Source organism: Streptomyces aquilus, from assembly GCF_003955715.1.
Classification (GTDB): Bacteria; Actinomycetota; Actinomycetes; order Streptomycetales; family Streptomycetaceae; genus Streptomyces; species Streptomyces aquilus.
In genome coordinates this window covers 3,190,501-4,107,483 of the sequence record NZ_CP034463.1, presented here as the reverse complement: position 1 = coordinate 4,107,483, position 916,983 = coordinate 3,190,501, and the positions used below count along the sequence as shown (strand labels likewise).

The window sequence follows — 916,983 nt, the reverse complement described above, 5'->3', positions numbered from 1 at the left end:
CGAGGGTCTGCCCGTCGGCGCGGTGCAGGTCCTCCAGGACGACGGCGATCGGCCGCCCGGCCGCCGCGTCCCGCAGCCAGGCGGCGAAGGCCCGGTACAGCCGGAAGCGGCCCGCGGTGGCCTCGTCGCGGGTGGTGGGGGCGCTGCCGGAGGGGGAGGGGGGACCGGCGGGGGGAGAGGGGAGGCCGGCGGGGGGTCGGATCGGGGTGTTGGGGGCGGTTGTGGTGCCGTCCGGGGTTGTGCGCGTGATGGTGGCGGAGGCGGATGTGGTGCCGTCCGGGTTCGCGCGCGCCATGGTGGCGGGGGCGGTTGTGGTGCCGTCCGGGTTTGCGCTCGCCATGGTGGCGGGGGCCGTCGTGGTGCCGTCCGCGTTCGTGCGGGCCATGGCGTCCGGCGCGGCAGGCGTGCTGTCGGACTCGCGCAGGAGGGCCGCCAGTTCCTCCGGCCGTGTGGGGGGTGCCGTGCGCGCGAGTGCGCCGAGCGCCTCGGTCCAGGCCCAGGCCGGTGGGGCGCCCTCGTCCTCGGGGCAGCGGCCGACGACCACCGTCCAGCCCCTGCCGCGCAGGCGGTCGGTGAGCCGGGCGAGCAGGGCGGACTTGCCCGCCCCCGCCTCGCCGGTGACCAGCACCATGCCGCCCGTGCGCCGGGCCGCCTGTGCGGCGCCGTCCAGGGCCCGCAGCTCCTCGCTCCGGCCGACGAACAGGTCGTGACCGCCACGGGGCGGGGTGGGGTGGACGGTCGCGGGGGGTGGTGGTGCGGCCGGGCCGGGCAGGGCGGGTGCTGGAGTCGGGCCAGGCAGGACCGCCCCCGCCGGTGACGGGGCCGGTACGGACGCTGTCCGCCGCGCTGCCGGTACCGCCGCCCGCAGGACGTCCAGCTTTTGGGCGAGGACGGCGTGTTCCAGCTCGGCCAGGGCCGGTGAGGGGTCGCAGCCGAGCTCGTCGCGCAGGACCGCGCGGGCCCGGCGCAGCGCGGCGAGGGCGTCGGCGCGCCGGCCGCCGGCCCAGTGGGCGAGCGCCAGCAGCCGCCAGCCCTCCTCGCGCAGCGGCCGGTCGCGGACCATGGCCTCGGCGGCGAGGGTGGCCTCGGCGGTGTGCCCGGTGCGCAGACCGGCGGCGACGGCGAGTTCGTGGGCCTCCGCGCACAGCGCGTTCAGGCGGGCCGCCTCGGGGAGCGCCCAGGTCTCGTCCGCGTGCTCCAGGAACGGGGGCCCCTGCCACCAGCGCAGGGCCTCGGTCAGCAGCTCCCGGGCCTGTGCCGCGGGCGCGCGCCGGGCACGGCTCACCCAGGACTCGAAGCGCCAGGCGTCCACGGTGTCCTCGGGCAGCCGCACGGCGTATCCGGGAGCGGCGGAGACCAGCACGGAGGCGGGTGCACGGGGCGGCCGCCCGGGTTCGAGCAGACGGCGCAGGTTCGACACGTACGACTGGAGGGACACGGTCGCCTTGGCCGGGGGTGCCCCGCGCCACAGTTCGTCCACCATGCGGTCGACGGACGTCACCCTGCCGCGGGCGGCGACGAGGAGAGCGAGGACGGCCCGCTGCCGCGGGGGCCCCAACTCCACCGGGGCGCCCGCGACATCGGCACCCAGGGGACCCAGGACTCTGATGGACAGCACGCCGCCGAAATGTAGTCGAGCCCGGTGCGCACACCGTCAACAGGTACTAAACGCGCTGGTCGGACCGGACATCGGCGGCGCTGTCGAGGGGGCTCCAAGCGGACTCCATGTCACCGCCAAGCACGCGCCGCGAGCGTGGTCACCGTCTGTATCCGAACGTCGAAGGACACCCGCGTGACCCCCAACTCCACCCCGTCCGGCCTTCCCGCCGGCGGCCGCCCCCACACCCACGAGATGGTCGTGGTGCACCGCGTCTTCCGCCGGGAGTCCGCGCTGCTGCCCCGCCTGGTCCGTGCCGTGCCGGACGGCGCGTCGGCCCGGGCCGGTGAGGTCGCGGCGTATCTGGACGACTACGTGATGGGGCTGCACCATCACCACGCGCTGGAGGACGAGCTGATCTGGCCCCTGCTGCGGGAGCGGGCCGCCGCGCGGGACGACCTGGTGGCCCGGATGGAGGACCAGCACGGCCACATAGACCGGACCCTGGCAGCCGTGGGGGAGTGGGCGCCCCAGTGGCGGGGCTCGGCCGACAGTGTCGCCGGGCAGGAGCTCGCCCTGGCGCTGGAGGAGCACCGGCTCGCCCTCCTCGACCACCTGGACGACGAGGAGAAGCTGGTCCTTCCCCTGGTCGCGGAGCATCTGACCGTCGCCGAGTGGGACGAGGTGGGCCGCCGCGGCCTGGAGACCCTCCCGAAGAACAAGGTCATGCTGGCCCTCGGCGCGATCCTGGAGGACGCCACGGAGGACGAGCGGGCCTACTTCCTGGGCCGGGCACCGCTGCTCGGACGGCTGATGTGGCGGTGGGTGGGGCGGCGGCAGTACACCGCGTTCTGCCAGGCCATGCGGGCCCCGCTGGCCGGGGGGACGGTACGGTGACCGTACTCGGCTCCGCCCCGACGGCCGTCCTGGACGCCTACCGCACCTGCGAGTTCGTCACCCTGGGCCGGGACGGGACCCCGCTCGCCTGGCCGACGGCGGTGTGGCGCCGCGAGGACGGGACGCTGGTGCTGACCACGTCCCTCGCCTTCGCGCAGAAGGCGCTGAACATCCGCCGGGACGGCCGCGTCGCGCTGCTCTTCTCCGACCCCACCGGCAGCGGTCTCACCGACGCCCCGGAGATCTTCGTCGGCGGCAGCGCCGAGTGCCCCGACGACATCAGGACGGGACCGCAGGGCCTCGACGACTACTGGCGGATGCTCTTCGAGCGGCAGCCGCACAGCCGGTCGTATCTCTCGCGCCCGATGCGGCGGCTGATGGACTGGTACTACCTGCGGCTCGTCATCACCGTCACCCCGGAACAGGTGATCGTGCGGTCCGCCGGGGCGCCCCCCTTGCTGAAGGTGTCCGCCGGGCCGGACGGCTCGCCGTTGCCCGGCGCGGAGCAGCTCGCCCGCCATGCCACGGCGGTCCTCGCCGCCCGGGACGCCTCCGGGGCGCCCGCACTGGCCCGCACCCGGACCGCGCCCACGGTGGGCGGCTTCGCGGTGAGTCCGCCGGACGACCACGCGATGGTGCCCGGCCCCGCCTCGCTGCTGGTGCACCGGCACGACGAGAAGCTCAACCGGATGCGGAACGCCCTGGTCCGCGGGGAGTTGCGGCAGACCGACGACGGTTGGCTTCTCGTGCCCGGGAAGGTGCTGGAGCCGATGGGCTCGGGACGGCCGAGCGACGCCGTACGGGTCCTGCGCCGCACCCAGCGGGCGACCGACCGGTATCTGCACCGCCGTGGTCTGACCCGGCCCGCGGTGGAGTGGGACCGGTTCCGCGCGCTCGCCGAGTCCGCCCGCCGCCCCGGCACCGCCGACGAGGAAAGGCCGCGCAACAGGGTCTAGCCCCGTCTGTGGACAACCCCGGTCGATGTCACACCCCACCGGTACCGTCGGATCATGGCTCAACAGGCGGGGAACGCGACGGGCGAGCGGCGACTCGCCGTCCTCGAAGGCGTGCTGGAGCGCATCACGTACGCCAACGAGGAGAACGGCTACACCGTCGCGCGCGTGGACACCGGCCGGGGCGGCGGCGACCTCCTCACGGTCGTCGGCGCGCTGCTCGGCGCCCAGGTCGGCGAGTCCCTGCGCATGGAGGGGCGTTGGGGTTCCCACCCGCAGTACGGCAAGCAGTTCACCGTGGAGAACTACACGACCGTCCTGCCCGCCACCGTCCAGGGCATCCGCCGCTATCTCGGCTCCGGGCTGGTCAAGGGCATCGGCCCGGTCTTCGCCGACCGCATCACCCAGCACTTCGGCCTGGACACCCTGCGCATCATCGAGGAGGAGCCCAAGCGGCTCATCGAGGTCCCGGGCCTCGGCCCGAAGCGGACCAAGAAGATCGCCGACGCGTGGGAGGAGCAGAAGGCGATCAAGGAGGTCATGCTCTTCCTCCAGACCGTCGAGGTGTCGACGTCGATCGCGGTCCGGATCTACAAGAAGTACGGCGACGCCTCCATCTCCGTCGTCAAGAACCAGCCCTACCGCCTCGCCGCCGACGTCTGGGGCATCGGCTTCCTCACCGCCGACAAGATCGCCCAGTCCGTCGGCATCCCGCACGACAGCCCGGAGCGCGTGAAGGCGGGCCTCCAGTACGCGCTGTCGCAGGCCACCGACCAGGGAAACTGCTACCTCCCCGAGGAGCGGCTGATCGCCGACGCGGTGAAGCTGCTCCAGGTCGACACCGGTCTGGTCATCGAGTGCCTCGCCGAACTCGCCGAGCCGGACGAGGACACCGGCGAACCCGGCGTCGTCCGGGAGAAGGTCCCAGGCGAGCACGGCGAGCCAGTCACCGCCGTCTACCTGGTCCCCTTCCACCGCGCCGAACTCTCCCTCGCCGCCCAGCTGCTGCGTCTCCTGCGCACCGACGAGGACCGGATGCCGGGCTTCCGGGACGTGGCCTGGGACAAGGCGCTGACCTGGCTGAAGGGCCGTACGGGAGCCGAGCTGGCGCCCGAGCAGGAGGCCGCCGTGAAGCTGGCGCTCACCAAGAAGGTCGCCGTCCTGACCGGCGGACCCGGCTGCGGCAAGTCCTTCACGGTCCGCTCGATCGTGGAGCTGGCCCGCGCCAAGAAGGCCCGGGTGGTGCTGGCGGCCCCCACCGGCCGCGCCGCCAAGCGCCTCGCCGAGCTCACCGGCGCCGAGGCCTCCACCGTCCACCGCCTCCTGGAGCTGAAGCCGGGCGGTGACGCGGCCTACGACAAGGACCGCCCGCTCGACGCCGACCTGGTGGTGGTGGACGAGGCCTCCATGCTGGACCTGCTGCTCGCCAACAAGCTGGTGAAGGCGGTGCCGCCGGGGGCGCATCTGCTGTTCGTGGGGGACGTGGACCAGCTGCCGTCCGTCGGCGCGGGCGAGGTGCTCCGGGACCTGCTCGCCGACGGCAGCCCCATCCCCGCGGTGCGCCTCACGCGCGTGTTCCGCCAGGCCCAGCAGTCCGGCGTGGTGACCAACGCGCACCGGATCAACGCCGGGCAGCATCCCGTCACCGACGGCATGACGGACTTCTTCCTCTTCGTCGAGGACGACACCGAGGAGGCGGGGCGGCTCACGGTGGACGTGGCGGCCCGTCGGATTCCGGCCAAGTTCGGGCTCGACCCGCGCCGGGACGTCCAGGTGCTCGCGCCCATGCACCGCGGGCCCGCCGGCGCCGGCAACCTCAACGGCCTGTTGCAGCAGGCCATCACGCCCGGCCGGCCCGATGTGTCCGAGAAGCGGTTCGGCGGCCGGGTCTTCCGGGTCGGCGACAAGGTCACCCAGATTCGCAACAATTACGAGAAGGGCAAGAACGGTGTCTTCAACGGCACCGTGGGCGTGGTCACCTCGCTCGACCCGGTCGACCAGCGCCTGACGGTACTGACCGACGAGGACGAGGAGGTGCCGTACGAGTTCGACGAACTGGACGAGCTGGCCCACGCGTACGCGGTGACCATTCACCGCTCGCAGGGCAGTGAATATCCGGCCGTGGTGATCCCGGTCACCACCGGGGCCTGGATGATGCTCCAGCGGAACCTGCTGTACACGGCGGTCACCCGGGCCAAGAAGCTGGTCGTCCTGGTCGGTTCGCGCAAGGCGATAGGCCAGGCGGTGCGCACGGTCTCGGCGGGTCGGCGCTGCACGGCCCTGGACTTCAGGCTCGCCCCGAAAAATGATCGATCAAATGAGTCACCTAGGTCACAGAGCCCTTCCGGAACCGGGTAGGGGAGGGCAGGATGGGCAAGTTGGCGGCACTGAGTGCCGCCAATAGGCCCAATGGTCGACCCCCAGTGCACTCTCCTGCGCCGAATGGGGGATGGTAGAGACAGTCAGGGCAACCTCGAAGATGAGGCACAACGTCGGGTGAGGGAAGACGTGAGCGACAACTCTGTAGTACTGCGGTACGGCGATGGCGAGTACACCTACCCGGTGATCGACAGCACCGTCGGCGACAAGGGCTTCGACATCGGCAAGCTCCGCGCCCAGACCGGTCTGGTGACGCTGGACAGCGGCTACGGCAACACGGCCGCCTACAAATCGGCGATCACCTACCTCGACGGCGAGGCGGGCATCCTCCGCTACCGCGGCTACCCGATCGAGCAGCTGGCCGAGCGCTCCACCTTCCTGGAGGTGGCGTACCTGCTGATCAACGGCGAGCTGCCGACGGTCGACGAGCTCACCGTGTTCAAGAACGACATCACGCAGCACACCCTGCTGCACGAGGACGTCAAGAACTTCTACCGCGGCTTCCCGCGTGACGCGCACCCGATGGCCATGCTGTCGTCGGTCGTCTCCGCGCTGTCGACGTTCTACCAGGACAGCCACAACCCGTTCGACGAGAAGCAGCGCAACCTCTCGACGATCCGTCTGCTCGCCAAGCTCCCGACGATCGCGGCGTACGCGTACAAGAAGTCGATCGGTCACCCGTTCGTCTACCCGCGCAACGACCTCGGCTACGTCGAGAACTTCCTGCGGATGACCTTCTCGGTGCCGGCCCAGGAGTACGACCTCGACCCGGTCGTCGTCGCCGCGCTCGACAAGCTGCTGATCCTGCACGCCGACCACGAGCAGAACTGTTCGACCTCCACGGTCCGCCTCGTCGGCTCCTCCCAGGCGAACATGTTCGCGTCCATCTCGGCCGGCATCAACGCGCTGTGGGGCCCGCTGCACGGCGGCGCCAACCAGTCCGTGCTGGAGATGCTGGAGGGCATCCAGGCCTCCGGCGGTGACGTCGACTCCTTCATCCGCAAGGTGAAGAACAAGGAGGACGGCGTCCGGCTGATGGGCTTCGGCCACCGGGTCTACAAGAACTTCGACCCGCGCGCGAAGATCATCAAGGCGGCGGCGCACGACGTCCTCTCGGCCCTCGGCAAGTCCGACGAGCTGCTGGACATCGCGCTGAAGCTGGAGGAGCACGCGCTCTCCGACGACTACTTCGTCTCGCGCAGCCTCTACCCGAACGTCGACTTCTACACCGGCCTCATCTACCGCGCGATGGGCTTCCCGACCGAGATGTTCACGGTCCTCTTCGCCCTCGGCCGCCTCCCGGGCTGGATCGCCCAGTGGCACGAGATGATCAAGGAGCCGGGCTCCCGCATCGGCCGCCCGCGCCAGATCTACACCGGCGTGGTCGAGCGCGACTTCGTCCCGGTCGAGGAGCGCTGACCGTTGCGCTGAGCCGCGAGGTCACACCAGGCCCCGCATGCCGATGCCGGCTGCGGGGCCTCGTCGTGTGCCGGGAAGTGAGCGGTGCACAGCAGAAGGCGCCCTGGCGGCGGTCCCCCCACGGGCCGACGTCCAGGGCGCCTTCCCATGTCCCGGTGCGGATTCCCCCCACGGGATCCGGCCGGGCGTCTGTGAGAAAACAGCGCCTGAATCGCTGTGTTGAGCAGAACGAGCAGAACTCGTCGTACTCCTACTGTGTACCGCTGTGTGCGATCTGCCGGGACAGCGCACGGTCGGGAGGGCCGCTCAAAGCTTCCCGACGTGCCTGTCCCGGCAACGCATCTCTGAGGAAGTCCCCCAAGACATCCCCAGATGCCAGGATGCGCCCCCCAAGACGCGGCCTGACATCGCCAACTTAGACCTTCGAACCCCTTCGATGGTTACGTTCACATCACTGTGATCTGCGTCTCTTGCATTTGTCCGTTTGATGCGCAAGGGGCCGAATCGTCGATCGGGCCTCAAGCGTAAGGATGATGCGCGAGCCTTGTGAAGAGCTTATGTGAGCCTCGCGCCGGACTCCAGAGGGTCCCGCCTAACGGAATGACCGCAATCGCAGGCTGTTCGTCACGACGAACACCGAGGAGAACGCCATGGCGGCGCCCGCGATCATCGGGTTCAGCAGTCCCGCGGCGGCCAGCGGCAGCGCGGCCACGTTGTAGCCGAACGCCCACACCAGGTTCCCCTTGATCGTGGCCAGCGTCCGCCGCGACAGCCGGATGGCGTCCGCGGCCACCCGCAGGTCCCCGCGCACCAGCGTCAGATCCCCCGCCTCGATCGCCGCGTCCGTCCCGGTCCCCATCGCGAGCCCCAGGTCGGCGGTGGCGAGTGCGGCGGCGTCGTTGACCCCGTCGCCGACCATGGCGACGACCCGTCCCTCGCCCTGCAACCGTCGTACGGCGTCGACCTTGCCCTCGGGCAGCACCTCGGCCACGACCCGCGTGATCCCGACCCGTTCGGCCACGGCCTCCGCGACCGTCCGGTTGTCCCCGGTCAGCAGCACCGGCGTGAGCCCGAGGGCCCGCAGCTCCCGTACCGCCTCGGCGCTGGTCTCCTTCACCGCGTCCGCGACGGCCACGACGCCGCGTGCCACGCCGTCCCAGCCGACCACGACGGCCGTACGACCGCCCCTCTCGGCCTCGTCCTTGGCGCGGGCCAGCTCCTCCGGCAAGGCGTCGAAGAGGCGCCCCACGGCCACGTCATGGCCCTCCACGCGCCCGCGCACGCCCCGCCCGGGGACGTTCACGAACGCCTCGACCGCGGGCAGCGGCCCCACCCGCTCCTCGGCACCGGCGGCGACCGCCCGGGCGACGGGATGCTCGGAGGCGTGCTCCACGGCGCCCGCGAGCCGCAGCACCTGCTTCTCGTCGGCGCCCTGGACGGCGTACACCTCCTGGAGGGTCATCCGGCCGGTGGTGACCGTTCCCGTCTTGTCGAGGACGACGGTGTCGACGCGGCGCGTGTTCTCCAGCACCTCGGGGCCCTTGATGAGGATGCCGAGCTGGGCGCCGCGGCCCGTGCCGACCATCAGGGCGGTCGGGGTGGCCAGGCCGAGCGCGCACGGGCAGGCGATGATCAGGACGGCGACGGCCGCGGTGAACGCGGCGGCAAGGTCGCCGGTCGCGCCGAGCCAACCGCCGAAGGTGGCGACGGCGATCGCGATGACCGCCGGCACGAAGACGGCCGAGATCCGGTCGGCGAGCCGCTGCACCTCGGCCTTGCCGTTCTGCGCCTCCTCGACCAGCTTCGCCATCCGCGCGAGCTGTGTGTCCGCGCCCACGCGCGTGGCCTTGACGACCAGGCGCCCGCCGGCGTTCACGGTCGCGCCCGCGACCGCGTCCCCGACCGTCACGTCCACCGGCACCGACTCGCCGGTCAGCATGGACGCGTCCACGGCGGAGGCGCCCTCGACGACGGTGCCGTCGGTGGCGATCTTCTCCCCGGGGCGGACGACGAAACGGTCCCCGACCGTCAGGCGGGAGACCGGGACGCGGACCTCGCGGCCGTCCCGCAGGACCGCCACGTCCTTCGCGCCCAGCTCCATCAGGGCCCGTAGCGCGGCCCCCGCCCGGCGCTTGGAGCGGGCCTCCAGATAGCGGCCGAGCAGGAGGAACGTGGTGACGCCCGCGGCCACTTCGAGATAGATCGTGGAGGCGCTGTCCATGCGCGAGACGGTGAACGTGAACTCGTCCTTCATGCCCGCCATGCCCGCGTCCCCGAAGAACAGCGCCCACAGCGACCAGCCGTACGCGGCCAGCGTGCCCAGCGAGACGAGGGTGTCCATGGTGGCCGCGCCGTGCCGGAGGTTGGTCCAGGCGGCTTTGTGGAAGGGCAGCCCGCCCCAGACGACGACGGGGGAGGCGAGGGTGAGGGCCAGCCACTGCCAGTTGTCGAACTGGAGGGCCGGGATCATCGACAGCAGGACGACGGGCACGGCGAGGAGCGCGGAGACGACGAGCCGCTGCCGCAGCGACGCCGGCTCCGGGTCCTCGTGCGGGGCGGGCGCTGCCGCCGCCGGCGCGGGCTCCTCGGCCGTGTACCCCGTCTTCACCACCGTCGCGATGAGATCCGCGACCTGGACGCCCTCGGCGTAGGTGACCTTCGCCTTCTCCGTCGCGTAGTTGACGGTGGCGGTCACGCCGTCCATCCGGTTGAGCTTCTTCTCCACGCGGGCGGCGCAGGAGGCGCAGGTCATGCCGCCGATGAGGAGTTCGACCTCGGCGGGCGGAGCTATCGGGGCGGTGGTGCCGGACATGGCGGGTACTCCAGGAGGTGGCGGTCAGGCCTTGCCGACGAGCTCGAAGCCGGCCTCGTCGACGGCCGCGCGCACGGCTTCCTCGTCGAGCTCGGCGGCGGAGACGACGGTGACCTCGCCGGTGGAGGCGACGGCCTTGACGGAGCTGACGCCGGGGATCTCGGAGATCTCGCCGGAGACCGAGCCCTCGCAGTGGCCGCAGCTCATGCCGCTCACCTTGTAGACGGTGGTGACCTGGGTGTCGCTCTGGGCGGTCATCTCGTTCTCCTCTTCGGGGCGTGTGGGTTCTGCGGGACCCGCGGTGGCGTCCACGTATCTCACACTATACCCCTAGGGGGTATTTCTCCAAGAGGGGTAGGCGCCGATCGTGTCGCAGGCCGGGACGCTCATCCTGATCATGTCCATCGCGGTGCTGGCACCCCTGCTGGCCTACGGGATCAGCCGCCGGCTGCCGGTGCCGCTCGTCATCTTCGAGATCCTGCTGGGCATCCTGGCCGGCCCGGACGTCCTGGGCTGGGCGGGCGACGGGCCGGTCATCGACACCCTGTCCGACCTCGGGCTGGCGATGCTGATCTTCCTCGCCGGGTACGAGATCGAGTTCGACCGGGTCCGCGGCGCCACCCTGAAACGCTCGCTGTGGGCATGGCTGACCGCGCTCGTCGTGGGCCTCGCGCTCGCCTCCACCCTGACCGGGCTGTCCAAGGGCGTCTACATCGGTACGGCCCTCACCAGCACCGCCCTCGGCACGGTCCTGCCGGTGCTGCGGGACGCGGGGGACCTGCACTCGCGCTTCGGCTCGGTGATGACGACGTTCGGGGCGGTCGGCGAGTTCGGGCCGATCATCGCCATCGCGCTGCTGCTGAGCGGGCGTTCGCCGGGCCGCTCGACGGCCGTGCTGGCGGCGTTCGCGCTGCTGACGGCCGCCGCGGTGTGGTGGGCAATGCGCCCGCGCCCGCCGTGGTTCCCGCGAGTGATCGCCAGGACCCTGCACAGCAGCGGCCAGTTCGCCGTACGCCTGGTCGTGCTCCTCCTCGCCGTGATGCTCGGCATCTCCCAGGCCCTCGGCCTCGACACCCTGCTCGGCGCGTTCGCCGCCGGGATGCTCACCCGGCTGCTGCTGCACGGGGCGGCACCGGAGAGCGCGGGGCCGGTCCTGGAGAAGGTCGAGGCGATGGGGTTCGGCTTCCTGGTGCCGGTGTTCTACGTCGTCACCGGCATGGAGTTCGACCTGGACGCCCTTCTGTCCGGCGGCCGGGCGCTGCTGCTCCTGCCGGTCTTCCTGCTGCTGTTCCTGCTGGTCCGCGGCCTGCCGGTGTACGCGCTGGCCCCGCCGGATCTCGTACGACGGGACCGGCGCGCCCTGACCCTGTTCGCGTCCACCGCGCTGCCGCTGGTCGTCGCCATCACCACGATCGGCGTCGACGACGGCGTCCTGAAGACGGAGGAGGCGGCGGCCCTGGTCGGTGCCGCGATGCTCTCGGTGCTGCTGTTCCCGCTGGCGGGGCTGCGGCTGCGCGGCGAGCGGAGGACGGTGGAGGAGCCGCTCGGGGGTACGGAGTCGTGGTGAGGCCGGGTCAGGATGGGGGGGGGACCGGATGGTCACGTCGATGGGAGCGCACATGCGGGCAGTGGTGTTCGAGCGGTACGGCGAGCCGGCCGAGGTGCGGGAGGTGCCCGACCCGGAACCGGCCCCGCACGGCGTCGTCGTGCGCGTGGCGGCCACCGGCCTGTGCCGCAGCGACTGGCACGGCTGGCAGGGCCACGACCCCGACATCACGCTCCCGCACGTGCCCGGCCATGAACTCGCCGGAGTCGTCGAGGCGGTCGGCGACCGGGTCACCGGCTGGCGCCCCGGCGACCGCGTCACCGTCCCCTTCGTGTGCGCCTGCGGACGCTGCGCCGCCTGCGCGGCCGGCGACCACCAGATCTGCGAGCGGCAGACCCAGCCGGGCTTCACCCACTGGGGTTCCTTCGCGCAGTACGTGGCGCTGGACCACGCCGACGTGAACCTGGTGGCGGTCCCGGAGGACCTCTCCTTCGCCACCGCCGCCTCCCTCGGCTGCCGGTTCGCCACCGCGTTCCGTGCCGTGGTGCAGCAGGGGCGGGTCGCGGCGGGGGAGTGGGTCGCGGTGCACGGCTGCGGCGGAGTGGGCCTGTCGGCGGTGATGATCGCGGCGGCTTCCGGCGCCCGGGTGGTGGCGGTGGACGTGTCGCCCCAAGCCCTGGAGCTGGCACAGAAGTTCGGGGCGGTGGCGGGCGTCGACGCGTCCGAGGCCGGTGACACGGCCGCCGCGGTGCGTGAACTGACCGGCGGCGGCGCGCACGTGTCACTGGACGCGCTGGGCTCCCCGGTCACCTGCGCGGCCTCCGTCAACTCCCTGCGCCGCCGCGGCCGGCATCTCCAGGTCGGCCTGCTGCCCTCGGCGGACGGCACGACCCCGGTCCCGATGGCCCGCGCCATCGCCCTGGAACTGGAGATCCTGGGCAGCCACGGCATGGCCGCGCACACCTATCCGGGGATGCTGGAGCTGGTGCGGTCGGGGGTGCTGCGGCCGGACCTCCTGGTGACGTCCACGATCGACCTGGCCGCGACGCCGGCCGCACTGGCGTCGATGGGCACGGCACCCGGCGCCGGGGTGACGGTCATCGAGCCGTGGAACTGAGCGCCGCCCACTCCTGTTCCAGCACGGCCATGAGCACCCAGTCCACCCACCGACCGTCCCGCAGATCGGCCTCCCGCCGGACGCCCTCCCGCACGAACCCGGCCTTCTCGTAGGCGCGCAGGGCCCGGGCGTTGTGGCCGTAGACCTCCAACTGGATGCGATGCAGGCCGAGTTCCTCGAAGCCGTACCCGACGACGAGACGCGTCGCCTCGGTGCCGAGGCCGCGGTCACGGCCCCGGGGCCCGAGGAGCGTGCGGAACGTACAGCCGCGCGCCCGCTCGTCCCACTCGTACAGCACCACCTCGCCGACGAGTTCGCCGGTGGCGCGGTCGGTGACGGCGAGATCGAGACGGTCGGGCTGGGCGGACCGGGAGCCGTACCAGGAACGCAACTGCTCCAGGGTGAACTCGGTGTCGGGTCCACCGGTGAAACGGAGGACCTCGGGGTCGCGGATGATCTCCGCCATGACCTCCGCGTCCGCTGCGGTGAACGGACGCAGCACGGCCTTCTCGCCGGTCAGCACGGGTTTGACGGAGAAACTCATCCACGGATCCTCACCGGCCCGGCTCCCGGTCGGCAACCGTGTTTCCGCTCAGTCCTCTCGTCTGCCGCGGTTGCCCGGCCGCGCGGCGACCCACGCCCGCACGGTGTCCGCGTACCAGAAGGGCTTGCCGCCCTCCACATGGTCGGGTGGCGGCAGCAGCCCGTGCTTGCGGTACGACCGCACGGTGTCCGGCTGCACCTTGATGTGCGCCGCGATCTCCTTGTACGACCAGAGCCTTCGGTCGGTCATGAGGTGCACCTCCCTGCGCGCGCCGCGGCGGCGGCCGGGAACGGCCGTCGGGGGTACCGGGCGCTGCGCTGGCGTCACAAAGCCTGTGCCCCGTGAACGACAGAGAGTGAGCGCAGGTCAGGCCCTGTGCACGGCGTGTGACGCAAGACCCGCGTATACGCGACATGTGTGACACACGAGGGGCGTTCGTGACACGAGTGCAGCAAAGGCGCGCGCGGGCGCGTGGGCGCGGCGCGTTGACAGGACCCGCAGGGTCCACACGGGTGGAGCCGGACCCGCTGCGCCGGGCCCGGCTCCACCAGCTCCCCCGCCTCCCCGGTGGCCACTGGGGGCGCACAACGGCCGGGAGCCACAGACTGCATTCGGCCAACTCCGCGGGTCTTGGAAAAAACCGCACTCGGCGTCGATCAGGGTGCGCCGAGCACCAGACTCGTCGCCTCACCGCTGATCCGGTCACCGCCGGGCACCACGCCCGCCCCGTCTCTGGCGAGCGTGAACTCCCGCGGCGTGCACCCGGTCATCGCCTTGAACTCCCCGCTGAGATGGGCCTGGTCGTAGAACCCGCACAGCGCCGCGGTCTCCGCCTGCCCCCGCCCCGCGGCCAGCAGCCGCCGCGCCCGCTGCAACCGCAGCACCCGTGCCGCCGCCTTCGGCCCCAGCCCGATCTGCTCCCGGAACCGGCTCTCCAGCTGCCGCACACTCCAGCCGACGTCCTCGGCGAGCCGCGGCACGGGGATCGCCCCACCCGTCCGCACCAACTCCGCCCACGCCCGCACCACCCGGGCCGACGGCGCCGTACCGCCCTGTGACCACCGTGCCAGCGCATCGTCCAGCAGCCCGAACCGGGCCTCCCAGGACGGCAGGGCACCGAGCGCGGCGGCGAGTTCGTCGACCCTGCCGGGCAGCACATGCGGCAACTCGTCGGGATCCACGGTCCGGTTGGCGAGCTCGTACTGCGGCGTCCCGAACAACGAGAAGGCGGCCCAGGGAGCGAGTAACACCTCGATCCCCGAAAGCCGCCCGTTGTGCTCGCCGATGGCGGGAGTGGTCGTAGGCCCGCAGTACACCGACACCAACGTGTCCGGCGCCCGCCCCGCCCGGCTGATCCGCACCGACTCCCCGAACCCCAACAGCAGCGTGGCCGCCCCGATGGGCGCCTCAAGCCGCCGCCGAGGCCGATCGAGCCCCAGCCGCACCCCGCGGTACGAGATGACGCCGGGTTGGAGTCGGGGATGGGGCAGGGCAAGGGCAACTTCCCAGGACCCCCAGGGCCCATGTCCCGACCGAACACTTGTCACAGAGCCATCGTGCAACGCCCCAAGGGGCGCGGGGAACTGCGCGACAAGCCACGAACAACCCGCACTCGCCAACCCACAGCCCCCGGCACCCCATTAGGCGCCACTAAGCCCCGCAGCTCCTCAAAAACGCCCGAGTCCGCTGAGCAATGGGCAACGGCTTGTCCGGATCGCACGGATACATGTCCTGCTCCACGATCGCGAACAGATCCACATCCAAAGCCTGCGCAGCCTCCAGCACGGGCCCCAACGCCGGCACCCCGGACGGCGGTTCACACATCACACCCTGCGCCACGGCCGGCCCGAACGGCGTCCCCTTGGCCCGCACATCGGCGAGGATCTCGGGATCGACCTGCTTCAGATGCAGGTACCCGATCCGGGACCCGTACGTCTCGATCAGCTTCACGCTGTCGCCCCCGCAGTACGCGTAGTGCCCCGTGTCGAGGCAGAGCGACACCAGCGACGAGTCCGTCCCGTCGAGGAACCGGACGACGTTCTCCTCGCTGTCGATGTGCGTGTCGGCGTGCGGGTGGACGACGATCTGGAGCCCGTACTCCTCCCGCACCCGCTGACCGAGCCGCTCGGTCAGCGAGGTGAGGTTCCGCCACTGCTCGGGCGTCAGCGTGTCCGACTCCAGCACCTCACCGGTCTTGTCGTCCCGCCAGAAGGACGGGATGACGACGAGGTGCCGGGCGCCCATGGCCTGCGCCAGCACCGCGTTGTCGGCGACGTGCGCCCAGGTCTTCTCCCAGACGGACTCGCCGTGGTGCAGCCCGGTGAAGACCGTGCCGGCCGACACCTTCAGCCCGCGCCGGCCCACCTCCTCGGTGAGCACCGTGGGATCGGTCGGCAGGTACCCGTAAGGGCCAAGCTCGATCCACTCGTAGCCGGAATCCGCGACCTCGTCGAGGAAGCGCTGCCAGGGGACCTGCTGAGGGTCGTCGGGGAACCACACACCCCAGGAGTCGGGAGCCGACCCGATCCGGATGCGGGACAGTGAGGAAGAGGGTGACAACGACGTCATGCCGGTCAGCTTCCGCGTGAGCAGCAAGCGCTGTCAAGGGCTGGTCCGAATGTCTGGACAAAACATTGACAGGGCTCCTCATCGGGGGCTACAAAGCCGTGGAGAGCCGATACGAAGTCCGGGGCGAGACGTGAGGGTCCGACCGGCATGAAGGGAACTCGATGGCGTACGACCTGATCACCATGGGGCGGATCGGAGTGGACCTCTATCCGCTGCAGACGGGCGTCCCGCTGCCGCAGGTGTCGTCCTTCGGCAAGTTCCTCGGCGGCTCGGCGACGAACGTCGCGGTCGCCGCGGCCCGCCTGGGACGGCAGACCGCGGTGATCACCCGGACCGGCGACGACCCCTTCGGCACCTACCTCCACGAGGCCCTGAAGGGCTTCGGCGTGGACGACCGCTGGGTCACTCCGGTCCCCGGCCTGCCGACCCCGGTCACGTTCTGCGAGATCTTCCCGCCGGACGACTTCCCGCTGTACTTCTACCGGCAGCCCAAGGCCCCCGACCTGGAGATCGACGCCCACGAGCTCGACCTCGACGCCATCCGCGAGGCCCGTGTCTTCTGGGTCACCGGCACCGGCCTGAGCGAGGAGCCCAGCCGTACGGCGACGCTCGCGGCCCTCGCCCACCGCGCCAAGGCGGGCATCACCGTCTTCGACCTGGACTGGCGCCCGATGTTCTGGAGCGACCCGGAGGCGGCCCGCCCGTTCTACGCCGAGGCCCTCAAGCACACCACCGTCGCGGTCGGCAACCTCGACGAGGTCGAGGTCGCGACGGGCGTCCGCGAGCCCCGTGCCGCCGCCGAGGCGCTCCTCGACGCGGGGGTCGAGCTCGCCGTCGTCAAGCAGGGCCCCAAGGGCGTCCTCGCGGTCGACCGCAACGGCACCTCCGCCGAGGTCCCGCCGCTCCCGGTGGACGTCCTCAACGGGCTCGGTGCCGGTGACGCCTTCGGTGGCTCCCTTGTACACGGCCTCCTCGACGGCTGGGACCTGGAGAAGATCATGCGGCACGCCAACGCGGCCGGCGCGATCGTCGCCTCCCGCCTGGAGTGCAGCTCCGCGATGCCGACCCCGGCCGAGATCGAGGCGGCGATCACCGCGGGCGCCGTACGGCCGAACTGCGCGGAGGCCGCCCGGTGACCACCGTCGACATCGCCGAACTCGTCCGCCTGCGCACCCGTCACCCCGAGGCGATCGCCGAGGCCGCCGCCCGGCGTGTGCGGCGTCCGCTGCTCGGCGACACCGACCGCCTCATGATCGTCGCCGCCGATCACCCCGCCCGGGGCGCACTCGGCGTCGGCGGCAATCCGAGGGCCATGGCCAACCGCGCCGACCTGCTGGAACGCCTCTGCCTCGCGCTCTCCCGCCCCGGCGTCGACGGCGTCCTCGCGACCGCCGACATCCTCGACGACCTGCTGCTGCTCGGCGCGCTCGACGGCAAGGTCGTCATGGGCTCGATGAACCGCGGCGGCCTCCAGGGCGCCCGCTTCGAACTCGACGACCGCTTCACCGGCCACCGCGCCGAGGACATCGAGCGGCTCGGCTTCGACGCGGGCAAACTGCTCCTGCGGATCGACTACGACGACCCGGGCTCCCTGACCACCCTGGAGTCCACCGCGCGGGCCATCGACGACATGGCGGCACGCCGACTGCCCGTCTTCGTCGAGCCGTTCATCAGCTTCCGCACGGCCGAGGGCAAGGTGAAGAACGACCTCTCCGCCGAGGCCGTCATCAAGTCCATCGCCATCGCCTCGGGCCTGGGCGGCAGTTCGGCCTACACCTGGCTGAAGGTGCCGGTCAGCGAGAACCCCGACGACATGGCCGAGGTCATGGCCACCTCCACGCTGCCCGCCGTGCTGCTTGGCGGCGAGGTCGGTGGCTCCATGGAAGAACAGGCCGGGGCGTACGAGAAGTGGCGGGGTGCCCTGCAACTCCCCACCGTGCGCGGCCTGGTGGTCGGACGCTCACTGCTCTACCCGGCGGACGGGGACGTCGCCGCCGCCGTGGACACCGCCGTAGGACTCCTGTGAGGGCCGCATGAGTAACGATCTCCACATCCCCAAGGGTTCCTCCACCAACGCCCTGTACACAGTGGACATCGATCCGAAGCGGGCCGGCTGGACGTACTGCGCTCTGCGGATCGTCACGCTGGAGCCTGGTGGCACGCACACCTTCACCACCGGTGACAGCGAGTGGATCGTGCTTCCGCTGGAAGGCGGATGTACCGTACAAACGGAAGAAAAAGAGTTCCAACTCCTGGGCAGGGAAAGCGTGTTCGCGTCGGTCTCCGACTTCGCGTACGTGCCCCGTGACGCCCGGGCAACGATCGCCTCCGGCGCGGGAGGCCGCTTCGCCCTGGCAGGAGCGAAGTGCGAGCGACGACTCCCCGCCCGCTACGGCCCCGCGCCGGAGGTCCCCACCGAGGAACGCGGCAGCGGCAACCGGCTGCGCCACGTCCGCAACTTCGCCTCCGCCGACGCCTTCGACTGCGACAAGCTGATCGCCGTCGAGGTCATCACCCCCGGCGGCAACTGGTCCTCGTACCCGCCCCACAAGCACGACGAGCACCGGCCGGGCGAGGAAGCGGAGTTGGAGGAGATCTACTACTTCGAGATCGACGGCCCGAACGGTTTCGGCTATCAGCGCGTATCCCCTTCCCGTGAGGGCGGATCGGACGTCCTCGCGGAGGTCCGCTCCGGTGACGCCGTCCTCGTCCCCGACGGATGGCACGGCCCGTCGATCGCCCAGCCCGAGCACGCCATGTACTACCTGAACGTCATGGCGGGCCCGGGGGAGACGCGGGAGTGGCGGATCTGCTTCCACCCGGACCACACGGAGGGGTACCGATGACTCCGCCCACCACCCGGCTGACCGTCGCCCAGGCGCTCGTCCGCTTCCTCGCCGCCCAGTACACCGAACGCGACGGCGTACGGCAGCGGCTCATCTCCGCGACCTGGGGCATCTTCGGCCACGGCAACGTGGCCGGGCTCGGCCAGGCGCTAGTCGAGTACGCCGACGACATGCCGTACCACCAGGGCCGCAACGAGCAGTCCATGGTGCACGCGGCGGTCGGCTACGCGAGGCAGTCCAACCGCCTGTCCACGCACGCCGTCACGACCTCCATCGGCCCCGGCGCCACCAACCTGGTCACCGGCGCCGCGCTCGCCACGATCAACCACCTGCCGGTCCTGCTGCTGCCCGGCGACATCTTCGCCACCCGCCCCGCCGACCCGGTCCTCCAGCAGCTGGAGGTCCCCTACGCGGGCGACCTCAGCGTCAACGACTGTCTGCGCCCGGTGTCGAGGTACTTCGACCGCGTCACCCGCCCCGAGGCCCTGATCCCGGCCGCCCTCCAGGCGATGCGGGTCCTCACCGACCCGGTGGAGACGGGCGCGGTCACCCTCGCCCTCCCGCAGGACGTCCAGGCCGAGGCGTACGACTGGCCGGAGGAGTTCTTCGCCGAGCGCACCTGGGTCGTACGACGTCCGGGCGCCGACCCGACCGAACTCGCCGAAGCCGTCACGGCGATCAGGTCGGCCCGCAGGCCCCTGGTCATCGCCGGCGGCGGCGTCCACCACAGCCGCGCCGAGGAGGCCCTCGCCGAGTTCGCCGCGGCGACCGGCATCCCCGTCGCCTCCACCCAGGCCGGCAAGGGCTCGCTGCGCTGGGACCACCCCCAGGACGTCGGCGGCGTCGGCCACACCGGCACCGCGACCGCCAACGAACTCGCCCGCCAGGCCGACCTGGTGATCGGCGTCGGCACCCGCTACACCGACTTCACCACCGCCTCCGGGACGCTCTTCGAGACGCCCGGCGTCCGCTTCCTCAACCTCAACATCGCCCCCGTCGACGGCCACAAGCTCGGCGGACAGCCGCTCGTGGCGGACGCCAGCAGCGGCCTGGCCGAGCTGACCGCGGCCCTGAGGATGCACGACCACCAGGTCACGGAGGCGTACGTCACCGAGTACACCGAGGACAAGCAGCGCTGGGAGTACCGCGTCGACGCCTGCTACGAGGCCGACGAGATAGACGTACGCCCCACCCAGCCCCAGGTCCTCGGCGCCCTGGACGCCCTCGTCGACGAGAGCGACGTCATCATCAACGCCGCCGGCTCCCTCCCCGGCGACCTGCACAAACTGTGGCGGGCCCGGTCCCGGGACCAGTACCACCTGGAGTACGGCTACTCCTGCATGGGGTACGAGATCCCCGCCGCGATCGGCGTGAAGATGGCCGCCCCCGACCGCAACGTCTGGGCGCTCGTCGGCGACGGCACCTACCTGATGATGCCGACCGAGATCGTGACCGCCGTCCAGGAGGGCGTCGCGATCAAGATGCTGCTGATCCAGAACCACGGGTACGCCTCGATCGGCGGCCTGTCGGAGTCGGTGGGCGGCGAGCGGTTCGGCACCGCGTACCGGTACCAGTCGGACGACGGTACCTACACCGGGGCGCCGCTCCCGGTGGACCTGGCCGCCAACGCGGCCAGCCTGGGCATGCGCGTGCTGCGCGCGAAGACCGTGGGTGACCTGCGCGAGGCTCTCGCCCAGGCACGCGCGGCGGACACTCCCACATGTGTCTACGTCGAGACCGAAACGGCAGACACAGTGTCGGGCGCGCCTCCGGCGCAAGCCTGGTGGGATGTACCTGTGGCCGAGACCGCGACCCGACCGTCCGCGGTGAAGGCACGAGAGCTGTACGACCGGCACGTCTCTACCCGACGCCGCCATCTGTGAAGGAGCAACTGGGCATGACGAAGATCGTCAACCACTGGATCGGCGGCAAGACCGTCGAAGGCGCGTCGGGCAACTACGGGCCGGTCACCGACCCGGCGACCGGCGCGGTCACCACGAAGGTCGCGTTCGCGTCGGTCGACGAGGTCGACTCCGCGGTCCAGGCCGCCAAGGACGCGTTCGTGTCCTGGGGCCAGTCCTCGCTGGCCAAGCGCACGGAGATCCTCTTCAAGTTCCGCGCGCTGCTGGACGCCAACCGCGACGCGATCGCCGAGCTGATCACCGCCGAGCACGGCAAGGTGCACTCCGACGCCCTCGGTGAGGTGGCCCGCGGCCTGGAGATCGTGGACCTCGCCTGCGGCATCAACGTGCAGCTGAAGGGCGAGCTGTCGACGCAGGTCGCCAGCCGCGTCGACGTGGCCGCGATCCGCCAGCCGCTCGGTGTCGTCGCCGGCATCACGCCGTTCAACTTCCCGGCGATGGTCCCGATGTGGATGTTCCCGATCGCCATCGCGACCGGCAACACCTTCGTGCTGAAGCCGTCCGAGAAGGACCCGTCGGCCTCCATCAAGATCGCCGAGCTGCTGGCCGAGGCCGGTCTGCCCGACGGCGTCTTCAATGTCGTCCACGGCGACAAGGTGGCCGTCGACCGCCTCCTGGAGCACCCGGACGTCAAGGCCGTCTCCTTCGTCGGCTCGACCCCGATCGCCCGCTACATCCACACCACCGCCTCGGCGAACGGCAAGCGCGTCCAGGCCCTGGGCGGCGCCAAGAACCACATGCTGGTCCTCCCGGACGCCGACCTGGACGCGGCGGCGGACGCGGCCGTGAGCGCCGCCTACGGCTCCGCGGGCGAGCGCTGCATGGCGATCTCCGCGGTCGTGGCGGTGGGCTCGATCGGCGACGAGCTGGTCGACAAGATCCGCGAGCGCGCCGAGAAGATCAAGATCGGCCCCGGCAACGACCCGACCTCCGAGATGGGCCCGCTCATCACCAAGGTCCACCGCGACAAGGTGGCGTCCTACGTCACCGGCGCCGCGGCCGAGGGCTGCGAGGTCGTCCTCGACGGCACCGGCCACACGGTCGAGGGCTTCGAGGACGGCCACTGGATCGGCATCTCGCTCCTCGACAAGGTGCCGACCACCGCGAAGGCCTACCAGGACGAGATCTTCGGCCCCGTCCTGACCGTCCTGCGCGTCGACACGTACGACGAGGGCATCGCGCTCATCAACGCCTCGCCGTTCGGCAACGGCACCGCGATCTTCACCCGGGACGGCGGCGCCGCCCGCCGCTTCCAGCTGGAGGTCGAGGCCGGCATGGTCGGCGTGAACGTCCCGATCCCGGTCCCCGTGGGCTACCACAGCTTCGGCGGCTGGAAGGACTCGCTCTTCGGCGACCACCACATCTACGGCAACGACGGCACCCACTTCTACACCCGCGGCAAGGTCATCACGACCCGCTGGCCGGACCCGGCCGACGGCCCCTCGGGCGTGGACCTGGGCTTCCCGCGCAACCACTGAGTGACGTCCGAGCCCGGGCACCTGAAGGCAGGTGCCCGGGCTCCGGCATGTCCTACTGCCCCTGGGCTTCCTTGAGCGCCTCGGTCATGTCGGCGGTCTCGGCGGCCGGGGGAGCCTTGACGGTGGCGGTGGCACCGAACTTGGTGAAGTCCATGGTGACCTTCATCTTCCCCATCCCCTGCACCAGCCGGACCGGCAGGTCCTTGGCGCCCAGCCAGACGTCCATGGTGATGGTGTCCGCGCCGCCGGTCATCTGGTTGAGCAGGCTGCCGTCGCCGGTGTAGGCCTCCTTGAAGCTGCCCATGTGCTTCTGGTCGATCACGGCCCGGTAGTGGGTGGCCTTCTGGCCGTTGACGGTCTGCGAGCCGAGATCCTCGACGTCGCTCGCGTACTTCAGGCCCTTCAAGGAGGCCGTCGGGTTGCCGCCCGCGTTCATCGAGGCGGCGCCCCGCTCGCCGAACACGGCGGAGGCGTCGACCTTCATCCACTCCTTGCCCTTGAGCGGGCCCGAGGCCTGCGGGTCGACGTCGTAGTAGTAGACGCCGTCGACGAGCAGGCAGTGGATCTTCGGGTCGTCCTGCACGGCCTGCATCTGCGCCGCGGCGGTGTCCATGTGCACGTCGTAGGCCATGCCGTCGCCCCACGAGTACGTGCCGTCCATCGCGATCGGCGTGCCGGTCCCGAGGTCGGTCGACACCTTCACCTCGGCCGACCCGAGCTGCTCGGTCCGGTCCGTGGCCCGGGCGAGCGCCGCCATGATCGCGTCGGTCTTGTCGACCGCCTCGGCCGCCTGCTTCACGGAGTCCGCGCCACAGGCCGACGTGGCCACCAGCGCGGCTGCCGTGAACCCCACCCAGGCAGCCGTGTGCTTCACCTTCATGTCCCCACCCAAAGCTGTGTCATACGTCTGTGTGTTCTGTGAACGAAGACTCTAACGGGACACACTGACACGTCCGTATGCCGGACGTCGGCAGTTTTTTCACCCCCTTCGCTGCGGTTCCCGCACCCGGCGAGCAAACGGAATCCCGGCCTTGATTCGCCGAATACGTGATCAAAGACCGTCTGGATCTACGGATTCCGCACTTGGAGACCCATTGACGTAATGGTTTCCGTCGGGATTCCATGCAGCGCAATCTGCTGCACGAGTCGATCGGAACCGCCGTATGACCGACACGCTCCGCCCGCCCGCGACCATCGCCCCCGAGGCCTCGGACAGCCCCCGGAAGCTCAAGCGCTCGATCGGCATCGTCGGCGGCACCCTCCTCACGCTCTCCTGCGTGACCCCCGCCTCCACGCTCTTCGTGGTCGTCCCCGACCTCTTCGGCTCCCTCGGCACCGCGACCGCCCTCACGATCGCGATCGGCTCCCTCCTCTGTATCGCCGTGGCGTTCTGCTACTCCGAGCTCGGCACCCTCATCCCCAGCGCGGGCGGCGAGTACGCCATGGTCTCGACGATGGCCGGCCGCCTGGCGGGCTGGCTCGTCTTCGTCCTCTCGCTCCTGGTCGTGATGATCGTGCCGCCGGTGATCGCGATGGGCACGGCGGACTACCTGGCCCCGGTGATCCACCTGGACCCGTCCCTCGCAGGCGCGGGCGTGATGCTCCTCGCGACCCTCGCCGGCCTCCTCGACCTGCGCGCCAACGCCTGGATCACCGGCGTCTTCCTGGTCCTGGAGGTCATCGCGGCGGCGGTCGTCGCGGTGCTGGGCTTCGCGCACGCCGAGCGCGGCGCCGGCAGCCTGGTGTCGATGCAGGTGGCGGGGTCGAACGGCCACACGGACACGGTGACGGCCATGCTGGTCGTCTCCGGCCTGGCGATCGCCCTCTTCGTCACCCAGGGCTTCTCGACGGCCGTCTACCTCTCCGAGGAACTGGAGAACCCGCGCCGCAACGTCGCCCGCACGGTCCTGGCCACCCTCGCCATCTCCTCGGTGATCATCCTGGTCCCGGTGGTGGCGATCACCCTCGGCGCGAGCGACCTGTCGGAGCTGACCGGCGGCGACATCAGCGCGATGGTCACGGCCTGGTCCAACTCGGCGGTCGGCACCTTCGTCAGCCTCTGCGTGGCCCTCGCGATCATCAACGCGGGCATCGTCATGGTCATCCAGAACTCCCGCGTCCTGTTCGCCTCGGCCCGCGACAAGGCCTGGCCCCAGCCGGTCAACAACGTCTTCTCCAAGCTCGGCCGCTTCGGCTCCCCCTGGGTCGCCACCCTCGCCGTCGGCATCCCCGGCGCCGCCCTCTGCTTCGTCAACCTGGACACCCTGTACGGCGTGACGGGCGTCTCGGTGACCGGCATGTACCTCCTGGTCGCGGTGGCCGCCCTGCTGGCCCGCCGGGGCGCCCACCGGCACACCGCGGCCTGGCGGATGCCCCTGTGGCCCGCGATGCCGGTCCTGCTGATCGCAGTCCTGGCGTACATCCTCAGCGAGCAGGAGACGCAGTACCTGCTGTGGACGGGCGGCATCACGGCGGCGGCGACGCTCTACTGGGCCCTGTACCTCCGCCCGCGCAAGGACACCCGCTGGCTGGTGGAGATCCCCGAGGACGAACGCGCCCAGGCCTAGGCCGGGCCGCCCGCCGCCGCCATCAACGCGCGCAGCCTCTCCACGTACAACCGCATGTTCTTGTACGCCACGTCCGTGTCCGGGTACCGGCAGGCGAACCACACCCCGTCGGGCAGCCGGTTCAGCCACACGCACACCTGGTCCCCGTACGACACCCGGATCAGCCCGTACGCCGACAGCGCGTCCCACCGCTCGGCCCCCGGCAGGGCGCGCGCGTCGGTGAACGACACGATGGAGTACAGGTCGGGCGAGGTGGGCCGGAAGTCGGTGCCCAGCAGGCGCAGCATCCGGGCCAGCGGCATCCGGGACAGCGGCCGGGCGGCCTGCAACTGCGCGCGGACGGCGGGCAGCGCGCTCGGGAAGTCCGCGGGCACCGGCACCTCGATCGGCGCCCCGCCGACGTACCAGCCCACCGAGTCGGACCACTGCGACTTCACCCGGGTGTGGAAGGGCACCACCGTCCGGTAGACGGAGGCACCCCCGATCTCCCCGGCGATCAGCGCGGTGGCGGCGAGCACCCCGACCAGGCTCCCGCCGTACGGCCGGCAGTACGCCTCGAAGGCGGCCGCCTCCCCGGGACCCACGAGCATCTCGCACATCATCTTCTGCTCGGGCAGCGGACCACCCGGCTCCACCCCGAGGTCCAGGGGGAACGTCGGCAGCGTCCCGTCGCACCGCCGGATGAACTCCCGCCAGCGCGCCACGGCCTCGTGGTCCTCGTCGATGCGGTCCGCGTCGGCCCGCTCGATCCGGCAGAAGTCGATGTAACTGCTCACCGGCGCCTCGTCGGCCGTGCCACGGCCCGCGTACAACTCGTGGATCTCCGACGGGATCCGATAGATCGAGTACGCGTCGACGTTGCTGTGGTCGAACGCCATGTACACACTCGCCGAGTCCTCCCGGAGGACCGCCGCGTACATGAGGTTCGGCCAGCGCAGCGCGTCCGCGGTGACGTCGAAGCGGTCCTGGAGGTGCCGTACCAGAGCGGTCGCGTCCGTGAACTCCCCGGCGTCCTCCCGGTGCAGGGACACGTCCCCGGCGTCCAGCGTGAACCGCCGCAGCGCGTCCCCGTCCGGCCGGAACCCGCTGCGCAGCGTCTCGTGCCGCAGCGTCCACGCGCGCAGGGCCTCCTCCAGCGCGCCGAGGTCGACCGGCCCCGGGATGTCGAAGGCGGCGCCGAGCCAGGTCGGGACGAAGAGACCGTCCTCGCGGACCGTGCGGGCGGTCCTGATGTGCGACTCCTGGATGTACGCCGGTGGCCGGGTGTCCTCCGGCAGCCCCCGTGCCGCGGCCACGGTCGCCGGACTGAGCGTCCACTCGACGAGCCGTCCGGGCCGGATGTCGCAGCGCTGGATGTCGGTGATACGCACGAGGGCGTCTCCATTCGCAAAGGGGCGGACCCTCAAGCGAATCCGGCGCTTGCCACGGACACGCTGACTTTCCCGGCTTTTCAATGCATCGGGTGGCACCTCGAACACTGTTCCTCGTACTTCGGGCGCGGTATGCGCGAGGACCCGTGTACACCCCTGGGAGGTCGGACGGTTCGGCCTGTGGTCGACAACTCCCCGACAGCTTCAGCCCGTACCGTTGAAGCATGGATCTTCGACTGCGAGGGCTGCTGCGGCGGCCCCGGCGACTGCTGGCCGCCGGGGCCGCCGTCGTCGTACTCGCGGGGGCCGGTACCTGGACGGCGGTCGCCGACGACGACCCGTCCCCGGTGCGCGCCACCGACCAGGTCATGGCGGTGAACGGCGTCCGCATAGACACCTCGTACTTCGTCTCGGGGGGCTCCGGGCGCCGCCCGGCCGTCCTGCTGGGCCACGGCTTCGGCGGCTCCAAGGACGACGTGCGCCCACAGGCCGAGGCCCTCGCCCGGGACGGCTACGCGGTCCTCACCTGGTCGGCGAGAGGCTTCGGCAGGTCCACGGGCAAGGTGGGCCTCAACGACCCCGACGCCGAGGTCGCCGACGTCTCGAAGCTCATCGACTGGCTGGCACGGCAGCCCCAGGTCCAGCTCGACAAGAAGGGCGACCCCCGCGTCGGCATGGCGGGCGCCTCCTACGGCGGAGCCATCGCCCTCCTCACCGCGGGCCACGACGCCCGCGTCGACGCCATCGCCCCCGCGATCACCTACTGGAACCTCTCGGACGCCCTGTTCCCGAACGGCGTCTTCAAGAAGCTCTGGGCCGGCATCTTCGTGAACACGGGCGGCGGCTGCGACAAGTTCGAACCGAAGATCTGCGCGATGTACGACCGGGTCGCGGAGTCCGGAACCCCGGACGCCGCCGCCGAACAGATGCTCACCGAACGCTCCCCCTCCGCGGTCGGCGACAGGATCAAGGTCCCCACCCTGCTCTTCCAGGGCCAGACCGACTCCCTCTTCACGCTCGACCAGGCCGACGCCGCCGCGAAGGCGATCAAGGCCAACGGCGCCCCCGTCGACGTCGACTGGATCGCCGGCGGCCATGACGGCGGCGACATGGAGACGAGCCGCGTCCAGGCCCGCGTCGAGTCCTGGTTCGACCGCTACCTCAAGAAGGACACCGGCGTCGACACCGGCCCCGCCTTCCGCGTCACCCGCACCGGAGGCGTCGACTCCACCGACGGCGCCGCCCAGCTCAGGGGCGCGACCTCCGACACCTACCCAGGCCTGAACAGCGGCGACCGCGCCTTCGCCCTGACCGGCCGCGAGGAACAGCGGGTCACCAACCCGGCCGGCGCCAACCCGCCCGGCGTCTCCGCCCTCCCCGGCCTCGGGAGCGCGGGCGGCCTCGCCCAGCTCTCCTCCCTCGGCGTCGGCGTCTCCCTGGACTTCCCGGGCCAGTACGCCCAGTTCGAGTCCGCGCCGGTCACCGACGACCTCCGCATCACCGGCGCCCCGACGGCCACGGTCCATGTGAAGTCCACGTCCGACGACGCCGTGCTCTTCGCCAAGCTGTACGACGTCGGCCCCGGCGGCACCCGACAGGTACTGCCCTCCCAGCTGGTGACCCCCCTGCGCGTCGAGGGCGCCAAGTCCGGCAAGGACGTGACCGTCACCCTCCCGGCGATCGACCACAAGATCGAGAACGGCCACCGGCTCCGCCTGGTCCTCGCCTCCACGGACCTCGGCTACGCCTCCCCGGCGGCCCCGGCGACGTACACGGTCTCCCTGAAGGGCGACCTGACGGTCCCGACCGCCCCCGGCGTGGAGACCGCCGCCGCCCCGCTGCCCTCCTGGGTGTGGTGGCTGCCGCTCGCGGGCGCGATCGTCGCCCTCGCCCTGCTGCTGACGGCCCGGCGCCGCACCGCGATGCCCGCCCCGGACCCGGAGCTGGCCGAAGTGCCGCTCCAGATCACGGACTTGAGCAAGAAGTACCCGGGCAGCGACCGCTACAGCGTCCGCGACCTCACCTTCCGCGTCGAGAAGGGCCAGGTCCTGGGCCTCCTCGGCCCGAACGGCGCCGGCAAGACCACATCGCTGCGCATGCTGATGGGCCTGATCAAGCCGGACGGCGGCGAGATCCGCGTCTTCGGCCACGCCATCCGCCCGGGCGCCCCGGTCCTCTCCCGGGTCGGCGCCTTCGTCGAGGGCGCGGGCTTCCTGCCGCACCTGTCCGGCCGGGAGAACCTGGAGCTGTACTGGGCGGCGACCGGCCGCCCACCCGAGGACGCCCACCTGGACGAGGCGTTGGAGATCGCCGGCCTCGGCGACGCGCTGGCCCGCGCGGTCCGCACCTACTCGCAGGGCATGCGCCAGCGCCTCGCCATCGCCCAGGCCATGCTCGGCCTCCCGGACCTCCTGATCCTCGACGAGCCGACCAACGGCCTGGATCCGCCACAGATCCGCGAGATGCGCGAGGTGATGATCCGCTACGCGGCCGCCGGACGCACGGTCATCGTCTCCAGTCACCTCCTGGCAGAGGTCGAACAGACCTGCACCCACCTGGTGGTGATGGACCGCGGCCGACTGGTCCAGGCGGGCCCGGTGTCCGAGATCATCGGCGCGGGCGACACGCTGCTGGTGGGCTTGGCGGCAGACATCACGGACCCGCTGCTGGAAAAGGTGGCGGCGCTACCGCAGGTCGAGACGGCGACAAGAACAGACGGCGCCCTTTTGATTCGCCTGGCGGTGACGCCCCTCAGGGGCGCGGGGAACTGCGCGACCAGCCCCAACGAACCCGCAGCCGAACGCACCACCGCTGCTGCCCTTCTCGTAGACCTGGTCCGCCTAGAAGTACCGGTCGCCTCACTGGGCCCCCACCGCCGCCTGGAGGACGCCTTCCTCACCCTGATCGGAGGCTCAGCATGAGCACAAGCACAAGCACGCGCACGCTCACCGAAACCGCCTCCGGCTACCAGCCCCGCCACACCCTCCCCCTCCGCGTAGAGCTGGTCCGCCAGCTCAAACGCCGCCGCACGATGGTGATGTTCGGCATCCTCGCCGCGCTCCCCTTCGTCCTGCTGATCGCGTTCGCGATCGGCGGCGAGCCCGGCGGCCGCAACAACACCGTCTCCCTGATGGACACGGCGACCGCGTCCGGCGCCAACTTCGCCGCCGTCAACCTGTTCGTGTCCGCGGGCTTCCTGCTGGTCATCCCGGTCGCCCTGTTCTGCGGCGACACGGTCGCGTCGGAGGCCGGCTGGTCCTCCCTGCGCTATCTGCTGGCCGCGCCCGTGCCCAGGGCCCGCCTCCTGTGGTCCAAGCTGATGGTCGGCCTCGGCCTGAGCCTGGCCGCGATGATCCTGCTGCCGGTCGTGGCGCTGGCCGTGGGCACGGCCGCGTACGGCTGGGGCCCGCTGGAGATCCCGACGGGCGGTTCTCTCTCGCCCGGCACCGCCGCCGGACGGCTCGTGATCGTCGTCGCGTTCATCTTCGTGTCCCAACTGGTCACCGCGGGACTGGCGTTCTGGCTCTCCACCCGCACCGACGCCCCGCTCGGCGCGGTCGGCGGCGCGGTGGGCCTGACGATCGTCGGCAACGTCCTGGACGCGGTGACCGCCCTCGGCGACTGGCGTGACTTCCTGCCCGCGCACTGGCAGTTCGCGTGGGCGGACGCCGTTCAGCCCAGCATGGAGTGGTCCGGCATGATCCAGGGCGCCGCGGTCTCGGTAACGTACGCCCTCGTGCTGTTCGCGCTGGCCTTCCGCGGTTTCGCCCGCAAGGACGTGGTCTCCTAGGTCAACGGAAGATCGCATACCGGTCTCAACGGCCCTGCTCCGTGCCCTCTTCGAGACCCTTCCGCAACGCTCCGTAGCGCACGTTCCGGCCCCCTGGCCCGTCACAGTCACAGAAGTCGACGTCAACGGACCAAGGGGGCACGGAAGATGAAGCGGTATCGAATACGACGCCTGCGCGGGGCGTTGCTCGCGGTGACCGCCGCGAGCGGCCTGCTGCTGACGGGTTGCAGCGGGGCGGGCGACGGCGGCAGCAACAAGGCCTCGGACAGCTCGCGCAGGGGACACGCCCCCGCACCCGGGGGCGAGCAGCAAAGCAGCCCGGACGACTCCCGCGAGGCGGCCCCCTCACCCGACTACCTCTCCACCTTCGCCCTCGACGTCGACACCGCCTCCTACGGCTACGCCCGCCGCACCCTCGCCGACGGCCGGCTGCCCGACCCGTCGACGGTCCGGCCGGAGGAGTTCGTCAACAGCTTCCGCCAGGACTACGACCGCCCCGACGGCAACGGCTTCACGGTCACCGTCGACGGCGCCCGCACCACCGAGGACGACTGGTCCCTGGTCCGCGTCGGCCTCGCCACCCGCGGCGCCGGAGACGCCGACGACCGCCCGCCCGCCGCGCTCACGTTCGTCATCGACATCTCCGGCTCGATGGGCGAACCGGGCCGCTTGGACCTGGCCAAGGACTCCCTCGACACGATGACGGACCAGCTCCGCGACGACGACTCCGTCGCGATCGTCACCTTCAGTGACGAGGCCGAGCGGGTCCTGCCGATGACCCGTCTCGACGGCCACCGCGACGACGTCCACGACGCGATCGACAGCCTGGAGCCCACCGACTCGACCAACCTCGGCGCGGGCGTCGAGACCGGTTACGAGACCGCCGAGGACGGCCTGCGCGACGGCGCCACCAACCGCGTCGTCCTGATCTCCGACGCCCTCGCCAACACCGGCGACACCGACTCCGAGACCATCCTCGAACGCATCGCGAGCGAACGCCGCGAACACGGCATCACCCTCTTCGGCGTCGGCGTCGGCAGCGACTACGGCGACGAGCTGATGGAGGAGCTCGCCGACAAGGGCGACGGCCACACCGCGTACGTCTCCGACGAGGAGGGCGCCCGCAAGGTCTTCGTCGAGCAGCTCCCGCGGAACATCGACCTGACCGCCCGCGACGCCAAGGCCCAGGTCGCCTTCGACCCGGAGACGGTCCAGGAGTTCCGCCTGATCGGCTACGACGACCGCAGGGTCGCCGACGACGACTTCCGCGACGACAGCGTCGACGGCGGCGAGGTCGGCCCCGGCCACACCGTCACCGCCCTCTACGCGGTCCGCACCAAGGAGGGCGCCGACGGCCACCTCGCCACGGCGAGCGTCCGCTGGCTCGACCCCGAGACCCGCGATCCCCACGAGGAGTCCGGTCAGTTGGAGACCGACGCCCTGGACACCTCGGTCCAGCGGGCCAGCACCCGCTTCCAAGTCACCACCCTGGCCGCCTACTTCGCCGACACCCTCCGCTCCACCGACGGCGACCGCACCTCCCTGCCGGGCTGCCCCTCCCTGTCCGAACTGAGCGAACAGGCCAGGCACTTGGCGCGCTCCACGGAGGACGAGGACGTGTCACACCTGGCCGACGCGATCGGCGAGGCCCAGCGCCTCCGCGACTGACTCGCACATCAGTCCAGGTGCTGCCGGCCCCATTGACCTTTCCTTACGCGTGAGTAAGTTGACGTCCCAGTCAGCGCCGACCGGGGAGCCGTCATGGGCGTACGCAAGGATCTGAAGCGGGCGAAACAGCGCACCGACCTGGCGAACCGCACCGAGGTCGAGATCGTCAGGGACGACCGGGGAGTGGTCCGCGAGGCCCGCACCGCCCCCCTCGCGCCGCCCGCCCCGACCGGCAGCACCGCCGACATCCCGTTCACCAACGCGGCCGAGGCCCCCGACGCGGTGGTCCTGCGCCGCAAGCAGGGCGCCACCTGGCAGCCCGTCACGGCCGCCGCGTTCGCCCACGAAGTCACGGCCGTGGCCAGGGGGTTGATCGCGGCGGGCCTCGAACCGGGCGGCCGGGTCGCGGTGATGTCCCGCACCCGCTACGAATGGACGGTCCTGGACTTCGCGATCTGGGCGGCGGGCGGCCAGAGCGTCCCGATCTACGCCACCTCCTCGGCGGAGCAGGTGGAGTGGATCGTCCGCGACTCGGGCGCCCGCCACGTCATCACGGAGACCGCGGAGAACGCCGACACGGTGACGACCGGCACCGCCCGCCACCAAGGCCCGCCACGTATCTGGCGGTTGGAGGCCCAGGGCCTGGCCGAACTCGAGGAACTCGGCCGCGACCTCCCCGACGAGGAGGTCACCAAGCGCCGCACGAGCCTGACCCCCGACACCGTGGCGACGATCTGCTACACCTCCGGCACCACCGGAAAACCCAAGGGCTGCGTCCTCACCCACGCCAACCTGTACGCCGAGGCCGCCAACACCGTCGAGCTGCTGCACCCCATCTTCAAGGAGGTCACCCGCCAGATCGCCTCCACCCTGCTCTTCCTCCCGCTGGCCCACATCCTCGGCCGCACCCTCCAGATCGCCTGTCTGATGGCCCGTATCGAGATCGGCCACTGCCCGAGCATCAAGCCCGACGAACTCCGGCCCGCCCTCAAGGAGTTCCGCCCCACCTTCGTCGTCGGCGTCCCGTACCTCTTCGAGAAGATCCACGACACCGGCCGCGCCACCGCCGAGAAGATGGGCCGCGCCGCCTCCTTCGACCGCGCCGACCGCGTCGCCGTCCGCTTCGGCCGGCGCTACCTGGAGAAGTTCCTCGGCCACGGCAAGGGCCCGGGCCCCGGCCTCTACGCCGCCTGGGCCCTGTACGACCTGCTGGTCTACCGCCGGGTCCGCAAGGAACTCGGCGGCCGCATGCGCTACGCCATCAGCGGCGGCTCCCCGCTCGACCGCGACCTCAACCTGTTCTTCTACGCCGCCGGGATCATCGTCTACGAGGGCTACGGCCTGACCGAGACGAGCGCGGCCGCCACGATCGTCCCGCCCCTGCGCCCCCGCCCCGGCACGGTCGGCATCCCGGTCCCCGGCACCGCGGTACGCATCGCCGACGACGGCGAGGTGCTGATCAAAGGCGGCATCGTCTTCGGCGCGTACTGGAACAACCCGGCCGCCACCGACGCCGTGCTCCAGGACGACTGGTTCGCCACCGGCGACCTCGGCTCCCTCGACGCGGACGGCTATCTCACCATCACCGGCCGCAAGAAGGACATCCTCGTCACCTCCGGCGGCAAGAACGTCTCCCCGGCCGTCCTGGAGGACCGGCTGCGCAGCCGGTCACCGGTCGGCCAGTGCCTCGTCGTCGGCGACAACCGCCCCTTCGTCGCCGCCCTGATCACCCTCGACCCCGAGGCGGTCGCCCACTGGCTGGCCGTCCGCAAACGCCCCGCCGACACCCCGCTGTCCGAACTCGTCCGCGACCCCGCCCTGCGCGCGGCCGTCCAGAAGGCCGTGGACCACGCCAACGAGGCCGTCTCGCGCGCCGAGTCGATCCGCGCCTTCACCCTGGTCGAGGGCGAGTTCACCGAGGACAACGGCCTGCTCACACCGTCCCTGAAGGTCAAGCGGCACGCGGTCCTCGCGGCCTACGCCGAGGAGATCGAGGCGCTCTACCGCAAGGAGACATAGCCCCCGCACAGCCGAACGGCGGGCCACCGGAGGAACCGGTGACCCGCCGTGGCGGGAGATCCGAGGATCAGCCGTTGCCCTGGCCGTTGCCGGAGAGGGCCGAGATGTCGTCCAGGATGTGCGACAGCGGCTCGTCACCCTTGGCCTGGGTGGAGTTCTCGACACACTGCTGGTTCTGCGGCGCCGACAGGATCGGAACGTCCTGGAGCACACCGACGGCGGCGACGCCGACGAGACCCTGGAGGTTCAGCTTCGCCGGCAGGCCGACACAGGGCTTGTTCAGCGAACCCTGGACCAGCGAGAGCTGCGGGCTCATGTCGCCGAAGGTCGCCGAGTTGCCGAACTCCTGCGAGGCGCCGTTGCCGCTGGCGGACGTGGTGCCGTCGTCACCGATGGCCATGGCGGGGGAGCCGGCGCCGACAACGGTGGCGGCGATAGCCGCGGTTGCCCACAGCTTCTTCATGTTCATTCCCTTCGAGAAGCGGACTCCGGTGAGGAGCTGCGTGATCGTCAACGGGCGCACCCCGGCCGGGGTTGCGCTCTTTGCCCCGATTGGCCCAGCGCGTGTCCGGGCCGTCCGGGCGCCCCCGCCACGCGCTCACCCGCAGGTGAACCGGCTGCCCCGCACCGGGGCGTAACCCATCAGCCCGGGCGGGTCCTTGGGCTTGGGGTCGGCGTCGGCCTTCAGCAGCGGCCGGTCGGCGCGCAGCTTGGCGAACATCGCGTCCGCGCGCTTGCGGTCCCAGGCCAGCGTCGAGCCGACGTCCGGCCGGGTCGGGTTGAACCCGGCGATCGGCACGGTCGTGAACTCGATGGCCCGCGCGGGCACCTTGTCCAGCGCCGCCGCCAGCTGCACCAGCTCACCCGCCGCGAAGCCCTGCTCCACCTTCCCGGACCCGAGCAGCGTGTCCACCACCCGCGCCATGCCCACCGGGTCGGTCAGCGCCTTCTTCGCCTTCAGCCCGCGCAGGGCGTTCACCAGGAACCGCTGCTGGCGCTGGATCCGCCCGAGGTCGGCACTGCGGTCGACGTGCCGGGAGCGCACGTACTGCAACGCCGGCCCGCCCTTCAGACGGTGCGTGCCGGGCTTGAGGTGCAGCTTCGTGGCCGAGTCCCGCAACGTCCGCGAGGTGCACACCTCCACCCCGTCGACCGCGTTCACGGCGTCGATGAAACGCCGGAAGTCCACCTGGATGTACCGGTCGATCCGCACCCCGGACATCGACTCGACCGTGTTCACGGTGAGCGCGGGACCGCCCTCGGCGTACGCGCCGTTGATCTTCGAGGGATGCGGTTTGTGCTCCTTGCCGCTGTCGGAGTCGCGGTACGGCGGGATGTCCGCGTAGGAGTCACGCGGCATGCTCACCACGCTGACCCGGTCACGGTGCGCGGAGACGTGCACCAGCATCAGTACGTCGGTGCAGTTGCAGGCGATGCCGCCGGCGTGGAACTCGCGCTTCTCGGCGGCGGTGATGGTGTCCCGGCCGTCCGTGCCCATCAGCACGATGTTGAGGGGGCGGGGAGCCTGCCGTTCGGGGAAGGCGGCACCGCCGAGCAGGGACGAGCCGGCGGCGAGGACGAGTACGGGGATGGCCAGGGAAGAAAGGGTTCTCTTCGTCGTCACGCGACGCACGCTAAAACAGCGGGCCGCCGGGAAACCGGCGGCCCGCTGACGGGGGCTCAGATTGCAGCCCCAAGGCTCAGAGGACGGAGCCCCTGGGGACGGCTCAGTGGTTGCCCGTGCCGTTGCCCGCCAGGACGGAGATGTCGTCCAGGATGTGCGACAGCGGCTCGTCGCCCTTGGCCTGCGTGGAGTTCTCGACACACTGCTGGTTCTGCGGGGCCGACAGGATCGGCACGTCCTGCAGAACGCCGACGGCGGCGAGGCCGACGATGCCCTGGAGGTTCGCCTTGGCCGGCAGGCCGATGCAGGGCTTGTTGAACGAGCCCTGGATGAGCGCCATCTGCGGGCTCATGTTGCCGTACGTGGCCGAGTTGCCGAACGACTGGTGCGCACCGTTGCCGCTGGCGGAGGTGGTGCCGTCGTTCCCGATGGCCATGGCGGGGGAGGCGACACCGACGACGGAAGCGGCGACCGCGGCGGAAGCCAGAACCTTCTTGATCACTTGCTAGTCCCTTCTGAAGAAACCCCGTCCACCGGAGCGCTCTGGTCAACTGCCCGGGACCCGCTTGGTTCCTGGCATTCACTCCGATGGCCCACAAAGGAGGCGGGCGGAACCCGATATCGGGGCGGTCGGACCTTTCCGTGAATTCGCCGTGCGTACGCGGCCCGATCGGGTGAAGCCTCGCAACCATTCCCCGTGCAGGGGGTTGATGCGGAAGCAGGAGCATGCGTCGTGGTGATGCACGCCAGGAAAGGAAACCCAAATGCTGAAGAAGGCAATGGCCGCTGCGGCGGTCGCCGCCTCCGTCGTCGGTGCGGCCTCCCCGGCCATGGCCATCGGGAACGACGGCACCACCTCGGCCAGCGGCAACGAGGCCCACTCGAAGTTCGGCAACTCGATCACCAAGGGCAACATGAGCCCCCAGGCCACGCTGGTCCAGGGCACCGCCAACAAGCTCTGCCTCGGCGTGCCGGTGAAGGGCAACGCCCAGGCCATCGTGGGTCTCATCGCCGCCGTCGGTGTCGCCCAGGACATCCCGGTCCTGTCGGCCGCGCAGAACCAGCAGTGCGCCGACAACTCCACCCAGGCCAAGGGTGACGAGCCGGTGTCGCACATCCTGGACGACATCTCCGTCCTGGCGGGCAACGGCATGGGCAACCACTGATCCCTCCGCTCGCAAGAGCTCGGATCTGAACGGCTCGGGCCGCCTGAATTCCCCGCGGGCTGCCCGGGCCTTTTTCCGCCACTCAGGCGAAGCGTTTCTCCTCTTATGGGGGGCCGGTGTCAATTCTGTGAAGGCGTTCGGGTGAATTACCAGGCGCCACACGTTCCGTAGTTTCCCTGGATGTCTATCCCTCGTTTACAGCCTGCAGGTCACGTCATTGGGGCATGACCGCAGAGAAGGGATAGCTCATGAAGAAGACCGCTGCTGTCGTCGCGGGCGCGATCATGGCCCTGGGTATGGCCGCCCCCGCATTCGCCGACGCGGGCGCCGAGGGTGCCGCCATCGGTTCGCCGGGCGTTCTCTCGGGCAACGTGGTCCAGGTCCCGATCCACGTGCCGGTCAACGTGTGCGGCAACACGATCGACATCATCGCCCTGCTGAACCCCGCGTTCGGCAACACCTGCGTCAACGACTGACGTCGTAGCGCATCGGCCGCTCCGGCTATGTGACAGCCGGCCTTGGACAGCTTCTGTGCCTTCCAAGGCCGGCTTTTCCCACTTCTTCAAGCAGGAAGACAACGAGATTGCGACAGACCCTGAGTAGGGGAATGGTCGCGGCGGCCGCCGCGACAAGCATTCTGTCCCTGTGCGGCAGCAGCCCCGTCCACGCCGACTCGGACGCGAGCGGGGCGACCAAGGGTTCGCCCGGAGTCCTGTCCGGCAACAACGTCCAGGTCCCGGTCGACGCACCGGTCAACGCCTGCGGCAACTCGGTCGACGTCATCGCCCTGTTGAACCCCGCGTTCGGCAACTCCTGTGCCAACGACTCGGGTTCGTCCAAGGGCGGTTCGTACGGGGAACCGTACGGCGGCGGCGACTCCGGCTACGGTTCCGGGCACACGCCCCCGCCGTACGGCGGGGAGGACACGCCCACTCCCACGCCGCCGAACGGTGGTGGGCATCCCACCCCCACGCCGCCGAACGGCGGTGGCCATCCGACGCCGACGCCGCCGAACGGTGGTGGTCACCCGACGCCGACGCCGACGCCCACGCCGACGCACACACCGCCCACGGGTGGTGAGCAGCCGACGCCCACGCCGACGCAGACCCCGTCGACCGGTGGTGGCCAGCCGTCGACCAGCCCGACGCAGACGCCCCCCACGGGCGGTGGCCAGCCCTCGTCCCCCGGGCACCAAAGTCCGCCGCCCCACCTCCCCGACACCGGCAGCAGCAGCGAGGCCCTGCTCGCCGCGTCCGGTGCCAGCGTCGCCCTGATCGCGGCCGGGGCCGTCCTGTACCGCCGGGGCAGGAACGCGTCCCACCGCTGACGCGCCGGGTGCCGGACCCCGTGTCCGGCACCCGCGCCCCTTCACCGCCGTGCCGTCTCCGGCGTCCCGCGCCTGCCCGGTGCCGGGATCAGGGCCGGGCCCGCTCGCAGACGGCGCCGTACCCCTCGTACGAGTGCGTCCGCCGTGTAGGTCGCGCCGTACACGAAGCGCATGGCCGGGCCGAAGGCGGAGGCCGTTGTCAGGCCGGCCAGGAACAGGCCCGGGTGGGAGGGGGACTCGAAGTCCCGGGTGACCTCGGGGGAGCCGTCGGCGGCCGTGGCCAGGGTGGTGCGCAGGTCGGCGGAGAGAAGGGTGAGGCGGTCGGTGGTCGCCTTGAAACCCGTGGCGGCGATGACATGTTCGGTCTCCAGGATGTGCGCGGAGCCCGTGCCGTCCGTCAGGTCCAGGCGCAGTCCGCCCGGCACCGCCCGCGCCGCCGCCACCTCGTGGCCCAGGCGCACCTCCACCGCCGGTTCGAACCGGCCCCGCACCCACCACGCGCCCGCCGGGCCCAGCGCCGTCGCCGCGATCCTCGTCCGGGTCGGCTCCGGGAGGCGGCGGAAGAGGCCGGGCCGCTCGGCGTAGAACCAGTTCCGCCAGCCGCAGCCCAGGCCGCTGAGCGGGGAGCGGGCCGACCGCCACCACGGGCGCTCCCAGGGCGGCGGCACGTCGTTCCAGCGCAGCTCGCCGACGCGGGCCAGCACCCGTACCCGCGTGCCCTGTTCGGCGAGCAGCGCCGCCGTCTCCAGCGCCGCCTGACCGCCGCCGACCACGGTGACGTCCCGTCCGAGGAAGCGGTCGAGGTCGCCGTGGTGGCTGCTGTGCGTCACGAGGGAGGCGTCGAGGCCGGTGAGGGAGGCGGGGATCTCGACGAACGGCATGACGCCGACCGCGAGGGCGACCGTACGGGCGGACACCACCTCCCCGTCGTCCGTCACCGCCTCGAAGCCGCCCGCGCACCGGACCACCCGGGTCACCATCCGCTCGTCCACCCCGGGAACGGCGGTGCGGGCGAACCACAGGCCGTACTCGGCGAACACCTCCACCGGGATCGGCTCGCCGTGCCGGGCCGTCAGACCCTGCTCGGCGCAGTAGACGTCGAGGCGCCGGCGGTGCTCGGGGTCGGAGAGGTGGGACGCCCACGGCTCCGACTTCAGGAACATCCCGCGGGGCATGTGATCGCGCCAGGACGACATGGGCCGTCCGAAGACGGCCACCCGCAGTCCGGCGGCCGCGGCGTGGGACGCGATCGACAGACCGTACGGGCCCGCGCCCACCACCAGCAGGTCGTACATCAGCGGCTGCTCGCTTTCTCGTCGTCCGTCAGGCCGGTCAGGTCCGGCGCGGATCCCTGGCGCACCACCCGCGCGCCCGCCCGTTCACCGGGCGGCGCGTACAGCCCGCGCAACCGCTCCAGGACCCGCCGGGACACGTGCCGGGCCCACCACCCCCACATCGCCAGTCCCGGCCGCCGGTCGTCCGCGGCGTACCAGGCCGGCTCCCGGCCGTCGGGCGCCCGGCGCAGGGCGGTCAGCGGGGCGTAGTTCTCCACCACGAACTCCCGCCCGGACCGCGGCACCCCGTCCGGCAGCGGACGGTGGGTCAGGTCCAGGTGCAGGGCGCGTACGACGTCCAGCTCGGCGGTGTCGCAGAACAGCCGGAACTGGGCGCCCGGGCGCGGGTTGAAGTCGAGGAGGTGCGGGTGGCCGTCGGGGCCGCGGCGGAAGTCGAGGTCGAAGATGCCGCGGTAGCCCAGTTCGGCGGTGAGGCGCTGGGCGAGCGTCTGTACGGCCGGGTCCGGCGTCCACCGGCCCACCGCCGTCAACCCGGCGCCGCGCGGCCAGGACTGGAGCTTCACGCCGGCGCCACCGCCCCGGACGGTGCCCGAGCGGTCGGCGTACCCGTGGCAGAAGCGGTCGCCGTCCGGCTCCGGCGGAAGGAACGCCTGGAGCAGCAGCCGGCTGCCCGCCTCCGCGGACCGCCGGTACAGCTCGCCGGCCTCCTGCGCGGAGCGCAGCAGGACCGTGCTGCGCAGGCCGCTGCCGGTCGGCAGCAGCCAGGGGCGGCTCCACTTGGCCACCACCGGCAGCCCGAGATGCCAGGCGGCGGCAGCGGCGTCGGCGGGGCTGTCCGGGATCAGCGTCAGCGGGTGCGGCACGTCCACGGACGCGCACAGCGCGGCCAGTTCCGCCTTGTCGGCGACCCGCTCGGCCAGCGGACCCGGCGTCGCCGGCAGCAGATAGGAGGGCGCCAGCTCCGCCCGCAGCCGGCTCACCGCGACCGCGCTCGCGTCGTCCATCGGGATCAGTACCGCCGGGCGCGCGACCCGGGCGGCGATCCGGCGCAGGGCGACGGCGATGTCGGCGGCGGGCGCGCCCGGTGGCGGCGGCGGATGCATCTGCCGTACAAAACGCGACCGGGACACCGGGCTTCCGGTGGAATCCGCGATCACATGCACCTCCACTCCGGCCCGGCCGAGCGAGCGCACGGCTCCCAGCGTTCCGTGGTGAAAGGGATTCCGGTCGATCCGCAGCAGAACGGCGGGGACGCGGGTGTCGAACAGCGACACGGATTCAATTCCTTCGGTCGTTTCACCCGTGCGGGCGAGTGGGCCACCCGAAAGCCGTAAGCACGGTGGCGTCGTTCATATTCATATGACTGAGTGTCAGGTAACGCGTTTCACCTGTCCCCAGAGCGCGAGAGTGAGAAAGGAGCAGGCATGGACTCACAGCAGCGAAGGGCCCGGACCGGTCGGCTGGCGTTCATCGCGGTGGCGACCGCCGCGTCCGCCGCCCTGGCCGTGGGGCCCGGATTCGCCGCGGGGGTGGGGGCCGCCGATCCGCCCGCTCCCACGCCCGCGGTCCCCGCGGCCCCGGCGGAGTCGTCCCCGCCCGCCGACCCCGTCGTCGAACCCGAGACCAAGCCGGCCCCCGAGGTGCCCGCCTTCGGCGCCTACCTCGACTACGGCCCGCGCGGAGTGGCCCGGATGGCCGAGCTCAGCCGCTGGCTGGGCGGCACCGAACTGCGCGTCGGCCACACCTATCTGCCCGGCGACCGCTGGAGCAACATCGAGGGCGCCCCCGGCTTCCTCGACGTGTGGGCGGACTGGCGCAACGAGAAGAACGACCGGATGTTCGTCCTCAACGTCCCCATGCTGGAGCGCAACGAGGACCACGTCTCCGACGCCGAGGTGCGGCTGCTGCTGCGCCGGGGCGCGGCGGGACAGTTCGACCATCACTTCCGCCGCCTCGCCGAGCGGCTGGTCGAGCTGAACGTGCCGGACACGGTGATCGTGCTCGGCTGGGAGATGAACGGCATCACGTACACCCATCGCTGCGGGCCGGACCCGGAGGCCTGGAAGACGTACTGGAACAGGATCGTCACCACCATGCGTTCGGTGCCGGGCCAGAAATTCCGCTTCGATTTCACGCCCAGCCGGGGCCGGGACGCGATTGCCTGGACGCAGTGTTATCCGGGCGACGCCACGGTCGACATCATCGGCATGGACTCGTACGACCAGCCGGAAGGTCTCTCGTTCGACCAGCAGGTGAAAGAGCCTTACGGACTTCAGGAGCACGTGGATTTCGCCAAATCCCACGGCAAGGCAATTTCCTATCCTGAATGGGGACTCTTCCGCAACGGTGACAACGCCGAATACATGCGGCGCATGCTCGCGTGGATGGACGAGCACAAGCCGCTGTACAACACGCTGACCGACTACTGCCCGCACGGCGTCTGGCAGTGCGAGGACAACCCGAAGGCGTCCGACGTCTACCGCTCGATCCTCTTCGGCCGCACTCCCGGGGAGCCGACGACGCCGGTCGACCCGACGCCCGAGCCGACCCCCGACCCCACTCCCGATCCCACCCCGACCACCCCGCCCAACTGTTCGCCGATGGACCTGGGCGAGTGGGTCGAGTACTGGATCGGCGGGAAGCTGTGCATGCGCTTCGACTGGTGGTCGCGCAGCCGGTGACGGACAGCGGTCCCGGTGGCGGCGGGTCGTTCACGATCCGCCGCCACCGCCGCGTTCCCGCCACCGGCGCAGCACCTCCTTGCCGTGCCGGCGGGCCGCGACGTCGCACAGCGCGGCCGCCAGCAGCGGGGCGGTGCGCCGGCGGGCCAGCAGCAGCCGCTGGTTGACGGCCGGTTCGGGCTTCCAGTGGTGCTTGTACGGCTCGTTGCCGCGCAGCAGGCTCAGCGTGCCGCGGGCATGCCCGGTGCACGCGTCCAGCAGCATCACCGCCACGTCCGCCTTGCGCTCGCGCAGGCACGGATGGGCGCCGTACAGATAGCCGCCCGCCAGCCGCCGCGACAGCAGGGTCAGGTCGACGGCCACCACGTCGTCGTCCAGCCGGAACTCGGTGACGACCGCGTCGCCCTCCGCCACCATCGGCCCGACCGAGCGCACCAGATGGTCCCGGAACCGGGGCCGCAGGTGCTCGCTCGTCACCTTCCGGCCCTGCCACTGGAGCTGGTGCAGTTCCAGCAGCCGGCGCAGTGCCTTGTCGACCTCGTCCGGCTCGACGACGTGCCGTTCGACGCCCAGCGAGGTCAGCTTGCGCAGCTTGGCGCGCACCCGCTGCTGGGCCTTCGCGGACGGCAGCCGGGCGATGAGTTCGCCCATGGGTACGGCGGGCAGCTCCAGGCACAGTGAGTCGTCGACCCGGTGCCGTGGGCCCGGCCAGTGGTCGTAGAGCCGCTCGGCCGCGCCGCCCGGGCGCACCTCGCGCAGGTCGACCAGCGCGGTCCGGGCCGCCGCCGCCAGCCCTCCGGCCAGCGCGGCCACCGCCTCCTCGCCCCGCTCGTCGTCCAGCAGGACGTCCCCGTAGTCGGAGATCGCCCCGCCCAGCGGCACGAGCGACGGCACCGGGCGGTGGACGCGCATCAGGGGCGCGGCGGCCACCAGGCCGTCGGGGTCGCGTACGACGAGCACGCGCAGCCGGCCGCGACGGCCGTAGGAGAGCCACCAGGAGTGCAGCCAGGCGTGGCTCTGGAACGGGGTCGCGGCGGAGCAGCGGCGGTACAGGCGGGTCCAGTCGGGGGCGAGGGCGGCGAAGACGGTGTCGTCGGTGACGAGTTCCGTCGTGTACGTCACAGCTGGCCGTGGGCGTCGGCGGCGACGGCCGGGCCGGGCACGGAGGCCGGGCGTCCGCCGGGCTCCTCGGTGTTCCGGCGTGGCCGCACCAGCAGGACCAGGCCGCCCAGGAGGCCGCCCGCGCTCGCCCCGACCAGGCCGGTCAGCGCGGGGGAGGCCGAGGAGGGCTCGGTGGGCTTGGTGGCGCGGGCGAACTGCTGGAGCTCGACGTGGGTGGCCGACTCGGTGTTGTCGGCGTGCCGGGTCAAAGCGCGGGCCACCGCGTTGGCCATGTCGGCGGCGAGGTCCGGGCGGGCGGAGGTCGCCGTGATCGCCACCATCGGCGCGTCCGGCGACGTCGCCGTCTGCACACTGGACTTCAGCGTCTTCACGGGCACGCCCGCCCATACCTGCGCGTCCCCGAGCACCGCGAGCTGGGTGGCGACCCGGCCGTAGGCCTGGGCGAAGCCGAGCGCGGAGGCCGGGTCGGACTTCTCGTTCGGGACGGCGATGACATAGCTGGTCGCCGTGTAGGCGGGCGTCTTCGCGAGGCCGTACACGCCGCCGAGCAGGCCGCCCGCGACGGCGCCGGCCGCGAGCAGGGACCAGGCGGGGAGCGTCTTGGCGCGGGTGAGGACCGCCGGGCGGCGCGGTCCGGTGGGGTTCTCGGTCATGAGGAACTGACTCCCTGGGGTGACGGGGACGACGAGGATGCGGCCGCGTAGACGTCCATCAGCTGGGCGGCGCTGCGGGTGATGCAGTAGTGGTGGGCGGCTTCGGGGGCGGTGCGCGGACGCGGCCCCTCGGCGCGGGCCGCGGCGAGCGCGCGGGCGAACTCGTCGGTGCCGCCGTGGACTTGGCGGGCGAGGGCGGCCGCCTCGGCGGGCAGGTCCTCGATCGCCGGGCAGGAGCTGTAGAGCACCGGCAGCCCGGACGCGAGCGCCTCGACGACCGCGAGGCCGAACGCCTCCTCCGGCGAGGGCGAGGCGAGGACGTCCATCGCCCAGGTGAGGGACGGCAGGTCGGGGCCGGGGGAGCCGTCGGGGACGTAGGGCCGTTCGCCGGTGAACAGGACCCGGTCGGCGACGCCGGCCTCGTGGGCGGTGCGCCGCAGGACGCTCTCGTCCGGGCCGCCGCCGACCAGCAACAGCCAGCAGTTCTCCGGGAGTCGGGCGAGGGCGTGGATGAGGGTGCCGAACCGCTTGCCCGCGGTGAGGCGTCCGATGCCGCCGATGACGTACGCCTCCTCGGGCAGGCCGAGGCGGCGCCGGGTGTGGAGGCGCTGGAGGGGGTCGAAGCGGAACCGGGTCAGGTCGATGCCGTTGGGGACGACCTCGATGCGGGGGGCGGGCACGCCCCAGTTCCGCAGCCGCCGGGCGACCGTGGGGGAGACGGCGACCGTGGCGCGGCCGAGGCGCTCGCTGGCCAGGTAGAGGCCGCGGACGCCGGCGGTGAGGCGGCGGCCCTCCATCTGGGAGTCGCCCAGGGAGTGTTCGGTGGCGACGACCGCGCGGACCCCGGCGAGCCGGGCGGCGAGCCGGCCGTAGACACAGGCCCGGTACAGGTGCGTGTGGACGAGGTCGTAGCCGCCGGAGCGGATCAGCCGCACCAGCCGGGGCAGCGCGGCCAGGTCACGGTTGCCGGCCATGCCGAGGTGCGTCACCCGCACCCCGTCGGCGACCAGGCCGTCGGCGACCGCGCCCGGGTTGGTGAGCGTCACGACGTCGCAGTCGACCGGCAAGTGCCGCAGCAGCAGCCGCAGTTGCTGCTCGGCACCGCCGATGCCGAGGCCGGTGATGACGTGCAGTGCCTTCACCTCAGACCCCCTCGACGGGGCGGCGCCGCAGTCGGTGCAGCCGGTGCTTGAGGAAGAGGCGTACGGCGGTGTCGTTCTGCCCGATGTGGACGCGGGGGAGCGCCAGCGGGCTGTCGACCGGGCCGGGGTCGATGGCGCAGGCGTACCGGTACCCGGCCTCCCGTACGGCGTCGACGGCGCGCTCGTCGAGGGTGCCGTAGGGGTAGCAGAAGCCGCCGACCGCCGTGCCGGTGATCTCCTCCAGCGCGGCCCGGCTCTCCACGACCTCGGACTTCAGCCGGAGGTCGTCGGCCCGGGTGAGGTCGACGTGGGTGAGACCGTGCGAGCCGATCTCGACGCCGGCCCGCACCGCCTCGCGGATGCCGTCGGCGGTGAGCAGCGGCTTGCGCGGGCCCAGCGGGTCCCAGGCGTTGTCGCCGCCGAGCCGGCCGGGCAGCACGAAGACCGTGGCGCCGAAGCCGTGCCGCCGCAGGACGGGCAGGGCGCCGGTGACGAAGTCGGCGTACCCGTCGTCGAAGGTGAGCGCGACGAGGCTCGTGCGGTCGGGCGCCGCCAGCAGTTCGGCCACCGAGACGCCCCGCAGGCCGCGCCGGGCGAGCCAGGTCAGCTGGAGGTCGAGACGGTCCGGGGTGACCGTGATGCGGTACGGGTCGTCGGAGCAGTCGCCGACCGAGTGGTACATCGCGATCCAGGGAGCGGTGCGTGCTCCGGCGGGAGCGGCGCGGTCAACGGGTGCGGCCATGTGTGAGCCTCCGCGTGAGGGTGCGTACGGATCGGAGTGCGGGTACGACGCCCTGGGCGTCCAGCGCCCAGGCGAGCAGGAGGAACACGGCGACCGCGGTCGTGCCGGCTGCGGCGAGCCCGGGCACGGCCGCCGGCACCTGCTCGGCGACGAACGTCCCGGCCACGGTCGCGATCACCGCCGCCCGCACCGGCTTGCTCAGCTCGCCCAGCACGCGCCGGACCCGGATCGGCACACTGCGCGGCCCCATCCCGGCGAGCAGCACCACGGCCGTCACGGTGATGCCGGAGGCGTTGGCGGCGGCGATGCCCAGCACCCCCCACGGGCCCACCGTCCAGGCGCCGATCCAGGACGTGGCGACGATGCCGGTGGCCATCGCGGCGACCGGGTACCAGCTGGGGCGGGCGGCGGAGAAGTACGACCGTACGAGCACGCCGGTCAGGGTCTGACCGAGCAGCCCCAGGGCGTACACCCGCATGACGTCCGCGGTCGCGGCGGTGTCCCGGGGGGTGAACGCGCCCCGCTGGAAGAGGAGTTCGACGATCTGCGGGGCGCAGGCGATGACCACGGACGCACCGAGCAGCAGCACGCAGGTGGCCAGCGCCAGGTCCCGCTCCACCCGGTTGCGGGCCCGCTCGACATCACCGTCGGCGAGCGCCCGCGCGACCACCGGGAAGGTGACCGTGCACAGCATCATCGACAGCGTCATCGGGATCTGGGCGACCTTCTGCGCGTAGTTCAGGTGCGAGATGGCCCCGGCGTCGAGCGTGGAGGCGAGGAACCGCTCGATGAGGGTCTGCGACTGCCGGCACAGCGCGAAGAGCAGGACGGTGGCGACGAGCGCGCCGGTGACGGCACGCTCGGAGTCCTCGGCCGCCTCCTCGACGGCGGGCGCCTTGCGCCGCAACTCCCGGATGAACGACGGCAGTTGTACGACGACCATCAGCGCGCCGCCGACGGCCACCCCGACCGCCGCGGACCGCACGCCCCACTGCCCGCCCAGGACGAACATCGCCGTGATGATGCCGGTGTTGTACGCCACGTAGATCGCAGCCGGCGCGAGGAACCTGCGGTGCGCGCGCAGGGCCGCGCTGAAGTACCCGGCGAGCCCGAAGCCGAGCACGCAGACCGCGGTGAGGCGGGTGCAGTCGACGGCGAGCGCCGGGTCGGGCAGGCCGGGCGCGAGGGCCTCGACGAGATAGGGGGCGGTGCCGGCGATGAGCGCGGACACGGCGACGAAGGCGAGACAGAGCCGGGGCAGCGTACTGCCGACCAGGGCCCGCACGGGGTCGCCGGGAGCGCCCTGGGCCCGCCGGGCCAGCGCCAGGCTGAACGCCGGGACCAGCGCGAAGGCCAGGCCGTCCTCGATGAGCAGGGTGGACGCGAACTCCGGGATGGTCCACGCGACGAGGAAGGCGTCCGTCTCGCTCCCGGCCCCGAACAGCCGCGCCAACGCCTGATCCCGGGCAAGCCCGAGCACGGCACCGGCGGCGGTGAGGACGGCGGTGACGAGGGTGGCCTTGGCGAGAAAGCGACGGGAGGCGGGGGCTACGTCGGTGGCGCCGGGGGGCGGCGGTACGGCGGTGCGGGCGGCGGGGAGCGCCACGGCGTCGCCGGCGGGGGCGTCGACATCGGTACGGGCGGCGCCACCGGAACCGGCGGCGGTACGGGAACCGGCGGCGGTACGGGAACCGGCGGCGGTACGGGAACCGGCGGCGGTACGGGAACCGGCGGAGCCACGGGAACCGGCGGCGCCACGGGAACCGGCGGAGCCACCGGAACCGGCGGAGCCAAGGGCATCGGCCTCGGTACGGGGACCGGCCTCGGCGCCGGCGTCGGCCTCCGCGTCCTCGTCGCCCCGAGGTGGCCGGGAAGGCGTCACCCTCATAGTGCGGCTGCCTCCTCGGGACGCACCGGCGCGGGCGCCGCCGTCCGCACGGGCTTCCCGGAGTCGTTCCCGGCCAGCCCCCACCACGCCGCCAGCCCGAAGCACACGGCCGTCAGCACGGTCGAGGGCCCGCCGATGTCGGCGTACACGAAGTCGGTCAACTGCCAGACCAGCAGCCCACAGGCGACGAGCCCGCAGTCGAGCCCGTTACCGCCCCCGGCGCGACGCACCCGCGCCAGCCCCCGCAACCCACACACGAGCAGTGCCGACCAGCCCCCCGCGAGGGCGAGCAGCCCGATCAGGCCCTGCTCCGCGAGGATCAGGAGGTACATGTTGTGCGGGGACAGCAGCGGCTGCTTGCGGAAGGCCGCGCCCGCGCCCTCCGTGTCGCTGCCCGCGGACAGCGCGAGCGAGGCGTGGGCGTCCCGGTGTTCGGGGAAGCCCTTCAACCCGACGCCGGTCAGCGGCTGTTCGCGCCACATGTCGACGGCCGCCGCCCACATCGTGTACCGGTCGGTGACGGACTGGTCGGGTGCGTCGGTGACCTGCGTGATGCTGTTGACGCGTTCCTGGAGCATCGCCGAGCCGACGCCGAAGCCGCCGACGAGGATCACCCCGAGCGCGGCGGCCACGGCCCCCACCTTCAGCGCCCGCCGCATCCCGGCCAGCACCAGCTGCGCCGAGCAGGTCACCGCGGTCGCGATCCACGCCCCGCGGCTGAACGACAGGGCCAGCGGCACGAACAGCGCCAGCGCACAGCACGCGGCGACCGCCCGCTGCCGTACGGCGGTCGTGCCCAGCGCCAGCCCCACCGCGCAGATCAGCCCGAAGCAGACGACGGTCGCCATCCCCATCACGTCCTGCGCCCCGAAGGTGCCGACGGCGCGGATCTCCTGGCCCTGGTACGAGGCACCGGTCCCGGTCAGGAACTGGCGCACGCCGATCGCGCCCTGCCACAGCGCCAGCCCGACGAAGGACCAGGCGAGGACGCGGAAGTCACCGCGGTGCCGGATCAGGAGCAGGACGGCCGCGGGGACGAGGACGAAGATCTGGAGGTAGCGGCCCATGCCGGTGATCCCGGCACCCGGACTCGCGGCGCCCGTCGCGGCGATCGCCAGCCCGACCACCGGCAGGCCCAGGATCACGGCGGCGGTACGGGACAGGGGGCGCCGCCGGTCCCGTACCAGACGGATCCCGCAGTACAGCACCATCAGCGCGGAGACCGCGTCGGCCGGACCCGCGCCGCCCTCGCCGCCCGGCCCGATCGGCAGCCCCAGCAGGGCGATCACCATGACGGCCGGGAGCACCGGCACTACCCGAGGCAGCCTCATGGTCAGCTCCCCGTCGGGCGGACGAGCGCGGCGGCGGTGCGGGCGAGGATGCAGATGTCCTGCCACAGCGACCAGTTGTCGATGTACGCGTTGTCGAAGCGGGCCCGGTCCTCGATGGAGGTGTCGCCGCGCAGCCCGTGGATCTGGGCGAGCCCGGTGATGCCGGTGCGCATCCGGTGGCGGGCCGCGTAGCCGGGGTACATCTGGCTGAACTTGCCGACGAAGTACGGGCGTTCGGGGCGCGGCCCGACCAGGCTCATGTCGCCCCAGAAGACGTTCCACAGCTGGAGCAGCTCGTCGAGGGAGGTGCGTCTGAGGAAGCGGCAGAACCACGACATCTGGCGTTCGTCGGCCACGCTCCAGCGGGTCGCCGACTCGTGCTCGTCGACCGGGCGGTGGGTGCGGAACTTCAGCAGCGTGAAGGGGCGCCCGTCCTTGCCGATGCGCTCCTGCCGGAAGACCACACCGGGGCCGTCGGTGAGCCGCAGCACCACCGCGCACACCAGCAGCAACGGGCTGACCAGCAGCAACAGCGTCCCGGAGACCACCACGTCGAGGAGTCGCTTGCCGACGCTGCCGGGTCGCCGTCCGCCCATGTCGAGACGCCGGCAGGCGTATCCGGCGAGCTGGTCGCGGGAGGCGTACGAGGGGGAGTCCGCGTCGACCTCCCACACCGCGCAGCCCGACTCGGCGAGCGCCCGCAGCAGCGGCCCCTGCTGGGTCCGTACCGAGGGGTGCACGACCAGGACGTCCCGGACGCCGTTCTGGATGAGCGCCCGCTCGACCTCCTCGCCGGTGGTCAGCACGGGCAGGCCGTCGCTGCCGTCGGGCTGCTCGGCGACCACGCCCACCGGCCGCACCCCGCAGCGCGGGTGGCGCAGCAGCCCGCCGGCCACGCGCTGCGCGGTCGCGGCGGGGCCGATGACGAGGGCCGCGCGCGGCCGGTCGCGCAGGGCCGTGCGGCGCCGCCAGTGCACGATGCCGCGGGCCGCGCAGGCCGCCGCCGACTGGAGCAGGAAACCGGCGGCGAGGGTGGTGAAGGACAGGGCGTACCGCGGGGTGTGGGCGGCGACCAGCGCGCCGACCGCCAGCCAGCCGACCGCGATCCGGCCGCACACGGCGGGCAGTTCGTCGAGGACGCCCGGCATCGTGCGCGGCAGCTGCGGGCGCAGCAGCATCGACGCGGCGACCAGCAGGGCCGCGAGCAGCGGCTGGTGCGCGGTGCCGGTGAGGGCGAGGGCGCCGAACAGGGCGGCGGCCAGGTCCGCGGCGAGCAGCGGCACGGGCGAGGCGGGCCGGGGCTGCGGGCGGCGGTGCGGGAACCGGAACCCGCCGGTGACGCCGCGCGACGCGAGGACCGCGACGGGCGAGAAGCCGGGGTCGTGCGGTTGCCCGCCGGGCGAGGGGAGCGTGCTTTCCGCGGTCACGAGTGGATCGACTCCCTGTACTCGGAGGGCATGACGCGACCTGTCGTACCGAGCAGCTCGCGGTACAGGTCCGCCACCGCCTCGGTGGTGTGCCGCACGTCGTGCGTGGACAGGACGTGCCGGCGTCCCTGATGGCCGAGCGCCTCGCACAGCAACGGGTCGAGCAGCAGCTCGGCGACGGCCCCGGCGAGCGGCGCGGGCTGCTCCGGCGGAACGAGACAGTGCGGTACGAGACCCGGCGGCAGGCTCTCCCGGGCGCCGTCCACGTCCGTCAGCACCACCGGCCGCCCGCAGGCCATCGCCTCCAGCGGGGCGAGCGCCATGCCCTCCCAGCGCGAGGGCAGGACGACCAGATCGGCGGCCTGGTACCAAGGCGCGGAGTCGGCGACGGCCCCTGCGAACAGCACCGAATCCGGTGCCAGGGCCCGCAGTCGATCGCGGTCGGGCCCGTCGCCGACGAGCGCGAGCCGCGCCCGCGGCACCCGCTCCAGCACCGCCTCCCACGCCCGCAGCAGCACGTCCTGCCCCTTCTGCCGGCACAGCCGCCCCACACAGACGACGAGCGGGGCGGCGGGATCGACATCGGGCAGGAGAGAGGCGCGTACGGTGCCCACGGCGGCCGGGTGGAAGCGGGCGGGGTCGATCCCGTTGGGGACGATGCTCCAGGGGGCGGCGATCCCGGCGCGCACGCCGGTCGCGCGCTCCGCCTCGCTCACACACACCACCCGGGAGGCCCAACGCGCCCCCCACCGCTCCCACTTCAGGGCGAGCGCCGCGGTGGTCCCGCCGACCGCCTCGAACGACCAGGCGTGCGGCTGGAACACGGTCGGGATCCGCCCGCGCACCGCGATCCGGCCGGCGAGACCGGCCTTGGCGCTGTGCGCGTGCACCAGTTCGGGCCGTACCTCTTCGACCACCTGTGCGAGCCGCCGTACCTCACCCGGCAGCGACGGCCCCGGGGACCGCGTCGCGGCCCACTGCCGTACGTCGGCGCCCAGCGCCCGCAGCCCCTGCGCGAAGTCCCCGTCCGGACAGGCCACCGCGACCTGGAAACCGGCCGTGAGCTGGGCCCTCACCAGGTCCGTCACGACCCGGGCGACCCCGCCTTCCACGGGCTGCGTAAGGTGCAGGACCCGTGGCCGAGGGTCGGTTGCTGACTGGTGCATTGCGCGGTTTCCTCGCTCACGGATGGCACTCGGGACGGGCGGGAACGCGCCTCAACTGCGGGCGTCGACGGCGACGAAGAGCGCGCCGGCCCACGCCGCGTCCCGCTGGGAAACGAGCCGGAAGGCCAGCTGGTCACCACCCGGACGCAGAGCCGTCCCGAGATCGAACACATCGGAGTCGTAGCCGAGGGTGTTCGGGTACGACGGGACGCGCGTCGCCGGCCGCTCGCCGGGCTCGCTGATCGTCGAATTCAGCACGTCGGCACCGGGGTTGGCGGAGTCGGCCAGCACGACGGGGGCCCGGCGATCGGCCGAGAGGGTGAGACGGTCGCCCGTTCGGCCGCGGTCGCCGTCGTAGGCGACGAGCCCCACCCGGCCGGAGGCACCCTCGGGGAAGCGCAGACCGCCCGGCGCGATGTCCTGACCGGACGTCAGCGTGTCGAAGCCGTCCCAGAAGGCCAGATGCCGCAGCGGCTCCGCCGCCTTCTCGTACGCCACCACCAGCGTCCAGCCGCCCCAGGCGCCGGCCTTCGACTTCCCCATGGCCACGTTGAGCTGCGCCACCGTGTAGAGCCCCGAACCGCTCTCCCGCACCAGCCGTGTGACGTCCGCCGAGGCCTGGTAGGCGTCCGCGCCCTGGGCCACCCGGTGGCCGACCAGGGTGTCGGCGAGGACCTCCTTGTACTGGCCGCCGGGCTCGGCGATCAGCACCCGCCCGTTGTCCGCGGGCGGCTTCTGCTCGCCGACGCGCAGGTTGCCGCCCCAGTACAGGCGCGCGTACGTGGCCCGGGCGCCCTCGGGCAGGCGGACCTCGGCGCGGGAGGAGTTGTAGGTGTTCGGGTCGGTGTCGACGTCGACGTAGAACATGTCGAGGTCGCCGTTGACCGCCGTGCCGCCCTCGCGGACCGCCGGGCACGAGGGCTGGGCCGCGGTCGCCCGGCAGCTGATGGCGGCGTTGGCCGCGCGGACGATCCCGCCGTGCTGGAGCGCGCGGTACCGCTCGGTGAACGGCAGGCGTGCGGCCTCCGGGGAGGGCGGGGCCGCCGCGAGGGCGCCGCCCGGTGCCCAGACGGAGACGAGGACGAGGGCTCCCACCGTCGCTCGGCGCAGCAGCGGACGCAGGGATTGGCGCATGACCGGGGTGGCCCTTCCGGGAGGTTGCGGGGCACGGGGGGCACGCCCGGGTCGTGATGCCAGGGCGTCAGATGAGTGCGATTTGCTGGCTATAAGGGTGCGTCGGGAGGTCCGCAACTCTAGCCGCTATGCGTATTAATCCGGAGAAAGCAGACAAGTGTGTCGGAATGGTGAAGTCGGGCCCGTCCGGAGATCACCCCATTGGCGGCACAACCCCCGCGCGTGCCGCGCGTTGACACAGCGCCGGGCATCCGCCCGCGTGTTTGTGTCAACCCAAGGAGCACCTCTCCATGTCGCGTATCGCGAAGGGCCTGGTCCTTACCTCCGCTGCTGTCGCGGCCGTCGCCGGCGGCGCCGGCATCGCCGCCGCCGACGCCGGCGCGCAGGGCGCGGCCGCCCACTCCCCGGGCGTCCTGTCGGGCAACGTCGTCCAGGTTCCGGTCCACGTTCCGGTCAACGTCTGCGGTAACACCGTGAACGTGATCGGCCTGCTGAACCCCGCCTTCGGCAACGAGTGCGTCAACGACTGACGTCCGCTCGGACCCCTTCGCCGGCCGTCCTCCTGTGGTTCCCCCTCAGGAGGGCGGCCGGTTTTGCGTTGCCCCAAATGGGGGGCCGGTGCACCGACATGGCGAGCGGGGCTTGACAGGGCGTCTCACCAGGGACGACACGCGCGCCGGACGGTCACGCCCCGCAATCCCTCGGTTGCGGGGTGTGGCGAGCGCTTTCACGGTGGGCTCAAGATCCGCCCCACCGAAAGGGAATCTCCATGCGTGCTCTGCCCGCACTACGTCTCGCCTCCACCGCCGTCACCGCCGCCCTGCTGTTCGCGATCACCGCGCCCGCCGCGGTGGCGGCCGACCACGAGTCGAAGCGCGAGCGCGTCGAGTCGGCGGCCACGGCACCCCTCCCCGGCGCGGACGCGCTCCTCGCCCAGGTCCAGACCCTGGGCAACCTCGGGTCCCTGCTCGCCCCGGTCACCGACGTGCTCAACACCGTGCTCAAGGCCGACGACGGCCAGGTCTCGCCCGAGCAGGCCACCCAGCTCCTGGACGCGGTGAAGGCGGCCATCGCCAAGATCACCGCGGCGGCCCCGGTCCCGGTCCCGGAGACCCCGGTGACGCCGACGACCCCGGCGCCCACCGCGGCTCCCACCACCCCGCCGGCCACCACCACGCCGACCACCCCGGCCGCGGCCGCCCCGGTCACCGGGCTGCTCCCGCTGCCCGTGACCAAGAGCGGCGACGACTCCAAGGCGCCGTCCGCGGACGCCGTCGGCGACGCGCTCGCCGCCTTGCAGCAGGCGGTCAGCGACCTGCTCGCGGCCGCCACCGGCGGCGACCCCACCAAGGTGGTCCCGGCCGCGACCGCGGTGGTGAGCAAGCTCCTCAACGCCGTTCTCGCACTCCTGCTGGCCGGCGGCCTCCCGCTGCCGCTGCCGGCACCGCTCCCGGTGGACACCGGTGCCGCGACCGGCGCGGTCGGCGGGCTGCTGCCCACCTCCTGATCGCCGTCACGGCCGTTGTGCGGGTCCACCGACCCGCACAACGGCCGTTTTGTTTTCCTATTGTTTTCTCTTGGGTCTTTCGGGTTGCAGAAAATTTCTGCGAACAGGGTTTCCGGGCCGCAGGAGAATCGTTAGGCACGGCGTCAGAATTCTCTTTGAAAGGAACACGATGAAGTCCCTGAAGGCTGCCGCTGTAGTTGCCGGTTCCGTGGCCCTCGCCGGCGCTGCCGCGCCCGCGTTCGCCTACAGCGCCGCCGACGTCACGCCCACCAGCCTCACCGGTGCCGTGAACCAGCTCACCAGCGGTCGGCTCGCCCCCGCCGACGTGATGCCGCTCCAGCACCAGTCGAACGCGCTCGACACCGAGAACAAGGACTCCGTGCTCAACACCGTCAAGGGCGCGACCGGCACGCTGAACTCCAGCGGCCTGCTCGGCGGTCTGCCGCTGGGTGGCTGAGGTATTCCGCGCCTGCTGCACAAGGGTCGATTCCGTGTCGTACGGAATCGGCCCTTTGTTTTCGGAAAGCATTCCGCGGTGTGTTTTTCGCGGCGTGTTCGAGAAGGCGTCCCTCGATCGTGTGGACCGTGTGCGGGATGTCGCCCGGTCGGGTGAGAACGGACAGGGACCCATTCGGACCCGTCGATAAGGTCGCGCGGTGACCTCAACCTCAAGCGAAACCCGCCCCTTCAACGCCGCCGACCTCGGCACGCTCGTCGTCATGGCCTGGAGCGGCGAGGCCCCCGACGGCGACATGCCCTACCTCCTCGCCTACACCCTCGGGGACGCCGCGGCCGGACCGGAGGCCGCCACGGCCGCCGTCGAAGCGCTGCTGGAGAACAACGGCCTGCCCGTCGGCGGCGACCTCGTCGACGGCAACGCCCGGCCGACCCTGCCGGTCAGCCTGCTCGTCGAGTCCGGCACGGCGGTCGTCAACATGCCCGGCTTCAACGCGCAGTGCACCCCGCCGCCGGAGTGGCTGGAGGCCGTCGCCGAACGCGGCTTCGCCTACTTCGTGTTCACCACCCGCCCCTGGCCCGAGGCGGAGCCGGGCAAGCCCGTCGAGCCGGAGGCGCTGGCCGCGTTCGCCGGCGCGGACGAGACGCTGAACGCCGCGGCGCACATCGTGCTGCCGGCGCGGAGCCTGCGGGGCTGAGAAGGCCGAGAAGGTGCGGGGCTGAGGGGGCCGAGGCGGCGCGACCGGCCTCGGCCCCTCGGGTGCCCGAGCCGGTGCCGGGCCGGTCGTCTTCGCCGGGGGCGTCGGCCCGTCCGCCAGCGGGCGTCGGCCCCCGTCGCCGGTGGGCTTTGCAGGCGATCCGACTTACGCCCTGCCGATATTCAGCCTATGGAGCCGTCGTACTACTGCGGCAGCCGGGGGAATCTTGCGCTGGTGACCGGATCAGGATCGTTACGCGGTACGGACGTTGAGACCGCTGAACCCTGAAAGGGACCGTGCCTGAGATGAAGCCGACCACCCGCCGAACCCTTGCCGCCGTCATCACGGGCGTCGCTGCCGCGGTGGGCGCCACCGCGACCCCCGCCGCAGCGGTGGACACGGTCCCCGTCCCGGTGCCGCTGGACGGCGTCGAGAAGTCCCTCAACGTGGAGCTGCCCAAGCTCGGCGGCGAGATCCCGCTGCCGATGCCCGGCGCCCCCGAGGGCCCGCGGTACGTCGAGGGACGGCTCCTGCCCGAGCGGGTCATCCCGCAGCTGCCGGTCTCCGGCGGGCTGCCCGGCGCCGGTGTGCACGCGCCCCTGCCGCACATCCTCGGCGACGACTTCGACCACGTCGGCGTCGCCGCCCCCGCCTCCGACCTGCGCACGCTGGCCCCCGGCCTGTCCGTCGACGCCCCGCTGACCGCGCCGAACGCCGACAACTTCGGCCTCCCCGAGCCGAAGCTGCCCCAGGTGGGCGTGCTCACGCCGGTCCTGCAGACCGTGCCGGCCGCGAACCTGGTCGCCGGGCCGGGCCTCTAGCCACGACCCGCGCCCGCGCCCGCCCCGCGGGCCCGCGCTCGCTTCGGGAGCCCGTACGGCTCCGTCCGGACCACCGGACGGTGACCGTGCGGGCTCCTTCTCGGTTACCGCTACGGATCGATCGAACCAGGAGGAGCACAGGATGGTCGTCAGTGTCGGTGGAGTGACGGGCCGAGTAGCGGGCGGAGTGGCAGGCGGCGTGGCGGGTGCCGTGGCCGGTGCCGTGGCGGTCGGGGCGGAGCCCGGCCCGAACGGGCAGGCCAGACCCGGCCGGGTGCCGGACGTCGTACGGGGCGGGGGCGGTCGACGGGACGTCCTGCGTGGGCTGTTCACCGCGGCCGGGGCACTGGCGCTCGCGCCGCTCGTCGCCGCCTCCCGGCCACCGCGCGGCGCCGACAACCCCGGCGAGGTCGCCTTCGACGAGACCTACCGCGGCCGCCACATCCGCGGCATCAAGACCACCACGGGCCGCGCCTCCGACGCCGATCAGTGGCACGTCACCGTCGACGGCCGCCAGCTGGAGCTGATGCGCCGCGCCGACGGCACCTGGCTGAGCATGGTCGACCACTACCGGTCGTACGAGACCCCTCTCGAAGCGGCCCGCGCCGCCGTCGACGAGCTGGGGCCGGGCCAGCAACTGCGCGAGACCCGCATGGGCCACACGGCAACCATGAGCGAGACGGGTGACATGGGCATGGGCGAGATGGGTGACATGGGTGACATGGGGGCACGTCATGGCGTACGTCCGTAAGGACGCGAGCACGCTCACGAGCGCGGAGAAGCGGCGCTTCGTGAAGGCGATGCTGGAGATCAAACGGCGTGGCGAGTACGACGAGTTCGTACGGATGCACATCGACTTCTACGTCACCGACGGCGAGGGCGGCCTGCGTACGGCCCACATGGCGCCGTCGTTCCTGCCCTGGCACCGCCGGTTCCTGCTGGACCTGGAGCGGGCGCTGCGCCGGGTCGACGCGTCGGTGACGGTGCCGTACTGGGACTGGACCAAGGACCGCAAGGCCGGTGCCGGGCCCTGGACCGCGGATCTGCTCGGCGGCACCGGACGGCGCTCGGACCGGCAGGTGACGACCGGGCCGTTCGCCTACGCGACGGGCAACTGGACCATCAAGGAGGGGGTCACGGACGGGGAGTTCCTCACCCGGGACCTCGGCCGCGCCCGCGACCCGATCGAACTGCCCACCAAGGCCGAGCTGGAGTCGGCGCTGGCCGACCCGGTCTACGACGTCTCGCCGTGGGACTCGACGGCGGCGAAGGGGTTCCGCAACCGGCTGGAGGGGTGGGGGAGCGGGCGGGGTTCCGCCGCCTGGCGCAATCACAACCGGGTGCACCGCTGGGTCGGCGGTGTGATGGTCGGCGGTGCGTCGGTCAACGACCCCGTGTTCTGGATGCACCACGCCTTCGTCGACCTGCAATGGTCCCGTTGGCAGCGCCGGCATCCCGGCGCCCGCTACCTGCCCGCGAAGCCGGCGGAGCCGGGCAGTGCGCAGTACCGGCGGATCGTGGCGCGGCACGAGAAGCTGCCGCCGTGGGACGTGACGCCGGACTCGCTGGAGGACGTCGGCAGGATCTATCGGTACGCGTGACGTCTTCTCGGGGCGGGGTCTCGGGGCGGGGTCTCGCGGGGCGGTTCCGCGGGCCGGTTTCGCTGGACAGCTTCGGGGGGCTTCGCGGAGCAGGTTCGCGGGACATGGGAAGAGCCCCGGCGCTCGGAGTGCCGGGGCTCTTCGGTACGGACGGGACGTCAGTCGCCGTAGCCGTAGCCGCCCTTGTCGTCGTGACCGTCGCTGATGTTGGCGCAGGTGTTGCCGAACGCCGGGTTCAGCAGGCCGATCACGTTCACGGTGTTGCCGCACACGTTGACCGGCACGTGGATCGGGACCTGGACGAGGTTGCCCGACAGGACGCCCGGCGAGCCGACGGCCTCGCCGTGGGCGCCCGCGTCCGCCATGGCCAGACCGGCGCCGCCGAGCGCCATGGCACCGGCGCCGAGGGCGACTCCGGCAGCCTTCGCGATGCGAGACATCACGTTCTCCTTTTGGATTGATGACCGTGCGGCAGCAGGACGCGCCACCGCACTTCCCGTTCAACGCCGCCGCTCACCGCTGGTAACGGCGATCATGTGCGGATCACCCTTTTTGAACAGGGGGTCGCCTGGAGGGGGCGGAAAATCGCTTAGCCGGGGTGTGGGCCCTCCACTAGCCTCCGGGCATGGCTACTGACCGACTCATCCGGCTGTTCACCGACGAGAACCGGGTGCGGGTCTTCGCCGCGGTCGCGCTGGGGGCCGGTACCCCGGCGGAGATCGCCCGGGCGGCGGGAGTGCCCGCGAAGGAAACGGCCCTGGCCCTGCTGAAGCTGCGCGAGCAGGGGGCGGTGAGGGTGGTGAAGGCGACGGACGGCGACGAGGCCGGGGGCGATTCCCGGCTGGTCGTCGCCTACGACCTGTTCCGCCAGTCCGCGCGCGCGGACCGGGAGGAGGCGACGCAGGCCGCCGGGAACCCGGGGTCGGGGGACGAGAACACCGACCAGCTCCTGCGGACCTTCGTACGGGACGGCCGACTCGTACGCCTGCCGGCGCAGTGGACCCGTAAGAAGCGGGTACTGCAACACATCGCCGAGCAAACCTTCGAACCGGGCGTCGAGTACCCGGAACGGACGGTCAACGAGAAACTCCGGGCCTGGTGCGAGGACGGCGACACCGACCATGTGACGCTCCGGCGCTACCTGGTGGACTTGCAGCATCTGCGGCGGAGCGAGGGGATTTACCGGCGGGTGGCCTGAACACCACGCGGCGAGAAAAGGGCGCCCCCGGCAGGACTCGAACCTGCGGCCAAGCGCTTAGAAGGCACCTGCTCTATCCACTGAGCTACGGGGGCTGACCTGCGAGAACGCAGCTTCCTAGCGCTGTCCCCCGGGTCGCGGGGGACGCATGGGGGAATCGTAGATCCCTGGTGACCAGGGGACGCAAGCGCTCCCCAGCCAGACCGAACGTAGGGTCTCACACTTTCTTCACGGCACCGAAGCCTCCCGCGGAAACAATCCTGCACCTGCCGGCGTTGGTGATCTCCGAGCCGAGGAGGGGAAGGTGTCGGGCCTGAAGCTGTTCCACACGACAAACAGCGGCGTGACCGAGGTTGCGCCGCGTCTTGCTGAGGTCGAGGCGGATGTGCAGGACCTCATTGAGGCGCACATGGAGACCATGCTCGGGGTGCGGTTCCTGGCGAGCGAGTACGGCACCGGTCCCGTCCACGGCGGACGCATCGATTCGCTGGGCATCGACGAGAACAACGCGCCCGCGATCGTGGAATACAAGCGCGGTACCGACGCAGGCGTGATCCATCAGGGTCTCTTCTACATGGCGTGGCTGATGGACCACAAGGACGCGTTCCGGCACCTGGTCCGCGACAGGCTCGGGGCTGCGGTCGCGGCCCAGGTGCTGTGGAGCGCACCGAGGCTGATCTGCGTGGCCGGCGACTTCACTCGCTACGACGTTCATGCCGTGCGCGAGCACCGCCGCTCGATCGACCTGGTCCGTTACCGGTTCTTCGGCAACGAGCACATCGGCCTTGAGACGGTCGCCTCCGTCACCGGCCAGACTGCCGTCTCCACAGCAGGCCGGCGTCGCCACGGGGTGGAGGCGCTGCGCGGCCGTCGGGAACACGGGGCGATAACGGAGTTGGCCGCTGCGGTCGACGAGGTACTGCTCGGGCTCGGTGACGACATCACCAAGGTCGAGAACCGGACCTACCGGGCGTACCAGCGGCTGCGGAACTTCGCCTGCGTCTGCCCGCCGCAGAAGACCAAGCTGCTCGTCTACCTCAAGGCCGACCCCAAGAAGGTCGACCTCGTCCCCGGGTTCACCCGGGACGTGACGGGGCTCGGGCACCACGGAACCGGCGACCTGGAGGTGCAACTGCGCACGGACCGGGACCTGGAGCACGCCCAGGACCTGTTCCGCCTCAGCTACACCGCGGCGTAGAAGCTTCACAGCCGGGAGGATTGCAGGGCGAGTTTTCGGTGGTCAGTTGTCGTCGTGTGCTGTCCTTCCACGGCGGTGGTCAGGGAATGGCGGTGGACTACCAATGGTGCGGCGGAGTCCCGGTTTCGGTAACCGGGACTCCGCCGCTATATTGCGCGCCTGAATCTGGCACGCCAGTAAGGCGCGATTCACGGCATGAATCTCCGACCTGTAGCGGGGGTCGGTCGGTATGCGCTGACACTGCAGGTCGTGCCGCTGATGAAGCTTTCGCCCTCAAAGTCGCTGGAGGGCGGCGGAGAATACTTCGCGGTGGGCCATTGTGTAGGCGTGCTCCTGCTCCGACCAGAGGATCCGGTTGCTGACCACATCGTGCTCGGCGGTTTCTGCGGACAGCCCCTGTAGTCGGCTGCTCCACCACTGGGCGTTGCGGGCTTGGCGGTCGAGCATGGCGTCTACCAGATGTGAGCGTGAAGCGGCGTCCGCTCCGTAGGCATCTGCGAGGACGCGGACTTGTGCCGCTTGGGCGCGTGCGGTTGGGCCTGCGGTTTTGGACGAGACGCACCATGTCCAGCACATGTAGCCGAGGTCTTCAAGCGGGTCGCCCGGTGCGGCGGTGTCGAAGTCGATGAAGGCCACCGGTACCGCGTCGACGAAGACGGTGTTGTTCGGTCCCACGTCGTGATGGCAGACCACGGAGTGCGGACCGGCCAGGCGGCAGCCACGGGTGGCATCGTGGAAGGCGCGAAGCAGCGCACCGGCGGCGGCGACCTGAGCGTCGCCCCAGCACTGAAAGCGCGCTGGCACCCAGCCTGGCAGGTAGCTGAAGACGTCCCGTCCAGCAGCATCGCGCCCGAAGCGACGCGGCGCGCCATTGAAGCCGCGCTGCTGTAGGTGGTCGAGCAGCTCCGCGACGAACCCAGATGCTGCTGAGGCGGGACGGCGGACCGTGTTGCCAACCCTGACCACGCCGGGTGTAATACGTCCGCCCGACAACGGAATCTCAGTCATGAAGCCCATGGTCCCAGGACACCCTCGGCCGCTTCCAGCGCACCCGTTGCGGTCGAGCCAGAGGGTGTACCCGACCACGGTCACGTCTTGGCGCCCTACATTGATCACTGACTTCGAAAAACTGGATCCATGTCAGGGCGCAGGCGAGACCGACGTTGTGGACGGAGGAGCGGTGGGCAGCCGCTCGCGGGGCTGATCACGGGGCACCTCGTCGTTCCTACGAAGAGTCACAGCGTGTAGCCGGATCGTCCACACGCTGAACGCCTCCGGCCTTGCGATCAGCAGATTCCTACCGGCGATCCTCGAACAACATCAGCAGCCTGACGGCACCGTCGTGGTGCTCGGGATGTTGCGCAAGTGGGTCATGCACAACGTCCTGATCCTCCGGTCGCAGCACGCTGACCACTCCGGCGGCCGTGAGCGGGGACGAGGAGCGGCAAGCACGATCAGGACGTGCTCGGCCAGCCAGTCCTCGCCGGCTGCATGGTCCTTGGCCATCCTCTGGCGCGACCTGCGCCACTCACCTCGTCAGCTCCGCCAGCCACGGATGTCCGGGGTGGACGAGCTCCAGCCACCTACTAAGGACATCCCGCCGCGCCCGGCCCAGCAGCGGCAGCACCCCGTCGAAGTCTGCCTGATCCTTGGGTCGTGCCGCCTTCGCTTTAAACAGCAGCACCAACTCCGGTACCAGGTACGGGATCCCGTCAACCGTTCGCTCAATGATCGCGTCGTATGGCAGCCGCAGCCTCTCGTCCCGTCGGCAGATCCATGCCCCGCCCTCGTGCGGCTCACGGAAGACGTCAAACAGGAACTGACCGCTCGCCGGATCCCGCAGCCAGGTCTGGTGCGTGGCCGCCAGCTCCTCAGTTCCCGCGCTCGGCCAGACCCGCCCCGAACCCACCGCGTCAAACACGTACTCGGGGAAGCGGTGCCGAATCTCCGGGAACCCCGCCGCGGGCACCGCGATCTCCAGATCGCCGTGCGGCCGCGACTCCTGCCCGCGGAACAGATCCAGCGCCCACCCGGCCGCGACGCACCAGGGCGCACCGACCCCGTCCAACCGCTCCGCGACTTGTTCCGGACGCCAGGCGTCCGCCCAGCGGGCCTCCAGTTCGTCCACATCGAGCACAGCGCCGCCGGGCGGCGGGGATTCGGTCATCAGCACAACTTACTGCCGTAACCTGACCCGGGTACGGCCTTTTTGTAGGCACCGGAGCCACGCCCGCCGCCAGGACGGATACGACTTCACCGCGTGATGGCCTTGGTCACTCTGGAAGAGCAGCACCCATCTGATTACTTGTTGCAGCCGCATTTGACGCCCTTCTATCCTGGATGCAACGCGTCGAAGGAGACGAGTAGCCGCGGGATCACGCGAGCAGAGAGAGCTGCCCATAGCTGTGAAGGCGGTCTCGCGCCCTTTGGTGAAGACCCTCCTGAGCGCGGGGAGGAACGGCCCCTGTGGCCTAATGCCCCGCCGGCTGGCCCCCGTCATCGGGCATGAATGAGGCCGCCTCTGTCTGGTGGTGGCAAAGGCGTGGTGGCACCGCGAGTACCCTTCTCGCCCACGCTCCCAAGGGATCATGACGACGCCCCTTGGAGGGCTGCGATGATCCACACGACTAGCCGTGTATTGGTCTCTGAGCTGCGGCAACACGTAGGTGAGACCGTTTCTGTCTCCGGATGGGTGAACACGCTCCGGCTGCAGGCCAGGATGCAATTCGTAGTCGTACGCGACCACACCGGCATGGTGCAGGTCACCCATCGGCGTGGCGGTGAGGGCGACGAAACCGAGGCTGCCCTGGAAAATCTGACTGCCGAGTCCGCGGTCCGCATCACTGGGCGGGTGGTCGACAACGCGATCGTGAAGCTCGGCGGCCTGGAGCTCATCCCCGAAAGTGTTGAGGTGCTGAACCGGGCTGAGACGCCGCTCCCGATCGACGAGCAGACCGGCCTCGAGCACCGTCTGGACTGGCGGTTCCTCGACGTACGGATCCGCCCCGAGGCACAGCTGCTGTTCGCGACGCAGACCACCTTCGAGCAGGGCATGCGCGAGTACGCCTACAGCCAGGGCTGCACAGAGATGCACACCCCCAAACTCATGGACACGGCCTCCGAGTCAGGCGCTGAGGTATTCGAGCTCGGCTACTTCGGCCGCTCCGCCTACCTGGCGCAGTCGCCGCAGTTCTTCAAGCAGATGGCGATCGCCGCCGGCATTGACAAGGTCTTCGAGATCGGCCCTGTGTTCCGCGCGGAGCCGTCGTTCACGTCCCGGCACGCGACGGAGTTCACCGGCGTGGACGTGGAGCTGGCATGGATCACAGACGTCGAGGACGTTATGCGCTTCGAGGAGCGCCTGCTCGCGCACGGCCTGGCCAAAGTCGCCGAGCAACACGGTGAAGCGATCCGCGAGGTGTTCGGGGTCGAGGTGACCGCACCTCAGGTGCCGTTCCCACGCATCACCATGGCCGAGGCTCAGGAGGTCTTGCGCGCCAAGGGCTGGGACCTGGAGGGGAGGAAGGAGGACCTTGACCCCGAGGGTGAGCGTGGCGTTGCGGCGCACATCAAGGAGCAGACCGGCCACGAGTTCGTGTTCATCACGCACTACCCGACGAGCATCCGGCCCTTCTACCACATGCGCTCCGCGGACCGGCCGGACCTCACGCTGAGCTTCGACCTTCTGTGGAAGGGGCTGGAGATCACCACCGGTGCGCAACGCGAGCACCGCTACGACGTGCTGGTCAAGCAGGCCGCTGGGAAGGGCATGAGCACCGAGCCGCTGCAGGAGTATCTGAACGCCTTCCGCTACGGCTGCCCACCGCATGGCGGTCTGGGCATGGGGCTGGGCCGCGTGCTGATGGTGATGCTCGGCCTGGACTCGATCCGTGAGGCCACGTTCTTGTTCCGCGGCCCGAACCGCCTGACCCCGTAGGCGCGTTCACGCAAGAGTGAGGTGCCCGGGTCGTGGGGTAGTCAGGTATACACCGCCACCCGGGCGGTTCTATGCGGTGCCCGCCTCCGGCTCGCGGCTGGTGTTCGGCTTCCGGCGCGGCCCGTCGCCGGCCCCGTTAAGTGGGAGCAGGGATTCCAGGGGTGCGCCGCTGTTCCAGGCGCCGAACAGGTCGCGGCTGATGGCGATGATGTCGTGCCGCACAGCGAGGTCTCGGGCGGCTTTCCCGAACGGGCAGGTGGCGACGAACAGCGCCACATCCGCTTTGTGCTCGAGTTTCGCGGTGCCGACGAACTTCTGCATGTCCCCGCTGGGGATGTACCGGTGGGGTGCGTAGTGCTTGACCTGGGCCACCAGGTGCCGGCCATCGGGAAGTGTGCCAACGACGTCTGCTCCGAGATCGCCCGATCCTCCGGTGACGGTGACGTTGGTGCAGCCGTCGCGGCGGCACAGTTCGGCGACGTAGTGCTCGAAGTCCTGCCAGCTCATGGCGTCGATGGTGGCCATGGAGCGTTCGAGTTCCATGCGCCGGTTCTGCTCGCGCCAGGCGCGGTCCCCCGTCTGCTCCCGCAGGTGTGCCTTCCACAGCATCCATCCCAGGCCGGCGAGCGCGGTGGCGCACAGGATGCTGATCAGGAGCCAGGGGGACTGCCACAGCACGAACAGGACCGCTGCCACGACGGCCGTCGCGAAACTGATGCGCTGCTTGGCTTCGCGGTGTCGTGTGGCCTTACTGCGGCGTCTCCTTTTTGCAGCCATCGCGCCCCCTCGTTCGTGATCTTCCGGTCAGTGTGGAAGCGGTCCGACAGGTGGCCAAGAGGGCCTTCTCGGCCACGTCAGTGGCCGACGTTCCGAGGGTTGGTCAGTCACGGTTGACGCTCATGCTGAGCGCGTTTGTTCGGCGCCTGCCGTCAGCGGCGCGTTGCGTGGAGAAAGGCGACCAGCGGGCGTTCGTGCCGCGAAACGCCGAGGCGAACCGTACGGCTTCTGCGGCAGACTGACCGGTCTCCTGCGTTGGGCATCGCTCCCACGCTTTGAGATCGTTTGGAGGAAGGCGATTTGACTGAGTCCGATCCGCCGGCGGCCCGGTGGAAGAGCGAACCGATGACGACGCGGCTCATCGCTGCTGTTCTCGTCACGGATCCTGACAGCGGCAGACTCCTCATCCTGCGGCGGGGCCACCATTTGGATTTCGCGCCTGGCGAGTGGGATGTTCCCAGCGGCAAGGGCGAGCCCCGGGAACCGATCACCGCGACTGCGGTACGGGAACTGAAGGAGGAGACAGGCGTCGTGGTTGCCGAGGCGGACCTGCGTCTCGTCCACGTGGTCCATGGCTCCTGGGGAGCGGAGGTCCCGGGGATGTTCATGGCCCTGATCTTCCATACCGACCGGTGGAGCGGAACTCCCCACAATGCGGAACCGCACAAGCACGACACCATCGCCTGGGTGCCTCCGGACGACCTTCCGCAGCCCTTCACGCACACGACCCTGGTCGCCGTGCAGCGGTACCTGGACGGGGGCCCGATCCTTTCGTTCGACGGTTGGCCAGAGGCCGGATGACGGTCAGTGCGGGCGGCTGCCGTGGGGGCGTTGCCCGACCTCGCCAAGCTCAGCAATGAGTCGCGCAGCTTCCTTCCTGGCCGGCTCCAGCCGAGGATCCTCGGGATGCGCGTGCGGCCCTGCGACCTTCGCGCAGAAGAACAGAGCCATCAGCAGGCCGGACCTGCTCTCCAAGTCCGGCCGACGCTCGCTCCACACACGCTCCGCCAGGGCCGGGAGGGCGAGGGAACAGCCCCATAGCGTTGCCGCGTCCAGTCCGCGTGGCGCCATGCCCCAGTCCTCCCAGTCGATCATGCAGAACTCCGGGCCGGTCACGTTCGCCCACGTCAGGTCGGCATGGGCCGGCCGCCACTCCTCCACCATGGTGTCGGTCACCTCGGGAAAGACCTCCCCAAGAGTTCTTGTCACCAGCTCCTGCGTGATGGTTTCGGTGTCCGGCGTGGCGACACGGGGTGCGGACTGGGTAGCGAGCGCGTCTAGGGAAGCGTTCAGCGCGGACCACCACGCATCCGGGAGACGAGGATCTTCGATCACAGGAGCGGCTTGCCCGACAGGCGCGGCGTTGACCAGTTCCATCTCGTCCGCCCGCCACATCACCGGTTCACCCGGCTCGCGCCACGAGAACCCTGCGTACCACGAGGGCATGACGACCCCGCTCAGGACAGCAGCGGATTCAGGGCCATTCCACCCCTGTGCCCCGATCCGGTCGAACCCCCGCCGCTCGACGCGCACCCAACTGTCGCGGTCCGTCCGAGCCCCGACGGTACGGCGCTTGCACACCACTGTCTCCCGATCGAGACGCACCTGCAGCGACCGCTCCACACGGTCCAGCACTCCATCGAGCGATTCCCTGCGCAGATCAACAGCACGAGTCACAGGCAGCGTCATGTACGGGACCGTAACAACCACACGGGGTTGGATCCCGAGATATTCGGGCATCTCGCTCTGTCCGGCTGCGCCAGGTGTTGACGTCCTCCGTGCGGCCGGGCTGCACGCACCTGCCCACGCACTCGCGCCCTTCCCGGCAAGAGTTCAGAACACCGTGTGAGTGGGGGACCGTCTCGTCGAGAGAGGGCCTGAACGCCACAATGGGCGGCATGATCAGCCCACCCTTGCGGGAAGCCGCCCGCGTCGTCGCCCTCGACGATGCCCAGCGGGTCCTGCTGCTGCACCACCACGACGAGGGCGGAAGCTACTGGGCCACCCCCGGCGGCGCCCTGGAGGCAGGGGAGGACCACGCTGCTGCCGCGCTCCGCGAACTGCGCGAAGAACTCGGCGTCGATGAAAAGAACGTCGCGCTAGGCACGCAGTTGGCCCAGCGCAGCCAGGAGCAAACCGTCGGCGGGCGGGCAGTCCGACAGGTTGAGCGGTACTTTCTCGCCCACCTTGAGCCCGCGGATGCCGACCCTGCCCGAGCCACTCAGCCCGACAACATTCAGGCCCACCGCTGGTGGACGCTGCAAGAACTGCGGGAGACGCCAGAGACGATCTATCCCGACGGCCTCCTCGGCCTGGTTGCCGGGCTACTCGCCAACGGCGTGCCCAAGCGCCCCATCACCCTGCGCTGAAGCGAGCGGCACACCTCTTCGGAGATCCGGGCCACCTGCGCGGCCGTCGCGCCCTCCTGCCGGCTTCAGGCGTAACCCGGGCAGGCCCTTCGGCCTCGTCACGTGGACGACCCGCCACGCCCGCAATCGTGATGAGAGCGGCGTCACCCGAGGTCAGCTGGGAGGTGCGACTCCGCGTAAGCCGGGTCGCTGGATCGGGTGTCAGTTAAGGTTCGGTGCTGTCGCATGCTGGCCTGTCCGTGGAATCAGGGGACGCCGATGACACAGCAGCTTTGGAGCAGCCAGAGGCATCAGACCGCGATCGGCCGAGTCGGCCTCTCGCTGCCGGCTCGTCGCGCCGTCGGTGACCTCCAGCTGGAACCCGACACGGGAGTACTGGACTACGGGTGTGGACGTGGCGGCGATGTTAGGGCACTGCAGCACCTCGGCCTCGATGCCGCAGGGTGGGACCCGGTCCACTTCCCGGACGGGCGGCGTGAGCCGGCCGAAGTGGTCCTTCTCACCTACGTCCTGAACGTCATTGAGAATCCCGCCGAACGACGCGAGACGCTCCTACGAGCCTGGGACCTCGCCAAATCGGTGCTGGTCGTGTCCGCGCGGTTGAGGTGGGAGCGCAACCAGATCAAAGGCGCGGAGTACGGCGACGGCATTCTCACGCAGCGCCGCACCTTCCAGCGCCTCTACGCCGCTGGCGAGCTGCGCGACTACGTCGAGGAGGCCACCGGCGTCCGCTGCGTGTCGGCGGCGCCTGGCATCATTTACGCGTTCAAGGACGATGCGGCCCGCCTGAGTTATCTCGCCCGCCAGGTGGCTCCTGACGGGGGGTGGCTGGCGTCCGAGGACACCGCCTCGGCGATCAGCTCAGTCGTCGCTCATTTCGAACAGCGCGGCAGGATGCCTCAGCTGGAGGAAATGCCACAGCCCATCATCAGCCTCCTTGGCCACCTGCGCCCCGCTGAACTCAAGCGCCTTGCCGAACAGGAGGCCGACCCCGCGAAAGTAGAACGAAGCGCCGAGCGCGGGGCCCTCGACACACTGCAGTTCCTCGCGCTGGAGCTGTTTCACGGCCGAGGCCCGGTCAGCAGTCTGCCCCTGCCGGTTCAACTGGACATCCGTGCCTTCTTCCCGTCGTACACCGAGGCGTGCCACCGAGCGGATCGGCTGCTGTTCAAACTGCGCGACGACGCCTACGTCCGCCGGGCGATGAACGGATCGATCGCCGGCAAGTTCACCGCGACCGCCCTGTACGTGCACCGCCGCGCACTCCACCGGATCCCGGCCGTGCTGCGCCTGTACGAGCAGTGCGCGAGCATTGCCGCCGGCCGTCCTGGCGAGTGGTCCGTCGTCAAGCTCCGCCACCAGGGCCGCGGCGTCAGCTGGCTCGACTACCCCGAGTTCGACACGGATCCCCACCCGCGAATCGCGGCCTCGTACGCCGTCGACCTGAAGACCCTCAAGTCCTCCTTCACCTCGTACGCGGACTCCACCAACCGTCCCCTGCTGCACCGCAAGCACGAGTTCCTTGCCGAGGACGATCCCGACGCACCCAAGTACCGGCGGCTCACCGACGCCGAAGTTCGCGCCGGTCTTTACGAGAGCCCGCACCTGATCGGCACGGAAGAGGGATGGGAGCGCGAACTCGTCCGCTGCGAGCGGGAGTTGCGAGGCCACAGGCTCGTACGGCGCACCACCAGCACCTGAGCCTCGCTCCGGCTCTCGGCACCGCAGTGATTGTCAGTGCCGTGTGCCACGCTCCACCCATGACCACCACCCGGCTGGAGGGCTCCTGCCTGCCCTCATACCGAACGCTGTCCACCCTCGCGCTGTCCGAGCCCGAGGACCATGTCCGTGAACTCACCGACTGGGTGGAGCATGCCTCCGCCGTCACAGGAGTCCCCGGGGCGCAGAACGGCTGGGACACGGCCTACAAGTGGCTGCGTCTCGCCCAGGGCCTGCGCACGGTGACGTTCGACATGTCCTACGACGACGGCGGCATGTGCTCAGCGGGCCTCGACTTCGACGCCGTCTGGACCGAGATGATGGAGGAGTGGCAGCAGCACCAGGTCCGTCTCGGCTACCTGCGCGCAGCACTCGAAGGATTCGTCCGGCTGCTGCACCCGGACACCACGGAGCCTGGCCTCGCCGTCGAGGCCGCTGAGCAGCGGCTGCAACAACACCCTGATACGTGGCCTGTGCACTCGCATGCGGTCGCCAATCATCTGCGGACGCATGCCCCGGACGGCGTGCCGGGCGCTGGCACGTCGGTGGCGGCAGCGGTGACTCGGGCGATTGCCCTGCACGAGATGGCGGTCCGGGGCCATGCGCCCATCCCCGAGCCGGGCAGTGACGCGGACGGGAAGGTCTTCCCCACGGGGCACGCCGAGGTCTGCACGGTCAAGGAAGCCTCCACGGTGCTGCTGTTGGGGATGCAGCTGCTGATGGCGGCAGCGGTGAAAGAAGACCGTGTCGCCGTCTTCGACGACAAGTACCTTCTCGACGGCATGTGGATTCCCGACTCCGCAGGCGGCAGCCGATGGGTGGACGAAGAAATGCCCTACGGCGAATACCTCGCCGTCCTCCACCTCCAGCCCGGCGAGCCGCCTGAGCTCTGATTCCGGCATCTGCAGTGCCGTGTGGCGGCCACGTCGGCATCCCAGGGGCAAACGATGGGTGGGGCCCGACGCCATGGCTTCGGGCCCCACCCATCGTGGCTTGCTCGGTACGTATCAGGTCATGCACCAGCCGGAGTCGCACGCTCCCTCATCCTCATCGACGTCGCCTTCCCCCGGGCGCTCATCGGGGATGGCCTGTGTGAGCGGGACGCCGTACCTCGTGAGATAAACGTCATCCCGGCCGAGCGCGGCCCGTCGGCGGTTGATCGTCTCCTCGAGCCGGACCGACCGAGCGAACAGCTCGGGCTCGTGCCTGCGCTGGTGACGCCAGGCGTCGACGGTTCGGAAGGGGCAGAAGAAGCAGGAGCTCTTGGGCGGTACTGGCAGGCCGGCCTCGGTGATGATGCGCTCGCAGTCGTCTCGGCGCAGCCCGAGGTCGAGGAGGGGGTACTCGATGACCTCGTGGGCTTCCCTCCGCCGACGGTTGGCGCGATGGATTTCGTCGAGCGAAATGCCGATGCCGACCGCCGCCGGTGCCTTCGCGGTGGCGCCATGCTCTCGAAGCCACCGCCCGACCACCTTGATCTTGAAGTCTGCGGTGCAGTTGCGGCGGCCAGGGGCGCCGTTGGCCATACGGACCGGGATGGGGATCGACCGGGTATCTGGCCGGTTCAGCCGCTGCATGAGAGTTTCCGTGGCCCCGTCACGGCGGCGTCGCTTGAGCTCGTGGATGTCCAGGCCCGCACGCTCGGCATAAGGGATGGCGATCTCGCGAACGTACGTGAGGGTCGCCGGGTGCTCGCTGTCGTCCCCGACATTGGCGAAGAGGAAGGTGGGGAAGTCGATCTCGCGCTGGGCGGCCAGCACCAGCAGCGCGGTCGACTGGACTCCGCCTCCGTAGGAGATGACCCTCAGCGGGCATTCACTTGACTGGTGAGCGGCGAGGTCGAGAACGGCCCGTGGGCCCGTTTCCGTCGGGTTGTCGTGGTGGGCTCCGGGGGTGCGTGACAAGATCGGCATGTGAGAGACAGTATGGATTGGCGGGCGGGGTATCAAGTGTTTCTCTCACAGCTGTCGGCGAACACTGCCTAGAGGCGATATCGCGTCCTGGGTTCCGTCCCAGTCAGGACGGGAAGGCCGGCTAAGGTCGCGGCTCGATGACCACAGAGTGTCCCTCTGCCAGGACTGCTGCCAGGAACTCGACCGCTGCCGCCTGGTCGGCACCGGTGAACGTTCGCGCTGCGGGCGGGGCCTTGTGTGGCGGCTGGGTGAGGGGCGCTCTTTGTCTGCGGCCACGTGGTTTCTGCGGGGCGCGGTGACCTGTGCGTAGCAGCTCGACCTCGGCCGGGAGGATGGTGCGCTGCCGCTGTTGCGCATCGTCCAGGATGGTCTCCAGGAGCCAGAGAGGGGAGCCGGAGAGGGTCAGGTCGGCTTCGGCGATCTGTCGCCGGTTACGCCATCGGGAGATCGCCTGCGCGTCCCTCGCGAGGATGCGGGCGACCTCCTGGATGCCGAGGATGACGGGCAAGTCCTGCTTGTCCTGGACCTCGTAGCCGCGGGGGATGCCGGTCTTGTAGGAGGTCAGCTGGTCTTGCGCCACGTGGCGGTCGCCGGCGCCGTTGAGCCGCATTACCGTCGCCAGCAGCCAGTACGGGTTGCCGGACGCGACCAGGTCAGGTGCGGCGAGGGCGCCCTCCGTCCGCCATTTCTGCGATGTCTGGCGCTCCACTTGATAGAGGGAGGCGATTTCGGCATGGCCCAGCAGGAACGGGACCCGCACCTGTGCCATGAGGGGGCCTTCCCATCACCTTCGTCTCCGTGGGGTGGCGATGAGCGGGGGAGTTGCTCCGCCGCTCTACGCCGTGCACGCAGATCTTAGGTGTGCTCCCGTCCTGGCCGCAGCTCCCACGAGCCCACCTCGGTGTAATAGCGGCCGAAGTGCTGCAGCCAGGCCGCGAGGGTCTCCGTCGTCCTCCGCGCCTGGTCTTCCGGGTCTCCTGTCCGTTCCACGATGGCCTCCTGGAGCTCGATGTTGCTGAGGCGCTCGCCGACGAGCAGCTTGTGGAGTTCTGGGATGGCGTGCAGCCGAGCCTCGACCGCCGTGTTGAAGTCGTGCTCCGCCAAACCTGCCGGGACATCGAGCATGGCAAGGTCCTGGATGATGCCGGCCTCGACCGGGGAGGTGAATCGTGTTCGCCCGTTGTAGAGCGCGAACACGTTCTCCGGGCGTCTCGTTTCCGGGTACCAAAGGGGGGCGGGTTCGCCCTCGGCCGGAGGCGGGATGCGTTCCTCCTTCAGAAGTTCTGCCTGCTTCCGGACAAGGGCGGCCACCAAGGGTGTGGCAGCTGTCGAGCGGGACTCGATCAAGCTGAGTACGCGCTGCACTTCGGGATGCGTGAGGGGTACATCCAGCAAGAGCTCCACGTTGGCGTTGGGGACTCGGCCGGTGGCCTTGCCGGTCAGGTTCGCGGATCCGACCAGGCATCGGTCGTCGGCGACGTAGATCTTGGCATGCAGCGACGGGCAGAGAGTGATCTGTACGCGTTCGTCCCGCTCCGCCGCCTCGATGATCTCGGGATCGGAGACTCCAGCGGCTACTTCCGCCGGAGTCCAGCGCGTGACGCATTCGATCGTCTCCACCGAGGTCGGCACCGAGGCGAGGGTCTCCTCGAAGACGGCCCTTTTGATGAAGGGCGCCACGAGGATCACTCGCGTGGTGGCGCCCTTCATCAGGTCGGCTATCTGCTGCCAGACGTGGTCCGGCTGCGTCACTCGTCATCGCTCCCGTCTTCGATGAAGTCGCGGGCGTAGCGGCCCCAGTCACGCCGGGCGTCCGAGATCCTGGCGCGGTCCCGCTTGTTGGGGATCTCGTCCTCCATACGGGCCCAGGAGAATACGAGGAGTTTGAAGGTGTCGGAGGCGCGGGCGAGACGTTGGCGGAGTTCGGCCTCGCTCGCGTCTTCGGGCACGTCTTCAAGGACGGTCATCAGCTCGCTGTGCAGCGGGTGTTCGGTGTTGAAGATCACCTGGAGCATGCCGGCCATGAGGTCGATGTTGAAGAACGCCGTGGAGTCCTGCGGGCTGGAAATCCAGCGGACACGCCAGTCTTTCTCCAGTGCCTCGTCGACCATGGACTGGGCGGTGTCCTCGTCGAGGTGATGCCGCTCGGTGAGCGCCGCGAACTGCTCCTGGCGCTTGTCGTTCTCGGTGGCCTCCTCTGCCAGGCGGTCGGTCGTTCCCGTGTGACCGTCCTCCTGCCGGCGCTTCACCGCGTCCGTGGCCTTGGACGTGACGACGTCGTCGTGGCGCTTCTTGCCCCCCCGGCCCAGCCTGCGCTGCTTCAGTTTCCGCCGCATTGCGGGCAGGAGGTTCTTCTCCAGGTAGAGCGCGAGATCGATCAGGGGCAGGCGCGGGTCGCCGAATTCGGCGATGCGGTCCTTGAACGCCTTGGGAGTCTCGTCCCCCTCGGCCTCGGCCGTCCAGTCGAAGTGGGCGAGAGACGAGAAGACCGTGGCGGTCTGCTTGTTGTTCGTGACGCCGAAGATGTCGTCGAGCTCCGGGGGGAATTCCACCTCGATGCCCCACCAGCGCTCGACGGGGTCGTACCCGATGGCCCACTTGGAATCGAGGTCGAGTTCGCGCCCCTGCCGGACCAGGGAAATCCCGATGTTCCGTCGAGCATGCTGACCCCACGGGTGGAAACCGGCGTCGCGGTTGGGGTTCGCGTTGTCGGGCCACGGGTGACCTTCGACGTCGGCGCGGCGGGCCTCGGGCCGGGCGATGGATGCCCGCACCTTCACGTTGTGCTTCGTCCCGTCGACCGTGATCGGGAAGTAGGCGACCCCGGGTTCCTTCTCGTTGCCCATGTCGAAGGGCTCGAACATGGGCTTGTTCCCGAACGGGGGCGGCGTCCCCGTTGAGTCCATGAGGTACAGGGGGTCGTTGGGCTCGGCGAAGTACGCCCCGTTGTCTCCTTCGAGGACCTTTCCTTCGCGGACCGGCGCCATCTTGATCTCCACCCTGCCGTCGTGGAGGTAGTGCCGGTACACCCGGCCGATCAGCTCGGCAGTGTTGCGCAGGGTGGCGCCGGCGCCGTGCCATTTGACCCGGTCAAGGTCCGACCAGACCACGAGGGTGCCGGTGGTGCCCAGCGGTGCCTCGCTGAGGTCGCTCCAGTACTCCGGCACGGGGCGGTGTACGGGAGGGGGGACGTCGTCGAGTCCGCCGTTGATCTCCTCAAGATCGAGGTAGGTGTACATGGCGTTCGGGGACCCGTTGGTCCAGGACCAGACCTCAACCTTGGTGCACTGGGACATGCTGGAGTTGGGCAGCCCCATGCCGAATCGCCCGATGCGGTTGCGGTCGCCCCCGAGGCCGTCGCCGTACTTCAGGGCGCGCCGCAGGCGTTCGGCGTCCATACCCTTGCCGTTGTCAAGGACAGCTATGGTGTCCACCCGGTGCCTCGTCTGGGTGGCGCCCTGCACCGGGCTCTCACAGGCGAAGACCTGAACCAGTGTGGCTTCCGCGTCGATGCTGTTGTCGATCAGCTCGGCGAGCGCGTAGGCGGTGTTCTTGTAGCCGCTGTCGCGCATGGCCTTGACGGTCAGCGAAGGGCTGACGATCCGGTATTTGCTTCCCTCGCCGGTCACGCGGTCTCCCATACGTCTTCCCAGTTGGTGAATGCCTCGGCCACGTCTCCGAACCCGGGCAGCTCCGGGTCGACGACGGTGACGATCTCGCAGGTGGCGGTTCCGCCGGCCTTGGGGCCGCGGATGACCCGGCCGACCATCTGGCTGTACAGGACCAGCGACTTGGTCGGTCGGGCGATGATGGCAGCACTGGCCGCCGGGGCATCGAAGCCTGTGGTCAAAACCCCGAAGTTGCAAAGAATCATGGGGCGTCGGCCGGCGCCCTTGAAGCGTCTGATGGCATCGTTCCGGTGCCGGGGAGAGGACTCGCCGGTGACGAAGTCGGCATCGAGGCCGAGCGCCGACAGGACGGCGGCGATCAGGCGGCAGTGGTCAACGGAGGCCGCGAATACCAGGATCCTGCGGTGCTGGCGTTCTAGTAGCTCCAGCACGGTCTGGACGACCTTGAGGTTCCACTGCTCGTCGCTGGCCAGCGACGCGATGATGTCCGACGGGATGTCGAAGGACTTCGCGAGCAGTTGCTGATCGCGCGCGGACAGATGGAGACCGGCTTCGGAGGCGACGGTCTTCATGATGGGCTTGGCCAGGTAGCCCTGTTCGATGAGGGCGGTTACCGGGTTGCTGTATCCGTCGATCTGCAGCATGACCTTCTGGCGGGCGAAGAAGTCCGACAGTCGCTCATCTTGAGTGACGTCCGCCCAGGTACGGCCGGGGGTGGCCGTCAGGCCCAGCAAGCTGGCATCGGGGCGGATGGTGAGGGCGTCCACCACTCGTTGGTAGGTCGGCGCGATGATCTGATGAGCCTCGTCGAAGACTGTGAGGGTGCTGCGCGATGCGAGTTTGCGGAGAAGCTCCGGATCGCTCTTGTCCGCGGAGACGGCCTTCTCCAGCCCCAGGATGACAAGGCCGTCTGTCAGCGCCTGCACATCGGTGGGCGCCTCGCCCCACATCCGGACGACCGTGATCGGACGGTCGCCGAGCTTGGACCACGCGCGCTCGAACTCCGCAGCCGCCTGTTCCAGCAGTTCCTGCCCACGCGCCAGCCAGACCACGAGGGTGGGCTCGTGCTGCCGCAGATGGTCGGCGATCAGGTTCATTCCGGTGCGGGTCTTGCCCACGCCTGTCGGCAGGTGAAGGACAACCCGCCGCGGTCCGTCGTACAGCAACTCCTTCACGCGTGCGGCTGCGCGCCGTTGGTGGGGGAACAGCCCGTACTCGGGTTCGGCGTCTTGCCGAAAGAGCGGGGGCAGCGCAGGTGCCCTGTCGACGCTGAAGCCGAAGAACTCCAGCAACTCCCGCTGTTGCTCACTCGCCCACTTCAGACCGTTCAGGTAGAGAAGGGCATCGGTGCCCGCGCCGTCCGCTCCAAGACGTTGGGCAAGCTCTGTCTGCTTGTCGGCGGGCAGGAGCCGCAGCAGCTCCTCGCGGTCCGTCTGATCGGAGACGAGCTTCTCGGCGTCCACCGCCACGGCGGCGACTGCTCGGAGCCGCTCATCGCCGGCGCTTCCGCCGTCGATGAGGTCGAGCAGAGCGCACATGTGCTTGCCGAGCTGCTCGCGGATGTACGGCATGGGAGCGCTGTCCAGCACGGCTTGGAAGGACAGGCCGGGCGACCACGCTGTCATCGATTCACCACCCCTGCGGAACAGGGGAGATTTCCCCTCGATGTCTGAATGACCGTCAACTTGCGGATCCCCCGCCTCAGTTCTGTGCATGCAGAGCTGCCCGCAACTCTGAGTCGCCCCAGGGTTACAGTGCCTGATCACCATAAACCCAAGCACTGACACTCGGGTCTCAGCGATTGATATTCGCAGCTCAGAGGCGCTGACGAGGTGCGGCAGGCTCTATCGAGGATCCCGTGCCGCCTCTGCACAGATGCCCTTTCCCGATATCGGTTGCAGGCACTCAAGCAATAGGGAACATTAGTTCGAGTTACAGTTTGCGCTCCGAGCTGAGTGTCGGTTTCGCGGACTGATCGATCTCGATCGCTACCATCGCGACTCACTCCTGGTGGTGCCCCCGGTGCGCACGTCCGGGTTCCACCAGGAGTAGATTGTCTGCGGTGCTGAGCGAGACGAGGTGGGGCATGAGGGATGAGTCTGATGGGCCGGTTTCGGCATATCTCGACTACAACGCGACGGCGCCAATTCGGCCCGAAGCGTTGGCTGCCGTTGTGGACGCCCTGCAGGCCGTTGGTAACGCGTCGAGTGTGCATCACCCCGGCCGGGGCGCAGCCCATCGCGTGGAAACCGCTCGTCGGCACCTTGCCGACCTGCTGAACTGCTCGCCCGGGGAGATCATCTTCACGTCGGGGGCAACCGAAGCGAACAATCTCGCGCTGCGCGCGGCTCACCGCCGCGAGGCCCGGATCGTGACGAGTGGTGCAGAGCACCCCGCGGTGCTGGAGACAGCCCGGGATCTGGCCCAAAACGAGCCGGGATCGCTGACCGTTTTGCCGATGCGGGCGGACGGCCTGGTGGAAACCGTGGCCCTGGAGCAAGAGCTCGGCCGGGGCGACGTCGGTCTCGTCTCCCTGATGGCGGCCAACAATGAAACCGGAGTTCTCACCGACCTCACGCCGGTCGTCAAGGCGGCGCATGCCGCAGGCGCACTGGTCCACACGGACGCCACACAGATGATCGGCCGGCTGCCCCTGGACCTCTCCGAAGTGGACGTCGACCTTCTGTCCCTGTCGGCCCACAAGTTCGGCGGCCCTCAAGGCGTTGGCGCACTATTCGTACGCCGCGGCACACCACTGCCGTTCAGGCCACTGATCACCGGTGGCGGACAGGAGAAGGGGTGGAGGGCCGGCACCCTCAACGTGCCCGGAATCGCCGGCGCCGGAGCTGCCGCTGCAGCCGTCAGCCGTGACCTTGCCGATGACGTCGCCCGCGTGACCCAACTGCGTGATCAGCTCGAGCACATGGTGACCACGGCTGTGGGCGGATGCCGCATCAACGGGCAACAAGCCCCCCGCCTGCCCGGTGTGGCGAGCATCACCTTCGCGGGTGCCCCCGCCGACGCAGTCATGGCCGCCATGCCGCACATAGCGGCATCCGACGGAAGCGCCTGCGCCTCGGGAGCCCCAACTCCCAGCCACGTCCTGCTCGCCATGGGGTTGAGCCGGGAGGAAGCAGATTGCACTGTGCGCTTCTCCCTCGGCTACGCCACCACCGCAGACGAGACCGCCGCAGCCGCCGAGGCGGTGGTGCGTGCGGTCCACCAGGTGCGCGCCGCCATGGCAGCGACAGCCGGCGCGCTTGCTCACTGACTCCAGCAGTTCCCTTTATCTCTTCTTGTATTGAGAGGCCCTCGTATGGCAGACAGCAGGCTCGCGGAAGCCGCACATTCCAGCTTCGCGCGCCATGAGACCTTCGCCCCCCGCTTCGGCTGGCTGCATAAGGCGTACATGCAGGTCAAGGACAATCCGGCTGCTTTCCTTGCCGAAGATGCCCCGGTCCTGCTCGGCGTGGGTAAGAACATGGTCCATGCCATGCGGTACTGGTCAAAGGCGTTCAAGCTCACCCGTGAGCACGCCGACCCGGCGGGTAAGACGAAGGCCCAGTACGCGTCCCCGACTTGGGAAGCGCGGTGGCTGCTCGACGAGAAGGATGGCGCCGATCCCTACCTTGAGGAACCTGGCAGCCTGTGGCTGTTGCACTGGTGGCTCGTATCGTCGCGGCCGGGCGCCAAATGCTGGGCTCCCGCGTGGTACACGGCGTTTCACCTTGCCCCGTTCTCTCGCTTCACCGTCGCGGACATGACGCAGGTCGTGACGCGGCATGTCAACTTCTCCTTCAGCGATGGACCGGTGGAGGCGTCCATCACCCGGGATGTCGAGTGCCTGACCAAGATGTACGCGCGCACGCCTGTCGAACAGAGCGGTTCCCGCGCCACCTATGAAGACCTCTTGGCCTGCCCTTTCCGTGAGCTGGACTTGCTGACCTCCGTGGGCACCCGGGGCAAGCAGGAGTGGCAGTTCACCACTGGCGCGCGCACCTCTCTCCCCGCCCACGTTTTGGTCTATGCCTGCCTCGACTACGCCGCCCGCGACACCGAGGGTTCCGGCTCCATCTCTCTGGCGCGGCTTGCCAACGAGCCCGGAGCGCCTGGCCGGGCCTTCCGGGTCCGGGAGCCTGAGATCGTCGCTGCCCTGGACAAGGTCGCCGCGGGTCGTCCGGAACTCAACCGGGTGGACGCCGTCGGCCAGCGGACCATGTCCTTCTCCAGCGATCCGATGGCGCTCGCCTGGGACATCCTCGACGAGCAGTACGACCACGTCACCCGGCGCCCCGGCTTTCCCACACGGGACGAATGGAGCGCGCAGTACCCGCAGTTGGCCGAAGCAGAGGAGGCCGAGAAGGCCGAGAAGGCTGAACGCAAGTCCCAGGACCACCAGCAGCAGTTCACGACTCAGGAGAACGCGTGACCACCGCAGCTCCCACGCGGACCTCCCGCACCCCGCAGGACGAGGCAACCCCTCAGTTCCCGGCCGGAATCGAACTGGTCGGCTCCCAGATGCGGTCGACCAACCTCGAACGCGACGTCGAGGACGAACTGCACGGACCGTATGTCGGCGCGAAGGCAGTTGACGTACTGGAGCGCATCGCCAACGCTGTCAGCGACCTGCGGCGTCCCCGAGCCTGGTCCTTCACCGGACCCTACGGCTCCGGGAAGTCCACACTGGCTAACCTGATCGACGCGCTTCTCGGCCGTGACAAGGACCGCCGCGACGAGGCTCACCGGATCCTTGCGGACACCAGCCCAGCCCTCGCCGAGCGTCTCGCTACAGCTCGGGCTGAGCGGACGGGAACCGGGTTCCTCGGAGCCGTGGCCACCGCGCGGCGGGAACCACTGGTCGCCACCGTGACCCGTGCGCTGGACACCGCGGCAAGGCGCCGCTGGGGCAAGCGCATCCCGAAGAACGTCGTTGCAGCACTCGCGGCCTGCGAAGACCCGACGACGACCGGGCCGAAGACGAAGCAGGTCATGGCCGCCATCAAGGCCCTGACCGACAATCAGCAGCCTCTCTTGCTGATCATCGACGAGTTCGGCAAGACCCTGGAGCACCTTGCCGGGCACAACGAATTCTCCGGCGCCGAGAACGATCTCTTCCTCCTGCAGGAGCTCGCCGAGCACAGCGCCGGGCCCAACGGGCTGCCCGTCTTCCTGGTCACCCTGCAGCACCTGTCGTTCATGGACTACGCGTCACGGTCCAGTGAGCTCAAGATCCGCGAATGGGCAAAGATCCAGGGCCGCTTCGAAGACGTCACCTTCGTCCCGCACCACGGCGACTCCCTGCAGCTCCTGCGCCGGCGTCTGGACCACTCCGCGGTCGACGCAGCGGGCCAGGACCTCATCCGCGCCTCGGCCCAGGCATCAGCCCTCGCGTGGAAGAACCACGGCCTGAACGTCCTTACCGAGCTGGCCAGCGACGACTTTGCCAACCTGTACCCGCTGCACCCTCTGACGGCGATCGCCGCGCCGATCCTGGCGGCGCAAATCGGCCAGCACGACCGCAGCCTGTCGGGCTTTCTCAACAGCGGAGAGCCCAACACCGTCCGCGACTCGCTGGCCGCACACTCCCGGCCGGATGCCGAACGCGCCAGCACGGTGCAGCTGCCACAGCTGTACGACTACTTCCTCAACTCCGGCCGGACCTCTCTGCTCGCGGCCTCCAACGCCGGCCGCTGGATCGAAGTCGACGCGCGCATCAAGGAAGCCAACGGACTGCCCGACGCCGACCAGGCACTGCTGAAGACCATCGGCGTTCTGAACCTCATCGACGCCGACGGCGCGCTCAGCGCAACCAGCGAGATGATCCACCTCGCGCTCCACGACCCCACCGACCTGACCGATGCAGGCGCCTTCGCCGGCCTTGAGGAGCAGCTCGCCGACCTCGTCCGCCGCGGCTTCCTCGTCCACCGGGAATTCAGCGGTGAGTACCGCGTCTGGCAGGGCACAGACTTCGACATCGACGCCCGCCTGAAGGAGATCATCAGTCACCTCGACGATGCCTCCATCGTCCAGCGCCTGGGCGCACACCTCCCCAGCGCCGTGGTCGCCGGCCGCCACAGCCAGGTCACCGGGATGATGCGGGTGTTCCTCACCGCCGTCAGCGGCCCAGAGACCCGCGAAATCCAGGCGCCGGACGAGCTGAAGGACCCGGCCGACGGACTCCTCGTCTTCCACCTCGGCCCCCGGGACCAGCTGCCCACCGTCAACTCGACGCTGCCGGTGATCCTCGGAACAACCACCCACCCCGACGTGGTACTCAACTCCGCCACGCACCTCATCGCCCTGAAAGAGCTACTCGAAGACAAGGAACTCGATCACGTCGCCCGGCGCGAGGTCACCGACCGAGCCGTCCAGGCGGAGGCCGAGCTGCGGGAGGTCATCCAGACGGCCTTCTACCCGCCGACCCAGGACGCCACCTGGAACCTGTGGAACGCCGGCCTGGCCCCCGAGACGTCCCCCGACAGCTCGAGCCTGCCAGCCCGCAGCCTCAGCGGCCTCGTCTCCCTCGCCTGCGAAAATGTCTTCCCGCACACCCCGCACATTCGCAACGAGATGCTCGGACGGCACTCACTCACCAGCAACGCTGCCCGTGCCCGAAGCGATGTGCTGGACGCGATGCTCACCCGCTCCGGCGAGCAATACCTGGGCTTCGACGCGACGGCCGGAAGGTACGGTCCGGAGCGAGCCATCTACAGCGGCGCGCTGGCCTACCTCGGCCTGCACCGGGCCAACAGCACCATCCAGGCAGAGAATTCCACCAGCAGCCTGCTGCCGTACGGCTTCTCCGCTCCAGGCGAGGGCCACGAGCACGCCCAGCCCGTCTGGGAGGCGCTGCAGAAGGCGCTGGACGCAGCAACCCGGCGTACCAGCCTCGACCAGATCATCCGGGTCCTGATGAGCCCGCCCTACGGGGTGAAGGCCGGTGTCTGGCCTCTGCTGGTCGTCACCGCCCTGGTGATCCGCCGACACGATGTCGCCCTCTTCGAAGAAGGCTCCTACCTGCCCCGGCTGACGCCGGACGTCGTCGACCGCATCCTCGCCGCCCCAGCCCGCTTCGACGTGAAATACACGCCGGTCGGACAGGGGCAGCGCGCCAGCGTGATCAAGAAGCTCCTGGTGTCTTTGCAGGTCGAACCACCACGCTCACAGGCACTGCGCAACCCTGATCTGCTGTCCGTAGCCAGGGCGTTGCTCGAACGCGTCATGGTTTTGAACAGCTACGCTCGCAAGACCAAGCGCATCTCTCCGGATGCACTCGCCGTGCGCAACGCCCTGGCAGACTCCCAGGATCCAGACGACCTGCTCTTCAGGGCTCTGCCCAAGGCGCTGGGCCTCGCCCCCATCGAAGCCGGCACCCGCGCCAACGCGGCAGCCGCCACGGAGTATGCCGACCGGCTGACCGCAGCGGCAGACGAGATCACCGGAATCGAACGCACGCTGCGGGAAGAAGTGGTCGCGGTTCTCGCCGAAGAGTTCCGTCTGCCCACGACGCTTCCCGAGCTGCGGTCGACACTCGCGGCGCGGCTGAGCGGCTTCGCCACGGTGTCACTGAACCCGGAGCTGCGGGGCTTCGTCGACTTCGTGCTCAGCGAGAGCCTCGCTGACGAGGACTGGCTCGACCCGATCGTCGTCCGTCTCACCAACAAGGCCCTCGGAGACTGGGATGACCGGGACGCAGGCATCTTCCCTCGCCTTGCACGCGAGATGTCCGCATCCCTCGACCGCGTCGCCCACCTCTACCAGGACAGCAGCGAGCCCCGCGAGCAGGAAGTAAATCTGGAGACGCGGCTGTTGACCTTGACGGACAAGACAGGAGCGGAACGACGGACGCTGATCTACGTGCCGGAACAGTCCCGCGGCCAGGCCGACCAGCTCGCGGCCGACGTACTGCAGCAGGCTGAGCAGGCCCTCGGACCCGACGGTGCACGGATCCTGCTCGCCGCTCTTGCACAACGCGTTGCCGACGGGCCGGCTGTCACAGCAACTGAAACGAAGGAGGGGGCATGACGGATCCAGTCACCCAGGAGAAGGTTCGCCACGTCCTGGGGATCTCAGGCGGCAAGGACTCGTCGGCGCTCGCCATCTACATGCGCGATCGCGTGCCGGAGATGGAGTACTTCTTCTGCGACACCGGTGCCGAACTGCCAGAGACGTACGAGTACCTCAACCGGCTGGAAGCGGCCCTCGGTAAGCCCATCGAGCGACTCAACGCCGACCGGGACTTCGATCACTGGATGGAGGTCTACCAGGGCACCCTGCCCAGCCCCCAGATGCGCTGGTGCACCAAGAACCTGAAGATCAAGCCGCTGGAGGAGTGGGTCGGCGACGACAAGGTCATCTCATACGTCGCGATCCGGGCCGACGAGAACCGCCTCGGCTACGTCAGCACCAAGCCGAACATCGATGCCGTCTTCCCCTTCCGCGAGGACGGCATCGACAAGGACGGCGTGATGCGCATCCTCGACGAAGCCGGCATTGGGCTCCCCGGCTACTACGAGTGGCGCACGCGTTCGGGCTGCTACTTCTGCTTCTTCCAGCGCAAGCACGAGTGGGTCGGCCTCAAGGAGCGCCACCCCGACCTGTACGACAAGGCCGTGGAGTACGAGGACAAGGTCCGGTTCCGCCACACGGCCATGAAGGGCCGCAACTACACCTGGTCACAGGGCGAGTCGCTCCCGGAGCTCATAGAGCGCAAGGACGAGATCGAGGCCAAGCACCAGGCGGCCCTGGACCGTGCGGCCAAGCGCGTCAAGCCGAACAGGCCCCTCCTGGAGGTCCTGTCCGACGCACTTGACTCCGACGATGACGAGGCCGGCTGCTCCGTCTGCCACCTCTAACACCTTCCCCTACGGCTACGGCCCGACCAACACCTCGTGTTGGTCGGGCCGTAGCCGCGTAATCGCACTGCCCAGCCCAGTAGCTGACCCTGGGACTCATGCGCAGAATTTCCCATATCGGGGCAAACTGTGTTGTAAGGCACAGGCGCCGCCTTCAGGGAGCGGCAGTGCGCGGAAGGTGCCGTATCTGCCAGTACGCTATGGCGTCATGGATCTGCTGACGCCTGCCAGCCTTGACCTTCGCGAGAACTACGTTCACCAGCTCCAACAGACCATAAATGCATACCTTCCGACACACGAATTTGTCGGCGAGGCTCTGCAGAATGCCTTGGACGCGGTGAGGGAGGCAGGCGGCGGTCACCACGAAATCTCGATTGACCTTGACTTCGCATCTCAAGAGGTACGGATTCGAGACGACGGGCCTGGCTTCCCTAACGATCCGCGTCTGCTGTTCCTCGGGGGCGGCAGGAAAGTGGGACGCGGCCTTGCTGGTCTCGTCGGCGTCGGGCTCAAGGTGCTGCTGTTCAGTACCGAGCACTTTCAACTTCGCGCGAAGAACGAGTCCGGTTCGCTGAAGTTCGCCGTCCAGGATGCCTATCTATTCTCGGCTGAATCCGCGGCTATCGATTTGGACCTTGACGAGTCACGCCTCTTCAAAGCGGACCCGGATCCGATCTCGGGTGGCACTGAACTTTTCTACGGATTTCCGAAGCTAGAGAACGGAAAGAGTGTACAGGTTCAATACCTGAGGGATGTGCGCGCTGACTGCCTTAAGCGAGAAAGTCTAGAACACGCATTCGGTGAAACGCTTCGCAATGCCTGCGATCAGGGAACGTTCCCTAACAGGTTCGCAGCGCTGATCGCCGTGCATCTGCTCCGGTACACCTACCTTGGTCTTACGGTCGTCCCTGAGGAACTCGCCGATACGACGGTTTCCATCACGATGAAGGGATTCGACTCGGAAGAAAATGTCGGTGAACTTTCTCAGCTTGCAGACGGGCAGAAGGAATGCACCTTCCAGCTGACCCCTCATTACTTCAACGTGGACGAAGCTGTGAGTTGGGGCCCGCGGAATCGGCGTCGCCCGGTCCTTACTGACAGAGAACTTGCTAATGGAGGCCGCGGGCTTGTTCGCACCGACCTGGGGTTCAATCGAACAACGTACTCATCGCCGGATGAATATGAGCTCCTGCTCACCAATGCGCGTGGTGAAATTTCTGGGGATGTGCAGGTGTACAGGGCGCGGCTCTGGCATCGGGTCAAGGGCATCAATCTGACCATCGGCCGGATCAAGGAGTTTGAAAGCTACCTGCCCGGCGGTGCCGCCCATACCTTCAGCGCCAATGGTGTTGTCACTAAACATGACGTTGAGTTCAATCGCGGCCAGAACCAGCAGTACGTTCGATGCTTCGATATCAATGTTGATGTGGAGGCTGAGCTCAACTACGGAAAAACGCAGTTCACGGACATGCACCTCGTGGGGCTGCTGCGAAGGTTTCTCAATGACGCGTACGCCACCACAATTCAATATGCGGCCGCTAACTTTGTCGGAAAGCTGCGCTCGGTAAGTGAGCCAACCGAAGATGCTTTCTTGACCCGCCCTGATCTCGTGAGCGGTCTAACGCAGAAAAAGATCCCGCGTGACGAGAACGATGTAATCGCCCTTACGTTTGAACTGGCGGGGCGCGGGCACTTCCAGGACTATCGCTGGTACGGCTTGTCGTCGAAAGACACGTACGATGCTCGGGCTGTTATTCGACGCTCCTCGGATTCGGAGTCGGTCCTTACAGACGCACCACATGAGGGAGCCCTTCGTGTGGTCGAATTCAAGTTGCGCGCGGGAAGTATCGCTAGGGACTTCAATCGCGAGGAGAAGGATCCGCGTCGCCTTGATCTGATCATCGCATATGAATTGGGGGAGTCTGCCCTTCCCGACCAGTATCAAATCCTTTCGCTTGAGAACAGTACGGTGGGCAATAATCCCGGTCGTGTGTTTCCTCACGTCACTCATGTCATCTATGACGCACTCAGCGGTGTTGAAGTGCAGGTGCTACTGCTGCGGCCCATGATTGCAAGCATCTTCGCGCCACCAGAGCCGGGGGTCTTGCCTGCCGAGGTTCAAGACGAATAAATAGATACGGTCGCCTCTGCCAGGACGGATCCTCCCATCCGCAAGTAGACGCCGGTGAACTGTCCGACTCTCTTCCGTCAGGCATAAGGGCATCCGCATCGCCGGACGCGATAGCCGGGTCATCGGTGGGCGCGCGGGCTGAGTGGTGCGGCTCGGGGTGGCGGGCCCGTCGTGCGGGGCAGGTGCGTCGTGCGTGCTGGCGGCCTTTCGGCGGGCGGGGGCGTGGGTGCGGTGGCTTGATTCCAGCGGGCGCGCAGGGCATTGAGGTCGGCGAGGGCGCGACGGCTGCCGGTGATGAGCTGATGGGGAGTGTTGGCGGGGTCGTCGGTGTAGGCGGTGATCCGGGCGGCGACTGTCTGGGCGCGGGCGAGGAGGGCGCGTTTGACGATTTTCTCGCCCCAGTACTCGGGGGAGCCAGCGGGCGTGGAGACCAGGGCCATCAGGTCTTTGGGGGTGAGGGAGGCGGTGAGCAGTCCGCGGTGTTGGGCCTCGCCGAGGACGGTGACCGGGTCGACCATGTCACTGCGGTGGACCAGCGCCGTGATGGACTGCCAGAGCGCGGCGTGTAGCGGCAGGAGGAAGTCTGCCTCGGTCAGCCACCGCATCTGCTGGACCTCTGCCGGATAGGCGGTGGCGGTCGCCAGGAGGAGGCGTTCTTCGTCGAGGTCCTCCTCGTCGGCCTGCCGTGGGACATCCGCGGGGAGTGCCGTGCGGGGGAGGGAGCCGGGGTGCGGGGCGAACTGTTCGCTGAGGGCGTCCAGGACGCGGCCGATATCGTCGGCCAGACCGAGCGTCGAGGCGGCCGGGTTGGGCAGGCCCGGGTCGGTGGCGGTGGACGCGAGGCGCTCGGCGTGCCCGCGCAGGACCCGACGGGCGTTGTCTGCGCGGATCATCCTGGCGTAGGCCGCAGCGTGCTTCGGCTGCGGGCAGAACTGGATGAGGCTGTGGAGGTAGGAGGCGCTCAGGCCGGGAGCGTGCGGACGAGCGTGGTCCAGTACGCCGTTGAGCCAGGCGGTGTCCTTTGCGTGGTCGGCGGGGTCGGGTGGCGGCAGCACGCGGATCGCGGTGAACAGCGCGGCATGGGTGTGGCTGTAGAAGTGTTGGGCGATCAGCGGCTCGGTGTCAGCCAGGCGTGCAGGTTCGAGGAGGAGGGCGCCAAGCAGGGCCTGCTCGGCATAGTGGACCGGCCTCGGCGCTGGCGCGAGGTCGAGGTCGTTGTCCTCGTCGGGTTCGGGGGTGTGGGTCATTAGGCGGCGAGGGTGAAGTCGTCGGGGTTGAAGGGCTTGTTGAGGTTCGGGGCGAGCAGGTGTGCTGCCAGGCGCGGGGGGACAGCGTTGCCGATCTGCGAGAACGTTTGGCCTTTGTTCCCCTGCCACGGATAGTCGGCGGGAAAGCTCTGCAGCACGCCCGCTTCCTGTGTGGTGATCTTGATCGGGGCTGGCACCGGTCGGTGCTCGCTGTCCGGCACGCCGGAGGCGGTGTCGGCGACCCAGGTGCACTCGTTGGCCCGGTGGCCGAAGAACAGCGTGCCCGCTGGCTCGTCGGCGCGGCGTACGGTCGCGTTGGACTGGTTGTTGCTGCGCAGTGACCATGACCAGCGGTGCGCCTCGGCGGTGAACGTGGGGGCCGGAGCATCTGCGGGGCGGTTCTCGCGGGCACCGTGCCGTGCGGCCCAGCCGGAGCCCTCCCGGCGGGAGGCCAGGACGATCTCGGAGTCGGGATGTGGTGTCCAGGCGCCGCGGGCGCGGGCGTCGGTCAGGGTCTTACGCGAGCCGGAGGGAAAGGGCTCGGGTCCGCCTCCCGGTCCGCCGCCGGCACACACGGTGGGCACGGGCCGGTCAGTGGCGCCCCAGCCCAGGGCCTCGGCCATGGACACCCACCGGTCACGGCCGGGTCCGAACAGCGACTCCGGCTCGGCAGCCTTCGCGTGGGTGGGCGGCGGGGGCTGGGCGGTGCGAACGCGGGAAGCGAGCAAGATCGCTCGCTTCCGGGTTTGCGGGACGCCGTAGTCGGCGGCATTGAGGATGCCCGTCCAGACGGAGAATCCCCAGGTCCGCAGGATGGCCGCGTACTGCCGCCACAGCGGCAGGACGTCGGGGACTTCCTCCATAACCACCCACTCGGGCTCGCCCACCAGGTTCAGGGCGCGCAGATAGCGCATGGGTTCGGCCGCGAGGAGAGACCTTTCGTCCGCACACGAGCCGAGGAGTTGCTCGCGGGTGTCGCGTCCGGCGGCGAGGTCGGCGACGGCCTGGTGGACGAGCGGCTGGTCGACCAGACCAAGGCGCTTGCCCGCCATGCTCCATGCCTGACAGGGAGGGGAGGCGATCAGCCCGAGGATCCGGCCGGAGAAGATCCACGCCGGATAGCGGGCGACATCGGTCCGGATCGTCAACTGCCCGGCTCTGGCACGGGTTTTGCAGGCCCACTCGTCCCACTCAAGGCCGATGTCCCGCGCGCCGAGGACGGTGAGCGCGTGGCTCCAGCCGCCGGGCCCGGCGAACAGGTCGAGGATGATCCGCCTCAAGAAGCCAACCCGAAGTCGTCCCGCACCGGCTCGACTTCACCCCGGCAGGCCCAGGGAGAACAGCTGTCGACCACGCCGTACTCCATCTCCTCGACCGCGAGGGCCCGGTTGCCGCCGTGCAGCAGGCCGGAGAGTGCGTCGTGGTGGCGGGTGCATGCGGTGCCGAGGGCCAGCAGGCGTTCAGGGGCGCCGTAAGACGTCACCGGCGTGCTCCCTGCGTGACGGCGGCCTTGGGCGCAGTGGCCGCTGAGGTCGGCAGCGCGGCTCGGTGACGCGGCTGCGTCAGGGCCCGGTGCCCGTCCTCGGTGACGGTGATCTTCTGGCCGTGGTACAGCGAGGTGCTGGTGTCGGCGGTGATGAGTCTGCGTTTGGCCAGGGCCCGGAAGGTGGCGATGGAGACACGCGTGCCGTCGTCGGTGGCGACCCGGGTCACACCCAGCCCGCGGGTGGTGCTCTCATACAGACGGCCCCCGCCGTTCAGGGCGGTGAGGGCGTCGTACTGAGCCGGAGTCAGCGCGGGGCCCGTCGTCTGCTGTACGGCCGCCGGCTTGTTCTTGTGCGTGGTGGTCAGGTCCTCGGTGATGCCGTGGGCGAGGTAGTGGCAGCCAATCGCGCACAGGTCGAGCTGGTGGACGGCATCGTTGAGGTGGCCGTTCATCTTCGGGATGGCCTCGGCGTGACGGGCCGTGCGCACTGCCTCGTCGTCGGCCGGGTAGCCGGCGAACTGCGCGCCCTCGTACGGGTTGGCGAGCACGACGTGGGCGAGGTCGGTGCCGGCGAGCGATGACGAGGACACGACCGAGGCCAGCAGTTCCAGGCCGGCCCGGCTGCCGGCGATGTTCGTGTACGTGCTGTTGTCGAGTGCAGTCAGGCGCACCAGGGCGGTTGCCGTGAGGCCCTGTGCCTGGAGGAGCAGGGGCCTGATGTGGCGCAGCGCGTCCGTGCCGGGTGTGTAGGAGATGTCGCGTACGCGCGCCTTGAGGTCTTCGAAGTCGTATGCCAACTGCCTTAGTTGGCGGACTTGTTCGTTCAGGTCGAGTGGGGGCGTGGGCATGGGATGGCTCCTGTGCTGTTTCAACGGTTTCGGGTGGCGGCTGCCTGCGCGGCGGAGGGCAGGGGGCGGGGCGTGGCTCCGGGCGCGGTGCGCGGCCCGGCCGGAGGCGCGTCGATGACCGAGGCGAGGGCGGTGATGCCGGCCGAGGTGAGGCGTACGCGGTCCAGGGGCGGGCCGCCGACGTAGGCGGCGGGCGCCGACCGGGCGGTTCTCCCGGCCAGGCCCTTCGTCTCCAGGACGCGCAGGGTGCTCATCAGCACCTTGGGCTCGCGGGAGCGGGTGAATTCGCGGCCCAGAGAGCTGCTGGCCACGACGTGTCCGCAGGCGATCTCGGCCAGGGCCGTGCGGTGCATGGCGTTCAGCCGGCCGTCGGGGGCCGGTGCGGTGGCCCAGCGGCGCCGTCGGGTCTCGCCGGCCAGTGTCGCGGCGCAGCCGACGGCGGCTTCCGGGGCCAGCGCGGTCAGCTCGCGAGCGGTTGCGACGTTGAGGTCCACTGAGGCGTCGGCAAGGAAGGCGAGCTGCCTCAGTCGCATGACCGTTTCGGTCAACTCGGCGCTCTCATAGAGCCGTTCGCCGTGGATCGCCTTGATGGCGGACTGGGTGTCGGTGGCCAGACGCTGCGCGGAGGAGGCGTGGGCATCCGGTGCGGGAGGGTCGGTGGCGACGAGGAGGAGGTCGAGCGCGTCGTTGTGCTGGGTGTACTGGTCGGCCAGGTGGAGGAGCCGTTCGACGGGCGTTGGCGGTGGCGGCACGTCGAAGAGCAGGGATTCGGTGGGCGGCTCGGTCATGAGCGACACCGTGCGGTCGGGCAGGGGTGGATGGGACTTGCTCCCGTCGGGTGGGGTAAGGCCGCGGACCTAGGGGGTGCTCAGGCGGCAGGGCCGAAGTCGCTCTGCTTCGGGGTGGCTTTCGCGATGGCGCGGGCGGTGATGCCCTTGGAGGCGCGGGCGGAGGCGGCGGACAGTTCGGCGGCGCCGGGCTCGAGATACCAGGGGCGTAGGTCGAGCATGGCCGCGCGCATGCCGGTGGCGAACGCGAGCGCGGTGCCCTTGGGCAGCGCGCGGATGGCGTCGGCGGCCAGGATGCGTTCCTGTCGCATGGACACGGAGGTGGACTTGCCGGACTCCGAGGTTGAGGTGGAGGTCGTCTCGACGTCGTGGTCGCCGATCAGGCGAGAGAGCTTGTCGGCGAAGTCCGGGTCATCGATACCGGAGCCGATGACCTTGATGGTGGAGGCGGACCACATGGCGTCCATGCCCGCATCCCCCCAGACTTTCTGTCCCTGCCGGTAGGACTGCAGGATGGTGATCGGGATGATGCCGCGCGAGCCCAGGTGGCTGTACAGGTCGGGCAGGTCGCTGATTTTGCAGACGTTGGCGGCCTCGTCGAGGATCGCGAGCATCGGCGGGTCCAGGCGCCCGCCGGCACGCTCGGCCTGAGCGGTCGCGGATCGCATCACGCTGTCCGCACACGCGGCGATGAGGGCCGAGGCTCCTCCTCCGCCGTCCTTCGACAACAGGTAGAGCGTGTCCGTCGAGGTGACGAACGCGGAGGGCCGGAACTCGGGCACGTCCTTTTGGGGTGTCACCCAGGCGGCGATCTCCGAGTTCAGCAGGGCGGCGGCGTACTGGCGGGCCGTTTCGTAGATGCCATCCCTTGTCTCGGGTGGGCCTTCCACGGTGCCCTTGAGCTGGGCGGCGACGGCGGCGAACTTGTGGTCGCGCAGGATGTCGAGCGGGGTGCGGTCGGCGGGAAAGGCGAGCCAGGCCATCACGTCGGTGATCGGCCGCTCGTCGAGCGCGGCGGCCAGGAAGAGCTGGGAGAGGATGTTACTGCCGGCCTTGGACCAGAAGTCGCCCTGCTGGGAGGCGTCCACGCTCGCGGCGAGGAAGTGCCCGGCCAGCCGCCCTGCCCCGTCGAGGGTCTTGGCGTCGGCCAGCGGGTTCCACCACATGGCCCGTTCGGCGTGGGCGATCTGCTGCGGGTCCATCGACCAGGTCCGGCCGACGGCCGCCCGCGCATCAAGGGTTGCGGTGTAGGCATCGCCCGCGGCCTTGTTGGAGGTGAGCAGGACCGGGCCGGGCGCGTTGAGGATCGAGGGGATCGCCAAGCTGGTCGTCTTGCCGGATCGGGGTGCCATGATCGCGACGGCGACGTCCTCGTACCCCATGCGCACCTCATGCCGCGTGCCCTGGAGATTGCCGAGGAGGATGCCGGTGTCGGCTGCGGCGATGTGCTTGGCGTCTTTCAGGCTCGGGCGTAGCGAGCGCGCCTTGTCGGTGATGGCCTTGGCCATCAGCGGCTCGATGTCCTTCTGCTTGGCCATGCCAGCGACGCGCTTCTTGCGTCCGCTGCCGCCGCCTCGGTGCCGCTTGTAGAGCACCGCGGCGGTGATGCCGAGCGCGACGAGTACGGCGCCGGGCAGGATGCGTGTGCCGATCAGGAGGGACGTTTCGCTCAGGTTGGGCCACAGCTGGTCGGGGTGCAGGAGGGCCTGAACCGGCTGGTAGGGGGCGGTGTTGGAGGTGGTGGTCCAGGCGGTGAGATTGCCACCGAGCCAGGCGAGGTTGGACAGGGGCACGGCGACGGCGATGGCGCCGAGGAGGACCTTGAAGGCTATGTCGTAGCCGTCGTTGGACGTGGAGTTGGGCTGGGGCAAGGGCTGTTCCAAGTACGGGGAAGGAGGGGGCCGGTCGCGGCGGACTGGTCAGCGCGTGCGGCCTCGCGCCGGTCCGGGCGGCGTGGGGGCAACGTTGGCCACGTGGTGGTGTCGCTCGGTGAGGGCGCTGATGCGTCGCTCCAGGGCGAACGCGACATCGGTCGCGGGGATGTGGCGGGTGTGCACGGTCATGCGGTCGCGGGCCCAGCCCGGGATGCGGCGAGGGTCGCGCATGAGGGGCGCGGGGTCGGCGAGCGCCCGTGTCACAGCGGCGATCAGGTGCAGGGGCGTGGTGCCGGTGAACACGGCTCGCCAGATCGTCGGGTCTCGGATGACGGCCGTCTCGATGTGCCACAGGTCGCTGCCTGGGTTGCCGAGCCGCTCGATGCGCGTGATGCCGTCGGGGGCTGCGAGCCCGCCGAAGTGCCGGGGCGGTTCCCATCCCGCGTCCTGCAACGTCGTGAAGGGGTCGGGCGAAGCCGTGGGCGCACCGGATGGGTCGGTGAGCGCGTCGGTGAAGGCGGCAATGATCTCGACGGGGGTGCGGGCCTGGAAGGTGGCGGCCCAGGCGGGATGATCCGCGGTTCGCGCCTGCCGGATGGTCCACCAGTCCGGATCATCCGGATCGCCGGGGGTCAGACGCAGTTGCGTAAGTTGGTCCGGGCTGGTGAGCAGGACGCGAGGGATGAGCGGGTCATGTCCGTAGCTCCAACCGGAGACCCGGTGCAGCGGCTGGGTGATCCAACCGGGATCGCCGATGCCCGCGAGGGAGCGCGGGGCGATGAACGCCTGCTCGACGGCGTCGCTCACGCCCGTCACCGCCGGCCCATGGACAGCGTGGCGGTGGCCGTGTGTACGGGCGCCGACGTCGACAGGGTCCGCGCGGATGCCGTCGAGTGCCTCTGCGCCAGCGCATTGACGGCGAAGAGCACCTGGCCGTGGATCGCCCACTGGTCGAGGTAGGACCAGGCTTCCGCGTAGCTCTCGGCGAGCGGTTCCTCGTACGCCTTCGTACCGGGGCGTGCGCTCTCGGGCAGCGCGGCGCGTACCGCACGCCAGTCGTCGTGAACCGCATGGAGGCGTTGCGTGGCATCCCGAAGTTCTCGGACCTGCCATGCGTAGCGGCGGGTCCGGTCGGAAGGCGACAGCAGGGCGAGCTGCCGCTCGGCGACGTCCACTAGTTCGTCGGCGTGGTAGTACACCCGGCCGAACGCGGACAGGGTGTCGGCGTCGCGTTTCTGCTGACGCCGTCCATAGGCATCCTCATCGTGGGGCTGGAACGTCTCGGGGTCGGAGTGCCGGTCGGAGTAGAGGTTCCAGGCGGCGAGGATCTGCCGGCTGTGCCGCAGATAGACGGCGAGCTGGCTCAGATAGAGCCGGTGGGACGCGCTCCCGGGGTCGAGTGAGATGGTCAAAGAGGGCCTTTGGGCGGGCAGTTGTGATGGCGGGCGGGGTGCGGAGCGGCCGGAGCCGCTCCGCGCGGTCAGCGGTTGCGGGCCGCGGCCGTGGCCGCCTCGGCGGCGGGGCCTGCCGGCGGCCGGGTGGTGGGTGCGGCGCTTCGGCGGGCCTGGCGGGCGGCGGACCGGCTGGCCTTCAGCCGAGCTTCGTGGGCGGCGGCGAGCTGTTCGCCCTGGGCGCCGCGTTCCACCTGCGTGACGAGGTGGGAGTGCGGGATGTCGTAGTGGCCGCGGGAGACGGGAGCGGGGTCGACGAGGGCGGTGGCGAATCCGGCGAGCAGGTGGCGTGGGGTGCGGTCGTCGAAGTACGCGTGCCATAGCCGGTGGTGGCCGCCGAGGCCGGTGGGTAGCGCGACTTCGGCCTTCCAGCTGAAGTGGTCGCTGGTCAGCGTCGCCGACCGCTCCATGGTGGTGATGCCGTCCGGATGGTGGGCGCGCTCGTTGCCCCGTTCGTCGCACTCGTACGTCCAGCCCGCTGCCTGCAGCGTCGGCCAGATATCCGGCTCGGCCCCGGGCGGGGAGCATAGGAGCGCGTCGGTGAATCCGGCGATGATTTCCACGGGTGTGTTGCCGCCGAAGGACGCGTACCAGCGCTGCGACGAGATCCGCCACCAGGAGCCGTACGCGTCCGGGGTCGGCTCCAGGACGAGCGTGTGCTGGTAGTCGGGGCTGCCCAGTACAACGTGGGGGAAGTCGGGGTCGCCGAAGTTCTTCCACTCGCCGGCCCGCAGGGCCTGGGTGACGTGGCGCGGGTCACCGGCTCCGGCGAGGTGGCGGGGCGTGGTGTCGAACCAGATGCGCGACCAGGGATCGTCGGCTGCGCTGGCTATATAGGGACGTGTCACGGCGCCGAGGGGCCGGCGGGCTCAGACGCGTAGCCGTTCAGGCGCTGTACGTCCCAGTGCAGGACGTGCAGGTCGGTGGCCTCCTGGGCGGCTTCCCGAAGCCCGGCGACGATCAGACGGATCTCGTCGCTGTCCGCCTTCGCCTCCTGGGCGATGAGGCGTGCGGCGTTGCGAAGGATGTCGCCGAGCAGGATGGGGACGCCGGTGTCCTCGTCGAGGAGGATGGCGAGCAGCGGCAGCACGTCGGCTGCGGACGGATTGGTGTGCAGGTAGTTCTGGACCTGGGCCAGTGTGGCGGTCGTCTGCGCGACGTCGTCGGCGCTGGGGGCGGAGGGGATGGGCAATGTTCTCCTTGGATGGAAGTGACGGGCCGCGCTCACCATGGCCGGACTGGGCGCTGTCCCCTGGGTATGCGTGTGACGTCCGGGGAGAAGGTGCGGAACTGTTCGTCGAGTCCGTTGAAGCGATCTCTGTGGGTGGCCAGCTCGCTGTATGCGTCGCAGCAGAGGTCCTGCAGATCGTTGGCGTAGGGGTCTTGGAGAGCGAAGTCGGCACAGGTGGTTGCGATCACGTCGAAGATCTGGGCGATGAGGTGGAGTGCACCGTGACTCCGGTCGACGATCGGAGTGAGGATGTTGGCGAGATCCTCGGGGCGTTCGGCTCTGTCGAGCTGACGGCAGAGGCGCAGGAGTTCGGCGGTGAGGGGCTCAATGCCACCGGGCGTGAGGTCTTGGGACTGCGTCAAGGTGATGCACTTTCGATGGGGCGGCGGGCTGAGGCGAGACGGTCGGCGGCGGACGCGTGCTCCGGCTTGGGCGTACGGACGGGGCGTACAAGCTCCGGAGTCAGCGGTGTCTCTTGCGGCGACCTGGTCCGGGCGGTGGCGGCGCGGGCGAGGAGGTGCCGGTGCGCTGAACGGTTTCGAGGCGCCGCAGATGCTGCAGGCGGTGTTGTTCCGGTGTGACGGGGCTGCGGCGTGAGTCGAGGAAGCCGAAGGCGTGCCGCGGTTCCTGCCCCTCCCAGCGGAGCAGCGGGGCGGGATCGGTGAGCGCGTCGATGAACCCGGTGAGGGCTGCGGGCGGGGCGGCTTCGTCGATGGAGGCATTCCAGATCCACCGGTGCCGCTTCTCGGAGAGCGGTACGGAGACCTGAACTGCCCAGCGATGGATGGGTGTTTCAGCGAGCGAGGACTCGCGGGACAGGTAGGCGGTCTCGTCCGGGGACAGCGCGGCCCGCTCCCTGCCGGCCAGCCGCATGGTCCACCCGCGGCTGGCCGCGAGGCGCCACAGCTCTGCCTCTTCGGGTCGTGGCCCCGTGCCGTGCAGAACGTCGGTGAAGCCCGCGATGATCTCCACCGGGGTGTGGATGCCGAACTGGGCCGACCACGCGTGGCCCTGGGCCGGGCGGACGCGCCAGGAGGACATGAACTCGTCCTCTTCGGGTTCCAGCGTGAGGTGCAACCGTCGGTCGGGGCTCTCCAGCAGGACATGCGGATAGCCCGGGACCGAGTGGTTGCTCCAGCCGGACGCGAGCAGATGCTCGGTCACATGTCGGGGGTCGCCCCCGCCGGCCAGATGGCGCGGGGTTACCTCGTCCAGCCAGCGGACGGCGTTGACGTGGTGCAGGGTGGGGCCGTTGACCTTGGAGTAGAAGCGCTCGTGGCTCACCGCATCCGCCCGGCCTTGGCATACGGGCGGGCCCCGGGACCTTGAGGACGTGCCCGGTTGCTGGCGAAGGTGTTGCTGGCCCAGGTGGCGGCGCGGGCCGCGGTGATCCGGGCCTGCTGCCATGCGCCGAGTTGCGAGGGCAGCACGGACACCGAGGTCGTGCGGATTCTCTGCGAGGGCGGGACGTGGCCGAGGGGCCGCATCACCGGCTGCGGGTCGGCGAGCGCGGTGCTGAACGCCTGCACCAAATGCATCGGCGTGGTCGGCGTGAACGTCGCCTCCCATACCGTCCCGTGCTCGTTGCGGGCGCCGGCCCACCAGTGCGCCTGTCCGGGGGCGGACTGGTGGAAGCGGACGACGGCGTCGCCGTCCGGACTGCGGGCGGTGAAGTGCTGTCCGCGCTCGGTTTCCCAGCCCTGTGCCTCAAGCGGCGCCCACACGTTGGGGGCGTGGGCGGAGCGCGGCCGGGTCAGTGCGTCGGTCATTCCGGCCACGATCTCGACGGGGACCTGCCGGCCGAGAGTGGCGTGCCACGCCTCCTCCGTCCTGGTCTGCTTCCCGCTGATCGTCCAGCCGCCGGGCTGGGTGAACGGGTCGTAGCCGATGCGCACGGACTTGTCGGGGCTGTCGAACACGACGGGACCGCCGGTCTTGGACTTGTCCTTCCAGCCCGAGGCGCGCAGGTATTCGGTGACGAAGCGCAGGTCTCCGCCGCCGGCGAGGTGCCGGGGTTCGACGAGGTAGTGCTGCTGGGCCTGCTGAACGGTGGGGCCCCAGCCGGACCACTGCTTGTTCTTCTTCACCGGCGCCGCCGGATAACCATCGCCGATGCGACCGGCGCGGCGGTGGGCCCGCTGGAGCTGAGGGCGGGCGCGGCGACCTTCTTGATGGCGCCGGTGTGCTCAGTGAGGTCGACGCCCACGCTGTCGAGTTCGTTGGCGGCGCGGCCCAGCGCTAGCCAGACCTCGGGCGGCAGGATGCCGCGCTCGGAGTTGACCCTCGCGAAACGCGAGCCGGTGGAGACGAGTTCGGTGACTTCACCGAGGAGACCGGTGTCGTAGTCCAGGACGTTGGCGAGGATCTGGGCTGCCTCGCCCGGCGGCGCCAGTGCGAGGTGACGGCGGAGCTGGCCGATCTGGGCGGTGATGGCGTTGGCCAGCTGTATGGAGGGGAGAGTCGAGTCGGGCATGGGCCTCCTGAACAGGCCGTTCGGGCCTGCTAGTTGTGGTGACGGATGCGGTAGCTCTCCACGAGGAGGGCGGCGTCGCGGCGGCGGGCTTCGTCGAGGGCCGCCTCGGGGCGTCCGCCCGCCAACGGGATGTTGCGCCCCCAGCTGCCGACGCTCACGGCGCGCAGGTAGCGGCGGAACAGGGCGGTGACCAGGCGGGGCTTGCGGTCGGCGGTGATGGGCGGGGGTGTGCGGTCGGGCTTGTGAGTGACGGCGGGCTCCTGGCGAGGGTGGGGCCGGTCCCGGTAGACCGGGGCCGGCGAGGGGCGGTCGGTCAGCGCGTACGGCGTGCTTGCGCGGCGGGTGGTGTGGGTGGCGGTGCTGGTCGGTGTGCTGCCTGTTCGGCGAGTGCTGCGCGATAGGCAGTGCCGCCGAAGAGGCCCGCGTCGATGTCGAGCCGGTATCCGGCACGGGCCAGCAGCGGCGCGGCCTGGTCGGCCAGGGCCTTCATGGCGATCTCGTCCATCTCGTCCGGGATCTGATGCCAGACGTCACCCTCGGCCTGGTTGGCCGAGGGCGTCGAGCAGCGCCAGGAGGGGCTCACCGGTGCCGGCGCGGGTGTCGGCGTAGATCGTTCCGTCGCGGTGGTAGAAGGTGACGTCGACGTCGTAGTCATCGGCGAGGCTCACCGGCGGCGTGTCCCTGCCGGACGCCCCATGGCGGGCACGGCGAGTGGCGGGGCCGGGGCGCCGTGGTCGCGCACCGCCGTTGCGGCGTCGGTGTAGGCGGCGGCGTCCCAGACGTCATCGTCGATGCGGACCACATATCCGGCCTTGTGCAGCCAGGGCACCGCATGGGTGGCGAGCTGCTTCTTCGCGTCCTCGTCGAGGTGGGCGGGTGCTTCGTGCCAGACGGAGGCGGGCCCGGGAGTGGGCAGGGTCCGGCGCTCGAAGCCGAGCTGGTCGAGGAGGGCGAGCAGCTGCTCGGGCGCGCCGGTTGGGGTGTCGGCGTGCACGGCGTCGGTGAGGGGCTTGAGGTAGATCGTGACGTCGGTGCCTTCAACGTCGGCACGGGATCCCACGTGCGGTTTCTCCTGTGCGGGTCGGGGCTATCGCCGTCGTGCGGGCGGCGCGGACGAGGTGGCGGGCGGCGTGACGGGGGTAGTGTCCAGGGCGGGCCGCGTCTGGGGATGGCGCAGCACGGTGTCGATGCCCAGCGCGGACAGCCGTTCTCCGGTGGCTCGTACGGAGGCAGCCTGGCGGGCGGTGTCGTCGCCCGGCAGGACAAGGACGGCTCGCGCTGTGTCGAGGACGAAGCCGTGGTCAGTCAGTACCCGGGTGATGTCGGCGCGGTCGGGCTTGTCGACCACGAGTGCACCGTCCGACCAGGTCATGACCAGGAGTTCTGGAGCGGACGATTCCCGCGTGAGGTGCTCGGCGTTCTTGAACACCTGGTGGGCCGCGACGTAGTAGCGGGGAAGGAGGTCGAAGGTGATGTTCTCGGCCGCGCTGAACGGGTCGGCGTCGACTGCGATTCCGTCGGGCTCGCGTACGCCTCGGAATGCATCGGTCGGTACGTCGTCGGGGGCCAGTGCGGCGATGAGGTATCCCTCGGCGTTTCCGGGCTGTTCTGTGACGAACAGGCGTGTTCCGTCGTGCCGTTGCAGCACGGCGCAGTGGTCCACGGGGTGTTTGGCCAGTGCTTCGGCGACCTCGTTCATGTCCCAGACCGCGTCGGTGAGGACGTGGTGGGTGCTGAGGCCGCCACGGTCCCGGTGGTACGCGCTGGTCCAGGCGCCCGGCAGTTCGCCCGCGAGGACGGCAGCGAACGAGCCGAGGCTGGTGTCGGGGGTGGGGTCGTGCATGGGCTCCTCGGGAGGGAAGGGTGCGATCAGCGCCGCGTGTGTGCCGGTGCGGCAGGAGCGGCGACGGGAGTGGTGGTCAGGCGCGGCGGGGGCGGCGGGCAGGCGCAGACGGCGGAGGCTTCGCGTTCGTCCGGTCCGGCCTCGGCGGTGCACGCGCGGCGCTGGGGGTGGTCTTGGTGTCGGTCGGCGAGGTCGTTGCGCATGTGCGCGAGGTCGGACCACAGGACGGCGAGCCGGTGCTCGGCGAGGTACTGCAGCCGCTTCGCGGTGTGCGGATCCGGCGGTTGGCCGAGGTCTTGATAGAAGGCGGCGGTGGCCGCGAGCACCTCGCCGAGGGCGATGGGCACGCCGTCGTGGGAGGCCGTGAGTTCGGTCAGGGCGTCGGCGACCTCGTCGCTGGTGGTGGCGTCGCGGATCCGCTCGGCCAGGTGTGCGATGGAGGAGCCGAGCGGAAGGTAGTGCGGCTCGCGCATCTCGGTGTCGAAGGCGTTGTCGGTGTCGACGCCGTACTTCACGGCACGCAGCCGGGCGACGGCGCGGGTGGCGAGACGTTTCTCCTCGGCTTCGTCGAGGCCGACGGGCAGGCGGTGATAGGTCTCGTGGAGGCGGACGACGGGGACGAAGCCGCTGCGCTCAAGGATGCTGTGGGCTTCGGGGTCCCCGCCGCGGGCGAGGACTTCCCTGGAGTGCACATCGCGCCTCACGGTCAGGAAGCGATCGGCAAGGGGCAAGAAGGTGATCTTTCAGAGGGGTCAGCGGGCAAGCCGGGTGCCGGTCGGGCCGGTCGAGATGGCCGGTGAGGGCGGCCGGGTTGGCCATCCAGGGCCCGGCTGTGAGGGGGCCGACAGGGCGGCGGCCATGGACTCGAGGCTCTGCTGGATGCCGTACAGGCGGCGAGCGACCATCTCCAACTGGTGGGCGCTGTCCGGTCCGTAGGCATCCGGCAAGCCCTCAAGCCGGTGGGCTGCGTGCTCGATGAGTCCCCGCACGGTGGCCAGTGGCCTGGTGCGCTCGTCGGCGAGCTGCCGCAGCAGGGCGGCGAGTTGAGACACGGTCTCGGCGGAGCCGACCTGCTGGGTGCGCTCCGCGAACCGGGCCTGCTGGACGGCTTGCTGCGGATCGGGACCGGTCCGGGGCGAGATGAGGTCCAGCTCGGCTTCGATGCGCCGGCTCTCGGCGGCCAGAAGTGCGGGCAGCCGGTGCGGCTGTGTCGTCCAGGTGTCGTCGGGCCGGATGAGGTTGGCGATCAGATCGAGGCGGCCGGGCTGCGCCTGCACGGCGATCCAGCGGCAGCCGTGGTCGTCATCGGGGCGTTGGATGCCGGCGGTGCGGGCGATCCGGTGGGCGATCTCAGTCCACTCGGGGCGGGACAGTTCACGGTCGTCCGGGTGCAGCCGCACGTCCGTGTGCCAGATGGCGCGGCGGTCGCCGCGCGGACTGACCGGGACGGGGTGGCGCCAGTTGGGGTCGTCCAAGTGCTCGGCGAATTCAGAGGTCGTCCAGGTCTGCGCCTCGTCGAGAGGGGTGTACAGGTCCAGGTTCTGCCAGTGGGCGACCACCGTGTGGTCGGTCAGGCCCTCTTGGCCGCTGACCGGGCGACCGAGGGCTTCGGCAAGCGGTTCGACGGCGCTGAGGTCGCGCGGTCCAATACGGATGATCACGGGGTGGGTTCCGGGCGGTTGAGGATGAGGAGGGTCAGATCGTGCGCCGTGGTGATCAGGAGGCGTTCGCGCACCAGGTCGGCGTGGACCGCGAGTTCGCCGGGCGGCAGCAGCTCCAGGGCGTGGTCGATGGCGGTGAGGGCCTCGGGGTACTGGCCCAGACTCCGCCGGGCCGAGGCCATGCGGAACAGCGCGATCGGATCGTTCAGCCCGCCCTCGGGGAGCAGCCCCACCAGGGCCAGCAGCATGGGCGCCCGGCCGGGAAGGAAGGTGCCTAGCCACACACCGTGCAGCAGGACGTGCAGGGTCTTGGGGTGGCCGGGTGCGGCAACGAGAACCCGGTGCAGGACGGCGAGTCCGTCCGAGCGGGACTGCCCCAACCGGGAGAAGCCGTACAGGGCCTCGCTGTACGGGTCCTCGTTCAGCACGCTCACCGGCACCTTGTTCATGAGGTCCTCGATGACCCGGCAGCGGAAGTCGTAGCGCAGCGTGCTGAGGTAGAGGTGCCGGTACGTCCGCCAGATCACCGGGTCCGGGCTGGCGTCGGTGACGTGCTCGGGGGTGAGCACGACCAGCGCGCTGTTGCCGGCGGCGCGGGCCTGCCAGGCGACGTCGGCGCACACTTCGGCCGACTCCTGCCACGTCGCCTCCACATCGCGCAGAGCCTCGGCGAGCAGCGTCGGCCACTCGCTCCCGGTGATCGCCTCCATGGCCGCTGAAGCCGCACCCGTCAGGGCTGCGGCGCGCTCCGAGCCGAGTGCGTGCGTCACTGGCCGCCCCGGGCGTCGGCGACGTGCACCACCTGGTTGAGGTGGGTGACCGAGTACCAGCCGCAGTCGACGTCCCCGTCGGCGCCGGCCAGGCGCGGCACCAGGTAAGCGCGCAGCGCCTGCCGGTAGATGAGGCAGTCCGGGCAGCGGCTGGAGAGGTGCACGAGGTAGCGCGGGTGCGCGGTGATGTACGTGCGCTCGCCCCCGGCCGGGTCGTACACGCGCCAGCCGTCCTCGTCGGTCGGGGTGTGCCACGAGGGGGTGACGACCTTGTAGGCGTCGCCCCACAGTTCGCTGCCGGAGATGCCCTTGAGGATGACGACCTGGTCGCCGGGCCGGAAGTGGGCGTGGGTGATGTCCCGGTCGGGGGTGACGATGTCACGGGGGGCATGCGGATGGCGGGATGCGGGCACAGCGAAGTTCCTTCCACGAGGCGCGCGGGGAGGCGGTGGGAGGAACAAGGATCCGGACGATCCCCGGTTTCGGTAACCGGGGATCGTCGGGTATACGGCCCGCGTCCTACCGGAACGGGTTCTCCGTCCCGATGTCGTCCGAGGCAGCGGCGTCCAGGAGTTCGGGCAGGTCAGAGCCCTCAGCGTCCCTCTGATCGATCCACCATCCGGCGCGGGCGACGGTGCGGATCTTGTCTTCCAGGACGGCCCAGTCGGCCTCGTCCCAGGTGCCCTCGCTCACCAACGCGCTGTACGCGGCGGTGACGAGCTGGTGCCGGGAGCGCTCGCCCCAGGCGAGGGCCTTTGCGGGTCCTTCGAGCGGCGGTATGTCGAACTGCTCGGCCCACTCGCGGGCGGCCTGCTGCTCCTCGGCGCGCTTGGCGGCCAGCCACTCCTCCTTGCCGGCGCTGTCCTGGTCGCGGGCGGCCTTCCAGCAGTCGGTGCAGTCGCGGCCCTGCAGCCAGCGGGCGAATGAGGCGCGCCGGTCGGCGGGGCGGTTGGAAAGATCATGCGAGATTTCGTGTCCACAGCTGTGGACGATGTTCCACGTCGTACGGATTGCCACGTGGTTGTTCCTGCTTTCTGTCTTCTGTGTCGTCTCAGCGTGTTCTGCGGATGGCGTCTGTGGCCGCCGTGGCGATGGCGGCGGGAGCGCTGGAGGGCTGGGGCAGGTGCAGCAAGGTGGTCCCCGGCAGGTGGTGGGACTTCGGGGTGAGGGTGAGCTGGAGTACGGCGCAGCCGGCGGTCGTGAGCTGCTTGACGCGGGTGACGGCTTGAGCGGTTTCGTCGCTGCCGTACCGGGCGTCGGTGACGATCACGAGGAGGCGGCCGGCGCCGGGGCGGCTGAGTTCGAGGCCGTGGTCGAGTGCGTCGATGGCGTCGGCGAGGTTGTGGTGGCCGCCGTTGGCATCGAACGTCGTCACGCGCGCAGGTGCTCGGTGGGTGGGTCGGGTCAGTGCGGTCAGGTGCCTGTCATAGGCGATGGTGGCGGTAAGGGAGTCGGGGTCGGTCAGGGCTGCTGCGCGTGCCACGATCCAGGCAGCGGACGCGACGGGCGCGCAGGCGGCACGCATGGAGCCGGAGACGTCGACGGCGATACCCACACGCAGCGGTGGGGTGGGGGAGTTCCGGCGGCGGGTGTGGGTGAACGGTTCCGCGGTGGGGACCGATCCGGCCGCGCGTTGAGCGTCGCGGGCGAGGGCCGCGCGCATGTTGAGGCGGCCGGGCGGGGTGGGGCTGGTGGTCTTCTCCTCGGTCCGCTCGCGGTAGGCGGCGGCACGCAGGGCGCGGCTCAGGCGCGCGGCGGCACTCTGCTCGGCGGCGGTGGGCCTGCGGGTGCCGGTGACCGGGTTGCCGTAGGGCGCCGGTGTGCCGTCGGGGCTGACGGTGGTGCCACGGGCGTTGAAGACCGACTTGGCGGTGGCGGCGGCTTTGCGTCGCTGGCCGGCCCGCTGGGCGCGGTCCTGAGCCTGCGTCTTGGACTGCGCGGCCATGGCGTTGGTGGCTGCGGCCTGTGCCGCGAGGTCGGCGGCGTCGGTGGCTGCCGTGCTGTCCATGACGACTCCCACGGCGCCGGACAGCAGATCGGTGAGGTTCTCCGGCACGGGCAGGGCGGGGGTCGCGGTGTCCAGAGCGTCGCACCATTGTTGAGCCTGTACGAGCATGGTCGTGGCGTCGTGGTCGGCGCACTGGTGGGCTGCGGTCCAGATGCGGGTGAGTGTGGCCAGCAGGTCTGCGCCCAGCACCTTTTCGCACAGATCGGCGACGGCCCGGGTCTCGCCGGCGTCCAGGATGCCGACGTCACGGCGGCCGAGGACCAGGGCCGCCACGGCGGCGGCGTGCTCGATGCCCTGGAGGGTGGGGTGGGCGATGTCGGGCATGACCAGGGTTCGGGCACTGGTGCGCAGGTACGTGCGGTCCGTGGGCCGAGTGATCAGGTGTGCGCCTTCGACACGGCTCTCTTCCAGCAGGAGCGCGGCCTCGACGACACGGGGGTTCGCTCCGGCAGGCGCCGTCCAGACGGAGTGGGCCGCGTGCGCGGCCTCGTGGACGAACACTCCCCAGGCGGCGGGATACCGCTCCTCGTCGCCCACGATCCGCGGATGGATCTCGTGGGGCTTAAGCGGGGCGAACAGGCCGGCGTCGAACTCGACCTCGCCCAGAGTGGGGAAGAACGCGGCCGGTGCTCCGCTGCGCGTGCCGGGGCGGCAGGTGACGAGGAGGTCCTGGCGGCCGGAGAGGGCGACCAGCCGGTCGCCGAGTTCGGCTCCCACGCGCAGCCACGCGTCCGGGGAGGAACGGGGTTGCGCGGGCGGGGCGCCGTCGTCGTCCCATCGCGCGAGGTCGGCGTCGTTGTCCGGCGTGGTGGCGGGGCGCTGGATGTGGTGGTGGGCGCTCATCGCGAGCGGCCCCGGTGTGCGGAGCCGGTGCTGCCCGGGGGCCGCCGGGCAGCTGAGGCGGGGAGCTGCTTGCCGAGGGTGAGGGGCGCGATCTTCTTGACGCCGGCAGCCTTGATGACGGCGGCGGCGACGGCGTCGCGATCCTCCACAGGGGCGATGCCGACGAGGTTCGCGAGCGCGGCTTTGGTGCCGAGGACGGCCTCGGTCTTCTGGTAGCTGAGCAGCTCTCGCAGTTGGGGGGCCCAGCCCAGCTCGCCGAGTTCGACCTGGTGGGCGAGGTGTCGGGCGACCCGGACCACCCGGGCATCGATCCTCAAGGCCAGGGCGAGGTCATAGTCCGTGCCGATCTGGATTTGCACGCTGAACCGGCTCGCGAGCGCCTCCGTCAACACCGCGCCGTGGACGCCGGGATTGTGGCCCGCCACCACGTAGAAGCCCGGCTCGGCCTTGATGGTCTCGCCCTTGTGGGCCTTGACCTGGATCTGCCTGCGCCCGTCCATCGCGGGATACAGCGCTGCCAGGACCTTCGGTGAGATCAAGGTGGCATCGTCGATCAGCAGGGCGCGGCCCTCGGTCATCGCGGTGACCAGCGGCCCGTACTGGAAGACGTAGGTTCCCGCGTCGTCCTGTGTGTACTCGCCGATCAAGTCGCCGACCGTGGTGTCGCCGTCACCGGCGACGGTGAGCAGGTCCTCGAACGCCGCCTCGACCAGACTCGTCTTGCCGGTGCCCGGAGGGCCGTAGAGCAGTACCGGCACGTCGGCGTCGCGCAGGCGATTGAGTGCCTCGACGTCGGGCAGATCGGCCAGCTCCCGGGGGTGGTAGAGCTGGCCCCCCGCGCGGCGGATCGGGCCGGTCTGCCTGGGTGTGGTTGCGGCGGGAAGGGACGTGCGGGCCGTGGCCGCCTGGGCGCGGGGAGAGTGGGTGCCCGGTGGGCTGATCACAGCGGTCTGCGCGGCTGCGGCGGTTTTCGTGTTCGCGCGGAACTCCGGTTGTCCGGTTCCGCCTTGGTCGGCCTCGCCGCGTCGCACCAGGGTGAGGGCGGCGTTGCGGACGGCGCCGTGGGAGTGGCCCAGTTGCCTGGCCATGTCCCCGATGGTGAGCGTGTCCGCCGGCCGGTCGGCCAGCAGTCGGGCCACCTTGGCCCGTAGTTCGCCACCCTTGGTGCGCGCTGGACTGGGAGGCGTTCCGGGTGTGGTCAAACGAGGATCCTTCAACAGGTGCGGGTGCGGGTGCGGGTGCGGGCGGGGTTGGCGATGCACTGGAGAGCTGGCCGCTCTCGGAGCGGATCACGGACTGTGCCGACATCGGCGACAGGGCCAACCGGGGCGTACCGTCGGCGCTCACCGGCCGACCGGGGGCTCGGTGCAGGTGCACGGGGTGGCCGGCGACGAGCAGCTCGCTGGCTGCCGAGCAGGCCCGTGCGTCCGCTTCGTACCGGGTTCCGTCGCTCGGCAGGCGCAGCCTGGTGTCTCTTCGAAGCCGTCCTGGAGCAGGATCCGCCGGGCGGCGGCGTTGTAGCCGGTGGTGGTGATCTCGCCGGTGATGGTGTGCCGGATGGTCATGAATGGCTCTGCTGGTGTTTCGGGCAAGGCGGATCTCCTGTCGGTGGTGGCGGGAAGGCGGTGGGGTGTTGGGCGAAGGCGAGGGGGCCCGGAGCTTCCAGCACATCAGCGGTGCGTGGCTGGACCACGAACGATGGGCAGTGACTGCCGACATGCTCCAGGGCGGGCCTCACCGCCCTGCAGCTACCTGACTCGCCTTTCCGCACGTTCCGATAGCCGGGTGGGCCAACAACGGTCATAGAACTCTAGGTAGTTGAGGGAAACAGGGACGGTGCGCGGGGTCTGTCGGACGACGCAAGGCCCGGCACAGGTGGGATAGGGGCGGCGGCCAGACCTCCCCGAATGAACGGCACGAGAACGCATGGACTGTGACCTGCGCCACGTCGTGGACGGGGTGCAGAGACGAATGCGGGGGTGCCCGGATCGGTGATTGTCTCTTAAGGTTCACGGGGAAACCCAGGGTGACCTGCGGATCCGGTCTAAAGCTGGTATCTATTTCGCCGTTGGGGGCGGCGGGCGGCCCATTCACTAATTTACTCAATCGCCAGCGGTGCGGTTAGGGCACGCGTGTCCGGCGGCGAGTCCGTCAGCCCTCGGGATGGTAAGTTGATCCCTGGAAAAGCCCTTTTCCGGGCCTGAATCGGAAGGGGGTGATAGACGTGACCCTGGACAAGGAAGAGCCAGCCGAGAGGTCGAGGCTCCGACGCCGCGTGCGCCGGATTCGACGCTTGAGGGTTGTGCTCCTCTGGGCGCAACTCGGGCTGATCGCTGTGCGCTTCGCGCAAGTGTTCAAGTCCTGGCTGTTGTAACCAGGGTGTCCACGTAGGAGTCCGCGTGCGGCGGACCCCTACGTGGCATCCACGTCAACCCTGGCGGGGTCTGTACTGGTTGGAGGCCGGGCAGGCCCCGCCGTCATTGTGGATGACGCTTAAGACTCTACCACCGAAGTGATTTTGGTGGAGGTGAAATTCGGTTCGGCATTTCACGACGCGTCACCGAAATGGGCGGTGTGATTTGTGTGTGGGTGCTCCAGCATTTCACTTTGCGGGGCGCTAAATGCCGAGGGGTGGGCTGAGCTTTTCTTGCCTTGGTCACCCAAATGTGTGACGGGTTTTTTTGTGCCGGAACTTTCCCGGGTGGGGCTGCGTCGCTTACCGCGGCCAGAGCACGCTGTGGTGAGGGGGGCGTCCTGCGGATGTCCGCAGGTCCGGCCGGGGGCAGGGGTAGCTGGCCGGCCGGGGGTACCGGACCGGCCGTGAAGCTGCGTTCACCCATTCGGGTGGCGGTCATTCAATTCCGCCCAGGGCGCGAGGTTTCCGTCCCTGACCTGCTGCAAATGACCGCACCGGGCGCTGGTGGGGACATGTGACCACCGTGGCTTCTGCGCGGAAGCGCGAGCCACGACGCTGGGAGTTCAGCGCCTGGACCGTCTTGGGGCAGTGGACGGAGGAGGCTGGGCTGTCATGGCCTTCGTTCGGCGCATTGCTGACGGTGCGGACGCGGCGGGCGGGGTGGGGTGCAGGTCGGGGTCGAGGTCGATGCTGTAGCGGGCGGCGGTGAGCATCTCGGCCGCCCAGGTGGCGTGTTCGTTCTCCCAGGTGCGGCCCAGGTCGAACGGCAGCCGGATCCAGACGCCGCGCAAGGTGGGGTAGGTGTCGAATCCGGCGCGCTGGAGGACGCTCGCGGCGAAGCCGTCGACCGGGCCCTCGACGTCGACTTCGCCGCCCTGGCCGCGGGTGATGCGGATCGGCTCGTCGCTCATCGGCTCCGTACCTTCCCGGCTGCTTGGGCACGCCCGCCCACCGGTACGGCGCCGGGCTGGGGCAGAGACTCGGGGAGCGCGGTGGTCGGGGCGCCGCGTTGCTGCGGGGAGCGGGTGGCGGCTGCCTGCGCGATGCGGTCGCGGCGCTCCATCAGCCCGTTGCGCACGGTCGGCCGGGGCGGGGAGGCGCTGCGGCCGGGGTCGAGGCTGTAGTCGGCGTGGACTTCGTAGCCGTGGCGTCGAAGGTCGTGAACGGCCTGGCGCGTGCGGCGGATCCCGTCCTGTTCGGGGTTGGTGAGCCGGTACAGGCCCGGGGTGTCGGGTACGGGCTCGAACTGCTCGCGTACGAGGAACCAGTTGGCGAGTTGTGCGGGGATGTTGGCGGTGGCGGCGGCCACGAATCTGTGGTCGGGGTGGGCGCCGAACCGGAAGTGGTCGGACAGAGAGGATTCCTTTCTGGAGCGGTCAGCGGTGCGCTGCCGCGGCGCGGGGCGCAGGCGGCGGAACGGTGCGGGCGGTGAGCAGCCGTGGGCTGGGCGTGGACAGAGCCGCCAGGTCCGCCCGGTACGGCTGCGCGGACCTGGCGCTCGAACGCCTCGCTGTCGGCGAGCCAGGTCTCGATGGCCGGCAGGACGGCGAGGCCCATCTGCCCGCGGACCTGGCTCCACTCTTGGGCCGGCAGCGTCCGGGTACCGAGTGCAACTCGTGCCGCAGGCCGTTCCACTCATCCCAGGTGTCCTGGCTGTGGGCGAGTGCCTCGCGCAGTCGGGTCAGTGCTGCACCGTCGTCGGGTCGGCGGTGGCAGCGGGGCGGCAGCGCGAGAGGAGGAGTGGCGCGTGTTCGAGGATGTGACGGAACTCCAGCCAGGCGTGGTCGGCGAAGTCCCGTTCCATTCCGGCGATCAGGCGGGAGTCGCCGAGTGGCACTGCGTTGCTGTACCGGCCGGAGTCCTTGATTGTCTTCAGGGTCTGGTGTTCCCCCCGGATACGTTCCAGCGCCGACAGGACGGTGTTCAGGTCCCGGTGGTGCAGGGCGCGACGGTAGGCGGGCAGGAACGTGTGGGTCACGGCGTGCGCGGCGAAGCCCGGGTCGGCGGGCAGCACCATGCTGCGCGGCGTGGCGGGATCGTCGCGGACGTCTTCCTTCTCGTGATCGGTGAGCGCGCCGAGAAGGTAGCCGCCGCGGTGGCCGGGCCGCTCGACCAGGAGCAGTTCGGTACCCGTGCCGTTCTTCAGTACGGACGCGAACGGGATGCGGTGGTCTTCGAGGGCCTGGTGGATCGCGCCGGCTTCCCAGAGCCCGTACCAGAGATCGTCCTGCCCAGCGGGTGGGCGTAGATCTCCAGCTCGGGCTCCAGGTGCCGGGCAGCCGGGCGGCGATCTCGATGCCGACGTCGCCGAGGTAGGGCCGAGAGCTGGTGATGAGGGTGGCGCCGTGTTCGTGGGCGCGGTGCACTAGGGCGCTCGCGGTGTGCCGGGCGGCCTCCGCGTCGGCGAGCGAGGCGGTGTACGCGCCGTTGGACAGGCGGCTGAATCCGGCAGCTTCGAGGGCCTGGTTGGCCTGGTCGTAATTTTCACCGGAGGCGATGGCGACGAGGCCGAGGGGGTGGGCATCAAGGTCCTGGTGGGTCGAGCCCGCAGGCGACGTCGTCCAGGCGGACGGGGCTCAGCGGGTCTTCGGGGCGCGCTTGGGCTCGGGGCTGCGCGCCGGGCCGGCGGGTGACGGCCGCGCCGCGGGAGGCCGAGCCGACGGAACGTGCGTGATGGTCACCAGGGGCACGACGGCCTTGGGGAACGGGAACGCCGTGGAGCGCAGGATGGGCCGGGGATCGAGGGTCTTGGCGACGACGGCATGCATGAGGAAGTCGGGCGCCTTCTGCGTGAACGAGATGTCCCACAGGTGACCGAGGTCGTCCGGGGAGGCAGCCACGTGCCAGGCGATGGATGCGTCGCCGTGGATGGGCGGCGCCACCGAGTCCGGCGGTCGGCCGATCACGGCTGCCTGCCCGTCGCGGGAGATGAACCCGGAGAGTCCGGAAGCCTCGAAGTGGTTCCAGGCGTCGATCTCGACCAGCAGCTCGAACTGGCCGGGCTCGGCGCCGATTCCGTAGACGACGTGATCCGGGTCGGCTTCCAGTTCGGCTGCCAGGGTGCCGAGGAGCGTGGAGACGAACTCGACCGGCACGGCGCCGCTGACGCTCGTGCGCCATCGCTCGGACGCGTCCTCGTCGCTACGGGCCGAGACCACCAGGTGGGGGCCTCGGCCCACGGCCGTCTGGTCGTGCCGGATGGTGACGCGCCGGCAGGGACTGGTCACGGTCAGGGCCGAGTTGTCCGTCTGCGCACTCCACCCTGTCTCTTCGGCGAAGACGTCCAGGAAGTCGTGGTGGGTGGTGGGCAGGCTGGCGGCCAGGTAGCGGGGAGAGATGAGGACCTTCTGCGGGGCGTGGTCCTGAGCGGGGGTGTCGGGCATAGGTGCCTTTGGTGGGTAGGAGTGGGGCGGGGCAAGGGCCGTCTCAACTACGCGCGGCGGAAGCGGCTTCGCGTAACGGCGAGGACGCGGCGCGCAGGCTGACACCAAACCGGTGGGCGAAGACCCGCGCCCTCGCCTCCAGTTGGTCGTATGAGTCCTGCGCTGTCATCTGCCCGGCGTGCTTGCGGTACCGGTAGACCGGCACGGGCAGCACGATGCCCGGGGCGAGGCAGGTGACCGCGAGGGTGCAGTAGTCCTCGCCCTGGACGAGTCCGCCCATGGGAGCCGCACGTACCAGGTCGGTGCGGGCGAGGATGGTGGTCGGGCCGAGCGGGATGGTGTCAGCGGGGTCCTTCCAGTACCGCCACACGTCCCCGGCCTCGTGCCGGCCCGGCGGAGTCGGGGGCCGCCATAGGGTCGTGGCCCCGTCAGGGTGGAGGTCCTGGCTGTATCCGGCGCACCAGCCCACCCCGGTTTCCTCCAGAGTGTGCAGCCGCAGCGCCATGGCCCAGTCAGTGAACTCGTCATCGTCATCGGCCCAGTTCAGGTACTCGGTGCGAACTTCGGTGAGCGCGAAGTTCCGGGCGCAGGCCGCACCGACCGGGCGCGGCAGGGCGAGGATGCGCACGCGCGGGTCGGCGGCGAGGGCGCCGGGCAGCCGGGCGGGGTCGGCTCCGTCGAGGGCGACGACGGCCTCCCACGGCACGCTCTGGCGGCACAGGCTGGCGTGCATGGCCGCAAGGAATGCGAGGCGATCCGGGCGGAGCTGGGTGGCGATGACCACGGTGATCTTCGGGCGGGAGTGCGGGGACAGCGGGTTCTCCGGGCGGAGTGGCGGTCGGGGACGGTGCGGGGAGCCCGTGCTAGCGGCGGGCGATCTTTCGGGGCGCTGGCGCCGGCGCGGACGCGGTCGTGGACAGGCGCGGGGCGGTGCGCGGCGCAACGGTCGGAGCCGGCGTGTCCGGGTGCCACGCGCTCGGATTCGTCGTGACTCGGCTGCGCGGGTCGGTGTCCCACGCGACGACGGGACCGCGGTCGTACGCATGCAGGGCGATCACCTCGATGCCGTGCGGGTGCAGGACGTACGCCCACTCCAGCTCGCCGGTGCCGTCCTGCGTGATCAGCTCACGCTCTGCCGGGCTGCCGTCCGCATTGATCACGTTGGTCATCTGACGGCTGGGGTATTCATCGCCCCCGGTCAGGGAGCGGCGCAGGGCGGTGGGTGCGCCGTCGAGGAGGTCGGTGCCCAGTTCGTCCCAGCCGTGTTCCACGTCGTCGATCAAGTGGCGGGCCATGGCCTCCAGGTCGCCGGCGAACCGGTGCTGGTAGGCGGCCAGGAGCAGCGGGAGCTTGTTGTCGGGGTAGCCGTCGAAGTGGACGTACATGCCAGCGTAGCCGTCGGCGGTGGGGCGGGCGATGACAGAGCGGGTGGACAGGTCGGTCTCCTGAAATGGGGTGGTCAGTGCGCCCGAGGACGCGTCGGCGCTGCCGCGATGGGCGACGGCGTGGGGCCGGGCGCCGCCGTGCGCGCGGTGGCCTTCGGCGGGACGCTGGCCGGGATCGGCCGGTCGGGCGCCCACAGGCTGGCGGTGTCGCGGAACCTGGCGCGGGGGTCAGTGCCCCACGCGACGATCGGACCGCGTGCCGCGCCGGGCGCGCTGATCACTTCGATGCCCGGCGGGTGGAGGACGTAGCCCCAGCTCAGCTGGGACGCCGTTCGCTCGGTCCAGGTGAAGGGGGGCAACGTCGGGTGAGCCGGGTACCGGCGGCCGGGTTCGTTACGCCCGCCGGCCAGGTGCTCGCGCAGCGCATCGGGTGCACCGTCCAGGAGGTCGGTGCCCAGGACGGACCAGCCCTCCGGAGCCTCGTCGATGAGGTACGCGGTCAGGGCGTCGGTGTCCCCGGCGAAGCGATGCTGGTGTGCGGCGAGCAGCAGGGGCAGGTGGTGGCTGGGGCAGCCGTCCCAGTGGACGTAACTGCCGGCGTATCCGGTGCCGGTGGGGCGGGCGATGACAGAACGAGTGGACAGAGGATCTTCCTGTCGTGGGCGGGGTCAGCGGGCGGATCGGCGCGCGGGCGCTGGCGGCACGACAGGAGCCGCCGGTACGGTCCGTGGGGGCTGCGCGGATGCCGACCGGTTTGTGCGCCGGTAGGTGCTGGCCAGATGGTCCTCGCTCAAGTAGGCGAGTCGATCACCGAGTGCTGACAGCTCCTCGGCGTGCTGGCGGTAGCGCGCGGCGATGCCTGGTTCCTGGTTGTGCTCGCACCATTCGGCCGCGGTCTCCAGGAACGTGTGCAGCTCGCCGAGGCCACTGCGTCCGTCGCCGAGGACGGCCTGCGCAACGGTGTTCAACTCGGCTGCTGTGCGTACCCGGTAGAGCTGACGGGTCCAGTCGATGATGCTCTGACCAGCCTCTTCGTCGGGGAGCGAGGTGCTGAACTCCCGTGCGTCGTGGGCGGCCCAGCGATGCAGGTCGTCGGCGGTAGGGCGGTCGTCCCGATGGGCGGTGATTTGCTGGGTGGTGCGGCCGACGTTGTCGTACAGCTCGAAGTCGGGGTGCGGCAGGGACAAGGGACTCCTCCGGACGGCTACGCACGGTCCGTCGAAGCGGAGCCGACGGGCGGACCGGAGGCGTCGGTGCGGGCGCACGTGTAGCCGATCAGCCGGGACGAGGCGGCCTTCGCGGGCACAGTGGCGGCGTCGGCGCAGACGAACGTGTACGTCACCGACGTGCGCGGGATGCCGTGGAGCCAGGCGTTGTCGTCCTTGCCGGGGTTGATCTGCAGCCCGGAGTGCGCGACGGCGTCGGTCTGCGTGTGCGTGTGGGCGAACAGCACCAGTGCACCGCCGTCGCCGGTCTTCAGCGCGTAGGCGTCCTTGAAACGGTTGGTGCCCCCGGCGAAGACGGTGGTGCCCAACTTCCCGAACTTGCGGGTCGTTTTGTCGTGGACCTTGATCTGCTGCTTGCTGGCCTTGGTCGGGGCGAAGACCTTGGTACCGGTGTTCGTCCCGCCGCTCGCGAAGTTGTCAATCACAGCGGTGCGCAGCACGTCGGAGTCGGCCGCGAGCTGCTTGTTGCCGCTGGCGGCGACCGCAGTGGCGTAGCCGTCCTTGTCGAGGGCGACGTGCGGGAGCGTCGTGTTGTCGAGGTCGACGACGGAGACCATCTCCCACCGCTTGTTCTTCGGCTGCTCGGCGAAGACGGCTATGCGGCTCGGGTCCTTGCCCTTCTCGCCGGAGAGGGCGGCGGCGAACCAGCGGTCCTGGCCGGCGGTGAAGCGCGGGATGTACAACTTGGCGCTGGAGATGTCGTACGACCAGGGCTTGTACGGCTTGCGGTCGGCCTTGGGCAGGCCCTCGGTCTCGATGTAGTCGGAGACGGACATCGCGTACAGCGGGCCGTCCTCGACGGTGTCGAGCAGGGTCCGGTCGCGCTGTGCGTTGGCCTCGTTGTTGATCTTCGAGTAGTTGGTGATGACGGCGCGGGCCTGCGCGTCACTGAGCGCGGGCACCGGCTTCGGCGCGGCGGGCGTGGTGGGGTTCTTCTTCGCGGACGGTGCGTCGTCGCTGCTGCAGGCGGTGGCGGCCCCGGCGAGCAGCGCGGCACAGGCGAGCAGGGGAAGGGCGCGGCGGGCGGTGTGGATGGGTGTGCTCCAGGGTCTTGGGCAGGAAGGGATCAGCGGGTGCGGGAGATGGCAGGGATGGGCGGGGGGACGGGGGTGGCGCTGGTCGCGCGGGGGCTGCGGTTCGGCGTCGGCGGAGCGGTGAGCCGGTCGGCCTCCTGATGGAGCCGGCCGCCGGCCTGGTTCAGCTGACGGCGCGTGCTGGCGATCCGGGCGTACAGCTGGGAGCGCTCGGACTCGATGGCCGTGGTGCGCTGCGGGGAGCGGGGAAGCGAGCTGAGCTGGTGGAGGGCGCCGGCGTGGGCGACGGCTTCGCCGAGGTCGGCCAGGGCGTGCCCGAGGGCGCCCACGGTGCGCGTGAGCTGGGTGACCGTGCGTCGGGTGACGTCGGCTTCAGGGTCGCGAGCGCGGTGCACGGTGCCCGCGGCGAAGGCTGCCGCGGTGGTGAGGTGGGTGATCAGTCCGGCGATGTCGCGAGTGCTGTCGTCGAGGTCATCGAGGTTGTCGACGCCGGAGTGCACCGAGTCGGTGAGCGGCAGCTCGTCGGCCGCGTTGTGGATGCGCTCGGCCAGCGAGTGCAGCTGGCTGACCTGGTCGTATGGGAAGGGCAGATGGACTCCTGATCGTGTGCGGCGGGTGACGGCGCGGTCAGCGGGTTCGGGCGCCTGGACGTCCGGTCGTCGCAACGGCAGGAGCGTGTGACCTCGCGGGCGGGGACACCTGTGCTGTCGTGGCAGTCGCTTGACCTGGTGGTGTGCGGCGGCGGGGGGCTTCGCGCGGGGGTGAGGTGCTCGACACCGTGTCGGGAGCGCCGAAGGGGTGTCTGCCGCCGAGGAGGGAGGGGTTGCCGTCGAGTTCGTCGAGCCATTTGAGGAGCTTGGGCAGGTTCTTGTTGGGTCCGTACGCGAGGTAGGTGCCGTCGGCGCTGTCGCAGCCGAACCACTCGGCGATCCCCAGACGGGACCGGGAGTTCACGCGCCCCATGTGCACGCCCTTGCCGCGGGCCTTCGCCTCGCGGGCCAGCCGTTCGGCTACCGGGCCGAGTTTCCATTCGGTCGATCCGGCCAGGAAGAGGACGTCGAAGCTGTCCCAGGGCAGCAGCCCGGGTTGATCGCAGCCGTCCTGTGCCGCGAAGGCCGCGGGGACACCCAGCTCTCGAATGCGGGCCAGCCACGGGAGGGACTCGGTGAGGGTGCCGGCGGCGTCGAACGGCTGGTCCGGGGCGAGCGCCCACAGACAGCGATCCGGCCCGTACCTGTCGATGGTTCGCGACAGCCAGGCGAACCACGCCTCGGCGCCCGGCCAATAGCGGCCCTTGCCGTCGCTGCCGAACTTGGAGTTGTCGCAGGCGTACAGGGCGCCCTCGGGGATGCGGCTGCCTTGCGCCGGGGTGGTCATACAGCCGATGCGTCCAGCGCTCATCGCGGCCCGTATGTCAGGCCCCGAGGGAGTGCCGAGGTAGCGCACGGTGCACCTCCCCGGCGCCGCCGCAGACTGGCATCCGGGCGAAGGCGCAGTCAGCGGTGATGGCTGCGGACGGCCGTGGGCCGCGAGGGCGGCAGCACGGCGGTCGTGGTCGGTGCGGCGTGGCGCAGGTTCACGCCGATGCCCTGCTCGGCGAGCCGGCGGGCGACCGCCTGAATCCGCAGAGCGCGGCCGTCCTCGCCGTACGCAGCGGGCAGCAGGAAGGCTGCCTGGTGCGGGTGGTACTGGAATCCGTGCGCGTACAGCGCCATCCGCGCCTGCTCCGGCACGCTGCCGTACGGCGCCCCGAGCGCCCCGTCGTCGTACCAGGTCAGCGTCACCACCTGGGCAACCTGCGGCGGAGCCGGCCGGTGCGGGGGCTCGGGCTGCTCGACGGCGTTTCGGCGGACGGTCTGCAGCGCATGCTCGTAGCGGGGAAGGAGCCGGCGGGCGATTCGAGTGGAGGCGCGTACCGGATCGTTGGGGACGGCGATGCCGTTCGGCTCGGTGACGCCGACGAAGTGGTGGGGCTTGAGGTGGGCGTCGTCCGGCTCGAGCGGGGCGACGACGAACTGGTGCGTGTGTAGCGGACGGTCGGTGACAAAGAGGCGCTTGCCGCCAGGGCCGTGCAGGACGGCGTCGTGGGCGAGGACGAACTCGCTGACCACCCAGTCGACATGACCGACGTCCCAGAGCTGTTCGGCGAGGGGGAACTGGTCTTTGTAGGCGGAGTGGTGGTGGTACTCGCTGTTCCAGATACCCGGCAAGCGGAAGGCCAGGTTGGTGGCGAAGGCGTTCAGGTCGTTGCGGGCTGGGGGCATGGGTTCCCGGTGGTGAAGGCTGAAAAGTCGCAGGTGGCAGCCGGTGCGGTCGGAAATCTTGGGGTCAGTGCATGCGGGCGTCGGTGTCGAAGAGCGCCAGCTCGTGGGGGTGCAGGAGGTGCTGCACGATGAAGCTGCGCCCCGCGACCTTCCAGAGCCCTCGGCCGCGGTTGAGGTGGGAGATCGCGTCGGCTTCCACCGACGTGAGCCCCAACAGGGCTGCTGCCGCATGGAGTTGGTCGGTCTCCTGGCGGTAGATGATGCGGGTGGAGCAGTCGGCGAGCAGACCTTCGGCCAGGGCGCGACCGCGGGATCCGGCATCTCCTGCGGTGAGCAGGTCGGACAGCCGGTGGATCACCATCAGGTTGGCGATGCCCAGGCCGCGGCTCAGCTTCCACTGGGACTGCATCCTCGCGAGCAGGCCGGGGTGGCGCATCAGGCGCCAGGCTTCGTCGTAGACGATCCAGCGCCGGCCGCCGTTCGGGTCGGACAGCGCAGATTCCATCCACGCGGAGGCGCAGGTCATGGCGAGGACGAGGGCGGTGTCGTCGCCGGATCCGCCCAGGCATGACAGGTCGATGGTCAGCATGGGCGAGTTGGGGTCGAAGGCCACTGTGCTGGGGGCGTCGAACATGCCGGCGAGGTCGCCGTGCACGAGGCGGCGCATGGCGTGGGCGAGGTCGCGGGAGGCGTCGCCCAGGCGGCCGGACATGACGCCGCCGACCCGGTCGAGTTCGTCGGGGTTGTTGAGGGTGGCGGCGATGTCGCCGAGCAGCGGGGTGCGTCCGCTCGCGGCGGCGCGGGCGACCACGGCGTCCAATGCGACGTCGAGTCCAGTGTGCTCCATCGGCAGCAGGTCCCGCCCGAGCACGGTACGGGCCAGCGAGCCGAGCAGCAGCAGACGGCGCTTGCGGATCTCGCCCGCCCAGTCGGCCTCGGAGACACTGTTGGGCCGCGGCGCCGCGTCCAGAGGATTCAGCTTTCCCGGCAGACCCGGCCCGAGCGCGATGGACGTGCCGCCCAACGCCTGTGCCACAGGCGTCCATTCACCCTTGGGATCACAGGGGACGTAGACCCGGTATCCGAAGGCGATCGACCGTAGCGCGAAGCTCTTGGCGAGCGCCGACTTGCCCTGACCGATCACCCCGGCCAGCAGCACGTTGGGGTTGGTGAAGCCCTCGACCTTGCCGTACAGCGCGAACGGGTCGAAACAGAAGCTCGCTTCGGCGTGGACGTCGCGGCCGATGTAGATGCCCTCGGCGCCGAGGCCGCCTTCGGCGAGAAACGGGTACGCCCCGCTCGCGGTGGCGGTGGTCATGCGGTGGGCGGGCAGCTTGAGCCTGTTGTTGCGAGACGATGCGGGGCCGGGCCGCCCGGCGGGCGGGAAGAGGGGTGGCGGCATCTCCTGTTCCTCCACACCGATGCCGCTGGTGTGGGCGGCTGCTTCGACGCGGGCCTTCGCGGCGGCCTCGGCGAGTTGCCGGCGGGCGGCTTTGCGGGAGGCGCGGTCGGTGGCGTGAGGGGTGAACAGAGGGCTGGCGCTGGCTCGGCGGGCTCGGCGCGCGGGCCGGTGGCTCATGAGGGGGCGGCTTTCAGGTGACGGCGGTCTGGACGCGGCGGCGGGATTAGACGACCGGTGAGGCGGTGAACAGAATCGGCTTGAGGTAGCTCTTGCCGTCGCCGGACCAGTCCAGCTGGATGTAGCCGTCGGCGAGGTAGCGGCTGCCGGATCCCGCCTTGTGCTTCAGGGTTCCGGTCGAATAGGAGCCATTGCCGTGGCTGCTGCTGTGTTCGAGCGCGTACTCAAGTCCGTTGTAGGCGGCGGACTTCACGACCGGGTCCGTGCCGCTGATGCTCTTCTTGGTCTGGAGCTGGAACTTGGCGTTGTTGAAGGTGTAGGTGTTGCGGTTCTTGGCCGTGTACGGGCCGTCCCAGTACACGGTGGCGTTGGTGTAGATGTAGCCGCCGGACCGCATGGCGCAGAGCGTGACGTCGAGGTCCCAGTTGTCGGAGTCGGGTCCGTTGTACGACGGGTCGTCGACCGTGTAGCTGCTGGTCGTGCAGTGATAGCTGGCAGCGGAGGCCGGCGCGGCGGTGGCCAGGGCGGCGGTGCCGGCGAGCGTGGCGACGATGACGGCGGTGGAGGTGGAGCGCTTGAGCTTGCGCATGCAGGGCCTTTCGGTGGTGGGGGTTACTGGGCGCAGGTAGTGGTGCGGCTGGCTGCCGGGGCGTTGAGGTCGGCCGGCGTGGTCTTGCGCCGTACGACGTGGCCGGCGGCGAGGTGGCGTTGGCAGATGGTCAGGACGGGCGGCCCCTCGGGGAGGCGCTCGGGGCGGCATTCGGTGCCGGTCTCGTCCGCCACGGGAAGGAGGTGGAAGGCGTCGTGGACGGCGGCGGTGGCCTGCCACAGCCGGGTGTGGGCGGTGGCGAGCTGTCGGCCCGCGGCGGGATACGGGGGCCGGGTGGTCTCGGCGAGCTGGTCGAGCAGCTGGTGCAGCGCGGTCAGGTGGGCGTGCAGCACGTCGAGGTGCGCGCGGTCGGTGGCCGAGGCCGGGTGCTCAGCACGAGGGACGAGGGTGCGCGCGTGGTGGCGGATGCCGGCGCTGGCGGCCCGCAGGTACGGGTACGCGTCACCGACGGGAATGGCAGAGGTCAAAGGGGAAAGGTTCCTTCCTGCCGCGGCGGCAGGACGTCGGCGGGTGGCCGGGGGGTTACAGGGCCGTGCGGGCGAGGGGGAGGGCGCCGAGCGTGAACGCGTCGGGCTGCTGGAAGTTCAGGCGCCGCAGGTCGACTTGGGCGGTGACGGCGGCGGTCTCGATCTGCGCGCAGGCGGCGTCGAGGAGGGCGTCGGTCTCGGCGGACACGGTGAGCAGGCCGGTCAGAGCGACGTCGGCGTGCCCGGCGATCAGCTGACGCTCGCGGGTCTTGACGTCCGCGTACTCGACGCTGTCGGCTTCGGAGTCGACCTGCCCGCGCCGTGCCCTTTCGTTGGCGTCGGCGATGATCGCGGCCTTCTTGCGCTGCACGTCGCGCATCGCGGACTCGAGCCCCTGGGGGACGTATATAAGGGAGAGGGTGCGGCGGACGCCGGCGGTGAACATCAGCCCGTGCAGGAAGCCCGCCGAGGTTTCGGTGCGCGGCCAGTCCTCGACCCAGTAGGTGGCGTGCCTGGCGGAGTCGGTGGCGAGCCGGTCGTACTCCTCGACCTGCACGACCGGCCCGGCGGCGGCCGGGTCGGCCTCGGCCCGACCGGACTGCGACCACTGCTGCAGCGCGGAGAGCGCCTTGGGGTCGTAGGCGGTGCGGATCACGGCCGCGATCTCGCGCGCCGAGAGCCAGCCGGTCACCATCAGTCCGGCGCTGCGCGCGGCCTGCGCGATCGAGCTGGTGGTCTGCTCCATCACCGTGAAGGCGCCGGGAAGTCCGCCGCCGGCCTGCGAGATGAGCCGCTTGGCCGCTTTCAGGTCGAGGGAGATGGCCAGATATGCCTCGTGCGGGGCGGCGGCCGGTCCGGCGGAGGCGACCAGTTCGCTGTAGACCTGACCGGCCACTGGTGTCTCGGGGTGGCCCTGGTGGGTCCAGTGGCGGGCGAGGGTGTCGCCGCTGTCGGGGACGGTGCGCTCCAGGACCTGCACCGTGGCGACGTGTCCGGTGCGGGCGATGCCGGCCAGGGCCCGCCCCCACCCGGCGACGTTGTGGTTCTGCGTCGCGGGGTCCAGCAGCGCGAAGGCCCGGCTGGAGACGCGGGCGACGGCGGTCAGGGTCTGCTGGTGCGGGTCCTGGATGGCGGCGGCGCCGTTGGCGGAGTCGCCGGGGGTGACCACCCGCAGCGAGGCGGCGGTGCCGGGCAGGTGCAGGACGCCGTCCTGGCGGGGGCGGGTGACGGGCCGGGCGAGCCACAGCGTCTGTCCGGTGCGGCGCCGATGCGCGAAGCGCAAGACGATCGGCGCCCAGTCGATCAGCGAGCGGCCGTGCCGGCGGATGGCGACCAGGGCGGCGACCACGGCCCACAGCGGCGTCAGGGCGATGGCGCCGAGCAGCCCGGTGGACACCACCGTGCCGAGCAGGAGCGCCAACGCGCAGGACACCAGGACGAGTTGCGGCAGAGACAGGCCGAGCAGGATGCCGCGCCGGGAGCGGTGGGGGAATTTGACGGTGAGCGGTGTGACGGTGAGATCAGACAAGGGCTGTTCCGAGGGTGCGCGGGGCGGTGGCCGGGGCGGCACGGCGAAGGAGTGCGCGGCGCGTGCCGCCCCGGAGTCGGGCAGGAGCTACAGGCCGGTGGGCGGGGGCGGCGGTGTGCCGCTCCCACTGGTGCCGGCCGAGTTCGGTGCCGGCGGGGCGCCCTGCGGCGGGGGCGTGGAAGTGCCGCCGCCGGGCTGCGACATGAAGCCGCTGCCGCCGCTGGGTGCGGATGCGGAACCGCCGCCTCCGGGCGCGCCGCCTACCTGACCGCTGGTGTCGTCCCTGGGGCTGGTCGGGGGCGGCTGGACGGCCTTCGCCAGACCGGACTTGATCCCGTTGCCGCCGGAACCCGGGGAGCTTTGGCTCTCCTGGCCGCCGCCTCCGGTGGGGTTGGCGGCGATGTCGCCAGGGAATCCGCCGCCCGCGGCCTCGGGCCCGGCGGCGCCCGCTCCGGCTGCCGCGCCGCCCGTTCCGGCGGTGGCGACCGCGGCGGTGGCCTTCCGCGTGGCCTTCTCAGCGTGCTGCCGAGCGAGTTGGGCGCCAGCACCACCGGCTCGGTGAATCGATTCTCCGTCCGTGCCCTCGGCCGCCCAGTGGACGAACTTGAAGGTGGCGTACGGGCAGAGCAGCACCAGCACCATGATCACGATGCCTGCCATGACATCGGCGAGCGCGCCCAGGCCGTCCTTGGCCTCGGTCTTGCCCATGGCTGCGATGCCGAGCACGAAGATGATCGTCATCAGCAGTTTGCTGACCACCAGGGTCGCGGTGGCCTCGATCCAGCCGCGCCGCCAGCGGCGGGCGACCTCCCAGCCTCCGCCGGCCCCGGCGAACACCGCCAAGGTCACCATGACGAGGATGCCGACCTTGCGGACCATCATCACGCACCAGTAGAGGAGCGCGCCGACGGCGGCACCGAGCCCGGCGAACACGGCGACCAGCCAGCCCAGGCCCGCCAAGGAGGGGATCTGGGAGACCTTCACGATGCGGCGTACGGCCGTCTCGATGGACAGGTGTGATGCCTTGAACAGGCCGGCGGACAGAGCGTCGACCACTTCGATGGCGACGGTGGTCAGGGCGATGGCGGCGAACGCGAAGATCACACCCGAAGCGGTGCCGGTGAACGCCTGGGTGAGGGCCTGCCCGTCGCGTTTGACGGCGGCCCGGATGAGCTGTGCACAGAACGTCCCGACCAGGATCACCAGGCCGATCGGCAGCAGCATCTCGTAGTTGTCGCGGAACCAACCGGCGTTCAGGTCGACCTTGGTGGTGGCGTCGACCGCCTTGGCGGCCAGATCGGCTGCGGCGGCGGCGAGTTCACCGGCGCTCTTGGCCATCCAGTCGCCGATCGCCTTGCCGGGATCGGAGGCAAAGTCGACGGCCTCGCCGACGGCGCAGAGTTTGTCCGCTACGGGGAAGTCGCAGAAACCCAAGGGAAGGTGGCCTCCTTATCTATCGGTGGGGTGGGTCACTGCGTGACGCTGGGGGCGATGGCGGCGAGAGTGCAGTCGTGGTTGGGCCGGCACTGCACGGCGAGGGTCACGGCGCGGTCCTCGGCTCCGCCGCCGCCCTTCTTCCACTCGATCTGCTGCTTGCCATTGACGGTGACGACGTAGATGTACGCCTCGGTGATCGCGGACGGGTCCTCGGCGAGGGCCTGCTTGAACGCGCCGGGGTAGTGGCCTTCGGTGACCGTGGCACTGGCGTGCTGGTCCTGGTCGGCCATGCGCGACCACAGCAACGGGTCGGGTACCTGACCGGACACGGAGGCCCAGTCGGTGTACTTGGTCTCCTTGGTCATCCACGCGCGCATGCCCGCGAGTTGCTGGTCCCGGGTGGTGTCACGGGTGTCGTACGACCAGAGCATCGCCGCTGCGGCCTTGGCGAAGGCGACCGGTTCGGCGATCTGCGGGGGTGTGGGAACCGACCCCGACCCGGCCGCGGGCTTCGGCGCGGCCTCGGAGGGTGAGGAACTGCTGCTCTGTGAAGGCGTGTTGGCGCTCGGGTGGTGCTTGCCGCGGCCGGTGAACCAGGCGGCGGTCGCGGCGAGGGCAAGCAGTGCGGTGATGACCAGGGCGACGATCGCGACGCGCTTGTTGGCGGACCAGGTCACGCCGTATCCGGACAGGGAGGGGAGCCGATTTGGCATCAGTGGACCTGCGATCCCAGGCCGGAGAAGAACGCCACGATTCCGTTCGCGGCACCGAGGCCGAGCGCGGCGCCGGCCGCGACGACCGCGCCCTTCTTGCCGTTGGCCTCGGCCTGGTGACCACCGGTGTGGTGGCCCCAGGCCCACACGCCGAGCGAGACGGCGAGGGCGCCGACGACGGCGATGATCCCGAACATGTTGATGCTGTTGACGACGTTCTTCAGCACGGACAGGCCGGGGAGACCGCCGCCCTTGGGGGAGATGCCTGGGTCGTAGGCGAGGAGGACTGCGGCGCGGTCTGCGAGAGGTATGGGCATGGGTGTGGCGGGGCTCCTTGCGTGCGCGGGCCGTGCAGGGGCCGGCGAAAAGGGAAGAGAGAGGGGAGGGGGCGCTCGCGGCGCGAGAAGGGGGCCCGGCGGGCGCGGCCCGGGAGGTGTTCGGGAGGCGCTCGGCGTCAGAGGACGCGGCGGACGGCCAAAATTTCCCAGTCCTTGATCGGCGTGATCCGGACCGGTTTCGATGTGCGCGGCGCCTCGATGACGAGGCCCTTGCCCATGTAAAGGCCGACGTGTTCGGGCCGGGCGGCGGTGCCGCGGCTGAAGATCAGGTCACCGGGCTTGAGGTTCTTTGCCGAGACGGCCTTGCCCTCGTTGACCTGCGTGTACGTGGTGCGGGTGAGGTGGACGTCGGCGTGCGCGTACGCCTGCTGCATCAGTGAGCTGCAGTCGCAGCGGCCCATCGGGTCGGGGCCGTGGGCGTTGGTGCACGAGCCGCCCCACTGGTAGAGCGTGCCGAGCTGGTTCATGGCCCACTCGATGGCCGTGCGGGCCTTCGGATCGGCGTCCTTGGGGATCTTGTATCCCTTCGGGACGCTGCCCTCGGGGATCCGCCCGAAGGACGTGCCATCCTTGTCGGGAGTGCACCCTCCGGCACTGGGCTTGGTGTCCTTGTCCTTGGTCGTGTCCTTGGCGGACTCGTCCTTGTCGGCGTTCGGGAACGTGGCGGCGATGGCCTTCTGCAGCGCGGTGGCCAGGTCCTCCCACTGCGCGTACGCGTCCGGGTAGCCGGACTTCTGGACGGCCTGGGCGGCTTGGGTGACCTTCATCTGCTGCCAGCCGTCGACCTTGAGCAGTGCCTTGTAGAAGCGCTCGGAGGCGTAGACCGGGTCACGGATCTGCTGCGCGGTTCCCCACCCCTGGCTGGGCCGTTGCTGGAACAAGCCGAGGCTGTCCCGGTCACCGGAGTTGAGGTTGCGCAGCCGCGATTCCTGCATCGCGGTGGCAATCGCGATGATCTGCCCCTTCTTGGGCACGTCAAGGCTGACGCCAGTGGCCACGATGGTCTGCGCGTTGGGGATCTGCTCGGCCGGAAGGTCCAGGCCCTGGATGTGGACGTCCTTGGCGGACGCGCCGTCGAGGAGCTTGGTGACTTCCTTGGTCACCTCGGCGGTGTCGATGCCGGTCAGGCATCCGCTGAAGGAGGAGGTGGTCGAGGCTTCGCTGGAGGACGCCATCATCATGGCGGTGCCGGCGAGCAGGAGCGGGGAGAGCACGACGACGCCGATGCCGGCGGCTATGCCCTTCAATCCGGTCCGCCTCCCGGGAGGCGGTCACGGGCCGGTGGACGGATCGCGGGCAGGGGAGGGTAGAGCGATGTCACAGCGAGGTCCTTGGTGAAGTCCCGGCGGCGCGTGCGTCGTTGAGGAAAGGGCGCGACGTCCGGGTGGTGGGTAATTCGGGTCGCCCGGGTGCTGTCGCGAGTTGCCGCTCGCACCGGCACAGGGCGTCGGGTCAGGTGTGCCAGGACATGGGAATACCTCTAGGAAGGCAGGGGCGGGGATGTGCCATCGGCGGTGTCCGCCGGGCAGTTCCAAAACAGTAAGGGCGGATCCCCGGTTGCCGAAATCGTGTCTGATCAAGGCTCTATTTCGGGGCTTTCGGCGGCGATAGCGCTCAACCGGGGATCGTGCCCTACAGTTTTGGCTCCTCCCTCTCGCCCCCTCACGTCGCAGACCGCAGAGCCGTCCGCCCGCATTCGGTCCCGTGGGGTCATACAGGCGAACTGGAGCGTCTCTCCCTCATCTCACACGACCCGAATTGGGGTATCTCTTTGCCTTTTTCCCTGCACCAGGGCGACGCGCTCAGCGTCCTCGCCGAGCTGCCGGACAACTGCGTTGACTCCGTCATCACCGACCCGCCGTACAACAGCGGCGGGCGGACGGCGAAGGAGCGCACCTCGCGGTCCGCGAAGCAGAAGTACACCTCCGCCGAGGCCGCGCACGAGCTGCCGGACTTCACCGGCGAGAACATGGATCAGCGCAGTTACGGCTTCTGGCTCACCCAGATCATGACCGAGGCGCACCGGCTGACCAAGGTCGGCGGCACTGCGCTGCTGTTCACCGACTGGCGCCAGCTGCCGATCACCACGGACGCCATCCAGGCCGCCGGCTGGCTGTGGCGGGGCGTGCTCGCCTGGCATAAGCCGCAGGCCAGGCCGCAAAAGGGCAGGTTCACGCAGAACTGTGAATTCATCGTCTGGGCGTCCAACGGCCCGATCGATGCGTCCCGCAACCCGGTCTACCTGCCGGGCCTCTACAGCGCTTCGCAGCCCAGCGGCAAGGCGCGCCAGCACATCACGCAGAAGCCGGTCTCCGTCATGCAGGAGCTGGTGCAGATCGCTCCGCAGGGCGGCACGGTGCTCGACTTCACCTGCGGCTCCGGCTCGACCGGGGTTGCCGCACTGCTGGAGGGACGCGATTTCATCGGCGTCGAGAAGACGAAGCACTACGCCGAGATCGCTGCCGACCGCCTCACCGAGACGCTGCAACAGACCCTTTCCCAAGATGACTTGACGCTGACTGTCTGAGGCTGAAACCCGCGCGCGGCGCGGCAAGCGGCGCCCTTCGTACGTGGTCCCGCCGCGTCGTGCGCAGCGTTATAGCAGCGAATCCCCGGTTACCGAAACCGGGGATTCGCTGGATGGTTGGAGCCGCAATCAACGCCCTATGGCTGCGGCCCAAGGAGGCCCCTTTTCGTGCCTGAATCCATAAACCCCCCGGAGGACACGGAGAAGGATCCGGTCCAGATATCCGACTCTCCTCTGCCCTCGGAGGAGGGAGAGCTGGAGCCGGTTCGGCTGCCGGAGGCTGGTCTGGCGAGGGTCGAGGCGAACGTCGCCATGCTGCTGGATCGATCCGCGCGGCACGAGCGTCAGATCGACGACCTCTCGGCGGCACCACCGCCACCGGACTCGCCGTTCGCCGCCTACGGGCTGCCGGGATTCGCGGGCCTGCCGCCCGTCCCCGCGCCGCCCGAGCCGCGTCCGATCCTCGAGCTGGAGGACGAGGAATACGAGGACGAACTCGACGCCCTGTCCGACTGGGTCGACGACTTCCTCGTCCGGGTCTACGGGGCGGAGGTCACCACCGCCGCCCCGTGGTGCGAGCAGTGGCAGGAGCACCCCGATGTCGTCGCCTGGCTTCATGCCCTGTGGCTGGCCTACCAGCAGCACAAGGATCCCGAGGCCGGATTGAGTGGCCTGTTCGTGTGGCACCGGGACTTCCTCACCCACGCCATGGCCACCGTCCGGGCCGCTGGCGGTCCGCTGTCCGCGTGCATGACCGATCCGGACCGGCCCGCGCACCGCCTGCTGCCCGGCCCCCGCCCCTCGAACCGGAACACCTCCGCCACCGAGGAGAACGAGGAGTCCGGCGAGCTGGGCCAGGCCGGCGGATGACCGGACACGAGGACCGGCCGGCATTCGGCCTGTCCTTCGACCCTCGCGCCCTGACCGACCTCCTGCAGGCCCCCGGCGACATCCGCGACCTGGCACTGGCCCAGCTCCAGGACGTCGTCAACGCCCGTCTGTTCGGCGCCAAACTCACCCGCGACCTCGCCGGCTGCCGCAAGGTCTATGTCGATCACCGCAATGCCTGGCGCATCGTCTACGCCCAGCGGCCGGCGCCCGCGAACTCCACGCACACCGCCGAAATCCACGTCGTGGCCGTACGACCGCGCGAAGCGCACGACGTGTACGACACCGCCCGCGCACGCCTCGGCATCCGCCGGCGCCCCCTGGGCGAGCGCACCCACGCGGCCCGCACCCGCTCGCCGCAGCTGGGCACCCGCCCGCCCGTCCCCAAGCCGGGACCACCGCCCTCTGTGATGCCCGGCCTTCCCCGACCCGCACTGCCCCCGACCCTGAAGGGCCCCGTTCGTTGACGCAGTTCCCCACCCTGATCGACCAGGTCGCCACCGCCGTACTCGCGCCGGCCCAGGTCACCGAGAACCCGCACCACCGCGCCATCCTCGACGTGTTCGTCGAGATCCAGGAACTCGACCAGCAGCTCGCCGAGTTCGCTGGCACCGAGCTTCCCGGCGTCAGCCCCACCGAGCAGCTCAGCACCCTGACCGACCTGCTGGTCGAACGGATGGCAGCCGGGGCGGAGCTGAGCGCGCTCCTGGCCACCTCCTGCTGCTGCGCAGCCGCGTACGAAGCTGCGCCCCCGTCCGAGTACGAACCGCTGGAGGACGAGGAGCCCGGCTTCGACCCGGACTTCGACGACGTCCACGAGGACGCGTGCGAGGAGTTCCTGTCCTGCCCCAGCAGCCCGCAGACGATTGTGCACGCCTGCCTCGCCGTCTTCGACGACGAGGGCGCCCTGGACTACGTGAGCACCGCGGAGCTGGTCGAGCGTCTGCGCGGTCTGCCCGGTCAGGCTGAGGGGCGCTGGAGCTACGCCGACCTCACCCCGCTGCGGCTGGGTCTGCTCCTGCGCGGCTACGGAGTACAGCCCTGCAAGCCGCGCGCGGCCGACGGCAGCCGCTACCGGGCCTACCGGCGCGCCGACCTGCTGGCCGCCCGCCCGACCTGCTCCTGCTGAGGCACCCCGCCCTCGCGCGGAGTCGGCGGGTGACGGAGGCGGACTGGGACCTGGTCGCCGCCTTCCACGCGCAGTGCTCCGAGCAGAACCTGCTGCGCCGCTGGGGCCGTACGCGACTGACGCCCCGCGACCTGTCCCGGCTGCTTGCCCACGCGCAGTGCTGGATCGGGCTCGGCGCCGACGAGCGGCCCGTGGCCCTTGCCTGTGTCGGGCCCGTCAGCCGGGAGCCGGGGGTCTTCGACCTCGGACTGCAGGTCGTCGACCACCGTCAGCGCCAGGGCATCGGCACGGCCCTGGCCTGCCAAGCCGCCCACGTCGCCCGCGCGCGCGGAGCCCACACCCTGTCCGCGTTCACGCAGGTGGCGAATACGCCCATGCTCCGGCTCCTCGACCGCCTCGGCCCGACGTCGCATACCCGCGACGGCCCGTACGTCGAGGTCCGACTCGCCCTGGACGCGCTCGCCCCGGACCCAGAAACCGCTCCGCCATGACCGCACCACAGCCCGACGGGCTGATGCCCACCGCCCTCGATCAGCGGATCGAAGCCGCCGTGGGCTACGGCGTCGAGGAGCTGCGCCGGCACCGCGACAGCGGACTCCTCGACGCACCGCACGCCGCCCTGGCCGACGCGTACCGCGAGCTGGTGGTGGCTGAGCGGGACGTCACCTTCTACCGTGTCCGTCTCGCTCGCCTCGCCTCCAGTGAACTGCCCGTGGACCAGGCGCTGTTCGCTCGAATCGAGCGCACCCTCGATCAGCTGGCGACGGCCGCCGCCGTACGCGATGCGAAGCGATCCGTGGCAGCCGCAGCGCTGGCGCCGATCGAGGCCGACGCTCCTCGGCAGGCGCCACCGCAGATCGCGACGAAGGATGTGGCGGCTCTGCTCGCCATCGCCCAGGGCGCCAAGCTGCATGAACACCTCGTCACCCATCGCCTCGCCGTGGCGACTCCCACCCGCACCCGCATCTCCTACGCCCAACTGCAGCACCTGGAGGAGATGGGCCTGGTGGCGCGCGACACCGCGCACCCGGTGCACGCCGGGCAGCCCGTCACTCTCACCGATGCCGGCCGCGCCGTACTGACCGCACCCCGCCGCGCGGGCCCGCCCGGGACCACGCCCGCGCCCCTGCCGCCGGCCCTCCCTGCCGTCTCCCGTACCCGCCGCTGAACCGCGCTCCGTGCTACGCGCACGGTGCCGCCGGGGTCACGACCGAAAGTACCGATGCCCACCTACGAACCCGATTTCCGCCTCGACGGATACGAAGCCGTCAACGACCACGTCGCCGATCAGTTCTGGGGGCACATCGGCATCGAGCAGGACTCGATGACTGTCCTTGCCGAGCACCACAGCGACGATGCCGAGCACAGCTTCTACGTGATGCACAACCGCGCCGTCACCTGGGGAATCCCCTGGGAACCGCAGCTAGTCGCCCTGCACCTCAAACGCGACCCGGCCGCGTGCACCTACCAGTTTGACCACGCAGAGCTGCCACTGTCGTCCATGGCCCAGTCCTGGCTGATCGCCCGCGGCTGCCCCGAGGAGAAGATCCTCCTGCCCGACGGCATGGGCACCACGGCCGCGAACGACGCCACCCGCGTGCTGGAGCAGCGCCTGCGCAGCGACGGCGACCACTTCGCCCTGCTCACCAGCTACACCCACGACAGCGACCCGATCCAGACGACCGTGATGCTGCGCGCCCTCGACGAGAAGGCGGCCGTGCCCTTCCGCGTGCTGCTCGAAGAGGTCGACAGCACCGCATGGACACACACCTTGCGCGAGGGCGGCTTCGTCACCTTTGAGGCCGCCACTCAGTGGTGGGAAGCGCACTGGAACGGCGAAGTGCCCCCGCTGCCGATGGCCTCGCCGGCGACCCGGCCCGTCACCACCGTCCCCGGCCTGCCGACACGCCCCGCCCCGCCGCGCGGGCCGAGCCGCTGAACTCCCGCTAAACCACGGGCATTTCGCTTTCCTGCCCCGAGAGAATTCCATCAGCTGTGCGCGAGGCGGCACGGAACATAGCACGCAATCCCCGGTTACCGAAACCGGGGATTCTCCGGACTCTTGTTCTCGGCCCGCACGGCACCCGCCTGGGGCTGCTTCTCCCGTATGCCCTTTCTTCGAATTGGAGCTCAATTCCCCATGCGCTCAACCCGCATAGCCGTCTCCGCTGCCCTGCTCGGTGCCCTCGTGCTGCCGCTGGCCTCCACCGCCACCGCGAGTGCTGCACCCGCGCAGGCGCCTGCCTCCATGACCGACCCGACCTGCAGCAAGCCCGGTCCGTGGACGCTCAGCACCAAGGCCATCACCATCCGCGCCAAGGCGTCCGTCAACTCCCAGGCACTCGGGATTCTGTACCGGGGCCACAAATTCACCGTGCACAAGACCAGCGGAAAGTGGCGCTACATCACCGACAGGACGACCGGCGTAAAGGGCTGGGTCTCCGCCAAGTACGTCTACCGCCCGGCCGGCATGTGCCTGGACTAGCCGACCGGCACCCCATCCATTCCCACACCGGAATTCCCGATACGAAGGGAGCTTCTTCGTGCTCGACGCCAGCGAAGACGTGATGGGCGTCATTACCGAGCGCATCGAGGACCGATTCCAGATGCCGCTCGCCGACCTGCGCCGGGCTGTTGAGGCGGCACCGCAGGCCAATCCCGAGGCCACCACCATCGTGCACTGGTACGGCCTGCTCGCCGAAACGCAGCAGGCCCTCGACACCGCCGAGGACGCGCTCGTCGAGGCGCTGGGCACACAGCCGCCGGATGTACTCGACGATCCCGTCATGGAGTTGGCCCACCAGGTCAACGCCGCGGTCGCCTCCCGCGACGGCCGCGCCATGGTCGTGCAGTACCTCCTCGACCCCAACGCGCCCGGCAAGCGCGGCCCCGGGGTATGGCGCGGCGCGTCCCCGGCTGCTCGTCGCGCCCCGGCCCTGCCTACCTCTCCGCCCACGCTGCCCAGCACGCGGAACTCCACGGCGCGCGGGGCCACGCGGTGAGCGCCATCGACAAGTCCAGCAGCCGTGATGCGGCGCTGCAGGAAGCATTCGGCGCAGACATAGCCGAGCTGTACGCGCAGGCAGTCCGCGGCGAGGCCAATGCTGCTCTCCAGCGTGCGCTGGAACTGCGCAGCTTCCTCGCCGTCGCCGAGGAGCAGGTGGCCCGTGTCCGTGACCGTGTCCATGCCGCCACGGCTGCCGACGGGGACATGGACGACCTGTCCGCCGAGGACCTGCGGTGGGACGCGGACTGGCTGGATGCGGCGCTGGCCGGCCGCGACGGCTACACCGCCGCTCTCGACGAGCTGCTGCGCACCATGCCGGCGCCGAACCAAGTAGCAGTGTCACGCGCCGGGTTGAGTCCCAAGATCGCCGCCACCGCTCCGCCCGCCCCGGCAGCACCCCGCGCCGGGGCGGCGCGGACCCGCCGTCCCTGAAAGTCCACCGATTGCCCCAGCCCGACACCCCGTCACCCACCGTTTCCCAGCTCGTCGCCCAGCGCATCGAGGCGCTCTACGGACAACCGCTCGCCGAACTCGAAGCCATAGCCGACGCCACCCCCGAGACCACGCTGCTCGCCGCCTTGACCGGCACTCACGGCGACCTGGCCCTCGCCGAACGCAACATCGCCTTCCAGCTGCAGAGGCTGCGCGAACTCACCGCCCCTGACCAGGAGATCGGCCGATTTGCCGCCGGTCACATCCTCGACTGCGCCCGGCGCATCGCCGAGTCCGTGGCCACCCGCGACGCCTACGCCAAGAGCACCAGCGCGGTCCTGGGCGGCCTGCGCCGTGCGTCCGCCCCGGACACCCACCAGCCGGCTGTACCGGCCCCCGCCACACCGACGGCGACCACCTCCCGCACCCGCTGACCCACCCGTACCGCTTGAGGAGCCACCTTCTTGGCCACCACCGCGCCGCCCGCCACACCGAACGATCTCTTGGGCGTCACCAAGACCCTGGACCTGCTCGCTCCGCGCTGGAGCGTGTGGGTGCTGATGACCGTCTCCTCCCAGCCGCTGCGCTACGCCGAGTTCAAGCCGAGGCTTCCGTGGCTGGCGGACGGGCAGCTCCACCCCCGGCTGCGTCACCTCACCAACGCCGGCGTCATCGAGCGTACGGAGTACGCCCCGCGCCACGTCACCTACGGCCTCACCGGCCGCGGTGCCGCGCTGCTGCCCGTCCTCTCGGTGATCGCGTCGTGGGGCGACACGTATCTGGAGAAGGAGCTGGTCACCAACAAGCACACCGGCGAGCTGGAGCCCGAGCGGATCGCGCCGGCCCAGAACATTGACGACGCGGTCGCGCTGCTCGTGCCGCGGCACGCCACCCCGATCCTGTTCTCCCTGCAGGCCCGGGGCATCGCGACGGCCAAGACGCTGGCGAGTGAGGCGATGCCCGGCTACGGGCTGACCGCCGTCTACAAGCCCCTGGAACGCCTGGTTGCCGACGGACTTGTCACGGCCAGCGGAACCGGTGGCTACCAGCTGACCGCGAGCGGCCGGGCACTCGCCCCCGTTTTCCAGGCGATATCCGCCTGGGCCACCGCCCCGGCCCCCGAGGCCGATGCCCGTCGGACTCGGGGGCCGGGCGCCGCCCCGTCGCAGAACCATTCCGGCCCGTGGGCGACCACTCCGACCCGCCTTCCCGCACCGGCGGTTCCGGCAGCGCCAGCAGTCCGCCCCGCGCTGACCACGACGCCCCCGGGCGGCCCGGCGTGGCGGCCCGGCGACCTCTTCTCCCACCAGATACCCGCCCGCCCGATCTCCCCGGCAGGAGGCCCGCGCCGATGACCCGCTCCCTGCCCGAGACCCTCCTGCACGAGCGCCGCGCGATCCGGACCCTGACCCTGCCGGGCCTGATCCGCCTGGTCACTGAGATCGACGACAACGGCCCCATCAGCCACCGGCGCGGCAGCCTTCAGGGCGCCTTCGGCGACCTCACCCCCGGGCAACTGCGCCATGCCATCGACGTCGCCCGCGACCTCGGCCTGGTCCACGCCGACGAACAGGCCCCCGACCGCTACCGGCTCACCGTGAGCGGCGAGGCTCTGGCCGAGGTGTACGACACCGCGGGCCGCTGGGCGCGCGCCCGTCAGTTCCCCGACGCCAGCAGCGACTTCGTCACCCGCGTCCAGCACACGCTCCAGCTGCACAGCCGCAGCACGCACGCGTTCGGCTCGAGTCTGGAGCCGTCGGCGCCGCATCAGGTCCTCACCGATTTTCTGCAGGCGAACCCCCGCGTCCTCAACCACACCGACGCCCGCTCCGCGCAGCAAGCGGCGGAAGCGGGGCGCGCTGCGTGAGATCCCGTGTCGGACCGCGGCATGCCCGCCGCCCGGTCCCCACAGTGCTGCGCGGCATCTACCTGCCGCGCAGCACGGACGCCGCCGCGTTCGCCATGGCCACCTACGGCATCCCGCTGCTGGTATTGGCCACCACCAACTCCGCAGCCCTGACCGGCCTCGCCTTCGCGCTGGAATGGATCCCGCGACTGGGCGCGTTCGCCTTCGCCGGGGCCCTGGTCGACCGCCATGGCACTACCACCGTGCTCCGCTACGCCTCCGTTGCCCGCGCCCTGGTCGCCCTGGCCGCCGCGTACTTCCTGCCGCAGCAGGAAGCGGGGCTTGGGGCAACGGTCACCGTCATGGTCCTTGCCGCGTCCACCGGCATCTTCACCGAGTGCTCGTACATCGCGGTCGAGACCGCGGGCGGGGTCGCTAGCCGTGAGGCCGGCGCCCGCGCCCACCGGGTGCAGTCGGTGCTCCTCGGCATCGACCAGGTTGCCACCCTCTCCGGACCCGCACTGGCCGGCCTCCTGCTCCAGTGGACCGGCGCCACCGGCATGCTGCTGGTGATCGCCGTCTTCTCCCTGCTCACCAGCGTCCTCGCTCCGCGCCAGTGCCTCCGACCGGAGCCCGCCGGTGCGCAGCCCGTCGGCAAGGGACTGCGCACCGGATGGGCGACCCTGCGCGCCCTGCCGGCACTCGGCTGGCTGGTGGCCGGACTGACCGTGTCCAACCTGGCCGTGGGCCTGCTGCAGGCCGCCGCCCCGGTGATCATCGTCAAGCAGCTCGGCCACTCCACAGCCGACGTCGGATTCATCTGGTCGGTTGCCGCCGTCGCCTCGCTCGGCGCGGTCCTCCTGTGCCGCAAGGCGATCGACCGCTTCGGCCTGTGGCCGGTCGGCGTCGTATCCGCAACGATCGCCGCCACCGCGTGCCTGGCCGTCTCCGTCGCCGGCACCTACCACGCCTATCTCGCCCTGATCGCCGTCCTCATGGCCGGCGAGGGCGGCATGACCGTCGTGCTGCGCACCCTGCGCTCCCGCCTCATCCCCCCGGACGTGTTCGGCACCACCCTCTCCCTGACGATCTTGCTGCTGTTGCTGCCCTTCCCCGTGGCCGGCGTCCTCGTCGCCCTCGTGCCGCCAGCCGAGCTCGGCCACGTCATCACGCTCTGCGCCGTGCTCCAGGCTGCGGGCCTGTTCACCGCCTTCGCCCGGCTGCGCGCCACGCCCGCCCTGCGCACTTCCTTCGCCTGACCGATCCGGTCGCCTTCCTGCCCACCTCACGGAGACCCGCTATGCCCACGTCCCACGCCCCGGCCCAGCAGTCGGTCCTGCCGATATCCCGCCCCTCGTTTCGAGCAGGATCGCGGCCCACGCTGACCGACCGGTTCCTCGCCTTCGACGCCGAGCACCCGTACGTCTACCGCGCGCTGGAGCGCCTGACCGCCGACCGGCTCGCCACGGGGGCCACCCGGGTTGGGCTGAAGGCGCTATTCGAGGACCTGCGCTGGCAATTGCCCGCGGGCGTGCGCGGACTGAACAACAACTTCACCGCTCTGTATGCGCGAAAGCTGATCGAGGACCACCCCCACTGGGCGAGTGCCTTCGAGCTGCGACGTCGCCGAACCCTCTGACCCCGGCCGTCTGCCGTCAACCTCCTTTGTCCTGCCACTGTTTGGAGCCTTGTTGTCCTCTCGCCCCGTCGTCCTGGTTGTTGCAGCCGCCGACATGGAGGCGCACGCGTATCGCGGCTACTGCCTTGAGAACGTCCGCGCCCACTACGACGTCGTCCTGATCTCCGGCGCCGAGCCGACCTGGGAGAAGGACTTCCTCCTCGACTACGTCGTCGCCGACCTCACCGACCAGGCGGCACTCGGCGCGGCCGGGCGAGCGCTCGCCGAACGCTACGAGCTGGCCGGCGTGATGACCTGGACCGAGTGGTACCTCGTCCCTGTCGCCCGACTCGCCCGCCAGCTCGGCCTGCCCACCACGGCTCCAGAAGCCCTCCAGGGCTGCCGCAACAAGCACACCAGCCGGAGCCTGTTCGCCCGCCACGGAGTGCCCTCCGCCGTATCCGTCAGCGTGCGCACCGAGCGGGAGGCGGCCGATGCCGCCGCGCTGATCGGCTATCCCGTCGTCCTCAAGCCCGCCGCGCACGCCGCGAGCATGGGCGTCATCCGCGTCGACACGGCCAATGACTTTCCGGGTGCGTATGCCTTCGCCGCGCGCACCGCCGACCACGGTGTGGAGAGCACCCAGGTCCTGGTCGAGGAGTACCTCGACGGCCCGGAGGTGAGCGTCGAGTGCGTCACCCATCAGGGGCAGACCACCGTGGTCGCCGTCACCCGCAAGACCGTCGGGATGCCGCCCTTCTTCGAGGAGCTGGCGCACGTGGTCGACGCGAACGACCCGCTGCTCGCCGCCGTGGCACCGGTCGCCGTCGCGGCCCTCGACGCCGTCGGCATCACCGACGGTGTCAGCCACGTCGAGATCCGCATCGTCGACGGCCGCCCTCGCCTGATCGAGGTCAACGCGCGCATCGCCGGCGACATGATCGGTCACCTCGTCCACCTGGCCACCGGCGTCGATCTCGCCAGCGCCGCCGCCGACATCGCCTGCGGACGTACCCCTGACCTGACGCCTACCCGCCGCCAGGCTGCGGCGATCCGCTTCATCTACCCCGCCTATTCCGGCACCCTGACCGCCCGCGATGTCGTGAAGCCCACCGGGGGAGTGGAGCGCGTGCGTTTCCAGCGACAGCCCGGAGACCAGCTCGTGCTCCCCGAGGACGGCGGCAATCTGTTCACCGCCCGCGTCGGCTTCGTCATCACCACCGGGCCGACTGCCACCGCCGCCCAGAACCGCGCCCAAGAGGCGTACCGCAACCTCGACGTCCAGGTGGCCGCGGCCCCGCAGACGGCTCCGGCCACCGGGGAGCACGCCGCGTGAGGAAAACCGTAGCGATCGAGCTGGTGCGCAGCCGACGCCTGCTGATCGGGTACTTCGCCGGCCTGGGTGTGGTCATGGCCGTCTTCGGCGCCCGCATGCCCGCCGTCCAGTCCGCCGCCGCGGTGAGCACCGGAGGGCTTGCCCTGGTCCTGCTGGCCGCCGCCCTCGGCATGGTCGCCGGACTCCAGGCGGGTGGGCGCCTCGCCAGCCCGGCCCGCCTGCCCGCGCTGCTGACCGGCGGCGCCATGGCCCTCGCCGCCTGTCTCGCCATCCTCGGGGTCTGCTCCAGTCTGGAGAGCCTGTTCGCGGCGGCGTTCGTCTTCGGCGTCGCGCACGGCGTCCTCGACGTCGCGGCCAATGCCTCGGCGGTCCGCTGCCAGGACGCCCACGGCCGCCCCATCATGGGGAGGCTGCACGCGAGTTACAGCCTCGGCGCCCTCCTCGGCGCCGCGCTGGCCGCTGCCACCGCTCACACCTCACACACCGTTCTGTTCACAGGCGTCGCCGTCTGCGCCGCCGCGGCGGCAGGAGCCACGACGGCTCTGGCCCGGACACTCGCCAGCTCTGGACTCAAGCCCGTGCACCATCCTGCTGCACAGGGCCCGGGCGAACGCGGGGATCGGTCGCAGCCCCGGGTGCGGCTGCTGGGCGTCCTGGCAGCGGCAACATTGCTGGGCGAAGGCGCTGCTGCCGACTGGGCTGCCGTCCACTTGCACGACCTCGGCGCGACGGCCGCGACCAGCGCTGCGGCATACGGGTCCTACAGCGCCGCCATGGCCACAGGCCGCCTCGTCGGTGACCGGCTCACCGCCCGCTTCGGCGCCTCAGCCGTCGTACGCGCCGGCGCCGCTTTGGCCGCGCTCGGCCTCGCCACCGGACTGGCCGGCTCCACCATCGCCTTCGCCCTGTTCGGCTGGGCGGCCTTCGGCCTGGGCCTGTCCGTCACCATCCCCAGCCTGATCACCGCCGCGGGCACTGGCGGACCCCGCGCGGTCGCCACCGTCGCGGTCACCGGCTACGTCGGCCTGCTCGCCGGTCCCGCCGTCATCGGCGCCCTCGCCACCGTCACTGCGCTCCCGCACGCGCTGCTGCTGCCCGCCCTCCTCGCCGTAACCGTCGCCACCCTCGCCCCCAAAGCCCTGGAGAGAACGACCCCTTGACCCGCACCTACGACTCCCGGACCGGCGTAGAAGCCCTGATCCTCGACTACAACGGGGTTGCGGGACTGCAACCCCCGACTGCCATGTGGACCCGCCTGGCCGACCTCGCCGAGTGGCCCGACCGGCATCTCCCCTCGTTCCAGGACGCCTTCTGGGCTCCCCGCAACGCCTACGACGCAGGGCAACTGAGCGATCTCGCCTACTGGGCCAAGGTGCTCGGTCACCACCCCGGCCCGCGATGGCTGCGCACCCTGCGCGACGCCGACACCGCCATGTGGACCCACACCGACCCACGCGTCCTCGACACCCTGTACCGCGCCCGGGCCGCGAGGCTGCCCATGGTTTTGCTCTCCAACGCCCCGGCCCACCTCAGCAACGTCCTGGACGCCACCGACTGGCGGCGCGAACTGATGGACGACGCCCTGTACTCCGCACGCCTCGGCCTGTGCAAGCCCGATCCGGCAGCATACGAACACGCCCTGGCCGCCACCGGCGCCGACGACCCTGGGCGCGTGCTGTTCGTCGACGACCGCGAGGACAACTGCCGGGCCGCCGCCGAGCTGGGCCTGCGCACCCTGCACTACACCGGCCAACCCGCAGAACTCGCCACGCAGTTGCTGCCCGTCATCGCGGAGCGCACCGGCTCCTGATCCCGCACCGCGCCGCTCACCCCGCAGCCCCGACACCCTCTGGACTTTCGTGCCCGACACCGAAGAGATCGACGGCGACGTCTACGTTTTCCCCCGCTATCTCGCCGGCAGCACCTACACCGGCGACCCGGCCCTCGAGCCCCTGATGGCACTCGGCTGGGAGCTGACCCACGACGACCTCGCCAACGTCTACGTCACCGCGCCAGACCGCAAGATCCGCCTCGGCTACCTGCCCGAAGGCGACGACGACGGACTGTGGCGCATCAACGCCTACTCCGATCCTTTCGGCCCGCCCGCCTGGGGCGTCACCTTCAACGACACCTGCCCCACCGAGTTCGTCACCGCGTTCACCACGGCCCTGGCGACCGCGTACCAGTCCGGGCCCGACTACTACCTCGCTCAGCCCGACCCAAGTGACCCCGAACTCGACGCCTTCCACGCCGTCGTCCCGCTCATCAACCGCGGCTGGACCATCCAGCACCCGCGATGGGGAGTCCTGGAGATGCAGACCCCGGACGGCATGGCCGGCCTCGAATATGCCCAGGGCAGGCTCGATGCCGAGAAGGAACTCACCACGCTGCAGGCCCGCTGGTACCTGTGGGGCGGCCCAAAGAGCGGATACGCCCGCTGGTACGCCACCGCCTCCACGAACACCCCGATCCCACTGGTCACGGCCATCACCGAGAGCGTGTCCGACCCCGCGCCCCTGCCGCGCTGGAAGGACGAGATGCTGCGCGGCCTGCGCGAGAGCGCCCAACTCGTTCCTGTCACCCCTCCGCCGCCTCCGGTTCCCACGCCCCTCGACGTCCGGCGTATCGCCCCACGCCGGGCGCCCGCGCTGACCACGCGCAGCATCCCGCGCTGGAGCACCACGACAACTCCGTCCGCAGTCCTGACCGCCCGGCGCTCTGGCCCCCACCGCTGACCAGATCCCCTTCGTCCGAGAGAGGCTCTTTGGCCCTACACGCCCAGCAGTTCTTCGACGACGTCATCGAACTGCCTCTCCACCAGTACGCCATTGTCGGCGACGCCCTTTACGCATCCCCGCAGCCGAACTCGCCGCTGCGGCTACGGATCGACTTCGCCCCCACCATCCGCCACGGTGAGTACGACGGACTGCGCCTGCGCGTCGTCCACCCCGAGCAGGGCGTCCTCGACACCGCGATCCTCCGCTTCGCAGACCACGGCACCTTCGCCCGCCGCGACACGGCTCGCGACCTCGTGCCCGGCCGAGACGGCTACGCCGTCATCCGCGACTGGCACCCCCACAGCAGCCAGCCACCATGGCACGGCGCGGACGGCGCAGGGCTGCGTACCGCGATCGAGCAGTACGCCCAATTCTGGATCCCGGCGCCTGCCGCGTCCCGCCCGGCCGCCCGCCCTGTCGCCCAGCCCACACCCACCGCCGGGGCTTCGCTCCGCAGCCGTTGACCGCCCACCTCGCCACGGAGTTCTGGATGTCCCCGCTTCGCTGGCTGCCCCCGCGCCCAGTGCCGGGCCGCTCCCGCTGAACAACGACCTGCGCGCCCGCCTTGCCTGTTCCCGCCTGTATCCCCTGGAGAGACCCTTCTTGCGCATCCGTTCCGCTCGCACCCTCCCAGTCGCTGTTGCCGTCGCCGCCACGGTGACCGGGTCCCTGTCCTGGGCGCCGACCGCCTCGGCCCAGAGCGCCGATCCCGCCCCGTCTGCATCCACGTCCTCGACTCCGCGCAATGCGGCCGAGCCGGAGACCGGCGGCGTGGCCATCCTGAAGAAGGACCCCGGCGGCGATGTGCTCGCCGGCGCGTCCTTCGCCCTCTTCGACTCCGCGGGCAAGGAAGCCGCCAGCGGCAAGACCGACGCCCAGGGCAAGCTCGCCTTCCAGGACCTCGCACCGGGGGTCTACCGCCTCAAGGAGGTCTCCAGCGGCAGCAACCTGCATGACACGGTCGACGACCAGGACGTCATCGTCACCCCCGACACGGACACACCGCTCACGATCGTCGACCCCTTCAAGGACGCCTCGGTGCTGCTGAAGGCCAAGGACGACAAGACCGGCAAACTCCTGGCCGGATCCACCGTCAACATCGGCAGCGGCGACAAGACCCTCCTCACACTGACCACCGGCTCCGACGGCACGGCCGCCGGCAAGCTCCCCATCAACTCCCGTATCGGCACAGACTTCTGGGTCAAGCAGGTGAAGGCACCCGCCGGCTACGACCTCTACAAGCCCCCGAAGGAGTTCAAGGCCAAGCCGGGCGATCCGGTGACGGTCACAACGACCAACGCCGAGACGGCGACCACCCCGCCGCCGACGGAGAGGCCGACCGACAAGCCCACGGACAAGCCGACCGACAAGCCCACGGACAAGCCGAGCGACAAGCCCACCCTGGGCAAGCCCGGCAAGGACGAGGACACCCCGGCCCCGTCCGACTCGGCCACCCCCACCTCTGACGAGACCGCGTCGAGCACCGCGGCGCCCGCCCCCGAGGGCTCGCTCGCACACACCGGCGCCGACGCCACTCCGTGGCTGCTCGGAGGCGCCGGCCTCCTGATCGTCGCCGGCGGAGGCGCCCTGGTCGTAGCCCGCCGACGCCGTACGGGCGACGCCACCGACGAGAACTAACCACCCACAACACCGCGAAGGCCCCCGGAATCGGATGATTCCGGGGGCCTTCGCGCGCGTACGGTGCCGACTAGGCGGCCTGTTCGACAATCAGATCTGGCACGTTGATGTAGTCGGCGGGTTCGCGTACCCGGATCGGCATGGTGAGCCCGAGCAGTGGCGCTACGTCCGCGAGCCGCGCGTAGACGATCTTGTAGGTGTGCAGTCGGTGGAACCAGGCCGTCGACATCTGGATGTCGCGCCAGGGCCCCTCCAGCTCCTCGATCGCCCAGTACACACAAGAGGTCACTTCCTTGGCCCGCTCGGCGTCGGCCGTGAACAGTGCCTCCCACTGCGCGATGTACGGGGTGCCGTCCGGCGCCGGCCACTGTCCCGCGCCCGGGACGACGTCCCACCGGAGCCAGTCGCGGAGCACGTTCTGGACGCTGTGAAGGGCGAGATCGCCAAGGGGCTCACCCCACACGGCCGTCGCCAGGCGCATCGCCTCGGCGATGGCGAGGGCGAGCTCGTCGGTGCTGATCACCCGCGGTCCGAATCGGTTCGGGCCGTGCCACATCGGAGGCTTCGGGAGCGGGCTGTCGTCCTCCGGCTGGGCCTCCAGCCAGGACACGATCGCCTCGGCCCAGGGCATGCACTCGGTCAGCGGGTGCTCGCCGCCGTGGGCGGCTGCGTACCGCTCCGTGTGCTCGCGCACGCGAATAGCCAAGTCCACCGGCACGTTTGCCTCCTAGAGATCACCGGCACGACCCCCGCCCTGACCTGACAGAACGGGGGCCCGGCGATCCTCGCGGGCTACGGGGGTGAACCTGCGAGGAATCTGGCCGGAGCCTATCCAGGCTCCATGCGGCTACACCTCGGTGATCGAGGGAGATGGCCGGATCTCGATGGATTTCCGGATAGGGCGCCGGCCGAGGCGTGACGGCTCACGGCTACTCTCCTGCGGCCTCGGCGCGGGCAAGCTCCTTGAGCGCGACGCGGGCTGCGGGCGTGCCTGCCGGACTTCGCCAGAAGGCGTGACCAGCGATCCGCTGCGAAAGCTGCAGCAGGCGACGACGCTGTTCGGCCGCCCCGCCGTTGTCTCCATTCGCCAACCGTCCGTATGTGACGTACCAGGCGGTCTGCGTTTCAACGAGGTCTTGGGGGAAGGGGTGCCGAGTCATCCCGCTATTAGAAACCCTGTTCGATTTCAGAACCAAGTCCTCGGACGCCGGGCGTGGCGCATGCCGGTCAGGCGCCCCCGGACAGCGGCTTACTGTGGAAGGGCAACGATCTCTCCTGGGAGCACAACGAGTGACAGCGTCAATGGAGCGGCTCTGCGACTGGGTCGTCAACAAGGACAAGGTCTGGGTCCACGGCGATCGGATCACTGACGGCCACGTCGCCCTGGACATGCGCCTCACCCCGGGGCTCGACCCCGGCGAGGTCGCCCGGGACGGGCAGTGGGTCCTTCGCAAGGCGCAGCCTTCACGCTGGGTTTCTGAACAGCACCCCGATCTCTCCGACGTCATCCCTGCGGCGGCCGACGGCTCGGACTGGAGCGAGATCACCTGGTCGGCCTGGGTGACCCGCAGTCTGCGGATCGGCGCGCTGCTCGGCGGCGCGGTGGCCGTGGACCACGAGTGGCTCGCCCGGCTACAGCCCGGCTACCGGATCGAGGGGTCTCCCGGACACCGGTTCCTGCGGATTGTGACCAAGAAAACCGAGCCGTCGCTACTAACGGGCGGTGCTGCGCACCGAACGGTGGTCGGCGTCGTGATGCCCGCGTCGATCGAGGGTTCGGTTGCCGTCCTGGAAGCCATCGTGCAGGACCTCAATGTCTAGGTTGACCGGGTGAGCATGCGGCCCCAGCTTCCAGGCGATCCCTCCGACCTGCACCTGCGCATCTCCTATGACGACGAACTCCAGGACACCCCGCAGGCAGACACGCTGGAGCGATGGAACGTGGCTGTCCTCCACCGCCGGTGTGTGTACGACGCAGGCCGGGAGTCAGCGACCACGAGCAGCTGTACCACCACGGAGTGCCCTTCGTGCACGGTCGAGGACGCCGCCGTGGGGTCGATGACGTTCTACCGGGTGCACCTTGACCGCGGCCGGAACGCCTACTGGGCCATGGAGGAGGAGTCGGAGGAGCTGTACGAGACCGCTCAGGTCCTCCTTGATCCCGAGACGGGCTCATTCACCAGAGAGGTCAGCGAGCTGCTGGCGTACGTCGGCTCCGCGCTGCTCGTCATGGACCGGGTCACGCTGGCCCCTGCGTGGCGGGGGCACGGCCTGGCCGCCGTACTAGGCAGCGAGGTGATCCATCGGCTCATGCCCGGCTGCCGGGCAGTTGCCTGCTCGCCCGGCGTCACCGACCTCAGCAGCCGGCGGCTCACGGACCAGGCCGAGTGGGATCGCGTCAACGCCAAGATCGCCCAGGGGTGGGAGAGCCTCGGGTTCCGCCTCTACCGGGACAACGTCTATCTGCTCTCTCCGGCCTCGCAGGATCTGGAGGAGCAGCGCGGGGCGCTTCGAGGTCGGCTCGCGGACCTCGGTGCCTCCTGGCGGGCCGGGGCGTCATAAGGTACGGCGCCGCTGCAAGGTGCTCCAGGGAAAGCTCAAGCCCCGGCGGCCGGTCGGTGCTTCGCCCGGGTCTGGCGGCGCCTTCGGCGGCGGGGCGATCCTGTCGGGCTCCAGGCCGATCTTGTCCGGGTGGACGCAGGCGGGCACGGTCTCGTCACGGGTGTAGCGGTGCCCGTTCTCCGGATGGAACGGGCACTCCCAGGACGGCCTGTTGTAGACGAGGAACTGCTCGCGTGGGTACCGGGTGGCTGGGCAGATCCCGCAGACGGGGCGGCTCGGGTCCTCGCGGTCCGGATCGATGTACGGCGGTCCGGCAGGTTCCGGGATCTCCATAACAGTCAGAGAGTAGTGGGCCCGTCTCGTCGAGTAGCCCGCACCGAGGTCGACGGGCGTGCAGGGTGGCAGTTGTCCTTTGACGGTGAAGTTAGTCGGACGGAAGGGCCCTGACCTGCGGCGACTAACTCTCCTGTCAACGCGGGTCACTGGTCGCCCGGCGCCGCCAAGCCGCCTACCTGCGACGACTGGATTGGACGGCAAGACCCCCGTGGACTGGGTTCGATGTCGACGGACAGCAGTTCGCCGGTGGCAGACGAGGAAGATCCCCAAAGGACTGGTGAACGTCGCAACAGCATGTCAACCTGAACGACCTTCCGGAAAATCCCAGGTCAGAGAGGTGATGCTGTGGCATTGGATGCGTCGCGACCCGGATTCGCCACCACGGTCGCCGCCTTGCGGCTCCGCTCCTGGAAGCTCGGAGCCGGCCAGGCGATGGACGTCATCGACCAGTTCTCGCAGACCGATTTCACCCACATCGTCGACGACCGTGCCGACGTGCACATCAGCTCGCGCGACGGCCGGTTCTACCTCGGCTACTTCCCGAACGGCCGGCCAGGCGGCGCCGACGAGGACTGGGTGACGGGCGAGGGCTGGGTCATCGCCGTCACCGGCACCGCGAACGTCCCCGGCTACCGAATCGCCTTCTCCACGGACACGCCGGCGGAGATCGTCGCCGATGCCGCGGCCCGGATCCTGTCCACCTCCCGACCCCTGTGACGGGCACGTCCGCCCTCCCCATATACGCGCCCCGCGTACCCTGCCCCTGCTCGCGCGGATTCGTCCACTACCGCTAGGAGAACGCCTTGGCCCCGAACTCGCCCGAGATGACCGTCGGCGACATCATCGACGCACTGTCCGCCTTCGACCGTGACACACCCGCCCGTCTCGCCATCAACCCCTTCTTCCCCATGGCCCACCGCCTGGGCGGCGTGGAGAAATCGGTGGACGAGCACGGCCGGCCGATGGTCTACATCGCCGAGTCGCCGGAGGCCGAGCAGTTCGGCCCCCTGCCGCCCGCCGTGGCCGTCGCCCTGGCCTGGCAGGGGCCGGTCGATGCACCCCCGCGCCGCCGACGCGGCGCCACCCGGCCGAACGACGGCCACTGACCCACCCTCGAACTGACGGAGGCGCCCCTGCACCCGCACCACCCCATCGATCCTTCCCACCCCGTCTCGCCCGACCTGACGTATTGGGTCGCCCCGCGCCACCTGGCCGGCGATGACGGCGTCCTCGCCGAGCGGATCGGCGACACCCTGACCGACCTCGGCTGGCGCATGTGGCCGACGTCCCGCAACTCCCTGCTGTACGTGAGCCCCGACGGCCTGCGCGGCGCCGAGTGGATCCTCGCCTCCTACCCGTTCGAGCTGGGCGGCCTCCCGGTCGCCTGGCAAGTGTCGGCCCGCCCGCACCCGGACTCGGCGCTCACCGAGTGGAACGCGTACTTCACCGCTGGCGTACCGCACGAGGCGCTCACCGATTTCCTGCTCGCGCTCGACGCGAGCGAGACGCCCGACGTCGGGCTCGAGAACGCCGAGGCGGTACTGACCGCACTCGGCGCCCGGGGCTGGCTGCGCGACATGGACTGCCCGCATACGACCGCCACCGACCCCGGCTTCTCCACGAACGTCTCGCTGGAGATGCTGCCGCCGCTCATCCACGACGCCGACCCCCGCGATGACCTTCTGGGGTGGCAGGCGTGGGCGGAGCCCGTGCTCGGGGCGCCGTACCTGTGGTGCGCGAGCTTCAGCGCGAGCGCCCCGCACGAGCTGGTAGCAGCCTTCGCCTCCTCGCTCGCCGCACCCGGCCCGGTGCCGCGCCGCACGCTGCCCGTGGGCGCGGAGGACCGTCTCACCGTCGTCCGTCGTGGCTGACGGCTGCGAGTAGCCGCTGACCGAGGCGGGTGATCGACGGAGGGTGCCCCTTCTCCCAGGCCCGGTGGTTCCGCGCTCTTTACTGGAGCGGAACCACTGGGCCTTTGCCGTACCGGCATCCGAGCACGGGACGGCACCCTGAAACCAAGATCAAGGCCGTACGTAGGATCGCCTGCGTGGCTGTCAAAGTGATCGGCAAAGGACCCTTGCGCGGCTACCTCCTGGAGGAGGTGCTGGCCTGGCTGTTGCGTTCCAGTGGGTTCGAGGTCCTCACGGCCGCCGACGACCAGGACAAAGAGCCGTGGAAGGTCCTGAAGGAGGACAAGAACGGTCTGCTGGTTCGCGGACGCGGTGCCTGGCACCAGGTCGACGCGCTGGGACAGTTCCGGTACGTCCCGCCGTTCTCCCTGCCGGTCCGCTTGTTCGTCGAGGCAAAGTACCTGACCACAGCCCCTGTCGGTTTGCCCACCGTCCGCAATGGCCACGGTGTGATCCACGACGTAAACGAGGGCGAGACCACCACACTCTCTGCTCCGGGAACGGGCCGGCCTCGGACGCGATACCGCTACAGCTACGCGATCTTCTCCACGTCCGGCTTCAGCCCGGAGGCGCAGGATTACGCGCTGGCTCACCAGATATCCCTGATCGATCTCTCCGCACCGGACTTCGACGTGCTGCGGAATCTCGTCAAGAACACCGCCGACACGATCCACGCCGTGCTTGAAGCGACTCCGGCGGCCGAGCGGCCGAAGGTGCGCGAGATACGGACGTACCTTCGTGGCCCGCTGCTGGAAATGGACCCGGGGGACGTGGAACTGCCCGATACGATTCGCGGCCCCCTCGATTACCTCGCACAGGCCCTGTACAGCCGGTCACAGTTGGGCCTTGTTCTGGCCTTTCCTGCCGCGCCGTTCGTCCTGGGCCTGGCCTCGGACGACCTTTACGGCTTCGTGGAATACGCTCGTGCGCACCCCACGCATGCGGTGCGCCTGCGACGCATCAACCAGGCAGCGTCACACCCTGTTTGGGAACTGCGCTCCGCGGAACACCCCGACGCCTATGCGTTGCGGTTCGGCCTGCCCGAGCGGGTGGAGAAGTGGATCGTCGCGCAGGACGAAGGAATGCCCTCCCGCACCCGGTACGTCAAGCGCAGCATGCTGTCGACCATGACCCTGTACTGGATGCACGGGGAGCACGCGCAGACCTTCCAACTCCGCTACGAGCCAGGCGAACTCCGTCTCGACGGCTGATCTCCGCCTACGACAAAACCCCGGTGTCCGAGCCTGTCGGGTGGACAGGCCCGGACACCGGGGCAGGTGGAGGAGCGGATCAGCGTGCGGTGCGTGCCTTGGCGAGTGCCTTGTCCAGGTGAGTGTCCACGAGGCCCGGCGAGCCGGAGACGACGACCAGGATGTTGCCGGTGCGGATCGCCGTCTGCCTGACGACGCTGCGCTGTCCGCCGGCGGAGAAGGTGAGCAGCTGGCTCCACTGCTCGTCGCCGAGGTCCGGCGCGGTCGACTTCTCGGTGCCCATGTCGATGACGGTGCTGCCCGACGTCACCTGGTAGGCGGGGCAGGAGAGCATCGCGTCGAAGACCTTCGACATGCCCTTGGACAGCTTTGCGGCGCTGTCGCTGTACAGCTCCTCGCTCACCTCGGAGCTGCTGCTGCCGCTGTAGGTGAAGGACACCTTCGCCTTGCGGGCGAAGTCGAGACCGGAGCCGGAGGCTGTGTCGCCGCCGAGCTTCTCCAGCGCCGGGCAGCCGATCACGGTCACGTCGTCGTTGCGGCGAGGGGCCCCGGGCTTGCGGGTGTAGCCCTCGCCCAGGTCGCTCTCGTTGAGCAGCCGCTGGTTCAGCTGAGTCGACGACAGCGGCACGGATGCCGAGGGCGTGCTACCGCCCCGGTGCGCGGCGGCGGAGGAGTCGGCGGACTCGGCATGGCCGGCGCAGCCGGTCAGGACGAGGACGGTGCAGACGGCACTGAGACCGAGGGCGGTCGTGGTGGAGCGGCGCATACGAAAAACCCCTTTGGCGATGCGAGACGGATGGTCTGACCGGGTCGGCCCTCCGGGTGCCGACGAACGCAGGGATGAGGGAAGGGGTTTCGCGCATCTCAGTGGCCGAGGTGGCGCAGGCCGTCTTCGAGGGTGGGGTGGAAGTGGTCGACCGGACCGGAGTTGCGGTTGTACCAGGCGCTGTCCAGCCGGGTCTCGTGTGCCTCGTGGCCGGCCTCGCAGCGCAGCCACACCGAGTCGTCGCGCATGTTGAAGACGATCCAGTTCCGGTACGCACCGCAGTGGCAGGCGTGGACTTCGCCGTCGATGACGAGCGGCAGGTCCCAGCGCATCATGAAGCCCGACACGTCCTGGCGGCACGGCGCCCGGAACTCCGGCGGCAGGAAGTCGGGCACCACTGTGGAGTCGGTCGGCGCGGCCGGGGCGGGCGCCGAAACCGGGGCGGGAGCCTCGGGCCACTCGGTATGCATGGCCAGCAGCGCCTGGCCGGCACGCTGGGCTTCACGGAACTCTCGGTCCGCACGGTTACCTCGGAACATGCCGTCTCCATCTCTGTCGTCTCGCCTGCACGAGGAGAGTGCCGTAAGTCCCTGACCTGCTGCAACTCTAAGATTGTTGAATTCAGCGGGACTTGGCGGAGCGCTCCTTTCGGTTCGCCGGCCGCTTCGCGGGAGGGCGGGTGGCGGTGGGCGCAGTGGTGGTGTGCTCGGGCGCGCCGGACGGGTCTGCGGGCAGGTCGGCCATGCGTCGCAGCCGCCACACGAGGACGTCGCTGATCGACTCCGCGGTGTCCAGCTCCCGTCGCTCGGCGGCCTTGGCCAGGAGCGCGGCCGGGTCGTGCCCGGCGCGCTCGACGTCGGCGAGGGTGGCGGCCAGGGCGTACCAGCCCGGCTCGGCGAGGACCTGCTCGGCCAGCTCCGGAACTGCCCGGCGAAGGTAGGCGGTCTGCTTGCGCTGCAGGGGCTGGGACAGGTTCCGGCCACGCTGGTGCATGGGGCCCAGGTACATCGGTGCGGCGGCCTGGTAGGCGGCGCGCAGATGCTCGGCGGCCTGGCGGGCAGCAGCGGCCTGCTGGGCGTGCTCCTTCTTCCCGTGCCAGTGGGCGGCGGCGAGCACGAAGAAGATGGCCATGTCGATCAACATGGCGGTGGTGGCGCCGTCCGGCCCGCGGCCGAGTGCGGGCCCGCCGTGGACGAGGTCTCGGGCAGCCTGCCGCAGGGCCCGGTCGTGGCCCCGCTCGGCCCGGATGTGGGAGCGGGAGGCCCGCTCGAACGCCCAGGCCGCTTCTCGAAGTTCACGACGGGTGTGCGCGGCCGAGGTCTTGGCGAGCGCGTCGAGCACCTCACCGTACGCGGCGATCACCGCGGAAATCTGTCCGTCGTCGCCCTGGTCGATGATGAGTACGGCCTGCCAAGACGCCGACGTCGCCTGGCGGCGAGCGGTCGAGGGAGTGACGCGCGCCGAACCAGCCGAACGATCCGGGTCGGGATCGCCGCTGGCGGCATCGCCGGACCACCGCTCACGGATACGGGGCAGGGAGAGGTCAGGGGCGAGTTTCGAGCCGGGATAGAACACGGGCACGCCATCCTTGTTGAGGTCGTCGGTGAGCGCGACCTTGTAGCCGAGGAGGTCACCGGAGGGCGCGACGCGCGTCTCGACCAGGACGCCGGCAGCGGTCAGGCGGTCGAAGAACTCCCCTTCGCTCCGCACGCCGGCGACGGCGCGGCGCACCGTCTCGCGCAGCTCCTCACGAGCAGTCCGCTCCCGGCCTTGGCGTTCGGCCTTGTGGCGCTCGGCACTGGTGGGCCTCTTCGCCGCGGTGCCGTCCCCAGGATTGACTCGCTGCAGGCCGTATTCGACCTCAAGCAGACGGGCCTCGGCCTGGGCGCGTTTGCCCGAGCGGTGATGGTCGGGACGGCGGCCGTCCTCGCGTACGAGCGTGGCGATGATGTGGATGTGGTCATCGGCGTGGCGAACGGCCGCCCAGCGGCAGCCCGCACCGTCGCCCGGATCGATACCGGTTGCGGCCACCATGCGGCGCGCGATCTGCCCCCACTCCTCATCGGACAGGACGCGGTCCTCGGCGGCGTTTCGTACGGACAGATGCCACACGTGCTTCTCGGGGCGTTGCTCGGGGTCGAGGAGCTGCAAGGGCTGGTCGAGGAGCTGCTGGAGATCCCTTCTCGTCACGCCCGGGTCACGGCCAGGGTCGGGGGCCATGCCGTCGAACGAGGCGACCAGGTGAGGGTCGATGTGCTCCTCGCACTTGCCCTTGCCGTAGAGGTAGTTGAGCAGAAAGAGGGTCTCGCTGCCCTGCTTGTGGACCTGGGGGATCAAGCGGCCTCGCCTGCTTGGCGGTTGGCCACCCTGTCCGCGGCAGCCTGGACCGACTTGGCCGCGCGCTGAATGTCGGCGATGACTGCCGCCAGGTGAGGAACCTCGCCACCGGTGTTGAGGGCCTTGGCGACCTGGTTGAGATTGCTGCCGGCCCAGCCGAGCTGCCGGCGTGCGGCGAACAGCTCAGTGAGCACATCGCGTTCGGTGGCGATGGCCACGGCGGTGCGCGACTGATCGCGGGACATGGCCAGGCCGGAGTATGCGAGGAAGCCAGCCGTGCTCATGCCGACGGCGTCTGCGCCCCCTTGGATGAGAGTGTGCTCGGTTTCGTTGAGGCGGACGCTGTGGGCGCGGCGCTGCTTCTTGTCGCGCGGGCGCGACTTCCCCTTGGCCCGCCCCGAACGGGTGGGCCCTGGCTGCGATCCGCCCTCGGTCGCAGCCTTCCCGACCTGCGCCCCCTGGCGCTGGTCGGGCCCCGCCACCCCTGGGGCGGGGACTGGTTCGGACACTCCCCCCGCGGGGGAGTGTCCGAACCTCCATCTTGCTTGCGCTGAGGTCGAGTTGGCTTCCGGCTCCTCGGGCGTGGGAGCCGGGTTTGTTGTCGGGTTCGTCACCGGGCGTGGTTCCTCGTGGTGCGGATGCGGTGCTGGATCTCGGCGGCCAGGTCGACCATGGCGGTCGCGCCGGCCAGGACGCGTACGGGCGCGTCGGGGTGGTGCTGGACGAGCCACTGGCCAGTGGGGGCCAGTACGGCGGTGTGCAGCAGCTGGTGGCGCACGAGCACGTCCGCCCAGGCGCCGGCCTCAGCGGTCAACGGGATGTGCGTACGCGGGTGGCGGGTAGGAATGGCGATCCCTTCGTGGCAGGAGCGGTGGCCCGACCGGAGCCGGGCCACCACGGGTAATGTGGATTCAGGGGTGTGACCTGCTGCTTTGCAGGTGTCAGCCGCACTCGCGACAGCGGTCGAGGTGCGTGTTGAGGGCCCGCGCCATGTTGCGCTTCACCGAGACGGCGTTCTTCGCGCTGGTCTTCGCTGGCGCGGATCCCTGGTGGCGCTCGGCGTGGCCGCGCAGGAAGCTGACGTCCCGCTCGAACTCGGCCCTGATGGCGGCGAACCTGCGGCAGGCTTTCATCGGGTCGCACTCCTTGCCTCGGCGCGCAGCCGCTCCAGGACGGGCGTCAGGCTCTCGTTCCGGCCGCCCGGCAGCCCCAGGTCGCGATAGATCTCGCGCAGTTGGGGACGGGTGATGGAGGCGTTGCCGTCCCGCTCCAGCTTTTCGGGGACGTGAGGACGGACGATCTTGACCCGCTCCTCGACGCTCATCTGGTTCCGCCGAGGGCGCTTGGACTTCCCGCCACCCGGCCGACTCCGCTGTGCCTTCGTCTTCCGGCGTCCGGGGACGGTGTGGGGACGGTCCCCTTCGGCTTCCGTCCCCGTTTCGGTGTCGGGGTGTTCGCGGTCCCCGTTGGTGTTGGGGACGGTGTGGGGACGGTCCCCTTCGGTCCCCGTCCCCATTTCGGTGTCCGGGTGCTCCAGGTCCTCGTCGCCATTGGGGACGGCTGCCGGGGACCGTCCTGTACCGCCCTGAGCAGCACCTTCGTGGGCGTCCGCGGCACTACCGTCCCCGTCGGCATCAGCCGCTTCGGCCCTGGCGGGCACGTCGTCTCGGTCCCCGATCGGCGCCGCTATGCCCTTGCTCAGCAGGCTTGAGCCGGGCTTGTGGACGCGGTCCCCGTCGGCGTTGGGGACGGTGTGGGGACGGTCCCCCTCGCTCTCCGTCCCCGTCCCCGATTCCGCACGGTCCCCGTCCCTGGCGGTTTGGGGACCGTCGTTGGGGACCGCGCTCAGCCGCCGACCGACCTGCTTCTCGTCCGGCGGCAGGGTCACCGGGGACGGGCCGAGAGGGGACCGCTCCTCTCGATCGGCGTCCTGGCCGTGCATGTCGTGCACCCAGGGCGACGGCAGTTCGACGGTGGCGAGGGCTACCGCGTGCCGGCGGGCGGCCAGCTGTTCCAGGAGAGCCTGACGCTGCTGAGGATCGTTGCCGACCCCGGCTCGGCTGAGGGCCGACTGGAGCCGACGGATGATCCTGGTGTCCTTCTCGCGATCCGCTGCCGACATCGACGCCAGTTGGGAGGCCAGGGCCACTGCCCGCTGAGTCGCGCGGTCCTTGGTGATCTGTGCGGCGTCGCGGTTGCGGGTGGCGATGCCCAGGCGGGACAGGAGCCGTTCTCGTGCTTCGCGTCCGAGCGTGGCCAGGAGCCCCTGCGAGGTGGCGTCCGGCTTGTGCAGCCGCAGCTCGATGCCCATGGCCAGGTGCCAGAGCACGGCTGCCATGACCGGGCCGACGAAGGCGCGCACGGTGCCGCCCACCGTGCCCGACTCGGCGTACGCCGGGATGACCTGCACCCCGGTGATCACCCACACCAGGGCGCCGGGCAGGCCGGGCGCTCCCTGGGTCTTCAGGTTCTGCCGGGCCATCAGCGCGGTCGCGAACAGCGCCGCCTCACCCGCGCTGAACATCATGGCCCGCTCGACGGTGCCGGCCATGTCGAGGTAGTCGGCGGCGAACCGCCAGCTGGTGTCGCCGGAGTAGACGGTGCAGTTGAGGGCGGCGAGGGCCGAGACCCAGACCGCGGGGGTGCCGACGCGCTTGCCGTCAGCCCGGTTCCGGTTACGCCGGATCGACCAGCCGGCAAGCGCGAGGGCGAGCAGCCCGACGGCCGCGACCACGTAGACGGGCTCGATGCCGTAGGGCAGGGACATGGCGATGGCGTTTGTCATGCGGCCTTTCGGAGGGCGGCGATCAGGGAGTCGGTCTGCACCTGGCGAGGCACCTGCACCGGCGAGGTGACGTCGTCGTCCTCCGTGGTCTCGTCGGTCGGCTCGGTCTCGTCGGCCTGGTCCCAGTAGCGGTCGCGGTCGGCGACAGCGTGGGCGGCGTTGCGCATCAGGTCGCGCGCCCAGTCGAGGTCGAGGCGCAGCGTGTGCGCGAGGCGCTCAGGGCTCCAGCCGCGGACGTAGGCGTGGCGGGTGACGGCCTCGCGCTCGGCGTCGCTTAGGTGGATGTCGCGCCCCTCGAAGGCGGCCTTCACCCGGCTGTAGTCCAGGCGCTTGTTGACCTTGGCGTGCCAGGGGCGGCGTTCGTCCTCGGTGAGCCCGCCCCACATGCCCTGGCGGATCTCGTTGTCGAGGGCGTAGTCGAAGCACGCCTTCTTCACCGGGCACCGGCCGCAGATCGACTTGGCCTCGTCGATGGCCGCACGGTCGCGGGCTGCGTGGAAGAACAGTTCGTCGATGGCCTTGGCCGGCATGTTGTGGCACAAGCCACGGGCCTGCCAGCTGTGGTCGGCGATGCCCCGGATAGTCGGGGTCGGGGTGTCGTTGGTGGTGATGTGGCGCAAGGCAGTCTCCGGAAGTCGCCTCGGTCGGCGCGGATCGCTCGGCACCGGTGGTGGCTGGGGTGCGGCGGGGCGCTGCGAGGCGGGCGCGGGGTACGGCTGGGCCGTACGCAAGGCGGAACGTTTCTGTGAAGCGGGCTGCGGTCAGGCGGCGGGCGCCTGGGCCTGCGCCGCCAGGGCGCGGTCGATGCGGCCGGGGTGGGCGGTGGCGCGCGGTGCGTTGCCCCGGGCGGCACCGTCGAGGGTGATGCGCCGTCGGCGGCAGGGCTCGCCCTTGTCGGCGTGACACCACTCGCACGGCACGGCGAGGACGTCGGGTCCTCCGGCGGCGATGGCGGCCTCGCGGGCGGCGCGGGCCGGGCGGTAGGGGGCCAGCTCGGCGCGGACAGCGGCCGGGATGTAGGAGCCGACGGCGGCCAGCTGGTCCTTCAGGCCCGGCCGGTGGCGCCCGGCGGTAATCCCGCGGTGCGCCGAAGGCGCGGTGTGCCCGGCGGCCACGGCGTCGCGCGCCGCCAGCAGCTCCGCCCGCCAGGCTTGCGGGTTGTCCGGGTCGGCCATCGGCGTCGGGTCGGTGTGCCGGGCCAGACGCTCTCGGCGGTGCGCGTGCCACTCGCGGGCCACGTCGGCAGGTAGGACGGGGTAGGGCGAACTCACGATGCGCTTGCGGACGATCTCGCGCACATCCCAGCCCTGACCGGTGGTCATCGGGACGTCGCCGAGCAGCTCGTGCCACATGGCGAGCTGGTCGCGGGCCTCGCCGGCGTCGGTGCGGATGGTGCGCGGGTCCAGGCGGCCGACGTAGGTGAGCACGGCAGCAACTTCGCGGCGGTCCAAGGTAGTTACTCCGTTCCAGTCGGTTCGTCGAGCGCGGCTTTCAGGGCGGCCATGTGCAGGTCGGCTTTGGTCATGCCGGCCTGCGGTGCGGGGCTGCCGCCGGGCAGGGCGTAGAGGTTCGGGCGCTGGGGTGTGGGGCTGTGCTCGCGGGCGATCCAGGACCGCCAGTCGGCAGCCCAGGCTGCGGCGGAGCGAGGGCTCCGGTCGGCGCGGTGGTGGCGCCACTTCGCGTCGGCCACCTGGAGTCCGTGCTCGCCGAGGCGGTCGAGGTGTCCCTGCTGCTGGGCCCAGGACAGGCTCGCGTCGTCGACCTGCCAGTCGGCGGCGGAGGTGAGGCCGGCAGCACCACTGCTGCTGTACCTACGGTTCACCTTCGGTTCACTACGGTTCTGGGGGTCAGGTTCAGACCCGGAGGGGGGTCGGGTTCTGACCCGGGGAGGGGTCGGGTTCTGACGAGGGGGTGCAGATTCCGACCCGGTCTGATCCTGACCATGGGGGTCGGGTTCTGACCCGGTTCGGGGCCAGATCCCGTGTCTGCGCAGCCGCTCGACGTCCAGCGCGGGGACCGGATCCTCCTCGGCCGGGGGCTCGACGTACGCCTCGGGATCGTCCTCGCGGGCCGCCGCGACCTTGGCCAGCCATCCGGCGGCGCGTGGCAGCCGGTAGACCGTGCTGTGCTGCGGGCCGTCGAGGCCGTCCAGCACCTCCAGCTCGCCGGCCTCGGCCAGCGCCGTGATGGCACCGCGCACGGCGTTGCGGCTGGCGTTCGTCCGCTTCATCAGCGAGGTGAGGGACGCCCAGGCGACGCACTGTTCGTCGGGGATCCGGTCGGCGATCGACAGCAGGACCAGTCGCGCGTTTCCGCGGCTGACGCTGTGCTCCCACGCCCATTCGCGGGCCTCCCGGCTCATCGAGCCACCCCCCAGGGGAGGTAGGTGCCGGGGGCAGACTCCAGCGCGAGGGCACCGGGCGACCGGTGCGTGATCTTGGAACCGGGCGGTGAAGCGGGGACGGCTGCCGCGCGAGCCGGGGACACCGGCCCTTTGCGCAGGGCAGGCGGCATGTGGGACTCTCCTCCGTAGTGAAACCCGCGCCGGTGTGCCCCGTGGAAAGGGCCGGTGCGGTGAAGGTGGGTAGATCTCCGCCCTTGCCGGGGCGGAAGTACCTGTTGGCGTTCGGCGTCCGGGAGTTTGCCGCTCCCAGGGCGCCGTCGCTGTATCCGGGGCTAGGTCACCCGGCTGGATCACGTGGTCCGCATGTGCCTCCTGGCGTCATCTGTCGCCGGGCAGGGAGCCCGGCGAGGGACGATGAACATATGCAGGACCTGCGGCAAGATCCAGACCTTGCTAAAGGACTCTCTACAAGTCGTAGCGGAGGGCGGCGGCACCTGCGCCTGCGGATGGAGGCGGCCGGCCGTGACCCAGCCAGCACGCTGACCGCCTCGACGAACCGGGAGATGACCCTCACCGCGTCCCCTCGTATCTCATGTGACAACGCGGCGCAGTGGCGGACCGTACGAGTTCGGCGGCGCCAACCACGACGGCACGCTCGGCGGCACCCGCCACACCGAGGCAGTCGGCGGCGAGCCGCCAGATGGTATCGGGGACGCACGCGATGACGGTGAGGGAGGCGCACCACACCGCCAGCCAGGACAGCCGCGCTGTTCCTGCGGCGGCACGGTGGCGCGGAGTCGGCCGTCCGTCCGTGAGGATGGCGAGGGGTGGCCTTGCACCGCAGTGCCCGAATGACCGCACGGAATTGGCCGTGTGGGTATCGCCAAGGTGATCGAGAGTTTCCACCGCCGCCTCTGCGCCTTCCATTCGAAGATCAAATTCACTTTGCAATTACACAGGCGCAGCTAATGCAGTCAGGTGGAAGTGACACGTGTCACACATGCCGCACGCACCTATCGGTAGAAACGGACAGAGCATCCCGAAGGATGGACGCGGGAACGCCGAAAGCGTTTGCGAGGTAGAACTTTCCATACGCAAGATCGGTGCGTCAACTGGCGTTAATCGCGGAGTACAGTGGCTGAACCCCTGTTAAGTCGCACCCCCTGGAAAGGATCATGAAAGAGCCAGCAGAGGAGCCGGTGGGCCTTCCCGTGGAGAAGCTCAGCGACCGGCTCAACCGCCTGTTCGAAGCGGTGCATCCCCCTGGCCGTGGCCCGTACAGCAACTCGGAAGTGGCCGAGCTGATGGCCGAGCGAGGGCTCGAAACTGTGACGTCCACCTATCTCTGGATGCTGCGCACCGGCCGCCGCGACAATCCGACGAAGCGTCACCTCGAAGCCCTGGCAAGCTTTTTCGGTGTACCCGCCGCCTATTGGTTCGATGATGAAGTCGCCGAAAAGACCGCGGAGGAACTGAAGTTGCTGGAATTGCTCCGTGATTCCAAGATCAAAAATGTACTTCTCCGTCTGTCCGACGTCTCGGCGGACGGAAAGGAAGCGGTCCTCGGTCTTGTGGACGGCGTGCGAAAGATGGAAGGGCTGCCGCCCTCCAACTAGCCGAATTCCGGCTACAGTTCAGGAAATGATCAAGGAATGATAATGTGGTCCACGAGTAGGTGGCGCCAGGATGATCCCCTGGCCGCGCTGGAACTTCCCGACGTCACGAACATCCGCGATCTGCGGGACGAGGTCTCTCGCCGTACGGGCCGCGAGGTGGTCCTGCAGGCACAGGAGCAGGCGCCGTCGGTCTGCGGGGCGTGTGCCGTCCTCGCGGACGTCATCTACGTGTTCTACGACCCGCGCACCAGCCGCTTGCATCAGGACCAGATCATCGCTCACGAGTTCATGCACCTGTTCCTCGGGCACCACGAGACCCGCCCGCTGTCCGCCCTGGCACCGGCGCTCCTGACCACTCTGGATCCGGCCACCGTGCAGATGATGCTCGGGCGGACCAAGTACGACGAGGAGGAGGAGCGCGAGACCGAACTCCTCGCCTCGCTCCTCCAGCGTCGCAACATCGACCGGTGGCTGCGCAGCGACGAGTCCTCCGGCGACGAGGTCCAGGACCGCGTCACGCACACCCTGCTGCGCCGGCGGGAGGCCCGGCGATGAAGGACCTGCTCCACCCGATCAGCCTCGTGGTCGCCGTCCTGGGATTCCTCTGCCTCCTGCGGGATCTCCCCACCCGGCGCCGCGACCCCGCCACCACGGCCCTCGCCGCCGTGTTCCTGCTCTCGGGCCTGTCGTTCCTGTTCTCCATCACCCCGATGTGGAACTACCTCGACCGTGTCCTGGGCACCGTGAACGTTTCCGTCCCCCTGGCCCAGGGCTGTGTGATCATGCTGATCGCCTGCCAGCAGGTCGTCCTCACCTACTGGGGATCGCCCCCCGACATCGCCCGCCGGAGAGCGCGGGCCTGGCTCGGCGCCGGTCTCGCAGTGATCGCGGGACTGCTGGTGCTGTTCGCCCTGCTGACGCCCAGCGCGCCCAGGCCGATCGACTTCACGCTGTACTACGCGCACGACAACGTGTACGCCGCCTACCTCACCCTGTACGTCACCGCGTACACGATCGGCGAGGTGCTCCTCGCCCGCGGCTGCTGGCGCCTGGCCCGGCGCAGCAAGCGCACCGCCGTCCGCGTCGGTCTGCGGATCGTCGCCCTGGGCGCCGTCGTCACCTTCGGCTACAGCGGCGTGCGGACCGGCAACGTCATCGCCCCCGCCTTCGGGATCTCCCTCGCCGGCTGGGAGAACTTCGCCTGGACCTGCGGCGACGTCGGCGCCATGCTCACCCTCATCGGCTGGCTGGTGCCCACGATCACCGACCAGGCCCAGAGCATCCGGTACCGGATCAAGCAGCACCGTAGCCACCGCGGCCTGCTGCCCCTGTGGCTGGCCTTCTACAGCGAGGCACCCGAGATCGCGCTGCCGATCGACCGGATTGATGCCGCCCAGCGCCGCCGCTTCCGCGGCATCGGCATCAAGCTCTACCGGCGGGCGGTCGAGATCCGCGACGGCCGCTTCGTGATCCGCGAATACCTCGACACCGGCGTCCGCGAGAGCAGCGAAGCACACCACCGGACGAACGGGCTCCACGGCAACGAACTGAACGCGGCTGTCACCGCCGACCAGATCCTCGCCGGCATCGCCGCCCGCGCGGCCAGCAAACGCCCCTGCTCCGACCGGCTCACCGACTTCGCTGACGCCGATCGCCAGACCAGCAGCCCGATGGACGACATCGACGCCCTCCTCGCTGTGGCCCGTCACCTTCCTCGCGAACCCGCCCGCACCCCCCACCCCGAGCGAGCCTCCGCATGACGAGCGATCTGATCCTTCAGCCCGCGCACGTCCAACTCCGCGCCTTGGAGAGCCGCGAGATCTCCAGCCGCGAGCTGCTCGATCTCCACCTCGACCGGATCGACGCCAGCACTGTCAACGCCGTCGTCACTCGCGACGACGACGCGGCCCGGCAGGCGGCCCACGCCGCCGACGAACGCCGAGCCCGCAGCGGGGACGCTGGGATTCTCGACGGCCTTCCGATCACCATCAAGGACAGCCTCGAAACGGCCGGACTCCGCACCACCAGCGGTGCCCAGGAGCTTCAGCATCACATTCCCGACCGGGATGCCGACGCGGTCGCCCGCCTGCGCCACCAAGGCGCGGTGATCATGGGTAAGACCAACACCCCCGCGTACTGCCAGGACCTCCACACCGACAACCCGCTCTTCGGGGCGACCCTCAACCCGCACGACCCGACCTGCACGGTCGGCGGCTCCTCCGGCGGCCCCGCCGCCGCGGTCGCCGCCCACCTCACCCCCGCCGACCTCGGCAGCGACCTCGCCGGCTCACTCCGCCTGCCCGCCCACTACTGCGGCGTCTACGGGCTGCGCCCCACCCATGGACTCGTCCCGGCCCGCGGCCACGTCCCCCGGCCACCGGGCTGGCTCACCAGCAGCGACATGGTCACCCCGGGCCCTCTGGCCCGCCACCCCCGCGACCTCGACCTGCTACTCAGCGCCCTGACCACTCCAGCCCCCGCCGAGAGCACCCCCTGGCGCGTAGACTTGCCGACGGACGACAGGAGCGTCGAACGCCTGCGCATCGCGATCTGGGCCGACGACCCGCACTGCTCCGTCGACCGGGAGACCGCCCAGGCCCTCAACACCCTTCAAGAAGCCCTGATCGAGGCCGGAGCCCAGGTCTGCGACACCCCCGGACCCGTTGGCTTCGCCGACTCCATGCGCCTGTTCGAACAGCTCCTGCACGCCACCGCCACGGCCACCACCGACCACGAGACCGCTGCTGGCGAACTCGCTGCCGCACGAGAACTGCAGGACGACGACTCCAGCCCTCGCGCGACCGTCCTCCGACTCCGGACCCAGACCCACCGCTCCTGGCTTCGCGCGAACGAAGAACGCGCCCGGCTCCGATCGGACTGGCAGCGATTCTTCACGGAGTACGACGTCCTCGTCACACCAGCCGCACCCACCGCCGCGATCCCGGCAGGTAGCCGCACCCTCCACGTTGACGAGGAAGAGCGGAGCTTCTTCGACCAGACCGGCTGGGCCAACCTCACCAGCCACATCGGCCTGCCCAGCCTCGTCGTGCCCGTGACCATGACCGCCCAGGGGCTGCCGATCGGTGTCCAGATCATCGGCCGTCCGTACGCGGACCGTGTCCTGCTGGCGGTGGCGGAACGGCTCGCGGCGTTGCTTCGCAGCTTCGAGTAGACACGGGCGTGAGACCACGGCTGTCGTTCGGGACCGTCGGCGATGCGAAGTCGCCCTCGTCCGTCGAGAGCCGCGGTCACACTCCTTGGGCGAGGGACCAGAACTGCTGTGCGGCGTGCTCCCATGCCTGTTCGTTGTCTAGACCTTCGTAGGCCGCTTCCAGCTCGGTCAGAATCACTGCGCCTTCGGCGAAGCCGCCAATGGCGAGGTCCAGCCAGACGAGGCTCAGCCGATCGTCAGCGATGGGGTCACGCAGTGCAGCCACTGTGTAGGCCGCCCAGGCTGAGGCAAGGAGGTCGTCCCCGCGTGTCGGGAGTGTCCCTCCGATTGCTCGTAGGGCCACGCCGTTGCGCTGCACGGCGGCGAGCGACGCGGCGTCGCCGAGAGGAAAGGGCATGACGGCCTGCAACGCGGTGACGTCGGGCTCGGCCAGCTCGTGCCACGAGGACCAGTGCGCCCGAACAGACTCACCAGCGTCCTGGGAGGTGGGACCGGGCGTGCAGCCGTGAGCCAGATAGAGATGGGCCTTCTCGGTGCTCGTGGCGCGTGCAGTGGCCACCGCACCGAGCGAAAACAGCCACGTGGCCTGTAGCCCTGCCTCCTCGGCGAGCTCACGTCGAGCGGCGTCCTCAGGTGCTTCGCCCTCGTCGACGAGTCCCCCTGGCAGGTCGGTAATCGAGCCGTGCAGGTAGTGGTGCTGGGTGACCATCGCCACCTGGCCGCGGTGGACGGCGAGAACCCTGACGGAATCGGGCGCGGCGACGTGCGGGTACGCGACGGTAGCGCCGTCGGGCCGTACGGCGTCATCCACCGCGAGGCGGATTCGGTTGTTTGGTCCACCGGCGAAGAGGGTCCGGCTGCCCCGCTTGTGCCATCGGCCGTCACTGTTCATGCCCAGGGACCCTAATGCCCCGCCAGTTCCGCCACGACCTGTCGGGTGATCTGTGGAGGCTGAGTCGGCTCCTGCAGCCCATCCATGCGGCCGGGGCCGGTGTTGGCAGCATGACGGCGTCGCTCATACGGTAGCGGCCATGACCCAGACCCTCGACCAGCGCAGGGTGAGCGAGATCGCGCATTCGCTCAACCGGTACGAATGGCGGCCCACCGCTGAGGAAGTCGAGTGCGGTGCGGAGTTCTTCCAGCTGGTTCAGAGGCTGGAGGAGGCGGAGCGCCCGGGCTTTCCACGGGATACGAGCGCGAAGCCGTGGACGCTGCACCTGCACACGGAGAATGTCGCCGTCCTGGCCGAGGAGATCACCCTGCTGCGGGAGGATTTCCTCCCCCGGTGGCGTGAGCGCCTGGCCGCCGACTCACCGATGACCGAGTTGATTGACCTGTACGTCCGGGGCGCGCAGCCAGTCGTGCGGCACGCGGACGCGGTCCTGGCCGCCTGGGAGCAAACCACCTTGCCGGAGCCGACCGCACAGGAGATCGGCTACCGCACCCGGTACTCAGGGGCGGCAGCAAAGGACGTGGCGGCCCGGCTTCGGTTCGACATCGCTGCTGCCTGGGAGAAGGAGCCTCCTCGCCGTTCGTTGTGGGAGGAGATGGGGCCAGCCTGGAACTTTCTGGGGGCGGTGCGGTCCACGATGATGGCCGCGGTGAGCGGGGACGTCGAGTACTGACGCGAACTCACTCCACACCCCGGTCCATTCGGCGCAGCCGGTGGATGGAGGCCGTCCCCTTCTATAGCAGTGCCGCAAACGCACCCGCTCAGCGGCAGGGTGCGTTGGCCGCTGGGGCCCGTCCCCGGGCATCGTGGGGCTGCAGCTTCATCTCAGCCAGGGGGATGGGCAGTTGCCTGCTGGATAGGATCTCAACATGCCGAACAGCCTTGTACCGCACTGGGAAGCGGCGTATGCGCGAGCCCTGCAGCAGCACGCGCTGGATGGCAGCGAGCGGGACGTCCTCGCGTTGACCCTTGCACTGGTAGCCGGCGAGGACGGCACCGCGATCGAGGACATCTCCCTGTGGTCCGTGCGCTACCGGCTCGGCGATACCCAGAAGTTGCGCCAGACGCTGGCCGACCTTCTGCCCGGCCCCCTGGACCACGTCGCCACCACGGTGGCGGACGCGAGGAAAGAGTCGACCCGAATCCGGATCGACGCCCTCGTCGATGAGCACGGAAACTTCACCGGCAGCCCGGACTTGGAAGATGTGTTCACTCACGAGATCGAGGCCGTCATCCGGGACCGTGGCGCTTTTGCAGCCCCCGCCCCGCTGGAAGGCCGGATCTGGCGCCGGTGGGCCGCCCTGCAGGCACCCCACGGCACCCCCTTCGAGGACACCCTCACCTCGGAGGAACTCACGGCCCATGACGCGATGGGCCGCGACGGCGGCTATGTGGCGTCGGGCAAGACCGTGTTCGAGCACAGCGTGCAGCGTCTTATCCAGTTCCTCGACAGACTGCTTCTGCCGGCCAGCGGCGCGCCACCCCTGTACTGCGAGGTGCTGGTGACCGGCGGTGTGCACAAGGGGCGCAGTGGTCGGCTGAACGCGGTCACCTGGAGCGTCGATGACGAGCAGCGGGCGTGCTCTGAGCCGCCGGCCTCGTTCACGATCAGCTTCGATGACCGTTACGGCAGGGCGAACATTGCCCCGGCCGATGTGATGCCCTTGCCGCAGTGGGACCGGCACTTCACCGTGGTGTACGCAGGCCAGCCCATGCCCATGGACTGGGGCGCCTGCGTGCTGCTGGCCGGCCCAGAACCCGAGGCGTCCTGGCAGCACAGCGTGATCACGGTGCTCAAGGACGGCTGGCAGGAAGCGGACCGGCTTGTCGTGCTCGTCCCCCACCAGCCCGACGGCCAGATGCCCTCCGACGAACAGGAGCAGTGGCTTCGCGACGCCTACGCATGGGCTGATGAGATCATCAGCACGCGCGCACCGGTCCCCGGTCCCGGTGCTCTCCACGAGCCCGCACCGGTATTTGATCTTGAAGGGGCCAGTGACCGTCTGATCCTGCAGGTGGCCACGCCTGACGAGGTAACCCGCCGGTGGGCGGGGCAGCGCGCCGTCCCTGTGGCATCGACTCCGGCCGATGCTGCCGCCGCCGTGCTCAAGCGCCTCGACCGCGGCCGGCCTCGTCAAGGCGGGGAGCGCCAGGTACGGCTCCCCGTCGTACGCAACTTCGGCTATCACCAATGGCGGGATGCCCTGCGCCAGGCCGGACGGCTGCTCGATGCCGCAACGATCGACTGGGCGCCCGAGGATCCCTGCCGTCCCGGAGAAGCCTCCTGGTGGGCGATCACCGCACAGGTGAGGCACCCCGACGATCTCGTCACCGAGGAGTTGGTCGTCGGCCGGGGCGACGTGCTCAGCCTCATCGCCTTTCGCCGGCACCCGGTATGGACCGACAGTGAGGTCGTCCTCCTGCGCCACACCCTCAGCCTCGGTGCCCCTCCGCCGATCACCGCGCCGACGAGGTTCCCCCTGCGCCTGCCGACCGCGGACTTCGCTAATCCCTTCCAAAACAGCGAAGAGCACCAAGACCAGGGCGTGCTAGCGGTGGCCCGCGAACTTGGCCTCGTCATCGACCGGGCCCGGCTCCGTTCTCTGGACAACCGGCCGGAGACCGCTCTCCTTGCCGCCCAGCGCCGCACCTGCTACCTGGAGTTGACCGATGACGAGTGCGAGGAGCTCAAGGCCCGGCACGAGGCTTGCGATGGCACCGCCGCGGCAGGAGCAGTGCAGGTCCATCGTGTCGCGGACCTGCTCTCCTCCCGTCTGCCAGGTGATGCGCTGGTCGACTGGGCCACCCTCGGCGTGATCATGCGGGCTGTGGTTCCCACCACCTGACCCGCGAGAGGCGACATCACCGCATTGCCGCCCGGTGATCACTGAAACCGCCTCGGTGCCACAGCACGCATGACGGTGCTTGTGGCATCACGGGTCCGGGGCTTACGGGGTCGTGGCCTGCGGGACGTTGCGGATAGCGGCGAGCAGTGCGAGGACTCCGGCATCGTCGGTGTTCTGGGTGGCGCGGATCAGTCCGAGGACCTGCCGGGCGACGGCGTCGTCGTCCCGGTTGCCGCGGTGACGGGCCCAGTGGAGCAGCGTCTGGCCGTACAGCGTCATCAACCGATCGTCGAGTGTGCCTGCGATCGGGGCGGGACGGCGCAGATCGGTGAGTACGGACATCGTGGCGTCGGGGACCTGGCCGACGGACGCGATCCAGTGCAGGGCGAAGCCGGCCGCGACCCAGTCGGGGGTGACCGGCGGCACCACGCTCGCCCGGATCTGCGCCAGCCGGGGCGCGTCCTGGCGGACGACGGCCTCCAGGTAGTCGACGGACTGAAGCAGCTCGTCGCGGTTCACGGCGTTCCTCCCTGGATGGTGTGCCGGGCCGCCCCGAGCATCAGCAGGGCCTGTTCGTGGTCGCCGGGGGGTGCTCCCGCCATCAGCTGTAGCCAGCCCAGCAGCACCAGGGCAAGGTCCTGGGCCTCGGTGTCGGTCGGGTTGTCGTCGGCCCACGCACGCAGAGCCATTTGGACCAGCGCTGACGCCTGCGCTCCGCGGTCGTCGGCCATCGTCTCCTGAGCCGTGTGGAGCTCGGCCTCGCTCATGGTGTCGCTGATCTGGAATGCCTGGCTCAAGAGGGCCGGAATCAGCTCGTCGGCCATGTCGGCGATCGTGGAGGCGATCTGTCCAGGCGCGGCCAGGATCCGGGCGCTTGATGCGGCTTTCGGCGCGTCCTGCAGGAGTACGGCTTCGAGGTAGTCAAAAGCGGCTGCCCACTGAGCCGGGGACATCGTCACCGGTGCCCCCGCACATGACTCAGCTGCGACGGGAAAGTGCTCTCCACCCGTATTCCCCTTCTCCTGAGCGCAGTTGGCGCGACAACCCCGCCGAACTGTATCGACGTTCGCATCACCACGGCCACCGTAGACCCTCGCCCACCTGCGAAGTGATCCGCCCCTACTGCCCATGACAGCTGGACTGCACCCGGCCAACGAACCGCACCACGCCGTAGCCTCCTCCGCCGACGGATGCATCCGGACTCTGCCAGGGGGAGAGAACAAGAGACCGTGCCTGCCCCACGGCATTCCGGCCGGCCGGGTCTTGTGGTGCTCCCTCGGGTTGGTCAACGCGATCGATCACCAGTCGGCGACGGGGCGGAGGACACGCGCGTCCGTTGTGCGGGCCTGCTCCCATGTGTACAGGCGGTAGCCGTCGGGGATCTCGTACAGCGGGTGGTGACTGCGCAGGCTGCACACGATGATGCTGCTGGACTCGAGCTCGCCCGGCCAGCCGTCCGGGGCGGACGCCACATCCTGATCCCGGAAGGGGTTCTTGGCCACGATTCCGATCACCCATTCGTCGGGAGGCTTGGGCAGGTCAGCGGCTTCGTCCTCGGCCAGATCTAACTCGTCGAATGGGAACGGGTCGTGGGAGACGAGGTAGCCGAGGACTTCCAGCGGAAGTGGCTCCGGGAGCCAGTCCCGCGTGACGGCCTTCGCCGTCATAGGCCGGAAGTAGCCGGTGCCGAGGGCGTCGAACTGCTCGAAGACGTGACGGAGCGGTTGGGTGTCCAGCGGGATGCCGGTGAGCTGGAACGACACGTTGCAGTGCTGGACCATGCGTGAGGGGTGGCTGGCGACGTCTGCGGCCAGTGTGTAAAAGCCTCCGTCTTGGAAGGTGTCGACGTAGGTCACCTTTTCGGTGTGGTGCACATCGTCCTCGTCCAGGCCGTCGTAGCGCTCCTTCCAGGCTCGCAGCGTGTCGAGGAATTCGCGGGCGCCCACGCCGTGCCAGTTGCGGGTGGCCTGCTGGATCGCCCACTGCGGCTGGGAGGTGGTCCAGCCCAGCGACGTCAGGGCATACAGGAGGTCGGCGAGCCCGTTCTCGTCGAAGGCGCCGATCGGCAGATCCAGACACACTCCGCTCCCGTCGGCTGGCACCCAGTCCACGTCCGGCAGCTCCTGGATGAACACCAGGTCGGTGAAGCCTCCGACGCCCGCCACGTACGTGAGCGGGGCGAGGTCGGTGCCGAGCAGCCTGAGATCGGAAGCGGGCAGGTCACTGGAGGGGCGCCGCCTGCGCCGCCGGGGCTTGGCGCCGGCGGCCAGTTGCACGCGGCCGTGGGTGACGAGGTGCTCCCGCTTGCGGTGCAGCAGCCCCGCCAGGCACGCAGGCGCGGCAAGCACCTCGGCCAGCTCCTCCTCACCGAGAAGGAGCACCAGCTCCTGCCCGCGGCACTTCGCCGCCTCCTCGATCACAGTGTCCGTGAACCCCGACACGCTCACGATCACACCGACGACCTGCGACGATGCCGCCCTCTGCAACCGCCGGAGGACGGCGTCGAAAACGTCCACGTCGGCCGGGGCGTTCTGCCACTTCGCCTCGATCAGGTACCACACGTCGCCGTAGCGGGCCACGAGGTCTGTCTGCCGTGGCGCCGCGATCCCCGCATCACGGTCGACACGGAAGTGCGCCTGCTGAAAGAGCCGCTCCAGCAGCTGCTCGAACTTCCGGCCCCGCTGGTGCGCGTTCGTCAGGGCCCGCATGCGCTTGAAGTCCGCCGACAGAGGTCCCCGTGGCATCGTCGCCCATTCCTCCGGCCATCACAAACGGTCGGAGGCAGAGTTGCACAAGTCGAGGTCCTCGTCGGACGCCCAGTGGCAACGACCATGCTCGGTCTCCCCGTGGCGGCTTGGTTCGCGTGCCACCGGTCGGACGGGTCGAATAGAATCGAACACGTGAACGATCCTCTTCCGCTTACCCGTCTCGATGTACTGCGCTTCCTGGAACGAGTACAGGTACGGGATCTTGAGCGCACGCGCAGGTGGATCGCGGACGAGGAGCGGCGTGAGAATGAGCGGCTCCGGCGAGAGGAGCGTCGCCCGCCGGAGCCGGAATGGCTGATCCAGTACGGGCTCAACCGGCGGAACGTGGACGTAGTGCACCGAGGGGACTGCTGGGCGGCGGCGAAGAGCGGGCGCTGTCATCCGGCGAGTAAGGAGCAGGTGGTGGAGGCCCTGCAGAACCACGTGGAACCGTGCGGATTCTGCCGTCCTGATACGGATCTGGGCTTCTGACATGTCCTCGCCGTCCCACGCCGCCGACTGGCGTTCCCGCTGCAGACAACCTGGCTGGCCAGGCCCACCCGCGGGCTCGCCAGGGCGGGCGTGAACTTGTGGTCATTGGGCGTTGACGTTCTGAGAGCGGGATGAAATCAAGCGGTTCCCAGAGGAAGGCGCGCGATGGGGTCCCAGCTCATCTTCCAGCGGACGCTGTCGCCCGGTGCCGGGTGGGCTGTCCAGCGCACGTCGAGAAGGTCAAGGTGCGACACGGTCAGCGGGGCATGACTGGGAGTGATCTTGCGTAGGGCACTCTGGAGTGGGTCAGAGTCGGCATTGCCGTAGGCGTAGCCGAGTGACGCGTGCCCGCGGCCACCGCTGTCGGAGATGGCTGGCCTGTCGTGTACCTCCCACAGGGCGTTGCGCACCAAGTTGCGCAACGCGCTAAGGCCCAGGTCGGGATAGGTGTCGAGGATGGCTCCGGTGCGATTGGCGATAGGGGAACCGCATAGGACGGTGAACGGTTCAATGCCGGTCAGCCTGGCTTTCAGTGCGGCGATGAGACGAGCCCGCTCGTCGGTGCTGATGCCGGTGCTGGGCGCGTAGGCGTCCATCTCGACGGTGATGTGCACCAGGTCGTCGGGCAGGCGCCAGACGGGATAGTCGTGCAGGACCGTACGGCACTCCGAGATAAGGGTGAAGAGATCGGCGTCGACGGCAGGGTCGGGAAGGACGTAGAGGTGAAGGGCTCCAACGCCAGATTCCCAGTCCTGGTGCCGGAAGGAGGGGGTGAAGGGCTGCAACGGTGTGCTCCTTGTACGGCGGGGCGGCGACGGATCTTGTGGACGTGGTGCACGGGGGCGTTGGTCATGAAGTGCTGTGTCTCAGGCAGCGGCCGAGATCTTGTCCACGGCTGCGGTGGTGAGGGATGCGGGTGGGGGTGGGCATGGAGGTGGTCTTCCCGCCCTGGACGGTGAGGGAATTAGGGGGTAGGGATCAGGCCCAGCCGAGTTCTGTGTAGGGGCGTCCGTGCCGGATACCGTCGATGGCGGCCCGGGTGTAGGCGACGGTGGGCTCGGGGAGGGTGTCGGCGGGCCACCAGCTCCAGCTGAGGCACTTGTCCGGCTCCAGGACCTGGGGTTCGCCCTGCCAGGTTCGGGCCCGGAAGACCAGCTGGAGGCGCGGCTGCGCGCCGGGAGCGTCGACGAGGTGGACGGCGTGCACGAATTCGACGTCCTCAGCCTTGATCACCAACCCGGCCTCCTCCCAAGCCTCCCGGACCAGGCAGGCGATGGCGGATTCCCGTTCGCAGTGACCGGCCAGGAAATGGTGCTCCAGGGGCGCGTAGGCAGAGTCGGGATGCCGCAACCCGAGCAGGATCGTGCCGTCCCGTTCCAGGTACAGATGGACGCCGATAACGTTCGGCACCGTCTTCGTGCCAGCATCGCGTAGGCGCAGCAGCGGCAACGCGTCGGGGGCATCACCGTCTGGGCGTGGGCCCTCCTGGTGGTGGCGGATGACGGCCGTGGCGCCGGGGTCCATGGTCAGATACGGGATCTGTTCGGCATCGGTGAAGCGCAGCATGATCCCCTCGGTGAGAGGCAGCAGGGCGGGGTCGCCGTCCCACGTCCCGGTGTACACCTGGACCCGGCTGGTGGGCCGGTCGTCGGCGTCTGTGTCCTCGACGACGGCGAGCGGGACGAGGTCGGGGATGTGCAGGCCGGCCTCTTCCATCAGTTCGCGGGCGATCGTGTCGTCGAGGCTTTCGCCGGGCTCGGGATGGCCTCCGGGCAGCGACCACTGTCCGGCGCTGCAGATGTTTTTGTTGGCGTCCCGCAGATGCAGCAGGTAGTAGCCGTCCGCGCTGACGATCAGCGCGCCGCAGTGGTCGTCGTGAGAGCTGGTGCGGTCACGGAATCCTCCATCCGTACGGCGGGCAAGGGGTGGGGTCGTCGCGCCCCGGGGCCAGGGCGCGACGACGGCGTAATTGGGTCAGCGGTCGGTGGACAGGGCCAGAAGCTCGGCGAACAGGCCACCGCCGTGGGCGAGTTCGTCGTACGTTCCGTGTTCGGCGATCCGGCCGTGTTCCATCACGATGATCCGGTCGGCGATCTTGGTGTTGACCAGCTGGTGGGTCACGACGATCGTGATCCGTCCGGCCGCGATGGTCTTGATCTCTTCGAGGATGGCGTGCTCCCCGCGGGCATCCATCTGGCTGGTCGGCTCGTCCAGGATCAGCAGGCTTGACCTGCGGTACAGCGCCCGCGCGCACGCTAGACGCTGCCACTGCCCGCCCGACAGTTCCGTCCCGCCCCACAGCTCCCGGGCCAGCAGGGTGTCCAGGCCGTCGGGCAGCTCCTCGACGGCGTCTCGCAGCCCGACCTCCTCCAGGGCCCGCCACACCAGGTGATCGCCCACTTCGCGGGGCTGGCCGAGGGTGATGTTGTCGCGGACGGACAGCGGCCACTGCGCGAAGTTCTGCGGCACCAGCCCCGACAGGTCCCAGAGACTGTCGGGATCGAGGTCGGCGACGTCGCGGCCGTTCCAGGCGACGATGCCCTTGTCGGCGAGGAAGATCGCGGCGAGCAGCCGGGTGAGGGTGGACTTCCCGGAGCCGTTCTCGCCGACCACGGCGAGGATCTCGCCGCTGTGCACCGCCAGCGACACTCCCGCCACGGCTGGGGTGTCCTTGCCCGGATACCGGTAGACGACTTCGTCGAGGCGGATCTCTTCCACCGGCCTGCTCGGCGTGAACTCGCCCCGGTTGGGGGCGCGTTCGGCGGCGTAGTCGAGGAAACCGCCCATGTCCGCGAGGTAGAGGGAGGTGTGGAACATGGCTGCGCCGTAGATGACGAGCTGGCTGAGGGCGGCAAGTGCGGTCTGCACGGCGATGACCGCGGTCGCGGCGATGGACGGTGCGATCCGTCCGCTGCCCGCCAGCCAGGCTAGTCCCGCCCAGGTTGCGACGAGGAAGATGCCGCCGATCGCCGAACTGACCAGCACGATCCGCAGCATCTTCGGTGCCGCGGCGAGGGTGCGCGAGTCGATCCGTTCCGAGATCGACCGGTACCAGAACACCAGGTACGAGGTCATGCCGTTGGCGCGGATCTCGTCGGTGAATTTCAGGCTGGTCGCCCAGCCGCGCAGGTTCTGCCGGACGTTGCGGTCGCCCACGTTGGCGTAGTGGGTCTCGTAGTTGACACGGGCGTGCAGGACGGCCCCCACGCCGGCGGGGACGACGGCGAGCAGCAGCAGCGGCAATAGCAGCGGGTGCAGTACCGAGAGCACCCCGCTCGCGCTGACCATGCGCACGACGGCGGCGGTGAACCGGGTGGCGTCCTGCACCATCACGTGGCTGCGGACCACCCCCATCTCCGCCGCTTCCTGCCGGTCCGCGCAGCCGTCCTCCGCTCTGGCGGCGGCCTCCATCCGGCACACCGCCGCCACCAGGGCGCAGTCGGACTCGGTGGTCAACCGCGGGGTGATCCGGCCGTCGGCGTACGAGGACAGGGCGGTCGCCACCCGCCCGGCCGCCGAGGCGCAGGCGATGACCAGCAGGGCTGGCAGCGCCTGGTGGAGCCGATCGGCCACTTCACCGTCGGCGAGGATCCAGCGCATCGCGCGGGAGGTTGCGGTGAGCAGTACGGCCGCGCTGACGCCGATGGCCAGCTGACAGCCCGCCAGCAGCAGCACGGCTCGCCGGTCGATCGCCCAGGCCATCCGCGCGGTCTGCGCCAGCACCGAGGGAAGCCGTCGGCACATCTTCGCGAACGACGCGTCGGTCAGGGGGTTCTTGGCGTACCGGCCGCCGTAGCGCAGCTCGGCGGGCGGCGGAGGCGGCAACCGGCGCGGCGCCGCAGCATCAGTCGCTGGGGATGTGGGTTCGGCGCTCACCGGAAACCTCCTCTCGCCCTGTTCGTAAACCGCGAGGCACACAACAACGGCCGTGGGGCCGTTGGGGAATCATTCGGGGCTGCCTGAACTACGGGCAACTGGGTACCTCCAGCACCGACTTGGGGGATGGCTGATGATGACCGGAACAACGACGCGACGCCCGGCTTCGAACGCGCGTGTTTGAGTCGTATCCCCGCCCGCCCAATCTCGCGGCTCGCAAGCCGCCAACCGTTGATACGGGCGGGCTCACCAGATGGTGGCGGTGGCCGAAACGCAGACAGCCGATACGGATGTGGCCCGTGAGTCGAGTGGGATGACGGCACGTTCGGGGCGCGACCGGGTTCGGAACGGTTTGATCAGCGCAGGGCGTCGGCGGGGTGGGCATAGGCGAACACGCATCGGAGGTCTTCACCGGTCACTGGCCCCTTTTCGGGTCGGGGAAAGCTAACCCGAGGGTCACAAGTTGTTGGTGCCGCTCCGGTTTGAGCTTTCCCTGCCGATACTTCTGGACGCACGTGTTCATCCAGCTGCGGGGGCGCAGGAGGACCGGCTTCTCGATGGCATAGCTGCTCGGGATGTTCAGATGCCCGTGCTCGGCCTTGAACTCGGTGACTGCTTTGATGTGCAGATCCCAACGGAATTGCAGCGAGTCCCAGACGAAACCGATGTGGTCGAGTTCTCGGCACTGTTCAGAAGTTAGGCGGTCAGGGTGGGAGCGGAATCCAGAGACCTGCTGTCCGATTGCCCTGCCGCGCAAGACATGGCGCTGAGGTATGTCGAGATGGCCGTTCCAGATCATGAACTCGCGGCAGTCCGAGATGAATTGATTCCACACGTATGCGGCTCGGTCCCAGATGAATCCCTCCGCGTTGAGTGCCTCGACTTTGGCGTCCGGCACCTGGCCGGATCTGTAGGAGGTGCGCAGGCTGGCGCATACGTTGCCGAGTGTGTACGTGTGGTCGCCTTTCTTGGCGACGTAGGTCTTCGGGACGTCCAGGTGGCCGTGTTCCTTCTTGAATTCCCTTAGTTCGAGGATCAGTTCCTGGAGTTTCTGATCGGGAACTGACCATGTCATCCCGAGGGCTTCCCATTCCTCGATCTGGGAAGGCGAGAGCTTACCCAGCTGGTGCAGTTTGCGCAGGTACGCGATCCAGCGGCCCAGACCCAGTCCGGTGGGGGTGCGGTAGTCCTCGTGGACACGGAGGTCCCCATGCTCGGCCCGATAGGTTTCGGCGGCCTGGAGGTATTCGGGCCAGACAGTGGTGGCCGCGCGAACCGTTCGCACGGTGATCGCGTCGGCGAAGTCCGGGGGCACGGGGATACCGGTGAAGGAGAGCCAGTCGGGCAGCTCTCCTTCGGTACCGGCGCCGAGCTGGACCCTTCCCTCCGCGGCCGGGGTGGCCAGGGAGCGGCGGGCGGTTTCGAGTTGCCGGTGCAGCGTCTCGTCGTGCGAGGCGAGGGCCCTCACCGTCTGCCAGACGGGGCCGAAGGGAGTGGAGCTCAGGGCGGTTTCGGGGTCCTGATCCTCTTGGAGGAAGACCGGCACCATGATGGTCGCTGTCTTGGGCTTGCTGCGGTCGCTGAGCCGCATGGCCCGCCCGGTGCCCTGGATGGTGTCGATCGTGCTGCGCGGGCTGAGGAAGCAGACCGCGTCCACGGCGGGGACGTCGACTCCTTCCGACAGGACGCGGGCGTTGGAGACCACGACCAGGCCGTCTTCCTGCCCGGCGAGCCGGTCCAGCGCCTTTCGTCGCTGGGCGACGGTTTGGTTGCCGTGAACGTGCTCGGCGGCTAGGGCGGGAGGGCGCTGGTCGGGGTGCAGGAGGGCGTGGGCGTGGGGCAGGAGGGCGGCGAACCATCTCGCCTCGGCGATGCTGCCGTGGTAGGTGATCATGCGCCGGATGCCGTGCTCGTGGGCGGCGCGCAGCACAGCGAGTTGCTTGGCGAGCATGGGGGCGGCCACCGCGGTTCTGCCGATGCGCAGGAATGCATCGTCCCGGCCGAGGAGCTGGTGGACCTCGCTGCTGGTGACGACGGGTACTACGAGGCGGTAGCGGGCCAGTAGGCCGAGCTCGATGGCGGTCGCGAAGGGCAGCCGGTAGGCGACCGGGCCGTACAGGCATTCGTCCGCCATGCTGATGACGTCGTCGCCCTCGCCGTCGAGGATCCGGGGCGTGGCGGTGAGATACAAACGGCGTCGCGCCGTGATGGTGCCGTCGTAGTGGATGGCCGCCCAGGCTTTGGTTGCGGCGCCCGCGGTGCGGTGGGCCTCGTCGATCACGGCGATGTCCGGGGGCTCCATGCCGTGGCGTGCCTGTGCCTGGGCCAGGATGTGGAGGCTGGCGTAGGTGCAGGCGACGGTCAGCGGCCCGGGGCCTTTGGCGAGGCCGGCCAGCTGGGCGGCGTCGTTGGCGACCTGGGCGTCGGTGCCGTCGAGTTCGTCTTGAAGGCCGGTGCGCTGGGCGGAGAGGACCTCGCGGTCCGAGCAGACCGCGACGATGCGGCCGAGCCGCTGTCGGCCGAGCTGGTATGCCCATTCCGACATGGTCTGCCGGACCAGTTCCAGGGTGGGGACGACCACCAGACGGTGCCGCGAACCAGTCTCGGCGATCTGGCCCGCGACTTCCGCGCCCACCCGGGTCTTGCCCGTCCCGCACGCCATCACCGCAGTGACCCGGCCGTAGTCGATCAGGCTCTTGGCCAGGACGTCCACTGCCTCCTGCTGGTGCGGAAACAGTGGTGGAGGGGTCTGGAGCTGCTTCACGGTCGGTTGGTTCCTCGGTGTCGTCGGAGGGGGATCGGAGGGGGATCGTGCAGCGGGTGTGGCGTGTCGTCGCGCCGTCCGGCCGCGTCAGGAGGAAGACCAGCCGGGGCTTTGGGGCAGGGCAGGGCCGCTTCGCGCCACGCAGGCCCGGTTATGCGGCGGTGCTGAGGATGTGTTGCACGGCGACGAGGTCGAAGGTGGCGATGACGAGCGCGTGGTCGGTGACCCGTCGGACGTCTTCGGTGTCGATGACCTCGACCCGGCGAAGGGCCGGCGCCCAGTCGGGGGTGCCGAGGATCCAGTCGATGCGTTGCGGGGGGCCCTGGTCCGTGCGCTTCAGGCTGGCGGTGGGGGCCAGCGCCCCGCTTTGCCGGAGTGCGGTGCCAGCGTGGTGGGCGAAGTCGGTGAAGACGGCCTTCGGACCGCCGGTGAGGATTTCACTCGGGCGCGTGTCGCTGACGCGAACGCCGTCGCGCTCGATGGTGCGGTGCTGGAAGTGGACGGGATCCTCAACTTCCGCCCAGACAAGCGGTTCGCAGACCTCGTCGGCACTGCGGTGGGGGTAGCTGTTGCCGTCCATACCCGTCAGGGCGGTGCGGCCGTGGTCGGCCAGGGTGGTGAGCCGACGCGCTTCGGTAGCGCGCAGGTCGGGATCGAAGTGGCACAGGTGGCCCGACGCCAGATGAAGCGTCTTGGGGTAACCCTTGAGGCGCACCTGGACGTGGCAGATCGCCTTCCACGGCAGATCGTGATCGGTATGGGCCACCGTCTCGAACAGCTGCGGATCGACCATCACCCCGGTCGGATTCCGACTGCGGCCTTCGCGTGGAGCCGTCATGAACGGGAACAGGCCGCCGAGCGCGGTCGCCTCCTCGAACAAGGCGCGTTTGCCGTGCTCCCAGGCCCCCGTCAGTTCCTGCCGGAAGACGATGTGCGGCCGGTACGAGGCGAGGACGCGGTGCGCCAGACGACGCAGTTGACCGCCACCTCCGTTGTGCTCAAGGTTCCAGCAGGCCACGCGCAGTTCAGTGCCGTCGCAGGTCAAGGGGGCTCCTTCGCGTTCGAGCTGAGTGGGCGCAGGGCGCCGCGGACGGGTCGGCAGGGGAAGGCGGATGGCGCCCGGTGTGCCGGCGCGTCAGGCCGCGGGACCGAAGCGGTCGCGGTAGATCTCGATGACGGTGTCGAGGTCGTAGGTCACGACCACGGTGTGGTGATCGGACAGGTCCTTCATGTCGACGACCTCGGCGTGCACGACGGCGGGCAGCAGGAAGTCAGCGGTGTAGACACGGTCGACCCGGTGGGCTGGCCCGTGGGTGTCCCACGCGTCCACGGTGGGCGCGACGGCGGCCAGACCGGGACCATCGGGCTGGAGAGCGGCGTGCCGTGCGGCGTCCTCCAGGCCAGCGGCGAGCAGGATCCGGTCAGGGCGGGAGTCCATCACCCGGCGGCCGGGGGCGATCTCATAGGAGCGGTGCGCCCGGTGCGGCGGATCCTTGATCTCCGCCAGGGTGGGGATCGGCAATTCCCCGGGCACGAGGCGGTCGGGGTCGATGTAGCTGTTGCAGTCCATACCGAGGGCGAGAACCGGCAGCTTCCGTTCCACCTCGCCGTCGGACGTCAGACAGGTCTCGACCTTGTCGGCGAACCGGGTGACGTCCTCGGCCTGGATCGGGCGGAGCGAGGGGGAGTTGTAGGACAGGTGCGCGCAGGCCGCCACCAGGTCGATGTCGTCGGTGCCGCACACCCGGAGGGTCATCGCAGTGGGCGGCAACAGCCAGTTCGGCCAGTCGGTGTCCCAGAGAGTGACCTGCTCGAAGACCTCCGGATCGTAGTAGAGGGCAGTGGCCGCCTTCGGGCCCAGATCCCCTTCGAGGCCGCCGAGGATGCGCTTGGAGGCGTTGAACAGCTTGCTGCCGCTTCCACGGGCAGCGTGACCCGGGTTCTCCTGCCGGCACAGGATCGTCGGGTGCAGCTGGGCCAGCCGCTGGTGCATGGCGAGCCATTTCCTTTGGTCGCCGCCGCCGTTGCGCTCGAAGTTGCAGCTGACGATCTTGATGCGCCGGTTCGAAGTCATGGCCTTCCCAGAGGGCGTTGTCGAGATTTCGGCTGGGTACATGGGGTGTCACCGGCGTGCCGGGGAGCGGTCTTGGCCCCACGGGCTCGAGCAGTGTCATTCGTCCGCGAAACGGGCGAGACCGGCGGCAACTACACCGGGCGGGGGATGAATACAGTCGTGTGCGGGTCGCTACGTCTGTGGTCCGGCTGAGTCTTGTTTGGCGCGGCGCTCGGCGGCACCAGCCCGGGTGCGCCGACAGGCGATGCCGTGTGCTCGCTCCAACTGGCGCAGCAGCTCCTGCAACTGGCTGATCAGTACCAGCAGATGCTCATACGCGAGGTCTGCCCGCGGCCGGGAGGCGGCGCGGCGCGCGATTCGCTCAATGAGCTCGTCGAGCTCGGACCGATCCTTTCCGCCGAGCGTTGCGGCGAGAACCCGGGCGTGCGGGATCAGCGTGGGGGCCAGTTCCTCCAGTGTGGTGAGCGTGTCGGCGACGGCACGCGGGGCGGAGACGATGCCCCGGTTAGCGATGCTGTCCAGCTCCCGCCGCGCCTCGACCAGCAGCGCCGACACATCCGTATCGACCGTACGTACGGCGGGAGTTGTGCTCGTCATGGAGGGGCTCCGTGTCGGTTGAGTTGGGGGGTGGGCAACGAAGGGCCGTGGCGGGCGATCTGTTCCATGGCCAGCCGCGCTGTCGGCAGGCCCCGTGAGGTGGAGCCTGGACCGGGCGCAGGTTCCGGAGGTTGGCCGTCGGTATTTCCTGCACTTGGGTGTCGAGGCTCAGGGCGCGGGCGTCAGGCGTCTGTGCTGGTCGGGAGGAAGAGCGAGGTCTTGGCCGCGAGTCGTTCGGACCACTGGACGGGAGGCTCGCCGAGTTCGGTTTCGGCCAGGCGTTGGCGCTGGACCTCGCCGGTTCCGGCGGGCGAGTAGGTGTGCTGGACGTCCCGCCAGAGCCGCTGGAGGGGGTAGTCCGTGCGCAGGGCGTGGGCGCCGTGCAGTTCCATGGCGTCCTGGCCGGATTCGACGGCCCATTTGTGGTTGAGGTACTTGGAGTTGATGAGTTCGCCGTCGCAGCTCTGGCCGTGGTCGAGCATGTGTACGGCCTGGTGTGCGAGTTCGCGGCAGGCCATGAGCCGGGACTTCATGGCACCGATCCGGTCACGCAGGACGGGAAGGTCGGCGAGGGTGCCGTTGTAACGGCGGCGTCCCTCAAGGAAGCTGGCCGCGCATTCCATGATCGCTTCGTGGATGCCGAGGGACACCGCGGCGAGGTTGGGTCGGCCGTAGAGGATGCTGCTGCTGTAGGCGATGTCTTTGCCGTCGCCCACTTCGCCGATCACGTTGGCCTCGGGTATTCGTACGCCGTCGAAGGTGAGCTTGCCGAAACTGAAGCCGTGCAGGCCGAGGGCAGGCTGGTGCCGTTCGACGGTCAGTCCGTCGCGGTCGTGTTCGACGAGGAAGGCGGTCAGAGCGCGGGAACCGGCCGTCTCGGCGGAGGCGGTGCGGGCCACCACGCAGTGAATGTGCGCGATGTGGCTGTTGCCGATGTGGACCTTGCTGCCGTCGATGATCCAGTCGCTGCCGTCGCGGCGGGCGGTGGTCTCCATACCGAGTACATGACTGCCGGTCTCCTCTTCGGTTACCGCGATCGACAGCAGGGTGTCTCCGGAGGAGATCTGGGGCAGCAGCAGGGCCTTCTGCTCGTCGCTGCCGAAGTGGATGATCATCGATATAGGCAGCTGGCTCGCCTGCAGGATGGCGCCGGCCGCGCCCGAGGCCCGCGACACGCTCTGGATCATGAGCGTCTTGGCGAGATGTCCCGCATGCATGCCGGCGTACTGGCGGGGGATTGTGGCGCCGAACCATCCCTGTTCGGCCATGAGCAGGGCCAGGTCGCGTTCCACGGAGTGAGGGGAGGACTCCATGCGCTGGACTCGGGGGGCGACTTCCGCGGCGGCGAACTCGTCGAAGTGCTGGACCAGGGCGTCGTAGTCGGGCGTGAGATCCGGAGTCGTGAACGACATCGTGGGCATCGCTGTCTCCCCCTCGGGGTGGTGGTCGCGGGTGGTGCGGCCGGGCGCGCGGGTGCTGCTAGGCGCTGGTACGCCGGTAGAACTCGGTCATGAACAGGTCGCGGTAGTGGTCGATGAGGGTCCACAGCGGGCGGCCTTCCGAGCGGTCGCGCGGCTCGGTGCCGACCACGCAGACCGTGCCCCAGACATGGTTCGTGCGCTCGTCGATGAGGGGGGCTCCCCCGTACACGCGGACCCCGATCTCGTCGACGACCGGGTTGCCGGCGAACTCGTCGAAGTCGAGGACGTCGGTCAGGACCAGCGAGCCCCGGCGCTGGACGACGTGCGGGCAAAAGCCGTGGGTCAGCGGCATGGTGCGGCCCACCACGGGCAGTTCGCCTCCGGAGGGGTTGGCGAGACCGAGGAAGAACTGCTCGTTGCCGACCCAGTTGAGCATGGCGTACGGGGTGCCGGCCGCGGCGGCGACCTGTTGGGCGAAGGCGTCGAACGCGCCCACGGGCGGAGCCGTGGGGTCGAAGAATTCGGGCAGGTGGCTCTGCCAGTCGACGTCGTGGCCGACGGTGGACAGGAGGCCGGACGGAGCGTGGGGGTTCACAGTTGTGCTCCTTGAAGGACAGTGGCAGGGGAAGGTGGGCGGGTGAGTGCGTGGTCGATGAGCTGGGCGAGTACGCCGGCCGCGTCCGCCCTCTTGCGGGCATCGCACAGCACGACCGGGACCGTGGCCGGCAGGGCGAGAGCGGCTGAGACTTCGTCGGGGTCGTAGCGGCAGGCGTCGTCGAACTCGTTTACTGCGACGATGATGGGCAGGCCGCGTCGCTCGAAGTAGTCGACCGCGGGAAAGCTTTCGTCGAGGCGGCGGGTGTCGACGAGGACAACCGCGGCGAGGGCTCCTCGGGTGAGTTCGTCCCACATGAACCAGAACCGGGTCTGCCCTGGGGTGCCGAACAGCATCAGCACGGTGTTCAGCGGCGGGAAGGTGATCCGGCCGAAGTCCATGCCGACGGTGGTCGCGTTCTTGTCGAGCAGCAGCGTGAGGTCGTCCACGCCCTCGGAGGCGGCCGTCATCACGGCCTCGGTGCGCAGCGGGGTGATCTCGGAGACGGCGCCCACAAAGGTGGTCTTGCCGACGCCGAACCCGCCGGCGACGACGATCTTGACAGAGGTGGGCCTCGCGCCGGTGAGCGGGCGTGAGAGTCCGAGGTCAGAGCTGGAGGAGTCCATCGCGAAGGGCCTTCAGGAGAGCAACGTCGGGAAGGGCGGCGGAGCCTGCGGCGGTCACGGCACTCAGCGCACCGATGTCGATCAGCCGGGACATGAGGATCCTGGTGATCTGGAACGGCAACCCGATCAGGGCGCCGATCTCAGCGACGGCCAGGGGCTGCTCCCGGCACAACGCCATGGCCTGTTCAGCTTCCGGCGGCTGGCCGGAGGGCGGTTCTCCCTCAGCCCACAGCAGCGTCTCGATCTGTAAGTCGTGCGTGGGTTTGGTCTCGCCGCCGGTCAGGACATAGAGGCTGGGGGCCTCGGTGTCCTCGACGGTCCAGGCCGGGCTGCTTGCGGCCGCCATCTCACTGGCCGTCACCGGAAGGGGCCTCGCCCACGCGTGCCTCTGTGGCCAGCAATTCCCCCATCCGCTTGATCAGGTCGACCATCGCGAAACCGACGGCTCCTTCGTCCGCGCGGGTGTTGGTCAGCACACCCAGCACGCTTTCGACCTTTTTCGGGTCGCGTCCCGCTTTGCGCGCCACTACGGACGGCGGGCTCCCGGCACTCATGATGAACAGCAGGAAGCTGCTCTTCCTGATGAGGACCTGTTCGACACGGCCCTCGCCGTCGTCGACGCCGTGAGCGATCGAGTACAGGCCGTTGATCACGGCGGCCAGGCGGTCCGCCATTGTGCCGTCCATGCTCGGTCCCGCGTGAGCCAGCCGCAGGCCGTCCTGCGAGCCGAGCAGGACGCCCGTCACATCGGGCAACTGGGCCAAGTCGTTGAGGAGCTCGTCCACAACCACATCCGGCTGGACTGCCTTCGAGTCGGTGGTCATTCCAATTCTCCGTATCTCCGTACGCGGTACGGACTGGTGCCCAGGCGCGAAGCCAGGCACGAAGGATGTGTGGGGTGCACTGCGAGGGTCAGCTCGCGCTCCCCTTCGGGGGTCGCGCTTCGCTGTTTTCCGCGGCCTGTTCCGCGCGATGCACGCCCTGGGTGAAATTGCTGACGAAGGCCGGATCCGGCGGCGCGAGTGGGACGGGGGCGGCCTCTGGCTCGGCAGGCGCCGCACGCTCATGCACCGTTGCCTGGGGTGTTCGCTGCGGCAACCGGGGGCGAGCGTCAGGTGCTGCGCCGAGCGGCGGCGCTGCCGTGGCCGCTGTCGAGGCGACGGGCCGCTGCCCAGAGGTAGGCCGCGCGTCACGGTAAGGCAGTGGCGCCGTCCCCGCTGGGAGTGGGGCCGCAGGACTGGGCCGAGGACCGCCGGACGGCCGAGGACCGGGACGCCCCGTGAGTTGCGCTGCCGGGACCGGTGTTGAGGCAACGTATGCGTGAGCCTGTGACGGTGCCGCCGGCTCGTTCTGCCAGAGCAGGAGTTTGTCCGGCACCACCACGAGCGCCGTGACGCCGTGCATGAGATTCCGCTGCAGCCGTACCTGGATGCCGTACCGGCGGGCGAGTTTGGCCACCACAAGCAGGCCGGTCTGGCGCTGGGCCAGTTGCTCGGCCAGGTCCGTGTCCTGGGGATCGGCCAACATCCGGTTGCATCGGTCGAGTTCACCCTGGGCCATGCCTATGCCCCGGTCCTCGACCTCCACGGCCAGACCTGCGGTGACCCTCGTCGCCCGCACGACGACCTTGCTGTCCGGAGGCGAACAGAGAGTGGCGTTCTCCTCCAACTCGGCCAGCAGGTGGATCAGATCGGGACCGGCGAAGCCCGGTACCTGCACATCCAGGGTGGAGGTGTGCATGCGGACCCGGGCGTACTTCTCGATTTCCCCCGACGCCCCGCGCAGCAGGTCCACCAGCCCGATCGGCTGGTTCAGCGTGCGCGCCTTCACACCACCCAGAACCGCCAGCCGTCCGGCCGACCGCCGCATGCGCTTGAGCAGGTTGTTGACGTCGAACACCCGATACAGCACGTCCGGGTCCTGGACCTGCTTGGTCAGCTCTGTGACGATGCCGAGCGCGCGTACGAGCAGCAGGGTCAAGCCCCCGGCCAGATAGACAAGCGCCTGCGTCAGTTCCGTCTGCCGCCCGTTCACCACCGCCCGCCACGTTTCTGCGTGCAGCTGGAACAGAGCGGCCTCGGTTTCATTCCACGGGTTGCCGTCGGGGTTCGCCTGTGCCGTGGAGAAATCGGGAGGGGAAGGCCGCTCGCCCCGGTCGATCTGCTGCAGAGCATCGCTGATGCTCTTGCGCCCCTCGTCCACGCCGGCCTGGAAGTGCCGCAGCCAGCCATGCACTGAATCGCTGTACTCGCTGCGCTGCCGGTGCAGCTCAGCCGCCGTGCGAACGGCCAGCCAGTCCGCGGAGACCAGCACGGCCAGGCCGGCGACTGCTGCCACCGCCCCGATGATCCAGCCATCTACATGGACGCGTGCCGTCGTGCCGACGGCAGCCGCCATACACAAGATCGCCGCGATGAAGAGGGCGGGCACGAGCACTAGAAGCCGCAGCCGCAGGCGCAGCCCCATCTCGGTGCGTAGCGGCTCGGCGCCGCGCGCACGTCGGCGCTGGCCACGTCGGTGGCCGATGGGTCGTGGCCATGACTGATCAGACATTGGTGACCTCGCGGAACGTGGTCCTGACAGGGAAGAGGCAATGGCCGGCAGGCAACGAGCGAGCAGCGCACCCGCACCGGGCGCGGGGACCGCAGCGAGCAGGCCGGCATTTGGGTGTGAGTGGCCGCCGGGGCACGCGCGCCTGACCGCAGCCGACGGGGGAGGCGGCGTACGGCCCGGGTCCGCGGGGGTGCCCCGGCGGCCGGTCTATATACGGATCCCGCTGATTGTCTCGACCGCACTCTGCACGACGCGGCTGATGGACGGAGCGAGCGAGCTGCCGTGGAGATAGAAGCCGAGGAGTATGGCCGCTATTGCGTGGCCGGCCTTGAGGCCGCCTTTGCGGATCAGCAGCCACACCATGACGGCCAGCACAACAACCAGGGAGACAGTGATGCTCACGGAATTGGGTTTCTGCTGGGCGATGGCGTCCGCAGGACCCCGCGTTGCCAATCGGCTCGGCGGCAATGACCTGCGTGGCTGCGGGACTTGAAGCGTCGGCGCGCCTGAAGGATGGCGCACTTGCGCAGCTGGTGACCGCATTGGTCCGGGCGCGGCCGAGATGGGCCGTCATACCGGCTAAGGCGGGAAACGGGGCGGGCACGATGTCCTCCGGGGGCGCAGACTTGTCGTCTCGCGTCATGTCCGCGACGCCCGGGTGACCGTTTCCGGCCTTCAATGATTTTACAGGTAAACCAGAGAAGTAATCGATGTTCTGAGGTCAGAAGCCTGTGAAAAATGCATGGTGCACACGGGTGTTGGCGCCCAGAACAGGAAATACCGCTGCGCTACATGCTCAGGTGACGCTGGTCAACGGGTCTGAAATTCTCTCATTGCTGTGCTGGCCTCGTCGGCTCAACTCCTGCGGGGCCAGTCGACGACGAGTCGGCTGCAGGGCTTGTCGATGACGAAGCGTGGCTCGGAGGCTGTCAGTTGGTCGCGGGCTTCACCGACGGCCATGCGGAAGCTGGGTTCGGGTGAGTTGTTGCCCCCGTTTTGGTTCCACTCGCTGATTTCGGTGGCGACCTGGTCGGCTAGTTCGGCGGCGCGCGGGCCGTGGCCGATGACGCCGATCTGCCAGAACGTGCCGCGCTCGTCCTCGCCTTCCTTCTTCGTGAGGTAGGCCAAGGAGTCATTGTCGAGTGCGGTCATCGAGCCCCAGCCGAAGTTCGGGATGAGGCCCGTACGGGATCCCGGCATCCGGGACAGGCCGTTCGGCAGCACGTATGCTAGATACAGGTAGAGCCACTCGTAGGAGTCGCCCTTGCGGAACTTCACGTTGGTGTAGATCTCGGCTGGGGGATGGTCCAGGACGTTGCGGATCGCCTCGCGGTCGACGTTCTGCTCGCTGTAGGTCTCCAGGCGCACGTCGCCCTCACCTGCCATGTCGACCATGGTTCGGACGTCGTCGCAGACGCCCTTGCGTAGGGGGACGAACGTCATCATCTCGGTTGAGACCGTTTTCCAGATCTGGTCGTCGCGTTCAAACGCGAAGCTTCGGGAGATGCTGCCGCGAATTCGCATCGGGATGACGAGGCGTCCACCGGGGGCGAGCTGGTCGAGAACCCGCACGGGAATGTCCCCGGCGCCGACCGTGAACTGGATGCGGTCGAAGGGCGCATGCTCGGGCAGACCGGCCGCGCCGTCGCCCAGCGCGACGGTCACGTTTGCGGCCCCGGCCTGCGCGAGGTTCTTCCGCGCGCCGTCGACGAGGTCCTGGTCGACATCCACGGTCCACACGTGGCCTTCGAGAGCCACGAGCTCTGCGAGCAGCCGGGCGTTGTAGCCGGTCCCGGCACCGGCTTCGAGGATCTTGTGGCCAGGCTGGGCGCCCAGTTGTTCGAGCTGGGTGGCGACGATGGAGGGTGCGGAGATGCAGGAAAGCATCGCACCCGTCGCGTCGTGCTTGATCGCCACGGCGTCGTCGACGCAGGCGCTCTGAAGGTCGACACCGGGGAGGAACCGGTGGCGATCGGTGCTCCGGAACGCGGCGATGACTTCCGGGGTGCGCAGGTGGCCGCTGTCGACGAGGCGGCTCACGAGTTCGTCGCGCCATACGGCGGGATCGGTGACGGGCGCCACGGTGGTCTCCATTCGCGCGAGGTTAGGGGCTGGTGGGGTGGAATGACAGGTAGGCGCGTCGGTGGATTGCGCCTCAAAACAGGCGACTTGGCGGTGCAGCCGATGCCCCAGTCTCCTGCTGGTCGGACGCACTCAGGTGTGGTCGAGGGCGGCGATTGCGTGGCGGGGGAGATCGGCCCGCGTCCCACCCCCCCAGGGCATCGGCGGTCGTTGCATCAGCTGTCGCTTGGCCGTCTCGCATGCGGCGATACACCTCCCGCCTCAGTGAGGCACTGAGCGAGGCTCGCCCCAGCCGTGTTGACAGCGCGCATCATCGTGGACAGCACCGATTCCGGCAGGGTGCCCCGGTCGAGGCCGCCGTCGTGGACGATTGCCTCAAGCTCGTGGCGCGACCGCTCGTCGACCGGTAGAGCGGGGTGGCGGAGGATTTCGCGTGCTGCGTACGCGTCCCGCGCCTGTGTGGTGTCGCTGACGATCGCGTCGTACAGGGGGCGTGCGAGGACGTCGCACCCTTCCGGCGCCAAATCGCTCGCCGCCAGGACCAGCCGCACCCGAAACATGCGTAGGTGTGGCGGGTCCGGCTCCAGCGCATCCCGCACGGCGAGTGCCGTAGCGGCGAACCCTTTTGCTGTGGCGCAGCCGGCGAGGTGGTCGGCGTAGTGGCGGAGGATCTGCGCGACGGCTTCCTCCCACGGTTCGGTGATGATGGCCTTGTCGATCAGGGAGTTGGCCGTGTCCTGGGCGTCCGTGTGCAGGCTCGCCACGACGTGTGCTTGCCTGCTGCCGTACAGCCGCTCGGGCTCCTTGTCGTAGGTGGTGGCGTGTTCTGTCGCTTGATGCCAGTGGCCGGCGGCGACCAGAAGTCGGGTGCCGTCGTCGAGCAGGAGGTCGTGGAGCCAGGGCTGGATGTGGTCCAAGGTCGCTTCGGTGGTGAAGCCCGTGAGGTCGATGGTCTGCCCGTGGACGGTCACGGTGCCGCCGTCATGTGCGGCGCGGTGCATGCTCATGAGCTGCTGATAGGCGGCCTGGGGGTCGCCCGTTCGGGCGGTCAGCCGTACGAGGTTGACGATGGGCTGGAGGCTGGCGATGGCGGTGTCCCCGGTGACGGGCCATGCGGCCTGGAAGAGACGGAGCTGACGCAGGCACAGGTCTGTCGCCAGGTCGGTCAGCCCATAGTCGGAGGCGATCAGCGCGGACAGGTTCCAGGTGGCGCATGCGAGGTTGATCCGGTCGAGGAGGGGGCCGTCCTGCGCCGACTTCTCCCCGCAGGTGCGGACTTCGTCGAGCCGGGCGGCGAAGCTGGGGTAGACGAGGTGGGATCGGCTGACCAGGGGAAAGCGCCTGGAGAGCCGACGGAGCTTTGCCTGTGGGTGGTGTGGCGGCGCGGTCACGGCATCGGCCTTTCCGTGGGGTCAGCGGGATGCAGGATCGCGGTATGTGCCGCGTGAGCGAGAACGCTCTGGGTGCGGGCGGACAGGCCGATCCGGTTCCAGTGGAAGATCACGTGGTAGGCGATGACCTCGCGCAGGCCCCGGTCGAGGGCTCCGTCCCGGGCGGCTGTGCCAAGGTCACTTCCGGCCTCCCGAAACGCGCTCACCCACTCGGCGGCGGGCTTGAGGGTGCGGTCCGACTGGAGCATGGGCCCCAAGGGGCTGGTGTCAGCGATGAGCAGCTGCCGCAGACTGTCGGCCATGGCGTGGACTTTGACGGCCGGTACGTCTGAGGGAAGGGGCCGTTCCCGGGTGACGCGGTGCCAGACGTCTCCTTGCTCGTACCACTCCAGTCCGGCGGCGCGCATCAGGGTGGCGCACAGCAGCAGTGACAACTCCCGGCGGCCCAGCTCGCCATGGGCGGTGGTGAGGATGGCGTGGCTGTCGGCGTGGAACAAGGCGTGGGCGATGGTCATGCTGGTGTCGCCGCCGAACGCTGCGGTTTCGGGTTCGTAGATGCCGGGCCACCAGCGGTGGACTTGTCCGGCTGCTGTGAGTTTGTCGAGCATGTCGGCCAGTGCCGGGGAGAGCTGTGTCCCGAAGGCCGGGAGCAGCCGCATCCGCCAGCACGGGTGCTTACGGATGAACCACCACCCGGTGATCAGACCGTCCTGTTGGGCCAGGTCCAGGACGGGGACGAGGTGGTCGGCGGCGGTCTGCTCGGCTTTGTCCCAGTCGGTGAACTGGATGTACAGCTGACGCCATGCTGGGGGTCCCGACTGCTGGGCGAGGGCCTGTTGCCCGGCCTGCTGGTAGACGGCGATGGCGGCGTCCAGGTCAGAGGACTCGAGTCCGGCGCGGGCTGCGGCGGTGTCCGTGTCGCCGCCGGCGATGACGTCCAGCACCGCGTGCAGGAGTGCTTGCGGGCGGGCTGGCTGGTTCAGTCGATCAGTAGGCATGCGTCCCATCCCGAGGTCGGCGCGGCGTTGTGGGCGGCGGTGGTCAAGGCGAGGGCCGTGCCTGCGGCGCCTTGTAGAAGACCGGGGTCGAGGCCGGGGCCGGGGTGGGCGTGCCGGGTCAGGGCGGCGGCCAGGTCGGGCAGAGCGCGACGCAGGGCGGGGGTGGTGGCGTCGTGGGCCGCGCGGAAGGCGGTCTGGTAGACGCCTGCCCAGCCGTGGCACAGACCCCCGTCGGTGATCTTTGACAGTTGGTCGGGGTCGGTCAGGCAGCGGGCCATCGCGTCCTCGTAGACGTGCTGGCGTGCCGGGTCGTTGCGGGTGAGAGCGGCGAGCTGTCCGGCGCGGGCGATGCCGGGGGTGCCGTAGCACCAGCTCGGCCGGGCCGGGCCGCCCTGGGCCGGACGGCCTGCGCGCAGGTCGCCGAGGTGGAGGTGCTCGGGCCACCAGAGTCCGGCGGGGCCGTCCTGCCGCCACGTGTCGAGCCAGTCGAGGATGGTGTCGATGGCGTCTTCGTGGCCGTCCACCCTCACGCCCTGTCGCAGGGCGCGGGCCAGGAGCAGCAGCGGGCCGGTGATGCCGTGGGCGGTACCGAGGTTGGCGTGGCCGCCGGGAAGGGTGGACGGGGTGAGGTCGGGCTGATGGTCGACCCACCAGCCGGGAAGCACGCCGTGGTCGCCGTGGTGGATGGGACGGGTCAGCCGTACGAGGTAGTCCAGGACGCGGGTCATCGCGGAGCCGGACGGTGACCGGCGCAGCAGGTAGGCGCCGATGCCCGTGAGCCCGTAGAAGAGGTCGTACTCGTGGAAGCGTGCGGGATGCCCATGGCGCATGCGCGTGCGAGCCGCGTCGCATCTGCGGTGAGCGAGGTCGATCACGTGCCGGTCCAGGGCGGTCAGGGCGTCCCGGTAGCGGGGTGTCTCGGCGATGACGGCGCAGTCGAGCATGAACGCGGCGGCGGGCGCCCCCAGGTACAGGCCACTGGTGTCGCCCGCGCTGATGGTGGTGGCGACGGCGGTCTTGATCCAGGCGTGTGCCTGTTGCCAGGTGCCGTCTCCGGCACGGGCCCGCTCGATGTGCAGGAGCGCGGATCCGGCGGCACCGGCGGCGAGGTCCTGGCCTTGCCACGGCTGGCCCTCGGGTAGAGGGGCAGGGATGGCCAGCTGGCGGGCGAAGGCGTCCGCGAGCATGGCAGGGCTCATGGTCGTGATCATGGCTGGCGCTCCCGGTGTCGCAGGGCGCAGGCCCGGGCGATCCGGTCGGTGGCGCGTTCGTGATCGGGGTCGACGGGCAGCGCCCGGAGGTAGTGCTTGTGGAGGAGCGAGCGCAGCACGCTGTCCCGGGCGGGCTGGGGGGCCAGCTGCCGGTAAGCGGTCAGGGCGGCAGCGCGCTGCTGCCAGGCGGCCACGACCTCGGGCCCGCCCCGCAAAGTGTTCAGGGCGGTGTGCTCGGGGTCGGCCAGAGCCAGGGCCAGCGTGATGCGCTCCCGGGATATCGGGCCGCGTTCCTGGGGCAGGGCGCGGGTCAGCCAGTCGGCTGCCTGAGCGGCGTCGCCGGTGAACTGCACCGCAAGGTCGAACATGCTCGCCGCAGTCAGGGCCTGCCCGATGGCGGCGTCCTCCGCCGCGGCGCGGATCTGCGCCACGCCGGCGGCCGAGTCCGCGGCGAAGACCAGCTGTGCGGCATCCAGTACGGGGCCGTCCCCGAATGGGCCGCTGGGCGGCCTGTAGGCGGCCAACTCCACGCGCATCGCGAGACGTTGGCTGTTGAGGACGTCGGCCCAGGCGTTGAGCAGGGCCGCGGCAGGTCCGAAGAAGTCTGGGTCGGCGAGGCGCAGGTACAGGGCCAGATGCTGGCCGGAGTCCGGGCGGAGGGTGTCCCGATGGCGCTCGAACCACCAGTGCGGCATGGTCGGGAACTGGCCGAGCACGTCGGGGAGGTGGTCCGTGAGGATCTCGTCGTACCTCTTCGGGTGCGCGAACAGGCCGGCGTGCAGGGCGGTGGACGTTCCGTCCGCCCGGGGAGTGAGGGAAGAGATCTTCGGCTGGCGCGGGACGCTGTCGGCGGGGGTGGAGTTCGCGAGCGGGATCAGGAGCTGGTGGGGGCGGCCGATCCAGGCCCAGTCCTGCGGTGTGGTGCTTTCGCGTAGTTCGACGAGGCGGTTGCGGTCCACGCCGGCGCGCAGGAGAGCACGGTGAATGTGCTGGTCGAGGTCGAGGGGCAGCTGCTGGCCGTCTTCGACCAGGGCGAGGTGCGCGGGGACGTGGAGCCGTTCGCGCCACCGGTCAAGTGCCGTGGTCCAGTCGGCCATGGGGGCGGAGCGGCCCGGCAGTTCCTCGGCCGACAGCAACCAGCGGGCCGGGGCAAGGATCGTCCGCTTGTAGCGCACGCGGGGCAGGTAGGGCAGGGTGGCGGCGACCCCGAAGGTGAACTGCCGGTAGGCGGCGCTGCGGGCGGTGGTGATCTCCGCCAGGAACCGGGCGAGCGGTGGCGTGTGGACGGAGGCTTCCAGCGCGTGGGTGACGCGCGGTTCGACGTGCTGCCCGGTCGAGGGGCGGAGCAGGTAGAAGCGGCGGTCATCGGCCGTCACGGCCAGGTCGTCGAGCGGGATGACGCCCGGGCCCGTCTCCTGGTGCTGGCCGAGAGGGATGAGGTGCGGGAGGACCTGCAGGGTGCGGGTGATGTTCTCGTTGCGCCGCCGGCGAGGAGTGAAGGACAGCTGGGCGGCGATCACACCGGGGTCGGTGGTCGCGTAGGAGTCGGTGAGCGCTGTCTGCGCGGAGGACGGGAGCAGGTGTGCGAACCGGCCGAGCATGCTGCTGCCGGGGCGGGGCGCCCCGGTGACCAGCAGCCGGTAGCCGCCGCTGTGCACGGCTTCAAGGGACGGGGCGTGGATCTCCATGGCGATCTCGGCCCGGGGCAGAGGCAGCAGCGGTTCAGTGTGGCTGGCGGTCAGGTCGGCGATGATGGCGCGGGTGAGGACAAGCTCCCGCCTCCCGTCGAGCATCGCCTCCTGGAGCAGACGGAGGATCTTCTCGTCCCGGTCGGTGACCTGATACGGCGGCCGGGCGCGCTCGGAGCCCAGGAAGCCCGCAGGCAGGCCGAGGCCACTGTCGGCGACCAGGTCCAGGACGGGCACGACGGCCTCGGTGCCGTACCGGCCGAGAAACCGCTGGTGGTAGTCGCGCCATTGCGGATACCCGTACGGATGGGGCGACAGCTGGTGCATGACCCCGGCGGCCTCGGCGGCTTCGTTCAGTAGGGCTTCGGGGATGTGGGGGGTGCAGTCCAGCGCAGCGTCGACCAGCAGCGGGACGCGTCCGGTGGCACTGACGCGCTGCATGCTCTGCGCCAGTCGGCCACCGGGTGACCAGGGGGCCGCAGTGTCCGGGTGGTTCAAAACGCCTTGGATCGCAGTGAGTTGGGAGGTCAGTTCGGCGAGGTCGGGGATGCTGGCGGCGTCTGCTTTCTCCAGCTCGTCGCACACGTGGCCGAGCGTGTCGATCGACGTCATCGGGGGCCACAGACTGCTGATCAGGATGTGCTTGCTCAACAGGTCGGTGATCAGGCCGCTGAACTGTTCGGGGCGCGCGCTGGGGAACCGGTCGGCCAGCCGGTGCACCAGCAGGTCGTACGGGATCGGGGTGCGGGCCGCTTCCAGCGCGGCGGCCACCGGCCGGGTGAGACGCACCGACAGCTCGATGGGTGCGTAGCCGGGGGTGTGCGCGTCGGCCGGCATCCCCTCCACCACATGCCGGTTGCCGCGGGAGCGGCCGGTGTTGTTCGCGACCACCGTCAGTCGGGCCAGGAGATCGGGGCTGCTTTCCAGCCGGGTGATGACGTCTGTCAGCCAGTCGGCGTCGGGCCGCAGCATCGTCCGGTACCCGTCTCCCCACCGCACGTCGGCGACGTGAGCCGACTTGGCGGGGGCGACGCCGGCGAAGACCCCGAACGGCGTGGGCCGGTGGTTCCACCGCAGGAGATAGGCCGCCACGGACCGCACGGCCCGCCGGATGCGGCGGGCATCGGTCACGGTGCCGTTGAGGATCTCGGCGACGCGCTGGCACAGCACGGGGCTGGCGGCGGACAGCGCATCGGGAACCGGATCGCGCCACACCTCGGCCAGCCACTGCCGGCCCCGAGCGGGAGTGTCGCGGCCGTCGGACAGGTCGAGGTCCGGCACGGATATCTGGCAGGAGGCGGTGGAGGCGCGCAGCAGCATGCCGGGCTGCCACTGATAGGTGAGGGGAGATCCGTGGGCCACCGGTGTCCCTTCCTGTGGTGGGGTGCGCGGACGGGTGGTGCCGGGGCGGCAGCGATGATCTGCTGCCGCCCCGGCGGCGGGGCCGTGTCAGGCGGCGTCCTCGATGGAGGACTGGCAGGCGCTGGCCCCGTTCTCGCAGGTGTTGCCGCAGCCGTCGCTGGTGGGGCACATGAAGACGGTGTACGGGCTCTCGGAGATGACGACCCGGATGTCCAGCTCGAAGTCGTCCTCGGCGAGGGAGTCGACCGGGGAGGTGGTGCTGGGGAGTTCGAGTACGGCGGTGGTCATGGCGATCACTCTCTTAGTCCGATGGATGGTGCAGGACGACCTGGCCAGGAGCCGTGGACTACACGGCCGGCCAGGAGATCGAAATCCGGCTGTGCCTCTTGTCGACGACCCGGTCGCCGGTGATCAGGTCATCGGGCGTGCCCGCCGGGTAGACGGCGATGCGCGGTCCGTCCGTGCCGCGGACCTTTTCGCCCCAGGTGCGGAAGATGTCGGCGATTCGCTCAGCGAAATCGGCCGCGTCGGGCCCGAAGGCGTGGACGCCGTACTCGGCGGTCTTCTTCTCGGTGTCGCGGCGGACGACCGTGTAGGCGAAGTGCGGCCCGTCGATGGCGACCATGGACCAGCTGTTGCCCGTTGGACCGATCTTGCCGGTGGCCGACTCGGGGTTGGTGGACATGAAGCAGAAGCTCGGGACCTGGGTGGACAGGTACATCTGGAGGGTGCCGATGGGCTCCTGGCTGGCGACGCTCACCCCGGTCCATGTCTCGGCACGGGCGCTGTTCAGGACGCCGTCCAGCAGGGAGGGGTTGGAAGGCAAGCCCTCGTCGAAGCGCAGCGTGACGCCCTCCGCTCCGGGGAGCTGCATGACCTGCTGCGTGTGGGAGCCGGCGCCCTGTGCCGCTACGAAACCGCACACGTGGGCGCTGGTGGCGACGAGGTGGTCGGCCTGCCGGATGAACCCGTACGTGCGGGTCAGGCCGTTGATGCGCAGTGGCACGACGAGGCGGCCGTCGTCTTTGAGCTGGTCGATCCAGGCGGGCGGGATGTCCCAGGCGCCGAGCGTCACCACGATCGCGTCGTAGGGCGCAGACTTGGCGACACCGTCCTCCGCGTCGGCGACCACGACGTTGACGTTGGTGTAGCCGGTCTCGGCGAGGAACCGCCTGGCTCGGTCGGCGGGCGCCGGGTCGATGTCGACGGTGGTGACCTGACCGGTGGGCCCGACCAGCTCCGCGATGTAGGCGGCGTTCGGCCCGTTGGTGCCGATCTCCAGCACGTTGTCACCGGGGCGGATGTCGGCCTGCTCCAGCTGCATCGCCTGGATCTGGGGAGCGGACACCGAGCTGGTGTGATTGCCGTGCTCGTCTTCTTTGGTGATCACGGCGTTGTACATGCTGTAGGCGTCGCTGAGCGGCGCCTCCGGGACGGCGAGGTGCCGGGGCACCTTGCGCATGGCGGCCTCGACTGCGGGCGACACGATCGTGCCGTCCTCCTTGAGCTGGTCGACGGCCTTGTTGCGGAGTCGGGTGGCCTCGTCGGGGTCCACGGTCACATCGGTCATAGGGGGTTCCTTACGGGGCTTCGTTGCGCCTTCGCCTCCGGCGTTGGCGCCGACTGCAGTGTGGTTCGGCAATGGATACCGGCTGGCGGAGGCCAGCCTTTGCTCAGCGCCCCAAGGGCAGCTCCTGGACACGTTCGAAGGTGTAGGTGTGACGATCAGGATGTTGGGTTTCCATCACCAGCCACACGGACTTGACGCGCACGGTCACGTGATGGCGGGCGTGGCGTAGCAGGGCTGAGGCGAGGGCGTCTGCCCGGTCCACTTGGTTGAGGTAGTGGGTGTCGACCTTCCCGTAGGCGGCCGACATGTGCGGGAAGTACGTCTGGGCGGCCTCGGGCAGGACCAGACCGGCGTTGGCCAGGCCGGCTCGGACTCGCAGATTCAGGTGCAGCGGCGGGTTCGAGGGGGCGTCATGGGGCCAGACGCGGGCGAGGGCGGCGCTGCGGCTGAGCGCGACCGGGCCGATGTCGATCGTGAACGGCTCCTGGTCGGCCAGATCGATCCGAAGGGCTTCGGCGGTGTCCTTGAGCTGCCGGGGACCGACGCGCTCGTCGGCGTAGTCGCGCGACAGGGCGCCCTGGATGGTCCAGTGCAGGTCGTCGTCTGCGACCGGGGCCACGATGTCCTCGTACGGGGCGAGGACTTCTCGTACCTGCCGGAAGTAGTCGATTACCTCGGCCGGCGGCAGCCACAGCACATGCGGGCGGACGCTGTCCTCGGCGGGAGCGTCTTCGGAACGCCACCGTCGGCCGGTACTCATGAACGCCCTCATGCTGGTGTCACCGCCAGCTCGCGCAGGGAGAAGTCGGCAGTGACCAGCAAGTGGTCCGAGGCGGCCTCGGCGTCGGGACCGTAATGAGTGGTGTGTGCGCGAGCGGTGGCGGCGACGTTCTCCGTGACGCGCAGGGTGTCGATGCGCCGGCGGCCGAAGTCGTCGGCTCGCCCCTTGGCGTCGATCCAGTGCCCGCACGACCACTGCCACGGCACGTCCAGGACGGCGGCGCTGTCCCGCAACCCGCCCGGGTCGCGCCGCAGGAACTCCCCGGCCTCACGGTTCGCTCGCTTGGGAGCGTCGGGGTTGTCGGGGTCGAAGATGACCTGGTAACGCAGCTTGCGGTGGTCTTGCTCCAGATAAGGCTCGGGATCGTAGAAGTCGCCGTTCGGCCGCCGGTCGGCGCTGATGGAGTTCCAGTCGGCCGCGACGCCGCCAGCCACATCGGGGTCCTGGAAGACCGACATCACACGACGGGCCTCCTCCAGACGACGCTCGGGGCTGAAGGGATAGGCGTGATACGAGCACCAGCGGGTGGGCACCGGGCCGCCAGCGCGGAAGTCGGCCATGGCCAGGCCGTGCCAGAAGTCACTGCCGCCCTCGTAGGCGCGGAAGGTACCGGGGACCGGCTCGATGTCGGAGGTCCACAACAGGCCGACATGGAAGCGGTGGGCACTCGCCCCGGACGCCTGGCTTGCCAGGGCGGGGACCGCTCTCTTCCCACGGACCGGCATCACCTCGCACATGAGGCCGGTGTCCTCGGCGAGGTAACGCAACAACTGTTGGGCATCGCTCTTGGTGGGGCCAAGGAGTTCCTGGACGCCGAGGACGCCCGTGCGGTTCTGGAAGGCGGAGCGGATGTTTCCCACGATCAGCTCGTAACGCTGCTTCTCGTCAGGCGTGGTCGGTATCTGCAGGTTGAACAGGTTGTACGTGCCGAATCGGAACAGCGCCGGTGTCACGGCGGGACTCCTTCTGCGTCGTGGTCAGTGCGCGGCCGAGGCGGACGGGGACAAACGCACGGGATAGCGGTGGGCGGGCGGATGATCGATGGGCAGGTCGGGGCGCCAGAAGCTGAGGACCTGGGCAGAGGGCACGAACAGCGGGCCGGGCAGATCGTCCAGGCGGCGCCACTGCCACCGCGCGACCACCTTCGGTTCCTTAGCGGTCGGTGTGCCCTGGAAGCGGCGGATGAGGACCGCGGCGGTGAGGCGGTTGAGGTTGTGCCGCGCGTCCAGGAGCACGGCGAGCACCCAGACGTCCTCGGGGTGTGCCACGAGGCCGGTCTCCTCGGCGAGTTCACGGATCGCAGCGGTCTCGATGGACTCGCCGGCACCATCGAATGCGTCCACCTTGCCGCCGGGCAACTCGTAGGTTCCCAGGCGGTGTTGCCCCATCAGCACGTGGCCGTCCGGGTTGGTGACGATGATGCCGACCCCCAGGGCCGCCTGGGCGACCGGCGGCCGAAGGCTTCGCTCCTGAGCCACCACCCTGGGCGCGTCAACGTGCGGAAGACGGCGGGCCTGGATGAGCTGGCAGACCACCGGGTTGTCGGCACCCGGGGCGTGTAGAAGGTCGATGGACTCGACGGCGAAGCCGTGCTCGGCCAGCAGCCGCTCCCAGACCTCGGGGGCGAGAATCCACATCTGAACCGGGATCGGAGCGGTCTTCGCCAGCCGCACTTCCTCTTGGCGGGCGGTGACAGCGGGGGAAGGGCCCAGCCCGTTCAGGTTGGTGTGCAGGGTGGAGAAGACCAGCCGTCCACGCGGCCGGATCCCGTTGCGTAATGCGGGCAGCAGCCGGTGCGGGTCGATGTAGGACAGGCCATGCACGGAGTACACGAGGTCGTAGGGTTCACTCTCGCGCAGGTGGGCCACGGCGTCACTGGTCAAGAACCGCCCGCCCGGCAGGGCGCCGAACCGGTTGAGGGCGCGCTGCTGCTGGGTGGGGGAGACGTCGATGGCGTCGACGAAGGCCGCGTGGTCGCGTGCGAGATGCGCGGCGTGGACTCCGGCCCCGGAGCCGAGGTCCAGCACGCGGTATCCGGCGACGTCGCCGAGGACGCTCGTGCCAGGGCCGGTGCCCCAGAACCCCCAGTCGATCTCGGTGACCTCCGGGGGCTGGTAGCCGCGGTCGAGCTGCCTGCGCCCGTACTCACGCCAGGCATCCTCATTCACCCGCTCCGCTGTCGTGGGATCGGATGTCGTCATGCCGCCTCCTTCCGGAGCCGGTGCAGGGTGCGATGGCCGCGCTCGACGAGTTCGGGGTCGCCGTGCGCGGCGCCGTACTGGATGCCGCTGAGCGCGTCGAGGGCCGACAGACCCTTGAGCGCTTGGTCCTCATCCGGGGACAGCAGGCGGCCGTACCCGTCGAACAGGGAGGCTTCGAGCTCGGGCGCGTCAATCCAGGTGTCGGCGATGCGAACGAAGTCACTGACCAGGGGCCCGACTTCCGCGCGTTCCCAGTCGATGAGGGCCAGATTCCCGTGGTCGTCGAGCAGCAGATTGCGCCGCTGTACATCACCGTGGCGACGGCCATGGGGAACGGGCGGTACACGAGGCAGGCGCAGGGCGAGGGACCGCACCAGCGTCTCCTCCCCAGGCTCGAGGAGCCCGTCGGCGGCCACCAGGTGCCGCTCCAGCCTGGCTAGCCCGCCCAGGGCCTGCGCCATCATCGGGGGCTCGCCGAGGTGAAGGGCCCGCAAGAGCTGCCCGAGCTGGCGGTAGACCGACTGCCAGGCAGCCACGCTCAGGTCGGCGCCGTGGAGCACGCGGCCGGGAAGCGCGCTGACGATCACGGCGAGTTGATCCGGGTCGGCGGCGACGAGCCGCGGGGCGCGGCCAGCTCCGAGGGCCGGGGCCCACTCTCTCAGGGCACATGCCTCACGCTGGTGGAACTTGGGCCCCTGGTGAACCTTCAGGAACCAGCTCCCGCTGTCGCGTCCGGTCAGCCGCCACACACGGGAAGCCTCCCGCGCCCAGGAGGCGTCCGTGACCTCCTTCAGCGGGCCGATGGACTGCTCGGCGAACGTGCCGAGCTGCTCGCCCAGGACGGCGTACGGGTCCGGCGCCCGCGCGGGCAAGGGGTGCAGACGGCTTGGCCCGTTCGCATCGTAGGCGATCGGGTCGTCGGGCTCCTGGAGATGCAGTGCGAAGGAGTGCCCGTCCCGGTACGCCTCCAGGCCGGCCCGGCAGTACGCCACCATGTCGTCGGGCAGGTCATGGAGGGCAAACCAGTCCAGCTGTGAACAGCGGTCCGGCTCGGCGATGCGCGGGACGCCGGACCACCGGGTGACCTCGAAGAACCAGCCGGTGCGGTTGTGACCCCTGGGGCTGCGGTGCTGCATCACCAACGCGACGCGGACATCGGCTGGCCGGATGATGACGCCCAGCTCCTCCTCGGCTTCCCGGACCAGCCCGGTGACCACGTCCTCGAAGTCTCCGTCGAGGTGCCCGGAGGGCATGTGGAGCAGGCCCGTGGCGTAGGTGTCGCCCGCCCGCCGGCTCAGCAGCACCTCGCCGCCCCGCCGCAGGATGAGATGGACGTCGACCGGTTCCCGATGGCGCTGCACGATGTCGTCCCCGCCCCGATGTGAGGCTGTCTGCCCGTTCACCGCTGGCCTGCCAGACGGGGCTGCGGCCGACGCCGAACCGGTTCCGGGCACCGCGGCGTGGCGTCGGCGAACCGCCCCGCAAAGGGGTTTTCGGGAACGCGCGCGAACGCGCGGGTGTGGGGCATGCGGATCTCCGGGGTGCAGACGCGACGTCCAGCGTCAGTGACCGCGACGCCCGGGTGCCCGTTTCCGGACGTCACGGATTCTAGCCGGGACACCAGGGGGAGTTGGCTGGTCACCGGCCTGATCACGCCGGTCTGCTGATCACACAGCTCGGCCATGCGTGGACTCCTTTCGGGCCGTGCCCGCGTATGACGCGGCCTGGGGCAGGACCGGGTATTCGAGTGCCAGTGTCTGTGGCGCGGTCAGGCCCGGGGAGGTCAGTTGCCAGCCGTCGAACAGCCGGGCGATCTGTTCCTTCGTCCGCAGGTGGACGGGGCAGCCGGCCGCCGTCATGGTCTTGGCGAATCGGCGCACGGGTTTGCCCGAGACGTCGGCGGTGGCGTGCGTGATGACGAGAGCGCTGCCGGCGGCGGCTACGTGTTTGTACTGGTCGACGAGGACGGTCAGGGGCTGCGCCGGAGTGTCCTCGATGTGGTGGAGCACGCTGCCGAGGAGAAGGATGACCGGTTCTCGCCAGTTGATCGTCTCCAGGATTTCTCTGGAAGCGAGGATGGCCTCGGGGTCGCGTACGTCGGCGCACAGGCTCTCGACGACAGCGGGCGCCTTGCCCGTCATCATTGCGTCGGCGTGAGTGTGCACCAGCACGTCATAGTCGATGCACACGGCGCGGGCGCCGGGATGAATGCGGGTCAGGACATCCACCGGCGTGGGGCCGTGGGGAAGGCCGCAGCCGAAGTCGATCAGCTGCCGGATGCCCGCGATGGCCAGGGCCTGCACCATTCGGAGCAGGTACAGGCGCTCGTGGCGGACGGCGCTCTCCAGGAACGGCATGCGCTTGGCCGCCCGAAGGGCTCCGTCACGGTCGACGATGTAGTTGTCCCGCCCACCGAGCAGGTAGTTCTGCATCCGGGCGCTCGACGGCCGGGCCTGCAACTCGGAGATCGCTGCGGAAGGGTGGAGGATCACCGGATGGTCAGGTCGCATGCCGCTCCACCTCACCGGTGATCGTGTGGAGTTCAGGCAGACGCCACGACGGACCGTCCGGTGCACCGAGCCACAACGTGTGTTCCGTTTCCGTGATCGTCACGCCCAGCTGCTCCACCTCGGGTTCTCCGGCCGCCTGCCACCGACCGAGCGCGTCGAACAGATCGGAGCCGAGATCGCGCGGCCCCCACTCGTAGATGCGGGGGGAGTGGAGGAAGACCACGGCCCGAGACGCCTGGTGGTCATGAATACGCAGGCGGTCGGCAACCTCGCCTTCGAGCTGCGCAACGCCGCGCACGACCTGCATCCGAAGGTCAGGGCGCAGCAGGCCGGCGAACAACCGGGCCGCCGGCCGTACGTGCGCCCCCCTCGCGTCCAGGGCTTCCGACGCCCTCGGGCTGCCCTGCGACTCGACGGAGGTGCCCTCACCAGGGCGGTGCTCGCGCAGCCACACGGTCTGCGGAGCCGGTCCGGCGTGGAAACGTCCACTGGCCGAGGCCCCGTCCCGCGCGACGGTCAGGACGAGCAGCGTGCTGGATCCGCCCAGAGCGGTACGGACGGGCAGGCACAGTCGGCCACCTGGACGAACCCGGGTGATCCACTCCCACGGCACACGGCGTACCGCACGATGGGACAGGAGCCCGTGGAACGAACCCGCCGGCCCCAAGACCCCGGCCCGCGATCCGCTGACCACGCGAACCCGCGGGTAGGGGCGCAGGCGCTGCCGGGCGATCTCGGCGAGACGTTCGGTGTCCGCGACCGTCACCACCTGGCCGCCCTGGAGAAGGTGGTCCAGACAGGCTGCCGTCCAGCCGCAGTCTGTGCCGATCTCGGCAACGGCCGTCCCCGGTACTGGAGCAAGCGCGGCCAGGCGCGCCGCGGCGTCTTCTTTGGACGGGATCACTCCCGTGACGATGCCGGGGCCGCCCTCCCCACCGTCGTCGACGTCGAACACGAGCATCTCGGAGCGATGGACGAACTTCGCCCACTCCCCGGCGTTCTTACTCCGGTCCACCCTGCGCCAGCGACCACCTCGGTGCGTACGGATCACGTGGGGCACGAAATCCTGTCGCCGATCGCAGGTGAACACGTCCCCCGCATGCTGGTGAACGTGGCCACTGCCCGGTCGCAGGCTGCCGGCCTCGACGTGGGCGTTCATACCTGTCCTGCCACGGCGACGACGTCTCCGGAGTTGTCACGGCCGGTCGCGGGGCCCAGGAGACGGAACTGCCATCCTCGCGTGACCGCGTGCGCGGCCGAGGAAGCACCGAGGGCCCGCAGCAGGCGTCGAGCGTCCTTGCGCACGTCGTCCAGCGGACGCTTCTCGCCGGCCGCGATCTCCTCGACGGTCATTCCGCCGGCGAGCCCTGCCAGGACTGTGCGCTGCTCCTCCGGCAGCTCGACGAGGTGGTCCACGGGCCCGGGGACGTCCAAGTGCCCGTGACGGTAGGCGAGGTCCACCATGCCTGCCCGCTCGGAAGTTCCGAGCTTTCCGCCGATCCGGAGGATGTACGTCTTGACCGTGCTGTCGGACACTCCCATGTCGCAGGCCGTCTCTGCGGTCGTCCTTCCCTGGGAGATGCCCAGCAGAGCCTCCCGCTCCTGAGGGGAAAGCGGCGGCGAGATGGTCTCGTCCGGGGCCGGCATGGTCGTACTCCTTCGGTGTTCTGGCACAGTCGTCGTCTTATCGGTGCCGGCCCACTCTGCTGGTCGGCTGATTGGGGCGTGAGCTACGAACCGCCGTAGAGCTGCAGGGCGAGTTCGGCGAGGACGTAGACGGTGGGCAGGCTGATGGCGGTAGCGAGGAGGACGGCGCCTCGGTGCGCGCGAGCCTGTTGCCAGCCACGTCGAACGCGCCCTGGGGCCGGCTCGTCTTTGCGGGCTGAGCCCGAATTCGGTGGGGAGGCCGGAGCACGGTGAACCCGCTGACGGTGCGCCGCGCGATAGGACCCGGTCATGTCACTCACCGCTCCGCTCGCAGTCCTGCTCGGCGTAGCGCAGCAGGGCCTCGGTGTGGACGGCGAGACGGAATGCGTGCTCCCTCGCCGCCTTGAGCCCCTCGCCCGGAGCGACATCCCGGGCCTCCTGCGAGCGCTCGATCGCCTCACCGCATGCGGACCACCCGCGACTCCCGGCGGAGAGCGATTCCAAGTGGATCGAGACGTAGGGGACGAGCGTCGTGACGTAGCCGCTGAGCGCTCGTGTGACCGCCGCGAGGGTGTGCGGATGCGGGTACACCCCCGCCTGCTCCCAGGACTTCGCCGCACGAATGGCTTCGCGGATACGCGTCGAATCGAACCCGGCGCACACGGTCCTGCCCCAGCCATCGACAACGTCGTCAGAAGCGCCGACAGCAGGAAGGACGGCGAGCAGCTCCCGCCCGACCTCGGACATCCGCCGGTGCAGGAACGCCGCTCGCACGGCGTCGCCGGGAACCTCCTCGTCGAGCAGGGCACGAACGCGTACGACCAGTCGCTCCTCTTCCAGAGGAGGCTCGTTGGCATCGAGGGGAAGGACTGCCCCGAGCAGTCGCATCAAGTGGCCGCGCATGAGCAGCAGTTGGACGTGTCGCTCGTCCGGGTCTTCGCTGACGGAGGCCGTCTCGGCGAAAACCAGTCTGGTCACTTCGCGATGAAGGGTCTCCTGCGCCGCGAAAGGCGGCGGTCCGGGTACCAGCGTCGACAGAACGACCGTCAGGTCACGGTCCAGTTCCTGGAATGAGCCCTCCGGCCAGGAGATGCCACCCGCATGCCCACCGTTGGCTGTAGGGGCCGAGGTCGTGGTGCAAGTCATTAGGTCAACTCCATCGGTGAGGTTCGTAGTTGGCGATCGGGGCGTTGCTTCGGCGGCACCCCAAGGGGAACCGCCGAAGCAGTTCGAGCCGCCACTCGCCGACAAGGGCGGTTCGTCCAGGTGAAGCACGGCGCAGCGTGCTACATGGGCATCGTCCAAGGGGCGCGTAGACACCGGTACCGCGCCGCAGGACCCGGTCGGGACGTCCTGGGACGTCCCGCTGTTCGCACAACCACCAGGGCCGAACGACCCAACAACGGTGAGCCGTTGCGGCTGGGCGGCTCCGTCGCGCCCACCAGACGATGGACTCACTACCTCGGTGGAGCATCGCCGGCTTAGTTCTGCGGCTGCTTCGCGCGTGACTGTGACCATCACGACCTCCTCGCAGGGACGCGGAAGACGCACCACGTCGACCTGCCGTCGGTGCTGACGCCCCAGTCCTGTGCGAGGACGGCAACGAGGAACAGCCCGCGGCCGGAGACATCTTCGTCGTCCGCAACGGTGAGCTTGGCTGGCGCCGGGTTGCCGTCTGTGACTTCGACCCGTATCTCTCCGCAGGCGTAGAGGACCGTCAACCCGATGTCTCCGCAGCCGTGCTCGATGGCATTGGCGACAAGCTCGGAGACGGCCAGCACGATGTTCTCTGCGGTCGGCCCAGGTACTTTCCACAGCCGCAGGTGGGCCGCGGTAATCCGGCGCATGCGTCCGACTCGGGCCTTGTCCGGGGTGAAGGCCACCGCGAAACCGAGGGCGGTTTGGTGCACAAGTTCTGCTGCGACCATGGCGACGGCTGTGGCGGGGCTCATCGAGGGCCGATCCCACCGTGCCACTGCGGGCCGACGCCGCCCAGCAGTACGGCGCTCAAGACAGTGGATCTGCCAGTAGAGGAGTTCATGTGGGGGTGCTCCCGCTTGTCGAGTAGCCGGCCTACAAGAGCGAACCGCCTAATCCCGGTAACTGGAATGGGGTCAAGAGCTCGGAGGTGGTCAAGGTGATCAAAGATCGTTTGCGGTCATCGACGCAGGCGGGCGGCGTGGTGCGCGCGGGATGGGCACGCGTGGCCCCTGCCTCCTCAACGTTGTGCATTTGGCCTGGATCCAGTGCACAACATTGGTCTGCGCGGCCAACTCCCGTCGACTGACGAAGGGTTCCCGGTTCATGGTGGTGCTCCCTTGCTGTCGCTTGCTGGGCGAAGCACGGTTAGGAGCATGAGGGCCGCGAACCCTCTTGCGTCATTGCGTCGTTGCATGAGCGGGTATGCATGAGACGCATGGACCGGCGGACAGCGGACACCTAGCGTCTCTAGGCTTGGGCTCCCAGAGCGGAGCGCCAGACGAGCGGGGTACGGCACATGGCAACTGGGCAGGTTCGGCACTGCTCCTGTGGCACCCGGTTGGCACGGGACAATTACGCGAACCGGTGCGCCCTCTGCCTCCGCCGGGACCGGGCTCATGCTGTGGCCTCCCCGCCCGTTGTGCCCCCAGAGTTCTGGCAGCGGCCCACCATGCGTGAAGCGCTGAGTAGTTGGCACATGGGCCAGGTGTTCTACGCCTACCGCACACATCCATGGCATGGCCGGGTGCTCTCGCAAGAAGCCATGGCTGTATGGCTCGGACTCAATCAGGCGCAACTCAGCCGTATTGAGAGCGGAAAACCTCCGCAGGACCTCAGCAAACTCATGAGGTGGGCGCATAGCCTGCGGATTCCGGCAGACCTACTGTGGTTCAAGTTGCCCAGGCCAACGCAGGAAGTCTCTACCGAGGCTGTGCCTGTAGTGCCACCACCTGAAGAAACGTCGTCCGCTCAGAAAGAGGCCCCGCAGGTCGGCGTGATGCTGCCTGTCGTCATCCACGGCCGGGCAGTCCTGGTGCCGGTAAACGCTGAAACCCTTGCAGCGAGCGGTTTGGGCACGCTACTTGGTCACTCGGCGGACAGCACCGCCACGGACGCACGCAAGCGAGACCCAATGAGCCCCATAAACCGCCGCGACTTGCTCAGGACTGGCGTTGCAGCTGCCGCGCTGCCTGGCCTCGGGCTGGACGAGCTAGAACACATTGCGGCTGCGCTGGACGATGCCCGCTACCTCGACGGGCCGGTCGTTGGCTACTTCCGTCGCCAACTCGAAAAAGCCAAGCACGACGATGGGGCGCTTGGCCCGAAGAAGACATTGCCGGTTATGCTCGGCCTATTGGGTGCGATTGGGGGCCATGCTCGGGACGTAACACCGCGTGTGCGCCGTGAACTCCTCGCCGTCGGTGCGGAAGGTGCAGAGTTCACCGGATGGCTGTACCGAGACATTCAACAGCCGCAGGCGGCCGTCTTCTGGTATGACCGTGCGATGGAGTGGGCACAGGAAGCGGACAACGCCGCCATGCAGGGCTACGTGCTTCTCAAAAAGTCACAGATGGCGTACGACGAGCGTGATGCCCTGCGCATGCTGACGCTTGCCGAAGCTGCCAGCAATGCCCGCTGGCAGCTGCCCGTCCGTGTCCGGGCCGAAGTTACGCAGCAAGAAGCACTAGGCCGCGCCATGCTCGGGGACCCGCTCGACGTGGTGCGCGGCAAATTGGACACGGCGCAGAACCTCTTGGCCAGCGTTCCCGAGGAGGAGCCAAACAGTCTCGGGGCGTACTTCACCGGGCACACGCGCCTGCTCCGCGATGCAATTACCTACACTGAGGCCGGTAAGCCGAGTCTCGCCGTCGATCTCTTCAGCGACGTATTGAGCATGGGTGGCCTCTCCCGCCGCGACACGGGCTTTTTCAATGCGCGACGGGCGGCAGCACTGGCGCTCAGCGGTGAGCCTGACGAAGCCGCGAAGGTCGGCAAGGAGTCGGCCGAAGTTGCGCGTGAAGTGAAGTCAGAGCGCACAGTGCACGTCCTCGGCGAGGTACTTCTGACCCTTGATCGGTGGCGTAGCCGGCCTGCGGTCCGTGAATTCTGTGAGTCGCTTACTGCCTGAGCCACTCGGTCACGGTGCGGATGACGAAGGCTTGGTATTCCTGGCTCTTGGGGTTCAAGTATTGCGGGTCATCGTGGACAGCGAAACCGTGCTGCGAGCCCTCAACGGGAACGAGCTCAACCGGTGCCGTGAAGTGCTCGACAGCAACGCGCGAGGACTCGTACGGAACGAGCGTGTCAGCCGTGCCGTGCACGATGAGCGTTGGTGCTTGGACCTCCCCGAGTGCTTCATAGGGATTAAGCCAAAACACCTCGTTGAGAATGGGCCGCCCGTGGCGGAGCGTCGGCGTGAACTGGAGTGCGCCGCGCTCGTTGAGTTCCTGGGCGGCGTCATCGCTGATGGCGTCATCTGTCCAGTACGGCCGACTGTCGATAGTCCGCCGCTTATAGTCCAGCTGTGGGTTGAAAAGTACGAGCCGAGTAACCTCGCTCGGTTGCTTTGCGGCGTAATAGGCGCAGATACCGCCGCCGAAACTCGCGCCTAGCAACGTGATTTGTTCGGCCTGAGTCGCTTTGTGGACGTGCGCAAGCATGACGCGAATATCGTTGAGGATTGTCGAGAGCGTTAGCTCTTCCTGCCGTCCTTCACTCTCGCCATGGCCGCGTAGGTCAAAACGGAGCGAGGCGATGCCGGCGTCAGCAAGGCCGCCCGCAAGCCGCGTGAAGAAGCCGCCTTCTTCACGGGTGACGCCTCCGCCGTGCACAAGCACCACGGCCGACGGCGTCGCTTTCCGGGGACGTACCAGGGTGCCCGCCAGGTGCAGGCCGTCAAGGGTGCGAACGCTCACGCTGTTAGTCACCATGAGGGCAAGCGTAGTTATCAGCTCACGGCGGCAAGGACCTCCGCCATAGAGTCGTAGTTGGCACGCGCTCGCCAGAACACGGCAAACCATCGAGACCACGGGCACCAGAGCGCCCGAAGTCGTGAAGCGTTGGAGCTGTGGCTGGCCTGGGGGCTTCCAGCGAGCGCAGTCGGTCAACGTGGTCAAAGATCGAGTTCACTGGTGGGGGCGCAAGGATGGCGCGCGAGCGGAACGAGAAGCTAGCCGCACTGCTGGAGGAAGCTCGCTGGTCACGGGCCCAGGCCGCCGCGGCGTACAACCGAGTCGCCGAGGAGACACTGAACGGCGAGGTCCGGGAGAACTCCAAGATCGGGCGCTCCCACGTGAGCATGTGGGTGGGAGGCACCCAGCCGACGGGAATCGCACCCGCTATCTTGTGCCAGGCGCTGTCCCGTCGCTTGAAGCGTGAGATCACGCCACAAGAGATCGGGTTCGCAGCATCCACCTCACCAGCGCAGGGGGCGCTGGACTGGCGCGTCGATCCGTTGATCACGCTGAAAGACATAGGGAGTGGCGTGGACCCGGACCGGCGCCGCCTGCTGGCGGGCGGGGTGTACTCCGCGGCGGCCCTGATCCTGCCGGACGAGACGTGGTGGGACACCATGTCGCGGCCACCAGCCGAAGAGCCGCCGACGGGCAAGCGCGTCGGCCTGGGAGACGTAGAGACCGTACGCGAGCTGACTCTAGCGTTCTCGCGCATGGACCAGCGGCGCGGCGGCGGGCACGGTCGGCGCGCGGTCGACGAGTACCTGCGGCATGAGGCCCACAAATTCCTCCGGGGCAGGTTCGCTGACGATGAGACCCGGCGCGCCATGTTCGCGGCCTCTGCCGAACTGGCGTATCTGTCGGGGTGGATGGCCTTCGACAACAGCGAGCATGCGATCGCGCTCCAGCGCTTCAACACCGCGGTGAAGCTGGCAGCGCGCTCCGGCAACGCACCCCTGATCGGACACATACTGCGGGCCATGGCGCACCAGGCACTCGACCTAGGTTTCCGGCGCGAAGCCCTTCAGATCGCGCAGGCTTCGGTGCACGGCGAGCGGTACGCAGCCGCCACGCCCCGGGAACGCGCTCTCCTGGGTGTAGTGCACGCACGGACTCTCGCCGCCAATGACCACAACCAAGAGGCGGTCCGGGCCCTGCTTCGAGCGGAGGACAATCTGTCGAACGCCCATGACGGCATCAGGGAGCCGGACCGCACGTTCTTCTTCGGCGAGGCGTCGTTGGCACACGAGACCGCATGCACACTGCGGGATCTCGGTGATCACCAGCGGGCGATCAAGGAGTTCCGGCGCTCCGTGCGCACGCGTGGAACTGCGTTCCGGCGGACGCACGCGGTTACCCTCGGGTACATGGGGGCGACGCAAATCGCACAAGGTGGCGTCGAAGAAGCCTGCGCGACATGGACTAGCGTCCTGGACGCTATGGAGGACGGGATCTACTCCGGCCGTGCGCGGCAGAGGGTCGTCGAGATGCGACAACTTCTGTCGCCCTACCGGAAGCGCGGCATCCCCGCGGTAGGCGTGCTCGATGCCCGCGCGGCGGCGTATCTGGCCCAAGTAGATTGATCGCAAGTGTCGTTGAGATGGAGTCGAAAGGCTGGGGCATGACCTTGGAGATCAAGCCGATCGGGGAAGTCGTCGCGGGCCGTAGGGAGGTCTCCGATGACTATTGGGGTGGCATCGAGTCGGTAATTCAGCTCGATGAGGATGAGTTCCCACTCGACTCAGTGCAGGGCCTGCGTGAATTCTCTCATCTGGTGGTCGTGTGGCACTTCGACCAAGCGTCCCCGAGCGACATCGAGTACCACGCCCGCAGCCCGCGCGGAAACCCGCAGTGGCCGGCAACAGGCACCTTCGCGCACCGCAATCACCGGCGCCCCAATCAACTCGCGCAGTCCTTCCCCCGCCTGTTGGGAGTCGACGGCCTCCGTCTGCGGGTGACCGACCTGGATGCCGTGGTCGGTACGAAGATTTACGACCTGTCTCCGTTCTTCATTGCGATGGGGCCGCGCGGCCCGGTTCACGAGCCCGCATGGCCTGGCGAGATGCTGGAGAACTACTGGGCAGAGAAGGGCTGACCCTCGGTGCTCGACAGGGGGCCTTCAGCCGCTCGCCGAGACTCAGCCAGCGGTGGGGGCCAGGAAGGCGCGGACGGTCCTGACATGCTGGGCGGCATGGCAACTCTCGGTGGAAAGCCCATGTCCGCAGACGACTTGCTCCCCCTGGCCCTGACCAACTTCGGTCACTTCACGTCCATGCGCGTCGATGGCGATGGCAGCATCCGGGGCCTGAGGCTGCACATGGAACGGCTCGTACGCGACTGCAAGACCGTGTGGGGCGCGGATCTGGACGCCACGCTCGTTCGCGAGTACGTCCGCCGGGGCCTGGAGGGGCAGAGCGGCCCGTGCGTCGTCCGAGTCACGATCTACGACCCGAAGGTCGAGATGGGACACCCGGCCGACGCTGACGAGCCGCACATCCTTGTGTCGGTGCGCGGCGCCGGCGCCCTGCCCCCGGAGCCGCTGCGCGCCATGAGCGTGCCGTACGAGCGCGACCTGCCGGAGGTGAAGCACGTCGGTCTCTTCGGTGCCCTGCACGCCCGTGGGGCAGTGCAACGTGCGGGGTTCGGCGACGCGCTGTTCGTCGGCCGCGACGGTCGCGTGAGCGAGGGCGGCACCTGGAACGTTGGCTTCATCGACCGCAACGGGACTGTGGTGTGGCCGCAGGCCCCCGTGCTGCCCGGTGTGACGATGGCCCTCCTGCGGAAGCACGGCAACGGCGTCGAGCACCGGACCGCCCCTATCACCATCGACCAGGCCAAGCGTATGGCGGCGGTCTTCGCGACGAACACCAGCATCGGGGTACGCGCCTTGTCGGCGATCAACGACAAGGAATTGTCGGCTGAGCACCCTGTGCTGAGCGAGCTCCGCGAGACGTACCTGTCCATCCCCGGCGAGACCCTGTAGCTGTACCGCCGAGCGGCTGGCAATGCTGTGCGCGGCTTCCCGGACGGGACGCCCATCCCGGGCGAACCACGCGCGGCCGGTTCACCGTGCCACCCCCGTTGTCACATGGAGGAGACGGCATACCCGCGCCGACGGATCACGACTACCTTGCAGGAATGACCTTGGTCCAGCCTTCCAGCCGTCTCGATCGCCTCTCCGATGCGCCTGGCGAACTCTTCGTTTACGGCACGCTCCAGTTCGCTGTCGTCCTCGAAGCTCTGTTGGGGCGAGTACCGGCCTACATTCCGGCTTCCACACCGGGGTGGCGCGCTGCCGCGCTCGAGGGCCGGGTCTATCCCGGCCTCGTTGCCGCGCCCGGAACCGCCGCGGCTGGCCTCGTGCTCACCAACCTGACCGACCAGGAATGGACGTTGCTCGACTCGTTCGAGGACAACCGGTACGAGTTGCGGGAGGTGGCTCTCTCGACCGGCGGCCACGGGTTGGCGTACATCTGGCCGGACGGGGAGGTGCGGCCAGAGGACTGGGACCGAGCCGAATTCGAGAGTCTGCATCTTCAGGCTTACGCCGCTCGGTGCGCCCGGATCGGACCGAGGCTGGCCGCAGGCGAGCCCAAGGGCGAGTAGGCAGTCTGGCGCCAGGCTGGTCAGGCGATGTAACCCTCACCAGCGCAATCGACTCACGACTACCTTGCTGATATGACGATCTCGGCTGTAGCCGCCCGCGCTGTATTAGAAGAAGCCTGCGCCCTAGCAGGCTTCGACCCCGCAGGTGCCGAGCCCGTCCGCCTCGCCGAGAACGAGATCTGGCGCCTTGGCAGCAACGTAATCGTCCGTATTGCCCGCGCCGGCCAGTGGAAGGCTGCCTTGCGCGAGGTCCTCGTGGCCCGGTGGCTCGCCGACAACGGAGTGTCGGCCGTGCGCGCATTGCCGTCCGAGCAGCCCATCGAGGCCGGAGGACGGCCCGTGACTTTTTGGGCCGAGCTCCCGCCGCACGAGACCGGCAGCGTCATGGACGTTGTCACGCTGCTGATGCAACTCCACCCGTTGCCGGTCCCGGACCTGCCGCTCGACCGGCTGGACCCGTTCGTCCGAGTGACCGAGCGTATCGAGGCGGCCACGTCGCTGACGGAGGACGATCGCGCCTGGCTACGGGATCGGCATGCCGAACTTCGCGAGCAGTGGGAGCACCGGCCTCGGGGCCTGCCCGAGTGTGTCGTGCACGGCGATGCATGGGTGGGCAATGTCGTGCGTACGGTGGACGGTCCGGTACTGCTGGACTTCGAGCGTGCCTCCGTCGGGCCGCCAGAGTGGGATCTGGTGTCCATGGCGGTCAAAGTGTCCACGACCGGCACCGTGACCGCAGCGGCGTATGCCGAGTTCTGTGCTGCGTACGGCATGGACGTCACGAAGTGGGAGGGGTACGGCCTTCTCGCCGGGGTTCGTGAGTTGCGCATGACCACATACGCGGCCCAGTACGCCGCGACGCGGCCCGAGCGGCAGGCTGAGGCTCAGTACCGCGTTGACTGCCTGCGCGGTCGTGCCGAGCCGCGTCCGTGGAGCTGGAAAGGGATCATGTGATGTATTCCATGCATCCGGTCGATCGTTCTAGCCCACGCCTTGCTGTGCGTGAACTCGCCGTTAAGGACGTGGATGCGGTGCTGGCCATCTACGGCAGCCCCGAAGCTACGGAGCACCTGTCGTTCGAACCGCGTAGCCGTGAAGAGGTGGCCCAGATGGCGGCCAGGTCGATTGCCTCGGCGAGAGCGACTCCGCGCATCGAATACGCGCTCGCCGTCATCGAACGGGACACGAACGAGTTGATCGGGTTCGGCCGTCTCGCCGCCGATCCACATCAGCAGCGCGGAGCCACCATGGGCTTCGCACTGCGTCCAGATGCCTGGGGCGTCGGATACGGCGTGGAGATGGTGCGGTTGCTACTCAGCGTCGGGTTCGACGATTTGGGTCTTCACCGCATCTGGGGAGCGCGATCTCCTCTTAACGACGCCTCGGCCAAGACGATGGCTGCTGTCGGCATGGTTGAGGAAGGAGCGATCCGCGAGCACGTCCTGAAAGGCGGCAAATGGCGGGACTCCGTCGTGCACGCGATCCTCGATCGAGAGTGGCAGTCCACCACGCGGGTGTAGGACTCCTTCAGGCGCTGGCTGAGTCTCACCAACTCCCTCTTCGCTGACGGCCATCGGGATTTTGCCCCATAGTGCGCTACTCGGCTGCTCGTTTCCGCCTCGACGGCCGATGACGGGCCCGCGTGGCTCTGCCAGCACTTCCTGACCTCACTTGGCAAGCTGACGCGCGGGGCCAGTCAAGACTGTCGAAGCCACCTGCGGCTGTTCACCTCATGTACTGGTGCCGGTGGTGAGAGCCAGGGCGTGTGCGCGGACTCCCGGGTCGGTACCCAGAGCCGCATCGGCGAGGAGATGGAGGCGCCAGTACAGGTCCAGGCGCCGCTGATCGGCTGGGGCGGGCCTATGGGTGAGCATGGGCTGAGGTGAGAGCAGACGTAGACGTACGGCGAGGCGGGCGAGGTCGGATATCGGGTCGCCGAAAGCGGCGAGTTCCCAGTCCAGCAGGAGCCGTGGACCCTCTGGGACGCGGAGGAGGTGTCCGGGCTGGAGGTCGTGGTGGAGCAGCCGGGGCTCGATCTCGAGGTTCACTCGGTCGAGGTCTCGGCGCAGGGCTGCTGCGGCAGTAGCGAGATCGGGTGCCGTGGCTGTGTAGAGGTTCAGGCGGTCGTGGAGGTAGTCGCGCCAGGTGTGGTGGCGGGTGGCTCCGGCGAGGCGCCCGAAGTGGGTTCCGGGGATGGCGTGGACTGCGGCGAGGGGGCCGACGAGTTCATCCAGGAACTGGTCGGCGGGAACGGGCTCGGCCTGGACGACGCTCTGGGCGGTCCAGGCCGGCTGCCTTTCGACGTCGGCGTGCAGCAGGCGGGGGCTGGGGGCCCGGTGGTGGGTGAGGAGGGCGAGGGCGGCGGCCTCGTTGGCGGCACGGGCCGGGTCGCTGTAGTGCTTGAGGATGTACGGCTCGCGTCCGCCGATGTACCAGACGCGGTTGGCCTGGCCGGTGGTGATTTCGGTGGCGTCGTCGGGGACGCGGCCGTCGATCCTCATAGTCAGGCGATGTCGCCGAGGTAGCGGGTGGGAGGCTCGCCGTGGGCGAGGTCGGCGATCGGTCCCCGCAGGCCCTGGGGCAGGAGGTTGAGGCCGGGAACCTTCTCTAGCTCCACCCATTCGAGCCCGGTCTGCACGTCGTCTTCGGCGTGGCCGCCGAGCGGGCCCGGGTCGCCTTCGGGCCGGCACAGGAAGATCGCTTCAACCCGGTGGTCCTCCGGGGCGCCGCCGTGGTGGGCGCCGATGTACTCGCGCAGCCACAGCAGGCGCTCGGGCGTGACGTCCAGGCCGGTTTCCTCGTGGACCTCGCGGCGGACCGTGGTGCCGAGGGCTTCGCCGGGGTGCTGGCCTCCGCCGGGAAGGAAGTAGCAGTCCTGTCCCTCCCAGTGGGCGCGCTGGAGCAGGACGTGGCCGTCATGGAGGACGACGGCCTTGGCGGCGTTGCGGACGGTCGCGGTAACGGTTTCAGCCACGGGGGCTCCCACTCTTGCTTGGAGGTTGAGGTGTTCAGCGTTCAGTCTTGCCGAAGCCGAGGCGGCGTCCGGTGGCCTTGGCCCAGATCAGCCGCCAGGGCCCGCCCAGCCGGATGAAGGGCTGGAAGGGGCTGGCCGCGACGACCGCGATCGCACGCGCTGGGGCAGCGCGCGGCGGTGGCTCGGTGGTGGCGGGCGGGATAACGCGGTGGTGCAGAGCCGGTGCCAGGGCGAGCAGCCGGCAGGTGGTGATGGGGCCGTGAAGGAGGACGCCGGCTGCGGCGAGCCCGGCCCAGAGAGGGCCTGCCCACCAGGCGCTGGCCACGGCGGCGGTCAGCAGCGGTGCGCCGACGAGCCAGGCGGCTTCGTCCGCCCACTCCCGCAGTACGAGGGCGGCCCTGGCCGGCCGGGGGAGGGCGCTGGGCAGGTGGGCGATCTCTCGGGCGTGGCGGTCAGGTCGTGCCGACGCGGTGAAGGCGAGCGCGTGGAGGTTGGTCAGTCCGGCGGTGTCGGTGTAGGGCTCGTCGAGGACGAGAGCGGTGGACGGTGCGAAGTCGGCGCCGAGGAGGGAGAGGCGGTGACCGGTGCCGAGGTCTTCCATCGGTTCGGGGAAGCCGCCGAGCCTGCGCAGGGCCGGGAGGTGGACGGCCATGCCGCATCCGACGGCGTACACCATCGGCCGCAGCCACGTCCGGACCGGCTCCGGGAGCCGGGAGCGGGTGAGCCACTGGTGGAGGCGTACGCGGGCGAGTTCGATGCCGAGGGAGCGCCGCAGCTGGTATACCCACTCCTCGGTCAGCAGCAGGCCGGCCATGCCGCGCGGGAAGGGGCGGCGGGTGAGCAGAGGGAGCCGCTGTTGCTGTATCAGTGCCGGCGTCCGGCCGATGCGTGCCCGGTGGGCTGCGGCGGCGTCGGCGAAGGCGGTCAGGGTGGCCGTGTCGGGGACGGCGTCGGCGTCGTAGACCAGGACGAAGGTGTCGTGGGCGTGGGTGTCCTCGCACCAGCCGAGCGGCCCGAGCAGGTCGGGGAGGCGGTCGAGGGCGAAGTTGAGCTGTCCGGGCTTTCGGCCCCCGACGTCGGGCTGGTGCAGATGCGCCAGCGGCAGCCCGCTCGTGGGGCCGGTGGCCAGGGCGGTCACGATGTCGGCGGTGCTCGGCTCGGCGTCGAACCGCTCAGTCAGCACCTCCAGGCGTTCGCCGGGCGGGGTGGTGTTGACGGTGTCAGCAACGGCGGGGCAGCGAGCGGCGGGGAACAGGCCCCGCAGCTGGGATGCCGTCAGTATGGGCAGCGCGGCGAGCTCCGGTAGGCGAGCGCGGTGCTGGGCGCGGGCAGTCTGCTCGCGTTCGGTGGTGATGACCGCGACGGCCGCCCGGCCGGTGGGGTAGTCGAGCCCGGTGAACGCGGCGATCGACTGGGCGGCGACGGCCTGTTCGCGGAGCATCGGTAGCAGCACCACCAGCCACGGCGCCTCCCCATCCTCGTCGGCGGGGCGGTGGGCGGAGGCGGACAGCAGCCACCGCGCACTCGCCTCGACCGCGAGGGCGGCCCAGACCGCGCGGACCAGCAGCCCGGTCACGAGCACCGGCACCACAACGTCCAACCACACGTTGGCGGCGCTCATCCTTCCCCCAGCAGCCGGTAGACGGTGCGCACTTGGTCGGCGACCAGCGGCCAGGCGAAGGACTCGGCCCGCTCCCGGGCGGCCACGCGCCGTGCGGTGTGGTCGGCGGTGCCCAGCTCGGCAAGGAGCTTGTCGGCGGCGTCGGCTGCGGCCGGGACGTCGCCGGGTGGGACGAGGACGGCTGACGGGCCGTTTCCGGTGTAGTGCTGGATGCCGCCGATATCCGTGACGACGGCCGGGGTACCGCAGGCGAGCGCTTCCAGCAGAGCGTTGTTGGCGCTCGCCCCGTTCAGGGGCAGCAGCAAGAACGCCGCCCGCCGGTACAGGCTGATCAGTTCCTGCTCGCTGATCCCTTCGAGTACGCGGGCGGCCGGGTGCCAGGGGCGCGAGGCGGCCTGCCGGGTGACGACAGTCAGCTCGATCTCTCCGCCGTGGCGGCGGTGCAGGAGGTGGTGGACAGCATCGAGGGTGCCGAAGTCGCGCAGCCACCAGCCGACGGTCAGCACCAGCGGCCGGCCGGGCTCCGGCGCTGTGGCGGCGGGCGTGAAGGCAGCGGTGTCGATGCCGTGCGGCACCAGGTGCACGCGCTTCTCCGGAATCAGGTTGCAGAAGAACGCCTGCTGATGAGGGTCGAGGACGATGATCTGCTCGGCCCGCGAAGCCAGGCGCCGCCATACCCGCATCGGCACCAGCCCTGCAAGTTGGTCGGGTGGCTGGTGGTAGGTGACGGCCGTCGGCCTGGTGCGGTGACGGGAGAACCAGAACTGCTCGTCCCCGTACAGCACGTGCGCAGGCTGGCGGGAGGTGAGGACGCGCAGATCTGTGGCGAAGTGCTCGGCCGGGTAGAACGGCAGAGGGCACTGAGGACCGAGCACGCGGTGGGCGGCAGTGAAGGCCAGCCGCGCACCCGGGTGTCGGGGCGGGGCGATGCGGCGGACGTCGGGCAGGTGGTCCAGCAGGCGGTCGTAGCCGCCGTGGGCGGTGTGCCAGGGCACGCGGACGACGGAGGCGATCACGCGCGTCACCTCTCTGTTGCGGGCAGCAGGCCGAGCCGGCGCAGCTGCGCGGTGATGGCGGCGGGCCGGTCGAGGCGCACCACAGTCAAGCCGGCCGTGCGGTTGGGGTGGAGGCGCTCGGACCAGCGTCGGCGGTGCCGGTGGTGGTGCAGAGGCCCCCAGCGCAGGATGGAGTCCGGGGCCAGCAAGTGGCGGAAGGTCTCCCGGTTTCCGGCGAACAGCTCTTCGCCGGTGGCGGCCCGGCGCAGCGAGCGGCTGACCAGCCGGGGCAGGCAGACCCGCAGCGGCAAATCGAGCCACAGCACCAGCTCGGCACGTTCCAGGAGCATCTCGGCGACCTCGCCGCCGTAGTTGCCGTCCGCGATCCACGCCGGTCCGGCGAGGCGGTCACGGACGCCCTTGTGGAAGACGGGTGTGTCCAGGGGAGTCCAATCGGGCCCCCAGAACAGCTCGTCGAGGTCGATGCCGGGCAGGCCGGTGTGGGCGGAGAGCGCTGCGGCCAGCGTCGACTTGCCCGAGGCGACCGGTCCGATCAGGGCTATACGGCTGGGTGTCACGGGAGCCTCCCCGTCACCGTGTCGGCGATCCGCTCCAACAGGGCAGGACTGTGTACGCCGGCCGTGATCGCGAGGACGGGCACCGTGGCGATGAGGTTCTCGATGAGGGCGGCGGCTTGGCAGGCCAGGTCGTCCACGGGCCGCGTCCGGACGGCGAACCAGGGCTCCCGCCAGTCCTCGTCGTGCGGGGTGCAGCATGCCGCGGCAAGAGCGGTGCGGGCCTGCGCCGCGCCGAGGACGCGGCTGCCCAGGCTGTGGTCTTCCTCGCGGAGCTGTGGGATGACTACGAGCCGCAGTGGCGCCGTCTCCTGCACGCGAGAGGAGAAGGCGCGGGCGAACTCGCGTGGGGTCAGGGCAGCTTTTCGGCTGCTGCCGAATGCGTCGGGCAGCGTGTGCGGTTTCGGCAGGCCCTCGCGCGGGGCGACTGCGGACAGGGTGCCGCCGCCGATCCGGACGGAGATCGGCACTCCGGCCACCACGCCGGCGTCGGCGGTGATCAGCGCTCGGTCGGAGGCGATCAGGTCGGCCCCGCGGTGGGCGGCCAGCGCGGTCAGCACGGTGGTCTTGCCCGACCCGGAGGGGGCGGCGATGAGCACGCCGTGGTCGTCGAGGGCAGCGGCTGCGGCGTGAAAGGAGGTCAAGCCGCGATTCTCGGCGCAGCGCATCACGACCTCGCGGACGACGCGCATCAGGTACCGCTCGCCGCGCTCGGCTCCAGGGGTTAGGAGCACGGATAGCCGACCTGCCGCATCCCGAGCGTAGAGGTGGTCCTGGGGCAGATGCGTGTCGGGGCCAGGCCGCCACCAGGTGATCTGTTCGAGTTGGCAGGAGCGGTACGGCTCGCCGCGGAACGGCACCACGGTCAGTGACGGGGCGCCCGCGGCGCGGGCGATCCGGTTCTGGAAGGAGCCCGCGTCGTGGCGGATCCGGACTGTCGTCTTCTCCCCACACGGTGGGGCGAGCTGGCGCTCGGGGACGAAGGCCCGAAGGTACCGCGCTTGGGCGGCGTAGAAGGCGACGTCGGTGACGGCGTGGAAGCGGTGTCCGGCGAACATCACCATGGCCGTCTTCGCGCCGGTCATGATCGGCACTCCACCCGGACCGCGGTCAGGGCGGGTGCGGAGGCGAGGAGTTCCTCGGGCGTTCCGTTCAGCAGGCGACGGGCGACGTCGATGCCCATCTTGACCGCGTGGTCCATGTTGCCGATCTCATAGCGCCAGGTCCCGAACCGGCCCCGAGGGTAGATCCCGTGGGCTTCCATCCACGGCACTACCTGCGCCAAGACCTCGTCCCGCCCCATGGTGGGCACCGGGTAGGCGTACGGGATCACCTCGACATGGGTGCTGGCGAGCGGCGTGTGCTCGGGCACCAGGCCATGACGGCGAAGTGCCTGATCGCACGAGCGGACCAGAGCATGGTGGTCGAGGCTTTGGCCGGCGGCGAGGGAGGTCTCGGTCATCCAGGCGCTGTAGGTGCCCGTGTCGGCGCAGGGGACGTTGGCGGGTGCGTACTTGCTGAAGTTCGTGGCCCGGTAGAAGGGGATGTCGGGCTGCGGGAAGTAGAGCCAGGACCGGCTGTCCGTGGTCGGTGTCTTGTAGCCCAGGCCGACCATGGCCACGGTGGTGTGCCGCAGGCTCCGGGCGGCCGTCCGGAGCGAGGACGGGCATGTGGCGGTCATGGCGGTGAGCTGGTCGAGCGGGCCGGTGGCCACTAGGTGGTCGTAGCCGACTCTCTCGCCGTCGGCGAGGATGACGGTGCGGGTGGTGGGATCGACGGCGACCACGTGAGTCTGGGTGCGCAGGTGGCCAGCGTCGATGCGGACGGCGAGCCGGTGCCAGATTTCGCCCGTGCCGCCGGACGTGGGGAAGGCGAAGGTGGCGTTCGGACCCCACCGGCGCGCGGGTGCTGCGGTTCCGGCGAACGCGGCCAGAATCTCCTCGACCTCTACAGGGGCCACCCGCTCGGCCACCCACGCCGAACCCATGTCCTCAAGCGGCGTCGCCCAGACCTTGGTGTTGTACGGGGCGAAGAAGCGGTCCACCAGGGCCTGCCCGTACATGGTGCCCAGCCACGTCGCGAAGTCCGCCGGTGCCGAGGGTTCCCCGCTGCTGACGTGACGTGCAGCCAGGAGATCACTAAGGCAGGCCGTAGCGTCCCTTGGCGGGAGGTGATGGAGGTGGTGCTGGAAGGGGTAGGGCATCCATCCGTCGCCGTAGCGGATGTAGGAGGAGCGGTCGTGGTACAGCAGTTCCTCTGCGGTGAACAGATCGGCCAGCAGCCGGTCAAACTCGCCGAAGTGGGAGAAGACCACGTGGCCGCCCAGGTCCCACGTGAAGCCGGCCGCGTCCACTACGGAGGAGGCGAGCCCGCCTGGGGTGGACGCGGACTCCAGCAGCAGGAAGTCGCGGTGGCCGAGGCGGGTCAGCTCGTCGGCGCAGGCCAGACCGCATGGTCCGGCCCCGAGTATGACGATCCGGCCGGTGTCTGGCGTGTGCGTGGGGTGGGGCATGACGCCCTCCTTCGATCGGCAGACGACGTGGAAACGCCCAGCCCACGGGTTGGGCGGCGTTGCAACGGCGGTGACTCGGCTCAGGCGTGCGGCGAGTAGGATCGCTCCCCACCTGGAGGCAAGGGTTCAGGGAGGCGGGCGCCGATCGAGGGTCGCTACCCGGGTCTCGCGCCAGGCAGCAACGCGCTCAGCGAGGGGGAAAAGGCGCGGTCCAGCAGCGCGCGTTCGGCGGCCTCCAGCCGGGCCGGATCCGTGCTGAGCGAGGTGGTCGACGTCGACAACGGTGAACTCGTTGGCGAGTCGGCTCTGGCATGAACGTGGCGTCACGAGACGGCGCTCCCGGGGACGAAGAATCCTGTCCAAAGCCGTCTGTGACCGCGACGCCCGGGTGCCCGTTGCCGGACGTTGACGAGTCTATCTGTGCTGTGACGCAGGGGTGTTAGGCATTTTCGTGTCAACGACACATCTACTCGTTCGACGGCCCGTGCTGCTGCCGTCGCCCAGGCAACAGGTTCTTGCGTCGAGTGGCTGTGTGCGGAGTTTGGAGACTCGGGGCGGCGATGGATCGCCGGTGGCCTCCGGCAGCCGTTGCCCGGGAACGCTGGAGTCGACACGCGAGGACGCGCGGGCGACAGCCCTTGTCGCGGCTCGGCTGCCCGGTCGTCGTACGCCGCGACGCGCCCGAGGCTCCGGAGAAGTACCGCAACGAGTGGAAGCGTCGCGAACACCGATTTGCCCAACGACCTTAGGACTCAGGCTAGATAGACTCGGCGGAGTCCGGCAACGGGCACCCGAGTCGCTGCGGTCACAGGCGGCGTACGCATTGTTTTCCTTATGCTCGGGAGGCCCCGCTGTGCCGTGTGTGCTGCCTGTCAGGCGCCGTCGATATCGCCCCGACGCTCCTGCTGAGGCGTTGACCCAACCCATGCCATTACGTGGCACGAGGCCGCGTGCGCAAGTGCCGCGTTCCCAGAACGGGTCGTCCTGCACCCGAGGGCCTGCCTTGCGGCCTGCGCGATCAACTGTCCTTCGCCACCGGCATGTCGAGAAGGAGAAGGTCTTGCCACACCGTTGTGTGATCGGACTTCACTTAGTCCTGGTTCAGGGTGACCGGGTGCTGCTCGGTCTCCGTGCAGGCACCGCTTGGTGTGACGGCTGGTGGCATGTTCCGGCCGGCCATCTTGAGGAGGGTGAGTCCTTCCTCGCCGGCATGGTCCGTGAGGCTCGGGAGGAGCTGGGCATCGCTCTCGAAGAGGCGGACTTGGTGGTCGCGCACACGGTCCACGACTACGACCCCAAGACTCGCGAGAGTCGGCTCCAAGTCTTCTTCACCGCCAATCAGTACGCCGGGCGGCCTCATGCCGCAGAACCGGACAAGTGTGCAGAGCTACGGTGGTGGCCGCTCTCGGCTCTGCCGGAGAAGCTCGTGCGCTACACCCGCCAGGCCCTGATCTGTATTCAGCGGGGCCAGAGCGCGAGCACGGTGGGGTGGCCCGATGCCTGCTGACGACGTGCGTGAGCCGGTGGGTTTGATGGCGCCGGAGGACTATGCGCGTTCACGCGCGGTTTTCTGGGGTGGGGCTGCGGTGCTGTTCACCGATGCAGAGGGCAGGGTTTTGGTCCTGGATCCCGCGTACCGGCCTGGAAAGCTGCTGTTGCCCGGTGGGGGCGTGGACCAGGCGGAGCGGCCGTCGGCCGGGGCGGTGCGCGAGGTGGCCGAGGAACTCGGGCTGTCCGTCGGTGTACGCCAGCTGCTGGCGGTGGACTGGGTCAGCAGGGGCAATCCGGAGTTTGGGACGGTGTGCGGCTTTCCCGGTGAAACCGTCTCCATTTGGGACGGTGGCGTCCTGGAGGAGAGCGACATCGCCCGGATTCGCTTGCCCGAGAACGAGATCACCTCGTTCCACTTCCTTCCGCCGGCGCAGGCCGCACGCCGCATGCGCCCGATCGAGAGGCGACGGATGCTCGCTGCCTTGCGTGCCCGGATCGACCGTGCCGGACCCGCCGTGCTGGAGGACGGTGAGAGCGTCGGGCTCGGACGGGCACTGCAGCGATTGGACGTCGTCCCGCGTATTGCGATCGGCTACCAGGACATCGCATGGCACCCGGCCATGGAGCCCGCCGCCGGCCTTCCCGTGAAGCAAGCGTGGGTGTGGGCATTCGACCCGCTCGGCCGGGTCGTCGTCCTCGTGGATCCGCGCGACGGCCATGTCGTCCTGCCGGGCGGAACGGTCGAAACGGACGATGACGGGCCGAAGGCGGCAGCACTGCGTGAAGCCGCCGAAGAGGCGGCTCTGCGCCTGCACGATGCCGTCTACCTCGGCTACCTCCTCGATCCGGACGGTGCGGTCTACGGCCCAGGCACCGGGGCGAACGCCCGGGCGCGTTACATCGCACGCATCGACTCCCTGGGGCCGGCGGCACCGGATGTCGCGACCCGCATCACCTACAGTCGGCTGCTGGTCAGCCCGGTGCAGGCGAGCGAGCTGCTCGGCCTTGGACGCGCCGGAGTCGAACAGGCCGAGTACGCGGCCCAAACGGCGGCAATCCGCTGGGGGATTCCGCTGAGTCCGCCGCAGGCCGCGATCGAGATCCCTCACACGGGCATGGCGGCCCTCCTGCCCTGACGTCCGCACGTGACGCGCACCCTCGTGCCGGAGTCCTGCCGGCGCGACGCCCTGCACCGCCTTTCTGGCCCTGGAGGAGGACTCTCATGTCCGGCGAACCTGACACGACCGAACAGACTGTCGGCAGCCCTGACCGCGTGGTCACCGACGAGCAACGGGCGTACTGGGCCCAGCTCGAGGCACCCATGGCCTCCTGCACGGCCTTGATCACCGATGCTGACGGCCGCATTCTCGTGGTTGACCCGACCTACAAGGACGGCTTCGACATGCCCGGCGGCATGGTCCAGGCAGACGAAACGCAGATCGAGGGCCTGGAACGTGAACTGGCCGAGGAACTCGACCTGACCGGCGTACCGATCGGCCGGTTCCTCGTCCTGGACCAGGTCCCCGCTGCCCGGTACGGGCGGGCCATGGTCGTCACGGTGTTCCACGTGGGTCCCCTCACCGACCAGCAGACGCAGTCCCTGCGCTTCGCGGACGGGGAGATCGGCGCCGCCGAGTTCCTCCCCGTCGAGGAGGCCCTCGCGCGGCTGCCGCACCGCCTCGCCCGCCGCATCCAGGCGGCGTACGCCGCGCTCCTCGCTGGTGTGCCGGCCGCTCTGATCGACGGCAAGTCCCACGTCCTGTCCAGCTCGGTCGTATCGGAGGCGCGATGAAACGGCTCCTGAAACGGGTCTGGAAGACGGAACAGACCGTCTCCGAGTCCGAGGTCGCGCTCTTCGGCGGGGCGCTGCGCTACGACTTCGGCTGGGTACGCCACGAGTACGCGCGACTGGACACCAAATTCGGGCAGGCCGCCCTGATGGTTCCGACGCTGGTGGGCAGCACCCTGCGCCTGGCCTGGCAGGCGGACCGCCGTGCCCTGTTGACCATCGGGATCGCCGAGGTGGGCCAGAGCATCACCCAAGCCGCCGGGCTGCTGGTCACCAACCAGGTCATCCAAGCCCTGCTCAAGGACGGGGACAACGCCTCACGGCTGCACGCCGCGCTGCCGGCCCTGATCGTCGGCTGCATCATCGCCGTGGTCGGCACCGTCCTGGCCTGCCTTTCGACGGCGGGCACCGGACGGCTGGAGCCGAAAGTCGAGAGGCTGGCCACCGAACAGTTCCTGGAGGGCGCTGCCCGCGCGGAACTCGAGGCCATCGAAGACGGCGAGTTCCGCACGCTCCTGGACTCGGCGTACTTCGGCGCCCAGTCCTCCCGCACCATGATCGGCGTCTGCGTAGCAGTGGTGAACGGCGTGTTCTCCCTCATCGCCGCAGCCGGCGTGGTCACGGTCCTCAGCCCCGTACTGCTGCCCCTGCTGCTGCTCATCGCGCTGCCCCGTGGCTGGGGCGCCATGCACGTGGCACGGCGCCGCTACGCCTCCCGGATGCAGTGGATCGAGCACGAACGGGCCAAGCGCCTGGTCAACAACCTCATCACCGCCCGGGAATCTGCCACGGAGATCCGCGTCCATCAGGTCGGCCCCTTCCTGCTCGATCACTTCCACGAGATGGGCCAGACCGCCGAGGCTGAACAGACCCGCCTTGCCGACGGCCGCGCGGTCACCGAACTGATCGCCGCGGCCATGGCCGGCCTCGCGTCGGCGGCCACGTTTGCCGGCCTGGGCGCGCTGTGGCTGACCGGCCACATGAGCGCCGCCACCGTTGCCACGGCCGCGCTCGCGATCCGCACCGGCTCAGCAAGCCTGGGCGCCCTCGTCGACAACATCCTGCGGCTGCACGAGGAGTCCCTCTACGTCCGCGACCTCGACCACTTCCGTGACGAAGCCGAACGCCGGGCCATCCCCACAGGCGGACAGCCCGTAAGCGACTTTCCCGACCAGGTCACCTTCGAGAACGTGTCGTTCACCTACCCCGAACGCGACACTCCCGCCCTGCACGAAGTGAACCTGACCTTCCCGCGCGGAGCCGTCATCGCCCTGGTCGGCGCGAACGGCAGCGGCAAGTCCACCGCGGTGAAGCTCCTCGCCGGCCTGCACCGGCCCACGGCCGGCCGAATCCTGTGGGGACAGACCGATCTCGTCGAGGCCGACCGGGTGGACATCTTCCGGCACGTGGCCGCTCTCGATCAGGGCTTCCAGCGCTGGCCCTTCACCCTTCGGACCAACATCCAGATCGGCCAGCCGGAACGCAACGCGGACGACGACATCACCCGCGCTGCCGCCTACTCGGGCGCCGACAAGCTCGCCGCCGCCCTTCCCCGTGGTCTGGGCACCCTGCTGGCCCGGCAGTTCCGCGGCGGTCAGGAACTGTCCGGGGGACAGTGGCAGACGGTCGGGCAAGCCCGGCTGCGGCACCGGCAGGCGAGCCTCGTCATCGCCGATGAGCCCACCTCCGCCCTCGACCCCGAGGCCGAGATCGAATCCTTCGAACGCATCCGCCGCCTGGCCGACGAGGGCAAGACCGTCGTGCTCGTCAGCCACCGCATGGCCGGCGTCCAGCACGCCGACATCATCTATGTCCTGGACGAGGGACACCTCGTAGAGAGCGGTTCCCACCAGGAGCTCATGGCTCGACCTGATTCCCCCTACCGGCGCATGTACCTCATGCAGGCCAACCAGTACGGCAGCACCGCGCCACTGGTGCTGCCGACTCCCTCGGCCAACGGCGAATCGCATGCCGCAAGCACCCCCGACTAACCGCCACCACCCGCCGCGTACCGCCAGGCCCGGTGGTCAGCGGCGGCGCAGCAAGTGGACCGCCGACCCGTTGTGGAGCACGCTGCGCGACCTGCTGGGCTGCCTCGGCGTGATCGCAGTCGGCCTCGCCATCACCATGATCGTCACCCTCCTCACCTCCCACTTCCCCGACCACAGGATCCGTCCGTGACCCACCTCCCGCCCAAGCTCGTCGTCGGAACCCGCGACTCCGACCTGGCCATGGTCCAAGCAGCCCACGTCGCCGGACTACTCGAACGCGCCTTCCCCCAAGTCGCCGTACATGTGGTCCCGATGAAGGCGGCCGGTGATCTGCACCAGGGTCCCCTCGCGCAGATCGGCGGCAAGGCCGTATGGGTACGCGAGCTGGACCGGGCGCTGGCCGCCGCACGCGTCGATGTCACCGTCTCGTGCGCCAAAGACCTCCCCGGGCCCCACGAGCGCGGCACCGACACCACCATCGGCGCCGTCCTGCCCCGCGAAGACGCCCGGGACGCCCTCGTTCTCCCCGCCGGACAGCCCGACGCCACCCTGGACGACCTCGCACCCGGAAGCATCCTTGGCACGAGCGCGCCGCGCCGCATCGCCCAACTCCGCACCCGCTACCCCCACCTCACCATCCAGCCGGTGCGCGGCAACCTGATCCCCAGGCTCGCCCGCCTCGACTCCGGCGAAGGTGACAAGCCCCTCGACGCCCTCGTGGTCTCCTATGCCGGACTATGCCGGGTGTCCCGGGCGGACCGTGCCACACAGCTCATCCCGGTCTCGGTGCTGGCCCCGGCCACCGGCGCGGGCACGCTCGTCGTCGAGCAGCGAAGCGGCGACACCATTGCCGCCCACCTCCTCGAGGCCATCAACGACCCCGCCACCGCCCGGCTGCTGGCTGTCGAGCGCGGCGTCCTCGCCCAGCTCAAAGGCAACTGCCAGACCGCCTGCTCAGTCCACGCCCACTACACCGACAAGCCCCACCGGATCAGAGTCGACGCCGCCGTCTACCACCCCTCGCACGGCGATGCGATCCGCGTCGCAGCCACCGGACCGGCCGACGACCTCGGCGGCCTCGTCGAGAACATCACGCAGCTGCTGCACGGCGAAGGCGTCGAACGACTCCTGCCGCGCTGACCGCGTGCGGCCCCGGTCGCCAGCGGGAGCTCAACACGGGACGAGACACCACACGGCGGGGCCGTAACAGCCATACCCATGAGGGGAGTTCACAGACGTGCCGCACCGATCCGATCCCAACGCCCCAGGAAGCCTGTGGCGAGACAGAGACTTCCGGCACTATGCCGTCGCCCAGGGCATCAGCGTTACCGGGAGCGGCGTAACCACGATCGCGCTGTCCGTCCTGGCCGTCGTCGAACTGCACGCCTCCACCTTCAACGTCGCGCTGATCGCCTTTTCCTCCAAACTCCCACCTTTGCTGCTGTCCCTCCACGCCGGCGTCCTGGCCGACCGACGGCGCAAACGTCCCCTGATCATCACCTGCGATCTGCTCTGCGCGGCTGTCCTGCTCACCCTTCCCACCGCACAGCTTCTCGCCCGCATCACCCTGATCCATCTCTACGCGGTCGCCTTCACGGTGGCCGCCCTGCAGGTCATCGGCAGTAACGCGGCCATCAGCTTCCTGCCCTCCCTCCTCGGCCCGGGCCGAGGAGGGAGGGCAACTCCAAGATGGGCGCTGGCAACTCCCTGGCCGACCTCATCGGCACCAACTCCGGCGGTGCCCTCGTCATGGCGCTCGGCGCCGCCCGCGCCATCACCGTGGATGCCGCCTCTTACCTGGCCAGCGCCCTGCTCCTGTGGCGCATCAGGCACCACGAAGAGCCGCCGCCACCCCGAAAGGCCGGCACCAGCCAATGGGCCGAGATCCGCGAGGGCCTCACTTACACCCTGCGCACCCCCGTCGTGCGGTCCATCGTGCTGTCCAACACGGCCACCTCCTTCGTCTTGGCCGCCAGTAGCGCCCTCTGGTCGCTGTACCTGCTGCGCGAGCTGCACTGGAGCCCGGCAGCCCTCGGCATCGTCATGGGCGCCGGCGGCGCCGGCGGCATCCTCGGCGCCCTCGTCTGGCAGCCCCTGGAACGACGCTGGGGCCCAGGCCCGGTAATGCTCGGAGCGCTCTCCCTCAACCCACTCGCCCAAATCCCTCTGGTTCTCGTTGGACCTGGACTTGGCGGGCAGATCGCTATCGGTATCGGCATGGTCATCCAAACCGGCGCCGCGGTGTGCCACGGCGGACTCCAGAGGGCAGTCCGCCAGGAACTCGCCCCCGACGAACTGCAGGGACGGGCCCAGGCAACCGGAGCGTGGCTCGCCTTCAGCCTGCGACCCTTCGCCGCCCTCGCCGCTGGCGGCCTCGGCACGTGGCTAGGGCTGCACCCCACCCTCACGCTCATCACCGCAGCCCTGGTCATCCCGTTCCTTGTGCTCTGGAACTCACCCGTGCGGGACATGGGCACGGTCGCCCCCGCTTCCCTGACTGTTACCGAGGAGCCCGCGAACCCGTGACTATCAACAACCCGGCCACGTACTGGGATCCGCTGTGGACATCAGGGCGCCGCTACCGCCGCCTCAGTCTCGAAGAGCAGCAGCTGACCGGCCAGTTCCTCGGCGCCGGCCACGGCCGGCCCGCGCTCGACGTCGGCTGCGGCGACGGTGTCCTTGCCCGGTATCTGCATGGTGACCTGGGATACCGCACCACAGCGATTGACTGTTCCTCCGCCGCGCTGGAGATCGCCCAGGCCGAGCAGGACATGTCGGACGGTCCGCATTTTCAGCGGCTGGACATCGAGACCGAGGACATCCGAGTGTTGCCTGAGGCGGGCTACGCCGCCGTCACCTGCCGCTTGGTGTTCGCCTTCATCAAGGACAAGGCGGCCTTCCTCGCCCGCGTCCGATACCTTCTCCCACCCGGCGGGACGTTCTGGGTCGTTACCCCGCTCGCTGAACGCCTCCCGGACGATCGGAAGTCCATCGGGATCAGCCCACAGCACGCCGAACTGCTGACCGCGTCCTGGTCCTCTGTCCACAGCGAAGATCTGGACACGCTGCGCTGCTACGCGTTGCGCCCCTGACCCGGTCACCGGTCTCTGGTCCCGGAGCTCCATTGTCCACTCAGGTCAGGACTACCCGCAGGAGGGTCAACAAGCCCTCCGTGTCGGTCAGATCAGGGACGACAGCGTCGGCCCCGGCGGCGCGGAGTTCCGCCACCGAGTGGATCCCGGAGGCGACGGCAACACAGTGTGCCTGGGCGTCATGGGCCGCGCGCACATCGCGGGGCGTGTCCCCGATCAGGACGGTCGGCACGACGAGTGGGATGCCGTGGGCAGCATGGATACGGGCACGGGCCGCGTCGACGAGACGCGCTCGGTCGTCGCTGTCCTCGCCGTACCCGCCAACAGCCATGTCGAGCAGGCCATCAAGCCCGAACGCACGCAGCTTGACGTGGGCATTGGCCGAAATGTTGCCGGTGAGGACTGAGGAACAGATAGCTGGGTTCGCCGCGAGTGCCTTCAACGCGTCCTCGACACCGGGCAGGACATGACCCCGCCGGCGCAGATCTTCCTCGCGGCAACGGCCAGCTTCCTCCAGTGCCTGCTGCGCCCGCTCCCAGTCAGGATCCGGCAAACCGTGCCGGATGAACATCTCGCGCATGATCGCCCGATCCGTACGCCCGTCTGTTGGAGCAGGCAATTCGGCCTCCCGCCCAGCTAGTGCCTTGAAGGCGCTGGCGTAGATCTCCTTGCTCACACCGGAGTTTTCCACAAGGGTGTGGTCCACGTCCCACAACACAATTCGCTGCACGTGACCAGGGTAGGCAGCGTGAACTACCTGTTAAAAGTGACCTGGTGGGACGTCCTGGCGTCCCGCAAGATCTTGCCGCGTCCCAAGACGTCCTGCGAGGATGCGATGGTGAACGAGCGGTTGCGTACGGTGATGCTTCAGCGGCAGATCACCCCAGAGAAGCTCGCGGCCTCGTGCCAAGTTGATGTCAAGACGGTGGAGCGCTGGATCAGCATCGGCCGTCAGCCGCTCCGTCGGCACCAGTGGGCGGTTGCGAAGCATCTCGGTGTGGACGTGTCGTACCTGTGGCCGCCCGAGGAGGACGAGGCGCAGGGGCAGCCGACCGAGCAGACCGAACTGGTCGCTGCCTTTCCGAACCGCGCGAGCTTCCCGCAGAAGTCCTGGGTCCGCCTCCTGAAGACCGCTCAGGAGCACATCGACGTGCTGGTGTTCAGCGGCACGTTCTTCGCGCAGACTAATCCGCGCGTTGCGGCGATGCTTGCCGAGCGCTCCGATGCCGGAGTTCAGGTCCGCCTCTGTTTCGGCGACCCATCGGGCAAGGCGGTCGCCGTCAGGGACGAGGAAGAAGGCATCGGCGGCACCCTCTCAGCAAAGATCAGGGCGTCCCTCACCTACTACCGCAAGCTGATCGGCACGCCCGGATGCGAGGTGCGCCTCCACGACACCACCCTCTACAACAGCCTCTTCCGCTTCGATGACGTGCTCCTGGTCAATCCGCACGTCTGGGGGCAGCCCGCCAGCGCAAACCCCCTGTTCGAGCTGCGGCGCCTGGAAGAAGACGGCTGGTTCGACCACTACGCCGGCAGCTTCGACGCCGTCTGGGAGACTGCAAAGCCCTGGTCACCCGAGTCCATGTGAGGAGCGCGGCCCGCGATGGGACGTACGGAGTACTGGTACGACGAGAACGCACCCAAGCCGAACACGTTGATCCCGGCGTGCAACATGCTGGTAGTCCGGGAGGCGGACGGGGCGATCCTCCTGCAGCGGCGCCGCGACACAGGGCAGTGGGCTCTACCCGGGGGAGCCATGGACATAGGGGAATCCCCATCGCAGTGCGCAGTCCGCGAATGCAAGGAAGAGACCGGAATCGACGCCGAACCCACCGGGCTCCTCGGCGTGTACTCGGTCCCTGAGCATGTCGTGGCCTACACGGACGGGGAGATCCGGCAGGCATACGAGGTCACCGTGATCGGCCGGCCGGTCGGAGGCGAGCCCACCATCAACGACGAGGCCGATGGCGTCCGCTGGATCCTGCCCGGCGAACTGGACTCCTACGACATCCACCACTCCATGCGGAAGCAGATCGCCCACTACCTGGACGGGACGTTCCCTCACGTCGACTGAGCACTGTGCCCTCCCTTACCGCTCTGCCAAGATCAGTCGGGCTTCGACTCTGTGTACAGCAGCTCGGAGATCCTCATCGGCTCGGCGGATGAACCGGCCGACGATGCTGTCGCAGTCGTACCGAGTGAGGATCTCCGCCAGCCGCGCATCCACGGTGGTGGGGGTGCCGTCCGGGGTGGTGGTCATATCGCAGTACACGAGAGCATCCACCAGCTCGGCGTGGTCGAGGATCGGGAACTCGGCCTCCAGTTCTTCGCGCAGCCCGCGCTCTTCCGCCTCCAACAGCGCGTACGAGTGGTTGGCGACCAGCCGTACCAGGCGCGCGTCCGCGGCTGAACGGTCGCGCAGGTAGCGTGCGCCGTCCAGCGGATGGAACCCCGTCGTGGCGAGCGACGGCGTGTAACCAATGTCGTGCAGCATCGCCGCTGCCCACAGTAGTTCGGCATCGTCGCCCAGGATCCCTGCCACGGACTGGGCCCTTGCGGCAACGCCCTGAGAGTGTGCCCAGCGCCGAGGCAGGGGCTCCGCGAGGAGGGACCTGGCCAGGTCGCGGGCCCAAACGGTGAGATCCATGCTCGGCAGACTATGACGTAGGGCGCGGGGGCCGAGCGGTGATCGGCCGGACGTCCCAGGACGTCTACCGTTCTGATCCCCCGCCGGGCGGACGTCAGGTGAGGAAGGGCCGTCGAGCCGTCCGGCTGACCGTGCGGCGCCCCACGTGTGTTCCGCCCGGTCCTGGCGCGGCCGATAGGGTGTCCGGGCCCAGCCGCTGTCCCGGTGACGGGCCCGCGTCCGGTGAGAGGACCCCGCAGTGAGCCAGCACCGTTCCGCCCGTGCGGCGGTGTTCTCGGCTGGGTCTTGGGGTACCGCAGTCGCCAAGATCCTGGCCGACGCTGGTACCGACGTCACCGTGCACGCCCGCAGAGACGAGATCGCCGACGCGATCAACACGGTTCACCGCAACCCCGGCTACTTCCCGGACGTAGAGCTGCCCGCCTCCCTGACGGCTACGACCGATCCGGCCGCCGCGCTTCGCGGCGCGGACTACCTTGTGCTGTCCATCCCCGCGCAGTCCCTGCGGACCAACCTCGCCGCGTGGACGCCGCACATCGGGCCCGACACCGTGATCGTGTCGCTGATGAAGGGCATCGAACTGGGCAGCGGGGAACGGGCGAGCCAGGTCATCACCGAGGTGACCGGCGTGAACGCGAACCGGGTCGCAGTGCTGTCGGGTCCGAACCTCGCCCGCGAGATCATGGACGGCCAGCCCGCCGCTGCCACCGTCGCCTGCCCCGACGAGGACGCCGCCCGTCGCTTCCAGCAGGTATGCCACACCACCTACTTCCGGCCCTACACCAGCACCGACGTGACCGGCTGCGAGCTGGGCGGCGCCGTGAAGAACGTCATCGCCCTAGCGGTCGGCATCGCCTCAGGCATGGGCCTGGGCGACAACGCCTCGGCGATGCTCATCACGCGCGGGCTGGCAGAGACCACCCGGCTTGCTGTGGCCATGGGCGCCCACCCGGCCACCCTCGCCGGTCTGGCCGGCCTCGGCGACCTAGTGGCCACCTGCTCGTCTCCGCTTTCCCGTAACCGCACCTTCGGCACCCACCTCGGCCATGGCCTAAGCGTCGAACAGGCGACGGCCGCCACCCGGCAGACCACCGAAGGTGTCAAATCCGCCCAGGCGGTTCTCGCCCTCGCGCATGCACACGGCGTTGAGATGCCGATCACGGAAGTGATCTCTGCCCTGCTGCGCGAGAAGGTCACCCTCGACGAGGCCGCCGCCGCGCTGATGCAGCGGCCCCCCAAGCCCGAGCGCTGACCCCCGGTGCCCGGTCACGGGGCCGTCCCCATCACTTTGACTCCCCACCCGGAGGCGCCTGCCCATGCACGTGTCCGCTGTCCAGATCGCCGTCGCCGCTGCCCCCAACCTCCCGTCCGCAGCTATGTGATCGCGGAGGTACCGGGCACCATCGAGCGGATGGAACCCGGTGGTGGCCCGCGAGGGCGTGTAGCCGATGTCGTGCAGCATCGCTGCCGCCCGGAGCTGTTCTACATCCCTGCCCAAGATCCCTCCGAGCGACTGAGCCTTGGCGGCAGGGTGGTGATCAGTCAACTTCCCAGGAAGTCTGGCGCGCGTTCCACTCGGCGTGCCGGAGGACGCCTGGTACGGCTTCAGCTCATGGCAGACGAGAAAGAGCCCCAATGGACTGGAAGCTCCTCCGGGATCATGTCAACGTACAACGACCCGGAAAACACCTGTTCAACGAAGGGATGTGGGCTTCCGGGGCAAACCGGTAGACGGTCGCCCCCAGTCCGCAGCCCGCGCCACTCGTCCCGTGACCGAGCGCAGCCCCAAGGAGGTCCACCTGCCGAATCCCGCAAGCCGATCTGCCCCCTTCACTGCACTCACCCTCATGGCGCTCAGCGTCGCGAACGCGTGGACCGCCCAGGTGACGGAGGACTACGCCGCCCTGTCTACAGGGTTTTGTCTCTGCGTCTGCACGGCGGCAGGTCTGTTCGGTGAGGACCTGATACAACGCGGCTACCACCGCGACCCGAGAGGTTCTCGCCTGATCGTGGTACATCCCGGCGCGCAACTCGCAACACTGCCCATGGCGTTGGCGCCTCCGAGTGCGTCGTGGCACGCAACCTCGAACGCCGCACCGGCGACCGGCTGCTGGAGCTTGTCGCGCATGGTGCGACCCCCGCTCTCCACTCGTGCCGCCTGGCCTCCTGATCGAGGCGGAGAAAGGGGCGAGGGGCAGCTCTCGTAGTGCGGAGCGATATATAGCAGACGATCCCCGGTTACCGAAACCGGGGATTGTGCGGAGCATTAATGGTGTTCGCACCCGGCTGTGCTTGGCGGTGGAGCCGTGGCGGACGCAGTAGGCAGCGCCGCATAAGACGCAAGGAGGTATGCGCGGCCCCCGCCCGCTGCTGCCCTGAATCCGCAGCGCCTGATAGCTGAATGTCAGTGGTGCCTCCGCCGAGTCGGCGTAGGTCCTCAGTGCTGTTGGTTCCGCTCTGTCGCCCCCGCGCGCTCCTTCGCAAGGAACACCCGCCATGTGCCGATCCGCGATACCCCCTGCCCATTTTCGCCCCGGGCTGGCAGACCCGTGTGCCTCGCTCGCCACCCCCGCCTCCATCCGCAATCGCGAGGTGGCCTCATGGCGGTAGCGGTTCGACCTGGGCAAAAGCTGACGGTTGACGAGGTCTGTGCCGAGCTGCAGATCGCCAAGTCGACCTTCTATGACTGGCGGCAGAAGGGGCGTGGGCCGCGCTGCATTCGGCTTCCCAACGGCTCACTCCGGATACGGCGCGGTGATTTCGAAAACTGGCTTACTGATTGTGAGGATCGTCTTTGATAGGCAGTACGTTTGACGTCCGGGTCTACAGCATCGAGCGGCGCGAGCGAGCCAACGGGTACACCTATAAGGTAGTTTGGAAGGTCGGCACCAAGAAGCACAGCAAGACCTACAGCACCAAAGCACTTGCGGATGCTCGCCGCTCGGATCTGCTGACTGCGGTCAAGCGTGGTGAACCCTTCAGCCTCGAAACTGGACTGCCGATCTCGCACTCCAGCAAGGCGGCGGAGACCAACTGGTACGACTTTGCTCTTGACTTCGTCGATAAGACGTGGCCCCGCTCCTCGGGTAATACTCGAAAGAACATCGCCAAGGCGATGACCACAGCAACTGTCGCCCTTCTCCGGACTACGCCGCAGTTCGATGCGGTCTTCGTTCGCACGGCACTGCGCGAGTGGGCCTTCAATACCAAGCGGCGGACCAACCCGGATGAGCCCATCCCTGATGAGGTCCGAGTCGTCCTCGACTGGGTTCAGCGGAACACCCTGCCGATGTCTGCCTGGGAGAAGACCGAGAAGGTCGACGCAGTCGTCACCGCACTAGGAACGCTACTGGACGGCACCGCAGCCGCAGCCAGCTCCGTCACCCGAAACCGGCGGATCATGAACCTGGCAATGGAGTACGCCGTGCGACACGGCATCCTCCGGTCGAACCCGCTCCCGAAAGGGAAGGGCAAGGGGGAGGGCGGTGGTGCTCCCAAGGTGGCCCAGGCCATCGACAAGCGCTCGCTGCTGAATCAGGAGCAGGTAGCGGCTCTCCTGGACTGGATCGGCCGCCGCCCGCGCCACGCAGCTGTCTACCAGGCGTTCTTCGCCACGCTCTGCTACGCCGGCCTCCGCCCCGAGGAAGCCGTTGCCCTACGCGTAACTGACGCTTACCTCCCGGAGCCTGGCGCCGTGGACGAAGACGGCGAACCAGTCTGGGGGGAGTTCGTGGTGCACGAGGCCCAGCCGGAGGTCGGCAGTCAATGGACCGATACGGGGGACCCGCACGAACAGCGGTACCTGAAGGGTCGAGCTGACGGAGACACTCGCACCGTGCCAATCCACCCCGATCTTGTCGCCCTGCTGCGGACGGTCGTCGAGCGTCACAAGTTGGGGCCGGCCGACTTGCTCTTCCCGGGGGAGCGGAAGGGGGGCATGCTGGCGGGGTCCGTCTTCCGACGACTCTGGGACAAGGCGCGCAAGGCAGTCCTTGCGCCGCACGAGTACGATTCCCCGGCTGGCAGACGGGTGTACGACTGCCGTCATATCTGTCTGACAGCGTGGCTGAATGAAGGTATCCCCCCGGCCCAGGTAGCTGCGTGGGCGGGCAATAGCGTGCCGGTCCTGCTCGCGATCTACGCCCGGTGCATCGGTGGTCGACAATCCGACTACTTGAAACGGATTGTCGGCATCCGCTACGTATCGGCAGCATGAAGTGGTCCGGGCCCCACCACGGTGGGGCCCGGACCACTTTCTGTATGTCGGGGGCGGGTTCTCGTAGAAGGGCTGGCGGGGCGGGATTCTGGGGGACGCATGGGGGACGGCCAGCCGTAGAGACCCGGTTTCAGCCAGTGCTAGCCGGACTCCGGCGCCTGCCAGGCCATCGGTTTGCGCGGTAGCAGGAGGCCGCGTAAACACACCCTGAACTGGGAAAACGCAGCCTCGTCGGTGGTAAGCCGGTGGCGCCCCCGGCAGGACTCGAACCTGCGGCCAAGCGCTTAGAAGGCGCCTGCTCTATCCACTGAGCTACGGGGGCCGGTGTGGTGGCCTCGTGTCTGGTGCCCGGGTGTGGGCTGATCCGTGACGTTGCCGGGGACAAGGATAGGGCTCCCGGATCCATGTCCCTGTTGCTTCGCCTCCGTGGCTCAATGTGGAGGTTCGGTGAAGCGGTCCTGATAATCGCAGGCAGGTACGAATCGTGCATCGCTTTTGGCGTCTCACGCCACGGGTGTTGTGTACTCGTTATGCCTGGACTATGCCGTTGTCCCGGTCACCCCTTCCGTCCCTTGTGTCCTGTCGGCGCGCAGACATGCTCATATGCTTCAGAAATCCCCTAAAATTGGGCATTCTTCGCATGTGGTGACCTTGGACGTACGGCCTCAGCTGCTCGACGCACTCTCCGCCCTGCGCGACCGTGTCGCCGCCGCACGCTTCCCGCTGCCCCTCCCAGGGGCTCCACGCGCGCGTGCCAACCGCGACGAACTGCTCGCCCAGCTCGACGACTACTTGGTGCCCCGGTTGAGGCAACCCGAAGCTCCCCTGCTGGCCGTGGTGGGGGGTTCGACCGGCGCCGGGAAGTCGACCCTCGTCAACTCCCTTGTGGGGCGGCGGGTCAGCGAAGCCGGTGTGCTGCGCCCCACGACCCGCACCCCGGTACTCGTGTGCCATCCGGAGGACCATCACTGGTTCAGCGGCATGCGGGTCCTGCCCGACCTCACGCGCGTGTGGGTGCCCCAGCAGGACGGCGGCGACGACCTGTTGCTGCCCGGCGAGGACCCCACGCGCGTACTGCGCGTCGAGACCGCCGACACCCTCCCGCCCGGCCTCGCCCTCCTCGACGCCCCCGACGTCGATTCCCTCGTCGCCGACAACCGCACCCTGGCCGCCGAACTCATCTGCGCGGCCGACATCTGGGTCATGGTGACCACCGCCGCGCGGTACGCCGACGCCGTCCCCTGGCATCTGCTGCGCACCGCCAAGGAGTACGACGCCACCCTCGTGACCGTCCTCGACCGGGTACCCCACCAGGTCGTCTCCGAGGTGTCGCGCCAGTACGCCGCGCTGCTCACCAAGGCGGGGCTCGGCGACGTACCCCGGTTCACCGTGCCCGAGCTGCCCGAGTCGGCCTGGGGCGGCGGACTGCTCCCCGCCACCGCCGTGGCGCCGCTCAGGACCTGGCTCGTGCACCAGGCCCAGGACCCCGCCTTCCGCCAGCACGCCCTCGCGCGCACCGCGCACGGCGTCCTCGACTCCCTCAAGGCCCGCATGCCCGAACTGGCCGGCGCCGCCGCCGCCCAGTACGCCGCCGCGCTGCGGCTCACCGCCGCCGTCGACGGGGCCTACGACAGCGAGCACGCGCGCGTGCGGGGGCGGTTGCAGGCGGGGGCTGTACTGGCCGGGGACGCCTTGAAGCGGTGGCGGGCCTTTCCGCTCGACTGCACCGCCGGGGAACTGCTCGACGCGCTCGTGGAGAGCCTCGCCGCGCTCCTGCTGTGCGCCGTCACCGCCGCCGACGAACGCGTCGACGAGGCCTGGCGGCGCGAACCCGCGGCGGGCGCCCCGGAACTCACCGGCCGCGACCCGGCACTGGAGACCCCCGAGCACCGGATCGGGCTCGCCGTACGGCGCTGGCGGCGCGAGCTCGAGGAGTACGCAGAGGAAGAGGTGCGCGACCTGGAGCGAAGTGTCGCGCCCGACCCCGAGGTGATCGCCGCCCTCGTCGCCACCGCGCTGCTCGGCGGCCGTCGCGCGCGGACCGCCGGTGAGGGCCTCGCCGAGCGCCTCGGCGCCCACGGCGCGCTGCGGTTGCGCGACCGGGGCGGGCGGTTGCTCAGCGAACACCTGGACCGGGTCGTGCACGCCGAACGCGAGCGCCGTCTCGCGCCGCTCGACGCGCTCGACGTACACCCCGAACCCCAGGCCGAACTCATCGCCGCCCTGTCCGTACTGCAGAAGGAGAGGTGACCGGTGACCGCCGTCACTGACCAGGACCACGCCGACGACACCGATCGCACAGATCACGCCGATCACACCGATCACACCGATCGTGCCGCTCACCCTGCTGATCACGCGGAGGAGACCGTTTCCGGGGACGGGGGTGGGGGTGGAGCGCCGGTGGAGGACGATGCCGTGGATGCCGTGGATGCCGTGGATGCCGTGGATGCCGTAGATGCCGTAGAGGTTGCAGAGGTCGTAGAGACGGAAGACGTCGTGGAAGCTGTGGAGCCTGAGGGATCCGGCAGGGGCGACTCCTGTGGTCGTACGGACTCCTCCTCCGGGGCCTGGGACGACGGGCTGATCGCGCGGCGGGTGAACGAGACCGCCGGGGGTGCGCCGGTCGCCGTCGTGGAGGCGCGCGGGGCCGGGGCGCCGGTGGCCGCTCCCCTGGCGTACGACGGGGCGCTGCGGTCGCGGCTCGACGCGCTGCGGGAACTCGTGGGGCTCTCCCGTACCCGGCTCGACAGCCGGACGCTCTCTGAGGCGGGCCGGGTGCTCGACGAGGCGGCCGCGCGACGCAGGCTGTCCGGGCAGCACACCGTCGTCGCCATCGCGGGCGCGACCGGCAGCGGCAAGTCGCAGCTGTTCAACTCGCTGGCCGGGGTGACGATCTCGGAGACGGGCGTACGGCGGCCCACCACGGCCGCGCCCATCGCGTGCAGCTGGAGCGACGGTTCGGCCTCGCTCATCGAGCGGCTCGGCATTCCGCCGAGGCTGCGGCGGAGGCCCCTGCAGAGCGCCGAGATGGAGGCGCAGTTGCGTGGGCTGGTCCTTGTCGACCTGCCCGATCACGACTCGGCGGCCGTGCAGCACCGTGAGCAGGTCGACCGGGTGCTGGCGCTGGTCGATGCCGTCATCTGGGTCGTCGATCCCGAGAAGTACGCGGACGCGGTGCTGCACGAGCGCTATCTGCGGCCCATGGCGGGTCACGCGGAGGTCATGTTCGTCGTCCTCAACCAGATCGACCGGCTGCCCGGCGAAGCCACCGAGCAGGTCCTCGACGACCTGCGGCGGCTCCTCGACGAGGACGGGATCGCGCTCGGGGAGTACGGCGAGCCGGGCGCGACCGTGCTGGCGCTGTCCGCACTGACGGGTGACGGTGTGGGGGAACTCCGGGAGGCGCTCGGGCAGTTCGTGGCCGAACGCGGGGCGGCGGCCCGTCGGATCTCGGCGGATGTCGACGCCGCCGCGTGGCGGCTGCGGCCCGTGTACGCGACCGGGCGGCGGACCGGGCTGAGCGAGGAGGCGCGGGACGAGTTCGCGGTACGGCTCGCCGACGCGGTCGGCGCGACGGCGGCCGGCGAGGCGGCCGAGCGGGCCTGGCTGCGCAACGCCAACCGCGCGTGCGGGACGCCGTGGCTGCGGCTGTGGCGGTGGTACCAGGACCGGCTCGAACCGGTCACCGGGCGGCTGCCGTTGCGCGCGCAGGCCGAGGAGGAGGCGACCGCGCGGCAGCGTGTCGAGCAGGCGGTGCGGACCGTCGCCGACCGGGCCTCCGCCGGGCTGCCCGCGCCGTGGGCGCAGGCGGTGCGGGAGGCGGCCGTACGGGGCTCGCAGGGGCTGCCCGAGGCGCTGGACGAGCTGGCGGCGCGGGCCGGACTGCCGCCGGGGCGGCCGCCGCGGCCGGGGTGGTGGCCGGCGGCCGTGCTCGCGCAGGCGTCCATGACGCTGCTTCAGGTCGTGGGCGGACTGTGGCTGGTCGGGCAGATCGTCGGCTTCATGGCGCCGAATCTCGGGGTGCCGGTGCTGTTGATGGTGGCCGGGATCATCGGTGGTCCGCTGGTGGAGTGGAGCTGCCGGATCGCGGCGCGGGGGCCGGCACGGCGGTACGGCATGGAGGCGGAGCGGCGGCTTCGGGAGGCGGCGGCCGGGTGTGGGCGGGCCCGGGTGCTGGATCCGGTGGCGGCGGAGTTGCTGCGGTACCGGGAGGTTCGGGAGCAGTACGGGAGGGTTTTGGGGGTGGAGGCCGGGGTGCGGTGAGCTCGGTTTCGGGGGGTGGGTCGCTCGTTCGGGGGGTCGGGTTTTCCACAGGTGGGCGGTGGTCCACAGCGCTCAGCGGGCTCGGCCCGGCGGAGGCAGTCTGGCTCCACGGCGATCGCGGCGGACGCGGTCGACGGGACAGGGGACGGACACAGCAGCCGTACGGGACGGGCCCGTACGCGTGTCCGTCGTCCGCTATCCGCCCGGTACGGAGGGCCGGCCGGGCGAGGGAGGGGTTCGAGATGAACGAGACGATCGTGTGCGTGGTCGGCAACGTGGCGACGCAGCCGGTGTACCGGGAGCTGGCGGCCGGGCCGTCGGCGCGGTTCCGGCTGGCGGTGACCCAGCGCTACTGGGACCGTGAGAAGAGCGCGTGGACGGACGGGCACACCAACTTCTTCACCGTGTGGGCCAATCGGCAGCTCGCCACGAACGCGGCGGCCTCGCTGAACGTGGGCGACCCGGTGGTGGTCCAGGGCCGGCTGAAGGTGCGGTCGGACGTGCGCGAGGGGCAGAGCTGGACCTCGGCCGACATCGACGCGGTGGCCATCGGGCACGACCTGGCGCGCGGGACGGCCATGTTCCGGCGCGGGCAGAAGCCGGAGGCGGGCGCGGCGGACACGAGCGCCGCGCAGCCGGAGCCGAACTGGGAGACACCCGTCGGTGACGGTGCCGGCCAACAGGAGCCGGAACCCGTCGCGGTGACGTGACATCAGCCCGCTGTGGCGAGTGGGCGACGACGTGTGCGCCGGACCGTCGCGGTGACGTGACCTCAGTCGACCGCGGTGGGCGGCGACTTGTGCGTACCGAAGTGCGGCTTATCGGCGAATGCTCCCTGAACCAGTCGGGTGGATTTGTCGATAAGCCCTGCTCGCGGGTGATCTTGGCGATAACGATTCCGAGTCGGATCGGCCGTGCGACCGCATCACCGGGAACCGTGGTGCGGCGCTTCCTTAGGATGCCGAACGTGGCTCTCGGGGCTTCTGATTCTGCTGGTGGGACCGTTCCCCCCATGTCAACGGGTCCTGCCTGAAGGGGAATTCTGTGTTTTCTTCGCTCTCTGCGCCCGGCACGCGGCGGTCGGCACGCGGACGAGGGGTGGCTCGGCTCATCGCCGGGACGCTGATGTCCGGGCTCGTCGCGGCCGGTGTGCTGGCCGGTGCCGGCACGGCCGCCGCCGGTGACGGTACGGCGCAGATCCAGGGCGGGGCGACCGCGACCATAGGCGGCCTGAAGACGTACGGCACGGCCGTCATACACGACGACTCCGGGGACATGGAGGTCTCGGCGGGCCTGTTCGAGATGTCCGTCGAGGACGGCGGCATGCTCCAGACGTACTGCGTCGACCTCTACAACCCGACCCAGCGGGACGCCAAGTACCACGAGACGCCGTGGAGCGGCACCTCGTTGGGTACCAACCGGGACGCCGGCAAGATCCGTTGGATCCTGCAGAACTCCTATCCGCAGGTGAACGACCTCGCGGCGCTCGCCGCGAAGGCGGGCATCGGCGGCGGCCTCACCGAGCAGGACGCGGCGGCCGGCACCCAGGTGGCCATCTGGCGCTACTCGGACGGCGCGGACGTCGACGCCGCCGACCCGCAGGCCGAGAAGCTCGCCGACTACCTCCATGACAACGCCCGCGCGCTGGCGGAGCCCTCGGCCTCGCTGACGCTCTCGCCGGCCGCGGTCTCCGGCCGCTCCGGCGGGCTCCTCGGGCCGGTGACGGTGCACACCGACGCGGACAGCGTGACGGTGACGCCGCCGGCGGACGCCGTCACCAGCGGCGTGCGGGTCGTCGGCAAGAACGGCATGGACCTCACGTCCGCGAAGAACGGCAGCCAGATCTTCTTCGAGATCCCCGAGGGCGCGGCGGCCGGGTCGGCCGAGGTGGCCGTCCAGGCCTCCACGACCGTGCCGGTGGGCCGTGCCTTCACCTCCGAGAGCAGGAGCCAGACGCAGATCCTGGCCGGCTCCAGCGAGTCGACGGTGTCCGCGACGGCGAGCGCGACCTGGGCCGACAAGGGCGCGATACCGGCCCTCTCCGCGGCGAAGAACTGCGCCGAGGGCGGCATCGACATCACCGCGGCCAACGAGGGCGACCAGCCGTTCACCTTCGAGCTGCTCGGCCTGGAGCACACCGTCCCGGCGGGCGAGTCACGGACGGTGACGATCCCGCTCCAGGAGGACCAGGCGTACGACTTCGCGATCACCGGTCCCGCAGGCCTGGACAAGCGCTTCACCGGCGTCCTCGACTGCCAGACCCAGGGCAACGAGACCGGTGACACCACCCAGACCCTCAGCGAGCCGAGCCCGCTCACGGTGGGCGGCACCTCGGCCGGCACCAACCTCGCCGAGACCGGCGCGTCCAGCGTGACGCCGGTGATCACGGGTGTGGCGGTGGCGCTGGTGGTGATCGGCGGGGCGGCGCTGGTGCTGGTGCAGCGGCGGCGGACGCAGGACTGAGCGGGGCCGGAGGGCCGGAGGAAACCCCAGGTCACAGCGTAGGCCCCAGGTCGCTCACTGCGTCATGATCTGTTGATGGATGAGTACGCGTGGCCTACGGGCCCGGATCTGCCGACGGGAGACACCGTTCTCCAGAGCTGGGCGGCGACCGTCGCAGCCTTGCCTGTGGGGACCCACATCACCGGGGAGGTCATCGGCCGCCAGCCCTTTGGTGTCTTCATCCGCATCGAGGGTGTGCCCAATGCCGTGGCGCTGGCCGAGATCACGGCCATGCCGCTGGGGATGGAGCTGCCCGCCCTTGGGGCCTCCGTCGAGGGGGAAGTCTTCTGGCACGCCCACAATCACCAGGTGAGGGTCCGGTTGGACGAGTGGCGGACGTCTGCGGAGTGATCGGTCCCTGGGCCGTCTCTGGGCCGTGCGACGGCGCCCGCGGCTGCTCAAGAGCGACCGACAGTGACAGGCGAGCCGTCGCCGTCGGGGAAGGAGTCCCAGGTCAGGGCCCCTCGGTCAAACGCGTTTCCCCCGGAGGGTGGCGGTCAGGCAAGATGGGGTGTATCTGCCCACTGCCAGATTTCAAGCTGCCGGACGGTTTCTCTTGGCTGAGTACATCTACACCATGCGCAAGACGCGCAAGGCAATCGGCGACAAGGTCATCCTTGACGACGTATCGCTGAACTTCCTGCCCGGCGCGAAGATCGGTGTGGTCGGCCCGAACGGTGCCGGTAAGTCGACCATTCTGAAGATCATGGCGGGGCTGGAGCAGCCCTCGAACGGTGACGCGTTCCTGTCGCCGGGGTACACCGTCGGCATCCTGCTCCAGGAGCCGCCGCTCAGCGAGGACAAGACCGTCCTGGAGAACGTCCAGGAGGGTGTCGCCGAGGTCAAGGGCAAGCTCGACCGGTTCAACGAGATCGCCGAGCTCATGGCGACCGACTACTCCGACGCGCTGCTCGACGAGATGGGCAAGCTCCAGGAGGAGCTCGACCACGCCAACGCGTGGGACCTCGACGCTCAGCTGGAGCAGGCCATGGACGCGCTGGGCTGCCCGCCCGGCGACTGGGCCGTCACCAACCTCTCCGGTGGTGAGCGTCGGCGCGTGGCACTGTGCAAGCTGCTGCTGGAGGCCCCCGACCTGCTGCTGCTCGACGAGCCCACCAACCACCTCGACGCCGAGTCGGTGAACTGGCTGGAGCAGCACCTCGCCAAGTACGAGGGCACCATCGTCGCCGTCACCCACGACCGGTACTTCCTGGACAACGTCGCGGGCTGGATCTGCGAGGTCGACCGCGGCCGGCTGCACGGCTACGAGGGCAACTACTCCAAGTACCTGGAGACCAAGCAGACCCGTCTCAAGGTCGAGGGGCAGAAGGACGCCAAGCGGGCGAAGCGGCTCAAGGAAGAGCTGGAGTGGGTCCGCTCCAACGCCAAGGGGCGGCAGGCCAAGTCCAAGGCCCGTCTCGCGCGGTACGAGGAGATGGCCGCCGAGGCCGACAAGATGCGGAAGCTGGACTTCGAGGAGATCCAGATCCCGCCGGGTCCGCGCCTGGGCAGCATCGTCGTCGAGGTCAACAACCTCAGCAAGGGCTTCGGCGACAAGCTCCTCATCGATGATCTGAGCTTCACGCTGCCGCGTAACGGGATCGTCGGTGTCATCGGCCCCAACGGTGCCGGCAAGACCACGCTCTTCAAGATGATCCAGGGTCTGGAGACCCCGGACTCCGGTTCCATCAAGGTCGGCGAGACCGTCAAGATCTCGTACGTCGACCAGAGCCGCGAGAACATCGACCCGAAGAAGACCCTGTGGGCCGTCGTCAGCGACGAGCTGGACTACATCAATGTGGGCCAGGTCGAGATGCCGTCGCGGGCGTACGTGTCCGCCTTCGGGTTCAAGGGTCCCGACCAGCAGAAGCCCGCCGGTGTGCTCTCCGGCGGTGAGCGCAACCGTCTCAACCTCGCGCTCACCCTCAAGCAGGGCGGCAACCTGCTGCTCCTCGACGAGCCGACCAACGACCTCGACGTCGAGACCCTCGGCTCGCTGGAGAACGCGCTGCTGGAGTTCCCGGGCGCGGCCGTGGTCGTCTCCCACGACCGGTGGTTCCTGGACCGAGTGGCCACGCACATCCTCGCTTACGAGGGTGACTCCAAGTGGTTCTGGTTCGAGGGCAACTTCGAGTCGTACGAGAAGAACAAGATCGAGCGGCTCGGGCCGGACGCCGCGCGTCCGCACCGCGCCACCTACAAGAAGCTGACCCGGGGCTGATCGATCTTGCGGCACCTCTACCACTGCCCGCTGCGCTGGGCGGACATGGACGCGTACGGCCACGTCAACAACGTGGTCTTCCTCCGCTACCTGGAGGAAGCCCGTATCGACTTCCTGTTCCGCCCGGAGAAGGACTTCAAGCAGGGGTCCGTGGTGGCGCGCCATGAGATCGACTACAAGCGGCAGCTCGTCCACCGGCACACGCCCGTGGCCATCGAACTGTGGGTCACGGAGATAAGGGCCGCGTCCTTCACCATCGCCTACGAGGTGAAGGACGAGGATCTCGTGTATGTGCGGGCCTCGACCGTCATCGTGCCGTTCGACTTCGAGACCCAGCGGCCGCGTCGGATCACCTCCGAGGAGCGGGAGTTCCTGGAGGGGTACCGGGACGACGACGAGGAGGAGGCCGTCGCCGCATGACGGTGCTCCACCTGGCCGACGAGGGGGAGGCGGCGGATCTCGCGGCCTTCCTCTCCCGTCTGCTGCATTACGACCGCGGGGCCGCCGTGCGGCTCCAGGCCGCCGGGACCGCGCTCGCCGTGTTCGGGCGGCCGCCGTCCTTCGAGGTGCTGGCGATCCGCGCGGTGCGGCTGGCCAAGCCGTACGAGGACGGGCTCGACGTCACGCTCGATGTCACCGTGTCGGCGGGCGAGTTGCTGGAGTCCGTCGACGAGCACGCCGCCACCGCCGGGGTGCCGACGGCGGTGACCGGGCCGCCGTGGGCGGGGGTGCTGCCGCCGCGCGGTGGGTGGCAGGTCGTCGCCGGGCTGCCCGCGCCTGACGCCCTGCGGGGCATGGTGGGCGCCGGGGTCGCCGAATTCCGTTCCCGTACGCAGGAGTTGGCGCCCGAGAGCCGTACCCGTGCCGAACTCGACCGGGTCGGGCGGGAGATCTGGTCCCGGACCGTCGGGGAGACGGAGTTGCCGGTGCGGGCCGTGCATGCCGCGCAGTCGCTCGGATTCCTGCGCGGTGGCGGGGAGTTGGCGCTGCTGTCCTGCGGTGCGTGGCTGCGGCTGCGTACGCCGTACGGGTCGATCGCCGTGCGGCGGGCGGGACTTGGGGCGTTGGGCGTCAGCGTGCGCTGAGCGGGCGGCTACCTGCGGTTCGGGTGTGGGCGCGGTCAGTCGTGGTCGCTGTCGTCCGGCCAGATGCCGATGTGGTCCGGCTCCAGTTCCAGGGCCACGCGGTCGCGCATGCCCAGGGCGTCGGTGTACTCGGCGGGGAGTTGGAGGCGGCCGGCGCGGTCGAGCATGGCGTACTCGCGGGCCACGACCGTCTCGTGGCCGGTCGTCGCATCGACCTCGCTGCGGCGCAGGACCTCCGTGGAGGTGCGGCCGTCCCTGATGGCGACGGTGCGGCGGACCTCGCCGGCCACCGTCTGGTCGTGGGTGACGATCACGATGGTCGTGCCGAGTTGTTCGTTCGCGGTGCGGAACGCGGCGAAGATCTGTTCCGCTGTCTGGGAGTCGAGTTCGCCGGTGGGTTCGTCGGCGAGGAGGACCGCGGGGGCGTTGGCGAGGGCGACGGCTATCGCGACGCGTTGCTGCTGGCCGCCGGACATCTGGTGGGGGTGGCGGTCGCGGCAGTCCGCGATGCCCAGCAACTCAAGGAGTTCCAGGGCGCGTTCGGACTTCGCCTTCCGTGCGGTGCGGGTGGCGGAGAGCTGCATCGGGAGGGTGATGTTCTGGGCCGCGGTGAGGTAGGGGAGCAGGTTGCGGGAGGTCTGCTGCCAGACGAAGCCGACGGTTTTGCGGCGGTAGGCCAGGCGGTCCTTCGCGGTCATGGTGAGGAGGTCGTGGCCGGCGACGCGGGCCGCGCCCGCGGTGGGGGTGTCCAGGCCGGCGAGGATGTTCATGAGGGTGGACTTGCCGCTGCCGGACGCGCCTACCAGGGCCATGAGTTCGCCCTCGCGGACCAGGAGGTCGAGGCCTTGGAGGGCTTGGACCTCTATGCCGTCCGTGGTGAAGATACGGACCAGGCGGTCGCAGGTGATGAGGGCGTCGTGGCCGTAGGTGGGGGTGTTGCGGGCGGCGGTGGCCTTGGTGGTCAGGTCGGCGAGGGTGGGGTTGGTGGTCACTGGGGCCTCCGTGTGGCGCTGGCCTGGGTGGGGGCTGGGCGGGGGTGGGCTTCACTTGCCCGCGCTGGCGGGGTGCCGCGAAGCGCTCCGCTGGAAGGGCCGCGTGGTGCCGACGTTCGGCTGCGGCGCCGTTGTGGCTGGTCGCGCAGTTCCCCGCGCCCCTTCAGGGCGTTGCGGGGCCGTGGGCGACATCGCCCAGCCTCGTTCATCGCGTATCCCCCGCCCGCAGCTCCGCCACCGACCCCCGTCTTCCCGACCACCATGCCTGTGCCCCCGCCACTCCCACCGTCACCAGCACCACCGCGGCCGCCGGTATCGCCAGGGACCAGGCGGACGTACGCAACTCGGCATTGCCTCCGGAAGACGGGGCCGCCGCCAGGGCGATGGTCGTCAGGTCGATGCCCGGGGACAGGAGGTGGACCGTTGCCCAGCCTGTCAGGATGCCGCCCGCCGCTGCCAGGAGCGCCTGGGGCAGGGACTCCAGGATCAGGAGGCGGCGGCCCTGGGGGCGGGTGAGGCCCATCGTGCGGAGGCGGGCCAGGAGGGCGATGCGTTCGGGGGCGGCGCGCAGGAGGGAGAGGAGGAGGGCGAGGACGGCGTAACCGGCGCCCGCCGCCACCGCTGCCGTGTAGATGTCCTCGGCGCCCGACTGGAGGGGGGAGTTGACGTACCGTGCCCGCTCCTCGGACCGCGTCTGGACGTGGCCGGCGTCGCCCGTGGCCTTGCGCAGGGTCGCGCCGGAGATGCCCCCGCCCGTCAGCAGCAGCGTCGTCGGGCGGGCCGTCGGGCCGCTGAGGCCCGCCCTGTCCACCACCAGGAACTCCGAGCCGTTCACCGCCGGCGTCCGGTCCCGTACGAGCGTGATGCGGACGGTGATCGTCGTCGTGCCGTCCTCCAGGAGGACGGGGAAGGGGCGGGTGCCGTACGCCTTCGCGACGGAGGGGGAGGCCAGGGCGGGGAGGACTCCGCCGGCGCGGGTGCCGGTCAACTCGCCCTCGGTGTAGGGGCCCAGGCCCGTGCTTGCCGCCAACTTCGCGTATCCGCCCGGCTCCACGCCCACCAGGGGCACCGACACGCTGCCGTCCGTCGGCTTCGCCTGGTACGCGATGCTCGCCTCCGTCAGGGCGGACACGCCGGGCGCGTGGCGGAGCCGGTCCGCGAGGCCGGACGGCAGCGGTCCGTCCGCGTCGACGCGGGCGTCCGCGCCCACCGCCAGCAGCGCCGCCTGGTCGCGGGCCGCGGAGACGCCCGTCAGGACCGAGCCGCCGAAGGCCGCCGTCGTCAGGGCGGTGAGCAGGGCCAGCAGGGGGAGGACCGCCGAAGCCGACGTGCGGCCCGCGCGCGCGAGTGAGAGGTGCGCGACCACCCCGCGCAGGCGGCCGGCGGGGCGGGCCAGGCCGCGCAGCGGGAAGGGGTAGAGGCGGACCAGGACCAGGGCCGCGATCACGCCCGTCAACACCGGGGCGACGTAGGACAGTTCGTCGCCGGACGAGCCTCGTCTGCGCAGGGTCTCCACCGCCGCCACGGCCAGCACGAGCAGTGTCAGCTCCGCCACCGTACGGCGCCGGGACGGTCGTAGCGTCGCCACGTCCTCGCGGCCGGTGTGCACCCGGACGACCCGGTGCGCCACCGCCGCGCGCAGCGGGAGCGCGGCGCAGGCCACGGCCGTGACGACGGCGGCAGCGACGACGGCGTACGTCGCTCTGCCCTCGGGGATCGCCAGCACGGCCGCCGCCAGACCGAGGGCGCCGGCCGGTACCGCGACCGTGGCCGTCTCGGCGAGGAGGCGTCCGGCGAGGCCGCGCAGGGACGCGCCGCGGGCCCGCAGCAGGGCGAGTTCGGTGCGGCGGCGGTCGGCGGCGAGGCCCCCCGACATGAGCAGGACGACCGCGGCGACCGTGCCGGCGCCGACCGCGGCCACGGCGACCAGCGGGGAGACGCCCTCGCGGAGCCGGGAGTAGGCGGTCAGGACCTCGCTCAGATCGGTGTCCGTGTCCATGAGGCCGCCGGTGACCGAGCGGGCCTGTTGAAGGGCCGGGCCGGACTCCAGGGAGGCGACAGCCGTTTTGAGGCGCTCCACGTCGTAGGCGTGCAGCGCGCCCATCGCGGGCGCCAACTGCCAGTAGCGCCAGGGGTTTCCGGGAGTGCCCAGCATCGCGGGCGCCGACTCGGGGGCGAGCAGCAGGGCGCCGAGCCAGTACTTGTCGGCGTCCGAGCTCGGACCCGGCATCCGGATCAGGGCGGGCTTGCGGAGGAGCGGCTGTCCGGACCAGAAGGCGCCGGACGGGTCGCGCGGGGTGACGATGCCGGTGACCCGTACGGCCAGCGGAGCGCGTGACTCGCCGGGCACGTGGATGACCGAACCGACCTTGATGTGCAGGGACTTGGCGGTCGCGGCGCTGACCGCGGCCTCCACCTCCGGCGTCGCCGCGTCGGCCGGGGCGGCGGGCCCGCGCGGCAGTCGCCCCTCGACCGAGCGGACGTGGTCGGCGAGGCCCTGCTGGGCGACCAGAGCGACCTGCGCGGGCGTCCCGGTCGGCCGGGGCAGCCAGGGGTCGGGCACCTCCATGTTGGTGGAGGTGCGCACGCCGTACGTCGACTGATGGCGGTCGGCGACCAGCGGCTTCTCGACCGTGGCCAGGATCTTCTCGTACTGCTCGGCCAGGGTGGCGGGGCGCAGGTCCTGTTCGGAGACGATGCCGTACTCGGGCTGGGCGTACAGCTGGATCGAGGTGCGGTCGGCGCCGGCCCGCTCGACGGCCCGGTGCAGGCCCGCGTCCGCGTACCGGTCCAGGGCCCGGGGCAGGGCGGCGGCGAGGCAGGCGGTCAGCGCCACCAGCAGGGCGAGGGCGAGGGCCGCGCCGGGGGCGGTGCGCAGCCGGGTGCGGACCCAAGGGGCGACGGCCGATGTCACCGTACCGGCCCCCCTCGCCCAAGCGTCACAGACGCCATGTCACTCCCCTCCCTGTTCCCGCAGCGACACCAGTGGATTCGCCCGCCGCAGCGCGAGGACGGCGGTGACGGCCAGCGGTGTCGCCGCGACCGCCGCCAGCAGCAGGGCCACCTGTCCCACCGGCAGTTCCACCAGCACCTCCGGTACGGGGCGGGTCGCGTCGGACGTCAGGAGGATCAGCGGGATCACCGCCCGGGCCAGGACGGTCCCCAGCGCGGCGCCCACGAGCAGGGCCAGCGTCACCAGGACGCCCTGCTCGACGGCGATGGTGCGGGCCAGCCGGCGGCGTGGGGCGCCCAGGGCGCGCAGCACCGCGAACTCGGAGTCCCGCTCCCGCAGCGAGCCCGTCGCGCTCACCGCGAAGCCGAGCGCGGCCAGTGCCGCCGCCACCCCGGCCGCCGCGGTGAACGCCGCCTCCGGTCCCGCCCCGAACGGGTCGTCGCGCAGTTCCTCGGCGATCTCGTCGCGGACGACGACCTGGGCGGGGTCCAGGTCCGGGCGGGCCCGCAGCGCCGCGGCGACCGAGGGGGGCCGGTCCGTCTCCAGCCACCACTCCGTCGGCGTGACGCTCTCGCCGTACTTGGCCTCCAGCACCCGGTTCACGGACCGCAGATCGACCAGCAGCGCCCCGCCGGTCTCGCTCCCCGTCGTGGGCAGCGCCCGGACCGCGGCGACGATCCGCACCGGCAGCGACCGGCCGCCGAACGTCACGTCCACGCGCTGCCCGGTGCGGGCGCCCGCCGAGTCGAGGAAGCGGTCGGTGGCGACGGCGGTGACCTGCGGTGCCGCGGGCTGCGTGGCCTGGAGGCGGACCGTCAGCGAGGCCAGGGTCCAGGTGTCCTCGCGCGGGACGTAACCGGTGCCGTACGCCACGGACGACCCGCTCACGCGGGGCGGGGCGGGCGCGTTGCTGCGGTCGGGGAACTCCGAGGTGTTGTCGCTGAGAGTGCGGGCCGTCCAGGCGGTGGGCAACTCGACCCGGCTTTCCGCTCCTCGGGCCGTCACAGCGGTCAGCGCGTCGAGGGAGAAACGCTGTTGGTCCGCCCGCTCACGCGGCACCGGCAGCACCAGCTGTACGTCGGTCAGCAGCAACTTCCCCGGCGGTACGGCCAGTTCCAGCGGGTGGGGGCGGCCGTCGGCGGCGAGGGACCCGGCCGGGAGCCGGTACGGGGTGCCGTAGCGGTCCTCCAGGGTGACCGTCACGTCGGCACTCGTGCCCGGCGCCGAGCCGCGCAGGGTCGCCGTCAGCCGCAGGCGGGCGCTGCCCGCGGGGACGGCCGCCCCGGCCGACGCCCCTTTCGGGCCGAGGCCGGCCAGCAGGGGCCGTACCGGCTCGTCGGACAGGTCCCGGCGCAGCAGGACGGAGTCCGCCGCGTGCGCGGTGTCCAGGGCCAGCACGGTCGCCGAACGGCCGCCGGACAGGGGCAGTTCGGTACGGACGGCCGGCGCGGCCTCGCGTACGTGGGGGACGGCGGCGTAGGCGTCGGTGCGGCCGAGGTCGTCCTCGCCGTTGGCCAGCACCCGCACCGGCACGCCCGCGCGGAAGTCGGCCTGGTCGTCCTGCGAGCGGTCGAAGGAGGCGCCCTGCCCGATCGCCAGCACACCCAGCGCCACGGCGAGCACCAGCAGCAGCACCGGACCCGCGCCCCGCATCGGACGGCGTCCGATCTGCCAGCCCGCGAGGGCCGCGGCGAGGCCCCGTCCGGCGGCGGCCCGGCGTTCGGCGAGCCGGGCCAGCGGCGGCAGCAGCCGCAGGGTGAGGACCGTACCGGCGAGCAGTGCGAGGGCGGGGGCGGCGACCAGCAGGGGGTCGACGCCCAGGGTGCCCGAGCTGTCGCCGGTCACCGCGCCCGTGGTCTGCCGGCCCAGCTGCCAGTACGCCACCCCGGCCACCACCAGCAGCCCCACGTCCGCGCCCGAGCGCAGCGCCGACGGCAGGGCACGGGCCCGTCCAGTGGCGAGGGACGACGTCAGCGCGGGCAGTGTCACCGCCAGCGCACAGCCCAGCGCCACAGCCGCCGCCACCAGCCACACCCCGAACGACCCGGCCGCCGGCACGTCCAGCTCAAGGCCGAGCCGGGACAGCGCGCCCTGCCCGGCCAGCAGCCGGGTCAGCGGCCCCGCCAGCAGCGGCGCGCACACCACCGCGGGCACCGCGAGCAGCAGCGCCTCCAGCGCGGCCAGCCCCGCGACCCGCGGCCGGGAGGCGCCGCGCGCCCTGAGCAGCCGGGTCTCGCCCGTGCGCTGGGCGCTCAGCAGCCGGGCCACCAGCAGCAGCGCACAGCCCGCGAGGAGCACGAGTTGGAGGGCGACGATCAGCAGGGTGGAGCGGGAGACCAGCAGCGAGCGGTCGACGCGGTCGAGGACGGCGGGCAGATCGGTGTGTGCGGCCGTGGTGCCGCTGAGCGCGGCCTCGCCGCGCAGCGCCGCGCTGCCGTCGCGGGCCGCCTCGCGCAGGGCGCCGATCCGGCCGGTCGTCAGGTTCGAGAAGTCGGCGGTCGCGAGCCACGCCGAGGGCCCGGCGCTGACCTTGCCGCCGGTCAGGGCCTCGGGGGCGGCGAGGAGGGGGCCGTACGTGGTGAAGTCGACCTTGTTGACGCCGCGGCCGTGGAGATCGTCCAGGAGCTGCCAGTACGGGGCGTCCGCGTGGGCGGGACGGTAGAGGCCGACGACGTGGATCCTCACCTTCGGGCCGCCGAGGCGGTCGACGAGGGTGAGGCGGGCGCCCGGCTTCAGTTTCAGCAGCCGGGCGGCGCTCTGCGGCAGCGCCACCTCGCCGGCCGCCGCCGGTGCGTGGCCGTCCGTGATCCGCACCTGGGAGGCGTCCAGGGCCGCGAAGTGGGTGAGATCCGGGTCCCCGGACCGCTCGGCGGGCGGCCGGAGCGAGCGGGGCAGCGCGTACGGGCCCGACTTCAGCAGCGTCCGCACGGTGACCGGCAGCCCGTCGAACGTCGTGCGGGCGCCTTCGCGTACGGCGGTGTCGGCGGCGGCACGGGACGCGGCCGGGACGTCGGCCTTGACGATCAGGGCGGCATCGGAAGCGTTGCGGGAGTCCGCGAGCGAGTGGCGCAGGGCGGCGTCACCGATCGCGCCGGAGTACGCGGCGAGCGTCGCCAGGACCGCCGTCGTCAGCAGGACGGTCAGCAGCGCGGCGGCGAGCAGGGGGCGATGCGCCCGCGCCCGCTGAAGGACGAACCTCGCGAACCCCCCGTACCACGCCACCCCGTCACCCGACCCCCGTCGTGACCGTCATCCCCACCGCGGTCCGACGTGTTGTCCAGACCTCCGGGCGATGCTGTCAGAGGGGGCGAGGGTCAGTAAGCGGTTGTGCGCCGGACTTGACCGGATCGTGATCGGAAATCGACGTCGTACGACCGGAATTCGGGACTCAGTGCGCGGGTGCCGGGATCAGCCCTCGGTGTTCACCATCGACGCCGCCGCGTACGTCAGGTAGTTCCACAGCGTGTGCTCGTGCTCCTCGGACAGGCCGAGCTCGTCCACGGCCACCCGCATGTGCTTCAGCCACGCGTCGTGCGCCGCCCGGTCCACCTGGAACGGGGCGTGCCGCATCCGCAGCCGGGGGTGGCCGCGGTTCTCGCTGTACGTCGTCGGGCCGCCCCAGTACTGGATGAGGAACAGCGTCAGCCGCTCCTCGGCCGGGCCCAGGTCCTCCTCGGGGTACATGGGCTTCAGGAGCGGGTCCTCGGCCACACCCTCGTAGAAACGCCGGACCAGGCGGCGGAAGGTCTCCTCCCCGCCGACCTGCTCGTAGAAGGTCTCCGTCTGAAGCGAGCCGCGCCGAATCTCTGTCACCGCTCCATCGTCTCAGACGGGGGGAACCAGGACTTGGGGCTTAGGACCCTTCCGCAGGACAGTGGAGGTATGGGTGCGCACGCTCTCCACAAGGACCTGGAAGACCTCGCCGCCGAGGCGCGGGCCGAGCTCGTCGACCGGATCGACGCGAGCGGGGCCTGGGCGGACGACCCGGTGTGGCGGGAGGCCTTCGCGGCCGTACCGCGGCATCTGTTCGTGCCGTACTACTACGTCGGCGTCAGGGGCGGTCACGAGCGCCGCTGGGGCGAGAGCCCCGACGCCCGCGCCCGGGAACGCTGGGTGCGCGGCGCCTACGCCGACACCCCGCTGGCCACCCGGCTGCGCGACGGCGAACTGGTCACCTCCAGCAGCCAGCCCTCCCTCATGGCGATGATGCTGGCCGCCCTGGAGGTCGAGGACGGCGACCGGGTCCTGGAGATCGGCGCCGGTACGGGATACAACGCGGCGCTGCTCGCCCACCGGCTCGGCGACGACGACCTCGTCACCACCGTCGACCTGGAGCCGGACATCACCGAGGCGGCCCGGCAGCACCTGGCCGCCGCCGGCCACCACCCGGTCGTCGTCACCGGCGACGGCGCCCGCGGGGTGCCCGAGCGCGCCCCCTTCGACCGGATCATCGCGACCTGCGCCCTGACCTCGATCCCGCCGGCCTGGCTCGCCCAGTGCGCCCCCGGCGCCCGCGTCCTGGCCCCGCTGGCCACCGGTCTGATCGTGCTGACCGTCCGGGACCCGGGGTCCGCGGAGGGGCGCTTCCTGCCCACGCCCGCCTACTTCGTGCCGCTGCGCGGCGAGGGGCGGCCGGAGCCGGAGCCCGCCTCGCTGGGCGGGGTGCCGCGCCAGGCACGGGAGGACGACCTGTTCCGCTTCCTGCTGGACCTCAGCCGGGGCAGCCTCACGCCGCAGGAGGCGTATCAGCTCTGGGAACGGGAGGGGCGGCCGCCGCGCGGGCGGTACGGCCTCACGGTGAGCGGCGGGGACGAGTGGGGGTGGCTGGACGATCCGGAGGGGCCGTACGCGTGGCCCCTCCGGCTGCCGTGACGCTGCGCGCCGCTATCCGCGGCGGACCGTGATCGTCGTCCAGGCGCCCACGTGCACCCGGTCGCCGTCCTGGAGCGGCACCGGCACGAAGGGCTGGATGGGCTCCTCCGCGCCGTTGACCGTCGTACCGTTCGTCGAGTTCTGGTCGACGACCGCCCAGGAGCCGTCGGGCTGCTGCACCAGCACCGCGTGCTGGTGCGAGACGCCCGGGTCCTCCGGCGGCACCGACAGGTCGATGTCCGGGGTGTCGCCGGTGGAGTGCCGGCGGCGGCCGATGGTGACCTGGTTGCCGGTGAGCGTGCGCTGCTGCTCGGGCGAGTACGCGGGCAGGTTGAGACCCGCGGCCTCGGGCCCCGAACGCTGCATCATCGCCATGAAGTACTCGCGGTCCGGGCCGATGGTCGCGATCCAGGTCGCCGGTCCCGCGGGCTGCTGCTGATAGCCGGGGCCGGGCGGGGCCTGCGTGGAGCCGGGCTGCGGGTAGCCGTAGCCGCCGGGGGCACCACCGGGACCGCCGCCGGGGGCGTTGGAGGACGGCGGGGAGATCACCCAGTCGTCCTCGCCGCCGCCGAAGGACGGACCGCCGGGCTGCGGCCGGTTCGTCTCCTGCGGGAAGGCGGGCGGGGCGGACGGACCGGACGGCGAGAACGCCGACGGGGCGCCGGGGCCGCCGGGCCCTGCGGGCGGCGTGGGGCCGGGCGGGGGCGGGACGGGGCGGGAGGGGTCGTTGCCGAAGGGGGAGGAGCCGCCGGAGCCGGGCGGGGCCTGCGTGGAGCCGGGCTGCGGGTAGCCGTAGCCGCCCGGACCACCGGGACCACCGGGGCCGCCCTGGGTTCCGAAGCCGCCGGGGCCGTTCGGGCCGCCCTGGCCACCGGGACCGCCGGGGCCACCGGGACCGCCGGACCCGCCAGGACCACCCTGCGTACCGAAGCCGCCAGGTCCGTTCGGGCCGCCGGGGCCACCCGGGCCGCCCTGCGTGCCGTAACCACCGGGACCGTTGGGTCCACCGGGACCGCCGGGAGCGTTCGGGCCGCCGAAGCCACCAGGGCCGTTGGGGCCGCCGGGACCACCAGGTCCGGCCTGCGTACCGAAGCCGCCGGGACCGTTGGGGCCGCCGGAGCCGCCAGGACCGCCAGGTCCGGGCTGCCCGCCGTAGCCGCCGGGGCCGTTGGGGCCGCCGGGGCCGTCCGGGCCCTGGCGCTCGCCGCCGAAGGGCGGGATCGGCTCGGCGGGGCGGTTCATCTGGGACGGGCGGGAGCCCTGGTACTCGTACGAGTCACCGCCGCCGTACGACGCACCCGGCGGCGGGCCCTGGAAGCGCACGCCCGGGCCGGGGGCCGGCGGGCGCGGGGCGGCCGGGGTGTACGAGGTCGCCGTGTTCGTCAGGAAGTTCCACCGGCACTCCTCGCAGAACGGCGCGCCGCCCTCACGGGGCGTACGGCACTGCGGGCAGAGCTCCGGCTCGGGGTCCGGCACGGCGGACAGGTGGGAGCGTCCGGGCTGGCCGCCGGCGCCGGGCGGGGGCGGCGGGAAGCCGTAGCCGCCACCGGGGGGCGGCGGCGGGGGAGGGGGCGGAGGCACGGCACCGGCCATGCGGTGACCGCAGACCTCGCACCAGTCGTCGGAACCCGACTGGTGTCCGTTCGGGCAGGTCGGCATGTCGGCGCTTCCCCCTCTCACGTAAGGAGACTTCTAGGTCGCTTCTGTCTACTTCTGTTTACTTCTTTACACGAACTGTCTTTGTGGACCGGGTCTCGAGAGTCATCTCGTCGGCCTCCTCGACCTTCGCCTTCAACCGCACAGTACCTGTCGCGGCATCGACCACGTCCACCACCTTCGCAAGCAGTTTCGCAGTATCGGCGTTGCCGGAAGCGCTTGCGAGCTGAACGGCCCGGCCCAGTTTGGCCGTTGCTCCATCCATATCGCCCGCTTTGCGCAGATCGAGGCCTTGTTGGATGACTTGTGCCAGTTCGGCCTGGCCGGTGTAGTGGGCTACTTGAGGGTTGATCGACGTCGAGGCGACCATGTCGTCGGTCCACACCGCTCGTACCAGCCCCTGGGCGCCCAAGTTCTGTGCGCTGCCGTCGGGTTGGGGGATGACGAGCGAGACGCGGGCGGCCAGCATCTCCTGGCCGAGGTTCGCGACCGGGACCTCCACGCAGACGTGGTAGTCACGGGACTCGTCCCCCCAGGAGCCGGTGGGGTAGTCCCCGGCGCGCGGGCCCGCCTCGGTGCGGCGGTCGGTCAACTCCTCGACGGTGGGCGCGACCTGCTTGACGAACTTGATGGTGGTGCCGACCGGCGTCCACAGCCGCAGCGAGACGTCCGCGACCTCCTTGCCCATCGCCGTCTCCATCATCTGCGTGAAGTCGGCGGCGAGCCCGGCCGGGTCGGCGACGATGTCGGCGGTGCCGAGCAGCGCCGAGGCGATGCCTGTGACTTCACTCACTTCCCAGTCGGTGCCCACGCCCCGTGCGTCACAGGTGAAGCGTCCGGCGCAGGAGTCGAGGGCCGCCTTGAGGTCCTGGGGTGACTCGTGTTCATTGCGGCCGTCGGTGAGCAGGATGCCGTGCCGGATGGTGACGTCCGCCGAGGACAGCAGCCGGTCGGCGAGCCGCAGCCAGGTGCCGATGGCGGTGCCGCCGCCCGCGCTGAGCTTGCGCAGCGCCTGCTTGGCCTGCTCGCGGGTGGTGGCGTCGGCGACCGCGAGCCGCCCGCCGCCCGGATAGACCTCCTTGGCGACATGCGTGCCGCCGATCACCGCGAAGTGCACCCCGTCGCGCAGGGTGTCGACGGCCGCGGCCGTGGCGTCACGCGCGTTGCGCATCTTGGTCGGCGGGTAGTCCATCGACCCCGAGCAGTCGACCATGATCGCCACGGCCGCGTCCGGGCCCTGGCCCGATGTGTAGAGATGGGGCGCCCCGACCGCGCTGCCGACGGTGCCGCCGCCGGTCGCGGAGACCGTGACGATCGCGTTGACCTCGCGGCCGCCCTCCGGCAGGTACTCGTTCTGGTACACGTCCACCGAGAACTGCGGCACGTTGGACTTCGAGAAATTGGCCATGCCTGTTCGAATCCCCCTTGAAAACCCCGCGGTTGCGGGGCGTACGACTGTGTGCGGACCGGTCCCCTCCGGTCCTGCGAGGCATCCCCGTACGAATCGGCCTCAGGCCGATCCTGCCCCCTGATGCGGGGCGGGGAACGGCACGAGGGCCACTGTTACGTTGTCGTGGCCGCCGCCGTCCAGTGCGTGACCGACCAGGACCTGGGCGCCGTGCAGGGGGCGGACGGCGGCATCGAGCGGGACGGCCTCGGCCATCTCCTGGGCGGCCTCCGCGTAGTTCCACAGTCCGTCGGTGCACACCACCACTACACCCGGCCGGTCCGGCTTGAAGGAAGCGGTGTGCGGCTCCAGTTCGTAGGCGTCCGCGCCGAGCCAGCCGGTGATCGCGTGGGCGCGCTCGTCGGCGTACGCCTCCGCCTCGTTCATCAGGCCCGCCGCGACCATCTGCGCGGCCCACGAGTCGTCCTCGGTGAGGCGGGCCGGCAGCGCGCTGCGGTCCACCGGCACCCAGTAGGCGCGGCTGTCGCCCACCCAGCCGACGACCAGCAGCCCGGACGTCACCACGGCGCCGACGATGGTGCAGGCCGGGGCGTTCTGGTGCGGGGCGTGCTCGCGGGCCGTCTGCGGTTCGGCGGCCAGGGCGTTGACCGCGCGGGAGGCGGCGACGATCGCCTCGTGCATCGCCTGCTGCGGGTGGGTGCCGAGGGGCAGGGCGGCCAGCAGCGACTCGCTCGCCGCCCGGGACGCGGCGAGGGAGGCGTCGTCGGGGCGGGTCGCCGAGGAGACGCCGTCGCAGACGATCGCCACGGACGCGGGCGAGCCGTCGGGCAGGGCGGCGGTGCCGACGGCGAACGCGTCCTCGTTGCGGTGGTGGCGCAGACCGCGGTCGCTGACGGCCGCCATCGGGCCGCACTCCTGCTCCATGTGGTCGCGCTCGCGCGGCTGGGCGTGCCCGCAGTTCTCGCAGTAGCCGTCGTGGTCGACGCGGCCCGCGCGGCAGGCCACGCACACCTTGACGCCCTCCGCCGGGGTCGGCGTCTCGGCGGCCACCCGCGGGTCCGGCGCCTGGAGCGGGTACTCGTCCGGCTCCGGCGGGCGGTCGAAGCGCACCCCGGAGGCCGGTGAGACGGGGGAGCCGCTCGGGGGCGGCGGTGGCGTCAGGCCGTGGTCGCCGGGGGCGGTGCCCGCGGGGTCGTGGGCGACCGGCCAGGGGTCGCCCTCGGCGGGCGGCGGCACCGGCGCCGAGCCGTTCACGGCGAGCGTCGGGTGGTCGTCCGGAGGTGCCGGTACGGCGGACAGGTCGTATCCGCACGCACCGCAGAAACGGTCACCCGACTCGAGCGGCTCCTCGCAGCTCGGGCAGTTCGTCAGGGCGGCCTGCTGGGGCATCTGCGACATCAACTACACCCACGTCCGGGGGCGGTAACGGTTGGCACGTTCCACCAGGTCGATCCTCTCCTCGCCGCCCCGCGCGAGCCGGGCCAGCGTGCGGTACGAACGCTCCAGTCCGAAGCGGAGTCCCCGCTCGTCCAGCTCGCTGCCGAGCAGCACCCGGCGGGCGGCCGGGTCGGCGCCCTGGCCACCGGAGAGTACCCAGTCCAGCGCGCAGCCGAGGACTTCGGCGGACAACTGCTCCCGGCGCGCCGGATCCAGTCCGTACGCGTCCAGCGCCTCGACCTGCCCGGCGGCGGCGGTCAGGTCGTCAAGGAACGGTACGTCACCGGCGGCGGCCGTGCGCTGACGCAGCCGCGCCCGTACGGCGGCCACGCGGGCGGCGGTGTAGTGGATGGACGACTCCGGAACCGACTCCAGGGTGCGTACGGCACTGCCGCGGTCGCCGGCGGCGAGCTGGACCCGCGCGAGCCCGAAGGCGGCGCTGACATAGCTGGGGTCGGTCGCCCAGACCAGGCGGTAGTACTCGGCGGCGTTGTCGAGCTGGCCCAGCACCTCCGCGCACAGGCCGAGCGCCAGCTTCGGCGCGGGCTCGCCCGGGAAGGCGTCGTAGATGGCGTCGAAGGCGAGCGCGGCGGCTTCGTGATCGCCGGTGACGAGGGCGGCGACCCCGCGGTACCAGACCACCCGCCAGTCGTCGGGCCGCTCGTCCTCGACCCGCGTCAGCGCCTCCAGGGCGGTGTGCGCGTCGCCGTTCTCCAGCCAGGCCCGGATCTGCCGCAACCGCGTCTCGACGGACGGCGCGGGCGCGGCGGCGAGCGCCCCCAGCAGCTCCGCGGCGGCGGTCGCCATGAGCCCGGCGAGGAAGCCGGCGTTGGGGTCGGAGGGGTCGACCCGCGGCACGGGGAGGGCCAGCGCGGCGGCGGGCGTCGCCACCGGCTTGACCAGCGCCGCGCCACTCCCCGGCGTCGGAACGGCCGCAGGGAGGAGAGCGCCCGGGGCGGACCGCCGCGGAACGACCACCCGTGCCCCCAGCCGCGAGACCTCCCCGTCCAGCTTCGGGAACAACTCCGTGTCCGGCACCCGCAGTTCGGGCCCGAACAGCGTCGACAGGGCAGGGCGTGCCCGCCCCGTCTGGAGCGACACGACCTCCCGCAGCACGCCGGTCAGCTGCTCGGCCATCTCCTGGGCGGAGGCGAAGCGGCGGGCCGGGTCGGGGTCGGTGGCGCGGACCAGGAGGCGGTAGAAGGACTCGTACTGGTGGAAGACCTCGATGTTGTCGGGGTCGGGCAGGGAGTCCACGAAGACGTTCGTGTAGCCCTGGAAGTCGAAGGTGAGGACGGCGAGGGTGCGGGCGACCGTGTAGAGGTCGGACGCCACCGACGGGCCGACCTCGGCGACCTCCGGCGCCTGGTAGCCGACCGTGCCGTAGATCGCCGACTCGTCGTCGTCCATCCTGCGGACCGCGCCCATGTCGATGAGCTTGAGCTGGTCCTCGGTCTGGATGGCGTTGTCGACCTTGAAGTCGCAGTACAGCAGGTTGCGGCTGTGGAGGTGGCCGAGCGCCTCCAGCGCCTCGATGCCGTACGCGCAGGCCTGTTCCACCGGGAGCGGGTCGCGCTTGCCGGCCGGGGTGCGGCGGTCGTTGGCGATCTCCTTGAGGGACTTGCCGCCGACGTACTCCATGACGATGTAGCCGTCGAGCGAGCCGGTGCGCTGGTCCAGGTGCTCGACGAAGTTGTAGATCCGCACGATGTTGGCGTGCTCGATCTCCGCGAGGAAGCGCCGCTCGGAGATCGCCGCCGCCATCGCGTCCTGGTCGCCGGTGTCGAGGAGGCCCTTGAGGACCACCCAGCGGTCGGAGACCGCGCGGTCGACGGCGAGGTAGACCCAGCCGAGGCCGCCGTGCGCCAGACAGCCCACGACCTCGTACTGGCCGTGCACGATGTCACCGGCCGCCAGCTTCGGCACGAACGAGTACGGGTTGCCGCACTTGGTGCAGAAGCCCTCCGTACGCCCCGGACGGTCGCCCCGGGACCGGCCCACCGGCGCCCCGCAGTCCGAACGGGAGCAGAACCGCTTGCGCTCGGGGACTTCCGGGTTCTCCAGCACCATCCCGCGCGGGTCCGGACGCGGCACGCCCGGCACCTCGACCAGACCGGCGCCCAGCCGGCCCCGGGCACTCGCCCCGGTGCTGGAACCCGAACTGCGCACCGACACCGAGCGGCCCGTCGTACGGCCCGACAGGGAGCGGGAGAGGCGGCCCGACACCGAGCGCCGGGACTTCGACGACTGGGACGTGCTGCGCGAGGTGCTGCGGCTGCTGCCGGAGCGCGCGCTGCCGCTGCCGGAACCGCGCGAGCCCTTGCCGCCGCCCGTCATGCCGGTCGGCGACGACCCCACCATGCCGCTGGCCGACACCACCGGCGCGAGACCGCAGGTGTCGCAGTACAGCTCACCGCCGCCGACGTCCTCGTACGTCCCGTCGCAGCCTGGCCGCTGACAGGCCTGCTGTGCTGCCTGACTCATGACCGGTCCTCCCCCCTACGGTCCTCTGGCCCGCTCTGCTCCGGCACCCGCGGGGCGCGCAGCAGCTCGGCGGCCGCGTGCTGGTAGCGCAGCACGGCCTGTTCGGCGACGCGCAGATCGCACGGGGCGCTCCACAGCATGCGGCGCGCCGCGTCGTAGCGCTCGATCAGGAACGGGTCCTCGGCGAGGCCGTGCCGGGCGACCTTCGCCTTGTACGCGTCGAGGCGGCCGCGCAGCTCCGCGCGGACCGCCAGTGGCTGGGTGACCGCGGTCAACGACTCGCGGGCGCGCAGCAGTTCGTCCTCCGCCTTCTGCTCCAGCGACTCCAGGAGCGGGGACAGGCGGTGCCACTGGGCCTGTCTGCGGTACTCGGCGGCCGTCGCCAGCTGCTCCTGGAGGACGGTCGGCGGACCGCTGACGACCGGCACCTCCGTGGCCGCGATCTTCGCCAGCACCTCGCCGCGCGCGGTACGGGCCTCGGCGAGCGTACGGTCCGCGCGCGAGAGCACGTCACGGAGCCTGATCAGCCGCTGCTCCGCATCCTGACGGACCGTCAGCACCGCGTCGATCTCCCGGCGTACGTCCTCCAGGGCGCGCGCCTCACGGTCGTACACCGTCGTGTCCGGGCGGCCGCCGCCCGGGGCCGAGCTGCCCGGGGTGGGGTTCCAGTAGGCGAGCGGGTCGGAGACCACCTGCTCGCGCAGGTGCGTCAGCGTGTGCGTGATGCGCTCCAGGTCGTCGCCCGCCGGGTGCTCGCCCGGGCGGACGCCCACCGAGTGCGCGAGCTTGCGGGTGCGCTGGAGTTCGGCGGCCAGTAAATCTATCCGCGCGGGCAGCGCCGACCACACCGCGTCGGCGGCGACGACCATGTCGAGCGAGGTCGCGTACAGCTCGTTCATCCGGTCGACCAGCGTGGCGAGGCTGAACTGCTCGCTGAGCTTGCCCGAACCGCCGTGCAGGGTCGGGGCGTTGGCCGTCGCCGTGGCGCTGCCCGCGACCGTCACCGACTCGCCGCGCAGCAGCTCCGTCAGCTCCACCAGGTCCTCGCGGCTGGACCAGCGGCGCCGCGACCTGATCTCCCTGGCGCTGCGCAACGCGTCCGTGTACGCGTCGAAGTACGCCCACAGCAGCGTGATCGACGCCTCCGCGGCCGCCCAGCGCTCCTTGGTGACCCCCGTGAGCTGGGCGCCCTCCAGGAGCCTGCGGCCGGAGTGGTCCTGCAAGGCGAGGAGCGAGGTCTCGATCGCCTCGTACTCCGCGCCGAGCCGCGCCAGCGCACGGTCCACCTCGTCCCGGTCCATCACCGGCCCGGGGGGTCCCGTGACGCCCATCGATCACCTCTCGCTGCTGGTCTGGTTGTTGGGGGTGGTTGCTCGCCGTTCGGGTGCCTGTCGGTGCCTGTCCGTGCCTGCCTCAGCCCGTGCGGAGGTACTCCGCCGGTGTCGGCGGCTTCGACTTCGCTGAGTCCTTGTCCAGTGTCGCCGACAGCCACTTGTCGTACGACGCCTGCCAGCCGTTCGCGGTGTCCTTGCGGTAGTCCGCCAGGATCTGGTTGACCCGGCGTACCAGATCGTCCGCCTTCAGGTTCATCGCCACGCCGTAGTACTCGGTCGTGAACGGCTCGCCCTTCAGCTGGACCGTCGGGTCCTGGGCCGCCTGGCTCGCGGCGAGGGCGCCGTCCGTCACCACCGCGTCCACCTCGCCGAGTTGGAGCCGCACCAGGCAGTCCAGCTGGTTCGGCACCGGCTCGACGATCTTCGCCGTCGCGGGGAGCCGGCCCGCCTTCTGGTCGTCCGTCAGCGTGGTGTTCGCCGTCGAACCCTCCGCCGTGCAGATCCTCTTGCCGGCGAGCGTGTCGTCGTACCCCTTGATCGGCGAGGACTTGGGGGCGAGGACCTGCTGGCCGGTCTTGAAGTACGGGGCGGAGAACGCGACCTGGCCCAGGCGCTTGCAGTTGATGGTCATCGTGCGCACCACCATGTCGACCCGGCCCTCCTGGAGCGCCGGGATGCGCTGGTTGGTGGGGATCGCCTTGAACAGCACCGCGTTCGGGTCGCCGAGGATCTCGGCGGCGATCCGGTGCACCAGGTCGATGTCGAAGCCCTCCAGCTCACCGCTGGTGCCGGCGTTCGGGTTGCGGTAGCCCCAGCGGTAGCTGTTCTGGTCCACGCCGACGATCAGCTTGCGCTTGTCGCCCACCCGGGCCTTGATCTTCTTGATGGTGTCGCCGTCCGCGCCCGACGGGGACAGCGTCTGCTTCTCCGGTGCCTTCACGATCTGCGGGTCCTGGCAGGGGTCGTCCTCGGCGCGCGCCTGGCTGCCGTGGGCCACACCGGGGCCGCCGGCCGCCGTGCTGTCGGCGCCCTTCGACTGCGTCAGCGGCAGCAGCAGTACGAACGCGAGCGCGAGGGCGCAGACCACCGCCATCGCGGCCACACCGCCCCAGCCCTTCAGACCGGCCCGCAGACGTCGTACGTTCATCGTCACGCCCCCTCTCACCGGTACTCCGACAGCCTGCGGCCGATGCCCAGCACCGCGCCGGCCGCGCCCAGGACGGCGAGCACCGCCGCGCCCACGGTCAGGCCCGTCATCGCGTCCAGGCCGTCGCCGGCCGACTGCTCGAACTCGGTCTCCTCGTGCGCGATCGCCTTGGCGAGATTGGCGTCGACGCTGTCGAAGCACTCGCCCGTCGCGTTCTTGGGGCCGATGACCCGGTTCAGCGCCGCCTCGTAGTTGCCGTTGTCGTCCTCGTCGCGGGCCGCCTTGTGGCGGTTCTGCCACTCCTTCATGTTGCCCTGGGCCTCGGTGACCGGCTTCTCGCCGGAGTTGTCGTCGGCGAGCTTCGCCGCTTCGGCCAGGCCCGCGCCGAGGGTCTTCATGTCCTCCTGGAAGTCGCTGTCGTACGCGTCCAGCGTCTGCTCCACGCCGTTCGCGTCCTTCACCGTCACCGTCTCGGCGCCGCGGGCGACCAGGGTGAGGTTCTCGTTGCCGCGCGCCTTCAGGGAGGCGATGCGGGCGTCGTGCAGGACGTTCAGGGAGCGGACGCCGTGGTCGTAGGAGTCGTTCAGTCCCGCGCGCGCGACGGTGTGGCCGACGACGAGCCACAGGAGCACGACCGTCGCGGTGGCCGTCGCCGCGACCAGGCCGTGGTTCATGACCCGGTTGGTGCGCCGGTAGTTGCGGTGCTGGGCCCAGGCGAGGGCGGCGAGGACCAGGACGCCGAGGGCTATCGCCGCCCACGGGTAGGGCGTCGCGTCGTCGTAGTCGGCGCGGAGGCGTTCGTTCTCGCTCGTGTACAGGTCCTCCGCCGCCGGGAGCATGTCGTTCTGCATCTTCTCGTTGGCGTAGCGCAGATACGCGCCGCCGACCGGGAAGCCCTGGCGGTTGTAGGTGCGGGCGCGCTCCACCAGGCCCTTGTACTCCGGCAGCAGACGGTTGAGCTTCGTGACCGTGGCCGCGGCCGGGGAGTCGGGGTCCGAGTTCGCGGCGGCCTTGACGAGGCCGGCGGCCGCCTTGTCGATGTCCTTCTCGTAGCGGTCGCGCGAGGTCGCCGTCTCCTGGCCGCCGGCGAGGAAGCCGCTGGAGGCGGCCGTGTTGGCGTCGGCGAGGCTGCGGTAGATGTCGGCGGCGGCGCTGCTGAGCGGCTGGCTCTTGTTGAGGACGTCGTCGGCGGCGGCCGCGCGGTCGGCCGTCTGCCAGGCGGTGACCGCGCCGAACGCGATGACCAGGGCGGCGAGGAAGGCGCCGATGATGCGGAGCCGGCCGGGTTCGGTGGTGGCCGCGTGGCGCAGGCGATCGAGGCCCTCGGCGAACGCGGTGCGGCGGGGTTCCTGTGGGGCGGGGGCGGCGGCCGGGGTGGGGGAGCCGTCGCCCTGCGCCGGGGGGCCTGGTTGTGGCGGTACGGCCGGCATCGTGGGCATGCCGAGGTTCGGTGGTGGCGCCGCGCTGCTTTTCGGCGGGTGTGTCACTGTTGACCTCCCCCATGGTCATCTGTCGCCGCAAGTATCGCTGCCGGGACCGACAATGCGCACCGGCCTTCACTGGATCTTGATCGGATCGCAGTGTGTCTGCCGGAATCCCGGCATCACACAGCGCCCCGCACCACCCCCTGCCCAATCACACGTCGGGGGAATCTGTTCGGTTCCCGGTTCGGGCGGGCTCGGGTGGATGCGGGGTGGACGGCGGTGGGGAGGTGGGCCGTCAGTGCTCGTAGTGCTCTCGTGTGCGTGTCTGGGCCTCCACGGGTGCCCCTACGTCGTCCAGGCCCAGCAGTGCCGCTCCCAGTACCGGGCTCGCCGTGACCACTTGGGGGACGGCCTTGGGGGCACGGGACGCGAGCAGGTCCCTTATTCCTGCGTCCAGTCGGGGGTGGCGTGCGGCCAGTACGCCGCCGCCCAGGAGAACCGGCGTCTCCTCCTCCAGGAGGTCCAGACGGGTCAGGGCCACCGTGGCCATCGCCACCACCTCTTCGGCCAGGCGGTCCACCAGGGCGCGGGCGATGCGGTCGCCGGAATCCGCCGTGGTGAAGAGGACCGGGGTGAGTTCGTGGCGGCGGGCGGGGGCTATGTGTTCCCGGTGCAGGGCCTCTATCAGGGCGTACATGGACGGGAGGCCGTAGTGGGCGGGCAGGGTGTGGGCCAGCGCGGTGGGGGCGCCGCGGCCGTCCGCCGCCCTTGCCGCGTGCCACAGGGCCTCCTCCGCCAGGCCCCAACCGCCGCCCCAGTCACCGGAGATGCGGCCCAGTGCCGGGAAGCGGGCGGTGCGGCCGTCGGGACGCATGCCGACGCAGTTGATGCCGGCGCCGCACACCACGGCCACGCCGCGGGGTTCGGCGGCGCCGGCGCGGAGGATGGCGAAGGTGTCGTTGCGGACCGCGACGGTGGTGCCCCAGGCGCGGGCTTTCAGGGCCGCGGCCAGCTGTTCCTCCTCGAAAGGGAAGTCCGCGTTCGCCAGGCACGCCGAGATGTGGTCCGTGGTGGTGACTCCGGCTGTGGTGAAGGCTTCGGTCACGGCCTCGGCCACGGTGTCCAGCGCCGCCTCGACGCCCGTCGCGTGGGGGCGGAAGCCGTCTCCTCGTGCCGTGGCCAGGACCGTTCCGTCGGGGGCCAGGACGGCGACGTCCGTCTTGCTGTTGCCCGCGTCTATGGCGAGGACACCTGCGGTCATGCCCACGCGAGATGCTCCCGGTTGTGTGCGATCAGTCGGTCGGTGAGGTGGTCGGCGTACTCGTACTGGCCGATCAGGGGGTGGGCGAGCAGGGCCTTGAGGACACGGTTCCGGCCGCCGTGCAGGGCCGCTTCCAGGGCGAGGTGTTCGTAGGCCGTCACGTTGGCGATCAGGCCCGCGTAGAGGGGGTCCAGGGGTGGGACGGGGAGGGGCGTGGCGCCCTTCTGGCCCACGGCCGCCTGGACCTCGATCACCGCGTCGTCGGGGAGGAAGGGGAGCGTGCCGTTGTTGCGGGTGTTGACCACCTGGTACGGGCTTCCCGCGCCGGTGAGCAGGGCCGCGGCCAGGTCCACCGCCGCCTCCGAGTAGTACGCGCCGCCGCGCCGGGAGAGGAGCTCCGGCTTCTCGTCCAGGGCGGGGTCGGCGTAGAGCGTCAGCAACTGGGCCTCCATCGCGGCTACTTCGGCCGCCCGGGAGGGCTTGGTGCGTAGTTCCCGTACGACTTCGTCATGGGCGTAGAAGTAGCGGAGGTAGTAGGAGGGGATCGCGTCGAGGTGGGTGAGGAGGGCGTGCGGGAGGTGGAGGTCCGCCGCTATCGCCTCGCCGTGGTGGGTGAGGAGGTCGGGGAGGACGTTGCGGCCCTCGGGGCCGCCGAGGCGTACCGCCGTCTCCCAGGTGAGGTGGTTGAGGCCCACGTGGTCCAGGTGGACCTCGGAGGGGGCGACGTCGAGCAGGGCCGCGAACCTGCGCTGGAAGCCGATGGCCACGTTGCACAGGCCCACCGCCTTGTGGCCCGCCTGGAGGAGGGCCCGGGTGACGATGCCGACCGGGTTGGTGAAGTCGATCAGCCAGGCGTCGGGGTTGGCGCGGCGGACCCGCTCCGCGATGTCCAGGACCACGGGGACCGTGCGGAGGGCCTTGGCCAGGCCGCCGGCGCCGGTCGTCTCCTGGCCTACGCAGCCGCACTCCAGGGGCCAGGTCTCGTCCTGTGCGCGGGCCGCCTGGCCGCCGACGCGGAGCTGGAGCAGGACCGCGTCGGCGCCGTCCACGGCCGCGTCCAGGTCGGAGGTGGTGGTGATACGGCCGTCGTGGTGCTGCTTGGCGAAGATGCGGCGGGCCAGGCCGCCCACCAGGTCGAGGCGTTCGGTTGACGGGTCGACCAGGACGAGGTCCTCGATGGGGAGCGTGTCCCGCAAGCGGGCGAAGCCGTCGATGAGTTCGGGGGTGTAGGTCGAACCGCCGCCTACCACGGTGAGTTTCATATGCGGGACTAACCCTTCACTCCGGTGAGCGTGACACCCTCCACGAACGCCTTCTGCGCGAAGAAGAACACGAGGATCACGGGGGCCATGACCAGCACGGTCGCGGCCATGGTCAGGTTCCAGTCGGTGTGGTGCATGCCCTTGAAGGACTCCAGGCCGTAGCTGAGGGTCCAGGCGTTCTGGTTCTCCGAGGCGTAGATCTGGGGGCCGAAGTAGTCGTTCCAGGCGTAGAAGAACTGGAACAGGGCCACCGCGGCTATGCCCGGCTTCGCCATGGGGACGACCACCCGCAGGAGGGTGCGCAGGTCGCCGCAGCCGTCGACCTTCGCCGCGTCCACGTACTCGTTCGGGATCGTCATCAGGAACTGGCGGAGCAGGAAGATCGAGAACGCGTCGCCGAACGCCATCGGGATGATCAGCGGCCACAGCGTGCCGGAGAGGTCCAGCTGCTTCGCCCAGAACAGGTACATCGGGATGATGACGACCTGCGGCGGCAGCATCATCATCGAGATCACCAGCATCAGGGACAGATTGCGGCCCCGGAAGCGGAACTTGGCGAGCGCGTACGCCACGGGGAGCGAGGAGACGACGGTGAGCGCCGTGCCCGCCCCCGCGTACAGGAGCGTGTTGCGCCACCAGGTGAGGAAGCCCGGGGTGTCGAAGACCCTGCGGTAGTTGCCCCACTCCCAGGTGTGCGGGATCAGGTCCCGGCTGAGGGCCTGGGTGTCGCTCATGAGGGAGGTCAGGAACACGAACACGAAGGGGAGGGTGAAGAAGAGGGCGGCGGCGAGGCCGAGGGAGTGGACCGCGATCCATTCCAGGAGCGCCTTGCGGCGGGCCGTTCGTTCGGCGGGGCCGGCGGGGGTGCGCACCTGTGCGGGCCTGTCCAGTACTTGGGTCATCGGTCAGTCACCTGCCTGGATCAGGCCGCCCCGGCGCCGCATCAGGAACGCGGTGAAGGCCATCGAGAGGGCGAAGAGGACCAGGGCGACGACACAGGCCGAGCCGTAGTCGAAGCGCTGGAAGCCGAGGTTGTAGACGAGTTGGGGGAGGGTGAGCGTGGACTTGTCCGGGTAGCCGGGCTCGAACTGGGTGCCGGCGCCCTGGATCACGCCCGAGGCGACCTTCCCGGCGATCAGGGGCTGGGTGTAGTACTGCATCGTCTGGATCACGCCGGTCACCACCGCGAACATCACGATCGGCGAGATGTTCGGGAGCGTGACGTACCGGAACCGCTGCCAGGCGGAGGTCCCGTCCAACTCGGCCGCCTCGTACTGCTCCTGGGGTACGTCGAGCAGCGCGGCCATGAAGATGACCATCAGGTCGCCGATGCCCCACAGGGCGAGCAGGGTGAGGGCCGGCTTGGACCAGGTGGGGTCGTTGAACCAGCCGGGCGCCGGGATGCCGACCTTCTCCAGGACCGAGTTGACCGGGCCCGTACCGGGGTTGAGCAGGAAGGCGAAGGCCATCGTCGCCGCCACCGGAGGGGCCAGGTAGGGCAGGTAGAACAGGGTGCGGAAGACCCCAGTCCCCGTCTTGATCTTCGTGATCAGCAGGCCGATCCCGAGTCCGAACACGACCCGGAGACTGACCATCACCACGACCAGCCACAGGGTGTTGCGCAGGGCCGGCCAGAAGAAGGGGTAGTGCTGGAAGACGTACGTCCAGTTCTGGGTGCCGCTCCATGTCGGCGGCCTGAAGCCGTCGTAGTGCATGAACGAGAAGTAGACCGTCGAGATCAGCGGGTACGCGAAGAAGACCGCGAAGCCGATCAGCCAGGGGGACATGAAGGCGAGGGTGCGCAGCGCCGACCTGCGGCGCTTCGACGCCAGGGTGATCGTGGCCATCACTTCGCCTGCGCGATGTCCGTGTCGATCTGCTGCGCCGCGTCCGCGAGGCCCTTGTGGAGGTCGGTGACCTTGCCGCTCTCGTAGGCGTAGCCGAGTTCCTGGACCGTGGTGAGGTACACGCCGCCGTTGACCGAGGACGGGGCGGTCGTCGAGTCCGGGTTCGCCGCGATGTCCAGGAAGGTCTTGAAGCGCGGGTCGTACTTCAGCTTCGGGGACTTCAGGGCGGCGAGCGTGGAGGGCACGTTGTGGATGGCGTTGGAGAAGTTCACCACCGCGTCCGTGTCCGTGGTGATGTACTTGACCAGCTCCCAGGCCGCGTTCTGCTTCTTGCTGGTGGCGGCGATGCCGGCGATGGTGCCGGTGATGTAGCCCTTGCCGTACTGGTCCGCCTGGTCGTCCGGGACGGGCAGCGGGGCGACGCCGATCTCGAAGCCGGGCTTGGCGTCCAGGGCCATGCCCAGGCGCCATTCGCCGTCGAGCTGCATGGCGACCTGACCGGTGTGGAAGGGGTGCTTGGGGCCCCACTCGTCGCCGAGCTTGGCGCGGTACGTCTCCAGCTTGCGGTAGCCGCCGAGGGCGTCGACCAGCTTCTTCTGGACGGTGAAGGCGGCGGCGACGGCCGGGTCCTTCGCGATCGTCGACTTGCCGTCCTTGTCGAAGTACGTGGGCGAGAACTGGCCCAGGTAGTGCTCGGTCGTGGTCTCCCAGCCGTGGTAGTTCGGCATGAAGCCGAGCTGCTTGAAGCTGTCGCCCTGCGGGACGGTCAACTTCTTGGCGTCGGCCTCGAATTCGGACCAGGTCCTCGGCGGGGCGCTGATGCCCGCCTTCTCGAAGGCCGTCTTGTTGTAGTAGAGGCCGTAGGCGTCACCGAGGAGCGGGACCGAGCAGCGGTTGCCGTCGAACTGGGTGTACTCGTTCATCGCCGCCGGGAACGTCTTGTCCGGGTCGATCTTCGCCTTCTCGAAGAAGGGGTTGAGGTCGACCAGGGCGCCGGAGGAGCAGAACTTGCCGACGGCGTTGGTGGTGAAGGACGAGATCACGTCGGGCGCCTTGGAACCGCCCGCGCGCAGCGCCTGGTTGATCTTGTCGTCGGTCATGTTGCCGACGACGTTGACGTGGATGTTGGGGTGCGCCTTCTCGAAACCGGCGACCAGTGCCTTCACGGCCTTCACCTCGGAGTCCGCGCTCCAGGCGTGCCAGAAGTTGATGGTCGTCTCCTTGGAGGCGTCGTCGTCGGCGCCGGAGCTGGACTGGCCGGTACAGGCCGTGGTCAGGAGGGCGACGGAGGAAAGCAGGGTAAAAGCCGCTGTTCGGGCACGGTTGGGCATGGCGAAGTCTCCCTGGGGCGGGGAAGGGGATGAGGGAAGGGCTCAGCGCGAGGTGTCGAAGACCTCGTCGCGGGTGGCTGCCAGCGCGCTCTCCAACGCGCCGCGCAGCACGGGCTGTTCGCGTACGTCGCCGACGACGAGGTGGGGGCGGGCCGCGGCCAGCTCCGCCAGTTCGGACTGGACGAGCGCGCGCAGCCGCTCGCCGCCGGCGGTGAGGGAAGCGCCGCTCAGGACGACGAGTTCCGGGTCGAGGACGGAGACGAGCGAGGCCAGACCGGTGGCGAGGCGGGTCGCGTATGTCTCCAGCAGCTGTTGGTGGGCGGGGTCTTCGGAGTGTGCGGCGCGGGCGACGAGGGCGGCGGCGACCTCGGCGTACGGGCCGCTGGGGATGTCGTCGATGCCGAGTTCGCGGGCGAGCCGGGGGACGGCCTGCGAACCGGCCAGCTCCTGGTAGCCGCCGCTGTTGGCCTTGGTGACCTGCCGTACCAGCGGGGTGCCCGGCACCGGCAGGAAACCGACCTCGCCCGCGCCGCCGGTCCAGCCGCGGTGCAGCCGGCCGCCGAGGACGAGGGCCGCGCCGAGGCCGCCCTCGTTCCACAGCAGGACGAAGTCGTCGTGGCCGCGGGCCGCGCCGAGCCGCTGTTCGGCCACGGCGACGAGGTTGACGTCGTTCTCGTACTCCACCGGCATCGGCAGCGCGGCGGCGAGTTCGCCCAGGAGGGCGGGGGTGTGCCAGCCCGGGAGGTGGGAGGCGTAGCGCAGCCGGCCGGTGCCCGGGTCGAAGGCGCCGGGGGTGCCGATGACGAGCCGGTGGACGTCGGCGCGGACCAGCCCGGCCGCCTTCAGGGCGCCGTCGAGGGCGTCGGTGACCTGCTGGACGACCGGGGTGCCGGTCCTTCTGCCCGGGGTGGGCAGTTCGTACGAGCCGATCGTGCGGCCGGTGATGTCGGCGACGGCGGCGAGGATGCGTTCGGGGGTGACGTCGAGGCCGGCGGCGTACCCGGCGGCCGGATTCACCTCGTACAACTGGGCGTTGGGGCCCGGGCGGCCCTCGGTGGTGCCGCCGGCGAGGACCAGGCCCGCCGCTTCGAGGCGGGCCAGGAGCTGGGAGGCGGTCGGCTTGGACAGGCCGGTGAGTTTGCCGATGCGGGTGCGGGACAGCTGCCCGTGCTCCAGGAGGAGGTCGAGGGCGGCACGGTCGTTCATGGCGCGGAGTGTGCGCGGGGTGCCGGCCATGTGTGCCCCTCTCCCGGGAATGTTCCGCAGCAGACTCTACGGACCGTGACTGTTAGGAAGGTTTCCTATCGGATGCAGGGAACATAGGTCCGGGCCGTGGGGGAGTCAAGGGGGTGAAGGAAACCGCCCTCGCGGGAAACGGAGTCGTTACCTGCGAGCCCGGTACCGGGGGCGCAACGAGTTCATCACGATCACGCCTTCCCGCAGGTCGGGGCGTGCTTCTTCACAGCTTTCCGGCTTTTCATCGATCGGCTGCGAACGTGGGTTCGGGGCGCGGTGGGGGTGGGGCGTGAGGAATGCGGTGCGACGTGCCGTGCCGGTGGTGGTGCTGGCGTGCGCGGTGGCGGGCGGTCTGTCCGGGTGCCGGGTGGGCGGGGACGACACCAGGGCGACGACCCGCGTGACCAGGACGGCGTCGGCGTCGGCTTGTACGGGGGCGATCCGATGGGGGCGGGTGAACGAGGAACGGACCCTTGTCGCCGTGTCGCGGGTCGTCACGGTGGGCAAGGACGCCGGGGACGTGCGGCTGCTGCCGGTCCGGGTGCGGGAGCTGGTGCCGCGGGTCGAGACGAGCGGGGCCGGGCTCTCGACCGAACGGGTCCTGGCGTCCCTCGACAAGCGCCTCGGCGACGCGTTCGAGGTGGCCGGGCCCGGCCGGTCGTCCGCGACCGTGGAACACCCCGACGTCGCCGATTTCCTGGGCGGCTCGGGCCGTTTCGTCTCCGCCTGGGGCGTACGGGCCGTCGACGCGAGCTTCACGGCGGACTGCGGCGGTACGACGCCGGTGTACGGCAGCGTCAGCACCTGGTACGGCAGCAGCGGCGCCTCGTTGCGGTGCGGCGTGGACCCCGCCGAGCACGGCGACAAGGAGCGCTGGGTGACCGAGGCGTACACCCTGGCCTGCGGAGACGGTTCATGAAGCTGCTCCTGGCGTGCTGGCGGGCGGCCGTGGCCGTCCAGTCGCCGCTGATGGTCGTCCAGTTGCTGGCCGGGCTCGTTGACGACGGATTCACCTGGGGCAACCTGGGGCGGTCGCTGGTGATCGCGCCGCTCACCTGGGGCACCGTCAGCCTGCTCTGGGCGGTGCTGGTGTGGGCGTGGCTGCGGCGCCGGTCGCGGACGGCGGGACTCGCGTTCTCCGTGCACGTCCTGGACGACCGGCAGACGCACCCGCTGCGCTCGGCGGACGTCTCCGACGGCTGGCAACAGCGCATACGCGACCGACTGACCTCCTCCGACCGGGCCTTCCTCATCGCCGGGAAGGGGCAGGAGATCGCCGGGAAGGGCCAGGAGGAGGTCCGCTTCCTGTGGCGCCCGGGCCGCCGCGCGGACCACTCGGTGCACGGCTCCCTGTCCTTCGACGCGGCTTCCGGAACGGTCCTCGTCGACCTCCGCGAAGGCGACCACCACCTCGGCGTGGCCGGCCTGCGCAAGGGCACGTCGTACGTCGCCGTGTGCCAGGTGGCGCGACAGCTGGGGCTGAGGGGGACGGCCGCGGGATGACGGAAGGGCGGCGCCCGGGATCACACCGGGTGCCGCCCTCCTCGTACCGCCTGCTACTTCGGCACGCTCGGCGGGGCCAGGGGGGTGGCCGCCTCGGCCTGGGGGGACGCCGTGTTGGAGTAGACCGAGGGGGCCGCCACGGCCGCCGTCGGGTCCGGGGCCGGCTCGGGGTCCGCCGCCACCGCCGGGCCGCCGACGATGTCGATGTCCGCCGCGTCGAAGGCGCGCTTGACGCGCCAGCGCAGTTCGCGTTCCACCGTCAGGGCCTTGCCCGGCATCGTCTTCGCGGAGACGCGCACGACCATCGAGTCGAGCAGGACGCTGTCGAGGCCCAGGACCTCGATCGGGCCCCACAGGAGCTCGTTCCAGGGCTCCTCCTTGCTCATCCGCTCGGCGACCTCGCCGATCGTCGCCTTCACCTTGTCCAGGTCCTCGGACGCGCGGAGGGTGACGTCGACGCCCGCCGTGGCCCAGCCCTGCGAGAGGTTGCCGATGCGCTTGACCTCGCCGTTGCGGACGTACCAGATCTCGCCGTTGTCGCCGCGCAGCTTCGTCACGCGCAGGCCGACCTCGATGACCTCGCCGGAGGCCACGCCCGCGTCGATGGTGTCGCCGACGCCGTACTGGTCCTCCAGGATCATGAAGACGCCGGAGAGGAAGTCCGTGACCAGGTTGCGGGCGCCGAAACCGATCGCGACACCCGCGACACCCGCGGAGGCCAGCAGCGGGGCGAGGTTGATCTCGAAGGTGGCCAGGATCATCAGCGCCGCGGTGCCCATGATCAGGAAGCTGGCCACCGAGCGCAGCACCGAGCCGATCGCCTGGGAGCGCTGACGGCGGCGCTCCACGTTCACCAGCAGGCCGCCGAGCGCCGTGCCGTCGACCGCCTGGACCGTGCGGTTCATGCGGTCTATCAGCTTGGTGATCGCCCGCCGCACCGCGACTCTCAGCACCGCCGCTATCACCAGGATCAGCAGGACGCGCAGCCCGATCGCCAGCCAGGTCGACCAGTTCTGCTCGACCCAGCTCGCGGCGTTCGTCGCGCCCTCCTGGGCGTCCTGGAGCGAGGGGACGGTCGCGACCCCGCTCTCCGACGGAGAGGGCGACGGGGTCGCGGCCAGTAGGACGGCGGGCAAGGACACGGCAGGTACCTCCAGGTGCAGCGTCCGCCACCCGGCTGATGGTCAAGGTCACGGAAAGGTCACCGGGCGGCAGACCCACCACACTAACGGTGCATCGTGTGGGGATCGTTGCCATGTTCGAGGGAGAGACCGTGCTCACCTGGGGATGAAGAAAGCAGTGGTCGCAGGTGTGGTCGAAAACACTCCCAGCCCGTTACCGGGAGATGGTGGCGCTTCCACCAGGCATGAGGGGAGACTGACTACAGATCGTCCCGGCGCGAGCCACGCGCCGCCGACGCCCAAGGAGGCATCCGTGCCGCATGTCCTGGTCCTCAACGCGTCGTACGAGCCACTGGGCGTCGTACCGCTTCGCCGCGCGCTCATCCTCGTGCTCGAAAACAAGGCCGTGTGCCTTGAGGAGTCCGGCGCCTTCATGCACAGCGCAACCGTCACAGTCCCCGCACCAAGCGTGGTCCGGCTCAAGCGATTCGTCCGGGTTCCCTATCGGGGGCCCGTTCCTCTGACCCGTCGTGCGCTGTTCGCCCGCGACGGGGGCCGGTGCATGTACTGCGGTGGCGTCGCAACCAGCGTCGACCACGTCATCCCGCGCAGCCGCGGGGGCAAGCACGTGTGGGACAACGTGGTGGCCTCGTGCCGCCGCTGCAACCACGTGAAGGCCGACCGACACCTGTTCGAGATCGGCTGGCGGCTGCGTCACAAACCCGCTCCGCCCACCGGCCTGGCCTGGCGCATCATCGGGACCGGGCACAGGGACCCGCGCTGGCTGCCGTACTTGCAGCCGTACGGCGCGGACGACGCCCTGGCCCGGATCGACGGCATCTCCGCCTGACGACGATCCGGGCCTTCGTGTTGTCCCGTGGGTGTGCTGTCCCGGGGGTCCCCCGTGCCCCCGGGACAACAGTCGTGGGTGCCTGCCGGGCCACGGTCGTGCGTGCCCACGGGGCAGTGATCACGGCCGTCTCAGGCGTACCGCAGCTCCGCCGGGCGCGCTGAGCGGCGCAGCAGCGGCAGCGAGGTCGCGGCGGCCAGCAGGCTCGCCGCGTACACGGCCACCGGGACGAGCAGCGCCAGGTACGGCACCACCGGCGCCCCGTGCTCGGAGGCGACGGAGGAGGACCAGACGCCGATCGTCAGTCCGCCGAGCCCGGCCAGCGCGGTCGCCGGGGCCAGCGGGATCGCCGTCTCCAGCAGGGTGGCCTTCGCCAGCACCGCGTACGGCACTCCGCTCGCCGTCTGCGCGGCCAGGCCCCGGCGCCGGGTGGCGACGGACTCGGCGGTGCCGACCGCGAGCGCGGTGAGCACCAGGACGAGGGCGACGAGGACGGCGAGGCCCGTGAGGTTCAGGCCGTTCTCGTAGTAGCCGACCGGCTCCGCGTAGTGGCTCCCCCGCTCGTGCAGGAGCGACAGCATCACCTGCCGTACCCCCATGAACCCGGAGCCGACGACCGTCACCAGCAGCACCGCGGCATGGGTACGGGCCGCCGCCCACGGGTCGTCGCGCAGCCGTTCCGCCGCGATCAGCACCGCCGGGCTCTTGGCGCGGGCGGCCAGGCCCTCGCCGAGTTGCCGGGCCGAGGCGCCGGTCAGCCACACCGCCACCGCGCCGACCAGCAGACACATCGCGAAGATCGTGAGCGGGCCGAGTGTGAACCGGAGCGGGTTGCCGAACACAGGAGTGGCCGCCACATACACCACGAGGAGCACGAGCAGCGCGGTCGCCGCCCGGAACAGCCGTCCGGGACCCCGGGCCGGCCGCACCCGCCGTACCCAGCCCAGTGGCGAGGCGATCAGCCGGCGCAGCGCCAGCGCGCTCACCGCCGTGCCCAGCACCGGCACCCCCACCGCCACCACCGCGATGCCCGCCCAGGCCGCCGGGTCGGGGTGCCGCCAGATCCGGAGCAGGGTCAGCACGGCGAACACCGTGGTCACCGCCGCCGCCACCAGACAGGCCAGCCCCGACTCCAGCGCGGCGATCCGCCGCGTCTGCGCGGGGGTGGCCCCCGCGAGCCGCAGCGCGGCCAGCCGCCGGTCGCGGTGCACGGCGCCGATGCGGGCGCACTGGCCGACGAACCCGAGCACCGGTATGAACAGCAGCAGGAGCGCGGCGATCACGCCGGCCCGGGTACCGGGCTGGTCGAGCAGTCCGCCGCCGACCGGCACGGTGAGCTGCCCCTCCAGCGGCACGAGCGCGGCGATCACCAGCCCCAGGCCGGTCGCCAGTGCCGCCCCGACGGCGAGGAGCAGGGCCCGCCACCCCTCCCGGCGGTCCGAGCCCCGGGTGAGCAGCCAGGCGAGGCGCAGATCGGCGCTCAGGTGCGTCCAGGTCGTCACGCCGCCACCTCCTGCGGGACCACGATCCCGTCGCTGAGTGCGACCTCGCGGTCCGCGTAGGCCGCGACCTGGGCGTCGTGGGTGATCAGCAGGACCGCCGTGCCGCGCTCGCCGGCCGTGTGGGTCAGTGCCGTCATCACCTGTTCGCTCGCCAGGGAGTCCAGCGCGCCCGTGGGCTCGTCCGCGAAGACCACCTTCGGGTCGGTGACCAGGGCCCGGGCCAGCGCGGTCCGCTGGGCCTGGCCGCCGCTCATCTCGCCGGGCCGCAGCGCCTCCTGCCCCAGCACACCGAACCGCTCCAGCCACTCCTGGGCCCGGACCTGGGCGTCCTTGCGGGCCGCGCCCGCCAGCATCAGCGGCAGGGCCACGTTGTCGAGCGCCGTCAGCTCCGGGATCAGCTGCCCGAACTGGAACACGACCCCGAAGTCCGTGCGCCGCAGCTCGCTCAGCCGCTTCTCCGGCAGGGTGTGGAGCTGCTCCCCTGCGTAGCTCACCGAGCCCTCGTCCGGGCGGACGATGCCCGCGAGGCAGTGCAGCAGCGTCGACTTCCCGCTGCCGCTGGCGCCGGTCACGGCCAGGATCTCGCCGGCCCGCAGGTCGAGGGAGGCGCCGCGCAGGGCCTCGGTCGGGCCGTGCGCCTTCACGAGGTCACGCGCCGCCAGGAGCGGCACTGTGGTGCTCATGCTGTGTCGACCTCCGCGGTCAGAGTGGTCAGCCGGGCCGCCGTCGTGGTCATCCAACGGAGGTCGGCGTCAAGGTGGTTGAGGGCGTAGTCCGCCGAGAGGACGGTCGCGAGATCGGCGCCCTTGGCGGTCTTGACGTGCGTGAGCTCCCGCATCCGGGCCATGTGGGCGGCGCGTTGGGCGCGCAGATAGGCCTCCGGGTCGCCGCCGGAGAGGATCGAGACGACGACCTTGGCGAAGATCTCGTTGGTGACGAAGGGGGCCGGCGGGGCGATCTCCCCTGCCCACTGGGCGAGTTCCCGCTCCCCGTCGGCCGTCGCACGGTACGTCGTACGCTCCGGGCCGCCGTCGGACTCGGTGGCGTCGACCTCGGCCAGACCGTCGCGGACCAGGCGTTGCAGGGTCGTGTAGACCTGCCCGTAGGCCAGCGGACGGGCCTGCGGGAAACGTTCGTCGTGGCGCCGCTTCAGGTCGTAGCCATGGCTCGGCCCCGAGGCGAGCAGCCCCAGCAGGATGTGGCGGGTGCTCATGGCGATCATTATGCACTCGATACATGTACTGAGTGAATAGTGGTCTGTGATCTTGCGGGGCTCTCCCGGTGATCTTGCGTGGCTCTTCGGAACGGACAGAATGTGACGAGAGCCGCGTTGTTCGCTTCCGCACGTCTGTCGTCGCTTCCGCTGGGTAGGGCTGCGGTATCCGCACGTCGTACAGGACACTCCCCACAAGGAGGCCCCCGTGGCCGCACCGGCACACCCCCTCTCCAAACCCGAGGCGTTCCTCGGCGCGCACGACTGTGTCTTCAGCGCCGAGGGCGCCTGCGTCGAGACGCCGCTGACCAGCGAACCGCCCCTGCCCGACGCCGAGCCCCTGACCAGCGAGCCGCCGCTGGCCGACGCCGCCCCGTTGACCAGCGAGTCCGATGCCGATGCGGAGTTGTAGATGACCGCTGCCGAGCCCCCGTCCGAGGACCTCTCCCGGCTTGCCGGGCTGCACGGCGTCGCCACCTCCTACCGCCCCGCCCCGGACCGCACCGTCGACGCCTCGGCCGCCGCCGTCACCCGCACCCTCACCGCCCTCGGCGTCGACACCGCCGACCCCGCGGCGGCGCTGGCCGCCCGTGAGCGCGAGCTGCGCGCACGGCTGCTGCCGCCGACGGTCGTGTGCTGGAGCGGCACCCCGTCCGCCGCCCTCGACGCCCTCCCCGACGGCACCCGGCTGCGCATCACGACCGAGCAGGGCGAGACCCGCTCCGCGGTCGACCAACTCCCGCCCGGAGTCCACTCGTTGACCGCCACCGCGCCGGACGGCCGGGTCGCCGAGGCCCATCTGGTCGTCGCCCCCGCCCGGCTCCCCACCCCCACCGGACGCTCGTACGGACTGCTCGTCCAGCTCTACTCCCTGCTCTCCCGCCGCTCCTGGGGCATGGGCGACCTCGGCGACCTCGGTGAACTCACCGCCTGGGCCGGACGCGCGCTCGGCGCCGGATTCGTGCAGGTCAACCCGTTGCACGCGGCCGTACCCGGCGCCCCCACCGACCCCTCGCCCTACCGCCCCTCCTCCCGCCGCTTCCCCGACCCGGTGCACCTGCGCGTCGAGGACGTCGACGAGTACCCGTACGTCGCCGACCGCGACCGCGTCCGCGCACTCTCGGAACGGGCCGCGCTCCTGCGCGAATCGGTCCTGGAGAAAGGGGCGTTGATCGACCGGGACGCCGTGTGGGAGCTCAAGCGCGAGGCGCTCGAACTCGTCCACGAGGTCCCCCTCGGGCCCGGCCGGCGCGCCGCCTACGCCGACTTCCTCGCCCAGGAGGGCCAGGCACTGGAGGACCACGCCACCTGGTGCGCGCTCGCGGAGGTGCACGGCTCGGACTGGAGCCGCTGGCCGGCCGCGCTGCGCGACCCCCGGTCCGGCGAAACCGCCCGCGCCCGCGCCGAGTTGATGGACCGCGTCGACTTCTGGTCATGGCTCGCCTGGCTCACCGACGCCCAACTCGCCGCCGCCCAGCGCGCGGCCCGCGACGCCGGGATGGGCGTCGGTGTCGTCCACGACCTCGCGGTCGGCGTGCACCCGCAGGGCGCCGACACCTGGGCGCAGCAGGAGTACTTCGCCGCCGGGATGTCGGTCGGCGCCCCGCCGGACGCCTTCAACGCGCGCGGCCAGGACTGGGGGCTGCCGCCCTGGCGCCCGGACCGTCTCGCCGAGTCCGGTTACGCGCCCTACCGCCGCCTGCTGCGCGCCCTGTTTCGGTACGCCGGTGCGCTGCGCATCGACCACGTCATGGGCCTGTTCCGCCTCTGGTGGGTCCCGCAGGGGCTGCCGCCGACCGAGGGCACCTACGTCCGCTACGACGCCGAGGCCATGCTCGCGATCCTCGTGCTGGAGGCCTCGCGGGCCGGGGCGATGGTCATCGGCGAGGACCTGGGGACCGTGGAGCCCGGGGTGCGCGAGACGCTGCGTGAGCGGGGGGTGCTCGGCACGTCGGTGCTGTGGTTCGAGCGGGACTGGGAGGGGGACGGCCGGCCCCTGCCGCCGGAGCGCTGGCGCGCGGACTGTCTGGCCACCGCCACCACCCACGACCTGCCGTCCACCGCCGCCCGGCTCACCGGAGAACACGTCGAACTCCGGCACCGGCTCGGGCTGTTGACGCGCGGGCTGGCCGAGGAACGGGCCGAGGCGGCCGCCGACACCGGGGAGTGGCTGGAGGTGCTTTCACGCCTCGGGCTGCTGCACGCCGCGGGGGGTGGGCGCGGCACGTCGACGGAGGAAGCCGAGGTGCAGGCCGTGCACCGGTTCCTGCTGCGCACGCCCGCCCGGCTGGTGGGGGTCTGGTTGCCGGACGCGGTGGGGGACCGGCGGCCGCAGAACCTGCCGGGGACGTGGGATCAGTATCCGAACTGGCGGTTGCCGATCGCGGATGCGGAGGGGCGGGCGGTGACGCTGGAGGAGTTGGCGGGGGAGCCTCGGTTGTACGCGTTGGTGGACGTGTTGCGGGAGCGGGGGCTGGACGGGAGTGGGGCTTGAGGGGCGGCTGCTTGGGTGGGGGGTGGGGGGCGGCTTGTGGTGCGGCTGCCCGCGGCTGGGCGGATGGGCGGCGGCAGCTCATACGTACCCCCGGGCGCGCGGGCTCGAGCGGCGTTAGATACTTTGGCACCGTGGACAAGAAGAACGCCCTGCGCGCCGGTGCTCTGGCTGCCGGTACGACGCTGATGATGCTGCTCATGACGTCTCCCGCGCTCGCGCTCACCCGGGACGACGGTGACGACCCCGGGTCCGGCCTGAGCGTCATCGAGACGCTGGGCCTCTTCGTCGCGGCCCCGCTCGTGATCTTCGGGGTCATCGCGGGCCTGGTACTGGTCCTGGACAAGTCGCACGCGGACCACCGGGTGAGCGTGCCCAAGAGCAAGGCGAAGGCCAAGGCCAACGCCTGACCGGGGTTCACCCAGGTCAACACAGGTTTCCCGAGGGCGCCGGCCCTGTCCCGCGTACGCGCAACCGCCGTACGGGGTCAGGCCGGCGCCCTCAGTGTGTTCGCGGGGCCGTGTTTCTAGGGGTTCGGCGCCGTGAGATACCGCTGCACCGTCGGGCCCAGCCACGCCACGATCTCCTCGGGGTGCAGCGCCACCGCCGGCGGAATCCGCAGCACGTACCGGGTGAGTGCCAGCCCCAGCAGTTGCGACGCCGTGAGCGCGGCCCGCACCGGGATCTGCTCGGGGTCGGGGCACACCTGCCGGGCCACCGGCAGCAACTGGTCCCGGAAGATGCCCTGCATGCGCTCGGCCCCGGCCTGATTCGTGGCGCCGACCCGGAGCAGGGCGGTGAGGACCTCGTCGTCCTCCCACATGTCGAGGAAGTGCCGCACCAGGACCGCGCCGACGTCCCGCGGGGAGAGCCCGCCGATGTCCGGCAGCTTCAGGTCGACCGCGACGGCCGCCGCGAACAGGCCCTCCTTGTTGCCGTAGTAGCGCATCACCATCGACGGGTCGATGCCCGCGTCCTTGGCGATGGCGCGGATGGTGGCCCGCTCGTACCCGTCGGTGGCGAACCGCTCCCTGGCCGCGACGAGGATCGCGTCACGGGTCGCGTCGGAGCGACGGGGGCGGGGGCCGGGGCGGGGGTTGGGATTGGGGGGCGCGGGGGTGGTGGTCATGCCTACGAGTGTAGGCCTACACCTGTTTGCCAACAACCGTTTGCCAGCAACCGTTTGCCAACAACTGTTGACTTCCTGGTGCACCCAGCCCTACTCTCCTCAACGAGCGTTGGCCAACAACCGTTGGCAAACACATGTTGGCAACAGGAGGCCACCATGAACGGCACCGGCACCGGCACCGGCACCCACCCCGTGATCGTCGTCGGCTCCGGCCCCACCGGCCTGCTCCTCGCCGGTGACCTCGCCGGCGCCGGCGTCCCGGTCACCCTCGTCGAGAAGCGCCCGCACCAGATCAGCAACCTCTCCCGGGCCTTCGGTGTCCACGCCCGCACCCTGGAGCAGCTCGACGCCCGCGGCCTCGCCGACGACCTGCTGGCCACCGGCGACACCATCACCGGCCTGCGTCTCTTCCGTCGGCTGTCGCTCGACCTCGGGACGCTGGAGTCCCGCTTCCCGTTCCTGCTCATCACCCCGCAGTACGAGGTCGAGCGGCTGCTGGAGCGGCGGGCGCGGGAGGCGGGGGTGGAGTTCCGGTACGAGAGCGAGGTCGTCGGGCTGCGGCAGGACGACGGCGGGGTCGACCTCGACGTACGGGGCCCGGACGGGGTGACCGCCACGCTCCGCGCGGACTACGTCGTCGGCACCGACGGCCACCACAGCGCCGTGCGCCGGGCGATCGGCGTGGACTTCCCCGGCGTCGCCGTCATCAAGTCCCTCTTCCTCGCCGACGTCCGGCTCGCCGAGAAGCCCGAGGGCGTGCTCACCGTCAACGGGGCGGACGACGCCTTCGCGATGATCGCCTCCTTCGGCGACGGCTGGTACCGGGTGATGGGCTGGAACCGCCGGCACGAGGTCCCCGACGACGCCCCGCTCGACCTGGACGAGATCAAGGAGGTCACGCGCCGCGCCCTGGGCACCGACTACGGCATGCACGACGCCCGCTGGCTCTCCCGCTTCCACAGCGACGAGCGCCAGGCGCCGCGCTATCGGGTCGGCCGGGTCTTCCTCGCCGGGGACGCCGCGCACGTCCACTCCCCGGCCGGCGGCCAGGGCATGAACACCGGCCTCCAGGACGCGGCCAACCTCGGCTGGAAGCTGGCCGCCGCCGTCCAGGGACGGGCCCCCGAAGGGCTCCTGGACACCTACGAGGCCGAGCGGCACCCGGTGGGCAAGGCGGTGCTGCGCAGCAGCGGCGGGCTGGTCCGGCTGGCCCGCGCGCAGAACCCGGCGCTGCGTGCCCTGCGGGGCCTGGTGTCGGCCTTCGTCAACGTAGCCCGCCCGGTGCAGCGCAAGGCGCTGGGCCAGGTCTCCGGCATCGGCTACCGCTACCCGGCTCCCCGCGGCGCCCATCGCCTCACCGGTACCCGCGTCCCCGACGTCGCCCTGACCGGCGGTCGCCTCTACGAGGTGCTGCGCGGCGGCCGGTTCGTACTGATCACCCCGGAGGCGTACGACGACCAGGGTGCCCGCAAGGACCGGCTGACGGTGGCCCACTGGACGACCGACCGCCGTACGACCGTGCTGGTACGGCCCGACGGATACGTGGCCTGGGCGGCGGACGCGGCGGACCCCGCCCGGACCGAGGCGGCGCTCACCGCCCACCTCGGCAGCTGACCGGCTCTAGCGGCCCGTCTCCTCCGTGCCCGCGAGCAACTCCCGCAACAGGTCGGCCAATTGGTCGGCCTGTTCGGCGTTCAGGGTGGACAGGGCCGTCGCCTCGGCGGTCAGACCGGCGCCGACCGCCTCGTCGACCGTGGCCAACCCCTTCTCCGTCAGGGTCACTTGGAGGCCGCGGCGGTCGTGGGGGTCGGGGGAGCGGCGGATCAGGCCCGCGCGTTCCAGCTTGTCGAGGCGGCCGGTCATGCCGCCGGTGGTGAGCATCAGCGTGCCGGAGAGCTGACGCGGGGAGAGGGTGTAGGGCTCGCCGGACCGGCGCAGGGTGGCCAGGACGTCGAACTCGCCGCGGGAGATCCCATGGGGCGCGTACGCCCGTTCCATGCGGTCGCCCATAGCGCGGGAGAGGCGGAAGATCCGTCCGAAGACCTCCATCGCCTTGGTGTCGAGGTCGGGACGTACGGCCGCCCACTGGTCGACGATCGCGTCGACGGGGTCCTTGCGCGGTGCACTCATGCGGAGAGTATCCGCCCGGTTCCGGTCGCCCGCAAGAAAGTGGGTTGACAGTAAGTAGCTTAGCGCTAAGCTAATTACCACCAAGCGACCTTCAGAAGGGTGTCGTCGTGAACCGCGCCGCGACCGTCCTGCTCACCGCCCTCGCCCCCGTCTCCTGGGGCACCACCTACGCCGTCACCACCGAGTTCCTCCCGGCGGACCGCCCCCTGTTCACCGGCCTCATGCGGGCCCTGCCCGCCGGTCTGGTCCTGCTCGCCCTCGCCCGGGTGCTGCCGCGCGGCATCTGGTGGGGGAAGGCCGCGGTGCTCGGCGCGCTGAACATCGGCGCCTTCTTCCCGCTGCTGTTCCTGTCGGCGTACCGGCTGCCCGGCGGGATGGCGGCGGTCGTCGGGTCGGTCGGGCCGCTGTTCGTGGTGGGGCTCTCGGCGGTGCTGCTCGGGCAGCGGCCCACGACCCGGAGCGTGCTCACCGGGGTCGTGGCGGCGTTCGGCGTCAGTCTCGTCGTACTGAAGGCGGCCGGGGCCCTCGATGTCGTCGGCGTGCTGGCGGCGCTCGCCTCCGCCGCCTCCATGTCCACCGGCACCGTGCTGACCAAGCGCTGGGGCCGGCCCGAGGGGGTGGGCCCGCTGGCGCTCACCGCCTGGCAGTTGACCGCGGGCGGGCTGCTCATCGCGCCGCTGGCCTTCCTGGTCGAGGGCGCCCCGCCGGCGCTCGACGGGCGGGCGATCGGCGGCTACCTCTACCTCGCGCTCGCCAACACGGCCGTCGCCTACTGGCTGTGGTTCCGCGGTATCGGCCGCCTCACCGCCACCCAGGTCACCTTCCTCGGCCCGCTCTCCCCGCTGACCGCGGCGGTCGTCGGCTGGGCGGCGCTCGGCCAGGCGCTGACGCCGGTCCAGCTGGCGGGTATGGCGCTGGCGTTCGGGGCGACGGTGGTCGGCCAGCTGCGGCAGCGGACCCCGGGGGCGACGGCTGGTGCCCCGATCCAAACGTTCAGTTTTACTGAAAAGAACGCTCGTAAAGATTCGATGGACGTGACAGGTCCGGCGCTGCGACGGTAGCTCCACCGAGATCACCGAGATCACCGAGCAGTCAGCAGTGGAGGACCTACGTGACCGACGTCCTCGAAAGGACCCCCACCCGTACGACCCCGAGGGCCGCGCAGACCGCCGCCCTCGGGGTCGTTTGCGCCGCCCTCGCGACCGTCGTCTGGTCGGGCAGCTTCGTCACCTCGCGTGCGCTGCACGACAGCGTGCCGCCCGTTCAGCAGGCCTTCTGGCGCTGGATCGTGGCGCTCATGGCGGTCGCCCCGTTCGGGGCGCGGCAGGCCTGGCGGCAGCGGGCGGCGATCCGCCGGCACCTCGGATACGTCGTCCTCGCCTCGTTCCTCGGCGTCACCGTCTACAACACCCTGGTCAACCAGGCCGGGTTGACCACCCCGGCCGCCACGATGGGCATGATCATGGCCGCGTCGCCGGTGCTGATGGCGGTGTTCGAGCGGGCGTCCGGCGTACGGCTGGGGCGGCGCCGGGCCGCCGGGCTGGTGGTGGCCTGCGTGGGGGTGCTGCTGCTGATGGGCGGCGGTGCCGGGTTCGCGGCCGGGGACCTGTGGATGATCGGCGCGGCCTGCTGCTTCGCCGCGTACAGCGCGCTGCTGCGGCGCCGGCCCGCCGAACTCGGGGGTACCGCCTTCCTGTTCACCACGTTCCTCGTCGGGGCCGGCCTGCTGCTGCCCGCGCAGGGCGTGAGTGTGGCGGTCCAGGGCGGGTTCACGCCGACGACCGCGACGCTGCTGCCGCTGCTGTACGTCGGAGTCGCCTCCTCCGCCGTCGCCTTCTTGGCCTGGAACAAGGCGATCGCCCTCGTCGGCGCGGCCCGTGCCGGGGCCGTCTACTACCTCCAGCCGGTGTGTGTGGCCCTGCTGTCGTGGGCCGTGCTCGGAGAGAGGGTCGGACCGGTCCAGGTGCTGTGCATGGCGCTGATCCTCGGCGGGGTGATGTTGGGCGCCGCCTCCTAGCTTGCGTAGGTTGCCCTCATGGTCGAGTGGGACATCCGGAAACTGCGCATCCTGCGGACACTGCGGGAGCAGGGCACCGTGACCGCGACGGCCGAGGCGCTGCGGATGACTCCGTCGGCGGTGTCGCAGCAGCTGACCAATCTGGCGAAGCAGGTGGGGGTGCCGCTCCTGAAGGCGCAGGGGCGGCGGGTGCGGCTGACGGACGCGGCGCTGCTCGTGCTGCGGCATGCCGAGGCGGTGTTCGAGCAACTGGAGCGGGCGGACGCGGAGTTGGCGGCGCATCTGCGGGGTGAGGTGGGGGAGGTCCGGGTCGGCGCCTTCTCGACCGCGGTGCCCGCGCTGGTCGTACCCGCTGTGCGGGCGCTGCGGGATTCCGCTCCCGGGGTGAAGGTGCGGGTGCGGGAGGCGGAGGCGGGGGAGGCGTACGAACTGCTGGCGGCGGGGGAGGTCGACCTCGCGTTGTCGCTGGCCGCGCAGGCGCCGGTGGTGGGGGACGGACGGTTCACGCGGGTGCAGCTGCTGGCGGACCCGCTGGATGTGGCTCTGCCCCGCGGGCATGAGCTGGCGGGCGTGCCGGGCCTGCGGTTGGCCGACCTGGCCGGGGAGCCGTGGATCTTCGGGGGGAGCGGGCCGTGGTCGGACATTACGCGCGGGGCGTGCGAAGCGGCCGGGTTCACGCCTCGGCAGGGGCACTCGGCGGCGGGGTGGACGGCGATCCTGGCGATGGTGGAGGCGGGGATGGGGGTGGCGTTGGTGCCGCGGATGGCTGCGGTGGGGAGGGGCGGGGTGGTGATGCGGGAGCTGGGGGCGGACCGGCCTGTACGGCATGTGGTGGCGGCGGTACGGCGGGGTAGTGAGGCGGGGGTTGTGGTGGGGCGGGTGCTGGGGGCGTTGGAGGGGGTTGCTGCGGGGGTGGGTTGAGGGTGCGGCGGGGTGAGGGGCTGAGGCCGGGGGGTGTCACTCACCCGCGTTGGCGGGGTGCCGCTGCGCCCACCCGTGCCGCCCCAGCGGCACGACTGCCCGCAGCTAGGCGGGGATGCATGAAGACTGGCGCCCGCCGCAGGTGCTCAAGGGGCACGGGGAACTGCGCGACCAGCCCCCACCGGCCCGCACACGCGTCTCAAGCTGCCGTCCCCCGCCCCTGGCGTCCCACGACAAGGGGCGCCCGGAATCACTCCGGGCGCCCCCCATCCACGTACCGCCTACTACTCCGTCGCCGCCGCGTCCGCAGCCTGCGCCCTCAGCGCGCGTTCCACGCCCGCCCGGGACTCCGAGACCAGCCGGCGCAGGGCCGCGTTGGGCTCGGCGGACGTCAGCCAGGTGTCCGTCTTGGCCAGGGTTTCCTCCGAGACCTGGACCGACGGGTACAGGCCGACCGCGATCTGCTGGGCGATCTCGTGGGAGCGGGTGTCCCAGATGCCCTTGACCACCTCGAAGTACTTGTCGGTGTAGGGGGCCAGGAGCTCACGCTGACCGGTCTGGACGAAGCCGCCGATCACCGCTTCCTGGACCGCGTTCGGGAGCTTGTCGGACTCCACGACCTGCGCCCAGGCCTCCGCCTTCGCCTCCGCCGTCGGACGGGCCGCGCGGGCGGTCGCCGCGTGGCGCTCGCCGGCCGCGGTCTTGTCCCGCTCGTACTCGCCGGCGATCTCGGCCTCGTCGAAACGGCCCACCGCCGCGAGGCGCTCCACGAACGCCCAGCGCAGCTCGGTGTCCACGGCCAGGCCCTCGATGGTGTGCGAACCGTCCAGCAGGGCCTCCAGGAGGTCCAGCTGCTCCGGCGTACGGGCCGTCGCCGCGAACGCGCGCGCCCACGCCAGCTGGTGGTCGCTGCCCGCGGTCGCCGACCGCAGGTGCGCCAGCGTGGCGTCGGTCCAGCGGGTCAGCAGCGCCTCGCGGGCCGCCGGGTCGGCGTACAGCTCGATCGCCAGCTTCACCTGGCGGTGCAGGGACTGCACGACACCGATGTCCGACTCCTTGCCGATGCCGGACAGGACCAGGGAGAGGTAGTCGCGGGTCGCGAGTTCGGCGTCGCGCGTCATGTCCCAGGCCGACGCCCAGCACAGGGCGCGGGGGAGCGAGGACTCGAAGTCGCCCAGGTGCTCCGTCACGAACGCCAGGCTCTGCTCGTCCAGGCGGACCTTCGCGTACGACAGGTCGTCGTCGTTCAGCAGCACGACCGCCGGGCGGCGCTTGCCGACCAGCTGCGGCACGGCCGTCAGCTCGCCGTCGACGTCCAGCTCGACGCGCTCGTCGCGGACCAGCTTGCCGCTGTCCTCGTCGAGCTCGTACAGGCCGACCGCGATGCGGTGCGGGCGCAGCGTCGGCTCGCCCTTCGCGCCCGCCGGGAGGGCCGGGGCCTCCTGGCGGATGGCGAAGGACGTGATGACGCCGTGCTCGTCCGTCTCGATCTCGGGGCGCAGGATGTTGATGCCCGCCGTCTGGAGCCACTTCTGCGACCAGGTGCCCAGGTCGCGGCCGGAGGTCTCCTCCAGCGCGCCCAGCAGGTCCGACAGCCGCGTGTTGCCGAACGCGTGCCGCTTGAAGTACGCCTGCACGCCCGCGAAGAACTCGTCCATGCCGACGTACGCCACGAGCTGCTTGAGGACGCTCGCGCCCTTGGCGTACGTGATGCCGTCGAAGTTGACCAGGACGTCGTCCAGGTCGCGGATCTCCGCCATGATCGGGTGCGTGGAGGGCAGCTGGTCCTGGCGGTACGCCCACGTCTTCATCGAGTTGGCGAACGTCGTCCACGAGTGCGGCCAGCGGCTGTCCGGCGCGTACGCCTGACAGGCGATCGACGTGTACGTGGCGAACGACTCGTTCAGCCACAGGTCGTTCCACCACTCCATGGTGACCAGGTCGCCGAACCACATGTGGGCCAGCTCATGGAGGATCGTCTCGGCACGGACCTCGTACGCGGCGTCCGTGACCTTGGAGCGGAACACGTACTGGTCGCGGATGGTGACCGCGCCCGCGTTCTCCATCGCGCCCGCGTTGAACTCCGGCACGAACAGCTGGTCGTACTTCTTGAACGGGTACGCGTAGTCGAACTTCTCCTGGAACCAGTCGAAGCCCTGCCGCGTCACCTCGAAGATCGCGTCCGAGTCGAGGAACTCGGCGAGCGAGGGACGGCAGTAGATGCCGAGCGGGACGGACTGGCCGTCCTTCTCGTACACGCTGTGCACCGAGTGGTACGGGCCGACGATCAGCGCCGTGATGTACGACGAGATCCGCGGGGTGGGCTCGAACTCCCAGACGTCGTCCTTGGGCTCCGGCGTCGGGGAGTTGGAGATGACCGTCCAGCCGGTCGGGGCCTTCACGGTGAACTGGAAGGTGGCCTTCAGGTCCGGCTGCTCGAAGGAGGCGAAGACGCGGCGGGCGTCCGGCACCTCGAACTGGGTGTACAGGTACGCCTGCTGGTCGACCGGGTCGACGAAACGGTGCAGGCCCTCGCCCGTGTTGGTGTAGGCGCAGTCCGCCGCCACACGCAGGACGTTGCGGCCCTGGAGCAGGCCGGGGAGCGCGATGCGGGAGTCCTTGAAGACCTCCGCCGGGTCGAGCGCGTCGCCGTTCAGGGTGACCTCGTGGACCTCGGGGGCCACCAGGTCGATGAAGGACTCCGCGCCGCTCTCGGCCACGTCGAAGCGCACCGTGGTCACGGACCTGTAGGTACCGCCCTCTTGCGCGCCGGAGAGGTCGAGATCGATCTCGTAGGACTCGACGGTGAGCAGCTGGGCTCGCTGCTGAGCCTCTTCGCGAGTCAGGTTTGTGCCAGGCACGCGGTCATCTCCTCGTTATGGGTAGGTTCGGCGGTTCCGCCATCCTTCCATGGGAGCCGGACGAAACGCGATGTCCGGAACCCGCCGGTGACCGGGGAAGACAGGCGGGAGGGTGGAGTCCATGGCACCCATGACACCCACGGCACACATGACACCCGTGACGCACATGACGACCTACACCGCACGCCCCGTCCCCCCGTCCGCTCTGAAAGAGCTCCGCTCCACCGACGACTCGGGGCGCGGGATGGTTCCCGTGACCGACGACGAGGGCGGCGCGCCCCTCCGGTGCTGCCTGCGGCGCAGCGTGCCGGGGGAGCGGATCGCCCTGGTCTCCTACGCCCCGCTGCGACGCTGGGCCGCGGAGACGGGCGCCGAGCCGGGGGCCTACGACGAGCAGGGGCCCGTCTTCATCCACGCCGAGGAGTGCCAGGGACCCGAGGGCGACGGATATCCGTTCGACAACGCCCACCGGACCGTCCGGCGCTACTCCGCCGCCGGGCACATCCTCGGCGGCGAGCTGGTCGCCACCCTCGACGACGACGCCTTCCGGAACGCGTTCGACGACCCGGCCGTGGCGCTCGTCCACGTCCGGGCCGTCGAGTACGGCTGTTTCCTCTACGAGGTGCGCAGGCCCGCCTAGCCCTTCAGCTCCGCCGCCACCAGCTCCGCGATCTGCACCGCGTTCAGGGCCGCGCCCTTGCGGAGGTTGTCGCCCGAGACGAACAGGGCGAGGCCGTTGTCGACGGTCTCGTCGCTGCGGATGCGGCCGACGTAGGAGACGTCCTTGCCGGCGGCCTGGAGCGGGGTCGGGATGTCGGAGAGCGCGACACCGGGGGCGCCGGCGAGCAGCTCGGTCGCGCGCTCCGGGCTGAGCGGACGCGCGAAGCGGGCGTTGAGCTGGAGCGAGTGGCCGGAGAAGACCGGGACGCGCACGCAGGTGCCGGAGACCTTCAGCTCGGGGAGCTCCAGGATCTTGCGGGACTCGTTGCGGAGCTTCTGCTCCTCGTCCGTCTCGTTCAGACCGTCGTCGACGAGGTTGCCGGCGAAGGGCAGCACGTTGAAGGCGATCGGACGCTTGTAGACCTGCGGCTCGGGGAAGTCGATCGCCCCGCCGTCGTGGGTCAGCTTGTCGGCGTCGGCGACGACCTTCTGGACCTGGCCGTGCAGCTCCGCCACGCCCGCGAGGCCGGAGCCGGAGACCGCCTGGTAGGTGGTGGCGACCAGCGCCGTCAGGCCCGCCTCGGCGTCCAGCACCTTCAGGACCGGCATCGCTGCCATGGTGGTGCAGTTCGGGTTGGCGATGATGCCCTTGGGGCGGTCCGCGATGGCGTGCGGGTTCACCTCGGAGACCACCAGCGGCACCTCGGGGTCCTTGCGCCAGGCCGAGGAGTTGTCGATCACGACCGCGCCCTGCGCGGCGACCTTCTCGGCCAGCGCCTTCGAGGTCGCGCCGCCCGCCGAGAACAGCACGATGTCCAGGCCCGTGTAGTCCGCCGTCGCCGCGTCCTCCACCGTCACGCCGTCCAGGACCGTCCCCGCCGAGCGGGCCGAGGCGAACAGACGCAGCTCGGTGACCGGGAACTCCCGCTCCACGAGGATCCTGCGCATGACCGTGCCGACCTGGCCGGTGGCTCCGACGATTCCTACCTTCACGACGACTCCTTCTACATGGCGGGTGCGTGGCCTGGACGTTTCCATCATGCGTCTCTTACCGGCCGGTGTGTCCAATCGTTTGCCCGAGGGATGGGACGGCATGCCGGTCAGGGGCGCAGCTCCAGCGTCCACTCGCCGAGGCAGCGCACGTGGAGGATCGAGCTCGATATGCGGTACGGACCGGAAGAAGCGGTGAGTTTCCGGTGCGGGAAGAGATTTTCGTCCAGCTCGAAGACGTGGATCATGGCCGTTCCGACGACCACCAGCTCGGCCTCGGGCCCGGTGTGACGTACGACTCCATACCAGCCACCCGGCGTCCGCGCGCCGAGCACGGGGGCCGCGCTGATCGGGGCCGGCTCCAGCCGCCACTTCGTGTCCTCGGCGGCCCGGACCGTGACGAAGCAGGTGCCGCCGGGGTCGACCCACACCGGACCCAGGGTGGGGCGGCGCCGGCCGAGCGTGTCGGCGATCATCGCCGACTTGCCGTAGGGGTGGTTCAGGGACCAGGCGCTGAGATGCTCGTCGTTGCCCCGTGAGGTCCGGGTCACCGTCATCAGGGTGGGCGGGCCCTGGTAGCGCAGGACGGTGCTGCCCCGGCCCTCGGTCGGGCCGGTGAGCGGCGGCGCCTGCTCCTCGGGCAGCAGCCGCAGCGTCCAGTCGCCCGCGCACTTGACCCGTACGGCCTGCTCGGCCCTGCCGTCGGCGAACAGCACGGCCGTGCCCCGGGTGCCGCGCTGGCGGCCGGTGAGCCACTCGTCCTCGTCGCCGTACTCGTCGACGAGCTTCACTTCGAGGCTGTAGTCGGCCTTCGCGCCGGGGAAGTCGTACTGGACCAGGGCCGGGCGCCCGGGGCGCGGGTTGAGGAGCGTGACCGTCTTGTCGCCGCGGCCCTCGTAGGCGCCGGTCTGCCGGCCCGTGGACGGGTCCCGGACGGGCAGCGGCTTGGCGGTGAGCTCCCAGCTGCCGTCGCCGTGCTCGACGACGAGGAGCAGCGGGCCGTCGGGGACCGGGACGGTCTGCTTGAGCTTGCCCGTCTCGTTGCACAGCATCTCGTGCTCGTCGAGGTCGTCGAAGTGCTCGGCCTCGTGGCAGTTCAGCACGAACCACTCGTCGCGGTCGGCGCCGCCGTCGAAGCGGACCTTCACATCGGCCATGGTGCCGGTGTAGGCGACGACGTCGGGGCCACGGCCCGTGAGCGTCTGCGTGCCCAGCTGCCGGGCCGCCGACAGCGGCAGCACGGTGATCGTCCAGTCGCCGTCGTAGTTGACCTTCATCCGCAGCGGGCGGTCGCGCGGGGGCTGCACCAGGGCGCGGCCGTGGAAGTCGCGCAGGGTGGTGTTGAAGACGGTGTCCTCGTCCTTGTTGCGCCGGTTCAGCGTCTCGACGAGCAGCCACTCGTCACCCCGGACCCGCGCCTCCACGATCACCGGCCCGGGCGGCAGCGGTACGTCCACGGAGACGACGCCGTTGCCGCGGCCGCTCTGGGTGTGGGGCCGGAAGTCGGTGCCGAGGGGGGTGGGCGTGTACGTGGGGATCGGGGCGGACGTCGGTACGGCATCGGCGATCGGCGGAACGGCCGCCTTGGTGACGCCGGCCTGCATCACCGGAGGCACCGGAGCCGGCGCGCTGGGCGGCACCTGCGCCACCGGTTCCTCCGCCACCACGATCCCGAAGTCCGTGGCCAGCCCCGCCAGCCCCGACTCCCACCCCTGCCCGACCGCCCGGAACTTCCACGCCCCGTTGCGCCGGTAGAACTCCCCGAGCACGAACGCCGTCTCCCCGGCGGCGTCCGTCACGTCGTAGTGCGCGACGATCGTGCCGTCGCCCGCGACGGTCTGGAGCGCCAGCCCCGGCACCGCCCCGAACGTGCCGCCGTCGCAGGACGCGGCGACCAGCACCCGCTGCACCGCCGGCTCCACCCGGGGCAGGTCCAGCTCCAGCCACTCGGCGAGCTGGTCCACGCCGTCCCCGGTACCGAGGTGCCGTACCGCGCCCGACGGGTGCGCGGGCTGGTTGTGGAAGACGAGGTCGGCGTCGCCACGCACCTTGCCCGTCGCGTCCAGCAGCAGCGCCGAGACGTCGACGACGGGCGTCCCCGGGACCTTCCGGCGGCAGACGGCAACCCTCAGAGGACCGGTGGGAACAGGGGTGTTGGCCCCCTTCACGATGTGGGTCATGGGGCACATGGTGGCAGTGAAGATCATGTGAAGAAAGAATTCCGGGAATCGGGCCGAACGTTTCCGCCCGGACCGGCGTCATAGAGGAAACGCGGCGAGGAGAGGGGGAGCTGTGCTGCGCAGAATGGCCCGCCGCGGCCAGCGGGACGGCGTCCATGACGGGCCGGACGACCCGCTCGACGCGGCCCAGGAACGTCGGGTGCGAGCCGTGCTCGCGCTCGGCGGCGTACCGCAGGCGGACCTGCCGGACGGGGTGCAGCAGGTCCGCCTGCGGTTGCTGGAGCGGGCGGCCAAGGGGTACGAGGCGCCGCGCGACGTCTCCGCGTGGGCGGCCGTCGTCGCCTCCAACCTCGCCATGGACTGGCACCGCGCCAAGCGCCGGCAGGAGCGCATCGGTGAACGCCTCGCCTCCTTGCGGCAGTTGGAGCATCCCTCCGGCGAGGACACCAGCGTGCTCTCGCTCGCCGTCGCCCAGGGGCTGGACGAACTCCCCGACGCCCAGCGCCAGGTCCTCGTCCTGCGGTTCTACGCCGACCTGCCGGTCCGGGACATCGCCCAGGAACTCGGCGTCCCCGAGGGCACGGTCAAGAGCAGGCTGCACACGGCGGTCCGCGCGTTGCGCGCCCGTCTGCACGAGGACGAGGTGGTGTGACATGACCGCCGAACACCGGGACGTCGACGCGCTGATGGCCGCGCTCACCGGCGAACCGCTGCCCGACGACGCGGATGCCGCACTCCGCGCCGAACACCGCGCGGCCACCGATGACATCGCCCTGCTGCGTGAGCAACTCGGCCTCATCGGAGACACGTTGGCGCGCGAGCCGCGCCCGGCGCCGAGGCCCGCGGCCCGTCCCTCACGTGTCCGCGGCTGGGCCCCCCGGCTCGCCTTCGGCACCCTCGCGGTCGCGGCGGCGGCCTCGGTGGTCACCGGGCTCGGCTGGCTGATCGCGACGGGCGGCAACGACTCCGCGGACGCCGGGAGCAGCGCCAGCGACAAGTCCCAGACCGGCGCCGAGGCCGGCCCCCGTTTCGGCAGCCCGCACTACCTGGCCTGCACCCGGCTGGTGGTCGAGGGGAAGGTCACCTCGGTCGAACGCCTCGCGGACCAGGTGCAGTTGCGGATCACCCTGGACGTGGTCCGCTACTACAAGCAGGACGGGGAGGGCCCGAAGCAGCTCACCTACGTCGTCGACGACGTCTTCGTCGACGGCCTGCACAAGGGCGACCGGGTGCTGTTCGGGGTGCTCCAGGGCGATGCCGTGCCCGACCACTGGGTGGTCGGCGAGAAGGAGGTGGCCCGCGAACGGGCCTGGGTCCAGGCGTCGTTGCCGGAGTCACGCGGCCTGCCGTGCGCATGAGAAGGGGCGCATGAGAACGCGCGCATGAGAAAGGGCGGGCGCCCAACGGACGCCCGCCCCTTTGCCGTATCCGTGGTTACGGCGTGACCTTCTCGATCTTCACGCTGCCGATGCCCGCGACCGTGCCGCGCGCGTTCACCAGCTGGACCTGGCCGAAGAACTCACGGCCCTCCGGAGCGGCCGCCAGGGCGGTGACGCTCGCGGAGACGTTCGCCGAGGCACCCGTGGCCAGCTTCACCGCGGCCGAGTCGTCGACCGTGACGGCGCCCAGGGCGGCGGAGAAGAACACGTCCTGGTAGTCGTACGCGGTGGTCCCGGCCGGGACCGAGTAGCCGACGACCTCGATGGTGTACGTCCCGGCGGCCGGGGAGGCGATCGAGACGGCCTCCTCCGAGTCGCCGTCGGCGGACTGGCCGACCTGGGTGCCCGCCGCGTCGTAGACCGTCAGGTCCAGGTCCGCGGAGGCGTCGGAGACGTTGCCGATGACCACGTCGAGCGACTTGGCGCCCTCGGGCACGTCGACCGTGGTGGTCTGGGTGGCACCCTCGGCGATGGACGGACGGGCCGACTTGGCCGAGCCGAGCGGGCCGCCGGCCAGCTTGCCGTCGAGGGCGGCGAAGTTGTTCGTCACCTTCCAGGAGGCGGCGACCGGGGTGCCGACCTTGGCCTCGGGCACGGTCACGACCTCCGGGGCGAAGGCGGCGCCGAGGACGGTGACGTCCAGCTTGTACGGGTTGTCGAGCAGCGGCGACGTACGGCGCGACTCGACCTCGATCTCCCAGACGCCGGCCTGCGGGTCCGCGTAGGAACGCACGTCGGGCTTGCAGCCGTTGCCGTCGAGGTAGTTGTTGTAGCAGTACGGGGTGCCGGTGTTGTCGACCGGAGTGCCGTACGGGTGGATCGCGATGAACCGGGTCTGGCTCTTGCCCTTCAGCCCGCCGATCGCGACCTCGAGGGACTTGGCGCCCTCGGGGACGGTCACGAAGTAGGACTGCGAGCTGTTGCGCTGGACGGTGCTGGACGCCGAGTAGGTGTACTTCACCGGCGTCGAGACCACGACCGTGTTCAGGATCTGCTTGTCGACGCCCTCGGTGAACGGGTTGTCGACGTCCAGGATCGCGCTCTTGATGCCGGCGGACGGCGACTTGGCGACGATCTTCACGGTGACCGGCTTGTTCAGCTCCAGCTTGACCACCGAGGAGCCGGCGATGGAGAAGGTGCCGGAGGCGTTGTTCTCCAGGCTCAGCAGGTGCCGGATCGGCTTGGCGTCGCCGGTCGTACGGGTGATGGTGACGTCGTACGACTTCTTGACGCCGGCCTTCAGGCCGCCCTCGCGGTCGTAGATGCCGGTGCCGAAGCCCGGCGTCTTCAGGAACTGGTCGATCGCGGTGTCGACCGGCGCCTTGACGGTGTACTCGTCGGCGGTCGCGCCGTCCCGGATCGCGTCCCAGGCGTCGACGATGTCGATGCGGCCCGCGCCCTCCTCGTACGCCTGCACACCCTTGATGTGGTGGGCGGTCGAGGTCAGTGCCGTGCGCAGGGTCGCCGGGGTGAGGGCGATGCCCTTCTGCTTGGCGGCGGAGAGCAGCAGCGCCGAGGCGCCCGCGGCCTGCGGGGAGGCCATCGAGGTGCCCTGGAGCATCGAGTAGCCGGCCGGCAGCGTGTAGCCCGCCTCGGCGACCGGGGAGCCCGGCAGCCAGGTCTGGGTGGTGTTGATCGAGGCACCCGGGGCGACGAGCGTCGGCGTGAAGCCGCCGTCCTCACGCGGGCCGCGCGAGGAGAAGGGCAGCAGCGCGTACGGCTTCGACACGGCGGAGCCGTAGTTGGACGCCCAGGTCGCCTTGGAGATGGCGGCGCCGACCGAGATCACCTTGTCGGCGAGGCCCGGGTCACCGATGGTGTTGGCACCGGGGCCGGAGTTGCCGGCCGAGATGACCAGCTGGACGCCGTAGGTGTCGATGAGGCGCGTGTAGAGCTCGGCGCGCGCGTTGTTGCCGTCGTTCAGCGCCGGCAGACCGCCGATCGACATGTTGACGATGTCGACACCGCGCTTGGTGACGAGGTCGATCATGCCCTCGGTGAGCGCGACGTTGGTGCAGCCGCCGGTCCAGGTGCAGGCACGGGACGAGACGATCTTCGCGCCCGGGGCCGCGCCGTTCATCTTGCCGCCGAACAGGCCGTTGGCGGAGGTGATGCCGGCGACGTGGGTGCCGTGCTCGGACTCGATGACGCCGATGTTGACGTAGTCGGACTTGTCACCGGCGGCGTTGAAGACGACGTCCTTGCGGATCTCGACGACGAACGGCTGGCGCTCGACGACGTCGGTGGACGGGTTGTCGGTACCGAAGTAGCCGATCTGGAAGCCGTCCTTGTACGGCTTCATGGCCGTGTCGTCGGTGAAGTCGTTGTTGTTGTTCAGGTCGACCCGGACGGTGCCGGCGGCCGCGTCGTACAGCACGCCCCAGACGTCGGTGGTGTCGCCGTCGCGGTTGGCGTCGCCCTTGGCGTCACCGCCGGCCGTGGCCGACTCGCGGAACAGGTTGAACTGGTAGGCGCCCGCCGGGGCCTTCCAGGTGGCGCCCGCGATGGTGAAGGTCGGGCCGCTGACCGGGTTGTTCATCCGCCGCCAGGTGGCATCGCCGTCGGAGACCGGGTCGGTCGACGTCACCCAGTCGACGATCTTGCGCTCGCCGGTGGTGGTCTTCTGCAGCGCCGGGTGACCGAGGTCGACACCGGAGTCCAGGATGCCGATGGTGACGCCGCGGCCGTCCGCCTTCGGGTGGTCCTGCACGAACTCGACGGCGCCCGTCTCGAAGGACGGGTTGTACGGGTTCACGGCGGGGGTCTTCTTGTCCGGCGCCGGGTACGTCTTCGTCGTCGCGGCGGACGCGGCACCCTTGGCGGTGTCGGCGGCCGGCGTCGGGTCGTCGAGCGCGATCTCCTGCCGCAGGTCGATGCCGTGCACGGAGGAGAGCTTGGCGGCGGCCGCGATGGCCGCGTCGGCCTTTGCGGTCGGCACGGTGGCGCGGACGTAACCGAGCTTGTCGTAGGTCTTGCCCACGAGGCCGCCCTTGACCGCGTCCAGCTCCTCGGCGACCTGCTCGGTCTTGCCGGGGGCGGTGGCGACCATCAGCGTGACGTTCTTGTCGCCGGCGGCCTTGGCCTCGGCGAGGAGCTCCGCGTCGTCCGAACCGAGCTTCTGGGCGGCGGACTTGACGCCCGGGTCGGCCGCGGCCGGCGTGTCGGCGTCGGCGGAGAAGGCCATGGGTATCGGCCCGGCCGCGGAGAGCGCGGCCACGAGACCGGCGGCCACGGCAATGCGCACCACGCGTCTCGCGCCGCCCGATATCGGATCGCGCTGGGGGGTGAGGGTCATCGGCATCCCTTGTAGGTAAAGGAACGTGCGTTCTGCGAGCGCACAGCTTTACGCATGGGAAGGATGTTTAGGGAGAGTTGACCGAATCGATATGGGGTGGTGGGGAAAACCCGCGATCCCTTTTGGGAAGTTGAGCAACAAAAGGGACAAGTCTCTTACGTTTCTCTCAGCTTTCTCTGGTACGCGCATAGTGCCGCGACGCCTTCGCCCGGTTCCCGCACGCCGCCATCGAGCACCAGCGGCGCGTCCCGTTCCGTGACGTGTCGAAGAAGTGCAGGATGCACGCCTCGTGGGCGCAGCCCCGGATGCGGTCGGGTGCGGTGGCGAGGAGCTCCAGGTAGTTGCGGGCGGCGAGCCAGGCGGGCCCCCACGCGGGGTCGCGGAACTCCGGGACCTCGCCCGGCCCTTCGGCGGTGAGGGTGGCCCGGATGCGGCCGTGATCGAGTACGGCGTCCAGCGGGGCCGTCTCGCCCCCGTCGACGGCCTTCCGCAGCGCGTCCCGCGCCTGGAGGGTGTGCCGCAGCGTCGGCGCGTCGGCCGCGAACCGTCCGTCGAGCGCGTTGGCGGCCAGCCATACGGCGAGCCCGTCGTCGTCCTGGAGCAGGTCCTGGACGGCGCCTTCCCGCATCCACCGCGTGTTGAGCAGGTCGAGGGCGAGGGGCTCGCCGGTGAGGGGGCGCGGGTCGGCAGACATGTGGGGGCTCCTTCGGTGCTAACCGCTCAAGGGTACGTGAGGGGTTGCGGCAATCGCATCTAACCCTTAACTTCAATAAGAGAGGTTAGCCATGAGGGCGGCCGTTTTTCCCTGGGGAGAGTCATGACCTTGCGCACCGGCCACATCGGCCTGAACGTCACCGACCTCGACCGCTCGCTCGCCTTCTACCGGGACGTCCTGGGCTTCACGCTGATCGGCGAGGGCAAGGAGGAGGACCGCCGGTACGCGTTCCTGGGCGACGGCTCGGCCCTCGTCCTCACGCTCTGGCAGCAGGCGGCGAACGGCTTCGCGGGCGACCGCGCCGGCCTGCACCACCTCGCCTTCGAGGCGGATTCGATCGAGCGGGTGCGGGAGTACGAGGAGGCGCTGCGGACGTACGGCGTGGACTTCGCCTACGACGGGGTCGTCGCCCACCGCGAGGGCGCGGCGTCCGGCGGCATCTTCTTCCACGACCCCGACGGGACCCGGCTGGAGATCTCGGTGCCGGACGGCGCGGAGGGCGCGCCGGCGCCCGTGGAGTCGGCTCCGACCTGCGGGTTCTTCTAGCCATGGGCACGTATCACGCGGGTTCGCGCGCCGTGCAGGACCGGGTGGGCGTGCGGGAGCGCGCGGACCATGTGGGCGCCTCGATCGGCGAGGGCATCAAGCCGGTCGCCGCCGCGTTCCTCGGCTTGCAGCCCCTGCTCGTCGTGGGCGCCGCGGACCCGTCGACGGGAGAGGTCTGGGCGTCCGCGCTGCACGGGCCGCCGGGTTTCGTACGGGCGACCGGCCCCCGCCAGATGTCGGTGACGGGAGCAGTGGCGGCCTCGGACCCGCTCGCCCCGGCCCTCACCGGCGACGGCACCCTGGTGGGCACGATCGCCCTCGACCCCCGCACCCGCCGCCGGATGCGCCTCAACGGCCGACTCCGACCAACGGAACGGGGATTCGTGGTGACGGCGGAACAGGTCTTCGCCAACTGCCCGAAGTATCTGCAGAAGAGGGACTCGTACGAGGTGGTGGCCGACCGGGCCGGGCAGGAACCGCGACGCGGATCCGAACTGACGCCGTCGCAGGCGGAGTTCATCACCGCGTCCGACACCTTCTTCCTGGCGACCGGCCACCCGGGCGGCGCCGACGCCAGCCACCGCGGCGGCAACCCCGGCTTCGTGCACGTCGCTTCACCGCTCGAGCTCAGCTGGCGCGACTACCCGGGCAACTCGATGTTCCTCTCCCTGGGGAACCTCGACACCGACCCCAGGGCGGGCCTGCTGTTCCTGGACTGGACGACGGGCACCACCCTCCAGCTCACGGGCGAGGCACGGACGGAGTTCGCAGGCACCGAACGCCGGGTGCGGTTCACCGTCACGCAGGCCGTCGAACGGCCCTCGGCACTCCCGCTGCGCTGGTCGGCCCCGGAACACTCCCCGGCCAATCCCGACCCCGCGGGCTAACTTCACTGCATGCGCAAGAAGTTGAGGGTGGCGGCCTACGCCGTGTGCGTCCGTGACGAACAGATCCTCCTCGCCCGCTGGATCGACGACGACGGCAAACCGGAGTGGACCCTGCCGGGCGGCGGCATGGAACACGGCGAGGACCCCTACGACACCGTGCTGCGGGAGGTGATGGAGGAGACGGGACACACGATCGAGATCACCGGCCTGCTCGGCGTGAACTCCATCCGCCTCACACAGAAGCGGAGGTGGGGCCGGAACATCGACCGCCAGGGCCTGCGCCTCGTCTACGAGGGCCGGGTCACCGGCGGCGAACTGCGCCCCGAGGTCGGCGGCTCCACGGACATGGCGGCCTGGCACCCCCTGACGGAGGTGCCCGCGCTGAACCGGGTCGGGCTGGTGGACGTGGGGCTCGCGCTGTGGCGGGAGCGGCCGGTGACGGGACGGGTGACGGGCGTACGGGAGTGACCGGCGGCCGTCGCCGCGATTCCCTCCCGGACGGGCCGCTCGTCTGGGATGCTGAGCGGCATCGCCATTGCCGAGGGGGACGGCCATGGAATGGTCGATGTCCATCACATACGGTGCGCTGGGCGGCCTCGTCGTGGAGATCGTGGTCTTCTACGGCCGGATCGCGACGTGGCAGGCGGCCAGGCACCGGGCGCTGTCGCGGAACCGGCGGCGCGACAAGCTGCCGCGCTTCGACAAGTACATCGACCCGCCCTCCGACGCGCTGGCCGCCCTGACCCGGGTCTCCCTCGGCGCGGGCGCCGGCTGGCTCTTCTCCGGTCAGCTGACGGGCGCGCTGGCCACCGTGGCGGTCGGGGCGTCGGCGCCCGCGCTGCTGAGGCAGTTCGGCAGCGCGCGCACGCTCCAGGCGGCGATCGCCGGGACCCAGCCCGAACCGGCGGCGCCCGCGGCCTCGGCGGGTGAAGAGGTGCTCGAATCATGAGCCGCCTCGCGGAGCGCTACTGGGCCTCCCTGACGGACACCCGCCCCGAGGCCCTGGACCACCTCATCGAACACGGCCGCCGCCGGGATCTGCCGCTGTGGCGGAGGTATGTGGCGTCGCTGCTGGACGTCGAGCCGCTCGCCCCCGTCGGCGACCCGGGCACACGTCAGCAGGAGGGGGACGAGGAACCGGAACCCCCGACGTCCACGCTCTACTACTCCCTCGACACGGACATCGCCCTCGGGCACACCGCGCCGGAGCGCAGGGCCGGGCGCCTCATCGCCGGCTGGGCGCTCACCGCGGTCTTCGTCGTCGCGGCCGTCCTCGGCTTCTCTCTTCACTTCGGCGCCCAGGAGCAGGTGGCCCCGGTCATCGAGATCGGCGGCGCCCCGCGTACGAGCCCGCCGCCCGAGGCGCGTGAGGAGGCGGGCGGGTACGCCTGGCTCCCGCCCCAGGGCTGGCACCGGGACGTGAAGACCGTCGCCGAGGTGCACTACACCTCCCCGAGCGGGGACCAGGAGGTGGCGGCCAAGTCCTCCCTCGCTCGCGGCGACCTGATGAAGACCTGGAAGACGTCGGAGAAGAACGCCCGGCAGGGCGACGGGTACCAGAAGATCCGCTTGGAGGAGGCCCGCTTCGAGGGCTGGCCCGCGGTCCTGTGGGAGTACACCTTCACGCTCAACGGCGAGTCCTGGCACGCGGTGCTTCTCGGCTTCACGGTGGAGGGGCAGACGTACCAGATCAACACCTGGTACCAGCCCACCGCGACCCAGCCGGTCAAGACCTACGAGAAGGTCCGGGCGAGCTTCACCCTCCTGCCGGCGTCCCCCTCGACTACCCCGCCAGATGAACTGAGCGTGACCACTCTCCGGCCAACCGGCGAGCCCTCGTAGACACCCAGGGTCCCCCAAGATCCACGTACGGTGATCGGCGTCGCGCGTTGCCGCCTCGTTCACGCGCAGGCCATCCCCGCTGCCAACGATCCGGAGTGAGCGGGGAATTCGCGGCAGCGAGCGACCCGCGACCACTGCCGACGCGTTCGCACTCGGGGAGATCGCGCCATGTCGCGCATACGCTCTGTCGCCACCTCCGCCCTGGCGGTCAACCGCCGTACCGTCCTCGCCGCCACCGGCGCCGCAGCCGTCTCCGCCGGCGTCGGCTACGCCCTGCGGCCCACCGACAGCCAGGCCGCCACCACCACGCCCGCCGCCGACACCGCCGCCGAGGCGCCGGTCGCCCAGTCCCGGCGGGCCCCGGCGGCCGCCCCCCTCGCGCCCTACACCCGCGGCACCACGGTCGCCACCGTCGCCGCCCCGCGCACCTCCTCCGGCTTCCGCCGCCTCGGCGACGGCCCCGGCTGGGCGCGTGTCGTGCGCGGCGACCTCGCCGCCGCGAAGTCCGGCCGGGCCGGCCGCCGTACCGCGCTCGCCGCGTTCGTGCAGCTCACCGACATGCACATCATCGACGCCCAGCACCCGATGCGCCTGGAGTACCTGCGCTCGACCGACGTGCACGCCTGGCGCCCCCAGGAGGCGCTCACCGTGCACGGCGCGATCGCCCTCGTCGAGCGGATCAACGCCCTGCGCGGCGCGCCCGTCACCGGTGCCCCGCTGCACTTCGCGATGACCACCGGCGACAACACGGACAACAACGCCAAGACGGAGCTGGAGTGGTTCCTGACGGTGATGAGCGGCGGCCGGATCAGCGCCAACTCCGGTGACCCGCGGCACTACGAGGGCGTCATGAACAGCGGCATCAAGCAGTACTGGCAGCCCGACGCCACGGTCCGCGACGCCGACAAGCAGCGCGGCTTCCCGCACCTCGACGGCTTCCTCGCCGCCGCGATCCGCGAGCTCAACAGCCCCGGCCTGAACCTGCCCTGGTACTCCACGGTCGGCAACCACGACGCCATGCCGCTCGGCTGCTACGGCTCCCACGCCGACCCCTGGCTCACCGAGTACGCGATGGGCGGCAAGAAGCTCATGAGCCTGCCGGCCGCCGAGGCGAAGAAGCTCCAGGACGCCATCAAGACGGCCAAGGACCCCAAGGGCGCCGGCTTCCGCGAGCTGCTCAAGGCGCACGCCCGCGACATGCGCTCGGTCACGCCGGACGAGAACCGGGCACCGTACACGCCGACCGAGTACCTCAAGGCCCACCTCGACCCGGCCCACCGCGGCCTCGGACCCGTGGGCCACGGCTACTCCACCGCCAACCTCGACGCGGGCACCCAGTACTACACCTTCCGCATCGCCGACGACGTCATCGGCATCAGCCTCGACACCACCGACGCCGGCGGCCACTACGAAGGGTCCGTGGGGACCGCCCAGCTGAAGTGGCTGGAGAAGACCCTGAAGGACAACAAGGACTCGTACGCCATCGTCTTCAGCCACCACACCAGCAAGTCGATGGACAACACCCGCCCCGACCCGGCCCGCCCCGGCGAGCGGCGGCACAGCGGTGCGGAGGTCGTCTCCCTGCTGTCCCGCCAACGCAACGTCCTGGCCTGGGTCAACGGCCACATCCACCGCAACGACATCACCGCGCACAGCGGCTCCGGCGGCGGCCACGGCTTCTGGGAGATCTCCACCGCCTCCCACGTCGACTACCCCCAGCTCGCCCGCGTCATCGAGCTGGTGGACAACAAGGACGGCACGCTCTCCCTGTTCACCACCTGCGTCGAGTCCTCCGCCCCGCACCGCACCGACTTCGCCGACCTCTCCCAGACGGGCCTGGCGGCGCTGTACCGAGAGCTGTCCTTCAACGCCCCGGGCGCCAGCACCACGCTGGGCGGCGCGGCGCGGGACCGCAACACGGAGCTGGTGCTGAAGAAGGGCTGAAAACCGCTCAACCGGAGCAGAGCGGTCAACCTCGGCGATCGCGCCCGTGTCTCCCTCCCCGACCAGCAGCGAAGGCCGGAAGGGGAAGAGCATGAGGACCGTACGGACGACTCTCGTGGCGGTGACGGCGGTGGTGCTGTCGGCGGCACTGGCGGCACCCGCGTTCGCCGCCCCGAGAGGTCACGGCGACCACGAGGCGACCCGGGAGGCGATCGAGGCCGCCGTGAAGGATGGCGTCCCCGGCGTCACCCTCACCGCGGGGAACTGGTCGGCGACGGCCGGCGTGGGCAACCTGCGCACCGGCGCGCCCCGTTCGGCCGACGACCGCTACCGCATCGGCAGCATCACCAAGACCTTCGTGTCGACCGTGCTGCTCCAACTGGAGGCGGAGGGACGGCTGTCGCTGGACGACACGGTGGAGAAGTGGCTGCCGGGCGTGGTGCGGGGGAACGGCCACGACGGCGGCAAGATCACCCTCCGGCAACTCCTCAACCACACCAGCGGCATCTACGACTACACCGAGGACGCGGAGTTCGTCCGGACCTACTTCATGGCGGACGGCTTCTTCAAGCACCGCTACGACACCAGGACGCCGCGGGACCTGGTGGCGATCGCCATGACCCACCAGCCGGAGTTCGCGCCGGGCACGACGTGGCAGTACTCCAACACCAACTACATCGTCGCGGGGATGGTGATCGAGAAGGTGACGGGGGCGCCGTACGGCGACGAGATCCGGCGGCGGGTGATCGAGCCGCTCGGCCTGCACGCCACCTCCGTGCCCGGCACCCGCGCCACCGTCCCGCAGCCCAGCAGCCGTGCCTACTCCAAGCTCGCGGAGACGACGACGGGACCGACGTACGACGTCACGAAGCTCAACCCGTCCCTCGCTGGCTCGGCGGGCGAGATGATCTCCGACTCCAAGGACCTCAACCGCTTCTACGCGGCCCTGCTGAAGGGCCGGCTGCTTCCGCCCAAGCAGCTGAAGGAGATGAAGACGACCGTGCCGACCGGCGGACCCGGTCAGTACGGTCTCGGCATCGCGGGTGTCGCGCTCAGCTGCGGCCTGCGTGTCTGGGGCCACGACGGCGGCATCCACGGCTCCCAGACGGTGGCCCTGACCACCGGCGACGGCCGGCATTCCGTCGCCTTCAACTTCAACGGCGACTGGTCGGGGGACGCGGTCGCGGTGGTCGAGGCGGAGTTCTGCGGCGAGTAGCCACGCCGACCCGGACACGAAGCACCGCGTTCATCCGGACGTAACGTCCGTACCGCCTCATATCGGCTAACCCGCAGTTCACGGGGATGGCTCGATCTGAGTGCAAGGCGGGTGGTCGTGTGCGTACGGGACACGGACTGCGAGTGTTGTCGGTCTACGAGGGGTTCTTCTCCGGCGGTGCCCGGATCGTGCACACCGACGTGGTGCTGGGCCTGGTGGAGGGCGGCCAGCACCACCACGTGCTCAGCGTGCACGCGGAGATGTACCGGGAGGCCACCCGCCAGCGCATGCAGGACGACGCGTGTCATCGCGCGTTGACCTCGGCGGGCGTGGTGGTCTCCGCACTCGACCGGAGGCAGGGCGATCCGGCCGCCTTCACCGGGCCGGACCTGGCCGAAACGGCGAGGGCGATGGCGGCGGCGGACGTCATCCTGTCCCTGAAGGAGCAGCCGCTGGCCCTGCTGAACCAGTCCGGCCTGCCCCGCCGCCCGGTCGTCGTCTGCCTGCACCGCTCGGACCCGCAGAACCAGGGCGAGGCGCTGGACGCGCTGAAGGCGGCCATCGCCGACGGCACGGTCGCGGCCGCCGTCTGCTGCGCGGAGTCGACGAGAGCCGCGTACCAGGCGGCGGGCATCCCCGCCGAGCTCCTGCACGTCATCCCCAACGGCGTCGACCTGCTCCGCTTCCGCCCGGACGCGGCCCGCCGCCTCGCGCTCCGCGAGGACCTGCGCATCCCGGCGTCGGCCCCGGTGGTCGTCTTCGCCGCCCGCTACGACGCGATGAAGAACGTCCCGCTGTTCTTGCGGGCGGCGAGGGAGTGGCTGGACCGGGAGCCGGCCGGGCACGTCCTGATGTGCGGGGCGGGCATGACACCGGCCAACGCGGACCTGATGGCGGACCTGGGCACGCTGGACCGTTCCCGACTGCGTCTGCTGGGCGTGCGCCGGGACATGGAGACCGTGTACGCGGCCTCGGACGTGGTCGCCCTCACCTCCGCCTGGGGCGAGGCGGCCCCGCTCTGCCTGATCGAGGGCATGATGTGCGGCGCGGTGCCGGTGACGACGGACGTCGGCGACAGCGCGGCGATCGTGACCGGCCTCGGCTTCGTGACCCCGCCGGACCCGGCGGCGATCGCCACGGCCTGGACGGAGGCGGTGGCCGCCCGCCCGGACCGGGCGGGCGCCCTCGCGGCGAGCCGCGAACGCTTCAGCCGTACGAGGATGATCGCGTCGTACGCGGCCCTGCTGGACGGCATCCACACGGCCGCGACCCCCCGCCCGAGCCTCCCGGAACCGCTGTGACGGGGCCGGTGAAGCCGGACGCGACGGCGTTCCGACCGTGCCGGTTGTCGGTGGGCTCCGCTTGGATGGGGGCATGTCCGTTCACGCCCTGATCAGCCGCCTGCCCGCGATACCGGTCCTCCGCGACCGCTGCCGGGCCCTGGCCGTGCTCGACGCCGTCCTGTCCCCCGACTGGGAGGACCGGTACTTCTCGTACTCCGCCCGCTGGTCGCCCACCGAGGAGATGGCGTCGATGCGGGACGGGAGCGGCAACGAGTACGCGATCGTGTTCTCGCCGGCCGGCGCCTATGCCCGCGGCTTCGACCACGAGTCGCCGATGAGCCCGTACGCGCGGGAGGACCACGAGCCCTGGCCCGGCCTCTTCGACGGGCTCCCCGAGGTGTTCCGGCCGTATGTCACCGAGCCGTCCTTCACCGACGAGAACGGGACGCCGCTGGCCACGGTGTGCTTCTGGCGGGAGGCGGCCGACCCCGCCTGGCACGCCGGGGCGGTCGAGGCGGGCGGGGAGGACGACGGCAGCGCCGAGTGGCTCTTCGAGGTGCTGCTCGACGGACGGCCCGAGGGATACCGGGAGTTCGCCGAGGAGTACTACGAGACCGAGGTGGACCTCGACGCCGTACGCCATGTCTGGGCCCTGCGCCCGCTGACCGGGGCCGTGGTGTCCCGGCTCAACCCGTCCCCGGCCCCCCTGTCCCTGGACGATCTCGAAAAGGAGCTGGCCCTGATCGGCTACCCGGCGTCCTGATCCGCGCGCGAGGAGGGGCCGCCCGGTCCCCTCCGCCCGGCGGCCCCTCCTCTCCCCTCCTGGTCCCGCCCCGGTCCGTCACTACCGGGGCAGCACCACGACATACGCGGCCGGGTCGCGGTCGCCGGACGCCATCAGGGCCGTACGGACCACGGCCGCCTGCTGTTCCACCGACTCGCGGAGCTTCTTCGGGGTGATGTGGACGACCGTGATGCCGAGGCGCTCCAGGTGCTCGCGCTTGCGGGCGTACTCCGACCACAGCGCGTCGTCGTCCTGGCGCGGGGCGCGGGTGTCCAGTTCGACCGCCACGGCCTGCTCGGGCCAGTACGCGTCCAGGCCGCCGAGGTGCGGGCCGCCGGGCAGCCGCAGGTCGACGTTCCACACCGGGTCCGGCAGGCCGTGTTCGCGGACCATGCGGTAGAGGCGGTCCTCCGCGATCGCCCGGCCCTCGGCGAGCAGGGAGTCCACCGCGTCCACCACGTGCGGGCGGGACAGCAGCTTCGCCGCGTTCAACTCCCGTACCACCGCCGCCGGTTCGCAGTGACCGCCCCGGACGGCCTCGGTGAGCAGCCGGCGTACCGCGCCCGCGTCCGTCAGCTCCGACACCGCGTCCGCCAGCGCCCGCGGCACCGGCGCCACCGGGACGCCCGTCACCTGCTGCGGGGTCGGCAGGGACGCCGTACGGACGATCCGCGCGCTGCCCGTCGAGCGCAGCCGGCGCAGCCGCGGGACCAGGACGTCGATCTTGTCGACCGCCATCAGCGGCGGCGAGGACGTGAAGCCGTGCAGGGTCAGGGCCGCGAGGCCGGTCAGCATCGCCTCCGTGTACGTCGGGGCGTGCGCCTCCTCCGCGCCCGGCTGCGCCGGGACCCCCGCCGGGCGCTCCTTCGCCGCGTACATCAGGACCGCGTGCAGCCGCTCCTCGCTGGTCGGCGGGCCGGGGTGGAGCAGGATCACGCCCGGGAGGATCTGCTGCCAGGGGCCGCCGGGGCGGCACTGCTCGTTCACGTCGGCCGGCGAGATGCCGTGCGTGCGCAGCTGCGCCGTCGTCATCACCCGGCGGTGCACCTCCGAGAGGTGGCGGACCGGGCGGGGGGAGAGCGGGGGGACCGGGGTGTTGTGGTTCATGCAGCGGGGATTCCCGCCGCGGGACCGCCCTCTAACCGCTGTTACGTGCCTGTCGATAAATGCGGACAAGACGGCACTAAAGGACGGGTGTTCGGATGCCGAGTAGGCGGCGAAAACCCCTGGTCCGAATGGGGTGGACCAGGGGTTACGGCCGTTATTGACTGAACTTCGTAACGGCTACCTACCGCCCAAGCTCAGGGCAGAGATCGGGCTTTGGAGCGCGGTTCCTCAGCCCGCCTTCGCGTCGCACGCCTGCCCCCGCAGCGCCCGGGCCAGGTCGTCCCGCGCCTCCAGGACCAGCCGGCGCAGCGCCGGCGGCGCGTCCTCGTGCGCCGACAGCCACGCGTCCGTCGCGGTGAGCGTGTCGGGGGAGTCCTGGAGCGAGGGGAACAGGCCCCGCACCACGTCCATCCCGATCTGGATCGACCGGTCCGCCCACACCCGCTCGATCGCCGCGAAGTACTTCTGGGCGTACGGCGCCAGCAACTCCCGCTGCGAGGACTGGTTCCAGCCCCCGATCGTCGCCTCCACCAGCGCGTTCGACAGCGCGTCCGACTCCACCACCTGCGCCCACGCCTGCGCCTTCACCGCCGCCGACGGCCGCGAGGCCAGGCAGCGGACCTGGTGGCGCTTGCCGGACGCGGTGTCGTCGCGGGCCAGCTCGGCCGCCAGCACCTCCTCGTCCGCGACCCCGTGCGCGGCCAGCGGACCGAGGAACGCCCAGCGCAGCTCCTGGTCGACCGTCAGACCGTCGATCTTCGCCGACCCCTCCAACAGGCCCTGGAGCAGCCGGAGATCGGCCTCGCCGGACGCCGCGGACGCGAAGAACCGCGCCCACGCCAGCTGGTGCTCGCTGCCCGGCTCGGCCAGCCGCAGCTCCTTCAGCGCGCCCTCGGCGAGCAGCCGCTCACCCGTCGGACGCCACTCGGGCGCCACATAGTTGACCAGCGAGGAGTGCGCCCACGCGTGGAGCATCTGGAGCACGCCGATGTCCGACTCGCGGCCCGCGAAGCGCAGCACCAGGTCCACGAAGTCGCGGGCCGGCAGCAGCGCGTCCCGCGTCATGTTCCACAACGCGGACCAGCACAGGGCGCGGGCGAGCGGGTCCGTCAGATCGCCGAGGTGCGCCTTCAGTGTCTCCAGCGACCCCGTGTCGAACCGCGTCTTGCAGTACGTCAGGTCGTCGTCGTTGACCAGCACCAGCTCCGGCGCCTCGGCACCCACCAGCTCCGGCACGACCGTACGCGGCCCGTCGACGTCCACCTCCACGCGCGCGTACCGCTCGACGGCGCCGTCGGCGCCCTTGCGGTACAGGCCCACCGCGATCCGGTGCGGGCGCAGTTCGGGGTGCGACTCGGCGGCCTCCTGCAACACCGCCAGCTCGGTGATCCGGCCCTCGGCGCTCAACAGCACCTGCGGGGTGAGGGAGTTGACGCCCGCCGTCTGGAGCCAGGACCGCGACCACGCCGCCATGTCCCGGCCGCTGGTCTCCTCAAGGACCGACAGCAGATCGCCGAGGCGCGTGTTGCCGTACGCGTGCCGCTTGAAGTAGCGCCGCGCGCCTTCGAGGAACGCGTCCTGCCCGACGTACGCCACCAACTGCTTGAGCACGGAGGCGCCCTTGGCGTACGTGATGCCGTCGAAGTTGAGCTTCGCGTCCTGGAGGTCGCGGATGTCGGCGGTGATGGGGTGCGTGGAGGGCAGCTGGTCGGCGCGGTACGCCCAGGCCTTGCGGCGGTTGGCGAAGGTGATCCAGGCGTCCTTGAAGCGGGTCGCGCCGACGTTGGCGAACGTGCCCATGAAGTCCGCGAAGGACTCCTTCAGCCACAGGTCGTCCCACCACACCATGGTGACCAGGTCGCCGAACCACATGTGCGCCATCTCGTGCAGGACCACGTTGGCCCGGCCCTCGTAGGACGCCTGCGTCACCTTGCCGCGGAAGATGAACTCCTCACGGAAGGTGACCAGTCCCGGGTTCTCCATCGCGCCGAGGTTGTACTCGGGCACGAACGCCTGGTCGTACTTCCCGAACGGGTACGGGTAGTCGAAGTGGTCGTGGAAGAAGTCCAGGCCCTGCTTGGTGACCAGGAAGATGTCGTCGGCGTCGAAGTGCGGGGCGAGCCCCTTGCGGCACATCGCGCCGAGCGGGATCTCCAGCGTGCTGCCGTCGGCGAGGGTGCGGGAGTAGGAGTCGGTCACGTAGTGGTACGGACCGGCCACCACGCACGTGATGTACGTCGAGATCGGCTTCGTCTCCGCGAACCGCCACACGCCGTCCGCGTGCTCCCCGACCCCGTTGCTCCACACCGTCCACTCCTCCGGCGCCCGCACCTCGAAGCGGAACGGGGCCTTGAGGTCGGGCTGCTCGAAGCCCGCGAAGACCCGGCGGGAGTCGGCCGGCTCGTACTGCGTGTAGAGGTAGACCTCGCCGTCCTCGGGGTCGACGAAGCGGTGCAGCCCCTCGCCGGTGCGGGAGTAGGCGCACTGGGCGTCCACCACGAGCTCGTTCTCGGCGGCGAGGTCCTCCAGCGTGATCCGGGAACCGTCGAAGACCTCGCCCGGGTCGAGATCACGGCCGTTGAGGGAGACGGAGGTCACACTCGGCGCGATCAGGTCGGCGAAGCTGGTGGCGCCGGGCTCGGCGCAGCGGAAGCGGATCGTGGTGACGGACCGGAAGGTGCGCGGGGACTCGTCGCCGTCCTCCGCGGCCGAACGCACGTCGAGGGACACGTCGTACCCGTCGACGGACAGCAGGGCGGCCCGCTCCCGGGCCTCGTCACGGGACAGATTCTCACCGGGCACGGGCGGCACTCCCTGAAGTCGACAGCGGGTGTTCGGTATGTGGACAGCACCGATCCTGCCATGTGCCCCTGACGCTCGGGAGCAGGGAATGGGGTGCGGGTGGACGGCGTTGTCCGTACGAATCGAACACTTTCCTTAGGAGACGCATGTCCGAGACCGCGAGCACCTCCGCGAAGACCCCCGTCGACTTCTGGTTCGACCCCCTGTGCCCCTGGGCGTGGATGACCTCGCGGTGGGTGCTGGAGGTGGAGAAGGTCAGGGACATCGAGGTGCGCTGGCACATCATGAGCCTGGCCGTGCTCAACGAGGACAAGCTGGACCAGCTGCCCGAGGAGTACCGGGACATGCTGGCGACCAAGGCGTGGAAGCCGGCGCGGGTGGTGACCGCCGCCTGGCAGAAGCACGGCGCCGACGTCCTCGGCCCGCTCTACACCGCGCTCGGCACCCGCTTCCACAACAACGGCGAAGGCCCGACGCTGGAGGCCATAGCCGGTGCCCTGGCCGACGCCGGGCTGCCCGCCGACCTGATCGACTACGCCGACCAGAAGGACTTCGAGTTCGACGCCGAGCTGCGCGCCTCCCACAAGGAGGGCATCGAGAAGGTCGGCCAGGAGGTCGGCACCCCCGTCATCGCCGTCCCCGGCCCCGACGGCGAACAGATCGCCTTCTTCGGCCCGGTCGTCACCCCGGCCCCCAAGGGCGACGACGCGGTCCGCCTCTGGGACGGCACCCTGGCCGTCGCCTCGGTCCCCGGGTTCTACGAGATCAAGCGCACCCGGACGAAGGGCCCCGACTTCAGCAACCTGTAGGGATCACTCCGCGGGCTCGGCGGCCGGGTTCCGGAACTCCTCCGGGAGCCGGGCGCCGTCGCGCTGGTTGTGCGCGGGCTGGTAGAAGCGGCAGCCCGCGGAGGTGCAGCGCCACAGGTCGGTCCTGCCGCGATGCCGCTGCTCGACCACCGTCCACTCCCGGCCTTCGAGCTTGCGGAACTTCCGGTCGTACTTCTTGCAGGTCGGGCAGTACTTCTTCTCGAAGAACATCGGCCCCTCCTCGGCTCCGCCCGGCGATCACCACCGGCTCCGGACGTCGGTCCTCACCGCGTCGACCCCGAGTTCGTAGTACAGCGCGTACGCGCCGGACGCGCCCCCGAAATCGCTCGCTCCGCTGCCTCGGTTCTTCAGATCCGCGCCCGTGCCCGGGCCGCGTCCAGCCGCGTCAGATGGTCGTCGTAGCCCTTCGCGTAGTACGCCGCCCGCCCGGGGTCCGGCTCGACGATCGTCGTCGGTCGGGTCCACGCGGCGGTGTCCAGCGCGACCCCGTACCGCTCCGCCGCCGCCAACACCGCGCCCCGCGCGCCCACTTCGCCCTCCACGACCCGCAACGGCCGTCCCAGCACGTCCGCCAGCAGCCGCATCCAGGCGGGGCTGCGGGTGCCGCCCCCGCACACGGCGAGCGAACCCGTCAGGCCCGCCGCCTCCAGACAGTGCCGGGCCGCGTAGCCGATGCCCTCGCAGGTGGCTCGGACGAGGTCGGCCGGGGTCGACTCCAGGGAGACGCCGGTGAGTTCGGCCCGCAGGCGGGGCTCGACGAAGGGGGCGCGTTCGCCGGAGGGCGCGAAGTAGGGGAGGACGCGGACGCCGTTCGCGCCGGGCGGGGTGTCGGCGAGGAGGGAGTCGACCTCGTCATGGGCGATCCGGGTCGTCGACAGCACCCAGTCCAGGGCGGCCGTACCGACCATCGCGGGCATCGCGCGCAGCCAGTGGCCGGGGCGGTCGGTGGAGATGTGCAGGCCGGCCGGTTCGCCGGTCAGGTCGAGACCGGTCGTGGCGACGAGGGCGGCCAGACAGGTGCCGACGATCAGCAGGCCGTCGCCGGGTTCCGTGACACCGGCGCCGAGCGCGCAGGCCGCGAGGTCGTAGGGGCCGTTGGCGAGAGGGGTGCCGGCGGGCAGGCCCTCACCCCGCGCCGCGCCCGTGGCGACCGGGTCGCTGATCGGGGCGAGCAGACCCCGGCGGTGGGTCAGGCCGAGGAGTTCCACGACACGGTTGTCGTAGGCGCGGGTCCTCGGGTCCAGGAACGGCATCGACGCGTCCGACACGTCGGTCGTCGCGCGGGGCGCGCCGGTCAGCCGCTGGAACACCATGTCCTTGCAGTAGACGGCCGCCGTCGCCGCGGCCAGGGACTTCGGGTCGTGACTGTCCAGCCAGGCGAGCAGGGGGCCCGGGCAGCCGGGGAACATGGCGCTGCCGGTGCGGCGGAAGACGGTCTCGAAGGTGCCGTCCGCGAGCCAGCGGTCGACGAGTTCGGCGGCCCGGCCGTCCATCCAGGAGACGGCGGGCCGGACGGGACGCCCGTCCCGGTCCAGCAGCCACACGCCGTCCCCCTGGCCGGTGAGCCCGGCCAGCTCCACCGCCTCGCCGGTCACCTCCTCCAGTACGGCGACGACGGCCCCGTACACCTCGTCCATGTCCTGCTCGACCGTCCCGCCCCGCATGCTGAGCCGCACCGGCCGGGCGGCGACCTTGAGCTCACGGCCCTCGGAGTCGAAGGCGGCGGCTTTCACGGTGGACGTACCGACGTCGATCCCGACGTACATGTATATGGCTCCTTCGCCTGCGGGGCGCTCTCAGCCGGTCGGTGGCTCCGGCAACGCCCTTGGGACTGTGGGCGTCAGCTGAGTGAGTGGGCCAATGGTTCCCCCCTGACCCAGCGGCCTACCTCCGCCGCCGCGGCAGCCGCACCCTTTTCGGCCACCGCGCGGCTCGCCCCGCCCAGGTGCGGGGTGAGCACGACCCGGTCGGCCAGGCCGAGCAGGCGGGAGCCGGGCGGGAGCGGTTCCTGTGCGTAGGTGTCCAGGGCCGCCGCCGACACCTGGCCGCTTTCCAGGGCGTCGCACAGTGCGCCCTCGTCGAGGAGGGGGCCGCGGGCCGCGTTGACGACCACCGCGCCGGGTGGGAGGAGGGCCAGCTCGCGGGCGCCCAGCAGGCCGCGGGTTTCCGGGGTGAGGCGGGCGTGCAGGGTGATCGCCCTTGAGCGGGACAGGAGTTCGTCCAGGGACGTCACGCGCAGGCCGTGGATCTCGCCGCGGACATGGGGGTCGTGGACCGTCACCCGCGCGCCGAACGCGCACAGCACGCGGGCCACCCGGCTGCCGACCGCGCCGTAGCCGACCAGGCCGATGGGGAGGTCCTCCAGTTCCAGGCCGCTGTGTTCGTACGTGTAGTACGCCGCGCCCTTCCAACTGCCCTGCCGGGCCAGCAGGTCGTGGGACTGGGGGATGCGGCAGACCACGACCAGCCGCAGCCGCTCGGCGGCGGAGTCCAGGACGCGTTCGGTGACCGGCGCCATCTGGGGGACCAGGACCTCCGCGCCCTCCAGGGCCGCGATCACCTCGTCCTCCGTACCGCACGCCTCCTGTACCTCGGCCACCGGGCCGAACGGCTCCAGGGGCCGGCCGAGCGTCAACTCCCGAGGGCCCGGGCGATCAGCCCCGGCCGCACGAAGTGGTCGCCGGCTGTCAGTACCTGTAAGGGGTCGCTCATCGCGGGTCGTCGCCGCCCCTCGTCGCACAGACCTCGTAACGGACCTTGTGTTCGTCCAGGTCGCGCAGCGCGTCCGCCGGTGCCCCGTCGTCGACCAGCAGCAGGTCGAAGCGGGAGAGGGGGGCGACGCGGTGCAGGGCGGTCCGGGCGAGTTTGGTGTGGTCGATCAGCAGGACGTTGCGGGCGGCCGAGTCGAGCATCGCCCGCTTCACCGACACGATGTGCTGCTCCTGGTGGTAGGCGTACCCCCCGTGCACGGCCGACGTGGACGCGAAGCAGACGTCCACCCGCAGCGACTGGATCGCCTCGACGCAGGAGACGCCGAGGAAGGAGGAGTGCAGGGGGTCGTAGTCGCCGCCGAGGGCCATGAGGTGGATGCCGCGCTGGTCGGCGAGGAGGTTGACGGCCTCCAGGAAGTTGGTGACGACCGTGAGCGGGGTGACCTCGCCGAGGCGGAGGCGGCGGGCTATCTCCAGGGCGGAGGTGGAGTCGTCCAGCATGATCGCCATGCCCGGCTCGATCAGCCCCAGCGCGTGCTCGGCGACCGCCGCCTTCTCCGCGCGCATGGTCTTCAGCCGGTACTGCACGTTCGACTCGAAGACCCCGGACGGCTGGGCCGTCACCCCGCCCCTGAACTTCCGCACCATTCCCTGCCGTTCGAGCTCGTCCAGGTCGCGGTGGATGGTCATCAGGCTGACCCCGAAGTGCTCGGCGAGCTCGGCCGCGGTCGCCGAACCGTCGGCGAGGACCCTTTCGGCCATGGCGGCCTGGCGGGCCGCGGGGCCCTGGGGTGCGTTGCCCGTGGAGCTCATGCGGTGATCCTTCGCCCTGGACACTGCGGCCGGTCGGCCTCGAACAGCGTGCTCGGACAACACATCGAGACGACTCGATAACAGAGGGTGTAACGGCGGAAGACGGCCGTCAACCCCTCGCGCCCACCCACATATCGGGGCAGAGTGAGAAGTTCACGGTTCTGGATGTGCGGGAGGCCGGGATGGAGCAGGAGACGTGGCTCGGGATCGACCTCGGGACGCAGAGCGTCCGCGCCCTGCTCGTCACGGCCGACGGCACGGTCCTGGGCAGCGGCTCGGCCCCGCTGCGCGGGCGGCGTGACGGCGTACGGCACGAGCAGGACCCGGGGGAGTGGTGGACGGCGGTGTGCGTGGCGTCCCGGGTGGCGCTGGGCGAGCGCCCCGGCAGGGTCGGCGGGCTCGCGGTGTGCGGGACGTCCGGGACCGTGCTGTTGACGGACGGCGGCGGGCGGCCGGTGACCCCGGCGCTGATGTACGACGACGGGCGGGCGTGGGCGGAGGCGGAGCGGCTGCGCGGGGCGGGCCTCGCGGTGCAGAACACCTGGGGGCTGCCGAAGGCCCTGTGGCTGCGCCGCGTGCACGGCCCGGGCCGGATCACCCACCAGCCCGACGTGATCACCGCCCGCCTCACGGGCGGCCCCGTCCCCACCGACTCCAGTCACGCCCTGAAGACGGGGTACGACGTGACGGGCGACGCCTGGCCGCACCTTCCGGGTGTGCCGGAGCTGCCCGACGTCGTACGCCCCGGCACCCGCCTCGGCGAGGTCTGCGCGAGTGCCGCCGAGGCCACCGGTGTCCCGGTCGGCACTCCGGTCATCGCCGGCATGACGGACGGCTGCGCGGCCCAGATCGCGGCCGGTGCCCTGCGCGCGGGCTCCTGGAACTCGGTGCTCGGCACCACCCTGGTCCTCAAGGGCGCCTCCCCGACGCCGGTCCACGACCCGACCGGCGTGGTCTACAACCACCGGGCCCCCGACGGGAGTTGGCTGCCCGGCGGCGCCTCGGGCGTGGGCGCGGGCGTGCTGACGGCGGCGTTCGCGGGGGCGGACCCGGCGGCGATGGACGCACGGGCGGCGCGCCACGAACCGGCCGGGGCGATCGCCTACCCCCTGGTCTCCCCGGGCGAACGCTTCCCCTTCCTGGCGCCCGGCGCGACCTCCCTGCTCCTCGGCGAACCCGCGGGCGAGGCCGATCTGTGGGCCGCGCTCCTCCAGGGCATCGCCTTCACCGAACGGCTCTGCCTGGACTACCTCCACCACCTCGGCGCCCCCCTCGACGGCCCCCTCACCTTCACCGGCGGCGCGGCCCGCAGCCCGTACTGGAACCAGCTCCGCGCCGATGTCCTCGGCCGCGAGGCACGGGTGCCGGAACAGACCGAACCGGCCCTGGGCATGGCCGCGTTGGCGGCGCACGGGGTGACCGGAGAGACACTCCCCGACATCGCCGACCGCATGGTCCGCGTCCGCACGGTCGTCACCCCCCGCCCGGACCGCACGACCCGCTTCACCGAGCCGTACGCCCGCCTGGTCGACGAACTCGCGGTCCGGGGCTGGCTGCCGCCCCCGGTCGCGGCGCATGCGCACGCCCGTCTCGGCCGGGATACTGCGGACTCATGAGCAGTACGACCCTCCTCCTCGCCCGCCACGGCCAGACCGTCTGGCACGCCGAGAACCGCTACGCCGGCGTCAGCGACATCGCGCTCACCGACGAGGGCCGCGCCCAGGCCGAGGCGCTCGGACGCTGGGCCGCCGCCCACCCCGTGGACGCGATATGGACGTCCACGGTGTCCCGGGCCATCGCCACCGCCGCCCCCGCCTGCCGCGCCCTCGGCCTCACCTCCCACCCCGAACCCGACCTGCGTGAATGCGACTTCGGGGTTCTGGAGGGCCGTACGCTCGCCGAGTTCGCGGCGCAGGACCCCCAGGCGGCGGAGGCGTTCCGGAGCGACCCCGTGGCGCACCCGTTCCCCGGCGCCGAGGACCCGAAGGAGGCGGCGGAGCGCGGCGTCGCCGCCCTGCGCCGCATCGCGCGGGCCCATTCCGGCGAGCGCGTCCTCGTCGTGGCCCACAACACCCTGCTCCGGCTGGCCCTGTGCCGGCTGCTGTCCATCCCGCTGGGCGAGTACCGCCGGGTCCTCCCGCGGTTGCGGAACGCGGCGATCACCGAACTCCGGGTGACCGCCACGGGATCCGCCGCACTTCTCTCCCTCAATGTGCCGTGCGACCTGCGTCTTCCGTAGCACCATGGGCACATGACGGAGATCGACACCTCGGTACCCCATTCGGCCCGGATCTGGAACTACTGGCTCGGCGGCAAGGACAACTACCCGGTGGACGAGGAGGCCGGCGACGCCTACACCGCCGTCTTCCCCGGCATCGTCACCATCGCCCGCAGCAGCCGTGCCTTCCTCGGCCGCAGCATCCGGTATCTGGTGCAGGAGGCGGGCGTACGCCAGTTCCTGGACGTCGGCACCGGCCTGCCGACCGTCGACAACACCCATGAGGTCGCCCAGCGGATCGCCCCCGAGGCGAGGATCGTCTACGTCGACAACGACCCGCTCGTCCTGACCCACGCCCGCGCCCTGCTCACCTCCACCCCGGAGGGCGTGACGGCGTACGAGGACCTGAGCCTGTACGAGCCCGAGCGCATCCTGGAGCAGGCGGGCAAGACCCTCGACCTCTCCCGGCCCACCGCCCTGATCCTCAGCGGCATCCTCGGCCATGTCGCCGACTACGACCTGGCCCGGGACCTCGTCACCCGCCTCCTCGCGGGCCTGCCCTCCGGCAGCTTCCTGTGCGTCAACGACGGCTCCCGCGGCACCGACCCGGACTACGAACAGGCCCAGGACGCCTACAACGAGACCGGTGCCGTCCCCTACTTCCTGCGCCCGGTCGAGCAGATCACCGCGTTCTTCGACGGCCTGGACCTGGTGGAGCCGGGCGTCGTCTCCGTCCCCCTGTGGCGCCCGGACGCCGGCAGCACGCCGGAGCCGATCGGCCAGCACGGCGGTGTGGGCCGCAAGCCGTAGGCGCCCCGCACACCGGAAGGCCCCCGCGAGTCACGTCCTCGCGGGGGCCTTCCGTCCTGCCGCCTGCCACGTGAAGGGTGAGAAGACGATCACGAGCAGGACGTATTCATACACCCGTCAGGGCGCGAGCAGCAGCACATCCGCGCGGGACCTGGCCGCCTCGTAACGCCGGGCCACGTCCTGCCAGTTGACGACGGCCCACATGGCGTCGATGAAGTCGACCTTCTGGTTCCTGTACTGGAGGTAGAAGGCGTGCTCCCAGGCGTCGAACACGAGGATCGGCACCGCGCCCTGGCCGACGTTGCCCTGGTGGTCGTAGACCTGCTCGACGACCAGCCGCCCGCTCACCGGCTCGTACGCGAGCACACCCCAGCCGGAACCCTGTGTGGTCGCGGCGGCCTTGGTGAGCTGCGTCTTGAAACCGGCGTACGACCCGAAGGACTCGGCGATCGCGTCGGCGAGGTCCCCGACCCCGTCGGCGGCGAGCGGCTCACCGCCGCCGTCCTTCGGGCCGGTCATGTTCTGCCAGTAGATCGAGTGCAGGATGTGCCCGGACAGATGGAAGGCCAGGTTCTTCTCCAGCCCGTTCAGGGCCGCCCACTGCTCCTTGTCCCGTGCCTCCGCGAGCTGCTCCAGCGTGTCGTTGGCGCCCTTCACGTACGCCGCGTGGTGCTTGTCGTGGTGCAGCTCGATGATCTCGGGGCTGATCACGGGGGCGAGCGCGGAGTAGTCGTACGGCAGTTCAGGCAGCGTGTAGACGGGCATGACGGGTCCCCTCAAGAGCTTGTTGCAAGTAGCTTGCAATAACAAGCTAACAGCAGAAAGCCCCCGTGCGGATCACACGGGGGCTTTCGGGGGGTTGCGCGAGGTCAGTTCACGGCCCGCCCGCGCTGCCACGCATAGCCCACGGCCGCCAGTACCACCGTCATGACGCCGGTCGAGTACAGCTGCACCCGGGTGTCCGCCTCCCGCGCCATCAGGACGAAGATCCCGGCCATCCCGGCCAGCGCCACCCACGTCAGCGCCGGGAACGCCCACATCCGCACGGTCAGCTTCTGAGGCGCCTCCCGCTCCAGCTGCCGGCGCAGCCGCAGTTGCGAGACGGCGATGAGGATCCAGACGACCAGGATGACCGCGCCGATCATGTTGAGCAGCCAGGAGAAGACGTCGTCCGGGCGCCAGTAGCTCAGCACCACGCACCCGAACCCGAACACCGAGGACACCAGTACGGCGACCCGCGGCACCCCGCCCGACACCCGGCCCAGCGCCTTCGGGCCCTGCCCGCGCTCCACCAGGGAGTAGGCGATGCGCGAGGAGCCGTAGATGTTGGCGTTCATCGCGGACAGCAGGGCGACCAGGACGACCACGTTCATGAGCTGTCCGGCGCCCGGGATGCCGAGGGAGTCGAGGGCGGCGACGTACGGGCCCTTCTCGGTGACCGCCCGCGAGTCCCACGGGACCAGCGTCACGATGACCGCCATCGAGCCGATGTAGAACAGCGCGATGCGCCACATGGCCGTGCGGACCGCGCTCGCCACGCCCTTCACCGGGTTCTCCGACTCCGCCGCCGCGATGGTGACCGTCTCCAGGCCGCCGTACGCGAACACGGAGGCGAGGACGCCGATGATCAGCCCCTCGCCGCCGTTCGGCAGGAACTCCGTCAGGTGCGAGGTCCCCGGAGAGTCCGTGCCCGGCAGCACGCCCGCGATCGCCAGCACCCCGAGCACCAGGAACAGGCTGATCGCCCCGACCTTCAGCGCCGCGAACCAGAACTCGAACTCGCCGAAGTTCCGCACGGCGGCGAGGTTCGTGGCGCAGAAGACGACCATGAACAGCGCCACCCACGCCCACTCCGGCGTCCCCGGCAGCCACCCGGTCACGATCTTCGCCGCGCCGATGCCCTCCAGGCCCACGGCCGTGCAGAGCAGCACCCAGAAGGACCAGCCGGCGGTGAAGCCCGCCCAGGGGCCGATCGCGCGCTCGGCGTGCGCGGAGAAGGAGCCCGACGACGGATAAGCGGCCGACATCTCGCCCAGCATCCGCATCACCAGCATCACGAGGAGCCCGGAGAGCGTGTAGGCGAGGACGATCGACGGACCGGCGGCGGCGATGCCCGCGCCGGAGCCCACGAACAGACCGGCGCCGATGACACCGCCGAGGGCGATCATCGACAGGTGGCGCTGCTTGAGGCCGTGGGAGAGTGCGGTGCCGGGCTCGGGCGGGGCCTCGACGGGGGTGGTGCTGGGCATGAGCGCGATTCGTCCAGTACGTGAGACGGCAAAACGCCCACAGTCTGGGCGGCCTCTCCGCTCAGAAGGAGAGACCGCCCAGTATGCGGACGCCGCCCGTACCGGCTGTGACTAGGCCGCCACGCTCGTGTAGTGCGAGGCGTCGCCCTCCACGGAGTAGCTCTCCTTGCCCTCGATGCCGACCGGGATGTCACCGGCGACGGTCACCCGGTGCAGCCGGCGGGCCTGGCGGTCGTAGTTGTCGACGGCGTAGTGCTGGGTGATGCGGTTGTCGAACAGGACGAGCTGGTTCGGCGACCAGCGGTGGCGCAGGATGTGCTCCGGCCTGACCACGTACGACTGGAGCAGGTCAAGGAGCGTGCGCGACTCCGTCACCGACAGGCCCACGATGCGCTGCGCGAACCCGCCGATGAACAGCCCGCGTTCACCGGTCAGCGGGTGGACGCGGACCACCGGGTGGGCGGTGCGGTACTTGATCGACGTGAACTGGGCACGCTGGGCGGCCTTCTTCTCGTCGATGTCCTCCGCCGGTACCGCGTAGTCGTAGTCGTTGGTGTGCTCGGCCCACAGGGTGTCCGCCAGCTGCCGCAGCGGGTCCGGCAGACTCCGGTACGCCGCAGCGGAGTTGGTGATCAGGGTCTCGCCGCCGTACGGCGGGAGCGTGAGGCTGCGCAGGGTGCTGGCCTGCGGCGGGTTGAGGACGAAGGTGACGTCCGTGTGCCAGTGGCTGGCGCTGCCCTGCTCGCTGTCGACGGGCAGCACGTTCGCCGCGCCGTCGACGGCGGGCACCGTGGGGTGGGCGGTGGTGAGGTCGCCGAAGTGGCGGGCGAAGGCCTGCTGGCCCTCGTCGTCGAGGTGCACGTCGTCGAAGACGAGCGCCTTGTGGACGTTGAGGGCCTCGCGGAGGGCGGCGACGGTCTCGCCGTCCAGCGGCCCCGCGATGTCCACCCCGGACACCTGGGCGCCGATGTGGGCGGTGACCTTGCGGATGTCGAGCGTCATGATCGGGTCCTCTCAGACGAGCGTGGCGGTGTACTGGTTGGCGGGGCGGGGGAGGCCGTAGCGCTCCCGCAGGGTGCGGCGCGGACCGTACTCCTCGCGGAGCAGGCCGCGGGCGCGCAGGATCGGGACGACGTGGTCGACGAAGAGATCGAGGCCGGAGGGCAGCACGGCCGGCATGATGTTGAAGCCGTCGGCGGCGCCGAGCGTGAACCAGCGCTCGATCGCGTCGGCGACCTGCTCGGGCGTCCCGGCGAAGGTGAGATGCCCGCGCCCGCCGCCGAGCCGCCCGATCAGCTGCCGTACGGTGAGCCGCTCACGCCGGGCGAGCCCGACGACCAGCGTGTACCGGCTCTTGGCGCCCTCGATGGCGTCCTCGGAGGGCAGGTCGGCGGGGAGCTCGGCATCCAGCTCCAGGGTTCCGGCGGGCAGTTGGAACAGCCGCTCCAGGTTGGCCACCCCGTGCTCGTGCACGATGTGGTCCTCCAGCTCCTGCTCCGCCGCCCGCGCCTCGGCCTCCGTCGAGGCGAGGACCGGGACGATGCCGGGCAGCACCTTGAGGTGCTCGGGGTCCCGGCCCGCCCGTACGACACGGGACTTGAGGTCGGCGTAGAAGTCCTGCGCGTCCTTGAGCGTCTGCTGGGCGGTGAACACCGCCTCCGCGTACCGGGCCGCGAACGCCTTGCCGTCCTCGCTGGAGCCCGCCTGCACCAGCAGCGGGTAACCCTGCGGTGAGCGCGGCACGTTGAGGGCGCCCTCGACACTGAAGTACGTCCCCTGGTGCCGGGGCGGGTGGATCTTCGTGTCGTCGCCCCAGACGCCGGACGCCTTGTCGGCGACGATCGCGTCGTCCTCCCAGCTGTCCCAGAGCTTCAGCGCCACGTCCAGGAACTCGGCGGCACGCGCGTACCGTTCGGCGTGCGCGGGTTCCGCGGCGAGGCCGAAGTTGCGGGCCGCCTCGGCCCCTGCGGTCGTGACGATGTTCCAGCCCGCCCGGCCGCCGCTGATGATGTCCAGCGAGGCGAACTTGCGGGCCAGGTTGTAGGGCGAGTTGTAGGACGTGGACGCGGTGGCGATCAGGCCGATGTGCTCGGTGGCCGTGGCCAGCGCGGTGAGCAGCGTCAGCGGCTCCAGGGCGCCCGCGGGCCGCTGCGAGACCGTGCCCCACAGCTGCGGGCCGTCGGCGAGGAAGAGCGAGTCGAAGGTGCCGCGCTCGGCGCTCCGGGCCAGCCGGACGTAGTGGTCCAGCTCGACATGCGCGTACGGATCGCTCTCCGGGAGCCGCCAGGACGCCTCGTGGTGGCCGGTGTTCATCAGGAACGCGTTGAGATGCAGCTGTTTGGTGGTCATGCGTGGTTCTCCTCCGTCGCACGGGGGCCGATGGTCATGCGTGGTCCTCCGTCACTCCGAGCGCCTTCAGCAGCCGCTCCCGGTACTCGCCCAGCAGCGGATCGCGGTACGACCGCGGATGCGGGGGCTCGATGGCCAGGTCGAGGCCGATCCGCCCCTCCTCCAGCACCAGCACCCGGTCGGCCAGCACGATCGCCTCGTCCACGTCGTGCGTGACCAGCAGCACCGACGGCCGGTGCCGCTCCCACAGCTCCCGCAGCAGGGCGTGCATCTTGATCCGGGTCAGGGCGTCCAGCGCCCCGAACGGCTCGTCGGCGAGCAGCAGTTCGGGCTCCCGGACCAGCGACCGGGCCAGCGCCGCCCGCTGCGCCTCCCCGCCGGACAGCTCGTTCGGCCAGGCCCGCTCCCGCCCCTTGAGCCCCACCTCGTCGAGCGCGGCACGCCCCTTTTCGGTGCCGTCCGTGCCCAGCAGGACGTTGTCCAGGACCCGGCGCCAGGGCAGCAGCCGCGAGTCCTGGAAGACCACCGATATCCGCTCGGGGGCGGTGAGCTGCCCGCTTCCGACGACCTCGTGGTCCAGGCCCGCGATCGCCCGCAGCAGGGTGCTCTTGCCGGAACCGCTGTGCCCGAGCAGGGCGACGAACTGTCCGGCGGGGATGTCCAGGTCGATGCCGTCGAGGACCGTACGCTGGTCGAACGACCGGGTCAGGCCCCGGAGTCGGACGGCGGGCCGGGTCAGCTGCTCAGTGAGCGTCGCCATGACAGCACCTTCCTTTCGATGAGGCGGACCGCGCTGTCGGAGACGAGACCGAAGACGCCGTAGACGACCAGGCCGACGAGGATGACGTCCGACTGGCCGTAGTTCTGGGCCTGGAACATCAGGTAGCCGAGCCCGCTGGTGGCGTTGATCTGCTCCAGCACGACCAGGCCGAGCCAGGAACCGGTGACACCGAGCCGGAGTCCCACGAAGAATCCGGGCAGCGCGCCGGGGATGACGATCTGCCGGATGAACTGGAACCGGTTCAGCCCCTGTACCTCGGCGAGTTCGACGAACCGGCTGTCGATGCCGGCCAGCGCGGCATGGGTGTTGAGGTAGATCGGGATGTAGACGACGATCGCGATGATGGCGATCTTGAAGGTCTCGCCGATGCCCAGCCAGAGGATGAACAGCGGGATCAGACCGAGGGTGGGGATCGCCCGGTTGAGGTTCACCGTCCCGTCGATCAGCGCCTCCCCGACCCGGCTCAGCCCCGCCGCCAGCGCCAGCGCGACCCCGGCGACCAGGCCGATCGCGAAGCCGGAGGCGGCCCGCTGGAGCGAGGTCAGGATGTCGTCCGCAAGGGTGCCCTCGGTCCACAGCCGGGCGCCCGTCTCCAGCACGTTCCAGGGCGCCGGGATCGCCCCCGGGTCCAGCCGGCCGGCGGCGGAGGCGGCGGCCCACAGGGCGAGCAGCAGCACCGGGCCGATGAGCCGGGCGGCGGGCAGCCGGCGACCGGGGGAGAGGCTGCGGCGCCTGCGGCGTACCGCCGGCGGGGCCTCGGTGACGGCGGGGGCCGTCGTCGTCACGGCGCTCACTTCCGGTACTCCTCGGACACGGACCGCGCGGCGATGCCCTCGAAGCGGTGGTCGAAGAGCGAGGCCACGTCGAACTTCTTCACGAAGCCGCCCTCCGCCAGCAGATCGGCGGTCTCCTGCTCCCACCGGATCGCCTCTCCCCAACTCGGCGGGAACAAAGGCTTGTTGGCGAGGTCCGAGATCGACTTGGCCTGGGCGGCGGTCAGGTTCTGCGTCTTGACGTAGAACTCCTCGTTCCAGACGTCCGGGTTCTCGTACGCCCACACGGTGCCCTTCGCCCAGTACGGGATGTACGCGGCGACCGCGGCGGCCTTCGCCTCGTCGTTCAGCACGGAGGTCGGCGCCCACAGCAGGTTGAGGAGGTCGACGACGTCGGTGGTGATGAGCCGGGCGCCCTTCGCCTGGTACTGCGCGATGTACGCGGGCGACTGGGTGTTGGGCAGCGGGGCGATGTCCACCTGGCCCGACTGGAGCGCGGTGAGGAACTGGTTGCTGGTCAGCGGGACCAGCTTCACCTCGTCGTAGGCCAGCCCGGCCTTCTTCAACGCCCGCAGCAGCACGACCCCTTGGGCCTGGCCCTGCGAGAACGCCAGCTTCTTCCCCTTGAAGTCCCGCACCGAGCGGATGTCGCTGCCGGGCTTGGTGGCGAAGACGTAGTTGGGCCTGCGGGTGATGTTGATCGCGACGATCTTCGCGTCGAAGCCCTGGTAATGCGCCTGGATCGGCGGAATTCCCGCGTTGTTGGCGAGGTCCAGGGACTTGGCGCGGAAGGCGTTGATGACATCGGGACCGGCGGCGACATTCACCCAGCTGGAGACCTTGAACGGGAGCTCGCCCAACTCGGCCAGCTTGAACTGGAGTTGCTGGGTGCCTTGATACGAGGAGATCCGCAGGGCGGTGCCTGGTGGGACCTTGTCGGCGAGCGGCGCGGTCGAGGCGCCCTCGTCGCTCGTGGCGGCACTGGACTCGGCGCAGCCGCTCAGCCCGGCGACGCCGGCCGCGGCGCCCACGAGCGAGGTGAGGAACAGTCGTCGGTCCATTCCGGACGTACGGGAAATGGGCATGGGAGGACTCCCTGAATTGGTGCATGAAAAGGCGCGGGGAAGGAAATTCACGCGGCAGAAACGAGCGCGTCACACGGGGCAGCGTGTCAGCAACAGAAGGCGCGACAGTGCAGGTGAGGGCTCATGAACACGATGCTCGCGGCCTCGCGGAACCCCTGTCAACATTCGGAGTTTCTGAATTAAATCCGCTCAGGTGACACGGTCAGCGGGTCCCGGTAGAGCACGTCGAGCGCCACCGCTCCACCCGCCACCGCGAGCACCGCGTCCGGGAAACTCGTCGGGATCACCGACCCCGACCGACCGGCCCCGACCTCCTCGCGCAGCGCCGCGAGGCAGTCCTCCCGATGGACCGCGCCGACCTCGGTGACGACGACCACGTCCGGATTGAGGACGTCGAGCAGCAGTCCCGCCGCCCGCCCCGTCATCCGCGACCGCTCCACCAACAGCCGTACCGCCACCGCATCGCCGTCCGCCGCCGCCCGCACGAGATGCATCGGGTTCACCCCGGCGATCACCCCGGCGGCCCGCGCCTTCCGGCACAACGTCCGCTCGCTCAACTCCACCTGGAGGCAGCCGGTCCGCCCGCACTCGCACGGCTCCGCTCCACCCGGCACCGGCAGATGGGCGATGACGCCCGCCTGCGAACGCGGCCCGTGATGCACCTCGTCATGGGTGGCGAACGCCGCGTCCACCACATTGCCGACGAACAGTTGCAGCACGCTCCGGCTGCCGCGCGCCCGCCCGAACAGGCGCTCCGCGTTCACCAACGCCCGCGCGTGCCCGTCCACATGGACCGGCAGCCCGGTGTGCGCGCCGAGCAGCTCCCGCACCGGTACGTCACGCCAGCCGAGCAGTGGATGCTCGACGACCGTGCCGGTCTCCCGGTCCACCCAGCCCCCGGCCGCGAAGCCCACGCCGAGCGGCCGGCACCCGGGGTGCGCCGCCAGCAGCGCGCCCAGCCCCTCGGCGGCCCGTGCAAGGACCGGCGCCGGATCGGTGCCGTCCGCGTGCTTGAGCTCCCGCGAGGCCACCACCCGCCCCCGCAGATCCAGCAGCGCGACCGTCGTATGGGGCACCGCCACATGGACTCCGCCCACGACGAAACGCGAGGAGTCCAGGTCGACCGGCACATGGGGGCGCCCCACACCGCTGGTCCGCCGGGGCACGGCGGCCTCCTCGATCAGCCCGAGCCGGGTGAACCGGGCACAGTAGTCCGTCACGGACGCCGGGGACAGCCCGGTCAGCCGGGCGATGGTGGAGCGCGCCACCGGTCCGTGCTCCAGCACGGACCGCAGGACGACACTCGCGCTGGTCCGCCGCCGGTCACTGTCGGCGGCGCGGGCCAGGGGAGACGTAAGGGTGGGCATGGTGATCACCTCGGGGGGCCGGTCCGACACTGCGCCGTACGCGAGGGGCGAGACCGGATCGGGGCCTCACCCGGGACGGCGACAGGCGGCCGCGCCCACGCGCCGCAGGTCGACATGGCGACGCGACGTGAGGAAGAGGGCCTGGGCAACCATGGCTCGAAGGGTAGGCGGCACCGACCGGATCCGGCCAGAGCGCCCCCACCCCTTTGGTGGGACCCTACAGACGCCGTTCACATTCGACACGTGAGTGAAACGTCCCGGCCTCAGTGACCGGCATCACGCCGTACCGGGTGTAACGGACACCCTTTGTATGGAGACCACCAACCCGCGACTCCAGCCTTTGTCGAGCGCTGACGGTGATCGACGCGAGCCGCCCGGGATAGCGTCGCGATGTCCGGTCCCTGTCACCCACCTCGCGGAGTCCCCATGAGCACCGCCGTCGCCCCCGTCCGCCCCGGCCAGGTCCTCGCCGACCTGCTCCCGGCCTCCCGCGTCCGCGACATCGCGCTCGTCGTCGGCGGCGCCGCGCTCACCGGCCTCGCCGCCCAGATCTCCGTGCCCGTGCCCGGCTCCCCGGTGCCGGTGACCGGCCAGACCTTCGCCGCCCTGCTCGTCGGCACCACGCTCGGCGCGGGCCGCGGCTTCCTCTCCCTCGCGCTGTACGCCATCGCCGGCGTCGCGGGCATGCCGTGGTTCGCGGGCGCCACCTCCGGCTCGGCCGCCCCCTCCTTCGGCTACATCCTCGGCATGATCCTCGCCTCCACCGTCGTCGGCGCCCTGGCCCGCCGCGGCGCCGACCGCTCCGTGCTGCGCACGGCCGGCGCGATGCTGCTCGGCGAGGCGATCATCTACGCCGTCGGCGTCCCCTACCTCGCCGTCGCCACCGGCATGTCCGCCTCCGCCGCCGTCGCGGCCGGCCTCACCCCGTTCCTGCTCGGCGACGCCCTCAAGGCGGCCCTGGCGATGGGCCTGCTGCCGAGCGCGTGGAAGCTCATCAAGCGCTGACGCCCCAGCCGTCACCGAAGAGGTTCGCCGGGTCGTACGTCGACTTCACCCCGGCGAGCCTCTTCCGCGTCCGAGGGTCGTACAGCCCCTCGCCCCGATCCCCGGCCCCGAAGGCGAAGTTGACGGCCCGTCCGAGGGTGCGCGGCGCGAGCACCTCGAACGCCGGATCGAGCAGGGCCCGCGCCTTCGCCCGTTCCCCCATGGTCAACAGCCGCACCAGGAACCGCCCGTCCCGCCACGGCACCGAGTTCCCGGCGGGCCGCGCGAGCGCCCCACCGGGATGATTGACCTGTACGACGACCATGGAACCGACCTCTGGCCCTGTGAGCCGCAGGAACTCCCCGCCCGCGTCCGCCGCGTCCAGCTCACTCAGCACCGCGCTGTCCCCGTAGTAGGCGCACGGAGACGACGTACCGCCCACGCAGATGCGGCGGCGACGCCGGCGGATCCGGGTACGGTACGGCGGCGAAGGACGAGGTCAGCCCGTCCGGCACGGTCCGCGTCCAGGCCTCGTACGCCCGCAGCACGGCCGCCGGATCGACCCGCCGCCCGTCGACCGCGAGCGAGCCGCCGTACAGCGTCCGCACCGGGACGAGCCCGATCTCCGACTCGGTGACCACACCCAGGCGGTGGCCGCCGCCGAGGAGCGCCCGGTACAAGTCGGAGCCGGGGGTGGCATGGTGCACGCGCCCGTCGCCGGTCACCACATCGAGCCACCGCACATGATCGGCTGCGTACCCGAACTCCCGCGCCGGGATGCCGAGTCCACCGCCCAGCGTGGAGGAGACGGCACCGACGCCCGGTGCCGACCCACCCCCACTGCTCAACGCGTGGGAGATTCCCGGCGACGGACAGCTTCCGGTCGGCCGCGTGACGGACGGCGGCATAACCTGACACCCGCCGTCAGGTTATGCGGCCGCGTGACGGACGGCGGCATAACCTGACACCCGCCGTCAGGTTATGCCGCCATGTGTCCGTCAGTGTCTGTCGGTGTCCGTCCGGTCAGATCTCCTGCCGCGGCCGCCGCGTCGACCACCACAGCCCGGCCACACCGGCCGCCATCAGAGCCGCGCCGGCCGCCCCCGCCGGGAGCAGATCGCGCGCGACACCGGTCTTCGGCAGCTGGTCACCGCCGGGCCCCACCGGCTTGTTGTCGGTACCGAGGAGCAGCGGGGTGGCCGGGGCGTTCGGCGACGGATTCGTCGTACCGAACGGAACCGGGCCCTGCTGCCAGTACGTCTTCTTCCCGTCGCCGGTCTGCACCGGCAGACAGATCTTCCCGGTCTTGTCGAGATCGAACGACGCGTCGACGGCGTACGACTTCGACTTACCGGCCGCGAGATTGTCGATCGGGCAGACGAAACCGCTGTTCGAGCCCTCCGGCAGATCGCTTTCGGCAATCGAGGAGCAGCCTTGAACGCTATTGACCGTGAGGCCGTCGAAACCGACGACCAAAAGCTGGATCTTTCCGCTGTCCTTGGTCCCTTCGTTCTTCACCGTGGCGGTGATGTCCGTCTTCTCGGACTTGTTGTCGACCGAGATCTGTTCGGGCAGCAGCGTGGTCAGCTTCACGCCGTCCGGCGCCTCGTCGACAACCTTTCCCCCCTTGCTGCTTCCGGGCCCCTGGTCATCCGCGCCGGCGGTGCCGGAAAGGATCAGCACGGCCGAGAAAGATGCCGTGACCAGCGATCCCGCGATGGTCGTCATGCGACGAGAACTCATGTTCGTCCCCCTTGGCTGCGCCTGAATTCGCAGTACTTGAAGAGCTACCACAAGATTTCTCCGCACTATGCTGGTACGGCGCGAAGTGTGACCATTGTGTTGAAGTAGGCGTTGACCGGTGCACGGTGGAGGGGGTGCGACGGATTGCCGGGGAATATGGGAAACGCGGGAAGCGCGGGGAACACGGGGAACACGGGAAACACCCGGAGCGGCGGGGCGCCGGGGATCCTCGTGGCGAGCCGATATCGCCTGGTCGAGAGTATCGGTCAGGGGGGAATGGGGCGGGTGTGGCGGGCCGCCGACGAAATGCTCGACCGGCAGGTCGCGGTCAAGGAAATGCGCATCGACGGTCTCGACGCGGAGGACACCCGCACCCGCCGTGAACGCACCCTGCGCGAGGCCCGCGCGACGGCACGCATCGACCATCCCAACGTCGTGCGGATCTACGACGTCGTGGACGAGGGCGAACGCCTGTGGATCGTCATGGAGTTGGTGGCGGGCCGCTCCCTGGAACGGATGATGGCGGAGGACGGCCCGCTCGGCCCCCGGGAGGCGGCCCGGATCGGCATCGGACTGGTGACGGCGCTGCGGCAGGTGCACGCACGCGGCGTCCTGCACCGGGACATCAAGCCGGGCAACGTGCTGGTGGAGGGCGCCGGCCACCGCGTGGTCCTCACGGACTTCGGCATCGCGGCCATCCAGGACGCCAAGGCGCTCACCATGGTCGGCATGCTGGTCGGTTCCCCCGACTACATGGCCCCCGAACGCATCGCGGGCCGCCCGCAGGGCCCACCGTCCGACATCTGGTCACTGGGCGCGACGCTGTGCGCGGCCCTGGGCGGCCGGTCCCCCTTCTCCCGGGACACCACCCTCGCAACCCTCCACGCGGTGTTGTACGAGGAGCCCGAACTCCCCGCCGGGGCAGGACCGTTGCGCCCCATCCTGGCCGCACTCCTGGACAAGGATCCGGACCTGCGCCCAGGCCTGGACGAGGCGGAAGAGGCACTCACCCCGACGGCATTCCCACCACCGACACCGACGGTACGGGTGGGAAGGGAGGCCGACGAACCCCCCTCAACCCCAACCCCCGTCCAGGACACACCCACCCCGGTCTTCCCCTGGCCGAGGCCAGAACTCCCCACGCCCCCTTACCTGAACGCCTCACAACTCCCGGCCCACCTGCCGCCCACCCCCACACCCGACCGGAAACCACCCCACCCCGACACCCACAAGCCACCACACACAGACGCCACTCCACCACCCACCCCCGGCACCGAGCCCCACAAGGGCCCACCGCCCCCCACGGATGCCGCAGACGCCCAGTCCGGCCAGGCGCCGTTCGCTCCCATCCACGATCCCGCACCCGCCGCGGGCCCCGACCCCGGCGAGGGCCCACCGGCCCCTGCGCATGCCGCCGACGCCCCACCCCGCCAGGGACCCTTCGCTCCCCCCTACGACCCCGCACCCGCAGCCGACGCCCAACCCCGACCGGCGCCCTTCGCCCCCACCCACAACCCCGCACCCGCCACCGGCGTCCAACCCCCACAGGGGCCACCCGCACCCGACCACGAAAGTCGCACGGGTGGTGCGGGTGGGAAATCGATCCGGGCCGAAGGCCCGGCTCCCGCCCCCACCCACAACGCCTCCTCAGAGGCTCACGGCGGCATCTCCCTCATCCGCTCAGAGGCCGTCACCGAACGACGCCCCCTCCCAGCACCCCCACACCGCCCCCACCCACGAACCCGCACCCGCCTCCTCACCGTCGCAGCCCTCACCACAGCCGCCGCGGTGATCACCACCGTGATCCTGCTGAACGCCAACTCACCCGGCACGAAAGACGAGGCACAAGGCACCCCCACCCCGACACCCACCTCGACAGCCCCCGCCTCCGCCTCCCCGTCCCCCACAGTCGAAGGCACCTCACGCCCCCGGTCCCTCCCACCCGGCGCCCACCGAGAAGCCGGCGGCTTCGCCTGGGCAACCCCCCAGGGGTGGCGCAGAGATGTGAAGACAGGTGCGGAGGTGCACTACACCTCCCCCGACGGCACCCAGGAACTCGCCGCGCTGTCCGCCCTCGCCCGAGGCGACCTGATGGACACCTGGAAGACCTCGGAGCAGAACGCCCACCAGGGCCAGGACTACCGAAAGATCCGCTTGGAGGACACGGAGTTCCAGGGCCACCCGGCGGTGGTCTGGGAATACACGTTCACGCTCAAGGGCGTCCCCTGGCACGCCCGCCTGCTCGGCTTCAACGCGGACGGCAAGTCGTACCAGGTGAACACGTGGTACCAGCCGCAGACGGAGACGCAGGCACTCAAGACGTACGAGAAGGCCAAAAACAGCTTCACGGTGCTGTAGCAGCCGAAGAAGCCACAGCACCGTGAAGGATCCAGGACGACGCGTCAACCGACCTTGATCTTGTCCTGCACATCCGTTCCGCCGGCGACGTCCGAGGAACGCCCGCCCCGCACCCGCTCCTTGAGCACGGCGACCCCCAGCACGAACGCGGCGACGAGCAACGACAGCAGCACGGTCGTACGCCCACTGCTCGCCCCCTCCGTGTCGGTCAGCATGTAACCGAGCACGAAGACGATCAGCCCGGCCGTCGCCCAGGTCAGATACGGGTACAGCCACATCTTCACGACCAGCTTCTCCGGCGCCTCGGCCTGGATGATCTTCCGCATCCGCAGCTGCGAGAAGCAGATGACCAGCCACACGAACAGCGCGACCGCGCCGGAGGAGTTGACGAGGAAGAGGAAGATCGTGTCCGGCGAGAGGTAGTTGAAGAACACGGCCACGAAGCCGAAGATCACGGACGCGAGGATGGCCGTCATCGGCACACCGCGCGAGGTCGTCCGCGCGAACGACTTCGGCGCGTCCCCCCGCTCACCGAGCGAGAAGGCCATCCGCGAGGCCGTGTAGAGCCCGGAGTTGAGACAGGACAGCACCGACGTCAGCACGATGAAGTTCATGATCTGACCGGCGTGCGCGATCCCGAGGGAGTCGAGGGCGGCGACGTAGGAGCCGGACTCCTTGATGGACGGGTCGTCCCACGGCAGCAGCGTCACGACGACGAAGATCGAGCCGAGGTAGAAGACGCCGATCCGCCAGATGATGCTGTTGGTCGACTTGGTGACGGCCCGCTGCGGGTTCTCGGACTCGCCGGCGGCCAGCGTGGCGATCTCGCTGCCCATGAAGGAGAAGACGACGAGCAGGACACCGGTGAGGATGGCGCCGGGCCCGTTGGGCAGGAAGCCGCCGTGGTCGGTGAGGTTGGACAGGCCGGCCTTGTCGGCGTCGACGCCCGGCAGCACACCGAAGACCGCGAGCCCGCCGATGACGATGAACGCCCCGATGGCGACGACCTTGATCCCGGCGAACCAGAACTCGAACTCGCCGTAGGAGCCGACGGACACCAGGTTCGTGGCGGTCAGCACCACCATCACGATCAGCGCCCATCCCCACTGCGGGACGGCGGGGATCCATCCTTCGAGGATCTTGGCACCGGCGGTGGCCTCCACCGCGAGCACCACGACCCAGAAGAACCAGTAGAGCCAGCCGATGGAGAAGCCGGCCCAGCGCCCGAGCGCCCGGTCGGCGTGGGCGGAGAACGAACCCGAGGTCGGGTTGGCGGCCGACATCTCGCCGAGCATCCGCATCACCAGCACCACGAGCGTGCCGACGAGTGCGTACGACAGGAGGATGCCGGGTCCTGCGGTGGCGATGCCGGAACTGGAGCCGACGAACAGTCCGGCCCCGATCACACCGCCGATGGCGATCATCGACAGATGTCGGTTCTTGAGTCCGGCCTGGAGACCAGTCATGGGGGGAATTCCTTTGCGCCGGGTGAGCGGTCCCCGTACGGGTTGCGTACGGATCGGTCCAGTGAATCGGAGGCAAAGGAATTCGTGAACCTATGAATCCGGATTGTTACTTGAGGTTTTCTTGAGCTTCCATGGTTGGGTCTTGATTAGGGCGGTAATTTTCCTCCCGGACACCCAGAGCGGCTGCCCCGAAACAGCCATGTCACACTCATCCCATGCGCGTGTATCTCGGCTCCGACCATGCGGGCTTCGAACTCAAGAACCACCTCGTCGAGTGGCTCAAGGCCGCCGGCCACGAGGCCGTCGACTGCGGCCCCCACATCTACGACGCCCAGGACGACTACCCGCCGTTCTGCCTCCGCGCCGCGGAGCGCACGGCGGCCGACCCCGACGCCCTCGGCATCGTGATCGGCGGCTCGGGCAACGGCGAGCAGATCGCCGCGAACAAGGTCAAGGGCGTCCGCGCCGCTCTCGCCTGGAGCGAGGAGACGGCGTCGCTCGGCCGCCAGCACAACAACGCCAACGTCGTCGCGGTGGGCGCCCGGATGCACACCCAGGACGAGGCGACGAAGTTCGTCGAGACCTTCCTCGCCACGCCGTTCTCCGGTGACGAGCGCCACATCCGCCGCATCGACATGCTGGCCGACTACGAGACGACCGGCGACCTCCCGCCGATCCCGGCGCACCACCCGCAGCAGGACTGACGCACGCCCCAGGGGGCTGGAAGGAACAGGCACCGTGCCAGAGGGGCACACGATCCACCGGTTGGCGGCCGACTACGCCGACCGCTTCTGCGGCACGGCGCCCCGCGTCACCAGCCCCCAGGGCAAGTTCTCCGACGCCGCCGCCCTCCTGGACGGCGCCGGACTCACCCGTACCGAAGCCCACGGCAAGCACCTCTTCCTGGGCTTCCGGGGCACCGGCCGGGACACCGACTGGGTCCACATCCACCTCGGCCTCTTCGGCAAGGTGGCCTTCGGCGACGCCCCCGCGCCGCCGCCCACCGACACCGTCCGGCTGAGGCTCGCGAACGCCACGTCGTACGTCGACCTGCGCGGCCCGACGACCTGCGCCCTCATCACGGACGCCGAGAAGGACGCGATACACGGTCGCCTGGGCCCCGACCCGCTCCGCGAGGACGCCGACCCGCAGACGGCGTACCGGCGCATCTCCCGCAGCCGTACGACGATCGCCGCGCTCCTGATGGACCAGAAGGTCATCGCCGGCGTCGGCAACGTCTACCGCGCCGAGGTCCTCTTCCGGCACGGCATCGACCCCTACCGGGCGGGGAAGGATGTCACCGCGCGCGAGTGGGACGCGATCTGGCGGGATCTCGTCGACCTCATGCGCGAGGGCGTGCGCCACAACCGCATCGACACCGTCCGCCCCGAGCACACCCCGGAGGCGATGGGCCGCCCGCCCCGCGTCGACGACCACGGCGGCGAGGTGTACGTCTACCGCCGGGCGACCCTGCCCTGCCACATCTGTGGCGGCGAGATCCGCACCGCCGACCTCGCCGCCCGCAACCTCTTCTGGTGTCCGGGCTGTCAGACCCGTTAGCGGGTGCGTCAGAACCCGTGCGGCAGCCAGGGCGCCACCGGCGACCCGAACCCGACCGCCGCCTCCGTCAGCGCCCCCTGCCGCAGCTCCCGCACCCGCCCCGCGGCCCCCAGCGCGGCCAGGCTCACCCCGCCGAGATACGCGGCCCCCAACTCCCGTACGGACAGCGCCAGATCGGCCGCGTCCTCGGTCCGCTCGCAGGTCGCGCCCTTCGCGTCCCCGCTGAGCCGCCAACGCCCCGTGTTCCAGGGGCAGAAGTCGTCCTCGACGTCGAACACCACGTCCACCGGCGCCTGATAGGTCCGCGCCTCCAGGGCGGCCCCCACGTCCACCAGCCGGACATGCAGCGAGTCCCGCAGCCGCGGCTCGCAGCGCCGGAGGTCGGAGACCAGCTGCTGCCAGACCTCGTCGACCGGCCGCCCCCGCGCATGCACCTTCGACGTCAGATCGATCCCGAACAGGAACCGCCACAGCGCCGCGTGCGCGGCCGGATCCAGCGCCTGTACGTCCCGCAGCACCACGGTCCCCTTGGGCCCGGCGGCGTCCCACTCCGGCTTCACATGGAAGCGCGCGTACCCGACGACCTCGCCGTCCCGCTCCGCGACCACGCTCTGCAGCGGCGAGGCCCCCTCCCGGTCGCTCTCGGGATCGAGCAGCCCGAGCCGCTCCCACCCGGGAAGCCGCGCCACCATGCCCGGCCGCTGCGGCACCAGCCGCGCGTACACCGCCTCACAGGCGTCGAGCACGTCGGCCGGCTTCGCGTACCGCACGCGTACGTCATCGGTACCGGGCGGCACGGACAGCCGTACCCGGGTGGTGTCGATCTCGGCGTTGACGTGGAACGTCGCCGGCGCGTACCCGAACCGGCCGTAGATCGCCGGCTCGCTCGCGGTCAGGACGGCCAGCGGCCAGCCCCATTCCCGTACGTCGTCCAGCTGACGCCGCATCATCGACCGCAGCACCCCGCGCCGACGATGGGTCGCGGCCACACTGACCATGGTCACGCCCGCGGCCGGCACCGAGGCGCCGCCCGGCACGGTCAGCCGGAAGCTGAACGCACCCGCCGTACCGACGCACTCGTCCCCGTCCCAGGCGCCGATGGAACGGTCGAGTTCGGTGAGCGCGTTCCACAGCTCCCGTTCCTCGGCTGCCTCCGGGACTCCGCCGAAGGCCCGGATCAGGTTGTCGTACCACTCGTCCCATTCGTCCTGCCGCAGCACCCGCACGTCGATCGCCAAGTCAGAAGCCATGGACCATGCCTACCAGGGCATTGCGGGACGAGCCAGGGAATTTCTCCTTGGTGGCCGCAGGGTGGCTTTCCGTGAAGTTCACTGTGAAGTTGAACCTCGGACGGGGGACAAGTGGGACCTCCCGTGCCAAGCAGCTGGTCCGATGGATAGGGTCCCGAACTAATGGCAGCAGGACGAGAGCGGCGCGCGGCGGCCGACACGTTCACGGCCCGGTTGAAGATGCAGTGGCACCGGGCCCGCGTCGGCCTGCGCAGAAGCGCCGTGGACTACTTCCGCGGGGACGGCTCGGACTGGGTCGCACTGGCCGGTCTGCTCCTCACGATCCCGCTGATCGCGGCCACCACCCTGATGAACTCGGTGTGGTGTTCACCGGCCGCACTGGTCCTCCCGATCGTCGCGGGCGGACTGCTGCTGCGCCCGGCCAGCCTGCTGGGCCTGTACGCGGCGGCGGCGACGGCACTGATCGTGGAGTCCGTGCAGCTCGGCCCGTACACGGAGGGACCGTCGAGGGTCACCCCCGGCATCGTGCTGGTCGTGGCCGCATGCGGGTTCTTCGGCCTCCTCATCGCCCAGTTCCGCAGCCGGGTCGGCGTGCCCTGGCGGCGCGGCGGCACCATGCTCTTCGACCTGCGCGAACGCATCCGCGTCCAGAGCAAGCTCCCCAAGCTCCCGCCCGGCTGGCACCGCGAGATGGCCCTGCGTCCGGCGGGCGGCCAGTCCTTCTCCGGCGACTTCGTGGTCGCGGCCCGCACCAACGGCGGCCGCACGATGGAGGTCGTCCTCACGGACGTCTCCGGCAAGGGCATGGACGCGGGCAGCCGCGCCCTGCTCCTGTCCGGCGCCTTCGGCGGCCTCCTGGGGAGCCTGCCGCCGCACGCGTTCCTGCCCGCCGCCAACGGCTACCTCCTGCGCCAGGACTGGGACGAGGGCTTCGCCACCTCCATCCACCTGGTCCTGGACCTCGACTCCGGCGACTACGAGCTCTACTCCGCGGGTCACCCGCCGGGCCTCCAGCTCAGCGCGGGCAGCGGCCGCTGGGAGGAGAAGGCGGCGGAAGGCCCCCTCCTCGGGGTCTACGACGGCGCCCAGTTCGACCCCGTGAAGGGCACCCTGCGCCCCGGCGACGTCCTGATGCTCTTCACGGACGGCCTGGTCGAGACGTCGGACCGGGACATCGTCGAAGGCATAGACCGCCTGACCGGCGAAGCCGACCGCTATGTGGCCGGCGGCTTCCACGGCGCCGCCTGGCACCTGATCGAGGCAGTGGCGAAGGACGTCAACGACGACCGGGCCCTGCTCCTGATCTGCCGGGAAGGCCCCACGGCGACGGCCCAGCCGACCCTGCCGTAGCCGCGTCGAGGTGGGGTTTTCCCCCGCCCCGATTCGCCAGCCGCCCTCATCGCCCCGCCCGCCCCCGCTCCGTAGCGTCAAGAACATGACCTCGGACCGGAAGAAATCCCCCATGTCCACCCCCGGCGAATGGGCCGTCGAACTCCACGGAGTCACCCGGCGCTACGGCCGTGGCCGCACCGCCGTCCACGCCCTCCGCGGCATCGACCTCACCCTCCCGCCGGGCACCTTCACCGCGGTCATGGGCCCTTCCGGCTCCGGCAAGTCCACGTTCCTCCAGTGCGCCGCCGGCCTCGACCGCCCCACCGCCGGCACGGTCCGCCTCGGCGGCACGGAGATCACCGGCATGAAGGAGAACAAGCTCACCGCCCTGCGCCGCACCCGCCTCGGCTTCGTCTTCCAGGCCTTCAACCTGCTCCCGTCCCTCACGGTCGAGCAGAACGTCGCCCTCCCGACGCGCCTCGCGGGCCACCGCCCCGACCGCCGCCGCACCGCCGAGGTCCTCGCCCAGGTCGGCCTCGCCGACAAGGCCCGCCGCCGCCCCGGCCAGCTCTCCGGCGGCCAGCAGCAGCGCGTCGCCATCGCCCGCGCCCTCGTCACCCGCCCCGACGTGGTCTTCGCCGACGAACCGACCGGCGCCCTGGACACCACCACCGCGGCCGAGATCCTCGCCCTGCTGCGCCATGCCGTCGACACCGAGCGCGCCACGGTCGTCATGGTCACCCACGACCCCACGGCGGCGTCCTGGGCCGACCGCGTCCTGTTCCTGGCGGACGGCGAACTCACCACCCACCTGGACCGCCCGACCCCCGACCAGATCGCCACCCGCATGCAGACCCTCGCGGCCCACCGCGCCGACGTGAAGGCAGCCGCCTGATGCGTCCCAACGGCCTGGCCCGCGCCGCCCTCCGCTTCCGCCCCTCCGCGTTCGTCGGCACCTTCGTGGCCCTCGTCATGGCCGCCGCGATCGTCTCGGCCTGCGGCATCCTCCTGGAGACCGGCGTCCGCGCCGAGGTCCCGCCCGGCCGCTACGCGGGCGCACCCGTCGTGGCCGCCGCCGACCAACGGGCCCACTACGGCAGGGGCGACAGCGCCGACAGCGAGCCGGTCCCCGACCGCGCCCGCCTCGACGCCGCCCTGGTCGCCAAGGCGGCCATCGCCCCCGGCGCCCGCACCGCCGTACCCGACGTCACCTTCCCGGTCACCGGCCCGCACGGCCCCCTCGACGCCCACAACTGGTCCGCGACCGCCTTCACCGGCGAATGCCTCACGGCGGGCCGTGCCCCGGGCCCCGGCGAGGTGGTGCTGAGCCGGGCAGAGGCCGGCACCCGCGTCACCCTCACCACCCCGGACGGCACCCACACCTACCGCGTCTCCGGCACGACCGCCGCCCCCGGCGTGTGGTTCACCGACCCGGAAGCCGTACGCCTCTCAGGGCACCCGGGCCGTATCGACGCCATCGCCGTCCTCCCGAAGCCCGGCGTCACCACCGGCACCCTGGCGGCCCAGGTGGCACACGCCCTGGGCGGCCAGGCCGAGATCCACACCGGTGACGGCCGCGGCACCGTCGCGGACCCCACCCTCGACGAGGCCAAAGAGGTCCTCACCGGCATCGGCGGCTCCTTCGGGGGCATCGCCACGGTCGTCGCCATGTTCACGGCCGCCGGCACCATCGCCCTGGCCGTCGGCCAGCGCGCCCGCGAGTTCGCGCTGCTGCGCGCCATCGGCACCACCCCGCGCCAGATCCGCCGCACCATCGCCACCGAGACCCTCCTCGCCGCCCCGCTCGCGGCCGCCCTCGGCTGTCTGCCGGGCACGGCCCTCGCGGCCTGGTGGCTGGACCAACTCCGCGACCGGGGCGCGGTCCCGGAACAGGTCGACCTGGCCGTCTCCTGGATCCCCCTGGTCTCCGCGACCGGCGCCGTCCTCCTGACCGCCCTCCTCTCCGGCTACCTCGCCGCCCACCGCAGTTCCCGCATCAAGCCGGGCCAGGCGCTGAGCGAGGCGAGCGTGGAGCGGCTGCGCGTCGGCTGGATCCGCACCCCGCTCGGCCTCGCCGCGGTCGCGGGCGGGTGTGTCTGCGCGGCCCTGGCCGCCTCCCTCACCGGCGAGGACGCGGCCAACGCGGCGCTCGGCGTCGTCGTGCTGTTCATGCTCGCCGTGGGCCTGCTCGGCCCGCTGGTCGCGCGTGCCTGCGCGGCCCTGTTCGGCCTCCCGCTGCGCGGCGCCGGCGCCTCCGCGGCGCTGGCCGCCGCCAACTCCCGTACCAACGCCCGCCGTCTGGCCTCCGCGATCACCCCGATCGTGCTCGCGATGGCGTTCTCCTCGGTGCTGGTCTTCCTGCACACCAGCGAGGACCACGTCACCGCCCAGCAGCAGCGCGACGGCATCACCGCCGACCACATCGTCACCGCCCCGGACGGCGGCCCCGGCCTCGCCCCCGACGCCGTACGACGGGCCGCGGGCACCCCCGAAGTGACCGCCGCCGTGGGCCTGTTGAAGACCTCCGTGCTGGTCCCCGGTGCGGGCGGCGCCCTGGAGGCGGCCACCGCGCAGGGCGTCACCGGCTCCGCCCGGGACCTGGCCGCCGTACAGGATCTGGACGTCAGGACGGGGCGACTGTCCCTCACCCAGGGCGAGATCGCGGTCGACGCGTCCCTCGCCGACACCGCGGACGTCCGGGTCGGCGACCGTCTCCACCTCCGCCTCCCCGACGGCACGAAGGCCGCGCCGCGCGTCGTGGCGACGTACGGCCGCGGCCTGGGCCTCGCCCAGGTCACCCTGAGCCGTGCCGACCTGGCCGGCCACGTCACCTCCGCCTACGACACGGAACTGTGGACCAAGGGCGGCACGACCGCCGCCCTCAAGACGCTCGGCACCGTCCAGGACCGCTCCGGTTACACCACCGCCCAGTCCGTGGACCGCGAGCTCAACGCCTGGGCGAACAACCTCATGGCGGCCGTCCTCGGCGGCTTCGCGGCCGTCGCCGCCGTCAACACCCTGGTGATGACGGTCCTCGACCGCCGCCGCGAACTCGGCACGCTCCGCCTCATCGGCTCCACCCGCCGCCAGGTAATGCGGATGATCCGCTGGGAGGCCCTGCTGGTCGCCCTCGCGGGCATCGCCCTCGGCACCGCCATCGCCCTCGCCACGCTGGTGCCGATGATGAACGGGCTGACGGGACAGGGCCCTTACATCCCGCCTCTGACCTACGGAGCCTTCGCGGGAACGATCGTCGCACTCGGCCTGACCGCGGTCACCCTCCCGGCCAAGGCGGCACTCCGCAGGGAGACACTGGACGAGTGACCGAACCACTGACGCTCGCCGAGATCGAGGCCCTCGCCCGCACGGCTCACGAGGGCCAGACCGACAAGGCCGGACGCCCTTACGCCGAACACCTCCAGGCCGTCGCCGAGGGCGTCCGCACCCAGGGCGGCGACGCCGACCAGATCGCGGCGGCCTGGCTGCACGACGCCGTGGAGGACGACGCCCTCTCCGAACAGTGGCTGACCGAGGCCGCGCTGAGTCGTCGTACGAAGGACATCGTGCGTGCCGTCACCAAGCGCGCGGGGGAGCCGCCCGAGACCTACGCGGCCCGCATCCTCGCCACGCCCGGCGCCCTGCTGGTGAAGGAGGCGGACCTGGCCCACAACGCCGACCCGACCCGCCTCGCGGTGCTGGACGAACCGACCCGGAAACGACTGACCGAGAAGTACGCGCGCATGCGCACACTTCTCGGTCTGGTACGGAACGAGGGTTAGGCCGGGACCTTCTCGCGGTGCTCCTGCCGCTGCCGCTCCCGCGCCACCTCCGCGGCGTCCTTCCTGAACGCCCACTCCATCTTCGGCTCCATCGCGAACCGGAACACCCGCCGCACCGGCGCGGTGCACAGCACCGTGACGACCGCGGCGGCGACCACGCTCACGAAGATCTCACCGGCCGGCCGGTGCAGCCACGCGTGGTCGAACCAGCCCTGGTAGTCACCGGCCTTCACCAGGAAGCCGTGCAGCAGATAGCCGTAGAGCGTGCCCGCACCGAGCGCCGTGAACCACATCTTCCGGCGCGGCACCCAGGCGAAGAAGCAGGCGGTCAGCAGCAGCGAGCAGCCGAACATCGCGAGCACCATCACCGGACCGACCCACCACGGGGCACCCAGGTCCTGGGCGGCGTCCCGGTGGTAGAACCACGCGGTGTTCATGCGCGGCACCGCCCACCAGCCGACGGCGAGCGCGGCCGCGAACACCGGCACGGCCAGGATGCGCATCCGCCAGGTGCGGACCATGTGGAAGTGCTCGGCCTTCATGCACAGCCCGAGGACGAAGTACGGCAGGAACTGGAGCACCCGCTGGAGGTCCAGGTCGTTGCCGATCGACGGCGCCACGGACGCCAGCATGGCGATGCCGAGGGCGACGGGGAGCGGCCGGCGGATCATCTTCAGGATCGGGGTGCACATCCGCCAGACGAACAACGCGCACAGGAACCAGGTCAGATACCAGGGGTCGAGCAGACTGATGTCCTTGCCCGGGTCGTCGCCCGCCGCGCGCTCGAAGAGGACGTACGCCGTCTCGAACAGGATGTACGGCACCGCCACGCCCGTGATCAGCCGCTTGAGCCGGTCGGGGCGCATGTCGAAACTGCGGGAGAAGAAGCCGGAGATGATGATGAACGCCGGCATGTGGAAGGAGTACACGACCGTGTACACGCCCTCCAGGATGCGGCTGTCGCCCTTGAGTGGCTCCCAGGCGTGACCGACCGCGACGAGCACGATCGCCAGGTACTTGGCGTTGTCGAAGAACGCGTCACGCTGCTTGCCCTGTGGCTTGTGCCGAGGCTGCTGCTGAGTGAGCGGTGAGCGGGGGCTCGGCACTCCGGGTGCCGACGACTGTGCCGGCGGGAGCGGCACTCGGGGCGAGGCGGCGTGGAACATCTGAGGCACCCTAGCGTTGTCTGTGCGATTTCGTAAAACCGGCCACGTCATTCCTGGTTATCGGCTTCGGGTACCCGATATTTCGGCAAGCCGACGCCATTCTCCACGTGACGGTGAACACAGCGAATGGAGAGGCCCAGACGTCACCGCAAGGGTCGTATTGGTGGGATTCATCCCGACTAAATAGGGCATATGACCAGCAGGCGACTCCTGTGGAATGTCCGCTTCCTGCGCGGTGGTTGGGGCCGCCGCTCATTTTCGAATTACCTGCGAACGCGATGTGTGGAGACCGAAACGATCCGGTCGAATTCCCTGTGCGATCCCCGTGTGAGTGGGCGCTCGAATTGCTGTACGGAACCCGGGGTGTTGGCCACGGACCCGGACGGCGCCGCACAGTTCGGGCACAGGTGTGGTCAACGATGTCTCACCTGCCGCATACAGCGGCTTGGTTGGTGGCACGATGGTTCTGGCGGGGGTGCGCGGGGCTGGCACCCCCGGGCCGGGAGAGCGGACCGACCTAGGGTGTGATCAGTTGTGGCCATTTCGCTGTCAGTGGTGCTGCTGTTGGCGATCATCATGGTGGTGTTGATCCGTGGCGGGTCGCTCAAGGCAGGACCCGCGATCGTGGCCGTGCTGTTCGGCTTCTTCCTCGCCTCGACGGGCATGGCCGACGACATCCAGCGCTTCCTCAACTCGATAGCGGAGACCATCAACTCGATCCAGTTCTGACCCCGTTGAACCGCCGGGCCAGGGCCTGCGGCATGATCCGCCGGACAGGCCCTAGGCTGACCAGCCCGGTCACGGGGGCCGGTGACGGACGGGGGGACGTACGGGGATGGCGCTGCGCGACTCGGACCCGGCGGAGGTGGGCGGTTACCGCATCGAGGACCGGCTGGGCAGCGGTGGCATGGGCGTGGTCTACCTCGCCCGCTCCGCCTCCGGCCGCCGCCTCGCGGTCAAGGTGGTGCACGCCCAGTACGCGGACGACGACGAGTTCCGCGCCCGGTTCCGCCGCGAGGTGGACGCCGCCCGCCAGGTCAGCGGCGCCTTCACCGCACCCGTGGTGGACGCGGACGCCGACGCGCCGCGCCCCTGGATGGCCACGCTCTACATACCGGGCGCCGATCTCGGCACCCACATCCGCCTGCACGGTCCGCTGCCGCCGTCCCGTGCCCGGGAGTTGGCCGCGGGTCTCGCCGAGGCCCTCCGTGACATCCACCGCGTCGGCGTCGTCCACCGGGACCTGAAACCGGCCAACGTGATGCTCGCCGACGACGGCCCCCGCGTCATCGACTTCGGCATCTCCCGCGCCACCGGACTCGGCGCCTCCGACGCCCTCACGCAGACCGGCCGCGTGATGGGCACACCGCCCTTCATGTCCCCGGAACAGTTCTCCGCCCCGCACGAGGTGGGCCCCGCGGCGGACATCTTCTCCCTCGGCGCGGTGGTCGCCTTCGCCGCCTCAGGCAAGGGCCCCTTCGACAGCCCGAGCCCCTACGAGACGGCGATCCGCGTGGTGGAAGGCGCCCCGGAACTCACCGACGTACCCGAGGAGTTGCTCCCCTTCATCCGCCTCTGCCTGGAGAAGGAGCCCAAGTCCCGTCCCAGCGTGGACGAACTGCTCCGCCTCCTGCGGGACGGCACTCTGCCCAACCCCGGCCCCCCGACCCTCCTGGACGCCCCGCGCCCCCGCCGGCGCCGCACCCGCCTCCGGCTGCTCACCGCGCTCGGCGCGGCCCTCCTCGCCGCCGTGGCCACCACCACCCTCGCCCTCACCGACGACGACGCCGCCGCCCCGGAAAGCCTTCCCGCGGGCTGGGAGGCCTGGCACCGGCAGGCGAAGGACCCCAGTGTCGACAAGGACCCGATGGGTCCCACCGCCCTCTTCAACCGCTGCGTCGCCTCCGGCACCTCCCTGGTCTGCGCGGGCGACGAGATCATGGCCACCCGCTTCGCGCTGGCCGACGGCGCCAACACCTGGGGCCGGCCCATGGACCCGACCGCCGAGGACGCCGACTTCGGCAGCAGCGGCTCCGGCGCGGGCACGATCATCGGCTCCCACGACGGCCGCGTGTACGTCTACGGCGCCGACGACCGGCCCGGCCGCGGCGAGGCGGCGTACGCGACCCGCTACTCGATCCAGGCCCTGGACGCCGGGACCGGCGAGGTCGCCTGGCAGACGGTCACCGCCGACAGCACGGACGGCACCGAGCCGAGCAGCGACCAGGGCGCCTCCGCCGCCGTCCCCGCGGGCGTCGTCACCGTCTACGGCAAGACGGGCGACCAGTACGCCCTCCTCGACGCCGAGACCGGCGAGGTCCGCTGGAAGCGCCCCCTGCCGAACCCGAACCAGTACATGAGCCTGCTGCGCAGCGCGGGCGGACAGGCGTACCTGCTCACCGCGAAGTACACGTCCGACGTCATCGAGAACACGAGCGTCAGCCAGCTCGACCCGGACACCGGAAAGCCCCGCTGGACCGTCAGGCTCAAGGGCGACGTCGACATCGTCGGCCGGCGCGCCGGCCGCCTGCTGCTGCTCAACACCACCGGCCCCCGCCGCACCCTGACCCTGATCAAGACGTCCACGCACATCGTCACCACGGTGAGGCTCGCCAGGCCCCAGCCCGAGGCCGCGACCCCCACCCTCACGGGCGGCACCCTCTACTTCACCCTCTCCAACGGCGGCATCCGCGCGGTCGACCCCGACACCGGCCGCCAGCTGTGGGAGGGCAACTCCGGCGTAGAACTCGCGGGCCCGCCCATCGCCTCCCGCACCCACCTGTACCTGGCGTCCCCCAGCGGCCGCCTCGCCGCCGTCAACCGGACGACCGGCAAGGTGGACGGCACCCTCGACGGCCGCGACGAAGCCGCCGTGGACGGCTCCCCGACCGGCGCCCCACTCACCCTGGTGGGCGACGCGCTCTACGTCCCGTACGGCCTGCGCTCGGTCTACACGGTGGATGTACGGACCCTCTGACCAGGTACGAAGATCTTGTACGACGGGCTCGCCGGGGAGCGGATCGACTCCACGTGCCGTTGTCCGTGTTGTTGGTCGACGCGTGGCATGGCAGTTTGCGATCGAGCCCCATCCTTAAGGGGTGGGTGATCGGGGCCGCAACTTCTCTCCGACTCTGCCGGGCGGACCGGTTCAAGTTGCCTGTTACGGTCGTCTGATGGCTGATCTTGTTGGGTGGTTGCAACTGCTTGGTGCGGGCAGCGTCGGTGGCGTTGCGGGCCAAGTGGTAGCCCAATACGTGAGTGCGGGCCCCGAACGTCGTAAAGCTCGTGCCGATGTTCGGAGCGCCATGACGGAACTGGATGAGCTTGTCTGGCGTGCGGACGACCCCGAGGTCTGGCCTCGGCTCCGGAGGGCTCTGCATGCGTTCGAATCGGCCTCGATGATCGCTGGGGTACCTCGTGAACTATCGATTTGGTACGTGACTACGAGGTTGGCCTTCTACGGGCAGAGTCGTCGTAACTACGATCGGCACGGCGGCCCTGATGAGGGCGGTGGGTGGCTGGAACGCCATCATCTGCAAGGCCTGAACGAGGCCGCCGAGATGATCTACCAAGCTCTGTGGCATCCCCAACGGTCACGGTGGTTCCGGAAGGGACGACTTGCGGCAGCTAAGGAGCGGACGCGTCGGGCTGTAGCCGACTCCCCAGAACTCTTGCGCGATCTAGAGAGAAGTGGTGGGCCGGTCTGATCGCTTCAGCCCGCTAAGGCACAGGTTGGCTGCGAACAACAGCGCTGGCCAGCACGCGAGCAGAGGACGGAAGCTCAACGCTCGGAAAGCGGCCGGTTTGTCGTCCTTGCTGAAACCACGCGTCGAACTCTTGGCTCACGTGCTTCGACGTCAGCAATACAACTACAGCCATGGAACGGGACCTTCCCCCTTCCAACGTGGTCACCTTGAACCACCCACTTGCGTCCAAGGTCAGCTTTTCCTTCGGCCAGACCTCAGTGCTGTTGGGAATGCGGTGCACGATCCACACTTCATGATCTTGAGGCAGGTCAAGGACTCTGCCTTCGACATTGATCTCGGTGTCGAAGGTGTCGTCCTCGATCGGGCCGGTGAGCCAGGCCCGGCTCCCTTGTCCCAATCCTGCCTGGGCCTGGCTTTTTACTCGACGCCGTTGCGGATAGGACAGTAACCAGGTCAAGAGTTGTTGTCCGCCACGGGTGCACGCGACACAGGCGGACACAAGGATGGTGCTCAACGCCCCACCCAATGCCCCTATCAGCAAATTGATCATCTTTATAGGTCGTGCACCGGTGGGATCGTCGCTGCACGCCTCCCCTCACCCAATGAGACTAGGCGCCGGACAGCATCTCTCAAGGTTTTCCTTGCGATTTCGTGTTTTGGCTCGGATCGGTGTGAAGCGGAGCCTCCAGGCGCCCCCTCCATCCCGGTGCGGGCCGATCCCCCGCCGGAGGCAGGAGCCCAGCAGGGTCGTACCCCTGAGGACGCCCGCGCCAGGGCGGTTCGACAGCTGATGGAGCCGGGGCGGGAGCGCGTTCGGCTTGTCGCAGAGTTGGAACGGCTGGACGCCCGGGTTCGTCCGCTGAGCCGTCGAAGCCGTCGAAGCCGTCGAAGCCGTCGAAGCCGTCGAAGCCGACGTGCCCTACCGCTGAGTCGCAGAGCTGACGGGGGTTCCCGCGCGACCGTGGCCCGCTGGGGCAAGGACGGGGAGTAGCGAAAGGTGAGGCCGCACCTGTCGACAAGCCCGAAAGCCGAAGAGGCACGCGGGGGACACGCAGGACTGAACGCGACCCCGGAACGCGATCAGGGCCAGGCGGAGGAATCATCCTCTGACCTGGCCCTGAGTCGTGTGGAGCGGGCGACGGGAATCGAACCCGCGTAGCTAGTTTGGAAGACTAGGGCTCTACCATTGAGCTACGCCCGCACGCGACGCGCCGCAGGTCAGGTGACCGCGGCACAGAAGGCATCGTAGCGGGTCGGCCCCCTTCGCCGCACACCCCGGTCCGCCTTGCCGCGCGGCCCCGTAAATGCGGCGATCCCATGGCCTGCGGGCATGTACCCTACGTGTCGCACCAGACGGGGTGTGGCGCAGCTTGGTAGCGCGTCCGCTTTGGGAGCGGAAGGCCGTGGGTTCAAATCCCGCCACCCCGACCACCTTTCTTGATCGCCTTTTGGGGCGTGTCGCGGCTGCGGTTACTATGCAAGCTGCATGCCCGTGTGTCTCTCGTCTGACCCTGACGACGTCCTCCCGGGCGGCGAATCCGCCGGAGCCGTTCTGGCCCCGGCAGAATCCAAGAAGTCAGCCCCCAAGGAGACCGAACCGTGAAGAGCGCCGTGGAGACCCTGAACCCGACCCGGGTTCGGCTCAGCATCGAGGTGCCCTTCGAGGAGCTCAAGGACAGCCTCGACGCGGCGTACAAGAAGATCAACCAGCAGGTCACGGTGAAGGGCTTCCGCAAGGGCAAGATCCCGGCCCGCGTCATCGACCAGCGGTTCGGCCGCGGTGCGGTCCTGGAGGAGGCGGTCAACGACGCGCTTCCGAAGTTCTACACCGAGGCGGTCAACGAGGCCGACCTGGACGTCCTCGGCCAGCCCGAGGTCGACATCACGGAGCTGAAGGACGGCGACACGCTGAACTTCACCGCCGAGGTCGACATCCGCCCCGCCCTGGAGATCCCGGACTTCTCCGGCATCGAGGTCGAGGTCGACGCCGTCGAGGTCACCGACGAGGACGTCGACAAGTCCGTCGAGCAGCTCCGTGAGCGCTTCGCCGCCACCTCCCCGGTCGAGCGCGCCGCCGAGGACGGCGACGTCGTCACGATCGACCTGGAGGCCAAGGTCGACGGAGAGGTGCTGGAGGACGGCATCGCCAGCGGTGTCTCCTACACCATCGGCTCCGGCGAGCTCCTCGACGGCATCGACGACGCCGTGAAGGGCCTGGAGGCCGGGGCCGAGGCCACGTTCACCTCCGAGCTCAAGGGCGGCTCCGCGGCCGGCAAGGAGGCCGAGGTCACCGTCAAGGTCACCCAGGTCGCCGCCCGCGAACTGCCCGAGCTGGACGACGAGTTCGCGCAGCTCGCCTCCGAGTTCGACACCCTCGACGAGCTGAAGGCCGACAGCCGCAAGCGCCTCGAGAACATGAAGCAGTACGACCAGGCCACCCAGGCCCAGGAGCGCGTCCTGGAGAAGCTCCTGGAGCTCGTCGAGGTGCCCGTCCCCGAGAAGCTGCTCGAGGACGAGATCAACACCCGCAAGCACAACCTGGAGCACCACCAGCTCGGCCAGATGGGCCTCGACCTCGAGAAGTACCTCGAGATCCAGGGCAAGACGGCCGAGGAGTTCGACGCCGAGACCAAGGAAGCCGCGGTCAAGGGCATCAAGACCCAGTTCGTCCTGGACGCCCTGGTCAAGCGCGAGAAGCTGAACGTGAACCAGGAGGAGCTCACCGAGCACCTCATGCGCCGCGCCGCCTCCTCCGGCATGTCCCCCGACCAGTTCGCCCAGGCGGTCGTCGAGGGCGGCCAGGTTCCGCTCCTCGTCGGCGAGGTCGCCCGCGGCAAGGCCCTGGCCGTCGTGGTCGAGGCCGCCACGGTGAAGGACACCAACGGCGAGGTCATCGACCTGGACGACGAGGACGAGGTCGAGGAGGCCGCCGAGGTCGCCGCCGAGGCCACGGAGGCCGACGCCACCGAGGCCGACACCGAGAAGACCGAGGGCTGAGCCCACGGCACCTCGTAGGTCGTAGGACGGGCCCCGGGTCACTCATGACCCGGGGCCCGTCCGCCTTCCCGCCAGGCCGTCCCGCGCTACGCCCCCGGCGAACAGCCCGGTATCCGGGATTCCCCGAAGGGACCAGCGCGTTAGGGTCCATGAATACGAGGGGAGTGGAGTCCCCGAGCGGCTCCAAGCCCCGCAGGGAACACGCAGGGAAACGTGAGACGGCCCGGCGCCGTCGTAAGACGAGCAGGTGGATACGTGACGAATCTGATGCCCTCCGCCGCCGGCGAGCCTTCCATCGGTGGTGGCCTCGGCGACCAGGTCTACAACCGGCTGCTCAACGAGCGGATCATCTTCCTCGGCCAGCCGGTCGACGACGACATCGCGAACAAGATCACCGCACAGCTGCTGCTCCTTGCCGCGGACCCGGACAAGGACATCTACCTCTACATCAACAGCCCGGGCGGTTCGATCACGGCCGGCATGGCGATCTACGACACCATGCAGTACATCAAGAACGACGTGGTGACGATCGCCATGGGCCTCGCCGCCTCCATGGGCCAGTTCCTGCTCAGCGCGGGCACCCCCGGCAAGCGCTTCGCGCTGCCGAACGCCGAGATCCTGATCCACCAGCCGTCCGCCGGCCTCGCCGGCTCGGCCTCGGACATCAAGATCCACGCTGAGCGGCTGCTGCACACCAAGAAGCGCATGGCCGAGCTCACGGCTCAGCACACGGGCCAGTCGTTCGAGGAGATCACCCGCGCCTCCGACCGCGACCGCTGGTTCGACGCGGAGGAGGCCAAGGAGTACGGCCTCATCGACGAGGTCATCACCACGGCCGCCAACATGCCGGGCGGCGGCGGCACCGGGGCCTGAGCCCCGCAGCAGGGCCCGCAGCGGCCCGCAGAGCCCCCAGCCGACCGCCTCAGCTCCTAGGAGACAGACAGTGAACGACCACCCCGGCAGCGGCCTGTACGACCGCACGCGCGCCGAGTACACGGGCCCCTCGGCGGAGTCCCGGTACGTCATCCCGCGCTTCGTCGAGCGCACCTCGCAGGGCATTCGCGAGTACGACCCGTACGCGAAGCTCTTCGAGGAGCGCGTGATCTTCCTCGGCGTCCAGATCGACGACGCCTCCGCCAACGACGTCATGGCGCAGCTGCTGTGCCTGGAGTCGATGGACCCCGACCGGGACATCTCGGTCTACATCAACAGCCCGGGCGGCTCCTTCACCGCCCTCACGGCGATCTACGACACGATGCAGTTCGTGAAGCCCGACATCCAGACGGTCTGCATGGGCCAGGCGGCCTCCGCCGCCGCGATCCTGCTGGCCGCCGGTACGCCGGGCAAGCGCATGGCGCTGCCGAACGCCCGCGTCCTGATCCACCAGCCGTACAGCGAGACCGGCCGCGGTCAGGTCTCCGACCTGGAGATCGCCGCCAACGAGATCCTGCGGATGCGCTCGCAGCTGGAGGAGATGCTGGCCAAGCACTCCACCACGCCGATCGAGAAGATCCGTGAGGACATCGAGCGCGACAAGATCCTCACGGCCGAGGAGGCGCTCTCGTACGGCCTGATCGACCAGATCATCTCCACCCGGAAGATGAACAACGCCGCAGTCCGCTGACGCGGCTGCTGTATCGTCTGCCGCCCCTTGGCATGGTTCGTGTGCTTTGACACGCTGCACGTCAAAGTGAACCCGGCCAAGGGGGGCCCGAACGGGGGGCCAGGCAAGGTACCGTCGGATTAAGGCAGCACCAGGAGCCGCTGGACTCGAAAGCGTCCAGTCGTCTCCCAGGCGAAGGGGAAGCACACCGTGGCACGCATCGGTGACGGCGGCGATCTGCTCAAGTGCTCGTTCTGCGGCAAGAGCCAGAAGCAGGTCAAGAAGCTCATCGCAGGGCCCGGTGTCTACATCTGCGACGAGTGCATCGATCTCTGCAACGAGATCATCGAGGAAGAACTCGCGGAGACCAGCGAGGTGCGCTGGGAGGAACTCCCCAAGCCCCGCGAGATCTACGAGTTCCTCGAGGGCTACGTGGTCGGCCAGGAGGCGGCGAAGAAGGCCCTCTCCGTGGCGGTCTACAACCACTACAAGCGCGTCCAGGCCGGCGAGAACGGCGGCGCCAACGGCCGTGACGACGCGATCGAGTTGGCGAAGTCCAACATCCTGCTGCTCGGGCCCACGGGCTCCGGCAAGACACTCCTCGCCCAGACCCTCGCCCGCATGCTGAACGTCCCGTTCGCGATCGCGGACGCCACGGCGCTCACCGAGGCGGGTTACGTAGGCGAGGACGTCGAGAACATCCTCCTGAAGCTCATCCAGGCTGCGGACTACGACGTCAAGAAGGCCGAGACGGGCATCATCTACATCGACGAGATCGACAAGGTGGCTCGAAAGAGCGAAAACCCGTCGATCACGCGGGATGTGAGCGGTGAGGGAGTCCAACAGGCGCTGCTGAAGATCCTGGAGGGCACGACGGCGTCGGTCCCCCCGCAGGGCGGCCGCAAGCACCCCCACCAGGAGTTCATCCAGATCGACACGACGAACGTCCTGTTCATCGTGGGCGGTGCCTTCGCGGGCCTGGAGAAGCTCATCGAATCGCGGGCCGGCGCCAAGGGCATCGGCTTCGGCGCGACGATCCGCTCGAAGCGCGAGCTGGAGGCCAAGGACCAGTTCGAGGACGTCATGCCGGAGGACCTGGTGAAGTTCGGGATGATCCCCGAGTTCATCGGCCGCCTCCCGGTCATCACCTCGGTCCACAACCTCGACCGCGAGGCCCTGCTCCAGATCCTGGTCGAGCCCCGCAACGCACTCGTGAAGCAGTACCAGCGCCTCTTCGAACTCGACGGCGTGGAGCTGGACTTCGAGCGCGAGGCCCTGGAAGCCATCGCCGACCAGGCCATCCTCCGCCAGACCGGCGCGCGAGGCCTGCGCGCCATCATGGAGGAAGTCCTCCAGGGCGTGATGTACGAGATCCCGTCCCGCAAGGACGTGGCGCGGGTCGTCATCACGGCGGACGTCGTCCACTCCAACGTCAACCCGACGCTGATCCCGCGGGATGCGCGGGGCGGGCGGGGGTCGGGGGAGCAGAAGACGGCGTAACGGCCGCGGACAGAGACACGAACGAAGGGGCCCCGGTCAACTGACCGGGGCCCCTTCGCAGTTGACGAACGTCAGGCCTTCACGCGCACGTCCTGGCGGAGCTTGGCGGCGAGTTCGGCCGCCTCCGTCATCGTGGCGCTCTTGCCCGCGACCAGGTCGGCCATGTCGTACGACACCACGTACGCGAGCGTGCTGTGGTCACCCCAGACGCAGACCGGCATGGTGATCTTCTGGCCGGACTCGCTGGACTCCATCTCCTGGCACTTCATGATGCCGTTCTCGAACCCGGCAGGCTTCTGCTCCGTGGGGGAGCCCACAAGGGTGACGCCGGAGTCCTTGTCCTTCTTGGACTCCGTCTTCAGCTGGGCGAACATCGCGTCGACGACCTTCTCCGGGTCCTCGATGCTGCCGTAGACACCCGCGAAACCCAGGGTCTTCACGGTCATGCCCGTGCCCGCGTCGTAGCTTGCGCTGACGTCCTTCGCACCCTTGACGCCCCACGACTCGGCGTCCTTGACGTCGCTCTCGGTGAGGGTGTCGGCCTCGGCGTCGTCGCCCTTCTTGTACTCGCTGTTGAGGACCGTCGCCGGTGCCGTCAGCTTGTACGTACCGTCATCCGCGATGTCCGACCCGCTGCTGCTCCCCTTGAGCAGCAGCGCCGCCCCCACCGCGACAGCCGCCACCACGGCCACCGCGCCGATGATGATGCCGAGCTTCTTCTTGCCGCCGCCCGGTGCCGGGGGCTGCGGGACGCCGTACGGGGGCTGGCCGTAGGGGGGCTGCTGGCCGTACGGGGGCTGGCCCTGGGGCGGGACGCCCTGCGGGGGCTGCTGCGGGTAGCCGTAGCCCGGCTGGGGCGCGGTCGGCTGCTGAGGGTAGCCATAGCCGGGCTGGGGGGCCTGCGGCGGCTGCTGGCCGTACGGACCCGGCTGGCCGTACGGTCCGGGCTGCTGGGGCTGCCCGCCGTACGGGCCCGGCTGGTTGTAGCTCATTTCCTGGGTTCCCCTCCAGATACTTATGTGTTCCCGACATCCTTGCGCAGGCAGGGCGCAGGTACCGCATCGGGGGGCCCACCGTTACAGAACAAACGCGTTTCGGGACACGCCCGGGACACCCCTAAACTGACCCCGTGACCGAGAACGCTCAGCAGCAGCCACCAGCGCCCGACACCGAACTGCCGACCCAGTACGCGCCGGCCGATGTAGAGGGGCCGCTGTACGAGCGCTGGGTAGAGCGTGGTTACTTCGAGGCGGACGAGAAGAGCGACAAGCCGCCGTACACCATCGTCATCCCGCCGCCGAACGTCACGGGCAGCCTGCACCTCGGGCACGCCTTCGAGCACACCCTCATCGACGCCCTGACCCGCCGTAAGCGCATGCAGGGCTTCGAGACGCTGTGGCAGCCCGGCATGGACCACGCCGGTATCGCCACCCAGAACGTCGTCGAGAGGGAGCTCGGGAAGGAAGGCAAGTCCCGTCACGACCTCGGCCGTGAGGCCTTCGTCGAGCGGGTCTGGCAGTGGAAGGGCGAGTCCGGCGGGCAGATCTCCGGGCAGATGCGGCGCCTCGGTGACGGTGTCGCGTGGTCGCGTGAGCGCTTCACCATGGACGAAGGGCTGTCGCAGGCCGTCCAGACCATCTTCAAGCGGCTCTACGACGACGAGCTGATCTACCGCGCCGAGCGCATCATCAACTGGTGCCCGCGGTGCCTCACGGCCATCTCGGACATCGAGGTCGAGTACCAGGACGACGACGGCGAGCTGGTCAGCATGAAGTACGGGGAGGGGGACGACACCATCGTCGTCGCCACGACCCGTGCCGAGACCATGCTCGGTGACACCGCCGTCGCCGTTCACCCCGACGACGAGCGCTACAAGCACCTGGTCGGCAAGCTCATCAAGCTCCCGCTGACCGACCGCTCCATCCCGGTCGTCGCCGACACCCACGTCGACCCCGAGTTCGGCACCGGCGCCGTCAAGGTGACCCCGGCCCACGACCCGAACGACTTCGAGATCGGCCAGCGGCACGACCTGCCGGCCATCACGATCATGGACGAGCACGCCGTCATCACGGCCCACGGTCCCTTCCAGGGCCTGGACCGCCTGGAGGCCCGCTCCGCCATCGTCGCCGCGCTGCGCGCCGAGGGCCGGATCGTCGCCGAGAAGCGGCCCTACGTCCACTCCGTCGGCCACTGCTCGCGCTGCAAGACCACCATCGAGCCGCGCCTGTCCATGCAGTGGTGGGTCAAGGTCGGCCCGCTCGCGAAGGCCGCCGGCGACGCCGTCCGCGACGGGCGCGTCAAGATCCATCCGCAGGAGATGGAGAAGCGGTACTTCGACTGGGTCGACAACCTCCACGACTGGTGCATCTCACGGCAGTTGTGGTGGGGCCACCGGATTCCCGTCTGGTACGGGCCGGAGGGTGAGGTCGTCTGCGTCGGGCCCGACGAGGAGCCGCCGAGCGGCGAGGGCTGGCGTCAGGACACCGACGTCCTCGACACCTGGTTCTCCTCGGGCCTGTGGCCGTTCTCCACGCTCGGCTGGCCCGAGCAGACCGAGTCGCTCGCGAAGTTCTACCCGAACTCCGTCCTGGTCACCGGCTACGACATCCTCTTCTTCTGGGTCGCCCGGATGATGATGTTCGGCCTGTACGCGATGGACGGCACGCCGCCGTTCCACACCATCGCCCTGCACGGCATGGTCCGCGACCAGTTCGGCAAGAAGATGTCGAAGTCCTTCGGGAACGCGGTCAACCCGCTGGACTGGATGGACAAGTACGGCTCCGACGCGCTCCGGTTCACCCTCGCGCGCGGTGCCAACCCGGGCGTCGACGTCCCGATCGGCGAGGACTGGGTCCAGGGCTCCCGGAACTTCGCCAACAAGATCTGGAACGCCACGCGCTTCGCGCTGATGAACGGCGCGACGGTGGAGGGCCCCCTCCCGGACGCCTCCGCGATGTCGGCGACGGACCGCTGGATCCTCTCCCGCCTCAACTCGGTCGTCGCCGAAGTCGACGCCCTCTACGAGGACTTCCAGTTCGCGAAGCTCTCCGACGCCCTCTTCCACTTCGCGTGGGACGAGGTCTTCGACTGGTACGTCGAGCTGTCCAAGACGACGTTCCAGGCGGGCGGCGAGCCGGCCGAGGTCAGCAAGCGGGTCCTGGGCGAGGTCCTCGACGTCACGCTGAAGCTGCTGCACCCGGTGGTCCCGTTCGTCACGGAGACCCTGTGGACCACCCTCACCGGTGGGGAGTCGGTTGTCATCGCCGAGTGGCCGACCGACAGCGGCTTCCGTGACGCGGCGGCCGAGACCGAGATCGAGAGTCTCCAGTCCGTCATCACCGAGGTCCGCCGCTTCCGCGCCGACCAGGGCCTCCAGCCCGGCCAGCGCGTCCCGGCCCGCCTCACGCTCGACGGCACGGCGCTGGCGCCCCACGAGGCCGCCATCCGCCAGCTCCTGCGCCTCCAGCCGGAGGGCGAGAGCTTCTCCGCGACGGCGACCCTCCCGGTCGCGGGCGCCACGGTCGCCCTCGACCTCTCCGGCACGATCGACGTCGCTGCGGAGCGCAAGCGCCTCGCCAAGGACCTCGCCGCGGCGGAGAAGGAGAAGGCCCAGGCCACGGCCAAGCTCGGCAACGAAGCGTTCCTGGCCAAGGCCCCGGACAACGTGGTGGACAAGATCCGCGGCCGCCTGGCGAAGGCGGACGAGGACATCGCAAGGATCCAGTCCCAGCTGGACAAGCTGCCGCCCGCGTAAGGGTTTCTACGACGCCGAGGGCTCCCGGAACCATTTGGTTCCGGGAGCCTTCGCGTACCCAAGGGGCGCGGGGAACTGCGCGACCGGCCACGAACCACCCGCACCCGCCGAACAAGACAAGCCACCCCACTCCATAGGCGAGCTGTCACCCCCCGTCCGTAGACTGACCCCGTGAGCGACAGCGACGACCCCTTCGACGAGATCATCTCGGCAGAGACCGACCGCGACCCCGACCTCGCGGTCATCGAGGCCGGCAGCCGCACCCTGCGCACCCAGGGCACCCCGCCCGAGGCACAGGTGCCGACCCGCCCCGAGGACCCCGAGCTCGACAAGGCCCTCAGGGACGTCGAGGCGGAGCTCGCCACGCGCTGGGGCGAGACCAAGCTGGAGCCCTCCGTCAGCCGCATCGCCGCGCTGATGGACGTCCTGGGCGAGCCGCAGCGGTCGTACCCGTCGATCCACATCACGGGGACGAACGGCAAGACCTCCACGGCCCGCATGATCGAGGCCCTGCTCGGCGCCTTCGAGCTGCGTACGGGGCGGTACACCAGCCCTCACGTGCAGTCCGTCACCGAGCGCATCAGCCTCGACGGGGCGCCGATCTCCGCCGAGCGCTTCATCGAGACGTACGAGGACATCAAGCCGTACGTCGAGATGGTGGACGCGCGGCAGGAGTACCGGCTGTCGTTCTTCGAGGTGCTGACCGGCATGGCGTACGCCGCCTTCGCGGACGCGCCCGTGGACGTGGCCGTCGTCGAGGTCGGCATGGGCGGCACCTGGGACGCCACCAACGTCATCGACGGTGACGTCGCCGTCGTCACGCCCATCGATCTCGACCACACCGACCGGCTCGGCGAGACGCCCGGCGAGATCGCCAAGGAGAAGGCCGGCATCGTCAAGCAGGACGCGACGGTCATCCTGGCCCAGCAGCCGGTCGACGCCGCTCAGGTGCTGCTCAAGAAGGCGGTCGAGGTCGACGCCACGGTCGCTCGGGAAGGGCTCGAGTTCGGGGTCGTCGCGCGGCAGGTCGCCGTCGGCGGGCAGCTGCTGACGCTGCGCGGGCTCGGCGGGGAGTACGAGGAGGTCTACCTCCCGCTGCACGGCCCCTACCAGGCGCACAACGCCGCCGTCGCGCTCGCCGCCGTCGAGGCGTTCTTCGGCGTCGGCTCGCAGCGGCCCGAGCCGCTCGACATCGACACCGTCCGCAAGGCCTTCGCTGCCGTGTCCTCGCCGGGCAGGCTGGAGGTCGTACGGCGGTCTCCCACCGTCGTGCTGGACGCCGCCCACAACCCGGCGGGTGCCCGCGCCACCGCCGAGGCGGTCGGTGAGGCCTTCGACTTCAGCCGGCTGATCGGTGTGGTCGGGGCGAGCGGCGACAAGAACGTACGGGGGCTCCTGGAGGCCTTCGAGCCGATCTTCGCGGAGGTCGTGATCACGCAGAACTCCAGCCACCGCGCCATGGACGCCGACGAGCTGGCCGCGATCGCCGTCGAGGTGTTCGGCGAGGAGCGCGTCCAGGTCGAGCCGCGGCTGCCCGACGCCCTGGAGGCCGCGATCACGCTGGCCGAGGAGGAGGGCGAGTTCGCGGGCGGCGGTGTGCTCGTCACCGGTTCCGTCATCACTGTCGGCGAGGCCCGACTGCTTCTGGGGAGGGGCTGACCACCCGTGCGTACGCTCTGTTCTTCGACCCTGATCGGCGAGTTCTTCGTCATCGGCTTCGCCGCCCTGGTCGCGATGAAGGACGACGACCTGTCCATGTCCACGGTGTGGACCGTCAGCGGGATCGCCATGTTCCTGTGTCTGGCGCTGTGCGGCGTGGTGACCCGGCCGGGCGGCATCGCGCTGGGCTGGGTGCTGCAGGTCGCCCTCATCGCCTCCGGGTTCGTCGTGCCGACGATGTTCTTCCTGGGCGCGGTCTTCGCCGCCCTGTGGTGGGCCTCGGTGCACTACGGCCGGAAGATCGACGAGGCGAAGGCCAGATTCGCGGCGCAGGCGCAGGCGGAGACCCCTACACCTGACGCTGCGTGACAGCCGGCCGGACACGCCCTGTAACCTCGGTCTTCCCGCACCACGCTTGACACGCTCGACTAAGGAGCCCCCTCGTGACGCAGCGCACCCTCGTCCTCCTCAAGCCCGACGCCGTCCGTCGTGGCCTGACCGGCGAGATCATCAGCCGTATCGAGCGCAAGGCCGGCTGGCAGATCACGGCGCTGGAGCTGCGCACGCTGGACCAGGAGACGCTGGAGCAGCACTACGGCGAGCACAAGGGCAAGCCCTTCTACGAGCCGCTGGTGGAGTTCATGGCCTCCGGCCCGGTCGTGGCGCTGATCGTCGAGGGTGAGCGGGTCATCGAGGGCGTGCGCGCGCTGGCCGGTCCGACCGACCCGATCGCCGCCGCCCCCGGTTCGATCCGCGGCGACTTCGGTGTGATCGTCCGTGAGAACCTCATCCACGCCTCCGACTCCGAGGAGTCCGCCGAGCGCGAGGTGAAGATCTTCTTCCCGGGTCGCGCCTGACGCGTGTGCCGTTGGTGAAAGTCCGGGGGGCCGCCTCCGGACTTTCTTGGCATATGCGTGCCGATCGAGGGAACGAGCACCCCCGAACGCCCCTCTCCAGAAGCGAACACCGTCGGCATCTGCTGACAATGGCGGAGACCCTTACGCAGTGTTCGTGCGGGCGCCACTACGATGGAAGCCTTCACGTCACAGCACCCACTTCGCCGACCTGAAAAGCCCTCAAAAGCTCCCAGGAAGGCCAGACGAATCCTGATGGGGAACTCAATGTCGTTCATCGGCCGTGACATGGCTGTCGACCTCGGGACCGCCAACACGCTGGTGTACGTCAGGGGTCGCGGGATCGTACTCAACGAGCCGTCCGTCGTCGCGATCAACACCAACACCGGTGGCATCCTGGCGGTCGGCGCCGAAGCGAAGAAGATGATCGGGCGCACGCCCGGCAACATCGTTGCCGTCCGTCCGCTGAAGGACGGCGTGATCGCCGACTTCGAGATCACCGAGCGGATGCTCCGCTACTTCATCCTGAAGATCCACAAGCGGCGGTATCTGGCTCGTCCGCGGGTCGTCGTCTGTGTGCCCTCGGGCATCACCGGCGTCGAGCGCCGTGCCGTCATCGAGGCGTCGTCCCAGGCCGGCGCCCGCCAGGTGCACATCATCGAGGAGCCCATGGCCGCGGCCATCGGCTCCGGCCTGCCGGTCCACGAGGCCACGGGCAACATGGTGGTCGACATCGGCGGCGGCACGACGGAGGTCGCGGTCATCTCGCTCGGCGGGATCGTCACCGCCCAGTCGATCCGCGTCGCGGGCGACGAACTGGACAACGCGATCATCCAGCACATCAAGAAGGAGTACTCCCTCCTCCTCGGTGAGCGGACGGCCGAGCAGATCAAGATCACGATCGGTTCGGCGTACGACCTCGACGCTGACGAGCACACCGAAATCCGCGGCCGGGACCTCGTCTCCGGGCTGCCCAAGACCGTCGTCATCTCGGCCGCCGAAGTCCGCAAGGCGATCGAGGAACCCGTCAACGCGATCGTGGACGCGGTGAAGACGACCCTCGACAAGTGCCCGCCCGAGCTGTCCGGCGACATCATGGACCGCGGAATCGTTCTGACCGGCGGCGGCGCCCTGCTGCGCGGTCTCGACGAGCGGCTGCGCCGCGAGACCGGCATGCCGATCCACATCGCCGAGGACCCCCTCGACAGCGTGGCGCTCGGCTCCGGCAAGTGCGTGGAGGAGTTCGAGGCGCTCCAGCAGGTGCTGGACGCCCAGCCGCGCAGATGAGGTAACTCTTCGATTCCGCCGTACGAGATGATCTCCTCTCGTACGGCGGATCGTTGATATAGAGGCATAAGCTCGCGCATACACATCCGCGCGTACACACCCGCACATTCCTGAACACTGCACATTCCTATTGAGGAAGGCACGGCCGCCGCACGTGAGGGACACACGAGAGAGCCGGCTGCTCCTGGTGCTGCTGATCGCCATCGCGTTCGCACTGATCACGGTGGACATCCGCGGCGGGGAGGACTCACCGGTCGACGGTGCCCGCCAGGCCGCGGCCACGGTCTTCGGCCCGATCGAGGACGGCGTCTCCGCCGCGGTGAACCCGGTCGGCAACGCGATCTCCTCGATCCGCGACTCCGGTGAGCGCCACGACCGGCTCGCCGCGCTGGAGAAGGAGAACGCGGCCCTCAAGGCGAAGCTCGGCAGCGACGACCGCAACGCCAGCCGCCTCAAGCAGCTCAACAAGTTGATGGGCATCGCCGCCGAGGGCCAGTACGGCATCAAGGGCGCCGAGGTGATCGCCATAGGAGCGGCCCAGGGCTTCTCCTGGACCATCACCATCGACGTCGGCTCCAACGACGGCATCAAGCGCGACATGACGGTCCTCAACGGCGACGGACTGGTCGGCCGCGTGACGACGGTCGGCCCGAACACCGCCACCGTGCTCCTCGCCAACGACCCCGACTTCACCGTCGGCACCCGCATGGAGGCCGGCGACGAGCTCGGCTTCGCCTCCGGGCAGGGCGACCGCCCGCTGCGCGTCGAACTCCTCAACGGCAAGGCCGAGGTGAAGAAGGGCGACCGCCTGGTCACCTTCGGCTCCCAGGCCGACAAGCCGTTCGTGCCCGGCGTCCCGGTCGGTGTCGTCTCCCGCGTCGACCCCTCCGGCGGCGGCCTGACCCGCACGCTCTACGTGACGCCGTACGTCAGCTTCACCAAGCTCGACGTCGTCGGTGTCGTCGTCGAGGCCCCGAAGAAGGACCCGCGGGACACGGTGCTGCCGAAGAAGCCGAAGCCGACCCCCACCCCGACCGTCACCGTCACGGTCACCCCCTCGGCGAACGCCAATGCCGACGGCCAGTTCGAGCAAGAGCAGTAGGAGCTGATTCCCCTTGCGTGTCAACCGGATCCTGCTCTCCACCTCCCTCGTCGTCGTCGCCCTGGTCCTCCAGGTCAGCGTCCTGTCCAGACTCCATCTGCCGGGCGCCGTCCCCGACGTGCTCCTGCTGACCGTCCTGGGCCTCGCCATGGTCTACGGCCATGTCGGCGGCGCCCTCGTCGGGTTCGGCGCGGGACTCCTCGCCGACCTCGCGCCGCCCGCGGACCACGCGGCCGGCCGCTACGCGCTGGTGCTGTGCGTCATCGGCTATCTCGCCGGCCTCGCCAAGCCGGAGAACGGCCGCCTGAAGTCGGCCACCGGCCCGATGGTCGTCGTGGTCGTCGCCGCCCTCGGCACGACACTGCTGTACGCCGGTGTCGGCGCCCTCGTCGGCGACACCGCCGCCCGTCATGTCGGCCTCGGCAGCCTGCTGTTCACGGCCGCGCTCTACGACCTGCTCCTCGCGCCCTTCGTCGTCCCCGGCATCATGGCGCTCGCCCGCCGCGCCGAGAACGACCCGCTCGCGGAGACCAACTCCGCCGCGAAGGCCACCGACATCTCGTCGGGGTGGCTGTCGTCCGGGACGGGGCTGAAGATCGGCGGTCAGCGGGGCGGGCTCGGCTCGCTGAAGACCAAGGCGCGGACGCGCACCGCGCGGGTCGGCCGCATCAAGGGGGTCAAGCGGCTGTGAGGGCGGGTGTGTTGAGGGCCCATCAGGTGTCTGTGGCCGTCTCGGGCGCCCGCGCGCGGAGCGCGCTGGTGGATGGATCACTCGAACGGGTTTGCCAGGGCGGAACGCCGTCTCACAGGTCAGCCGTTCATCATTCGTACGCGCACACAACTCGGCGCACTGAGAGGGGGCGGCAGCCGCAGTGACCAACATCCCCGAGACCGGTCGGACCCCACGGGTCCAGATCAGGCTCATCGTGATCCAGATCCTCGTCCTGTCCCTCCTCGGCACCCTCGGCGGGCGCCTGTGGTACCTCCAGATCCGCGAGGGCGACGAGTACGCGAAGGAGGCGTCCGGCAACCACGTCCAGCAGGTCGTCGAGCCCGCCGTCCGCGGCTCGATCCTGGACGCGCGCGGCGTGCCGATCGCGGACAACGAGACCCGGCTGGTGGTCTCCGCCTCCCGCACGGACCTGCTGAAGATGAGGGACGACGGCAAGGCCGTCCTCACCAAGCTGGCCAAGGTCCTCGGCATGAAGCCCGAGGACGTCATGCAGAAGGTCCGCCTGTGCGACGCCGAGACCCCGCAACCCTGCTGGAACGGCTCGCCGTACCAGCCCATCCCCATCACCGACGAGGCCACCGCCAAGCAGGCCCTGCAGATCCGCGAGCGCGCCGAGGACTTCCCCGGCATCACCGCCGAGCCCGAGGCCGTGCGCCGCTACCCGAGCCCCGGCAAGGCCAACACCGCCCAGGTCCTCGGCTACCTCTCCCCGGTCACCGACGAGGAGATCACCAAGGCCCAGGACACCGACTCGCCCTATCTGCGCTCCGACCAGGTCGGCCGCTCGGGACTCGAGCGTGAGTACGACAAGGAGCTGCGCGGCAAGGCCGGCGTCACCCGCTACGAGGTGGACAACCTGGGCCGCGTGATCGGCCAGGCCGAGGCCGACGAGGCCCAGCCCGGCGCCAATCTCGTCACCAGCATCGACTCCCGCGTCCAGCGCGTCGCGGAGTACGAGTTGAACGACGCGATGAAGGAGGCCCGCAAGCAGTTCGACGACAACACCGGCGAGAACTACAAGGCGGACTCCGGTGCCGTCGTCGTCATGGAGGCCAAGACCGGCCGGATCGTCGCCATGGCCTCCAACCCGACCTACGACCCCAACGCCTGGGTCGGCGGCATCTCCGCCAAGGACTACAAGAAGCTGACGGGCAAGGACTCCAACTACCCGCTGCTCAACCGGGCCATCCAGGGCCAGTCGGCACCCGGCTCCACCTTCAAGGTGATCTCCACGGCCGCCGCCGTCGAGGCGGGCTACGACTTCGACGGCCGCTACCCGTGCACGAGCTCGTACTCGGTCGGCGGCCAGGTCTTCAAGAACTTCGAGTCGGAGAACTTCGGCCCCATCAACCTCGGCCGCGCGCTGGAGGTCTCCTGCGACACCGTCTTCTACGGCCTCGCGCACAGGGAGTGGCAGCGGGACGGCGGCATCAACCCGAAGAAGGGCCAGCCGAAGGACTACTTCTTCAAGGCCGCCCACCAGTTCGGCCTCGGCAAGACCACCGGCATCGACCTGCCCAACGAGGTCACCGGCCGCGTCCCCGACCGCCAGTGGAAGCAGGCGTACTGGGAGGCCAACAAGGACGCCTGGTGCAAGACCGGCAAGAAGGACGGCACGTACGTCGAGAAGATCTCGTACGAGAACTGCCTCGAAGGCAACAAGATGCGTGCCGGTGACGAGATCAACTACTCCATCGGCCAGGGCGACACCATGGTCACCCCGATCCAGATGGCCACGATCTACGCGGCGATCTCCAACGGCGGCACCCTGTACAACCCGACGGTCGGCAAGGCCATCGTCAGCGCCGACGGCAAGAGCGTCGACGAGATCGCGCCCAAGTCCCACGGCAAGCTGCCGATAAGCAAGACCACGCTGGCCAAGATGGACGACGCCCTCGCGGGCGTGGCCACCCGCGGTACGGCCGCCTGGCGCTTCGCGCAGGTCGGCTGGCCGCAGGAGAAGATCCCGATGCACGCCAAGACGGGTACGGCCGAGGTCTACGGCAAGCAGACGACGTCCTGGTTCGCCACGTACACCAAGGACTACTCGATCGTGATGACGATCTCCCAGGGTGGTACGGGCTCCGGCGCCTCGGGTCCGGCCGTGCGCAACATCTACGACGCGCTGTACGGCGTCTCCGACGACGGCACCATCAACAAGAAGAACGCGCTGCTGCCCACCCCGCAGAAGAGCCTGCCGAAGGTCCGCACGGACGGCACCATCAAGTCGCCGAAGGTCGCCAAGGACCCGGCCAAGCAGCAGCGGGTCAGCCAGGAAGGCGCCCCCAAGCCGGAGGAGACCACCCTGGCGGCGACCGTCGAGCAGCCGACGAGCGGCAACCGCAACACCCGCAGGCGGCGCCGCCGCAGGGGAAGCCGGAGGATGTGCACATGACCGGCAACAGCTTCTCCGTCTCCGGGTACGGCCCCGAGCGCGCGGGCTGGACCCGGCTGTTCGCCCGTGACTCGCTCGCCCGCCGGCTGGACTGGCCGATACTGTTCGCGGCGCTCGCGCTGTCGGGCATCGGCTCGCTGCTGGTCTTCTCGGCGACCCGCAACCGCACCGAGATCAACCAGGGCGACCAGTACTACTTCCTGATCCGGCACATCATGAACACCGGCATCGGGTTCGCCCTGATGATCGGCACGGTGTGGCTGGGCCACCAGGCGTTGCGAACGGCCGTGCCGATCCTCTACGGCGCCTCGGTGTTCCTGATCCTCATGGTGCTCACCCCGCTGGGCTCCACGGTCAACGGCGCCCACTCCTGGATCGTCCTCGGCGGCGGCTTCTCCCTCCAGCCCTCGGAGTTCGTGAAGATCACGATCATCCTGGGCATGGCGATGCTGCTGGCGGCGCGGGTCGACGCGGGCGACAAGCCCTACCCGGACCACCGGACCGTGCTCCAGGCGCTGGGCCTGGCCGCCGTGCCGATGCTGATCGTCATGCTGATGCCCGACCTCGGATCGGTCATGGTCATGGTCATCATCGTGCTGGGCGTGCTGCTCGCCTCCGGCGCCTCCAACCGCTGGGTGTTCGGGCTCCTCGGCACCGGCGCGATCGGCGCGATCGCCGTCTGGCAGCTCGGCATCCTGGACGACTACCAGATCGCCCGCTTCGCCGCGTTCGCCAACCCCAGCCTCGACCCGGCGGGCGTCGGCTACAACACCAACCAGGCGCGGATCGCGATCGGTTCGGGGGGTCTGACGGGCGCGGGGCTGTTCCACGGCTCGCAGACCACCGGCCAGTTCGTGCCCGAGCAGCAGACGGACTTCGTCTTCACGGTCGCGGGCGAGGAACTGGGCTTCGTCGGTGCGGGCCTGATCATCGTGCTGCTCGGCGTGGTGCTGTGGCGGGCCTGCCGGATCGCCCGGGAGACGACCGAGCTGTACGGCACGATCGTCGCGGCGGGGATCGTGGCCTGGTTCGCGTTCCAGTCCTTCGAGAACGTCGGGATGACGCTGGGCATCATGCCGGTCACCGGTCTGCCGCTGCCGTTCGTGTCCTACGGCGGAACCTCCATGTTCGCCGTGTGGGTCGCGGTGGGACTCTTGCAGTCGATCAAGGTGCAGCGGCCGATGTCGGCCTAGCGGCGTCACAGGGGGAGCGGAGTGTCCGAGGAGTACGTGGCCGTGTGCCCGGTCGACGAGGAGCTGGTCGACCGGCTGCTGGCCCTGGCGGAGCTGGACCTGACCGACGCCGAGAGCGTGGCGGCCCGGCTGCGTGAGGCCGGCTGGCCGGACTGGTCGGAGGCGGTCGGCGGGCCGGCGTACGAGGACACGCCCGACGTCCCCGAGGCCACCCATGTCACCCCGCACGGCCACTTCGTCACCGCCGACGGCGACGGGACCCTCCACCTGCCCTTCGCCTACCTCTACACGGTCGACGGCGGCCTGCTCGACGAGGACATCTGGGCCGGCGTGCCCGGCTGGACGAGTCAGGAAGGCGCCTGGCGGCCGGAGTTCGACGCCCACCACGCCACCGTCGTCCAGCGCTTCACCGACCGCCTCGGCCTCCCGCACCACGACATACGCCAGCCCCGGTTCCACACGCGGTACGTCAGCTGGCGTCTGGAGCACAACGTGGTGATCGTGGGGCAGGGCCCCGAACCGATGTCGTACGACCAGTTCGAGGACGCCCACGTGCTACTCCTGTCCCGTACGGCGCAGGACGCGCCGTTCTCGGACAGTGAGGCGATGAGGGCGCTGCTCACCTCCTGATTCCCGGCTTTTCCTCGGCATTCGGGCCTGGTGCCCTCTGCCCTCCCGCCCCGACTCGGTCTAGATTCGGTTCATGGCGGACACAAAGCGCGAGATCGAGCGAAAGTACGAGTCCGACGACAGTGGGCTGCCCGACCTGACCGGTGTCGCCGGGGTCGCGGCCGTCATCGACAAAGGTGTGGCCCACCTCGACGCCACCTACTACGACACCCATGACGAACGCCTCGCAGCGTCCTCGATCACGTTGCGCCGCCGCACGGGAGGCCACGACGCCGGCTGGCACCTGAAGTTCCCCGTCGCGCCCGGCGTACGGGACGAGATCCAGGCGCCCCTCTCCGACACCCTGCCCGACACCCTCGCCGGACTGGTCCGCTCCCGGGTGCGCGAGAGCGAGCTGGTCCCCGTGGTCCGGCTGCGCTCCGACCGCGATGTGCGCGACCTCATGGACGCCGACGGGCAGCTGCTCGCCGAGGTCAGCGTGGACGCCGTGCACGCCCAGCGGCTCGCCGGGGGCGACGCCAGCGCCCAGTGGACCGAGCTGGAGGTGGAGCTGGCGGACGGCGGCGACCCGGCCTTCCTCGACCAGGTGGAGAAGCGGTTGCGCAAGGCGGGGGTGCGGCCCTCGAAGTCGGCGTCGAAGCTCGCGCGTGCCCTGGCGGAGACCGCCCCGAAGAAGCGCGTACCGGCGTCCGTCGACAACCCGGTGACCGCGGGCGACCACGTCCTCGCGTACATCCGCGCCCAGCGGGACGCGATCGTCGAGCTCGACCCCGCCGTGCGCCAGGACGCCGAGGACTCCGTCCACAGCATGCGCGTCGCCACGCGCCGGCTGCGCAGCACGTTCAAGTCGTACGGCAAGGTCCTGGACCGGGAGGTCACCGACCCGATCGGTGAGGACCTGAAGTGGCTGGCCGGCGAGCTGGGGGAGGACCGGGACCGGGAGGTGCTGAGCGAACGGCTGACGGCGGCCCTCGACGAGCTGCCCGCCACGCTGGTCCACGGCCCGGTCGCGCGGCGGCTGGGCCACTGGGCGGGCGACCGGCCCGGCGGGGCGAGCGCGCGGCTGATCGGCGTCCTCGACTCCCGCCGCTACCTGGCCCTGCTGGACGCCCTGGACGGGGTGCTCGCCGAACCGCCGCTGCTGAAGGCCGCCGGGAAGAAGCCCGGCAAGGTGCTGCCGAAGGCCGTACGGAAGTCCTTCGGCAAGGTGTCCGCGCTCGTCGAGCAGGCGCTGGAGCTGGAGCCCGGCACCGACCGGGACGTCGCCCTCCACGAGGCCCGCAAGAAGACCAAGCGCACCCGGTACGCGGCGGAGACGGCGACCCCTGCCCTCGGCGCGTCCGCCAAGTCCCTGACCAAGGCCATGAAGGGGCTCCAGAACCTGCTCGGGGAGCACCAGGACAGCGTCATGGCCCGCGGAACCCTGAGCGAGCTGTCCGCGGTGGCGCACGCGGCGGGGGAGAGCGCGTTCACGTACGGGCTGCTGTACGGGCGGGAGGAGCGGCGGGCGGCGGCCGTGGAGGCGGACCTGCCCGGGTTCTGGGACGGGATCAAGGACGGTGCGGACGACCTGTGACCCTTCGGGCGTCCGAGGAGTGGCCGCGCTCGCGTTAGGCTAGATGGTCACCCCTGTCAGTCCACGGAAGTGCGAGATGTCAGCCGAAACCGCCGAGTCGGTGTTCCCGCAGCTCGAAGCTCTGCTCCCGCATGTGCAGAAGCCGATCCAGTACGTCGGCGGCGAGCTCAACTCCACGGTCAAGCCCTGGGAGTCCAGTGACGTCCGCTGGGCGCTCATGTACCCGGACGCCTACGAGGTCGGGCTGCCCAACCAGGGCGTCATGATCCTCTACGAGGTGCTGAACGAACAGGAGGGCGTCCTCGCCGAGCGCACGTACAGCGTGTGGCCGGACCTGGAGGCGCTGATGCGGGAGCACGGCGTCCCGCAGTTCACGGTGGACAGCCACCGCCCGGTGAAGGCCTTCGACGTGTTCGGCCTGTCCTTCTCCACGGAGCTGGGCTACACGAACATGCTGACGGCGCTGGACCTGGCCGGCATCCCGCTGGAGTCGAAGGACCGCGGCCTGGACGACCCGATCGTGCTCGCCGGCGGCCACGCGGCCTTCAACCCGGAGCCGATCGCGGACTTCATCGACGCGGCGATCATCGGCGACGGCGAGCAGGCCGTCCTCGACATGACGCGGATCATCCGTGAGTGGAAGGCGGAGGGACAGCCGGGCGGCCGCGAGGAGGTCCTCTTCCGCCTAGCGAAGACGGGTTCCGTCTACATCCCGGCGTTCTACGACGTCGAGTACCTCCCCGACGGCCGTATCGCGCGCGTGGTCCCCAACAAGTCGGGTGTTCCGTGGCGTGTGTCCAAGCACACGGTCATGGACCTCGACGAGTGGCCCTACCCCAAGCAGCCCCTCGTCCCCCTGGCCGAGACGGTCCACGAGCGCATGTCGGTCGAGATCTTCCGCGGCTGCACCCGCGGCTGCCGCTTCTGCCAGGCGGGCATGATCACCCGCCCGGTGCGCGAGCGCTCGATCACGGGCATCGGCGAGATGGTCGAGAAGGGCCTGAAGGCGACGGGCTTCGAGGAGGTCGGCCTCCTCTCCCTGTCCTCCGCGGACCACTCGGAGATCGGCGACATCGCCAAGGGCCTGGCGGACCGCTACGAGGAAGACAAGATCGGCCTCTCGCTCCCCTCCACCCGCGTCGACGCCTTCAACGTGGACCTGGCGAACGAGCTGACGAGGAACGGCCGCCGTTCGGGCCTGACCTTCGCGCCCGAAGGCGGCTCGGAACGCATGCGCAAGGTCATCAACAAGATGGTCTCGGAAGAGGACCTCATCCGTACGGTCGCGACGGCCTACGGCAACGGCTGGCGCCAGGTGAAGCTGTACTTCATGTGCGGCCTGCCGACGGAGACCGACGACGACGTCCTCCAGATCGCCGACATGGCCGCGAACGTCATCGCCAAGGGCCGTGAGGTGTCTCGCTCCAACGACATCCGCTGCACGGTCTCGATCGGCGGTTTCGTCCCCAAGCCGCACACCCCGTTCCAGTGGGCCCCGCAGCTCTCGGCGGAGGAGACGGACGCCCGCCTGGAGAAGCTGCGCGACAAGATCCGCGGCGACAAGAAGTACGGCCGCTCGATCGGCTTCCGCTACCACGACGGCAAGCCCGGCATCGTCGAGGGCCTGCTGTCCCGCGGCGACCGCCGCATCGGCGCGGTCATCCGCGCGGTCTACGAGGACGGCGGCCGCTTCGACGGCTGGCGCGAGCACTTCTCCTACGACCGCTGGATGGCGTGCGCCGACAAGGCCCTCGCCCCCTTCGGCGTGGACGTCGACTGGTACACGACCCGCGAGCGCACCTACGAGGAGGTCCTCCCCTGGGACCACCTCGACTCCGGCCTGGACAAGGACTGGCTCTGGGAGGACTGGCAGGACGCCCTCGACGAGACCGAGGTCGACGACTGCCGCTGGACGCCCTGCTTCGACTGCGGCGTGTGCCCGCAGATGGACACGGCTATACAAATCGGGCCGACCGGCAAGAAGCTGCTGCCTCTTGCTGTCAAGAACGCTGCGCCGGCGCCTAGTGGTCACGTCCACTGAGGTGAGCGAGGCGCTTGACCGGGTGGTTGAAGCCTTGTCGGGGGCGAGCCAGGTCGAGATTGCAGCTGTGCTCACCACCGCTGGCGTGTCGCGTCGTCGGCAGCTGATGCTGGAGAGCCGCCCTCGAACGCCTCTGCCAGAGCCTGGAGGGTCCTCGGGTATCCATTCTGAAGTCGAATGGGTCTGACCTTTCCGGGCCTCGGGTACGCGGCCGTGCAAGCTGCTGAGCCTCCTTCCGTTTAAGGAAGGGGGCTCATCGCTTTTGGTGTCGATCCCGCAGTGCCGACTGATGAACCTTTGGTTACGCTCTAAGGGTGTGACCTGCGCGGATAGTCGAAGTGGGTCGCATTTGGCAAGTCTGTAGGCGAGGCGGCCGTTGCTGGATACAGTCGTCTCATCACTCCTGGTTGTGGGGGCAACCAGAGCTCTGGTCGGCGGTGCCGACGTCCTGGGGAGGGCTTGCAGCGCATGAGTCGTCGTTCTAGCGGTTTTGTTGGCGTCTGGGCTGATATGCAACGTCAGCAACAGCGGCAGCTGGAGGCTGAGGCCAGACAGCAGCGGGAGCGGGCGAGACAAGCGCGTGCCTACCAGCGACATACTGCGCAGGCTCATCGCGAGTATCGGCAAGCAGAGGCAAGGCAGCGCACCGAGGAGTTGGACGCACAGGTCGCGTCGCTGCAAGGTGTGCTTGCTGCCGGTTGCCGGGCCCCGGCCTTCAGGGCGGCTTCGTTGATGCGCTCCGAAGCGCTGCAACCCTTCTCGCCGGGGCCACTGGCAGTGCCCGTGCCCATGCCGGACCCGAATCAGTACCAGGCCCAGGGCGGGTGGACCGCGAGTCGACGTGCGCATGCAGAGGCCGAAGCGCGTGCCCGTTTTGAGCGTGACTGGCATGCGGCGCAGGCCGCTGAGGCTCAACGGCAGCAGCAGTTAGCCGCCCAGCAGCGTCAATACGAGCAGTGGGCGGAGGCGCAGCGGTCGGAGGTGCGTCGGTACAACGCTGGCATCACCGAGGTGACCGAAGGGGTTCGGCAAAGGGAGCCGGGTTCGGTCGTCGAATACTTCACGGCGGCCCTCTACTCGTCGACGGCTTGGCCCGAAGGGTTCCCCCGGCAGGTTGCGGCGGCTTACGACCCGGGGGCACGACAACTGGTGCTCGACTGGGAGTTGCCGGGATACGGGATTGTCCCTGAGGCGAAGTCGGTGCGGTACATGGCGTCTATTGATCAGGACAAGGAAACGCCACGTCCTGCGGGCCAGCGTCGCGCGTTGTACCGCGAGGTTCTCGCGCAGTGCATGCTGCTCGTGTTGCATGAACTATTCGCGGCGGATGAGTTCAACGCATTGGAGTCCGTGGCGTTGAACGGGTTCGTGGACGACCACGATCCGGCGACGGGACGACTAGCGCACATCTACCTGGCGACTGCGATGGCGCAGCGATCCGTGTTCACCGGGTTGCACTTGGAGCAGGTGGAGGCGGTCAGTTGCTTGACTGACGCCCTTCGGGGGCAACTTGCGACTCGACCGGACCAACTCGGCCCCGTCCGTCCTGCCCGCAAACCGCAGGATGTCGGAAACCGCGTCGTTGCTCACGGAGGCGACGAGGAACCGGATCTCTACGAAATGGATCCGATCGCCTTCGAGTCTCTTGTTGCCGATCTCTTTCGGGCCATGGGGATGCAGGCCGTGACGACCCAACGCTCGAACGACGGTGGCGTGGATGTTGATGCCGTTGATCCCACGCCCATACGGGGCGGCAAGATCGTCGTTCAGGTGAAGCGCTACCGCAACACCGTGCCCCCCACGGCCGTCCGTGACCTGTACGGCACTGTGCAGGACGCCGGCGCCAACAAGGGGGTCCTGGTGACGACAGCGGGGTTCGGTCCCGGCTCGCACACCTTCGCCAACGGCAAACCGTTGGAACTCATCTCGGGCGGCGAACTCATTGACCTGCTCCACCGGCATGGACTGCGCGGACGCCTGGGGGAGGGTGGACGAGCAGCCCCAACACGGCAATCGGTGCCTCCGAGCGCTACGACCCCGCCCGACGACTACAACGTGTTGGGCATGTCCTGGTCCGGCCGGGTTGCGCTCGACGTCTGCGCGCTTGTCTGCTCCGGGAATCGAGTCCTCAGCGACGACCACTTCGTCTTCTTCAACAACCAGCAGACGCCAGATCGCTCGGTGTGTGCGCTCCCTGCTACGGCGCCGGACAAAGCGGCAATCCGAGTCTCCTTCGACTCGCTGCCGGAGAATGCCGACCGCTTCGTCCTGGTGGCGGCCGTCGACCCAGAGGTCAATCCGCAGGCGGATCTGTCCGGGTTCACGGATGCGTGTATCCGTTTGCTCGACCCGGCGATGGCAGAACTCGGCCGACTTGAGGTCTCCGACGGGCGTCCTGGGGAGACCGCCCTCGTGCTCGGGTCATTTCGGCGCAGGGCCAGCGGGGACTGGGACTTCGTGCTTGGCGGCAAGGGCTACACGGGGGGATTGGAGCAACTTGTGCAGGACTACGGCATCGTCGTGGAGTGACCTCTCTGTGCTCATCTGTAAGTCTGCGTTCGACCGCAGATGGGCACGGCGATACAAATCGGGCCGAGGTACGAAGTTGCTGCCCCTTGACGATCAAGAACGCTGGTCCGGCGCCCGCTTCGAGCGGTCACGCGCACTGAGGCGAGCGAGGCACTCGATCAGGTGATTGAGGCGCTGGCAGGGGCGAGGGAGAAGGAGTTGCAGGCGGCGCTTGTTGCAGCTGGCGCTTCGACTTCTCGCCCCGCAGCGTTGTCGACGTCCCGTCGGACGCCACCTCCAGGCCCTGGCGACCCGTCGCGGATCGCCGCTTTGGTGGAGTGGGTATGAGCCCCGGGGCCTCCTTTCGGTCATATCGTCTACTGGGCGCATGATTTGCGCGGTCTGTAGCCACGATTACTGGCATGGCGACTTCGGGGGCGATACGCAGTCGGTTCGGTGGTTTAGGGCAGTGGTGGGGCGTCCTGGCCGGGGCGCTTCTCATCGCGGCGTGGATCAACGCGGCAGCCGGCCCAGTGGTGATCATCGTCCTGTCGGCCTCGGTCCTGCTGTGGTCTTTCTTCCAAGCTCCGGTGACCTGCGGAGCCCCGGTGCGAGGACGGACCGACGGCTGCCGTAACAACGCCACCGGCATCCTCATGGGCTGCCACATCCATCAACATCGCTGGCAGAAGCTCAAGATGCTGATCCTCCGGCGCCGCGTGCGCGAGTTCTGCTCCGGGTTGTTCTCGGATGGCAAAGCAGCCCTCGTGACCCTTGCGGCGGTGGGCAGCTTTATTTCCGGGCTGGTGGCGCTGATCCCGGGTGTTGCTGTCTGACCCGACCGCGCAGGTTCCGTCATACGCCTTTGCCCGCAGATGGACACCCACATCCAGATCGGCCCGACCGGAAAGAAGCTGCTGCCGCTGACGGTCAAGAACGCGGCGTCGGCGTCTGCTGGGAGTGGGCACTCGCACTGACGTGGGTCAGGGTGGCTGTGGTGAGACGAGCGGGGGTGTCCTCGGAGCAGAGGTCACCTTCCGTTCGGGGCCTTTCCGGAGGGCGAGCTCACGGCCAGTTTGGTACGGGCGAATTCGTGGTTGGCGGTCACCCGTTCGCGGTGCTGCGGCGGTAGTTTTCCGCCGTCCAGGAGTTGCTCGCAGGCCTCCAGTGACTCGCGGTAGGCGCCCATCCAGTACGCTGCCACCGCCAGCTCGTCCAGGGCCCGCCAGTCGTACCAGCCGTGTTCGACGAAGAGGATGTCGTCGGGTGGCGGGAGCTCCGCCGCGCGTCGTGCGAACAGGTACGCGAGCGGCCAGCGTTCGCCGCGGGTCCGGCACAGGTGGGCGAGTTCGCCGAGGGGCTCGGCTCGGGTGGGCCGGTGTTCGTGGGCGTCCAGGAAGCGGGACATGACCTCGGGCATACGGCGCTTCAGCTCCAGGGCGAGGCGGGCCGCGTAGAGCCGGGAGCAGAACGCCTCCTCGGCGAAGCCGTCCATGGCCGCGCGGCGGTCGTAGGCGGCCAGCGCCTTCGCCGGTTCGTCGGCGTCCCGCCAGCTCTGGGCGAGGTAGAAGGCGTACCGGGTGTTGCCGGGTTCCTTGGCGAGGCCGTCCTTGAGGAGCGCCGCGTCCCGCAGGTACTTCGTGCGCGCGCTGCCCTGTGACCGGCCTCCGCCGCCCATGATGACCATGCGGACGCCGTCGAGGGTGGCCCGGCTGAACTCCGTGTCGCACTCCAGGTGTTCGTGCAGCACGCCGACGTACCGCCAGGGGAGGCGGGCCGACACCAGCGTCGGGCGCCAGTGGACGACCGGGCCGTGGCGCACCTGCATGTCGTAGCAGTCGTGGGTGAGCGCCGGCAGGGTGAAGCCGGGGTCGGTCTCCAGGACGTCGTCGGCGTCGATGAACAGCAGATGGCCCGCCCGCTCCCGGGCCCGCTCGATCGCCTCCGTACGGCTCGCGCCGAAGCCGCGGAAAGGGCTCTCGTACAGCGCCCCGGGCAGGTCGGCGAGGGTCTCGCGGACGATGTCCTGGGTGCCGTCGGTCGAGCCGGTGTCCAGGATCACCCAGCTGTCGACGAGGGGTCGTACGGACTCGAGGCAGCGTCGGATCACATGCGCCTCGTCCTTGACGATCATATTGAGGCAGACCGCGTTTGTGTTATTCATGGCATTTTCTTTTCTCTGCGGAAAAGGACCGCCCGGTGAAATTATCCGGCGCCGGGGGTGCGTGCAAGCAGCCACTGGTGGAATGGCAGGTATAGGTATTCCCATGGTCATCGCCGCGCAGCTTCCCCCGCCTCGCGAAGAATTCCGTCCCGCTGTCGCGGACGTGTCCGTGCGCGGCCGCGTGCTGCTGTGGGCGGCGCCGTTCGCCCTCACCCTGGGCCTGGGCGGCTTCGGGCTGACCGGTCCGCTGCTCGGCCGCGACGAGCTGGTCACCTGGGACATGGCCAGCCGGGACACCGGCCGGATTCTCGCCACGCTGCGCAATGTCGACGCCGTACACGGCACCTATTACCTGCTGATGCACGGATGGGTGAAGCTCTTCGGGGATTCCGTTCTTTCGCTGCGGCTTCCTTCCCTGTTCGCGGTGGCGGGGACGGCGGCCGTCGTGGCACTCCTCGGGAACCGGCTCTTCGGATATCGGGCCGGAATTCTGGCCGGGTTCCTCTTCGCGCTCGTCCCGGCCGTGAGCCGCTACGGCCAGGAAGCCCGCTCGTACGCGCTGGTGATGCTGGCCGTCGCCGGCGCCACGCTCCTGCTGCTCCGCGCCCTGGACCGGCCGCGCGGCCCCTGGCGCTGGGCCGCCTACGCGCTCGCGCTGGCCCTCACCGGGCTGCTGCACCTGATCGCGCTCTCCGTCGTGATCGCCCACCTCTGTCTGCTCGCCGCCCACGCGCGCCGCGACCGCTCCCTGTGGTGGCGGGCCGGCCTCGCCCTGACGGCGGCCGCAGCGACGGTCACCCCGCTCGCCCTGCTCGGCCGCTCCCAGGCCGGACGCCAGCTGTACTGGGTCCCGGCGCCCGACGGCTGGGCACTGCTCTCCCTCCCCGGCGAGGTCTTCGCCTCCGCGCTGTGCGCCGGAGCCCTCATCGCGCTCGCCCTGGCGGCCCGCTCGGAGCGCAGGGCACCCCTGCTGCTGTGCGGCACCTGGGCGCTGCTGCCCCCGGCCCTGGTCTGGGCCGCCTCGCACGGCGAGGTCTCCTACTTCCGCGGCGTCTACGTCCTGTTCACCCTCCCGGCCTGGGCGCTGCCGGCCGGCTCGGGGCTGGCCGCGGCCCGGCGTTCCTGGAAGGCGGCAGCGGTGGCCGTCGTGGCGCTGGCGCTGCTCGCCCTGCCGGACCAGCGGCAGCTGCGGCAGCCCTTCGAGCACAACGCCCCGGTGCCCCTCGACTACGCGGCGGCGGCCGAGGTGATCGAGCGGCTCCACCGGCCCGGGGACGCGGTCGTCTACGACCGTTTCGACAGCTGGCAGCTCGACGGTGGTGTGCGCTACTACCTGCCGCGTGACCTGGAGCTGCGGGACGTCTTTCGGACGCGGACGCCGGCCCAGATCGACGACCTCTACCCGGCCCAGTGCTCCGTCCCGGAGCTGTGTCTGAAGGGCGAGCGCCGCATCTGGCTGCTGACGCAGGGCACCGACTTCCCCTTCAACGCGATCGACCCGGCGCAGGCGGGGGCCCTGCGCAGCCGGTACAGGATCTCGACGAGCACGCCGGTGACGGGGATGACGGTGAGTCTGCTGGAGCGCGTCGGCGCGGCAGGGGGCGCCCGGCAGTCCTGACATGCTGCCGGACACCCCCTTGCGGCGGTGCTACGGGACGACGGTCCCGCCGTTCACGGCGCCGGGCGCGGGCTGCCGGTTCACCAGGGTCCAGTCGTCCTCACAGGTCAGCGTGATGTCGCTGGTGCTCACGTCACACGTGGTCTCCCAGATCGCACCGGCCGTGGTGATGACGTCGATGTTGACGTCCCCTTCCGTGTCCATCCCGCCCAGGGCCTGTTGCGCGATGGAGATCGCGCAGGCGTTCGACGGGTAGTTGTCGAGCTGGCTGAGGTCCGTCCACAGGTACGGCCCGGGCTGCGGCTGAAGGTCGCGAATGCCCGCGTAGGCCCTGGTGACCGGGTCGCCGGCGGTCGCCGGGGACAGCGCGGCCCGCAGCTCGAAGTTGTTCTCGTCCCGGGTGGCGTCGATGTCGACGCACAGGCCGGGCGCGCCGGTGGCACCGGTCGCTCCCGTCGCACCGGTCGCGCCCGTGGCACCCGGCGTGCCGTTCTCGCCCGAAGGACCGGTGGCTCCGGTGGCGCCCGTCGCACCCGCGGGTCCGGTCGCCCCGGTGGCTCCCTTCGCGCCCGTCGGGCCCTTCGGCCCCGTGGCGCCCTTGGGGCCCGTCGCCCCGGTGGCGCCCTTGCACTTGTCCTTGCCGGTGTACGCCTCCGCGCCCGCCGTCGAGCGATGCGGCTTGTGCGGCTTGCAGTTGTCGCCCGTCCGCGGCGTCGCCGCCGGTCTCTCGGACACCGCCCGAGCGGCCGCCGCGGCCGGGGTGACCAGTCCGCCGGCGACGACCAGGGCGAGGGAGGTCAGCACCCCGGCCTTCTGGAACCTCGCCCGGGCCGGCGGCCCCAGCAGCGAGGGAGTGTGTCGAGGACTCATAGGCATGCTCCTTGGCACCAAACGGGTCCGGGGGAGTTCCCGGACCTCGGTGCGAGCGTGACCCGGCCGCCCTCGACAGCCGACGTGCGCGCGACGGACGCGCCGTCAAATAGGTAAAACGGTCTAGCAAATAGGTAAAACGGTCCAGCGGACAAGCGCCGTGACGGCATCGCAACCCACCGGGTGCATCCAGGGCGCGGGCCGCGGCGTCTTGTCCGGTATGGAACCGCAGAAGCCGCTGCCTGAGCCCCGACAGCCGGAGGGGTGCCTCGTGACGGCCATCCGCATCCCGGTGCGGATCGTCGTGCTCGTGTTGGTCGTGCCCGTGCGCATGGCGTGGGACGCGCTCGTCGTCGCCGGACGGTTCCTGAACGACACCGTGCTGCGGCCGCTGGGCCGCGCCCTGGAGTGGGTGCTCGAGTGGACAGGGCGCATCCTGTTCGTGTGGCCGCTTCTGGGCCTGTGGCGGTATGTGCTCGTACCCCTCGGCAAGGGGCTCGCGTGGCTCGGGAACGTGCTGGTCGTCGTACCCGCCGTGTGGCTGTACCGGTACGTGCTCACGCCCGTGGGGCACGCCATCGCGTGGGCCGCCCGAGGGGTCGGACGCGGGTTCGCCGCACTCGCGGCCGGACTGTACGCCGCGGGGGCCTGGCTCCTGCGGTACCTCGTCGTCGTACCCGCTGTCTGGCTGTACCGGTGGATCCTCACACCGTCCGGACACGGGGTGATGTGGCTGCTCCGGGGGATCGGGCGCGGGATCGCCGCCGTCGGGATCGGCGTGTACACGGCCGTCGCCTGGCTGGTGCGCTGTCTCGTCGTCGTGCCCGCCGTGTGGCTGTACGAGTGGGTCCTCACGCCGGTCGGGCACGGCGTGATGTGGCTGCTCCGGGGGATCGGGCTCGCGCTGTACTGGGTCACGCGCGTGGCGTTCGTGCTGCCGGTGCTCGCCCTGTGGCGCTGGGTGCTCACGCCGGTCGGGCGGTTCCTCGCCGTGGTCGGGCGGGAGGTGGGGGACGCGCTCGGGCACGCCTGGCGGATCGCCGGGCACGTCTCGCTCGCCGTCGGACGGTTCCTCGCCGCCCTCTTCCGGTGGGTCTTCGTCGAGCCGGTGCGCTGGACGTACCGGACCCTGCTCACCCCGGTCGGACATGTCGTACGTGATGCCGTGCTGCGGCCCGTCGCCGAGGTCGCCCGTGGTGTCGGGAGGGCCACGCGGGAGGCGCTCGCCTCCGTACGGGAGACCGCGCGGCAGGCGCGCGCCGACTTCCGGCGCATGCTCTTCGGCGAGCCCCGGGAGACGGTCGCCGTGGACCGGCGGGAACCGACGGGGCTCGAGACACGTACTCTTGGTAGGAGTACGACCGCTCTCACGAAGGACTGAACGACACTGGGCAAGCGACAGCCCGAAGGCCCGCCGCCCGCACCCGCGGTGCAGCGCATCCGACTGCGTTACACCAAGCGCGGCCGCCTCCGGTTCACCAGCCACCGTGACTTCCAGCGCGCCTTCGAGCGTGCGCTGCGCCGTGCCGAGGTGCCGATGGCGTACTCGGCGGGGTTCACGCCGCATCCGAAGGTGTCGTACGCCAATGCCGCACCCACCGGCACGGGCAGTGAGGCGGAGTATCTGGAGATCGCCCTCACCGAGGCGCGGGACCCCGAGAAGCTCAGGGTTCTGCTCGACGAGTCGATGCCCCTCGGCCTCGACATCGTCGACGCGGTCGAGGCCCGGACGTCCGGGCTCGCCGACCGGCTGACCGCCTCGGTGTGGGAGCTGCGGCTCGACGGAGTGGAGCCGGCGGAGGCCGAGAAGGCCGTTGTCGCCTTCAACGCCGCCGACGCCGTCGAGGTCCAGCGCAAGACCAAGAACGGCATCCGTTCTTTCGACGCCCGCTCCGCAGTCGTACGGCTGGAGACGCACAGTCCCCAGGCTGATAGGCCGACGGACCAGCCCTGTGCGATACTGCGGCTGGTTGTTCGGCACGTGACGCCTGCCGTACGACCCGACGACGTCCTGTCCGGTCTCCGCGCCGTGGCCGACCTGGCGCCGCCGGTCCCCGCAGCGGTGACCAGGCTGGCGCAGGGGCTGTTCGATGAAGAGACCGGCGAGGTGACCGACCCGCTCGCGCCCGACCGCGAGGCAGCTGAGGCCCCCACAACGGCCGCTGCCGCCGCGAAGGCGCCGGCGTAGGGAAGGTCCCGCGAAAGGACGGACGTCGTAGCGCCGCCCTCGTACTCGGGAGCCACCTGGGTCGGGCAGCGCACCGACCAGAAGACTTTCGCCAGGCCGTACCCAAGAGGGTGTACGGAACCGGCGAGACAGGACACAGAGAGCTCCCGTGCGGCGCCCGCGCCCCGGACGGCGGCACCGCGCAACGCGCGAGCCGCGGACGTCACCGGCATCGCCGGACCAGGCGCGGCGCCCGGGAGCCTGACGGGAGAAACGCCCGCATGCTCGAGCCGACCGAACCCACCGAGGGTTCCGAACTCAACACCCCCAGCGACACCCTGCCGCCGCGCCGCCGGCGCCGTGCCGCATCCCGGCCGGCGGGTCCGCCGGTCGCCGCCGCGGCCGAAGCGCCGGACGAGGTGACGCCGGCCATACCGGCCGCCGCCGAGACCGCCGCGGAAGAGCCGACGGTGACCGAGGAGACGGTGACCGAAGAGGCACCCGCGCCGCGTACGCGTCGGCGTGCCACCCGCCGGGCGTCCGCGCCCACCGGGTCCCCCGCCGCTGACACCGCCGTCGCCGAGACGGTCGTGCCGGTGGCCGAGGAGAGCGCGCCCGCCGAGGCCGCCGCTGTCGAGACCCCGGCCGCCGAAACCACCGAAGAAGCGCCCGCGCCGCGGCGTCGCCGCGCCACCCGCCGGGCCTCCGCGCCCACCGGGTCCCCGGCCGCCGCCGAGACCCCGGCTGCCGAGACCGTCGTACCCGCGGCCGAACCGGAGGCCGAGGCCGAGGCCGAGGCTGTCGAGGAGACGGTGACCGAAGAGGCGCCTGCGCCGCGTACGCGTCGGCGTGCCACCCGCCGGGCCTCCGCGCCCGCCGGTGCGCCGGTCGCCACCGGCACCGAGGCCGCCCCTGAGGCCGTTTCCGAGCCCGCTCCCGCGGCTGTCTCCGAGCCTGCTCCCGCGGCCGTTTCCGAGGCCGATGCCGACGCCGCCCCCGAGGCCGCCGTCGAGGAAGAGGCCCCGCGTCGGGGTCGTCGGCGTGCCACGCGTCGAGTGGCCGCGCCCGCCGAGGCGCCCGAGACCGTGGAGGCGCCCGTGAGCGCTGACGAAGAGACCAAGCCCGCCGAGGAAGCCGCTGCCGAGGCCCCCGCCGCCGAGGAGGCCGCCCCGCGCCGCGCCCGCCGGCGTTCCGTGCGCCGCGCCGCCACCGGGTTCTCCGAGCCCGCGCGGGCCGCCGGTGACGAGGCCGCCGAGGAGGACTCGCCGCGCCGCCCCGCGCGGCCCGCCGTGGCCGTGTTCCAGGCGCCCGTGTTCACCGAGCCGCAGTTCCAGACGCCCGAGCGGGCCGCCGCCGCGGCCGCCGCCGAGGCGGAGGTCGAGGAGCCCGAGGAGCCCGCCGCCGAGGAGCCCCAGGAGGAGCCGGTCGCCTCGCGGCGCCGTCGCCGCCGCCGGGGTGAGCCCGCGGAGACCGAGGCGCCGCAGGTCGTCGAGACCGAGGACGAGGCCGAGGAGGCCGACGCCGAGGCCGAGGACGGCGTCGAGGGCGACTCGGAGGAGTCCGAGGAGACCGGGTCCCGTCGTCGCCGTCGTCGTGGCGGCCGTCGCCGGCGCCGTGGCGAGTCCGCCGACTCCGAGGCCGAGGGCGAGGAGGGCGACGAGTTCGCCGCCGATCAGGACGACCGGGCCGATCAGGAAGCTGCGGACACCGCCGAGCAGATCGAGGAGGACGCCGAGGACGAGCACGGCGACGAGGGCGGTTCCTCGTCCTCCAGCAGCCGTCGCCGCCGGCGCCGTCGTCGTCGTGCCGGTGACGCCTCCCCGGACGCCGAGCCCGGTGACGGCGACCCCGAGCGGACCGTCGTCAAGGTGCGCGAGCCGCGCCCGAAGGCGGAGCCGTCCGACGAGGTGCAGTCCATCAAGGGCTCGACCCGTCTGGAAGCCAAGAAGCAGCGGCGTCGGGAAGGCCGCGAGCAGGGCCGCCGCCGCGTCCCGATCATCACCGAGGCCGAGTTCCTGGCCCGCCGCGAGGCCGTCGAGCGCGTGATGGTCGTCCGGCAGAGCGGTGAGCGCACGCAGATCGGCGTCCTGGAGGACGGCGTGCTCGTCGAGCACTACGTCAACAAGGAGCAGGCCACCTCGTACGTCGGCAACGTGTACCTGGGCAAGGTCCAGAACGTGCTGCCGTCCATGGAGGCCGCGTTCATCGACATCGGCAAGGGGCGCAACGCGGTCCTGTACGCCGGTGAGGTCAACTTCGAGGCGCTGGGCATGGCCAACGGGCCGCGGCGCATCGAGTCCGCCCTGAAGTCCGGCCAGTCGGTGCTCGTCCAGGTGACGAAGGACCCGATCGGCCACAAGGGCGCCCGTCTGACCAGCCAGGTCTCCCTGCCGGGCCGCTACCTCGTGTACGTCCCCGAGGGCTCGATGACCGGCATCAGCCGCAAGCTGCCCGACACCGAGCGGGCCCGGCTGAAGACCATCCTCAAGAAGATCGTCCCCGAGGACGCGGGCGTCATCGTGCGCACCGCCGCGGAGGGCGCCAGCGAGGACGAACTGCGCCGCGATGTCGAGCGACTGCAGCAGCAGTGGGAGGACATCCAGAAGAAGACCAAGAACGGCAACGCGCCGACGCTGCTGTACGGCGAGCCGGACATGACCGTCCGGGTCGTCCGCGACATCTTCAACGAGGACTTCACCAAGGTCGTCGTCAGCGGCGACGACGCGTGGGAGACCATCCACGGCTACGTCTCGCACGTCGCGCCCGACCTCGCCGACCGGCTGTCGAAGTGGACCAGCGAGGTCGACGTCTTCGCCACGTACCGGATCGACGAGCAGCTCGCCAAGGCGCTGGACCGCAAGGTCTGGCTGCCCAGCGGCGGTTCGCTGGTCATCGACCGGACCGAGGCGATGGTCGTCGTCGACGTCAACACCGGCAAGTTCACCGGTCAGGGCGGCAACCTCGAGGAGACGGTCACCAGGAACAACCTGGAGGCGGCCGAGGAGATCGTGCGTCAGCTGCGGCTGCGCGACCTCGGCGGCATCATCGTCATCGACTTCATCGACATGGTGCTGGAGTCCAACCGGGACCTGGTGCTGCGGCGCCTGCTTGAGTGCCTGGGCCGGGACCGGACCAAGCACCAGGTCGCCGAGGTGACCTCGCTGGGCCTGGTCCAGATGACCCGCAAGCGGGTCGGCCAGGGCCTCCTCGAGTCGTTCTCCGAGACCTGCGTCCACTGCAACGGCCGCGGTGTCATCGTCCACATGGAGCAGCCGACCTCCGTCGGCGGTGGCGGCAAGCGCAAGAAGCGCGGCCGCGGCGGCATCGAGCACGTGCACGAGGCCGCGGTGGCGGCGGAAGCGGCCGAGGCCGCCGACCACGACGAGGTGGAGACCGAGGCCGAGGTCGCCGCCGAGCTCGCCGAGCCGGTCGCGCTGCCCGCGCCCTTCGAGCCGGACGAGGAGCTGTACAGCAGCGCCGCCGAGGCGGAGGCCGCGGCCACCCGGGGCCGTTCGCGGCGCCGGGCGAGCCGTCGGGCGTCCGCTCCGGCCGGTGCGCCGCGTCGCGAGAGGGCGTCCGAGCGGGCCGACAGGTCCGAGCAGCGCGAGCCGGAGGGGCAGGTCGAGGAGACCGTCCCGACCGCGCAGGACGTCACCGTCGCGGAGGAGGTCGAGCGTCCGGTGCAGCCGGAGCCGGCCGCCGAGGCGCACGCCGAGCCGGTCGCCGCCGAGGACCCGGTCGTCGAGGAGGCCGCGCCCAAGGGCCGTACCCGCCGCCGTGCCACCCGCAAGGTGTCCGCGCCCGCCGGGTCGCCCGCGGGTGCCGAGGCCGCCGTGGTGACCGTCGCCGAGGCCGCTCCCGCGGTCGAGGCGCCGGTGGAGCAGCCCGAGGCCCAGCCGGAGGCGCCCGCCGAGAGCGCCGCCCCGGCCCGTCCGCGGCGCCGCGCCGTGCGCAAGGCCACCGCGCCGACCGCGCCCGAGGAGGCCGCCGTCGTGGTCGTGCCGACGGCGACGGAGACGGAGACCGTGGCCGCGGAGGAGACCGAGGCCCCCGCCAAGAAGACGGCCCGTAAGACGGCCAAGAAGGCGACGGCGAAGAAGGCCGCCACCAAGAAGACGGCGGCCAAGAAGACCGCGGCGAAGAAGACCGTCGCCAAGAAGACGACCGCCAAGAAGGCGGCCGCGAAGAAGACGGCGGCGGCCGAGCAGCAGCCGCTCTCGTCCGTCTCGACGACGGCCGACGAGAGCTGACGCTCCGAAAGCCGCGCACTCATGAAGCCGCCCCCGGTCCCACGGCCGGGGGCGGCTTCATGTTTTTTTCTTGTTACCTGGGCAACCCCGACGGAGTTCGGGTCGTCATACAAGTGTCGAAAGTGCGAACAGGCGTTGAATCACCCCTAGCTGCGGTGAATCACCTTTCCGCCAGCATGGTTACGATGTAAACCGAGATCGACGACAAATCCTGACAGTTGGGGTTTCACCCCCTTCTCGGCACAGTCATTGGGGCTTAACACGTGAAGGCACTCGTGCTCTCCGGGGGAGCGGGCACTCGCCTCCGCCCGATCACCCACACCTCGGCCAAACAGCTCGTGCCGGTCGCCAACAAGCCCGTGCTCTTCTACGGCCTGGAAGCGATCGCCGACGCCGGGATCACCGAAGTCGGCATCGTGGTCGGCGACACCGCCGACGAGATCCGGGAAGCGGTCGGCGACGGCTCGCGGTTCGGCATCGAGGTCACCTACATCCCGCAGGACGCGCCGCTCGGGCTGGCCCACGCGGTGCTGATCGCGCGGGAGTTCCTCGGCGACGACGACTTCGTCATGTACCTCGGCGACAACTTCATCGTCGGCGGCATCACCGGTCTGGTGGAGGAGTTCCGGGCCGAGCGGCCCGAGGCGCAGATCCTGCTGACCCAGGTGCCCAACCCGACGTCCTTCGGTGTCGCGGAACTCGACGCCCAGGGACGGGTGGTGGGCCTGGAGGAGAAGCCGAAGCAGCCCAAGAGCGACCTGGCGCTCGTCGGCGTCTACCTCTTCACCCCGGCCATACACGAGGCCGTCCGCTCCATCGAGCCGTCCTGGCGCGGCGAGTTGGAGATCACGCACGCCATCCAGTGGCTGATCGACGAGAAGCGCGACGTCCGCTCCACCACGATCTCCGGCTACTGGAAGGACACCGGCAACGTCGCCGACATGCTGGAGGTCAACCGCTCGGTCCTGGAGACCGTCCCCCCGTCGAACGAGGGCACGGTCGACGAGGACAGCGAGATCATCGGCCGGGTCCGCATCGAGGCGGGCGCCCGGGTCACCGGCAGCCGGATCGTCGGACCCGTGATCATCGGGGCCGGGACGGTCGTCAGCGACGCGTACATCGGCCCGTTCACCTCGGTGTCCGAGGACTGCCGGATCGAGGACAGCGAAATCGAGTATTCCATCGTGCTGCGCGGCTCGTCCGTGACCGGTGTGCGCCGGGTGGAGGCCTCGCTCATCGGACGTGACGTCGAGGTCACGCCCGCTCCCCGTAACCCGTCGGCCCACCGGCTCGTGCTCGGTGATCACAGCAAGGTGCAGATCTCCTCATGACGACCACCAAGATCCTGGTGACCGGCGGTGCCGGTTTCATCGGCTCGCACTACGTCCGTACGGTGCTCGGACCCGAGGGCCCCGGTGACGTCGAGATCACCGTCCTCGACAAGCTGACGTACGCGGGCAACCCGGCCAACCTCGACGAGGTGCGCGAGCACCCCGGGTTCTCCTTCGTGCAGGGCGACATCTGCGACCCCGAGCTGGTCGGCAAGCTGATGGCCGAGCACGACCAGGTGGTGCACTTCGCCGCCGAGTCGCACGTCGACCGGTCCATCGACGGCGGCGCCGAGTTCGTCCGTACGAACGTCGTCGGCACGCACACGCTCATCGACGCCGCCCACCGCGCGGGCATCAAGACCTTCGTGCACATCTCCACAGACGAGGTCTACGGCTCCATCGACGAGGGTTCCTGGCCGGAGACGCACCCGCTCCAGCCGAACTCGCCGTATTCCTCCGCGAAGGCCTCCAGCGACCTGATCGCGCTGTCGTACCACCGCACCCACGGCCTGGACGTGCGGGTGACCCGCTGCTCCAACAACTACGGGCACCACCACTTCCCCGAGAAGGTCATCCCGCTCTTCGTGACCAACCTCCTCGACGGCAAGAAGGTCCCGCTCTACGGCGACGGCGGCAACGTCCGCGACTGGCTGCACATCGACGACCACGTCCAGGGCATCGAGCTGGTGCGCACCAAGGGCCGGGCCGGCGAGGTCTACAACATCGGCGGCGGCACCGAGCTCTCCAACAAGGAGCTCACCGGGCTGCTCCTGGAGGCCTGCGGCGCGGACTGGGAGACCAGTGTCGAGTACGTCGAGGACCGCAAGGGCCACGACCGCCGCTACTCGGTCGACTGCACGAAGATCCGCGAGGAGCTCGGCTACGAACCCCGCAAGAGCTTCCGGCAGGGCCTCGCGGAGACCGTGCAGTGGTACAGAGACAACCGCGCCTGGTGGGAGCCGCTGAAGGAGCGGGCCGCGCTGTGACCGACAACCGCATCTGGCTGGTCACCGGCGCGGGCGGCATGCTCGGCCAGGACGTCCTGGCCCGGCTCGCCGAGGCCGGCGAGCAGACCGTCGCCCTCGACCGCGCCGCCCTCGACCTCACCGACGCCGCCGCCGTGCGCGGCACGATCGAGACGCACCGGCCCGCGGTCGTCGTCAACTGCGCGGCCTGGACCGCCGTCGACGACGCCGAGAGCCGCGAGGAGGAGGCCCTGCGCATCAACGGCGACGGCCCCGCCCATCTCGCCGCCGCCTGCGCCGCCACCGGCGCCGTCCTCCTGCACATCTCCACGGACTACGTCTTCGCGGGCGACGCGACGACCCCGTACGCGGAGGACGCCCCCACCGCCCCGCGCAGCGCCTACGGCCGCACCAAGCTCGCCGGCGAGCGGGCCGTGCTCGGCATCGAGCGCGGCTATGTGGTGCGCACGGCCTGGCTGTACGGCACGGGCGGCCCCAATTTCGTCCGTACGATGATCAAGCTGGAGGGGCTCAAGGACACCCTGGACGTCGTCGACGACCAGCGCGGCCAGCCCACCTGGAGCGCCGATCTCGCCGGGCTGCTGTACGAGCTGGGCCGCGGCGCCCTGGCCGGCACCGCCCCGGCCGGCGTCTACCACGGCACCAGCTCCGGCGAGACGACCTGGTACGGCCTCACCCGGGAGATCTTCCGGCTGCTCGGCACCGACCCCGACCGGGTCCGCCCCACCACCAGCGAGGCCTTCGTCCGCCCCGCCCCCCGCCCGGCCTACAGCGTCCTCGGCCACGACCGCTTCGCGGCGGCCGGCCTCACGCCCCTGCGGGACTGGCGTGCGGCGCTCACCGAGGCCTTCCCGGAGATCCACCGGGTCCAGACGAAGGAGGACCCGGCGTGACCGTCAAGGTCAGCGTGGTCATCGCGGTCCACAACCCCGGCAAGTACGTCGAGGACTGCATCGGCGGTCTGCTGCGGCAGAGCCTGCCGACGGACGAGTTCGAGGTCCTCTTCGTCGACGACGGCTCCACCGACGACACCCCGGCCCGGCTGGACGCGCTCGCCGCCGAGCACCCGCACCTCCACGTCGTCCACCAGGAGGCCTCCGGCTGGTCCGGAAAGCCCCGCAACACCGGGATCGACGCCGCTCGGGGCGAGTACGTCATGTTCGTCGACCACGACGACTGGCTCGGCGACGAGGCCCTGGAGCGGATGTACGCGTACGGCACGGCGAACGACGCCGATGTCGTCGTGGGCAAGATGGTGGGCATCGGACGGCCGGTGCCGCAGGAGCTGTTCCGGGTCAACCGGCCGCGGGCCACCGTCGAGAACGCGCCGCTGATCGACAGCCTCACCCCGCACAAGATGTTCCGGCGGGAGTTCCTCGCCGAGCACGGCCTCCGCTTCAAGGAGGGGCGCCGGCGCCTGGAGGACCACGTCTTCGTCGTCGAGGCGTACCTGCGGGCCAAGAGCGTCGCCGTCCTCGGCGACTACCCGTGCTACTACCACATCACCCGCGACGACGGCTCCAACGCGGGCTTCCAGCGCTTCGACCCGGCCGGCTACTTCGGCAACCTCCGCGAGGCCCTCGACGTGGTCGAGGAGCTCACCGAGCCCGGCCCCCTGCGCGACCGGCTGTTCAGCCGCTGGCTGCGCGTCGAGATGGTCGAGCGGCTGCGCGGCAACCGGCTGCTGAAGCTCCCCGAGGACTACGCCGAGGAGCTCTACCGCGAGATCCGCAAGGTGGTCGTCGAGCGCTTCGGACCCGGCGTCCTCACCCACCTCGCCCCCATGCAGCGGGTCGTCGCGGGCCTGGTCGCCGCCGACCTCCACGACGACATCCGCGCACTCGCCCAGTGGGAGGCCGCGATCCGGCCCACCGGCGAGCTGACCTCCCTGACCTGGGAGAACGGCTCGCTGACCATCGGCTTCGGTGCCGAGTACGAGTCCGGCGGCGCCCCTCTCCTCTTCCGCCACGAGGACGGGCGTGACGTGCTCGACCTGCCGCTGACCGAGAAGGCACGCGAGGCGCTGGACGGGCAGGGCATCACGCTGGACGCGCGTGTCGACGACAGCGATGTCGACCTGGTGGTCCGCAACCGCGACGACGCCACCCAGTACTACCTGCCGCTGAAGAGCGAGCGGCACGAGGTCGACGCCGAAGCGGAAGGCGCCTTCCGGCAGCGGATCACCGCGACCGCCGTGCTCGACCCGGAGACCGCCGCCGCGGGCTCGCCCCTGACCAAGGGAATCTGGGACTTCTACCTGCGCATCAAGGCCGGCGGCTGGAGCAAGGAGTGCCGGATCGGCGCGGTGCACGGCGAGGGCGTGGAGCCCGGGCGGCTGGCCGCGCTCACCGGTGAGCCGCGCCGGCTCGTGCTGCCGTACTGGACCGACGGGCCGGGGAACCTCTCCCTCGACGTCGACCAGCACACCAACAAGCTGGAGCGCGAGGCCGTGGTGCTGGTGGACCCGGCCGCGGCGGTGGTGGCCGAGGGGGCGACCGTCCGGCTTCCGCTGCCGCTCGCGGTGACCGGCGAGGAGGCCGTACAGCTGCGCTTCGAGCGCAAGGGCGTCGGCAAGTTCGCCGCCGACGCCGTGGCGGACGGCCGTACCGTGACCGCGGAGCTGCCGGTCGAGCGGCTCACCGGGGCGCGCTGGGCGGTCCGGATCGGGCTGCCGTCCGCCGACCGGGGCGAGCCGAAGTGGACCCGTCTCCCCGTCGACGTGGTCGTCGCGGCCGACGGCACCGCTAAGGTCATCGACCGGCACATCCCGCCGGCGAAGCCCGCCCCGAAACCGGCGCCGAAGCCCAAGCAGCCCGCCCCGCCGCGGCCGCTGTGGCGCCGGGTCGCCGGACGCGTCAAGCGGGCCCTGACGAACCCGCAGAAGAAAAGCTGAGGGCGTTGTGATGCGACCTCCGCAGGACAAGAGCTGAGGGCGTTGTGATGCGACCTCCGCAGGACAAGAGCTGAGGACCTGTGATGCGACCTCTTTCGATTTCCGGCTCCTGGGTGCACGAGCCGAAGGTCTTCCCCGACGGCCGGGGCAGCTTCCACGAGTGGTTCAAGGCCCCCCTCTTCACCGAGGCGGCCGGCCACCCGCTCACCCTCGCCCAGGCCAACATGTCCGTCTCCAGCCGGGGCACCCTGCGCGGCATCCACTTCGCGGACGTGCCGCCCGGTCAGGCCAAGTACGTCAAGTGCGTGCGCGGCGCGGTCCTCGACGTGATCGTGGACATCCGGGTCGGCTCGCCCACCTTCGGCCGGTGGGAGATCGTCCGCCTCGACGACCAGGACCACCACGCCGTCTACCTCTCCGAGGGCCTCGGCCACGGCTTCATGGCGCTGACCGACGACGCGACCGTGGTCTACCTGTGCTCCGAGGGCTACGCCCCCGAGCGGGAGCACGGCATCCACCCGCTCGACCCGGAGCTCGGCATCGAGTGGCCCGCCGACCTCGCCCCGCTGCTGTCCGCCAAGGACGAGCAGGCGCCGAGCCTGGCCCAGGCCCGTGAGCAGGGGCTGCTGCCCTCGTACGAGGAGTGCGTGGCGTACCGGGCCGGTCTCGGCGGGTGACCGGGACGGGGCCGGTTTGACCCGTTCGGCAGCGGCCCCGTAACCTTGACCGTCGGCGTGTCCTTGGATATGGGCGCGCCACATCCCCGTAAACCTCATCCTCTCGGGCCTTGCGGCCGGGAGAGGCCGCTCGTTCTGCCGGGCGGCTGGACTGCGGGGGTGCCGTTCCCGAGCGAGAGAGTGAGATCCGCGTGTACGCCATCGTGCGCAGCGGTGGTCGCCAGCACAAGGTTGCTGTCGGCGACATCGTTGAGGTTGACAAGATTTCCACCGCCCAGGTTGGCGACACGGTCGAGCTCTCGACCCTGCTCGTTGTCGACGGCGACGCTGTGACCAGCGACCCGTGGGTGCTGGCCGGCATCAAGGTCCAGGCCGAGGTCGTGGACCACCACAAGGGCCAGAAGATCGACATTCTGCGCTACAAGAACAAGACCGGTTACCGCCGTCGCCAGGGCCACCGCCAGCAGTACACGGCGATCAAGGTCACTGAGATCCCCACGGCTGCGAAGTAAGGGACTGAGGAGAAATGGCACACAAGAAGGGCGCATCGTCCACCCGGAACGGTCGCGACTCCAACGCTCAGCGGCTCGGCGTGAAGCGCTTCGGCGGTCAGGTCGTTTCCGCTGGTGAGATCCTCGTCCGCCAGCGCGGCACGCACTTCCACCCCGGCGCGGGCGTCGGCCGTGGCGGCGACGACACGCTGTTCGCGCTGAACGCCGGTGCGGTGCAGTTCGGCACGCACCGTGGCCGCAAGGTCGTGAACATCGTTCCGGTCGCCTGAATCAGGGCTTAGACCGAACGCTTCGCGAGGCGGACCTCACTTCCCGGTCGGGAAGGCGGGTCCGCCTTTCGCGTGTTACGTAAGAGACATCCCGTTCGTTTTCTGGAGGCACCGAACCATGACCACCTTCGTGGACCGCGTCGAACTGCACGTCGCCGCGGGTAACGGAGGCCACGGCTGTGCCTCCGTCCACCGTGAGAAGTTCAAGCCGCTCGGCGGACCCGACGGCGGCAACGGCGGACGCGGCGGGGACGTGATCCTCACCGTCGACCAGTCCGTGACCACGCTGCTCGAATACCACCACTCCCCGCACCGCAAGGCCACCAACGGCAAGCCCGGCGAGGGCGGCAACCGCTCCGGCAAGGACGGCCAGGACCTCGTCCTGTTCGTACCGGACGGCACCGTCGTCCTCGACAAGGCGGGCAACGTCCTCGCCGACCTGGTCGGCCACGGCACCTCGTACGTCGCCGCCCAGGGCGGCCGCGGCGGCCTCGGCAACGCGGCGCTGGCCTCGGCCCGCCGCAAGGCGCCCGGCTTCGCGCTGCTCGGTGAGCCGGGGGACATGCAGGACGTCGTCCTGGAGCTGAAGACGGTCGCCGACGTGGCGCTGGTCGGCTACCCGAGCGCGGGCAAGTCCTCGCTGATCTCGGTGCTGAGCGCGGCCAAGCCGAAGATCGCCGACTACCCCTTCACCACCCTGGTCCCGAACCTCGGTGTGGTCACCGCCGGCTCGACCGTCTACACCATCGCCGACGTGCCCGGTCTGATCCCGGGCGCCAGCCAGGGCAAGGGCCTCGGCCTGGAGTTCCTGCGGCACGTGGAGCGGTGCAGCGTGCTGGTGCACGTGCTGGACACGGCGACCCTGGAGTCCGACCGCGACCCCGTCTCCGACCTCGACATCATCGAGGAGGAGCTGCGGCAGTACGGCGCCGGGCTCGACAAGCGGCCCCGCATGGTCGTCCTGAACAAGATCGACGTCCCGGACGGCAAGGACCTCGCCGAGATGGTCCGCCCGGAGCTGGAGGAGCGCGGCTACCGCGTCTTCGAGGTGTCCGCCGTGGCTCACATGGGGCTGAAGGAGCTGTCGTTCGCGCTGGCCGACGTGGTCGCCAAGGCGCGGGCCGCGAAGCCGAAGGAGGAGGCGACGCGGATCGTCATCCGGCCGAAGGCCGTCGACGACGCGGGCTTCACCGTCACCCGCGAGGAGGACGGGCTGTACCGGGTGCGTGGCGAGAAGCCCGAACGCTGGGTGCGGCAGACCGACTTCAACAACGACGAGGCCGTCGGCTACCTCGCCGACCGGCTCAACCGCCTCGGTGTCGAGGAGGAGTTGATGAAGGCGGGCGCCCGCTCCGGCGACGGCGTCGCCATCGGCCCCGAGGACAACGCCGTCGTCTTCGACTGGGAGCCCACCGTCATGGCGGGTGCCGAGATGCTCGGCCGCCGCGGTGAGGACCACCGTCTCGAGGCCCCGCGTCCGGCGGCCCAGCGCCGCCGCGACAAGCAGGCCGAACGGGACGAGTCGGAGCGGGAGTACGACGACTTCGACCCGTTCGAGAAGTAGCCCTTCCTGAAGGTGTGAAGGGTTAACGGCGGGAAAAGCCGCGGCCTACGGCAGGGCAACCAACCGCCGTTCCGGTGTGTCGTACAGGGCAGCACGGATGAGGATCTTGGGATCTCCCCGTTGATCCTCTCCGTGGTCGACTGCCCTCGCGGCCAACGGAGTTCGTATGTCCCTGCCTAGTCACAGACCCCGGCGCGCCGTCGTTGTCGCGATCAGCCTGATCGTCGCCACGTGCGGCGCCCTGCCCGCCGCCCAGGCGACCGCTCCGGCGGCCGGCGTACGGCAGGACTTCAACGGCGACGGCTACGGGGACCTCGCCGTCGCCGCGCCCTACGCGACGGTCGGCGGCAAGGCCAAGGCGGGATACGTCGCCGTCCTGTTCGGCTCGGCGAGCGGTCTGCGGACCTCCGCCAAGAAGGTCTACAGCCAGGCCTCCGCCGGCATCCCCGGCAGCCCCGAGGCCGGTGACCTCTTCGGCTCCCGGCTGGCCGCGGCCGACCTCGACGGCGACGGGTACACCGACCTGCTCGTCGAGACCCTCGCCGAGCAGTGGCAGCGGGACGGCGTCGAACACTCCGGCACCCGGACCGTGCTCTGGGGCGGCCCCGCCGGTCTCACCTCCGGCACGGTGCTGCCCGCCGAGGGCACCGGCCGCCTCCAGGCCCCGCTGACCGTCGCCGGTGACTTCGACGGTGACGGCCACCAGGACCTCGCCCGCGACGGCCGTGTCCTCCTCGGCCCCTTCGGCCGCGACGGACGCCCCGCCGCGACCCAGGAGAACGCCCCCTTCACCGACCACGACCTGCTGATCGTCGCCGTCGCCGCCGGGGACACCGACGGCGACGGGACCGACGACCTCGCGGTCATCGCCCGGGAACACGACTGGGACAGCGAGACCGACTACGGAAACTACGTCTACTACGCGCACGGCAGCCGCGAGGGCCTGCGCCCGGGCGCCCAGTTGACGGCCCTCGCCCTGCGCAGACAGGACGCCATCGCCCTCGGCGACCTCGACGGCGACGGCCGCGCCGACCTGGTCCTGGGCGAGAACGGCCTCCGTGTCGTCCGCGCGGGCCGGCAGGGCCTGCCCGACACCGCACCCCGGGTCATCACCCAGGACACCCCGGGCGTGCCCGGCGCCCAGGAGACCGGGGACGACTTCGGCTGGACGGTGTCCATCGGGGACAGCAACGGCGACGGGTACGGCGACATCCTCGCCGGCATCCCGGAAGAGGACTTCGGCGGGCTGAAGAACGCCGGGACCTTCGCCGTCGTACCCGGCGGACCGGGCGGGGCGACCGGCGCCGGCACCAAGGTCCTCAGCCAGAACACTCCGGGCGTGCCCGGCACCGCCGAGAACGGCGACCGGTTCGGCCTGAACGCCACGTTCGTCGACGGCAACGGCGACGGAAGGGCCGAGCCGGTCGTGGCATCCGTCGCCGAGAACTCCTTCGCGGGCGGCGTCTGGGTCTTCCCCGGCGGCGCCACGGCCAAGGGCTCCTTCACCTTCGGCGCCCGCACCCTCGGCACGGTCGCGAACGGGGCCCGGCTGGGCACCACGTTCCCGCGCTGACCCCCCTTTCACATCGATCAACCGGAGCACCATGAGCAAGCGCAGGCTCGCCCTCGCGGCGGCCGCGGCGGTCACCGCTGCCCTCACCGTCCCCGTGGCCGCGCAGGCCGCCGAGGCCGGGCCGGCCGCGAGCAGGCCGCACGACGACTTCAACGGCGACGGCTATCCCGACCTGGCGATCGGCGCCCCGCCGAAGACGAGCGCCGGCACGAAGCCGGGTTCGGTCACCGTGCTGTACGGCTCGGCGAACGGTCTGTCGACCTCGCGCAGGCAGGTGCTCGACGACTCGAAGGTGTACGACGAGTCGCACCCGACCGGGTACGGCACCGATCTCCAGAGCGCCGACCTCGACGGCGACGGCTACGCCGATCTGCTGTCGTTCATCCAGTGGGCGCCGGTCGACGGTGACCGGGGCAACACGGTCACCGTCAACTGGGGTGGTCCCAAGGGCCTTTCGGCCGACCGGGACAACCTCGTGCGGCTGCCCGACTCCGTCTGGACGTACGGATTCACCGTCGGGGACGTCGACGGGGACAAGCACCCGGACGTGATCACGCTGGGCAACGAGTACGGCGTCGAGGACGGCTACGGCGACGTCCTGCACGGCCCGTTCGACCGCTCCGGCAACCCCGCCCGCACCTCCACGTTCACCATCGACACCGACAACTTCCAGATCGCGCGGACGATCGCGGCCGGTGACGTCAACGGCGACGGCATCGCCGACCTCGCCGTGGGCGCCGTGGACAGCGAGGAGCCCGACTCCCGCAAGACCGCGCTGCTGCTGGGGAGTTCGCGGGGGCTCGCCGCCCCGATCTGGCTCAAGGACCCGAACGGGCGCCGCATGGGCGGCGAGGACCTGGCGATCGGCGACCTCAACAAGGACGGCTACGCCGAGATCGTCATCGGCCACTCCATGGACGTCTACGACAGCGACGTCGAACTGCCCACCAAGGGCGGCGCGTTGGGCGTCGTCTACGGCGGTCCGAACGGCGTCTCCACCACCCGCAAGCCGGTGTGGATCAACCAGGACACCGCCGGCGTGCCCGGCGCGGGCGAGCGCGGCGACGGCATGGGCACCGGACTGTCCATCGGCGACACCGACGGCGACGGCTACCAGGACGTGGCGACCGGCCTGCCCGGTGAGGACCTCGGCACCCTCGCCGACGCGGGCAGCGTCCTCGTGCTGCGCGGCGGCGCCCACGGTCTGACCGGCACCGGTGCCAAGACCTTCCACCAGAACACCACCGGTGTCCCCGGCACCGCCGAGAAGAACGACCGCTTCGGCACCGCGACGACGCTCGTCGACGCCGACGGCGACCACAAGTACGGCCTGGTCGTGGGCGACCCGGCGGAGAACGCGAACAACGGTTCCGTGTGGGTCTTCGCCGCCACGTCCGGCGGCATCACCGCGAGCCGCTCCTTCACGTTCGGCGCGGCCACGGTGGGCGTGACACCGACGGGGGCACGGTTCGGGACGTCGCTGGGGGACTGACGGCGTCGACAGCAACGTAGGACGACAGGGGAGGGCTTGATGAGGGGACGCAGGGGCAGATGGGGCGCGGCGGTCGCCGTGGTCCTGGCCGTCACCGGGGCCGCGGTCCCGGCGGCGGCGGACTCCGCGACCACGACCGCGCGGCTCCAGGACGACTTCAACGGCGACGGGTACGCCGACCTCGCGGTGGCCGCGCCGGCGGCGACCGTGGGCGGCAAGGCCAAGGCCGGGTACGTCGCGGTGCTGTACGGGTCGAAGAACGGGCTGACCACCACGGGCCGGAAGGTGTTCACGCAGAACACCGCGGGCGTGCCCGGCAGTGCGGAGGCGGGCGACGGCTTCGGCTCCGCGCTCGACACCGCCGACCTGGACGGCGACGGCTACGCGGACCTGGTGGTCGGCGTGGGAGGTGAGGACACCTCGGCCGGTGTCGACACCGGGCTCGTCGAAGTGGTGTGGGGCGGCGCCCACGGGCTCGCGGGCGGCGCGTCCGTGGCGAGCGGGAAGGCGTACGACCAGCTCGGCGCCAAGGGCCGGCTGACCGTGGGGGACGTCGGCGACGACGGCTCCCCGGACGTGGTGACGGTGGCGAACCAGCACGATCTGCGGGTCCTCAAGGGCCCGTTCGCGCGCTCCGGCGCGTACGGCGGCGAGGTGCTGGTGCCGGACCGGTACGACAGCCGGGTCCTGGACCTGGCCACCGGTGACGTCAACGGCGACGGCCGCACCGACGTCGTCGGCGCCGAGAACGACGCCGACGAGTTCGACTCGCGCCGGGTCGTGTACTGGCTCGGCAACGGGACCGGGCTCAACCCGTTCACGCTGGTGTACGACATCGACGGCGCCGGGCTCCAGGGCGGCGAGAGCCTCGACGTCGGGGACGTGAACCGGGACGGCTACGACGACATCGTGGTGGGCCGGGCGATCGACGGCTACGACAGCGACCACGACGCCTATCTCGCCAAGGGCGGCCGGATCGCCTGGATCCCGGGCACGGTCGGGGGACCGGACGGCGTGCAGGCGCAGTTCCTCAACCAGGACAGCCCCTCCGTGCCCGGCACCGCCGAGAAGGGCGACCGGTTCGGCACCGACGTGCAGCTCGGGGACGTCGACGGGGACGGCTGGCTGGACGTCCTCACCGGGGTGCCCGGCGAGGACCTGGGCACCCCCACCGACCCGGATGCCTGGCCCGACGCGGGTGCCGTGGTCGTGCTCGCCGGCCGGGCCGACGGGCTGACCGGCGTCGGCTCCCACCAGGTGGTCACGCAGGAGACCGGCAACGTGCCGGGCACCGCCGAGAAGGGCGACGCGTTCGGCACGGCCGTCCACCTCGGGGACGCCAACGGCGACGGGCTGGCCGACGCGGCCGTGGGCGCGCCGGGGGAGAACGCGAACACCGGGTTCGTGTGGACCTTCCGCTCCCGGGCGTCGTACGTCGTCGAACCGGGCGGGGTGCCGCTGCCGGCGACGATCGTGGCACCCAACGGCACGACGGCCTTCGGCAACACGCTGCTGGGGACGACGGCGACGGGGGCGCGGCTCGGGACCGGGTTCGCCTCTTGAGCGGAATCGTCTGATCATCCCTCAGACCCGTTGCGGCCACGACGAGTTCGTGTGCCGTGACGGGTCTTCTGTTGTCTGCCCAGTTGTCATGTGCGGGCATCCCGGCGTTCAGCGGGTGGACCGCCCCGGCGCATGAGCTTCCTGTGTCCATGAGGCCAGTGAGGCAAGGGAGTTCGCTGATGACCGGAGCTGTTTCGCCCGACCGCCGCCGCTTTCTGACCGCCGGAGCCGCCGTGCTCGGCGCCGCCGCCTCCGCCCAGCTGTGGCTGCCGACCGCCGCCCGGGCAGCCGAAACCCCCCTGCCCGACGGGGTGTTCAGCCTCGGCGTGACCTCCGGTGACCCGCTCCCCGACGGCATCGTGCTGTGGACGCGGCTCGCCCCGGACCCGCTGAACGGGGGCGGCATGCCCGACCGCGCGGTCCCCGTGGAGTGGGAGATCGCCGAGGACGAGCGCTTCAGAAAGTCCGTCCGCCGCGGCGTCACCCAGGCCCGGCCCGAGTACGGGCACAGCGTTCACGTGGATGTACGGGGCCTGCGCCCGGGCCGTGCGTACTGGTACCGCTTCCGCACCAGCGGCCAGCTCTCCCCGGCCGGCCGTACCCGCACCGCCCCGCACCCGCACAGCAAGGGCGGCAGCCTGCGCGTCGCGCTCGCGTCCTGCCAGAACTGGCAGCACGGCTACTTCACCCCGTACGCCGACATGCTCGCCCAGGACCCCGACTTCGTGCTCTTCGTCGGCGACTACATCTACGAGTCGACGCCGTCCTCGACGGGTGTACGCCGCCACGAGGGCACCGGTGAGCCGTACAGCCTGGTCCAGTACCGCAACCGCTACGCCCAGTACCGCAGCGACCCCGACCTCGCCGCGATGCACGCGAACGCGCCCTGGGTCGTCACCTTCGACGACCACGAGGTCGACAACGACTTCGCCGGCGAGATCCCGCAGGACCCCGACAAGCAGACGCACGACGCCTTCGTGGCCCGGCTGACCGCGGCCTACCAGGCGTACTACGAGCACATGCCGGTGCGCGCGACCTCGGTGCCGAACGGGCCGCACATCCAGATGTACCGGCGCCTGGAGTTCGGCCGGCTGGCGCGGCTCAACGTGCTGGACACCCGGCAGTTCCGCAGCGACCAGGCGACCACGCAGGAAGGCGCCCAGGACCCGTCACTGACCATGCTCGGCGCCCGGCAGAAGGAGTGGCTCCTCGACGGGCTGCACGACTCCCCGGCCCGCTGGAACCTCATCGCCTCGCAGATCATGATGGCCGAGACCGACCTCAAGATCGGCGAGGGCAAGCTCTGGTACTACGACGCCTGGGACGGCTACCAGGCCGAACGCAACCAGCTCATGCGGGAGTTCACCGACGTCCGCAACCCGGTCGTCTTCACCGGCGACCGGCACCTGACGATGGTCAGCGACCTCAAGGAGGACTTCGCCGACCCGGACTCCGACGTCGTCGGCGCCGAGTTCGTCGGCACCTCCATCTCCAGCAACGGCGACCAGGACCAGGCCGCCTTCCACGCCCAGTGGGACCCGCTGATGGCGGACAACCCGCACTGGAAGCTGCTCGACGCCCACCGCGGCTACCACCTGTTCGACATCGACAAGCACGGCATCGACGCCCAGGTGAGGGTCGTGGACACGGTCCGGCAGCCGACCGCGACGGCGAGCACGCTGGCCGCGCTGCGGGTGGAAGCGGGACAGCCGGGCGTCGAGCTCGCCTGACCGGGGGTGAATCCTGTGTGACGGGAGCCTGGGGCTCAGCTGGGTCCCAGGTCTCCCTCAGCACGGCCCCAGGAACCCCTCCTACCGTCCCGTGACCATGGAGACGGACTGTACGAGAAGCCCCGAAGGCGTCCCGGCGCTGCCCCCGGGCACCCGCCTGCTGCACATCGGCCCCCACAAGACCGGCACCACGTCGATCCAGGGCGCGCTGTTCGCCGCCAAGGACCGCCTCGGCGTGCACGGCGTCCTGTGGCCGGCCGCCACCCGGCACCCGATGGAGGCCGTCCTCGCGGCCTGCGCCCGGCCCGGGATGATGGGCGACGCCGGGCCCAGCGAGAAGCAGTGGCTGCGCCTGGTGGCCCGGGTGAACGGCGCCGGGCGGGCCGTCACGTCGGTCATCAGCAGCGAGTTCTTCGCCGACGCCCCCGACGACGCGACCATCGGGCGGATCGTGGCGCAGCTCGGCGGCGACCGCGTGCACGTCCTGGTCACCCTGCGCCCGCTGGCGCGGATCATGCCCTCGCAGTGGCAGCAGTACGTGCAGAACGGGCTGCGCATGGGCTACGAGGAGTGGCTGGAGCACATGCTCCGCAAGGCCCCGTACGACAAGCCCAACCCCAGCTTCTGGCACCGGCACCGGCACGACCGGCTGGTCGAGCGCTGGGTCGGGGCGGTCGGCGCCGAGCGGGTCACCGTCGTCGTGGTCGACGACCGCGACCGCGACGGGCTGATGCGCACCTTCGAGCGGCTCCTCGGCCTCCCGCGGGGCCTGCTCCGGGAGGTCCCCGACACCGCGAACCGCTCTCTCACTCTCGCCGAGACCGAAATGCTGCGGAATCTTAATAAGGAATTCCGCGGCAATGGACTCCCCGACGAGCTGTATTCCAGGCTGGTGCGGCACGGCGCGGTGATGCATATGAAGAACGCGTGCACTCCGACCCCGCAGGACGTGAAGATCCGCACCCCGCGGTGGGCTGTCGAGGCCGCCGCGGAGATCGGCGCCGGGATGGCGCGGCGCATCGGCGCGACGGGCGTGCGCGTCCTCGGCGACCCGGCGCTGCTGTCCGCCGTGCCGAAGCCCGGCACCGAGACCCTCGCGGAACCGCGGATCGCTCCCGAGGTGGCCGCTCGGGCCCTGTACGGGGCACTCGCGGCAGCCGCCGCCGCGCCGATCCGGAACACCGCCCCGGTCACGTCCCGGACCGTGCACCAGACCTCGTCCAGGGAACTCGTGAAGGTGCTGGGACACCGGTGTCTGAAGCGGCTGCGACGCCGCTGAGCGGTACCGTCGTCACCCACAGCAATACATAACTCCTGTGGAGTTACTCACAGCAATTCCAGGGTGCTCACCACAACGGTCTCCTCAATCACCAGGAGTACAAGGTGAATGACAGGTGGCGCGCACATATGCGGCGGACGGCGCTCACCTTGCACTGCGGTAACCCCAAGTGGGACCATTTCCACGTTCCCTGTCGCCCCGAGGTAGGTCACCTGTGTCCCAGCACATCGCCAAGCCCCGTACCACCGCAGTGATCCTGGCCGGCGGTACCGGTCAGCGCGTGGGTCTCTCGATCCCCAAGCAGCTGCTGAAGATCGCCGGCAAGGCAGTCATCGAGCACACCCTGACCACCTTCGAGAACGCCGACTCGATCGACGACATCATCGTCCTGATGGCGCCGGGCTACGTGCCGGACATAGAGAAGATCGTGGCCAAGGCCGGGTTCACGAAGGTCAAGAAGATCATCGAGGGCGGTTCCACGCGGAACGAGACCACCGAGCGCGCCATCGAGGCGCTCGGCGAGGGCCTGGCCGACGGCGAGGACCTCAACGTCCTGTTCCACGACGCCGTTCGCCCCCTGCTCTCGCAGCGCGTCATCGACGACTGCGTGGTCGCGCTGGAGCGCTACCAGGCCGTCGACGTCGCCATCCCGTCCGCGGACACCATCATCGTGACCCGCACCCACGGCCAGGACGGCGAGTTCATCACCGAGATCCCGGACCGCTCCCGGCTGCGCCGCGGCCAGACGCCGCAGGCCTTCAAGCTGTCCACGATCAAGCGGGCCTACGAGGTCGCCGCCGGCGACCCCAACTTCCAGGCCACGGACGACTGCTCGGTCGTGCTCAAGTACCTGCCGGACGTGCCGATCCACGTCGTCGCGGGCGACGAGTACAACATGAAGGTCACCCAGCCCGTCGACGTCTTCATCGCCGACAAGCTCTTCCAGCTGGCCTCCACCGCCGCGCCCGAGCAGGTCTCCGAGGAGGCCTACCGCGAGCTGCTGACCGGCAGGACCATGGTCGTCTTCGGCGGTTCGTACGGCATCGGCAAGGACATCGCCGAACTCGCCGAGTCCTACGGCGCGAAGGTCTACGCGCTGGGCCGCTCCACCACCGGCACGCACGTCGAGAACCCCGAGGAGGTCGACGACGCGCTGTCCAAGGCGTACGCCGAGACCGGGCGCATCGACTACGTCGTCAACACCGCCGGCGTGCTGCGCATCGGCAAGCTGGCCGAGACCGACAACGCGACCATCGAGGAAGCGCTGAAGGTCAACTACCTGGCCCCGGTGCAGATCGCCCGTTCGTCGTACAAGTACCTGTCCGAGACCAAGGGCCAGCTGCTCCTCTACACCTCCAGCAGCTACACCCGCGGCCGCGCCGAGTACAGCCTCTACTCCTCCACCAAGGCCGCGATGGTGAACCTCACCCAGGCCCTGTCCGACGAGTGGGCCGGTGACGGTATCCGGGTCAACTGCGTGAACCCCGAGCGCACCGCAACTCCGATGCGCACCAAGGCCTTCGGTCAGGAGCCGGCCGGCTCGCTGCTGTCCTCCGAGGTCGTGGCCCGTACGTCGCTGGACGTCCTGCTGTCCGAGCTGACCGGACATGTCATCGACGTCCGCCAGCAGGACCCGACCGCCGCCGCGGGCAAGGCCTCCGGCTTCGAGCAGGCGCTGGCCTCCGTTCTGGACCGTCAGGACGGCGTGGCATAATCAACTGCAATTAGACATCTGTTATTCAGGCCTCTGTGTCTGCCCGTTATCGGAGCATTCGCAGGGGCCTGAATCAGTACCTCTCGCGAATTCCTCACATTTTCGCCGCACCACCGAACAAAACCGGCACTCCCCCTCCAAGAGCAGGTTCCTCCGTGATAACCAGAGCCATTCGCGTCGCCCGGGTGGGCAGTGCGGCCGAGCTGGCCGCGGCGGCCCTCATGATCCTGGGCTTCCCTGTGCTCATGCTGGCCGCGCTCGTCCCGAGCGTTCCCGCCTTCGCGGCCGCGGCCGCAGTGACGTACCTGGCGGACCACTATCTGCATCGCAAGAGCAGCTATCTGATCAACCGCCTGAGCAAGGTGCGCGCGGGTCTGTCGATCCGCTTCCTGATCCGGCAGCTGCTGTTGATCCTGCTGCTGGCTCGCCTGGATCTCGCGGACGGCATCGTCTTCTACGGCGCGGTCGCCTGCTTCATCGCGTTCTACGGCCTCCAGGCCCCGCACGGCGCCCTGGTCACCCTGATCCGCAACCGCCGCCGGATGCCGGTCGCCACCCGTAACGTCGACCTGGCCGCCCGGATCCGCATCCCGGACGCCCCGCCGCGCCGCCTGCTCAACCGCTCCGCGGAGAAGATGCTGCACCTCGACCTGTTCGCCGTCGTCGGCGTGCTGGTCTCGGGGTTCATGGACGACAGCCTCGCGGCGTTCATCGGCATCGGCGCGACGATAGGGCTGGGCACCCTGTACGTCCTCGCCCTGATGCCGTACGTCCGCGGCAGCAAGATCCCGCCGAACGCGGAGAAGGTCCTGGCCGCCGTCGACGACTGGCTGGCCGGCTACCGGCCCGAGACGGTGCTGTACTTCTCCGGCTCCAAGGACTCGGCGTACCAGGTCAACATGTGGCTGGAGACCATGGAGCAGCTGGACTCCAAGCCGCTGATCATCCTGCGTGAGCGGGCGATACTGAACAACCTGGCGCCGACCACGGTCCCCGTCATCTGCGTGCCCGGAGGGGTGCACCTGATGAACATGGACCTGTCGACCGTGCGCGTCGCGCTGTACGCGGCGAACGTCGGCAAGAACATCCACCTGCTGCGCGTCCCGACCATGAAGCACGTCTTCATCGGCCACGGCGACAGCGACAAGCTGGCCAGCGTCAACCCGTTCAGCAAGGTGTACGACGAGGTGTGGACCGCCGGCCGCGCGGGCCGCGACCGCTACGCCATCGCCGACGTCGGTGTCCGCGACGACGACATCGTGGAGGTCGGCCGCCCGCAGCTGGCGCCGATCCAGACCTGGCAGGGCGTGCCCGACGGACGTATCCCGACCGTCCTGTACGCGCCCACCTGGGAGGGCTGGGACGGCAACCCCGGCAACACCTCCCTGGTGCTGGCCGGCGAGAACATCGTCAAGAAGCTGATCAAGGCCGACCCGCCGGTCCGCATCCTGTACAAGCCGCACCCCTTCACGGGCACGGTCAGCAAGGAGGCGGGCGCCGCGCACGCGCGCATCACCGCGCTGGTCGAGAAGGCCGCCGCCGAGCGCGCCACGGACCCCCGCTTCACGGCGGACGCGACCGCCCAGGCGCAGGCCAAGGCCGAGCTGACCCGCATCGAGGCTCGGATCGCCCAGCTGGCCGGCAACGGCGGCGAGAAGGGCGACGAGGCCGAGGCCACCCGTGACGGCCTGGTCGACGTGGCCAAGCACGAGGAGATCGCCCGGCTGCGCGCCGAGTGGAACGCCGCCTACTGGCGCTCCTTCGGCACCCACGAGCACCGCGTCATCACCGGCGCCGAGCCGCGGCTGTACGACTGCTTCAACGTCTCCGACGCGATGGTCTCCGACATCTCCTCCGTGGTCTCCGACTTCATCGCGAGCGGCAAGCCGTACGCGGTGACGGACTCCGCGGAGCTGGGCGTGGAGGAGTTCAAGCGGCAGAACACGGCGGTGCGGGCGGCCACGATCCTGTCCAACAGCGCCGCCGAGCTGGGCGAGCTGCTGAGCGCGGTCCGCGACCCCGCGGGCGACCCGCTGGCCGAGGACCGCAAGGAGCTCAAGCAGTACCTGCTGGGCCCGGACGAGCCCACGTCCATCGAGCAGTTCAACACCGCGGTGGCGGACCTGGCCCGCAAGGCCGACACCCGCAACGTCGGCCAGGAGTCACGGGCGGCGGCCTCAGCCGCGGAGGCCGCGACCACGGCCTGACCCAGCGCCTGGCCCATTCGGCCCAGGGCCCGGTTTTCGAGGAGTGATTCTCGAAAACCGGGCCCTTTTGCGTATCTGAGGGGGGAACGGTCGTTGTAGTCCGTGACCTGCCTCACAAAGGCCATGCACAAAGACAACCGCTTACGCCATTCGACCGTCTGACTGAATGTGAATATGAGGATACGGGGGAAATGTGACCCAGCCTGATGTGACCGTGGTCATCGGCGCCTACGAAGCGATGCCCTACCTCGTCGAGTGCCTCGCCTCCGTCGAGGCCCAGACCCTCGACCACGCCCGCATCGAGGTCATCGCGGTCGACGACGGCTCCACGGACGGCACGGGGGAGTGCCTGGAGCAGTTCGCGGCCCGCGTCGACATGCCGGTCACCGTCATCCGCCAGGACAACTCCGGCGGCCCCAGCGGCCCGCGCAACGTCGGCCTGGACAAGGCCGCCGGGCGGTACGTGTTCTTCCTCGACGCCGACGACCGGCTCGGCCCCGAAGCGCTTCAGCGGATGGTCGCGATGGCCGACCGCAACGGCACGGACGTGGTGCTCGGCCGCGTCGAGGGCATCAACCGCAAGCCGCCGCAGTCCATGTGGGGGCGGACGCTGGAGCGCACCGACGTCTGGTCGTCCAACATCAAGTTCACGCTGAGCGCGCAGAAACTGTTCCGCCGCGAGCTGCTGAACCGTCACAGCATGCGCTTCGACGAGTCGCTGTGGACCGGCGAGGACGCCCTGTTCACCATGGAGGCCTATCTGCGGGCCGACGGCGTCTCCCTCATCGACGACTACACCTGCTACTACCTGGTGGGCCGCGAGGACGGCAAGCACGTGACGAGGAGCGGGAGTTACACCCTGCGCTTCGACTCCGCACGCGCCCTGACGACCCTCATCGCCGACATGCTCCCGCCGGGCCCGCGCCGCGACATGCTCATGGTCCGCCCGTTCGTCGTCACCCTGCTCCCGCAGTTCGGCCCCAAATACCTCAAGGACAGCGAGAAGGTACGACGGCACAAGTTCGAGCTGGCGAAGCCGCTGCTCGACGCGTACTGGACCGACGAGGTCGCCCGCCGGCTGCGGGTCGAGGAGCGGCTGCGGATGCACGCGGTGGCCGAGCAGCGCCCCGAACTCCTCCTGGACCTCCTGGAGTTCCAGCGGGCCAAGAAGGAGCCCGAGGCGCTGCTGGAGAAGCGCGGCCGGCGGGTGTACTTCGCCTACCCGCACTTCCGGGACACCGCCGTCGGCATCCCGGACGCCCTCTACCTCGCCGAGCCCCGCGAGGCCCGCGCCGTCCCGGGCTACCGGGAGGGCGGGCTCGACTCGTTCATGCGACGGGCGGTGCGCAAGGCACGCCGGGCGCTGCCGTCGCGGTCCCGGGACGTCAGGCCGGCTGCGGCGGCGTGACGGCGGACGGGTCCTCGGCCGGCCGGGGCGCGGGGATCTCCGCGGCCAGCCGCTCGGCCATCCGTACGCGGTGCTCCCGCGCCGCCGAACACAGCGCCTGCACGGCCGCGTTGAAGCGCTCCTGCGAGGACGGCTCGTCCGGCCCCAGCAGATGCCGCTTCAACTCGGCCCGCGCCTCGGCGAGTCCGTCCTTCTCCGGATGCCGTACGGCGTCCAGCAGCCCCGGCACCCCCGCCGCGTCCGGCGTCAGCACGGTCGCCGCCCGGACCGTCGGGAAGGCCTCCCGGAAGGCGTCCTCGCCCAGCCCGCTGGTGTTGGCCACCGCATAGGGCTTGCCGCTCGCCAGGAAGTCGCTGACGACGCTCGACACATCGCTGACCAGCAGATCGGCCCGGTTGAAGCACGCGTACAGCGCGGGCCGGGTACCGGTGACGATCTGGTGCTCCCACTCCGGCAGCGAGGCCCAGTACGCCGCCTCCCAGGCCGCCGTGGCCCGCTCCACCGCCCTGGCCCGCCCCCGCGGCGGCGCGGACTGGAGCAGCATCCGCTCCACCGAGTCGGCGCTCGTCCGGAAGTCGGCGGTGGTGAGCCGGTCCAACTCCTCGGTGCACCGGGCCAGTTCACCCCCGGAGGCGGGTCGCGCCCCGGACCGCGCCCGGTTGGCGGCCCGGATCAGCTCCCGGATGCGCAGATCGGCCGCCCCCGCCCGCGGATCCACCGACCCGGTCAGCGGATGCGGCTTGTACAGCAGCCGTACGCCGGGATCGGCGAGCAGCGCCCGTACGAGGTTCTCGCCGGCCTCGATGACGGAGGTGTTGCCCGGATTGCCGTCCCAGCCCTCCCAGGTGGGCGCGTACAGGACGGTGGTGTACGTGCCCTTCGGCGGGCCCGCGTACGGCCGTACGGCCGCCAGCTGCGGCCGGCCGATCTCCCGCACCTCGCGGTCGTCGACGCCCACCTCGGCCAGCGCGTAGCGCTCCCGCGCCGCAGGTCCCGCCACCCACACCTCGTCGTACGCCTTCGCGTACGGGTTGCACGAGGACAGCTTGTCGCTCTCGCCGTGGTTGACGAACGTGTGCTTGAGGGTGGGGATGCGCAGCACCTGGGAGGTCTTGCCGGAGTTCGACGGGTGGATGAGGACCTGGAGCGTGGAGTGCTCCAGGCGCATCAGGGTGGTGACCTTGGGCAGGCAGATGATCGGCACGTCGGTCGCGGCGATCTTCTGCACCATGAAGCGCTCGCGCAGAATGATGACCGGCCGCCCGTCGAGCTGGGCGAGCGGCTCCAGCCACATGTTCGCCTGGTAGGCCGAGGACGCGCCGCCGGAGAAGTACAGGCCGACGGTGGGCCGGTAGTCGGCCAGCCAGGCGTCGAACCAGTCGAGGACCTGCTGCTCGCCCGCCGGGCGACGGCTCGGCAGCAGCCGCAGCAGCAGCTCGCCGAGGCCGAGCAGCCCCAGAACGAGGGAGACCGCGAGCCCGCCGGCCGCGGCGGCCGGGTGGTCGGTCGCCGCCGTGGCCGCCAGGCCGAAGGTCGCGGGCAGCCCGAACACCAGCAGCCGGTGCCCGGGGCGGCGCAGCAGCAGCGCGGGCGGGGCGGTCGACAGGCGGAGCGCGGAGGCGTCGATGTTCCGGGTCACCACCGGCAGCGTGCGGGTGCGGCGGACCAGGACGGAGACCGCCTGGATCGCGCAGTGCAGGGCGTAGAAGAGCAGCAGGGCGGCGACGATCGGGCCGTACACCCCCTCCCGGTCCTGCTCGCCCACCCGCAGCAGCCCCGCCACCAGCAGCAGGTCCCGCAGGACGTGCCGGACGGTGATGTCCGCGTGCGACTTGGCGAACACCGTCGCCATGCCCCGCTGCCAGCGGTGCAGCACGCCCTCCCCGGCGACCGAGGCGGCCGTCGCGGCGAGCAGCAGCGGTACGTCCGGGACGAAGGCGGCGACGGCCTGGGCGGCGATGGCGGAGGCCAGCAGGGCCGTGACGAGGACGCGGGGCGCGGCGCGCCGCAGGGGCAGGCGCCTGCGCCGCGGGCGGCTCTTGGGGCTGTCGGTGGCGGAACGCTTCAGCGGGCGTCTGAGGCGGAGCAGCCGGGGTCGGCGGAGTCTCTTCGTGGGCACGGCGTCACTCCAAGGTCGTCAAGGACGTGCGCCCGGGTTAACGCCCGCCGACCACTGGACGACACGCGCGTGTCCGGGCGCCTTGGGGCGACCGTGGAGTGATAGGGACGCCTGGTCCGCTCAGCGACCCGACTGGAGAGCCCGGCGGATCGGGCCGCCGACGACCCGGCGGGCGCGGCGGTAGACCGACGGCGCCGGGATGACTCCGCTGGTTCCCCCCGACCGGGAACCGGTCCTGGCGCGGGCCAGGTCGCGCTTCAAGCGCTCGTTGTCCTGGGTCAGGTCGGCGATGGTGCGCTGCATGAACGCCATCCGCGAGGCGAGCGAGCCAAGGTCGGCCTCCAGCCAGGGGCGCACGCCCGCCGGGAAGGACAGCTTGCGCAGCCGCTCCTCGAAGGCGGCGCCGCCGTCGCCGTGCGTGAAGGTGTTCTGGAGGCCGTTGCGGTCGAGGAAGCCCATGAACCGCTCGTAGCGCTCGTGGTGACCGCTCATCAGCTTGCCGAAGTCCGCGTCCTCGTACAGCTTCGCCGGGTCCAGGTCCGCGGGCACCTTGTCGATGCGCAGGTGCGGGATGTCGAAGTAGCGGCACAGCTCCAGCGTCCGGGAGTCGCCCGAGAGCACGGTCGCGGGCGTGCCGGCGAGCAGCGCGGCGATGTTGCCGTGGATGCGGGAGCCGAAGGAGAAGTCGAAGTCGCGCAGGTCGTCGATCCAGGTGACCGGGTCGATGTAGACGCGGACCTTGTCCTCGGCGTACATCGGGTGGTCGGGGTGCGTCGGTATCGCCTTGACCTTGGCGTTCGGGTCCGACAGGTCCCGCCAGTGCAGCTGCCGCGCGTCGGACAGGTTCTGGCCGATGAAGCGCAGATGCGGGTACTGGGCGTGGGTGCGCTCGATGACCTTGCCCAGGCCCTGCTTCCGGACGGCGCTGTGCGAGCCGTTGATCGCGATCCGGGACTCGGCGGTCAGCTCCGGCGCCCGCTTGTGCACGGCGAGCTCCTTGCCGTACATGAACAGCGACGGGCAGCCGATCACCTCGACGTCCCGGAAGCCCATGTCCTTGAGGTACTGCTCGGTGAACTCGCCGCGCACGCCGATCGAGGCGCTGCGGTCGAGGACCGCGGAGACGAAGTCGCGCACCGCGGGCTCGATGGGCTTGAGCCGTGACGGGTCGTAGTTCAGCCCGGTCTGCGCGCCGACGCCGGCGATCACGACGGGGATCTTCAGCCGTCTGATGAGCCGGGTCAGCCGCTTGAGCGCGAGCTCGAACGACGGACGGAAGGCGTTCGCCAGCGGTACGACGAAGGCGTCGTACTCCGCGTTGATCTGGTCCGCCGATGCCACGTCGGTCCTCATGCCGTTCGACACCACCTCGGTGGACGGCGTCTGGAGGATCTTGTGGGCGGCGTCGCTGAAGATCAAATTGCCCGAATTGGTGGCGATGACGTCGCGCTGGAGGGCTTCCTCCACGGTGACGACGTCGAACGGACTCTTACCGGACCTTAGGAGAACGCGCTTCACGGCGTTCAACCTAAGTTGGCACGTTCTTTGATTTCTATACGGAACGCCTACAACCTTTTTGCCGTATGCGGCGCGTGAGCAAGCAGTCACGTCCTGGTGTGTCCGGGGGCTGAAACGCCGAGGCGGGCGGAGGGACGCTTCGCGTAGATTGCTGGCACGCTGCGCAGAATTGGAGAGTGCAAGTGGCCGGGGCAAGGCAGGGTGTCGTAGAGGCCCGCAGGATCGTCGTCAAGGTGGGCTCCTCGTCGCTGACCACCGCGTCGGGAGGGCTGGACGCCGACCGCGTCGACGCGCTCGTCGACGTCCTCGCCAAGAGCCGCAGCGGGGGAGAGAAGGAGGTCGTCCTCGTCTCCTCCGGTGCCATCGCCGCCGGGCTCGCCCCGCTCGGGCTGCGCCGCCGCCCCAAGGACCTGGCCCGCCAGCAGGCCGCCGCCAGCGTCGGCCAGGGCCTCCTCGTCGCCCGCTACACCGCCTCCTTCGCCCGCTACGGCGTCCGCGTCGGCCAGGTGCTGCTCACCAGCGACGACATGAGCCGCCGGTCCCACCACCGCAACGCCTCCACCACCCTCGACAAGCTCCTCGCGATGGGCGCCTTCCCGGTCGTCAACGAGAACGACACCGTGGCGACGGACGAGATCCGCTTCGGCGACAACGACCGGCTCGCGGCGCTCGTGGCCCATCTCGTCCGGGCCGACCTCCTGGTGCTGCTGTCCGACATCGACGGCGTGTACGACGGCGACCCCAGCAAGCCCGGCACCTCGCGGATAGCGGAGGTGCGGGGGCCCGCGGATCTGGCAGGCGTCGAGATCGGCAGCGCCGGGAAGGCCGGGGTCGGCACCGGCGGCATGGTCACCAAGGTCGAGGCCGCCCGGATCGCGGCCGCCGCGGGCATCCCGGTGGTGCTCACCAGCGCCGTGCACGCGGCCGACGCGCTGAGCGGCGCCGACACCGGCACCTACTTCCACCCCACCGGCAAGCGCTCCGCCGACCGGCTGCTGTGGCTCCAGCACGCGTCCACCCCGCAGGGCTCGCTGACCCTGGACGACGGCGCGGTGCGGGCGGTGGTGCAGCGCCGCACGTCGCTGCTGCCGGCCGGGATCGCCGCCGTGGACGGCGAGTTCAACGCCGGGGACCCGGTCGAACTGCGGGACGCCGAGGGGCGCGCGGTGGCCCGGGGGCTGGTCAACTTCGACGCCAAGGAGATCCCCCAGCTGATCGGCCGCTCGACCCGGGAACTGGCGCGGGAGCTGGGGCCGGCGTACGAGCGGGAGGTCGTGCACCGGGACGATCTGGTGGTGCTCCAGCCTTAAGGGCTTGGTGGTGCTCCAGCTCTGAGGGGGCCTGGTGGTGCTCCAGCCCTGAGGGCCTCCCGAGCGGTGTCGCCCGGCCGAAAACGGGGGGAACGCCCTGTTCTACGGGTCACCCCCAGGTGGACGTTCCGCAAAAGTGCCACGCGAGCCCTTGCGGCCTGCTCAACTTTGTCTCAGGGACACATTCCGCACGACCACCGTGTCGGTCACTGGCATCACTGGGTAAAGGAGGCCGTCGTGAGACGAGTGCGCCCTGGGGCCACGCCCCGTGGTGGTGCCGGGGAGGCCTCGTCCCGAGCGGCCGGTGAGGAGCGCCTCTTGACGAGCGTCGCGGCCGGCGACCGCTACGAGGAGCCGGCCGAGCTGCCCCGGCTGTGGCACGTCACCCTCAGCGTCTCCGGCAAGGAGGCCCCGCTGAAGGAGGTGCGGCGCGGACTCGAACAGCTGGCCCACGACCACCCCTTTCTGCTGACCAGCCGCTACGCCAACGACCACGCGGAGATCCGCTACTGGGAGGAGGCCCGCGACCTCCACGACGCCGCCGCCGTCGCCCTGCGCCTGTGGGGCGAGCACCGCCAGACCGCGCAGCTGCCGCCCTGGGAGATCGTCGGCCTGGAGGTCATCGACCGCGAGACCTACCACCAGCGCGTCGCCGAGGGCTACGGCCCGGCCCCGGCGACCCCGGTAGGGGTTCACCCCTTTTGACCTGCATCGCTCGATAGCGACGCATTGGCCCCGTCTCGCGGTGCAAGACGACGGGGTCCCCACCCCCGTACGGCGCACTACCCTTCCCTCATGACCACGCTCTCGCCGTACGACTCGATGTCCCCGGTCACCCAGGCCGCCTACCGCGCCAAGGCCGCCGCCGCCGACCTCGCCCCGCTGCCGCGGGCCGAGAAGGACGACGCGCTGCTCGCCATCGCGGACGCGCTCGAGGTCCGTACGAGCGAGATCGTCGAGGCCAACGCCAAGGACATCGCCAAGGCCCGCGAGGCCGGCACCAGCGAGACCGTGATCGACCGGCTGACCCTCACCCCGGAGCGCGTGCGCGCCATCGCCTCCGACGTGCGGGACGTCGTCGCGCTGCCCGACCCGGTCGGCGAGATCGTCCGCGGCTCCACCCTCCCCAACGGCATCGACCTGCGCCAGGTCCGCGTCCCGCTCGGCGTCGTCGGCATCATCTACGAGGCCCGGCCGAACGTGACGGTCGACGCCGCCGCCCTCTGCCTGAAGGCCGGCAACGCCGTGCTGCTGCGCGGCTCGGCCTCCGCGTACGAGTCCAACACCGCCCTCGTGCGGGTGCTGCGGGACGCCGTGGGCGGAGCGGGGCTGCCCGCCGACGCCGTGCAGCTGGTGCCCGGCGAGAGCCGCGAGAGCGTGCGCGAGCTGATGCGGGCCCGCGGCCTGGTCGACGTGCTCATCCCGCGCGGCGGCGCCTCGCTGATCCGGACCGTCGTCAGCGAGTCGACCGTCCCCGTCATCGAGACCGGCACCGGCAACTGCCACGTCTACGTCGACGCCCAGGCCGACCTCGACATGGCGATCGACATCCTGATCAACTCCAAGGCGCAGCGCCCCAGCGTCTGCAACTCCGCCGAGACCCTCCTGGTCCACCAGGACATCGCCCCCGAGTTCCTGCCGCGCGCCCTGGACGCCCTCGCGGAGGCCGGCGTCACGGTGCACGCCGACGACCGGGTGCTGGCGTACGCCAAGGACTCCAAGGCCACGGTCGTCGAGGCCACCGCGGAGGACTGGGAGACCGAGTACCTCTCCTACGACATCGCCGCCGCCGTCGTCGACTCCCTGGACAAGGCCGTCGAGCACATCCGGCTGTGGACCTCGGGCCACACCGAGGCGATCGTCACCACCTCGCAGCAGGCCGCCCGCCGCTTCACCCAGCTGGTCGACTCCACCACCGTCGCCGTGAACGCCTCCACCCGCTTCACCGACGGCGGCCAGTTCGGCTTCGGTGCCGAGATCGGCATCTCCACGCAGAAGCTGCACGCCCGCGGCCCCATGGGCCTGCCGGAGCTGACCAGCACGAAGTACATCGTGACCGGGGACGGTCACGTACGGCGCTGAGCCGCCCGCCCGTGCGTACGGGAGCCGTCTCACCCAGCGGATGAATTTCCATACCGTCTGCCCAAATTGACCCCCCAGGTCTACTCTGGATTCGTGCCGGAGGACGTGGGGGGTACGCCGTTCCCTGACGGCTGGGAGCCCGACGACGACCACGACCGCGGGGTGTCGGACGAAGAGTTCGCCTCCGTGGTCTTCGACGAGGCCTTCATCCGGGCGGCCGTGGTGCACGAGCCGACCGCTGTCGAACGCCTCCTGGCCGCCGCCCAGGCAAGAGCCGAGGCCTCCGAGGCCGAGGCCCGCCGGGCCCACAGCCGCGGCGAGCGCTATGACGACGGGTACGGCACCGACGGCCGCGCCGGTTTCGGCCATGATCCCGAGCTCGACGACCTGGACGACACGGACATCCTCGAAGGCCGCTACGGCGCCCCGGGCACCTACGGCAAACAGGTCCGCTGGCACCGCCCCGTCGCCTGGATGCTCGCGCTCGTGATGGGCATCGGCATGGTCGCGCTCGCCTTCACCGCGGTCTACCGCGGCGCGTCCTCGAACAACCGCGACCAGGTCCCGCCTCTGCCCGCCACCACCGGCCTCGAACAGGGCCGCACGGCGACCCCCTCCGCCTCCGCCGAATACTCCCAGCCGGCCTTCTCGGCGGACCCGAAGACGCCCTGACAGTTTCCCGGCCGTCCGCTGACGGTCCTGGTGAGAACCTGTCAGAACTTGTCGTGCGGCGGGGCGTTTACCTGAGCTCCCGGAGACCTACTCTGAAGATATGGGAGGGCCTGGAGAACCACCTGAGGGTGCACCCGAGGGCGGCCCCGGGGGTGGTGAGGACGAGTACCGATCCGTCGTGTTCGACGAGTCGTTCGTCCGTGCTGCCCGGCTCCAGGAGTACTCCGCGCAGGAGCGCATCGCCGACCACGCCCCCGCCGTCCGACGCCGCCCGCCGATGCGCCGGGGACTGTCCCGGCAGGCACTCGCCCTCGTCCTGCTGATCGCCCTCGCCTTCGGCACGGCGATCTACATGGGCGTACGGCACCCCTACCAGACCCCCGCCGCGGTACGGGACGTCTCGATGCCCCTCCAGACCACCGTCGTCCCGCTCGCCCCCGTGGGCAAGGTGCCGGGCGCAGCCGACCCCGAGTACCTGTACGACCACAGCCCCGCCGCCCAGTTCCGCATCGGCGCCGCCGGGATCACGCTGCCCGCCGCGCGCGACACCTCGCACTTCTCCGAGACCCAGGTGATGAGCGCCCTGGACACGGTCAAGGAGTACCTGGTCCGGTCCGCGCTCTACCCGGAGGTGCTCACCGGCGGCCAGACCCGGCCCGTCCGCGTCCTGCTCCCCGCCGACCAGCACCTCCAGTTCGACGAGAGCCTGAGCCATCCGGCCGCGGACGGGCGGCACGCGGTGACCGGATGGCTGGTCCGCTTCGACGCCAGGAGCGTGCGGCTGGCCGACCCGCAGATCCGGGTGCGCGGGACGCTGGCCGTGAGCGAGACCGAGTCCACGATCCTCGAGGTGACCGCGGACCACACGTACGTGTACGCGCTGCGGCCCGCCGGGGCCGGCGCCAAGGCGCAGGCCTCGCTGTTCACCGTCCGGCGGGAGCTGCACTTCCGGTTCGACCGGGAGGACGTACGACTGCATCAGGCGCAGCTGTCCACGTCGTACGTCCAGGCCGGGCCGTTGTCCTGCGGTGACAACGCGGCGGATGTGCTGAGTCCGCTGCTGGCGGGGCAGACGGCGAAGGCGGGTGGGCCGGTGGGGACCGATCCGTTCGCCACGGATCGGGCCACCGCGGTTTGTGGGACGTTGGCCTCGGGGGCGTTGCCCAAAGGGTGAGGGGCGTTTTGCTGCCCAGTCGCCGTAGGGGTTCGGTTGTGCGGCGGCTGCGGACTGTGGGGGCTGGTCGCGCCCACGCGGCGGAGCCGCACATCGATACAGTCCCGCGCCCCTTGAAGCGTTGACCCTCCCGGCGATTTTCAGTCCTCGTCCGTTTCCCTCGGGGGCTGGTCCTTCGGGTTCGTGGCCGTGAAGCCGCCGAAGCCTCGCCTCACCCTGCCGCCCAGGTCGCCCGCGCCGCCCGCGATGTCCGTGACCAGCTTCATCAACGGGTCCTTGGAGCTCTTGACGTTGCTCGCGTAGCTCGCCGCCGACTCGCGGAAGGAGTCCGTGACCGACGTGTCCTTGTCCTCGGTGCGGCGCGGGTAGTGGCCGTCCAGCAGGCGCTGGTAGTCGCGGGACTCGGACCACTTCTTCAGCTCGGCCGCGCGGACCGTGGTGAAGGGGTGGCTGCGCGGGAGGACGTTCAGGATCTTCAGGACCGAGTCGCGCAGGTCGCCGCCCGCCTCGTACTCCTCGGCCTGCTTCAGGAACGCGTCCACGTTCATCTCGTGCAGATGGTGGCCGCCCGCGAGCTTCATCAGGCCGCGCATCGACGCCTGGAGGTCCTGGCCGACGAGCAGACCCGCGCGGTCCGCGGACAGCTCCGACTTGCGGAACCACTCGCGCAGCGCGGTCACGATCGCCATGATCGCGAGGTTGCCCAGCGGGATCCACGCCACCCTCAGCGCGAGGTTCGTCAGGAAGAGCAGGATGGTGCGGTAGACGGCGTGGCCGGACAGGGCGTGGCCCACCTCATGGCCGACGACGGCCCGCATCTCCTCCTCGTCGAGCAGCTCGACGAGGCCGGTCGTCACCACGATGATCGGCTCGTCCAGGCCGATGCACATCGCGTTCGGCTTCGGGTCCTGGCTGACGTACATCGGCGGGACCTTCTCCAGGTCCAGGATGTAACAGGCGTCCCGCAACATGTCGTTGAGGTACGCGAACTGCTGCTCCGAGACCCGCACCGAGTCGGACAGGAACAGGAGCCGGAGGCTCCGCTCGGGCAGCAGGCCGCTGAGTGCCTTGAAGACCGTGTCGAAACCGCTGAGCTTGCGCAGCGCCACCAGGGCGGAGCGGTCGGCGGGGTGTTCGTACGCACGCGAGGAGATCCCGGGGAAGCGCCTGCGCTGCCTGCTCGGGACGTTCTCGTGTCCGTTCTGCTCGTGGCCGTCGTCGGACATGTCTTCCCCCATGTGCGTGAGTGTGGTCCTTTGCGGACCCTTGTGCGGCCCTTTGCGCCCCCCGAAGCAGAGCCCAGCCTAGGCGGAGATACGGTGGACGGGCAGTACAGCGAAGGAGTCCCGTCATGGAGCACAGCCCCGCGTCCGCCTGGCTGACCGAAGCCGCGAACGCAGCCCAGCAGGAAGGGTCGGGGTATCTGCTCCGGGTCGTACTGGTCGTGATGGTGGTGGGCTGTGTGCTGACCGCGTGGTTCCTGCTGCGGGGCTACAAGCAGAAGGACGACTGAGCCGGGCCGGAAGTTCCGTCGCGGTGCGCCAACGGCGGAGTCGGCGTGATCGCCGCCGAGCCGCCCGCTTACGATGGGCCGACATCTTTATCCCGCCCACACCGGATAGGTCCAGATGAGCTTCCACAGCACCGCTGCCCAGTTGGTCACCCTTGCCGCCGAGGGCGAGGAGCACGGCGGCAACCACGAGAGCCTGAGCCCCTACCTCACCGGCGGTGGCGCCTTCGTCGTCCTGCTGCTTCTGCTGTGGATCACCACCCGCTTCAACCGCGACCGCTGAGCCGCCGAGGGCCCGGGGGAGACCGGCCGCACGGAACGGGCCGGTAGGGTCTGCACGCATGGGAGAGCAGGACATGCCTACCGGCCCGGGCAACGCCCCGTCGAACCCCGGCAAGCGCCGCCTCGGCGTCATGGGCGGGACGTTCGACCCGATCCACCACGGACACCTCGTGGCGGCCAGTGAGGTCGCCGCGCAGTTCCACCTGGACGAGGTGGTGTTCGTACCGACCGGGCAGCCGTGGCAGAAGAGCCACCGCAGTGTCTCGCCGGCCGAGGACCGCTATCTGATGACGGTCATCGCCACCGCCGAGAACCCGCAGTTCTCGGTGAGCCGCATCGACATCGACCGCGGCGGACCCACGTACACCGTGGACACCCTGCGCGACCTGCGGGTGCTCAACCCCGACACGGACCTCTTCTTCATCACCGGAGCCGACGCCCTCGCCCAGCTCCTCACCTGGCGGGACACGGAGGAACTGTTCTCCCTCGCGCACTTCATCGGCGTGACCCGGCCGGGCCACCACCTGACCGACGCCGGGCTCCCGGAGGGCGGTGTCTCTCTCGTGGAGGTTCCCGCGCTCGCCATCTCCTCCACAGACTGCCGTGCGAGAGTCGCCAAGGGCGACCCGATCTGGTACATGGTGCCGGACGGAGTCGTGCGCTACATCGACAAGCGCGAGCTGTACCGCGGCGAGTGAGCCGAGAGGGGCACCGGTGAACGACCGATACGACGCGGGACACGACGGCGACCACGACGACCAGTACCAGCTTGTCGGCTACGACGAGTACGGCCGGCCCGTCTACCAGCAGGTGCCCCAGCAGCAACCGCACCAGCAGCCGTACGACCCCTACGCGCAGCAGCCGCAGCAGGGTTACGGCTACGACCCGTACGCCGCCGGAGCACAGCAGCAGACGGGGCAGTACCCGGCACAGGCCTACGACCCCTACGACACCGGTCAGCAGAACCCCGTGCCGTCCTACGACCCCTACGGGGGCGCGCAGGGCGGGGCGCCGGCCGCCCCGTACGACCCCTACGGGCAGGCCGCGACCAGCGCGCAGCAGCCCCGGGTCGCCGAACAGACCGCCTACATCCCGCAGCAGGCGGGACCGGTCGAGGAACCGGACGGCCGCGCCCGGCCCGAGGGTTCCGAACGCGACTACCACACCGAGCAGTTCGCCTTCGTCGAGGAGCCCGACGGTGACTCCGAGGACGTCATCGACTGGCTGAACTTCACCGAGAACCGCACCGAGCGCCGCGAGGAGGCCAAGCGCCGCGCCCGCAGCCGGCTCGTCGCCCTGGTCGTCGTCCTGGCTCTCGTCGCGGTCGGCGGCGTCGGCTATCTCTGGTACGCCGGGAAGCTGCCCGGACTGTCGTCGTCGTCCGACTCCGGGACCGGCACCGGCACGTCCACCGCCGCCCAGAACCGTGACGTGATCGTCGTCCATCTGCACAACACCAAGGGCGGCGGCACCTCCACGGCGCTGCTCGTCGACAACACCACCACCCGGCAGGGCACCACCGTCCTGCTGCCCAACTCCCTCGCCCTGACCGACGACGACGGCACCACGACCACGCTCGCCAAGTCGGTCGAGGACGACGGTTCCTCCGGCACCCGCGACGCGATCGACACCGTCCTCGGCACCCAGATCCAGGGCACCTGGCGCCTGGACACCCCCTACCTGCAGAACCTCGTCGACCTCGTCGGCAACATCGACGTCGACACCAACACCGACGTGCCCGACCCGGCCGCCAAGAAGAAGGGCACCGCGCCCCTGGTGAACAAGGGCAAGGCCCAGACCCTCAGCGGCAAGACGGCCGTCGCCTACGCCACCTACCGCGCCCCCGGCGAGGCCCAGAACGCCCAGCTGGAGCGGTTCGGGCAGGTCATGCAGGCCGTGCTGCGCAAGCTGTCCTCCGACGCGGGCGCCGCCACGACCACCGTGCAGACGCTGGCGCAGATCCTCGACCCGTCCCTCACCGACAAGGACCTCGGCACCTTCCTCGCCAAGCTCGCCGACCTCGCCAAGGGCGGCGACTACAAGACGGCGCTGCTGCCCGTCCAGTCCGACGGCACCCTCAGTGCGCAGGCCAGCGACAGCGTCGTCAAGGACGTCCTCGGCGGCACCGCCAAGAGCCCCGACCAGGACGCCGCCGTCCGCGTCTCGGTCCAGAACGCCAGCGGTGTGAAGGACAACACGGAGAAAGCCCGCGTGGTCCTCCTCAACGGCGGCTTCACCTTCCTGGAGGGCGGCACCGCCTCCGGCACCCAGGCCGCCTCCAAGGTCGTCTACGCCGACGCCGCCGACAAGGAGAACGCCACCGAGGTCGCCAAGACCCTGGGCCTGCCCACCAGCGCCGTCAGCAAGGGCAAGACCACCTCGAACGCGAACGTCTCCGTGGTCCTCGGCCAGAACTACGACCCGTCCTCGTAGCGGCCCCCGTGAGGCCGGGTCGCGGACACCCGTGACCCGGCCCCACCTGGTGGTTCCTTAATCACATGGGGTGCGCTCGGCGGTCCGTGAGACCCTTGAGGTCAAGTGACCGCCGACCGAAAGCCGTGTAGTGACCGCCACTGACCGCTCCATCGAGCTCATCCACACCGCCGCCCAGGCGGCCGCCGACAAGCTCGCGCACGACATCATCGCCTACGACGTCAGCGACGTGCTGTCGATCACGGACGCCTTCCTGCTGGCCTCCGCGCCCAACGACCGTCAGGTCAAGTCGATCGTCGACGAGATCGAGGAGCGCCTGCAGAAGGAGCTCGGCGCCAAGCCGGTACGCCGCGAGGGCGACCGCGAGGCCCGCTGGGTCCTGCTCGACTACGTCGACATCGTCGTCCACGTCCAGCACAGCGAGGAGCGTGTCTTCTACGCCCTGGAGCGGCTGTGGAAGGACTGCCCCGAGCTGGACCTGCCCGAGGACGCCAAGGCCACCCGCGGCAAGGCCGAGGAGCACGCCAAGCTCCAGGCCGCCGAGGAGTCCGCCGACCTCGATGGTGACTGGCGATGAGTGCCACGGGTGAGGTGACGGACGCGAAGCGGGGCGGCCGCGGCCGCCGCGTCATCCTGTGGCGGCACGGCCAGACCTCCTGGAACGTGGAACGCCGCTTCCAGGGCACCACGGACGTCGCCCTCACCGAGACCGGCGTCGCCCAGGCCCGCCGCGCCGCCCGGCTGCTCGCCTCCCTGAAGCCCGACGCCATCATCGCCTCGGACCTCCAGCGGGCCGCGAACACGGCCGCCGAGCTCGCCGTGCTCACCGGCCTCGACGTCAGCCACGACGAGGGCCTGCGCGAGACGTACGCGGGCGCCTGGCAGGGGCTGACGCACGAGGAGATCATCGCCTCCTACGGCGCGGAGTACGCCGCGTGGAAGCGCGGTGAGCCGGTCCGCCGCGGCGGCGGCGAGCTGGAGACCGAGGTGGCCGACCGCGCCGCCCCCGTGGTGCTCCGGCACGCCGACAAGCTCCCCGACGGGGGCACCCTCGTCGTCGTCAGCCACGGCGGCACCATCCGCACCACCATCGGCCGCCTCCTCGGCCTGGAGGCCCGGAGCTGGGAGAGCCTCGGCGGCCTCTCCAACTGCTGCTGGTCCGTCCTCGGCGAGGGCGCTCGTGGCTGGCGGCTGCTCGAGCACAACGCCGGCACCCTGCCGGAACCGGTGCTCGGGGACGACGACTGAGCGGATTTCACTTTCCGGCAGGTCGCAGGCTAAAGTTCTTCTTGTTCGCCCCGCCGAGCGGGAAGAACGAAGCTTGGGGCTATAGCTCAGTTGGTAGAGCGCCTGCATGGCATGCAGGAGGTCAGGAGTTCAATTCTCCTTAGCTCCACAGATCGACACTCTCGAGTTGTCAAAGATCAGTTGATGAAGATCCCGTCCCTAGAGGGCGGGATTTTTCATTTCCACCAGGCGGGCCGTCCGCCGCGCCGTCTCCTCGTCGTCCGGCGTGTAGACGACGATCCGGCACTCCGGCATCCCGTGGATCGACAACGACACCGACGTCATCCGCAGCTCGCCCACCGCCGCATGCCGGAAACCCTTCACATGCCGTCCGGGCTCCGCCACGTCGCCGCTCTCCCACAGCCGGGCGAACAGCGGACTCGCCGCGGACAGCTTGCGTATGAAGTCCTCCCAGGAGGGCTCGCCGGCATGCAGGCCGTAGGCCGCGCGCAGGGTCGCGACCATCGACGGCAGCTCCCTCTCCCGGAACATCAGCGGGCAGTCGTCCTCCGCCGCGGTGAACAGCCCCCACAGGGCGTTGGGAAGGCGACCGGAGCGCTGCACCAGCGGCGCGCCGAACACGGTGCGGTACACGTCGTTGGCGGCCAGGATGTCGTACCGCGCGTTGTAGACCACCGCCGGGCGCGGTTCGAGGGCGTCGATGATGCCCTGGATCTCCGGACCCGGGGTCTGCGCGGCGGCCTCCGGGACGGCGGAGTACGGCACCTCCGCCAGGTGGTACAGATGCTCCCGCTCCGGCGGATCGAGCCGCAGGGTGCGGGCCACGGCGTCCAGGACCTGCGCGGAGGCGTTGATCGGGCGGCCCTGCTCCAGCCACGTGTACCAGGTCACGCCCACCCCCGAGAGCTGGGCGACCTCCTCACGCCGCAACCCCGGCGTACGGCGCCGTAAGCCCGGTGGCATCCCCACGTCCTGCGGTGTCACCCGCGCCCGCCTGCTGCGCAGGAACGCGGCCAGCTCAGGTCGGCGGCGCTGTGTCGTCCCCATCGTCACACCCCCCATCGTCGACGCCCGGACCGTGCGCTGCCAGGTGCTGTCAGTACCAGCATCAGTGGGCTCTCGGCACCCGTACCGGAGCGGCGGCACGCTCGACGCCATGACGACAACACCCCGTTCCGGACCGGGTGCAGCACCCGTTCCCAGCACTGCGATCAGTGAAGCACCCGGCACTGACAAAGGCCCCGGGCCGCTGCTCGCCGTCGTGCTCGCCGCCCTGTTCATGGCGCTGCTCGACGTCTTCATCGTCAACGTCGCGGCCCCCACCATCGGTACCGAACTCCACGCCTCCGGCGCGGAGTTGCAGCTGGTGGTCGCCGGCTACACCATCACCTACTCCGTGCTGCTGATCACCGGGGCCCGGCTCGGCGACCGGTTCGGGCACGGCCGGGTCCACCTCGCCGGGATGGCGCTGTTCACCGCCGCCTCGCTCGCCTGCGGTCTCGCGCAGGGCGCCACGGAACTCATCGCCTTCCGGCTGATCCAGGGCGCCGGTTCGGCGGTGATGATCCCGCAGGTGCTCAGCCTCATCCAGCGCAACTTCGTCGGCGAGGCGCGGGTGAAGGCGCTCGGCGCGTACTCCGCCGTCCTCGCCGTCGGCGCCGCCGCCGGGCAGATCCTCGGCGGAGTCCTGGTCAGCGCCGATCTGTTGGGCACGGGCTGGCGGCCGGTGTTCCTGGTGAACGTGCCCGTCGGCGCCGTCCTCCTGATCATCGGCCGACGTGTCCTGCCGCGGGAACGCGGGGGCGAGCCGGAGCGCGGGCGCGGCATGGACCTGCCGGGACTGGTGCTGCTCGGCGCGGCCGTGTCGCTGTTCACGGTGCCGCTGGTGCTCGGGCAGGAGGAGGACTGGCCGCTGTGGTCGTGGCTGTCGCTGGGCACGGCCGCCGTGCTGTTCGCGGTGTTCTGGCGGTACGAGTCCGGGCTCGCCCGCCGCGGCGGCGACCCGCTGATCGCACCCCGGGTGCTGCGCCACCCCGGCATGGGCCTGGCCGTGCTGCGGATCCTGGCCGCCATGGCGGTCAACGGGGGCTTCCTGTTCGTGCTCACGCTGCACGTCCAGGGCGGCCTCGGCTACAGCGCCCTGCGCGCCGGACTCACCTTCGCGCCGACCGCGGTCGTCTTCGGCGTGGTCGGACTGACCTGGCGGCGCTGGCCCGCCGCATGGCAGCGCGCCCTGGCACCGACCGGGTTCCTGCTCACCGCGGTGGCCGTGGCCGGGGTCGGCCTGGCGCTCGACGGCGGCGGCGACGGCGGGGTGTGGGTGTACGTGTCGTACGCCGGGGTCGGCGTCGGTCTCGCGCTCGCCTTCAGCCCCACCCTGACCCGGGCGCTGGCCACGGTGCGGCCCGAGGACGCGGCGGACGCCAGCGGGCTGCTCGCCACGGTCACCCAGCTCGGCCAGCTGACCGGTGTCGCGGCGTTCGGCACACTGTTCTTGAACCGGCTTGAGTCACTCGGGGCCTTGGAGGCGTATACCTCTGCGGAGGCGCTTTCGGCGTGCATGTTCGCGCTGGCCGGGACGGCCGCCCTGGGGGCCGTGTCCGGACTGGTACTGAGGCGTCGCTGACCGTATTGGTCCGGCCGTGGCAGAATCAAACGGCCGGAAGGGGGCGCGGCCCGACGGGAGGGAGCAGTGATGCCTGCGAGCATCCTCAAGGAGGTCGGCCACCTCCTTGAAGCAGCGTCGACACGGGACACGGTCACCCGGCTCACCTGCCCTTCCTGCGGTTCCCTCCATGTCGCCCAAGTCCTCGGTGACAACGGCGGAATCTCCTACGTGTGCACGGCCTGCGGCCACAGCTGGAGCTGATCGATGGGTGCACACAGGCGAAAGTGCGATTGGTGCGGCAGCGGGACGCCGATCGTCCGGGACATGGAGCCGCTCAATCCCGACTACCAGTACTGGTGCGAGGAATGCGCGCGGGCGCTGATCATAAAAGGCGACCCGATCGAGACGTACCGCGAACTCGAGGGTGAGCCGATCTACGGTCGACTCCTGGAGGAGCACTGCACACTCAAGCGTTTCTACTCGTTCGTGACGGCTTGACCGGTTCGTCCGCTGGGGGCCGGAAACGATTTGGTGTTCCGCCCCGGGGCCGGTTAATGTTGGCGTCGTCGCCGGGGGAAACCCCGGGAGACACCAGGCAAGGGGCTATAGCTCAGTTGGTAGAGCGCCTGCATGGCATGCAGGAGGTCAGGAGTTCAATTCTCCTTAGCTCCACAGAAAGATCCCGCCGGATCGAAAGATCCGGCGGGATTCTTGCGTTTCCAGGGGCAGTTGTCCTCGTGCTCCCCGAACGACGAAGGGGCCGCCCGGATCGGGCGGCCCCTTCGTGCTGTCGACTCAGCGGCCCAGCGCCCGGCGGCCGCGGCCCTGGGAGAGGACCGGGAGGTTGCGGGACTGGCCGTTGTCGCGGGGGGCCGACTCCTCCAGGCGCAGGGCGAGGGCGGGGCAGCGGCGCACCGCGCGCAGGGCCTTCGCCTCGGCGTAGCGGGGGACCTGGGCCTGGGCGACCGTGGGGAAGCCGTCGGCGCCGAGTTCGAAGACCTCCGGGAGGATGTCGGCGCACAGTCCGTGGCCGCGGCACAGCGTCCAGTCGACGTAGATCTTCTGACGGCTGGGGCCGTTCTCCTCGGCCTCGCCGCCGCCGGGGATGCCCACCGGGGTCTTGCCGCCCTCGAAGAGCGGCAGAACGCCCTCCACGGGCCGTCCGCAGCCGTTTCCGAGGACGTGGGCGGCGAGGTCGTCGGTGAACGCCTTGATGGTCGACTCCAGGAACATCGCCGAGCCGTCCGGGTGCGAGCACGCGCCGCGCCGCTTCACGTTCTTGGCGACCTGCTTGAGCGCCTCCAGGGCGGCCGGACCGCCGCCGTTGAGGATGTCCTCCATGCCGCGCGCGGCGGCCGGCAGTCCGAGGTAGCAGGGGCCGCACTGGCCCGCGCTCTCCTCGGCCAGCCACTTGGCCACCATCAGGGACTCGCCCAGCGGGCAGGTGTCCTGGCTGATCGGCAGGATCGCCCCCGCGCCGAGCGAACCGCCCACCGCGTCCAGGGAGTTGCGGGAGACGATCGCCTCGTTGACCGTCGCCGCGTCGATCCACTTGCCGTGGTAGCCGCCGGTCAGCACACCCTGCGGGACCGGTGGGGCGCCGGCGAGCTGGAGGACGTAGCGCAGCGGCACGCCCGTGGGGACCTCGATGACCATGGGGCGGGCGACCGCGCCGGAGACCGTGAGCATGACGGTGCCCGGCTCGTCGTACAGGCCGGTGTTGCCGTAGCGCTCGGGGCCGATGCGGGCGGCGATCGCCAGCTGCGCGAAGGTCTCGGCGTTCGACAGCAGGGTCGGGGCGCCGCCGACGCCGTTCTGCGAGGCGCTGACCTTGCGGCCGGGCGGGATCGCCGGGCCGCCGTCGATGGAGCGGATCAGCGAGGCCGCGGCTCCGGTGACCATACGGACGGGATTGCGCTGCACGCGCGCGCGGAGCGCCGATCTGCGGCCGTTGCTGAGGCCGCGTTCGGCGAGCGCGGCCTCCATGGAGCGCTGCGTGGACTCCCGGGTGACCCCCACCACGAGCGTGCGGGCACCCAGGGCCTCGGCGGCCAGCAGGGCGCCGTCCAGGATGAGGTGCGGGGCACGGTTGATGAGCACCGTGTCCTTGCGGCACGCCGGTTCGTCCTCGCTGCCGTTGACGACGACGACCGGCCGTACCCCGCGCTTGATGGCCGCCTCGGCGACCGAGCGCAGCTTCTTGTGGAAGGGGAAGCCCGCGCCGCCGCGGCCCTTCAGGTTGATGTTCTCGGCGAGCTTCGCGAGTTGCTCGCCGCCCAGGGGTTCGAGCGGCCCGTGCACCTTCAGGTGCATGGGCAGATCGAGTCTTTCGACAAGGTCGAAGCCCGACGTGAGCTGGGGAAGACCGACCACGCGGACTTCTGGGACGTCGGGCAGGGCCTCGTTCACCTATAACCTCCGGAAGGCATGTTCCAAGGTTCGCCCGAGCCCGGTGCACCGAAGTCGTAGGACTCACCGGGCGTTGGATCAGTGGCGGGACCGCTGTTGTACGTGTCGTTCGAGTAGTACGCGCCGGAAACGGTGTTCGACTCACCGGTGTCGTACACGTCACTCGTGCCGTATCCGGACGTGTCCGCATTGCGGTAGGTCGGGATGTTGTATCCGGTGTCCTGGAGCGGGTCGTAGGCCGACGGAGGCGCCTCGCCGACCGGCGGCGGCGACGGGATCGGCCAGCTGCCCGAGGTGCTGCCGCCGCTGTCGTAGCGGGGCATGGCCTCCGTGGTCTGCATGTCCATCGGCAGGTCCATGCGGGCGGTCTGGTCGGCGGCGCCGTACGAGGGCTGCTGCGGGATGCGCGGTGTCGGGGTGACGGCCCGGTAGGCGGCCGCGAAGCCGTTCGCGGGTTCCGGGGCCGGGGTGTCGTAGGAGGGTGTCGCGCGCGGCTGTGCGGTGCGGGCGTTCTCGTAGCCGGGCAGCGCGGCGGAGGAGGCCTCGGCGACCCTGGCCCGGCTCGCGTCCAGCTCCTCGCGGCCCGGCCGCTCCTCGGTGCCCAGGATCGCCTGGATGCGGTCGGCGACCTTGCGCTTGACCGGGCGGGGCGCCGCGCGCAGGGCGAGCGCGGCCATGACGCCGGCCAGGGAGAGGCCGTAGAGGATCACGAAGATCGGCTTCGCCTGGCGACCCGCGTAGAGCCCGTGGATCAGGGCGAAACACCAGGCCGGGTAGGCCAGCATGTGCATGGCGCGCCAGCGGGCCGCGACCGGCGCCGGGGAGGCGAACTGGTTGCGCAGGGCGCCGGTGATGCCCACGAAGATCATCAGCAGGCCGGCCAGCGAGCCGAGGCCGATCAGACCGGCGCTGCCGGTGACGCCGAGCGAGAACGGGATGAGCGCGGCGATCAGCTGGGTGTGGTCGAGGGCGACCTTCGTGGTGATGTGCAGCAGCAGGAAGGCGATCGAGCCGACGGCGGTCGTGCGGTGCACGGCCTGGCCGATGATCCGCTGTTTGGGGTTGAGGAAGATCCGGTCCTGGGCGACCAGACCCCAGATCACCGAGCAGCTGAGGGAGACGAGGGACAGCACGCCCGCGCCGAAGTTCAGGAAGTCACGGACCGTGTCACCTCCTACCAGCACGAACACGGGTATGAAGAGCAGAGCGACAGCCGTCGCCATGCCGTAGGCCGAGCGGCCGGGCCTGGGGAGCGAGCTGTTACTTCGACGAGGGTTCATGGGGGCAACTCCGAGCAGTTCGGGTAGGCGGTCCCGCTGCCGCACTCTAAGTGGAGCCATACCGATCGGTACGGGATTTGAGTTATTGCGCTGTTACCAAAAGGCCGTGGGGTCGTTGTGGTGTCCCTTAGGGGGCGTTACGCGAAGTAACTTTTGACGTTTGTTCAGTTCGGTACCCGATGTCCGGGGCCATAGGAGGCATACGTATGTGCGTCGCGGCTTGCTCAACGGCTGCGGTACCCTGACGCCATGCGTGCCGTACGCCTTCTGCTTAGCGGGCCGCGCTGATCAGTCCCGACCGCCGGACGAGCCGGCCGGTCGGAGTCAGCGCGGCGTCCCCTCCTGTGCGAGGGGATTTTTCGTTTCCGGAACGAGACAGCCGCCGGCAGAGACGATCGATGGAGCTTAAGGATCATGAGCGAGACGAACCCCGCCGCTGCCGCCGAGGTGGCCGCGCCGCACCGCTACACGGCCGCCGTCGCGGCCGAGATCGAGGCACGCTGGCAGGACTTCTGGGACGCCGAGGGTACGTACGCCGCACCGAACCCCAAGGGTGACCTGGCGGGCGACCCGGAGCTGGCCGCCAAGCCCAAGAAGTTCATCATGGACATGTTCCCGTACCCCTCCGGTGCGGGCCTGCACGTCGGCCACCCGCTGGGCTACATCGCCACCGACGTCTTCGCCCGCTTCCAGCGGATGACCGGCCACAACGTCCTGCACACCCTGGGCTTCGACGCCTTCGGCCTGCCCGCCGAGCAGTACGCGGTGCAGACCGGCACGCACCCGCGTGTCTCCACCGAGGCCAACATCGAGAACATGAAGACCCAGCTGCGCCGGCTGGGCCTGGGCCACGACAAGCGCCGGTCGTTCGCCACGATCGACCCCGAGTACTACAAGTGGACCCAGTGGATCTTCCTGCAGATCTTCAACTCCTGGTACGACGACGAGGCCAGGAAGGCCCGCCCGATCGCCGAGCTGGTCGCCCAGTTCGAGTCCGGTGAGCGCGCCGTACCGGGGCACACGCGCGCGTGGAACGAGCTGACCGCCGCCGAGCGTGCCGACGTCCTGGGCGAGTTCCGCCTGGCCTACGCCTCCGACGCGCCCGTCAACTGGTGTCCCGGCCTGGGCACCGTGCTGGCCAACGAGGAGGTCACCGCCGACGGCCGCTCCGAGCGCGGCAACTTCCCGGTCTTCAAGGCCAAGCTGCGCCAGTGGAACATGCGGATCACCGCGTACGCCGACCGGCTGCTGGACGACCTGGACGCCCTGGACTGGCCCGAGGCCATCAAGCTGCAGCAGCGCAACTGGATCGGCCGCTCCGAGGGCGCCCGCGTCGACTTCCCGATCGACGGCGAGAAGATCACCGTCTTCACCACACGCCCCGACACCCTGTTCGGCGCGACCTACATGGTGCTGGCGCCCGAGCACCCGCTGGTCGAGAAGTTCACCCCGGCCGCCTGGCCCGAGGGCACCCGCGACGTGTGGACCGGCGGTCACGCCACTCCGGCCGAGGCCGTCGCCGCGTACCGCGCACAGGCCGCCTCCAAGTCCGACGTGGAGCGGCAGGCCGAGGCCAAGGACAAGACCGGCGTCTTCACCGGCTCGTACGCCAAGAACCCGGTCAACGGCGAGCAGATCCCGGTCTTCATCGCCGACTACGTGCTGATGGGCTACGGCACCGGCGCGATCATGGCCGTGCCGGCGGGCGACCAGCGCGACTTCGAGTTCGCGCGCGCCTTCGAGCTGCCGATCACCTGCATCGTCGAGCCGACCGACGGCCGCGGCACCGACACCTCCACGTGGGAGGACGCCTTCGCCTCGTACGATGCGAAGATCATCAACTCCTCCGGCGCGGGCGTCTCCCTGGACGGCCTGCCGGTCGCCGAGGCCAAGGCGCGCATCACCGAGTGGCTGGAGCGGTCCGGCATCGGCGAGGGCACCGTCAACTTCCGGCTGCGCGACTGGCTGTTCAGCCGGCAGCGCTACTGGGGCGAGCCCTTCCCGATCGTCTACGACGAGGACGGCATCGCGCACTCGCTGCCCGAGTCGATGCTGCCGCTGGAGCTGCCCGAGGTCGAGGACTACTCGCCCCGCACCTTCGACCCGGACGACGCGGACACCTCCCCGGAGACCCCGCTGTCCCGCAACGAGGACTGGGTCAACGTCACGCTGGACCTGGGCGACGGACGCGGCCCGCGGAAGTACCGGCGCGAGACCAACACCATGCCCAACTGGGCCGGTTCCTGCTGGTACGAGCTGCGCTACCTGGACCCGCACAACGACCGGCAGCTGGTCGACCCCGAGATCGAGCGGTACTGGATGGGCCCGCGCGAGGGCCAGCCGCACGGCGGCGTCGACCTGTACGTGGGCGGCGCCGAGCACGCCGTGCTGCACCTGCTGTACGCGCGCTTCTGGTCCAAGGTGCTGTTCGACCTGGGCCACGTCTCCTCCGCGGAGCCGTTCCACAAGCTGTTCAACCAGGGCATGATCCAGGCCTTCGTCTACCGCGACAGCCGTGGCTTCCCGGTGCCCGCCGAGGAGGTGGAGGAGCGCGACGGCGCCTTCTACTACCAGGGCGAGAAGGTCACCAAGCTGCTGGGCAAGATGGGCAAGTCGCTGAAGAACGCGGTCACCCCCGAGTCCATCTGCGAGGAGTACGGCGCCGACACCCTGCGCCTGTACGAGATGGCCATGGGCCCGCTGGACGTCTCCCGGCCGTGGGACACGCGCGCGGTGGTCGGCCAGTTCCGGCTGCTGCAGCGGCTGTGGCGCAACGTCGTCGACGAGGCGACCGGTGAGGTGACCGTCGTCGACACCGAGGCCGACGAGGACACCCTGCGGGCACTGCACAAGGCCATCGACGGCGTCCGGCAGGACCTGGAGGGCATGCGGTTCAACACCGCCATCGCCAAGGTCACCGAGCTGAACAACCACCTGACCAAGGCGGGTGGCGCGGTGCCGCGCTCGGTCGCCGAGTCGCTGGTGCTGCTGGTCGCTCCGCTGGCCCCGCACATCGCCGAGGAGCTGTGGCGCAAGCTGGGGCACACCGACTCGGTGGTCCACCAGGACTTCCCGGTCGCCGACCCGGCGTACGTCGTGGACGAGACCGTGACCTGCGTCGTGCAGATCAAGGGCAAGGTCAAGGCCCGCCTGGAGGTCTCGCCGGCCATCTCCGACGAGGAGCTGGAGAAGGTGGCGCTGGCCGACGACAAGGTCGTGGCGGCGCTGGACGGGGCGGGCATCCGCAAGGTGATCGTGCGGGCGCCGAAGCTGGTGAACATCGTTCCGGCGTAAGCGTCTCGCCGGTAGCCGGTAGCTGGTGGCTGGTGGCTGGTGGCTGGTGGCTGGTGGCCGTGGCCGGTGGCTGGGGCTGATGGCCCATGGCCGGTGGCGGTGGCCGGCGGTCGGCGTCGGCGGTCGGCCCTTAGGGGTTCGGTACGGGCAGGTTCGGGGTTCTTCTGGAACTTCGGGCCTGCCCGTGGCGTTTACCGTTGAAGAGCGGCGCGGAGCCTCGCGCCCGGTCGGAGGAGGAGCGCTGTGGAGGCACTGATGACGGTCGTCGCTCTGCTTTTCGTCTTCTTCCTGGTACTGGGTGCGTACGCCACCGTGAAGGCCGTCGGCGCCGCCAAGCGGGGCGTGGACCGCACGATCACCCAGGCCCGGCGCACCGTCGAGGACCACACCCTGCGCGCCAAGTCCATGGTGCAGCCCGGCCCGGCGGGCGAGGTCGCCCAACTGCGGCTGAAACTGCGCACGTCCATGCGCGCCACGCAGGACGCGTTGCACGCGGGCGTGGCCGAGGACGAGTCCCTCAAGGAGTCCCTCGCCCTCTTCGAGCGGCTGAGCGCGCACGGCCACGAACTCGACGCCGAACTGCGCCGACTGGAGTCCGAACCGGACCGCGCGACCCTCGCCGAGCGGCTGCCCGCCCTGCGCGAGCGCACCGAGACCATCACCCGGTCCGCGGACTCCCTGCGCTGGGCCGCGCGTGACCGGGCCCGCCGTTTCGCGGACGACGACCTGGACTCGCTGAGCACCCAGATCGACATGGAGGCCGGCGCGCTGCGGCACTGGACCACGACCGAGCCGTCGAGCCCCACCCGCGCGCAGTCCTCGCCACCGCCCTGGCCCGAGGCCCCCGCCGCCGAAGGCTCCAGCTCCCAGCAGACCTGGCCGGAGACCCCCCGCTCCCGTACGGCCGAGGAACCGGCACAGAACGCAGCCATCACTCCGCCGACCACCCGCCCCACCTACCCCTGGCAGAAGAAGCCCCGCCCCGAGAGCACGACTTGATCCGGCCACGGCCCTCCCGGCCGGGAGGGGTCGGACTGCCGCCCGGGCGCTACGCCAGGTAACCTCCAGCTCATGTCCCGCCATGTCGCGATCGTCACCGATTCAACGGCCTACCTGCCGCCGCGGACGATGGAGCGTCACGGCATCACGGCGGTGCCGCTGACCGTGGTCCTCGGCGACCAGGCATTCGAAGAGGGCACCGAGATCTCGACCCGGTCCCTGGCCCAGGCTCTCCAGAAGCGACGTCCGGTCACCACCTCCCGCCCGAGCCCGCAGCTCTTCGCGGAGACCTATCGCAGGGTGGCCGAGGCCGGTGCCACCGGAATAGTCTCCCTCCACCTCTCCGCCGAACTCTCCGGCACCTACGACGCGGCCGTCCTCGCGGCCCGCGAGGCGCCGGTGCCGGTGCGGGTCGTGGACACCGGGATGATCGCCATGGCACTCGGCTTCTGCGCGCTCGCGGCGGCCGAGGCCGCGGAGAGCGGCGGCACCATCGACGAGGCCGTGACGGCCGCGGAGAAGAGGGCCGCCGGCACCTCCGCCTACTTCTACGTCGACACCCTCGACTATCTGCGCCGCGGTGGCCGGATCGGGGCGGCGCAGGCCCTCTTCGGCTCCGCGCTCGCGGTCAAGCCCCTGCTTCAGTTGCAGGGGGGCCGCATCGAACCGCTGGAGAAGGTGCGTACGGCGTCGAAGGCGATCGCCCGCCTGGAGGAGATCGTGGCCGACCGGGCGGGAAGCGCCCAGGTCGACATCGCAGTGCACCATCTCGCCGCCCCCGACCGGGCGTCGGCCCTGGCGGACCGGCTGCGGGCGCGGGTGCCCGGGCTGGCGGACCTGCATGTGAGCGAGGTCGGGGCGGTGATCGGGGCGCACACGGGGCCCGGGTTGCTGGGGGCTGTGGTCTCGCCTCGGTGACGGTGACACGGGGGCGGCGGTTCATCACTCGTGTGGGTGATGGAGTTATCCACAACTGGGTGGTTGTCCCCGGGAATTGAGCAAGATCATCGCGGATGCGTGATGTGCCCGATCCTCGTCGCATGGCACTTCAATCACGTTCACGCACAGCAACTCCCACCAGTGGGGCGGGCCGTGGCCCCGCCTCGGATGTCCGCACCCGCCATCGCCGCAGTCCTGCGACCAGGGGCCGGGCACGACAGCGGTATGCGTCGGCCGAGGAGCTTCGGCGGCGCGCGGAGGTCATCTTCGCCGAACGGGCGGGGGTGGGGCGCGAGTCGGGGGTGGAGCCGGGCGGTGGCCGGGATGCGGGGTCGGGCCGTGATGGGCCGGGCGGTCCGGGGGCGTCGCAGTCCTGGGCGGATCGTCCGTCGGAGTCGCAGTCCTGGGTGGATCGTCCGTCGGAGTCGCAGTCCTGGGTGGATCCTCCGTCGGCCTCGGCCTCGGGCTCGGTGTCGTCGGGCTCGGGTTCAGGTTCGGGTTCGGGTTCGGGGGACGGGGATTGGCGGGGGCGGGTCGGGCTTGCCGTGCGGGAGCGGGTGCCGGTGTGGCTTCAGGCCAGGTGTGGACTGGAGCGGCGGAGCGTCGTCGCGCTGACCGTGCTGCTCGTGGTCGCAGCCGGCTTCGCCGTACAGCACTTCTGGAGCGGCCGTACACAGTCGGTGGCGGCGCCGGAGGTCGTGCGGGCCGCGGTGCCTTTCCAGGAGCGGCACGAGGAGGCGGGGCCCGGCGCCGCGAGCGGTGCGCCGAGCGTGGCCGGTACGGCGACGGCCGAGATCGTGGTGGACGTCAGCGGCAAGGTCCGCGAACCCGGCATTCGCCGGCTCCCGGCGGGGTCGCGGGTCGCGGATGCCCTCCGCGCGGCCGGCGGGGTGCGGCCGGGCACGGACACCACCGGCCTCAACCGGGCCCGCTTCCTGGTGGACGGTGAGCAGGTCGTCGTGGGGGCCCCGGCGGGGGCGGCGGGAGCAGTGGGAGGGTCGGCCGGAGCGGCCGGAGGCGCGGCCGGTTCAGGTGGCTCGGCGCCGGGGGCCGGGCCCGCCGCGCCCGTCTCCCTCAACACGGCGACCGTGGACCAGCTCGACACTCTTCCCGGCGTCGGTCCGGTGCTGGCCCAGCACATCGTCGACTACCGCACCCAGCACGGCGGTTTCCGCTCGGTGGACGAACTGCGCGAGGTCAACGGCATCGGGGAACGCCGCTTCGCCGACCTGCGGAATCTCGTACGGCCATGAGCGGCCTCCCGGGGCCGCCGAGGCCTCCGCGCGCAACGGCCCCGCCGCGTCCTGCGGTGCACGCCACGGCCCGCGCCCGGCTGGGAGCGGCCGACCCGCGGCAGGAAGGGCCGACGGATCTACGACTCGTGCCGCCCGCGCTCGCCGCCTGGGTGACGGCGGCGTCGTTGCTGGACGCCGCACAGGAGTGGGTCACCGGTGTCGGCGTCGGGTGCCTGGCCATGGGGGCCGTGCTCCTGCTGTGGCGCGGACGTGTGGGGAGACGCGTGGCGATCGCCGCGGTGCTCCTGTGTGTCGCCGCGGCCGCCGCCTCCGCCGGGCTGCACGGCGCCGACCTGCGCCGGGGGCCGGTTCCCGGGCTGGTGCGGGAGTACGCCACCGTGACCGCCGAGGTCGAGGTCACCTCCGATCCCCGGCTCACCCGACCACGGGTCAAGGGGGATCACATGGCACCGGCCTCCGTGCTGATCGGCGCGGAGGTGCGGAGGGTCGAGGAGGCCGACGGGACGACGGTGGCGACGCGGACGCCGGTGCTGGTGATGGTGGACGTGGGATCGGGAAGGGGGAGCGACCGAGACGGAAGGGGGGTGGACGGGGCCGGCGGCCGCGGGGACAACGGTGGCGGTTGGGTGGATGAGGCCAGTGGTCGGAAGGAGTGGGGCGATCAGAGCGATCGGGGCGGCGCGGATGCGGATGTCGGGCCCGGAGCGGCGGCGTGGCTTCGGTTGTTGCCTTCCACTCGGGTGCGGGTGAGTGCGCGGCTGGCGCCGACGATGGTGGAGGGGGACCGGGTCGCCGGGGTGGCGCGGGTCTCGGGTCGGGTGGGGCCAGAGGTCGTGGCGGAGCCGTCGGGAGTGCAGCGGTTCGCCGGACGGCTGCGGGCGGGGCTGCGGGCGGCCACGGAGCCGTTGCCCGGTGACGCCCGGGCGCTGTTGCCGGGGCTGGTCGTCGGGGACACCTCGCGGATCACGCCCGGGCTGGACGAGGCGTTCAAGGCCACCGACCTCACCCACACGCTCGCCGTCTCCGGGAGCAACCTCACGATCATCCTCGCCCTGCTCATCGGACCGCCCGGGCTGGCCCAACGCGTCGAGCGCAGAGGCCTCGCGCCCCGGCTCGGCCTCCCGCTGCGTACGACGGCGGTGCTGGGCGGGGTACTGACGCTGGCCTTCGTCGTCGTGTGCCGGCCGGACCCGAGCGTGCTGCGGGCCGCGGCCTGCGGAGCGGTCGTGCTGCTGGCGCTGGCCACCGGACGCCGCAGATCGCTGATCCCGGCGCTGGCGACGGCCGTACTGCTGCTGGTGCTGTACGACCCCTGGCTGGCCCGCAGTTACGGGTTCCTGCTGTCCGTGCTGGCCACCGGGGCCCTGCTGACGATCGGGCCCCGCTGGAGCGCGGCCCTGCAACGGCGGCGGGTGCCACCGCGGCTGGCCGAGGCGCTGGCCGCCGCCGGTGCCGCGCAGGCTTTGTGCGCGCCGGTCGTGGCGGTGCTGTCGGCGCGGGTGAGTCTGGTGGCGGTGCCGTGCAATCTGCTCGCGGAGTTCGCCGTGGCCCCGGCCACGGTGCTGGGTTTCGCGGCGCTGGCGACGGCGCCCGTGGCGTTGCCGGTGGCCAAGGTGCTGGCGTGGTGCGCGAGTTGGCCCGCCGGATGGATCGCGGACGTCGCCCGCACCGGGGCCGCACTGCCCGGCTCGGGGGTGGACTGGCCGGGCAGCTGGGGCGGGGCGGCGCTGCTCGCCGTGGTCACGGGGGCGGTCGTCCTGGCCGGGCGGCGGTTATTGCGGCACCCGTGGTGGTGCGGGGCGTGCGGGCTGCTGCTAGTGCTGGTGGTGGTGCAGCCACCGCCGCTGACCCGGGTGGTCACGGGGTGGCCGCCGCCGGGTTGGCGGTTCGCGGTCTGCGACGTGGGGCAGGGGGACGCGACGGTGCTCGCGGCGGGTGACGGCACCGGTGTGGTGGTCGATGCCGGGCCCGACCCGGCGCTCGTCGACCGGTGCCTGCGCACACTCGGGATCACCAAGGTCCCCTTGGTCGTGCTGACCCACTTCCACGCCGACCATGTGGCGGGCCTGCCCGGGGTGCTGCGGGGACGGGCCGTGGGCGCGATCGAGACGACCGGGTTCGAAGAGCCCGTGGATCAGGTGGAGTTCGTGCGGCGAGAGGCGGCGCGGCGGCACATCCCGGTCACCCGCGCGGTCGCGGGGGAGGAGCGGCGGACCGGGGCGCTGGCCTGGCAGGTCGTGTGGCCGCCCCCGGGTTCGCCGCCGGGGGTCGCGGGAGCGCCTGCGACGCCGGAACCGGAAGGGCCGAACGACGCCAGCGTCACGTTGCTCGTGCGGTCGGGCGGGTTGCGGTTCCTGTTGCTCGGCGATCTCGAACCCCCGGCCCAGCAAGCGCTGTTGAGGTCACCGGCGGGCGCGTCGCTGGGCGGCGTGGACGTGCTGAAGGTGGCTCACCACGGCTCGGCCTACCAGGATCCGGAACTCATACGGAGGGTGGCCCCACGGCTGGCGCTGATCTCCTGCGGCCGGGACAACCCGTACGGCCACCCGGCTCCCGGCACGGTCGCGGCCCTGCGGGCCCAGGGCGCGGTGGTGCTGCGCACGGACGAGGACGGGGCACTGGCGGTCGCCGGCACGGAGGAGGAACTGAGGGTGGTGGGAGGTTGAGGTCGGTCGCGAGCGTGGGTCGACCGGGGAGACGTGGCGGAGACTGAAGGCATGGATTCTGTACAGGTCGACGCCTACCTCCGCCGTCTGGGAGCCGGCCGCCCCGCGCGGCCCACCACGGACGCCCTGCGCGAGCTTCAGCTGCGCCAACTGCGGGCCGTTCCCTTCGAGAACCTGTCGGTGCATCTCGGCGAGGAGATCGTGCTGGAGGAGAAGCGGCTGCTGGACAAGGTGGTCGGGGCGAACAGGGGAGGGTTCTGCTACGAACTCAACGGCGCCTTCGGGGCGTTGCTCGGCGCGCTGGGGTTCGACGTGACGTTGCTCGCGGGCCGGGTGTACGGGGAGGAGGGGCGGCTCGGTATCCCGTACGACCACCTCGCGCTGCGGGTGCGGACGGTGGACGGGGGCGACTGGCTGGTCGACGTCGGCTTCGGGGCGAACAGTCACCGGCCGCTGGCGATCGGGGTACGGGAGGAGCAGGCGGATCCCGCGGGCACGTTCCGGGTCGTCGAGGCGGCGCCGGACGCGGCGGGGGTACGGGGCGGTGGGGTCGCGGCGGCCGAGGCGGCGGACCTGGACGTCGTCATGAACGGCCAACGTCAGTACCGCCTGGAGGTCCGGCCTCGGGTGCTGCGCGACTTCGTGGCGGGCGCGTGGTGGCACAGCACGTCGCCGGGGTCGCACTTCACGCAGTCGCTGGTGTGTTCGCGGGTCGCGGAGGACGGGGGCAGGATCACGCTCAGCGGCCGGAGCCTCAAGGTGACGGCGGCGGACGGGACGCGCGAGGTGCGGGAGCTGGCGACGGACGAGGAGGTGCTGGCGGTGTACCGGGAGCGGTTCGGGATCGGGCTGGAGCGGGTGCCGGAGGTGCGGGCCTTCGGCAGGGCCGGGCGGTGAGCGCGACAGGGAAGGGGCTGATCGTCGGCGCGTGAAGGTGGGTGCCTGAGGGGTGACTGTCCGTGGTGCGGGTGGTGTCTGAGGGGTGGCTGTCCGTGGTGCGGGTGGTGTCTGAGGGGCGGCCGTCCGTGGTGCGGGTGGTGTCGGGTGGGTGCCGGAGAATGGGGGCGTGAGTGATGTGAGACATGTGCTGGTGCTGCCCGACCGGGATGCCGCCGAGGAAGTGGCGGAGGCGCTCGGGGAGCGGTTCGCGGTGGCCGAGGAGCCGCAGCTGGTGCGGGACGCGTTGGCCGGGGAGGACGACGCGGAGGACGCGCAGTGGCTGGTCGTCCTGCGGGACGAGGAGGGACGGCTCGACCCCGGGGAGCTGGACGAGTTCGTGGGCGCGTGGGACGGGTGGCGGGAGGAGCCGTAAGGCCCGTGGGATGGGCGCGGGAGGAGCCGTAAGGCCCGTGGGACGGGCCGCGGCGTGAGCAGTAGGACCCGTGGCACGGGCCGCGGCGTGAGCAGTAGGACCCGTGGGACCGGGAAGGCCGGGTTCGGCGGCGTTCGTTGTCAGTGGTGCGTGCCATGCTTGTCGCGATGGCCAGGAAGACTGCGAATGACGACCCTCTCGCCCCCGTGACGCTCGCCGTGGGCCAGGAGGACCTTCTGCTCGACCGTGCCGTGCAGGAGGTGGTGGCCGCCGCCCGGGCCGCCGACGCCGATACGGACGTACGGGATCTGACCCCGGACCAGTTGCAGCCCGGCACGCTTGCCGAGCTGACCAGCCCCTCGCTCTTCGCGGAGCGCAAGGTCGTGGTGGTGCGCAACGCGCAGGACCTGTCGGCCGACACCGTGAAGGACGTGAAGGCGTATCTCGGGTCGCCCGCCGAGGAGATCACGCTGGTGCTCCTGCACGCGGGCGGTGTGAAGGGCAAGGGGCTGCTCGACGCCGCGCGCAAGGCCGGGGCGCGGGAGGTGGCCTGCCCGAAGATGACCAAGCCGGCGGATCGGCTGGCGTTCGTGCGGGGTGAGTTCCGGGCGGCGGGGCGGTCGGCGACGCCGGAGGCGAGTCAGGCGCTGGTCGATGCGATCGGCAGCGATCTGCGGGAGCTGGCGTCGGCCGTGTCGCAGCTGGTGGCCGACGTCGAGGGGACGATCGACGAGGCGGTGGTCGGGCGGTACTACACCGGGCGGGCGGAGGCGTCGAGCTTCACCGTCGCCGACCGGGCGGTCGAGGGCCGCACCGCGGAGGCGCTGGAGGCGCTGCGATGGTCGTTGGCGACCGGTGTGGCGCCGGTGATGATCACCAGTGCGCTCGCGCAGGGCGTACGGGCGATCGGGAAGCTGTCGTCGGCGCGAGGTGGGCGGCCCGCGGATCTCGCGCGGGAGCTGGGGATGCCGCCGTGGAAGATCGACCGGGTGCGGCAGCAGATGCGGGGGTGGACGCCGGACGGGGTCTCGGTCGCGCTGCGGGCGGTGGCCGAGGCGGACGCGGGCGTGAAGGGCGGCGGGGACGACCCCGAGTACGCCCTGGAGAAGGCGGTCGTCGCGATCGCGCGGGCGGCGCGGTCGCGCGGGCGGACGTAGGCGGCGGCGTCGGCTGATGCCGGGGGTGCGACTTCGCAGGCCCACTCGGACCGGGCTGAAAATGCCGACCGGTGAGAGGACAATCAGAGCCATCAGCCGCATATCGCCGAGGTCATGGAGAGGTGGCGGTCGTCATGGCTGAACACCCGCACGCGGCGCTCGTCCGCAGGGGATACGAGGCGTTCTCGCGGGGGGACATGGATACCCTGCGGAGTCTGACGGCCGGGGACGCCACGCACCATGTGCCCGGTTCGCATCCGCTGTCCGGTGACTTCAAGGGGCTGGACTCGATCATCGAGATGTACGGCCGGCTCGGTGCGGAGACGAACGGGACCATGAGGGTCCAGTTGCGGTATCTGCTGGTCGACGGGCGGGGGCATGTCGTGTCCGTGCACCGGTTCACCGCCGAGCGGCAGGGCCGGAGCATCGACGAGACGGGAGGGATTGTGTTCCGGATCGTCGGGGACAAGATCACCGATCTCGACGAGTGCGTCGAGGACATCGACAAGAGCAACGAGTTCTGGGCCTGAGCAGAGCGCGAAGCCCGGGCATGCCGAAGGCCCCGGCTTCCGCCCTGGGGAAGGGCGGGCGCCGGGGCCTTCGGTTCACGATGCTGGATCCGCGCCCGCGTGGCGAACGCAGGCCGCGCGCAGATCCGGGGTGCCGGACGGGAGCGGATGAGAGAGGGCCCGCTCGATTCCCTCCGGCGGTCAGATCAGAAAGGGTCAGCCGTTGAGGCCGGCCACCTTGGAAGCAAGCGCCGACTTCTTGTTGGCGGCCTGGTTCTTGTGGATGACGCCCTTCGAGACGGCCTTGTCGAGCTGACGCGCGGCAGCGCGCTGGTACTCGGTGGCCTTCTCGACGTCACCCGCGGCAGCAGCCTCACGGGCCTTGCGGATCGCGGTCTTCAGGGAGGACTTGACGGCCTTGTTGCGCAGCCGGGCCTTCTCGTTGGTCTTGATCCGCTTGATCTGGGACTTGATGTTCGCCACTGATTGAGCCTTTACAGGTTCAGGCACGGGACCACGAGGGATCCGGGCCAGGTGATTTCTTGGGGTGTGCCTCGCGCTGAGAGGGCATGAGACACAGCCACCCAGGCTACCAGGGGGGTGGGCGGCGGCCCAAAACGGTCCCTGGTCGCCCGCCGTGGGACCATGGAGCCTACGTATAGATCCGACCCGAGGCATAAGGCGCCTCAAGAGACAGGACCCTGCGTGCCCGCGACCCCTAACAATGTGCCCGAGCCGAGCCGTACCGACCCGGCTCTGATCCGCAATTTCTGCATCATCGCGCACATCGACCACGGCAAGTCCACCCTCGCCGACCGGATGCTCCAGCTGACCGGTGTGGTCGAGCAGCGGCAGATGCGTGCTCAGTACCTCGACCGTATGGACATCGAGCGTGAGCGTGGCATCACGATCAAGTCCCAGGCGGTGCGTTTGCCGTGGGCTCCGACCCACGACAAGAGCAACACGCACATCCTGAACATGATCGACACCCCCGGGCACGTCGACTTCACCTACGAGGTCTCGCGGTCGCTCGCCGCCTGCGAGGGGACCATCCTCCTCGTCGACGCCGCCCAGGGCATCGAGGCCCAGACCCTCGCCAACCTGTACCTGGCGATGGAGAACGACCTCACGATCATCCCCGTGCTGAACAAGATCGACCTGCCGGCCGCGCAGCCCGAGAAGTTCGCCGAGGAGCTCGCCAACCTGGTCGGCTGCGACCCCGACGACGTGCTGCGGGTCTCCGCCAAGACCGGTGTCGGCGTCGACGTGCTGCTCGACAAGGTCGTCAAGGAGGTCCCCGCGCCCGTCGGCGTCGCCGACGCGCCCGCCCGCGCGATGATCTTCGACTCCGTCTACGACTCCTACCGCGGTGTCGTGACGTACGTCCGTGTCATCGACGGCCAGCTCAACAAGCGCGAGCGCATCAAGATGATGTCGACCGGCGCCACCCACGAGCTGCTGGAGATCGGCACCAACTCGCCCGAGATGCTCGGCGCAGACGGCCTCGGCGTCGGTGAGGTGGGCTACCTCATCACCGGTGTGAAGGACGTCCGCCAGTCCAAGGTCGGTGACACCGTCACCAGCCAGCAGAAGGGGGCCACCGAGGCGCTCGGGGGCTACAAGGACCCCAAGCCCATGGTCTTCTCCGGGCTCTATCCGCTGGACGGCTCCGACTACCCCGAGCTGCGCGAGGCGCTGGACAAGCTCCAGCTCAACGACGCCGCGCTGGTCTACGAGCCGGAGACCTCCGCCGCCCTCGGCTTCGGTTTCCGCGTCGGCTTCCTGGGCCTGCTGCACCTCGACGTGATCCGGGAGCGGCTGGAGCGCGAGTTCGGCCTCGACCTCATCGCCACCGCCCCCAACGTGGTCTACCGCGTCCTCATGGAGGACGGCACCGAGCACACGGTCACCAACCCGAGCGAGTTCCCCGAGGGCAAGATCAACGAGGTGTACGAGCCCGTCGTACGGGCCACCATCCTCGCGCCCTCGGAGTTCATCGGGGCGATCATGGAGCTGTGCCAGACCCGGCGCGGCACCCTGCTCGGCATGGACTACCTGTCCGAGGACCGGGTCGAGATCCGCTACACCCTGCCGCTCGCCGAGATCGTCTTCGACTTCTTCGACCAGCTGAAGTCCAAGACCCGCGGCTACGCGTCCCTCGACTACGAGCCCACCGGCGAGCAGGCCTCCAGCCTCGTCAAGGTCGACATCCTGCTGCACGGCGACAAGGTCGACGCCTTCTCGGCGATCACGCACAAGGACGCGGCGTACGCGTACGGCGTGCGGCTCGTCGCCAAGCTGCGCGAGCTCATCCCGCGGCAGGCCTTCGAGGTGCCCATCCAGGCCGCCATCGGCTCCCGGGTCATCGCCCGCGAGACCATCCGCGCCATCCGCAAGGACGTCCTCGCCAAGTGCTACGGCGGTGACATCTCCCGTAAGCGGAAGCTGCTGGAGAAGCAGAAGGAGGGCAAGAAGCGGATGAAGATGGTGGGCTCTGTGGAGGTTCCGCAGGAGGCCTTCATCGCCGTACTGAGCAGCGACGACGCCGCGGGTTCCGGCAAGGGCAAGAAGTAACCCGGATTTCCCGTGAAAACAGGGGCCTGTCGCAGCTGAGCGCGACGGGCCCCTACGCGTGCGTAACGTCGCCCTCTGTAGGAAGTGACAGGCCGCCGCCTCTTACGCAGGCGGCGGTCGCGCTCTACTCTGATCTCCACTCGATAGTTACTCGTGAGTTAAACAACACCCACTCGGGCACACCCCGTGAGTGCCCGGCCCCTCGAGTACACCAGCCGCACTGAGCCAGCCGCCGCACTGTCGCGGGCCCCGGAGGATGTCGTGAGCGACACACAGACCCTGATCGAGAACCGACCGCCGAGCGTGGCGACCCTCTTCCTGGAGCGCGTTGCGGCCACGCCCGACGCGGAGGCGTACCGCTACCCCGTGCCACCGGCCTCCGGTGAGGGCCCCGACGACTGGAAGTCGCTGAGCTGGGGGGAGGCCGCCGAGCGGGTCTTCGCCATCGCCGCCGGCCTGATCGAGCTCGGGGTGCAGCCCGAGCAGCGGGTCGCGCTGTCCTCCTCGACCCGCGTCGAGTGGATCCTCGCCGACCTCGGCATCCTGTGCGCCGGCGCCGCCACGACCACGGTGTATCCGCAGACCAACGCCGACGAGTCGGCGTTCATCGTCTCCGACTCCGAGAGCCGCGTGCTGTTCGCCGAGAACGCCGAGCAGCTGGCCAAGGCGCGGGAGAAGCGCGCCGAGCTGCCCGAGCTGACGCATGTCGTGGTCATCGACGCCGAGGGCGTGGAGACCGGCGACTGGGTGCTCACCCTCGCCGAGCTGGAGGCCCGTGGCGCGGCCCGGCTGGAGAAGGACCCCGACCTGATCAAGGAGAAGGTCGGCGCGATCACCAAGGACCAGCTGGCCACCCTCATCTACACCTCGGGCACCACCGGCCGCCCCAAGGGCGTACGGCTCCCGCACGACAACTGGGCCTACATGGCCAAGGCGATCGCCGCGACGGGGCTGATCAGCGCCGAGGACGTGCAGTACCTGTGGCTGCCGCTCGCCCACGTCTTCGGCAAGGTCCTCACCTCCGGGCAGATCGAGGTCGGGCACGTCACCGCCGTCGACGGCCGCGTCGACAAGATCATCGAGAATCTGCCGGTCGTGCAGCCGACGTACATGGCGGCCGTCCCGCGCATCTTCGAGAAGGTCTACAACGGGGTCGCCGCGAAGGCCCGGGCGGGCGGCGGCGCCAAGTACAAGATCTTCCAGTGGGCGTCCGAGGTGGCCCGGGAGTACGCCAAGGCCAGCCAGGACAACTTCCGCCGCACCGGCACGGCGAGCGCGCCCTTCGGCCTCTCCGCCAAGCACAAGGTCGCCGACGCGCTGGTCTTCGCCAAGATCCGCGAGGCGTTCGGCGGCAGGCTGCGGGCGTGCGTCTCCGGGTCGGCCGCCCTCGCGCCGGAGATCGGCTACTTCTTCGCGGGCGCCGGCATCCACATCCTGGAGGGCTACGGCCTCACGGAGTCCTCGGCCGCGTCCTTCGTGAACCCGGGTGAGGCGTACCGCACCGGCACGGTCGGCAAGCCGCTGCCCGGCACGGAGGTGCGCATCGCCGACGACGGGGAGATCCTGCTGCGCGGGCCCGGCATCATGGAGGGCTACCACGGGCTGCCCGAGAAGACCGCCGAGGTGCTGGAGAGCGACGGCTGGTTCCACACCGGGGACATCGGTGAGCTCTCGCCCGACGGGTACCTGCGGATCACCGACCGCAAGAAGGACCTCATCAAGACGTCGGGCGGCAAGTACATCGCGCCGGCCGAGGTCGAGGGGCAGTTCAAGGCGGTGTGCCCGTACGTCTCCAACATCCTCGTGCACGGGGCCGACCGGAACTTCTGCACGGCGCTCATCGCGCTCGACGAGGTCGCGATTCTCGGGTGGGCCGAGGAGAACGGGCTCGGCGGGAAGCCGTACGCGGACGTGGTGGCGGCGCCGGAGACGGTTGCCCTGGTCGAGGGGTATGTGAAGCAGCTCAACGAGGGGTTGCAGCGGTGGCAGACCATCAAGAAGTTCCGGTTGCTGCCTCGGGATCTCGATGTGGAGCACGGGGAGATCACGCCGAGTCTGAAGTTGAAGAGGCCGGTCGTGGAGCGGGAGTACAAGCATCTGATCGATGAGATGTACGCGGGTACGCGCGAGGCGTAGGGGTGGTGGGGGTCGGTTGGCGGCTGCGGGTGCGTGGGGGCTGGTCGCGCAGTTCCCCCGCGCCCCCAGGAAAAAGGCCTTAGCCCCGACCCCTGCCCAACAGTTGCCGTAGCTCCTGGACCCGGGTGCGTAGCGCCTCCCGGTCCGGGGGGCCCTCCGCGTCCAACTCGGCCTCCAGCTCCGCCAGTCTGGCCGCCACCTCCCCGCACTCCGCCTGGTCCTGCGCCAGTAGCCTCTCCAACTGCTGGTTCTTTCTGTGCAGCTCCAGGAAGACGCTGACCTTCGCCCTCAGGACCCAGGGGTCGAACGGCTTGGTCAAGTAGTCGGCCGCGCCGGTGGCGTAGCCGCGGAAGGCGTAGCCGGAGTCGTCCTCCGCACCGGTCAGGAAGATGATCGGGACGTCCTTGGTCTGGTCGAGCCGTTTGATGTTCGCGGCGGTCTCGAAGCCGTCCATGCCCGGCATGCGGACGTCGAGCAGGACGAGGGCGAACTGCCGGCGCAGCAGCGCCTTCATTGCCTCCTCGCCCGAACGCGCCCGGACGAGCGGCTCGTTGAGGGACCCCAGGACGGCCTCCAGGGCGATCAGGTTGTCCTCCATGTCGTCGACCAGGAGGATGCCGGCGCGCTCGTCGGTCGTTGCCTCAGCGCTCATGGTGACTGTGCCTCATTCAGTCGTCGGGCGGAACCGGCACTTCTCCTGTCGTGTCCGGTGCCTCTACGGCAGTCTGCGCCTCGGAACCGGTTTCGTCCCCGCCCTCGGGATCGAGGAGTGCGCACACGACGGTCAGCAGCTGGTCGACGTCCACCGGTTTGGGTACGTAGTCGTTGGCGCCCCGCGCGATCGACTTGTCCCGGTCCCCGGGCATCGCCTTCGCGGTCAGCGCGACGATGGGCAGCCCTGTCCAGCGGGGCGTGCGGCGGATGGCGGCGATGGTCTCGTAGCCGTCCATCTCCGGCATCATGATGTCCATCAGGACGAGTTCGACGTCCGGGTTGCGCTCCAGCGTCTCGATGCCCTCGCGGCCGTTCTCGGCGTAGAGGACGGGCATGCCGACCCGGCCCAGGACATGGGTCAGCGCGAAGACGTTGCGGATGTCGTCGTCGACGATCAACACACGGCGTCCGGGGAGCACTTGACCCGCCCGGCCGGACTTCCACGCCTCCAGCTTGGTCGGCGCGGGCCAGGCGTCGTCCACGTCGTGGGTGGCCGTGAAGGGCTCCGTGGACAGCTGTTCCGGCACGGCGGGCAGGGAGCGGTCCTCGGGGACCGGGCCGGTCGCCGAGTGGCCGGGGCTGACGACGGGGACGTAGAGCGTGAAGGTGGAGCCCTGGCCGGGTTCGCTCTCGGCGACGATACGGCCGCCCAGGAGGCCGGCGATCTCGCGGCTGATGGACAGCCCGAGGCCGGTGCCGCCGTACTTGCGGTTGGTGGTGCCGTCGGCCTGCTGGAACGCCTCGAAGATCACCGGGAGTTTCTCGGCCGCGATCCCGATCCCGGTGTCGGAGACGGCGAAGGCGACCACGTCGTCGCTCTCGCCGACGTACCGGCGGTCGGGGTCCTTGATGCGGTTCACCCGGAGCTCGACCCGGCCGGTCGCGGTGAACTTGATCGCGTTGGACAGCAGGTTGCGCAGGATCTGCTGGAGGCGCTGTTCGTCCGAGTACATCTCCCGGGGGACGGCCTCGCCCACCGAGACCTCGAAGGCGAGCCCCCGGTCGAGGGTGAGCGGGCGGAAGGTGGCGTGGACGTAGTCGAGGAGCTTGATCAGCGGGAGCTTCTTCGGGCGGACGTCCATCCGGCCCGCCTCGATCTTGGAGAGGTCGAGGATGTCGTTGATGAGTTGCAGGAGGTCCGATCCCGACCGGTGGATCGTCGTCGCGAACTGCACCTCCTGGTCGGAGAGATGGCCGTCCGGGTTGTCCGAGAGCAGCCTCGCCAGGATGAGCAGGGAGTTGAGCGGGGTGCGCAGTTCGTGGGACATGTTCGCCAGGAACTCCGACTTGTACTGGGAGGACGTGGCCAACAGGGCGGCCTTCTCCTCCAGTTCGGCGTTTGAGCGCTGCAACTCCGCCTGCTGCTTCTGGAGTTCGTCGGAGCGTTCCTGGAGCTGCATCGCGAGGCGCTGGGACTCGCCGAGCAGTGACTCCGTGCGGGAGTTGGCGATGATGGTGTTGATCGCCACGCCGATGGTGTTCACGAACTGGTCGAAGAACGCCAGGTGGACGTCGGAGAAGCGGGAGAACGAGGCGAGTTCGATGACACCCAGGAGCTTGTCCTCGAAGAGGATCGGGATGATCACGACGCTCGTCGGGGCCGCCTCGCCCAGACCGCTGTTGATCTTGATGTAGTCCGGCGGGGCCTCCTCGACGAGGATGCGCTTCTTCTCGCGCGCCGCCTGCCGGACCAGGCCGTGCACCGGGAGGCCGCCGGTCTCGACGGTCGCGCCCTGGGCCGAGCCGTAGCCCGCGATGAACGCCAGCCCCTTCGTGGGAACCGTCGTGCGGATGGAGGCGCCGTCCTCGTCCGGGTCGGCCAGGAAGAACGCCCCGTACTGGGCGTTCACCAGCGGCGTCAGCTCGCGCAGGATCAGGTCGGCGACCTCCATCAGGTCGCGGTGGCCCTGCATCAGCGCGGCGAGGCGGGCCAGGTTCGACTCCAGCCAGTCCTTCGCGCGGGTCGTCTCGCGGAGGTTGGCCACCATCAGGTTGATGTTGTCCTTCAGCTCGGCGACCTCGCCCTGGGTCTCCACGGTGATCGAGCGGGACATGTCGCCCTGCGCCACCGCGGAGGCGACCTCGGCGATCGCGCGGACCTGGGTGGTCAGATTGGAGGCGAGTTCGTTCACGTTGGTCGTCAGGCGCTTCCAGGTGCCGTACACGCCCTCCACCCGGGCCTGGCCGCCGAGTTGGCCCTCGGAGCCGACCTCGCGGGCCACGCGGGTCACCTCGGAGGAGAACGAGGAGAGCGTGTCGACCATGGTGTTGATGGCCGTCTTCAGCTCCAGGATCTCGCCGCGCGCGTCCACGTCGATCTTCTTGGAGAGGTCGCCGTTGGCGACGGCGGTGGTCACCTGGGCGATGTTCCGCACCTGTGACGTCAGGTTGTCGGCCATGTAGTTGACGTTGTCGGTCAGGTCCCGCCAGACACCGCTCACGCCCAGCACCTGGGCGCGTCCGCCCAGCCGGCCGTCGGTGCCGACCTCGCGGGCGACGCGGGTCACCTCGTCGGCGAAGGCGCGTAGCTGCTCCACCATCGTGTTGACGGTGTCCTTGAGTTCGAGGATCTCGCCGCGCGCGTCGACCGTGATCTTCTTCGACAGGTCGCCGTTGGCGACGGCCGTGGTCACCTGGGCGATGTTCCGCACCTGCGACGTCAGGTTCAGGGCCATGAAGTTGACGTTGTCCGTCAGGTCCTTCCACACGCCGGACACGCCCCGCACCTGCGCCTGGCCGCCGAGGTTGCCTTCCGTGCCGACCTCGCGGGCGACGCGGGTGACCTCGTCGGCGAAGGCGGAGAGCTGGTCCACCATCGTGTTGATCGTGGACTTCAGCTCCAGGATCTCGCCCTTGGCCTCGACCGTGATCTTCTTGCCGAGGTCGCCCTGGGCGACGGCCGTGGAGACGAGGGCGATGTTGCGGACCTGCGACGTCAGGTTGTCCGCCATGAAGTTGACGTTGTCGGTGAGGTCCTTCCAGACGCCGGAGACGCCCCGCACCTGGGCGCGGCCGCCGAGGTTGCCCTCGGTGCCGACCTCGCGGGCGACGCGGGTGACCTCGTCGGCGAAGGCGGAGAGCTGGTCCACCATCGTGTTGATGGTCGACTTCAGCTCCAGGATCTCGCCCTGCGCGTCGACCGTGATCTTCTGCGAGAGGTCGCCGTTGGCCACGGCGGTGGTCACCTGGGCGATGTTCCGCACCTGCGAAGTCAGGTTCGACGCCATGAAGTTGACGTTGTCGGTGAGGTCCTTCCAGACGCCCGACACACCCCGCACCTGGGCCCGCCCGCCCAGCTGGCCCTCGGTGCCGACCTCGCGGGCCACGCGGGTCACCTCGTCGGCGAACGCGGAGAGCTGGTCCACCATCGTGTTCACGGTCAGCTTCAGTTCCAGCAGCTCACCGGTGGCCTCGACGGTGACCGTGCGGGTCAGGTCGCCGCGGGCCACGGCCGTGGTCACCAGGGCGATGTCACGGACCTGCGCGGTCAGCCGGGACGCCATGGTGTTGACCGCCTCGGTCACGTCCCGCCAACTGCCTGACAGACCCGTCACCTTGGCGCGTCCGCCGAGCCGCCCCTCGGTGCCGACCTCGCGGGCGACCCGCGTCACCTCGCCGGTGAACAGGGACAGCTGGTCGACCATCTTGTTCACGGCCCGGCCGAGCCGCCGCAGATCGCCCCGCAACTGCCGGTTGCCGTCGTGCAGATCGACGCGCTGGGTCAGATCGCCGCCCGCCACCGCGTCCAGCACCCGGGTCGCGTTGGCGGCCGGGGCGACCAGGGCGTCCAGCAGCTGGTTCACATCGCTGACCCGGGAGGCCCAGGCGCCGGCCCCGGGGCTCGGCGAGAGCCGCTCGTCGAGCCGGCCGTGCCGCACCAGCTCCCGCTTGACCCGCTGGACCTCCGTCGTGAAATGGACGTTCCGGTCCACCAGCTGGTTGAAGATCGCGGACAGCTCGGCCACGACGGGGCCGTGCCCCGTCTCCGGCACCTTCGAGAAGTGCCCGTCCCGCGCAGCCGTCATCGCGGCGAGCAGCGGACGCAGATCCGATGCTCGAATCTGGTCCTGAATGTGTCCGTCTTCGAGCACGCGCGTAGCACTGTTCTCACTCATGGCGGCCCACTTCGGTAACTCGGCGCTTATGGGCGCAGTCAGTCTGTCACTCTGTCCGCATCGACTGAGGTGATTCGTCCGAACTGCTCGGGGAGCTGGACATGGGGGCCATTCCGACGCAACGGGAGAACGGTGCCCGTGCTTCTGATGCGCCCGTGCCCGACCGCGTGCCCCCGTGCGCCCGGGCGCACGCCGTCCTTCCCGGCAGCTCCCAGGCGCCGGGCGCCGCCCGCGCCCTGCTGCGCGCCGCGCTCACGGAATGGACCGAACTCGCCCTGCCCGGCGCGGAACTGCTCACCGAACGCGTCACCGGCGACCTCACCATCGTCACCAGCGAACTCGTCACCAACGCGGTCGTCCACGCGGGCACCGACGTCGAGCTGGACTGCCGAATGGAGGACACGGGCGCGGTGGTCGTGGAGGTCACCGACCACCACCCCTCGCGCGCCCCGCGCGCCGGGGCGCCCGAAGCGCCGTACCCGACACCGGAGTACGCCCCCGAGGCACCCGAACTCGGCGGGGGCACACCGGAGTACGGGCGCGGTCTGCGTCTCGTCGCCACCCTCGCCGAGTCCTGGGGCATCACCTACCGCACCGGCTCCAAGACGGTGTGGGCCCGGCTCACCGACGAGGACGACGCGACCGCCGGCGACCTGGACACGTACCCGGGGGAGCACGGTCTGCGGGTCGCCGAGATCCTCGCCCCCGAACCCGCGCGCGCCGAGCGGGACCGGGAGTGGCTCAACCGCGGCGCCCTGTCCTTCCTCGCCGAGGCCTCCGACCTGCTCGCCGGGCAGCTCGACGAGGACCTGGTGGCCGCGCTGGCCGGGCAGCTGATCGTGCCGCGGCTCGCCGACTGGTGCGCGGTGTGGCTGGAGGACGAGCTCATGGGCCGCTGGGGCTCCCCGCGCGCGAGCGAGGCCGAGGGCGGGGGCGGCATCGGAGGCTGGGGCGCCGACGGGATCGCCGGACCGGGACCGCGGCTGGCCCGCGTCTGGCACGGCAGCGAGAACCTCATCGAGGACCTGCGCCGGGCCCTGGAGAAGGAGGTGCCGCGGCTGCCGGACCCGCCCCGCTCGGGCCCCGTCCCCTTCCCCTGGCCCGGTGAGGCCCTCGGCCCGCACGGCCTGCACGGCACGGCCCTCGCGTACCGCCTCGTCGCCGGCGGCCGTCCGCTCGGCACGCTGGTCATCGGGCGGGCGGGCCTGCTGCGCTTCCCCGACGAGGTCACCGGGCTCGTCGAGGACCTCGGCCGCCGGGTCGCCCTCGCCATCAGCGCCGCCCGCCAGTACGCCCGCCAGGCCACCATCAGCGCCGTCCTCCAGCGCGGACTGCTGCCCGGCGCGGTCGCCGAGATCCCCGGCGTGAGCAGTGCCCTCGTCCACGAACCCTGCGACAAGGCGGGCCCCAGCGGCGACTTCTACGACCTGTTCCCGTGCGGCGACGGCCGCTGGTGCTTCGCCATCGGCGACGTCCAGGGCAAGGGGCCCGAGGCCGCCGTGGTGATCGGCCTGGCCCGGCCCTGGCTGCGGCTGCTGGCCCGCGAGGGGTACGCCGTCGCCGAGGTCCTCGACCGCCTCAACCAGCTCCTCCTCGACGACGCCACCGAGGCCGCGGACGCCGCCGCCCGTGCCTTCGTCGGACCGGTGGGCCCCGCCGGTCCCGCCGACGGCCCGCAGACCCGCTTCCTGTCCCTCCTCTTCGGCCAGCTCCGCCCCTTCGACGGCGGCGTCCAGTGCACCCTCGCCTCCGCCGGCCACCCGCTGCCGCTGCTCCTCGGACCGGACGGCGGGGTCCGTACGGTCGCGCAGCCGCAGACGCTCCTCGGGGTGGTCGAGGACGCCGTCTACACCAGCGAGATCATCGAGCTGCGCCAGGGCGACACCCTGCTGTGCGTCACCGACGGGGTCACCGAGCGGCGCAGCGGCTCCCGCCAGTTCGACGACGGCGACGGCCTCGCGGCGGCCCTCGCCGGCTGCGCGGGCCTGACCGCCCCGCTCATCGCCGAGCGCATCAAACGCCTGGTCCACGAGTTCGGCGTACGACCGCCCGACGACGATCTGGCGCTGCTGGTGCTGCAAGCGGAGTAGACCTGACGGACCGTCATCACCCGCACGTTCCTTCGAATGGCCCGATTGGCATTTCTTCACACTTTCCATACATGAGCAGTGGGGGCCGTTTTCATGAGACGAGGGAAAGCGTGCTGCACAGAAACTGGAAAGCGACCGGACTGGGCGGAATCAGTCTGGCGCTGCTGGCGGCGGGAACGCTCGCCGGTTCGACCGGAACCTCGGTGGCCCTGGCCGCCGGAGCGGGCGACGGCACGGTCACCGTGCGCGTGGTCACTGAGGTCGACGCCGACGGAGCGTACGACAGCGTCCTGGAACCCGGCCTGTCCGGCGTCAAGGTCACCCTGACCGACGACGCCGGCGCGACCCTGACCGCAACGACCGGCGCCGACGGCACCGCCGTGTTCACCCCGTCGTCCTCCGCCCTGACCGGCGGCAAGTACCGCATCCAGGTCGCCAACCCCGACCCGGACACCCTCTCCCCGGCCAACGCGGGGCTCGGCACCGGCGCCGACGTCATCCGCTCCGGCGTCGGCTTCGTCGATGTCGGCGGCGGCACGAACGTCACCTACACCACCGGCTTCTGGGAGCCGGACCTGTACTGCCAGGAGAACCCGGCCCTGGTCACCTGCGGCCTGGCCAAGGGCGACGCGACCGGACAGCAGGGCCTGGTCTCCTTCCCGTCGGGCTTCGCCAGTTACCAGGACGGCCCCCTCACCCAGCTGACCGACAACACCCAGCAGCAGGCGGTGTTCGGCATCGGCACCGACCGCACGGGCAACGTCTACGCGGGCACCTCGGTCAAACGCCACACGGAGTACGGCCCGGCGGGCGCGGTCAACGCGGTCTACCGCTACAACGCCACCAGCAAGGCGCTGACGACCTTCGTCACCCTGCCCGGCGCCCTGACCGCGCACGACAAGAACAACAACTACCTCAACGACAACGCCGTCTACGCCAAGGTCGGCCGCGAGGGCCTCGGTGACGTCGACGTCTCCGGCGACGGCAAGACGCTCTACGCGGTCAACCTCAACGACGCCAAGCTCTACGCCGTGCCCATCCAGGGCACCGGCGACGCCGTCACCGCCGGCACCCCGGCCTCGTACGCCATCCCCAAGCCCGCCTCCTGCGTCGGCGACTGGCACCCGTACGGCATCGGGGTGCGCGGCGCCCGGGTCGTGGTCGGCGGGGTGTGCGGCGCCGAGACGACCGTGTCCGGCACTGCGGCCTGGGGCGACCCGGCCCAGCTCAGCGGGCACGTCTACGCGTTCAAGGGCGGGCAGTTCAGCGAGCTGTTCACCCACGGACTCGACTACCCGCGCGGCTGCGCCTACCGCTTCACCGGCACCCCGGACACGTTCTACCGCTGCGACGACAACACCACCGTCGGCCAGCGGATGAGCGGCGACTGGGAGGCCTGGAACGAGCGGGTCCCGGTCAAGGAGGAGCACGGCTTCGTCGCCGCCCCGCAGCCGATGCTGTCCAACATCGAGATCGCCGACAACGGCGACCTGATCCTCGGCTACCGCGACCGCTTCGCCGACATGCAGGGCACCAACACCTACTCCTACGGCTCCACGACCACCCAGGTCTCGGCCGTCGCCGCCGGTGACACCCTGCGGGCCTGCGTGTCCGGTACGACGTACACGCTGGAGAACGACGGCGGCTGCGGCGGGCTGACCGGCGCCCTGCCCGGCGACAAGCGGGGTCCGGGCGGCGGCGAGTTCTACAGCGACTTCACCAAGCTCGCCGACGCCCAGCACGACCAGATCGACGAGGGCGGCCTGGTCCTCCAGCCGTACCGGAACAAGCTGTGGACCACCGCCTTCGACCCGTACACCAACCAGGCCTACGAGCAGGGCGTACGGCGCTGGACCGCCGACTCCGGGGCCATCGAGGCCAACCTGAGGCTCAAGTCCACCTGGAGCGACGGCGCGAACCTCTTCGGCAAGGGCAACGGCCTCGCCGACCTGGAGATGATCTGCGACCAGGCGCCCGTCCAGATCGGCAACCGGGTCTGGTACGACTCCGACGGCGACGGCGTCCAGGACCCCTCCGAGCCGCCCGTCGCCGGGGTCAAGGTCACCCTGAAGGACAAGGACGGCAACACGCTGACCACGACCACCGACGCCAACGGTGAGTACTACGTCGGCACCGCGGACGGTCTGAAGCCGAACACCGAGTACGAGGTCACCTTCGACTACAGCGGCATCGACACCTCCACGCTGCCCGGCAAGCCGGCGCTCGACGAGATCAAGTGGACGCTGAAGGAAGCCGGCTCGGACCGGGCGATCGACTCGAACGTCGACCCCGCCGGCAAGACCACCGTCAAGGTCGGCGACCCCGGCTACGTCAACCACGACGTGGACGCGGGCCTGGTCGGGCCGATCAACAAGCTCGGCGACTACGTCTGGTACGACACCAACGGTGACGGCATCCAGGACAAGGACGAGAAGGGCGCCAAGGGCATCACGGTCAAGCTCATCGACCCGAAGACCGGCAAGGTCATCAGGACGACCACGACCGACGAGAACGGCAAGTACCTGTTCACGAACCTGCCGGACGGCGACTACCGGGTCTGCTTCGTCAAGCCGGACGAGTACAACTGGACCAAGCAGAACGCGGGCAGGGAGGGCGACGACTCGGTCGTGGACCCCGCCACCGGCTGCTCCCCGGTCGTCACCCTCGGCCCCGGCAAGCGCGAGAACCTCACCCTCGACGCCGGTCTCGTCAAGGAACTGGGCCTGACGGTCGCCAAGACCGACGCCAAGACCAAGAAGCCCCTCGCCGGCGCGGTCTTCCAGCTCTGGCGGGACAGCAACGGCACCCACGGGCTCCAGCGCACGGGCCCGAAGAAGGACACGTTCGTCGACGACTGCGTCACCAGCGGCAAGGGGCGCTGCTACTTCGACGACCTGCCGGCCGGCACGTACTACCTGGTGGAGACGGATGTCCCCGAGGGCTACGTGCTGCCGAAGAGGCCGGTCACCGGGCCGTACGCGGTCACGCTGAAGACCGCGTCCTCGAAGGACGGCCTCGTCGTGAAGATCGCCAACAAGCGAGGGGAGCCGTGCAAGGGCAAGTGCTGACACGCCCGCGTGGGTGAACGTCGGGTGGGCCGTGCGCCGGTGTCGACCGGTGGGCGGCCCACCCGGCTGTAGAGACGTGCCATGCGCATCAAGGTGAAGACGCTCCTGGTGACGGGAGCGGTCCTCGCGGCGGCCGGACTCACCGCCACGACCGCCGTGTTCGTCTCCGGCTCCGACGAGGGCCCGCGCCCCGTCTCCGCCGCCGAGGCCCAGCGGATGGCCGTGACCCGCTTCCGCATGTACCGGGCCAGCCCCTCGGCGGTCACCGTACGGGTGACGACACCGGCGGGTACGACGGTGATCCGCGCGGTCGTCGACCACCGGCGGCACCGCGCGGTCGGCGCCTACGAGGCCGGGGACGAGGCGGCGCGAGGGCTGCTGGCCTGGGACCTGTCGGGGGTGGCGGTCGCCCGGGGCGGGGCGGCGGGAGCCGTGCGGTCGGGGGAGTCGGGCGGGCCGGGGGAGACCGGCGGGCCGGCGTCCGGTGCGGAGGCGGGAGCCGTGCGGTCCGGGGAGTCGCCCCGGCCGGCGCCCGGCGCGGAGGCCTCGGTGTCCGCGGTGCTGCGGTCGGTGCGCGCGGTAGGGGTGGGCGAGTGGACGCGGCGCGGGTTCGCCGGCGGGCCGCTCGACACGGGACTGCGACTGGTCCTCGGCCTGGCCGCCGACCGGCCCGACAACGCCCAGCTGCTCGCCCAGTCCGGCCCGTCGTGGCTGCGCGGCGACCGGATCGACGGGCACCCCCTGGACGTCTTCTCCGGCCCCCGGCCCCGCCCCCAGGGCTCGGCGCCGCCCGCCGGCCACTCCCCGCTGGCGTACTGGATCGACGCCGACGGCGACCTGCGCCGCGTGACCGCGACGCTCGGCACGGGCCGGACGGTCACCGTCGACGTGACGGCGGGCCATGCGACGACGGGGAAGCTGCCGGAGGGGCCTTGGAAGCCGCGCCGGAACCAGTCGCACTGACGCGCGGTGTCGTGCACACCTACCGCCGAGCACCGGAACCGGCTGCCCACCGCCCATCGGCACTGCCTTCGCCGGCTTCGGCAGCGGACAGCTCCCGGGTGGGGAGCCGCGCCACTACCAGCGCCGGAGCCGGGCTGCCCTGGCCTGCGGCGTCGCCCACACCTACCGCCCCGCCGGCACCGCCTTCGCCGACCTCGGCAGGGGATAGTCCCCGGCGTTCACCCGGCCCGGCAGGCCCACGGCCGGGCGTGGGGGTGCTGTGCGCGGGCCCGGCTGGTTCGGCTGGGCGGGGGGTGCCGGGGCGTCCTGGAAGGAGATGCCGGGCGGGGCCTTGAGGGGGTGGGCGCGGCCCAGGGGACGGCGGCCGGTGCCGGGTTCGGCGGGGAGCGGCGTCTCCGTGCGGGTGGCGCGGCCGCAGGGGGTCAGCGTGCTCAGGTTCGCCGGGCTGGTGACCGGCTCCCCGTTGTCCGCGAAGCAGTTGCCGGCCGGGGCGCCGGTGGCCAGCACCACGTCCGTGCCGTTGCCGGTGACCCGGTTGCCGCGGACGGTGTTGTCCCGCGCCGGGTAGCCCTGGACGTCGCTCAGCAGGACACCGGCCGCGCGGTTGCCGGAGATCAGGTTGCGCTCGATGACGTTGCCCCGGCCGCCTCCCGCCCCGACGCCGATCCCGAAGCCCCCGTCGGCCTGTTCGGGGCTGCGGTCGTCGTTGTTGTCGGTGATCGCGTTGCCGGCGATCACCGCGTCGTGCTGCGGGCCGAGGGCCTCCAGGTCGTTGGAGTTGAGGGTCAGGCCCACCCGGTTGCGGGAGGCCCGGTTGCCCAGCAGATACAGCCCCTCGGACGCGTTCGTCACCTCCAGGCCCACCGCGTTGTGCTCCACGGTGTTGTGCCGGACCACCGTGTCGCAGGGGCGGCACTGGCCGACGTAGATCCCGGAGTCGGCCTGCCCGGAGGCGTAGGAGTGCTCGATGACGCCGGAGCGGGCGTCGAAGGCGTAGATGCCGTACAGGGCGTTGTTGTAGGCGGTCACGTAGGAGGCCCGGAAGCCCCTCAGCGGCGGGAACGCGACCGTGTCCAGCGGGTCGTAGCCCGCGCCGCCCGCCCCGCCCGTCTGGAGGCGCTCGTCGGTCACGCCGGTGAACAGGACCCCGTTGGCGAGATGGTCGCGGACCGTCAGGTTCTCCACGACCGAGCCCGCCCCGGTCACCGTGATGCCGTTGGACCGCTCGAACTCCCCGTCCACCACCACCTTCGAGCGCTCCGTCCCGCGCAGCACCACGCGCGGCTTGGCCACGACGACGCTCTCCCGGTAGACCCCGGGCGAGACCAGCACCAGCCCGCCGGGGCGCACCCGGTCCACCGCCCGCTGGAGGGAGCCGACATCCCGCGGGACCCGGACGACGGCGGGGCCGGCCGTGCCGCCCGAGCTGCCCGGTGAGCCGCCGCCGGGCGCGCAGGAGACGAGGAGGACGAGAAGCGCGGCCGCCCACAAGACGGGGCGCGGGAAACGGATCGATCGCACGCCGCAGATGTATCGTCCCGTTCGTGCTCAAGGCAACGAATGCCGGATTCGACACGCTTGACGGTTCCTCAGGGACCGGCCCCGCCCGCCGGACCCTCCTCGCCGCCGCCACCGGCCTCGCGGCGACCGGCTGCACGGCCGCCCCCCGGTCCGGCCGCGAGGGCCCGGGCGCCGACGGCGTACGCCAGCCCGGGGTGACCACCGCGCAGCAGAGCGCCGCGCTCGTCCTGTCGTACGACCTCACCGCGGGCCCCCGCCGACTGCGCACCGTGCTCGGCGCCTGGGCCGGTGTCCTCGCGGCGGACCGCGCCCCGTCCCTGACCGCAACCGTCGGCCTCGGCCCCCGCCTCGCCCCGAACACCTTGCGGGAGTTGCCGCCCTTCCCCGGCGACCGGCTCGACCCCGCCCGCTGCGGCGGCGACCTGCTCGTCCAGCTCTGCGCCGACGACCCGGACGCCCTCACCCGCACCGCGGCCCGGCTCGCCCACCCGGAGCTGCGGCCGCGCTGGCGGCAGCCGGGCTTCCTGCCGCCGCACCCGACCGGCTCGGTGCCCCGCAACCTGCTCGGCTTCAAGGACGGCTCGGCGAACCCGACCGCCGAGGAGTGCGAGCGCTGGGTGTGGCGGCCGGACGGCGGGACCTTCCTCGTCGTCCGCCGAATCCGGCTGCGCGTCGACGACTTCGCACGCCTCACCCCGCGGCGGCAGGAGGAGGTCATCGGCCGCCGCCGGGCCGACGGCGCCCCGCTGGACGGCGGGCGCGAGGACGACGACGTGGACATCTTCGCCAAGACCCCGCACGGCCGGTACATCACCCCGCTCGGCGCCCACGTCCGCGCCGCCAGCCCCCGCCTCGACGGCGGCGCCCGCATGCTGCGCCGCGGCTACTCCTACGACGACGGCCCCGACGACCGCGGCCTGCTGTTCCTCGCCTACCTGCGGGACCCGGCGCTGTTCGTCCGCGTCCAGCGGCGGATGGCGGCACAGGACGAACTGAGCCGGTTCAGCGAGCACCAGGGGTCGGCGGTGGCGTATGTGCCGCCGGCGAAGGAGCTGTGGGCCTGAGAGTGCGTTCCGTGCCCGGTTTGACGCCCCACACGAAGACCGAGTCGTTCTCGGCGAGGGTGTTCCACAGTCGCCGCGCGTCGTCGAGCCGCAGATTGACGCAGCCGTGCGAGCCGCCGCTGTACAGGTCGCCGTTGCTGCCGTGGAAGGCCTGGCCCTCGTCGAAGAACTGGGCGTACGGCATCGGCGCCTCGTACAGGTCGGAGTAGTGGTCGATCTCCCGCCAGTAGACGGTGTGCCATCCGGTGCGGGTCTCGTAGCCGTCGCGGCCGGAGCGGATCGGCACCGGCGCGAACACCACCCGGCTCCCCTTCTGCACCCACATCAGCTGCCGGTCCAGGTCCACACAGGCGACCCGGTACGCGCGCACCGGGCAGCGGCCGGCCGCGTTCGGGTTCGCGCGGGCCTCCACCACCAGCATGGTCCGGTACGTCGCGAGGCCCGCGTACCCGTCGGCGGGCCGGACGCCGTTGCGGGACTGGAAGGCACGGATCGCCTCGCAGTCCGCCGCCGACTGCCGCCCGTCCACCCCGAGCCGCAGATGCCGCTCCAGCTCCCGCTGGTAGGGGCCGGTGCCGGTGGTGCAGGGCACGGGGGCGGCGGTGGCGGGGGCGGCCAGGGCGAGGGCGAGTAGGAGGCCGGCGAGCGGTGCGGAGGTGGCGGTGCGGAGCGGCCTGGACGTGCCCATGACGGCCTCCTGTCTCGATGTGCCCGGACCTCCAGCAATACGGCAGCGGGCCCCGACCGGCGGCCCGGACTGAGCCATCCGGGCCCGTCGCCGACGTACGGGACAATGGGACACATGCCTTCCGCACTCCCCGACGGCGAGCCCGTCCCCGACGACGGCGCACTCCCCGCGCACGCGCTCTCCGGAGCCGCCGAGCGCCCCCTCGGGTTCTATCTGCACGTCCCCTACTGCGCGACCCGCTGCGGGTACTGCGACTTCAACACCTACACCGCGACCGAGCTGCGCGGCACCGGCGGCGTCCTCGCCTCCCGCGACAACTACGCCGACACCCTGATCGACGAGATCAGGCTGGCCCGGAAGGTGCTGGGGGACGACCCGCGCGAGGTCCGCACGGTGTTCGTGGGCGGCGGTACGCCGACCCTGCTGGCCGCGGATGATCTCGTCCGGATGCTGGCCGCGATCCGCGACGAGTTCGGCCTCGCGGCGGACGCCGAGGTCACCACGGAGGCGAACCCGGAGTCGGTGGACCCGGCCTATCTGGCCACCCTGCGCGCGGGCGGCTTCAACAGGATCTCCTTCGGCATGCAGAGCGCGAAGCAGCATGTGCTGCGCGTGCTGGACCGGACCCACACGCCGGGGCGCCCCGAGGCGTGCGTGGCGGAGGCGCGGGCGGCGGGCTTCGAGCACGTCAACCTGGACCTGATCTACGGCACCCCGGGCGAGTCGGACGACGACTGGCGGGCCTCCCTGGACGCGGCGATCGGCGCCGGCCCCGACCACGTCTCGGCGTACGCGCTGATCGTCGAGGAGGGCACCCAGCTGGCCCGGCGCATCCGCCGCGGCGAGGTCCCCATGACCGACGACGACGTCCACGCGGACCGGTACCTGATCGCGGAGGACGCGTTCGCGGCCGCCGGCTTCGACTGGTACGAGGTCTCGAACTGGGCGACCTCCGAGGCCGGGCGGTGCCTCCACAACGAGCTGTACTGGCGCGGCGCGGACTGGTGGGGCGCGGGGCCGGGAGCGCACTCGCACGTCGGCGGGGTGCGCTGGTGGAACGTGAAGCACCCCGGCGCGTACGCGGCGGCGCTGGCGGCGGGACGCTCGCCGGGGGCGGGGCGTGAGGTGCTGTCGGAGGAGGACCGGAGGGTCGAGCGGATTCTGCTGGAGCTGCGGTTGAGGGAGGGTGTGCCGCTTGACCTGCTCCGGGAGGAGGGTCTGCGGGCCGCTCGCCGGGCGCTGTCGGACGGGCTTCTGCGACAGGAGCCGTACGACGAGGGACGTGCGGTGCTGACGCTTCGGGGGCGGCTGCTGGCGGATGCGGTGGTGCGGGACCTGGTGGATTAGGCGCCCTCAGCGCGTCTTTCCTACGCCGTGACGAAATCGATCAGTTCCTCCACTCGGCCCAGGAGCTCCGGCTCCAGGTCCTTGTAGGAGTTCACCCGCTTCAGGATCGCCTGCCACACCGCGCCCGTGTTCTCCGACGGCCAGCCCAGGGCCTTGCACACGCCCGTCTTCCAGTCCTGGCCGTGCGGGACACGCGGCCACGCCGCGATGCCCAGGGACGACGGCTTCACCGCCTCCCAGATGTCGATGTACGGGTGGCCCACGACGAGCGCGTGGTCGCTCGTGACCTGCTGGGCGATCCGCCACTCCTTCGTGCCCGGCACCAAGTGGTCCACCAGGACGCCCAGCCGCGCGTCCGGGCCCGGCGCGAACTCCGCGACGATCGACGGGAGGTCGTCCACGCCCTCCAGGTACTCCACCACCACGCCCTCGATGCGCAGGTCGTCGCCCCACACCTTCTCGACCAGTTCGGCGTCGTGCCGGCCCTCGACGTAGATGCGGCCGGCGCGGGCCACGCGTGCCCAGGCGCCGGGGACGGCCACCGAGCCGGAAGCCGTACGGGTGGGACGTACCGGAGCCGACGACGTCGGGCGTACGAGCGTCACCACCCTGCCCTCCAGCAGGAAGCCCCTCGGCTCCAACGGGAACACCCGGAGCTTGCCGAAGCGGTCCTCCAGGGTCACCGTGCCCGCCTCGCAGCGGATCACCGCGCCGCAGAAACCGGTGCCCGGCTCCTCGACCACCAGGCCGGGCTCGGCCGGGACCTCCGGGACGGGCTTCGGCTTCTTCCACGGCGGGGTCAGGTCGGCGGAGTACTGGCGCATTCGGATGACGATAGGAGAAGCCCGCGGCGGGTCAGTGCGACACGCCGAAACGCCGTGCCAGGGCGTCGCGCTGGGCCCGTACGAACGCCGCGTCCACCACCGCTCCGTGACCGGGCACGTACAGCGCGTCCTCGCCGCCCAGCTCCAGGAGCCGGTCCAGGGCGGCCGGCCAGTGCGACGGTACGGCGTCCGGGCCCGCCTGCGGCTCGCCGGACTCCTCGACCAGGTCGCCGCAGAACACCACTTCGGGCGAGCCCGGGACGAGGACGGCGAGATCGTGGGCCGTGTGCCCAGGGCCGACGTTCGCCAGCAGGACCTGCCGGCCGCCGCCGAGGTCGAGGGTCCACTCGCCGGAGACCAGATGGCGGGGGTGGGGGAGGGCGTCGACCGCCTCGTCGGCCAGGTGCTCCGCCAGCCCCTCCCGTACCGCGTCCGCGCGCAGCTCCGCGCGGGCCTGGTGCTGATCGAGGAGCGTGTCCATGCCGACCGGACCGAACACCTCCGCGCCCGCGAACGCGGCCGCGCCGAAGACATGGTCGAAGTGGGGGTGGGTGAGCGCGAGATGGGTCACACGGTGCCCGGCGAGCGCCTCCGCCTGCGCGCGCAGCCGCGCCCCCTCCGCGAGACTCGACCCGGCGTCCACCAACAGGGCCGTGTCCGCGCCGACGACCAGCCCCGCCGTGCAGTCCCAGACCGGCAGCCGGCATCGGCCCACCCCGGCCGCCACCCTCTGCCACCCCAGCTCTTCCCAAGTCACCGTCATACCGCGACGCTAGCGGTACAGGCGGTCACACCCGGGCCGACCTTGCCCGGGTGGTACCCCGCCGCCGTACACTGGGCCGCGGGGAACGCTGGCACTCGGACGGACAGAGTGCCAGGCGGGGGCCTGGGGAACGACTTCTGGAGGTGTGCGCGGATGCTGAGTGAACGCAGGCTTCAGGTGCTGCGCGCCATCGTCCAGGACTACGTCGGCACCGAGGAGCCCGTGGGTTCCAAGGCCCTCACCGAGCGGCACAACCTCGGCGTCTCCCCGGCGACCGTGCGCAACGACATGGCCGCCCTGGAGGACGAGGGGTTCATCGCCCAGCCGCACACCAGCGCCGGGCGCATCCCCACCGACAAGGGCTATCGGCTGTTCGTCGACAAGCTCGCGGGCGTCAAGCCGATGACCGCGCCCGAGCGGCGCGCCATCCAGAACTTCCTCGACGGCGCCGTCGACCTCGACGACGTGGTGGCCCGCACCGTGCGGCTGCTCGCGCAGCTCACCCGGCAGGTGGCGGTGGTGCAGTACCCGTCGCTGACGCGGTCCACCGTGCGGCACGTGGAGCTGCTCTCGCTCGCTCCCGCGCGCGTGATGCTCGTCCTGATCACCGACACGGGCCGGGTCGAGCAGCGCATGATCGACTGCCCGGCGCCCTTCGGGGAGGCCTCGCTGGCCGATCTGCGGGCGCGCCTCAACAGCAGGGTCGCGGGGCGTCGCTTCACCGACGTGCCGCGACTGGTCGAGGACCTGCCCGAAGGCTTCGACGTCGAGGATCGGGGTACGGTCGCGACTGTGCTCTCCACTCTGCTGGAGACACTCGTCGAGGAGAACGAGGAGCGGTTGATGATCGGCGGCACCGCCAATCTCACCCGCTTCGGACATGACTTCCCCCTCACCATCCGGCCCGTCCTGGAGGCGCTGGAGGAGCAGGTCGTGCTCCTCAAGTTGCTTGGCGAGGCAGGGGATTCGGGCATGACCGTACGCATCGGTCACGAGAACGCCTATGAGGGACTCAACTCAACTTCGGTGGTGTCGGTCGGCTACGGTTCGGGCGGCGAGGCAGTAGCCAAGCTCGGCGTGGTCGGACCGACCCGCATGGATTACCCGGGAACGATGGGAGCGGTACGCGCAGTGGCACGGTACGTCGGACAGATCCTGGCGGAGTCGTAAGTGGCCACGGACTACTACGCCGTTCTCGGCGTGCGCCGCGACGCGTCGCAGGATGAGATCAAGAAGGCGTTCCGTCGGCTCGCACGCGAGCTGCACCCGGACGTCAACCCGGATCCGAAGACCCAGGAGCGGTTCAAGGAGATCAACGCCGCTTACGAGGTCTTGTCGGACCCGCAGAAGAAGCAGGTCTACGACCTCGGCGGCGACCCGCTGTCCCAGGCGGGCGGCGGCGGCGCGGGCGGCTTCGGTGCCGGTGGCTTCGGGAACTTCTCGGACATCATGGACGCGTTCTTCGGTACGGCGTCCCAGCGCGGTCCGCGCTCGCGCACCCGGCGCGGCCAGGACGCGATGATCCGGCTGGAGATCGAGCTTGACGAGGCGGCCTTCGGCACCACGAAGGACATCCAGGTCGACACCGCGATCGTCTGCTCCACCTGCAACGGTGAGGGTGCGGCGCCGGGGACCTCCGCGCAGACGTGTGACATGTGCCGGGGCCGCGGTGAGGTCTCCCAGGTCACCCGGTCCTTCCTGGGCCAGGTCATGACCTCGCGGCCCTGCCCGCAGTGCCAGGGCTTCGGCACGGTCGTGCCGACGCCGTGCCCCGAGTGCGCCGGTGACGGCCGGGTCCGCTCGCGTCGCACGCTGACCGTGAAGATCCCGGCCGGTGTCGACAACGGCACGCGGATCCAGCTCGCGGGTGAGGGCGAGGTCGGGCCCGGTGGCGGTCCCGCCGGTGACCTGTACGTCGAGATCCATGAGCTGCCGCACCCGATGTTCCAGCGGCGCGGTGACGATCTGCACTGCACGGTGACGATCCCGATGACGGCGGCGGCGCTCGGCACGAAGGTGCCGCTGGAGACGCTGGACGGCCTGGAGGAGGTCGACATCCGGCCGGGCACCCAGTCCGGGCAGTCGATCCCGCTGCACGGCCGCGGTGTCACGCATCTGCGGGGCGGCGGCCGGGGCGATCTCATCGTGCACGTCGAGGTACAGACCCCGAACAAGCTGGACCCGGAGCAGGAGCGACTGCTGCGCGAACTGGCGAAGCTGCGCGGCGAGGAGCGGCCCCAGGGTCAGTTCCAGCCGGGGCAGCAAGGGCTGTTCTCGCGGTTGAAGGACGCGTTCAACGGGCGCTGAGGTGAACTGGGCGTACTGCTGGGGGTCCGGGGGTCGGCCCCCGGGCGGACACAGTCGGCCGGGGCAGCAAGGGCTGTTCTCGCGGTTGAAGGACGCGTTCAACGGGCGCTGAGGCGGGAGGGGCGCCGGCGCCGTGAGGTGATCGGTGCCTTCTTGTGCCAAGGGACTATGCCTGGGGAAGGCCGGATTCGGACTTGTTCGGGGGACGTGACACCATGCGGGCATGTCCTCCGCGCTGACCGATCTCTTCCCCTATCCGATCGTGCAGGCCCCCATGGCGGGCGGTGTCTCCGTGCCGCAGCTCGCGGCCGCCGTGTCCGAGGCCGGGGGGCTCGGGTTCCTTGCCGCCGGGTACAAGACGGCCGACGGCATGTACCAGGAGATCAAGCAGTTGCGCGGGCTGACCGGGCGGCCTTTCGGCGTGAACCTCTTCATGCCGCAGCCCGAGTACGCCGATCCCGCGGCGGTCGACGTGTACGCCCACCAGCTCGCCGGTGAAGCGGCCTGGTACGAGACCGAGCTCGGCGACCGCGACAGCGGGCGGGACGACGGATACGACGCCAAGCTCGCCGTACTCCTCGACAACCCCGTCCCCGTCGTCTCCTTCCACTTCGGCGTGCCGAACGGTGAGGTGCTGGAGGCGCTGCGGCGGGCCGGGACCGTCACGCTCGTCACCGCGACCACCCCCGACGAGGCCCTCGCCGTCGAGCGGGCCGGGGCCGACGCGGTCATCGCGCAGGGCGTCGAGGCCGGCGGGCATCAGGGCACCCACCGGGACGTCCCCGAGAACGACGGCGCCGGGCTCGGGCTGCTCTCGCTCGTCGGGCAGATCCGGGAGACCGTCGGGATTCCCGTCGTCGCCGCCGGCGGCCTCATGCGCGGCAGCCAGATCGCCGCCGTGCTCGCCGCCGGCGCCAGTGCCGCCCAGCTCGGCACCGCCTTCCTCGCCACCCCCGAGTCCGGCGCCGCCGACCTCCACAAGCAGGCGCTGACCAACCCCCTCTTCGTGCGGACGGAACTCACCCGGGCCTTCTCCGGCCGGCCGGCCCGCGGGCTCGTCAACCGCTTCATGCGCGAGCACGGCCCGTACGCCCCCGCCGCCTACCCCGAGGTCCACCACCTGACCTCCCCCCTGCGCAAGGCCGCCGCCAAGGCCAAGGACGCGCAGGGCATGGCCCTGTGGGCGGGACAGGGGCACCGGATGGCCCGCCCGCTGCCCGCCGGGCAGCTCGTGGAGGTGCTGGCCGCCGAACTGGCCGACGCCACGACAGCGTTGTCGGCGTTCCGGGCCCTCGGAGGTGAGCCGCGATGACCGCTCCCGTGTTCGTCGTCGAGCACTTCGACGCCGCCGGCGGCGGCCACTACGTCCTCGACGGGCCCGAGGGACGGCATGCCGTCTCCGTGAAGCGCCTCCAGCCCGGCGAGGACGTCATCCTCACCGACGGGGCCGGACGGTGGGCCGACTGCGTCGTGCTCGGCACCGAGGGCAAGGACCGGCTGATCGTCCGGATGGACGGCGTCAGCGAGGAACCCGTGGCACAGCCGCGCATCACCGTCGTCCAGGCCCTTCCCAAGGGCGACCGGGGCGAACTCGCCGTCGAGACCATGACCGAGGTCGGCGTCGACGCGGTCGTGCCCTGGCAGGCGGCCCGTTGCATCACCCAGTGGAAGGGCGAGCGGGGGCTGAAGGCGCTCGGCAAGTGGCGGGCCACCGCCCGCGAGGCCGGCAAGCAGTCCCGGCGCCTCCGCTTCCCCGAGGTCGCGGACCTGGCGACGACCAAGCAGGTCGCGGCACTCCTCGCCGACGCCGACTTCGCCGCCGTGCTCCACTCCGACTTCGAACGCGGCAGCCGTCCGCTCGCCACCGCCGAACTCCCCGACGAGGGCGAGATCGTGCTCGTCGTCGGACCCGAAGGGGGCGTCGCCAAGGACGAGTTGGCGCTCTTCGAGGAGGCGGGTGCGGAGGCGTACGTGCTGGGTCCTACCGTGTTGCGTACGTCGACCGCCGGGACGGCGGCCGCGGCCCTGCTCCTCGGCCGCACCGGCCGCTGGTCCTGACCGAACCTCCGGGGGAAACACCGTGGAACTCGCCCAAGTACGGCTCCTCGTCACCGACTTCGCCGCCTGCTACCGCTTCTACGCCGAAGTCCTCGGCCTGAAGCCGCAGTCGGGGGCGACCGAGGGACCGTACGAGAAGTTCAGCCCCACCACCGGCTCGGCCGGCATCGCCCTCCAGGACCGGGCCATGATGGCCGGCGTCCTGGGCGAACTGGGCGACGAGGCGACCGGGCACCGTTCGCTGGTGGTGCTACGCGTCGACGACCTGGACTCCTACGTCGAGCAGATCACCGCCCGAGGCGCCGAACTCCTCCACGGTCCCGCCCCGATGACGGACCGCATGCGCGTCGCCCACCTCAAGGACCCGGAGGGCAACCTGGTGGAACTCCAGGAGTGGCTGCTGCTGCGCGCCTGACCGCGTGTCACTCGATTGTGGGATGAGTGTCCGTATGTGCTCTACCGCGCCGGGCGGGACAGTGGGAAGCTGCCCTCCATGGGGGTATTGAGGAGGATTTGGCGGCACCGGGGCCGACGCATCGGCGCGGTGGCCGCGCTCGTCGTCGTGACCGTCGGCGGGGCCGTCGCCTGTGATCCCGCGGGGCTGAGCTCCGCGTCCGTGGCGTACACGACCGACCAGACGGTGACCAAGGAGCTGAACCGGCAGCACGCCAACGTGCAGTGGCTCACCTGCACGGCCTCCTACGGCAACCGCTCCACCCCGACCGCGACCGAGAACGCCGTCGCCGAGGTGCACTGCACCGGCGAGACCGACAACGGCAAGGACATCAAGGTCGACGGGAAGATCACCCGGGTCGTCAACGGGCAGTGCGTGCGCGGGGAGTTGACGGCGAAGATCGACGGGAAGCAGTGGTTCCAGGTGAATGGGCTGGGCAACTGCAATGCCACCCCCGAGCCGGCCGGCAACAACAATCCCGGTGCCACGGTCACCGTGACCGTCACCGAGACCGTGTGGTGCGACAAGTACCCGGACTGCCGCCCGGTGCAGGGCAAATGACCTTAGGGTGATCGGGTGACCCAGCCCGCGACGCCCGCGTATCTCCGATACCCGCATCTGCACGGCGACCTGGTCGCCTTCACCGCCGAGGACGACGTCTGGATCGCGCCCCTCGACGGCGGCCGCGCCTGGCGGGTCAGCAGCGACAACGTGCCGGTCTCCACGCCCCGCATCTCACCCGACGGCACCACCGTCGCCTGGACCTCGACGCGGGACGGGGCGCCCGAGGTGCACATCGCCCCGGTCGACGGCGGACCCGCGAAACGGCTGACGCACTGGGGGAGTTGGCGCACCCAGGTGCGCGGCTGGACGCCCGACGGGCAGGTCCTGGCCCTCACCACCCACGGCCAGGCCAGCCTGCGCCGCTCCTGGGCGCACACCGTCCCGCTCGACGGCGGCCCGTCCACCGTCCTGCCGTACGGTCCCGTGGGGGGTGTGGCGCAGGGGCCGAGCACCGTTCTCCTCTCCGCCCCGATGGGGCGCGAGGCGGCCTGGTGGAAGCGGTACCGGGGCGGTACCGCGGGCAAGCTGTGGATCGACGACGGTGGGGACGGGGAGTTCGTACGGCTGCATGAAGAGCTCGACGGGAACATCGAGTTCCCGGTGTGGGCGGGGGAGCGGATCGCGTTCCTCTCCGACCACGAAGGTGTCGGGGCCGTCTATTCGTCCCTCGCGGACGGGGCCGACCTGCGCCGGCACACCCCGCTCGACGGTTTCTACGCCCGGCACGCCGCCGGGGACGGCGACCGGGTCGTCTACGCCTCCGCCGGCGAGCTGTGGGTCCTCGACGACCTGGACGGGGCGGAGCCGCGCCGGCTCGACATCCGGCTCGGCGGCTCCCGCGCCGACCTCCAGCCGTACACCCTGAACGCCTCCCGCTGGGTCGAGTCGGCGTCCCCCGACCACACCGCACGCGGCAGCGCCGTCTGTGTGCGCGGGGCCGTGCACTGGGTCACCCACCGCTCCGGCCCGGCCCGCGCCCTCGCCGCCGAGCCCGGGGTGCGGTCCCGGCTGCCGCGGGCCTTCCGCGCCGACGGCGAGGAGTGGGTGGTGTGGGTGACGGACGCCGACGGCGACGACGCCCTGGAGTTCGCGCCCGCCACCGGCCTCGCCCCCGGCGCCACCCCGCGCCGGCTCGCCGCGGGACAGCTCGGCCGGGTCCTCGACCTGGCGATGGCACCGGACGGCAGCCGGGCCGCCGTCGCCGCGCACGACGGACGCGTCCTCCTCGTCGAACGCGAGACGGGCGAGGTCCGCGAGATCGACCGCAGCGAGGACGGCGACGCCGCCGGGCTGGTCTTCTCACCCGACTCGGCCTGGCTCGCCTGGTCCCACCCCGGCCCGCGCCCGCTCAGCCAGCTCCGCCTCGCCAACACCACCGACCTGTCGGTCACCGAGGCGACCCCGCTGCGCTTCCAGGACTACGCCCCCGCCTTCACCCTCGACGGCAAGCACCTGGCGTTCCTCTCCACCCGCTCCTTCGACCCGGTCTACGACGAGCACGTCTTCGACCTGGCCTTCGTGGAGGGCGCCCGCCCGCACCTCATCACCCTCGCCGCCACCACGCCGTCCCCGTTCGGACCGCAGCGGCACGGCCGCCCCTTCGACGCGCCCGACAAGGACGAGACCCCCGACAGCGAGGGCGCCCCGGCCACCCGGATCGACCTCGAAGGCCTCGCCGACCGGATCGTGCCCTTCCCGGTGGAGGCCGCCCGCTACTCCGAGCTGCGGGCCGCGAAGGACGGCGTGCTGTGGCTCAGGCACCCGGTGCGCGGGGTGCTGGGCGCCTCCCGGGCCACGCCCGACGCACCCGACCCCAAGACCGAGCTGGAGCGCTTCGACCTCGTCCAGCAGCGCGTCGAGCATCTGGCCGCCGACGTCGACCACTTCGCCGTCAGCGGCGACGGCAAGCGGGTCCTGCTGGGGACCGACGGCCGGCTGAAGGTCGTACCGAGCGACCGCCGCGCCTCGAACGACGACGACAGCGACACCAACATCACCGTCGACCTCACCCGGATCCGGCAGACGATCGACCCGGCGGCCGAGTGGCGGCAGATGTACGACGAGACCGGCCGCATCATGCGCGACCACTTCTGGCGCCCCGACCTCGGCGGCACCGACTGGGACGGCGTCCTCGACCGCTACCGCCCCGTCCTCGACCGCGTCGCCACCCACGACGACCTCGTCGACCTGCTCTGGGAGGTCCAGGGCGAGCTGGGCACCTCGCACGCCTACGTCGTCCCGCGCGGCGGCTACGGCAGCGGCGCCCGGCAGGGCCTCCTCGGCGCCGACATCTCCCGCCACCCGGACGGCAGTTGGCGCATCGACCGCATCCTGCCCGCGGAGACCTCCGACCCCGAGGCCCGTTCCCCGCTCGCCGCGCCCGGCGTCGCGGTCCGCGCCGGGGACGCGATCGTCGCGGTCGCGGGCCGGCCGGTCGACCCGGTGACGGGTCCGGGGCCGCTGCTCGTCGGTACGGCGGGCAAGGCGATCGAGCTGACCATCTCCCCGTCCGGCGGCGGGGAGGTACGGCACGCGGTCGTCGTCCCGGTCGCCAACGAGGAGCCGCTGCGCTACCACGCCTGGGTCACCGACCGACGCGCCTACGTCCACGAACGCTCCGGCGGCCGCCTCGGCTACCTCCACGTCCCCGACATGCAGGCCCCCGGCTGGGCGCAGATCCACCGCGACCTGCGCGTCGAGGTGGCCCGCGAGGGGCTCGTCGTCGACGTCCGCGAGAACCGCGGCGGCCACACCTCCCAGCTGGTCGTGGAGAAGCTGGCCCGCAGGATCGTCGGCTGGGCCAGCCCGCGCGGCATGCGCCCCTACAGCTATCCGCAGGACGCCCCGCGCGGCCCTGTCGTCGCCGTCGCCAACGAGTTCTCCGGCTCGGACGGCGACATCGTCAACGCGGCCATCAAGGCCCTCGGCATCGGCCCGGTCGTCGGCACCCGCACCTGGGGCGGCGTCATCGGCATCGACAGCCGCTACCACCTCGTCGACGACACGCTCGTCACCCAGCCCAAGTACGCCTTCTGGCTGGAGGGTTACGGGTGGGGCGTGGAGAACCACGGCGTGGACCCGGACGTGGAGGTCGTCCAGCGCCCGCAGGACCACGGGGCGGGACGGGACGTCCAACTGGACGAGGCCATAAGGCTCGCCCTGGAGGCCCTGGAAGGGACTCCGGCGAAGGTGCCTCCGTCGCTTCCCTGACCTGCTCGATACGATGCCCCTCAGACTTCGGGCGATTACGGTGAGAGGACGCACATGCCAGGGGAGCCGCAGGCCGACTGCCTGTTCTGCAAGATCGTCGAGGGGCAGATCCCGGCCACGATCGTCCGCGAGTCGGACACCACCGTCGCCTTCCGGGACATCAACCCCCAGGCGCCGACGCATGTCCTGGTCATCCCCAAGGTGCACTACCGGGACGCCGCCGCGCTCGCCGCCGCGGAGCCCAGCATCGCCGCCGACGTGCTGCGCGAGGCGCAGACCGTCGCCGACGAGGAGAAGCTGGAGAGCTACCGCATCGTCTTCAACACGGGCGCCGGCGCCGGCCAGACCGTCTGGCACGCGCACGCGCACGTCCTCGGCGGCCGCGGCCTCGCCTGGCCCCCCGGGTAAGTCACCGTGTCCGTACGTGAATTGGTGGTCCTCGGCACCGCCAGCCAGGTCCCCACCCGGCACCGCAACCACAACGGCTACCTGCTGCGCTGGGACGGCGAGGGCATCCTCTTCGACCCGGGCGAGGGCACCCAGCGCCAGATGCTGCGCGCCGGGGTCGCCGCGCACGACCTGAACCGGATCTGCGTCACCCACTTCCACGGCGACCACTCCCTCGGTCTCGCGGGCGTCATCCAGCGCATCAACCTCGACCGCGTCCCGCACGAGATCACCGCCCACTACCCGAAGTCCGGCCAGCGCTTCTTCGACCGGCTGCGGTACGCGACGGCCTACCGGGAGACGGTCGCGCTCACCCAGGCCCCGGTGAGCGAGGACGGGGCGCTGGGCGCGTCCGCCTCCTACACGCTGGAGGCCCGCAAGCTCTCCCACCCCGTCGAGTCCTACGGCTACCGCCTCGTCGAACCCGACGGCCGCCGCATGCTGCCCGACCGCCTCGCGGCGCACGGCATCAAGGGGCCGGACGTCGGGCGCATCCAGCGCGAGGGCGCGGTCGGGGACGTGACCCTGGCGGACGTCAGCGAGGTCCGCCGCGGACAGCGGTTCGCGTTCGTCATGGACACCCGCCTGTGCGACGGCGTGTACGCGCTCGCCGACGGCTGCGACCTGCTCGTCATCGAGTCCACGTTCCTCGACGAGGACACGCACCTCGCGGTCGAACACGGCCACCTCACCGCCGGGCAGGCCGCGACCGTCGCCCGGGACGCCGGCGTACGGCATCTCGTCCTCACCCACTTCAGCCAGCGTTACACCGAGCCGGACGAGTTCGAGCGGCAGGCGCGGGCGGCCGGGTTCGAGGGCGAGCTGACGGTGGCGCACGACCTGCTGCGGGTACCGGTTCCGAAACGGCGGTAAAGCGGCCGTACGATGCTTTGATGCCCCTCCCCAAAGCTGAACTGCACCTGCACATCGAAGGCACACTGGAGCCCGAGCTGGCGTTTGAGCTGGCCGCGCGCAACGGCGTCGAGCTGCCGTACGCGGACACCGATGAGCTGCGCAAGGCGTACGACTTCGAGGACCTCCAGTCCTTCCTGAACCTGTACTACGAGCTCATGGCCGTGCTCCGCACCGAGCGCGACTTCGAGGATCTGGCGAACGCCTATCTCGCCCGCGCCGCCGCGCAGGGCGTGCGGCACGCGGAGATCTTCTTCGACCCACAGGCGCACATCGCGCGCGGTGTGGCCATGGGCACGGTGGTGGAGGGGCTGTGGCGGGCGCTCGGCGAGAGCGAGGCCCGGCACGGTGTCTCCACGCAGCTGATCATGTGCTTCCTGCGGGACGAGTCCGCCGGGTCGGCCCTTCGGACGCTGGAGGCCGCGAAGCCGTACCTCGACCGGATCGTCGGCGTCGGGCTCGACTCCGCCGAGGTCGGGCATCCGCCGGTGAAGTTCCGCGAGGTGTACGAGGCGGCTGCCGCGCTCGGGCTGCGACGGGTGGCGCATGCGGGCGAGGAGGGGCCGCCGGCGTACATCACCGAGGCGCTGGACGTGCTCGGGGTGGAGCGGATCGACCACGGGCTGCGGTGCGTGGAGGATCCGGCGCTGGTGGAGCGGCTGGTGCGGGAGCGGGTTCCGTTGACCTTGTGTCCGCTGTCGAATGTGCGGCTGCGGACGGTTGATGTGCTTGCGGATCATCCGCTTCCGGCGATGTTGGATGCGGGGTTGCTGTGCACCGTGAACTCTGACGACCCTGCCTATTTCGGGGGGTATGCGGGGGACAACTTCGATGCGGTGCGCTCCGCGTTGGGGCTGGGGGAGGAGCGGTTGCGGGAGCTTGCTCGGAACTCGTTCCTGGCGAGTTTTCTTGAGCATGATGAGGAGCGGAGGGCTCGGTATCTCGCCGAGGTGGATGCGTATCGGTTTTGAGTCTGGCTGCGGGCCCGGTGGGGGCTTGTCGCGCAGTTCCCCGCGCCCCTGAAGGCCCTCTACGCAGCTGTTGCCTTGTCGTAGGACGGCGCCTCCACCGGGATCTCCACCACCGGCAAGGAGCGCCTGCCCGCGCCCATCGCCACCGCCGTCATCGGCACCGCGATCACCAGCAAGCCCGCCGCCAGCACCCAGCCCATGGCCTCGAAGCCCGCCTGTGCCGACAGCAGGCTGCCTGCCAACGGGCCCGCCGCCGTGCCCAGGGACGATGCCGAGCCGACCAGGACCGCCCAGCGGCCCCTCGGGTCCAGGGAGGCGGCCAGGCCGATGACGTACGACAGGACGATCGGGTAGAGCGTGTTCCACGCGATCTCGCCGGTCGCGAACGTCGTGAGGTCGGTCGCGGAGGCGCTCAGCGCGATGCAGGCGGCGATCAGGGCCGTGCCCGCGCCGATGGGCAGAGCCTTGCCGAGCCGGGGGCCGAGTGCGCCCGCGCCGATGACGCCGAGCAGACCGGCGCCGAGGGCGATCGCGAAGACCGCGCCGACGGTCGCCTCGGTGAGGTGGGCCTGGTCGAGGCCGATGCGGCCGCTGACGCCCCACAGGGAGTTCTGGGCGAGGGACCAGCACGGCAGGGTGCCGGCGAGGAGCAGACCGGCGCGCAGGTGCGGGAGGGGCGTCTTCGCCTGCTGCCGGGTGCGGTGGGGTGCCGTGGACGGTGAGAGGCGGGCGGTCAGGGGCCAGACCGCCGCCGCCGTGAGGGCGATCGCCGCCAGCGGCTGGCCGTGGCCCGGGCCGAGGTGCGGGACCGTCAGATAGACGGCGCCAGCGAGTGCGGAGACGCCGAGCAGGCCGAGCGTGGTGGTGCGGTGCGGGTCGGGCTGGGCGGCGATGCCGGTGGCGGCCACCGCCGTCGCCGTACCCGAGCCGAAGCCGCCGATGAGCACGCCCGCGATGACGGCCCCCACGGTGTGCGTGAGCGCGGCGCCGCCGTAGCCGAGGACGGCGAGGACGAGGCCGGTGCGGGCGAGGAGGCGCGGGCCGATCCGGTCGACGCGGGAGGCGAGCAGGAAGCCCGCCGAGGCCGAACTCAGCAGCAGCGCGCTGCCGACGGCGCCCGCCTCGGTGGCGGAGAGCGGAAGCCCCGAGTCCAGCCGGCCGACGGTGGTCGGGAGGAGGTACGGGGCGAGGTACCCGGCCGTGAAAAGGGCGACGAGGGGCCAGGGCAGGGTGGAGCGACGGGCGGACACGGGCGTTCCCAGGGCATGCGAAAGAAGCGGCTCAGAAAAGGGGGTTGGGCGACGACCGTCGACGGACAGGAACGCGCGGGCAATTTGTATCAAGCACGCGGTTCGAGAAGAAGAGTGGGGGGTGTGATGTGGGGCACTTCGTGTTTGGGGTGGGGAAGGGTGGGTAGCAGCACTGCCTTCACCGCCACTGAGCCGCCGCTCCGTTCCCAGGGGGCGCCGCCTCGATCTTCGCCCTGATCTCCCGCATCACCGTGACGATCCGCTCCTCGTGCCCCGGTGTCAGGCGGGCCACCGGCACCGAGCAGCTGATCGCGTCCTGGGCGGGGGCGTCGTAGCGCAGGGCGAAGCCGAAGCCGACGATGCCGAGGACGCCTTCTTCGTGGTCGATCGAGTAGCCGCGGGAGCGGGTCTCCGCCAGGTCCGTCAGCAAGGATTCCCTGGTGGTGTGCGAGTTGGGGGTCAGCGCCTCGTACGGCCCCTGCGGTAGCTCCGCGTCCGCTCGCTCCGCCAGCAGCGCCTTGCCCAGCGCGCCCGCGTGTGCCGGCAGGCGGCGGCCGACGCGGCTGATCGTGCGCAGGTACTCGTGGGACTCGCGGGTCGCCAGATAGGCCACGTCCCGGCCGTCGAGCCGGCCCATGTGGATGGTCTCGCCCAGCGCGTCGGACGCCTCGTCGAGATACGGCCGTACGACCCGGACGCGCGGGTCGGAGTCGAGGTAGCTGGTGCCGGTCAGCAGGGCGTGGATGCCGATGCCGTAGAGGGAGCCGGTGACGTCGGTGCGGACCCAGCCGCGCGAGATCAGGGTCTGGAGGAGGGCGTACATCGAGCTGCGGGGGACCTGGAGCGCGTCGGCCAGCTCCTGGAGGCGCGCCGGGCGGTCCCCACGGGCCGCGAGGAGTTCCAGCAGCTCGACCGTCCGCGCCGCCGACTTCACCTCGCGGACGCCCCCTGTCTCTGACATGCGCCGATCGTAATCCGACGGGACGGCGCCGTTGACGGCTGTTGTCCGCGTATCTAACCTCCATCTTTATATGTGGATGTCGTCTACATGAGGAGATGACGCAGTGAATCTCACGATCGCCGACGTACGGCTGACACCGATCCTCGTCGCGGACCCGCCGCTGCTCAACACGCAAGGGGTGCACCAGCCGTACACGCCCCGGCTGATCGTCGAGGTGGAGACGGCCGGCGGGGTGGTGGGGTTCGGGGAGACGTACGGCGACACCAAGTACCTGGAGCTGGCACGGCCGTTCGCGCGGAAGCTGATCGGACGTCAGGTGTCCGACCTGAACGGCCTGTTCGCGGTCGCCGACGAGGTGGCCGTGGCCGATGCACGGGTCTCCGGGCAGGTCGACGTGGGTGGGCTGCGCGGTGTGCAGACCGCCGACAAGCTGCGGTTGTCCGTCCTCTCCGGGTTCGAGGTCGCCTGTCTCGACGCGCTCGGCAGGGCGCTGGGGCTGCCCGTGCACGCGCTGCTCGGGGGCAAGGTGCGGGACGCCGTCGAGTACAGCGCCTACCTGTTCTACAAGTGGGCCGACCATCCGGCGGGCGTCGCCGCCGAGAAGGACGACTGGGGGGCCGCCCTCGATCCGGCCGGGGTCGTGGCGCAGGCCCGGCTGTTCAAGGAGCGGTACGGGTTCACGTCGTTCAAGCTCAAGGGCGGGGTGTTCCCGCCGGACGAGGAGATCGCCGCGGTGCGGGCGCTCGCCGAGGCGTTTCCCGGACATCCGCTGCGGCTCGATCCCAACGGCGCCTGGTCCGTGGCCACTTCGCTGAAGGTGGCGGAGGAGCTCGGGGACGTCCTGGAGTATCTGGAGGATCCCGCGCTCGGTACGGCCGCCATGGCCGAGGTGGCCGCCGGGACCGAGGTGCCGCTCGCCACGAACATGTGCGTGACGACGTTCGCGGAGATCGCGGAGGCGTTCGCGAAGGGGGCCGTGCAGGTGGTGCTGTCCGATCACCACTACTGGGGCGGCCTGCGCAACACGCAGCAACTCGCCGCGATCTGCCGGACGTTCGGGGTGGGGGTGTCGATGCACTCCAACACTCACCTGGGGATCTCGCTGGCCGCGATGACACAGGTGGCGGCCACCGTGCCCGACCTGCACCACGCGTGCGACTCGCACTACCCGTGGCAGACGGAGGACGTGCTGACGGAGCGGTTGGTGTTCGAGGGCGGGAAGGTGGCCGTGTCCGACGCGCCGGGGCTGGGCGTCGAGGTCGACCGGGAGCGGCTGCGGGCACTGCACCGGCGGTGGGTCGACGACGACGGAGGACTGCGGGAGCGGGACGACGCGGCGGCCATGCGGGTCGCGGAGCCGGGGTGGGTGACGCCGGGGGTGCCGCGCTGGTAGTGCCGGGCGGGGGAGCGGGACGCGTGGTGCGAGCCGGTGTTGACACCCCTGTTGTCAGTGGTGTGGTGCAGACTGGCTGAATCCGTACCACTCGCAGGGAGCGCCCCGTGATCGCGTCCAGCGCATCCAACGCGTCCACCGGAAAGGGACCGTCGCACCGAGGAGCGGCCGGGCCGTGTCAGGCCCAGGTCGACCCGCTCGCCGCGCTGCGCACCCCCGACGACCCCCCTTGGGACGTCTATCTCACCGGCACCGTCTTCCTCGACATCATCTTCACCGGGCTCGACTCCGCACCCGTGCGCGGGACCGAGTCCTGGGCGCGCGGGATGGGGTCGAGCCCAGGCGGTGTGGCCAACATGGCCACCGCACTCGCCCGGCTGGGGCTGAGGACCTCCCTCGCCGCCGCCTTCGGCTCCGACCACTACGGCGAGTACTGCTGGGACGCCCTGGCCCAGGGCGAGGGCATCGATCTCTCGCCGTCACGCACCGTCCCCGGCTGGCACTCCCCGGTCACCGTCTCCATGGCGTACGAGGGCGAGCGGACGATGGTCTCCCACGGCCACGAGCCGCCCCCGGAGGCGGCAATCATCCAAGAGGGCGCCCCGGACTGCCCGCCACGCGCGCGTGCCGCCGTCGCCTCGCTGGTGCCGGGCAAGCGCGCCCCCTGGATCGCCCAGGCCGCGAGCAAGGGCACCCGCGTCTTCGCCGACGTCGGCTGGGACGACACCGGCGCCTGGGACCTGGCGGGCCTGGTCGACCTCGAACACTGCGAGGCCTTCCTGCCCAACGCCGAGGAGGCCATGCGCTACACCCGCACCTCCTGCCCGCGCGAGGCGGCCCACGCCCTCCTCGACCATGTGCCGCTCGCCGTGGTCACCCTCGGCGCGGAGGGCGCCTACGCGGTCGACCGGCGGACCGGGGAGTCCGCCGAGGTGCCCGCCATCGCCGTGGAGGCCCTCGATCCCACCGGCGCCGGTGACGTCTTCGTCGCCGGGTTCGTCACCGGCACGCTGGCGGGCTGGCCGCTCGCCGACCGGCTCGCCTTCGCCGGGCTGACGGCCGCGCTCTCCGTCCAGGAGTTCGGCGGCTCCCTGTCGGCACCGGGCTGGTCGGAGATCGGCGCCTGGTGGCGCAAGGTCCAGTCACTGCCGGGCCAGGACCCCGCGGCCCTGCGGCGGTACGGCTTCCTGGCGGAGCTCGTACCGGCGGAGCAGGCCCGCCCGTGGCCGCTGAGACGAGCGGTACCGACGATCGGGTTCCGGCGGTCGGCGTAGGGCCTGCGGGGCCCTACGAGGCCGTGCGGGCCAGCAGCTCCGTCACCTGGTCCCGGACCACCTCGCGCGCCTCGGCCGGCAGCGCGCCGATCGCCGTACCGGCCAGCGCGTCCAGCACCGGCTCCGCGCCGCCGTCGCACTCCGTGCTCTCCGCGAGCACGTCATAGCCGTCGCGGACGGCGATCCGCAGGAGGGGGCGGATGCCCGCGGGGGCGTGTACGGCGGTCGCGACGACCAGCGGGGGCGGGCCGCCGGGGGCCTCCGACAGCTTGCGGTAGGCGGTCGCCAGCGGGGTGCGCCAGCGCAGGCTCAGCAGCAGCGGACGCTTCGCCGTCAGCTCGGCGAGGTCGGTCTCGTAGGGGCCCTCCGTGTCCAGCACCACCGCACGCGCGTCCAGCACGACGGCCGCGGGCAGCAGACAGCGCAGGGTGCTGCCGACGATGTTCCCGCCGACCGTGGCACTCCTGCGCACGGCACCGGTGCCGACCCCGGCCGCCGCCCGGTGCAGCACCTCCGGCACCCGCTCGTCGACCCGGTGCAGCGGCACCGCCGCCCCCAGTTCCCCGGCGCCGAGCACATTGGCCTCGGGCACCTCGCGCAGGCTCATCGCCTGCCGGGGGAAGCCGTCCCGCTGCCAGACGGCCCACTGGAGGGTGGCTCCGCCGACGGGTATCGCCCCCTCGGACAGGCACTGGCGTGCCTCGGACACGGACGTGGGCAGACGCAAGAGCACGGCCGACCTGCTTTCCCGGACTGGCGCGACGAGAACCCGGTGCGCGCGGAGCGGTGTCGGCGCGCATTCTCCCCACGCGCGCGGGGGGCGTATGCAGGGCTCACCGCGGCACCGAGGGCGCCCGCACCCCGGTCGCCGCGGGCGGAAAAGGCCTTCGGCGTTGTCAGTCCCCCGGCGTACCCTGGAAATCGCCAGGCCGCCCATGTGGCGGGCGAGTCGTTTCGAGGAGGACGAGCAAGGCCTACAGAGCCGGCCCATGACTCAGACACCCACAGATCGCACCCCCGCGCAGGGACAGGCGAGAGCACAGTTCACCGTCCCCGCCCAGCACCCCATGGTGACCGTGCTGGGGTCCGGCGACTCCCTGCTGCGCGTGATCGAGAAGGCCTTCCCGGCGGCCGACATCCATGTCCGGGGCAATGAGATCAGCGCGGTCGGCGACGCCGCCGAAGTGGCCATCGTCCAGCGCCTGTTCGACGAGATGATGCTGGTGCTCCGCACCGGACAGCCGATGACGGAGGACGCAGTGGAACGCTCCATCGCGATGCTCAGAGCGAGCGAGAACGGCACCAACGACGGCCAGGAGACCCCGGCCGAGGTGCTCACCCAGAACATCCTCTCCTCGCGCGGCCGGACGATCCGCCCCAAGACCCTGAACCAGAAGCGGTACGTCGACGCGATCGACAAGCACACGATCGTCTTCGGCATCGGCCCCGCCGGTACCGGCAAGACCTATCTCGCCATGGCCAAGGCGGTGCAGGCCCTTCAGTCCAAGCAGGTCAACCGCATCATCCTGACCCGCCCCGCGGTGGAGGCGGGCGAGCGCCTCGGCTTCCTGCCGGGCACGCTCTACGAGAAGATCGACCCCTACCTGCGCCCGCTGTACGACGCGCTGCACGACATGCTCGACCCCGACTCCATCCCGCGCCTCATGGCCGCGGGCACGATCGAGGTCGCCCCCCTGGCGTACATGCGCGGCCGTACGCTCAACGACGCCTTCATCATCCTCGACGAGGCCCAGAACACCTCCCCCGAGCAGATGAAGATGTTCCTCACCCGCCTCGGCTTCGACTCGAAGATCGTGATCACGGGTGACGTGACCCAGGTCGACCTGCCCAACGGCACCAAGTCGGGTCTGCGTCAGGTCCAGGACATCCTCGAAGGCCTCGACGACGTCCATTTCTCCCGCCTGTCGTCGCAGGACGTCGTACGGCACAAGCTCGTCGGCCGTATCGTCGACGCGTACGAGAAGTACGACAGCACGCACGGCACCGAGAACGGCACCCACAAGGACACCAAGGGCGGCCGGGGCAGGGCCGGGCACAAGGGGAAGTAGACACCGCAGCACCATGTCGATCGACGTCAACAACGAGTCCGGAACCGAGGTCGACGAGCAGGCGATCCTCGACATCGCCCGCTACGCACTCGCGCGGATGCGCATCCACCCGCTCTCCGAGCTCTCGGTGATCGTCGTGGACACCGACGCCATGGAGCAGCTGCACATCCAGTGGATGGACCTGCCCGGGCCGACCGATGTCATGTCCTTCCCGATGGACGAGCTGCGGCCGCCCGGCAAGGACGACGAGGAGCCCCCGCAGGGGCTGCTCGGCGACATCGTGCTCTGTCCCGAAGTGGCCAAGAAACAGGGGGAGGACGCGCCCACGCAGCACTCCATGGACGAGGAGCTCCAGCTCCTGACCGTCCATGGCGTGCTGCACCTGCTCGGCTACGACCACGAGGAGCCGGACGAGAAGGCCGAGATGTTCGGCCTCCAGGCCGCCATCGTCGATGGCTGGCGCGCGGAGAAGGGGCTGACCGGTCCGTCGCCGGCCCCGACCGTGTCATGAGCCTTCCCCTCGTCTCCGGCGCGATCGCCCTGGTCGTCGTCGCCTGGCTCGCCGCCTGCGCGGAGGCGGGCCTCGCGCGCGTCTCCAGCTTCCGCGCCGAGGAAGCCGTCCGCGGCGGCCGGCGCGGCAGCGCCAAACTCGCGCAGGTCGCCGCCGACCCGACCCGTTATCTCAACGTGGCGCTGCTGGTCCGCGTCGCCTGCGAGATGGCCGCGGCCGCCATGGTCACGTACGCCTGCCTCCAGGAGTTCGACGGCACCACCCAGGCCCTGCTCGTCGCGATCGGCGTCATGGTCCTGGTGTCGTACGTCGCCGTCGGCGTCTCCCCGCGCACCATCGGCCGCCAGCACCCGCTGAACACCGCGACGGCGGCGGCGTACGTCCTGCTGCCGCTCGCGCGGATCATGGGCCCGATCCCGAACCTGCTGATCCTCATCGGCAACGCGCTCACCCCCGGCAAGGGCTTCCGCCGCGGCCCCTTCGCCTCCGAGGCGGAGCTGCGCGCGCTGGTCGACCTCGCCGAGAAGGAGTCGCTCATCGAGGACGACGAGCGCCGCATGGTGCACTCCGTCTTCGAGCTCGGCGACACCCTCGTGCGGGAGGTCATGGTGCCGCGCACCGACCTCGTCGTCATCGAGCGCTACAAGACGATCCGTCAGGCCCTCACCCTCGCCCTGCGCTCCGGTTTCTCCCGCATACCGGTGACCGGGGAGAGCGAGGACGACATCGTCGGCATCGTGTATCTGAAGGACCTGGTCCGCAAGACGCACATCAGCCGGGACGCGGAGAGCGAGCTGGTCTCCACGGCCATGCGGCCCGCCGCGTTCGTGCCCGACACCAAGAACGCCGGCGACCTGCTGCGCGAGATGCAGCGCGACCGCAACCACGTCGCCGTCGTCATCGACGAGTACGGCGGCACCGCCGGCATCGTCACCATCGAGGACATCCTGGAAGAGATCGTCGGCGAGATCACCGACGAGTACGACCGCGAGCTGCCGCCGGTGAAGGAGCTGGGCGACGACCGCTACCGGGTCACCGCCCGCCTCGACATCACCGACCTGGGCGAGCTGTACGGCCTCGACGAGTACGACGACGAGGACGTGGAGACCGTCGGCGGACTCCTCGCGAAGGCCCTCGGGCGCGTCCCGATCGCCGGCGCCTCGGCCGTCGTGGACCTGCCCGACGAGCGGGCCCTGCGGCTGACGGCGGAGGCCGCGGCCGGCCGGCGGAACAAGATCGTGACCGTGCTGGTGGAGCCCGTGGAAGTGTCCAAGGAGGACGAGTGACCCCGCAGGAGCTGCGCGCCCTCTGTCTGTCCTTCAACGCGGCCGTGGAGGACTTCCCCTTCTCGCCGGAGATCTCGGTCTTCAAGGTGCTGGGCAAGATGTTCGCCCTGTCCTGGCTGGACAACCGCCCCCTGACGGTCAACCTCAAGTGCGACCCGGAGGACGCGGTCCGGCTGCGCGCCGACCACCCCGGCCTGATCATCCCCGGCTACCACATGAACAAGCGGCACTGGAACACCGTGACGGTCGACGGGGAGTTGCCCGACCAGCTCGTGCGGGAGCTGATCGAGGACTCCTACGACCTGGTGGTGGCCGGTCTGCCGCGGGCGGAGCGGTTGCGCCTGGACCGGCCGTGACCGTTCCGGGGCGCGTCAGCACACCGGCACTCCGGGCACCTGGTTCTCCGGCACGCTGAGATAGATGTTGGTCATGTAGCCGCCGTACTGCGGCAGTCGGGCCCACCAGTCGTTGACGTAGGGCGGCTGGCTGACCTGCTCGCCGCGCTTCTGGCAGCCGACCAGGACCTCGGCTCCGGCGGGCAGGGTGGTGACCGCGCCGGAGGCGGTCGTCGCCTCGGTGCGCACCCGGACCCCGCTGCCCCAGGTGCCGACCCAGGTACCGGCGGGGCGGGCGGCGCCGGGGACGTTCAGTGAACGGGTCAGCCGCCCGATGTCGGTGTAGGCCTTGCCGTAGGACGTTCCGCTGGGGTGCAGGGTGAAGACCGCCACGATGGAGCGGTCGCCCGCGCCCACCACACCCGTCGTGTGCAGTGCCGGGCGGGTGAGATCCACGGCGTCGGCGACCGCCGGCGTCCGGGCGGCCGTTCCCGCCGGTGCCTCACCGGTCCGGGCCGCCTTCGCGGCCGTCGTGGCCGGTGCCGTGCAGCCGCCCGAACTGAAGCCCGACCAGCCCTGCTTGACGGCCCAGGGCCGGTTGAAGGAGCCGGCGATGCCGAAGTGCTGGTCGTAGCCGTCGGTGGCGCAGCGGGTGGACCGCCGCAGGTCGCCGAGGACGTAGTCGCGGGTCGCCGCCGGGGCGGAGTCCAGCAGATAGCGGTAGATCTTCACGGTGTCGCGGGCCGAGAGGGCGGTGTAGCCCCAGTAGCCGGGGTGGGTGGACGGCGGCCGGGCGGTGTCGGTCAGGCCGAGCCGGGTGACCATCCGGTCGACGATCGCGCCTGAGCCGTTGTTCGACCAGAACGTGCTCGCGGCGTCGTCGTCGCTGCCGCGCAGCATGGTGTCGATCCTGGCCCGGTCGCTGGCCGGCAGGGCGTCGGGGCCGCGGTTCCAGAGCACGTCCAGGGCGATCAGCAGCTTCACCACGGACGCCGACCTGAACTGTGCGGCGGTGTTCAGCTGTTCGGTGAAGGTGCCGGTCTGGCGGTCGAAGACGGCGACGCCCGCCGTCACCCCGGCCGGCACGTCGGCCCGGGCCGACGCCGGGCGCGCCGAGGGGGACTCGGCGGAGGCGGCGGACATGGTCGTCGCGGTGCCGCACAGCAGCGCCGCGAGGGCGGCGGTCAGCACGCCCGCCCGCAGCGCGCCCCGTGCGCGGTTCAAGGTCGTCATGGTCGTCCTCGGGATAGGGGGGAAGTGGGGTTGGGGGTGGGGAGGAGCACGAGAGCGCCGAGGAGACGGGCTCCTCGGCGCTCTCAACCGGTCAGCAGACCGGCAGGCCCGAGTCCGGCTCGTCGTCGCCGCCGCCGACGAGGAAGATCTCGCTCATGTACGTGGCCGGGACCGCGCCTCGCGCCGGGGCCTTGACCCACCAGGTGTGCGAGTAGCCGCCGTAGGTCGCGCGACCCCCCTTGACCTGGCACTCCGCCAGCAGCCAGCCGCCGGGCGGCGACGTGGCGACGACCTGGGCCTCCGGATCGGGACGGGAACGCAGGTTGACGTCCGTGCCCCAGATCGGGCAGCGGTACAGCCCCCGGTAGTCGGGGTCGGGGGTGCAGGGCGCCGAGTCGGCGGCCCACGCGGACGAGGTGAGGCCGGGGGAGAGGAGCAGCCCGGCGGCCAGGGCCACCGCCGCGACCCCTCTCGTACCGGCGTGGGAACGGCTCAGGATGCCGGTCAGCATGTCGGTACCCCCGGCAGCCAGGAGGCGGGGTGGTCGATGTAGATGTTGGAGATGTAGCCGCCGAGCGCCGGGACGAAGGACCAGGCGTCGTTGGTGTAGCCCTCGGCGTTGACCACGTCGCCGTGCTTCTGGCACTGCACGTTGACCGCCGTCGGCCCGGTCAGCGTGCGCACGACCGCCGCGTTCAGCCGGGCGTCGGTGCGCACCCGTACCGAGGTGCCCCAGGTGGTGAAGTTGGTGCCGGGCGTTCCGCTGCCCGGGGTGCACGGCAGGTTCACACCGCGCTCGTTGAGATAGGGGACGGGGTCCACGCCCCGGGTGGCGGACGTGGAGGCGTACACCCTGAGGTGCAGGTGCGGCCCGGTGGAGTCGCCCTCGGAGCCCATGAGCGCGATCAGCTGGCCGCTGTCGACCCGCTGGTTCACGGAGACGAGACGCTCGTACATGTGGCCGTACTCGGTGATGGTGCCGTCGTCGTGCCGGATGCGGATCCACTGGCCGTAGCCGCTGGCGGGGCCGGAGGCGATGACGGTGCCGGGTCCGGTGGAGTAGATCGAGGTACCGCGGCTGTTGGCGATGTCGACGCCGTCGTGGCCGGAGCTCCACCCCTGGGTGACCGTGCCGGCCGCCGGGCAGGAACCGGCGTAGGCGGCGGCCTTGGCGGGCGGGGCGGCGGCGGCCTGGCCGGCCGCGAGCGGGACCAGCCCGGCAGCGGCGACCGCGGCGACGAGCAGGCCTATGGGCTTGGTGCGCTTCAGTACGCGCATGGCGGTGTCTCCTTCATGGGTGGGATGAGCGGTGTGCGGATCGGGACGGAGGTGCGGGAAACGGCCGGTCAGCACTCGCGGACCCCGGGCAGCCAGGCCGCCGGGTCGTTGATGTAGATGTTCGAGATCCACGCCTTGTACTTGGGCAGGTACGACCAGGCGTCGTTGGTGTAGCCCTCGGCGGTGATCATCTGTCCGTGCTTCTGGCAGAGGACGTCCACGGCCGTCGGGCCGGGCAGCCGGGCCACGGGCGGCTGCTGGAGGCTGGGGTCGGGACGGAGGGCCACATCGGAGCCCCAGGTCATGAACCGTTTGGTGCCCTCGGGCGGCTGCTGGGCGCCGGTGATGCGCAGGGCCCCCGCGTACTCGGAGTTCAGCCGGACGTCGCTGACCATCACGAGCGTCCCGGACTCCCGGGCCTCGACCATCTTGCCGTTGCCGAGGTAGACGGCGATGTGGTGGACGCTGCCGAGGTCGGCCGGGTTCGAGCCCCACAGCAGCAGATCGCCGGGCTGCAAGGGCGCGATCCCCTGGGCGCGGGTGAACCGGGCGGTGGCCTCGCTCCACCGGGCCTGGTTCCACGTCCCCTCGGGCAGGGCGATGCCCGCTCCCTGCCAGGCCGCGTACTGCACGAGGTGCGAGCAGTCGAAGCCCTTGACCTGGCTGTCGTGGGCGCCGGGGCCGCCGCCGGGATAGTCCTGACCGTACGTCGGCCCGTGGATGGAGCCGCCGCCCCACGAGTACGGCACCCCGATCTGTGAGCACGCGGCGTTGACGATCGCCTGTGCCTGGGCGGGTGCGTCCGCCAGGGGACGGCAGCCGGCGGCGGACACGTCCGCCGAGGCGGCCGGTGCCGAGGCGGCCGTGGCCGTACCGGTACAGGTCAATGCGGTGGCGAGCAGCAGCCCTCCTGCCGTCGCGAGCGTGCGGTGGGTGCGACGCATGGGTCCCCCTCGGGTGGTGGGTGCGCGGGTGCGCGGGTGCATGGGTGCGCGAATGCATGGGTGCGGTACGGGTCGGTGGCGTCCGGTGCGGTGGATGGTGCGGCGGTCCGTGTGTGCGGGGCGGTGCGGTGGTCCGCGTGTGGGTGGGGCGGTGCGGTGGCCGGTTCCTGGGCGGCGGGCTCGGCCTCCTACGCGGCGAGCGCGGCGCGGATCTTGGCGAGGCCGCGCATCCGGTTGCGCTGCACCGTGCCGCGGTGTGCGCCGAGCCGTTCCCCCGCCATGTCGTGGGTCAGGCCCTCGATGTCGACCAGGATCACGGCCGCCGCCTCCTTGGGGGACAGCCCGCTCAGCAGCGCCGCCGCCACCGCCTCGGCCTCCCTGCTCGCGAAGCCGCCGTCCCAGCCGTGTTCCGGCAGCCGGTCGGTGCAGCGCTCCTGGCGCGAGGGGTGCCGCCACAGGTCGCGCAGCAGGTTCAGCGCCGCCGCGCAGGTGTAGGCGTACGGCTGCTGCTGACGCGCCAGGGTGCGTGCCCGGGCCCGGCGGGAGAGTCTCAGGTACGTCTCCTGCAGCAGGTCGTCGGCGTCGTGCGGATTGCCGGTCAGCGCCAGCAGCCGGCGCCGCAGCTTCGGCATCACGGCGGTGAACGCCTCGTCGAACTCGGCGGCGGTCATGTGGTCGGTGGTGGTGTTCTGCACGGTGTTCCCCCGGAATCCGGCTGTCTCAGACTGTGGTGGGGCTCAGGGCGGCGGGCCCGTACTTGGCCGTCGGCGCTTCGGTCAGGAGCGCCCAGTACCGGTCCCCGTACGACCAGTGCCACCACTCGGTGGGGTAGTTGACGAACCCCGCGGCCGTCATGGCGCGGCCCATCGCCGCCCGGTGGGCACGGGCCTCGGCGTCGATGTTGAGCGCGGCGGTGCGGCAACCGCCCGCGCTCTCCTCGGGGGTGGCGTTGACCTCCGTTCCGAGCGGCAGTTCGGCGCCGTCGGCCGTGCACAGCGTCAGATCCACCGCGCCGCCGCTGACGTGCGGGGCGACCTCCGGGGGCGAGATGTACGCGCTGGCCAGCTCCCGGATCCGGGCCGGGCCGGCGTCCGGGTGCGCCAGGCGCAGCGCCGCCGCGTACTCCTCGAAGTAGCGGTGTTGCAGGGCGGGCGGCCGGAAGCCCTCCACCATCAGCAGGCGGACGCCGTGGGGCAGCGCCTCCTGTGCGAGCAGCAGCCGGCGCAGTACGTCGGCCCGCAGATGCGCGTACGAGCCGTCGTCGTCGGTCTTCCGCGTGTCGACCCGCAGGGCGGCGAACTCCCGGGCGTCGACCAGGGGTTCACCGTTGTCGGTGACACGCGTGGCGGCGACCCGGGGGTCCGAGAGCAGGATGATGTCCGTCACGCTCACAGCGTCGCGGCGGGCGTTGCAGGATCGATGCAGATCTTCTGCAGGACGCATGCAGGGCCGGGAACGCGCCACCCGTACCTGCGGACCGATGAATTCCGGACACCCCTTCCGTCACATCGGTCAGCCGTGCAACCCGCGGTCCGCGGGCGGAGGTGAGTGTCAGTGGGGGCCGGCACGGTCCCCGGCTCCAGGACGTGAGATCGGGGGACGCGGTGGACGTTTGCCTTCTGGGTCCGGTCGAGGTGTTGCGCGGGGGACACCGGATCGCGTTGAACGGTCCCAAACCGACCGCGATCCTCGCGGCTCTCGTCGTGCGTCTCGGTGAGGTGCTGTCCGTGGAGCGGCTGGTCGATCTGGTCTGGGAGGAGGAGCCGCCCGCCACCGCGCGGGCGCTCGTCGCCTCGCACGTCTCCGGACTGCGCCGAGCCCTGGCCGGTACCGAGGGTGCGGAGGCCATCCGCACCCGGACCCCCGGCTACGTCGCCGAGTTCCCGCCCGCCGCCGTGGACGCCCGGCGCTTCGAGGCGGCGTTCGCGGCCGGCCGGGAGGCGGCCGTCGCCGGGCGGGCCGAGGAGGCCGTCGAGCTTCTTCAGGCGGCGTCGCGCCTGTGGCGCGGCCGGGACGCCCTGGAAGGGCTCGGCCAGTCCTTCGCCCGGGTCGAGGCGCTGCGCCTGACGGAACTCCGGCTGGAGGCACAGGAGTTCAGGTTCTCCGCCGAGCTGGACCTGGACCGGCACACGGATCTCGTCTCCGAACTCGTCGCCCATGTCGCCGCCCACCCCCTCCGGGAGCGCCCGCGCGGCCAGCTGATGACCGCCCTGTTCCGCTCCGGCCGGATGCCCGACGCCCTGCGCTGCTATGACGAGGGCCGTCGGCTGCTCCGTACGGAACTGGGCGCGGACCCCGGCCCGGAACTGCGGGCCCTGCACCAGGCCCTGCTCCGGGCGGACACGGCGGTGCTCGGAGTGCCGACGGCCCGCAGAGCCGCGCCCGCCGGGAGGAGAGCCGTGCCCGTACCGGCGGCGGCCGCCCCGCGCGCGGACGAGGACACCACGGCGGTCCGCCGTGACGAGCGGCCCGACGCCGGCACCCGTCCGCCGGTGCCCACCCAACTCCCGCCCGACGCCGCCGACTTCGTCGGACGTGACGAGCAGACGGCCTGGGCCACCGCACTGCTGGAGAAGGTGCGCGACCCGCTGCGCACCGCGCCGCCCATCGGGGTGATCTCCGGCCGCTCGGGCACCGGCAAGACCGCTCTGGCCGTCCACGTGGGCCATCGCACCGCCGCGCTCTTCCCCGACGGACAGCTCTTCGTGGACCTGCGCGCCTCCGACTCGGAGCCGGTACGGACCGCGGACGCCCTGGCCAGACTGCTGCGCGCGCTCGGGGTGGATCCGCAGACCCCGGCACGCGACGAGGAGGACCTCCTCGGGCTGTACCGCACGCACATCGCACGCCGCCGGGTCCTGCTCATCCTCGACAACGGTGTCAGCGAGGCCCCGCTGCGCCCGCTGCTCCCGCCGGGCGGCGGCTCGGCCGTGCTGATCACCGCCCGCCGCCGGCTGGTCGCGCTGGAGGGCGCCGCCCACCTCGATCTGGGGGTGCCGTCCGAAGGGGAGGCACTGGATCTGCTGGCCCGCGTGGCCGGACCGGCCCGGACCGCGCTGGAACCCGAGCGGGCCGCCGAGATCGTCACGCTGTGCGGCCGGCTGCCGCTCGCCGTCCGGGTCGCCGGTGCCCGTCTCGCCGCCCGCCCGCACTGGACGCCGGCGCGGCTGGTGGCCCGCCTGCGGGATGAGCACCGCCGACTGGACGAACTACAGGCGGGCGACCTGGAGGTGCGCGCGAGCCTCGGCATGGGCTACGCGGACCTGGACAAGCAGGAGCAGCGCGCCCTGCGCCGCCTCGCCCTGATCGACCTGCCCGACTTCGCCGCGTGGGTCGCCGGGCCGCTCCTGGACGTGGGTGAGGACGACGCGGAGGACGCGGTCGAACAACTCGTGGACTGCCACTTCGTGGAGGTCGTGGGCACCGACGGGACGGGCCGGACGCGCTACCGGATCCACGACCTGGCGCGCGAGTACGCCCGCGAGCGCTGCCTCGTCGACGAGACGCGGGAGGACCGCGAGGCTGCGGTACGCAGACTGGTCGCCCGCTGGCTGACGATGGCCCGCCTCGCCGCGGCCCACGGCCCGGGAGGCGCGTCACGGCTCCTGCCGGTCGCGGGCACGGGTGGGGCGGGGCGGGCGGATGCCGGGGTGGGGCGGGGTGCGGGTGGGCCGGAGACGGGTGCGGAGGTCCTGGTCGGGGCGGAGGCGGGTGCGAGCGGGGTTGCGGAGGTCGTGGGCGGGGTCGTGCGCGGTGTGGGTGGGGTTTTCGGGGGCGCGGATGAGCCGTCCGCCTGGTTCGCGGCCGAGCTGCCGTGTCTGCTGGCCGCCGTCATCCACTGCGCCGACCGCGGCATGTCCGACGCCGCCCGTGAACTCGCCGCCACCCTCATGGCCGCCTCCGTGGCCCTCTACAACCAGTTCGACGCCTGGTCCCGTTCCCACGACGTGGCCTTGGCGGCGGTACGCCGGGCCGGGGACATCGAGGGCGAGGCCTGGCTGCTGAACGGTCTGGGCCGGCTCCGCCTGGAACAGGACCGCCTGGACGAGGCGTACGCGTTCTTCGCCCTGGCGCTGCGGCTGTTCGAGGAGCGGTCCGTACGCACCGGCCGGGCGGACGCGCTGGCCGGCATGGGGGCGGCCCGGCGCGAACAGGGCCGCTACGACGAGGCGTTGCCCCTGCTGACCGCGGCGCTCGACCAGTACCGGGAGCCGGCGGACCACGCGTCCATGGCCCATGTGCTGTACGGCATCGGCTTCGTGCACCGGGAACAGGGCCGCGACGACGAGGCATGGGAGGCGCTCTCCCGTGCCCACCGCCTGTACGTCAGCGCCCGGGACCGGCATGGCGAGGCGCTCGCGCTGCGGTCACTGGGCCTGTGTCACCGGGCGCGGGGCGAACTGGCGGCCGCGGAGGCCCTGCTGCGGCAGTCCCTCGCCCTCTTCGAGGAGACGGACGACGCGTACGGCATCATGTACGCGAGCCAGTCCCTCGCCAAGGCCGAGTTCCGGCAGGGCCGGATGACCGAGGCCCGGCGGCGGCTCGACCGGTGCCTGGAGATCACCCGCAAGCGGCAGGACATGTTCGGCGAGGCCCTCGTCCTGCGCACCCTCGGCGAGTGGTATCTCGCCGCGTCCGACTGGGAGTCGGCGACCGAGACCCTGCGCCGGGCCCTCGGGCTGTGGGACGCGCTGCACCTGCCGCTGTGGCGCGCCCGCACCCTGCGGGACCTGGCGCGCGCCGAACTCGCCCAGGGCCGGACCGTGACGGGACGCGAGTTCGAGCGGGAGGCGCACGACGTCTTCGCCCGACTCGGCACCCGCGAGGCGCTCGAACCCTTGGAGGCCATGGAGGCGACCGACGCTCGGGGGCGCTGACGCAGCCGTCGGCACTCATACGAGAGGCGCCCCCGCCCCGTCGCCGGTGTGAGCGGCGCGGCACCCGCCGCCCGCGACCGCCGCCGGACGAGGAAGAGGCCCCTCCACCATGCCGAACACGTCACCCCGTACTTCACCCCGCACGCTCCGAGCGCTGACCACGGCCTTCCTCGTCGCCGCCGCGGCGCTGGCCGGCCCCGCGACCGCGACGGCCCAGCCGGAGCTGGCCGCGCAGCCCGCCGTCTCCCGGGCCGCGGCGACGGGTTTCACGGAGGTCCATGTGTGGGCGACCGACGTCAACGTCCGCAACGGCGCCTCGGGAGCCCCCGCCGAGACGTGCAGGGCCTACCCCTCCCGGCAGAACTGCGGGGTCGTGGCGACGCTGTCCCAGACCACCGTCACCGCCTACTGCCAGAAGCAGGGGGAGCTCATCAGCGACGCGGGTTACAGCAGCCGGTGGTGGACGTACGTGGAGGCACCGAACCGGTACTGGGGCTGGGTGAACAACGTGTACATCACGGGGGACGAGCACCTCGCGCACGTCGACGACTGCACCTTCTGAGCGGAAGAGATCATCAGAGATCCGCGAAGACGGTCCGCGGCACGGTCATACGAACGCGCCGCGCCACCCGTCGTAAGGCCGACCAGGAAGCATCCACCGCAAGGGGACACAATGGCGAAGCGATCCACCAGGCTGGCGGCGACGGGGCTGGCGCTCGGTGCGGCACTCTCCCTGCTCGGCACGGCCGGCAGCGCGGAGGCCGCCGCGCAGAGCGTGAACACCACGATCCAGGCGGGCAGCAACCTCCGGGCGGACGCCACGACGAACAGCAGGCTCGTCGGCACCACGACCTCCACGAGCAAGGCGCTCATCAGGTGCTACGTGCGCGGTCAGTACGTGGAGGCCGGCGGCTACGGCACCGACGTCTGGTACGTCGGCTACGTCGACGACTACGCCGCGACGCCGCCGCACTCCTACTACAACGTCTGGGTGTGGGGCGGCAACGTGAACGTGGGTGCCGACCCGTCCCCCGAGCTCTCCCCCTGCTGACGCGCGGAACCACACCGAGGAGCACCCATGACCAAGCGAAGCAGGACCGCCGTGGCCGCCGGGCTGACGCTCGGCGCAACCCTCTCCCTGCTCGGCGCCGCAGGGACGGCCGGGGCCGCGCCGTCCGGCCCCGGCGATGTCTTTGCGACGACCGTGCAGGCCAACAGCAATTTGCGCGACGCCGCCAGGACCAGCGGCCGGCTCCTGCACACGACGACCGAGGAGAGCGAGGCCGGCATCCTGTGCTACACCCGCGGTGAGCGGGTGACCGTGGGCGGCTACACCACGAATGTCTGGTATCACGGCCAGGTCGTCGACTACGGCGCGGGCGGGATCTTCAACAACGTCTGGGTGTGGGGCGGCAACGTGAACGTCGGCGCCGACCCGGCCTCCGGCATCCCCGTCTGCTGACCGGCTCGCCCCGCCCCACCTCGCGCGATCCACGCCCCCGAGGCCTCCGCTGCGCACGGATGCCCGGGGGCACGGTCGCGTCCGGGACGGGACAAACGCCTAAGTATGCTCGGGGCATGACCGAGAGCAACGTGCCCGACCTCGACCCCGAGGACCGCAAGATCGTCACCCTGGCCCGCTCCGCACGGGCCCGTAACGGTGTGCCCGAGGGGGCTGCGGTACGCGACGACACCGGCCGCACCTATGTCGCGGGGACGGTGGCTCTCGCGTCCCTTCGGCTGAGCGCGTTGCAGACGGCTGTGGCGATGGCGGTGGCGTCCGGGGCCAAGTCGCTGGAGGCGGCGGCGGTGGTGACGGAGGCGGAGACGGTCGCCGTCGCGGACCGGGCCGCGGTGCGGGATCTGGGCGGGGCGGCCACACCGGTGCTGCTGGCGGGGCCGGACGGGGTGGTGCGGGCCACGGTGACCGCGGGCTGACATCGCCCGCGCCGCCCTTTCGGGGTCGGCCGAAATTGAACCTTGCCGTGTTCAGTCTCTCGCGCATCAATGGAACCGGTAGTTCCGACGGTCCGTCAGATTTACCTCGCCACCCCCCACGCGGCGCGTCCCGCACCACGCCCCGCCGACGGGCCGTTCGGGCATCTCCCATCCATCCCCACATGGCACTTCCCCGACACGGGAAGGGATTCGGAACCCGATGAGAGGCAAACGAACAGCGACCGGTGCGGCACTGGTGACCGGGGCGCTCGCGATCGCCGGGCTGGTGTGCGCGCCCGCCGCCCTGGCCGTCAGCCCGGGCAGCGCGACCATCAACGCCGACTGCGGCGGCTTCGGCAGCGGTGAAGCCACCATCACCGCCACCCAGGACGGCACCGCCGCGACCATGACGATCAACTCCTCGGCCATCACCGCACCGATCGGCCTGTCCGAGGACTCGATCACCTCGACCCTCACGCTGGTGAACGCCGCCGGCGGCACCACGTCCTTCACCGCCACCGAGAACCCGGCGATCGCCGCCGGCGACCCCGTGCAGGTCGGCCCGCTCCCCGGCGTCGTGGCCTCCGGTGACAGCCTGGAGGCCTACGGAGGCTCGCTCACGATGACGGTCTTCGGGATCACCATCACCTGCACGGCGACCGCACCGCAGTCGCCCGGTCCGTTCGTGTTCGACTGAGTACGAGCAAATGCCGGTGCTGCCGCGGTAATTGATGGTTCGTCAGATTACTGCGGCAGCTCCATTGACTTCTCACGCAATCCCCACATCAATGCCCCCTGTCGGCGCAGAAGAGCCGCTGCGCCCGCATCCCTCGGAGGGGGCAACCAACCATGAGAATCCGAAGACGCCGACTGGCGTCGCTGCTGGGGGCGACCGCGCTCGCCGTCACCGCCGGCGGTGCGCTCGTCGGGCCGGCCGAAGCCGCGAGCAACGTCGACTTCGCCACCCACTGCATCCCGCCCGCCGTCGCCGGCATCCCGCCCATCGACGGCACCACCACCGCGCTCATCACGGTCGACAAGGCCGCCCCCAAGGTCGGCGACACCGTCACCGTGACCTACACGGTCGTCAAGCCCGCCGCGAGCAACCCCACCGCCATCAGCCTCCCGGCCGACATCATGACGCCGTCCGGAAAGGTCAGGCTCGGCGGGGCGCAGACCGGGGACGTGACCGTCGTCGGGCCCAAGAAGAACGACCCGGTCGCCGGCAACGCGCCCTTCCCGTCGTTCAGCATGACCGGCACCTTCACCGTCACCACCGCCGGAGCCATCACGCTCTCGCCCGGTGACTACAACATCCACACCAGCTACATCCTGGAGCTGGACACCCCCTGCACCGTCATCAGCCCGCCCGCGCCCGTCTCCGAGACGATCACCGCGAGTCCGGCCACCCAGCCCAACACCCGTGCCATCACGCTCGGTTCGGCCTCCGGGAACCCCGGTGACAGCGTCACCGTCAACGGCAGCCACTTCACCCCGGGCGCGACCGTCACCCTCGCCGGACGCTCCGGTGCCGGCCAGACCGCGGACACCGCGACCGTGACGGCGGACACGGCCGGTGCCTTCAGCGGGTCGCTCGTCGTGAACGACAAGACCACCACCGGTGTCGTCGCCTACGAGGGCGCGAGCTGGAGCGATCAATCAGGTGCCGGGCCCGCCGCCTACACCGTCATCGACAACACACCCGTCCCCGACAACGCCCAGAAGATCAGCACCACCGTGAAAGCGGGCACCCTCTCCATGACCCAGGCCGGGGACACCGTCTCCCTGGGCGCGGTCGACTACGGCAAGGGCGGCGCCTCGGGCGGCGACCTCAACACCGTGAGCGTCAAGGACTTCCGTGGCGGTGTCGCGGGCTGGTCCCTGACCGGCAAGGTCACCGACTTCACCGGTCCCGGCGCCAAGATCGATGCCGGGGCGCTCAGCTGGACCCCCGCCTGCACCACCAAGGCGGGCAGCCCCAGCACCTGCCAGGCCGGCTCCTCCGGCACCGTGGGCACGGCCGGGGCGACCCTCGCGTCCGCCCCCGACGGCACGGTCACCGGCGGTGAGTTCACCGTCGACGCGAAACTCTCCCTGAACGTACCGGCGTTCACGCCTCCGGGCACGTACTCCGGCGTTCTCACCCTCACGCTCAGCTGACCGTACGGGCGTCCGCACCCGCCCGTGTCGCCTCGTCCAAGTGGGGGTCCGCACCCATGCGCCGTACGTTCCACGCCCTGGTCCTGGGCCTTCTGTTCCTCCTCGTCACCCCCTGCGCGCACGCCGCCGACAACGGCAGCTGGTCCGTGTACCCGCTCGCGTCCAAGGTCGCCGCGCGTCCCTACTTCTATCTCTCCGCCGACCCCGGGCAGACCCTCACCGACAAGGTGGTCGTCGCCAACAAGACCGGGAAGGCGCTGACGTTCCGCCTGTACGCCGCCGACGCCTACAACACCGCCCGCGACGGCGGCTTCGCCGTGCGCACGGTGACGGAGAGGATGCGCGGCGTCGGGGTGTGGGCGCGGCCCGCGAAGGCCCGGGTCACCGTTCCCGCGCACGGCAAGGTGACCGTGCCGTTCACGATGAAGGTGCCGCAGGGTGCCGAGCCCGGTGACCATCCGGGAGCCATCGTGGCCCTCGACGAGCGGATCGACCGGGGCGACGGCTCGGTCGCGCTCGGGGTGCGGCGGGCCGTGGCCGCCCGTGTCTATCTGCGGGTCGGCGGGCCGACCCTCCCCGCGATCTCGGTGGAGGACGTCCGGGTCAGCCACCACCAGCCGCTCGTGCCGGGACTGGGCGACAGCGCGGCGACCGTCTCGTACACCCTGCACAACACCGGCAATGTCACCCTCGACCCGAAGGTCGAGCTGCGCGCGACGGGCCTGTTCGGCCGTACGCTGCTCGCTCGCGACCTGACGAAGGTCCCCTCCGAGCTGCTGCCCGGGCCGCGCGTCCGGCTGAGCGAGCCGTGGCGGGGCGCGCCCCAGCTGGACTGGGGTGAGGTGACGCTCACGGCGAGCGCGAAGGACACCCGCGAGTCGGCGGGCGCCTCCTTTCTCGCGCTGCCGTGGCTGATGGCCGTGCTGCTGGGGATGGTCGTGGGGGCGGGGGCCGTCCTCGCGATCAGAGCGCGTCGGGGCCGCGTTCGCCCGTCCGTACGCGCACGACCGTCTCGACCGGCAGTGCCCACACCTTCCCGTCCCCGATCTTCCCCGTCTGCGCGGCCTTGACGATCGCGTCGATGACGGCGTCGGAGTCGGCGTCCTCCACCACGACCTCGATCCGGACCTTCGGGACCAGGTCGACCTGGTACTCGGCGCCGCGGTACACCTCGGTGTGGCCGCGCTGGCGGCCGTAACCGCTGGCCTCGCTCACGGTCAGGCCGTGGATGCCCAGCTCCTGGAGGGCGGTCTTCACCTCGTCGAGGCGGTAGGGCTTGACGATGGCGGTGATGAGCTTCATGCCTGGCTCTTGACCTTCTGGGCGGAGGGGACGGAGGACGCGCTGACCGGGGCGCCGTGGCCCAGGACGCCGTGATCGTATGCGGTCTCGGCGTGCACCGTAAGGTCCAGGCCGGTGTGCTCCTGCTCCTCGCTCGCGCGGAAGCCGATCGCCTTGTCGAGCAGCTTGCCGATGCCGTACGTCACCAGGAAGGCGTACGCCCCCACGGCGGCCACGGCCACCAGCTGCCTGCCGAGCTGGGCGAGGCCACCGCCGTAGAGCAGACCCTCGGGGCCGCCGGTCATCTCCTCGACCGCGAAGACGCCGATGAGGAGGGTGCCGACGACGCCGCCGACCAGGTGGACGCCGACGACGTCCAGCGAGTCGTCGTAGCCGAGCTTGAACTTCCAGCTCACGGCGTAGGAGCAGAGCACGCCCGCGGCGAGGCCGACGACGAGGGCGCCGAGCAGGGAGACCGAGCCGCAGGACGGGGTGATCGCGACCAGGCCCGCCACCGCGCCGGACGCGGCGCCCAGCGTGGTGGGGTGGCCGTCGCGCTTCTGCTCGACGAAGAGCCAGCCGAGCAGGCCCGTGCAGCCGGCGGCGAGGGTGTTGAGGAAGGCGGCCGCGGCGAGCCCGTTGGCGCCGAGCGCCGAGCCGGCGTTGAAGCCGAACCAGCCGAACCAGAGGAGGCCGGCGCCGAGCACCACCATGGGGAGGTTGTGCGGGCGCATCGCGTCCTTCTTGAAGCCGAGGCGCGGGCCGAGGACGAGCGCGAGGGCCAGTCCGGAGGCGCCGGAGGTGATCTCGACCGGCAGACCGCCCGCGAAGTCCAGTGCGCCGAGCTTGTCGAGGATCCAGCCGCCCGGGCCCCAGACCCAGTGGGTGACGGGAACGTATACGAGCAGCGCCCAGACCGGCACGAACACCAGCCACGCACCGAACTTCGCGCGGTCCGCGATCGCGCCGCTGATCAGGGCCGCCGTGATGATCGCGAAGGTGAGCTGGAAGGTGGCGAAGAGGAGGGTGGGGACCGTGCCCTGGACGCTGTCGGGGCCGAGGCCCTTCATGCCGGCGTGGTCGAGGCCGCCGATGAGGCCTTGGAAGGTGTCGTCGCCGAAGGCGAGGGAGTAGCCGGCGGCCAGCCACACCACCGTGACCAGCGCGATCGACACGAAGCTCATCATCAGCATGTTGAGGACGCTCTTCGTGCGGACCATGCCGCCGTAGAACAGGGCCAGACCCGGGGTCATCAGCAGGACGAGGGCGGTGGCGGCGAGCAGCCAGGCGGTGTCGCCGGTGTCGATACCTTGCGCGGCGAGGGTCACGGTCGTCTCCAACGGTGTGGGGGCTCGTCAGAGGTTCACCGGCGTGCGTTTCCGGTCGGGCACGGCGGTGTTTCCTCGATGTTTCGTTGCGTGGAGGTTTCCGGGAGCTCACCGGGAGACGGGTAAGGGGACGCCTGTGCGGCGGGGGTCTGTGGATCAGGGAGAATGGGCGCCATGAGCGTTCGCAGTCAGTCATCCGAGCCGTCTGAGCCGACCGGGGCTCCCCATCGCGCCGGCTTCGCCTGCTTCGTGGGCCGCCCCAACGCGGGCAAGTCCACCCTCACGAACGCTCTGGTCGGGCAGAAGGTGGCGATCACCGCCGACCAGCCGCAGACGACGCGGCACACCGTGCGCGGGATCGTGCACCGGGAGGACGCCCAGCTGATCCTGGTGGACACCCCGGGGCTGCACAAGCCGCGGACGCTCCTGGGGGAGCGGCTGAACGACGTCGTGCGGACCACCTGGGCCGAGGTCGACGTGATCGGCTTCTGCCTGCCGGCGAACGAGAAGATCGGTCCCGGTGACCGGTTCATCGCCAAGGAGCTCGCCGGGATCAAGAAGTCGCCGAAGGTCGCGATCGTCACGAAGACGGACCTCGTCGACTCCAAGGCCCTCGCCGAGCAGCTGATCGCGATCGACCAGCTGGGCAAGGAGCTGGGGATCGAGTGGGCGCACATCGTGCCGGTGTCGGCGACGGCGAACAAGCAGGTGGATCTGCTGGCGGACCTGCTGGTGCCGCTGCTGCCGGAAGGCCCCGCGCTGTACCCCGAGGGTGACCTCACCGACGAGCCGGAGCAGGTCATGATCGCGGAGCTGATCCGTGAGGCCGCGCTGGAGGGCGTGCGCGACGAGCTGCCCCACTCCATCGCGGTGGTCGTCGAGGAGATGCTCCCCCGCGAGGACCGCCCCGCCGACAAGCCCCTCCTCGACATCCACGCCTTCGTCTACATCGAGCGCCCCAGCCAGAAGGGCATCATCATCGGCCCCAAGGGCAAGCGCCTGAAGGAGGTCGGCATCAAGAGCCGCAAGCAGATCGAGGCGCTGCTGGGGACGCCGGTGTTCCTGGACCTTCACGTGAAGGTGGCGAAGGACTGGCAGCGGGATCCTCGGCAGTTGCGGAAGCTGGGCTTCTGATCCGCACCTCGAAGCAGTTGCGTCGCTTGGGCCTCTGATCTGCACCCCGAAGCAGCTACGGCGTCTGGGCTTCTGACGGGGACAGGTCCTGTAGGCCCACCACCCTGAGCAGCTGGAGGCGTTCGTAGGCCTCCGTGCCCGGGCGGGCCGAGTGGACTATCAGGAGGTGGTGGTGCTCGTGGCTGAGCATCACCTCGCAGTCCAGTTCCAGGAGGCCGACCACGGGGTGCAGGAAGCGCTTCGTCGCCCGGTTGCGCTGCGACACCTCGTGTTCCTCCCAGAGGGCCGCGAACTCCTCGCTCAGGGCGCGTAGTTCGGCGACGAGTGCCGTCGGTTCCGGGTCGTCCGGGCGGGCCGCCGCCACCGCCCGGAGCGATGCGACGTGGGTCCGGGCGTGGACGGCGATGTCCTCCTCCGGGAAGAGGTCCCGGACCGCCGGGTCCAGGAAGAAGCGGCGCAGGAGGTTGCGGTCCCGGCGCGGCCGGGACATCACGTCACCCACCAGCGCCTTCGCCAGCGCGTTCTGGGCCAGCACCTCACCGCAGTCGTTCACCACCTGCGCCGGGGTGTCGTGCAGCCGGTCGAGGATCAGCAGGAGGCCGGGGCGGACGTGGGCCGACGCCGTTTCCCGGCGTGGGGGTTCTTCGCCCGCCAGATGGAACAGGTGGTCCTGCTCGACGTCCGTCAGCCGCAGCGCACGCGCCAGTGCCGTCAGCATCTGCCGGGACGGGCGCGGGCCGCGGGACTGTTCCAGGCGCGTGTAGTAGTCCACGGACATCCCCGCGAGCGACGCCACCTCCTCCCGCCGGAGGCCGGGCGTACGGCGCCTCGCCCCCGGCGTCAGGCCCACGTCCGACGGGGTCAGGCGGGCGCGGCCACGGCGTAGGAAGTCCGCCAGTTCGGGTCGGTTCACCCCTCCAGCCTGCGGCACTCCGCCCTCCTTATCCAGGGACTGCCGGTCCCCCGATCGAGAGGTCTCTCCCGGCCGGCACGAACCCGGCAGAGGCTGGTCACCGACGAGAGGAGCACAGGATGCTGACGTTGGTGACAGGGACGACCGGGCAGGTCGGCCGACGGTTCGTGCCTCGGCTGCTGGCCCAGGCCCGGCCGGGCGAGAGGGTACGGGTGCTCGTGCGGGACGCCACCCGCGGGGAACCCTTCGCCGAGCTGGGCGCCGAGGTCGTGGTCGGCGATCTGCGGGACGCCGAGGTGCTCGGCAAGGCGGTCGCCGGCGTGGACGTGGTCGTGAATGTCGCGGCCGCCTTCCGCGGGGTGCCGGACGAGGAGGCCCGGGCCGTCAACCACGAGGCGGCCGTGGAGCTGGGGCATGCCGCGCTCGCGGCCGGGGTGGGGCGGTTCGTGCAGGTCAGCACGGGCCTTGTGTACGGCACCGGACGCGGGCGGCCGCTGACCGAGGACGACGAGAGCCGGCCCGGCGGGGGAATGTGGGGCGCCTACCCCGAGTCCAAGGCGCGGGCCGAGCGGGAACTGCTCGCGATGGACGGGCTGGACGTACGCGTCGCCCGCCTCCCCTTCGTCTACGGCGAGGGCGACCCCCATCTCGCCCAGTCCCTGATGTGGGCCGGGAACTGGGCGGCCACCCAGCGCCTGCACATGGGCCACCACGTGGACGTCGCCCAGGGCCTGCTGCGCATCCTGCACGCGCCGGGCATCGCGGGCCGGATCTACAACATCGCCGACGACGCCCCCGTCACGGCGGTGGAGCTGCACCAGCTGAACGGCGCCGAGGTCCCGCCGGAGCTGTACGAGCGGACCGACCCCGACCCGTGGCTGGTGCTCATGTCCACGGAACGGATCCGAAGGGAGCTGGGGTACCGGCCGGTGTATCCGTCGGTCTACGCGGCCAGGGACGCCGGAGCGCTCTAGTCCACGCCCCTTATACGGTCGACGAACACGGCCCCCGCCACCGCGATCACCGCCGCCACCAGATACAGCACCCGGTACCCGCCGAGATGCGTCACGATCGGTGCGGCCACGGCGGGGGCGGCCACCTGGGGGAGGGCGTTGGCGACGTTGATGACGCCGAGGTCCTTGCCCCGGTCCAGGGCCTTCGGCAGGACGTCCGTCATCAGCGCGAAGTCGACCGACATGAACACCCCGAGGGCCAGGCCCAGCAGCGCCGCCACCACGATCGCGCCGGCCCAGGTCTGCCAGGCCGCGAGCAGCGCCGTGGCCGCCGCCATCAGCGCCCCGGACCAGCGCACGAACGGTTTGCGGCGGCCCACCCGGTCCGACCAGGCACCGCCCACCACCACCGTGGCCAGCAGCGTCACGCTGTTCACGGCGGTGAGGATCAGGACGCCCTGCTCCGGGTCGTCGTGGTGGAGCCGGTCCCGGAGGTAGTAGAGGAGGTAGAGGATCACCAGCGCGTTGCTGAGGTTGATCAGGAACCGGGTCAGCCAGGCCCAGCCGAAGTCCGGGTAGCGGCGGGGGCTCAGCCAGAATCCGCGGGCGAAGGAACGGCCGTGCCACGGCGGGCGGTCCGCCGTCGCCAGGCGCAGGTCCGGGTAGCGCAGGACGTACGGCAGGACGCCCGCCAGCGCGAACACCGCGCACGCCGCATACCCCGCCGCGATCCCGCCGGCCGCCGTCGCCAGCCCCGTACCGGCCACCGCGCCCAGGATCTGCGCCGCCCCCAGCCACCCGCCCACCGACCCGCGTTGCAGCCGCGGCACCCGGTCCGGCACCGCCGCCGTCACGGCCGCGAAGGACGCGTTCAGGGTCAGCTGGACCAGGCACCAGCCGAGCGTCATCAGCCACAGGCCGCCCGCGCCCGCGAGCAGGAGCAGGGACAGGAACCCGCCGCCCGCCCCGGCCACGATCCACGGCGTACGGCGGCCCCAGCGCGCCGTCGTCCGGTCCGACAGGGCGCCGAAGAACGGGTTCGCGGCCAGGGACACCACCGCCCCGGCGCCCGTCACCCACGCCAGCAGCGTCTCCTTCGACATGCCCGTGCCGGGTGCGAAGTCCTCCGCCTGGCGGGCCAGCAGGATCTGCAGCGGGCCGTACCAGCCCACCCAGATCGCCACGTTGGCGAGCGAGAGGGCCGCCGTCCAGCCCCGGCCGACCCGCTCGACGGGTTCGTCCAGGGCCGCCGTCGTCACCTCTGGGCCCGCAACAGGGACTGGTACCAGGCGTAGGAGTCCTTCTTGGTCCGCTCCTGCGTCGTGAAGTCCACGTGCACCAGGCCGAACCGCTGCGCATAGCCCTCGGCCCACTCGAAGTTGTCCATCAGCGACCACACGAAGTAGCCGCGGACGTCGACGCCCGCCTCCACCGCCCGGTGCAGGGCCCGCACATGGCTGTCGAGGTAGTCGATCCTGGCGCGGTCGTGGAGGCCCTCGTACGAGCAGCCGTTCTCCGTGATGACCACGGGCGGGAGCCGGTCGCCGTAGCGTTCGCGGAAGGTCGTGAGGAGTTCCGTCAGGGCCTCCGGGACCACCGGCCAGCCGAAGTCCGTGACCGGGACGTCCTCGATCTCCTGGACGGAGAAGGGCAGTTCGGCCGGGATGGTCAGCCCGCCGAACTCGATGTCCGCGCCCTGCGGGGCGCCCACCCGGGTCGGCGCGTAGTAGTTGACGCCGTAGAAGTCCAGCGGCTCGGAGACGACCTTGAGGTCCGACGCCACGTCGCCCGGCATCAAGTCGCCCAGCCCGTCCGGGTATTCGCCCAGCAGGATCGGCTCGGCGAACAGCCGGTTGAGCAGCAGGTCGTAGAACGCCGCCGCCTCCAGGTCCGGCTGCTCCTGCGAGGCGGGCCAGGTCGGGCCGTGGGAGTTGGCGATGCCGATGTCCGTGGCGCCGCGGGCGCGCAGGGCCTGGACGCCGAGACCGTGGGCGAGGAGCAGATGGTGGGCGACCGGGAGCGCGTCGAACATCAGCCGCTTGCCGGGGGCGTGGGCGCCCAGCGCATGGCCGAACAGGGTGTGTTCGGCGGGCTCGTTGAGCGTGATCCACTTCCGCACCCGGTCGCCGAGCCGCTCGGCGACGACCGAGACGTACTCGGCGTACCGGGCCGCGGTGTCCCGCTCCAGCCAGTCGAGACCGACCGGCAGGTCCCAGTGGAAGAGGGTCGGGACCGGGCGGACGCCCGCCGCGCAGAGCTCGTCGACCAGCCGGTCGTAGAAGTCCAGCCCGCCGGGGGAGTTCACCCTCGGCCAGGAGATCGAGAACCGGTACACGTCCACGCCCAGGTCGGCCAGGAGCGCCACGTCCTCGCGGTAGCGGTGGTAGTGGTCGCAGGCCGTCGCCGCCGTCGAGCCGTCCTTCACCCGGCCCGGCTCGGCGGTGAACGCGTCCCACACGGAGGGCTCGCGCAGCTCCGCCGCGCCCTCGATCTGATGGGCCGAGGTCGAGACGCCCCAGAGGAAGCCGGCCGGGAACTTCGGTATCGCGTTGGTCGCCATGGGCGGGATCATCCTTACCGCCGGTAAGGGAAGTCAACGCCCCAGCGTGAACTGCCCGTTACGCTCCCTCCTTCAGCACCCGCGTGATCAGCTGCCGCTGCTCCTCGGTGAGCCGGGGGTCGGCCGCGTAGACCGTCCTCCCGTCCACCGTGATCTCGTAGCTGAACCCGTCGGGGACCCCGACGGGCGGGAGGTGCCGCCCGTCGGAGACCGCCTTCTCGGCCAGGGCTCGCCATTCGTGTGCGTCGGGCCGCCCCGAGGTGTCCACCTCGGCGCTGCGCTCGATGCCCGCGAATCCGCCCGTGCGCCTCACTCGAATACGCATGGGACCGTGTGTAGTACGGAATTACGCCGTGCGCACCCCGACCTGCTCCCAGGCCTTCAGCACGGCCTGGAGTTCCTCGCCGTCCTGGTAGCGGGCCTTGGCCGCCGCCACCGTCAGCGTCGCGAAGTCCGCGAACAGCGCGTCCTTCTTCAGCTGCCCGCCGGTCAGCACGTCGTACCAGATCTGTCCCGCCCGCTCCCAGGCGTGGCCGCCGAGGGTGGTGGCGACGATGTAGAACGCGTGGTTGGGGATGCCGGAGTTGATGTGGACGCCGCCGTTGTCGCGGCCGGTGCGGACGTAGTCGTCCATGGTCGCGGGCTGCGGGTCCTTGCCGAGGACGTCGTCGTCGTACGCCGTGCCCGGCTCCTTCATGGAGCGCAGCGCCTTGCCGGTGACGCGCGGGGCGAGCAGGCCCGCGCCGATCAGCCAGTCGGCCTCGGCGGCGGTCTGGCCGAGCGTGTACTGCTTGATGAGGGAGCCGAAGACGTCGGACATCGACTCGTTGAGCGCGCCGGGCTGGCCGAAGTAGGTCAGGTTGGCGGTGTACTGCGTGACGCCGTGGGTGAGTTCGTGGCCGATGACGTCGATCGGGATGGTGAAGTCGAGGAAGATCTCGCCGTCCCCGTCGCCGAACACCATCTGCTCGCCGTTCCAGAAGGCGTTGTTGTAGTCCTTGTCGTAGTGGACCGTGGCGTCCAGCGGGAGGCCGTTCGCGTCGATCGAGTCGCGCTCGTAGGCGTTGAGGTAGAGCTCGAAGGTGGCGCCGAGGCCCGCGTACGCGCGGTTGACCGTGGCGTCCTTGCCCGGTTCCGAGCCCTCGGCGCGGACCTTCTTGCCGGGCAGCTCGGTGCGGTGCTTCGCGTCGTAGAGGGTGCGGTGCGGCTTGCCGGCCTCCGCGCCGAGCGGCGCGGTGACGGACGGGGCGCCGATGACCGTGGTCAGCCGGCGGTGGGTGCGCTCGAAGGCGTCGCGCTCCAGGGTCTTGCGCGCGGGATCGGCGAGCGCGGGGTCCTCGGCCTGGGCCAGCTTGTCGAGGACGTGCGGCGGTACGACGGTGCAGAAGACGGGCTCGAAGCCCCCGTTGGTCTTCGTCATGCCCGGCACCCTTGCACTGCGTCATACCGGTGTCACTAGCCGCAACCATGATTGGTGAAATATGCGGACAGGGAGCGGCACACTCCGTGACGAAGTGGTATGACGAAGTGGCGTGGCGCACTTTTTGTCCGGTTCCCTGGTTATTCGTCACCCGGGTCCCGCATGCTGATACAGCGCCCCGCATCCGAACCGGCTCGGCTAGCATGCTTCGCATCATGCGTTTCGGGCTGCTTCTTCTTAGCTGCCGCGGCGAGGGCCTGTAGTCCAGGTCGACTCCCTCCCCGCGGAGCTTGGCGTTGCGTCGTCGGCCGTCCTTCCGGACACCCTGAGGAGCCCGAGTCATCATGGCGAACCGCCAGCAGCCCAGCAGCATGCCGATCCACAAGTACGGCCAGTACGACCAGGTCGACATCCCGGACCGCACCTGGCCGGACAACCGGATCACCGTCGCCCCCCGCTGGCTCTCCACCGACCTGCGTGACGGCAACCAGGCCCTGATCGACCCCATGTCGCCCGAGCGCAAGCGCCGGATGTTCGACCAGCTGGTCAAGATGGGCTACAAGGAGATCGAGGTCGGCTTCCCGGCCTCCGGCCAGACGGACTTCGACTTCGTACGCTCGATCATCGAGGAGCCCGGGGCGATCCCGGACGACGTCACCATCTCCGTGCTGACCCAGGCCCGCGAGGACCTGATCGAGCGGACCGTGGAGTCCCTGAAGGGCGCCAAGCGCGCGACCGTCCACCTGTACAACGCGACGGCTCCCGTCTTCCGCCGGGTCGTCTTCCGCGGCTCCAAGGACGACATCAAGCAGATCGCCGTCGACGGCACCCGCCTGGTCATGGAGTACGCCGAGAAGCTGCTGGGCCCCGAGACCGAGTTCGGCTACCAGTACAGCCCCGAGATCTTCACCGACACCGAGCTGGACTTCGCCCTGGAGGTCTGCGAGGCGGTCATGGACGTCTACCAGCCGGGCCCGGGCCGCGAGATCATCCTCAACCTGCCCGCCACGGTGGAGCGTTCGACGCCGTCCACGCACGCGGACCGCTTCGAGTGGATGCACCGCAACCTGTCCCGCCGCGAGTACGTCTGCATCTCCGTCCACCCGCACAACGACCGCGGTACGGCCGTCGCCGCCGCCGAGCTGGCGCTGATGGCCGGCGCCGACCGCGTCGAGGGCTGTCTGTTCGGGCAGGGCGAGCGCACCGGCAACGTCGACCTGGTCACCCTGGGCATGAACCTGTTCTCCCAGGGCGTCGACCCCCAGATCGACTTCTCCGACATCGACGAGATCCGTCGCGTGTGGGAGTACTGCAACCAGATGGAGGTCCACCCGCGCCACCCGTACGTGGGCGACCTGGTCTACACGTCCTTCTCCGGCTCCCACCAGGACGCCATCAAGAAGGGCTTCGACGCGATGGAGGCCGACGCGGCCGCCAAGGGCGTCACCGTCGACGACATCGAGTGGGCGGTGCCGTACCTGCCCATCGACCCCAAGGACGTCGGCCGCTCCTACGAGGCGGTCATCCGGGTCAACTCGCAGTCCGGCAAGGGCGGTATCGCGTACGTCCTGAAGAACGACCACAAGCTGGACCTGCCGCGCCGGATGCAGATCGAGTTCTCGAAGATCATCCAGGCCAAGACGGACGCCGAGGGCGGCGAGGTCACGGGCTCGGACATCTGGGCGACCTTCCAGGACGAGTACCTGCCGAACCCCGAGAACCCGTGGGGCCGTATCCAGGTCAAGAACGGGCAGTCGACGACCGACACGGACGGTGTGGACACGCTGAAGGTGGAGGCCACGGTGGATGGTGTCGACACCGTCCTGACCGGTACCGGCAACGGTCCGATCTCGGCCTTCTTCGACGCGCTGGCCAAGGTCGACATCGACGCGCGGCTGCTGGACTACCAGGAGCACACGATGAGTGAGGGTGCGTCCGCGCAGGCCGCGTCGTACATCGAATGTGCGATCGACGGCAAGGTTCTGTGGGGGATCGGGATCGATGCGAACACGACACGTGCGTCGCTGAAGGCGGTTGTGTCCGCTGTTAACAGGGCTGCGCGCTGATCGTGGGTTGATGGTCGGGTGCGGCGCCGTCGTGGCTGGTCGCGCAGTTCCCCGCGCCCCTAGGGCATCTCCCCGACCGACGTTTTCCAGGGCCCCGTCCGCTGTCGTCCAGCGGGCGGGGTCCGTTTGTTTCCGGCCATCTCGTCGTAGAGGTCACGGAAAGGTCTCGTCCAGGGTGCTGACTGGGGGTCTCCGATGTGGCTAACATCACGCCAGCGCGGCGATGTTGCCGTGCGGTTACGCGGAGGTGTGACGTGCTGCCAGGACGGGGACGAAACGACCGTGTCGTCAGGCCTGCGCGCATGCTGGGCACGCGTACCGCATGGACGCCCGTGGGCGACGGGGAGTTCTTCTGCCCCGGCTGCGGCGGGGACCGCAACTACCAGCGGCTGACCGGCCGCCGCCGCTTCACCCTCCTCGGCGTCCCGGTGCTGCCGCGGGGTGAGACCGGGCCGGTCGTCGAATGCGCCGCCTGCTGTCGCCACTTCGGGACCGACGTCCTCGACCATCCGACCACCACCCGCTTCTCCGCGATGCTCCGCGACGCCGTCCACACCGTCGCCCTCGCGGTCCTCGCCGCGGGCGGCACCTGTTCGCGTACGGCGCTGGAGGCGGCCGCCGCCACGGTCCGCGCCGCCGGATTCGACGACTGCACGGAGGACCAGCTCAGCGCGCTGGTGCAGGCGCTGGCCGCCGACACCGGGCGGGTCTTCGGCGAGCCCTGCGGGGCGGGGCTGGCGATAGAGCTGCACGAGGCGCTGGATCCGCTGGCGCCGCATCTGGCACCGGCCGGGCGGGAGTCGATCCTGCTCCAGGGCGCCCGGATCGCGCTGGCCGACGGGCCCTACACCCCCGCCGAGCGCGATGCGCTGGCCACGGTCGGCGGCGCCCTCACCATCTGCGCCGACGACGTCACGCGGCTGCTGGCGGCGGCGCGGACACCGTCGTAGGACCGTCGGTACTCCCCAGGGAGTAACCGGGGCCCGGTACCGCCCTCCGTAGTAACCCCCAACTCGCCCTTCCGCGCGACGATTCGAGCTCCCCGCGCCGGGAGTCTGGACACGACCCAGACATCCGACCGGAGGGAGGCCCGTCGATGGGGGCCGCAAGGACGACTTCCGCACGACGGCGGCGTGCCGTGCCCTGGGTGATGCTCGGGCTGTGGATCGCCGTGCTGGCGATCGCCTCGCCGTTCGCCTCGAAGCTCGCCGACGTCCAGCACGACCGGGCCGTCGACTACCTGCCCGGCAGCGCCGACTCGACGCAGGTCGCCAGGATCCAGGACCGGCTGCCCGGTGGCGAGGCCACCGAGATGGTCGTCGTCTACCACCGCGACAGCGGACTGACCGCGGCCGACAAGGCGACCGCCGCCCGGCAGATCGAGCGGATCGCCGGCGCGCACCAGCTCACCGACCGGCCGCGGGGCGTCCCGTCCGAGGACGGCACCACCCTGATGTACCCGGTGGCGAGCACCGAGCCGGGCACCGACGAGAAGGCGCGCGACGCGCTCGTCAACGACGTACGGGACATCGCGCACGACGACGGCGGGATGAGCGTCGACGTGGGCGGCCCCGGGGCGCTCCAGACCGACGCCGCCGAGGTGTACAACGCGCTCGGCGGGCCGCTGCTCTACACCACGGCCGGGGTCGTCGCGCTGCTGCTGATCCTGATCTACCGCAGCCCGGTCCTGTGGCTGGTGCCGCTCGCCGTCGCCGGGCTCGCCGACTACCTGTCGATGGGCGTGGCGTACGGCGTCAACCAGGCGTTCGGCACCGCTGTGACCGGCGCCAGCTCCGGCATCATGACGATCCTCGTGTTCGGCGCGGGCACCGACTACGCGCTGCTGCTCGTCTCCCGGTACCGCGAGGAGCTGCGGCGCTTCGAGCGGCCGTACGACGCGATGGCCGCCGCGCTCAGGGGCTGCGGCCCCGCGGTGCTGGCGTCCTCCGGCACGGTCGCGGCCGGCCTGCTCTGCCTGCTCGCCGCCGACCTCAACTCCAGCCGCGGCATGGGCCCGCTCGGCACGGTCGGCATCCTGTGCGCGCTGGCCGCCATGCTGACCCTGCTGCCCGCGGTGCTCGTCCTGCTCGGCCGCCGCGTCTTCTGGCCGCTCGTGCCGCGCTACGGCAGCACCCCCAAGGCCCGCCGGTCCCTGTTCGCGGCGATGGGCAGCTCCGCCGAGCGACGCCCCCTGGCGGTGCTCGCCTCCGGCGCGGTCCTGCTCGGCGCGCTGGCGCTCGGGGTGCTGAACCTGCCCGGCGCCCTCAAGCAGGAGGACTCCTTCACCACCAAGCCCGACGCGGTCGCCGCCATGGAAACCCTGGCCGAGGCCTACCCCGAGCAGGGCACCCAGCCGCTCACCGTCCTCGCCCCCGCCGACAAGGCCGACGCCGTGCTCGGCGAGGTCCGCGGCACCCGGGGTGTCGCCTCGGCGGAGCGCGGGCGCAGCGGGGACGGCTGGACGGAGATCTCGGTCGCCACGACCTCCGCACCCCAGTCGGCGGGCGAGACGGCGACCATCGAGGCCCTGCGCGACCGCCTCGACGACTCGCTGGTCGGCGGGGCCAGCGCCCAGCAGCTCGACCTCGCCGACACCAACGCCCGCGACCGCATGATCGTCGTACCGCTCGTCCTCGTCTCCGTCCTGCTGATCCTGGTCGCGCTGCTGCGGTCGGTGGTCGCGCCGCTGATCCTGGTCGGCGCGGTGGTCGCCGTGTGGGGCGCGGCGCTCGGCATCGGCGGGCTGGTCTTCGGGCCGGTGTTCGGCTTCGAGGGCACGGACCCGGGGCTCGGCCTGCTGTCCTTCGTCTTCCTGGTGGCGCTCGGCGTCGACTACGGCATCTTCCTGATGCACCGGATGCGCGAGGAGTCGCTGAAGGGCACCGAACCGGTGGCGGCGGCGCTGACCGCGCTGCGGACGACCGGTGGCGTCATCGCCTCCGCCGGCCTGGTCCTCGCCGCGACCTTCGCGGTGCTCACCAACATGCCGCTGGTCAGCCTCGTCGAGCTCGGCTTCGTCATCGCCGTCGGCGTCCTGCTCGACACCTTCCTGGTCCGCACCTACCTCGTGACCAGCGCCGCCGTCGCGCTGCGCCGCACGGTGTGGTGGCCGGGCGCCCTGTCCCGCGACCCCGGGCCGCCGGCCCCGCCGAAGGAGCCGGAGCCCGTGGCGGCGGTGACGCACTGAACGGAACCGACCGGCGCCCCTCCTCTCCCGGAGGGGCGCCGTCCCGTCGGAGGATGACCCCCATGCACCTCACCACGACCCCGGTGCGGCCCCGCCTCGGCGAACGCGTCACGGCGGCGCTCACCCGCGACCCCAGGACCGCGCCGCACGCCACCCGCAACGACGCGGTGCTGGCGGCCGTGCTCGCCGCCGTCGCCGCGGTCCTCGCGGCCTTCACCGACACCCTCCGCCACCCCGACGCGCTGGGCTGGACGCTGCTGCTCGCCGCCCATGTGCCCCTGGTGTGGCGCAGGCGGCGGCCGCTGCTGGTGCTCGCCGCGGTGGTGGTGCTCGTCATCCCGTACCACGCCCTCGACAACAACCACGGCGCGCCCGTCCCCGCCTCGCTCGTCGCGCTCTACACGGTCACCGTCACCCAGCGCCCGGCCCGCTCGATCCTGGTCGGCGCCGCGGGCCTCGCCCTCTCCCTGACCGTGATGCTCACCTTCGGCGACCACAAACAGGCCTCCGACCTGGTGCGCATCTACGGCTGGGTGCTGGCCGTCCTCTTCATCGGCATCGACGTCCGCTACTACCGCCAGTACGTCGCCTCCCTCGTCGAACGCGCCGAACGGGCCGAACGCACCCGCGAGGAGGAGGCGCGGCGCCGGGTCGCGGAGGAGCGCCTGCGGATCGCCCGCGACCTGCACGACCTCCTCGCCCACACCATCACCCTCATCGGCGTCCAGACCTCGGTGGCCGCGCACGTCCTGGCGGCCGACCCCGAGCGCCTGGACCGGGAGACGATTGCCAAGGCCCTCAACGACATCGCCGACACCTGCCGCACGGCCCGCGGCGAGCTGCGGACGACGCTCGAGGTGCTGCGCGAACAGGGCGCCGCGGCCAAGGAGGCGCGCGGCCCGCTGCCCGGCCTCGACGGCGTCCCCGACCTGGTGGAGGCGGCCCGGCTGGCGGGAGCGCGGGTCACCCAGACGGTACGGACCGGCGAGACGACACCGCCCGCCGTGGGGGCCGCGGCCTACCGCATCGTCCAGGAGGCCCTGACGAACGCGGTACGGCACGCGGGGGCGGAGCCGGTGGTACGGGTCGAGGTGTACGAGGAGCAGGGCGCCCTGCGGCTGGCGGTCACGGACGACGGGGCGGGGGAGGCGGGTGCCGGTGGTTCTTCTTCCGGTGACGGCGGATTCGGGCTGGTCGGGATGCGGGAGAGGGCCCGCAGCGTGGGTGGCACACTCGACGCGGGGCCGCGGGCCGGGGGCGGTTTCGAGGTGACGGCGGTGCTGCCGCTCAGGGGTGCTCTGGAGGGGGCCGGATGACGATCCGCGTACTGCTTGCGGACGACCAGACGCTCGTACGGGCCGCGTTCGCGATGCTCGTCGAGTCGGCGGGGGACATGGAGGTCGTGGGTGAGGCCGGCACCGGCCGGGAGGCGGTGGAACTGGCCCGGGGCGCGGATGCCGACCTGATCGTGATGGACATCCGGATGCCGGACCTCGACGGCATCGAGGCGACCCGGCTGATCGCGGCGGACCCCGACCTGGCCGGGGTGAAGGTGCTGGTCCTCACGACGTACGACACGGACGAGAACATCGTGGAGGCGCTGCGGGCGGGGGCGTCCGGGTTCCTGGTGAAGGACACGAGGCCGGCGGAGATGCTGGAGGCGATCCGGACGGTGGCGGCGGGGGAGTCGCTGCTGTCACCGGGGCCGACGGCGCGGTTGATCGCGCGCTTGCTGAGCAGCCCGACGGCGACCACTCCGGTGGCGGGTGGGCCGGAGTGCCTGTCCGAGCGGGAGCGGGAGGTGCTGACGCTGGTGGGGCGGGGGTTCAACAACGCGGAGATCGGCGAGGTGCTGGGGCTGAGCCCGTTGACCGCGAAGACCCATGTCAGCCGGATCATGGGGAAGTTGGGGGCGCGGGACCGGGCGCAGTTGGTGATCGTGGCGTACGAGTCCGGGATGGTGACCCCCGGGGGTGTGTAGGCGGCCTACAGCAGCCCCGCCCCCGCCAGGAACTTCCCCACCTCCGCGACCTCCGCCTCCGACAACCCCACCTGCGGCTCGGCCGTCGCGGGGCAGGCGATGACCCCGCGGAGGTACAGCGCGGCCTTGAACGCCCCCAGGGCCGCCGAGGATTCCCCCATCCGCCCGCGGTCCCCGGCCCGCACCATCCCGAACAGGCCGCACAGGCGTTCCTATTCGGCGCGGGCCGCGGCCCAGTCCCCGGCGCGGCACAGCTGGTACAGGCGGACGTAACCCTCGGGGTCCACGTTCGCCAGGCCCGGTACCGCGCCGTGCGCCCCCGCCGCCAGTGCCGAGTCGACGAACAGTTCGGAGCCCGTGAGGGCCGCGAAGTCGACGAGGTCGGAGTGGCCGCGCAGGCCCCGCAGGATCTCGCGGAAGCCCGCCAGGTCGCCGCTGGAGTCCTTCAGGCCCGCCAGGACGCCCTCCGCCGCCAGCTCCAGCACCACCTCCGCCGGGAGTTTCGTGTGGACGCCGCTCGGGAGGTCGTAGGCGATGACCGGGAGGTCGGTCGACGCGGCGAGGAGGCGGTAGTGGCGGGCGATCTCCGCCGGGTGGGTGCGGGTGTAGAACGGTGCCGTCGCCACGACCGCGTCCGCGCCCGCCGCCGTCACCGCCCGGACCTGCTCCCGCACTCGCGGCGTCGTCATGTCGATGACCCCGGCCAGCACCGGCAGCCGCCCGCCCACATGACCCGTCACCGCCCGCACCACCGACTCCCGCTGCCCGTCCGTGAGGTACGCCGCCTCCGACGACGTACCGAGCACGAACAGGCCGTGCACCCCCGCCTCCAGCAGGTGGTCGACCAGGCGGAGCAGCGAGGGGACGTCCACCTCGCCGTCCGGCGTCAGCGGGGTGCACACGGGTGGTACGACGCCGGTCAGCGGGGCGGGGACGGTCATCGAGGCTCCCTTTCGTCGGTCCTACGCGGGCGGCGCGGTCAGCTGGGCCGCGATCGCCGCGCCGTCCAGCCACACGTTCTCGCGGGAGATCTTCCCCTCCTTGAACTCGAAGACATGCAGCATCCGGAAGGTGATCCGGCGGTTGTTGCCCGGGATGCCCATGAACCGGCCGGTGACCACGGCGGTGATGAAGTCCTCGGTGATCGCCGCGTCGTCGGCGTAGTACGTGTGGGTGCGCTCCGCCTTCTCCACGCGGAGGTCCTTCACCAGCTGGTGGTAGCGGTCCAGTGCGGCGTCGACGCCGTGGATCGGGTCGCCCGGGAAGCCGACGACGTCGTGCTCGACGTCCTCGGTGTAGACGGAGACCGCGCGCTGCGGGTCGCCGTGCTCCTCGGCCAGCATGTGCGTCCCGATCAGTACTTCCATTTCGGCGGGTGTGGTGCCCATGGGGCACCCCCTCTCGCTCATGCCGCGGCCCTCGTGGCCACGGCCCCCGTTGATGAGACAGTGCTACCGTAATGAGAAGAGTTTCTCACTACAAGAGGGGATTCGCATGACGGAGGGGCGCACCGGAAGCGCGACCGGCGCGACCGGAGGGCTTGCGCGCGGTGGGGTGTCCGAAGGGCGGCGCAATCAGAAGCTGCGTACGCGCCGGGCGCTCGTCGACGCCGCCGTCACCCTGGTCCGCGAGGGCAGGCCGGTCACCATCGCCGACGCCGCCGAGGTCGCGCAGGTGTCCGTCGCCACCGCCTACCGGTACTTCTCGCACCCGCGTGACCTGCTGCGCGAGACCCAGAGCACGGCCCTCGGCTTCGAGGCCCTCGCCGATCTGCCGGACGATCCCGCCGAACGGGTCGACCAGCTCGTCTCCCGCGTCGCCGACCTCCAGCTCGGCGACGAGGCGGTGTGGCGAGCCGTGCTGCGCTCCTCCCTGGAGCGCTGGACCCCGTCCGACGCCGGTGCGCCCGAGGACGCCGACGACAGCGTCCCCATCCGCAACCGGTTCCGCCTCGACCTCTCCCGCACCGCCCTCGAACCCCTCGCCGGCACCCTCCCGCCCGACCTCCACCGCCGCCTCCTCATGGCCGTCACCCTCGTCTACGGCGTCGAGGCGCTCATCACCACCCGTGATGTCTGCGAACTCGACCCCGCGGAGGCCAAGGACGTGATGCGCTGGGCGGCGGGCGCGCTGCTGGAGGCGGCGCTGCGGGAGGCGGAGGGCGATGACCGAGGCTGAGTGGGGTCGGGACGACACCGGTGTGCTGCGGCTGCCGTCGGGGCGGCTGGTGCGTGGCCGGGGACTGCGGCGCCCCCTCCCGCCGGGGGCGCCGGCCCCCTCGTACGGCCTCTACCTCCTCGGTCACCGGCCCCCGGCCGTCTCCTGGGAGTCACGCTGGCTGCGCTGGCCCGACTTCCGGCTGCCCGCCGATCACGCGGACGCCCGCGACGCGCTCACCGAGGTGTGGGAGCGGGCCGCGGGCGAGCGCGTCGAGGTCGCCTGCGGAGGCGGACGCGGGCGTACGGGGACGGCGCTGGCGTGCCTGGCCGTCCTCGACGGCGTACCGCCGGGGGACGCCGTCGCGTACGTCCGCGCGCACTACCACCGGGGTGCGGTGGAGACGCCGTGGCAGCGGCGCTATGTGCGGCGGTTCACGCCCTCGCGGTGAGGGTGTGCGCCAGCAGGGCCGCCGTGTCGCGGATCAGTACGTCGTCCCGGGCGGCGTCCTGCGCGGGCAGCGTCGACAGGACGGCCAGCAGGAGCGGGGTGCCGTCCTCGGTCCAGGCGATGCCGACGTTGTTGTTGGTGCCGTAGGAACCGCCGCCCGTCTTGTCGGCGACCGTCCAGGCCGGCGGCAGACCGGCGCGCAGGCGGGTGCCGCTCGTGGTGTTGTTCCGCAGCCAGTGCGTGAGCAGGGCGCGGTCGGGGCCGTCGAGGGCGTCACCGAGGACCAGCCGGCCGTAGGTCCGGCCGATCGCGTACGGGCTCGTCGTGTCCGTGATCCGCCATGGCTCGGCCGAGTTGAGCTCCGTCTCCCAGCGGTCCAGGCGGGTCACCCGGTCGCCTAGGGAGCGGGCGAAGCGGGTGATGGCGGTGGGGCCGCCGAGTTCGCGCAGCAGGAGGTTGCCGGCGCCGTTGTCGCTGAAGGTGATGGCCACCTCGGCGAGTTCGGCGACCGTCATGCCGTCGGCGAGGTGCTCCCGCGTCTTGTCGGAGCCCTCCTTCGGCAGGTCGGCGTCGGTGTAGTGGATACGGCGGGACAGGAACTCGCCGTCGCGGTCGAGGTCGCGCAGCACGGCGGCGGACGCGAGCGTCTTGAACAGCGAGCACATCGGGAAGAGTTCGCCGGCGCGGTACCGCACGGTCCGGCCGGTGACGATGTTCCGGGCGAACACACCGAGCCGGGCCCCGTGCCGAGCCTCCAGCTCACGCAGGCCCTCGGGGGCGGAGGCGTGTGCGGGTGCGCTCGTCAGGAGGGCGGCGGTGGTGGCGGTGGCGGCGGTCAAGAGGGTTCGGCGGGCTAAGATCGCGCTCTCCTTCGGTCGGTGGACGTGAACGATCTCTTCAGTGATCGACGCCGTACGTCATTCCTTGGTTGCGGGCTCGTAGACCATCGGCGGACGGCGGTGCGGGCGTGGGCCCGCCACAGTGGCCGTATGGAGATGACCAGGAAGACCGAGGGGATCAGCCGGGCACGGTTTCTGGCGGGGGCGGCGGCGATCGGGGTGGCGCTGCCCTCGGGGGCCGCCGCGGCGGTCGACAGGGGACGAGCCCGCGAGGGACTGGCCCGTCGCGGTGTCGTCTACACCGTCGGCGCGGGGGAGACGCCGGCCACCGCCTGGAGCACCGCCCGGATGCGGCGTGACCTCCGCGCCGTCCGCGACGACCTGCACGCGAACACCGTCGACGTCACCGGCGACGGCGTCGAACGCCTCACCTCGACCGCCGCCGAGGCCGCCGAACTCGGTCTGCACGTCTGGCTCCAGCCGACCCTCGGCGACGTCCCGGAGCGGGACATCCTCGAACACCTCGCGGAGACGGGCCGGTTCGCGGAGCGGCTGCGGCGGCAGGGGGCGAGCGTCGACTTCAGCGTGGGCTGCGAGTTCTGGCTGTTCGTGCCCGGGATCATCCCCGGGGACGACGTGTTCGAGCGCATCGCCCACCTCCAGAGCGGGAACCTCGACCTGGCCGCGATGCGGCGCCGGCTCGCCCGCTTCACCGCGAAGGCGGCGCGGCTCGGCCGCAGGGTCTTCCACGGCCGCCTCAGCTACGCCTCCGCCCCGGAGGTCGACCAGGTCGACTGGGACCTCTTCGACATCGTCGGCGTCGACTACTACTCGTACTTCCCCCGACGCTCCGGCTACGTAAGGGAGTTGAGGCATTACCTGCGCCATGGCAAGCCCCTCGCCATCACCGAGTTCGGCACCTGCGCCTACCGCGGCGCTCCCGAGACGGGCGGCATGGGCTGGGACATCGTCGACCACCGCAAGACGCCGGAGGAGATCAAGGACCCGATCCCGGTCCGCAGTGAGCGCACCCAAGCCGCTTACCTCGTCGACCTGTTGGACGTCTTCGAGTCGATGAACCTCTACGCGGCGATGGTCTTCGAGTTCCTCACCGCGGACGCCCCGCACCGCCCCGGCGACCCGCGCCACGACCTCGATTTGGCGAGCTACGGCATCGCCAAGGCGATCCAGGACCGCCCCGGCGATCCGGACTCGCCCTGGCACTGGGAGCCGAAGGCGGCGTTCCATGCCGTGGCCCGGGCCTACGGGAAGGCGGGTCAGCGGCAGTAGAGGTCGGCGGCGGGGCGCTTGCCCGTGGCCAGGAAGCGGGTCACCGCCGCGTCCCCGCAGGCGTTGCCGTTGTCGAGGTAGGCGTCATGGCCCGTGGAGTTCACGGTCACCATGACCGCCCGCCGTCCGAGCGCCTCACGGAGCTTCAGGGCGCCGCCCACGGGGGTGGCGACGTCCCGTTCGTTCTGCACGAGGAGGACGGTGGAGGGGCCGCGGTCGGTGATCACCGTCGGCGGCTCCTCAGGCGGGTAGGGCCAGGCCGCGCAGACCATCGCGTTGCGGGGCATGCCGGCGGTGAGCGGGAACTTGGCCCGGCTCTCCTCGACTCCCTTGCGGTACACGGCCGTTGAGGTCGGCCAGGCCACGTCGTTGCAGAGCGTCCCGGCGCCCACGGCGGAGACGTTCTGGAGGACGGCGTCGGGCGGCGAGGCCGGTGCGGGCGGCACCGTGCCCTTCTCGGCGGCCAGCATCAGCTGCGCGAGCGCGGGGAAGTCGTCGGGGTCGTAGAGGCTGCTCAGCATGGCCTGGCGCAGCATGTTGCCGTTCAGCTCGGCCGGGTTGGCGCCGGGCCACGGGAGGGGCTCGCGGTCCAGGCGCGCCGCGAGCGCCAGGAACCGGGGGCGCACCTCGGCGGCCGTCGCGGCGACGCGGTACGGATTGCCGGGCGCGGCAGCCCACTCGGCGAACTCGGGGAAGGTGTCCTCGACGCCCTGCTCGTGCCCGGCGAGCCAGGCGCGGGCGACCCGGGTGGGATCGGGGTCGTCGTTGCTGTCCAGCACGAACCGGTCGGTGCGGCCCGGGAACATCTCGGCGTAGACGGCGCCCACGTACGTCCCGTACGACACTCCCCACGCGGAGATCCGCCGCTCGCCCAACGCGGCCCGCAGCCGGTCCAGGTCGCGGGCCTCGTTGCGGGTGCTGAGGTGCCGGAGCAGCTCACCGCCGTTGCGCTCGCAGGCCTCGGCCATCCGCCGGGCGGTGGCCATGTTCGCGTCGACGGACCCGTCCGCGGCGGGCCAGGGCCGTGACGCGGTCAGCGAGAGGTCGCGGCGCTCCAGTCCACAGTCGACGGACGTGGAGGGCGCCAGCCCACGCGGCGCGAACCCGATCAGGTCGTAGGCGTCGCGCACCTCCTGCGGCAGCTTCCGCCCTTTCCCGGAAGGGTCGTCGAGGCTCGACCCACCGGGCCCGCCGGGGATCAGGAACAGTGCCCCGCGCCGGGCGGCGGGCTTCTCGCTCACGATCCGCGAGACGGCGATCCCGATGCTCGGACCACCGGGATCGGCGTAGTCCATGGGCACGTCGAGCACGGCACACTGCTGCCGCGGATCGACCCCGCCACCCGCACACTTCCCCCATTTCAGGGCGGGCGCGGCGGGCGCGGCGGACGCGGTGAGGGGCGCGAGAGCCCCGAAGACGATCCCGGAGGCGACGGCGATCCGGAGGAGACTCTTGGTCGGCTGCTTCATGCCGTCGAGCCTTCCGGATCTCCACGCCCGCCCCCATCCGGCCAACTGCCTTGTCCGCGCGGGGGTTTACCCCAGTGATCAGCTACCGGCAGTGCCACCCCCTCGCGTGCGGGTATACATGGGGGCGGGGAGGGGACGGGGGATGCGTAAGTTTCTGCTGCCGGTGTTCGTGCTGGGGCTGATCGTGCTGTTCGTGTCGACCGGGGCCGGGACGGCGTCGGCCGAGGAGGCGGACCGGTGCGAGTCCCGGGCGCTGCGGGACGCCGAGGTCACCAGCTCGGTGCGGATCAAGCACGACGGCGAGGACTACACACGCGCCGAGGCCGACATGGTCGTGGAGGTGCCGAAGTCCTGGCCGCTCTCCGACGATCTGCTGCTCAACGGGGACGCGGCGGCCTACCGGGCAGCGATGCGGTGCCTGGTGCACGACACCTACGACGACTACCCGTACCGCGACACCGAGTGGCGGCCCTGGCCGCCCCGGGTGACGGTCGGCGCGAAGACCATCACGGTGAAGTACCGGGCCGTCAGCTCCGTGGACAGCCTGACCGACCGCTGGTTCGGCCCCTGGCGCATCACACCGGGCAAGCGGTTGTGGACGCTCTCCCTGGAACGCCCGCCGGCGCTCGCGCGGTCCTGGTGGCGGGAGATCTCCGTCGACCTCGGCAACCGCGGCGCGCGGGACATCTGGCCGATGCCCACCAAGGGCTCGGCGAACGAACTGACCTGGACCTGGGCCAAGTCCGACATGCCGATGCCGGCGCTGTGGGTGCGGATGCAGCCGCCGGCCGCCAAGGCACTGACCCTTCGCTGGGAGGAAGGCGCCCCCTGGTATCTGGTGCGGTCGGTCACCTGGGTCTCCTGGGACCTCGTGCTGTTCCCCGTGGCCCTCTTGCTGATACGGCGGCTGTCGCGGTCCCCGGCCCCGACCCTCCAGACTCCCGCTGAGGTGGCCACCCGGCGCAATCTGCTCCTGTGGGTCTGGCTGATGTTCGTCATGTCGCTGCTCTTCGAGCTGGCGGATGATCTGCCCCGGATGTCCACCTGGTGGGACAGCCATCGCGTCGCCTGGAACCTCGCGCTCGGCGCGGGTTTCGGTATCGTGCCGTCCCTGTTCGGCAGGCCCCAGGTCTCCGCCCGGGTGGCCGTCGCGGTGGCCGGCGTGTATCCCGTCGTGGTGGCGGCACGCCCCGGCTGGTTCGGCCTGCCCGGCGACTTCTGGCTCGACCAGATGATCACCGACGAGGTCCTGCGGGCGCAGCGGACGGGCGGGTTCTGGTGGCTCGCCCTCGCCTGCGCCTGTGTGGCCTTCGTCTGGATGGTGGGCGGGGTGTCGGCGCTCCGGCGGATCAGGGCGGGAGCGGACGTCCAGAACGCCGCGACGCCGCCGCGGGGCACCTTCCCCTGGTGGGTCCTGCCGGTCTGCGCGGTCGGCGCGGTGGTCCTGCCCGCCCTGGCCCTGTGGGCCACCCACAACTCCTGGTCCCAGACGACCTGGCTGAGCACCCGGGACGACTTCTGGGAGCTGTGGCGCTTCGTCTACCACTACAACGAACTGGCCTGGTTTCCCTCGTACATGCCCCTCTGGTGGTTCGTGACAGTGTGCTGGTGGTACGGCCTGACCGCGGCGCTCCTCGCGGTCCTCGCCGCCCGCGCGGCCGCTCCCCACGACGAGCCGGTCGCTCCCGAGGGGACGACGCTCCTCGTCCTCGCCCTCTTCTCCTTCCAGTTCGTCTGGCCCGTCCCGGGCTGGTACGTCGGCCTGTGGCTGTCGCCCATCACCGTGCCGGTCACCCTGCTCACCGGCTTTCTGCTGCTCGCCGTCGGCCGGCGCCGTGCCGTGCTGTGGCAGAAGCCGCTGCCGGACAAGCCGGACAAGCTGCTGCGGCACGCGATCCGGGAGTCCGACCGGAGCTGGCTCATCGAGTCCGCCCGCACCTACCGGGACCTCCACTCGCGGCTGCGCCGGCTGGAGCAGGGCGACCCGGAGGGCAGGCGGCAGCAGATGGAACAGGACCTCGACGCCCTGCACCACTGGAACCCGCCCGGCGCCACCGTCCCGTTCGCCGGCGTCCGGCTGCCCGAGTCGGTGGACGTCGTGGAACTCGCCCTCGCCTGGGGGCCGCGCGCGACCTGGTGGCAGAACGCCTGCCGCGCCGCCCTGCTCACCGCGCTGATCGCCGTGCCCGCCAACGCCGTCTCGTTCTGGGCGGACAACATCCGGGGGTCGCTGTGGGACAGCGTGACCAGGGACAGGCTCGGCATCGTCGGCCTCCTCGCCAACGCGGCCAGTCTGGAACTCTGGGCAGCCGCCCTCGGCTTCGTCCTCGGCGCGCTGTGGCGGGTGCTGCCCGGCCGCCGCGGCCCCGCCAAGGCCCTGGGCCTGTTCCTGGTGTACGCCGTACCCGTCGCCGCCCACTGGATCCTCACCCGCGCGACCGGCCAGGCCTTCGGCACCTGGGCCCTCGATCTGGCGCTGACCCTGCTCGTCCTCACCGTGACGGGCGTGGTCATGGACATCGACACGTTCCGTCAGGAGGGCATCTACTGGCCCACCAAGGCGTCCCTGCTGCTGTCGATCTACCAGCTGCGGACGGCCTCGGTGCAACTGGCGTTCCTCGTCGCCCAGGTGGTGGCCCTCGTCGGCGTCTGGCAGCAGCTGAAGGGCAACGACCCCATGATCCTCATCCAGCCGGGCGAGGGCACCGGCAAGTCGGGCGGCCCCGACGCCATGAACCCCTGATCCGCACCAGCGACGCACAGACTCCAGCCGAGTGTAGGGAAAGCGGCTCGTCCCGGTGAGGTGAAGCGTGAAATCCGGGGGAGCCGGGGAGGGACCTGGAGGAACGTCATGCGGCGTGCCGCGTCGGGGAAGTGAGGGAGCCGGTGAAGGAACTGCGGGCGGCGTCGGAGAAGCTCCGGGGCGAACCGGTAGGTGTGGCGCGGGACGCACGCTGTCCGGTGCCGCGATGAGGGTCCCCGTCGGCAGCCACGTCGTGGACACCCGCACCGGACGGCTCGGCATCGTCATGGGACACGAAGGCCCCTACCTCCAGCTCAGACCCTACGGCGGCGGCAAGGAGTGGGACGTCGCCCCCGACGCCGTGCGGTACGCGACCCCCGCCGAGCGGCTCAGCGCGGCGACCGAGTACGCCAACGCCCGCAGCCGGGGTGAGGGGCCGTGACCGCACTGTCGTAGGGTCCGGGTCCCATGGGTCTGTGGAGCATACGGAGCTGGGCGAAGCCCAGGACGGCAAGCCGGTACCCCGTTCCGCTCACCCGCACCAGCTGTGGGCGGTGTCGCTGAGCGCGCCCGTGAGCCGGGACCGGGACGCCTCGCGCGGCACGCTGTACCCGTTCACGCGAATCGACGACGAGCGGGCCGGTGACTGGCTCGCCGGGCAGTGGGGCATCACCACGCGCGACAGGCCGGTGGAGACGACCGGCGCTGGATCTGCCCGCCCCGCAGGCCACCGCCGACGCCCACCTCCGTGCCCTCCTCGACCCCGCCCACCGCGCCAGTCCGTGGAACCATGCCCCCTGGACCAGCACCAGCCACCCCGACCGGGCCCGCTGACCCCTCGACGTACGGGACAATGACCCCATGAGCCTTTTCCGGGACGACGGCATCGTCCTGCGGACGCAGAAGCTCGGAGAAGCGGACCGCATCATCACCCTCCTCACCCGAGGCCACGGGCGCGTGCGGGCCGTCGCGCGCGGCGTGCGGCGGACCAAGTCCAAGTTCGGGGCGCGACTCGAACCCTTCTCCCATGTCGACGTGCAGTTCTTCGCGCGCGGGAGCGAGCTGATCGGGCGCGGGCTGCCGCTGTGCACGCAGAGCGAGACCATCGCCGCCTACGGCAGCGGGATCGTCTCCGACTACGCCCGCTACACCGCAGGCACCGCGATGCTGGAGACCGCCGAGCGGTTCACGGACCATGAGGGCGAGCCCGCCGTACAGCAGTACCTGCTGCTCGTCGGGGCCCTGCGGACCCTCGCCAACGGCGAGCACGCCCCGCATCTCGTCCTCGACGCCTTCCTGCTGCGCTCCCTCGCCGTCAACGGCTACGCCCCCAGCTTCGGCGACTGCGCGAAATGCGGGCTCCCCGGGCCGAACCGGTTCTTCTCCGTCGGCGCCGGAGGCTCCGTCTGCGTGGACTGCCGGGTGCCCGGCAGCGTCGTACCCTCTCCGCAGACCCTGGAACTCCTCGGCGCGCTGCTTACGGGAGACTGGGGGACAGCGGACGCGTGCGAGCCGCGCTACGTCCGGGAGGGCAGCGGACTGGTCTCCGCCTACCTGCACTGGCATCTGGAACGCGGGCTGCGCTCGCTGCGTTACGTAGAGAAGTAAGCCGGAGAGGAACGAAGCAACATGGTCGTACGTGGGATCCTGGGGCGCCAGCGCCGCGAGTACAGGACGCCCGAGCCCCACCCCTCCGGCGCCCGCCCGCCGAAGCTCCCCGGTGAACTCGTCCCGAACCACGTGGCGATCGTCATGGACGGCAACGGCCGCTGGGCGAAGGAGCGCGGGCTGCCCCGCACCGAGGGCCACAAGGTCGGCGCCGAGCGCGTCCTCGACGTCCTCCAGGGCGCCATCGAGATGGGCGTCGGGGCCATCTCGCTGTACGCCTTCTCCACCGAGAACTGGAAGCGCTCGCCCGACGAGGTCCGCTTCCTCATGAACTTCAACCGCGACTTCATCCGGAAGACGAGGGACCAGCTCGACGAGCTCGGGATCCGGGTCCGCTGGGTGGGCCGGATGCCCAAGCTGTGGAAGTCGGTCGCCAAGGAGCTCCAGGTCGCCCAGGAGCAGACCAAGGGCAACGACAAGCTGACGCTGTACTTCTGCATGAACTACGGCGGCCGTGCCGAGATCGCGGACGCCGCGCAGGCGCTCGCGGAGGACGTGAAGGCGGGCCGCCTCGACCCCTCCAAGGTCAATGAGAAGACCCTCGCCAAGTACCTCTACTACCCGGACATGCCGGACGTGGACCTGTTCCTGCGGCCCAGCGGCGAGCAGCGCACCTCCAACTACCTGATCTGGCAGAGCGCGTACGCCGAGATGGTCTTCCAGGACGTCCTGTGGCCCGACTTCGACCGCCGCGACCTGTGGCGGGCCTGCGTCGAGTACGCCTCCCGCGACCGCCGCTTCGGCGGCGCCCTGCCCAACGAGGAGCTGCTGGCCATGGAGGGCAGGCAGACCGCCCCGTAGGCGGCGACCTGGCCACTTCGCGGCTACCCGCCGTTCACGGGGCTCGCGCACGATCCGGCCATGAAGGTCACGCACCGCGCCATCCCCGCCGCCCTCGCCCTGGGCACCCTGCTGGTCGCGGCCCTGCCCGCGCAGGCCGCGCACCAGCCCGCCCACGCCACGAGCTACGGCACCAAGGCCACGTACAGCCCGCGGCAGGACGCGCACTCCTACCAGCGCCCGCCGGCCGGCTTCACCCCGGTCTTCACGGAGAACGTCTCCCGGCACGGCTCCCGTGCCGCCTCCGACAGCGAGGACGGCGATCTCGTCCTCGCACTGTGGGACAAGGCCGCGGCCGCGGGCCAACTGACCAGGAAGGGCAAGGAGTTCGGCCCCACGGTGCGTGCCCTCCAGGCCGCCATGGCGAAGGTCGGCTACGGCAACCTCAGCGCGCGCGGCGAGCAGGAGATGCGGGACACCGCCGCCCGCATGCAGCGGCGGCTGCCCTCCCTCTTCGCGCGGATCGCCGCCGACGGCGAGAAGATCGACGTCGTCAGCTCCGGGCAGGGCCGCGCCATCGACAGCGCGAACGAGTACGCCGGTGAGCTCGCCGCGACCGACCCGGCCCTGAAGCCGCTGATCGGCGCGACCCGCACCGACAAGGACCTGCTCTACTTCCACAAGGCCGCCGGCGGCGCCGCCTACCGCGACTACCTCGACCACGACCAGCGGCTCGCCGCGACCCTGAAGTCGATCACCGACCAGCCCCGCACCCACGAGGCCGCCCGCAGCGTCCTGCGCCGCCTCTTCGCGGCCGCCTTCGTCGAGCAGCTGAGCGCCGCCGACCGGGTCGCCGCCGCCGAGGCCGTCTACAACCTCTACGCCATCGCCCCCGCGATGAGCGAGGAGAGCCCGGACGGCAAGGGCTGGGGCATGCAGCGGTACGTCTCGCGCTCCGACGCCGCCTGGTTCGGCTACCTCTCCGACGCCGAGGACTTCTACGAGAAGGGCCCCGGCTTCGCGGACAGCGACATCACGTACAAGATGGCCGACGTGCTGCTGGACGACTTCTTCCAGCAGGTCGAGGCGGAGAAGGCGGGCACCAGCACGCTGGGCGCCGAACTCCGCTTCAGCCACGCCGAGGAGATCATCCCGCTGGCCGCGCTGATGGGCCTGCCGGGCAGCACCCGGCCGGTCACCGCCCAGCAGCCGTACACATACGGCACCAACCCGTGGCGCGGCGCCTCGGTCTCGCCGCTCGGCGCGAACATCCAGTGGGACGTCTTCCGCAAGGGCGACCGCTGGCTGGTGCGGATGCTCTACAACGAGAAGGAGACCGCGTTCAAGGCGGGCTGCGCGCCCGTCGCGAAGGGCAGCACGTTCTACGACCTGGACGAACTGGAGAGGTGCTTCGGCCGTGCGTAGGCCGTGCGCGTACGATCCCGCCTCATGGTCATGAACATGGGGCGGGACGCCGATCAGGGCGTGGTCGAGCTGGCGTACCAGCCGGTCGTCGGGGACTACGCGGGGGCGCTGCGCGAGCGCAGGCGCTTCAACCGGGCCGGGCGGATCCAGAAGGTGGCGCTGGTGCTGATCGGGCTCGCCTGGGCGCTGGACCTCGGGGCCGCGGTGGGTGGCGGGGACTCCAACACGTTTCTGCTGATCTGGGTGCCCCTGGTGGTGGCGCTGCTGCTGTTCCAGCCCTGGCTGACGGCCCGCCAGGTCCTCAAGGCCGCCGCCCGCAACGGGGCCTACCGGGCGACGGTGTCGGACGCGGGCCTGACGGTGGTCACCGAGCACAGCTCGACCTCGGTGGGCTTCGCGGCCCAGCCGCGCTACCGGGAGACCAAGGAGCTGTTCGTCCTGTACAGCGACGACAAGAACGCCACCTGCTTCACGGTGCTGCCCAAGCGGGGCGTCGCGGACCCCGCCGACGTGGACCGGCTGCGCGGGATCCTCGACCGGAACCTGAGCCGGGTCTGACGCGCCGGGGTCAGCCGGCGGAGGCCGCCGCGCAGTCCGCGCACGTGCCGAAGATCTCCACCGTGTGTGCCACGTTGACGTAACCGTGCTCCGCCGCGATGGCCTCGGCCCACTTCTCCACCGCGGGGCCCTCGACCTCCACGGCCTTGCCGCAGACGCGGCAGACCAGGTGGTGGTGATGGTCGCCGGTGGAGCAGCGGCGGTAGACGGACTCGCCGTCGGAGGTACGCAGGACGTCGACCTCACCGGCGTCGGCGAGGTTCTGGAGCGTGCGGTAGACCGTGGTCAGGCCGACCGAGTCGCCCTTGTGCTTGAGCATGTCGTGGAGCTCCTGCGCGCTGCGGAACTCGTCGACCTCGTCCAGGGCCGCCGCCACGGCAGCCCGCTGCCGGGTCGAACGGCCCTTCACGGGCGGTCCAGCGGTCGTCACCGGTTGCCTCCTCACACCTTCTGCGTCTGCCGGGCCATTGTGCCAGCCCGGCGTGTGCGCAGTCAGACGCCGATCCTTCCCTCGCCTGCCCGACTGGCCGGAATCACACACTCCGCCGGGTCGCCGGCGGCCTGGGCGGCGGCTGCCGCCCGGGCCCGGCGGCGGGCCAGCGGGGTGGCCAGGGCCGTGGTCAGGATGAACGCCGCGATGGTCAGCAGGACGATCGTCGCGCCGGGCGGTACGTCCTGGTAGTACGACGTGACGGTGCCGCTGATGGTGACCGTGACGCCGATGGCCACGGCGATCGCGAAGGTCGCCGCGAAACTGCGGCTGAGCTGCTGCGCCGCCGCCACCGGGACGACCATGAGGGCCGAGACCAGCAGCAGGCCCACCACGCGCATGGCGACCGTGACGGTCACGGCCGCCGTGATCGCCGTCAGCAGGTTCAGGGCGCGCACCGGCAGACCCGTGACCCGCGCGAACTCCTCGTCCTGGCTGACCGCGAAGAGCTGCCGGCGCAGCCCCAGGGTGACCACCACCACGAAGGCCGCGAGCAGACAGATCGCCGTCACGTCCGACTGCGACACCGTCGACAGCGAGCCGAAGAGGTACGAGGTGAGGTTGGCGTTGGAGCCGGTGGGCGCGAGGTTGATGAACATCACGCCGCCGGCCATGCCGCCGTAGAAGAGCATCGCGAGGGCGATGTCGCCGCGGGTCTTGCCGTACCAGCGGATCAGCTCCATGAGCACCGCGCCGAGGACGGAGACGAGGGTCGCCATCCACACCGGCGAGGTGTTCAGCAGGAAGCCGAGGCCGACGCCGGTCATCGCCACGTGGCCGATGCCGTCGCCCATGAGGGCCTGGCGGCGCTGGACCAGGTAGATGCCCACGGCCGGGGCCGTGATGCCGACCAGGACGGCGGCGAGCAGGGCCCGCTGCATGAAGGCGTAGTCGAGGATCTCCATCAGCTCAGCAGTCCCGTGTGGATCGGCTCGTGGGGGTGGACGTGGTCGTGGCCGGGGAGCGCGTGCTGGCCGACCGCCTTCGGGGGCGGTCCGTCGTGCAGGACGCAGCCGTCGCGCAGGACGACCGCCCGGTCGATCAGGGGCTCCAGGGGGCCCAGTTCGTGCAGGACCAGCAGGACCGTCGTACCGGCCGCGACCTGTTCCTCCAGGGTGTGCGCGAGCACCTCCTGGCTCGCCAGGTCGACGCCCGCCATCGGCTCGTCCATGATCAGCAGTTCGGGTTCGGCGGCGAGCGCGCGGGCGATCAGGACGCGCTGGTGCTGGCCGCCGGACAGCGCGTCCACCGAGTCCTTCGCGCGGTCCGCCATGCCGACCAGCTCCAGGGCCCGGCGCACGGCCTCGCGGTCGGACTTGCGCAGCACCCCGAAGCGGGCGCGGGACAGCCGGCCGGACGAGACGACCTCGGTGACCGTCGCCGGGACACCGCCCGCGGCCGTCGTGCGCTGCGGGACGTAGCCGACGCGCGCCCAGTCCCGGAACGCCTTGCGGTCCGTGCCGAACAGGCGTATCTCGCCCGCGGCGAGCGGTACTTGGCCGATGATGCTGCGCACGGCGGTCGACTTGCCGGAGCCGTTGGCGCCGAGCAGCGCGACGACCTCACCGTGGTTCACGGTGAGGTCGATGCCGCGCAGCACGGGCCGCGAGCCCAGGTCGGCGCGGACGCCGCGCAGGGAGATGACGGGCTCGGACACGGACTCCTCCGGGTGGGTCATTTGGCGCCTAGCGCGCTCTTCAGCGCCTTGAGGTTGGACTCCTGGACCTGGAAGTAGTCGTCGCCCTTGGACTTGGACGTGATGCCCTCGATCGGGTCGAGGACGTCCGTCTTCAGGTTCGCGTCGGAGGCGATGGTCTTCGCGGTCTTGTCGCTGACGAGCGTCTCGTAGAACACGGTGGTGACGCCGTCGGCCTTGGCCATCTTCTCAAGGTCCTTCACGCGGGCCGCGCTCGGCTCCGACTCGGGGTCGAGGCCGTTGATGGCCTCCTCGGTCAGGCCGTAGCGCTCGGCGAGGTAGCCGAAGGCGGCGTGGGTGGTGATGAACACCTTCGTCCTGGTGTTCTTCAGCCCGTTCTCGAACTGTGTGTTGAGGCCGTCGAGCTTCTTCACCAGGGCCGCGGTGTTCTTCTTGTAGTCGGCCGCGTGGTCGGGGTCGGCCTTCTCGAAGGCCTTGCCGACGCCCTCGGCGACCTGGGCGTAGCGCACCGGGTCGAGCCAGATGTGCGGGTCGAGGCCGGCCAGTTCCTCGTTCTCGTGGTCGTCGTGCTCGGCCGCGTGGCCGCCGACCTCGTTGCCGTGCTTCTCCAGCGTGGTGAGGGAGGCGGCGTCGATCTTGGTCTTGACCTCGGACTGGGCCACCGCGTCGTCGACGGAGGGCTGGAGGTTCTTGAGGTAGAGCACCGCGTCGGACTCCTGGAGCTGCGCGGTCTGCTTGGCGCTGATCTCCAGGTCGTGCGGCTCCTGGCCGGGCTCGGTGAGGCTGGTGACGTGCACATGGTCCCCGCCGATCTGCTCGGCGAGGAAGGCCATCGGATAGAACGACGCGACGACGTCGAACTTGTCCGTGTTGCCGGCGGCGCTCGCGCCGGAGCACGCGGAGAGGGAGCCGAGGCCGAGGGCGGTGACGGCCGCGATGACGGTCCCGGATATGTGCTGTCGTCGTACGTTCATGACAGTCATTTTCAACAAATATGGAAACCGTTGTCAACAAAGCTGGGTAAGGGGCCGGTGAGAGGGGTGGAGGCCCGGACCGATTTGATACCGGGGGTGTCGGCGCCGGTAACCTGAGTCATTCGCTGCCGTCCATTCGTCATGAAGAGAGCACCGTGGCCGCCGACAAGATCGACACCATCGTCAGCCTGAGCAAGCGCCGTGGCTTCGTTTTCCCCTGTAGTGAGATCTACGGCGGTCAGCGCGCCGCCTGGGACTACGGACACCTGGGTGTCGAGCTCAAGGAGAACATCAAGCGCCAGTGGTGGCGCTACATGGTGACGTCGCGCGAGGAGGTCGTCGGTATCGACTCGTCCGTGATCCTGGCCCCCGAGGTCTGGGTGGCCTCCGGTCACGTCGCCACCTTCTCGGACCCGCTGACCGAGTGCACCTCCTGCCACAAGCGCTACCGCGCGGACCACCTGGAGGAGGCGTACGAGGAGAAGAAGGGCCGCCTCCCCGAGAACGGCCTCGCCGACATCAACTGCCCGAACTGCGGCACCAAGGGCCAGTTCACCGAGCCCAAGCAGTTCTCGGGTCTGCTCTCCACGCACCTCGGCCCGACCCAGGACTCCGGCTCCGTCGCCTACCTGCGTCCGGAGACCGCCCAGGGCATCTTCATCAACTTCGCCCTGACGCAGACCGCCGCGCGCAAGAAGCCGCCGTTCGGCATCGCGCAGATGGGCAAGTCCTTCCGCAACGAGATCACGCCCGGCAACTTCATCTTCCGCACCCGCGAGTTCGAGCAGATGGAGATGGAGTTCTTCGTCAAGCCGGGCGAGGACGAGAAGTGGCAGGAGTACTGGATGCAGGAGCGGTGGAACTGGTACACCGGCCTGGGTCTGCGCGAAGAGAACATGCGGTGGTACGAGCACCCGCAGGAGAAGCTCTCCCACTACTCCAAGCGCACCGCCGACATCGAGTACCGCTTCCAGTTCGGCGGCAGCGAGTGGGGCGAGCTCGAGGGCGTCGCCAACCGCACCGACTACGACCTCACCGCGCACTCCAAGGCCTCCGGCCAGGACCTCCACTACTTCGACCAGGAGGCCGGCGAGCGCTACACCCCGTACGTCATCGAGCCCGCCGCCGGTGTCGGCCGCACCCTGCTGGCGTTCCTGCTCGACGCCTACGTCGAGGACGAGGCGCCCAACGCCAAGGGCAAGATGGAGAAGCGCACGGTGCTGCGCCTGGACCACCGCCTCGCCCCGGTGAAGGTCGCGGTGCTCCCGCTCTCCCGCAACCCCGAGCTGTCCCCGAAGGCCAAGGGCCTCGCCCAGGCGCTGCGCCAGAACTGGAACATCGAGTTCGACGACGCCGGCGCGATCGGCCGCCGCTACCGCCGCCAGGACGAGATCGGTACGCCGTACTGCGTGACGGTCGACTTCGACACGCTGGACGACAACGCCGTGACCGTCCGCGAGCGCGACTCGATGAAGCAGGAGCGCGTGTCCCTCGACCAGATCGAGGGCTACCTGGCGAGCCGCCTCGTCGGCTGCTAGGACACCGGCTGCCGCATTGGCCCTTGATGCGGGTCCCGTAGTGGACCTGTATCAAGGGCCATCGTGCTTTCAGGGTGAGGGCATGAGCCTCGCCTTTCTCCTCACCACCCTCGTCGTGGTCGCCACCCCCGGTACCGGCGTCGTCTACACCCTCGCCGCCGGGCTCTCCCACGGCCGCCGCGCGAGCGTCGTCGCCGCCTTCGCCTGCACGCTGGGGATCGTGCCGCACGTCCTCGCCACCGTCACCGGCGTCGCCGCGCTGCTCAACGCCAGTGCCGCCGCCTTCCAGGTCCTCAAGTACGCCGGTGTCGCCTATCTGTTGTGGATGGCGTGGGCGAGTCTGCGGGACCGGGACGCGATCACCGTGGAGCGGGATGCCGCCGCGCCCTCCTCCGCGGGCCGGGTGATCGTCCGAGGGGTGCTGATCAATCTCCTCAACCCCAAGCTGACGATCTTCTTCTTCGCGTTCCTGCCGCAGTTCGTGAGCCCGCAGGAGCCGCATGCGCTGCCCCGGATGCTCGGGCTCAGCGGGGTCTTCATGCTGGCGACCTTCGTGGTCTTCGCCGCGTACGGGGTGCTCGCGGCCACGGTCCGGCGCCATGTGATCTCCCGGCCGCGGGTGATGGCGTGGCTGCGGCGCAGTTTCGCCGGGTCCTTCGTGCTGCTCGGGGCGAAGTTGGCGACGACTGACAGCTGACAGATATTGAAATCTGTCAGCTGTCATGTCAGGCTGGGCCGCATGACGACACAGACCCCCCGCACCCTCGGAACCACCGGCCCCCAGGTCTTCCCCCTCGGCCTCGGCTGCATGGGCATGTCCGGTATGTACGGCGAGGCGGACCGTGCCGAGTCCATCGCCACCGTGCACGCCGCCCTGGAAGCCGGCGTGACGCTCCTCGACACCGGCGACTTCTACGGCATGGGCCACAACGAGCTGCTGGTCAGCGAGGCCCTGCGCACCGCCCCGGCCGCGCTGCGCGAGAACGCTCTGGTCAGCGTGAAGTTCGGGGCCCTGCGCGGTCCGGACGGCGACTGGTACGGCTTCGACGGGCGCCCGGCCGCCGTGCAGAACTTCGCCGCGTACTCCCTCCAGCGCCTGGGCGTCGACCACATCGACGTCTACCGTCCCGCCCGGCTCGACCCGGACGTGCCGATCGAGGAGACCGTCGGCGCGATCGCGGAACTCGTCGAGAAGGGGTACGTCCGGCACATCGGGCTGAGCGAGGTCGGCGCCGACACCATCCGCCGGGCCGCCGCGACCGCCCCGATCGCCGACCTCCAGATCGAGTACGCGCTCATCTCCCGCGGCCCGGAGCGGGAGATCCTGCCCACCCTGCGCGAACTGGGCATCGCCGTCACCGCGTACGGCGTGCTCTCGCGCGGGCTGCTCTCCGGCCATGTCGCGCCCGGGCAGGAGTACGCGGCGAACGACTTCCGCGCCCACTCGCCCCGCTTCCAGGGCGACAACCTCCGGCACAACCTCGGTCTCGTCGAGGCCCTGCGCAAGATCGCCGAGCAGAAGGGCGTCTCCGTCGCGCAGATCGCGATCGCCTGGGTGCTTTCCCGGGGCGAGGACGTTGTGCCGCTGATCGGCGCCAAGACCCGTGCGCGGCTCGACGAGGCCCTGAGCGCCCTGGACGTGACGCTGGACGCGGCCGACCTCGCCGCCGTCGAGGCCGCCGTACCGGCGGACGCGGCGGCCGGTGAGCGGTACGCCCCCGCCCAGATGGCCATGCTCGACAGCGAGCGCTGACCGCGGCGCCGGGTACCGTCTAGGCATGCCAGCCACCAGCGAAGCCCTGACCGCCGAGCGCATCCTCGAAGCCACCGAGGAGGTGCTGCGCCGCCACGGCCCGGCCAAGGCCACCGTGGTCGACGTGGCCCGTGCGCTCGGCGTCAGTCACGGCAGCGTCTACCGGCACTTCCGCACCAAGGCGGCGCTGCGGGAGGCGGTGACGAAGCGGTGGCTGGACCGTACGACCGAGGTGCTGGCCCGGATCGCGACGTCCGGCGGCGACCCCGAGACCCGGCTGCGCGAGTGGCTCGCCGCCCTGTTCGCCGCCAAGCGCCGCAAGGCCGGTGACGATCCCGAGCTGTTCGCGACCTACCAGGTCCTGGCCGTGGAGAGCGGCGAGGCGGTCAGCGCCCATCTCGCCGACCTCACCGGCCAGTTGGCCCGGATCATCCAGGACGGCGTCGACACCGGCGTCTTCACCGCCCCCGACCCCGAGGCCACGGCCCGTGCCGTCTTCCACGCCACGGGCCGCTTCCACGACCCCGGTTACGCCGCCGCCTGGCAACGCCACGACATCCAGGCCGAGTTCGAGGCCGTCGTGGACCTTCTCGCCCGGGGGCTGCGCGCCTGAGAGGCGTCAGTCGTCCTTCGGGTTCACCGTCGCCTGATGGGCCTCCATCAGATGTTCCTCCGCCTTCAGCCACGGCAGGAACTGCGCGGCCTTCTTCCAGCCGCAGGTGTCGCATCTGATCGTGCGCTGGGGGCCTTTGCGCAGCACCTGGACGACATGCTCCCGCCCGTGCTGATCCCAGCGGCTCACCTTGCTCGTGCTGATCTGCAACATGATGCCTCGCCTCCGGTGAGGCAGTGTGCAGCAATCACAACATCAACAGGAGCTTCTTCACGGCGAGTTCGCTGAACCGTGAACAGTCCTCACCCGATGGTCCGCGGCAGGCGCAGGCTCAGCAGGCCCGTCAGGGCCACTCCTGCCAGCTGGGCGAGGAGCGTGGTGATCAGGGCGTCGCGCATCCCCAGGGTGGGGATCAGGGAGAGGAACAGGGTGCCCAGGGTGGCCACGCCCAGGGCGAGTGAGGACTGCTGGGTGGTGATCATCACGCCGCTGCCCACGCCCGCCCGGGACTGCGGTACCTCCGACAGGACGATGCGGAAGATCACGGGGAGCTGGAGGGCCTGGCCCGCGCCCGCGATCGCCGCGCCCGGCAGCAGTTCGACCAGACCGAGGTCCGGCCAGGAGCGCCAGGCCGCGAGGGCCATCAGTGCCACGCCCACCGCCTGGATCGCCGCACCGGCGGTGACGACCCGCGTGCCGTACTTCGCGACCAGCCGCGGGCCCGCGAGCGAGGTGAAGAAGAACACCACCGCCATCGGCGCGAGGGCGAGCCCGGCCCTGACCGGCCCCAGTCCGGCGCCGCGCTGCAACGCCACCGCGATCACGAACATGAAGCCGCTGAACCCGATCGAGAACGGCACGATCATCACGAGCCCGCGCCGCAGCGACACCAGCCGGAACAGGCTCGGCGGGACCAGGGGCGTACGGCCGCGCCGGTCCGCCCCGCGCTCCACCGCCCAGAACGCCGCCGCCGCGAACGGGAACGCCGCCAGCGACAGCCACGTCCACAGCGGCCAGCCCGCCGCCCGCCCCTCGGTCAGCGGGGCCAGCAGGGTGAGCAGGGAGACGCCCAGCAGGACCGTGCCGGGGCCGTCCACCGGCTCGGGGCGCTGGGAGCGGGTCTCCGGTACGGCACGGGCGGCGAGGACCAGGCCGAGGACGACGACCGGGACGTTCACGAGGAAGACCGAGCGCCAGCCGGTGCCCGCGATGTCGGCGGCGACCAGCACCCCGCCGAGGATCTGGCCGGCCACCATGGACAGGCCCGCCGTGGCGCCGTACAGCCCCATGGCCTTCGCGCGGCGCTGGCCGCTCGTCGCCGCCTGGATGGTGGCCAGCACCTGCGGCAGCATCGCGGCCGAAGCGGCGCCCTGCGCGACCCGGGCCGCGACCAGTGTCCACGCGGTCGGTGCGAGCCCGCAGGCCAGCGAGGTCAGGCCGAACGCCGCCATGCCGCCGAGGAAGAGCCGGCGCCGGCCGAAGAGATCGCCGAGCCGGCCGCCCAGGACGAGCAGCACGGCGTACGCCAACCCGTAACCGGACACGACGAGTTCGAGGACCGACTCGCTCGCCGAGAGGTCCCGGCCGATGGTGGGCAGGGCGACGTTGACGATGAAGAAGTCGATGAGGGGCAGTGCCGCGCCGAGCAGCACCGTGAAGAGACCGAGGGCGCCGAGCACGGGTGGGGCGTCGGAGGTGCGGAGGTGACGTGAGGTGATGGTTTCGGTGGTCACGCAGTCCAGCGTCCGCCGCGCCTGAGACTGGTACCAGAGTCTCCTTATCCTGGTAGAAGGAGTACCTGGAAACAGGGTCCGCCGGGCGGCACGCTGGAGGTATGACGACGATGGCCGAGGTGACGGCGACGGCCCCCGCGAGCTCCGGCGCGACGGGTGCCGCGGAGGTGCGGCGGCATGAGCTCGCCGCGTTCCTGCGGCACCGGCGTGAGCACATCAGCCCCGAGCAGGTCGGCCTGCCCCGAGGGCGCCGGCGCCGTACGCCCGGGCTGCGGCGCGAGGAGGTCGCGCACCTCTCCGCGGTCGGCGTCACCTGGTACACGTGGCTGGAGCAGGCCCGGGACATCCAGGTCTCGGTGCAGGTCCTGGACGCGCTGGCCCGCACGCTGCTGCTCGACCCCAACGAGCGGGCCCATCTCTTCCAGCTCGCCGGCGCGGTCGATCCGACGCCGGCCACCACCTGCCCGTCCATCACGCCCGCGATCCAACGCGTCCTGGAGCAGCTGGAGCCCATTCCGGCGTGCGTGCAGAACAGCCGGTACGACATCCTCGCCTACAACCGCACGTACGGGCTGCTGCTCTGCGACCTCGACGCGGTGCCCGCGGAGGACCGCAACTGCCTGATCCTCTCCTACACGCACGAGCCGTGGCGGTCCTCGATCGTGCACCTGGACCAGACCCAGCGCCTCATGGCCGCCCGCTTCCGCGCCACCATGGCCGGGCACCTCGGAGAGCCCGCCTGGAAGATGCTCCTCCAGCGTCTGCGCACCGAGTCCCCCGAGTTCCGCGAGGCCTGGGACCGGCATGAGGTGGGCGCCCATCGCGGCAAGCGCAAGGAGTTCCTGAACCGGTACGTGGGCCGGGTCGCGGTCGATCACACCGACATGTGGCTGGGGCCGGAGGCGGGGCCGCGCATCGTGACGTACGTGCCGGCGGACGAGGAGTCCGAGGAGCGGTTGGAACGGCTGCACGCGATCGCCCTGGAACGGACCCCCCGCTCCGCCTAGGCGGAGACCCCCGCGGCCTCCCGCACCTCGGCAGCGGACAACCGCTCAGCCACCCGCTCCGCACTGCGCCGGGCCCGCACCCCGCTGCTCAGCGCACCCAGCACCAGCACCGCGAACCCGCACCCGGCGAGAATCCACCACCCCGGCCCGGCGGCAGCCACGAACGTCTCCTTGTAGGACGATGCCCCCACCCCCGCCGCCAGCACCGCACCGATGACCGCGACTCCCAGCGTCTGCCCCAACTGCCGGCTCGTGGAGGCGACCGCCGCCGCCACCCCCGCCTGCGCGCGGGGCATCCCGGACACCGCCGTGTTGGTGATCGGCGCGTTCACGAACCCGAAGCCGAGGCCGAACAGGACGTATCCGATGAAGAGCGTGACGTTCGAGGTCTCCGCGTCGAAGGCCGCGAACATCACCCCGCTCGCCGTCATCGCGAACCCGGCGATCAGCAGCGGCACGCGCGGCCCCCGGGTGCCGACCAGCCGCCCGGACATCGGCGCGCACAGGAACGTCGGCACCGCCATCGGCAGCATCCACAGCCCCGCGTGCAGCGCGTCCAGCCCCCGGACGTTCTGCAGATACAGCGTCGACAGGAACAGGAAGCCGCCCAGCGCCGCGAACGCGCTGATCGCGATCACCGTCGCCCCGCTGAACGGCACCGACCGGAAGAACCGCAGGTCGATGAGGGGCTCCTCGCGCCGCGGCTCGTACCAGAGGATGCCCAGCAGCGCGGCCAGCGCCAGCGCGGCGTACGGCAGCGTCGAGGCGAACCCGGCGTTCGGGGCCTCGATGATCGCGTACGTCAGCGAGCCGAACAGCACGATCACCAGGAACTGGCCCAGCGGGTCGGGGCGCTTGGCCTTGGGGGCGCGGGACTCGGGGACGTAGCGGAGGGTGAGCAGGAGGGCGGCGAGGCCGACCGGGAGGTTGATCCAGAAGATCGAGCGCCAGCCGACCGAGTCCACGAGCAGGCCGCCGACCAGTGGTCCGGCGGCCATCGAGATGCCGACCACCGCGCCCCACGCGCCGATCGCGCGGGCGCGCTCGCGCGGGTCCGTGAAGGTGTTGGTGATGATCGACATCGCGACCGGGTTGAGCATCGAGCCGCCGACCGCCTGCACCATGCGGAAGGCGACGAGCGCCTCCAGGTTCGGGGCGAGGGAGCACAGCACCGAGCCGGCCGTGAAGACGACCAGGCCCGCCATGAAGACCCGCCTGCGGCCGATCCGGTCGGCCGTCGACCCGGCCAGCATCAGCAGCGAGGCCAGGACGAGCGTGTAGGCGTCGATCGTCCACTGCAGCCCGGACGTGGTGGCGTCGAGGTCGTGCTGCATGGACGGCAGGGCGACGTTCAGCACCGTGTTGTCGAGGCTCACGATCAGCAGGCTCATGCAGCAGATCGCGAGGACGAGGAGGCGCCGGCGATGGCTGAGCTCGGGCATGGGGACCAGCGTACGCCGATTTCAATAGTGCGTCTAACTAATGGTCATTACATGATCGAGTGGGAATCGAGCGGGAATCGAGTGGGAGTCGGGCGGGGCTCCAGTCGGGCTCCGCCGCGGGGCACTGGTCGCCGTACGCGACAATGGGGGAATGTCCACGACCACCGCGCCCCTCCAGATCGGGCCGCACACCGTTCAGCCGCCCGTCGTCCTGGCACCCATGGCCGGGATCACCAACGCGCCCTTCCGCACCCTGTGCCGGGAGTTCAGCGGGGGCAAGGGGCTGTTCGTGAGCGAGATGATCACGACGCGGGCGCTGGTCGAGCGCAACGAGAAGACCATGCAGCTGGTCCACTTCGACGAGAGCGAGAAGCCGCGCTCCATCCAGCTGTACGGCGTCGACCCGGCCACCGTCGGCAAGGCCGTCCGCATGATCGCGGAGGAGGGGCTCGCCGATCACATCGACCTGAACTTCGGGTGCCCGGTGCCGAAGGTGACGCGCAAGGGCGGTGGGTCGGCGTTGCCGTACAAGCGGCCGCTGCTGCGGGCGATCCTGCGTGAGGCCGTGTCGGGGGCGGGTGATCTGCCGGTCACGATGAAGATGCGCAAGGGCATCGACGACGACCACATCACGTACCTCGACGCCGGGCGGATCGCGGTCGAGGAGGGCGTGACGGCGATCGCGCTGCACGGGCGTACGGCGGCGCAGCACTACGGCGGTACGGCCGACTGGGACGCCATCGCGCGCCTCAAGGAGCATGTGCCGGAGATCCCGGTCCTCGGCAACGGCGACATCTGGTCGGCGGAGGACGCGCTGCGGATGGTGCGCGAGACCGGCTGCGACGGGGTGGTCGTGGGGCGCGGGTGCCTGGGGCGGCCGTGGCTGTTCGCGGACCTGGTCGCGGCGTTCGAGGGGCGTACGGAGGACATCTCGCGTCCGTCGCTGCGCGAGGTGGCCGACATCATGGTCCGCCACGCGCGGTTGCTCGGGGAGTGGATCGGCGACGAGTCCAAGGGTGTCGTCGACTTCCGCAAGCACGTCGCCTGGTATCTGAAGGGCTTCGCGGTCGGCAGCGAGATGCGCAAGCGGCTGGCGATCACGTCGTCGCTGGAGGAACTGCGGTCCGGCCTCGACGAGTTGGACCTCGACCAGGCGTGGCCGGCGGGAGCGGACGGTCCTCGCGGGCGCACGTCGGGCAACAACCGGGTCGTCCTGCCGGACGGGTGGCTGAAGGACCCGTACGACTGCGCGGGCGTCAGTGAGGACGCGGAACTGGACACCTCCGGCGGCTGAGCGGTCTCGACACCGCCGGACGGTTCGTCGACACTGATCGCCGTGGTGGACGGTGCGGTGTGGGTGGCGGCCTTTACCGGCGGCACGGCGGTGCTCGCCAGTTGGGTGACGACGCTCGGGAACACGCGGGCCGCCCGGGCGCAGGCGGAGACGACGGAACAGGCCCAGCGCCGAAGCCGGATAAGGGAGTTGCGGCGCGCGGCCTATCTGGACGTCATGGAGCAGGCGCACATCACGAGCCGGCTCTACTACCGGGTGTACGACGCCTACGTCCAACTCGCCGAGCCCGAGGCGAGGTTGGCGCGATTCGAGGAGCTGCGCGTCGAACTGCGGGCCGCCTACGACCCTTTCATGCGCAGTGTCCGGGTCGTCGTCCTGGAGGGGCCGGCGCCGGCCGCGGAGGCCGCCGAGACCGTCCTTCAGGCGGCGGCGACCGCGAACGGGGCCCTGTGGCGGATCGCCAGGGGGCAGGACGGGGCGCGGGCCCGGTTCGACGACGCGCAGACGGACTTCCTGCGCCGGCTGGAGCAGTTCGTCGAGACGGCGCGTGGGGCCATGGAGGGGGCCTGAGCGTCAGCCCGAGGACGGGTGCGGTGTGGAGCCGTATGCCTTCAGGAAGCGGTCGCGGAACGCGCTCATCTTCCAGACCGGGGCGTTGTGGGCCGGCTTCAGGCCCTCCGTCCAGTTCCAGCCGGTGATCTTGTCCAGGACCTTGGGGTCCTTGGCCACTATGGAGATCGGGACGTCGCGGCTGGCGTGGTCGCCGCTGACCCGGGCTATGGGCTGGTGGTCGCCCAGGAAGACCAGGACGGTGTTCTTGGTGCCGTAGCGCTCCAGCCACTGGGTGAGGGCCGTCACCGAGTACTGGATCGACTTGCCGTACTCCTCACGGGACTTGGTGGGGTCGGTGATGATGTCCGAGGGCTTCTTGCCGGCCTTCTGGACGGCGTCGAAGATCTTGCCGTCGCCCAGGTCGTTCCAGTCGACCATCTTGGGGATCGGGGCCCACGGCTGGTGGCTGGAGGTCAGGATGATCTCCGACATCAGGGGCTTGTCCCGCTTCTTGCCGTGGACCTGGCGCTGGAACGCCTCCAGGGCGTACTGGTCGGGCATCGTCGACCAGCTGAACTTCGGTCCCTGATAGCCGAGTTGGAAGGCGTTGTAGACCTTGTCCAGGCCGTAGTAGCGCTGCTCCGGCCAGCCTTTCTGGATGCCCGGCATGACGCCGACCGTGTCCCATGCGCCCGTCTTCTGGAACGCCTTGGTGAGGCTCAGGTGGTCGCTGGCCATGACCGTGCGGTAGCGCTGCTGGTTGTCGATCCACAGGCCGGACATGGTGGTGGAGTGGCCCAGCCAACTGCTGCCGCCGTACGTCGCCGACGTCAGCCAGCCGCTGCGCGCGCTGTACCCCGCCTTCTTGAGGGCCTCGGTGCTGGCGGTGAGCGTCCGGTCCACGCCCGGCGCCATGATCGGGTCCTCGATCGCGCTGCGGCCGTAGCTCTCGATGAAGGTGAAGATCACGTCCTTGCCCCGGAGGTCGGGGACGAGTTGGCTGCCCGGGGTCGCCCCGAACGTGTCCGACTTGGCCTCGCGGGCGAACGCCGCCTCGTCGCGGATCGTGTCCGTCACCCGCGTCGCCTGGATCTTCAGCGCCGCCGCGGCCCGGTCGGCGGCGATCGGCATGCCGCCGAGCTGGAGCCCGAGCGCGTAACAGGTGATCCAGACGACGGCCGCGATCAGGGTGCCCCGGGTCGCCTTCGCCCGGTTCGCCACGAGTACGTTGCTCAGCCGGACCATGGCCAGGGCCGTCAGGGACAGCAGGAGCAGGACGAGGACGATCGCTCCGATCACCGCGAACACCGCGACCGTGCCGCCCATCGAGTCCTTGACGTACGACTGCGCGTCGTCCAGCAACTCCCAGTCCAGGATCATGTTGAAGCCCCGGCCCAGATAGTCCCGGAAGCCCATGTCCAGCAGGTTCAGGATCGTCAGGATGCCCAGCCCCGCTCCTGACACCGCCGCCACGACGATCCTGGGACGCCTCGGCAGCCACAGGGCCACCGCCGCCCCGATGATCGCCTCGACCGGGATGCGCGTGAACCGGTTGGGCTTGAGGGCGGGCAGCGCGTTGGGGAGCAGGAGCGCGGCCAGGACGAGCAGGGCGGCGAGGGCGGTCACCGTCCAGCGGAGGATCGGTGGGCGGGGGCTGGCGGGGGCGTCGAGGACGACGTCCTCGGTCGGCGGGGGCGTGCTGGTGGAGACGGACACCCGGAGGACCTTCCGTGCGGGACCCGATGGCGTGGTGGCGGGTCCGACATGGGGTCTCGGACCCGCCACATTCGGGTACGGGGTGCCGTGGGCGGCCGTTCAGGGGGGCCGGGCAAACACCAAGCAAACGGCTGCTCAACGCCGTGCCTTCAAGGGGCGGGGAACTACGCACCCCCTACCGCGGTCAGCAACGCCAACGGCGCCGCGGCCGACCGAGCCTCCCGCACACACGCATGCGGATAAGGCACCGGCTCCCGATGCGTGTCCCTGCCGTACCCGGCGATGACTTCCGGGAGCCGGTGGCCGGCCGCCGTCGCCGCGTCCACCAACCCGTGCGCCACCGAACGCGCCTCGTCATGCAGCCCGTACCGCGCCAGCCCCAGCGTGATCAGCGCGTTGTCGTGCGGCCACACCGAACCCCGGTGATACGACAGCGGGTGGTACGCCGCCTGCCCGGCCGCCAGCGTCCGTACGCCCCAGCCCGAGAAGAAGTCCGGTTCCAGCAGGCGCCGGCCCACCACCTCGCCGTACTCCTTGTCCAGCAGCCCCGACCACAGCAGATGCCCGGCATCGGAGGCCAGTGCGTCCAGTGGGCGGCCGTCGCCGTCCAGGGCGAGGGCCGGGAAGGCGCGGTCCCGCATCCAGAAGTCCCGCTGGAAGCGGTCGCGGAGGTCTCCCGCGGCCTGTTCGAGGAGGGCCGCGTACGTCTCGTCCGCCCACACCGTCCGCGCCAGCCACGCCGTGCGCCGCAGCGCGTCGTACGCGTAGCCCTGCGCGCCCGCCGCCATCACCGCGCCCGAGGCCCGGGTGCCGTCGGAGGAGCAGATGGAGCCGGGGGAGTCCTTCCAGTTCTGGTTGGCGAGGCCGCCCTGGTCGGCGCGGTAGACGAGGTAGCCGCGGGAGGTCAGGCCGCCGTGGTCCAGCATCCAGCCGATCGCCGCGCGGGCGTGGGACTCCAGGCGGCGGGCGAGGGTCAGGTCCCCGGTCTGTTCGACGTAGGCGCCGAGGAGGACCAGGAAGAGGGGGGTCGCGTCCACCGAGCCGTAGTAGCGGCCGTAGGGGACCTGGCCGAAGTGGGCCAGTTCGCCGTGGCGCAGCTCGTGCACGATCTTGCCCGGCTGGGCCACCGCGTTCGCGCCGGTCTCGGTCGCCTGTGCCGCGGCGAGGGCGGGGAGGGTGGCGGCGGCCAGCTGGGGGCGGTAGGGGAGGGCGAACAGGGAGGTCAGCAGGGCGTCCCGGCCCAGCAGGGTCAGGAACCACGGGGCGCCCGCCGCTGGGACGCGGAGGTCCTCGCCGTCCGGGCCCTGGGCCGGGACCTGGAGCGACGCCAGGTCGGCGAGGCCCCGGGCGCAGGCGGCGGCCAGTTCGGGCCAGCCGGTCGGGAAGGCCACGCCCTCCACGAACTCGCCCTCCAGGGCGATGAGTTCGGCGTTGAGGGCGGCGGGGGACCTGGGGACGCGCAGGGCGCGTTTGTCGCCGTGCGGGCGGGCCATGACCCGGAGGGTCAGTTCCGCCGTGCCGTGCGGCTCCAGGTCCAGCGTCCAGACCAGGCGGCGGGCGCCGGTGCCGGTCTCCTCCACGGCGTCCGGAGCGGGCTCGGCCGTCACCGTCGTACGGGAACGCCATTCGCCGCGCTGGTAGGTGAACTCCACGCCGGAGTCCAGGACTTCACGGGAGCGGGTGGCGCCGGTCTTGGCGTAGGTGCGGTAGTCGGAGCGGAGTTCGAACTGGTCGGTGAAGTCGGCGTCCGCGGTGACCGCCAGGCGGACCGTGGTGGGGACCGGGCGGTTGCTGGTCACCTTCAGGGATTCCACGAACGAGCCGTCGCCGACCGCCTGTTCGCGGAAGATCGTGTACGCCGGGGGTTCGTTGCGGCCGCCCCGGGGGACCAGGACACAGCGGGCCGTGTCGCCGTCGGCCACCGGGGTGAGGGACTCGGGGACGGCGCCGTCCACCGTGAGCTGCCAGCGGCTCAGATGGCGGGCGTCGCGTACGAACAACCCTTCGGGGGACGGGGAGCTGCCGCTCCGCACTCCGCTGATGTCCCCGCCGTCTCCCACGGCCGCGAACGTCCCGCCGCGCACGAGCAGATGATGCCGGTCCGTCATTCCCGGTCCCCTCCCTTGGATCCCGTGTGGGTGGTGGCGCTGTGGAGCAGGTCGAGCGAGAGCGCGGCGGTCCAGCCGAAGCCGGTCGCCCCGCAGGCCTCGCCGGTGTACGGGTCGACGTACTCCGCGAAGTCGGAGGTGTCGGCGAGGTGCAGGACCGCCCTGCGCAGGGCGGCGGCCCGGCCCCGTTCGCCGTGCGTACGCAGGCCGCGCTCCAGCAGCCAGTTGGTGTTGAACCAGGCCGGGCCGCGCCAGTAGCGGTGCGGGTCGAAGGCCTCGCCGAGCAGGTCGTAGCTGGGGACCAGGCGGGTGGCGCCGCCGAGTCCGAAGTGCTTGGAGGCCGTCGTGCGGACCAGGGCCGTGACGACGTCCCGGGGGAGTGTGGGCAGGACGAGGGGGATCAGACCGGAGACGCCGCGTTCCGGGACGAGCCTGCCGGTGCGTACGTCACGGCAGAAGAACATGCCCTCCGCCGGGTCCCACAGCCGGTCGATCAGGGTCGCGGTCAGGCGCTCGGCCCGGGTGTGGCGGGCGGTGCCCGGGGCTCCCAACTCCTGGGCGATACGGGCCAGCGCGTGCTCGGAGGCGATGAGCAGGGCGTTGAAGGACGGGTCCTCGACCGCGAACTCCCCTGCTCCGTCGGCGTATTCGCCGTCCCGGTAGTCCGTCGCCAGGCGCACGTAGCGGCCGTAGTCCAGGTCCGTGGGGCGGTCCGCCGGGGAGCCGTGGTCCAGGTCGGCGCGGCGGAAGGAGCGGGCCGGGGCCGGGGTGATCCGGCTCAACGGGGTGTCCCAGCAAGGGCTGTTGTCCATGCCCTGTTCCCAGGGGTGGACCACCGACGCCAGGCCGGCGCCGCCCAGGTCCCTGCGGTGCAGGAGATAGCGGTGCCAGGCGGCCAGGTGGGGGTAGACCCGGGTGAGGAAGCCGCGGGCCCGGGACAGGCCCGGGTCGGCCTGGTGCACCAGCCAGGCGGCCAGCGCGTGCACCGGTGGCTGCACGATGCCGGACGTCTGTACGGTGCGCGGGGCGCCCGCAGCGCGCCCCGCGGTCGAGGAGCGCCAGAAGTCGGGGCTCGGGAAGTACGCGTCGAGCGGCACGGAGGGGTTGAAGACGATGTGCGGGATGCGCCCGTCACCCCATTGGGCGTCGAGCAGCGTCTCCAGTTCCGTCTGGGCCCGTAACGGGGACAGGTGCCGCAGGCCGATCGCGATGAACGCGGAGTCCCAGGACCACTGGTGCGGGTACAGGCTGCGGGAGGGGACCGTGGAGGTGCCCGTCCAGTTGGCCTCCAGTACCCGGGCCGCCCTGACGTGCAGAGAATGTGTCGTGACGTCCGGTTCGTATACGAAGGGTCGGGTCCGGACATGCGAGGTCAGCTGGGCGGTGCGATCCACTCGGGGCTCCCCGAAGACGTTCGGCCTGACCAGTTCGGTCGAGGCCACCTTAGAGTTACGTCTATTTAACACGCAAAACTCAATATGTAATGCAAGCTTGAGAAACACAAGGGGGTGCGCATGAGTGGTCGAGCTCAAGCGAGCGCCGGCGAACTGCTCGAACTGGTGCGAAGCGGACGAGCGACGACTCGTGGTGCCCTGCAACAGGTGACCGGGCTGTCCCGGGCCACCGTCGGCCAGCGCCTCGACCGGCTGTTCCGGGCCGGCTGGCTGCGCGAAGGAGCCGGCGGGCCGGTGGACTCCCCGCTCGGCGGACGGCCCTCCATCACCCTGGAGTTCGACGACTCCCACGCCGTCGTCCTCGCCGCCGACCTCGACACCCGGCACGCCCGCGCCGCCGTCCTCTCCCTGACCGGCGAGATCCTCGCCGAGCACGGCGGGACCCTCGTCATCGAGGACGGGCCGGACGCGGTGCTGGGCGAGCTGGGCCGCTGGTTCGCCGAGCTGCTGGAGAAGGCGGGGCACCGGGCCGAGGAGGTGTGCGGCATCGGGCTCGCGGTGCCGGGGCCGGTCGACAGCGAGACCGGCCGGGTCGTCCAGCCGCCGATCATGCCGGGCTGGGACGGCTACGACATAAGAGAGCGCCTGGCGGGAGCGTTCAGCGAGCACACGGGCGCCGGCCGGGTGCCGGTCCTCGTCGACAACGACGCCAACCTCATGGCGTACGGCGAACAGCGCACGGGACATCCGGACTGCTCGGCCTTCGTGCTGGTCAAGGTGTCCACCGGCATCGGTGCGGGTGTGGTGGTCGACGGTTCGATCTATCGCGGCATCGACGGGGGCGCCGGGGACATCGGGCACATCCGGGTCGGCACCGACGCGCTGTGCCGGTGCGGGTCGTACGGCTGTCTCGCCGCCGTCGCGAGCGGCGGTGCCGTGGCGCGGCGGCTGGCCGAGAGCGGGGTGCCCGCGGCGTCCGGCTCGGATGTGCGGGACCTGCTCACCGCCGGGCATGTGGAGGCCGCCGCGCTCGCCCGGGAGGCCGGGCGGCAGGTCGGGGACGTGCTGGCGACCGTGGTGACGCTGCTGAACCCCGGGGTGCTGATGATCGCCGGGGATCTGGCCGGGACCCCCTTCCTCACGGGTGTGCGCGAGCTGCTGTACCAGCGGGCGCTGCCGCGCTCCACCGCTCATCTGGACGTCGTCACCTCACGGCTCGGGGAGCGGGCCGGGCTGGTGGGGGCGGCGGCCCTGGTCGTGGAGTACCTGTACGCGCCCGGGCGGGCGGAGGAACGGCTGCTGGCGCTCGGTGTGTGACGTCCGCATGGTGGTACCCGGCCCTTGGTGGCGGCGTGATTCTCGCCACCTCTGATCGGGGTGACGCTCAGATGAGCGGATCTTGAGCGGCTGCACTTCTCCAAGGGGTGGCACCCAGTGCCACCCCTTGATCGTTCATCGATCGAAATCAGGCGTGCTGAAAGCCGCTCACCTGAGCGCTGTGAGGCGTCTTCGAGGTGGCGTGCGTTCAAGAGGTGAACACATGATCACCCGATTGCTTGCCAAGCTTTGACTTTCGATCCGCTGGCAGAGGGCTGGTTACGAGCACATGACGCGCAAGTGGACGTACCCATGAGCCTTCGATCTGGGTATGTTCCCCGTCGTCAGGGCAGCCACCGCGTCCTCGAGGGAGTCGAGAACCGTGTCGGAAAACAAAGAACCCCACGTAGCGAAGTTCGTCTACGACTTCACCGAGGGAAACAAGGACCTCAAGGACCTCCTCGGCGGCAAGGGCGCGAACCTCGCCGAGATGACCAACCTGGGACTCCCCGTTCCCCCCGGCTTCACCATCACGACCGAAGCCTGCAAGGTCTACCTGGAGAGCGGCGCGGAGCCGGTGGCACTGCGTGACGAGGTGAGTGCGCACCTCGACGCCCTGGAGACGCGGATGGGCAAGAAGCTCGGCCAGGCCGACAACCCGCTGCTCGTCTCGGTCCGCTCCGGCGCCAAGTTCTCCATGCCCGGCATGATGGACACGGTCCTGAACATCGGCCTCTCCGACAAGTCGGTGAAGGGCCTCGCCGAGCAGGCGGGCGACGAGCGGTTCGCCTGGGACTCCTACCGCCGCCTCATCCAGATGTTCGGCAAGACGGTCCTCGGCGTCGACGGCGAGCTCTTCGAGGAGGCCCTCGAAGCCGCGAAGGACGCCAAGAAGGTCGCGGTCGACACCGACCTGGAGGCGGCCGACCTCAAGAAGCTCGTCACCAAGTTCAAGCGGATCGTCAAGACCGAGGCCGGCCGGGACTTCCCGCAGGACCCGCGCGAGCAGATGGACCTCGCCATCGAGGCGGTCTTCAACTCCTGGAACACCGACCGCGCCAAGCTCTACCGCCGCCAGGAGCGCATCCCCGGCGACCTGGGCACGGCCGTCAACGTCTGTTCCATGGTCTTCGGCAACCTCGGCCCCGACTCCGGCACCGGCGTCGCCTTCACCCGCGACCCCGCCTCCGGCCACCAGGGCGTCTACGGCGACTACCTCCAGAACGCCCAGGGCGAGGACGTCGTCGCCGGCATCCGCAACACCGTGCCGCTCGCGGAGCTGGAGCAGATCGACAAGAAGTCGTACGACCAGCTGATGCAGATCATGGAGACGCTGGAGAACCACTACAAGGACCTCTGCGACATCGAGTTCACGATCGAGCGCGGCCAGCTGTGGATGCTCCAGACCCGCGTCGGCAAGCGGACGGCCGGTGCCGCCTTCCGTATCGCCACCCAGCTCGTGGACCAGGGCCTGATCGACGAGGCCGAGGCGCTCCAGCGGGTCACCGGCGCCCAGCTCGCCCAGCTGATGTTCCCCAAGTTCGACGAGGACGCCAAGGTCGAGCAGATCGGCCGGGGCATCGCGGCCTCGCCGGGCGCGGCGGTCGGCAAGGCGGTCTTCGACTCGTACACCGCCGTGAAGTGGTCGCGCTCGGGCGAGAAGGTCATCCTGGTCCGCCGGGAGACCAACCCCGACGACCTCGACGGCATGATCGCGGCCGAGGGCATCCTGACCTCGCGCGGCGGCAAGACCTCGCACGCGGCCGTCGTCGCGCGCGGCATGGGCAAGACCTGTGTCTGCGGCGCCGAGGAGCTGGAGGTCGACACCAAGCGGCGCCGGATGACGGTCCCGGGCGGACACGTCGTCGAGGAGGGCGACGTCATCTCCATCGACGGGTCGAGCGGCAAGGTGTACCTCGGTGAGGTGCCCGTCGTCCCCTCCCCGGTCGTGGAGTACTTCGAGGGCCGCATGCACGCGGGCGCCAACGACGCCGACGAGCTGGTCGAGGCCGTGCACCGGATCATGGCGTTCGCCGACCGCAAGCGCCGCCTGCGCGTCCGCGCCAACGCGGACAACGCCGAGGACGCGCTGCGCGCCCGTCGCTTCGGCGCGCAGGGCATCGGGCTGTGCCGTACCGAGCACATGTTCCTCGGTGAGCGCCGTGAGATGGTCGAGAAGCTGATCCTCGCCGACACCGAGGAGGAGCGGGAGTCCGCCCTGGCGGAGCTGCTGCCGTTGCAGAAGAAGGACTTCGTCGAGCTGTTCTCGGCGATGGACGGCCTCCCGGTGACGGTCCGTCTCCTGGACCCGCCGCTGCACGAGTTCCTGCCCGACATCACCGAGCTGTCGGTCCGCGTGGCCCTCGCCGAGTCCCGCCAGGAGCCGCACGAGAACGAGCTGCGGCTGCTCCAGGCGGTCCACCGCCTGCACGAGCAGAACCCGATGCTGGGCCTGCGCGGCGTCCGTCTGGGCCTGGTCATCCCCGGCCTGTTCACCATGCAGGTACGGGCGATCGCCGAGGCCGCCGCCGAGCGCAAGAACGCCAAGGGCGACCCGCGCGCCGAGATCATGATCCCGCTCGTCGGCACGGTCCAGGAGCTGGAGATCGTCCGCGAGGAGGCCGACCAGGTCATCGCGGAGGTCGAGGCGGCGACGGGCACGCAGCTCAAGCTGGCGATCGGCACGATGATCGAGCTGCCGCGGGCCGCCCTCACGGCCGGTCAGATCGCGGAGGCGGCGGAGTTCTTCAGCTTCGGCACGAACGACCTCACCCAGACGGTGTGGGGCTTCAGCCGGGACGACGTGGAGGCGAGCTTCTTCACGGCCTACCTGGAGAAGGGCATCTTCGGGGTGTCGCCGTTCGAGACGATCGACAAGGACGGCGTGGGCTCCCTGGTGAAGCTGGCCGCCGAGGCCGGCCGTGCCACCCGCCCCGACCTCAAGCTCGGCGTCTGCGGCGAGCACGGCGGCGACCCGGAGTCGGTCCACTTCTTCCACGAGGTCGGCCTGGACTACGTCTCCTGCTCCCCGTTCCGTATCCCGGTCGCCCGCCTGGAAGCGGGCCGCGCGGCCTCGGAGTCGGCGGGCAGCGACCACCGCTGACCCACCGAAGACGCCGGAGTCGTCGTCCGTCCCCGACCCTCAACACCGATGGGCGGCGACTCCGGATCACCAAGAAGGGGCGGGACCCTGTGCGGGGGTTCCGCCCCTTCGGCCTGCGCGGGGGCGGCCCTCCGCCGGCCTGTGCGGGGGCCCTCCTTCGGCCCTTCTACGGGCGGTCCGCCGGAGCCCGGCGCCTGCGGGCCGCCAGCAGGACCCCGCTGCCGGCGGCCAGGGCGACCACGCTGCCGGCCGCGAGGTACGGGGTGGTGTCGGTGCCGCCGGTCTCGGCGAGATCCTCGCCGGCCTGCTCCCCGGCTGTCCCGTCGTTGTCGGTCGCATCGTCGTCGGCGGGGACGAAGTCCGCGGGTGGCCGGTCGCAGCCGACGCCGTCGCCGTCCCGGTCCAGATGGGTGCCGTAATGCTCGTCGCCCTTTTCGATGTTCGCGTATCCGGCGGCGTAGGCGTCGGTGCAGTTCGCGAACGGGTGGTCGCCGTCGTGGGCCGAGGCGGCCGACGGGAGTACGGCCAGGGCCAGCGCGGCGGCGACGAGGGCGCCGGGCTTGCGGAGCAGCTTCACTGCGGGTCCTTCCGGGGGTCGTGCGGACAGGTCGTGCCGATGTCCGGACGCGTGATCAAGAAGTGACGGTCGGTCAGATACGAGGTGACGAACCTATTGAGGGACCGCATGTGTGGAGGCGGTATGAAGGACCCGTGATACGAACGTGACGTGACCGGGCGGTAACTCTCGGCGAGCCTGGCGCCGGATCAACTGTCGCAGGCGACGCCGTCGTTGTCGCGGTCCAGGTGGGAGGCATAGCCGGGCTCGCCGCGATGGATGGGAGCGGCGCCGGCGGCACGGGCTTCGCTGCAGTTGGCGTAGTAGACGCTGCCGGAGTCGTCGCCCGAGTCTGAACCGGAGCCGGATCCGGTGTTCACCTCGGCCCGCGCCGATGCCGACGCCGACGAAGAGGGCGAGCGCGAGAGCGGGCAGCACGTACCGCTTCCGGGCCCACTTGGGTGCGGGGCCGGAAGCGGACGGCGTGGTGTACGGGTTGGTCATGGCGTCCCCCAGAGGTGCTGTGTGAGGGGATGGCCGTATGGCCGCACCTTTGTTTGTGAAGGTGAAGTGTTCAACCCGTGACCAATGTGCGGCTACGCCCGGAACGGTCCCGTCACTTCGTACGTGATGCCGCCCGACGAGCTTCCCGTCGTGCCCCGCTGGCTGGAGAAGTACAGGCGGGTGCCGTCCGGGGAGAAGGCCGGGCCCGTGATCTCCGAGGACGACTGGCCGTCGATGCGGAGGAAGGGGGCGACGATGTCGTCCGGGGTGATCAGGCAGATCTCCATGGTGCCGCCGTCCTCGGCGACGAAGAGGTCGCCGGAGGAGGAGCCGGTGACGTTGTCGACACCGGTGAGCGGGGCCGTGCCGGAGGTGACCAGGGAGTCGTCGTACGCCAACTCGTAGGTGTCTGACGTCAGGTTGAGCTGCCAGACGCGGTTGTCGCCCTTGGTCGTGAACCAGACCTTGTCGTCGGCGTAGTGGCAACCCTCGCCGCCGTTGAAGGACTTGGAGCCGGAGACCTGGGTGCGGGTGGTCGTGGGGGAGCCGTCGGGGTCGGGGACCGTCGTCCAGGTGTAGGAGCCGGAGGTGGCCGTGCCCGCCACCAGCACCTGGAGCGTGCCGGACGACAGGTCGCCCCAAGTGGTGGGCACGAAACGGTAGAAGCGGCCGTTCGTCTCGTCCTCGGTCAGATAGATCACCTTGCGCACCGGGTCCGCGGCCGCCGCCTCGTGCTTGAAGCGGCCCATCGCCGGCCGCTGCACCGCCGCGTTCACCCCCCACGGGTCCGTCTCGTGGACGAACCCCCGGTCCACCTCCTCGCAGGACAGCCAGGTGTTCCACGGCGTCCTGCCGCCCGCGCAGTTCTGCCGGGTGCCGGACAGGATGCGGTACGCGCCCGTGATCGCGCCGGTGGAGGAGAACTTCACCGCGCTCGCGCCGCCGCTCGGGTTGATCTCCGAGTTGGAGACGTAGATCCAGCCCGCGCCGTCCGCGTAGCAGGCGCCGCCGTCCGGGGCGCTGTGCCAGGCGTACGACGTCCCGCTCACCGTCTGCCCCGAGCGGGCGATGACCCGGCTGCTGAAACCGGCGGGCAGCCGGATGCCGTTGGCGTCCGGCGAGCCGAGCGCCCCGTAGGGGCCGGTGCCGGGCTGGGCGGGGGCGGCGTATGCGGCACCGTGCCACAGGGAGCCGCCGAAGGCGGCGGAGGCCCCGCCGACGACGGTCGCACGGAGGAAGGTACGACGTTCCACGCTCACTCCACAGGGGTGTCGTGACAGCCCCGCCACCGGTCGGCGGCGGGGTCGCGCGGTGTCGGACCCTAGGGGCATGGGATTGACGTGTCATGGACAAGGCGTGAATCGGGCGTACGGCTCGCGTGACCAGGAGTGCCCCCGCTCATAGGCTGGGGCTTCCGTCATCGGTGGAGGGAGGCCGGCCATGTCCGGCTGGAGCGCGCGGGACATCCCCGACCAGAGCGGGCGCACGGCCGTGGTCACCGGCGCCAACAGCGGCCTCGGGTACGTCACCGCACGGGAGCTGGCCCGCGCGGGCGCCCGGGTGGTGCTCGCCTGCCGCAGCGAGGCCCGCGGCACCGAGGCCGGGGACCGGCTCGTCACCGAAGTGCCGGGCGCCGACGTGGAGTTCGCCCGGCTCGACCTCGGGGACCTCGCCTCCGTACGGGACTTCGCGCGCGGCTTCCCGTACGACCGCCTCGACCTGCTCGTCAACAACGCGGGCGTGATGGCGCTGCCGTACGGCACCACGGCGGACGGGTTCGAGACGCAGTTCGGCGTCAACCACCTCGGGCACTTCGCCCTCACCGGGCTGCTGCTGGCCGCGCTCCTCGACACTCCCGGTGCCCGGGTGGTGACCGTCTCCAGCGAGGCGCACGCGCTGGCCAACATCGACCTCCGCGACCTCAACAGCGAGCGCAGGTACCGGCGTTGGGTCGCGTACGCCCGCTCCAAGACCGCCAACCTGCTCTTCACCCACGAGCTGGCCCGCCGGCTCGCCCGGCACGGGGCGGACGTCGTGGCCGCCGCGGCCCATCCGGGGTACGCCGCGACCAACCTCCAGGAAGCCGGGCCGCGGATGGCCGGGCGGCGGTTCGTCGAGCGGTTCATGGCGGTCGGCAACAGGTTCTTCGCCCAGTCCGCGGAGGGCGGCGCCCTGCCCACGCTGTACGCGGCCACCGCCCCCGACGTCCCGCCCGACTCCTTCACCGGCCCCTCCCTCGCGGGCTGGCGCGGCGCACCCGGACCGTCCTGGCGGGCCCCCTGGACGGTGAACGACCGGGCGGGTGAACTGCTTTGGGGCGCATCCGAACAGCTCACCGGGGTGACCTACGAAGGGCTGAAAGCCTGAGCCGCCGCCTCCTCGGCCGTTAATGTCACGCCCATGCGCGAAGACCTGCCCCAGATACTCGCGGACCATCCCCGCAACGCCGCACTGCTGGCCTTCCTGCGGGCACAGGGCTGCGCGCCCAGCGGACCGCACGACTACGCGCTGGGCGCATGGCAGTTGCACACGCATCCCGATCTCATGGACCGGCTGGCCGAGCTGGGGCTGGGTGCGCCCTTGCATGCCGCCTACGGCGTTCCCCTCCTGGCCCGCGAGGGCGTCGCGGCCGTCGCCGCCACGGGAACGAGCAGGCTGCTCCTGCGTCTTCCCGTGGCACCGGCCGACCTCGAACCCTCCACGCCGGTTCCCGGCCTGGACCGCGACGGATGGTGGGCCGTCGACGCCTGGCAGAGCGAGCTGACCACGGTCGAAGGGGACCACCGGCTCCTGACGGCCGTCGATCGGGCGCTGGTCCACGCCCGCGCCCTCGTCGGCAGGTGACGCCGTCGGCTCAGGCCGTCGCGCCGCTGTCCACCACCAGGTCCGTGCCCACCACCGAGGACGCGTCGTCCGAGGCCAGGTAGAGGACCGCCGCGGCGATCTCGTCCGTGCCGGAGATGCGGCCCAACGGCAGGGTGTCGGCGGCCCGTCGGGTACGCTCCGCCTCCGTCTCGCCCGGGCGCAGCGACATCGGCGTCTCCACCGCGCCGGGGCTGACCGCGTTGATCCGGACGCCGTCGCGGATGTGGTCCAGGGCGGCGCCTCGGGTGAGCACCGAGACGGCCGCCTTGGTGGCGGAGTAGGCGGCGGCCCCCGGGTGGCGGGCGTGGACGCCGAAGATCGAGGCGATGTTGACGATCGCGCCGCCCGAGGGCTGGGTGCGCATCTGGCGGACCTCCGCCTGGAGGGCGAGGAAGACGCCGGTGACGTTGGCGCCGAGCTGCTCGTGCCAGTCGGCCTCCGGGAGGTCGGCGAGCGGCTGTCCGCCGCGGAAGACGCCGGCGTTGTTCACGGCCACGTCGAGCGAGCCGAACCGGTCCACGGCGGCGGCCACGAGGGCCTGGACGTCGGCCGCGTCGGTGACGTCCGCGGTGACCGCCAGGGCCTTGCCGCCCGCCTCCTCGATCAGCCGTACGGTCTCCTCCAGCGGCTCCCGGCGGCGTCCGGCCACGACGACCTGCGCGCCCTCCGCGGCGAGTGCCAGGGCGATCGTGCGGCCGATCCCCGAGCCGGCGCCGGTGACGAGAGCGGTCTTGTCGGTGAAGCGGGTCCTGGCGGTCATGATCTCCCCTTATTCTTGACCGATCGGTTTATTATTCAGGCAAATAAAAAAGGCGGCGGACCTCAGTCCAGCAGCGCCAGCGCCTGTTCCGCCGCGTCCCGCACCCGGGCGGGGTCGGGCGAGGCCTTGCCCACGACCTTGAGGCCCTGGAGCAGTACCAGCAGCATGCGCGCGAGAGTCAACGGGTCGCGGCCCTCGGGCAGTTCGCCCTGTGCCTGCGCGCGGACCAGGCCCGAGTGCAGGACCGTCTCCAGGTGGTCCCAGTTCCGCTCGACCTGACGGGCCGCCGCCGGGTCGTGCGGGGCCAGCTCGGCCGCCGTGTTGGTGATGAAACAGCCGTTCAGGCGCAGGTTCTCGGCGGTGGCCTCGTCGGCGTAGCGCCGGACGAGCGCGCGGACGGCCGGCAGCACCGGGCCCGGCCGGGACAACTCCCCGAGCAGGTCCGGCAGTCGTTCCTCGTAGCGCTTCAGCGCCTTCAGGTACAGCTCGTGCTTGTTGCCGAAGGTCGCGTAGATGCTGGCGCGGCCGACGCCGAGGTGCTCGACGAGGTCGGCCATCGACGTCGCCTCGTAGCCGCGCCGCCAGAACAGCTCCAGAGCTGCCTGCAACGCGGCCTCGGGGTCGAACTCCTTGGTCCTGGCCATGGGGAGCAGCCTAGGACTTTCGGGAACGGTCGGTCAAGAAACGGTCCGGGACCTCAAGCGGCCCGCACCTGGTATGTGGTGATCCGTACCGTCTCGTCGTCCAGGCATTCCCCGGTCTCCAGGTCGAAGCGCTGCTTCAGCAGGGGCGAGGCCACGAAGGGCCGTCCCCGGAGGGAGCCGGTCAGGCCGCGGGAGAGGACCGCCGCGCCACCGAACGGGTCGCGGTTGTCGATGGCGTACAGCTTGCCCGCGCGGTCGCGGAACAGGGCCACCTGGCGGCCGTCGGGCAGCAGGGCCGCGACGCCGCGCCCCGGCAGCAGCACGTTCAGGTCGCAGACCGTGAACCAGCTGTCGCCGAGCTGGAGTTGGATCTTGAGGTCGGTGGTCTCGGGTGCCAGGGTCATCGCTGGGCGGTTCCTTCCAGGACGTCTTCAGCGGGGCGCATGCCGATGGACAGCAGCGGCAGGTCGGGCTTGATCTGGTCGCGCTCGGGGACGAAGCCGACGACCGGGTCGGGGGTGTCGGGGGCGTTCACGAAGGACACGAACCGGGCGAGCTTCTCGGGGTCGTTGATGGTGTCGGCCCACTCGTCGCGGTAGTGCGCGACGTGGTTGGCCATCAGGCTCTCCAGCTCCTCGCAGATGCCGAGGGAGTCCTCGACGACCACGTCACGGACGTGGTCCAGGCCGCCGGGGATGCGCTCCAGCCAGGTCGAGGTGCGCTCCAGGCGGTCGGCGGTGCGGATGTAGAACATCAGGAACCGGTCGATGAGCTTGATGAGTTCGGCGTCGGAGAGGTCCTGCGCGAGGAGGTCGGCGTGGCGCGGGGTGGCGCCGCCGTTGCCGCCGACGTACAGGTTCCAGCCGCCGGAGGTGGCGATGATGCCGAAGTCCTTCGACTGGGCCTCGGCGCACTCGCGGGCGCAGCCCGAGACCGCCGACTTCAGCTTGTGCGGGGAGCGCAGGCCCCGGTAGCGCAGCTCCAGGTCGATCGCCATGCGGACCGAGTCCTGGACGCCGTAGCGGCACCAGGTCTGGCCGACGCAGGACTTCACCGTGCGCAGGGACTTGCCGTACGCGTGGCCGGACTCGAAGCCGGCGTCCACCAACCTCGTCCAGATCAAAGGGAGTTGTTCGACGCGGGCGCCGAACATGTCGATCCGCTGGCCGCCGGTGATCTTCGTGTAGAGGCCGAAGTCGCGGGCGATCTCGCCGATGACGATCAGGCCCTCCGGGGTGATCTCGCCGCCGGGGATGCGCGGGACGACCGAGTAGGAGCCGTTCTTCTGGAGGTTGGCGAGGAAGTGGTCGTTGCTGTCCTGGAGGGCGGCCTGCTCGCCGTCGAGGACATAGACGTCGGCGCCGATCGTCGGGGCGAGGGAGGCGATGATCGAGGCGACCGCCGGCTTGCAGATCTCGCAGCCGTCGCCGCCCCGGGCCTCGTCGCGGCCGTACCGGTCGAGGAGGTCCTGGTAGGTGTTGATGCGCAGGGCGAGGACGATCTCGTACAGCTCCTCGCGGGTCTGTCCGAAGCAGCCGCACAGGCCCTTGTCGACCTCGACGCCGGACGCCTCCAGCTCGGCGTTGACCAGCTGGCCGAGCACCTTGACGCAACTGCCGCAGGTCGTACCGGCCTTGGTGCACTTCTTCACCTCGGGCACGGTGGTGCACTGGTGGTCGGTGACCGCGGCGCGGATGGTGCCCTTGCGGACGTTGTTGCAGGAGCAGATGATCGCGTCGTCCGGCAGGGCGGTAGGGCCGAGCTGCACCGACTCACCGGCACCGGCGGGCAGCACCAGCGACTCGGGGGAGACCGGCGGGATGGAGCCGGTGAACGCCTTCAGCGTGCCGTAGGCCTCCGCGTCGCCGACCAGGATGCCGCCGAGCAGCGTGCCGTCGCGGCCGATGACCAGCTTCTTGTACAGGCCCGCGCGGGAGTCGGAGTAGACGACGTCCAGGCAGCCCTCGGTCGTGCCGTGCGCGTCGCCGAAGGAGGCGACGTCCACGCCGAGCAGCTTCAGCTTGGTCGACAAGTCGGCGCCGACGAAAGCCGCTTCGTCCGACGCGATGGTCGCGGCGGCCGTCTCGGCCTGCTCGTAACCGGGGGCGACCAGGCCGTACACCCGGCCGTCGGCGGCCAGCGCGCACTCGCCGATCGCGAAGACGCTCGGGTCGCTGACCGTGCGGCACTGCTCGTCGACGGTGATGCCGCCGCGCTCGCCTACCGTGAGACCGCAGTCGCGGGCCAGCTGGTCGCGGGGGCGGACACCGGCGCTGAACACCACCAGGTCGGTGGCGAGTTCGGAGCCGTCGGACAGCTTCATGCCGGTGACCGCGCCGGACGCGTCGACCACGATCTCCTGGGTGCCGACACCGGTGTGGACGCTCAGGCCCATCTCCTCGATGGTCCGAAGCAGGGCCGCGCCACCGCCCTCGTCCACCTGCACCGGCATCAGGCGCGGCGCGAACTCCACGATGTGGGAGGTCAGTCCGAGCCCCTTCAGTGCCCCGGCGGCCTCGAGTCCCAGCAGACCGCCGCCGACCACGGCACCCGTCGTCGAGTTCTTGGCGTACTCCTCGATCGCGAGGAGGTCCTCGATCGTGCGGTAGACGAAGCAGCCGGTGGCGTCCTTGTTCGGGACCGGCGGGACGAACGGGAAGGAGCCGGTGGCGAGGACGAGGACGTCGTAGGCGAAGACCTGGCCGGACCGCGCGGTGACCCGCTTCGCGTCGCGGTCGATCGTCTCGGCCGGGTCGCCGACGTACAGCTCGATACCGTGCGTCTCGATGAACTCCAGGTCCGTCAGGGACAGGTCCTCCGGCGTCCTGCCCGAGAAGTACGAGGTGAGTGCGACGCGGTCATAGGCCGGGCGCGGCTCCTCGCACAGCACGACCACGCGGTGCGTGGCGGTCAGGCCGCGCTCGGCGAGGGCCTCCAGGAAGCGCTGGCCGACCATGCCGTGGCCGACGAGGACGATCGTGGGGGTGGCCTCCGTGGCCTCCGGGCTGGCGGTCATCAGGAGCCTCCATCGTTGGTGAGCAGGTGGAGCAGGGGGCCGTCGTCGGGGAGCGGCTCTGCTCCCTCCCAGGCGCGGGCGAGCGCGCCGACGGTGCCGAGTTCGCCGACGAGGACCCCGCCGACCAGGCGGTCGTCGCGGACGACGACCTTGCGGTAGGTGCCGCGGGTGGCGTCCGTGAGCTGGACGACGTCGTCCCCCGGCCGCGGCTCGGTCTCGCCGAACGCGGCGAGGTCGAAGGGGGAGTTCGGGTCGGTCAGCGTCAGCCGGGTCAGGGAACGGGTGCCGGTGTAGCGGGCGTTCGTCCGGCCGGCGAGCAACTCGGCGAGCACGTCGGCCTGTTCGAGGGCCGGGGTGGCCAGCCCGTACAGCACTCCGTCGTGCTGGGCGCAGTCGCCGATGGCGTGGATGTGCGGGTCGGAGGTGCGCAGTTCGTCGTCGACGACGATGCCCTTGCGGATCTCCAGACCGGCGTTCCAGGCCAGGCCCGCGCGCGGGTGGACGCCGCAGGCCAGGACCACGAGGTCGGCGTCGAGGGCGTAGCCGTCGGACATCTCGACCGAGCGGACCGCGCCGCCGACGACCCGGACGTCCCGCACCCGGCACTCGGTGTGGATCTCCACGCCGAGGTCCTTCAGGTGCCGCTGGACCAGCTTCGAGGCGCTCGGGTCGAGCTGGCGCTCCATGAGCCGCTCGCCCTGCTGGGCGAGGACCACCTGGGCGCCGCGCTGGGCGAGCGCCCGGGCGGCGGAGACGCCGAGCAGTCCGCCGCCGATCACGACCGCCTTCACGCCCGGCCGGACCTGCTTCGACAGGCCCAGGCAGTCGTCCATGGTGCGGAAGGCGTGGACGCCCTCCGGGAGGACGTGGTCCCGGTTGAACAGGCCGCGCAGCGGCGGCAGCACCGGGTTGGAACCGGTCGCCAGGACCAGTGTGTCGTATGCGATCTTCGAGCCGTCCGCGCACTCGACGGTCCGGGCCGCGCGGTCGATGCCGGTGACCCGGGCGCGGGTGAGCCGCGCCGGCGCGGGCAGCGCGATCACGTCGGGGCTGTAGCGCCCGGCCAGCACTTCGGCGAGGAGCACCCGGTTGTACGGGTGGTGCTCCTCCTCGCCGATCAGTGTCACGGGCGTGCCGAGCTCGCCGAGCCGCCGGGCGAGACGGACGCCCGCGAGGCCGGCGCCGATCACCACCACACGCGTATTCGAGGTCATGTCCAGGAGCCTGCGGTGCCGGTGTTACCCGACCGCATCGCGTCTGTTTCCCGCGAGGAACGCTGCGCTCCCCACTGCCGGGGTGCGGATGTGAGGGTTCGGGACGGGCGTCGGGGGTGCGTTGTGAGGAGCTCGGAGCCTGGGCACGGCCCAGGTGATTGGACGCTGCACGTATCCCGTTCATAAGGTCGCGCTCATGCCCGACATACCCCTGGCCACCGTCGTCGTCCTGTGCCTCGCGGCCCTGGCGGCCGGCTGGATCGACGCCGTGGTCGGCGGCGGAGGCCTGCTTCTGCTCCCGGCCCTCCTCCTCGGCCTCCCGCCCGGCACGCCGGCCGCGCACGCCCTCGGCACCAACAAGGCGGTGGCCATCGTCGGTACGTCGGGGGCGGCGGTGACGTACGCGCGCAAAGCGCCGGTCGACGTGAGCCTTGCCGTCCGTATCGGCCTGGCCGCCCTCGCGGGTTCCTCGGCGGGCGCGTTCTTCGCGGCCGGCATGAGCACGGAGGTGCTCAAGCCGGTGATCATGGTGGTGCTGGTCGGGGTGGGGACCTTCGTCATCCTGCGCCCCGCGTTCGGCACGGCACCCGCGACCGGCCCGGCCACCCGCCGCCAGGTCCTAGGGTCTGTCCGGCGGATCATGCCGCAGACGCGGGGCTTGGCACGCCGATCTGCCGCGTTGTCGTCGGTTGCCGACGCTCCGCGTCGCCGCCCTCCTCCGCCTTGCAGCTCGACGCACCAAGCCCCGCTCACCTGCGCTAATAAGGCGCCGCCGCTTTCCTGCGACCTGATCCGCCGGACAGACCCTAGCCGCGATCGGCCTCGCGGGCCTCGGCATCGGCTTCTACGACGGCCTGATCGGCCCCGGCACCGGCACCTTCCTGGTCCTCGCCCTCACCGCGGTCCTCCACCTCGACCTCGTCACCGCGTCCGCCACCGCGAAGATCGTCAACTGCTGTACCAACGCCGGCGCGCTCGCGATGTTCGCCTGGCAGGGCGCCGTGCTCTGGCAACTGGCCGCGCTCATGGCCGTGTTCAACCTCGCGGGCGGCACGCTGGGCGCGCACACCGCGCTGAAGAAGGGCAGTGGGTTCGTCCGGGTCGTGCTGCTGACGGTGGTGTTCGCGCTGGTGGCGAAAATGGCGTGGGAGCAGTGGGTGGCCTGACGTTACGGTGACCGCATGGCGACCCAGGTGATCGTGCTCAACGGCGGTTCCAGCTCCGGCAAGTCCGGGATCGCGCGGTGTCTTCAGACGGTGCTGCCGGACCCGTGGCTGACCTTCGGGGTCGACTCGCTGATCGAGGCGATGCCCGGCGAGGGGGTCGGTATCGAGTTCGCCGCCGACGGCGGGGTGGACGTCGGCCCCGAGTTCATGGCCCTCGAAGCGGCCTGGGCCCGCGGGATCGCCGCGATGGCACACTCCGGCGCCCGGCTGATCATCGACGACGTGTTCCTCGGCGGCGCGGCGACACAGGAGCGCTGGCGCCGGGTCCTCGACGGCCTCGACGTGCTGTGGGTCGGCGTCCGCTGCGAGGCGGCGGTGGCCGCGGGCCGTGAGATCGCCCGTGGAGACCGGGTGCGGGGGATGGCGGAGCAGCAGGCGGAGCTGGTCCACCGGGGCGTGGTCTACGACGTCGAGGTCGACACCGCGCACGCCGAGTCGCTGGAGTGCGCCCGCACCATCGCCAAGGCCGTGGTCAGCGGCTCCCCGTGAGGTGCGCGAAGACGACCACGTTCCCCTGGTAGCCGGTCGCGCGTGAGTAGCCGCCGCCGCAGGTGATCACCCGCAGCTCGGGGCGGCGGGCCGCGCCGTACACCTTCGCGTCGGGGAAGTCGTCGGCGTCGTAGACCTCGACGGAGTCGACGGAGAACACGGCCGTGGTGCCGTCGCGGCGTTCCGTCTCGATGCTGCTGCCCTTCTTCAGGGCGCCGAGGTCGTAGAAGACGGCGGGGCCGTCGGCGTTGTCGACGTGCCCGGCGATGATCGCGGTGCCGGTCTCACCGGGGGTCGTGCCGGCCTCGTACCAGCCGGCGAGGTTCTTCTTCGCGGCCGGCGGGACGTCGAGGCTGCCGGTCGGGGTGAGCCCGAGGCCCATCAGGGGGGCGTCCACCCGGATCGAGGGGATGCGGATGCGGTCGGGCGGCGAGGGCGGCAGCGGGGGTGCCGAGCGCGGGTCGGTGTGACCGGCGCGGGCCTCGGACGCGGCCGGCTGCGGCGGCGCGTGCCTCTCGGCGCCGCTGCGCAGCAGCCATGCGCCCGTGCACAGGGCGACCAGGGTGACGGCCGCTATGACGACGTTGCCGGCCCGGCCGGCCCTGCTGAAGCTGCGCACAACGAGCCTCCTGGACGGTGGACCCGCCCCCCTCCGGGCCGCGAGGGGCGTCGGACCCGGAGGGGGAGGGACATGCGGTACCGGCGGACGGACAGCGGAGGGTGTCCGTCAGATCCCGTCGCCTCTCGCCCGGCGATGCAGGAGCCAGGTACCGCCCGCGGCGGCGACGGCGAGAGCCGCCACGCCGGCCGCGGTCTGCACGGGGTCGGGGCCCAGAGCGCCACCGACCCCCGTCTTCACACTTCCTCGGGGATACACCTGCTGCCGCGTCGACGTCATCGTGATCACGAGGTCCCCAGTGACCCGTTTCCCGCCCTCCGCGCAGCTCGCGACGATCTCGTACGTCCCCGGCTGCGCGCTCTCCGGCACCTCGAACTGCCCGATCGCGTCCTGCTCGTGGGTGCTCGGCGCGAGCGTGAACCGCCCGGCGCCGACCGCGCTCGCGTCGCCCTCCGCCGTGGCGTCGTCGCCGCAGGCCGCCGTGTTGACCGTGACCTGCCCGCCCGGCGCCACCGAGGAGGGGTACACCTCCAGGGTGCCGGCACCGGCGGCGTGCACCGGTGCGGTTGCCAGACCGGCGGCCGCGGCGGCGAGCGCGGTGCCGGTGAGCAGACGGGCGGTACGGCGCATCGGGTGCTCCTTCGAGCGATTCGGTGTCCCCTGCCCTTCCGAGGTAAGTGGCAGCGGGCCGCGCGCGCTTCCTGAGGGTGTGTCAGAAATACGGTGAATGGGTGTCAGATCGGCGTGAAGGGGGCTCGATCGCCCGGAGTTTCAGCAGGTCACCGCCGTACGGCAGGGGGGCGCGGAAGAGAACCCGAAGGGCGCAGAGCGCGCGTGCGACCGGGTGACCCGCCGCTCGCGGCGACTCGTGGCGACGACTTGACCTCGACCAAACTTGAGGTATCAGCCTGTACTGCATGCCCATCACAGACACGCTCATCTCCGACGCCCCGCTCCACGTCACCCTCGTCGTCGGCAGCAACCGGCACGGCCGGTTCGGCCCGGTGGTCGCCGACTGGCTCCTCGGCCGGATGCGCGACCGCGACGACCTGATCCCGGAGGTCGTCGACGTGGCCGACGTCCACCTCCCCACCAGCCTGACCCCGACCCCCGAGGCCACCGCGGCCCTCGCCGACGTCACCCCGAAGCTGGAGGGCGCCGAGGCCTTCGTCGTCCTCACCCCCGAGTACAACCACTCCTTCCCGGCCGGTCTGAAGAACCTCGTCGACTGGCACTACGCGGAGTGGCGCGCCAAGCCGGTCGGTCTTGTCTCGTACGGCGGCATGGCGGGCGGCCTGCGAGCGGCCGAGCATCTGAGGCAGGTCTTTGCGGAACTGCACGCCGTGACGGTCCGGGACACGGTGTCCTTCCACAACGCGGGCGCGTCCTTCGACGACACCGGCCGCCTGAAGGACCCGTCGGGGCCGGACGCGGCGGCGAAGACGATGCTGGATCAGTTGGTGTGGTGGGGGAGGGGGTTGAGGGAGGCGAGGGCGAGGCGCCCGTACGGGGCGTAGCCCCGTCCCTTAGGGGCGCGGGGAACTGCGCGACCAGCCCCCACCGGCCGGCAGCCGCCCTACTGCACCCAGCCACCCCCCTCCTCCGTATTCGGTCACTTCGGCAGCCGCAGGGCCAGCCCGTCGAGGACGACCTCCAAGCCGTAGCGGAACTTCTCGTCGCGCACGGCGACCGGGTCGGTGATCTCGGGGGCATCGGTGTAGGAGCCGGCGAGATGCTCGTGCCCGGCGGCGGCCTGCTGCGCGGCGGGCATGAGGCGGGCGATGAAGCCGGCCTCGGTCTCGCCGGAGCGGGCGACGGTGGTGAGCCAGGCGGCCTCGGTGGTGCTCATGCCGATGACGTACGACAGCACGGTGTCGATGGCGCGGCTCGGCTCCGGGAAACCGGCCGCCGTGAACAGCGCGGCGAGCCGCTCGGAGTAGCTCATGAGGTTCGGGCCGAGATAGGCGAGGCCCGCCTGGCCGAGGACCGAGGACAGCCAGGGGTGCCGCAGGGCGGTGGCCCGGAACCCGGCGGCGGCCTCGCCGACGGCGGCCCGCCACTGGGCGCCGTCCTGGAGCTCCGGTACGCGGATCTCGGCGGCGACCTCGTCCACGGCGAGCTCCATCAGCTCGTCCTTGGTCGCGACATGCCGGTACAGCGAGGTCGCGCCGGCGTTGAGGCGGGCGCCCAGCTTGCGCATGCTCAGCGCCTCGATGCCGTCGCTGTCGAGCATCGCGACCGCCTCCCGCACGATCGCCTCCCGGCTGAGGGCCGGCTGGTCGGGGGTGCGCTGCTCCCGGGCCCATACGGAGGGGAGGGGGGCGGGCTTGGCCTTGGGGGGCATGGGGGCTCCTCGGCTGCGATGCGTACGTCGTGCGCAACCAGCGTACAGAGGTCATGGGTTGCGCACACTGTTCCGCTCTGCGTACAGTGTTCGCACCGAAGGAACAGTGTTCGCAGCAGTGAGGGGATGTTGGCGATGGAACCGCGTGATCCGCGTCGTTGGTGGATTCTGATCGTGCTCTGCCTGAGCACGCTGGTGCTGACGGTCGACAGCATGGCGCTGACCGTCGCCGTGCCGTCGATGGCCGAGGACCTGGGCGCGAGCGCCCGCGACACCCAGTGGATCCTCGACTCCTACATCCTGGTCTTCGCCGGACTGCTGCTGACCTCCGGCAGCCTGGGCGACCGCTTCGGCCGCCGGAAGGTCATGCTGATCGGGCTCCTGCTCTTCGGGGCGGCGTCACTGGCGGCGACCTTGTGCACCAGCCCGGGCGAGGTCATCGCGGTCAGGGTGGCGATGGGCGTGGGCGGAGCGTTGATCATGCCGTCGACGCTCTCGATCCTCATCACCGTCTTCGACGAGGACGAACGCGGCAAGGCGATGGCGGCCTGGGGCTCGGTGTCGATGCTGGGCCTGGTGGGCAGCCCGGTCCTCGGCGGCGTCCTGATCGACCACTTCTCCTGGCACTCGATCTTCTTCATCAACGTGCCGATCGTGGTGCTGGCCCTGATCGCCGGGGTCGTGCTGATGCCGGAGTCGAAGGCGCCGTGGCAGAAGGCCGACCCGCTGGGCGCGGTGCTGTCGGCGGCCGGGATGACGGCCCTGGTGTGGTGGATCATCGAGCTGCCGCTGCACGGCGCCCTCGGCGGCAGTCAGACGCTCACCCTGATGACCGCGCTCGGGGCCCTGGCCGGCTTCGTCGTGTGGGAGAACGTCAGCAAGGCCCCGATGGTCCCGCTCGTCCTCTTCAAGCACCGCAACTTCAGCGGCGGTTCGCTCTCCCTGGCACTGGTACAGATCGGCAACGGCGGCCTGCTGCTGGTCCTGACCCAGTACCTCCAGTTCGTCCTCGGCTACTCGCCGATCAAGGCGGGCCTGGCGTTCCTGCCGCTCGCGCTCGCCGCGCTCGCCGGCAACGGCCTGGGCGTGAAGCTGGCGGCGAGGATCGGCAACCGGTTCGTGATCCTGGCGGGGATGCTGGTGATGGTGGCGTGCTTCGCGCTGCTGACGACAGTGGACGCGGCGTCCGGCTTCACCGTCCCGGCGGTGGCCCTCGGGCTGCTGGGCCTGGGCGCGGGACTGGCGATGCCGGCCGCGGTGGGCGCCCTGATGGGCACGATCCCGGCCGACAAGGCGGGCGTCGGCTCGGCCCTCAACGACACGATCCAGCAGGCGGGCACGGCACTCGGCATCGCCATCCTGGGCTCGCTCCTCTCCAGCGGCTACACGGCGAAGATGCCGGCCGGCGCCCCCGAGGCGGCCCGCCACTCGATCGCCGGCGCGGCGACCCTGGGTGACGCGAACCTGCTGCGCACGGCCCGGGAGGCCTTCACCTCCTCGATGTCGACGACCTTCACGGTCAGCGCGATCGGCGTCCTGGCGGCGGCCCTGCTGGCGGTCCTGGTCATGCGGGACGGCAAGGAGGGGCCGGTGCCCGCGGCGCAGGAGAAGAAGAAGGAGAAGGAGAAGGAGAAGGAGAAGGAGGCTGAGCTCGCGGCCTGAGGTGAGATCGAGGGGGGCCGGTTCCCGGGAGGGGCCGGCCTTCCTCGCCGTCTGCGTGGTGCCAGGGTTCGTTTCCGTGTCCCTCCGGGTACCCGGGACGCGTGTGTATGCCGAGGAGAGACCGCGGATGACCGCGCCGGACAGGCCGACGACCGGCGCGGACGTGCTGCCCGTCCTGCGCAGCCTGAAGGAAGTGGCCGAGCTGGTGGAGCGCGACGAACGGCTGTTCGTCCGCTGGTCGCGCGGGCCGGACGCCGATGTGGAGGAGACCGCCGCCAGCACCGACGACCTCACCGGGTTGAGCATGCCGGGCCTGTCCGCCAACCCGCTCCACGTCGAGCCCTGGTGGCAGGACCGTTCGACGGAGCTGTGGGTGGCGCGTCGGCTGTACGACTACTCGCATCTGCCGCGCGAGAAGGGACCCGGCGTACGCCCGTGGATTCTGGTCGGCCGGGAGGTGGGCCGCGGCCCCGACAACGAACCCCTCGTCCGGGACGTGGAACCCGTCGGCTGGATCGACGAGGACGTCATCGGACAGGCGGAACGGGAGGTCGCCGAGCAGGCGGCGCGCTGGGGGCCGCTACGGCGTGAACGGTGAGGCGGCGCCGGTGGCGGGCGCCACCGGCCTCATCCCTCGGCCGGTTCCCGCCGGGCCTCATGGTTGGCCAGCAGGTTCAGGAGCTCCGCCACGGTCAGTCCCGACTCCGCAGGGTGACGCAGGATCGTCCCCGGCTGGATGCGGTACGTGTTCGATCTGCCCTCGCGCGTGTGGGTCAGATACCCGTCGCTCTCCAGATCCGAAATGATCTTCTGGACGGCGCGCTCGGTGAGATGACAGCGGGCCGCGATGTCGCGGATGCGGGTGGTGTGGTCCTCCGCGATGGCTGCCAGCACACGGGCGTGACTGGTCAGGAAGGTCCACCCCGAGTGTGGTTCCGGCACTTCTCCCATGGGTCAAGCGTATGGCCTCTTGTTCGTGAAAACAAAAGAACGAATTAAATTTCCGGTATCTCTTGACGTGTGAAGGAGTGGTGCGGAAGCTGGAAGCGGAGCGAGCGGACTCGACAAGGACGGCGGAAATGCACGCACCGACGGCGGCCGACGAGACCGCCCTGGACCTGACCATGGACGTGCCCTCCCCGGGCGGCCATGTACGCGTGACGATCCGCGGCGAGCTCGACCTCAGCGCCGTCCCGGCACTGGAGCGAGCGCTGCGGAAGGCCGTCGCACGCGCCACCCGGGGCGTGGACCTGGACCTGAGCGGTACGGCTTTCTGCGACTGCGCGGGTCTCAACGCCCTGCTGGCCGCCCGGCGGCACGCGCTGGAGCGCGGCAGAACGTTCACCATCCGATCCGCCGGCCCCGCGGTACGGCGCCTGCTGACCGCGACCGGCACCTGGCCACTGTTCACACCGGGGGAGCACGCCCTGAACCACGACGAGCAGGCACTGCGCAACGAGGTCGTCCAGCTGCGCCGCGCCATGCAGACGCGGCCCGCCATCGACCAGGCGCGAGGCATCCTGATGGCGACGTTCGCGCTCAGCCCCGAGGACGCCTGGGACGTTCTGGTCAGGATCTCCCAGAACACCAACACCAAGCTGCACGTGCTCGCGGGCCGGCTGGTGGGCACGGCACAGGACGGAGGGCTCCCCGAGGGCCTGCGACAACAGGTGACGGCGGTGCTGGCGACCCTGCCCGCGTCCTCCGACGCCGAGGAGCCCTCGCCGGGGGCGGGGGCGGCGCCATGAGGTGAGCGGACCGGCGGTGCGGTGGCGGAGCCCGATCAGGCCCGCCACCGCACCGCCGCGCTCACATCCGTGCGCCGATCAGCCGACGTTCACCGCGCTCCACGCCGCGGCCACCGCGTTGTACTCCGCGCTCCCCGTCCCGTACAGGTCCTTCGCCGCGTTCAGCGTCGCCGTCCGCGCGCCCGCGTAGTTCGTCGACGAGGTCATGTAGACGGTCAGCGCCCGGTACCAGATGGCACCCACCTTGTCCCGTCCGATCCCCGACACCGAACTGCCGTTGCAGGTCGGCGAGTTGTAGCTGACGCCGTTGACCGTCTTCGCCCCGCTGCCCTCGGACAGCAGATAGAAGAAGTGGTTCGCGACGCCCGACGAGTAGTGGACGTCCAGGTTCCCGACCGAGGAGCTCCAGCAGTCGGCCGAGTTGCCGTCCTTCGACGGCTTGTCCATGTAGCGCAGCGCGTCCCGCCCGAAGCCGGACCGGACGATCTTCTCGCCGATCAGGTAGTCCCCGGGGTCGGAGGAGTTCGCGGCGTAGAACTCCACCAGCGTGCCGAAGATGTCGGACGTCGCCTCGTTGAGCCCGCCGGACTCGCCCGAGTACGTCAGCGCCGCCGTCTTCGACGTCACCCCGTGCGACATCTCGTGCCCCGCCACGTCCAGCGACACCAGCGGGCCGAGCTGCGTCCCGTCACCGTCGCCGTAGGTCATGCAGAAGCAACTGTCGTCCCAGAAGGCGTTGTTGTAGCTGTTGCCGTAGTGGACGCGGTTGTACGACCCCTTGCCGTCCCCGCCGATGCCGTTCCGCCCGTGGACGTTCTTGTAGTAGTCCCAGGTGACGTCGGTGCCGTACTGCGCGTCGACCGCGGCCGTCGCCCGGTCCGAAGTCGCCCCGGTGCCCCAGTGGTTGTCGGCGTCGGTGAAGAGCGTCGCCGGGGCACGGCTGATGCAGATGCCGAAGATGCACAGGTCGGTCTTGTTCGCCGCGTCACCGGTGTACGTGTTCCCGCGCGTGGGGTCCTTGAGCTGGTACGTCGACCCCGACAGCGTCGTCTGCAACGGCACCGTCCCGCCGTACAGCGACTTGCCGTCGCCCGAGGCACTCTCCAGGGAGTCCCAGGCGTCGATCTGCGCCCCGGTCCCCGCGTCGGTCAGCACCACGCGCGCGACCGGGTTGCCCCGCTCGTCCTGGGCCACGGCCTCGGTGCGCCAGGCCAGCTTGGGCGTACCGTGCAGGGCGTCGACGACCAGCTGCGGCTTGGCGGTCAGCTTCTTCAGCGTCTCGCCGAGGTTGGCGGCGCGCAGCGCGTTCGCGGCGAGGTCGGCGGCCTTCGGCGCGGACAGGGCGGGCGTCGTGCGGGAGAGCGAGATCGCCTTCTTCGTCGCCCGGTTGACGCCCTCGTACGACCCGTCCGGCGCCAGGTGGACGACGAAGTCGCCGCCCAGCACCGGCAGGTTGCGGTAGGTGCGGTCGTAACGGACGTGCTGGGTGCCGTCCTTGTCGACGACGACGTCCCGCACCTTGGTCTGCTGCGCGGACGTCAGACCCAGCGCGGAGGCCCGCTCGGCCAGCACCGAGGCCGCGTTGTCGAGGGCGGTGGCCCGGGTCGGTCTGTCGGCCGCGTCGGCGGCGGGGACGAGTGCGGCCGCGAGCAGAGCGGTGGTGGTGGCGGCCACGCCGGCCGCGGCGAGCCGGGAGCTCCTCAGGGAGGGGAGGGAGCGGACAGGGCGGACTGAGCGTATTCGGCTCATCTGTCTCCTCAGGAAGGCGCCTTGGGGCGCGTGGGGGAGGCGCTCGTGCTGGAGGAGATTCAAAGGGCACAGGCCTGTCATGTCCATACCGCGTCTGTGCCGGTGTGTGTGGAGAGAGAATCGTTTCTGTGAGCCTCACGCCCTTCCTCGCCCCCTCGCCCCCGCCCGCCCTCCCGTTCTTCGTCTACGGCACCCTCCGCCCAGGTGAGCCCAACCACGACCACTTCCTGCGCGGCCGTACGAGGGCCGAGGAACCGGCCCGCCTGCACGGCGCGGCCCTGTACGACGGCCCCGGATACCCGTACGCCGTGGAGGAGCCCGGCGTCGTCCGCGGCGACCTCGTCACCGCCCGCCCCGAGGAGTACGCCGCCCTGCTCGTCGCCCTCGACCGCCTGGAGGAGTACGCCCCCGGCGACCCCCGCAACCTCTACGAACGGGTCGAGCGCGAGGTGGTCCGGGAGGCCGACGGGACGCCGGTGCGGGCCTGGGTGTACGTCGCCGCCCCCGCGGTGGCCCACCGACTGCGCCTCCAGGGCAGCCGCATCGAGACCGGCGACTGGCTCACCCTGCGCTGAGGCCCGGGCCGCCCGCTACGGCCTCAGGGCTCGACCGTCTCCAGCCGCACCGCGCACGTCTTGAACTCCGGCATCCGCGAGGTCGGGTCGAGCGCCGGGTTGGTGAGGGTGTTGGCGCGGCCCTCGCCGGGCCAGTGGAAGGGCATGAACACCGTGTCGGGGCGGATGCCGGTGGTGATCCGGGCCGGCGCCACCGCCCGGCCGCGCCGGGACACGACCGCCACCGGGTCGCCCTCGGCCGCGCCGAGCCGGGCCGCGAGCCGCGGGTGCAGCTCCACGAACGGACCGGGCGCGGCGGCGTTCAGCTCGTCGACCCGGCGGGTCTGGGCGCCGGACTGGTACTGGGCGACGACCCGGCCGGTGGTCAGCAGCACCGGGTACTCGTCGTCCGGCTCCTCCGCCGACGGCCGGTGCGAGACCGGCACGAAGCGGGCGCGGCCGTCGTCGGTGGCGAAGCGGTCGAGGAAGAGCCGGGGGGTGCCGGGGTGTGCGTCACTGTCCTGGGTGGGACAGGGCCAGAACACCCCGTTCTCCTCCGCCAGCCGGCGGTAGGTGATCCCGGAGTAGTCGGCCGGCCCGCCCGCGCTGGCCCGGCGCAGCTCCTCGAAGACCTCCTCGGGGTCGGTCGGGAAGCCCTTCTCCACGCCGAGCCGGTCGGCGAGTTCGTGCAGGACCTCCAGGTCGCTGCGGACGCTCTCGGGCGGGGTGATCGCCTGCCGGCGCAGCAGCACCCTGCCCTCCAGGTTGGTCGTGGTCCCCGTCTCCTCGGCCCACTGGGTGACCGGCAGGACGACATCGGCGAGCGCGGCCGTCTCCGACAGCACGACATCGCACACGGCAAGGAAATCAAGGGACTTGATGCGCTCCTCGATGTGCGCGGCCCGCGGCGCCGACACCACCGGGTTGGAGCCCATCAGGAGCAGGGACTTGATGTCCTGGCCGAGTGCGTCGAGGAGTTCGTAGGCGCTGCGTCCCGGTCCGGGGAGCGCGTCGGGGTCGACGCCCCACACCTCGGCGACATGCCGTCGCGCGGCCGGGTCGTCGAGCTTGCGGTAGCCGGGCAACTGGTCGGCCTTCTGGCCGTGTTCACGTCCGCCCTGCCCGTTACCCTGCCCGGTGAGGCAGCCGTACCCGGACAGCGGCCTGCCCGCCCGCCCGGTCGCCAGGCAGAGGTTGATCCACGCGCCCACGGTGTCGGTGCCCTTGGACTGCTGCTCGGGTCCGCGCGCGGTCAGCACCATCGCGGCCTCCGGCTCGCAGAACATCCGCACGGCTTCCCGGAGCCGGGGCACCGGTACGCCGGTGATCCGCTCCACGTACTCCGGCCAGTGCGCCATCGCGGCGGCCCGCGCGTCCTCCCAGCCGGCGGTGCGCTCGGCGACGTACGCCTCGTCGACCCGCCCCTCGGCGACGATCAGGTGCAACAGGCCCAGCGCCAGGGCGAGATCGGTGCCGGGGCGCGGCATCAGATGCAGGTCGGCCTGGTCGGCCGTCTTCGTCCGGCGCGGGTCGACGACGATCAGGGTGCCGCCGTTCTCCTTCAGCTCGGTGAAAAAGCGCAGCGAGGGCGGCATGGTCTCGGCGAGGTTGGAGCCGACGAGGATCACACAGCCCGTCTTCGGGATGTCCTCCAGCGGGAACGGCAGCCCGCGGTCCAGGCCGAACGCCTTGATGCCGCCGGCCGCGGCGGAGGACATGCAGAAGCGGCCGTTGTAGTCGATCTGCGAGGTGCCGAGGACGACCCGGGCGAACTTGCCCAGCGTGTACGCCTTCTCGTTCGTCAGGCCGCCCCCGCCGAACACCCCGCACGCGTCCGGACCATGTTCCGCACGCGTACGCCGCAGCCCCTCGGCGATCCGGTCCAGCGCCTCGTCCCACGTCGCGGGCACCAGCGTGCCCCCGGAGCGCACCAACGGGGAGGTCAGGCGGACGCTCGACGAGAGCACCGCGGGCGCTGTCCGGCCCTTGCCGCACAGCGCCCCCCGGTTCACCGGGAAGTCCGCGCGCTCGGTCACTTCCACGCCCCCGTCCGGGACGGGCGTGAGATTCATCCCGCACTGCAGGGCGCAGTAGGGGCAGTGGGTGGGCGTCGCGGTGTTCTGCATGCCCTTCAGCGTGCTTCCGCCGTGTTACGGGCGCGGCGGCTCCCGGTTACACGGCCGGGACGGCGACCTCCCCGCGGGGCGACGGCCGCCGTGAGGCATACGGGTCCCCCCTTTGAGTCGCCGCCGGCCGGGGCGGACGTTGCCGCTGTGGTGAAAGACGCCACATGTGGCGCATTCCGTTCCGTGGTTGGCCGATCACGCCTAGTTGAGTGTTGAAAAACCGCGGCTACAGTCGAGCGCGGATCCAGCTTGGCGCCAGGTCGTCCCTCACGCGAAGAAGCCAGCCAGGAGGTCCCCCCAGCATGCCTCTGCGCCATCTGAGCCCACGCGACCAGCACCTTTTCCTCCGGTACGGCGTCGGCCCGGCCGTCCCCGTCCCGGACCCGCTCCTCCACCGCGCCGTGGAACGCCAGGCCGCGGCCACCCCGCACGCCGTCGCCGCCGAACACCTCGGCGCGCGGATCACGTACGGCGAACTCGACCGCCACGCCGACGCCCTCGCCGCCCGGCTGATCCGCGAGGGCGTACGCCCCGGCGACCACGTCGGCCTGTTCGTCCGCCGCTCCCTGCCGATGGTCGTCGGCCTGCTCGGCATCCTGAAGGCGGGCGCCGCCTACGTCCCGCAGGACGTCGCCCTCGCCCCCACCCCCCAGCTCGCCCACGTGATCCGCACCGCCCGCACCCGGGTGGTGATCACCGTCGCCGAGCACGCCCACCGCGTCCCGCTGCCGCCGGACCACCATCTGATCGCCCTCGACGAGCCTCTGCCGTACGTCCCGGCACCCCGCCTCCCGCGACAGTCTCGCCGGCCGGTCCCCGTGGGCCCCGACGACGGCTGCTACGTCCTGTTCACCTCCGGCACCACCGGCCGCCCCAACGGCGTGAAGGTCACCCACCGCAACGTCGCCAACATCCTGCTCACCGCCCCCGGCGACCTCGGCATCCGCCCCGGCGACCGGGTCGCCCAACTCCTCAACATCGCCTTCGACATGGCCGCCTGGGAGATCCTCGGCTGCCTCGCCCACGGCGGCACCCTCGTCATCCGCGGCAAGGACATCGCGGCGGCGGCCCGCACGGCCGACGTCCTCGTCGCCACCCCCACGGTCCTGTCCGGCATCGACCCGGCCGCCTGCCCGCACGTCCGTACGGTCGCCGTGGCCGGGGAGCCCTGCCCCCGTCCGCTCGCCGACCGCTGGGCGCACCGGGCGGCGTTCCACAACTGCTGCGGCCCGACGGAGACGACCATCGTCAACACGATGAGCCGCCACGACCCGGCCGCCCCGCTCCTCACCATCGGCCGCCCCACCCCCAACAACACGGTCTACGTCCTCGACGCCGACCGCCGCCCCCTGCCCATCGGCGAGGTCGGCGAGATGTGGGCCGGCGGCGACTGCGTCTCGGCGGGCTATCTGGGCAACGACGCCCTCAACGCCGAGCGCTACGCCCCCGACCCCTTCCTGGGCGGCGGCCGGAAGATGTTCCGCACCCGCGACCTCGGTCGCTGGACCCCCGACGGCCAGCTCGAACACCTCGGCCGCACCGACGACCAGGTCAAGGTGCGCGGCTTCCGCGTCGAACTCGACTCCGTCTCCTCGGTGTTGGAGTCGGTCGACGGCTGTGTCCGCGCGGTGACCCTGAAACGGGACGCCCGCACCCTGGTCGCCTTCGTCACCCCGGCGGACGTCGACCCCGACCGGGCCCGGCGCGCGGTGGCCGACGCGCTGCCGTACTACTGCGTCCCCGAGGCTGTCATGCCCCTGACACATCTGCCGGAGACGGACCGCGGCAAGATCGACAAACCGGCGCTGCTGAGGCTGGCGGAGGAGCGCATGGCGGTGTCCCGATGACGACCTCACTGGAACGGCGGACCACGGACCTGCCCCCGCTCACCCCGCGCCTCCGCCGCCTGCTCAAGCACCCGCGCCTGATGCACTACAACCGCCTGTGGGCGCTGGTGCTCCTTGCCAACGGCGGGTTTCTGTGGGCAGGTTGGACCCCGACCACCCGCACCATGGGCCACGCGGCCCTCGCCAACCTCGCCCTGGCGGTCCTGGTCCGCCAGCAGTACGTCATCAACCTCTTCTTCCGGCTGGCGACTTGGGCCCCGACGAGCTGGCCGCTGAAGGTCCGCTGGACGCTGGGCAAGGTCTACCACTTCGGCGGCCTGCACGTGGGCGGGGCGCTGGCGGGCACGGCATGGTTCCTGGCGGCGACGATCAGCACCCACAACACCCGTCAGTCCACGGTCGGTTGGACCCTCCTGGCCCTGCTGGCGTTCATCATCGCCACCGCCCTGCCCCCCTTCCGCTCCCGCCACCACGACCACTTCGAGAAGATCCACCGCTTCGGCGGCTGGACGGCCCTCGCCCTCTTCTGGACCCACACCCTCCTGTCGTCCCCCGGCCCGGTCGAGGTGTCGGTCCTGGCGGTCGTCACCTTCAGCGTCGCGCTGCCCTGGCTGAGGCTGCGCAAGGTCGCCGTACGCCTCGAACGCCCCTCCCCGCACGTCGTGTTGGCCCGCTTCGACCACGGCGAGACCCCGTTCGCGGGTTCCTCCACGGCGATCAGCCGCACCCCGCTCAAGGAGTGGCATTCCTTCGCGAACGTCCCGGCTCCCGGAGAGCCCGGCTTCCGGCTGACGATCTCCCGGGCCGGCGACTGGACGGGCGCCTTCATCGACGACCTCCCGGAGAAGGTCTGGGTCAAGGGCATCACCACCGCCGGAGTCGCCAACATCGAGACCCTGTTCACCAAGGTCGTCTACGTGGCGACCGGCAGCGGCATCGGCCCCTGCCTGCCCCACCTGCTGGCCGCCGAGGTCCCCTCCCGCCTGGTCTGGGCGACCCGGGACCCCCGCGCCACCTACGGCGACGCCCTCGTCGACGAGATCCTCGCCGTCCAGCCCGACGCCCTGGTCTGGGACACCTCCCGGCACGGCAAGCCCGACATGGTCCGCCTCGCCTACGAGGCCTACCGCGACTTCGGGGCCGAGGCGGTGATCTGCATCTCCAACAAGAAGCTCACCTGGCAGGTCGTGCACGGCCTGGAGCGGCGGGGGATTCCGGCGTACGGCGCGATCTGGGACTCATAGAAAGGGGACCCGCATGAACCACCTGAAGGTGGAACGGCAGGGCGCCGTCGTCACCGTACGCCTGCACCGCCCGCACGTCCGCAACGCGCTGAGCGGTGAGCTGCTCGCCGAACTCCTGGCGGCACTGCGCCCGTTGGACGACGACCCCGAGGTCGGCTGCTACGTGCTCACGGGCGCGGAGCGGTACTTCGCGGCCGGGGCCGACATCAAGGAGATGGCCGGGATGACGGCCGTCGACATGGCGGCGGCGGACTACTTCGGGGCCTGGGAGGAGTTCGCCGATCTGCGCACGCCGAAGATCGCCGCGGTCAACGGCCTCGCGCTGGGCGGCGGTTGCGAGCTGGTGATGATGTGCGACCTGGTGATCGCGGGGGAGTCGGCGGTGTTCGGCCAGCCGGAGATCAAGCTGGGCGTGATCCCCGGCATCGGCGGCACCCAGCGCCTCACCCGTCTGATCGGCCGCGCCAAGGCGATGGACCTGGTCCTCACCGGCCGCACGATGGACGCGAGGGAGGCGGAGAGCGCGGGCCTGGTGTCCCGGGTGGTCCCCGACGACCAGGTGCTCCCCGAGTCCCTGAAGGCCGCGGAGACGATCGCCTCCTACGGCCGTACGGCGGTCAGAGCGGCCCGCGAATGCGTCGACCGGTCCCTGGAGACCGGCCTGCGCGACGGCATCCGCTTCGAACGCCGGGTCTTCCACGCCCTGTTCGCGACCCACGACCAGAAGGAGGGCATGACCGCGTTCCTGGAGAAACGCGCGCCACGCTTCACCGGCCGCTAGCCAGCGCCCTGCCGACCCCCGGTTCCTTGGGCCCGAGGAACCGGGGGTCGGGCTCGAAGACGGCGTCCAGCGCGGCCTTGCCGGCGGCGAAGATCTCCCGGGCGCCGCCGTAGTACCAGGTCACGTCGTGCTTGGCGTCGACCCCGACGCCGTACGACGTCACCCCGGCCGCCTCGCACAGCGCGACCGCCCGCCGGATGTGGAAGCCCTGGCTGATCAGCACGGCCCGGTCCACGCCGAAGATCTTCTTGGCCCGGACACAGGAGTCCCAGGTGTCGAATCCGGCGTAGTCACTGACGATGCGGGCGTCGGGAACGCCGTGCCGGGTCAGATAGGCCCGCATCGCGTCGGGCTCGTCGTAGTCCTCCCGGCTGTTGTCGCCGGTGACGAGGACGACCTCGACGCGGCCCTCGCGGTACAGCGTCGCCGCCGCGTCCAGCCGGTGCGCGAGATACGGCGACGGCTCCCCGTCCCACAGCCCCGCCCCGAACACGACGGCGACCTCGGTGCGCGGCACGTCCTCGGTGGTGCGCAGCCGGTCGCCCGTGACGACGTACATCCAGGTCGCCGGGAGCAGAGCCAGCACACACCCGGCCATCACGGCCTGCACGAGCCGCCGCTGCCCGGTACGGGTGCGCGGCAGACGGGGTCGGCGCAGTCTCACGGGGTCCCTCCCAGGTCGTCCTTCGACAGTCAGGGACGTGCCGCAAGCGCCCACGGTTCGCCGCCGCACACGTGACCAGCCTCACGCACGCGCACGAAACCGCAGGTCATCCCACCTCACACCGCCCACCCACCCCGCGGTGAACCCACCGAAAATCCCCGTTATCTCCATGCAACGGGGCGGCAACGTCCCCCCGCCACCATCGGTCCATGACAGCGTCGGGTAATTCGAGAGCTCCCAGCGACGAGTCCAAGGCAGTCCACTTCGACAGTACGGCGCACCTCATGAACCGGATCACCAGCCAGCTCGCCAGCCAGCTCAGCCTCGTGTCCCTCGCCGGCAGGCGGCGCCCTGAGGCTCCCGCGCTCGTCGTCGTGGCCCACGGCAGCCGCGACCCGCGCGCCCTGAGCACCGTACGCAGCCTCCTCGACAAGGTCCGCGCCCAGCGCCCCGGCCTCCCGGTCCACCTCGGCCACATCGAGCTCAACGAGCCGCTGCTGACCGACACCCTCAAGACCCTCGGCAACCGCGAGGCGATCCTCGTCCCGCTGCTGCTGAGCCGCGGCTACCACGTGAAGCGGGACATCCCCGAGATGGCCGCCGAGACGGACGTACGCGCACGCGTGGCGCCCGCGCTGGGCCCGCACCCGCTCCTGGTGGACGCGCTGCACGCGCGTCTGGTGGAGGCGGGCTGGGAGGAGTCCCCGCGCGTGGGCAGCGCGGTGGTCCTGGCGGCGGCGGGTTCGCGCGACCCGGAGTCGAAGGTCGACATGGCCCGTATGGCGACCCTGCTGTCGACCCGCCTGGGAGTCCCGGTGGTCCCGGCCTACGCCACGACGGCGGCCCCCACGGTCCCGGCGGCCGTCGAGGCCCTGATGGCGCGAGGCTACGACCGTGTGGCGATCGCCTCGTACTTCACGGCCCCCGGCCGCTTCGCGACGGAGTGCGCGGAGGCGGCACCGTGGCTGGCGTCGGCGCCGCTGGGCACGCACGAGGCGATGGCCGACCTGATTCTTCACAGGTACGACCAGATGACGTCCCTGAGGGGCGCGGGGAACGGCGCGAGCAACCACGAACAACCCGCACTCGCCGTCTGACAGCGCAAGGCACACGAACCGGCGAATTGTCAGTCCCTGCCCGTACTGTCGAGTCATGCCGTACGACCTGCCCTCAACAGACCGCTGGGCCCCGGAGCCTGACAAGCGCCCCGGCCGCACCGCCTTCCAACGCGACCGTGCCCGCATCCTCCACTCAGCCGCGCTGCGAAGGCTCGCCGGAAAAACGCAGGTCGTCACCCCAGGCACCCGAAACCAGGCCTGGGACGCCAGCCCAAGAACCCGCCTGACGCACTCCCTCGAGTGCGCCCAGGTAGGCCGGGAGCTCGGCGCGGCCCTCGGCTGCGACCCCGACCTGGTCGAAGCCGCCTGCCTCGCCCACGACCTCGGCCACCCCCCGTTCGGTCACAACGGCGAACAGGCCCTCAACGAGTTCGCGGAGGACTGCGGCGGCTTCGAGGGCAACGCGCAGTCCCTGCGTCTCCTCACCCGCATCGAGCCCAAACGCTTCACCGAGGAAGGCTCGGTGGGGCTGAACCTCACCCGCGCCACCCTCGACGCGGCCACCAAATACCCCTGGCCCCGCGGAGGGGGACCGCAGGCGGCGTCCCCCAAGTTCGGCGTCTACGAGGACGACCGCCCCGTCTTCGACTGGGTCCGCAAGGACGCCCCCGGCGCCCGCACCTGCTTCGAGGCGCAGGTCATGGACTGGTCGGACGACGTGGCGTACTCGGTGCACGACGTCGAGGACGGCCTGCACGCGGGCCACATCGACCCCAACTGCCTGCACGCGGAACCGGAGCGGCAGGCGGTGTTCGCGGTGGCCCTCGGCCGGTACGTCCCCGCGGACACCGACACCGCCGAACTCGCCGCGGCCCTCGACCGGCTCCAGGACCAGCCCTGGTGGCCGCACGGCTACGACGGTTCCGCCGTCGCCCAGGCCCGGCTGAAGGACGCCACCAGCCAGCTCATCGGCCGCTTCTGCCTCGCCGCCGAGGGCGCCACGCGCGCGGCGTTCGGCGGCGGCCCGCTCACGAGATACGCCGCCGAACTCGTCGTACCGCACGAGACACGGCTGGAGTGCGCGGTCCTCAAGGCCGTCGCCGACCGGTACGTGATGCAGCGCGCCGAGCAGGAGCGGCTGCGGGCCGACCAGCGGATCGTGGTGGCCGAACTCGCCGAGGCGCTCACCGTCCGCGCCCCGGACGGGCTCGACCCGCAGTTCCGGGCGCTGTTCGACCAGGCGGTCGACGACCGCGCCCGCAAGCGGGTGATCGTCGACCAGATCGCGTCCCTCACGGACGCGTCGGCGCGATCGCTTCACGCTCGCTTGACGGGGCATATGTGAGACAGATGTGCCATAGGTGAAGCGAAACGCGCCCGAATGTGACCCTCCGTGGCCTGATCGGGCCACTCCCTCTTCCCCCATCACGCTGCGTGCGGGACGCTCCCATGTGGCGGCACCCGCTGTGTTTTCTGGGGCGACACTCCCCAGACACCCCCGGTAGGAGGCATCAAGTGGTCGACGCGGACCAGACATTCGTGATCGTCGGAGGCGGTCTCGCCGGCGCCAAGGCGGCCGAGACGCTCCGAGCGGAGGGCTTCACCGGTCGCGTGATACTGATCTGCGACGAACGCGACCACCCCTACGAGCGCCCGCCCCTCTCCAAGGGCTACCTGCTCGGCAAGGAGGAGCGCGACAGCGTCTTCGTGCACGAACCGGCCTGGTACGCGCGCAACGACATCGAGCTGCACCTCGGCCAGACGGTCGACGCGATCGACCGCGCGGCCAAGACGGTCCGCTTCGGCGACGACGGCACGCTCGTCCACTACGACAAGCTGCTTCTGGCCACCGGGGCCGAACCCCGCCGCCTGGACATCCCGGGCACCGACCTCGCGGGCGTCCACCATCTGCGCCGCCTCGCCCACGCGGAACGCCTCAAGGGCGTACTGGCCGCGCTCGGCCGGGACAACGGCCATCTCGTGATCGCCGGCGCCGGCTGGATCGGCCTGGAGGTCGCGGCGGCGGCCCGCGAGTACGGCGCCGAGGTCACGATCATCGAGCCCGCCCCGACCCCGCTGCACGGCGTCCTCGGCCCCGAGCTGGGCAGCCTCTTCGCCGACCTGCACCGGGAGCACGGCGTGCGCTTCCACTTCGGCGCCCAGCTCACCGAGATCGTCGGCCAGGACGGCATGGTGCTGGCCGCCCGCACCGACGACGGCGAGGAACACCCGGCGCACGACGTCCTCGCCGCGATCGGCGCGGCCCCGCGCACCGCCCTCGCGGAGGCGGCGGGCCTGGAGCTCGCCGACCGGGCGCACGGCGGCGGCGTCGCGGTCGACGACCGGCTGCGCACCTCCGACCCCGACATCCACGCGGCCGGTGACGTCGCCTCCTTCCACCACGCCCTCTTCGACAGCAGGCTGCGCGTGGAGCACTGGGCCAACGCCCTCAACGGCGGCCCCGCCGCGGCCCGCGCGATGCTCGGCCAGGACCTCGTCTACGACCGGGTCCCCTACTTCTTCTCCGACCAGTACGACCTGGGGATGGAGTACAGCGGCTGGGCGCCCCCGGGGTCGTACGACGAAGTGGTGATTCGCGGGGACGCCGGAAAGCGTGAGTTCATCGCGTTCTGGGTGAAGGAGGGCCGCGTGCTGGCCGGGATGAACGTGAACGTGTGGGACGTCACGGACCCGATCCAGCAGCTGATCCGCACGAAGACCCAGGTGGACACGGAGGCACTGGCGGACCCACACGTTCCGCTCGACAGCCTCGTCTCTTGAGTGTCAGTCCACCACCGTAGAATTCACGCGTGGCAGGACGGATCAATGACGAGGACGTGAAGGCGGTACGGGACGCGGTCCCGATCGACGCCGTGGTGTCCGAGTACCTCCAGCTGCGCAACGCGGGCGGTGGCAACCTCAAGGGCCTCTGTCCGTTCCATGACGAGAAGTCGCCGTCCTTCCAGGTCAGCCCGAGCAAGGGACTCTTCCACTGCTTCGGCTGCCAGGAGGGCGGCGACACCATCACGTTCGTGATGAAGGTCGACCACCTCACCTTCTCCGAGGCGGTCGAGCGCCTGGCCGCCCAGGCCGGCATCACCCTGCGCTACGAGGAGGGCGGGTACAACCCGGCCCACCAGCGCGGCGAACGCATCCGCCTGGTCGAGGCCCACAAGATCGCCGCCGACTGGTACAGGGAACAGCTCGCCACCAGCCCGGAGGCCGACACCGGCCGCAAGTTCCTCGCCGAGCGCGGCTTCGACCAGGCCGCCGCCGAGCACTTCTCCGTCGGCTACAGCCCCCAGGGCTGGGACCACCTCACCCGCTACCTCCGGGGCAAGGGCTTCACCGACAAGGAACTCCTCCTGTCGGGCCTGTCCCAGGAGGGCCGCCGCGGCCCCATCGACCGCTTCCGCGGCCGTCTGATGTGGCCGATCCGCGACATCGGCGGCGACGTGGTCGGCTTCGGCGCCCGCAAGCTCTACGAGGCGGACACCGGCCCGAAGTACCTCAACACGCCCGACACCGCGATCTACCGGAAGTCCCAGGTCCTCTACGGCATCGACCTCGCGAAGAAGGACATCGCCAAGGCGTCCCGCGCGGTCGTCGTCGAGGGCTACACCGACGTCATGGCCTGCCACCTGGCGGGCGTGACCACCGCCATCGCGACCTGCGGCACCGCCTTCGGCGGCGACCACATCAAGATCCTCCGCCGGCTGCTGATGGACAACGGCAGCGCCCGCGTGATCTTCACCTTCGACGGCGACGCCGCCGGCCAGAAGGCCGCCCTGCGCGCCTTCGAGGACGACCAGAAGTTCGCCGCCGAGACCTACATCGCCATCGCCCCCGACGGCATGGACCCTTGCGAACTGCGCCTCGCCAAGGGCGACGAAGCCGTCGCCGACCTGGTCGAACCCCGCACCCCGCTCTTCGAGTTCGCGCTCCGCCAGATCGTCGTCCGCTACGACCTCGACACCCCGGCGGGCCGCGCCGCGGCCCTCGACGAGGCCGCCCCGATCGTCGCCCGCATCAAGAACAGCGGCGCGCAGCACGAGGTCGCCGTCCAGCTCGCCGGCATGCTCGGCATCCTCGACACCCAGTTCGTCGTCAAGCGCGTCGCCCAACTGGCCCGCTGGGCCCGCGACCGCGGCGGCAAGGGCGCCCCCGCACCGGCCCGCGGCCCCCAGCAGCCGTACGAGGCCACCCGGCGCACCGCGGCCGGCGGCCCCGCGCTCCAGCTCCGCAACCCCGTCTACGCCACCGAGCGCGAGCTGCTCAAACTCGCCCTCCAGCGCCCCGAGTTGGTCTCCCCGGCCTTCGACGCCTACGGCATCGACGAGTTCACCGCGGCCCCCTACGCCGCCGTACGCCAGGCGATCATGGAAGCGGGCGGCGCCGAGTACGGCACGCAGGACGCCCAGGACTATCTGGTCCGGGTCCGCGAGGCCGCCCCCGACGACGCGGTCCGCGCGATGGTCACGGAGCTCGCCGTCGAGGCGATCATGCGCAAGACCGTCGACGAGATCTACGCGGGCATCCAGCTGGTGGCGGTCCGCCGCCGGGCCGTGGAGCGCCGCGTCCGCGACATCCAGAGCACCCTCACCCGCCTCGGAACGCACGGAGACCCGGCGGAACTGGCCGCCGTGCAGAACGAATTGTGGGTGCTCCAGCAGTACGACCAGGCACTGCGGGAGCACGGAGCCGCAGCTCTCTGAGCGTGTCGCGTCCGTCAGGGTAACCACCCGGTCACGGACCGGACTCAAAAAGTCACCGCACGCCCCTCGTGGCGGCGATGTGTCGTACTCCACACTGGGTTCCGGTGCCTGAGTCCTCGGAGCGCAGCAGATCCGTCCCCAACGGGTCCCAGACCCTCGCGGTTCCGCTCATCGCGTACGGGACGGACAGCGGCGAGGCCGCCGACTCCGTCCCCGAAACAGCGCTGCCGCACTCCTCCGCAGCGATCATCCTGGAGGTCGCCCCCGTGCAGACCCAGACCCTGACCCAGACCGAGAACAGTACGGACGCCACGGAACCGGACGCCGAGACCGACGTTCTCGTCGCGGTCCCCCCGCAGAACCGTGTCGTGCACCACCCCGAGACCGAGCCGGAAGAGCCGCCCGCCGACGCGCTGGAGAGCGCGGAGGCCGCGGAGGCGCCCGAGCCGGTCGAGGCCCCGGAACCGGCCGCCCGCAACCGCGCCGACACCAGCGGCCCGTCCTCCGACCTGTTCCGCCAGTACCTCCGCGAGATCGGCCGCATCCCGCTGCTCACCGCGGCCGAGGAGGTCGAACTCGCCCGGCGCGTCGAGGCCGGCCTGTTCGCCGAAGAGAAGCTCAGCACCACACCCGACCTCGACAGCCAGCTCGCCCTCGACCTGGACCGCCTGGTCGTGTTGGGCCGCATGGCCAAGCGCCGCCTCATCGAGGCGAACCTGCGCCTGGTGGTGTCGGTGGCCAAACGGTACGTCGGCCGCGGCCTGACCATGCTCGACCTGGTCCAGGAAGGGAACCTGGGCCTGATCCGCGCGGTCGAGAAGTTCGACTACGCCCGTGGCTACAAGTTCTCGACGTACGCCACCTGGTGGATCCGCCAGGCCATGTCCCGCGCCCTCGCCGACCAGGCCCGCACCATCCGGGTGCCGGTCCATGTCGTCGAGCTGATCAACCGGGTCGTCCGCGTCCAGCGCCGCATGCTGCAGGAACGCGGCTACGAACCGACGCCGGAGGAGGTGGCGGGCCACCTCGACCTCGCGCCGGAACGCGTCAGCGAGGTGCTGCGGCTGGCCCAGGAACCGGTGTCGCTGCATGCGCCGGTGGGCGAGGAGGACGACGTCGCGCTGGGCGACCTCATCGAGGACGGCGACGCGACGTCACCCGTGGAGTCGGCGGCGTTCCTGCTGCTCAGGGAGCATCTGGAGGTGGTGCTGTCGACTCTGGGCGAGCGTGAGCGCAAGGTCGTCCAACTCCGGTACGGGCTGGTCGACGGGCGTCCCCGCACGCTGGAGGAGATAGGCCGCATCTTCGGCGTGACGCGGGAGCGGATCCGGCAGATCGAGTCGAAGACGCTCAACAAGCTCCGCGATCACGCATTCGCGGATCAGCTGAGGGGTTACCTGGATTAGAGGAGGGGGCTGCCGAAGCAGCCCCCGCACAGCTAATCCACTTCTGCCACCGCCTGCGCGAACTGCGCCTTGTACAGGCGGGCGTAGGCGCCGTCCGCCTCCAACAGGTCCGCGTGCGCGCCCTGTTCCACGATCGAGCCGTTCTCCATCACCAGGATCGTGTCCGCGTCCCGGATGGTGGAGAGGCGGTGGGCGATCACGAACGACGTGCGGCCGTGGGCGAGTTTGGCCATCGCCTTCTGGATCAGCACCTCGGTGCGGGTGTCGACGGACGACGTGGCCTCGTCGAGGACCAGGATCGTCGGGTCGGACAGGAACGCCCGCGCGATGGTGATGAGCTGCTTCTCACCGGCGCTGACGCCCGTGCCCTCGTCGTCGATCACCGTGTCGTAGCCGTCGGGCAGCGTCCGGACGAACCGGTCGGCGTGCGCGGCGCGCGCGGCCTCCTCGATCTCGCCGCGGGTGACCTCGCGGGAGGCGCCGTACGCGATGTTCTCCGCGATGGTGCCGCCGAACAGCCAGGTGTCCTGGAGCACCATGCCGATCTGGGCCCGCAGTTCGTCCCGGGACATCTTCGCGATGTCCACCCCGTCGAGGGTGATCCGGCCGCCGGAGACGTCGTAGAACCGCATCAACAGATTGACCAGCGTGGTCTTTCCGGCGCCCGTCGGGCCGACGATCGCGACCGTGTGGCCGGGCTCGACCTTCAGGGACAGGTCCTCGATCAGCGGCTTCTCGGGGTCGTAGCGGAAGGAGACATGCTCCAGCGCGACCCGTCCGCGCAGTTCCTCCGGGCGCAGCCCCGGGACCGGGTCCGCCTGCTGCTCCTCGGCGTCGAGGAGTTCGAAGACCCGCTCGGCGGAGGCGACGCCGGACTGCACGAGGTTCGCCATGGACGCGACCTGCGTCAGCGGCATCGAGAACTGGCGCGAGTACTGGATGAAGGCCTGCACGTCACCGATGGAGAGGGCACCCGACGCGACCCGCAGCCCGCCGACGACCGCGACCAGCACGTAGTTGAGGTTCGACACGAACATCATCAGCGGCTGCATGACCCCGCTGTTGAACTGCGCCTTGAACCCGGCCTCGTACAGCGCCTCGTTCTGCTCGGCGAACTGCTGTGCCGACTCGTCCTGCCGCCCGAACACCTTGACCAGGGTGTGCCCGGTGTACATCTCCTCGACGTGCGCGTTGAGCTTGCCGGTGGAGCGCCACTGCTGCACGAAGTGCGGCTGCGACCGCTTGCCGACGCGGGTGGCGACGACGAACGACAGCGGCACAGTCACCAGCGCGACCAGCGCCAGCAGCCAGGAGACGTAGAACATCATCGCGAGCACGCCGATGATCGTCAGCAGCGAGTTGATGAGCTGGCCCATCGACTGCTGGAGGGTCTGCCCGATGTTGTCGATGTCGTTCGTCGCCCGGGACAGCACCTCGCCGCGCTGGCGCTTGTCGAAGTACGACAGCGGCAGCCGCGACATCTTCGTCTGCACGTCCTCGCGCAGCCGGAACATCGTGCGGTTCACGGCCCGGTTCACCAGCCGGGTCGCCACCGCCATCAGCAGCCCCGCGACGGCGAAGGCGCCGGTGGCGAGGAGCAGGACATGTCCCACGGCGGTGAAGTCGATGCCCTCGCCGGGGGTGAAGTCGGTGCCGCTCAGCATGTCGGCGATCGCGGAGTCACCGCGCTCGCGCATCCCGGCGAGGACCTCCTCCTTCGAGGCCCCGGCCGGCATCTGCCGGCCGATGATGCCGGCGAAGACCAGGTCGGTGGCCTTGCCGAGGATCCACGGCCCGATCGAGTTCAGGCCGACGCTGACCACCACACAGGCCAGCAGCGCGTAAATGGTGAACCGCTCCGGCCGGAACTGTCCGATCAGCCGCCGTCCGGACACCTTGAAGTCCAGCGAACGGCTGTCCGGGCCGCCGCCGGCCATCATCCGCCCCATGGGCCCGGCCATCAGGCAGCCTCCGCTTCCGTCAGCTGGGAGAGCACGATCTCCCGGTAGGTCTCGTTGTCCGCCATCAGTTCACGGTGCGTGCCGGTGCCGACGACCCGGCCCTCGTCGAGGACGACGATCCGGTCGGCGTCGCGGATGGTCGCCACCCGCTGGGCGACGATCACGACGGTCGCCTCCGCCGTCTCCGCGGCGAGCGCCGCGCGCAGCGCCGCGTCGGTGGCGTAGTCGAGCGCGGAGAAGGAGTCGTCGAAGAGATAGATCTCGGGCCGCTGGACCAGCGTCCGGGCGATCGCCAGCCGCTGCCGCTGACCGCCGGAGACGTTCGTGCCGCCCTGGGCGATGGGGGAGTCGAGGCCGTTCTCCAGCTGCTCGACGAAGCCCTTGGCCTGCGCCACCTCCAGCGCGTGCCACAGCTCCTCGTCCGTGGCGTCCGGGTTGCCGTAGCGCAGGTTCGTCGCCACGGTCCCCGCGAACAGGTACGGCTTCTGCGGCACGAGCCCGACCGTCCTCGCCAGCAGCGTCGCTTCCACGTCCGCGACGGGGACCCCGTCGACCAGCACCTCGCCCTCGGTCGCGTCGAACAGCCGCGGCACCAGCCCCAGCAGCGTCGACTTGCCGCTGCCGGTCGAGCCGATCACGGCGGTCACCTCACCGGGCCGGGCCACCAGGTCGACGGCCTTCAGCACCGGCTCCTCGGCACCCGGGTAGCGGAAGCCCGCGCCCCGGATCTCCAGGTGCCCGTGCCGGCGCAGCTCGGTGACGGGGGCGAGCGGCGGGACCACGCTGGAGTCGGTGTCGAGGACCTCCTGGATGCGCTCGGCGCACACCTCCGCACGCGGCACCATCATGAACATGAAGGTGGCCATCATCACGGACATCACGATCTGCATCAGATAGGCGAGGAACGCCGTCAGGTCGCCGATCTGCATGCCGCCGCTGTCGATGCGGTGGGCGCCGAACCACACCACCGCGATCGACGACAGGTTCACCGTCGTCATGACCACGGGGAACATCAGGGCGAGCATGTTGCCGGTGGCCAGGGACATCGCGGTGAGGTCGCCGTTGGCCTTCCGGAACCGCTCCTCCTCGTACTGGTCCCGCACGAAGGCCCGGATCACGCGGTTGCCGGTGATCTGCTCGCGCAGCACCCGGTTCACGGTGTCCAGCCGCACCTGCATGGACCTGAACAGCGGCCGCAGCCGCCGTACGATCAGCGTCACGCAGATGCCCAGCGTCGGTACGACGGCGACCAGCACCGCCGACAGCGGCACGTCCAGGCCGAGGGCGAGGACGATGCCGCCCACGCACATGATGGGCGCCGAGACCATCAGGGTGAACGTCATCAGCGCCAGCATCTGCACCTGCTGGACGTCGTTCGTGGTCCGCGTGATCAGCGAGGGCGCGCCGAAGTGGCCCACTTCACGGGCCGAGAACGACTGCACCCTGTCGAAGACCGCGGCCCGCACGTCCCGGCCGAGCGCCGCGGCCGTCCGGGCGCCGTAGTAGACGGCCCCGATGTTGCACACGACCTGGGCCAGCGAGATCCCGATCATCAGGGCGCCGTAGGACAGGATGTAGCCCGTGTCCCCGTTCACCACGCCGTGGTCGATGATGTCCGCGTTGAGCGTGGGCAGGTAGAGGGTGGCGCAGGTCTGCAGGAACTGGAGCAGGACCAGCACACCGATGGGTTTCTTGTAGGGCCTGAGATAGGTCCGCAGAAGTCGTATGAGCACGCTACGTCTCTCGGAGTCGGCGACAGGGGCCGGAGGTGGTTGCCCCTGGCCCCTATCGTCGGACACTCCCCCCGCGTTACCTCAACCGATTAAGCCGACAGCAGTGCTCTTTACCGTCTTATGGGCGGAAGGCACCCTCGGACGGTCAGCCGCGGAAGGCGTTCGGATGTGTCTGCTCCCGCACGGACACGAACTGCTGGCGGACGGCCTGTCCCACCGCCAGTTCCTCGCCGGGCTCCAGGATCTGCGCGGCCGCCCCCTGCCAGGCCGGCGGGGTGCGCGGGTCGAGCGTGCCCTGCGACACGCCGAGCGCCCAGGCCGCCTGCCGGGCGGCCCCGATCGCCGCGTAGTCCGCGGGCTGCGGTACGACGACCTGGGCGCCGAAGATCGCCGGTGCCGCGGCCTGCACGGCCGACAGCTCGGCGGCGGCCCCCAGCAGGAAGACCCGCCGCACCTCCACGCCCCGCCCGCGCAGCACGTCGAGGGCGTCGGCGAGCCCGCACAGCATGCCCTCGAACGCGGCCCGCGCCAGGTGCTCGGGCTTCATCGACTCCCGCCGCAGCCCGGCGAGCGTCCCGGCGGTGTGCGGCAGGCTCGGCGTCCGCTCACCCTCCAGATAGGGCAGCAGCACGAGCCCGTGCGAGCCCGGCGTCGACTTCATCGCCAGCTCGGACAGGGCCTCCAGATCGGGCAGCCCGAGCAGCTCGGCGGTGCCGCGCAGGGTCCGTACGGCGTTCAGGGTGGTGACGACGGGCAGGTGCATGCCGGTCGCGTCGGCGAGGGACGTGATCATCCCGGAGTTGTCGACGAGCGCCTCGGGGTGCACGGCCATGACGGACCCGGAGGCCCCGAGCGACACGACGGCGTCACCGAGTCCGATCCCCAGCCCGAAGGCGGCGGCCATGGTCTCGCCGGTCCCGGCGGAGATCAGCAGCCCCTCCGGGGTCGTACCGGCCGCCTCCGAGGGGCCGATCACCTCGGGCAGCATGGCCTGGTGACCGAGCGCCAGCTCGACGAGGTCGGTGCGGTAGGCGCCGGTGGCGGCGGACCAGTAGCCGGTGCCGGAGGCGCCGCCGCGGTCGGTGGTGCGGCGCACGGGCCGCCCGAGGAGCTGCCAGACGAGCCAGTCGTGGGCCTGGAGCAGCACGGCGGTCCGCAGGGCGGCGTCGGGCTCGTTCTTCACCAGCCAGCGCAGCTTGGTCACCGGCTGCGGCGCCTGCGGCACACAGCCCACGGCCTGCGCCCACGCCTCGCGCCCGCCGAGTGCGTCGATGAGATCGGCCGCCGCGACCTGGGCACGCTTGTCGCCGCCGACGAGCGCGGGGCGGACGGTGTTGCCCTGGGCGTCCAGCGGCACGACGGCGTTCTGCTGCGCGGACACGCCGATGGCCTGCACGCCTTCGAGCAGCCCGCCGCCGGCCGCCTCACCGAGGGACAGCAGCCAGGCCTGGGGGTCGACGTCGGAGGGACGGCCTTCCACCGGGTGCGGGGCGTAGCCCTGCCTGAGCACGGCGCCCGTGTCCGCGTCGCAGACGACGATACGAGTGAAATCGGGCGCACTGTCCAGCCCGGCGACTATCCCCATGGCGAAAATTCTATGGGCCGGACGACGTCACCCCGCCCGGCACTCAAGTGTTGCTGGTTCCCCAGTCGTCCTCGGCGGCGCCGTTGGTGTTGCGGTCCCGCAGGGAGCGGACCCGCTGGGCCACCGAGTCCGGCACCCGGTCCCCCACCTTGTCGCTCACCGCGTGGTACGCCTTGCCCGCGAACTGGCGGCCCTGCTGGGCGGCCGATTCGGCGGTGTTGCGGACCGCGGGGTTCTGCGAGACCTGTCGCGCGGACTTCTTCAGCTGCTCGTAGCGCTCGCGCCCGGCACGCGTGCCCAGCACGTAACCCAGAGCCAGCCCGGCGACGAAAGTGAGCTTGTAGCGCATGGCGGCCACCCTTCCCTTGCGTAGGTCTGCGGTGCGGCGTCGGTGCCGGGAGGAACCGATTGGCGGAGCACCCCCCTGCTTGCGCTAATGTATGTGTCGCAGCGGACGCCCGCCCCCTGGCGAATACCCAGCGAGGTACGTTCGATGCAACGAGGCATTCCTCCGTAGCTCAATTGGCAGAGCAGCCGGCTGTTAACCGGCAGGTTACTGGTTCGAGTCCAGTCGGGGGAGCTTCGATCTTCCGTAGCTCAATTGGCAGAGCAGCCGGCTGTTAACCGGCAGGTTACTGGTTCGAGTCCAGTCGGGAGAGCGTGTTGAACAAGGACCCCCGAAGGGGTCCTTTTTCATGTGATCACCCCTGGACCGGGAACCGCGCAGGTCACAGCGGAGTCCTTCAGGGCATGCGAAGTCGACCATACGAAGCAGGAGATCGTATGAGCGGCTATGCTGCGGCAGACGGCGCGCACACATGTACGCGACACGCCGCTATGGGGCGGTAGCTCAGCCGGTTAGAGCAGCGGACTCATAATCCGTCGGCCGTGGGTTCGAGTCCCACCCGCCCCACCACTCGATGTGGTCGAAGAAACGATCCACCGATGGTGTCATGGCCCCGGCCCAGCCGGCTCACAGGAATCGCCCAGGTCCACTCGACATGCTCACAGCATGTCTGCCGTAAGTGGAGCTCGTGAGGCCGGTCCGGGCGCGGTCCGGGTGTTGATCGTCGACGACGAACCCGAGCTCACCGAACTGCTGTCGTGGGCCGTCACCGATGCGGGGTGGCAGCCGTTCCTCGCGGCGGACGGGCATGGCGCGCTCGGTCTCGCCCGGGGGTGTGCGCCGCACGCCGTCGTTCTCGACGGCATGCTGCCCGACCTCGACGGCGTCCAGGTGCTGCGCCGGCTGCGGTACGAGAACGCCGGCCTGCCCGTGCTCATGCTCACCGCCCGCGACACGCTGGAGCACCGGATCGACGGGCTCTCCGCCGGCGCCGACGACTACGTCACCAAACCCTTCTCGCTGGAGGAGGTCATGCTGCGGCTGCGCGGGCTGCTGCGCCGCTCCGGCGCCGACGCGGCCGCCGCCGACGAGTCCGTACGCGTGCTCGGCGACCTCGTCCTGGCCGAGAAGACCCGGCAGGTGCGGCGCGGCGGGGAGGCGATCGCGCTGACCGCCAAGGAGTTCGACCTGCTGCACTTCCTGATGCGCCACCCCCGCCAGGTGCTCAGCAAGGCGCAGATCCTCGACCACGTCTGGAACAGCTCGTTCGAGAGCGAGGGGAACCTGGTCGAGGTGTACGTGTACAGCCTGCGCGGGAAGCTCGACAAGGGGCGCCCACCGATGATCCACACCGTGCGCGGCGCGGGATATGTCATCAGGGCTGCGGGCGAGGGGAGATGAAGACCCTGCGGGCCCGGCTGGTGCTGTTCGTGTCCCTGGCCCTGGTCGTGGTCTGCACGACGATGGCGGTGGCCACCGTTCTCGTCCAGGGCGCGCACCTGAAGGCGGACCTGGACCAGCGGGTCCGGGACGCGGCCGACCGCAGCCAGGGCGGCCTCCAGCGGCGTTCCGGTGACGCCACGGACCTCGGGTTCCTCAACGAGCGCGGCCAGCCCACCGGTACCGTCGCCGCCCGGCTCACCGACGGGAAGGTGGTCGCCGCCGAGGTCATCACCGAGGACGGCGGCCGGCAGGTCCTCACCGCCGCCCAGCGCGCGGCCCTCGCCGGGGTCACCGAGGCGGGCACGCTCTCCACCCGGACCATCCCCGGCCTCGGCACCTACCGTCTCACCGTCGCGAGCGGCGACGGCCCCGCCGTCCTCGCCGGACTGCCCGCCGCCGAGGTCAAGGACACCGTCCACGACCTCGTCGCGGCCGAGGCCGTCATCGCCGTCGTCGGCCTGGCCGGCGTGGGCACGGTCTGCGCCTGGGGCATACGGCGGCAACTGCGGCCCCTCGGACAGGTCGCCGCCACCGCCGTCGAGGTGGCGAACGGACCGTTCGGCACCGGCGAACTCACCCGTGTCCCCGCCCCCGACACCGACACCGAGGTCGGCCAGGTGGGCGCCGCCCTGAACGTCCTCATCGACAGCGTCGAGTCCTCCCTCGCCGAACTGCGGCGCAGCGAGGACCGGATGCGCCGTTTCCTCGCCGACGCGAGCCACGAACTGCGCACCCCGCTCGCCTCCATCGCCGGATACGCCGAACTCATGGACCGGGGCGCCGCGAAGATCGAGCCCGCGCTGGTCTGGCAGCGGGTCTCCGCGCAGTCCGCCCGCATGACCGGGCTCGTCGAGGACCTGCTGCTCCTGGCCCGCCTCGACGAGGGACGGCCGCTGGAGGAGGCCGACGTCGACCTCGCGACGCTGGTCGCCGAAGCGGTGTGGGACGCGCGGGCCGCCGGTGCCGACCACGACTGGCAACTTGCCCTGCGCCTCGACGAACCGGCACTCGTCACCGGCGACGCCGCCCGGCTGACCCAGGTGGTCGCCAACCTCCTCGCCAACGCCCGCGCCCACACCCCGCCCGGCACCCGGATCGACGTGGAGGTGGCGGCGGGACGCGCCGAGTGCGTGGTCGTCGTCCGGGACGACGGGCCCGGCATCCCGCCCGACCTCCTCCCGGCCGTCTTCGAACGCTTCACCCGCGCCGACGCCTCCCGCACCCGGGCCCCCGGGCAGGGCGGCGGTTCGGGGCTCGGGCTGGCCATCGCCGCGGCGCTCACGGCGGCGCACGGCGGGCGGATCGAGGTGGCGAGCGAGGCGGGGTGCACGCGGTTCAGGGTGACGTTGCCGAGGGCCGTGGCACGGTCCACAGCGACCTCGTAGGAACGCCGGCCGACCTCATGGAAAGCCTGGTCACGGCCGTCGGGGCGGTCACGGAAAGCCTGCGTGGCGGCCGCGAACGGCCTGCGTGGCGAACTCGCTTCAGCGGAGCCTCAGTTACGGCCCCCAGGGTGGTTCTCCGGTGGCCGGTCCGCAGGGGACGCGGCCAGGACGAAGGGAGCGGACCACGATGGCCGAGCTCGACACCGGTGGGCAGCCGCGGCAGAAGGCCGAGGTCGCGCGTCGCGCCCACGCCAGTCGCCGCAACTTCATGCGCAAGGTCTTCTTCGCGTCCGGTGCCACGGCCGTCGCCACCATGGGCGGCGCCGGTGCCTGGGCGGCGCTGGCCGACGACAGCACGGGGACGGCCGACGCGAGCGCGACGCCGAGCGGTGCGCCCAGCGGCGGTCCGGGCGGCGGCACCGGAGGCCCCGGCAACCAGTCGGTCACCGAGGACTTCTTCGGTCTGACGACCGACGGCAACCGGATCGACGACCTGTTCACCATCCATTCCACCGGCGTGGCGACCACCCCCGTCATCACCGCCGCCAACGCCTTCCTCGCCGGGCTGACCGACGACCAGAAGACCTCGACCGTCTTCACCGTGCACTCCACCGAGTGGCGGCTGTGGAGCAACGTCGACTCCTACGAGCGCCAGGGCGTCTCGCTCGCCGACCTGAGCGACGACCAGAAGGCCCTCGGCACCGCGCTGCTGAAGGCCGCGCTCAGTGCCGACGGCCTGGAGACCACGGAGAAGATCCGCCGGATCAACCAGGCGGCGGGCGAGGCGATCGGCAACACCACCGCCTTCAACGAGGACGCCTACTACTGGACCGTCATGGGCACCCCGTCCCGGACGGAGCCCTGGGGCTTCCAGTTCGACGGCCACCACCTCGTCATCAACTACTTCGTCCTCGGCGACCAGGTCGTGATGAGCCCCTGCTTCTGGGGTTCGGAGCCGACCACCATGGAGATCGACGGCGAGACCGTGACCGTGTGCCACGAGGAGGTCGCCGCCTCCCTCGCCTTCATCAACTCCCTGACCACGGCGCAGCAGGCGGTCGCCATCGAGTCGGCGACCAAGGCGAACGAGTCGATGAAGGCGGGCGCCTTCTCCGACAACGCGGTCCAGGAGTACACGGGCCTGCGCGGCGACAAGCTCGACGCCGCCCAGAGGAAGAAGCTGCTCGCGATCGTCGAGGCCTTCGTGGGCCGCGCCAAGGCGGACGCCGCCAAGGTGCGCATGGCCGAGGTCGCCCGGCACCTCTCCGACACCTACGTCACCTGGGCCGGCGGCACCGGCGACGACGACGCCTTCTACGTCCGCGTCCACAGCCCCGTGGTGTGGGTGGAGGTCGACTGCCAGAGCCCGGGCCCGCTGGCGGGCGCGTACGGCGCCACACAGGGCGGCGGCGCGACCCAGCTGCACGTCCACTCGGTCATCCGGACCCCCAACGGCAACGACTACGGAAAGGAGCTCCTCAGGCAGCACTACCTGACGTCACCGCACCACCGGTGACACCCGTTCCCGTCATCCCGTGAGCCCCTTCACCCCGCCGGGGAGGGGCCCACGGGCGTGTGCAGCCGTGCGAACACGTCCTCCAGCGGCAGATCGAGCCGGTCCTTGTCCCCGCTCCAGTGCCGCAGCACCGCGGCCGACGCCTCCGCCAGGTCCGGTGGCAGTCCTACGGCGTCCAGGGCGGCCGCGATCTCCGCCATCTCCGGCGCCCAGCGCCAGGCACGGGCGGCGACGCCGGGGAAGTGGTCGACCTCGGCGAGGATGCGGGCCGTCAACGCCCGGCCCTCCGCGGCGAGTTCCTCGCCCACGCCATGGCTCGTGGCGAGGGCGTGCGAGACGGCCGCCAGGACCCGCGCCGACTTCTGGAACGAGGCGTACGCCATCTTGAGCGCGGAGGCCGCGCCGATCCCGGCGTCCAGGGGGCGGGCGACGACATCGGTGCCGTCGAACAGCGCGGCCGTCCCCGCCACCGCCCGCGCGTCGCCGCTCAGATAGAGGCGGGGGCCGCTGCCGTCCGCCGGAGGGCCGCCGATGATCGAGCCGTCGACCATCAGGGCGCCGCGCTCGGCGCAGGCCTTGCCGATGCGGGTCGCGCGGTCCGGGCTGATGGCGTTGGCCTCGACATAGATGCCCCGGAAGTCGTGCTCCAGGACCTCGTGGGCGACGTCCTCGGCGGCGTGCGGCGGGCAGACGGAGAGGACCAAGTCGCTGACGGACAGGGCGGACGCGAGGGAGTCGGCGGCCACGAGGCCCGCCTGACGTGCCCGTTCCACGGAGGCCGGGCCGCGGCCCGTCGGGACGTACAGGACGCGCGCCCCGGTGCGGGTCGCCTGGCCGCCCACCGGGGCACCCATCGCCCCCGGGTGCAGGAGCGTCACCGTTGTTCTCATTTCCGCCTCCCGCACGGCAACCTTCTGGGATCCTGCGGCGACTGTACGTCGAAGGCCTCCGTCCCCGGAGCCCCACCCGACACACAAGGACCTCAGCCGTGGCCCCTCCCTCCGCGCACCGCCGCCCCCGCAAGTCACGTGCCCTTCTCATCGCCGTGGCGGTGGGGGCGGTCGCGCTCATCGCCTCCGTGATCGTGGCGTTCCGGCCCGGTGGCGGCTCGGGGGACGCCGTGTCGGTGGCGGACGCCGGCCGTGCGGCGAGCGCCGGGTCCGCCGCGGTGACGCCGTCCGCCACTCCGTCTTCGACACCGAGCGGGTCGGCTTCCGCCTCGGCTTCCGCCTCGGCCTCGGCTTCTGCTTCGGCGAGCAAGAAGGCCACCCCTAAGGCCACCGTCGCCAAGCAGCCCAAGGCCACGCCCAAAGCCCCTGTCAGCACAGGCTCGTTGGCGGGCCGGATCAAGCCTGGCGTCACCTACAGCGGAGTCGCCACCTTCTACGACGCCGGGAACGGCGACGGCGCCTGCACCTTCGGTCCGGCCGGCACCGTCATGACCGCCGCCATGAACACCGCCGACTACGAGACGGCCAAGGCGTGCGGGGCGTACGTCCGGGTCCGGGCCGCGAGCGGTGCCTCGATCACCGTACGGATCACGAACGAGTGCCCCGCGCCCTGCCGGGTCGGCCAACTCGACCTCAGCGCCGAGGCGTTCGCGAAGCTCGCCGCGCCGGTCAAGGGCCAGATACCGATCACCTGGAGCCTGGTCAGCCCCGGCACGGGCGAGAAGCTCGCCGTCCGGTACAAGACCGGGTCCAGCCGCTACTGGTGCGGCATCCAGATCCTCGGCCACCGGAATCCGGTGGCGCGGCTGGAGGTGCGTACCAGTGGCGGCTGGACCGTGCTGCCCCGCGCCTCGTACAACTACTTCCTCTCCGAGCAGGGCGCCGGCTGCGGTGGGGCGATCCGCGTCACCGACATCTACGGGGAGCGGCTGACGGTGGACGGGATCGCCCTACGGCCGAACGTCGTCCAGGCGACGGGTGTGCAGTTCGCCGGGCACTGAGCTCAGCTCGTCGTCACCGCCGTGTCGTCGACGACGAAGCTCGTCTGGAGCGAGGAGTCCTCGACACCGGAGAACTTCAGCGTCACCGTCGTGCCCGCGAAGGCCGACAGGCTGAACGACTTCTGGACGTACCCGGAGGCCGCGTTGAGGTTCGAGTACGTGGCCAGGGTGGTCGACCCGGCGGTGACCGTCAGCTTGTCGTACTGGGTGCTGGTGGTGGTCTCGGCCGTGTCGATGTGCAGGTAGAAGGTGAACGTGGTGCCGGTGCAGCCGCTCGGGATCGTCACCGACTGGGAGAGGGTGTCGGTGTGGGTCGAGCCGTAGCCGTCGAGCCAGGCCTTGTAGGAGCCGGTGCGGGCGGCCTCGTCGCTGTCGTTGGTGATGACGCCGCTGGTGGCGGTCCAGGTGGTGTTGCCGGACTCGAAGCCCGCGTTGCCCAGCAGCTGAGTGGAGGTGCAACTGCCGCCGCCACCGCTGGAGTTGACGGTCCAGGTGAAGGAGGCGGTGCCGGTCGCGCCGGTGCTGTCGGTGACCGTGACGGTCGAGCTGTACGTCCCCGCCGCGGTCGGGGTGCCGGAGATGACGCCGGTGGAGCTGTTGATCGACAGGCCGGTGGGCAGACCGGTCGCCGCGTACGTCAGCGAGCCGCTGTTGGTGCTGCTCGCGCTGATCTGCAGGCTCACCGCGGTGCCGACGGTCGAGGTCTGGCTGCCCGGGTTGGTGACCGTGACGCCGGTGCTCGGGACCGTGATGTGGCCGCCGACGTTGATGCCCGCGAAGGCGTTGCCGACCCCGGCGTACTGCGTGGAGCCGGTGCCGTAGAGGGCCGCGGCCGCGTTGAGGGCGGCGGTGCGGGCGCCCGCGTAGTTGGTGCTGGACGTCATGTACGTCGTCAGCGCCTTGTACCAGATCTGGAGGGCCGCGGCCCGGCCGATCCCGGCCACGGCGACCCCGTCGGAGGTCGTGCTGGTGTACGTGACGCCGTTGATGGTCTTGGTGCCGCTGCCCTCGCTCAGCAGGTAGAACATGTGGTTCGCGGGCCCCGACGAGTAGTGCACGTCGAGGTTGCCGACGCCCGAGTACCAACTGTCCGCCGACGAACCGTCCTTGCTCGGCTTGTCCATGTAACGCAGCGGCGTGCCGTCGCCGTTGATGTCGATCTTCTCGCCGATGAGATAGTCGCCGACGTCGCTGGAGTTGTTGGCGTAGAACTCGACGCCGGTGCCGAATATGTCGGAGGTGGCTTCGTTCAACCCTCCCGACTCGCCGGTGTAGTTGAGCCCCGCCGTGTTGGAGGTGACGCCGTGGCTCATCTCGTGCCCGGCCACGTCAAGCGAGGTCAGCGCGTGCGTGCCGCCCGAGCCGTCGCCGTACGTCATGCAGAAGCAGTCGTCGTCCCAGAAGGCGTTGACGTACGCCGAGCTGTAGTGGACGCGGGAGTAGGCCGCCACGCCGTCGTTCTTGATGCCGCTGCGGCCGAAGGTGTTCTTGTAGAAGTCCCACGTGACCTGGGCGCCGTAGTGCGCGTCGACGCCCGCGGTCTGGGTGTTGGAGCCGGACCCGGTGCCCCAGGTGTCGTCGGTGTCGGTCATCAGCGTGCCGGTGCCGGACGTGCCGTTGTTGAGGCTGTACGTCTTGTGGCCGCCACGCGTGGTGTCGTACAGCTGGTACGTCGAACCGGACAGCGTGGTCCCGAGGGTGACCGTGCCGCTGTACTGGCTGTTGCCGGTGCCGGTCTCGACGCCCTCGAAGCGGGAGAGTTCGGCCCCGGTCGTGGCGTCCGTGACGACGTGCAGCTTGCTGGGGGTGCCGTCGTCCTGGAAGCCGGTGACGACCGTCTCCCAGGCGAGCTTCGGGGTGCCCGCGCCGGCCCAGATCACCTTGCGGGCGCTCTCGGCGGCGGGGCTGGTGGCGTCGAGCGCCTTGGCGGTCCGCAACGCCTTCGTCCGGGCGGCGGACTTGCCGAACGTCGCCGTCGTCGACTTCACCGAGACGGTACGGCGGTTGTCGTTGAAGGTGGTGCTCACGGTGCCGGCGGCCCGTGCGGCCGGGGGCGTGTGCACGACCAGGTCGCCGCCGAGGACGGGGAGACCGGCGTAGGTGCGCTCGTAACGGGTGTGCAGGGTGCCGTCGTTGTCCTTGACGACGTCCTTGACGACCAGCTTCTCCTTGGCGCCGAGGCCGAGGGTCTTCGCGGTCGCGCCCGTCTTGACGTCGGCGCTCTTGATGAGCGCGGTCCGCTGGGCCGGGGAGAGCTTGGCCTCCAGGCCGCCGGTGCGCAGCGGGCTCGGGTGGGGGGAGGCGGGCGCGGCGGTCGCGGGGACCGTCTGGAGGCCGAGGGCCAGCAGCGCGGCGGTGGCCGCCAGGGCTCCGGCGGCGGTCGCCGGTCGGGTCGCCGACCGGGTCGCCTGTCTGGTCGCCTGACCGGTCGACTGTCTGGTCGCCTGTCTGGGGGTTCGTCTCACTCTTGCTCCTACTGCGACGGCCGCACGCCGGCGGCCGGTGACAGACCGGGCAGACGGATGTGCTGTCCGGGTCGGACTGAGCAGTGCAGGGCTGAGCAGTGCGGGGTGCGGTTCGGAAGGATGACAGAATTGACGTAGGCATGTCATGTGGAGGGGGGGCATTCGAGGGCCGTACGGGGGGCGTCGAGGGTTAACCCTCTGCGTAGCTGTGAACCGTCTGTGTGACGTACCGGGCCGCACCGCCGGCTCGGCGCAGACAGTGGCCCGGGCCCCGCGTCCGTGGCAGGATCCGCCGGACCGGCCGTGCACCCGTTCTACGGGGATTGACCGGCCCGGCGGCGGGTAAGCGCGGTTCGTCCAGGATCAGCGGGGAGCGGTATGAGCGGCAGGAGTGGGCCAGGAGGGCTCGACGGACCAGGACCGGGCGGCAAGCCCAGCCCCTTCGTCCACCCCGCGCTGTTCTACCGCGACACCGAGGACTACCTCGACGGCACGCTCCGCTTCGTCCGCGAGGGGCTCGCCGCGGGGGAGCCGGTCGCCGTGGCGGTGCCCGGCCGGAACCTCCGCCTCATCAGGGAGGGGCTCGGCTCCGCGGCCGGCGCCGTACGCCTCCTCGACATGGAGCAGGCCGGCCGCAACCCCGGCCGGATCATTCCCGGCGTGCTGCGGGCCTTCGCCGACGCGCAGCCCGCGGGACGTCGGGTACGGATCATCGGCGAGCCGATCTGGGCGGGCCGGACGGCCGTCGAGTACCCGGCCTGCGTCCAGCACGAGGCCCTGATCAACACCGCCTTCGAAGGCCGTACGGCCACCATCCTGTGCCCGTACGACGTCCGGCGCCTCGACGAGCGGGTGCTCGCCGACGCCTACGCCACGCATCCCACGGTCATCCACGGCGGACGGACCTCGGACAGCGCGCAGTACGCGCCGGACGTGATCGTCGCCCGCTACAACGAGCCGCTGCCCGAGGTGCCGGAGGCGTCCGCCCTGACCTTCCCCTTCGACGAGGACTCGCTGCCCGAGGCCCGCCACCGCGCCACCGCCGAGGCCACCCGCCTCGGCCTCACCCCGGCCCGCGCACAGGATCTGATGCTGGCCACGGCCGAGCTGACGACCAACAGCGTGGTGCACGGGGGCGGGCGTGGGGTGCTGCGGGTGTGGGGGGAGGCGGGGGAGAGGGGGGTGGCCGGGTCTGACGGGGTTGGCGGCGCGGTGGTGTGCGAGGTGCGGGACTCCGGGGTGCTCGTGGACCCTCTCGTGGGGCGGCGCCCGGTTCCGCTGCACCAGCGTGGCGGGCGTGGGCTGCTGATGGTGAACCTGGTGGCCGACCTGGTCCGCCTGCACACCGGCCGGGCGGGGACGACGGTGCGGTGCTGGTTCGGGCGGTGACCGGCGCTCGCGCGTAGCGTGAGGGCATGCGGGTGCTGGTCGTCGAGGACGAGGCACGGTACGCCGCCGGGCTCAGGGACGGACTGGAGGCCGAGGGCTTCGCCGTCGACGTCGCGCGGGACGGGGTGGACGGCCTGTGGCTGGCCCGGGAGCACACCTACGACGCGATCGTCCTCGACATCATGCTGCCGGGGCTCAACGGCTACCGCGTCTGCCGGGCCCTGCGCGGCGAGGGTGACTGGACGCCGATCCTCATGCTCACCGCCAAGGAGGGCGAGTGGGACGAGGTCGAGGGCCTCGACACCGGCGCCGACGACTATGTGACCAAGCCCGTCTCGTACGCCGTACTGCTGGCCCGGCTGCGGGCCCTGCTGCGCCGCGAGGCCCGGCAGCGGCCGGCCGTGCTCGCCGCCGGTGACCTGCGGCTCGACCCCGCGGTGCGGACGGTGAGCCGGGCCGGGCGGGAGATCGAGGTCACCGCGCGGGAGCTGGCGGTCCTGGAGTTCCTGCTGCGGCGGGCCGGGGAGGCGGTGTCCAAGCGGACCATCCTCGACCAGGTGTGGGGCGACGACTTCGAGGGCGATCCGAACATCGTCGAGGTGTATGTGAGGCGGCTGCGGAACAAGGTCGACCGTCCCTTCGGAAGGGAGTCGCTGCGGACGGTCCGGGGGCACGGGTATCGGCTGGTGCGCGATGACGGGTGAGCGGCGTGAGCGGCGTGAGCGGCGTGGCCGGGAGGGGCGGCTGAAGGCGGCGCGGGACGGGCGGTTGCGGGCGGGGCGGGATCGGCGGTTGTGGGCGGTGCGGGGGCGGGCCACCGGCATCGCCGTACTCGCCGTGGCGGTGGCGATGGTCGTGGGCGGTACGGCGCTGGTCCTCGGGTTGCGGACCGAGCTGAGCAACGACGTACGGGACGCGGCCCGCGCCCGTGCCCGGGAGGTCGCCCGGGTGATCGAGGCCGGCCGCGGCGTGCCCGTGCTGCGCGTGACGGACCCCGACGAGGAGTTCGTGCAGGTCGTGGCCGCCGACGGCACGGTGGTCGCGGCCAGCGCCAATGTGCGGGGCCGGCCCGCCTTCGCCGACCTGCGCCCCGGCGGCACCGCGGCCGTGGACACCCCGCTCGACGAGGACCCGTTCCTCGTGGTCGCGGTCGGCGCGCGGGACGGCGGCCGGGAGCTGGTCGTCCTGGACGGCCGTACCCCCGCCGGGGTCGCGGAGGCCACGGCGACGGTCACCCGCTTCCTGCTCATCGGTCTGCCCGTGGTGCTGGTGCTCGCCGCGGCGGCGACCTGGACCGCCGTGGGCCGGACGCTGGGGCGGGTGGCCCGTGCCGAGTCCGCGCAGCGCCGTTTCGTCTCGGACGCCTCCCACGAACTGCGCACCCCCGTCGCCACCCTCCGCCAGCACGCCGAGGTCGCCCTCGCCCACCCCGACCGGGCCGACACGGGGGCACTCGCGGGGACGGTGCGCGAGGAGGCCGTACGGATGCAGCGCCTCGTCGACGACCTGCTGCTGCTCGCCCGCGCGGACGAGCGCGCGGCGGGCGGGGTACGACGGCCGGTCGACCTCGACGACCTGGTGCTGGAGGAGGTGCGCAGGCTACGGGCGGCGGCCGCCGCGCCGGCCGTCGACAGCACCGGCGTCGGGGCGGCCCGGGTGACCGGCGATGAGGAGGCGCTGCGGCGGCTGGTGCGCAATCTCGGGGAGAACGCGGCGCGGTACGCGCGCGGGCGGGTGGCCTTCGCGCTGGGCGACGGCGGGGACGGGTGGGTGCGGCTGGTGGTGGAGGACGACGGGCCGGGGGTTCCGCCGGCCGACCGGCAGCGGGTCTTCGACCGGTTCGTACGGCTGGACGAGGCGCGGGTGCGGGACGACGGCGGGGGCGGTGCGGGGTTGGGTCTCGCGATCGTGGCCGAGGTGGCGCGGGCGCACCGGGGGACGGTGGCCGTGGAGCGGGCCGCGGCGGGGTCGGGAGATGCGGGGTCGGGAGATGCGGGGCTGGGAGGTGCAGGGCTGGGAGGTGTGGGGCTGGGCGGGGCGCGGTTCGTGGTGACGCTGCCGTCGGGGGAGCGGAACTGAATCGTCCGTCAGGTGTGTTCAGGGACCGTTCAGCGGGGGCGGCGCAGGCTGAGGGGGTTCGGCTTGGGAGGTCGTCATGAGGTACCGGAACCTGCTCACCCTCGGAGCCGTCGTCCTGCTGGCGGGCGCGTGCACGGACACGCAGGGGGCGGCGCAGCGCGACGACTGCGTCCACGTCGTCGACGAGGCAACCGGCCGAACCAGCCCGGCATGCCTGCCGACCGCACCCGAGAGCGACCGCGTGGACCGCGCGACGCCCGTCTTCACCCACCCGACCCCCGTCACCAACCCCCTCCACCCCAGCAGCAGGGTCCGGCAGACGATCTACGGCGGCCAGGTCGACGGAAGCCCCTTCCGCACGGAGGTCACGGTGCTGCCCGACCCCGAGCCCATCACCTGGGCCGGGCACACCGTCCCCGCCCTGGCCGTCCAGTACGTCGCGTATGCCGACGGCCGGATCGAGGAGGCCACCGTCGACTGGTTCGCGCAGGCCGACGACGGTGCCGTCTGGTACCTCGGCGAGGACGTCTCCACCTACGACCACGGGGTGGTCAGGGACACCGAGGGCACCTGGCAGGCGGGCAAGGGCGGCGCACCCGGCGCGATGATCATGCCCGGGCATCCGCGGAAGGGGGACGTCTACCGCTCGGAGAACCAGCCCGGCGTCGTCTTCGAGGAGGTCCGGGTGAAGGCGGTCGACCAGACCGTGGACGGGCCGTACGGGAAGGTCGAGGGCGCGATCACCGTGCACGAGCTGCACATGGACGGCACGACGGAGGACAAGGTCTTCGCACCGGGGTACGGGGAGTTCTCCACGGGCGGGGACGGAGACCTGGAGGCGGTGTCGCTGGCGGTGCCGACGGACGCGAAGTCGGGTGCGGAGCCTCGGGAGCTGGGGGCGCTGGAGGCGGCGGCGCGGGCGGCCCAGGACGGTGCGGTGACGGCGGCGGACGTGCGGGGCGTCGGGTCGGCGTGGTCGGCGTACCGGGCGGCGGACGACGTACCGGCTTTGCTGGAGCGGCAGTTGACGCGGGACGCGGGGGCGCTGGAGGGGGACGACCCGGCCGGGGCCGCGTTGCGGGTCGCGCAGGACGTGACGGATCTGCGGCTGCGGTACGAGGGGGTGCGGGACGTGGACCGGGCGCGATTCACCTTGTGGGCACAGCAGTTGGGGATCGACGCGCGGGACGGGGACAAGGGCGCGGTGGCGGGTGACATCAGCAGCCTTGAACTGGTGTGGGAGCGGCTCGGGGGCGGGACGTACCAGGACCTGGAGAAGGCCAGGGACGCGGCTGATCGGGGGGACCTGGGGGAGGCGGGGCGGATCGCGCGGGAGTTGGGAGGGCCGGGGTTCACAGCGGTGCCTGCCAGGTGACCGTCGTCCCCCTACCTCCGTACCCCGCCGCCTCTCGGTCGTCGTGCACCGTCAGCCGTACGCCGTCCCGTCCGTCGGGCAGGGTGGCCGTCGCGTCCACCGTCACCTCGATGCGGGAGACGCCGGCGCGGCGGGACGCGGACGCCAGGGCTCGGCGCAGGGCGGTGAGGAGTTGAGCGGCGGTCTGTTCGGGGACGCGGGTCTCCACGGGGCCGGCGAACTGGGTCGACGGAGTGAAGCCGAGTAGTGCCGCCGCGCCCGCCGTCTCTCGGAGTACCTTGCCGCGGAAGGTGGTCGGGGCGTCCGCGGGTGGTTGCTGGAGGGCGAAGATCGTCGTGCGGACCTCCTGGATCGTCGACTGGAGTTCGTCGACCGCCTTGGTCAGGGCTTCCCGTACGTCCTCCGCTCCGGTCCGGCGCTGGGTGGACTCCAGCATCATCCCCGTCGCGAACAACCGCTGGACCACCAGGTCGTGGAGGTCGCGGGCGATGCGGTCGCGGTCCTCGAAGACGGCCAGGAGTTCGCGGCTGTGCTGGGCGTCCGCGAGGACGAGGGCCAGGGCGGCCTGGGAGGCGAACTGGACGGCCAGCAGGCGTTCCACGGAGGTGTACGGCCGGTCGCCGCGGCGGCGGGGGAGGGCGAGGGTGCCGATCAGCCGGCCGTCCGCCTGGAGGGGCAGCATCATGCTGGGGCCGAAGCGGTGCCGGACGTGCGTCGTCATGCGGGGATCGGTCGCCGAGTCGTCCACGAACACCGGCTCACCGCCCAGGAGTTGTTCCAGGACCGGGCTGCCGGGGGCGATCGTGGTGCCGACGATGTCGCCCGGGTCGTCGTACGTCGACGCCGTCACGATCTCCATGCCGCCCTCCTCGGTGGGCTGGAGGATGACCCCGGCGGAGGCGTCGGCGAGGATGCGGGCCCGTTCGGCGACGGTCGTCAGGGCGTCGGTCGCCGGCCCGTCGCTCAGCAGCGCCGTCGTGACGGCCGCCGCGCCCTCGATCCAGCGTTCCCGCTGCCGTGCCGCCTCGTACAGCCGGGCGTTGCCGATCGCGATGCCGGCCTGGGCGGCGAGGACGTGGAGGAGCTGTTCGTCCTCGGCGGTGAACGTGTCCTTCCCCGCGAGGTGCAGGGTGCCGAACTCCTCGTCCTGGACCAGGATCGGCACGGTGAGCACGGCCGCTTCCGGGGCCGCCGTGCCCGGGGCGCTGATCTCGATGAGGCCGTCCTGGCCCGGGTCGGCCGTCCCGAGCGCGGCGTACCGGGCGCCGGTGAGCTCGGCGGCCGCGTCCACGATGTGCTGGAGGGTGGTGCGCAGTTCGAGATCGGTGCCGACGCCGAGGACGGCCTCCAGGAGGGGCGGGAGCGGGTCCTCGCCGGTCAACGGGGCGCCTCAGTCGGTGATCGGGTCCAGCGCCAGCGGCTCGATACGGCCCTCCAGCATCGCGCCCAGGCCCTCCACCGCGCACACCTCGGGGCGCTCCGCGATGTGCACCGGCATGCCGGTCGCCTGGCGCAGCATCTGGTCGAAGCCGGGGAGCAGGGCGCTGCCGCCGACCATCATGATGCCGCGGTCGGCGAGGTCGGCCACCAGGTCCGGCGGGCAGTCCCGCAGCACCTTGCCGATGCCGTCGAGGACGGCGGTGAGCGGGGTCTGGATCGCGTCGCGGACGGCGGCGGTGTCGACCTGCACGGAGCGGGCGAGACCGGTGGCGACGTCACGGCCGTGGATCTCGGTGGAGGCGGGGCCGGACGCGGTGAGACCGTTGCCGGACAGGGCGAGCTGGAGCGGTCGTACGGACTGGCTCGGCAGCATCAGCTCGTGCTGGTGGCGCAGGTGCTGGACGATCGCGTGGTCCACGGCCTCGCCGCCGACCGGGATACGGACGGCGTTCACGATCGAGCCGAGGGAGAGCACGGCGACCTGGGTGGCCGCCGCGCCGCAGACCAGCACCATGGTCGCCTCGGGCCGCTCCACGGGCAGTCCGCAGCCCACGGCGGCGGCGATGAGGGTGTCCACCAGCTCCACGCGGCGGGCGCCGAGGCCGACCAGGGTCTCGATGGCGGCGCGCTGGGCGAGCGGGTCCGCGTCGTGCGGGGTGCAGGCGGCGGCGCGCAGGATCGGCTTGCGGCGCAGCGAGCGGCGGATCTTGTCGCCGAGCAGGTGCCGCAGCATGCGCTGCGCCATCTCGATGTCGACGACCGTGCCGCCGGAGACGGGCCGCACGACACGGATGTAGTCGGGGGTACGGCCCGTCATCTTCTCCGCGAAGTCGCCGACCGCGATCAGTGCGCCGGTGCGGGTGTTGACGGCGGCGACGGACGGCTGGTCGACGACGAGCCCGGCGCCCTTCACGTACACCCGCGTCCTCGCCGCGCCCAGGTCGACGGCGAAGTGGCAGCGGCGCAGCTGCTCCAGACTGGCGGTCATGGCAGGTCCTCCCGAGAGCACAGACCGGGGGGCCGCGCCGGGCGGCGGGCCTCATTGGCATCGTGTGGGGAGCGGGGGTGGGGCGCCTTCTGGAGGGGGCCGGGTGGGGCGCGGCTGAATGGGGGGTTTTGCGGCTTATGTCCCAAATAAGTGTCAGATAAGTCTTCGGGGGTGCCCCTAAGGCTTCTGACGGCGGGTCACAGCGTGCGGGCCGCGTCGAGGAGGGGTTCCAGGGAGGAGAGGGGCCTGTCGTGTCCCGTCTCCCGGAGGCGCCGGGCCGTGGCGGGGATGTCGGCGAAGGCGATGACGCGGAGGCCGAGGCGGGAGGCGGCGTCGAGTTCTGCGGTGGAGGAGCTGATCAGCAGGCCGGTGGCGGAGGGGCGGCCGGTGCGGGCGAGGGCGCGGAGCAGGCAGTCCGGGTTCGGCATCAGCAGGGCGAGGTCGTCGCTGCGGCCGTGGACGCCGGTCAGGGGGAGGCTGTGGTGGGACACCACGCGTTGAGCGGCCTGCTCGCAGACGTCCGTCACCACCTCCACCCGGCGGCCGGACTCGGTCAGGGCGCGGATGAGGGCGTGGGCGTCCGGGGTGGGGTGGGTGTGGGGCACGGCCCGCAGTTCGAGGTCGTCGAGCCGCCCGCGCAGCGTCGGGCCGACGGAGGCGGTCGCGAAGGCCCGCAGCACCTCCATGGGGTGCGCGGGAGTGTTGAGGGCGGAGTCGAGGGGGTGCCCTTGCAGGGCCTCCTCGGGGTCGCGGTTCTCGACCGCCAGCGAGATCAGCTCCAGGGCGGCGGCGCGGGCGGACTTCGTCGTGAACAGGCGGGTGAGAGGGCCGTCCAGGCCGATCAGGACGGTCTCGGTCGCGCGGAGGTGGGCGGTGAGGGGGTCGTCGGACGAGGCGCGCCGGGTCTGCGGGGCGGCGGGTGCCGGGTCCGGCGCCGGGAGCAGCCGTACCGAGCAGCTGACGGAGAGGCCGGGGATGGGCCACTCGCGCAGGCCGGCGTACAGAGCCTGTTGGGTCGGGGCGAGGCGGTGGCGGCGGGTGACGCGGCCGGCCTCCCTGAGGACGTGGTCGAGGAGGATCTCGCGGACGTTGGTGACCTCGCCGAGGATGAAGGCCATCGGGCCGGCGACATGCCAGGACAGGTCGATCTCGGCGGGGAAGCCGCGGCGGCCGGAACTGGGGAGGGTGACGTGGTGGGTGGTCCGGTGGATGGTCAGGTCCACCTCGTAGTACCGGACGGGGCGGCCGCGGGTGGTGGACGGAGGGGTCAGGGTGAGCTGGCCGCCCGAGGGAGCGAAGACGAGAGCGGTGCGGTTCGGGTCGGGGGTGAGCTCGTGGGCGACCCAGGTGGTGAAGGGGCCGCGCACCAGGTCGCGGGGCTCGGCGTCCGGCTCGGCCGAGGGGAGGCGCAGGGGGCAGTACCAGGCGACGGGTTCGGGATCCGTGCCCGTCCGCAGTGGTTCGAAGCGGCCCGCGCCCGGGGCGGCCGAGCTATCGGCGTACTCCTCGTAGAGGCGTGGGGTGATCAGGATGGTCACGTCCGCGTCCGTCTGCTCCAGGAGGCCTCGTGTGTCCGGTGGCGGGGAGGCCGTGGTGTCCCAGAACGTCACCATGACCCGTGGCGCGTCGGGCAGCGCGTCGAGTTCCTCGGGCAGGCCCCGCAGTACGGCGACCAGGAGTGGCAGCAGGTAGGCGGCCGGCTCGGTGACGACGGCGAATCCGTTGTCGCGGGTCCGGACGTCGTAGTCGTAGGGCTGGAGGTTGCCGCGGGCCAGCAGGCCGTTCACCGACTGGCCGAGGACGGCGTGTGCGTGGGGGTCGTCGGCGCCCAGGATCTCGAACGTGATGATGGGCCGGGCGGCGCAGGCCGAGAGGGCGCGGCGGAGGTCGTTGATGCGGGCGCGGGCTGTCCGGGCGACAGGTCCGGGGATACCGGCGAGCGGTTCGTCGCCGTACCAGAGGTTCAAGGCCCGCTGGGCCTCGGTGCGGTTGGGCCCGGCGGCCAGGATCTCCTCGCAGCCGAGTACGTCGACCACGATGTCCGGTGGGTGAAGGGCGTAGCCGTCCGGCAGTTGGGCGAGGGTGCCGGGGCCGAGGCGGTTCCGTAGCTCCTGGGCGAGGTCGCCGAGGGCTGCTGAGGCGTCCTGAGGAGGCTCGTCCCAGATGCATCGGGCCAGTTCGGCGACGCTCAGTCGACGGCCCTGTTCGAGGAGCAGCACGCACAGCATGGCCTGTGCCTCCAGGGACCGGATCGGGCCGCGGTTGAGGCGCAGCGGGCCGAGCATGCCGACCCGTAGGGGCTCGGAGTACGGGCTGCGGCGTGCGGCCAGGTCGTCCAGCAGGACCTGGAACGCTCGCACGTCGGTCCGGGCGCTGTGCCGTATTGACTGACGGCCGAGGGTGAAGCGGCTGATCACGGCCGTTCCGTCCGGCCGTAGCAGCACGCCGTCCCAGCCCTCGCCGCCCCGCATCAGGCGGTGTTCGTGCAGGGCGGACAGCCCTGATTCCACACCCTGCCGTATCCGGTCGAGCACCTTCGTGGACACCCCCGGCCCGCTGCCCCGCTCCAGCTCGGTGACCGTGACGCCGTCCACGCACTCGGTCGCCAGATAGGGCCGGGTCCCCTCCACCCACCAGTCCACGACCGGCGCGACGTTCGGATGCCGCAGGCGGCCCAGGACTTCCGCCTGCATGAGGAAGATCTCCGCTCCGGCCGGCTGCTCCGCGTACTCGCGGACCAGCACCAGCCGTTCGACCCGCGTGTCCACCGCCTCCCACTCCTGCGCCCCCCGCTCGCCGACCACCCGATACCGCCCCCCGAGCAGCACCCCCGCCACCTCGGCGCCACCCCCGAGCCGCCGTACCGTCTCCTCCCGCACCGTCGCGAACGCCGCCCCCGCGTCCCCCGCCTCCGCCCTGAACTCACCCGCCGCCAGCCCCGCCCGCTCGTCGATCAACCCGCCCACCCGCGCCAGGAATTCACGCGTCCGGCCACGAGCCGTGCGGGGCAAGGTCCGCTGCAACAGGTCCCGCACCCCCGGCCGGAACTCGTACGACCCCGGCGGCCCCGGAACCGTCGTCAGCATCCCGCTGAGGATCACCTCGGCCAGGTGCTGCGGGCGCGGCCGGTGGTCCAGGACGCGCTGGACGAGCCGCATGACGGGGAGGGAGGGGACCGCCAGCGACAGATGGCCCGCCAGGCGGAACGCCTCCGGGGACGCGGTGGAGCGGAAGTGCAGGACCAGGTCGCGGGGCGGCAGCGACGCGATGTCGGGGGCCGTCGACTCCACCGGTGCCACCGGGCTCCGGCCCAGCCACGCCACCGCGCCCGGCACCCGTCCGCCGCCCGGATCGGCCACCAGGGACGACCAGTTGGCGAGCCAGGTCGGCCCCGGTTCGAGGACGGGCAGGGGCAGCGCGCCGGACGGTGGCGGTGGGGGTGCGGTGTCCGGGGCGTACGGGGTGAAGGTGAGGAGGGACGACGGCGCCGCCGGGGACGGGGCCGTCAGCAGGCCCGGGGCGGCGGGCAACGCCGTTGTGTGCCACAGGAGTTCGGGCAGTGGCTGGAGGACTGCCAGCGGCATCCCGTGCGCCCAGCGGCGCAGCGTGCGGTACCAGCGGTCGCCCGCCGGGCCCGGCCGCCACTGCGGGCCCATGCAGTCGCTGACGACGAGCGTGACCGTACGGCCGTCCGCCGCCACCGGCACCCCGTGGGCGCGGCCGTCCGGGGTCGCCCGGTGCAGGGTGACCGTGCGGAAGACGCCCGACTGGGCCAGGATCGTGTGGAGTTCGCGGACCAAAGGACGCCAGATCGGCATCGTGGGGCCCGCGTCGCACACCAGGTTCAGGTGCAGCCAGCGGTCCGGGGCGGGGCGCAGGACCGGCAGCCAGACGTCCGCGTGCGCGCCCAGGCGTGCGATGCGGTCGGCGGTGGCCGTCTCGTCGAGGATCTTGCGGCGGGGGGCCGGGACCCGTCGCTTCAGGGGGCGCAACGCCCGTTGCAGGGCGAGCGGGTGGTGCAGCATCGGCGGTGCGGGGGCGAGGAGGGGGCGGCTCGCCGGGGCGGATCGCGCGGGTGGGAGCCGTAGGGGGACCCGGTTGTCTTCGGCTTCCTGGGGGAGTGGGGGCTCCGGCAGAGGGGCCGGAGGCTCCGGGTGTGCGGCCGTCGCTGCTGGTGGTGTCTCCCGCGCCGGAGTGGCCGTGACGGTCCGGTCGGCGACCTCGTGATCCTCCCCGTTCCCCAACCCCTGGGCCAGCCACAACAGTTCGGCCAGTTCGCGTGTCGTCGGCCCGTCCTCGGCCGACGACGCCTCGCCGAGGATTCGGGTCAGCCGCGCCAACAGCCCCCCGGCTTCCTCAGAAGCCATCGCCGTCCGCCGTCGCGCTCAGGTACGGCATCAGCTGTTCGGCGAGCGCGTCCCGGGAGTCCGCGTCCAGGCCCGCCACGCCCGTGAGGTAGATCGCGTTCAGGAGCTGGTCCGTGGCGAGTTCGCCGCTGTTCGCGCGGTCCAGGAAGGTCTTGATCAGGGCCCGCATCCGGTCGTCCGGGGCGCCGAGATGGGCGCGGACGATGTCCGTCAGCTGCTCGCGGCCCGGTCGGCGGAGTTTCAGGCGGACGCAGCGGCGCAGGAAGGCGGGCGGGAACTCGCGTTCGCCATTGCTGGTGAGGACGACGAAGGGGAAGGCGCGGCAGCGGACCCGGCCGCGGTGCACGGTCACCGGGGTGTCCGTGCCGTCCGCGAGGACCTCGGCCGTGGCGTCGGGCGTGTGGCGGGCCGCGCGGACCAGTTCGGGGATCTCGAACTGGCCCTCCTCCAGGACGTTCAGCAGGTCGTTCGGCAGGTCGAGGTCGCTCTTGTCCATCTCGTCGACCAGGAGGGTGCGGGGACGGTCGTAGGGGAGCAGGGCCGTGCCCAGGGGGCCCAGGCGCAGATGGTCCTCGACGCCGCCGTGGGCGCGGGGGCCGCCGCCGGGGCGGGCCGCGTAGAGGCGGGAGAGCGGGTCGTACTGGTAGAGGCCGTCGGCGAGGGTGCTGCGGCTGGTGATGTTCCAGCGCAGGACCGGGCCGAGGCGCAGCTCGCGCGCCACCGCGTAGGCCAGCGAGGACTTGCCGGTGCCGGGCGGGCCCGTGACCAGCAGCGGGCGGCGCAGACACAGGGCCGCGTTGACGAGCTGGACGCTCTCGGGGGTGGCCACGTAGGTGCGGGCGCGGTGCACGCGGTCCGGGGAGACGGCCGCCTCGTCGTCGTCCTCGGCGGGCGGCGGCAGCGCCGGGCCGCCGTCGAAGGCCCGCCACGGCGGCGGCGCGGGCAGGCCGGTGATGCCGTCGTGCGGCTCGCTGTCGCCGGTGTAGACGGACCAGTTCGACTTCGGCATCGGCAGTCCTCACGCTACGGGGGTGTGTACATGGGCCGCGCCCTCGTGCCGGTCCTTGAAGCAGCGCGGGTCGTCCCACAGCAGCTGGATGTCCCGCGCCCAGTGGTCGTCCCGGGAGTCCGCCTCGTCGCGCAACGCCAGGACGTGGCGCGGGAGTTCGGCGGGTGGGACATGCCGTACGTGGGTGTCGAGCGCGTCGAGGAACGCCGCACCGGGGCAGGTGTCACGGCATCCGTCGGTCCCGGCTCCGGTGCCGCCGCAGCCGCGGCGGGACCAGACGATCACCGGGGCGGGCGCGGTGAGCGAGTTCTTGAAGTGCTCGCGGGTGAGCGCGGCGTCCGGGACGGCGGCGAAGCCGGTCAGGCAGGTGCCGTTCCGGCGCAGGGCGAGACGGAGTTCGCCCGGCTTCTCCGGGGAGTCGCAGGTGACGCGGTGCACCTGGCCGGTGCTGGCGCCGAGCCGGTTCCAGGTGCGGGTCAGCACGTGGCGGGTGCCGCGGCCGCGGCGGGTGTGGTCGGTGACGACGACCGGGTAGGCGCAGCCGAGCGGGGCGTCGCCGGGCGCGCACGCCCAGCGGTCCACCGGCCAGTCCAGCCAGTCCCGGGGGAGTGAGAAGGCGATCAGCTCGTCGCCGCCCGGGGTGAGATGACTGAACGCCGCGTCGATCCGGTCCTGGAGATAGCCGTGCAGGCCCGCCAGCGGAACGGTGTCGGAGGCGACCGGGTGCCGGCGTTCCCCGCTGTAGGCCGAGACCTCCACCTGGACGTGGTCCTCGCCGGCGCCGCTGTGGCGGAGCTCGACGAGGATCGGCTCCCAGGCCGGGCCGGTCGAGCCGGTACCGCTCGGCGGGGCGGCGGGCGGGTGCAGCAGGGCGTCCAGCCGGTCGGCGAAGCGGGTCACCGTGTCCGGGTCGTCCAACTCGGCCTGCACGAACAGGGCCGCCGACCACAGCGAGTCGAAGCCGCCCCGCGGCGGGGCGGGGGCGAGCTCGTCCGCCGCGTCGGCGTACAGCCGTACCGGATCGCAGACCAGTCCGGTCCGTACGGCCTTCTCCACCAGTCTTCTCAGCCGGCGCCGGGCGGCGAGCGGGCGCCCTGCGGTCGGGACCAGGCCCTCCAACTCGGCGCAGTGGCGGGCGAACACGTCGGTGGGCAGCATCCGGCCGGTGCGGATGTCCCGGGCGCCGGCCGCCGCCGTGACCATGCCGACGACCTCGCCGGTCTCCACGAGGACCACGGCCGCCCCGCTGAACCCCGCGACCAGCGGCTGTCCATGGCCGCTCCACGCCTCCAGCTGGATCCACTCACCGCCGACCCGGACCGGCCCCGTGGTGCGGTACTCGGCGAGCTGGCCCTCGTCGTAGCCCCTCGGGAAGCCGTACGCGATGAGCTTGCGGTCGCCGTGCGCGGTGTCCGCCGGGGCGAGGGCGGCCGGGGTGATCGACACCTCCGCCGCCAGCTCCAGGACGGCGAGATCGCCCAGGTCGCTGGGGTGCCCGCCCCAGGCGCCGCGCGCCACCACCCGGGCCGGGACCGGGGCGGAGCCGGGGAGCTGCGGGAAGGACACGGTGACCGCGGCCTGGCCGCCGTTCTCCTCCGGGACCACGTGCGCGCAGGTCAGCACCCGGTCGTGGGTCACCAGGAACCCCGCCCCGGCGATCTGGCCCGCGCGCTCGATGCGGGCCTGCCACGCGGCGCCGGTCATGAACGTGAGGGGGTCCAGGTCAGCTTGACCACGAGATGGCCCTCGGCCGACCCCTTCGCGATGATCGCGCCCGACTCGGCGGCCAGCTTCACCCCGAACTCGATCTCCACACCGTCCGGTTGGAGCGCGCCCTCGCGGAACACCCGGAGCGCCGCCTCGGCCGCCGAGCGGACCCCGTCGAGCGCGGCCTCGAACGTGCGGGCCGCCTGGACGGTCCCGTCCCGCGAGACCAGGCGCGAGCCCGCCCCGTCGTCGGCGGCCTCCACCGCGACCACCGCACCGTCACCGGTCTTGAACTCGATCACGCCATCCATGACGCCCCCGTCGTGTGCTGTACCGAGCCGTTCCCATTGTCCGGGACGACGGCACGCGTTGTCCCGGTTTCGGCACGCTGGGCTTCCGGGGGCGCATGCCGGGTCACCGGTCCTCGCGGATCACCCCCAGTTCCGCCAAGTCCTGCGGACGGAGCCGGAGTTGTTCCGCCGTCGGCCGGATCTCCGTCGCCGGTCGCTTCAGGATCGCCGCGGCGAGTTCCGGGGCGATCACCGAGAAGTAGCTGTCCGGTGTGGCCCAGGTGTTGCCGGGGGGCGCGAGGGCCAGGGCGCCGCCGGAGCCGCCCTCGCCGATGAGGAGCGTGGTGACCGGGGTGCGGGCGGCGGCGACCGTCAGGAACAGGTCCGCGATCGCCGCGCCGACGCCCTGCCGTTCGGCCTCCGCGTCGTTGGCGGCGCCCGGCGTGTCCACCAGCGTCAGCACGGGGATGCCGAGCCGGTCCGCCAGCTGGATCAGCCGGGTCGCCGTGCGGTAACCGGCCGGCCGGGTCGCCGTCCCGTCCTGCGCCGCGTACGCGATCGTCCGGCCCTCCCGCTCGCCGAAACCGCAGAGCATGCCGGGGTCCACGCCGCCGCAGCGGTCGCCGGAGAGCGGCAGGCGGTGCGTGAAGTAGGCGTCCAAGTAGGCTGCCGCACGCGGGCGTTGTGGGGAACGGGCTCGGCTCACCGCCTCCCAGCCGGTCGCGGGCGGGTCCGGCGCGCCGAGCGGGGCGGGCACCGGGGCCGGGGCGCCGCTCGGCCGCGTCAGCAGCCGCAGCCACCGCCCCAGCACCCCGCGCAGCTCGCCGGGGCGCACGACCGCGTCCACCGCCCCCGCCGCGAACTGCGCCTCCGCCGTGTACGCCGCAGGCTCCGCGTCGGCCGGACGGACCCGGGAACCGGCGAAGCCGACCTGGGCGCCGGGCAGGGCGAGGGTGACGTCGGCGCCGGCGCCGAGGGTGGCCCAGCCGCCGCCGGTCGTCGGGTCGCGCAGGACGGCGATCTGCGCAAGGCCCGCCTCCCGCGTGAGCGCCGACTGGCGTGCCACCCGCTGGAGCTGGGTGAGCGCGAGCATGCCCTCCTGCATCCGGCTGCCGCCCGTGGCCACCAACGGGACGACCGGAAGCCGGTGTTCGCGGGCGTACGCGTACGCCGCCTCCAGCCGGTCACCGGTGCGGACGCCGAGCGAGCCGCCCAGGAAGCCGAACTCGAAGGCGATCAGCACGGCCCGGGTGCCCTCCACCCGCCCCGTGCCGCACACGACCGACTCCTGCTCCCCGGTGCGCTCGGCGGCGCGGGCGCGCGAGGCGTCGTAGCCCTGCCAGCCGAGCGGCCCGTCGGGCGGGAACTCGCCGCTGGGGGCGGGGAGTTCGGTGAAGGTGGACTCGTCGGTGACGAGGGCGAGGGCGGCGCGGGCGGAGAGGCGCTCAGCCATGCAGGGCCCGCTTCATGATCTTCCCCATGTCGTTGCGGGGGAGGGCGTCCAGGTGGTGGACGACGCGGGGGCGCTTGTGCGGGGCGAGGCGGCGGGCGACGTGGTCCGCCAACTCTTCTGCCTTCGGCGGTGATTGAGGATCGGCCGGCACGATCCAGGCGACGATCCGCTCGCCCAGGTCCGCGTCCGGCTCACCCGTCACGGCCGCCTCCCGCACGCCCGGGTGTTCCAGCAGCGCGTTCTCGATCTCGCCCGCCCCGATCTTGTAACCCCCGCTCTTGATCAGGTCGGTGGCCTTGCGGCCGACGATCCGGACGTAGCCGTCGGGATCACGCACCGCCATGTCCCCGGTGCGGAACCAGCCGTCCGCCGTGAACGCGGCGGCCGTCGCGTCGGGACGGTTGAGGTACTCCGTGAACAGGTTCGTCCCGCGCACCTGGATCTCGCCCACCGTCTCGCCGTCGTACGACGTGAGCGGCGTCCCGTCCTCCTCCACCAGCCGCAGCTCCACGCCCGGCAGCGGTACGCCGACGGTGCCCGCGCGCGGCTCCCCGTCCGCGCGCACACTGGTGTTCATCAGCGTCTCCGTCATGCCGTACCGCTCGATCACCCGCCGGCCCGTCGCGGCCGTGATGCGCTCGTGGTCGTGCACCGGGAGGGCGGCGGAGCCGGAGACCAGGAGGCGGGCTCCGGATAGCGCCTTCACCAACTCCGGGTCCTCGGGGAGGACTTGGGCGATGCGGTGGTACATCGTCGGCACCCCGAACAGCATGGTCGCGCCGTCGTTCAGCTCCCGCGCCACGCCCTCCGTGGAGAAGCGGCCCAGGTGGCGCACCGAACCGCCGCGCCGCAGCGGGCCGAGGGTGCCCAGCACGAGACCGTGCACATGGAACAGCGGCAGCCCGTGCACGAGCACGTCCTCGCCGGTCCACCGCCAGGCGTCGGCGAGCGCGTCCAGGGTCGACGTGACGGCCCGCCGGGGGATGACGGCCCCCTTGGGCGGGCCGGTGGTGCCGGAGGTGTAGACGATCAGGGCGGGGGACTCGGCGGACACGTCGGTGTCGAGGAGGGCGCCGCCCTCGGTCGTCCGCGGCACGACGTCCATGCGCGCCAAGTCCCGCAGGGGAGGCGGGAGTTCGTCGCCGGGTGCCGCCAGGGCCAGCGTCGGTGTGCTGTCGGACAGGATGTGCCCGAGTTCCTTCTCGCCGGACCTGGGGTTGAGCGGTACGGCGGCCACACCGGCCTCCAGTGCCGCCACCACCGCCACCGCGGTCTCCAGCGTCGGCGTCGCCCAGACGGCCACTCTGCCCGCGCCGCCGATCCGTCCCGCGAGGGCGGCGGTGGCGGCGGCGAGCTCGCCGTACGTCAGGGAACGATCGCCGAACCGCAGCGCGGGTCGGTCGGTCCGGTCGCCGGTCAGGGCCGGGAAGAGAGAGGACACGCGGCGTACTCCTTCGTCCGTCAGGTCAACCACCACGATCCCTCCGTACACCATCGACTGCCGGAAGAAACGCTCACGGTCGACCTCCGGCGTCAGGACACCGCAGTCCTCACCACATCCGCCACCACACAGCTCACGTTGTCCGGGCCGCCCGCCTCGTTCGCCGCGCCGATCAGGGTGTGGACGGCCGCCTCCGGTGTGGCCGCTGTGGTGAGGGCGGTGCGGATGCGGGCGTCGGGCACGACGCTCGACAGGCCGTCGGAGCAGAGGAGGTAGCGGTCGCCGGGGGCCGCGTCATGGAGGCGGAGGTCGGGGGCCGCGGTGCCGAGCGCCTTGAGGAGGAAGGTGCGGCGGGGGTGGGACGTGGCCTCCTCCGGGGTCAGCCGGCCCTCGTCGATCAGGGACTGGACGAGGGTGTGGTCGTGCGTGATGCGGAACAGGGCGCCGTCCCGCAGGAGATAGGCACGGGAGTCGCCGATGTGGACCAGGGCGAGGCGGGAGTCCGTCCAGAGGAGGGCGGTGAGGGTGGTTCCCGAGTCGCTCTCGCCCGCGTCGCCCGCGCCGTGCACCGTCTCCTGAAGGAGGCTGAGCACGTCACCGGCCGGGATCTCCTGTGTCTCCAGCGTCTTCAGCGCTTCCACGGCCGCCCGGCTCACCGGCGCGCCCCCGGGCCCGAAGCCGTCCGCGACCGCGAGCAGCCGGGTGCCCGCGTATGCCGTGTCCTGGTTCTGCGGGCGGACCCGGCCGGTGTCCGAGTGGGCGGCGTAGCGCAGTTCCAGCATGGGGGCCTCTTCCCGTCGCCTGTCCGTCGTGAGGTGGTCGATCAGGAAGGCGGCCAGGTCGCGACGCTGGGCCGTTTCCGCCTCCACCCGGTCCCAGTAGGCGCGGATCTCCCCGGCGGCCGCCTCCGGCGCGAGCGCGCACACCTCGCGGATGCGGGCCAGCGGCATCCCGATCCGGCGCAGCCAGGCCACCAGCCGGGCCTGCTCCAGCTGCGCCGCCGCGTAGTAGCGGTAGCCGGTGTCCGGGTCGACGCGGGCGGGGCGCAGCAGGTCCAGTTCGTCGTACAGCCGCAGGGCCTTGGGCGACAGCCGGCACGCCTTCGCGAAGACGCCGATCGTCAGCACGCGCCACCACCTCCCCTTCCGGTTCCCGTCCCCGATGCTGGGGCTTCACCAAGGGGGAAGGTCAAACGGGTTGCCGCGGTTGCGTGCCCTCCGGTTAGCCTGCCGGGACTGCGTACACCCATCCGAAGGGACCCACCCGTGCCCCGAGTCGCCCTCGTCACCTACGACCCCCGTCCCGAGCCCTCCCGCGACCGTGACCTGCCCGTGCTGGTGGACGTGCTGCGGGCCGCCGGGGCCGATGCGGAGGCCGTGTTCTGGGACGACGCCGACGTCGACTGGGGCGGTTACGACCTCGTCCTCATCAGGTCGACCTGGGACTACAGCTGGCGGGCCGCCGAGTTCACGGCGTGGGCCGAGCGGGTCGGCAAGGTGACCCGGCTCGCCAATCCCGCCGACGTCGTGCGCTGGAACAGCGACAAGCGGTACCTGGGGGAGCTGGCGGCGGCCGGCGTGCCGACCGTGCCCACCTCGTACCTCGCTCCGGGTGACGCGGTCGAGCTGCCGGGTGATCACGAGTACGTCGTGAAGCCGACGTCCGGCGCCGGGGCGCGGTATGCGGCGCGGTACACGGCCGAGCAGCACGACACGGCCGTACGGCATGTCGAGCGCATGCACGCGGAGGGGTTCACCGCGATGATCCAGCCGTACATGCGCGGCATCGACGCCGCCGGGGAGCGGGCGTTGCAGTTCTTCGGCGGGCGGCTGCTGCACGCCAGCCGGAAGCGGGCCGTCCTCGCGCCCGGCACGGCCTTCGACGCGGACAAGGTCGCCCACCCGGGCCTGGAGCCGTGGACGGCGACCCCGGCCGAGCTGGACGTCGCCGAGCGTGCCCTGGCCGCCGTACCGGACGCTCCGGAGCTGCTGTACGCGCGCGTGGACCTGGTGGACGGGGACGACGGGGCGCCGGTGGTGATGGAGCTGGAGCTGGTCGAGCCGAACCTCTTCCTGTTCCTGCACCCGCGGTCGCTGCCGCGGGTGGTGGAGGCGGTGCTGGGGGCGGCCGGGGCGCCGGACGCGACCCCTGGTCGCCCGTAGCGGCGGCAACTCCGCGATCCGCGCCTCACCTGGGCGGCAGGTGCCTCAGTGCCTGCGCAGGCAGACCCGGCCCCGCCGCCATGACCCGGCACCCCGACCGGCCCGCCGCCACGCATGGTTCAGCCGTCCCGCGCCCGTCACCGTGCACCACCGCATCGCCGCCACCTCCCACACGCCCTGCCCGAACGCCCCGTTCACACCGCCACCTCGTCCTCCTCCACGCCGATCACCAGCTGCGGCACGGCCTCGGGTCCGGGTGCTCGGTCATCGGGTCGCCTCCCACGGGCCGCCTCGGCTGAGAACTCACCTTCGGACCGTAGGACGACGGGGAGCGACGGCTGCCGGATGTCCGGCATTGTCCGTTTTTCGCGCCCGTTCGGGAGCGGACATGGGTCAGGGATGATCGAGTACGTCCGTACGAGGGCTGTGCGTGACCAAGTCCGTACGGTGCTCAGCGCACCGTCAGCCGTTGCAGCAGGCCCCAGGTGAACTCCGCCGCGCACTCCCGTCGCACGCCCTCCGCGTCCGGTGCCGTGAACGCCAGCCCCCACCTCGTCGGGGCGGTTCCCTCCAGGGGACGGGCCGGGGCGAAGGCGCGGGCGGCCTCGTCGACCGTGCACGACCAGGGGGTGAGGTCCTCCAGGGTGCGCAGGGTCGGGCCGGGCGCCCCCGGTGCCCGGACCAGCCACTCGTTCCACACCGCCGACCCGGTCGGTGCCAGCAGCACCTCGAAGCGCAGGTCGGGCCAGAGCGGCAGCGGCCACAGCCAGGCCTCGCACTCCATGTCGCCGACCTTGCGGGTGAGGACCGACTCGGGGGCGCCGAGGACCGAGCGGTAGCGGGAGGCGGCGGCACGCGCGCGCGGGGAGTGCAGCATCGCCTGCCAACGCTTGTTGGCCTCGCGCATCTCGGCGAGCGAGGCGCCGAGTTCCCGGCGGGCGTCCTCGACCAGGTCCGGGTTGTGGTCGGCCATACGGCGCAGCAGGACCAGCTGGAAGTCAGCGGGGCCGAAGGGGCTGGCGGGGCCGGCGGGGGGCTTTGCGGAGGGCATGCGTCCCATGGTCGCCGACCGGACCGGCAGGACGGCGGCCGTCCGGGAGAAACAGGACCGAGTTGACGTACCGCGGCCCCCGGAACGGCAGCACGCGCCGCAGCAGACCGTGCGAGACGACGTACGAGGCACCCTCCTGGTGGGCCTCCAGCGGGAAGGAGCGCAGCGGCACCCAGGTGTCGCCCGGCAGCACCCAGCCCTCGTAGTCCAGCAGCGCCAGATACGTCACCACCGGCCCGATCGGCTGGATGCGGGACTCCAGCTCGACGAAGAGCGCCGGGCGGTCGCGGGCCAGGATGCCGGTCGCGCCGCGCAGCACCGCCAGCTCGCTGCCGTCGACGTCGACCTTCATGAACCCGACGTCCTTCAGGCCGAGTTCGTCGAGGGTGACACAGCCGACGGGCAGCGCCCGCTGGTGGATGTCCCGGCGGACCAGCGAGGACACTCCGCGCTCGCCCGTGTCGTCCGGGGGCAGCCACAGCCGGGCGGTGCCGGGGCGCTCAGCCGCGGCGGCCTGCACGACCCGGACGTTGGGCGGGGCGGTGGCGGCGAGCAGCCGGGCCAGCCGCGGCACCGGCTCCACGGTCACCACCCGGCGGGCCCGCCCCGCGAGGCGGCGCGTCCAGGGGCCGTACCAGCCGCCGACGTCCACGGCCGTGCCGCACCCTTCCGGGCACAGCTCGGGCAGCCGGGCCAGCTCCGGTTCGAAGCGCGGATACACCGCCCGGGCGACGGCGGCCACCAGCCGGTCGGGCAGCAGCGGGGCGATCCTCGCGGCCAGCGTCATGACACGGTCCCCGTCGTCCCCGTCGTCCCCGTGGTCCCCGTCGTCCCCGTCGTTCCTTCGGTCCGGGCCATCCGCTTGAGCAGGTCCTCGTGCTCGTCGTCCGACACCTGCTCCCCGGACGAGGGCAGCAACTGCGGGATGCCGTCCACGATCGGGTACCTGCGGCGCAGCCGCGGGTTGTAGAGGGCCTCGTCCGGTGCCGCCGGGCCGTCCGGCAGGACGAGGTGCAGCGGACCCTTGTCGAGCGGGCACGCCAATATCCGCAACAGCGGGTCGTCGGGATTCATGGGGGTGTCAACTCCTTGGCACCGATGGGGGGTTGAGGGTCGAGTTGCTGGTCGTGCCGGGGCATGGACAGCAGGACGGCGACGGCGAGGACCGTGCCCGCGAGCCGCAGCGCGAGCCGCAGCGGGTCGTGCGGCAGCGTCTCGCCGAACGACAGCGTGCCGAGCACCGCCGTGAACAGACAGGTCACCGTCGTGCACACCGGCACGATCAGCGAGGCACGGCACCGTTGCAGCGCGGCCTGTGACATGACGAGCCCGAACGCGCCGGTGAACAGCAGGAGATACGGATAGGGAGAGCGCAGGACGTCAACCACCGCCGTCCCGAACCCACTTGAGGTCAGCCGCGTCGACACCCCCTTGATGGCCAGCGAACTCACCCCGTAGAGCAGGCCCACCGCCACGCCGTACTCGACACCGGTCGTCGGCAGCCGGTGCCGGTGCCGGGAGCGGCGCTCCGCCGCCCCGTACAGCCACACCCCGGCCGCCAGCGACGGCACGCACACCAGCAGGATCAACTGATAGGGCGCCGCTTGGCTCACGGAGTCCGCGCGCTCGTCCAGCGACAGCACCACCATCAGCAGCGCCCCGAGGATCGCCCCGAGCGCGTACCGCTCCCGCCCGCTCGTCTCCTCGCCCAGCAGCCGCGCCGACAGCAGCACCAGCAGCACCAGCCCGGAGACGAAGATGCCCTGCGCGGCGGCGATCGGCAGCGTCCGGTAGACCACGAGCTGCGCCCCGAACCCCGCGGCCAGCGCGAGCGAACCACCGATCCAGAGGGGGCTGCCGAGCACCAGCCGCAGCAGCCGGGCGGGCTGCCGGATCGACACCTCGGGCAACGAGGTGAGCGCCCGTTTCTCCAGGACGAAACCGATGCTGTACAGGGTGTTCGCCAACAGGGCCGCCGCCACTCCCCACCACATCGTCCACGCCCCCTAGGTCTTCCGCGCGTGCAACAACAGGATCGAAGCGAGCGACGGTCTGCGACACGCCAGCCGGTCCAACGGCCGCAGCGGACGCGGTACGCCGTGGAAGGGTGCCCCTTCCAGCCGTACGACGGTGAAGCCGGCCGCGGCCACGAACTCGCGCAGCGCGCGGGCGGTGTAGAGCCGCAGATGCCCCACGACCTCGTGTCCCGGACGCCCGTGGATCGCCCGCAGGCTCACCTCGGAGAACACCGGCTGGATTCCGGCCAGCAGCAGGGCGCGGTTGTACCAGGCGGCCAAGTTCGGGGTGGACAGCATGAGATGGCCGCCCGGGCGCAGCACCCGCCGGATCTCGTCCATCGCCGCGTCCGGGTCCACGAGATGCTCGACGACCTCGCTGAACAGCACGGCATCGACCGAGCCGGAACCGAACGGCAGCCCCCCGCCGGTGAGTTCACCGCGCACGGCGCACGGGATCCGGGTCCGGGCACGGCGCAGGGCGTCCTGGGACCAGTCGACGCCGACGAGATGGTGGCCGGGGAGCAGGGGCGCGGCGGTGGCCGCGGCCGTTCCGTCGCCGCAGCCGATGTCCAGGATCGTCTGCGCGGGACGCGTCCCGAGTGCCGTCGCCAGCATGCGGGCCTGGCGGAGGCTGCGCGGGGTGCCGGAGGCGACCGGGACGGCGGGGTCCTCGTAGAAGTCGCGCAGTTCACGGGGCTTGGCCGGGGCGGTGGTCATGACTGCTCCACGTCCGTGGTGTGCAAGTAGTGCTCGAACAGGTCGCGCAGATGGGCGCCGTCGCCGTGGCTGAGCAGGGACCGCGACCAGCGCAGGGCGAGGTGCAGCCGGCCGGCCGTGGACGCGGTGGTGACGGTCAGGCCGCGGGGCATCCTGGCCGGCGCCGAGAACCACACCGCGTGCGCGCGGCCCGCCTCCTCGCCGAAGTCCAGGGGGTACGGGATGCGGCCGATGTTGCTGAGGAGGGTCGTGGACGTCCAGGGGGCGGCGGCGCGGCGCAGGCCGCGGGTGAGCGCCGCGCGCCACGCCACGGGGGTGACGGGGGCGGTGAGGAGGGCGGCTCCGTGGCCGAGCTGGGGGCGGGGGAGGGACTTCAGGGCTCGGGTGCGGGTGGCCGTGCGGGTGAGGAGGCGCTGCATGTCGGAGGTCGTCAACTCGGCTGGGGCGAAGGGGACTTCCACCAGGCGGGTGCCGTTGCCGATGGGCATGGTGAGGTCCCGGGGGCGGTCGTCCACCGGCATCGTGATGCGGAGGGGGCGGGGGTGGGCGCCGTGTTCCCTGTTCCAGTGGGCGATCGTCAGGGCCGTGGTGACCATGAGCTGGTCGTTGACGGTGTAGGGGGCGCCCTTGGGGCGGTGGGGGAGGGGGAGTTCGGTGACGAGCATGCCGTTGCCGGGGGAGGGTTCGGGGGTGCCGGGGGCCACTCGGGCGGGGGGTGACCAGTTGGAAGGGGTGTCTGGGGAGGCGGGTTGGGGTTCGGGGGTGCGGGTGGGGGGTGCGGTGGGGGAGTTGTCCTTGCCGCCGTAGATCTCGGCCGCGGTGGCCAGGACGCGGAGGCAGGCTGGGCCGTCGAGGGCGGTGTGGTTGACGGTGAGGAACAGGACCGTGCCTTGGTGCTGGCCGGGGGTGGGTGTCGCTTGCCCGCGCTGGCGGGGTGCCGCTGCGCCCACCCGTGCCGCCCCAGCGGCACGACTGCCCGCAGCTGGGGCAGCGGAGCCGACCGCGTCTGTCGCCTCGCTGCCCTCCGCCCGGCCCGCCCCCTCCACCACCTCCAACCGCACCGGCGGCGAATCCGTCAGCGGCGGTGCGGTCGTCAGCGCGCGCGTCCTCGCGTCCCGCAGCGCGTCCCTCCCCGGTGCCGGGAACGTCACCACCTCCACGTCCGGGCGCTCGGTCAGTTCCCATTCGTAGCGGCGTCGGTACCAGCGCCCCCGCGCCTCCCGCATGAGGATGCGCGGGTGGCGCAGCAGGGCCTCGTGGAAGGCCTTGCGCAGGCCCGCCGGGTCCAGCCGGCCCGGGAGGTGGACCTCGATGTGGACGGTCTCCGGTTCCTCCTCCTGGAGGCAGTGCCGGGCGACCTCGTCCACGACCGGGAACGGAATGGTCCGCACGTTCACGCCTTCTCTCCCCCCTCGACCCTGGGCAGCACCCGGGTCGGCGCCTCCGACTCGCCATCCGACTCGTCGTCCGGTTCGCGCACGCTCACCACCGCCGCGAACAACCCGATCAGCGCCAGCAGTTGGGCCGCCCGCCCGAACGCCCCCTCGCCCGCGGCCACCGGCTCGCCCGCACCCGTCGCCGCCGCGATCCCCGCCCCCGCGAGGGCCGCGAACGCGATCGGGACGAGCCACGCACGGCGTCGGTGGGCGAGCAGGGCCAGCGCCGGGACGAGCAGGGCGAACCAGCCGGCGATCACCACGCCCACCACCGTCAGCGCGACCGTCCCCAGCCACAGCCCCGGCGGCGGCGCCACCGGCTGTGGCTCGTCGGGGTTGGGGGCGCGGCGCCGCCACAGGGCGAGGCCCAGCAGGAGCAGCAGCGCCACACCGCTGCCGATGAGGGCGCCGTCGTAGGTCACCGCCGGTTCGTACGACAGCTTGACCGCGCCGCCGGCCCCGGCCGGGATGCGCCAGCCCTGCTGCCAGCCGTCGAGCCGTACCGACGACAGTTCCTTGCCGTTCAGCGTGGCCTTCCAGCCGTCGTTGTAGTTCTCGTACGTCGTCAGGTAGGTGGCCGCGCCCGAGCCGACCGTGACCTCGCGGCGGTCGCCGAGCCAGTCGTCGATCTTCAGGTCGCGGCCCGCCGGGGTGGGTTCGGTGACGGTCCCGCGGGTCAGGGTCAGGTCGGTGAGGGTCAGGGGTCCGGCGTCGCCGCCCTCCACGCGGTGAGCGCCGGCCGACAGCTCCAACTCCGAGTCCGGGCGTCCTTCCTGGCAGAGCGTCACCGACACCGGGCGGCGCTCGCGCAGGTCCGCCACCGTGCCCTTCACGCTCGTCCGGTACAGCTCGCCGTCCACCGAGACCACCGGTCCCTCGCCGCACGGCAAGGAGAACTTCCGGGTGTCGCGCGGCTGGGGCGTGCGGTACTGGTCGAGGGACGGGATGTAGGCCTCGGTCAGGCCCACCGGGAGGCGCAGGTTCTCGTCGACGACCGGGTTGTAGAGGGTGACCGGGGCCGTCTCGGTGATGGTGATGTCGAGGCGGTCGGTGGTGATGGCCGGGAAGCGGACCCAGCCGTTCTCGTCGACTCCGGCGGTCGTCGAGCCGTCGGGGGAGCTGATGGCGACCTGGGTGGGGCGGGTCGCGAGGCCTCCGGCGGGGGCCAGGACCAGTTCGCTGACCGGCTGTTTTCCGTCCCAGCCGAGATGGATGGTGGGGCGGTCGCCCGCGATCCACGCCGTGGTCAGGTCGCCGTCGGTGAGGTTGCGGGCCGACAGGCCGGTGCCGAGGGCGGCGGTGGAGTCGGCGGTGGCGACGATGCGGTTGTCCTGGTCGGGGGCGACCTCGTACAGCAGCTTGTCGAGCTCCGTGCCCGGCACGGTGGTCGCGCTCGCCTTCACCTCGTACGTCCCCGCCGTGGCCGTCGAGAAGCGGCGGTGCAGGCCGGCCTCCGTGCCGTCGGCCGCCCGGTGCAGGGAGATGAGGTCCGCGCCCGCGTCGGTGTCCTCGGCGTCGGTGGGCAGCCGGAGGAGTCGGGTCACCTGGACGTCCGGCAGGTCGATCTCGGAGAAGCCCGCGCCCAGCAGCCCGGAGCGGCGTTCGACGGAGTCGAGGATGGTCAGCTTCATCCAACTCGTCGGCCCGGTCGGCGCCTTGACGCTCTGCGTCATGCCGTCGGGGCGCAGGAAGCTGGTCCGCGAGCCGTTCTCGGTCTCCACCCGCACCTCGGTCGGTGCCGCGCGCACGCTCTCCTGCGGCAACGGCGTCACCTTGAACGACGACGGCATGTCGTACGCGTCGTCCGTGAACCCGATCCGCAGCCACTGCCCGTCCGCCGAGCCCAGCGAGCCCTCCACCCACGCGGTGTCGGGGTTGCCGTCGAAGGCGTTGACGGGGTCGAACTGCGGGAGGTGGAACAGCCAGTTGCCGTACGAGGACGCCGTCACCGAGCTCGCGCCGCGCAGTTGGGCGACCGTCTGATGGTCGAGGCCCTTGGCCGGCAGGATCTGGTGCGGTTTCTCCCCGGCGTCCTCGGAGGCGTCCGGCGCGTTGCGCTCGCCACTGGTGTACGTGTACGACGTGTTGGAGTTGACCAGGCCGAAGCGGGTGTCGGCGCGGCGCAGTCCGTCGCCGGTGATCTGGAGCGGGGGCGTGCCGAGCCCGGGGTGGTTGTCGCCGGTCAGGACCGTCGCCCGGCCGCGCAGCTCGGCGGCCAGCGGCAGCAGCGACTCGGGGCCGCCGGAGACGGTGGCGGTGTCCGCGACCGGCAGCAGTCCGGCGTGCCCGGGGTTCGGGGTGCCGTCGGGCGGCATGTAGATCTCCACCGCCCGCTGCCTGGGGTACAGCCCCTCGACGGCGAGCGGCGCGTCGTGCACGATCCGGCCGCCGGTCATGATCGGCCCGTAGCCGATGACCCGCTTGTACCCGGACTGCTCCAGGGTCCGCTTGACGACGGTCGTCGGCACATAGCCGATCTGGTCGGGGTCGAGGTCGTTGCGGACGACGACGTACCGGATGCCGGAGCGGGCCAGGAAGTCCGCGAGCCCGGGGACTTCACCCCCGCTGGTCAGGGCGTCCTCCACGGCGTCCATGGCCCGCCGGTTGCCGGCCGTGCCGAACGGGACGTAATCGCGTTGCGCCCAGCGGGACTTGGCGACCACGTCGAGGGGCTGGTCGATGGTCGAGCCCCAGGTGTAGATGCCGTGCGCGGTCGCCGGGACGACGAGCGCACGGGAGTCGGGGGAGAACTTCTCCAGCCAAGTCGCCGTCGACTTCCAGTACTTGGGGATCTCCTGGAAGGAACCCGGGTTCAGGATCGACCCGTTGAGATACGGCCACATCAGACCCGGCAGGATCAGCACGGCGGCGACCAGCGGGGCGAACCGCCGCCCCCGCACCGGCCGCGCCCCGCGTGTCTCGGCGGCGACCCCGACGAGATGGGCGAGCCCCAGCACCAGGGCCAGCGCGAGCCCCGTCTGGAACTTGTAGATGTTCCGGAAGGGCGCGAGCCCCCCGTTCAGCCAGTCCCGGACGACCCCGTGGAAGGGCGCCCCGAACCCGCCGCCGTACCCGGCGAGCAGGATCAGCGCGGCCACGATCACCGTCAGCGTCAGCCAGCGCCGCTCCGGCAGATCCCGTCGCGCCAGGCCCGCGAGCCCGAGCCCGGCGGCCAGCGCCGAGCACACGATCACGATCACCGACGACGCGACCGTCCACCCGGCCGGCAGCCACGCCTCACCGAAGTGCAGATAGGCGACCCAGTTCCCGGCGCCGCGCAGCGCCTCCGTCGCCGACATGGTCTCGGTGGTGGTCTGCGCGCTCTCGACGTACGGCAGGAAGTTCTCCCCGTAGACGCCGAGCAGCAGCAGCGGGATCCACCACCAGGCGGTCGCCAGGACCACCCCGGATATCCACCAGGCGAGCAGCTTTCTCTGCCGGGGGCCGGGGGACCGGGTGAGCAGATACAAGCCGACCGGCAGCAGCGAGGCGAGGGTGGCGGCCGCGTTCACCCCGCCCATGAAGGGGACGACCAGCACCGACCGCACGGCGGCGACCCGCGCGCTGTACCGCTCGTCCGTCAACGGCAGCAGCACCCAGGGCAGGAACGCGCCGGGCAGCGCGGCGGCGGACGTCGACCCGATGACGATGGTGAAGACCGGCCACAGGGCGTACGCGAGCGCGGCGAGCAGCCGGGAGGACGGGCTCCCGACCCGCAGCCGCTCCGCGAGCCGCAGCGCGCCCCAGAAGGCGACCGACACGATCAGCGACAGCCACAGCCGCTCCGCCAGCCACACCGGCAGCCGTACGGCGTCGGCCAGCCAGTAGAACGGCAGCATCGGCCACAGATAGCCGGTGTACTGGTCGGAGATCCCGCCGAAGGACCCCTGGTCCTGCCACAGCTGCCCGAGATCGTCGAAGAACCGCCCCGGGTCGACGGTCACACCCAGCTTGGTGTCGAAGGTCTGCCGCCCCGGATGCACCGCCAGCAACAGCACGAACACCACGGCCCAGAACCCCACCAGCCACCGACGTGACCGCGGGCCCTCCGGCGGGCCCGACATGCGCGCGGTGGAGGGGACGGCGGCCGGAGGAGGGGCCTGGACCGTGGATGTCGTCATGGTGGACACCGCCGGAGGATGAGGAGGAGGTTCCAGGTGGCCACCTCACGGATCCCGGGCGCCTTCACCACGGTCTCGGCGAGGAACGGCCAGTAGCGGGAGCGCGCCGAGACGACCCTGACGTCGTCACGGGCGCGCACCTGCCGCAGGGTGGGGCCGATGTGCACGGCGAACAGGTTCTCGCCGAGGGTGTGCTTCGCGGCCCTGCCGGTACGGCGCCGATAACGGGCCCGCGCCCGCTCGGCGCCCAGATAGTGCCAGGGCGCCCACTCGTGACCACCCCACGGGGACAGCCAGTTGGTGAACGACAGATAGATCAGCCCGCCGGGCCGCGTCACCCGCACCAGCTCACTGACGAAGGTCTGCGGATCGGCGACGTGTTCGAGGACGTTGGAGGAGAAGGTGACGTCCGCGACCCCGTCGTACAACGGCAGCAGATACCCGTCGGCGATCACGGCCCCGTCGGGCGGCTTCGCCCCGAGCTCCGCCGCGTCGGGCTCGAAGAGGTAGGCGTGGGCACCGCGCCGCCGGAACTCCTCGGTGAAACACCCGCTGCCACCCCCGACGTCGACGACGGTCCGGCCGGCGACGGGGCCGTCGTAGGCCTCGACCTGATCGACGGAGTCGCGGGCCAGGAGTGCGTAGCAGGCCTCGGGGTCGTCCTGCTCATGGAGGAAAGCGCGAAAAAGGGTGAGCGAGCGTCTGAACGAGGGGTCCTTGATGCCGCCCGAGGGGCGCGGGGCTGTATCTGATATGCGGCTACCGCCGCGTGGGCGCGACCAGCCACGAGGCACCCGCAGCCGCATCACGGCCCCCAGCCCCTCACCGCCTCCGCGGCAACGGCCCGGAACTGTCTCACGGACCGCTCCCAGCGAAAACGAGCCGCATGCTCCCGAGCGGCCTTGCCCATCAACTCCCGCCGCTCACCGGACAACGCGAGCGTGCACCAGGCGGCGGCGAAGGACGACTCCCCTCGCGCCAGCACACCCGTCTCCCCGTCCACGACGGAATCCCGAAGGCCGGGCACGTCGAAGGCGATCGTCGGCGTCTCGCGCGTGGCGGCCTCGGTCACGACCAGCCCCCACCCCTCCACCGCCGACGGATGCATCAGCATCCACGCCTCGCACAGCAGCCGGTGCTTCTCGGCCTCCGAGACATGGCCCGTGAACTCCACACCAGGCCCGGCGAGTTGCTGGAGTCTCTCCCGTTCAGGGCCGTCCCCGACGATGACGAGCCGCCCGCCGGTCACGGGACGCACCCGCTCCCACAGCCGCAACAGCAGATCGATCCGCTTGTACTCGACCAGCCGGCCGACGGCGACGAACAACGGCTCGGGCGACCGGTCCGCCCGTGGCCCCGGCTCCTCGACTCCGTTGTGGACGACACGGATACGATCACGTTCCACGCCGATCCCGCGGAGCGCCTGCGCGGTCGACGCCGACACGGCCACCAGCAGACTCCGGTGCTGCGCACCGGTCAGCGCCCAGTGTTCGAGTCTTCGGCCGAGCCGCGCGGCCGGGGCCATCGGGCCGCCGAACCGCATCTTCCACAGGTCGGTGTGGACGTGGTTGACCAGGCACAGCGTGGGACCGCGGTGCCAGACGGGTGCGAAGTACGGCATCCCGTTGCAGACCTCGACCAGCAGATCGCAGTCGCCGACCTGACGGGAGAAGGCGGAGCGGGCGCGCAGAAAGTGACCGAGCTCGCCGCCCGCGGAGACGACCCGGTAGTCGCGGTACGACGCGGGACCGCCGCACAGCAGGGTGACCTGGTGACCGAGCCGGGTGAGGCCGTCGGCGAGCCGGTCGACCAGGAGCTCGGAGCCCCCGGCGGCCGGGTTGCCCAGGTCGCGATGGGCGAGGAAAACGATTCGGCGCGGAGGTGGGGGGAGCGCCGAGGGGTGCTGCGATGCCGCGGGGTGCGTGGCGCGCAGCGACGAAGGCACGTGCTGGGGCATGCGTGCTCCAACTCGTCTCAGGGTGCGGAACTCGAAGCGTGGGGAGGTGCTTTACGTTCCTGTGGGGGATTTGGGTGCTTCCTACGAGGAGGATGTGGGTGGACTGTGCTCGGGTGGGGGTGGACAGTTTTCGCCCACCCGTTCCTCATTGCTACTCACCGGGATGACAATTTCCGGGCTTATTAGAGCTGACGTCACGTCACATCGTGAGTGTGGGATCGGGCGTATCGGAATTACCGGGATGCCGCCTCCCCCGTACCAACAAAACGGAACCGGCCACCACCAGGACGAACCCGCCCACAGCCGCCCCGATCGGCACCGTCACGCCGATCGCCTTCAGCTGCCCGCTGTCCCGCTTCGCCAGCCGTACGGCCTCCTTCTGCGTCGCCGTGGTGAACGCGATCTTCTCGCTGTCCAGCAGCACCACCGCGTCCTTCTTCGAACCCGGCGCCCGCAGCGTGCGCTTGGGGCCGACCTGCGCGTAGATCACCCGGCCGGTGCGCTGGTCGACGACCAGCTCGATGCCGTGGTTGGAGTACCACTCCTCGGCCAGCACCTGCGGCTGGTTCCTCAGGCCGACGAGGGTGCCCGGCACCAGCCGGGTGCCGACCTTCGCCGGGGCGACCGTGCCGGTGAACCGGTAACCCGTGTACCCCTGGATCTTCTTGGTGTCCCGGTAGGTCAACACGACGGTCGAACCCAGCGAGTTGTCCCACCACTGGTACGAGCGTTTCCGCACGTCGAAGGGGAACTTCAGATAGGCCTCGCCCTCGATGTACGGCTTCTCGCCGCAGCAGTGCACCGGCTTGGTCGTCTTGCGGTTCATCACCCAGCGGTGCGGGATGAACTCCAGCGCGTCGTGCGGATCGGCGGCCGGCAGCGACTTGTCGGTGTCGACCGTGGTCGTCACGTCCCAGACCGCGTCGCCGCTGCGCTCGCTGTCCTCGACGTTGCCGCGCACCCGCTGGGTGACGGTGATCTCCTGGCCGGGCACGGTCTCGACCTTGTCGGTGTCGAAGACGCTGCCGGTGCCCTTGTAGACGGCGGTCTGGTCGATGTCGATCGGGTTCACGGCGGCCCGCGGGGTCACGTACCACGCCAGCAGGGGCGCCAGGACCAGCAGGAACGTGCCAAGTCCCAGCAGAATCAGTGAGAGTGGTGAGGCTGTACGGCGCATCCGGGCACTCCAGGGGCGTGAGGGTACGGAGTTCGGGCCGCTCTATGGGCCGGGAACCGTAGGGCTCTCTTGACGAGGTGTCAATGTCTTGCTGAGACTGGGCTCCACAGGCAGGGTGGGACGCCGGGGTGGGGACAACCGCCGGAAGAGAGCCACTGAGAGGCTGACCCTGCGATGTCCAGACTGCTCGCCGCCGCACTGACCGTCGTGGCCGCCGCCGTGCTCGCCGTGGGTGCCGCGCTCGGCATCGTCGCCCTGCTCGACGCCACGCCCGACCAGCCCAACACCCCCTTGATCACGTACGAGCAAGCGGGCCAGGGGAGTTGAGACGTGACGGCCCGCCCGGCAACCGTCAACTCCCGCTCGGCCTGGCTCGACGTGCCTCGCCTCCAGGTGCGCCGGTTCGCGGCGATCGCCATGGCCGAGGCGCCCGAACTCGCCGACGAGATCCTGCGCGAGATCCGCCGCGAGTACCCCCATCTGCCCGTCGTCCTCGACGAGTCCGGCGAGCCGATGGCCCTCGTCGGCATCCGCCGCGCCATCGAGGTGTTCGTCCAGCACCTGGAGACCGCCGAGGGCCGCCCGACCGTGCCGCCCGGCGTCTTCCAGGAGTTCGGCCGCGGCGAGGGCCTCGGCGGCCGCAGCCTGGACTCCCTCCAGGCGATCTACCGCATGGGCGTACGGCTCGCCTGGCGCCGCTTCGCCGAGATCGGCCAGCGCGTCGAGATCCCGCCCCCCGCGATGTACGAACTCGTCGACGCCGGCTACGAGTATCTCGACGGCCTCGTCGACCAGTCGGTCCGCGGCTACGCCGAAGCGGCGGCGAGACAGGCCGGCGAACGCTTACGCCTCCAACGCGGGCTGATGGAACTGCTGTTGGCCGCACGCCAGCGCGGCGGCAACCCCGACGACCTGCTCACCGAACGCGCCGCCCGGATCGGCTGGAACCTTCCCGAGAAGGTCGCCGTCGGCGTACTGCTGCGCCCGGCCCGCGAGGCCATGGCCCCCGCGGTCGGCCAGGGCGTCCTCCTCGACATGGACTACGAACAGCCCCGCATGGTCGTCCCCGAACCCGACTGCGCGGGCCGCCCCGAACTCCTGCACCGCGCCCTGACCGGCTGGGCCGGCGCCATCGGCCCGCCCGTCCCGCTCGCCGACGCGGCGAAGTCGCTGCGCTGGGCGGAGGCGGCGGTGAGCCTCATGGAACGCGGGCTGCTGCCGGCCGGTGAGGTCCTGTACTGCACCGAGCACACGGAAGCGCTGGTCCTCCTGCAACCGGAGGAACTCATCGACGACCTGGCCCTGCGCTGCCTGGCCCCCCTCGCCCACTGCGGCCCCACCCACGGCCGCCGCCTCGCCGAAACCCTCCTGGCCTGGCTGGAGACGCGCGGCGGCGCCCCGGAGGTCGCCGCCCGGCTCGGCGTCCACCCCCAGACGGTCCGCTACCGCCTGCGCCAGATCCGCGAACTCTGGGGCGCCGAGATCGACGACCCGGACCGCCGCTTCGAACTGGAACTGGTGCTGCGGGCGCAGAGGTTGCGAGGGGCGCTGGGGGTGGTCCAGGGCTCTTAGTCGCGGCCCTTGAACTCCACCGGCCCCGCGTTCATCTCGATCGTGCCGTCCGGGTGCAGTACCGGGCGGCGCTCGGTCATGCGGCCGCTGTACGCCTCGATGTGGTGGATCGCCGCGCCGTCCGCCGAGGTGAAGTCGACGAGGGCGATGGCCACCCAGTAGCGCGTCTTGGTGTTCTCGAAGAGCGGGACCGTGACGTTCGAACCACGCCCGTCGTCCACGACCACCTGCGCGCCGAAGCTCTTGAAGGAGCCGAAGCCGTTGCTGAGGGCGGAGTACGCGCACAGCAGGACGTATCCCTGCTGGTCCGGCCGGACGATACGGACGGTCTCGCGGCCGGGAGTCTTGGAGTCGCCGTCGAGCTGGATGTACGGGGCCTGCTTCAGCGAGCCGAGGTTCTTGTAGTAGACGACGTCGGCCTTCGGGCCCTTGTCGCCCTTCTCGGGCTTCTCCGGCATCTTCTTCGCGAGCCCGGTCTTGACGATCGTGCCGGGCGCCTCGGCACCGCCCCGCCGCGCCTTCGACGCGGGCACGAACAGGGCGTACAGATCGAGGTCGGCGCCCCGGCGGCGCCGCTGGTCGCTGCCGCCGTCCCACTCCAGCGTCACGGTGACGACCAGCTCGCGGTCCTGCTTGTCCAGGCTGATCGCGACCTGGCCGCCCTTGTCGAGGCTGACCTTGCCGAGCGGGGGTTTGACGAGACTGGTGGGAGCGGCAGCAGGAGCAGGAGCCGGTACCTGAGCCGGCGGTGTTGTCGCCGGGGCCTCGGGCTCCGACACATCGATCCCGAAGTCCGTCGCCAGCCCCGCCAGCCCCTCCGCGTACCCCTGCCCGATGGCCCGCAGCTTCCAGCCGTCGCCCCGCCGGTACAGCTCCACCAGCAGGACGGCCCGCTCCCCGTCGACCAGCGGCGGCTGCCGGAAGACGACGGGATCGGCACCGTCCTGGACACCGCGCACCTCGACGTCGGCGACCGTGCGGAACGTACGCGACAGGTCGTCCGGATCGCAGCTCGCGATCAGCACCACCCGGTCCACGTCGGCGGGCAGCGCGCCGGGATCGACGGCGATCCGCTCGGGCGCGCCGGCGTCCGCGGCGAGGTGGCGGACGGCACCGGACTCGGCGGTGGGCTGGTTGTAGAAGACGAGGTCGGCGTCGGACCTGACCTTGCCGTCCGCGCCGACCAGCAGGGCGCTGAGATCGACCGGATCGCCCGCGGAGCGCAGTTCGGCGGTCAGCGGCGCCGCTTTGACCGTGGTGTTCCCGCCCTTGAGAAGTTCCGGCACAGCTATTACCCCCACCCCATCGATGTGACGTCACCTTGTCACATCGGCGGTGGCGGGCAAGGGGGTGCGTCGGCGGACAGGCTCGTCGAGATGGACCACGACGGTCTTGTAGAAGCGGTGCACGGCGTCGTCCACACTGCGGATGAAGCCGGACTCGGCGTTGCCGCGGGTGCTGCCCATGCTCTTCAGGAGGGACAGCCGGAAGCCGGTGATCTGCGTGCCGTTCTTGGGCAGCAGGTCGGCCGGTTCCGGGCGGAGCCGTTCCAGGGTGCCGCGCGGCCCCAGGGTGTCACCCTCGACCAGCGTCTCCACGTGCAGGTCGGCCGGTGCCTCGGCGAGGCGGCGGACCAGCCGCTTGGCCCAGGTCAGGGGGTACCCCTGCTCGGGTGCGGGGATCTCGATGGACGTGCGCAGCCTGCCGGTGCGCAGATCGGCGCCGACGGTGAGCAGGCCGGGCGCCTCCTCGACGCGGAGCTGGGCCTGCAACCGGCCTTCCAGGCACAGCTGGTCGGCCAGTTGGGCCCGGCGGGTGCCGTGGTCGGTGCCGCGCCTGACGCGCTGGGCGGGCAGCACTTTCTGGCCGAGTTCGCCACCGAGTCTGAGGCACACCTGGCGGATGAGCCGCTCCCAGTTCTCGACGACTTCGAGGGCCCGTGGGTCGCCCTGGCAGAGGGTCTCGTCGTTGATGCCGTTGCGTACCGGTACCCAGGCGGAGCCCATGTTCTGGAAGCCGTGGCAGCCGGAGTTCTCGTGCTGGAGATAGTGGAGCAGTTCCTGGAGCAGCCAGGTGCGCGCCGCGTTGCCGACCCCTTCGTGCCGGATCAGCAGCTGTGCCTGGTGGGCCACTTCGGCCCAGGACAGGTGCCAGAGCGCCACCTGGTGCTTGCGCCGCCGGTCGATCCTGACGTCGACCAGGGGGCTGCCCTCCAGCGCGACGTCGTTCGACAACGTGATCACGGCTTCGTAGCCGCGCCGGGCGGCGATGTCCATGTAGGCCTGCACCTGGTCGGCCTTGAGGGCGTTGCCGTTCGTCTTGGTCTCGACGAGCGCCGTCCACAGCTTGCCGGCCCGCTCGATACGGATCACTCCGTCGGGCCGCCGGGGTGTGTCACCGTGCGGCAGGGTGACCTCGGTGAAGGTCTCCATACGGCCGGAGGGCGCGCCGAACGCGGCGGTGAGCCGCCGGCCGAACCGTGGCACCTGGGTCATCACCGACAACAGCACCGAGGTGGCGCGCATCTCCCGGTCCCGGTCGCTCTTCAGCGTGGAGAGCGGGAAGAGCCGGGCGGGACGCCAGGAGTCGTTCTCCCCCAGGGACTTCTGCGGTGCGCTGGGCGGGGTCGCCCGCTTCTTGGCGGTGCGGGGCCGGGCGGCCGGTTTGCGGGGCCCGGCTTCGTCGGTGGTTCGGCGGGGAGCCGGTACGGCGTTCAGGGTCTCGGCCGGATCCGGCTCGGAGACCGCGTCCGAGGGCAGGCCGACCGGCTCACCGGTCCCGGTCGGTTCCGGCGTCGCCGCGGGCGCCGTACCCTCCGCGTCGTCGTCGCCGGTGGTGGCCTCCGCGTCGTCGCCGGTACCGGTGGCCTCCTCCTCGTCGTCGATGTCGACCCCGAAGTCCGTCGCGAGGCCTGCCAGCCCGGAGTCGTACCCCTGCCCGACGGCTCGGAACTTCCATTCCCCCGCGCGGCGGTACAGCTCGCCGAAGATGATCGCGCTCACCTTGCCGGGGTCGCCGATCGCGAAACGGAGGAGGTGCTCGCCCACCGCGTCGGACAGGGTCACCCGGAGGTCGTCGAGTTCCCCGAAGTGCGCGCCGCCGTAGCGGCTCGCGGCCACGACGACGCGGTCGACCTCGGGCGGCACCACGGTCAGGTCGAAGCTGATCCGGTCCTCGTTGCCGTCCTCGGTGGGCGTCTTGTCCAGCAGGTGCACGCTTCCGTCGGCGGCCACCGGGTTGTTGTAGAAGTAGAAGTCCGCGTCGCTGCGGACCTTGCCGTCCGGGCCCAGGAGTAAGACGGACACATCCGCGTCGCCGTCCCCCGCCGGGCTGCTCCAGCCCAGGCTGACGATCACCGAGCCGGTGTTGTCACTCAGCGCCGACAGGGCAGCATTGGACCCCTTGGTCATTTCGCGCACGAGATTCCCCCCAGGAACCGCATCCCCCAAGACTCGCCACGCAATGTGACGCGTCACACACGGACACAGTAGTCCCGGCAGCTCGCACGCGTGCCGTTCCCGCCGAAACGGGACGGGTGTGGAACGCCTGATCTGCAGAACCATTGCCGGGGCAAACCCGCGTTGAGTAGCCTGTGTTCGCTATTCCGATCGCCTGTTGAAATTTCGAACACCGTGAACGATGCTCGACAGGCGCCGAACTCCACTGACACCTCACAGGGAGGGGGCCGAACGTGGGACGTCTCGTACCTGCCGTGACCCGGGCTCTCGACATCCTCGAGCTCTTCCTCGACGGCGACGGCACGCTCTCCGCCCCGGACATAGTGCGCAAGCTCCAGCTGCCGCGCACCACCGTGCACGAGCTGGTCACCACGCTCGCCGCACGGTCGTACATCGTCCCGGTGCCGGGTCAGCCGGGACGCTACCGGCTCGGCGTGCGCCCGTACCAGCTCGGCAGCCGCTACGCCGAGCAGCTCGACCTCGCCGCCGAGGGCCAGCAGGTCGCCCGCTCGGTCGCCGAGACCTGCGACGAGACCGTCCACGTGGCCATCCTCGAGGGCACCGACGTCATCTACATCGCGAAGGTTGACTCCACGCACGCGGTGCGCATGGTGTCCGCCGCGGGACGCCGGCTGCCCGCCCACTGCACCTCCGTCGGCAAGATGCTGCTGGCCTCGCTGCCCGAGCCGGAGCTGAGCTCCCGCATCCCGGACAACGCGGACCTGGCCGCGATGACTCCGAACAGCATCACCGACCCGGCCGCTCTGCGCGAGGCCCTCGCCGAGATCCGTGAGCGGGGTCTCGCCGTGGAGCGCCGCGAGTCCAACCCGGACGTCTCCTGCGTGGCCGCCCCGGTCCGCGACCGCACCGGCCGGGTCGTGGCCGCGCTGTCGATCTCGGTGCCGATGATCCGCTGGAGCGAGGACCGCCGCGAGGAGCTGGAGCAGCTCGCCGCCAAGGGTGCCGTCGAGCTGTCCGAGCGCCTCGGCCACCGGAGCGTGGGATGACCTCGAAGACGTACGACTACGAGGTCGCCGTCCGCGCCGAGGCCACCCTCGGCGAGGGGCCGACCTGGGACGCGGCGACCGGCCGGCTGCTCTGGCTGGACATCCTGGGCGCCCGCCTGCACACCTACGACCCGGCGACCGGGCACCGCACGGTCCGCGTCACCGACCAGCACGTGGGCGCCGCGAAGCCGCGTGCGAACGGCGGCCTGGTCCTCAACCTGCGCGACGGCGTCGCCCTCCTCGACCCCGACGACACGTTCCGCTGGCTCCACCACGAGCCGGTGCCGGGCCGCCGCGCCAACGACGCGGCGATCGCCCCCGACGGCTCCCTGTGGGCCGGCACCATGCGCTACGACGAGGCCCCCGGCGGCGGCACCCTGTCCCGCTACACGGCCGACGGCACGGCCGAGACGGTCCTCGACGACGTGGCGGTCAGCAACGGCACCGGCTGGAGCCCGGACGGCCGCCTGATGTACTACATCGACTCCCCGACCCGCCGCGTCGACGTCTTCGACCACGAGGCGGGGAGGGTGTCGAACCGCCGCCCCTTCGCCGAGATCGAGGACGGCGCGGGCTTCCCGGACGGCCTCACGGTCGACGCGGACGGCTGCGTGTGGGTGGCCCTGTGGGACGGGGGAGCGGTACGCCGCTACACGCCGTCCGGCGAACTGGACCGTGTGATCACCTTGCCGACCCCGCGGGTGACGGCGTGCGCGTTCGGGGGGAGCGACTTGACGGACCTGTACATCACGACGGCGAGGGTGGGACTGGAGACCCCGCATCCGGTGGCGGGCTCGCTGTTGGTGGTTCCGGGCGCAGGGAAGGGATTGCAGCAACTCCCCTTCGCCGGGTGAGCTGATGCCGCTTCTTTCAGGGGCGCGGGGAGCCCCCACCGCCCCGCACCCGACGAACTACTGAATCCCCGCCGCCTTCAACTCCTCCGCAGTCAAAGGCGGTTCAGCAAGCGTCGCCTTCAACGGCCCCACCAACGCCGCCAACAAAACAGACGGCGCCAACAACACCTCCGCCCGCCGCTCCAACGACGTGACGTCAGTGACCCGGCGGGCGATCCGCCCGTTCCCCGTGGCCGTGTACATCAGCCGATCCACGTACGCGGCCACGAGCCGGTCCCGCCCCGTGGGCCCCTCCTCCGTCGCGCCGGGATAGAACACGTCCTGCCCGGTCGCGAGGTCCCACGCCGCCCCCACCGGGCGGGCCACCGCCTTCTGCACCCGACGGGACACCCCCGGCGCCCCCCATCCGTGCCGCCGTACGACATCCCGAAGGATCACGGCACTCTGCGCCCCCACGGCCAGCCCGTGCCCGTACACCGGGTTGTACGCGGCCAACGCGTCGCCCAGGACGGTGAAGTGGTCGGGCCACGCGGGCATCCGCTCGTAGAAGTACCGCCGGTTGACCGTCGTCCGCGTGAACGCCACGTCGGACAACGGCTCGGCGCGGTCCAGGAGTTGGCCGATGAGCGGGTGCCGTAGCTCCTCGCGGGCGAAGCGTGCGAAGTCGTCGCCGGAGGCGTTCGCGGAGGTCGGTTCGCCGCCGCGGGTGCCGTTGAGGGTGACGATCCAGCGGCCGTTCTCGATGGGCAGCAGGAAGCCCGCGCGGCCGGGACCGTCGCCGCGGGCGTCGGACTGGACGTTGACGACCGGGAAGCCGTCGCGGGCCTGCTCGGGGGCGAGATACAGCCGGCTCGCGTAGGCCAAGCCGGAGTCGACCTCGCGCTGCTCCGGCGCGGGCAGGCCGAGCTCCGTGAGCCAGCGGGGCGCGCCCGAGCCCCGCCCGCTCGCGTCCACGACCAGCCCCGCGTCGAGGGTCCGCTCCCGTCCGTCGCGCCCGCGCACCCGCACCCCGGTGACCGCCTCGGAGCTGCCGACCAGCTCCAGCACCTCGGTGCCGTCGAGGAGTTCGACGCGTTCGTCGGCGAGGACCCGGGCCCGGACCGTCGCGTCGAACAGGTCGCGTCCGGCGAGGAGGACGTGGTGGGACTCCGGCCAGCGGCGGAACCAGCCGTGCGCCGACAGCACGACCATGTCCGTGGTGACCGGCGCCCGGCGGGCCCCGGCGGCGCGGAGTTCCGCGGTGACGCCGGGCAGGAGTTCCTCCAGCGCGCGCACACCGCCCGACCACAGCATGTGGGCGTGCCGGGCCTGCGGCAGCCCCTTGCGGGGCGCGGGCGCCACGGGCAGTTCGTCGCGCTCCACGACGACGACCCGCTCGGCGAGCCCGGCCAGGGCGGCGGCCACGAGCATGCCGGTGTGGGATCCCCCCAGGACTACGGCGGTTCTGACGGGGGACGGAGCTTCAGTCATGCGTGGACATGCTCTCTGCCGGGACGGCCGCGCGGGCGCGTACCGCCTTGATCTCCTCGGGCTTGCGCAGGGCCTGGGACACGGCCTGGATCTCCTGCAGCAGGTAGGTGGTGTCGGGGGCGCTGGTGCCGCCGCCGTCGGGGGAGCGGCGCTCGGCCTCCACCGCGTCCAGGATCGTCACGGCCGAGGCGAGGGCCTGCGCGCGGCCGGGCGGGAAGCCGAGGGCGAGGGCGGCGTCGTAGGACCGGGTCCGCAGGTCCTCGTCGAGGCGGCGGGCGAGTTGGAGGAGGGTGTCGCGGATGAAGGTCTCGCGGCGGATGAGCCGCATCTCGGGCGTCGCCCGCAGGCCGAGCGGCTCGCGGCCGCCCGCGACGGTCCGCATGAGGCGGGCCAGCGGCGCGAGGCCGCGGTGGCGGTGGCGGACCAGCCAGCGCTCCTGGAGGTACTGGCCGGCGTGCGGCACGATGAAGCCGACCGCGACGAACGTGGCGGCGATGCAGGCGGCCGAGGGCGCCACGTTGGTGTTCAGCCAGTCCAGGTCGTGCCCGGTCCAACGGGCCGCCACCGCCGTGAGCTTGGCGGCGCTGAACAGCAGGTTCGTCGCGAAGCCGATCCCGAGGAAGCGCAGTCCCCAGCGCAGCCAGGCGTCGAGGCCGTCGGTGCGGATCCAGTTCCACACCAGCCGGGACGTGACCAGGCTGGCCACGGTGTGCGCGGTCAGGTAGAGGAGGATCAGCTCCCGCATGAAGGGCGTCGAGGCGTAGTACGTGTCCAGGTCCCGGATCTGTTCCACGGGCACGTCGGCGAGCGCGAACAGGATCCACAGCGCGGCGACGACGGCCGCGTAGACGGCGACCACCCAGCGGGTCGCGCGGCGGGTCTGGGCGTGGCGTTCGGTACGGCCGTTGCGCCAGTGCACGACCAGCAGCAGCCAGGACGCGCACAGCGCGGTCAGCAGCGAGTACACCCAGGGCGCGGCGATGTTGGGGACCCCGGTGACGCGGTTGGTCCAGGCGATGGTGGAGGGGGCCGCGAAGACGAACACCGCGCAGGCGAACAGCAGCAGGCCGCCGACGGCCCGCAGCAGCGGGTCCCGCCACAGCTTGAGGATGCTGGGCAGCTTGATCGCCAGGGCGGCGGTCAGCACGGCGGTGGGGAGCCAGAAGGAGACGTACATCCCGCTGAGGAGGTTTCCGGCGGCGAGGGTGCTGCTCACCGGTCCGTGCCCCGGCGTCCGCGATAGCCCATGGACCGCTCCAGCGGCGCGAGGTGCCGCCGGCCGCCGTGGCCCGACAGATAGGGCCGGAAGACGGCGGCGAGACGGTGTCCGAAGTCGTCCGCCTCGGCCTCGTCCGTCTGCCGGGAGCCGTCGCGGGCGGCGACGGTCAGGGCGTCCTTCCAGTCGGGCTCGCCCGCCAGCGCGCGGGCCGCGGCCGGGCCGACGCCGTGCCGGTGGCCGGCGTGCAGATGCCACAGTTCATGCCCGAGGATGACCAGTTGCTGCACCGCCTCGGCCCGCTCCTCGACGATGACCAGGTCGAAGTCCTGGAACTCCACCCACAGGCCGGTCACCTCGATCTCGTCGGGAAACCGCTCGAACCGCAGCTCCACGGGCCGCCCGCCGCGGCGGACGCTCATCGCCTCGCACAGCGCCCGGCACACCTCGCGCACCCCGGCCGGGGGCCGCGGTCTGGCCCGCACGGCGGCGCCGAGCTCGCCCGCCAGATCACGCATCGCGGAACCGCTTCTCGCCCGCCGCAGCGCCGCGGCGATCCGCCCCGCTCGGGTGCGCGCGCCCGCGATGTCCATCGATCCCCCTTCTCACCACCGCACGGCAGTTCGTCCGAGAGTACGCGGCGGGGAGTGTTCACGTCATGGGTTCCGATGACGGTTCAAGTAAGTGGGAACGATCGCCCGGGTGCTGGAAATCCCGTGCGGACCATTGACTGGCAAGTGCTTCCTCTCTACGGTCCCGTTCGAGGTTACGGGCACTCTTCGAAATGCCGAACGTACTGAACATGCCGAACAAGCCCTGAAAGGCGAACATGCACACCGCTCGCTTCACCCTCGACCCCGCCTTCAAGATCGGCCACGTCAACCCCCGCGTCTTCGGCTCCTTCGTCGAACACCTCGGCCGCTGCGTCTACACCGGCATCTTCGAACCCGACCACCCCACCGCCGACGAGGACGGCATCCGCCAGGACGTCCTCGCACTCGTCCGCGAACTCGGCGTCACCGCCATCCGCTATCCCGGCGGCAACTTCGTGTCGGGCTACAAGTGGGAGGACTCCGTCGGCCCGGTGGAGGACCGCCCCCGCCGCCTCGACCTCGCCTGGCGCTCCACGGAGACGAACCGCTTCGGCCTGTCGGAGTACATCGGCTTCCTCCGCAAGGTCGGCCCCCAGGCCGAGCCCATGATGGCCCTCAACCTCGGCACCAGGGGCGTCGCCGAGGCCCTCGAACTCCAGGAGTACGCCAACCACCCGTCCGGCACCGCCCTCGCGGACCTCCGTGCCGCGCACGGCGACAAGGACCCCTTCGGCATCGGCCTCTGGTGTCTCGGCAACGAGATGGACGGTCCCTGGCAGACCGGTCACAAGACGGCGACGGAGTACGGCCGCCTCGCCGCCGAGACGGCCCGCGCGATGCGCCAGATCGACCCGAACGTCGAACTCGTCGCCTGCGGCTCCTCCAGCCAGTCCATGCCGACGTTCGCCGAGTGGGAGGCGACCGTCCTCGCCGAGACGTACGAACTCGTCGACTACATCTCGCTGCACGCCTACTACCAGCCCGAGAACGGCGACATCGACTCCTTCCTGGCCTCCGCCGTCGACATGGAGTCCTTCATCGAGAACGTGGTGGCGACCGCCGACCACATCGGCGCGAAGCTCAAGTCCAAGAAGAAGATCAACCTCTCCTTCGACGAGTGGAACGTCTGGTACGTCTCGGACTGGCACGAGATCGAGAACTCCGACGCCCGGGACTGGGCGGAGGCCCCCCGCCTGCTGGAGGACAACTACAGCGTCACCGACGCCGTCGTCTTCGGCTCCCTCCTCATCGCCCTGCTCCGGCACGCCGACCGCGTCACCGTCGCCTGCCTCGCGCAGCTCGTCAACGTGATCGCGCCGATCATGACCGAGCCGGGCGGCCCGGCCTGGCGGCAGACGACGTTCTTCCCGTTCGCGCAGGCCTCCCGGTACGGCCGCGGCGAGGTCCTCGACGTACGGGTCGACTCCCCGACGTACACCACCGAGAAGTACGGCGAGACCGACCTGCTGCACGCCACCGCCGTGCGCGCGGAGGACGGCTCGGTCACCGTCTTCGCCGTGAACCGCAGCCGGACGGAGGCGCTGCCCCTCGAAGTCGCCCTGGGCGCCCTGAACCTGACGTCCGTCGTCGAGCACAGCGCCCTCGCCGACGCCGACCCGGACGCCCGCAACACCCTCGCCGAGCCCGAGCGGGTCGCCCCGCACGCGGTCGAGGGCACCGTCCTCACGGACGGCACTCTGACCGCCGTCCTCGAACCGCTGTCGTGGAACGTGATCCGGTTGGCCTGACAGGCCATTGCTCAGACGTTCTCCACCGGCACCCCGCCCGCCGACGCGCCCAGCAGGGTCAGCCGTACGTCCTTGGGGCCCGCCTCCGTCGTGCCGTCCGAAAGGACCGCCAGGGCGAGGGAGTTGGTGCCCCGGGTGCGCAGGATGCCGTTCGGCAGGACGAAGGGGTGCCGGGGGCCGGCGTCGTTGACGTACTGGCCCATGTTCCAGCCGTTGAGGAAGACCTGCACCCGGTAGGCACGCTTCGGATCGTCGTCGAGGGTGAGTCCGACCGAGGCGTCGACGCCGGTGGGGACGGAGAGCCGGAAGCCGGTCCGGTACCAGGTCACGCCCTGGCGGCGGTCGGCGCGCGGCAGCTTCACGGTCTCCCACGCCCGGTCGTCGAAGGCGGGCAGGTGCCAGCCCTCCCGCTCGCCGTACAGCCCGCCGTTGTTGAGCGGCCCGCGCACAGGGTCGGCCGCGCCGGACCCCTGGAGTCGCCAACTCACCTTCGCTGACGCGCCCTTGAAGTGCGCCGACGTCAGGCCGCGGGCCGCCTTGTGGGTGTCGAGGGACGTGTCGTCCACGTCGTGCGCCATCCGCCGGACGAGCACGGACAGCACATGCTCCGCGCGCTTTCGCAGCTTCTCCGGTACGTCGAAGGTGGCCGTGGCGGTCCAGGTGCCCTTGCGGGCGGACCCGGCGTCCGGTACCGGCATCCGGTGCGTGCCGAGCGGTTTCCCGTCCAGCCAGGCCATCAACAGCCCCTGGGTGCCGGTGCTGTAGGCGAGGGAGACGGATGCGAGGCCCTCGGCGTCGGTGACGTGTCCCCGGTACCAGACGTCGCCGTAGTGGAAGCCGTAGTCGTCGGCGAAGAGGACGGGCTGTCCGTCGGGGACGGGGGTGGTGCTGAAGGAGGTCTTCTTGTCGGCCTTCACCCACGCCGAGTCGTCGAAGTCCGGTGCGGACTCCGGGTTCTCGTCCTGTCGCCGCCAGCCGCCGAGGGCCGGGAGCGGCACCGGGCCCTGGCCGGGCAGGGGCTTCAGGGCGAGCAGACTGAACGTGGCGCTGATCCGGGAGGGCACCGGCCGCTCGTTCCAGGTGACCTGCTCGATGCCGCGCGGGCCCCACACCTCCAGGCCGGTCAACTTGGTGGTGTCGCCGGTGAGATGGACCGTGTCGTCCTTCAGCCGGACGTCCCGCACCAGCGAGGGGCCGTACACCAGCCCCGACCCGGACGGCGTCTCGTACGGCCACAGCCGCAGCGCGGTCGTGTCGTCGGCGAACAGCAGCAGCAACGGCCGGTCGGAACCGCCGTTCTCCACCTTCACGCGGGCCAGCTCGCCGACGCCGAGCGGGCAGGTCACCCGCAGCAGGCCACGGTCGTAGATCCACGCCGGTTCCGCGTCGAGCCGGGTCGCCGTCGGCTCCTCCGGGCACTCCACGACGACCTGTGCCATGTCGCCGTACCGCCCCGAGAACACGGCGATGTCCTGCCGCCCGGCGGAGACGAACAGCATGAGCTGGGCGGTGGCGTACTTCAACGTCCGCCCGCCCAGCTTGAGTTGCGTGCTGAGCACCTTGGTGTCACCCGGCCGGACGTTGACCGGCACCTCGATCCCGGCGCGCGGCAGCGGGGTGGACACCGCCTTGGCGGAGTCGTTGCGCACGACGTAGGTCTGGGAGTCGGTGTCCCGGTTGACCAGGTGCTCCACCTCGAGTCGGCCGCCGGGAGAGGCGACGTTCCTCCTGCGGTCCAGCTTGGCGAAGTCCGGCACGGTCCGCAGCAGCTGGCCGAGCTGGTGGACCGGCGCGAGCGGGACGGCGCCCAGCCGCCCCGCGCCGAGTGCCGCGTCCCTGTCGTACGACGTCGTGGCGACCTGCGGCGCGGGCAGCCAGCCCCAGGACGTCCCGCCGTAGGCCATCGCCGGACGGTGGAGCCGGGTGAGGGGGGTCTGCGGCACGGACAGGGGTACGTCGATGCCGTCGGCCCGCACCTTCTTGCGGAGGTGGGTGACGTAGGCGGTGTCCGGCGCCTGCTCCAGCTCGTACAGCAGGACCGTGCCCCTGCCCTTGGTGTAGAGGTGCCGGGCGGCGATGGCGTTCACCCGCGTCAGCCACTCGTCGGCGTGCGCCAGATAGGCGGGGTCGGTGGTCCGGGCGTGTCCCCCGGTCGCCGTCAGCCAGCCGGGGAGGCCGCCCGCGTCGATGTCGGCGCCGAGGTGGGGGCCGGGGCGCAGCACGACGTACAGCCCGGTGGCGGCGGCCGTGCGCAGGAAGCGGTCGAGGTCGCGGACGCCCGTGAAGTCGTACGTGCCCGGGGCGGGGGAGTGGTAGTTCCAGGCGACGGAGAGGCTGACGGCGTTGTAGCCGTGCGCCCGCATCTTCTCCAGCACGTCCCGCCACAGCGACGGGCTCGGCAGCCGGAACAGATGCATCTCGCCCGGCCACAGCGCCAGCCGCCGGCCGTCGACGAGCAGGGAGTAGCGGTCGTGGCCGACCGTGTGGACGGCGCCGTCCGCGACGGGCGGGGCCGGCGGCGGCCCCGTGGGCACGACGCGGGGCCCCGTCCGCGACGGCAGCACACCGCCGCTGCCGGTCAGCGCGAAGCCGAGCGCGGCCGTACCGGCGAGGGTGCTGAAAGTTCGTCTGCTGAGCTCCACGCGAGCGTCGCCTCCTGTTGTGCCTGCGTTTCCCGGGACGCGAGTGAGGGACCATTCTCCATGCCCGGGGCGGCACGCCTCACAATGGTCCGTATGAGGATCTCGGCACGGGCGGACTACGCGGTACGAGCGGTACTGGAGCTCGCCGTACGACAGGGCGGCGGACCTGTGAAGACTCCCGTGAAGGCGGAGACCATCGCCCTCGCCCAGGACATTCCGCACAAGTTCCTCGAAGGCATCCTCGGCGACCTGCGCCGCGGAGGCGTCGTCGACAGCAGGCGCGGCGGCAACGGCGGCTACACGCTGGCCCGGGACGCGGCCGAGATCACGGTGGCCGACGTGATCCGGGCGGTCGACGGCCCGATCGTGTCGGTACGGGGCGAACGGCCGACGGGCCTGGCCTACACGGGCTCGGCGCAGCCGCTCCTGCCCCTGTGGATCGCTCTTCGCGCGAATGTGCGCCGCATCCTGGAGGGCGTGTCGATCGCGGACATCGCGGCGGACGCACTGCCGACGCCGGTGCAGCAGCTGGCGGCGGAGCCGGCGGCCTGGGAGAACCCCTGAGTGTTCTGAGGCCGCGCTGTGGGCCGCCGTCCTCACGTATCGGCAGAGGTCGGACACTGTGAAGATGCTGTGAAAACCGCACCTGTGAATGGCTTGAGTTCGTCCTGTCCGCGGCGCCGGTCTGTCCCTACGGTCCGGGTGGCACGTCAGCCACCCCCCAACTGTTACGGAGAGACCATGACTCGTGGGCTCCTGCTGAGCGGTGCGGTAGCCGCTCTGCTCACCACGGCACTACCGGCCCAGGCCGCCACCTCGTCCGGCGGGTTCGAGGACCCGCCGCCGGACAAGATCGTCATCAAGGTGGCGACGGTGAACGGCAGCGGCTGCCCCGCCGGGACGACGGCGGTGGCCGTCTCCGAGGACAACACGGCCTTCACGGTGACGTACAGCGACTACCTCGCCCAGGCGGGCGGCGGCTCGGACCCGACGGCGTTCCGCAGGAACTGCCAGCTGAACCTCATCGTCCACGTCCCTCAGGGCTTCACGTACGCCATCGCCAGCGCGGACTACCGAGGCTTCGCCGCCCTCCAGTCCGGCGCGACCGGCACCCAGAGAGCCTCGTACTACTTCCAGGGCTCCCCGAACACCGCGTCCCGCTCCCACCCCTTCAACGGCCCCTACAACGACAACTGGCAGGCCACCGACACGACCGACTGGGCCCAACTGGTCTGGGCACCCTGCGGAGTCCAGCGCAACTTCAACATCAACACGGAGCTGAGGGTCGCGGCGGGGTCGACGTCCGCGAACAAGGTCAGCTTCATGACGATGGACTCGACGGACGGCGACATCAGCACGGTGTACCACCTGGCGTGGAAGGAGTGCCCGGAGAAGTGACGCTGACGTAGTCCGTCACTGTCGCCCGAGGGCCACGGCCACCATCACGGCCACGCCCACCCCCGCCCAACAGGCGGTAGCCCCCGCCACCCGGAGGCCGGTCATGCCTGGCCGGTCTCCCGGGGCGGGGGTGCGGCGGGACCACAGCGGCCGGGGTTCCGACCAGAGGTACGCCGGAAAGCCGAAGCCGAAGACGACCGAGGCGAGCAGCCAGTAGCCGGCGCTCGGGGTACGAAGGTCCCGTCTGGCCACCATGTCGACGACCGCGACGAGACAGCAGGCGGCCACGGGCCAGGCGAAGTGCGGCATGACGAACCAGTACATGAGGGGGACGAGGACATCCAGGAAGCCCAGGGCGTCGAACCGATCACCCTCCTCGAAGGTCACGCCGGCCGCTTGCTCGCCCAACCGCTCTTTGACGTCCGCCGTGAAGTGCTCGGCTTCCGCCCCCGGGAGGCTGAGGTCGTCGTGGTAGGTGAACGCGTGATCCCCCAGAAATCCGGTGGACCAGAAGACCCGCACCTCACCGACGTCCGGACTGGTGACCTGCACGACGGACGCGTCCCCGCTCCGCAGGTCCCGCAACAGCTCGGGAACCCCGGCTCGTGCCGGGAACAGGCTGGAACACAGGCCCAGGAATCCGGCAGCCAGCACGACCAGCGCCAGCACCCGGAAAACCAGCGCCGCCTGTGCCGTATGCCGTTCGTCAACACCCCAAGCGCGGAATCGCGCCATGACACGCGTTTCAGGAGTCATTTCAATTCGCCACCGACGTCGCCGCCAGAAACCCGGCGCTACCCGAGCTGAACGGGCGTGAACGCGGCCGCGTCCCCCTGCCACTTCTTGTGCACCCACAGCCGCTCACCAGCCAGCTCGATCTGCGCCCAGGTTCCGGACATCGGGCCGATCCTCGTCCCCTGCGGCAGCCGGGCGATCACCCCGATGAACGCGACCATGAGGAAGGCGATCTGAAGTCGAGGGTTGATCCCGCCCTGGGCGATCACCACCCGCCGGACCTGTTCACCGGGCCTCAGAAATTCCTGGGCCCGCGCGACTACCTTGCCTGCAAGCTTCGAAGACACGACACTCCGTCGATCGATCATGGTCAGGGCACGCCGCCGTCGCCGTCACGGCTCGAAAGCAGAGTGCTCCACGAGGGGATCTCCGGAAATCTCATAGCCAGAAGTCGATCAGTGAGGCGAGACAGTAGCCGCCATGGACTTCCTGCGAACAGGGGACTAATCGGACGGTCCCGCTTTGGGGTCGTGACCCTGATCACAGCAGGTCAAGCCGAGGGGGAGAGGGTGAGGTGCGGGGCCTGATCCCCGACCCCTCCTCCGCGTCCCCGACCCCTGCTCCGCCCGCTCCAGCGCCGGGGCGTCCCGCACAACTCGCCGGTCGCCGACACCCGCGCCGGCGCTGTCATCGACGTACGAAAGCCGCGCCCGCTGGAAGAAGCCGGGCGCGGCCTGTGCTCGGGATGTGCCGGGGCTGAGTTCTGGTGTCAGACCTCGACGCCCAGCGTCAGCGTCCCGGTGTACCCCGACGACGGGGAGCTGCCGATGGCCTTCAGGGTCAGCAACCCCGACGCCGCGCCCCCGTCGTCGTAGATCGAGTCCTGGGCCAGGGTCGTCCGCGTGACCGTGTTCGCCGAGTACGGGGACAGCGCGCCCACTCGCGCGGTGATCGCCTCGTCGAAGAACAGCTGGCCGGTGTGGACTTCGGTGCCGCCGGTGAAGGAGCCGTCCGAGGTGAGGGTCACGCCGGTGTGGACCTTGACGTGGATGTGGACGCAGCGGCCCCGGTACCAACCCGGGTACACCGTGGTGATGGTGGCGACGCCGCCGGCGTCGGTGAGGACGCCGCCCCGCAGGAACGTGCCGTTGTCGGCCTCGTTGTGGCCGTTGTTGCCGACGTAGCCGGAGTACTCGCCGAGCACGTCGGCGTGCCAGATCTCCACGAGGGCGTTGGGGATCGGCGCGCAGGTGTCGTCGTTGACGACGGTCAGCGCCAGCTTCAGCACGAAGCCGGTCTTCGTCTCGCGGATGTCGGAGCGGACGAGCGCGCCGTCCAGGTAGTAGGGGCCTTCGGTCATCTCCTTCGTGAGGGTGCAGACGGCCGCGGCGGCGACGGGGGAGGCGTCGGCCGCGTCGGCTGTGGGGGCTTCGGGCACTGTGGTGCCCACGGCAACTGCCGCTGCCGTGGCGCCGGTTGCGATCAGAACGGTACGGCGCCCGACCGGGGTGGGGGTTGCTTCCGAAGTGTCTGTCATGAACACGGCACCGTAGGAGTGCTTGCTGTTGATGGGCTGTCAGTTCGGCAAAGTGAGAGACCGTCAAGTTCCTTGCGAGACAGGATCCGGACGCGACCCTTCAGGGGGCCGGGTCTTCCGCATGCCGCCCGTGGTGGCGGCGAGCAGCCGCTAGCTTGGCCGCATGAGCGACAACCGGATCGAGCTGGCCGACGCCGTGCAGGCCGTGCGAGACGAACTCATCACCGCGGCGAGCCGTTCCTCCGGCCAGGACGTGACCTTCGAAGTGGGGGACATCGAGCTGGAGTTCGGGGTTGAGCTGCGCAAAGAGGTCAAGGGCGGGGTCAAGGTGAAGGCGTGGGTCGTCGAGGGCGGGGTCGACGGGGGCGGCGACACGACCCGTACGCATCGGGTGACCGTCACGCTGAAGGCCCTCGACGCCCGGACCGGGCAACCGTGGAAGGTGCGGAACGAGAACCGGGGGAGCGTCGGCCGGTTCGGGCGAGGTGATGACGAGCGGTGATCGGGGGGCGGGCCCTGGACCGGGTCGTCGTGGTACGGGGCGAGCGGGGGCAGGGCAGCGGGGTGCTGCTGGACCGGCGGCGGGTGCTCACGGCGTGGCATGTGGTGGGGGACGGCAAGCGGATCGAGGTGATCCATCCTTCGTCCAGCCGGCCCGTGTTGTGCGACGTCCACTGGGCGGGCAAGAAGATCGATGCCGTGGTGTTGATCGCGACGACGGACGTGATCAGCGCCCAGCGGGCGGCGCCCATGGGCCGTCTTAGACACGGCAGGGTCGCCACCGGGGCCGCACTGCCGCTCTGCGAGATCGTCGGGTTTCCATGGAATCAGCGCTACGGGGAGCATGGCGAGGATCTGGAGTACGACCAGTACCGGGCCACCGTGCTGCCGATGGCCGGACGGATCAAGGGCGCCCTCACCTGCGAACTCGACCAGCCGGCCGCGGACGAACCAGAGGACGTGACGATGTCTCCCCTCGCCGGGCTGTCCGGTGCCCCGATCTTCGCGGGCCCCGTACTGCTCGGCATAGTGACCCAGGTGCCCCAGGCGCGCCGGCATCTCAGGATCGAGGGAGTACCGATTTCGGCCCTCGTCGACCTTGGCTCGCTGAAGCTCCGCGGTACCTGGCAGGAACAGATCACCGAGGTGCACCCCGAGGACGAGCGCTTCGAGGACCGGTACGCGAAGGACCTGAGATCCCAGTACCGCAAGACGGAGATCTTCGGCATCGAGGAACTGGGGCGGAGAGAGTCCCGGTGGGACCTGGACACGGCCTATCTGAGCCTGCGGGCGGAGGCTCCCGCGCGCTCGTCCTCGTACGCTGCCGGCATACCGAGACGGCCGCGCCCGCTCTGGGGCAATCCTCAGCGTGTGGAGGCACTGCTGGCGGACCGGCCTCGCGCCCTGCTCCGCGGCGAGGCGGGTGCCGGCAAGACGACCCTCGTCTGGTGGCTCGCCGCCCATGCCGCGGTCGGCAGTCTGGACGCGGATCTCACCGATCTGAACGGCCTCATCCCCTTCGTGGTCCCCCTGCGCGAGGTGCATGCCCGCGGCGGACGCTTTCCCAAGCCGTCGGAGCTCCTGGCCGCTGGACGGACCCTCACGGACGGGGAGCCGGAAGGCTGGGTGCACCGTGTGCTGGAGGCCCGTCGCGGGCTGCTCCTGGTGGACGGCTTGGACGAGGTTCCGGCAGCGGAGCGAGAAGGGGCGCGGCGCTCGCTCGCCGCACTCCTCGACCGCTATCCCGGCACACGCTGCCTGGCAACCGTGCGCCCCAACGCGGTCGACAAGAACTGGCTAGAAGGGGACGGCTTCGCCGAGCTGACCCTCCTGCCGATGAGCGACGCCGACATTCACGCCTTCGTGGAGGCCTGGCACAACGCCGCACGCACCGAATGTGGCCGGACGGAGGACGAACTCCTCACCTCCCTGGAACAGGACCTCGCCCACCAGTTGGAGCGGAACACCGCGCTGCGCGACCTCGCCCGCACGCCGCTGTTGGCAGCCGTGATCTGCGCCCTGCACCGGCGCCGTCGAGGCCTGCTGCCCACCACCCGCTGGCAGCTCTACAGGGCCGCACTCGCCATGCTCCTGGGCGGACGGGACGCGGGGCGGGGCGTCCTGCACGCCGACCCCATCCGGCTGGACTCCGACGAACAGCACGCCCTGCTTCAGCGGTTGGCCATCTGGCTGGTGCGTACGGGACAGCAGCAGATGACCTACGACCAGGCCGTCCAGCAACTGGCTCTCGCCGTGCGGGACATGCCTCAGGTCGGGGAACAGGGGCCACCCGAGCGGGTGCTGCGCTTCCTGCTGGACCGCAGCGGACTGCTCCAGGAACGGACCGACGACGCGTTCCAGTTCATCCACCGCACATTCCAGGACTTCCTGGCGGCCAAGGAGTTTCATGAGAGCGGCTACTTCCTGGAACTCCTGGAGCAGGTCCGCAACGAGGCTTGGCAGGACGTGATCGTGCTGGCTGTCGGCCACATGTCACGGCCGGATGCCTTCAAGCTCATCACCGCCCTCGTGGATCTCGGGGATGCCGCCCCGAACAGACAGGAGAAGTACCAGCTCCACCTCCTGGCGGCGCGGTGTGCGATCAACGTCCAGACCTTGAACCAGTCCCTGATGGAGGCGGTGAAGGGCCGGGTGGATGCCCTCATGCCGCCACGGGACGGCGGGGAGGTCGAGGAGCTCGCGGGCCTGGGGGACTGGGTCGTCGGAGTGCTGCCGGACGGGGATGAGCTGAGAGAGCGTGTGGCCCTGAACACGGTGCGACTCCTCGGCCGGGTGCGCAGCCCGAAGTCACGGCGCAAGCTGAGACAGTGCGCGTTCCATCCGGACCGGCTCGTCCGCAGCGAAGTGGCGGGGGTCTGGGACCTCCAGCCGCTGGAGGAGTACACCGCGGAAGTCCTCGAAGGGGCCGACCTGTTCGACCTGATCGTCGACAAGGAAGCGGCGCTCGTACGACTGCCCCGGCTCGGTTCCGTCGCCAGGCTCACCGTGCGGGGCTCGTACACCGCGAGGCAGCTTGACGCACACCTTCCCGTACAGCACCTTGCATCACTCACGCTCTGCGGCAATGGGGCCGTCAAAGATCTCGCGTTTCTCCGCAGCCGAGAGGAACTGCGCAGAGTCGCACTACAGGATTGCTCAGCCCTTTCGGACCTGTCCGTGCTGCGCGACCTTGACCTCACCGAGCTCCAGCTGATCGGGGGCGGGACCACCGTGGCCCTCGAACCACAGCCGGACGTGCACCACTTGGAGATCGGGGCCGAACATCTGCGACGGCTCGACTTCCTGGAGGAATGGTCGAATCTGCGGTCGCTGACAGTCGAGGGGTTCTCCCACAGCCCCGCCTGGACCCTGGCAGCCTCCGCTCACGCGCCGCGGCTCACTCGGATCGCGCTGGCTGTCGACTCGATCTCGACCCTGAGGTCGCTGGATCCGCTCCCGCACATCGAGCGGCTGATGCTTACCGGTCTGGAGCAGTACACCGACATCGCACCGCTCAGGGCTCTCTTCCCGCAGCTCAGGCGACTGGGCCTGGAGCTGGTCGGAGGGGGAAGCCTCGACCTGCGCCCCCTGCACGACATGACCGACCTGCGCATCGACCTCTGGAACTCCGGGCCGAGAAAGGCCGTCATCGTGGGCGCGGAAGCCTTCGGCGACCGCCTGCGGTGCTGATACCGCGGTCGTGGCATCGAGCGTGCCCCCGTTCCGTCGAACCCGAACGGGGGCGCGCTGTCCGTCAGTTGGCCGCGCAGGCCAGGTTCCAGCCGCCGTACGAGCCGCTCACGTACGAGCCGTTGTCGACGTGGCCGACGCGGAAGTAGAAGCAGGCGGCCTCGTTCATGTCGGTGTCGTAGATGTAGGCGTTGGAGATGCTCCACCCGGTGTAGCCGCCGGTGTAGTCCACGTGGATCTTCGTGTCGCTCGTGGAGGGGTTGCCCGTGGTGGGGTTGGTGTACTGAAGGCGCACGCCCTTGCCGTCCGAGCAGACGTCGAGGATCTTGAAGGTGTCGCCGTCGTCGTAGAAGTACGCGGCACCACAGGAGTTGCTGGAGCTGGCCGTGTAGATGTCGGCCGCGAAGGACGAACCCGCCGTCCCGACCACGAGGGCCCCGGCGACGAGGGCGGGCACGGCGAGATGTCTGAGCTTGGGCATGCTTGAACTCCTTGCAGGGCAAAGGGGGTTGAGCGTGGGGGGAGTTCAGGTCGTCGACACCGTGTGAACGGACTATGCCCAATATTTGATCTCTGTACAAGAGCAGTCGGGCTGTCAGGTGCCTGTGAGTGTCGTTCGCATTCACGCCCCCGCCGCATTGGGCCAAGCGCCACTGTTCGGCCAGCCCTGCGCCGGCGCCGGCGTCAACCCGTTGGTGCCCCGGACCTGCGCCGCCGTCAGCCCACCCCGTGCGGGCACCCCGGGCGGCGTGGGACCGGCGGCAGGCACCCCGTACGGCGACTGGGCGGCGGCCGCAGGAGCGACCGGCATCGGCATCGGCTGCGGGGCGACCGGCGTCGGCATGGGCATCGGCTGAGGAGCCACCGGCTGCGGGGCCATCGGCTGTGCGGCGACCGGCTGAGGCGCCGCCGGCACCGGCACAGGCGCCGGCGCCGCGGGCATCGGCGCCGCCGCCATGGCCTGTGCGGCCAGCGGCATACCCACCCCGTTGCTCATCAGGCGGTCCACGGCCGCCGTGCCCGAGCTGTAACTGGTCCCGGTGGACAGCTCGGGCACGGCGGCTCCCCTCCTGGTCCCGTAGAGCACCTGTTCCAGCGCGGACACCAGGCGACGCACGTCCGTCTGGGGGCGCACCACGAGACGCAGGAAGCGGCTGGACGAGCCGATCTTGTTACCGCACTCGCGGACCAGGATCCGGTGCTCGGAGAGCAGCCGGTCCCGGACCACGGTGCCTTCGGCGCCCACGGGGAGGCGTACGAAGAGGAAGTTGCCCTGGGAGGGGTAGACGGTCAGACCGGGGAGGGCGGAGAGCTGGCTCGACATGTCGAGGCGGTCCCGGCGGACCTGCTGGAGGCTCTGCGCGTACTCGGCGCCGTGCTCCTTGAGCATGAACACCACGTACTCGGCGAAGGCGTTGAGGTTCCACTTCGGCAGCATCGAGCGGACGCGGCCCGCGAGCGCCGGGTTGGCGACCATGTAGCCGAAGCGGATGCCGTGCAGCCCGAAGTTCTTGCCGAGCGAGCGGAGCACGATGACGTTGGGGCGCAGCATGGCCTCCTGGACCACGCTCGGCTCCGCCTCCGCGTCGGCGAACTCCAGGAAGCTCTCGTCGATGACGACCAGGTCGAGGTCGGCCATCGCGTCCATGAACTGCACGATCGCGTGCTTGTGGAGGAAGCCGCCGTCGGGGTTGTTGGGGTTGCAGATCACGGCGGCCCGGGTGCCGCGGGCCCGTATGAACTCGGCGTACTGGGCGAGGTCGAGGGCGAAGCCGCTGGACTCCTGGAGCGGGAACATGTCGACCCGCTTGCCGGTCTCCATGGGCTGGTCGGTCCAGCGGCCGAAGGTGGGGACGGGGACGGCGAGGGACTCACGGACCAGCAAGTGGTCGATCCACGTGATTAGTTCGGTCGAGCCGTTGCCCATCGCCACGGCCTGCGGCGGGAGTTGGAGGAGGTTGCACAGCTCGGCGGTGATGGTGTCGGCGCTGGACGGGTAGTACGTGATGATGTCGCGCAGTCGGCCTGCCATCTCGTCCCACATCCCCGGGGTGGGGAAGTAGGGGTTCACCGGGATACAGAAGTCGATCGGGCCGGCCCCGTCTCCTGCCGCCCGCGTCAGCGCCGCCATGGACGGGCTGTGTGCCGCGGAGCTGCGGAACAGCGAGGTGACGTTCTCGGCCATGGAACCTCCGTATGGGGCGGACCCGGTGGGGACGGCCGGGTCCGTCGTCTTTGGGTGGCCCGCGCGGGGGAGCACGGGCCGCTCATACATACGAGGGCTGCGGTGACACTGTTCAACCACTGAGAAATCGGTAAGAACTTGTGCCCCACCTGTGAAGGAGGGTCGGGAGGGTCAGGAAGGGAAGGAGTGCACGGTCGTCGACCGGTAGGTCTCCCCAGGTCGCAGCACGGTCGACGGGAAGTTCTCGTGGTTCGGGGAGTCGGGGTAGTGCTGGGTCTCCAGGCACACGGCGTCGCCCTGACGGTAGGTGCGGCCGGCGGGGCCGACCAGCGTGCCGTCGAGGAAGTTGCCCGAGTAGAACTGGAGGCCGGGCTCGGTGGAGGCGATCCGCAGGGTGCGGCCGGAAGCGGGGTCCTGGAGCGTCGCGACGTGCTCCGGCTCCGCCGAGATCCCCTTCTCCAGCACCCAGTTGTGGTCGTACCCCTTGGCCGCGAGCAGCTGCGGATGCCCGGTGCGCAGGTCCCGGCCGATCGGCTTCGGCTCCCGGAAGTCGAACGGCGTGCCGTCCACCGGTGCCAGTTCGCCGGTCGGGATCAGACCGGCGTCGGTCGGCGTGAAGTGGGCGGCGGGGATGGTCAGTTCGTGGTGCTCGATCGTGCCGCTGCCCTCGCCCGCGAGGTTCCAGTAGACGTGGTTGGTGAGGTTGACGACCGTGGCCGTGTCGGTGGTGGCCGCGTAGTCGATGCGCCAGTCGCCCTCGGCGGTGAGGGTGTACGTCACCGTCGCCGTCAGCGTGCCGGGGTAGCCCATCTCGCCGTCGGGGGAGGTGTACGACAGCCGCAGGCCGATGTCGGTGCCCCGCTCGAACGGCTCGACGTCCCAGACCACCGTGTCGAAGCCCGCCTCGCCACCGTGCAGGCTGTTGTCGCCGTCGTCGACGGAGAGCTGGTACGTCTTGCCGTCCAGGGTGAACCGGCCCTTGCCGATGCGGTTGCCGTACCGGCCGATCAGCGCGCCGAAGTACGGGCTGGACGTGACGTAGTCCTCGAGGTGGTCGAAGCCGAGGGAGACGTTCGCGTACCGGCCGTGCCGGTCGGGGACTTCCAGGGACTGCACGATCCCGCCGTACGACAGGACCTTCATACGGGTGCCGCCGTTCTCCAGCGACCAGCGGTGGATCTCCGTCCCGTCGGCGAGCTTGCCGAAGAGTTCCTTCACCAGATGTCTCCTCCCATGGGAAGGGCCCCGCCTTCCGACGGGGCCCGACCGGTCGATCCGTGTGCTACGAACCGGACTTGCGCTTGTTCCACACGTCGAACCCGACCGCGGCCAGCAGGGCGAGGCCCTTGATGACCTGCTGCCAGTCGGAGCCGACGCTGAGGAGGTTCATGCCGTTGTTGAGAACACCGAGGACGAGACCACCGATGATCGCGCCGAGGACGGTGCCGACACCGCCGCTCATCGACGCGCCACCGATGAACGCCGAGGCGATGGCCTCGAGTTCGTAGTTCAGACCCGCCTTCGGGGACGCCGCGTTCAGGCGCGCGGCGATGGCCAGACCCGCGAGGGCCGCGAGGGCGCCCATGTTGAGGAAGACCAGGAAGGTGACCTTCTTGTCCTTCACGCCGGACAGCTTCGCGGCCGGCAGGTTGCCGCCGATCGCGTAGATGTGCCGGCCGAAGATCGAGTTGCGCATCAGGTAGCCGTAGCCGACGACCAGGCCGCCCAGGATGAGCAGGACGATCGGGGCACCCTTGTAGCTGGCGAGCAGCATGGTGACGACGAGGATCGCGGCGACGATCGAGACGAGCTTCAGCAGGAAGAGGTTCCTGGGCAGCACCTCGAGGGAGAACTCCTGCTGGCGCCCCCGGTCGCGGACCTCCTGGAGGACCACGAAGACGATCAGGGCGAGGCCCAGGAGCAGCGTGATGTTGTGGTAGTTGGTCTCCGGGCCGACCTCCGGCAGGAAGCCGTTGCCGATCTTCTGCAGGCCGCTCGGGAACGGGCCGAGGGTCTGGCCCTCCAGCAGGATCTCGGTGAAGCCGCGGAAGACCAGCATGCCCGCGAGGGTGACGATGAACGACGGTATGCCGAGATACGCGATGAGGAAGCCCTGCGCCGCACCCGCGCCCGCGCCGACCGCCAGGCTCAGCGCCACGGCGATGGGCCAGGACACGTCGTGCTGGACCGTCAGTACGGCCGCGAACGCGCCCACGAACGCAGTGACCGAGCCGACCGACAGGTCGATGTGGCCGGCGATGATGACCAGCATCATGCCGATCGCGAGGATCAGGACGTAGCTGTTCTGAAGGACCAGGTTGGAGACGTTGCGCGGCAGCAGCAGGTCGCCGTCGGTCCACACCGCGAACAGCGCGACGATCAGGCCGAGGGCGATCAGCATGCCGTACTGGCGCATGTTGCGGCGCAGGCCGTCCAGCATCAGCTGCAACAGGTTCTCGCCGGAGGCCGATCCGCTCTTGCCCGGCGGCGCCGGGGCCGGCGTCTTGGCGGTCACATCCGTGCTCATCGGGTTACCTCTTTGTCCTTGGTCATCTGGCGCATCAGCGATTCCTGCGAGGCCTCGGCACGGGAGAACTCGCCGGTCAGCCGCCCGGCGGCCATCGTGTAGATGCGGTCACACATGCCGAGCAGCTCCGGCAGTTCGGACGAGATGAAGACGACCGCCTTGCCCTGCGCGGCCAGCTGGTCGATGACGGTGTAGATCTCGTACTTGGCACCGACGTCGATGCCTCGGGTGGGTTCGTCCAGGATCAGCACCTCGGGGCCGGCGAAGATCCACTTGCTGAGGACGACCTTCTGCTGGTTGCCGCCGGACAGCTTGCCCACCGGCTCGAAGACGGTCGGCGCCTTGATGTTCATGGACTTGCGGAAGCCCTCGGCGACCTGCCGCTCCTGGTGCTCGTCGACGACACCGCGCTTGGCCACCTTGCCGAGGGCGCTCAGCGAGATGTTGCGGTTGATGGTGTCGATGAGGTTGAGGCCGTAGTGCTTGCGGTCCTCGGTGACATAGGCGATGCCGTGGTCGACCGCCTCGGCGACGGTCTTCGTCCGGATCTCCTTGCCGTCCTTGAGGACGGTGCCGGCCGCGTACCGCCCGTAGGAGCGGCCGAAGACGCTCATCGCGAGTTCGGTGCGGCCCGCGCCCATCAGGCCCGCGATGCCGACGATCTCGCCGCGCCGGACATGGATCGACACGTCGTCGACGACCTTGCGCTGCTGGTCGATCGGGTGGTGCACGGTCCAGTCGCGGATCTCCAGCGCCGGAGCCGCCTCCAGCTCACCCTCGTACGCGGTGCGTTCGGGGAAGCGGTGGTCCAGGTCGCGGCCGACCATGCCGGAGATGATCCGGTCCTCGGTGGTCTCCGCGGACTTCACATCGAGGGTCTCGATGGTCTTGCCGTCGCGGATGATCGTCACCGAGTCCGCGACCTTGCGGATCTCGTTGAGCTTGTGGGAGATGATGATCGAGGTGATGCCCTGCTTCTTCAACTCCAGGATGAGATCCAGGAGTTTGCCGGAGTCCTCGTCGTTCAGGGCCGCGGTCGGCTCGTCGAGGATGAGCAGCTTCACCTTCTTGGAGAGCGCCTTGGCGATCTCCACCAGCTGCTGCTTGCCGACACCGATGTCAGCGACCCGCGTTTCGGGGTGCTCACTGAGCCCCACCCGGCGCAGCAGCTCGCTCCCGTGGCGCAGGGTCTCGCGCCAGTCGATGAAGCCGCTGGAGGCGTGCTCGTTGCCGAGGAAGATGTTCTCCGCGAGGGAGAGGTAGGGCACCAGCGCCAGCTCCTGGTGGATGATGACGATGCCGCGCGCCTCGCTCGCCCGGATGTCCTTGAACTCGCAGACCTCTCCCTCGAAGAGGATCTCGCCCTCGTACGTGCCGTGCGGATGGACGCCGGAGAGCACCTTCATCAAGGTGGACTTGCCGGCGCCGTTCTCCCCGCAGATGGCGTGGACCTCGCCCTGCCGGACGGTCAGCGTGACGTCCGAGAGCGCCTTGACGCCGGGAAAGGTCTTGACGATCGAGCGCATTTCCAGGACGGGTCCCGCCATGGTCGTGCCTTCCAATCTCTGTCTGGTGCAGACGACTACAGCCGGGGGCTGATTACTTGAGCTCACCCTCGGTGTAGTAACCACCGTCGACCAGGACCTGCTTGTAGTTGGTCTTGTCGACGCTCACCGGCTTCAGCAGGTAGGCGGGGACGACCTTGGACCCGTTGTCGTAGGTCTTGGTGTCGTTGGTCTCGGGCTTCTTGTCGTTGAGGACCGCGTCCACCATGTTCGCCGCGACCTTGGCGAGCTCACGGGTGTCCTTGTAGACGGTCTGCGTCTGCTCGCCCGCGATGATCGACTTCACGGAGGCCAGCTCGGCGTCCTGACCGGTGAGGACCGGCAGCGGCTTGGACTTGGTGCCGTAGCCGTCGGACTTCAGCGCCGACAGGATGCCGATGGAGATGCCGTCGTACGGCGAGAGCACCGCGTCGACCCGGCCGGACTTGTAGGAGCCGGTCAGGATGTCGTCCATGCGGCGCTGGGCGGTGGCGCCGTCCCAGCGCAGGGTGGTGACCTTGTTGAGGTCGACCTGGCCGGACTTGACGACGAGCTTCTTGGAGTCGATGTACGGCTTGAGGACGCTCATCGCGCCGTTGAAGAAGTACTTGGTGTTGTTGTCGTCGTTGGAGCCGGCGAACAGCTCGATGTTGAAGGGGCCCTTGCCGCTCGCCAGGCCCAGCTTCTCGACGATGTAGTTGGCCTGGAGCTCGCCGACCTTGGTGTTGTCGAAGGAGGCGTAGTAGTCGACGTTCGGCGTGCCGAGGATCAGGCGGTCGTAGGCGATGACCGGGATGCCGGCGTCCTTGGCCTCCTGGAGGACGTTGTTGAGCGACTTGTTGTCGATCGCGGCGACGATCAGCGCCTTGACGCCCTGGGTGATCAGGTTCTCGATCTGCGAGACCTGCTGGTCGGGCTCGTCCTCGCCGTAGACCAGCTTGGTCTTGTAGCCCAGCTTCTGCAGGTTGGTCTCGACGTTCTTGCCGTCGGCGATCCAGCGCTCCGAAGACTTGGTCGGCATCGCGATACCGATGGTGCCGCCCTTGGCGTCGCCCTTGCTTTCCGCGCTGCCGCCTTCGCTGTCCTGGCCACAGGCGGTCAGGGAGAGGGCGAGGACGGCCGAGGTGGCTATGGCGGAGAGTGCAGCTCTGCGGTTAAGCATGATCATCATCCTTGATGGTCTAGAGGCCAGGGCGATCTGCGGTACGAGCGCCTGTCTGGTGGAGCGTGGAGCGTGGTGCGGAGAGGAACCGAGAAGTTGTGTCGGAGTCTGTTCGACTCCGTCGGCTTCTGTGAAGGGGCGTTGTCCGGAACGTTATGCAGGCGTTTCGAATCGCTTCAGCGCGCCCGGCAGTCGCGAGCCGAGCGGCGCCATGTCGCCGTCCGCTCCGTGCCGTGCGAGCAGGTCCAGGGCGAGCCGTCCGCGCCGCACTCTCTCCTTGGCGGTGGACAGCGTGAGCTCGCGCATGTGATGGCCGTAGGGGTAGATCCCCGGGGCCTTCGACAGGCCGAACTTCAGATAGAGCGGGGCGCCGCGCCGGATCAGCTCGGCGACCTCGTACATCCGGACATAGCCGCCGAGGTCGTCGGGGGCCTCGATGTACATGTCCATCGGGGCGCCCGACACCCGGCGGATCTCGGTGAGTTGATCGAGCGTCAGATCGCTGGGCACGTTGATCGAGTCGCCGCCGAGGTTCTCGTAGACGGCGTACGCGGCCGGGTTCACCGGGCCGATCAGCGCCGACACCTTGAGCGTGGTGTCGGCCGGGATGATCCCGGCGGTTCTTGCCCGGTGCAGCGTCCACAGCACGCCCTCGTCGGCGACGAGCAGGCACTTCACGCCCAACTCCGTCGCCCGGACGGCGTCTTCGACGCATCCGGCGACCGCGTCGTGGCCGCGGGCGCGCAGTCCGGCGCCCTTGGAGTCGGTGCGGGTGGAGCCGCCGATGTCCCAGGTGCCGCGCGGGCCGGTGAACAGGCAGAGCTCGATGTCGCGTTCGGCGGTCGCCTCGACCATCTCGGTGATCTCGGCGTCGGTGAGCATCCACACACCGCTGCCCTGGCTGATCCGGTGGATCGGCACGTCGAGCCGCGAGGACTCCTTGAGGACCACCGAGAGGGCCTCGGGGCCCTCCACGGAGGGCACTTCGGTGCGCCAGCGGCCGCCACCGGGGAAGGCGTGCGGGGAGGCGTCGGCCGGGTCGAGGGCGGGAGCACCCAGGCCGAGCGCGGTGAGCGCCTGCTCACCGGGTCGTCGGGCCGCGCTGGCGGTGGTGTCGGTCACAAGCTGTCCTTCGTGTTCGATATTTCGGACGTGGATCGCGGCTCTGCGTGCAACAAGGCTTAGGAACAGTGGATGTACGCCGGTACGAAGTCGTCAGGTACTCCGTACCGGCGTACGGCTCAAAGGGGTGTCATGGCTTGAGGAGGACCTTGCCGACGGCCGGGTCGCCGGACCCGACCAGCTCGATGGCCTGCGGGAACTCCTCCAGCGGCAACTCGTGCGTGACGAGCGGCAGCGGATCGAGCAGCCCGGCCCCGAAGACCCGCACCGTGTGCGCCCAGGCGTCCGGCGGCGCCCCGAACACGGTGTGCACCTCCAGCTGCCGTACGACGAGATCGGTGGGGTCCAGTCCGTCCGCGCCCGGCGCCGGGATGCCCGTCAGGACGAGCCGGCCGCCGCGTCTGAGCAGCGAGGCCGCGGTGTTCGCGGCGGACGCCGACCCGGCGGTCTCGATGACGACGTCGAAGTCGTCGGGGAGCTCCTGGTCGCGGGTGCGGAAGTCGGTGGCGCCGAAGGTCTTCGACAGCTCCGCGCGGTCCGGGCGGGTGCCCACCACCAGCAGCTCCGAGGGCGAACCCGCCCGCAGGAACTGCACCGCGAACATCCCGAGCGTGCCCGTGCCCACCACCGCGACCCGCTCACCGGGCCGTGCGTTCGCCTTCAGCGCGGCGGCCGCGATGCACGCGGCCGGCTCCAGCAGCGCCGCCGCCGTCAGGTCGGCGTCGTCCGGCAGGGCGTGCAGCAGCCGGGCCGGCAGGGTGAGGGTGGCGGCCATGGCGCCGGGCTGGGTGAAGCCCGTCTCCTCGTAGCCGTCGGTGCACAGCGTGGTCTCGCCCGCGTGGCAGCGGTCGCAGACCTGGCAGTTGCGGAAGCCCTCGCCGACCACCTTGCGGCCGACCAGCGACTCCGGGACCCCGGAGCCCACGGCCTCGACCACCCCGGACCACTCATGGCCCGGGGTGAGCGGGTACCGGACGTACCCCTCGGGCCGGTTGCCCTGGTACACCTCGCGGTCGCTGCCGCAGATGCCGACCGCGTGGACGCGGACCAGGGCCTCGCCGGCACCGGGCTCTCGCGGGGTGTGCGCGACGAGCTCGTGCTCGCCGGGCGCCCCGATGACGACCGCGCTGCTCACTGCTCGGTGCCCTTCGGCTTGCGCTGCTCCCAGCCCTCGGCCCACAGGTCGAAGCGGGCCTGCTGCTGCGGGAACTCGGCGGCGGCGTCGACGTCCAGCTCGACACCGAGGCCCGGCTCGTGCGACAGCTCGAAGTAGCCGTCCACGACCTGCGGGGCGCCCTTGACGACCTTCTTGATCTCCGCGTCGGCGAAGTCGTTGAAGTGCTCCAGGATCTTGAAGTTCGGGGCGGTGAAGCCGACCTGGAGGGAGGCGGCGGTGAGCACCGGGCCGCCCACGTTGTGCGGGGCGACCAGCATGTAGTGGGTCTCGGCGGTCGCGGCCAGCTTGCGGGTCTCCCAGATGCCGCCGATGTGGCCGACGTCGGGCTGGATGATGTCCACGGCCTGGCTCTCGAAGAGCTCGCGGAACTCGATCCGGTCGTGGATGCGCTCACCGGTGGCGACCGGCATGTCGACCTTGGCGGCCACCTTCTCCAGCGCCTTCAGGTTCTCCGGCGGCACCGGCTCCTCCAGCCACGCGGGCTTGAAGGGCGCGAGGTCCTTGGCGAGGCGGACGGCGGTGGCGGGGGAGAAGCGGCCGTGCATCTCCAGCATCAGCTCGGCGTCCGGACCGATGGCGTCCCGGACGGCCTCGATGAGCGAGACGGCGTACAGGCTCTGCTCGTGGTCGAGCTCGAAGTGGCCGGTGCCGAAGGGGTCGATCTTGAGGGCCTTGTAACCGCGCTCCATGACGCCCTGGGCGGCCTTGTGGTAGGCCTCCGGGGTGCGCTCGGTGGTGTACCAGCCGTTGGCGTAGGCCTTGACCTTGTCGGTGACCTTGCCGCCGAGCAGCTGCCAGACCGGGACGCCGAGGGCCTTGCCCTTGATGTCCCAGCAGGCCATCTCGATCACGGCGATGCCGGACATCACGATCTCGCCCGCACGGCCGTAGTCGCCGTACTTCATCCGCTTGACCAGATCCTCGACAGCGAACGGGTCCGACCCGAGAATGTGGTTGGTCTTCGCCTCGTGCAGATAGCCGAGCAGGGCGTCGGTGTGGCCCAGCATGCGGGTCTCGCCGACTCCGGTGAGTCCCTCGTCGGTGTGCACCTGGACGTAGGTCAGGTTGCGCCATGGCGTCCCGACCACGTGCGTGCTGATTCCCGTGATGCGCACGTCAGCTACTCCCTAGGCTCTGAAGCTTGTTGTTCGAAATTTCGGCTCACGTTCGAAATGCTGGCCCGACGGTAAGGACGTCTCGGGCGGGGTGTCAATGGGTCGGAGGGTCGAACGCCGGAATGGTCTTGGTGACGTGCACATCCGTCCGGGATCTCAACTCCTGCAGCCTGCGGCGTTATTCAACCGTGACGACTTCCCTGATGCAGCCCTCTTGACCGCCGCGAATTGTTAGCGCTCACAATGTGCCTCGCATTCAATCGATCGCTGACCGCCGGGAGGTGCGGCCGTGAACCACTTGGAGCTCCGGCCGCCCACCATGGCCGACGTGGCACGCCTGGCCGGCGTGTCGCACCAGACCGTCTCCCGTGTCCTGGGTGATCACCCCAACGTGCGGGAGGAGACCCGGGCCAAGGTGCTCCGCGCCATCGAGGAGATGGGCTACCGCCGCAACTCCTCGGCACGGGCCCTGGCCACCCGCCGCACCCGCACCCTGGGTGTGGTCGCCGCCAACACCACGCTCTACGGTCCGGCCAGCACGCTGTTCGCACTGGAGGACGCGGCGCGGGCGGCGGGGTACACCGTCTCGACGGTCAGCCTGCACAAGCTGGCGAAGGAAACCCTCTCCGAGGCGCTCGACCACCTCAGCGAGGGCGGCGTGGAGGGGGTGATCGCCCTCGCCCCGCAACGCTCGGCGGTCGAGGCCCTCGCCGAACTCCGCCACCCCTTCCCGGTGGTGGTCGTCGGCACCGGCTCCGGCGCCGAGATCCCCAGCGTCAACGTCGACCAGCAGCTCGGCGCCCGGCTCGCCACCGGTCATCTGCTGGCCGCGGGCCACCGCACGGTCTGGCATCTCGCCGGACCCGAGGACTGGCAGGAGGCGGCCGACCGGGTCACCGGCTGGCGGGACACCCTCGAAGCGGCGGGCGTCGAGCCGCCGAAGCTGCTGCGAGGGGACTGGAGTCCACTGTCGGGCTACCGTGCGGGCCAGCAACTGGCCGGCTGGGTGGGCCGCGGACTCACCGCCGTCTTCGTCGCCAACGACCAGATGGCACTGGGGGTGTTGCGGGCCCTGCGGGAAGCGGGGGTGCGCACGCCCCAGGACGTCGCGATCGTCGGCTTCGACGACATCCCGGAGTCCGAGTTCTTCGCTCCACCGCTCACCACCGTCCGGCAGGACTTCGCGACGGTGGGCAAGCACAGCATCGCCCTGCTGCTGGACCTCATCGAGGGCCGGGCCCCGTCCGGGACGCCCGGAGTCGCCATCGAGCCGCATCTCGTGGTCCGGGCCAGCACCGCTCCCGACTGACATGCACCGACCAGCTAATTCGTACACCAGTGTGACCGATATTTCGAATAATGATCGACAGGCTGGACGCAGGGCAGTCGGTCCCACGAGTACAGCGGTCCTCCCCGGACCGGCTCTTCAAAGGAGAAGAACATGCTCAACAGAAGGAACTTCCTCACTGCGGCGATCGGCGTGGCGGCGGCCGGCACCCTGGCGGCCTGCGCCAAGGAGGACGACAGCGCCGGCGACTCCACGGGAGGCGGCGGCAGCAAGAAGATCGTCCTCGGCTTCTCGCAGGTCGGCTCCGAGAGCGGCTGGCGCACCGCCAACAGTGAGTCGGTGAAGTCCGCGGCCAAGGACGCGGGCTACACCCTGAAGTTCTCCGACGCCCAGCAGAAGCAGGAGAACCAGATCTCCGCGATCCGCAGCTACATCGCGCAGAAGGTCGACGTCATCGCCTTCTCGCCGGTGGTCGTCACGGGCTGGGACGCCGTGCTCAAGGAGGCCAAGGCCGCGAAGATCCCGGTGGTCCTCACCGACCGCTCCGTCGAGACCTCCGACGACTCCCTGTACGTCACCCTGGTCGGCTCCGACTTCACCGACGAGGGCCGCCGCGCCGCCAAGATCCTCGAGAAGGTCATCGCGAAGGCCGGCCTCAAGGGCAACGTCAAGATCGCCCAGCTGGAGGGCACCACCGGTGCCGCCCCCGCCATCGAGCGCGCCAAGGGCTTCAAGGAGGTCATGGACGCCGAGCACAAGGACGACTGGAAGATCGTCGTCAGCCAGACCGGTGACTTCACCCGCGCCGGCGGCAAGCAGGTCATGGCGGCCTTCCTGCAGTCCAACCCGGACATCAACGTGCTCTTCGCGCACAACGACGACATGGCCATCGGCGCCATCCAGTCCATCGAGGCGGCCGGCAAGAAGCCCGGCAAGGACATCCTCATCGTCTCGATCGACGGCGTGAAGGACGGCTTCGTCGCCATGTCCGAGGGCAAGATCAACGCCATCGTCGAGTGCAACCCGCTGCTCGGCCCCCAGCTGATGGAGGTCGTCAAGACGGTCCACGACGGCGGCTCGGTCGAGCGCTGGATCAAGACCAAGGAGGGCGACTTCATGCAGGACCAGGCCAAGGCCGCGCTCCCGACCCGCAAGTACTGACCGACCGCACGCACCGGTGGGGAGCCCTCAGCGGGCCGGGCACAGCCCGGCCCCGGCGGGGCTCCCCGCGGGGGACCGGCCCACCGCAGTACAGAACTGCCGTGCGCCAGAACCGATTTCATGGAGGAGCGCTGCCATGGCAGAGCCGCAGCCCGTCCTGGAGATGACGGGCATAGTCAAGGAGTTTCCGGGGGTAAGGGCTCTGTCGGGCGTCGACTTCCGGCTCTTCCCCGGCGAGATCCACGCCCTGATGGGCGAGAACGGAGCCGGGAAATCCACCCTGATCAAGGTGCTGACCGGGGTCTACACCCTGGACGGCGGCACCATCACCCTCGACGGCAGGGCCGTGCGGATCGGCAGCCCGTTGCAGGCGCAGCAGGCCGGCATCAGCACCGTCTACCAGGAGGTCAACCTCTGCCCCAACCTGTCGGTGGCGGAGAACATCTTCATCGGCCGTGAACCCACCCGCGCCGGCCGCATCCAGTGGAAGCGGATGCGCAAGGAAGCCGCGGAGATGGTCGACCGTCTCGGCCTGGACATCGACGTCACCGCGCCGCTCGCCTCGTACCCGCTCGCGGTGCAGCAACTGGTCGCGATCGTACGGTCGGTGGGCCACGGCGACAGCGACGGCTCGGGCTCCGGCACCAAGGTCCTCGTCCTGGACGAGCCGACCTCCAGCCTCGACCGCGACGAGGTCCTCGAACTCTTCCGGCTGATGCGGCGGTTGCGCGACGAGGGCGTGGCGATCCTCTTCGTCTCCCACTTCCTCGACCAGATCTACGAGATCTGCGACCGCATGACGGTCCTGCGCAACGGCACCCTCGTCGGCGAGCACCTGGTCCGCGACCTCGACCAGGTCCAGCTCATCGAGCTGATGATCGGCAAGGCCCTGGACCAGCTGGAGGAGCTGCACGACCACCAACTCCACGCGGACGTCGGCGAGTCGCTCCTCACCGCGGAGGGCCTCGGCCGCACCGGCGGCATCGCGCCCTTCGACCTCGACATCAAGAAGGGCGAAGTCGTCGGCCTCGCGGGCCTGCTGGGCTCCGGCCGCACCGAACTGGCCAGGCTCCTCTTCGGCGCCGACCAGCCCGACACCGGCAAGGTCACCATCGGCGGCAAGCAGGTCTCGATGAGCGCCCCCAACGACGCCATCGGCGCCGGCGTCGCGTTCTGCTCCGAGAACCGCAAGACCGAGGGCCTGGTCCCCGACCTGACGGTCCGCGAGAACATCATCCTCGCGCTCCAGGCGGCCCGCGGCTGGACCCGCCCCATCCCGACGGCCCAGCGCGACGAACTCGTCGCCAAGTACATCAAGGCCCTCGACATCAGGCCCGCCAACCCCGAGGCCCGGGTGGGCCAGTTGAGCGGCGGCAACCAGCAGAAGGTGCTCCTCGCCCGCTGGCTCATCACCCAGCCCAAGCTGCTGATCCTCGACGAGCCCACCCGCGGCATCGACATCGGCGCCAAGACCGAGATCCAGAAACTGGTGGTCTCCCTCTCCGAGGACGGCATGTCCGTCCTCTACATCGCGGCCGAGCTGGAGGAGGTCCTCCGCCTCAGCCACACCATCGGTGTCCTGCGCGACCGCAAGCTGGTCGCCCGGCTCACCAACGGCCCGGAGATCACCCCCAGCAAGATCCTCGAAACCATCGCCAGTGGCGAGCAATCCCTCGTCGGCGGCGCGCAGAGCGGAGAACAGCAGTGACCACCACCAACCGCTGGCGAGCACTGACACGCCACAACCTCTTCTGGCCGGTCGCGGTCCTGGTGGCCCTGCTGCTCGTCAACATCCCCTTCACGCCCGACTTCTTCGCCATCCACATGACGGACGGCCACCTCTACGGCAGCCTCGTCTCCATCGTCCTGTTCGGCTCGCCCCTGATCCTGGTGGCGGTCGGCATGACCCTGGTCATCGCCACCGGCGGCATCGACCTCTCCGTCGGCGCGGTCGTCGCCATCACCGGCGCGCTGACCTGCTCGTACATCAGCGACCGCAAGGACCAGGACGCGCTGGCCGGAGTCCTGCTGGCGATGGGTCTCGGCCTGCTGGCCGCCGTCGTCTGCGGTCTGTGGAACGGCTTCCTGGTGGCCCGGATGGGCATCCAGCCGATCATCGCGACCCTCATCATCATGGTCGCGGGCCGCGGCGTCGCCCAGCTGATCACCGACGGCCAGATCATCACCATCAACAGCGAGCCGTACAAGCTGATCGGCGGCGGCTACTGGCTGACCCTGCCGTTCTCCATCTTCGTGGTCGCCGCGGTCGTCGCCGTCACCGTCGCCCTGACCCGCCGCACCGCCCTCGGCCTGCTCGTCGAGTCGGTCGGCGGCAACGCCGAGGCCAGCCGCCTGGTGGGCATCCGGTCGATGCGCATCAAGATCATGGTGTACGTCTTCTGCGCCCTGTGCGCCGGCATCGCGGGCCTGATGATCAGCTCCAACACCTCGGCGGCCGACGGCAACAACGCCGGCCTGTGGATCGAGCTCGACGCCATCCTCGCCGTCGTCATCGGCGGTACGTCGCTGCTCGGCGGCCGCTTCTCGATCGGCGGCACGGTGGTCGGCGCCCTCGTCATCCAGACCCTGACGACCACCATCTACACGATCGGCGTCCCGACCCAGACCAACCTGGTTTTCAAGGCCGCCGTCGTCATCGTCGTCTGCCTGCTCCAGTCCCCGAAGTTCCGCGCCAAGGTCTTCGGCGCCCGTGCGAAGACCCCGGCCCCGGCGACGCCGCCCGCGGCCCCCGCCGAGCCCGCTCCCAAGATGGAGGTGTCGTGATGAGTGCGACCACCCAGACCCCCACGACACCCGGCAAGACCGAAGGCCGTACGCCGTCCGGGGCGGCGCGGCTGCTGGGCGACCGCCGCCTGCCCGTCCTGGTCACGGCCGCCCTGTTCCTCGCGATGTACATCGCCGGACTCAGCCGCTACCAGAACTACGGCTTCGGCGACTCGCAGGTCTTCCTCAACCTGTTCATCGACAACAGCTACCTCCTGGTCGCCGCGGTCGGCGCCACCTTCGTCATCCTCTCCGGCGGCATCGACCTGTCCGTCGGCTCGGTGATCGGCTTCACCACCATGCTCACGGCGTGGCTGGTCCAGGACGTGGGCCTGCCGCTGCTGGTGGTGATCCCCATATCCCTGGGCGTGGGCGCGTTCGGCGGCTTCCTCATGGGCTATGTGATCCACAACTTCGAGATCCAGCCGTTCATCGTGACCCTCGCCGGCCTCTTCCTCTTCCGCGGCCTGTGCCTGGTCATCAGCAAGGAGTCGATCGCGATCAACGACTCCGCGGTGAGCAGCCTCGCCGAGACCCGGGTGTCCCTGGGCCTGGGCGACCTGTCCATCGGCGCCGTGGTGGCTCTGCTGGTCCTGGCGGCGGCCTTCTACCTCCTCCACTACACCCGCTTCGGCCGCCGGATCTACGCCATCGGCGGCAACGAGCAGTCGGCCCTCCTCATGGGCCTCCCGCTGGGCGGTACGAAGATCGCGGTCTACACGATGAGCGGCTTCTGCTCCGCGCTCGCCGGCCTCCTCTTCATGCTCTACATCCAGTCCGGCGACCCGCTGCACGCGGTCGGCATGGAACTCGACGCGATCGCCGCGGTGGTCATCGGCGGCACGCTGCTCACGGGCGGCTCCGGCTATGTCCTCGGCACCCTGTTCGGCGTCCTCGTCCTCGGCCTCATCAAGAGCATCATCCAGTTCGAGGGCACGCTCAGCTCCTGGTGGACGAAGATCGCCACCGGTGTGCTGCTCTGCGCGTTCATCCTGATCCAGCGTGTGATGACGACCCGCAAGAAAGCCTGAACAGCCCGAAAGGGAACCGGTTTCGGCGAGTTGAGGGACGGATGGGCGGATCCTCCTCAACTCGCCGCACCGGAACGACCAGTTCCCACACAATCTTCACAGCCGCCTCTAGGAACCCTCCCTACGAGGAACTTAATCTTCCCGCGTCATGGACTACTGCCTCCCGTGCCGACGGCACCTCAACGGCGCCCTCGCCTGCCCGGGGTGCGGTACCCCAGTCGAAGAGCTGCGCGCATACGCCGCCCAGCAGCCGCAGCAGCCGCAGGCCCAGTCGTACGTGCCGCAGCAGGGGGGTGGCGGGGCGTACCAGGCGTACGACGGTGGTGGCTACGCGGATGCGTACGGGGGCGCCCCCGAGGCCCCCTCGTACGGGAGCGGTCCCGAGACCGTCGCGTACGGCGACAGCGCTCCGGCCGCCGAGAGTGCGCAGAGCCACGAAGGGCCGTACGAAGAGCCCGAGGTGACGCCTGAGGAGGCACCCGAGGTCGTGGTCGGCGGCAGGGCCGCACGGCGCCGCGCCCAGGGCCGCCGCGGACGGGCCGTACCGCAGGAGGAGCCGGAGGAGTACGACGACTCCGAGGACCTCGAGTACGACGACGAGTACGAGGACGAGGACGCCGACACCGAGGGCGGTGGCAGCCGGCGTGACCGCAAGGCCGCGGCGCACCGCCGCAGACGCCGCCGCCTCCTCCTGGTCGCGGCGGGCTTCGTGCTGGCCGCCGGAGGACTGAGCCTCGCCGAGCTCGGCATGGACGCCCCGGGCTCGAACCCCGCCCCGGCCGCGGCGGGCGGCGAGTCGGCGGACGGCGCGGCGTCGGCGGACGCGAGCACGCCGGCCGAGCCGTTGGACGACACGAACGGATCCGACCCCTCGGCCTCGGCCTCCGCGGACGCCTCCGCGTCACCGTCCGCCTCGGCGTCGAAGGACGACAAGGACAAGGACGACAAGGACAAGGACACCCAGTCCGCGACCGCCACGACCCTGGTCGTCCCGCCCACGAACGCGCAGACGCCCCCGGCCGCCTCCGCGACCCCGACCGCCGACCCGACGTCGGCCCAGCCGACCGCGCAGCCGTCGCCGACGGAGAGCGAGTGTGACCGGTTCCTGTGGTGGTGCACCTGAGGGTTCCGGCCCTCGCCGGGCAACTGCGCGGCCGCGCCTAGGAGTTCAGCATCCGTCGCAGCAGGTCCCGCAGCGACTCCCGCTCCGCGTCCGACAGTCCGGCCAGCGGCGCGCGGGCGAACCGCAGTTCCTCGCGCAGGCTCCGGGCCACCTCCCGGCCCTCGTCCGTCACCGCCGCCACCTTCACGCGCCGGTCGGCGGGGTCCGGCCGCCGCTCCACGAGCCCTCGCGTCTCCAGCCGGTCCACGATCCCGGTGACGTTCGACGGCTCGCACTTCAGCTTCTGGGCCAGCTTCCGCATGGGCAGCGGCTCCAGCGACAGCAGGCTGAGCAGGCGCGCCTGGGCGCCGGTGAGCGCGTGGTCGGCGGCGGCCTCCTCGTAGTCCTCGTAGAAGCGCGCCACGACGTCACCGATCAGCTCGACGACCTCCATGGTCAGCGCGTCGGGGCGACGGGTCTTGGGTGGAGTGGCCATGGTCCAAGCCTAACCCCATTACTTGACAACATGAAATATTCAGGAGCATGGTTGTTTCAGGTACTGAAGTAAATCGGAAAGGCTCTGTCATGATCAACCGCGAGTGGCACCTGCTCAGCCGTCCCGTCGGCTGGCCGAAGCCCGAGGACTTCGCCCTGGTCGAGACCGAGGTGAAGCAGCCGGGTGAGGGTCAGGTGCTGGTGCGGAACAAGTACCTGTCGGTGGACCCGTACATGCGGGGCCGGATGTCGGCCGCCAAGTCCTACGTCGCCCCCTTCGAGCTCGGCAAGGTCATGCAGGGCGGCGCGGTCGGCGAGGTCATCGCCTCCGGCGCCGAGGGCATCGCGGTCGGCGACCACGTCCTGCACTTCGGCGGCTGGCGCGAGTACGCCACCTTCGACGCCGCGCAGGCCGTCAAGGTGGACCCCGACGCCGCCCCCCTCTCCACCTACCTCGGCGTCCTCGGCATGACCGGCCTCACCGCCTACGCGGGCCTGCTGCGTACCGCGTCCTTCAAGGAGGGCGACAGCGTCTTCGTGTCCGGCGCGGCCGGCGCGGTCGGCAGCCAGGTCGGCCAGATCGCCAAGCTCAAGGGCGCCTCGCGGGTCATCGGCTCGGCCGGCTCCGACGAGAAGGTCAAGCTGCTGGTGGAGGAGTACGGCTTCGACGCCGCGTTCAACTACAAGAACGGGCCGGTGAGCGAGCAGCTGCGGTCCGCGGCGCCGGACGGGGTCGACGTGTACTTCGACAACGTGGGCGGCGACCACCTGGAGGCGGCGATCGGCTCGCTGAACCAGGGCGGCCGGATCGCGATCTGCGGCATGATCTCCGTCTACAACAACACCGAGCCGGCTCCTGGTCCGAGGAACCTCGCCCGTCTGATCCAGACCCGCGGCCGTATCGAGGGCCTGCTGGTCGGCGACCACTACGACCTCCAGCCGCAGTTCGTCTCCGAGGTCGGCCCGTGGGTGGCGTCCGGCGCGCTCAAGTACCGCGAGACGGTCGTCGAGGGCATCGAGAACAACCTGGAGGCGTTCCTCGGGGTACTGCGCGGCGACAACGTCGGAAAGATGGTCGTCAAGCTCTGACACCTTCTGCTTGTTTCCGGCATGCGGTAACTTCTTTCCGAAACCGCCGTCGATCGTGGGCGCGAGTCGTACGGCGGACCTAGGAGGAAGTACCGCATGTCCATCCAGCAGTCCGACGTCCTGTACACCGCCGTCGCCACCGCCGAGAACGGTCGCGACGGCCGCGTCGCCACCGAGGACGGCCGCCTCGACGTCGTCGTGAACCCGCCGAAGGAAATGGGCGGCAACGGCGAGGGCACCAACCCCGAGCAGCTCTTCGCCGCCGGGTACAGCGCCTGCTTCCAGGGCGCGCTGGGCGTCGTGGCCCGCCAGACCAAGGCCGACATCAGCGGCTCCACGGTCACCGCGAAGGTGGGGATCGGGAAGAACGACGACGGGTTCGGCCTGATCGTGGAGATCTCGGCGCACATCCCCAACGTGGATGCCGCCACGGGGCGGGCCCTGCTGGAGCAGGCCCACCAGGTGTGCCCTTACTCGAAGGCCACGCGGGGCAACATCAGCGTGACGCTGGTCTGAGGCCGCTCGTTCACAACACGGAGGCCGCACCCCTGGACGTGGGGTGCGGCCTTTTGTGTTCGGTGCGTTGAGAAGGCGCCCGGGTTCAGTGGGCCAGTGCTGCTGTGTGTACCGCCCTCACCAGGATGCTGTTTTCTGGTGCTGCCCCGCCCCCCGGGAAAGCCAGCCGTCTGCGGGTGTAGCCGTAGGCCAGGCCGCTGCGGGGGTCGGCGAAGCCCTGGGAGCCTGCCGCGCCGCTGTGGCCGAAGGCGCCGGCGCCCAGGAAGGGGTGCCAGGTGTCGGCCGTGGCCTGGAAGCCGAGGCCGTAGGAGCGGTGGGCGCGGGCGATCAGGTCGTAGCCGATGGAGTGGATCTGGCCCACCTCGGCGATCGTGTCCGGCTTGAGGAGGGGTGGGCGGTCGTTGAGTTCGCTGATGGCCGCCGCGTACATGCCGGCGATGCCGCGGGCCGCGGCCACCCCGCCCGCGGAGGCCGGGCCCTTGGCGCGTACCTCGCGGGAGTTGGCGTAGTCGACGAGGTCGCCCGTGTCCGGGACGTGCGCGTTGAACGCGATCGAGGCCAGGGTGTGCGGGCCCTGGGGGGAGGCGTCGATCAGGGCCTGCTGCTCGGGGGTGGGGAGCATCGGCTGGACCGGGCGGTAGCGGGGTTCCTGGGAGGCGGGTAGGCCCAGGTGGAAGTCGAGAGAGTACGGGGCGCGGACTCGTTCCTCCCACAGGTCCTGGATCGTGCGGCCCGTGGCGCGGCGGACCACCTCGCCGGTCAGGGCGCCTATGACCAGCGCGTGGTAGCCGAAGGCCGTGCCGGGGCGCCAGAACGGGCGCTGGTCGGCGAGGCGTTCGGCGATCACGCGGTCGTCGGCCATCTCGGCGCGTGAGAATCCGGCGTCCAGGCCGACCAGGCCCGCGCGGTGCGCGAGCAGGTCGCGGAGGGTGAGGGCGCCCTTGCCCTCGGCCGCGAACTCCGGCCAGTAGTAGGTCACCTTGCGGTCCAGTTCGAGCGTGCCGTCCTGGACCAGGAGCGCCACCACGAGGTGCGCGGCGCCCTTCGTCGAGGAGAAGACGGCGTGGAGGGAGTCCGCCTCGTTGCCGTCGCCGGTCCACAGGTCGACGACCCTGCGGCCGTGCACATAGGCGCACAACTGGCCTTCGTAGTCGGGACGTTCACCGGCCACGAAGGCGGCGAACTCCTCGCGCACCGCCTCGAAGCCGTCGGCGACGGTGCCGTGGATCTCCTGCGTCATCCGCTCTCCTTGACTGCTGCCATGTTGAACAATGCCCGTGCCACCTGCGGGAATTCTCCCTTCGGGTGGTCCCGGAAGAGAGGCTCGGTGCCGAAGAGGACCGCGTGCGGACCGCTGATCACCGACGGCCGGCCGGCCGCGGCGGACGGTCCGCCGGTGCCGTCCTCCAACGGGCGCCAGTGCCCGGAGAGCAAGGGGTTGCCGGTCGCGTACGACTGCTCCACGCGGACCTGCGGCCCGAGGTCGGTGAACCAGACGGGCGCGTACACGAAACCGTAACCCGGGGTGCCGGTGGTGATCGGTCCCGCGTTCACCATGCGGACCACGCCGTTCGCGTCCCCGTTGCCCTCGACCGGCTTGGCCGCCAGGAGGCCGGTGGCGGTGCTCAGTTCGGCTCCGCCGATGCCTCGTCCGACCAGGCCATGGCCTTCGGGCTTCGCGAGGAACGCGTCGAGGGCCGTGCGGGCGGGCGCGGTCAGGTCCGTGTACTCCAGCCCCGTCGACACCATCAGCACGTCCGTCGCCGACCAGTCGTAGCCCGCGTTGAGGACAGCTGTCGAGACCGGCGTGACCTCGAAGTTCATCTCGCGCAGGGCGAAGAGCTCACCCGGGGTGACCGCGGCGGCCACGCGGGTGCGGTGGAGCGGGGTGGTGCCGGTGAGGCGGGTGGCGTCGAAGGCGACGTCGTGGGTGCGGGCGAGGGCCATGGCCTTCGGACGGGCCGACGCCGGGACGATCGCGGTGCCGCCGTCCGCCGTGGTGCGTACCGGAACACCCTGCTGGAGAAGGGAGTTGAGGGCCGCGATCGCCGCAGGGTCGTCCAGGCGCAGGCCCAGGTCGCCGTGCGGGGCGACCCGGCCGACGCTCGTGGCCTTGTCCACGGAACGCAGGGGGAGGCCCGTGAGCCTTCCCGTCGGCGCGGCCGTCACCTCGGCTCCCCACAGCCTGCCGAGGCTCCAGCCCGAGATGTCGTACATCACCGACACCTTGTCGCTGATGTCCCGGCCGTCCGCCAACAGGACGTTCGCGAGGCCGCGTTTGGGCTGGTGCATGTCGACGACGTACGAACCCTTCGCGTACGTGCGGCCGGAGAGGTGGAAGGCCTTGGTGGCGCGGGTGACGCGGATGTCGTTGGCGAGGAGGTGGTCCACGAGGCGGGCCGCGGCTGTCCTGCCGGCGGGGATCACGTAGGCGCGCGGGAAGGTGGTCGTGTAGACGTCCTCGGGGCCGATCCCGGGCACGCCCGGCACCGTCTTCTCGGACACCGGCACCTGTGCCGCCCCGGCCGCTCCGCGCCGGAAGACCTCGATCTGGTCGGCGACGAGCGAGGCGCGGCGGGCCTGTACGAAGTCGAGCGTGGCCCGGATCGCGGCGCCCGCCACGGCCGTGTTGACGGCCGAGCGGCGGCGGAGTTCCTCGACCGGGAGGCTGGTGTAGGCCGAGTTGTTCACCTGGAGCGGGATCTCGACCGTGTGCGCGGCGACCGTGCCGTGGAAGGCCGCGTACTGCGGCGTGAAGATCGGCGGCCAGTCGTCCCAGCCCTCCTGCTGGTCCCGGAACGGGATCTGCGCCGGTTCCACGCCGTCCTTCGCGGGCGTGTAGCCGAGTCCGTTGACGGCGGCCTCCATGCCGAGGGCGTTGGCGTAGGTGTTCTTCAGGAAGAGGTCGTACTCGTAGTTCTCGCCGTGCGGGGGAGTGGTGGGCTCGATCAGGGTGCCGTTGACGTAGCCGTGCAGGTCGAGCATCACGGCCGGCTGCTTGTCGATCTCGATCTGCCGCATGACCCGAGTCTCGGGCTGGGAGGCGGTGACGAAGTCCCGGTTCAGGTCGAAGCCGTTGGCGTTCGCGCGGGTGCCGGCGATACGGCCGTCGGGGTTGGCCGTGATGTTGAAGTACAGGCGGGAGTGGGCGAGAAGGTCCGCCGTGCGCTTGTCCTTGGCGGTGGCGAGCTGCTCGATGAGCTTGAGGGAGGCGTCGGTGCCCTCCCACTCGTTGCCGTGGATGTTGTTGTTGAAGAAGACGGGGGCCTTGTAACTCGCCTTGATCTCCGCAGATTTGGCGGCCGTCGCCGGGGCGTTCTCGATGAGGTCGCGCATCCGTTCCTGGGCGCGGGCCTGGCGGTCGGTCTCCGGGGCGGTGACGGTCACCAGATAGAGGCGGTGCCCGCCCGCCGACTTCCCGGTCACCTCGACGCTCACCCGGTCACCGAGCGCCTGGAGCGCGTTCAGCTTCGGGGCGATCGCGTGGTACGGGGTGAGGCCGAGCTTGAGGGACTTGTCGGCGGGGTTCTCAGGGTCGGGGGAGAGCACCTGCTCCCGCGGATAGCCGGTGATCGGGCGGCCGGCGGGGGCGTCGATGCCGAGGGCGCGCGCGGCGGCGCTCGCGGGGGCCTGGGCGGCGCGCCGGTCGAGGGCGGGCTCGTGCCGGGTGGGGGCGGGCTTGGGGTCCGCGCCCGCCGGGTGCGGGGTGAGGAGCAGGGACCCCGCCGTGGTCAGGGCGAGGGCGGCGATCAGTACGGGTCTCGCAGGGGTGGTGCTCGTGGTGCGCACGGGTCGTACCTCCTCCGGGAGCTTCCTGAGATCGGTACGGCGACATGTACCTGTTCGACTCAACCGGAACAAGAGGGAGTTCGTGTCACGGATGCCCCGGACGGCGCATCCCGCCGACCCCGGACGGGGCATGCTGAAGGCGAACGAGCCGAGGACGAGGAGAGCCACCCATGGCAACCATCCCTTCGCTCCCCAGCAGGGACGACGTGCTGCGCATGGCCCGCAGCACGACCGACATCACCGGCCAACTCCTGGACACCGCAGGCAACATCACCCGGATCGCGATCAACACCTTCGACCCCAGAGACGGTTCCGGCCAGGAGGTGCTCCGGGTCCTGCGGCAGACCACCGCCGAACTGGCCGAGGCCAGCGCCTCGCCCCAGGCGCAGGAGGCGTTCTACCGCATCGTCGACACCCTGACCCGCCTCGGCACCAGTGGCGCACCCCTGGCAGTGCACCCGGTCAGCCAGCCGGCCCAGGCCCTCCTCACCGCGCTGGGCGACAGCCTGCTGCCGGTGCTGGACGCGGTGGAACCGGCGGTGGAGGAGTTCGCCACGGCACTGGGCGACCTGGTGGAGGCCATGTCCCCGCTGCTCCCCGCCACGGCGGGCCTCGCGGCCGGCATCCTGCTCGCCCTCACCCCGCTGATTCGCTCGGCGGCGGAGGTCCTGCGCGACTCGTCCCCCGAACTCCGCCGCATCGCCGACGCGTTGACGGCCGCCCTGGCCCCGCTGATGCCGCTCCAGGTGGCCCTCGCGGAACGCGCGGCCGGGGCGGGCGCGGGCGTCGTCCGGGCCTCCCTCCAGCCCCTCGCCGACCTCACGGAGGCGGCGGCCGCGACGGCCAAGGCGGCCGGGCCGGTGCTGGTCGCGGGCGAGGAGTTGCTGGTGGCCGGCCTCGAACACCTCCAGCCGCTCCTGCTGGCCGGCGCCTCCCGCGCGGGCCGGGTGGCCCGGACGGCGGCGGTACGGGTGTCGGCGGCGGTGAGCCCGGCGGCGGAACCGGGGGTGGTGGTGTCGGTGGCGGCCGTATGAGGGGCAGGGCGGTTGCGAGGATCAGGGGTCGTCGGGGCCCGGCGCCCGGCTCGGGGGCGTCCACGACCGGGAACCCTGATCCGGCCGCCCGATAGAGTTCGGCCATGCGCGATCTTGGGGTGGGGTTCAAGTACCTCCTGAAGGGCCAGCGGTGGGTGGCCCGGCACGGCAAGCAGTACGAGTTCGGGCTGATCCCGGGGCTCATCACCCTCGTCCTCTACGGGGCCGCCCTGGTGTCGCTCGCGATCTGGGGCGACGACCTCGTCGCCTGGGCGACACCGTTCGCCGACGACTGGTCGAGCCCCTGGGCGGGGCTCTTCCGCGGCTTCCTCACCGTCGTGCTGTGGGCGCTCGCCCTGCTCCTCGCGGTCCTCACCTTCACCGCGGTCACGCTGCTGATAGGCCAGCCGTTCTACGAGAGCCTGTCGGAGAAGGTCGACCGTGACGTCTCCCCGGACGGCACCGCCCCCGAGTCGAACCTCCCGCTCTGGCGGGAGCTGTGGATCTCGGCGCGGGACAGCCTGCGCATCCTCTTCCGCGCCCTGCTGTGGGGCGTCCTGCTCTTCGGCCTCGGGTTCATCCCGTTCGTCGGGCAGACGGTCGTTCCCGTCATCGGCTTCTTCGTCACCGGCTTCTTCCTCACCGAGGAACTCGTCGCCGTCGCCATGCAGCGCCGCGGCGTCGAACTCCGCGACCGGCTCGCCCTGCTCCGCTCCCGCAAGACCCTGGTCTGGGGCTTCGGCACGCCCCTGGGCCTGGCCTTCCTGGTCCCGTTCGTCGCGGTGTTCCTGATGCCGGGCGCGGTCGCGGGCGCCACCCTCATGGCCCGCGAGCTGCTCGGTGAGGAGACGCTGGACGACTCCAACGACGTAGAGGAAGTCACCTCTTGACCGAGATACTCGCCGTCGCCGTCATCACCGTCCTGGCCGTCATCGCCCCCGGCGCCGACTTCGCCATGGTCGTCCGCAACAGCTACCTCCACGGCCGCCGCACCGGCCTCCTCGCCGCGACCGGCGTCGCCGCGGGCGTCCTGGTCCACGTCACCTACACGATGCTCGGCGTGGGCCTGCTGATCGCCTCCTCCACCTTCCTGTTCACGGTCATCAAGCTGGTGGGCGCCGCCTACCTCGTCTATATCGGCATCCGTACCTTCCGCGCCCGAGGCGAGGTCGAGGTCGACCTGGAGACCACGTCGGACCTCACCCCGCTCCAGGCCCTGCGCTCCGGGTTCCTCACCAACGTCCTCAACCCCAAGACGACGCTCTTCGTCGTCTCGACGTTCGCCCAGGTCGTCAGCCCCGGCACCCCGGTCTACCAGCAGGTGGGCTACGGCCTGTTCATGTCGCTGGCCCACCTGCTGTGGTTCGGCGTCGTCGCGGTCTTCTTCTCCCACGACCGGATGCGCACCCTGATGCTGCGCGGTCAGAAGGTCCTCAACAAGGTGATCGGGTCGGTCCTGGCCGGCCTCGGCATCAGCCTCGCGTTCGCTCCGTCGCACTGACGGCGACCGTCAGGATCGCCCGCACCTGCGCGATGATGTCGAGCCGGTTCGCCACGAACTCCGGGTCGGTCACCTCGGTCGTGTTCCCGGCCCCGAACTGAAGCACGGGCGTGTGCACATGGCCACCCGGCAGCCGGTCATGCAGCCCGAGCCGGTCCCGCAACAGCGTGGCGCGATAGGCGATCTCGTTGGAGAGGTAGTTCCCGCCGCCCCCGGCCCGGGCCGTCGACCCCTCCGTCGGCCCGTCCGGGCGCACGACCGGGTCCGTCCCTCCGGCCGGTATCTCGGTCACGCTCGTGTTGTCGTAGACGGGAAACCGGCCGGTTGCGGCAGCCACCATCGCCTTGTACGGCAAGGTCGTCGTCGTCCACTGCGGCTGCGAGGCCGGATCGGTGACCGGCACGGTCTCCGTCCGGCTCACGTTCTCGTTGTCCGGGAACCCGCCCCGCCAGGCCCCGTTGGTCCGCTCGACGTCGAACCGCCCGACCCGCCCCTGGCTGACGGTCGTGAACAGATCGACCTTCTTCAGGTACGGCCGCAGCGTCCGCTCCACGGTCTGGTCCGCGAAGTCCTGCCACCGCACCGGGAACACGGCCGTCTCCACCCGCGCCGGCCCGTCCGCCGTCTCGATGACCGTCCCGTCGAGCGCGAGCGCGGTCGCCCCGGACGGGTTGGAGATCCGGATGTCCCGGTCGAGAGTGAACGGATCGAACCCGGTGACGAGGACCCGCTTGCCGCCCTTGGGGTAGTGGATGTCGGTCTGCCCGCGCGAGGTCCGCTCCAACTTATCGAGCAGGGCGGTTCGTTGGCGGTCGCTGAGCCCGAACTCCGGCTCCCATCCCCGCACTTCCCGGGTCATCCCCAACCGCGCCCAGTACAGGGGCCGATCGTCGTCCCGGCTCAGATCCCCGCCCGCGGGCCCACGCCCCTGCGCCCGGTCGACGGCCCGCTCCCACAGTGCCGATCCTTCGCGTACGACGATCCGGCGGGCCTGCGCATAGCTGTGCGCCGAGCCGAGCGCCTGCGCGAACTCCGGTGCCACGGAGTCGAAACCGGACCGCCGGAGAATCTCCTGCGGCACCGCGTTGCCGAGCCGCTGCTCCTCGACGGTGGCGGCGGCCGCCCGGGCCGGGTGCGGGGCGGCCGTGAGCCCGGCCACCAGGGCGAATCCGAGAACGCCGATGCGAACACGTAGGGAAGTCACGGGAGTTCAGCCTCCGTTTGGTGTGGGGGAGTGCGCCGAGTATCGCGTGACGGAAGTGGTCTACGCCATGGCGCGTGGTTCAGGAGGGGAGCCGGCCGGCCGCCTCCCGCAGCGCCCCCACGAACGCCTCCGCCGCCGGGGCCGGCGACTGGCCCCGCACCGTCGCCGCGTACACCGCCCGCGCCGGAGCCCCCTCGTCCAGCACCGGCACCAGGGCCACGTCGGGTCGTACGGACGCGGCGGCCAGCGCCGGTACGAGCGTCACACCGAGGCCCGCGGCGACGTACCCCTGCTTGGCGGTCCACTCGGCGACGACATGCGCGACCCGGGGCCGGAACCCCTCTCGCAGGGCCGCGTCCAGCAGCGTCCCCTCCGGGCGGGCGCTCCCCGAGATCCAGTCCGCGTCGGCGAACCGGCCGAGCCGCACCGGGCGGCCGTCCGCCAGCGGATGACCGGCGGGGACGGCGACGTACAGGGACTCGTCGAGGAGGTGGTGCAGGTCGTACGACTCCAAGGGCGGGCGGCCCGTCGTCGAGACGACCGCCAGGTCCAGATGGCCGGCGGTCAGCCGGTCCAGGAGCCTCGGGGTGAAGCCCTCCTCGCGGGCGACCCGCACCTTCGGATGCCGGGCCCGGAACGCGGCCAGCGCCTGCGGCACCAGCGCCGCGTCGGCCGTCGCGAACGCCCCGAACCGCAGCCGCCCGCCCGCGAGTTCCCGCAGGGCGGTGAGCTCCCGCCCGGCGCCCCGCAGTGCCTCGGCGACGGTCTCGGCGTACGGCACGAGCACGCGACCGGCCTCGGTGAGCCGTACGCCCCTCGGCAGCCGGTCGAAGAGCGGGGCGCCGCCCAGGGCCGCCTCCAGCGAGGAGATCTGCCGGGACACCGCGGACTGGGTCCAGCCGAGGCCGCGCGCGGCGACGGTGAAGGACCCCTGGCGGGCGACCTCCAGGAAGGCCCGCAGCCAGACGGTCGAGAGGTCGAGCGTCTCGAATTCATGCGAGGTCGGCATGGCAGCCATGCTAGACATTCGCTTGTCGCATGCGTCGGCCGCCGCATAGCGTCGTGGCCATGGAGCACATCGCATTCCTGGGCCTCGGGCACATGGGCGCCCCCATGGCCCGCCGACTCCTCGCCGCCGGCCACCCGTTGACGGTCTGGAACCGCACCGCCGAGAAGACCGCGGCCCTCGTCGCCGAGGGAGCCGTCGCGGCCGTGTCACCCGCCGACGCCGTACGGGACGCCGACGTCGTCGTCACGATGCTCGCCGGGCCGGCCGCGCTGGAGGCGGTCACGGAGGCCATCGCACCGGCCCTGCGCCCCGGCACGCACTGGATCGAGATGTCCACCGTCGGGCCCGACGCCGTACGCCGACTCGACCGGTTCGCCGGCGTCTCCGTCGTCGACGCCCCCGTCATGGGCAGCACCGACAAGGCCGCCGCGGGCACGCTCGGCATCCTCGCCGGCGGTGACACGGCCCCCGTCGCGCATGTCCTCGCGCACCTCGGCACCGTCACCCGCACCGGGCCGCTCGGCTCCGGCGCCGCGCTCAAGCTCGTCGTCAACTCGGCCGTCATCGGGGGGATCGCGGTCGTCGCCGAGGCGCTGCGGCTCGCCGACGCCCTCGGTCTGGACGGGGAGACGGCCCGCGCGGCCCTCGCCCACAGTCCCCTCGGGGGAGCCGTCGCCCGCGCCTTCGCGGAGGGCGTCCACTTCGACACGGCGCTCGCGGTGAAGGACCTCGACCTGGCCACGCAGGCCGCCGAACTGCCCGTCATCGAGGCCGCGTCGGACCAGTACCGACGGGTCGCCGAGCCCGGCACGGACATCTCCGTGGCCGCCGCCCGCATCCGTACCGCCGACCGCTGAAGGAACCAAACCCCGTGAAGATCACCCTCGACAACCCGGCCTCCGCACCCCAGCCCCTGAGCCCCTACTACTCCCAGGTCGCCCGCGTCGAACAGGCCGACGGCAGCGCCCTGTTGTTCCTCTCCGGCCAGATAGCCGAGGGCGACACCCTCGCCGAGCAGAGCCGGGGCGTCTTCGAGACCATCGACGCGCTGCTGAGGGCGCACGGCGCGACACTCGCCGACGTCATCAACATCCGGACCTATCTGACGGACATCGGCCGCCTCGCCGAATACGGCGCCGTACGCGGGGAGTTCCTCACCGGCACCCCGCCCACCAGCATGACGTTCGAGGTGCCGCGGCTGTTCCGGGCGGAGGCCCTGATCGAGGTGGAGGTCGTCGCCGCGGTGCCCGCACCGCGGTGATCCCTTCCGGGTGATACTGCCTGCCATGAAGGCGACGAACCTGGGCGTGCTCTTCCTCATCGAACTGGGCGCGCTGGCGGCCGTCGGCTACTGGGGCTTCACCCGTGCCGTGGCGACCCCGCTCACCTGGCTGTTCGGCCTCGGCGCCCCGGCCGTGCTCATCGTGCTGTGGTCGTGCTTCGGTTCGCCGAAGGCCCCGTACAAGACCCGAGGTGCGGTCCGCGTCGGCTTCGAACTGCTCTGGTTCGGGGCGGGCGTGGCCGCGCTGTCCGCCGCCGGGGCCGTGGGCTGGGCCGTGGCCTTCGCCGTCGTATGCGTGGTGAGCAAGGCCCTGGCCGTCATCTGGCGCCAGTAGCCGGGAAGTTCAGGGGTTCCCCGATTGACGGTCGCGGTCTCGACCGCGTCGCGGGTCGCCGAGGCAGGATGGAGGCGTGCAGGGACTTCGACGAGGAGGCACCGTGATGCAGGGAACCGCCGACCAGGCCCGCGAGGCCGCCGTCGAGGCCGCTCTCGGCAAGCTCGACCTGGATGCCAAGGCCCGGCTGCTGTCCGGCCAGGACATGTGGACGCTGCCCGCCCTGCCCGAGATCGGCCTCGCGTCGCTCGTCATGTCCGACGGCCCGATCGGCGTCCGAGGGGTGCGCTGGACCGCCGACGACCCGTCGATCGCCCTGCCGTCCCCGACCGCCCTCGGCGCCACCTGGGACCCCGAACTCGCCCGCCGCGCAGGCGTCCTGCTCGCCCAGGAGGCCCGCCGCAAGGGCGTCCACGTGCTGCTCGCCCCCACCGTCAACCTGCACCGCTCCCCGCTCGGCGGCCGGCACTTCGAGGCCTACAGCGAGGACCCGTACCTGACCGGTCTGATCGGCGCGGGATACGTGAGCGGCGTCCAGTCCGGCGGCGTCGGCACCACCGTCAAGCACTTCGTCGCCAACGACGCCGAGACCGACCGCTTCACCGTCGACAACCTCGTCTCCGAACGGGCCCTGCGCGAGCTGTATCTGCGGCCCTTCGAGCTCATCGTCGAGAACGCCCGCCCCTGGGGCATCATGACCGCCTACAACCAGGTCAACGGCGTCACCATGACCGAGCACCACCACCTGGTGAACGAGATCGCGCGCGGCGAGTGGGGCTTCGACGGCTACAACGTCTCCGACTGGATGGCCGCCCGCTCCACCAAGGGCGCCATCGAGGGCGGCCTCGACGTGGCCATGCCCGGCCCGCAGACCGTCTACGGCCCCGCGCTCGCCCAGGCCGTGCGGGACGGCGAGGTCGACGAGGCCAAGGTCGACACCGCCGTCCGCAACGTCCTGCGGCTCGCCGCCCGCGTCGGCGCCCTGGCGGACGTCGAACCCGTCGTCACCGAACTCCCCGACACCGTCGACGGCCAGGCGCTCGCCCGCGAGATCGCCCGCCGCGCCTTCGTCCTGGTCCGCAACCAGGGCGCCCTGCCGCTGAAGCCCGGGAGCGTCGCCCTCATCGGCGCCGCCGCCCGCGACGCCCGTGTCCTCGGCGGTGGCTCCGCCACCGTCTTCCCGTCCCGGATCGTCTCCCCGCTCGACGGCCTCACCGCGGCCCTGCCCGACCTGACGTACGCCGTCGGCGCCGACCCCGACACCGAACTCGCCGTCGCCGACAAGGGCTTCACGCTGCACGCCGTCTGCCGGGACGCCGACGGCAACGTCCTCGGCACAGGCTCCGCGCCCAACGGCCAGATCCAGTGGATGGGCGACGACCTCCCCGACGGCGTCACCCACGACACCCTCCACACCATCGAGCTGACCGGCACCTTCACCCCGCGTGACACCGGCCCGCACACCTTCGGCATCAAGGGCGTCGGCGCCTTCACCCTCACCGTCGACGGCACCCCGTACTACGACGACCTCCAGCTCCCCGCCGACACCACCGACCCGTTCGAGGCCTTCTTCGGCTCCCCGGTGCCGCGCGCCGAGGTCGAACTGACCGCCTCAGAGCCGGTCGAGGTCTCCCTCACCCATGTCTTCCGGCTCCCCGAGGGCTTCCCCTTCAAGGTCGTCGCCTTCGCCCTCGCCCACCAGGAGCCGCAGCGCGACCCCGACGAGCTGATCACGGAGGCGGTGGCGGCCGCGCGGAACGCCGACACGGCCGTCGTCGTGGTCGCCACCACCGATCGCGTCGAGTCCGAGGGCTTCGACCGCAAGGACATGAACCTGCCCGGCCGCCAGGACGACCTGGTCCGCGCCGTCGCCGCCGCCAACCCGAACACGGTCGTGGTCGTCAACTCCGGCTCCCCGGTGGAGCTCCCGTGGCGCGACGACGTCGCCGCCGTCCTGCTCAGCTGGTTCCCCGGCCAGGAGGGCGGCGCGGCCCTCGCCGATGTCCTCACCGGCGCCCACGAGCCCGGCGGCCGCCTCCCCACCACCTGGGGCGCCCTCGCCGACGCCCCGGTCACCCGGGTCACCCCGCAGGACGGCCGGCTCCCGTACACCGAGGACGTCTTCATCGGCTACCGCGCCTGGGCGAAGGAGGGCCGCACCCCCTCGTACCCCTTCGGCCACGGCCTCGGCTACACCGACTGGGCCTACGAATCCGTCGAGGTCACCGGTACGACCGTCAAGGTCCGCGTCCGCAACACCGGCGAGCGCGCGGGCCGTGAGGTGGTCCAGGTCTATCTCGCCCCCGCCGAGCCGGGCGACCGCCCGGAGCGCGCCCTCGCCGGCTTCGCCGGGGTCGAGGCGGCCCCCGGCGAGACCGCCGAGGTCACGGTGGAGATCCCCCGCCGGGCCTTCGAGACCTGGAGCGAGGAGGAGGGAGCGTGGTCGTTTGTGAAGGGTTCGTACGAGATCGAGATCGGACGGTCGATCACGGACCGCCGTCTCACCGAGACGATTAACGTCTGATCCGGGACAAGTCTCCCCACGAGCAGCCCCGGCCCGGGACCTGACACCCGGGTCGGGGCAAATGCTTTCCCGGGGAGCTCAGCGCGTGCCGAACGCGTACACCGTCTCCGAGCGGAACACCGCGCCGGGGCGCAGGACCGTACTGGGGAAGTCGGGCTGGTTGGGGGAGTCGGGGAAGTGCTGGGTCTCCAGTGCCACGCCGTCGCAGGGGGCGAAGGGCTCGGGCAGATGATCGGCGGTGTAGAGCTGCAAGCCCGGCTCGGTGGTCGAGACGGTCAGGACGCGGCCGGAGGAGGGGTCGTACAGCTCGGCGACCTCGACGGGCGCGTCCGTCACGCCCTTGTCGAGCACGAAGTTGTGGTCGTAGCCCGACCCGGTCTTGCGCCCCTCACGGAAGTCGAACCGCCCGCCCGTCACATCCTCCAGCGCCCCGGTCGGGATCAGGTCCGCGTCCACCGGCGTGTACCGGGAGGCGGCCAGCCGCAGCTCATGACCGCCGGCGTTCCCGGAGCCGGCCAGGTTGAAGTAGCTGTGGTTGGTGAAGTTGACGACGGTCGGCGCGTCCGTCGTCGCCTCGTAGGCGATCCGCAGCGCCCCGTCGGCGTCCAGCGCGTAGGTCGCCGAGACGTCGAGCCGCCCCGGGAACCCCTCCTCGCCGTGCGGACTGACCCGCGCCAGCCGCAGTCCGTGCTCGCCGACCGGCGTCACGTCCCACACCCGCTTGTCGAAGCCGCGCTCGCCACCGTGCAGCGAGTTGGGCGCGCCGTTGGGCGCGAGCGCGTACGTCACCCCGTCCAGCGGGAAGCGGCCGCCGGCGATCCGGTTCGCGAAGCGGCCGATCAGCGCGCCGAAGTAGGGCCCGGTGTGCGTGAGATAGCCGTCCAGGTCCGCGAACCCCAGCACCACGTTGTGGACGCGCCCGTCCCGGTCCGGCACCTCCACCGACTGCACGATCCCGCCGTACGACAACACCCGCACCCGCACACCGGCCCGCTCCAGCGTCCAGCGGTGAACCGGGGTGCCGTCGGGAAGTGTGCCGAAGAGTTCGTTCATGTGCGGAACTTTAAGTCACGCGGTGGGAGCGGTGACTTTCCGGTAGGCGATGTCAGCGAGCCTCGCCTGGCCGTCCACACTCGGGTGGAACCAGTCCCAGTGGCTCAACTGGTCGGTCCCGAACCGGTACTCGTAGACCGCGCCGCCGTCGAAACGGCACCGCTTGTCCTTCGCGCACACCGACTCCAACACCTCGTTGTACGCCTCCACCCGCTCCTGCACGGTGTCGCGCCGCTCGGTCGCCGCCGCGTCCAGCGCGTCCGCGTCGCCCAGCATCGACGGGCAGATCCCCAGCTTCCACACCTGTTTGCCCAGCGGGTTCGTCCGGCCCTGCGACCACAGCCGCTTCAGGTTCGGCACGCTCGCCACATACACCTGCGCCTTCGGCGCGGCCGCCCGCAGCGTGTCCATCGCCTCCTCGAACTGCGCCCGGAAATCGGCCACCGACGTCATCGCCGCGGCCGAGTCCCGGCACGCGTCATTGGCCCCCGCCATCACCGTCACCAACTCCGGCCGCCGCGTCGCCGCCTGCGCCATCTGCCCGGCGAGATCCGCCATCCGCGCCCCGGTCACCGCGTAGTTCCAGCTGGACGACGCCGCCTTCGCCCGCCCCAGCAGGCGTACGGCGAGACTGTCGACCGCGGTGTCGCTGCCGGTCGCCCACGACGCCTCCGCGCAGTCCTTGAGCAGCGAACAGGCGTCGAAACCCCGGGTGATGGAGTCACCGACCGCGGCGAGCGATGCCGGGCTGCGGTCCCACAGCGGCGTCGGCGACGGGGACGGCTTGACTCTCTGGGCCGCGGAGCCGGACGGCTCCGACGCGTTGCCACCGACGGCATCGCACCCCGCGACGCCCAGAACACCCGCCGTCACGACGGCGAGAACGGCACGCGCACCCCGGCTACGCATCCCCTGGTGACCCCCTCGGTCGACTTGCAGGTCCTTGCGGAATTCGTCCCCCTCCATGACAACGCACGGGGGTTCCCGACCACGCCCCGGGAACCCCGAACCCCCCGTACTAGCGTCCTGCCGGGTGAATGGCGGGCGTTTCCCGGCACCGGGACCGACGGTACGTCACACTCCTTGCGCCGCCGCACGGTAGCCTCGCCATCAACGTGGCTGCCGCCACCGCCACTCATCTCGTCCGCACAATGGTCCCGCTCTGCCCGGAGGTCCCGGTGACGACACGTGGAGTTCTGTACGTGCACTCCGCTCCGCGCGCGCTGTGCCCGCACGTCGAGTGGGCCGTCGCCGGAGTGCTCGGCACGCGCGTCAACCTCGACTGGATCCGGCAGCCCGCGGCCCCCGGCACCTGGCGCTCGGAGTTCTCCTGGCAAGGCCAGCCGGGCACCGCCTCCAAGCTCGCGTCGGCCCTCAGAGGCTGGCACCTGCTCCGCTTCGAGGTGACCGCCGAGCCCTGCCCCACGGCCGAGGGCGAGCGCTACAGCTGCACCCCCGACCTCGGCATCTTCCACGCCGTCACCGGCATCCACGGCGACATCCTGATCCCCGAGGACCGGCTGCGCGCCGCCCTGACCCGCTCCCAGCAGGGCGAGACGGACCTGGAGGCCGAGATCGCCAAACTCCTGGGCAAGCCGTGGGACGACGAGCTGGAGCCGTTCCGGTACGCCGGCGAGGGCGCGCCGGTGCGCTGGCTGCACCAGGTGGTCTAGGCCTCGTGGACACGCCGAAGGGCCCCCACCGACCGGTGGGGGCCCTTCCGTTGCGTACGAGCACTGCTCAGACCGTGCGGAACGCCAGCACCACGTTGTGGCCGCCGAAGCCGAACGAGTCGTTCAGCGCGGCGATACGGCCCTCCACGGGCAGCTTGCGCGCCTCACCGCGGACGACGTCGGCGTTGGCCTCCGCCTCCGGGTCGAGGTTCTCGACGTTGATGGTCGGCGGCGCGACCCGGTGGTACAGGGCGAGGATCGCGGCGACGGACTCCACACCACCGGCACCACCCAGCAGGTGGCCCGTCATGGACTTCGTCGCGGACACCGCGAAGTGGTCGGTGTCGTCGCCGAACACCTTGCGCAGCGCCTTCAGCTCGGCCACGTCACCGGCCGGCGTCGAGGTGGCGTGCGCGTTGACGTGCACGATCTCCGCCGGGTCCAGGTCGCTGTTGTCCAGCAGGTTCTGAAGGGCGTGGGCGATGCCCCGGCCCTCCGGCTCCGGCTGCACGATGTCGTGACCGTCGGCGGAGATGCCCTGGCCCACGGCCTCGGCGTACACGCGGGCACCGCGCTTGGCGGCGTGCTCCGCGGACTCCAGGACGATGACACCGGCACCCTCGCCGAGCACGAAGCCGTCGCGCGCGGTGTCGTAGGGACGCGAGGCGCCCTGCGGGTTCTCGTTGTTCTTGGACATCGCCATCATGTTGCCGAACGCGGCGATGGGCAGCGGGTGGATCGCCGCCTCCGTGCCACCCGCGACGACGACGTCGGCGCGGCCGGAGCGGATCATCTCGATGGCGTAGCCGATGGCCTCCGCGCCCGAGGCGCAGGCGGACACCGGGGTGTGCACACCGGCACGGGCACCGACGAGCAGACCGACGTTGGCCGAGGGGCCGTTCGGCATGAGCATGGGGACGGTGTGCGGGGAGACGCGGCGGACGCCCTTCTCCTTCAGCACGTCGTACTGGTCGAGCAGCGTCGTGACGCCACCGATGCCGGAGGCGATGACGGCCCCCAGACGGTCGGGGTCGACGGCGGGGTCCTCGCCGGCCTTGGCCTCGAACCCGGCGTCCGCCCACGCCTCCTTGGCCGCGATCAGCGCGAACTGCGCCGAGCGGTCGAGGCGGCGGGCCTGCGGCCGGGGGATGACCTCGGTCGGCTCCACGGCGACGGGCGCCGCGATGCGGACGGCCTGGTCGGCCGCCCACTCCTGCTCAAGGGGCTTCACACCGGACTTGCCGGCGATCAGGCCTTCCCAGGTAGAGGCTGCGTCGCCACCCAGCGGTGTGGTTGCGCCGATACCGGTGACGACCACGGTGCGATTGGTCGGGCTCACGGGAAATCTTTCTCCAAGTATCACGAGGATTCAGCGGCGCCACCGCCGGGTGGCGGGGCTTGTGCAGCCGGGCCTAAGGGGTGGCTCAGGCCTGGTGCTTGAGGATGTAGTCGGTCGCGTCGCCGACCGTCTTGAGGTTCTTGACGTCCTCGTCCGGGATCTTGACGTCGAAGCGCTCTTCAGCGGCGACGACGACCTCGACCATGGACAGCGAGTCGACGTCCAGGTCGTCGGTGAAGGACTTGTCCAGCTGGACGTCCTCGACCGGGATGCCGGCGATCTCGTTCACGATGTCGGCGAGACCGGCGACGATCTCTTCCTGAGTGGCGGCCATGTGAGGCGCTCCTTCTTCTTGATCCAGAGGGTGTGGCAGGTGGTGCTTCCCGTACCGGACCGTGTGATCCGGCACGGAGTGCCTAGGGGAGGGTAACGACAGTGGCGGCGTAGACGAGACCCGCCCCGAAGCCGATGACGAGCGCGGTGTCGCCGCTCTTGGCCTCGCCGGTCGCCAGGAGCCGCTCCATCGCGAGCGGGATCGAGGCGGCCGAGGTGTTGCCGGTGGTGCGAACGTCACGGGCGACCGTGACGGACTCCGGCAGCTTCAGTGTCTTCACCATCGAGTCGATGATCCGCTCGTTGGCCTGGTGCGGAATGAAGACATCCAGGTCGTCCGCGGTGATGCCGGCGACGTCCAGCGCCTCCTTGGCGACCTTCGCCATCTCGAAGACGGCCCAGCGGAACACCGCCTGGCCCTCCTGCGTGATGGCGGGGAACTTGGCGACCTCGCCGGAACGGTAGTCCGTCCACGGCACGGTCTGCTTGATCGTCTCGGACTTGTCGCCCTCGGAGCCCCACACCGTCGGGCCGATGCCCGGCTCCTTGGCGGGGCCCACGACGACGGCGCCGGCACCGTCACCGAACAGGAAGGCCGTCGCGCGGTCCTCCAGGTCGGTCAGGTCCGAGAGCCGCTCGACGCCGATGACGAGGACGTATTCGGCCGAACCCTCGACGATCATGCCCTTGGCGAGGGTCAGGCCGTAGCCGAAGCCCGCGCAGCCGGCGGAGATGTCGAACGCGGCGGCCTTGTTCGTGCCCAGCTTGTCGGCGATCTCCGTCGCCACGGCCGGGGTCTGCTTGAAGTGCGAGACGGTCGAGACGATCACGCCGCCGATCTGCTCGGCGGAGATCCCGGCGTCCGCGATGGCCTTGCCGGACGCCTCGATCGACATCGCGGCGACGGTCTCCTCGTCGTTCGCCCAGTGCCGGGTCTCGATGCCGGAGCGCGAACGGATCCACTCGTCGGACGAGTCGATCGTCTCGAGGATCACCTCGTTGGGCACGACCCGGGTCGGGCGGTAGCCGCCGACGCCCATGATCCGCGCGTACGGGGAGCCCTTGCTGGGCTTGATCTTCGACATTGCTCGTTGGCTCCTTTTCAGGCGCTCTGCTCGGCGATGAGCTCGCGAGCGGCGTCGAGGTCGTCGGGGGTCTTGAGCGCCAGGGTCTTCACACCCGGCAGGGCACGCTTGGCGAGCCCGGTGAGGGTGCCGCCCGGGCACACCTCGACGAGCGCGGTGACGCCGAGCTCCTTGAACGTCTCCATGCACAGGTCCCAGCGGACCGGGTTGGCCACCTGGCCGACCAGCCGCTCCAGCACCTCGGCGCCGGTGGCGACGGTCCGTCCGTCCTTGTTGGAGACGTAGGGGAGCGTCGGGTCGGTGGGCGTGACGGCCTCGGCGGCCTTCGCCAGCGCGTCGACCGCGGGCGCCATGTGGTGCGTGTGGAAGGCGCCGGCCACCTTCAGCGCGATGACCTTGCGGACACCCTCGGGCTTGTCCTCGTTCAGCGCGGCGAGCTGCTCCAGCGTGCCGGCGGCCACGATCTGGCCCGCGCCGTTCACATTCGCCGGGGTCAGACCGAGCTTCTCCAGGTGCGCCACGGAGGTCTCGGGGTCGCCGCCGAGCAGCGCCGACATCCCGGTCTCGGTGATCGCGGCGGCCTCGGCCATCGCCAGACCGCGCTTGCGCACGAGGGTGAGGGCGGCGGTGTCGTCGAGGACACCGGCGAGGGCGGCGGCGGTGAACTCACCGACGGAGTGGCCCGCGACCGCGCCGGGCGTGACGGCACCGAGTGCCGCCGCCGACAGGATCCCGGCGGCGACCAGCAGCGGCTGCGCCACCGCGGTGTCACGGATGGCGTCCGCGTCGGCCTGTGTGCCGTAGTGGGCAAGGTCCAGCCCGATGGCGTCCGACCACGCGGCGACGCGGTCGGCGGCACCGGGGAGTTCGAGCCAAGGAGTCAGGAAGCCGGGCGTCTGGGCGCCCTGGCCGGGAGCGACGAGTACGAGCACTCTCACACTCTCTCTTGTGGACGGCCACGGCCGCCCGTGGGGACAGGGACGAAGAACACGGGGGGGTTTTGTGGGCCCCCGACAAAAGCCTAGAGCTGGAGATCCCCGTCGACCAGACGCCCCAGGATCAGCGCGATCCGCAACGTGAATGCCGAGCGTACATCCGAGGGTGACCAGCCGGTGACGTCAGTCACACGTCGAAGCCGGTAGCGCACGGTGTTGGGATGGACGAAGAGCATCCGGGCCGCGCCTTCGAGACTGCTCGCCTGTTCGAGATAGACGGAGAGCGTCTCCAGCAGTGCCGAGCCGGCCTGCTCCAGCGGTCTGTAGATCTCCTCCACCAGTTGCTCGCGGGCGCTGGGGTCACCGGCGATCGCGCGCTCCGGCAGCAGATCGTCGGCCAGTACCGGGCGCGGGGCGTCCTGCCAGGCGGAACATGCCTTCAGACCGGCCGCGGCGGCCTGCGCGGACCGGGTCGCGGCCAGCAGATCGGGCACCACGGGCCCGGCGACCACAGGTCCCGCCGCATAAGGCCCGATCAGCGACTTGGCGACCGCGAGCGGATTGTCGCTGCCGCCGGCGATGACGACGAGCCGGTCGCCGAGCACCCCGGTGAGCACCTGGAGCTTGGCGTGCCGGGCGGCCCGCCGGATGGCCTCGACGGTCAGCTCGGAGTCCCCGTCGGGGGCGGTGCCGAGGACGACACAGACATGTTCGGGAGCGTTCCATCCGAGAGCGGCGGCCCGGCTGACCGCCCCTTCGTCGGCCTCGCCGCTCAGCACGGCGTTGACGACCAGCGACTCGAGACGGGCGTCCCAGGCACCCCGTGCCTCCGCGGCCTGGGCGTAGACCTGGGCGGTGGCGAAGGCGATCTCGCGGGCGTACACGAGCAGGGCCTCGCGCAGGATGGACTCGTCACCGGGAGCCGCCACCTCGTCGATGGCGCTCTCCATGACCTCGATGGTGGTGCGCACCATCTCGACGGTCTGCCGCAGGGTGATGGCCCGGGTCAGCTCGCGGGGAGCGGTGCCGAAGACGTCGGTGGAGATGGCCTGCGGAGCGTCGGGATGCCGGAACCACTCGGTGAAGGCGGCGATACCGGCCTGCGCGACCAGCCCGATCCAGGAACGGTTCTCCGGGGGCATGGCCCGGTACCACGGCAGTGTCTCGTCCATGCGCGCGATGGCCTGCGCGGCGAGGGACCCGGACGACTTCTCCAGCCTCTTCAGGGTCGCGGAGTGCGGATGGACGACGGATGCGGCGGCTGCGGTGTTGCCGGTTTCGGGTTCGGGCACGGGACAAGACTGCCTTATCCGGACGGGAGCATGCGCTGGCGGGGTCTACGGTGGGGCTCGTGATGGATGTGCGACGTGCTGGTGAGCGTTTCCCGGGGGGCGACCCGGCGGCCGGGATCGACTCCCGTCACGCCTTCTCCTTCGGCTCCCACTACGACCCCGACAACCTCCGCTTCGGCGCGATGATCGCCTGCAACGAGGAGCGGCTCGCCCCCGGCGCGGGCTTCGACGAGCATCCGCACAGCCACACCGAGATCGTGACGTGGGTGGTGCAGGGCGAGCTCACACATCGCGACTCGGCGGGGCACGAGACGCGGGTCCGCGCCGGGGACGTGCAGCGGCTGAGTTCCGCCGGCGGCGTCCGGCACGTGGAGCGCAACGACGGGGACCGGCCCCTGACCTTCCTCCAGATGTGGCTGGCCCCGCGGGAGCCGGGCGGTGACCCCGCCTACGAGATCGTCCGCGGCATCGCCGACTCCACCCCGTACGCCGTCCCGGAGGCGGCCGCGATGCTCCACGTACGGCGCCTCGCGGCGGGGGAGCGGACCGCGGTGCCGGACGGGGCGTACGTGTACGTCCATGTCGTACGCGGTGAAGTCCGGCTGGGCGGAGACGAGTTGGGGCCCGGCGACGCGGCACGCATCACCGACGCCGAGGACGTGGACGCCGTGGCGGTGACGCGGGCCGAGCTGCTGCTGTGGGAGATGGCCTAGCGGCCGCGGAGTTCGGCCAGCACCGCGTCCGTGAACGGCGGCCACGCCTCCACCGCCCACGGCCCGAACGCCCGGTCCGTCAGCGCCACGCAGGCCGCCCCCGCGCCCGGGTCGACCCACAGGAACGTACCGGACTGACCGAAGTGCCCGAAGGTGCGCGGCGAGGACGAAGAGCCCGTCCAGTGGGGGGACTTGGCGTCGCGGATCTCGAAGCCGAGGCCCCAGTCGTTGGGGTTCTGGTGGCCGTAGCCCGGCAGAACACCCTTGGTGCCCGGGTACTGGACGGTCATCGCGTCGGCGACCGTGCGGGGGTCGAGAAGGCGCGGTGCCTGGACCTCGGCGGCGAACCGGGCGAGATCCCCGACCGTCGACACACCGTCCTTGGCCGGCGAGCCCTCCAGCGAGGTCGACGCCATGCCCAGCGGCTCCAGGACCGCCTGGCGCAGATACTCGGCGAAGGGGATGTCCGTCGCCTTCGCGATGTGGTCGCCGAGCTGCTCGAACCCGGCGTTGGAGTACAGCCGGCGCTCACCGGGAGGCGCGGTCACCCTGTGCTCGTCGAAGGCCAGCCCCGAGGTGTGGGCGAGCAGATGCCGGACCGTCGACCCGGCGGGCCCCGCCGGCTCGTCGAGCTCGATCGCGCCCTCCTCGTACGCGACGAGCGCCGCGTACGCCGCGAGCGGCTTGGTGACCGAGGCCAGCGGGAAACGCCGGTCGACGGGCCCGTGGGTGCCGAGGACCGTACCGTCAGCCTGTACGACACCCGCCGCGGCGGTGGGAACCGGCCAGTTCTCGATCAGCGCGAGGCTCTTCAACGACATGCCGTCGAGCCTAAGCGCTCACAGCGCCAGCTCCAGCAAGGGGTCCGGCTTGGGCAGGAAGCCGAGGGAGTCGTACAGCGTCCTGGCCTCGGTCGACGCGGTGAGCTGGACGCGGCGGACACCGCGCTCACGGAACCAGTCCAGCAGCGCGGTCATGCCGGCACGCGCGTATCCCCGCCGCCGGGCGTCGGGGTCGGTGGCGACGCTGAAGACGAAGCCGACGACACCGTGCGGGTTCCCGGCCTTGCCGATCCGGTAGTCGACCGTCCCGCACACCAGCGCCGCCAGGGCTCCGGACCGCTCGGGGTGGTCGACGACGAAGGCGGCGAAGTCCCCGTCCGGCTCCGCCAGCCGGGCCCGCAGGACCGGCAGCGACTCCGTGTGCCACGCTGTGGACGGGTCGGCACCGGCCATCGAGTCGATCATCACCTGGCGCAGCCGCAGCACTTCCGCGGCATCCTCGGGCTCAGCACGTCGTACGAGACTCATGTCCCGCACGCTAGTCAGCGCGCCCCGTCCCGTCCTGCGGATTTCTTACCTGTTCCGCTTGCTTGGAGTGCACTCCAAGGTTTTAGCGTGGGGGTCATGACGGTGATGGAGACCACGACCACGGGTACCAGGACCGACAGCTGTGCCGCCCCGCCGCACCCGCATCGGCGCCCCGAGGGCCAGGACAGCTACACGATCAGCGAAGTCGTCGCCTTTACCGGACTGTCCGCGCACACCCTGCGCTGGTACGAGCGCATCGGCCTGATGCCGCACATCGACCGCTCGCACACCGGCCAGCGCCGGTACAGCAACCGCGACCTGGACTGGCTCGACCTCGTCGGCAAGCTCCGGCTCACCGGCATGCCGGTCGCCGACATGGTGCGGTACGCGGAACTGGTGCGCGAGGGCGACCACACATTCAGCGAACGGTACGAGCTTCTGGAGACGACCCGCCGGGACGTGCTGTCCCGGATCGCGGAGCTCCAGGACACCCTCGCCGTTCTCGACCGGAAGATCAGCTTCTACGCCGATGCCGGTCGCGCCTACGAAACGGAGAAAGCCGGATGACCGACCGCACGATCCCCACCGCACGACTGGGCGCCGACGGCCCCGAGGTGGGAGTTCAGGGCCTGGGCTGCATGGGCATGAGCTTCGCCTACGGCCCCGCCGACGCGGGCGAGTCGCGCGCCACCCTGGAACGCGCCCTGGAACTCGGCGTCACCCTCTACGACACGGCGGACGCCTACGGCGCCGGGGAGAACGAGAAGTTCCTCTCCCCGTTCTTCAAGGCCCACCGCGACGAGCTGGTGATCGCCACCAAGTTCGCTCTGACGGTCCCGCCGGACGACCCGACCCGGCGCATCATCCGCAACGACCCGCCCTACATCCGCCAGGCCGTCGAGGCCAGCCTCAAGCGCCTCGACGTCGACGTCATCGACCTCTACTACATGCACCGGCGCGATGTGAACGTGCCGATCGAGGAGACCGTCGGCGTCATGGCCGAACTGGTCCGCGAGGGCAAGGTCAAGCACCTGGGCCTGAGCGAGGTCACCGGCACCGAGCTGCGGGCGGCCCAGGGCGTCCACCCCATCGCCGCCGTGCAGTCGGAGTGGTCCCTGTTCAGCCGCGACATCGAGTCCGGCGTGGTCCCGACCGCCCGCGACCTCGGCGTCACCCTGGTCCCCTACTCCCCGCTCGGCCGCGGCTTCCTCACCGGCTCCTTCGCCAACGCCGACAAGGACCTCACCGCCGGCGACTTCCGCCGCCAGCAGCCCCGCTTCACGGGCGAGAACGCGGCGTCGAACGTGGCCCTCCTGGAACCGATCCGCACGGTGGCCGAGACCCACGGGGTGTCCTTGGGCCAGGTGGCACTGGCCTGGGTCCACCAGCAGGCACAGGTGCACGACCTGCCGGTGATCCCGATCCCGGGCACCCGGAAGGCGAGCCGGGTGGAGGAGAACGTGGGGGCGGTGGGCATCGAACTGACGGAGGCGGAACTGGCGTTGCTGGAGCCGATCGCGGGGAAGGTGGCGGGCGACCGCTACGCCGATATGGCGTTCACTTCCGCCGGACGTGAGTGAAAGGCTTTTAGGGGCGCGGGGAACTGCGCGACCAGCCACGAACCACCCGCACCCGACGAACTGCCTCACAACTCAGCCAACAACTCCGCCTTCTTCATGGAGAACTCCTCATCAGTCACCAACCCAGCCTGATGCAGCTCTCCCAGATGGCGAATCCGCTCAGCGATGTCGGCCGGATCGCGCCTCGGCGCGGCGGCCGGCACCGCCGCCACGGCCCCGCGCTCCCGAACCGCCGCCAACACCGCCGCGGCGAACGGCAACGACTCATGGACCGGCCCGTACCCCAGCCCGAACACCACCGCCGCCGGATCCTGATCGGCCTGCGCGGGCGACGCCACGTCACTGCGCAGCAGCCGTAGATGCCCCTCGAACACCTCCGGCGACCGCCACTCCACCCCGCTCAGCTGGGACACGGCGAAACTCTGGTCGCCCGCCTTCCACTTCGCCGACGACGCCCCCGTCCAGAACCACCGGAAGAACACGGTCTTCCCGTCGAAGGACGCCTTCCCGTCGTACGCCTTGAAGGACAACGGCACCTCGGGCGCCGGCACGAGGAAGCGTTCCACCGGCTCGTCGCCCGGCGTCAGTTGTGCCCGCAGCTCGTCGGCGTAGTACTCGGCGAGGGTCTCCCGCTCGGCCGGCAGCACCAGCCGGTACGGGTCGCACCCTTCCTTCAGCTGCCCGGCCGCCGCCTCCATGAGAGGGTCGGCGCCCGGCCTGGGCTCGGCGCGCAGGACGACCGTGCCGCGCTTGCCCGGGGTGAGGGTCACCCCGGACAGCGCCCGCAGCGGAATCCGGCGCTCGCCCAGGGACTGGAACAGCTTGGGTGTTCGAATGCCTCGTTCGTAACGGATGAGCACAGAGTCGGACTCGAACTCCCAGGCGGCATGAAATCCGGCCAGTACGTCACCCATGCGGCTCATCGTATGCGGCACGAGCTCCTCCGTCGCCTCCCTGCGCAGACCGCAATTCCTGCGCCTCTACGCGCGTCCGTCCGTCGTGGCGCCGGACAAACCGGCCCGGCACGCCTTGTCGTTGTCGGAGCAGTGCACCGAGCGGTATGCGCCGACGCCGATCTCGGCGAAGTTCAGCAGGCTCTCGGTACCCGGCTCGAAATAGCCGCTGTGCCCCTTCGCGTCCGCCGCCGACAGCACCCGGGCCCCGAACGCGGAGGACACCGGATCGGCTCCATGACCCAGACCACCGAGCTCCAGGTACGGCACGTCCTGGATCCAGTCGTCCGCGTCCCGCATCGCCCACACCTGCGCCGAGGTGTGCAGATGGGAGGCCTTCTCGACCCGCATCCCCGGACTGCCGGCCACCGCGATGTCGGCCACCCGCTCCGGAAGTTCGCGCGCGGCGACCCCGCAGACCACGGAGCCGTAGCTGTGGCAGAACAGGGAGACGGGGGCGCTGCCGGGCAGCGCGCGCACCAGCGCGTTCAGCCGGACCGCCCCCTCGGCGGCCCGCACGCCGGTCGCCGAGTCGAGGCCGATCCCGCCCGGCGCGGTGTAGTCGGCCCAGGCGATCACCGCCGTACGGACCGAGGGGCTCGCCGCCTTCTCGGCCGCGTACAGGGACTTGGCCATGCCGACCGGGGCCGAGTACTTGCGGTAGGTGCGCTGGAAGGTGAGCAGGTCGGTGTCGACGCCGGGGACGACGACCGAGATCCGCTCCGCCTCGGTCAGGCTGCCGAAGACCTCGGCGACCCGGCCCGAGCCCTCCGGGTCGAAGGCGAGGATGTGCCGCTCGTCGCTCATCAGCGCCTCGTAGCGGTGCATACGACGGCCCGCGTCGCGTTGCCCGTCCGGGGACAGGCGGCTGTCGTGCATGCGTTTCAGCTCGGTCTTGCGGGCCTGGCCGAGCGCGACGCGGTTGGCGCGGTAGCGCAGCTCGACGGGGGCGCCGTTCATGTTGCCGACCGCGAGCGGGTAGCGGTGGGCGAGCTTGCCGCGCTGCTGAGCGGTGAGCGAGGCGAAGAAGACGGCGAGCCGGGCGGGGGAGGCGTCCGGGTCGGGGAGGTGGTGTCCTGCGATGCGACCGTGCTCCCAGGCGCTGAGCGACGCCTGGAGCGGGGTGGTGGGCCGATCGCCCTTGAGCGCGGTCCACCCGGTGGTCGCCAGCATCACGAACACCACGGCCAGCGCGAGCAGTGCGCGCCAGACGTTCAGTTGGGGAGAGGTGTCGAAGGAAGTCACTGGGAGGACACACTAGGAGAACGAGACGGTCTCGCGTTAACCGAGTGACAGGGATCACGTTTCGGTCGCCGTGACGATGACCTCAGTTTGTTCGCCAGTCGCCCGCCAGTGCCGGGCCCACCTGTTCGAGATATGAGACCGTGAGCGACCGCATCGCGTCCAGACCGAAGTCCGCACCGGTGCTCCACTGCCGCTCGGTCATCCGCATCACGCCGCTGAAGACGGCCACCACGAGCCGGGGCCGCGGGTCCGCCGCCACGTCGAGCCCCTCGCGCTCGGCGATGATCCGCGCGAGCGCCTCCTCGCTCTCCATGGAACGCCGCAGATGGGCCGCGAGCAGCACCGGCGTCGATTCGATGACCTGGTACATCCGCAGGTACAGCTCGACCGGTACGACGGACTCGATGACGTCGTTGAGCGAGTCCCAGCCCTCCACGACCGCCTGCCGCAGGACCTCCATCGGCGCCTCGTGCGGCGGCCGGGCGCGCACCGCCTCGACGAAGTGCGCCACCGCCAGCTCCACCACGGCGAGGGCGGCCTCCTCCTTGTTGGCGAAGTAGCGGAAGAAGGTGCGCTGCGAGACGTCGACGGCGGCGACGACGTCGTCGACGGTCGTGCGCTCGTACCCGCGCGTGGTGAACAGTTCGAGGGCGGCGCGCAGCAGGGCCTCACGGGTGCGCTGCTTCTTGCGTTCGCGCAGGTTTTCCATGGTGTGTCAGTTACCGACTTGTGAATTGCTTTGTCAATTGTCAGCGGCTGTCATTAGCCTCGGAGCATGACTAGTCAGACCACGCTCGACAAGACGGGGCCGGGGGACGAGGCGTCGGCCTCCCCGTCGGGCCCGGCCCCGGCCGCCGGGCTGCGCGGCCATCCCTGGTTCACCCTCATCACCGTGGCCGTCGGCGTCATGATGGTCGCCCTCGACGGCACCATCGTGGCCATCGCCAACCCGGCCATCCAGAAGGACCTCGGCGCCACCTTCGCCCAGGTGCAGTGGATCACCAACGGGTACTTCCTCGCCCTCGCGGTCGCCCTGATCACCGCGGGCAAGCTCGGTGACCGCTTCGGCCACCGCCAGACGTTCCTCATCGGCGTCGTCGGCTTCGCCGCCGCGTCCGGTGCCATCGGGCTGTCCAGCAGCATCGGCGCGGTCGTCACCTTCCGCGTCTTCCAGGGCCTGTTCGGCGCGCTGCTGATGCCGGCCGCGCTCGGACTGCTGCGGGCGACCTTCCCGGCCGAGAAGCTCAACATGGCCATCGGCATCTGGGGCATGGTCATCGGCGCCTCCACCGCGGGCGGCCCGATCCTGGGCGGCGTCCTGGTCGAACACGTCAACTGGCAGTCGGTGTTCTTCATCAACGTGCCGGTGGGCGTCATCGCCCTCGTCCTCGGCGGGCTGATCCTCCTCGACCACCGTGCGGAGAACGCCCCGCGCTCCTTCGACCTGCTCGGCATCGGGCTGCTGTCGGGCGCGATGTTCTGCCTGGTCTGGGCCCTGATCAAGGCCCCGGAGTGGGGCTGGGGCGACGGCAAGACGTGGGCGTTCATCGCCGTGTCGGTGCTGGGCTTCGCGCTCTTCGCCTTCTGGGAGACCAGAGTGAAGGAGCCACTGATCCCGCTGGGCCTGTTCCGCTCAGTCGCCCTCTCCGCGGGCGTGGTCCTGATGGTCCTGATGGCCATCGCCTTCATGGGCGGCCTGTTCTTCGTCACGTTCTACCTCCAGAACGTGCACGGCATGAGCCCGATCGACGCGGGTCTGCACCTCCTACCGCTCACCGGCATGATGATCGTCGGCTCCCCGCTGGCGGGCGTGATGATCACCAAGCTCGGCCCGCGCGTCCCGCTGGCCGGCGGTATGGCCGCGACCGCGATAGCGATGTACGGCATGTCGACGCTGGACACGGACACCGGCAGCGCGGTCATGTCCCTCTGGTTCGCCCTGCTGGGCCTGGGTCTCGCCCCGGTCATGGTCGGTGCGACCGAGGTCATCGTCGGCAACGCGCCGCTGGAGCTGTCCGGTGTCGCCGGCGGTCTTCAGCAGGCCGCGATGCAGATCGGCGGCAGCCTCGGTACGGCGGTGCTCGGTGCCGTGATGGCCTCCAAGGTCGACAGCGACCTGGCCGGCAACTGGAAGGCCGCCGGACTGCCGGCGCTCACGCCCGCCCAGCAGGCGCAGGCCTCCGAGGCGGTCCAGGTCGGCGTGCCGCCGATCGCCAAGGGGACGCCGGAGGCGATCGCCGCGAAGATCACCGACGTCGCGCACGACACGTTCATCTCGGGCATGAGCCTCGCGTCGCTGGTCGCCGCGGGCGTGGCCGCCGTCGCGATCTTCGTGGCGCTGCTGACGAAGAAGGGCGCGAACGCGGAGGCGGGCGCGGGCGTGGGCCACATCTGAGGAAATTCAGCGGGACTTCCCTCATCAGAGTGAAGACGCTAAAGATTCCTCGCTCCCGGCACGCACCGCACGTCACAGTAGGTGAAGCCCTCCGGTACGGCATGTTCCTCAGGCAAGTGCGGGACGGGTGACCGGCGTTGCGGCGCGCTGCCGGAGGGGGGCGGCGCGCCGCAAGACCGGAGGATTAGCAGGAGCATCGGGGGTACTCGCCAGTCATCGAACCCAACTTGCCTAGGGGTTCCGGGAGTTGTTGATGATGGCGGGCTTTGGTCATGGAACGCGCAGGTACCCCCGCTCACGTGGCCGGACGTGGTCACGGACCGGGCCGGATCGCGCGACGCTCGGAATCATCGGAGTCATCTGCGCGGTCGCCGGCTTCTTCGTGCTGGGGATCATCCTCGGCCCGGTGGCGATCGTCTGCGGTTGGCTGGCCATGGGCCGCACCTGGTCGCGCTCGCGCCCGGTGACGGCTCTGGTCGCCTTCGTACTGGGCGCCATAGACACGCTCCTGGCAGTCATCTGGCTGGCAGGAGCGGCTTCCCCGGGGAACGGCATGTTCTAGCGCCGGGGGTAGTGAGGGAGGGACCCCTGGCGCGATGAGCCGGGGGTCCGCCCCTGTACGAAGACGCGACGCCTTCCCCCCCGCCGACCGGACGTGGTCACGGACCGGGCCGGATCGCGCGACGCTCGGAATCATCGCCGGGGGTCTGGGGGTGTCCCTCGGAGAGTCAGTATCTGCGCGGTCGTTGGCTTCTTCGTTGGTCGCTTTCGTACGGGGCGTCATAGACACGCTCTTGGCAGTCATCTGGCTGGCGGGAGGGCCTCCGGTTCGGGAACCGGGGGCCCGCCTCACGGTCTGACCGACTGCTGCTGTTGCAGCTCCGCGACCTGTGCGCGCAGCGCTCGTACCTCCTCCGTCAAGGCCATGATCGCCTCCGTCTGGCGGCGTTCCTCCACGTCGTCCTTCTCGAAGCGGGCGATGAACCACGCGGCGATGTTCGCGGTGACGACACCGAGCAGGGCGATGCCGGAGAGCATCAGGCCGACCGCGATCACCCGGCCCAGACCGGTCGTCGGGGCGTGGTCGCCGTACCCCACCGTCGTCATCGTCGTGAACGACCACCACACCGCGTCACCCAGCGTCCGGATGTTCCCGTTCGGCGAGTTCCGCTCCACCGAGAGGACTGCCAGGGAGCCGAACATCAGCAGGCCGACCACCGCCCCCGCGACATACGTCGTCAGCCGGATCTGCGAGGCCATCCGCGCTCTGCGCTGCACCAGCAGCAGCGTGGCGACGAGCCGGAGCAACCGCAGCGGCTGGAGGAGAGGCAGGACCACCGCCCCCAGGTCGAGCCAGTGTCGTCGTACGAACTCCCGACGGTCCCGCGAGACCGACAGCCGTACGACGTAGTCGACGGCGAACGCCCCCCACACCACCCACTCGACACCCGTGCACACGGCCGTCAGCTCATGGCCGGCCGAGTCGTCCACGATCGGCACGGCATAGGCGACGGCGAACAGCACCGCAAGCGCCATCAGGGGCCGCTGGGTCAGGTGTTCCCAACGGACCTGCGCCGGTTCTTCCTTCATGTCCGCATCGTAAAGAAGCGGTAAGGGGAGGAGGGGAGGGAGAAGGAAGAAGGGATGAAGGGAGAAGGGATGAAGGGAGAAGGGCGGGGAGCCGCTTGGCCCCACCGCCCTTCAGTGCACCACCGTGCGTGCTACGCGTCGCCGCCCGCCGCGCCCGGGTCGGCCGCCGCCACGTCCAGGAGCTGGTAGCGGTCGATCGCCTGCTTCAGGGCCGAGCGGTCGACCTTGCCCTCCTTCGCGAGCTCGGTCAGCACGCCCACCACGATCGACTGCGCGTCGATGTGGAAGAAGCGCCGGGCCGCGCCCCGGGTGTCCGCGAAGCCGAACCCGTCCGCGCCCAGCGACTGGTACGTGCCCGGCACCCACCGCGCGATCTGGTCCGGCACCGCCCGCATCCAGTCGGACACGGCCACGAACGGCCCCTGCGCACCCGACAGCTTCCGCGTCACGTACGGCACCCGCTGCTCCTCCTCGGGGTGCAGCAGGTTGTGCCGCTCGACGTCGACCGCCTCGCGCCGCAGCTCGTTCCAGGAGGTCGCCGACCAGACGTCCGCCCTGACGTTCCACTCCTCGGCGAGGATCTTCTGCGCCTCGAGCGCCCACGGCACCGCGACGCCGGACGCGAGGATCTGCGCCGGGACGGAGCCCGAAGTGCCCTCGCTGTAGCGGTGGATGCCCTTGAGGATGCCCTCGACGTCCACGTTCTCGGGCTCGGCCGGGTGCTGGATCGGCTCGTTGTAGACGGTGAGGTAGTAGAAGACGTCCTCGGCCTCGGGGCCGTACATCCGGCGCAGACCGTCCTGCACGATGTGCGCGATCTCGAACCCGTACGCCGGGTCGTACGCCACACAGCCGGGGTTGGTGGAAGCCAGCAGCTGCGAGTGACCGTCCGCGTGCTGAAGACCCTCACCGGTCAGCGTCGTACGCCCCGCGGTCGCACCCAGTACGAAACCGCGCGCCAACTGGTCGGACATCTGCCAGAACTGGTCGCCGGTGCGCTGGAAACCGAACATCGAGTAGAAGACGTAGACCGGGATCAGCGGCTCGCCGTGCGTCGCGTACGCCGAGCCCGCCGCGATCAGCGACGCCGTGCAGCCGGCCTCCGAGATGCCGTCGTGCAGCATCTGGCCGGTCGGCGACTCCTTGTAGGCGAGCAGCAGATCGCGGTCCACCGACTCGTACTGCTGGCCAAGGGGGTTGTAGATCTTCGCGCTCGGGAAGAACGAGTCCATGCCGAACGTGCGGTACTCGTCCGGCGCGATCAGCACGAACCGCTTGCCGAGCTCCTTGTCCCGCATGAGGTCCTTGAGGAGCCGGACAAAGGCCATCGTCGTCGCGATGGACTGATGACCCGACCCCTTCTTCACGGTCGCGTACGTCTTGTCGTCCGGCAGCGCGAGCGGCTTGGCGCGCACCACGCGCGTGGGGACGTAACCGCCCAGCGACTTGCGGCGGTCGTGCATGTACTGGATCTCCTCCGAGTCCCGGCCCGGGTGGAAGTACGGCGGCGCGCCGGACTCCAGCTCCTTGTCGGAGATCGGCAGGTGCAGCCGGTCGCGGAAGCCCTTGAGGTCGTCGACCGTCAGCTTCTTCATCTGGTGGGTGGCGTTGCGGCCCTCGAAGTTCGGGCCCAGCGTCCAGCCCTTGACCGTCTTGGCGAGGATCACCGTCGGCTGGCCCTTGTGCGCCTTGGCCGCCGAGAACGCCGCGAAGATCTTCTTGTGGTCGTGACCGCCACGGCCCAGGTGCAGGATCTGGTCGTCGGTCATGTTCTCGACCATCGCGCGCAGCCGGTGGTCGTCACCGAAGAAGTGCTCGCGGATGTACGCGCCGGACTCGGTGGCGTACGTCTGGTACTGGCCGTCCGGCGTGGTGTTCATCCGGTTGACCAGCACCCCGTCGCGGTCCCGGGCCAGCAGCGGGTCCCAGGAGCGGTCCCAGACCAGCTTGATGACGTTCCAGCCGGCGCCGCGGAAGACGGACTCCAGCTCCTGGATGACCTTGCCGTTGCCGCGCACCGGCCCGTCGAGGCGCTGGAGGTTGCAGTTGACGACGAACGTCAGGTTGTCCAGGCCCTCGCGGGCGGCGATGGTCAGCTGGCCGAGCGACTCCGGCTCGTCCATCTCGCCGTCGCCGAGGAACGCCCACACATGCGACTTCGACGTGTCGGCGATCCCGCGCGCGTGCATGTACCGGTTCATCCGCGCCTGGTAGATCGCGCCGATCGGGCCGAGCCCCATCGACACGGTCGGGAACTCCCAGAAGTCCGGCATGAGCCGCGGGTGCGGGTACGAGGACAGGCCGTACGGCGCCTTGGACTTCTCCTGGCGGAACGCGTCGAGGTTCTCCTCGCTGAGGCGGTCCAGCAGGTACGCGCGCGCGTAGATGCCCGGGGAGGCGTGGCCCTGGAAGAAGACCTGGTCGCCGCCGTCGCCCTCGTCCTTGCCGCGGAAGAAGTGGTTGAAGCCCACGTCGTACAGCGAGGCCGAGGAGGCGAACGTGGCGATGTGGCCGCCGACGCCGATGCCGGGCCGCTGCGCCCTGGACACCATCACCGCGGCGTTCCAGCGGGTCGCGTTGAGGATCTTCCGCTCGATCTCCTCGTTGCCCGGGAAGAACGGCTCGTCCTTGGTGGCGATCGTGTTGACGTAGTCCGTGCTGCGCATCTCGGGCACGGCCACGCGCTTCTCGCGGGCCCGCTCGATCAGCCGCAGCATCAGATAGCGGGCCCGCTCCCGGCCGCGCTCGTCGACGGCGGCGTCGAGGGAGTCGAGCCACTCCTGGGTTTCCTCGGGGTCGAAGTCAGGAACCTGACTCGGAAGGCCGCCAATGATGATCGGGTTGCGATCGGATCCGGAAGCCACGCTGTTCCTTACCTGTCAGAGGGCCGTATTCCTGTATGTCTGCACCGCTCCCCATCGTGTACCTCGGGGCGCCAAACGTCATCTCTACTGTGGGGTAACCAGAGGCGCGCGGCCAGGTATGGTTCCCAAACGCACATAGGGGGCAGAAACGTGTGGCATGCGTCACCGTGGAGCCATGATGATGTGCCTGAAGTTGCGGTGACACGTTCCGGAACGTCACCGTTTCGGCGGTCTGAACGGCCGGGTACTTGCGCGATCCGCCCCGCCCGTGTGGACTACGGCCAATGCTTCGCGCACGCGCGTGGCTGAGTCATTCCCTAAGACATGATCAGGAGGCAACCCGTGAGCGCGACCGCGGACCACGCGGAGGAGCGGACGAACCCTGCCGCAAGGCTGGGGTTCCAGCCCGAGCAGGTGGTCCAGGAGATCGGCTACGACGACGACGTCGACCAGGAGCTCCGCGAGGCCATTGAAGAAGTCATCGGCGGCGAGCTGATGGACGAGGAGTACGACGACGTCGCCGACGCCGTGGTGCTGTGGTTCCGCGACGAGGACGGAGACCTCACCGACGTACTGGTGGATGCCACCACGTACATCGAGGAGGGTGGCTCGATCCTGCTGCTGACGCCGAAGACCGGCCGCGACGGCTACGTCGAGCCCAGCGACATCTCCGAAGCCGCGACGACGGCGGGGCTCTCCGCCTCCAAGAGCGTCAGCGTCGGCAAGGACTGGAGCGGCAGCCGTCTGGTGACCCCGAAGGGCGCCAAGTCGAAGCGGTGACCTCCGCCCGGTAGTAACCGGACGGGCTGAGCCACGCAGTGTGCTCGGCCCGTCCGTCGGCCTGTCGTGATCGCTGCGTAGGGTGGGTCTCACCCGAACAGTCCCACCGAAAGGGATTCACGACGATGGCGATCCAGGTCGGCGAAAAGGCCCCCGACTTCGAGCTCAAGGACAACCACGGTGCGACCGTGAAGCTGTCCGACTTCCGCGGCAGCAAGAACGTCGTCCTGCTCTTCTACCCCTTCGCCTTCACCGGGGTGTGCACCGGCGAGCTCTGCGAGCTGCGCGACAACCTGCCGCAGTTCTCCGACCGCGACACCCAGCTCCTCGCCGTCTCCAACGACTCCATCCACACCCTGCGCGTCTTCGCCGAGCAGGAGGGCCTGGAGTACCCGCTGCTGAGCGACTTCTGGCCGCACGGCGAGGTCTCCCGCGCCTACGGCGTCTTCGCCGAGGACAAGGGCTGCGCGGTGCGCGGCACCTTCGTCATCGACAAGGAGGGCGTGGTCCGCTGGACCGTCGTCAACGCGCTGCCCGACGCCCGTGACCTGAACGAGTACGTCAAGGCGCTCGACACCCTGTGATTCTTCGGTTCCAAGGCCTGCGGGCCACGGGAACCCGTCACTAGGATCGAGTCGTTGATCCGGTACCAAACGCATGGCGGGGCTCCCCGCCCCTGGACACCAATGGAGGACTCGTGGGAGTCAGCCTCAGCAAGGGCGGCAACGTATCGCTGACCAAGGAGGCCCCCGGCCTGACCGCGGTCATCGTCGGTCTGGGGTGGGACGTCCGCACCACGACCGGCACGGACTTCGACCTCGACGCCAGCGCGCTGCTGCTGAACAGCTCCGGCAAGGTCAGCAGCGACGCCAACTTCGTCTTCTTCAACAACCTCAAGAGCCCCGACGGCTCCGTCGAGCACACCGGCGACAACATCACCGGTGAGGGCGAGGGCGACGACGAGCAGATCAAGGTCAACCTCGCGGCCGTCCCGGCCGACATCGAGAAGATCGTGTTCCCGGTCTCGATCTACGACGCCGAGAACCGCCAGCAGTCCTTCGGCCAGGTCCGCAACGCGTTCATCCGCGTCGTGAACCAGGCGGGCGAGGCGGAGATCGCCCGCTACGACCTCTCCGAGGACGCCTCCACCGAGACCGCCATGGTCTTCGGTGAGCTGTACCGGCACGGCGCGGAGTGGAAGTTCCGCGCCATCGGCCAGGGCTACGCCTCGGGCCTGCGCGGCATCGCGCAGGACTTCGGCGTCAACGTCTGACGTCGGCAATGTTCCACGGCTGAGTCGTGACCTTCCGGGACACGACATTGCCGGATCCGGCGCCGTACGGTTTGCGTGCGGCGCCGGACGCGCACCACAACAAAAAAGGCACACGGGGAGGACCAGCATCATGGGCGTCACGCTCGCCAAGGGGGGCAACGTCTCCCTGTCCAAGGCCGCACCCAACCTCACCCAGGTGATGGTCGGTCTCGGCTGGGACGCACGCTCCACCACCGGAGCCGACTTCGACCTCGACGCCAGCGCGCTCATGTGCGCCGGGGGACGGGTCATGGGTGACGAGTGGTTCATCTTCTACAACCAGCTCAAGAGCCCGGACGGCTCGGTGGAGCACACCGGCGACAACCTCACCGGTGAGGGCGACGGCGACGACGAGTCGATCCTGATCGACCTCTCCAAGGTGCCGGCCCAGTGCGACAAGATCGTCTTTCCGGTCTCGATCCACATGGCCGACGAGCGCGGCCAGACCTTCGGCCAGGTCAGCAACGCCTTCATCCGTGTGGTGAACCAGGCCGACGGCCAGGAGCTCGCCCGCTACGACCTCTCCGAGGACGCCTCCACCGAGACCGCGATGATCTTCGGCGAGGTCTACCGCTACGGCGGCGAGTGGAAGTTCCGGGCCGTCGGACAGGGGTACGCGTCCGGCCTGCGGGGCATCGCACTGGACTTCGGGGTCAACGTCTCATAACGCGTTATGAGCAAAAGCCGGTCCCCGGTGGGCGGCGAAGGGCTCGGGACTAGACTTCGGCTTCAAAGTCTTCGTAAAGCCGAGTACGGCGCGGGGGAGACCCGTACACAAGGATTGGGTAGCCAGTGGTTCTGAAAACCTTCGGCTGGTCGTTCGCGATCACCGCGCTCGGCCTCGTCGCAGCGGTCTTCTACGGGGGGTGGGAGGCCTTCGGCATCGTCGCGATCCTCTCGATCCTGGAGATCTCGCTGTCCTTCGACAACGCGGTGGTCAACGCCGGGATCCTGAAGAAGATGAGTGCCTTCTGGCAGAAGATCTTCCTCACCGTCGGTGTGCTCATCGCGGTCTTCGGCATGCGGCTGGTGTTCCCGGTCGTCATCGTCGCGATCAGCGCCAAGATGGGGCCCATCGAGGCCGTTGACCTCGCTCTCAACAACAAGGACCACTACCAGGAACTCGTCACCGACGCCCACCCGGCGATCGCCGCGTTCGGTGGCATGTTCCTGCTGATGATCTTCCTCGACTTCATCTTCGAGGACCGGGACATCCAGTGGCTGCGCTGGATCGAGCGTCCGCTCGCCAAGCTCGGCAAGGTCGACATGCTGTCGGTCTGCATCGCGCTGATCGTCCTGCTCATCACCGCCTTCACCTTCGCCACCCACGCCCACCAGCACGGCGGCGCCCATGTCGACAAGGCACAGACCGTACTGATCTCCGGCATCGCCGGTCTGATCACGTACATGGTCGTCGGCGGACTCTCCGGCTACTTCGAGGACAAGCTCGAGGAAGAGGAGGAGCGGGAGCACGAGGAAGAGGAAGAGGCCGCGCGCACGGGCAAGAAGAAGCCCGCCGTCGTCCTCGCCGGCCAGGCCGCGTTCTTCATGTTCCTCTACCTGGAAGTCCTCGACGCGTCCTTCTCCTTCGACGGTGTCATCGGCGCCTTCGCCATCACCAACGACATCGTCCTGATGGCGCTCGGCCTCGGCATCGGCGCCATGTACGTCCGGTCGCTGACGGTCTACCTGGTCCGCCAGGGCACCCTCGACGACTACGTCTACCTGGAGCACGGCGCGCACTACGCGATCGGCGCGCTGGCCGTGATCCTCATGGTCACCATCCAGTACGAGATCAACGAGGTCATCACCGGCCTCGTCGGCGTCATCCTCATCGCCTGGTCCTTCTGGTCCTCCGTACGCCGCAACAAGGCCCTCGCGGCGGCCGAGGGAAACGCGGGCTCGGACGAGAAGACTGAGGTCTCGTCCGGGGTGTGACACCCCTCGGGCTGAGAGCCTGTGTCTTATTCCCGGTCGGATCAGCGCGCGACGCCTGGCCGGGGATATGACACAGGCTCTGAGGGAACGCTCTGAGCGGGGCGGCATCGAGGCGACTCCTCGACGCCGCCCCGTCGGTCTTTGACACAGTGGTGCCGGCAGTGAAGCGGCCAGTGAGGTGGGGGCGGTAATGGGCTTCTTGGACGGACTCTGGCCCGGACGCGCGGTCGAGTTCGACTCGGGCAGCGCGGCGAGCAACGCGATCGAGCTGACCAAACGGCACGACCGGGTGTCCCTGACCAAGCAGGGCGCGGAGACCGGGCATCTGCGCATCAACCTCGCCTGGCGGATGCGGACGTCCGACATCGGCGGCAACCAGCGCGAGTCGCTGCTGCGGCACCCCTTCCGGGCGCTCAAGCCGCCGGAGGTCATGGGCCACAGCCAGAGCATGGTCAACGTCGACCTCGACCTGGGGTGCCTGTACGAGCTGACGGACGGCTCCAAGGGCGTCGTACAACCCCTCGGCGGACTCTTCGGGGACGTCAACTCACCGCCGTACGTCAAGCTCAGCGGCGACGACCGGTTCGGGTCGGCGTCCGGCGAGACCGTCTACGTCAACCTCGACCACCGGGACTCCATCAAGCGGATCCTGGTGTTCGTCTACATCTACGACCAGACGCCGGCGTTCGACCGGACCCACGCGAGCGTGACGCTGTACCCGAGCAACGGGCCGCGGATCGAGATAGGCCTCGACGAGCGGCATCCCCAGGCACGGTCATGTGCGGTGGTGATGATCGAGAACGTGAAGGGGGAGATCATCGTGCGGCGTGAGGTGAAGTTCGTGTACGGGTTCCAGGCGGAGCTGGATCGGTTGTACGGGTGGGGGCTGCAATGGGGGCGGGGTTACAAGACCAAGGCGGAGCGGTGAGGTTCGCCTGGGAACTCGGGGGTCCGGGTGGTGTGGCGGGTGCGGGCCGGTTGTGGCTGGTCGCGCCGTTCCCCGCGCCCCTCAAGGCCGGATGAACTGAGGTCCCTGGGGAGGGAGCCGGAAGTCCGGGTCCAGCGCTGCTGCCGCAGGCACCGGTACCGGAGGCTGCGGGTAGCCGTACGCCGGCTGGCTGGTCGGCTGGGGGTAGCCGTACGCGGGCTGGGTCGCCGGAGGGGTCTGCGGGTAGCCGTAGGCCGGCTGCTGCGGGACCGCGGTCGGCTGTTCCGGGGGGAGGGGCTGGGAGGCCTCCGGGGTCGGAGCCGGCTCCTCCGTGACCTCCGAGTCGTCCACCGAGATGCCGAAATCGCTGGCCAGGCCCTTCAGCCCGTCCGAGTAGCCCTCGCCCAGGGCGCGGAACTTCCAGCCCTCCCCGCGGCGGTACAGCTCCCCGCAGATCAGGGCCGTCTCGCGGCCGGTCTCCGGCTTGATGTCGAAGTAGGCCAGCGGCTCACCGTCGGCGACCGAGGCGTCGTACAGCAGGATGCGCAGCGCGCGTACGGTGTCGAACGTGACGCCGTCCGCCGATGCGACCAGCAGAATCTGACCGACGCCGGGCTCGACACCGGAGAGATCTGTCTGGATCGTGTCGGTGAGGCCCTCGGCGACCCGCTTCTTGCCGAGCCGCCACACCTTCCCGGAGGGGTGCCGGGGCTGGTTGTAGAAGACGAAGTCCTCGTCGGAACGTACGCGGCCGTCGGGGCCGAGGAGCAGCGCCGAGGCGTCGACATCCGGGACCCCCTGCCCGGGCGTCCAGCGCACCACGGCGCGCACCGTGGTGACATCCAGCGGGACGTTCGACCCCTTCAGCATGGCGTGCGTCATGCGGTCATCCTGCCTTCTCGGTCCTGCTCACGACAACGCGGGGGTACGGGCACCCGACAGGGGTACCCGGCAGTGCTCGACAATGGTGTCCACACGGTTGTCCCCGCGGGCGTTACCTGAAATTCATGCCCGGCGGGAACCTCTGACATGGCTCGGTACGTACTATTACCGGCCACCTGTTCTCAAAATCCACAGGCTTACCTTGCGCCACGGGGGAGTTTTATGCGTCATTTCGGGCACATCGCCCCTGAGGTGCGGCAACACCTCTTCCATCGCGAGCCCTGCGCGTTCGACGCGGAATCGCCGGCCCGGCTGCTCTCCGCGGCCCTGGGCGCCACGCTGTACAGCCCGGCCACCCGGCCCCGGCTGGCCGACGACATCGTCAAGCAGACCAGTCGCGGCGTGGTCTCGATGGTGCTGTGCCTGGAGGACTCCATCGGTGACGAGGACGTCGCCGCGGGTGAGGAGAACCTGGTCCGGCAGTTCGCCGACCTCGCCGCCCGCGAGGACGTCGAGCCGCCCCTGCTCTTCATCCGCGTGCGCACGCCCGAGCAGATCCCCGACCTCGTCCAGCGCCTCGGCAGGACGGTCCGGCTGCTGTCCGGGTTCGTCTTCCCCAAGTTCACCGAGGAGCGCGGCATCCCCTTCCTGGAGGCCCTCGCCGGCGCCGAGCAGGCGAGCGGCCGCCGGCTCTTCGGCATGCCCGTCCTGGAGACGCCCGAGCTGATGTACCGCGAGTCGCGCGTCGACGCCCTGGAGGGCATCGCCCGTGCCGTCGACAAGTACCGCGACCGCGTCCTCGCCCTGCGCCTCGGCGTCACCGACTTCTGCTCCTCGTACGGCCTGCGCAGAGCCCCCGACATGACGGCCTACGACGTCCAGATCGTCGCCTCCGTGATCGCCGACGTGGTCAACATGCTGGGCCGCGCCGACGGCACCGGGTTCACCGTGACCGGCCCCGTCTGGGAGTACTTCCGCGTTCCCGAGCGCATGTTCAAGCCGCTGCTGCGGACCAGCCCCTTCCTGGAGGGGCAGGCGGTGGAACTGCGCGAGAAACTGATAGAGCACGCCATGGACGGGCTGCTGCGGGAGATCTCCCTCGACCATGCCAACGGCCTGCTGGGCAAGACCTGCATCCACCCCTCCCACGTGCCGGCGGTGCACGCGCTGTCCGTCGTCAGTCACGAGGAGTACAGCGACGCGGCCGACATCCTGCGGCCCGAGCGGGGCGGCGGAGGCGTCCTGCGCTCGCAGTACACGAACAAGATGAACGAGGTGAAGCCGCACCGCGCCTGGGCCGAGCGGACCATGCTGCGCGCGGAGGTCTTCGGCGTCGCCAACGAGGACGTCAGCTTCGTCGACCTGCTCGCCGCCGGTATACCCGGCTGAAGCTCCGATTCAAGGGACGCATGAACAACGCAGTGAACAGCAGGGTGCCGGACACCATCTGGTCCGGCACCTGGGTCGCCGAGCGCCTCGGGGTCGAACTCGTCGGCGACGAGGGCCTGACCGACCTGCTCGGCCTGGCCCTGCGCCGCAACCCCAAGCGGGCCCACCTCCTCGTCTCCCACGTGCTCGGCAAGCACGTACCGCAGTCGCCGACGGTGGTGTACAGCCATGGCTTCACCCTCGGCCGCAGGGTGCGGGAGCTGCTCGCGGAGGAAGCGGCCACCGCGGTCGTCCTGGGCTACGCGGAGACGGCGACGGGTCTCGGTCACTCCGTCGCCGACGGCCTGGGCCTCGCCCCCTATCTGCACTCCACGCGCCGCCCGGTCGCCGGCGTCGCCCCGGCGGGCGGCTTCGAGGAATCCCACTCGCACGCGACGTCCCACCTGCTGCTGCCGGAGGACGCGGGGCTGCTGGCCGGTGACGGTCCCCTGGTGCTGGTCGACGACGAGTTCTCCACGGGCAACACGGTCCTGAACACCATCAGGGACCTGCACGAGCGCTATCCGCGCCGACGGTATGTGGTGGTGGCGCTGGTGGACATGCGCTCGGAGGCGGACGCGGGACGGCTGGAGGAGTTCGCGCGGGAGATAGACGCCAGAGTGGACTTGGTGGCGGCGGCCTCGGGGAACGTACGGCTGCCGGAGGGAGTACTGGAGAAGGGCCAAGCCCTTGTAGCGGAGTTCGAGACCGCCCACCCAGGGGCGCGGGGTAGTACTGAATGTGCGGCTACCGCCGCGCGGGCGCCATCAACCCCCACCGGCCCGCAGCCGACCTTCAACCGCGTCGACCTCCACTGGCCCCACGGGCTCCCCGACGGCGGACGCCACGGCTTCACCCCGGCCCACCGGGCCCGTCTCGAAGCCGCCCTGCCCGAGATGACCGCCCGCCTCGCCGAGGCCATCCCGGCGGACGCCCACCGCATCCACATACTCGGCTTCGAAGAGCTGATGTACGCGCCCTTGAGGCTCGCCCGCGAGCTGGAGCAGGTCGCGGGAGGCGCCGAGGTCACCTACTCCACCACCACCCGCTCACCCGTCCTGGCCGTCGACGACCCCGGCTACGCGATACGCAGCCGTATCGCCTTCCCGGCCCACGACACCCCCGCCGACGGTCCCGGCGACCGCTACGCGTACAACATCGCCGGCGCCGGATTCGACGTCGTGGTCGCCGTGGTCGACTCCACCGCCGACACCCCCGAACTGCACGCCCCCGACGGCCTGTTGGCGCAGCTGGCCGAAACCGCCCCGCACATACTGCTCGCGGTCGTCCCCTCGTACGTCCCCTCGTACGTTCCCGAAAGGCCCTCCATGCTCCCCGAGCCCCTCCGCGGCCCCGCCTTCTCCTCGTACGCCCCCGACGAGGTCGGCTGGCTGCTCCAGGACCTGTCGGACGTGACGCTGGAGGCGCCGACCGAGGAGCGCGAGGAAGCCATCCAGAGCGGCGGCGCGCACTACGCGGAGTCGCTGCCGGTGGAGTACCAGCCCAGCGAGCAGTACCAGCAGCTCTTCCACACCGCCCTGGACGCGTCCGCGGCGCGGCTCGCGCAGGCCGTGGGTGCCGTGACGGAGATCGTGCTCGAAGAGCGCTCGCCCCGGCCCGTCCTCGTCTCGCTCGCCCGCGCCGGAACCCCCGTCGGCGTCCTGATGCGCCGCTGGGCCCAGTTCCGGCACGGCCTCGACCTGCCCCACTACGCCGTCTCGATCGTCCGCGGCCGCGGCATCGACGCCAACGCGCTGCGCTGGCTCGCCGCCCACCACGACCCGGCCGACGTCGTCTTCGTCGACGGCTGGACCGGCAAGGGCGCCATCACCCGTGAACTCGCGGACGCCGTCAAGGAGTTCGAGGCGGCGGGCGGCGCCACCGGCTTCGACCCGGAGATCGCGGTCCTCGCCGACCCGGGCTCGTGCGTGAAGACGTACGGCACCCGCGAGGACTTCCTCATCCCCTCCGCCTGCCTCAACTCCACTGTCTCCGGCCTGATCTCCCGCACCGTCCTGCGTGCGGACCTGGTCGGTCCGGACGACTTCCACGGCGCGAAGTTCTACCGCGAACTCGCCGGAGCCGACGTCTCCGTGGACTTCCTGGACGCGGTCTCCGCCACCTTCCCGGAGGTCGTGGACTCGGTGGAGCAGCAGGTCAAGGAGCTGATGTCCGGTGACCGCGAGCCCACTTGGGAGGGCTGGGCGGCCGTCGAACGCATCAGTGAGGAGTACGGCATCCACGACGTGAACCTCGTCAAGCCCGGCGTCGGCGAGACCACCCGGGTGCTGCTGCGCCGCGTGCCCTGGAAGATCCTCGCGAAGGCCGGTGCGGGCACCGACCTCGACCACGTACGGCTGTTGGCCGAGCAGAGAGGCGTACCGGTGGAAGAGGTGGCCGAACTGCCGTACACCTGCGTGGGGTTGATCCACCCCAAGTACACGCGGGGCGCGACCGGCGCCGACGGCAAGGCGGTGGCGGTCTGATGCCGGTGCTGGTGGCGAGCGACCTCGACCGTACGCTCATCTACTCCTCGGCGGCCCTCGCGCTGACCATGCCGGACGCGCGGGCGCCGCGGCTGCTCTGCGTCGAGGTGCACGAGAGCAAGCCGCTGTCGTACATGACGGAGACGGCGGCCGGACTGCTGGGCGACCTCGGTGACGCGGCGGTGTTCGTACCGACGACGACCCGGACCCGCAAGCAGTACCAGCGCATCAACCTGCCCGGCCCGGCGCCCACGTACGCCATCTGCGCCAACGGCGGCCATCTGCTGGTGGACGGCGTCACGGACGCCGACTGGCACGCCCGCGTCCAGGCCCGGCTGGCCGACGAGTGCGCGCCGCTGGACGAGGTGCGCGAGCATCTGCTGCGCACCGCCGACCCGGTGTGGGTGCGCAAGCACCGGGTCGCCGAGGACCTCTTCGCTTACCTCGTCGTCGAGCGCGAGCTGCTGCCCGAGGACTGGGTGAAGGAGCTCGCGGTGTGGGCGGAGAACCGCGGCTGGACGGTCTCCCTCCAGGGCCGCAAGATCTACGCCGTCCCGAAGCCGCTGACGAAGAGCGCGGCGATGCGGGAGGTGGCGCGCAGGACGGGGGCGGAGCTGACGCTGGCGGCCGGTGACTCCTTGCTGGACGCGGATCTGCTGCTGGCCGCGGACAGGGGCTGGCGGCCGGGACACGGGGAGCTGGCGGAGGCGGAGTGGGCAGCGCCGACGATCAGCGCTCTGCCTGAGAGGGGCGTATTGGCCGGGGAGCGCATTCTGCGGGAGTTCCTGAAAGCAACGCGGCTGTAAACGCCCTGTCTTCAGGGGCGCGGGGCTGCACTGAATTTGCGGCTACCGCCGGGCGGGCGCGACCAACCCCCACTCACCCGCGCCCGACAACGCACCCGGCTGCCTAGCCGCAACACCCTCCACCGCAACAACCGCCGCCGGCCTTGGGCGCCGGCGCCGCACTCGCCGTACCCCCCACCGCCACCGTCGACAACAACTTCACCGTGTCCTCATGCCCCGCAGGGCACGTGGCCGGCGCCGAGGACTCAGCCATCGGCCGGCTCAACTCAAACGTGTCGCCGCAACTCCGGCAGCGGTACTCATAACGAGGCATGCGCACAGGTTAACCGCGCCTCAGTGCCCGGCCCCCCGCTCGTCCCGGATCTGCGCGACCACCCGAGCCACCGCCTGCCGCACCGCCTCCGTCTCGGTGAGGAAGTGCCAGTAGTCGGGGTGCCGCCCCTCCAGCGTGCCGATCGCCCGGTCAAGGCGGGCCACCGACTCGTCCAGCGGGCGGGCGTGCCGGGGGTCGGGCGTGTTGCGTCCGGTCATCGCCAGCCGCTGCGCGTCCCGGATGGCGAACCGCGTCCGGTCGATCTCCTGCTGGGGGTCCTTCTGCACGGCGTTGAGCCGGCGCAGCCGGTCACCGGCCGCCGACACGGACTCGTCCGTCGAGTTCAGCAGCGCCCGCACCGTGGACAGCAGGGCCGTCGCGTCCGGCCACCGCTGGGCGTCCCGCGCGGCCCGCGCCTCGGTGAGCTTCAGTTCGGCCTGCCGTACGTTCTCCACGGCCTGGTCGGGAACCTGCTGGAGGTCCTGCCAGCAGGCCGCGGAGAAGCGTCGCCGCAGCTCGCTGAGGACCGGCTCGACCTGACCGGCACGGGTGGTGAGTGCTTGCGCGCGGGTGCGGAGCGAGACGAGCCGGTGGTCGATCTCGGCGGCCTTCTCCGGCAGCCGCTCGGCCTCCACGCGGACCGCCTCGGCCTCCCGGGCGACGCGCTCGGCACGCTCCAGGGTCTGCGGGACGCCATGCGCCCCGGCGCCCTGGTTGAGCTTGGTCAGCTCGGGGCCGAGGGAGGCGAGCCGGGCGGCGAGGTCGTCGGCCTTCAGGCCCGACTGCCGTACCGCGTCGAGGGCGTTGGACGCCGCCAGCAGTCCCTGCCGGGCCCGCTCCACCGCCGGGGCGAGCCGGGCCAGTTGGGTCTCGGCCTTGCCGAGCAGCGGCCCGAGGCCGTCCGCGAACCGGTCGAGATCCTGCTTGACCCGTCCGAGCTCGTCCTTGGCGGCGGTCAGCTCGGTGCGGGCGCGGGCCGCGACCGACGCCTCCAGGTCGTCGCGGTCGAGGTCATGGGCGTCGACGGCGTTGATGTACTGATGGCTGGCCTCGTCGATGCGGCGGCCCAGCGCCTCGAAGTCGGAGACGGCCCGGCGGGCGGCGGGGGAGTCGTCGACGGCCGTGATGGTCTCTATCGAGATCCGCAGGTCGCGCTGGGCGGTGTCCAGCTCGTAGAACGCGGCCGCGGCGGCGTCCTTCGCGGCCTGCGCCTCGGCCCGCTGGTTCTCGGCCCGGCCGCCGAACCAGCGGCGGGTGCCGCCGCCGGCGAACGCCGCGGGCAGCGCGAGGGCGGCGGCCAGGGGCAGGGCGAGAAGGGTGAGGGTGTCGCGCAGCGCGGAGTGGGTGCGCGGCGCCGACGACGAGTGCGGTTGTGCCGGCGAGTACGGCTGTGCTGGTGTCGCCGTCACATCCCTCTCCCGTGCTGTGTCCGTCCTGGCCCGGTTGCCATTCTCCCACCGGTTAAGGACGAACACACGGGCCCGTTAGTTCGCGGTCCTGACGGTGACTTTGCCGTCGCCGGTGTGTGCGGAGACGACGTGCGAGCTGGACTCGTCGCGTGGGACGGAGACGTCCACCCCGCCGTCGCCGGTCTCGGTCGAGACGCGGTAGGTGGCCTTGGGCAGTTCGACGGTGACGGAGCCGTCCCCGCTGCGGGACTCCACCAGGTCCGGTACGGCGCCCAGTTCGAGGTGGACGGAGCCGTCACCGGTGCGGGTGCGCACCTTGTGGGAGGTGACCTCCGCGCGCACGGAGCCGTCGCCGGTCTTCAGGTCGAGCGGGCCGCTGGAGTCGGTGACATGGACGGACCCGTCGCCGGTGCTGATGGTCAGCGGGGCCTCGAAGCCCCGCGCCCGCACGCTGCCGTCCCCGTCCTCGACCTGCACGGCGATCCCGCGCGGCACCTCGATGCGGTGCTTGGCCGCGCAGTCGGCGACGACGCCGGTGCAGTGCATCCGCAGTTTGAGCCGGTCGTCCTTCATGGACCAGGTGACCTCGGGGTCCTTGCCGAGCGCGACGGACCCCTGGAACCAGCGCGTGACCTCGACCGTCCTCGCCTTGGCGGCGTCGACGGCGACGATCTCCAGCGCGGAGTCGTCCGAGTCGATGGTGAGGGTGTCGCCGTGCAGGGTGAAGGCCCGCTGGTCGGGATGTTTGTCGTCCCCCGCGGAGGCCCCGCACGCGCTGACGGCCCCGATGAGAGCGACGGCCCCTGCGGCGAGGACGGCGCGGGCGGTGACGGAACGACGGGTCATGAGAGTCTCCCCCTGAAGGCCCCTGAAGGCACTGACAAGCCTCTTCGACCGTACGGACCGCGGGGCGGCCGGGGGATCCGGGACGCTCCCGGATACAGGGTGGGGAAAACCCCCGGAAGAACCCTGACCGCATCCGGTTTGCAGGACAGTGCCCCGGGCAATGTAGGCTGTCGACTCGTCCTGAGCGCGGCTCGGGGTGCGGGTGCGTAGCTCAGGGGTAGAGCGCCTGCCTTACAAGCAGGATGTCGGCGGTTCGAAACCGTCCGCGCCCACCAGCGTGCAGGGGACCCCGGCCGACAGCGGCCGGGGTCCCCTGCGTTTCGTCACTGCGTTTCGTCCCGTGCGTGCTTCAGGTTCATCCGCGCGTCCACGCGTTCCCCCGCCGCGACCTCCGCCCAGAAGCGGTGGCCGCTGACGAAGACGGCGAGTTCGTGTTCGCGTTGGCGGAGCTTCTCCACCTCCGCCTGTTCGTCGGCCGTCCAGCCGGGTGAGGCGGGACGTTCCACCTTGCGCCAGCCGGCGGTGTCGCTGAATCCGTCCAGGGGCTCGACCGACCAGGGCAGCCTTTTGAGCAGGGCCGACAGCTCGGCCCTGACCTGATGCAGCTCCTCCTGACCGGCGAGGAGGTCACTCGGAAAGTCATAGGTCGTAGCCACGGCGCAATGCTACGCCTGTTCGATTTAGGGGTGCGAGTTTCTTCAGTGGGTTCATGCGAACGGGTGTGGCAGCCGCGGCGGGCCCGGTGGCGGGGGCGGGCGCCGCTGCCAGGATCGGGCGTATGAAAAGTCCTCTCACCTACCAGGACACCCTCTTCGTCAACTTCCGGCACTTCACGTTCCCCGAGGGATCGGGGCACGGATTCCGCTGGGTGGACATCAAGCGGTTCCGGCTGGCGGTCGAGCCCCCGGCCGACCGTGACCTGCTCGCCGCGCTGATCGCGCGGCCCGAGTTCCGGGACCTCTACGACGGCTCGGGGATCTGGCAGGACCTACGGCACGGGCGGTGGTGGGTGGACCGGATCGGCCCGGAGGCATATCTGCCGGTCGACGCGGAGGGCGCGCACGGTGTCGTCCGGAGCTGGGCCGACGGGCTCGGCCCGGTGCCCGCCGCGCTGGACGAGCGGCTGGAGGAGACGGTCTACGGGCCCGCCCGGCGGGCGAGCGGCCGGTACGTCCTCGGGGAGCTTCCCGAGGACGCCCGGCACGACTACGCACAGGTCCACATCGAGTTCCACGAACTCGTCCTCGTCGACCGCGCCCTCGGCGTCCTGTCGCTCGTGGTCGCGGCCGACGACTGACTCGCCGCGTCTCAGTGACCGGCCGCCCGCAGCTCCGTCACCAGGCGGGTCGCCACCGGGACCGGCACCCCGGAGCGCTCCGCCGCGCGCAGCAACGCCCCGCCGATCGCGTCGAGTTCGAGGGGGTGGCCCGCCTCGGCGTCGCGCTGCATGGACGACTTGGTCTGCGGCGGGAACGCGTCGTAGCGGGCGAGGGCCTGCGCCGGGTCCACCGCGGCGCCCGACGCGCGGCTGACCGCGGCGGTCTCCTCGACCAGGGCGGTCAACTCCTCGCGATGCCGCGTGCGGATGTCGCCCAGCGGGAGCGCGTACCGCGTGGTGAGCAGGGCGAGTGGGGCGAGGAACGCCATCTTGGCCCACAGCGCCGAGGCCTCGTCCGGCAGGACCCGGGTGGTCGGCCCGGCCGCGTCCAGCGCCGCCGCCAGCGTCTCCAGGCGGTCCTTCGCCACCTTGTCGCCGCTCAGGTCGATCTCCGCGAGGGGGCTGCCGTGGACGATCTCCCCCGGCGCCATGCGTGTCGACTCCGTCCGGATCACCGCCGGGGCCACCGCCTCGTCGCCGTAGCGGGCCCGCAGCGCCGCCGGGTGCTCCACGCCGTTCAGGAACGGTACGAGGAGCGCGTCGCCCAGCGCCGCGGGCGGGACGCGGTCCAGCGCCGCGGCGAGCGCGGTGTGCTTGACCGCCACCAGACAGGCGTCGACGGGTGTGCGCAGCTCGGTGTCCGCCTCCACCGCGGCCGTGAAGTCACCGTACGGGCCGCTGCGGACATGGATGCCGGTCGTCCGCAGCGCGGCGGCCGTCTCGTCCCCGGCCAGGCAGAGCACCCGGTGCCCGTCCCGGGCCAGCAGTCCGGCGAGCAGGCCGCCGATGCCCCCCGGGCCCAGGACGGCCACGGTCAGTTTCTGGTCGTGCGTCGTCACACGAACTCCCTTCGTCGGTCGACCCCTTGAGTGGTGGCCGCCTCGCGACGGATCATCGCAGACGTCACAGCCGTACGGTCTCCCCGGGCTCGGGCAGGTGCAGCCGCTCGGTCAGGCCCGCCTCCGCGAACGCCTTCGTCAGCGTCGGGCCGTCCTGCGTGAAGTGGCCCCAGTGCTCGAAGTGCAGCGGTACGACATGACGGGCGCCCAGGATCACGGCCGCCTCCGCCGCCCGCTCGCTGGTCAGGGTGAGCGGGGCGTCCGGCACGACGGGGGTGCGGGCCGCTCCCGCGAACAGCACGGCCACGTCGACGGGGCCCTCGCGGTCGGCGATCTCGCGGACCAGGTCCAGGTCGGCGTTGTCGCCGCTGACGTAGACCTTCGGCAGCCCCGCCCCGGACAGGACGAAGCCGGTGACCTCGCCGACGAGGGGTTCGGAACCCTTGGGGCCGTGCAGGGCGGGGACGGCGGTGACGCGGACGCCGCCGACCTCCGTGTGCTCCCAGGCGGGCAGGGCGCGCACGGGGGCGCCGATCCGGTCGTACGCCGAGGCCGTGGACAGGACCAGAGGCGCGGACTCGAGGAACGTCCGGCCCGTCGTGTCCAGGTTGTCCGGGTGCTGGTCGTGGGAGAGCAGGACGGCGTCCACCGGGGCGAGGTCGGCCGCTCGCACCGCCGGGCCGGTCTTCTTCACCAGCGTGCGGGAGCCGAGGTCGTACTCGCCGGGCGCGTCGAAGGTCGGGTCGGTCAGCAGGCGCACCCCGCCGAGCGTGATGAGAGAGGTCGGGCCGCCGACGTAAAGGATCTCCACGGAAGTCATGTACTGCACAATCCGGCCGACGCCCCGCGCTATTCCTGCGGCCGGGCCACACTGGAGGCATGTGCCGCAGTATCAAGACCCTTCGCCCGCCCGTGTTGCCCGAGGAGGCGACCGAGGACGAGATCCGGGCCGCCGCCCTCCAGTACGTGCGGAAGGTGTCCGGCTTCCGGGCGCCCGCCGCGCACAACCAGGAGGTGTTCGACCGGGCCGTCGACGCGATCGCCGAGGCCACGGCCGAACTGCTGGCCGGCCTGGAGGTGCGCGGGGCGGCCGCGCGGAAGGCGGGGTAGTTACGCGGGCTGGCGGCGCATCACGTACGCCGCGCCGGCGCCCGCGCCGAACAGGGCCAGCACCGACACGCCGGTCGCCAGCCAGGTCGTGCCCAGCCACCGGCCGCCGTAGTAGCCGAGGGCGACGCTGTACGCCGCCCAGGCCAGGCCCGCCAGTGCGGACCAGGGCAGGAACTCGCGGATGCGGCGGTGCGCGGCGCCCGCGACGAAGGAGACGACCGAGCGGCCGGCCGGGGCGAAGCGGGCGAGGACGACCAGCGGGCCGCCGCCGCGGGCGAGGGCCGAGCCGAGACGTTCCTGCGCGGTGGTCAGCCGGCGGGAGCGGGCGATGGCGCGGTCGAGGCGGTCGCCGCCGCGCCAGGCCAGCCGGTACGCCACCAGGTCGCCGAGGACGGACGCGGTGGCGGCGCAGAGGGTGAGCAGCAGGATGTCCGGGACGTCGGCCGGGACCTTGCCGGCGGCGGTGCCCGCGGCCGCGGCGGTGGCGGCCGTGATGACGAGGACGCCGCTGGGCAGGACCGGCAGGAACACGTCGAGCAGGACCGACGCGGCCACCAGCGCGTAGATCCATGGGCTGCCGATCAGCGCGCCCACACTCCCGAGATTCTCGAACACCGTCACTCCCCGTTTCCCCCCGTAACAGCCACACAGCGTACGCGGGGGGTGTGACAGGAGGCTCATGGGGGCGCGTGTGTCCTGCCCGGGTTGTTCACACCGCTGACACGTTCCGGGTGCTTTCGAGAGGGGAGGCGTCCGTCGCGAACGGCGCCCGTCCGGTGGGGACGGGCGCCGTCGTGGAGCGGGTGGGTCAGGCGGCCACGGGCGCCTTGTCCGTGGCCGGTCGCCCGGCGGCGGCCGGTGAGCGCTTCGCGAGCAGCCGGTCGAGGCCGAAGGCGCCGGAGCCGGTGAACACGAGCAGCAGGAAGGCCCAGCAGAACATCGCCGAGGCCTCGCCGCCGTTCTCCATCGGCCACAGCGCGCCGGGCTGATGGACCTTGAAGTACGCGTACGCCATGGAGCCCGAGGCGATGAACGCGGCGGCCCGGGTGCCCAGGCCGAGCAGGACGAGCGAGCCGCCGACGAGCTGGATCACGGCCGCGTACCAGCCCGGCCAGGTGCCGGCCGAGACACTGCTCATGCCGAGGACGCCGAAGAGCGAGGCGGCGCCGTGGCAGGTGAAGAGCAGTCCGACGACGATACGGAACAGGCCGAGGACGTACGGCTGGGCGCTGTTGAGGCGTCCGGTCATGTGGGGAGTACTCCTACGGTCGGACCGGTCCGTGGGGAGGACCGGTGTGGGGACAGATCCGTGCGAGCACTCCACGCTAGGCGGGCCTAATCGATGCTTGCAAGTTCAACATTTGGCCACGGATTTGCCTCTGCTTCCGCTTCCGTTTCACCTGTAGCGGCACGTAGAGCGGTGCGAATGGCCTCCCTGGCCACCGCATCGGCATCCGAAAGCGTGACCGAATCCACACCTGGCCGGGCGCCCGCCGCGGTCACCCAGTGCACTCCCTCCGTCGGCACACCGAACGCCAACCTCCTTGTATGCACCGCACCTTGACGGTCAATCAGACGGTAGGGCCGGGCCGTGACGTCCAGTCCGCCCGTCTCGTACCCGTCGACCGTGTGGGCGCGGCACTCCCCGGCCGCCAGCAGTCCGGCGAGCAGGGGGTCGGCGGTGCGTCGCACGTCCGGTTCCGGCAGCCGCGCCTCTATGAGCGTGGTCACATGGACGGCGGACCCGGGGACGTCCGGCGAGTGCGCCACCCAGGCTCCGTCCCTCTCGGCGACCGCCACCCGCGGGCCGAGCACCTCCACCGAGCCCGCCTCCATCAGCGCCACCAGCTCCTCGATACGGCGGCGGGGCGGGCCGATGGAGAGGAACGCGTTGAGCGGCGTGTACCAGCGGTCCAGGTGCTCGCGGCGCGAGACGCCGGTGAGGCCGCCGTGGTCGACGATCAGCCGGAGTTCGTTGCGCAGGTCGCGCAGCACGTCGAGGGCCGCCTTGAGGGGGCCGTCCACATTGCCGAGGGCGGCCTGCGCGGCGTCCTCGCGCAGCTGCGCCAGCAGCCAGGAACGCCACTGGCCGGGGTCGGTGAAGCCGCGGCCCGTATACGGCCGGGAGATCCGGTCCCAGCTCCAGCGGTCGGCGTCCGGAACGCCGAACTCGTCGAGGACCAGCGCCTCTTGGGGGTCGCCGTGCGGGACGGCGAGGAAGCGGTCGGGGAAGTCGGGTCGCCGGGTCAGAGCCGTGTAGTAGACGGTCTCGACCTCCTTCGCGGCCAACGGCCATATCTCCGCGAGGAAGTCGGGCGCCTCACCCGAGTCGGCGCGCTTGCGGAAGCCGGCTATGACCTCCGGGGTGAGCACGAGCGGGGTGTGCCGGCCGTACGGGCCCTTGGCGTTGTCGCCGCGCGCCTGGTACGGGATGCCGCGCCGGGAGCCGGCGTACAGGCGGGGTTCGCGGCCGGAGGGGAGATAGCGCAGGCCGTCCGGGCCGGGGCGGAAGCGGCCGCCGCGACCGGTCGTCAACAGGGCTGTGTGGTCGAAGAAGTTGAGGCCCAGGCCGCGCAACAGCACCGGTTCGCCGGGGCGGATGGCGTCGAGGTCGACGTCGGCGGGGTTGGCGGGCGGGATGTGGCGCAGGCCGTGGCGGGCGGCGTACGCCGCGCTGTGCCGTTCCTCCGGTGTGGGGAGCGTGGGCAGATGGCCCTGGGTGAGGACGACGGCGGTGAGGCCGGTCAGGGTGCGGCCGTTGTCGAGGGTGAGGCGCTGGCGGCCGTCGGGGGTGTCGTCGAGGCGGGTCGCGCGGGCCGCGTGCGTCTCGACGCGGACGGCGGGCGGGGCCTCGCGGACCGTACGGGCGAACACCCACTCCAGGTACCGCCCGTAGTGGGCGCGGGTCGGGTACGCGTCCGGGCCGAGTTCGCCGGCCGCCCACTCGTACAGGCTCGGGCCGGGCCGGATCGGTCCCGAGCAGTCCACGCTGTCGTCGGTGAACAGGGTGACCTGGCAGGCCACGGTGTTCATCAGCAGCTCGGGCGACTGCGCCACCCGCCACACGCTGCCCGCGCCGGGCGGCGCGGGATCCACCACGTGCACGGTCAACCCGACGCCGGGCGGCACGAGTTCGGGCACCGACGCGCACAGCCGCTCCAGGACGCTGGTGCCTCTCGGGCCGGCGCCGACCACGGCGAGGGAGACGGACGACGGCGGCGCGGTCGGTGCGGACAAAAGGGGGACTCCCGGGCGTGGGGGGCGCTGGGCAGGGGCCGCCCGCCGGAAGCGGACGCTCCGCCTCATCATGCCGTCGGGGCCCACAGAAGCCAACGCCGGTCCCGGCCACCCCGCGCGTCCCTCAGGAACCGGTGAGCGCCGACTCCTCCACGGTCTTCAGCACGCCGTTCCCCCGCGCCCGCTCCAGCCGCAGCCGGGCCGAGCGCCCCCGCAGCGTCAGCGTCATCAGCTGGTTGCCGAACCAGGGGCCGCCCGTCCGCCGCCAGACCACCGGCGGGCGCGGACAACCGCCGTGAGCCGCGAACCGGCGGCCCAGCAGCCGGGCCGGCGCACTCCAGCCGAACCGGAAACCGAGGCGTATGGACAGCGGGACGGAGTTGTGGACCGGCGAGCAGGTCAGCTGGAGCACCCGCGCCTGCGGGCCGCCGCCGGAGGGCCACGTGGGCTCGGCCACGTACGCGTGGTGCACGTCCCCCGAGAGCACCAGCACCGTCGCGGGCGCCTCGGGCCCGGACCCCGCCTCCGCGAACAGCGCCGCCAGCGCGTCGAAGGACGCCGGGAACGCCGCCCAGTGCTCCAGGTCGGCCCGGCGCCGCAGATCCTCCCCGAACCGCGCCCAGCGCGCCCCGCGGTCACCCCGGCACAGGGCCGCGTTCCAGGCCTCGGCGTCGTGCACCAGGTGGGGCAGCAGCCAGGGCAGGGAGGTGCCGACGAGGAGATGGTCATACGACTCCCGGTCGGCCAGGGCCTGTTCGCGCAGCCACCGGGCCTCCCCGGGGTCGAGCATCGACCGGTGCTCCTCGTCGAGGACGCGGGCCGCCCGGGTGTCCACCATCAGCAGCCGCACCCGCCCGAAGTCCCGCCGGTAACTCCAGCGCACCGAGGCCGGATCGGCGTCGGCCCGGCACGCGAAGCCGCGCAACTCGTCGGTGCCGTCCGGGTGGTGGCGGACGGCGGCGTAGAGCGGGTCGGTGGCCAGCTCGTCCGGGGTGAGGTTGCCGAGGTGCTGGTACACCCAGTACGACATCAGGCCGCTCAGCAGCCGCTCCCGCCACCACGGGGTGGCCCGCATGTCCGCCAGCCAGGCCGCCGAGGTGTTCCAGTCGTCCGATATGTCGTGGTCGTCGAAGATCATGCACGTGGGCACGGTGGACAACAGCCAGCGCACCTCGGGGTCGAGCCAGGACTCGTAGTAGAGGCGGGTGTACTCCTCGTAGTCCGCGACCTCGCTGCCCGGCGGCTCGCTCAGGTCGCGGCGGGCGGCGAGCCAGCGGCGGGTGGCCGGGGAGGTCTCGTCGGCGTACACCTGGTCGCCCAACAGCACGAGCACGTCCGGGCGTTCGGCGTCCGGGTCGGCGGCGATCCGGGCGGCGAGGGTGTCCAGGGCGTCGGGGCCGACCGGGTCCTTGCCGCCGTCCGGCGGGGCGGCCCAGCGGCAGGAGCCGAAGGTGACGCGGACGGTGTCGCCGTCGGCCGGGGAGTGGAGGGCGGACGGCGGGAAGGGCGAGTCGGGCAGCGGCCACACCCGGGTGCCGTCCAGGAACACCTCGTACGCCTGTGAGGTCCCCGGGGTCAGGCCGGTCACCGGGATCAGGGCGTAGTGGTGGCCGGCGATCTGGAAGGTGCGGATCTCACCGTGCGCGCCCCGGTCGCCGCGCACCTCGGCGGTGCACGGACGGCTCGCCTCGACCCACACGGTCGCGGACGAGCCGTCGGCGTATCTCAGCAGGGGACCCAGGCGCAGTTCGGCCACGCGATCACTCTCCTCCCTTCTCGCGGTCGGTTCGCCTCCGGAGCGCTTTCAGCCGGTGTCGAGAGGACGATCGTGCTCAGCCCTTCGGGCCTCCGCGTGTTCGCCCTCTCGACACCGGCGCGCTCCTACGGCTCACTTCCGGCGTCGCCCCGTACGGTACGGAACGACAGGGGAGGTTGGGGAGGTCCCGGATCAGCAGGCGCTCAGGTAGTTGGTGAGCGCGCTCTTCTCGGCGGAGTCCACGGACAGGTCGTAGTAGTACTTCACCTGGACCCAGGCGCGGACGTAGGTGCAGCGGTACGAGGTGACCGACGGCATCCAGGTGGCCGGGTCCTGGTCGCCCTTGGACTGGTTCACGTTGTCGGTGACCGCGAGGAGCTGGGGGCGGGTGACGTCGTTGGCGAAGGCCTGGCGCTGCGCGGTGGTCCAGGCACTGGCGCCGGAGTCCCAGGCCTCGGCGAGCGGGACCAGGTGGTCGATGTCCAGGTCGGAGGCGGCGGTCCAGGTGGCGCCGTCGTAGGGGGAGTACCAGCTGCCGCTGGTGGCTGCGCAGGAGGAGTCGGTGACGACGTTGGAGCCGTCGCGCTTGAGGATGTACTCGCGCGTGTTGCAGGTGCCGCTGATGGTGATCCACGTCGGGAACAGGTCGCGGTTGTAGCCGGTGCGGTTCTCGGTCGCCACGGTGAGCGAGGCGAGGTAGGTGCGGGCGGTGGCGGCGCTGACCGGCGTGGGGAGGGCGGCGGAGGCGGTCGGGCCGTTGAAAAGTCCGACCGAGGCTATGAGTCCGGTGAACGCCGCGAGTATGCTCAGTCGTCGACGCGCGTAGAACTTCGGCATGCGAACTCCCTGGGGGTGAGGGGGTGTTGGGGCGAGCGGGCGAAGGAATGCTCGCCGCGCCGTGTTGCGGGGAGATGTGCGTCGGGTGAGAAGTTAGTGACGTGTACATGACACGACAAGGTTTACGGCGAAACGATCTCGTATGATTGACGGAGTTGAAGGGGAGTAGCTCTTCGCCGGACCGTCGACATACTGCTCAGCTCGTCTGAGCCGGCGCCCGGAGGCGGGTCCCTTGCGGACCTCGCCAGCGAGACCTTCGGCACAGCAGTGCACTGACCGTGTGCTGCCATGCCGAGGTGTCGTTCTCGCGGTAACACTCTCGGTGGGCAGCCCCGACCGATTGAGGAACCTTGATCAGCTTCACCGTGACGGCCGTGGTCTTCGGCGTCGTCTTCCTTGCCGAACTCCCGGACAAGACCGCCCTCGCCGGGCTGGTCCTCGGCACCCGGTACCGCGCGTCCTACGTCTTCGCCGGTGTCGCCGCCGCCTTCGCGCTCCATGTCGCGCTCGCCGTCGCGGCGGGCAGCGTGCTGACGCTGCTGCCGCAGCAGATCGTGCACGCGATCACCGGTGTGCTCTTCCTCGGCGGCGCGGCCGTGCTGCTGCGGAACAAGGAGGACGACGACGAGGAGATCCGGCGGCCCGAGAACCAGTCCTTCTGGAAGGTCGCCGGGGCCGGGTTCATGCTCATCCTGGTCGCCGAGTTCGGTGACCTGACGCAGATCATGACGGCGAACCTCGCGGCCCGGTACGACGACCCGCTGTCGGTCGGACTGGGCGCCGTGCTCGCGCTCTGGGCGGTGGCCGGGCTCGGCATCGTCGGCGGAAAGGCCCTGATGAAGCGGGTGCCGCTGGCGCTCATCACCAAGATCGCGGCCATGCTGATGCTGGCCCTCGGCGTGTGGAGCCTGTGGGAGGCCGTGAGCGCCTGAGCTGAACGGTCGGTGAACTGTTCCGGGATGCGGTGGCGGGATCATGGTCGCGTTTTGTACCGTGGAGAAACAAAGTGGCTCCCGCCCGTTTTCCCTGACCGGCGGGCGGGGCCGCCTTGTCCCGCCGGGCGACCCCCGGCGTTCCCCGCGCCCTGGAGCTGCCGATGACGGCCACCGCCGTACCCACCGTGCTGACCGCCCGCGCCCTCCTGCTGGACATGGACGGCACCCTCGTGAACTCCGACGCCGTCGTCGAGCGCTGCTGGCGGCGCTGGGCCGAGCGGCACGGACTGGACGGCGACGAGGTCATGAAGGTCGTCCACGGGCGGCAGGGGTACGCCTCCATGGCCCTGCTGCTGCCCGACCGGCCCATGGCTCAGAACCACGCGGACAACGCCCGCATGCTCGCCGAGGAGACCGCCGACATGGACGGCGTGGTCGCCGTCCCCGGCGCGCAGGCCTTCCTCGCCTCGCTGGCCGGGGTGCCGCACGCGCTGGTGACCTCCGCCGACGTCGCCCTGTCCACCGCGCGCATGGCCGCGGCGGGCCTCGCGCTGCCGGAGGTGCGGATCACCGCCGAGAGCGTCGGCGCGAGCAAGCCCGACCCCGAGGGGTTCCTGAAGGGCGCCGCGGAACTCGGCGTGGACCCCGCGGAGTGCATCGTCTTCGAGGACTCCGGGGCGGGCATCACGGCCGGGCGTGCCGCGGGCATGCAGGTGGTGGGGGTCGGGCCGCGGGCCGACTTCCATGAGCCGGACGTGGTGGTGCGGGACCTGACCCAGGTGCGGGTGGAGGCGCGGGGCGACGGGGAGATCCGGCTCTACGTCGGGTGAGGTGACCCGGGCGTCACCGGCCCGCGGGCGTCACGGCTCCGTCGTCTCCGACTCCAGCCTCGCCCGCGTCGCCAGGTCGTAGACGCCGTACTCCTGCACCTGGATGCCCCGCGCCCACTGGTAGCGGGTGACCGCGTCCTCGACGGCCTCGTTGTAGTGGCCGCCCGGCTTCCTCGGGTAGAGGTTGAGCTGGGTCAGGCGCAGTTCGAGTTCCACGACCTCCTCGCCCTGGGAGCCGCGGGCCAGCACCGGTGGGGCGGTCTCCTCGGAGCTGCCGATGGTGTTCTCCGTGTTCGCGGGGGCCGCGGCCGTCGGGGTCGGGGTGGACGTGCCGGACGCCGACGGGGTCGGTGACGCGCTGGTCCGTGACGGCGACGGGGAGGCGGACGCCGACGGGCTCGCGCTCGGGGTCGGGGACGCCGAGGTCGGCCGGGCCGGCGCCGCGCTCGTCTCCGGGGACGCCGGTGCCGAGCTGGTCGGCGCGTCCGGGACGCTCGCCCGGACCTCCTTCGGCAGCGCGGTGTCGCGCTCCGGGCTGTCGTACGAGAACAGGCCGCTCGCCAGGCCCGCCGCCGCGACCACCGTCACCAGGGCGCCACCGACCGCGCCCAGGAGCAGCGTGCGGCGGTTGCGCGGGCGGGGTGCGTCGGGCGTGCTCTCGTGGTCCGGGGCGTTCTCGAAGAGGCTCAGGTCCGTGGGGCTCGGCGGGGGCGGCACGGAGATCGGGCGCAGCTGCATCGTTGCGTCGGGTGCGGGTGCGGGTGCGGGTGCGGGTGCGGGCGTGGGGGCCGGGGCCTCGGGCTCCCGGCTCTCCGATTCCAGGTCGACGTACGGCCGTATGCGCAGCGGATCGAAGTCCTCCGCCGCCGCCTGTTCCGCCTCGCGCGCGTCGCGCAGGGCGTCGGACGCCCGCTGGGTGCACCCGCAGGACGGGGTGTTGTCGACGCCTCTGGGTGCCCCGCACTCCGGGCACAAGTGGCCGCTCTTCTCCGCCATGTGTTCGTCCCTCCCCTCGCGAACTCCAGAGATTATCCAGACCCTCTTCACACCCGCCTCCCGCCAACCCCCGGAACAGTGGCTTCCAACAGGACTTGACAGGCCAAAACTGGTCACACCGACCACGATGGAGTCGTAACGAGTCTCACAGGAGGTCTTCATGGCCGCGGATGCGCACGCCAGGACGGGAGAGGTGCGGGGCGCGCGGGACGAACACGTGCCCGGGAACGTCCTCGTGTCGATCGGGGCGCTGCTGCTCGGGATGCTGCTCGCCGCGCTGGACCAGACGATCGTGTCGACCGCGCTGCCGACCATCGTCAGCGACCTCGGCGGCCTGGAGCATCTGTCGTGGGTCGTCACGGCGTATCTGCTCGCCTCCACGGCCGCCACGCCGCTGTGGGGCAAACTCGGGGACCAGTACGGGCGCAAGAGGCTGTTCCAGACCGCGATCGTGATCTTTCTGATCGGGTCCGCGCTGTGCGGGGCGGCGCAGGACATGCCCCAACTCATCGCGTTCCGGGCGGTGCAGGGGCTCGGCGGCGGTGGGCTCATGGTGCTGTCCATGGCGATCGTGGGTGACCTCGTGCCGCCGCGTGAACGCGGGCGCTACCAAGGGCTGTTCGGGGCGGTGTTCGGGGCGACGAGTGTGCTCGGGCCGCTGCTGGGCGGGGTGTTCACCGAGCATCTGAGCTGGCGTTGGGTCTTCTACGTCAACCTGCCGGTCGGCGTCGTGGCGCTCGCCGTCATCGCGACCGTGCTGCGGATTCCGCGCAAGGCGACCCGTCATGTCATCGACTATCTCGGGACGTTGCTCATCGCGTCCGTCGCCACCTGTCTGGTGCTGGTCGCGTCCCTCGGCGGCACCACGTGGGGGTGGGGGTCGCCGCAGATCGTGGGGCTGGCCGTGCTCGGGGTCGTGCTGGGCGTCGCGTTCGTGGCCGTGGAGCGGCGGGCCGCGGAGCCGGTGCTGCCGTTGAAGCTGTTCCGGATCCGGACGTTCGTCCTGTCCGCGGTGATCAGCTTCGTCGTCGGGTTCGCCATGTTCGGCGCGATGACCTATCTGCCGACGTTCCTCCAGGTCGTGCAGGGCGTCTCGCCGACCATGTCCGGGGTGCACATGCTGCCGATGGTGTTCGGGCTGCTGCTGTCGTCGACGGCGTCCGGGCAGGTCGTGAGTCGTACCGGGCGGTGGAAGGTGTTTCCGGTCGCGGGTACGGCTGTCACGACGATCGGACTGCTGTTGCTGCACCAGCTCGACGAAGGCAGTTCCACGTGGGTGATGAGCAGTTGCTTCTTCGTGTTCGGGCTGGGGCTCGGGCTCGTCATGCAGGTGCTGGTGCTCATCGTGCAGAACGCCGTGTCGTACGAGGATCTCGGCGTCGCGACCTCCGGGGCGACGTTCTTCCGGTCGATCGGGGCGTCGTTCGGGGTCGCCGTCTTCGGGACGGTGTTCACCAACCGGCTCGGGGACAAGCTGGCCGACGCGTTCGCCGGGGCCGGGGCCGGGGGCGTGTTGCCGGGCGGGGTGACCGTGGACGGGCTGGAGGCCGATCCGCGTGACATCGCGAACCTGCCGGCTGCGTTGCGGCCGGCCGCGCTGCACGCGTACGCCTCGTCGATCACCGACGTGTTCCTGTACGCCGCGCCTGTCGCCCTGTTGGGGTTCGTGCTCGCGTGGTTCCTCAAGGAGGACCGGCTGCGGGCGTCGGTCACCGCGCCCGATGTGACGGAGACGCTGGCCAGTAATCCGGTGGAGCGGTCGTCGTACGACGAGGTGTGCCGGGCGCTGTCGGTGCTCGGGACGCGCGAGGGGCGGCGCGAGATCTACCGGACGATCACGGATCGGGCCGGGTACGACCTGCTGCCCGGGGCCAGTTGGCTGCTGCTGCGCATCAACAGGTACGGGTCGGTGGAGCCGGCGTCGCTCGCCGCGCGCAGTTCCGTGCCGCTGCCTGTCGTCATCGCGGCGGCTCGGCAGGTGGAGGAGCGGCGGTTGGCGGTGCGGTCCGGGGTGGACCTGGTGCTGACGGCGGAGGGGATCGCGGTCGCGGAGCGGCTTGCGGCGGCTCGGGAGGCGTCGCTGGCGGAGCTGCTCGGGGACTGGTGGGGGCCTGATCGGCCTACCGATCTGGTGCAGCTGGTGGGCGAGTTGAACGCGGAGCTGTGCGGGTCTGATCGGGAGCAGCCGCAGAACGGTTCGGTGGCATCGGCCGGGTGAGCCCGGCGCAACCGCATCGTGATGCGGCCCAGTCGAGCCCGCCGTTCCGCAACAGTTCGGTGACATGGCCCGGTTGAGCGTGCCGTATCGGGGCAGAACGGTGGTCGCCGCCCCGGCGCGTCATCACAATGGGGTGGCATCACCAGAACGCGGTGTGAGGGGGCGGCGATGAGGGAGACCGGGGCCGACGAAGGCATGGACCTGGCGGACGCGATTACGATGCTGCGCGAGCAACTCGCCGAAGCGCAGCGGCGGGTGGCCGCTCACGGAGACCAGGGCGTGAACCTCACGCTCGGGGAGATCACCCTCCAACTGGGCATGGAACTGACCCACACCCGCGGCATCGACGGCGGACTGCGCTTCTCCGCGCTCAGTTTCGGCGGCAAACGCGAGAGGGCGGACCGAGGCACCCACACCCTGACCCTCACACTGAACGCGGGAGGCCCCGACGGCCGCCCCCTCGACGTCAACGACCGGGAATGACCCGCCTGCCCACCGGAGCACCACGCACCACAGGCAACAGCGGGGGAGGAACCGATGGAGGTCGACCGTCGGGTGCTGGTCCGGCTCCACGAGCCGGGGTACGAGACACCGAGGCTGGGCACGGGCTATCTGATCGCACCGCACCTGGCGCTGACCGCCGGCCATGTGATCGGCGGCGAAGCCGGCCCGGCGGAGGGCCGGGTGACGGTGAGCCGACCCGGAGTCGGTGAGAGGCAGCACACGGCAGAGGTGCGCTGGTTCCGGTACGCCCCGGACGTCGACGCCGCACTGGTGGAGGTCACCGAGCGGCAGGACTGGGTGGTGCCGCGGTCCCTGCGCGAGGTCAAGGGGCAGCCGCCCCAGCGGTGGGGCGAGCTGATCGGCAGCCGTTCGGTACCGGTCAGTCTGATCGGCTTCCCTCGCATGCTGAAGTCCGACACGGACGGCACCCGCGACGACGAGCAGCTGTCCGGGCACATCCAGCCCGGCACCGGCTCCCTGTCCCGCCGCTACGAGGTCTACGGCACCGATCCCACCGTGCCCCGCCAGGCACCGCGCGGCAGCCGCTGGTCGGGCATGTCCGGAGCCGCCGTGCTCTGCGGTGACCTGCTGTGCGGTGTCGTCGGCAAGGACCGCCGGGCCGAGAACGGCACCCGGCTGACCGCGACCCCGGTGCGCGCCCTGCTCGCCGACGAGAGCTTCTGCCGCCAACTCGCCCTGTGCACCGGCTGGGAGCCGATCCTGGAGCCCGCCGAGGCCGCCCATCTGCTGGCTCCCGCGGCGCGGGACCTCGACCTGCGGTCCGTGGCGACGCTGCTGCGGGCCGACGTCGAGGCCGTCACCTTCCACGGCCGCCACCAGGAACTCGAAGAGCTGCTCAAGTGGTGCCGGGGCGACGGCAGTTTCTCCGTGCAGGTCCTCACCGGCCCCGCGGGCCAGGGCAAGACCCGACTGGCCCGCCAGCTGGCCACCACCCTCCGAGAGCAGGGCTGGATCACCGGACAGCTGCGGCCCAATCTCACCGACGGTCACGCCGACGCCGACCTCGGCGGGCTGGACACCGACCGCGACGAACTCGTCGTCGTCGACTACGCGGAGACCAGGCCCCGCCTGGTGCGGCATCTCATCGATCATCTGCGGACCACCCGGCACCGCGTCCGGCTCCTGCTGGTGGCCCGCTCCGACGGCGCCTGGAAGACCGACCGCCTGGACGCCGGAGCCACCGCCCACGATCTCCTCGTGGCCGCCCCGCTCTTCCCGATCGGCCCGCTCCAGCCCCGCCACCTCCCCCCGGAGGAGCGCGCGGAGGCCTACACGCAGGCCGCCGTCGACCTCGCCCGGCTGATGAGTCTGGTCCCCCATCTGCCCGACGCCGACTGGCCGGACCTCGCCCGCAGGCTTCAGCCCCCCACCGATCTGGCGGATCCTCGCTACGACTCCGCCCTGACGCTGCAGATGAGCGCGCTCAACGCCCTGCTGCAACACGGTCCCGCACCGGTCGGCACCACGCCCGGCGAACCGGCCGAGGCGGTACTGCTGCGCCATGAAGAGGGCTACTGGTACCGGACCGCGCAGAGCCCGGGGTTCCTCCTGGGCCTGAACACCACCACTCTTCGTCGTGTGGTCGCCACCGCCGTCCTGTGCGGTGCCGCCACCGAGAGCCAGGCCACCGACATCCTGACCCAACTCCGCGGGCTGCCCGCGGACAAGGTCTTCGACACGGCCGAATGGCTGCGCGCCCTGTACCCGCCCGAGCCCGAGCGCTACTGGGGAGCCCTCCAGCCCGACCGCATCGCCGAATATCACGCCGCCAGCTGCCTCATCCAGCCGGGCCTGCCCCTGCCGGCGCTCCTCACCGACGCGACGCCCGATCAGCAGGCGCAGATCGTCACAGTCCTCACCCGCGCCATCACCGCCCACTACAACGCGCACCGCACCGAGCAGAGCGACGCCGTGCTGCGTGCCCTGCGTCAGGCCCTCGAAAGCACCTCGCTGCACCACGAGGCGCTGGACAACGCGAGCACCGCACTGCCGTACCCCTCGCACATCCTCACCCCGCTCGCCCTTCAGCTGACCAGCGACCTGGTGGAGGCCTTCCGTCCGCTGGCCGCCCACGACCCTTCCGTCTACGAGGCGGATCTGGCCCGGACGCTGTCCAGCCTCGGCGTCTATCTGACGGGTACGGGCCGATCAGAGGACGCGCTTGCCGTCGACCAGGAGGCCGTGGAGCTCTACCGTCGGCTGGTCGAGGTCGATCCGGCCGGGCACGAGGCGGATCTCGCCCGCGGGCTGGCCAATCTCGGGGTCGATCTGTCGGACAGGAAACGGACCGACGAGGCCATGGCCGCCACCCAAGAGGCCGTGGAGATCTACCGTCGGCTGACCGACCGCTCGGACGCGTACGCGTCCGACCTGGGGCACGCCTTGGTCGTCCTGGGAACCAGGCTGTCGGAAGTGGGGCGCTACGACGCGGCCCTGGCTCCGTGCGAGGAGGCGGTGACGATCTTCCGCCGGCTCGCCGCCGACCATGGCGCCGCACAGGAGTCGAACCTGGCCTATGCGCTGTCCGGCCTCAGCAACCGGCTGGCGGACGCGGGATGGGCGGACGAGGCGCTGGCCGTCACGGAGGAGTCCGTGGCGATCTACCGTCGGCTCAACCTCGCCAACCCTGCCGCGTACGAAGGCACTCTGGCCTATGCGCTCGCCGGTCTGGGCATCCGGCTGGCGAATGCGGGGCGGCAGGTGGACGGGCTGGCCGCGACCGAGGAGTCCGTAGAGATCTACCGCCGGCTTGCTCTCGCCAACCCCGGTGCGTATGAGGACAGCCTGGCCTATGGGCTGACCAGCCTGGGAATCGGGCTGGCGAGTGCGGGGAAGGAGTCCGAAGCCCTGGCCGCGAGCAAGGAGTCCGTGGAGATCTACCGCCGACTCGATCAGGCCGGTCCCGGCTTGGTCGCAGGCGAGTTGGCCTACGTGCTCTCCCATTTCTGTGCGCGGCTGGCGGATGCGGGACAGGTGGACGAGGCGTTGGCTGCCGTGGAACAGGCCGTGGAGATCCATCGGAGGCTGGTGGCCGACCGTCCTGACGGGCACACGGCAGACCTGGCCCGGAGCCTGTCCGTTCTGGGCCTGCGGCTGGCGGTGGCAGGGCGGATGGAGGAGGCTCTGGCGGCCGATCGAGAGGCGGTGGCGATCTTCCGTCGGCTGGCCGTCGATGAACCGGCCGCTTACGAGGCCGATTTGGCCGCGGTGCTGACCGGCCTGGGTTTCAGGCTGACCGAGCAGGGCCAAGTGGGAGAGGCTCTGGCAGCCGATCAGGAGGCCGTACGGCTCTATCGTCGGGCCACTGCCGGCAGCCCCGGGGCGAACGAGGCGAAGCTCGCGCGCGGGCTGGCCAACCTCGGCATCGATCTCGAGCAGTCCGGGCGGCCCTACGAGGCTCTGGTCGCCGACATGGAGGCCGTGCAGATCTATCGCCGGCTGGCCGCCGTCAACCCGGCGTCGTACCAGATCTCCCTGGCCCGTGCGCTGTCCGGCGTCGCCGACCGGCGGGCAGATGCCGGGCAGCCGGACGAGTCCCTGGCGGCCACCGCGGAGGCGGTCGAGATCTACCGCCAACTGGCCGCCGACCGCCCCGACGCGCACAAGGCCGGCCTGGTGACGGCACTGACCGCCCTCGGCGGTCGCCTGGCGGCCGTGGGCCGTGCGACCGAGGCCCTGACCGTCGATCAGGAGTGCGTGGACCTCTGGCGTGGGCTCGCCCACGCCGACCCCGCAACGTTCGAGAGCGACCTGGCTTTCGCGCTGTCCACCTACGGCATCCGGCTGTCGGAGACGGGGCGGTCGGCGGAGGCCCTGGTGGCCGACGAGGAGGCTGTGGAGATCTACCGTCGGCTGGCCGCCGTGAACTCGGCGGCGTACGACGCCAGATTGGCTCGTGCGCTGAACAACTTCGGCATCGACCTGATGGACGCGGGCCGGGTGGACGAGGCCGTGGCGCTCGGTGAGGAGACCGTGAGCCGCTACCGTCGGCTGGTAGCCGATGACCCGGCTGCCCATGAACCCCGTCTGGCTCGCGCGTTGGCCGGATTCGCCGGCCGACTGGTCGGCGTGGGCCGGGTGGAGGAGGCCGTGGCGGCCGATCAGGAGGCCGTGGAGATCTACCGTCGGCTGGCTGCCGACAAACCGGCCGTCCATGACGCCGCCCTTGCCGACGTGCTGTCCGTCTACGCCATCGATCTGAGGGAAGCGGGCCGGGCGGACGAGGCTCTGACAGCCGCCGGGGAGGCGGTGGAGCTCTACCGCCGACTCGGCAGCGACGGCTCCGGCGCCCATGAGAGCGACTTCGCCAATGCGCTGAGGCAGCTCGCACGCCTCCTCGCGGAGGCGGGGCACGCGGACGAGGCCCTGGCGGTCAGCCGGGAGGCCGTGGGGGTTCTTTGCCGGCTGGCTGCTCACGACCCGGTCAGGTACGAACCCGAGCTGGCCCAGGCGTGGCTCGGCCTCGCCAGCCGGCTGACCGACGCCGGGCGTGCGGAGGAGGCCGTGACCGTCACGGGCCGGGCCGTGGAGGTCTTCCGGAGCCTGGCTGCCGGCGGCGGGACCGCGCACGAGGCTTCTCTGGCCCGTGCGCTGATCGATCTCGGTGTCCATCTCACGGAGGCGGAGCGGGTGTCCGAGGCGCTGGCGGCCGACCAGGAAGCCCTGGAGATCCTGCGTCGCCTCACCGAGGACGATCCAGCCGAGTATCGGCCGGCGGTGGCCCGTGTGCTGTCCAACCTGAGCATCGACCTGATGGACGCAGGCCGCGTGGAGGAGGGCCTGGCGGTCGACGAGGAGGCCGTGGAGCTGTTCCGCGAGCTGGCTGCCGCCGACCGGGCCCAGTACGAGCCCGGGTTGGCCCGCACGCTGGCCAGGCTCGGCGAACGCCTGGGAGGCTTGGGGCGGTTGGACGAGGCCGTGACCGCCAGGGAACAGACGGTGGAGATCTACCGTCGCCTCGCCGCCGTCTCCACGGTTCACGACGAAAGCCTGGCCCGCGCTCTGGCCAACCTCGGCGTCGATCTGTGGCAGACAGGCCGGACGGACGAGGCAGTCGCCGTCCAGACACAGGCCGTGGAGGTCTTCCGTCGGCTGGCGTCGGCAGGCCGTCCTGTCCCGTATGACGTGGACTTGGCCTACGCGCTGACGGGCCTCGGAGCCTGGCTGGACGACACCGGACGCAGCGGCGAGAGCCTGGCCCTCTACGCCGAAGCGGTGGAGATCTACCGTCGGCTCAACAGCGCCGATCCCTCCGCGCACGAAGGGGACCTTGCGGGGTCCCTCGGCACCCTCGGAATGCGCCTGACGGATGCGGGGCGGGCGGAGGAGGCACTGACGGTCGACGAGGAGGCCGTGGAGGTCTACCGTCGGCTGGCCGTCCAGGATCCGGCCACGTACGAGCCCGACCTGGCCAACGCGTTGCTCAACCTCTCCATCGATCTGTCCGTCGCGGACCGTCCGCACGAGACCCTGGCCGTCTGCCAGGAGGCCGCGGGCATCTACCGCCGGGCGGTCGCGGAGCATGCGGTCGAGCATGAGGCGGGCCTGACGCGCGCACTGGAAAGGGTCGGTGACCTGCTGGTGCGGGCGGGGCGGACGCGTGAGGCCTTGGCGGTCGACGTCGAGGCCGTGGAGGTCTACCGCCGGCTGGCCGCCCGTGACCCGGCCACGTACGAGGAAGGTCTGGCCCGTGCGCTGGTCAACCTCCGGATCGACCTGGTGCGGCTGGAGCGCTCAGGTGAGGCTCTGCGCCACGACGAGGAGGCTGTGGAGATCTTCCGTAGGCTCTTCGCCGCCGACCCGGCCCGTTACGAGGTGGACCTCGCTCAAGGGCTGATGGGCTTCGGGATCCGGCTGGCGGACGCGGACCGTACGGACGAGGCGCTGGCCGTCATGGCGGAGGCTGTGGAGAGGTTCCGCCGGCTCGCGGCCGGCGGATCGGTCCCGCACGAGGCTGATCTGGCCCGTACCCTCGCCAACTTCTCCATCGCTCTGGCCACGGCGGACCGGTCGGCCGAGGCAGTGGAGGCCGCCCGGGAGGCTGTGGAGATCTTCCGCAGACTGGCTGCCGCCGACGCGGCCTCGTACGGGCCGCCGCTGCGCCGCACGCTGAACGGCTTCGCCAACCGCCTGAGGGAGGCGGGCCAGGAGGACGAGGCCGCCGCCGTCGCCGCGGAGGCGCAGGAGATCCAACGCCGGCTGAACGGCACCTCCGACACACAGCCATGAGGAAGGGCTCCCTACAGGTTCTTCGAGAACCAGTGCTCCGCGTACTTGTCGTCGTTGTGCGGGGGCGTTTCCTCGTAGCCCAGGCGGGTGTAGAGGGCTCTGGCCTCTGTGAGGTCGTCGCGGGTGTCCAGGATCATGCGGGTGGCGCCCAAGGTGCGGGCTGTGGCTTCCGCCGCTGCTACGAGGAGGGCCGCGCCGCCCTTGCCGCGTAGCTGCGGCTGGACGAACACCCTTTTCAGTTCCGCCGTTTCCGGGTCCAGGAGCCGTACGCCCGCCGTCCCCGCGGGCTCGCCGTCGTGGCGGGCCAGTAGGAGGGTGCCCTTCGGTGGGGTCAGGGCGGACCAGTCGGCGCGGGTGATCTCGTGCTCCAGTTCCTCCGGGGCCGTGCGGCGGTTCTCGTGGAGGAGGTAGTAGCGGTCGCTGACCTCTGTGTAGTACGCGCGCCAGAGGGCTGTTGCGGCGGGGGAGTCGTGGGGTTCCGGTGTGACGGTCCAGGTCATGGGCGTCATTCTCGGGTGGGGTCCGGGGCGGGCCACAAGCGGATATCGGGGGCGGGGCCGTTTGAGGGGGGTGGTCCGGGCTACTCGTGGCACATGACTACTGGCGTGATCATCGCTCTGATCGTGATCGTGGCGGCCGTCGTCGTGGTGGCGGTCGTCCTGGCCCGGCGGCGTGGGCCCGGCGGCCGGGACCTGAAGCGGCGCTTCGGGCCCGAGTACGACCGGGCCGTCGCCCGGCACGACGGGGACTCCCAGGCCGCCGAGCGCGAGCTGGCCGAGCGGGTGGACAAGCACGGGTCGCTGCGGGAGCGGGACCTGGAGCCCGCCCAGCGGGAGCAGTACGAGGCCCGGTGGGCGGCCGCCCAGGAGCGGTTCGTCGAGTCGCCCCGCGAGGCGGTGAGCGAGGCGGACCGGCTGCTCGCCGAGGTGGCCGGCGCCCGCGGGTTCCCCGACGGGGGGCAGTACGAGGAGCAGCTCGCCGCCCTGTCCGTGCACCACGCGCACCATGTGCACGGTTACCGGCGCGTCCATCGCGTGGCGCGTGGGACGGAAGACGGTGCGCAGGGCGGCACCGAGGAGATGCGTGAGGCCATGGTCGAGGCCCGGGCCCTGTTCGAGGAGCTCGTCGGCGCCGGTGGGCGCAGGCGCGAGCTCGCCGAACCGTCGTCCGGCGACCGGTCCGCGCGCCATGACGGCCACGGCCATCTGCCGTGGGCGTTCACCCGGCGTCAGGCGAAGGGGAGTTGAGAGGCATGACGGATGCCGTGACCGGTCCGCAGAAGGGCCAGGGGGACGGTTCGCCCCTCGTAAGTCCGCAGAAGGGCCAGGGGGACGGTTCGCCCCTCGTAAGTCCGCAGAAGGGCCAGGGGGACGGTTCGCCCCTCGTAAGTCCGCAGAAGGGCCAGGGGGACGGTTCGCCCCTCGTAAGTCCGCAGAAGGGCCAAGGGGACGGTTCGCCCCTCGTGGCGGGGCATGAAGGGGAAGGGCGCGGCTTCACCAAGGAGCGCGAGAAGGCTCCCCTGGTGGCCAGTCATGAGGCCGCGGGGCGTGACGCCCATGGCGGGCGGCTGTTGGCCGACGACCAGTGCGACAAGCTCGCCGGGCAGCTCCAGCACGCCATGACCGGGTTCGTCGACGGGCCCCGGGCCGCCGTCGAGGAGGCCGACCATGTGCTGGAGGAGGTCACCTCCCGGTTCACGGACGCCATGACCCAGCGGCGGCGCACCCTGCGCCAGTCCTGGCAGGGCGCCGACCAGGGGGACGGACAGCACAGCGGTTCCGGTGACACCGAGCAGCTGCGGCTCGCCCTGCGTGACTACCGCGAGCTGACGGAGCGGCTACTGAAGCTCTGAGTCCGGATTCCTCGCCGCCCGGCGCTCCCGCCACTGGCGTACGACCTCTTCGACGTCGTACGGCTTCTTGCCCAGCGGGGGGCCGGGCGGTGGCCTGAACATCATGGCGCGGATCTTGACGTTCACGTCGGTGATCAGTTTGCGGACCGCGCGTTCCGACGGGGCCGCGTAGGCGGCGGCCAGGGTGTCCTCGGCCTCTTTGCGCAGGGCGAGGGCCGGGGGGAGCGACGAGAGGCCCTCGCGGGCCATCTTGCGCTTGATCCACCACAGTTCGTCGTAGGGCGTGCTCAGCTCCGGCGGCAACGGTTCGCCCGCGCCCGGGAGTCGGTCGAAGTCGCCGCGGCCCTGCGCGTCTCGGATCTGTTTGTCGACCCAGGACTCGAACGGGACACCGGGTGGCTTTCGCTCGGTCATGCGTCCATTGTGCCGGACGCGATGGGGCCGGGCGATTTATCATGCGGCCGCTGTGCAAGGACACTTGCTCAGGAACGGTTCAGGAACTGCAAAGGGAGCGCACGTGCTCGAACTCACCATGGCCGCCGTCTCCGCGGCGGAGGAGGGTGCCACGGCCGGCATGCTCATGGCCGACGCACCGAGCGAGCCCGGCGCGCTGCTGCGGGTGGGCCGCGACAAGTCCGTGTGCCGGCTCGCCACGCCCGACGACTGGCTGTTCGTCTCCCGGGTCCACCTGGAGTTCCTGTGCGGGCCGGAGGGGGTCTGGCAGGTGACCTGGCTGCGCGGGTCGCAGGCCGAGCCGTCCAGCGAGGTGCGGCTGACCGTCGGGGAGTACGCCCAGCCGCTCGCCTACGGCGGGAGCGTCACGCTGCCCCGGGGCGGCAGCGGTGAGATCGTCGTCGTGGACCGCACCGCCCCGCGCAGCGTCAACGTCGGCTTCTATCACGAGCTCTGAGGGCCGCCGAGGGCTACGACCGCACCCGCGCCAGCGCGAAGCCGTCGTAGCCCTTCGCACCCACCGTCTGGATCGCCGTCGCCGTCAAGCGCGGGTGGGAGCCCAGGAGTTCGATGGCGGCGCGGGTACCCATGACGTCGGCGTCGGTGTCGTCCGGGTCGGCGACGCGGCCGCCCCGTACGACGTTGTCCACGATGATCAGGCTGCCCGCGCGCGTCAGCTTCAGCGCCCACTCCACGTAGTGCGGGTTGTTCTCCTTGTCCGCGTCGATGAAGACCAGGTCGAAGGGGTCCGGGTGCTCGTCGGCCAGGCGGGGGAGGGAGTCGAGGGCCGCGCCGACGCGGATCTCGACGAGCCGGTCCAGGCCCGCCCGCGCGATGTTGCGGGCCGCCACCTCGGCGTGCCGCGGGCTGTACTCCAGCGAGATCAGCCGGCCGCCGGCGGGCAGGGCGCGGGCCAGCCGGATGGTGCTGTAGCCGCCGAGGGTGCCGACCTCCAGGATGCGCCGGGCGCCCTGGATCTGTGCCAGGAGCTGGAGCAGCTTGCCCTGTGCGGCGGTGACGGCGATCGCCGGGAGTCCGGCCGCCTCGCTGTCCCGCAGGGCGGCTTCCAGGGCTTCGTCGTCCGGCGCGAGCTGGGTGGCGAAGTAGGTGTCCACGGCGTCCCAGAGCTGCGACTCGCTCATGATTCCTCATTCGTAGAAATGCGTAGAAGTAGTCGGTAGCGCTAACCCGCCCGCGGGCCCATCGGTTGCGCGGCGGGTGCGGCGTACGGCGAACAGGGCCACCGCCGCCGTGAGCGCGGCCAGGGTGGCCGCGACCGTCAGCAGCCAGGCCGGGACGCCGGCCACCGTGCGGAGCCGGTCCTCGTAGACGACCTGCTGGAACGGGGTGTCCGCGGCGGTGCGGCGCAGGGTGTGGTCGCCGTCGATCAGGGACGGGGCCGGGAACTCCTGGCCGATCGCCGTCAGGAACGGAGTGCCCGCGGTCAGCTCGGCCAAGGGGCTGTTGCGCGGGGGAGTGATCCGGCCGGCGAAGGTGACGCGGGGGCGGGAGCCGCCGATCGCGGAGGCCGGTTCCATGCGGTGGGCGGCCAGGACGTACAGGCCCAGCGACTGGGGGGTGCGGGCGAGGCGGGACAGCCGCATCGGGTAGACCGGCTCGTCGGCGGCGAAGGACAGGCTCAGCGGGTCCAGGGTGCCCTGGAGGGGGGTGCCGGTGGTGTCCGGGGCCAGCCGGATCGCGACGTACTCCCAGCGGCGCGCCACGTACGGCTGGAGGGCGCCGCTGAGGCGGGGCGGGAGGCTGAAGCCGTGGTCGGCCAGCCAGTCGCCGAGGGCGTCCGGGTCGGTGGCGGTCAGACGGGCCACGTCGAAGGGGCCCAGCTTCTGGCGGTCCACCACGCCCACACCGGGCGCCCTGCCCACGCCGGGCGGGGGTGCGCCCGCGTCCCGGCCGCCGCCGGAGACCAGCGGCCAGTCGCCGTCCTGCGGCCAGAAGTGGGAGCGGGTGCGGTGCACCGGCGCGGTCGCCGCGTCCAGCTGGTCGAAGACGGCCGGGTTGCCGAGCGTCACGTCCGCGCGGTGCGGGACCGGCATGATCCAGGCCGCCCGGTCGCTGTCCCCGTCGACCGTCAGCCGCATCACGATCCGCTCCCGGCGGCCGTCCCAGCGCACCACCGACACCTCGCGCGCCACGGCGACCCGCCGGGCGGGGTCCGGGACCAGGGCGCCGCAGCCGCAGGCGTACGCGGGGGCGACCAGGGAACCCAGCTGGGTGGCCCATAAGGCCAGGACGACCGTGAGCAGGCGACGGCGCGCCCGGCCTCTCAGGAAATCGAGCATTCCCCCAAAACCTTCCGCCGCGCGGTCGTCGGCCCTTCAAGCGGTCACGCGGAGCATACGGGTCGGCGCCTGGTGGCTACACAAGTGATCCACGGCCCGCTCGGCGAGGCAGTGCGAGACGGTGCGGACTATCGTCATTCGGACAAACGCAGAACGGCCGTCAGGCAAAGCGGAACCGTCTGCGTCTCTTCTCCGGGGGACTGTGTGCGCCTCATAGGCTGCGCACGACAACCTTCGCGTATCGGACGTGAAGGGCGAACGGGGCGGGAGGTCCAGGCACGTGGTGAACACGAACCCCAGCGGAGGACCGGCGGAAGCCTTCGGAGCGACGGCCGTCGAGACGGCCAGAGCGAGAATGCGCGTGGCCAGATTCCTGCTGTGGGTGGTCGCCGCGATACTCGCCGTCCGGCAGGTGGCCGTCGTCCTCAGCACCCCCAGCGGAGAGCGGCTGACCGACCTGGAGACGTGGGTCGGACCCGACGGCGTCCTCCATGTGAAGGGGTCGCTGTACGACTCGACGGAGTTCACCGGCACGCCCTTCGGCGGGCTCGTCCTGAAGCCGCTCACCAAGGCGGCCGAACAGGCGCTCGGCTGGGGCTGGACCTTCGGGACGCTGCTTCTGGTCGTCGCACTCGGCCTTGTCGTCGCGCGGGCGCTGCCTCAGCCGGTGAACAGACGTACGTCCTTCTTCGCCGCGCCGGTCGCGATCAGCCTGCTGATGCTGTCGCTGCCGGTCCGCAACACGCTGTATCTCGGGCAGACCAGCATCATGCCGGTGCTGCTGGTGCTGGCCGGCTGCTTCGTCGCGCGCGGACAGCGCACGAGCGGCCTGCTGATCGGCCTGGCCGCGGCGCTCCAGCCGACGGTGCTGCTGTTCGCCGGGCTGCTGTGGTTCACCGGGCGGCGCCGGGCCGCGCTCACCACCGGGGCCACGTTCGCGGCGAGCACGGCCCTGGCGTGGGCGGCGCTGCCGCACGACTCGTACACCTACTGGGTCCACCACATGGCCGGGGCCGGTCTCGGCGGCGACGCGGACGACCTCGCCAACCAGTCGCTGCACGGGGCGCTGCTGCGGGCCGGGTTCGAGGGGCCGGTCGAGGTCGGGCTGTTCCTCGCGCTCGGCGCGGCCGTGGCCGCGCTCGCCCTGCGGCGGGCCGTGCGCTACGCCCGCGACGGACAGCTGCTGCTCGCCGTGGCGGTCACCGGCTGCGCGGCGATCCTGGTGGCGCCGATGGCCTGGCAGCACCAGCTGCTGTGGGTGCTGCTCGCGGTCGTCGGACGGGTCGGCAAGAAGGCCTCGGACCGGTATGTGTGGCCGGTCGCGGTGGTGCTGGTGATGACGCTGCCCGCGAAGATGATCCTGCCGAACATGGCCTCGCTCTATCCGCTGCGCGACAACGTCGTCCTGCTGGCCGCGCTGGCCGCGGCGACCGTCGTGCCGTTCCTGTCCCGGACCTCGCCGTACTACCGGACGCCGATCCCGACGGAGTACGCCGAGCCGGTCCCGGCCCGCTTCCGGCGGGTGCCGCTGCTGCCGTTCCTGAAGCGGGTGCTGACCAGGCCCAACCTGCTGTTGGAGTTGCTGCTTATTCGTGTCACCTACGCCGCGTACCAGAAGGTGCGGCTCGCGGCGACGGGCGGCACCAACTCCGAGGGCCGGGCCCGGGCCGAGGAGCACGGGCAGCAGATCCTGGACATCGAGCGCTGGCTGCACATCGACATCGAGCACTGGGCGAACCACGCGGTCGTCAAGGTCGACTGGCTGCGGAACTTCTTCGACTTCTACTACACGTCCTTCCACTTCGTCGTCCCGCTGACGGTCCTCGGCGTCCTCTACTGGCGGCGCCCCGTCGACTACCGCTGGGCCCGCGCCTCCCTCGGCTTCGCCACCCTCCTCGCCCTGGTCGGCTTCTGGCTCTACCCGCTCGCCCCGCCCCGCCTGATGCCGGACCTGGGCGTCATCGACACGGTCCACGGCGTCCAGGACTTCTCCAAGCCGGACTACGGCACCCTGACCGCCCTGACCAACCAGTACGCGGCGATGCCCTCGCTGCACTTCGGCTGGTCGCTGTGGTGCGGGGTGGTCATCGCGATCGTCGCGCCGAAGTGGTGGTTGAAGCCGCTGGGGCTGCTGCATCCGTTCTTCACGGTGACGGCGATCGTCGCCACCGGTAACCACTGGGTGCTGGACGCGGTCGGTGGCGCGGTGGTGGTGAGCGCCGGCTTCGGGCTGTCGTACCTCTTCCAGGGGCCGCGGGCGCGGACGGTGAAGGAAGCGGCGGCGAGTGAGCGGCCAGTGCTGGTGCGCGCTCCCGGGAGCGGGTGACAGCCGCGCCTTCGTGGGGGTGCAATGGGGGCGGAGGCGCCATGGACGCGGACGCGGAGCTCGACCGGGGACGCCAGGCCTGCCGGCGGCAGGCCTGGGCGGAGGCGTACACGCTGCTGGGCAAGGCCGATGCGGTACGGCCGCTCGACGCCGCCGACGTCGAGGCGCTCGCCGAGGCCGCCGACATGCTCGGGCGGTGCGACGACGCGGTCGCCCTGCTGCGCCGGGCCTTCACGGCACACGCGGGCAACGGCGACGTCGGGGCGGCGCTGCGGTGCGCGTACTGGCTGTGCAAGGGGCTCGCCTGGGGCGGGGAACTGGCCCAGTCCGGTGCCTGGCTGGCCCGCGCCCAGCGGCTCGCGGCCGCCGCACCCGACTGCCCGAGCCGCGGCTATCTGACGATGCTCGAAGCCGAACTGCACTTCCGCGCGGGCGAACCCGCCGAGATGCTCACGCTCGCCCGGCACCTCGCCGCGACCGTCCCGCCCGACGCCGACCCCGACCTCCTCGCCGGTACGGCGATGACGCTCGGCCTCGCCCTGGTGAGCAACGGCGAGGTCGCGGCCGGGCTCGCCCAGCTCGACGAGGCGATGGTCGTCGTCGCCGACGGCACGCCCTCGGCGCGGTCCATCGGCATGACGTACTGCGTGGTCATCGGCACCTGCCAGGAGCTCCAGGAACTGCGCCGCGCCCAGGAGTGGGCGAAGGCGCTCGCCCGGTGGTGCGCGGCCCAGCCCGACTTCAGCGGCGCCTACCGGGGGCTGTGCCGGGTGCACCGGGCCGCCCTCCTCCAGCTCGGCGGGGCCTGGCCGGAGGCGGACCGCGAGGCACGGCTGGCCTGCGCCCAGCTCACCGCGGGCTACGGCGAGAGCGCCGCGGGCTGCGCCTTCTACCAACTGGCCGAACTCCACCGCCTGCGCGGCGAGCACGCCGAGGCCGAACAGGCCTACCGCGACACCCTGCGCCACGGCTGGGACACCCAGCCCGGCCTCGCCCTCCTCCGCCTGGCCCAGGACCGCCCCGCCCCGGCAGCGGCGGCGATCCGCCGGGCCCTGGCGGAGACGACGGACCCACTGCGCCGGGCCCGGCTGCTGCCGGCGGCGGTGGAGATCCTGCTGGCGGAGCGGGAGGGCGAGGCTTCCGAGGAGGCCCTCCGCGCCGCCGATGAGCTGGCCGCCCTCGCCGATGCCCAGGGCATCGCCGCACTGCGGCTCATGGCCTGCCAGGCCCGCGGTGCCGTGCTGCTCGCGCGGGGAGCCGCGGGGGAGGCGCTCGGGGTGTTGCGGGAGGCCGGGCGGGGATGGCGGGAGCTGGACGTGCCCTACGAGGCCGCCCGGGTCGGGGTGCTCGTCGCGCTGGCCTGCCGGGCGCTCGGCGACGAGGACTGCGCCGCGCTGGAGCTGGACGCGGCGGGGCAGGCCTTCGCGCGGCTCGGGGCGCTGCCGGACCTGCGGCGGGTCGAGGGGCTCCGGAGCGGGCGGCAGCGGTCGGTGCTCTCGCCCCGGGAACTCGACGTCGTACGGCTCATCGCCCAGGGCCGCACCAACCACGCCATCGCCGCCGAACTCGTCCTCAGCGAGAAGACCGTCGCCCGGCACATCAGCAACATCTTCGCCAAGCTCGACCTCGGCTCCCGTACCGCCGTCGCCGCGTACGCCTTCGAGCACGGGCTGGTCCGCTCCCCGGGTGTGTAGGAATACCCATACCCCGGCCCCACGGAATGGGCATTGCTGTCGATGCGCGCGGTAGCGCCCCGCGCGCAGCATCCAAGCGTGTCCGACGACGCGCTCACCCCCCGCGAACAGCTGCGAACGGCCCGGCTGAGGTACGCCGACAGCGCCGCCGAGCTGGGCACCCTGCTGCGGCTGCGCGGTGAACTCGCCGAGGCCGAGCGGCTGTTGCGGCAGGCCGTGGAGATCTACGAGGCCGAGCGCACCACGACCGAGGAGCTGGCATGAACACCGAACTCACCGAACACATCGAGACCGTGGTCGTCGGCGGCGGTCAGGCCGGGCTCGCCACGGGGTACCACCTGGCCCGCGCCGGACGGCCCTTCGTGATCCTGGAGGCGGGGGAGCGCGTCGGCGACAGCTGGCGCGGGCGCTGGGACTCGCTGCGGCTGTTCAGCCCGGCGAGGTTCGACGGCCTGCCCGGACTGCCCTACCCGGGCCCCGCCTGGGCGTTCCCCACGCGGGACGAATTCGCCGACTACCTCCAGGCCTACGCGGGATGGGCGGAACTTCCGGTGCGGACGGGCATCCGCGTGCGGCGGCTGTCGTACGACGGCACGCGGTACGTCGTCGAGACGGACGGCGGTGTGCGGTACGTGGCCGAGAACGTGGTCGTCGCCGCCGGGTACGACCGGCTGCCGAAGATGCCGTCGTACGCCGATCAACTCGGCCCGGACGTCAGGCAGTTGCATGCCGTCGACTATCGCGGCCCCGGGCAGTTGCAGGACGGTCCCGTCCTGATCGTCGGGGCGGGCAACTCGGGCGCGGACATCGCCGTCGAGCTGGCCGCGAGCCACCGTGTCCTGCTGTCCGGGCCGCACCCCGGGCAGATCCCGTGGCGGATCGAGCGGCCGGCCGCGCGGGTGCTGACGCCGGTGCTGTTCTTCGTCTTCCGGAACGTCCTGACGATCCGCACCCCGATGGGCCGCAAGCTGCGGCCGAAGGTGCTCGCGCACAGCGCCCCGCTGATCCGGGTGAAGGCCGCCGATCTGAAGGCGGCGGGCGTCGAGCGGGTGGACCGGGTCGTCGGGGTGCGCGACGGGCTGCCGGAGCTCGCCGACGGGCGGCGGGCGGAGGTGGCGAACGTGGTGTGGTGCACGGGCTTCCGGCCGGACGTCTCCTGGATCGACCTGCCGGTCTTCGACGCGGACGGCGAACCGGCGCAGCGGCGCGGCGTGGTCGCCTCGCACCCCGGGCTGTACTTCGTGGGGCGGCTGTTCCAGTACGCGATGGCCTCGTCGATGATCCAGGGCGTGGGCCGGGACGCCGGGCACGTCGCCCGGCACATCGGCGCCCGGCAGCCGGCCGCGCCCACGGCCGTCGCGGCGGACGCCGTCCGCCTCGGGGGAGGCAGGAACGGGGCGTGAGGGTGGGGATGCTCCTGCCTCCCTCGGGGTCCGGACGGGCCGGCGGCGCCGGGAAGCCGCCGGCCCGGGAACGGGGGGAGTCAGGCCATGCTGACCTGGAGTTCCTTCACGCCGTTGATCCATGCCGAGCGGAGGCGGCGGGGGTCTCCGGTCAGGACCAGGTTCGGCATCGCGTCGGCGATCGCGTTGAAGATCAGGTCGATCTCCAGCACGGCCAGGGACTTGCCCAGGCAGTAGTGCGGGCCGCCGCCTCCGAAACCGAGGTGGGGGTTGGGGTCGCGGGTGATGTCGAAGGTGTCGGGGTCGGTGAAGACCTCGGGGTCGTGGTTGGCGGCGGCGTAGAAGATTCCGACCCGGTCGCCCTTCCTGATCAGCTTGCCGCCCAGCTCGGTGTCCTGGGTGGCGGTGCGCTGGAAGGCGTTGACCGGGGTGGCCCAGCGGACGATCTCCTCGGCCGCGGTCGCCGGGCGCTCGGCCTTGTACCGCTCCCACTGGTCGGGGTGGGTGAGGAAGGCGTGCATGCCGTGGGTGATGGCGTTGCGGGTGGTCTCGTTGCCCGCGACGGCCAGCATCAGCACGAAGAAGCCGAACTCGTCGGAGTTCAGGTTGCCTTCGTCCTCCGCCGCGACCAGGGTCGTCACGATGTCCTTCGCCGGGCACTGCTTGCGGTCGGCCGCCATGTTCATCGCGAACGCGATGAGCTCCATGGCCGACTGCTGGCCGACCTCCTCGGTGATCGCGTACTCGGGATCGTCGTACGAGATCATCTTGTTGGACCAGTCGAAGATCTTGGCCCGGTCGTCCTGCGGGATGCCGATGAGCTCGGCGATGGCCTGGAGGGGCAGTTCGCAGGCGACCTCGGTGACGAAGTCGAAGGAGCCGGGGTGTTCGCGGGCGTTCGCCGCGATGGCGGTGGCGCGGGCGCGGAGGTTGTCCTCCAAGGCACGGATGGCACGCGGGGTGAACACGCGTTGCACGATGCTGCGGACCCGGGTGTGCTCCGGCGGGTCCATGTTGAGCAGGATCAGCCGCTGGGCGTCGATCGCGTCGCGCTCGATGTGCTCGTTGAAGCGGATGATCGCCGTGTTGAGGGTGGAGGAGAAGAGCTCGGGGTGCGTGGACACGTACTTGACGTCCGCGTGCCGTGTCACCGCCCAGTAGCCCTCGTCCTGGAAACCGGCGACGTTGCCCGACTGGGGAATCCAGCGGACCGGTTCCGCTCGGCGCAGCGCGGCGAACTCCGGCAGCGGAACGCGCTGTTGCAGCAGATCGGGGTCGGTGAGGTCGAACCCGTCGGGGAGCTCTGGACAGGTCATGGGGCAGCTCCAGCCGTGTTCCAGCCTTGTTCGGCGGTCTTCTGACGGTCCATCAGGTCGTGCGGTGAACGTAGTAACGGGTTCTAGAAGTAGCAAGAGGCGTGCACGACTCTTGCGGCGATGGACCCCCTGTCAGCAGACTGCACGTGGAACTAGAACACGTACTAGTTCCGCGTGGCGGGCCGGGCCGGGACGCCCCCGCGCCGCGCGGGTACGCAAGGAGAGGAACTCCTTTCATGGCCGCGGAACCCGTGATCGTCGAAGCCGTACGCACCCCCATCGGCAGGCGCGGCGGCGCGCTCGCCAACCTCCACCCCGCCTATCTGCTGGGCGAGACCTACCGTGAACTCCTCGGCCGCACCGGCATCCCCGCCGACTGCGTCGAGCAGATCGTCGGCGGCACGGTGACCCACGCCGGCGAGCAGTCCATGAACCCCGCACGCACGGCCTGGCTGACGATGGGCCTGCCGTACGAGACGGCGGCGACGACGGTCGACTGCCAGTGCGGCTCCTCCCAGCAGGCCTCGCACATGACGGCCAACCTCATCGCGGCGGGCGTCATCGACATCGGGATCTCCTGCGGTGTGGAGGCGATGTCGCGGGTGCCGCTGGGCTCGGGTTCGAAGCACGGTCCGGGGAAGCCGTTCCCGGACGAGTGGAACGTGGACCTGCCCAATCAGTTCGAGGCGGCCGAGCGGATCGCCCGGCACCGCGGGCTGACCCGCGAGAACGTCGACGCGCTCGGCCTGATCTCGCAGGAGCGGGCCGCTGTCGCCTGGAGCGAGGAGCGCTTCAAGCGGGAGACGTTCGCCGTGCAGGTCCCGACGACCGAGGACGAGCAGCACGCCGGACAGGGCATGTGGCGGCTCGTCGACCGGGACGAGGGCCTGCGCGACACGTCCATGGAGGCCCTGGCCGGCCTGAAGCCGGTCATGCCGACCGCCCTCCACACGGCGGGCAACTCGTCCCAGATCAGCGACGGCGCCTCGGCGATCATGTGGGCGTCGAAGCGGATGGCGCGGGCGCTGAAGCTCCGCCCGAGGGCCCGGATCGTCGCCCAGGCCCTGGTCGGCGCCGACCCGCACTTCCACCTCGACGGGCCGATCGACGCGACCAAGGCCGTGCTCGGCAAGGCCGGGATGTCCCTGAAGGACATCGACATCGTCGAGATCAACGAGGCGTTCGCGTCCGTGGTGCTGAGCTGGGCCCAGGTCTTCGAGCAGGACCTGGAGAAAGTGAACGTCAACGGCGGCGCGATCGCCCTCGGGCACCCGGTCGGGGCCACGGGGGCCCGGCTGATCACCACCGCGCTGCATGAACTGGAGCGCGTGGACAAGGAGTTCGCGCTGATCACGATGTGCGCGGGCGGCGGACTGGCCACGGGCACGATCATTCAGCGGATTTAGGCAGCGGATTCAGGGTCGACAGAAGTTGACGCAGACTGGTCAACTTGCCCGATGTTCCTCAATCTCATCCTCCGCGTCCTGCCCTTCTACCTCCGCGAACCGATCGTCATCGGCATCTGCCTGACCATGGCCGGTGCGTGCTTCTACTGGTTCGTGCAGGTAGGGGGCTTGGGCAGAGGCGGCTTCGGGCTGCTGTTCCTGGCGATCGCGGTGCTGCGCGCGTATTTCTTCCGCAAGGAGTGGAGAGCGCACCAGGCGGCGAAGGTGCTGGGCTTCAGACCCGAGGCGATGTAGTACCGCTCCAGAAGACGAAGTGGCGGAACGCGGCGGGGTCGATCGTGAGGATCGGGCCCGCCGGGTTCTTGGAGTCGCGGATGGCGATGAGGGCGGGGGTGTCGGAGACCTCTACGCAGTTGCCGCCCTGGTCGCCGCTGTAGCTGGACTTACGCCACTCAGGCTGGCTCTCCATAGCGTTCCTCCATCACACGCCGGATCGTCGCCGCCGACTCCTTGAGGGACAGTGCGGCAGCCTGAAGATGATCGTAACGGAGTGTGCAGTCGGTGACCGTGTCCGGGTTCGCGCTCGGATGCGCGCTGTTGTAGCCCTCCGTATAGACGATGGTCGGGTCGCTCGCGAAACGGTAGACGTCGAACGAGCCTTGGAGTCCCGCGTGCGCTCCGGCCGAGAACGGCAGGATCTGGACATTGATCCGGGGGTTGGTCTCGAAGGCCAACAGATGGGCGAGTTGACCCCGCATGGTGTCCGGGCCGCCGATCTCCTGGTAGAGCGCGGCCTCGCTCAGCACCGCCCAGAAGACGGGCGGCTTCTCCTTCTCGAAGATGCGCTGACGAGCGAGGCGCACGGCGGTGCGGTCGTCCAGATTGGTGTCGTCCAGCGAACCGAGCACGGCACGGGCATAGCCGTCGGTCTGAAGGAGGCCGTGGATCATGTGCGACTCGAAGGAGTAGATCTCGATGGCCCGCGATTGAAGCTCGGCCACCTGCCTGAACCACGCCGGGAGTTGACTCCTCAGCACCAGCTCCACGAGCCGTGACAACAGCCCGTCCGACCCGAGCGCCGCGTCCGCCCGCTCGCTGAACTCCGGTGTCGGCACCTTCCTCGCGGTCTCGATCTGGCCGACCAGGGAGCCGGTGTAGTTGAGGATGTCGCCGAGCTGTTTCTGGCTGAGTCCGGCCGATTCCCGTAGCCGCCGCAACTCGAAGCCGTAGTAGTCGAGCGGCGAGGCTCCCGGGTCAAGGACGTTGATGTGCGTCACGAACAGCCCCCACTCCAGAACGGGTTGTATCCGACCTGTAGCCCAGCGTAGTCGCGGCAGTTCAGGCTCGTCCCGTGAACACATACTTTCCCCCCACCACGCACTACCGCATGCGTGTCACGGTCGGAGAGCACTCCGTCCGCCACATCCGCCGTATCGTCCGCTCGCTGCTCACCGAGTGGGAGATGACGCAGCTGGTCGACGCCGTGGAACTGGGCGTGACGGAGCTGGTCACCAACGTCGTACGGCATGTTCCGGACCGGCGGTGCGAGGTGGTCGTGCTGAGAAGGGCGGGAGTTCGGGTCGAGGTGACGGACGGGTGCCCTCAACGGCCGGTCATGAGACGTGAGTTGCCGCCGGACGCGGAGGGCGGTCGGGGGCTCGTGCTGCTGGACGCGGTCGTGGGCAAGTGGGGTGTGTCCGGTGCGGCCGGGGGAGGGAAGACGGTCTGGTTCGAGTGCCGCCGCTGAGTCCGTGCCGGGCTCGCGGTCGGCTCGCCCCGCCTACTCCCGGCCCGAGGCCGTCACCGCCAGCACTCCCACCAGCACGGTCGACACCAGCAGCGGGATGCCCAGCCCGTGGTCGTCCACCAGCCACGCCCCCAGCGCCGCGCCCGCGATCATCGCGACGACCGCGGCGGTACGGCGGGCCCGGTGCGTTCCCGGGCCGTCGGCGGCGAGGCCGGTCAGGGTCATCGTGAGGACGGTGGTCGTGAGGTCGGCGACGCCCAGTTTGCGGACGGTGGCGTTGCGCAGGCCCATCGCGAAGGCCGTGACGGCGATGAGGGTGTAGACGGTGGCGGTGTCGTCGGGTGCGGCGAACGCGACGACGGTGGACGCGGCCAGGAGCAGGGCCTCGGCGGCGAGAGTGCGGCGTACCCAGGTGCGGCGCGGACCCCGGCCGAGACGCAGGGCGATACGGCCGCCGACCGCCGCGCCGAGCATGAAGGCGAGCAGTGAGGTCAGGGTGTGGGGGACGGAGAAGCCCGGGGCGCCCGCCGCCGCGAAGCCGAGGACCACCACGTTGCCGGTCATGTTCGCGGTGAAGACATGGCCGAGGCCGAGATAGCTGACGGCGTCGATGAGCCCGCTGACCGTGGTCAGGGCGAGCAGCACCGGCACCAGGCGCAGGCCGCGGTCCGTGGTCGGTTCCGTGCTCCGGGCGCTCCGCGTGTTCTCCGTGCTCACCGGGTCAGTGGACCACGTACGGCGCCGGGATCGTAGTACGGCGGAAGGCGGCGGCCCCGTGGAACGGGAGCCGCCGCCTTCGTGCGTCAGTCGTCAGTCGTCAGGCTGCTCAGTACCAGCCGTTGGCCTGCCAGAACGCCCAGGCGCCGGACGGGCTGCCGTAGCGGGAGTTCATGTAGTCGAGGCCCCACTCGATCTGGGTCTCGGCGCTGGTCTTCCAGTCCGAGCCGGCGGAGGCCATCTTGGAGCCCGGCAGGGCCTGGACCAGGCCGTAGGCGCCGGAGGAGGCGTTGGTGGCGTTGACGTCCCAGCCGCTCTCGTGCTCGACGATGTTGCTGAACGCGGAGTACTGGGCGGCGTTCGGGATCATCTTGTGGGCGATGGCCTTGGCCTGGGCGGCCGAGTCGGTGGTGGCCGCCTGAGCGGGCGCCGCGGTCAGCACGAAACCGGCGGTGGCGGCGGCCATCGCGACGGTGGTGATGGCCTTCTTCGGAGAAGCGATGCGGCGAACGATGCGGGAGACGGACACGGAGAACCTTTTCTTCGGGGACGTGGTCTGTCGCGGGCGGTGCCGGTTGCACGGGGCATCCGGTACATGCGTCGGCGCCGAGGCCCGTGGGCTTGTCGGCGCCGTGCGACGTTGTCCAGAGAAACAGGCTTGGAGCGCGTCCGCAATGACCCCTTTTGCTAGTGGTGGTCGTATCTGGGGCGGAAGGGGTTCGTGTGAGCTGGCTCTCAATGCGCAGGTCAGAGGCCATTATGACGTGGGCATGGCGTCCGATATGTACTACTAAGGCGGTTAGTTCGTGATGTGGGTCATGTGGGGTGGTTCACCGGTCAACGGGGTTCGAATGTGACCGCGCTCTCGAAGGCGGCGCGGCGGGTGGCTCTGCGTAGCGCCCTGAGCACGGCGGGGCCGAGCGTGAAGGTGAGGACGACCGTGCACAGCGCCCGGCCCAGGTCCCAGCCCAGCGAGGTGGCCACGCAGTAGAGGAAGAAGCGGGCCAGATTGCCGGGGACGGAGTCGTCCGGCTGGAAGGCGATGTTCGAGGCGGTGCCGCTCAGGAACGGCCAGCCGGCGAGGTTGGTGATCGTGCCGTAGGCGAAGGCGGCGAGGAAGCCGTAGACCGCGAGCAGGGCGAGTTCCCCGCGTCCGCGCAGGCGCCGCGCGCCCGGCAGCAGCCCTGCGCCCATCGCGAACCAGCCCATCGCGAGCATCTGGAACGGCATCCACGGCCCGACACCGCCCGTGAGCAGGGCCGACGCGAACATCGAGACCCCGCCCAGGGTGAATCCGAAGCCGGGGCCGAGGACCCGGCCGCTGAGCACCATGAGGAAGAACATGGGCTCGATACCGGCGGTCCCGGCGCCGAGGGGGCGCAGGGCCGCGCCCGTCGCGGCCAGGACGCCGAGCATCGCGACCGCCTTCGGGCCGAGGCCCGACTCCGAGATCGTCGCCGAGACCACGACCACGAGCAGGATGAGCAGGCCCGCGAAGAGCCAGGGGGCGTCGGTCGCGTGTGCGGTGAGCTGGGAGCGGGGCGGGGCGAGGAAGGGCCAGCCGAGGGCCGCTACGCCGACGGCGCTCACGAGGACGAGGGCGGCGATGGAGCGGGGGCCGAGGTGGATGACGTTCATGAGCTTCCGATGCGTCCGGTGCGTCCGGTGCGTCCGGTGCGTCCGGTGCGTCCGATGCGGCCGGTGCGTCCGAGGGCTTCCTTCACCTGGGCCACGGTGAGCCACTGCTGCGGGGCGAGGATCTTGCTGACCTGCGGCGCGAAGGAGGGGGACGCGACGACCACGTCGGCCGCCGGGCCGTCCGCGATGATCTCGCCGTCCGCGAGCAGGACGACACGGTCGGCGATCTCGGCGGCGAGTTCCACGTCGTGGGTGGCGAGGACGATGGCGTGGCCCTCGGCGGCCAGTGCTCTGAGCACGACCGCCAGGCGGGCCTTCGCCGCGTAGTCGAGACCTCGGGTCGGCTCGTCGAGGAGGAGGAGCGGGGGGCGGGCGGTGAGGACGACGGCGAGGGCGAGCGCGAGGCGCTGGCCCTCGGAGAGGTCGCGGGGGTGGGTGTCGTCGGCGACGCCCGGGAGGAGGTCGGTGACGAGGGTGCGGCAGGTGCCGGGGGCTGCGCCGGCGTCGGCGTCGGCCGCCTCGCATTCGGCGGCGACGGTGTCTGCGTAGAGGAGGTCCCTTGGTTCCTGGGGGACCAGGCCCACTCGGCGGATGAGGTCACGGGGTGGGGTGCGGTGGGGGATGGCTCCGCCGGTGCGGACTCCTCCGGAGGTAGGGGCGATGAGGCCTACGAGGGTGTTGAGGAGCGTGGACTTTCCGGCGCCGTTTCTGCCCATGAGGGCGAGGGTTTCGCCGGGGGTGAGGGTGAGGGTGATGTCGGTGAGGGCGTGGATGTGGGAGCGGCGGACTGAGAGGGAGTGGACTTCGGCGGCGTAGGGGGAGGGGGGTGGAGTGGCTGGAGTGGGTTTGCGGAGCCAGCGGAGTCGGGGCTGGGCGGGGGTGGGTGTCACTCGCCCGCGCTGGCGGGGTGCCGCTGCGCCCACCCGTGCCGCCCCAGCGGCACGATTGCCCGCAGCTAGGGAGTCCCGAAGATCCCCCGCCCTTCGCCTTGCGTCTCTCACCGTCAGGGGGAGCGGGGACCAGCCCGCCAACCGGCCCAGGCCTACCACCGGCGGATACACCGGGGACACGGCCATGATCTCGGCCGGGGTGCCCAGCAGCAGAGGTTCGCCGGGGCCTGGCAGGAGGGCTATCCGGTCGGCGTACTGGATCACTCGCTCCAGGCGGTGTTCGGCCATGAGGATCGTCGTGCCCAGGTCGTGGACCAGGCGTTGGAGGACCGCGAGGACTTCCTCCGCCGCGGCGGGGTCCAGGGCGGAGGTCGGTTCGTCGAGGATCAGGGCCTGGGGGTGCGGGGTGAGGACCGAGCCGATCGCCACGCGTTGCTGCTGGCCGCCGGAGAGGGTGGAGATCGGGCGGGCGCGGAGGTCGGCCAGGCCGAGGAGGTCGAGGGTTTCCTCGACGCGGCGGCGCATCACGTGCGGGGGCAGACCCAACGACTCCATGCCGTAGGCCAGTTCGTCCTCGACTGTGTCCGTGACGAAGTGGGAGAGCGGGTCCTGGCCCACCGTGCCTACGACGTCGGCCAGTTCGCGGGGTTTGTGGGTGCGGGTGTCGCGGCCCGCGACCGTGACCCGGCCGCGCAGGGTGCCGCCCGTGAAGTGCGGGACGAGACCGCTGACGGAGTTGAGGATCGTGGACTTGCCGGTGCCGGACGGGCCGACGAGGAGGACGAGTTCACCCTCGGGGACCTCGAAGTCGATGCCCTGGACGGTGGGTTCGGTCGCGCCGTCGTAGGTGACGGAGACGTCCTCGAAACGGATCACGACGGCTCCTCGGGGGGCGGGGTGACGAAGGCGGGCAGCAGGCCGAGGAGGATCGCGGCCGCGGGGTAGAGGGGGAGGGTGGGGGTGGTCAGGGGGATGACGCCGGGGTGGAGGGCCGCGGGGTCGTGGACGGAGGCCCAGGCGAGCGCCGCGGCCACCGCCGCGCCGGACGCGGTCACCAGCCAGGCGCGGGCGCCCCAGGGGTCGGGGCGGTAGCGGGTGCGGGGGGTGCGGCGGCCGCCCAGGCGGAGGCCGGCGAGGGCCGCGGCCGCGCCGGCGAGGAGGACGGGGACGCCGTACGTGCCGCCTTCGGCGGTCAGCAGGCCGTACGTTCCCGCGCAGACGCCGAGCAGACCGCCGAGGGTGAGGGCGTTCGTCGTACGGCGGACGCGGGGCGGGACGTCGGCGGTACGGCCGTAGCCGCGGGCGTCCATCGCGGCGGCGAGGGCGACGGAGCGTTCCAGGGCGCCTTCGAGGACGGGCAGGCCCACCTGGAGGAGGCCGCGGAGGCCGGAGTCGGGGCGGCCGCGGAGGCGGCGGGCGGCGCGCAGGCGCTGGACGTCGGCGATGAGGTTCGGGGCGAAGGTGAGGGCGACGACCACGGCGACGCCCATCTCGTACAGGGCGCCGGGGAGGGACTTGAGCAGGCGGGTGGGGCTGGCGAGGGCGTTCGCGGCGCCCACGCAGATGAGGAGGGTGGCCAGTTTCAGGCCGTCGTAGAAGGCGAAGGTGAGGGTCTCCGCGGTGACCTTGCCGCCGAGGCGGATGCCCTGGGCCCAGTCCGGGAGGGGGACTTCGGGGAGGGTGACTATCACGTGCGTGCCGGGGAGGGGCGAGCCGAGGGTGACGGCGAAGGCGAGGCGGATGAGGAGGACGGCGAGCGCGAGCTTGACGAAGGCGGAGTAGGAGCGGGCCCAGGGGGTGTGGGGGCGGCGGGCGGCCACCACGTAGGCGGACGTGGCTATGAGGAGGGTGAGGAGGAGGGGGTTGGTGGTGCGGGTGGCCGCGAGGCCCAGGGAGAGGGACCAGAGCCACCAGGCGGCGGGGTGGAGGGGGGTGGGGTGGGTGCGGCGGGTGGGGGGTGCTGTGGGGGGCGTTTCGCCTGCCCGCGCCGGCGCGGGGCAGCTAGGGCTAGCGCTGGGCACTTCTACGCCGTCGTGTCTGCCATATGGCTGCCGCGGCCAGGGTTGCCACTGCCGCGGAGCCCGCCAGTAGGCCTACCGAGGGGCCGGAGTCGTTCTTGGTCTCCTTTTTCGCCGACGCCTCCTTCTTCCCCGACGCCACCGGCTCCCCGCACCCCTGCTCCGGATACCCGGAGATCGCGCACAGCAAGGCGTTCGTGTCGTAGCGCAGGGGCTTTGCCACCGAGGCCAGGGCTTCCGCCGTGGTGGCGTCCTCCGGTACGACCGCGCACGTCGTGCGGGGGGCCGGCGGGGTTTCGCCCGAGGGCGCGTCCTGCTGCGTGCCGAAGTCGATGACCAGGGCGACGCGCTTCTTGCCGTGCTCGGTGGGGGTGTCCGCGCAGATCGTCGTGAACGACGCCGTGCCGCGTGGCTTCGTCGCGTCCGACGAGTCCTCGCTCACCGCGAAGCGGAAGCCCTGGACGTCGCCGTCGGAGGGGACCGCGGTGGCGGGGCCCTGGGTGGCGTAGGTCCAGGTCGAGCCGGTGCGGTCCCAGAAGGACCAGTAGCGGTAGCCGGTGGCGTGGGCGGCCTGGGTGGAGAGGGGGAGGAGGCAGAACGCCGTCAGGAACAGGGCGGTGACGCGGCGCATCACGGGTGGCGCTTCCGGCCGCGGAGCATCAGGCCGAAGCCGATGAGGGCGCCGAGGAGGAGACCGCCGCCGACGGTCCAGGCGACGGTGAGGGTGCCGTCGTCGTCCTTGCCGCTCTTCCCCTCGATGTGCGGGGCCTCTTCCGCAGTGGGCAGGTGCTCGGGCTTCGGGCCGGTCGCGTTCAGCAGCGTGACCAGGTTCTTGCCGCCGAAGTCACGCGGGTCCACGCCGGCGGAGCGGGCGGCGAAGATGAGCTGGGCGTAGGCGGCGGGGCCGCTCTGTGCGGCCCACTTCAGGGCGTGGGTCTCCAGCCAGTGGACGGACGCGGCGGCCTCGTCGTTGAACTCGGCGGCGGAGAGGGCGACGACGGCGTCGGCCGTGTTGCCGTAGTCCGGCTGGTCCTCGGAACCGGGCAGGACCGACTTCAGGTACTTGTCCTTGGACATCGTCTTCGCGAGGTAGGAGGCGCCGTTGTGGACGGCCGTCTCGAAGCTGCTCGGCTTCTCGCAGGATGCGGAGGACTGGTCGTCGCCGAGGAGGATGGTCTCCGGCCCGCCGCCCAAACCGCTGAGCACAGCCGCCGCCGTCGCGTCCGCGTTGGCGGTCAGCTTCCCCTTCTTGTCCGGCTGGTAGGCGAAGGCGCCCGCGCCGTCGCCGGTGCAGGGCAGGGCGAGCTTCAGCAGAGCGTCGGACGGCGTGTGACCGGCCTTCTTGAATTCCGAGGTCGAATCCACCTCGTTGCTGGAGAGGAGCGCATCGATGACCACGGACGTGGAGTTCGCGTCGGTCGCCCCGCCTGGCGTGTAACCCCAGCCACCGTCCTTGTTCTGCACGGACCTCAGCCAGGCGATGCCCTTGCGCACCGCGTCCTCGTGGTTGCCGCCGACCACGGCGAGGGCGTGGACGGCGGCCGCCGTGCTGTTCGTGTCGACCATCACCTTGGCGTCACAGGGCTTGGCCGGATCGGCGCGGAAGGCCGGGAAGGCGCCGTTCGCGCACTGCTGGCCGGCCAGCCAGTCCACCGCCTGCTCGGCGGGGACCACACTCTGCTTGTTCTGCGCTATCAGGGCCCAGGACTGCCGCCACACCCCGTCATACGTCGGGTCACTCGTCCCGTACAACCCCTCCGGTATCGCCACCGAAGGCGACGGCGAAGGCGAGGCGGACGGATCTGCGGCCACGGCCGGTGTGGCCGTGCCGATCACGGCGGTGGCGGCCAGGACCGCGGCGCTACGGCGGACGTTCATGATCGGCGGATGCCTCTCCCTGCAAGGGAGCCGGGCGCACGGGAAACCCCCGGGCGGCTCGGCCCCGTAGACCTCGACGGTGCCGTGCACCGGCCGGATGCCGGTGCGCGTGAGCCGGTCAACTGCTCCGTGCGGGGCGATCCGGCTCGCCGCCCAGGGAAGGACGGCTCACGGTTGCGGGTCAGCGCCGGAATTGCACCGGCTTCCCCCCGTACGGGTGTGATGACGACGCGGCCACTCTACCCGGCCGTAAACAACGGGCTGAGGGGCTCCTGTGAGGGGCTCCCGCGCTGCGGATAGGTTCGGCGGCATGGAGATCACGGGGAGACTCATCGGCTCGGGGCGGGCGTCCGACGTGTACGAGATCGACGACGACTGGGTGCTGCGGCGCGACCGGGAGGGGTACGCCGACGCCCTGGCGGAAGCGGCCGTCATGGAACATCTGCGCGGGCACGGCTACCCCGTACCCCAGGTGCGGCTGGACGCCTCCTCGCGCAGCGACCTCGTCATGCGGCGGCTGCACGGGCCGACCATGCTGGCCGCCTTCGCCGCCGGGCGGATCGACGCCCGGGAGGCGGGGACGGTGCTGGCACAGCTGCTGCGGCGGCTGCACGCCGTTCCGGGACGGATCGTCCACCTCGATCTCCATCCCGACAACGTGATGCTCACCGACGACGGGCCCTACGTCATCGACTGGGCCAACGCCGAGGAGGGCGACCCGGGGCTCGACTGGGGCATGTCCGCCGTGATCCTCGCCCAGGTCGCCGTCGGTGAGGAGGCGATCGCCGAGCCCGCCCGCGCGATGCTGGCCGCGCTGCTCGCCGACCCGTCCGAGGTCACGGAGGAGGGGCTGGCGGAGGCACGCAGGCGGCGGGCGGTCAATCCGACCATGAGCCGCGCCGAGACCGAACTGCTCGGTGCCGCCGAGGACTTGATCAGGACCTACCGGTCATGACCTTCCCGTCCTGACCGGCGTCGGCCCCCCGAACGGCAGCCTCAGCCGCCGCGCCGCCAGCAGCCACGTACCCTCCGCCGACCTGCGGAACTCGTCCTCGTACTGACCCACCTGCACCGGCGGACCCGGCGGGACCGGGCCCTGGGCGTCGCCCTCGTGGCCGTCGACGCGGTACGTCGTGAAGTACGAGGTCGCCGTCGCCGTGTCCGGGGACGTGACGGTGACGAGGATGTTCGACATCACCCGGCGCGAGAGGCGATCCGCCGGTCGGGAGCCGAAGTACGCCCGCAACGCCTCCCGGCCCTCGGAGCGCCGCCCGTCACCGCCCGGCGGCGGCCACTCCCAGACGCCGTCCTCGGTGAACAGCTCGGCGACGGAGCCCGGTTCGCCGAGGTCGAGGCGGTGGACGAAGTCGATGATCAGGCGTTCGCAGGCGCGCTCGGCCAGGAGTCGTTCCAAGGGGTCCATGGCCGCCATGGGATCACACCGCCACGTACGTCACCGGCTCGCTCCCCGCCACCGCCTCCGCCCGGCCCAGCTTCACCAGGCGCCGCAGATGCGCCTCCGCCTCCGAGACGGCGATGTTCCGCGATCCGTAAGGGATTTCGGCCCAGGGACGGTTCCACTCCATGCGCTCGGCGACCTGCCAGGGCGTGAGCGGCTCGACGAGCAACGTGCGCAGCCCGTCGAGGCGTTCCTCGTGATGGGTCAGCAACTCCCGTACCCGGGCGGGCGCGTCGGTGAAGACGTACTGGTGGGCGGGGAGGACCTCCGCGGGGGCGAGGCGGCCGACGCGTTCCAGGGAGTCGAGGTAGTCGCCGAGCGGGTCGGTGACGGTGGCGTCGTCGGGGTCCTCGTACAGGCCGATGTGCGGGGTGATCTCGGGGAGCAGGTGGTCGCCGGAGAACAGGCGGCCGTGGCCGGGGAGTCGGGCCGGGTGCTGTTCCTCCAGGTGGAGGCAGACATGGCCCGGGGTGTGGCCCGGCGTCCAGATCGCGCGCAGGCGGCGGCCGGGGAGGGGCAGGAGGTCGCCGGGGACGATCTCGCGGTCCGGTACGGCGGGGGAGAAGCCGGGGAGGCGGCGCGGGCGGGCGGTGCGGAGGGGGGCCACATGGTCTTCGGGGGCGCCCGCCGCCTCCAACTTGGCCGTCATGTAGGCGAACCAGCGCTCGGGGCGGGTCTCGCCGGTGCGGCGGACGATGGCCGCGTCCGCCGCGTGCATCGCGATCCAGGCGCCGGACGCCTCCCGCACCTGGCCCGACAGGCCGTGGTGGTCCGGGTGGTGATGGGTGATCACCACCCCGTGGATGTCGGTGGGTGAGGTGCCGCATGCCTCCAGGCCCTCGGCGAGGGTGTCCCAGGACGCCGGGTCGTCCCATCCGGTGTCGACCAGTACCGGGCCGGCGTCGGTGTCGACGACGTACACGAGCGTGTAGCCCAGGGGGTTGTCCGGGATGGGGACTCGAGCGGACCGGACGCCGCCGCCGTGATCACTGACCTGTGTCATGGGCTCCCCTGTCGCCGCGTTCCGGCCACTATAACTAGAACGGGTTTCGATGGGAGCCCCGGTCACCCAACCGGGGTGCTGTGCGGTCTGTGGACTCCTCCCAGTGGAACTGGTATCAGTTCCGGTATCTGATGAACCGTCAGAGTCAGCTCCCGGGGAGGCAGTCGGCCATGACCGAGCTCGTGGAACACGGACAGCTGTTCATCGGCGGGGAGTTGACCGACCCCCACGGCAAGGACGTCATCGAGGTGATCTCCCCGCACACCGAGGAGGTCATCGGACGCGTCCCGCACGCCGCGCAGGCGGACGTGGACGCCGCCGTCGCCGCCGCCCGGCGCGCCTTCGACGAGGGGCCCTGGCCGCGGATGAGCCTCGACGAGCGCATCGAGGTCGTCACCCGGATCAAGGACGGCATCCTCACCCGGCACGAGGAGATCGCCCGCGTGATCTCCTCCGAGAACGGGTCGCCGTACTCCTGGAGCGTCCTCGCGCAGGCGCTCGGCGCGATGATGGTGTGGGACGCGGCGATCACCGTCGCACGGAACTTCACGTACGAGGAGCAGCGCGACGGCGTGCTCGGGAAGATCCTCGTGCGGCGCGAACCGGTGGGCGTCGTCGCGGCCGTGGTGCCGTGGAACGTCCCGCAGTTCGTCGCCGCCGCCAAGCTCGCGCCCGCGCTGCTCACCGGCTGTACGGTGATCCTCAAGCCGTCGCCGGAGTCCCCGCTGGACGCGTATCTGCTCGCCGAGATCACGCGGGAGGCCGGGCTGCCGGAGGGCGTGCTGTCGATCCTCCCCGCCGACCGTGAGGTCAGCGAGTACCTGGTCGGGCATCCGGGCGTGGACAAGGTCTCCTTCACCGGGTCGGTGGCCGCGGGCAAGCGCGTGATGGAGGTCGCGTCACGGAACCTGACCCGGGTCACCCTCGAACTGGGCGGCAAATCGGCGGCGGTCGTGCTGCCGGACGCGGACGTCGAGTCGACGGTCGCCGGTGTCGTCCCGGCCGCCTGGATGAACAACGGCCAGGCGTGCGTCGCCCAGACCCGCATCCTCCTCCCGCGCTCCCGCTACGACGAGTTCGCGGACGCCTTCGCGGCGGCGGCGAGCGCGCTGGTGGTCGGCGACCCGCTGGACCCGGCGACGCAGGTCGGGCCCCTGGTGGCGCAACGCCAGCAGCGACGCAACCTCGACTACATACGGATCGGCCAGGAGGAGGGCGCGAAGATCCTCACCGGCGGCGGCCGTCCGCCCGGCCTGGACAAGGGCTGGTACGTGGAGCCCACCCTCTTCGGCGACGTCGACAACTCCATGCGGATCGCCCGCGAGGAGATCTTCGGCCCGGTCATCTGCCTTCTCCCGTACGGCGACGAGGCCGAGGCCGCGAAGATCGCGAACGACTCCGACTACGGGCTCAGCGGCAGCGTGTGGACGGCGGACGTGGCCCACGGCATCGAGTTCGCGCGCGGGGTGCGGACGGGCACGTACAACGTCAACACCTTCAGCCTGGACATGTTCGGCCCGTTCGGCGGCTACAAGAACTCAGGGCTCGGGCGGGAGTTCGGGCCGGAGGGCTACGGCGAGTTCCTCGAACACAAGATGATCCATCTGCCGGCCGGCTGGGAGGCGTGAGGGGGCAGCCATGGGCGACCGCTGGCAAGTGGAGGTCGACCGGTCGATCTGCATCGGCTCGGCCCAGTGCGTCCACCGCGCCCAGGGCGCCTTCCGGCTCGACTCCGGCATGCAGTCCCACCCCGTGGAGCCGGAGACCGACGCCAACGAGAAGGTCCTGGAGGCCGCCGAGAACTGCCCGGTCGAGGCGATCATGATCACGCTGCTGGGCAGCGGGGAGCCGGTGTTCCCGCCCGAGGAGTGAAGGCTCACAAGGAGGACTGGCCGCGCGGCCGAGGCCTTCGAGGAGGTGCTCGCGCACTTTCCGGATGAGTCGGATGAGCCGGATGAGAAGGACAGCGCGGTGTGGTGGTACGACGCAGCGTTCGCTTGATCCGCCGGGCAGGCCCTGGCCGCGAGGCCGCCGCCCGCGCGCCACGGGGGGAAGGCGACCCGGCGTACTGGAACCTCGGTATCGCGGCGACCATCCAGCGTGACTGGGCGACGGCACGGGACGCCTGGGTGGGCTTCGGCATTCGACTCCCGGACGGGGAGGGCGAGATCACCGGCCGCTTCGGACACGCGTGCGTGCGGCTCGACACGGGCGGCGAGCGGGAGGTCGTATGGGTCGAACGGCTGTGTCCGACCCGCGGCCGGGTGGTGAACGTGCCCGTCACCGGCGGACGGCGCTACGGCGAGATCGTCGTCCACGACGGCGCCCCGAACGGCGAGCGGATCGTCGACGGCACCACCTTCCCCGTCTTCGACGAACTGCTGCTCCTCCAGGAGTCCGAGCTGCCGACCCTGGAGGTGACCGTCGCCGCGGGCGAGCGCGCCGACCTGGAAGCGCTGGTCGGCCTGTTCACCGAGCACGGCTACGGCGTCGAGCCCGCGAGCAGCCTCCGGATGCTGTGCGCCTGTTGCAGCGAGGGCACCCACGAGCAGCAGCGCAGCGTCGAGGCGGGCGCCCAGCGGCTCGCGCTCGCGGCCCCGCCGGAGGAGGCGCGCCGGCTGCTGGAGCGGTGGGCGGCGGAGGCGGCGATCGGACGGAGCTGGAGCGGGCTGGAGCCGGTCGGATAGGCGGGGCGGGGCCGCGAAAAAATATCCTTATTGGGGGGTTCCGTCCAGGTTCCGGCGTTCTATCCTGGAAGTGGCCTACGGGACGAGTGAGGGAGCCCGAGCGGAGTAGCCGACTCTGGCGCGACGCGGAAGCAGCGCATCCGCCGGTGCCGACGTCGACGGTCGGGCTGAGAGGCCGGAAGGCAGCGGTCAGGCCGGAAGGCGACCCCCAGAACCTGATCCGGACCATGCCGGCGAAGGGAACCCGTCTCGTAGGTTCCTTATGTGTCCTCCGGTGCCGTGAGGTCGATCAGTCGGCACACCGTCTCGATGTCGATCTTGACCTGGGCGATGGAGGCCCGCCCCGAGAGCCAGGTGATCAGCGCCGAGTGCCAGGTGTGCTCGATGACCCGGACCGCGGAGAGCTGGTCCGGAGTCGGGTCCGCGAGCCCCATCGCGTCCAGGATGATCACCGTGGTCTGCCGGGAGACCTGGTCGACCTCGGGGGAGACGCTGCGGTCGGCGAAGGTGAGGGCGCGGACCATCGCGTCGGCCAGATGCGGCTCGCGCTGGAGGGCGCGGAAAGCGCGCATCAGGGTCTCCGCGACCCGCTCGGCCGCCGTCTCGCCCTGCGGGGGCTTCTTCCGCAACGTGCCGTGCATGTGCTCCAGTTGGTCCTGCATGGTCGCGACCAGCAGATGCACCTTGGAGGGGAAATACCGGTACAGCGTGCCGAGCGCCACCTGGGAGGACTCCGCGACCTCCCGCATCTGCACGGCGTCGAAGCCGCCCCGGCTCGCCAGTTGGGCGCTCGCGTGCAGGATGCGGCGCCGACGGGCCTCCTGCCGTTCGGTGAGCGGCGGCGAGTCGGTCCGCACCGTACCGGCTTCGACCTTGACCGGCTTGACCGGTCTGGCCGGTGGCTTGGCTTGCGCTGGCATGGGTCGGGTCCCGTTCCGTGACAATCGGTGAGGGCGAATGATCGCACAGCATGACAGGGGCTTCGGCCGTGGCGCGAATCACCTGATCCACTGCTCACACCGCCCCTACCTGCCGGTAGATTCAGAGCCTCTTGGACGATCAAGTCTGAAACTTGTTCTAGATTAGCGTCCCGGCGTAATCTCGCGGGAAACAGCAGGGAGAAGGGGGCCCGGAGTGACCGCTGAGGCCAGTCAGGCGGGGTCCCAGGAGGACCCGGCCGCGGACGGCGAGCGACCGCTCAACATCGCACTCCTCACCTATAAGGGAAACCCGTTCTGCGGCGGCCAGGGCGTCTACGTCCGCCACCTCTCCCGCGAACTGGCCCGCCTCGGCCACCGCGTCGAGGTCATCGGCTCCCAGCCGTACCCGGTCCTGGACCCGGGACTGGAGGACCGGCTGTCCCTCACGGAGCTGCCGAGCCTCGACCTCTACCGCTCCCCGGACCCCTTCCGCACCCCGAAGCGCGACGAGTACCGCGACTGGATCGACGCCCTCGAGGTCGGCACCATGTGGACCGGCGGCTTCCCCGAGCCCCTCACCTTCTCGCTCCGCGCCCGCCGCCATCTGCGCGCAAGACGCGGCGAGTTCGACGTCGTCCACGACAACCAGACGCTCGGATACGGCCTGCTGGGCGACGTCGGCGCCCCCCTGGTCACCACCATCCACCACCCCATCACCGTGGACCGGCAGTTGGAGCTGGACGCGGCCGAGGGCTGGAAGCGCCGCTACTCGGTCCGCCGCTGGTACGCCTTCACCCGCATGCAGAAGCGCGTCGCCCGCCGGCTGCCCTCGGTCCTGACCGTCTCCGGCACCTCCCGCCAGGAGATCGTCGACCACCTCGGCGTCCGCGACGACCGCATCCACGTCGTCCACATCGGCGCCGACACCGACCTGTTCAAGCCGGACGCGTCCGTACGACGGGTGCCCGGCCGGATCGTCACCACCTCCAGCGCCGACGTCCCGCTCAAGGGCCTCATCTACCTCGTCGAGGCCCTCGCCAAGGTCCGCGTCGAACACCCCGACGCCCACCTCGTCGTCGTCGGCAAGCGCGCCGAGGACGGACCCGTAGCCCAGGCCATCGAGCGGTACGGCCTCGAAGGCGCCGTCGACTTCGTCAAGGGCATCACCGACGCCGAACTCGTCGACCTGGTCCGCTCGGCCGAGATCGCCTGCGTCCCGTCGCTCTACGAGGGCTTCTCCCTCCCGGCGGCGGAGGCCATGGCCACGGGAACACCGCTGCTGGCGACGACCGGCGGAGCGATCCCCGAGGTCGCAGGACCGGACGGAGAGACCTGCCTCGCCGTCCCACCCGGCGACGCGGGGGCGCTGGCCGCCGGTCTGGGCCGGTTGCTGAGCGACCCGGAGTTGAGGGCTCGGCTCGGCGCGGCCGGACGTGAGCGGGTACTGGCGAAGTTCACCTGGGCCCGGGCCGCAGAGGGAACGGTGGCCAGGTACCGAGACGCGATGGGTCGCTCCGCGACCCCGCTTCCCGGCCGCTCCGCGGCCTCAGTGACTGTGACAGGCATCTCATCCGAAAGCAGGGCCACGTGCTGACCGTCGACTTCTCCCGGTTCCCGCTCGCCCCGGGCGACCGCGTCCTGGACCTCGGCTGCGGAGCCGGCCGGCACGCGTTCGAGTGCTACCGGCGCGGCGCCCAGGTCGTCGCCCTGGACCAGAACGCCGAGGAGATCCGCGAGGTCGCGAAGTGGTTCGCGGCGATGAAGGAGGCCGGCGAGGCCCCCGAGGGCGCCACCGCCACCGCCATGGAGGGCGACGCCCTCGCGCTCCCCTTCCCGGACGAGTCCTTCGACGTCGTGATCATCTCCGAGGTCATGGAGCACATCCCGGACGACAAGGGCGTACTCGCCGAGATGGTGCGGGTGCTCAAGCCCGGCGGCCGGATCGCCGTCACCGTCCCGCGCTACGGCCCCGAGAAGGTCTGCTGGGCGCTCTCCGACGCCTACCACGAGGTCGAGGGCGGCCACATCCGCATCTACAAGGCGGACGAACTGCTCGCGAAGATCCGCGAGGCCGGCCTCAAGCCGTACGGCACCCACCACGCGCACGCGCTGCACTCCCCGTACTGGTGGCTGAAGTGCGCGTTCGGCGTCGACAACGACAAGGCGCTGCCGGTGAAGGCGTACCACAAGCTCCTGGTCTGGGACATCATGAAGAAACCGCTCGCGACCCGGGTCGCCGAGCAGGCCCTCAACCCGCTGATCGGCAAGAGCTTCGTGGCGTACGCGACCAAGCCGCACCTGCCGCGGGTGGACGCCAAGTGACCACTCCCCGGACAGAACACCTGGTCCTGCCCGGGGTGCTGACCGCCGAGCAGGCCGCCGCGACCGTCGCCGGCATCCTCGCCGTACAGCGGGAGGACGGCGCGATCCCCTGGTTCCGCGGCCACCACCTCGACCCGTGGGACCACACCGAGGCCGCGATGGCCCTCGACGCGGCCGGCGAACACGAGGCGGCGGAGCGGGCGTACGACTGGCTGGCCCGGCACCAGAACACGGACGGCTCCTGGTACGCGGCGTACCAGGACGGGGACTTCGCCGAGGTCACCGACCGGGGCCGCGAGACCAACTTCGTCGCCTACATGGCCGTAGGGGTGTGGCACCACTACCTCTCGACCGGCGACGACACCTTCCTGGACCGCATGTGGCCGTCGGTCTACGCGGCGATGGAGTACGTCCTGCGGCTGCAACAGCCCGGCGGCCAGATCGGCTGGAAGGGCGAGGAGGACGGCAGCTTCACGACGGACGCGCTGCTGACCGGCTCCTCCTCCATCCACCACGCGCTGCGGTGCGCCCTGGCCATCGCCGAACAGCGCGAAGAGGCCCAACCGGACTGGGAGTTGGCGGTAGGGGCACTGCGCCACGCGATCCGCCGCCATCCGGAGCGGTTCCTGGACAAGGACCGCTACTCGATGGACTGGTACTACCCCGTCCTGGGCGGCGCGTTGACGGGCGTGGAGGCCAAGTCCCGGGTGGAGAAGGACTGGGACCGCTTCGTCGTCCCCGGCCTCGGGGTGCGCTGCGTCGTCCCCAACCCGTGGGTGACGGGCGGCGAGTCGGCCGAACTCGCCCTGGCCCTCTGGGCGATGGGCGAGTCCGACCGCGCGCTGGAGATCCTCCAGTCCATCCAGCACCTGCGGGACGAGGAGTCCGGCCTGTACTGGACGGGCTACGTCTTCGAGGACGACGCGATCTGGCCGCGGGAACTCACGACCTGGACGGCCGGATCGCTGCTGCTCGCGGTCGCCGCGCTGGGCGGCGACGAGGCGACCTGCCAGGTCTTCGGCGGGGAACAGCTGCCGAAGGGCCTGGACCCGGACTGCTGCGCCTGACGGCTCACGTCAGTGGCGGTGCACCCGGTTGGCGATGGCGTGCCCGACGAACAGGTACACCACGGCCGCCAGCCCGTACCCGGCGACGACCCGCGCCCACGCCTCGTCGAACGTGAACAGGTCATGGCTCCAGCCCGCCAGCCACCGGGCCGCGTCGTGGATGAACTGCACGAAGTCGTTCGCGCGGTTCGCGTCCAGCAGGTACATCAGAATCCAGAGGCCCAGAATGAGGGCCATGATGTCGGCGACGACCGCTATGACCGTGCCGGCCGAATTGGCACCGCGATATCGAGAGGACATAACCAGCGGGTTGCCGCTCAACCGTGTATGAAACCCGAACGGGTTCGCCCGGGTGGCGACGGGCACACGGCGGGGTGAAGCTGCCGGGAGACGTGGACGAACCCTCCCGGAGGCCCCCGTGCCCGCACCGCTCCGCCGCCTGCTGGTGGCGCCGACGCTCTGCTGCGTCCTGCTCGCCGGGGCCACGGCCTGCGGTGGCGACGACGACAGCGGCGCCGCGACGACCCCCACGGCCTCCGTGACGTCCTCCGCCACGGCCTCCGCCGAGCGGCAGAAGTTCGCCAAGACCCGGTTCGTGGCGAACGCGGGGCTGGCGGCCGGGGCGACCTACCAGTGGATCGTGAAGCCCTGGCGGGCGGGGAAGTTCAAGAGCGGCGCGGACGGCCGCAGGGTGGCGCTGGTGAAAGCAGGTCTCGCCGGCACCTTCGCCTACAACCGCCTCAAGGCCGCCTCCCGCAACGCCGCGGGCGACCCGACCCTCGCCAAGGCGGTCGCCCCGCTCACGGCGGGCATCGACGCCCTGAAGGACCTCCCGTCGAAGCTCCGCAAGGGCGACACGAGCGTCGCCGGCACCTTCGACGACGTCATCAACCAGGTGAAGGACGCGGGCAGGACCGCGGGCGCGGAGGTCACGGAGAAGGTGCCGTCGGCCGCGCAGCTCACGTCGGGTTGAGCTCCGCCAGCACCCGCAGGGTGGCGCGGTCCGGCGCCAGCGCGAGCAGATCGGTCACCGGCCCCTTCCGCCACAACTCCAGCCGCTCGGCGATGCGTTCACGCGGCCCGACGAGGGAGATCTCGTCGGCGAAGGCGTCGGGGACGGCCAACACCGCCTCCTCCCTGCGGCCTTCGAGGAACAGCCGCTGAATCCGGCGCGCCTCCTCCTCGTACCCCATGCGGGCCATGAGGTCGGCGTGGAAGTTGCGACGGGCGTGGCCCATGCCGCCGATGTAGAAGCCGAGCATGGTCTTCACCGGGAGCAGACCTTCGGCGATGTCGTCGCAGACCCGCACCTGGGCCATCGGCGCGACGAGGAAACCGTCGGGGGCGTCGGCGAGGGAGGCCTCGTACACCTCGGGGCGGGTGGGGGACCAGTACAGGGGGAGCCAGCCGTCGGCGATACGGGTGGTCTGGGCGATGTTCTTGGGGCCCTCGGCGCCGAGGAGGACCGGGAGGCCGGGGCGGAGGGGGTGGGTGATGGGCTTGAGGGGTTTGCCGAGGCCGGTGGCGTCGGGGCCGGTGTAGGGGTGGGAGTGGAAGCGGCCGTCGACCTCGACGGGCCCCTCGCGGCGCAGGACTTGGCGTACGACGTCGACGTACTCGCGGGTCGCGGTGAGCGGCGACTTGGGGAACGGACGGCCGTACCAGCCCTCCACCACCTGCGGCCCGGACAGGCCCAGGCCGAGCATCATGCGGCCGCCGGAGAGGTGGTCGAGGGTGAGGGCGTGCATCGCGGTGGTGGTGGGGGAGCGGGCCGCCATCTGGGCAACGGCGGTGCCGAGCTTGATGGTTGTGGTGTGGGCGGCGATCCAGGTGAGGGGCGTGAAGACGTCCGACCCCCAGGACTCGGCGGTCCACACGGAGTCGTAACCGAGCCGCTCGGCCTCCTGCGCGAGCGGAACGTGCTCCGGGTTGGGGCCACGCCCCCAGTAGCCGAGCGCGAGACCGAGCCGCATGCCTGCCTCCTGACGGTACGTCAGACTCCGGTCGGGGAGGCGACTGTACGACAACGGCCCCCCACCCGGAAGGGAGAGGGGCCGTGCGTTGGTTGTCGCTCGGGGCTCAGCCGCGCTGGATGCCCGAGGTGTCCTGAAGGACGCCGCGACGGCCGTCCTGCGTCTGGGCGACGAGGGCCGGGCCGCGCTGCTCGACGGCCAGGTACCAGGTGCCCGGCGCCAGTTCGGCGATCGGCGTCTGCGAGCCGTCCTCGGCGAAGAGGGGGCGCGGGACGGGGACGGCGAACCAGAACGGGGAGAAGTCCGACGCGGCCGGCGCGGGCTGCCCCGGCTGCGGCTGCGGCTGACCGGCGTTGAACGGAGCCGTCGGTTGCGGCTGACCACCGTAGGGCTGACCGGGCTGCGGGGCACCGGCACCGGGGTAGCCGTAGCCGCCGGGGGGCTGGGCGCCGTAGGGCTGGGGGGCGGCGGGGCCGGGGGCGGGGAGGAGGGCGCCCTTGAGGGCGGGGAGCAACGGGGTGGCGACGGCCGCAGCGGCCAGGACCAGAGCGGCGATGAAGCCGAGGATGAGACCGGCGGCAGCGCTGGCGCCGTCACCGACATCCACGAGGGCCCAGAACAGGCTCCAGGCGGTGAGCACGGTGAACGCCGCGCCGACCGTCCCGAGGTCCAGGCCGGCAACCTTGCGCGGCTGCGGCAGAAGACGGTTGACGACGATCAGGGCGGCACCGATGACACCGCCCATGTAAGTGCCGAGGCCGTTGCCCAGGTTGTCCCACGCAGTTACGTCGAGGTCGTAGCCCTTGACGGTGTAGAGGTTGAGGAACGACGCGATGAACAGCAACACCGCTGCTCCGATCACCACGCCGTCGCCTCGAGTGAGGGAGCGGATATTCACTTCAAGGTCCTTCGGTTCAGTCGTCTCGTCATCGGCTCGCTGGAGGCGTCGCTGTCACCATGTCGCCGTCAGGCCCGGGTGTGAAGCGCGGGGGTGGCCCCTCATCGTAAAGACGACCTTATCGTCCGTCCGACGAAGCTGTCCGCAGGGATCAACCCGCGAACCACTAGCCGCGCAGGAAACTCACGATTCCTTCAGAGATCCCCTGCGCCGCCTTCTGCCGCCAAGCACCGCTGGTCAGCTGTGCCGCGTCCTTGGTATCGCGCATGTTGCCGCACTCGATGAACACCTTGGGAACCGTTGACAGATTGAGACCGCCCAGGTCCTTACGCGTGACGAGCCCGGTGCCGTCGCCGACGTAGTTGGAGGGGGCGCTGCCCGTGGCGCGGACGAACTTGCCCGCGATGCGTTCGCCGAGGTCCGCGGAGGCGGCGACGATCGGGCGGGTGTCGGCGGCGCCCGCGTGGACGCTGCCCGGAAGGATGACGTGGAAGCCGCGTTGACCGGCGCCCGCGCCGTCGGCGTGGATGGAGACGACCGCGTCGGCGTGGGCCTTGTTGCCGATGCGGGCCCGCTCGTCGACGCAGGGGCCGTACGTCCGGTCGCCGTCCTGCGTCAACTTCACCGTGGCGCCCTGCTGTTCGAGGAGCTTGCGCAGCCGGTGGGCGACGTCGAGGGTGAACTTAGCCTCGGTGTAACCGGAATTGGTGGAGGTGCCCGTCGTATCGCATTCCTTCCAGTTCGTGCCGATGTTCACCTTCTTGTTGATCTCGGCCGTGTGCTGGAAGTTGCTCGGGTTGTGCCCGGGGTCGATGACGACGACCTTGCCCTTGAGGGGGCCGGAGGCGGCGGGGGCGGAGGTGGAGGGGGTCTTGCTCGGGCTCGGGCTCGGCTTTTCGTCGTCGGTCGACTTGGGGGTGGACCAGGGGGACGCCGGTGCGCTCGACGAGGAGGCCGGCGTACCCACGGCCTCGCTCGAATCGCCGCCCGTGCCGCCCACCGCCTCGTACACCAGCCAACCGAGCAGCGCGCCCGGCACGAGGGCGGCCACCGCGACCGTCAGGGGGCGGCGCCTGGGGCGGCGGGGCTGGGGAGGATCGAAGTCCGGGCCTACGTACGACACGACAGCCACCCTAGCGGCGGCGCACGGCGACGGCGGGTCGGCGCCGCCGGACGGGGCGTGTCATCCGAACGGCACACCGGCGTCGCTCACGGCCGGGCGGTATGCCGAGAATCGCCCATGAAATCACTTATGCGCTTCATAGTCGGCGCCGTCCTCACGACCGCCGCCCTCAGCACGTCCGCGGCGGCCCAGGCCGATCCGTTCCCCTGCACTCCGCCGGAGGACGCCTGCGCCGTCGACTACGTCTACGGTCAGCCGGGCGTCGGCACCGGCAACGTCATCCAGACCCCGGTCGACATCGACATCAACGTGAAGCCCTGAAGGCGCCTCAGATCCCCGTACCGACCCGTCGCAGCACGCGCAGCGTGTCGGTCGCGGAGACCTCCGTGAAGGCGCCGGACTCCAGCGCCCGCAGATAGATCCGGTACGGCGCCTGCCCGGTGAACTCGTCCTTCGGGTCCGGGTGCACGTCGTGGATGAGCAGCAGCCCGCCCTCCGCCACATGGGGCGCCCAGCCCTCGTAGTCGGCGGTGGCGTGCTCGTCGGTGTGGCCGCCGTCGATGAAGACGAGGCCGAGGGGAGCGCCCCAGACCTTCGCCACCTGCGGGGAACGGCCGACCAGCGCGACGATGTGGTCCTCCAGGCCGGCCCGGTGCAGGGTGCGGCGGAACGTCGGCAGCGTGTCCATCAGGCCGAGCTCCGGGTCGACCGTCTCCGGGTCGTGGTACTCCCAGCCGGGCTGCTGCTCCTCGCTGCCCCGGTGATGGTCGACGGTGAGCGCCGTCACCCCGCCGGCCCGGGCCGCGTCCGCGAGGAGGATCGCGGAACGCCCGCAGTACGTCCCGACTTCGAGGAGCGGAAGCCCGAGGGCCCCGGCTTCGACGGCGGCCGCGTACAGGGCGAGCCCTTCGTGCGTGGGCATGAACCCCTTCGCCTCCTCGAACGCGGCGAGGATCTCGGGCTTGGGTGCCGCGGCGGTCATGGGGTCCCTTTCGGTCGTACGAGGGTTTGGGTGCCCATGGTGCACCACACCGTTCCTAAAGACTGAGCGGGAGTGAGTCCTGTTGCCAGGTCTCATGCTCGGCCGAACGCCCCGGACGGTGTTGGGCGTTCTGGTTGCCCGCGTTCGCTCCGCGTCCGGGCGGCACGGATCGGGTCCGTGGTCCGGGAATGCGGCGGCGGGTTCCCTCACGCCCAGGAGCACCTGGTCTGGCCTGGACGGTCCGATGCCCCTGCTCATCACTCCGGTGAGCAGGGGGCGGTGCCGTCCGTCGCCGGATCGGGTGTGCCTGGGCGCGCCTTCCGATCGCCATGGCAGCAGCATCGTGGCGAGTGGTCTTACGGGTCCTCGTGGTGAGGGGGTTCTGCCAGTGCTGGGCACCCCACCGGCTGGTGTAGGCCGGGTCCACGGCGATGATGGCGATACCCGTCTGATCCGCCATCGAGGCCAGCCGCGCACGCAGCTTGCTGGTGGGCATGCCGGAGATCAGCTGCCGGAAGCGTGTGCGGCGGCCGTGTTTCTCCCGGGTCTTCTCGGCGGCGAAGTCCAGATCCTCGACCGCGATTGCTTTGACGCCGCACGCTTGGGCCCAGTGCAGGAGGCGGGTGAGCGTGTGGCGGACCTGGGCGTCACGGTGCTCGGCGGTGCCGGTCAGGTCGTAGGAGAAGCGGCGCGGGGTGCCGGTCGGGTTGCCGTGGGTGTCCAGGCGCCAGGCGGCGAGGTGGTCGGCGTTCATGTCGACGCCGATCACGCCGTGGGCGAGCGCCGCCTCGATCGCAAGGGTCGGGGTGGGCGGGATCTGCCAGGACGCGGTCAGATACCAGCGCTCCCGGCCGGTATCGAGGTGGATGCGGTAGGCGATGGCCCGGTTCGCCGCACCCGATCCGCCCACTCCTGCCCCCGGTGCGCGAACGTCACCCGGCAGGCCAGGACGTACCGGCCGTGCGGGAAGTTCGCCAGATACCCCAGTGGCGCGGGGAGGTTGATGCTCACCTCGCCGTCGGGGCTGATACGGATGGTCTCGTTGCCGTACCGCTTGCCCGCCTCACCGTCCGCCTGGCAGAACCAGCGCTCCGCCTCCCACCGCCCACCGCCCACGCCATTCCGACTCCGTGAGCCCTGCCGCCTCCAGGTGGTGGCGGGTGCGGGCCAGCTGTCTGCCACCGCGTACGACGTGCACAACACCGGTCTCGCGGTCGGCCCGCGCGGCGGCCAGCCGGTCTTCCAGTACCCGTAGCCGCCGGGACTTCGCATGCCATTCCCGCCGCGACCGGTAACCCCCCGGTGCCGTCTTCGTCCCCTTCTGCCTGACCGGCAGCGCCAGCCGGGCGGCGATGGTGCGGATGCCGGCTTCCAGGTTCTCAAGGTGAGCCAGCTGGCAGCGGCGGGCCAGCGCCCACTGATCATGCGTGGCCTTGGTGATACTGCCCGCCCACCGCGACGACGAGGCAGGGGTGAGCTCCCGCTTCCGCATGGCCCACGCCTCCGTGGAGTGCGCCATACCGTCCCGGCAGCGTGCCTTGAGATCCTTCGAGGCCAGCGACCCCAGATGCGCGCCGACCAGCCGCAGCACCTTCTCATCGCCGGGTGTCAGTTGCTTGAGACGGGTCCGGATGGCCACACCACTGGGACCGGACGCGACGAATGGCGGCGCGATGCTCCTCAGCTCACCCACCCCGCCACCCCCACCGCTCGCCCCCGAAGATTCCGTCGCCATGGGAAACGAGCACGACCCGTAAAGGTCACGCATTCGATGAGAGAACATCAGTTCCCCGCTTGAACCGATGCCAGGGGCGAGGCGCGCGCGGCACAACCGAGACCAGCATCACTCACTCCCGCTCACCAGAACACTCTTGAACGCACTCCAATGGCAGCAGCACCACACCCCCGCCATCTGCGTGACGGGGGTGTGGTGCAAGGGCCTTCAGGCGCGCGGGGCCGTATCCCTATGCGGCTCCGCCGCGTGGGCGCGACCGGCCACAGCCGACCCGCACCCGACAACGAACCCCTACGCGGTCACAGTCTCACCGGGCAACGAAAGATCCACGTCCACGGCACTGTCATCCCCCGCATGCGTGGCCGAAGAAGCAAGCGGCCCATGCCCGGAGGCCTTCGCCGCGAGCACGTACGCCCCCTCCGCCGGCACGGCAAGCGCATAGCTCCCGTCCTCCTCGGACAGCGTGGCTCCCGCCTGCCGCCCCCGCCGGTCGATGAGCGTCACCTTCGCCCGCGCGACGGGAGCACCGTCGGCGCCGAGGACCCGCCCCCGAAAGCCTCGCAGAGCCTCCTCCGCACGCTCCAGGTTCGCGTCCTCCTCGCTGCTCGCGTTGAGCCGCGGGGCACGGTCGGGCTTGGGGAGGAACAGGGCCATCAGCAGGCCGATCGCGACCGCGCCCGTCGCGATGAGGAAGGAGACGCGGAAGCCGTGCATCGTGGGGATCTCGACGCCGTTCACGGTGTTCGCGGTGTTGGCGAGGACCATGCCGATGACGGCGCTGGACACCGACGTGCCGATGGACCGCATCAGCGTGTTGAGGCCGTTCGCCGCGCCCGTCTCCGACGCGGGCACCGCGCCGACGATCAGGGCGGGGAGGGAGGAGTACGCGAGACCGATGCCCGCGCCGAGCACGACCGCGATGACCAGGCTCTGCCAGGCCGCGCTCATCAGGCCGAGGCCCGCGCCGTAGCCGATCGCGATGATCAGCATGCCGAGGATGAGGGTGAACTTGGGGCCGTACTTCGCGGAGAGGCGGGCGTAGACGGGCGCCGTGACCATCATCGTCAGGCCCAGCGGGGCGACCAGCAGACCGGCGACGACCATGGACTGGCCGAGGCCGTAGCCCGTGGCCTTCGGGAGCTGGAGCAGCTGGGGAAGGACGAGCGAGACGACGTAGAACGAGACACCGACCATGATCGAGGCCAGGTTGGTGAAGAGGACCGCCGGGCGGGCCGTGGTGCGCAGGTCGACGAGGGGGGCCGCGGCGCGGAGCTCGTAGACGCCCCACAGGACGAGGACGACGGCGGACGCGGCGAACAGGCCGAGCGTGGTGCCGGACGTCCAGCCCCAGTCGCTGCCCTTGGTGATGGGCAGCAGGAAGAGGACCAGGCCGGTGGAGAGGCCGAGGGCGCCGAGGAGGTCGAAGGTGCCTTCCGCGCGCATCGTCGATTCCGGTACGACGAGCAGGGTGAGCACGATGGAGAGCGCGCCGAGGCCCGCGGCGCCGTAGAAGAGGGCGTGCCAGTCGGCGTGCTGGGCGATCAGGGCGGCGAGGGGGAGGGCGAGGCCGCCGCCGACGCCGATGGAGGAACTCATCAGGGCCATCGCCGAGCCGAGCTTCTCGCGGGGCAGCATGTCGCGCATCAGGCCGATGCCGAGGGGGATCGCGCCCATGGCGAAGCCCTGGAGGGTGCGGCCGGCGATCATCACGAGCAGGTCGCTGGTGAGCGCGCTGACGAGGGCGCCGATCACCATGACCGAGAGGCTGGCGATCAGCATGCGGCGCTTGCCGTACAGGTCGCCGAGGCGGCCCATGATCGGGGTGGCGACGGCACCGGAGAGAAGGGTCGAGGTCAGGACCCAGGTGGCGTTGCTGGGGGCGGTGTCCAGCAGCTGCGGCAGGTCCTTGATGACGGGGACGAGCAGGGTCTGCATCACCGCGACGACGATGCCCGCGAACGCGAGCACCGGGACGACGGCGCCGCTTGCGGTGCGGGCGGGCTGGTCGGTCGGCGTAGGTCTCATGTGTGCAATGAACTCGGTGTGCCCGGGCAACTATTCCGATGCTTTGGTCAGCTAACGATTTCTTTATCTTCTCTTGGGAAACGGGGTCGCAGGCCGTACGTCGTACGTCGAAATCCCGATGCCAGGGGCGCAGAGCGGTTGAGAGTATGACGCGCATGTCCCGAGCCGCCGAAGTCCCGATCGCCGCCGCGCCCCCTCGCCGTACCGCCCCGCCCGCCTGGGTGCTGGTGGCGCTCGCGTGTGCCGGGCAGTTCCTCGTCGTGCTGGACGTGTCCGTGGTGAACGTGGCGCTGCCGTCGATGCGGGCCGATCTGGGCCTGAGCGGGCCCGGGCTGCAATGGGTGGTCAACGCGTACGCGATCGCCTTCGCCGGGTTCATGCTGCTCGGCGGGCGGGCCGGGGACCTGTACGGGCGCAAGCGGACGTTCCTGGTCGGGCTCGGGCTGTTCACGCTGGCCTCGCTGGCCGGCGGGCTGGCCCAGGACGGCTGGCAGCTGCTGCTGGCGCGGGCCGTGCAGGGGCTCGGCGCGGCGGTGCTCGCGCCCTCGACGCTGACGATCGTCACGTCCGCCGTCCCGGAGGGGCCCGCACGCGCGCGTGCCATAGCCACCTGGACCGCGGTCGGCGGAGGCGGCGGCGCGGCGGGCGGCCTGGTCGGCGGGGCGCTCGTGGACGTATCGTCCTGGCGCTGGACCCTGCTGATCAACGTGCCGGTCGGGGCCGTCGTGCTCCTCGGCGCCCTGTGGTGGCTGAACGAGAGCCGGGCCGGGGACGGACGGCGGCTGGACCTGCCCGGCGCGGTGCTGGTGACCGCGGGCCTGGCCACCCTGGCGTACGGCATCTCCCGGACGGAGGCCTCGGGGTGGGCGTCGGCGGCGACGGTGGTTCCGCTGGTCGCCGGGCTCGCGCTGATCGGGCTCTTCCTCGCCGTCGAGGCGCGTACGGCCGCCCCGCTGATGCCGCTCGGGCTGCTCCGCGTCCGGTCGGTGGCCTCGGCGAACGTGGCGATGTTCCTGTCCGGCTCGGCGATGTTCAGCATGTGGTTCTTCATGACGCTGTACGCCCAGAACGTCCTCGGCTACTCGCCGCTGGAGGCCGGGCTCGCCCTCGTGCCCAGCTCGCTGGCCGTGATCCTGGGTTCCAAGACGGCACCGCGGCTGATGCGGGCCGTGGGCGCGCGCATGGCGGCGGTCCTGGGGACGTGCGTGGCGGTGGCCGGGTTCGCCTGGCAGTCGACGTTGAGCGTCGACGCCGGGTACGTGGTGACGATCATGTGCCCCGGCATCCTGATGATGCTGGGCGCGGGCCTGGCGACGACGCCACTGGCGGCGCTGGCCACGTCGGGGGCGGCGCCCGGGGAGGCCGGGCTGGTGTCGGGGCTGGTCAACACCTCGCGCACGATGGGCGGCTCGCTGGGGCTGGCCGTGATGTCGACGGTCGCGGCGTCCCGGACGGGGGAGCGGGGGACGGCGGAGGCGCTGACGGAGGGGTACGCGCTGGTGTTCCGGACGGGGGCCGGGGTGCTGATCGGCGGGGTGCTGCTCATGCTGGTGTGGCTGCCGCGGAAGGTGGTGGCGGCCCCGTCGAAAAAGTCCTCGAACTGAGGCAACGGTCCGGGCGGCTCATGGACTCCTTTGAACATCTAGGAGGTGCCCATGGGGGATCGCAAGGAGGCTCGGGACGCTGCGTTCCAGAGCTTTGTCATCGGCCGCTGGCCGCGGCTGGTGAGGACGGCATTTCTCCTCACGGGGGAGCAGCACGCCGCGGAGGACCTGGTCCAGTCGACCCTGGAACAGGTCTACGTGGCCTGGCGCCGGGTCGGCTCGGCCGACGACCCGGAGGCGTACGTACGGCGCGTGATGATCAACGCGCACGCGAGAAAACACCGCAGGAAACTGAGGGAGTTCCTGGCTCCCAAGGACGACTCGGGGCTGGTGCGCGAGATCGCCGACACCGGTGACCGCATCGCGCAGGCCGAGGACCGCAGCGCCCTGCTGAAGGCGCTGGCCCAGTTGCCGCCGCGGCAGCGCGAGGCCGTGGTCCTGCGCTACTGGGAGGACCTGACCGAGACCCAGACCGCCGAGGCGATGGGCTGTTCCGTCGGCTCGGTGAAGAGCAACGCGGCCAAGGGGATCGCGAAACTCCGCGCCATACCGGGGCTGGCCGACATGGTGACGCAGGGAGGGCGGAAGTGATGAGCGCCGACCGGGAGACGAACCACGACATGACGAACAGCGACATCACCCTCCTGCTGGCCGACGCCACGGACGAGGTCGAGATCGGTATAGCCCCCTACGAAGCGGTGATCCGCGGCGGCCGCCGCCGCAAGGCCCGCCGCTGGGCGGTGGCCGCGGCCACCGCCCTGGTGATCGCCGGCTCCTCGGCGACGCTCGCGGTGGCGGGGCTGCCGGGCGGGAGCGGCACGGTGACACCACCGGCGACCCAGGCGCCCACGGCGACCCGGGCGGACCTCTACACCCCCCAGCGCACGACGCTCGCGACCGGCGTCGAGGACGGCAAGGAGTGGCGGGTGGTCATCGACGTCTGGGCGGCCCCGAGGAGCGAGGTCGAGGCCGCGGGCCAGCTGGAGGCGATGGGTGAGTACGGCGACGTCCCCTCGGGCGTGACCAAGGCCTCCGAGCTGATCGGAAAGAGCTCGTACGTCACGTTCCTCAGCGACGGAGACAGCGCCGACCGGGACAACCGCAGGCCCGTCTACGAGGACGCGTTCGAGGTGACCGACGACCCCATGAAGGGCGCGGACGTCCAATCCGCCGCGATCCCCTTCAGGACGACGAACGAGCATGTGCAACGCCTGGTCATCGGCATGGTCGGCCGGGACGCCGAGCAGGTCACCTGCACCTGGAGGGACGGCACGAAGACGAAGGTCGACCGCCCGGGCGGGAACACCGCTGTCGGCACCGACCAGCCGGCGATCCGCAGGGCCGAGGGCTCCCCGGTGGACTGGTTCGTGTGCCTGGCGCCGAAGGGGACGGACTACGGGACGGCGGATGTGACGGCGATGAGGTAGCGGAGAAGGGGAGTCGGGGCCGAGGTCTGGGCGGGACACGGGGGTGTCCGCCCCGGCCGGCGCCGCATCCCCGCGGGGCGGGCGCGGCCGGCGTTCAGTGGATGTCGTGGTCCGGGTGGGCGCGGTCGTAGGCGTCGCGGGCCTCGGCGATGACCGGGCGGTGGGTCAGGGACCAGTCGGTGAGGGCCTTGACCAGGTGGGTGAGGCTGCTGCCGGTCTCGGTGAGGCGGTAGTCGACCTGGGCCGGGACGCTCGGGTAGACGGTGCGCAGGACGAGGCCGTCGCGCTCCAGGCGGCGCACGGTGAGGGTGAGCATGCGCTGGGAGATGCCGTGGATCGCGCGCTGCAACTCCCGGAACCGGCGTGGGCCGCCGGCGAGTTCGACGATCACGAGCACGGACCACTTGTCGCCGATGCGGTCGAGGACGTCACGGATGCCGCAGTCGGGGTGGTCCTCGTGGCCGCAGGGGTCGAGGTCGGCCGGTGCGGTGGCGAGGGGCGGGGCGGGCGTGGTGGTTACCCCCGTGTGCGTGGGTGACATGGAACTGCCTCCTTGTGGGGGGTAGTTGGGCGGACAAGGATCAAGCGTAAGCAAGTGATCAACCTGCGCGAGCCCGACGGGGGAGACATGACCGGCAGGATTCTGGTGACCGGGGCGAACGGGGGCCTCGGCTCCGCCACGCTCGCGGCACTGCGGGCGGGCGGTGCGGACGCCCTCGGCGGCAGCCGCACCCCGGGCGACGGGACGAGACGCCTCGACTTCGACGACCCGGCCGGCATCGACCTCACCGGCGTGGCCACCCTGGTACTGGTCTCCGCCGGTTACGCCGAGGACGACCAGGTCGTCGCACGGCACGCGGCGGCGGTCGACGCGGCCGTGCGGGACGGCGTACGGCATGTCGTCTACACGAGCCTGGCGGGCGTCGGAGACCACCTCGGTTTCGCACTGGCCCACCGTGCGACGGAGCGGCTGCTGCGCGCGTCCGGCCTGTCGTGGACGATCCTGCGCAACGGGCTGTACGCCGAGCTCTTCGGCGGACTGCTGATGTGGTCGGCCGACGGGACGGCCGTGGAGTCGGCGTTCGGCGACGGCGCGCTGGCCGCGGTCACGCGGGCGGACCTCGCCGAGGCCGCGGCGGTCGTCGCGGCGGACCCGGCACGCCATGCCGGGCGCGTCCACGAGTTGGTGGGTACGCCGATCAGGGCGGCGGACGTGGCCGGCCGGCTCGGTGTCCCGCACCGGGGCATCGGCCTGGGCGAGTACCGGCGCAGGCTCCTCGACGAGACGCCGGGGCTGCTGCCGTTCCAGCCGCCCATGCTCGCCTCGATCGCGACCGCCGTACGGCACGGCTTCCTGGACGGCACCCGTCCCGACCTGACCGACCTCCTCGGCCGACCGTCCACCCACCCTCTCGAAACGGCGGTCGCGGCGGCGTCGGCCACGCGGCCGCGGGTGACCGTGTAGCGCCGCGCCGGCCAAGGGTCTGGGGTGGCGCCGCGCAGTGTCGTGTCGGCCGCGTCGCCGCGCAGTGTCGTGTCGGCCGTGGCGCCGTGCAGTGTCGTGTCGGCCGTGTCGCCGCTACACCCACCCCTGCTGCCGGGCCTCCCGCAGTGCCTCGGTCCGGTTGCGGGTGCCTGTCTTGCCGATGGCGGAGGAGAGGTAGTTGCGGACCGTGGACTCCGACAGGTGCAGCGCGTCGGCGATGTCGGCGACCGTCGCGCCGTCCGCCGAGGTGCTCAGGACCTCGCACTCACGGGCCGTCAGGGGGTTGGGCCCGGCGCTGAGGGCGGCCGCGGCGAGCGCGGGATCGATGACCGTCTCGCCGGTCAGCACCCGGCGGATCGACGAGGCCAGTTCCTCCACGGGGCCGTCCTTCACCAGGAAACCGGCGGCCCCGGCCTCCATGGCCCGGCGCAGATAACCGGGGCGGCCGAAGGTGGTCAGGATCAGCACCCGGCAGTCGGGGGCCTGGTCGCGGAGCTCGGCGGCGGCGTCCAGGCCGCTCTTGCCCGGCAGTTCGATGTCGAGGAGCGCGACGTCCGGACGGTGCGTCAGCGCGGCGTCCACGATGAGGTCACCGGCCGCCACCTGCGCGACCACCTCGATGTCCGCCTCCATCCCGAGCAGCAGCGCGAGCGCGCCCCGCATCATGCCCTGATCCTCGGCGAGGAGAACCCGGATGGACTTGGCGGGCCGGTAGTCCCGCGGCATCTCGTTCACGGCCCAAGGGTAGGGCGCGGTCGCCTGCGGCGCTCGGGGTCATGCCCCGGTGGGCACGGACACCATCCCGCTGTCCGGACCGGCCGACCTCACCAAGTGCCCGGTGTCGCCCCCCTCCACCGGCAGCTCCGCCGTCACCACGAACCCGCCCCGAGCCCCCGCTCCGGCCTCCAACCGACCCCCCGCCACCGCGAGCCGCTCCCGAAGCCCCCGCAAACCGGTGCCGGTGCGCGTGCCGCCGCCCTCGCCCGTCTCCCCGGCGTCGGCTCCGCTGCCGCTCCCCGCGATGCCCGTACCGCCGCATCCGCCCCCGTCATCCGCCACCCGCACCCGAACCCTCCCGACCTCCCCTTCCACCGAGATCTCGCACCGGGCGACCCCTTGCCCGTGCCGCACCACATTGGTGACCGCCTCCCGGACCACCCACCCCAGCAACGCCTCCGTCTGGGCCGCGAGCGGCGGGCCGGAGTGCCGGACGACCGGCTGCACGCCCGCGGCCTCCAGGACCGACCTCGCCCGGTCGAGTTCCGTGCTCAGGCTGCCCTCGCGGTAGCCCGTCACCGCCTCGCGGATCTCCGTGAGGGCCTGGCGGCCGACGGACTCGATGTCGGTGATCTGGGCGACGGCGGCGTCGAGGTCGCGGGGCGCCAGGCGGCGGGCCGCCTCCGACTTGACGACGATCACGGACATGGTGTGGCCGAGCAGGTCGTGCAGATCGCGGGAGAAGCGCAGGCGTTCCTCCTCGACCGCGCGCCGGGCCAACTCCTCACGCGCGGCGCGCAGTTCCCGTACCGCCTCGGACAGCGACAGGATCGCCGCCGTCACCATCGTCGACAGGAAGGTGGCGTAGGCGATGTTCACCGCGTCCCAGCCCTCCCGGTACGAGGAGACGGCCGCCGCCAGCGCGGTCAGGGCCAGGCAGGTCCTGCCGAGCCACGGCCCGCGGGTGACGGCCCCGGTGGCCAGGCCCAGCAGGGGGAAGAAGTACAGCCAGCTGCCGCCGTAGCCGAGGGCCAGGGCGCAGGTGACCACGGCCATGAGGACCAGGGCCACCCGGGTCGAGCGGGCCTGACGGGTCTGCTTCGTGAAGGCGCGGAAGACGACGTAGATGTAGAGGGAGTTGAAGACGAACAGGCCGATGCCGCCGAGCACCGGCTGCCGCGTGCCCGCCTGGAAGAGGTTGGAGAACGCGCCCATTCCCAGCAGCAGCCAGGGGAGGAGCGAGAACCCGGTGGGCGGCGGGCCCGGCGTCTCCGCGGAGGCGCGGGCCCGGCGCGCCTCGACCCGGCAGGACACCGACCCCCACCCGTGCCCCTTGCTCCCGGTCTCCTGCTTGCCCCGCATCCCCTGTGTCATGGCTCCACGCTACGAACCCCACCCCTCCGCGCGGCAGAGCCGGTCGTACGGAATCCCGCAGGACAAATGTCATACGGCCGTGCCCCGCCCCCATCCGAGCTGACACCCCGTCAGGAGTCTTCACAACTCCCGTGCGCTGGGCTATACAGGGGGCGCCGGACTGGAACGCGTTCTAGATCGGCCCGTGACGACCTCGGTATGGCCGACGGTGCGGACGGCCGTACCGGGGTCTCTCTGAGCCCGACTCCGAACCCGAGGGAGCCGCAGTGCCCATCGATGCCGCCAAGGCCCTTGCCGCCGAACCCCGTTCCGGCGAGATCTCCTGGAACCCCAAGGACGTGCAGCTCTACCACCTCGGCATCGGCGCGGGCGCGAACCCCGACAAGGACAGTCCCGCCACCGACCCCGACGAACTGCGCTACACCCTGGAGTCCCGGCTGCACGTCCTGCCGAGCTTCGCCACGGTCGCCGGCTCCGGCTCGCCCGGCGTGATCAGCGGCCTGTCCATGCCCGGCATCGAGGTCGACCTGGCCCGGGTGCTGCACGGCGGACAGTCGCTGACGATCCACCGCCCCCTCCCGGTCGACGGCACCGCGACCGCCACCGGCCGGATCGCCGCGATCTACGACAAGGGCAAGGCCGCCGTCCTCGTCATGCGCACCGAAGTCACCGACGCCGAGGGCCCGTTGTGGACCAACGACGCCCAGATCTTCGTACGCGGGGAAGGCGGCTGGGGTGGCGAGCGCGGGCCCTCCGGACGGCTCGAACCGCCCGTCGGCGAGCCGGACCGGGTCGTCGAGCGGGCCGTCCGCCCGGACCAGGCGCTGCTCTACCGCCTCTCCGGCGACTGGAACCCGCTGCACGCCGACCCCGAGTTCGCCAAGGTCGCCGGGTTCGAGCGGCCGATCCTGCACGGGCTGTGCACCTACGGGATCGCGCTCAAGGCCGTCGTCGACACGCTGCTCGGCGGGGACGTGACCCGCGTGCGGTCGTACGACACCCGGTTCGCCGGGGTCGTCTACCCGGGCGAGACCCTGCGCATCCGCATGTGGCACACGGCCGCCGAGACCCGCGTGGCCGTCAGCGCCGTCGAACGGGACGACGCGCCCGTCCTCGCCGACACCGTCGTCGCACACTCCTGAACTCCGCATGATCCGAGGGGAGCCGCACCATGCGCGCAGCCGTACTGCACGAGATCGGCCAGGACAAGCTGGAGGTCCTCGACGACGTCGAGGCGGTGGGCTTCGGCCCGGGCAAGGTGAGGATCCGGGTGCGGGCCACCGGGCTGTGCCACTCGGACCTGTCCGCGATGAGCGGCGTCCTGCCGCAGCCCGCGCCCTTCGTACCCGGGCACGAGGGCGCCGGGGAGATCCTCGAAGTCGGGGAAGGGGTCAGCCACTTGAAGGCGGGGGACCGGGTCGTCGTCTGCTGGCTGCCCGCCTGCAGTGTCTGTCCCGCCTGCAAGCGCGGCCAGACCGAGCTGTGCCTGGCCGGGTTCATGAACGCCGGCACCCCCAACTTCAAGCGCCCCGCCGGTGACCTGTTCGGCTTCGCCGGCACCGGCACCTTCGCCGAGGAGGTCGTCGTCGACGTCGGCTGCGCCGTCCCGATCCCCGACGACGTGCCCTTCGACATCGCCGCGCTCATCGGCTGCGGGGTGACCACGGGACTCGGTGCCGCCCTCAACACCGCCGATGTGGCCGCCGGTTCGTCCGTCGCCGTCATCGGGTGCGGAGGCGTCGGCATATCCGCGATCCAGGGCGCCCGGCTCAAGGGCGCCGCCGAGATCGTCGCCGTCGACCCGGTCGCCTCCCGGCGCGAGTCCGCCCTCAAGTTCGGCGCCACGAAGGCCGTTTCCCCCGACGAGCTGCCCGACGCCAAGCAACAGGTCACCGGCGGCGAGGGGTTCGACTACGTCTTCGAGGTCGTCGGCAAGTCCGCCACCGCCCGCACGGCCTACGACCACACCCGGCGCGGCGGCACCCTCGTCGTCGTCGGCGCGGGCGCCATGGACGACTTCCTCCAACTCAACATGTTCGAGCTGTTCTTCGACGAGAAGCGCATCCTGCCGTCCATGTACGGCGGCGGCGACGTCCTCACCTCCTACGAGCGGACCATCGCGCTGTGGCGGGCCGGCCGCATCGACCTGGAGGGGCTCATCACCCACCGGGTGCCGCTCGCCGACATCAACGAGGCCCTCGACCAGATGCGCACGGGCACCGCGCTCCGTACGTGCATCGAGATCTGAGGAACCCGGACCATGTCACTGCCACTTGAGGGGCTGTCCGCGATCGTCACCGGTGCGGGCCGGGGGCTCGGCCGGGCCGAGGCGCTCGAACTCGCCCGGCTCGGCGCCGCCGTCGTCGTCAACGACTTCGGACAGCCCGGACGCGACGGCTCCGGCGCGGCCTCCGCCGGCCCCGCCGAGGAGGTCGCCGCCGAGATCCGCGCGGCGGGCGGCAAGGCGCTCGCCCACACCGGAGACGTCGCCGACTTCCACCAGGCCGGAGAACTCGTCGGGTCGGCGGTCGCCGAGTTCGGCAAGCTCGACATCCTCGTCAACAACGCCGGCATCCTGCGCGACCGCATGGTGTTCTCGATGACCGAGGGGGAGTGGGACGCGGTCATCCGCGTCCATCTCAAGGGCCACTTCAACACCACGCACTTCGCGGCCGCACACTGGCGGGCACGGGCCAAGGAGGCCGGGGGGCGGGTGTACGGGCGGATCGTGAACACCTCCTCGGAGGCGTTCCTCGCCGGTTCGGCCGGACAGCCCAACTACGCCGCCGCGAAGGGCGGGATCGTCGGGCTCACCACCTCCACGGCCCTCGCCCTCGCCAAGTACGGCGTCACCACCAACGCCATCTGCCCGCGCGCCCGCACCCGGATGACCGAGGACGTCTTCGCGGGCCTCGAACTCCCCGAGGACCGCCTCGACCCGCTCGCCCCCGAGCATGTCGCCCCGCTCGTCGGCTACTTGGCCTCCCCGGCGGCCGCCCGCGTCAACGGACAGCTCCTCGTGGTCCACGGCGGGATGGTCGCCGTCGTCGAACGGCCACGCGTGCGGGCCAAGTTCGACAGCAAGCAGGAGACCTTCACGTACGACGAACTCGACGCGGCCCTCACTCCGCACTTCGCGCAGCGGCCGGAGGGGGAGACGTTCGGCGCGGCCGAAGTGCTGGGGCTGAAACGCGCATAGCGCCAACACAGAACGGCCCCGCTCACCACGAAGGTGAACGGGGCCGTGCGTCCTGCGTCCTCAGGCCGCCGACTCGGTCTCCTCGGCCGGCTTGCGGTGCCGGCCGCGAGGGGCCGATTCACCGTCCTGAGCCGAGATCTGACCGCGGTGCCTGCCGTGGCCGGAGGCATCCTGGGAATCGGTGTGCGGCGGCTGAATCGTGCGTGCGTCGCTCATCGGAAGAACTCACCCCGTCAACATGATCTTTCTAACAGCCGGGCGAGTTTAACCGGCACCCCACGGGCCGAATCCAGGCGGCCACGCCAACCGGCACTAGTTCGTTACAAGACGTGCCAGAGGCGCTTTCCCGAGCGGCACCGGACGCGGCACCACCGGTTCCACCGGCTCCGGTTCGGCGTCCGCCGCGGGCTCCGGGGGATCCGGCTCCGACGGCCCGCCGGTACCCGAGGCCGACGCCGTGTCCGGCGTCCGCCCGGCGGCCGTCCCGCCCCTGTCCGGATCCCCCGGGCCCGCGTCCCCCGCGGTTCCCCCGTTCCCGATGGCTCTTCCCCCCGCTGCGGGCATCGTCAACTCCGCGACCCCGCACGGCACGTCGTCCGTCGCGTACGGCAGTCGCAGCACCCTGTCCCGCGTCCACAGCCCGCTGCCCGCCAACCAGCCCACGGGCGCCGCGAGATGGTGCACCTGCCGCCCGTCCGGCCGCCACATCCCGACCCAGCTGCCCAGCGGCCCGTCGATGCGCAGCGCCACCGCGCAGCTCTCCGGCATCAGCACCTGCCCCGGCTGGATGGCGAACGGCGTCACCGTGCACTCCGGCAGCCGCAGGCTCTCCGGGAAGCGCACCGGCAGCGTGCTGCCCATGACGCCCCAGCCCAACCGTTCCTGCCCGGGCGACGGCGCGTCGGAGGCGATCAGCAGCAGTCCGCTGTCCGGGTCGGCCAGCAGCAGCCGGTCGTCGCTGCCCGCCGCGATCTGGAGCAGCGGCGACACCTCGCCGCCCCGTGCCAGGTCCACCACGATCGCCTTGGTGCAGCCGCCGACCTCCCGGTCCAGGGCCAGCATCCGCCCGGCCCGGTCCAGCCACACCCCGCCCGAGCAGCGCCCCGGGATCTCCGCGAGGTGCTCCGGGCCGAAGGCACCCCCCGCCACGAGCCACACCGCCGTCGTCCGCCGGCCCACGGCGAGGGCGTACGCCTTCTCCCCGTCCGGTGCCGGCGGCAGCAGCCGCAGCCGGGTCCCCTCGTCCGGGCACTCGACCGCGCCGAGCAGCAGCTCGCCGGTGCCGGGGCCGGTCGGGTAGAGCAGCGAGAAGTTGTGCCGCCCGTCCGCGAACCGCCGGATCAGAACCCGCCCGTCCGCCATCGGCTGCACTTCAGTGCCGGGCTCCTCCGGCTGGTTGCCGGGCAGCGGCACCGCGTACGGCTCCGGGCCGTCCATCGTCCAGCGCTCCGGGAACCAGGAGTCGCCGTCACGTGTGAGGCGGGCGGCGTAGGCGCCGTCCGCGGTGATCACGCAGCCAGCCTGCGGCGTACCGTCCTCGTCCGCCGCCGTGGGCTCGATCGCACAGGCCGTCATGGTTCGGTCACCTCCGGCCACGAAGCTAGTTTTCGCACGCACGGACGGGGGACCAGGCGATGACCACTTCACACAAAGGGGTGGCCAAGGAACGATTCGCCTGAGGAAACGGAGGTGGGTGTGCTGGGCGGGGCCAAGGGGAGCCACACCGGTACAAGGGCGCAGAACAGCCAGGTAGCCTTTTGTGCGTGCCCCGTCTGTCTGAAGTCATCGCCGCGCTGGAGACCCTGTGGCCCGCCGAGCGGGCCGAGTCCTGGGACGCGGTCGGCACCGTCGTGGGCGATCCCGACCAGGAGGTCGGGCGGGTCCTGTTCGCCGTCGACCCGGTCCAGGAGATCGTCGACGAGGCGCTGAAGCTGGGCGCCGACCTGCTGGTCACCCACCACCCGCTCTACCTGCGCGGTACGACGACGGTCGCGGCGACCCACTTCAAGGGCCGGGTCGTCCACACCCTCATCAAGAACGACATCGCGCTGCACGTGGCCCACACCAACGCGGACACCGCCGACCCGGGTGTCTCCGACGCCCTCGCCGGCGCACTGGACCTCCGGGTCGTACGACCCCTCGTACCGGACCCGGCCGACCCGGGCGGCCGCCGGGGCCTCGGCCGGATCTGCGAGCTGGACCACCCGCTGACCGTGCGCGAGCTGGCCGAACGCGCCGCCGAGCGCCTCCCCGCCACCGCGCAGGGCATCCGCGTCGCCGGCGACCCCGAGGCGGTCATCCGCACGGTCGCCGTCAGCGGCGGCTCCGGCGACAGCCTCTTCGACGTCGTACGCGCCGCCGGCGTGGACGCCTTCCTCACCGCCGACCTGCGCCACCACCCCGCCTCCGAGGCGCGGGCCCACAGTCCTCTCGCGCTGCTCGACGCGGCGCACTGGGCCACCGAATGGCCCTGGTGCGAGCTGGCCGCCGCCCAGCTCGACGAGATCTCCGACCGGGAGGGATGGGACCTCAGGGTCCACGTCTCCCGCACGGTCACCGACCCCTGGACCGCCCACGCGGCGTCCACCGCCACCACCGACTCACCGGGAGCCCCCAACTGAACGCCGCGCCCGCCGACCAGATCCGTCTTCTCGACGTCCAGGCCCTGGACGTCCGCCTCCAGCAGCTCGCGCACAAGCGCAGGTCGCTGCCCGAGCACGCCGAGATCGAGTCGCTGACCAAGGACGCGACCCAGCTGCGCGACCTCCTCGTCGCCGCGCAGACCGAGGAGAGCGACACCGCCCGCGAGCAGACCAAGGCCGAGCAGGACGTCGACCAGGTCCGCCAGCGCGCCGCCCGCGACCAGCAGCGCCTGGACTCCGGCGCGGTCACGTCCCCGAAGGACCTGGAGAACCTCCAGCGCGAGATCGCCTCCCTCGCCAAGCGCCAGGGCGACCTGGAGGACATCGTCCTGGAGGTCATGGAGCGCCGCGAGTCCGCCCAGGAGCGGGTCGCCGAGCTGACCGAGCGGGTCGGCGCGGTCCAGGGCAAGATCGACGACGCGACGGCCCGCCGGGAGGCCGCGTACGAGGGCATCGACGGCGAGGTCGCCAGCGTCACCAAGGAGCGCGAGGTCATCGCGGGCACCATCCCCGCGGACCTGCTCAAGCTCTACGACAAGCTGCGCGAGCAGCAGGGCGGCATCGGCGCGGCGAAGCTGTACCAGCGCACCTGCCAGGGCTGCCGCCAGGAGCTGGCGATCACGGACATCAACGAGATCCGCGCGGCGGCCCCCGACACGGTCGTCCGCTGCGAGAACTGCCGCCGCATCCTGGTGCGCACGGCCGAGTCGGGTCTGTAAGGGCCCGAGGGTTCAGTAAAGGCCTGAGGGTCGGCAGGGGCCTGCGGGTCCTGTAAGGAGCTTTACGCGTGCGGGAGTTCATCGTCGAGGCGGACGGCGGGTCGCGGGGCAACCCCGGCCCGGCCGGGTACGGCTCGGTCGTCATCGACCCGGCGACCGGCGAGACGCTGGCGGAACGGGCCGAGTACATCGGCGTCGCGACGAACAACGTCGCCGAGTACCGGGGGCTGGTGGCGGGTCTGCGCGCGGCGCACGACCTGGACCCGTCCGCGTCCGTCCACGTCCGCATGGACTCCAAGCTCGTCGTCGAGCAGATGTCGGGCCGCTGGAAGATCAAGCACCCGGACATGAAGCCGCTGGCGATGGAGGCGGCACGGGTGTTCCCGCCGGACCGGGTGACATACGAGTGGATCCCGCGCGAGCGGAACAAGCACGCGGACCGGTTGGCGAACGAGGCGATGGACGCGGGGGCGCGGGGGGAGCAGTGGTCGGAGTCCGGTTCGACGGCGGAGTTGCAGGCGCGGGCGGCCGAGTCCGCCGGCTCCGTAGCGTCAGCTGTGCCTGAGGTGTCCGGCCCGCCGGGAGACGCGGCGGCGGGTGCGGCGCGAGTGCGGGCGGCGCTGGGGGCGGCCGCTGCCGGGACGGCTTCGGGCTCTTCTGCCTCGGCGGCTTCGGCGTCCTCCGCCGCTGCCGCTTCTTCTCCTGGCCGGTCCTCCCGCCGCGGAGCGGCGGAGTCTTCGGGCGGCGGAGCCGCTGAAGCCGACGCTGATGTCCGTGCCGCTCAAACCGTCGCCAGTTCCGGCTGGGCCCCGGCCGACATGGGAGCGCCGGCGACCTTCGTGCTGTTGCGGCACGGGGAGACGCCGCTGACTCCGCAGAAGCGGTTCTCGGGGAGCGGGGGGACCGACCCGTCGCTGTCCGAGGTGGGCCAGGAGCAGGCGCGGCTGGTCGGGGAGGCGCTGGCCCGGCGTGGCACCGTACAGGAGATCCTGGCGTCGCCTCTCGCCCGTACCCGGCAGACCGCGGCCGCCGTGGCCGAGCGCCTCGGGCTGGACGTGACCGTCGAGGACGGTCTGCGGGAGACCGACTTCGGGGCGTGGGAGGGGCTGACCTTCGGTGAGGTGCGGGAGCGTTACCCCGACGACCTCAACCGCTGGCTCTCCGACCCCGACGCCGAACCCACCGGCGGCGGCGAGAGCTTCGCGGCGACGGCCACTCGTATCGCCGCCACCCGCGACAAGCTGATCGCCACGTACGCGGGCCGCACGGTCCTGCTCGTCACGCACGTCACGCCGATCAAGACGTTCGTACGCCTCGCCCTCGGCGCCCCGCCGGAGTCCCTGTTCCGTATGGAACTGAGCGCCGCGTCGCTGTCGGCGGTGGCGTACTACGCCGACGGCAACGCCAGCGTCCGCCTCTTCAACGACACGTCCCACCTGCGTCCCTGAGGTTTTTGAGTTCGGCCGCAGCGCGGGCCAGTTCCTCGACCCGCGCCCAGTCCCGGGCGGCCAGCGCGTCCGCGGGGAGCATCCAAGTCCCGCCCACGCAGCCGACGTTGGGCAGGGAGAGATAGTCGGGAGCGTTCGCCGGGCCGATCCCGCCCGTCGGGCAGAACCGCGCCTGCGGCAACGGCCCGGCGAGCGACTTCAGATACGCCGTCCCGCCCGCGGCCTGCGCCGGGAAGAACTTCATCTCCCGCACCCCGCGCTCAAGCAGCGCGACGACTTCGGACGCCGTGGACACCCCCGGCAGGAACGGCACCCCGGACGCCCGCATGGCGTCGAGCAGTACGTCCGTCCACCCCGGGCTGACCAGAAACCGCGCCCCGGCCGCCACCGACGCCGTCACCTGCTCCGGCGTCACGACCGTGCCCGCGCCGACCACCGCGTCCGGCACCCCGTCGGCGATCGCCCGGATCGCCTCCAACGCGGCCGGCGTCCGCAGGGTCACCTCGATCGCCGGCAGCCCTCCCGCCACCAGCGCCCGCGCCAGCGGCACGGCATCGGAGGCGTCCTCGATGACGACGACGGGCACGACGGGGGCGAGATCCAGCACGCTCATGGCCTCATCGTGCCCAGGGGGAGCGATGTGTGCAACGAGCGTTGCGGAGGGTGCAATGGATAGGTGGCCGCGCTAGTGGATCTCGTCCACCAGCACATCCAGCGTCCACGCCTTCCCGGCCCCCTTCGGCGGCTCGACCTCGACGACGTACCCGAGGTCCCGCAGCGCCTCCACCAGCTCGGCAGGCCCCGCCGGCGCGATGCCCGCCGACAGCAGACTCCGTACGATCCGCCCCTTGGTGGCCTTGTTGAAGTGGCTGACCACCTTCCGCGTCGGCGCGTGCAGCACCCGCACGCTCGCGGTCCGCCCGGCCACCTCCCCCTTGGGCTTCCACGCGGCGGCGTAAGCGGAGGACCGCAGATCAAGCACGAGCCCCGACCCCGCCGCCTCCGGCATGACGTCGGCCATGGGCCCCCGCCAGTGCGCGCCCAGCGCCCCCAGCCCCGGCAGCTTCACACCCATGGAGCACCGGTACGAGGGGATCTTGTCGCCGACCCCGACGGCCCCCCACAACCCGGAGAACACGAGCAACTGCCGCCCGGCCCGCCGCTTCGCCGCAGTGTCGAGGGAGGCGAGGCCGAGCGCGTCGTACAGCACACCGGTGTAGATCTCCCCGGCGGGCCGCGCCCCGGCGCTCAGCAGCTCGGTGTTCTTCCCGACCTCACCCCGCAGCCCCTCGCTCAGCCCGAGCACCTCCCGGGCCTTGTCCTCATCCCCCGCACACAGCTCGACGAGCTCCGCGAGCACGGCGGACCGCGCCTCGGTCAGCCCCGGCAGCGACAAGGACTCCAGCTTCAGCGGGGCGCCACGACCGGAGGAGGCCTTGCCTTCGGACGGCGGCAGCAGGACAAGCACGGGCGGGATCTCCTTCACGTCTGGCTTCGCCATAGCGTACGGCGTGCCACCCCGCGCCCCCCGCTCTACGCTCGCTGGTATGCCCCGCCGCCACATCAGCGTGACCGGCGCCCCCGAAGCCCCTCTCCGGGCCGCCCTCACCGCACTGCGCACCGAACTCGGAGTGTCGGAGGCCTACCCGCCCGAGGCGCTGGCCGACGCCGAGCGTCCTCCGCTGCTCCCGACGTACGACGCCACCGACATCCCCTTCTTCACCGTCGACCCGCCCACGTCCGTCGACCTCGACCAGGCGATGCACCTCTCCCGCCAGGGCACCGGCTACCGCGTCCGGTACGCCATCGCCGACGTCGCCGCGTTCGTCGTACCAGGGTCGGCACTGGACAAGGAGACCCACAGTCGGGTGATGACCTTGTACTTCCCCGACGAGAAGGTCCCCCTGCACCCGCCCGTGCTGAGCGAGGGCGCGGCCAGCCTGCTCCCGGACCGGACCCGCCCGGCGGCCCTGTGGACGATCGACCTGGACGCGGAGGGCCGGACGGTGGCGGTGGACGTGCGCCGCGCACTGGTCCGCAGCCGCGCGAAGCTCGACTACGAGGGCGTGCAGAAGGAGATCGACGAGGGTACGGCGGAGGAGCCACTGGCGCTGCTGAAGGTGATCGGCCGGCTGCGGGAGGAGTTGGAGGTGGCCCGTGGCGGCATCTCCCTGAAGGTCCCCGAGCAGGAGATCGTCGAGCTTGACGGGGGATATGAGCTGACGTATCGCGCGCCGCTCCCCGCGGACGGCTGGAACGCCCAGATCTCCCTCCTGACCGGCATGGCGGCCGCCGACCTGATGCTCGCGCACGGCACCGGCGTACTCCGCACGCTCCCCGCCGCCCCCGACGGCGCCGTGGGCCGCCTGCGCCGCACGGCCCACGCGCTGCACATCGACTGGCCGCACCATGTCTCGTACGCGGCGCTGGTGCGCTCGCTGGACCCGCATGACCCGCACCACGCGGCGTTCTTGCAGGAGTGCACGACGCTGCTGCGGGGTGCGGGTTACACGGTGTTCCGGGACGGAGTTCTTCCGTTGATCACCACACACTCGGCGGTGGCGGCGCCGTACGCCCACTGCACGGCCCCTTTGCGCCGCCTGGCCGACCGGTACGCGTCGGAGATCTGCCTGGCGGCGGTGGCGGGGGAGGCGCCGCCGGAGTGGGTGCTGGCGGCGTTGGAGTCACTCCCGCAGGAGATGGCCGAGGGCGGCCGGCGTGCGGGCACGGTCGAGCGGGAGTGCGTCGACATCGTGGAGGCGGCGCTGTTGAAGGACCGGGTGGGGGAGGTCTTCGACGGGTGCGTGGTGGAGGTGGAGGAGCGGAGGCCGTCGGTGGGGGTGGTGCAGTTGGAGTCCCCGGCGGTGATCGGGCGGATCGAGGGGGACCGTCTTCCGCTGGGCGAGCGTCTGCGGGTCAGGCTGGTGCAGGCCGATCCGGGAGCGGCGAAGGTGCGGTTCGCGCCTGCGTGATCGCGCTGATGAGGGAGGCGGGGTCGTCGGCGTGGAAGCGGACGGTGTGGATGTGGCGTTGGCGGCCGAGTGGGGTGAAGTGGGTTATGGGGTGGGTGAGTTCGAGGGTGACGGTGGTCTGTGCGCCCACGGGGACGTCGAGTTCGCCGTCGGCGCGTTCGTGAGTGGTGCGCAGTTCGCGGCGTACGGTCGCGATGTGCTCGACCGGTATGCGCAGATCGACGTGCACGCCGTGGCGGACGCGCAGCACGCCGGGGCCGAGCACGTGCGGCCGTACGACGGAGGCCGCGTGCATCCCGACGACGAACACGATGGTGTACACGTCGAGCACGAACACCACGTGGTGCACGGTCGGATGGTCCCGCAGCAGCACGGACATGGTCAGCGTCTCCACGCAACACACAAAGGCGAAGCCGAACATCACCGCGCCCTGCCCCCGCGCATACCCGAACGCCCGCCCGCCGTCGGCCCCGTGCGTGCGCCGCGCCGCCCACAGCGCCAGGCTGGCGAGCAGCCGCAGCTCATGGCGCACGAGGACCCACGCAGCCGTCCTCCCGGCCGTCCTCCCGGCCGTCCTCCCGGCCGTCCTCACGACGGCTCCTCGGCCTCGGTGAGGATCCGCATCGCGAGGCGGAGGACTTCCGCCTGGGCGGGGGCGAGGTCCGCGTAGAAGGCGCGCATGAAGCTGTTGTCCGCGTCGATCCCCGTGCGGGGGACGAGCTCGCGGGGCATGCAGTCGGCGAGGGTACCGGCGGCCTCCGCCACGCGCGGGTCGGCAGGTTCGGCAGGGTCGGCCTCGGCGAGGTCGTCGAGCAGGGCGTACGCCTCGAGTGCCCGCGCGATCCCCTCGGGGGAGCCGAGGGCGCCGCGCAGCAGGTCCACGAGCCGCTCCCGGTCCTCCACGGCCGTCATGGTGTCGATCAGCGCGAGCATCTCGCGGTCCTTGACGGCCATGGGGGAGTCGGCCCCGACATGAGCCAAGTCCCCGAACAGCGAGGCCAGTTCCGGCGAGACGGGCCCCTCGACGCTCAGCCCGCCCTCCGCCTCCAGCAGCGCCCGCAGCCGCGCCCGCCGCTCGCGGATCGCCGCCTCCTGCCGGGCCAGGTCCTCGTCGAGCTCGGTGAGCACTTCGACGAGATCCTTCCCGGCATCCTCCGCGAGCACGTCCCGCACCTCCGCGAGCCCCATCCCCAACTCGGTCAGCCGCCGGATACGGGCGAGGACGACGGCGTGCCGCAGGGTGTAGTCCCGGTAGCCGTTGCTGAGCCGCTCTGGCTCGGGCAACAGCCCGAGATGGTGGTAGTGCCGCACGGTCCGCGTGGTGACGCCGACGGCGGCGGCGAGTTCTCCGATGCGCATGGGGTCAGTAGAGACGTTGACGTCGCGGCATGGTCAAGGGGCAGGGGCAGGGGCCGGGCCGATGCTGGTCACTAACGGGTGATCTTCGACGGTTCGGTCCTGGCGCTAGGTGAAGGGCTGTTGTCTGGTGGCCGTGGCACTGGATCCGATGAGGGGGAACTCGTGGTGACGCCGTTGCTCGATGGGCACCACGAGCACTGCATCAGCCAGATCGTGGAACAGCTGTACAGGCGTTCATCGACAGACGTGCAGTGGCACTCCCCGAGCCCTTCTCCTTCGACCTGGAGACAGCGGACTTTCTCTGACCACCTAGGCGTTGCACCCTGAGAACGACGGAGGACAGGGGGCGCGGCGTGGAACAGGCACTGTGGACGCGGGCAAGACTGGGCCGCTGTGGCCCCCGCCTGGACCTCCTCACGGCCCGCTTCGACAAGCACGTCTACGCCCCCCACGCCCACGACGAGTTCACGGTCGGCGTCTGCGTGGGCGGCTCGGAGATCATCGACTACAGAGGCGGGCACATCCGCACGGGCCCGGGCAGCATCGTCGTACTGGCACCCGGGGAGGTGCACACGGGAGGCCCGGGAACCACGACGGACGGTTACGCGTACCGGGCCCTGTACGCGGCGACACCCCTGCTGGCCGATGGCACCCTCGGCTTCCCGCACTTCCGCGAGCCCCTGATAGACGACCCGGAGCTGGCTGCCGCCCTCCGCCTGACGCACACGGAACTCAGCGCCTGCCCCGACCCGCTGGAGGCGGAGTCGCGACTGCCGTGGCTCCTGACGGCACTGGCCCGCCGCCACTCCACGGCACGGGCGACGGACGACGTGGTGCCGGGCGGCGACGGTATCGCGCTGCTCGTACGAGACCGTCTGGCGGACGAGTTGCTGGCCCCTCCGTCCCTGGCGACGCTGGCCGAGGACGTGGGCCTGTCCCGCTACCAACTCCTCCGGGCCTTCCGTACGACGATGGGCCTGCCCCCGTACGCCTGGCTGGCGCAATACCGAGTCCACCGCGCCCGCACCCTGCTGGAATCGGGCCTGCGCCCGGCGGAGGCGGCGGCAGCGGTGGGCTTCGCCGACCAGGCGCACCTCACCCGCTGGTTCCGGCGGGTGCTGGGGGTGACGCCGGCGGCGTACCGCAACAGCGTTCAAGACGGGCGCTGACGCCGCGACGAGCATGGCGGTATGACTGCACGCGGCTGGTTCCTGTTCTCCCTGATGGGAGTGGTGTGGGGGATCCCCTACCTGATGATCAAGGTGGCGGTGGAGGCTCCGCTGTCCCCGTCTTTCGTGGTGTTCACGCGGTGTGCGCTGGGGGCGGCGTTGCTGCTGCCGTTCGCGGCGCGGGGGCTGCCGGCGACGGTCCGGGCCCACTGGAAACCGCTCCTCGCCTTCGCGTGCATAGAGATCATCGGCCCGTGGTTCACGCTGACGGACGCGGAGAGGCATCTGTCGAGCTCGACGGCGGGTCTGCTGATAGCCGGGGTACCGATCGTGGGCGTGGCACTGGCCCGCTTCTTCGGGGCCACGGAGCGGCTGGGGGCGCGCAGGGTGACGGGGCTGGGGCTGGGCCTGGCGGGGGTCGGAGTCCTGACGGTGCCGCATCTGACCGGGGGAGACGCGCGGTCGATGGCGGAGGTGCTGGTGACGGTGGTGGGGTACGCGACGGCGCCGCTGATAGCGGCGAGGCACTTGCGGGCTGTCCCGTCCCTCCAGCTCACGGCGTCGTGCCTGGCGCTGGCGGCGGTGGTGTACGCACCGGCGGCGGGGGCGACGTGGCCGTCGTCGATGCCGTCGGGTTCGGTTCTGCTGGCGCTGGCGGGCCTGGGAGTGATCTGCACCGCGGTCGCCTTCGTGGCCTTCCTGGAGCTGATCAAGGAGGTGGGCCCGACGCGGTCGACGGTGATCACGTACGTGAACCCGGCGGTGGCGGTGGCGGCGGGCGCGCTGTTCCTGGGGGAGGAGCTGACGGCGGGGGTGGGGGTGGCCTTCGTCCTGATCCTGGCGGGGTCGGTGCTGGCGACGGCGGCCGGTCCTGCGAGGAGTGGGGGGCCGGTAACATGGTCGACACGGCAGACGAGCCGGGCGGACGGCCGCGTGGAGTCCCCTTGACGGGGGGCTTCCCGAGGAACGTCCGGGCTCCACAGGGCAGGGTGGTGGCTAACGGCCACCCGGGGTGACCCGCGGGACAGTGCCACAGAAAACAAACCGCCGGGGACCTCGGTCCTCGGTAAGGGTGAAACGGTGGTGTAAGAGACCACCAGTGCTCAGGGTGACCTGGGCAGCTAGGTAAACCCCACCTGGAGCAAGGTCAAAAGGGGCCGCCTTTTCGGAGGCGGCTCTGCGGGAACGTCCGAGGGCTGCCCGCCCGAGTTCCCGGGTAGACCGCACGAGGCCGGCGGCAACGCCGGTCCTAGATGGATGGCCGTCGCCGAGACGTCCGCGAGGACCCTCGGCACAGAACCCGGCGTACAGCCCGACTCGTCTGCCGCTACCCGCAGCTCTATCTGGGACGGGCCCTCTGATCTGGGGCGGAGGTCTTTTCCGGTCTTTTAGGAGCTTGCCGTGTTACGTGTTACGTGGCGAGAGTGCCTCAGGCAGCCCTGAAAGTCCCCGAGGGAGGAACGAGGGGCAGACAGTCCGAGGGGGCGACCCGGGGATCGAACCTTCGGACTGCATCTTGGTTGCGACTCGGGACGCACCCGCAGGGGGCGTCCCGCAGGGGGCGTCCCCTCAGACCGTTTCCCGCGTCTCCCAACGGTCCCGGAACCACACCAACGTCTCCGCGAGCAGTTCGAGGTTGCCGTTCTTCACCAGCAGGGAGAGGCGGATGTTGGGGCGCAGCTCAAGCTTTCCCTCTGGGATGTGTACGCCCTCCAACTTGTTGAGACGCGTGAGGAGTTCGGCGCGTAGCGCACGGTCGGTGAACGGGTCCCGCGTGGCCAGGTACTGGAAGACCACCTCCGCCGTGCCGCCCCTGCCACTACCCGGGTACAGCGTCATCGGCCAGATGCCCCGGCCGGGTGCGCCTGCCTGGCCGAGCATGAGGAACGCGCTCGTCATGACCTGGCCCGCCCCGTGTCCGATCCAGCCGCCCAGTTCTTCCCAACGGGCGAAGAGCGTCCGGACCGCCTCGACCGTCTCCGGGGAGTCGTCCGCCGCGAGCTGGCGAAGGAAGCGGTCTGCGCGTGTCTCCTCGCCCTGGCCGGCGCTGGTCGTGCGCTGCGCGGTGTCTTCGGCCTCGGCTCGGTCGTCGTCCTCGGTGACGAGCAGTGCGAGGTCGTCTGCGGTGAGCCGCTGCGCCGGGTCGGCGGCGCCGGTCACCGTGAATCGGATGCCGTCGGCGGCCAGGCGGGAGCGGACGTCGTCGCCGTCGTCGTCGGACGTCCAACGGAAACCCTCGGAGACCTTGCCCTCGGACGTGAGCACCCGGTACGCGCCCACCACCCCCGGCGTGCTCGCCAGGTGGTTGCCCACGGCCTGGGCGCCCGAGCCGAGGAACGCGGCGAGGTCGCCGTACGACGTCCACGTGCCGTGCGGGAGTGCCGCCAGCACCTGGTGTGCCAGATGCCAGTCCCGGCTGCGCTGCGCGCGGCCGACTCCACGTAGCGGGGCGGGCCACAAGGAGATTGCACGGTCGGCGAGTTCGTCGGCGCGGGCGAGGATCTCCTTCGCGCCCCAGCGTTCGGTCGCGGCGATGCGGCGGTTCATCTCCAGGTGACTGCCATGGAGAAGGCCCTGTTTGCGCTCGAAGGGATGGTTCGACAGCTCGGAGTTGACCGCGGTGAGCGTGAGGTTCCCGAGGGTGTGTTGCAGGCGGGAGTGCAGATCCTTCGCGCTCTCCCCGTCAGCCGCCTCCTCCTCCAGCATCTCGAGCCACTCGTCGCCGGGCGACTGCGGCATGACGTGCTCGATGGTGAGCTGGGCTGCGGCGAAGTCCACCGGCTCCGGATGCTCGTAACTCTCCTCCAGCCGCTGCAGCACCACCTTCCGCTGCTGTGAGCGTCCGAACTGGTAGAAGGGCGCCTTCTGGATCTTCTCGCGCAGCTCCCTGTCGTCGGGCCAGAACCGGTTCTCGGAGGAGAGCAACTGGTGCAGCCCATCGGCGACGGGCACGTCGAGCGGGAGTTGCCCGGGCACGGACTGGAAGATCCTGTTGAGGTTGTTCGTCGGCACGCGGCAGATCATCCGGCGTACCAGGAAGCTCTCGATGTACGACATCGCACGGGCGGTGTCGGTTGAATCGAGGTCTCCGCGGGCGCGGCGGTCGAGGAGCAGCATCAGTGCGGGGTAGGTGACCTGGGCCTGCCAGGCGTTCAGGCGGAGCAGATGAGCGCGAACCGCTGCGTCCGGCTCCTCCTCGGGGTGGAGCAGGCGGCGGAAGACGGCGGCGCGGCCGTACAACTCCCTGATGTAGTCCTCGATTTCCTCCTCGCTCGCCTCGTCGCGCTCGAAGCGCTGCTGCTGCGCCGCGTACAGGTCCTGGCGGCGTACCCGGTCGTCGCCGTCGAGGACCAGTTGCAGCCACATGAGCTGTTCCAGCTCTTCGTTGCTCAGGCTGTCCTGCAGCGGGAGCCAGTACGTCTCGTAGACGTGCTCGCCGCGTGTGGTCAGCTTCATGAACAGGTAGTTGCGCAGCAGGTCCGCCTGGCTGAGCTTGAGCCCGGTGTTGTTGAGGGACTCGAAGATGCGGTGCACGTTGTCCCCGTGCTGGGCGGTCACTGCCACCAGCGTCAGCCGGGAGGTGATGGCCTGCTCGATGCGGAACACGTCCTGCGGGGCGGACGGGTCGGCAGCCTCGACGAGCTTTCGGCGGAAGAAGCTGTAGGCCGTGGCGACACTACTGCCGACCTGCTCGGTCAGTGGTCCGCGGATGTGCGCGGCGAACTGTGTCCGGTCCGCCTGGGTCGGCAGCAACCGGAAGTGGTCGATGCCGGTCTGCCACTTGTTGATCAGGTACTGCTCGTCGATCCGCTCGGCCTGACGCGGCTCGGCGTCCTTGACGTGATCGCGGATCGCGGCCAGCGCGAGGGAGAGCGTGGTCAGCCGCTGCTGGCCGTCGACGACGAGCCATCGGGAGAACGTCGCATCGTTCTGCGGCGACGGCGCGAGGACGACGGACCCCAGGAAGTGTGTGTTCGCCTGCTCACCGCGCTCGATCAGCTCGGCCTGCTCCAGGATGTCACTCCATAACTGTCTTAGCTGCTTCTCCGTCCAGGAGTACGTCCGCTGATAGAGCGGCACTTGGAACTGCTGAGCCTTGCCCTGCACGAGATCGGCGAACAGCGTCTCCTTCGCCTGCATCGTGGTCCCCCCTTGGCAGTTGGAGCGGTCGTGGCACGTGGGAACGACGATAGGGCCGCTTTCCGCAGACAGTTGCCAGAACGCTGGGACACCGCGGCCGGGCGGCCGCATTCCATCTGTGGATGTGCCACGAGCACGCCGGACTGGTAGACAGCGGAGGTGGATGCCGCCGGATGTCAGAAGTCCGGCAGCAGGACGAACCGAACCACCAGGGCGAGGACACAAGACATGCTGCTGGCCGAGCAGGCACTCACCGGACTGAGGCTGCGCGGACAACAAGTGCAGGCCGCTGTCAGCGTGTTCGCCGACGAGGCCCGCCGGCGCTCCTCAGTCGGCCTCGGCGCGGTCGACAGCAGGGCATTGCTGACCGTCTTGCATGACCTTCCAGCGGACGTCCCAGTATCGGCGTCTTCGCTCGATGCCCATGCCCTGCGGATGCTCCACGCCGCGCCGCCCGGCGTGGTCGCGCTGGTGGAGGGTGAGGGCATCGTCGTACGGCAACTCGTACCCGCTGCCTGTGTCGAGCTGGTTCTTCTCCGCGGACCACGAGGCGTCTCACCCCGCGCATGGGACTCCGCGGTTCGGGACGCCTCGCAGTTCGCGCCGTTCTGCGCCCGCGGGGTCGTCGTATCGCGCCCTGCGGCGGCATCAGGGCAGCACGACTTCCCATCACCTGACGACCCCGACATGGACCTGCTTCTCTTGAAGGCCCGCTTCTATGGGGTCGGCGTAGCCACCCAAGAGCCGGCGGGGCTGCGTTGGCTCCTGGAACCCGCCCCCTACCGGCCTCGACGGCACTCCGCTGCCCAGTGGCTGTTCCATGAGCAGGCCTGGCGTCAACTAGGGCCGGAATGGTCCTGAGTCCGGTGCTTCCCTCTCGTGGGCAGCGCGGGCGGACTCCAGCGGCGCCAGGCCTGAAGCACCTTCGGAAACGAGACCTCCGTGTCCGTCTGGGACGACAGTAGGCGGTGGTATTCCCGGGCGTCCGTGAGTTGCTGACGCCACCAGCCGATGCGGTCGTCGCCTGGGAGGGTGGCGTCCAACTCCTCATGCAGTGAGTAGAGTTCGCAGACAGTGTGCAGCAGGGCCCGGAGGACGTCCGCGTCGCTGTCCGTGAAGCGGGTGAGAGCCGCCCCTGCGCACACCGCGCAGTCGCAGGTCCACGGATCGACGTGGGCGAACCAGTCCTGGAGCGTCGCCACGCGGTGGTAACGGAGCAGGCGCCGGACCAGCACCACTGGAAACGGCTTGTGGCCGCCACCTCCGCTGTCGGGCCGTGGAGCCACACCGTGCCGGAGTACGGCCGAGGCGCCGACCGCCGCACCCAACGCCCCGTGCGCCATGGCATCAAAGGCCGCGAGATCAGTGCGCCAGAGAACGAGTCGGGGACAGGATCGGCACAACTGCCGTAGCCCTTCGGAGGCTTGGTCGCGTTCGAGTGGGTCGCCGTCCGCCTGCATGATCAACGCCACGGGATGCCGACAGCTCCGGATCTGCTCGGCGAGGTCGGGAAGGGAAGAGCGCCGTAACCATCGCCAGCTGCACGGCAACAGTACGACGGTGTCCCCGCGGCGCAAGTGGTTGGCCTGACGGATTACGGCCTTGAGTACCGACGCGTCGCCCACCTGGTCAGCCGGGATGAAACACGTGGGTGTGACGGCATAGGACGCCTTGTTGTCGCGCTGGCCGTCGAGAATCTCATTGAGCCCGGCGAGGTCCAGGTCGCGCCAGCCGTAGTTGGTCTTGAGACCGAACGGTGCATCAGTGGTGGCGATCTGTTGGGTGTGGCTGCCCTGGTCCATGACCACAGTCGTCTCGGGCCGGGCGTTGCGTATCTCCCTGCACCTGACCGGCGCGGCAGCACCCGTCAGCACCAGTCCGCCAGTGCGAACCGGGATGTACGGGAGCACGTCGATCGCCAGCTGGTCGTTGACCATGATGAGCAGACGGTCCCGCAGCATTTCGTCTACTGCCTCGATCCCAGCCCCCACGAGATCGTCCCCCTCACGGTTGTCAGGCCGCCCCGCTGTTTCTCACTGTCAGAGCAGTGAAATGAACGGCGCAAGACCGCCTGCCAGGGGCGGAGCGGTTCTCGGACAGGGGATGATGGCGCCCAGAAGAGTTCGAGCTTTCCGTCAGCACCCACCTGGTGAGGCGGCGGGAAGGATCCTTCAGAGGACTGACATCGCCGCGAGGTAGCGTCAGGCACTGCGAAGAGCCACTTCAGGAGCCGCCGATGGACGACGACCTTCAGCTGATCAGCGACGGCGACGGCCTGGCCGTCATTGGAAGCCCGACGGCTGTCGAACGCTTCCTCGTCTCCGAAGGACTGCCGTCGAAGGATCTCGGACTGCCGAGGCTCGGCCCCACCCTCAGTGCTGTGGCTGGAGCAGCGCAGAAAGGTGCCGAGATCGCGGCCGACTCGGGCCGCTGGGTGAAGTTGACCGAGCAGTCGGCGCACGCTCTCGAGAAGTACGGGCTGATGAAGGGCTCGAACTCGGGTGTAAGCCGTGCCGTGTTGACGAAGAACGGCAAGATCAAGGGGCTCCTCGAACTGGAGAAGACGCCCGGATCGTTTCTCACCAACCCGGCACGCCTGGCCGGTGCAGCGGGGCTCATGGCGCAGCTTGCGATGCAGCAGACCATGGACGAGATCACCGACTATCTCGCCGCGATCGATGCGAAGGTCGACGACGTGCTCCGCGCTCAGAAGGACGTGGTGCTGGCGGACATGATCGGAGCGGGCCTCGTCATAGAGGAGGCCATGACCGTTCGAGAGCAGGTGGGCCGGGTCTCCGCGGTCACGTGGTCGAAGGTGCAGGGCACGGCGATGACGATCGCGCGGACCCAGGCCTATGCGCTGCGTCAACTCGACGCGCTCACCGAGAAGATGGAGCACCAGACCAAGATCGGTGACCTTGCCAAGACCTCCAAGGACGCGGAGGTCGCGGTGGGGGAGTGGCTTGCCGTTCTGGCCCGTTGCTTCCAACTGCACGACGCGATCTCCGTGCTCGAACTCGACCGCCTACTGGACGCATCCCCGGATGAACTGGACCGGCATCGCCTCGGACTTCAGGTTGCCCGGCAGAACCGTAGGGAGCTCATCTCGCAGAGCACCGAGCGTCTGCTGGCCCGCGTGGACGCGGTCGTCGACAGGGCCAATACGAAGGTGCTGCTGCACCCGACCGCGTCCCCGGCCGTCGTGCATGCGGGCAATCATGTCGCGGTCGCCGTCGTCGACTTCCACGGGCGGCTCGGGATCGAGCACGGTCGACAGTTGATGGACGCGAGAAGGTGGTTGGACGCCGCCGCGGAGGCGGGGGAACGGGCGCTCGACACGGGAGCCGGAGGCGTCAACGCCGCCAGGCGTCTCGGTAACGAGACCCTCCATCGGGTCAGATCGGTGACGGGCAGGCTCTCCAGCGAGATCGGCGAGCGAGCGCTCCGTCGACGGGGGGACGACGAGGAACGTGGGACACCGGCTGAACCGGTGGAGCAATGAGCTGAGCCCCACCGGACGCTCACGATCGTGCAGACTTCTTCTGAGCCGTACCAGTCATCCAGGACTGGCAGATCCAGCGCGCCAGCCCACCCACGGCGATGGCCGCGACGATGGCTCCCCAGTCGATGACGTGTGGCAAGCCGGGCCATAGGGCGAAGAACGCGAGTGTGCCGATCAGGCCTACGAGCAAGGCGGCGGCGCCGGCTCGCTGCCGTCGGGTCTCCTGTGCCTGGTCCGGATTCGTCGCCTGGTGCTGCTCCGCCATGGGGGACTCGCTTCGTGATGGGGTGGCTCTGACTTACGCGGTGCACTCCATTGACGTGGAGATGGGCGCGCGCCCTGCCATAACGAGGGAGCCTCTGCGCAGAGTTGTTTTGCATACGGTCGATCTCGCACCGTCGGCGCGGATGATGAGGGTGCGTACGAGGCGGAGTCTGACGGTGAGCTCACCGGGGCAAGGGTGACCGCTGATGTCTGCGATTGTGCAGAGGGCGCTCTCCGAGTCGCCTTCCTGCCCCGGCGTAGAGCTCGACTTGTCTCCCTCTCTTTGCCTACGGTCCGGCTCGCGTCGTCAGGCGGAAGTCGCCTCCGCCGTCAGCCGTTCGTCCAGGGTGTGGATGATCGTGGCGGCCTTCTCGGCCGCCTCGTCGTCGTCAGGGGCGCCGATCACGGCCATCAGTGACTCCACCAGGGCCATCTTCAAGTCGTCCGTGGGGCGGGTGTCCTCGGTTATGGGCGTCGTCATCTGGGGGTCTCTCCTCGGGGTCGTCGTGGGGTCTCAGAAGGCGTTGCAGGCCCGGAAGATGTGGGCGAAGGAGGCGATGGACGCCGGGCCGTCGAAGGCTACGTACTCGGGGAGGCAGGCGTGCGGGGCCCACTTCTCCTTGTAGTCCAGCTGGGTCTGCGCGGGGTACAGCGCCGCGCCCTCCGCCCACAGGAAGTGCATCAGCCACTGGAAGGACGGGCTGGCGCCCGGGAGTTCGTTCGCCTCGTCCAGGCCCGTGAACGGGGTGAAGCCGAAGTGGAGCCACTCCACGCCCTCGGCCGTGAACTTCTCGATCGCGTGGGCGTTGATGGCCTCCATCAGACCCGGCGAGCCGTTCGGGATGCGGCGGCTCAGGTCGTGCATCCAGCCGGCCTTGGTGCCGTAGACGGGGGAGTAGGAGATGTAGCTGACCGGGGCGCCGTCGATGCTGCCCACGAAGAGGCGGCGGTGCTGTTGGGCTTCGCCTCCTACCTGGCCCACCAGGAACTCCAACGGCCTCGCGTGGTCGCCCTTTGAGCCGAGCCACGCCCTGTCGATCGTCTCTAGGGCCTCCTCGCAGTTCTCCGCCGGGACCTCCTCGATCGTCAGGCCGTTGCGCAGAGCCCGGGAGATCTTGTTGCGCAGCTGCATGAAGCGCGTGCCGCGGAGGGTGAAGTCGGGCAGGTGCACCGCCCAGGACGCGCCTATCTGGTTGACCGTGAAGCCGGCCTCCCGGTACTGCTCGGCGTCGGGGCGCTGGAGTTGGACGGAGACCAGCTGGAGCTGTTCGGCGCGGGCGTACTCGCGCAGGCCCTCCACCAGCTTGCCGTAGGCGTCGGGTGCGGCGAACGGGCCGCCGAACTGGACGAGGTGGCGGCCGGTTCGACGGTAGATGGCTACGCCGTCCACGCCGGGGAGGGTGAAGACGCTGTTTCCTGTGTTGAGGGCCAGGAAAGAGCTGGGGTTGTCTGATTGGGTGTGCGTCTTGATTGCCCGCAGGACGGGGTTGTCCAGGGTCGTTGCGCTGGTCGCCGACATAGCGTTCCTTCCTTGGGGACGCGAATCTTCTGTCGAAAGTAGAGCACCTTCGAATACCGCTTCGGTAGAGCTGCCGGGAACGGTTGTGAGGGTGTCAGGCAGACGTCAGGGTGATGTCAGCGGGGCATGGCAATGTATTTCTCGAGAGCAGGGCGGGGAACCGAAAGGGGAACCGGACCGGATCTCAGGGAGAGGTGCCCGGAGTGGCTTATCGGGGACCGTGCAAATGGTCGGGCTCATCGAGTCCGCGCAGGTTCGAATCCTGCCCTCTCCGCGCAGTGTGTAACAGGGAGAGGTGCCCGGAGTGGTTTATCGGGGACTGTGTGAATGGTCGGGCTCTTTGAGTCTGCGCAGGTTCGAATCCTGCCCTCTCCGCGCAGGTGCAGTAGGTGGTTGCTGGGAGAGGTGCCCGGAGTGGTTTATCGGGGACCGTGCTCACGGTCGGGCTCATTGAGTCCGCGCAGGTTCGAATCCTGCCCTCTCCGCGCATGGTGTATGTCCCCGCCGACAGGGTCGGGGGTCGCGGGCCTCATGGGCGAATGAGGTTCCTGGCCTCCGGCCCTTTCCTTTGTTGCCGGCGTCGGGCTTCATCAGTCCGCGGTCAGGTGGGCGTCAGCAGCGGCTGATTCCATCAGCCCATGTTCCTGCCCCCTGACCATCTCACGTACAACCATCCGCCTCTTACCCGGTGACGCCTTATGGAGCATGCGATGAGCGAACAGGCCCTGGTGGTGGAGAAACTCTCCGAGCTGCCCCGGTCCGAGCGGTCGGAATATCTTGAGGACTTGGTCGTCGCGGAGTTCAGGGATGTTCTCCTCATGGGCGGCGACGAGGAATTTCCCATCGATCAGAGTTACTTCTCCCTCGGGTTCACCTCGCTTCGGATCATGGAAGTGAAAACCCGGCTGGAGGCTCTGCTCGGGTGCACGCTCAGCACGAACGTCCTGTTCAACAAGCCTACCGTCGAGAACCTGCTCGAATACCTGGCCGACGAGGTCCTCGGCGACCTCATGCCGTGACCACTGCGGGCTGTCGAGAAGAGGGAAGACCGTAATGTCGAAAACCCCGCACAACGAGCCCATCGCACTGGTCGGCATGGGTTTCCGGCTCCCGGGCGGCAATGAGTCGCCCGAGGGGTTCACCGAGTTCCTGAAGAACGGCGGGTCCGGTATCCGACCCGTCCCCGAGGACCGGTGGGATGTCGCCGCCCTGAAGCCCCGCCCCGACGAGGGCGACGAGCCCGAGCTCGGCAAGGTGCGCACCACCGGCGCCGGATTCCTCGACCAGATCGACCAGTTCGACGCGCCGTTCTTCAACATCTCGCCCAAGGAAGCCGCGTTCGTCGACCCTCAGCAGCGACTGCTCCTGGAGACGGCCTGGCAGGCACTGGAGCAGGCCAACATCAACCCCGCCGAACTCCGGCACGGAAACGGCGGCGTGTACGTCGGCGCCAGTTCCATCGACTACGCCCTGGAGATGGAGGGACTGCCGTACGAGGAGCTGGACGGGCATCTCGCCGCCGGGATCACGCTCTTCCCGCTCTCCGGCAGGCTGTCCTACTTCTTTGGGCTCCGTGGGCCCAGTCTGACGGTCGATACTGCTTGTGCTTCCTCGCTCACCGCCACCCATCTCGCCGTCGAGGGGCTGCGCAGCGGCGCCTGTGACGTCGCCCTCGCCGCCGCCGTCAACTGTCTGCACCACCCGCGCATCTTCGTGATGTTCTCGCACGCCAACATGCTGGCCCCGGACGGTCGTTGCAAGACCTTCGACGAGGACGCCGACGGGTATGTGCGGGCCGAGGGCTGTGCCGTGCTCGTGCTCAAGCGGCTCTCCGACGCACAGCGCGACGGCGATCAGGTGCTCGCCCTCATCCGCGGCACCGCCATCGGCGAGGACGGCGAGAGCGCCGGGCTCACCGTGCCCAACGGGACCGCCCAGGAGACCGTCATCCGCGCGGCGCTGCGCAACGCCGAACTGACCCCCTCCGACATCCAGTACGTCGAGGCGCACGGCACCGGCACCCCGCTCGGCGACCCCATCGAGATGGGCGCCATCAGCGATGTCTTCGCCGACTCCCACACCGCCGAACGGCCCGTCACCGTGGGCTCGGTCAAGACCAACCTCGGGCACACCGAGCCGGTCGCCGGCATCGCCGGTGTCATCAAGACCGTCCTCCAGATGCGGGCGGGGACCATCTTCCCGCACATCAACTTCAGCAAGCCCTCCGGCCGTATCCCCTGGTCGAACATTCCCGTGACCGTGCCGACCGAGAATCGGCCGTGGGAGGTGGACGGCACCCCGCGGCGCGCCGTCGTCAACAGTTTCGGCTTCGCCGGGTCCATCGCCGCCGCCGTCATCGAGGAGGCTCCCGCCAAGGAGGTCGCACCTTCGGCCCCCGCCGACGACGGCGGCCACGTCTTCACCCTCTCCGCCAAGTCCCGCCGCTCGCTCGGCATGCAGATCGAGCGCTACCGGCAGCACCTGGAGCAGAACCCGGGCGTCGACATCGGCGACCTCTGCTACACCGGCAACGTCGGGCGCAGCCACTTCACCCACCGGGTGGGCGGCCTCGTCACCGATCACGCGTCCCTGAGCGCGCTGTTGCAGCGGGCCGCCGATACCGCCGACGGGCCCGGCCGCCGCAACGACGTACGCAAGACCGCCTTCATGTTCGCCGGGCAGGGGTCGCAGTACCCGGGCATGGGGGCCGCGCTGTACCGGCAGTTCCCCGCCTTCGCCGCCCAAGTCGACGCCTGTGACGCGCTGTTCGCCGACAAGCTCGGTCGGTCCGTCAAGGACCTGATGTTCGCGACGGACACGGACACGGACACGGGCGCCAATGGCGATGAGCTCCATCAGACCCTCTACTCCCAGCCCGCCCTCTTCACCTTCGAGTACGCCCTCGCCAAGCTGTGGATGTCCTGGGGTCTGCGGCCCAACGTGCTCATCGGGCACAGCATCGGTGAGGTCACCGCGGCCGCCGTCGCCGGGTTGTTCAGCCTGGAGGACGCCACCGCGCTCGTGGCCGCCCGTGCCCGGCTCATGCAGTCGGTCACCGCGCCGGGCGGCATGGCCGCGGTGGGTGCGCCCGTCGAGGACGTCGCGCCGCTGCTGGAGAAGTACGACGACCTTGCCGTGGCCGGGGTCAACTCGCCGCAGCAGACCGTGATTTCCGGCGGCGAGGAGTCGCTCGCCGACGCCATGGCGGCGTTCGCTGAGCGCGGACTGCGCGTCAAGCGGCTCACCGTCTCGCACGCCTTCCACTCCCCGCTGATGGCGGAGGTGTACGACGCCTTCCGCGCCGAGATCGCCGGCATCGAGTTCCACGAGCCGGCTCTCACCCTCATCTCCAACGTCACCGGGAAGGTCGCGCGGTTCCGTGAGATCGCCGACCCCGACTACTGGGTCCGACACATCGGTGCTCCGGTCCAATTCGCCGACGGTATGCGGACGTTGGAGAAGCGCGGTCGGCATGCCATGATCGAGATCGGGCCTTCGCTCGGGCTGAGCGCGCCGGCCAAGCAGTGCGTCACCGCGCAGGATCACCTGTGGCTGGCCAGCTCGCACCCGACCGACACCGACGGGCGGACCGTCCGCAACGCCGTGGCGCAGCTGTACGGCGCCGGATTCACCCTCTCCTGGACCGGTTTCCACGCGGGGCGGGAACGCACGGCCGTCGCGCTGCCGGGCTACGCCTTCGACCGCAAGCGGTACTGGCTGCCCACCACCGCCAACCGGCGGCACGGCCTCGGCACCCGGATCGCCGACACCAGCGGTGTCCACCATCCGCTGCTCGGCGCCGAGACCAGTACGGAAGAGCAACGGGCAGTGGGGATAAGGGAGTTCTCCGCCGTCATCAGTGCCGAGCAGCCCGGCTATCTCGCCGCGCACGTCGCCATGGGCAAGGTCGTCTTTCCCGGCACCGGATATCTGGAGATCGTGCTCGCACTCCAGGACGCGGTGCTCGGGCACACCCGCCGTGCCGTCCGTGACGTGAGCCTGCGGGAGGCGCTGATCCTCGACGCGGACACCCCGACCCGGCTGCGGACCCGGCTCGCTCCGGGCGCGGACGGTGTCTTCGCCGTCGAGATCGTCAGTCTCGTCGGCAGCGGTGAGGACGCCGTCGAGCGGGTGCACGCGACCGCCGTGCTGTCGGCCGCCGACGAGGCGCAGGACGGACCCAGCGACGCCGCGCGGGCCCTCGTAGGACTGGCCGGCGACGGGGAGCGGCCGTCCGATGTGCTGCGGGCGGAGGACGTGTACGCCGCCTACGCCGGCGCCGGACTCGACTACGGGCCCGCGTTCCGGCTGATGCGGTCCGTCACCCGGTTCCCGAGCGGGCTGACCGTCGGTGACCTCCAGGGCGTCGACGCGGGGCCGTTGGAGCATGTGCCGCCGGCGCTGCTGGACGCGGCCATGCACAACATGGGCGCCCTCGCCGACGACGGCAACTCTTATCTCCCCGTCCGCTTCGGGCGGTTCACCCTCTTCCGCAAGCCGCGCGCGCATGAACTGCGGACACTGCTGCGGCTCGTCCCGGCCGACTCCGCGGACGTCGACGTGTGTGCGGACGTACTCGTGCTCGAAGGCGACGATCCCGTCATGGAGTTGCGTGGGCTCGGGCTCAAGCAGCTGGCCGACACGCCCGGTTCGCCGCGTCGCAGCTTCTTCCATCAACTGCGGTGGACCAAGCGGTCGTTGACGGGCCAGGACGCAGTCGCCGAGCGGCGGGTGCTGCTCGTCGGGCGGCCCGACGACGGGTTCCGGGAGACCGCCTCCCTGCTCGCCGGGAGCGGCGGACGGATGTTCTTCGCCGACGGCGCGGACGAGGCGGGCGCCCTGCTGGTGCAGGAGCGGATCACCGACGTGGCCTGGCTCTGGCAGGACGGCGTGGACGGGCTGCGGGCCGAGTCCGAGCGGAACTACGCCCGGCTGCTGGCCCTGCTCGCCGTCCTCGACCGAGAGGGCTTCGGGCGGGACCAGCGGCTGTGGCTGGTCACCGAGCAGGCCCAGCCGCTGCGCGGGGACGACCCGGCGCGGACCCGGCTCGCCGCGGCCTCCCTGTGGGGCTTCGGGGCCGTACTCCTCAACGAGTACCCGTCGTACCGGACCACGATGATCGACCTGCCCGCCGACGGCACCGGACCGGCCGCGCTCGCCGCCGAGCTCACCGCGCGGGAGACCGGCGACTTCCAGGTCGCCTACCGCGGCGGCCACCGGCACGTACGGCGGCTCGTCGCCGACGATGCGCGGGCCCGCCGGGACAACGGGTTCGGGCTCGCGGTCAAGGAGTACGGCACCTTCGCCGGCATCCGGCCCGAGCGCGTCGAGGAAGTGGCGCCCACCGGTGACCAGATTCAGGTCCAGGTCGCCGCCGTCGGCCTCAACTTCAAGGATGTCCTCAACTCCCTCGGCATGATGCGGGAGTTCGGCGAGCAGCCGCTCGGCTTCGAGTGCGCCGGAACCGTCGTCGCCGCCGGACCCGACGCCTCCTTCGCGCCCGGCGACGAGGTCATCGTCAACTACCTCGGGCTCATGCGGCGCCGGGTGACCGTGCCGTCCGCGGTCGCCGTACCCAAGCCCGCCGGGCTCGACTTCACGCAGGCCGCCGGACTCATCTCCGTGTACGTCACCGCGTACTACGCCCTGCACCGGCTGGCCGGCATGAAGGCCGGCGACCGGGTGCTGGTGCACGCGGCGGCCGGCGGCGTCGGACAGGCCGCCGTCCACCTGGCGCGGCTGGCCGGGGCGGAGGTCTTCGCCACCGCGAGCCCGCACAAGTGGCCGCTGCTGCGCGAGCAGGGCGTCGAGCACCTGATGAACTCCCGCACCCTCGACTTCGCCGACGACATCGAGCGGATCACCGGCGGGCGCGGCGTCGACATCGTCCTCAACAGCCTCAACAAGGACTTCATCCCCGCCGGCATGAAGTCCCTCGGAAAGAACGGGAGGTTCGTCGAACTCGGCAAGGTCGGGGCGTGGACACCGGAACAGGTCGCCGCGGAGCGGCCGGACGTCTCGTACTTCAACTTCGACCTCAGCGAACTGCCCGAGGACCGGCTGATCCCGCTCAACCAGGAGATCATGCGGATCATCGTGGACCTGGTGGCGGCCGGGGACCTGCCCGCGCTGCCGGTGACCGGGTACACCCTCGACGAGGTCGAGGAGGCGTTCGGGGTGCTCAGCCGCGGCGCCAACATCGGCAAGCTGGTCATCGAGTTCGACGACCCGTCCGCCGCCGAGGCGCGCCCCGTCGAGCTGCGGTCCGACCGCGTCTACGTCGTCACCGGCGGCCTCGGCGGTCTCGGTCTCGTCGCCGCGGAGAAGCTCGTCGACCTCGGCGCCGAACAGGTGGTGCTCGTCGGCCGCCGCAAGGAACCCGTGGCCGACGTCGCCCATCTGCTGCGACGGCTGCGCGAGCGGGCCGAGGTCACCGTCCTCCAGGGCGACGTCTCCGACCCCGCGGACATCGCCCGGATCATCGCCTCCCTCAAGCGGGCGGGGGTGCCGGTCGGCGGCATCGTCCACGCGGCCGGTACCACCGCCGACCAGCCGGTCGCCGACCAGACCTGGCAGAGCCTCGACGAGGTCTTCCAGGCCAAGGTGTACGGCTCCTGGCTGCTGCACGAGGCCACCGCGGACCTTCCCGAGCTGGACTTCTTCGTCGGGTTCTCCTCGGCCGCCCCGGTCGTCGGCGCGCCCGGCCAGTCCAACTACGCCGCGGCGAACGCCTACTTGGACACGCTGATGGTCTGGCGGCACGCCCAGGGACTGCCGGGTCTGTCGATCAACTGGGGGCCGTGGGCCGAGGTCGGCATGTCGGCCAGGCTCGGCGAGGCGCTCATCCGGCGCTGGGAGGACGAGGGCATCAAGCTCTTCTCACCCGGCCGTGGCGCCCGCGCCTTCGCCTCGGTGCTGGGCCGTCCGCTCGGCCAGCTCGTGGCCGGCGAGGCGGACTGGGACCGGTTCACGTCCGCCAAGCCGGTGCGCAACGCCCTGTACGAGCGGCTGGTACGGGCCGGCGGCGGCGCCGAGGCACACGCCCTGGACCTGGAGGCCCTGCGCCAGCTGCCGCAGGCCGAACGGGTCGCGGCGCTGGAGGAGCTCGTACGGGCCAGGACCGCCGAGGTGCTGCACCTCGACGACCCCGACTCCATCGACCCCTACGCCGAGTTCGCCCAGGTCGGCCTCGACTCGCTGGTGGCGGTGGAACTGAAGACCAAGCTGGAGGCGGCACTTCGCCTCCCCCTCCCGCCCCAACTGGCCTTCGACCACCCGTCACCGGTGCAGCTCGCGACGTTCCTGGAAGGGGAGTTGACGGCCGCGGCGGCAGCCTGACCGAGGGGCCGGGGCGTGGAGCCGTACGAGCTCCACGCCCCGGCACCCCGCGCAAGCCCCCTCGGCACCCCGTACGGCTCCCCACCCACCCCACGAGCCCCACCCCGGCACCCCGCAAAGGAGACTTCCGTGGCCGGACCGAGCACGGACACCATTGCCGCCCGATCCCTTCAGCACGCCGCCCAGCGGCCGGACCACCCGGCGATCATCTGCGAGGGCCGTGAGACCACCTACGCCGAACTGCACCGGGCCAGCAACCGCACCGCCCACGCCCTCACCGCCGCGGGCCTGTCGCGCGGTGACCGGGTCGCCTTCCTCGGGCGGGAGAACGAGCACTACTACGACCTCGCCGTGGGCTGCGCCAAGACCGGCGTGGTCCTCGTCCCCATCAACTGGCGGCTGACCGCGGGCGAGGTGGACCACATCCTGCGTGACTCCGGCGCCCGGATGGCCTTCGTGCAGGGCGAGTTCCTGTCCGCCGTCGAGCGGGTCCGCGACAGCCTGCCCGACCTGCGTGAGATCCACCGCTTTGACGGCGACGGTCACCCCGCCGAAGGCTTCCTCGCCTGGAAGGGCGACGCCCCCGACACCGACGTGGACGTGGCGGTCGGGACCGAGGACCCGATGGTGCAGATGTACACCAGCGGCACCAGCGGCCTGCCCAAGGGCGTCGTCCTCGCCCACCGCACCTTCTTCACCTTCGTCGAGCAGATGCGCCGCGCCGACTGCGACTGGATCGACTGGCGGCCCGAGGACCGCACCCTGATCTGCTTCCCCGGTCTGCACTCGGGCGGCATGGCCTGGTTCATGCACGCCTTCAACGTCGGTGCCACGTCGGTGGTGATGGGGATGTTCGTCGCCGAGGAGGCCGTACGGCTGATCCCCGAGCATCGGGTCACCACCGTGTGGGCGGCCCCGGCGATGCTCGACATGATGATGGCCGAACACCGGGCCGGGCCGGAGGCGTTCGCCTCGCTGCGCAAGGTCGTCTACGGCGGCGCCCCCATCTCCCCGTCCCAACTGGAGCGCTGTCTCAGCGTGTTCGGCTGTGAGCTCGCCCAGATGTACGCAGCCGCCGAGACCGGCAGCGTCGTCACCTGCCTCACGCCGGCCGACCACGTCCTGGGCAACCCCCGGCTGACCTCGGCCGGCCGGGTCTGCCCCGGCAACGTCGTACGGATCGTCGACGAGGACGGCAAGGAGCTGCCGGCCGGCGCCATCGGGCAGGTCACCGTGTGGACGCCGGCGCACTTCGTGGAGTACTTCCGGCAGCCGGAGGCCACCGCACGGGCGCTGCACGACGGCTGGCTGAAGCTCGGCGACGCCGGATATCTCGACGAGGACGGCTATCTGTTCCTCTGCGACCGGATCAACGACACGATCATCGTCGCCGGGCAGAACATCTACCCCGTCGAGGTGGAGAACGCGCTGCGGGCGCACCCCGCGGTCGCCGACGTCGCCGTCGTCGGCGTCCCCGACGCCCGCTGGGGCGAGACGGTCCGCGCCTGCGTGGTCGCCGCGCCGGGCGCCGAGGTCACCGGGCGTGACCTGCTGCTCTTCCTGCGTGGCCGGCTGGCCGACTTCAAGATCCCCAACAGCTACGAGTTCCTGGACGTCCTGCCCCGCAACCCCACCGGCAAGGTGCTGCGCCGTGAACTGCGTCAGCGCATCGCGGCGGCCGCGGGATGACAAACGCACCGAACATCAGCCCACCACCTCAAGGAGCGAGATGACCGAGCCCGTCGCCGCCGGGGCGGACCGCTGGTTCCAGCCGGAGAGCGCACCCGAGGCCGGAACCCGGATCTTCCTGCTGCACTACGCGGGGAGCGGGGCGTCGATCTACCGGGACTGGCCGCCGCTGATCCCCGCCGACGTCTCCACCCAGGCCGTCCAGCTGCCGGGCCGTCAGGAGCGGCTCGGCGAGGAGATGTTCACCGACGTGGGCCCGCTCGTGGAGACGCTGGCCGACTGTGTCAGCGCCGAACTCGACGGCCGCCCCTACGCGGTCTTCGGGCACTGCATGGGGGCACTGCTCGCCTACCGGCTCACCGTCGAGCTGGCCGAGCGCGGCGAACAGCCCCCCGTGCTGCTCGGCGCCTCGGCCTGGGCGCCGCAGGGCTTCCGCACCCCGGCGCCCGAGCAACTGCGGGTGCCGCAGAGCGAGTTGGTGGAGTGGGCCCGGGGTCTGGGCTCGCTGCCCGAGGCCATCCTCAACGACACCGAGGCACTCGGGCTGATGATGCCGGCCATGCGGGCGGACCTGGAGGTCTGCGCCAGCTATCACGACGACGCCGCCGAAGTGCCCTGTCCGATCGTCACGTACAGCGCCGACAAGGACCCGCTGGTGGACCCGGAGGCCATGGACTCCTGGGTGCCGCGCACCACGTCCTACCTCGGCAACCGCCTCTTCCGGGGCGGCCACTTCTTCCTCCACGAGGAGACGACGACCATCACCGCGGACTTCGTCCGCCTGCTGCTCGGCCGGGCGGCGGCGGCCAGGTCCGCGCTGTGAACGACCCGGAACAGCACCCGGAACAGCAACCCGCCACCGAAAGGGAGTCCGACATGACTCTGGTCAACCCCAATGACTTCGCGGACCGTTACGTCGCCGCCTGGACCGAGACCGACCCGGAGGCCCGGCGCAAGCGCGTCGAGGAACTCTGGGCGCCCGACGGCAGCTACGCCAACGCCATCGCCGTCGTCACCGGCCACGAGGCCATCGCCACCCAGGTCGGCTACGCCCACGACGCCTACGCCACCGGCGGGTTCACCTTCCGCTCCTGCAACAACGCACGCGGACAGCACGACACCCTGCGCTTCAACTGGGTGATGGTGTCGGAGACCACCGGCGCCCTGGAGGCCGTCGGCTTCGACTTCGTGACCCTGGACGACGAGGGCCGGATCGTCACCGATCACCAGTACTTCGACACGCCGCCCAGCTATGTGGTCCCGGCGCCCGGGGAAGCAGCCGCCTGACGGTTCTGCTCCTCTACTCCGCTGCCCCTGCCGGCTCCTGCCCGGCAGGGGCAGCGGCGTGCAGCCGGGTCAGCAGCGCTCCCGTGTTCGCGTCGGCCGGCAGGAACGCCTCGACGGCCAGCTCGGCGACGGTCACGTCCAGCGGCATGCCGAAGGTGGCGATCGTACAGAACAGGGAGAGCTCCATGTCCTGGTAGCGCAGGCGCAGCGGCAGGGTCAGATCGGCGTTGTCGCTGCGCGGCGGGTGCGTCGGCTCGGGGCCCGCCGGATACGTGCACAGTTCGTCGTACAGCTCCGAAAGGCCCGGCTCGGCGGTGAGTTCCACGCGTCGCCGCAGCCGCTGCATCAACTGCGCGCGCCAGTCGGGGAAGTTGAGGATGCGCGGCTGCATGCCCTCGGGGTGCAGGGCGAGGCGGAGCGCGTTGACGGGGGAGCGCAGCAGATGGGGCGCGGCGCCCTCCGCGAAGAGCGCGAAGCCGCTGTTGCTGAGCACGATGTTCCAGTGGCGGTCCACCACGAGGGCGGGGAAGGGTTCGTGCCCCGACAGGATCTGGCGGAGCGCATCGTGTACGGGGCGCATCTCGGCGGCATCCAGGGGAGAGTCCGTGTAGGCGGGCGCGTAGCCGGCGGCCAGCAGCAGCTGGTTCTGCTCGCGCAACGCCAGTTCGAGTTGTCGGCCCAGTCGCAGCACCATCTCGCGGCTGGGCTTGGAGCGCCCGGTCTCCAGGAAGCTGAGGTGACGTGCGGAGATCTCGGCCCGGGTGGCCAGCGCGAGCTGGCTGTAGCCTCGCTGCTCCCGCCACTGTCGCATCAGCTCACCCACGGAGCGGGACACTTGCCGGCTTACCTGCACCTCGGTCATCTCTTCACCCTGCATCATTCCGGGCGTCGGGGACAACCGCGGAAGACGGTCGCCCGAGCGGTCCGCGAGCGGCGACGGGGGACACCGCTCACGGACCGCCGTGTCCCGGCCCGCGGCACCTGCGAGTGCGCCGCGGACCGGGGGTCTGCGGGGGTGTGCGCGACTACGCCTGCGCCTGGTGCCGTCCGGCACCGACGAAGCGATGGTGCTCGCGGATCAGGCCCTGCTCGTCGCGGAGCAGGAAGTCCACGCCGGTCTCGCCCGTCGCCGTGCGCCACGGGTAGCGGAAGGCGTCGTGCTGGGCCGAGGCGCTGCCCGCCCGCTGCCGGGCCCCGCTTGCCACGAGGGCCGCGGCGATGGCGTCCACACCGTCGTGCGCGCCGGTCTCGTCGACGTAGAGCGCGCCCGGCAGATAGAGGTCGGCGACCTCCTTGCGCGGTTCCTCGGCCGTGCCGGCCGCCAGGTGCCGTTCGGCCTGCGCGTCCAGCTCGTCCGTGGGCATGGGCGGCTCGTTGAACTGGTAGTCGGCGATGATGCGGCCCTCGTCGTCGAGGAGTACGACGTCGAAGCCGACCGCGAGCACGGTGTCGGAGTCACCGGGAGTCATCAGCCAGTTGAACGTCAGCGCGCCGGCGTGGCCGACCGGGTTGTCCCCGGACCGGAAGCGCAGGCCCTGTCCGGCCACGAACTGGTCGTGCGCCTCGGTGACCCGGGCCACCAGCTGCTCGGTGCCCTGGAAGCGGCGGGTCTGGGTGTAGTGGAGCCCGTCCGGGGTCCACAGGTTCGCCACCTCGGCCCCGCGCGCGGCGGCGTCGGGCTCGTTCCAGACGGCGACGTAACGCTTCAGCAGGTCGTCGGCGTTCAACGTCAACTCTCTCTCTGTGTGAGTGTCGGAGCGGCGACACGAGGGCCGCCGCTCCAGGGGGTCGTGCGGGGGGTGCCGGTGGGGGGTGCCTCCCGGCGTTCGTGCGGTGGTGCTCGCGGGAGCTACTTCCCGGCGTTCGTCCGCGGCAGCGCCTGCACCAGCAGGGCCAGGGCCGCGGCGACCCCGACGAGGAAGTAGATCCCCATGTCGAAGGCGTGCGCGTAGGTCGAGGCCACGGGGTGGTCGCCGAGCGCGTTGTAGAAGATCACGCCGATGATCGCGACGCCGATCGAGTTGCCGATCTGGAGGCCGGTGGTCAGCACACCGGAGGCCGAGCCCGCGTACTGCGGGTTGACCCGGGCGAGCACGGTGGACGCCAGCGGCGCGACCGCCAGGCCCATGCCCGCACCGTCGATCGCCAGGCCGGGGATCAGCCACGCGGTGTGGCCGCCGTCGCCGAGCTGGGCGGCGGTGATGCCGATGACGATCAGACCGACGGCCATGATCACGGCGCCGACGGCGATCACCTGGCGGCCGAGCTTGGCGGCGAACTTCGTCGCGTTCATCGAGGTGTACATGTAACCGGCGCCGATGGCGGCGAAGAGCAGCCCGGCCTCCAGTGCGCTCAGGCCGCGGCCCGCCTGCATGTACAGGGCGAGGACCAGGAAGAACGACGCCTGGCCCATCCAGAAGACCAGCTGGCAGCCGAGGCCCACGACGAACGCGCGGTCCTTGAACATCTCCATGTTCACCAGCGGCGAGCCGCCCCGAGCGGCGATCGACCGCTCGACGCCCACGAACACGGCCAGCAGCACCGCGAACGCCGCGAAGCAGCCCCAGGTCCAGGCCGGCCAGCCCTTCTCGCGGCCCTCGATGAGCGGCAGCACCAGCGCGACCAGCGCGAGTGTGATCACGCCGACGCCGAGGAAGTCCAGCTTGGGCTTGCCCTCGGCCTTCGACTCGGGGACCAGCTTGACGGTCAGGGCCATGATCAGCAGGCAGATCGGCAGGTTCACCAGGAAGCAGGCACGCCAGTCCAGGCCCGCGATGTCGGCCTCGATCAGCAGACCGCCGATGAGCTGCCCGAAGACGGCGGCCAGCCCCATGGCCAGGCCGTACCCGGCGAACACCTTCAGCCGGGCCGGGCCGGTGAAGATCGTGCCCAGCAGGGCCAGCACCTGGGGGGCGAGCAGTGCCGCGGCCAGGCCTTGCAGGACCCGGGAGAAGACCAGGAACTCACTGGTCTGCGCGACACCGCACAGCAGCGAGGCGATCGTGAACAGGCCCATGCCCAGCAGGAACATCCTGCGGCGGCCGAAGAGGTCGCCCAGCCGGCCGCCGGTGATCAGGCCGACGCCGTAGGCCAGCCCGAATCCGGCGACCACCCACTCGATGGCCGAGGCGCCGGCATGCAGGTCCGTCTGCAACGAGGGGATGGCGACATTGACGATGAAGAAGTCCAGCGTGGTGATGAAGACACCGGCGAGCACCGTCGGCAGGATCAGCCGGTGCGGTACGGCCGGGGGCGCGGCCGCCGGTGCGCCCGGGGACGACGCCGGGGCGCTGCGGTTGGTCTCGGTGGTCATCCTTCGTAACTCCCAACGAACACACGGATGTTCAGCTGCGCCCACGGCCGGATGGCCGATGGGTCGAGTGCGAACTCCAGCGTGTCGCCGGGGCGGCCCGGGGGTCAATTACCTACCAGGTAATCACCGGCGGGCTCCGGTGATTACCCTGCCCGAACTCAAGTGCGGTGTCAGCGCGAAGTCAGGCCATCCTGAATGCTCATCGCGGCGGTGCGCCGTCGACACCATCGAATAGGGATCAGGCCAGGACCTGGACCGGATTCCCGGATCAGCATCGCGTCAGGACGCGGTCAGTACCGACTGCAATCATCATTCCGAATTCTCCTGCAATCCCCTGCAATCCCATTTCGATTGCATTTTCCGAAGGGTCCGCGAGATGAATCCCGGAAAAAAGTTGCGCAGTTATGGGCTGTTTATCGCGGGGAAAGACATCGAAGGCGACGGCTGGGTTTACACCGTCAGTGCCAAGTCGCTTCTCGAGGATGTCTTCACCAGTGTCAGCCTCAAACGCACCCTTGAGAAGGACGCGGACTCCGACGCCGCGGAGCACCCTTACGTCATCGGCCGCTGCGCGATAGCCGACGACGCGGCCATCGACCTCGCCACCGAGGCCGCGGCCGCCGCGGCGCCCGGCTGGGCGGCGGTTCCGCTGGAGCGTCGCATCCGGCTCGGCAGCCTCTTCCGTGAGGAACTGCTGCGCCGCGAGGACGAGTTCGTGGAGATGCTGGTCGCCGAGTCCCACCCGGTCAAACTCGCCCGCTGGGAGCTGAGTTGCCTGCTCCAGGTCTACAGCGAGGAGAGCATCCGCTGGTACGCGCAGCAGATGCACACCGAGTTCGAGGACCGCGGGCGCCGGCTGATCGTCCGCCGGCAGCCGGACGGGGTGGTCGCCTTCAACCCGCCGCAGAACGCACCGGCGCCCAGCGCCGCCCTCGCCGTCCTGGCGATGATGGCCGGCAACGCGGTCGTGGTCCGCGCCCCGCGCAGTATCGCGCTGAGCACCCTGTGGGTGCTGCGGGACGTGGCGGCACCGCTGCTGGACGAGGTCGGGGCGCCGCCCGGCACGCTGAACGTGGTGTGCGCCAACCCCAAGCAGACACTGGACCGTTGGATCTCCAGCCCGCTCATCGACGACATCTTCTACATCGGAGGCAGCCAGGAAGGCCTGCGCTTCCAGGAACAGTGCGTCGCCCACGGCAAGAAGCCGATCCTGGAACTCGCCGGCAACGACGGCATCATCGTCTGGAAGGACGCCGACCTCGGCTACGCCGCCGAAGCCATCACCGAGTCCTTCTACGGCTCCGGGCAGATCTGCATGGTCCCCAACTACGTGCTGGCCCACCCCGACATCGCCGACGACCTCATCGCCGAGGTCAAGCGGAAGGTCGCCGACGTACGCCCCGGCTACCCCGACCAGGAGGACGTGCTGCTGTCGCCGGTGCGCCGCACCGAGCGGTTCTTCGGCCTGCTGGACCGGGCCCTTGAGCAGGGCGCCGAACTGGTCACCGGCGGGCTGCGCACCGAACTGGACGGCACCCCCTCGGAGACCGGCGTCTTCCTCCAGCCGACCGTGCTGCGGGTGGACGGAATGAGCACGGCCCGCGAGCACGAGGTCGTCCGGCACGAGACGTTCTTCCCGCTGCTGCCGATCGTGGTCGCCGAACCGGACACCGACGAGGTGCTGCTCGACCGCTTCCTGGACTTCGTCAACAGCAACGAGTACGGGCTGCGCAACTCGCTGTGGGCCAAGGACGAGACGGTGGTCGACACCTTCGTCCAGCGGGTCGTCAACGGCGGCCTGCTGAAGGTCAACGACTCCCACATCGGCTTCCTGCCCTACCTCCCGAGCCACGGCGGCACCGGCCTGACCGGCGGCGTCTTCGGCGAGGCCAACTACCCGATGCTCAAGACCTCGCACGTCCAGGGCATCAGCATCGCCCGTGACGTCAGCCCCCACGAGACGGTCTTCGGCGACTGACGCGGCGCCCCCACTCCACCACCCACGAACTCCCCCTCAACGAGGTGACACCTGTGCGCACTCTCGACGCCGCCCGCGACACCTGCGAGCGCTTCCATCCCGGGCTGGTGAAGGCCCTGGCCGCCCTGCCGTTCGAGGAACGCGAGGCCCACGGCAGCCCGGTCGTCGACCTGTTCCGGCAGGCCGCCGGGGTGGGGCTGCTGATCCCCACCGAGTACGGCGGCCTCGGCGCCGACCCGGTCGACGCGGTGCTCGTGCAGCGGGCCGTCGGCTCGCTCTCCCCGTCGCTGGCCGTGGCCTCGACCATGCACCACTTCACCGCCGCGATGCTCTACGCCCTCGCCGACGGCAAGAACCGGCTCACCCCCGCCCAGACCGAGGTCCTGCACACCGTCGTGCCCGAGCAGCGGCTGATGGCCTCCGGCTGGGCCGAGGGCCGCACCCAGCAGAACATCCTCAGCCCGGCCGTCACCGCCACCCCCGTCGAGGGCGGCTATCTGCTCAACGGCGCCAAGAAGCCGTGCAGCCTGTCGCGTTCGATGAGCCTGCTCACCGCGAGCATCGCCGTGCCCGGCGCGGACGGCACCCCGGAACTGGCGCTGGCCCTGGTCGACGCCGCTTCCCCGGGGCTCACCCGGCACCCCTTCTGGGGCAGCGAGGTGCTGACCGCCGCGCAGAGCGACGAGGTCCGCCTGGCCGACGTCTTCGTCCCCGAGGACATGGTCGTGCGCACCACCGAGGACGACCCGGACCGCATCGAGGACCTCCAGAACGCCGGCTTCGTCTGGTTCGAGATGCTCGTCTCGGCCGGTTACGCCGGCGCCGCCGCCGGGCTCACCGAAGAGGTCCTCGCCCGGGGCCGCGGCACCGCGAGCGAGCGCGGCGCCCTGCTGATCCGTACCGAGGCCGCCTTCGACCTGCTGCTCGGTGCCGCCCGCGCGGTCCGCGACGGCGTCGGCGGCGAGGAAGCCGTCTCCCAGGTGCTCATCGCCCGGTTCGCCGCGCAGGAGGCGCTCTCCCTCGTCACCCAGCAGGCCCTCGAACTCCTCGGCGGCATGGACTTCATCCGCTCCTCCGCCCACCAGCGGCTGGCGGCCTCGGTACGCCCGCTCGCCTTCCACCCGCCGTCCCAGGGCGCGACCGTCGAGCCGCTCCTGGCGTACGCGGGCGGCGCCGCCCTCGACCTGTCCTGAAAGCGAGTCACCGATGACCACGTACGCCGAAGCCCCGGCCGGCCAGGAGGCGGAGATCCTCCAGCTGTACCGGGCGCACCTCAGCAAGGGCCGGGCGACCCTGGCCGAACTGTTCGGCACCCATATGGAGGTCGAGTCGCAGGGCGCGTGGGTGACCACGTCCGACGGCGAGCGCTTCCTCAACGCGGGCGGCTACGGCGTCTTCATCATGGGCGCCCGCCACCCCCTCGTCATGGAGGCGGTCCGCCGCCAGCTGGAGACCCACCCCGTCGCGACCCGCATCCTCCTGGAGCCGACCGTCGCCCGCGCCGCCGAGGCCCTCGTCGAGGTCGCCCCGGAGGGCCTGGACCGCGTGCACTTCGCGCTGTCCGGCGCGGAGGCGGTGGAGACCGGCCTCAAGCTGGCCCGCGCCAACGGCCGCAAGCGGACCGTGTCGATGAAGGGCGGCTACCACGGCAAGACCCTGGGCGCCCTGTCCGCCACCGCCAAGGACGTCTACCAGGCACCCTTCCGCCCCCTGATCCCCCACGTCAGCCACCTCCCCTTCGGCGACATCGACGCCCTGCGCGAGGAACTGGCCGCGCACCCGGGCGAGGTGTGCGTGATCATCGAGCCGGTGCAGGGCGAGGGCGGCGTGATCATCCCGCCCAAGGGCTACCTCAAGCAGGTCGAGGAGGCGGTCCGGGAGTACGACGGTTTCCTGATCGTCGACGAGGTGCAGACCGGCATCGGCCGCCTCGGCGAGTGGTGGGGCCTGGACACCGAGGGCGTCCGCCCCGACGTGCTGCTGGCCGGAAAGGCGCTCGGCGGCGGTGTCGTACCGGTCTCCGCGGCCATCGCCACCCGCAAGGCGTTCCGGCCCTTCGACAAGGACCCCTACGTCCACACCGCCACGTTCTCCGGCCAGCCGCTGCTCATGGCCGCCGTGCAGGGCACCCTCCGCGCGGTCCGCGAGGAGGAACTGGTGTCCAGGGCGCGGGAGTTGGGCGCCCGGCTGCTGCCGCGGATCACCGAGATCGCCCGCCGCAACATCCCCGATCTGGTCGTGGCGGTCCGCGGCCGGGGCCTGCTGATCGGCGTCGAGCTGATCGAGCCGGGGCTGGCCGGCGAACTGCTCATCGAGCTCTTCAACCACGGCGTGGTCGCCAACCACTCCATGAACGGCTCCTCCGTGGTGCGGTTCACCCCGCCCGCGATCCTCACCGACCAGGAGGTCGAGTTCCTCCTCGACTCCTTCGACAAGGCCACCGTCGACCTCGTACGGCGCTCGGCCACGATGCCCGAAGGCGGCAACTGACCATGCGACACGTCGAACTCCACGCCCTGGTGCCCCTCGCCTCCGCCGAGGAGGTCTTCACGACCGTCCCGCGCTGGGAGCGCTACCCCGAACTCGCCCCGCACGTCCGCGCCACCGAGGTGCACGCCGGCCTGCCCGGCCCGGTCGGCAGCTCCAGCTGGGAACTCCACTTCCGCAGCGGCCTGTTGCGCTGGACGGAGGAGGACACCTTCCTTCCCGACAGCCTCCAGATCCGCTTCGAGCAGACCGACGGCGACTTCGACAGCTTCGAGGGCGTCTGGACGCTCCGCCAGCAGGGCCCGGACGTCTCCGTCGTCTTCACCGCCGACTTCGACTTCGGCATCCCGAGCCTCGCCAGCATCCTCGACCCGATCGCCGAGCGCGTCATCAGGGAGACCGTCGCCTGGGCCGTCACCGGCTTCTTCCCGGGTGCCACCGTCCTCGACGCCGACATCGACCTCGCGGCGGCGAGCTGACCCGCACCGCTCCCGCCCACCGGCGGCGGAGCGAGCCGACCGCACCGACGCCCGCCCACCGGCGGCGGACATCCCACCGCCGCCGGCCCCGTCCCCACTTCACCGGAGCCCTTCAGGAGTTCAACCGTGGACCAGGCCAACCCCTTCGAGACCCCCCGCACCTACTCCCTGCACCGCGCCGAGTACCTGGTCGGCCTCGCGGTCACCACCGGCCTGATGGCCTATCACTTCTCGGACATCCGCTGGCTCCCCGCCATCGGACTCTTCCTCTACATCGACCTGATCGGCTACATCCCCGGCGCGATCGCCTTCAAGAAGGCCGGCGGGGCCCCCATCCACAAGGGCTACTACGTCGCCTACAACGTCATGCACAGCCTCATCACCCAGGGCGCCGTCGCGGCCCTGTGGTGCTGGCTGGTGAAGCCGGAGTGGGCGCTGCTGGTGCTGCCGTTCCATCTCTTCGGCGACCGGGGCCTGTTCGGCAACTTCATGAAGTCGTTCGCGCTGCCCTTCGAGCCGGTCCGCCAGCCCGGATACCTGCGGCTCCTGGACGACCTGGGCCTGCCGCACCCCAAGCCGGTCGGCCACGCCATGGACCCGACCCCGGTCGGCCACATCCCCGCCGCCACCGGCGCCGCCCCCGTCACCTCCGTCCCCGCACCGGCCGTACAAGAGGTGTCCCGATGACGACCAACGTCACCCTGCGCAACCGCTGGAGCTCCCAGGAACGCGCCTTACGACGACTCGCCGCACCGGTGTCCGTGCTCACCGCCGTCCACGAGGGCCACCAGCACGGCACCACCGTCAGCACCGTCACCCGGGTCTCCCGCCGCCCGCAGGTCCTCGGCGTCTGTCTGCGGCCCGACTCGGTGCTGGCCAAACTGGCCACCGCCGAGGGCCGGTTCGCGGTCAACATGCTCAGCGCGGCGCAGGGCCCGCTCGCCCGGCACTTCGCCGAGAGCTCCCGGCCCGACGGCGCCGCCCAGTTCGAGGGCGTCGACTGGAAGCCGGCCGCCTACTCCGGAGCGCCGCTCTTCGCCGGAGCCCTCGCGCACTACGACTGCCGGGTCGTGGGCCGCTTCACGGTCGGCGACCACGAGGTGCTGCTCGGCGCCGTCGTCCACGCGCACAGCCTCGACGGGGACCCGCTCGTCAGCCAGGACGGCGAGCTGTACGCCGGAACCCTGATCCCCGTCGCCGACCACGACGACCGCGCCGCGCAGACCCCGGCCCCGCTCGGTGTGGACCTGCGGCTCGCCCTGCCCCTGACGCCCGCCAAGGAGAACGTACCGACATGACCACGCCCACCGCCCACGAGGCCGACTGGGACACCGCCCCCGGTCTGCTCGACGGTGCCAAGGACCTCACCCTCGGCCCCGACCGGTGCAATCTGGCGTACTGGTTCACCGAGGTCGCGCAGGGCACCCTGCGGGACCGCGGTGCCACCGGGCACCACGAGAAGGCGGACGTACCGGAGTTCCTGCGCCGGCCCGGACCGCTGCGCGAGGCGCTGGTCCTGGAGTTCGGCTTCCGCAGCCTCTCCGAGGAGATCGCCACCCGCCTCCTCGCCCACTACGTCGCCCGCGCCCCCGGCATCCCGGAGATGGAGTTCTACGCCACCCAGCTGATGGACGAGGCCCGGCACGCCCGGGTGTTCCGCAACCACCTGGTCGAACTGGGCCTGCCCGAGAAGACGTTGCTCGCCGACATCGACGCGATGGCCGTCGACTACCGGCGCGAAGTCCTCCAGCCCGTCGAGGACTTCACCCTCGACATCATCCGCGACCAGGGCGACTTCTACGGCGGCGTCGCCGTGTTCGCCATCGTCATCGAGGGCGTCCTCGCCCCCGCCGCCGAGCTCAGCGAACGCAAGTGGACCCCGCTGTCGGAGGCGACCCAGGAGGTCTCCCGGGGCACCGCCATCGACGAGATCCGCCATCTGACCGTCGCCAGCACCATCCTGCGCGACCACGTCCGCGACCACCCCGAGTACCTGCCACGGCTGCTGGAGATCCTCGCCGCCGGCAACGAACTGTGGGACCGCGTCCCCGACAAGCCCTACGTCCTGCACCGCGAGGAACTCTTCCAGCAGGGCATGGCCGAACAGGCCGAGCTGATCGGCGACTACGAGGTCTGGCCCGGCGTACGGCTGCTCGACACCACCCCGGAGCAGCGCTACGACATGGCGGAGCGGTGGACCGACGAGATGGCCGAGAGCCGGATGGCCTACATGGGTCTGCCGGCGGACGCCCTGGGACGGAGTGAGCGTCCGTGACGGCGCCCCTCCCCGCCTTCGGCGCACCGCCCGGCCGGGCGCCCGTCATCGTCGGCGTCGGCGGTCATGTGCCGCCGAACGTGGTCACCAACGACGACCTGGTGGCCCGCCTCGACACCTCCGACGAATGGATCCGCACCCGCACCGGCATCGCCGCCCGGCACGTCGTCACCCCGGGCACCGCCACCTCCGACCTCGCCGTCGAGGCGGGCCGCAAGGCCCTGAAGTCGGCGCAGGACGCCCAGGTCGACGCGGTGGTGCTGGCCACCACCACACCCGACCACCCCTGTCCGGCGACCGCGCCCGCGGTGGCGGGACGGCTCGGACTGACCGGTGTCCCGGCCTTCGACGTCGCCGCCGTGTGCACCGGGTTCCTGTACGCCCTCGCCACCGGCGCCGGCTTCCTCGCCAGCGGCCTCGCCGAACGGGTACTGGTCATCGCCGCCGACGCGTTCACCACCATCGTCGACCCGGCCGACCGGGGCACCGCGGTGATCTTCGCCGACGGCGCCGGAGCCGTCGTACTGAAAGCCGGCGACGCGGACGAGCCCGGCGCGCTCAACTCCGTCGTGCTCGGCAGCGACGGCGAGCTCAGCGACCTCATCTCGGTCCCGGCCGGCGGCTCGCGCCAGCGTTCCACGGGACTGCCGCCCGAGCCCGGCGACGAGTACTTCCACATGGCCGGGCGCGCCACCTACCGGCACGCCGTGGAACGCATGACCGCGGCCGCGCGACAGTCCCTCGCCGGCACCGGCTGGGCCCCCGAGGACGTCGACCGGTTCGCCTCCCACCAGGCCAACGCCCGCATCCTCGAAGCCGTCGCCGAACGGCTCGGCATCGGACCCGAGCGGCGGCTGTCCAACATCGAGCACGTCGGCAACACCGGCGGCGCCTCCATCCCGCTGCTGCTGGCCCAGAAGTCGGCCGACGGCGAGCTGAAGGCCGGCGACCGGGTCCTGCTGACCGCGTTCGGCGGCGGCCTCGCCTGGGGCGCGGCCACCCTCACCTGGCCCGAGCTGTGACCGGGCCCGTGCCCACCCACCCACACCGTCAACCGGAGGTCGATCACCCATGTTCGAGAGCCTGAAGGAAATACTCGTCAACAAGCTCAAGGTCACCCCCGAGCAGATCACCCTCGACGCCACCTTCGAGGACATCGAGCTGGACTCGCTGGCCGTCGTCGAGCTGTCCCTCGTCCTGGAGACGGAACTCGGGGTGTCCGTCTCCGACGACGAACTCCTGGACACGCACACCGTCGGCGAGATGGTCGAGCTCATCGAGTCGCGGAGCGCGCGGGTGTGATGGCCGCACACGACATCGCCGTCACCGGTCTCGGCCTGGTCACCCCGGCCGGGATCGGGACGGCCGCGAGCTGGTCGGGCGTCCGCGCCGGGCGCCCGGCCGCGGCCTACGACCCCGTACTCGCCGACAACCCCGTCCGGATCTCCTGCCGGGTGCCCGACTGGGACGCCGACACCCTGCTCGGCGCCCGCCGGGCCCACCGCCTCGACCGCTTCAGCCAGTTCGCGCTCGTCGCGGCCCGCGAGGCACTCGCCGACGCCGGCCTCGACCCCGCCACCTGGGACGGCGCCCGCGTCGGTGTCGTCCTCGGCTGCGCCGACGGCGGCCCCGGCACGGTCGAGGCACAGCACCGGACGCTGGTGGAGCACTCGCCGGACCGGGTCTCCCCGCTGCTGCTGCCGATGCAGCTGCCCAACATGCTGGCCGGGCAGACCGCCATCGAGTTCGGCGCCACCGGCCCGAACCTGGTGGTGGCCACCGCCTGCGCCTCCGGTACGACCGCCATCGGCACCGCCCGCGACCTGCTGCTCCTCGACCGGTGCGACGTGGTGCTGGCCGGCGGCAGCGAGGCCATGATCACGCCCCTGGTGATGGCCGGCTTCGCCCGCATGGGCACGCTGTCCCGGCGCACCGACGACCCGGCCGCCGCCTCCCGCCCGTTCGACCTGGACCGCGACGGGTTCGTGGCCGGCGAGGGCGCCGGGGTGCTGGTCCTGGAGCGGCCCGCCGACGCCCGGGCCCGCGGCGCCCGGGTCCGCGCCCGGGTGACCGGGTACGGCGCCTCCGCCGACGCCCACCACGTCACCTCCCCGCACCCCGACGGCGTGGGCCTGGAGGCGGCGATGCGCGGCGCGCTGGCCGACGCCGGGGCGCAGGCCTCGGACGTCGGACACGTCAACGCGCACGGCACGGCGACCCGGCTCAACGACCTCGCCGAGGCCAGGGTCGTGCACCGCGTCCTCGGCGACCCGCTGGTCACCTCCACCAAGGGCGTCACCGGTCATCTGCTGGGCGCGGCCGGCGCGGTGGAGGCCGCGTTCACGGTGCTCGCCCTCCAGGAACAGACCGTGCCGCCGACCGCCAACCTCGACACCCCCGACCCCGACTGCGAGATCAAGGTCGCCGCCACGCTCACCGGCACCCGCTTCGACCTGGCCCTGAGCAATTCCCTGGGCTTCGGCGGCCAGAACGCGGTGCTGGCCCTGGCTACCGCCTGAACCGTCCGCCACCCCCCGTCCTCCCGTCCCCTCAACTCCCTCCCCAGGAGCCCGCGATGACCGCCGGACCACCATCCTCCTCTTCCTCCCCGGCCCCCACCCGCACCCTGACCACCAGCTACATCGTCTTCATGATCGTCGCCGCGGCGGCCCCGCTCTCCGCGATGGTCGGCACCGTCCCCCTGGCGTTCGCCATCGGCACGGCCGAGGGCGTACCGGCCGCGTTCGTCTTCGCCGGCGTCACCCTGGTCTGCTTCTCCGTCGGGTACGCGATCAGCGCCCGCCGCACCGGCGGCTCCGGAGGCTTCTACGCCTCCGTCGCCGACGGCCTCGGCCGGCCCGCCGCGGTCGGCAGCGGCTGGGTGGCGGTCGTCTCCTACAACTGCGCGACCATCGGACTGGTCGGCGCCTCCGGCTACTTCACCAGCCTGGTGCTCGCCGACCACGGGATCACCGTGTCGTGGCAGTGGTGCTGCGCGATCGTCCTGGCGCTCGTCGCCGTCCTCGGCTACCGGGACATCGCCGTCAGCGCCCGCGTCCTCGCGGTCCTGATGGTCGCCGAGATCGGCATCCTCGCCGCCCTGGACGTGGCCGTCCTCCTCCGGCACGGGCTGCACGCGCTGCCCGGCGACTCGTTCTCCTGGCACGCCGCCACCGGCCCCGGCGTCGGCGTCTCGCTGATGTTCGCCTTCGTGTCCTTCATCGGCTTCGAGTCGGCCGCCCTCTACGGCAAGGAGGCGCGCGACCCGCGCCGCAGCGTGCCGCGCGCCACCTACGCCGCCGCCGTGCTGATCTCCGGGTTCTACGCCCTGACCAGCTGGGCCGCGGTCGGCGCGATCGGCGCGGGCCGGGTGCGGGAGACCGCCGGGACGCACCTCGGCGACCTCTTCTTCGTCCTCGGCGACGACTACCTGGGCTCGGCCGGCAGCACGCTCCTCCAGATCATGCTCTGCTCCAGCCTGTTCGCCGCGACCCTCGCCCTGCACAGCGCCGCCAACCGGTACTCCCAGGTGCTGGCCGACGACAAGCTGCTGCCCGCCGCCCTGGGCAGGCTGCACCCCCGGCACGGCTCCCCGCACCTCGCGAGCGTCCTCCAGGTGGTCGTGAGCGCGGTCGCCGTGACGGTGTTCGCGCTCGCCGGCCTCGACCCGTACGCCAACCTGACCACCAGCATGCTGGGCCTCGGCACCCTGGGGATCATCGTCCTCCAGGCGCTGGCCGCGCTCTCCACGCTCGCCCTGCGCCGCAAGGGCGTCCGGCTGGGGTGGACCGGCACGGTCGCGCCGCTGCTGGGCTTCGCCGGCCTGGCCGCCACGGTGTATCTCGTGGTCGGCAACTTCGACGTGCTGACCGGCGCGACCGGCGGCATCGTCGTCCAACTGCCCTGGGTGATCCCGGCGGTGGGCGTGCTGGGCGCGCTGTGGGCGCTGCGGCTGCGTGCCGTCGCCCCCGCCCGCTACCGCGCCCTGGCCACCACCCACATCGCCCCCGCCCCGGACGGTTCCCCCACCCCAGTGGCGGAACCGCACACCCCCACGACGGTCACGGAAGCGGCCTGACCGGTTCACGCGGCTCGGCCGCGACATCCCGCACCGCAACCGCCGTCCACGCGACCCGGAGGGAACGACATGCATGACGTACGCGAGTTGATCGAGAGCGGGGCGGAGGCGGAACGGCGGCTCGCCCGGCGTGGCTATCTGCTCGACCTCGACGCCCTGCGGGCCGCGCAGACGCGGCGCGCCGGCGCGCAGGAGGCGGTGAGCGGGCTGCGGGCCGAGATGAAGAAGGCCTCCCGCGGCCCGCACGGGGCGCCCGGCGCGGAGGGCGCGGAGGGCGCGGAGGAGGCACGGGAGCGGAGCCGGCGGCTGCGGGCGCGGGTGCAGGCTGCCGAGGCCGAGGCCAGGGACGCCGAACAAGCCCTTAAGGCAATGCTGTTGACGGTGCCGAACCTGCCGGCGGACGACCTGCCCGACGGCTTCGGCGAGAAGGAGGCGCTGGAGGTACGCCGGGTCGGCCCGCAGCGCGGCTCGGGCCCCGGCCTCGGCCGGCACCACGCCGAACTCGGCGAGCGGCTGGGCGTGTTGGACGCGGGCGCGGCGGCGAAACTGTCCGGGGCGCGCTTCAGCGTCAGCCGGGGTCCCGGTGCCGTCCTGGAACGGGCCCTGGCCTCCCTCCTCCTCGACCTGCACACCCGGGAGCACGGATACACCGAGTACGCGGTGCCGCACCTGGTCAGCCGGGAGACGATGACCGGCACCGGACAGCTGCCCAAGTTCGAGGAGGAGCTGTTCGCCACCTCGGTCGGCGGCCGGGAGATGTTCCTGATCCCGACCGCCGAGGTTCCGCTGACGAACCTCGTGGCGCGGGAGCTGCTCGACGAGCGCGCGCTGCCGCTGGCGATGACCGCCCGCACCCCCTGCTACCGCGCGGAGGCGGGCTCGTACGGCCGCGACACGCGGGGCGTGCTGCGGCTGCACCAGTTCGAGAAGGTGGAGCTCGTGCGGGTCTGCCGGGAGGAGGACGCGGGGGAGCAGCTGGAGCTGATGCTCGGCCACGTCGAGGAGTGCTTGCGGCGGCTGGAACTGTCGTACCGGGTCGTGCTGTTGCCGGCCGGGGACATCGGGTTCTCGGCCCGCCGGACCTACGACGTCGAGGTGTGGCTGCCAGGCAGCGACACCTACCGGGAGATCTCCTCGGTGTCGGACTGCGGCACCTTCCAGGCCCGTCGGGCGGGCATCCGCCACCGGGCGGGCGGCGCCCGGCGCATCGCCGCCACGCTCAACGGCTCCGGTCTGCCGATCGGGCGGACCGTCGCCGCCCTGCTGGAACAGGGACAGCAGCCGGACGGCTCGGTCCTGCTGCCGGAAGCGCTGACGCCCTACATCGGCTTCCGCCGACTGCTACCCGGCGGTGCCACCGAGTAGGCCGGCCACCGACGGGTGCGGGTCAGGCGGGTGCGGGTCAGGCGGGCTGGCGCAGGAAGGTACCGGTGCCGTGCAGCGCGGGGTCCTGGTTGAGCATCTGCTGGAACAGCAGACGCAGCTTCGGGGACGGCTCCATCCCCAGCTCGTCGTCGAGCCGCAGCCGGGCCGCGTTGTAGACGGTGATCGCCTCGGCCTGCCGGCCGCTCTGGTAGAGCGCCAGCATGAGCAGCTCGGTGATCCGTTCCCGCCACGGGTGGGTGATGCTCATCCGTTTCAACTCGCCCACCGCGCCCATCGGTTCGCCCGCACGGATCCGCAGCCACAGGAGGTCCTCCTGCGCGGACAGATGCTCCTCCTCCCACTCGGTGACCGCGCTCTGGCAGAGCGGTCCGAGGGCCGCGTCTCCCAGCGGGCGGCCCTGCCAGAGCCGCAGGCCTTCCTCCAGCTGCTTCTGTGCGGTGCACAGATCGGCGTCCGCCATCGCCCGGTGGGCCTCGCGGATGTACGTGCGGAACAGGTTGAGGTCGATGTCCTCCGGCGCCACGTCCAGGCTGTAGCCGGAGGTCCGGCTGAGCAGCGCGCCCGCGGCCGACTTGCCGGCGAGCTGCGCGAGGGTGCGGCGCAGCCGGGACACATGGGCCTGGAGCGCGTTCTCGACGGTGGCCGGGGGGTTCTCCCCCCACAGCTCGCTGTACAGCGTCGAGACCGGGACGACGGCCGGGGCCTGGATGAGCAGGCTCGCCAGCAGCGAACGCTGCCGGAGTCCCGGGACGGTGTGGAACGCGCCGTGGTCGCCCACGGCGATCGTGCCTAGGATGCGGAACCGCATGAGAAACCCCCGTATGGGACTAATATTGGATCTTCTCTGACTCCCGGCGTTTGTTCTGCCATGGCTAGAAGTGTGCAGGCCCGCTCTGGAGTTCGACTCGATGCCGGAGGGGTGCTCTTCAGCGCTCTGAGCAGGTAAGAAGCAGGTAAGAGGGGGAGGGGGCGAGGGGGGTCACTCGCGGCGCACGAGCGTCGCGCCGACCACCATGCACCGCGATCGCCGTCACGACCGTCACCAGCTTCAGCAAGTCCTCGAAGCCCTTGATGACATAGCCGCCCGCCCATGTCGTCAGCCCCCGCATGCCCAGAGAACCCACGGTCAGCGTGAAGAATCCGGGCAGGAGGAGCACCAGCCGGGGCGGCCGCCGCGGGGCCCGGGCCAGCACCGTGGCCGTCGCCGTCAGCACCACCGCGGCCACGAACGTGCCGCCCGTCTCGCCGATCAGCTTGGTGACCAGCGACTGCACCGCGACCGTCAGGTACACCAGTGCCAGAAGTGGCCAGAAAAGGCGGTACGGCACCGCGAACGCGAGCACGGTGCCGACGGTGAACACGATCCACGACAGGAACAGCGCCCAGCGCGGCAGATCGGCGTCCGCGGCGACGTCGAAGAGGGCGCGGGTGGAGGTGCCCGTCGCGTACACGCCCAGCAGGACGCCGAGATACAACTGCACGAGCAGGAAAACCGAGTTGACCAGGCGGATCGCGCCGGTCGTCATCCACCCGGCGGCCGGCTCGGCCGTCGCCGCGCTCAGGTAGTCGCCGGGCACGAAGTAGAAGAGCGCCGGGAGCATCAGCAGGACCGGACCGCCGTGGGAGGGGGTGCGGGCGAACACCTCGATCGTGACGATCGAGATCACCGTGGCGGCGACCAGCGGCAGGACGGCCGCGAGGCGCGGCACACGGTCCGCGACGACCGCCAGACTCGCCGCGATCGTGGCGAGCACCGCCGTGCTCGCCACCTCGTACGAGGTCGACTGCATCAGCGGCGCGAACCCCAGCGCGAACAGCACGATGCCGATGAGCTTCGCCCACCAGGGATACGGCGGCCCCGACTCCTCGATCGCCGCCAGCCGCGCGCCCGCCCGCGTCACGTCCGTACGACCGGCCCGCACGTCCGCCAGCAGCGGCTTCAGCGCGGTGACCTGGTCCAGCCGGAAGACCTCCGGAACGCCCCGCACGATGACGGTCCGCGCGGCGCCGTCCGCGGCGGTGACCGTGAGCGTCGCCGTGTCCGGGACGAGGAGCAGCGACGCCTCGCCGCCCAGCGCCCTGGCCGTCGTCGTCACCGCCTCCTCGATGCCCTCCGCCCCCTCGCCGCTGGTGTTCAGCAGCAGCCGGGTCAGCCGGGTGAGGAAGCCGGCGAGCTCGTCGAGGCCGGGGGTGATCGCACGGGACGACTCCACCCACGGCCTCCTCCGGACTCCGATGCGATCGACGGCCCCACAGAGCGCCCCGCCGACGGCTCTTACGGCAAACGGCCTCCTCCAGCCTGCTGCTCCGCCGACCGGAACGGCCAGGCGGTTGGGCCGTACGGGCGACGCGAGCGCAGGAGAGGGCCGCCTCCCGTCGTCACCCCAACGGCCTAAGCCGCCATGCGGGCACCTGGATTCGAGCCGACCCTGGCAGCACCCCAACTGCCCGGCCCCGGGAGGGCTTCATGGCGTCCACTCGGGGATGTTCGGCGGCCCGGCCCCAGACGCCCTCGCCGCCCTCATCCAGATGCTGGCCACGCTCCGCGACCCCGAGACGGGCGCCACCCGCATCAACGGCCTGGACTGTGACGGTACTTGGGACGGCGTCGGCTACGACGAGGCCCAGTTCCGCGCCGACGCCGGCGTGTTGGACGGCGTACGGCTGACCGGTACCGGCACGGTCGCCGACCGCCTCTGGGCCCGCCCCGCCGTCACCGTGCTCGGCGTCGACTGCCCGCCGGTCGTCGGCTCCGCCGCCGCCGTGCCGCCGACCGCCCGCGCCCGCGTCAGCCTGCGCGTGCCGCCCGGCACCGACGCCCAGGCCGCGCTCAAGGCACTCACCCAGCACCTCACGGACGCGGCGCCCTGGGGCGCCCGGGTGACGGTCGAGACCGAGGGCACCGGCTCCCCGTTCCGGGCCGCCACCGACGGCCCCGCCTACACGGCCCTCGGCAAGGCCATGCGGCAGGTCTACGGCAAACCCCTCGCCTTCCTCGGCCAGGGCGGCTCGATCCCGCTGTGCAACGTCCTCGCCACCACCTACCCCCGCGCCGAGATCGTCCTGATGGGCGTCGAGGAGCCGCGCTGCCTCATCCACGCGCCCAACGAGAGCGTCGACCCGTCCGAGATCGAGCACATGGCACACGTGGAGGCCCTGTTCCTGCACGAGTACGCGGCCGCGCACGGCCGTTGACAGAGTCCTAACGCGGGCCCAGCGACCGTTCCCGCACCCGCTCCAGATGCCCGGCGAAGACCTCGCGGGCGTCCGGCGTCAGCGTGCGCAGGGCGATCAAGGCGGTGATCACGACGTCGCACAACTCGCTCTCGACGTCCTCCCAGGTATGGGAGTTGCCCTTGCGCGGGTTGCGGTTCATCGCCCCGATCACCGCCTCGGCCACCTCGCCGACCTCCTCCGACAGCTTCAACACCCGCAGGAGGAGGCTCTGTCGCCCGTCAGGGAGTTGGCTGTCGGACGGGCGGTGCGAGTCGAGCCACGTCCACAAGTCGTCGATGCCCGACCAGATGCCGGGGTCCTGATCACTCATGGACGCAGCTTGGCACGCTGGGTTCAGCTCTTGCCGAGGAGCTTGTTCATCTCCTCGATCTCCGCGCTCTGCCCGGTGACGATGTCGTCGGCCATGGCGGTGGCGGGGTCATAGGCGCCCTTCGCCTTCTCCGTCTTCGCCATCGCGACCGCGCCCTCGTGGTGTTCGACCATCATGGTCAGGAACATCGTGTCGAAGGCCTCGCCGGACGCCTTCTCCAGCTTCTCCATGTCCGCGTCGCCCATCATGCCGGGCATCCCGGACATCCCGGAGTCCGCACCGTGGTCCATGCCCGGCATCGACTCCGCCGACCCGGTCGCGGCCGGGACGTCCTCGCCCCACGCCTTCAGCCAGCCGGACATGGTCTCGATCTCCGGGTCCTGCGCCTTCTCGATACGCGCGGCGAGGTCCTTGACGTCCGCGGACGAGGCCCGGTCGGCGGCGAGTCCGGCCATCTCCAGCGCCTGACGGTGGTGCGGGATCATGCCCTGCGCGAAGGAGACGTCCTGCGCGTTGTGGGCGGTGGACGCGGACGCCGAGGGGGAGGCGGACGCGGCGGCCGACGTGCCGTGGCCGGCCGCGTGACCGCTGTCGTCGCCCCCGCACGCGGCGAGGACGAGGGCGGCGGTGACGGTCGCCACGGCCATGACGGCAGCGCGGCGCGTACGGATGGTGCTCATGCTGGAACTCCTGCTGGATGAAAGGGATCTGGACTCCGGGCATGCCGAGGCGCACGACGTGCGCGCGGCAGTCGTGTCTAGATCCGCAGGAGTTGGAGTTCCGCCAGGGACGGGGGAGCGCGGGCCCCGTCCGGGTCCGCGACCGCACACGCCCGCAGTACGTCGTCCCGTACGACGCCGGCGACCGGGTCGGCCACCAGGGCGGGCAGCGCCGGCCCCCCGCCCACCGCGGCCGCGGAACAGGCGGCGTCGGCATGGGTCACATGTCCGGAGCCGCAGTGGCCCTCGCCACCGCAGTCGTCGTGAGCCGCCGACACGGAGACGACGCCGGCCATCGGGGAGGAGTGCGGATGATCGCCCGGGAGGGCCGCGCCGGGCGCCAGGGCGTGCATCCCCATGACCCCGGCCAGCACCGCCAGCACGAGCAGCCCGCGCCACCGCCGCAGAGGCGGTCGCAGGCGGAGGTGCTCGGGACGGTTCACGGGGCACAGCCTAGGGGCAAGTGCGAGGGCGGTTCCGGGTGGGGACGGAAGAGGCAGGTGAGACGGCTGGTCCGCGGGTCGCGGACGAGCACAGGTGAGACAGGAGTCACTCCTCCCCGAACAGCGCCTCCTGCTCGTCGAACCCCTCCGCCGCCTCCTCCCTCTTCCCGTCCCGTACCCGCCGGTTCCGCGCCCCCACGACCACCGCCGTCAGCGCGGCGGTCGCCGCCAGCGCCGTGGGGACCATCCAGCCGCGGTCGAACACGTGCCCGACCGCATGGTCGAGGGAGAGGCGCCCGGGACCCGCGACCGCGAGGCCAGTGGCCGCCAGGCCCAGGGTCGCCGCGTACTCGAACCCGCCCTCGGCGTTGAAGAAGCCGTTGGGCGCGTGCACGGCGGACGCCCCCGCCATCGCCCCGGCCGCCGCCGCGCCCGCGGCCGGCGTCGCCAGGCCCAGCGCCAGCAGCGTCCCGCCGCCTGCCTCCGCGAGGCCCGCCGCGGTCGCGCTGGCCTTGCCCGGCGCATAGCCGACGGACTCCATGAACTGGCCGGTTCCCTCCAGGCCATGGCCGCCGAACCAGCCGAACAGCTTCTGCGCGCCGTGCGCGGCCAGCACACCCCCGGTTCCCAGGCGGAGCAGCAGCAGGCCCAGATCACGTCGGTCGTACGTCGTCACGATGACTCCTGGAGAAGACGGCAAGAACAACCCCTCCCGCGTTTCCACCGTCGCACCCCTGACACCTCCCGGGTCCGCCCAGGGCCGCCGTTCGGGTGGCGGGCCCGGAACGGTGGTGTGAGTCTGACTGGCATGACGATTCAGACGTCCAAACTCAGCGACCCGGCCGTCCGCGCCTTCGTCGATGCCGTCAACGCGCACGACCGCGACGGGTTCATGGCCCTCCTCGCCCCCGGCGCGACCATGTCGGACGACGGTTCCGACCGCGACCTCACCGACTGGATCGACCGCGAGATCTTCACTTCCCACGGTCACATGGAGGTCGACAACGAGTCCCGCGGCGGCCGCGACCTGATCGCCCGCTACAGCAACGACACTTGGGGCGAGATGCGCACCAAGTGGCACTTCGAGGTCGAGGACGACGGCAGGATCTCCCGCTTCGAGACCGGCCAGGCGTGACGGCCCGCCGGGGGCGGCACTTCTAGTACTGCGCGTACGACTGCTGCTGCCGTTGTTCGGTCAGGGTGATCTGCCCTGCCTTGATCGTCGCCAGCCGAGGCGCTCGCCGTGCGATCGAGGAGTCGTGGGTGACCATGACGAACGTCAACCCGTACTCGTGCCACAGCCGTTCCAGCAACGCCATGATCTCGTCCCGCATCGACTCGTCGAGGTTGCCGGTCGGCTCGTCGGCAAGCAGCACCTTCGGCTTCTTGACCAGGGCCCGCGCGATGGCCACTCGCTGCTGCTGTCCACCTGACAGCTCGGCCGGTGCGTGGGTGAGCCGTTCGCCGAGACCGACCGAGCGCAGCACCTCGGCCGCCCGCTCGCGGCGTTCGGCGGGCTTGACGCCGAGCGGGACCAGCGCCGTCTCCACGTTCTCCTGCGCGGTCAGCGTCGGGATGAGGTTGAACGACTGGAAGATGATGCCGATCTTCTCTGCCCGCAGCCGGGTCAGCCTGGCTTCGCTGATCTTCGCCAGGTCGACACCGTCCAGTTCGACGCTGCCCTCGGTGGGGCGGTCCAGTCCGCCGATCATCTGGAGCAGCGTGGACTTGCCGCCGCCGGTCGGGCCCTGGATGACCAGCTGGTCGCCGTCCTCGATGGTCAGGTCGATGCCGCGCAGCGCCTCGACCGTCTCCTTGCCGCGCGTGTAGCGCTTCGTGACGCTCGTGAGTCTGTACATGTGAACTCCGTGGTGAGGAAGAGTGGGGTGGTACGGCAGCGCGGGCGCCGTCACGACACGCTGCGCAGCGCGTCCGCCGGCCGCATCCGCGAGGCCCGCCAGCCGCCCATCGCGCCGGCGATCAGACCGCCGGTCACCGCGAGGCCGACCGCGAGGGCGATGGTGGTCGGCGAGACGGGCGCGGAGAGCGCGATCTCCATGGTGTTCTGCGTGGACTGCTGGCCCGGACCGCCACCGCCGGGGCCGCCGCCCATGCCGCCACCGCCACCGGCGTTGCCGAGCTGCGCGGTCAGCTTCGGGCTGATCGCGGTCACCGCGTAGGCCGCCGCGAGGCCCAGGCCGATGCCGAGGGCGCCGCCGAGCAGACCGTTGACCATCGACTCGCCGACGACCTGCCGGGTCACCCGGCGGCTCGGCCAGCCCAGCGCCTTCAGGGTGCCGAACTCACGCACGCGACGGGACACGGCGGACGAGGTGAGCAGCGCGGCGACCAGGAAGGCCGCGGCGAGCACCGCGATCGACAGCCACTTGCCCACGCTGGTGGCGAGGTCGGAGGCGGTGGAGAGGGAGCCGGAGACGGTGTCGGCGAGGTCGGCGGAGGTCGTCACCGTCGTACCGGAGATGTTCTTCTGGATGGTCGACTTGACGGTGTCGATCTGCTTCGAGTCGGTCGCCTTGACGTAGATCGTGGTGACCTGGTTCTTGGCGTCGGCGAGCGTCTGGGCCTGCTTCAGCGGCAGGTAGACGTCGGTGGTGGACTCGCTGCTGGAGGCCGTGGCGATGCCGATGACCGTGTACTTGGTGCCGGAGATCTTCAGGGTCTTGCCGACCTTGTACTTGTTCTCCTTGGCGTACGACTTACTGAGCACCGCGACCTTCGCGTCGGTCTGCGCGGCCGTGAACGTCTTGCCGGAGGTGATCTCCATGCCGGCCAGCGGGCCGAGGGTCTGGTCCGTGACGTCCACGCCGGCGACCGAGTAGGAGTTCACGTCGAACGAGGCGCCGCCGCCCTGCACCTGCGGCGCGGCCGTGCTGTTGCCGCCGCTGCCACCCCCGGGGCCGCCCTGGCCCTGCGACTGGCTGTTCCCGGTCGTGGACTGCGCCTTGCCCTGGGTGAAGGAGCCGTTGACCTTGGTGACGTTGAGGGTGATCGCGCCGACGGCGTTCGCGACACCGTCCTGCTCGGCCACCTCGGCGACGAGCGCGGCCTTGAGGGCCTGGCCGCCCTGGGTCATCACCCGGTCGGAACTCTGCTCCTCGTCACTGTCGTTCGCCTTGGCGTCGAACTCGAAGTTCGGTCTGCCGGAGCTGTTGCCGGTGGGCGCCGACCGGGCCTTGGTGACGGTCATGTCGGTGCCGAGGCCGTACAGCGACTTCAGGACCTTGTCCTGAGCCTGCGTCATGCCGGCCGACACCGAGTTGACGGTGATGACCAGCGCGATACCGAGCGCCAGACCCAGTGCGATGACCAGAGCCGCCTTCTTGCGCCGGCCCAGCTCGCGCTTGAGATAGATGCCAAACATCCCGTTCCTCGAGGTTCGTGGCGCCCGCGTGGTGGGCGCGGCCTCAAGTTAGGGACGAAAGGTTGAGCGGCCGTGAGGATGGGATGTGGGGGACCTGAGAGGCGATGTGCGTGAGCTGAGAATCCGCGCACCGGCCCGAAACCGCCCGGCCGGACATTGCACGGCAGCCGTTCCACCCGCCGGTGTGCACCCCGCGGTCCCACGCGGAGCCCACCCCCAACCGGCGTGGTGGAACGGCTGCCGTCTCCCCCCTCGGTTTGGCCGGAATGTCTCCACTCCAACTGTGAAGCTCTTGTGGAGAGGAGTTGAGCATAAGTCCGCGACCGGCCGTGATGGTGCGGAGTGAACGATTCCGGTTGTGCAAATTGTCAGCCGGCGATGGCACCGGGTGAGGTTCAGCCGCGCCCCACGTACGGCATCGCCGTCGCCAGTACCGTCGCGAACTGCACGTTCGCCGCGAGCGGCAGCTCCGCCATGTGCCGCACCGTGCGCGCCACGTCGGCGACGTCCATCACGGGTTCGGGCGCGATCTCGCCGTTGGCCTGCAAGGCACCCGTCTGCATCCGTGCCGTCATGTCGGTGGCCGCGTTGCCGATGTCGATCTGCCCGACCGCGATGCCGTACGGCCGCCCGTCCAGGGACAGTGACTTGGTGAGCCCGGTCAGGGCGTGCTTGGTCGCCGTGTAGGCGACGGAGTGCGGGCGCGGGGTGTGGGCGGAGATCGACCCGTTGTTGATGATCCGGCCGCCCTGCGGGTCCTGCTCCTTCATCTGCCGGTACGCCGCCTGCGCGCACAGGAACGCCCCGTTGAGGTTGGTGTCGACGACATGCCGCCAGGCGTCGTACGGCAGTTCCTCGACCGGCACGCCACCGGGCCCGAACGTCCCCGCGTTGTTGAAGAGCAGGTCCACCCGCCCGAACCGGTCCACGGTCGCGCCGAACAGCGCGGCCACCTCGTCGGGGCGTGAGACATCCGTCCGTACGGCGAGACAGGCGCCCTCGGGCGCGAGTGCCGCCGTCTCCTGAAGCGTCTCGGTCCGCCGCCCCGCCAGCGCCACCGACCAGCCCGTGCGCAGCAGTTCCACGGCGACGGCGCGACCGATCCCGGAGCCCGCTCCGGTCACCACGGCGATCCTCACATGTTTGGTGTCCATGAGCGCGCAGCGTAGGTGAGCCTCCGCGATACGGAAGCCACTGTCCGCCATCCGGGTACTGCCACCCCCGTGACCGTGTGTCGGCGCCGGGCCCGCGCCCTTCCCCTCCCTCAACTGTGACGGGAGGAATGAATGACCATCACACCGGGCCGGTCGGGCGGGCGCAGCCGTGAACTGCGCGCCGCCTCCCGCCTTGTCGGCCGCCGCCGCTTCCTGGGCCTGACCACCGCGGCCGCCGCCCTCGCCTTCGCCATGGACCTGCCCGCGACCGGGACCGCGGCCGCCGCCGAACTCGACGCGAGACGCATCACCGACTTCCCCTTCACGCTCGGCGTCGCCTCCGGGGACCCGCTGCCCGGCTCGGTCGTCCTGTGGACCCGGCTGGCGCCCGCCCCCTACCAGCCCGACAGCGGCCTGCCGGCCGAACGCGTCGACGTCGACTGGGAGATCGCCGAGGACGAGACGTTCGCGACGGTCGCCGCCAGGGGCACGGCCGTCGCGCACCCGGAGTTCCACCACAGCGTGCACGTCGAGGCCGAGGGCCTGGCCCCCGGCCGCGTCTACTTCTACCGCTTCCGGGTCGGCGACTGGCTCAGCGAGACCGGCCGCACCCGCACCGCGCCCGCCGCCGACAGCCAGGTCTCCGCCATGACCCTGGCCGCCGTCTCCTGCCAGGCCTACCACGACGGCTACTTCACGGCCTACCGCCACCTCGCCGAGGACGACGTCGACCTGGTCCTGCACCTCGGCGACTACCTCTACGAGTACGCCGTCGGCCCGGCGGGCGGCGCCCGCGACTACACCGACCGGTCGCTTCCGGCCCTCTTCGACCACGAGACCGAGACGCTGGAGGACTACCGGCTGCGGTACTCCCTCTACAAGAGCGACCCGGACCTGCGGGCCGCGCACGCCATGCACCCCTTCGTCGTCACCTTCGACGACCACGAGACCGAGAACAACTACGCCGGTTCCGTCTCCGAGGACGACGTCCCGGCGGAGCAGTTCCTGCTGCGCCGCGCCGCCGCCTACCGCGCCTACTGGGAGAACCAGCCGCTGCGCCTGGCGCAGCTGCCCGTAGGCCCCGACATGCAGCTCTACCGACGGCTCCAGTGGGGCCCGCTGGCCCAGTTCGACGTCCTCGACACCCGCCAGTACCGCTCCGACCAGGCCTACGGCGGCGCCAAGCACGCCCCCGGACCCGAGTCGGAGGACCCCACCCGGACGATGACGGGGGCGGCCCAGGAGCAGTGGCTGCTCGACGGCTGGAGCACCTCGCGGGCCCTGTGGAACGTGGTGCCCCAGCAGGTCTGCTTCGCGCGGCGCCGACTGGACCTCACCCCCGAGCCCGCGGTCTCCATGGACGCCTGGGACGGCTACCCGGCCGCCCGCCGCCGCATCCTCGACGGCGTCAAGGCGGCCGGGATCGAGAACCTGATGGTGCTCACCGGCGACCTCCACCGGGGGTACGCCTTCGACATCAAGGACGACTTCGACGACCCGTTCTCCCGCACCCTCGGCACCGAGCTCGTCGCCACCTCGGTCAGCAGCGGCAAGGACGGCGAGGAGAAACCCTCGAACTGGGCCACCTACACGGCCGCCAACCCGCACCTGAAGTTCTACGACGGCCGGCGCGGCTACACGACCGTCACCCTCGACGGGGCCGGGGCCCGCGCCGACTTCAAGACCCTGCCGTACGTCACCACGCCCGGAGCACCGTTGACCACGGCCGCCTCCTTCGTGACGGAGGTGGGCAACCACGGGTTCACGCCGGCGTGACGGCCTCCTCGGCGAGCTCTCCCGGGTAGCGGACGCCGACGCGGTCCCTGATCGCGTCGAGCGTCCGCATCACGGCCAGGGTGCCGTCGAGCGGGACGAGCGGTGACTCGGTCTCGCCGGCCCGCAGGGCCCGCATGACCTCGGTGGCCTCGTGCTTGAGGCTGTTGCGCGGACCGGCGGCCGCGTCGGCCTTGAACTCCTCGGGGTCACGGCCGTCCCGGTGCAGCACGAACCGGTCCGGGAAGAAGAAGCCGTACGGCACGTCGATGCGGCCCTGGGAGCCGGTGATCGAGGCCGAGGTCGCCGTACCGCCGATGATGGAGCAGTGCACCGAAGCGAGAGCGCCGCTCTCGAAGGAGAGAAGGGCGCCCGTCTGGAGATCGACGCCCTCGTCGGAGAGCACCGCTCTCGCCACCACATCGGACGGCTCTCCGAGCAGCAGCTGGGCGAACGACACCGGGTACACGCCGAGGTCCAGGAGCGCGCCGCCGCCCTGCGCGGGGTCGCGCAGCCGGTGCGAGGGCGGGAAGGGGCCGGCCAGTCCGAAGTCGGCCTGGACGCTGCGTACTTCACCGATCGCACCGTCGTCCACCAGCGCCTTCAGCTGCCGGATCAGCGGGTTGCAGTACATCCACATCGCTTCCATCAGGAAGCTCCCGCGCTCCCGCGCCAGCCCGACGAGCTCCTCCGCCTCGCGCGCGTTCAGCGTGAACGCCTTCTCGCACAGCACGTTCCGCCCGGCCTCCAGACACAGCCCGGCGGCGGCCCGGTGCGCCGAGTGCGGTGTGGCGACGTACACGACATCGATGTCCGCGTCCTCGGCCAGCGCGCCCCAGTGCCCGTACGCCCGCTCGATCCCGAACCGCTCCGCGAACGCCCGCGCCGACTCCTCGCTGCGCGAGGCCACCGCCACGACCTCCGCGTCCGGCAGATCGACGAGATCCGCCGTGAACGCCGCCGCTATCCCGCCGGTCGCCAGAATTCCCCAGCGCACGCTCTGTTCCGCCATGCCGGTACGCACCCGCCCCTGTTCGTGACGCTCGCCACTGTGTACGAGCTGAGAGCATAGGCGGCGCAGTACATCGAGAGGGAGGGGCACATGCCCGAGCGCGGGCCATCCACACCGGACCTGAACCAGGCGGCCGCACCGGAGACGGAGGCGGCCGCCCCCGCTGTGCGCCGCACCGGACTGCTCGTCACCTTCATCCTCGGCGGCCTGACCGCGACGCCCCCGCTGGCGATGGACATGTACCTCCCCTCGCTCCCCGAGGTCACGACGTCCCTGCACGCGCCCGCGGCGACCGTCCAGCTCACCCTCACCGCCTGCCTCGCCGGCATGGCCCTCGGGCAGCTGGTGGTCGGCCCGATGAGCGACCGCTGGGGCCGCCGCCGCCCGCTGCTCATCGGGCTGGTCGTCTACGTCCTCGCCACCGCCCTGTGCGCCCTCGCCCCGACCGTCGAGACGCTGGTCGCGTTCCGGCTGACGCAGGGCCTCGCGGGCGCGGCCGGAATCGTCATCGCCCGGGCCGTCGTACGCGACCTCTACGACGGGGTCGCCATGGCCCGCTTCTTCTCCACCCTCATGCTGATCGGCGGCGTCGCCCCGATCGTGGCGCCGCTCATCGGCGGCCAGATCCTGACGGTGACGGACTGGCGGGGCGTGTTCGTCGTCCTCACGGTCATCGGGGCGCTGCTCGCCGGGCTGGTGTGGGCACGGCTCCCGGAGACCCTCCCCGTGGAGGTCCGGCACGTCGGCGGCGTCGGCGAGGCCCTGCGCTCGATGCGCGCCCTCCTCGCCGACCTGCCCTTCGCCGGGTACATGCTGACCGGCGGCTTCGCCTTCGCCGCGCTGTTCGCCTACATCTCGGCCTCGCCGTTCGTGGTCCAGGAGATCTACGGCGCCTCCCCGCAGACCTTCAGCCTGCTGTTCGGCGTCAACTCGGTCGGCCTGGTGGCCGTGGGCCAGATCAACGGCAAGCTGCTGGTCGGGCGGGTCAGCCTGGAGGTGGTGCTCGGTGCGGGCCTCGCGATCGTGACCGCGGCCGCGGCGGCGCTGCTGCTGATGTCCCTGGGCGTGTTCGGCGAGGTCGGCCTGGCCCCGGTGGCGGCGGCGCTCTTCGTCCTGATGTCGGCGATGGGCCTGACCCTCCCCAACGCCCAGTCCCTCGCCCTGCTGCGCACCAAGCACGCGGCGGGCTCCGCGTCCGCCCTGCTCGGCACGTCCTCCTTCCTCATCGGCGCGATCGCCTCCCCGCTGGTCGGGATCGCCGGGGAGGGAACCGCGGTCCCGATGGCCGTCGTCCAGTTGTCGGCAGCACTGGTAGCGCTTACCTGTTTCATGGGAATGTGCCGTCCTTGGAACAGACGTGCGAGTGTGGAGGGAGCGGAGAGCTGAGCGCGCCGAGACTGCGCAGCGACACACCGGAACGGGCCGGACTGGACCCCGGGGAACTGCGGCTCCTCGCCCAGGACGTCCACGACCTCACCACCGGCGAACGCCCCTGGGCCGCGGGCGCGGTCGTCGTGGCCGGCCGGGGGCCGGTCGTCGCCGTGGAGGAGGCGGCGGGCTGGGCGGTCCGATACGCGTCGTACGACCCGGAGGCGGACGCGGGCGTGGAGCTGCCGCGCCGGAGCCGCGTCCCGATGACGACGGACACCCCCTTCGATCTGGCCTCCCTCACCAAGCTGTTCACGGCGGTCGCCACGATCCAGCAGATCGAGCGGGGCACGCTCGGCATCGACGCCAGGGTGGGCGCGTACCTCCCGGACTTCCGGGCGGCGGCCGCGCACGGCATCACCGTCCGCGAACTCCTCACCCACACCTCGGGCCTGCGCCCCGAACTCCCGCTGTACGACCACCCGGACGACACGGCCCGCCTCGCGGCCCTCCAGGCGGAGCCGCCGATCGGTGTGCCGGGCACGTACTGCTACTCCGACCTCAACCTCCTGCTCCTCCAGCACGTCCTGGAACGCATCACCGGCCGCACCCTCGACGTCCTGATCCACGACGGCATCACGCGCCCCCTGGGCATGACGTCCACGGCCTTCGGGCCCTGCCCCGGGGCGGCGGCCACGGAGGACCAGCGCCGGCCCTGGGCGAAGGTGGACCGGGGGATGCTGCGGGGTGTCGTCCACGACGAGAACGCGTGGGCGCTGGGCGGTGTGGCCGGCCACGCGGGCCTCTTCTCCACGGCCCACGACCTCGCGGTGTTCTGCCGCACGATCCTGGCGGGCGGCTCGTACGGCCCGGCCCGCATCCTGGGCCCCGACTTCGTGGAACTGCTGCTGACCCCACCGGGCCTGGGTTTCGCCCTGGACCAGCCGTGGTTCATGGGCGAACTGGCGGGCCGGGGCGCCGCAGGCCACACGGGCTTCACGGGCACGTCCCTGGTCCTGGACCGGGCGACGGACACGTTCCTGGTCCTGCTGGCGAACACGGTCCACCCGAGACGCCGCCCGGCGGACAACGGGCCGAGGGCGGACGCGGCGACGCGGGTGGCGCGGGCGGTACGGGAGAAGTGACCTCTTCGGGGTCGGGTCGGCAACCGTAGAATCACCGGGTGAACGTCCCCGTACCCCCGGCCGAGTCCCTCCGCGCCACCCTCGCCGGTCTCCTCGACGGTCTCCCGCCCCGGCAGGCCGCCCAGGCCGTGGAGCGGCTGATCGCCACCTACCGCGGGGCCACCCCGACCGACGCCCCGATCCTCCGTGACCGCGCGGACGTCGCCGCGTACGCCGCCTACCGGATGCCCGCCACCTTCGAGGCCGTGCGGTCGGCCCTGGCGGAGTTCGCGGCGGCCGCCCCCGACTGGTCCCCGCAGAGCCACGTCGACGTCGGCGGCGGCACCGGCGCCGCGACCTGGGCCGTCACCGCCACCTGGGACGGCACCCGCCCGGTCACCGTCCTCGACTGGGCGGAACCCGCGCTGGCCCTGGGCCGCGAGATCGCCGCCGCCAACCCCGCGCTCGGCGCGGCGACATGGCAGCGCTCCCGTATCGGAGCGGCGCTCACCATCGAGAGCACCGATCTCGTCACCGTCTCCTACGTCCTCAACGAACTCACCCCCGCCGACCGCACCGCCCTCGTCGACGCCGCCGCGACCGCCGCGCAGGCCGTGGTGATCGTCGAGGCCGGCACCCCGGCCGGCTACGCCCGCGTGATCGAGGCCAGGGACCGGCTCATCGCCGCCGGCTTCCACGTCGCCGCCCCCTGCCCGCACAGTGCCCGCTGCCCGATCGTCCCCGGCGAGGACTGGTGCCACTTCTCCGCCCGGGTCAGCCGCTCCTCCCTGCACCGCAAGGTCAAGGGCGGCTCCCTCGCCTACGAGGACGAGAAGTTCAGCTACGTCGCCGCCACCCGCTTCCCCGTCACCCCGGCCGCCGCCCGTGCCGTCCGCCGTCCCCAGATCCGCAAGGGCCAGGTCCTCCTCGACCTGTGCGAGCCGGACGAGCGCCTGACCCGGACGACGGTCACCAAACGCCACGGCGACCTGTACAAGGCCGCACGCGACGCGGACTGGGGCGACGCATGGCCGCCCCGGACACCGTGACGAGACGCCCCGTCTCACCCCCTTGGTACCGTCACCCCATGCCCAAGCAGCGACCCCCTGCCCCCGACTCCAGCCGCCGCAGCGAGAAGTCCCGCCGCGCCATCTACGACGCCGCCCTCGCGCTCGTCGTCGAGGTCGGCTACCCCAAGACCACCATCGAGGGCATCGCCGCCCGCGCCGGCGTCGGCAAGCAGACGATCTACCGGTGGTGGTCGTCGAAGGCGGACGTCCTCCTGGAGGCGTTCCTGGACCTCTTCGCCCAGGCGTCGCGGGAGGCGGGCGAGGAGCCGTACGTCATCCCGGACACCGGTGACCTCGCCGCCGACATCAAGGCCGTGCTGCGGGCCACCGTCGACCAGCTCAAGGACCCCCGGTACGCGGCGCCGTCACGGGCCCTGGCGGCCGAAGGGCTGGTCGACGAGGAACTCGGCCGCAGGTGCGCGGCCACACTCATGGAGCCGTCCCTCCAGCTCTACGCCGACCGGCTGCGCGCCGCGCAGCGAGCCGGTGAGGTGCGCCCGGACATCGACCCGCGCATCGCCCTGGAGTTCTTCATCTCCCCGCTGGCCCAGCGCTGGCTCCAGCACACCGGCCCGATCTCGTACGAGTACACCGACACCCTCGTCGACTACGCCCTCCACGGCCTCGCGCCCCGCTGAGCCGGAACCTTGCGAGGAGGGGCTAAATCCCGGCAAAGCGGGCCATGGCGCGCGATCGGCAGCCCCGGTACGCCCTGTCCCACCTACCCCGGTTGTCGGCTCCGGCCCCCCGGAGCGCAGGATGGTGGGACCATAGGGCATGCTGTCCGCACACAGCGAGGCGAGGGGATAGATGAGCCAGGAGTTCGGCGGCCGGACCGGCCTTCAGGGCAAACTCACCCAGTGGCTGCGCGGACGCCGCCCCAAGGAGGCCGCCGACGACGGCGGCCGTGAGGCCCTGCTGCTGGCCGCCGCCGGAGCGGGACTGCCGCTCGCGCCCGCCGCGCACCCGGCTCCCGGCTACCGCTGCTCCTGCGACCGGGTCGGCTGTCCCACCCCCGCCCGGCACCCCGTCTCCTTCGCGTGGCAGACGCAGTCCACCACCGACCGCGGCCAGATCGAGCGCTGGGCCCGGCATCAGCCGCAGGCCAACTTCATCACCGCCACCGGCATGGTCCACGACGTCCTGGACGTCCCCCTGGACGCGGGCCTGGAGGCCATGGAGCGGCTGCTCGCCTCCGGCATCGAGGTCGGGCCGGTCGCCGAGAGCAGCGACGGCCGCCTCCTGTTCTTCACCCTCACCCGCGGTACCCCCGAGGACGAGGACGAGTGGTGGCCGTGCGAGCTGGACTGCCACCCCGAGACCATGGACGAGCACCCCGGACTGCGCTGGCACTGCCGGGGGTCGTACGTCCTCGTACCGCCCGCGCAACTGCCGGGTGAGGGCCAGTCCGTGCACTGGGTCCGCGGCCTCGAACACCCGCTGCCCGACCCGCTGAGCCTCCTCGAGGTCCTCACCGACGCCTGCGCCCGCTACGCCGGCGCGGAGCCCGACCACGCCTCCGCGGCCTGGCCCCTGCGCGGCTGAGACGCCGTAGCGGCTACTCGCCCTTGCCGGCCGTCAGGCCCTGGATGCGGCCCAGCAGCTTCACCTGGCCGCCGGCCGTGCTCTTCGGCGGGTCCAGGGCGATCTCGTTGGAGATCGACTCCAGCGTCAGCGACTGCTTGACCTCGCCGGTCGTCAGCGCCCGCACGGCCGCCGTCTGGGCGGGCACCGAGGTGCCGGGTGCGGCGGTCTGCTTCACGTAGTGGCGCGTGGTGAAGAACACCGCCGCGCCGCCGTCCTTCGTCCGCAGCGCGAGCGGGGCGTACGCGCCGCTGGTGAGGGGCTCGTCGATGTACTGCTTGACCAGGCCCGGCTTCTTGGCGTCCTTCTGCCGGTCGGTACGCCACCCGCTGGTGTGCGTGCCGTCCGCGAAGACCTTGCCCTTGCCGTCCTGGAGGTAGGTCGCGTAGTCCTGGCTCAAGTCCCCGGGCGCGACGGTCAGTTCGGTGGAGTTCACGGGGACCGCCTCGGCCCAGCCGTCCGCGTCCGTCTTGAACTCCGGTACCTCGTCCGGGGCGACCAGCGTCAGATACGCCGCCTGGAACGGCTCGTCGAGGCCGCCCCGGGTGAACACGAACAGCCAGCGCGCGCTGCCGCCCTTGTTGGCGGCCGCGTCCGCGACGAACCAGCGCGGCCAGCCCGCCTTCTCGGTGATCGTGTACTTCACGTCGGTCAGCTTCAGCGGCGTGTGCGAGGGGTTGCCGTCCGGGCTGGTGACCGAACCGGCCTTCAGACGCGCGGCGTCGATGTCGCCGAGGGGCCCGGTGACATGGTCCGCGTCCAGTGAACTGTCGTACGCCTTGTCCGCGTCGTTGTACGCGGTCGTGAACTCCTGAAGCGCCTTCGCGGCCTCGGCCTTGGTCGTCGCGGGGAGTACTTCGCGTTCCCCGTGCACCACCACGCATCCGCTCGCCGTCAGCGACAAAGCGGTCACCGAGGCCGCTATCAGCGCCCTCCGGTCAATCCGCCGAAGAAGACGTAGCCTTCGAGGGCTGCGATCCCTGCTCATCGGGTATCTTCACCTTCCCCTTCCCGGAGGCGAACCCTACCGGGGCGAGGAACAGGGCGAGCGTCGGGATCAAGTACAGCAGCCACACCGTGACCTGGAGGACCGTCGGGTCCGGCTGGAAGTTGAGGATGCCCTTGAGCAGGGTGCCGTACCAGCTGTCCGGCGGGATGGTGTCGCTGATGTCGAAGGCCCGGTTCGTGAGCCCCGGCAGCCAGCCGGCCTCCTGGAGGTCGTGGAAGCCGTACGCCAGCACACCCGCGGCCACGACGACCAGCATGCCGCCGGTCCAGGTGAAGAACTTGGCGAGGTTGATCTTCAGCGCGCCCCGGTAGAACAGCCAGCCCAGCACGACCGCCGTGGCGATGCCGAGCCCGGCGCCGATGACCGGACGCGGGGTGCCGTCACCGGCCGCGTGTACCGACGTCCACACGAACAGGGACGTCTCCAGGCCCTCCCGGCCGACGGCGAGGAACGCGGTGGCGACCAGTGCGCCGGTGCCCATCCGGAGGGCGGCGTCCAGCTTTCCGTGCAACTCCGCCTTCAAGTGCCGGGCGGTGCGCCGCATCCAGAAGACCATCCACGTCACCAGGCCGACCGCGAGGATCGACAGGGAGCCGCCGAGCGCCTCCTGCGCCTCGAACGTCAGCTCCTGGGAGCCGAATTCGAGCGCGCAGCCGAAACCGAGCGCGAGCGCGACGGCGACGCCGATGCCGGTCCAGACGGGCCTCAGCGCGTCCTTGCGCTCCGTCTTCACCAGGTAGGCGATGAGGATGCAGACGACGAGGGACGCCTCCAGGCCCTCGCGCAGACCGATCAGGTAGTTGGAGAACACGGTCGCTCACGCCTCCTTGGAGAACAGCGTCCGGCCCCACCAGTCGTCCTTGTCCCGGACGCCGGGCGGGACGGCGAAGACCGCCGAACCCACGTGCTGGATGTACTCGTTGAGGGCGTCCGTGGCCAGATTGCGCTGGATGCGGATGAAGCCCTCGCGGACGTCCTTCTGGTACGCCAGGAAGAACAGGCCCGCCTCCAGACGGCCGAGGCCGTCCGTGCCGTCGGTGAAGGAGTAGCCGCGGCGCAGGATCGTCGACCCGTGGTTGGCGGTCGGGTGCGCGAGCCGGACGTGCGCGTCGGGCTTCATCGCCTTCAGGAACGGCTCGTCGCGTTCCTTGGCCTTGCCGACCGGGGCGCCCTCGCCCTTGTCACGGCCGAAGATGTCCTCCTGCTCCTGCAAGGAGGTGCGGTCCCAGGTCTCGATGTGCATCCGGATGCGCCGGGCGACGAGATAGGACCCGCCGACCATCCAGTCCGGCCCGGCCTTCTCGTCGACCCACACGAACTTCTTCAGACGGTCCGTCTCCGTGCCCGCGATGTTGCGGGTGCCGTCCTTGAAGCCCATGAGGTTGCGCGGGGTCTGCTCCTCGGGCGTGGTCGACGACGTCTTGCCGAAGCCGAGCTGCGACCACTTGATGACGACCTTGCCGAAGCCGATGCGGGCGAGGTTGCGGATCGCGTGCACGGCGACCTGCGGATCGTCGGCGCAGGCCTGGACGCACAGGTCGCCGCCGCTGCGGTTCCTGTCCAGGGCGTCCCCGGCGAAGTGCGGCAACTCGACGAGCGCGTCGGGCTGTTGGTCCGCGAGGCCGAACTTCTGGAACAGCGAGGGCCCGAACCCGATGGTGAGCGTCAGCCGTGACGGCTTGAGCCCCACGGCCTCGCCGGTGTCGTCCGGCGGGGCCTCCGCCAGCCCGCCGAAGGCCCCGTCCCCGACGGCCTGTCCACCGGTCATCCGGCGGGCCGCGGCCGTCCAGTCCTTCAGCATCTGCACGAACTCGGCGCGGTCCTCGGTCTTCACGTCGAACGCGGCGAAGTGCAGCCGGTCCTGCACCGGCGTGGAGATACCGGCCTGATGGGGGCCGTGGAACTCGATCGCGGCGCCCGCCTCGGCGGCGACGGTGTCGACGTCGTCGCCGCCACGGGTCATCGCGACCGCGCCACCGGCCGCGACGGCACCGAGCGCGAGCCCGGCACCGCCCCAGCCGATGAGCGAACGCCGGGACGGGGCCGGTGAGTTGTCGGTCTGCGGGTTCTCGCTCATCGGGTGCCCCCCACTCACTTCACGACGACGGCGGCGGCGAGCTTGGACAGCGGCTCCGCGAGCGCGTTCACCGCGTCCGACAGCTCCTTGCGGTCGGCGTCGCCGACCTTGTCGTACGAGGTGAAGTCGTACGACGTCTTGTCGGCCCGGTACTTGTCGAGCAGCGTGTCGATCGCGGCGAACTGCTTGTCCAGCTCGGTCACCAGGGCGGGGTCGTTCTCCTTGGCGACGGCCTTCAGCAGCTCGTACGACTTCTCGGCGCCCTCGACATTGGCCTTGAAGTCGACGAGGTCGGTGTGCGAGTAGCGCTCCTCCTCGCCGGTGACCTTGCCGGTGGCGACCTCGTCGAGGAGCTCCTTGGCGCCGTTGGCCATGGAGGTCGGGGTGATGTTCGCCTTGCCGACCCGCGTCTGCCAGTTCTTGAGGTCGGTGATCAGCTGGTCGGCGAGCTCGGACTCGCGCGCGGTGAGCTTCTTGTCCTTCCAGAGGGACTTCTCCAGCCGGTGCCAGCCGGTCCAGTCCTTCGCCGGGTCCTGCCCCTCCTCCAGGCCGTCCTCACGGACGTCGACCTTGGGGTCGATGTCACCGAACGACTCGGCGACCGGCTCGGTGCGCTCCCAGCCGATCCGGGAGGGGGCGTAGGCCTTCTGGGCCGCCTTGAGGTCGCCGTCCTTGACCGCCTTGGCGAAGGTCTCGGCGAGCGGCAGGGTCGCGTCGGCCTGCTCCTGCACATAGGTGCGGTAGGCGGCGACGGCCTTGTCGAGGCGCGGGTCGCGCTTGGCGGCGGTGCCGCCGGTGGCCTTGACGTCCTGGCGGATGCCGTCGCCCTTCATGCCGGGCTTGCAGGCGATGGTGTAGTCGCCGGCCTTCACCTCGGCGGTGACGCGCTGCTTGGTGCCGGCGCCGATGTTCTCCCGCTCGGTGACGATGCGGTCGTCGGGGAAGAGGAGGTAGACCTCGGTGACCTTGGAGCCCTTGTTCTCGATGGCGAGCTCGACGTGCCCGGCCGGGAACTCCTTGGTGGACACCTCGCACTTGCTGTCGGTGGCGGTCACGTTGATCACCCGATCACTGCTCGCGTCGCCGCCCTTCTCGGTGCATCCGGTGAGGGCGGTCAGAGCCGCCACGGTGGCGGTGGCGGTGACGGCGGACAGACGGACGGCTCGCATGCAGGCTCCCGTGGGTGGCTATGGGTGGCCGAAAAATCACGTGACAGCGCTCACACGGATTGGTGAGGCTGCCCTAACTTAACCGAGGCTTACCTGCGTGATACCCGGCCGTGCCGTGATTCACCTCTCATAGACGCTGTAAGGGCACGTCACGATCACGGTGACCTAAAACGGACCCCAAGGAAGCGTCAAGGGAAGCTCAAAGAGGTCTCACAGATTCCAGGCCGGGGGGAACTGGTCCCCATGAACAGGGGGCACAGAGAACTGCTGGGGCCGGGACGGCTGGTACTGAACATGCACGGCCGCCCCGGCCCGGCCGCGTTGCGCTGGGAACGGGCGGACGGTCGCCGGCTGTTGCTGCGGCAGGGCGAACAGCCTCTGCTGCTGGGGAGGTCGGTGGGTACGGGCTGCTGTCCGGATTTCCACCTCCACCGGCTCGGGGGCTACCGCTCCCCGCTGCCGCCCCTGCGGTCGGCCGACCAGCGCTCGCCGCTCGACTGGACGCATCAGTACACGCGTTGGCTGGAGGAGGCGGACGCAACGCCGTTGCGGGACGGCCGCTGGGAGCTGGCCCTGCGGACCGGGTTCCCGCCCTGCGTCTGGACCGCGGACTTCGTACGGGACTGGCCGGGCGGCCGCTTGGAGCTGTACTGCGGGGGCGGCTGGAACGGCGTTCTGCCGCTGCGGCGGCTCTCCGCACCGGACGCCGGGCGGGTGAAGGCGTACCGCAAGCACGCCCGCGAGGGCACCCTCGCGCCCGTCCTGCTGTGGTGGGTGACCTTCCTCGACGGTTTCGTCATCCTCGACGGGCACGACCGGGCCGTGGCGGCGCTCGCGGAGGGCCGGACCCCGCCGTCCGTGGTGCTCGGCCAGGTGCCCGACGACAAGGTCTGGCGCGAGGCGGCCGAGCGGTTCACGCACGACCACGAGCACCGCATGGGCGACCTCGCGACCCGCCCGGCACGGCAACGGGCCGCCCTGGAACGCGGATACGCCGAGACGATCGCCTCGCTCCCGTACGCCGTCGAGCCCACGACCGTACAAGCCCTCCCCGGCGGAGCCGCCACCTGGGAAGCTCTCGCCGCCCGCGCAATGTTTCAATGCCCCCGTGACTGACTACGACGTCCTCCGCGTCTTCTGTGCGCCCAACGGCGGATACGGCAACGAACTCGGCGTCGTCCGTGAGGGCTCCGTGATGCCCGGCAGGGACGAACGCCAGGCGTTCGCGGGCAAGCTCGGCTTCAGTGAGACCGTGTTCGTCGACGACCCCGAGCGCGGCGTCATCGACATCTACACCCCCACCCTGCGCCTGCCCTTCGCCGGCCACCCCTGCGTCGGCACGGCCTGGCTGCTGGACGTGCCCGAACTGGTCACGCCCGCGGGGCCCGTCGGCGCCCGGCTGGACGGGGAGTTCAGCTGGATCGAGGCGCGGGCGGAGTGGGTCCCGCCGCGCACACTGCGCCAGTACGCCTCCGCCGCCGAGGTCGACGATCTCCCCGTACCGCCCAAGGGGGAGTGGATCTACGCCTGGGCCTGGGAGGACGAACCCGCCGGCCGGGTCAGGGCCCGTGCCTTCCCCGGCCGCGACGACGGCGTCGACGAGGACGAGGCGACGGGCGCCGCGGCGATCCTGCTCACCGACCTGCTCGGCCGCGCCCTGAACATCACCCAGGGCGCGGGCTCCCAGATCCTCACCGCTCCGCAGCCCTACGGCTGGGTGGAGATCGGCGGCCGGGTGGTGCTGGAGCGCGAGCCCGAGCGGTAGACCTCTCGGCCGGCCTCAGGCGCTGAGCGGGAATTCCTCGCCCAGCGCCCGGAACACCGCCGTGTTCAGCGCGAACGCCCGCCTGCACTCCGCCACGATCCGCTGCTTCTCCAGGTCGTCCGCCCGGACCGCGTCCAGCAGTGCGCGGTAACCCCGCTTGAACGCGGCCGGGTTGGCGATCCCCTCGAACACGTAGAACCGCACGCCGTCGCCCTTGCGCGCGAAGCCCCACGTCCGCTCCGCCTTGTCGCGGATGAGCTGGCCGCCGGACAGGTCGCCGAGGTAGCGCGTGTAGTGGTGGGCGATGTATCCCGCGGGCCAGCGCTCGGCGCACTCGCGCACCCGGTCCGCGTACGCCCGGGTGGCGGGCAGCGCCGACAGTCCCGTACGCCATCCGGGGCCCCGCAGATGCTCCAGGTCCCGCTCCAGCGCGGCCAGCCGGTACAGCTCCGGCTGGATGAAGGGCCCGGCCACCGGGTCCGACGCCAGCCGGTCCGCGCCGGACTCCAGTGCCTCGTACACGAACCACAGTTGCTCGGTGTAGCGCGCGTACGCGTCGACGCCCAGCCGGCCGCCGAGCAGGTCGCTCATGAACGTCGAGGTCTCCGCTTCGACGTGCTGTTCGTGGGACGCGGTGCGGATGACTGTCGAGAAGGAGTCCATGCGCCATATCCTCTAAGGTAAGGCTTACCTAAGTCAATAGGTTTGCCGACAGCCTGTCGGTAAAACCGTACAAGAAAAGACCCGCCCCCAGCAGGGGGGGCGGGTCTCGGCGGGCTACGGCAGCGTCAGGATCTCGGCGCCGCTCTCCGTCACCACCAGCGTGTGCTCGAACTGTGCCGTCCGCTTGCGGTCCTTCGTGACGACTGTCCAGCCGTCGTCCCACATGTCGTAGTCGTGGGTGCCCAGCGTCAGCATCGGCTCGATCGTGAACGTCATGCCGGGCTGGATGACCGTCGTCGCGTGCGGGCTGTCGTAGTGCGGGATGATCAGGCCGCTGTGGAAGGACGAGTTGATGCCGTGCCCGGTGAAGTCACGGACGACGCCGTAGCCGAAGCGCTTGGCGTACGACTCGATGACCCGGCCGATGATGTTGATCTGGCGGCCCGGCTTGACCGCCTTGATCGCGCGGTCGAGGGACTCGCGCGTCCGCTCCACCAGCAGGCGGCTCTCCTCGTCGACCTCCCCGACCAGATAGGTGGCGTTGTTGTCGCCGTGCACCCCGCCGATGTACGCCGTCACGTCGAGGTTGACGATGTCGCCGTCCTTGAGGACCGTCGAGTCCGGGATGCCGTGGCAGATCACCTCGTTGACGCTCGTGCACAGCGACTTGGGGAAGCCGCGGTAGCCGAGCGTCGAGGGGTAGGCGCCGTGGTCGCACATGTACTCGTGCGCCACCTTGTCCAGTTCGTCGGTCGTGACACCGGGTGCGATCTTCTTGGCCGCCTCGGCCATCGCCCGGGCCGCGACACGGCCGGCGATCCGCATCGCCTCGATCGTCTCGGGCGTCTGCACCTCCGGACCGGTGTACGGCGTCGGCGCGGGCTTGCCGACGTACTCGGGGCGACGGATGTTTCCGGGCACGGAACGGGTGGGGGACAGCTCCCCTGGGACGAGCAGCGACTGGCCAGACATGCCAGCGAGTCTAACGAGCCGCGGTGGGGGAACATGTCCCTGGCGAGAGGAGCAGGTCATGGCCTTGTTCAAGAAGCGCACGGTCGGCAAGCCGGGCGAGTGGTACTACTGCCTGGAGCACAAGAAGGTCGAGGAGGGGCCGGACTGCCCCGCCAAGGACCGCTTCGGCCCGTACGCCTCCCGGCAGGAGGCCGAACACGCGATGGAGACCGCCCGCGAGCGCAACCTCCAGTGGGAGAACGACCCCAAGTGGCACGACGCCGCGAAGGGTGCCGAGGACGACTGATCAGGCCTCGGCGGGGCTCACCCGTGCGGCGGTCTCGCGCTGGGCCCGTACCCGCGCCGCGTGGTCGTCGGTGCGGGCGTCGTACGTCATCAGCTTCGGCAGGCACAGGGCCAGCAGTCCCACCGCGCCCGCGCACAGCAGCCCGCCCGACCACACCGACGCCCGCACCCCCCACCAGGCGGCGAAACCGCCCGACCTGACCTGGCCGAGGGTCGGGCCGACCGAGTAGGACAACAGCTCGATCCCGGCGAGCCGGCCCCGCAGCTCGTCCGGGATCGTCTGGTTCCACATCACCCCGCGGAAGATCCCGCTGACCATGTCGCACCCCCCGGCCACGGTCAGGAACAGCAGCACCAGCCATACGTTCCCCACGACGCCGGCCGCCGCGATCGCCACGCCCCACAGCGCCGCCGACAGCACGACCATCCGGCCGTGCCGGTGGACGCGCGCCGTCCAGCCGCTCGTCACGCTCACCAGCATCGCGCCCAGCGGCACCGTCGCGTACATCAGGCCCAGCGCCCACTCGGCGTCCAGCTCGTCCGCGAGGAACGGCAGTACGGCCAGCGGCATCGCCAGCAGCATCGCGACCACGTCGACGGCATAGGTGCCGAGCAACTCCTTGCGGCCCCACGCGTACCTGGCCCCCTCGGCGATCGCCTTCAGCGACGGCTTCGCCGCCTCGTGCGCGGCGGGGGAGGCCGCGATCGGGATCATCAGGGCCACGGAGACCACGAAGGTCGCCAGGTCGGCGGCGTAGGCCCAGCCGAGGCCCGCGTACGCGACGACCACACCCGCCAGCGCCGGGCCCGCGACCCCGCCGACCGTCCAGCGGAAGGTGTTGAGGGAGGCCGCGGCCGGCAGATGCTCATGGGCCACGATCCGCGGCCACAGCGAGTCGAGCGCGGGCCGCTGCACCGACGTCAGCGCCGAGGAGACGGCGGCCACGGCATACAGCGGCCACACGGCGGGCCGCGGCAGCAGCGCGTTGAGCAGCAGCACCGCGCTCAGCAGGCCCTGCCCGGCCTCCGTCCAGATGATCAGGCCGCGCTTGTCGAGCGCGTCGGCGAGGGCACCGCCGTACAGCCCGAAAACGATCAGCGGGACGAGTTCCACCGCGCCGATGGCCCCGACCGCCGCCGCCGACCCCGTCAGCTCCTTGATCTGCACCGGCAGCGCGACGAACGTCAGAAAGCTGCCGAAGTACGAGACCAGCCCCGACACCCACAGCCGCCGGAAGTCGGCCGACGCCCGCCAGGGAGCGAGGTCGGGGAGGACGGAACGCAGGCGGGAGGGCGCCGGATCGGCGTCGGTGTCGGTGTCGGTCACGACCGGTCATGCTCGGGCGGCCCGCCCGCCCCGGCAACCGAATTTCCCGCTACCAGCGCGTCGGCGGCGGTGCCGTCAGCTGTTCCGTCAGCCGGGAGAGCCGGTCCCGGAAGCGGCGCGGGCCGCGCGGCGCGGGCAGGGCGTTCTCCCCGGCCGCCGCGCTCACCAGATGCTGCACGGTGTCCAGATCGAGGTCCGTGCCCTCCGGCACCGCCAGCGACTCGTGCGCCATCGCCGCCAGGCCGCCCTCGCCGGGGCCGAGGGCGAGAACGGTGGCACCGGCCCGCCGGGCGTCGTGCACCCGCTCCAGCAGCGGGGCGTCCGGCTCCTCCGGCGCCACCACCAGCAGCGTCTCGCCACGCCGCGCCGCCGCCAGCCGGCCGGGGCCGACGGCCAGATGGGCCGGGTCGGAGGGGCGCGCGTCATGCCGTACGAGGGTGGGGGCCAGCTCCGGGGTGCCGGACCAGGCCGCCTCGTCCACCAGATGGGCCGCGAGATGCCAGGGCTCGTACTCCGGGGTGCCGACCAGCAGCAGCCCGCCCCCGTGCGAGACGACCGACCCGCGCAGCACCCCCGCGAACCGCCGGGTCGTCCCCAGCCACTCGGTCCCGGCGAGCACTTCGCGCAGCAACGCGACCCGTACGGCGTCCATGCGACCGCATCCTGCCGCAACCGGTCGCCCGTGACCCCGGGTTCCCTTCGAATTCGCCCGTATCGGTCCGGGGGAGCGTGCCCCCGCGCTCACCTGATCGGCCGGGGTGCGGGAGGCGCACGTAAAGTCAGCCCATGACCTCTACGGACAGTGCTGCTCAGACCCCCGCGAAGGCGCCCGCCAAGGACCCCTGGGACCTCCCCGACGTCTCCGGACTGGTCGTCGGCGTGCTCGGCGGGACCGGCCCCCAGGGCAAGGGCCTCGCCTACCGGCTCGCCAAGGCCGGCCAGAAGGTGATCATCGGCTCGCGGGCCGCCGACCGCGCGCAGGCCGCCGCCGCCGAGCTCGGGCACGGGGTCGAGGGCGCCGACAACGCCGAGACCGCGCGGCGCAGCGACATCGTGATCGTCGCCGTGCCGTGGGACGGGCACGGCAAGACGCTGGAGTCGCTGCGCGAGGAACTCGCCGGGAAGCTGGTCGTCGACTGCGTCAACCCGCTCGGCTTCGACAAGAAGGGCGCCTACGCCCTCAAGCCCGAGGAGGGCAGCGCCGCCGAGCAGGCCGCCGCCCTGCTGCCCGACTCCCGGGTCGCCGCCGCCTTCCACCACCTGTCGGCCGTCCTGCTCCAGGACCCGGAGATCGACGAGATCGACACCGACGTCATGGTGCTGGGCGAGGAGCGCGCCGACGTCGAGATCGTCCAGGCCCTCGCCGGCCGCATCCCCGGCATGCGCGGCGTCTTCGCGGGCCGGCTGCGCAACGCCCACCAGGTCGAGTCGCTGGTCGCCAACCTGATCTCCGTGAACCGCCGCTACAAGGCACACGCGGGACTGCGCGTCACGGACGTGTGACGGGATGGGGGACACTGGACGCCGTAGCGCAGCAGTGTCCCCCGACCGGTCTCGACAGGAGAATCGCCCCCATGCCCCGCCTCGCCCTCTACGCCCTGATCGTCTGCCTGCTCGCCATCGCCGCGGCGGTCGTCTCCTTCGCGCGGGGCAGCTTCCTGGGGATCGTCTGGGTGCTGATCGCGGGGCTGTCCAGCAACATGTGCTGGTACTACGTGAAGCGGCGCAAGGTCACGGGCTGACCGTGCAGAAGTCGCTGGTCTGCCAGAACCGGTAGAGGTCCTGGCCGCAGTACGTCTCCATGTCGCTGATCCCGAGGCCCGCCAGGATCGAGTCGACCAGGTCGAAGAACGCGTGGTTGACCGACGGCACCCACAGCAGCGCGAAGACGAACAGCAGGCCGAACGGCGCGAACGGCTCCACCTGGCGCTTGATGTTGTACGACAGCCAGGGCTCGATGACGCCGTAGCCGTCCAGGCCCGGGACCGGCAGGAAGTTCAGGATCGCCGCCGTCACCTGGAGCAGCGCGAGGAAGGCGAGCGCGAACCGGAAGTCGGCCGGCACGCCGTCCAGGGCGTCCAGCCAGAACGGGGCCGTGCACACGGCCGCGAACAGCACGTTCGTCAGCGGGCCGGCCGCCGAGATGAGACTGTGCCGCCAGCGGCCCCGGATGCGCCCGCGCTCGATGAACACCGCGCCACCCGGCAGGCCGATCCCGCCCATGATGACGAAGAGGACGGGCAGGACGATGCTGAGCAGGGCGTGGGTGTACTTCAGCGGGTTCAGGGTCAGATAGCCCTTCGAGCCGACCGAGATGTCACCGCTGTGCAGGGCCGTCCGCGCGTGTGCGTACTCGTGCAGACACAGGGAGACGATCCACGCGGCCGTCACGAACAGGAACACCGCCACCCCGGGCTGCTCCGCGAACCCGGTCCAGGTCGCCCACCCGGTCACCGCCGTCACGGCGAGGATCCCGACGAAGACGGGGCTGATCCGCCGGTCGCTGCGGCGGGCGGCAGTGGCTGTCATGGGGTTCCCCCGACTCTCGTACACGCGCTGGGACTGCCCGACCGTACCGGGCGTACGACGAAAACGTCTCGCGGTCGGTCATCGGTTCCGTAGAAGGTGGGGGACATGGGGTTGTGGCATGTGTATGACGAGGGCCGGCAGACGGAGTGCTGCGGGCCGCCGTTCTCGGCGGCGGCTGTGCTGGAGACGTTCAGTACGGTGCGGCCGGTGCGGGGTTGAGACCGGGGCCTCAGTGAGGCCCGCATCCGTCGCGGACCGTCGCCCCCGACACAGCCCCGCCCGACTTCGTAACCCCGTGACCGGCCCCCGAGCTACCAGAGACAATGGACCCCGTGCGCTATCGCATCCTCGGCACCACCCAGGCACTCCGTTCCGACGGCACCCCCCTTCCGGTCGGCGGGGCGCGGCTGCGTGCCCTGCTGACCGTGCTGGCGCTGCGGCCCGGCCGCACCGTGACCGTGGGGCTGCTGGTCGCCGAGGTGTGGGGCGGCGACCCGCCCGCCGACGCGCCCGCCGCCCTCCAGGCGCTGGTGGGGCGGCTGCGCAGGGCCCTCGGCGCGGACGCCGTCGCCTCCGTGGACGGCGGCTACCGGCTCGTCGCCGCGCCCGACGACATCGACCTGCACCGCTTCGACCGGCTCACCGGTGAGGGCGCCCGCGCACTGGCCGACGGCGACGCGACCAAGGCGGCCGGCGTCCTCGACGACGCCCTGGCCCTGTGGCGCGGCCCCGCCCTCGCCGACCTGCCCGACCACACCGCCGAGTCGGCCCGTTGGGAGGCCCGGCGGCTGGACGCCCTGCGGGCCCGCCACACCGCCGCGCTCGCTCTCGGCCACGCCGAACAGTCCCTCCCCGAACTGACCGCCCTCTGCGACAGCCACCCCCTCGACGAACCCCTCCAGGCCCTCCGCCTACGCGCCCTCCGCGACGCGGGCCGCACGGCGGAGGCGCTGGCCGCCTACGAGGACGTACGCCAGTCGCTGGCGGACCGTTTGGGAGCGGACCCGGGCCCGGAACTCCGGGCACTGCACGGGGAGTTGCTGGCCAACGGATCGGCGGGACGGGGCCCGGCCGCGGGGCGGAGGCCGCCGGTGGGGCATGGGGGCACGGCGAGCGCGGGGCCGACGGCGGGCTGGGGTCCGGCGGCGGGCCGGGGCTCCGTGGGTAACGACGGGGTGGCGGCAGGCTGGGGGCCGGCTGCGGGCCAGGGCCCGGTGGGTGACCACGGGGCGGCTGCGGGCCGGGGCTCGGTGGGTGACGACGGGGTGGCGGCAGGCCAGGGCCCGGGGGCGGGCCAGGGCCCGGTGGCTGGCCAGGGGGCAGCGGCGGCCGGGCGGTGGCCCGCGGCAGCGCAGGGTCCGGTGGCAGGGCAGTGGCCTGCGGCACCCCACGACCCGGTCGCCCCGTCGCCGTCCGTCGCCTCGGCCGACGTGTCCGGGCGCGCCGCCGGAGGCCTCCCCGGCCTCGGCAACCTCCGTGCCCGGCTCACCTCCTTCGTGGGCCGCGAAGCCGACATCGAGGCCATCCGCGGGGATCTCGCCGCGGCTCGGCTCGTCACGTTGCTCGGGCCCGGTGGGGCCGGGAAGACGCGGTTGTCGCAGGAGGCCGCCGAGACCGTGCGGGACGTCGCGCCGGACGGGGTGTGGCTGGTCGAGCTCGCTCCCGTCGACGACCCCGACGACGTGCCGCAGGCCGTGCTCACCGCCGTCGGCGCCCGCGAGACCGTGCTGTACGGGGCCGGCGCCGAGGCGATGCGGGCCGGGAACGAGCGGCACGACGACCCGGTCGAGCGGCTCGTCGAGCACTGCGGCAGGCGGCGGATGCTGCTGATCCTCGACAACTGCGAGCACGTCGTCGAGGCCGCCGCCCGGCTGACGGAGGCGCTGCTGGAGCGGTGCCCGCAGCTGACGGTGCTGGCCACCAGCCGTGAATCCCTCGGCGTACCAGGGGAGTTGCTGCGGCCGGTCGACCCGCTGCCCGAGCCGGTCGCGCTGCGGCTGCTCGCCGACCGCGGGGCCGCCGCCCGGCCCGGCTTCCGGGTCGAGGCCGACGAGGAGACCGCCGCGGCCTGCGCCGAGATCTGCCGACGCCTCGACGGGCTCCCGCTCGGTATCGAGCTCGCGGCCGCCCGGCTAAGGATGTTGACGCCACGTCAGATCGCCGACCGGCTAGACGACCGGTTCCGGCTGCTCACCTCCGGCAGCCGCACCCTGCTGCCCCGCCAGCAGACGCTGCGGGCCGTCGTCGACTGGTCCTGGGAGCTGCTGGACGAGGGGGAGCGGGAGGTGCTGCGGCGGCTGTCGGTGTTCGCCGGCGGCTGCGACCTCGCCGCCGCCGAGGCCGTGTGCGGTCCGGTCGCGCTGGACGCGCTCGGCTCGCTCGTCGACAAGTCCCTTGTGGTGGCCGCCCCTTCGGAGAGCGGTGAGATGCGCTACCGGCTCCTGGAGACCGTCGCCGAGTACGCGGCCGAACGGCTCGACGAGAGCGGCCGACGGGCCGAGGCCGGGCGCGCGCACCTCACGTACTACCGCGAACTCGCCCGCACCACCGACCAGTTGCTCCGCGGCCCGGGCCAGCTCGCCGCCATCGGCCTGCTGGAGCGCGAGTACGAGAACCTGCGCACCGCCCTGCGGCTCGCCGTCGCCGAACGCGACGAGCAGGAGGGGCTCTGCCTGGTCCTGTCGCTGGGCTGGTACTGGCAGATGCGCGATCTGAAGATCGAGGCCCGCACCTGGTCCCGGGAGATCATGGCGCTCGGCCCCGACCCGTTCCCCGAGCCCGTCCGCCCCGCGCGGCCGGTGTGGCAGCGCTGCACGGACACGCCGCCGCCCTGGACCGGAGAGGTGCTCGAAGAGGCCCGGCGCGGGCTGCATCTGACCCATCTCGCCTGTATGGACACCGAGTTGGAGGCGTGGCAGAACCCGGCGGCGCAGGCGAAACTGCGGTCCATCGCCCAGACGTACGAGCCCGGCATGCCGCAGACCTGCCGCATCCCCGGCTCCCTGTGGCTCTTCGCCGTCATGCTCACCGGGGACATGGAGCGGCTGCGGCTGATCCTCGACGAGACCGTGCGCACCTCCCGCGAGACACCCGGATACGACTGGGAGCTCGCCGCGAGCCTGCAATGGCGGGCCAACCTGTTCGCCCACCGGATCGACTGGGAGGGAGACGCCCTCGCGGACGCCGACGAGGCACTGGAGATCTACGAGCGCCTCGGTGACCTGTGGGGCACCGCCGAGGCGCTCGCCGCGCGGGCCGAGTCCCATGAGCGCAAGGGCCGTTGGGGCGAGGCCGCGGCCGACTACGAGGCCGGGATCGACCTCGCCGGCCGGCTCGGCGCCCGCGCCCAGCAGGCCGTTCTCAAGGCCCGGCTCGGCAGCGTACTGATGGAGTCGGAGCCCGAGCGGGGGGAGTTGCTGCTGCGCGAGGTGCTCGCCTCCCACGACGGCGGCCACAACGAAGCGCTGCCCGCCGCCCGGCTCTTCCTCTCCGCCCGGCTCGCCCAGACCGGCCGGGTGGCCGAGGCGCGCGAGCAGGTCCGGCTGCTGCGCGAGGAGTTCGGCATCTCCCACTTCATCATCTTCGACGCCTTCATCCTCGGCGCGGAGGCCCACGTGGAAGCGGCCGCCGGCGCCTTCGAAGCCTGCCTCGACAAGGTCCGCCAGGCGCTGGGCCGGGCCGAGGACCCGCTGTCCCAGGCCATCGCCCCGCACATGCGCGCCCAGTACCTGCACATCGCCGCGCTCGGCCTGGCCGGTGCCGGCGGCCGCGCCGCGGACGGGGCCCGCTGCCTCGCGGCCGGCGACGCGCTGCTGCCGGCCGGCCGTGTCATGCCGGCCTACGAGCGGGAGCCCCGCGAGCGGGCCGAGCGGCAGCTGCGTGCCCTGCTCGGCGACGCGGCCTACGCCACGGCGTACGACGAGGGCGCCGGTCTCTCCCCCGGGGAGGCCGCCGCCCTCGTCTGAACCGCGCCACCGGTCGACGTCAGCTCTTCGTACGGAACTTGTGGATCGCCACCGGTGCCATCACCGCGGTGATCGCCACCGACCAGCCGATCGTCACCCACAGGTCGTGGGCGACGGGACCGCCCACCATCAGTCCGCGCGCGGCGTCCGCCAGCGTGGACAGCGGGTTGTAGTCGGTGAAGGTCTGGAGCCAGCCCGGCATCGAGGTCGTCGGCGCGAAGATCGACGAACCGAACTGGAGCGGGAACAGCACCAGGAAGCCCATCGCCTGCACGGACTGCGCGCTCTTCATGACCACGCCCAGGGTGAGGAACACCCACATGATCGACGAGGCGAACGCGGTGGCCAGCGCGACGGTCGCGAACAGGCCCGGCCAGTTGGTGATGTCGAAGCCGACGGCGACGGAGACCAGCATCAGCACGGTCGTCGCGAACAGCATCCGCATCAGCTCGACGGAGATCTTCGCGAACAGCACCGAGCCGCGCCCGATCGGCAGCGACCGGAACCGGTCCATGACACCGGAGTTGAAGTCCTGGCTGAACCCGGTGCCGACGCCCTGGGAGAGCGTCATGCTCATCATCGCGATCATGCCGGGGATGACGTACTGGACGTACTGGTCCTGGCCGCCGCCCAGCGCCTGCCCGATCGAGCCGCCGAAGACGAACACGAACAGCAGGGTGAAGATGACCGGCATCAGCAGCGCGTCGGCCATCGACTCGGGGTCCTGGCGGATCCACAGCAGGTTGCGGCGGATCAGCGCGCCGGTGTGCCGCAGATGCCCGCGCAGCGGGATACGGACGTCGTCGACGGACTTGGCGGCGCTGTCGGCGGTAAGGGTGGCGGCGCTCATACGGCGACCTCCTCGCGGGTCTCGGTGGGCACGGTGTCCTGCGGGACACTGGCGCGGTGGCCGGTGAGGGACAGGAACACCTCGTCCAGGCTGGGCAGTTCGGTGGTGATGCTGGAGACCGTGATGCCGCGCGCGGTGACCGCGCCGACCACGGCGGTGAGCTGTTCGTCGCTGAGGATCGGCACCAGCAGGGAGCCGGACTCCGGGTCGACGGTGGTGGTGGCCAGGCCGGTGATGCCGAGGCCGTCGAGGTGTCCGGCGAGCGGGCGCAGCTGCAACGGATCGGCGGGGCGCACCCGCAGGGTCCGGCCGCCGACCTTCGCCTTCAGCTCCTCGATGCCGCCGCCCGCGATGACCTTGCCGCGGTCCACGACGGTCAGCTCGGAGGCGAGCTGCTCGGCCTCCTCCATGTACTGGGTGGTGAGCAGGACGGTGACCCCGTCGCCGACCATCCGCTTGACCTCGTCCCACACCTCGTTGCGGGTGCGCGGGTCGAGGCCGGTGGTCGGCTCGTCCAGGAAGAGCACCGCCGGGTGCCCGATCATGGAGGCGGCCAGGTCGAGGCGGCGGCGCATACCGCCGGAGTAGGTGCTCGCCGGGCGCTTGGCGGCCTCGGTGAGCGAGAACCGCTCCAGCAGCTCGTCGGCGCGGCGGCGGGCCTCCTTGCGGGGCAGGTCCAGCAGCCGGCCGATCATGTAGAGGTTCTCCCAGCCGGGGAGCTTCTCGTCGACGGAGGCGTACTGCCCGGTGAGCCCGATCACCCGGCGCAGCTGCCGCGGCTGCCGGACGACGTCGTACCCGGCGACCGTCGCGAGGCCGGAGTCGGGGGAGAGAAGGGTGGACAGGATCCGTACGAGGGTGGTCTTGCCGGCGCCGTTCGGCCCGAGCACACCCATCACGGTGCCCTCGCGCACGTCCAGGTCGACGCCGTCCAGCGCCTTGGTCTCGCCGTAGTGCTTGACCAGTCCCCGCACGGACACGGCGATGTCGGCGCCGCTGCGGTTGTTGTCGATTCGCGTCATGCCGAGAACGGTGCCAGCCGCCACCGACAAACGACCTACAGCCCACCGACAGCCGCCTACAGACCGCCGACAAGCCGGCAGCCCGCCGATGGGGGAAGTCGGCGGGCTGCCTCTGTGCCGCTGTGGCTCTAGTGGACGCTGTGCTCCTCCTGCGGGAACGTCCCGCCGACCACGTCCTCCGCGAACGCCTTCACCGCGTCGCCCATGACCGTGCGGAGGTCGGCGTACTGCTTGACGAACTTCGGCACCCGCCCGCCGGTGAGGCCGAGCATGTCGGTCCACACCAGGACCTGCGCGTCCGTCTCCGCACCCGCGCCGATGCCGACCGTCGGGATGTGCAGCGTGCGCGTGACCTCGGCCGCGAGCTCCGCCGGGACCAGCTCCAGGACGACCGCGAAGGCACCGGCGTCCTGCACGGCCTTCGCGTCGCGCAGCAGCTGCGCCGCCGCCTCCTCGCCGCGGCCCTGGACGCGGTAGCCCATGGCGTTGACGGACTGCGGGGTGAGGCCGATGTGGGCCATCACCGGGATGCCGGACTCGACGAGCAGCCGGATCTGGTCGTACGACCGCTCACCGCCCTCCAGCTTGACCGCCCCGACCCCGGCCTCCTTGACCATCCGGGTCGCCGAGCGCAGCGCCTGCACCGGGCCCTCCTGGTAGGTGCCGAAGGGCAGGTCGCCGACGATGAGCGCGCGGGACGTACCGCGGACGACGGCGGCCGAGAGCATGGTCATCTCGTCGAGGGTGACCGGCACGGTCGACTCGTAGCCGAGGTGGGTGTTGCCCGCGGAGTCACCGACGAGCAGGACCGGGATGCCGGCCTCGTCGAAGACGGCCGCCGTGGACGAGTCGTAGGCGGTGAGCATGGGCCACTTCTCGCCGCGTTCCTTGGCGAGGGCGATGTCGCGGACGGTGATGCGGCGGGTGCCCTTCCCCCCGTACAGCGCTTTGCTGCCGTCGGAGGGCTTCGTCGGGGCAGCCGAAAGCTGCGTCATGGCAACGGCTCCTTCAGTCATCTCGAGGCGCCCTGACGGCGTCCCCGGATCACCTCCATGGTGGCACCTCGTCTCACGCGCGGCCAGACCGGGTGACGGGACGTGGGTCACGCGTCGAGCGACGTACGTCCGTCTCCCTAGGTCCGTTCTTAAGGTCTCCGTAAAGAATTCCGATACGAGACGGTGCCGTATCGGAATGGGTCTAGGCTCGGCCGTATGACTTCTCCTGCCGATCCCGCCCTCACCGGCTCCCGTATACCTGAGGCCGTGCACCGGCGCCGCTGGGCGATCCTCGGCGTGCTGATGCTGAGCCTGCTGATCGTGGTGCTCGACAACTCGATCCTGAACGTCGCGATCAAGACGATCTCGACCCCCGCCCCGACCGGCCTGGGCGCCACCCAGAGTGAGCTGGAATGGGCGATCAACGCCTACACCCTCGTCTTCGCGGGTCTGCTGTTCAGCGCCGGGCTCCTCGGTGACCGGCTCGGCCGCAAGCGGGTGCTGCTCGGCGGGCTCGCCGTGTTCGGCATCGGCTCCGCGCTCGCCGCCTCCTCCGGGTCGCCGGAGCAGCTCATCGCCTTCCGTGCGCTGATGGGGCTCGGCGCCGCCTTCGTGATGCCCGCCACCCTCGCCGTCCTCATGAACGTCTTCGAGCGCGACGAGCAGCCCAAGGCCATCGGCATCTGGGCCGGCGGCGTCGGCCTCGCGATCGCCATCGGGCCGATCACCGGCGGTGTGCTCCTCGACCACTTCTGGTGGGGTTCGGTCTTCCTCATCAACGTGCCGATCGTGCTGCTGGCCCTCGCGCTGATGCTGTGGCTGGTGCCGGACTCCCGCGACCCCAACCCGGGGCGCATCGACCCCGTGGGTGTCGTCCTGTCGGTCGTCGGACTGGTCCTGCTGGTCTACGGCATCATCAAGGGCGGCCAGCTCGCCGACTTCACGGACCCGAAGGTGCTGTCGACCATCGGCGCCGGTCTCGCCGTACTCGTCGCGTTCGTGGTGTTCGAGAAGCGCAGCGACCACCCCTCCATCGACGTCACCTACTTCAAGAACAAGGTCTTCTCGGCCGCGATCGGCGCCATCGCGCTGGTCTTCTTCGCGCTGATGGGCGTGACGTTCTTCTCCGTCTTCTACACCCAGAGCGTGCGCGGGTACTCGCCGCTCCAGACCGGTCTGCTGATGCTGCCGCTCGCCGCCGCGCAGATGATCTTCGCGCCGCGGGCCCGGCTGGTGGTCGACCGGTTCGGCAACAAGGCCACCACCACGGCCGGGCTGCTGGTCATCGCCGCGACCCTGGCCGCGTTCGCCGGGTTCGAGGCGGACACCCCGATCTGGCTCCTGGAGGTTGTGTTCTTCCTCATGGGTGCCGGCATGGCGCACATCATGACCCCGGTCAGCGTCGTCATCATGCAGGCGCTGCCGCGCGAGAAGGCCGGTTCCGCGTCCGCGCTGAGCAACACCTTCCGGCAGGTCGGCGGCGCCCTCGGCATCGCCGTCCTCGGCTCGGTCCTCTCCACGGCCTACCGCAACGGCATCGAGGACAAGCTCGGCCTGCTTCCGCCCGGCGCCCGCCACACCGCGGGCGAGTCCATCGAGGCCACCCTCGGCGTCGCCGAGAAGCTCGGCCCCCAGGGCAAGGCGCTCATCGCCCCGGCCCACGACGCCTTCCTGCACGCCATGCACACCACCGCACTGTGGGGCGCGGGCGTCGCGGTGGTCGGCGCGGTCGTGTGCGCCGTGTTCCTGCCGGGCCGGCCGCCGGCCGACGAGAAGGACGAGCAGGGGCGGGAGTTGGTGACGGCGGCGGAGTAGCCGGGCGCCGGCCCAGGCGGGGGACAATCACCTCGGACCACAGAAAGGGACGCAGCGACGTGACCAGCCTCGCCGAAGCCGGAGGCACCCTCCGCCCCACCGCCCCCGCCCGCGGGCGCCCCCGCAGCGAAGCCGTCGAGCGGGCCATCGTCGAAGGGGTGATGAAGCTGCTGGAGGACGGCGTCCCGCTCGCGGAGCTGTCCATCGAGCGGATCGCCCGTACCGCCGGCGTCGGCAAGGCCGCCATCTACCGGCGGTGGAGCGGCAAGGAGGAGCTCTTCGTCGACGTCGTCCGGACCGCCGAGCCGCCGGACCCGCCGCTGCCCGGCACCTCCATGCGCGACGACATCGTCGTCCTGCTGGAGTCGTTGCGGCAGCGCGGGCTGGTCACCCGGACCTCGGCGATCCTGCACAACGTCTACGCCCAGATGAAGCAGAGCCCGAAGATCTGGGCCGCCTACCACGACGCCGTGGTCGCCCCCCGGCGCCGCGTCGGCCTCGACGTCCTGCGCCGCGGCCGGGACAACGGCGAACTCCGCGCCGACCTCGACCTGGAACTCGTCAACGACCTGTTCGTCGGCCCGATGCTGGTGCGCGCCATCATGCGCCCGGACGCCGACCTGCCCGAGGGGCTCTCCGAGCAGATAGTCGACACCGTCCTGGAGGGTCTACGGCCCGTCAGTTCACCTTCCGTCAGTTCGCCGACCCCGTAACCCCGATGTGCGCGTTTCGTCACAGACGGCGCTTTCCGCGGCCGTGTCCGGAACCCCGAACGGCGACTTGTACGTCCTCGTGCGGGTACGGCCGTCATGGGACGGCAGGATCGGAACCGATCATCCCCTAGGGTCTTGAGTTACGCCGGGGGACGGACGGATGCACGGCAGGCAGTGAGGCGACGCGGTATGGCGCAGCAGGCGTACTTGGAGGAGACGGACAACGGCGGCTCGGGGCCCGAGCGCCGGGGCTCCAGGTTCCGACGCCTGCTGGACAGACTGACCGGCCCCTGGCGCGGCGACCCGCGGATCTGGCGGCGCGGCCTCGTCCTCGCCGCCCTGGCCCTGGTCCTCGCGCTGATCATGCTGATGCACTCCCGCATCCCCAACGCCATCGGCAACCTCGGCAGCCTCACGGAGACCTTCCTGCCCTGGCTGGGCCTCCTCGTCCCGGTGCTGCTGGTCCTCGCCTTCGTACGGAAGTCGGCGACCGCCCTGATCGCGGTGATCCTCCCGGCGGTCGTCTGGCTCAACCTCTTCGGCGGGCTGCTCACCGACAAGGCCGGCGCCGGCGGCGACCTCACCGTGGCCACGCACAACGTGAACGCCGACAACCCCGACCCGTCCGAGACCGCCCGTGACGTGGCGGCCTCCGGCGCGGACGTCGTCGCCCTGGAGGAGCTGACCTCCGCGGCGGTGCCGACGTACGAGAAGGCGCTGGCGGGGACGTACGAGTACCACTCGGTGCAGGGCACCGTCGGGCTGTGGAGCAAGTACCCGCTGAGCGGGGTCGGGCCCGTCGACATCAAGCTGGGCTGGACCCGCGCCATGCGGGCCACGGTGACCACGCCCGAGGGGCAGGTCGCCTTCTACGTCGCCCACCTGCCCTCGGTCCGCGTGAAGATGGAGGCCGGTTTCACCGCCCGGCAGCGCGACAAGAGCGCCGACGCGCTGGGCGAGGCCATCGCCCACGAGCCGCTGGAGCGGGTCGTGCTGCTGGGCGACCTCAACGGCACCATGAACGACCGCGCCCTCAACGCCGTCACCTCCCAGCTGCGCTCCACACAGGGCGCGGCCGGCAGCGGGTTCGGGTTCAGCTGGCCGGCCTCGTTCCCGATGGCGCGGATCGACCAGATCCTGGTCAAGGGCGTCGAGCCGGAGAGCTCGTGGACGCTGCCGGAGACGGGCAGCGACCACCTCCCCGTAGCCGCCCGTCTGAAGGTGGACACGTCGTCGTAACCGTCTGGAATACTGGGCCTGCAAGGCTTTGTTCCGTAGGTGAACATAAGCACCCCGGAACAACCCCGAAAGGCCCTTCATGCCCCTCGCCCTGCTCGCCCTCGCCGTGGGCGCATTCGGCATCGGCACCACCGAGTTCGTCATGATGGGCCTGCTGCCCGAGGTCGCGGACGACCTGCACGTCTCCCTCCCCACCGCCGGCCACCTGGTCTCGGCGTACGCGCTCGGCGTCGTCATCGGCGCCCCGCTGCTCGCCGCGGTCACCGCGCGCATGTCCCGCCGTACGGTCCTCATCGCGCTGATGGCGCTGTTCGTGGCCGGCAACGCGGCCTCCGCCTTCGCGCCGGACCACCACTGGCTGCTGGCCGCCCGCTTCCTCAGCGGCCTGCCGCACGGCGCCTTCTTCGGCGTCGGCGCGGTCGTCGCCACGACCATGGTCGCGCCCGAGCGCAAGGCCCGGTCGGTGTCGCTGATGTTCCTCGGACTGACCGTCGCCAACATCGCCGGCGTGCCGGTCGCCACGCTCATGGGCCAGCACCTGGGCTGGCGGGCCACCTTCCTCGGGGTGAGCGCCATCGGCCTCGCCGCGATCGCGGCCCTGGCCGCGCTGATCCCGCACGACCGGGTGGCGCCGGCCCACGGCGGGCTGCGCGGCGAGCTCGCGGCCCTGAAGTCCCTCCCCGTCTGGCTCGCCCTCGGCACGACCGTCGCCGGGTTCGGCGCGCTCTTCGCCGCGTACAGCTACATCACGCCGATGCTCACCGACTCCGCCGGGTACGCCGACACCAGCGTCACGCTGCTGCTCGCGCTGTTCGGCGTGGGCGCGACGGTCGGCAACCTGGTCGGCGGGCGGCTGGCCGACCACGCGATGCGGGCGACCCTGTTCGGCGGCCTGGTCTCGCTGGTCGTGGTCCTCGGCGCGTTCCCGCTGCTGATGAGCACGCCGGTGAGCGCGGCCGTGGCGGTCGTCCTGCTCGGTGTCGCGGCCTTCGTCACCGGCTCGCCGCTCCAGCTGATGGTCATGGAGAAGGCCTCCTCGGCCCCCTCGCTGGCCTCCTCCGCCAACCAGGCCGCCTTCAACCTGGCGAACGCCGGGGGCGCGTGGATCGGCGGCCTGGCGCTGGCCGCGGGCTTCGGGGCCACCTCCCCGGCCCTGGCGGGGGCGGCACTCGCCGTGCTCGGCCTCGGCATGGCGGGCACGGCGGCCGTGGTGGACCGGCGGCGCGCGACCGTGCCGACGGCCGGACGGGAACGTGTCGTCGCCGCGCACGTACCCGACGCGCTGGACGCGAGCCTCACCCGCTGAGACCTCGCACTGCCGAACGCCGCGGGCCCGGCTCAGCAGTCGTAGCGATACGCGTACGGCGTGTCCACACCGGCCGGTCGCGGTCGGCGGCATGGTCGTCGTACGGCAGCCCGACGGCCGTGGGCCGGTTCCGTCGCGGTGATGCTCAGCGGACGGGGGCGGTGGCTCGGGGAGCCGGCCGGTCTCGCTCACGCCCGCCGCGTCCCGCCAGTACAGCCGCAGTAGCGCGACCCGGTCCTCGTGGGCGTCGTGAAGACGCGGGCACCGGACGCTGTGGCAGGTCGGTGCCCGCCGGGAAGAGCAGCTCGGGGAGTCCGTCGCGAGCCGTACGACTGGCACCCTGGCGCCGTGCCCCGCGTCGGGAATCACCGGCCAGGGCTCCTCGGCGGGTCACAGCAGCGGGCCGGCGGTCGAGCTGTTCCGTACGCCGGGAAGGCCGGCGCGCGGGAAACACCCGCGCCTCCACACTTCCCGACGCGCCGGCCCACGACGAGGGCGCCCCGTCGTCCCCGTCCTCAGTTCCCCGAGAGCTCCTCGAACCGCTCCAGATCCCGCAGCCACGCCCGCGCCGAACTGTCCGACGGCGCACGCCAGTCGCCGCGGGGCGACAGCGAGCCGCCCGCCGACACCTTCGGGCCGTTCGGCATGGCCGAGCGCTTGAACTGGGCGAAGCCGAAGTAGCGGCGGCAGAAGACCCCCAGCCACCGGGCGATCTCCGGCAGGTCGTACGCCACCCGCTTGGCCTCCGGGAACCCCGGCGGCCACGCGCCGGCCTCCGCGTCCCGCCAGGCGTGCCAGGCGAGGAAGGCGATCTTCGAGGGGCGGAAGCCGTAGCGCAGGACGTGGAAGAGCGTGAAGTCGTGCAGCGCGTACGGGCCGATCTTCGACTCCGTCGACTGCATCTCCTCGCCGGGCACCAGCTCCGGGCTGATCTCCGTGTCGAGGATCGCGGTGAGCGTCTTGCCGGTCTCGTCGCCGAACTGGCCGCTGCTGACGACCCAGCGGATGAGGTGCTGGATCAGGGTCTTCGGGACGCCGCCGTTGACGTTGTAGTGGCTCATCTGGTCGCCCACGCCGTACGTCGACCAGCCGAGCGCCAGCTCGGAGAGGTCACCGGTGCCGAGCACGATGCCACCGCGCTGGTTGGCCAGCCGGAAGAGGTAGTCGGTGCGCAGGCCCGCCTGGACGTTCTCGAAGGTGACGTCGTACACCGGCTCGCCGGACGCGAACGGATGCCCCATCTCCGCCAGCATCAGCCGCGCGGTCGGCGTGATGTCCAGCTCGGCCGCGGTGACGCCGAGGGACCGCATGAGGGCGTGCGCGTTGTCCTTGGTGTGGTCGCTGGTCGCGAAGCCGGGCAGCGTCCAGGCGAGGATGTCGCTGCGCGGGCGCCCGGCGCGGTCCATCGCGCGGGCGGCGACGATGAGCGCGTGGGTGGAGTCGAGGCCGCCGGAGACACCGATGACGACCTTCGCCCCGCCGATGGACGCGAGCCGCTGCTGGAGGCCCTGGACCTGGATGTTGTACGCCTCGAAGCAGTCCTGGGCGAGCCGGTCCGCGTCGGCCGGCACGAACGGGAAGCGCTCCAGGCGCCGCCGCAGCCCCAGGTCCGTCAGCGGCGGGTCCAGCTCGAAGCCGACCGTGCGGAAGCCGCCCGTGCGGGCCGCGTGGGTACGGCGGTTGTCGTCGAACGTGCCCATCCGCAGCCGCTCCTGCCGCAGCAGGTCGAGGTCGACGTCGGCGACGGCGTACTCGTCCCCGAGCGGGAACCGCTCGGTCTCGGCGAGCAGCACGCCGTTCTCGTAGATCATCGTCTGCCCGTCCCAGGACAGGTCGGTCGTCGACTCGCCCAGACCGGCCGCCGCGTAGACGTACGCCGCGAGACAGCGCGAGGACGCCGAACGGCACAGCAGCTTGCGGTCCTCGGCCCGCCCGACCGTGATCGGGCTGCCGGACAGGTTGACCAGCACGGTCGCCCCGGCGAGGGCCGCCTCCGCGCTCGGCGGCACCGGCACCCACATGTCCTCGCAGATCTCGGCATGCAGCACGAGACCGGGCACGTCCGAAGCCTCGAAGAGCAGGTCCACGCCGAAGGGAATCTCAGAACCGCCCACCCGGATCGCACCGCCGCGCTCGTCGGCGCCGTCGCCGATCTGCCGGCGCTCGTAGAACTCGCGGTAGTTCGGCGGGTACGACTTCGGCACCACGCCGAGGATGCGGCCGCGGTGCACGATGACCGCGCAGTTGTAGACCCGGTTGCGATGCCGCAGCGGCGCCCCGACGACCAGCACCGGCAGGAGCCCGGCGGACCCCTCCACCACGGTCGCGAGCGCCGCCTCGACCTCGTCGAGCAGCGTGTCCTGGAGCAGCAGGTCCTCGATCGAGTACCCGCACAGCACCATCTCGGGAAAGACCGCGACCGCGACCCCTTCGTCCGCACACCGCCGTGCGTGCCGCAGGACGGCTTCGGCGTTGGCGGGCGGATCGGCGATGACGGTGTGGCCCGTACAGGCGGCGACACGCGCGAAGCCGTGCTGGTAGATCGACCGGAAGTTCAACGGAGTCGGAGGCACGGCGCCCAGTGTAATCCGTGTAATCGTCAAAGCGACGCGATGGGGCGCGGGACGTGATCGTCCCGCGCCCCATCGGCTGCCTTGCTAGCGCCGCTTGTACGACTCCACGTAACCGCCTGCGGGCGTACCCACACCGGTCACCGGGTCATACCCCTTCACCGCGATCAGCGAGCTGTCCTTGCCCAGCGACCGCACCGAAGTGGCCAGACCGTCCGTCGCGTCGACCCCGTTCACGAAGTCCACGCGAGCCACCGCGAGCTCCGACCCCGTCGGGGTGTCGGTGACGTCGTGGTAGACCTTCGACCCGTACTTCGCGTAGATCGACGGGTTGGCGAAACCGATCGCCTTGCCGCCGCGCGCCTCCGTGGCGAGCGCCTGCACCGCCGCGATCACCGGCGCCGCCAGCGACGTGCCGCCGATCCGGTACTCGCTGTACTTCTCCGAGCCGTCCGGGAAGGTCTGCGTCTGGCCGACCTTGAAACCGGTGTTCGGGTCGGCGATCGCGGAGATGTCCGGGACCACCCGGTTGCCGGCCGCGTTGTTGGCCTTCGCCAGCGCGTCCGGGACGACACCCTTCTGGTAGAAGGGCTCGGCGACCGTCTTGCTGGTGCCGCCGCCCGCACCGGAGGTGAACGCGCCGGGGAAGTTGGTCCAGCTCTTGCCGTCCGCGGACAGCGTGGCCTTCTCGGTGCCCCAGCCGGTCTCCCACAGGTACTTGTCGCCCTTGCCGACCGCCAGCGAGGTACCGCCGACCGCCGTCACCCACGCCGAGTTGGCCGGGGTGTCGACCTGCTTCGTACCGGTGTGGGCGACCTCGTCGCCGTTGTCACCGGAGGAGAAGTAGAAGCCGATGCCCTCGACCGCGCCGAACTGGAAGACCTGGTCGTAGGCGGCCGCGAGGTCCGGCGTCTGGTTGGCCTCGATGTCGCCCCAGGAGTTGGAGACGATGTCGGCGAGGTGGTTGTCGACGATCTTGCTGAGCGAGTCCAGCAGGTCGTCGTCGAAGCAGGACGCGGCGCCCACGTACGTGATCTGCGCGTCCGGCGCGACCGCGTGCACGGCCTCGACGTCGAGGGTCTCCTCGCCGTACCACCCGGAGGCGTCGCACTCGTCGGCGCCGGTGTGGGTGTAGTTCTTGGGCAGGACCTGCTTCAACTGGCCCGTGTTGTAGGCCGCGTCGCCGTGCTTCTTGGCGTAGGTGGCCGCGTCGTAGGCGATGGTCGGGGAGGCGAACGCGTCCGTGATGGCGACGCGCACCTTCTTGCCCGTGTACGTGCCGGCACCGTAGGCGGCACGCAGCTGCTTGCCGGTGTACCCCTTCACGGCGTACGGGATCTTCGTGCCGTACGCGTCCGGCAGCGTGCTCGCGATGTTGGAGCCGTAGTACGAGGAGAACGGCCCGGAGTTCTTGAACACGGCACCGGGACCCGGCAGTTGGTCCGCGTGGTCGGCCTTGTGCGGGGCGGTGTCCAGGCCGGTGACGGTCAGGACGGCGCCGTTCAGGCTCTCCGGCGCGGACGCCGCCTTCGACGGAGCGCGGTAAGTCTTCGTGCCCTTGGCGTAGTTGTGCAGCTGGGTGCCGAACGCCTTCTCGGCGGCGGCCACGTCACCGGTGACGGAGACGTAGTGCTGCGTGACACCGGTGACCTTCAGACCGGCCGACGTCAGCCAGGACTTCACGGCGGCGACCTGGGCCTTCGTCGCGCCGAAGCGGGACTGCGCCTGGCCGGCGCTCAGGTACTTGCCGTACGAGGCCGACGACGGGTCGGACACGGCCTTCGCGTACCCGGCGAGGCCGGCGGCGTCCTTGCCCGCCAGATAGACACGGGCCGAGACCCGCGAACTGTCGGCGGCGGCGCCCTTGTCGGCCTTCGCGGTGGCCCACGCGGGCCTGGTCCCGGCCAGCGTGTCACGGGCCGGGGAGTCCGAGGCGTGCGCCGCGGGTATGCCGAGCGCCAGCGCGCCGGCGATCATGGGCAGTGTCGCTGCCATGCTCACTCCGGCGCGCGTTCTGGCGCGGTTGGATCTCATGGAACCCCCTGGTTGCGGTTCGTCGCGAGTAGATCACTCGCCGGGCAACTCTTTCGACGAACCGTTCATGCCAGGGGAATGCAAAACCCAAGAAGAGCCCAATTAACCTAATGCCAAGGCCATTTGAGCGTGAACGCGCTATGAGGACCGAGGGGAAACCCTCTATGGACCGCCGCGGTTGCCTGGGAACTCCCTACGGACTCCCTAGGAACGCGGTTTCGCGCCCCGCTCCTTGAGCATGTCCGTCATCAGCTCGATCTCGGACTCCTGCGCGTTCACCATGCCCTGCGCGATGTCCTTCTCCACCTTCACCGTGCAGCGCGTCACACAGCCCTCGGCCATGTGGATGCCGCCCTTGTGGTGGTCGGTCATCAGCTGGAGATAGAAGATCTCGGCCTGCTTGCCGCTGAGCTTCTGGAGTTTCCTCAGCTCGGTGTTGGTCGCCATGCCCGGCATCAGCGCGCCGTCCTTGCCGTCGGCCATGCCGCCCATGTCCATCCAGGTCATCGGCGGGTCCGACGACACCTTCGGCAGCTCCCACAGATCGAGCCAGCCCAGCAGCATGCCGCGCTGGTTGGCCTGCGTCTGCGCGATGTCGAAGGCGAGCCGGCGCACCTCCTCGTTCTTGGTGCGGTCGCGCACGATGAACGACATCTCCACCGCCTGCTGGTGGTGCACCGCCATGTCCCGCGCGAAGCCCGCGTCCGCGGAGTCGGCGGTGGGCGTGGCCGTGGAGTCGTCGCCGTCCGCGACCGCGTAGGTGACCGCGCCGGCCGCGACCAGCACGGCCGCCGCGGTCCCCGCGATCCAGCCGACCTGCCTCACTGCGCCTTACCGCCCGTGCAGACCGCGCCCTTCTCGGGCGTCTGCTCGCCCTGGACGTACTTCTCGAAGAACTTCGCGACGTTCGGGTCGCTCGCGCTCGTCACCGTCCGCTGGTGGCCCCACGCCGTCAGCATGATCGGGTCCGCCTGGCCCTCGTACGGGCTCATCAGCGTGTACGGCGTCGCCTTCACCTTCGCCGCGAGCGCGTCCACGTCGGACTTCTTGGCCTTGCTGGTGTACGTCACCCAGACCGCGCCGTGCTCCAGCGAGTGCACCGCGTTCATGTCGTCGAGGGCCTTGGTGTAGACGTCGCCGTTGCAGTTCTGCCAGACCGCGTTGTGGTCACCGCCGGCCGGGGGCGTCATCGGGTACTTCACCGTCTTGGTGACGTGGGTCTGGCTGAGCTTGGCCGACCACGTCTTCACGCCGTCCTTGCCCGTGGTCCAGTGGCCCGGGTTCTTCGAGTCGGAGGCGGTGCTGCTGTCGTCGCCCTGCGACTGGACGAGCACGACGGCGCCGACGACGAGAGCGGTCACGACCGCCACGCTCGCACCGATCGTGAGGATCCGGTTGCGGCGCTCGCGAGCCTGCTCGGCACGCCGCATCTCGGCTATGCGCGCCTTCCGCTCAGCGGATTCCTTCTTCTTGGCGGAGCCCATGGGGTTGTGTCCTTCTGGGGAATGGGGGCCGGTCGGGTCCGCTGATCGTAATGGGGAAGGCGTGGTCTCTCGTAGGGCGGGCACAGGAATGGCCGAAGATCGGGTTCCGCCGGCCGCCGGGGCGTGGCAGCTCACGGCCTGCCCGGCATTACGTATACGGGTCCGAGCAGGCAAGATGGGCGGCAGAACAGTACACCTGTCGGACGTGAGGCGTTCAATCGGGCGTCGGCCTGCCGATCATGGTCCGCAACACGGATGAAATGGTGTTGTGGTGGGATGCTCAGGTGCCCGACCGTCTCTCGCGGGACCGGAGGCAGGCGGCCTGACCAGCAAGGATGGGGAAGCTAGATGGACAAGCAGCAGGAGTTCGTGCTCCGGACGTTGGAGGAGCGCGACATCCGGTTCGTACGCCTGTGGTTCACGGACGTGCTGGGCTTCCTCAAGTCCGTCGCCGTGGCCCCGGCCGAGCTGGAGCAGGCCTTCGACGAGGGCATCGGCTTCGACGGCTCCGCGATCGAGGGCTTCGCCCGGGTCTACGAGTCCGACATGATCGCCAAGCCGGACCCGTCGACGTTCCAGGTCCTGCCCTGGCGTGCCGAGGCCCCCGGCACGGCCCGGATGTTCTGCGACATCCTGATGCCGGACGGCTCGCCGTCCTTCGCGGACCCGCGCTACGTCCTCAAGCGCGCCCTGGCCCGCACCTCCGACCTGGGCTTCACCTTCTACACGCACCCCGAGATCGAGTTCTTCCTCCTGAAGGACAAGCCGCTCGACGGCTCGCGCCCCACCCCGGCCGACAACTCCGGCTACTTCGACCACACCCCGCAGAACATCGGCATGGACTTCCGCCGCCAGGCGATCACCATGCTGGAGTCGATGGGCATCTCGGTGGAGTTCTCCCACCACGAGGGCGCGCCGGGCCAGCAGGAAATCGATCTGAGGTATGCGGACGCCCTGTCCACGGCGGACAACATCATGACGTTCCGCCTGGTCATGAAGCAGGTGGCGCTGGAGCAGGGCGTCCAGGCGACGTTCATGCCGAAGCCGTTCTCGGAGCACCCGGGCAGCGGCATGCACACCCACCTCTCCCTCTTCGAGGGCGACCGTAACGCGTTCTACGAGTCGGGCGCCGAGTACCAGCTCTCCAAGGTCGGCCGCTCCTTCATCGCGGGCCTGCTGAAGCACTCGGCCGAGATCTCCGCGGTCACCAACCAGTGGGTGAACTCGTACAAGCGCATCTGGGGCGGCTCGGAGCGCACGGCCGGCGCGGGCGGCGAGGCCCCCTCGTACATCTGCTGGGGCCACAACAACCGCAGCGCCCTGGTCCGCGTCCCGATGTACAAGCCCGGCAAGACCGGCTCGGCCCGTATCGAGGTCCGCTCGATCGACTCCGGCGCCAACCCCTACCTGGCCTACGCCGTCCTGCTGGCGGCCGGCCTCAAGGGCATCGAGGAGGGCTACGAGCTCCCGCCGGGCGCCGAGGACGACGTCTGGGCGCTCTCGGACGCCGAGCGCCGCGCGATGGGCATCGAGCCCCTCCCGCAGAACCTCGGCGAGGCCCTGACCCTGATGGAGCGCAGCGACCTGGTCGCCGAGACGCTCGGCGAGCACGTCTTCGACTTCTTCCTGCGCAACAAGCGCCAGGAGTGGGAGGAGTACCGCTCCGAGGTGACGGCCTTCGAGCTGCGGAAGAACCTGCCGGTTCTCTAGTTCAGCCGCCGGTTGTCTGGTTCACGTACGCGGGGGACACAGCCGCGGTGCTGATGCGCCGCGGCTTTCCCGTGCCGTCCGCCGGGAGGGTGTACAGGTCCGCCCCGTAGTCGCCCGGCAGCGCGTAGACCAGCGTCCGCGGGTCCTTCCACACCGCCTGGTCGTCGACGCTGCGGGGCTCGGCGAGCGCGGTCTCGTGCATCGTGCGCAGGTCGAGGACGTACAGCCGCCAGGGGGCGTCCTTGGGAAGGCCCTTCGCCCGCTTCTTGTACGCGATGCGCGTGCCGTCGGGGGAGAGGGACGGGCATTCCACGTTGGTGTGGAGGGTCGTGACCGTGCGGGCCCGCAGGTCGCCCCTGACCAGGTAGGTCTTCCGCTGCGTGGCCAGGGTCGCGTAGAAGGTGCGGTCGTCCGACGCGAAGGTCACGCCCCAGAAGTTCACGTCCGCCGAGCGGTAGGCGTGGCCGTCCTTGATGACGCGGTAGGCCTCCAGGCTCGGCGTCAGTTCGCCCGTCCGTACGTCCACGATGGCCGCGCGGGTCGAGAAGTCGGTGCCCGCGTAGGAGTCGCCGCCCACGAAGGCCGTCCACGCGGCGAAGTGACCGGTGGGGGAGACGCGGGCGCGGGACGGGATGCCGGGGACGTCGTAGTGGTCCTTCTCCTTCAGCCGCGCGTCCAGGACCAGGGCGCGGTAGGAGTCGGAGACCGCGCCGTGGACGGCCTGGAGGCACACGCCGGTGCCCGCGGCGGCGTAGAAGCGCAGGCATTTCACGCCCGAGGCGGTCCGTGGCCCGGAGGGATCGGATGCCGGTACCGACGTCAGTTCGTCGCGGTGCGGGCCCCACGCCATGTTGCGGAAGACCATGCGGCCGGGGGTCGTGAGCGCGACGCGGCCCGCGCTCACGCGGGGGCCGCCGGGCTGGGTCTCGTTGCGGCGGTCCGCCCGCGCGGAGGCGTGCAGGACCGACAGCACGGCGACCGTGGCCAGGGCGAGTACGGCCGCGAGCAGGACGAGGAGGCGGTTGCGTACGGTCACGCGGAGGACTCCAAAGGACGCAGGATCGTCAGGGACAGGACCGCGCACAGGGCCAGCGCCGCCGTCGACGCCCACAGCGCCGTACGGTCGCCCCACAGGGTCCACGCGGCACCGAACCCGAGGGAGCAGGCGAAACGGGCCAGCGCCTGTCCCGTCTGGACCACCGCGAGACCCGACGAGCGCAGGCTCTCGGGAACGCTGTCCGAGGCCGCCGCCATCAGCACACCGTCGGTCGCCGCGTAGAAGGCGCCGTGCAGCAGCAGGACGAGCGCCACGCTGTGCGCGGAGGCCAGCAGCAGGGCGTACGCCGCCAGCAGCGCCCCGTGGCCGGCCAGGAAGACCCGCCATCTGCCGACCCGGTCCGCGAGCCTGCCCAAGGGCACCGCGAGCAGCAGGAACGCCGCCGCCGTACCCAGCGGGAGCAGGGCGAACCAGCGGTCGGGGACGTCGAGCCGGCGTTGCAGCAGGAGGTAGACGAACGAGTCGCTGACCGTGGCGAGGCCGAGCAGCAGGGCGCAGACCGTGACGCGGCGCAGGTCGCGACGGCGCAGGAGACTCAGGGCGGCGCGCAGGGTGGGGCGGGCGTCGTCGGAAGCGGGCTCCGCCCGGGGCTCTGCCCGGCCGCCCGGCACGAACAGCACCAGGACCAGCACCCCCAGCACCGCCACGCAGAAGCTGACCGTGAACACCGCGTCGTAGCCGTCCACCGTGGCCCGCAGGATCAGGAACGCCGCCAGCGGGCCGAGGAGCGCGCCCGCCGTGTCCATGGCCCGGTGCACGCCGAAGGCACGGCCCCGGGTCTCGGGCGTCGACGACAGGGAGATCAGCGCGTCGCGCGGGGCCGTGCGCAGTCCTTTGCCGGTGCGGTCGGCGGCCAGGACCAGGCCGATGGGGGTGAGGGAGTGGGCCAGCAGCAACAGGGGCTTGCAGAGCGCCGACAGCGCGTAGCCGAACCCGGCCACCCACTTGTGGCGTCCGCCGCCGCGGTCGGCGAGATGCCCGCCCACCAGTCGTACGACCGCCGAGAAGCCGTTGTAGACACCGTCGAGGAGCCCGAAGCCCAGCGGGGACAGGCCCAGGCCGGCCACCAGGTACAGGGGGAGCACGGCCGTCACCATCTCCGAGGAGACATCGGTGATCAGGCTGACGGTGCCGAGGGCGAGAACCGTCGGGGCGACCGTGCCGCCGCGACGCCGCCCGGCCGTGGTGGCCCGGGCGGCGCGGGTTTCCGCTACGTACATCTCAGGAGGCCCAGATCCCCGTGATGTCGGACGCCGAGGCCGCGTTGCCGGCGTGGGTCGTCAGGCCCTTCATGTCCTCCAGGGTGCGCAGGAGGCTGTAGTGGTTGTACGTCGTCGAGCTGGACGACCCGGCCGCCACCGGCTGCCCGTACAGGACCGTCGGGATGCGGTTGCCGGAGAGGCGGTTGTCCTCGTCGAAGGTGATGACGAGGAGGCTGTTGTGGGTGGCCGCCCAGGTCGCGTAGGCGCCGAGGTTGCTCTTGATCCAGGTGTCACCGGTCGACACCGAGCAGTCGTGCATGTCGTTGCACAGGTTCGGCACGACGAAGGAGACGTCGGGGAGGGTGGCGTAGTCCGTCGGGAACTGGGCGAACGTCTTCGCGCTGGACGTGGAGACATTGCTGAAGCCGAACCAGGGGTTGTGCTTCTGCGCGTACTTGCCGCTGCCGCAGGTCGTCGAGCCCTGGCTGGGCAGCGACTCGTTGTAGCTGGCCCAGGTCCTGCCGGCGGCGGTCAGCTCGGAGGCCAGGTTGGCGGCCGAGGAGAAGCCGGGCGTGACGCAGCTGTCGTCGGTGACGCCCTGGGTGGAGCCCGAGAACAGCGCGTAGTAGTTGGGCTGGCTGGGGTGGGTCTGGGCGTAGGACTGGGTCAGGGTGGCACCGCCCGTCCGCAGCGAGTTGATGTACGGGGCGCTGGAGGAGCCGATCACCTGGCTGTACGCGTGGTTCTCCATGACCACGACGACCACGTGGTCCGGGGTCGGTACACCGGACGCCGCGGCCGAGGAACCGCCGAGGCCGGTCCACAGACCGACGGCCGCCGCCGTGACGGCGAGCGCGGACACCATGGCCGTACGGCCGCGGCGCAGTGCCGAAGGGGCTGAACTGCCGGACACATCAACCTCCGAGTGGGGGGAAGAGCGAGGATGGCGGTGCGGACAGAGCATGCACACGCCAAGATGCCCTCATCCCCTCTCGGTCAATCCGGACCATGAAGATCAAGTGAACAGCCGTCAGCTGAGCGGCTCCCCGAACCGCTGTCGCCTACCGCCGCCCCCTACTGCTGTCGCCGCGAGGCCAGCTCCGTCAGCAGTTTGTGCAGCGGCTCCGTCTCCCGGCGCCGGTACTCCTGGATCGCCCAGCCGTTTCCGTCCGGGTCCTTGAAGTACATGAACGTGGCCCCGTCCTGCGGCCCGAAGGACTGCGGCTCGGTGACGTCCAGACCGCGCGCGGTCAGCTCCTCGTACGCCGCCTTCGCGTCCGTCACGCACAGCTGCATGCCGTGATACGTGCCCGGCTGCGGGGTGCCCGTGGGGACCTGGAGGCCGTCGACGAGCGCGATCGAACAGCCCGAGCCCGGCGGGGTCAGCTGGACGATCCGTACGCCCGGCATCACCTCCCCGTCGAGGTCCACGTGGAAGCCGACCTTGTCCCGGTAGAACTCCTTGGCCCGGTCCACGTCGGAGACCGGCATCAGGATCACTTCGAGGCTCATGTCCATGGCGTGACTCCCTTGTCTACGTCTGTCCACGTCATCAGAACCGCCATCGGGTCTGGCTGAACGGCTCCCCCTTACCGAAGCCGAAAACGGTGCGGGGCGCCACCGAAAAGACCAGAGCGCTTCCCCCGCCGTGCCGGAAGCTCCCGTCACGCACCTCGAAGTGCCAGAACTCGCCGTACTTCGCCTCCCACGCGGCCGCCAGCGCGCGCAGCCGGCCGTCGTCGGCGACGCGCACCGCCGCGCCCTCCACGACCAGGTCGTACCCCTTGTCCCAGGTGTTCGTCCCGGTCGTCAGCACCACCTGCGGGTTCGCCGCGAGGTTCAGGGCCTTGCGCTCCTCCGGGCCGGTGCAGAAGTGCAGGGCGCCCTCCGACCAGACCGCGGGCAGCGGCGTCACATGCGGCCGCCCGTCCGGCCGTACCGTCGAGATCCAGAACAGTTCGGCCGACTCCAGCAGCTCCACGGCCCGCGACCACGGTGTCGCCGTGGCGGTCGGGTCGCTGTAACGCTCGTCCAGCCGGGTCTCAGGTTCGTCGTGAGTCATACAGGGCAGACCCCGTCCCGGCCCGGAACTCATCGGCGCTTCCCGCAGGCTCTGCGGTTAGGCTCGATCGCGGTAGATCACGCACATCGCGCAGATCACGCGGGTCGCGTACGACCTTGATCCGACGGGAGGGCCGGGGATGACGGCGCCGGGGCGCAGGAGCAGTACGTTCAGCAGGCTGCTGCGGCACGGGTTCACCGATCCCTCCGCCGCCGAGCGGCTCCTGGACGGTCCGGAGCTGAGCGGCGTACGCAATGACCCGGTGCTGCTGGAGGCCCTCGGGGCCACCGCCGACCCCGATCTCGCGCTGCACGGTCTCGTCCGGCTGCTGGAGGCGCAGACCGACCGCGAGCTGCTCGACACGGTCATAGCGGCCAAGCCGCTGCGCGACCGTCTCCTCGGGGTGCTCGGCGCCTCCGCCGCGCTCGGCGAGCACCTCGCCCGGCACGCCGGGGACTGGCAGGCGCTCGTCACCTACGAGCCGCGCGATCTGCACCCCGGGGTGGAGGAGTTCGAGCGCGGGCTCGCCGAGGCCACCGACCCCGTCTCGCTCCGCGTCGCCTACCGCCGCTGCCTGCTGTCCATCGCCGCCCGTGACGTGTGCGGCACCACCGACATCGCCGAGACCGCCGCCGAGCTGGCCGACCTCGCCACCGCGACCCTGCGCGCCGCCCTCGCGATCGCCCGCGCCGCCGCCCCCGAGGACGCCGCCCTGTGCCGGCTCGCCGTCATCGCGATGGGCAAGTGCGGTGGCCACGAACTCAATTACGTCTCCGACGTCGACGTCATCTTCGTGGGCGAGGCGGTCGACGGGGCCGACGAGGGCAAGGCCCTGCGCGCCGCCACCAAGCTCGCCTCGCACATGATGCGGGTCTGCTCCGAGACCACCGTCGAGGGCTCCATCTGGCCCGTCGACGCCAACCTCCGCCCCGAGGGCAGAAACGGTCCGCTGGTCCGCACGCTCTCCTCCCATCTCGCCTACTACCAGCGCTGGGCCAAGACCTGGGAGTTCCAGGCCCTCCTCAAGGCCCGCCCGGTGGCCGGGGACATCGAGCTCGGCGAGGAGTACGTCGCCGCCCTCGAACCCCTCGTCTGGAAGGCCGCCGAGCGCGAGAACTTCGTCGCCGACGTGCAGAAGATGCGCCGCAGGGTCGTCGAGAACATCCCCGTGGCGGAGATCGAGCGCGAGCTGAAGCTCGGCCCCGGTGGCCTGCGGGACGTGGAATTCGCCGTCCAGCTCCTCCAGTTGGTGCACGGCCGCGCCGACGCCTCACTGCGCAGCGGCACCACCCTCGACGCCCTCCAGGCCCTCGCCGCCGGCGGCTACGTCGGCCGCGACGACGCCGTCCAACTCGACGACGCCTACCGCTTCCTGCGCTCCATGGAACACCGCATCCAGCTGTTCCGGCTGCGCCGCACCCACCTCGTCCCCGAGGACGAGGCCGACCTGCGCCGCATCGGCCGCTCCCTCGGCCTGCGCACCGACCCGGTCGCCGAGCTGAACCGCGAATGGAAACGGCACACCAGTGTCGTACGACGCCTGCACGAGAAGCTCTTCTACCGCCCGCTGCTCGACGCCGTCGCCCAACTGGCGCCGGGAGAGGCCAGGTTGAGCCCGGAGGCGGCCCGGGAGCGGCTGGTGGCGCTGGGGTACGCCGACCCCGCCTCCGCCTTGCGCCACCTGGAGGCCCTCGCCTCCGGCGTCACCCGCAAGGCCGCCATCCAGCGCACCCTCCTGCCGGTGCTGCTGGGTTGGTTCGCCGACTCCGCCGACCCGGACGCCGGACTGCTCAACTTCCGCAAGGTCTCAGACGCGTTGGGCAAGACCCCTTGGTATCTGCGGCTGTTGCGCGACGAGGGCGCCGCCGCCGAGAACCTCGCCCGGGTCCTGTCCGCCGGCCGTCTCGCTCCCGACCTGCTGATGCGCGCCCCCGAGGCGGTCGCGCTCCTCGGCGACGAGGAGGGGCTCGCCCCTCGTGGGCGGGCCGCGCTGGAACAGGAGACCCTCGCCGCCGTCAGCCGCGCCGACGGCGCCGAGCAGGCGGTCACGGCCGCCCGTGGCGTCCGCCGCCGCGAACTGTTCCGTACCACCGCCGCCGACATCATCGGCTCCTACGGCACCGAGACCCAGCCCGTCGAGGCCGACCAGGGCGCCCTCGTCGACCGCGTCGGCGGCGCCGTCTCCGACCTCAACGCCGCGACCCTCGCGGGCACGCTCCGTGCGGTCGTCCGCGACACCTGGGGCGACACCCTGCCCACCCGGTTCGCCGTCATCGGCATGGGCCGCTTCGGCGGCCACGAACTCGGCTACGGCTCCGACGCGGACGTCCTCTTCGTCCACGAGGCGCGGGGCGGCGTCCCCGAGCAGTCCGCCGCCGAGGCCGCCAACAAGGTCGTCTCCGAGATGCGCCGCCTGCTCCAGCTCCCCAGCGCCGACCCGCCGCTCCTCATCGACGCCGACCTGCGCCCGGAGGGCAAGTCCGGGCCGCTGGTACGGACGTTGAACTCGTACGAGGCGTACTACCGCCGGTGGTCCCTGGTCTGGGAGGCGCAGGCCCTGCTACGGGCCGAAGTCGTCGCCGGTGACCAGGACCTGGGGCGGCGCTTCATCGAGCTCATCGACCCGCTGCGGTACCCGGCGGAGGGGCTCGGGGAGGACGCCGTACGGGAGATCAGGCGGCTGAAGGCGCGGATGGAGTCGGAGCGGATGCCGCGCGGCGCGGACCCGAAGCTGCACACGAAGCTCGGTCCTGGTGGCCTGTCCGACGTCGAGTGGACCGTGCAGCTCTTCCAGTTGCAGCACGGCTGGGCCGTGCCGGGGCTTCGTACGACCCGGACGCGGGAGGCGCTTGCGGCCGCGTGTGCCGCCGGGCTCATCTCGGGTGAAAATGCCGAGATCCTGGACGAGGCTTGGGTGTTGGCCACTCGGGTGCGCAATGCCGTGATGCTGGTGCGGGGACGGGCGGGGGACACGTTCCCGACCGAGGCCCGTGAACTGGCCGCTGTGGGACGGTACTTGGGGTACGGGCCGGGGCATGCGGGGGACATGTTGGATGCGTATCGGCGCACGGCGCGCAGGGCGCGGAGTGTGGTGGAGACGTTGTTCTACGGGGCGTAGGCCTTCTTTGTCGGGCGCGGGTCCGTTGTGGTTGCTCGCGCAGTTCCCCGCGCCCCTGTGGGGCGCGTCATGGCGACGCCGACCAGAACCACTGCCATGCCGGTCAGCACCCGCAACCCCACCTTCTCGTCGAGCAGCACCGCTCCCAGCGTCACCGACACCACCGGCAGCAAGTAGCCCACCGTCGCCGCCGTCGTCGGGCCCTCGTCGGCTATCAGGCGGTAGTTGAGGTAGAAGGTCACGCCCGTTCCCAGCACCCCCAGCGCCGTGACCGCGCCCAGCGCCACCAGGTCCGCGTCCACCGGGCCCGCGACCGGGAGCGACAGCGTCGCCCACCCCGTCGCCATCAGCATCTGCGCCGCCGACATCGCCATCGGCGCCCGTTTGTCGGTCAGCCTGCGGGCCATGTACGCGAACGCCACCGCGTAGCTCGCCGCCGCCCCCAGCAGGGCCAGCGCGGCCCAGCTCAGCAGGCCCGAGCGGTGCCAGGGGGCGAAGATCAGCACCGTACCGGCGAAGCCGAGGAGCAGGCCGGTCAGGCGCAGCGGAGGCAGGGCGCGGTCGGTGCCGAGCAGGAGGCCGATCAGCAGGGACCACAGGGGAGTCGTGGCGTTCAGTACGCCCGCGATGCCCGAGTCGAGGTGCTGCTCGCCCACCGCGAACAGGGCGAACGGGATCGCGTTGCAGAACAGCGCGGCGATCACCAGGTGCCCCCAGGTCGCGCGGGAGCGGGGGAGCCGCTGGCCGGCCGAGCGGGCCAGCACCAGCAGGGTGGCCGTCCCCAGCGCGCAGCGGACGATCGTGATCTGGGCGGGGGAGAGGCCGTGGTCCAGGGCCAGCTTGATCCAGAGGAACCCCGAGCCCCACAGGAGGGCTAGGGCGGCCATGCGGAGCGTGGAGGCGGGAGACATGCCTCTACGGTCGGGGAGCGGACGCGTGAGGACAAGTGAAGAGTTCTGGATGGGTTGTTAAGCTGTGCTACATGCTGGATGTGCGTCGGATGCAGGTGCTGCGGGCCGTGGTGAGCAGCGGGTCGGTGACGGGGGCCGCGGCGGTCCTCGGGTACACGCCGTCCGCCGTGAGTCAGCAGATCGCCGCGCTGGAGAAGGAGGCGCGGACCGAGCTGCTGGAGCGGGTCGGGCGCGGGGTGCGGCCGACGGCCGCCGGGCTGCTGCTGACCGAGTACGCCGACACCATCAGCCGCCAGGTCGCCGAGGCGGAGACGGCACTGGCCGACCTGCTCGCGGGCCGCACGGGACGGCTGGCGGTGCGGTACTTCGCCACGGCCGGCGGCTCGCTGGTCGCCCCGGCGGTGGCGCGGCTGCGCACGGAACACCCCGGCGTGCAGATCGACCTGAGGCTGATCGACCCCGAGGACCCGCTGCCGGACGTCCGCGAGGGCCGTGCGGACCTGGCGCTGGTGGTGGGCGCAGGCGCAGCGGCCCCGGACGGCGTACGGCTGCTGCATCTGCTGGACGATCCGTACCTCGCGGTGCTGCCGGCGGGCCACCGCCTCGCGGACGCCCCCGAGCTGGAGCTCGCCGACCTCGCCGGCGAACCCTGGGTCGGCAGCGAATGGCCCGGCCCCTGTCTCGACGCCCAGCTCACCGCCTGTGAGGCCGCCGGGTTCCGGCCCGGGTTCGTGGTCGACAGCGAGGACTACGTCACCGCGCAGGGGTTCGTGGCGGCGGGCCTGGGCGTGAGCCTGATCCCCAGGCTGGGGCTGGCCACCGGCGTCCGTCCGGGTGTCGTCGTACGGGAGTTGCGGGCGCCGGAGCCGACGCGCTCGATCCACGCGGCCGTACGCGAGACGGCGCCGCCGCAGCCCGCGCTGCGGGCGTTCATCGCGGCGCTGCGGGAAGCGGCTGCCCGACCGTAGGCACGAGCTGCGGCAGGCGGTACGGCAGGGCGCCGTACCAGAGCCGCGCCACCGTGAAACCGAAGGTCAGGCACAGGATGCCGCCCACCGCGTCCAGCCAGAAGTGGTTGGCGGTGGCGACGATGACGACCAGGGTGGCCGCCGGGTAGAGGAGCCCCAGCACCCGCGCCCAGGGCACCCTGGCCAGCGCGAAGATCGTCAGACCGCACCACAGCGACCAGCCGATGTGCATCGACGGCATCGCGGCGTACTGGTTCGACATGCTCTTCAGGTCGCCGGACGCCATCGAACCCCAGGTCTGGTGGACCACGACGGTGTCGACGAAGTCGCCGCCGTTCATCAGCCGGGGCGGGGCCAGCGGATACAGGTAGTAACCGACGAGGGCGACGGCGGTCGTGGCGAAGAGGGCCGTGCGGGTCGCCGCGTAGCGGCCGGGGTGGTAGCGGAACAGCCACACCAGGACACCCAGCGTCACCACGAAGTGCAGCGTCGCGTAGTAGTAGTTCATGCCCACGATCAGCCAAGTCACCGAGTTCACGGCGTGGTTGACCGACTCCTCGACCGCGATCCCCAGGTCGTGCTCGACCCGCCAGATCCAGTCGGCGTTGCGCAGCGCCTCGGCCCTCTGCTCCGGGACCGCGTTGCGGATCAGCGAGTACGTCCAGTAACTCACCGCGATCAGCAGGATCTCGAACCAGAGGCGGGGGCGGCGCGGGGTGCGCAGGCGGCGAAGAAGGCCCCTGCCCGAGTTCTCCGCGACAGGATGCAGAACGGCCTCTTCGCGGCCTTCCACTGTAGTCACGGTCGAATCACCCATGGACACAGAGTCTGCCAGAAAAGCCCTTGCCCCCAGATCATCCCTCGGGCGGGTTCAGGACGCATGTTCTACGGCGGGACGAGGCCCTCGTCTCCTACCAGCGCACGGCCCGGAACCCCGTTCTCTCCGTCTCAGGAACGAGAACGCTCCCCACGGGACGAAACAGGCGCCGAAGCCGTCGAACCGCGCACCACCAGCTCCGGCATGAACACGAACTCGCTGTGCGGCGCGGGCGTCCCGCCGATCTCCTCCAGCAACGTCCGCACCGCGGCCTGGCCCATCGCCGGAACCGGCTTGCGGACCGTCGTCAGCGGCGGGTCGGTGAACGCGATCAGGGGGGAGTCGTCGAAGCCCACCACCGAGACGTCGTGCGGCACTTCGAGGCCGAGCTGCCGGGCGGCCCGTATCGCACCCAGCGCCATCATGTCGCTCGCGCACACCACCGCCGTACAGCCCCGGCCGATCAGCGCGGTGGCCGCGGCCTGACCGCCCTCCAGGGTGTAGAGGGAGTGCTGGACCAGCTCCGATTCCACGGCCTCCGCCGACAACCCCACCTGGTCCTGCATCGCCCGCACGAACCCCTCGATCTTGCGCTGCACCGGCACGAACCGCTTCGGGCCGAGCGCGAGACCGATCCGGGTGTGACCGAGCGAGGCGAGATGCGTGACCGCCAGCGTCATCGCGGCGCGGTCGTCGGGGGAGATGAACGGCGCCTGCACCTTCGGCGAGAAACCGTCCACCAGCACGAACGGCACGCCCTGGCCGCGCAGCTGCTCGTAGCGCTGCATGTCGGCGGAGGTGTCCGCGTGCAGTCCGGAGACGAAGATGATGCCCGCCACGCCCCGGTCGACGAGCATCTCCGTGAGCTCGTCCTCCGTGGAACCGCCCGGGGTCTGGGTGGCCAGCACCGGGGTGTACCCCTGCCGGGTCAGCGCCTGCCCGATCACCTGGGCCAGCGCCGGGAATATCGGGTTCTCCAGCTCCGGGGTTATCAGGCCCACCAGGCCCTCACTGCGCTGCCGCAGGCGCACCGGGCGCTCGTAGCCCAGGACGTCGAGAGCGGCCAGCACGGACTGGCGGGTGGTGGCGGCGACGCCCGGCTTCCCGTTGAGGACGCGGCTGACGGTCGCTTCGCTGACCCCCGCTTGAGCAGCGATGTCGGCAAGCCGTGTGGTCACAGGGTTGGACTGTACCGGCCGACCCTGCCCTTGCACACCAATCGGACGCCGTGGGCGACCTGTTGACCGTCCCGGTCCGAGTTGCTGGGTCATCGCGCTCCCTCGTGAAAGTGATGGCAAGAGCTTGCAGAGTCTTGCACAGGGCGCTCCTGACCGCTCCACCCCTGGAAACAAGCGTCTCACGGCGGTAGCCGCGAGGTCACGCCCGGATAACTTCGATGACGTCTTGCACTTTTTTGCTGCAAGGTCTTTCGCAACGCTTACATCGCTGTTACGTTCGGCGACGCCCGGCGGCGGCAACGGCGCAGTCGGCAAGACCGCAGGGACGGCAGACGGGGCCGACCTCTGCACACGCAGGGCCGGCGGACGGGACCGCCCCCTGTACCACACGGGCTTTCACCCTCAAGGAGAACTCATGCGGCGTGGCATAGCGGCCACTGCGCTGGTGGCGTCCCTCGCCCTCGCGGCGACGGCCTGCAACGGAGACGACAGCGGCAGCGACTCGAGCGGTCCGGTCACCATCACCTGGTGGGACACCTCCAACGCCACCAACGAGGCGCCGACGTACAAGGCCCTCATCAAGGAGTTCGAGGCCGCGAACAAGGACGTCAAGGTCAAGTACGTCAACGTCCAGTTCGACCAGGCGCAGAACAAGTTCGACACCGCCGCCGGCTCCAAGGGCGCCCCGGACGTGCTGCGCTCCGAGGTCGGCTGGACCCCCGCCTTCGCCAAGAAGAGCTACCTGCTGCCCCTCGACGGCACCGAGGCCCTCGCCGACCAGGCCAAGTTCAAGCCGAACCTGATCGAGCAGGCCAAGTACGAGGGCAAGACCTACGGCGTCCCGCTGGTCACCGACACCCTCGCCCTCGTCTACAACAAGGCCCTCTTCGAGAAGGCCGGCGTCGAGGCCCCCAAGACCTGGGACGACCTGAAGAAGGCCGCCGCCACCATCAAGGACAAGACCGGCGTCGACGGCTACTGGGGCTCCACCCAGGCCTACTACGCCCAGTCCTTCCTCTACGGCGAGGGCACCGACACCGTCGACGCCGCCGCCAAGAAGATCACGGTGAACTCGCCCGCCGCGCAGAAGGCGTACGGCACCTGGCTGAGCCTCTTCTCCGGCAAGGGCCTGCACAAGGCCGACACCACCGCCGACGCCTACGCCCACATCCAGGACGCGTTCGTCAACGGCAAGGTCGCCGCGATCGTCCAGGGCCCGTGGGAGATCACCAACTTCTACAAGGGCTCCGCGTTCAAGGACAAGAACAACCTCGGCATCGCCACCGTCCCGGCCGGCTCCACCGGCAAGGCGGGCGCCCCGACCGGCGGCCACAACCTCTCGGTCTACGCCGGCTCCGACGCCGCCCACCAGAAGGCCGCGCTGAAGTTCGTCAACTTCATGACCTCCGCGAAGTCCCAGGCGACCATCGCGCTGAAGAACTCCACGCTGCCCACCCGCGACGACGCCTACACCGCCGAGGTCAAGGCCGACCCGGGCATCGCCGGCTACCAGGGCGTCCTCGCCGCCGCCCAGCCGCGCCCGGCCCTGCCCGAGTACAGCTCCCTGTGGGGCCCGCTGGACACCGAGCTGCCGAAGATCGCCGGCGGCAAGGAGTCCCTCGACAAGGGGCTGAGCAACGCCGAGACCGCCATCGCCAAGCTGGTCCCGGACTTCAGCAAGTAAGCCCCGAGCGGCCGCCGGATCTCCCGAAGCATGGGGGGAGAGATCCGGCGGCCATCGGCCTGTGAGCCGTACACGAGCCGTACACCCCTTGAACCTCCCAGAAGGTGTCGAACCATGACAGTCGCCATCGACCGCGCGACCGGCAAGCGCCGCGGTGACCGCGGGCCCCGGCCCGGGCTGGGCCAGCGCCTGAAGCGCGGATACCAGAAGCACTGGTACGCCTACGCGATGATCGCCCCGGTGGCGATCGTCCTCGGCGTCCTCGTGCTGTACCCGCTGGTGTACGGCCTCTACCTCACGCTCACCGACGCCAACAGCCTCAACACGGCGCGGACGATCGGCGTCAACCACATCGACGCCACCTACAAGTTCATCGGCCTCGACAACTACGCCGACATCCTCTGGGGCGACACCGCCTACGACCGCTTCTGGTCGCACTTCATCTGGACGATCGTGTGGACGGCCGCCTGTGTGGCCCTGCACTACGGCATCGGACTCGGCCTCGCGCTGCTGCTCAACCAGAAGCTGCGCGGCCGCACCTTCTACCGGCTGATCCTCATCCTGCCGTGGGCCGTGCCGACCTTCGTCACCGTCTTCGGCTGGCGGTTCATGCTCGCCGACAGCGGCATCATCAACAGCTTCCTGGGCAGTCTCCACCTGCCCGAACCGTCCTGGCTGGAGGACACCTTCTGGCAGCGGTTCGCCGCGATCATGGTCAACACCTGGTGCGGTGTGCCGTTCATGATGGTCTCGCTGCTCGGCGGACTCCAGTCCATCGACTCCTCGCTCTACGAGGCCGCCGAGATGGACGGGGCCAACGCCTGGCAGCGCTTCCGGTACGTCACCCTGCCGGGCCTCAGGTCCGTCAGCTCCACCGTCGTACTCCTCGGCGTCATCTGGACCTTCAACCAGTTCGCCATCATCTTCCTGCTGTTCGGCAACACCGCCCCCGACGCGCAGATCCTCGTCACGTGGGCGTACTACCTCGGCTTCGGACAGCAGCCGCGTGACTTCGCCCAGTCGGCGGCCTACGGCATCCTGCTGCTGGCCATCCTGATCGTCTTCACCTCCTTCTACCGCCGCTGGCTGAACCGCAATGACCAGCAGCTCGCGATCTGAGGCAGGAGTCACCATGAGCACCTCAACCCCCTCCGAGATCAAGGCGGACCGCCCGGTGACCCCCCAGGTCCTCGAAGCCTCCCGGCCGCGCAAGGTCCGCGGCCGTGAGGAGCGCGGCCGCGCCGCGTCCCTCGCCTCCCACGGCATCCTGATCGTCGCGAGCCTGATCGCGCTGTTCCCGATCGCCTGGCTGGTCTATCTGTCCCTCGGCCCGGACAAGGACGACTACCTCCACCCCGGCGGCATCTGGGACAAGATGACGCTGGACAACTACTCGTTCGTCCTTCAGCACACCAACTTCTTCGAATGGCTGAAGAGTTCGCTGATCGTCTCCCTCGGCACCACCGTCATCGGCGTGTTCGCGGCGGCCACCACCGGCTACGCGGTCTCCCGTATGCGGTTCCCCGGCTACAAGAAGCTCATGTGGGTGCTCCTGGTCACCCAGATGTTCCCGATCGCCGTCCTCATCGTGCCGATGTACCAGATCCTCGTCGACCTTCAGCTCGTCGACAGCTACCTCGGCCTCGTCCTCGTCTACTGCGCGACCGCGGTCCCCTACAGCGCCTGGCTGCTCAAGGGGTACTTCGACACGATCCCCTTCGAGATCGACGAGGCCGGCCGCGTCGACGGACTGACCCCCTTCGGCACGTTCTTCCGGCTGATCCTGCCGCTCGCCAAGCCGGGCCTCGCGGTCGCCGCCTTCTACAACTTCATCACCGCCTTCGGCGAGGTCGCCTTCGCCTCGACGTTCATGCTCAGCGACGACAAGTACACCTTCGCCGTCGGCCTGCAGAGCTTCGTCAGCGAACACGACGCCCAGCGCAACCTGATGGCCGCGACCGCGGTGCTCATCGCCATACCGGTGTCCGCGTTCTTCTACCTCGTACAGAAGAACCTCGTGACCGGCCTGACGGCCGGCGGCACGAAGGGCTGACATCCCACCGACCCGAGGCGGTCGCGGTGTCCATCCGACCCCGCTGTCACCGCGGCCGCCTCGCATCACCGTTGTCTGCACACCTGACCCCATGACCCCGTTACGTATCAAGGACGCCATGAGCCAGCAGCACTCCGCCCTCGCCTCGGCCCCGACCCCCGCCCAAGCCAAGCGCGGCGACTGGTGGCGGGACGCGGTGATCTACCAGGTGTATCCGCGCAGCTTCGCCGACAGCAACGGCGACGGCATGGGCGACCTGGAGGGCATCCGCTCCCGACTGCCGTACCTGCGCGACCTGGGCGTGGACGCCGTGTGGCTCAGCCCCTTCTACGCCTCCCCGCAGGCCGACGCCGGCTACGACGTCGCCGACTACCGGGCCGTGGACCCGATGTTCGGCAACCTGCTGGACGCGGACGCGCTGATCCGCGACGCGCACGAACTGAGCCTGCGGATCATCGTCGACCTGGTCCCCAACCACTCCTCCGACCAGCACGAGTGGTTCAAGCGCGCCCTGCGCGAGGGCCCCGGGTCCCCCCTGCGCGACCGCTACCACTTCCGCCCCGGCAAGGGCGAACACGGCGAACTCCCCCCGAACGATTGGGAGTCCATCTTCGGCGGCCCGGCGTGGACCCGGGTCACCGAGCCCGACGGCACCCCCGGCGAGTGGTACCTCCACCTCTTCGCTCCCGAGCAGCCCGACTTCAACTGGGAACACCCCGCGGTCGGCGACGAGTTCCGCTCCATCCTGCGCTTCTGGCTGGACATGGGCGTGGACGGCTTCCGCATCGACGTGGCCCACGGCATGGTGAAGGCGGAGGGCCTGCCGGACATCGGCGGCGACGGCGACCAGCTCAAGTTGCTGGGCAACGATGTCATGCCGTTCTTCGACCAGGACGGCGTCCACGACATCTACCGCCAGTGGCGGCTCATCCTCGACGAGTACGCGGGCGAACGCATCTTCGTCGCCGAGGCCTGGACGCCGACGGTCGCGCGTACCGCGAACTACGTCCGCCCGGACGAGCTCCACCAGGCCTTCAACTTCCAGTACCTGGGCACCCATTGGGACGCGGAGGAGCTCCGCAAGGTGGTTGACCTGACCCTGGAGGCGATGCGCCCGGTCGGCGCCCCGGCCACCTGGGTCCTCTCCAACCACGACGTCACCCGCCACGCGACCCGCTTCGCGAACCCGGCGGGCCTCGGCACCCAGATCCGCACGGCGGGCGACCGCGCGCTCGGCCTGCGGCGCGCTCGCGCGGCCACCCTCCTCATGCTGGCGCTGCCGGGCTCGGCGTACATCTACCAGGGCGAGGAGCTGGGCCTGCCGGACGTCGTCGACCTCCCGGACGAGGTCCGCCAGGACCCCGCCTACTTCCGCGGCGCGGGCCAGGACGGCTTCCGCGACGGCTGCCGCGTCCCGATCCCGTGGACGCGCGAGGGTTCGTCGTACGGCTTCGGCACCGGCGGCAGCTGGCTTCCGCAGCCGGCGGAGTGGGCGGACCTGAGCGTCGAGGCCCAGACCGGCGTGGCGGGCTCCACCCTGGAGCTCTACCGCTCGGCCCTCGCCGTCCGCCGCGCCGAACCCGACCTGGGCGCCGGCGACTCGGTGGCATGGCTCCGCGCGCCGGAGGGCGTACTGGCCTTCCGCCGGGGCGAGTTCGTCTGCGTGGCGAACACCACCGGCGAGTCGGTGACGACCCCGGCGTACGGCCGGGTGCTGCTGGCGAGCGGCGAGGTCGCCGAGGTCGACGGCGACGCGAAGATCCCGGCGGACACCACGGTGTGGTGGACGACGGCCTGAGCACGGACGCACCCGCACCGGGCCCCCGCCGCCTTCGGGCAGCGGGGGCCCGGTGCCTTTTCCCGGGTGACCGAAGATTTCCCCGTCGGCGTGTCGATCGGCGCGCCCCGCGATCGACGCTTGAGTGGAAGGGCGACCGGCGCCCACCGTCCCGAGGAGAGACCATGCGGATCCGCGCCCGCCTCAGCATGAGTGCCGACGGCTATGTGACCACCCCGAACGGCTGGCCCGCTCTGACCGCCGACCCCGCGTTCGTCTCCGGCGAGAGCCACGGCATCCGGGAGTTCCTCGCCGACTGCGAGGCCGCGCTCATGGGCCGCACCACGTTCGAACCCGCGCTGAACAACACCCGCTGGCCCTGGCCGGACCTCGATGTGTTCGTCCTCGGCTCGCACCGCCCGGAGGGCACCCCGGACCACGTCACCACCGACAGCGATCCCGTGCGGCTGCTGGAGAAGATCCGCGCGGCCAACAAGGGCGGCGACGTCCACCTCGTCGGCGGCCCGCGCACGATCGGCACCTTCCACGCCCTCGGCGCCCTCGACCGCCTCGAACTGGTCGTCCTGCCCTTGCTGTTCGGGGCCGGCACCCGGCTGACGCCCGCACTCGACGCCGACACCGGGCTGACCTTCCGGAGCCAACGGGCGCTGCCCGGCGGCTCGGTGGAGATCGTATACAGCTGCGAGGGCAGCCGCGCCGACCTGCCGGGCAGGCCGGCCAGTCAGCGCTGAGCACCGACGGCCGGCAGAGGCCCGGGGATTGTTGAATCGTGGGGCAGTTGAGAGGACCACGTCAAGGGAACCGGTGAAAGTGTTTGCTGTGAGTTTCAAGCCTCTTGCTGTAAACCTTTCGTCAGGGGTACGTTCACGCCGGCGCCGGGCAAAGACGCCCGGCCGTCCCGCAAGGAGCCCCACGTGATATCGAGATGGCCAGCCAGCGCATCCCTCACCGCGCTCGCCGCAGCCGCGGCCCTCGTCCTGCCCGCCACTCCCGCCGCCGCCTCCCCGCCCGGCACCAAGGACGTGACCGCCGTCCTGTTCGAGTGGAAGTTCGCCTCGGTCGCCAAGGAGTGCACCAACACCCTCGGCCCCGCCGGATACGGCTACGTCCAGGTCTCCCCGCCCGCCGAGCACATCCAGGGCTCGCAGTGGTGGACGTCGTACCAGCCCGTCAGCTACAAGATCGCCGGCCGCCTCGGTGACGCCACCGCCTTCAAGAGCATGGTGGACACGTGTCACGCGGCCGGCGTGAAGGTCGTCGTCGACACCGTCGTCAACCACATGTCGGCGGGCAGCGGCACCGGCACGGGCGGGTCGTCGTACAGCAAGTACAACTACCCCGGCCTGTACTCCTCCTACGACTTCGACGACTGCACCTCGACGATCAGCGACTACACCAACCGCGCCAACGTCCAGAACTGCGAACTCGTCGGCCTCGCCGACCTGGACACCGGCGAGGAGTACGTCCGCGCCACCATCGCCGGGTACATGAACACGCTGCTCGGCTACGGCGTCGACGGCTTCCGCATCGACGCGGCCAAGCACATCCCGGCGACCGACCTCGCCAACATCAAGTCGCGCCTGTCCAACCCTTCCGTGTACTGGAAGCAGGAGGTCATCTACGGCAGCGGCGAGGCCGTCCAGCCCACCGAGTACACGGGCAACGGGGACGTCCAGGAGTTCCGTTACGCCTACGACCTCAAGCGCGTCTTCAACAACGAGAACCTCGCCTATCTGAAGAACTACGGCGAGGGCTGGGGGTACATGAGCAGTGGCGTCTCCGGTGTCTTCGTCGACAACCACGACACCGAGCGCAACGGCAGCACGCTCAACTACAAGGACGGGGCGAACTACACCCTGGCCAACGTCTTCATGCTCGCCTACCCGTACGGCGCCCCGGACATCAACTCCGGCTACGAGTGGTCGGATGCCGACGCCGGGCCGCCCAACGGCGGAACGGTGAACGCCTGTTGGCAGGACGGCTGGAAGTGCCAGCACGCCTGGCCGGAGATCATCCGCATGGTCGCCTTCCGCAACGCCGTGCGCGGCACGGCGGTCACCAACTGGTGGGACAACGGCGGCGACGCGATCGCCTTCGGGCGGGGCAGCAAGGGGTTCGTGGCCATCAACCACGAGGCCGGCAGCCTGAGCCGTACGTACCAGACCTCGCTGGCCGCCGGTACGTACTGCAACGTCCAGAACAACACGACGGTGACCGTGAACTCCAGCGGGCAGTTCACCGCCACCCTGGGCGCCAACACCGCGCTCGCGATCTACAGCGGCAAGTCCAGCTGCTGAACCTCCCCCTGGGGAACTGAAAGGTCTTTCCGTTACTTTCAAGACTCTTGCTGTAAGCCTTACGGCGGCGATACGGTCGCGCGGGGTCGGACCCACCCAGAGCCGTAATCGCAAGGAGCCCATCTGTGATACCGAGATGGCCGACGCCGTCGAGGCGCCGTACCGCCCATGCCGGACGGGTCGCCGCGGTCACCGTCACCGCGCTGGCCGCAGCGCTCGTCCAACCCCTCGCGGCGCAGGCGGACACACCGCCTCCGCCACCGTCCGACGCCAAGCTCGCCGCCGAGCCGGCCCGCCACGACTCCACGCGCGAGCAGTTCTACTTCGTCCTGCCGGACCGTTTCGCCAATGGCGACACCGGCAACGACAAGGGCGGCCTGACGGGCACCCGCCTCAGCACCGGCTACGACCCCACCGACAAGGGCTTCTACCAGGGCGGCGACCTCAAGGGCCTGACCAGGAAGCTCGACTACATCAAGGGGCTCGGCACCACCGCCATCTGGATGGCGCCGATCTTCAAGAACCAGCCCGTGCAGGGCACCGGGGCCAACGCCTCGGCCGGCTACCACGGTTACTGGATCACCGACTTCACCCAGGTCGACCCGCACTTCGGGACCAACAAGGACCTGGAGAACCTCATCTCCAAGGCGCACGCCAAGGGCATGAAGGTCTTCTTCGACGTCATCACCAACCACACCGCCGATGTCGTCGACTATGAAGAGAAGTCCTACGACTACCTCTCCAAGGGCGCGTTCCCGTACCTGACCAAGGACGGCGAGCCGTTCGACGACGCCGACTACGCGGACGGCTCCAAGAGCTTCCCCGAGGTCGACGCGGACTCCTTCCCGCGCACGCCGACCGTGTCCAAGAACAACAAGGTCCCGTCGTGGCTCAACGACCCCACGATGTACCACAACCGCGGCGACTCCACCTTCGCCGGTGAGTCCTCCACCTACGGCGACTTCTCCGGCCTCGACGACCTGTGGACCGAGCGTCCCGAGGTCGTCAGCGGCATGGAGAAGATCTACCAGCGGTGGGTCAGGGACTTCGACATCGACGGCTTCCGGATCGACACCGTGAAGCACGTCAACATGGAGTTCTGGACCCAGTGGGCCACCGCCCTCGACTCCTACGCCGCCCGGCACGGCCGCGACGACTTCTTCATGTTCGGCGAGGTCTACTCCGCCGACACGTCGATCACCGCGCCATACGTCACCCAGGGCCGCCTCGACGCCACGCTCGACTTCCCCTTCCAGGAGGCGGCACGGCAGTACGCCTCCCAGGGCGGCAGCGCACAGAAGCTGGCCTCCGTCTTCGGCGACGACTACAAGTACACGACCGACAAGGCCAACGCGTACGAGCAGGTCACCTTCCTCGGCAACCACGACATGGGCCGCATCGGGTACTTCCTGAACCAGGACAACCCGAAGGCGACCGATGCCGAACTGCTGAAGAAGGACAGGCTCGCCAACGAGCTGATGTTCCTCAGCCGCGGCAACCCGGTCGTCTACTACGGCGACGAGCAGGGCTTCACCGGCTCCGGCGGCGACAAGGACGCCCGCCAGACGATGTTCGCGTCGAAGACCGCCGACTACCTCGACGACGACGAGATCGGCACCGACCGCACCCACGCGAGCAGCGCCTACGACACGAGCGCACCGCTGTACCGGCAGATCAGCGCCCTCGCCAAGCTCCGCAAGGCCAACCCGGCGCTCACCGACGGCATCCAGACCGAGCGCTACGCGGCCGACGGTGCGGGCGTGTACGCGTTCTCCCGCACCGACGCGAAGACCGGCCAGGAGTACGTCGTCGCTTTCAACAACGCCGGTGAGGCCAAGTCGGCGACGTTCGGGGTCGGTTCGGCCGGCATGGCGTACCAGGGCATCTACGGTGGCGACGCTTCCGTGAAGTCCGACGCCGACAGGAAGCTCACCGTCACCGTCCCGGCCGGCTCCGCGATCGTCCTCAAGGCGGCCGCCAGGCCCGCCAGGTCGGCCACCGCGCCGACGATCACCCTCAAGGCCCCGGCCGCCGGTGCCACCGGCACGGTCACGCTCTCCGCCGATGTCGACGGGGGTCAGCTCAACCGCGTCGTCTTCGCCGCCCAGGCCGGCAACGGCACGTGGCGGACGCTCGGCTCCGCCGACCACGCCCCGTACCAGGTCACGCAGGTGATCGGCAAGGACGTACCGGCCGGAACCGCCCTGCGCTACAAGGCGGTTGTCGTCGACGCGCAGGGACGCACCGCGAGTGCCCGCGCCGCGTCCACCACCGGCACCCCGCCCGCCGAAGAGGTCCCCACCGCCTCGTCCCGCGACTACGCGATCGTCCACTACAAGCGCGCGGACGGCGACTACGCCGACTGGGGCCTGTACGCCTGGGGCGACCTCGCCGACGGCGAGGCCACCAACTGGCCCGCCAGTCACCCCTTCACCGGCCGGGACGCCTACGGCGCCTTCGCCTACGTCAAGCTGAAGCCCGGCGCCTCCAGCGTCGGCTTCCTGGTCATCGACAAGGACGGGAACAAGGACGTCTCCGCCGACCGCTCGATCGACGTCACCGAGACCGGCGAGGTGTGGATCGAGCAGGGCAAGACGGACGTCCTGACCGAGAAGCCGGACTACCCGGCGCAGGACAAGACCAAGGCCGTCCTCCACTACCACCGCGCGGACGGCGACTACGACGGCTGGGGGCTGCACGTCTGGACGGGCGCCGCGAACCCCACGGACTGGTCGAACCCGCTCAAGCCGGTGAAGACTGACGCCTATGGCGCGGTTTTCGAGGTACCGCTCACCGACGGTGCCACCAGCCTCAGTTACATCATCCACAAGGGCGACGACAAGGACCTCCCGTCCGACCAGTCGCTCGACCTCACGGCCGACGGGCACGAGGTGTGGCTGTTGAACGGCCAGGAGAAGTACCTGCTCCCGCAGCCCGCGGGCGCCGCGGCCGCCCTCGACCTGACCACCTCCAAGGCGGTCTGGATCGACCGGAACACGGTCGCCTGGAACGGCTCCGACGCGGCCGCCTCCACCCAGCTGCTCTACAGCCGCGACGGCTCGATCACGGTCAAGGACGGTGCGCTGACCAGCGACGACGAGCGCTGGCTGCGGCTGACGAAGACGAGCCTCACCGACGCCCAGAAGGAGAAGTTCCCGCACCTGAAGGCGTACACCGCGTGGACCGTCGACCCCCGCGACCGCGACCGGGTGCGTCAGGCCCTCAGCGGTCAGGTCGTCGCCTCCCAGCGCGCGGCCAACGGTGCCGTCCTCGCGGCGACCGGCGTCCAGATCGCCGGCGTGCTCGACGACCTGTACGCGGACGCGGCGGCGAAGGCGGACCTCGGGCCGACGTTCAGCAAGGGTCGCCCGACGCTCTCGGTCTGGGCGCCGACCGCGCAGTCCGTGAAGCTGGAACTCGACGGCTCCACCGTCGCGATGAAGCGCGACGCGAAGACCGGCGTCTGGTCCGTCACCGGCCCGAAGTCCTGGAAGGGCAAGGAGTACCGGTACGTCGTCAGGGTCTGGGCGCCCAGCGTCCGGAAGCTCGTCACCAACAAGGTCACCGACCCCTACTCGGTCGCCCTGACCACTGACTCCGCGCGCAGCCTCGTCGTCGACCTCGACGACAAGTCCCTGGCCCCGTCGGGCTGGACGTCGTACACCAAGCCGAAGGCCACCCCGCTCAACGACGCGCAGATCCAGGAGCTGCACATCCGGGACTTCTCGATCGCCGACAGGACGGTGGCCGCGAAGGACCAGGGCACGTACCTCGCCTTCACCGACAAGGACAGCGACGGCTCCAAGCACCTGCGTCAGCTGGCGAAGTCGGGCACGTCGTACGTGCACCTGCTGCCGGCCTTCGACATCGCGACCATCCCCGAGAGGAAGTCCGACCAGGCGACCCCCGACTGCGACCTCGCCTCCTACCCGGCCGACTCCGACAAGCAGCAGGAGTGCGTGGCGAAGACCGCCGCGAAGGACGCCTTCAACTGGGGCTACGACCCGTACCACTACACGGTCCCCGAGGGTTCGTACGCCACCGACCCGGACGGCACCGGGCGCACGGTCGAGTTCCGCAAGATGGTCAAGGCGCTCAACGACGACGGGCTGCGGGTCGTCATGGACGTCGTCTACAACCACACGGCGGCGAGCGGGCAGGCGGACACCTCCGTCCTCGACCGCATCGTCCCCGGCTACTACCAGCGGCTCCTGGCCGACGGTTCGGTCGCCAACAGCACCTGCTGCGCCAACACGGCGACCGAGAACGCGATGATGGGCAAGCTGGTCGTCGACTCGATCGTCACCTGGGCCAAGGAGTACAAGGTCGACGGCTTCCGCTTCGACCTCATGGGCCACCACCCGAAGGCCAACATCCTGGCGGTCAGGAAGGCCCTCGACGAGCTGACCCTCGCCAAGGACGGCGTCGACGGCAAGAAGATCATCCTGTACGGCGAGGGCTGGAACTTCGGCGAGGTCGCCGACGACGCCCGCTTCGTGCAGGCCACGCAGAAGAACATGGCCGGCACCGGCATCGCCACCTTCTCCGACCGGGCCCGTGACGCGGTGCGCGGCGGCGGGCCCTTCGACGAGGACCCGGGCGTCCAGGGCTTCGCCTCCGGCCTCTACACCGACCCCAACTCCTCGAAGAGCAACGGCACTCCGGCCGAGCAGAAGGCCCGGCTGCTGCACTACCAGGACCTCATCAAGGTGGGGCTGAGCGGCAACCTCGCGCGGTACGCCTTCACCGACACCGACGGCAAGCAGGTCACCGGCGCCCAGGTCGACTACAACGGCCGGCCCGCCGGGTACGCGGACGCGCCCGGCGACGCCCTCGCCTACGCCGACGCGCACGACAACGAGTCGCTGTTCGACGCGCTGACGTACAAGCTGCCCGCCACGACCAGCGCCGACGACCGCGCCCGGATGCAGGTCCTCGCCCTGGCGACGGCCACCCTCTCGCAGGGCCCGGCCCTCTCCCAGGCGGGCACCGACCTGCTGCGCTCCAAGTCCCTGGACCGCAACTCCTACGACAGCGGCGACTGGTTCAACGCCATCCACTGGAACTGCGCGGACGGCAACGGCTTCGGCCGGGGTCTGCCGATGGCGGCCGACAACGCGTCCAAGTGGTCGTACGCCAAGCCCTTGTTGGGGCAGGTGAAGGTCGGCTGCGAGCAGATCGAGGGGGCCTCGGCGGCGTACCGGGATCTGTTGAAAATCCGTTCGACGGAGGCCGATTTCTCCCTGGACACGGCCGCGCAGGTGCAGTCGAAGCTGTCCTTCCCGCTGTCCGGGAAGGACGAGACGCCCGGTGTGATCACCATGGAGCTCGGTGACCTGGTCGTGGTGTTCAACGCGACGCCCCAGACGCAGGAACAGCGGGTGGCCGCGCTGGCCGGGACGGCGTACGCGCTGCACGAGGTCCAGGCGACGGGCGCGGACTCTACCGTCAAGCGGTCTTCGTACGAGCCGGTTTCGGGCACCTTCGCGGTTCCGGGGCGCACTGTGGCGGTATTCTCCCGCAAGTCCTGACAACGGCATTACCTTGGTGGAGCAGACCCGGTCCGGGTCTGCTCCACTGTGTGGTCCAAGGGCGCTGAACACATGGACGTCGACGGAAACCTGACAGGCACGACCGTCATGGTCGTGGACGATTCGGAAGCAAGCCGCTACGCGATGAGCACCCTGCTGAGCCGGGCGGGGCACCGCGTCGTGCCGGTCGCCAGCGGTGGCGAGGCGCTCGCCGAACTCGACGTACGGCTGCGCAAGGGCACCCTGCCGGACGTGGCCCTCGTCGACGTGGGGCTGCCGGACATGAGCGGCTTCGACCTGTGCCGCCGCTTCAAGGAACGGCCCCACACCGCCGGGCTGCCCGTCGTGCACTTCTCCGCCGCCCAAGTGGCCCCGGTCGACTGCTGCGAGGGCCTGGACGCGGGGTCCGAGGCCTACCTGAGAGTGCCCGCCGAGCCCCTGGAGATCGAGGCGGTGGTCCGGGCCGCCGTGCGCAACGCACGGGTGCGGGCCGACGACCGGGCGCTGGTACGACGGCTGACCCTGCTGTCGGAGACGATCGTCACCATCCAGGCGGCGCGCTCCTTGCAGGAACTCACCGACGCGGCCGCCGAGGGCATCTCGCGGGTCACCGGCACCCCCGCCGTCGTCTTCGTCCTGGACCAGGAGGACCGGCTGTACCGGGGCCTGTCCCGGGACCGCATTCCGGTCGCCCTGCCGGACGCCGGGGCCGACCGTACGGTGGCCGCACTGCTGCGGCGGCTCACCCGCGGGCAGGGCGGCGGGGTGCAGCTCACGACGGTGCCCTCCCCGCTGTGGCCCGCCGGGTACTTCCGGCCCGGTGTCGAGCACGACGCCCGGCTGGCGCTCGTCCACACGCAGGACGGCCGGGCCACGGTGTGCCTGGCCGCGCCCGCGCGCGGGATGCGGCGGATGGGCCCCGAGCGCGAGAGCCTGCTGGCCCAGCTGACCCAGGCCACCGCGTTCGCCGCCGAACCGCTGCTCATGTACCAGGTGGAGCGGCATGTCGCCCTCACCCTCCAGCACAGCTTCCTGCCCCAGCCGCACCGGCTGCCCGAGCTGCCCGGCATGAACGTCGTGGTCCGCTATGTGCCCGCGTCCCCGGAGACCGAGATCGGCGGCGACTTCTACGCGGTGCTGCGGACCTCCGAGGGCGTGCTCACCGCGGTCGGTGACGTCGTCGGGCACTCGCTGGACGCGGCGACCGTCATGGTGGAGATCCGGCACGCGCTGCGCGCCTACGCCGTCGAGGACAGCGACCCGTGCGTGCTCGCCGAGCGCCTCGACCGGATGCTCCAGCGCTACCACCCCGACCTCACGGCCACGGTCTGCATGGCTCTCGTCGACCCCGCCACCGGGCGCACCCAGGTGGCCAACGCGGGCCACATCCCCCCGCTGATCGTCCGCGACAACGGCAGCGCCGACTACGTCAAGGCGGCCGGACCGCTGCTCGGCATCGGCCTGCCCCACCCGCCCGTCACCGAGCTCTTCCTCGAACCCACCGACCGGCTCCTCATGGTCACCGACGGCCTGATCGAGACCCGCGGCACCGACCTCTCGGCCTCCATGGAACACCTCCGCGCGGCCGCCGTCGGCTCCCTGCCCGGCCTGGACGCCCTGTGCGACACCCTCCTCGCCTCCTTCGGCCACGACCGGGAGGACGACATCGCGATGCTGGCGCTGCGGCTAGGCTGAAGCCCGTTGACCTAGCACAGGAGTGCCCATGCCGCAGATCACCGTCGACTACTCCCGGACGATCACCCCCGCTTTCGACCGGGCCGGTTTCGCCCGGGCGCTGCACGAGGCGACGGTCGAGATCGCGGCGGCGAAGCCGGAGGCGTGCAAGACGCAGTTCCGGGCGAGCGAGTTCACGGCCTTCGGATACGAGGACCCCGATGAGCACGGCCACGCCGTGGTCCATGTCACCCTCGGTCTGCTCGCCGGGCGCACCGAGGAGACCAAGGCCAAGCTGACGGAAGCGGTCCTGGAACTGCTGCGCAAGCACATCGAGGTCGACCCTGGCACCGTGCTGCACGCCTCCGCCGAGGTCCGTGAACTCGACGCCTCCTACCGCAAGTTCTAGGACGCCAGCGCGATCAGCCGGCCCACCAGGTCGGCGAACGGACCGTCGGCCGGCTCGTCGCGGAGCATGACGCGCACCAGCGCGCCCATCTCCTCGTCGTACGCGGCGCTGACCGCGGCGAGCGCCGCGAAGTCGCGCACCAGCTGCGCCTCCAGCTCGCCGCGCGGGATGCGCCGGCCGTCCAGCCAGATCAGTGCCGTCGACTCGGCGAGCGAGATCCAGGAGCGGACGACCAGTTCCAGTCGCGCGGGCGGTTCCGTGATGCCCAGATGCGACAGGATCTGTTCGTACGCGGCCTGCCGTACGGAGTCGATGAGGGCGTTGGTCGCCGTGGAGCCGACCGCCGGGCCGCCGCGCATCAGGGCCGCGAAACCGGGCCCGTGCTCGTCCACGAAGTCGAAGAAGCGCCGCATGACCCGGAGCAGCCGCGCCCCCAGCGGCCCTTCCTGCGGCTCGACGAACCGGCCCGCCAGATCGTCCGCCGCACGCTTCAACGCGGCCTCGTACAGGCTGAGTTTGCCGGGGAAGTAGTGGTAGACCAACGGGCGCGAGATGCCCGCCGCGGCCGCTATCTCGTCGATGGACACGTCATCGGGCGAGCGCTGGCTGAACAGTTCGAGGGCGACGCCGATCAGTTGCTGCCGCCGCTCCTCGACTCCCATTCTTCGCCGTACCCCGGTAGTCATGCGAACACCTTACCGATCGGATCCGGCCCGGAACGGACCGGTCCGAACCCTGGATGTTCACATATCCAGCACGAGCCGCTCACTTCGTGCCCGTGAAACGCAGATGAGCATCGAGTCATCCCGCTCGGCATCGGTCAGCAACTCGTCCCGGTGGTCCACCTCGCCCTCCAGCACACGCTGTTGGCAGGTCCCGCAGAAACCCTGTTCGCAGGAGTAGAGCGTGTCGGGCAACTCGGCGCGCACGGCGGCCAGTACGGAGGAATCGGCCGGCACGGTCAACATCCGTCCAGTGCGCCGGAGTTCGAGCTCGAAAGCGCCGCCCGGCGCCGCGGCCCGCGGGGTGAACCGCTCCGACCGCACCTGCGGGAAGCGCTCTTCGACCGCCGCCATCAGCCCTTCCGGTCCGCAGCAGTACACGGCGGCACCCTCGGGCACCTCCAGCGCGTCGAGGTCGGGCATCCCGGCCACGACGCTCACCCGGTCCAGCTTCTCCAGCTCCGCCACGAACGGCATCGACTCCCGCGACCGCCCGCAGTACAACAGCCGCCAGTCGGCGCCCGCCGGCAGGGCCCGCAGCATAGGCAGGACGGGGGTGATCCCGATGCCGCCCGCGACGAAGACGTACGACTCCGCCTCGACCAGCGGGAAACGGTTGCGCGGCCCGCGCACCTCGATCTCCATGCCCTCGGCCAGCTGCTCGTGCACCTCGCGCGAGCCGCCCCGCCCGTCCTCGACGAGCCGCGTCGCCACGGTGTACGAGGAGGTGTCCGCCGGGTCCCCGCACAGCGAGTACTGCCGTACGAGTCCCGACGGCAGCACCAGGTCGAGATGCGCGCCGGGCTCCCAGCGCGGCAGGTCCCGCCCCTCCAGGCGCAGTTGGACGACCCCCTCGGCGACCTCCTCGCGTGCGGCCACCAGCAGCCGGAGCGCCCGCGACCGGGGCCGCCCGGAGACCGGCTCCTCCAGGGCGGGCATCGGCCACAGCGGCGAGACCCGGATACGGCGGCGCATGGCCCGCCGGGCGAGCAGCGCGGCCCCCGCGACGACCGCGACGGTCAGCGGCTTCGGCATCAGGCGGCACCCTTCTCGGCGGCCAGCGCGGCGGGGGACTGGGCGAGATAGGCGACCGCCTGCGCGGTGCTGCCCTCCTGGGAGGGGTGGTAGGCGCGGCTCAGATAGCGCGGTATCGACCGGAGCATGTCGCCGGTCGCGGGCAGCACACCCTGCCGCCCCCGGACGTAGAAGTCCTTGAAGCCCGCCCTGCCGTCGACGAGCGTCGGGTCGTTCTCCATGAAGAACCGGGCCCCGCGCTGCCACAGGAACACCAGTGTCGCGAAGGCCAGCGCCCAGGTCCGCACCCGGCGCCGGTAGCCGCCGTCCACGTGCATGAAGAGCTCGAAGGCGACCGACCGGTGCTCGACCTCCTCGGCGCCGTGCCAGCGCAGCAGGTCCAGCATGGTCGGATCGGCGCCCCGCCGGTCCAACTCCTCGGCGTTCAGCACCCAGTTGCCGAGGAACGCGGTGTAGTGCTCGATGGCCGCGATGGTGGCCACCCGCTCCATGAGCCACCACCGGCGCGCCCTGCCCGGCGGCAGTGTCCGGTCGCCGAGCAGCTTCTCGAAGAACCAGTCGATCTGCGCGGTGTACGGCGTCGGATCGAGGCCCAGCTCCCTCAGGTGCGGCAGGACCTCGTCGTGCGCCTGGGAGTGCATGGCCTCCTGGCCGATGAACCCGATGACGTCCTCGCGCAGCCGCTCGTCCCGGATGAGCGGCAGCACCTGCCGGTAGACGTGCACGAACCAGCGCTCGCCGGCCGGCAGCAGCAGGTGGAGCACGTTGATGGTGTGGGCGGCGAAGGGATCACCGGGCACCCAGTGCAGCGGGGTGTCGTCCCAGGAGAAGGACACCTTGCGGGGCTTGAGGTGCACCCGGTCCTGCGTGTTAGACATGGCGTCAATGTACTGACGGGTAGGGCGAGCGGGAACCCCTGTGCGGCCTGTTATTTACACCGACGTCAGCAAGCGGGGCTCAGCGCAGCCCGTTGATCGCCCGCCCGTCGGCCAGCGTCCCCTTCAGCCCGGCCTGCGCCCCTTCCTTGGCCTTCACCGCCAGCAGGTTCCCCTGGCCCGAGCCGCGCACCGCGCCGGTCGTGCTGATCGACGCGGTGTTCTTGCCGCCCGCCGCCAGCAGGTACCAGGAGCCCGACCCCGACTTCCACAACACGCCCGCCAGCACGTTCGGGTCGCGCGGGCCGCACGCCGGGACGTTCTCGGCCTGCGCCGCGACCGCCCCGTACGCCGAACCCGGGGTGCGGAACTGCGCCAGCGCGCGGGTCCCGCCGCCGCGCCAGGTCTCCGCGCGCGTGCACACCCAGTCCGCCGACCCGCCCGCCTCGGGCAGCGGCTGCTCGGCGTACGCCCACGCGTTCACCGTCCGTACGCCGGCCGAGCGCATCGCGCCCAGCGAGCAGGCGTACGGCGCCCAGGTGCGCAGCGCCTCCGCGCCGGACGCCTCGTGCACCGCGCCGGGGCGGCCCGTGGTGAGGCGGGCCGGGACCAGTTCGCCGAGGTCGCTCATCAGGCGGGTGCCGGAGCGGTCCGTCAGCTGGAGCACGTTCCAGGACGTGCAGCCGCCGTTCTGCTGGGCCGGACCCGCCAGCGGCGAGGTGACGCCCTCGGTCAGGGTCAGGTCCATCGCACCGGAGCCGGGCTTCAGCAGGTCGCGCTCGGCGGCCTTCTTCACCCAGGGCGCCAGCAGATAGCGGACGTTGCCGTCGGCCCGGCCCAGCACGACCGCGCTCGCCTCACCCGGAGTGGCCCCGTCGACGCGCGCGAAGTCGAGGGCGGCGCCCTTGGTGCCGTCCTTCGGCTCGGCGTAGCGGGCGATGCGCAGACCGTCGTAGAGGATCACCACGCGCGCGTTGTCGACGAGTCCCGCGTACAGCAGCTGCGGCGGGCCGGCGGGGCCGCCGGACGGGGTGCCGGGGGTCGCGGAGACCTGGACGGTCTCGCCGGGGCGGGCCCAGACGGCGAGGGCGCGGCGCAGCAGCGCGGTGTCGTGGGCGAGTTCGCCGCGGGCGGGCCAGACGGAGAAGTCGTTGCGGGAGGCGGCCTGCCAGGCGGTGGCCGGGACCCGGGTCAGGTTGGCGGTGTCGAGGGCGGCCTGCGCAGACGGGTTCCGCGCGTACGCGGGCGCGGCGGCGCCGTCGGGGCCCCAGCCGCCGCCCGGCAGCCCGAGCAGCGCCCCGCACACGGCGACCGCCGCCGCGGCGGCGAGCGCGGCCTTCAGGTGCTGCCTGCGGCGCATCAGGTCGGTGGGGCGGGCCTGGAGCGAGCAGGCGTCGAACTCGGGGGAGTCGAGGAGGGCGTACTGGGCGGGCACCTCGGCGGCCTCGTCCAGCGCCTCGTCCGGGTCCGCCACCCCGGCCTCGGTCAGCACCCGGCGGACGTCGCCGTCCGGGAGCCGCTCCAGACCGCGCAGGACGTAGGCGGCCCGGGCCTCGCCGGACAGCGCGGACAGCCGCTGGTCCAGGGCGAGTTCGTCGGCGCCGCCCGAGCGCGGGAAGAGCCTCAGCCCCCACACCTGGGGGAGCAGCGGCGGGAGTTGGGAGCGCTTGGGCCAGGCCCGGAAGGTCAGCGGCAGGCCCGCCTCCAGCGCCGTACGCAGCACCTGGAGGCGGACGAAGGCGTACCCCGGGTCGCCGTCGCGGCCGGTCGACTGGGCCGGGATGGCCGGTGTCGAGGCCCGGCCGCGCGGCAGGGCGCGCTGGGTGAGGGCGTGTGCGGTCAGGACCCGCCGGTTGCGGCCGAGGCCCGGCGGCAGCACCAGATAGGCCAGCCGGACCAGCCGTGGGTAGTGCTCGACGAGCGCGGCCTCGGCCTGTTCGACATCGACGAACGGCTCGGCGGAGGCGGACGGTGCGGGGCGCGGGGCGACATCCTGTGACTGCACGTTCAGCAGAACGAGCGAATCGTGCGTTGGTCACCGCCGCCCGGGCGACTCAGTCGTCGGGGTCGACCAGTGCGCGGGCGTAGTTGGCCATCGACCGCTGGTAGCGCGGCAGATGCGGGGCCAGGGCGCCGAGGACGAGGGAGAGGCCCTCGCGGTCGCGGCCGAGGCTGGACAGGCACAGGGCGAGACAGGCTCGTACGGCGTCGTCCAACTCGTCGGAGGGGGCGTCCAGTTCGGGTGTCAGGAGCTTGACGCCCTCCTCGGCCTGGCCGAGGTTCCGCAGTGAGCTGGAGAGCTGGATCTTCGCGCGGCGCCCCTTGTAACCGGACAGCCCGCGTGCCAGCGCCTCCCGGTACAGCGGCGCCGCCTTGTCCGAGTGGCCGGTCGAGTCCCAGGCGCAGGCCTGCTCGAAGGGGCCGAGCGGACTGTCGTCGGGGAGTTCGGCGACGAGGGCGTCGATCACCGCGCGGAAATCCGCGGCCCGCTCCTCGGGATAGTCGTCGAAGGTGGCCCAGGCGGCCGTCACGCGTTGTTCCCAGTTCTCGTTCACCGGCACACTTTCGCACAGGCGTACCCACTGGGACAGCCGATTTGAGCGCGGCGTGCTCCCCGGCCGTATGGAAGGGGACGGGCACCCAGGCCCACGGGAAGGTTCCGGAGGAACAGATGAGGTTGACCCGACCGATGCTCGCGGCGACGGCAGCCGCGGCGGTCCTCGTGCTGGCGGGCTGCGGCTCCGGCGACGGCGACGACAAGGCCGCCGTGCCGGAGACGGCGAGCGGCAGCCTTGAGCACCTCGCCGCGGAGGTGGGCTGCAAGCCGACCATCCAGATCGACGCCGACGAACTCCGCCAGGCCTCGTGCCGCAAGAGCGACGCCCACGGCAAGTTCCTGCTGGCCACCTTCGCCACCGACCGCGGCCAGCGCGAGTGGATCGACGGGGCCAAGGACTACGGCGGTCACTACCTCGTCGGCCGCAAGTGGGTGGCCGTCGGCGAGACCGAGAACGTGACCGCGACGCTGCGCGAGACGCTCGGCGGGAACATCGAGGAAGGCCAGGACCACACCGCGCACTCCGGTCACTGAACGCGCAGAACACGAAAGAGCCGGCGGTGGGAATTCCCACCGCCGGCTCTCTCATGCGCTAGCTAGCTCACTGGCACCGCTGGCCGGTGTTGATGCAGTTGACCATCTTGTTCATCGTCTGCGTGGAGAAGAAGTTGATGAAGTCGTTGTGGTCGGTGATCGGCTTGTGCAGGTTCTCCGGGAAGGTGTCCACCGCGTACGGCTGGATCACCTGGCCGTTCTGGAGCTTCGGGGCCGGGACGTTGTAGACGAGCCGGACCTGGAGCTGCGGGATCGCCTTGAAGCCGTTGGCGCAGGAGCCGTCGGCCTGGACGAACGCCACGTGCGTACGGTGGTTGGCGCTGTCGATGTTCTTGCCGTCCCAGCAGCTCTGGAAGTTGGTCGTGCGCACCACCTGGCTGCCCTGCGGGCAGATCGGGTACTTGTCGTGCAGCTGGACCTTGTTCTCGAAGCCGGTGCAGCTCCAGTTGACGTTGGCGTTCGCGTTGCCGTTGACGAAGGCCTTCGCGTCACCGGTGATGATGCGCAGGGCCGTCGGCATCGCGACGACGTTGCCCTTCTTGTTGCCGACGAACTTGATCTGCGCCTGGGAGGCCTGAAGGATCTTGCCGACGTTGCCTTCCTTGCCGCCGCCGTCCTTGTTCTGGTCGAAGTCCTGCGTGCCGTTCTGAAGGCGCAGCACCGGCCAGAAGTACGAGGACTTGTCGCCCTGGTTCTGGCAGGTGGTCTGGGCCCCCGCCAGCTCCTGGTCGCTCGCGAACGCGTCGTTGCTCTGGTTGCCGACGTAGTCGTGCAGGTGGTGGGCGCCGTTGCTGACACCGGGCGCCACGATCACGTTGTCCGTGTTGTGGTTCTTGTTGCCGTTGGTGCCGCACTTCGTGATGAACACGCCCCGGGAGCCGGAACCGCCGTTCGCCTTGAGGCCGTTCTGGCCGACGCCCAGCTGCGCGTTGGCCTGCACCTTGGTGATGTCCACGAAGTCGGCGGCCGTCGGGCCGTTACCGCCCTGACCGTTCTGCTGCTGGCCGCCGTTCTGCTGGCCGCCCTGCTGCTGACCGCCGTTCTGCTGCTGGCCGCCCTGCTGCTGGCCGCCGTTCTGCTGCTGGCCGCCTTGCTGCTGGCCGCCGTTCTGCTGCTGACCACCCTGACCGGCGTTGGTCTGCGGCTGCTGGGCCGGGATCCCGGTGCAGGCGGCGAGCTGCGACAGGTTCGCGACCTGTCCGCCGGCCCGCTGGATGTTGATCCGGATGCGGTCCAGAGCGGCGGACCGCTTTTCCTTCAGCGGGCCGAGGATCGCGTTCTGCACGAACCCGGAGTCGCCCGCCTGCGCCTGGCGCGTGGACGCCAGCCGGGCGTACGCCTCGGTGATCTGCTTGTCGAGGTTCGCCAGCTCCGTACTCACGCCGTTCCGGGCGCCGTTCGGGACGTTCGTCAGCTTCTGGCCGACGTCCGGGCACTGGATCGTGGCGATCTGGGCCCCGGCGGCCTTCACCTGGTTCTGCCCCGAGCTCGACTCGTGAGCCGATGCGTAGAAGTTCGCCCAGACAAGCCCGCCCCCACCGAGCGCTAGGGCTGCCGATCCGGCCACGACCTTGGTGGTCATCGACGTACGGCGTTTGCGATTGTTGCGTCCCATGGAACTCCTCTGACTTCCTTGCGGGGCATTCGAGGCGCCCGACAGGAGTGAAGCGGCGTCGTTCCATACGGACGCGGTCCCACGGGTGTTCACGCGTCTCTCATAAAAATCAGAGGATTACCCGGCAGTCCCGCCCCAACAGCCGCTTGAGCAGCAGAAGTTACGGAGAATCAGCGGCCGCTCACCGGCCCTGGTCCAGATAGGCGAGGACCGCCAGAACGCGACGATTGTCGTCGTCCGACACCTCGAGGTCCAGTTTGGCGAAGATGTTGGAGGTGTGCTTGGCAATGGCCCGTTCTGTGACGACGAGCTGTCCCGCGATCGCCGCGTTGGACCGGCCCTGCGCCATCAGCTCCAGCACCTCCAGCTCGCGTGGGGTCAGCCGGCCCAGCGGCTGGTCGGCGGCCGCCCGCCGGGTCAGCAGCTGCTGGATCACCTGCGGGTCCATGGCCGTGCCGCCCGCCGCCACCCGGTGCACCGCGTCCACGAACTGCGCCGCGTCGAACACCCGGTCCTTCAGCAGATAGCCCACCCCGCCCGTGCCGTCGGCGAGCAGCTCACGCGCGTACAGCTGCTCCACGTGCTGCGAGAGCACCAGCACGGGCAGCCCGGGTCTGGCCCGCCGGGCCGTCAGCGCGCACTGCAACCCCTCGTCGGTGTGCGTGGGCGGCAGCCGTACGTCGACCACGGCGACGTCCGGCTCCAGCTCGGCCAGCGCGCGGGTGAGCTCGGGGCCGGACTCGACGGCGGCGGCGATCTCGAAGTCATGGGCTTCAAGGAGCCGGACCAGCCCGTCCCGCAGCAGGAACAGGTCTTCGGCTAGGACAACGCGCAAGGGATCTCCATGGTGACCATGGTGGGACCGCCCGCGGGGCTGCTGACGGCCAGGACGCCGTCGAATGTACCGAGCCGCCGTTCGACCCCGGCCAGTCCCGACCCGGCCCCGATCACCGCGCCGCCCTTGCCGTCGTCGGTGACGCTGATGCGCAGGGTGCCGTCCTTGTGGTGCAGGTCGATCCAGAGCCGCTGGGCGTCCGCGTGCTTCACGGCGTTGGTGAGGACCTCGCTCACCGCGAAGTACGCCGCCGACTCCACCGGCGCGTCGGCCCGCCCGGGCAGCTCCACCGTCACCTCGGCCGGCAGCGGCAGCCGCAGCGCCAACGCCCGTACGGCGTCGCCCAGTCCGCGCTCGGCGAGCACCGGCGGATGGATGCCGCGCACCAGGTCGCGCAGCTCCGCGAGGGCGTCGACGGAGGACTTGCGGGCCTGCGCGAGCAACTCCTTGGCTTTCTGCGGGTCCTTGTCGAGGAGCAGCTCGATGGTGCCGAGGTCCATGCCCATGGCGACCAGCCGGGCCTGCGCCCCGTCGTGCAGGTCCCGTTCGATGCGCCGCAGTTCGGCGGCGGAGGTGTCCACGGCGTCCTGTCGGGTCTCCGTCAACACCCGTACCCGCTCGGCGAGTTCGCCCTGGCTGGGGGTGAGGAGGGCGCGGGTCAGGCGGAAGTGGGCGCGCAGCACGGGCGCGGGGAGCAGCCGGAACAGCAGCAGGAGGACCAGGGCGAGCGCACCGGCGCCGAACGCGGAGGCCTGCCCGGTGACCGGCACGAAGGCGTACCAGTACCCGTCCGGGAAGGCCCGCCACAGCCCGGCGGCCAGCGCGAGCCCCTCCACCGGGTAGAGCAGCAGCACGGCCGGCAGCAGCGCGGTCAGGAACCCCGCCGTCATGTCGACCGGCAGCCACCTGAGGTCCCGCCAGGTCGCCGGGTCACCCAGCATGCCGAAGGTGCGTCCCCAGGGGTTCGCGTTCGCCGGGAGCGGCCGGTACGCCGACGCGATCCGCACCCCGCCCCACTCGGCGGCGACGACCCGGCGCCAGTCCGCGAACGCCCGTACCCCGGTCAGCACCCACGGGGTGGTGACGATCCCGACGCCGATCGGGATGAGCGCGATCGACACCAGCGACAGCACGAGGCACAGGACGGCACCCGGCAGCGCGACCAACGCCAGCCCGAACCCCCGTACCGCCGCCAGACCCGAGGTCCGCGCCCATGTGCCGCCGCCGCTGTGCTGTGTCTCGATGCTCATGGCAGCAGTCTCGCCGAGGCCCTGCGCCGGGTCACGGGGCTTGGCCACCCGGTCAGGGGGTGGTGCCAGGTACACCCCCGGCAAGCCCCAGTACCTTCGCCTCCACCTCCGGGTCGAGCCCCGCGGCGGGCCGGTCCGGCCGCTGCGGCGCGGTGCCGCCGATCTCCCGCAGCCAGCTCCAGGTGTCGGCGACGGTCTCGGTGACGGGACGGCACGTCAGTCCCGTGTCCAGTGCCTTGGTGACGTCACCGGTGTGCAGGGCCGCATGCAGGTCGCTGCCCGGCGGCACCCACACCGGCAGCTGCGTCCAGGGCTCGATGCCGGCGCCGAGGACGACGTCCGGGTCGGTCCAGCGCAGCTCGGCACCGGAGCCGGTGACCTTCGCGCAGGCCTCCAGAAGGCCGCCCATGGTGGCGTGCCCGCTCGGCCCGACCAGGTTGTACGGCCCGCTCAACTCCCGCTCCACGGCGCCCAGTACCCACGCGGCGAGGTCGCGGACGTCGATGTACTGGAGGGGCAGATCCCGCGGCCCCGGGGCCAGCACGGGCCCGCCCCGCGCGATCCGGGTCAGCCACCAGGGCAGCCGCCCGATGTTCTCGTACGGCCCGAGGATCAGCCCCGCGCGGACGAGCAGCGAGCGGTCCGCGCCGAAGACCTCGGTCGCGGCCAGCTCGCCGCCCCGCTTGTCACGGGCGTAGTCGCTCTGCCCGGCATCGGCCGAGGCGCCCTCCACCAGGGGTGCGTCCTCGGTCAGTTCGGCGGCCGGCGGCCATGCGTACACCGAGCGGCTCGACACGTACACGTACCGCTGTGCGCGGCCCCGCAGCAGCCGCGCCGCGTCCCGCACCGCCAGGGGTGCCGCCGACCAGGTGTCGACGACGGCGTCCCAGGTGTCCGTGCCGGCCAGGGCGGCGAGCCCGTCGGGCGCGGTGCGGTCGCCGTGCAGCGACCGCACCCCGGCCACGGGTGCGTGCCGTCCCCGGTGGAAGACGGTCACGTCCCAGCCGCGCCCGAGCGCCGCCTCGACGACGGCGCGCCCCACGAACTCCGTACCACCCAGCACCAGAAGTCTCATGGCGGAGACTCTGCCTGGTGGAAGGGGTCCGCGTAACGGGTCTCTGCCGTCAGCAGACAGCCTGCCGCGAGGTCAGCGCCCGGTCGGCGGCGCGTACTTGTAGCCGACCCGGCGGATCGTCTGGATCGCCTGCCGGTGCTGGGCGCCCAGCTTGCGGCGCAGCCGGGCGATGTGGACGTCGACGGTGCGGCCGTCGCCCACGTGGCCGTAGCCCCACACGGTCGTGACCAGCTGGTCGCGGGTGTGCACCCGGTGCGGGTTGGCGACGAGGTGGGCGAGGAGCTCGAACTCCAGGTACGTGAGGTCGAGTTCGACGCCGTTCACCTCGGCGGTGCGCTGCACGGTGTCGATGCGGACGAGCGGTTCGTCGTCGCTGTCGGCACCCAGGGCGCCCGGCGCACTCAGGGCGCCGGGTGCACCGGTCGCGGCCGGTTCGGTCGGCAGCAGCGGCTGCTGGTCGGCCGGGACGAGCACCAGGTAGCCGATCATCGGCGGCTGGCCCGGCAGCGTGGGCAGCGTGTGCTGCGGGGCGGGCAGCCAGGTGGCACCCGGCGGCAGGAAGTCCGCCACGTGCAGTACGTCGTCGGGGCCGACGGCCCTGAGCCGGTGCCGGGGGCCGGGCTCGGCCGGGGCGGTGCCGAGGGGGGCGGGAGACAGAGAACGAGTGGTCGCCATGAGGGTCAGCTCTTTCGCGCGAGGAGGTCGTCCCGGGGACGGGTCGTCCCAAGACGTGGATCGACTGCGCGCTGGCCGAAGGCCGGACGGGGTGTGTACGGCTTTAGAGGGCCCGCGCGTTCCTCACGCGGCAACACACCCGGTCGAAGTCGTGGTGCTGACGGGAAGGCCAGAACGGCTCGAGGTCATGGCGACCTGTCGCGGTGGGGTTCTGGAAACTGGCCATGCCCACATTGAAGCAGACACAAGCCCGCAACAGGACCCTCCTCTCACAGCTTGGACGCTTCCTTGACGAGAAACTGACGTCGCGTACGTCACCCCACCAGGCGTTTGCGCCAGTTCAGGGGGCCGACGTCGATGGCCCGGCCCGGACTGCCGTCCCACTGGGTGGACAGCCCGACGGTGGTGAGGGCGGCGACGACCTCCTGGCCGACGGCGGTGGTGGTCTCGTCCGAGCCGTCGAACCCGCCGTAGTAGAGGGCGAGTCCGTGGCCCTCGGCGGCCTGCTCGGTGACCTGCTGATGGAAGAAGACGTATCCGCGCGCGTCCTCCCGCTCGGCGCCGATCTCGCCGGTGCCGCAGCTCCGGCAGCAGGTGAAGTTCTCCCGGGCGGTGATGCCGGCGGCCTCCAGGGCCTCGAAGGCGCGGGTGAGCCGCTCGGGGTCGGTGACCCCCTCCCAGGTCTCCTGCTCGGCCACCCGCTCCAGCCACAGCCTGTCCACCAGCCGCTGCGCCTGGGGCTTGGACACGGGCCGTTCGTCGCCCTCGACCAGGTAGTCCTCGGCGATCTCGGCGAGCACCCGCCGGGTGTCGTACCCGCAGCGCAGCCGCACCCGCACCCGCTCCTCGACCGTCTCCCGCACCTCGTCCGGAAGGTCGGGAACCTCCTCCCGCGGACCCAGCTCGATCAGCTCCCAGTCGACGCCCGCGTCCCAGCCGGCGTCCTGCCGGGCCCAACCGGTCAGAAGGTCCGCGACCCGGCCGAGGTCGGTGAGGTTCGTACCGAAGAACTCGTCATAGCTGCGCCGGTGCTCCAGCCGGTAGTCCCCGCCCTCCTCGTGCCACACCTGGGCGAAGACGTCCGGGAGGTCCGGTATCCGCTGGACGATCAGGAACCGGTCCCGCTCGCCCCCGATCCGCTCCACCAGCCCGCTGAGCCGCTCCGCCGAAATCCGCGCGTGCGTCTGCCAGTTCTCGGTCTCGACCTTGATGTCCAGACCCCCGTCGATCTCCATGCCCCCACCATGTCAGACCCCACTGACAACGCGCCGAGGGGCGCCCACCTGTCGGTGGACGCCCCTCGGGAAACCTCTGCGCGGATCAGCTCTGGCCGGCCTTCTCCAGCGCGGTGCAGCAGGTGTCGACGATCAGCCGCGTCACGACGTACGGGTCGACGTTGGCGTTGGGGCGGCGGTCCTCGATGTAGCCCTTGCCGTCCTTCTCGACCTGCCACGGGATACGGACCGAGGCGCCGCGGTTGGAGACACCGTAGGAGTACTCGTTCCACGGGGCGGTCTCGTGCAGACCGGTCAGGCGGTCGTCGATGCCGGCGCCGTAGTTCTTCACGTGGTCCAGCGGCTTGGAGCCCTCACCGAGCGACTCGCACGCGGTGATGATCGCGTCGTAGCCCTCGCGCATCGCCTTGGTGGAGAAGTTGGTGTGCGCGCCGGCGCCGTTCCAGTCGCCCTTGACCGGCTTCGGGTCCAGGGTTGCGGAGATGCCGAAGTCCTCGGCGGTGCGGTAGAGCAGCCAGCGGGCCACCCACAGGTGGTCCGAGACCTCGAGCGGGGACAGCGGGCCGACCTGGAACTCCCACTGGCCGGGCATGACCTCGGCGTTGATGCCGGAGATGCCGAGACCGGCCTTCAGGCAGTTCTCCAGGTGCGCCTCGACGACGTCACGGCCGAAGATCTCGTCGGCGCCGACACCGCAGTAGTAGCCGCCCTGCGGGGCCGGGAAGCCGCCCTTCGGGAAGCCGAGCGGGTAGCCGTCCTTGAAGAAGGTGTACTCCTGCTCGATGCCGAAGATCGGCTCCTGGGAGGCGAACTTCTCGGCGACCTCGGCCAGCGCGGCACGGGTGTTGGAGGAGTGCGGCGTGAAGTCGATGTCGAGGACCTCGCACAGGACCAGGATGTCGTCGCCGCCGCGGATCGGGTCCGGGCAGGAGAAGACCGGCTTGAGCACGCGGTCCGAGGAGTGCCCCTCGGCCTGGTTCGTGGACGACCCGTCGAAGCCCCAGATCGGCAGCTCCGCGCCCTTGGCGTCGTCCGCCAGGATCTTCGTCTTGGAACGGAGCTTGGCCGTCGGCTCGGTGCCGTCGATCCAGATGTACTCAGCCTTGAAGGTCACGGGCCACATCCTTCGGGGGTGGGTCTCTAGGCGCGCTTGCGGGTGCTGCTGGGTGCTGCGGCGCTGCGGCACTGAAACGCCGCGCTTGGTGTGCGCGAGCCTGTCAACAGGCGATTTCCCGGCCATTGCTCGAATGTGAACCCCGTGTTACCTGCTCGTTCTGTGGCGAGTTTCACGCTGTGAGGGGCGGCGGCGACCGGAGACCGGCCCCGGAAGCCGGCCGCGGGGCCGGTGGCGCCGGCTCGTATGCGATGGGGTTGGGGGCTCAGTCCTCCTCGGCCACCGCGTCCCGCACCCCCGTCAGGAACCCCCGGATCGCGGCCCGCTCCCGCTCGTCGTACGTCTCCAGCAGCCCCACGGCCCGCTCGATCACCGGCCCGAAGAAGGCCCGTCCGAGCGCGACCGCCCCCTCGCTCACCTCGATCACCACCTTGCGCCGGTCCCGCTCCCCACGCACCCGCCGGACATGCCCCGCCCGCTCCAGCCGGTCGACCAGCGCGGTCGTGCCCGCCGAGTTCAGCCCGAGCGCCGCCCCGAGCCGCCCTGCCGTCATCTCCTCACGCGCGCGTGCGGCGTCCATGAGGGCGATCAGGGCCCGCACGTCCGTCGGGTGCATGGCGTGGCGCTGGGCGAACCGGGCGCTGTGCAGGCCGAGTTCGACGGTGACGGCGCGCAGCAGATGGACGATCTCCATCTCGGGCCCCTGGGGTGTCGTGCCGCTCATGCCGCTCCTCGGCTATTGTCTCGCTCGTCGAACATCTCGCTCGACGAGATAATAGGGGAGGGCCCGATGAGCACGTACGACGACGACGCTTTCCAGGCGGCCTACGACAAGGTCATGGCCAAGTGGCCCGCGGAGCGGGAGGCGGTCCGGGTCCCCACGCCCTTCGGCGCGACCCACGTCACCGTGTGCGGACCGGCCGGCGCGCCCCCGCTCGTCCTGCTGCCCGGCGGCGGCGCGACCTCCGCGTCCTGGTACGCCCAGGCCGCCGACCTGGCCCGCAGTCACCGCGTGCACGCCGTCGACCTGATCGGCGACGCGGGCCGCAGCGTCCCGGCCGCCGACCGTCACCCCCGTACGGTCGCCGACCTGGCGGCATGGCTGGACGCGGTCCTCGACGGCCTCGACATCGAGGAGACGGATCTGGGCGGGCACTCGTACGGCGCCTTCGTCGCCCTGCACCACGCCCTGCACGCGCGCGTGCGTGAACCGGGGCGGGTGCGCAGCCTGTTCCTGCTGGACCCCACCCTGTGCTTCGCCGGATACCGGCCGGCGTATCTGCTTCACGCCCTGCCGATGCTGCTGCGGCCCGCGCCCCACCGCGTCCGGGCCTTCCTGAAGTGGGAGACCGGGGGAGTGCCGCTCGACCCCGACTGGCTCCGCCTCCAGGAGGCGGCCGCCGGCTTCCCCTCCGTAGCGAAGCCGGTGACCGGCCCGCGCCCGGCCGATGAGGCCCTGCGCGGCCTTGACGTGCCGGTCCTGCTGCTCGTGGCCGCGAACAGCAGGACACATGACACGTACAAGGTGACGGCCAGGGCGAGTGAACTGCTGCCGCACGCCGAGACGGTGGTGGTCCCCGACGTCTCGCATCACGCGCTGCCGCAGTCGGCACCCGCCGAACTGGGCCGCCGCCTCACGGAGTTCCTACGTCGTTGAACCTCACCCCACCTTCTCGATCACGGCTCGCCGGATCAGGAACTTGCCCGGTTCCCGGACCTGCTCGAAGGCGGCGTTGTTCAGCAGGACACAGCTGCCCGAGACCGAAGTGACCTTCACCGTCGTGGACTTGTTGTTGTCCAGGTTGGTGACCTTCAGCGTCGTCCCCGCCGGGAACTGGTTGCTGGACGCGGCGGGCGCACCACCCTCACCGGAGAGGGTGACGGTGGATCCGTTGCAGACCTGCCGCCCGGAGGCGGCCGGTGCGCTCGCGGCGGCACTGGGCGCCGCGCTCGGTGCGGCGCTCGGTGCGGCGGGAGCCGCCGGCTGTGCCGCCTGGGAGCCCTGAGCCGACTCCCCAACGGCGCACCCGGACGCCTTCTGCTGCACCTTGATCTGCTCGATGACCGCTTGCCGGTTGGCGATCCGGGCCGCCGACTGCGCGTCCGGAGCGGCGCGTTGGCCGTCGATGAACTTCTGGTTGTTGCCGAGGGCGGTGGCGAGCCCCTGGCAGACGCCCGAGTCGGCCGCCTTCGTCCGCGGTTGCTGCGCCTGGGAGGCACTCGACGTGCTCGCCATGACGAAGGCCCCACCGCCCGCCACCGACGCCGCGCCCACGAACAGCGCGATCTTCTTGCCTGTACCGAGAGTTCTCCTACGCGACATGCGCGCCTCCTGAAGAGGTAGGGGAGCGTACGCCGCTATGTACGAGATACCGAACGAGGTTACTCAGCGGTTACAGGAGTCACTGAAGTAACCTGCGTCACACCGGACTTCGCCGTCAGCCTCACACCGAGTCCGGATCCTCGTACGCGACGACGTTGTCGTCGACATACCGGAGAAGGTCCTCGGTCTGCTCGGTGATCGCGGCCTCGTCCTGCTCCGAACCGTCGCCCCACTGCCCGTTGGCGAACACCACGGACCGCACGGTCATCAGTCGCCGGAACACCCCCGCCGACCCCGGTGGCACCGTCGGCAGCCCGGCCGCCGGCGGCGGATCGAGCGACACGACCTGGTAGGTCACCGGGTCCATCGAGGCCATCGCGAACACCGACGAGGCGTCCTCGGCACGCCGGAAGCTCAGCACGGTCACCGTCACCTGCGAGCGCCGGTCGGCGTCCGTGAACAGCGCGGCGGTCAGCCGCTCGCACCCCCGGCCCTGCTCGATGAGCGCGGCCAGCTCCGGCGACATGCCCTTGGCGCAGTCGGAGGTGGTGGCCAGGTCGACCCGCTCGTACCGGGCACCGTCGGACAGCCGCACGCTCTTCGCCGGGAAGGCCTGCTCCGGGCGGATGACCGGCCGTGAGAGCAACGAGGGCAGGGCGGACGGGGCGTCGGAGGGGAGGGAGGCCGCGACGGACGGTACGGCCGGGGACGGCGCGCCGGCGGAGGAGGCGGCCGAGGACGAGGCGGCGGCCGCCGTGCCCTCCCCGCCGCGGTCCGTGTACAGCACGGCGCCCGCGGTGATCGCCGCGACGAGCACCACACCCGTCCCCGCGGCCACCGCCCGCCGGGTGCGCCGACGCCGGCGTATCCGCTCCTGCTCGACCACCCACTGGGTGTACGGGTCCGGGGTCCCGTACGGCATTCCTTGATCACCGAAGGTCATGGCGGCGGAGGGTAACAGTGCGAGGGCCCTGAACTCCCGCCGCCGGACAAGCGGTTACCTATCGGGCAGAGCGGTCGCCCTGCGCCTACCGGGACAGGGCGTCCCGGACGGCCTCTTCGCTGCGGCCCACCACCGCCGTGCCGTCGTCCGCCGTGATGATCGGCCGCTGGATCAGCTTGGGGTGCTCGGCGAGCGCCTTGACCCACCGGTCCCGCGACGTCTCGTCCCGCGCCCACTCCTTGAGCCCGAGCTCCTTGGCGTCGGCCTCCTGGGTGCGGGTGATGTCCCATGGTTCGAGGCCGAGCCGGTCGAGTACGGCCCTGA

Annotated in this window: 816 protein-coding genes, 13 tRNA genes, 1 other RNA gene and 9 pseudogenes (2 of these 839 cut by a window edge); 424 read left to right on the top strand and 415 right to left on the bottom strand. The window is 70.9% G+C overall.

Going from position 1 to position 916,983, the window contains the following annotated elements:
- Positions 1-1,618: the 5' end (the start) of a BTAD domain-containing putative transcriptional regulator gene (locus EJC51_RS18900; RefSeq protein WP_244362731.1), read on the bottom strand. Its footprint begins 2,024 nt before the window's first position; only the first 1,618 of its 3,642 coding nucleotides appear in the window; the start codon lies at positions 1,616-1,618; its stop codon lies off the left edge, out of view.
- A gap of 174 nt (positions 1,619-1,792) precedes the next feature.
- On the opposite strand from EJC51_RS18900, the gene EJC51_RS18895 reads away from it, so the two are divergent.
- The 4 genes from EJC51_RS18895 (at position 1,793) to EJC51_RS18880 (ending at position 7,245) form a co-directional block, all read left to right on the top strand.
- Entirely contained in the window at positions 1,793-2,494 is a 702-nt protein-coding gene (locus tag EJC51_RS18895; protein WP_244362729.1) for a hemerythrin domain-containing protein, read from the top strand.
- Positions 2,491-3,450 carry a pyridoxamine 5'-phosphate oxidase family protein gene (locus tag EJC51_RS18890; RefSeq protein WP_126272161.1) on the top strand — a complete coding sequence of 320 codons (960 nt, stop codon included), beginning with the start codon at positions 2,491-2,493 and terminating at the stop codon, positions 3,448-3,450. The genes EJC51_RS18895 and EJC51_RS18890 overlap by 4 nt, the downstream gene beginning before the upstream one ends.
- 54 nt (positions 3,451-3,504) lie before the next feature.
- Entirely contained in the window at positions 3,505-5,805 is a 2,301-nt protein-coding gene (recD2, locus tag EJC51_RS18885) for an SF1B family DNA helicase RecD2 (RefSeq protein ID WP_126272160.1), read from the top strand.
- Positions 5,806-5,955: 150 nt separating this feature from the next.
- Positions 5,956-7,245: a citrate synthase gene (locus EJC51_RS18880; RefSeq protein WP_097264338.1), complete on the top strand. Its 1,290-nt coding sequence runs from the start codon at positions 5,956-5,958 to the stop codon at positions 7,243-7,245.
- 592 nt (positions 7,246-7,837) lie between these two features.
- On the opposite strand, the gene EJC51_RS18875 is transcribed toward EJC51_RS18880, so the two are convergent.
- Positions 7,838-10,057, bottom strand: a complete 2,220-nt coding sequence (locus EJC51_RS18875) for a heavy metal translocating P-type ATPase (protein WP_126272159.1) — start codon at positions 10,055-10,057, stop codon at positions 7,838-7,840.
- Between the two features lie 24 nt (positions 10,058-10,081).
- A complete protein-coding gene (locus EJC51_RS18870) occupies positions 10,082-10,315 on the bottom strand; it encodes a heavy-metal-associated domain-containing protein (protein WP_126272158.1) in 234 nt (77 codons plus the stop codon).
- 109 nt (positions 10,316-10,424) lie between these two features.
- Here EJC51_RS18870 and EJC51_RS18865 point away from each other — a divergent pair, with 109 nt between their 5' ends.
- Positions 10,425-11,624: a cation:proton antiporter gene (locus tag EJC51_RS18865; RefSeq protein ID WP_126272157.1), complete on the top strand. Its 1,200-nt coding sequence runs from the start codon at positions 10,425-10,427 to the stop codon at positions 11,622-11,624.
- A 52-nt stretch (positions 11,625-11,676) separates the two neighbouring features.
- A complete protein-coding gene (locus EJC51_RS18860) occupies positions 11,677-12,720 on the top strand; it encodes a zinc-dependent alcohol dehydrogenase family protein (protein ID WP_126272156.1) in 1,044 nt (347 codons plus the stop codon).
- On the opposite strand, the gene EJC51_RS18855 is transcribed toward EJC51_RS18860, so the two are convergent.
- The 4 genes from EJC51_RS18855 to EJC51_RS18840 all read right to left on the bottom strand — a co-directional run bounded on the left by EJC51_RS18855 (position 12,701) and on the right by EJC51_RS18840 (position 15,832).
- The gene (locus EJC51_RS18855; RefSeq protein WP_126272155.1) at positions 12,701-13,264 is read right to left on the bottom strand and encodes a GNAT family N-acetyltransferase; all 564 of its coding nucleotides are present in this window, start codon (positions 13,262-13,264) and stop codon (positions 12,701-12,703) included. The two genes, EJC51_RS18860 and EJC51_RS18855, sit on opposite strands and share 20 nt — an antisense overlap.
- A 48-nt stretch (positions 13,265-13,312) precedes the next feature.
- Positions 13,313-13,513 (bottom strand): helix-turn-helix transcriptional regulator, encoded by a 201-nt coding sequence (locus EJC51_RS18850; RefSeq protein ID WP_059191908.1) that lies wholly within the window; start codon positions 13,511-13,513, stop codon positions 13,313-13,315.
- Positions 13,514-13,920: 407 nt separating this feature from the next.
- A complete protein-coding gene (locus EJC51_RS18845) occupies positions 13,921-14,709 on the bottom strand; it encodes a helix-turn-helix domain-containing protein (RefSeq protein ID WP_244362727.1) in 789 nt (262 codons plus the stop codon).
- A 205-nt stretch (positions 14,710-14,914) separates the two neighbouring features.
- Positions 14,915-15,832: a sugar phosphate isomerase/epimerase family protein gene (locus EJC51_RS18840; protein WP_126272153.1), complete on the bottom strand. Its 918-nt coding sequence runs from the start codon at positions 15,830-15,832 to the stop codon at positions 14,915-14,917.
- Between the two features lie 161 nt (positions 15,833-15,993).
- On the opposite strand from EJC51_RS18840, the gene iolC reads away from it, so the two are divergent.
- From iolC to mmsA (EJC51_RS18815), 5 genes are read left to right on the top strand one after another with little or no spacing between them, the layout of a single operon-like run.
- The gene (iolC, locus tag EJC51_RS18835; RefSeq protein WP_126272152.1) at positions 15,994-16,968 is read left to right on the top strand and encodes a 5-dehydro-2-deoxygluconokinase; all 975 of its coding nucleotides are present in this window, start codon (positions 15,994-15,996) and stop codon (positions 16,966-16,968) included.
- Positions 16,969-16,979: 11 nt separating this feature from the next.
- Positions 16,980-17,858, top strand: a complete 879-nt coding sequence (locus EJC51_RS18830) for a Cgl0159 family (beta/alpha)8-fold protein (protein WP_425276841.1) — start codon at positions 16,980-16,982, stop codon at positions 17,856-17,858.
- Positions 17,859-17,865: 7 nt separating this feature from the next.
- Positions 17,866-18,678 (top strand): 5-deoxy-glucuronate isomerase, encoded by an 813-nt coding sequence (gene iolB, locus EJC51_RS18825; RefSeq protein WP_126272150.1) that lies wholly within the window; start codon positions 17,866-17,868, stop codon positions 18,676-18,678.
- Positions 18,675-20,561 carry a 3D-(3,5/4)-trihydroxycyclohexane-1,2-dione acylhydrolase (decyclizing) gene (gene iolD / locus EJC51_RS18820; RefSeq protein ID WP_126272149.1) on the top strand — a complete coding sequence of 629 codons (1,887 nt, stop codon included), beginning with the start codon at positions 18,675-18,677 and terminating at the stop codon, positions 20,559-20,561. Before iolB ends, iolD begins: the two co-directional genes overlap by 4 nt.
- A 14-nt stretch (positions 20,562-20,575) precedes the next feature.
- Entirely contained in the window at positions 20,576-22,078 is a 1,503-nt protein-coding gene (mmsA, locus tag EJC51_RS18815; RefSeq protein WP_126272148.1) for a CoA-acylating methylmalonate-semialdehyde dehydrogenase, read from the top strand.
- Positions 22,079-22,130: 52 nt separating this feature from the next.
- Here the strand turns inward: mmsA (EJC51_RS18815) and EJC51_RS18810 are convergent, their stop codons facing one another.
- On the bottom strand, positions 22,131-22,958 hold the full coding sequence (locus tag EJC51_RS18810; RefSeq protein WP_126272147.1) for an SCO4651 family lipoprotein: 828 nt from the start codon (positions 22,956-22,958) through the stop codon (positions 22,131-22,133).
- A gap of 283 nt (positions 22,959-23,241) precedes the next feature.
- Here EJC51_RS18810 and EJC51_RS18805 point away from each other — a divergent pair, with 283 nt between their 5' ends.
- A complete protein-coding gene (locus EJC51_RS18805; protein WP_126272146.1) occupies positions 23,242-24,645 on the top strand; it encodes an APC family permease in 1,404 nt (467 codons plus the stop codon).
- On the opposite strand, the gene EJC51_RS18800 is transcribed toward EJC51_RS18805, so the two are convergent.
- On the bottom strand, positions 24,642-26,015 hold the full coding sequence (locus EJC51_RS18800) for a condensation domain-containing protein (RefSeq protein WP_126272145.1): 1,374 nt from the start codon (positions 26,013-26,015) through the stop codon (positions 24,642-24,644). The two genes, EJC51_RS18805 and EJC51_RS18800, sit on opposite strands and share 4 nt — an antisense overlap.
- 224 nt (positions 26,016-26,239) lie before the next feature.
- Between EJC51_RS18800 and EJC51_RS18795 the strand changes: the two genes are divergently transcribed.
- The 4 genes from EJC51_RS18795 to EJC51_RS18780 all read left to right on the top strand — a co-directional run bounded on the left by EJC51_RS18795 (position 26,240) and on the right by EJC51_RS18780 (position 33,492).
- On the top strand, positions 26,240-28,936 hold the full coding sequence (locus EJC51_RS18795; protein WP_166682880.1) for an alpha/beta fold hydrolase: 2,697 nt from the start codon (positions 26,240-26,242) through the stop codon (positions 28,934-28,936).
- Entirely contained in the window at positions 28,933-29,805 is an 873-nt protein-coding gene (locus tag EJC51_RS18790; RefSeq protein WP_126272144.1) for an ABC transporter permease, read from the top strand. Before EJC51_RS18795 ends, EJC51_RS18790 begins: the two co-directional genes overlap by 4 nt.
- Positions 29,806-29,952: 147 nt before the next feature.
- Positions 29,953-31,473, top strand: a complete 1,521-nt coding sequence (locus EJC51_RS18785; protein WP_126272143.1) for a vWA domain-containing protein — start codon at positions 29,953-29,955, stop codon at positions 31,471-31,473.
- A gap of 93 nt (positions 31,474-31,566) precedes the next feature.
- On the top strand, positions 31,567-33,492 hold the full coding sequence (locus EJC51_RS18780; RefSeq protein ID WP_126272142.1) for an AMP-dependent synthetase/ligase: 1,926 nt from the start codon (positions 31,567-31,569) through the stop codon (positions 33,490-33,492).
- 67 nt (positions 33,493-33,559) lie between these two features.
- Here the strand turns inward: EJC51_RS18780 and EJC51_RS18775 are convergent, their stop codons facing one another.
- The 3 genes from EJC51_RS18775 to EJC51_RS18765 form a co-directional block, all read right to left on the bottom strand.
- Positions 33,560-33,955, bottom strand: coding sequence for a rodlin (locus tag EJC51_RS18775; RefSeq protein ID WP_126277034.1), 396 nt, complete (start codon positions 33,953-33,955; stop codon positions 33,560-33,562).
- 135 nt (positions 33,956-34,090) lie between these two features.
- Positions 34,091-35,116 (bottom strand): LCP family protein, encoded by a 1,026-nt coding sequence (locus EJC51_RS18770; RefSeq protein ID WP_126272141.1) that lies wholly within the window; start codon positions 35,114-35,116, stop codon positions 34,091-34,093.
- Between the two features lie 103 nt (positions 35,117-35,219).
- Entirely contained in the window at positions 35,220-35,618 is a 399-nt protein-coding gene (locus tag EJC51_RS18765; RefSeq protein WP_126272140.1) for a rodlin, read from the bottom strand.
- A 262-nt stretch (positions 35,619-35,880) separates the two neighbouring features.
- Between EJC51_RS18765 and EJC51_RS18760 the strand changes: the two genes are divergently transcribed.
- The 3 genes from EJC51_RS18760 (at position 35,881) to EJC51_RS18750 (ending at position 37,609) form a co-directional block, all read left to right on the top strand.
- The gene (locus EJC51_RS18760; RefSeq protein ID WP_126272139.1) at positions 35,881-36,282 is read left to right on the top strand and encodes a rodlin; all 402 of its coding nucleotides are present in this window, start codon (positions 35,881-35,883) and stop codon (positions 36,280-36,282) included.
- A gap of 248 nt (positions 36,283-36,530) precedes the next feature.
- Positions 36,531-36,758, top strand: a complete 228-nt coding sequence (gene chpD / locus EJC51_RS18755) for a chaplin ChpD (protein ID WP_126272138.1) — start codon at positions 36,531-36,533, stop codon at positions 36,756-36,758.
- Between the two features lie 107 nt (positions 36,759-36,865).
- On the top strand, positions 36,866-37,609 hold the full coding sequence (locus EJC51_RS18750) for a chaplin (protein ID WP_126272137.1): 744 nt from the start codon (positions 36,866-36,868) through the stop codon (positions 37,607-37,609).
- Positions 37,610-37,650: 41 nt separating this feature from the next.
- On the opposite strand, the gene EJC51_RS18745 is transcribed toward EJC51_RS18750, so the two are convergent.
- Together EJC51_RS18745 and EJC51_RS18740 are read right to left on the bottom strand one after the other, a co-directional pair.
- Positions 37,651-38,904, bottom strand: coding sequence for an NAD(P)-binding domain-containing protein (locus EJC51_RS18745; protein WP_126272136.1), 1,254 nt, complete (start codon positions 38,902-38,904; stop codon positions 37,651-37,653).
- Positions 38,904-40,178, bottom strand: a complete 1,275-nt coding sequence (locus EJC51_RS18740) for a carboxylate--amine ligase (RefSeq protein WP_126272135.1) — start codon at positions 40,176-40,178, stop codon at positions 38,904-38,906. The genes EJC51_RS18745 and EJC51_RS18740 overlap by 1 nt, the downstream gene beginning before the upstream one ends.
- Positions 40,179-40,328: 150 nt before the next feature.
- Here EJC51_RS18740 and EJC51_RS18735 point away from each other — a divergent pair, with 150 nt between their 5' ends.
- A complete protein-coding gene (locus EJC51_RS18735) occupies positions 40,329-41,585 on the top strand; it encodes a glycoside hydrolase family 26 protein (RefSeq protein ID WP_126272134.1) in 1,257 nt (418 codons plus the stop codon).
- Between the two features lie 30 nt (positions 41,586-41,615).
- Here the strand turns inward: EJC51_RS18735 and EJC51_RS18730 are convergent, their stop codons facing one another.
- From EJC51_RS18730 to EJC51_RS18690, 9 genes are read right to left on the bottom strand one after another with little or no spacing between them, the layout of a single operon-like run.
- Positions 41,616-42,707 (bottom strand): GNAT family N-acetyltransferase, encoded by a 1,092-nt coding sequence (locus EJC51_RS18730; protein ID WP_126272133.1) that lies wholly within the window; start codon positions 42,705-42,707, stop codon positions 41,616-41,618.
- Positions 42,704-43,360, bottom strand: coding sequence for a YveK family protein (locus EJC51_RS18725; protein WP_126272132.1), 657 nt, complete (start codon positions 43,358-43,360; stop codon positions 42,704-42,706). The genes EJC51_RS18730 and EJC51_RS18725 overlap by 4 nt, the downstream gene beginning before the upstream one ends.
- Positions 43,357-44,502: a glycosyltransferase gene (locus tag EJC51_RS18720; RefSeq protein ID WP_126272131.1), complete on the bottom strand. Its 1,146-nt coding sequence runs from the start codon at positions 44,500-44,502 to the stop codon at positions 43,357-43,359. Before EJC51_RS18720 ends, EJC51_RS18725 begins: the two co-directional genes overlap by 4 nt.
- A 1-nt stretch (position 44,503) precedes the next feature.
- A complete protein-coding gene (locus EJC51_RS18715; protein WP_126272130.1) occupies positions 44,504-45,244 on the bottom strand; it encodes a polysaccharide deacetylase family protein in 741 nt (246 codons plus the stop codon).
- Positions 45,228-47,132: a murein biosynthesis integral membrane protein MurJ gene (murJ, locus tag EJC51_RS18710; RefSeq protein ID WP_126272129.1), complete on the bottom strand. Its 1,905-nt coding sequence runs from the start codon at positions 47,130-47,132 to the stop codon at positions 45,228-45,230. The genes EJC51_RS18715 and murJ overlap by 17 nt, the downstream gene beginning before the upstream one ends.
- The gene (locus tag EJC51_RS18705; protein WP_126272128.1) at positions 47,129-48,463 is read right to left on the bottom strand and encodes an O-antigen ligase family protein; all 1,335 of its coding nucleotides are present in this window, start codon (positions 48,461-48,463) and stop codon (positions 47,129-47,131) included. The genes murJ and EJC51_RS18705 overlap by 4 nt, the downstream gene beginning before the upstream one ends.
- A gap of 2 nt (positions 48,464-48,465) precedes the next feature.
- On the bottom strand, positions 48,466-49,890 hold the full coding sequence (locus tag EJC51_RS18700) for a sugar transferase (RefSeq protein WP_126272127.1): 1,425 nt from the start codon (positions 49,888-49,890) through the stop codon (positions 48,466-48,468).
- Complete coding sequence (locus EJC51_RS18695; RefSeq protein ID WP_126272126.1) at positions 49,887-51,056, bottom strand: glycosyltransferase; 1,170 nt, start codon at positions 51,054-51,056, stop codon at positions 49,887-49,889. Before EJC51_RS18695 ends, EJC51_RS18700 begins: the two co-directional genes overlap by 4 nt.
- A 51-nt stretch (positions 51,057-51,107) precedes the next feature.
- Entirely contained in the window at positions 51,108-52,190 is a 1,083-nt protein-coding gene (locus EJC51_RS18690) for a DUF3344 domain-containing protein (RefSeq protein WP_126272125.1), read from the bottom strand.
- A gap of 290 nt (positions 52,191-52,480) precedes the next feature.
- Between EJC51_RS18690 and chpG the strand changes: the two genes are divergently transcribed.
- The 7 genes from chpG to EJC51_RS18655 all read left to right on the top strand — a co-directional run bounded on the left by chpG (position 52,481) and on the right by EJC51_RS18655 (position 57,273).
- The gene (gene chpG, locus EJC51_RS18685; protein WP_126272124.1) at positions 52,481-52,720 is read left to right on the top strand and encodes a chaplin ChpG; all 240 of its coding nucleotides are present in this window, start codon (positions 52,481-52,483) and stop codon (positions 52,718-52,720) included.
- A gap of 239 nt (positions 52,721-52,959) precedes the next feature.
- A complete protein-coding gene (locus tag EJC51_RS18680) occupies positions 52,960-53,697 on the top strand; it encodes a hypothetical protein (RefSeq protein WP_126272123.1) in 738 nt (245 codons plus the stop codon).
- A 169-nt stretch (positions 53,698-53,866) separates the two neighbouring features.
- Positions 53,867-54,154: a hypothetical protein gene (locus EJC51_RS18675; RefSeq protein WP_059191876.1), complete on the top strand. Its 288-nt coding sequence runs from the start codon at positions 53,867-53,869 to the stop codon at positions 54,152-54,154.
- Between the two features lie 199 nt (positions 54,155-54,353).
- Entirely contained in the window at positions 54,354-54,851 is a 498-nt protein-coding gene (locus EJC51_RS18670) for a DUF5949 family protein (RefSeq protein WP_126272122.1), read from the top strand.
- A gap of 305 nt (positions 54,852-55,156) precedes the next feature.
- Positions 55,157-55,672, top strand: coding sequence for a hypothetical protein (locus tag EJC51_RS18665; protein WP_126272121.1), 516 nt, complete (start codon positions 55,157-55,159; stop codon positions 55,670-55,672).
- 142 nt (positions 55,673-55,814) lie between these two features.
- Positions 55,815-56,423: a tyrosinase family oxidase copper chaperone gene (locus tag EJC51_RS18660; protein WP_126272120.1), complete on the top strand. Its 609-nt coding sequence runs from the start codon at positions 55,815-55,817 to the stop codon at positions 56,421-56,423.
- A complete protein-coding gene (locus tag EJC51_RS18655; RefSeq protein WP_126272119.1) occupies positions 56,407-57,273 on the top strand; it encodes a tyrosinase family protein in 867 nt (288 codons plus the stop codon). Before EJC51_RS18660 ends, EJC51_RS18655 begins: the two co-directional genes overlap by 17 nt.
- Positions 57,274-57,431: 158 nt before the next feature.
- On the opposite strand, the gene EJC51_RS18650 is transcribed toward EJC51_RS18655, so the two are convergent.
- The gene (locus EJC51_RS18650) at positions 57,432-57,713 is read right to left on the bottom strand and encodes a chaplin (protein ID WP_126272118.1); all 282 of its coding nucleotides are present in this window, start codon (positions 57,711-57,713) and stop codon (positions 57,432-57,434) included.
- A gap of 185 nt (positions 57,714-57,898) precedes the next feature.
- On the opposite strand from EJC51_RS18650, the gene EJC51_RS18645 reads away from it, so the two are divergent.
- Positions 57,899-58,471, top strand: coding sequence for a DUF2087 domain-containing protein (locus EJC51_RS18645; RefSeq protein ID WP_126272117.1), 573 nt, complete (start codon positions 57,899-57,901; stop codon positions 58,469-58,471).
- Positions 58,472-58,493: 22 nt separating this feature from the next.
- Here EJC51_RS18645 and EJC51_RS18640 read toward each other — a convergent pair.
- Positions 58,494-58,566, bottom strand: a tRNA-Arg gene (locus tag EJC51_RS18640).
- A 209-nt stretch (positions 58,567-58,775) separates the two neighbouring features.
- Here EJC51_RS18640 and EJC51_RS18635 point away from each other — a divergent pair.
- Positions 58,776-59,669, top strand: coding sequence for a DUF5655 domain-containing protein (locus tag EJC51_RS18635; RefSeq protein WP_126272116.1), 894 nt, complete (start codon positions 58,776-58,778; stop codon positions 59,667-59,669).
- Between the two features lie 273 nt (positions 59,670-59,942).
- Here the strand turns inward: EJC51_RS18635 and EJC51_RS18630 are convergent, their stop codons facing one another.
- Together EJC51_RS18630 and EJC51_RS18620 are read right to left on the bottom strand one after the other, a co-directional pair.
- A complete protein-coding gene (locus tag EJC51_RS18630) occupies positions 59,943-60,677 on the bottom strand; it encodes an aminoglycoside phosphotransferase family protein (RefSeq protein ID WP_126272115.1) in 735 nt (244 codons plus the stop codon).
- Positions 60,678-61,197: 520 nt separating this feature from the next.
- On the bottom strand, positions 61,198-61,836 hold the full coding sequence (locus EJC51_RS18620) for a nucleotidyltransferase domain-containing protein (RefSeq protein WP_126272114.1): 639 nt from the start codon (positions 61,834-61,836) through the stop codon (positions 61,198-61,200).
- A 447-nt stretch (positions 61,837-62,283) separates the two neighbouring features.
- On the opposite strand from EJC51_RS18620, the gene aspS reads away from it, so the two are divergent.
- On the top strand, positions 62,284-63,606 hold the full coding sequence (gene aspS, locus EJC51_RS18615) for an aspartate--tRNA(Asn) ligase (protein WP_126272113.1): 1,323 nt from the start codon (positions 62,284-62,286) through the stop codon (positions 63,604-63,606).
- 69 nt (positions 63,607-63,675) lie between these two features.
- On the opposite strand, the gene EJC51_RS18610 is transcribed toward aspS, so the two are convergent.
- Entirely contained in the window at positions 63,676-64,383 is a 708-nt protein-coding gene (locus tag EJC51_RS18610; protein ID WP_126272112.1) for a restriction endonuclease, read from the bottom strand.
- Positions 64,384-64,728: 345 nt separating this feature from the next.
- On the opposite strand from EJC51_RS18610, the gene EJC51_RS18605 reads away from it, so the two are divergent.
- Complete coding sequence (locus tag EJC51_RS18605) at positions 64,729-65,184, top strand: NUDIX domain-containing protein (protein WP_126272111.1); 456 nt, start codon at positions 64,729-64,731, stop codon at positions 65,182-65,184.
- Between the two features lie 3 nt (positions 65,185-65,187).
- Here the strand turns inward: EJC51_RS18605 and EJC51_RS18600 are convergent, their stop codons facing one another.
- Positions 65,188-66,072, bottom strand: a complete 885-nt coding sequence (locus EJC51_RS18600; protein ID WP_126272110.1) for a hypothetical protein — start codon at positions 66,070-66,072, stop codon at positions 65,188-65,190.
- A gap of 209 nt (positions 66,073-66,281) precedes the next feature.
- Here EJC51_RS18600 and EJC51_RS18595 point away from each other — a divergent pair, with 209 nt between their 5' ends.
- From EJC51_RS18595 to EJC51_RS18585, 3 genes are all read left to right on the top strand, one after another.
- The gene (locus tag EJC51_RS18595; RefSeq protein WP_126272109.1) at positions 66,282-66,752 is read left to right on the top strand and encodes an NUDIX hydrolase; all 471 of its coding nucleotides are present in this window, start codon (positions 66,282-66,284) and stop codon (positions 66,750-66,752) included.
- A gap of 225 nt (positions 66,753-66,977) precedes the next feature.
- On the top strand, positions 66,978-68,453 hold the full coding sequence (locus tag EJC51_RS18590) for a DNA phosphorothioation-associated putative methyltransferase (RefSeq protein ID WP_341870649.1): 1,476 nt from the start codon (positions 66,978-66,980) through the stop codon (positions 68,451-68,453).
- Positions 68,454-68,512: 59 nt separating this feature from the next.
- Positions 68,513-69,364, top strand: a complete 852-nt coding sequence (locus tag EJC51_RS18585; RefSeq protein WP_126272108.1) for a hypothetical protein — start codon at positions 68,513-68,515, stop codon at positions 69,362-69,364.
- A 114-nt stretch (positions 69,365-69,478) separates the two neighbouring features.
- Here EJC51_RS18585 and EJC51_RS18580 read toward each other — a convergent pair whose 3' ends face one another.
- The 5 genes from EJC51_RS18580 to EJC51_RS18560 form a co-directional block, all read right to left on the bottom strand.
- Positions 69,479-70,279, bottom strand: coding sequence for an adenine nucleotide alpha hydrolase family protein (locus tag EJC51_RS18580; RefSeq protein WP_126277032.1), 801 nt, complete (start codon positions 70,277-70,279; stop codon positions 69,479-69,481).
- Positions 70,280-70,505: 226 nt separating this feature from the next.
- Entirely contained in the window at positions 70,506-71,153 is a 648-nt protein-coding gene (locus EJC51_RS18575; protein ID WP_126272107.1) for a hypothetical protein, read from the bottom strand.
- An 86-nt stretch (positions 71,154-71,239) separates the two neighbouring features.
- The gene (locus tag EJC51_RS18570; protein WP_126272106.1) at positions 71,240-72,136 is read right to left on the bottom strand and encodes a phospholipase D family protein; all 897 of its coding nucleotides are present in this window, start codon (positions 72,134-72,136) and stop codon (positions 71,240-71,242) included.
- The gene (locus EJC51_RS18565; RefSeq protein ID WP_244362725.1) at positions 72,133-74,013 is read right to left on the bottom strand and encodes an ATP-binding protein; all 1,881 of its coding nucleotides are present in this window, start codon (positions 74,011-74,013) and stop codon (positions 72,133-72,135) included. Before EJC51_RS18565 ends, EJC51_RS18570 begins: the two co-directional genes overlap by 4 nt.
- Positions 74,010-75,638, bottom strand: a complete 1,629-nt coding sequence (locus tag EJC51_RS18560) for a DEAD/DEAH box helicase (RefSeq protein ID WP_126272104.1) — start codon at positions 75,636-75,638, stop codon at positions 74,010-74,012. Before EJC51_RS18560 ends, EJC51_RS18565 begins: the two co-directional genes overlap by 4 nt.
- A 437-nt stretch (positions 75,639-76,075) precedes the next feature.
- On the opposite strand from EJC51_RS18560, the gene EJC51_RS18555 reads away from it, so the two are divergent.
- The 5 genes from EJC51_RS18555 (at position 76,076) to EJC51_RS18535 (ending at position 84,999) form a co-directional block, all read left to right on the top strand.
- Positions 76,076-77,284, top strand: a complete 1,209-nt coding sequence (locus EJC51_RS18555; RefSeq protein WP_208870723.1) for a cysteine desulfurase family protein — start codon at positions 76,076-76,078, stop codon at positions 77,282-77,284.
- A 45-nt stretch (positions 77,285-77,329) separates the two neighbouring features.
- The gene (locus tag EJC51_RS18550) at positions 77,330-78,442 is read left to right on the top strand and encodes a DUF4007 family protein (RefSeq protein WP_126272103.1); all 1,113 of its coding nucleotides are present in this window, start codon (positions 77,330-77,332) and stop codon (positions 78,440-78,442) included.
- Complete coding sequence (locus tag EJC51_RS18545) at positions 78,439-82,038, top strand: P-loop NTPase family protein (protein WP_126272102.1); 3,600 nt, start codon at positions 78,439-78,441, stop codon at positions 82,036-82,038. Before EJC51_RS18550 ends, EJC51_RS18545 begins: the two co-directional genes overlap by 4 nt.
- Positions 82,035-82,868 (top strand): phosphoadenosine phosphosulfate reductase family protein, encoded by an 834-nt coding sequence (locus EJC51_RS18540; protein WP_126272101.1) that lies wholly within the window; start codon positions 82,035-82,037, stop codon positions 82,866-82,868. The genes EJC51_RS18545 and EJC51_RS18540 overlap by 4 nt, the downstream gene beginning before the upstream one ends.
- A gap of 208 nt (positions 82,869-83,076) precedes the next feature.
- Positions 83,077-84,999 (top strand): ATP-binding protein, encoded by a 1,923-nt coding sequence (locus tag EJC51_RS18535; protein ID WP_126272100.1) that lies wholly within the window; start codon positions 83,077-83,079, stop codon positions 84,997-84,999.
- Positions 85,000-85,118: 119 nt separating this feature from the next.
- Here EJC51_RS18535 and EJC51_RS18530 read toward each other — a convergent pair whose 3' ends face one another.
- From EJC51_RS18530 to EJC51_RS48725, 30 genes are all read right to left on the bottom strand, one after another.
- Positions 85,119-86,246 (bottom strand): DnaB-like helicase N-terminal domain-containing protein, encoded by a 1,128-nt coding sequence (locus EJC51_RS18530; protein WP_126272099.1) that lies wholly within the window; start codon positions 86,244-86,246, stop codon positions 85,119-85,121.
- Entirely contained in the window at positions 86,246-87,517 is a 1,272-nt protein-coding gene (locus EJC51_RS18525) for a DNA cytosine methyltransferase (RefSeq protein ID WP_126277030.1), read from the bottom strand. Before EJC51_RS18525 ends, EJC51_RS18530 begins: the two co-directional genes overlap by 1 nt.
- 5 nt (positions 87,518-87,522) lie before the next feature.
- Positions 87,523-87,729, bottom strand: coding sequence for a hypothetical protein (locus EJC51_RS18520; protein WP_126272098.1), 207 nt, complete (start codon positions 87,727-87,729; stop codon positions 87,523-87,525).
- Entirely contained in the window at positions 87,726-88,580 is an 855-nt protein-coding gene (locus EJC51_RS18515; protein ID WP_244362723.1) for a hypothetical protein, read from the bottom strand. The genes EJC51_RS18520 and EJC51_RS18515 overlap by 4 nt, the downstream gene beginning before the upstream one ends.
- A 20-nt stretch (positions 88,581-88,600) precedes the next feature.
- Positions 88,601-89,368, bottom strand: a complete 768-nt coding sequence (locus tag EJC51_RS18510; protein ID WP_126272097.1) for a hypothetical protein — start codon at positions 89,366-89,368, stop codon at positions 88,601-88,603.
- A gap of 80 nt (positions 89,369-89,448) precedes the next feature.
- On the bottom strand, positions 89,449-91,239 hold the full coding sequence (locus tag EJC51_RS18505) for a type IV secretory system conjugative DNA transfer family protein (RefSeq protein WP_126272096.1): 1,791 nt from the start codon (positions 91,237-91,239) through the stop codon (positions 89,449-89,451).
- Positions 91,240-91,287: 48 nt separating this feature from the next.
- Positions 91,288-92,049 carry an SPDY domain-containing protein gene (locus tag EJC51_RS18500; RefSeq protein WP_244362721.1) on the bottom strand — a complete coding sequence of 254 codons (762 nt, stop codon included), beginning with the start codon at positions 92,047-92,049 and terminating at the stop codon, positions 91,288-91,290.
- A 5-nt stretch (positions 92,050-92,054) separates the two neighbouring features.
- A complete protein-coding gene (locus EJC51_RS18495; protein WP_126272094.1) occupies positions 92,055-92,654 on the bottom strand; it encodes a hypothetical protein in 600 nt (199 codons plus the stop codon).
- Between the two features lie 68 nt (positions 92,655-92,722).
- Positions 92,723-93,541 (bottom strand): SPDY domain-containing protein, encoded by an 819-nt coding sequence (locus tag EJC51_RS18490; RefSeq protein ID WP_126272093.1) that lies wholly within the window; start codon positions 93,539-93,541, stop codon positions 92,723-92,725.
- The gene (locus EJC51_RS18485; protein ID WP_126272092.1) at positions 93,538-93,885 is read right to left on the bottom strand and encodes a hypothetical protein; all 348 of its coding nucleotides are present in this window, start codon (positions 93,883-93,885) and stop codon (positions 93,538-93,540) included. The genes EJC51_RS18490 and EJC51_RS18485 overlap by 4 nt, the downstream gene beginning before the upstream one ends.
- 32 nt (positions 93,886-93,917) lie before the next feature.
- Entirely contained in the window at positions 93,918-94,286 is a 369-nt protein-coding gene (locus EJC51_RS18480) for a hypothetical protein (RefSeq protein ID WP_126272091.1), read from the bottom strand.
- Between the two features lie 100 nt (positions 94,287-94,386).
- Positions 94,387-95,208, bottom strand: a complete 822-nt coding sequence (locus EJC51_RS18475; protein WP_126272090.1) for an SPDY domain-containing protein — start codon at positions 95,206-95,208, stop codon at positions 94,387-94,389.
- A complete protein-coding gene (locus EJC51_RS18470) occupies positions 95,205-96,011 on the bottom strand; it encodes an SPDY domain-containing protein (RefSeq protein WP_126272089.1) in 807 nt (268 codons plus the stop codon). The genes EJC51_RS18475 and EJC51_RS18470 overlap by 4 nt, the downstream gene beginning before the upstream one ends.
- The gene (locus tag EJC51_RS18465; protein ID WP_126272088.1) at positions 96,008-96,397 is read right to left on the bottom strand and encodes a hypothetical protein; all 390 of its coding nucleotides are present in this window, start codon (positions 96,395-96,397) and stop codon (positions 96,008-96,010) included. The genes EJC51_RS18470 and EJC51_RS18465 overlap by 4 nt, the downstream gene beginning before the upstream one ends.
- 29 nt (positions 96,398-96,426) lie before the next feature.
- On the bottom strand, positions 96,427-96,555 hold the full coding sequence (locus EJC51_RS49175) for a hypothetical protein (RefSeq protein ID WP_279631352.1): 129 nt from the start codon (positions 96,553-96,555) through the stop codon (positions 96,427-96,429).
- Positions 96,556-96,710: 155 nt separating this feature from the next.
- Positions 96,711-96,902: a hypothetical protein gene (locus EJC51_RS48735; RefSeq protein WP_244362719.1), complete on the bottom strand. Its 192-nt coding sequence runs from the start codon at positions 96,900-96,902 to the stop codon at positions 96,711-96,713.
- 25 nt (positions 96,903-96,927) lie between these two features.
- A complete protein-coding gene (locus tag EJC51_RS48730; RefSeq protein WP_244362717.1) occupies positions 96,928-97,065 on the bottom strand; it encodes a hypothetical protein in 138 nt (45 codons plus the stop codon).
- Positions 97,062-97,457: a hypothetical protein gene (locus EJC51_RS18455; protein ID WP_126272087.1), complete on the bottom strand. Its 396-nt coding sequence runs from the start codon at positions 97,455-97,457 to the stop codon at positions 97,062-97,064. Before EJC51_RS18455 ends, EJC51_RS48730 begins: the two co-directional genes overlap by 4 nt.
- A 27-nt stretch (positions 97,458-97,484) precedes the next feature.
- A complete protein-coding gene (locus EJC51_RS18450) occupies positions 97,485-98,240 on the bottom strand; it encodes a hypothetical protein (protein ID WP_126272086.1) in 756 nt (251 codons plus the stop codon).
- A 26-nt stretch (positions 98,241-98,266) separates the two neighbouring features.
- Entirely contained in the window at positions 98,267-98,971 is a 705-nt protein-coding gene (locus EJC51_RS18445) for a hypothetical protein (RefSeq protein ID WP_126272085.1), read from the bottom strand.
- A 21-nt stretch (positions 98,972-98,992) separates the two neighbouring features.
- The gene (locus EJC51_RS18440) at positions 98,993-99,901 is read right to left on the bottom strand and encodes a hypothetical protein (RefSeq protein ID WP_126272084.1); all 909 of its coding nucleotides are present in this window, start codon (positions 99,899-99,901) and stop codon (positions 98,993-98,995) included.
- The gene (locus EJC51_RS18435; protein WP_166682879.1) at positions 99,898-100,671 is read right to left on the bottom strand and encodes a tetratricopeptide repeat protein; all 774 of its coding nucleotides are present in this window, start codon (positions 100,669-100,671) and stop codon (positions 99,898-99,900) included. The genes EJC51_RS18440 and EJC51_RS18435 overlap by 4 nt, the downstream gene beginning before the upstream one ends.
- On the bottom strand, positions 100,668-101,084 hold the full coding sequence (locus EJC51_RS18430; protein ID WP_126272083.1) for a hypothetical protein: 417 nt from the start codon (positions 101,082-101,084) through the stop codon (positions 100,668-100,670). The genes EJC51_RS18435 and EJC51_RS18430 overlap by 4 nt, the downstream gene beginning before the upstream one ends.
- Positions 101,085-101,190: 106 nt before the next feature.
- Positions 101,191-101,640 (bottom strand): hypothetical protein, encoded by a 450-nt coding sequence (locus tag EJC51_RS18425; protein WP_126277027.1) that lies wholly within the window; start codon positions 101,638-101,640, stop codon positions 101,191-101,193.
- An 82-nt stretch (positions 101,641-101,722) separates the two neighbouring features.
- On the bottom strand, positions 101,723-103,522 hold the full coding sequence (locus EJC51_RS18420; RefSeq protein WP_126272082.1) for a hypothetical protein: 1,800 nt from the start codon (positions 103,520-103,522) through the stop codon (positions 101,723-101,725).
- Entirely contained in the window at positions 103,519-104,661 is a 1,143-nt protein-coding gene (locus EJC51_RS18415) for an AAA family ATPase (protein ID WP_166683018.1), read from the bottom strand. The genes EJC51_RS18420 and EJC51_RS18415 overlap by 4 nt, the downstream gene beginning before the upstream one ends.
- Before the next feature lie 204 nt (positions 104,662-104,865).
- A complete protein-coding gene (locus EJC51_RS18410; RefSeq protein WP_126272080.1) occupies positions 104,866-105,087 on the bottom strand; it encodes a hypothetical protein in 222 nt (73 codons plus the stop codon).
- 1,414 nt (positions 105,088-106,501) lie between these two features.
- The gene (locus tag EJC51_RS18405; protein ID WP_126272079.1) at positions 106,502-106,849 is read right to left on the bottom strand and encodes a hypothetical protein; all 348 of its coding nucleotides are present in this window, start codon (positions 106,847-106,849) and stop codon (positions 106,502-106,504) included.
- Positions 106,846-107,247 carry a hypothetical protein gene (locus tag EJC51_RS18400; RefSeq protein ID WP_126272078.1) on the bottom strand — a complete coding sequence of 134 codons (402 nt, stop codon included), beginning with the start codon at positions 107,245-107,247 and terminating at the stop codon, positions 106,846-106,848. Before EJC51_RS18400 ends, EJC51_RS18405 begins: the two co-directional genes overlap by 4 nt.
- A gap of 372 nt (positions 107,248-107,619) precedes the next feature.
- Complete coding sequence (locus tag EJC51_RS48725; protein WP_244362713.1) at positions 107,620-107,955, bottom strand: hypothetical protein; 336 nt, start codon at positions 107,953-107,955, stop codon at positions 107,620-107,622.
- Positions 107,956-107,997: 42 nt separating this feature from the next.
- On the opposite strand from EJC51_RS48725, the gene EJC51_RS48720 reads away from it, so the two are divergent.
- Entirely contained in the window at positions 107,998-108,186 is a 189-nt protein-coding gene (locus tag EJC51_RS48720; RefSeq protein WP_244362711.1) for a hypothetical protein, read from the top strand.
- A gap of 328 nt (positions 108,187-108,514) precedes the next feature.
- Here EJC51_RS48720 and EJC51_RS18390 read toward each other — a convergent pair whose 3' ends face one another.
- The 16 genes from EJC51_RS18390 to EJC51_RS18310 all read right to left on the bottom strand — a co-directional run bounded on the left by EJC51_RS18390 (position 108,515) and on the right by EJC51_RS18310 (position 123,149).
- Positions 108,515-109,321: an SPDY domain-containing protein gene (locus EJC51_RS18390; RefSeq protein WP_126272077.1), complete on the bottom strand. Its 807-nt coding sequence runs from the start codon at positions 109,319-109,321 to the stop codon at positions 108,515-108,517.
- Between the two features lie 43 nt (positions 109,322-109,364).
- Entirely contained in the window at positions 109,365-110,105 is a 741-nt protein-coding gene (locus tag EJC51_RS18385; protein WP_166682878.1) for a glycosyltransferase family 2 protein, read from the bottom strand.
- Positions 110,106-110,184: 79 nt separating this feature from the next.
- On the bottom strand, positions 110,185-110,901 hold the full coding sequence (locus EJC51_RS18380; protein ID WP_244362707.1) for a hypothetical protein: 717 nt from the start codon (positions 110,899-110,901) through the stop codon (positions 110,185-110,187).
- 473 nt (positions 110,902-111,374) lie between these two features.
- Positions 111,375-111,893 (bottom strand): hypothetical protein, encoded by a 519-nt coding sequence (locus tag EJC51_RS18370; RefSeq protein WP_126272076.1) that lies wholly within the window; start codon positions 111,891-111,893, stop codon positions 111,375-111,377.
- Positions 111,894-111,910: 17 nt separating this feature from the next.
- Entirely contained in the window at positions 111,911-112,834 is a 924-nt protein-coding gene (locus EJC51_RS18365; protein ID WP_126272075.1) for a DUF8094 domain-containing protein, read from the bottom strand.
- A gap of 164 nt (positions 112,835-112,998) precedes the next feature.
- Positions 112,999-113,631, bottom strand: a complete 633-nt coding sequence (locus EJC51_RS18360; RefSeq protein WP_244362705.1) for a hypothetical protein — start codon at positions 113,629-113,631, stop codon at positions 112,999-113,001.
- Complete coding sequence (locus EJC51_RS18355) at positions 113,594-114,367, bottom strand: hypothetical protein (protein WP_208870722.1); 774 nt, start codon at positions 114,365-114,367, stop codon at positions 113,594-113,596. The genes EJC51_RS18360 and EJC51_RS18355 overlap by 38 nt, the downstream gene beginning before the upstream one ends.
- Before the next feature lie 95 nt (positions 114,368-114,462).
- Entirely contained in the window at positions 114,463-115,230 is a 768-nt protein-coding gene (locus EJC51_RS18350; protein ID WP_126272074.1) for a hypothetical protein, read from the bottom strand.
- A gap of 64 nt (positions 115,231-115,294) precedes the next feature.
- A complete protein-coding gene (locus EJC51_RS18345) occupies positions 115,295-116,809 on the bottom strand; it encodes a TraC family protein (RefSeq protein WP_126272073.1) in 1,515 nt (504 codons plus the stop codon).
- A gap of 46 nt (positions 116,810-116,855) precedes the next feature.
- Positions 116,856-117,398, bottom strand: coding sequence for a hypothetical protein (locus EJC51_RS18340; protein WP_126272072.1), 543 nt, complete (start codon positions 117,396-117,398; stop codon positions 116,856-116,858).
- Between the two features lie 23 nt (positions 117,399-117,421).
- A complete protein-coding gene (locus EJC51_RS18335) occupies positions 117,422-117,886 on the bottom strand; it encodes a DUF6238 family protein (RefSeq protein WP_126272071.1) in 465 nt (154 codons plus the stop codon).
- A 55-nt stretch (positions 117,887-117,941) separates the two neighbouring features.
- Positions 117,942-119,414 (bottom strand): SCO6880 family protein, encoded by a 1,473-nt coding sequence (locus EJC51_RS18330; protein ID WP_126272070.1) that lies wholly within the window; start codon positions 119,412-119,414, stop codon positions 117,942-117,944.
- A gap of 87 nt (positions 119,415-119,501) precedes the next feature.
- Entirely contained in the window at positions 119,502-120,848 is a 1,347-nt protein-coding gene (locus tag EJC51_RS18325) for an SCO6881 family protein (protein WP_126272069.1), read from the bottom strand.
- Positions 120,849-120,883: 35 nt separating this feature from the next.
- A complete protein-coding gene (locus tag EJC51_RS18320) occupies positions 120,884-121,564 on the bottom strand; it encodes a hypothetical protein (RefSeq protein ID WP_126272068.1) in 681 nt (226 codons plus the stop codon).
- Complete coding sequence (locus tag EJC51_RS18315; RefSeq protein ID WP_015662377.1) at positions 121,564-121,881, bottom strand: DUF6112 family protein; 318 nt, start codon at positions 121,879-121,881, stop codon at positions 121,564-121,566. The genes EJC51_RS18320 and EJC51_RS18315 overlap by 1 nt, the downstream gene beginning before the upstream one ends.
- A 137-nt stretch (positions 121,882-122,018) precedes the next feature.
- Positions 122,019-123,149: a C40 family peptidase gene (locus EJC51_RS18310; RefSeq protein ID WP_126272067.1), complete on the bottom strand. Its 1,131-nt coding sequence runs from the start codon at positions 123,147-123,149 to the stop codon at positions 122,019-122,021.
- 524 nt (positions 123,150-123,673) lie between these two features.
- Between EJC51_RS18310 and EJC51_RS18305 the strand changes: the two genes are divergently transcribed.
- The 21 genes from EJC51_RS18305 to EJC51_RS18205 all read left to right on the top strand — a co-directional run bounded on the left by EJC51_RS18305 (position 123,674) and on the right by EJC51_RS18205 (position 139,100).
- A complete protein-coding gene (locus EJC51_RS18305) occupies positions 123,674-124,429 on the top strand; it encodes a DNA-methyltransferase (protein WP_126272066.1) in 756 nt (251 codons plus the stop codon).
- 168 nt (positions 124,430-124,597) lie between these two features.
- On the top strand, positions 124,598-125,299 hold the full coding sequence (locus EJC51_RS18300; RefSeq protein ID WP_244362703.1) for a DUF4913 domain-containing protein: 702 nt from the start codon (positions 124,598-124,600) through the stop codon (positions 125,297-125,299).
- Entirely contained in the window at positions 125,296-125,784 is a 489-nt protein-coding gene (locus EJC51_RS18295) for a hypothetical protein (protein WP_126272065.1), read from the top strand. The genes EJC51_RS18300 and EJC51_RS18295 overlap by 4 nt, the downstream gene beginning before the upstream one ends.
- Positions 125,781-126,446 carry a DUF3631 domain-containing protein gene (locus EJC51_RS18290; protein ID WP_126272064.1) on the top strand — a complete coding sequence of 222 codons (666 nt, stop codon included), beginning with the start codon at positions 125,781-125,783 and terminating at the stop codon, positions 126,444-126,446. Before EJC51_RS18295 ends, EJC51_RS18290 begins: the two co-directional genes overlap by 4 nt.
- A gap of 29 nt (positions 126,447-126,475) precedes the next feature.
- Entirely contained in the window at positions 126,476-126,937 is a 462-nt protein-coding gene (locus EJC51_RS18285) for a GNAT family N-acetyltransferase (RefSeq protein ID WP_126272063.1), read from the top strand.
- Positions 126,934-127,614: a hypothetical protein gene (locus EJC51_RS18280; RefSeq protein WP_244362701.1), complete on the top strand. Its 681-nt coding sequence runs from the start codon at positions 126,934-126,936 to the stop codon at positions 127,612-127,614. The genes EJC51_RS18285 and EJC51_RS18280 overlap by 4 nt, the downstream gene beginning before the upstream one ends.
- 54 nt (positions 127,615-127,668) lie before the next feature.
- Complete coding sequence (locus EJC51_RS18275) at positions 127,669-128,385, top strand: hypothetical protein (RefSeq protein WP_244362699.1); 717 nt, start codon at positions 127,669-127,671, stop codon at positions 128,383-128,385.
- Between the two features lie 201 nt (positions 128,386-128,586).
- Positions 128,587-128,931: an SH3 domain-containing protein gene (locus tag EJC51_RS18270; protein ID WP_208870721.1), complete on the top strand. Its 345-nt coding sequence runs from the start codon at positions 128,587-128,589 to the stop codon at positions 128,929-128,931.
- 58 nt (positions 128,932-128,989) lie between these two features.
- Positions 128,990-129,448 carry a hypothetical protein gene (locus EJC51_RS18265; RefSeq protein WP_126272062.1) on the top strand — a complete coding sequence of 153 codons (459 nt, stop codon included), beginning with the start codon at positions 128,990-128,992 and terminating at the stop codon, positions 129,446-129,448.
- Positions 129,445-129,885 carry a hypothetical protein gene (locus tag EJC51_RS18260; RefSeq protein ID WP_126272061.1) on the top strand — a complete coding sequence of 147 codons (441 nt, stop codon included), beginning with the start codon at positions 129,445-129,447 and terminating at the stop codon, positions 129,883-129,885. Before EJC51_RS18265 ends, EJC51_RS18260 begins: the two co-directional genes overlap by 4 nt.
- An 11-nt stretch (positions 129,886-129,896) precedes the next feature.
- Positions 129,897-130,319, top strand: coding sequence for a hypothetical protein (locus EJC51_RS18255; protein WP_126272060.1), 423 nt, complete (start codon positions 129,897-129,899; stop codon positions 130,317-130,319).
- Between the two features lie 30 nt (positions 130,320-130,349).
- On the top strand, positions 130,350-131,240 hold the full coding sequence (locus EJC51_RS18250) for a winged helix-turn-helix transcriptional regulator (RefSeq protein ID WP_126272059.1): 891 nt from the start codon (positions 130,350-130,352) through the stop codon (positions 131,238-131,240).
- A complete protein-coding gene (locus EJC51_RS18245; RefSeq protein WP_126272058.1) occupies positions 131,237-131,752 on the top strand; it encodes a hypothetical protein in 516 nt (171 codons plus the stop codon). The genes EJC51_RS18250 and EJC51_RS18245 overlap by 4 nt, the downstream gene beginning before the upstream one ends.
- Positions 131,749-132,990 carry an MFS transporter gene (locus tag EJC51_RS18240; RefSeq protein WP_166682877.1) on the top strand — a complete coding sequence of 414 codons (1,242 nt, stop codon included), beginning with the start codon at positions 131,749-131,751 and terminating at the stop codon, positions 132,988-132,990. Before EJC51_RS18245 ends, EJC51_RS18240 begins: the two co-directional genes overlap by 4 nt.
- A gap of 41 nt (positions 132,991-133,031) precedes the next feature.
- Positions 133,032-133,370 carry a hypothetical protein gene (locus EJC51_RS18235; RefSeq protein WP_126272057.1) on the top strand — a complete coding sequence of 113 codons (339 nt, stop codon included), beginning with the start codon at positions 133,032-133,034 and terminating at the stop codon, positions 133,368-133,370.
- A gap of 94 nt (positions 133,371-133,464) precedes the next feature.
- A complete protein-coding gene (locus tag EJC51_RS18230; protein ID WP_126277016.1) occupies positions 133,465-134,685 on the top strand; it encodes an ATP-grasp domain-containing protein in 1,221 nt (406 codons plus the stop codon).
- A complete protein-coding gene (locus EJC51_RS18225) occupies positions 134,682-135,845 on the top strand; it encodes an MFS transporter (RefSeq protein WP_126272056.1) in 1,164 nt (387 codons plus the stop codon). Before EJC51_RS18230 ends, EJC51_RS18225 begins: the two co-directional genes overlap by 4 nt.
- The gene (locus EJC51_RS18220) at positions 135,842-136,495 is read left to right on the top strand and encodes an HAD family hydrolase (RefSeq protein WP_126272055.1); all 654 of its coding nucleotides are present in this window, start codon (positions 135,842-135,844) and stop codon (positions 136,493-136,495) included. Before EJC51_RS18225 ends, EJC51_RS18220 begins: the two co-directional genes overlap by 4 nt.
- A 49-nt stretch (positions 136,496-136,544) precedes the next feature.
- A complete protein-coding gene (locus tag EJC51_RS18215) occupies positions 136,545-137,420 on the top strand; it encodes an SPDY domain-containing protein (RefSeq protein ID WP_126272054.1) in 876 nt (291 codons plus the stop codon).
- Positions 137,421-137,449: 29 nt separating this feature from the next.
- Positions 137,450-137,926: a hypothetical protein gene (locus EJC51_RS18210; RefSeq protein WP_126272053.1), complete on the top strand. Its 477-nt coding sequence runs from the start codon at positions 137,450-137,452 to the stop codon at positions 137,924-137,926.
- A 139-nt stretch (positions 137,927-138,065) separates the two neighbouring features.
- Positions 138,066-139,100 carry a SpaA isopeptide-forming pilin-related protein gene (locus EJC51_RS18205; RefSeq protein WP_126272052.1) on the top strand — a complete coding sequence of 345 codons (1,035 nt, stop codon included), beginning with the start codon at positions 138,066-138,068 and terminating at the stop codon, positions 139,098-139,100.
- A 70-nt stretch (positions 139,101-139,170) separates the two neighbouring features.
- On the opposite strand, the gene EJC51_RS18200 is transcribed toward EJC51_RS18205, so the two are convergent.
- The gene (locus EJC51_RS18200) at positions 139,171-139,794 is read right to left on the bottom strand and encodes a hypothetical protein (protein ID WP_126272051.1); all 624 of its coding nucleotides are present in this window, start codon (positions 139,792-139,794) and stop codon (positions 139,171-139,173) included.
- Positions 139,795-140,402: 608 nt separating this feature from the next.
- On the opposite strand from EJC51_RS18200, the gene EJC51_RS18190 reads away from it, so the two are divergent.
- Both EJC51_RS18190 and EJC51_RS18185 read left to right on the top strand, forming a co-directional pair.
- The gene (locus EJC51_RS18190; RefSeq protein WP_126272049.1) at positions 140,403-140,921 is read left to right on the top strand and encodes a hypothetical protein; all 519 of its coding nucleotides are present in this window, start codon (positions 140,403-140,405) and stop codon (positions 140,919-140,921) included.
- 9 nt (positions 140,922-140,930) lie between these two features.
- Entirely contained in the window at positions 140,931-141,662 is a 732-nt protein-coding gene (locus EJC51_RS18185) for a hypothetical protein (RefSeq protein ID WP_126272048.1), read from the top strand.
- On the opposite strand, the gene EJC51_RS18180 is transcribed toward EJC51_RS18185, so the two are convergent.
- The gene (locus EJC51_RS18180; RefSeq protein ID WP_126272047.1) at positions 141,657-141,995 is read right to left on the bottom strand and encodes a hypothetical protein; all 339 of its coding nucleotides are present in this window, start codon (positions 141,993-141,995) and stop codon (positions 141,657-141,659) included. The genes EJC51_RS18185 and EJC51_RS18180 overlap by 6 nt on opposite strands.
- A gap of 348 nt (positions 141,996-142,343) precedes the next feature.
- On the opposite strand from EJC51_RS18180, the gene EJC51_RS18175 reads away from it, so the two are divergent.
- From EJC51_RS18175 to EJC51_RS18160, 4 genes are all read left to right on the top strand, one after another.
- Complete coding sequence (locus EJC51_RS18175; RefSeq protein ID WP_166682876.1) at positions 142,344-142,715, top strand: SPDY domain-containing protein; 372 nt, start codon at positions 142,344-142,346, stop codon at positions 142,713-142,715.
- 107 nt (positions 142,716-142,822) lie between these two features.
- The gene (locus EJC51_RS18170) at positions 142,823-143,104 is read left to right on the top strand and encodes a hypothetical protein (RefSeq protein WP_126277014.1); all 282 of its coding nucleotides are present in this window, start codon (positions 142,823-142,825) and stop codon (positions 143,102-143,104) included.
- Positions 143,105-143,179: 75 nt separating this feature from the next.
- Entirely contained in the window at positions 143,180-143,869 is a 690-nt protein-coding gene (locus tag EJC51_RS18165) for an SPDY domain-containing protein (protein ID WP_208870826.1), read from the top strand.
- Between the two features lie 176 nt (positions 143,870-144,045).
- Positions 144,046-145,119 (top strand): PDDEXK family nuclease, encoded by a 1,074-nt coding sequence (locus EJC51_RS18160; protein WP_208870720.1) that lies wholly within the window; start codon positions 144,046-144,048, stop codon positions 145,117-145,119.
- Positions 145,120-145,198: 79 nt separating this feature from the next.
- Here the strand turns inward: EJC51_RS18160 and EJC51_RS18155 are convergent, their stop codons facing one another.
- The 10 genes from EJC51_RS18155 to EJC51_RS18110 form a co-directional block, all read right to left on the bottom strand.
- Positions 145,199-145,885, bottom strand: coding sequence for a hypothetical protein (locus tag EJC51_RS18155; protein WP_126272045.1), 687 nt, complete (start codon positions 145,883-145,885; stop codon positions 145,199-145,201).
- A gap of 98 nt (positions 145,886-145,983) precedes the next feature.
- Positions 145,984-146,424 carry a hypothetical protein gene (locus tag EJC51_RS18150; RefSeq protein WP_126272044.1) on the bottom strand — a complete coding sequence of 147 codons (441 nt, stop codon included), beginning with the start codon at positions 146,422-146,424 and terminating at the stop codon, positions 145,984-145,986.
- Between the two features lie 82 nt (positions 146,425-146,506).
- Positions 146,507-148,222 (bottom strand): relaxase/mobilization nuclease domain-containing protein, encoded by a 1,716-nt coding sequence (locus tag EJC51_RS18145; protein WP_126272043.1) that lies wholly within the window; start codon positions 148,220-148,222, stop codon positions 146,507-146,509.
- Positions 148,219-148,506, bottom strand: a complete 288-nt coding sequence (gene mobC, locus EJC51_RS48715; RefSeq protein WP_126272042.1) for a plasmid mobilization relaxosome protein MobC — start codon at positions 148,504-148,506, stop codon at positions 148,219-148,221. Before mobC ends, EJC51_RS18145 begins: the two co-directional genes overlap by 4 nt.
- Before the next feature lie 326 nt (positions 148,507-148,832).
- Entirely contained in the window at positions 148,833-149,036 is a 204-nt protein-coding gene (locus tag EJC51_RS18135) for a hypothetical protein (protein ID WP_425276797.1), read from the bottom strand.
- Positions 149,037-149,163: 127 nt separating this feature from the next.
- A complete protein-coding gene (locus EJC51_RS18130; RefSeq protein WP_126272040.1) occupies positions 149,164-149,355 on the bottom strand; it encodes a hypothetical protein in 192 nt (63 codons plus the stop codon).
- Entirely contained in the window at positions 149,352-151,007 is a 1,656-nt protein-coding gene (locus EJC51_RS18125; RefSeq protein ID WP_126272039.1) for a hypothetical protein, read from the bottom strand. Before EJC51_RS18125 ends, EJC51_RS18130 begins: the two co-directional genes overlap by 4 nt.
- Positions 151,004-151,627 carry a WhiB family transcriptional regulator gene (locus EJC51_RS18120; protein ID WP_126272038.1) on the bottom strand — a complete coding sequence of 208 codons (624 nt, stop codon included), beginning with the start codon at positions 151,625-151,627 and terminating at the stop codon, positions 151,004-151,006. The genes EJC51_RS18125 and EJC51_RS18120 overlap by 4 nt, the downstream gene beginning before the upstream one ends.
- Positions 151,628-151,768: 141 nt before the next feature.
- Positions 151,769-152,458: a zinc finger domain-containing protein gene (locus EJC51_RS18115; protein ID WP_126272037.1), complete on the bottom strand. Its 690-nt coding sequence runs from the start codon at positions 152,456-152,458 to the stop codon at positions 151,769-151,771.
- 5 nt (positions 152,459-152,463) lie between these two features.
- Complete coding sequence (locus EJC51_RS18110) at positions 152,464-153,369, bottom strand: helix-turn-helix domain-containing protein (RefSeq protein WP_126272036.1); 906 nt, start codon at positions 153,367-153,369, stop codon at positions 152,464-152,466.
- Positions 153,370-154,526: 1,157 nt separating this feature from the next.
- Between EJC51_RS18110 and EJC51_RS18105 the strand changes: the two genes are divergently transcribed.
- Genes EJC51_RS18105 through EJC51_RS18090 form a run of 4 tightly spaced genes read left to right on the top strand, consistent with a single transcriptional unit; the run spans position 154,527 to position 158,139 of the window.
- Positions 154,527-154,967 carry an XRE family transcriptional regulator gene (locus EJC51_RS18105; RefSeq protein ID WP_166682874.1) on the top strand — a complete coding sequence of 147 codons (441 nt, stop codon included), beginning with the start codon at positions 154,527-154,529 and terminating at the stop codon, positions 154,965-154,967.
- A gap of 42 nt (positions 154,968-155,009) precedes the next feature.
- Entirely contained in the window at positions 155,010-155,522 is a 513-nt protein-coding gene (locus EJC51_RS48710; protein ID WP_244362697.1) for a hypothetical protein, read from the top strand.
- Entirely contained in the window at positions 155,519-156,727 is a 1,209-nt protein-coding gene (locus EJC51_RS18095; protein ID WP_126272035.1) for an MAB_1171c family putative transporter, read from the top strand. The genes EJC51_RS48710 and EJC51_RS18095 overlap by 4 nt, the downstream gene beginning before the upstream one ends.
- A complete protein-coding gene (locus tag EJC51_RS18090; protein ID WP_126272034.1) occupies positions 156,724-158,139 on the top strand; it encodes an amidase family protein in 1,416 nt (471 codons plus the stop codon). Before EJC51_RS18095 ends, EJC51_RS18090 begins: the two co-directional genes overlap by 4 nt.
- Positions 158,140-158,215: 76 nt before the next feature.
- On the opposite strand, the gene EJC51_RS18085 is transcribed toward EJC51_RS18090, so the two are convergent.
- The gene (locus EJC51_RS18085; RefSeq protein ID WP_126272033.1) at positions 158,216-159,031 is read right to left on the bottom strand and encodes an NUDIX hydrolase; all 816 of its coding nucleotides are present in this window, start codon (positions 159,029-159,031) and stop codon (positions 158,216-158,218) included.
- A gap of 139 nt (positions 159,032-159,170) precedes the next feature.
- Here EJC51_RS18085 and EJC51_RS18080 point away from each other — a divergent pair, with 139 nt between their 5' ends.
- Both EJC51_RS18080 and EJC51_RS18075 read left to right on the top strand, forming a co-directional pair.
- On the top strand, positions 159,171-159,764 hold the full coding sequence (locus EJC51_RS18080; protein WP_126272032.1) for a hypothetical protein: 594 nt from the start codon (positions 159,171-159,173) through the stop codon (positions 159,762-159,764).
- A gap of 196 nt (positions 159,765-159,960) precedes the next feature.
- Positions 159,961-161,937 (top strand): hypothetical protein, encoded by a 1,977-nt coding sequence (locus tag EJC51_RS18075; RefSeq protein WP_126272031.1) that lies wholly within the window; start codon positions 159,961-159,963, stop codon positions 161,935-161,937.
- Positions 161,938-162,039: 102 nt separating this feature from the next.
- On the opposite strand, the gene EJC51_RS18070 is transcribed toward EJC51_RS18075, so the two are convergent.
- The 3 genes from EJC51_RS18070 to EJC51_RS18060 form a co-directional block, all read right to left on the bottom strand.
- Positions 162,040-162,456 carry a hypothetical protein gene (locus tag EJC51_RS18070; protein WP_126272030.1) on the bottom strand — a complete coding sequence of 139 codons (417 nt, stop codon included), beginning with the start codon at positions 162,454-162,456 and terminating at the stop codon, positions 162,040-162,042.
- Positions 162,453-162,896, bottom strand: a complete 444-nt coding sequence (locus EJC51_RS18065; protein WP_126272029.1) for a hypothetical protein — start codon at positions 162,894-162,896, stop codon at positions 162,453-162,455. Before EJC51_RS18065 ends, EJC51_RS18070 begins: the two co-directional genes overlap by 4 nt.
- Before the next feature lie 339 nt (positions 162,897-163,235).
- Entirely contained in the window at positions 163,236-164,681 is a 1,446-nt protein-coding gene (locus tag EJC51_RS18060; protein WP_126272028.1) for a restriction endonuclease, read from the bottom strand.
- Positions 164,682-164,837: 156 nt separating this feature from the next.
- Here EJC51_RS18060 and EJC51_RS18055 point away from each other — a divergent pair, with 156 nt between their 5' ends.
- Complete coding sequence (locus EJC51_RS18055) at positions 164,838-165,176, top strand: DUF6233 domain-containing protein (protein WP_126272027.1); 339 nt, start codon at positions 164,838-164,840, stop codon at positions 165,174-165,176.
- A 137-nt stretch (positions 165,177-165,313) separates the two neighbouring features.
- Here the strand turns inward: EJC51_RS18055 and EJC51_RS18050 are convergent, their stop codons facing one another.
- From EJC51_RS18050 to EJC51_RS17905, 30 genes are all read right to left on the bottom strand, one after another.
- Positions 165,314-165,961 (bottom strand): 2'-5' RNA ligase family protein, encoded by a 648-nt coding sequence (locus EJC51_RS18050; protein WP_126272026.1) that lies wholly within the window; start codon positions 165,959-165,961, stop codon positions 165,314-165,316.
- Positions 165,962-166,154: 193 nt separating this feature from the next.
- Positions 166,155-166,997: an NUDIX hydrolase gene (locus EJC51_RS18045; RefSeq protein ID WP_425276840.1), complete on the bottom strand. Its 843-nt coding sequence runs from the start codon at positions 166,995-166,997 to the stop codon at positions 166,155-166,157.
- A gap of 153 nt (positions 166,998-167,150) precedes the next feature.
- Positions 167,151-169,052: an ABC transporter ATP-binding protein gene (locus EJC51_RS18040; RefSeq protein ID WP_244362696.1), complete on the bottom strand. Its 1,902-nt coding sequence runs from the start codon at positions 169,050-169,052 to the stop codon at positions 167,151-167,153.
- A gap of 415 nt (positions 169,053-169,467) precedes the next feature.
- Positions 169,468-171,816 (bottom strand): DEAD/DEAH box helicase, encoded by a 2,349-nt coding sequence (locus tag EJC51_RS18035; protein WP_126272024.1) that lies wholly within the window; start codon positions 171,814-171,816, stop codon positions 169,468-169,470.
- Between the two features lie 151 nt (positions 171,817-171,967).
- Positions 171,968-172,861: an endonuclease/exonuclease/phosphatase family protein gene (locus tag EJC51_RS18030; RefSeq protein WP_126272023.1), complete on the bottom strand. Its 894-nt coding sequence runs from the start codon at positions 172,859-172,861 to the stop codon at positions 171,968-171,970.
- Positions 172,862-172,951: 90 nt separating this feature from the next.
- Entirely contained in the window at positions 172,952-173,890 is a 939-nt protein-coding gene (locus tag EJC51_RS18025; protein ID WP_126272022.1) for a hypothetical protein, read from the bottom strand.
- 171 nt (positions 173,891-174,061) lie between these two features.
- Positions 174,062-174,487, bottom strand: a complete 426-nt coding sequence (locus EJC51_RS18020; RefSeq protein WP_126272021.1) for a hypothetical protein — start codon at positions 174,485-174,487, stop codon at positions 174,062-174,064.
- Positions 174,488-174,669: 182 nt separating this feature from the next.
- Entirely contained in the window at positions 174,670-175,908 is a 1,239-nt protein-coding gene (locus EJC51_RS18015; RefSeq protein ID WP_126272020.1) for an acyl-CoA dehydrogenase family protein, read from the bottom strand.
- A gap of 58 nt (positions 175,909-175,966) precedes the next feature.
- Positions 175,967-176,503, bottom strand: coding sequence for a GAF domain-containing protein (locus EJC51_RS18010; protein WP_126272019.1), 537 nt, complete (start codon positions 176,501-176,503; stop codon positions 175,967-175,969).
- Entirely contained in the window at positions 176,500-177,129 is a 630-nt protein-coding gene (locus EJC51_RS18005) for a GTP-binding protein (protein WP_126272018.1), read from the bottom strand. Before EJC51_RS18005 ends, EJC51_RS18010 begins: the two co-directional genes overlap by 4 nt.
- The gene (locus EJC51_RS18000) at positions 177,110-177,475 is read right to left on the bottom strand and encodes a DUF742 domain-containing protein (protein WP_126272017.1); all 366 of its coding nucleotides are present in this window, start codon (positions 177,473-177,475) and stop codon (positions 177,110-177,112) included. The genes EJC51_RS18005 and EJC51_RS18000 overlap by 20 nt, the downstream gene beginning before the upstream one ends.
- Position 177,476: 1 nt before the next feature.
- Positions 177,477-177,953: a roadblock/LC7 domain-containing protein gene (locus EJC51_RS17995; RefSeq protein ID WP_166682873.1), complete on the bottom strand. Its 477-nt coding sequence runs from the start codon at positions 177,951-177,953 to the stop codon at positions 177,477-177,479.
- Between the two features lie 88 nt (positions 177,954-178,041).
- Positions 178,042-179,595: an ATP-binding protein gene (locus EJC51_RS17990; protein WP_166682872.1), complete on the bottom strand. Its 1,554-nt coding sequence runs from the start codon at positions 179,593-179,595 to the stop codon at positions 178,042-178,044.
- A 294-nt stretch (positions 179,596-179,889) separates the two neighbouring features.
- Positions 179,890-180,084, bottom strand: a complete 195-nt coding sequence (locus tag EJC51_RS17985) for a hypothetical protein (protein WP_126272014.1) — start codon at positions 180,082-180,084, stop codon at positions 179,890-179,892.
- Positions 180,085-180,537: 453 nt separating this feature from the next.
- Positions 180,538-181,776: a methyltransferase, FxLD system gene (fxlM, locus tag EJC51_RS17980; RefSeq protein ID WP_166682871.1), complete on the bottom strand. Its 1,239-nt coding sequence runs from the start codon at positions 181,774-181,776 to the stop codon at positions 180,538-180,540.
- 203 nt (positions 181,777-181,979) lie between these two features.
- Positions 181,980-183,155, bottom strand: coding sequence for a hypothetical protein (locus EJC51_RS17975; protein ID WP_126272013.1), 1,176 nt, complete (start codon positions 183,153-183,155; stop codon positions 181,980-181,982).
- Complete coding sequence (locus EJC51_RS17970) at positions 183,152-184,153, bottom strand: thiopeptide-type bacteriocin biosynthesis protein (RefSeq protein ID WP_126272012.1); 1,002 nt, start codon at positions 184,151-184,153, stop codon at positions 183,152-183,154. The genes EJC51_RS17975 and EJC51_RS17970 overlap by 4 nt, the downstream gene beginning before the upstream one ends.
- The gene (locus tag EJC51_RS17965; RefSeq protein ID WP_126272011.1) at positions 184,135-185,364 is read right to left on the bottom strand and encodes a lanthionine synthetase C family protein; all 1,230 of its coding nucleotides are present in this window, start codon (positions 185,362-185,364) and stop codon (positions 184,135-184,137) included. Before EJC51_RS17965 ends, EJC51_RS17970 begins: the two co-directional genes overlap by 19 nt.
- Positions 185,361-188,414, bottom strand: coding sequence for a lantibiotic dehydratase (locus EJC51_RS17960; RefSeq protein WP_208870719.1), 3,054 nt, complete (start codon positions 188,412-188,414; stop codon positions 185,361-185,363). Before EJC51_RS17960 ends, EJC51_RS17965 begins: the two co-directional genes overlap by 4 nt.
- 87 nt (positions 188,415-188,501) lie before the next feature.
- Positions 188,502-188,702 carry an FxLD family lanthipeptide gene (locus EJC51_RS17955; RefSeq protein WP_126272010.1) on the bottom strand — a complete coding sequence of 67 codons (201 nt, stop codon included), beginning with the start codon at positions 188,700-188,702 and terminating at the stop codon, positions 188,502-188,504.
- Positions 188,703-188,760: 58 nt separating this feature from the next.
- Positions 188,761-189,984: a methyltransferase, FxLD system gene (gene fxlM / locus EJC51_RS17950; protein WP_126272009.1), complete on the bottom strand. Its 1,224-nt coding sequence runs from the start codon at positions 189,982-189,984 to the stop codon at positions 188,761-188,763.
- 103 nt (positions 189,985-190,087) lie between these two features.
- A complete protein-coding gene (locus EJC51_RS17945; RefSeq protein ID WP_126272008.1) occupies positions 190,088-190,744 on the bottom strand; it encodes a 2'-5' RNA ligase family protein in 657 nt (218 codons plus the stop codon).
- A gap of 8 nt (positions 190,745-190,752) precedes the next feature.
- Positions 190,753-191,718 carry a hypothetical protein gene (locus tag EJC51_RS17940; RefSeq protein ID WP_126272007.1) on the bottom strand — a complete coding sequence of 322 codons (966 nt, stop codon included), beginning with the start codon at positions 191,716-191,718 and terminating at the stop codon, positions 190,753-190,755.
- Between the two features lie 24 nt (positions 191,719-191,742).
- Positions 191,743-192,966: a bifunctional class I SAM-dependent methyltransferase/NUDIX hydrolase gene (locus EJC51_RS17935; protein WP_126272006.1), complete on the bottom strand. Its 1,224-nt coding sequence runs from the start codon at positions 192,964-192,966 to the stop codon at positions 191,743-191,745.
- A complete protein-coding gene (locus EJC51_RS17930; RefSeq protein WP_244362692.1) occupies positions 192,963-194,327 on the bottom strand; it encodes a phosphotransferase in 1,365 nt (454 codons plus the stop codon). Before EJC51_RS17930 ends, EJC51_RS17935 begins: the two co-directional genes overlap by 4 nt.
- A 306-nt stretch (positions 194,328-194,633) precedes the next feature.
- Complete coding sequence (locus tag EJC51_RS17925; RefSeq protein ID WP_126272004.1) at positions 194,634-195,476, bottom strand: SAM-dependent methyltransferase; 843 nt, start codon at positions 195,474-195,476, stop codon at positions 194,634-194,636.
- Complete coding sequence (locus tag EJC51_RS17920; protein WP_126272003.1) at positions 195,466-196,635, bottom strand: protein-L-isoaspartate O-methyltransferase family protein; 1,170 nt, start codon at positions 196,633-196,635, stop codon at positions 195,466-195,468. The genes EJC51_RS17925 and EJC51_RS17920 overlap by 11 nt, the downstream gene beginning before the upstream one ends.
- Complete coding sequence (locus EJC51_RS17915) at positions 196,632-197,123, bottom strand: LuxR C-terminal-related transcriptional regulator (RefSeq protein WP_126272002.1); 492 nt, start codon at positions 197,121-197,123, stop codon at positions 196,632-196,634. Before EJC51_RS17915 ends, EJC51_RS17920 begins: the two co-directional genes overlap by 4 nt.
- 312 nt (positions 197,124-197,435) lie before the next feature.
- Positions 197,436-198,101 (bottom strand): DUF6415 family natural product biosynthesis protein, encoded by a 666-nt coding sequence (locus EJC51_RS17910; RefSeq protein ID WP_126272001.1) that lies wholly within the window; start codon positions 198,099-198,101, stop codon positions 197,436-197,438.
- Positions 198,102-198,640: 539 nt separating this feature from the next.
- Entirely contained in the window at positions 198,641-199,051 is a 411-nt protein-coding gene (locus EJC51_RS17905; protein ID WP_244362690.1) for an ATP-binding protein, read from the bottom strand.
- A gap of 722 nt (positions 199,052-199,773) precedes the next feature.
- On the opposite strand from EJC51_RS17905, the gene EJC51_RS17900 reads away from it, so the two are divergent.
- Positions 199,774-201,231 (top strand): helix-turn-helix domain-containing protein, encoded by a 1,458-nt coding sequence (locus EJC51_RS17900; RefSeq protein WP_126271999.1) that lies wholly within the window; start codon positions 199,774-199,776, stop codon positions 201,229-201,231.
- Here EJC51_RS17900 and EJC51_RS17895 read toward each other — a convergent pair.
- Positions 201,221-202,033 (bottom strand): alpha/beta hydrolase, encoded by an 813-nt coding sequence (locus tag EJC51_RS17895; RefSeq protein WP_126271998.1) that lies wholly within the window; start codon positions 202,031-202,033, stop codon positions 201,221-201,223. The two genes, EJC51_RS17900 and EJC51_RS17895, sit on opposite strands and share 11 nt — an antisense overlap.
- 215 nt (positions 202,034-202,248) lie before the next feature.
- Between EJC51_RS17895 and EJC51_RS17890 the strand changes: the two genes are divergently transcribed.
- The 6 genes from EJC51_RS17890 to EJC51_RS17865 all read left to right on the top strand — a co-directional run bounded on the left by EJC51_RS17890 (position 202,249) and on the right by EJC51_RS17865 (position 207,183).
- Positions 202,249-203,640, top strand: a complete 1,392-nt coding sequence (locus EJC51_RS17890) for an NsdA family TPR-like regulatory protein (protein WP_126271997.1) — start codon at positions 202,249-202,251, stop codon at positions 203,638-203,640.
- 38 nt (positions 203,641-203,678) lie between these two features.
- On the top strand, positions 203,679-204,152 hold the full coding sequence (locus tag EJC51_RS17885; RefSeq protein ID WP_126271996.1) for a TrmO family methyltransferase domain-containing protein: 474 nt from the start codon (positions 203,679-203,681) through the stop codon (positions 204,150-204,152).
- A 96-nt stretch (positions 204,153-204,248) separates the two neighbouring features.
- Positions 204,249-205,040, top strand: a complete 792-nt coding sequence (locus EJC51_RS17880; RefSeq protein ID WP_166682870.1) for an aminotransferase class IV family protein — start codon at positions 204,249-204,251, stop codon at positions 205,038-205,040.
- A gap of 155 nt (positions 205,041-205,195) precedes the next feature.
- Positions 205,196-205,663 carry a gamma-glutamylcyclotransferase family protein gene (locus EJC51_RS17875; protein ID WP_126271994.1) on the top strand — a complete coding sequence of 156 codons (468 nt, stop codon included), beginning with the start codon at positions 205,196-205,198 and terminating at the stop codon, positions 205,661-205,663.
- A 72-nt stretch (positions 205,664-205,735) separates the two neighbouring features.
- Positions 205,736-206,617, top strand: a complete 882-nt coding sequence (locus EJC51_RS17870; RefSeq protein WP_126271993.1) for an aminoglycoside phosphotransferase family protein — start codon at positions 205,736-205,738, stop codon at positions 206,615-206,617.
- An 8-nt stretch (positions 206,618-206,625) separates the two neighbouring features.
- Positions 206,626-207,183 carry a GNAT family N-acetyltransferase gene (locus EJC51_RS17865; protein WP_126277008.1) on the top strand — a complete coding sequence of 186 codons (558 nt, stop codon included), beginning with the start codon at positions 206,626-206,628 and terminating at the stop codon, positions 207,181-207,183.
- Positions 207,184-207,393: 210 nt separating this feature from the next.
- On the opposite strand, the gene EJC51_RS17860 is transcribed toward EJC51_RS17865, so the two are convergent.
- The 7 genes from EJC51_RS17860 to EJC51_RS17830 are packed head-to-tail and all read right to left on the bottom strand — an operon-like array spanning position 207,394 to position 214,340.
- Positions 207,394-208,164 (bottom strand): phosphotransferase family protein, encoded by a 771-nt coding sequence (locus tag EJC51_RS17860; RefSeq protein ID WP_166682869.1) that lies wholly within the window; start codon positions 208,162-208,164, stop codon positions 207,394-207,396.
- 2 nt (positions 208,165-208,166) lie between these two features.
- On the bottom strand, positions 208,167-208,637 hold the full coding sequence (locus tag EJC51_RS17855) for an NUDIX domain-containing protein (RefSeq protein WP_166682868.1): 471 nt from the start codon (positions 208,635-208,637) through the stop codon (positions 208,167-208,169).
- Between the two features lie 34 nt (positions 208,638-208,671).
- Positions 208,672-210,258, bottom strand: a complete 1,587-nt coding sequence (locus tag EJC51_RS17850; protein WP_126271990.1) for a hypothetical protein — start codon at positions 210,256-210,258, stop codon at positions 208,672-208,674.
- Complete coding sequence (locus EJC51_RS17845; protein ID WP_126271989.1) at positions 210,255-211,274, bottom strand: glycosyltransferase; 1,020 nt, start codon at positions 211,272-211,274, stop codon at positions 210,255-210,257. Before EJC51_RS17845 ends, EJC51_RS17850 begins: the two co-directional genes overlap by 4 nt.
- A gap of 5 nt (positions 211,275-211,279) precedes the next feature.
- Positions 211,280-211,831 carry a P-loop NTPase family protein gene (locus EJC51_RS17840; protein WP_244362686.1) on the bottom strand — a complete coding sequence of 184 codons (552 nt, stop codon included), beginning with the start codon at positions 211,829-211,831 and terminating at the stop codon, positions 211,280-211,282.
- Positions 211,828-212,913, bottom strand: a complete 1,086-nt coding sequence (locus tag EJC51_RS17835) for a hypothetical protein (protein WP_126271988.1) — start codon at positions 212,911-212,913, stop codon at positions 211,828-211,830. Before EJC51_RS17835 ends, EJC51_RS17840 begins: the two co-directional genes overlap by 4 nt.
- The gene (locus tag EJC51_RS17830) at positions 212,910-214,340 is read right to left on the bottom strand and encodes a protoporphyrinogen/coproporphyrinogen oxidase (protein ID WP_126271987.1); all 1,431 of its coding nucleotides are present in this window, start codon (positions 214,338-214,340) and stop codon (positions 212,910-212,912) included. The genes EJC51_RS17835 and EJC51_RS17830 overlap by 4 nt, the downstream gene beginning before the upstream one ends.
- A 925-nt stretch (positions 214,341-215,265) precedes the next feature.
- On the opposite strand from EJC51_RS17830, the gene EJC51_RS17825 reads away from it, so the two are divergent.
- From EJC51_RS17825 to EJC51_RS17790, 9 genes and pseudogenes are all read left to right on the top strand, one after another.
- On the top strand, positions 215,266-215,847 hold the full coding sequence (locus tag EJC51_RS17825; RefSeq protein ID WP_279631438.1) for an NUDIX hydrolase: 582 nt from the start codon (positions 215,266-215,268) through the stop codon (positions 215,845-215,847).
- Positions 215,837-216,967 (top strand): NUDIX domain-containing protein, encoded by a 1,131-nt coding sequence (locus tag EJC51_RS17820; RefSeq protein ID WP_126271985.1) that lies wholly within the window; start codon positions 215,837-215,839, stop codon positions 216,965-216,967. Before EJC51_RS17825 ends, EJC51_RS17820 begins: the two co-directional genes overlap by 11 nt.
- A gap of 86 nt (positions 216,968-217,053) precedes the next feature.
- Entirely contained in the window at positions 217,054-217,623 is a 570-nt protein-coding gene (locus EJC51_RS17815) for an NUDIX domain-containing protein (RefSeq protein ID WP_126271984.1), read from the top strand.
- Positions 217,620-219,611: an ATP-binding cassette domain-containing protein gene (locus tag EJC51_RS17810; RefSeq protein ID WP_126271983.1), complete on the top strand. Its 1,992-nt coding sequence runs from the start codon at positions 217,620-217,622 to the stop codon at positions 219,609-219,611. The genes EJC51_RS17815 and EJC51_RS17810 overlap by 4 nt, the downstream gene beginning before the upstream one ends.
- Entirely contained in the window at positions 219,589-219,801 is a 213-nt protein-coding gene (locus EJC51_RS17805; protein WP_126271982.1) for a hypothetical protein, read from the top strand. The genes EJC51_RS17810 and EJC51_RS17805 overlap by 23 nt, the downstream gene beginning before the upstream one ends.
- Positions 219,798-220,751 (top strand): hydroxymethylbilane synthase, encoded by a 954-nt coding sequence (hemC, locus tag EJC51_RS17800; RefSeq protein ID WP_126271981.1) that lies wholly within the window; start codon positions 219,798-219,800, stop codon positions 220,749-220,751. Before EJC51_RS17805 ends, hemC begins: the two co-directional genes overlap by 4 nt.
- Before the next feature lie 97 nt (positions 220,752-220,848).
- Positions 220,849-221,148 (top strand): annotated as a pseudogene (locus EJC51_RS49170) (MFS transporter); the annotation flags it as partial.
- Positions 221,149-221,300: 152 nt separating this feature from the next.
- Positions 221,301-222,137, top strand: coding sequence for an MFS transporter (locus EJC51_RS49165; protein ID WP_279631351.1), 837 nt, complete (start codon positions 221,301-221,303; stop codon positions 222,135-222,137).
- A complete protein-coding gene (locus EJC51_RS17790; protein WP_126271980.1) occupies positions 222,134-222,703 on the top strand; it encodes a class I SAM-dependent methyltransferase in 570 nt (189 codons plus the stop codon). The genes EJC51_RS49165 and EJC51_RS17790 overlap by 4 nt, the downstream gene beginning before the upstream one ends.
- Before the next feature lie 40 nt (positions 222,704-222,743).
- Here EJC51_RS17790 and EJC51_RS17785 read toward each other — a convergent pair whose 3' ends face one another.
- On the bottom strand, positions 222,744-223,433 hold the full coding sequence (locus EJC51_RS17785; RefSeq protein ID WP_126271979.1) for an HAD family hydrolase: 690 nt from the start codon (positions 223,431-223,433) through the stop codon (positions 222,744-222,746).
- Positions 223,434-223,541: 108 nt separating this feature from the next.
- On the opposite strand from EJC51_RS17785, the gene EJC51_RS17780 reads away from it, so the two are divergent.
- On the top strand, positions 223,542-224,291 hold the full coding sequence (locus EJC51_RS17780; RefSeq protein ID WP_126277006.1) for a helix-turn-helix domain-containing protein: 750 nt from the start codon (positions 223,542-223,544) through the stop codon (positions 224,289-224,291).
- Positions 224,292-224,306: 15 nt separating this feature from the next.
- Positions 224,307-224,777 (top strand): NUDIX hydrolase, encoded by a 471-nt coding sequence (locus tag EJC51_RS17775; protein ID WP_126271978.1) that lies wholly within the window; start codon positions 224,307-224,309, stop codon positions 224,775-224,777.
- A gap of 15 nt (positions 224,778-224,792) precedes the next feature.
- Here EJC51_RS17775 and EJC51_RS17770 read toward each other — a convergent pair whose 3' ends face one another.
- Positions 224,793-225,350, bottom strand: coding sequence for an HD domain-containing protein (locus tag EJC51_RS17770; RefSeq protein ID WP_126271977.1), 558 nt, complete (start codon positions 225,348-225,350; stop codon positions 224,793-224,795).
- Positions 225,351-225,588: 238 nt separating this feature from the next.
- On the opposite strand from EJC51_RS17770, the gene EJC51_RS17765 reads away from it, so the two are divergent.
- Positions 225,589-226,602, top strand: a complete 1,014-nt coding sequence (locus EJC51_RS17765; protein WP_126271976.1) for an NAD(P)H-dependent glycerol-3-phosphate dehydrogenase — start codon at positions 225,589-225,591, stop codon at positions 226,600-226,602.
- Positions 226,603-226,707: 105 nt separating this feature from the next.
- On the opposite strand, the pseudogene EJC51_RS17760 reads toward EJC51_RS17765, so the two are convergent.
- A pseudogene (locus tag EJC51_RS17760) lies at positions 226,708-226,878 on the bottom strand (HD domain-containing protein); the annotation flags it as partial.
- A 1,072-nt stretch (positions 226,879-227,950) separates the two neighbouring features.
- Between EJC51_RS17760 and EJC51_RS17750 the strand changes: the two are divergent.
- Together EJC51_RS17750 and EJC51_RS17745 are read left to right on the top strand one after the other, a co-directional pair.
- Complete coding sequence (locus EJC51_RS17750; RefSeq protein ID WP_126271975.1) at positions 227,951-228,148, top strand: helix-turn-helix transcriptional regulator; 198 nt, start codon at positions 227,951-227,953, stop codon at positions 228,146-228,148.
- Positions 228,145-229,566: a tyrosine-type recombinase/integrase gene (locus EJC51_RS17745; protein ID WP_244362684.1), complete on the top strand. Its 1,422-nt coding sequence runs from the start codon at positions 228,145-228,147 to the stop codon at positions 229,564-229,566. Before EJC51_RS17750 ends, EJC51_RS17745 begins: the two co-directional genes overlap by 4 nt.
- Positions 229,567-229,812: 246 nt before the next feature.
- On the opposite strand, the gene EJC51_RS17740 is transcribed toward EJC51_RS17745, so the two are convergent.
- A tRNA-Arg gene (locus EJC51_RS17740) sits at positions 229,813-229,888 on the bottom strand.
- A gap of 320 nt (positions 229,889-230,208) precedes the next feature.
- Between EJC51_RS17740 and EJC51_RS17735 the strand changes: the two genes are divergently transcribed.
- From EJC51_RS17735 to EJC51_RS17700, 8 genes are all read left to right on the top strand, one after another.
- Entirely contained in the window at positions 230,209-231,816 is a 1,608-nt protein-coding gene (locus tag EJC51_RS17735; protein WP_126271974.1) for a dynamin family protein, read from the top strand.
- A 255-nt stretch (positions 231,817-232,071) separates the two neighbouring features.
- On the top strand, positions 232,072-233,829 hold the full coding sequence (locus EJC51_RS17730; protein ID WP_399581458.1) for a GTP-binding protein: 1,758 nt from the start codon (positions 232,072-232,074) through the stop codon (positions 233,827-233,829).
- 242 nt (positions 233,830-234,071) lie between these two features.
- On the top strand, positions 234,072-234,539 hold the full coding sequence (locus EJC51_RS17725) for a single-stranded DNA-binding protein (protein ID WP_126271972.1): 468 nt from the start codon (positions 234,072-234,074) through the stop codon (positions 234,537-234,539).
- A 334-nt stretch (positions 234,540-234,873) separates the two neighbouring features.
- Positions 234,874-236,292 carry a Cys-Gln thioester bond-forming surface protein gene (locus EJC51_RS17720; RefSeq protein ID WP_126271971.1) on the top strand — a complete coding sequence of 473 codons (1,419 nt, stop codon included), beginning with the start codon at positions 234,874-234,876 and terminating at the stop codon, positions 236,290-236,292.
- Positions 236,293-236,367: 75 nt separating this feature from the next.
- The gene (locus tag EJC51_RS48230; RefSeq protein ID WP_208870718.1) at positions 236,368-236,682 is read left to right on the top strand and encodes a S1 domain-containing protein; all 315 of its coding nucleotides are present in this window, start codon (positions 236,368-236,370) and stop codon (positions 236,680-236,682) included.
- A 205-nt stretch (positions 236,683-236,887) separates the two neighbouring features.
- The gene (gene ettA, locus EJC51_RS17710; protein ID WP_126271970.1) at positions 236,888-238,552 is read left to right on the top strand and encodes an energy-dependent translational throttle protein EttA; all 1,665 of its coding nucleotides are present in this window, start codon (positions 236,888-236,890) and stop codon (positions 238,550-238,552) included.
- A gap of 6 nt (positions 238,553-238,558) precedes the next feature.
- A complete protein-coding gene (locus EJC51_RS17705; protein ID WP_126271969.1) occupies positions 238,559-238,972 on the top strand; it encodes an acyl-CoA thioesterase in 414 nt (137 codons plus the stop codon).
- A complete protein-coding gene (locus EJC51_RS17700) occupies positions 238,969-239,637 on the top strand; it encodes a DUF8185 domain-containing protein (RefSeq protein ID WP_126271968.1) in 669 nt (222 codons plus the stop codon). The genes EJC51_RS17705 and EJC51_RS17700 overlap by 4 nt, the downstream gene beginning before the upstream one ends.
- A gap of 35 nt (positions 239,638-239,672) precedes the next feature.
- On the opposite strand, the gene EJC51_RS17695 is transcribed toward EJC51_RS17700, so the two are convergent.
- The 4 genes from EJC51_RS17695 to EJC51_RS17680 all read right to left on the bottom strand — a co-directional run bounded on the left by EJC51_RS17695 (position 239,673) and on the right by EJC51_RS17680 (position 247,395).
- Positions 239,673-240,629 (bottom strand): ABC transporter ATP-binding protein, encoded by a 957-nt coding sequence (locus tag EJC51_RS17695; protein ID WP_126271967.1) that lies wholly within the window; start codon positions 240,627-240,629, stop codon positions 239,673-239,675.
- 205 nt (positions 240,630-240,834) lie between these two features.
- On the bottom strand, positions 240,835-243,543 hold the full coding sequence (locus EJC51_RS17690) for an ABC transporter permease family protein (protein WP_126271966.1): 2,709 nt from the start codon (positions 243,541-243,543) through the stop codon (positions 240,835-240,837).
- A gap of 39 nt (positions 243,544-243,582) precedes the next feature.
- The gene (locus EJC51_RS17685; RefSeq protein ID WP_126271965.1) at positions 243,583-246,804 is read right to left on the bottom strand and encodes an ABC transporter permease; all 3,222 of its coding nucleotides are present in this window, start codon (positions 246,802-246,804) and stop codon (positions 243,583-243,585) included.
- A 186-nt stretch (positions 246,805-246,990) separates the two neighbouring features.
- Complete coding sequence (locus tag EJC51_RS17680) at positions 246,991-247,395, bottom strand: globin (protein ID WP_097264233.1); 405 nt, start codon at positions 247,393-247,395, stop codon at positions 246,991-246,993.
- 69 nt (positions 247,396-247,464) lie between these two features.
- Here EJC51_RS17680 and EJC51_RS17675 point away from each other — a divergent pair, with 69 nt between their 5' ends.
- Positions 247,465-248,454, top strand: coding sequence for a methyltransferase domain-containing protein (locus EJC51_RS17675; protein ID WP_126271964.1), 990 nt, complete (start codon positions 247,465-247,467; stop codon positions 248,452-248,454).
- A gap of 12 nt (positions 248,455-248,466) precedes the next feature.
- On the opposite strand, the gene EJC51_RS17670 is transcribed toward EJC51_RS17675, so the two are convergent.
- The 4 genes from EJC51_RS17670 to EJC51_RS17655 form a co-directional block, all read right to left on the bottom strand.
- Positions 248,467-250,113 carry an FHA domain-containing protein gene (locus tag EJC51_RS17670; protein WP_126271963.1) on the bottom strand — a complete coding sequence of 549 codons (1,647 nt, stop codon included), beginning with the start codon at positions 250,111-250,113 and terminating at the stop codon, positions 248,467-248,469.
- 58 nt (positions 250,114-250,171) lie between these two features.
- Positions 250,172-251,518 carry a vWA domain-containing protein gene (locus EJC51_RS17665; RefSeq protein WP_126271962.1) on the bottom strand — a complete coding sequence of 449 codons (1,347 nt, stop codon included), beginning with the start codon at positions 251,516-251,518 and terminating at the stop codon, positions 250,172-250,174.
- 102 nt (positions 251,519-251,620) lie between these two features.
- Positions 251,621-252,919, bottom strand: coding sequence for a PP2C family protein-serine/threonine phosphatase (locus tag EJC51_RS17660; RefSeq protein WP_165951154.1), 1,299 nt, complete (start codon positions 252,917-252,919; stop codon positions 251,621-251,623).
- Entirely contained in the window at positions 252,920-255,049 is a 2,130-nt protein-coding gene (locus EJC51_RS17655; RefSeq protein WP_425276796.1) for a serine/threonine-protein kinase, read from the bottom strand.
- A 52-nt stretch (positions 255,050-255,101) separates the two neighbouring features.
- Between EJC51_RS17655 and EJC51_RS49580 the strand changes: the two genes are divergently transcribed.
- Positions 255,102-255,413, top strand: a complete 312-nt coding sequence (locus tag EJC51_RS49580) for a hypothetical protein (RefSeq protein ID WP_425276795.1) — start codon at positions 255,102-255,104, stop codon at positions 255,411-255,413.
- 22 nt (positions 255,414-255,435) lie between these two features.
- Here the strand turns inward: EJC51_RS49580 and EJC51_RS17650 are convergent, their stop codons facing one another.
- The 9 genes from EJC51_RS17650 to EJC51_RS17610 form a co-directional block, all read right to left on the bottom strand.
- Positions 255,436-256,770, bottom strand: coding sequence for a hypothetical protein (locus EJC51_RS17650; RefSeq protein ID WP_126271959.1), 1,335 nt, complete (start codon positions 256,768-256,770; stop codon positions 255,436-255,438).
- Positions 256,771-256,852: 82 nt separating this feature from the next.
- Entirely contained in the window at positions 256,853-257,920 is a 1,068-nt protein-coding gene (locus tag EJC51_RS17645; RefSeq protein ID WP_126277003.1) for a glutamate ABC transporter substrate-binding protein, read from the bottom strand.
- A 14-nt stretch (positions 257,921-257,934) separates the two neighbouring features.
- The gene (locus tag EJC51_RS17640; protein ID WP_126277002.1) at positions 257,935-259,350 is read right to left on the bottom strand and encodes a hypothetical protein; all 1,416 of its coding nucleotides are present in this window, start codon (positions 259,348-259,350) and stop codon (positions 257,935-257,937) included.
- Positions 259,351-259,639: 289 nt separating this feature from the next.
- Positions 259,640-260,611 carry an N-acetylglucosamine kinase gene (locus EJC51_RS17635; protein ID WP_126271958.1) on the bottom strand — a complete coding sequence of 324 codons (972 nt, stop codon included), beginning with the start codon at positions 260,609-260,611 and terminating at the stop codon, positions 259,640-259,642.
- Complete coding sequence (locus EJC51_RS17630) at positions 260,602-261,867, bottom strand: 6-phospho-beta-glucosidase (protein ID WP_126271957.1); 1,266 nt, start codon at positions 261,865-261,867, stop codon at positions 260,602-260,604. Before EJC51_RS17630 ends, EJC51_RS17635 begins: the two co-directional genes overlap by 10 nt.
- Positions 261,868-261,875: 8 nt before the next feature.
- On the bottom strand, positions 261,876-262,769 hold the full coding sequence (locus EJC51_RS17625; protein ID WP_126271956.1) for a carbohydrate ABC transporter permease: 894 nt from the start codon (positions 262,767-262,769) through the stop codon (positions 261,876-261,878).
- Positions 262,770-262,772: 3 nt separating this feature from the next.
- On the bottom strand, positions 262,773-263,714 hold the full coding sequence (locus tag EJC51_RS17620; RefSeq protein ID WP_126271955.1) for a carbohydrate ABC transporter permease: 942 nt from the start codon (positions 263,712-263,714) through the stop codon (positions 262,773-262,775).
- Positions 263,714-265,045 carry an ABC transporter substrate-binding protein gene (locus tag EJC51_RS17615; protein ID WP_126271954.1) on the bottom strand — a complete coding sequence of 444 codons (1,332 nt, stop codon included), beginning with the start codon at positions 265,043-265,045 and terminating at the stop codon, positions 263,714-263,716. Before EJC51_RS17615 ends, EJC51_RS17620 begins: the two co-directional genes overlap by 1 nt.
- Before the next feature lie 42 nt (positions 265,046-265,087).
- On the bottom strand, positions 265,088-266,281 hold the full coding sequence (locus tag EJC51_RS17610) for an ROK family transcriptional regulator (RefSeq protein WP_126271953.1): 1,194 nt from the start codon (positions 266,279-266,281) through the stop codon (positions 265,088-265,090).
- Between the two features lie 301 nt (positions 266,282-266,582).
- Here EJC51_RS17610 and EJC51_RS17605 point away from each other — a divergent pair, with 301 nt between their 5' ends.
- Together EJC51_RS17605 and EJC51_RS17600 are read left to right on the top strand one after the other, a co-directional pair.
- Positions 266,583-267,200 carry a hypothetical protein gene (locus EJC51_RS17605; RefSeq protein ID WP_126271952.1) on the top strand — a complete coding sequence of 206 codons (618 nt, stop codon included), beginning with the start codon at positions 266,583-266,585 and terminating at the stop codon, positions 267,198-267,200.
- A complete protein-coding gene (locus EJC51_RS17600) occupies positions 267,197-267,784 on the top strand; it encodes a hypothetical protein (RefSeq protein ID WP_126271951.1) in 588 nt (195 codons plus the stop codon). The genes EJC51_RS17605 and EJC51_RS17600 overlap by 4 nt, the downstream gene beginning before the upstream one ends.
- Positions 267,785-267,837: 53 nt before the next feature.
- Here EJC51_RS17600 and EJC51_RS17595 read toward each other — a convergent pair whose 3' ends face one another.
- Positions 267,838-268,926, bottom strand: a complete 1,089-nt coding sequence (locus EJC51_RS17595; RefSeq protein ID WP_126271950.1) for a mechanosensitive ion channel family protein — start codon at positions 268,924-268,926, stop codon at positions 267,838-267,840.
- A gap of 292 nt (positions 268,927-269,218) precedes the next feature.
- On the opposite strand from EJC51_RS17595, the gene EJC51_RS17590 reads away from it, so the two are divergent.
- A complete protein-coding gene (locus EJC51_RS17590; RefSeq protein WP_079308460.1) occupies positions 269,219-269,755 on the top strand; it encodes an HNH endonuclease in 537 nt (178 codons plus the stop codon).
- Positions 269,756-269,886: 131 nt separating this feature from the next.
- Here EJC51_RS17590 and EJC51_RS17585 read toward each other — a convergent pair whose 3' ends face one another.
- Genes EJC51_RS17585 through EJC51_RS17575 form a run of 3 tightly spaced genes read right to left on the bottom strand, consistent with a single transcriptional unit; the run spans position 269,887 to position 272,470 of the window.
- Entirely contained in the window at positions 269,887-271,257 is a 1,371-nt protein-coding gene (locus EJC51_RS17585; protein ID WP_244362682.1) for an ABC transporter permease, read from the bottom strand.
- Positions 271,254-271,940: an ABC transporter ATP-binding protein gene (locus EJC51_RS17580; protein WP_126271949.1), complete on the bottom strand. Its 687-nt coding sequence runs from the start codon at positions 271,938-271,940 to the stop codon at positions 271,254-271,256. The genes EJC51_RS17585 and EJC51_RS17580 overlap by 4 nt, the downstream gene beginning before the upstream one ends.
- The gene (locus tag EJC51_RS17575) at positions 271,937-272,470 is read right to left on the bottom strand and encodes a PadR family transcriptional regulator (protein ID WP_126271948.1); all 534 of its coding nucleotides are present in this window, start codon (positions 272,468-272,470) and stop codon (positions 271,937-271,939) included. Before EJC51_RS17575 ends, EJC51_RS17580 begins: the two co-directional genes overlap by 4 nt.
- Positions 272,471-272,678: 208 nt before the next feature.
- Between EJC51_RS17575 and EJC51_RS17570 the strand changes: the two genes are divergently transcribed.
- The 3 genes from EJC51_RS17570 to EJC51_RS17560 all read left to right on the top strand — a co-directional run bounded on the left by EJC51_RS17570 (position 272,679) and on the right by EJC51_RS17560 (position 275,371).
- Positions 272,679-272,882, top strand: coding sequence for a hypothetical protein (locus EJC51_RS17570; protein WP_126271947.1), 204 nt, complete (start codon positions 272,679-272,681; stop codon positions 272,880-272,882).
- Positions 272,883-274,964 (top strand): 4-alpha-glucanotransferase, encoded by a 2,082-nt coding sequence (gene malQ, locus EJC51_RS17565; protein ID WP_126271946.1) that lies wholly within the window; start codon positions 272,883-272,885, stop codon positions 274,962-274,964. It begins immediately after the preceding gene.
- 131 nt (positions 274,965-275,095) lie between these two features.
- Positions 275,096-275,371: a hypothetical protein gene (locus EJC51_RS17560; protein WP_097264192.1), complete on the top strand. Its 276-nt coding sequence runs from the start codon at positions 275,096-275,098 to the stop codon at positions 275,369-275,371.
- Between the two features lie 116 nt (positions 275,372-275,487).
- Here the strand turns inward: EJC51_RS17560 and EJC51_RS17555 are convergent, their stop codons facing one another.
- A complete protein-coding gene (locus EJC51_RS17555; protein WP_126271945.1) occupies positions 275,488-276,090 on the bottom strand; it encodes a TetR/AcrR family transcriptional regulator in 603 nt (200 codons plus the stop codon).
- Between the two features lie 156 nt (positions 276,091-276,246).
- On the opposite strand from EJC51_RS17555, the gene EJC51_RS17550 reads away from it, so the two are divergent.
- The gene (locus EJC51_RS17550; protein WP_126271944.1) at positions 276,247-277,704 is read left to right on the top strand and encodes an FAD-dependent monooxygenase; all 1,458 of its coding nucleotides are present in this window, start codon (positions 276,247-276,249) and stop codon (positions 277,702-277,704) included.
- A 6-nt stretch (positions 277,705-277,710) separates the two neighbouring features.
- On the opposite strand, the gene EJC51_RS17545 is transcribed toward EJC51_RS17550, so the two are convergent.
- Positions 277,711-278,220 (bottom strand): MarR family winged helix-turn-helix transcriptional regulator, encoded by a 510-nt coding sequence (locus EJC51_RS17545; RefSeq protein WP_126271943.1) that lies wholly within the window; start codon positions 278,218-278,220, stop codon positions 277,711-277,713.
- 107 nt (positions 278,221-278,327) lie between these two features.
- Here EJC51_RS17545 and EJC51_RS17540 point away from each other — a divergent pair, with 107 nt between their 5' ends.
- From EJC51_RS17540 to EJC51_RS17530, 3 genes are read left to right on the top strand one after another with little or no spacing between them, the layout of a single operon-like run.
- Positions 278,328-279,281, top strand: coding sequence for an EamA family transporter (locus EJC51_RS17540; protein ID WP_126271942.1), 954 nt, complete (start codon positions 278,328-278,330; stop codon positions 279,279-279,281).
- 50 nt (positions 279,282-279,331) lie between these two features.
- Positions 279,332-280,237, top strand: a complete 906-nt coding sequence (locus tag EJC51_RS17535) for a DMT family transporter (protein WP_126271941.1) — start codon at positions 279,332-279,334, stop codon at positions 280,235-280,237.
- Between the two features lie 18 nt (positions 280,238-280,255).
- The gene (locus EJC51_RS17530; RefSeq protein WP_126271940.1) at positions 280,256-281,158 is read left to right on the top strand and encodes a LysR family transcriptional regulator; all 903 of its coding nucleotides are present in this window, start codon (positions 280,256-280,258) and stop codon (positions 281,156-281,158) included.
- A gap of 284 nt (positions 281,159-281,442) precedes the next feature.
- Here EJC51_RS17530 and pepN (EJC51_RS17525) read toward each other — a convergent pair whose 3' ends face one another.
- Entirely contained in the window at positions 281,443-284,019 is a 2,577-nt protein-coding gene (gene pepN / locus EJC51_RS17525) for an aminopeptidase N (RefSeq protein WP_126271939.1), read from the bottom strand.
- 166 nt (positions 284,020-284,185) lie between these two features.
- On the opposite strand from pepN (EJC51_RS17525), the gene EJC51_RS17520 reads away from it, so the two are divergent.
- Complete coding sequence (locus EJC51_RS17520; protein WP_126277000.1) at positions 284,186-284,659, top strand: DUF1203 domain-containing protein; 474 nt, start codon at positions 284,186-284,188, stop codon at positions 284,657-284,659.
- Here the strand turns inward: EJC51_RS17520 and EJC51_RS17515 are convergent.
- Both EJC51_RS17515 and EJC51_RS17510 read right to left on the bottom strand, forming a co-directional pair.
- Positions 284,656-285,672 carry an aspartate-semialdehyde dehydrogenase gene (locus tag EJC51_RS17515; protein WP_126271938.1) on the bottom strand — a complete coding sequence of 339 codons (1,017 nt, stop codon included), beginning with the start codon at positions 285,670-285,672 and terminating at the stop codon, positions 284,656-284,658. The genes EJC51_RS17520 and EJC51_RS17515 overlap by 4 nt on opposite strands.
- Before the next feature lie 107 nt (positions 285,673-285,779).
- Positions 285,780-287,849 (bottom strand): TerD family protein, encoded by a 2,070-nt coding sequence (locus EJC51_RS17510; protein ID WP_126271937.1) that lies wholly within the window; start codon positions 287,847-287,849, stop codon positions 285,780-285,782.
- Positions 287,850-287,961: 112 nt separating this feature from the next.
- Between EJC51_RS17510 and EJC51_RS17505 the strand changes: the two genes are divergently transcribed.
- Together EJC51_RS17505 and EJC51_RS17500 are read left to right on the top strand one after the other, a co-directional pair.
- A complete protein-coding gene (locus EJC51_RS17505) occupies positions 287,962-288,501 on the top strand; it encodes a sigma-70 family RNA polymerase sigma factor (RefSeq protein WP_126271936.1) in 540 nt (179 codons plus the stop codon).
- Position 288,502: 1 nt separating this feature from the next.
- On the top strand, positions 288,503-289,207 hold the full coding sequence (locus EJC51_RS17500; protein WP_126271935.1) for a hypothetical protein: 705 nt from the start codon (positions 288,503-288,505) through the stop codon (positions 289,205-289,207).
- 76 nt (positions 289,208-289,283) lie between these two features.
- Here the strand turns inward: EJC51_RS17500 and EJC51_RS17495 are convergent, their stop codons facing one another.
- On the bottom strand, positions 289,284-292,583 hold the full coding sequence (locus EJC51_RS17495; protein ID WP_126271934.1) for a S8 family serine peptidase: 3,300 nt from the start codon (positions 292,581-292,583) through the stop codon (positions 289,284-289,286).
- A 166-nt stretch (positions 292,584-292,749) separates the two neighbouring features.
- Positions 292,750-293,277, bottom strand: coding sequence for a CGNR zinc finger domain-containing protein (locus EJC51_RS17490; protein ID WP_126271933.1), 528 nt, complete (start codon positions 293,275-293,277; stop codon positions 292,750-292,752).
- A 123-nt stretch (positions 293,278-293,400) separates the two neighbouring features.
- On the opposite strand from EJC51_RS17490, the gene EJC51_RS17485 reads away from it, so the two are divergent.
- The 9 genes from EJC51_RS17485 (at position 293,401) to EJC51_RS17445 (ending at position 301,779) form a co-directional block, all read left to right on the top strand.
- Positions 293,401-293,844: a VOC family protein gene (locus tag EJC51_RS17485; protein WP_126271932.1), complete on the top strand. Its 444-nt coding sequence runs from the start codon at positions 293,401-293,403 to the stop codon at positions 293,842-293,844.
- A 2-nt stretch (positions 293,845-293,846) separates the two neighbouring features.
- Positions 293,847-294,731: a pyridoxamine 5'-phosphate oxidase family protein gene (locus EJC51_RS17480; RefSeq protein ID WP_126271931.1), complete on the top strand. Its 885-nt coding sequence runs from the start codon at positions 293,847-293,849 to the stop codon at positions 294,729-294,731.
- Between the two features lie 9 nt (positions 294,732-294,740).
- Positions 294,741-295,199: an NUDIX hydrolase gene (locus tag EJC51_RS17475; protein WP_126271930.1), complete on the top strand. Its 459-nt coding sequence runs from the start codon at positions 294,741-294,743 to the stop codon at positions 295,197-295,199.
- 97 nt (positions 295,200-295,296) lie between these two features.
- A complete protein-coding gene (locus EJC51_RS17470; protein ID WP_126271929.1) occupies positions 295,297-295,680 on the top strand; it encodes a hypothetical protein in 384 nt (127 codons plus the stop codon).
- Positions 295,677-296,573 (top strand): hypothetical protein, encoded by an 897-nt coding sequence (locus EJC51_RS17465; RefSeq protein ID WP_126271928.1) that lies wholly within the window; start codon positions 295,677-295,679, stop codon positions 296,571-296,573. The genes EJC51_RS17470 and EJC51_RS17465 overlap by 4 nt, the downstream gene beginning before the upstream one ends.
- 168 nt (positions 296,574-296,741) lie before the next feature.
- Positions 296,742-298,517, top strand: coding sequence for a TIGR03767 family metallophosphoesterase (locus EJC51_RS17460; RefSeq protein ID WP_126271927.1), 1,776 nt, complete (start codon positions 296,742-296,744; stop codon positions 298,515-298,517).
- Positions 298,518-298,608: 91 nt separating this feature from the next.
- Positions 298,609-299,733: a serine hydrolase domain-containing protein gene (locus EJC51_RS17455; protein ID WP_126271926.1), complete on the top strand. Its 1,125-nt coding sequence runs from the start codon at positions 298,609-298,611 to the stop codon at positions 299,731-299,733.
- A 143-nt stretch (positions 299,734-299,876) separates the two neighbouring features.
- Positions 299,877-301,034, top strand: coding sequence for a glycosyltransferase (locus tag EJC51_RS17450; RefSeq protein WP_126276999.1), 1,158 nt, complete (start codon positions 299,877-299,879; stop codon positions 301,032-301,034).
- A gap of 73 nt (positions 301,035-301,107) precedes the next feature.
- Positions 301,108-301,779 carry a hypothetical protein gene (locus EJC51_RS17445; RefSeq protein ID WP_126271925.1) on the top strand — a complete coding sequence of 224 codons (672 nt, stop codon included), beginning with the start codon at positions 301,108-301,110 and terminating at the stop codon, positions 301,777-301,779.
- Positions 301,780-301,860: 81 nt separating this feature from the next.
- Here the strand turns inward: EJC51_RS17445 and EJC51_RS17440 are convergent, their stop codons facing one another.
- Both EJC51_RS17440 and pepN (EJC51_RS17435) read right to left on the bottom strand, forming a co-directional pair.
- Positions 301,861-302,907, bottom strand: a complete 1,047-nt coding sequence (locus tag EJC51_RS17440; RefSeq protein WP_126271924.1) for a hypothetical protein — start codon at positions 302,905-302,907, stop codon at positions 301,861-301,863.
- Between the two features lie 228 nt (positions 302,908-303,135).
- Entirely contained in the window at positions 303,136-305,709 is a 2,574-nt protein-coding gene (gene pepN, locus EJC51_RS17435) for an aminopeptidase N (RefSeq protein WP_166682866.1), read from the bottom strand.
- A 146-nt stretch (positions 305,710-305,855) separates the two neighbouring features.
- Between pepN (EJC51_RS17435) and EJC51_RS17430 the strand changes: the two genes are divergently transcribed.
- Positions 305,856-306,518, top strand: coding sequence for a mycothiol-dependent nitroreductase Rv2466c family protein (locus tag EJC51_RS17430; RefSeq protein ID WP_126271923.1), 663 nt, complete (start codon positions 305,856-305,858; stop codon positions 306,516-306,518).
- Positions 306,519-306,521: 3 nt separating this feature from the next.
- Here the strand turns inward: EJC51_RS17430 and EJC51_RS17425 are convergent, their stop codons facing one another.
- The 4 genes and pseudogenes from EJC51_RS17425 to EJC51_RS17410 form a co-directional block, all read right to left on the bottom strand.
- Positions 306,522-306,749, bottom strand: coding sequence for a hypothetical protein (locus tag EJC51_RS17425; protein ID WP_126271922.1), 228 nt, complete (start codon positions 306,747-306,749; stop codon positions 306,522-306,524).
- A 137-nt stretch (positions 306,750-306,886) separates the two neighbouring features.
- Positions 306,887-308,305, bottom strand: coding sequence for an FGGY-family carbohydrate kinase (locus EJC51_RS17420; protein WP_126271921.1), 1,419 nt, complete (start codon positions 308,303-308,305; stop codon positions 306,887-306,889).
- A gap of 74 nt (positions 308,306-308,379) precedes the next feature.
- Positions 308,380-309,251, bottom strand: a pseudogene (locus EJC51_RS17415) (NAD(P)-dependent oxidoreductase).
- A complete protein-coding gene (locus EJC51_RS17410) occupies positions 309,248-310,063 on the bottom strand; it encodes a DeoR/GlpR family DNA-binding transcription regulator (protein ID WP_126271920.1) in 816 nt (271 codons plus the stop codon). Before EJC51_RS17410 ends, EJC51_RS17415 begins: the two are co-directional and overlap by 4 nt.
- A gap of 182 nt (positions 310,064-310,245) precedes the next feature.
- Here EJC51_RS17410 and EJC51_RS17405 point away from each other — a divergent pair, with 182 nt between their 5' ends.
- From EJC51_RS17405 to EJC51_RS17395, 3 genes are read left to right on the top strand one after another with little or no spacing between them, the layout of a single operon-like run.
- Positions 310,246-311,679 (top strand): FGGY-family carbohydrate kinase, encoded by a 1,434-nt coding sequence (locus tag EJC51_RS17405; protein ID WP_126271919.1) that lies wholly within the window; start codon positions 310,246-310,248, stop codon positions 311,677-311,679.
- Complete coding sequence (locus tag EJC51_RS17400; protein WP_126271918.1) at positions 311,676-312,302, top strand: histidine phosphatase family protein; 627 nt, start codon at positions 311,676-311,678, stop codon at positions 312,300-312,302. The genes EJC51_RS17405 and EJC51_RS17400 overlap by 4 nt, the downstream gene beginning before the upstream one ends.
- A 12-nt stretch (positions 312,303-312,314) precedes the next feature.
- Positions 312,315-313,091: an SAM-dependent methyltransferase gene (locus EJC51_RS17395; protein WP_126271917.1), complete on the top strand. Its 777-nt coding sequence runs from the start codon at positions 312,315-312,317 to the stop codon at positions 313,089-313,091.
- 117 nt (positions 313,092-313,208) lie between these two features.
- Here EJC51_RS17395 and EJC51_RS17390 read toward each other — a convergent pair whose 3' ends face one another.
- From EJC51_RS17390 to EJC51_RS49575, 9 genes are all read right to left on the bottom strand, one after another.
- Complete coding sequence (locus EJC51_RS17390) at positions 313,209-313,856, bottom strand: superoxide dismutase (protein WP_126271916.1); 648 nt, start codon at positions 313,854-313,856, stop codon at positions 313,209-313,211.
- Between the two features lie 104 nt (positions 313,857-313,960).
- Positions 313,961-315,340 (bottom strand): amino acid permease, encoded by a 1,380-nt coding sequence (locus EJC51_RS17385; protein WP_126271915.1) that lies wholly within the window; start codon positions 315,338-315,340, stop codon positions 313,961-313,963.
- A gap of 111 nt (positions 315,341-315,451) precedes the next feature.
- Positions 315,452-316,342: a TauD/TfdA dioxygenase family protein gene (locus tag EJC51_RS17380; protein WP_126271914.1), complete on the bottom strand. Its 891-nt coding sequence runs from the start codon at positions 316,340-316,342 to the stop codon at positions 315,452-315,454.
- A 12-nt stretch (positions 316,343-316,354) separates the two neighbouring features.
- Positions 316,355-317,689: an LLM class flavin-dependent oxidoreductase gene (locus tag EJC51_RS17375; protein WP_126271913.1), complete on the bottom strand. Its 1,335-nt coding sequence runs from the start codon at positions 317,687-317,689 to the stop codon at positions 316,355-316,357.
- 34 nt (positions 317,690-317,723) lie between these two features.
- Positions 317,724-318,449, bottom strand: a complete 726-nt coding sequence (locus EJC51_RS17370; protein WP_126271912.1) for an ABC transporter ATP-binding protein — start codon at positions 318,447-318,449, stop codon at positions 317,724-317,726.
- Positions 318,425-319,264 (bottom strand): ABC transporter permease, encoded by an 840-nt coding sequence (locus EJC51_RS17365; RefSeq protein ID WP_126271911.1) that lies wholly within the window; start codon positions 319,262-319,264, stop codon positions 318,425-318,427. The genes EJC51_RS17370 and EJC51_RS17365 overlap by 25 nt, the downstream gene beginning before the upstream one ends.
- Positions 319,261-320,328 carry an ABC transporter substrate-binding protein gene (locus tag EJC51_RS17360; RefSeq protein WP_126271910.1) on the bottom strand — a complete coding sequence of 356 codons (1,068 nt, stop codon included), beginning with the start codon at positions 320,326-320,328 and terminating at the stop codon, positions 319,261-319,263. The genes EJC51_RS17365 and EJC51_RS17360 overlap by 4 nt, the downstream gene beginning before the upstream one ends.
- 179 nt (positions 320,329-320,507) lie before the next feature.
- A complete protein-coding gene (locus EJC51_RS17355) occupies positions 320,508-321,695 on the bottom strand; it encodes an ROK family protein (protein WP_126271909.1) in 1,188 nt (395 codons plus the stop codon).
- Positions 321,696-321,761: 66 nt separating this feature from the next.
- Entirely contained in the window at positions 321,762-321,848 is an 87-nt protein-coding gene (locus EJC51_RS49575; protein ID WP_373559756.1) for a putative leader peptide, read from the bottom strand.
- A gap of 273 nt (positions 321,849-322,121) precedes the next feature.
- On the opposite strand from EJC51_RS49575, the gene EJC51_RS17350 reads away from it, so the two are divergent.
- Entirely contained in the window at positions 322,122-322,700 is a 579-nt protein-coding gene (locus tag EJC51_RS17350; protein WP_126271908.1) for a biotin transporter BioY, read from the top strand.
- Here EJC51_RS17350 and EJC51_RS17345 read toward each other — a convergent pair.
- A pseudogene (locus EJC51_RS17345) lies at positions 322,690-323,533 on the bottom strand (FAD-binding oxidoreductase); the annotation flags it as partial. The gene EJC51_RS17350 and the pseudogene EJC51_RS17345 overlap by 11 nt on opposite strands.
- A 169-nt stretch (positions 323,534-323,702) precedes the next feature.
- Positions 323,703-324,422, bottom strand: coding sequence for a hypothetical protein (locus tag EJC51_RS17340; RefSeq protein WP_126276997.1), 720 nt, complete (start codon positions 324,420-324,422; stop codon positions 323,703-323,705).
- Between the two features lie 276 nt (positions 324,423-324,698).
- Between EJC51_RS17340 and EJC51_RS17335 the strand changes: the two genes are divergently transcribed.
- Positions 324,699-326,780: a serine/threonine-protein kinase gene (locus EJC51_RS17335; RefSeq protein ID WP_244362680.1), complete on the top strand. Its 2,082-nt coding sequence runs from the start codon at positions 324,699-324,701 to the stop codon at positions 326,778-326,780.
- Between the two features lie 44 nt (positions 326,781-326,824).
- Here the strand turns inward: EJC51_RS17335 and EJC51_RS17330 are convergent, their stop codons facing one another.
- Positions 326,825-328,246 carry an amino acid permease gene (locus EJC51_RS17330; protein ID WP_207924743.1) on the bottom strand — a complete coding sequence of 474 codons (1,422 nt, stop codon included), beginning with the start codon at positions 328,244-328,246 and terminating at the stop codon, positions 326,825-326,827.
- 215 nt (positions 328,247-328,461) lie between these two features.
- On the opposite strand from EJC51_RS17330, the gene EJC51_RS17325 reads away from it, so the two are divergent.
- Together EJC51_RS17325 and EJC51_RS17320 are read left to right on the top strand one after the other, a co-directional pair.
- Positions 328,462-328,950, top strand: coding sequence for a ribose-5-phosphate isomerase (locus tag EJC51_RS17325; protein WP_097264110.1), 489 nt, complete (start codon positions 328,462-328,464; stop codon positions 328,948-328,950).
- Between the two features lie 34 nt (positions 328,951-328,984).
- Positions 328,985-329,806: an Fpg/Nei family DNA glycosylase gene (locus EJC51_RS17320; RefSeq protein WP_126271905.1), complete on the top strand. Its 822-nt coding sequence runs from the start codon at positions 328,985-328,987 to the stop codon at positions 329,804-329,806.
- Between the two features lie 8 nt (positions 329,807-329,814).
- Here EJC51_RS17320 and EJC51_RS17315 read toward each other — a convergent pair whose 3' ends face one another.
- On the bottom strand, positions 329,815-331,056 hold the full coding sequence (locus EJC51_RS17315) for a GNAT family N-acetyltransferase (RefSeq protein ID WP_208870717.1): 1,242 nt from the start codon (positions 331,054-331,056) through the stop codon (positions 329,815-329,817).
- A gap of 162 nt (positions 331,057-331,218) precedes the next feature.
- On the opposite strand from EJC51_RS17315, the gene EJC51_RS17310 reads away from it, so the two are divergent.
- From EJC51_RS17310 to EJC51_RS17295, 4 genes are all read left to right on the top strand, one after another.
- On the top strand, positions 331,219-332,406 hold the full coding sequence (locus EJC51_RS17310) for a PP2C family protein-serine/threonine phosphatase (RefSeq protein ID WP_126271904.1): 1,188 nt from the start codon (positions 331,219-331,221) through the stop codon (positions 332,404-332,406).
- An 85-nt stretch (positions 332,407-332,491) separates the two neighbouring features.
- Positions 332,492-333,283, top strand: coding sequence for an ABC transporter ATP-binding protein (locus EJC51_RS17305; protein WP_126271903.1), 792 nt, complete (start codon positions 332,492-332,494; stop codon positions 333,281-333,283).
- Positions 333,283-335,712 (top strand): FtsX-like permease family protein, encoded by a 2,430-nt coding sequence (locus EJC51_RS17300; protein WP_126271902.1) that lies wholly within the window; start codon positions 333,283-333,285, stop codon positions 335,710-335,712. Before EJC51_RS17305 ends, EJC51_RS17300 begins: the two co-directional genes overlap by 1 nt.
- On the top strand, positions 335,709-336,167 hold the full coding sequence (locus tag EJC51_RS17295) for an HD domain-containing protein (RefSeq protein WP_126271901.1): 459 nt from the start codon (positions 335,709-335,711) through the stop codon (positions 336,165-336,167). Before EJC51_RS17300 ends, EJC51_RS17295 begins: the two co-directional genes overlap by 4 nt.
- On the opposite strand, the gene EJC51_RS17290 is transcribed toward EJC51_RS17295, so the two are convergent.
- Complete coding sequence (locus EJC51_RS17290; protein WP_126271900.1) at positions 336,164-337,333, bottom strand: acyltransferase family protein; 1,170 nt, start codon at positions 337,331-337,333, stop codon at positions 336,164-336,166. The genes EJC51_RS17295 and EJC51_RS17290 overlap by 4 nt on opposite strands.
- Before the next feature lie 534 nt (positions 337,334-337,867).
- Here EJC51_RS17290 and EJC51_RS17285 point away from each other — a divergent pair.
- Together EJC51_RS17285 and EJC51_RS17280 are read left to right on the top strand one after the other, a co-directional pair.
- Entirely contained in the window at positions 337,868-338,062 is a 195-nt protein-coding gene (locus EJC51_RS17285) for a hypothetical protein (protein WP_079312310.1), read from the top strand.
- Positions 338,063-338,168: 106 nt separating this feature from the next.
- Positions 338,169-340,310 carry a serine/threonine-protein kinase gene (locus EJC51_RS17280; protein ID WP_126271899.1) on the top strand — a complete coding sequence of 714 codons (2,142 nt, stop codon included), beginning with the start codon at positions 338,169-338,171 and terminating at the stop codon, positions 340,308-340,310.
- Between the two features lie 743 nt (positions 340,311-341,053).
- On the opposite strand, the gene EJC51_RS17275 is transcribed toward EJC51_RS17280, so the two are convergent.
- Positions 341,054-341,590, bottom strand: coding sequence for a hypothetical protein (locus tag EJC51_RS17275; RefSeq protein WP_126271898.1), 537 nt, complete (start codon positions 341,588-341,590; stop codon positions 341,054-341,056).
- Between the two features lie 577 nt (positions 341,591-342,167).
- Positions 342,168-342,241: transfer RNA gene (locus tag EJC51_RS17265), tRNA-Gly, on the bottom strand.
- 153 nt (positions 342,242-342,394) lie between these two features.
- On the opposite strand from EJC51_RS17265, the gene EJC51_RS17260 reads away from it, so the two are divergent.
- The 5 genes from EJC51_RS17260 (at position 342,395) to clpX (ending at position 347,140) form a co-directional block, all read left to right on the top strand.
- Positions 342,395-342,471, top strand: a tRNA-Pro gene (locus EJC51_RS17260).
- A gap of 168 nt (positions 342,472-342,639) precedes the next feature.
- Entirely contained in the window at positions 342,640-344,037 is a 1,398-nt protein-coding gene (gene tig, locus EJC51_RS17255; RefSeq protein ID WP_126271896.1) for a trigger factor, read from the top strand.
- Between the two features lie 267 nt (positions 344,038-344,304).
- Entirely contained in the window at positions 344,305-344,910 is a 606-nt protein-coding gene (locus EJC51_RS17250) for an ATP-dependent Clp protease proteolytic subunit (protein WP_165951168.1), read from the top strand.
- A gap of 70 nt (positions 344,911-344,980) precedes the next feature.
- Positions 344,981-345,661: an ATP-dependent Clp protease proteolytic subunit gene (locus EJC51_RS17245; RefSeq protein WP_126271895.1), complete on the top strand. Its 681-nt coding sequence runs from the start codon at positions 344,981-344,983 to the stop codon at positions 345,659-345,661.
- A 189-nt stretch (positions 345,662-345,850) separates the two neighbouring features.
- Positions 345,851-347,140, top strand: coding sequence for an ATP-dependent Clp protease ATP-binding subunit ClpX (clpX, locus tag EJC51_RS17240; RefSeq protein WP_126271894.1), 1,290 nt, complete (start codon positions 345,851-345,853; stop codon positions 347,138-347,140).
- 71 nt (positions 347,141-347,211) lie between these two features.
- On the opposite strand, the gene EJC51_RS17235 is transcribed toward clpX, so the two are convergent.
- Positions 347,212-348,132 carry a hypothetical protein gene (locus EJC51_RS17235; RefSeq protein WP_126271893.1) on the bottom strand — a complete coding sequence of 307 codons (921 nt, stop codon included), beginning with the start codon at positions 348,130-348,132 and terminating at the stop codon, positions 347,212-347,214.
- 137 nt (positions 348,133-348,269) lie between these two features.
- Here EJC51_RS17235 and EJC51_RS17230 point away from each other — a divergent pair, with 137 nt between their 5' ends.
- The 14 genes from EJC51_RS17230 (at position 348,270) to EJC51_RS48705 (ending at position 367,708) form a co-directional block, all read left to right on the top strand.
- Positions 348,270-350,894 (top strand): valine--tRNA ligase, encoded by a 2,625-nt coding sequence (locus tag EJC51_RS17230; protein ID WP_126271892.1) that lies wholly within the window; start codon positions 348,270-348,272, stop codon positions 350,892-350,894.
- A 171-nt stretch (positions 350,895-351,065) separates the two neighbouring features.
- A complete protein-coding gene (gene folC / locus EJC51_RS17225; RefSeq protein WP_126271891.1) occupies positions 351,066-352,553 on the top strand; it encodes a bifunctional tetrahydrofolate synthase/dihydrofolate synthase in 1,488 nt (495 codons plus the stop codon).
- A gap of 6 nt (positions 352,554-352,559) precedes the next feature.
- Positions 352,560-352,922, top strand: coding sequence for a DUF4233 domain-containing protein (locus tag EJC51_RS17220; RefSeq protein ID WP_126271890.1), 363 nt, complete (start codon positions 352,560-352,562; stop codon positions 352,920-352,922).
- A gap of 74 nt (positions 352,923-352,996) precedes the next feature.
- Positions 352,997-353,410 carry a nucleoside-diphosphate kinase gene (gene ndk / locus EJC51_RS17215; RefSeq protein WP_079311146.1) on the top strand — a complete coding sequence of 138 codons (414 nt, stop codon included), beginning with the start codon at positions 352,997-352,999 and terminating at the stop codon, positions 353,408-353,410.
- A 264-nt stretch (positions 353,411-353,674) separates the two neighbouring features.
- A complete protein-coding gene (locus EJC51_RS17210; protein WP_004931372.1) occupies positions 353,675-354,694 on the top strand; it encodes a rod shape-determining protein in 1,020 nt (339 codons plus the stop codon).
- 154 nt (positions 354,695-354,848) lie between these two features.
- On the top strand, positions 354,849-355,796 hold the full coding sequence (mreC, locus tag EJC51_RS17205; protein ID WP_079311147.1) for a rod shape-determining protein MreC: 948 nt from the start codon (positions 354,849-354,851) through the stop codon (positions 355,794-355,796).
- A 13-nt stretch (positions 355,797-355,809) separates the two neighbouring features.
- Positions 355,810-356,487 (top strand): rod shape-determining protein MreD, encoded by a 678-nt coding sequence (mreD, locus tag EJC51_RS17200; protein WP_097264068.1) that lies wholly within the window; start codon positions 355,810-355,812, stop codon positions 356,485-356,487.
- Between the two features lie 181 nt (positions 356,488-356,668).
- Complete coding sequence (gene mrdA / locus EJC51_RS17195; protein WP_126271889.1) at positions 356,669-358,924, top strand: penicillin-binding protein 2; 2,256 nt, start codon at positions 356,669-356,671, stop codon at positions 358,922-358,924.
- Complete coding sequence (rodA, locus tag EJC51_RS17190) at positions 358,921-360,117, top strand: rod shape-determining protein RodA (protein ID WP_126271888.1); 1,197 nt, start codon at positions 358,921-358,923, stop codon at positions 360,115-360,117. The genes mrdA and rodA overlap by 4 nt, the downstream gene beginning before the upstream one ends.
- 21 nt (positions 360,118-360,138) lie before the next feature.
- Entirely contained in the window at positions 360,139-360,747 is a 609-nt protein-coding gene (locus tag EJC51_RS17185) for a hypothetical protein (RefSeq protein WP_126271887.1), read from the top strand.
- Positions 360,748-360,820: 73 nt separating this feature from the next.
- Positions 360,821-362,323, top strand: a complete 1,503-nt coding sequence (locus tag EJC51_RS17180) for a CYTH and CHAD domain-containing protein (RefSeq protein WP_126271886.1) — start codon at positions 360,821-360,823, stop codon at positions 362,321-362,323.
- Positions 362,324-362,399: 76 nt separating this feature from the next.
- Positions 362,400-364,364 carry a TIGR03960 family B12-binding radical SAM protein gene (locus tag EJC51_RS17175; RefSeq protein WP_126271885.1) on the top strand — a complete coding sequence of 655 codons (1,965 nt, stop codon included), beginning with the start codon at positions 362,400-362,402 and terminating at the stop codon, positions 364,362-364,364.
- A 468-nt stretch (positions 364,365-364,832) separates the two neighbouring features.
- Positions 364,833-366,893, top strand: a complete 2,061-nt coding sequence (locus EJC51_RS17170; protein ID WP_208870716.1) for a restriction endonuclease — start codon at positions 364,833-364,835, stop codon at positions 366,891-366,893.
- A gap of 401 nt (positions 366,894-367,294) precedes the next feature.
- Positions 367,295-367,708 (top strand): hypothetical protein, encoded by a 414-nt coding sequence (locus EJC51_RS48705; RefSeq protein ID WP_244362678.1) that lies wholly within the window; start codon positions 367,295-367,297, stop codon positions 367,706-367,708.
- Between the two features lie 194 nt (positions 367,709-367,902).
- Here the strand turns inward: EJC51_RS48705 and EJC51_RS17160 are convergent, their stop codons facing one another.
- Positions 367,903-369,036, bottom strand: coding sequence for a tetratricopeptide repeat-containing glycosyltransferase (locus tag EJC51_RS17160; protein ID WP_165951152.1), 1,134 nt, complete (start codon positions 369,034-369,036; stop codon positions 367,903-367,905).
- A gap of 82 nt (positions 369,037-369,118) precedes the next feature.
- Between EJC51_RS17160 and EJC51_RS17155 the strand changes: the two genes are divergently transcribed.
- Positions 369,119-370,654, top strand: a complete 1,536-nt coding sequence (locus tag EJC51_RS17155; protein WP_166682865.1) for a glycosyltransferase family 39 protein — start codon at positions 369,119-369,121, stop codon at positions 370,652-370,654.
- Between the two features lie 30 nt (positions 370,655-370,684).
- Here EJC51_RS17155 and EJC51_RS17150 read toward each other — a convergent pair whose 3' ends face one another.
- On the bottom strand, positions 370,685-371,524 hold the full coding sequence (locus tag EJC51_RS17150) for a hypothetical protein (protein ID WP_126271883.1): 840 nt from the start codon (positions 371,522-371,524) through the stop codon (positions 370,685-370,687).
- 220 nt (positions 371,525-371,744) lie between these two features.
- Between EJC51_RS17150 and EJC51_RS17145 the strand changes: the two genes are divergently transcribed.
- The 19 genes from EJC51_RS17145 (at position 371,745) to EJC51_RS17055 (ending at position 399,139) form a co-directional block, all read left to right on the top strand.
- Positions 371,745-372,905: a hypothetical protein gene (locus tag EJC51_RS17145; protein ID WP_126271882.1), complete on the top strand. Its 1,161-nt coding sequence runs from the start codon at positions 371,745-371,747 to the stop codon at positions 372,903-372,905.
- Positions 372,906-372,953: 48 nt separating this feature from the next.
- Entirely contained in the window at positions 372,954-373,712 is a 759-nt protein-coding gene (locus EJC51_RS17140; protein ID WP_126271881.1) for a TIGR03936 family radical SAM-associated protein, read from the top strand.
- Between the two features lie 260 nt (positions 373,713-373,972).
- The gene (locus tag EJC51_RS17135; protein ID WP_126271880.1) at positions 373,973-377,941 is read left to right on the top strand and encodes an Rne/Rng family ribonuclease; all 3,969 of its coding nucleotides are present in this window, start codon (positions 373,973-373,975) and stop codon (positions 377,939-377,941) included.
- A gap of 263 nt (positions 377,942-378,204) precedes the next feature.
- The gene (locus tag EJC51_RS17130; protein WP_126271879.1) at positions 378,205-379,272 is read left to right on the top strand and encodes a glucose-1-phosphate thymidylyltransferase; all 1,068 of its coding nucleotides are present in this window, start codon (positions 378,205-378,207) and stop codon (positions 379,270-379,272) included.
- Positions 379,269-380,258 carry a dTDP-glucose 4,6-dehydratase gene (rfbB, locus tag EJC51_RS17125; RefSeq protein ID WP_097264044.1) on the top strand — a complete coding sequence of 330 codons (990 nt, stop codon included), beginning with the start codon at positions 379,269-379,271 and terminating at the stop codon, positions 380,256-380,258. The genes EJC51_RS17130 and rfbB overlap by 4 nt, the downstream gene beginning before the upstream one ends.
- The gene (gene rfbD / locus EJC51_RS17120; protein ID WP_126271878.1) at positions 380,255-381,151 is read left to right on the top strand and encodes a dTDP-4-dehydrorhamnose reductase; all 897 of its coding nucleotides are present in this window, start codon (positions 380,255-380,257) and stop codon (positions 381,149-381,151) included. The genes rfbB and rfbD overlap by 4 nt, the downstream gene beginning before the upstream one ends.
- Positions 381,148-383,151, top strand: coding sequence for a glycosyltransferase family 2 protein (locus tag EJC51_RS17115; RefSeq protein ID WP_126271877.1), 2,004 nt, complete (start codon positions 381,148-381,150; stop codon positions 383,149-383,151). Before rfbD ends, EJC51_RS17115 begins: the two co-directional genes overlap by 4 nt.
- An 83-nt stretch (positions 383,152-383,234) precedes the next feature.
- Positions 383,235-383,828, top strand: coding sequence for a dTDP-4-dehydrorhamnose 3,5-epimerase (rfbC, locus tag EJC51_RS17110; RefSeq protein ID WP_126271876.1), 594 nt, complete (start codon positions 383,235-383,237; stop codon positions 383,826-383,828).
- A 191-nt stretch (positions 383,829-384,019) separates the two neighbouring features.
- Positions 384,020-384,340 (top strand): 50S ribosomal protein L21, encoded by a 321-nt coding sequence (rplU, locus tag EJC51_RS17105; protein WP_020269559.1) that lies wholly within the window; start codon positions 384,020-384,022, stop codon positions 384,338-384,340.
- A gap of 14 nt (positions 384,341-384,354) precedes the next feature.
- On the top strand, positions 384,355-384,609 hold the full coding sequence (gene rpmA, locus EJC51_RS17100) for a 50S ribosomal protein L27 (RefSeq protein WP_004950923.1): 255 nt from the start codon (positions 384,355-384,357) through the stop codon (positions 384,607-384,609).
- 118 nt (positions 384,610-384,727) lie between these two features.
- A complete protein-coding gene (obgE, locus tag EJC51_RS17095; protein WP_126271875.1) occupies positions 384,728-386,173 on the top strand; it encodes a GTPase ObgE in 1,446 nt (481 codons plus the stop codon).
- Positions 386,174-386,339: 166 nt separating this feature from the next.
- Entirely contained in the window at positions 386,340-387,746 is a 1,407-nt protein-coding gene (locus tag EJC51_RS17090; RefSeq protein ID WP_126271874.1) for an FG-GAP-like repeat-containing protein, read from the top strand.
- 31 nt (positions 387,747-387,777) lie between these two features.
- Positions 387,778-389,238 carry an FG-GAP-like repeat-containing protein gene (locus tag EJC51_RS17085; RefSeq protein WP_126271873.1) on the top strand — a complete coding sequence of 487 codons (1,461 nt, stop codon included), beginning with the start codon at positions 387,778-387,780 and terminating at the stop codon, positions 389,236-389,238.
- A 39-nt stretch (positions 389,239-389,277) separates the two neighbouring features.
- Complete coding sequence (locus EJC51_RS17080; protein ID WP_126271872.1) at positions 389,278-390,801, top strand: FG-GAP-like repeat-containing protein; 1,524 nt, start codon at positions 389,278-389,280, stop codon at positions 390,799-390,801.
- 179 nt (positions 390,802-390,980) lie between these two features.
- Entirely contained in the window at positions 390,981-392,531 is a 1,551-nt protein-coding gene (locus EJC51_RS17075) for an alkaline phosphatase D family protein (protein WP_126271871.1), read from the top strand.
- Between the two features lie 97 nt (positions 392,532-392,628).
- A complete protein-coding gene (locus EJC51_RS17070; protein WP_126271870.1) occupies positions 392,629-393,810 on the top strand; it encodes a hypothetical protein in 1,182 nt (393 codons plus the stop codon).
- Positions 393,811-394,024: 214 nt separating this feature from the next.
- Positions 394,025-395,524 carry a bifunctional cytidylyltransferase/SDR family oxidoreductase gene (locus tag EJC51_RS17065; RefSeq protein ID WP_126271869.1) on the top strand — a complete coding sequence of 500 codons (1,500 nt, stop codon included), beginning with the start codon at positions 394,025-394,027 and terminating at the stop codon, positions 395,522-395,524.
- 155 nt (positions 395,525-395,679) lie between these two features.
- A complete protein-coding gene (locus tag EJC51_RS17060) occupies positions 395,680-397,731 on the top strand; it encodes a CDP-glycerol glycerophosphotransferase family protein (protein WP_244362676.1) in 2,052 nt (683 codons plus the stop codon).
- Between the two features lie 193 nt (positions 397,732-397,924).
- A complete protein-coding gene (locus tag EJC51_RS17055; protein ID WP_279631349.1) occupies positions 397,925-399,139 on the top strand; it encodes a glycosyltransferase family 2 protein in 1,215 nt (404 codons plus the stop codon).
- On the opposite strand, the gene EJC51_RS17050 is transcribed toward EJC51_RS17055, so the two are convergent.
- Complete coding sequence (locus EJC51_RS17050; RefSeq protein ID WP_165951167.1) at positions 399,117-401,150, bottom strand: hypothetical protein; 2,034 nt, start codon at positions 401,148-401,150, stop codon at positions 399,117-399,119. The genes EJC51_RS17055 and EJC51_RS17050 overlap by 23 nt on opposite strands.
- 228 nt (positions 401,151-401,378) lie before the next feature.
- Positions 401,379-402,776: a polysaccharide pyruvyl transferase family protein gene (locus EJC51_RS17045; RefSeq protein ID WP_126271868.1), complete on the bottom strand. Its 1,398-nt coding sequence runs from the start codon at positions 402,774-402,776 to the stop codon at positions 401,379-401,381.
- A gap of 182 nt (positions 402,777-402,958) precedes the next feature.
- Here EJC51_RS17045 and proB point away from each other — a divergent pair, with 182 nt between their 5' ends.
- The 5 genes from proB to EJC51_RS17020 all read left to right on the top strand — a co-directional run bounded on the left by proB (position 402,959) and on the right by EJC51_RS17020 (position 408,014).
- Positions 402,959-404,086, top strand: coding sequence for a glutamate 5-kinase (proB, locus tag EJC51_RS17040; protein ID WP_126271867.1), 1,128 nt, complete (start codon positions 402,959-402,961; stop codon positions 404,084-404,086).
- A 237-nt stretch (positions 404,087-404,323) separates the two neighbouring features.
- Positions 404,324-404,791, top strand: coding sequence for a hypothetical protein (locus EJC51_RS17035; protein WP_387763462.1), 468 nt, complete (start codon positions 404,324-404,326; stop codon positions 404,789-404,791).
- A gap of 90 nt (positions 404,792-404,881) precedes the next feature.
- Positions 404,882-406,168 (top strand): glutamate-5-semialdehyde dehydrogenase, encoded by a 1,287-nt coding sequence (locus EJC51_RS17030; RefSeq protein ID WP_126271866.1) that lies wholly within the window; start codon positions 404,882-404,884, stop codon positions 406,166-406,168.
- Positions 406,169-406,261: 93 nt separating this feature from the next.
- Complete coding sequence (locus tag EJC51_RS17025) at positions 406,262-406,840, top strand: SCO2584 family spore wall biosynthesis protein (protein WP_455431237.1); 579 nt, start codon at positions 406,262-406,264, stop codon at positions 406,838-406,840.
- A 100-nt stretch (positions 406,841-406,940) separates the two neighbouring features.
- Entirely contained in the window at positions 406,941-408,014 is a 1,074-nt protein-coding gene (locus EJC51_RS17020) for an SCO2583 family membrane protein (protein ID WP_126271864.1), read from the top strand.
- A 140-nt stretch (positions 408,015-408,154) separates the two neighbouring features.
- Here the strand turns inward: EJC51_RS17020 and EJC51_RS17015 are convergent, their stop codons facing one another.
- Entirely contained in the window at positions 408,155-409,240 is a 1,086-nt protein-coding gene (locus EJC51_RS17015) for a M48 family metallopeptidase (RefSeq protein WP_126276988.1), read from the bottom strand.
- A 125-nt stretch (positions 409,241-409,365) separates the two neighbouring features.
- On the opposite strand from EJC51_RS17015, the gene EJC51_RS47755 reads away from it, so the two are divergent.
- The 7 genes from EJC51_RS47755 (at position 409,366) to EJC51_RS16990 (ending at position 413,635) form a co-directional block, all read left to right on the top strand.
- Positions 409,366-409,527 (top strand): hypothetical protein, encoded by a 162-nt coding sequence (locus EJC51_RS47755; RefSeq protein ID WP_097264001.1) that lies wholly within the window; start codon positions 409,366-409,368, stop codon positions 409,525-409,527.
- Positions 409,528-409,642: 115 nt separating this feature from the next.
- On the top strand, positions 409,643-409,807 hold the full coding sequence (locus tag EJC51_RS47750) for a hypothetical protein (protein ID WP_097263999.1): 165 nt from the start codon (positions 409,643-409,645) through the stop codon (positions 409,805-409,807).
- A gap of 58 nt (positions 409,808-409,865) precedes the next feature.
- Positions 409,866-410,504 carry a nicotinate-nucleotide adenylyltransferase gene (gene nadD, locus EJC51_RS17010; protein ID WP_079310996.1) on the top strand — a complete coding sequence of 213 codons (639 nt, stop codon included), beginning with the start codon at positions 409,866-409,868 and terminating at the stop codon, positions 410,502-410,504.
- 16 nt (positions 410,505-410,520) lie between these two features.
- Positions 410,521-412,239: an LCP family protein gene (locus EJC51_RS17005; RefSeq protein ID WP_126271863.1), complete on the top strand. Its 1,719-nt coding sequence runs from the start codon at positions 410,521-410,523 to the stop codon at positions 412,237-412,239.
- A 130-nt stretch (positions 412,240-412,369) separates the two neighbouring features.
- The gene (gene rsfS / locus EJC51_RS17000; protein ID WP_126271862.1) at positions 412,370-412,816 is read left to right on the top strand and encodes a ribosome silencing factor; all 447 of its coding nucleotides are present in this window, start codon (positions 412,370-412,372) and stop codon (positions 412,814-412,816) included.
- Positions 412,813-413,487, top strand: a complete 675-nt coding sequence (locus EJC51_RS16995; protein WP_126271861.1) for a histidine phosphatase family protein — start codon at positions 412,813-412,815, stop codon at positions 413,485-413,487. The genes rsfS and EJC51_RS16995 overlap by 4 nt, the downstream gene beginning before the upstream one ends.
- A 75-nt stretch (positions 413,488-413,562) precedes the next feature.
- Positions 413,563-413,635: transfer RNA gene (locus EJC51_RS16990), tRNA-Ala, on the top strand.
- Between the two features lie 50 nt (positions 413,636-413,685).
- Here EJC51_RS16990 and EJC51_RS16985 read toward each other — a convergent pair.
- Positions 413,686-414,534, bottom strand: a complete 849-nt coding sequence (locus EJC51_RS16985) for a helix-turn-helix transcriptional regulator (protein ID WP_126271860.1) — start codon at positions 414,532-414,534, stop codon at positions 413,686-413,688.
- Between the two features lie 214 nt (positions 414,535-414,748).
- Here EJC51_RS16985 and EJC51_RS16980 point away from each other — a divergent pair, with 214 nt between their 5' ends.
- The 4 genes from EJC51_RS16980 to EJC51_RS16965 all read left to right on the top strand — a co-directional run bounded on the left by EJC51_RS16980 (position 414,749) and on the right by EJC51_RS16965 (position 416,767).
- Positions 414,749-416,113 (top strand): MFS transporter, encoded by a 1,365-nt coding sequence (locus EJC51_RS16980; RefSeq protein WP_244363395.1) that lies wholly within the window; start codon positions 414,749-414,751, stop codon positions 416,111-416,113.
- Between the two features lie 69 nt (positions 416,114-416,182).
- Entirely contained in the window at positions 416,183-416,356 is a 174-nt protein-coding gene (locus tag EJC51_RS16975; RefSeq protein WP_107080567.1) for a hypothetical protein, read from the top strand.
- Between the two features lie 3 nt (positions 416,357-416,359).
- Entirely contained in the window at positions 416,360-416,593 is a 234-nt protein-coding gene (locus EJC51_RS16970) for a hypothetical protein (protein ID WP_019523121.1), read from the top strand.
- A 101-nt stretch (positions 416,594-416,694) separates the two neighbouring features.
- A tRNA-Ala gene (locus EJC51_RS16965) sits at positions 416,695-416,767 on the top strand.
- A 123-nt stretch (positions 416,768-416,890) separates the two neighbouring features.
- Here EJC51_RS16965 and EJC51_RS16960 read toward each other — a convergent pair.
- Entirely contained in the window at positions 416,891-418,504 is a 1,614-nt protein-coding gene (locus EJC51_RS16960) for an NADH-quinone oxidoreductase subunit NuoF family protein (RefSeq protein ID WP_126271859.1), read from the bottom strand.
- Positions 418,501-419,784, bottom strand: coding sequence for a ferric reductase-like transmembrane domain-containing protein (locus EJC51_RS16955; RefSeq protein ID WP_244362674.1), 1,284 nt, complete (start codon positions 419,782-419,784; stop codon positions 418,501-418,503). Before EJC51_RS16955 ends, EJC51_RS16960 begins: the two co-directional genes overlap by 4 nt.
- A 414-nt stretch (positions 419,785-420,198) precedes the next feature.
- On the opposite strand from EJC51_RS16955, the gene leuS reads away from it, so the two are divergent.
- The 9 genes from leuS (at position 420,199) to EJC51_RS16905 (ending at position 431,937) form a co-directional block, all read left to right on the top strand.
- Entirely contained in the window at positions 420,199-423,078 is a 2,880-nt protein-coding gene (gene leuS, locus EJC51_RS16945) for a leucine--tRNA ligase (protein WP_126271858.1), read from the top strand.
- 255 nt (positions 423,079-423,333) lie between these two features.
- On the top strand, positions 423,334-424,077 hold the full coding sequence (locus EJC51_RS16940; RefSeq protein WP_399580910.1) for a hypothetical protein: 744 nt from the start codon (positions 423,334-423,336) through the stop codon (positions 424,075-424,077).
- 72 nt (positions 424,078-424,149) lie between these two features.
- Positions 424,150-424,995 (top strand): DegV family protein, encoded by an 846-nt coding sequence (locus EJC51_RS16935; protein ID WP_126271856.1) that lies wholly within the window; start codon positions 424,150-424,152, stop codon positions 424,993-424,995.
- A gap of 122 nt (positions 424,996-425,117) precedes the next feature.
- Entirely contained in the window at positions 425,118-426,269 is a 1,152-nt protein-coding gene (locus EJC51_RS16930) for a ComEA family DNA-binding protein (RefSeq protein WP_126271855.1), read from the top strand.
- Positions 426,266-428,938 (top strand): ComEC/Rec2 family competence protein, encoded by a 2,673-nt coding sequence (locus EJC51_RS16925; protein ID WP_126271854.1) that lies wholly within the window; start codon positions 426,266-426,268, stop codon positions 428,936-428,938. The genes EJC51_RS16930 and EJC51_RS16925 overlap by 4 nt, the downstream gene beginning before the upstream one ends.
- A 51-nt stretch (positions 428,939-428,989) precedes the next feature.
- Positions 428,990-429,835 carry an arylamine N-acetyltransferase family protein gene (locus tag EJC51_RS16920; protein WP_126271853.1) on the top strand — a complete coding sequence of 282 codons (846 nt, stop codon included), beginning with the start codon at positions 428,990-428,992 and terminating at the stop codon, positions 429,833-429,835.
- A gap of 169 nt (positions 429,836-430,004) precedes the next feature.
- A complete protein-coding gene (locus EJC51_RS16915; RefSeq protein WP_126271852.1) occupies positions 430,005-430,250 on the top strand; it encodes a hypothetical protein in 246 nt (81 codons plus the stop codon).
- 167 nt (positions 430,251-430,417) lie between these two features.
- Positions 430,418-431,407 (top strand): DNA polymerase III subunit delta, encoded by a 990-nt coding sequence (gene holA / locus EJC51_RS16910; protein WP_208870714.1) that lies wholly within the window; start codon positions 430,418-430,420, stop codon positions 431,405-431,407.
- A 134-nt stretch (positions 431,408-431,541) separates the two neighbouring features.
- The gene (locus EJC51_RS16905; protein WP_126271850.1) at positions 431,542-431,937 is read left to right on the top strand and encodes a nuclear transport factor 2 family protein; all 396 of its coding nucleotides are present in this window, start codon (positions 431,542-431,544) and stop codon (positions 431,935-431,937) included.
- Between the two features lie 195 nt (positions 431,938-432,132).
- On the opposite strand, the gene rpsT is transcribed toward EJC51_RS16905, so the two are convergent.
- On the bottom strand, positions 432,133-432,399 hold the full coding sequence (gene rpsT, locus EJC51_RS16900) for a 30S ribosomal protein S20 (protein ID WP_059191727.1): 267 nt from the start codon (positions 432,397-432,399) through the stop codon (positions 432,133-432,135).
- Between the two features lie 222 nt (positions 432,400-432,621).
- On the opposite strand from rpsT, the gene lepA reads away from it, so the two are divergent.
- Entirely contained in the window at positions 432,622-434,490 is a 1,869-nt protein-coding gene (gene lepA / locus EJC51_RS16895) for a translation elongation factor 4 (RefSeq protein ID WP_126271849.1), read from the top strand.
- 261 nt (positions 434,491-434,751) lie between these two features.
- Positions 434,752-436,626: an AMP-dependent synthetase/ligase gene (locus EJC51_RS16890; RefSeq protein WP_126271848.1), complete on the top strand. Its 1,875-nt coding sequence runs from the start codon at positions 434,752-434,754 to the stop codon at positions 436,624-436,626.
- Between the two features lie 79 nt (positions 436,627-436,705).
- On the opposite strand, the gene EJC51_RS16885 is transcribed toward EJC51_RS16890, so the two are convergent.
- On the bottom strand, positions 436,706-437,278 hold the full coding sequence (locus tag EJC51_RS16885; RefSeq protein WP_126271847.1) for a response regulator: 573 nt from the start codon (positions 437,276-437,278) through the stop codon (positions 436,706-436,708).
- 16 nt (positions 437,279-437,294) lie between these two features.
- Positions 437,295-441,455: a HAMP domain-containing protein gene (locus EJC51_RS16880; protein ID WP_244362672.1), complete on the bottom strand. Its 4,161-nt coding sequence runs from the start codon at positions 441,453-441,455 to the stop codon at positions 437,295-437,297.
- 101 nt (positions 441,456-441,556) lie between these two features.
- Between EJC51_RS16880 and EJC51_RS16875 the strand changes: the two genes are divergently transcribed.
- The 3 genes from EJC51_RS16875 (at position 441,557) to EJC51_RS16865 (ending at position 447,576) form a co-directional block, all read left to right on the top strand.
- Positions 441,557-443,545, top strand: coding sequence for a SpoIIE family protein phosphatase (locus EJC51_RS16875; RefSeq protein ID WP_126271846.1), 1,989 nt, complete (start codon positions 441,557-441,559; stop codon positions 443,543-443,545).
- Between the two features lie 110 nt (positions 443,546-443,655).
- A complete protein-coding gene (locus EJC51_RS16870) occupies positions 443,656-446,613 on the top strand; it encodes an SdrD B-like domain-containing protein (protein WP_279631348.1) in 2,958 nt (985 codons plus the stop codon).
- A gap of 81 nt (positions 446,614-446,694) precedes the next feature.
- A complete protein-coding gene (locus tag EJC51_RS16865; protein WP_126271844.1) occupies positions 446,695-447,576 on the top strand; it encodes a hypothetical protein in 882 nt (293 codons plus the stop codon).
- 162 nt (positions 447,577-447,738) lie between these two features.
- Here EJC51_RS16865 and EJC51_RS49160 read toward each other — a convergent pair whose 3' ends face one another.
- Complete coding sequence (locus EJC51_RS49160; protein WP_279631347.1) at positions 447,739-449,097, bottom strand: right-handed parallel beta-helix repeat-containing protein; 1,359 nt, start codon at positions 449,095-449,097, stop codon at positions 447,739-447,741.
- A 23-nt stretch (positions 449,098-449,120) separates the two neighbouring features.
- Here EJC51_RS49160 and EJC51_RS16855 point away from each other — a divergent pair, with 23 nt between their 5' ends.
- Complete coding sequence (locus EJC51_RS16855) at positions 449,121-450,161, top strand: Dyp-type peroxidase (RefSeq protein ID WP_126271843.1); 1,041 nt, start codon at positions 449,121-449,123, stop codon at positions 450,159-450,161.
- Here the strand turns inward: EJC51_RS16855 and EJC51_RS16850 are convergent.
- Positions 450,100-450,849, bottom strand: coding sequence for a L,D-transpeptidase family protein (locus EJC51_RS16850; protein WP_126271842.1), 750 nt, complete (start codon positions 450,847-450,849; stop codon positions 450,100-450,102). The two genes, EJC51_RS16855 and EJC51_RS16850, sit on opposite strands and share 62 nt — an antisense overlap.
- Before the next feature lie 114 nt (positions 450,850-450,963).
- On the opposite strand from EJC51_RS16850, the gene hemW reads away from it, so the two are divergent.
- Positions 450,964-452,196: a radical SAM family heme chaperone HemW gene (gene hemW, locus EJC51_RS16845; protein WP_126271841.1), complete on the top strand. Its 1,233-nt coding sequence runs from the start codon at positions 450,964-450,966 to the stop codon at positions 452,194-452,196.
- 20 nt (positions 452,197-452,216) lie between these two features.
- Here hemW and EJC51_RS16840 read toward each other — a convergent pair whose 3' ends face one another.
- On the bottom strand, positions 452,217-453,020 hold the full coding sequence (locus EJC51_RS16840; RefSeq protein ID WP_126271840.1) for a DUF3097 domain-containing protein: 804 nt from the start codon (positions 453,018-453,020) through the stop codon (positions 452,217-452,219).
- 31 nt (positions 453,021-453,051) lie between these two features.
- Positions 453,052-453,783, bottom strand: coding sequence for an MBL fold metallo-hydrolase (locus EJC51_RS16835; protein WP_126271839.1), 732 nt, complete (start codon positions 453,781-453,783; stop codon positions 453,052-453,054).
- A 153-nt stretch (positions 453,784-453,936) separates the two neighbouring features.
- Between EJC51_RS16835 and hrcA the strand changes: the two genes are divergently transcribed.
- The 10 genes from hrcA (at position 453,937) to EJC51_RS16785 (ending at position 464,706) form a co-directional block, all read left to right on the top strand.
- Positions 453,937-454,953 (top strand): heat-inducible transcriptional repressor HrcA, encoded by a 1,017-nt coding sequence (gene hrcA / locus EJC51_RS16830; protein WP_059191716.1) that lies wholly within the window; start codon positions 453,937-453,939, stop codon positions 454,951-454,953.
- On the top strand, positions 454,954-456,090 hold the full coding sequence (gene dnaJ / locus EJC51_RS16825; RefSeq protein WP_126271838.1) for a molecular chaperone DnaJ: 1,137 nt from the start codon (positions 454,954-454,956) through the stop codon (positions 456,088-456,090). It abuts the gene before it with no gap.
- 223 nt (positions 456,091-456,313) lie between these two features.
- The gene (locus tag EJC51_RS16820; RefSeq protein ID WP_126271837.1) at positions 456,314-457,402 is read left to right on the top strand and encodes a nitronate monooxygenase; all 1,089 of its coding nucleotides are present in this window, start codon (positions 456,314-456,316) and stop codon (positions 457,400-457,402) included.
- Positions 457,399-458,148 carry a 16S rRNA (uracil(1498)-N(3))-methyltransferase gene (locus tag EJC51_RS16815; protein ID WP_126271836.1) on the top strand — a complete coding sequence of 250 codons (750 nt, stop codon included), beginning with the start codon at positions 457,399-457,401 and terminating at the stop codon, positions 458,146-458,148. Before EJC51_RS16820 ends, EJC51_RS16815 begins: the two co-directional genes overlap by 4 nt.
- A 22-nt stretch (positions 458,149-458,170) precedes the next feature.
- Complete coding sequence (locus EJC51_RS16810) at positions 458,171-458,563, top strand: VOC family protein (protein ID WP_126271835.1); 393 nt, start codon at positions 458,171-458,173, stop codon at positions 458,561-458,563.
- Positions 458,564-458,641: 78 nt separating this feature from the next.
- Positions 458,642-459,163, top strand: a complete 522-nt coding sequence (locus EJC51_RS16805) for a hypothetical protein (protein ID WP_126271834.1) — start codon at positions 458,642-458,644, stop codon at positions 459,161-459,163.
- Between the two features lie 15 nt (positions 459,164-459,178).
- A complete protein-coding gene (locus tag EJC51_RS16800; RefSeq protein WP_126271833.1) occupies positions 459,179-462,376 on the top strand; it encodes a S41 family peptidase in 3,198 nt (1,065 codons plus the stop codon).
- A 54-nt stretch (positions 462,377-462,430) separates the two neighbouring features.
- Entirely contained in the window at positions 462,431-462,784 is a 354-nt protein-coding gene (locus tag EJC51_RS16795) for a histidine triad nucleotide-binding protein (RefSeq protein ID WP_126271832.1), read from the top strand.
- Positions 462,785-462,790: 6 nt separating this feature from the next.
- Positions 462,791-463,696 carry a ribonuclease Z gene (locus EJC51_RS16790; protein WP_126271831.1) on the top strand — a complete coding sequence of 302 codons (906 nt, stop codon included), beginning with the start codon at positions 462,791-462,793 and terminating at the stop codon, positions 463,694-463,696.
- 20 nt (positions 463,697-463,716) lie between these two features.
- On the top strand, positions 463,717-464,706 hold the full coding sequence (locus EJC51_RS16785) for an adenosine deaminase (RefSeq protein WP_126271830.1): 990 nt from the start codon (positions 463,717-463,719) through the stop codon (positions 464,704-464,706).
- A 59-nt stretch (positions 464,707-464,765) separates the two neighbouring features.
- Here EJC51_RS16785 and EJC51_RS16780 read toward each other — a convergent pair whose 3' ends face one another.
- Positions 464,766-465,956 carry an MFS transporter gene (locus tag EJC51_RS16780; RefSeq protein WP_126271829.1) on the bottom strand — a complete coding sequence of 397 codons (1,191 nt, stop codon included), beginning with the start codon at positions 465,954-465,956 and terminating at the stop codon, positions 464,766-464,768.
- 178 nt (positions 465,957-466,134) lie between these two features.
- Positions 466,135-466,917, bottom strand: a complete 783-nt coding sequence (locus EJC51_RS16775) for an IclR family transcriptional regulator (RefSeq protein WP_126271828.1) — start codon at positions 466,915-466,917, stop codon at positions 466,135-466,137.
- Between the two features lie 103 nt (positions 466,918-467,020).
- Here EJC51_RS16775 and EJC51_RS16770 point away from each other — a divergent pair, with 103 nt between their 5' ends.
- The gene (locus EJC51_RS16770) at positions 467,021-468,310 is read left to right on the top strand and encodes a glucarate dehydratase family protein (RefSeq protein WP_126271827.1); all 1,290 of its coding nucleotides are present in this window, start codon (positions 467,021-467,023) and stop codon (positions 468,308-468,310) included.
- Between the two features lie 107 nt (positions 468,311-468,417).
- Entirely contained in the window at positions 468,418-469,584 is a 1,167-nt protein-coding gene (locus EJC51_RS16765) for a carbohydrate kinase family protein (protein WP_126271826.1), read from the top strand.
- Positions 469,585-469,597: 13 nt separating this feature from the next.
- Here EJC51_RS16765 and EJC51_RS16760 read toward each other — a convergent pair whose 3' ends face one another.
- Positions 469,598-470,317 carry an FAD binding domain-containing protein gene (locus tag EJC51_RS16760; protein ID WP_126271825.1) on the bottom strand — a complete coding sequence of 240 codons (720 nt, stop codon included), beginning with the start codon at positions 470,315-470,317 and terminating at the stop codon, positions 469,598-469,600.
- Positions 470,318-470,573: 256 nt separating this feature from the next.
- On the opposite strand from EJC51_RS16760, the gene EJC51_RS16755 reads away from it, so the two are divergent.
- The 4 genes from EJC51_RS16755 to EJC51_RS16740 are packed head-to-tail and all read left to right on the top strand — an operon-like array spanning position 470,574 to position 473,806.
- Positions 470,574-471,653 (top strand): PhoH family protein, encoded by a 1,080-nt coding sequence (locus EJC51_RS16755; protein ID WP_059191700.1) that lies wholly within the window; start codon positions 470,574-470,576, stop codon positions 471,651-471,653.
- 13 nt (positions 471,654-471,666) lie between these two features.
- Positions 471,667-472,164, top strand: a complete 498-nt coding sequence (gene ybeY / locus EJC51_RS16750; RefSeq protein WP_126271824.1) for an rRNA maturation RNase YbeY — start codon at positions 471,667-471,669, stop codon at positions 472,162-472,164.
- Positions 472,161-473,450 (top strand): hemolysin family protein, encoded by a 1,290-nt coding sequence (locus EJC51_RS16745; protein WP_126271823.1) that lies wholly within the window; start codon positions 472,161-472,163, stop codon positions 473,448-473,450. Before ybeY ends, EJC51_RS16745 begins: the two co-directional genes overlap by 4 nt.
- Positions 473,447-473,806, top strand: coding sequence for an MmcQ/YjbR family DNA-binding protein (locus EJC51_RS16740; protein ID WP_126271822.1), 360 nt, complete (start codon positions 473,447-473,449; stop codon positions 473,804-473,806). Before EJC51_RS16745 ends, EJC51_RS16740 begins: the two co-directional genes overlap by 4 nt.
- Positions 473,807-473,821: 15 nt before the next feature.
- Here the strand turns inward: EJC51_RS16740 and EJC51_RS16735 are convergent, their stop codons facing one another.
- The 6 genes from EJC51_RS16735 to EJC51_RS16710 form a co-directional block, all read right to left on the bottom strand.
- On the bottom strand, positions 473,822-475,018 hold the full coding sequence (locus tag EJC51_RS16735) for an SH3 domain-containing protein (protein WP_126271821.1): 1,197 nt from the start codon (positions 475,016-475,018) through the stop codon (positions 473,822-473,824).
- 91 nt (positions 475,019-475,109) lie between these two features.
- Positions 475,110-475,529: a hypothetical protein gene (locus EJC51_RS16730; RefSeq protein WP_126271820.1), complete on the bottom strand. Its 420-nt coding sequence runs from the start codon at positions 475,527-475,529 to the stop codon at positions 475,110-475,112.
- Positions 475,523-476,296: a M23 family metallopeptidase gene (locus tag EJC51_RS16725; RefSeq protein ID WP_244362670.1), complete on the bottom strand. Its 774-nt coding sequence runs from the start codon at positions 476,294-476,296 to the stop codon at positions 475,523-475,525. The genes EJC51_RS16730 and EJC51_RS16725 overlap by 7 nt, the downstream gene beginning before the upstream one ends.
- Before the next feature lie 68 nt (positions 476,297-476,364).
- Positions 476,365-477,240 (bottom strand): C40 family peptidase, encoded by an 876-nt coding sequence (locus tag EJC51_RS16720; protein ID WP_165951149.1) that lies wholly within the window; start codon positions 477,238-477,240, stop codon positions 476,365-476,367.
- 188 nt (positions 477,241-477,428) lie between these two features.
- Positions 477,429-477,935 (bottom strand): RNA polymerase sigma factor, encoded by a 507-nt coding sequence (locus tag EJC51_RS16715; RefSeq protein WP_425276794.1) that lies wholly within the window; start codon positions 477,933-477,935, stop codon positions 477,429-477,431.
- Positions 477,936-477,960: 25 nt separating this feature from the next.
- Entirely contained in the window at positions 477,961-478,626 is a 666-nt protein-coding gene (locus EJC51_RS16710) for a M15 family metallopeptidase (RefSeq protein ID WP_126271818.1), read from the bottom strand.
- A gap of 275 nt (positions 478,627-478,901) precedes the next feature.
- On the opposite strand from EJC51_RS16710, the gene EJC51_RS16705 reads away from it, so the two are divergent.
- From EJC51_RS16705 to EJC51_RS16670, 8 genes are all read left to right on the top strand, one after another.
- Entirely contained in the window at positions 478,902-482,117 is a 3,216-nt protein-coding gene (locus EJC51_RS16705) for an AfsR/SARP family transcriptional regulator (protein WP_244362668.1), read from the top strand.
- 109 nt (positions 482,118-482,226) lie between these two features.
- Positions 482,227-482,679 carry a hypothetical protein gene (locus tag EJC51_RS16700; RefSeq protein WP_126271816.1) on the top strand — a complete coding sequence of 151 codons (453 nt, stop codon included), beginning with the start codon at positions 482,227-482,229 and terminating at the stop codon, positions 482,677-482,679.
- Positions 482,680-482,790: 111 nt separating this feature from the next.
- Positions 482,791-483,168: a hypothetical protein gene (locus EJC51_RS16695; protein WP_126271815.1), complete on the top strand. Its 378-nt coding sequence runs from the start codon at positions 482,791-482,793 to the stop codon at positions 483,166-483,168.
- A 27-nt stretch (positions 483,169-483,195) separates the two neighbouring features.
- Positions 483,196-483,579 (top strand): hypothetical protein, encoded by a 384-nt coding sequence (locus tag EJC51_RS16690; RefSeq protein WP_126271814.1) that lies wholly within the window; start codon positions 483,196-483,198, stop codon positions 483,577-483,579.
- Positions 483,580-483,695: 116 nt separating this feature from the next.
- Complete coding sequence (locus tag EJC51_RS16685) at positions 483,696-484,055, top strand: cytidine/deoxycytidylate deaminase family protein (RefSeq protein WP_126271813.1); 360 nt, start codon at positions 483,696-483,698, stop codon at positions 484,053-484,055.
- 220 nt (positions 484,056-484,275) lie between these two features.
- Positions 484,276-484,752: a hypothetical protein gene (locus EJC51_RS16680; RefSeq protein WP_126271812.1), complete on the top strand. Its 477-nt coding sequence runs from the start codon at positions 484,276-484,278 to the stop codon at positions 484,750-484,752.
- Positions 484,753-484,904: 152 nt separating this feature from the next.
- Positions 484,905-486,215: a WxL domain-containing protein gene (locus tag EJC51_RS16675; RefSeq protein ID WP_126271811.1), complete on the top strand. Its 1,311-nt coding sequence runs from the start codon at positions 484,905-484,907 to the stop codon at positions 486,213-486,215.
- A gap of 56 nt (positions 486,216-486,271) precedes the next feature.
- The gene (locus EJC51_RS16670) at positions 486,272-487,285 is read left to right on the top strand and encodes a WxL protein peptidoglycan domain-containing protein (RefSeq protein WP_126271810.1); all 1,014 of its coding nucleotides are present in this window, start codon (positions 486,272-486,274) and stop codon (positions 487,283-487,285) included.
- On the opposite strand, the gene EJC51_RS16665 is transcribed toward EJC51_RS16670, so the two are convergent.
- Positions 487,179-487,517, bottom strand: coding sequence for a P-II family nitrogen regulator (locus EJC51_RS16665; protein WP_059191692.1), 339 nt, complete (start codon positions 487,515-487,517; stop codon positions 487,179-487,181). The genes EJC51_RS16670 and EJC51_RS16665 overlap by 107 nt on opposite strands.
- A complete protein-coding gene (locus tag EJC51_RS16660) occupies positions 487,514-488,824 on the bottom strand; it encodes an ammonium transporter (RefSeq protein ID WP_126276982.1) in 1,311 nt (436 codons plus the stop codon). Before EJC51_RS16660 ends, EJC51_RS16665 begins: the two co-directional genes overlap by 4 nt.
- A 165-nt stretch (positions 488,825-488,989) precedes the next feature.
- On the opposite strand from EJC51_RS16660, the gene era reads away from it, so the two are divergent.
- Positions 488,990-489,958: a GTPase Era gene (era, locus tag EJC51_RS16655; RefSeq protein ID WP_097263918.1), complete on the top strand. Its 969-nt coding sequence runs from the start codon at positions 488,990-488,992 to the stop codon at positions 489,956-489,958.
- Between the two features lie 55 nt (positions 489,959-490,013).
- Here era and EJC51_RS16650 read toward each other — a convergent pair whose 3' ends face one another.
- A complete protein-coding gene (locus EJC51_RS16650; RefSeq protein ID WP_126271809.1) occupies positions 490,014-490,871 on the bottom strand; it encodes a helix-turn-helix transcriptional regulator in 858 nt (285 codons plus the stop codon).
- Between the two features lie 119 nt (positions 490,872-490,990).
- Here EJC51_RS16650 and EJC51_RS16645 point away from each other — a divergent pair, with 119 nt between their 5' ends.
- The gene (locus EJC51_RS16645) at positions 490,991-491,845 is read left to right on the top strand and encodes an NAD-dependent epimerase/dehydratase family protein (protein ID WP_126271808.1); all 855 of its coding nucleotides are present in this window, start codon (positions 490,991-490,993) and stop codon (positions 491,843-491,845) included.
- Here the strand turns inward: EJC51_RS16645 and EJC51_RS16640 are convergent.
- Genes EJC51_RS16640 through EJC51_RS16625 form a run of 4 tightly spaced genes read right to left on the bottom strand, consistent with a single transcriptional unit; the run spans position 491,842 to position 495,804 of the window.
- On the bottom strand, positions 491,842-493,083 hold the full coding sequence (locus tag EJC51_RS16640) for an MFS transporter (protein ID WP_126271807.1): 1,242 nt from the start codon (positions 493,081-493,083) through the stop codon (positions 491,842-491,844). The two genes, EJC51_RS16645 and EJC51_RS16640, sit on opposite strands and share 4 nt — an antisense overlap.
- Entirely contained in the window at positions 493,080-494,396 is a 1,317-nt protein-coding gene (locus EJC51_RS16635; RefSeq protein ID WP_425276793.1) for a GH1 family beta-glucosidase, read from the bottom strand. The genes EJC51_RS16640 and EJC51_RS16635 overlap by 4 nt, the downstream gene beginning before the upstream one ends.
- Before the next feature lie 46 nt (positions 494,397-494,442).
- Complete coding sequence (locus EJC51_RS16630) at positions 494,443-494,709, bottom strand: protealysin inhibitor emfourin (RefSeq protein WP_126271805.1); 267 nt, start codon at positions 494,707-494,709, stop codon at positions 494,443-494,445.
- 21 nt (positions 494,710-494,730) lie between these two features.
- The gene (locus EJC51_RS16625) at positions 494,731-495,804 is read right to left on the bottom strand and encodes a M4 family metallopeptidase (protein WP_126271804.1); all 1,074 of its coding nucleotides are present in this window, start codon (positions 495,802-495,804) and stop codon (positions 494,731-494,733) included.
- Between the two features lie 344 nt (positions 495,805-496,148).
- On the opposite strand from EJC51_RS16625, the gene leuA reads away from it, so the two are divergent.
- The 5 genes from leuA (at position 496,149) to EJC51_RS16595 (ending at position 503,038) form a co-directional block, all read left to right on the top strand.
- Positions 496,149-497,870 (top strand): 2-isopropylmalate synthase, encoded by a 1,722-nt coding sequence (leuA, locus tag EJC51_RS16615; RefSeq protein ID WP_126271803.1) that lies wholly within the window; start codon positions 496,149-496,151, stop codon positions 497,868-497,870.
- Between the two features lie 254 nt (positions 497,871-498,124).
- Positions 498,125-498,820, top strand: coding sequence for a TerB family tellurite resistance protein (locus EJC51_RS16610; protein WP_126271802.1), 696 nt, complete (start codon positions 498,125-498,127; stop codon positions 498,818-498,820).
- A 146-nt stretch (positions 498,821-498,966) separates the two neighbouring features.
- Positions 498,967-501,057 carry an MMPL family transporter gene (locus tag EJC51_RS16605; RefSeq protein ID WP_126271801.1) on the top strand — a complete coding sequence of 697 codons (2,091 nt, stop codon included), beginning with the start codon at positions 498,967-498,969 and terminating at the stop codon, positions 501,055-501,057.
- 62 nt (positions 501,058-501,119) lie between these two features.
- Entirely contained in the window at positions 501,120-502,373 is a 1,254-nt protein-coding gene (locus EJC51_RS16600) for a sensor histidine kinase (RefSeq protein ID WP_244362665.1), read from the top strand.
- A complete protein-coding gene (locus EJC51_RS16595) occupies positions 502,370-503,038 on the top strand; it encodes a response regulator (RefSeq protein ID WP_126271799.1) in 669 nt (222 codons plus the stop codon). The genes EJC51_RS16600 and EJC51_RS16595 overlap by 4 nt, the downstream gene beginning before the upstream one ends.
- Positions 503,039-503,043: 5 nt before the next feature.
- On the opposite strand, the pseudogene EJC51_RS16590 reads toward EJC51_RS16595, so the two are convergent.
- Together EJC51_RS16590 and EJC51_RS16585 are read right to left on the bottom strand one after the other, a co-directional pair.
- A pseudogene (locus EJC51_RS16590) lies at positions 503,044-503,979 on the bottom strand (dihydrodipicolinate synthase family protein).
- Between the two features lie 21 nt (positions 503,980-504,000).
- Positions 504,001-504,426: an ester cyclase gene (locus tag EJC51_RS16585; protein WP_126271798.1), complete on the bottom strand. Its 426-nt coding sequence runs from the start codon at positions 504,424-504,426 to the stop codon at positions 504,001-504,003.
- 106 nt (positions 504,427-504,532) lie between these two features.
- On the opposite strand from EJC51_RS16585, the gene EJC51_RS16580 reads away from it, so the two are divergent.
- Both EJC51_RS16580 and EJC51_RS16575 read left to right on the top strand, forming a co-directional pair.
- Entirely contained in the window at positions 504,533-505,216 is a 684-nt protein-coding gene (locus EJC51_RS16580; RefSeq protein WP_244362663.1) for a TetR/AcrR family transcriptional regulator, read from the top strand.
- A complete protein-coding gene (locus EJC51_RS16575; protein ID WP_126271797.1) occupies positions 505,203-505,646 on the top strand; it encodes a protein-tyrosine phosphatase family protein in 444 nt (147 codons plus the stop codon). Before EJC51_RS16580 ends, EJC51_RS16575 begins: the two co-directional genes overlap by 14 nt.
- On the opposite strand, the gene bla is transcribed toward EJC51_RS16575, so the two are convergent.
- Complete coding sequence (bla, locus tag EJC51_RS16570; RefSeq protein ID WP_244362661.1) at positions 505,630-506,484, bottom strand: class A beta-lactamase; 855 nt, start codon at positions 506,482-506,484, stop codon at positions 505,630-505,632. The two genes, EJC51_RS16575 and bla, sit on opposite strands and share 17 nt — an antisense overlap.
- Before the next feature lie 156 nt (positions 506,485-506,640).
- On the opposite strand from bla, the gene EJC51_RS16565 reads away from it, so the two are divergent.
- Complete coding sequence (locus tag EJC51_RS16565; RefSeq protein WP_399581451.1) at positions 506,641-507,774, top strand: abortive phage infection protein; 1,134 nt, start codon at positions 506,641-506,643, stop codon at positions 507,772-507,774.
- On the opposite strand, the gene EJC51_RS16560 is transcribed toward EJC51_RS16565, so the two are convergent.
- The gene (locus EJC51_RS16560; protein WP_126271794.1) at positions 507,762-509,243 is read right to left on the bottom strand and encodes an alpha/beta hydrolase; all 1,482 of its coding nucleotides are present in this window, start codon (positions 509,241-509,243) and stop codon (positions 507,762-507,764) included. The genes EJC51_RS16565 and EJC51_RS16560 overlap by 13 nt on opposite strands.
- A gap of 142 nt (positions 509,244-509,385) precedes the next feature.
- Here EJC51_RS16560 and EJC51_RS16555 point away from each other — a divergent pair, with 142 nt between their 5' ends.
- The 6 genes from EJC51_RS16555 to EJC51_RS16525 all read left to right on the top strand — a co-directional run bounded on the left by EJC51_RS16555 (position 509,386) and on the right by EJC51_RS16525 (position 516,417).
- Positions 509,386-511,986 (top strand): DUF6185 family protein, encoded by a 2,601-nt coding sequence (locus EJC51_RS16555; protein ID WP_126271793.1) that lies wholly within the window; start codon positions 509,386-509,388, stop codon positions 511,984-511,986.
- Between the two features lie 226 nt (positions 511,987-512,212).
- Positions 512,213-512,428: a hypothetical protein gene (locus tag EJC51_RS16550; protein ID WP_126271792.1), complete on the top strand. Its 216-nt coding sequence runs from the start codon at positions 512,213-512,215 to the stop codon at positions 512,426-512,428.
- A gap of 419 nt (positions 512,429-512,847) precedes the next feature.
- A complete protein-coding gene (recO, locus tag EJC51_RS16540; protein ID WP_059191671.1) occupies positions 512,848-513,594 on the top strand; it encodes a DNA repair protein RecO in 747 nt (248 codons plus the stop codon).
- 21 nt (positions 513,595-513,615) lie between these two features.
- Positions 513,616-514,455, top strand: coding sequence for an isoprenyl transferase (locus EJC51_RS16535; protein ID WP_126271791.1), 840 nt, complete (start codon positions 513,616-513,618; stop codon positions 514,453-514,455).
- A 60-nt stretch (positions 514,456-514,515) separates the two neighbouring features.
- Positions 514,516-515,859 carry a histidine-type phosphatase gene (locus EJC51_RS16530; RefSeq protein ID WP_126271790.1) on the top strand — a complete coding sequence of 448 codons (1,344 nt, stop codon included), beginning with the start codon at positions 514,516-514,518 and terminating at the stop codon, positions 515,857-515,859.
- A 24-nt stretch (positions 515,860-515,883) separates the two neighbouring features.
- Positions 515,884-516,417 carry a YcxB family protein gene (locus EJC51_RS16525; RefSeq protein WP_126271789.1) on the top strand — a complete coding sequence of 178 codons (534 nt, stop codon included), beginning with the start codon at positions 515,884-515,886 and terminating at the stop codon, positions 516,415-516,417.
- Between the two features lie 10 nt (positions 516,418-516,427).
- Here EJC51_RS16525 and EJC51_RS16520 read toward each other — a convergent pair whose 3' ends face one another.
- The 4 genes from EJC51_RS16520 to EJC51_RS16505 all read right to left on the bottom strand — a co-directional run bounded on the left by EJC51_RS16520 (position 516,428) and on the right by EJC51_RS16505 (position 519,538).
- Entirely contained in the window at positions 516,428-516,847 is a 420-nt protein-coding gene (locus tag EJC51_RS16520; RefSeq protein WP_097263875.1) for a Fur family transcriptional regulator, read from the bottom strand.
- 62 nt (positions 516,848-516,909) lie between these two features.
- Positions 516,910-517,812, bottom strand: coding sequence for a metal ABC transporter permease (locus EJC51_RS16515; RefSeq protein WP_126271788.1), 903 nt, complete (start codon positions 517,810-517,812; stop codon positions 516,910-516,912).
- A complete protein-coding gene (locus EJC51_RS16510) occupies positions 517,812-518,585 on the bottom strand; it encodes a metal ABC transporter ATP-binding protein (protein WP_126271787.1) in 774 nt (257 codons plus the stop codon). The genes EJC51_RS16515 and EJC51_RS16510 overlap by 1 nt, the downstream gene beginning before the upstream one ends.
- Entirely contained in the window at positions 518,582-519,538 is a 957-nt protein-coding gene (locus EJC51_RS16505) for a metal ABC transporter substrate-binding protein (protein ID WP_126271786.1), read from the bottom strand. Before EJC51_RS16505 ends, EJC51_RS16510 begins: the two co-directional genes overlap by 4 nt.
- Positions 519,539-519,693: 155 nt before the next feature.
- Between EJC51_RS16505 and EJC51_RS16500 the strand changes: the two genes are divergently transcribed.
- The 4 genes from EJC51_RS16500 to EJC51_RS16485 all read left to right on the top strand — a co-directional run bounded on the left by EJC51_RS16500 (position 519,694) and on the right by EJC51_RS16485 (position 523,442).
- Entirely contained in the window at positions 519,694-521,076 is a 1,383-nt protein-coding gene (locus tag EJC51_RS16500; protein WP_126271785.1) for a glycine--tRNA ligase, read from the top strand.
- Between the two features lie 82 nt (positions 521,077-521,158).
- Entirely contained in the window at positions 521,159-521,773 is a 615-nt protein-coding gene (locus EJC51_RS16495; protein WP_126271784.1) for a LysE family translocator, read from the top strand.
- Positions 521,774-521,815: 42 nt separating this feature from the next.
- On the top strand, positions 521,816-522,829 hold the full coding sequence (locus EJC51_RS16490) for an aldo/keto reductase (protein ID WP_126271783.1): 1,014 nt from the start codon (positions 521,816-521,818) through the stop codon (positions 522,827-522,829).
- 25 nt (positions 522,830-522,854) lie between these two features.
- Positions 522,855-523,442, top strand: coding sequence for a TetR/AcrR family transcriptional regulator (locus EJC51_RS16485; RefSeq protein ID WP_126271782.1), 588 nt, complete (start codon positions 522,855-522,857; stop codon positions 523,440-523,442).
- Positions 523,443-523,448: 6 nt separating this feature from the next.
- Here the strand turns inward: EJC51_RS16485 and EJC51_RS16480 are convergent, their stop codons facing one another.
- Positions 523,449-523,655 carry a hypothetical protein gene (locus tag EJC51_RS16480; protein WP_126271781.1) on the bottom strand — a complete coding sequence of 69 codons (207 nt, stop codon included), beginning with the start codon at positions 523,653-523,655 and terminating at the stop codon, positions 523,449-523,451.
- A gap of 89 nt (positions 523,656-523,744) precedes the next feature.
- On the bottom strand, positions 523,745-525,175 hold the full coding sequence (locus EJC51_RS16475; protein WP_126271780.1) for an MFS transporter: 1,431 nt from the start codon (positions 525,173-525,175) through the stop codon (positions 523,745-523,747).
- Between the two features lie 101 nt (positions 525,176-525,276).
- Here EJC51_RS16475 and EJC51_RS16470 point away from each other — a divergent pair, with 101 nt between their 5' ends.
- The gene (locus EJC51_RS16470; protein WP_165951148.1) at positions 525,277-526,182 is read left to right on the top strand and encodes a helix-turn-helix transcriptional regulator; all 906 of its coding nucleotides are present in this window, start codon (positions 525,277-525,279) and stop codon (positions 526,180-526,182) included.
- Here the strand turns inward: EJC51_RS16470 and EJC51_RS16465 are convergent.
- Positions 526,179-527,624, bottom strand: coding sequence for an MFS transporter (locus EJC51_RS16465; protein ID WP_126271779.1), 1,446 nt, complete (start codon positions 527,622-527,624; stop codon positions 526,179-526,181). The genes EJC51_RS16470 and EJC51_RS16465 overlap by 4 nt on opposite strands.
- Before the next feature lie 151 nt (positions 527,625-527,775).
- Between EJC51_RS16465 and dusB the strand changes: the two genes are divergently transcribed.
- Both dusB and EJC51_RS16455 read left to right on the top strand, forming a co-directional pair.
- Positions 527,776-528,918 carry a tRNA dihydrouridine synthase DusB gene (dusB, locus tag EJC51_RS16460; protein ID WP_126271778.1) on the top strand — a complete coding sequence of 381 codons (1,143 nt, stop codon included), beginning with the start codon at positions 527,776-527,778 and terminating at the stop codon, positions 528,916-528,918.
- 42 nt (positions 528,919-528,960) lie between these two features.
- On the top strand, positions 528,961-529,488 hold the full coding sequence (locus tag EJC51_RS16455; RefSeq protein WP_126271777.1) for a hypothetical protein: 528 nt from the start codon (positions 528,961-528,963) through the stop codon (positions 529,486-529,488).
- 3 nt (positions 529,489-529,491) lie between these two features.
- Here the strand turns inward: EJC51_RS16455 and EJC51_RS16450 are convergent, their stop codons facing one another.
- The 3 genes from EJC51_RS16450 to EJC51_RS16440 all read right to left on the bottom strand — a co-directional run bounded on the left by EJC51_RS16450 (position 529,492) and on the right by EJC51_RS16440 (position 534,688).
- Entirely contained in the window at positions 529,492-531,186 is a 1,695-nt protein-coding gene (locus tag EJC51_RS16450; protein WP_244362659.1) for an alkaline phosphatase family protein, read from the bottom strand.
- A gap of 164 nt (positions 531,187-531,350) precedes the next feature.
- Positions 531,351-533,294: an amylo-alpha-1,6-glucosidase gene (locus tag EJC51_RS16445; protein ID WP_126271776.1), complete on the bottom strand. Its 1,944-nt coding sequence runs from the start codon at positions 533,292-533,294 to the stop codon at positions 531,351-531,353.
- Complete coding sequence (locus EJC51_RS16440) at positions 533,291-534,688, bottom strand: MGH1-like glycoside hydrolase domain-containing protein (RefSeq protein ID WP_126271775.1); 1,398 nt, start codon at positions 534,686-534,688, stop codon at positions 533,291-533,293. The genes EJC51_RS16445 and EJC51_RS16440 overlap by 4 nt, the downstream gene beginning before the upstream one ends.
- Positions 534,689-534,808: 120 nt before the next feature.
- Here EJC51_RS16440 and EJC51_RS16435 point away from each other — a divergent pair, with 120 nt between their 5' ends.
- On the top strand, positions 534,809-536,005 hold the full coding sequence (locus EJC51_RS16435; RefSeq protein WP_126271774.1) for an ROK family protein: 1,197 nt from the start codon (positions 534,809-534,811) through the stop codon (positions 536,003-536,005).
- 382 nt (positions 536,006-536,387) lie between these two features.
- Positions 536,388-539,108, top strand: a complete 2,721-nt coding sequence (gene ppdK, locus EJC51_RS16430) for a pyruvate, phosphate dikinase (protein ID WP_126271773.1) — start codon at positions 536,388-536,390, stop codon at positions 539,106-539,108.
- 166 nt (positions 539,109-539,274) lie between these two features.
- Here ppdK and EJC51_RS16425 read toward each other — a convergent pair whose 3' ends face one another.
- The 3 genes from EJC51_RS16425 to EJC51_RS16415 form a co-directional block, all read right to left on the bottom strand.
- Positions 539,275-539,685 (bottom strand): excalibur calcium-binding domain-containing protein, encoded by a 411-nt coding sequence (locus EJC51_RS16425; protein WP_126271772.1) that lies wholly within the window; start codon positions 539,683-539,685, stop codon positions 539,275-539,277.
- A gap of 188 nt (positions 539,686-539,873) precedes the next feature.
- Positions 539,874-540,044 (bottom strand): excalibur calcium-binding domain-containing protein, encoded by a 171-nt coding sequence (locus EJC51_RS49570; RefSeq protein ID WP_165951147.1) that lies wholly within the window; start codon positions 540,042-540,044, stop codon positions 539,874-539,876.
- 216 nt (positions 540,045-540,260) lie between these two features.
- Positions 540,261-541,421: an alkaline phosphatase PhoX gene (locus tag EJC51_RS16415; RefSeq protein ID WP_126271771.1), complete on the bottom strand. Its 1,161-nt coding sequence runs from the start codon at positions 541,419-541,421 to the stop codon at positions 540,261-540,263.
- Between the two features lie 187 nt (positions 541,422-541,608).
- Here EJC51_RS16415 and EJC51_RS16410 point away from each other — a divergent pair, with 187 nt between their 5' ends.
- The gene (locus tag EJC51_RS16410; protein WP_126271770.1) at positions 541,609-542,535 is read left to right on the top strand and encodes an oxidoreductase; all 927 of its coding nucleotides are present in this window, start codon (positions 541,609-541,611) and stop codon (positions 542,533-542,535) included.
- Between the two features lie 33 nt (positions 542,536-542,568).
- Positions 542,569-543,012 carry a hypothetical protein gene (locus EJC51_RS16405; RefSeq protein WP_126271769.1) on the top strand — a complete coding sequence of 148 codons (444 nt, stop codon included), beginning with the start codon at positions 542,569-542,571 and terminating at the stop codon, positions 543,010-543,012.
- A 10-nt stretch (positions 543,013-543,022) separates the two neighbouring features.
- Here the strand turns inward: EJC51_RS16405 and EJC51_RS16400 are convergent, their stop codons facing one another.
- From EJC51_RS16400 to EJC51_RS16380, 5 genes are all read right to left on the bottom strand, one after another.
- Complete coding sequence (locus tag EJC51_RS16400; RefSeq protein WP_126271768.1) at positions 543,023-543,793, bottom strand: SDR family NAD(P)-dependent oxidoreductase; 771 nt, start codon at positions 543,791-543,793, stop codon at positions 543,023-543,025.
- 62 nt (positions 543,794-543,855) lie between these two features.
- Positions 543,856-544,437, bottom strand: coding sequence for a TetR/AcrR family transcriptional regulator (locus EJC51_RS16395; protein ID WP_126271767.1), 582 nt, complete (start codon positions 544,435-544,437; stop codon positions 543,856-543,858).
- Positions 544,438-544,490: 53 nt separating this feature from the next.
- Entirely contained in the window at positions 544,491-544,841 is a 351-nt protein-coding gene (gene nirD / locus EJC51_RS16390; protein WP_126271766.1) for a nitrite reductase small subunit NirD, read from the bottom strand.
- Positions 544,838-547,453 carry a nitrite reductase large subunit NirB gene (nirB, locus tag EJC51_RS16385; protein ID WP_126271765.1) on the bottom strand — a complete coding sequence of 872 codons (2,616 nt, stop codon included), beginning with the start codon at positions 547,451-547,453 and terminating at the stop codon, positions 544,838-544,840. Before nirB ends, nirD begins: the two co-directional genes overlap by 4 nt.
- A complete protein-coding gene (locus EJC51_RS16380) occupies positions 547,453-548,667 on the bottom strand; it encodes an NAD(P)/FAD-dependent oxidoreductase (RefSeq protein WP_126271764.1) in 1,215 nt (404 codons plus the stop codon). The genes nirB and EJC51_RS16380 overlap by 1 nt, the downstream gene beginning before the upstream one ends.
- 196 nt (positions 548,668-548,863) lie before the next feature.
- Between EJC51_RS16380 and EJC51_RS49565 the strand changes: the two are divergent.
- Both EJC51_RS49565 and cpt read left to right on the top strand, forming a co-directional pair.
- Positions 548,864-549,833, top strand: a pseudogene (locus tag EJC51_RS49565) (sulfite exporter TauE/SafE family protein).
- 15 nt (positions 549,834-549,848) lie between these two features.
- Entirely contained in the window at positions 549,849-550,382 is a 534-nt protein-coding gene (gene cpt, locus EJC51_RS16365; protein WP_126271763.1) for a chloramphenicol phosphotransferase CPT, read from the top strand.
- Here the strand turns inward: cpt and EJC51_RS16360 are convergent.
- Both EJC51_RS16360 and EJC51_RS16355 read right to left on the bottom strand, forming a co-directional pair.
- Positions 550,366-551,001 carry a class F sortase gene (locus tag EJC51_RS16360; protein ID WP_126271762.1) on the bottom strand — a complete coding sequence of 212 codons (636 nt, stop codon included), beginning with the start codon at positions 550,999-551,001 and terminating at the stop codon, positions 550,366-550,368. The two genes, cpt and EJC51_RS16360, sit on opposite strands and share 17 nt — an antisense overlap.
- Positions 551,002-551,109: 108 nt before the next feature.
- Positions 551,110-551,631 carry a hypothetical protein gene (locus tag EJC51_RS16355; protein ID WP_126271761.1) on the bottom strand — a complete coding sequence of 174 codons (522 nt, stop codon included), beginning with the start codon at positions 551,629-551,631 and terminating at the stop codon, positions 551,110-551,112.
- Between the two features lie 287 nt (positions 551,632-551,918).
- Between EJC51_RS16355 and EJC51_RS16350 the strand changes: the two genes are divergently transcribed.
- On the top strand, positions 551,919-552,518 hold the full coding sequence (locus EJC51_RS16350; protein WP_126271760.1) for an NADPH-dependent FMN reductase: 600 nt from the start codon (positions 551,919-551,921) through the stop codon (positions 552,516-552,518).
- Between the two features lie 95 nt (positions 552,519-552,613).
- Here the strand turns inward: EJC51_RS16350 and EJC51_RS16345 are convergent, their stop codons facing one another.
- Entirely contained in the window at positions 552,614-553,345 is a 732-nt protein-coding gene (locus tag EJC51_RS16345; RefSeq protein ID WP_126271759.1) for a TetR/AcrR family transcriptional regulator, read from the bottom strand.
- A gap of 135 nt (positions 553,346-553,480) precedes the next feature.
- Here EJC51_RS16345 and EJC51_RS16340 point away from each other — a divergent pair, with 135 nt between their 5' ends.
- Together EJC51_RS16340 and EJC51_RS16335 are read left to right on the top strand one after the other, a co-directional pair.
- Positions 553,481-555,007, top strand: a complete 1,527-nt coding sequence (locus EJC51_RS16340) for an MFS transporter (protein WP_126271758.1) — start codon at positions 553,481-553,483, stop codon at positions 555,005-555,007.
- 127 nt (positions 555,008-555,134) lie between these two features.
- The gene (locus tag EJC51_RS16335) at positions 555,135-555,605 is read left to right on the top strand and encodes a DUF6098 family protein (protein WP_126271757.1); all 471 of its coding nucleotides are present in this window, start codon (positions 555,135-555,137) and stop codon (positions 555,603-555,605) included.
- Positions 555,606-555,634: 29 nt separating this feature from the next.
- On the opposite strand, the gene EJC51_RS16330 is transcribed toward EJC51_RS16335, so the two are convergent.
- Positions 555,635-555,958, bottom strand: coding sequence for a helix-turn-helix transcriptional regulator (locus EJC51_RS16330; RefSeq protein ID WP_126271756.1), 324 nt, complete (start codon positions 555,956-555,958; stop codon positions 555,635-555,637).
- Positions 555,959-556,086: 128 nt separating this feature from the next.
- Here EJC51_RS16330 and EJC51_RS16325 point away from each other — a divergent pair, with 128 nt between their 5' ends.
- Positions 556,087-556,755, top strand: coding sequence for an STAS domain-containing protein (locus tag EJC51_RS16325; RefSeq protein ID WP_244362657.1), 669 nt, complete (start codon positions 556,087-556,089; stop codon positions 556,753-556,755).
- Between the two features lie 78 nt (positions 556,756-556,833).
- Here EJC51_RS16325 and EJC51_RS16320 read toward each other — a convergent pair whose 3' ends face one another.
- Positions 556,834-558,504 (bottom strand): M4 family metallopeptidase, encoded by a 1,671-nt coding sequence (locus EJC51_RS16320; protein WP_126271755.1) that lies wholly within the window; start codon positions 558,502-558,504, stop codon positions 556,834-556,836.
- 128 nt (positions 558,505-558,632) lie between these two features.
- Here EJC51_RS16320 and EJC51_RS16315 point away from each other — a divergent pair, with 128 nt between their 5' ends.
- Positions 558,633-559,079, top strand: a complete 447-nt coding sequence (locus tag EJC51_RS16315) for a gamma-glutamylcyclotransferase family protein (protein ID WP_126271754.1) — start codon at positions 558,633-558,635, stop codon at positions 559,077-559,079.
- A gap of 23 nt (positions 559,080-559,102) precedes the next feature.
- Here EJC51_RS16315 and EJC51_RS16310 read toward each other — a convergent pair whose 3' ends face one another.
- The gene (locus tag EJC51_RS16310) at positions 559,103-561,184 is read right to left on the bottom strand and encodes a molybdopterin oxidoreductase family protein (protein WP_126271753.1); all 2,082 of its coding nucleotides are present in this window, start codon (positions 561,182-561,184) and stop codon (positions 559,103-559,105) included.
- A 302-nt stretch (positions 561,185-561,486) separates the two neighbouring features.
- Between EJC51_RS16310 and EJC51_RS16305 the strand changes: the two genes are divergently transcribed.
- The 3 genes from EJC51_RS16305 to EJC51_RS16295 are packed head-to-tail and all read left to right on the top strand — an operon-like array spanning position 561,487 to position 565,056.
- Positions 561,487-563,031, top strand: a complete 1,545-nt coding sequence (locus EJC51_RS16305) for an amino acid adenylation domain-containing protein (protein ID WP_126271752.1) — start codon at positions 561,487-561,489, stop codon at positions 563,029-563,031.
- Positions 563,028-564,275, top strand: coding sequence for a ferredoxin reductase domain-containing protein (locus tag EJC51_RS16300; RefSeq protein WP_126271751.1), 1,248 nt, complete (start codon positions 563,028-563,030; stop codon positions 564,273-564,275). Before EJC51_RS16305 ends, EJC51_RS16300 begins: the two co-directional genes overlap by 4 nt.
- 13 nt (positions 564,276-564,288) lie before the next feature.
- Entirely contained in the window at positions 564,289-565,056 is a 768-nt protein-coding gene (locus EJC51_RS16295; RefSeq protein ID WP_126271750.1) for an enoyl-CoA hydratase-related protein, read from the top strand.
- Here EJC51_RS16295 and EJC51_RS16290 read toward each other — a convergent pair.
- Positions 565,043-565,720, bottom strand: coding sequence for a SanA/YdcF family protein (locus tag EJC51_RS16290; protein ID WP_126271749.1), 678 nt, complete (start codon positions 565,718-565,720; stop codon positions 565,043-565,045). The two genes, EJC51_RS16295 and EJC51_RS16290, sit on opposite strands and share 14 nt — an antisense overlap.
- 284 nt (positions 565,721-566,004) lie before the next feature.
- Between EJC51_RS16290 and EJC51_RS16285 the strand changes: the two genes are divergently transcribed.
- The 5 genes from EJC51_RS16285 to EJC51_RS16265 all read left to right on the top strand — a co-directional run bounded on the left by EJC51_RS16285 (position 566,005) and on the right by EJC51_RS16265 (position 572,899).
- A complete protein-coding gene (locus EJC51_RS16285) occupies positions 566,005-566,817 on the top strand; it encodes a sirohydrochlorin chelatase (protein ID WP_244362655.1) in 813 nt (270 codons plus the stop codon).
- Positions 566,818-566,872: 55 nt separating this feature from the next.
- Positions 566,873-568,123 carry a deoxyguanosinetriphosphate triphosphohydrolase gene (locus tag EJC51_RS16280; protein ID WP_126271747.1) on the top strand — a complete coding sequence of 417 codons (1,251 nt, stop codon included), beginning with the start codon at positions 566,873-566,875 and terminating at the stop codon, positions 568,121-568,123.
- A 170-nt stretch (positions 568,124-568,293) separates the two neighbouring features.
- On the top strand, positions 568,294-569,559 hold the full coding sequence (locus tag EJC51_RS16275) for an NAD(P)/FAD-dependent oxidoreductase (RefSeq protein WP_126271746.1): 1,266 nt from the start codon (positions 568,294-568,296) through the stop codon (positions 569,557-569,559).
- Between the two features lie 29 nt (positions 569,560-569,588).
- Entirely contained in the window at positions 569,589-571,493 is a 1,905-nt protein-coding gene (gene dnaG, locus EJC51_RS16270; protein ID WP_126271745.1) for a DNA primase, read from the top strand.
- Positions 571,494-571,597: 104 nt separating this feature from the next.
- Positions 571,598-572,899 carry an RNA polymerase sigma factor gene (locus EJC51_RS16265; RefSeq protein WP_126271744.1) on the top strand — a complete coding sequence of 434 codons (1,302 nt, stop codon included), beginning with the start codon at positions 571,598-571,600 and terminating at the stop codon, positions 572,897-572,899.
- Between the two features lie 32 nt (positions 572,900-572,931).
- Here EJC51_RS16265 and EJC51_RS16260 read toward each other — a convergent pair whose 3' ends face one another.
- From EJC51_RS16260 to EJC51_RS16245, 4 genes are all read right to left on the bottom strand, one after another.
- On the bottom strand, positions 572,932-574,860 hold the full coding sequence (locus EJC51_RS16260; RefSeq protein WP_126271743.1) for an ABC transporter ATP-binding protein: 1,929 nt from the start codon (positions 574,858-574,860) through the stop codon (positions 572,932-572,934).
- Positions 574,860-576,593, bottom strand: coding sequence for an ABC transporter ATP-binding protein (locus EJC51_RS16255; RefSeq protein ID WP_126271742.1), 1,734 nt, complete (start codon positions 576,591-576,593; stop codon positions 574,860-574,862). Before EJC51_RS16255 ends, EJC51_RS16260 begins: the two co-directional genes overlap by 1 nt.
- 145 nt (positions 576,594-576,738) lie before the next feature.
- Positions 576,739-578,178, bottom strand: a complete 1,440-nt coding sequence (locus EJC51_RS16250) for a xylulokinase (RefSeq protein WP_126271741.1) — start codon at positions 578,176-578,178, stop codon at positions 576,739-576,741.
- A gap of 43 nt (positions 578,179-578,221) precedes the next feature.
- Positions 578,222-578,527: a YtxH domain-containing protein gene (locus EJC51_RS16245; RefSeq protein WP_126271740.1), complete on the bottom strand. Its 306-nt coding sequence runs from the start codon at positions 578,525-578,527 to the stop codon at positions 578,222-578,224.
- 158 nt (positions 578,528-578,685) lie between these two features.
- Between EJC51_RS16245 and EJC51_RS16240 the strand changes: the two genes are divergently transcribed.
- The 6 genes from EJC51_RS16240 (at position 578,686) to EJC51_RS16215 (ending at position 582,868) form a co-directional block, all read left to right on the top strand.
- Positions 578,686-578,758, top strand: a tRNA-Asn gene (locus EJC51_RS16240).
- Positions 578,759-578,764: 6 nt separating this feature from the next.
- Positions 578,765-578,837, top strand: a tRNA-Asn gene (locus tag EJC51_RS16235).
- A 180-nt stretch (positions 578,838-579,017) separates the two neighbouring features.
- A tRNA-Ile gene (locus tag EJC51_RS16230) sits at positions 579,018-579,094 on the top strand.
- Positions 579,095-579,190: 96 nt separating this feature from the next.
- Positions 579,191-579,925, top strand: a complete 735-nt coding sequence (locus EJC51_RS16225) for a response regulator transcription factor (RefSeq protein WP_126271739.1) — start codon at positions 579,191-579,193, stop codon at positions 579,923-579,925.
- A complete protein-coding gene (locus tag EJC51_RS16220) occupies positions 579,922-581,352 on the top strand; it encodes a sensor histidine kinase (protein WP_126271738.1) in 1,431 nt (476 codons plus the stop codon). The genes EJC51_RS16225 and EJC51_RS16220 overlap by 4 nt, the downstream gene beginning before the upstream one ends.
- 187 nt (positions 581,353-581,539) lie before the next feature.
- Positions 581,540-582,868, top strand: a complete 1,329-nt coding sequence (locus EJC51_RS16215) for a DUF3500 domain-containing protein (RefSeq protein ID WP_126271737.1) — start codon at positions 581,540-581,542, stop codon at positions 582,866-582,868.
- A gap of 29 nt (positions 582,869-582,897) precedes the next feature.
- Here EJC51_RS16215 and EJC51_RS16210 read toward each other — a convergent pair whose 3' ends face one another.
- Positions 582,898-583,758 (bottom strand): NAD(P)-dependent oxidoreductase, encoded by an 861-nt coding sequence (locus tag EJC51_RS16210; protein ID WP_126271736.1) that lies wholly within the window; start codon positions 583,756-583,758, stop codon positions 582,898-582,900.
- A gap of 98 nt (positions 583,759-583,856) precedes the next feature.
- On the opposite strand from EJC51_RS16210, the gene EJC51_RS16205 reads away from it, so the two are divergent.
- Entirely contained in the window at positions 583,857-584,819 is a 963-nt protein-coding gene (locus EJC51_RS16205; RefSeq protein ID WP_126271735.1) for an expansin EXLX1 family cellulose-binding protein, read from the top strand.
- A gap of 2 nt (positions 584,820-584,821) precedes the next feature.
- On the opposite strand, the gene EJC51_RS16200 is transcribed toward EJC51_RS16205, so the two are convergent.
- Positions 584,822-587,185: a M4 family metallopeptidase gene (locus tag EJC51_RS16200; protein ID WP_126276978.1), complete on the bottom strand. Its 2,364-nt coding sequence runs from the start codon at positions 587,183-587,185 to the stop codon at positions 584,822-584,824.
- Between the two features lie 477 nt (positions 587,186-587,662).
- Between EJC51_RS16200 and EJC51_RS16195 the strand changes: the two genes are divergently transcribed.
- From EJC51_RS16195 to EJC51_RS47735, 4 genes are all read left to right on the top strand, one after another.
- Positions 587,663-588,673, top strand: a complete 1,011-nt coding sequence (locus EJC51_RS16195) for a sensor histidine kinase (RefSeq protein WP_126271734.1) — start codon at positions 587,663-587,665, stop codon at positions 588,671-588,673.
- A 26-nt stretch (positions 588,674-588,699) separates the two neighbouring features.
- Positions 588,700-589,377 carry a response regulator transcription factor gene (locus EJC51_RS16190; RefSeq protein WP_126271733.1) on the top strand — a complete coding sequence of 226 codons (678 nt, stop codon included), beginning with the start codon at positions 588,700-588,702 and terminating at the stop codon, positions 589,375-589,377.
- Positions 589,367-590,752 carry a sensor histidine kinase gene (locus tag EJC51_RS16185; RefSeq protein WP_208870713.1) on the top strand — a complete coding sequence of 462 codons (1,386 nt, stop codon included), beginning with the start codon at positions 589,367-589,369 and terminating at the stop codon, positions 590,750-590,752. Before EJC51_RS16190 ends, EJC51_RS16185 begins: the two co-directional genes overlap by 11 nt.
- A gap of 76 nt (positions 590,753-590,828) precedes the next feature.
- On the top strand, positions 590,829-592,127 hold the full coding sequence (locus EJC51_RS47735; RefSeq protein WP_166682862.1) for a hypothetical protein: 1,299 nt from the start codon (positions 590,829-590,831) through the stop codon (positions 592,125-592,127).
- Here EJC51_RS47735 and EJC51_RS16175 read toward each other — a convergent pair.
- The 9 genes from EJC51_RS16175 to EJC51_RS16135 form a co-directional block, all read right to left on the bottom strand.
- On the bottom strand, positions 592,105-593,508 hold the full coding sequence (locus EJC51_RS16175; RefSeq protein WP_126271732.1) for a GAF domain-containing protein: 1,404 nt from the start codon (positions 593,506-593,508) through the stop codon (positions 592,105-592,107). The genes EJC51_RS47735 and EJC51_RS16175 overlap by 23 nt on opposite strands.
- 9 nt (positions 593,509-593,517) lie before the next feature.
- Complete coding sequence (locus tag EJC51_RS16170; protein WP_059191590.1) at positions 593,518-594,555, bottom strand: rod shape-determining protein; 1,038 nt, start codon at positions 594,553-594,555, stop codon at positions 593,518-593,520.
- Positions 594,556-594,752: 197 nt separating this feature from the next.
- A complete protein-coding gene (locus tag EJC51_RS48220; protein ID WP_208870712.1) occupies positions 594,753-598,922 on the bottom strand; it encodes an SAV_2336 N-terminal domain-related protein in 4,170 nt (1,389 codons plus the stop codon).
- A complete protein-coding gene (locus tag EJC51_RS16160; protein WP_126271731.1) occupies positions 598,912-599,931 on the bottom strand; it encodes an AAA family ATPase in 1,020 nt (339 codons plus the stop codon). The genes EJC51_RS48220 and EJC51_RS16160 overlap by 11 nt, the downstream gene beginning before the upstream one ends.
- A gap of 9 nt (positions 599,932-599,940) precedes the next feature.
- Positions 599,941-601,635, bottom strand: coding sequence for a VMAP-C domain-containing protein (locus EJC51_RS16155; RefSeq protein ID WP_126271730.1), 1,695 nt, complete (start codon positions 601,633-601,635; stop codon positions 599,941-599,943).
- Positions 601,632-601,949, bottom strand: a complete 318-nt coding sequence (locus EJC51_RS16150; RefSeq protein ID WP_126271729.1) for a CU044_2847 family protein — start codon at positions 601,947-601,949, stop codon at positions 601,632-601,634. Before EJC51_RS16150 ends, EJC51_RS16155 begins: the two co-directional genes overlap by 4 nt.
- A gap of 103 nt (positions 601,950-602,052) precedes the next feature.
- Positions 602,053-603,381: a carboxyl transferase domain-containing protein gene (locus tag EJC51_RS16145; protein ID WP_126271728.1), complete on the bottom strand. Its 1,329-nt coding sequence runs from the start codon at positions 603,379-603,381 to the stop codon at positions 602,053-602,055.
- Entirely contained in the window at positions 603,374-604,822 is a 1,449-nt protein-coding gene (locus EJC51_RS16140; RefSeq protein ID WP_126271727.1) for an acyl-CoA synthetase, read from the bottom strand. Before EJC51_RS16140 ends, EJC51_RS16145 begins: the two co-directional genes overlap by 8 nt.
- A 92-nt stretch (positions 604,823-604,914) precedes the next feature.
- The gene (locus EJC51_RS16135) at positions 604,915-605,949 is read right to left on the bottom strand and encodes a MerR family transcriptional regulator (RefSeq protein ID WP_126271726.1); all 1,035 of its coding nucleotides are present in this window, start codon (positions 605,947-605,949) and stop codon (positions 604,915-604,917) included.
- A 138-nt stretch (positions 605,950-606,087) separates the two neighbouring features.
- Here EJC51_RS16135 and EJC51_RS16130 point away from each other — a divergent pair, with 138 nt between their 5' ends.
- Positions 606,088-606,984, top strand: a complete 897-nt coding sequence (locus EJC51_RS16130; protein WP_126271725.1) for an ATP-grasp domain-containing protein — start codon at positions 606,088-606,090, stop codon at positions 606,982-606,984.
- Between the two features lie 451 nt (positions 606,985-607,435).
- Here EJC51_RS16130 and EJC51_RS16125 read toward each other — a convergent pair whose 3' ends face one another.
- The 10 genes from EJC51_RS16125 to pgfA all read right to left on the bottom strand — a co-directional run bounded on the left by EJC51_RS16125 (position 607,436) and on the right by pgfA (position 619,461).
- Entirely contained in the window at positions 607,436-608,044 is a 609-nt protein-coding gene (locus tag EJC51_RS16125; RefSeq protein ID WP_126271724.1) for a hypothetical protein, read from the bottom strand.
- Positions 607,983-608,822: an FkbM family methyltransferase gene (locus EJC51_RS16120; RefSeq protein WP_126271723.1), complete on the bottom strand. Its 840-nt coding sequence runs from the start codon at positions 608,820-608,822 to the stop codon at positions 607,983-607,985. Before EJC51_RS16120 ends, EJC51_RS16125 begins: the two co-directional genes overlap by 62 nt.
- Positions 608,819-609,109 carry a Trm112 family protein gene (locus tag EJC51_RS16115; RefSeq protein ID WP_166682861.1) on the bottom strand — a complete coding sequence of 97 codons (291 nt, stop codon included), beginning with the start codon at positions 609,107-609,109 and terminating at the stop codon, positions 608,819-608,821. The genes EJC51_RS16120 and EJC51_RS16115 overlap by 4 nt, the downstream gene beginning before the upstream one ends.
- Positions 609,106-610,017, bottom strand: coding sequence for a hypothetical protein (locus tag EJC51_RS16110; protein ID WP_126276976.1), 912 nt, complete (start codon positions 610,015-610,017; stop codon positions 609,106-609,108). The genes EJC51_RS16115 and EJC51_RS16110 overlap by 4 nt, the downstream gene beginning before the upstream one ends.
- Before the next feature lie 24 nt (positions 610,018-610,041).
- Entirely contained in the window at positions 610,042-610,770 is a 729-nt protein-coding gene (locus tag EJC51_RS16105) for a class I SAM-dependent methyltransferase (RefSeq protein WP_126271722.1), read from the bottom strand.
- The gene (locus tag EJC51_RS16100) at positions 610,767-612,167 is read right to left on the bottom strand and encodes a condensation protein (protein WP_126271721.1); all 1,401 of its coding nucleotides are present in this window, start codon (positions 612,165-612,167) and stop codon (positions 610,767-610,769) included. The genes EJC51_RS16105 and EJC51_RS16100 overlap by 4 nt, the downstream gene beginning before the upstream one ends.
- Positions 612,164-616,327 (bottom strand): alpha-(1->3)-arabinofuranosyltransferase domain-containing protein, encoded by a 4,164-nt coding sequence (locus tag EJC51_RS16095; protein WP_126271720.1) that lies wholly within the window; start codon positions 616,325-616,327, stop codon positions 612,164-612,166. The genes EJC51_RS16100 and EJC51_RS16095 overlap by 4 nt, the downstream gene beginning before the upstream one ends.
- Positions 616,324-617,127: a class I SAM-dependent methyltransferase gene (locus EJC51_RS16090; protein WP_425276839.1), complete on the bottom strand. Its 804-nt coding sequence runs from the start codon at positions 617,125-617,127 to the stop codon at positions 616,324-616,326. Before EJC51_RS16090 ends, EJC51_RS16095 begins: the two co-directional genes overlap by 4 nt.
- A 5-nt stretch (positions 617,128-617,132) precedes the next feature.
- Positions 617,133-618,284 (bottom strand): glycosyltransferase family 4 protein, encoded by a 1,152-nt coding sequence (locus EJC51_RS16085; protein ID WP_126271719.1) that lies wholly within the window; start codon positions 618,282-618,284, stop codon positions 617,133-617,135.
- Positions 618,285-618,483: 199 nt separating this feature from the next.
- The gene (pgfA, locus tag EJC51_RS16080; RefSeq protein WP_126271718.1) at positions 618,484-619,461 is read right to left on the bottom strand and encodes a cell envelope lipid trafficking protein PgfA; all 978 of its coding nucleotides are present in this window, start codon (positions 619,459-619,461) and stop codon (positions 618,484-618,486) included.
- Positions 619,462-619,635: 174 nt separating this feature from the next.
- Here pgfA and EJC51_RS47730 point away from each other — a divergent pair, with 174 nt between their 5' ends.
- A complete protein-coding gene (locus EJC51_RS47730; protein ID WP_165951142.1) occupies positions 619,636-619,788 on the top strand; it encodes a hypothetical protein in 153 nt (50 codons plus the stop codon).
- A 3-nt stretch (positions 619,789-619,791) separates the two neighbouring features.
- Positions 619,792-621,033, top strand: coding sequence for a PucR-like N-terminal domain-containing protein (locus EJC51_RS16075; protein ID WP_126271717.1), 1,242 nt, complete (start codon positions 619,792-619,794; stop codon positions 621,031-621,033).
- Here the strand turns inward: EJC51_RS16075 and EJC51_RS16070 are convergent.
- Together EJC51_RS16070 and EJC51_RS16065 are read right to left on the bottom strand one after the other, a co-directional pair.
- On the bottom strand, positions 621,030-622,319 hold the full coding sequence (locus EJC51_RS16070; protein ID WP_244362653.1) for a TerD family protein: 1,290 nt from the start codon (positions 622,317-622,319) through the stop codon (positions 621,030-621,032). The genes EJC51_RS16075 and EJC51_RS16070 overlap by 4 nt on opposite strands.
- A 30-nt stretch (positions 622,320-622,349) precedes the next feature.
- Positions 622,350-624,443, bottom strand: a complete 2,094-nt coding sequence (locus EJC51_RS16065) for a TerD family protein (protein ID WP_208870711.1) — start codon at positions 624,441-624,443, stop codon at positions 622,350-622,352.
- Between the two features lie 281 nt (positions 624,444-624,724).
- Between EJC51_RS16065 and EJC51_RS16060 the strand changes: the two genes are divergently transcribed.
- Complete coding sequence (locus EJC51_RS16060) at positions 624,725-625,498, top strand: IclR family transcriptional regulator (RefSeq protein WP_059191569.1); 774 nt, start codon at positions 624,725-624,727, stop codon at positions 625,496-625,498.
- Positions 625,495-626,352 carry an SMP-30/gluconolactonase/LRE family protein gene (locus EJC51_RS16055; RefSeq protein ID WP_126271715.1) on the top strand — a complete coding sequence of 286 codons (858 nt, stop codon included), beginning with the start codon at positions 625,495-625,497 and terminating at the stop codon, positions 626,350-626,352. Before EJC51_RS16060 ends, EJC51_RS16055 begins: the two co-directional genes overlap by 4 nt.
- Positions 626,353-626,409: 57 nt before the next feature.
- On the opposite strand, the gene EJC51_RS16050 is transcribed toward EJC51_RS16055, so the two are convergent.
- Genes EJC51_RS16050 through EJC51_RS16040 form a run of 3 tightly spaced genes read right to left on the bottom strand, consistent with a single transcriptional unit; the run spans position 626,410 to position 629,631 of the window.
- A complete protein-coding gene (locus EJC51_RS16050; RefSeq protein WP_207924736.1) occupies positions 626,410-627,822 on the bottom strand; it encodes an NAD(P)/FAD-dependent oxidoreductase in 1,413 nt (470 codons plus the stop codon).
- Complete coding sequence (locus EJC51_RS16045) at positions 627,815-628,999, bottom strand: MAB_1171c family putative transporter (RefSeq protein WP_126276972.1); 1,185 nt, start codon at positions 628,997-628,999, stop codon at positions 627,815-627,817. Before EJC51_RS16045 ends, EJC51_RS16050 begins: the two co-directional genes overlap by 8 nt.
- Before the next feature lie 35 nt (positions 629,000-629,034).
- Positions 629,035-629,631 carry a toxin-antitoxin system, toxin component family protein gene (locus EJC51_RS16040; protein ID WP_207924735.1) on the bottom strand — a complete coding sequence of 199 codons (597 nt, stop codon included), beginning with the start codon at positions 629,629-629,631 and terminating at the stop codon, positions 629,035-629,037.
- A 236-nt stretch (positions 629,632-629,867) separates the two neighbouring features.
- Here EJC51_RS16040 and arfA point away from each other — a divergent pair, with 236 nt between their 5' ends.
- Complete coding sequence (arfA, locus tag EJC51_RS16035; protein ID WP_126271714.1) at positions 629,868-631,379, top strand: arabinosylfuranosidase ArfA; 1,512 nt, start codon at positions 629,868-629,870, stop codon at positions 631,377-631,379.
- 11 nt (positions 631,380-631,390) lie between these two features.
- Here arfA and EJC51_RS16030 read toward each other — a convergent pair whose 3' ends face one another.
- Entirely contained in the window at positions 631,391-634,021 is a 2,631-nt protein-coding gene (locus EJC51_RS16030) for a beta-galactosidase (protein ID WP_126271713.1), read from the bottom strand.
- Between the two features lie 93 nt (positions 634,022-634,114).
- On the opposite strand from EJC51_RS16030, the gene EJC51_RS16025 reads away from it, so the two are divergent.
- Positions 634,115-634,585, top strand: coding sequence for an RrF2 family transcriptional regulator (locus tag EJC51_RS16025; protein ID WP_126271712.1), 471 nt, complete (start codon positions 634,115-634,117; stop codon positions 634,583-634,585).
- A 177-nt stretch (positions 634,586-634,762) separates the two neighbouring features.
- On the top strand, positions 634,763-635,419 hold the full coding sequence (locus tag EJC51_RS16020; RefSeq protein ID WP_126271711.1) for a DUF4360 domain-containing protein: 657 nt from the start codon (positions 634,763-634,765) through the stop codon (positions 635,417-635,419).
- Positions 635,420-635,434: 15 nt separating this feature from the next.
- Here EJC51_RS16020 and EJC51_RS16015 read toward each other — a convergent pair whose 3' ends face one another.
- The 3 genes from EJC51_RS16015 to EJC51_RS16005 form a co-directional block, all read right to left on the bottom strand.
- Complete coding sequence (locus EJC51_RS16015; RefSeq protein ID WP_126271710.1) at positions 635,435-636,154, bottom strand: hypothetical protein; 720 nt, start codon at positions 636,152-636,154, stop codon at positions 635,435-635,437.
- Between the two features lie 59 nt (positions 636,155-636,213).
- Positions 636,214-636,501 (bottom strand): hypothetical protein, encoded by a 288-nt coding sequence (locus tag EJC51_RS16010; RefSeq protein WP_126271709.1) that lies wholly within the window; start codon positions 636,499-636,501, stop codon positions 636,214-636,216.
- Positions 636,502-636,923: 422 nt separating this feature from the next.
- The gene (locus EJC51_RS16005) at positions 636,924-637,691 is read right to left on the bottom strand and encodes an intradiol ring-cleavage dioxygenase (RefSeq protein WP_126271708.1); all 768 of its coding nucleotides are present in this window, start codon (positions 637,689-637,691) and stop codon (positions 636,924-636,926) included.
- A gap of 163 nt (positions 637,692-637,854) precedes the next feature.
- Between EJC51_RS16005 and EJC51_RS16000 the strand changes: the two genes are divergently transcribed.
- Together EJC51_RS16000 and EJC51_RS15995 are read left to right on the top strand one after the other, a co-directional pair.
- Entirely contained in the window at positions 637,855-638,193 is a 339-nt protein-coding gene (locus EJC51_RS16000) for a trypco2 family protein (protein ID WP_126271707.1), read from the top strand.
- Positions 638,190-641,381 (top strand): NACHT domain-containing protein, encoded by a 3,192-nt coding sequence (locus EJC51_RS15995; protein WP_126271706.1) that lies wholly within the window; start codon positions 638,190-638,192, stop codon positions 641,379-641,381. Before EJC51_RS16000 ends, EJC51_RS15995 begins: the two co-directional genes overlap by 4 nt.
- A 64-nt stretch (positions 641,382-641,445) precedes the next feature.
- Here the strand turns inward: EJC51_RS15995 and EJC51_RS15990 are convergent, their stop codons facing one another.
- From EJC51_RS15990 to EJC51_RS15950, 9 genes are all read right to left on the bottom strand, one after another.
- Positions 641,446-641,862 carry a hypothetical protein gene (locus EJC51_RS15990; protein ID WP_126271705.1) on the bottom strand — a complete coding sequence of 139 codons (417 nt, stop codon included), beginning with the start codon at positions 641,860-641,862 and terminating at the stop codon, positions 641,446-641,448.
- Positions 641,863-642,003: 141 nt separating this feature from the next.
- The gene (locus EJC51_RS15985; RefSeq protein WP_126271704.1) at positions 642,004-643,566 is read right to left on the bottom strand and encodes a pyridoxal phosphate-dependent aminotransferase; all 1,563 of its coding nucleotides are present in this window, start codon (positions 643,564-643,566) and stop codon (positions 642,004-642,006) included.
- Between the two features lie 171 nt (positions 643,567-643,737).
- Entirely contained in the window at positions 643,738-644,841 is a 1,104-nt protein-coding gene (locus EJC51_RS15980; RefSeq protein ID WP_126271703.1) for an aldose epimerase family protein, read from the bottom strand.
- Positions 644,842-644,848: 7 nt separating this feature from the next.
- Entirely contained in the window at positions 644,849-646,093 is a 1,245-nt protein-coding gene (gene mmsB, locus EJC51_RS15975; RefSeq protein ID WP_126271702.1) for a multiple monosaccharide ABC transporter permease, read from the bottom strand.
- Entirely contained in the window at positions 646,090-647,640 is a 1,551-nt protein-coding gene (gene mmsA / locus EJC51_RS15970) for a multiple monosaccharide ABC transporter ATP-binding protein (RefSeq protein ID WP_126271701.1), read from the bottom strand. The genes mmsB and mmsA (EJC51_RS15970) overlap by 4 nt, the downstream gene beginning before the upstream one ends.
- Before the next feature lie 52 nt (positions 647,641-647,692).
- Positions 647,693-648,805, bottom strand: coding sequence for a multiple monosaccharide ABC transporter substrate-binding protein (chvE, locus tag EJC51_RS15965; RefSeq protein ID WP_126276970.1), 1,113 nt, complete (start codon positions 648,803-648,805; stop codon positions 647,693-647,695).
- A gap of 147 nt (positions 648,806-648,952) precedes the next feature.
- Complete coding sequence (locus tag EJC51_RS15960) at positions 648,953-649,921, bottom strand: glycosyltransferase family protein (protein ID WP_126271700.1); 969 nt, start codon at positions 649,919-649,921, stop codon at positions 648,953-648,955.
- A gap of 130 nt (positions 649,922-650,051) precedes the next feature.
- The gene (locus EJC51_RS15955) at positions 650,052-651,056 is read right to left on the bottom strand and encodes a zinc-dependent alcohol dehydrogenase (protein WP_126271699.1); all 1,005 of its coding nucleotides are present in this window, start codon (positions 651,054-651,056) and stop codon (positions 650,052-650,054) included.
- On the bottom strand, positions 651,053-652,213 hold the full coding sequence (locus tag EJC51_RS15950; protein WP_059191553.1) for a mandelate racemase/muconate lactonizing enzyme family protein: 1,161 nt from the start codon (positions 652,211-652,213) through the stop codon (positions 651,053-651,055). Before EJC51_RS15950 ends, EJC51_RS15955 begins: the two co-directional genes overlap by 4 nt.
- Positions 652,214-652,502: 289 nt before the next feature.
- Between EJC51_RS15950 and EJC51_RS15945 the strand changes: the two genes are divergently transcribed.
- From EJC51_RS15945 to EJC51_RS15915, 6 genes are all read left to right on the top strand, one after another.
- Positions 652,503-653,522 carry a LacI family DNA-binding transcriptional regulator gene (locus EJC51_RS15945; RefSeq protein ID WP_059191552.1) on the top strand — a complete coding sequence of 340 codons (1,020 nt, stop codon included), beginning with the start codon at positions 652,503-652,505 and terminating at the stop codon, positions 653,520-653,522.
- A gap of 132 nt (positions 653,523-653,654) precedes the next feature.
- Positions 653,655-654,662: an ABC transporter substrate-binding protein gene (locus EJC51_RS15940; protein WP_126271698.1), complete on the top strand. Its 1,008-nt coding sequence runs from the start codon at positions 653,655-653,657 to the stop codon at positions 654,660-654,662.
- Positions 654,663-654,798: 136 nt separating this feature from the next.
- Positions 654,799-656,370, top strand: coding sequence for a sugar ABC transporter ATP-binding protein (locus EJC51_RS15935; RefSeq protein ID WP_126271697.1), 1,572 nt, complete (start codon positions 654,799-654,801; stop codon positions 656,368-656,370).
- A complete protein-coding gene (locus EJC51_RS15930; protein WP_126271696.1) occupies positions 656,367-657,446 on the top strand; it encodes an ABC transporter permease in 1,080 nt (359 codons plus the stop codon). Before EJC51_RS15935 ends, EJC51_RS15930 begins: the two co-directional genes overlap by 4 nt.
- The gene (yjfF, locus tag EJC51_RS15925; protein WP_126271695.1) at positions 657,446-658,477 is read left to right on the top strand and encodes a galactofuranose ABC transporter, permease protein YjfF; all 1,032 of its coding nucleotides are present in this window, start codon (positions 657,446-657,448) and stop codon (positions 658,475-658,477) included. Before EJC51_RS15930 ends, yjfF begins: the two co-directional genes overlap by 1 nt.
- A 148-nt stretch (positions 658,478-658,625) precedes the next feature.
- Positions 658,626-659,600: an SCO2400 family protein gene (locus tag EJC51_RS15915; RefSeq protein ID WP_166682778.1), complete on the top strand. Its 975-nt coding sequence runs from the start codon at positions 658,626-658,628 to the stop codon at positions 659,598-659,600.
- 37 nt (positions 659,601-659,637) lie between these two features.
- Here the strand turns inward: EJC51_RS15915 and EJC51_RS15910 are convergent, their stop codons facing one another.
- Positions 659,638-660,075: a MarR family winged helix-turn-helix transcriptional regulator gene (locus EJC51_RS15910; protein WP_126271692.1), complete on the bottom strand. Its 438-nt coding sequence runs from the start codon at positions 660,073-660,075 to the stop codon at positions 659,638-659,640.
- Positions 660,076-660,164: 89 nt separating this feature from the next.
- On the opposite strand from EJC51_RS15910, the gene EJC51_RS15905 reads away from it, so the two are divergent.
- Together EJC51_RS15905 and EJC51_RS15900 are read left to right on the top strand one after the other, a co-directional pair.
- Positions 660,165-661,163: an NADP-dependent oxidoreductase gene (locus EJC51_RS15905; RefSeq protein ID WP_126271691.1), complete on the top strand. Its 999-nt coding sequence runs from the start codon at positions 660,165-660,167 to the stop codon at positions 661,161-661,163.
- A gap of 96 nt (positions 661,164-661,259) precedes the next feature.
- Complete coding sequence (locus EJC51_RS15900; protein WP_126271690.1) at positions 661,260-661,679, top strand: organic hydroperoxide resistance protein; 420 nt, start codon at positions 661,260-661,262, stop codon at positions 661,677-661,679.
- Between the two features lie 85 nt (positions 661,680-661,764).
- On the opposite strand, the gene EJC51_RS15895 is transcribed toward EJC51_RS15900, so the two are convergent.
- Positions 661,765-662,919, bottom strand: coding sequence for a serine hydrolase domain-containing protein (locus EJC51_RS15895; RefSeq protein ID WP_126271689.1), 1,155 nt, complete (start codon positions 662,917-662,919; stop codon positions 661,765-661,767).
- A complete protein-coding gene (locus EJC51_RS15890; RefSeq protein WP_126271688.1) occupies positions 662,916-665,468 on the bottom strand; it encodes a M14 family zinc carboxypeptidase in 2,553 nt (850 codons plus the stop codon). Before EJC51_RS15890 ends, EJC51_RS15895 begins: the two co-directional genes overlap by 4 nt.
- A gap of 170 nt (positions 665,469-665,638) precedes the next feature.
- Here EJC51_RS15890 and EJC51_RS15885 point away from each other — a divergent pair, with 170 nt between their 5' ends.
- The 3 genes from EJC51_RS15885 to EJC51_RS15875 all read left to right on the top strand — a co-directional run bounded on the left by EJC51_RS15885 (position 665,639) and on the right by EJC51_RS15875 (position 668,003).
- Complete coding sequence (locus tag EJC51_RS15885) at positions 665,639-666,502, top strand: hypothetical protein (RefSeq protein WP_126271687.1); 864 nt, start codon at positions 665,639-665,641, stop codon at positions 666,500-666,502.
- 104 nt (positions 666,503-666,606) lie between these two features.
- Positions 666,607-667,392, top strand: a complete 786-nt coding sequence (locus EJC51_RS15880; RefSeq protein ID WP_126271686.1) for an EI24 domain-containing protein — start codon at positions 666,607-666,609, stop codon at positions 667,390-667,392.
- Positions 667,389-668,003, top strand: coding sequence for a LysE family translocator (locus EJC51_RS15875; RefSeq protein ID WP_126271685.1), 615 nt, complete (start codon positions 667,389-667,391; stop codon positions 668,001-668,003). The genes EJC51_RS15880 and EJC51_RS15875 overlap by 4 nt, the downstream gene beginning before the upstream one ends.
- Here EJC51_RS15875 and EJC51_RS15870 read toward each other — a convergent pair.
- Positions 667,975-669,207 carry a pyroglutamyl-peptidase I gene (locus EJC51_RS15870; RefSeq protein ID WP_126271684.1) on the bottom strand — a complete coding sequence of 411 codons (1,233 nt, stop codon included), beginning with the start codon at positions 669,205-669,207 and terminating at the stop codon, positions 667,975-667,977. The two genes, EJC51_RS15875 and EJC51_RS15870, sit on opposite strands and share 29 nt — an antisense overlap.
- A gap of 79 nt (positions 669,208-669,286) precedes the next feature.
- Positions 669,287-670,225, bottom strand: coding sequence for a LysR family transcriptional regulator (locus tag EJC51_RS15865; RefSeq protein WP_425276792.1), 939 nt, complete (start codon positions 670,223-670,225; stop codon positions 669,287-669,289).
- 50 nt (positions 670,226-670,275) lie between these two features.
- On the opposite strand from EJC51_RS15865, the gene EJC51_RS15860 reads away from it, so the two are divergent.
- The 4 genes from EJC51_RS15860 to EJC51_RS15845 all read left to right on the top strand — a co-directional run bounded on the left by EJC51_RS15860 (position 670,276) and on the right by EJC51_RS15845 (position 674,356).
- Positions 670,276-671,073, top strand: coding sequence for an NAD(P)-dependent oxidoreductase (locus EJC51_RS15860; protein WP_126271682.1), 798 nt, complete (start codon positions 670,276-670,278; stop codon positions 671,071-671,073).
- A gap of 14 nt (positions 671,074-671,087) precedes the next feature.
- Positions 671,088-671,477, top strand: a complete 390-nt coding sequence (locus EJC51_RS15855; protein WP_126271681.1) for a RidA family protein — start codon at positions 671,088-671,090, stop codon at positions 671,475-671,477.
- A gap of 25 nt (positions 671,478-671,502) precedes the next feature.
- Positions 671,503-671,832, top strand: coding sequence for a YrdB family protein (locus EJC51_RS15850; protein WP_126271680.1), 330 nt, complete (start codon positions 671,503-671,505; stop codon positions 671,830-671,832).
- Positions 671,833-671,938: 106 nt separating this feature from the next.
- Positions 671,939-674,356 (top strand): beta-glucosidase family protein, encoded by a 2,418-nt coding sequence (locus EJC51_RS15845; protein WP_126276969.1) that lies wholly within the window; start codon positions 671,939-671,941, stop codon positions 674,354-674,356.
- Positions 674,357-674,434: 78 nt separating this feature from the next.
- Here EJC51_RS15845 and EJC51_RS15840 read toward each other — a convergent pair whose 3' ends face one another.
- Both EJC51_RS15840 and EJC51_RS15835 read right to left on the bottom strand, forming a co-directional pair.
- Complete coding sequence (locus EJC51_RS15840) at positions 674,435-675,409, bottom strand: aldose epimerase family protein (RefSeq protein ID WP_126271679.1); 975 nt, start codon at positions 675,407-675,409, stop codon at positions 674,435-674,437.
- Positions 675,410-675,424: 15 nt separating this feature from the next.
- On the bottom strand, positions 675,425-676,318 hold the full coding sequence (locus EJC51_RS15835) for an SGNH/GDSL hydrolase family protein (protein ID WP_126271678.1): 894 nt from the start codon (positions 676,316-676,318) through the stop codon (positions 675,425-675,427).
- A gap of 269 nt (positions 676,319-676,587) precedes the next feature.
- On the opposite strand from EJC51_RS15835, the gene EJC51_RS15830 reads away from it, so the two are divergent.
- The gene (locus tag EJC51_RS15830; RefSeq protein ID WP_059192193.1) at positions 676,588-677,082 is read left to right on the top strand and encodes a DUF3145 domain-containing protein; all 495 of its coding nucleotides are present in this window, start codon (positions 676,588-676,590) and stop codon (positions 677,080-677,082) included.
- Between the two features lie 67 nt (positions 677,083-677,149).
- On the opposite strand, the gene EJC51_RS15825 is transcribed toward EJC51_RS15830, so the two are convergent.
- The 5 genes from EJC51_RS15825 to fasR all read right to left on the bottom strand — a co-directional run bounded on the left by EJC51_RS15825 (position 677,150) and on the right by fasR (position 682,066).
- Complete coding sequence (locus EJC51_RS15825) at positions 677,150-678,421, bottom strand: beta-ketoacyl-[acyl-carrier-protein] synthase family protein (protein WP_126271677.1); 1,272 nt, start codon at positions 678,419-678,421, stop codon at positions 677,150-677,152.
- A gap of 85 nt (positions 678,422-678,506) precedes the next feature.
- Positions 678,507-678,755, bottom strand: coding sequence for an acyl carrier protein (locus EJC51_RS15820; protein ID WP_015660680.1), 249 nt, complete (start codon positions 678,753-678,755; stop codon positions 678,507-678,509).
- An 82-nt stretch (positions 678,756-678,837) separates the two neighbouring features.
- Entirely contained in the window at positions 678,838-679,839 is a 1,002-nt protein-coding gene (locus EJC51_RS15815) for a ketoacyl-ACP synthase III (RefSeq protein ID WP_097263609.1), read from the bottom strand.
- A 17-nt stretch (positions 679,840-679,856) separates the two neighbouring features.
- Complete coding sequence (locus EJC51_RS15810; RefSeq protein WP_126271676.1) at positions 679,857-680,771, bottom strand: ACP S-malonyltransferase; 915 nt, start codon at positions 680,769-680,771, stop codon at positions 679,857-679,859.
- A gap of 89 nt (positions 680,772-680,860) precedes the next feature.
- A complete protein-coding gene (fasR, locus tag EJC51_RS15805; RefSeq protein WP_126271675.1) occupies positions 680,861-682,066 on the bottom strand; it encodes a fatty acid biosynthesis transcriptional regulator FasR in 1,206 nt (401 codons plus the stop codon).
- A gap of 62 nt (positions 682,067-682,128) precedes the next feature.
- Here fasR and EJC51_RS15800 point away from each other — a divergent pair, with 62 nt between their 5' ends.
- Positions 682,129-682,779: a pirin family protein gene (locus EJC51_RS15800; RefSeq protein WP_126276968.1), complete on the top strand. Its 651-nt coding sequence runs from the start codon at positions 682,129-682,131 to the stop codon at positions 682,777-682,779.
- Here EJC51_RS15800 and EJC51_RS15795 read toward each other — a convergent pair.
- Positions 682,776-683,600 (bottom strand): serine hydrolase domain-containing protein, encoded by an 825-nt coding sequence (locus tag EJC51_RS15795; protein WP_126271674.1) that lies wholly within the window; start codon positions 683,598-683,600, stop codon positions 682,776-682,778. The two genes, EJC51_RS15800 and EJC51_RS15795, sit on opposite strands and share 4 nt — an antisense overlap.
- Before the next feature lie 18 nt (positions 683,601-683,618).
- Entirely contained in the window at positions 683,619-684,089 is a 471-nt protein-coding gene (locus tag EJC51_RS15790) for a GNAT family N-acetyltransferase (RefSeq protein ID WP_126271673.1), read from the bottom strand.
- Between the two features lie 96 nt (positions 684,090-684,185).
- Between EJC51_RS15790 and EJC51_RS15785 the strand changes: the two genes are divergently transcribed.
- Complete coding sequence (locus tag EJC51_RS15785) at positions 684,186-684,656, top strand: MerR family transcriptional regulator (protein WP_126271672.1); 471 nt, start codon at positions 684,186-684,188, stop codon at positions 684,654-684,656.
- The gene (locus tag EJC51_RS15780) at positions 684,653-685,669 is read left to right on the top strand and encodes an aldo/keto reductase (RefSeq protein WP_126271671.1); all 1,017 of its coding nucleotides are present in this window, start codon (positions 684,653-684,655) and stop codon (positions 685,667-685,669) included. The genes EJC51_RS15785 and EJC51_RS15780 overlap by 4 nt, the downstream gene beginning before the upstream one ends.
- Before the next feature lie 65 nt (positions 685,670-685,734).
- On the opposite strand, the gene EJC51_RS15775 is transcribed toward EJC51_RS15780, so the two are convergent.
- From EJC51_RS15775 to EJC51_RS15765, 3 genes are all read right to left on the bottom strand, one after another.
- Positions 685,735-686,592 (bottom strand): DUF4429 domain-containing protein, encoded by an 858-nt coding sequence (locus EJC51_RS15775; RefSeq protein WP_126276967.1) that lies wholly within the window; start codon positions 686,590-686,592, stop codon positions 685,735-685,737.
- A 57-nt stretch (positions 686,593-686,649) separates the two neighbouring features.
- Positions 686,650-687,867: an alpha/beta hydrolase gene (locus EJC51_RS15770; RefSeq protein ID WP_126271670.1), complete on the bottom strand. Its 1,218-nt coding sequence runs from the start codon at positions 687,865-687,867 to the stop codon at positions 686,650-686,652.
- An 82-nt stretch (positions 687,868-687,949) separates the two neighbouring features.
- Positions 687,950-688,576: a TetR family transcriptional regulator gene (locus EJC51_RS15765; protein WP_126271669.1), complete on the bottom strand. Its 627-nt coding sequence runs from the start codon at positions 688,574-688,576 to the stop codon at positions 687,950-687,952.
- Between the two features lie 66 nt (positions 688,577-688,642).
- Between EJC51_RS15765 and EJC51_RS15760 the strand changes: the two genes are divergently transcribed.
- The gene (locus tag EJC51_RS15760; RefSeq protein WP_126271668.1) at positions 688,643-690,262 is read left to right on the top strand and encodes an MFS transporter; all 1,620 of its coding nucleotides are present in this window, start codon (positions 688,643-688,645) and stop codon (positions 690,260-690,262) included.
- Positions 690,263-690,515: 253 nt separating this feature from the next.
- On the top strand, positions 690,516-690,824 hold the full coding sequence (locus tag EJC51_RS15755; RefSeq protein ID WP_079309777.1) for a small hydrophobic protein: 309 nt from the start codon (positions 690,516-690,518) through the stop codon (positions 690,822-690,824).
- Positions 690,825-691,111: 287 nt separating this feature from the next.
- Here the strand turns inward: EJC51_RS15755 and EJC51_RS15745 are convergent, their stop codons facing one another.
- Positions 691,112-691,852, bottom strand: a complete 741-nt coding sequence (locus EJC51_RS15745; protein WP_126271666.1) for a potassium channel family protein — start codon at positions 691,850-691,852, stop codon at positions 691,112-691,114.
- Positions 691,853-691,983: 131 nt separating this feature from the next.
- Positions 691,984-694,716 carry a pyruvate dehydrogenase (acetyl-transferring), homodimeric type gene (aceE, locus tag EJC51_RS15740; protein ID WP_126271665.1) on the bottom strand — a complete coding sequence of 911 codons (2,733 nt, stop codon included), beginning with the start codon at positions 694,714-694,716 and terminating at the stop codon, positions 691,984-691,986.
- 342 nt (positions 694,717-695,058) lie between these two features.
- Here aceE and EJC51_RS15735 point away from each other — a divergent pair, with 342 nt between their 5' ends.
- The 6 genes from EJC51_RS15735 to EJC51_RS15710 all read left to right on the top strand — a co-directional run bounded on the left by EJC51_RS15735 (position 695,059) and on the right by EJC51_RS15710 (position 699,674).
- Positions 695,059-695,496, top strand: coding sequence for a DUF3052 domain-containing protein (locus tag EJC51_RS15735; protein WP_059191515.1), 438 nt, complete (start codon positions 695,059-695,061; stop codon positions 695,494-695,496).
- A gap of 125 nt (positions 695,497-695,621) precedes the next feature.
- Entirely contained in the window at positions 695,622-696,080 is a 459-nt protein-coding gene (locus EJC51_RS15730; protein ID WP_079309780.1) for a peroxiredoxin, read from the top strand.
- A 113-nt stretch (positions 696,081-696,193) separates the two neighbouring features.
- Positions 696,194-696,769, top strand: coding sequence for a calcium homeostasis/redox stress adaptation protein (locus EJC51_RS15725; RefSeq protein ID WP_059191513.1), 576 nt, complete (start codon positions 696,194-696,196; stop codon positions 696,767-696,769).
- A 130-nt stretch (positions 696,770-696,899) separates the two neighbouring features.
- Positions 696,900-697,475: a TerD family protein gene (locus EJC51_RS15720; protein ID WP_126271664.1), complete on the top strand. Its 576-nt coding sequence runs from the start codon at positions 696,900-696,902 to the stop codon at positions 697,473-697,475.
- A gap of 125 nt (positions 697,476-697,600) precedes the next feature.
- Positions 697,601-698,746, top strand: coding sequence for a DUF475 domain-containing protein (locus tag EJC51_RS15715; RefSeq protein ID WP_126271663.1), 1,146 nt, complete (start codon positions 697,601-697,603; stop codon positions 698,744-698,746).
- A 190-nt stretch (positions 698,747-698,936) separates the two neighbouring features.
- Positions 698,937-699,674: a TerD family protein gene (locus tag EJC51_RS15710; protein WP_059191510.1), complete on the top strand. Its 738-nt coding sequence runs from the start codon at positions 698,937-698,939 to the stop codon at positions 699,672-699,674.
- 81 nt (positions 699,675-699,755) lie between these two features.
- On the opposite strand, the gene EJC51_RS15705 is transcribed toward EJC51_RS15710, so the two are convergent.
- On the bottom strand, positions 699,756-700,556 hold the full coding sequence (locus EJC51_RS15705; protein ID WP_126271662.1) for a TerD family protein: 801 nt from the start codon (positions 700,554-700,556) through the stop codon (positions 699,756-699,758).
- A 222-nt stretch (positions 700,557-700,778) separates the two neighbouring features.
- Here EJC51_RS15705 and EJC51_RS15700 point away from each other — a divergent pair, with 222 nt between their 5' ends.
- From EJC51_RS15700 to EJC51_RS15690, 3 genes are read left to right on the top strand one after another with little or no spacing between them, the layout of a single operon-like run.
- Positions 700,779-701,945: an HpcH/HpaI aldolase/citrate lyase family protein gene (locus EJC51_RS15700; RefSeq protein WP_126271661.1), complete on the top strand. Its 1,167-nt coding sequence runs from the start codon at positions 700,779-700,781 to the stop codon at positions 701,943-701,945.
- 20 nt (positions 701,946-701,965) lie between these two features.
- Positions 701,966-704,470, top strand: coding sequence for a phosphoribosyltransferase (locus tag EJC51_RS15695; RefSeq protein WP_126271660.1), 2,505 nt, complete (start codon positions 701,966-701,968; stop codon positions 704,468-704,470).
- The gene (locus EJC51_RS15690) at positions 704,470-705,276 is read left to right on the top strand and encodes an HAD family hydrolase (protein ID WP_126271659.1); all 807 of its coding nucleotides are present in this window, start codon (positions 704,470-704,472) and stop codon (positions 705,274-705,276) included. Before EJC51_RS15695 ends, EJC51_RS15690 begins: the two co-directional genes overlap by 1 nt.
- 103 nt (positions 705,277-705,379) lie before the next feature.
- On the opposite strand, the gene EJC51_RS15685 is transcribed toward EJC51_RS15690, so the two are convergent.
- The 3 genes from EJC51_RS15685 to EJC51_RS15675 all read right to left on the bottom strand — a co-directional run bounded on the left by EJC51_RS15685 (position 705,380) and on the right by EJC51_RS15675 (position 707,844).
- Positions 705,380-705,589, bottom strand: coding sequence for an FmdB family zinc ribbon protein (locus EJC51_RS15685; protein WP_097273997.1), 210 nt, complete (start codon positions 705,587-705,589; stop codon positions 705,380-705,382).
- A gap of 20 nt (positions 705,590-705,609) precedes the next feature.
- A complete protein-coding gene (locus EJC51_RS15680) occupies positions 705,610-706,998 on the bottom strand; it encodes a hypothetical protein (protein ID WP_126271658.1) in 1,389 nt (462 codons plus the stop codon).
- Between the two features lie 75 nt (positions 706,999-707,073).
- On the bottom strand, positions 707,074-707,844 hold the full coding sequence (locus EJC51_RS15675; protein ID WP_126271657.1) for a DUF4097 family beta strand repeat-containing protein: 771 nt from the start codon (positions 707,842-707,844) through the stop codon (positions 707,074-707,076).
- Between the two features lie 200 nt (positions 707,845-708,044).
- On the opposite strand from EJC51_RS15675, the gene EJC51_RS15670 reads away from it, so the two are divergent.
- Positions 708,045-708,119, top strand: a tRNA-Val gene (locus tag EJC51_RS15670).
- Between the two features lie 48 nt (positions 708,120-708,167).
- Here EJC51_RS15670 and EJC51_RS15665 read toward each other — a convergent pair.
- The gene (locus EJC51_RS15665; RefSeq protein WP_126271656.1) at positions 708,168-708,500 is read right to left on the bottom strand and encodes a hypothetical protein; all 333 of its coding nucleotides are present in this window, start codon (positions 708,498-708,500) and stop codon (positions 708,168-708,170) included.
- 122 nt (positions 708,501-708,622) lie between these two features.
- Between EJC51_RS15665 and EJC51_RS15660 the strand changes: the two genes are divergently transcribed.
- Positions 708,623-709,141 (top strand): hypothetical protein, encoded by a 519-nt coding sequence (locus tag EJC51_RS15660; protein ID WP_126271655.1) that lies wholly within the window; start codon positions 708,623-708,625, stop codon positions 709,139-709,141.
- 11 nt (positions 709,142-709,152) lie between these two features.
- On the opposite strand, the gene EJC51_RS15655 is transcribed toward EJC51_RS15660, so the two are convergent.
- Together EJC51_RS15655 and EJC51_RS15650 are read right to left on the bottom strand one after the other, a co-directional pair.
- Positions 709,153-710,061, bottom strand: a complete 909-nt coding sequence (locus EJC51_RS15655) for a ketopantoate reductase family protein (RefSeq protein ID WP_126271654.1) — start codon at positions 710,059-710,061, stop codon at positions 709,153-709,155.
- Positions 710,062-710,125: 64 nt separating this feature from the next.
- The gene (locus EJC51_RS15650; protein WP_126271653.1) at positions 710,126-710,881 is read right to left on the bottom strand and encodes an MBL fold metallo-hydrolase; all 756 of its coding nucleotides are present in this window, start codon (positions 710,879-710,881) and stop codon (positions 710,126-710,128) included.
- A gap of 59 nt (positions 710,882-710,940) precedes the next feature.
- Here EJC51_RS15650 and EJC51_RS15645 point away from each other — a divergent pair, with 59 nt between their 5' ends.
- Positions 710,941-711,171, top strand: coding sequence for a DUF2277 domain-containing protein (locus EJC51_RS15645; RefSeq protein ID WP_126271652.1), 231 nt, complete (start codon positions 710,941-710,943; stop codon positions 711,169-711,171).
- Here EJC51_RS15645 and EJC51_RS15640 read toward each other — a convergent pair whose 3' ends face one another.
- The 5 genes from EJC51_RS15640 to EJC51_RS15620 form a co-directional block, all read right to left on the bottom strand.
- Positions 711,172-711,786 (bottom strand): DedA family protein, encoded by a 615-nt coding sequence (locus tag EJC51_RS15640; RefSeq protein WP_126271651.1) that lies wholly within the window; start codon positions 711,784-711,786, stop codon positions 711,172-711,174.
- 193 nt (positions 711,787-711,979) lie between these two features.
- Positions 711,980-712,420, bottom strand: coding sequence for a DoxX family protein (locus tag EJC51_RS15635; protein WP_126271650.1), 441 nt, complete (start codon positions 712,418-712,420; stop codon positions 711,980-711,982).
- Between the two features lie 86 nt (positions 712,421-712,506).
- The gene (locus EJC51_RS15630) at positions 712,507-714,477 is read right to left on the bottom strand and encodes an FAD/NAD(P)-binding protein (RefSeq protein WP_126276966.1); all 1,971 of its coding nucleotides are present in this window, start codon (positions 714,475-714,477) and stop codon (positions 712,507-712,509) included.
- Between the two features lie 55 nt (positions 714,478-714,532).
- A complete protein-coding gene (locus EJC51_RS15625) occupies positions 714,533-716,164 on the bottom strand; it encodes an alkaline phosphatase D family protein (protein ID WP_126271649.1) in 1,632 nt (543 codons plus the stop codon).
- A 192-nt stretch (positions 716,165-716,356) separates the two neighbouring features.
- Complete coding sequence (locus tag EJC51_RS15620) at positions 716,357-717,001, bottom strand: HNH endonuclease family protein (RefSeq protein WP_126271648.1); 645 nt, start codon at positions 716,999-717,001, stop codon at positions 716,357-716,359.
- A 350-nt stretch (positions 717,002-717,351) separates the two neighbouring features.
- Here EJC51_RS15620 and EJC51_RS15615 point away from each other — a divergent pair, with 350 nt between their 5' ends.
- Entirely contained in the window at positions 717,352-717,933 is a 582-nt protein-coding gene (locus EJC51_RS15615) for a TMEM165/GDT1 family protein (protein ID WP_126271647.1), read from the top strand.
- A 164-nt stretch (positions 717,934-718,097) separates the two neighbouring features.
- Positions 718,098-718,766 carry an HAD family hydrolase gene (locus EJC51_RS15610; protein WP_126271646.1) on the top strand — a complete coding sequence of 223 codons (669 nt, stop codon included), beginning with the start codon at positions 718,098-718,100 and terminating at the stop codon, positions 718,764-718,766.
- Between the two features lie 30 nt (positions 718,767-718,796).
- On the opposite strand, the gene EJC51_RS15605 is transcribed toward EJC51_RS15610, so the two are convergent.
- On the bottom strand, positions 718,797-719,762 hold the full coding sequence (locus tag EJC51_RS15605) for a peptidoglycan-binding domain-containing protein (RefSeq protein WP_126271645.1): 966 nt from the start codon (positions 719,760-719,762) through the stop codon (positions 718,797-718,799).
- Between the two features lie 160 nt (positions 719,763-719,922).
- Between EJC51_RS15605 and EJC51_RS15600 the strand changes: the two genes are divergently transcribed.
- From EJC51_RS15600 to EJC51_RS15590, 3 genes are all read left to right on the top strand, one after another.
- Positions 719,923-721,980 carry an MDR family MFS transporter gene (locus EJC51_RS15600; protein ID WP_126271644.1) on the top strand — a complete coding sequence of 686 codons (2,058 nt, stop codon included), beginning with the start codon at positions 719,923-719,925 and terminating at the stop codon, positions 721,978-721,980.
- Positions 721,981-722,148: 168 nt separating this feature from the next.
- Positions 722,149-722,463: a trypco2 family protein gene (locus EJC51_RS15595; protein ID WP_126271643.1), complete on the top strand. Its 315-nt coding sequence runs from the start codon at positions 722,149-722,151 to the stop codon at positions 722,461-722,463.
- Between the two features lie 54 nt (positions 722,464-722,517).
- Positions 722,518-728,733 carry a tetratricopeptide repeat protein gene (locus EJC51_RS15590; protein ID WP_126271642.1) on the top strand — a complete coding sequence of 2,072 codons (6,216 nt, stop codon included), beginning with the start codon at positions 722,518-722,520 and terminating at the stop codon, positions 728,731-728,733.
- Positions 728,734-728,744: 11 nt separating this feature from the next.
- On the opposite strand, the gene EJC51_RS15585 is transcribed toward EJC51_RS15590, so the two are convergent.
- Positions 728,745-729,233, bottom strand: a complete 489-nt coding sequence (locus EJC51_RS15585) for a GNAT family N-acetyltransferase (RefSeq protein ID WP_208870710.1) — start codon at positions 729,231-729,233, stop codon at positions 728,745-728,747.
- 93 nt (positions 729,234-729,326) lie between these two features.
- Between EJC51_RS15585 and EJC51_RS15580 the strand changes: the two genes are divergently transcribed.
- Together EJC51_RS15580 and EJC51_RS15575 are read left to right on the top strand one after the other, a co-directional pair.
- Entirely contained in the window at positions 729,327-729,980 is a 654-nt protein-coding gene (locus EJC51_RS15580) for a hypothetical protein (protein WP_126271640.1), read from the top strand.
- Positions 729,981-730,195: 215 nt separating this feature from the next.
- Complete coding sequence (locus EJC51_RS15575) at positions 730,196-730,585, top strand: hypothetical protein (RefSeq protein WP_425276791.1); 390 nt, start codon at positions 730,196-730,198, stop codon at positions 730,583-730,585.
- On the opposite strand, the gene EJC51_RS15570 is transcribed toward EJC51_RS15575, so the two are convergent.
- Complete coding sequence (locus tag EJC51_RS15570; protein WP_126271638.1) at positions 730,571-730,999, bottom strand: DnaJ family domain-containing protein; 429 nt, start codon at positions 730,997-730,999, stop codon at positions 730,571-730,573. The genes EJC51_RS15575 and EJC51_RS15570 overlap by 15 nt on opposite strands.
- Positions 731,000-731,102: 103 nt before the next feature.
- On the opposite strand from EJC51_RS15570, the gene EJC51_RS15565 reads away from it, so the two are divergent.
- Entirely contained in the window at positions 731,103-731,495 is a 393-nt protein-coding gene (locus tag EJC51_RS15565; protein WP_126271637.1) for an FHA domain-containing protein, read from the top strand.
- Positions 731,496-731,508: 13 nt separating this feature from the next.
- Here EJC51_RS15565 and EJC51_RS15560 read toward each other — a convergent pair whose 3' ends face one another.
- Both EJC51_RS15560 and EJC51_RS15555 read right to left on the bottom strand, forming a co-directional pair.
- Positions 731,509-732,180, bottom strand: coding sequence for an O-methyltransferase (locus tag EJC51_RS15560; protein ID WP_126271636.1), 672 nt, complete (start codon positions 732,178-732,180; stop codon positions 731,509-731,511).
- Positions 732,181-732,186: 6 nt separating this feature from the next.
- A complete protein-coding gene (locus tag EJC51_RS15555) occupies positions 732,187-733,338 on the bottom strand; it encodes a DUF2330 domain-containing protein (RefSeq protein WP_126271635.1) in 1,152 nt (383 codons plus the stop codon).
- Positions 733,339-733,693: 355 nt separating this feature from the next.
- On the opposite strand from EJC51_RS15555, the gene EJC51_RS15550 reads away from it, so the two are divergent.
- The 4 genes from EJC51_RS15550 to EJC51_RS15535 all read left to right on the top strand — a co-directional run bounded on the left by EJC51_RS15550 (position 733,694) and on the right by EJC51_RS15535 (position 738,761).
- Complete coding sequence (locus EJC51_RS15550; protein WP_126271634.1) at positions 733,694-735,664, top strand: bifunctional glycosyltransferase 87/phosphatase PAP2 family protein; 1,971 nt, start codon at positions 733,694-733,696, stop codon at positions 735,662-735,664.
- Positions 735,665-735,705: 41 nt separating this feature from the next.
- Positions 735,706-737,358 (top strand): helix-turn-helix transcriptional regulator, encoded by a 1,653-nt coding sequence (locus tag EJC51_RS15545; protein ID WP_126271633.1) that lies wholly within the window; start codon positions 735,706-735,708, stop codon positions 737,356-737,358.
- 78 nt (positions 737,359-737,436) lie between these two features.
- Positions 737,437-737,622: a tetratricopeptide repeat protein gene (locus tag EJC51_RS15540; protein ID WP_165951139.1), complete on the top strand. Its 186-nt coding sequence runs from the start codon at positions 737,437-737,439 to the stop codon at positions 737,620-737,622.
- The gene (locus tag EJC51_RS15535; protein ID WP_126271631.1) at positions 737,619-738,761 is read left to right on the top strand and encodes a flavin-containing monooxygenase; all 1,143 of its coding nucleotides are present in this window, start codon (positions 737,619-737,621) and stop codon (positions 738,759-738,761) included. The genes EJC51_RS15540 and EJC51_RS15535 overlap by 4 nt, the downstream gene beginning before the upstream one ends.
- An 80-nt stretch (positions 738,762-738,841) precedes the next feature.
- On the opposite strand, the gene EJC51_RS15530 is transcribed toward EJC51_RS15535, so the two are convergent.
- Positions 738,842-740,077: a cytochrome P450 gene (locus EJC51_RS15530; RefSeq protein WP_126271630.1), complete on the bottom strand. Its 1,236-nt coding sequence runs from the start codon at positions 740,075-740,077 to the stop codon at positions 738,842-738,844.
- A gap of 236 nt (positions 740,078-740,313) precedes the next feature.
- Between EJC51_RS15530 and EJC51_RS15525 the strand changes: the two genes are divergently transcribed.
- The gene (locus EJC51_RS15525) at positions 740,314-741,483 is read left to right on the top strand and encodes a steroid 3-ketoacyl-CoA thiolase (RefSeq protein WP_126271629.1); all 1,170 of its coding nucleotides are present in this window, start codon (positions 740,314-740,316) and stop codon (positions 741,481-741,483) included.
- A 51-nt stretch (positions 741,484-741,534) separates the two neighbouring features.
- Positions 741,535-741,777 carry a hypothetical protein gene (locus EJC51_RS15520; RefSeq protein WP_126271628.1) on the top strand — a complete coding sequence of 81 codons (243 nt, stop codon included), beginning with the start codon at positions 741,535-741,537 and terminating at the stop codon, positions 741,775-741,777.
- On the opposite strand, the gene EJC51_RS15515 is transcribed toward EJC51_RS15520, so the two are convergent.
- Positions 741,758-741,952 carry a DUF397 domain-containing protein gene (locus EJC51_RS15515; RefSeq protein WP_126271627.1) on the bottom strand — a complete coding sequence of 65 codons (195 nt, stop codon included), beginning with the start codon at positions 741,950-741,952 and terminating at the stop codon, positions 741,758-741,760. The genes EJC51_RS15520 and EJC51_RS15515 overlap by 20 nt on opposite strands.
- Positions 741,936-742,760, bottom strand: a complete 825-nt coding sequence (locus EJC51_RS15510; protein ID WP_126271626.1) for a helix-turn-helix domain-containing protein — start codon at positions 742,758-742,760, stop codon at positions 741,936-741,938. The genes EJC51_RS15515 and EJC51_RS15510 overlap by 17 nt, the downstream gene beginning before the upstream one ends.
- Positions 742,761-742,870: 110 nt before the next feature.
- Here EJC51_RS15510 and EJC51_RS15505 point away from each other — a divergent pair, with 110 nt between their 5' ends.
- On the top strand, positions 742,871-743,230 hold the full coding sequence (locus tag EJC51_RS15505; RefSeq protein WP_126271625.1) for an ATP-binding protein: 360 nt from the start codon (positions 742,871-742,873) through the stop codon (positions 743,228-743,230).
- 33 nt (positions 743,231-743,263) lie between these two features.
- On the opposite strand, the gene EJC51_RS15500 is transcribed toward EJC51_RS15505, so the two are convergent.
- The 7 genes from EJC51_RS15500 to EJC51_RS15470 all read right to left on the bottom strand — a co-directional run bounded on the left by EJC51_RS15500 (position 743,264) and on the right by EJC51_RS15470 (position 750,371).
- Entirely contained in the window at positions 743,264-743,947 is a 684-nt protein-coding gene (locus EJC51_RS15500) for a YoaK family protein (protein ID WP_244362647.1), read from the bottom strand.
- 109 nt (positions 743,948-744,056) lie between these two features.
- On the bottom strand, positions 744,057-744,476 hold the full coding sequence (locus EJC51_RS15495; protein ID WP_126271624.1) for an aggregation-promoting factor C-terminal-like domain-containing protein: 420 nt from the start codon (positions 744,474-744,476) through the stop codon (positions 744,057-744,059).
- Positions 744,477-744,784: 308 nt separating this feature from the next.
- Positions 744,785-745,585 (bottom strand): ECF transporter S component, encoded by an 801-nt coding sequence (locus EJC51_RS15490; RefSeq protein WP_126271623.1) that lies wholly within the window; start codon positions 745,583-745,585, stop codon positions 744,785-744,787.
- Positions 745,582-747,351: an ABC transporter ATP-binding protein gene (locus EJC51_RS15485; RefSeq protein ID WP_126271622.1), complete on the bottom strand. Its 1,770-nt coding sequence runs from the start codon at positions 747,349-747,351 to the stop codon at positions 745,582-745,584. The genes EJC51_RS15490 and EJC51_RS15485 overlap by 4 nt, the downstream gene beginning before the upstream one ends.
- Positions 747,348-748,496, bottom strand: a complete 1,149-nt coding sequence (locus EJC51_RS15480) for an energy-coupling factor transporter transmembrane component T (RefSeq protein WP_126271621.1) — start codon at positions 748,494-748,496, stop codon at positions 747,348-747,350. The genes EJC51_RS15485 and EJC51_RS15480 overlap by 4 nt, the downstream gene beginning before the upstream one ends.
- Complete coding sequence (locus EJC51_RS15475; protein WP_126271620.1) at positions 748,483-749,124, bottom strand: SCO2322 family protein; 642 nt, start codon at positions 749,122-749,124, stop codon at positions 748,483-748,485. Before EJC51_RS15475 ends, EJC51_RS15480 begins: the two co-directional genes overlap by 14 nt.
- Entirely contained in the window at positions 749,124-750,371 is a 1,248-nt protein-coding gene (locus EJC51_RS15470) for an SCO2321 family membrane protein (protein WP_126271619.1), read from the bottom strand. The genes EJC51_RS15475 and EJC51_RS15470 overlap by 1 nt, the downstream gene beginning before the upstream one ends.
- Before the next feature lie 310 nt (positions 750,372-750,681).
- On the opposite strand from EJC51_RS15470, the gene EJC51_RS15465 reads away from it, so the two are divergent.
- Complete coding sequence (locus tag EJC51_RS15465) at positions 750,682-751,326, top strand: phosphotransferase (protein WP_126271618.1); 645 nt, start codon at positions 750,682-750,684, stop codon at positions 751,324-751,326.
- Here EJC51_RS15465 and EJC51_RS15460 read toward each other — a convergent pair.
- Both EJC51_RS15460 and EJC51_RS15455 read right to left on the bottom strand, forming a co-directional pair.
- Positions 751,321-751,794, bottom strand: a complete 474-nt coding sequence (locus EJC51_RS15460; RefSeq protein ID WP_126271617.1) for a nuclear transport factor 2 family protein — start codon at positions 751,792-751,794, stop codon at positions 751,321-751,323. The two genes, EJC51_RS15465 and EJC51_RS15460, sit on opposite strands and share 6 nt — an antisense overlap.
- 13 nt (positions 751,795-751,807) lie before the next feature.
- Positions 751,808-752,833: a Strvi_7410 family MBL fold metallo-hydrolase gene (locus EJC51_RS15455; RefSeq protein ID WP_126271616.1), complete on the bottom strand. Its 1,026-nt coding sequence runs from the start codon at positions 752,831-752,833 to the stop codon at positions 751,808-751,810.
- A 170-nt stretch (positions 752,834-753,003) separates the two neighbouring features.
- On the opposite strand from EJC51_RS15455, the gene EJC51_RS15450 reads away from it, so the two are divergent.
- From EJC51_RS15450 to EJC51_RS15440, 3 genes are all read left to right on the top strand, one after another.
- Positions 753,004-754,461: an aldehyde dehydrogenase gene (locus tag EJC51_RS15450; RefSeq protein ID WP_126271615.1), complete on the top strand. Its 1,458-nt coding sequence runs from the start codon at positions 753,004-753,006 to the stop codon at positions 754,459-754,461.
- A gap of 10 nt (positions 754,462-754,471) precedes the next feature.
- Positions 754,472-754,705: a ferredoxin gene (locus tag EJC51_RS15445; protein ID WP_059191465.1), complete on the top strand. Its 234-nt coding sequence runs from the start codon at positions 754,472-754,474 to the stop codon at positions 754,703-754,705.
- A gap of 125 nt (positions 754,706-754,830) precedes the next feature.
- Entirely contained in the window at positions 754,831-755,520 is a 690-nt protein-coding gene (locus tag EJC51_RS15440) for a tetratricopeptide repeat protein (protein WP_244362645.1), read from the top strand.
- Positions 755,521-755,780: 260 nt separating this feature from the next.
- Here EJC51_RS15440 and EJC51_RS15435 read toward each other — a convergent pair whose 3' ends face one another.
- Positions 755,781-756,440: a TetR family transcriptional regulator gene (locus EJC51_RS15435; RefSeq protein WP_126271614.1), complete on the bottom strand. Its 660-nt coding sequence runs from the start codon at positions 756,438-756,440 to the stop codon at positions 755,781-755,783.
- 214 nt (positions 756,441-756,654) lie between these two features.
- Here EJC51_RS15435 and EJC51_RS15430 point away from each other — a divergent pair, with 214 nt between their 5' ends.
- The 3 genes from EJC51_RS15430 to EJC51_RS15420 are packed head-to-tail and all read left to right on the top strand — an operon-like array spanning position 756,655 to position 759,829.
- A complete protein-coding gene (locus tag EJC51_RS15430; protein ID WP_126271613.1) occupies positions 756,655-758,034 on the top strand; it encodes a glycosyltransferase family 4 protein in 1,380 nt (459 codons plus the stop codon).
- Entirely contained in the window at positions 758,028-758,762 is a 735-nt protein-coding gene (locus EJC51_RS15425; RefSeq protein WP_079312111.1) for a class I SAM-dependent methyltransferase, read from the top strand. Before EJC51_RS15430 ends, EJC51_RS15425 begins: the two co-directional genes overlap by 7 nt.
- Positions 758,759-759,829: a prenyltransferase/squalene oxidase repeat-containing protein gene (locus tag EJC51_RS15420; protein ID WP_126271612.1), complete on the top strand. Its 1,071-nt coding sequence runs from the start codon at positions 758,759-758,761 to the stop codon at positions 759,827-759,829. The genes EJC51_RS15425 and EJC51_RS15420 overlap by 4 nt, the downstream gene beginning before the upstream one ends.
- A gap of 9 nt (positions 759,830-759,838) precedes the next feature.
- Here the strand turns inward: EJC51_RS15420 and EJC51_RS15415 are convergent, their stop codons facing one another.
- Positions 759,839-760,129: a hypothetical protein gene (locus EJC51_RS15415; RefSeq protein WP_126271611.1), complete on the bottom strand. Its 291-nt coding sequence runs from the start codon at positions 760,127-760,129 to the stop codon at positions 759,839-759,841.
- 118 nt (positions 760,130-760,247) lie between these two features.
- On the opposite strand from EJC51_RS15415, the gene EJC51_RS15410 reads away from it, so the two are divergent.
- The gene (locus EJC51_RS15410) at positions 760,248-760,802 is read left to right on the top strand and encodes a hypothetical protein (RefSeq protein ID WP_126271610.1); all 555 of its coding nucleotides are present in this window, start codon (positions 760,248-760,250) and stop codon (positions 760,800-760,802) included.
- Here EJC51_RS15410 and EJC51_RS15405 read toward each other — a convergent pair.
- The 3 genes from EJC51_RS15405 to EJC51_RS15395 form a co-directional block, all read right to left on the bottom strand.
- The gene (locus EJC51_RS15405; protein WP_126271609.1) at positions 760,789-761,802 is read right to left on the bottom strand and encodes an LLM class F420-dependent oxidoreductase; all 1,014 of its coding nucleotides are present in this window, start codon (positions 761,800-761,802) and stop codon (positions 760,789-760,791) included. The genes EJC51_RS15410 and EJC51_RS15405 overlap by 14 nt on opposite strands.
- Positions 761,803-761,908: 106 nt before the next feature.
- Complete coding sequence (locus EJC51_RS15400) at positions 761,909-762,667, bottom strand: DUF5336 domain-containing protein (protein WP_126271608.1); 759 nt, start codon at positions 762,665-762,667, stop codon at positions 761,909-761,911.
- 199 nt (positions 762,668-762,866) lie between these two features.
- The gene (locus EJC51_RS15395) at positions 762,867-763,823 is read right to left on the bottom strand and encodes an N-acetylmuramoyl-L-alanine amidase (RefSeq protein WP_126271607.1); all 957 of its coding nucleotides are present in this window, start codon (positions 763,821-763,823) and stop codon (positions 762,867-762,869) included.
- Positions 763,824-763,952: 129 nt separating this feature from the next.
- On the opposite strand from EJC51_RS15395, the gene EJC51_RS15390 reads away from it, so the two are divergent.
- Positions 763,953-764,144, top strand: a complete 192-nt coding sequence (locus EJC51_RS15390) for a chaplin family protein (protein WP_166682860.1) — start codon at positions 763,953-763,955, stop codon at positions 764,142-764,144.
- A gap of 7 nt (positions 764,145-764,151) precedes the next feature.
- Here the strand turns inward: EJC51_RS15390 and EJC51_RS15385 are convergent, their stop codons facing one another.
- The 3 genes and pseudogenes from EJC51_RS15385 to EJC51_RS15375 all read right to left on the bottom strand — a co-directional run bounded on the left by EJC51_RS15385 (position 764,152) and on the right by EJC51_RS15375 (position 768,565).
- Positions 764,152-764,805: a class I SAM-dependent methyltransferase gene (locus EJC51_RS15385; RefSeq protein ID WP_126271605.1), complete on the bottom strand. Its 654-nt coding sequence runs from the start codon at positions 764,803-764,805 to the stop codon at positions 764,152-764,154.
- A 55-nt stretch (positions 764,806-764,860) separates the two neighbouring features.
- Positions 764,861-766,498, bottom strand: a pseudogene (locus EJC51_RS15380) (nuclease/transposase family protein).
- Between the two features lie 333 nt (positions 766,499-766,831).
- Entirely contained in the window at positions 766,832-768,565 is a 1,734-nt protein-coding gene (locus EJC51_RS15375; protein ID WP_126271604.1) for an MFS transporter, read from the bottom strand.
- Between the two features lie 146 nt (positions 768,566-768,711).
- Between EJC51_RS15375 and EJC51_RS15370 the strand changes: the two genes are divergently transcribed.
- The 3 genes from EJC51_RS15370 to EJC51_RS15360 are packed head-to-tail and all read left to right on the top strand — an operon-like array spanning position 768,712 to position 771,596.
- Entirely contained in the window at positions 768,712-770,169 is a 1,458-nt protein-coding gene (locus EJC51_RS15370; protein WP_126271603.1) for an MFS transporter, read from the top strand.
- 51 nt (positions 770,170-770,220) lie between these two features.
- Entirely contained in the window at positions 770,221-770,760 is a 540-nt protein-coding gene (locus EJC51_RS15365; protein ID WP_126271602.1) for a SigE family RNA polymerase sigma factor, read from the top strand.
- Positions 770,760-771,596 carry a hypothetical protein gene (locus EJC51_RS15360; RefSeq protein ID WP_207924730.1) on the top strand — a complete coding sequence of 279 codons (837 nt, stop codon included), beginning with the start codon at positions 770,760-770,762 and terminating at the stop codon, positions 771,594-771,596. The genes EJC51_RS15365 and EJC51_RS15360 overlap by 1 nt, the downstream gene beginning before the upstream one ends.
- A 94-nt stretch (positions 771,597-771,690) precedes the next feature.
- Here the strand turns inward: EJC51_RS15360 and EJC51_RS15355 are convergent, their stop codons facing one another.
- Positions 771,691-772,137, bottom strand: coding sequence for a winged helix-turn-helix transcriptional regulator (locus tag EJC51_RS15355; RefSeq protein ID WP_126271600.1), 447 nt, complete (start codon positions 772,135-772,137; stop codon positions 771,691-771,693).
- Positions 772,138-772,224: 87 nt separating this feature from the next.
- On the opposite strand from EJC51_RS15355, the gene EJC51_RS15350 reads away from it, so the two are divergent.
- Complete coding sequence (locus EJC51_RS15350; protein ID WP_126271599.1) at positions 772,225-773,061, top strand: NAD(P)H-binding protein; 837 nt, start codon at positions 772,225-772,227, stop codon at positions 773,059-773,061.
- 114 nt (positions 773,062-773,175) lie between these two features.
- On the opposite strand, the gene EJC51_RS15345 is transcribed toward EJC51_RS15350, so the two are convergent.
- Both EJC51_RS15345 and EJC51_RS15340 read right to left on the bottom strand, forming a co-directional pair.
- A complete protein-coding gene (locus EJC51_RS15345; protein WP_097263392.1) occupies positions 773,176-773,808 on the bottom strand; it encodes a response regulator transcription factor in 633 nt (210 codons plus the stop codon).
- A gap of 48 nt (positions 773,809-773,856) precedes the next feature.
- Complete coding sequence (locus tag EJC51_RS15340) at positions 773,857-775,173, bottom strand: sensor histidine kinase (RefSeq protein ID WP_244362643.1); 1,317 nt, start codon at positions 775,171-775,173, stop codon at positions 773,857-773,859.
- 266 nt (positions 775,174-775,439) lie between these two features.
- Between EJC51_RS15340 and EJC51_RS15335 the strand changes: the two genes are divergently transcribed.
- Genes EJC51_RS15335 through EJC51_RS15325 form a run of 3 tightly spaced genes read left to right on the top strand, consistent with a single transcriptional unit; the run spans position 775,440 to position 778,372 of the window.
- Entirely contained in the window at positions 775,440-776,315 is an 876-nt protein-coding gene (locus tag EJC51_RS15335) for a MaoC/PaaZ C-terminal domain-containing protein (RefSeq protein WP_126271598.1), read from the top strand.
- Between the two features lie 29 nt (positions 776,316-776,344).
- Positions 776,345-777,421, top strand: a complete 1,077-nt coding sequence (locus tag EJC51_RS15330) for a Zn-dependent alcohol dehydrogenase (RefSeq protein WP_126271597.1) — start codon at positions 776,345-776,347, stop codon at positions 777,419-777,421.
- A gap of 12 nt (positions 777,422-777,433) precedes the next feature.
- Entirely contained in the window at positions 777,434-778,372 is a 939-nt protein-coding gene (locus EJC51_RS15325) for a 3-oxoacyl-ACP reductase (RefSeq protein WP_126271596.1), read from the top strand.
- Between the two features lie 60 nt (positions 778,373-778,432).
- Here EJC51_RS15325 and EJC51_RS47725 read toward each other — a convergent pair whose 3' ends face one another.
- Both EJC51_RS47725 and EJC51_RS15320 read right to left on the bottom strand, forming a co-directional pair.
- Entirely contained in the window at positions 778,433-778,588 is a 156-nt protein-coding gene (locus tag EJC51_RS47725) for a hypothetical protein (protein WP_097263385.1), read from the bottom strand.
- A 96-nt stretch (positions 778,589-778,684) separates the two neighbouring features.
- Positions 778,685-779,947 (bottom strand): hypothetical protein, encoded by a 1,263-nt coding sequence (locus tag EJC51_RS15320; protein ID WP_126271595.1) that lies wholly within the window; start codon positions 779,945-779,947, stop codon positions 778,685-778,687.
- A gap of 188 nt (positions 779,948-780,135) precedes the next feature.
- Between EJC51_RS15320 and EJC51_RS15315 the strand changes: the two genes are divergently transcribed.
- From EJC51_RS15315 to EJC51_RS15305, 3 genes are all read left to right on the top strand, one after another.
- On the top strand, positions 780,136-780,993 hold the full coding sequence (locus EJC51_RS15315; protein ID WP_126271594.1) for a Nif3-like dinuclear metal center hexameric protein: 858 nt from the start codon (positions 780,136-780,138) through the stop codon (positions 780,991-780,993).
- Positions 780,990-781,733 (top strand): zinc ribbon domain-containing protein, encoded by a 744-nt coding sequence (locus EJC51_RS15310; protein ID WP_126276963.1) that lies wholly within the window; start codon positions 780,990-780,992, stop codon positions 781,731-781,733. Before EJC51_RS15315 ends, EJC51_RS15310 begins: the two co-directional genes overlap by 4 nt.
- 68 nt (positions 781,734-781,801) lie before the next feature.
- Positions 781,802-783,181 (top strand): bifunctional RNase H/acid phosphatase, encoded by a 1,380-nt coding sequence (locus EJC51_RS15305; protein WP_126271593.1) that lies wholly within the window; start codon positions 781,802-781,804, stop codon positions 783,179-783,181.
- Here the strand turns inward: EJC51_RS15305 and EJC51_RS15300 are convergent.
- Both EJC51_RS15300 and yaaA read right to left on the bottom strand, forming a co-directional pair.
- On the bottom strand, positions 783,153-783,794 hold the full coding sequence (locus EJC51_RS15300) for a bifunctional 4-hydroxy-2-oxoglutarate aldolase/2-dehydro-3-deoxy-phosphogluconate aldolase (RefSeq protein ID WP_126271592.1): 642 nt from the start codon (positions 783,792-783,794) through the stop codon (positions 783,153-783,155). The genes EJC51_RS15305 and EJC51_RS15300 overlap by 29 nt on opposite strands.
- Before the next feature lie 72 nt (positions 783,795-783,866).
- On the bottom strand, positions 783,867-784,649 hold the full coding sequence (gene yaaA, locus EJC51_RS15295) for a peroxide stress protein YaaA (protein WP_126276962.1): 783 nt from the start codon (positions 784,647-784,649) through the stop codon (positions 783,867-783,869).
- Between the two features lie 79 nt (positions 784,650-784,728).
- Here yaaA and EJC51_RS15290 point away from each other — a divergent pair, with 79 nt between their 5' ends.
- On the top strand, positions 784,729-786,153 hold the full coding sequence (locus tag EJC51_RS15290; RefSeq protein ID WP_126271591.1) for an RNB domain-containing ribonuclease: 1,425 nt from the start codon (positions 784,729-784,731) through the stop codon (positions 786,151-786,153).
- On the opposite strand, the gene EJC51_RS15285 is transcribed toward EJC51_RS15290, so the two are convergent.
- Together EJC51_RS15285 and EJC51_RS15280 are read right to left on the bottom strand one after the other, a co-directional pair.
- Positions 786,098-786,745 (bottom strand): hypothetical protein, encoded by a 648-nt coding sequence (locus EJC51_RS15285; protein WP_126271590.1) that lies wholly within the window; start codon positions 786,743-786,745, stop codon positions 786,098-786,100. The genes EJC51_RS15290 and EJC51_RS15285 overlap by 56 nt on opposite strands.
- Positions 786,742-787,512, bottom strand: coding sequence for a MerR family transcriptional regulator (locus EJC51_RS15280; RefSeq protein WP_126271589.1), 771 nt, complete (start codon positions 787,510-787,512; stop codon positions 786,742-786,744). The genes EJC51_RS15285 and EJC51_RS15280 overlap by 4 nt, the downstream gene beginning before the upstream one ends.
- 353 nt (positions 787,513-787,865) lie before the next feature.
- On the opposite strand from EJC51_RS15280, the gene EJC51_RS15275 reads away from it, so the two are divergent.
- From EJC51_RS15275 to rnpB, 3 genes and pseudogenes are all read left to right on the top strand, one after another.
- Positions 787,866-788,681: a helix-turn-helix domain-containing protein gene (locus EJC51_RS15275; protein WP_126271588.1), complete on the top strand. Its 816-nt coding sequence runs from the start codon at positions 787,866-787,868 to the stop codon at positions 788,679-788,681.
- Positions 788,682-788,702: 21 nt separating this feature from the next.
- Positions 788,703-789,479: pseudogene (locus EJC51_RS49560) on the top strand (DMT family transporter); the annotation flags it as partial.
- 115 nt (positions 789,480-789,594) lie between these two features.
- Positions 789,595-790,005: RNase P RNA component class A (rnpB, locus tag EJC51_RS15265), an RNA gene on the top strand.
- A gap of 245 nt (positions 790,006-790,250) precedes the next feature.
- On the opposite strand, the gene EJC51_RS15260 is transcribed toward rnpB, so the two are convergent.
- Positions 790,251-792,821: a GmrSD restriction endonuclease domain-containing protein gene (locus EJC51_RS15260; RefSeq protein WP_126271587.1), complete on the bottom strand. Its 2,571-nt coding sequence runs from the start codon at positions 792,819-792,821 to the stop codon at positions 790,251-790,253.
- Between the two features lie 228 nt (positions 792,822-793,049).
- Between EJC51_RS15260 and EJC51_RS15255 the strand changes: the two genes are divergently transcribed.
- Positions 793,050-793,682 carry a hypothetical protein gene (locus tag EJC51_RS15255; RefSeq protein WP_126271586.1) on the top strand — a complete coding sequence of 211 codons (633 nt, stop codon included), beginning with the start codon at positions 793,050-793,052 and terminating at the stop codon, positions 793,680-793,682.
- Here the strand turns inward: EJC51_RS15255 and EJC51_RS15250 are convergent.
- The gene (locus tag EJC51_RS15250) at positions 793,658-794,812 is read right to left on the bottom strand and encodes a hypothetical protein (RefSeq protein WP_244362639.1); all 1,155 of its coding nucleotides are present in this window, start codon (positions 794,810-794,812) and stop codon (positions 793,658-793,660) included. The two genes, EJC51_RS15255 and EJC51_RS15250, sit on opposite strands and share 25 nt — an antisense overlap.
- 245 nt (positions 794,813-795,057) lie before the next feature.
- Between EJC51_RS15250 and EJC51_RS15245 the strand changes: the two genes are divergently transcribed.
- Positions 795,058-796,323: a hypothetical protein gene (locus EJC51_RS15245; RefSeq protein WP_126271585.1), complete on the top strand. Its 1,266-nt coding sequence runs from the start codon at positions 795,058-795,060 to the stop codon at positions 796,321-796,323.
- Between the two features lie 19 nt (positions 796,324-796,342).
- Here the strand turns inward: EJC51_RS15245 and EJC51_RS15240 are convergent, their stop codons facing one another.
- From EJC51_RS15240 to EJC51_RS15235, 3 genes are all read right to left on the bottom strand, one after another.
- A complete protein-coding gene (locus EJC51_RS15240; RefSeq protein WP_126271584.1) occupies positions 796,343-796,588 on the bottom strand; it encodes a hypothetical protein in 246 nt (81 codons plus the stop codon).
- Positions 796,589-796,894: 306 nt separating this feature from the next.
- The gene (locus EJC51_RS47720) at positions 796,895-797,068 is read right to left on the bottom strand and encodes a hypothetical protein (RefSeq protein ID WP_166682859.1); all 174 of its coding nucleotides are present in this window, start codon (positions 797,066-797,068) and stop codon (positions 796,895-796,897) included.
- A gap of 33 nt (positions 797,069-797,101) precedes the next feature.
- Positions 797,102-798,106 carry a DUF2156 domain-containing protein gene (locus EJC51_RS15235; RefSeq protein ID WP_126271583.1) on the bottom strand — a complete coding sequence of 335 codons (1,005 nt, stop codon included), beginning with the start codon at positions 798,104-798,106 and terminating at the stop codon, positions 797,102-797,104.
- Between the two features lie 188 nt (positions 798,107-798,294).
- Here EJC51_RS15235 and EJC51_RS47715 point away from each other — a divergent pair.
- The 8 genes from EJC51_RS47715 to EJC51_RS15205 all read left to right on the top strand — a co-directional run bounded on the left by EJC51_RS47715 (position 798,295) and on the right by EJC51_RS15205 (position 808,420).
- Positions 798,295-798,380 (top strand) — tRNA-OTHER (locus EJC51_RS47715).
- A 15-nt stretch (positions 798,381-798,395) separates the two neighbouring features.
- Positions 798,396-798,481, top strand: a tRNA-OTHER gene (locus EJC51_RS47710).
- Positions 798,482-798,505: 24 nt separating this feature from the next.
- Positions 798,506-798,591: transfer RNA gene (locus tag EJC51_RS15230), tRNA-OTHER, on the top strand.
- A 225-nt stretch (positions 798,592-798,816) separates the two neighbouring features.
- Positions 798,817-799,125, top strand: coding sequence for an acyl carrier protein (locus EJC51_RS15225; protein ID WP_126271582.1), 309 nt, complete (start codon positions 798,817-798,819; stop codon positions 799,123-799,125).
- 34 nt (positions 799,126-799,159) lie between these two features.
- A complete protein-coding gene (locus EJC51_RS15220; protein WP_126271581.1) occupies positions 799,160-805,444 on the top strand; it encodes a type I polyketide synthase in 6,285 nt (2,094 codons plus the stop codon).
- A 129-nt stretch (positions 805,445-805,573) separates the two neighbouring features.
- Positions 805,574-807,133, top strand: a complete 1,560-nt coding sequence (locus EJC51_RS15215; protein ID WP_126271580.1) for a long-chain-fatty-acid--CoA ligase — start codon at positions 805,574-805,576, stop codon at positions 807,131-807,133.
- A gap of 40 nt (positions 807,134-807,173) precedes the next feature.
- Positions 807,174-807,956, top strand: coding sequence for a thioesterase II family protein (locus EJC51_RS15210; protein WP_126271579.1), 783 nt, complete (start codon positions 807,174-807,176; stop codon positions 807,954-807,956).
- A 53-nt stretch (positions 807,957-808,009) separates the two neighbouring features.
- Entirely contained in the window at positions 808,010-808,420 is a 411-nt protein-coding gene (locus EJC51_RS15205) for a nuclear transport factor 2 family protein (protein WP_126271578.1), read from the top strand.
- A 13-nt stretch (positions 808,421-808,433) separates the two neighbouring features.
- Here EJC51_RS15205 and EJC51_RS15200 read toward each other — a convergent pair whose 3' ends face one another.
- From EJC51_RS15200 to EJC51_RS15190, 3 genes are all read right to left on the bottom strand, one after another.
- The gene (locus tag EJC51_RS15200) at positions 808,434-809,282 is read right to left on the bottom strand and encodes a helix-turn-helix domain-containing protein (protein WP_126271577.1); all 849 of its coding nucleotides are present in this window, start codon (positions 809,280-809,282) and stop codon (positions 808,434-808,436) included.
- Between the two features lie 163 nt (positions 809,283-809,445).
- Entirely contained in the window at positions 809,446-810,153 is a 708-nt protein-coding gene (locus tag EJC51_RS15195) for a hypothetical protein (RefSeq protein ID WP_126271576.1), read from the bottom strand.
- A 116-nt stretch (positions 810,154-810,269) separates the two neighbouring features.
- On the bottom strand, positions 810,270-811,733 hold the full coding sequence (locus EJC51_RS15190) for an MFS transporter (protein WP_126271575.1): 1,464 nt from the start codon (positions 811,731-811,733) through the stop codon (positions 810,270-810,272).
- 376 nt (positions 811,734-812,109) lie between these two features.
- Here EJC51_RS15190 and EJC51_RS15185 point away from each other — a divergent pair, with 376 nt between their 5' ends.
- The 12 genes from EJC51_RS15185 (at position 812,110) to serS (ending at position 824,395) form a co-directional block, all read left to right on the top strand.
- Positions 812,110-813,711 (top strand): aldehyde dehydrogenase family protein, encoded by a 1,602-nt coding sequence (locus tag EJC51_RS15185; RefSeq protein WP_126271574.1) that lies wholly within the window; start codon positions 812,110-812,112, stop codon positions 813,709-813,711.
- A gap of 53 nt (positions 813,712-813,764) precedes the next feature.
- Positions 813,765-814,904 (top strand): acyl-CoA dehydrogenase family protein, encoded by a 1,140-nt coding sequence (locus tag EJC51_RS15180; RefSeq protein ID WP_126271573.1) that lies wholly within the window; start codon positions 813,765-813,767, stop codon positions 814,902-814,904.
- 13 nt (positions 814,905-814,917) lie between these two features.
- Positions 814,918-816,201: an aspartate aminotransferase family protein gene (locus EJC51_RS15175; protein WP_126271572.1), complete on the top strand. Its 1,284-nt coding sequence runs from the start codon at positions 814,918-814,920 to the stop codon at positions 816,199-816,201.
- A 2-nt stretch (positions 816,202-816,203) separates the two neighbouring features.
- Positions 816,204-816,677 carry a type II toxin-antitoxin system RatA family toxin gene (locus tag EJC51_RS15170; protein WP_126271571.1) on the top strand — a complete coding sequence of 158 codons (474 nt, stop codon included), beginning with the start codon at positions 816,204-816,206 and terminating at the stop codon, positions 816,675-816,677.
- A gap of 126 nt (positions 816,678-816,803) precedes the next feature.
- Positions 816,804-817,364 carry a hypothetical protein gene (locus tag EJC51_RS15165; protein ID WP_126271570.1) on the top strand — a complete coding sequence of 187 codons (561 nt, stop codon included), beginning with the start codon at positions 816,804-816,806 and terminating at the stop codon, positions 817,362-817,364.
- The gene (locus tag EJC51_RS15160; protein WP_126271569.1) at positions 817,361-817,975 is read left to right on the top strand and encodes a flavin reductase family protein; all 615 of its coding nucleotides are present in this window, start codon (positions 817,361-817,363) and stop codon (positions 817,973-817,975) included. The genes EJC51_RS15165 and EJC51_RS15160 overlap by 4 nt, the downstream gene beginning before the upstream one ends.
- Positions 817,972-818,952: a ferritin family protein gene (locus EJC51_RS15155; RefSeq protein ID WP_126271568.1), complete on the top strand. Its 981-nt coding sequence runs from the start codon at positions 817,972-817,974 to the stop codon at positions 818,950-818,952. Before EJC51_RS15160 ends, EJC51_RS15155 begins: the two co-directional genes overlap by 4 nt.
- Positions 818,949-819,974, top strand: coding sequence for a beta-ketoacyl-ACP synthase III (locus tag EJC51_RS15150; RefSeq protein ID WP_126271567.1), 1,026 nt, complete (start codon positions 818,949-818,951; stop codon positions 819,972-819,974). Before EJC51_RS15155 ends, EJC51_RS15150 begins: the two co-directional genes overlap by 4 nt.
- A 49-nt stretch (positions 819,975-820,023) precedes the next feature.
- Positions 820,024-820,254 carry an acyl carrier protein gene (locus tag EJC51_RS15145; RefSeq protein WP_126271566.1) on the top strand — a complete coding sequence of 77 codons (231 nt, stop codon included), beginning with the start codon at positions 820,024-820,026 and terminating at the stop codon, positions 820,252-820,254.
- Positions 820,254-821,471 (top strand): beta-ketoacyl-[acyl-carrier-protein] synthase family protein, encoded by a 1,218-nt coding sequence (locus EJC51_RS15140; RefSeq protein ID WP_126271565.1) that lies wholly within the window; start codon positions 820,254-820,256, stop codon positions 821,469-821,471. Before EJC51_RS15145 ends, EJC51_RS15140 begins: the two co-directional genes overlap by 1 nt.
- A gap of 56 nt (positions 821,472-821,527) precedes the next feature.
- Complete coding sequence (locus EJC51_RS15135) at positions 821,528-823,030, top strand: APC family permease (RefSeq protein ID WP_126271564.1); 1,503 nt, start codon at positions 821,528-821,530, stop codon at positions 823,028-823,030.
- A gap of 69 nt (positions 823,031-823,099) precedes the next feature.
- On the top strand, positions 823,100-824,395 hold the full coding sequence (gene serS / locus EJC51_RS15130; protein ID WP_126271563.1) for a serine--tRNA ligase: 1,296 nt from the start codon (positions 823,100-823,102) through the stop codon (positions 824,393-824,395).
- 37 nt (positions 824,396-824,432) lie between these two features.
- Here the strand turns inward: serS and EJC51_RS15125 are convergent, their stop codons facing one another.
- Complete coding sequence (locus EJC51_RS15125) at positions 824,433-825,224, bottom strand: AfsR/SARP family transcriptional regulator (RefSeq protein ID WP_126271562.1); 792 nt, start codon at positions 825,222-825,224, stop codon at positions 824,433-824,435.
- A gap of 118 nt (positions 825,225-825,342) precedes the next feature.
- Entirely contained in the window at positions 825,343-826,629 is a 1,287-nt protein-coding gene (locus EJC51_RS15120; RefSeq protein WP_244362637.1) for a threonine/serine exporter family protein, read from the bottom strand.
- A gap of 259 nt (positions 826,630-826,888) precedes the next feature.
- Between EJC51_RS15120 and EJC51_RS15115 the strand changes: the two are divergent.
- Positions 826,889-827,611: pseudogene (locus EJC51_RS15115) on the top strand (M20/M25/M40 family metallo-hydrolase); the annotation flags it as partial.
- Positions 827,612-827,618: 7 nt separating this feature from the next.
- Here the strand turns inward: EJC51_RS15115 and EJC51_RS15110 are convergent.
- From EJC51_RS15110 to EJC51_RS15095, 4 genes are all read right to left on the bottom strand, one after another.
- Entirely contained in the window at positions 827,619-827,963 is a 345-nt protein-coding gene (locus tag EJC51_RS15110; protein WP_126271561.1) for a MazG-like family protein, read from the bottom strand.
- A 23-nt stretch (positions 827,964-827,986) separates the two neighbouring features.
- Positions 827,987-828,643: a DUF305 domain-containing protein gene (locus EJC51_RS15105; protein ID WP_126271560.1), complete on the bottom strand. Its 657-nt coding sequence runs from the start codon at positions 828,641-828,643 to the stop codon at positions 827,987-827,989.
- Positions 828,644-828,720: 77 nt separating this feature from the next.
- Entirely contained in the window at positions 828,721-829,125 is a 405-nt protein-coding gene (locus EJC51_RS15100; RefSeq protein ID WP_244362635.1) for a DUF6153 family protein, read from the bottom strand.
- A 106-nt stretch (positions 829,126-829,231) separates the two neighbouring features.
- Positions 829,232-829,801: a DoxX family protein gene (locus EJC51_RS15095; RefSeq protein ID WP_126271559.1), complete on the bottom strand. Its 570-nt coding sequence runs from the start codon at positions 829,799-829,801 to the stop codon at positions 829,232-829,234.
- Between the two features lie 132 nt (positions 829,802-829,933).
- Here EJC51_RS15095 and EJC51_RS15090 point away from each other — a divergent pair, with 132 nt between their 5' ends.
- On the top strand, positions 829,934-830,260 hold the full coding sequence (locus EJC51_RS15090) for a nuclear transport factor 2-like protein (RefSeq protein WP_126271558.1): 327 nt from the start codon (positions 829,934-829,936) through the stop codon (positions 830,258-830,260).
- Positions 830,261-830,282: 22 nt separating this feature from the next.
- Here EJC51_RS15090 and EJC51_RS15085 read toward each other — a convergent pair whose 3' ends face one another.
- From EJC51_RS15085 to EJC51_RS15075, 3 genes are all read right to left on the bottom strand, one after another.
- A complete protein-coding gene (locus EJC51_RS15085; protein ID WP_126271557.1) occupies positions 830,283-830,984 on the bottom strand; it encodes an ABC transporter ATP-binding protein in 702 nt (233 codons plus the stop codon).
- 50 nt (positions 830,985-831,034) lie between these two features.
- Positions 831,035-832,507, bottom strand: a complete 1,473-nt coding sequence (locus tag EJC51_RS15080; protein ID WP_126271556.1) for an ABC transporter permease — start codon at positions 832,505-832,507, stop codon at positions 831,035-831,037.
- A 395-nt stretch (positions 832,508-832,902) separates the two neighbouring features.
- Positions 832,903-833,661, bottom strand: coding sequence for an SDR family oxidoreductase (locus EJC51_RS15075; protein WP_126271555.1), 759 nt, complete (start codon positions 833,659-833,661; stop codon positions 832,903-832,905).
- Positions 833,662-833,793: 132 nt separating this feature from the next.
- Between EJC51_RS15075 and EJC51_RS15070 the strand changes: the two genes are divergently transcribed.
- Positions 833,794-835,437, top strand: a complete 1,644-nt coding sequence (locus EJC51_RS15070) for an alkaline phosphatase D family protein (RefSeq protein ID WP_126271554.1) — start codon at positions 833,794-833,796, stop codon at positions 835,435-835,437.
- Here EJC51_RS15070 and EJC51_RS15065 read toward each other — a convergent pair.
- Positions 835,424-836,446, bottom strand: a complete 1,023-nt coding sequence (locus EJC51_RS15065; protein ID WP_126271553.1) for a Gfo/Idh/MocA family protein — start codon at positions 836,444-836,446, stop codon at positions 835,424-835,426. The genes EJC51_RS15070 and EJC51_RS15065 overlap by 14 nt on opposite strands.
- Positions 836,447-836,536: 90 nt before the next feature.
- On the opposite strand from EJC51_RS15065, the gene EJC51_RS15060 reads away from it, so the two are divergent.
- The 5 genes from EJC51_RS15060 (at position 836,537) to EJC51_RS15040 (ending at position 841,553) form a co-directional block, all read left to right on the top strand.
- Positions 836,537-837,832, top strand: coding sequence for a multidrug effflux MFS transporter (locus EJC51_RS15060; protein WP_126271552.1), 1,296 nt, complete (start codon positions 836,537-836,539; stop codon positions 837,830-837,832).
- The gene (locus tag EJC51_RS15055) at positions 837,784-838,959 is read left to right on the top strand and encodes a serine hydrolase domain-containing protein (protein ID WP_207924729.1); all 1,176 of its coding nucleotides are present in this window, start codon (positions 837,784-837,786) and stop codon (positions 838,957-838,959) included. The genes EJC51_RS15060 and EJC51_RS15055 overlap by 49 nt, the downstream gene beginning before the upstream one ends.
- Positions 838,960-838,997: 38 nt before the next feature.
- Complete coding sequence (locus EJC51_RS15050; RefSeq protein WP_126271550.1) at positions 838,998-839,987, top strand: small ribosomal subunit Rsm22 family protein; 990 nt, start codon at positions 838,998-839,000, stop codon at positions 839,985-839,987.
- 38 nt (positions 839,988-840,025) lie between these two features.
- Entirely contained in the window at positions 840,026-840,646 is a 621-nt protein-coding gene (locus EJC51_RS15045) for a TetR/AcrR family transcriptional regulator (protein WP_126271549.1), read from the top strand.
- Positions 840,647-840,818: 172 nt separating this feature from the next.
- Positions 840,819-841,553 (top strand): bifunctional DNA primase/polymerase, encoded by a 735-nt coding sequence (locus EJC51_RS15040; protein ID WP_126271548.1) that lies wholly within the window; start codon positions 840,819-840,821, stop codon positions 841,551-841,553.
- A 13-nt stretch (positions 841,554-841,566) separates the two neighbouring features.
- Here EJC51_RS15040 and EJC51_RS15035 read toward each other — a convergent pair whose 3' ends face one another.
- Genes EJC51_RS15035 through efeO form a run of 4 tightly spaced genes read right to left on the bottom strand, consistent with a single transcriptional unit; the run spans position 841,567 to position 845,847 of the window.
- Positions 841,567-842,580: an SCO2278 family lipoprotein gene (locus tag EJC51_RS15035; RefSeq protein ID WP_126271547.1), complete on the bottom strand. Its 1,014-nt coding sequence runs from the start codon at positions 842,578-842,580 to the stop codon at positions 841,567-841,569.
- Positions 842,531-843,412 (bottom strand): iron uptake transporter permease EfeU, encoded by an 882-nt coding sequence (gene efeU, locus EJC51_RS15030; RefSeq protein WP_126271546.1) that lies wholly within the window; start codon positions 843,410-843,412, stop codon positions 842,531-842,533. The genes EJC51_RS15035 and efeU overlap by 50 nt, the downstream gene beginning before the upstream one ends.
- Positions 843,413-843,418: 6 nt before the next feature.
- A complete protein-coding gene (efeB, locus tag EJC51_RS15025) occupies positions 843,419-844,678 on the bottom strand; it encodes an iron uptake transporter deferrochelatase/peroxidase subunit (protein WP_126271545.1) in 1,260 nt (419 codons plus the stop codon).
- Between the two features lie 14 nt (positions 844,679-844,692).
- The gene (gene efeO / locus EJC51_RS15020; protein WP_126271544.1) at positions 844,693-845,847 is read right to left on the bottom strand and encodes an iron uptake system protein EfeO; all 1,155 of its coding nucleotides are present in this window, start codon (positions 845,845-845,847) and stop codon (positions 844,693-844,695) included.
- Positions 845,848-846,090: 243 nt separating this feature from the next.
- On the opposite strand from efeO, the gene EJC51_RS15015 reads away from it, so the two are divergent.
- Both EJC51_RS15015 and EJC51_RS15010 read left to right on the top strand, forming a co-directional pair.
- A complete protein-coding gene (locus EJC51_RS15015) occupies positions 846,091-846,963 on the top strand; it encodes a hypothetical protein (RefSeq protein ID WP_244362633.1) in 873 nt (290 codons plus the stop codon).
- The gene (locus EJC51_RS15010) at positions 846,956-847,612 is read left to right on the top strand and encodes a PhzF family phenazine biosynthesis protein (protein ID WP_126271543.1); all 657 of its coding nucleotides are present in this window, start codon (positions 846,956-846,958) and stop codon (positions 847,610-847,612) included. Before EJC51_RS15015 ends, EJC51_RS15010 begins: the two co-directional genes overlap by 8 nt.
- Before the next feature lie 15 nt (positions 847,613-847,627).
- On the opposite strand, the gene EJC51_RS15005 is transcribed toward EJC51_RS15010, so the two are convergent.
- On the bottom strand, positions 847,628-848,275 hold the full coding sequence (locus EJC51_RS15005; RefSeq protein ID WP_126271542.1) for a biliverdin-producing heme oxygenase: 648 nt from the start codon (positions 848,273-848,275) through the stop codon (positions 847,628-847,630).
- A 114-nt stretch (positions 848,276-848,389) separates the two neighbouring features.
- Complete coding sequence (gene map / locus EJC51_RS15000) at positions 848,390-849,247, bottom strand: type I methionyl aminopeptidase (protein WP_126271541.1); 858 nt, start codon at positions 849,245-849,247, stop codon at positions 848,390-848,392.
- A 58-nt stretch (positions 849,248-849,305) separates the two neighbouring features.
- Between map and EJC51_RS14995 the strand changes: the two genes are divergently transcribed.
- On the top strand, positions 849,306-849,533 hold the full coding sequence (locus EJC51_RS14995) for a hypothetical protein (protein WP_059191403.1): 228 nt from the start codon (positions 849,306-849,308) through the stop codon (positions 849,531-849,533).
- Here EJC51_RS14995 and EJC51_RS14990 read toward each other — a convergent pair whose 3' ends face one another.
- Positions 849,534-850,859, bottom strand: a complete 1,326-nt coding sequence (locus tag EJC51_RS14990) for an MFS transporter (RefSeq protein ID WP_244362631.1) — start codon at positions 850,857-850,859, stop codon at positions 849,534-849,536.
- A gap of 49 nt (positions 850,860-850,908) precedes the next feature.
- The gene (locus EJC51_RS14985; protein WP_126271540.1) at positions 850,909-851,511 is read right to left on the bottom strand and encodes a hypothetical protein; all 603 of its coding nucleotides are present in this window, start codon (positions 851,509-851,511) and stop codon (positions 850,909-850,911) included.
- 134 nt (positions 851,512-851,645) lie between these two features.
- Between EJC51_RS14985 and npdG the strand changes: the two genes are divergently transcribed.
- Positions 851,646-852,362 carry an NADPH-dependent F420 reductase gene (npdG, locus tag EJC51_RS14980; RefSeq protein WP_079306458.1) on the top strand — a complete coding sequence of 239 codons (717 nt, stop codon included), beginning with the start codon at positions 851,646-851,648 and terminating at the stop codon, positions 852,360-852,362.
- Between the two features lie 71 nt (positions 852,363-852,433).
- A complete protein-coding gene (locus tag EJC51_RS47705) occupies positions 852,434-852,601 on the top strand; it encodes a hypothetical protein (RefSeq protein ID WP_165951136.1) in 168 nt (55 codons plus the stop codon).
- Here EJC51_RS47705 and EJC51_RS14975 read toward each other — a convergent pair.
- Entirely contained in the window at positions 852,591-853,388 is a 798-nt protein-coding gene (locus tag EJC51_RS14975) for a site-2 protease family protein (protein WP_126271539.1), read from the bottom strand. The two genes, EJC51_RS47705 and EJC51_RS14975, sit on opposite strands and share 11 nt — an antisense overlap.
- 323 nt (positions 853,389-853,711) lie before the next feature.
- Between EJC51_RS14975 and EJC51_RS14970 the strand changes: the two genes are divergently transcribed.
- On the top strand, positions 853,712-857,353 hold the full coding sequence (locus tag EJC51_RS14970; protein WP_126271538.1) for an AfsR/SARP family transcriptional regulator: 3,642 nt from the start codon (positions 853,712-853,714) through the stop codon (positions 857,351-857,353).
- Between the two features lie 19 nt (positions 857,354-857,372).
- Here EJC51_RS14970 and EJC51_RS14965 read toward each other — a convergent pair whose 3' ends face one another.
- The 3 genes from EJC51_RS14965 to panB all read right to left on the bottom strand — a co-directional run bounded on the left by EJC51_RS14965 (position 857,373) and on the right by panB (position 860,220).
- Positions 857,373-858,203: an ABC transporter permease gene (locus EJC51_RS14965; RefSeq protein WP_097263251.1), complete on the bottom strand. Its 831-nt coding sequence runs from the start codon at positions 858,201-858,203 to the stop codon at positions 857,373-857,375.
- Positions 858,200-859,225: an ATP-binding cassette domain-containing protein gene (locus tag EJC51_RS14960; protein ID WP_165951135.1), complete on the bottom strand. Its 1,026-nt coding sequence runs from the start codon at positions 859,223-859,225 to the stop codon at positions 858,200-858,202. Before EJC51_RS14960 ends, EJC51_RS14965 begins: the two co-directional genes overlap by 4 nt.
- A gap of 128 nt (positions 859,226-859,353) precedes the next feature.
- Positions 859,354-860,220: a 3-methyl-2-oxobutanoate hydroxymethyltransferase gene (panB, locus tag EJC51_RS14955; protein ID WP_126271536.1), complete on the bottom strand. Its 867-nt coding sequence runs from the start codon at positions 860,218-860,220 to the stop codon at positions 859,354-859,356.
- Positions 860,221-860,436: 216 nt separating this feature from the next.
- Between panB and EJC51_RS14950 the strand changes: the two genes are divergently transcribed.
- From EJC51_RS14950 to EJC51_RS14935, 4 genes are all read left to right on the top strand, one after another.
- Complete coding sequence (locus tag EJC51_RS14950; protein WP_126271535.1) at positions 860,437-862,035, top strand: MFS transporter; 1,599 nt, start codon at positions 860,437-860,439, stop codon at positions 862,033-862,035.
- Positions 862,036-862,094: 59 nt separating this feature from the next.
- Positions 862,095-862,748, top strand: coding sequence for a TetR/AcrR family transcriptional regulator (locus tag EJC51_RS14945; RefSeq protein ID WP_244362629.1), 654 nt, complete (start codon positions 862,095-862,097; stop codon positions 862,746-862,748).
- Between the two features lie 189 nt (positions 862,749-862,937).
- Positions 862,938-863,987: an endonuclease/exonuclease/phosphatase family protein gene (locus EJC51_RS14940; RefSeq protein WP_126271534.1), complete on the top strand. Its 1,050-nt coding sequence runs from the start codon at positions 862,938-862,940 to the stop codon at positions 863,985-863,987.
- Between the two features lie 79 nt (positions 863,988-864,066).
- Positions 864,067-865,293: an MFS transporter gene (locus tag EJC51_RS14935; protein ID WP_126271533.1), complete on the top strand. Its 1,227-nt coding sequence runs from the start codon at positions 864,067-864,069 to the stop codon at positions 865,291-865,293.
- Between the two features lie 515 nt (positions 865,294-865,808).
- Here EJC51_RS14935 and EJC51_RS14930 read toward each other — a convergent pair.
- The 4 genes from EJC51_RS14930 to EJC51_RS14915 all read right to left on the bottom strand — a co-directional run bounded on the left by EJC51_RS14930 (position 865,809) and on the right by EJC51_RS14915 (position 871,381).
- Positions 865,809-867,851 (bottom strand): NAD(+) synthase, encoded by a 2,043-nt coding sequence (locus tag EJC51_RS14930; RefSeq protein ID WP_126276955.1) that lies wholly within the window; start codon positions 867,849-867,851, stop codon positions 865,809-865,811.
- 99 nt (positions 867,852-867,950) lie between these two features.
- Complete coding sequence (locus EJC51_RS14925; RefSeq protein ID WP_244362627.1) at positions 867,951-869,858, bottom strand: S53 family peptidase; 1,908 nt, start codon at positions 869,856-869,858, stop codon at positions 867,951-867,953.
- Positions 869,859-870,101: 243 nt separating this feature from the next.
- The gene (locus EJC51_RS14920; RefSeq protein ID WP_126271531.1) at positions 870,102-870,722 is read right to left on the bottom strand and encodes a DUF305 domain-containing protein; all 621 of its coding nucleotides are present in this window, start codon (positions 870,720-870,722) and stop codon (positions 870,102-870,104) included.
- Positions 870,719-871,381 (bottom strand): DUF3105 domain-containing protein, encoded by a 663-nt coding sequence (locus tag EJC51_RS14915; RefSeq protein ID WP_126271530.1) that lies wholly within the window; start codon positions 871,379-871,381, stop codon positions 870,719-870,721. The genes EJC51_RS14920 and EJC51_RS14915 overlap by 4 nt, the downstream gene beginning before the upstream one ends.
- 348 nt (positions 871,382-871,729) lie before the next feature.
- Here EJC51_RS14915 and EJC51_RS14910 point away from each other — a divergent pair, with 348 nt between their 5' ends.
- Positions 871,730-873,091 (top strand): glutamine synthetase family protein, encoded by a 1,362-nt coding sequence (locus EJC51_RS14910; RefSeq protein WP_126271529.1) that lies wholly within the window; start codon positions 871,730-871,732, stop codon positions 873,089-873,091.
- Between the two features lies 1 nt (position 873,092).
- Here the strand turns inward: EJC51_RS14910 and EJC51_RS14905 are convergent, their stop codons facing one another.
- The 5 genes from EJC51_RS14905 to EJC51_RS14885 form a co-directional block, all read right to left on the bottom strand.
- On the bottom strand, positions 873,093-874,127 hold the full coding sequence (locus EJC51_RS14905) for a TolB family protein (RefSeq protein WP_126271528.1): 1,035 nt from the start codon (positions 874,125-874,127) through the stop codon (positions 873,093-873,095).
- Positions 874,124-875,368, bottom strand: coding sequence for an MFS transporter (locus EJC51_RS14900; RefSeq protein WP_126271527.1), 1,245 nt, complete (start codon positions 875,366-875,368; stop codon positions 874,124-874,126). The genes EJC51_RS14905 and EJC51_RS14900 overlap by 4 nt, the downstream gene beginning before the upstream one ends.
- 1 nt (position 875,369) lies before the next feature.
- Positions 875,370-876,215, bottom strand: a complete 846-nt coding sequence (locus EJC51_RS14895; RefSeq protein WP_208870822.1) for an alkaline phosphatase family protein — start codon at positions 876,213-876,215, stop codon at positions 875,370-875,372.
- 209 nt (positions 876,216-876,424) lie between these two features.
- Positions 876,425-876,868, bottom strand: coding sequence for a VOC family protein (locus tag EJC51_RS14890; RefSeq protein ID WP_126271525.1), 444 nt, complete (start codon positions 876,866-876,868; stop codon positions 876,425-876,427).
- A gap of 34 nt (positions 876,869-876,902) precedes the next feature.
- Complete coding sequence (locus tag EJC51_RS14885) at positions 876,903-877,412, bottom strand: pyridoxamine 5'-phosphate oxidase family protein (protein WP_126271524.1); 510 nt, start codon at positions 877,410-877,412, stop codon at positions 876,903-876,905.
- A gap of 139 nt (positions 877,413-877,551) precedes the next feature.
- On the opposite strand from EJC51_RS14885, the gene EJC51_RS14880 reads away from it, so the two are divergent.
- Entirely contained in the window at positions 877,552-880,530 is a 2,979-nt protein-coding gene (locus tag EJC51_RS14880) for a bifunctional [glutamine synthetase] adenylyltransferase/[glutamine synthetase]-adenylyl-L-tyrosine phosphorylase (RefSeq protein WP_126271523.1), read from the top strand.
- On the opposite strand, the gene EJC51_RS14875 is transcribed toward EJC51_RS14880, so the two are convergent.
- Complete coding sequence (locus EJC51_RS14875; protein ID WP_126271522.1) at positions 880,518-881,441, bottom strand: DMT family transporter; 924 nt, start codon at positions 881,439-881,441, stop codon at positions 880,518-880,520. The two genes, EJC51_RS14880 and EJC51_RS14875, sit on opposite strands and share 13 nt — an antisense overlap.
- A gap of 71 nt (positions 881,442-881,512) precedes the next feature.
- Here EJC51_RS14875 and EJC51_RS14870 point away from each other — a divergent pair, with 71 nt between their 5' ends.
- The gene (locus tag EJC51_RS14870; protein ID WP_126271521.1) at positions 881,513-882,409 is read left to right on the top strand and encodes a LysR family transcriptional regulator; all 897 of its coding nucleotides are present in this window, start codon (positions 881,513-881,515) and stop codon (positions 882,407-882,409) included.
- On the opposite strand, the gene EJC51_RS14865 is transcribed toward EJC51_RS14870, so the two are convergent.
- Both EJC51_RS14865 and EJC51_RS14860 read right to left on the bottom strand, forming a co-directional pair.
- On the bottom strand, positions 882,372-883,226 hold the full coding sequence (locus EJC51_RS14865) for a phosphatase PAP2 family protein (RefSeq protein WP_126271520.1): 855 nt from the start codon (positions 883,224-883,226) through the stop codon (positions 882,372-882,374). The genes EJC51_RS14870 and EJC51_RS14865 overlap by 38 nt on opposite strands.
- 131 nt (positions 883,227-883,357) lie before the next feature.
- The gene (locus tag EJC51_RS14860) at positions 883,358-884,404 is read right to left on the bottom strand and encodes a LacI family DNA-binding transcriptional regulator (RefSeq protein WP_279631346.1); all 1,047 of its coding nucleotides are present in this window, start codon (positions 884,402-884,404) and stop codon (positions 883,358-883,360) included.
- Positions 884,405-884,819: 415 nt separating this feature from the next.
- Here EJC51_RS14860 and EJC51_RS14855 point away from each other — a divergent pair, with 415 nt between their 5' ends.
- The 9 genes from EJC51_RS14855 (at position 884,820) to EJC51_RS14815 (ending at position 899,850) form a co-directional block, all read left to right on the top strand.
- Positions 884,820-886,088, top strand: coding sequence for an extracellular solute-binding protein (locus tag EJC51_RS14855; protein WP_126271518.1), 1,269 nt, complete (start codon positions 884,820-884,822; stop codon positions 886,086-886,088).
- Positions 886,089-886,202: 114 nt separating this feature from the next.
- On the top strand, positions 886,203-887,207 hold the full coding sequence (locus EJC51_RS14850) for a carbohydrate ABC transporter permease (protein WP_079306516.1): 1,005 nt from the start codon (positions 886,203-886,205) through the stop codon (positions 887,205-887,207).
- Positions 887,208-887,220: 13 nt separating this feature from the next.
- The gene (locus tag EJC51_RS14845) at positions 887,221-888,141 is read left to right on the top strand and encodes a sugar ABC transporter permease (RefSeq protein ID WP_126271517.1); all 921 of its coding nucleotides are present in this window, start codon (positions 887,221-887,223) and stop codon (positions 888,139-888,141) included.
- Between the two features lie 118 nt (positions 888,142-888,259).
- Entirely contained in the window at positions 888,260-889,939 is a 1,680-nt protein-coding gene (locus tag EJC51_RS14840) for a glycoside hydrolase family 13 protein (RefSeq protein WP_126276954.1), read from the top strand.
- 164 nt (positions 889,940-890,103) lie between these two features.
- A complete protein-coding gene (locus EJC51_RS14835; protein WP_126271516.1) occupies positions 890,104-890,670 on the top strand; it encodes a dihydrofolate reductase family protein in 567 nt (188 codons plus the stop codon).
- Between the two features lie 183 nt (positions 890,671-890,853).
- Positions 890,854-892,236 (top strand): alpha-amylase, encoded by a 1,383-nt coding sequence (locus EJC51_RS14830; protein ID WP_126271515.1) that lies wholly within the window; start codon positions 890,854-890,856, stop codon positions 892,234-892,236.
- A 125-nt stretch (positions 892,237-892,361) separates the two neighbouring features.
- Positions 892,362-897,767 (top strand): pullulanase-type alpha-1,6-glucosidase, encoded by a 5,406-nt coding sequence (pulA, locus tag EJC51_RS14825; RefSeq protein WP_126271514.1) that lies wholly within the window; start codon positions 892,362-892,364, stop codon positions 897,765-897,767.
- A 72-nt stretch (positions 897,768-897,839) separates the two neighbouring features.
- A complete protein-coding gene (locus EJC51_RS14820; protein ID WP_126271513.1) occupies positions 897,840-899,462 on the top strand; it encodes a SpoIIE family protein phosphatase in 1,623 nt (540 codons plus the stop codon).
- Between the two features lie 28 nt (positions 899,463-899,490).
- Positions 899,491-899,850: a 5-carboxymethyl-2-hydroxymuconate Delta-isomerase gene (locus tag EJC51_RS14815; protein WP_126271512.1), complete on the top strand. Its 360-nt coding sequence runs from the start codon at positions 899,491-899,493 to the stop codon at positions 899,848-899,850.
- Here the strand turns inward: EJC51_RS14815 and EJC51_RS14810 are convergent.
- The 5 genes from EJC51_RS14810 to EJC51_RS14790 all read right to left on the bottom strand — a co-directional run bounded on the left by EJC51_RS14810 (position 899,847) and on the right by EJC51_RS14790 (position 905,055).
- Positions 899,847-900,536, bottom strand: coding sequence for a TetR/AcrR family transcriptional regulator (locus tag EJC51_RS14810; protein ID WP_126271511.1), 690 nt, complete (start codon positions 900,534-900,536; stop codon positions 899,847-899,849). The two genes, EJC51_RS14815 and EJC51_RS14810, sit on opposite strands and share 4 nt — an antisense overlap.
- 57 nt (positions 900,537-900,593) lie before the next feature.
- Positions 900,594-901,607 (bottom strand): PDR/VanB family oxidoreductase, encoded by a 1,014-nt coding sequence (locus tag EJC51_RS14805; protein WP_126271510.1) that lies wholly within the window; start codon positions 901,605-901,607, stop codon positions 900,594-900,596.
- The gene (locus tag EJC51_RS14800) at positions 901,607-902,485 is read right to left on the bottom strand and encodes a metal-dependent hydrolase (RefSeq protein ID WP_126271509.1); all 879 of its coding nucleotides are present in this window, start codon (positions 902,483-902,485) and stop codon (positions 901,607-901,609) included. Before EJC51_RS14800 ends, EJC51_RS14805 begins: the two co-directional genes overlap by 1 nt.
- 79 nt (positions 902,486-902,564) lie before the next feature.
- Positions 902,565-904,487, bottom strand: a complete 1,923-nt coding sequence (locus tag EJC51_RS14795; protein ID WP_126271508.1) for a hypothetical protein — start codon at positions 904,485-904,487, stop codon at positions 902,565-902,567.
- 49 nt (positions 904,488-904,536) lie between these two features.
- Complete coding sequence (locus tag EJC51_RS14790; protein WP_126276953.1) at positions 904,537-905,055, bottom strand: tetratricopeptide repeat protein; 519 nt, start codon at positions 905,053-905,055, stop codon at positions 904,537-904,539.
- A 98-nt stretch (positions 905,056-905,153) separates the two neighbouring features.
- On the opposite strand from EJC51_RS14790, the gene EJC51_RS14785 reads away from it, so the two are divergent.
- The gene (locus EJC51_RS14785) at positions 905,154-905,573 is read left to right on the top strand and encodes a hypothetical protein (protein ID WP_126271507.1); all 420 of its coding nucleotides are present in this window, start codon (positions 905,154-905,156) and stop codon (positions 905,571-905,573) included.
- Between the two features lie 67 nt (positions 905,574-905,640).
- Here EJC51_RS14785 and EJC51_RS14780 read toward each other — a convergent pair whose 3' ends face one another.
- From EJC51_RS14780 to EJC51_RS14745, 8 genes are all read right to left on the bottom strand, one after another.
- Positions 905,641-907,209 (bottom strand): DUF1996 domain-containing protein, encoded by a 1,569-nt coding sequence (locus tag EJC51_RS14780; protein WP_126271506.1) that lies wholly within the window; start codon positions 907,207-907,209, stop codon positions 905,641-905,643.
- Between the two features lie 181 nt (positions 907,210-907,390).
- Positions 907,391-908,044 carry a LuxR C-terminal-related transcriptional regulator gene (locus tag EJC51_RS14775; RefSeq protein ID WP_126271505.1) on the bottom strand — a complete coding sequence of 218 codons (654 nt, stop codon included), beginning with the start codon at positions 908,042-908,044 and terminating at the stop codon, positions 907,391-907,393.
- On the bottom strand, positions 908,029-909,294 hold the full coding sequence (locus EJC51_RS14770) for a sensor histidine kinase (protein ID WP_126271504.1): 1,266 nt from the start codon (positions 909,292-909,294) through the stop codon (positions 908,029-908,031). The genes EJC51_RS14775 and EJC51_RS14770 overlap by 16 nt, the downstream gene beginning before the upstream one ends.
- Before the next feature lie 52 nt (positions 909,295-909,346).
- Positions 909,347-910,369, bottom strand: coding sequence for an SDR family oxidoreductase (locus EJC51_RS14765; protein WP_126271503.1), 1,023 nt, complete (start codon positions 910,367-910,369; stop codon positions 909,347-909,349).
- A 72-nt stretch (positions 910,370-910,441) separates the two neighbouring features.
- Positions 910,442-911,044, bottom strand: a complete 603-nt coding sequence (locus EJC51_RS14760; RefSeq protein ID WP_126271502.1) for a winged helix-turn-helix domain-containing protein — start codon at positions 911,042-911,044, stop codon at positions 910,442-910,444.
- Positions 911,045-911,358: 314 nt separating this feature from the next.
- On the bottom strand, positions 911,359-912,279 hold the full coding sequence (locus EJC51_RS14755; protein ID WP_126271501.1) for a DUF6891 domain-containing protein: 921 nt from the start codon (positions 912,277-912,279) through the stop codon (positions 911,359-911,361).
- Positions 912,280-912,364: 85 nt separating this feature from the next.
- Positions 912,365-913,393: a glutamine synthetase gene (glnII, locus tag EJC51_RS14750; protein WP_126271500.1), complete on the bottom strand. Its 1,029-nt coding sequence runs from the start codon at positions 913,391-913,393 to the stop codon at positions 912,365-912,367.
- Positions 913,394-913,658: 265 nt separating this feature from the next.
- Positions 913,659-914,117, bottom strand: coding sequence for a MarR family winged helix-turn-helix transcriptional regulator (locus tag EJC51_RS14745; protein WP_126271499.1), 459 nt, complete (start codon positions 914,115-914,117; stop codon positions 913,659-913,661).
- A 66-nt stretch (positions 914,118-914,183) separates the two neighbouring features.
- Between EJC51_RS14745 and EJC51_RS14740 the strand changes: the two genes are divergently transcribed.
- Positions 914,184-915,050: an alpha/beta fold hydrolase gene (locus EJC51_RS14740; RefSeq protein ID WP_126271498.1), complete on the top strand. Its 867-nt coding sequence runs from the start codon at positions 914,184-914,186 to the stop codon at positions 915,048-915,050.
- 3 nt (positions 915,051-915,053) lie between these two features.
- Here the strand turns inward: EJC51_RS14740 and EJC51_RS14735 are convergent, their stop codons facing one another.
- The 3 genes from EJC51_RS14735 to EJC51_RS14725 all read right to left on the bottom strand — a co-directional run.
- Positions 915,054-915,716: an RlpA-like double-psi beta-barrel domain-containing protein gene (locus tag EJC51_RS14735; protein WP_126271497.1), complete on the bottom strand. Its 663-nt coding sequence runs from the start codon at positions 915,714-915,716 to the stop codon at positions 915,054-915,056.
- 121 nt (positions 915,717-915,837) lie between these two features.
- Positions 915,838-916,659, bottom strand: coding sequence for a hypothetical protein (locus tag EJC51_RS47700; protein WP_166682777.1), 822 nt, complete (start codon positions 916,657-916,659; stop codon positions 915,838-915,840).
- An 85-nt stretch (positions 916,660-916,744) separates the two neighbouring features.
- Positions 916,745-916,983, bottom strand: the 3' portion of a protein-coding gene (locus EJC51_RS14725) for an arsenate reductase family protein (RefSeq protein ID WP_208870709.1). It continues 121 nt past the right edge of the window; 239 of the gene's 360 nt are visible here — the last part of the coding sequence; its start codon lies off the right edge, out of view; the stop codon is at positions 916,745-916,747.

Excerpts from the sequence above, each read along its gene's own strand:
- EJC51_RS47755 (WP_097264001.1), top strand. The coding sequence starts at position 409,366 with ATGGAGCACAGCCCCGCGTCCGCCTGGCTGACCGAAGCCGCGAACGCA.
- EJC51_RS16195 (WP_126271734.1), top strand. The coding sequence starts at position 587,663 with ATGAGCGGCAGGAGTGGGCCAGGAGGGCTCGACGGACCAGGACCGGGC.
- EJC51_RS15795 (WP_126271674.1), bottom strand. The coding sequence starts at position 683,600 with ATGTCGTTGAAGAGCCTCGCGCTGATCGAGAACTGGCCGGTTCCCACC.
- EJC51_RS15255 (WP_126271586.1), top strand. The coding sequence starts at position 793,050 with ATGCTGCTGGCCGAGCAGGCACTCACCGGACTGAGGCTGCGCGGACAA.
- EJC51_RS14970 (WP_126271538.1), top strand. The coding sequence starts at position 853,712 with ATGGACCCCGTGCGCTATCGCATCCTCGGCACCACCCAGGCACTCCGT.
- EJC51_RS18530 (WP_126272099.1), bottom strand. The coding sequence starts at position 86,246 with ATGACCCACACCCCCGAACCCGACGAGGACAACGACCTCGACCTCGCG.
- EJC51_RS15070 (WP_126271554.1), top strand. The coding sequence starts at position 833,794 with ATGACCATCACACCGGGCCGGTCGGGCGGGCGCAGCCGTGAACTGCGC.
- EJC51_RS16730 (WP_126271820.1), bottom strand. The coding sequence starts at position 475,529 with ATGCTGACCGGCATCCTGAGCCGTTCCCACGCCGGTACGAGAGGGGTC.
- EJC51_RS16380 (WP_126271764.1), bottom strand. The coding sequence starts at position 548,667 with ATGACCTCGAATACGCGTGTGGTGGTGATCGGCGCCGGCCTCGCGGGC.
- panB (WP_126271536.1), bottom strand. The coding sequence starts at position 860,220 with ATGACGCAGCTTTCGGCTGCCCCGACGAAGCCCTCCGACGGCAGCAAA.
- EJC51_RS17580 (WP_126271949.1), bottom strand. The coding sequence starts at position 271,940 with ATGAGCACCACAGTGCCGCTCCTGGCGGCGCGTGACCTCGTGAAGGCG.
- EJC51_RS16595 (WP_126271799.1), top strand. The coding sequence starts at position 502,370 with ATGACGATCCGCGTACTGCTTGCGGACGACCAGACGCTCGTACGGGCC.
- EJC51_RS16525 (WP_126271789.1), top strand. The coding sequence starts at position 515,884 with ATGGTCATGAACATGGGGCGGGACGCCGATCAGGGCGTGGTCGAGCTG.
- EJC51_RS16670 (WP_126271810.1), top strand. The coding sequence starts at position 486,272 with ATGCGCCGTACGTTCCACGCCCTGGTCCTGGGCCTTCTGTTCCTCCTC.
- EJC51_RS18725 (WP_126272132.1), bottom strand. The coding sequence starts at position 43,360 with ATGACCGAGAACCCCACCGGACCGCGCCGCCCGGCGGTCCTCACCCGC.
- EJC51_RS14880 (WP_126271523.1), top strand. The coding sequence starts at position 877,552 with ATGACGGCGCCGGGGCGCAGGAGCAGTACGTTCAGCAGGCTGCTGCGG.
- EJC51_RS17315 (WP_208870717.1), bottom strand. The coding sequence starts at position 331,056 with ATGGCTTCTGACTTGGCGATCGACGTGCGGGTGCTGCGGCAGGACGAA.
- EJC51_RS18270 (WP_208870721.1), top strand. The coding sequence starts at position 128,587 with ATGCGCTCAACCCGCATAGCCGTCTCCGCTGCCCTGCTCGGTGCCCTC.
- map (WP_126271541.1), bottom strand. The coding sequence starts at position 849,247 with ATGTCTGGCCAGTCGCTGCTCGTCCCAGGGGAGCTGTCCCCCACCCGT.
- hrcA (WP_059191716.1), top strand. The coding sequence starts at position 453,937 with ATGCTGAGTGAACGCAGGCTTCAGGTGCTGCGCGCCATCGTCCAGGAC.
- cpt (WP_126271763.1), top strand. The coding sequence starts at position 549,849 with ATGGCGACCCAGGTGATCGTGCTCAACGGCGGTTCCAGCTCCGGCAAG.
- leuS (WP_126271858.1), top strand. The coding sequence starts at position 420,199 with ATGAGCGAGACGAACCCCGCCGCTGCCGCCGAGGTGGCCGCGCCGCAC.
- EJC51_RS16635 (WP_425276793.1), bottom strand. The coding sequence starts at position 494,396 with ATGATCCCGCCCATGGCGACCAACGCGATACCGAAGTTCCCGGCCGGC.
- EJC51_RS17880 (WP_166682870.1), top strand. The coding sequence starts at position 204,249 with ATGGCAACTCTCGGTGGAAAGCCCATGTCCGCAGACGACTTGCTCCCC.
- EJC51_RS18630 (WP_126272115.1), bottom strand. The coding sequence starts at position 60,677 with ATGACTGAGATTCCGTTGTCGGGCGGACGTATTACACCCGGCGTGGTC.
- EJC51_RS18110 (WP_126272036.1), bottom strand. The coding sequence starts at position 153,369 with ATGAGCCGGGAGGCCCGCGAATGGGCGTGGGAGCACAGCGTCAGCCGC.
- EJC51_RS15490 (WP_126271623.1), bottom strand. The coding sequence starts at position 745,585 with ATGAACGTCATCCACCTCGGCCCCCGCTCCATCGCCGCCCTCGTCCTC.
- EJC51_RS14890 (WP_126271525.1), bottom strand. The coding sequence starts at position 876,868 with ATGGACATGAGCCTCGAAGTGATCCTGATGCCGGTCTCCGACGTGGAC.
- EJC51_RS15710 (WP_059191510.1), top strand. The coding sequence starts at position 698,937 with ATGGGCTTCTTGGACGGACTCTGGCCCGGACGCGCGGTCGAGTTCGAC.
- EJC51_RS15475 (WP_126271620.1), bottom strand. The coding sequence starts at position 749,124 with ATGCGCCGCGTCACCGCCCTGTTCCTGACGGCGTTCTGCCTCCTCCCC.
- EJC51_RS18745 (WP_126272136.1), bottom strand. The coding sequence starts at position 38,904 with ATGTACGACCTGCTGGTGGTGGGCGCGGGCCCGTACGGTCTGTCGATC.
- EJC51_RS17015 (WP_126276988.1), bottom strand. The coding sequence starts at position 409,240 with ATGTCCGACGACGGCCACGAGCAGAACGGACACGAGAACGTCCCGAGC.
- EJC51_RS18715 (WP_126272130.1), bottom strand. The coding sequence starts at position 45,244 with ATGGCCGCACCCGTTGACCGCGCCGCTCCCGCCGGAGCACGCACCGCT.
- EJC51_RS16260 (WP_126271743.1), bottom strand. The coding sequence starts at position 574,860 with ATGGCCGGGCCCATGGGGCGGATGATGGCCGGCGGCGGCCCGGACAGC.
- EJC51_RS15880 (WP_126271686.1), top strand. The coding sequence starts at position 666,607 with ATGCGCGATCTTGGGGTGGGGTTCAAGTACCTCCTGAAGGGCCAGCGG.
- hemW (WP_126271841.1), top strand. The coding sequence starts at position 450,964 with ATGCCTTCCGCACTCCCCGACGGCGAGCCCGTCCCCGACGACGGCGCA.
- EJC51_RS18130 (WP_126272040.1), bottom strand. The coding sequence starts at position 149,355 with ATGAAAGCCTGCCGCAGGTTCGCCGCCATCAGGGCCGAGTTCGAGCGG.
- EJC51_RS18345 (WP_126272073.1), bottom strand. The coding sequence starts at position 116,809 with ATGAGCCACCGGCCCGCGCGCCGAGCCCGCCGAGCCAGCGCCAGCCCT.
- EJC51_RS15780 (WP_126271671.1), top strand. The coding sequence starts at position 684,653 with ATGACCGACCGCACGATCCCCACCGCACGACTGGGCGCCGACGGCCCC.
- EJC51_RS16435 (WP_126271774.1), top strand. The coding sequence starts at position 534,809 with ATGAGTGGTCGAGCTCAAGCGAGCGCCGGCGAACTGCTCGAACTGGTG.
- EJC51_RS18860 (WP_126272156.1), top strand. The coding sequence starts at position 11,677 with ATGCGGGCAGTGGTGTTCGAGCGGTACGGCGAGCCGGCCGAGGTGCGG.
- EJC51_RS16930 (WP_126271855.1), top strand. The coding sequence starts at position 425,118 with ATGGCACTTCAATCACGTTCACGCACAGCAACTCCCACCAGTGGGGCG.
- EJC51_RS17875 (WP_126271994.1), top strand. The coding sequence starts at position 205,196 with ATGACCTTGGTCCAGCCTTCCAGCCGTCTCGATCGCCTCTCCGATGCG.
- EJC51_RS16155 (WP_126271730.1), bottom strand. The coding sequence starts at position 601,635 with ATGACCGGCGCCGCGTGGCAGGCCCGCATCGAGCGCGCGGGCCAGATC.
- EJC51_RS14855 (WP_126271518.1), top strand. The coding sequence starts at position 884,820 with ATGCGGCGTGGCATAGCGGCCACTGCGCTGGTGGCGTCCCTCGCCCTC.
- EJC51_RS15705 (WP_126271662.1), bottom strand. The coding sequence starts at position 700,556 with ATGACGCACGCCATGCTGAAGGGGTCGAACGTCCCGCTGGATGTCACC.
- EJC51_RS18705 (WP_126272128.1), bottom strand. The coding sequence starts at position 48,463 with ATGAGGCTGCCTCGGGTAGTGCCGGTGCTCCCGGCCGTCATGGTGATC.
- EJC51_RS17350 (WP_126271908.1), top strand. The coding sequence starts at position 322,122 with ATGAGCACCGCCGTCGCCCCCGTCCGCCCCGGCCAGGTCCTCGCCGAC.
- EJC51_RS18810 (WP_126272147.1), bottom strand. The coding sequence starts at position 22,958 with ATGAAGGTGAAGCACACGGCTGCCTGGGTGGGGTTCACGGCAGCCGCG.
- EJC51_RS15280 (WP_126271589.1), bottom strand. The coding sequence starts at position 787,512 with ATGCGCATCGGAGAACTCGCCGCCGCCGTCGGCGTCACCACGCGGACC.
- EJC51_RS15300 (WP_126271592.1), bottom strand. The coding sequence starts at position 783,794 with ATGAGCGTGCTGGATCTCGCCCCCGTCGTGCCCGTCGTCGTCATCGAG.
- EJC51_RS16225 (WP_126271739.1), top strand. The coding sequence starts at position 579,191 with ATGTCTGCCGTAAGTGGAGCTCGTGAGGCCGGTCCGGGCGCGGTCCGG.
- EJC51_RS18510 (WP_126272097.1), bottom strand. The coding sequence starts at position 89,368 with ATGACCGAGCCGCCCACCGAATCCCTGCTCTTCGACGTGCCGCCACCG.
- EJC51_RS17900 (WP_126271999.1), top strand. The coding sequence starts at position 199,774 with ATGCGTGAAGCGCTGAGTAGTTGGCACATGGGCCAGGTGTTCTACGCC.
- EJC51_RS16485 (WP_126271782.1), top strand. The coding sequence starts at position 522,855 with ATGCCAGCCACCAGCGAAGCCCTGACCGCCGAGCGCATCCTCGAAGCC.
- rfbB (WP_097264044.1), top strand. The coding sequence starts at position 379,269 with ATGACGACCACCAAGATCCTGGTGACCGGCGGTGCCGGTTTCATCGGC.
- EJC51_RS47700 (WP_166682777.1), bottom strand. The coding sequence starts at position 916,659 with ATGACCTTCGGTGATCAAGGAATGCCGTACGGGACCCCGGACCCGTAC.
- EJC51_RS18000 (WP_126272017.1), bottom strand. The coding sequence starts at position 177,475 with ATGGCGGCCGCAAGCAGCCCGGCCTGGACCGTCGAGGACACCGAGGCC.
- EJC51_RS15990 (WP_126271705.1), bottom strand. The coding sequence starts at position 641,862 with ATGCCCAAGCTCAGACATCTCGCCGTGCCCGCCCTCGTCGCCGGGGCC.
- EJC51_RS17970 (WP_126272012.1), bottom strand. The coding sequence starts at position 184,153 with ATGCCTACTGATCGACTGAACCAGCCAGCCCGCCCGCAAGCACTCCTG.
- EJC51_RS16850 (WP_126271842.1), bottom strand. The coding sequence starts at position 450,849 with ATGGGCACGTCCAGGCCGCTCCGCACCGCCACCTCCGCACCGCTCGCC.
- EJC51_RS18775 (WP_126277034.1), bottom strand. The coding sequence starts at position 33,955 with ATGAAGAAGCTGTGGGCAACCGCGGCTATCGCCGCCACCGTTGTCGGC.
- EJC51_RS48725 (WP_244362713.1), bottom strand. The coding sequence starts at position 107,955 with ATGGTGCTGCCCGCCGACCCGGGCTTCGCCGCGCACGCCGTGACCCAC.
- EJC51_RS14840 (WP_126276954.1), top strand. The coding sequence starts at position 888,260 with ATGAGCCAGCAGCACTCCGCCCTCGCCTCGGCCCCGACCCCCGCCCAA.
- EJC51_RS18005 (WP_126272018.1), bottom strand. The coding sequence starts at position 177,129 with ATGGACTCCTCCAGCTCTGACCTCGGACTCTCACGCCCGCTCACCGGC.
- EJC51_RS15635 (WP_126271650.1), bottom strand. The coding sequence starts at position 712,420 with ATGACCGGACGCCTCAACAGCGCCCAGCCGTACGTCCTCGGCCTGTTC.
- EJC51_RS15605 (WP_126271645.1), bottom strand. The coding sequence starts at position 719,762 with ATGGCGGAGAAGAGCGGCCACTTGTGCCCGGAGTGCGGGGCACCCAGA.
- EJC51_RS15005 (WP_126271542.1), bottom strand. The coding sequence starts at position 848,275 with ATGGACTCCTTCTCGACAGTCATCCGCACCGCGTCCCACGAACAGCAC.
- EJC51_RS17815 (WP_126271984.1), top strand. The coding sequence starts at position 217,054 with ATGTCCGGCGAACCTGACACGACCGAACAGACTGTCGGCAGCCCTGAC.
- EJC51_RS15775 (WP_126276967.1), bottom strand. The coding sequence starts at position 686,592 with ATGAGCCGCATGGGTGACGTACTGGCCGGATTTCATGCCGCCTGGGAG.
- EJC51_RS15450 (WP_126271615.1), top strand. The coding sequence starts at position 753,004 with ATGACCGAGCTCGTGGAACACGGACAGCTGTTCATCGGCGGGGAGTTG.
- aspS (WP_126272113.1), top strand. The coding sequence starts at position 62,284 with ATGATCCACACGACTAGCCGTGTATTGGTCTCTGAGCTGCGGCAACAC.
- EJC51_RS17495 (WP_126271934.1), bottom strand. The coding sequence starts at position 292,583 with ATGACCCTCACCCCCCAGCGCGATCCGATATCGGGCGGCGCGAGACGC.
- EJC51_RS14985 (WP_126271540.1), bottom strand. The coding sequence starts at position 851,511 with ATGGACGCCGTACGGGTCGCGTTGCTGCGCGAAGTGCTCGCCGGGACC.
- EJC51_RS17210 (WP_004931372.1), top strand. The coding sequence starts at position 353,675 with ATGTCGTTCATCGGCCGTGACATGGCTGTCGACCTCGGGACCGCCAAC.
- EJC51_RS18355 (WP_208870722.1), bottom strand. The coding sequence starts at position 114,367 with ATGAGCGCTGGACGCATCGGCTGTATGACCACCCCGGCGCAAGGCAGC.
- EJC51_RS17640 (WP_126277002.1), bottom strand. The coding sequence starts at position 259,350 with ATGCCGGCCGTACCGCCACAACCAGGCCCCCCGGCGCAGGGCGACGGC.
- mmsB (WP_126271702.1), bottom strand. The coding sequence starts at position 646,093 with ATGAGCACGGATGTGACCGCCAAGACGCCGGCCCCGGCGCCGCCGGGC.
- EJC51_RS18515 (WP_244362723.1), bottom strand. The coding sequence starts at position 88,580 with ATGCCCACGCCCCCACTCGACCTGAACGAACAAGTCCGCCAACTAAGG.
- EJC51_RS15085 (WP_126271557.1), bottom strand. The coding sequence starts at position 830,984 with ATGTACAGACTCACGAGCGTCACGAAGCGCTACACGCGCGGCAAGGAG.
- EJC51_RS15320 (WP_126271595.1), bottom strand. The coding sequence starts at position 779,947 with ATGACGGCCTGTGCGATCGAGCCCACGGCGGCGGACGAGGACGGTACG.
- EJC51_RS15580 (WP_126271640.1), top strand. The coding sequence starts at position 729,327 with ATGACTACTGGCGTGATCATCGCTCTGATCGTGATCGTGGCGGCCGTC.
- EJC51_RS16250 (WP_126271741.1), bottom strand. The coding sequence starts at position 578,178 with ATGGGGATAGTCGCCGGGCTGGACAGTGCGCCCGATTTCACTCGTATC.
- EJC51_RS17670 (WP_126271963.1), bottom strand. The coding sequence starts at position 250,113 with ATGCCGACCTGCCCGAACGGACACCAGTCGGGTTCCGACGACTGGTGC.
- EJC51_RS15200 (WP_126271577.1), bottom strand. The coding sequence starts at position 809,282 with ATGACCGAGGTGCAGGTAAGCCGGCAAGTGTCCCGCTCCGTGGGTGAG.
- EJC51_RS17440 (WP_126271924.1), bottom strand. The coding sequence starts at position 302,907 with ATGAACCACAACACCCCGGTCCCCCCGCTCTCCCCCCGCCCGGTCCGC.
- EJC51_RS18420 (WP_126272082.1), bottom strand. The coding sequence starts at position 103,522 with ATGAGCGCCCACCACCACATCCAGCGCCCCGCCACCACGCCGGACAAC.
- EJC51_RS17375 (WP_126271913.1), bottom strand. The coding sequence starts at position 317,689 with ATGACCACCAAACAGCTGCATCTCAACGCGTTCCTGATGAACACCGGC.
- EJC51_RS18665 (WP_126272121.1), top strand. The coding sequence starts at position 55,157 with ATGAAGCCGACCACCCGCCGAACCCTTGCCGCCGTCATCACGGGCGTC.
- EJC51_RS14935 (WP_126271533.1), top strand. The coding sequence starts at position 864,067 with ATGCCCCTCGCCCTGCTCGCCCTCGCCGTGGGCGCATTCGGCATCGGC.
- chvE (WP_126276970.1), bottom strand. The coding sequence starts at position 648,805 with ATGATCATGCTTAACCGCAGAGCTGCACTCTCCGCCATAGCCACCTCG.
- EJC51_RS17600 (WP_126271951.1), top strand. The coding sequence starts at position 267,197 with ATGAAGCTGCTCCTGGCGTGCTGGCGGGCGGCCGTGGCCGTCCAGTCG.
- EJC51_RS16795 (WP_126271832.1), top strand. The coding sequence starts at position 462,431 with ATGCCAGGGGAGCCGCAGGCCGACTGCCTGTTCTGCAAGATCGTCGAG.
- EJC51_RS15220 (WP_126271581.1), top strand. The coding sequence starts at position 799,160 with ATGTCGAAAACCCCGCACAACGAGCCCATCGCACTGGTCGGCATGGGT.
- EJC51_RS48230 (WP_208870718.1), top strand. The coding sequence starts at position 236,368 with ATGGATGAGTACGCGTGGCCTACGGGCCCGGATCTGCCGACGGGAGAC.
- EJC51_RS14845 (WP_126271517.1), top strand. The coding sequence starts at position 887,221 with ATGAGCACCTCAACCCCCTCCGAGATCAAGGCGGACCGCCCGGTGACC.
- EJC51_RS18295 (WP_126272065.1), top strand. The coding sequence starts at position 125,296 with ATGACCGGACACGAGGACCGGCCGGCATTCGGCCTGTCCTTCGACCCT.
- EJC51_RS17915 (WP_126272002.1), bottom strand. The coding sequence starts at position 197,123 with ATGCCGGCCCCGGACGAGACCATCTCGCCGCCGCTTTCCCCTCAGGAG.
- recD2 (WP_126272160.1), top strand. The coding sequence starts at position 3,505 with ATGGCTCAACAGGCGGGGAACGCGACGGGCGAGCGGCGACTCGCCGTC.
- EJC51_RS15080 (WP_126271556.1), bottom strand. The coding sequence starts at position 832,507 with ATGTTTGGCATCTATCTCAAGCGCGAGCTGGGCCGGCGCAAGAAGGCG.
- EJC51_RS15695 (WP_126271660.1), top strand. The coding sequence starts at position 701,966 with ATGAACAACGCAGTGAACAGCAGGGTGCCGGACACCATCTGGTCCGGC.
- EJC51_RS17385 (WP_126271915.1), bottom strand. The coding sequence starts at position 315,340 with ATGCCCAGCACCACCCCCGTCGAGGCCCCGCCCGAGCCCGGCACCGCA.
- EJC51_RS16875 (WP_126271846.1), top strand. The coding sequence starts at position 441,557 with ATGGGGGCCATTCCGACGCAACGGGAGAACGGTGCCCGTGCTTCTGAT.
- EJC51_RS16925 (WP_126271854.1), top strand. The coding sequence starts at position 426,266 with ATGAGCGGCCTCCCGGGGCCGCCGAGGCCTCCGCGCGCAACGGCCCCG.
- EJC51_RS18340 (WP_126272072.1), bottom strand. The coding sequence starts at position 117,398 with ATGCGCAAGCTCAAGCGCTCCACCTCCACCGCCGTCATCGTCGCCACG.
- EJC51_RS16480 (WP_126271781.1), bottom strand. The coding sequence starts at position 523,655 with ATGTTGCAGATCAGCACGAGCAAGGTGAGCCGCTGGGATCAGCACGGG.
- EJC51_RS16345 (WP_126271759.1), bottom strand. The coding sequence starts at position 553,345 with ATGCCCCCCAAGGCCAAGCCCGCCCCCCTCCCCTCCGTATGGGCCCGG.
- EJC51_RS17400 (WP_126271918.1), top strand. The coding sequence starts at position 311,676 with ATGAGCAGTACGACCCTCCTCCTCGCCCGCCACGGCCAGACCGTCTGG.
- EJC51_RS48735 (WP_244362719.1), bottom strand. The coding sequence starts at position 96,902 with ATGGACGAGATCGCCATGAAGGCCCTGGCCGACCAGGCCGCGCCGCTG.
- EJC51_RS16685 (WP_126271813.1), top strand. The coding sequence starts at position 483,696 with ATGACCGAGAGCAACGTGCCCGACCTCGACCCCGAGGACCGCAAGATC.
- EJC51_RS15360 (WP_207924730.1), top strand. The coding sequence starts at position 770,760 with ATGAGCGCCGACCGGGAGACGAACCACGACATGACGAACAGCGACATC.
- EJC51_RS17500 (WP_126271935.1), top strand. The coding sequence starts at position 288,503 with ATGACCGCCGAACACCGGGACGTCGACGCGCTGATGGCCGCGCTCACC.
- EJC51_RS16055 (WP_126271715.1), top strand. The coding sequence starts at position 625,495 with ATGACCTCGAAGACGTACGACTACGAGGTCGCCGTCCGCGCCGAGGCC.
- EJC51_RS16995 (WP_126271861.1), top strand. The coding sequence starts at position 412,813 with ATGAGTGCCACGGGTGAGGTGACGGACGCGAAGCGGGGCGGCCGCGGC.
- EJC51_RS17920 (WP_126272003.1), bottom strand. The coding sequence starts at position 196,635 with ATGAACGCCCACGTCGAGGCCGGCAGCCTGCGACCGGGCAGTGGCCAC.
- EJC51_RS17310 (WP_126271904.1), top strand. The coding sequence starts at position 331,219 with ATGGCAGCAGGACGAGAGCGGCGCGCGGCGGCCGACACGTTCACGGCC.
- EJC51_RS17935 (WP_126272006.1), bottom strand. The coding sequence starts at position 192,966 with ATGACGACATCCGATCCCACGACAGCGGAGCGGGTGAATGAGGATGCC.
- EJC51_RS18080 (WP_126272032.1), top strand. The coding sequence starts at position 159,171 with ATGACCCAGACCCTCGACCAGCGCAGGGTGAGCGAGATCGCGCATTCG.
- EJC51_RS16220 (WP_126271738.1), top strand. The coding sequence starts at position 579,922 with ATGAAGACCCTGCGGGCCCGGCTGGTGCTGTTCGTGTCCCTGGCCCTG.
- EJC51_RS16005 (WP_126271708.1), bottom strand. The coding sequence starts at position 637,691 with ATGACAGACACTTCGGAAGCAACCCCCACCCCGGTCGGGCGCCGTACC.
- EJC51_RS18535 (WP_126272100.1), top strand. The coding sequence starts at position 83,077 with ATGGATCTGCTGACGCCTGCCAGCCTTGACCTTCGCGAGAACTACGTT.
- EJC51_RS17330 (WP_207924743.1), bottom strand. The coding sequence starts at position 328,246 with ATGACTGGTCTCCAGGCCGGACTCAAGAACCGACATCTGTCGATGATC.
- EJC51_RS18275 (WP_244362699.1), top strand. The coding sequence starts at position 127,669 with ATGCCCACCTACGAACCCGATTTCCGCCTCGACGGATACGAAGCCGTC.
- EJC51_RS16725 (WP_244362670.1), bottom strand. The coding sequence starts at position 476,296 with ATGCGCGTACTGAAGCGCACCAAGCCCATAGGCCTGCTCGTCGCCGCG.
- EJC51_RS16245 (WP_126271740.1), bottom strand. The coding sequence starts at position 578,527 with ATGCGCTACAAGCTCACTTTCGTCGCCGGGCTGGCTCTGGGTTACGTG.
- EJC51_RS15145 (WP_126271566.1), top strand. The coding sequence starts at position 820,024 with ATGTTCGAGAGCCTGAAGGAAATACTCGTCAACAAGCTCAAGGTCACC.
- EJC51_RS18840 (WP_126272153.1), bottom strand. The coding sequence starts at position 15,832 with ATGACGTCGTTGTCACCCTCTTCCTCACTGTCCCGCATCCGGATCGGG.
- EJC51_RS17895 (WP_126271998.1), bottom strand. The coding sequence starts at position 202,033 with ATGGTGACTAACAGCGTGAGCGTTCGCACCCTTGACGGCCTGCACCTG.
- chpG (WP_126272124.1), top strand. The coding sequence starts at position 52,481 with ATGTCGCGTATCGCGAAGGGCCTGGTCCTTACCTCCGCTGCTGTCGCG.
- EJC51_RS16465 (WP_126271779.1), bottom strand. The coding sequence starts at position 527,624 with ATGCCCGAGCTCAGCCATCGCCGGCGCCTCCTCGTCCTCGCGATCTGC.
- EJC51_RS16905 (WP_126271850.1), top strand. The coding sequence starts at position 431,542 with ATGGCTGAACACCCGCACGCGGCGCTCGTCCGCAGGGGATACGAGGCG.
- EJC51_RS15895 (WP_126271689.1), bottom strand. The coding sequence starts at position 662,919 with ATGACGCAGGAGATCCACGGCACCGTCGCCGACGGCTTCGAGGCGGTG.
- EJC51_RS14915 (WP_126271530.1), bottom strand. The coding sequence starts at position 871,381 with ATGGGCTCCGCCAAGAAGAAGGAATCCGCTGAGCGGAAGGCGCGCATA.
- EJC51_RS17630 (WP_126271957.1), bottom strand. The coding sequence starts at position 261,867 with ATGAAACTCACCGTGGTAGGCGGCGGTTCGACCTACACCCCCGAACTC.
- EJC51_RS17235 (WP_126271893.1), bottom strand. The coding sequence starts at position 348,132 with ATGAGCTACAACCAGCCGGGCCCGTACGGCGGGCAGCCCCAGCAGCCC.
- EJC51_RS17925 (WP_126272004.1), bottom strand. The coding sequence starts at position 195,476 with ATGCGACCTGACCATCCGGTGATCCTCCACCCTTCCGCAGCGATCTCC.
- EJC51_RS15340 (WP_244362643.1), bottom strand. The coding sequence starts at position 775,173 with ATGACACAGGGGATGCGGGGCAAGCAGGAGACCGGGAGCAAGGGGCAC.
- EJC51_RS17905 (WP_244362690.1), bottom strand. The coding sequence starts at position 199,051 with ATGGTCGCAGCAGAACTTGTGCACCAAACCGCCCTCGGTTTCGCGGTG.
- EJC51_RS15390 (WP_166682860.1), top strand. The coding sequence starts at position 763,953 with ATGCGCTTCATAGTCGGCGCCGTCCTCACGACCGCCGCCCTCAGCACG.
- EJC51_RS16955 (WP_244362674.1), bottom strand. The coding sequence starts at position 419,784 with ATGAACCCTCGTCGAAGTAACAGCTCGCTCCCCAGGCCCGGCCGCTCG.
- EJC51_RS17445 (WP_126271925.1), top strand. The coding sequence starts at position 301,108 with ATGTCCGTTCACGCCCTGATCAGCCGCCTGCCCGCGATACCGGTCCTC.
- EJC51_RS18315 (WP_015662377.1), bottom strand. The coding sequence starts at position 121,881 with ATGCCCATACCTCTCGCAGACCGCGCCGCAGTCCTCCTCGCCTACGAC.
- EJC51_RS17810 (WP_126271983.1), top strand. The coding sequence starts at position 217,620 with ATGAAACGGCTCCTGAAACGGGTCTGGAAGACGGAACAGACCGTCTCC.
- EJC51_RS16645 (WP_126271808.1), top strand. The coding sequence starts at position 490,991 with ATGCTGACGTTGGTGACAGGGACGACCGGGCAGGTCGGCCGACGGTTC.
- EJC51_RS15470 (WP_126271619.1), bottom strand. The coding sequence starts at position 750,371 with ATGAACGTCCGCCGTAGCGCCGCGGTCCTGGCCGCCACCGCCGTGATC.
- EJC51_RS15260 (WP_126271587.1), bottom strand. The coding sequence starts at position 792,821 with ATGCAGGCGAAGGAGACGCTGTTCGCCGATCTCGTGCAGGGCAAGGCT.
- EJC51_RS15860 (WP_126271682.1), top strand. The coding sequence starts at position 670,276 with ATGGAGCACATCGCATTCCTGGGCCTCGGGCACATGGGCGCCCCCATG.
- EJC51_RS18675 (WP_059191876.1), top strand. The coding sequence starts at position 53,867 with ATGAAGTCCCTGAAGGCTGCCGCTGTAGTTGCCGGTTCCGTGGCCCTC.
- EJC51_RS15125 (WP_126271562.1), bottom strand. The coding sequence starts at position 825,224 with ATGCGGTTCCGCATCCTAGGCACGATCGCCGTGGGCGACCACGGCGCG.
- EJC51_RS15385 (WP_126271605.1), bottom strand. The coding sequence starts at position 764,805 with ATGACCGCCGCGGCACCCAAGCCCGAGATCCTCGCCGCGTTCGAGGAG.
- EJC51_RS16665 (WP_059191692.1), bottom strand. The coding sequence starts at position 487,517 with ATGAAGCTCATCACCGCCATCGTCAAGCCCTACCGCCTCGACGAGGTG.
- EJC51_RS16320 (WP_126271755.1), bottom strand. The coding sequence starts at position 558,504 with ATGAGCCGAATACGCTCAGTCCGCCCTGTCCGCTCCCTCCCCTCCCTG.
- EJC51_RS16020 (WP_126271711.1), top strand. The coding sequence starts at position 634,763 with ATGACTCGTGGGCTCCTGCTGAGCGGTGCGGTAGCCGCTCTGCTCACC.
- EJC51_RS18875 (WP_126272159.1), bottom strand. The coding sequence starts at position 10,057 with ATGTCCGGCACCACCGCCCCGATAGCTCCGCCCGCCGAGGTCGAACTC.
- EJC51_RS15375 (WP_126271604.1), bottom strand. The coding sequence starts at position 768,565 with ATGAGACCTACGCCGACCGACCAGCCCGCCCGCACCGCAAGCGGCGCC.
- EJC51_RS17020 (WP_126271864.1), top strand. The coding sequence starts at position 406,941 with ATGGGAGGGCCTGGAGAACCACCTGAGGGTGCACCCGAGGGCGGCCCC.
- EJC51_RS16585 (WP_126271798.1), bottom strand. The coding sequence starts at position 504,426 with ATGGGCACCACACCCGCCGAAATGGAAGTACTGATCGGGACGCACATG.
- EJC51_RS15885 (WP_126271687.1), top strand. The coding sequence starts at position 665,639 with ATGGCAACCATCCCTTCGCTCCCCAGCAGGGACGACGTGCTGCGCATG.
- EJC51_RS18015 (WP_126272020.1), bottom strand. The coding sequence starts at position 175,908 with ATGCCCACGATGTCGTTCACGACTCCGGATCTCACGCCCGACTACGAC.
- EJC51_RS15845 (WP_126276969.1), top strand. The coding sequence starts at position 671,939 with ATGCAGGGAACCGCCGACCAGGCCCGCGAGGCCGCCGTCGAGGCCGCT.
- murJ (WP_126272129.1), bottom strand. The coding sequence starts at position 47,132 with ATGAGGGTGACGCCTTCCCGGCCACCTCGGGGCGACGAGGACGCGGAG.
- EJC51_RS16210 (WP_126271736.1), bottom strand. The coding sequence starts at position 583,758 with ATGAGAACAACGGTGACGCTCCTGCACCCGGGGGCGATGGGTGCCCCG.
- EJC51_RS17830 (WP_126271987.1), bottom strand. The coding sequence starts at position 214,340 with ATGCCCCACCCCACGCACACGCCAGACACCGGCCGGATCGTCATACTC.
- EJC51_RS14870 (WP_126271521.1), top strand. The coding sequence starts at position 881,513 with ATGCTGGATGTGCGTCGGATGCAGGTGCTGCGGGCCGTGGTGAGCAGC.
- EJC51_RS18655 (WP_126272119.1), top strand. The coding sequence starts at position 56,407 with ATGGCGTACGTCCGTAAGGACGCGAGCACGCTCACGAGCGCGGAGAAG.
- EJC51_RS17150 (WP_126271883.1), bottom strand. The coding sequence starts at position 371,524 with ATGAGTCCTCGACACACTCCCTCGCTGCTGGGGCCGCCGGCCCGGGCG.
- EJC51_RS18390 (WP_126272077.1), bottom strand. The coding sequence starts at position 109,321 with ATGCCCGACACCCCCGCTCAGGACCACGCCCCGCAGAAGGTCCTCATC.
- EJC51_RS18410 (WP_126272080.1), bottom strand. The coding sequence starts at position 105,087 with ATGACCATCCGGCACACCATCACCGGCGAGATCACCACCACCGGCTAC.
- EJC51_RS14765 (WP_126271503.1), bottom strand. The coding sequence starts at position 910,369 with ATGAGACTTCTGGTGCTGGGTGGTACGGAGTTCGTGGGGCGCGCCGTC.
- EJC51_RS18690 (WP_126272125.1), bottom strand. The coding sequence starts at position 52,190 with ATGCGCCAATCCCTGCGTCCGCTGCTGCGCCGAGCGACGGTGGGAGCC.
- EJC51_RS16515 (WP_126271788.1), bottom strand. The coding sequence starts at position 517,812 with ATGGAGATCCTCGACTACGCCTTCATGCAGCGGGCCCTGCTCGCCGCC.
- nirB (WP_126271765.1), bottom strand. The coding sequence starts at position 547,453 with ATGACCGCCAGCCCGGAGGCCACGGAGGCCACCCCCACGATCGTCCTC.
- EJC51_RS17155 (WP_166682865.1), top strand. The coding sequence starts at position 369,119 with ATGGCAGGTATAGGTATTCCCATGGTCATCGCCGCGCAGCTTCCCCCG.
- EJC51_RS15140 (WP_126271565.1), top strand. The coding sequence starts at position 820,254 with ATGGCCGCACACGACATCGCCGTCACCGGTCTCGGCCTGGTCACCCCG.
- EJC51_RS16575 (WP_126271797.1), top strand. The coding sequence starts at position 505,203 with ATGACCGAGGCTGAGTGGGGTCGGGACGACACCGGTGTGCTGCGGCTG.
- EJC51_RS16495 (WP_126271784.1), top strand. The coding sequence starts at position 521,159 with ATGAGCCTCGCCTTTCTCCTCACCACCCTCGTCGTGGTCGCCACCCCC.
- EJC51_RS18025 (WP_126272022.1), bottom strand. The coding sequence starts at position 173,890 with ATGACTTCGAACCGGCGCATCAAGATCGTCAGCTGCAACTTCGAGCGC.
- EJC51_RS16000 (WP_126271707.1), top strand. The coding sequence starts at position 637,855 with ATGAGCGACAACCGGATCGAGCTGGCCGACGCCGTGCAGGCCGTGCGA.
- EJC51_RS17180 (WP_126271886.1), top strand. The coding sequence starts at position 360,821 with ATGGCGGACACAAAGCGCGAGATCGAGCGAAAGTACGAGTCCGACGAC.
- EJC51_RS18645 (WP_126272117.1), top strand. The coding sequence starts at position 57,899 with ATGGCTACTGACCGACTCATCCGGCTGTTCACCGACGAGAACCGGGTG.
- EJC51_RS18870 (WP_126272158.1), bottom strand. The coding sequence starts at position 10,315 with ATGACCGCCCAGAGCGACACCCAGGTCACCACCGTCTACAAGGTGAGC.
- EJC51_RS17835 (WP_126271988.1), bottom strand. The coding sequence starts at position 212,913 with ATGACCGGCGCGAAGACGGCCATGGTGATGTTCGCCGGACACCGCTTC.
- EJC51_RS15210 (WP_126271579.1), top strand. The coding sequence starts at position 807,174 with ATGACCGAGCCCGTCGCCGCCGGGGCGGACCGCTGGTTCCAGCCGGAG.
- EJC51_RS14760 (WP_126271502.1), bottom strand. The coding sequence starts at position 911,044 with ATGGCGACCACTCGTTCTCTGTCTCCCGCCCCCCTCGGCACCGCCCCG.
- EJC51_RS18280 (WP_244362701.1), top strand. The coding sequence starts at position 126,934 with ATGACCGCACCACAGCCCGACGGGCTGATGCCCACCGCCCTCGATCAG.
- EJC51_RS15720 (WP_126271664.1), top strand. The coding sequence starts at position 696,900 with ATGGGCGTCACGCTCGCCAAGGGGGGCAACGTCTCCCTGTCCAAGGCC.
- EJC51_RS17665 (WP_126271962.1), bottom strand. The coding sequence starts at position 251,518 with ATGGCCAATTTCTCGAAGTCCAACGTGCCGCAGTTCTCGGTGGACGTG.
- EJC51_RS16170 (WP_059191590.1), bottom strand. The coding sequence starts at position 594,555 with ATGACCGCCAGTCTGGAGCAGCTGCGCCGCTGCCACTTCGCCGTCGAC.
- EJC51_RS16505 (WP_126271786.1), bottom strand. The coding sequence starts at position 519,538 with ATGAACGTACGACGACAGCACATATCCGGGACCGTCATCGCGGCCGTC.
- EJC51_RS14950 (WP_126271535.1), top strand. The coding sequence starts at position 860,437 with ATGACTTCTCCTGCCGATCCCGCCCTCACCGGCTCCCGTATACCTGAG.
- EJC51_RS16735 (WP_126271821.1), bottom strand. The coding sequence starts at position 475,018 with ATGACGACCTTGAACCGCGCACGGGGCGCGCTGCGGGCGGGCGTGCTG.
- EJC51_RS16580 (WP_244362663.1), top strand. The coding sequence starts at position 504,533 with ATGACGGAGGGGCGCACCGGAAGCGCGACCGGCGCGACCGGAGGGCTT.
- EJC51_RS48220 (WP_208870712.1), bottom strand. The coding sequence starts at position 598,922 with ATGGCTTCTGAGGAAGCCGGGGGGCTGTTGGCGCGGCTGACCCGAATC.
- EJC51_RS16050 (WP_207924736.1), bottom strand. The coding sequence starts at position 627,822 with ATGACTGAAGCTCCGTCCCCCGTCAGAACCGCCGTAGTCCTGGGGGGA.
- fxlM (WP_126272009.1), bottom strand. The coding sequence starts at position 189,984 with ATGACCGATGTGACCGTGGACCCCGACGAGGCCACCCGACTCCGCAAC.
- EJC51_RS16325 (WP_244362657.1), top strand. The coding sequence starts at position 556,087 with ATGCACGCACCGACGGCGGCCGACGAGACCGCCCTGGACCTGACCATG.
- EJC51_RS15595 (WP_126271643.1), top strand. The coding sequence starts at position 722,149 with ATGAGGGAGACCGGGGCCGACGAAGGCATGGACCTGGCGGACGCGATT.
- EJC51_RS15520 (WP_126271628.1), top strand. The coding sequence starts at position 741,535 with ATGTTCCTCAATCTCATCCTCCGCGTCCTGCCCTTCTACCTCCGCGAA.
- EJC51_RS18590 (WP_341870649.1), top strand. The coding sequence starts at position 66,978 with ATGCTGGCCTGTCCGTGGAATCAGGGGACGCCGATGACACAGCAGCTT.
- EJC51_RS17090 (WP_126271874.1), top strand. The coding sequence starts at position 386,340 with ATGTCCCTGCCTAGTCACAGACCCCGGCGCGCCGTCGTTGTCGCGATC.
- EJC51_RS15790 (WP_126271673.1), bottom strand. The coding sequence starts at position 684,089 with ATGAGTCTCGTACGACGTGCTGAGCCCGAGGATGCCGCGGAAGTGCTG.
- EJC51_RS17485 (WP_126271932.1), top strand. The coding sequence starts at position 293,401 with ATGACCTTGCGCACCGGCCACATCGGCCTGAACGTCACCGACCTCGAC.
- EJC51_RS15245 (WP_126271585.1), top strand. The coding sequence starts at position 795,058 with ATGGACGACGACCTTCAGCTGATCAGCGACGGCGACGGCCTGGCCGTC.
- EJC51_RS17470 (WP_126271929.1), top strand. The coding sequence starts at position 295,297 with ATGTCCATCACATACGGTGCGCTGGGCGGCCTCGTCGTGGAGATCGTG.
- EJC51_RS18150 (WP_126272044.1), bottom strand. The coding sequence starts at position 146,424 with ATGTTCCGAGGTAACCGTGCGGACCGAGAGTTCCGTGAAGCCCAGCGT.
- EJC51_RS17860 (WP_166682869.1), bottom strand. The coding sequence starts at position 208,164 with ATGAGGATCGACGGCCGCGTCCCCGACGACGCCACCGAAATCACCACC.
- EJC51_RS17405 (WP_126271919.1), top strand. The coding sequence starts at position 310,246 with ATGGAGCAGGAGACGTGGCTCGGGATCGACCTCGGGACGCAGAGCGTC.
- EJC51_RS15900 (WP_126271690.1), top strand. The coding sequence starts at position 661,260 with ATGTCCATCCAGCAGTCCGACGTCCTGTACACCGCCGTCGCCACCGCC.
- EJC51_RS15590 (WP_126271642.1), top strand. The coding sequence starts at position 722,518 with ATGGAGGTCGACCGTCGGGTGCTGGTCCGGCTCCACGAGCCGGGGTAC.
- EJC51_RS16975 (WP_107080567.1), top strand. The coding sequence starts at position 416,183 with ATGCCTGCGAGCATCCTCAAGGAGGTCGGCCACCTCCTTGAAGCAGCG.
- EJC51_RS14785 (WP_126271507.1), top strand. The coding sequence starts at position 905,154 with ATGAGGTTGACCCGACCGATGCTCGCGGCGACGGCAGCCGCGGCGGTC.
- EJC51_RS17885 (WP_126271996.1), top strand. The coding sequence starts at position 203,679 with ATGACCTTGGAGATCAAGCCGATCGGGGAAGTCGTCGCGGGCCGTAGG.
- EJC51_RS15460 (WP_126271617.1), bottom strand. The coding sequence starts at position 751,794 with ATGGACCCCTTGGAACGACTCCTGGCCGAGCGCGCCTGCGAACGCCTG.
- EJC51_RS14895 (WP_208870822.1), bottom strand. The coding sequence starts at position 876,215 with ATGGTGTCCGCGCTCGCCGTCACGGCGGCGGCCGTCGGTCTGTGGACC.
- EJC51_RS18075 (WP_126272031.1), top strand. The coding sequence starts at position 159,961 with ATGCCGAACAGCCTTGTACCGCACTGGGAAGCGGCGTATGCGCGAGCC.
- EJC51_RS16470 (WP_165951148.1), top strand. The coding sequence starts at position 525,277 with ATGACGACGATGGCCGAGGTGACGGCGACGGCCCCCGCGAGCTCCGGC.
- EJC51_RS18780 (WP_126272142.1), top strand. The coding sequence starts at position 31,567 with ATGGGCGTACGCAAGGATCTGAAGCGGGCGAAACAGCGCACCGACCTG.
- EJC51_RS47735 (WP_166682862.1), top strand. The coding sequence starts at position 590,829 with ATGAGGTACCGGAACCTGCTCACCCTCGGAGCCGTCGTCCTGCTGGCG.
- EJC51_RS17700 (WP_126271968.1), top strand. The coding sequence starts at position 238,969 with ATGACGGTGCTCCACCTGGCCGACGAGGGGGAGGCGGCGGATCTCGCG.
- EJC51_RS18320 (WP_126272068.1), bottom strand. The coding sequence starts at position 121,564 with ATGCCAAATCGGCTCCCCTCCCTGTCCGGATACGGCGTGACCTGGTCC.
- EJC51_RS16445 (WP_126271776.1), bottom strand. The coding sequence starts at position 533,294 with ATGACGGACCGGCATCATCTGCTCGTGCGCGGCGGGACGTTCGCGGCC.
- EJC51_RS16105 (WP_126271722.1), bottom strand. The coding sequence starts at position 610,770 with ATGACCACCGCCCCGGCCAAGCCCCGTGAACTGCGCGACTTCTACGAG.
- EJC51_RS16745 (WP_126271823.1), top strand. The coding sequence starts at position 472,161 with ATGAGCCTTCCCCTCGTCTCCGGCGCGATCGCCCTGGTCGTCGTCGCC.
- EJC51_RS16785 (WP_126271830.1), top strand. The coding sequence starts at position 463,717 with ATGCCCCTCCCCAAAGCTGAACTGCACCTGCACATCGAAGGCACACTG.
- EJC51_RS16720 (WP_165951149.1), bottom strand. The coding sequence starts at position 477,240 with ATGCGTCGCACCCACCGCACGCTCGCGACGGCAGGAGGGCTGCTGCTC.
- EJC51_RS15240 (WP_126271584.1), bottom strand. The coding sequence starts at position 796,588 with ATGGCGGAGCAGCACCAGGCGACGAATCCGGACCAGGCACAGGAGACC.
- EJC51_RS18650 (WP_126272118.1), bottom strand. The coding sequence starts at position 57,713 with ATGTCTCGCATCGCGAAGGCTGCCGGAGTCGCCCTCGGCGCCGGTGCC.
- EJC51_RS15405 (WP_126271609.1), bottom strand. The coding sequence starts at position 761,802 with ATGCGGCTCGGTCTCGCGCTCGGCTACTGGGGGCGTGGCCCCAACCCG.
- EJC51_RS48710 (WP_244362697.1), top strand. The coding sequence starts at position 155,010 with ATGTGGTCCACGAGTAGGTGGCGCCAGGATGATCCCCTGGCCGCGCTG.
- EJC51_RS15190 (WP_126271575.1), bottom strand. The coding sequence starts at position 811,733 with ATGACCACCGAGACCAACCGCAGCGCCCCGGCGTCGTCCCCGGGCGCA.
- EJC51_RS15815 (WP_097263609.1), bottom strand. The coding sequence starts at position 679,839 with ATGTCGAAGATCAAGCCCAGCAAGGGCTCCCCGTACGCGCGGATCATG.
- EJC51_RS16530 (WP_126271790.1), top strand. The coding sequence starts at position 514,516 with ATGAAGGTCACGCACCGCGCCATCCCCGCCGCCCTCGCCCTGGGCACC.
- EJC51_RS16410 (WP_126271770.1), top strand. The coding sequence starts at position 541,609 with ATGTCCGGCTGGAGCGCGCGGGACATCCCCGACCAGAGCGGGCGCACG.
- iolD (WP_126272149.1), top strand. The coding sequence starts at position 18,675 with ATGACTCCGCCCACCACCCGGCTGACCGTCGCCCAGGCGCTCGTCCGC.
- EJC51_RS15170 (WP_126271571.1), top strand. The coding sequence starts at position 816,204 with ATGCGACACGTCGAACTCCACGCCCTGGTGCCCCTCGCCTCCGCCGAG.
- rodA (WP_126271888.1), top strand. The coding sequence starts at position 358,921 with ATGACCGGCAACAGCTTCTCCGTCTCCGGGTACGGCCCCGAGCGCGCG.
- EJC51_RS18785 (WP_126272143.1), top strand. The coding sequence starts at position 29,953 with ATGAAGCGGTATCGAATACGACGCCTGCGCGGGGCGTTGCTCGCGGTG.
- EJC51_RS16395 (WP_126271767.1), bottom strand. The coding sequence starts at position 544,437 with ATGGCCAGGACCAAGGAGTTCGACCCCGAGGCCGCGTTGCAGGCAGCT.
- EJC51_RS14910 (WP_126271529.1), top strand. The coding sequence starts at position 871,730 with ATGGACAAGCAGCAGGAGTTCGTGCTCCGGACGTTGGAGGAGCGCGAC.
- EJC51_RS16970 (WP_019523121.1), top strand. The coding sequence starts at position 416,360 with ATGGGTGCACACAGGCGAAAGTGCGATTGGTGCGGCAGCGGGACGCCG.
- EJC51_RS17955 (WP_126272010.1), bottom strand. The coding sequence starts at position 188,702 with ATGACCACCGCCGTACTCGAACTCCCCAGCACCACCTCCCCGGTCGAC.
- EJC51_RS15985 (WP_126271704.1), bottom strand. The coding sequence starts at position 643,566 with ATGGCCGAGAACGTCACCTCGCTGTTCCGCAGCTCCGCGGCACACAGC.
- EJC51_RS16885 (WP_126271847.1), bottom strand. The coding sequence starts at position 437,278 with ATGAGCGCTGAGGCAACGACCGACGAGCGCGCCGGCATCCTCCTGGTC.
- EJC51_RS48705 (WP_244362678.1), top strand. The coding sequence starts at position 367,295 with ATGGCGACTTCGGGGGCGATACGCAGTCGGTTCGGTGGTTTAGGGCAG.
- EJC51_RS14940 (WP_126271534.1), top strand. The coding sequence starts at position 862,938 with ATGGCGCAGCAGGCGTACTTGGAGGAGACGGACAACGGCGGCTCGGGG.
- EJC51_RS17480 (WP_126271931.1), top strand. The coding sequence starts at position 293,847 with ATGGGCACGTATCACGCGGGTTCGCGCGCCGTGCAGGACCGGGTGGGC.
- rpmA (WP_004950923.1), top strand. The coding sequence starts at position 384,355 with ATGGCACACAAGAAGGGCGCATCGTCCACCCGGAACGGTCGCGACTCC.
- EJC51_RS15915 (WP_166682778.1), top strand. The coding sequence starts at position 658,626 with ATGGACTACTGCCTCCCGTGCCGACGGCACCTCAACGGCGCCCTCGCC.
- npdG (WP_079306458.1), top strand. The coding sequence starts at position 851,646 with ATGACCTCTACGGACAGTGCTGCTCAGACCCCCGCGAAGGCGCCCGCC.
- EJC51_RS17820 (WP_126271985.1), top strand. The coding sequence starts at position 215,837 with ATGCCTGCTGACGACGTGCGTGAGCCGGTGGGTTTGATGGCGCCGGAG.
- EJC51_RS18585 (WP_126272108.1), top strand. The coding sequence starts at position 68,513 with ATGACCACCACCCGGCTGGAGGGCTCCTGCCTGCCCTCATACCGAACG.
- EJC51_RS16125 (WP_126271724.1), bottom strand. The coding sequence starts at position 608,044 with ATGGGACGCATGCCCTCCGCAAAGCCCCCCGCCGGCCCCGCCAGCCCC.
- EJC51_RS16340 (WP_126271758.1), top strand. The coding sequence starts at position 553,481 with ATGGAACCGCGTGATCCGCGTCGTTGGTGGATTCTGATCGTGCTCTGC.
- EJC51_RS49575 (WP_373559756.1), bottom strand. The coding sequence starts at position 321,848 with ATGGTTGCCCAGGCCCTCTTCCTCACGTCGCGTCGCCATGTCGACCTG.
- EJC51_RS18575 (WP_126272107.1), bottom strand. The coding sequence starts at position 71,153 with ATGGCACAGGTGCGGGTCCCGTTCCTGCTGGGCCATGCCGAAATCGCC.
- EJC51_RS17625 (WP_126271956.1), bottom strand. The coding sequence starts at position 262,769 with ATGACCCAAGTACTGGACAGGCCCGCACAGGTGCGCACCCCCGCCGGC.
- efeB (WP_126271545.1), bottom strand. The coding sequence starts at position 844,678 with ATGAGCGAGAACCCGCAGACCGACAACTCACCGGCCCCGTCCCGGCGT.
- EJC51_RS17995 (WP_166682873.1), bottom strand. The coding sequence starts at position 177,953 with ATGACCACCGACTCGAAGGCAGTCCAGCCGGATGTGGTTGTGGACGAG.
- EJC51_RS16550 (WP_126271792.1), top strand. The coding sequence starts at position 512,213 with ATGAGGGTCCCCGTCGGCAGCCACGTCGTGGACACCCGCACCGGACGG.
- iolB (WP_126272150.1), top strand. The coding sequence starts at position 17,866 with ATGAGTAACGATCTCCACATCCCCAAGGGTTCCTCCACCAACGCCCTG.
- EJC51_RS15045 (WP_126271549.1), top strand. The coding sequence starts at position 840,026 with ATGCCCAAGCAGCGACCCCCTGCCCCCGACTCCAGCCGCCGCAGCGAG.
- EJC51_RS15090 (WP_126271558.1), top strand. The coding sequence starts at position 829,934 with ATGACGATTCAGACGTCCAAACTCAGCGACCCGGCCGTCCGCGCCTTC.
- EJC51_RS18610 (WP_126272112.1), bottom strand. The coding sequence starts at position 64,383 with ATGGCTGCAAAAAGGAGACGCCGCAGTAAGGCCACACGACACCGCGAA.
- recO (WP_059191671.1), top strand. The coding sequence starts at position 512,848 with ATGAGCCTTTTCCGGGACGACGGCATCGTCCTGCGGACGCAGAAGCTC.
- EJC51_RS17075 (WP_126271871.1), top strand. The coding sequence starts at position 390,981 with ATGACCGGAGCTGTTTCGCCCGACCGCCGCCGCTTTCTGACCGCCGGA.
- EJC51_RS16625 (WP_126271804.1), bottom strand. The coding sequence starts at position 495,804 with ATGACGAAGACCAACGGGGGCTTCGAGCCCGTCTTCTGCACCGTCGTA.
- EJC51_RS15905 (WP_126271691.1), top strand. The coding sequence starts at position 660,165 with ATGATCAACCGCGAGTGGCACCTGCTCAGCCGTCCCGTCGGCTGGCCG.
- EJC51_RS18105 (WP_166682874.1), top strand. The coding sequence starts at position 154,527 with ATGAAAGAGCCAGCAGAGGAGCCGGTGGGCCTTCCCGTGGAGAAGCTC.
- dusB (WP_126271778.1), top strand. The coding sequence starts at position 527,776 with ATGTCCACGACCACCGCGCCCCTCCAGATCGGGCCGCACACCGTTCAG.
- EJC51_RS16400 (WP_126271768.1), bottom strand. The coding sequence starts at position 543,793 with ATGACCGCCAGGACCCGCTTCACCGACAAGACCGCTCTCGTCACCGGC.
- EJC51_RS14865 (WP_126271520.1), bottom strand. The coding sequence starts at position 883,226 with ATGGGTGATTCGACCGTGACTACAGTGGAAGGCCGCGAAGAGGCCGTT.
- EJC51_RS15065 (WP_126271553.1), bottom strand. The coding sequence starts at position 836,446 with ATGGCGGAACAGAGCGTGCGCTGGGGAATTCTGGCGACCGGCGGGATA.
- EJC51_RS15175 (WP_126271572.1), top strand. The coding sequence starts at position 814,918 with ATGACCACGTACGCCGAAGCCCCGGCCGGCCAGGAGGCGGAGATCCTC.
- EJC51_RS15760 (WP_126271668.1), top strand. The coding sequence starts at position 688,643 with ATGACTAGTCAGACCACGCTCGACAAGACGGGGCCGGGGGACGAGGCG.
- EJC51_RS17460 (WP_126271927.1), top strand. The coding sequence starts at position 296,742 with ATGTCGCGCATACGCTCTGTCGCCACCTCCGCCCTGGCGGTCAACCGC.
- EJC51_RS15550 (WP_126271634.1), top strand. The coding sequence starts at position 733,694 with ATGCGCGTGGCCAGATTCCTGCTGTGGGTGGTCGCCGCGATACTCGCC.
- EJC51_RS16935 (WP_126271856.1), top strand. The coding sequence starts at position 424,150 with ATGTCCCGCCATGTCGCGATCGTCACCGATTCAACGGCCTACCTGCCG.
- EJC51_RS16600 (WP_244362665.1), top strand. The coding sequence starts at position 501,120 with ATGCACCTCACCACGACCCCGGTGCGGCCCCGCCTCGGCGAACGCGTC.
- mobC (WP_126272042.1), bottom strand. The coding sequence starts at position 148,506 with ATGAGCACGGCTGGCTTCCTCGCATACTCCGGCCTGGCCATGTCCCGC.
- EJC51_RS14755 (WP_126271501.1), bottom strand. The coding sequence starts at position 912,279 with ATGGAGATCGACGGGGGTCTGGACATCAAGGTCGAGACCGAGAACTGG.
- EJC51_RS15820 (WP_015660680.1), bottom strand. The coding sequence starts at position 678,755 with ATGGCCGCCACTCAGGAAGAGATCGTCGCCGGTCTCGCCGACATCGTG.
- EJC51_RS16535 (WP_126271791.1), top strand. The coding sequence starts at position 513,616 with ATGGTCGTACGTGGGATCCTGGGGCGCCAGCGCCGCGAGTACAGGACG.
- EJC51_RS18660 (WP_126272120.1), top strand. The coding sequence starts at position 55,815 with ATGGTCGTCAGTGTCGGTGGAGTGACGGGCCGAGTAGCGGGCGGAGTG.
- EJC51_RS16095 (WP_126271720.1), bottom strand. The coding sequence starts at position 616,327 with ATGACGACATCCACGGTCCAGGCCCCTCCTCCGGCCGCCGTCCCCTCC.
- EJC51_RS14850 (WP_079306516.1), top strand. The coding sequence starts at position 886,203 with ATGACAGTCGCCATCGACCGCGCGACCGGCAAGCGCCGCGGTGACCGC.
- EJC51_RS16940 (WP_399580910.1), top strand. The coding sequence starts at position 423,334 with ATGACGGTCGTCGCTCTGCTTTTCGTCTTCTTCCTGGTACTGGGTGCG.
- holA (WP_208870714.1), top strand. The coding sequence starts at position 430,418 with ATGGCCAGGAAGACTGCGAATGACGACCCTCTCGCCCCCGTGACGCTC.
- EJC51_RS15325 (WP_126271596.1), top strand. The coding sequence starts at position 777,434 with ATGTCACTGCCACTTGAGGGGCTGTCCGCGATCGTCACCGGTGCGGGC.
- EJC51_RS17490 (WP_126271933.1), bottom strand. The coding sequence starts at position 293,277 with ATGTCTGCCGACCCGCGCCCCCTCACCGGCGAGCCCCTCGCCCTCGAC.
- EJC51_RS16835 (WP_126271839.1), bottom strand. The coding sequence starts at position 453,783 with ATGACGGTGACTTGGGAAGAGCTGGGGTGGCAGAGGGTGGCGGCCGGG.
- EJC51_RS15570 (WP_126271638.1), bottom strand. The coding sequence starts at position 730,999 with ATGACCGAGCGAAAGCCACCCGGTGTCCCGTTCGAGTCCTGGGTCGAC.
- EJC51_RS18855 (WP_126272155.1), bottom strand. The coding sequence starts at position 13,264 with ATGAGTTTCTCCGTCAAACCCGTGCTGACCGGCGAGAAGGCCGTGCTG.
- EJC51_RS16215 (WP_126271737.1), top strand. The coding sequence starts at position 581,540 with ATGGCCGAGCTCGACACCGGTGGGCAGCCGCGGCAGAAGGCCGAGGTC.
- EJC51_RS14800 (WP_126271509.1), bottom strand. The coding sequence starts at position 902,485 with ATGTCTAACACGCAGGACCGGGTGCACCTCAAGCCCCGCAAGGTGTCC.
- EJC51_RS15545 (WP_126271633.1), top strand. The coding sequence starts at position 735,706 with ATGGACGCGGACGCGGAGCTCGACCGGGGACGCCAGGCCTGCCGGCGG.
- EJC51_RS15415 (WP_126271611.1), bottom strand. The coding sequence starts at position 760,129 with ATGTCCTCTCGATATCGCGGTGCCAATTCGGCCGGCACGGTCATAGCG.
- EJC51_RS17545 (WP_126271943.1), bottom strand. The coding sequence starts at position 278,220 with ATGAGTGCACCGCGCAAGGACCCCGTCGACGCGATCGTCGACCAGTGG.
- EJC51_RS17805 (WP_126271982.1), top strand. The coding sequence starts at position 219,589 with ATGCCGCAAGCACCCCCGACTAACCGCCACCACCCGCCGCGTACCGCC.
- EJC51_RS18595 (WP_126272109.1), top strand. The coding sequence starts at position 66,282 with ATGATCAGCCCACCCTTGCGGGAAGCCGCCCGCGTCGTCGCCCTCGAC.
- malQ (WP_126271946.1), top strand. The coding sequence starts at position 272,883 with ATGACCGCTGCCGAGCCCCCGTCCGAGGACCTCTCCCGGCTTGCCGGG.
- EJC51_RS17250 (WP_165951168.1), top strand. The coding sequence starts at position 344,305 with ATGCCCTCCGCCGCCGGCGAGCCTTCCATCGGTGGTGGCCTCGGCGAC.
- EJC51_RS17645 (WP_126277003.1), bottom strand. The coding sequence starts at position 257,920 with ATGAACGTACGACGTCTGCGGGCCGGTCTGAAGGGCTGGGGCGGTGTG.
- EJC51_RS14925 (WP_244362627.1), bottom strand. The coding sequence starts at position 869,858 with ATGGCAGCGACACTGCCCATGATCGCCGGCGCGCTGGCGCTCGGCATA.
- EJC51_RS15225 (WP_126271582.1), top strand. The coding sequence starts at position 798,817 with ATGAGCGAACAGGCCCTGGTGGTGGAGAAACTCTCCGAGCTGCCCCGG.
- EJC51_RS16045 (WP_126276972.1), bottom strand. The coding sequence starts at position 628,999 with ATGTACGTCTCCTTCTGGCTCCCCACCGCCGTGCTGACCGCCGCCCTG.
- EJC51_RS14740 (WP_126271498.1), top strand. The coding sequence starts at position 914,184 with ATGAGCACGTACGACGACGACGCTTTCCAGGCGGCCTACGACAAGGTC.
- EJC51_RS15370 (WP_126271603.1), top strand. The coding sequence starts at position 768,712 with ATGACGCGCATGTCCCGAGCCGCCGAAGTCCCGATCGCCGCCGCGCCC.
- EJC51_RS18155 (WP_126272045.1), bottom strand. The coding sequence starts at position 145,885 with ATGCGCCGCTCCACCACGACCGCCCTCGGTCTCAGTGCCGTCTGCACC.
- EJC51_RS16920 (WP_126271853.1), top strand. The coding sequence starts at position 428,990 with ATGGATTCTGTACAGGTCGACGCCTACCTCCGCCGTCTGGGAGCCGGC.
- EJC51_RS15290 (WP_126271591.1), top strand. The coding sequence starts at position 784,729 with ATGCCCCGCCGCCACATCAGCGTGACCGGCGCCCCCGAAGCCCCTCTC.
- EJC51_RS18095 (WP_126272035.1), top strand. The coding sequence starts at position 155,519 with ATGAAGGACCTGCTCCACCCGATCAGCCTCGTGGTCGCCGTCCTGGGA.
- EJC51_RS17280 (WP_126271899.1), top strand. The coding sequence starts at position 338,169 with ATGGCGCTGCGCGACTCGGACCCGGCGGAGGTGGGCGGTTACCGCATC.
- EJC51_RS15015 (WP_244362633.1), top strand. The coding sequence starts at position 846,091 with ATGAACAGGGGGCACAGAGAACTGCTGGGGCCGGGACGGCTGGTACTG.
- rfbC (WP_126271876.1), top strand. The coding sequence starts at position 383,235 with ATGCGACCTCTTTCGATTTCCGGCTCCTGGGTGCACGAGCCGAAGGTC.
- EJC51_RS18235 (WP_126272057.1), top strand. The coding sequence starts at position 133,032 with ATGCCCACGTCCCACGCCCCGGCCCAGCAGTCGGTCCTGCCGATATCC.
- EJC51_RS18540 (WP_126272101.1), top strand. The coding sequence starts at position 82,035 with ATGACGGATCCAGTCACCCAGGAGAAGGTTCGCCACGTCCTGGGGATC.
- EJC51_RS15155 (WP_126271568.1), top strand. The coding sequence starts at position 817,972 with ATGACCACGCCCACCGCCCACGAGGCCGACTGGGACACCGCCCCCGGT.
- pgfA (WP_126271718.1), bottom strand. The coding sequence starts at position 619,461 with ATGCGCCGTACAGCCTCACCACTCTCACTGATTCTGCTGGGACTTGGC.
- EJC51_RS17430 (WP_126271923.1), top strand. The coding sequence starts at position 305,856 with ATGTCCGAGACCGCGAGCACCTCCGCGAAGACCCCCGTCGACTTCTGG.
- EJC51_RS14780 (WP_126271506.1), bottom strand. The coding sequence starts at position 907,209 with ATGGGACGCAACAATCGCAAACGCCGTACGTCGATGACCACCAAGGTC.
- EJC51_RS18450 (WP_126272086.1), bottom strand. The coding sequence starts at position 98,240 with ATGCACGACCCCACCCCCGACACCAGCCTCGGCTCGTTCGCTGCCGTC.
- EJC51_RS16330 (WP_126271756.1), bottom strand. The coding sequence starts at position 555,958 with ATGGGAGAAGTGCCGGAACCACACTCGGGGTGGACCTTCCTGACCAGT.
- EJC51_RS15515 (WP_126271627.1), bottom strand. The coding sequence starts at position 741,952 with ATGGAGAGCCAGCCTGAGTGGCGTAAGTCCAGCTACAGCGGCGACCAG.
- EJC51_RS17620 (WP_126271955.1), bottom strand. The coding sequence starts at position 263,714 with ATGGCCACGATCACCCTGGCGTCGAAGCGCCGCAGGTCGGCGCTGCGC.
- EJC51_RS15940 (WP_126271698.1), top strand. The coding sequence starts at position 653,655 with ATGCTCAACAGAAGGAACTTCCTCACTGCGGCGATCGGCGTGGCGGCG.
- EJC51_RS15535 (WP_126271631.1), top strand. The coding sequence starts at position 737,619 with ATGAACACCGAACTCACCGAACACATCGAGACCGTGGTCGTCGGCGGC.
- EJC51_RS17990 (WP_166682872.1), bottom strand. The coding sequence starts at position 179,595 with ATGGGGCTGCGCCTGCGGCTGCGGCTTCTAGTGCTCGTGCCCGCCCTC.
- EJC51_RS16350 (WP_126271760.1), top strand. The coding sequence starts at position 551,919 with ATGCCCATCACAGACACGCTCATCTCCGACGCCCCGCTCCACGTCACC.
- EJC51_RS16190 (WP_126271733.1), top strand. The coding sequence starts at position 588,700 with ATGCGGGTGCTGGTCGTCGAGGACGAGGCACGGTACGCCGCCGGGCTC.
- EJC51_RS15700 (WP_126271661.1), top strand. The coding sequence starts at position 700,779 with ATGCGTCATTTCGGGCACATCGCCCCTGAGGTGCGGCAACACCTCTTC.
- EJC51_RS16680 (WP_126271812.1), top strand. The coding sequence starts at position 484,276 with ATGAGAGGCAAACGAACAGCGACCGGTGCGGCACTGGTGACCGGGGCG.
- EJC51_RS17465 (WP_126271928.1), top strand. The coding sequence starts at position 295,677 with ATGAGCCGCCTCGCGGAGCGCTACTGGGCCTCCCTGACGGACACCCGC.
- EJC51_RS16065 (WP_208870711.1), bottom strand. The coding sequence starts at position 624,443 with ATGACCAAGGGGTCCAATGCTGCCCTGTCGGCGCTGAGTGACAACACC.
- EJC51_RS15525 (WP_126271629.1), top strand. The coding sequence starts at position 740,314 with ATGGCCGCGGAACCCGTGATCGTCGAAGCCGTACGCACCCCCATCGGC.
- EJC51_RS17750 (WP_126271975.1), top strand. The coding sequence starts at position 227,951 with ATGGCGGTAGCGGTTCGACCTGGGCAAAAGCTGACGGTTGACGAGGTC.
- EJC51_RS16775 (WP_126271828.1), bottom strand. The coding sequence starts at position 466,917 with ATGTCAGAGACAGGGGGCGTCCGCGAGGTGAAGTCGGCGGCGCGGACG.
- EJC51_RS17850 (WP_126271990.1), bottom strand. The coding sequence starts at position 210,258 with ATGAGCGCCGCCAACGTGTGGTTGGACGTTGTGGTGCCGGTGCTCGTG.
- EJC51_RS14805 (WP_126271510.1), bottom strand. The coding sequence starts at position 901,607 with ATGCCGAAGCCGCTGACCGTCGCGGTCGTCGCGGGGGCCGCGCTGCTC.
- EJC51_RS18600 (WP_126272110.1), bottom strand. The coding sequence starts at position 66,072 with ATGACGCTGCCTGTGACTCGTGCTGTTGATCTGCGCAGGGAATCGCTC.
- EJC51_RS15365 (WP_126271602.1), top strand. The coding sequence starts at position 770,221 with ATGGGGGATCGCAAGGAGGCTCGGGACGCTGCGTTCCAGAGCTTTGTC.
- EJC51_RS16285 (WP_244362655.1), top strand. The coding sequence starts at position 566,005 with ATGAACCGGATCACCAGCCAGCTCGCCAGCCAGCTCAGCCTCGTGTCC.
- EJC51_RS15765 (WP_126271669.1), bottom strand. The coding sequence starts at position 688,576 with ATGGAAAACCTGCGCGAACGCAAGAAGCAGCGCACCCGTGAGGCCCTG.
- EJC51_RS17145 (WP_126271882.1), top strand. The coding sequence starts at position 371,745 with ATGGAACCGCAGAAGCCGCTGCCTGAGCCCCGACAGCCGGAGGGGTGC.
- EJC51_RS17290 (WP_126271900.1), bottom strand. The coding sequence starts at position 337,333 with ATGTTCCACGCCGCCTCGCCCCGAGTGCCGCTCCCGCCGGCACAGTCG.
- EJC51_RS18465 (WP_126272088.1), bottom strand. The coding sequence starts at position 96,397 with ATGCCCGACTCGACTCTCCCCTCCATACAGCTGGCCAACGCCATCACC.
- EJC51_RS15075 (WP_126271555.1), bottom strand. The coding sequence starts at position 833,661 with ATGGACACCAAACATGTGAGGATCGCCGTGGTGACCGGAGCGGGCTCC.
- EJC51_RS16985 (WP_126271860.1), bottom strand. The coding sequence starts at position 414,534 with ATGGGGACGACACAGCGCCGCCGACCTGAGCTGGCCGCGTTCCTGCGC.
- serS (WP_126271563.1), top strand. The coding sequence starts at position 823,100 with ATGCATGACGTACGCGAGTTGATCGAGAGCGGGGCGGAGGCGGAACGG.
- leuA (WP_126271803.1), top strand. The coding sequence starts at position 496,149 with ATGGCGAACCGCCAGCAGCCCAGCAGCATGCCGATCCACAAGTACGGC.
- EJC51_RS15835 (WP_126271678.1), bottom strand. The coding sequence starts at position 676,318 with ATGCGTAGCCGGGGTGCGCGTGCCGTTCTCGCCGTCGTGACGGCGGGT.
- EJC51_RS15755 (WP_079309777.1), top strand. The coding sequence starts at position 690,516 with ATGATGGCGGGCTTTGGTCATGGAACGCGCAGGTACCCCCGCTCACGT.
- EJC51_RS14745 (WP_126271499.1), bottom strand. The coding sequence starts at position 914,117 with ATGAGCGGCACGACACCCCAGGGGCCCGAGATGGAGATCGTCCATCTG.
- EJC51_RS15840 (WP_126271679.1), bottom strand. The coding sequence starts at position 675,409 with ATGAACGAACTCTTCGGCACACTTCCCGACGGCACCCCGGTTCACCGC.
- EJC51_RS14900 (WP_126271527.1), bottom strand. The coding sequence starts at position 875,368 with ATGTACGTAGCGGAAACCCGCGCCGCCCGGGCCACCACGGCCGGGCGG.
- mmsA (WP_126272148.1), top strand. The coding sequence starts at position 20,576 with ATGACGAAGATCGTCAACCACTGGATCGGCGGCAAGACCGTCGAAGGC.
- EJC51_RS15935 (WP_126271697.1), top strand. The coding sequence starts at position 654,799 with ATGGCAGAGCCGCAGCCCGTCCTGGAGATGACGGGCATAGTCAAGGAG.
- EJC51_RS15730 (WP_079309780.1), top strand. The coding sequence starts at position 695,622 with ATGGCGATCCAGGTCGGCGAAAAGGCCCCCGACTTCGAGCTCAAGGAC.
- EJC51_RS16015 (WP_126271710.1), bottom strand. The coding sequence starts at position 636,154 with ATGGCGCGATTCCGCGCTTGGGGTGTTGACGAACGGCATACGGCACAG.
- EJC51_RS18795 (WP_166682880.1), top strand. The coding sequence starts at position 26,240 with ATGGATCTTCGACTGCGAGGGCTGCTGCGGCGGCCCCGGCGACTGCTG.
- EJC51_RS17555 (WP_126271945.1), bottom strand. The coding sequence starts at position 276,090 with ATGACCACCACCCCCGCGCCCCCCAATCCCAACCCCCGCCCCGGCCCC.
- EJC51_RS17825 (WP_279631438.1), top strand. The coding sequence starts at position 215,266 with ATGCCATTACGTGGCACGAGGCCGCGTGCGCAAGTGCCGCGTTCCCAG.
- EJC51_RS16150 (WP_126271729.1), bottom strand. The coding sequence starts at position 601,949 with ATGGATGGCGTGATCGAGTTCAAGACCGGTGACGGTGCGGTGGTCGCG.
- EJC51_RS16025 (WP_126271712.1), top strand. The coding sequence starts at position 634,115 with ATGAGGATCTCGGCACGGGCGGACTACGCGGTACGAGCGGTACTGGAG.
- EJC51_RS18805 (WP_126272146.1), top strand. The coding sequence starts at position 23,242 with ATGACCGACACGCTCCGCCCGCCCGCGACCATCGCCCCCGAGGCCTCG.
- EJC51_RS15610 (WP_126271646.1), top strand. The coding sequence starts at position 718,098 with ATGACGGCCACCGCCGTACCCACCGTGCTGACCGCCCGCGCCCTCCTG.
- EJC51_RS17870 (WP_126271993.1), top strand. The coding sequence starts at position 205,736 with ATGACGATCTCGGCTGTAGCCGCCCGCGCTGTATTAGAAGAAGCCTGC.
- EJC51_RS16820 (WP_126271837.1), top strand. The coding sequence starts at position 456,314 with ATGTCCTCCGCGCTGACCGATCTCTTCCCCTATCCGATCGTGCAGGCC.
- EJC51_RS15110 (WP_126271561.1), bottom strand. The coding sequence starts at position 827,963 with ATGAGTGATCAGGACCCCGGCATCTGGTCGGGCATCGACGACTTGTGG.
- yjfF (WP_126271695.1), top strand. The coding sequence starts at position 657,446 with ATGAGTGCGACCACCCAGACCCCCACGACACCCGGCAAGACCGAAGGC.
- arfA (WP_126271714.1), top strand. The coding sequence starts at position 629,868 with ATGCACACCGCTCGCTTCACCCTCGACCCCGCCTTCAAGATCGGCCAC.
- EJC51_RS15910 (WP_126271692.1), bottom strand. The coding sequence starts at position 660,075 with ATGGCCACTCCACCCAAGACCCGTCGCCCCGACGCGCTGACCATGGAG.
- EJC51_RS16185 (WP_208870713.1), top strand. The coding sequence starts at position 589,367 with ATGACGGGTGAGCGGCGTGAGCGGCGTGAGCGGCGTGGCCGGGAGGGG.
- EJC51_RS17725 (WP_126271972.1), top strand. The coding sequence starts at position 234,072 with ATGAACGAGACGATCGTGTGCGTGGTCGGCAACGTGGCGACGCAGCCG.
- EJC51_RS16115 (WP_166682861.1), bottom strand. The coding sequence starts at position 609,109 with ATGAATCCCGACGACCCGCTGTTGCGGATATTGGCGTGCCCGCTCGAC.
- EJC51_RS14960 (WP_165951135.1), bottom strand. The coding sequence starts at position 859,225 with ATGACGCGAATCGACAACAACCGCAGCGGCGCCGACATCGCCGTGTCC.
- EJC51_RS15800 (WP_126276968.1), top strand. The coding sequence starts at position 682,129 with ATGGATGTGCGACGTGCTGGTGAGCGTTTCCCGGGGGGCGACCCGGCG.
- EJC51_RS16560 (WP_126271794.1), bottom strand. The coding sequence starts at position 509,243 with ATGAAGCAGCCGACCAAGAGTCTCCTCCGGATCGCCGTCGCCTCCGGG.
- EJC51_RS14815 (WP_126271512.1), top strand. The coding sequence starts at position 899,491 with ATGCCGCAGATCACCGTCGACTACTCCCGGACGATCACCCCCGCTTTC.
- EJC51_RS17380 (WP_126271914.1), bottom strand. The coding sequence starts at position 316,342 with ATGACGCTCGACATCCGCAAGGTCACCGCCCACATCGGCGCCCAGGTG.
- EJC51_RS15620 (WP_126271648.1), bottom strand. The coding sequence starts at position 717,001 with ATGCCGAAGTTCTACGCGCGTCGACGACTGAGCATACTCGCGGCGTTC.
- EJC51_RS16565 (WP_399581451.1), top strand. The coding sequence starts at position 506,641 with ATGACCAGGAAGACCGAGGGGATCAGCCGGGCACGGTTTCTGGCGGGG.
- EJC51_RS15685 (WP_097273997.1), bottom strand. The coding sequence starts at position 705,589 with ATGCCTCGTTATGAGTACCGCTGCCGGAGTTGCGGCGACACGTTTGAG.
- EJC51_RS47725 (WP_097263385.1), bottom strand. The coding sequence starts at position 778,588 with ATGAGCGACGCACGCACGATTCAGCCGCCGCACACCGATTCCCAGGAT.
- EJC51_RS15350 (WP_126271599.1), top strand. The coding sequence starts at position 772,225 with ATGACCGGCAGGATTCTGGTGACCGGGGCGAACGGGGGCCTCGGCTCC.
- EJC51_RS15040 (WP_126271548.1), top strand. The coding sequence starts at position 840,819 with ATGAGCCAGGAGTTCGGCGGCCGGACCGGCCTTCAGGGCAAACTCACC.
- EJC51_RS16145 (WP_126271728.1), bottom strand. The coding sequence starts at position 603,381 with ATGGCTGAGCGCCTCTCCGCCCGCGCCGCCCTCGCCCTCGTCACCGAC.
- EJC51_RS18085 (WP_126272033.1), bottom strand. The coding sequence starts at position 159,031 with ATGAACAGTGACGGCCGATGGCACAAGCGGGGCAGCCGGACCCTCTTC.
- EJC51_RS14995 (WP_059191403.1), top strand. The coding sequence starts at position 849,306 with ATGGCCTTGTTCAAGAAGCGCACGGTCGGCAAGCCGGGCGAGTGGTAC.
- EJC51_RS17425 (WP_126271922.1), bottom strand. The coding sequence starts at position 306,749 with ATGTTCTTCGAGAAGAAGTACTGCCCGACCTGCAAGAAGTACGACCGG.
- EJC51_RS16040 (WP_207924735.1), bottom strand. The coding sequence starts at position 629,631 with ATGGACATCGCGGGCGCGCGCACCCGAGCGGGGCGGATCGCCGCGGCG.
- EJC51_RS16815 (WP_126271836.1), top strand. The coding sequence starts at position 457,399 with ATGACCGCTCCCGTGTTCGTCGTCGAGCACTTCGACGCCGCCGGCGGC.
- EJC51_RS14770 (WP_126271504.1), bottom strand. The coding sequence starts at position 909,294 with ATGAGCATCGAGACACAGCACAGCGGCGGCGGCACATGGGCGCGGACC.
- EJC51_RS18850 (WP_059191908.1), bottom strand. The coding sequence starts at position 13,513 with ATGACCGACCGAAGGCTCTGGTCGTACAAGGAGATCGCGGCGCACATC.
- EJC51_RS15600 (WP_126271644.1), top strand. The coding sequence starts at position 719,923 with ATGGCCGCGGATGCGCACGCCAGGACGGGAGAGGTGCGGGGCGCGCGG.
- nirD (WP_126271766.1), bottom strand. The coding sequence starts at position 544,841 with ATGACCCTGGCACCCGAGACCACCGACCTCAAGATCCAACTCCAGCTC.
- EJC51_RS15135 (WP_126271564.1), top strand. The coding sequence starts at position 821,528 with ATGACCGCCGGACCACCATCCTCCTCTTCCTCCCCGGCCCCCACCCGC.
- EJC51_RS16335 (WP_126271757.1), top strand. The coding sequence starts at position 555,135 with ATGACCGCGCCGGACAGGCCGACGACCGGCGCGGACGTGCTGCCCGTC.
- EJC51_RS17305 (WP_126271903.1), top strand. The coding sequence starts at position 332,492 with ATGACCTCGGACCGGAAGAAATCCCCCATGTCCACCCCCGGCGAATGG.
- EJC51_RS18170 (WP_126277014.1), top strand. The coding sequence starts at position 142,823 with ATGACCGTCGGCGACATCATCGACGCACTGTCCGCCTTCGACCGTGAC.
- EJC51_RS18550 (WP_126272103.1), top strand. The coding sequence starts at position 77,330 with ATGGCAGACAGCAGGCTCGCGGAAGCCGCACATTCCAGCTTCGCGCGC.
- EJC51_RS17530 (WP_126271940.1), top strand. The coding sequence starts at position 280,256 with ATGGTCGAGTGGGACATCCGGAAACTGCGCATCCTGCGGACACTGCGG.
- EJC51_RS18245 (WP_126272058.1), top strand. The coding sequence starts at position 131,237 with ATGACCCGCTCCCTGCCCGAGACCCTCCTGCACGAGCGCCGCGCGATC.
- EJC51_RS17275 (WP_126271898.1), bottom strand. The coding sequence starts at position 341,590 with ATGATCAATTTGCTGATAGGGGCATTGGGTGGGGCGTTGAGCACCATC.
- EJC51_RS15235 (WP_126271583.1), bottom strand. The coding sequence starts at position 798,106 with ATGTCGGCGACCAGCGCAACGACCCTGGACAACCCCGTCCTGCGGGCA.
- EJC51_RS17770 (WP_126271977.1), bottom strand. The coding sequence starts at position 225,350 with ATGGATCTCACCGTTTGGGCCCGCGACCTGGCCAGGTCCCTCCTCGCG.
- EJC51_RS18060 (WP_126272028.1), bottom strand. The coding sequence starts at position 164,681 with ATGCCACGGGGACCTCTGTCGGCGGACTTCAAGCGCATGCGGGCCCTG.
- EJC51_RS18090 (WP_126272034.1), top strand. The coding sequence starts at position 156,724 with ATGACGAGCGATCTGATCCTTCAGCCCGCGCACGTCCAACTCCGCGCC.
- iolC (WP_126272152.1), top strand. The coding sequence starts at position 15,994 with ATGGCGTACGACCTGATCACCATGGGGCGGATCGGAGTGGACCTCTAT.
- EJC51_RS16355 (WP_126271761.1), bottom strand. The coding sequence starts at position 551,631 with ATGCGCCGTACCGCCCGTCTGCTCACCGGCACCGCGCTCGCCGCCGCG.
- EJC51_RS17340 (WP_126276997.1), bottom strand. The coding sequence starts at position 324,422 with ATGAGTTCTCGTCGCATGACGACCATCGCGGGATCGCTGGTCACGGCA.
- EJC51_RS16755 (WP_059191700.1), top strand. The coding sequence starts at position 470,574 with ATGACTCAGACACCCACAGATCGCACCCCCGCGCAGGGACAGGCGAGA.
- EJC51_RS15345 (WP_097263392.1), bottom strand. The coding sequence starts at position 773,808 with ATGCCGCGGGACTACCGGCCCGCCAAGTCCATCCGGGTTCTCCTCGCC.
- EJC51_RS17070 (WP_126271870.1), top strand. The coding sequence starts at position 392,629 with ATGGAGACGGACTGTACGAGAAGCCCCGAAGGCGTCCCGGCGCTGCCC.
- EJC51_RS16305 (WP_126271752.1), top strand. The coding sequence starts at position 561,487 with ATGCCTCTGCGCCATCTGAGCCCACGCGACCAGCACCTTTTCCTCCGG.
- EJC51_RS17965 (WP_126272011.1), bottom strand. The coding sequence starts at position 185,364 with ATGATCACGACCATGAGCCCTGCCATGCTCGCGGACGCCTTCGCCCGC.
- EJC51_RS17675 (WP_126271964.1), top strand. The coding sequence starts at position 247,465 with ATGGGTGCGCACGCTCTCCACAAGGACCTGGAAGACCTCGCCGCCGAG.
- EJC51_RS15530 (WP_126271630.1), bottom strand. The coding sequence starts at position 740,077 with ATGACCTGTCCAGAGCTCCCCGACGGGTTCGACCTCACCGACCCCGAT.
- EJC51_RS17170 (WP_208870716.1), top strand. The coding sequence starts at position 364,833 with ATGAGTCGTCGTTCTAGCGGTTTTGTTGGCGTCTGGGCTGATATGCAA.
- EJC51_RS18560 (WP_126272104.1), bottom strand. The coding sequence starts at position 75,638 with ATGACAGCGTGGTCGCCCGGCCTGTCCTTCCAAGCCGTGCTGGACAGC.
- EJC51_RS15630 (WP_126276966.1), bottom strand. The coding sequence starts at position 714,477 with ATGAGGCGGAGCGTCCGCTTCCGGCGGGCGGCCCCTGCCCAGCGCCCC.
- EJC51_RS17865 (WP_126277008.1), top strand. The coding sequence starts at position 206,626 with ATGCATCCGGTCGATCGTTCTAGCCCACGCCTTGCTGTGCGTGAACTC.
- EJC51_RS15105 (WP_126271560.1), bottom strand. The coding sequence starts at position 828,643 with ATGAGCACCATCCGTACGCGCCGCGCTGCCGTCATGGCCGTGGCGACC.
- EJC51_RS14965 (WP_097263251.1), bottom strand. The coding sequence starts at position 858,203 with ATGAGCGCCGCCACCCTTACCGCCGACAGCGCCGCCAAGTCCGTCGAC.
- EJC51_RS16555 (WP_126271793.1), top strand. The coding sequence starts at position 509,386 with ATGCGTAAGTTTCTGCTGCCGGTGTTCGTGCTGGGGCTGATCGTGCTG.
- fxlM (WP_166682871.1), bottom strand. The coding sequence starts at position 181,776 with ATGGAGACCACCGTGGCGCCCGTCACCGATCCCGCCGTATGGCGCGAC.
- EJC51_RS17890 (WP_126271997.1), top strand. The coding sequence starts at position 202,249 with ATGGCGCGCGAGCGGAACGAGAAGCTAGCCGCACTGCTGGAGGAAGCT.
- EJC51_RS18605 (WP_126272111.1), top strand. The coding sequence starts at position 64,729 with ATGACGACGCGGCTCATCGCTGCTGTTCTCGTCACGGATCCTGACAGC.
- EJC51_RS17325 (WP_097264110.1), top strand. The coding sequence starts at position 328,462 with ATGCGCGTGTATCTCGGCTCCGACCATGCGGGCTTCGAACTCAAGAAC.
- EJC51_RS15555 (WP_126271635.1), bottom strand. The coding sequence starts at position 733,338 with ATGCTCGATTTCCTGAGAGGCCGGGCGCGCCGTCGCCTGCTCACGGTC.
- EJC51_RS16300 (WP_126271751.1), top strand. The coding sequence starts at position 563,028 with ATGACGACCTCACTGGAACGGCGGACCACGGACCTGCCCCCGCTCACC.
- EJC51_RS15785 (WP_126271672.1), top strand. The coding sequence starts at position 684,186 with ATGACGGTGATGGAGACCACGACCACGGGTACCAGGACCGACAGCTGT.
- EJC51_RS16700 (WP_126271816.1), top strand. The coding sequence starts at position 482,227 with ATGCCGAACACGTCACCCCGTACTTCACCCCGCACGCTCCGAGCGCTG.
- EJC51_RS18620 (WP_126272114.1), bottom strand. The coding sequence starts at position 61,836 with ATGACCGAATCCCCGCCGCCCGGCGGCGCTGTGCTCGATGTGGACGAA.
- EJC51_RS16310 (WP_126271753.1), bottom strand. The coding sequence starts at position 561,184 with ATGCAGAACACCGCGACGCCCACCCACTGCCCCTACTGCGCCCTGCAG.
- EJC51_RS16675 (WP_126271811.1), top strand. The coding sequence starts at position 484,905 with ATGAGAATCCGAAGACGCCGACTGGCGTCGCTGCTGGGGGCGACCGCG.
- EJC51_RS16605 (WP_126271801.1), top strand. The coding sequence starts at position 498,967 with ATGGGGGCCGCAAGGACGACTTCCGCACGACGGCGGCGTGCCGTGCCC.
- EJC51_RS17355 (WP_126271909.1), bottom strand. The coding sequence starts at position 321,695 with ATGCCCACCCTTACGTCTCCCCTGGCCCGCGCCGCCGACAGTGACCGG.
- EJC51_RS18680 (WP_126272123.1), top strand. The coding sequence starts at position 52,960 with ATGCGTGCTCTGCCCGCACTACGTCTCGCCTCCACCGCCGTCACCGCC.
- EJC51_RS17650 (WP_126271959.1), bottom strand. The coding sequence starts at position 256,770 with ATGGGCGTCACGGGACCCCCCGGGCCGGTGATGGACCGGGACGAGGTG.
- EJC51_RS15675 (WP_126271657.1), bottom strand. The coding sequence starts at position 707,844 with ATGACCCGTCGTTCCGTCACCGCCCGCGCCGTCCTCGCCGCAGGGGCC.
- EJC51_RS15465 (WP_126271618.1), top strand. The coding sequence starts at position 750,682 with ATGGAGATCACGGGGAGACTCATCGGCTCGGGGCGGGCGTCCGACGTG.
- EJC51_RS17175 (WP_126271885.1), top strand. The coding sequence starts at position 362,400 with ATGTCAGCCGAAACCGCCGAGTCGGTGTTCCCGCAGCTCGAAGCTCTG.
- era (WP_097263918.1), top strand. The coding sequence starts at position 488,990 with ATGGGCGCCATGAGCGTTCGCAGTCAGTCATCCGAGCCGTCTGAGCCG.
- EJC51_RS16120 (WP_126271723.1), bottom strand. The coding sequence starts at position 608,822 with ATGACGCTGGCCGCGAGGATCGCCCCGCTGCTGCCCGACCGGCTGGTG.
- EJC51_RS47705 (WP_165951136.1), top strand. The coding sequence starts at position 852,434 with ATGCCCCGCCTCGCCCTCTACGCCCTGATCGTCTGCCTGCTCGCCATC.
- EJC51_RS17575 (WP_126271948.1), bottom strand. The coding sequence starts at position 272,470 with ATGAGCACCCGCCACATCCTGCTGGGGCTGCTCGCCTCGGGGCCGAGC.
- EJC51_RS17370 (WP_126271912.1), bottom strand. The coding sequence starts at position 318,449 with ATGGCGACGCTCACTGAGCAGCTGACCCGGCCCGCCGTCCGACTCCGG.
- EJC51_RS15435 (WP_126271614.1), bottom strand. The coding sequence starts at position 756,440 with ATGCCAGCGCAAGCCAAGCCACCGGCCAGACCGGTCAAGCCGGTCAAG.
- EJC51_RS17360 (WP_126271910.1), bottom strand. The coding sequence starts at position 320,328 with ATGCCCATTTCCCGTACGTCCGGAATGGACCGACGACTGTTCCTCACC.
- EJC51_RS15035 (WP_126271547.1), bottom strand. The coding sequence starts at position 842,580 with ATGAGCAGGGATCGCAGCCCTCGAAGGCTACGTCTTCTTCGGCGGATT.
- EJC51_RS17390 (WP_126271916.1), bottom strand. The coding sequence starts at position 313,856 with ATGCCCGTCTACACGCTGCCTGAACTGCCGTACGACTACTCCGCGCTC.
- EJC51_RS14975 (WP_126271539.1), bottom strand. The coding sequence starts at position 853,388 with ATGACAGCCACTGCCGCCCGCCGCAGCGACCGGCGGATCAGCCCCGTC.
- obgE (WP_126271875.1), top strand. The coding sequence starts at position 384,728 with ATGACCACCTTCGTGGACCGCGTCGAACTGCACGTCGCCGCGGGTAAC.
- EJC51_RS16490 (WP_126271783.1), top strand. The coding sequence starts at position 521,816 with ATGACGACACAGACCCCCCGCACCCTCGGAACCACCGGCCCCCAGGTC.
- EJC51_RS16690 (WP_126271814.1), top strand. The coding sequence starts at position 483,196 with ATGACCAAGCGAAGCAGGACCGCCGTGGCCGCCGGGCTGACGCTCGGC.
- EJC51_RS15160 (WP_126271569.1), top strand. The coding sequence starts at position 817,361 with ATGACGACCAACGTCACCCTGCGCAACCGCTGGAGCTCCCAGGAACGC.
- EJC51_RS14835 (WP_126271516.1), top strand. The coding sequence starts at position 890,104 with ATGCGGATCCGCGCCCGCCTCAGCATGAGTGCCGACGGCTATGTGACC.
- EJC51_RS17420 (WP_126271921.1), bottom strand. The coding sequence starts at position 308,305 with ATGTACGTCGGGATCGACGTCGGTACGTCCACCGTGAAAGCCGCCGCC.
- EJC51_RS18405 (WP_126272079.1), bottom strand. The coding sequence starts at position 106,849 with ATGAGCGACGAGCCGATCCGCATCACCCGCGGCCAGGGCGGCGAAGTC.
- EJC51_RS14810 (WP_126271511.1), bottom strand. The coding sequence starts at position 900,536 with ATGACTACCGGGGTACGGCGAAGAATGGGAGTCGAGGAGCGGCGGCAG.
- EJC51_RS16510 (WP_126271787.1), bottom strand. The coding sequence starts at position 518,585 with ATGACCCACCCGGAGGAGTCCGTGTCCGAGCCCGTCATCTCCCTGCGC.
- EJC51_RS17520 (WP_126277000.1), top strand. The coding sequence starts at position 284,186 with ATGACGACCTACACCGCACGCCCCGTCCCCCCGTCCGCTCTGAAAGAG.
- EJC51_RS17610 (WP_126271953.1), bottom strand. The coding sequence starts at position 266,281 with ATGGCCGGCACCCCGCGCACACTCCGCGCCATGAACGACCGTGCCGCC.
- EJC51_RS16405 (WP_126271769.1), top strand. The coding sequence starts at position 542,569 with ATGCGCGAAGACCTGCCCCAGATACTCGCGGACCATCCCCGCAACGCC.
- EJC51_RS16695 (WP_126271815.1), top strand. The coding sequence starts at position 482,791 with ATGGCGAAGCGATCCACCAGGCTGGCGGCGACGGGGCTGGCGCTCGGT.
- EJC51_RS15060 (WP_126271552.1), top strand. The coding sequence starts at position 836,537 with ATGCCCGAGCGCGGGCCATCCACACCGGACCTGAACCAGGCGGCCGCA.
- EJC51_RS17510 (WP_126271937.1), bottom strand. The coding sequence starts at position 287,849 with ATGACCCACATCGTGAAGGGGGCCAACACCCCTGTTCCCACCGGTCCT.
- EJC51_RS15745 (WP_126271666.1), bottom strand. The coding sequence starts at position 691,852 with ATGAAGGAAGAACCGGCGCAGGTCCGTTGGGAACACCTGACCCAGCGG.
- EJC51_RS17945 (WP_126272008.1), bottom strand. The coding sequence starts at position 190,744 with ATGAGTACCGGCCGACGGTGGCGTTCCGAAGACGCTCCCGCCGAGGAC.
- EJC51_RS15505 (WP_126271625.1), top strand. The coding sequence starts at position 742,871 with ATGCGTGTCACGGTCGGAGAGCACTCCGTCCGCCACATCCGCCGTATC.
- EJC51_RS47750 (WP_097263999.1), top strand. The coding sequence starts at position 409,643 with ATGAGCTTCCACAGCACCGCTGCCCAGTTGGTCACCCTTGCCGCCGAG.
- EJC51_RS17455 (WP_126271926.1), top strand. The coding sequence starts at position 298,609 with ATGAGGACCGTACGGACGACTCTCGTGGCGGTGACGGCGGTGGTGCTG.
- EJC51_RS15645 (WP_126271652.1), top strand. The coding sequence starts at position 710,941 with ATGTGCCGCAGTATCAAGACCCTTCGCCCGCCCGTGTTGCCCGAGGAG.
- EJC51_RS17615 (WP_126271954.1), bottom strand. The coding sequence starts at position 265,045 with ATGCCCAACCGTGCCCGAACAGCGGCTTTTACCCTGCTTTCCTCCGTC.
- EJC51_RS16160 (WP_126271731.1), bottom strand. The coding sequence starts at position 599,931 with ATGCCGAAGTCGAACTGGTCCGTCTACACCGGCGACAGCGAGCCGCAC.
- EJC51_RS17080 (WP_126271872.1), top strand. The coding sequence starts at position 389,278 with ATGAGGGGACGCAGGGGCAGATGGGGCGCGGCGGTCGCCGTGGTCCTG.
- EJC51_RS14885 (WP_126271524.1), bottom strand. The coding sequence starts at position 877,412 with ATGACTCACGACGAACCTGAGACCCGGCTGGACGAGCGTTACAGCGAC.
- EJC51_RS16805 (WP_126271834.1), top strand. The coding sequence starts at position 458,642 with ATGGGGGTATTGAGGAGGATTTGGCGGCACCGGGGCCGACGCATCGGC.
- EJC51_RS15660 (WP_126271655.1), top strand. The coding sequence starts at position 708,623 with ATGAAAAGTCCTCTCACCTACCAGGACACCCTCTTCGTCAACTTCCGG.
- EJC51_RS15585 (WP_208870710.1), bottom strand. The coding sequence starts at position 729,233 with ATGACCTGGACCGTCACACCGGAACCCCACGACTCCCCCGCCGCAACA.
- EJC51_RS17160 (WP_165951152.1), bottom strand. The coding sequence starts at position 369,036 with ATGAATAACACAAACGCGGTCTGCCTCAATATGATCGTCAAGGACGAG.
- EJC51_RS15330 (WP_126271597.1), top strand. The coding sequence starts at position 776,345 with ATGCGCGCAGCCGTACTGCACGAGATCGGCCAGGACAAGCTGGAGGTC.
- EJC51_RS18790 (WP_126272144.1), top strand. The coding sequence starts at position 28,933 with ATGAGCACAAGCACAAGCACGCGCACGCTCACCGAAACCGCCTCCGGC.
- ybeY (WP_126271824.1), top strand. The coding sequence starts at position 471,667 with ATGTCGATCGACGTCAACAACGAGTCCGGAACCGAGGTCGACGAGCAG.
- EJC51_RS17300 (WP_126271902.1), top strand. The coding sequence starts at position 333,283 with ATGCGTCCCAACGGCCTGGCCCGCGCCGCCCTCCGCTTCCGCCCCTCC.
- EJC51_RS16880 (WP_244362672.1), bottom strand. The coding sequence starts at position 441,455 with ATGAGTGAGAACAGTGCTACGCGCGTGCTCGAAGACGGACACATTCAG.
- EJC51_RS18180 (WP_126272047.1), bottom strand. The coding sequence starts at position 141,995 with ATGGAGATCCCGGAACCTGCCGGACCGCCGTACATCGATCCGGACCGC.
- EJC51_RS47730 (WP_165951142.1), top strand. The coding sequence starts at position 619,636 with ATGTCCAGACTGCTCGCCGCCGCACTGACCGTCGTGGCCGCCGCCGTG.
- EJC51_RS18760 (WP_126272139.1), top strand. The coding sequence starts at position 35,881 with ATGCTGAAGAAGGCAATGGCCGCTGCGGCGGTCGCCGCCTCCGTCGTC.
- EJC51_RS17030 (WP_126271866.1), top strand. The coding sequence starts at position 404,882 with ATGACCACGCTCTCGCCGTACGACTCGATGTCCCCGGTCACCCAGGCC.
- EJC51_RS18735 (WP_126272134.1), top strand. The coding sequence starts at position 40,329 with ATGGACTCACAGCAGCGAAGGGCCCGGACCGGTCGGCTGGCGTTCATC.
- EJC51_RS16295 (WP_126271750.1), top strand. The coding sequence starts at position 564,289 with ATGAACCACCTGAAGGTGGAACGGCAGGGCGCCGTCGTCACCGTACGC.
- nadD (WP_079310996.1), top strand. The coding sequence starts at position 409,866 with ATGGGAGAGCAGGACATGCCTACCGGCCCGGGCAACGCCCCGTCGAAC.
- EJC51_RS15205 (WP_126271578.1), top strand. The coding sequence starts at position 808,010 with ATGACTCTGGTCAACCCCAATGACTTCGCGGACCGTTACGTCGCCGCC.
- EJC51_RS18350 (WP_126272074.1), bottom strand. The coding sequence starts at position 115,230 with ATGCCCCCAGCCCGCAACGACCTGAACGCCTTCGCCACCAACCTGGCC.
- efeO (WP_126271544.1), bottom strand. The coding sequence starts at position 845,847 with ATGCGAGCCGTCCGTCTGTCCGCCGTCACCGCCACCGCCACCGTGGCG.
- EJC51_RS15865 (WP_425276792.1), bottom strand. The coding sequence starts at position 670,225 with ATGGCTGCCATGCCGACCTCGCATGAATTCGAGACGCTCGACCTCTCG.
- chpD (WP_126272138.1), top strand. The coding sequence starts at position 36,531 with ATGAAGAAGACCGCTGCTGTCGTCGCGGGCGCGATCATGGCCCTGGGT.
- EJC51_RS18695 (WP_126272126.1), bottom strand. The coding sequence starts at position 51,056 with ATGCACCAGTCAGCAACCGACCCTCGGCCACGGGTCCTGCACCTTACG.
- EJC51_RS16085 (WP_126271719.1), bottom strand. The coding sequence starts at position 618,284 with ATGCCCCAGCACGTGCCTTCGTCGCTGCGCGCCACGCACCCCGCGGCA.
- EJC51_RS17085 (WP_126271873.1), top strand. The coding sequence starts at position 387,778 with ATGAGCAAGCGCAGGCTCGCCCTCGCGGCGGCCGCGGCGGTCACCGCT.
- EJC51_RS15850 (WP_126271680.1), top strand. The coding sequence starts at position 671,503 with ATGAAGGCGACGAACCTGGGCGTGCTCTTCCTCATCGAACTGGGCGCG.
- EJC51_RS17775 (WP_126271978.1), top strand. The coding sequence starts at position 224,307 with ATGGGACGTACGGAGTACTGGTACGACGAGAACGCACCCAAGCCGAAC.
- EJC51_RS18230 (WP_126277016.1), top strand. The coding sequence starts at position 133,465 with ATGGAGGCGCACGCGTATCGCGGCTACTGCCTTGAGAACGTCCGCGCC.
- EJC51_RS14820 (WP_126271513.1), top strand. The coding sequence starts at position 897,840 with ATGGACGTCGACGGAAACCTGACAGGCACGACCGTCATGGTCGTGGAC.
- EJC51_RS49165 (WP_279631351.1), top strand. The coding sequence starts at position 221,301 with ATGGGCGCTGGCAACTCCCTGGCCGACCTCATCGGCACCAACTCCGGC.
- EJC51_RS17395 (WP_126271917.1), top strand. The coding sequence starts at position 312,315 with ATGACGGAGATCGACACCTCGGTACCCCATTCGGCCCGGATCTGGAAC.
- EJC51_RS16865 (WP_126271844.1), top strand. The coding sequence starts at position 446,695 with ATGCGCATCAAGGTGAAGACGCTCCTGGTGACGGGAGCGGTCCTCGCG.
- EJC51_RS17475 (WP_126271930.1), top strand. The coding sequence starts at position 294,741 with ATGCGCAAGAAGTTGAGGGTGGCGGCCTACGCCGTGTGCGTCCGTGAC.
- EJC51_RS18020 (WP_126272021.1), bottom strand. The coding sequence starts at position 174,487 with ATGACGAGCACAACTCCCGCCGTACGTACGGTCGATACGGATGTGTCG.
- EJC51_RS15445 (WP_059191465.1), top strand. The coding sequence starts at position 754,472 with ATGGGCGACCGCTGGCAAGTGGAGGTCGACCGGTCGATCTGCATCGGC.
- EJC51_RS16840 (WP_126271840.1), bottom strand. The coding sequence starts at position 453,020 with ATGCGCCAGTACTCCGCCGACCTGACCCCGCCGTGGAAGAAGCCGAAG.
- EJC51_RS15455 (WP_126271616.1), bottom strand. The coding sequence starts at position 752,833 with ATGACACAGGTCAGTGATCACGGCGGCGGCGTCCGGTCCGCTCGAGTC.
- EJC51_RS15560 (WP_126271636.1), bottom strand. The coding sequence starts at position 732,180 with ATGAGCGAGTCGCAGCTCTGGGACGCCGTGGACACCTACTTCGCCACC.
- EJC51_RS15355 (WP_126271600.1), bottom strand. The coding sequence starts at position 772,137 with ATGTCACCCACGCACACGGGGGTAACCACCACGCCCGCCCCGCCCCTC.
- EJC51_RS18125 (WP_126272039.1), bottom strand. The coding sequence starts at position 151,007 with ATGACAAACGCCATCGCCATGTCCCTGCCCTACGGCATCGAGCCCGTC.
- mmsA (WP_126271701.1), bottom strand. The coding sequence starts at position 647,640 with ATGGCGGGACCCGTCCTGGAAATGCGCTCGATCGTCAAGACCTTTCCC.
- EJC51_RS16630 (WP_126271805.1), bottom strand. The coding sequence starts at position 494,709 with ATGCGTATTCGAGTGAGGCGCACGGGCGGATTCGCGGGCATCGAGCGC.
- EJC51_RS17410 (WP_126271920.1), bottom strand. The coding sequence starts at position 310,063 with ATGAGCTCCACGGGCAACGCACCCCAGGGCCCCGCGGCCCGCCAGGCC.
- EJC51_RS15185 (WP_126271574.1), top strand. The coding sequence starts at position 812,110 with ATGAATCCCGGAAAAAAGTTGCGCAGTTATGGGCTGTTTATCGCGGGG.
- EJC51_RS17135 (WP_126271880.1), top strand. The coding sequence starts at position 373,973 with ATGCTCGAGCCGACCGAACCCACCGAGGGTTCCGAACTCAACACCCCC.
- EJC51_RS18190 (WP_126272049.1), top strand. The coding sequence starts at position 140,403 with ATGGAGCGGCTCTGCGACTGGGTCGTCAACAAGGACAAGGTCTGGGTC.
- EJC51_RS17550 (WP_126271944.1), top strand. The coding sequence starts at position 276,247 with ATGAACGGCACCGGCACCGGCACCGGCACCCACCCCGTGATCGTCGTC.
- EJC51_RS14735 (WP_126271497.1), bottom strand. The coding sequence starts at position 915,716 with ATGTCGCGTAGGAGAACTCTCGGTACAGGCAAGAAGATCGCGCTGTTC.
- EJC51_RS16280 (WP_126271747.1), top strand. The coding sequence starts at position 566,873 with ATGCCGTACGACCTGCCCTCAACAGACCGCTGGGCCCCGGAGCCTGAC.
- EJC51_RS15690 (WP_126271659.1), top strand. The coding sequence starts at position 704,470 with ATGCCGGTGCTGGTGGCGAGCGACCTCGACCGTACGCTCATCTACTCC.
- EJC51_RS14875 (WP_126271522.1), bottom strand. The coding sequence starts at position 881,441 with ATGTCTCCCGCCTCCACGCTCCGCATGGCCGCCCTAGCCCTCCTGTGG.
- EJC51_RS15650 (WP_126271653.1), bottom strand. The coding sequence starts at position 710,881 with ATGACTTCCGTGGAGATCCTTTACGTCGGCGGCCCGACCTCTCTCATC.
- EJC51_RS17335 (WP_244362680.1), top strand. The coding sequence starts at position 324,699 with ATGGGGCGGGTGTGGCGGGCCGCCGACGAAATGCTCGACCGGCAGGTC.
- EJC51_RS47720 (WP_166682859.1), bottom strand. The coding sequence starts at position 797,068 with ATGACGACGCCCATAACCGAGGACACCCGCCCCACGGACGACTTGAAG.